This is a genomic window from Brevibacterium marinum, assembly GCF_011927955.1.
Lineage (GTDB): Bacteria > Actinomycetota > Actinomycetes > Actinomycetales > Brevibacteriaceae > Brevibacterium > Brevibacterium marinum.
The window spans coordinates 922157-1844902 of sequence record NZ_JAATJN010000001.1 but is presented as its reverse complement, the minus strand read 5'-3'; the positions used below and the strand labels follow the sequence as shown (position 1 = coordinate 1844902).

The following is a 922746-nucleotide window of genomic DNA, read 5'->3' as shown; positions in this document are numbered from 1 at the left end:
CGAGCACGAGGTCGGTGGCGGCGGTCTCGAAGGTGCGGATGAACTCGCGGCCGATGATCTTGCGCTTGAGCTCGGGGTCGGTGACGCCGGAGAGTTCGGACAGGAAGCGCTCACGTGCATCGATGGTGACCAATCGGACCCCGATCGAATTGACGTAGTCCGTCTCGACCTGTTCGCGTTCATTCTCACGCAGGAGGCCATGATCGACGAACACGCAGGTGAGCTGGTCGCCGATGGCCTTGTGGACCAGGGCCGCGGCCACAGAGGAGTCGACGCCTCCGGACAGGGCGCAGATGACGTTCTTCGAGCCGACGCTCTCGCGGATCAGGTCGATCTGTTCGTCGATGACCGAGGCGTTCGTCCAGTCGGCGGTAAGGCCGGCGACGTTGAAGAGGAAGTTCTCGAGGATCTGCTGACCGTACTCGGAATGGAGGACCTCGGGGTGCCACTGGACGCCGGCGAACCTCCGTGCCGCGCATTCGAAGGCCGCGACCGGAGTGTCGGAGGTGGTGGCGAGCACGTCGAAGTCAGCGGGGGCCTCGGCGACGGAGTCTGCGTGGGACATCCACACCGTGTAGCTGTTCGGGGTCTCGGCCAGGAGCGATCCGGTGCTCGAGATCGTGACAGGGGTCGAGCCGTATTCGCGCTTGTCTGTCTTGGCCACGCGTCCGCCGAGCGTCGTCGCCATGAGCTGGAACCCGTAGCAGATGCCCATGGTCGGTACGCCGAGATCGAAGACAGCGGTGTCGAATCCGGGAGCCGCCTCGTCATTGACGCTCGAGGGCCCGCCCGAGAGCACGATGGCGAGCGGGTTCTTGGCCGCGAACTCCGCGGCCGGTGCGTCGTGGGCGATGATCTCGGAATACAGTCCCGCCTCCCGGATCCGTCGGGCGATGAGCTGCGCGTACTGCGCGCCGAAATCGACCACGAGGACAGGAGGCACCTGTGTGCTCTGGGTTTGCGTCATGACCCAATTCTAAACATCGGGCACTCAGGGCCCAACCTCAGGTGAGGGCGGGTGCTCAGCTCTTGGGTGCGACCACGACGGCCGCGTCCAGCTCGGCTTCGACCTGGCGGTGGATCCGGCGTTCGAGGATGAACGACATCACCGGGACCACGCCGGCCAGGGCCAGCACGATGTAGCGCCCCAGCGTCCAGCGCATCTGCTGATTGAGCCAGAAGCAGCCGATGAGGTAGACCACGTAGCACCAACCGTGGCAGATCGCGATCGCGGCCGCCAGGTTGAACCCGCCGAAGTTCAGTGCAGTTTCGGCGTCGGCGGCGATGAGGTACTTGTAGATCATTTCGGCGGTGAGGATGAGCAGCATCGTTCCCGTGATGATGGCCATCACACGGTAGAACTTCAGGGCGTTGCGCGCCGAGGTGAAGCGCTTGACGCTCCACACATTGCTTTCGTCGTAGTCGGGGCGGGAGTCCAAGGACTCGGGATCGTGGCTCACGCTCAGTTTCCTCCGGTCGGGGTGGTATTGGTCGAATCGGTGCCGTCGTCGCTTGTGACAGCGTCGGGCTCGGCGTCGGTGGCGTCGGGCTCGGCATCGGTGGTGGCGGTCTCGGTGTCGGCGGTGCCAGGCTCGGCGTCGGTGGTGGCCTTGCCGAGTCTGCCACGGCGGGCGCGCGGCTTCTTCGCTCCGTGTCTGTGAGCGGGCAGTCCGGTCAGTCCCGACATCACCTCGGGATCGATCGAGGACTGGCCCGCCGACTTGACGACAACATACTCGACGGGGTTTGCAGGATCCTGAGAATCGGAGTCATCTCCGAGTCTGCGGCGCATGAAGTCGTCTCGCAGCAGCTGCCACCACATGTACAGGGCCATGAAGGCGAAGATCAGCCATTCGATCGCGTACCCGGCCGACTGCAGGTCGAATCCGCCCTCCTCCCGCGTCATCGTCGGCGGCACGTAGTCCAGCCCGTCGGTGGCGATGGAGGAGGCGGCTCCCGTCGCCGATTCGGGAATGAGGAATCCGGAGTAGGTGAGCAGATCGGGGAACAGGTTGATCAGCTGTGAGGTCGAGACGGTGCGCACCTGGCCATCGGGCAGCGAGTTGCCGGGCTTCGGGCCCTCTACGGGACCGATCTGCGCCGTCATCTCAACCGGCCCCTCGGCGGCGCGGGAGTTCATGGCGGTCGCTTCGTCCGTGGTGAAGCCGCGCAGTACCGGGATCGCGATGGTCTTGTCATCGGCGTCGGCGCCGGCCGGAGCGCCGAGGCGAGCGTCGTCCGGAGCGAACATCGTCACGACCCAGAAGCCCTTGTCGCCATCGAGGACTCGTCCGGGGACGACGACCTGGGCGTCCGGGAGCCAGTGGCCCGAGAGGCTCACCCGCTGGTCGGCGAGTATGCCCGGCATGGGTGCCTGGGCTTCCATGACCTCGTTGAAGGGCTCCACCTCTTCGACATCGGCCGATTCGACGGCGTCGTTCTTGTGCTGGGCACGGTCGACCTGCCAGGCCGAGAGCCCGACGAAGCAGGTGACCAGGACGAGCACGAGCAGCAGGGACCCCAACCATTTGGGGGTCAGAGCCAGACGGAACAGATCAAACCACCGATCCAGGCTGATAGGGCGAGACGGTGACGTCGACGCGCTGGAATTCCTTGAGGTCGACATAGCCGGTCGTCGCCAGGGCACGACGCAGAGCACCGGCGAGGTTGAGTTCGCCGATCGCGGTGCGTCCGGGTCCGAACAGAACCTGTTCGAGGCCGCCGACGGTGCCCAGCTCGACGCGATGTCCGCGGGGCAGCTCGGGGTGGTGCGCGTCGGCGCCCCAGTGCATTCCGCGTCCCGGTGCCTCGGTCGATCGGGCCAGTGCGGTGCCGAGCATGACGGCGTCGGCACCGACCCCGAAGGCCTTGACGATGTCACCGCTGGTGCCCAGTCCGCCATCGGCGATGACGTGGACGTAGCGGCCCCCGGATTCGTCCATGTAGTCGCGCCGGGCGGCATGGACGTCGGCGATGGCGGTCGCCATCGGAGCATGGAGGCCCAAGGTCCGGCGCGTGGTCGCGGCCGCTCCTCCGCCGAAGCCGACGAGGACACCGGCGGCCCCGGTGCGCATGAGGTGCAGGGCCGCGGTGTAGGTGGCGGCGCCGCCGACGATGACGGGCACGTCGAGTTCGTAGATGAACTGCTTGAGGTTCAGCGGCTCCGTGTGGGAGGACACGTGCTCGGCGGAGACCGTGGTGCCGCGGATGACGAAGATGTCGACCCCGGCATCGACGACGGTTTTGTAGAACTGCTGCGTCCGCTGCGGGGTCAGGGCGCCGGCGACGGTGACTCCTGCTTCACGGATCTGCTCGAGCCTGGCTGTGATGAGTTCGGCCTGAATGGGGGCGGAGTAGAGCTCCTGCATCCGTGACGTCGCCATCTCGGCGGGCAGCTGGGCGATTTCGGCCAGATGAGGGGTGGGATCCTCGTAGCGGGTCCAGAGTCCCTCGAGGTCGAGCACCCCGAGGCCGCCGTGCTTGCCCAGAGCGATCACGGTCTCGGGCGACATGGCCGAGTCCATGGGGGCACCGATGAACGGCAGGTCGAACTGGTAGGCGTCGATCTGCCATTCCAGGGACACATCCTCCGGATCCCTGGTGCGCCGAGCAGGGATGACGGCGATGTCGTCGAGGGAATAGCCGCGACGACCGCGTTTGCCTTTGCCGATTTCGATTTCAGAACTCACCCGGACAGCCTATCCCACCGCCCTGACGCCAAGGACTCAGCTCACTATGAGAAACGGTGCGTCTCCCCTGGCAGAGGATTCCGGCTCCGGCGGTCGACACGGTCGCTCAGCGGGACAGATAATCGGCCACGACCGCCTCGGCGGCGGTGACGAAGGACCGCACGTGCGGCAGGTGAACCTCACGTTCACGCACATGCATGACGATTCGGCGCACGGGGACGGGATCGGTGAGCCCGACGGCGGTCAGGCCCGTGCGCAGCTGCGCCGTCGACAGGCGGGGCAGGACGGTGATGGCGAGATTCGACGCGACCAGGGCCAGCGCGGCGAACTCGTCCTCCGAGGCGGCGAAGGTCCGCGGTTCGAATCCGGCGGCGGCACAGGCGAGGTCGACGACCCTGCTCGTCGGACCGGCCCACAGATCGTAGTCGACCCACCGCTGATCCTCGAGGTCCTTGAAGGGGACGGATTCGAGTCTCGCGAATCGGTGCCTGTCCGAGACCACGGCCCGGTAGTCGTCGTCGAAGAGCACCGTGCGCGTCATTCCGGGCAGGTGGACCTCGTCGTCCTGCGGGACTTCGCTGCGGATCTCGATCGTGCAGTGGCTGCGGCGGACCTTGGCCGGCTCATTGAGTTGGATGTCGAAGCGCAGGTCGGGGTGGTCGCGGGCGACGGACTCGATGACTCCCGGCAGCAGACCAGCGTTGAAGGAGGTGAATGCCGCGATGCGCATGCGGGGCCTGTTCACGGTGCGGAAACTCTCGACGAGCGTGTCGAGCCGGCCCAGGCCGGTGAAGACCTCAGCGGATTCCTCGGCCAAGCGCTTGCCCAGATCGGTGACCTCGATGCCGCGTCCGGATCTGCGGTATAGAGGGACGCCGACGGCCTTCTGCAGCGTGGTGATGTGCTGACTGACCGTGGCCGATGTGTAGTTGAGGCTCCTGGCTGCGTCGACGACGGACCCGGTCGCCACGACGGCTCGCCAGATCCGCAGTCGGTTGAGATCCCACATGCTCACAGCGTAGTCGACGATCATTCGGCATTTCCGAATTGTTGTTAACAAATGGTTGCTTTTCCCGATGTGTTCTATCGGCCTCACGTGCGGCAGACTGGTCACAGAGCCCGGCGGGCGCGTCTCATGTGGATTCGCGCGTCTTGTGTCGGGTCGGCATCGTGCAACGTCGCATCCACCGCTGACCGGGCCGACCGCCTGGTCGCTGTCCTCGAAGGAGCACCATGACCGGACCCGAGCTCGTCGCCATCGCCGGCGCCGCGACCGTCCTCGCCGTCACTCCGGGCCCGGAGACGATCCTCACCGTCCGTCTCTCGGCCCTGCGCCGCAAGGCCGGGCTGATCTATTCGCTGGGCTCCGCCACAGGCATGACGATCTGGATGATCGCAGCCCTGACAGGCATCTCAGCGCTGCTCACGACCTTCCCCTCGGCACTGCTCATCCTCAAGATCGTGGGCGGACTCTACCTGTGTCTGCTCGGCGCGCTGGCAGCGCGGCAGGCCCTGATCATCCGCTCCGAACTGCGCGGGGATCCTCCGCGCGGTCAGGTGAGCGAGATCGCCGCGGCCACCGATGACCTCGTTGGCCGTGAGCAAGCGGGTGCAGACGCCGAGGCTGCCTCAGGTTCCGAAGCGGTCGGTTCCGGGGCGAAGGCGTCGTGGGGTCAGCTGCGGTCGGTCGTCTCGTATCGCCGGGGCCTGTTCTCCTCATTGAGCAACCCGAAGGCGGGTCTGTTCTTCCTCGCCGTGATGCCGACCCTGGTGCCGGCCTCTGCTGCGGGCGTCGACTATCTGCTGCTGATTTCCGTCGTGATCGGGCTGATGCTGGCCTACCAGGTCCTTCTCGCTCTCATCGCCGGAATGGCCGCGGCCGCTCTGCAGAGGAGGAGCACTGACTTCTACATCGAAGCCGTCTCCGCCGCGATTCTCGTGGTCATGGGCATCGCCGTCATCGCCATCCCGGCGTAGGGGCACGGAAGGCTCTCACGAGAAAACGTGCGGGTCGGGGGGTGTTTCCCCGACCCGCACGATCGGCGTTGAGAACTGTCTGCTCAGAACGCCTGGCTGCGAATTTGCTCTGCCGTCAGCTCAATGGTGGAACCGGACCATTCCCGCCGGGTCCGCCGAGAGGATCGCTGCCACCTGCCCCGGTGCCGCCGGTGCCGATGCCGCTGTTGCCGGCACCGCCGGCAGTGGTGTCTCCGTGGCGTTCTGCACCGGCAGCAGCTGGATCATCGTCGACGGCATCTTCAACCTTGTCTTCGACCCTGTCCAGCATCTTGGCCGCAGCATCGCGACCACCCAGGCCGAACGCGAGTGCGGCGGCGGCCGCTCCGCCGATGACGACGGCACCGAATGCCAGGTTGATGATGGAATCGGCCAGGCCCATGTACCGCAGGCCCATTGCGATGAAGAGCGCGATGGCCGAGTACCGCAGCACCTTGCTCGCCACCGAGTTCGTGATGAACTTGCCGATGAGCGCCGCAATGAGGAAGCCCGCGGCGATGATGGCGGCGCCGAAGAGGACGCTGCCGCCGAGGTCGAGGATCTCATTGAGGATGTTCGTGATCTCGGGGAATCCGAGCATGCGAGTCGCCATGATCGCGAAGAAGATCATGATCGCGACCTGCACGATCCTGGTGATCACGTTCGAGGCGCTGGTGCCCTCGGGAACGATGCCGAGCGAACTGATCGCACGGTCCGTGCCGACCCCGCGCAGGACCTCTTCAAGCAGGTTGCCGAGGAACTTTGCGATGACCATGCCGATGGCCAGCAGGATTCCGGCCGCGATGATGGCCGGAATCGCGGCGAGGAACATCTCGAGCATCTGCTGTGCGGGCTGCGAGATGGCCGCGATGCCCAGCACCTGCAGCGCCGCGATCGCCACGACGATGATGATGATTCCGAAGACGAGGTTGCCGGCGAGCGACGAGATCTTCGCGTTCGCCTCGGCGTTCGGGTTCTGCGGACCCGGCTGGGGCTGCTGCCCCGGCTCACCCGGGTGACCTGGCTGCCCCGGACCTGGCTGACCCTGCTGGGACTGACCGTAGGCGGCCTGCTGTGCATTGATGTTGTTCTGCTGCGGGGCCGTTCCGGTGGCCGAGTCGGCGACGCCGGTGGCGCGGTCGCCCAGCGAGCGGAACTTCGACGTCAGCTTCGTCAGGTCGACGGCGTTGAGCGCCGTCTGGACGAGCTGTTTGGCGATCTTCGCGAAGACGAAGCCGATGAAGAAGATGAATGCCGCGCCGATGAGGTTGGGTAGGAACCCGAAGATTCCGCCGAGCAGCCCCTGCAGCGGCGTGAGCACCTGGTCGAGGTTGAACAGCTGCAGAACGGCGACGAGGCCGAACAGCCAAATGATCAGTCCGCCGATCTGCCCGATCGATTTTCCGATCTGGCGGCCATCGCTGCCATCTCGTTGCAATGCCGGTATCTTCGTCACCAATTTGCCGATCGCCCATTTGACGATTGCGGCAAGTATCCATGTGACGATAAGTATGACGATCGCCAGTCCCACTTTCGTGAGGACCGACCATAAGTCCAAGCTTTGCATTTCCGTCATCTCCTTCGGATCCGGCGAATAAACACTCGACTGATTTCGATTGCTGATTTGGAGTCTATTCACCAAGCACACTCAGGACAAGGGTTTGCGTGCTGTCGACCGCGACCGATGACACAAATCGGGCTGTCTCTTCGAACACGTCCACAGCTGTATTTCAGTGCCTTAACAATTCATACATATTCAGATCACAATTCGATATCAAACACAGGCGGGCCCGGCTTTCTCAACCGGTGAGAATCAGAAGTCTTCCGCATCGAACGGTCTTCCCGAACGACCCGGGATTAGAGAATTCACGCGGATTATCCGAATCCGTTCACACGGGGTTGGTCGAATTCGCTCACAGGGAATGGCACGATTCGTTCACGCTCAGCGGTGGAATTCGAGTGGCAGATTATCGATGAGATGGGTCCCTCCGACGGTTGCCGAGACGAGCAGCAGGGCGTGCCCCGAGAAGTTCTGCGCGCACGGCTGGAAGGTCGCCGCGTCGACGATGCCGATGTACCCGAGGTCGAGGTCCTCTCGCTCAACCGCGACGTCGAGCACCTGCCTCGCCGCCGCTTCGACGTCGGCAGGCATGCCTCCATCTGCCGCCCGGGCAGCGGCGTCCAAGGCGCGCGGAATCGCCAGCGCGGCGACGCGATCGCCAGGTGCCAGGTATTCGTTGCGGCTCGACATCGCCAGGCCGTCCTCGTCACGGACCACCGGCAGCCCGATCAGTTCGATGTCGAAATTGAGGTCCTCGATCATCCTCCTGACCAGGCAGAACTGCTGGATGTCCTTGAGGCCGAAGACCGCCGAGGTGGGTGCGGTGAGGGTGAAGAGCTTGGCCACCACCGTCAGGACTCCGTCGAAGTGGCCGGGCCTGGCAGCACCTTCGAACACCGAGCCCATCCGCCCCGAGGACACCGTCACTTCGGGGGCGGCCGGATACATCTCCCCCAGCGCAGGAGCGAAGACGAAGTCCACGTCCGCCGCCTCGCACACTTCCAGGTCGGCTTCGAAGGGTCGCGGGTACTTCATGAAGTCCTCATCGGCACCGAATTGCAGCGGGTTGACGAAGATGCTGGTCACGACCGAATCGCCGGAATCCCTGGCTCGGCCCATGAGCGCCTGGTGGCCCGAGTGCAGGGCACCCATCGTCGGCACGAGCGACACCGTTCCGGTCTGCTTCTTCCGCCAGGCACGCAGGGCCTGGATCCCGCCGACCTCCATCAGTCGAAGCTCCTCTCCGGTTCGGGGAAGTCGCCGTTCTTGACCTCATCGACGTATCGGCCCACGGCTTCGGAGAGCACCGAGGCCAGATCGGCATACCGTTTGACGAACCGCGGAGCCTTCCCCGTGCGCAGGCCCGCCATGTCCTGCCACACGAGCACCTGGGCGTCGCAGTCGGCACCGGCGCCGATGCCGACTGTCGGGATCGTCATCTCAGCCGTGACCTGCGCGGCCAGCCGGCCCGGAACCATCTCCATGACCACGGAGAACGCCCCCGCCTCGGCGACGGCACGGGCATCGGCCAAGAGGCCATCACCGGCTACCCCGCGACCCTGGACCTTGTACCCGCCGAGGTTGTGCTCGGCCTGGGGTGTGAACCCGATGTGGGCCATGACCGGTATCCCGGCGTTCGTGATCGCCTTGATCCGGGAGGCCACCCCGACTCCCCCTTCGAGCTTGACCGCATGGACGCCGGCCTCCTTCATGAAGCGCACGGCCGTCGCGACCGCTTGCTCATCGGAGATCTCATAGCTGCCGAAGGGGAGGTCCGCGACGATGAGTGCCCGGGAGGTCGCGCTCGAGACGGCGCGTGCCAGGGGAATGAGCTCGTCGACGGTGACGGGCAGCGTGGTCTCGTGCCCATAGACGTTGTTCGCCGCGGAGTCGCCGATGAGCAGCGCCTCGACCCCGGCCTGCTCGAACAGTGCCGCCGTGTACTGGTCATAGCTGGTCAGCATCGCCCAGCGGCGGCCCTCGGCCTTGGCTTTGATGAGATCCAGGGTCCGCACTCGCCGAAGCGGTGCCGCAGTTGCATTCGCATCGGCAGCAGCAGGCCGGCTGGGGCCGCCCCCGTAGGGCGGAGTCATCTCGGCCTGATCAGGCGCGGAGCTCTCGGGACGATCAGGTGCCGGATTATCGGGTGCTGAGTTGTGGGGCATGGGAATCCTCTTGGGTCGGCCTTCGTCTGGGTGGCGGCGCATCGTTCGCGCTGCTTGAGCGCAATTCGGCACCGGGCGGTTGTCCCGGCCGAATCGCACTGTATCGCGTTCGGGTCGACTCGGATTGCGAGCCAGTTTCCAGCTTAGATCATCCGCTCGGATACGGCTTCGCCGCCCCTGTCCATGACACTTCACCACCTGCGCTCCAGCACATCCCCACCCGAGTACCAGCACGCGATGCTGTTTTACATTACGAGCGACAGTGATTAAGCTCAAATCTGCGCAAAACTTTTTCGGGACGCGCTGTCTTACTCCGGGAAGGACGATGATGACCACAACAGCTTCGATCGAGCTCACTCTCAAGGACATCTCCGCGAGCCGGTCGGACGACGACATGTGCTCGACCGACCTCATCGATGCCCCCTGGGATGTCGACGCAGAGCCAGGCTATGGGCCCGGCGCTTCGATGGACGATCCGATCCCTGCCGCCGCCCCGCGCCAGGGAGAGATCCCGGCCGAGTACAGGGATGCCTCGGCGGAGGATCTGGGCGAGAGGATCGTCCGCGCCAAGGCCGAACTCGGTGATCGGGTCGTCGTTCTCGGCCATCATTATCAGCGGGTCGAGGTCGTCGAGCACGCCGACTACATCGGCGACTCCTTCATGCTCGCCAAGGCCGCGCAGAACCATCCGGAGGCCGAGGCGATCGTCTTCTGCGGCGTCCATTTCATGGCCGAGACCGCCGACCTGCTCTCGACTCCGGATCAGTCGGTGATCCTGCCCAACCTCGCAGCTGGTTGCTCGATGGCGGACATGGCCGACATCGACCAGGTCGAGGACTGCTGGGAGCAGCTGACCGAGCTGCTGGGCGACGAACCCGATGCCGATGGAAGAGTGCCGGTCATCCCGGTCACCTACATGAATTCCTCGGCCGCGATCAAGGGGTTCTGCGGCCGCAACGGCGGCATCGTGTGCACCTCCTCCAACGCCGAGGTGGTCCTCGAGTGGGCGTTCGAACGCGGGCAGCGGGTGCTGTTCTTCCCCGACCAGCACCTGGGGCGCAACACCGCTCTGACCATGGGCATCGGCCTCGAGGCGATGCCCCTGTGGAACCCAGCACGGCCGTTGGGCAACAACTCCCCCGACACCCTCGAGGATTCGCAGGTCATCCTCTGGCAGGGATTCTGCTCGGTGCACAAACGCTTCACCCCCGCACAGATCGCCAAGGCACGACTCGATCATCCCGAGGTCCGCGTCATCGTCCACCCCGAGTGCCCGGCCGAGACCGTGGCCGCGGCCGACGAATCCGGATCCACCGCCTACATCACGAAAGCGATCGCCGAGGCGAGCGAGCCGACCACATTCGCGATCGGGACCGAGATCAACCTCGTCCAGAGGCTGGCCGCCGAACATCCCGAGCACACCATATTCTGCCTCGACCCCGTCGTGTGCCCGTGCTCGACGATGTATCGCATCCACCCCGGCTACGTCGCCTGGGTCCTCGAATCGCTGCTCGAGGGCCAGGTGATCAACCAGATCTCCGTCGACGCCGAGGTGGCCGAGGACGCACGCGTGTCCCTGGAGCGGATGCTCGCGGCGAAACCGCGGATCTGAACACGCATGTCTCACGTACTCATCATCGGTACCGGGATCGCGGGCCTGAGCACCGCTCTGCGTCTGGCGGGCAGACACGAGGTCACCGTCGTGACGAAGGACCGCCTCGGCGACTCGAACACCACCTGGGCCCAGGGCGGGATCGCCGGGGTGCTCGGCGCCGATGACACCGTCGGATCGCATATCGCCGACACCCTCTCTGCCGGAGCCGGGCTCAGCGATGCCGAGGCCGTGCGTCTGCTGTGCACAGAAGGACCCGAGCGGATCCTCGAACTCGCCGCCGCCGGGGTCGCCTTCGACCGCGACGATGACGGTCACTGGGCACGCGGCCTGGAAGGAGCCCACTCGTTCCCGCGCATCCTCCACGCCGGAGGGGATGCCACCGGCGAAGCGATCATCGAGGCGCTGACGACAGCACTCCGCGCCGCCGTCGCTGTTGGCACTGTCCGCCTGCTCGACCACACGATGCTCCTCGACCTGGTCACTTCTTTGACACCGTCTGGCACCGGCGCGGGGCGCAAAGCCGCCGGAGTGCAGGTGCTTCGGGACGGCATCCGCGAACAGCTCTTCGCGGATGCCGTGGTGCTGGCCACGGGCGGAGCAGGGCAGCTCTACGCACACACGACGAATCCCGCAGCAGCCACCGGCGATGGGCTCGCCGCCGCCATCCGCGCCGGTGCCGCCGCCCGCGACATGGAGTTCTACCAGTTCCATCCCACGGCCCTGGCCGGATCCGGATTCCTCATCTCCGAGGCCGTCCGCGGTGCCGGGGCGTTCCTCCTCGACGCTCACGGTCAACGGTTCATGCCCGAGGTCGATCGCCGAGGCGAGCTGGCGCCCCGTGATGTCGTGGCCCGGGCGATCCACCGCAGAATGGCCGTACAGGACGGTCTCCCCTGCTATCTGAATGCACGATCGGTCCCCGAGGTCTCGGCCCACTTTCCGAACATCGCCCGGGTCCTCGCCGAGCGGGGATTCGACCTCACCTCGGATCTCATCCCGGTCACCCCTGCCGCCCACTACTTCATGGGCGGCATCGCCACCGACGTGGATGGACGCACCTCTCTCCCCGGTCTCTTCGCCGTCGGCGAGGTCGCGTGCACCGGAGTCCACGGAGCCAATCGGCTCGCCTCGAACTCCCTGCTCGAGGGAGTCGTGTTCAGTGCGCGAGCGGCCGAGGCCGTCGATGCGGACCTCGAGACGACGCCGGCGACGAATCATCGGTCCTGGGCACCGGTATCCGCCGCTGCACCTCGGTTCGGCAGCATCCATCTCGACGCCGCAGCAGGCGGTAACCGAGCGATCTCTCGCGGAGATCTCCAGACTCTGGCGTGGGCACACCTCGGGGTCGAACGCGATGGTCAGGGGCTGCGGTCACTGCTCGAGCGCCTCGGCGAGGGTGGACCGACTCACCGCACCGCAGACGCCGCCGTCACCGCAGACGACGCCGTCACCGCGAACGAGGAGCCGACCGCGGCAGGCATCGTCGAGGAGATCGAGTCCGCCAACCTCGCACTCATCGCCCAGTCCATCGCATCTCATGCACTCGCGCGGAGGGAAAGTCGTGGAGCCCACACCCGCTCGGACTTCCCTGCCCACACGACTCCCCCGCTTCAGGAGGCCGCCTCATGCTGACAGCCGCAACGATCGACGCAGCGCTTCACCTCGCCATCGACGAGGACGCCCCCTGGGGCGACATCACCGGTGACACGTTCGTCCCGGCCGGCGCCCCGGCGACGGCGGTGCTGCGCGCAAGGGAGGCCGGCGTCTTTGCCGGTGGCGCGGTCTTCGCCAGGACCTTCTCCCTCATCGACCTCGGCGTCCAGGTGGAACTGGCCGCAGCCGATGGCGACGCCTTCTCCCCCGGTGACATTCTGGCGACCGTCACGGGCCCGGCCCGGGCGGTGCTGCGGGCGGAGCGGATCGCGCTGAACTTCTGCCAGCGGATGAGTGGGATCGCGACCCGGACCAGGGCCTTCGTCGACGCCGCAGCATCGACCTCGGCGGGCGAGCGCGTGCGGATCGCCGACACCCGCAAGACCACGCCGGGCCTGCGTGCCTTCGACAAGCACGCCGTACGCTGCGGGGGCGGGCACAACCACCGGTTCGGGCTCTCGGATGCGGTCATGGTCAAGGACAACCATCTCGGCGTCCTCGCCGGGCAGGACCACGACGTGACCGCTGCGATCCGGTCGGCGCGCGCCCGACTGTCCCATACGACGACCATCGAGGTCGAGGTCGACCGGCTCGAACAGATCGCGCCCGTGCTCGACGGTGGTGCCGACATCATCATGCTCGACAACTTCTCCCTGGACGATCTGCGCTCCGGAGTCGAACTCATCGCCGGGCGTGCCGTCGTCGAGGCCAGCGGCAACGTCACCCTCGACACCGTCGCGGACATCGCGGCCACCGGCGTCGACGTCATCTCCTCCGGGGCGCTGACCCACAGTGTGCGCGCGATCGACCTGGGACTCGACCTCGATCTGAAGCCTGACATCGGCCCGGAGTCCGACACCGATCTGGGATCCGACACCGCTCTGGAGTCCGACACCGTTCTGGATTACGACTGAGATGGCATTCGACCGACAGCCGGATTCGCGGCCTCCGCTCTATCTCGACACCGCCTCGGCGGCACCCGTGCGCAGGGAAGCCCTCGAAGCCGCCTGGCCGTACCTGACCGGTGCGTTCGGCAACCCATCGAGCCATCACGAGGTCGGCCGCACCTCGGCCGAGGCGCTCAAGGACGCACGCCGCCGCGTCGCGAAGGTTCTGGGCATGCGCAGCACCGACATCATCTTCACCAGCGGCGGCACCGAATCCGACAATCTCGCGATCATCGGGATGGCGCTCGGAGCCGAAGCCCGGGCAGACGCGCGCGCCGTTGCTCGCGCGGACATGCGCGCCGGGGGCGGCGCAGGTGGCGGATCTGACGGTTCGGCACCTCGGCAGCATATCGTGACGTCTGCCCTCGAACATGAAGCGGTGCTCGCCTCGGCGGATTTCCTGGCTCGTCGGCACGGGTTCTTAGTCACGCAGGTGCCTGTCGAACCCGACGGCACGATCACCGTCGATGCGCTCCGGTCGGTGCTGCGCGAGGACACGCTGCTGGTCAGCCTGGGGTATGCGAACAACGAGATCGGCACGGTCGCCGATATCGCAGCCCTGGCCGGCGTCACCCACGATGCCGGCGCGCTCTTCCACACCGATGCGGTGCAGGCCGCTGGATGGCTGCCGTTGAATGGGCTCGGCGTCGACGCCATGAGCCTCGCCGGGCACAAGGTCGGTGCGCCGAAGGGGATCGGAGTCGCCGCGATCCGCGCACGGACCCCACTCGAACCGCTCATCCACGGCGGCGGTCAGGAGTCCGGGCGCCGATCGGGGACGGAGAACGTGGCCCTGGCTGTCGCCTTTGCCACCGCCCTGGAACTCGCCGAGGCGGAACGCGCCGAGGCCGCCGACCATGTCCGGGCCATCCGGGACGATTTCATCGCCGAGGTGCTGGGAACCGTTCCTGGTGTCTTCCTCACCGGCAGCGCCGCGGCGAGGACACCGAACCATGCGTCGTTCTGCTTCTCCGATACCAGTGGTGAGGCCGTGCTGCTCGAACTCGAACGACTCGGGGTCACGGCATCGAGCGGTTCGGCCTGCGCCGTCGGATCGGATGAGCCCTCGCACGTTCTCACAGCTCTGGGCATCGACGCCGACGTCGCGAAGACAAGTGTCCGGTTCACCTTTCCGACAGGCATCTCCGATGACGACGGGCACCGAGCGGCGCAGACCGTGTCCGCTGCCGTCGAGGCTTTGGCTCTGAGCTACACCTGAGACTCCTGTGGTGCCCTCTTCGGTCCGATCTGTGAAACCGGCAGAGATTTCTTCCCCTAAGGTGTCGATCCGACTTAAGCTGGTTCGACGCAGTGGGTGAGAGGGTCTTGTCCGAGACCTTCCGACATCTCGATGATGAAGGAGTCATCATGAAGTTCATGCTCATTATGCGCGATATCGACCAGGCCGCGGTCGATGCTGCCGAGAACACCGATTTCGAAGAGATCATCGCGGCGATGGGTGCCTACAACGAATCGATGGTCAACGCCGGAGTCCTCTCCGACGCGGCGGGGCTGTCCGACCCGTCCGAAGGCAGTGTCGTCGATTTCAGCGACGACGACCCGGTTGCCACCGATGGGCCCTATGGCGAGCTGAGAGAGCTTTTCAACGGGTTCTGGATCGTCGAGGTCTCCTCGCAGGAAGAGGCAGTCGAGTGGGCCAAACGCGCTCCCCTGGATGCGGGATCCCAGATGGAGGTTCGTCGGATCAACGGTCCGGAGGACTTCCCTCAGGACAATGAGTGGATCCAGAAGGAACAGGAATGGATCGCCGAAGGGACCTCCTCCGGACAGTGAACGGGGCCCCGGCGAACGATACCGAGTCCATCGCTCGCGTAGTCGCGGCGACGTGGCGGATCGAGGCGGCGAAGATCACCGCCGGCCTGAGCCGCCACGTCGGCGATTTCGGCTTCGCCGAGGACCTGGCCCAGGAAGCCGTCGCCGAGGCGCTGGCCCAGTGGCCGCACTCGGGTGTCCCCGCCAACCCGGCGGCCTGGCTGACGACGGTCGCCAAACGCCGGGCCATCGACACATGGCGTCGCCGCGACCGCTTCGACGAACGGATCGCGATGCTGGCTGAGAACCTCGATGACGGACAGGACGGATCCGCTGGGGCACTGCTCTGGGACCCGGACTCGATCGACGACGACGTCCTCCGCCTCATCTTCATCTCGTGCCATCCGGTGCTCAGTCGACCGGCACAGCTTGCACTCACCCTGCGGGTCGTCGGCGGTCTCTCCACCGAGCAGATCGCCCGCGCGTTCCTCATCCCCGTCACGACTGTCCAGCAGCGAATCGTTCGCGCGAAGAAGGCACTCGCTCGAGCCGATGTGCCGTTCGAGCTTCCCCCGGAGAATGAACGGTCCGAGCGTCTGGGCGGCGTCCTCGGGGTCCTCTATCTCATGTTCTCCGAGGGCCATGTCGCTGCCTCAGGGCCCGATTGGATGCGCCCCGGCCTGGCGATGGAGGCACTGCGTCTGGCCCGCATCACCGCCGGGCTGCTGTCTCGTGAGCCCGAGGTCCATGGGCTCGTGTCACTGATGGCCTTCACCGCCGCGCGTTTCCCCTCGCGACTCGAGCCCGACGGGACGCCGATCCTGTTGGCCGATCAGGATCGGTCGGCATGGGATCGCTCGCTGCTGCGACTCGGCCGGCGCAGCCTGCAGAGGGCGACGGAGCTTCGCGACAGCCGCGGGTCCTACACGCTGCAGGCGATGATCGCCTCCTGTCATGCCGAATCCGAGTCTGTGGCCTCGACCGACTGGCAACGAATTGCGGCCCTGTACGGCGACCTCAACCGGGTGACGCCCTCGCCGGTCACCGAGCTCAACCGCGCGATTGCGATCGCCGAGGCGAACGGGCCCGCTGCCGGACTCGACATCGTCGATGATCTCGCTGCGGGCGGGACCTCGGCCACACTCCATCTCATTCCGAGTGTCCGGGGCGAACTTCTCGCCCGCCTCGGACGAAGGCGAGAGGCCCACGCCGAGTTCGAACGTGCGGCCTCCCTGGCCGCCAATGATCGCGAACGTGACGTTCTTCTGGCCAAAGCCCGAGGCGATGACAGAGACGCCGTCGGTCGGAGGGGCGTTCCATCGCACCCTCGCGATTGACCGCCGACCATTCACTTGGGTCTGGCCCACGCCCCCTATCTTTATCAACGATTTAGCGAGAAGATGGAATCAAGCATTCGAGTCGGGTGTGAGGAGGCCGTCATGGATCTGCTGATACTATTCATCATCGGTGTGTGTTTCACAACCATCGTGTTCTTCGTCGGACGTTTTGCCTGTCCGCGACATGACCGTGTGCCTCTTATGGAGGTCGACCATGTCCTCCTCTGGACCACGCTGCGTCGTGGTTGGCATGCGCTGGGCGCGCTCGGTCCGATGAACGGCATCGCTGACGATCCACCCGAGGGCCGCCGTGCCTGAGCAGTATGCCGACCGTAGTCGGTAGCCTGGCAGGGTGACTTCCTCTACTGCCCCACAGCCCAAACGACGGCCGGGATTCGCAGCACTGCTCTTCGCCGTGCTGTCGATCCTGGTGCTTATCGGCATTGCACTCTGGTTCTGGTTCCGAGCGCCGAACCAAGTCCCGAGTCACTTCGGAGCAGATGGACAGCCCGATGACTGGTCGTCGAAGGGCGAGACCTTGGCGATACTGGTCCCACTCGGTGTTGGAATCGCAGTTCTCTTCTCCATTCGATGGATCTGGGAGAAGCTGCCGATGCGTTTCCTCAACATTCCACACAAGGAATACTGGTTGCAGCACGGGCAGCGTGGCTACCTCTTCGACTGCCTGATGGAGTTCATGAGGATCACGGCCGGTGCCCTGGCGCTGCTCTTCGCAATGATCCTAGTCGGTTCACTGTCCGAGTCACTCGGCACCTCACAGCCGGACGGTCTGATGCTTCTCCTCACCCCCGCGTTCCTCGTCATCGTGGCCCTGGCGATGTGGAATCTCTACCATCAGCTCAAGCCACGCGATTAGCGTGTGTCTCCTGTTCTTACTTTCTGGGCGCAGCCCAACGCGCCTTACCAGGCGGATTATTCCATTCAGAAATAATAGGTGGAACCCTTTCTTTGCTATCAGCTTTTGACATTGCCGCTCCCGAAGAACAGGTCTTGGAAGGCAATTATGGTGTCGAATTTTCTGAAAGTGGACGAACATCCATCGACTCGAGTCTCATCAGCTTCGTCGTGGAACTCATGCAACGGCGATATTCGGCAGAAAGAGCCCGGGAACGTTATGCAGGACGACGACCGAGTCGGGATATGAGAGATTGACTGACAAGCCCAGACGAAGGTGCCAGGCCCCACGTGACGGCCGATGCCTGCTATCGAATGAGACCTCCGTTTGTGGGTCCCAGTAGTCCGAATATTCAACCCGGCGCCGCGGCTGCGGGGGAAATTTCAGCTCTGCGACACGAGCACCGCGGCGTCCCAATCCTGCAGCGCATGCGCCGAGGCCCAGAAGTGGAGTTCATACACACATGCCTGCTCGAAGGTGTCCCGCATCCTCGCGGCCACCTCGGTGGGAGCATTCTCGAGCTCCTGTTCAAGCAGCTGCACAGCCTTCCGCGTCGATTCGTCGAACTCGGGAGAGTCATAGGTCTGGACCCAGGTCCGGTACGGGTGGTCGGCACTCATCTGCCCGGCGCGCTCGACGAGGACCTTGCCCATATGCGCGTACACCCAGAAGCATGGGAGCACCCCCGCAACACCTTCACCATATGACCGGCTTGCGGCAGTGGCGACGAGGAACGAGACGTAACCCAAGGTGGTGGGCGAGGCCTGGAATCCGGACCCGCTGCTGATGAGCTCCTCATGTACTGCGGCCAGACGAGAATCGGCGAGCAGCTCTCCGTGCATCTCCTCTTCGACGGTGATGGCTTCGGCCGCGGAGCCGGCCCAGAATCGTGATTCGTCGCGGTCGTTCGCCCCGGCGGCGAGGAAGGACATCGCCTTCGCATAGCCGGTGAGGTAGATGCCGTCCTGGATGATGTAGTTCGTGAAGGACTTCACGTCCAGGCTGCCGTCGGCCAGTTGGCCGAGGAACGGCAGAGCCTCGATCTGTTCGAGGATGGGGCGCACACGGTTCCAGAGCTGAGTCGTCTGGGGGCCTGCGGAAAAGTCTGTCGTCATTGGTCTCTCCTGTGTTCGCGGACTCAGATTCGTGGTCCTGTGGCATGGTGCCGCCGTCGGGCGGCGGCGAAGTCGAGCTCACGGCGAAGTGAGGCTGGCAGCGATTCGGGACTAGCGGCGGACGATGTCGACCTGGTGGTCGACGGGGCCGTGGGCGTCTTTCGGGTCGAGGCTGACCTGCCAATCGGCGGCGGACTTCAAGGCGCGGGCCAGGTAGTCCAGCGCATTGTCCACGGCTTCGTGCAGCAGATCCGAGCTCACCTCGGCAACTGCACGTCCACGCTTGAGCACGGCCACCTCGGCGGTGATCGCGGCCGACAAGGTGCACCCGGTGCCGTGGGTGTTCGGCGTCGCCACCCTCCCGTGGGTGAACTCGGTGACCGTGCCGTCCGCGGTGACGAGGACATCGGCGACGTCGCCTTCGATCGCGTGCCCGCCCTTGAGCAGGACCGCGCGGGGGCCGCGATCGACCAGCTGTCTGGCTTGGTCCACCATCTCCTGCGGGTTCTGCGCCACGGGCACATCATCACCGATCAGCAGTGCCGCCTCGGGCAGGTTCGGGGTGATGAGGTCGGAGACCGGCAGCAGGTGATCGCGGACGGCGGCCACGGCATCGACCTCGAGGAGTCGGTGTCCGGAGGTGGCGACCATGACCGGGTCCACGGCGTAGAAACCCAATTGGCCTTGGGCTGCCCGTTCGACGACGAGTTCGACGAGGGAACGCGAGCCGAGCATCCCCGACTTCGTCGCGTCGACGGGCATGTCATTCAAGACGCTGTCGAGCTGATCCGAGACGAAGTCGTCATCGATGGGATAGACCCGCGAGACTCCGTGGGTGTTCTGCGCGACCAGGGCCGTGATGGCCGTGGTGCCCAGCACTCCGCGGGCGGTGAAAGTCTTCAGATCCGCGTGGATGCCGGCTCCCCCGCTGGGGTCGGTGCCGGCGATGGACAGTACGATGGGTGGCCTGGTGCTCACTGGGCTCCCTCCGCTCGTCCGTCGCCGAACTCGGCGAGCAGATCCTGGGCCGCACTCCGCGGGTCCTCGGCTCGGCAGATGGCAGAGACTACGCAGATCCCGATCAGTCCGCGACCGCGCAGCTCGGCGGCACGAGCAGTGGTGATTCCGCCGATGGCGACCGCGGGAAGTCGAGCTTCGGCCACCAGATCGCCGAGGCGGTCGGGCCCGATCCCATCGGGTGCGTCGGTCTTCGTCGTGGTGTCGTAGACGGGGCCGATTCCGACGAGGTCGACGGCCGACGAGTCCCGGGCGGCGGCGAATTCCGCGTCGTCGGCGGCTGAGAGGCCGATGAGGGGTTCGGGTCCGATGCGCTCGCGCACCTGTTCGACCGGGGTGTCCGACTGCCCCACGTGGATGTGGACGTCTGCACCCTCGGCAAGGAGTCGCTGGGCGACGGCGACGCGGTCGTTGAGGACGATGAGCACGCGCCGTTGTGTGCCGGCCGTTGCGCTGTCGACGACCGCACTGTCGACGGCGGTGATGACCTCGCGGGTCAGGGCGTAGAACGCGTCGTCGTCGATGTCCTTGTCGCGGACCTGCACGATCCCGACTCCCCCGGCGACGGCCTCGCGCACGGTCTCGGCGACGCTGCGTCCGGCTTCACCGCACTGGGCCGAGTCGGTGATGAGGTAGAGGCGTGGGTCGATGCCTGCCAGGCGTGGGTTCACGACCGTGCCCCGTCGATCGGCCCTTCGACATCGCCGGTTTCGACCCGAGCAGTGGCCAATTGTTCGTCGGTGAGCGCATGCAGTTCGTCGAGGAAACTCACCGAGTAGCTGCCGGGGCCCTTCGCACTCGCGGCAGCGGCCTCGCCGGCAACCTTGAAATGACTGTGGGCGGCGACGACGGCTTCGAACTTCGCCGACGCGGTGCTTGCTCCGACGAGGTAGGCCGCGGTCACCGCACCGAGTGAGCAGCCGGTGCCGATGACCAGCGGCATGAACGTGTGTCCCCCGTCGATGCGAGCGACACGATCGGCTCCGTCGATGTGAGCGACGATCGCGTCCCGCGGTCCCGAGACTGCGACGATCGCACCGGTCGATCGCGCCAGTTCGGCGGCTGCAGGAATGACAGCATCGACCTCGTCCGTGGACTCGACACCTCGTCCGCCCAGACCGACTCCGGCCAGGGCTGCGATCTCGGAGGCGTTTCCGCGAATCGCGGTGGGTGACGAGGCTGCGGCGCGTCGGATTCGTGTGGTCCTGTAGTCGACGGCTCCGATGCTCACCGGGTCAAGGACCCAGGGCTTGGCGTCCGCGTTGGCTGCGTCGATGGCGGCATCGGCGGCGAGGAACTGCTGATTCGTGGCGGTGCCGAAGTTGACCGACAGTCCGCCGGCGATGCGCGTGAACTGTGCAGCATCGGCCTCGTGGTCGAGCATCGCCGGAGAAGCGCCGATGGCCAGAAGCACGTTGGCGCTGAACTGCTGCACGACGGTGTTCGTGATGCACTGGATGAGTGGATTGCTCGCACGCAGTCGTGCGTTGGCAGAACGCAGGTCGAAGTCAACCATGACGATCCCTTCGCTAGTATGGCCCAGATCAGGTTCGATGGGTGTTCTCTCAGCCTCACGCGATCAACGTCAGGCACCCCATGTCATTGCCCACGACTGTATCAGCACCGCCGAAGCGAGGCGAGTCCCGAACCGCAGCCGCTCATGGGTCGGAGGGGTCGAAAGGCGACCTCAGCACCGAAAGCACACTCCAGGGAGTCGGCTTTCGGCGCTGAGGTCGCCCCGCGGCGGGCAGAACGGCTGCCTCCCGTCAGCCGCGTCCGACGTAGCGCTGTCCGCGGCGGCTGAGCGCATCGACGACGACGGCCGTGAGCAGGACGAGCGCGGTGATGATCTGCTGCGCATCGGAGCTGAAGCCGATGAGGTAGAGACCGTTGTTGATCGCACCGACGACCAGCGCACCGAGCACCGCCGCCCAGGCCGAACCGCGCCCGCCGAACAGCGAGGTGCCACCGATGACCGCGGCGGCGATGGCATTGAGCAGGTCCTGCGTACTCACCAGTGTCGATCCGGCGTTGGTCGTGACACCGGTTTTGATGAACCCGAACAGTGCCGCCAGGACACCGGCGGTCATGAACACGCTGATCCGCACCCAGGTCACTCGGATGCCGGCTCGCCTGGCAGCCTCGACCTTGCCGCCGACCGCATAGATCGACCGGCCGTAGCGGGTCTTGCGCAGCACGAGGTCGATGCCAATGGCGATGACCATCATGAGCAGGAACGGCATGGCCAGGCCGAAGTCCTGGTTGACCAGGATGAGGAACCCGAACACGACCGCCGCCAGGATGACGATGCGCACGATCACAGAGGTCCAGCTCGGACTGTCGAGCCCCTCATTGTGCCGACGCAGCTTCGAATAGACGACCCCGGCGCCGAAGCCGATGACCGCGACCGCTCCGAACACATATGCCCAGATCGCAGGGAAGTAGAAGCTCGCGAAGTCGAAGGCGAAGGAATTCGCCATCGACAGGTTCTTCTGCGTCCCCAGCGTCGTCAGGGTCAGACCGGTGTACGCGAGCAGACCCGCCAGGGTCACGACGAAGGCCGGAATTCCGACCACGGCGAAGAACCATCCCTGAATCGCTCCGACGACGAGGCCCAGCAGCAGCATGATGACCAGGGCAACCAGGGGCGGTGCCCCTTGCCTGATCACCAGCACACCCAGCAGCGAGGCCGCCAGCCCGCCCAATTGGGCCAGGGACAGGTCGATCTCGCCGAGCAGCAGGATGAGGTTGATGCCCAATGCGAGGATCGCGAGGTATGCCACCGTCGAGGACAGGTTGACGAGGTTGGCCGGGGAGATGAAGTTGCCGTCCGCGGTCTGGAAGACGATGACGATGACGATGAGCGCCAGGATCACCGGGAACGAGCCGAGCTGCCCCTCCTTGATCCTGCGCACGAACGTGGCAACGAGGCCATCGCTGGTGATGCGTTCGTCGCTGATGAACGAGTTGCGGGTCATCGGCGCTCACCCCTTCGGGTTGCTCTCTGCGTGACGACGTTGTCGCTGGCACCGGTGATCGCCGCGACCAGCACGTCTGTGCGCTCGTCCCCGGGAAAGTCCCCGGCGTTCTTCCCCAGCCGCAGAACGTGGACTCGGTCGCAGACGGCCTGCACATCGGCCATGTTGTGGCTGACCAGCAGCACACCGAGATCGCGTTCGCGCAGGCGGTCGATGAGGTTGAGCACCTCGGCCGTCTGCGCGACACCGAGGGCCGCCGTCGGCTCATCGAGCATCACGATCGAAGGCTCGCCGAGGAGGGACCTGGCGATCGCGACCGTCTGACGTTGTCCGCCGGACAGGGCCGAGATCGGCACCCTCACACTCGGGATCTTCGCCGACAGGCTGTGCAGCAGCTCCCACGACTTCGCTTCCATGGCGACCTCGTCGAGGACGCCGCGCCGGGTCTTCTCGTGTCCGAGGAAGAGGTTGGCCACGACGTCGAGGTTCTCGCACAGCGAGAGGTCCTGGAAGACCGTGGCGACCCCGGCCTTCTGCGCGTCTTTCGGCGAGGCGAACCTCTGGATCCGTCCTCCCAACTTGATCTCGCCCTCATCCGCCGAATGGACCCCAGCGAGGACCTTGACCAGCGTGGACTTGCCGGCACCGTTGTCACCGACGAGGCCGACGACTTCACCGCGGCCGATGGTCAGGTTGATATCGGTCAGCGCTTGGACCGCTCCGAATCGTTTGTTGACCCCGCGGAGCTCGAGCACTGGCTCGCCTCCGCGGTCCGGCATCCGCGGCTGCGCGGATGCCGGATCATTGGATTGAGAATTCATGTGTTCCTATTCGCCGATCTCCACTTGACGTTGCGCGATCTCTACTTGACGCCGGCGTCTTCGCAGAGCTTCTTCACACCACCGGTGCAGATGTCTTCGGCCTTGATCTGACCGCCGATGATGTCCTTGACCTTGTCCTTGGTGACGACCTTGGCCTCGACGAAGTCCGTCGGAGTATCCTTGTAGGTCGTTGAGCCCTCTGGATTCTCGCCGCCGGCCAGGGCGACGGCCGCATTTGCAGCGAATTCCGCCTGGGGTGGAATCGACTTGTAGATCGTGGCGTACTGGTCGCCCCTGAGGATGTTCTGCAGACCGTCGACCTCGGCATCCTGTCCTGTGACGACGGGCTCGACCTTGGCCTTCTTCGTAGCGGCGAGGACACCACCGGCGGTCCCGTCGTTGGCCGCGTAGATCGCGATCGGCTCCTCGTCCGCGCTCTGCAGCTGACCCTCGACCCACTTGCGGGCATCATCGGGGTTCCAGTCGAGCGTGTCATGACTTTCGGCGATGTCGACGCCGGCGCCCTTGAGCGTCTCCTCGGCACCGGCCTTGAAGTCGGCGGCGTTGGGATCCTTCGGATCGCCGTTGACCATCCAGACCGGGCCCGACTTCGGGTCCGTGCCCTCGGCCTTGAGACCGTCGAGAACGGCTTGCCCCTGGAGATTGCCGATCTTCTTGTTGTCGAACGAGGTGTAGTAGTCGGCACCTTCGAAGAAACGGTCGTAGGCGACGACCGGGATCTTCTTGGCTTGAGCCTTCGACAGTGCCGATGCCACCGCCGAGGCGTCGACCGGGTCGAGCACGACGGCGTCGACGCCTTCGGTCACTGCGGCCTCGAACTGCTGCTGCTGTTGGGTCGCGTCCTGGTTCGCGTTGCGGTATTCGACCTTCGCATCGGGGTTGGCCTCGGCGACGTACTTCTCGAAGTTCGGCTTGTCGAGCGATTCGTAGCGGGTGGTCTTGGACTCCGGGAGCAGCAGGGCGATGGTGACCTCACCGTCTGAGCCCGAGCCGCTGCCGGCCTGCTCATTGCCTTGACCCTTCTGATTCCCACAGCCGCTGAGCGCGAGAGCGCCGATGGCAACCGTGGCACCGAAGAGGGCCAACTTCTTCCGGGACTTCTTGTTACGGTGCTGCGAGTTCTGCCTCATGATGAGCCTTTCAATCTTTCTGACAACGTTGTCAGGCTGTTCAATATAATTCGCCGATCGCGGCCCGGTGTCAACTGTTTCGGCGAAAAATTCTGTCGGGAGTCACGTCTCCGGGGACTCTTCGCCGCTGCCGCGGGCGATCACATGGACCGGGAGGTCCGAAGATCGGCTGGCCCGATTGTGTCCGGCTGCGGAACCGGATCGGCGCTGCAGCCGTCGGACAGCCTCGGCGGCCATGAAAGCGACGTCCCGGTCGATGACGGTCACATCGAGGAGATCTGCGGTGGGGAAATCGTCGATGCCCACCAGCGCCGGCCATTCGCCGAGGCGACGGCAGGCGTCGATGGCACCCTGTGTCAGTGGCGCGGACAGGGTGATGAGGGCGCTCGGGCCGCTGCGGGAACCGAGCCACGCGGCGACGACGTTCTTCGCACTGGCCGGGTCGTGGGCGTCCTCGCGCATATAGGCTCGCCACCCGACGTCCGAGCGTCCGGCGAAGGCCGATTGGATTCCGGACAGCCTGGCGGTGGTGATGGGACTGGTCGAATGGTCGCCGATGACGCCGAGGCTGATGTGTCCGTGATCGAGCAGCTGGAGGGCGGCGAGCCGGCCGGCGGCCTCCTCGTCGCCGGTGATGAGTTCCACCCCTGGCCCCGCTGTGGAGGGATCGAAGGAGATGATCTGCGTGTCACCCGATGCCGCTTCGGCATAGCACCGTGCGGCATCCGGATGAGATCGGATGACGCAGATCCCGGTCATGTCATTGGCCAGGCACTCGTCGCAGAAGCCGCGTTCGCGATCGGGGTCATCGCCCGTGACGGTCACGACCGGGCGCAGGCCGACCCGCCCTAGCTCGGCCTCCAACTGGGTGAACAGGCGGGTCTGGAACGGGTCCTCGCCGTCGCTCATGACCACGCCGATGTAGGGAGATCGGCCACCGGCGCGCAGGCGTCTGGCCGTGGAGTTGAGGCGGAACCCGAGGTCGGAAGCGGCTTCTTCGACCTTTTCGGCCGTGGACGTGGCCACATGCTTTTCGCCGTTGAGCACCCGGGAGGCGGTCTTGATGCTCACGCCTGCGCGCGAAGCGACCGTGGCCAGCGTGGGCCGATCGTTCTGCTTCGCCATGACCACACCTTTGAGTCGGGAATCCTACTGACCGCTTGCGGTCTGCGCGGAGGCGACCGATAGGAATGATGATAGCCGCTGGCGCTCACGTGGTCGTCGACTGTCCGACGATCAGACCCTTTTCGGACCGGGAGGCCGCCCGCCGAGGTGATCGTCGGGTGCCCGGCGACCACCTCGGCGAACGTGGTATTCCGCCGGATCAGTCCGCCAGCGGATTCGTCCGTGCCACGGGGTTGCGCATCGTTCCAGCGTAGAGCAGGGATTCGGCCTGGTTGCCGATGTCGACCATCTGCTTCGTATTGCGCAACTGCAGACGATTGAGGCAGGAGTGGGCGAACCGTCCGGCCCTCAGATCCACATCTCCGGCCAGCCCACGGGCGAGTTCCGGGTTCTCGGACTCGTAACGGTCGAGCACCTCGGCGACCAGAGCCCAGAACCGATCCGCGCCCAGCACACCATCGGCGTCGAGGATCCCGGACAGGTGGCGCAGCACTCCGTCGAACATGTCCGTGAACACGGACAGGGCCTTCTCCTCCCCCGGAACGAGCGCCCGGATCCGCTCGACGTCGCCCGGCAGTTCGCGGTGGCCGAGCACCGCGACCTCTTCGCCGATGTCCTTCATGAAGGCACCGGTCACGACGTGGTTCTCAAGGATGAGGATGAGGTTCTCCCCGTGCGGCATGAACACGAGGTCGTGGGCCAACAGGGCGTGGACGAGCGGGTGCAGATAGGCGTGGAGGTAGGACCGCACCCAGTCCTCGGGTGATTGGCCCGAGGCTCGGATGAGTTCGCTGACGAAGGCGACCCCCTCGTGGTCGCGATGCAGCAGTGCCGCCATCGTAATCACCTTTTGACCCGGTTCGACCACGGTCAGCGGGTTCTCCCGCCACAGGGCGGCGAGCATCTTCCGGTGCGGGTTCGTCTCCTGCGTGCGATGGTAGACATCGCCCGTGTAGCCCAGCGCCGTGCGTTCTCGCAGGACCCGGAACCCGGCTTGGTCGAATGCCTCGTCGCCGTCGATGAGCTCGGCGATCCAATCGTTGATGGTCGGTGTGTCGCGCATGTACTTCGGGGACAGCCCGCGCAGGAAACCCATGTTCTGCACGGCCAGAGCGACCTTCACATACGGAGCGTCGGGGCGGGAGTGGTTGAAGAACGTGCGCAGGGACTGCTGCGGCTGATGCGCGTCGAGGCCCGCGCCCAGCGGCAGCAGATCACCGCGAGCGATGTCGGCGGCGAAGGTGATCGCGAGTCGGTGGTCGGCCTGCCAGGGGTGGAGCGGAAGGAGGTGGAAGTCCTCCGGGTTCCGGCCGGCTGCCCGGATCCGGGTATCGAAGAGCTCGCGCTCGGCGGGGCTGAGCGCCCAGTCGAGGTGGGCGGCCTCGTCGAAACCGACTCCGACCGAAAGATGACTGTGTTCGCGGCTCGCTGCCACCCATTCGATCCGGGTGGTCTGGCCGTTCTCCGGGGCCCAGCGGCGGTAATCGGACAGGGCGAACCCGATGCGCCCGTTGTTCGCGATGAACCCGGGGTGCCCCTCGGTCATGGCGGCCTCGGCGGCCTGGAAGTCGGCGGTCAGCAGGTCGGTGGAGCTCGGGCGCCGGCCCGCCCAGGCCTCGTCGAGTTTGTAGGCGCTGCTGGCCAGGGTCGAGGCGATCTCCTCGAGATAGGTCGACATGAGGTCTTCGGGAATGTCGAGTCCGGCCTGGAGTTCGACGACGAGTTCCTGGGCGTCGAGTCCGAGCTGCGTGCCGCCTCGGCGACGGATGATGCTGTCTTCGTCGATGACCCAGTGTTCGAGCGGCAGGACCCGCGCGGTGAACGTGTAGGTCACGGCCTCGGGCTTCTGTGAACCGGCCTCCGGTGTGTCTGCGGCGGCGATCCGCAGCTCCCACTCATCGGGGCCGGCATCCGACTCGCTGGCGTGGACCGGGGCGATGAGGCGTTCGTGGGCGAACTCGGACAGAGCCTTGGCCACCAGGTGGCGCTGAGTGACCGCGAAGGTGTCGCGGTTGAGGTGGGCATATGTGGCGGGAGTGGCGGGCCTCGCGGGGACCGTCGCGGGGCCGGTGGTCGGGCCAGTGGCGGGGACTGCGCCATCGATCGGGTCGTGAGCGAGGAGTGCGACCAGTTCGCTGGATGCGAAGTCCGCGCGGGCGCAGATGCTCACCAGCGCCCGCTTGCGCTCCTCGCCCATCATGATGGTCGCCTCTTTCACCGAGACGAAACCTGCAGCACGGTTCTTCTCGAGGATGGCGGTGTTCCTAACGTCGGGTTCGACGATGACTCGGTGTCCGCCTCGGCCGCCGTGCTCGCTCGGTCGCAGGCAGAAGTCGATGACCTCGGCCATGATCCTGTTCGTGAGTCCGCGCACGCCGTCGCCATCGGGCGGGGCCACGAGCAGGTGCATTCCGATGTCGCCCGACCCGGTCGCCACGACGTCGTGTGGGATGAGGGTCGACGGCACATAGGTTTCGACGTAGAAGCAGTCGATGCCGTCGACCGAACCGACCCAGCCGTCGTCGTCGGCGGAGTCGTGGATGCCGCCGAGGTAGTCGCGGACGCCCGACTGATCGAGTTCGGTCATCTGCCAGTAGTGGGCGCGCGGGTGGCTCAGCCACACGTGGATGTTCTCGGCGTCCCGGACGGGGTCCATAGGGCGGATGTCGACGGAGGCCGTGGGGGCCGCGCTCGATCCGCTCGCCGAGGTGGTTCCCGGGTGCGCGAACCGGGCGACGGGCGTCGGTGTGGTGCGAAGTTCGTCGTTGACGAGTTCGGTGGTCATACGTGTGTCATCTCCCTGTCGTCTGCGGCGGCGAAGTCGAAGCGCGACTCGAGGTCGTCGTCCTTCGGTTCGCGAACCGGTGAAAGCTGTGGTTCTGCCTGGTCACTCCCGATCGCCTGAGCATCGGTGTGTGCCTGAGCATCGGTATGTGCCTGAGTATCGGTGTCGACCGCGCCGTCATCGGGGACGCCGAAAGTCTGGAACGCGATGCTCGTCTCGATCGGATACGGTTCGCGACCGGTCACGTGCGAGAGCACGACGGAGGCCCTCCAGGGACCGAAGCCCAGGTCGGGTGCTGTGACGCCGTGGGTGTGCTCTTCCCCGTTGAGGACGTGGATGGTTCCCGCCTCGTTGACCGTGTAGTGGCGGCCCACGTCGAGGCGGCCCTTGGCATCCAACCGGACCTCATCGGCCACGGGGGCAAGGAATCCGGGGACCTGCGACCTGTAGCCGGTCGCGGAGACGATCGATCCGCTGCGCCTGGCGAAGCCCTTGTCCAGTGCGGTGTTGCGAAAGTGCAGAATATACTCGCCGGTGTCGTTGTCCCGATCGGCGGCGATGAGTTCGGATTCGGCGAGCAGGTTGGTCCGCAGCTTCCTGCCGCAGCGACTGAGCCGGTAGAGGGTGTCGTGGATGTCGTCGACGAGGTCGGCGCTGATGCCCTTGTACAGAGCCCGCTGCTCCCGGCCGAGCTGTTCACGCAGGTCATCGGGCAGAGCCCGGAAGTGATCGGTGTATTCCGGCGAGGTCATCTCCAGGGTCAGTTTCGTGTACTCCATCGGGAAGAAGCGGGGCGAGCGCGTCACCCAGTCCAGACGCACGTCTCGCGCTTCCGCTTCGTCGATGAGATCCCGGTAGATCTCGGCCGCGGACTGGCCGCTGCCGACGATCGTGATGGATCCACTGGCGAGCAGCTCCTCTCGGTGGTCGAGGTACTTCGAGGTGTGGATGACCGGCCCGGCCTCGGTCGCGACGTTCGCCCCAGCCTCGCCACCGACGCTCGGCCCGCCCTCGGACCCGAGGTTCTGCAGGGCAGCGGGCAGGACCGGGTCGGTGCCGACGCCGAGGACGAGGTGCCTGGCGCGGTAGGTCTCTGTGCCCAGCGACCGCCCGGAGCCGTCGGCCACCTCGGCGGTCACGGTGTAGATGTCGTCATCCCTGGTCACCGAGGTGACGGTGCGGTTCCAGCGCAGGGTCTCCAACTGGGCCGCGACCCACCGGCAGTACTCGTCGTATTCGGCGCGCAGCGGGTAGAAGGACTCGCGGATGTAGAAGGGATAGAGTCGACCGCTGTCCTTGAGGAACTGGAGGAAGGAGAAGGGGGAGGTGGGGTCGGCCATGGTCACGAGGTCGGCGAGGAAAGGCACCTGAACCGTGGAGCCTTCGATCATCATTCCCGGGTGCCAGCGGAAGTCCTCGCGCTGGTCGAGGAAGACGGCGTCGACGTCGAGCAGGGGCTCGGACAGTGCCGCCAGACCGAGTCCGAAGGGACCGATGCCGATGCCGACGAGGTCGTGGATGTGTGTGCCGGGTGCGCTCATGCGGCGCCTCCTTCGATGGTCGCGGTCGACTCTCCGGTGACGTGGGTCGTGGTCTCCAGGTACCGGCCGGCGAGGATGCCGTGGCCGGTGGCGCGGACCAGGTCGAGCACGGCGGTGATGTCGTCGACCGTGGTGTCGGGGTTGAGCAGGGTGAGCTTGAGCCAGGGCGTGCCGTCGATGACGGTGCGGGCGACTGCCGCGCGCCCGGAGCGGAACAGGACGCGGCGGATCATCGGCACCAGGTCATCGGCGATGGCATTGTCTGCGACGCGTCCGCGTGCGGTCGCGGGCACGAATCGGAACAGGACCGTGCTCAGGTCCGAGGCTCCGAGCACCTCGAAGTCGGGCTGGGTCTCGAGGAGTTCGCGGACCTCGGCGGCCAGGTCGCACACGCTGTCGACCATCTCTCCGATCTCGACCGAGCCGCGGGCGCGCAGCGTCGTCCACAGTTTCAGCGCATCGAAGCGGCGGGTCGTCTGCAGCGATTTGTCGACCTGGTTCGGCTCGGCCTCGGCGCTCTGGGCCTCGGCCTCGGGGTTGAGATAGTCGTGATGGTGCAGGGTCGGAGCGAAGAGCGCGGCGTCTCGGACGAGCAGGGCGCTCGAGGACACCGGCTGGAAGAAGGTCTTGTGGAAGTCGATGGTCGCCGAGGTGGCCCGCCCGATTCCCTCGAGCAGGTGTTTGCGTCGTGGTGCCCACAGCAGTCCCCCGCCGTATGCGGCATCGACGTGCAGCCACACGTTCGCGGACTCGCAGGCCGTGGCGATGTCATCCAGCGGGTCGATGACGCCGAGGTCGGTGGTGCCGGCGGTGGCGACGACGGCCATGACGGTGCCGCCGGTCTCGTCGATGTCGCGCATGTGTTCGGCCAGCGCCCCGGCATCCATCCGTCCGGCGGCGTCGGTGTCCACGGTCACGACCGCCTCGGCGTCGAGTCCGAGGATGTGGGCGGCGCGGGCGATGGAGAAGTGCGTCTGGGAGGTGGTGAGGATGCGCAGCCGGGCCATGGCATCGCGGTGGGAGGTTTCGGTGAGGCCTCGCAGCACGTTCTCTCGAGCCAGGAACAGTGCCTGCAGATTCGACTGGGTTCCGCCCGAGGTGAAGATTCCGTCGCCGGCGTCGAATCCGACGTGCGTGCAAGCCCACTGCACCAGGCGGCGTTCCATGAGCGTGGCGACCTCGGACTGGTCGTAGGTGTCGACGGAGGTGTTGATGGCCGCGAGCATCGCCTCGGCGGCGACTGCGGGGACCGCGACGGGGCAGTTGAGGTGGGCCACGTAGCTCGGGTGGTGGAACCACACGGCGTTGCCGGCGTAGAGGTCATCGGCCTCGCGCAGGGCCGCCGCGTTTCCGATGCCATGACCGTCGAGGTCGAAGCCCGCGACCTCGGCCTCGAGGTTCGAACGGTCATTCGCCGAGGTGGGGGCGTCGACATCGGTGAAGCGTTCGGTGAGTGCGTCGACGACCTCGTGCATGAGTTCGGCGTAGGCGCCGGCACTGTCGGCTCCCAGCAGCGCATCCCGGGTGCGGGGCGCGATATCGCTCGGTGGCGCTGTGCCGGTCGGTGGCGCTGGGTCGGTCGGTGGTGCTGGGTCGGTCGGTGGTGGCGCTGCGGTCGGTGGTGGCGCTGCGGTCGGTGGCGCTGCGGTATCAGAGAGCAGTGAAGTCATAGCGGTAGGGTTGCCTCCTTCGGTTCACGGTCCGGTTAGGCCGGACTACATTAGGGCAACCTACCCTAAGTAAACGTGGACGCAAGGTCGGCGTCGTCATGTTTCACCGACTACGGAAGTGACCCCGAGCCGGAACGGGGAGTGCCTTGATCAGCAGCCGCAAGGGCAGGGCCACCGATTCACGACAGATGCATACGGCCCGAAATCAGGCACGTGGCTTTCATCACATCCGCGCGTTTCGTCCGACATGGTGAGACAACGAAAACGGCCGTAGTCCCTGCCCAGGAGGCAGGGGCTACGGCCGTTGGCGCGATGATTCCCTATTTCACGACGTAATTCGGGGCTTCGACGGTCATCTGGATGTCGTGCGGGTGGCTCTCCTTGAGGCCCGCGGTGGTCAGGCGGACGAATTTGCCCGTGGCCTTGAGGTCCCCGATGGTGGGTGCGCCGACGTAGAACATCGACTGGCGCAGACCGCCGGTGAGCTGGTGGGCGACCTGCTTAAGTGGTCCGCGGTAGGCGACGCGGCCTTCGATGCCCTCGGGGATGAGGTCCGTGTCGGTCTCGATGTCGTCCTGGAAGTAGCGATCCTTCGAATAGGACGTGCCCTGGCGTGGGGCCATGGCACCCAGGGAGCCCATGCCCCGGTAGGCCTTGTACTGCTTGCCGTTGATGAAGATGAGCTCGCCGGGCGATTCGCTGCAGCCAGCCAGCAGGGAGCCGAGCATGACGGTGTCGGCACCGGCGACCATAGCCTTGGCGATGTCGCCCGAGTACTGCAGTCCGCCGTCGGCGATGACCGGCACGCCGGCCGCGCGCGCCGCCTGAGCTGCGAGGTGGATGGCCGTGACCTGCGGGACACCGACGCCTGCCACCACTCGGGTGGTGCAGATCGAGCCCGGTCCGACTCCGACCTTGATGGCATCGGCACCGGCGTCGATGAGCGCCTGCGCACCCTCCTGCGTGGCGACATTTCCGCCGATGATCTGGACATCGGCGAAGACCGAGTCGGCCTTCATCGTCTTGATCATGTCGGTCACGCCGCGAGCGTGCCCGTTGGCCGTGTCGACGACGAGGACGTCGACGCCCGCCTCGGCCAGCAGCTCGGCGCGTTCATAGGCATCGCCGTGGAAGCCGACAGCGGCACCCACACGCAGGCGACCTTCCTCGTCCTTCGTCGCCAGGGGGTACTCCTCGGTCTTGACGAAGTCCTTGACCGTGATGAGGCCCTTGATGACGTTGTTCTCATCGACCAGGGGCAGCTTCTCGACCTTGTGCTCGGCGAGGAGTTCGAAGGCCTTCTCGGCAGAGACTCCGTCCGGTGCGGTGATCAGCGGCATCCGCGTCATGGTCTCGCCCACGGTGCGTGTGGCGTATTCGTCGCGGGTGACGAAGCGCAGGTCACGGTTGGTCACGATGCCCAGCAGCACATCGTCCTCGTCGACGACGGGCAGACCGGAGATCCGGTACTTGCCGCAGATCTCATCGAGCTCTTCGAGTGTCTTGTCCGGGGTGATCGTCAGCGGATCGTTGATCATGCCGGACTCGGAGCGCTTGACGTAGTCGACCTGCTTGGCCTGGTCTTCCTTCGACAGATTGCGGTGGATGATGCCGAGTCCGCCGATGCGGGCCATGGCGATGGCCATCCGCGATTCGGTCACGGTGTCCATGGCGGCCGAGACCAGGGGGATGTTGAGTTCGATCCCTTTGGTCAGGCGCGTGGTCGTGGTGGCGTCCGAGGGGATGACATCGGTGTCACCGGGCAGGAGGAGGACATCGTCATACGTGAGTCCCGTCAGCGAGAACGGATCGTTTGCGGCCTGTGTTTCCTGCTCGGGAATCCCCATGGGTACAGCCTTTCGACGCGGTGAGTACGGTGGCTCAATGCTATCGAAGACATACAGCGCTTAGCTATAGTTTCAAGCACCGCACGCTGTGAGACTGCCGACACCGGCAGCGGGGCTCCTTCCCGCCGAGGTGGTCGCATTGTGAAAGATTCGCTCGCCGAGGCGGTCCATCCGTCACGGTATCCGTTAACTGGACGTTTTGGTCTGGTTCAACGCAGAAAAATCAGTCCAAAACGTCCACCTAACATCCCTGCCGAGGTGGTCTTCCGCGGTCAGCGGCCTTCCCCGACCGAGCGAGCCAGGTCGAGTGTCGAGGCTTCCGAGTCGTCGAGGTGGATGCGCAGGAGACCTTCTGCTCCGAGACGGTCACCTGAGCGCATCTTCTCGAGGATGTCGCGGTGCGGGTCGGCCCAGTGGGAGTGGTACTTGCCGGGTTCCTTCGAGCGGGCGAAGGTCGTCGACAGGCGAGCCATGAGGTTGAGATAGAACTCGTCGAGCAGGGGCGAGCCGAGGAGGCCGACGATGGCGCGGTGAAAAGAGGCGGAGTGCTCCTGGGCGTCGGTCCAGCTCTCGTTGTCGGGGGCTCTCTCGGCCTTGACGACGGAGGCCTCGACGCGGTCCATCGCCTCGTCGGTGGCATCCTGTGATTCCTGGACGGCACGGATCTCGAAGACGCGCCTGGCCCGGTAGAGGTCCTTGAGCTCGTCAAGGCCGAAAGTGCGGACGAAGAAGCCGCGATTCGTCTCCTGGGACAGCAGACCGGCGTGACGGAGCAGGCTCAGGGATTCGCGGGCAGTATTGCGTGAGACGTTGAATTCCTTCGCCAGCGCACCATCCCGGACCGGAGAACCGGCAGAGTATTCGCCGGTGGTGATTCGGGACCGGACCAGGGCGACGATCGCCTCTGAGGTACATCCGGGTTCATGTGGACTCATATCTCCAGGCTACCGTGTCCCGTCGGGTCCTGGGGAGGCTCGCCCAGGCGGAGCTCGGACTCGAAGTGACGTTCGCGCCCGGTCAGCGGATCGTCGAATCCGATCGATGCCGCCAGAAGCTGCAGCGGTGAGTCGAAGTCGTAGGGGTCCGGGGCCAGGTCGACGGGATAGACGGGGTCGCCGAGGATGGGCAGCCCGAGTGAGTTCATGTGGACCCGCAGCTGGTGGGTTCTGCCCGTCAGCGGTTCGAGCCCGTACTCGCCGACAGCTCCTGTTCCGAACCCGGCTTCGCGCTCACGCAGGAGACCGATCCGGCTGAACGCGTTGGACTCGCCCTCAACTTCGTTGACCTGTCTGCCGCCGCGCGGCTTGACCAGCCGCGATTCCTTGACCAGGGGAAGCTCCATGTCGATCGGTGGCATGGGTGCCAGCGCACGATAGGTCTTGGCGACCCTGCGATCCTGGAACAGGCGCTGATAGCGACCACGAGTCTCGGGCCGTTTCGAGAGGATGAGGAGGCCCGCTGTGATGCGGTCGAGGCGATGGATCGCGACAAGGTCGGGCAGATCGCGGTCGACGCGCAGGCGGGTCACTACGCATTCACGCACGAAACGACCATTCGGAGTGCTGGCGAGGAAGTGGGGCTTGTCGACGACGAGCAGCTCCTCGTCCTCGAACACGACGCCGACCTCGAACGGGATCCGCTCCTCCGGCGGGACAGGACGGTGGAAGAAGTAGAAGCCTCCGGGCTCCACCGGGTCGTCCCAAGTCACGGGCCTGCCGTGCATGTCGCACATCTGTCCGGCCTCGGCGCCGGTCTGTTCGAGCAAACGGCGACGATCGTCAGCCGCGGCCTCCGGGAACTCGGACTCCAGCCAGCGCCCGATCGTCTTCGGCGCCGGAAGATGACTCTTGTCGTGCGTCGCCTTCCCGCCCGGAGCCCGCAGCGAGGTCGCCGAGATCCCTTCGCGGGGAGGAAGCGGACTGCGGGGCATGAGTCCAGTCTAAGTGGTTCTGCGCGCCGGCGGTCGATACACTGCTCGTGGTGACCATCGCAGAGGCTCGAGATCCGGGAGGAACGACATCGGCATCGGACTGTCAGACGAGTTCCTCCTCTCCCAGGTCGTCACTCCGGTCGTTCTCGGCCTGTTCGCCAACGACGAATGGGACGGCATCGCAATCGTCGACGGCGAAGACGGCAGCAGCAGGACGGTCCGCGTCGTCGTGTGCGCGGAGACGGTCGAGGTCGTCCTCGACCGTCCGGAGAGCACGGAGACCCTGCACGAGTTCCAGCTCAGGCTCATCGCCGAGTTCAAGGAGTTCATCGCCGGCTCCGAGTTCGGCCGACGCCGCGGATCGCAGTGGCGAGCCGACGATCACAATGCTGACCGAGCACGTCCGGTCATCACACGCGTGCCTCGTCCCGATTTCGACGGCCCGTCGGAGTGCACGATGCGCCGCCTCCGGATCGGCTCGTCGAGTCTGCGCCTCGGCGGAATTCGCTGTCGAAGGGCACGTCGCAGCGCAGGTCGGGGCTGAACCCCCGCCGCTGAACCGGACGAAGCCCGCGGAGTCGTCGGCGAGGTCCCGAGTCGAAGCGCCGATCACATGCCCAGCCTCCGACGCTGCCTCCCGGTCGGTCCCAATGCTTGGATCACTCCGGATCCGATGCTCCCTCCGATGCGGAGGATCGGATGTCCTTCGCGTGCGGCTTCATTGGCTTTGAACGTGACAACGGCGATCTTGCTGCGCTTGAGTCCGGTGATGTCGATGCCCCAGCTGTCGGGGACGACGACTCTCATCGTCCCCGTTCGGGCGGCGACGTCGATGTCGATGGTTGTCAGGTCGGTCTCGACCTCGAGGAAGTTGAGCTCGAGGAGAACACCGGCCGGTTCACAGCGCAGATAGGGCCTCACCGGCCATCGACCTCGCCGGATGAGACCGGCCCACGGCGCGTGCAGCACTTCCCTGGTCTCTGGGGACCAGCCGAGATCGTCGGCGGCGGCGCCTCTGCTAGGTCGCCCTTCGGCATCTGCACGTGCCCGAGCCGAAGGCAGCTCGGTGACGATGCCTTCAAGTGCCCGGTCAAGGTCGATCGGGAACCGCGCAGCCTCGACCAGCTCCATGCGCTCGTCGAGTTCGGCCAGCGTGATCCGGCTGTCGCCGGCTGCCGTCCGGAGGGTCTCGACCGCGGCCTCGCGTTCAAGGTATCCGATGCGCATCGTCAGCGCCGGGTCCTCGGGTGGTTCGGCCGACTGATCGTCAGCAGACACAATCATGACTCCTCATGCGTTCGTTCGTCGTATTGCATCACTCACGGTCGAGCCACGCCGAATCGGGTGGTCAGTTCGTGCAGGTGGTCGACGATGGCTGTGCGCGCGGCCGCCGCACTGACCTCACTCGGCCGCCAGATGAGGTGTGCGGCCAAACCGTCGAGGAGGGCGTGGAGTCGAACCACCTCCTGCTCATGCTGCTCCTCGGTCACCGTCACCGCGTCGGTGAGGCGGCTGACGATGGTGCGACAGCCGGCGTGGACCCTGCCCCACACGTCGGCGCGGGTGGCGCTGAGAGTCGAGTCCGCGCCGGAGGCCGCGAACAGCGCCAGGTAGACCTCGGTCTCGCCTCGTCGTTCCTCGTCCAAGGGCAGCAGCTCTGTCGCGAGGTCTTCCATCGACTCAAGTTCGGTTCGACGGTGGGGCAGCGCATCGATGCGAGCCGCAGCGCGATCGATGACCAACTCCATGGCGAACGACAGCAGCTGGGTCTGGCTGGCGAAGACATGGCGCACCGATCCGACCGACAGCCCTGCCTCGGCGGCCACCGTCCGCACGGACACCGCGCCGATGCCTCGTTGGAGGATGACCCGCCACGCTGCTGTGGCGATCTCTTCCCGGCGGGTGGCATGATCGATCAGTTTCGGCATTCGACTCTCCTCGGTTGCTCGGTCGGCTCGAAGCGAAGGGCACGGCCGCCAGCGTGTTCATGCTGGGGCGCTCGCTGGATCAGGGCGGAAGAACCGCCTCGTCGAGGGTGGACCCCAGAGCAGCACGAGCATGATGATATGGATGATATCGGTAGGGATGACCACCGCGAGATACATCCCTCCCTTTGTCGCCGAATAGAGGCTCAAGACCGTCGCGACCACCAGGTAGACCGTCAGCACGATTCGAGCCCATGGTCGTCCGCGGAGGATGCGCGGCACCAGCCAGAGCAGCAGAACGACGTCGACGAGGTGGAGGACTATTGCGTAGACGATCACGAACACGACGACCCGATCGAGCCAGCCGGGCCCGAGTGTCTGATCGGTGTCGGCAATGATCGCGGCCTCGAGCCCCTCCCTGTCGACGAGCATGGCGATGGGCAAGCCGATGAGCAGGATGATGCTGACCACGACACCGACGATCAGCCAGCGCAGAGGCCACGGAGGTTTGCCGGTGCCGTCAGGGCGAATGTTCGCAGATGCCGGAGAGTTGGAACGTGTCACTGTGACTCCTTGTCAATTCAGATCGGCACCGTCGGCGCAAAACTGCCATGATCGTCATGCGCCTTCCCCGCACCCCTGTTCTTTGTTAGTCCGTCCGTACTACCATACTCGACATGCACCGCATTCCGACCGCCACCGTCGACGCTCGCTCCTCACGTCCATCGGTCCTGGCGCGAGCGCTGACGGCTTGGGCCATTCTGTGCTTGTGCGTCGGTTTGTCGATCACGTTCACACGGGTGGTGGACTCATGGACTGCGCTGGATCCACTGGCGACCCGGGCTGCGCAGGCGATTCTCACGGCAGCCATGGTGGTCCCGCTGATGATGCTGCTCCACCGGCGTCTTGAGAATCGTTCATCCCTGGACAAAGACAGCTCTCCTTCTGCCTGGGCCGAGGCATCTCCTTCCGCCTGGGCTCGGGCGGCGGCTCTCGGCATTGCCGTCGGCCTCTGCACAGCGGTTCTGACCTGGGGGCCGGCGTTCTGGGCGGGGTGGATCCGATTCGGCGGCGTCTCCACGACCCAGCTGCTGATCTTCCTTGTGGTGAATACGCTCATCGTGCTGGCCTATGAAGCCGTACCCGAGGAGCTCGCTCTGCGAGGGTACGCATGGGACGCTCTGCGCCGACGCCTCGGACCGTTCGCGTCTGCAGCGGGCGTGACCATCCTGTTCTGCGCGACATATACCGGCATCAGCGCCGTCCAGACCGGCTCGGCCCTGATGTTCGGAGTCCGAGCCGACGGGATCAGCGTCTCCCCTGGTGGGGACCCCATCGCCTACCTCGTCCAGATCAGCCTCTTCGGACTGACACTCATCGCCGCCCGAAGTCTGCCGCTGCGCGGTGGACTGGCCGCCGCGATCACGTTCCACCTCGTCCACCTCACGGCCAACCGACTCCTCTTCGGCGGCCTCGGAGGTTTCGACACGGGCGTGGACGTCACGATCGTCACTCCCGACGCCGTCGGCCTGGTCCTCGTGCACATCGCCCTCAGCGGCGTCGTCTTCCTCGGCCTCCGGAGGACTCTGAAATCTCGCAGGAGCGGCGGATCGCCTGGTCAGCGCGGCCTGTCCACACCCGGAGGTCGATGAGTCGGCTCTCGGAGCGGACTGTTGCGACGAGAAGTCAGCACCGGCCTCGAGGTCATGCCCTCTCGACGAGGAAGTCGATATCGACATCGTCCGGCAACGCCCCGTATTCCCGGCCCCGATCCGGACCCAGACGTGCCGATGCGAACCCGGCGGCCACCTCGGCGGGAGCGGAGTCGAAGAGGATCGCAGACTGCATGAGCAGGGCCATCTTCTCCACGAGCACTCGGCCGCTGCGCTGGATGCCGGCGATCCGGGCAGGATCACCACTGGTCACGGCCTCGAGCGAGGTGTGGAGGGAACCGGCGAGACCTTCGTAGGCGGCATCGAAGTCGCGGTGGCGACCCAAAGCGGTCTCGAGGAACCCGAGGAAGGCCTTCGCCGTCCGCGGTTCCCGGCCCAGGGCCCGGAGAACGTCGAGGACGATGACGTTTCCGGACCCCTCCCACACGGCCATCACCGGCTGCTCGCGGTAGCGGCGGGCCAGCGGGAACGCCTCCGTGTATCCGTTTCCGCCGAGGCATTCGAGTGCCTCGTAGGCGTGCTCGGGTCCGCGCTTGCAGATCCAGTATTTGCCGACGGCCGTGGCCAGACGCCGGAAGTCGACCGCATCGGTGCCGTCATCGTCGTGGACGGCGGCCAGATGCATGGCGGTGAAGGTCGCGGCTTCGGATTCGAGCTGCAGGTCGGCGATGACGGCGCGCATGAGCGGCTGGTCGATCAGCGTCGCTCCGAACGCGGCTCGACCGCGGGCGTGCCAGGCGGCTTCGGCCACGGACTGACGCATGCCGGCAGCGGATCCCAGGACGCAGTCGAGGCGGGTCTGAGACACCATCTCGATGATCGTGCGCACGCCCTTGCCCGGCTGGCCCAGCAGCCATCCGGCGGCCGAGTCGAATTCGATCTCGGAGGAGGCATTGGACTTATTGCCGAGTTTGTCCTTGAGGCGTTGGATCCGAACGCTGTTGAGCCCTCCACCGGGCAGGATGCGTGGGACGACGAAGCAGCTCAGCCCCTGCTCGAGGTGGGCGAGGACGAGGAACGCATCGGACTGCGGTGCCGAGCAGAACCATTTGTGTCCGGTGATGAGGCAGTGGTCGCCGTTCGGGATCGCGCGGGTGGTGTTCGCGCGCACATCGGAGCCGCCCTGCTTCTCGGTCATGGCCATGCCGAAGGTGACAGCGCTCTTCTCCGCCGGGTCGACGCGCCTGGGATCGTAGTCGCTCGCGGTGGCCTTCGGGAGCCAGAACTCGGCCAGCCCGACATCGGCCCGCAGCGACGGGATCACGGCATGAGTCATCGACACCGGGCAGGCGTGGCCGGGCTCGATCTGGGAGAAGAGCATGAACCGGGCGGCACGGTCGGCGTTCGCACTCGGGCCCGGCTGGTTCCAGGCGTGTGAGTGCGCGCCGCTGCGCAGAGCCTCACCGATGATGCGGTGGTAAGCGGGGTGGAATTCGACCTCATCGACGCGGTTGCCCCACTCGTCATGGGTCTTCAACTCCGGGCCGTGCTCGTTGGCCAGGCGTGCGTCGTTGATGAAGTCGGCACTGCCGACCAGTCCCCCGATGCGATTGAGCTCGACGGTCGAGGCCGTCGGCGCGTAAGCGTCCACGGCTTCTCGGAGGGCGGTGTTGAGGGCGAATTCGTTGATGTCCCGCCGAGGCGGTGCCTGGTTGAACACCGTGTGCGTGGCGGACGGGGCCGGCTGAGTCTCCGACTCCAGTCGGCTGGCCGGTGCGTGGCTCATTGTTCTCCTAGTGCTGTGCGCGCGAATGTGGACAGTGCGGTGATGAGAGCCTCGACCTCCGAGCTGCTCGGACCCGGCTGTGCGGGGTCGAGGACGTCGACGAGATTCTCCGAGACGGATCCGACCAGGGACCTGGCCACCACCTCGGCGGGGATGTCGGGGGTCGGCAGCTCGTCCAGCCACGACGCGATGGCAGTGACATATCCGCGTCGCAGTGCCCGGCGCGCGACCTGGACGCTGTCGGGGACCTCTTCGAACAGGAGCGCGTGGGCGAGGGTGCGGCCGGTGACGGCGCGACGGATGAACACGTCGACGACCGCGTCGACGAGTCCAGCGGCATCGCTCGTGCCTGAGATGGCGGTCTCGACGACGGAGAGCTCGTGGCCGGCGGCACGGGCGAACACGATTCCCAGCAGCTCGTCGCGGTTCTCGTAGTAGGTGTAGATGAGCCCGGCGCTGCACTCCGCTTCCCGGGCGACGGCGGCGATGCTCGCCGAGGCGAACCCGCCCGAGGCGATGACACGGTGGGCCCCGCGTTCGATTCGGGCCCGCCGCGCCTCCGCTTTGGCGCGGGTTCTGGCGGTTTCGCGGTAGGCCACATCTGCCCTTTCCCAAAGAAGTGAATCATGGTTCAATTGTTACTGAGTATGGCACTCGTCACAAGGAGAAGCAATGAAGCTCGGCACGATGCTCGATTCCACCGTCCTACGGGACCCGGACAAGGAAGCGCTGGTCTACGGGGACGAGAGATACTCCTACGCCGCGCTTCGCGACCGTGCGCTCAGGGCAGCACGCGTACTCGAAGACAACGGCGTCGTCGCCGGTGACACCATCGGAATCATGACGTTCAATGTGCCCGGGTTCGTCTTCGCCGCCTTCGGCGCGTGGTATCTGGGAGCCGTCGTCGTTCCGGTCAATCACAAGATGCAGGCGCCCGAAGTCGAGTACACGATCGGCCACTCCGGGGCGAAGCTGGGCATCGTCAGCTCGGAGCTGGCCGAGACCGCACGCGCAGGCGCCCCGGGAATCACCTGGCTCGAGACCGAGTCCGAAGCCGCCGACAGCTTCGACACTCAGCTGGAGGCCGCAGAGCCCGCCGTGCCGGGCGACTTCATCGACGAGCAGGTCGCTCAGATCCTCTACACTTCGGGCACCACGAGCTCACCCAAAGGCTGTGTGCACTCGCATCGCAACATCTCCCAGGTCGCGGCCCTCATCACCATGAACATGGGATATCGCAGTGACGACCGCTATCTCATCTGCATGCCGATCTGGCATTCGGCTCCGCTGAACATCAGCCTCATGCCCATCGTCCTCATCGGCGGCACGATCGTCCTCCAGCGCTCCTATCATCCCGTGGAGTCGATGACGATCATCGCCGAGGAGAGCATCACGACCTTCTTCGGCCCGACCGTGGCCTATGTCGCCCCGGTGAAGGCGGCGAAGGAACTCGGCATAGATTTCTCCGACTACGACTTCTCCACCATCCGCCGGTGGAACTACGGCGGGGCTCCCATCGACCGCTCGACCGCGGCCATGCTCATCGAAACCTACGGGACCGACCAGTTCTGCAATCTCTTCGGAATGAGCGAAATGGGCCCCACCGGCTGCCTGCTCGAACCGGAGGATCAGCTGCGCAAGGCCGGATCGGTCGGGCGGACGGCGATGGTCGGCAACGCCATGCGCGTCGTCAAGGACGACGGCACGGACGCCGGGCCGGGAGAGACCGGCGAGATCTGGTTCACAGGCGACACCCGGATGCGCGAGTACCTCAACGATCCGGAGGCGACGAAGGCCGCGTTCGACGGCGACTGGTACAAGACGGGCGACATCGCGGCTCTCGACGAGGACGGTTACCTCTTCATCGTCGACCGCACCAAGGACGTCATCATCGTCGGCGGTGAGAACGTCTACTCGCTCGAGGTGGAGGAGGCCATCATCGCCCATGACAGGGTCGCCGATGTGGCGGTGGTGGCCAAACCGGATGACGAGTGGGGCGAACAGGTCGTCGCCTTCATCACCACCGCCGATGGACGAGTCTTCGACGTCGACGAGCTGCGGGACTACCTCGGCGACAAGCTCGCCCGCTACAAGCTGCCCCGAGAGGTCATCGTCACCGACGAGCTCCCCCGCAATCCCTCGGGAAAACTGCTCAAGCATCGACTGCGCAGCGAGGTTGCCGCCGGGGCCGCGGGATAGGACCGGGGCTTCAGCGGCTGTCGGTCACCGGGCTCTGTTCCGGCTCTGCCGTTCGCCGTTCAGCGTCTGCTCTTCCGCCTCTGCCGGCCAGCGTCCACCGAGTCGAGGGGCGTATCGCGCGGCTCCCCTCACCCGGATGCCGAGCTTCTGCACTCGCCGAATCGCCCGCACAGCCGGCTTCCGCTCACGCAGTTCCTGCTGACTCTCGGCGCGCCTGATCGTCGCATCTGCCCGTTCGATTCTGCCTTCGGCACGCTTGAGCTTGGCCTTGAGCCGATTGACCTCCGTGCGGGCCAATGCCGCGCGACGATCCTTCACCGCCATCACAAGACCGTAGTCCTGGACGGCGTTGAGCCGTTCGCGGACCAGCTCGACATTGGCGACGTAGTCGTTGGGGACCTCGTCCGCAGGGAAGAATCCCGGCGCCTCCGCTGAGGCTGGATGCCCCTCCGAGGCCGTTGCCTCCTCACGTCCGAGGGTCGTCTCGACGAGGAAGTCCCACCACTTCCGGTGCTCGTGGCGCCGAGCGTCCGAGCGTTCGCGCAGAGTGGCCTGAAGCGAATCACGGTTCCGGGCCACTCCCGCTGCGGTGTCGACGATGTCGTCGATCGAGTCGAGCGGGAGGACGAAGTCCCGCATGCCGACGTTCTCTGCGGCACCCCTCATCCGGATCGACGAGTAGAGGTTCGGAGCCAGCGAGATGAATGGCACGGCGGCGGCACCGGAGAAGATCCCGGCGTGGTACCGGGTGCCGATGACGAATTCGGCCCGCTCGGTCAGCGCGACGAGCTGGCGGGCCGTGAGCATCCGAGTCGCCTGCACCGACTCATCGTCGGCAGCGGCTGCGATCTGGGCGTCGGTGAGCTGGTCACGCGTCGGCGATGCGGGTGAGAATGCGCCTCCGTGCGGGACGAGCAGAACTCTCAGACCGGTCTCTTCGGCGATTCGGCGCACGATCTCGATCACGCGCTGCCGGTAGTCGGGGTCGGAGATCATCGGCGACGACGCCTTCTCCGCGAAACTGGCCACGACGAACGGGCCGTCCGCCAGATCCGCCACTGCCTCCCTGTCCGAATCGCCGGCCGTGAGTGAGAACGCGTCGTCGACCTGGCGACGAACCGTCGCATCTCCCGCCCCCAACTCTCCGGCGAGTCGAGTGGTGTAGCTTTCGCGGGTGCCGACGAACTCGGCCTCTGCCAACAGGTCGTGGACGATGTCGCGATCCTCGTCGTAGATGAGCGGTCCCAGCGTCTGGCTCGTCAGCGCATAGGGTTTTCCGAATATCCGCGCGATCTTGGCCAGCGCCGCCCGTTCGAAGATGTGGTGGGCGAACATCGAGTTGAGGTTCCCTCCCCCGGCGATGAGAACGGCGTCGGAGTCCCTCACCGCCTCGATCACGCCGATCGCGGGGTCATCGGCGGCGAGCCCGCCGCGGAGCCCATCCGATTGCGCATGGTCGAGGATCGCCTGGAGTCGAGCGGCGTTCGGGGGTCGGTCGCGTTTGAACCCGATCCTCGAGATGGCGTCGACCCCGTACATCGCCGCGGCGCAGTCGGGCTCACCGGCGATGAGCGTGACCTCGACGTTCGCGCGTTCCCGGAGCGCGTCGAGGGCGAACTCGGTCATCGCCTCATCCCCGAGATGGTAGAAGCGGCTCCACCCGATATCGCCGATCATCGTCATGCGTTTCATAGCTGTGTTGAGCACCCTCTGCGGTTGTGTGAATATCGCCGCAAGACTAGCCGCCGTTGGACTCCGGGAAGTGAACGGATCACTACCGGGCGGTGAACTCGACTCAGATGTTCGAGGCCCTGGGTGTCCAAGCGATCCTTGGCGAGACTGCTGCGCTGGTCGAGGCTGCTGCACTGGTGGAGACGACGCTCCTGTGGTGCACTGGGTGCATGAGCTTCGAGACACCGCACATCTGCCGGGCGGTCCTCCGTGACCTGGAACGACTCCGCGATGTCGTCGAAGTCTGAGCGTTCGTCGGCGGCCGCCGCCTCCCTCGGCCGGGGGCATCGGTTCATCAATGCCGCCATGCGGACCCTGTACTTCGGCCGCGTCCCCGTCCTCGACCTGAGCCGCTCGGAGCCTGCAGACCGCGACGCCTCACCTCCCGTGGACCCGGTCAGCCGTCAGCGTCCGCGCCTGATCATCTCCAGTCACCGCAATGGAGCCATCGACGGGCACCAGGTCCTCGCCGCCTTCCCACATGCGCAGTTCCTCATCTCGATCCAGCTCGTGCGCAGCTGGTTCCTGCGCCTGTTCATCGCCGGCATCCCCGTCGTCCGCCCCAAGGACGTCGAACGCTATCACCTCGATCCGTCCTCGGCGACCAGTCCGGTCGAGGCCGGGTGTGCCCACCTGCGCCGAGGCGGTGATCTGGGTGTCTTCCCCGAGTCCAGCAGCGAGTGGGGTCACCGACCGCAATCCTACAGACCCGGTGCCGCTCGCATGGCCTGCACCCTGATCGACGAGGGCGTCGACGTCGAGGTCGTCCCGGTGGGACTGTTCTACTCGACCCCCGACCGGTTCCGTTCCCGCGCCGAGGTGGTCCGCGGCAGGTCTGTCACGATTCCTGCCCGCAATGGCCGGGACTTCTCCGGCTGGGAGGATGCGGTCGCCTCGGCGATGGGGTCGGCCCTCGACGAGGTCTCGGTCGACTGCCCCGACGCACAGACCTTCGCTCGGATCCAGGCCGAGGCATTGGATGTCGCACGCACATCCTCGGACCGTGGGGCCACGTTTGCGGGAGCGTTCCTCGACATGCAGCGCAAGCGACGATCGGAGGAGGTCACGGATGCGGCTCACGTCGACGCCGACGTGAGTCGGTCCACCACTGCTCCGGGCCCTGGCACGAGTCTCCTCCGCTGGTTCGGGCTCGTCCTCATGTGGCTCTTCGCGCCGATTCTCGCGGCGGCCTCCTTTGCCGGGGCGCGTGCCGACGGTCGCAATACTGTCACATTCTTCCGCCTCCTCGGCGGCTTCGCAGCGGTTATGGTCTGGGTACCGGTACTCATCGTTGCCGCGTTCTTCTGGCCCCTGGTCATCGGAATCGGCATCGTCAGCGCGATCTGCGGCTGGCTGCTTCTCGGCCTCCGCCGCTTCCGACTCTGATCTGCCGGAGCACTCGGCCGACCACGCCCCACCCGACCGCATTTGAGGAGCACCCGTGTCACTGACCCTCGCCTTCACCGATCCCCTCGCCACCGCACGGTCGACCAGCGGCGGCAAGGGCGCCGGCCTCGCCGAATCCGCGCAGAGCCTGCCCGTTCCCGGCGGCTTCATCGTCACCGCCGAGGCCTATGCCCGATTCGTCGCGCCCCTGCAGACCCGCATCACCGAACTCATGGACACGGGCTACCCCGCCGAGGCGATCGGCGACCTCATCCGCAGCACCCCGGTCCCCGGTTCGTGGTTCGCCGAGCTCGAGGCCGCCGCCGAAACCGCCGGCCTGAGCGACCGAGCCGTGGCGGTCCGGTCCTCGGGGACCATGGAAGATCTGCCCGGTGCGGCCTTCGCCGGTCAGCACGACACCTACCTCGGTGTGCGCGGAACCAAGGCCATCGCCGAGGCGGTGCGCGACTGCTATGCCTCCCTGTGGAACCCCCACGCCTTCCGCTACCGTCAGCAGCTCGGCGTGGACCAGCTCGAGGCGAAGATGGCCGTCGTCGTCCAGCTCATGGTCGCCGTGGGCTCCGAGGAGGCTGCCGGTGTCGCGTTCTCCGTCGACCCGGTGCGCGGAAACACGGACGAAGTCCTCATCAACGCGGCCTTCGGGCTCGGAGAGACCGTCGTCGGCGGGGAGGAACCCGTCGACGAATTCCGCATCGCCCGTGCCGACGGCGCACAGATCGCTGCCGAGATCGCGGACAAGCCGAGGGCTCTCATCATGCGCGACCCCGCGGGCGAAGGGAACATCGCGACAGAGGGAACCGCCTCTGCCGACGGCGACGGCGACGGCGACGGCGGCGGCGATGATGGTCACGGCGATGGGCGGACGACGGTCGTCCGCCTCGGCGAGGATCAGCGCACTCGGCCCGCACTGAGCACCGAGCAGGCCCGGGCAGTCGCGGAGCTGTCTGTGCGGGCGGAGGATCATTTCGGGTTCCCGCAGGACATCGAGTGGGCCTTCAGCGGTGACGAGCTCTTCATCCTGCAGTCTCGGCCGATCACACGGGTGGCACCCAGGTGGACTCGGGACGAATCGGCCGAACGGTTCCCCACTCCGGTGACGCCTCTGACCTGGGATCTCGTCGAAGCGGGTTTCCATCACTCGCTCAATCACAGTTTCGATCTCATGGGACTGCCGCCGTTTCACGACAAGTGGTTCGTCATGCGCGACTTCTACATCTACGGCAACCAGACCGCTGTCGATCTCTATGCCGGCCGGCTGCCGACGAAGATGCTCTCCAGTGTCGAGACCATCACCGAGTCGCTGCCGGAGATCGCGTCTCGGTTCGGGTGGGTGCAGGAGCTTCCGGTGCAGTGGATGCGCGACCTCGACACCTATCTCATGGGCATCGGCAGGCTCTCCCACGAGCCGTTGGAGGACAAGTCGCTGGCCGAGGTCTGGGACCACGTGATCGCCATCAGCGACCTGGGCACCGAGTACTTCCGCCCCAATATCGCAATCTCGCTGACACAGCGGACCCTCTACGGGGCTCTGTCGCACCTGCTCGAGATGGCGTTGGACAAGGAACAGGCACAGCTCGTGTTCGAACGGCTGTTGGCATCGACGGAGACGAAGACCTCGCAGGTCAATGCCGAGCTCTGGGAACTCTCCCGCACCGTGCGTGACAGTCCCGAGCTGTCCTCTGCCCTGCGCAGCCACACCGGTGAGAACGGACTCGCGGCACTTCGCGACTTCCCCGACTTCGCGGGCGACTTCGAGGCGTTCCTCGCCCGGCACGGACACCGCGAGCTCGACTTCGACGCCTATCATCCGACCTGGGTCGAGGCCCCGCACATCGTGCTCGATCAGATCCGCCTGCTTGCGGATCGGGCCGAGAACCCCTCGGCGGATTCGGGTCTGGAGCGCAAGGTCGTCCAGGCCGAGACCGAGCGGGCCGTGGTCAATGCCGCCCCGAAGAAGCTGCGCTATCTGGTGCAGGAGGTCATCCGTCTGGCGCGGACCTACACCGCGCTCGACGATCTGGAGCACTACCAGACCACTCGGCTGACGCTGCCGATGCGTCGGGCACTGCGCGAGTTGGGTCGACGACTCGTCGACCTGGGCGTCCTCACCGACCCGATGGATGTCTACTTCATCGATTTCGAGCCGCTGAACGAGGCGATCCGAGCCGCGGACGCGTCCGGCACCGACGCGGATTCCGCTCACAGGGACGCCGACGGCCCCGACGACACCGCCGATGGGCAGGACTCCCCCACCGAGGCGTTGGCCGGCCTGAGTGCGATCGCCGAGAAGAACAAGGCCGGGTATCAGGAGGCGGTCGCGCGGACTCCCGAATGGGAGCACGGTCGCGTCACCGAGTTCGGCGATGACACCGACGGCGCAGGCATCACGGGCACGGCCGGCAGTCCCGGCGAGGTCGAGGGCGAGGTCTTCGTCGTCCACAGCCCCGAGGAATTCTCGTCCTTCCCCGATGGCGCCATCCTCGTCGCCCGGACCACGAATCCGGCCTGGACGGCACTGTTCTATCAGGCCGGCGGGGTCATCACGGAAAGCGGCGGCGCGCTCTCACACGGTGCCGTCACGGCTCGTGAGCTCGGCCTGCCCGCGGTCATGGCGGTCCGGGATGCCACCAGCCGCTTCACCTCGGGACAGCGAGTGAGCGTCAACGGCAGCGAGGGCACGGTGACGCCGGCCTGAAGGCCCACCTCGGCGAGGTGGGCAGCGGAACTGCACGGGCACCTCGGCGGATCACTGTGACGGAGCAGCGTTCCAGCTTCCGGCGCCGCCGACGGGTGGACAGCCGTGTCCTATACGGCTTCGAGAGCGTCCACGGGGCTGATGGAGGTGGCCGCGCGCGCCGGAGCACGGCTGGCGGCGATCACGGCCAGAAGCGTGCCGGCGACGACGGAGATGATCACCCACCAGGGCACGGACGGAGCGAAGAATCCGGTCAGCGGGGACAGCAGTGTCAGCGCGCCGATCCAGCCGAATGCGATGCCGAGAGGCACCGCGACCAGGCAGGCGGTCGCACTCAGCTGAATGCCTTCGGCCACAATCATGCGTCGCACCCGTCGCGGCGTCTGACCGAGGGCCCTGAGCAGCCCGATCTCCTGCGTGCGCGCTCGCACGGAGAGCATGAGCGCGTTCGCGACTCCGATGACCGCGATGATGACGGAGAAGAGGACCATGCCGAGGAAGAACAGCATCGTTTGGTCGATGATGGTCTTCAGCACATCCTCGAAACCGCCCCAGCCCTCTTCGCCGAGCGAGTCAGCGTAGTCGAGCAGCTGGTCTCTGAACGTCGTCATGGCCGTGGCGAACATGACGATGAGGGTGATGCCGATGACGAGACCGATGACCGTGCGCGCATTGCGGGTGGGGTGACGGGCGATCGTCGAGGCGGCCAGGCGTGAGGTTGCGGTGCGGCCGAGCAGCCATCCGGTGACCGCCTGCAGAGGTGGAAGGATCCAGGGGTTGCCGACGATGATGCCCGTGAATGTCAGTGCCGCACCGAGCGCGACGAGCGGCACGCCCACGGCACTCACCGTGTGCCCGCTGGCGCCGACGACGCCGCTGATGAGAAGGGTGATGCCCATGGACAGCAGGATGAGTGCTCCCGACAACGCACCCATCGATGAGCGTACGTCCTCGGGTCGGCGCTCGATGGCCTGAGAGGTGGCCTCGATCGGCGAGATGCCGGTGATGCGGCGAGCCCCCAGGTACGCGGAGAGCCAGGTCACGACGATGGTCGCGGCTGCCGGCAGGAACATCATGGGACTCAGCAGCTCGGGTTCCTCGGTGATCCGCGCGCCGAGGTAGGCCGATGTCGCCAGCGCGAGTGCGGAGGAGACGAGGAACGCGACGATGACGCTGGGGATCGAGACGAGCAGTCCCTCCACCGAGGCGGCTCGACGCAGCCGTGCGGAGGAAGCGCCGATGAGCCGCAGCAGCGCCAGCTGACGGCTGCGCCCGGCGATGATGATGGAGAACGTATTGGCGATGACGATGCTCGAGACGAACAGTGCGATGACGAAGAAGACCAGCCCGACTGTTGTGAGCAGACCCTGAGCCGTGTCCGACTCGGAGACGATCTTCGCCGAGGACATCCAGGCGGTGAGGATCTCGATGCCCTGCATGATCACGGTGCCGAAGAGTGCGGCGATGAAGACGACGAGCAGGCTGGGGGCGAACTGGCGTGGGTTGGCCCGGATCTCCCGCATCGGGTTCATCGGCGCCCTCCGTCCGAGGCATACTGCGAGACTTCGGGGGCGTACTGCGAAGTCTCTGAGCTCGCGTTCTCGGCCGCCTCGGCCTGCGCGTCGAGATCGAGCATCGTCTGGGCTATCACCTCGGCGCTGATCGTGTCATTGAGCTCGGAGACGGGAGTGCCGTCGGCGATGAACACGACACGGTCGGCGTGGGCGGCCACGATCGGATCGTGGGTGACGAGCACGATCGACTGGCCGAGCTCGCGGACGGCTTCGGACATGATGGCCATGACCTCACGCCCGGACCGGCCGTCGAGGTTGCCGGTCGGTTCGTCGGCGAAGAGGATGTCCGGTCGGGTTGCCAGGGCACGGGCGATGGCCGTGCGCTGCTGCTGTCCGCCCGAGATCTCACCGGGTCGATGCTTCAGCCGTTCGTCGAGGCCGAGCCGTTTGATGATGCTGGTGATCCAGGCGCGCTCGTTCGCATCGGGCTTGCGGTCGTCCAGTTCGAAGGGCAGCAGGATGTTCTCCCTGACCGTGAGGGTCGGCATCAGGTTGAAGGCTTGGAACACGAAACCGATCCGCCGCCGACGCAGGGCGGTGAGCTCGTCCTCGTGCAGAGCGGTGATCTCCCGTTCGCCGATGTGCACCGTGCCCGAGCTCGGCCGGTCGAGTCCGGCGAGGACGTGCATGAGCGTGGATTTGCCCGAGCCCGAGGATCCCATCACGGCCGTCAGACGGGCGGGAGCGATATCGAGTGAGACCTGGTTGAGAGCGACCAGCGCCGCACCATCGGGATCGAAGATCTTCGAGACATTTCGAAGTGAAGCGATGGGCATCGGTGAGGCGGTCGTCATGGTGTCCCTACATTGTCGTGTCACACTGTCCCATCCAGACTAGCGACCATCGGCGGCAAGAAACATGGGATCTGACTGGCCAGTAGGTGTGAGCCGCCTCCACAAATCGCCGGGAAGCTCAGGCGGGTCAATACACGCGGAGTTGCTCGGACGGGTGAATATACGCAGGGATGCTCAGGCGGGTCAATACACGCAGGGATGGGTGAATACTGGTGTGGCCCGGAACAGAGTGTTCCGGGCCACACGGGTATCAGTTCAACGCAGTCAATGCGCGCCGATGCGAATCAGATGGGGACTCAGTCCTCGTCCTCTTCTTCCTGCTTCTCGACGACCAGGGTCTCAGTGGTGAGAACCAGAGCGGCGATCGAAGCGGCATTGCGCAGTGCCGAGCGGGTGACCTTGACCGGGTCGATGATTCCGGCGGCGATGAGGTCGCCGTAGGAGTCGGTGGCGGCGTTGTATCCCTGGCCGGAGGTGAGGTCCTCGACCTTGGACACGACGACGTAGCCGTCCTGGCCGGCGTTCTCAGCGATCCAGCGCAGCGGCTGGACGACTCCGCGCTTGACGATGTCAGCACCGGTGGCCGCATCGCCGGTCAGGCTCTGGTCGTCTCCGGCCAGAACCTTGGCGGCGTGGATCAGTTCGGATCCGCCGCCGGCGACGACGCCCTCTTCGATGGCAGCACGGGTAGCCGACACCGCGTCTTCGACACGGTGCTTGCGTTCCTTGAGCTCCACCTCGGTGGCGGCGCCGACCTTGATGACTGCGACACCGCCGGAGAGCTTGGCCAAGCGCTCCTGCAGCTTCTCGCGGTCCCAATCGGAGTCGGTGTTGTCGACTTCGCTGCGGATCTGGGCGACCCGACCATTGACGTCCTCATCGGAGCCGGCACCATCGATGATGGTGGTGTTGTCCTTGGTGACGGTGATGGTCCGGGCATTGCCGAGATCCTCGAGGGTGACCTGGTCGAGCTTCATGCCGATATCGGGCGTGACGACCTGGCCGCCGGTGAGGACGGCGAGGTCCTCGAGGATCGCCTTGCGGCGGTCACCGAATCCGGGAGCCTTGACGGCGGCGACATTGATGATTCCGCGCAGCTTGTTGACGACCAGCGTCGACAGCGCTTCACCCTCGATGTCCTCGGCCACGATGAACAGCGGCTTTCCGGCCTGCTGCACCTTCTCCAGCACAGGGAGGAGCTCCTGGATGTTGGAGATCTTGCCCTGGTTGATGAGGATGAGCGCGTCGGAGAGCACTGCTTCCTGGCGGTCGGCATCGGTCACGAAGTGCGGCGAGAGGTAACCCTTGTCGAACTGCATTCCCTCGGTGATCTCGAGTTCGACAGCAGCGGCCTGGGACTCGTCGATCGTGATGACGCCGTCCTTGCCCACCTTGTCGAAGGCATCGGCGATGAGTGCGCCGATCTCTTCGGACTGAGCGGACAGACCGGCGACGTGCGCGATCTCCGAGGAGTCGGCGACATCGCGGGCGATGGTTCCGAGCTCGGTGGAGACAGCCTCGACGGCGGATTCGATTCCACGCTTGAGAGCACCTGGTGCGGCGCCGGCGGCGACGTTGCGCAGTCCTTCGTTGACGAAGGCCTGGGCCAGGACCGTCGCGGTGGTGGTTCCGTCACCGGCGATGTCATTGGTCTTGGTGGCAACTTCCTTGGCCAGCTGAACGCCGAGGTTCTCATAGGCATCGTCGACCTCGACCTCACGAGCGATGGTCACGCCATCGTTGGTGATCGTGGGAGCGCCCCACTTCTTGTCGAGCACGACATTGCGGCCCTTGGGTCCCAGGGTCACCTTGACGGTGTCCGCGAGGATGTTCACACCCTTTTCGAGTGCACGACGGGCCTCGTCGTTGAATTCCAGATTCTTAGGCATTCGTCCTCCTGTCTGTGAAGTAGTCGGTCAGGGGATTCAGCCGATGACGGCGAGCACGTCACGAGCCGCGAGGACGAGGAACTCTTCGCCCGCGTACTTGACTTCGGTGCCGCCGAACTTGGAGTAGATGACCTTGTCGCCGACGGCAACGTCAACAGGAACGCGGTTTCCGTTGTCGGCAACGCGGCCTGGGCCCACTGCGACTACTTCGCCTTCCTGAGGCTTTTCCTTGGCGGTTTCGGGAATGACCAGACCACTGGCGGTAGTCTGTTCTGCTTCGACCTGACGGATGACAATCCGATCTTCGAGTGGCTTGATGGAGACCGACATATCGGGCCCTCTCCCTTCGCTGGGTTCAATTCTTGATTGAGTTCAGACTCTTGATTGAGTCAGACGGCGGCGTGTGCCATGATCCTCTCGTCGTCGCGGGTGCCGAGTGGATCGACCGTCTCGTAAAACTGGCACTCAATGAGTGCCAGTGCTAATTCGACTTTAGAACGCTCTTAGCACTCGGTCAACTTGAGTGCCAAGGAATGTCCACGCTCTGGGCGAAACCTCAGGAAAGGCGTCGTTAAGCCTGCTCATTGACCGCTCGCATGCCGCGGCGAGTCTCGCACATCCGGGCTCTCACTCCCCTGCTCCCACCAGAGCAGGTATCTTCACCAACGCAGCCGTCCTCACCAGAGCAGCTGTCCTCACCCGCGCAGCTGTCCCCATCAACGCAGCCGCCCTCCCCAGAGCAGCACACGGTGAGCACCCGCGATGAATACACCGAGGCCCCGGGAGTTCTCCTCCCGGGGCCCCACTGTGCGTCGAGCGTGCGCCTCAAGCGCTTCAGCTCACTCGGCCGCCTTCAGATCAGCGGTCGCGCTCTGGATCAGGCGCAGGCCCACTGTCCCCAGCCGGCTTCCTTCTGCAGCTTCTTGGCACGATCGAACTGCTCCTGCGGGCTGGCATCCGAGGGGTTGCCGGTGCCGCCCATCTTGTGCCAGGTGTCAGGCAGGAACTGGAAGAGTCCGAAGTGTGTGCCGTTCGAGGCCTTCGGATCGAAGTTCGATTCGCACTCGACGACCGAATACCATTTGGAGCCGGGCCCGCCGAGCATGTCCTTGATCTCCTGGGTGCTCATGTCGCCACTACCGGAGCCGCCGCCGGTGCTCTCGTCACCGTCGTCGGAACCGCCGGTACCGCTGTCGCCGGTGCCGGCGTCCGAACCGCTGTCGGGCTCTTCGGCCGGCTTCTCCTTGGTTCCCTCGATGACGACCTTGGTCTCAGGCTCGGAGAGGACCTTCTCGTCCTTCTTCTCCTTCTTCACCTCGTCGCCGTTGACGGTCTTGATCTTGTACGAGATCTCCTTCTGACCGTCCTTGCCCTTGTCTTCGACCTCGGTCTCACCCTCGTACAGGGAGTCGGACTTCTTCTTCTCGACCTCGGGCTCGATCGCTTCCTTCTCCGTGACGGTCTTGTTCTTCACACGATTCACAGTGAGAACCTGGCCATCGGAGACCTTGGAGCTGAGCGGCACGGACATGAAGTCGTCTTTGTCGAGCTCGATCTTGGTCTCGCCGAGGGCTTCCTTGGCGGTCTCGGCTGCGGCCGAGACCTTGTGGTCTTTGCCGTCGGCAACGATCGTGAGGTTCTTCGCGGTCGTCACATCGATGTCGTTGCCCTTATCCTTGAGCTTCTGACTCGGCTCAGCGTTGAGGTCGGCACCCTCCCCGTCGACACCGAGGTCGGCCAGCGCCTGACCGACGGTGTTCGCGTTGGTCCACTCGTCGCTTTCCTTGCCGTCGACGGACAGTGAGAGCTTCTTCGCGGTATTGACGGTGATCGTCATATCCCGCGAGATGTCCTTGTTCACGCCTGGCTTGACATGGTCCCGCTTGTCGATGTCGAGATCGCGGCTGTCGAGGACGTCCCCCACGGTGCCGCCGAAGGTCCGAACCTCTTCGGACTGACCATTGACATCCAAGGTCACGGGCTTGTTCATGGTAACAACGGCACCCGTGCCACCCACGAGTCCGGTAATCACAACCGCCTGTGCAGCTATTTGCACTTTGCGGTTCTTGAGAAAATCAATCACAAAAATATCCCTGGGCAGAGTTCATCAACTCACCTACTGTAACCGATTCGTTACAAGGTTCGCAAAACATCACGAACATGTAACAGCCGGACCTGCGACGTTGGCCCTCTGACCTGGACTTCGCCGTGTTTCCGGGCCTCGTCACAATCGTGACATTTCCCCCGCCGAGGTGATTTCGTCGGCATCCTGTGACCTCGCCGTGGCGTGCCCGCGGACCCGTGTGCAGCTGCCCTTCGACCTCGTGTGCGCCCACGGCTCAGCCCCGTCTGCGGCTGTGGTTCACGACCGTCTGCGGCCGCGGCTCAGTCCCAGCCTCCCAACGCTGATTCCGCGTTGCTCCACACGACGGCACAGAGGTCCTCTTCGCTCATTCCGCGCACCTCGGCGAGCTTACGTGCCGTGACCGCGGTCAGATATGGGCCTCCCGGCTTGCCGCGGTGCGGATGCGGGGTGAGGAACGGGGCGTCCGTCTCGGTCAGGATCCGCCCCAAAGGGGCCGCGGCCGCGGCTCGTCGCAGTTCGTCTGCGTTCTTGAACGTCAGGTTGCCGGCGAAGGACATAAAGTACCCGGAGTCTGCGCACTCGCGGGCCATCGCCTCGTCGCCGGAGTAGCAGTGGAAGATCGTGACCTCGGGGGCGCCCTCTTCGCGGAGGATCCGCAGGACGTCGGCGTGGGCCTCACGGTCGTGGATCTGCAGGGCCTTGCCCGTGCGTTTGGCGATCTCGATGTGGGCGCGGAAGGAGCGCTGCTGCTCGGCCACTCCCTCGTCACCTGTGCGGAAGTAATCGAGGCCCGTCTCCCCTAACACGCGCATGCGCTCGTTCGAGGTCACAAGGGACTCGATCTCTGTCAAGGCGTCGTCGAGCAGGCCCCGTTCGGCCAGCCTCGGCGCCTCGTTCGGATGCAGTGCCGCCCCGCCGAGCATCCAGGACCGGCCCTCCTCGGCTTCAGCCGTGACCAGGTCCCTCGTCCACCTCGCGGCAGGCAGATCACAGCCGATCTGGATGATGCGCTGGACTCCGGCCGCCTGCGCAGTGTCGAAGAAGAAGTCGAGGCTCGGGAACTCCTCGTCGTCTGCGGGGGTGACTTCCGGCTCGGGCTCGCCGGCACCCAGGGGCAGTCGCGCACCTGTGCAGATATCGAGGTGGGTGTGGGTGTCGACGACCGGATGGGCGAGCGGCGCAGGCACCGGAGGGTAGGTTCCGGCGGCACGAGAAGCCATTATTCGTCGTCCTCCACGAACTTGGGGAACACGGGTTGCGGCTTGGGCAGTGGGGTGCCCGGCTCGAGCGGAGAGCTGATGGCGGCGAACGAACGAGGGTCCGCCTCGGCGCCGGCGTTGGCCTCGATCGCGGTCGGCAGCACTGTGGCACCGGCCTCACCGACGCCTGCGGACACGCCGAGGAGATCGAGGATCTTGCCGGCGGAATCGGGCATGACGGGCTGGATGAGGATGGAGATGATGCGCACGACCTCGATCGTCACCCACAGCACGGTGACCATCCGGTCGGGGTCCGACTTCTTCAGCTTCCACGGCTCCTGGGCGGAGAAGTAGCGGTTGGCCTCGGTGAGCACCTTCCAGCAGGCCTCGACGTAGAGGTGGAGGGCCTGGGAGTCGACGTGACGGCGGGCGGTGTCGGGAACCGCGCGGGCCAGTGCGAGGAGTTTCTCGTCCGCCTCGGCGAGCTCACCGGGCTGGGGCACCTGTGCCTCGCAGTTCTTCGCAATCATCGACAGCGAGCGCTGGGCGAGATTGCCGTACTCGTTGGCGAGGTCGGCGTTCTTGCGGGTGATGATCGAATCCTTCGTGTAGGACCCGTCGTGGCCGTAGGAGAACTCGCGGAAGAGGAAGAAGCGCAGGGTGTCGAGACCGAAGGCGTCGACGAGGTCGATGGGGTCGACGACGTTGCCGACAGACTTCGACATCTTCTCACCGGCGTTGAAGAGGAAGCCGTGGGCGTGGATGCGCCCCGGCAGTTCGATGCCGGCGCTCATGAGGAAGGCGGGCCAGTAGACGCTGTGGAAGCGGATGATGTCCTTGCCGATGATGTGGACGTCGGCTGGCCACCACTTGTCGAGGCGTTCCTGGTCATCGGGGAACCCGGCCGCGGTGAGGTAATTCGTCAGGGCGTCGATCCACACGTACATCACGTGCTTTTCGTTGCCGGGTACGGGCACGCCCCAGTCGAAGGTGGTGCGCGAGACCGAGAGGTCCTTCAGGCCGGAGGCGACGAACGAGGCGACCTCGTTGCGGCGGGAGTCGGGGCCGATGAACTCGGGGTGGTCCCGATACAGTTCGAGCAGCCTGTCCTGGTACTTCGAGAGGCGGAAGAAGTAGGACTCCTCCTCCGTCCAGGTGACCTCGGTCTGAGTCTCCTTCGACAGACGAACACCATCGACGACCTCGGTCTCGTCCTGAGTGTAGAAAGCCTCGTCGCGGATCGAATACCAGCCGGCGTAGGTGTCGAGATAGATGTCGCCGGCCTCTTCGAGCCTGCGCCAGATCGCCTTGGACGCCTCGTAATGGTCCTCGTCGGTGGTGCGGATGAAGCGGTCGAAGGTCGAGCCGAGCGCCAGTTGGGTGTCGCGGAAGTTCGCCGCGTTGTCATCGGCGAGCTGTTTCGGGGTGATGCCGAGCTTGTTGGCAGCCTGCAGCATCTTGAGACCATGCTCATCGGTGCCGGTCGCGAAGAACACCTCGTGATTGTCGAGGCGCTTGAACCGTGCGATCGCATCGGCCGCAATGTACTCGTATGCGTGCCCGATGTGGATGGTCCCATTGGGGTAGGCAATAGCTGTCGTCAAGTAATAACCCATAGGTCACACAGTCTAAGGGACGCCGCACCGTGGGCGCGCAAGCGTTCAGGCGGGTGAACGCTTCAGGTTGCGGAACAGTACACAGGTTGCAATCCGTGTACTGTTCCGCAAGCTGACCATTCGCCCGGGCCCCACCCTCTCCACTCGACGGCCGAGCCCCGGACGGTCAGATTGCGAGCTTCTTGCCGCAGAAACGTCGGAGTTCCGGTGCCTGAGCGAACAGTTTACGGGCGAAGGACGGAAGACTGAGCACCTCGTTGAACTTGAAGCGGACCACTTTGTACCCCATCGCCAGCAGCCGGTTGTGCTGGTGGCTCTCCTTGTTCATCCGATCGAATCCTGCATCCACGTATTTCTGGGTACCGTCGACGTAGAGCACCACATTGGTCTGTCTATGGAGGAAGTCCAAGCGGGTCAGCAGGCGGTGGCCGTCGAAGACGTCGATCTGCTGGCTGAAGTCCCGCAGGCCCAACTGGTGCAGATTCAACGAAGCACGACTCTCGGCATAGCTTTCGGAGAAGGGACTGATGGCCGAAGTGAGGATCCGCGCCTGAGCAGATCCCGTCACCATGCGCTCTATCGTCGGTGTGAACAGCTCGTCCACAGCTTCGGGCACTCGAGTCGGCGCATGTCGCGGATAGCCGCAGCTGAAGATCGATTCTTCATCGGCACCGAACATATGCTCCCTGAGCACCTGTTCGAGTGCCACGAAGCCGCAGGCCGGTCCCAGCACCCGCGCCAGGTCCATCGCCGTTCGAGGAGCCGCAGTCACGGTCAGACCTTCGACTGTCTGCCTATCGGCAGCTGCCAGGTTCCGTCGGGATCTGATCACTTCACGACTGGCCGAATTGGCGTTGGGGTGGCTGACCGTCACAGGACCATCCGGCACATCGAACAATTGTTAGCGGCCATGGAAAACTGCCCATAGGCGGACAGTAGAATCGCCCACTCCTGGCCAGTAGAACTGCCCAGTGGCGGCCATATTTTCTGCCCATCCGACTCACGAAGAAGCCCTTGTGACAAGGGCACGGCCCCGAACCGTTTCTCGGAGATGATGACGGTGTCTAATCGATCAGCATCACCACGGGAGGGGCCGGGGCCGCATATGAAGTCTGACGGAGAAATCATGGAAATTCTAGAAGCGTTCGACACGACAGGGTCGTACCGGGCAGCCGCGGAACTGGCGGGATGCTCTCATCACACAGTCAAAGCCCACGTGCAGGCCCGTGACCGGGGCCGGCCCGTGGCAACACCAACCCGACGTGAGCGTGTCACCGATGCGTACATGGACAAGGTCATCGAACTCGTGACTCGTTCAGGAGGAAGAATCCGAGCCGATAAGGTCCACCAGCGACTGGTCAAGCTCGGCTACCCGGGGTCGGAGAGGTCGACGCGTCGGGCGGTCGCCGAAGCGAAACGCACCCATGAGAAGGCCGGGCGGCGGGTGCATCGGCCCTGGGTGGCAGAGCCCGGGCTATGGCTGCAATACGACTATGGTGACGGGCCTGTCGTCGCGGGAGTCAAGACGGTGTTATTCATCGCCTGGCTGGCGTTTTCGAGATTCCGAGTCGTGATCCCGTTGCGGGACAAGACGCTGCCATCGGTGTTCATGGCCCTGGACCGGACGTTTCGGCTCATCGGTGGCATCCCGACTTATGTCCTCACGGATAACGAGAAGACGGTCACGACGATGCACATCGCCGGGGTGCCGGTGCGCAATCGCGACACGGTTTCGTTCGCCAAGTACTACGGGGCCACGGTGCTTACGTGTGAACCGGCTGATCCCGCGTCGAAGGGCGGGGTCGAACGGTCAGTGCAGATCGCGAAGGCAGATCTGGTGCCCACAGCCACGAATCTCCTTCACGGCTACGATTCATTCGCCGAGCTCGAAGCCGCCTGCCAGGCATTCATGACCGAAGTCAATGGGAAAGAGCATCGGGTGACGAAGAGACGCCCGATCGATCTGGTCGATGATGAGCGGTCGGTGATGCATGCGGTGCCCGGGCGGGCACACACCATCGCGTTCGGCCTGTCGCGGAAAGTGCCGACCAATACGCCGATGGTGGCCTTCGAATCGGGCCAGTACTCGGTACCGCATGCGCTGATGGGCAGCGAGGTCTTCGTCCGGGTGCAGGGAGTCGCTGATGGTGAACAGATCGTCATCGTCGCACCAGGATCCGATGGGTTTGAGGAAGTGGCTCGCCACGGGCGAGCCCGGCCAGGATCGCCGAAGATCAATGACCGGCATTTCCCGACCGATGCCACCCAGAAAGTGCCGGGAGTCTACGCGATCAGGGCGAAGAATCAGGACGAAGAAGAGTTCCTGGCCATTGGGCATGGCGCGCATGAATGGTTGAGAGAGGCTGCCGCGGTTGGAGCATCGCGGATGCGGCAGAAGATGACAGAGGCGGTGGCGTTGTCCCGGTTGCACGGCGGTGACGTTGTCGACGAGGCGTTGGGCACTGCTGCCGCCTATGGACGATTCGCCACCGGTGATGTGGCATCACTGCTGGTCAACCGGGTCGATGCGCATGCCCGAAGTGCTGATGAAGAGTCCTCCCTGGCTCAGGGCACCGGCGGGTGGCAGGCGATGGGCAATCAGCGGGTCAGCGCCGATGGCGGGGAGGTGTGATGGCGATCATTCATGAAACGCCCGTGTTGGATGCTGAGGTCGAGGCGCTGATGCGGCGGCTGAAAATGCCGTATGCGCGCACCCTGGCCCCGGAGCTGCTGGCCACGGCGAAAGCTCAACGGTGGGAGCCTGTCGAAGTGGTGCGGGCCCTTCTGGTTGAGGAGTCTCGTGGCCGGTCGGCGGCGATGCTGGCCAACCGGCGCAAACAGGCCGGTTTCCCCACGGGCAAGACGTTTGAATCCTGGGATGAGGACGTGTCATCGATTCCGACACCGACGCAGCAGGCACTGTCGACACTGGAGTGGGTGGCCCGGAAGGAGAACCTGGCGGTGTGTGGGCCGGCCGGGACGGGTAAATCGTTCTTCCTGGAAGCGCTGGGGCACAAGATCATTGATGAGGGCGGGCGAGTGTCCTGGCTGAGGTTGGAGGACTTGGGCGCGCTGATCCGTGCTCATCGTCCCGATGATGCGGTGACGAAGACCGTGGAGCGGTTGCTGCGAGCCGATCTGGTCGTCGTTGACGATATCGGGTTGCTGCCGGTCAGCGAGGATGCTGCCGAGGGGCTGTATCGGCTTGTCGATGCTGCTTATGAGAAACGCTCGATCGCGATCTCATCGAATCTACATCCGGCGGCATTTGACCAGCTGATGCCCAAGACCGTAGCCACAGCCACCGTCGATCGCCTCCTTCATCATGCTCACCTGGTTCAGACCAGTGGCGAATCGATTCGGTTGAGCCAGGCTGTTTCTGGTGCGGGGGTGGTCGCCTTGAACTGAGGGTGATCGAGCCCGGTGGCCACGACCAGACACGAGTTTCGGATGGGCAGAAATCGTGGCCACCTATGGGCAGTTCTGCTGGCCGCCCATGGGCAATTCCCACTGGCCGTTGACAAACAATCTGAGCTTGTGCAGCCTGGCGGCTGAAACTCCCCAGACCACGTCATCGTCGCGGTAGTGCGGATAGTGGAGAACTCGCAGTCGAGCAAGATGATCGAGATAGCGGCGACGTTGCGATCTCTCCCTGTGCAGGCCCTGTTCGTGGTAGCGCATCCATTCCCTGTCGGTTCCGAACGCCGCTATCGCCGAGTGACTCGGATTCGTGCACTCGCGGACGACCGAGTACATGCCCCGACAGATCTTCACCAGGCAGCAGCTCTTCGCCCGTCTGATCAGGGTGGTGTTCACACCGGCGGCAGCGAGATCGTCGTAGCAGACAATGTTGTACATGTCCGTATGCTGCGTTTGGCGTCAAAGCGATTGCGACGGCGGTTCTGCGCGCTGTGGATTGCGAGTCAGCCTCCACAGGCCGAATACGTACGAGTCGCAAGGTTGTCCCCAGCCCCGGACGCAGGTCTCACATCACGCCGATAGTCCGCCGGGCCGTGGCCGGGTGAGGATGCTGATGACACTTCAGGTTGCGGGGGCGCTGATGACACTTCAGGTTGCGGAACAGTACACGGGTTGCAACCTGTGTACTGTTTCGCAACCTGACTACTCGCGCCGCGGGCACCTCACTCCCGGTGCAGCCAGGCCTCGTAGACCTCGCGTTTGGAGAGCTCGAACTGCGTCGCCACCTGGCCCGCGGCATCCTTCGCGCGAACGCCGGAATCCACGAGTTGGGCGACCGCCTCGAGATGGTCCTCCGGAGCTGTCGCCGCGACGGTTGCTCCGGCGAGGACGAGGGTCAGTTCTCCGCGCAACCCCTCCGCAGCCTGCTCCCGCAGCGAGGCCACGGTTCCGCGCAAGGTCTCCTCATAGGTCTTCGTCAGTTCGCGGCTGATGCTCATGGGCCGATCGGGGCCGATGACTTCATGGAAGTCGTCCATCGTCGCCGCGATGCGGTGGGGACTTTCGAAGAACACCATGGTCCGCTTCTCGCTGCGCAGCTCTTCGAGGAGAGCCTTGCGTGCCCCGGGTTTGCGCGGCAGGAAGCCCTCGAAGCTGAACCTGTCGCTGGGCAGTCCCGAGACCGCGAGCGCCATGAGCACGGCAGAGGGGCCGGGCGTCGAGGTGATCGGCAGTCCCGCCTCGGCGCAGGCCTTGACGACCCGATACCCGGGGTCGGAGACGGCGGGCATTCCCGCGTCGCTGAGGAGGACGACCGTCTGACCGGAGCGGATGAGCTCGACGAGCTCGGGTGCGCGTGACTGCTCGTTGTGGTCGAAGACGCTGATGACACGGTTCGTGTGCGTCAGCTCCAGGCGCTGCGTCAGCGACAGGAAGCGCCTGGTGTCCTCGGCTGCGATGACATCGGCCGTGGCAATGGCCTGCTGCATGCGCGAACTCGCATCGCCGAGGTTGCCAATCGGAGTGCCGACGAGGATGAGTCCGCCGGTCGGATGGGACGCGGAAGCTTGCTCCTCGGTCGAATCCTCCAGCAATCCGTCTTCCAGCGCCTCTTCGTTCTCGGTGTTCAGAATGTCCGTCATCTGTGTCCGGCAACCGCCCATGCTGTCGTGTTTGGATTCGGAACCGCCTGATTCCACCGCTCAATCTACACGAGAGCCCACTGTCCAGGTCCAGGATGGCGATGCTGTTTCGGTAGAGCGCAACGCCGCGATCGAATCCATCGATCTACGTGAATAGTCGTCGATCGAGTTCGGTCAGAACGTGAATGGCCCACCATCGAGTTCGGTCGGAAAGTGATGGGTGAAGCAGCCGTGGGGTCGATGGCGCCTCCGGCCTCAGCCGATCGAACCTGCCCCGGCCATGGCGACTCCGAAGAGGAGGACTGCGATGCCGATATAGCCGATCCAGAACAGTATCCAGATGGCGGTGCCGATGTAGCCGACCCACAGGGAGGCAACGGCTATTCCGTCTCCGCGTTCACCGTTGCGGGGTATCTGCTTCCGGGCGATGTGGCCCATGATGATGCCGGCGATGCCGGCGAGGAAGAAGCTGCTCATCACGCCGAAGATCGATGCGACGAGAGCGAAGATCGCCAAGGTGCTGGTAGGTGGCAGCGGCTGATAGACATAGGTCGGGCCGGGCCCGGCGAACTGGGCGCCGGGCGCATTGGCGTAGGCGCCGGCGTATTGGGCATTGGGACCATTTGCGGTCTCGGTGCTGTAGCTCGAGTGGCCGTAGCCGGCAGTCGAACCCCCGTAGCCGCTTCCAGGCGCACCGCCCGACCTGGGCTGCTGGTAATACATGTCTGGATTGTTCCAGTTGTTCTGACTGCTCATGGCGTGAACTCCTTGCGTGTTCTCACAACGGTACCCAGCCGTCGTGTGCGACGAAAGGCGAGGTTGTCACAGATGGGTTTCATTTCTGTGCGCAGAACCGGAAGCGATCGAGTGCTTCGGTTCCGCCACGGTCTCGTCGGCGGCAATGCGGGTGCACCCGATGAAACGTCCGTCATCAGCCGGCAGCTTCCTCGACAGCGATTCCCGCAATAATCATGAGGATCACGAATCCGACGTAGACGGCCCAGACGAGCAGCCAGAAACCGGTTCCGAGGTAACCGACCCACAGCGCCGTCAGCGCCATTGCGTCGCCACGTTCACCCTGTCGGCGTATCTGTCTGCGGGAGATGTGGCCCATGATGATTCCGGCGATGCCGGCGGGAATGAACGATGTGATGGCACCGGTGAGCGAAAGCACCATGCCGACGATTGCCAAGGTGTTCGTCGGCGCAACCGGCTGGTAGATATAGGTCACCGGGCCGCCGTAGGTGGGATGACCCGAGGCCCTGTTGCCGCTGGAGGGCAATTGCCGAGTGTGCATGTGTGATTCGCTCCTGTTGCTGTGGCTCCTCGTGGGACGATCCCTGTGCTTTCGGGATCGCCTACCTGCAACGCTACCGAGGCGACCGGCCGTGAGAGGGCCGAGCCTGTTGCAATCCTGCACCACGAATGTCAGTCGCACCACCGGAGCCGGGAGCACCACGGATGTCAGTCACATCGCCGGAGCCGGGAGCACCACCGATGGTGGAGCGATCACGGAGGCGAGAGCACCACCACGATCGCGACGCGCAACGGCCGCTCAGTAACCCATTCCGGCGGCGAAGACCCCGAGGCCGACAACACCGACGATGACGACGACCGCCAGCAGTCCGAGTCCGATGCTCACATAGCCCATGATCAGCCCTGCGGTGGCCTGGCTGTGGCCGTCTTCGCCTGTCCGGTCGATCTGCCCGCGAGCGATATGGCCGAAGATGACTGCGAGGATCGGGGCGACCCACAAGAACATCAGCACAATGGAGAACAGGATGCCGATGACGGGAATCATGGAGAGGATGCTGCAGACGAAGCCGCCGCCGAGTCCGATGATGCCCATCCACATCGCCCACACCGACAGGGAGTTCGCCTTCGGCCGCATCATGCCCATCGGCGCCCCATAGGACATCGGCTGGCCGTAGCTGTATGCACCCGACTGTCCATAGTCATAGGCCCCGGGCTGGCTGTATCCGCCCGACTGTCCATAGTCAGAAGCACCCGGCTGGCTGTATCCGTACTCGCCCGCCTGACTGTATCCGCCCGGCTGGCCATAGGCGTCGGGCTGGCCGTTGCCATATGCATTCGCCTGCCCGTAGTTCGCAGAACCGGGCTGGACCTGCGGAAACTGGTTCGGGTCCGCATACTGGCCCTGGCTCGGATACTGATTCTGGTCTGGGTACTGTCCCGAACCGTAGCCGTTCTGCGGCTGAGGCGACCCGTAACCATTGTTGAACTGCTGCGATCCGACCTGCGGGGGATCGCTTGGGCGATAGTTCGGGTTCTCGGACACGTTCTTCACCGTCTTCATTCGTTTGCCGCCTGTCGGGGACAACCCTAGTCGTCCCAGGTCCCCGAACGACAATGCATCCCGAGATCCGAAAGACAATGCATCCCGCGGCCGAGCACCGACCCGCGACTCACGGGCCTTCACCCCGCGGCTCACGGGTCGTCACCCCGCGACTCACCCACAGCTCACAGGCCGCCACCCCACAGCTCACGGGCCGTCGATCCGCGACTCACCCTGAGGGTCTGATGGGAACGAACGCGTCGACGAACCTTAAACTTGACGATGATGACTCAACCCGACGATCCCCAGGCGCCGAGGCGGTCGAGCGTCCCCATGGATGAGTCGACCGGCTCCTCCCCCGCCGTCGACCCCGAAGTCGACCCACCCGTCGACCCACCCGTCGACCCCGAAGTCGACCCAGCCGTCGACCCGGCCGTCAACGCAACCGTCGAGTCCGAAGCCGACCCAGTTGCCGACCCCGCCGTCGCCTCAGCCGCCGACCCCACCCACAGGTCGCCGGCCCCCGGTACTTCGGTCGCAACGGCTGCGGCCCCCACAGCACGCATCGCTCGCGAGCGCCGTGCCCATCGTCGCGAAACGATCCGTACCGAAGCCGCCGCCATCCGCAGGCGCTCCTTCACCGTCGGCATGTGGGCGAGGCGCGCCCCCGTCTGGATGTGGCCCGCCCTGCTGATCATCACGGCCATCGGCGGTGTCCTCAGACTCTTCAACCTCGATTTCCCCCACCGACTGATCTTCGACGAAACCTATTACGTCAAGGACGCCTTCTCCGTCTTCAAATTCGGCTACGAACGTTCCTGGCCGGAGAACGCCGACGAGTCCTTCAACGCCGGCGACCCGAGCGTCATCGAATCCACCCCCGAATATGTGGTCCATCCGCCTCTGGGCAAATGGATCATCGGTGCCGGCGTCCATCTCTTCGGCGCCGACGACTCCTTCGGCTGGCGATTCTCCGTGGCCATCGTCGGAACACTGACGATCTTCCTCATGGGCTTCATCGCCTGGAAGATGTTCCGCTCGGCGTTCTTCGCCTGCGTCGCGGCGGGACTGCTCTCGATCGACGGTGAGCACTTCGTGCACTCGCGCACGAGTCTGCTCGACATCGTCCTCATGGCCTTCGTCCTCCTCGCCTTCGCCTTCATCGTCGCCGACCGCGAGTTCGTCACGAAACGGCTGGCGACCTGGGCGAAACCCCCTCCTCAAGAGGCCGATCCCCCCGCCGAGGCGGTCGCAGCCTCGACGGCTCAGGACGCTCGTCCGTCACCACAGCAGCACCGACTATCATCACAGCACCACCTTCCGTCACGACGGGACGCTCGTCTATCGCGACGGAAGGATCTGACGAACTTCGGGCCCCGCCTCGGCGTGCGCCCCTGGCTCATCGCCGCTGGCATCAGTCTCGGGCTGGCGATGGGCGTGAAGTGGTCGGGTCTCTATGCCCTCGCCGCGTTCGGGATCCTCGTCGTCGTCTGGGACGTGCATTCGCGTCATCGGGCCGGAGTCGTCCATCCGTGGTTGGGCATGCTCATCCGCGACAGTATTCCGGCGTTCCTCAAGACCGTGCCGGTGGCCTTCCTCGCCTATCTCATCACCTGGACCGGGTGGATCCGCTCCAACGATGCCTGGGACCGGCAGTGGGCGGCCGAGAACACCGGGTGGTGGCAGGCGCTGCCCGACTGGCTGCAGTGGCTGCCGTCTCTGGCGCACTACCATTACACGGCGTATTTGTTCCACGTCGGCCTCGAATCGGAACACCCCTACATGTCGAATCCCTGGGGGTGGATCGTCCAGTGGCGGCCGACGTCGTTCTACTACGAGTCCCCGGAACACGGGAGCATGGGCTGCGCCGTAGACCACTGTTCCTCGGCGATCACTTCGGTCGGCAATCCGGTCATCTGGGGCCTGGCGCCCATCGCCCTCCTCATCGCACTGGTCGCCTGGATCGTCCGCCGCGATGTCCGCGCGGGGGCCATCCTCGCCGGGATCGCCGCGACCTGGTTGCCGTGGTTCGCCTACCAGGAGCGGACCATCTTCACATTCTACACGATCGTCATGGTCCCCTTCGTCGTCCTCGCGCTCACCTACTGCCTCACCCTGCTGTGGGGCCGAGCCCCCACCGACCCGAAGCGCTCAGCGGCCGATTCCTCCCACCACGCCCCCACACCGCGTGCTCCGAAGTTCACCGGCCGCGCCACCCGAATCCCGTGGCCGCTGTTCGGTCGCCGGATGGCCGTGGGCCTCATTCTCGTGGCCGCGATCATGGCCTTCGCCTATTTCTGGCCGATCTACACCGGCGAGGTCATCCCCTTCGACGCCTGGAACGACCGAATGTGGAACACCACCTGGCGCTAGGCGAAACCCGCTACGCGGGTCTGCCCAGCGTCGGTCGAGCACCCGCCAGGGGACGTCGACACACCCCCGCCCTCACACCTCGACACGCACCCGCCACGAAGGCGTCGCCTCGGCGACATTGCTCGTTCACCTGAGGGCCACCTGCCCTCGTTAGCGTCGAATCATTGTGAATGACCAATCGATTCTGACTCCCCCAGCGCCCACCGATCGTGTGAGCTCGGCTCCCGACGACGCCGTGGGCTCGGCACCCGCGACCGACGACGGCGCAGCCCGCCCGCACCGGGCAGTGGCCATCATCCCCGCCCGGGGCGGATCCAAGGGAATCCCGCTGAAGAACCTGCAGAAGGTCGCCGGGATCTCGCTCCTGGCGCGCGCGATCAACGCGGCCAAGGCCACCCCGAGCATCGACCGTGTCGTCGTCTCGACCGACCACGAGGACATCGCCGCCGAGGCGATCCGTTCCGGCGCCGAGGTGTCCCACCGACCCGCGAACATCGCCGGTGACACCGCGAGCAGTGAGTCTGCGCTCATCTATACGCTGTCCCACCTCGGCGAGGACTTCGACACCACCGTATTCATGCAGTGCACCTCACCGTTCATCGACTCCGCCTCGATCGACAATGCGGTCACCGCCGTCCGCGACGGAGACGCCGACGTCGTGTTCTCCGCCGTCGAGGACCACTCGTTCCTGTGGCGCCTCGATGACAGTGAGGCAGCCGTGGCCGTCGGCCATGAGGCCGGCTTCCGGCCCCGCCGCCAGGATCGGGCCAAGCACTACAACGAAACCGGCGCCTTCTACGTCATGCGCACCGACGGCCTCCTCGAACACGAGCACCGCTTCTTCGGACGCATCACGATCGAAGAGGTCCCGCCCGAACACGCCCGCGAGATCGACGACATGTCGGACCTGTCGCTGGTCCGCGCGATCGCCTCGACGCAGGAGACCGCGCAGCTCGTCGACGTCGACGCCCTCGTCACGGACTTCGACGGAGTCCACACCGACGACAGCGCCTACGTCGACGAGGACGGCAACGAACAGGTCCGCATCCACCGCGGCGACGGCATGGGCGTCTCACGCCTCGTCAGATCAGGGCTGCCTGTCATGATCCTGTCGAAGGAACGCAATCCGGTCGTCACCCGCAGGGCGGAGAAACTTCACGCCGATGTCACCCAGGGCGTCGACGATAAGGCGAGGATCCTGGCCTCGTGGATCGATGAGCAGGGCCTCGACGCGACTCGAGTCGCCTACGTCGGCAACGACATCAACGACCTGGAGGCCTTCGACGTCGTCGGATGGCCCATCGCAGTCGCGGACGCCCACCCCAAGGTGCTCGCAGCGGCTCGAGTGGTCCTCGACCGGCCCGGCGGCAAGGGAGCAGTTCGCGAAGTCTGCGATCTCATCCCGGTGCCCGACCAGGCGATCGAGGCGAGGCCGGCGCGAGGACTGACATCGGTGCTCGACTCCGACCAGCACTGTTCCGACACATCTGCGACCATCACCGACCAACCGTCCATCCAGCAGCAACAGCCGTTGCTCACGAATCACGCAGAACGTCTGCGTACCAATCGAAAGCAGGTTTCATGACTGATCAAATCTCCCCCGTGGCCATCGGCAACCAGCTCGTCGGCCCGAATCAGCCCGTGTACATGATCGGCGAAATCGGCATCAACCACAACGGCGACGTCGAGATCGCGAAGCAGCTCATGGATGTCGCCGTCACCGCCGGCGCTCAGGCCGTGAAGTTCCAGAAGCGCAACCCCGACGTGGCTGTGCCCGACCATCAGAAGTCGAAGATGCGCTCCACCCCGTGGGGCGAGATGACCTACCTCGACTACAAGTGGCGCGTCGAATTCGGCAAGGACGAATACGCCGAGATCGACCGCTACGCCAAGGAAGTCGGTCTGCAGTGGTTCGCCTCCCCCTGGGACACTGACTCCGTTGACTTCCTCGAGAACGAGTTCGACGCCGTCACCTACAAGGTCGCCTCGGCCTCGTTGACGGACTTCGAACTCCTTCGCGCCATCGCCGCCACCGGCAAGCCCGTCCTGTGCTCCTCGGGCATGTCCGACTGGGCGACTCTGGATGCGGCAGTCGAGGTCTTCGACAGCGACAAACTGGTCCTCATGCACGCCACCTCGACCTACCCGCTGCCTCCCGAAGAAGTCAATCTCAAGGCGATCACGGCCATGCGCGAACGCTATGGTCAGCCTGTGGGCTATTCCGGCCACGAGCTGGGCCTCGAGATCTCCTTCGCCGCCGCAGCACTGGGCGCCGTGACCATCGAACGCCACATCACCCTCGACTCGTCGATGTGGGGCTCCGACCAGTCCGCCTCGATGGAACCACGCGAGTTCGCCTCGCTCGTCAAGGGCGTCCGCGTCCTCGAAACCGCCTTCGGCGACGGTGACAAGCGCGTCATGCCGGGCGAGGAATCGAAGATCGATTCGCTGCGCAAGGTCAGCGTCTGAGCAGGCTGACTGCGAACTGCCCCACCACCTCGGCGAGGTGATGGGGCAGTTTTCGTGTTCCCTCGCGGAGGTGTTTCGTTCAAAGCAACAGTGTGACCGTGATCGACGGCATACTCTGGAGGCAGGAACAAGGATTCGAGATTGGACGGAAATGTGATGGGATCTGACAATACCCGAGCGCAGAATGTGATCCTGCAAGAAGCGAAAACCTTGGGCGAGTTGGGTGCAGCTTTGAGAGAGCAGCAGATTCCTCGGATCCCTGTCCGCATTCCCCGAACACTGGCCGAAACTGCCGTAGCAGCGTGGCAGCGCGACGCGGGCGAAGGCGGAACCCTGGACGAGGAAACTTTCGAGGAGCGTATCGCACGGCAGAGAGCAGGAACCCTCGCTCTGATTGGCATCGCCGTTGAGGAGCGGGGTCAACGAGATAGTGACTGTGTTGTTGTGGATCTGCATCCAGAGCAAATAGGAGTCGCTATGGATGCCGCTGATGAACTTTGAATGCAAGGTGATGGGGGTGGTTTCCCGGTTCCCTGAGCGATCATGGAGTCACGATTCGTACGCGTTCGCGTCCTTGCCGCGTCTGGCGATATAGAGGCTCCAATTCGTTGATCCCGCTGATGAACACATCGTGTCCCTGACCTGTCACACAAGCGCTGAGCGACCACATTCAAGTGACCGGGGACAACATTATGAGTCTATCCGCTTCAGGCAAGGCACCTGGTTCACCCGGAGACAATACCGGCAGCTCGCAGGGGAGTTTGTCAGCGACCGGCACTGCCGCCGAGTCTCTTGGCGTCAACCTCAACGACACTCACCGTTCGCTTAGGAATTTTAAGATCGGTCGAATGCAAACTTTTCAGCCCGTCCGTCCCGGAGAGATTCAGTGACCGAAGCCGACCTCAGCATCATCATCCCCGCGAAGAACGGTGCCTCCTACCTGCCGACGATGTTCGGAAGCCTCCTCCGGCAGGGAGACATCTGGGAGCGCAGCCAAGTGATCTTCGTCAACGACGGTTCCACCGATGACACCCCTCGTGTGCTCGATGAATTCGCGGAGAAGTTCCCGCGTTTCGACGTCATCACCAACCCTGAGGCCGGTGGACTGGCCAACGCCCGCAACCAAGGGCTGGAAGCGGCGATCGGCGAGCACGTCGCCTTCCTCGACGGCGACGACTGGTTGGCCCCGGACCATCTGCCCACGCTGCTGGAGGCCGCACATCGGCTCGACGTCGACTTCATCCGCTGCGACCACACCACTGTTGAGGGCGCCAAGCGCTCCTTCAAACGCGCCCCGATGGCCGTGCGCAATCGGGCGCTGGACCCCAGAGTCGGGATCCTGCCCGCCCACGATTCGACCATGGTCGACTACCCGTATGCATGGGCCGGGCTGTTCCATCGACGCCTTCTCGAACAGGGCATCCTCGACTTCCCCGCCGACTTCATGACAGCCGAAGACCGTTCGTGGATCTGGCGACTCCACCTCCGGGCGGCATCGTTCGCCGTCGTCGACTCCCCCGGCATCCTCTACCGGAGAGGCCTGGTGGGATCGCTGACTCAGATCCTCGACGAACGCCAGCTCGACTTCATCCGGGCCTTCTCACAGGTCTTCCACCTCATCCGCGATGAGGCCGAACCCGAACGGTGGTGGCCGAAGGCGATCCGCAACTGGCTGGCCATCCTCGACCACCAGATCACCCGCTTCGGTTCCTCTCCCGCCTCCCTGCGCATGAAGCTGCGGCGCGGTGCGGGAATCGTATCGTCGCAGATCCCCAGTGAACTGCTGATCCGAGAATTCTCTCAGCAGAAGCCGAGCCGTCAGCTCAACGTGTGCAGCTATCTGGGCGCGTCGAGCTCTTACATCACGGAGATGGTGAAATGAAGCAGATCTTCCTGGCCTCGTCGTTCTTCGAACTGGTCTGTCTATCGGCCGGAATCGACTCGGGAGTCTATGACACGACCGCAGCGCCCGCGCTGCTGGGCACGCAGGGTGTCGAGCCCTCGGACGTTTCGTCGAAAGACGGTAGTTCCCGTGAACGAATCCTGCTGCTGAGCAACAACGCCGCGGTGCTCGAGCTCTCGCGCCCGTTCTCGCAGACGCCCGGCGCAGATCGGCTGCTCGCCCGCTTCGACCGCGTCGTCGACCTCAATGCCTCTGTCCATCCGTCCCACCCGTCGACGTGGAGTCCGGCGCAGAATGATCTGCCGATGGTCGAAGCCCACCTGAGGCAGACGTGGGATCTCGGCGAGGACGACGTGGAGCTGGTGCTCGAGTCTCCTCAGGTCAATCCGGCGATCGCCCTCGGCCGCGTGTTCGCCTCGGCGACCATCCGCGTCCACGCCGACGGCCTCATGAGCTACGGTCCGACGCGCAATCAGATTCCACTGGCCAACGGTCAGCGGATGTCGACGCTTCACTACCTGCCGCTCGTCCCGGAGCTCGAACCGCGTCTGCTCGCCGAATTCGGCATCGTGCCTGAGCCGCTCGATCCGGAGGCCTTCCGCAGCGTCGTGCGCGAGGTCGGCGATTCCACCGCGTCCGACCTCGACGCGGGCCTCGGTGACGAACTGCAGGGCTCACCGTGGGCCTTCGCCGTCGGTCAGTACCTGGCTGCGCTCGGTCTCATCACCGAGGAAGAGGAGACGGCTCTCCACGTCGAGATGATCCGGCAGGCCGCGGCCCGGGGCTTTTCCCGAGTCGTCTTCAAACCCCACCCCGCCGCACCGCCGGCACAGCTCGAGCCTCTCTTCACCGCTGCGGAGGAGGACGGCATCACCCTGTCCGTCCTCGAACTCCCCGTCCTCGCCGAGGTGGTCATCGACCGGCTGCGCCCGGGCCTGATCATCGGCGGATTCTCGACCGCCTTGGCCACGGCGCGTGAGGTCTACGGCGTCCCCGCGCTCACGGTCGGCGCCGACATGCTCCTCGAAGCGATCAGCCCCTACCAGAACAGCAACCGCATCCCCCTGACCATCATCGCCGAGGTGTGCGACGGTTCCGAACGCGCGTCCCAGTCGACCGCGACACAGCTCAAGGCGCTCGTCGAAGCGGTGAGTTACTGCATGGCCCCCGACATTTCACGTGACCTCAGGAGCGGTGCCGAGGACTTCCTCGAACGTTCGGCCGAAACTGCTCGGTTCAGCCGCTATTTCAAACGCAAGCGCCTGGCCAGTCTGCGGCTTCCCGGAGGCGATGTCGAGAAGTTCGCGCCCCGTTCGTTCGCCCGCAGGACCGGCACGCTCGCCGTGCTCGCCGCACGTCGGCAGGGCAGCAGGCTCGTGAATCGTGCGAAGTCGCGTCAGCGTCGGTGAGACCTGGCCGGGTCAATGCCGCCGGCCGGTCGTGGGCGCTTCCTCATGACCGTCGACAGGTCAATGACCCGACCACTTGCATCCGCCCGGTCTGAAGTGCACGAAGGGCCCCGTCGTTCCGGTTCTTACTCTGGAACGACGGGGCCCTTCTACTCGCCCCCGCGCGCTCGCTCACGGGTGGCACGCACTCGCTCGTCGGAGGCACGCACTTGCTCACGGGCGGCACGCACTCACTCGCGGAAGGAACGCACTCATCTGCGGGATATGAGGTTCTTTCGCACTCGGCGTGCTCTCCACTCGAGACCGTGGCCGACGCGTGAGGCGAGCGCCTTGGCCTCCGTCGTCACTGTCTGCGATGTGGTCGTCACTGTCTGCGATGTGGCTGCTGTCTGCGATCTCAGTTCCGCGATCTCGGCCCGGGCGTCCTCCAGCTCCTGTTCGAGGCTCCGCCGTTTCTCGGCCTCGCACTTCGCCAGGCCCTCCGCCTCCTGCGTGTGCTCACGGTCGTCGGCCGATCGTGCGGGAGCCTTCGCCTCACATGCGCTGCGGCCTTCCTTCCAGTAGTCGAACACATCGTCGGCGTCACTTCCCACGGTGTCCTCATGTCTGCCGCCCTCCAGAGACAGCGCATCGGTTCGGCTGGGGTCGCTCATGAAGGAGGCCAGCATGTGCGAAGCCAGGCGCGGACGCATGACGAACTGCCCCGTGTGGCCGCTGAAGATGCGGAAGAAGTCGTCGATGCACTGCCTCACGCCCGCGTGGACGGCGTTCCTGATCGGGTCCGGGGTGTCCGAATCTTCGAACACGGGATTGCCCGTCACCGGGTCGAAGCCGGTGCACGATTCGAGTCCAGGTGGCGTGATGAGGTATTCGAGCATTCCCCCACTGCGGAAGAACACGGGGTCCGTGGTGAATTCGGCGACCTCGAGGTCGTTGATGGCCGCATGCTCGGTGTTGTGCTCCATCGTCGTGAAGTAGAGTCCGGCGACGTTTCGCCCCAAGGCCAGGGTGATGCCGCGCTGTGCGGATCCCGAATAGCCGACGTCGACGATGGCCGGGTGAGTCGCCTCGCCGACCGCGTGCCGGAAGTAGTCCCGAGCAGCCCGGTCGTTGCCTGCGCACTGCTCGACGATCGACTCCGAGAACTGCGACAGAGCGTTCTTCACGCTGTCGGCCGTCTTGCCGATCTTGGCATCAGCGCTGCCCGGGCCTGCGGCGGCGATCGGCGGCCCGAATTCCTCGGCCGCCGATGCCCCGAATCTGGTCGTCAGCATGGTTCTGACGTTCGAGCGCGGGCTCAGGCCGTGGACGAACTCGGTGTAGCCGACGTGGCCTCTGGCCTGGTTGAACAGGTCGAACATGGCTCGCCGTGAGCTCATCACGTATGACATGTCCGGTACGGCACAGGCCCGTGAGTTCCGGGCCTCCCCGGCCTGTGAGTCCCGAGCGGACGTGTCCTCGGCATGATCGACCCCGGCCTGTGAGTCCTCGGCCAGGCGCTGACAGATCTCGAGCGGCAGATAACCGTCCCGGGACAGGAACAGCAGTGCATCGTTGCCGTGTTCGGCCGCGGTCTGCAGGATCCACGATGACCATCCGATCAGCGCCGGTGCGACAGCAAGATATCCCAGCAGTTCGGGGCTGCCGCCGCACGTCGAGTCATCGGCGAAGTCCCGGTAGGGGTTGTCGAAGACCTCGGAGTGGACCATTCCGCGAAGCAGAGCCGATGCCCTCTCCTCACGCACGTCCTTCCAGATCGCGGCCAGACGCGGGTGCGACTGCGCAGCGTGCGTTGCACTGGGCAGCCATGCTCCTTCGAGTCCGGCGCGTTCGGCATTGTCGACATCATGGTCCTTGCGGTCTCCGATGTGGAGGATCGCCTTCTTCGGCAGGTCGAAGGCCGCTGCGGTGACTGCGAAGAGATCACCGGCGGCCTTCGTCTTCTGCTCCTGCAGCGACGTCGTCACATGGTGGGCCGAGGCCGACAGTTTCGCCAGAGCGACAGCATTGAGCTGATCCTCGTCGAAGTAGGTGTCCGTCGTGACCGCCCACGGTTTGTCGTAGGCCTCGGCCACCTGAGTCAGGGCGAACCCGGCTCGCCGCAGCTGCACGAGCTCGGCCTCCAGCTCCACCTCCTCTGCCATGAGCGACGCCTGCACCTCGGCATCGATTCCGAGCACCGTGCCGATGTAGTCATAGACCTGTGAGAGCGCGTATTCGGCGGGACGACCACCGTGCTGCTTCATGTGGGCATCGAGGCGCCTGAACGCGGTGGAGCGCACATCGGAGAAGCGGACGAACTTCGGCATCTGATCGCGCAGGCGCCTGTCCAACAGTGCGAAGACGTCGGAGGCGTTGACGGCAGGTCGTTTGACGAGGGTGTCGAAGAGGTCGAATGAGACCGCACGCACCGCAGGGTCGGCGATGCGGCGGACGAGTTCGACGTACTCCGGTCCGAAATCCACCTCGCCGAGGGCACGCAGCGCGCCATCGTCGCACAGCCTCGGCGCTCTGGTGAAACGGGCGCGGAAGATGTCCATCGCAGTGCTGAGGTGGAGCACATTGGGCAGGTCGTCGATGCTCGGGACACGAGCCGCCAATGCCACTTGGTTCGAGGTCAGACCCCGGCGCTCGACTCCGACGGCCTTCGCCACATCATAGGGCGCCCGCGATCGGATCGTGAAGCTGGGAACGTTGAAGTAGTGCGGCACGGTCAGCAGACTCGTCGAGCTGATCGCCACGATCGCTGCCGGCGGTTGGTGGAGGATGACCTCCTCGAGGAGCCCGCCGGAATCGGGGAACTCGACGACCCGGTCCCGGTGGGCTGCGTCCAGTCGGTCTCTGACCAGTTCGTACAGGCGAGAGGACTCCCGCGGGTGTCGTTTGTAGGCGACCTCATACCCCTTGTCGACGATGCTTCGGACTGCCTCGGCGTATTCCTCGGCCGCGTCTTCCAGGCTTTGGGCCCGCCCCTTCTTGAACAGGTACTGCTCGACGACGACGACGGTCTCCGGGGTGAGGACCTGCTCCTGCGGTTCGGTCGAGGCCTGGGTCAGCAGAGTGCGGAAGCGGTCTCGGTTGAGGAGTCCGAACTTCTCCGGATGCTCAGCGGCTTCGGGAGACACGTAGAGATCGAGATAGTTGTGGCAGTAGATCCCGGCCACTCTCGACTGTTCGTCGTATCTGTCGATCAGACCCGGATAGTACGACGCCAGCCCTTCTTCGTAGAGAACGATTCTGGCATCGGGATAGGCCGCGAAGACGCGGTTGTGCAGCCAGGTGTTGTGGGTGAAGAACATCCTCACTTCGCCCGGATTCCGACACAGATCGGACATGAACTGCGGGTCGGCCAACTGCCCGATGTACTGACCCGGTTCCGTCAGGAACACGCATTTGGACACTGGTGCCAGGGACCGCATGCGACGTTCCAAAACGGCGTTCGAGGCGGGGTCGGAGCTGAAGAGCACCAGCACCGTGAGCTCGTCATGTTCGGCGACACCGCCAGAGGACATGCAGTTGAGAAACCCGAAGAGGCCGTTGACCACGAATAGTCGCTTCATTTGGTGAGTGTTCTCCTCACTCGCCGAGCTGCTTTGAGCCCGAACGTCTTCGCGGCCACACGTGCCGCGTCCGATCTGTTGCCACTTGCCGCGAGCGCTCGTACCAGGACCCGCCGATTCGCCAAGGATGCGCTGTTCGTCCGCAGAGCTTCCTTCGAGACTCGAATGGCCTGGTTCGGCTTGCCCGCGTCGAGGAGCTGCTGAGCCAATCGGTACCCGTGGGCGCGTGGAGGTTCAAGCACCTCGGCGGGTGGGGTCGGAAGCGGCTGGGACGCTTTGTCACGCAGCTCGATGATGAACCGGATCTTCTCGCGTTCGGACAGCTGGGCGAACCACAGTCCGTCGAGGTCCGACCATTCGGGTTCGCCGTTGAGGCTCCACGGTTTGGGTCCGACGAAATGCACGATCCTGGCCTCATCGCCTCTGATGACATCGGGATAGCGCCCCAAGGCGCGGCGCAGGGTGTTGAACTGGTGTGGGAGCCAGGTGACGTCGTCCATGATCACGTTGAGGAATCCCTGGTCACCGCCATCGTAGGACGGGGTGTCAGGGATCGCGTCGATGATGCTCATGTAGAGCGCGCTCGATGGGGTGCAGACGAACACGCCCGAGTTGAAACGATGACTTTCGAGGCGCAGACCGAAGTCGGGTGCGGCGGCGAATCCCTCGTATTCAAAGAGTTCGTCGGTGGCATCCAGCACCACGGTATCGGCATCGATGAAGGCCACACGGTCGAGGAATGTCAGACCGAAGGCCTCGAGCTTGGTGTACGTGTTGGAGAACCTCGACTGGTGCTGCTTCGGCTGGTGCGGGCTGCGGATCGAATTGACCTCGTAGAGCCGCACGTTGCCCATCTCGAAGCTGATGTCGCCGCAGTCGAAACCGGGCGGAACCATGAGGATCAGGGGCACGTCCGAGACTCGGCCGAGGGAGTTGGCAAGTGCTCTCACACCCCACAGGTAGTCGGGCGAATCGCACATCGTCACATACGCGCAGCGCAGCAGCTCGCCCTGGGATCCGACCGGCAGATGCGTGTACAGGTGCGTCGACCCCGACGGGTATTTGGGGGCCGGCGTCAGACGCCTCTCCGATGGTTGGGTCGTGGCCGCGTCGAGCAGTGGGAACATGCGGTTGCCGACCGTGACGTCGCGCAGCTTGACGTCGGGGTAAGTCGTAGCGACATCTGCCAGCAGAGCCACCTCGGCGTTCGTGTGGTCCCAGGAATCGAATCGCCGTGACAGGGACATCCCGGTTGTGGGCCGGCGCTTGCGCACGGAGATGTAGGGGCGTTGGGTGGTGATCGAACCGAGTGCGGCGCCGAGGATGTAGATCGTCGAATACCCCATGGCGGCGACGGCGGCCGTCATCGTGCTCAGCGCCGAGGGCCTGAGCTCGCGGATGAAGTGTGCCGCTGTCTCGGGTGCGTCAACCAACAGCGGCGCATAATCGCGGACGTTGTCGAGCCCGATGCGGTGGAACGCCTCGGTGCCTCGTGTGCTTCGCGAGGAGTCGATGAGGATTTCATCGATCCGGTATTCGCCGCGAAGCTTCATCTTGGTGATCTCGGACATCGAGACATTGTCCGCGACGAACCAGCCGGCGACGCTGCTCCCGAAGAGGGACACGTCCTCGCTGCCGAACGTTCCACAGCGGAAGACCTCGACATCGTCCGGGATGAGCGCATAGTCGATGTCGGCCTGATTGATCCGCGGGTCGACGACGAGAGCGGATCGGCCACGGCGGCCCCTGGTCGGTGCGAGCGTGTCTGCAGTAGTGCCAGCATCGGTCATGAGTCAGCCCTTCCTCTCTTCATCACGGTGTCGACCGTTCTGCCGACCTTTCGGCGCGCCTGGCGGATTCTGGCGCTCGCCGTCTCGGAGCTCTGCTGTGCAAGCTGTTCGCGCAGTGCACGATTCTCCTTCTCCAGCAGCTTCGTCTTCTCTTCGATCCTCTTCGTCTCCTTCTGCATCGTCCCCGCGCTCACCTGCTCTCTGAGCATCGATTCTTCGAGGATCCGACGATCATCGGCCGCCGTTCGACAATTGCGCAGCGCCGTCTTCAGTTCTGCTTCGGTCTGGCGTGCCTTCTCGTGGAAGGTCTGTTGGCGGTGGATGCTGTTCTCTCGCTGCACCTCGAGCAGGAATCGACTGCGTGCCATGTTCCAGGCCTGCGCGTCATAGGGTGCGAACCGGGTGTCGAGTGCCGAAGGTTCACCGCCGAGTCCCGAGTAGATCGCGTCGAGGTTGTCGAGGGTGATGTCGAGGAATTCGGCCTGCTTGCCCGCGATCTTCTCGCGGTTTGCCTCCCGGTTCTCCCACCCGTCTTCGATCGTGGCGAGCATCGAGTCGACGAACGCGTCATCCTTCGGATCGTGACGCCACTGGGGCAGCCCGATGTCTGACAGGAAGTAGCCGAGCTTGGGGTGGACGTCGAAGGAGAACGGAAGGGCGCCGAGGCCGAAGGGAATCATCTGCGCATGGCCGCGGCAGCCAAGTAAGAACGGCACATCGGACAGATCGCGAAGGCCGCGGGTGAGGACGTCGTCGCCGTAGACCTGCACCATTTCGCGTTGCTTGAATTGCTCTCCCAAACGGGCCGACAGTCGGTGATCGGGCTTCGTGAAGGGGGTGAAGACGACGTCCCATCCGGCTTCTTCGAGGCGTGGCAGCAGCGCACCGGCCCTGTCGATGACCGTGTCCGGTCCGACTCCGTGGCCCGCGTAGCGCCGACTGGTGGACAGCTGCAGGCCGATCCGCTTGGCATCGGGCTGGTCGGTGTCGATGGGCAGCACGGATCTCGACAGCGTCGTCGGACAGGGCTGGAAGGTGATCCGTGAGGCGAGTTCGTCGGGAACATACTCCGCGACCTTCTCCATCGAGCCGTGGTTGCGCAGTCCGAAGAAGACCGACTTCTCGATCGTGCGCGTCACGTGTTCGGAGAATGGGGGTTCGAACTCGGGCTGACCGTAGAAGCGGTTGTAGCCGACTGCGAAGACGATCAGAGGAACCTCGAGCTGGTCGAGCATGTCAAGTGAGATTCTCCACTGCCATCCCGAATCACGATTCGGATTCGTGTCCGACAGGAACAGCCCTCCGCCCCCGACGACGACCGCATCGGCCGTTGCGTTGATGTAGCGCACCAGGGCGGGGCCGACGTTTTCGCGTAAGGGCCGCGAATCGTAGATGTCGAACGCTTCGCCTGCACCATATGCCTCAAACATGTGTTTGACCGCAGGAAAGAGCAGCGTATCCCCGAAGTTGTTCTCCGTGGCAATGTCGAAGTGAAACAGCTTGAACGCCGTACCCATGGATCGCTCACTTCTCCTGTTCGATCGCAGCTCAGTCGACTGGCCTGCGAAAAAGCCTCATCTCACCGGCGCGCATGCACGCGCCCGTCTGTCATCTGCCTCGGGTCCGATCGCAGCCGCGATCAGTCCCTGCACCGGTTCCGGAGTCGACGGCATCATCTGATTCGCCATTCCCCCACCTGCGCCGAGGTCGTCCTCCATGTTCCATGGCACGTGGCCGAATCGACGAGCTCAAAAGCCGAATTTGCCTGACGTTGCGCAAGCGTTCACGTGGCAGTCACGAGGCACTTCACCGGTGGTGTCACCTCGGTGACCGCAGTCACAGCCGCGGCCGCCGTCGGAGCGTCGCCGACCACCGCCACACCAACTCACCGCAGTTTCGGCTCCGGAATTCATCTCGTTCACCTGCGATCCACCGGAGGTTTCCCCACGGAGGCTAGATTGGTGGCAAGAAGCCGAAGGAAGAAGAAGCAGCGCCGGCAAGACCGGCGACAGCGTGAGACGGGCCAGCGACAGCGTGAGACGAGCCAGCGACAGTGGAGGCGGAAATGACATCGCAGCGGAGGAATTGCTGAATCCATGATGGCCACAGGCAACACGGCACCAGCCGAAGGGACGCCGGAGATGAAGGCTGAGAAGGGGAAGACTGGACGAAGAACGTCGATCGCCTTCGTCGAATCGCCCCTCCAGTTCCTGTCCGCGCTCGAGGCCAACGAGCCCGAGGAGGACATGCTCATCCGTGCGCGCCCCAATGCCAAGGGCATGACCTCGTTCCTCGACGCCTTCGACACCGACTGGCTGCCGAGGAACGTCCGGCTCGAACGGGGAGGGGCCAAGCCCGGAGTGCTGCGCAGACAGTCCCCGGACCGCATCTACCTCGGCGATGTCTGCTCCGGCCAGGTGCACAAGGCGCTGACCCTGGCCTACCTTGAGCGGCGCATGCCCGAGGTCGTCGTCCTCGATGACGGCCTGGCCACGTACTCGGCGATCGAGATCCTCACCAGCAAGAACGGTCCCCTGGTCCGGCCGAGGCAGAAGCTGAAAACCTCCCGCGCGATCATGGCCGCTCATGTCGCGGACCGACTGCGTGGACTGGCTCCGGCGAGCAAGCTGCGCTGGCACACCGCACTGCCGGTGTCGAAGTCCATGCGCACGGACTTCCTCAAGACCGGCGGAGAGATCACCCGCCACCGGTTCGAACACCTGCAGACCCTGCCGACCGGCGGAAGCCACCCCCGGGACAACCCCGTCATCGGCTCGGCACTGGTTGCCGATGGGCTGATCCGCGAAGACGCCTACCGCTCCTGGCTCGATGGACTCGTCGCGGACGGTCCGATCACCTATTACCCGCACCGCCGCGAAACCGACGAGTTCCTCACCGAACTCGACCGCGACGAGCGTGTGCGGATCAAACACGTCGGTCTGCCGATCGAACTGCGCCTGATCAACCTGCCGCCGAATTCCACCATCCGCAGCCTCCCCAGCACCGCAGCGATCTCCCTGTCGGTCCTCAACCCGGACGTGACGATCAGCGTCACGGAGATCCCGCCGGAATGGTGGACCGGAGCCTCCGCAGATAATCTGCGTAAGTCCCTCAACGCCCAATCGGTCAAGGCAGATGTCGATTCCTAACCCACCCACAGACGAACCCGTGCGGATCGTCTCCTTCTCCGACAGCGAGTCCTACCTCAAATGGGCGACACAGCTGCTCAGTTCCCTGCCCGGCATCGAGGCCGACGTCTACCTCATCGACAGCCCCATCCTGCCCACCGCTGAGCAGATCGCGAATGCCACCGCCGGCACGTCCTGGGCTGAGCGCAGCATTCCGATCGTCGCCCGCACCGAGGTTGCCCGCATCATCGCCGAACACCGCGCCGACATCGTCCTCGGCGCCGCCACCGGCCCGATCGTCGCGCAGCTCTTCGTCTCCGCGCATCGGCTCGAGCACCGCCCGGCACTGGTCTCGGGGCTGCCCGGCATGGGCCTGCCCGCCAGCAACAAGGGCATGAACTACCGCCGCCTGATGGATGCGTTCATCACCCATTCCTTCGCCGAGGTGGCCCAGTACACCCATGTCAGTGCACTCACGCAGGTGCCCTGTGAGATCTACCTGGCCCGCCTGCCGATGCTCCGCTCGGAGGGGATCCCCCAACCAACAGACGCCGCCGGCGCATCCGAACCGACCGGCGCATCTCAACCGACCGGCGCTTCCGGGTCCCCTGCATCGCGTACAACTGTGACGGCCGGCAATGTCCCCCGGACACTCGTGTTCGCCCCGCAGGCCAAGGTGCCCGAATCCCTGGCCGACCGCGAATCGATCGTGCGCGCCCTCGCCGAGTTCGCCTCTCGTCACCCTGGTTCGACCGCCGTGGTCAAGATGCGTTCCAGGCCCGGCGAGCACGAGACGCATCACGAACTGCACTCGTACGTCGGCATCCTTCAGTCCCTGCGAGTCCAGGGGGTTCCCGGAGCTGAGTGCATCGAGCTCGGCTATGGGCCCCTCGATGAGTTCCTCGTGCCCGGTGCCGCCCTGGTGACAGTGTCGTCGACGGCTGCGTTGGAGGCCTTCGACCGCGGCATTCCCACCCTGCTGATCTCGGACTTCGGCGTCGACAGGGATCTGCTCAATGAGGCCTTTGCCGATTCCGGCGCCACCGGCACCCTCGCCGAAGTCGCGGCCGGGACCATCGGCTTCCCCACCTCGGCGTGGTTGGCTCAGAACTACTTCCATTCCGACGACGGACGGCTGAGTCACCATCTGCAGCTGCTGGCCACCCGGGCCAGGGCAGGTCAGCTGCCGAACCGACGCAGCGCGGTGTGGAAGCAGAAGCGCCTGCTCATCCGCGCCGAACTGCGGACCCTCGCGCCCACACCGGTCGTCACCGCCTACCGAAGACTGCGGTACTCCTGAACTCTTCGCCGAGACAACGGTGCAGCGCCGATCCAACGGTGCACGCACAAGCGTCTCGGGACTCCATCGTTGTGTCGAGGGAGTCAGCGTGGGGGCCTCAGGTACGACTCTGCAGCTGAGTCGTGACACCGAGGATGATGGTCTCGAGCCCGTATTCATAGACGGCTCTCTGACTGGTCACTGCCTGGTACTTCTCCCCCACCGCAGACCCGACTCGGCCTGACACGGGGAACGAACCCTCAGGCATGACCTGCTCGAGGAGCGGGGCGTTGGCATTCCACCAGTCCAGATCGCTGACCCCGGAGCTGTGTTCGAGCCTCTGCGCGTTGATGCTGTTCGCGGCGCTGGCTGCGGCATGCGACTCGATGAGCGCGACCGTGTGGTCCATGGCGATGTCATCGAGTCCGGTGCCTTCGAAGGCTTCGAGCGCCCATTCATAGCGGGCGGAGATCTCGGGGCCGATCCACGGCCGATGCGACTGCGCATCGACCAACCACGGATGCCGGTGATACTCGTCCCAGAGAATTTCCGAGAAGGTGCGCACCCGGTCCGCCAACGACCCCGAATGCTCGGGCCGTGGACTGAGACCGATGACCTTGTCGACCATGAGCCCGATCAGACCTGACCGGTGCGGCACATAGCTGTACAGGGACATGACCGAGACTCCGACCGCCTCGGCGACCTTGCGCATCGAGAGCGCCTCAAGTCCGTCTGCGTCGGCGAGGACGATCGCGGCATCGATGACCTGATCGACGCTGAGCTTGCGGCGCGGCCCACGCCGACCCTGCTCGACGTCGAGATGATCGCGCCAGAGTAGGCGCAGGACCACGTCGGCGCTCTCCGGATCGAACCGTTGCGAATCAGCGTCGGAATTCATTCTTGCAGTCTACTCCGTGCGGTGTAGAATGTTTCAACCAGAACAACTCCGTACAGTGTTACTAGTTAGGAATCTGTATGCGCGAAACAGGCGAACGACCCCGTGGATGTCCGGCGCTTCGAGCCGCAGGATTGGTCAAGACCTACGGCAAGGTGCGCGCCCTCGACGGGCTCTCGATCGACATCCCAGCCGGACGGATCCATGGCTTACTCGGACCGAATGGCGCAGGAAAGTCGACACTGGTCAACATCCTCAGCACGCTCGTCGAGGTCTCCGAGGGCAGTGCAGAGGTCGTCGGCTTCGACGTCTGCACCCAGGCCACCGAGGTGCGCCGCCGCATCGGACTGATCGGCCAGAGCGCAGCCCTCGACGAAATCCTCGGCGGCCGCCAAAATCTTGTGATGTTCGGCCAGCTGCTCGGACTCTCCCGTCGCGAGGCCGCCTCGAGAGCCGATGAGCTGCTCGAGAAGTTCTCCCTCACCGAGGCGGCAGACCGTGCCGTGAGCACCTATTCGGGAGGAATGCGCCGACGCCTCGACATCGCCGTGGGAATGATCCTTGACCCCGACATCCTCTTCTTGGATGAACCGACCACCGGCCTCGATCCTCGCGGACGCACAGACGTCTGGAACTCCGTGCGCGAGATCGCCGATCGCGGCACCACCGTGCTGCTGACCACGCAGCATCTCGAGGAGGCCGATGTTCTGGCGGATCGGATCTCGATCATGAAAGCCGGCAGGATCATCGCCGAGGGCACGCCGAGCGAACTCAAGCAGCAGCGTGGGGGCGACCGAATCGAGATCACTGCAGGCGACGAGGCGAAGGCTCGGGCCATCCATCGCGCTCTTCACGCTGGAACAGGGGCCGGAGCCGGGACGGGCGCGACAGATGGAGCAGCAGCCGACGAGACGAACGAAGTGGAGTTGAACGAGGAGACCGGCGTCGTCACCTACCCGGCGACACGCGGCTCTCGCGACCTCAGCACGGTCATCCGCCGCCTCGACAACGCAGGAATCATCGCAGACGACATCGTCCTGCGCCGACCCACCTTGGACGAGGTCTTCCTCGCTCTGACGGAGAAGGAGCACGCATGAGCATTGTCAGAGAGGGCCTGATCCTCACCCGCAGAGACCTCGCCCATTGGGTCCGCCAGCCGTGGACGCCGATCTTCGGCCTGCTGTTCACCATCATGCTGCTGCTCATGTTCGCCTTCATCTTCGGCGGCTCCATCCGACTGCCCGGCGGCGGCGACTACATCGGCTTCCTGCTCCCGGGCATGATGACCTTGGCCATGATGTTCGGCCTCGAAACCACGATGACCTCGATGGCTGCAGATGCGAAGAAGGGGATCACCAACCGCTTCCGGTCGATGCCCATCAGCGACGCCTCGGTTTCACTGGGACGAGTCGGAGCCGATATGGTCAGCTCGATGGTCGAGATCGCCATCCTCATCATCGGCGGACTGCTGCTCGGTTGGAGGGCGACGAACTCCCCGCTTGCCGGTCTCCTCGCGGTGGCTCTGCTCCTGTGGCTGCGCTTCGCCGTCCTGTGGGTCGGCATCTTCCTCGGGCTCACCGCGGGCAGACATGACGGTGCTACCGTGCTCGTGCAGGTGCTCGTCTGGCCGGTCGGGTTCCTCTCCAACGTCTTTGTCGCCCCGGAATTCATGCCCGACTGGCTGGGCGCGGTTGCGGCGTGGAATCCCATATCGGCAACAGCGACGGCCGTCCGCGATCTGTTCGGCAATCCTTCCGGAATCACCGGCGGGTGGCTAGCCGACTACGGGATCGTGGCAGCCATCGCCTGGCCGCTGGCGATCACTGCAGTGTTCATGCCGCTGTCGGCTCGGGCTTACCGACGGCTGCGGAAGTAGCCGCCGACTGCACCGCGCGATCAGTCCTTCGATTCGCGGACGTCAGTTCCGTCCTCGGCGTAAGCCTTGAAGTCCTGCATATGTTGGCGTGTCTGCTTGATGAAGACGCCGCGCATCAAGGGAGCCGCGAATCTCAGCAGACCCTTGAACCGGTATTCGTTGTCACTGACCCACAGGGTGGCCTCCGGACCGCTCTCGGTCAGCTGCTCGTGTGCGGAGCTCCACATGCCGTTCGCGACGATCTCGCGCGCGAAATGGATGACTTGATCGGAAGCGATTCCGTGCAGATTCGCCGGTTCTCGACGCGTGATGGTTTCGGTGCACTCCATCGACCCTTGCCCCGATCGGAACACAACCCTCGATTCGGTGCCGACGTGCCCATCCGTGCCGCGAATCGGCTCATGAAGCACCAAGCCTCGTAACCACTTCGGCCTGTGTGCGGGGTCGCTGAGAAGCTCGCTGACAGCCTCCCTCGGCAGCGCAATTTCAAGCGAGATGGTGAATTTCATGGTGAGGTTCTCCGGATTCCTCAGGGAACGGTTGAGCCGTTTCGGTCACTGCCGGGTTTGGTCACTGCCGGTTCGGTCATTGCCGGTTTGCGTCAATCTGGCGCGCGTGGAAGCGAACGAGGTCCTCGATCAGTTCGCTGGGCAGCGGCTTCTCCAGCGTGAACTGAATCGCGTGAACGGTGGTCTTGTAGTCCGCCAGGCGGTCCTTGAATTCTTCGATCGCCCAAGACGAGGGGAACAGGCTCATGTGCTTCTTCGAAGCAGTGAAATACACCAGCGCACGGTTCTTGTATTTCAGGGTCGGCATGCGGTAACTCAACGATTCTTCAGCGCTCGGAACGAGCCCGGTCACGAGCGCACGAATCCGCTCAAGCTCCGCTCGGAATGCCGGATCGACCCCGTCAAGGTACTCATCAACGCTGGTTGCCTTTTCGCCCATCACTCTGTTCCCCTCTCGTCTTCGATCCTTACGCAAGCGCTCGTCTTCCTTCCTCGAGCAAGCACTCGCCTTCGATCCTCGAGCAAGCAGAGGTGTCCTGCTTGCCACTTTCCCCACCGGAGCGATTGGAGGCTTCATGTCTCGTCCAGATAGAAGGCCGCCGTCTTCAATGCTCGCGCCTTCGCATCGCTCTCTGATGTTCCCGCTTCCTGGTCTGCCCACCCCCAAGCAGCCGCTACCAGACGAGTCAGCCTCGGGCCCTCGGGCGTGCTAGCGAAATCCTCCAACTCGTCAGGGGCAGATCCAGCACCGCCCGCGAGATGCAGCGACAGAGCTCGCAACCCCTCTTCCCAGCCCACACCAGTTGCCGCGGGACCGTAGGCCTCCCAATGGTCGTTGGGAGGAACATGATGGGTCACCCGGAGCACAGTGCGCTCGTTCGCAGTCGGGATGAAGTCGACATCAACGTGGCTGACATCCCCCTGGTACTCCCATGTGATGGCCAGGTGCCGGGGTTCTGCGCATCGCAGAATGTCGCCCTCCGTGCCACTGTCTGTCAGGGCATACCGGCCACCAGGTGTGAGGTCGCCGCGCACCGGTTCAAACCATCGCGCGAGTCGCTGGGGACTCGTGCACGCATCCCACAGATCGGCGGCATCGGTGTCGAAGGCACGCTCCAGAACAACCTGATGCGAGCTGCCGCTGGTTGTGACCTTGCGAATCACTTGGTTGATCTCGTCGGTGATATTCATGGTGCCGCACTCCTCCTGGAAGACTTACCTCGCTGCACCTCGGCGTCGAGGGAGGACAGGGCATCGCTCCACAGTCCCCGGAATTGTTCGAGCCACACGGCTATGTCACGCAGGGCACCGGGATCGAGGGAGTAGAGGCGACTCGTGCCGTCGGGACGGGAATGCACCAGCCCCGTCTCACGGAGTCTCCGCAGATGACGCGAAGTGGCCGGTTGGACGAGCCCGAACTCCGCCTCCATCACGTCGGCGAGCTCGCCGGCGGACACCTCACTGTCGCGGAGGCACTCGACGATACGGCGACGAGCCGGATCAGCGAGGGCTGCGAGAGCATCCATGTCGTTAATATAACTGTTTGTGTTATACAGATCAATAGATAGTTTCGCCGCGACAACGGTGCAGCGCCGAGGCAACGGTGCACGCACAAAAGTCTCGGCGCTCCACCGTTGTGTCGGCGAAACTGGCGGGAAAGGTTCAGTCCCGGTCGTCGGGAACGGTGCGGGACTCGTCCAGCTCCACGACCACCTCGGCGGCCGGCGTCGCGTCCTTGAACACCCACGTGCGGTAGGCGTAGAAGCGGAAGAGCATGGCCAGGCCGACGCCGATGATGTTCGTCGAGATGTTGTAGGTCAGCTGGTCGCGCATGTCGAGCAGGTACCAGGTCACGCCCAGCGGGATGACGGTGATGACCATGCCGACCATGTTGACGACGACGAAGAGCGAGATGCCGCGCAGATTCGAGCCGGTGGCGCGGTCGCCGTACGTCCAGAGCTTGTTGCCGGTCCAGACGACCATCATGGAGATGACGGTGGAGACGATCTTCGACTTGATGGGGCTGCCATCGAGCAGTGCGGGGATCGAGCCCAGGCCGTAGGCGAGGACGTTCGAGAGACCCACGTCGACGATGTATCCCAGACCACCGACAGTGAGGAACTTGAACGCTTCCCCCGCGAGGCGCCGCATACGGGCCGAAATTGACTCTTTCATTACAGACACCAACTCTAGTCGGCTAGGTTCCGGACTCGCTGAACGCCCACGATCGCGGCGCGCCCGATGATCGCGACCTGCCCGCCGATCGTCGTCTCCGCCACCCGGCGAGCACGAAGACCACTGCGACGGTGACGGCGAGCGCCGGCCAGAACGTGTACCTGAAATGGTTGGCCGGGACGATGGGGAAGTACCCGAAGACGTAGCACAGCGCCGAGGTGGCCAAGGTCGTGATCTCGGGCGCGAGGTTCCGCTGTCGCTGGGGCTGCTCGGGCGCGAGGTTCCGCTGCCGTTGGAGCTGCTCGGGCGCGAGATTCCGCTGTCGCTGGGGCTGCTCGCGTGCGGGCCGGGTGTGTGCGGGCCGGGTGCGTGCGGGGTGGGCGCGTACGGGCCGGGTGCGCCAGGCTATGCCCAGCACGACGACCGCGAGGAGGGACCAGAACCAGGGTTTGAACAGCATCGGGAACGTGGCGAGCGCGAAGTCCTCGACATAGGGCTTGAAGATGTACTCCGCCTTGGTGCTGCCGGCTGCGATCCCCGCCTTCACTGCGTCCCCGTCCCAGTCGGCCTCCCAGTATTCGAGCGAGGACGTGAAGAAGTAGGTCGAGAACACGGCGGTGCGATATTCGAGGTAGCGGACGGGATGAGTGATCACCTCCGACAGCCACAGGTCTTTGAGTTCGCCCTGGAAGGCGATGGGACTGAAGGCTCTGCCGGACACTCCCCTGCCGTAGCAGTTCCAGTAGGCGTCCCAGATCTCTCCTCGTTCCAGGCATGTGTTGCGGGCCGAGCTGATGTGGTCCTTGAGCTCGGCCGGAGCATCGGAGGCCTGCAGCTGTGCGTCGGGAACCGAGAACATCACATCGTCGAGGAAGATCTGCGAGATCTGTCCCGTGGGCTTCACATCGACCGCAGATCCGATCGCGGCATCGGTGGCCTTGACGCCGACCCCCAGAATCGCCAGCACGGCCAAGGACAGTGCGGCGATCGACAGGAGCGACCGCCGACGAGAAAAGCGACGGAGTCGGCTGCTGAGCCGGCCGCCGAGCCGGTTTCCGCCAGGGTCCGGTCGCTCGGATCGGTTGAACCGCTCCACCAGACAGAAGGCCGCGTAGATCGCGATCGGGACGATGGCGAAGACGGCGTTCTTGCGCACTTCCAATGCGTAGACGAGCAGCACAACGGCCGGAATCCACAGAACCCACGCCTTCGGCACCGCCCTGGCGATGATGAGCAGGACGACGGCCAACAGCAGAGCCACGGCCATCTGCGTGTCCTTCCACAGGGTCGTCATCTGTGACAGCACCCAGGGAGTCAGCATGACGGCCGGCCCCAGCAGAGACACCCACCTCGGCGCCCCCTGCCGGTGCGCCAGGACTCCGACCAGCCAGCTTGTTAGGCCGAGCATAGCCACCTGGGCCACGAGAAGACTGCCCGCCTGGCCCGTGAGGTCGATGAGCGCTCCCCACACGAGGCTCATGATCGGCGGGTGCCAGTCGGTGACCGGGATCGTGCCGATCGCCTGGAGGTATTGGTTGGCGATGTCGACGTTCACACGACCAGGGAAGAAGAGTCGGATGAAGACGAAGGACCATGCCACCGTGATCAGAGCCAGAACGATGTCCCAGGCCAGCGCCGAGGAGGTCGCGGAGTGCAGTCTCTTCCCGACCGCCGACCGCTGTTGCGAGGTCGGTTCGGTCATGAGGCGAGCTGGGCCCTGGGCTGGGGTCTCGGCTGGGTCGTCGGCTGGGGTCTCGGCTGGGAACTTGGCTGGGTCGTCGGCTGGGTCGTCGGATGGGATCTCGCCTCGGCCGGCGAGGACACCGCCGGCAGTCCCAGGTATGCCAGCCGTGAGGTCTCACGCCTCGCCCGCCGCAGACCGTCCAATGTCAGCCCGACGCTGCCGAGCAGGAACGCCAAGCCCATGAGAGCGGCGGCGAGGATGGCCGTCGGGAACCTCGGCACCAGACCCGTCTGCCAGAACTCCCAGACGACGGGCAGCCCGAACAGCAGGGACGCGATGGCCAGGACCGTCGTGATGACGCCATAGAACAGCCTCGGCCGTTCGTGTCTGACCAGGGCCGAGATGAGTCCGAGGATGCGGAAGCCGTCTTTGAAGGTCGACAGCTTCGACTCGCTGCCATCGGGACGGTCACGGAAATCGATGGCCACCTCGGTGCTGGGCAGGCGCAGCGACATCATGTGCACGGTCAGTTCGGTCTCGATCTCGAAGCGCTTGCTGATCGCAGGGAACGACTTCACGAACCGGCGCGAGAACACCCTGTAGCCCGAAAGCATGTCGGTGACCTCGGACTGGAACAGCCACCCGGTGAGGCGATTGAACATCAGGTTCCCCACCTCATGGCCGGGCCGGTAGGACGTCGACTCCTGGTTGTCCTGGCGCACGCCGAGCACGTGATCGTAGGGGCCCGAGATCAGGGTCTCGATCATCTCGGGCAGGTGGGAGGCCTCGTAGGTGTCGTCGCCGTCGATCATCACGTAGATGTCGGCGTCGATGTCGGCGAAGGCGCGCCTGACGACATTGCCCTTGCCCGGGGAGTTCTCCCTGCGCACGAACGCCCCCGCCTCGGCGGCCCTCCGTGCGGTCAGGTCACTCGAGCAGTTGTCGTAGACGTAGACCGTGATTCCGGGCACGGCCGTCTTGAGATCGCGGACCACCTTCGCGACCGTGATCTCCTCGTTGTGGCAGGGAACGATCGCGGCGATTCTGGTGGTGTCCTCGAGCATGCGGTGATCCCCTCAGCGTCCTCGCCCGAGCGCCGAATTCACCACTGGCCCGGACCTGAGCTACCAACGAATACGGTGGCGACATGACGATGAGGTTACGAGTCCGCGAACTGCAAGGGTCCCACCCCACGGTTTTGACCAGAGTTCACATTCCGGTCATCTCCGGCCCCTGTTGCCCGCCGAGGTGGCTCAAAGCCGAATCGGTGCCCGTCCATCAGCTGACCGTGGTGAGGACGGTGGGCGATCCTGGGCTGCTCAGCGGACGCCGGCCGCATACCCGTCGCGCTGTGGATCGGCGGCTCCTGCCAGCAGACCATCGAGCCTCGTGATCGCATGGACTCCGGCGAAAGCGTAGCTCAACGGAGAACGTCTCACCCCATAACCGTGCCCATGCAGTCCGAGTTCCGTCGAACGCGGGATCCGGTTGGAGATGTCGATCATGTTCGAGGTGGATACGGCTCGCGGGGCCATGACCGCTTCCTGGATGCTCATCCCGAAATCGACTACGTTCGAAATCGTCTGCACGATTGCCGGCGTGATCCATGAAGCTCCGGGAGCGCCGACCGCCATCATAGGACCGGCGTCATCGAAGACGATGGTGGGACACGACGTGGTGTTGCGCCTTCTGCCGGGCTCGATTGAGTTCGCGGTGCCCGGACGTGGATCGAAGGTGCTCATTCCGCCGTTGAGCATGAAACCGAGGTTGCGGGGAATATAACCCGAGGGATTGCCCAGAGTATGCGTCAGTGAGACGGTGAAGCCTTCGGAATCCATGGCGTTGAGATGCGTTGTGTGCCTGGACTCGTACCGCGGCCCGTCGACGTCCGCCTTCTCACCCTTCCGGATCCGATGGGCGGTCGACTCCAGACGCGACTTATCAAGCAGAGCAGCATAGTCGTTATCCGTGGACTTGGCACGGTTCCACAGATCCTCCTTGTCGCGCAGGGCATGTTTCATCGCTTCGGCGATGACCATCAGATGCTCGGGACTGTTGTGGTCGAGGGACGACAGGTCGAGGTGGTCCATGATCCCCAGAGTCTGCATGGTCTGCACGCCTCCGGCAGGCTGCGGGGGAAGGGAGAGCTCCAAGCCTCGGTAGTGTCCGGTGATCGGTGTCAGCTCATTGATCGTGTAGGTGTCAAGGTCTTCGGCACTGAGCACACCGCCGTCGGCTTGCACGCTGTCGCTGATCGCCCGTGCCAGCTCTCCGTGATAGAAGTCTTCGGCGCCGCGAGTCGAGATATGCTTCAGCACCTCGGCGAGGTCGGGGTTGGTGATGATGTCGCCCAACCTGGGGAGCCCTCCGTTAGGTGCGTAGATGCGCTGTCCGTCGGGCGTCGAGGTCAACTTGTCGCCGAAATTCATGCGACCGTATTGTGTCTCGTCTTGGATCATCAGTGTCTGAAGATGGGGCCGGACGATCCAACCGTCCTCGGCCAATCGCAGCGCCTCACTGAACAGGTCCGACCAAGGCAGCGACCCGAAACGGTTGTGCACAGCGGCGAGGGTCCGCAGGGTTCCGGGCGTCATGACCGATTGGGGGCCGGTTTCATTGACGTGATCTTTGACCCTGAATCCGAATCCGTCGGGTGTGGGGCCCAGCAGATCGGACTCCCACATGTCGGTGGTGACGCCCGACGGGCTCGCCCCCAAGCCGTCAATGACAATTCGCTCGTCGTCGGGAGTCGTGATGTTGATGACCGCCATGCCACCGATTCCGCACATCAGCGGATCGACTACCGATTGGACCAGGGACGCTGCAACGATCGCATCGACGACATTTCCACCGTTGCCCATGACCATGGCACCTGCGTCGGTGGCTTCGGGCTGGGGCGTGACGATCATGGAAGTGCAGCGATCTGCGCGAGAAGCGGGGTTGAAAAGCAGTTGGTCTCCTAAATGAGGCTCAGCGACGAGCGAAATATGATGTTTGCAGCGGTTCAGAGCATTCGGTCAGCGGGTCGGGAACTCAATGGTGGACGGGCCGTTGATGCCGAGCACGAGTCGAGGTGGACGACCGTGCGGGCTCTGAGTTGCATGGTCCGCATCGGCACCGGCGATCGACAGACGAACAGTGCTGCCTGACGAAAAGCTCCAAGCCGTGGGAAGGAGGGGGAGGCGCACCGTCTCCTGCTTGTCCGGGATCATCGGTCGCGCATCGCGTTCCTTGAAGGAACGGTAGGGCCAATCGGTCTCGACGGTGCTCGGGTTGTCCGACTCGAATCGGTGCATGAGGCGCAGGAGCCCCTCCGTGACATAGCGTTCGGTTCCGTCCGACTCGACCTCGGTGAGATAGACGAACACCGTTCCGTCAGGCTGATTGCTCGACAGGTGGAGGGTGGCGATCGCATGTCCCGTAAGTTCAAGATCTGTATTCAGCACAGGCGTTTCGAAGGCGAGGTGATGATCAGTTCGACCCTGCCAATCGGAGTAGTATCTCGATACCAACTTACCCGCGATGCGCTCATAACGAGTGTTGCGTCCGGTCCCCGCGCCGAAGTCGACGATGAAGCCGACGAGATCGCCATCGGGCGTGCTCTGGGGAGCCCGCGAATTCGACTGAGTGGCTGCCTCACCGGCTGCGCCGATCGTCGATTGTGGTCTCAGCCTACCGTCGGAGGCCAGTTCATACCGTGTTGAGGAGGAGGCCAGCGGCCAGGACGGACTCGACCGCCATTCTTCGGCATGCAGTGCGTAGAAGTGGATCGCGGCCTCGTCTCGGATTCCCGTGTCCTGACCGGAAAGGTACTCGTCGAAAAACCGGAGTATCTCGAACCACCACGATTCATCGGGTGCCCCTGTGTCGCTCCACGGCGAAACATGGCTGCGTGCGCCATGGTCCCACGGTCCGAGCAGCAAGTGATGCGGGTTCCGATTCTTCGTCAGGAATCGCGATATCGCACCATTTGCGTATCCGGCACCATCCATCCAGCCCGAGACAGAATAGATCGCCACGTCCGGTCGAATGCCGTCGCTGTAGGAATAGGGGCTGAAGCTTGCTGACGAATAGTCGGGATCGTACGACAGCGGTCTTTCCCTCATGACGAATTCGCGCATCATGTCGGCGTGACGGTAGTTCCCCCGGTGCTCCAGAACTGCTGCGTCCCGGTCCTCTTCGCCGGTATCCGCGTCAACAGGTGCCGGTCCGTCGAACGCTGGGTGGGCGTACGATGCGTACGGTCGAATCGCCTCTCGATCGTCTTGGTCCAAACCGATCATCAGCTGTGAATAGGACTCGATGAGATCGAACAGCTGGACTCCACCAGGGAAGTAGTTGTTCTCATAGGTGTCCCACACCGAGAACAGTGGCGCGATCGCTTTCACAGCAGGATGTCCTGTGCTCGCCAGAAAATCGGATGCTGCCCCGAGATATGAGATCCCGGTGACGCCTACTCGCCCGTCCGACCAGACCTGTCGGCATACCCACTCGGCCACCTCGCAGTAGTCGTTGCGTTCGGTGGGTGACCGGAACCCCTCCCTGTGGCCGAAGCTTGCACCCGTACCGCGCACGTCAACGACCACGACGTTGTAACCGGCGGGCGTGAACAGGTCTCGGTAGCGAGCGGTGTTTGGCGAGACTTCGACCGCTGACGAGTCGGCGCCGGGAACGACCGCGAATCGGCGGTAGTAGGGAGTGAAGATCAGGATTGTCGGACGCCGGCCTTCAACCGGCCTCCCAGACGCGGAGGGGAGGAAGACGTCGGCCGCCAGCCGAACCCTGTCGGGCATCGAGATGTAGAGCGATTGTGGGGACGCGGGCACTTCATAGTCGAAGGTGCGTTGAGCGCCGTAAGTCGACGGCGAGATTCGCCAACCGGCAAAGTCATCTGAGCCGACAGTGGGCTGTCGGACGAAGGGTAGGTCGCTCACTTCTTCTCTTTCAGTTCGAGGGTTCATTCAGCGGTGTGCTCAGCCTGCTCAGCGGACCGGTGCTCCGGGACCGAGTGGGAGCCCGATGAGATACCAAAGGGCAAAGACGGCGGTCCACACGACGAAGAGCGCGATCGACAGTGGCAAAGTGAGAGAGAAGAGACTGCCGATTCCGATATCCTTGCGATATCCGCGCATGATTCCAATGGTCAGCGCGAAGTAGGGGCTCATAGGAGTCAGGATGTTCGTGCAGGAATCAGCGATTCTGTAGAGCGCGGTGGTTGTCTCCGGGGAGATGTCCAGAAGCATGAACATCGGGACGAATACGGGGCCGACGAGCGACCATTGGGCGCTGCCGCTGGTGATGAAGAAATTCATGACGCTGACGATGAGCAGCATACCGCCGAAGATGACAGGGACGGGAGCGTCGATTCCCTCGAGAAAATGCGCACCGCGCGTGGCGATGAGCGTTCCGATATTGGTCCAGTTGAAGTAGGCCAGGAACTGTGAGACGGCGAAGAACAGCACCAAGATGGGTGTGATGTCCTTGAGCCCGTCGGCGGCCAGATCTGGAATGTCCGAACTGGTCCGGATCTTCTTGGTGGTGATCCCATAGACCGTTCCTGCGATCGCGAAGAACAGGGCGAGGAACACTGCGACGCTCTTGATGAGCACCGAATCGATGATCCCGCCGTCCTCGCCACGCAGCGGGGATCCGGTAGGCACCATCGCGAGGACGATGGCGACCACATACGCAACAAGCGCGATTCCAACATTCCGCAGTGCCTTAATCTCGATGGTCGACAGCGGCTCATGGCGAACCTCCTCGTTGGCGGTGGTGTTGACCGGCAGCCTCGCTTCGATGCGCTTGGATAGAAAGCCATCGACGACGACAGTGATGACGAGAGTGAGAAACAGAGACGAGACGACGGTGAAGTAGATGTTGCCGACCGGCGTCATCACGTAGTCTGGATCGACTGTCTGTGCGGCGGCTGTTGTCAAGCCGGAGAAGATAGCGTCATTGGGAATGAGAATCGGGCTGGCTGAAGCTCCGCCCGACAACGAGACCAAGGCAACGAGAGCACCGGTGATGGGACTGCGTCCCATCGACCGATAGATGATCCCCGCGAGTGGGATGAGGATGATGTACCCGGCATCTCCCGCCACGTGTGCCAGCGATCCGGTGAAGGCCACGACCGGGGTGAGGAACCGCGGTGACACTCGAGCCAGGGACTGACGCATGAATGCCGTGATCAGGCCCGAACGATCCGCTACGGCCAGGCCGAGCAGCGCGACGAGGGCGACACCCAGCGGCGGGAAGGTCATGAAGTTGTCGATCACGCTGGAGAACGCGAAGCGAATACCCTCCATGCTAGCGAGGTTGTTGATGGGCGCCTCGTCGCCATCAGGCTTGACTGCGACGACACCAGCGAGGTTCAGCAGGGCGCTGGCCAGCGCAAGAATGATCGAAAGTATGACGAAGAGCCAGACCGGATGCGGTAGGCGGTTCCCTACGTTCTCGATTACATTGAGCGTACGGATTCCGAACCCGGGCCGGCTCAGGGAACGCGTCTCTGACATGTGCAGGTTCCTCAATATCTGATGGGCACGACTCTGTGACAAATATGAGGCTATATTGCAAAGTAGGTAATATGCAATACGAAAATTCCGCTGATGGGACCGAATCTCAGGCACCGGACACGATGAATCGCGTGGAAGGATGGATCCTCTCCAAGATCGGCCAACGCAACCTAGGGAAGCAATCATCGCGTGTCGTACGCGCACTGGCGGGATCTCCGCAGTATGCATCTTCCGCTACGGTCGCTGATTTCGCTCGCCGGGTCGGTGTGGATCCGGCTACCGTTATGCGTAGTGCAAAGTTGCTAGGATGCAATGGGTGGACCGATCTACAACAGGAACTTCGCGCAATGTTCCTCTCCGACCTCGACGCCAACGACTTGTTGGAGATTCATTCCGAACATGAAGGTTCAGTCATCGACGCTGCGCTTCTCTCAGATGTCGTCACCATGAACAACTTGAGGAAGTCACTCGACCCAGAGGCATGCCGCAGATTTGCACTCAACCTGATCCATGGCACCCATGACGGGCCCGACACCTTGGCGAAGATTCTTCTCTATGGGTCAGGAAGCTACTTGGGACCGTTGACCCAGTTCGCACATGTCGGTGCGCGACTGGGCCTCACGACGGTACCCGTGGGATGGGGCGGCAAGGCAGCGCACACAGCAATGTCCTCGGCCACAGTCGGCGACGTCATCCTCATTATGAATTTCTGGCGCACTCCTGCGGAGTTCGAGGCGATTGCCAAGGTGGCGAAAACCCGCGGACTTCGCGTCATGCTCATCTCTGATACTCGGTTCTCCCACTTGACGCCGTTCATCGATGACATGTTGGTCATTCCTGCCGAGGGAAGCTCGCACTTCCCGTCACTTGTTGCAGCCTCCGCACTCATCCATGTCCTCCTGGCTCTCATCACAGAAGAGTTGGATGGCCTGGGGGTCGACTCCATTCGAGCTCACGACGAAATCTATTTCGCCCTAGAAGATGCACGGGCAAAGAAGGCACCATAACCGCTGCCCGATCTGCAGCCGCGGCATCGACCCCCAAGTCAGGGGTGGATTAGACCGCGTGTCTTTCGTCACGAAAACCCGCGTTGTGCGTCTTTTTGTGACGCCCGCATGGGGCACAGACCCGATGTGTTGACATGCTGAATCATCGGCGTTGCTGAACCTTTAACCGTCATGCCCGGATCCCAGGCCGAAGGCCTGCCGATCCACGTGGCGTGACCGGCACGGGCACGCCCTGTGAACGTCCACGATCCCGCCCCTACGAGGAGATGCCTGTGATTGAGCTGCGCGATCTGCGAATGGTCTTCGGCGACACCATTGCCCTGGAGGCGATCGATCTATCGGTTCCCGCCGGAGAGATCCATGGCATCGTCGGCCGCTCCGGTGCCGGCAAGTCCACACTCATCCGCTGCCTGACCGGCCTCGAAGCCCCGACCTCCGGCACCGTGTCCATCGACGGGTCAGACGTCACCGACCAATCCGGCTCGGGGCTGCGTGAGGCGCGCCGCAGCATCGGCATGGTCTTCCAGCACGTGAATCTCCTCGACTCGCGCACCGCCCTGGCCAATGTGGCCCATCCGCTGCAGATCGCCGGGGTCTCCAAGGCCGAACGGCGGGCCAAGGCCCGTGAGCTGCTCGAGATCGTCGGCCTCGGCGACCGGGCCGACAACTATCCCGCCCAGCTCTCCGGCGGACAGAAGCAGCGCGTGGGCATTGCCCGTGCCCTGGCCGCCGAACCCAAGGTCCTGCTGTGCGATGAGCCCACCTCGGCGCTGGATGCCTCGACGACGGACCAGATCCTGGGCCTCATCCGCTCTCTGCGCGAGCGCCTGGGCATCACCGTCCTCATCATCACCCACGAGATGTCCGTCATCCGCGAGATCTGCGACTCGGTGACGCTGCTCGCCGACGGTCGCGTGGCCAAGACCGGCACCCTCGCCGAGGTGATCTCCGAGCCGGGCTCGATCCTGGCCAAGGATCTCGTCCCCCTTCCACCCATCAGTCTCGACGACAAAGGCTCGGACGGCGCTGAGGGCTCCGACGGTGCTGGTGCTTCCGGGTCGATGGCCCGCCTCGTCGAGGTGTCTCTGGCCGGCACCAGCCTGCCGCAGGTCCTGACCGGTGCACAGTCCGTCGGCGTCAGCGCCGATGCCATCCTCGCCGGTGCCGTCGAAACCGTCGAGGGCAGGCAGGTCGGCCGGATCCGCTTCACGGTGGCCACAGCCGAGGACGCGAAGGAGCTCATCACAGCCTTGGAAGCCGAAGGAATCTATGCGGAGGAGGCAGCCTGATGAACGATCCGATGTGGTTCGACAATCCCGCGATCACGCAGCAGATGCTGCCCGCCACCATCGAGACCCTGCTCATGACCGCCTGGTCGACGGGGCTGGCGGTCCTGTTCGGTCTGCCGCTGGGCATCTGGCTGTTCACGACCTCGAAAGGCGGGCTGACGGCTCGTCCCGTGCTCTACCGCGTGCTGTCGTTCATCGTCGACATCACGCGCTCGATCCCCTTCATCATCCTCATCATCGCCCTCATCCCGTTCGCTCGATTCGTCGTCGGCTCGGCTCTGGGCTGGCAGGCGACCGTGGTGTCCCTGACCGTCGGGGCGATCCCCTTCTATGCCCGCCTCGTCGAGAACTCACTGCGTGAGGTCTCGGAAGGGAAGGTCGAGGCGGCATTGATGATGGGAGCCTCGAACGGGCAGGTGGTCCGTCAGGTCTACGTCCCCGAGGCGAAGCCGGGCCTGATCGGAGCCGCTACGGTCACCTCGGTGACTCTGGTGTCCTATACCGCGATGGCCGGTGCAGTGGGCGGCGGCGGCCTCGGTGCGCTGGCGATCTCCTACGGCTACAACCGCTATCAGGGCGACACGATGATCGCCTGCATCATCGTGCTCGTCGTCATCGTCACGCTTATCCAGTTCGTCGGCGACCGCATCGCCCGCGCCGTCGACCACCGTTGAGCGTCAGCGCACCTCGAGGGCTGCGTTCCAGGCACATCGCTTCGCCTCACATGCACATCGCTCCGCCTCACAGGCGCATCCACGGACTCACCACACTGACGAACCACTGAAATCAAGGAGAAACATGAAGACCAAGCTCATCGCCATCGCCGCGAGTGCGACCCTGCTGCTGTCGGGCTGCGGCCTCGTCGGCGGCGGAACGGACACCGTCGGTGAGGAGGACGGCGACATCACCAAGCTGACGGTCGGCGCCACCCCGGTGCCGCAGGGCGACATCCTGCGCTACGTCGACGAGAACCTCGCAGAGGACGCCGGCCTCGACATCGAGGTCACCGAGTACACGGACTACACCCTGCCGAACAAGGCCCTGTCCGATGGTGACATCGACGCCAACTATTTCCAGCACAAGCCCTACCTCGACTCCGAGGTCGAAGGCCAGGGCTACGAGCTGACTGCATTCGACCCGATCAACCTCGAACCCTTCGCCCTGTTCTCGAAGTCCGTCAAGGATGTGGAGGATCTTCCGAAGGGCGCGAAGATCGGCATCAACAACGATCCCGCCAATCAGGGGCGTGCGCTGAAGATGCTCGAAAAGGCCGGACTCATCACCCTCAAGGACGGTGTCGATGCCGTCGATGCCAAGCTCTCCGACGTTGCCGACAACCCGAAGAACGTCGAATTCATCGAAGCCGATGCCGCTCAGCTGGCACGCACCCTCGAGGATGTCGACGCCTCGGTCATCAACGGCAACAACGCCCTGGAAGCCGGGCTCAATCCGGCCAAGGACGGGATCGTCCTCGAAGACGCCGAGGACAACCCCTACGGCAACTTCCTCGCCGCGCGAACTCAGAACAAGGACGACGAGAACATCAAGAAGCTCGACGAGCTGCTCCACTCCCCCGAGGTGAAGAAGTTCATCGAGACGAAGTGGAAGGACGGTTCGGTCCTGCCGGCGTTCTGATCGTGTGACGCGGCGTGAGCAGCCTGCCTTGAGCGGCGGCGGCCCGCCCGACGCGGCGTTCTGAGGTTCGACGCGGCGTGAGTAGCCCGTCTTGAGCGGCAGCGGCCCGCCCGACGCGGCGTGAGTCCCGTCTTGAGCGACAGCGGCCCGCCCGACTCGGCGTGAGCAACCCGTCTTGAGCGACAGCGGCCTGCCCGACGCGGCGTGAGTGTGGGCAGATGGTCGATTGTGGCGCGAGAATCGACCATTTGCCCACACTGACGTAGAGAATGTTAGAGACAGGCCCCACGCACTGACTGACACCGGCGTCAGCAAGGATTCCGGGAAGTTTCACAGACGGGTGGCCGTGACGCTTCTTCGTTTCAGCACAGTCACCCGAGCAGGTCGGCACAGTCACCGGAGCAGGTCGTGCATTGCACGGGCCGCCGCACCGAGTGTGGCCTCGGCCGCGGGTTGTGCCGCGGCCGGGTTGCTCGACTCGCTGAGGACGCAGACTGCGATGGAGCGCCCGTCGGCGTGGTCGACGACTCCGATCTCGTGGCGCAGATGCAGCAGGGTTCCCGTCTTCGACGACCAGGTCATCGCGTCCGAGGAGAACTCCGGCGCGAGCCTGTGCCTGATGATGTTGCCGGCCAGCAGACTGCGCAGCCGCGAGGCGACTGTCAGGTCGATCCGGGCAGGCCGCCAGAGTTCCTGCAGAAGGTCGGTCAGCCCCGCGGCGGTGCCGATATTCGCGCGGGTGGCATCGAGCTGCCAGATCCGGTGCCCCTCACCCCGGCTCGGACCGCCCCGAGCAAGGTCGTAGGCGAGGTGGGCGTCGGAGGCCGGCAGACTCTCCAGCGGAGTCTTGACCAGAGCGCCGAGGCGGTGCCTGATGTGGATGCCGTGCAGGCCCAGTTGCTCAAGGTCAGCCTGAATCTCGCCCGGAGGCACCATGTCGAGGAGAGCATCGGTGGCGGTGTTGTCGCTGAAGCTCACGGACAGCATCAGGAGATCTTCGAGGGCCAGTTTCGCGGGGTGCCGGAAGCGACTCGTCCCCGTCGGCCCGTCGCCTTCGAACCTGTCGGGTCGGATCGTGACCACCTGCGCTCCGTCGAGCGCTCCCGCGGCGATGCGATTGAGCAACGCCAATGCGATCGGAACCTTGACCACGGAGGCCAAAGGCATGATGACGTCGGCGGCGGTGGAGAGCTCCCGTCCGCTGTCCAGGTCACGCACCACGATGGTGGCGCTCAGCCCTGCGGCGGCCAGTTGCGCGTTGACGTCATGGATGACTCGAGCATCTCCATTCACTGCGATCCTCCTCGCCTCTGCACGTCATCAGAGTTGCCGGCCCGCGTCCCGGTAGATGGCTTGCCGGCCCGCAGCGTCCCGGCAGAGGGTTCGCCGCCCCGCGTCCCTGCGGGGACGCCTGCACCCCGCGTCCCCGCGGGGGCGCCTGCGCCTCGAGTCCCCGCGGGGACGCCTGCGCCTCGAGTCCCCGCGGGGACGCCGCCGAGGCAGTCGGCGATCTCTTCGCCGAACGCCCCCAGCGCTTCCGCGTCATCATCGGAGGTCGCGGCGAGGGCATAGCCTCTGACCACGGCCGGTTCGAGCAGAGGGCTCCAGCTGAGCCCGAGGTCCCGTGACTCGGCGGCGCTGCACAGCAGCAGATCACCATCGCCGAGCACTGCAGCCACCGCCGCGGGATCCGACGAGTCCGTCACCACCTGATACGGGAGCAGGCCCATCGTCTCCGCCGCACGACGAATCCGGTCACGCACATGCGCAACGTTGTCTTCGACCAGCAGACGCAGGCGCTTCCCCGACAGCTGCGGACCGATTCCTGACACCTGCGACCGTGCCCGTCGCAGCATGTCAAGACGCACCGGGCCGGCCAGGGACGCTCGGTGGGCGCATCCGAGTGGCACGGTCCAGTCCCCCTCCGCCTCGGGCACCGCTCGCAGCGCCGCCCTCACCCGACGTCCGGACAGATCGTCGATGCGTCGTGCCGGTGGCGCGGAGTGGATGTCGATGCTGATCCCGGCTGAACTCGCCGAGGCGGTGAGTACTGCGAGGTCCCTCGTCGTGCACGAGGTCGGAACGGTCAGAGACACCGGTCGCAGTCTGGCTCGATCGGCATCGAGCATCATCGTATCGGCGAGATCGACCAAGCGCCTCGCCGAGGCGAGCATGTCCTGTCCGAAGGGCGTCAGGCTCACTCCACGCCCAGTTCGGTCGAAGAGTCGGGCTCCGAACCGCTTCTCCAACCCGGCGATCCGCCTGCTGGCCACCGGCTGTGGGGCTCCGGTCGCCTCGGCGCCGAGCGTCATGCTGCCCAGTTCGCTGACGGCGGTGAACGTTCGACACGCTTCAATCAGGTCCATCGTCACCATGATATGCACTTTTGATATGCAAATGCCGCAAACCGTCTTCGACTGCATCGCCCAACGAGGGAACAGTGGTGCTTGTTGGAACGGTCGGCGTTCGCCGACACATGACCCCGCATCGAGAAGGAACCCGCGATGACCTCACGAACATCTCAGACGCTCAGCGCGGCGGCGCTGTCACTGCTCACGCTGACCGCCTGTGCCCCGTCGGCCGACAGCGCCGAATCGCTGTCCTCTGCGCAGGCGTCCGGCCCGACGGTGCAGGCGTCCAGCCCGACGGCACAGGCCCCCGGTGCAGAGTCACCGTCAGGGGACGCAGCTCAGCCCGAGGTCACCGCCGACCTCACGAGCATCGAAGACGAATACGACGCCCGCGTCGGCGTGCATGCGATGGACACCGGCGATGGGTCCTTCGTGGAGCATCGATCGGACGAGCGGTTCGGCTTCGCCTCCACGATCAAGTCCTTGGCTGTGGCGGAGCTCTTGGACACGACATCTGCCGAACAGTTGGACGAACAGGTGACTTGGACGGAGGACGACGTCGAGGATGCCGGCTATGCCCCGGTGACGAAGAAGCACCTCGGCGATGGACTGCCTCTGGAAAAGGTCGCGGAGGCTGCCATCCGGGTCAGCGACAACGCCGCGGCGAACATCGTCTTCGATCACATCGACGGCCCCGCTGGTCTGGACTCCGCGCTCGAGGACCTCGGGGATCCGACCACCGAGGTGATCGATCGTGAGCCCGAACTCAACGTCATCGATCACGACAGCACCGACAACACCACGACTCCCGCCGCGTTCTCGGGCGACCTTGCCGCGCTGCTCGACTCCGAGAATCTCTCGGCTGACGATCGTGAGCTCCTGATCGATTGGATGAGCGGCAACGCCACCGGCGACCCACTCATCCGCGCGGGCGCCCCGGAGGGGTGGGAGGTCGCCGACAAGTCCGGTCACGCCGACGCTCTGCGCAACGACGTCGCCATCGTGTTCCCACCGAAGCGGGATCCGATCGTCATCGCGATTATGACCGAGCATCACGACCCGAACTCGGAATCCGATGCAGCACTGATCGAAGACACCGCGCGGGCCGTGCTCAGCGCGTTCGAGTGACTCGATCAATGGCAGATATTCCTGCGGTGTCGGCGGTCAGCCTTGCCAATCCGAGCTCCTGTACCCCGGCCCGCTCTCGTCGAAGTACCGCATGGACGAGGAGGATGAAGTACCGCATGGACGAGGAGGATGAGTTGATCATAGGCAGCTCAACACACCGGGCCAGCAGGTCGATGACACAATGCAGGCAGTGGGGGCACCCCGCGCTCATCTTCACAACGACGTATTCAGGAGGCAGCTCGTGAGCAGAGCAATCGGGATCATCGGAGTCGGCGAGATCGCCTCGGCGATCGTAGAGGGAGCGTGTGCGAGCGGCGATCATCCGGATTTCTTCCTCTCACCGCGCAATGTCGAGCGCTCGACGCGTCTCGCGAACGACTTCGACCGGGTGGAGGTCTGTGAGAGCAATCAGGACGTCGTCGATCGCAGCGAGCACATCATCCTCTCGGTGCTGCCCGAGCAGACCGAGTCGGTGCTCTCCGAGCTCGACATTCCCTCCGATCGCACTGTGGTCAGCGCGATCGCGGGCGTCTCGGTCGCGGCACTGTCCCCACTTCTGCCGCAGAACCCGAACGTCGTGAGGGTCATCCCACTGCCGCCTGTGCGCGAGCGTCAAGGCGTCACTGCGGTCCACCCCGCTCACCTCGAGGTCGAGAAATTCTTCGACGTCCTCGGCGGCACCGTCGTCGCAGAGACCGAAGTGCTCTTCAGCACCCTCTCTGCCACGACCGCGACGATGTCGGCCTACTACGCCTACCTCCAGACGATCGCCGATTGGCTCGTCGGCCAAGGCTGGGGCAGGGTCGATGCCGATCGCATCGTCCGCGGGCAGTTCGCCGGGCTGGGCAATAAGCTCGCCACGACCGATTCCTCGTTCGCCGACCTGGTCGCCGGGCACGAGACCCCGGGCGGCCTCAACGAGATGCTGCATCGAGACTGGATGGACGAGGACAACAGCGCCGCGCTCTCCGCATCTCTCGACCGGGTCTTCGAACGAGTGACCAAGTCAGACTGAAGTATGCAGAGGACAACACGTCGCAGCCGGGAACTGTCAGCGCCTGGGACTGTCAGCGCCGAATACCGCACAAACTGCCGAATAACGGGGGTGCGCGTGTGGGTCTCGGCACTCCACCCGTTAATCGATTTCGTGCGCCGTCGGCAACCCGTCTCTCGGCGAACGGCCCGCGTCTCGGTGCGCTGCCCGTGTCTCGGTGCCTTGACCAGGAGGTTCAGAACAGGCCTGTGATGTTCCCATCCTCGGTGACGTCGATGGTCAGTGCCGAGGGCTCCTTGGGCAGCCCGGGCATGGTCATGATGTCTCCGGCGATGACGACGACGAAGCCGGCACCGGCCGAGAGCCGCACGTCCTTGACCTCGATGATGTGATCCTTCGGAGCCCCGCGCAGACTTCCGTCCGTGCTCAGCGAATACTGGGTCTTCGCGACGCAGATCGGGGCATCGCCATAGCCCTCGTCCGTAAACTGCTTGAGCTTGCGCGTGACCTTCGTGGGCAGATCGACGTCGGCAGCACCGTAGATCCGTTGCGCGATCGTGCGGATCTTCTCCTCCAGAGGCCGGTCGAGCTCATAGCTGTACCGCGCCCCAGACCCGGCCTTTTCAGCGCCACCGGCAGCCTCGACGACCGCCTCGGCCAGCGCCAGCGCGCCCTTACCGCCATCGGCCCAGTGCGTCGACTCGACCGCGGAAATGCCCTTCGAGCGCAGGTGCTCGATCGCGGCGGTCATCTCCTCATCCGTGTCGGTGGGGAACCTGTTGAAGCACACGACCGGGGTGAGCCCGTAGATGTTGAGCAGGTTGCCGCAGTGGTGTTCGAGGTTGCTCATCCCTTCGATCACCGCCTCGGTGTTCGGCGTCTGCACGTCGGCCACCGAGATGCCCCCGTGGTATTTCAGGGCACGCAAGGTGGCGACGACGACCACGGCCGAGGGCCAGATGCCTGCAGTACGGCACTTGATGCCGAGGAACTTCTCCGCTCCCAGGTCGGCGCCGAACCCCGCCTCGGTCACCGTCCAATCGCCGAGGGACAGTGCGGCTTTCGTCGCGAGCAGGCTGTTGCAGCCGTGGGCGATGTTGGCGAAGGGGCCGCCGTGGATGAACGCCGGCGAGTGTTCGAGGCTCTGGACCAGGTTCGGTGCCAGTGCGCTTCGCAGCAGCGCCGTCAGCGCCCCGGCCGCACCGATGTCGTTGACGGTGATCGGTTCGCGGCTCCGGTTGTGGGCGAGGACGATTCGTCCCAGCCTCTGCTTGAGGTCGGTCAACGAGGTGGACAGGCAGAAGACCGCCATGACCTCGCTGGCGACGACGATGTCGAAGGCGTCCTCCCTCGGCACTCCCCCGTTGAGTCCGCCGAGGCCGATGACGACTCCGCGCAGTGCCCGGTCGTTGAGGTCGACCACGCGACGGATATGGATGCGGCGCGGGTCGACGTCGAGCTCGTTGCCGTGGTGGATGTGATTGTCGAGCATGGTGGCGGCGAGGTTGTTCGCCGCGGCGATGGCCGCGAAGTCGCCGGTGAAGTGGAGGTTGATGTCCTCCATCGGCACGACCTGAGCGTAACCGCCGCCGGCAGCTCCACCCTTCATGCCGAAGACCGGGCCCATGCTGGGTTCGCGCAGGGCCAGGACCGCTTGTCCGACGTCCGGCTTCGATCGGGCGAGTTCGTTGAGGCCGTCGGCCAGGCCGATGCTCGTCGTGGTCTTGCCTTCGCCTGCCGGTGTCGGGCTCATGGCCGTGACGAGGATGAGGTGACCGTCGCTCGTGGTCTCGGCAGCCTTGTCGAGAACGTCGACGGGAACCTTGGCCTTCGTCCAGCCGTAGGGGATGATGTCCTGTGATTCCAAGCCCAGGCCGGCGGCGATATCGATGATCGAATCGAGCTCGGCGTTGAGCGCAATATCCATATCTGTGGTCATAAGGCCATCATGCCGCTTATGGTCCGGTTTGTGACCACCCATCGGCTAAGAATCTACGCAATGGACGCTGAGTCGATAGTCGCCGAGGCGGTCTGACGGCAACCGCTCACCCGTCGTTTCAAGCGCGTTGCCCAACCGTGACCCGACTGAGCAGCCTCACCTGTACAACCGGCCCACACATAGGCAACGATTGCATCATGCGCACCTTCGAGGAACTCGTCTCCGAAGCACAGACCGCCGATGTCAGCGGGTGGGACTTCTCCTGGCTCGACGGTCGCGCCACAGAGCAACGGCCACCGTGGGGCTACGGGAGACTTCTCGCCCAGCGCCTGTCCACGGCCCACGCCGCCCTCGACGTCGACACCGGCGGCGGAGAGGTCATCGACGAGGCTCCGCTGCTGCCACCGCGCATGGCCGCCACCGAAGCCCACCTGCCCAATGTCGCCCGCGCCCGGCACCGTCTGGGCCCGCGCAGTGTCGATGTCGTCGCTGCCGATCCCGAGCATCTTCCGTTCGCCAATGGCAGCTTCGATCTGGTCAGCTCTCGGCATCCTGTACGTCCCCAATGGTCGGAGATCACGCGGGTCCTCGTGCCAGGAGGCACCTACTTCGCACAGCACGTCGGACCTGCGTCGGCGTTCGAACTCATCGAGTTCTTCCTCGGGCCCCAGCTCGAGAACCGCAGGAGCCGCCACCCCGACACAGAGGTCCAGGACGCCGAAGCTACCGGACTCGCGCTCGAGACGCTGCGCACTGTGCGCTGCCGCATGGAGTTCTACGATATCGGCGCCGTCGTGTGGATCCTGCGCAAATGCCCCTGGTGGGTGCCGAACTTCAGCGTCGACGACTACCGGCCGCAGCTGCAGGAAATCGATGCTCGACTTCGCCGAGGCGACCCGTTCGTCGCGCACTCCACTCGCCACCTCATCGTGGCTCGGAAACCCGGCTGAGCTGCCTCGTCACCAGCTGCGACCGAAGCGGGCCAGGCAGTGCCAGACCTGTTTGACCTGCTGAGGGTCGAACCTCGGACATCGTCGCGCTCGTCCCACATCAACAGGCGAGAGTAGATTCGAGTGGGCGATCGACGACGCGATCCTCTTCGCCACTTCGACGATCTCTGGCCCGCGGTATTCAGGGTGTGCCGCGATCTGGCCGACTTCGGCCCGATATCCGGGATGGGTCTCGACGGTGATTCCGCTGTGCCGAGCAGCCTGGAGAAGGGATTCGTCATCGAAGCTGGGGTCGAGCACGATCGCCTCGACGTCCTCGGGCACTCGCACACCGCCATGCACATGGGCCTCGACGTAGTAGTCGAGGAGATCCCGCGCGAAAGCGGTCCCACCCTTGTCCGGCTCTTTACAGTGGCGATTCGGTTCTTCACGGCGCGGATCATCACGGCAGTAGGCCTCGAGAAGTCCCATCCGATCGGCGACGCCGAAGCTGATGGGATGGTATGTGCTGTCCGGATAGGCGAAGGTCGTGCGTTGCAGGACCTCAGGGCGAAGGCGCAGATAGGCGGAGCCGAATCGCGGTGCGGGCCCATACGGGTCGCCGTCGATGTCGAGAGCACCGTAGACCGGTCTGAGCACCGCGGCGGCGCGATCATAGGCATGGTTGAATATGCGCTGTTCCCAGAGCCAACGGTCGCCTCCGGCAACAGCGGTCAATCCGCCATTGCTCGTGCCGGTGGCGAACTGGGAGAGATATCGGCCCCGCCCGAGAATCGACCCCAGAACCGATGTTCCGGAACTGTCCGCTTCGGGATGGAAATGCAGAGCCACCCTCGCCTCGACGGGCAGATTCGGACCGGGGTCGGATCTGCTGCGCACCCAGTCGAGAGCGGCCCTCGCCGAGGCGTCGAGGTCAGTCACCGGTCTGTGCGGGCAGCATCCCTGCCGCTTCGACGGCGCTGGCCACGATGTCGTCGAGATCGAACTCGGCCTTCCAGCTCAGCTGTGCCCCGATGCGGGAGACGTCGGCGACGAGTGCGGGTGGGTCACCGGCGCGACGCTCGCCCATTTCGGGCACGATGTCGCGTCCGGTCGCCTCGGCGATGGCGTCGATGACCTCCTTGACCGAGGCTCCGGTTCCGGTGCCCACGTTGAACACGGTCTCCGAGGCGGCGCCGGACTTCATGTAGTCGAGTGCGGCGATGTGCGCCTCGGCGAGGTCCTTGACGTGGACATAGTCGCGGACGCAGGTGCCGTCGGCGGTGTCGTAGTCGTCGCCGAAGACGATGGGCGCCTTGCCGTCGGCGATGCGCCCGAGGACGATCGGGATGAGGTTCATGACGGCGGTGTCGGCGAGTTCGGGCCAGCCGGCTCCGGCGACGTTGAAGTAGCGCAGCTTCACGGCGTTGAATTTCCTGCCCTGCATGCTCGCCGAGGTGATCGCATTGTCGATCATCCATTCGCCGATGAGCTTCGTCTGGCCATAGGGGTTGATCGGGCGGCAGTCGAGGTCCTCGGGAACCATCTCGACCTCGGGCATGCCGTATGTCGCGGCCGAGGAGGAGAAGACGAGGGATTCGATGCCGGTGCGCTCGACGGCGGCGAGGACGTTCGTCAGCCCGCCGATGTTCTGACGGTAGTACATGATGGGCTGTTCGACGGACTCGCCCACCTGCTTCTTCGCGGCGAAGTGGATGATCGAGTCGACCGAGTGATCCTCGATCGCGTCGACGAGGCGGTCCTCGGCGTCAGGGGCGGCAAGGTCGAGGCTGACGATGGGAAAACCGGTGACTCGGCTTTCGATCCCGGTGGAGAGGTCGTCGACGACGAGCACGTCGTCCCCGCGTTCGGACAGCAGCCGCACCACGTGGGAGCCGATGTACCCGGCACCTCCGGTCACTAGAACGCTCATGTGCCGATCTCTCCTTCACTCGCGCTGCCGATGTGCTGCGCCGCAGTCACACCGGATCAATCTGTTCACCCCAGAATACGTGACCGGTCCGGCCTTTCAGACATCAAGGCGCACTGAGCGGTCGGTGTGGAGTTGCCGGAAGTCGCGACAGTCGCTGTTCAAACGCCCCGATCACTGCAAGAGTGGGAATGTCGGCAACAGACCCGACTCACCCGCCCCTTGGCCCGTCCCTGACAAGTGGAGGACACCATGGACGAAAGCACCCGATGCGATGCATCTTCTCCTCATTGCTGACCCCGGCCAGCCGACCCGCCGGGTCGCGGCCATCAAGGCCGAATTCGAACAGCGGCTGCGGCAGAGTTTCGATGCCGACGTCCACGTCGACACGTGCTCCGAGGTCATCAGAGTCCGAGCCGACCACCAGTTGGAGATGTCGACTCTCGACTCGCTCGTGAACCGATACTCCAGCGCCGACCTCGTCATCATGTTCACCGACATCCCTCGGCACACTCAGGACAAGCCCCTCATCGCCGAGGTTCTGCCGGACAGGCGAGTCGCTGTGGTCTCGGGCCCGACCCTCGGCGCAGTGACCTCCAGACGTCGCCTGCTCAAGATCTTCATGAGCTGTGCGAATCAGCTCCTGCCCGATGGCCATAGCGCACCGAAGCACAGTCTGCCGAGGTGGGGCCAATGGTCGAGTCGAGCAGAGTCGGGACGCCGCACCCTGCACGCTCACACCTTCACCGGCGGCACCAGGCTCGTCCTCGGCATGACGATGGCCAATGAACCGCTGCGTATGGCGCGAAAACTCACCCGCGCCTTGGCGGCGGCGTCGGCCACCGGCGCGTTCGGCATCTTCTACAGTTCGATCTGGCAGATGTCGCACCACCTGTCGACGGTGCGGCTGATCTCCATCGGACTCATCGCGATCACCGTGATGGTCGGCTGGCTGCTGACCGTCAACGGACTCTGGGACAGGCCGTCGAGGAAACGACTCGTCCAAGTTGTGTTCTACTACAACCTGTCGACAGTCCTCACCCTGATCATATGCGTGGGTGCGCTCTATGTCCTGCTCGTCGCGGGCATTCTGGTGGGCGGCCTCATCGTCATCGACCCGGAATTCATGGCCCAGATCATCCATCGCCCGCAGGCGGAGTTCAGCAATTATCTCGACATCGCGTGGCTCAGGCCCGCGATGGGTGTCGTCGCCGGTGCCCTGGGATCGACCTTCGACAGTGATATCGACGTCAAGAGAATGACTCATGCTCAACGCCTGCGCTCACGTGTCTACGTCGCTGAGAACGACTGAGCGTTCGGGGCCCCTCCTCAGCCGGCGAGAAGTTCCAGTCAGCCGGCGAGGGACCCCCTCCTCAACCGGCAAGCGGCCCCTCGTCAGTCGACGAGGGGCCGCTCGACATCCGGCGAGGGCCGTCAGTCGGCGAGGGCCGTTGAGGCGTCGTAGCGCAGTATTGCCGCTATTCCGTCCGTGGCTTCCGTGTCGATGAGGCCGACCTCGGCGGAGGAGAGCACAGCCTCGGCCAGGATCGTCCCTTCGTCTTCGGAACCGGCGTCGTAGTTGAGGAGCACGGTCGCCGCGGCACCGCGCTGAACGGCTTGAGAGACCTGCTCCCGGCCTTCTGCGGCAAGGTCGTGAGCCTTGCTGTAGGACAGGTTCTCATTCTGCTCTGTCTGCTTCTTCTGGACGTAGTCGGAGGCGAAGGACTTCACCGCGGCATACAGCGCTTCCTCGGCCGCATCGTCATCCGTGCCTCCCTGCGATGTCTCCTCGAGCAGCTCATCGACTCTGGTCGACAGCTCGGCCTTGACCGCCGTGCGGCCCTGAACCTCTCCGGCGACCACCACGATGTCTGGGGTACGGGATCGAACGATCTCATCGACATGGTCGGCGACCGCGCGGGCATTGTCCTTGACGATCTCATCGACGCGTCGCCGGATCTGATTGTGCGACAGTGCTCCTTCGCGGGGTGCGTGGATCTCCTCGTCGTTGTCGCCGCTGATGTGCGACTCATCGTGCTGCTTCGCCTCATGCTGAGGTGAGACTCGCAGTTCCCGGATGGTCGCCCCCTCCTGATCGGCGATGATGAGGACCACGTCAACCAGTCGAGAATTCTCGCGGATATAGGCGCCCAGCTCGGGGACCTGCGCATAGTGGGCAATGTCGCCTGCACCGAGTGCGGCGTCCCAGTGCTCGTCGAGGACGACTCCCGAGGTGTTGGCAACGACGATCCGCCCATCGGTCTGGACCTCGGTGATGTCGTCGACGATCAATGTGTCGTCGATGTGGGAGAGGATCTGGTCCGGCGCACCGGCGTCGGTCAAATTCTGCCGGAGCTCGTCCCACCGCAGTCGCACCTGCTGCTCGGCATCGGCCGCGGGAGAGCGCCCTTCCAGATAGATGGTGGCGAAAGGGCCCTGGTTGTCGTATACAGTGCGCAGATTCTCGAGGTTCATCAGCAGCTCCGTTCGTCGTCTATGCCATTTATGCGGGTGGTCACCCCAGACTTGCACCTATCCCGGTGCTTGTAAACCGCCCGGTGGCGGCTGCCCCCTCTTACGGGGATGCGCCAACTGCGTTACCGTCGAAGCACGTCGATAGAAGCGGTGAGCATACGGCGCTATCTGCCGGCCAAGGCATATTCCGGTTCCTCATACGGTGTGCTCGTGACCCTTAGACTGTTATTACCGAACGTTAACAAGAAGGTGGAACGATGGCTCGTCAACGGCTCAGTCGCGACGACGTGATTCGCGGTGCCGTCGCCTATATCGACGAACACGGGGCGCAATCACTGACCATGCGCCGACTGGGAGCTTCACTCGGGGTCGAGGCGATGGCTCTGTACAGGCACGTCGCCGGCCGCGATGCCTTGCTCGCCGCCGTCGTTCACCAGGTCATCGACGATCTGTTCAACGACTCCCTCATGACGGAGGAGCCCAACTCCTGGGAAGAGTATGTCCAACACGTCGCCAACGCCCTGCGCAATCTCGCTCTGGACCACCCGCAGATATTCCCGCTGATCGCCGCACACCCACCGGAGGCGCCATGGCTGCGTCCGCCGCTGCGCAGCCTGCGATGGGTCGACCACTTTCTTAGGTCTCTGCGGGACTTCGGCTTCTCGGATTCCGCCGCGGTGGATGCTTATAAGGCACTCACGAGCTTCCTCCTCGGTGCCCTTCTGCTCCAAGTCGCCGCCGTCGGAGTGGCCGTCAGCCCTGAGGAAGCCTCAATGATCGAGGACGGCTCACTCGATCAGTATCCGACGCTCAAGGGGTTGCAGGGCAAACTTGCCGAAGATCACTCGAAGCGCGAATTCGATGACGGACTTGACGATCTGATCGAAAGGATACGCAGCATTCTGCACCCCTAACTCTGTTTGTTCTCCGACACGATGGACCGAGAGCCGGGCGGCAGATTCGCTGCCGGATCGTCGAGGTGTTTCAGTGCGATGGGGCATGAGACGGTGACCTTCATGTGACGGTTGCGCACGTCTTTCAGTGATCTGCTCATGAGTTCCCTGCAGTGCTGATCTGCTTCGAGGGGCTCAATCGCTTCACAATAGATGAACATGACCTCCTCCTCGTCGATCGTGTAGTGCAACGATGCCACGAGCTTCCCCGGAAGATAGAGATCGAACTTCGAGGCTTCCTGATTATTGAGCAGTGTGTACATATTGAGTCCTCTGGTTAGGGTCTGCATTGATCGGTTGGTTCGTTGATTCTGCGGTCGTGGGGGCTCGCGTCGGTGGCATCGGTCGAAGATCGTCAAGGAACGCTCGGGCCCACCGGTGGATGTCGTGACCGTCGACGACTTCAGCCATGGATGCCATTCGCCTCTGAGCTTCCGCCGGGGGCATCTCCGCTCCAAGGCGGATAGCGTCCTTGAGCCCGGCTATGTCGTGAGGATTGACCAACAGCGCCTCGTCGAGTTCCGCGGCCGCGCCGGCGAACTCCGAGAGGACGAGAGCACCGCTGTCGTGTCGCGCGGCCACGTATTCTTTGGCGACGAGGTTCATCCCGTCGCGCAGCGACGTCACGAGGAGAACGTCCGCCGCCAGATAGAGGGCCACCGTCGATTCGAACGAATACGAATGATGGAAATAGTGAACGGCGGCACGGTCCATGGCACCGAAGCTGCCGTTGATGTTGCCCACCAACTGTTCAACCTCGTCGCGCAAGTCCTGATACGACTCAAGGCCTTCTCTGGAGGGCACGGCGACCTGGACGAATGTCGTCTCCTGGGGGTCGAGCACACCGTCTTCGAGAAGTTCATGGTAGGCACGCAGCCGATGAAGGATGCCTTTGGTGTAATCGAGTCTGTCGACGCCGACGATGAGACAGCGTGGATCGTCGAGCTCCTCGCGCATCTGCCTGGCCCGATGCTGTGTCTCTTCGGCCTCTGCGACGCGGTGAATCGCATCCGCGTCGATTGAGATCGGATAAGCGCGAACTGTGTTCGGCAGCTCTTCGCTGCTGATCCCCAAGAACCGCGAGACTGCACTGCGGAAGTTCTCCACATCGGAGTCGAGTTGAAAACCGATCACATCGGCACCGAGCAGGCCCCGCAGAATCGAATCGCGCCAGGGAAGCTGGGCGAATATCGATTCCGAAGGAAAAGGAATGTGGTTGAAGAATCCGATCCGCACATCAGGTCGCTGAGCTCGAATCATCTCCGGAACGAGCTGCAGGTGGAAGTCGTGGATCCAAATCGTCGCCTCATGGGCTGCGGCATCCACTGCGGCCTGGGCGAAACGAGCATTGGTCGAAAGGTAGGTCTTCCACCAGGAGCGATGGAATTGAGGTGGCACGACGAGGTCGTGATAGAGGGGCCACAGTGTGGCGTTGGAGAACCCTTCGTAATACTTGTCGTATTCGTCTGACCCGAGAGCGATGGGGACGAGGTGCATTCCGTCGAACTCGAACGGTTCGAACTCTTCGTCGCTTGTTCCGCACCACCCGATCCACGCGCCGCGGCTCTCCTTGACCATCGGCGCCACCGCCGAGACCAGCCCGCCGGGAGACGGCGACCAACTGCCCTCACAGCGATCCACCGGCAGGCGGTTGGCAACCACTACCAAGGACTGATTTCCGTATTTCACTGCATCCACCAGCCTTTCCGAGGCGCGGATCGATCGTCCGGGGGTCGGAGACCGACTGTCGCACTGACTGCAGAGCTTCGAGGTGTCCAGCCCTGGTTGAACGGGGCACCCGAAGTCAATGTTTACTACGTAAACATCTCCTCCCGCAGATTATCACAGAAATTTTTCACACGGGCCGATAAAGCTTTCCCACGGGCCCATTAACATACCTCCCGATGTTCCGATAGAGGGCTTGTTGCTGCGCGTTCACATTTCTATTCTGAGGATGGGCCGATGGGTCCGATGCAATGAGTCCTCGTGGTCCGGGATGGAGAATGCACAGATGGCCGAATCGACAACGAGGTCATTGCACGTGCTCATCATTGCCGATCCCGGGGCCGCAAGCAGGCGGATAGACACGCTCAAAAGCGAGTTCGAAGAGGAGCTGAGACAGGTCTTCGAAGCCGAAGTCCAGGTCGAAACGTACGCGCGGACTGTAAAGGTGCAGCCGGATCATCAGTTGGAGATGTCGACCATAGACTCGTTCATCAGCAACTATCGCAACGTCGACGTGGTTCTCATGCTCACGGGCATACCCCGCCACACTTACGGGAAGCCATTGATCGCCGAGGTGCTCGCCGACAGGAAGATCGCCGTCATCTCGTTCCCCACATTGGGCGCGTGGGTGTCGAAGCAACGAGTGCTGAAAGTGCTGACAAGCTGCATCAACCAGCTCGTGTCCTACGGCCCGCCCGCTGAATCGTACCCATTCATGCCGCGCTGGGGGCACTGGTCCGATAAGAGCGATTCGGGACGTCAGACACTTCATGCCCACACAATGACAGGTGGTCCGCGTCTCGTTCTGGGGATGGCCAGCGCCAATGATCCCATGCGGATGGCCTCGAAGCTGTCCCGCGCGCTGGCGGCGGCCGCGGCCACCGGGGCGTTCGGCATCTTCTACAGTTCCATCTGGCAGATGTCTCATTACCTCTCGACCGCGCGGCTGATCTCAATCGGCCTGATTGCGATCGCCGTCATGGTCGTCTGGCTCATCACGATCAACCGCTTGTGGGATCGGCCCGTTCGCGAGCGTTTGACTCCGGTCGTCTTCTATTACAACCTGTCCACCGTCCTGACACTGCTCTTGTGCGTCGTGTGTCTGTATGTGCTGCTTGTCACCGGGATCCTCGTCGGAAGCCTCATCGTCATCGACCCGGAGTTCATGAGCCGAACCATCCGAGCTCCCGCGACCTTCGGCAGCTATCTGGACATCGCCTGGCTCAGCGCCGGCCTGGGCGTCGTCGCCGGCGCCCTGGGGTCGAGCTTCGACTCGGACGTCGACATCAAGAACCTCACCCACGCCCAACGACTGCGCATGCGCGTCTATTCGGAGGATGAGTCGGGCTGAGCCCCTCCGCAGTCACACATCGGGGTCGTCCGCAGTCACATATCGGCACGCGCCCAGGCACGGTGCTCCGCGAGCGCTTCAATCACCTGCCGCGTCGCCTCGTGGGGCTCGTCTGAACAGAATATCCCGGGATCGCCGAGCCCGATGCCCGGTTCTTCGAGCAGGATTTCGGCATTGCCGCAGGTGGCGATGGCCTTCAGGTGGCGCCACGCTTCGGAGATCAGCACGTCGACCTCTGTCGAGGATTCGATGCCCTCGGTCAGGACGACGGCGTCGAATTCCACCGAACGCATCGTAGCGTAGGTGCGCTCCACGGCGACCGAGGTGCTGCCCTCCCCCAGTCTTCCGCCTCTTGGGGCGACGAGCAGCGGAACCATCCCAGCCTCGGCAACAGCGGCCCGCACCGTTGTGATCTGGTCGAAGGGGGTGTCCGCAGAAGCGACGATTCCCACCTTCCTGCCTGCCACGGGCCATCGCCTGCCGATCTGGGACAGAGCGGGGCTCGCGGTGACTCCGGGTGCCCGGTCGTCGGCCTCCGGGGCCTTGAGACCCAAACCGGTTGCCACTGTTTCGCAGAGTTCGCGATCGATTGCGGCGAGGTTCTTCACTTCTCGGCGTCGGATGGTCTCTTCGTAGCACTTGCCGAGTTCGAAGATGAACGCATCCGCAAGGTGCTGACGTTCGATCCCGGTCAGGCTCAGCCAGAACAGACGTGCCTGGCTGAAGTGGTCGTCGAAGGATGCCGAAGCGCGGCGTTCCTTGACCGATTCTGCGACGGGCTGCGGAACATCGATGAGCGCGTGCTCGTCTTCGGTGGAGAAGGGGTTTCCTCCGTCGAGCGAATTCGGTTTGTACGGTGCCACACCTTGATGGACCGCTGTTTGGTGCATTCCGTCGCGAAACATGTCGTTGACGGGGCACCGGGGGCGGTTGATCGGCAGCTCACTGAAGTTCGGACCGCCGAGGCGGGTCAGCTGTGTATCGAGATAGGAGAACAGCCGCCCCTGCAGCAGGGGATCATTGGTGACATCGATTCCCGGCACGAGGTGGCCCGGGTGGAAGGCCACCTGTTCGGTCTCGGCGAAATAGTTCTCAGGGTTCCGATCAAGAGTGAGCCTGCCCACCGCCCGGACCGGAGCAAGCTCTTCGGGCACGAGCTTCGTGGGATCCAACAGGTCGATGCCCTCGAACATTTCGTCCTCGGAGTCGGGCATCACCTGCAGCCCCAACTCCCACCTCGGATAGGCTCCGGCTTCGATCGCATCGGCGAGGTCACGGCGATGGAAGTCCGGGTCGAATCCGTTCACCAGCTGGGCTTCCTCCCAGAGCAGGGAATGGACACCGTTCTCCGGTTTCCAATGGAATTTCACCAGTGATGTCTCACCGGCAGAGTTCTGGACGCGAAACGTGTTCACGCCGAAGCCTTCCATCATGCGCAGCGAACGGGGTATCGCGCGATCAGACATCTGCCACATGGTGTGGTGGGTGGCCTCGGTATGCAGCGACACGAAATCCCAGAACGTGTCGTGAGCGCTCTGTGCCTGTGGGATCTCGCGATCCGGGTGCGGTTTGGCCGCGTGCACGATGTCGGGAAACTTCAACGCATCTTGGATGAAGAAGACGGGAAAGTTGTTGCCGACGAGGTCGAACACCCCTTCAGAGGTGTAGAACTTCGTGGCGAAGCCCCGTGTGTCTCGAGCGACATCGGGTGAACCGCGTGATCCGACGACAGTCGAGAAGCGTGTGAATACCTCGGTCTCAGCCTCTGCTTGGAGGAATCCCGCCTTCGTGACGCTGCTCGCGTTCCCGTATGAGACGAATGTGCCATGAGCGGCGGCACCGCGGGCGTGAACGACCCGTTCGGGGATGCGTTCGTGATCGAAGTGGGTGATCTTCTCTCGCAGATGGTGGTCCTGGATGAGCACCGGGCCGCGGGCACCGGCCTTGAGCGAATGGTTGGTGTCGGGCAGTCTGCCGCCTTGGGCCGTCGTGTGATAGCGACCTTGCTGCCCTTGCGCATCCTGCTCATCGGCACTGGTTGCCCCCGTGGGAGTGGTCGGCCTCGGACCGCTCTGGTCGGGCTTTGCTTCGGGCGGCCCTTGGGGGCGTTGCGGCTCGTCGAAGTCCGGAGTCGACGACGCCGGTTTTCCGGGGATGAACGGGCTCTCTTCGGATGACATCTTTGCAATCCTCACCTCGGCGCTTGTGGCTGTTCTGGGTCACGCTATGACCAGGCGCAGGCGCCGACAAGCCCCCTTACGGGGCTCACACTTGTGGGTTATCCTGACGGCGATCGTGACCTCGACATGCGTGAGGAGATGTGGTCATCGTGCCGAAAACCACCCAGTCCGGAAAGCCCAAGAAGTCGGAACTGCCATCGACCCTGGCGAAGTCGGGCCGCAAGGCTCAACGCACGTTCGCCAAGGCATACGACTCGGCAATGGAGGAGTACAACGACGAGAAGCGCGCACATCAGGTGGCCTATGATGCGCTGAAGCACACATACGAGAAGGTGGGCGACAGCTGGGAGCCCAAGAGTTCCTCCGGACCCTCCGATGCACAGAGCGCCGGGGGCAAGCACACGAACCGGAAAACGGCTGGCGGCATCGATGTGAATGCGTCGAAGGACCACCTGTACACGCAGGCGAAGAAGCTCAATATCTCGGGCCGGTCGACGATGACCAAGAAACAGCTCGTCGACGCCCTTGAGAAGGAGAGCAATCGCGAGACCAGCAAGAGTTCGTGAATGACTGCCGCTGTCTCCTGACCCTGTTCAAGGCGGTGGCCCGGGCCATCGTCTTGAACAGGCTTAGAGTACGCACGTGACCAACCACAATGAGCACGAGAACAACGCCGCCGAGATTGCCGAGAGTCTCGCCGAACTGTGTGGTGAACACGGCGTGCGCGTGGCTGTCGCCGAGTCGCTCACCGGCGGTAGGATCTCCAGCCAACTCGCGGCCGCTTCCGGCTCGGCCGACTGGTTCGCCGGTGGCGTGGTGGCTTACTCGAGCGAGGTCAAACATGAGCTGCTGGAGGTACCACCGGATGCGGTCATTTCCCAGGCGTCGGTCGAATCGATGGCCCGTTCCGTCGCACGAATGATGGACGTCGACGCCGCCGTAGCCGCATCCGGTGCGGGCGGGCCGGTCGGCCAGGACGGGCAGGAGCCGGGGACTACGTGGATCGCTGTGCTCGTCGGCGACGAGGTGCGGTCGGAACTTCACAGATTCCAAGGGGACCCGATCGACATTCTGGCCCTGACCGAGGAACGGGCGCTGACGATGTTGCTCGAGTCGCTGTCCAGTCGATTTCGACAGAGCTGACCACGAACCGTGAGCAGCAGCTCCGTCGTCCGAAAGTCAGCTCAGCACAAGGCAGAACGGGCGTCCGATCGGATCGGCATAGACCCGAAAATCCGGATGCTCGTCGGAATCATCGATCAACTTTCCACCCGCGGCCTGGACCGCAGGTTCGGCGTCTTCATAGGAGTCGACCCGGATGTCGATGTGCGCCTGCAACGGGATCGTGTTGTCCGGCCAGGTCGGGGCGGTGTAGTCATCTGCTCTTTGGAAGGACAGAATCTTCCTTCCTGACGGCTCGAAGAGGTTGACCCAGTCGGTGTCCTCTTCCGGAGAGACATAGCCTCCGAGGAGAGCTTGATAGAACCTGGCGTTTTCCACGGGTACGGGGCAGTCCATGGCTGTGGTGTTCAGAGTACCGATCATCGTTGATCCTTCTTCCCTCGTATTGAGTCAGTCCGTTGCCCATCATAGTCGGCCATCTCCGCGGCGGAATCGGACATATCCGCGAACGAGTACGGCGGCCAGGGGCCCAGAAACCGGATCGCGATGGCAGGTTGCTCGTTCTGAATGGCTGTGAGTTCGGCCCCGAGGTTCTGGATGCCGGGCTCCGCGACCAGGCATGAGGCCATGAGGATGGGAGTCTGCCCTGACTCGCGAGCCGGTGCCCGGTACTCTTCGATGTCCAAGCACTGTTCCGCGATCCGAGCTCTCATGGCGGGATAGAGATCGTCGGCAGTTCGATCGGCAAGTTCTTTCTCGGTTTTCTCCACGCGCTTCTCGAGCAGACGCCGAACCCCTGCGGGTCGGTCAGCCATTTCAGCTTTCATGCCGCGAAGCTCCTCGCTGCTGTCCACAAAGGTGCCCCGGTCGAGAGAGATCTCGACGCGCAGCTCCGAGGTGCCGCCCAGCTCGCCCAGACGTTTCGACAGCGATGCCTTCTTCCCCTCGAGCCATCCTTCAAGCTGCGTCGTCGCAGATGCACCCGAATCGGTGTCGGGACGAACGATCACATTGAACGACACCGGAAGTACACTTCCGGCACTCTTCCACCCGTCCTCGATGACGTCGCTGTGCTCAAGGATCCACCGTTTGACATCGTCGTCAGGGCCATCGTAAGGGCCCCACTGTGCGTATGAACCACCGCTCGCGGACCGTCCGCGTCGCCGACCATGTGCAACGGCGAACCGTCGATCCCCGTGACCGTCGGAGCGTAGCCCCCGGAAGACACGATTGCGTAGACATAGAGCTTGGGCGGCACATGGTCGGTGCCCGAAGCCCCGTCCGCGGCCACGATGCCTTCTGTCATTGAATGTCCTTCGCGTTCTCTTCGGCCCATCTGCTGGGGTTGATGAGCTTGTCGACGACCTCGTCGACGACATCGTCGAGTCCGCGATGCAGATCATCGACGGAACCGGTGATGCCGTGCTCCGCCTTGATCTGATCCATCGCCTCATCGAGTTCGAGGAGTGCCTCGCCGAGGCGGTTCTGCTCTTCCTCGGTGAGGTCTCCTCCTTCCATCCGTCGCACAGCTTGAGTCTCCAGTGCTTCCTGGATCACCTCGACGAGGGTGACGACCAAGGTGAGAACGCCGTGTTTGAGGCTCTCCTCATCCACATTCAGTGTCATGGTTCTCCTCCATCATTCTTTCCGTGGGCGGGAATCGGCTGGCCAGCCGTGTGCTGCCGGGCCGTGTGCTGCTGGGCCGTGTGCTGACCGGCCGTGTGCCACTGCTCGAGTTCGTCGTGCCAGTCCCCGATGTCGTCTGCGGCCAGACGCACCGTGGAATCGTCTGTGTCGAAAACCAGGATGCGTGGTGCATCGGTGGGGTTGTCCTGGTGCTCCCAGCGCAGATTCTGCAGTTGGCCAACGGGGACTCTCACCAGGGCACGGCTGTCCATCGGAGACTTCCAGACAAGCTCCTCCCCCGTCAGGCTGGCTTCGCCGCCCCGCCATGTTCCTCCTGTCGATAGAGTCTCCAGATACCACATTCGGCCCCGTCTCAACGGCTGGGCAGGATCACTCAGGCGATCAGAGGACGTCTCAAGTGCCGCACCTCGTTGCTCCTGCACCAGGGTGATCAGGCGCTCGGGTTCAAGAGCAGACAGCTTCGATTCGCTGCCGTCATCGAGCCGGACGAAGATTCTGGTGCGCTCCTCACCCCCGATCGACGGTTCCCGCAGTGCGGTGATGGATTCTATCGAACTCAACGTCGCCTGCCACAGGGTCTCCGCCGGGTCGCGCCTGTGGATGATCAATCGCTGCGAAGTGAGATAGGCACTGCCGGGTCTCCAGGTGCGGTAGAAATTGTCCTGGTAGTGCCCGCCGGCCATCTTGGCAAGAATCTCTTCACCGTCGGCCAGCGGCAGATGTGCATGCACCGACCGCTGAACCCATTCCCGGGTCTCCTTATCCCATTGGCGCATCATCCCGTATTCGAGCATGGTCTCGATCCCGGCGATAGTCGCGCGCAGATTCACTCCGATGAGCGGAATGTCTGCGACGGAGATGATGAGATCGAGGTTGAGGTACACCCCCTTGTTGAGGAGCACTTCGATGAGGTCGGGCAATGTCGCACGAGGATCGCGGGTGGGTTGCATGATCGCGTCGTCGGCCATCTGTGCCCTATTCGCCGTCGGACGAGCGCTCGGAACCCGCAGAGTTCCCCAGAGGACCGCTTGAGCGCTGCTGATTCGCCCGCCTGCACACGTTCGGAATGAGCACTCCGCCAACCGCACCACGGGCAGTACTCGTTCATCAGCTGGGCCAGCTCGGCACGTTTGCCGCATTCCGGGCAGGTGTCCTTCTGTTCGATCGCTTCTTTCCACGCCACTGTGTCCCTGTCGGTGCCGGCGGGGAAATCCAGGCCGTAGCGAGCTGCGGTTTCGAACGAGGCGAGAGCTGCTCTGATGCGAATTCCGAGAAGCTCCACACCTGCCACCGAGACCATGATGTCGGCGTTGAGAACGAGGCCCTTGTCCAGCAGAGTCTCCACCACGTGAAGGAGCGTTCCCTCTTGGCTGCGCTGTGGCTGCATCGCGCTGTTCGACTGGTTCATCATGCTCATGTCGTCGGACTCCTATCGGCTGCGGCCTCTGTGCCGAGTGGGTATGGAAGGTGGTCCGACCGGGTCGGACGGGGCGGACTCATCACTCGGTGGGCCGTCCACGGACGTAGCGGTCCTGTCTGCTGTAGGAGAGGAGCTCGCCCTGTGCGTCGAGTTCGACGTCGTATTCGGCCAGCAGATCCGCGGTGTCGGGAATTCGCCGCGATTCCACGACTTCCAGCCGTACCGCCCAATGGTCCTCGTCCCATCTCGTCCCGACCACGGATTCGGGGGCTCTGCCGCTCAGGGTGCTGAATTGTTCGACGGCCTTCTTGACTGCGTGGACGGCGGAGACCCTGCCCCCGGCCGCCCCGTTCTTCGTCTCCTTGGTTTTCGACCTCGTGGGCCGTGTTCGAGACGATGACTCTGCCGAGGAGGACCGGTGTGATGATGCACCGGACGATGCCTGTCTTGGGCTTCGCTTCTCGTCGCTGCCCTGCTCAGCCTGTCGGTCCGCGGACACTTTTTTGTCGTCTGCGGGTTTCTCTTCTGTACTGGCCTGGTCGCTCATTGGTTCTCCTTCGAATTTCGTCGACGGGTGGATTCAAGCAATCGGGCAACAAGCTCGCGCTCAAGATCATCGGCCTCGTCTTCGCTGATTGCCCCGGATTCTCTGGCCGCGGACACCTCTTCCAATTGCCTCCGAATCGCGCCGGGGTCGTAATAGCGTTTCTCAGCTTCGTCGCGAACCTGTTCAGCGACCCAGACAGTGCCTTTGAGCGGGGCCAAGGGTGCGCCGACGATCGCCGAAAAGAGTCCCATGACGTCTCCTATATCTCCGGTACGAAATCGTAGGGGGCCTGCGGCCCAACGAGCCGAAACCGCAAACGTTTCTGATGAGTCTCTGCCAACCCATCGACGAGGTCGTTGAACTTCGGGATCGCCTCGTGACGAAGGAGCACCGCCACCTCGGTGACGTCTTCGGCCTGCCCAGACTCACGTTCTGACATGTCAGCGACGACGGGTTCCAGTTGCTCGAGAATCGGCGGAGCTTCGGAGGCCTTCCAGCTCTCCATCGTCTTCACTATGATCTCGCCGAGGCGGATGCGCTCTGGCCGCGTCTCGTCCTCGTTCGTGCCGACGATCCTCCCCCTCAGCTCAGCAGCTTCAGGGTTGTCGAGAATGATCTCGCCGAGAATCGTGTCACGGTCGTACCGAGCCAGAAGGGTGAACTGCGCATGCCCTGACAGCTTCTCCGAAGCCTCGGTGTACTCGGCTTCGCGGGGGGCGAGTACCTCGCCGCCGATGTCTGTATCCCCCGGGACCACGGTCGCGAAAGTGAGAGGAAGAATAGGCTGCGAGGTGGCAATCCCGTCGAGCACCTCGATGTGGGCCCTCAGGTCGTCTGGGGTGCCCAAAATGTCGGGCTCGACGAGATCGGACACCACTGCCGCCAGCCTGCCTGAGTTGACGGTGTGCAATTGGCCTGCTTGCACACCGTCAACTCCGCTCGGCAGTCCGCTGTCGTTCAGGACGATGCCGTACAGGTATTTGTCGCTGTCAGCGACAGTGTCTTCACTCACTCGGACTCCGAGGAGCTGCGGGCGGGCCGTTTGGTCCGCCGACGTGTTTTCTCCTTCTCATCGTCAGAATCGTCATCGGACGTCAGCGCATCCTTGATGCCTTCAACCGCCCCCTGGGTTTTCCCCTTGGAGCCGTTCTCCATCATGCCGCCCATCATCTCCGGCAGATCCCGACCTCCCCGCTGCGTCAGGTCGAGACGATTGGTCGCCTCGGCGAAGCGGAGATAGGTGTCGACGCTGGCGATGACGATGCGAGCGTCAATGGTCAGAATTTCGATGCCGACGAGTGAGACCCGAACATATGCATCGATCACAACCCCCTTGTCGAGGATGATCTCGACTACATCGGCAAGTGAACTCGAGGAGGGACGATCGACATAGCTGCCGCGTGAGCGTTCAACGGTTCCTGTACTCATTCTCACTACCTACTTTCCATTGAGGGCGACGCTCAGCGTCCACCCTGGTCTTCGGTGGATTCTTCGTACTCTTCGGGTTCGTCATCTTCGTATTCGCCAGGTTCCTCCTCGGCGAGTTCTTCCTCCTCGGCTGGCTCTTCTGCCTCTTCAGCAGGGTCCTCCACGTCCTCGGCCGACTCCTCGTCGACGTCCTCGTCGGCTGGCGCGTCGACCGGCTCGCCCTCTTCGGGGTTCGCCTTCCGCAGGTTCACCTTCGTCTTCCTCAGGTTCTTCCTGGTACTCCTCGGGCTCGACTGCGTCTTCGTATCCGTCGTCGGCGTCCTCAGCCTGTGACTGTTCCTCTTCGAGGGCGTCTTCGTGTGAAGTGACGACTTCGCCATCGCGAATCTCGCCGCGCCATCCTTCGACAGCCTCCTGATCGAGGATCGTCTGTGTCATCACGTGATGCACGAAGAACTTCAGCTCAAGACGGAAGCGGCGTGGAACGGTGAACCAGAGAGCTCCGACGCCTTCCATGAAGCCTTGTTTGTGGTATTCGCCGACCGCGATGATGCGAGTCAGCCGTGGGGCGACTTCGTGGAAAGACACGCTGCCGCTGATGTAGCCCTTGTCTCCGGTCGACTCCCACACGATGTGCGAATCCGGAACCTGCTCGGTGATCGTGGCTTCCCACGTGCGGTGGGACCAGACTGCCTGGCCCTTGACGCTGAGTTTGACGTCGTCGCTGCGCTCGACGTTCTCGACCTTCTTCATGAAGTCGGACCAGTCCTCGAACGATGTGAACGCGTTGTACGCCACCGACAGCGGGACCCCGACCTCGGCCGTCTCCACGATGTTCGAGAATTTGAAGTCTCCAGAACCTCCGGAACCGCTCGAACCACCCCCGAAGACGCCCTTGATCTTGTCTTTGGCGCCTGCCGTGGCCGCAGAGAGAGCCGCCTTGGCAGGAGACTTGCCTTCGGCGATCTCCTCGGCGCCGGCCTTTGCCGCCTCTCCCGTGGAACCGTCGTCACCGACTCCGTCGAATCGGTCGGCGATCTTGTCGACCTTGTCTCCCGCGGAGCTGAGAGCTTTTCGACCGAGGGTTTTGGCGTACTCCTGAGCTTAGTGCTTGAGACCGCCGAAAATTGAGTCCTCCCTCATCGGTCGCCTCCTTGGACTTGCGAGAGGTGGAAGGCTTCTTCGCCGCAGCCGAACGCTTCTTCGTCGACGAAGTCTTCGACGCAGTCGACTTGGATCCGGCGCCACGTGCGGTGCTCGTGGTCTTGGACGTTGCGCCCTTACGGCTGGAGGAACTGCTCGAGGACGAACGCTTGCGTGGTGCCGACTTCTTCGGTGGCTCTTCCTCGGCAGCCGGCTCTTCGACGTCTTCTGTCTCGGACTGCTCGTCCTCCGCATCGACCGCTGCGTCATCCTCCGGAGCATCCGAGTCGACGTCTGCGGCTTCCTCCTCGCCGGAGTCCTCAGGCTCCTCTGAAGTGGGGTCGAGGTCCTCAGCGGTCGCGTCCAGCGTCGCCTTCATCTTGTCGGTCTGATCCTGAAGTCTGGCGCTCAGCTGATCGACGCCTTTTGCGGCCATGGCCTTGGCCGCACTCTTCCCCGAGTCTGCCAGACGACCCGTGACCTTCTCCTGCAGGCTTTTGAGCTCTGGTGACGAGTCCGCGAACTCCTTCAATCCTCCGATGAGGTTGTCGCGGTTCTTTACAGCAGTTGACCCAGCGACCGAAGAGGCGATGGTCAGGGCCAACCCCAACTTCTTCGTTCTGCCCAGCATGTAGCCCGCGAGTATCAGGCCTGTGATTTTCATCTTGTTGTTCACTGGGTACCTCCGAATCTGTGCGCACAGCGCATGTAGCAATCGGACCCTTGAACACGGTGAACTGACATCCCAGCCAGTATGGATACACCATGCCGTGTCGCAGTAAAAATAGATCTCCCGAGACGGCTGGTCGGGGTGCCTGTACCCCGGCTGTCGCTTGGGACTGTCGCAGATTCCTGACTGCATCTGCCGACTTCTGATGTGTGTCGAAGCCGAGAGCGATCTGCTCTTGATCAATATTCAGCCCGGCCACCCCAGATCCGTCAGGGGGGGGCAGGATTGTTCTGAGGGGGCTTTCAGCCAGCGGCTCACCCGGTTATGGTGGTCTTCTACTCCGGAACTCGGAGAGATTGGAGCGAATTTCATGACAGAGTCAGTCACTGTTCCTCAGCCGCACGGCTCAGAGAAGACTCAGCGCGAGAACGCTGAAGGGGGTTTCGTCGCTTCTGACGCCCTGACAAAGAATCTGCAGGGAGTCCTGGTCGACTTCATCGCGTTGAGCCTCACCGCCAAACAGGCACACTGGAATATCGTCGGCCCTAACTTCCGAGATCTCCATCTCAACCTCGACGAGGTGGTGAGCATCGCTCGCGCCGGGAGCGACACCATGGCCGAGAGGATGCGCGCGCTCCACGCCTCTCCGGACGGAAGACCAGCGGTGGTCGCCGAACAGACCAGTCTGCCAGTCTTCCCAGACGGTGAGATCACCACTCACGACGCGATCGACCACATGGTCAAGGCCGTTGAGTCCACGGTCGCAACAATGAGGAACTGCCACGACGAGGTCGACTCCGCCGACCCGACGACGGCAGACCTCTTCCACGAATCCATCGGACAACTCGAACAGCAGGCCTGGTTCATCAGTGCTGAGACTCGCACACCCAAGTGAGTCAGTGACCTGAACTGATCGGCTCGCGAGCCCCACCTGAGTATCCACCAGGTGGGGCTCTTCTACGTCGCATACGGGTTCGACCTGGACCAGTCCGTCTCGAACCAGAAATTCGACGCCGGAGTTGTGCCGGTCTGGTGGGCTGCGCCGATGACGGCGCATCGCCTCCCCACGCCCACGCTTCACCCCCTCTTGTCTGCTGTCATGGATGCTCTGGCTCTATTTCGCTCGTGTTCACGGTGCAAGCAAGAAACTGACAGCTTTCTCCAAGCTTTGCGGAGAGCCGGTCGGTCCCCGACCGTCCAAATCCCGAGCAGCTCACCGCACCTGGGTCACGTTTCCAACAGAAACGTCATGATTTCAATTACTCCTCCGCGACCAAAGCGGAAAGGGCAAAATGACTCACGGGGCGCGGAATCCAGGAGCCACTCTTCAACCACACACGAAGCCCCACTCCCAGACACTCGCCCACAGCGAGACCGCTACATGGTTCTCTGATAAGGCATTACGCACGGACACGCAAGCCAGGACGCCACGGTCGACAGCGACACATTCAACTGGAACTACAGAACTGTTCGATCACAGCCAGTTGCGAACTACAGACAATTCATGGTTCCACGGCACTCCGGCTGCCCAGGTTTGTAACGAGACCATAACTTTCTCCGTGATTCTGTGATTACTTTTTTGTTACTTAGTAATGTTGTGAGGGATCTGCCAGGAGACTGCCTGTTTCCGTCCAGCGGATGCTCACGTTCCTAACGATGTGGAGAAACATGAAGATGCTGCGAGGCCGGCAATCGACCGGTCGCAAAATAGCTGTCGGAGGCGTTGCCGCCGCCACAGCGCTCGGGCTCACCCTGATGACAACGTCACCAGGCGCCGCCGAAGAACAGAACCCCGCCGAAGATGCTGAGGCCTTTGGCCAGCTCATCGACGCTTCGCTGCTTGAAGAGGACGCTGTCGAAGCGCTGTCTGCCTACAGCAGCTCGCCTTCGAGCGAGGAAGCGGACACCACTCCTCTCAACCTCGAAGTGCTGCAGACTCTCGGAATTGAACTGCCGGGACTGAGCCTTCCGCTGATCAGCGAAGAAGGCGGAGACGGCCTGCTCGACCTCGGCAACGCCGGAGCGCTCAACGCCTACGGTCATGCCCCGGCTTACAACGAAGCCAAGGCCAGCGCCGGTGCCGTCGGTTCCGACGGCGCTCTCAACCTCGACGACATCAACAACGGTGAGTTCGGCAACGCCAATGTCGATCTGACGGCTGTCCTCGGACAGCTCGGCCTCGACGGAATCACCGATGAGATCGTCGACGAACTCAGCCTGGAACTCGGCGCGATCGCTTCAACTGCTGACAGCAACGGCGAAGCCGATAACTCCGAATACGTGGTTGCAGACGGTATCCTGACGGTTTCGAGCCCCGCAGTCAGTGACATTTCGAGCACTCTCACTGAGCTCGTTGACGGCACTGGAGAAACTCTCGAAGAGGTCATCGGCGACGAGGGTCTCGTCAATGATCTCGCGGGCCTCGGCCTAGACATTGACGTACTGGCGGCGGCGGTCGAGATCGGCGGAGAAAACACCACCGTGACCGTGGAAGTTCGCGATGCGCTCAACAGCGTCGTCGAGAACGTCATCAATGAGGCGCTCGAAGATCAATCAGGCATCGTCTCGATCGATCTCGAGTCCGGCGACATCAAAATTGATCTCGCGAAGATTGTCGAGGGCGGAAACGGCGAAGACCTCAACGGCCTCGACCCAAACACTCAGGTCCTGACCTCGGACACGATTTCGAAGATTACAACCGCAGTGGCCGACGCTCTAGGCGAACTGACCGGCAAAGTCACAGAAACCATGACTGAAGCGCTCAACGAGGTGCACCTCGTCATCGAGCTGCCAGCAAGTATCGAGCTGCTTAATGTCGGAGCTGCTAACGGCAAGGTCACTGTGGACGCCACCCTGGGGCAGCTGGCAGGAACAGACAACACGGATCCGATAGTGGATACCGACCTCTCGCTGCTCGGAGTGCCTGTCGGAACAGTGCTCAATGCCATCACTCAGCCGCTGATCACCGCGGTTCTGAATATCACCGAACCGCTCGTCGGCGGTATCCTCACGGCCACCGTCGACGAGCTGTCGGGCTCAGTCACCGGAATTGTCGATCCACTGCTCGACAACCTCGACCCCGTCTTCGGTGCGCTCAACCAGGTGGTCGAACTGACGATCAACGAGCAGCCGACTCTGAAAGACCAGGAGAGCCAGGTCAAGGGCGATAACGGTCCAGGATTCACCGTCAGCGCAGTGAGCCTTGAACTTCTACCGGGTGTCGATCCGGACGGTGACGCAGCCCCGCAGGCCGCCGTCAGCGTTGCCGACATCAACCTCGCCTCCTCCTCGGTGCGTGCGACCGATGAGGCGCCGGAGGAACCAGGCGACGAAGATGCGAACACCAACGCTGCAGCTTCGGCCGCGGCCTCGGCAGACGCTGACGACGATTCCAATGCTTCGGCTCAGGTAGCAGCACAGGCTGCGGCTCAGGCCGATGCCAGCACTGACGAATCAGCAGCCGCTGATGCCACTGCAGAAGCAGCGGCAGAATCTGCGGCAACTGAAGATGCGTCGTCTGAAACCTCCGCTGATGCGACTACCGAGACAAACGCCTCGGCAAACGTAGCAGCAGAGGCAGCATCGAACGCTGACAACACGGATGCGACTAACGCAGACACCAATGCAGCAGCAGACGCAGACCCGGCAGCAGCCGCCAGCGTGGCTTCGAACGCGGACTCGTCTTCCGAAGCCTCGGCAGCAGCCGCGGCCGACGCAGATGATTCGGCAGTCGCTGACGCTTCCAGCGAATCGGATGTCAATGCCAATGCATCGGCCTCAGCATCAGCTTCGGCGAACGCTGACAACAACGAAAACGCCGTTGCAGAAGCAGCCGCACAGGCTGCCGCCACTGCCGACGCCGACACCACGGCATCTGCCGCCGCGGACGTCGACGCCTCGGCAGCGGCAGAATCAGCAGCAACCGAAGATGCGTCTTCCGAGACCTCTGCTGATGCGACCACCGAAACAAACGCCTCGGCGACCGCAGCAGCAGAGGCGGCAGCATTCGCTGATGCCACCGAAGAGGCAAACGCAGACACCACCGCAGCCTCAGACGCCAATGCCGCAGCAGCGTCTGCAGTAGCCGCGAACGCGGACTCATCTGCCGCGGCTTCGGCCGAAGCAGCAGCCAACGATGAAACTGACGCTGCAGCAGAAGGCGACGACTCCAACGTCGACACCACTGCCGCTGCAGATGCCGATGGCGCAGAAGCCGACGCCGACGGTGCAGCTGCAGAGGCTGACGCTGACGGCGCCGAAGCAGAGGCCTCGGCTTCTGCAGACGCCGATGGTGCGGAAGCCAGCGCGTCTTCCGACGACGATGCTGACAAGGCATCTGCTTCGGCAGACTCCGATCAGTCGGCTTCGACGAACGCTTCGGCCAGCTCGAACGCCTCGGCCGGTTCGAGCACGAACGCCGCTGGCAGCAGCGACGGTGGGGATCTGCCACGGACAGGTGCCGACGGCGCTCTGACCATGGTCGGCTTCGCCGCCCTGCTCATCGCAGGTGGTGCCGCGGTAGTCTTCGGAACCCGCCGCTACCGCGCCTCCGCCGGTAGGAACTGATACACAAGACACTCAGCCACTGAGCTGAGCGCCTGAACGGCGGGGTCGGAGCGAGAGCTCCGACCCCGCCGTTCTTCTCATTCATTTCGCCGCCTGCGGACGCTACGCCACTCGCCAATGTTCCACACCGTGAACAACAGCTGATCTACTCACACGAAGTTGAGCAGCTAATGGTTACTCTCTGGTAATTACCGACACGCACCTTGTGACAATTCTTTAATATTACGCACGATGAGTCGACCGATCGCCCCACACGGGTGTCCATCGTGCCACTCGCATCTTGAAACATAAGGAAGAATATGTGTTCAGATACCGGACAGGCGCTTTGCCCAGGATCACCGCCGAACGACACGATGGCGTTGCCGGTCCACGACCGGCCAGACCCATGAAGCGTTCGCTTTTAGTTCATTTTGGTCACTCGAACCCGAGGTCAGGCCCGGTCTGTTACATTCTCGTTATATCTCTCATGACTTACGCATTATTCTCCAATGACCTTGTAGGCTGAGCTGCGGTCGACCGGAAAACACCTTGTCACCTTGTACGTAATAACCGTCGGTCGATCTCACAAATGGAAGTGGAGAAAGATGAAGAAGCTTCGGAACGGGCAGCCGCCCGTGCGTAAGATCGCGGTCGGTGGCGTAGCCGCAGCCACCGCGCTCGGTCTCACCGTTATGGTCACGGCGCCCACCGCTGCCGCCGAGCAGAACCCCAATGAAGATGCTGAAGCGCTTGGACAGCTGGTCCAGTCGGACATCCTCGACGAGCAGCTCATCGATGCCGCGGGCGCATACAGCAGCTTCCCCAGCAACCCCGAGGAAGCCAAGACGCCTCTCAACGCAGAAGCGCTGAACGCGATTGACCTGGACCTCGGCGACGGCGTCTCGCTGCCCGTCATCAGCCAGCCCGACGGCGACGGTCTCATCAAGCTCGGAGAAGCCGGAGCTCTCAACTCCTACGGCTATGCCCCCTCGGCGGACAGCGCCAAGGCCAGCGCCGGCGCAGTCGGCAAGGATGGCGCTCTCAACGTGGACGACGTCAACAACGGGGACTACGGAAACGCCGAAGTCGATCTCACTCAGGTCCTGAGCCAGGCCGGAATCGACGGAGTCACCGACAGCATCGTCGATGAACTCTCGCTCTCGCTTGGCGCTGTTGCCTCGACCGCAGAGGCGAACGGTGCCGAGGATCCTTCCTCCGAATATGCTGTCGCTGACGGTGTCATGACCGTCTCCAGCCCGGCAGTCGGCGGACTCTCCGACTCGCTCAACGAAGTCGTCGACGGAGCCGGCGGCACCCTCGACGACGCCATCGCCGAAGAGGGCCTCGCTGACAAACTGGGTCAGGCCGGCATCGATGTCAAGACGGGCCTCGCGGACGTCAGCCTCGGCGGCGACGACACCTCCGTCAACGTCGAAGCTCAGGACGCCCTCAACAGCGTCGTCGAGAACGTCGTCAACGAGAAGCTCGAGGACGACGCGGGCATTGTCTCCATCGACCTCAAGAACGGCGACATCAAGATCGACCTCGCCAAGGTCGTCAAGGGTGAGAACGGCGAGGATCTCAACAGCCTCGATCCCAACACTCAGGTGCTGACCTCCGATTCCATCGGAAAGATCACCGACGCAGTTGCCGATGCCCTCGGCTCACTCTCCGGCAAGCTCAACGAGACCGTCAAGGACGCGCTCAACGAGGTCCGCGTCGAGGTCTCCCTGCCGGCAAAGGCCACAGCAGCGGGTATCCCCGCAGCTGACGGCAAGGTCGACATCGATGCGACCCTCGGCCAGCTCGCCGGATCCGGTGAGGGCGATCCGGAGATCACGACGGACCTCAAGCTCGCCGGTATCGACATCGGCGAACTGCTGAACTCGCTCACCGGTCCCCTGCTTGAGCAGCTCCTGGCGATCACCCAGCCGATCACCGGTGGAATCCTCGATTCCACAACCGAATCGGTCACCGACGGAATCACCGGCGCCGTCGATCCGGTCCTCTCCGACCTCGACCCCGTCTTCGAAGGTCTCAATCAGATCGTCGATCTGACGATCAACGAGCAGCCCACGAAGCGCGATCCTGCTGAGGACAGCAACGTCAAGGGCACCGACGCCGATGGCTTCACCGTCAACGCCGTCAGCCTCGAGCTGCTGCCGGGAACACCCGCACCCAACAGTGCTCAGTCCGCGCCTCAGGCATCGCCTCAGGCATCGCCTCAGGCCGCTGACGCAGTTGCCGACATCAACCTGGCTTCCTCCTCGGTCCGTGCGACCGATGCCGATGAAGCACCGGGCGATGACGCAGATGCTGACGACTCCGCTTCTGCCGATGCCGATGACTCGGCCTCCGCAGACGCCGATGATTCCGCATCCGCAGATGCAGACGACTCGTCTGCTGCCAACGACGATGCGAACTCCTCGGCTGATGCCGATGACTCGGCGGCAGCCAACAACGATGCCGATGCATCGGCTGCCAGCAACGACGACGCGAACGCTTCGGCCAACGCGGATGACTCCGCCGCTGCCACCGCTGACGCAAACGCCTCCGCTGACAGCGACAACGAGGCCAACGCCTCGGCGAATGCTGACAACGACGCCAACGACAGCTCCAATGCGAATGCATCGGCTGCTGCCGACGGTGGCGACCTGCCGCGCACCGGTGCCAACGGCACCCTCGCACTCGGCGGACTCGCTGCTCTGCTCGTTGCCGGTGGTGGAGCCGCGATCTACCTGACGCGTCGCCACCGTGCGGGCCTCTGAGACCTAGTCTCATAACCGCCTGAACGGCCACGGCCGCGTGAACGGCGGGGTCGGAGTGAGAACTCCGGCCCCGCCGTTTTCATGTCTGAATGCATCAGCCCGAGAAGTCCCAGCGCCCGGAGGAGTTCTCAGCCCGAGAAGCCCCAGCGCCCGAGCATCTCAGAGGCTCACAGCCCGCGTCCGGCCTCCCACGGCTCCTCGGAGGCGCCTGTGATGAGAGCGTTGACGGACATCGCCTGCGCATCGGTGAAGGAGGCGATGTAGTCGACGACCGCCCGAGCCCGTCCCAGCCGAACGATGGCGGAGGAGCCTTCCTCGCCGAGGCTGGCCGGGTCCCTGTCATAGAGTTCCTGGTACTCCTGCGTGGCCGCCTCGACGGAATCGAGCAGACGACGAGGGATCCGGGACGCTTCCTCGGGGTCGCGCAGCCATTCGTGGAAGCCCTCGACCAGGGACGCGATGATCCGCGTCTGGCCTCGCTGATACACGGCCAGGTCGGAGCGTTCGAGGACGAACCTCGAGTGGACGAACTTCAGCACGACCACATCGTGCCAGGTGGCGTCGGACAGTCGCACATGCCCGCTGCGGACATGCGGGTCGAAGTCGACGACGATGGAGGCCTTGAGCCGATCGATCCACCGTCGGGTGAATGCGGTCACGGCCCGGTCGGCTTCCAGTCCCCCGTCATAGGGCACGGCGAGCAGCCCCTCGACGAGGTCCCGGTTGACCCGCTGCACCGACTGCCGGAACGCATCCTCGTCGGCGATCCAGGGGTCCTTTGCCTGGATGTGGCGCCACATCGACTCGAGTGCATGTCCCGGCCTGCGCCGGTCCAACTCGGTGTCATGCAGCGCGGCGAGTTCCCGACAGTCACTCAGCCACCGGCTCATCTCCGCGGAGACGCTGGTGTACTGGAGAACGTTGGACCGGTAGAAGTCGTCGAGGTCATGGACCGCGTAGGCGATGTCATCGGCGACATCCATGACCGCACACTCGAGCGTCTGCTGATACCGACCGATCCGCGGGAATGTCGAGAGCGCATCGTGCATCTCGGCCGTCTCAGGCATATAGGCGGAGAACTTCATCGCCCCCTGTGACACCTCGTCGCCGACGCCGCGGGGCATCTCGGCCGAACTCAGCCGCTGCTGCGTGGCCCAATCGCTGCGCGCCCACGGGTATTTGAGGACCGCGGCCTTGACCGCCCGTGTGAGGTTGAGTCCCCGCGCCGTGGCATCGCAGCTGTCGAGTGCCGTGAGGATGCGGAAGGTCTGCGCATTGCCCTCGAACCCGTCCGGCAGGCGCAGCGTGGACTTGGCCACACGATCAAGCTCCTTCTCGCCGAGGTGGCCGAACGGAGGGTGGCCCAGATCGTGGGCTGCGGCGGCAGCTTGGACCACCACCGGATCGCACCCGCCGAGTTCGTCGAGGAGACCGCGGGTGCGCTCATCGGAGTTATTCAGCGTGATAGCGATGGAGCGGGCTACGGCGGAGACCTTGAGCGAATGCGTCAGCCGATTGTGGATGACCGTTCCCGAACCCGCCTGCGGGATGACCTGGGTGACGGCGGCCAGGCGGGAGAAGAAGGGGGAGAATCGGATCCTCTCGATATCGACACGGAACTCGTCCTCGCCCGGTTGGCCCGCCTCGGCGACGTCCCGGGTCCGTCCACCGTCGTTGTGAAGTTTCGCTCTCTGGGTCATAGTGCTCCCCAGCCTACAGACTCACCAGACCTTGGCCCGGACGAGGCCGAGACCTCTTGAGACTTCGATCACAGTGGCGTAACGTCATGAGCACCATAGGAGGTGAGTTCGATGACTGGAGTCAACGAAGATTTCTACCAGCCGGGAACCCACCCGGGCGACATCATCGACGTCTGGGATGAGGAAGCCGGCGAGATGGTCAAGCACATGATCATCCTCGACGAGTTCGGCAACGGTACGAAGACTCGTCCCCTGTCGGAGGACGAGAAGGCCGAGGCCGAGGAGTAGCCCCGGCCCTCACCACCACGCGCGCACGGTCTCGGTTTCCCCGTCGACCTCGGTGAAGCCTGCGTCAACGACACTGACCGGTCGGTCGCTTCTCGCCCACTCGGCCTTCGTCGGCGTGACCACGCGCAGACTGAAGTCGTTCTCCCGCCACCGGTCGCGAGCCTCGGCGGGCATCTGCTCATAGGCCAGCTGTGCCCCATGACCGCACTGTGCCGCCGCCTTCCCCGTCGTCAGCGTCACCAGCGGTGAGAGTTCGATGGTCACGACCGCCTCGGCGGCCGGAATCGACGTTTCGCCTTCATCGGGGAATTCGGTGCCGCCGACCTGCAGCTTCTTCAGCTCCTTCGGCAGGGGTTCGACCGGCCCGGGAGGGAACACGAGCGCCTCGGCGGGTCCGAAATCGTCAGTGCCGCCGAAGGTGACATCCACACATCCCAGGGCCCGTGCGTCCTCGAGCTTCTGGCCGTCGCCGCGGCGGACGACCTTGCGGATCGCTCCGTCACGCCAGTATTCGACGGCCTCGTGCCACTGCCCCTCCGGCTGTGAGCGAGGGTCGTCGAGGAAGGCGACAACGGCTCGCGCAGCGGCCTCGACGACATCGATGTGGCGGGCGATGTTCGTCTTCGACCGCCGGACCACGATCGGCAGAGACCAGGGAATCTCGTGATCGTATTCGTGTCTGCGCATGTGCTCGGTCATGGTCACAATCCTAGCCAGCACGATCGCACCGGCGGAGTCTGCGGCCTCAGTTCTCCGCAGTGCGCGCCGAGGACGCCTTCGCCGAGCGCGCCGTGACCGCCTTCGCGGGTCGCGCCGTGACCATCTCCGGTGGGCGCGTCGAGACCGTCACTGCGTGGTGGAGCAGCTCGACGATGTGCTGCGGGGCGCGATCGGTCAGGTGTTTGATCTGTTCGCTGCAGCTGAATCCGTCGGCCACGATCACCGTGTCGTCGGACTCCGCTCGGATGCGCGGCATGATCTCGCGTTCTGCTGCACGCACGGAGATGTCGTACTTCTCCCCCGCTTTGAAGCCGAACGATCCGGCCAGACCGCAGCAGCCGGCATCGAGGACCTCCAGATCCAGTCCGAGGCGGCTGAGCAGGGCACGATCGGCGTCGGTGCCCATGACGGCCATGTGGTGGCAGTGCATCTGCACCAGCGCCTTCTTCCCGTCGAATTCATCGATTCTGGGCGGCTGATAGTTCTGACGTTCGAGGAACTCCGAGAGCATGTATGTCTGCTGGGCCAGACGCTTCGCATCCTCGTCGTTGGGAGTCAGCCCCACGAGTTCGTCCCGGAAGGCGGCCACGCAGCTCGGCTCGACGCCGATCACCGGGACCCCTGCGCGAATGTCGTCGCGCAGTGTGTCGAGAATCTGAACCCACATCTTCTTGGCCAGCGTCAGCATGCCCGAGTCGTACAGCGGACGACCGCAGCACAGAGGCCGCGGCGGCAGCGACACCTCGTATCCTGCGTCCTCGAGCACAGCGACGGAGGCTTCGAGGTTGTGGGACTGAAGGTAGTTGTTGAACGTGTCCGGCCACAGAATCACTCGGGTGACGTCGAGGGGCGACTGCGGACCGTGGGGGTGGCTTCTGCTGCGGCTCCCGTGCTGCTGCATCTGCGGAGTGGCATAGCCTGCTGCGGCAATTTGCGAGCTTCTGTTGTGCAGCGCGGTCTCACCGTCATGGGTCCGTCCGGTGCCTCCCCCGGTTCTGCCGCCGGGAACGTCGCGGTGTGCCTTGCGGAATGTCGTTGAGAACGCCCTCCGGAACTCGGGGATGTCGCGCTGCTGCGCAATGCCGCCGCCGAACTTGATCGCATCTGTCACGACGGGAGCATGCGCGATAGCGTTGACCACCTTCGGCAGTCTGGTGGCGATGCGCGCCCACCAGTAGATGAGGGGCACTGAGTATTCGTTGCGCGGACGGAGTCGTCCCTTGTAGTAGTGGGCGAGATATTCGGCCTTGTAGGTCGCCATGTCGACGTTGACGGGGCATTCGGATTTGCACGATTTGCATGACAGGCACAGGTCCAGGGCACCGTGCACGTGGTCGTCGCGCCACAGTTTCAAGGATTTGCCGCGCAGCATCTCGAACAGCATGCGTGCGCGTCCGCGTGTGGAGTCCTCCTCTTCGCGGGTCGCCATGTAGCTGGGGCACATGAAGCCGGTGTCGGTGTTGCGGCATTCGCCGACGCCGACGCACCGGGACACGGCCTTGCCGAAGTCGCCGTCGTCATCGGGGAAGGCGAAGTGTGTGCTCACCGGCTTCAAGTGGGCGTCGGGTCCCATTTTGAGGTTCTCCGTCGGCGAGTAGGGGCGCACAGCCTTTCCCGGGTTGAGCTTCCAGTCCAGGTCCCAGATGTGTTTGAACCGGGCGAAGGCGTCGATCAGCTCGTCGCCGTACATGATGTCGAGCAGGGCCGCCCTCGCCTGCCCGTCTCCGTGCTCTCCGGAGATGGATCCGCCGTAGCTGGTGACCAGTAGGGCGGCTCTGGTGAGGAATTCGCGCCACTGTCGCACGCCTTCGGCGGTGTCCAGGATGAAGGTGATGCGGCAGTGGATGCACCCCTGCCCGAAGTGTCCGTACAGGGACGCCTGGTAGTCGAACTCTGTCAGGAGGTCCCTGAAGTCGCGCAGATAGTCGCCGACGTCCTCGACCGGCACGGCGGCGTCTTCCCATCCGGGGTGTGTCTCACGCATACCGGGCACATGCGAGGTCGCGCCCAGGCCGGCTTCGCGAATCTGCCACAGTTTCGCCGCTTCCCATTCCTCGTCGAAGATCTTGGTGCTGCGCACCGTCTCCTGGTTCTGACAGCCTGAGACGAACCTCTCTGCCTGCTCGTGTGCATCGTCCTTGTCGTCGGAGCCGAATTCGACGAGGAGATACCCGCCGCCTTCGGGCAGCAGTTCGATGTCGTCGGGGTGCAGGCCCTTCTTGCGCATGAACTCGATGAGTTTGGCGTCGATGCCTTCGCACGCGACCGGTTTGTATTCGCGCACCATGGGCACCGCGTCCCCGGCACTCGGTGCGTCGTCGAATCCGGTCGCGACGAGCACGCGTTCGGGCTTGGCGTCGATGAGCTTCACCTTCGCCCGCAGAATCGTCACGCAGGTGCCTTCGGTGCCGACCAGAGCCTTGGCGACGTCGAAGCCGTGCTCCGGCAGGAGCCTGTTGAGGTTGAAGCCCGAGACCCGTCGCGGGATCTGGGGGAACTTGGTGCGCAGGTCCGCGATGTGCTCATCGCGCAGAGCCTTCAGCTGTCCCAGGATGCGCCCCCCGCGCGTCCGCCGTCTCGATCGCCGCGTCCAGTTCCTCGGCGCTCATCGAGCCGACGGTGAACCGGTCGCCGTGGTAGGTCAGCACCTCGAGTTCGAGCACCTGGTCGGCGGTGAGCGCACCGGGGCCGTAGAACTCGGACATGATCGAATGTGTGCCGCACGAGTTGTTCCCGATCATTCCGCCCAGGGTGTTGCGGCTGTGGGTCGACGGGTCGGGTCCGTAGGTCAGCCCATGGTCCGATGCTTCATGACGCAGCCGGTCGAGGTTGCATCCGGGTTGGACCCATGCCGTCTGTTCCTCGGCGTCGATCGATTCGACTGCGTTGAGGTACTTCGAGAAGTCGATGATCACGGCGACGTTCGTGGTCTGGCCTGCGAGGCTGGTTCCGCCGCCGCGGGTCGTGATCGGCACGTCGTGGTCCCGGCACACGGCGACTGTGCTGACGACGTCGTCGAGGGTGCGTGGCACGACGACTCCGATCGGCACTTGACGGTAGTTCGATCCGTCGGTGGAATAGGCTGCCCGGCTGCCGTCGTCGAAGCGCACTTCCGCGTTCGTGCGCTCTTTCAGCTGCGCGTCGAGCTTGCGCACGGTCGAGGACCGGTCCCGTGCCGTGGCGGGTTCGGAGACGGTGGGCATGCCGTCGAACTGGATGGGCAGAGCCGCCGCCGTCGCATCGGCGGTCCCGCTGTGGGCTGTAGTGGACATGAATGGCTCCTCAGGCGACTCGGAAGGGTTCCAGATCGGTCTCACGAACGGTGAGTCCGTGGCCGGGAGTGCTGTGGTCCGGCCGCAGGACACCCAGCTGCGGTTGCAGCACCCCGTCGAAGGCACGGGCCTCGATGCGCACGTGATCGGCGAAGTACTCCAGATGTCTTCGGCGCCGGACCGAGGTGAGCACATGCGCGCTCAGCTGCGGTGCGCCGTGGCTGGAGAGGTCGATGTTCGCGGCCTCGCACAGGGCGGACGCGCGCAGGAGACCGGTGATCCCGCCGCAGCGTGTGACATCGGCCTGGAGGCAGTCGACCGCGCCGGCGTCGAGGAGACTGCGGAAGTGGGTGATGTCCCAGCCGTACTCACCGGCCGTGATCTCCATCCCTGCCGGTGCTCGATCACGCAGCAGCCGCAGGCCGGCGACGTCATCGGAACTCACGGGCTCTTCGAACCAGGTCACATCGTGGGTGGTGAACGCCTCGGCGATGGCGAGCGCCTGTTTGCGGGCGTAGGCGCCGTTGCCGTCGACGAACAGGTCCAGACCGTCACCGATGACGTGTCGGGCGAACTCGACGCGACGGGGGTCGTCGGCGGGGTCCGTGCCCACCTTGATCTTGACGGCCGGCAGTCCCTCCTCGACCCATCCTTCGAGCTGGCGGCCCAGCTCATGGTCATCGAAATTCGTGAAGCCGCCGCTGCCGTAGGCCGGGACGCTGTCGTGGCAGCCGTCGAGGAGGACGACGAGGGGGATGCCCAGCAGGCGCGCATTGAGGTCCCAGAGTGCCACATCGACCGCCGACACTGCGGCGGCGACCGGTCCGCGAAAGCCCTGGTTGCGCACCGCGTGGGCCATCGCGTCCCAGTCCCCGCCCGGTGCCATTGCGTCCCGGCCTGCGACGACCGGACTGAGAGTGTCGTCGACGATGCGTGCGGCCGCGGCCGGTGCGTAGGTGTATCCGACGCCGAGGTGGCCGCCGCCGTGCACGCGCACGATCACGATCGTGGTCGCCGACCAGGTCAGGGTGCCGTCGGTCTCGGTCTGCTCGAGCGGCATGTCGTACGCGGCAACGTCGACCCTGCTGATGGTCGCTTCCCCGACCGCCGCAGGTCTGGTCCCGGCCACAGCCCGTCCGACCCCGCCCGGAGCCGGGGCGGCCTCACTCATCGGGGGTCAGACCCATCCGGGCGAAGAGTCGGGCCGCCGCTGCCCGCGAACTCTGGTTGACGACGCGACCCATCTCGGGATCGCCCGACAGCAGCGATTCCGCGAGCCCCTGGGCCTGCGCAAGCGCGATATGTGCGGGCAGGGGCGGGGTGTTGCGGTCACATTTCATATCGATGATGACGGGGCGATCGGCGGCGAACGCTTCATCGAAGGCGGGACCGATGTCTCCCGTTTCCTCCACGCGCACGCCCTTGAGACCGAGCATCTCGGCATATCCGGCATAGTCCATCGGTTCGACCATCTGGGCGGTGTCCCAGCGCGGGTCGCCAGCCTCGCGCATCTCCCAAGAGACCTGGTTGAGGTCACCGTTGTCGATGACCAGGACGATGAACGAGGGGGTCTCCCACTCCTTCCAGTGCCGTTTGACCGTGAGCATGCCGTTCATCCCCATCATCTGGAAGGCCCCGTCGCCGATGGTGCACACGACGGGCCGGTCGGGATGGGCGAATTTCCCCGCGATCGCATACGGCATGGCCGCGAGCATCGATGCCATCCGGCCCGAGAGGTTGCCCATCTGGTTGGGGCCGAGCTCGATGTGGAACCCGTACCAGTCGGCCGTGCTTCCGGCATCGGCGGTGATGATGGCGTTGTCCGGCAGCTTCTCGTTGAGCGAGACATAGACGCTGCGGGGGTTGATCGGGTCGGCTTCGGTCTCCGCCACCCGCGTGTTCTCCTTCATCCAGTCCCGCTGCTGCGCGGCGATCTTCTGCTGCCACTGCGTGCTGTGCTGGTCGAGATGGGGCAGCAGGGCCGCCAGTGTGGTCTTCGCATCACCCCACAGGTTCGATTCGGTGGGATAGCGGATGCCGAGATGCCGCGGGGACAGGTCGATCTGGACGGCTCGGGCCTGCCCGGTCGGCGGCATGAATTCGCCGTAGGGATAGTTCGTGCCGACCATGAGGAGGGTGTCGCACTTCTGGATCATGTCGTAGCTCGGTCGCGAGCCGAGGAGCCCGAGCTGCTGCGTGTGGTAGGGGACATCCCCGGGCACGACCTGTTTGCCCAGGAGCGTGGTGATGACACCGGCGCCGAGGCGGTCGGCGACTGCCAGCACCTCGTCCGTTGCGCCGATGGCGCCCTGTCCGACGAGCATCGCGACCTTCTCGCCGTCATTGAGCACCTGCGCGGCCCGGGCCAGGGCATCGTCGTCGGGACGCAGCCTGTCTTCGGCGAAGCCGATGCCGCTGCGGGAGACGAAATGCTCGACGGTGGGCTCCTCCATCTCCATGGTTTGGATGTCGGCGGGCAGGACGACGACGGCCGGCCCACGGTAGGCCTTCGCCATCCGCACAGCCTTGTCGAGGACGAGTTGGGCATGCATGGGTGTGGCCACGGTCTGGACGAAGACCGCGGCGTCGGCGAACATGCGTTCGAGGTTGATCTCCTGTTGGAATTCGGTGCCGAGCGAGACTCGCGCCTGCTGGCCGACGATCGCAACGACCGGGGTGTTGTCTCCCTTGGCGTCGTAGAGACCGTTCATCATGTGGATGGCACCGGGCCCTGACGTCGAGATGCACACGCCCACTCCGCCGCTGAACTTCGCGTGGGCGGTGGCCATGAAGGCCGCTTCCTCTTCGTGGGTGGGCCGAATGTAGTTGAAGTCCTTGCCGTCCCGCTGGGCGCGGCCCATGGCACCGTCGAAGCCCCCGATGCCGTCGCCGGGAAAGCCATACCATTGGTGCAGACCCCACTCGATGAGCCGATCGATAATGAAGTCGCTGACCGATGTCGCCATTGCAATCACCTTCCCGATTCCGAGTTGTCCGGTTTGTGTCTGTGCGCCCGCCCGCCGACGGGGCTTGTGTCCTCGTCCGGTCTCACCGACGTCGCAGCAGCAGCGCGAACAGACCTGCGCCCAGCCCGAGCCCCGCGGCGGCGAGGACCCGGTGGTTCTGCGATGCCCAGAGCTGCAGCGACGAGTCCTTGGACCGGTCGGAGAAGGCTCCGCGGGCTCCGAAGTCCGTGTCCTCGTCGGCCGGGGACCACAGGTTCACCGGCTGATCGGGGTCACAATCCTCCGAAGTCTGCTGGGAGTCGAACCCGGTCCGAGCAAGGTAGCGGTCGAGGATCCCGGGGGCGATGGCGTTGGCGATCAGGGTGCCTGCTGTGCTGCCGCCGACCCAGTATTCACGGCGACGGGGATGTGTCGCCGCGTAGACCACTGCCCGACCGGCGACTTCCGGCTGGTAGATCGGGGGAACCGGTTGGGCCTGTTTCGGCAGGCGGGAGAGGACCCACGAGAACTGGGGCGTATTCACCGCCGGCATCTGCACCATCGTGACGTTGATGGGGCTCTTGTCGTGCAGCAGTTCGACCCGCAGCGATTCGTGGAAGCCTTGGATGGCGTGTTTGGCTCCGCAGTAGGCGCCCTGGAGGGGAATGCCGCGATAGGCGAGGGTGGATCCCACATGGACGATCGTTCCGGATCCGCGCTTCTTCATCCGGGGCAGGATCGCCATCGTGGAATAGACGTACCCGAGGTAGTTGACCTCTGTGACCCGTCTGTACTCCTCCGGTTCGATGTCGTCGAATCGCGCGAAGACGGAGGTGAACGCGACGTTGACCCACACGTCGATGGCGCCGAATTCGTCTTCTGTCCTCTCGATCGCCGACCTGATCGCCTCGGGGTCGGAGACGTCGGCCTCTATCGTCAGCGCTTGGCCGCCGGCCTCGTCCACCTCGCGGGCGCAGGCCGCCAGGCCGGCCCCACCGCGAGCGATGAGCGCGACCTTCGCACCGGTGCGAGCGAATTCGACGGCACTGGCCCGCCCGATTCCTCCGCTCGCGCCGGTGACGGCGACGACCCGCTGGGCTGTCGAGTTCATGTGTTCTCCTCAGTGTCGACGCTCACCGGTTCCGGATCTGCCGGTGCGAAGGCCGGGGACAGCCTCATCGCGGTCTCGATGAAGAGCGCGTGGACGAAGGCCTGGGGCAGATTGCCGCGCAGCTGGCGGCTGCGGACGTCGAATTCTTCGGTGAACAGTCCCGAGCTGGTCGCCGCGCTTCTGGCCCGCTCATAGAAGTGGATCGCGCTGGGCAGGTCGCCCTGGTCTGCGACGGCGAGCGCGGTCATGAATCCGCAGACGGTGAAGGAGCCCTCAGCATCGCCGAGGCTTCGCCCGCCATGCTTGAACCGGTAGATGTGTCCGTCCCGGTTGAGATCGCGGCGGACGGCGTCGAGTGTTGCCAGCACCCGCGGATCACTGCGGGGAAGGGCTCCACGGACCAGGGGCAGAAGCATCGCCGCATCCGTTCCGGCATGGTTCGGTCGTTGCCGCCAGGCACCGTGTGCATCGATGCTCGTTGCGGTGATCTCGGCCAAAATCCTGTCGGCGAGGCCCTCCCAGCCAGCGGCCTCTCCGGTCGACGTGTGCCCCGCGATGCTGCGCAGACCGGCGACGCAGGCCAGCCGCGAATGCGTCCAAACGTCGTCTTCGAGCTCCCACACACCGGCGTCGGGACGCTGCCACCGGTCGGCGATGATGCTCACGCACGTGGTGACGGCTTCCCAGCGGTCGGCGTTCATCAGGTTGAGCTCGGCGGCCTTCGCGAACAAGTTGAGGGCCTCGCCGATCGTATCGAGCTGGAACTGATCGCGGACCCAGTTGCCTGCGACGTTCGAACCCCCGGGATAGCCCGAGAGGCCGACGCTGCGTTCGTCGGGGACCGGCCCGCCGTCGACCCGATAGGCGGGTTTCAGGTCGTCCCCGTCGGCATTGATCCGGTCGGCGACGAATGTCAGCGCGGAATCCAACAGCGGGTTGGGACCGAGCCGGGCAACGCCCTGACCCGCGTAGCACTGGTCCCTGATCCCCGAATAGCGGTAGTCGTAGTCACGGTGGGCCTTGGGCCGTTCAGGCAGGGACATGGTCGTGGCGGCCACCATGCCGTTGTCCTGAGAGGTCAGTCCGGCCAGAACCGCGTACGAGTGCAGGATGTCCTCGCTCCTGCCGGGCCGTTCCACTTCCGCAACCGTGCGCTGCCAGGTGCGGTACGTCCGCTCCAGTTCCTCGGCGGCGTCGATGGGGCTCTCCGGCAGCCGGCTTCGGGCCAGCTCCAGCGCGAGCACATGCTCTTCGCCTTCGTCCAGCTCGAACTCGACCTGCAGACGTCCGTCCTCGGCCACCTCGGCGTCCGGGGCTCCTTGCCAGCGCATCCGCACGTCATCGACCTGCCCCGTCCAGATTCCGTCGTCGACTGTCGCCTCGGAGACAACGTTGCCGCTGAAACCCGATGAGGGCTGGAGCACCACGCTGACGCGCGCGGTCCCCGAGACGGCTCGGATCCGGCGCAGGATGACGGCCGTGTCGACGTCGGTGGGGTAGGACAGCGAGTCCTCACAGACGATGACGGACTCGGTCGTCACCCATTTCTGGCACCAGACCAATGATCCCGGCCGGTAGCTGCCGCCCCAGACGTTCCAGCTGTCGCTGGGCGTGACGGTGTATTCGCCACGTCCGCCGATGAGGGTGGCGAAGACCGGTTCATCATGCCAGCGGGGCACGCACATCCACAGGATGTTTCCATGCGGGCCGATGACACCACCACGCTCTCCGTCTGCGATGAGGGCGTGCTCGCGCAGAACCTGCGGCCGGAACCCGCCATTGTCGGTCGGGGTTCGCTCTCCGGATGCCGTGACCGTGGAGAAGGCCTCTCCTGTCATGCTGTCCTCCCCTGCTCTGAAGTTCTCGCATGCCGAGTCAGGGGGTGCGGATGAGCTTCTTGTTGATGAACTCCTGGATTCCCTCTGCGCCGAGTTCGCGACCGACACCGGAACGCTTCGTGCCACCGAAGGGCAGGTCCGGTTCGGTCCAGGTGGCCTGATTGATCCAGACCATCCCGGTGTCGACTCGGTCCGCGACGCGCTGGGCCTTCTCGATGTCGGCGCTGACGACGGTACCGCCGAGGCCGAACGATGAGTCATTGGCCAAGGCTATGGCCTCATCTTCGTCTGCCACGGAGTAGACCACGGCGACGGGACCGAACAGCTCTTCCGAGTAGGCCCGCATCTGCGGGGTCACTCCCGTCAGTACCGTCGGTTGGACGAAGGCCCCAGGCCGATCGACGCGTTTGCCGCCGGTGTGCACCTGTGCTCCGTGGTCGATGGCGTCCTCGACCTGCTCCATGAGGTCGGCGGCCGCCTGTTCGGAGGACAGCGGTGCCATGGTCGTCGCGGGGTCGTTCGGGTCGCCGGCGACGAACTGGGACATCTTCTCCGTCAGCAGCCGAACGAACTCGTCGTAGCTGTCGTCGAGGATGATCAGACGCTTCGAGGCGATGCAACTCTGTCCCGAGTTGGTCATGCGACCTGCTGCCGCCGCTTCGACCGCGGCGTCGAGGTCGTCCGCGTCGAGGACGATGAAGGGGTCGCTGCCGCCGAGTTCGAGAATCGACTTCTTGAGGTTCGTGCCGGCGCCCCCGGCCACTGCCGAACCGGCGCCTTCCGAACCGGTCAGGGAGGCGCCCCTGATGCGTTCGTCGGCGATCATCGTCTGGATCTGGTCGTTGTCGGCGAAGACGTTGCGGTAGCAGTCCTGTGGGAGCAGGGCATCGGTCATGATCTGTTCGAACGCCAGAGCGGATTGAGGTGTGTTCGAGGCGTGTTTGAGGATGATCGTATTGCCCGCGGCCAGATTCGGTGCGGCCAGCCGCGTCACCTGGTAGTAGGGGAAGTTCCACGGCATCACTCCGAGCACGGGTCCGATCGGCTCGTGCTTGAGCACCGCCTGGCCTCCGCTGTTCGGCGACAGCGTCTCGTCGGCCAGCAGCCGTGGGGCTTCCTTGGCGTAGTAGCGCAGGATCCGCGCGCAGAGGTCGACCTCTGCTCCGGCCTCGTCGGGAAGTTTGCCCATCTCGAGTGTCAGCATTGCGGCGAGTTCGTCTCTGCGCTCATCCATGAGGTCGGCGGCTCGGGACAGCGGCGGGGTTCGGTCTTCGACCGGAGTAGTCCGCCATGTCTGGAATGCCGTCGCCGAGTCCTCGATGAGGGCTGCGATCTCCGCGTCATCGGCTGTGGGAAATTCCTTGACGGTCTCACCGGTGGCGGGATTGATGGTTGTGAACTTCGAACTCATAATGGCTCCTCTCTTGGAACCGAGACAATGTGCACAGGACCGTAGTATCTGGGTCGGCCCATATCGTCACCGTCCCAGACGTACTCCGCCTCTGCTACCCCTTTTCGAACAGTCGGTCGTCGGCTAAGATTGCGGGTCACGTTCGGTCGTCGGCACCACGCGGAAGGGGCTGACGAAACCGTTCGGAGCGCAGTAACGTGGGGACATGGACACCCCACAGCTGAAATCCCTCGGGCTCGGCATTGCCGCCAGAACCGCGGTTACGCTGGGTGCCACTCTGGGCCGGCAGCTGGCTGCGAAGGCCGAAGTCGGCAGAGGGCATCCCCTCAAGCACCGTCTGCTGGACTTGGCATCAGGCGCGCTGCAGACGAAATACCCGGTCGAGGCCATGAGCACGTATCTCAACGGTCTGCACATGTACGCCGATGACATGGGGCGGCAGGTCGAGGCCGCACATTTCTGCATCCATCTGCGCCATGACCTCCACCAATGCGTGATCTTCGATCGGAATGCCGCCGATGCCCGACTGATCGGCATCGAGTACATCATCAGCGAGGAGCGGTTCCGCTCTCTGCCGGCTGCTGAGAAGAAGCTGTGGCACAGCCATCACTATGAGGTGAAGTCGGGCATCCTCACGGCCCCTGGCGTGCCCGAGATCGCCGAACATTCCTACTTCGAGGATCTGGTGTCGACGTACGGAAAGACATTCCATACGTGGCAATACGACCGCGAGGACTTTCCCTACGGTGTTCCGCAGCTGATGATGGGCTTCACCGCCGATGGACAGGCGAACGAGGACATCATCGAAGCCCGAGACGCCAGAGTCGGCGTGTCGACTCGGACCAAACGCGCCGGTCGGGAGGACATTGCCACCCCGCATGTCGATCCTGAAGCCAACCGCTGGGAGAGCGGATGGAGCGTGCAGACGACTACAGAGGATGTGCCGTTCCGGTCGGTGCCCAGATCTGACTGACCGGCGTCGCTGTGGGCCGGAGAATCCCCGCCACGACCCAAAGAATGATGAGCATTGTCTTCTCCGTCGCTTCCTGAAGACCAGCATGCCGATCATGAGGATATTTCAGCGTGGCACTCTCCGTGCCGGCTGACACGGGGGTACCGAAAGCCTCAGAGGAAGCCCCAGAGGCATTGTCAACGTCCCTGATGACCACTATATTGGCCCGAAATGTCGAATCAGGGAGTTGCAATGAAGCAAGAGACCATGACATCACGACCACGCGGCGGAGCAGCCGTCAAAGGATCGCTGCTTGCGGCGGCCCTGGTCATGACGACAACGACGTCGCCGTTCGTCGGCGAGGCCGAAGCTCGAAGTGCCGACGGAACCGGTGGAGGCAAATGCTCGGTCAAGGAACTCCCGGTTCCGAACGGAGCCACCACCTCGTGGGTCAGGGCAGGGTCCTACGATGGGAAGCACCTCGTCGGCTACGCCACCGTTGATGGCGAGGAGCTGCCAGGGATATGGCACGACGGCGAGTTCGAGCAGATCGAGGTCGACCTGCGCAGTGTGTCCGTCGCCGCCGTCAACAACGACGGATCGGTGGCCGGTTTCGGATTCGAGCACGGCGAGAGCAATCGCACCTCGTTCATCTACGAGGACGGGGAGATGACCGAGCTGGGCGAGCCGGCGGGCGCAGACGCGACGGTGACCGATCTCAATGACCATGGCGATGCTGTCGGGTATGCGGTCGAAACCGGCAGCAGCGCCCCCGGACTTCGTTGGTCGGCCGAGACCCCGCAGACGGCAGAAGAGCTGCCGCCGGCGGGAGGCGACGGTAGTGCCAGAGCCATCGGCAACGACGGCACCGTGGTCGGTAATGTCGGCGTCCCGGATGAGGGGACGGACGCCTATGTCTGGCACCCGGACGACAGCCATGGAAAGCTGCCGAAGATCGATGATCGCCCACTGTCGGCGGCGGAGGACGTCAGCGGACCTTACGCCGTCGGCTTCTCCGACGTGGACATCGACAACGGTTCACAGGTGCTGTGGAATCTCGAGGAGAAGACCGTCGAAGAGTTGCCGGCCAATCTGAAGAGCGCCCAGGCAGTCACCAGCTCGGGACATGTGGCCGCCCGAACGAATGAGGGCAAGGTTGCGCTCGTCCGTGATGGCGACGTGACTGTGCTGCCGACACTCGGCGGAGACTCGGCCACCGCCTACACACTGTCCGAACAGGATGTCGCAGCCGGCCAAAGCGACGACGAAGCGGGTACGGGCCACGCCGTTGTCTGGACCGGCTGCTGACGGATTCTGCCCTGGCCGTGTCTAACTCCCGGCGAGCGCGTCCAGCAGGTCCTTCGCCCGTCGGTCGACGTCTTCCGTGAGCATCTCATTGGACAGGAACGAGAACCCGAGCCCCTCGTCGATCCACGCCCCGTGCAGACTCCCGCCCGCACCGGAATGTCCGAAGGCATGCTCGACGGGTCCGTAGGTTCCGATCGGGTCGGCGAGTTCGAAACCGAGGCCGAAGCGCAGCGGTCGATCGTTGAGGACGTCGAGTCCTTCCGAGCGCGTGCGCAGTGCCTGTTCCATGGCCTCGGTCGCGACGATTCCTCCGCCGAGGCGACCGGGAGTGACCACCAGCGAATACAGTTTCGCCATCGCATCGGCGCTGCCCATCCCTCCCCCGGCCGAGACTTCCGCGACGTGGAATGCTCGGGAGTTCATCGGCAGACTCGGCGCCAACAGTGAGGCGTACATGCGGTCGATGACGCTGCGGCGTCTCGGATCGTCCTTGAGGTAGGTCGAGATCGAATAGCCCGGTGCCTGGAAGATCGGAGCCACACGGTCCTCGTCCTCGGCGGGCAGCCCCAGGTGCAGGTCGAGGTCGTAGGGCTGGGCGAGATCGGCGTGCATCCACTGAGCCACGCTGCGGCCGGTGGCGCGGAGGATGATCTCCGACATGAGGTACCCGTAGGTGATCGCGTGGTAGGCGATCTTCGTCCCGGGTTCCCAGAGCGGAGCCTGCTGCGCGAGGATGTCGGCCATTCTCCTCGAGTCGAGGAACGCCCATCGCTCGTCATCGGCACGCGGTCGGTCCTCGGCATCGAGCGAGGGGTCCGGATCGACGAAGGGCAGTCCCACGGTGTGGGAGAGCACCTGCGCCACGGTCACCGTGTCCTTGCCCGCTCTCGCGAACTCCGGCCAATAGTCGGCGACGGGGGCGTCGACGTCCAGCAGCCCCTCCCCCGCGGCCTTGGCCGCGATGGTCGCGACCAGGCCTTTGGTGCCGGAGAAGAAGACAGCCAGGGTCCGTTCGTCCCACGCCCTCGCCGAGGTGTCCGCGCGTTTGCCGGCGACACCTGCCCTCAACCGGGCGACCGGTTCACCGGCCCGGTAGACGCTGAACTGCATCCCGCCTTTGCATTGTGCGGCGTGGTGCCGGAACACCGTGCCCAACCGGTCGAGGGCACCACCCCGGAGCAGCTCGTCTGCCCTGCCTGCGTCGACATCCATTGTGCATGTGTCGGCATCGTTGAGTTCGAACATCGGTGGGCAGGCCGCTCCTTCATCTCCGGGGTGTGTCCATCATCCCATGCCGGGGCGCAGGAGCACCTTGGAGTAGCCGTCTTCGCGCTTGTCGAATCTGGCATAGGCGTCGGGAGCATCGGTCAGCGGCAGCTCCTGGGAGACGACGAAGCCGGGTTCGGCGCGACCGGCGATGATCAGATCGCGCAGCCGGTGAGCGTAGCGTTTGGCGTCGGCCTGGCCCGTGCCGATCGACTGTCCCTTCTCGAAGAGTCGACCCATCTTGACCAGCAGCTCGCCCTTGGCCGAGTGCTCGTCCGGAGCGCCCGGATCGGAGGGCAGGTAGAGCCCCACGACACCGATTCCACCGGTGTGGCGGACCGTTCCCACCAGCTGGTTGAGCACCGTGGCCGGCTGTTCTTCGCCGTTGGCGGCTGTGGCCTGATATCCCACGGCGTCGACCCCGCGATCGGTGCCGTAGCCGTCGAGGGCGTCGGTGATCTGTTCGACGGGGTCGCTGTCGTCGAAGTTGATCGGCTCGGCCCCCAGGTCGCGGGCCAAATCCAATCGGCTGGGCACATGGTCGACGACGAAGATGCGGCTGGCGCCTTTCAGACGAGCGGAGTAGGCCGCCATGATCCCGACCGGTCCGGCGCCGTAGACCGCGACCGTTTCCCCGGGCTGCACACCGGCCAGCTCCGTGGCGTGATATCCGGTGGGGAAGATGTCGGCGAGCATCGCGAAGTCCTTCTCGTGCTCATCGCCTTGTGGCAGCGGTACGCAGTTGTAGTCCGCGAAGGGCACGCGCAGGTGTTCGGCCTGCCCGCCTCCGTAGGGGCCCATCCCGACGTATCCGTATGCACCGCCAGCCGTTCCCGGTTCGTTGGCCGTGAGGCAGAACGCGGATTTGCCGGCACGGCAGTTGTCGCAGAATCCGCAGGCGACGTTGAAGGGAAGAACGACGCGGTCGCCGGCTTTGACGCGAGCGACGCCTTTGCCGACTTCTTCGACGATGCCCATGTTCTCGTGCCCGAATGTGATTCCGGGTTCGGCATCCGTGCGCCCTTCGTACATGTGCAGGTTGGAGCCGCATATCGCGGTCGACGTGACGCGAACGACGACGTCGGTCGGGTTCTGGATCTGCGCGTCCTCGACGTCTTCGACCGCGATCTCGCGGGGCCCTTTGTACACGACTGCCTTCATCAGGAGATCACGATCACCTCCGCGGCCGCCTCGGCGACGGCCTGATCGTTGTCAACGGTGGATCCGCTCACGCCGACGGCGCCGATCACGGTGCCGTCGTCGAGGGTCAAGGGGATGCCCCCGGGAAAGGTGATCAGTCCACCGTTGGAGAATTCAATGTGATAGAGCGGTTCGCCCGGCTGCACCGTGGGGCTGAGATCGGCCGTCTGCATATCGAAGTAGCGAGCAGTCCGGGCCTTCTTGATCGAGATGTCGATGCTGCCCAGCCACGCGCCGTCCATCCGGGCGAAGGCCTTGAGGTTGCCGCCCGCATCGACCACGGCGACATTCATCTTCAGGTCCAATTCGAGGGCTCGTCGTCGCCCTGCGTCAACGGCCCCCTGAGCTTGGTCGAGCGAAACATCGAAAGTGGTGCTGGTGATGATTGCGCTCTTTCCAGACGGCTGACTGCGCATGCGGCTGCACGCGAGCAGAAATCGCCTTCTCCGCCATTGTGGACCTGCCCTCAGCAGGAGGGAACCCTCGTCAGAGCGACGGCAACCACCCAGATTCCGCCTGCCTCGGATGATCGGATCTCGTGATCGCCGCCACGATGCCCATCAGGGTCTGTCAAGAGAATTCGGATCGTCGCATCAACAAAGGACAATATTCTGTGCCGATGACTCAGATCCGACAGTGGCCATACGCATTCGCCCTGGGACTCTCCATCGTTGTCGGCGCAGCAGCCGTAGTCTCGTCGCTCTATCTCGATGTTCCGCTCAAGGACCCCGATGGCTTCCTCGGGCCCTCATTTGTCCGTCTGCCGCTGATGGCTCTGCTGATCATCGGCGCGGGGCTCGTCGTGGATGCGCTGCGCAGAAGCGGCTGGAGACAGCTGCCGACCACGATCCGAGAGGTCGTGAAGGAGGAGTGGAATGCCCACCGGTTCCTGTGCATCGGTGCTGGTCTGCTGAGCTTCTACATCTGCTACATCGGCTACCGGAACCTCAAAAACGTCCTTCCGATCTTTCGCGAAGGCACCCTGTTCGATCAGGACCTTCTGCGGTTAGACCATTGGCTGAGCGGAGGGCACGACCCTGCGATGATCCTGCATGGTCTCTTCGGCACGGACATCATGGCTGAGTTCCTCTCTGTCGTCTACCTCTCCTACCTTCCGCTCGTTCCCATCAGCCTCGGCGTCGTCCTCATCTTCAGTCGCAACCTCGCCATCGGCGCCTGGTATTCGACGACGCTGTGTCTCAACTGGGTGCTCGGCACCGTCAGCTACTACATCCTGCCCTCGCTGGGGCCGGTCTTCACCCACCCCAGTTCGTACAGTCGGCTCCCCGAAACCGGTGTCGGCGAACTGCAGGAGGTCCTGCTCGCCAACCGGCTCGACTTCCTTGCCGCCCCGGCCACCAGCGAGTCGATCCAGGGGGTGGCCGCCTTCGCCTCACTGCATGTATCCGTGACATTCGCCGCCGCGCTCTTCCTGGAGCGCACTGCGCGGAGACAGCTGACAAGGACCGCGGCCTGGATCTTCTTCGGGGTCACGGTTGTGGCCACGCTCTACTTCGGGTGGCACTACATCGCCGACGACATCGCCGGCATGGTCATCGGCTGGGCCTCTGTGACGCTCGGCGCACGGGTCACCGGCAATTGGCCGAAGCGACGTCGGCAGCCCGCGGACATCGTCGACACCTCGCTTCCCGACCGGATGCGACCGAAGCTGGACACCGCCGGACTCACGCTCGAAGATGCCACCCGCTCCCCCATCGATGACGGACTCGACGACCTGCCCGAGGCGGTACCTCCGAAGGTCGAGCGTCCGTCGCAGGTCAAGGCGCAGTCGACAGTCGAACGCCCGTCAAAGGTCGAGCGTCCGTCGACAGTCGAGGCACAGTCGGAGACCAAGGCCGTGTGATCGGCGCGCCCGATCGCATGCGGCCAGAGCCCCAGGTGGAAGGCCGATGTGGCAGGCCCATGTGGAACCGACAGCTCCGAGGGATGTATGCTGGTACCACTTGCGAACCCGCACCCAGGGTTCCCTGCGTCGTCAGGACGTCTCGTCTCTGCGGCCGTGAATGATTTCCGGCGCATGATTGCGAAGCCACTTTCTCTCGGCGATCGAGAACGTCAAACGTCGTTCCCACACCTTGCCCGGAAGCGGCTGAGCGTCACCATTCGATGGCGGCAGCTTGCCCTCCGGCACGTCGAAGGGCCATTCCATCACCACTTCAACCAATACCCAAAGCACACGTGCCTCCTCCAGGAGGAGACGATCATCCAAGCCCCGAACCACAAGCAATACTCCGACACAAGGCGCGGCGCCGGAGAGCGGAAATGCCGCCCCAGTCTCCTTCACCGAGCTCGGCGTTCCTGCTGAGCTGACCAAGCATCTCCAGGCAGAGGGCAAGACCCAGGCATTCCCCATCCAGCAGGACACCCTTCCGGATACCCTCGCCGGTCGTGACGTGCTGGGCAGAGGGAAGACCGGCTCCGGCAAGACGCTCGCCTTCGCGATCCCCATGGTGGTTCGCCTCGCGGCCTCCGAGTCGGCCGGCCGCAGGAAGGGTCGCCCTCCACGGGGTCTCATCCTGGCGCCCACACGTGAACTCGCGACCCAGATCACTGACGTGGTCGACCCGTTGGCCCAGGCCTACGGCATGACGACCACGACCATCTTCGGCGGAGTGAAGCAGAAGCGCCAGGAAACCGCACTCAACGCAGGGGTGGACATCGTCATCGCCTGCCCGGGACGACTCGAAGACCTGCTCCAGCAGGGGCTTGTCTCCCTGGAGGACATCGAAGTCACGGTCCTCGACGAGGCCGACCATATGTCAGACATGGGGTTCCTCCCCGGTGTCACTCGCATTCTCGCGAAGACACCGGCCGACGGTCAGCGGATGTTCTTCTCCGCCACCTTGGACAATGACGTGAACAAGCTGGTCCGCCGGTTCCTCCACAACGAGGTGCTCCACTCCGTCGACGACCCCTCCTCCCACGTCTCGGCCATGACCCACCACCTGTTCGAGGTGCCCGTGGATGAGAAGAACGAACTGATCCACAAGCTGGCCTCCGGCACCGGCCGCCGCATCCTCTTCACCCGCACCAAGCACCGAGCGAAGCGCTTCGCCCGCCAGCTCACGGCCCAGGGCATTCCGGCCGTCGATCTGCACGGCAACCTGTCACAAGGAGCGCGCGACCGGAACCTCGCGGCGTTCAGCGACGGGGATGTGCGCGTGCTCGTGGCCACGGACGTCGCCGCCCGAGGTGTCCACGTCGACTCCGTCGAGCTCGTCGTCCATGTGGACCCGCCGACCGAGCACAAGGCCTACCTCCACCGCTCCGGTCGCACCGCCCGTGCCGGCAGCTCCGGTGAAGTCGTGACGGTCATGGTGCCCGAAGAGCGCAAGGACACCCTGGCCCTGCTGCGCAAGGCCGCCATCAAGGTCAGCCCGAAGAAGGTGACAGTCGAATCCGCCGAGGTGGCCGAACTCGTCGGTGAAACCGCGGCCTTCGTCGCCCCGGAGCCGAAGGAGACACCGCAGCCGAAGAAGAAGACGGAGCCGGGCCAGAGTGGGAAACGCTCCTCCCGGCGACGCCGTGGCGGTCGCGGTGGAGGGAACGGCCGCGGTGGAGAGACGAGTCGTGGCGGCAACGGCAGCAACAGTCGTGGCGCTGAGAACAGCCGCGGTGGCGAAGCGACCCGCACCGGTCAATCCGGTCGAGGACACAGCGCCGCGAGTTCGCAGGAGGGCCGCCCTCCTGCACGCGCCCAGCGCAGCCGCGGCAACGACGGCACCCGTGGGAACCGCGGCGGCCGGAAGGTCTCCGAGGCTCGGGGCACGAGCCCGGAGACCCGGAAGCGCAACTGCAGCCGAGCGGGCTCCGAAGGCTCGCGCACGGTCTACTCGACCAGCAGCTGAGCTATTCGAGTGTGCGGTTCTCGGAACCGCACACAACCGAATTCCCACTCACACGGACCGCTGGCGGTCGTCGCGTCTGCGGCATGGCAGAATCGAAGCATGTCCATCGTCAACCGCGGGCCGACGCTGACCCAACAGACCACAGACCGGTTGCGCCAAGCCATCGTTGCCGGCGAGCTGCCCACTGGAAGCCTTCATTCGGCCACAGCCCTCGGCGAGTGGCTTGGGGTTTCCCGCACGCCTGTGCGCGAAGCCACGGCCGAACTCGCTCGCCTCGGCCTCGTGAGCATCGAACCGAATCGCGGCATCCGGATTCTCGAGACCGATATCGAGTCACTCATCGACGGCTTCGAACTGCGGATGATCATCGAGGTTCCACTCGCTCGCAAAGCCGCGCTGAACCCGGATAGGGACGCACGAAAGAACCTCGACGCCCAGTACGCAGATTTCAAGATCGCCGCCGACACCGACGACCCCGAAGCTACGCTGCGCGCCGATCGTGATTTCCATTCCGCAGTGCTTGCGATGGCAGGCAACACCCGTGCCGCTGATGTCCTGCACGAGCAGCGCAATATGGTTCTGCAGACTGGTGTGGGCACTGTTCCGACATCTCGCTCGTGCCAAGAATGCTTTGCTGATCACGTCGACATCTTCGACGCGATCATGGCTCAACATCCCGAGGCGGCTGCGGCGGCGATGCGACGTCATATCTACAACACCGCCGAGACGCTCATCAACCAGGAAACCCGTCGGCGCCCGGAGTTCGGCGAGCATGACCTGCGGGCTCGACTCGCGTGGATCTCCGACTGAGCAGCACATATCTCCACTGGTGTAGCGACGCCTGACGAGTTGCATGCTACATGCAAGCTGTTAGGCTACCTGAAAGCTGCTGTGGTGCGAGTCTCACCGCCTGCACCGAGCGGCGCTTGAGACGAGCAGAACCGGACACACGGACTACCGGGTGGGAAACAGGTACACGATGACAGAACACAAGCAGGGCACACGACGATCATTCGCAGTGATCGGCGCCGGAATAAATGGGGCCGCCATCGCCCGGGAGATCACTCAGCGCTATCCCGATGCCCTGGTCACCGTGTACGAAAAGGCTGACCACGTGGCTGCCCATCAGTCAGGGCACAACTCCGGTGTGGTTCACGCTGGGCTCTACTACGAACCGGGCAGTCTCAAGGCCCGACTGTGCCGCCGTGGAGTCAATCTGCTCCGAGACTACGCAACGGTAAACGACCTCCCCTACGACGAGTGCGGCAAGATCGTCGTCGCACTGCATGCCGACGAAGAAGAGCGACTGCGCAAGATCCACGAAAGGGCCGTGGCCAACGGAGTGCCGGACGTCGAACTCATCGGCCCCGAGAGAATCCGAGAGATCGAGCCCAATTCCGTCGGCCGGCTCGCCCTGCATTCGCCTCACACCGCAATCACCGATTACGCTGCCATCACCCGGTCGTTCGTCGACGACGTACGCGCACACGGCGGCACCATCCATCTCAATTCTGAAGTTGTCGACATCGACATCCAGGCCAACGGCTGCACCGTCACAACCGTCGACAGCTCAACCCGCCGAGGCGACCGCACGAAGCACGTCGAATCGTTCGATTTCGTCATCGCCTGCGCAGGATTGCAGTCCGACCGGGTCGCAAAGATGGCCGGCGGAGCTGCCCACCCGACGATCGTGCCGTTCTTCGGACAGTACTCCCAACTGGAGCCCAAACACCGAACCATCCTCAACGGCTTGGTCTATCCGGTGCCGGATCCCGCCTATCCGTTCCTCGGCGTGCACCTGACCAAACGCGTCGACGGTGAGATGCTCATTGGCCCCAACGCCTTCCTGTCCTTCGGACGAGAGAACTATTCGGGGTGGAAAATCGGAGTGAAGGACAGCATACGAGTGGCCTCAAACCTCGCTTTCTGGAAGTTCGCAGCACAGAACATGAAGGCCGCTGTGCACGAATTCGGTGCCGTGCTCTCACGGAAGAAGTTCCTGGCAGGGGCAGCAGAATACGTGCCTTCCCTAAGAGGTGCCGTTTCGAAGCCTATCCCCCGCGGCATCCGAGCCCAGGCCATGGATGCTGACGGCGAATTGCTCGACGACTTCGTCATCGAGCAGCAGGGACGCGCCACCCTCATCCGCAATGCCCCGTCGCCCGGGGCCACCTCGTCGATGGCCATCGCCGAGCACATCCTCGACGTCGTCACCGAAGCCCAGAACCTCGCTCCGTCTACACCGAACTCAGAACAGAAAGACAACTGATCCGCATGAACACTATTCGCAACGAGGCGAACTCCCAGCCGCTGCGCGTCCTCGATGAAGGCCCGCAAGATGAGAAGAAGCGACTGCGCAAAGTCGCCGTCGCCACCATTGTCGGCACCACGGTCGAATGGTACGACTTCTACCTGTACGCAACGATGGCGTCTATCGTGTTCGGCACAATCTTCTTTCCGGCGGGTGACAGCCAAGCAGGCACTCTCTCGGCCTTCGCAACATTCGCCGTCGGATTCATTGCCCGCCCCATCGGCGGCATCGTCTTCGGCCACCTCGGGGATCGCCTGGGGCGAAAGAAAGTGCTGGTGATCACCTTTGCTCTCATGGGCATCTCCACCTGCTGCATCGGCCTCCTCCCCACCTACGCCAGCATCGGGGTGTGGGCACCGGTCCTGTTGGTGGCCCTGCGAGTGTTCCAGGGCATGGGGGCCGGCGCCGAATACGCCTCCGCAGCGGTGAACTCCTACGAGCATGCGCACGAATCACGCCGCGGGCGCCAGGGCGCGTGGCCGGCACTCGGTCTCAACATCGGACTCGTGCTCTCCTCGGCAACGATCTTCATCCTGACCTTGCAAGGCGATGAGTTCCTCATGTCCGGCGGATGGCGGATTCCGTTCATCATCTCCGTTATCCTCGTCGCCGTCGGCATGTGGATCCGGTCTTCCCTGCCGGAGTCTCCGGAATTCGAGCAGAAAGTCGAAGAGAAGATTGAGAATGAGGAGAAGGCTGCGCCGAAGTTCTTCGATGTCTTCGTCCATCACTGGCGCCCCCTGGCAGTCGTCTTCATCATCGCCATCGGTTACAACGCGGTGAGCTACATCTTCAAAACGTTTTCGCTGGCCTATCTCGACGAGTTCCAAGGAGTCTCGGCCAACGTCACCTCCGGAGCAGTCATGGTGGCGGGAATGGTCGCCATCGTCACCGTCCCGGCCTTCGGGGAAATGTGCGACAAGTTCGGTTCGAAGACAGTGATCATGACTGGCGGCGTCCTTTCCGCAGTCTTCGCTTTCGTCTTCCTCGCCCTGCTTCAGGAGTCGAGCACGTTCATGGTCTACCTCGCCATCGCGATTGGCACGGGCGTGCTGGCGCCGATGATGTTCTCCGCCCAAGGATCGTTCCTCTCTCGCCAATTCCCACCTGAAGCAAGGTCTGCAGGTGTCGGCACCGCACGCGAGATCGGCACCGCAGTGGCCGGCGGACTGGCACCGCTGGGTGCCTTGTCGCTGGTAGTGTCGTCGCCGAGCAATTCCACGACCGGAGTCGGCTGGGTGCTCGTGATCGCCGGTGTGCTTGTGGCCATCGGGGCACTGCTCGATCAGGGCAGACGATACTCCAACGAACGGAACTGAACGGACACCTCGTCGGCTTCACCGGAGGCTGACTGATTCGGCTCCCACGCTCGCCAACAGCCCGAGGACCGCGATCAGTGCCATGCCGATCATCGCCGCGGCCATGATTCGCAGCCGCACCTTGCCGGGTCGGACCAGGAATCGGACGAGCAGCAGCACAACGTAGAGCCCAGCGACGACAGCGCCGGTCGCGATCACGAGCGGCGCTGCTGTTCCGCTGCTGACGAAGACCCATGCCAGCACGATGGCAATGACGAGCAGAAACAGTCCGCCCGAGACGATCCACACCGTTCCGGACGAACTCCTGAGCGCGGGCTGATCGCGGATCTTGGTGGGGTCAAGACGTTCGCGGGGGCGTTCATCCATGCGAATCAGTCTAGTGTTGGCACATCTGTCTGGCTATTGATCGTTCAATAGTCGTTTGCCATCGTGCCGATCTTCGCCCGGCAACCCAGGTAGAGCCCATAGCTGATGAGCCCACAGCCCGCTGCGGTCAGCAATGCGGGCCCGAACTGCTGCTGGCGCATGGTTTGGAACACGGCACCGACGCCTTCGGCCTTTGACGGGTCGAAGGCGAAGGCCGAATAGGCCACGAGCGCTCCGGCGAAGCAGACGATTGCGCCTTTTGCTGGATAGCCGATAGCGCCAAGGATGACGGCTGTCGTCCCGAATCCTCCGTCCGTGGTTTTCAGGTTCTTACGATGGCCGCGCCGGATGCCTTTGACGATGAAGAATACACCGAAGCCGAATATCACCGCACCGACTGCGGCCAGCATCAGCCGCCCTTGCAGCGTTTGCATCAATTCCAAGCTGAGGTGCGACTTCTTTGCACGGCTTCTGCTGTCGGACCCGCCTAGCGCGAACGTCGCAGTGGCAACCGCGAGGGCGATATAGATGACGGTCAGTCCGATCGAGCTCCCCTTTTGGATGACGCGGTTGTGTGTGGACCGGTATCGGTGGCCGAACACGACCTCCAACGTTTGCCAGACCGCCAGAGCTGCGAAAGTCAGAAACGCAGCCCAGAGCACGAGGAACCCCTCAGGCAGGTCGGCGACCTCGGTCATGACACTCGCCTCAGTCGGTTTCCCACCGTGACCGGTCGCGACTCGAATCGAGATGACGCCTATCAGCACATGAAGCACGCCATTCATTGCGAAGCCGGCCCGCGCTACGACTTCGAACGTCGTAGAGTTCGTGGCCGCGTTCGCGGCGGCGGCCGCTTCGGACTCACTCATCTACGCTACGCGAGTGCTGAGCTGGCGACGACCGTGAAGCGAGACCCTTCTCGTGGCCAAGAACCGGTCGAAAAGCTCGAATGATCGCGTCGGGTTCATTCATGTGCGCCTCTGTTCATGAATTGCGGTATTCGATACCCTGCCACTGTACTGCGCACAGTTGAAAGATGACGTTGGCGATCAGGCTGCCCCGGTGGCTGCCTTGCCTCCGATCTTGTTCGCCAGCATGATCGGAATGATCGAGACGATGACGAGGAATGTCGCGATGACATTGACGATCGGAGCCTGATTGGGTCTGAACATATTGTCGAAGATCCAGATCGGCAGGGTCTGCACACCGGCCCCTGCGGTGAACTGCGTGACGATGATCTCGTCGAATGAGAGTCCGAATGCGAGCAAGCCACCGGCGAGCAGCGCGCTACGCAGCTGAGGGAAGGTGACGAGACGGAACGTGGTGAAGGAATCCGCCCCGAGGTCCATCGCCGCGTCGCGGAGGTTTCCGGAGAGTCTGCGCATCCTGGCAAAGACATTGTTGTAGATCGTGACGATGCAGAATGTCGCATGCGCTGTGATCACGGTGAGCAGGCCGAGTTTCCACCCGAGCATGGTCGTGAATGCGTTGTTCAACGCGATACCGGTGATGATCCCCGGCAGCGCAATCGGCAGAACGACGAGCAGGTTCACCGCTTCCTTGCCGAAGAATTCGAATCGGTCGAGCGCCAGTGACGCAAGCGTGCCGAGGACGAGTGCGATCACTGTCGCGCACGCTGCAACGAGGAGACTCGTCCCCAACGCAGACAGCGCGCCCCGGTCGCTGAACGCCCTGATCCACCATTCGAAGGTGAAGGACTGCGGGGGCCAGCCGAGAGACTGGCTGGCGTTGAAGGAGTTGATGACGACGATGATCAAGGGAATATAGACGAAAGCCAGAACCGCGCAGACTATGGCACTGAGAACGGCTTTGACCGGGAATGGAATTCTCATTGTGTGTCCTAAAGATTCTTCAGCGCACCGGTGTGGCGAATGGCTGTCAGGTAGATGAGGATGACCACGATAGGAATGAACGCTGTGGCTGCGGCCAACGGCATATTGCCACCGGTGCCGACATTCGAGTAGATCAGCGTTCCCAGCAGTTGCTGCGAGCCCCCCACGATCTGCACGGCGATGTAGTCACCCAAAGTCAGTGAGAACGAGAAGATCGAACCCGCGATGACCGAAGGCCAGACCAAGGGAATGATCACCGCAGTGAACGTCTTCCATCCCTTGGCGCCGAGGTCGCCGGCTGCTTCGATGAGGCTGTCCGGAATCCGTTCGAATCCGGTGTAGACCGGCATCACCACGTAGGGCAGCCAGATGTAGGACATCGTGATGATCGTTGCGACGAGACCCAATCCGGGCGACCCGCCGATCGAGTCGAGAAGACCGTGTGGCGACACGATGGTGCGCCACGCGTATGCCTTGACCAGGTACGCGGCCCACAACGGCATAAGGAAGGCGACAACCAATGCTCCTCGCAGCCGTGGGCCGGCAACCTTGGACATGAAGTACCCGACGGGAAGCGCGATGAGCACATCGATGATCGTCACCGATACGGCAATGATGAGAGTTCTCATCGTCACCGCCCGGTACAGTGCTTCAGTGAACACCGCCTTGAAATTGCCCAAAGTCCAATCCTGAACGACTTGACCGGTGAAGCTGTCAGTCGACCAGAACGCTGTGACGAGGAGCAGGAGCAGTGCGATGATGTAGATGAGAATGAGCCAAGTCAGCGGCGCAGCCAGCAGCACCGTCAGCGCCAGCCGTCGATGTGATCCGAAGAAGCTCGATAGGCGCCTCCAGACTGATGTCGGGGGAGGTTGAAGTCGTTTGTCGATGCTGCTGACCTGACTCATCTGTGTTCACCCCTTGATCTGCTGCCACGCCTTGGTCCACGCGGCGTAGTCGGTGCATTCGACATCGGTTCGTCCGTCCAGGCACTCGGAGATCGGAGTCGTCCAGTACCAGATGCCCTCGGCGTACTTCTCGTCGCCGGCGTGGTAGGTATCGCAGAATTTGGGATCTTCGGCCTCCTTGCATGCACCGGGATTGTTCGGAGCTTCACCGAAGTACTCGGTGGCAGCTGCCGAACCTTTCGCGCTGGACATGTAGTCGAGCCACTTGTATGAACAGGTCGGGTGATCAGTCTCCGAAGAGATCATCCAGGTGTCGCTCCAGCCGGTGGTTCCCTCTTCAGGGAGCACCGAACCGAACTTCTTGGGATCGAGTTCATTCATCGTGACCTGCCAACCTGTGCCGGCCACGACCGATCCGTTTTCGAACCCCTGCAGGGACTTCAGATAGTCCGACCAGTACTCCGCCACGTTCGGGCCCTGCTCCTTGAGCAGATCGACGGCAGCATTCAATTGATCCTCGTCAAGTGAGTATGGGTTCTTGATCCCCAGGTCGGGCTGGTGTTCCATGAGATAGACTGCGGCATCGGCGATGTAGATCGGCGAGTCATAGGCCGTGATCTTGCCCTTATGCTCATCGGCCTTGTCGAAGACGACGTCCCAGGAGGTCGGTGCTTTGTCGAATTCCTTCTTGTTGTACATCAGGAGATTAGCCCCGTACCCGTGAGGAACGCCGTAGTTCTTTCCGTCCATAGAGTTCCAGTCCCGGTTCTTGAGGAAGTCGTAGACGTTCTCGTAATTGGGAACGAGATCGTTGTTGATCGGCTGCACATCCTGCGCAGCGATCAGGCGCAGAGAGAGATCGCCCGAGGCGGCAACGACATCGATGCCGCCTTGCTTCATGAGGTTGAAGGCTTCATCGCTCGTTCCATATGTCTGTGCGTTGACCGTGCAACCTGTTTCCTCCTCAAAAGGGGTCACCCAGTCAGCATTGGGATCATTCGACCCGTCCTCTACATACCCCGGCCACGCAAGGAGCGAGACTTCTCCTTCCGGGTCACCGAGTTCCTTGAGCTCTTTGGACTCGCTCTCAGAGTTGTCACCCGACGCTGTCCCGCATCCGCTCATTCCGAACGTCAACGCCAGCGCCGCCACCAGGGCCACGCCTCCTTTGGCGCGTTTTGTCAGTGCCATGTTCACTGTTCTCCTTATTCTTGTGCGGCTGGTGCCGCAGCTTTTTCGGCCGTCCGGATTTTCCGAACGTCAGAATCGTTGAAATCAAGAACTATCTGTTCACCCAGTCGACGACTGGGCGAGTCCGCAGGCTCGAGCACAGACACCTCAAGGTCGTCGACCCCGACGATTGTCCGATGGTTCGCTCCGACGAACATCCGATTGCGCACCGTTCCAGAGAGCCGTCCGTCACTCCCACTTCCGGGGCTGCCGACGCGGAGATTCTCAGGGCGAATCGTAAACGTCCCATCCATACCCAGCAGACGTCGGGAATGGTCGGCGTCGAAGAGATTCGATGTCCCGACGAATGACGCAACGAATTCGGTGGCTGGTGCCCGATAGAGGTTCTCGGGCGTATCGACCTGTTGGATCCGTCCGTCACAGAAAACGGCGATTCTGTCTGAAAGGGTCAGCGCCTCTTCCTGATCATGAGTGACGAAGACGAAGGTGATGCCGAGGTTACGCTGCAGATCCTTGAGTTCGACCTGCATCTGCTCCCGCAGCTTCTTGTCCAGCGCTCCAAGCGGCTCGTCGAGAAGGAGAACCTTCGGATCCACGACAATGGCGCGGGCAAGCGCAATGCGTTGCCGCTGTCCGCCCGACAGCTCGCCGGGCATGCGGCGTTCGAATGCACCCAGCTGCATCCGCTCGAGCGCTTCCCGCGCCAGTTGCCGCCGTCGAGATTTCGCCACCTTGCGGACTCGCAGGCCGAATTCGACGTTCTCGATCACATTGAGATGCGGAAAGAGAGCGTAGTCCTGGAAGACCGTATTGACGTCACGGTCGTAGGAAGCCAGCTGATGCACAGGTCGACTCGAGAGCTCAATCGACCCTGCCGTAGGTTCGTCGAATCCCGCGATCAGTCGAAGAACGGTGGTCTTTCCCGACCCGGAAGGACCGAGCATCGAGAAGAATTCCCCTTCCGCAATATCAAGATCAACCCCATCGACGGCGATGACATCGCCGAATCGCCTTTCGACACCTCGCAGAGAGATGGCGGTGGCCCTAGTTGCTGTCATGTCGGTCTCCTCGAATCCGGGGTTGTGTCGTAAATCATATAAACACATGGAACCATATGTTTCAAGATTTTCTCAGTCTCCACTCGGATAATCGACATATGGAAGACAGCCCGACAGATTCCCCGGTTACTGCTGCCGTCTATGCCCCGATTGGAGAGAAGGCGCTCGTTTCCAGGATCCGTCAACGGCTCGAAGACGCCATCGCAACGGGCGTTCTTGCCCCCGGCGACAGGCTCCCGGGCGAATCAGCTCTGGCTGCGCGCTTTCGCGTCTCCCTCGTCACCGTCAGGGAAGCACTGCAGCAGCTGAGAGCCACCGACCTGCTCTATACCAAGCAGGGGCGAGGCGGCGGCAGCTTTGTCGCCATGGACTCGAATCATGCACGCGATTTGCTTCAACGTCGGATCGGAGCGCTTTCGCGTGCAGAGATCACTGATTTCGCAACGTACTATCGTGCGATTGTCGACGCCGTGCTCAGAACGATCGACAGCATGGGCCTCGAACACAATCTGATGGCGGTTCGTGAGACATTCCTTCGTGCGAGCCCGAGCGATGGGGCGGCGGCTCGGTCGGTTCAGGGCGGCTTAGATCTGCGTTTGGCTGGTGAGTCTCAGTCGGTTCGTCTGGTGCACGAACAGATCCGGATCCAGAACGAATTCGGAGCTCTTCTCTGGATGGGCCTGGACGACGAAGAGCTTCGACAGTCGATCTTCACGCACAACGAACACATGCTCGATGAAATGATCGCCGGTGCCACAGATGCGGCGATCAGGGCGCGGGAGGAAGCTGTTACCATCTCACTGAGATGGCTGTTGTCCAAACGCAATGACGCACAAAGGCACGAACGTGAGAACATTAGATGAAACGCCTAAGCTGACAAGGCTCCTGGATTCAATCACCGCGTGGCACGTGGGTGTTCCAGAGACCATCGAACGTATCGTGTCCGTCGCGACTGATGCGATTTCCGTGGCCCCGCGGTCGGTCGAGACGCGTGTCGAAAACGTCGCACGCGATGTCCTCGCTTCCACGACCAGGTTCGCGGGAGCCGGAATCGTCAGCGTCCACCCAAAAGTCCTTGCCCGTTCGCGATCTCTGCTGTGGTGGGTCACCCAGCGTGAGAACGGAGGCGAACCGCTGCCGCTCGACGCCGATCTCACTGAACTCGGGACGTATCAAGCCGGTCTCGAAGACATCGAATGGTATCGGGTTCCTGCGACGACTGGACGCAGTCACATGACTGGACCTTTCGTCGACTACATGTGCACTGACCAGTTCGCGTTCACGTTCACGGCGCCGCTGGAGATTGACGGCGAGTTCTACGGTGTCGCTGGAATCGACATGACGGTTCACAGCCTGGAGGACGAAGTCGAGTCCTTACTCGAAAACGTCAGTGACGACGCAATGCTGCTGGCCAACGGCGACCTGGTCGCGATCAGCCTGGATCCCCGGTTCGCCACCGGCAGCAGGCTCAAACCCGCTCAGCTGGACTCCTATACGGTGACGCCAGTAGCCGGAACCGCACTGTACGTCGCGGTCCCTCACTGATTGCGCGCTGATTTTCGCGGAGGACACGACTTCGCAATGAGCAGAAACCGCGCCTGCAGCTCTCAGACCTTTTCGCCCTCGACCTGACGGGCCGGCAGCACGAGTGAGAACACGAACGCCAGAGCGGTGAACACCGTGGCGACGATGAGCGCACTGCGGTAGCCTCCCGTACCGGGGTCGCCCGAAATGACGGCCGACATGACCCCGATGCCTACAGCAGCGCCGAAGTTGAAAGCAGCGGAGTTCATTCCCGGCAGGATGCCGGGATGGGAGACGGGCGCGTAGATGATGCCCAGCCCGTTGAGCGCGCAGGAGGCTGCGGCCGAGTACGTCGCACCCATGAAGAAGACGACACAGCCGAGCATGGCCGCATTGGACACTCCCACGACCATCAGTCCCGTGAGTACGAGGCTGCTGAGCAGGCCGATGCGCAGGACGAGCCGGTAGCCGATTCTCGGGGCCAGAGTGCCGAAGACCGGAGCCGTGATCCACCCCAGCAGCGAATAGGGCATCAGGAAGAGGAGCGCTGACCAGGTCGAACTCAGTCCGAAGCCGCCCTCGGGATCCTGAGTCAGAGCCGGGATAATGAAGACGAGGACAGAGAAGCTCGAGGCCAGAGTGAAGAACGTCGTCAGCAGCAGCCCCCAGACGCCGCGGTCGGACAGCGCCTCGATGGGCAGGAGAGGATTGGTGATCCGCCCTTCGCCGATGCGGAAGGCGATCAGCGCGATGACGGCGATGCCGAAGCTCACCCAGGTCTTCCACTCCGTCCATCCGCCCGGCAGGAACGCCGTGGTCAGGCCGACGTTGATGGCGACGAGAACAAGGGTGAGGCTGCCCAGCCCCCACCAGTCCATGCGCGCTGCTGTGAGGTCCCGGATCTCAGGAGTCCACAGAGCGATCATGATGACAGCGACGATCTCAAGGAGAAGCGTGAGGCCGAAGATGCCTCGGAACCCGACCGCGTCAGCGATGATGCCACCCAGCAAGGTGTCGATTCCTCCGACACCGGCGTTGATGGCAGTGATGATCCCGACATAGCGCCCGAAGCGCTTGGGGTCGACGACCTGTCGCAGCACCAGGAACGACAGCGCGAAGGTCGCCCCGCAGGCTCCCTGCATCGCACGACCGACCATGAGCATCGGCACATTCACCGCGAGCACCGCGACGAGGCTGCCGAATGTCAGGATGCCCGTGGAGAGGAGCAGCGCTCGCTTTCGACCGATGATATCGCTCAGCGGAGGCCAGAACAGACCGGCGATGGCGGTGACGAAGGAAAACACCGTCGAAGACAGTCCGATGGTGGCGATATCAGTGTTGAGCTCAGCGGCCATGGTGCCGATGGCCGGGGCGAGCATCGTGGCATTCAGTTGGAAGCTGGCTACGGCCACGACAAGGGCGGTGAGCACCAGAACGGGCTTGACCTCCCTGCTGTCCACGGCCGCTTCGTCCTTCATCGCAGGCCCTCGATCTCGCGGCTGGGAGTGGTGTCGGTCGACAGCAGTGCGCAGATGAGGTCGAAGAAGGCCTGCCCGTCGACAGCTTCGACGACTCGGGCATTGGCTGGGAGGTCATGGACTCCCCACGACATTGCCGCGTAGCCGCGAGTCAGCTCGGAGCCGGTTTCGATCTGCACGTTGTAGTCCGCTCCGGCCGTGATGAGCTCCGGATGCAGGAGGAGTGCTGCCGACAACGAGTCCGGATGGGTGGTTCCCGGAATCCCGACCGCCTCGTCGAACTCGAGTGTGGCTGCGCAGACTTTCGTGAAGAAGCGTGCCAGTGGGGTGTCGATCGTGGCGATCTGATCGAGCATTTCAGCATCGAAGACGGCGTCGTTGAGGGTCAGCGGAGCCCACGGCACGACCGTGATGTTCAGTCCGGAAGAGAACACGATGTCGGCCGCCTCGGGGTCGACGTAGAAGTTGAACTCGGCCGCTGCTGTGATATTGCCCCTGCCATTGTTCGATCCGCCCATGATCGTCAGTGACCTCACATTGGCGGCGAACGCCGGATCCTTGACCACGGCCATAGCAATGTTCGTCAGCGGCCCGATGGCCACGATGTCGATCTGGCCGGGACTCTCGCTGACGATCCTCACCAAGGCATCGACGCCGTGCTCAGCCTCGGGTGCACAGCCGGTGGGGTCCATCCTCATCCCGCCCGCGCCGTCCCCGTGCACGTTCTCGGCCGACACCCATTCGCGTGTCAGAGGCCGCTCGCATCCGAGGTGGATTGGCACTTCGCCGAGGCGGCCGGCGACGCTGAGCGTCATGTGGGCATTGTGCACCTGACGGGTGAACCCCACATTCCCGGCCACCATGGTGATTGCTTCAAGCGCGGATTCTTGATCGAGGAGACCCACGAGCAGGGCGATGCAGTCGTCCTGGGCGGTGTCTGTGTCGATGATGATGCATCGTGTCATAGCAGTCCCTTCTCGGCGTCGTCGACGAGATGTCGGCGTCAGTTGCTCTCAGTAGCTGGCGGTCTCAGAAGATGTGCTGTTGGTGATGATCTCGATGCCCGCACTCGTCCCAGCGCAGGCCGCACCGGCCTGGAGCAGCTCGACAACCTGGTCGCGGTTCTTGATGCCCCCCGACGCTTTGACGAGCACGACTTCGGGGCTGCGCTCGACGAGGTAGCGGATATTCGCCGGAGAAGCCGTCTCGATTGCTCCTGAGCTGGCGTTCTTCAGATAGGAGACGCCTGCTTCGAGGCTGAGTTCGATGGCGGCCTTCTTCTCGTCTTCGGTCAGCAGGGGCAGTTCGAGCATGACCTTGATCGGTACACCCGCGGCGTTGACCACTCCGGCGATGTCATCACGGAAGGCGTGGAAGTCGCCGCTCTTGAGCCAGCCGATCTGGACTCCGATGTCGATCTGGTCGGCGCCGAGGCGGACCAGCTCGGTCGCTTCGGCGGCTTTGCCTGCACTCGACGTCACACCTACGGTGGGGAAGTCGAGGGCGGTGGCGACGGGCACACCGGTGCCCTTGAGCGTGTCCGCCACCGTCTTCACCCAGGATCCCGGGACCATAGCCGCACCGAAACCGTATTCGACGGCCTCCTGCGCATGGGCGATAATCTCATCCCTGGTGATGCCGACGGAGATCTTGGTGTGCTGGATGTAGGGGGCGAGCTCACGAGAGCTCAGGGATGCGAAATCGGTGTCTGCCATATCTGTTCTTCTTCCTGTGATGTCGGATCGGTGGGGCCAGTGGGTCCGTGAGATCCTTGGTGCGATGGTGTCGTAGTCAGTGCGTGGCGGTGCCGGTGCCGGACTCAGCTTTCGGTGGTGTCGTGCTGAGTTTGCTGCGACCACAGTCGCTCGGAGAGTTCGCTGCGATGCGGCAGGGCTGGGATGACCTCCTGCCGAGCGACGACATACGATCCGACTTCGGCTGCACGCACAGCGGCGGTCTCGAGGTCATCGCCTTCGAGCAGGGCGACTGTCAGCGCCCCGGTGAAGGAATCGCCGGCACCGGTGGTGTCGACGAGATCGGTGGGAGGATGGGGCGCGACGGTGCGCACACCGTGGGCGTCGGCGACGATGCTCCCGTCTCCTCCGTGGGTCAAGACGACCCGGCAGCCGGTGGCGGTGTGCAGAGCGGCCGCGAGCTCTACTGCGTCCTCTTCCCGTGCGGCTCCGGGGGCGGATGTCTCATCGCCCGCATCACTCGAATCACTCGCACCGCTGTCATCACTGAGGAGGGCTCGCGCTTCGGAGAAGTTCGGCGTGATGACATCGACGCAGGAGAGGACCTCGGCGGGGACCGGAGCCGCCGGAGCTGGGTTGAGCACGGTGAGCAGGCCCGCCTCGTGGCCGATCCTCAGTGCCTCACAGGCGGCGTCGATCGGAATCTCGAGGCAGACGATGAGCGCGTCTGCGGATTCGATCGCCTCTGCCCTGGCACGGACATCGGACGCAGAGAAGTGGTCGAGGGCGCCCGGGGCGATGACGATCCGGTTCTCGGCCTCGTCGTCGACGATGATCATTCCTGTCATCGTCTTGGCGCCGTCGACCCTGAGTACCTGCGAGGTCTCGATGCCTTCGCTGTCCCACAGATTGATCGCCCGTTCGGCCGATGCGTCGTCACCGATGGCGGTGAGCAGAGAGACTTCGACGCCGAGGCGACGGACGGCAATGGCCTGATTCGCCCCCTTGCCGCCGTGGCCGACAGTGAGCACTCCTCCTGTCATTGTTTCGCCGGGACCAGGGAAGCGCTTCGTGCGCATCGTCTCGCCGACGCCGTAGCTGCCGACAACCGCGATCTTCATCGTCACCCCTTTGTTCATATATGTCTATGTACAATGATGAACATATGTGAACCACGCTACGGCGTCAAGGCAGTCGCAGGTTCAACAGGAAGAGCGTATGACGACAGCGAGGGGAACAGAAGTGGCGACGACGACGGGCTTGACCATCGATCGGTCGGCACCAGTTCCGCTCCATTTCCAGATCGCCGAGGTGATCCGCGAGCGCGTGACGCTAGGAATTTGGCCGGCTCACTACAGGCTCAAACCCGAACCGGAACTGGCAGCCGAGTTCGGGGTCTCCCGGGGGACGCTGCGCAAAGCGCTGGGTGCACTCATCGCCGAAGGCCGGCTTGTCCAGGTGCGCGGCAGGGGGACCTTTGTCACCGCAGAGCAGGTCGAACCGGCGCTGGCTCAGGACCTGACGACTCTGTCCGAAGACTTCGCCGCACGCGGAATCACCTCGGATGTCACTGTGCTGGGCTCGGAGTTGAATCGCGCGCCGGGCACTGTAGCCGGTCTGCTCGACATCGACCCCACGGACCCCGTTCTCGTTCTCCGCCGCATCCGGTCAACGCCCGAAGGCCCCGTCGCCTACCTGGTCAATTTCGTACGGGCCGATCTCGCCCCCGGGATCGAGGCGACTGACTTCAGCTCGGCAAGCTTGTTCGGAACCCTCGAAGACGACTTCGGCAAGGCGGTGACGACTGCTCGCAGGACATTCATCGCCCAGGCCGCCGACGCGGAGGTCGCCGATGCGCTGCAACTTCCGACCGGGGCCCCGGTGCAGTACCTGCAGCAGGTGAGCTATCTTGCAGGCGGGCGGGCGATCGAGTATTCGGACGTATGGATCAACTCCGATCGCATGCGCGTGACGTCGATGCTGTCTCGCCGGCCGTCCCCACACAGCTGAGCCCGACGATCAGCCAGAGCGCTTCACGTGCGACCCTGCACCATCGACTGTGATCGACCGATACGTGCAGGAGTCCCGATTGTAGAAATTGCGTGAGAAGTCGATGAGAAGATCATTGGTGTCGAAGACCTGGATCTCCTCGCTGAGGAGCCGCCACGGATCTCCGGAAGGACGCCGCCATGTATCAGCAACAGCCACACGTTCTCCCTTGAGCCCTCATGGAGACCAAGCGTGACGCTGTCCCCAGTCACGGATCACGTCTCAGTTGACGCCATAGTCACGGATCACGTCTCAGTTGACGCCATCGAAGTCGACAAGCAACTGACTTGGGCCACGCAGGGCTGCGTTGCGTCGGTACGGCGGTGGATCTTCGACCAGTCGGGGGTTGACGAGGCGACGTACCCACGCGGTCAGGGCCAGGATTCCTTCCAGACGCGCCAATGGAGCGCCGAAACAGAAATGCAGTCCGGTGTTGAAAGCGAGATGCTGGTTATCCTCTCGCTCGGGATCGAACCGGTCGGGGTCGGTGAACCGGCGCGGGTCACGGTTGGCTGCAGCGTAGGACAACTGCACGGTCGCTCCCTTCGGGATCGTGACTCCGGCGATCGCGATGTCCGAGAGCGCCACCCGGTCGCGGAACTGCACCGGCGACTCGAGACGAAGGATCTCTTCGAACGCGCCCGGCATGAGCTCGGGGTGCGTGCGCAGGCGGTTCATCTGCTCCGGGTTGCGCAACAGCAGCAGAACCCCGTTTGCGATGGCATTGACGGTGGTCTCGTGTCCCGCGATCAGCAACAGGATCGCATTGCTGACGATCTGCTCGTCGCTGAGGCGACCATTGGGGGACTCGTCGTTGACCATACCAGAGATCATGTCCTCGCCCGGATCGGTCTTGCGTCGTTGGACCAGGTCGAACATGTAAGATCTGGCCTCCTGCGAAGCCTGGGCTCCCTGCTGGGACGCTTCGGCGTCCAGCCGTGCGTCTGGTGATGCCAGCAGTGCCATCGCCTTGGTCCACTCGGAGAACTGGGGCTCGTCCTCATGGGGAACCCCCAGGACGTCGCAGATGACGCTGACGGGAAGCGGATAGGCAAGGTCCTCCACCACATCTGTACGGGTGCGTCCTTGCAGATGATTCAGTGCTTCGTCGACGTAGCGGTTGATCGAGGTCTCCAGGGAGGCAACGAACCCTGGGCGGTGCGGCGGCCCGAAATGGCGCATCACTCGTGCCCGGTCCTCGTTGTGCTCGGGCGGGTCCTCAACGATGAAGTTGGCCGTGCGCTGCTCCGAACCTTCCGCCTCGGCGTCGCCGTCGTGCGCGGCGCTGATCCGTGGGTCGGCGGACAGTGCGCGCACCTCGTCATACCCAGTAACCACCCAGGTTCCGTCCTCCTGCCGCGAGACAGGCTGCTCACGCAGCTGAGCCCATAGATGCTGCGGCGTTGCACGGTGGGCTGGAGAAAGCAGTTCTGCGAACAGTGTGTCGTGGGCCATGGTGGCCTCCTTCTGCCCAGTGGGCCGTTTGTTCGAACAGTGTCTTGTCACTCGGTCGCTCCGACCGGTGCTCCTTCCGGATGCCCGCTCGCGGCCAACGTTGCGCTGGTTGCTCCATCGGCGCATTGCGGACGCGTCGTCCCGCGCAGCGGAAACCGTGCGGGAACCGGTTCGGGTGGTGCCGCACGGCCCCAGTCCGGGACCGTGCCCTGCGGCGGGAACGCTTCGCCGGAGACGATCCGGGGCTCCCAGGTGGCCAGTTCACGGGGTGCGTCGAAACTCACCCCGGCCACGCACCGTCCCTCCCGACCGTAGAGGAAGACACCACGCAGGTTCGCCGGGGACCCCTGGACCAGCATCACCTCGTCCGCAAAGGATGGAACCCCCACCGACTTGATGTTGGCACCGAACATCGTCGACCAGAACCGCGGGATCTCGATGAACGGTTCCGCTGGGCCCGCCTCGCTGATCATCGAGCGGGCGGCATATCGGCCCTGCTCCAGCGCATTTCCCCAGTGCTCAATCGCCAGCAGCTGGTTGCGGTAGAACGGATGCCCCCAGCGCGCGACGTCGCCGGCAGCAAAGACGTTCGGGCACGGGACACCATTCATCGTCAGCGCACGCAGGGCCCCATCGACGGCCACCCCGCCGTCCACGTCAAGGCCCGAACTCTCCAGCCAGTCGACGTTGGGCACAGAGCCGGTGGCGATCACCACGAGATCAGCGGTGAGGAACCCGCCATCGCTCAGCTGGACACCGCTGACGTACCCATGTGCGTCGCCGCGGATGCTCTCCACGCTGCTTGCGGCATGCAGATCGACGCCGTGACGCGCGTACAACTCGGCGGCCCATGCCCCGACGCTCTGACCCAGTGCGCCGTCTAGCGGACAGAACCCCCGGGCCACCACGGACACCTCAAGCCCCAGTTCGCGGCAGGAGGATGCCACCTCCGACCCGATGAAGCCCGCACCGATGATGACCACCCGACGCGGCGACTGCAGCAGGCGCTCCCGCAGATCGACAGCGTCTTCCAGCGTCCGCAACGTGAGCACACCATCCAGGGTGGCCTCGGCCGCCACCGGCCATGCGCGTGCCCTGCGCCCGGTGGCAACCAGCACGCGATCGAAGCCCACATCCCGCCCATCGGCAAGGTGGACCCTGCCCGCTGCGAGATCAAGCGCGACAACACGCACGCCCAGCATCCATTCGACGTCGAGTGCTTCGGCATGGGCGAGGTATGGGACCGCCGGTGCCTCCCCCGCAGTGAGCATCGCCTTCGATAACGGCGGCCGGTCGTACGGAGCGGTCTCCTCATCGCCGATGACGGTCACGGACCCGGCGAACCCGCGATGGCGCAGTTCTTCCGCCGCCCGCAGACCGGCCAGCGACCCACCGACCACGACCATGCGCGACGGCGCGCTTCGCCCCGACTGTGTCATCGATCAGCTCCGGTCTGGAGCGTGATCGCCCGCACTGGGCACGCGTGGACGGCGCGGATGATCTTCTCCTCCTGCTCGGCCGGAGGCTGATAATCCCATTCCAACGACTCTTCCTGCTTCATCCAAAACACGTCTGGAGCAGCGAAAACGCACTGACCATACGACTGACAACGGTTCAGGTCGACTAGTACACGCACCGTGCGAGTCTACGTCCCGACCCTGAGATTTTTAAGAATCTGCCCGCCCGATCAACCCCCGCCGACGAGTCGACAAGGCCCTCTACGCCGTGATCTGCCAGGACTGGATCGAAGCGTCTCGACGAGGAAGGTCGACTCCCTCGATGCGCACACTCGTGACCATGCTGAACGGAGATTCCAGTGCCGATCCGGTCCAGGTCACAACCTAAAAAAGCCTCCCATTCTCGCCCTGCAAAGGCGGACTTGCCATGAACCGGTAGACTCAACTCACCGTGACACGCAGGGGTGCCGGGCACGTCCGTTTCAATATGGCTATGCCGACTCCTGTCCCTCGTCAGGCACTGCGTCCAATAGGAGAAGCACTCGTGTGCGGCCAGGCAGAAGGCTACCGCGACGAGCTGATCGACAGTGTCGATACGCTGAGCATGGAGGAATAGAGAAATGCAGCGAATTCTCACAGGTGCCTGGCGTCGTTACCGGGACACAAGTCTCATCGTTAAAATGACAGTCGGTTTCGTCCTCGGACTGGCAGTTGCACTGCTGTTTGGACAGCAAGCAGAAGTCCTGTCACCAATCGGTGACATTTTGCTGAGGCTGTTGCAATTGGTTGTTATCCCGATCATCATGCTTTCGCTCATCGATGCGGTCAACAACACCCAATCCGGAAGCCTGGCCAGAATCGGTGCCAAAGCTCTGATCTTTTACATATTGACCACCACTGCCGCTGTCGTCATCAGCCTGGCTCTAGCGCTTCTGGTGAACCCTGGCAGCGGTCTCGAAAATCCGGACACCAGCACGAAGACCCCCGAACCACCGTCGTTCATCGACCAAGTTCTCGGAATCGTTCCTGAGAACTTGTTCCAGGCCTTGGCCGACGGCAAGATTCTCGCGCTGATATTCGTGTCTATGATCGTCGGCCTCACGGTGGCAGCCATGCGTCGGTCGTCCGATCCGACGATTTCGGACTACGGAGCCACACTGTACAAGCTCGTGTTGGCAGCCAAGGAGATGACGTTTCGCATTCTTGGGGGAATACTCCAGTATGCGCCGTTCGGAGTCTTCGCCCTGGTTGCCACCAAAATCGGCGGCCAAGGCTTTGAGGCACTGGGCGCGTTGGGGAAGCTGACCGGTGTCGTATACGCCGGATTGGCTGTACAGATTCTGCTGATCTACGTGCCACTATTGCTGCTCTATCGGGTTCCGATCGGAAAATTCTTCCGGAACGCGCGCGAACCGATGGCGACTGCGTTTACCACCCAGAGCAGTTCTGGCACGATCCCTGTGTCGATGAATTCCGCGAAGAATGCAGGCATCTTCCAAGAGGTTTCCGGTTTTGTCATCCCCGTCGGTGCGACGATCAATATGGACGGGGCGGTCATCCGCTTAGGAGCCTCGGTCGTGCTGGCTGCGAACATCGCGGGACAGGACATGACCGCGCCCGAACTGGGCGCAATTGTCCTCACGGCCACGTTCGTCTCGATTGGTACTGCCGGCGTTCCCGGAGCAGGGCTGATCGGCTTGACGATATTGCTGACACAGGCCGGACTGCCGATCGAGACTGTCGGCTTGATCGCGGGTGTCGATGTCATACTCGGCATGGGCGCTACGATGCTCAATATCACCGGGGATCTCACCGGAGCTCACCTGATCGACAAGAGTGAAAGGCGGACCCGGGCAAAGCGACAACATGCAGCGGACTGAGCACGGCGTGCTCCTTGCCCCCGCGGGTGGGACCGACTACGAATCTCTCGTGGAGGCTTTCGTGTCGACCTCACCCGCCTCAGAACTTCGGCACGTCCGCGATCAACGTGCGCGTGTACTCGTGCTTCGGACTCTCCAAAACCCGGGCGGTGGGTCCGTAGTCGACGATCTTGCCCTTGTTGAGCACCGCGAGGTTGTCGGCGATGTGGCGCGAGAGCGCAATATTGTGCGTGACGAACAGCATCGCCAACTGATGCTCGGCCCGCAGTGTGCGCAGCAGTCCGATGATCGAGGCCTGCACACTCACATCCAGCGCCGAGGTGATCTCATCGCAGACGAGGACCGAGGGCTGGTTGACCAGGGCACGGGCGATCGCGGCCCTCTGCCGTTCACCGCCGGAGAGGTCACCGGGCCGCCGGTGGTAGAAGCTGCGGCCCAGCCGCACCGAGTCCAGGGCCTCCTCGACCTTGGCCTTCCGGCTCGCGGCCGTGCCCTCGCCGCTCATCTCCAGCGGCACGGTCAGCGATTGGCCGATCGAGCGACGAGGGTTGAGCGAGGAGAACGGGGACTGGAAGACGTACTGGATGCCCACGCGCTGCTCGTTCGTCCGCTTCCGGGTCGACTTCGCCAGCTCCGTGCCCCGCAATCGCACGGACCCCGAATAGTCATCGTTGAGTCCGGCCACGCAACGTGAGAGCGTCGTCTTGCCCGACCCGGATTCGCCCAGCAGCAGGGTGCAGTCGCCGGGTTCCAGGGTGAGGTCGATCCCGTCGAGGATCTGCGCCTTCCCGTACGCCAGCGCCACGTCCGTGGTCTCCAGCAGTGGCGCCGTCGCCGAGGCGGCCGCCCGGTCTCGCTCCCCCACCGAGGCTCGTTCATCCCCCGCCGAGGCGGCTGCCCAGTCCAGCTCCCCCGCCGAGGCCCGCTCATCCCCCGCAGAGTCCTTCTCGTCCGATCCGTCGCTGACGAGTATGTGCGTGGCCTCCGGCTCCGCATCGGGCTCCGGTTCCGCGGCCGCGCCCTCACCGATGGTCTTCCGCCCATCGAGGTCCGGTACGGCTGCCATGAGCATCTTCGTGTACTCATGCTGCGGGTCCTCGAGGACAGCGGAGACCGGTCCCTCTTCGACGAGGTCGCCGCGCAGCATCACGGCCACCCGGTCGGAGATGTCCTTGATCACCGCGAGGTCGTGGGTGATGTAGAGCCCTGCGACATTGTTCGCCACCGTCATCTGCCGGATCGTGTCGAGGACGACGGCCTGCGTGGACACGTCGAGACCCGTGGTGGGTTCGTCGAGGATGAGCACATCGGGGTACATCGCGAATGCCATGGCGATGCCGATGCGCTGCTGCTGACCGCCGGAGAGCTGGTGCGGCCATCGCCTCTGGTAGGTCTTGTCGCCGGGCAGTCCGACGTCGACGAGCACCGCGCCCACCCGCTCGGTGCGTTCGGCATCGGAGTTGCCGAACTGGTGGATGTCGAGGACCTCGCGGATCTGCTCCCCCACCCGCATCGCCGGGTTGAGGGACAGGGCAGGGTCCTGGGGGATGTAGGCGATCCTGGACCCGCGCAGGGACCGCACGGCCTCCTCGTCGAGTTCGACCACCTCGACGGCGGTGTCCTCACCGCGCGGCCACAGGCTCACGGACCCGGAGCCGAATTTCAGACCCTCCCGGAAGTGGCCCATGCAGGCCAGACCGGCCGTGGTCTTACCCGACCCCGACTCTCCGACGAGTCCGAGGATCTCACCGCGGCTGAGTGCGAAGTTCACTCCATGGAGGATCTCGTTGCCGGCGTTCGTCTCGATCTTCAGGTCGGACACGCGCAGGACGATCTTCTCGTTCGGCATGTTCGCATCATCGTGGCGGACGGTTTGTGTCTCGGTGGTCATCATGCCTCCACTGAAGTCGATGCGGTGGCCCTGGCGAAGGAGTCCGCAAGCAGGTTGGTGCCGATGGTGAGCAGGGCGATGGCGATCACCGGCAGCAGCACACCCCAGGGCTGGATGCTCAGTGCGATCCGGTTCTCGTTGATCATCAGGCCCCAGTCAGCCGCGGGTGGCTGCAGACCCAGTCCCAGGAACGACAGGGATGCGATGTAGCCGATCGAGTAGGTCAGGCGCAGCCCGGCCTCGACGCTCAGCGGTCCGGTGATGTTGGGCAGCAGTTCGCGCAGCAGCACCTTCCATCGCGGCATCGCGTACATCTCTGCGGCGAGGATGTAGTCCTCGGTGATCACGCCCAGGGTCGCCGACCTGGCGACTCGGGCGATGCGCGGGGCGTGGGTGATGCCGATGACGGTCACGAGCACCCACCCCTGCGGCCCCAGCACCGTGATCGCCAGCAGCGCGAACACGAGCTGAGGGATGGCGAGGATGACATCGTTGAGGCGCATGACGATCGCATCGAAGGCTCCGCCCACATAGGCGGCGAGCATGCCGATGATCGCGCCGACGATCATGCCCAGCGCGGTGGCGAGCACCGAGTAGATGATGAGGGTGAGGCCACCGGCGAAGAACCGGGAGAGCACACCGCGGCCGAGGTTGTCCGAACCGAAGAGCCCGTAGGGGCTGAAGGGCTTCGCAATGAATTCGGTCGCGGTGTTGCCCGTCGCCCAGGGCAGCAGCAGGGGCCCGAAGAACGCCAGCACCAGCACGATGCCGGTCAGAACCAGACCGATCTTGCCCTGTCGCTGTGCGAGCACGCGCTTGAGGAACGGGGTGTAGGTCGTCTGTGATTCCTTGGGGACCTCGCCTCCGTCGACGGCGGTGGATTTGAGCTCGTCGAGGTTGTTCGTATTCGTGCTCATGCTGCACTCCTCAGCTTCGGGTTGGTGAGGATGCCGACGAGGTCGGCCGCCAGGTTCACCACGACGTAGACGGCGGCGACGAGCATGGAGATCGCCTGCACGACCTGCACGTCACGGTAGGTCACCGCGTCGATGAGCGCTTGGCCCAGGCCCGGGTAGCGGAACAGGAACTCGACGACGACCACGCCGCCGGCCAGCCAGGCCAACTGGATCGCCACGACCTGCGCGACCGGTCCCAGCGCGTGGGGCACGGCGTGGCGCATGATCACACGGGTCTCGGGCACGCCCTTGAGGCGGGCCATCTCCACATAGCCGGAGTCGAGGACCTCGATCATCGTCGCCCGCATCATCCGCACGATGTAGGGCGTGACGACGAGGACCAGCGTCAGGGTGGGGAGGATGAGCTGCTCGGGTCGGCCCCAGACCGGTTCACCCGGCGGGGCGAGGGTCACGGCGGGCAGGATCTGGAAGACGGAGGTGGCGAAGATCGCGATGAGTCCGATGCCGATGACAAACTCGGGCATGGCCGCGAGGACGAGGCTGATTCCGGTCAGCGACTGGTCACGACGGCCACCGCGGTGCAGCGCCGAGTAGACGCCAAGGCCGATGCCCAGCGGCACGGAGATGAGCGCGGCCACCCCCATGAGGATGAACGAGGCCCACACGCGATCGCCCAGCAGCGCGGCGACGGAACCGCCACTGGCCGTCGAGGTGCCGAAGTCGCCGACGAAGAGCCCGCCCAGCCAGGAGAAGTAGCGCTGCCAGGCGGGCTGGTTGAGCCCCAGCTGCTCGTTGAGGGCCGCGATGCGCTCCGGGGTGGCCTGCTGGCCGAGGATCGCACGGGCGGCATCCCCGGGCAGCAGGAGCGTCGCGCCGAAGACGAGGAGCGAGACTGCGATGAGGATGAAGGCGGAGAAGATCAGCCTGCGTCCGATGACTTTTGTGAACATGTCACACCTGTCCTATCCATACGCGGTCGAATCGCCAGCCGCCCAGGGGGCGTCCGGTGGAGTTCTTGACCAGCCCTCCGACGTATTTCTGGAAGGCGTCGACCTGGTTGGCGAATCCCCAGACGATGTAGCCGCCCTCGTCGTAGAGCATCTTCTGCAGTTCGTGTTCGAGGTTGCGTCGCTTGCCGGCCTCGGGAATGGCCCGCGCCTTGGCGAAGACCTTGTTGAAGGCGGGATCGTCCCAGTGGGTCTCGTTGAACGGTGACTCTTCGAGGGCGCAGGAGATGACCTGCGGCATGAAATCACGTGTGTACCAGAAGTCCTGGGCGAAGTCCCACTGCAGATACTCGTCGCCGAAGAACGTCGTGGCGTCGACTCGGCGGATCTTGACTCGGATGCCGGCTTCGGCGGCCTGCTGGGCGAAGACCTGCGCGGATTCGACGGCACCGGACTGGATGGGGGCGGTGACCAACTCGACGTCGAGACCATCGGGGTAGCCCGCCTCGGCGAGGAGCTTCTTGGCTTTGGGAATGTCCTGTTTGCGCTGCGGGAACTCGGGGTAGTTCTCGCTCAGCGGGCCGAACATGTCGTTGCCGAGGGTGCCGAAGCCGGACAGGACCTGTTCGATCATCTGCTCCCGGTCGACGACCAGCCGGAAGGCCTGGCGGACCTTCACCTCATCGAAGGGCGCCTTGTCGACGCGCATCGTGAACGGCAGCCACATGCCGGTTTCGGAGTTGAGGATGGCCATGCGCTCATCGGCGTCGATGACCTCGACCAGGGCCACTGGGATCTGCGCGATCGCATCGACCTGGGTCGACAGCAGCGCGTTGATGAGGGCGTCGGAGTCATTGAAGTTCAGCAGCTGCACCTCGTCGAGGTACATCTTGTCGTAGTCGAAGTAGTGTTCGTTGGGCACGATCACCGTCGACTGCGCGGGTGTGAACGACTTGAGCTTGAACGGCCCGGAGCACACCGGGTTCTCCGGGTCGTAGCCGACGGGCACGATGGCGGCGGTGTACTCGGCCACGGCGTCTTTGAACAGGCCGTTGGCTTCGGAGAGATGGAACACCGCTGTTCGTTCGTCCTTCTTCACGACCTTGTCGAGCATGGTGAAGTTCGCCGCCGCGGTCTTGGGATCGTCTGGATCCGTGATTCTCTCGAAGGTGAAGATCACGTCCTCCGGGGTGATCGGATCACCGTTGGAGAACTTGACGCCCTCCTTCAGGGTGCAGGTCCACACGGTGGCGTCGGCGTTGGATTCGAAGGACTCGGCCAGCAGCGGCACGACCTGCGAATCGTCGTCCCAGCCGTAGAGCGCGTTGTAGAGGTTGACGGCCCGGCACACGTCGCCGCTGTTGACGGGGATGTGGGCGTCGACGGTGTCCGCGGAGTTGCCGCCGGTGACGCCCACGCGCAGGCTGCCGCCCTTGACCGGGTCCCCGGCGTCGGCGGCGCCGACGCTCCCGCCTCCGCAGGCGCTGAGTCCGGCGATCGCGGATATCGACAGCCCCGCTCCCAGTGCTTGTCTTCGGTTCGGTGTGTTCATGTGCCTTCTTCCTACGGCTGCGGTCCGGGTCGTACGCTCGTCAGAGCATCGTGTGGGTTGTGGTTCGCTCCTGCGGATCGGCGATGATGTGGGCGGTGAGGTAGTCGTCGAGCATCTGCCTTGCCTCATCGTCGGTGACGCCCATCTGCCCCGTGCTGCGAGCGACGCCGAGGCCGTCGATGAAGATGCTCAGTCCCTTGGCCATGAGGATGGTGTCACCGGCACGGATGGTTCCGGCTCGCTGGCCGGCGAGGACGACGGAGGCGAACAGATCGAACCATTCGGCGTAGACATCGGTCAGGTTGGCTCTGGCGGTCTCATCCACCGCGGCCCGTGACCAGCTCTGGACCCAGATGGACCAGACCCGGCGGATCTTGTCATCGACTCCGGCGTGGACCTGCGCGAACTGCCGCAGGGTGCTCAGAGGATCGTCGGGGTCGATGAGACCGCGCGTGGAGGAGAGGATGTCCAGGGTGTAGCGCAGTGCCGCCTGCAGCAGCTGGGCCTTCGTCCGGAAGTGATAGTTGATCGTCGAGGCGCTCAGGTCGCATGCGGTGGCGACGTCTTCGGTGCGCACGTTGTCGATGCCCCGGTCGGCATAGAGTTCCCAGGCTGCGGCGATGATCCTGCGCTGATTGCGTTTGCCCTTGGGCACCCAGTTCGCACTTCGCGACGGAGACTGGTCGTGCCCTGGAGCGGCCGGTACCGGGCCTTCCGCCCCGAAGGAAGTCTCCTCTTGGCTGGGGTGCCCCGCCAGGTTCTGGTCGTTCGAGCCTTCAGCAGGAGAGCTGGGAACCATCTTCCGCCGAGGTGGCCGGACCGTCCGCCCGGTCGTCAACCAGTCGGTGCTGACGTTGGTCAACGAGGCGATCCCGGAGATCTCCTCGACCCGAAAGTTGCGTGTTCCGGCCAGAGATTTGGAGAGTTTGCTCGGTTCGATTCCGATGTTGCGAGCGACTTCGCTGTGGTTGATTTCGGCGGTCCTGATGGCCTCGCGGACACGGTTCACCAGGGACTCCTGACTCTTGCCTGCGTCTTCGCTCGTTTCAACCACCACTACATTCTGCACATGTGTTGCGATATTGGCAATACTTACTTAGGTTTTGGGTAGTTTTTCGTGATGGTGGCGGTGGAGCGCCGATAGACTGGTACGACCCCGTTTGCCCCATGGGGGCTTCGTCGCGGTCTCTTGAAGAAGCGCCCTTCCTCAAATTGCCCAGCCCAACAGGACGCTTCCTCAGCCTGCGACTACGGGCGGTATAATTAAGGGTCAAAAACAGATGTCTATAAAATCGCAACATCACTGTGGAGACCCCAATGCCCACCAACGCACTAGACACCACCGATCCACCCGGCCGCATCGACGTCAGTGTCATCATCCCGGTATACAACTGTGAAGAATTCATCGAGGCGACCATCGCCTCTGTCCGTCAACAGACGATCGGCCGTGGCCACTACGAAATAGTTGCCGTCGATGATGGGTCTACAGACAAGTCCCTCTCAATCCTCAATGATTTGGCGCGAGGCAGGAACGATCTACGTGTTTTCACGATCCCGAACAGTGGCTCTGCTGCCGCACCCAGGAATCGAGGCTTGGAAGCAGCATCCGGCAGATACCTCTTCTTTCTTGACGCTGATGACAAGCTCGACCGAGACACGTTGAAGCGGCTGTCGCAGACCGCAGATGCAACCGGATCGGGCGTCGTGCTCTGCAAATTAGGGCTGTTCGGAGAAGGAAAGCTCACCCGCCAGATTCCGTCCAAACCATTCGCCAAGAACAGTTACGCTGTCGATTTCATCGAGTCGAAAGCCAATTCGACATTGAGCGCTTTGAAGTTGTTCCGCCATTCGATCATTGAAGACCATGAAATTCGGTTTCCTTTGGGGTTCCCAATCGGTGAGGACCAACCGTTCACGCTGAAAGCATTTCTGCATAGTCCTCATGTATCAATCCTTGCAGACAAGGTCTTCTACTGGGTCCGACAACGTGGCGACGGAACCAACGTGACAAGTGCTGGACAATCCCCGCGAAAGCACCTTGACCGAATCATGACGCTCATTTCCACGATTCTAGAGAACACTAAGAGGTTGCGCGGATAGGGAGTCATCTCCAGTCATAGCGCTTGACGGGCCTGGTAGTCCACCGACACTGAGTCCATGACATCTGCAGCAACCGCTTGAGGACAATGACGGCATTCGCCAGACTCGCCCACGCGTGTTGGACTCGATCAACACGATCGAGCACCACGTGCAAGAGCCTGAACCCGCGAGTATGCCAGGAATTCGTCCGCTCGATCGTCCACCGCCGGGTGTGGTTGATCTCGATAAAAGCCCCCTTGGGAGAGATCCTCCATTCGCATCCGAACTCCGACAACAGGTTCCGGGTGACCTGCGAATCGTATCCGGAATCAAGATCGATCCGAATGCGCTCGGGCAGGAAGAACCCGAACCGGGACAGACACTCCACGGTCGGCCGCAGCAACGGGGAATCGTGGCGATTCGCACCCGCCAGAACAACTCCGATCGGCAGGCCGTGGCCTTCGACGAGCACGGACCGTTTCTGTCCGGACTTGCCACGATCGGTCGGGTTCGGTCCGGTGTTGTCACCACCGCAGGGAGCCTTCACACAGCAGCCATCAACGCTCAGGTGAGTCAGGTCCAGGCCGATGACTTGATCGAAGGCCTCGAGCACGATCTGCTCCAGGCGAGCGAACACACCGTGGGCGATCCATTCATCGCGGCGGCATCGCAACGTTGTAGCTGAGACCAAGCCGTCAGCATGTTTGGTGTAGGCACCGCCGAGGACGAGTCGGGTGACGAGCTTGTCGAAGACGATCCGATCGGCAACTCGTCGCCGGTGGCATCCGAGGGGGTGGTCGTCGTTGATCGTGGGCAGAAGAGTTTTGAATTGGCTCCAGAGAGGGTCGATGACTGAAGATGGAAGTGCTGGCACGGGGAAGCTGTCCTTATGTCTTCGATTGTGATGTTTGCACTTCCATCGAAGCTGACGCTTCTCCGTGTCAGTCTGTTACGACACGCCGGGTGCAGGATACGCACACTCCCCACCTATCCGCGCAACCTCTAAGCCAGGCATCCGTCGCGATGTGCTCCTCAGACGCCCGATCATCGGCAAAGCCGGAACCATAGCAGTCTTCGGCAGAAAGATGCTCCCCGCTCACGGACGCGCGGAGCGTGAGGAGATGTTGTCGCTGTACCGGAGACAGATCATCGATGTATGGAATTCAAGAATCAGAATGTATGGCTCCGCAGCGTCGCAAGTCCTGGTTGACCTCATAGTAAGAAACGACTTAGACGAGATTGAAGTCGTCAGCGAATTACTCCGAGGCAAAGGTCACGTCCCAGTCTGTTTCGACCGAGAAAGTTCGCAATTCATCTATGTCCCCAAGGAGGGAGGAGCTATAGCGGAACTTAACACCGCCCCGAGAGTTCACCTGGAAATGATCAGGTTCAGATCCAACACCGTCGAAATTTCTGGCGAAGTCGGAATCGACGGCGCACTTGAACCACCTGATTCAGCGCAGCTAATTCTGAAGCACCGCAAGTCCGGGATCGCGGTCCCCCTCAGCCTCGATGTCACACGGACACATACTGGTACATTCGGAATACGATCGCGATTCCGAATATCCCTGGATGTCAGTGAGCTCCAGGAGCCCTCGACGTGGGATACGTTCGTCGACGCCAGCTGGGACTCGCTGACATTCAGAGAGAATTTCGGCAATCTGAAAGCCAGTGCAATTGATTCGCGCCCTGTATTGCTCGGAAACCCCACGTCCGCAGTCGCATTCTTCACTGCTCGAGGCAACTTTGCCATTGACGTCGGGCCGACCGCTGTCCACTTGGACAAGGTTCACAACTTGCAACCAATGCCAGTGGGACGATTCATCGTAGGCAGAAGCGAAATCATCGAACTGAACCAAGTCCACAGCGATCTATCCCGAGCGCAGGCGCACTCGGAGACAAACGGGAAGGTCACCCATGTCAAGGTAGTCAGGCACAAAAACAACGGCGTGTCCTTGATCGTTCCGCGATCGATTGCAAAAAGTGGCCGATACTCAATAACGTTGCACGATTCTGCCGACAATACAATTGAAATCTCGGTCCCTGAGGAGCTGTCAAGATCATAATCCACCGCAGCCCCCACCCCGCGAAGGACGTCGAGCTAGGCGAACGTCCCGGGCTGGCTCGGGCGTGCGGGTCGCTCTCTCACGCTTACTGCAGAACAGCCATGCCGAACATCCTGCAATCACTACTTCCCAGACAATCTTGGGTTAAACTCCCTTGACACTACTTTGTCAGTGGCGCGTGGTCGGCATTGACAGTTTGACGAGAGGCAAAGATGGTTAACATCAGATCGGTGGAAGTCCGAGACAACGACGATGGAGTACTCGTCTCGGCACAGATCACCATGCCCGGAGCCGAAGGAGAAGCCTGGTACCAGCTCCCTGCCGGCTCAATGACTGATGAAGACGCTGCAGTTGATGCTTTTTTCATCATCGGACTCATCCTTGCCATTGGCAGCGATGGTTCGTTGCAGATGGAGCAGCCCGTATCGAAGCGGCTTCTCTACGGCTCGCAAGCCGCGCAAGACATATTGATCAGCTGGTACCCGAAACAACTAGTGCCTGCCGAAATTGCGGTGCCTTCACGCTCCGAGGACAAGTCCCCGCTGCTAGACAAGACGGTGTCATGCTTCACGGGCGGGGTCGATTCCTTTGACACTCTGATCCGGAACGAAGCCGCTGTCGACGCTCTCGTGTACGTCCATGGGTTTGATATCGCCCTTGCTAGAACTGACATCCGTGAGGTGACATCCGAGCATCTTCGCGATGTCGCCGCGATGACGGGAAAACAGCTCATTGAGATATCAACCAATGTCCGCAGGTTTTTGAACCTTGCTGGCAAATGGCCCACTCTTACGCACGGCGCTGCTCTATCATCAGTGGGCCACCTGCTCAGCGGTCAGTTCGGAACCCAGATGATCCCCGCTTCGCACACTTACACGGACACCTTTGCTTGGGGGTCGCATCCGCTTTTGGACCACTTATGGTCAAGCAACCGCCTGTCAATTGTGCATGACGGAGCCGGATCGACGCGTGTCGAAAAGACTCGTCGGCTCACTACCTACCCCGCGGCCAAGCGTCACCTACGAGTCTGCTGGCAGAATACGGGCAAGTACAATTGCGGGGTCTGTGATAAGTGCGTTCGTACGATGATTGCTCTATCGCTCAGCGGCGCTCTTCCCGAATTTCAGACATTCGAGTCCGAAGTTACAACCGCAGCTATTCGGAATCTTCCGATCACAAGTAACAACAGCCTCTCCTTCGTAAAAGAGAATCTAGATTTCGCCGAAAAGCAGGGTCAAACTGATATAGCGACTACCCTGCGTGAAATGATCGCGGCGTATGAAAGCCGCAAGAAGGCGAAGAATTCAACCGCGGCTCTGTCAAAGCTGGAACGAAGAATGTCAACTTTGGAAACTAAGCAAGAGCGAAGGATATCCCGCTTAGAAGGCAGCTTGAAGTCCGCCAAAACACGCGCAATCTCAGCAGAAAGGTCGGTTCGCAAGCTCCAACGCCTATTGCCTATCAGGGCCTGGTTGCGCATTTCAGACGCCCGACACGGCAAGTAGTAACATTGGCCCGGCCTTACATGAGCGTCACATAGTAAGACTTCTGAGCTGGCACCGTCCGCGCGCCGTCGATCTCAACTGTGGTAGTTCCGGAACCGGGCTGGAAGTCCCATAATCTATTCGACGATCAGAATCGCATCTCAGCGTTTTAGAACGGATTTGAGTCGATCCCCGAACCGCTTCATTCGCGAACGACTCCTTGTCACACTCGGCACCTTGGAGACATCCATGCTGATCCGCTGCTGATAATACTCGTAGGATCGTCGCAGCTTCCGACGCATCTTTTCCTGATACTGCTTCCGTGTGGTTCCGGTGTAGCGGGGAAGCCGTTCGCGGAGCCTTTCGAGAGTATACGCGGTCGCCTCGGATTCCCTAATGAGGATCTCTCGAAGCCCTTCGAAGAGCGTGCGATAGACCGACATGAGTGTATCAGCGTCTTTGGAGACCCCTTCTTCCATTGCAGCGTCCAGGGCTGCGATGACCGTCGCTGATTCCCACTCCTCGGCTGACAGAGCACGTTGGGGATATCCCACCGAACGGTAGAAGTCTGGAACTTTGAAGTTCCATGAGAGTCCAATCGACGGAACTCCCAATGCGAAGGAAGTGATGCTCGCATGCAAACGGTATGCGATGATTCCATCACAACTGTTCAATTCGCTGATCAGCTCTTCTGGAGCATTGAGCGTCACGGCGGCCTTCTTGTTAGATACACCGTGATAGCGGACAAGAGAATCTAGGAACATCTCATCTGAGAAATGACCGGTGGTGAAGATACGGTAATCGTCTCCACGTGCTTCGAGCTCGGCGATGATGTCCAGCCAGAACTTTCGTTGATCGGCCTCGTTGAATTCGATTCCGTTGTCTTTGAAGATCCCGGCACGAGTAACCGCAAGCCCGATGCAGCGTCCGGTTGACGCGTCCGAGGTGGCTCTGGTCTTGGGCTCGATGTCGAAGACCGAATCAGCGAACACGGCGGGGTCCGCAACAAGCGCGGTGGGAGTATCAGTGGCTTCCACATAGCGCCTAGTTGATTCGATATCGTCGCGGGTCGTAATCTGTCGGACCACAGGGAGTTCAAGTGCCTGTTTTAGCTGTTGCGACTTGGGATCCGTGGACGAGTAAGGTTCGACTCCAACACTCGAAAAGAGTACCGGGACCTCATACTCGGCGGCCAACTCCAGGGTCCGAATCGTACGAAGATAGAAACTCTGATAGCGGTAATTGAAGAGAGGCGCTCCCCCGAAGACGATGACGTCAGCGCGCGAGATTGCCCGCCTAGCCGGTTCAAGAAGAGACTCATCTCGAGTGCTCATGTACTTGCGGCTGATGAGACTTGCTGCTCGGCTCCGGATCTTCACCTCGTCCGCTGCCAAGCCGAGATTGTCGGTGGCCGCTTTGAGCAGACTGATCACCGATGCCTCGATGATCTGGTCCCCGAGGTTGTCCGAATCCCGGTTGGTCAGCAGGAGTATCTCAGTCGTTGCCAAAGCATCGCCCTTCTTCGTCGAATTTGTCAGTCACGCTTCAGACTGCACCGCGTCGGAAAGCTTCTGGTAGTTCTCATAGGTTCGACGCAACTTGCGGTTGACCTTGTCGCGGTATCCCTTCGGACCTGTCGCAACCTGTCTGGGCAAGCCCTCCCAGAGTTCGTCGAACGAATACGGTTTGGCATCACTTTCAGGTGCCAGCGCACCCCTGACACCTGTGAACAGAGTGTCGTAAACAGACTTCAAGAAGTCATAGTCCTTCTCAACACCTTCAGCCAGTGCCTTTTCGAGCGCGGGAACCACCTCGGCGGCGGTCCAGCGCTGATGGTCGAGGGCACGGTGACCGTAGCCGACGGACTCATAGAAGTAGGGCACCTTGAAGTTCCAGGACAATCCAATGGATGGTACGCCAAGAGCAAAGGAAGTGATCGAAGCGTGCAGGCGATATGCGATGACGCCGTCACACCCACGCAGTTCGCGGATGAGCTCGTCCGGCGAATTCACTGTCACGGCGACCTTTCCACCAGGTACCCCGAAGTTCTTCACGAGGCTGTCAAGGAACACCTCATCGGAGAAGTGCCCAGTGGTAAATACGCGGTAATCGAGACCACGATCCTCGAGTTCCGTTATTGTCTCGAGCCAGAAACGACGCTGATCGTCCTCGCTGAAGTCGATCCCATTATCGGCAAAGATACCTGCACGGGTGACAACTAGGCCGATACGCTTCTTCGTTGGCTTCTGGCTTTCAGTGACGGGGTGCACCGGTCCCTTCGTGCTGACAACAGGTGCCGGAGTCGACTTCGGCGCCGCGGTGGTTCTGTTGGTCGTCTGGCCGAGGATCCGACGGGTAATGCGCTTGAGTTTGCGCTTGGCTCTCAATGGTACCGACGGCGGGGGCTTGGGAGCGGGCTTAGGTGCGGGCGCCGGTTCAGGCTTCTTGCGGTAGACGATATCCGCCAAAACCGCCGGATCTGCGACGTGGGCGACTGGAACGTCGGTATCTTCGGCGTAGAGACGCAGCGAATCGATGTCGTCACGCGTAGTGATCTGTCGGACGACGGGCAATGACAGTGCTTTCTTGAGCGCACGACTCTTCTTGTTGTCGGCATCGAACTTTTCGACTCCGATGCTCGAGAACAGGACCGGAACTCCGTATTCCTGGGCAAGCTCGAGTGTGTAGATCGTCCGCAGATAGAAGTTCTGATACGCATAGTTGAAGAGCGGGGCTCCCCCGAAGATGAGCAGATCAGCTTTGGAGATCGCTTCCCGCGCCGGCGTAAGCAGCTCAGGGTCTTTCGACTTCATATACCTTTTTGAGATGATCCCTGCTGCACGGCTGGAGATGGTGAAGTCATCAGAAGCGAAGCCGAGATTCTTCATCACGCCCTTGACGATAGAGATGACAGTCGCCTCGATGATCTGATCACCGACGTTGTCCGAATCTCGGTTCGTCAACAACAGTATGCGAAGGGGGCTCATGATGGTTCAGGTCTCCTCATCGTGGCGGCGGATGACGCCGGAAATATTCGGTTGGTTCTATCGCTTATCTCGCGTGCTCAGCCCTGTATGAGAGGGCCGTCCTCGAAGGATCGCACCGTTCTGGACACTCCTTCGGACAGCGACGTCTCCGCTCTCCAACCATCCGAAGAGAGTCGGCGTGAGTCGAGGCCGAGAGATGCCACAGGAGAGAAGGATCGTGCGTCCTCCGGGTTGACGAACTCGAGCGCGAGCTGCTTTTCGGGCCGAGCCGCTGCAAAGGTCTCGGCGAGTTCGCGAATGCTCACGTTCCCATTTGGATCTGCCACGTTGTACACCTGGTTCTCGCCTCGAAGGTATGCATAGAAGAGGCCCAGCACAGCATCAGCGACATATGTATATGTTCTGGTAGGCGCTCCAGCACTCATCATACGGATATTTCGATCGCGAACGACATCTGCGAGGAAGTCCGCCTGAACTCTCCCGTCGTCGAGAGCCATCCCGGGACCGTAGATATGGCCGAAGCGGAGACTGAGAGCGCGAATTCCGAACTCATCGGCATATGCAGCGAGCGCAGTTTCTGCCATCCGCTTGCCTTCGGAATAGCTAGCACGAGGCGCGAAGTGCTGAAGAGTGCCCTGATCGTCTTCCCGGATCAGATCGGTATCTGTAACGGCACCGTAGACCTCGGACGATGACAGGAGCACGAAGGAATCGCCCTCGACAGCGACCAATGCGTCGAGGAGATTGATCGTCCCCAGAGCATTGGCTTTAAGCGTTGTGACCGGCGAGCTCTTATGCAGAGTCGGTCGTGCAGGTGACGCCCCGTGAAATACCGTCGAATACTGACGGTCGAATTCCTGGACCTCGACGACATCAGCCTCGACGAGTGTGAAATCAGACCGTTCGAGGGCACTCCCCAACCGGGCTCTCGCCTTCTCCGGGCTGCGCACCATCCCCGACACTCGCATACCGAGATCGTGGGCGTCGTTCGCCGCAAGCAACGCGCCGAGTATATACATCGGAATCATGCCCGAGGCACCGGTAACCAAGATCTCAGCCCCGCGGAACTTCTCCCACGGCAGTTCAGCCGCAGCTATTCGCGCGACGTCTTCAGCGAAGACGGGCGAGTCGAAAAGGACGATGTCGTCAGCTGCACTGACTTCGGTAGCCCGAACCTCATCAATTCCCACCGAAGGCCTCCCGATCCTCGATCAGGGTGAGAAACGTCCTGCATACGTAGTAGTCGGAGGCCGTAGTGATCTTGATATTCGTACGCGGTCCCTCAACACGGTGAACGTCATAGCCAAATCCGTGCATAAGCGTGCACGTGTCGATTGAGTCGTGCTCTCCTTCTGCTACTGCACGATCGTACCCGGCAAGCGCATCCTTGAGGCGGAAGGTCTGCGGTGCTTGTGCGGTCCACAGAGGGTCACGTGGGATGACGTCTTTGATCCCGGCTCCATCTTCGACAACCACGGTCTCTGTCATTTTGGTGCACGTGACGGCAGATCCATGTTCGAGTGCACTCTCGATATTGCGAGACACGAGTTCTGCGTCAATGAGCGGACGAACTCCGTCGTGGATGAGTACCAGGCTGTTCGGATCGTCGTTGTTTTCGGCGACGACCTTCAGAGCATTGTGCCGAGATTCTTGCCCAGTCGACCCTCCGTCAACGATCCACGAGACCTTGTCCAGTTCGTATCGCTTGATCAGTCTTTCAAGCTGATCACGAAACTGCGGAAGAATAGCAACGGCGATTGCATCAATCTCTGGATGCTGCTGGAATATGTCGAGTGTGTGGACGATAACCGGGCGCCCGTGGATCTCGAGAAACTGCTTCGGGCGAGAACTGTGCGCCATTCTGGCGCCGACTCCTCCAGCAAAGACTATTGCGATGTTTGCCATACGTTCTCCTCGTTCTCTTCTTCTGCAGTGTCTACTGAGTTCTCATCATCGACCGATGTTTCCGAGCTGTGCTCTTCGTCCGTGTGCCCCAGTCCCTCTTCGTCGTCGCTGGACGGGTCCTCTTCGAGGTCACCCTCGATCAGGTCCTCGTATCGAAGGGGGCCAGAAGGCGCGTGTTCGACGACCGGGTCCGCAAGGATCAGCGAATCGATGACACGGTCCGAATTGCTGGTATCGACGTAGTCGAAGTTCTCACGGACAAACTGCTTCGTCTTCTCAACGCTCAGATTGGGTTCACGAATAAGTTCAACCAGATCGTCGAATGTAGTGGCGATGCTGCCGGGAGCCGCATCTTCGTACGCCCTGTGCATCCCACGCGTTGCTGAGTATGTTTCGAGATCGTAGGCAAAGAAGATCATGGGTCTTTCAAGCAACGAGTATTCGTAGATGACCGATGAATAGTCAGTGATGAGAACGTCGGAAATCAACAGCAGATCGTTGGTGTCCGGGCAAGCAGCTACGTCAATGAGTCGATCGCGGAACTCGTCAGGGATTGGCGCCGGTTCAGGAATGAAATGATGTTGGCGGAAAAGTACGACAGTGTCTTCCCCACACGCCTCGTACAGTGTGGGGAAGTCAATCTCGTCATAGTCGTAATGCGCATCGCCCGACCCTCGGCCACGGAAAGTCGGAGCCAGAAGGATCTTCCTCTTCCCCGCGGCGTCTGGGAACGATTCCTCGAATTCAGTACGCACCTCTTCAGCACGTCCTTCACGCAGAAATCCATCGATTCGGGGCAAGCCTGTGGCTAGGATGGCCTCTCGCTCGATGCCGAATGCTTCACTGTAGACATCACGCAGATGTTGTGACCCACTTATGGCAAATGAGTACAAACGGTGGGCGTTGCGAAGATTCGGCGACCCGTACTGCCCGAATCGGCTGTACCCAACGGATTTGAACCCGCTGCCGGCGTGCCACAGTTGAACGATCTTTTGGGTGTTCCTGTCACCAAGATCTTTGAGAACGGCGAAGTAGTCGTCGATCAAAACGGTATTGGCTTTGCCCATCTGCCAGGCCAGATTCAGCGCATTCTGTCGAGAACTGGTCCTGCCGGTTCTGAAGGAGTAGCCGAAGTTGAAATCCTTGTCGAGGCCTCGCTCAAGCATTCTGTCATGGACGGCTTTGAGGTTTCCCTGCATGTTCGGTCTCGCTTCGGAAGCGAACAGCACGTTGTTCCCTTTTTCAGGACGGGTCCTCGCCGCGACCGCAAAGACTGTGCGCAACGCCTTTCTCTTTGTTTTCGTCCATTTCGAACGAGCCTTGGACTTCAACCGAGCGCGGCGAGATGATGGCTTGCCCGCTGACCGGCCGAACGAATAGGTACGCATCAGGAAGTAGGGAGCTTCATCATCGTCCGAGATTCCGAACGTCACAGTATAAGCTGACCGGTTCTTGTTATAGACGAATGCACGCGATTTGTCGTCCAGCTCTCGGACTCGAGCGAGAGGGAAGTTGCCGAAATGCATCTCTTCGCCAGACAGCGCCACTAAGAAGTAGGTACCGTTGGGAACTTGGCCACGACGGTTGAATCGAGTGACATTGATATTCAAGTGGTAGTGACCCGGCGCAACTTGCTCGAAACCGACCGGATAGAGTTTCTCGCCGGGGTTCGCATTCGAGGTCAGGTAGAACGCGTCGACCTCTTCGTCTGGACATTCGACAACGAAGCTGAGGTTCACTCGCTCCCACGTGATGTCGACTATTCTTAGTTCTACTGTCACAATGCCCCTCGTCATGCGCGCTTACCTGTTTGTAGCGCGTTGTTCACCGTTTCGTAATTTAGACAGCATAACAGCACCGAACCGACAACATGTGCCTTGTGTCCGCACCACCTCCCACGTGAAGGAATATCGAACTCCAGATGAGCCCACTGAATACAGACAGCTGACTACGAGCGCCCTCGTATTTCGTCACTGCCGATGCAGCATCGTGAAGATTTCAACTTCTTCTCCTGATGTCCCGTATCGGGCACTGTCCCGTATCGAGCTGTCAATCGTGTTTGCAGTCCTCGGGGCTGAACACTTGGGTGCGCTCTTCTGCCGTCTTGTAACAGATATCGCCGCTCCAGCCGACGCTGCCGCGGGCACCGGCCATATTCTTCCTTTTCAACCATGCCGCAGCAGGTCACGTTCCTTCATCAATGGTCCGTCGGCACCACCGCCTGCGAATCTGCTCAATCAGTCTCCCCGGGTGAGTAGTCGCATCCGCACGAGTAACCGAAGCGTCTGTCTCGGAGGCTCACCACCGGTTCTGATTCTTACTGCTCGGCGAGCCTCCCGCAGGGTCGTCTCTCGGGTTTTGCCGGTACCATGTTGGGTGGCATGCTTTGCGAGGAAGACTCGACAAGCTCGCCTCCGATTTCGAAAGGCCCCCTGTGAAAAACCTGGTTCGTAAGGCAGCCCTGAAAGCTGTGCGGTCGTCTGCGTGGAAAAAGACCAGCAAGTGGATCAGGGGCACAGAGCGCTGGCAACAGCTTGAAGATGAGTACGACGGGAGCTACGTCAAAGCTGAGGTGGTCGTCTACTTCGGGGATCGTAAGCCGAAGTTCTATCAGCTCAGCCAGTGGATTCCGGTTCTCGAAGAACTTCACAGAACGCACCGAGTGGTACTCGTGCTGCGCAAACCATCAGCGTTACTCCAAGCCCGTCGACTGACACGACTGCCAATGGTGCTCAAACGCAGATTCGACCCGCTCCACACCTTCTACCATGCCAACGATTTCAAGCTTGCCCTCTACGTCAACAACGGGATGTCGAACTTCCAGTCCCTCGGGTTCGCGCCCATGGTCCATGTTCATGTCAACCATGGTGAATCTGACAAGCTCAGCATGGTCTCCAACCAAGCCAAGTCGTACGACAAAGTCTTCGTCGCCGGTGACGCCGCGATCAACCGGTATCGTAAATCACTCGTCGATTTCGACGAAGCCGCCCTTATGAAGATCGGAAGGCCCCAGTTGGACATCGACAGGCCCCCAGAATTGGAAACCTCGTCGATGAATACAATCATGTACGCACCGACATGGGAGGGCGAGAACGACGCGAACAATTACACCTCGGTCGATCTGTTCGGCCCAAAAATCGTCGAAGCCGCGTTGGCCATTGACGGTACTCGTGTCATCTACAAGCCGCATCCACGTGTGGCTGCATCCAAAGATGCTGCACTGGCAGAGTCGAATGCGCGGATCATCGCACTCATCGAGACCGCCAACGAATCCATCACCGACGAATCCCTGCAGCACCAGATTCTGATGGAAGGCGACATTCTGGCGATGTTCGACGCTGTCGACCTGCTCGTCACCGACATCTCCAGTGTCGGCCTCGACTACCTCTATCTGCAACCGGAGAAGCCACTGATTCTGACGGACCGTCGCGACGACACGGCCAAGCTCAACGATGAGGCACCGATCAGCCGGGCTACGCCGATCATCGATGGCTCGACAGTGGGACAGACGGATGCACTGCTGCGGGAAATGCTGACGAACGACATCTCGGCCGATTCTCGCCAGGAACTGCGCCGCCACTATTTCGGCGAAGGAAAGAAGGGAACCTCAACAGTTCTCTTCACTGAGGCCATCAGCACGCTGATCGCCAATAGAACTTCCGACATGACGACATATCATTTCGAGAGCACCAACGCCGAGGCCAGCGACGAGTAAGCTCAGCTCCTGGACTCAATCCAGTCGCCGGGACGAACGGAGAAGTTGCCGAGCCTCGTCGAGTACCACTCGCGTGAGCCGACGTTCTCGGGCCCGTAGTCCTTCGGAGGACGAATTCTGCGTTTCGCATTCCACGGATCACGTGGGCGTCGAAGGAAGACATCGAATGTCTCGTCCTTGGATTCGGAGAACTTGTCGTCGTCGATATCGAAAGTGATGACAGTCCCCCGTCCGAACGGTCTCCGTTCGACAGCCGGATCGGTACATAGAAAGTACGTGTTCCGTCTCCGTGCGGTGAGGACCATCTGCAAGGAATCCGCTGTCGACTCGTGTATCTGACTGAACTCAAGGTCGATCCGGGTTCCGTGAGCAGCTGGGATAACGCCCAGCGTTTTCGCCGTGATCGTTTGGCCAGTTTCTCGAGCATCGATATTCGGCAGCGGAGCCAACTCCAACGTTTCCAACACTTTCTGCCATCGCCGATAGCCAGCTTCGGGAAGATACTGTTCGACGGTCTCCATCGCGGCGGCACGCATTGAGGCGATTCTCTCACTGCCGAGCTGCAGAAAGCCCTCAATCTGTTCGGCCAATGCCTCGATGTCATTTCGAGGAGTGATGAAGCCATTCTGTCCCTGCTCCACCAGGTCCCTAGGACCGTACGTGATGTCATAGACAATGGGAACACATCCAGCACCCATTGACTCCATCATAGACAGCGGCAAGCCTTCGCTGGTGCTTGTCAGCATGGAAAAGGAGGCGGACTGCAGTCGTGCCGGAACATCGTTGACATATCCCGGGAGCTCGACGCGGTCACCCACGTTGAGGTCCGCGACGAGCTGTTCGAGGGTATTTCGTTCAGCGCCTTCTCCCAGAACAGTAAGCGTAATGTCCGTCCCCCTGTCCTTCAGCAGCGCCACAGCTCGGATCGCATGATCCACACGTTTGAGCGGAACGAGGTTGGCGATCATCACGGCGCTGTTGGTCGAGCGACCGGGCCGGGCCTCGGACTTCACTGAACCGGCAGGCAACTCTCCGGTGAGCAGGTTGATGTTGGCGCCGGAGATCCCAGTCGCTGTTATCGCAGCGGCTTGTTGTTCAGTCTGAATTCCTACTGCGTCGAAACGATCGAAGTTGCGCATGGTCTCGACCCTTCTTCGCAGGAACTCCCCGTGGGGGCCGTTCCAGGGCTGGCGAAGGTGGGAACCGTGCATAAAGAGAACCAGCGCGAATGCCCGAGCCGAAGGCTCATGGACGAATTCGCTGATTTTCTTGTCATCCACAATGAGGACAGCGGGTTCCTCAGTGATCGTCGCTGAGATCCAGGCATTGTAGAAGTCACGTGGACGATTCCATTCGACAATCGGATCGCCCGCTGCCGAGTGGAGAATGAATCGACGCCCGATCTTCGGATCTTGCACATCAGTGAGCAACAGGCTGTTATCGGCCCGAAGATAGTCGCGGCGGATGATTCTGCCGGTGCTCGTTTTGCGGAATACATCGTAGAACTCGGTGATGCTCTCGACTTCGCCGTCGGCTTCGGGCACGGGGTCTGTCGGCGCCTTTCCACTTAGCGAGGCGAGCTCAAAGTCAGATCTCGTTCTCAGGTCCTGCCAGATGTTGGCGAGCTCGACGGTCTCGTTCATCCGTCCTTCGGAGACAAGCCGGGCACGGGTCGCGTCTACATCCATTCGAGGACTGAAGGTCAGCAGCGTCTGCGACAGTGGCTGGCCGAACTCCTGAAAACTGCGGATCCTACGCAGTGCCGCCGTCGTCATCCCTCCGATGGATTCGGGAATACCCCAGATGGCGTTGTAGACATGCACCGCGTCGGTCCCAATGGGAACCTTGCGTTCGACCTTCTCCCGAGTGGCTTCAGGACCGCCATGGAACAGTCGAGTAATGAGGCTCACTGCTTGTTTCCTTCCTCAGTTCCCACTTGTGTCATCCTTGACTGCAACTCGTATCAAGTAGGCAATGCCATATGGCCGTGATGGCGAGTTTGACGACGCCAGTTCACGATCTTTGGGCTGTCGGCAGTCTCCCACTGCGCCCGAACATTCCACTGATCATCAAGGTCGGTGTATCGTCCGCCGACGGCGATCAGAATCGAGTCAACATAGCTGGTGCCGGCTGTCTTCAACAGTCCGACCACTCGTTCCACCGCGCCTTCATTGCGCAATTGGGCAAGGTTGAGCACCGAGACCTGTGGATCGAACAGGACGAAGTCCTCATTCAGGGTGCTGTGGCTTGCGAACACGAAGTCGAGTGCGCCGACATGGTCGTCGTTGAAAGCACTGGCGACCCGCCGCATCAGAGTCAGACCGCTGGTCCGCCCCTTCCTCACATCTCTCTTCGCGCCGAGGAGAGTATCTCCCAGGTCTGTGGCTGCGAGATCGGCGACGTCCGCAGTGACTTCTGCGGAAGCAGGAAGAACTACAAGGCGCTCGTGCTCGCTGAACAGATCGGGCAGAAGCGCCTGCACGAGTCCCTCCGAATCCTTGACACCTGGGTATGACACAGGGTCAAGAACGTGGAGCGATCCGTTATTGAGCTCGGCCCCTATCTCGTCAACGCTCTTTGCGGTCAGGGTTCCGTGCGCCATCCATATCCGATACCGGCCTGAAGCATAATCGTCGATGGACTTCGCAGTGGCCGAGACCTGGGGCTCTTCGCCGTTGCTCACCGAAAGATAGATATCAGTCGTGTCTGTCTCGGGACGAACGCGATCGACCGCTTCGAGTGCCGAATCAATGTCCGAACGTGAAGCGTCGGGCAACTCAGCCTGTGCGAGGTATTCGTCTGCGACAGCCATTTCGTCGGCAGTGATCTCTGCCCACTTCCCATAGACCTCATCCTCCGGAGCTCCTGTTGCGATGAGGGGCATCAGCACGGAGAGTTTGTCGAGAATTCCGTCGCGGATGGCATCGAACTCGACGTCATTGATTCCATACAACCCACCGAAACGGGAATCGGACTTGTTCTTGGGTTCGAATTCCACTTCGGCGCCCACTGACCGTGCTGGCAGGTTGGCGTGCAGACGAGACGTCAGCACGCGCGAGTACTTGTACGCGTAATCCGCGACCCAGCTACGCGCCAGTTCGAGATTCTCTGGGAACGATTTGTCGCGAATCGCGGTAACCGTCTGCTTCTTCTTCGGCCCTTTGCCGCCCTTCAACCAGTCGATGCGCAACGTTCCGGAGCGACGATCGGGTTCGGGTCTGGGGAAGAGCGTATCGATCGTGGTGGTCAGACATCCTGAGAAGAAAGCCGGAACTCCGACAGCACGAAGCACGGCTACCGACTGCCAGTCACGGCACCCGACAGGACCGTATTTCTTCAGATAGGCGATGGCGTCAGGGGTGAGCATTTCGGGATACCGCACGAACACCGAGAGCAAGATTGGACGCAGGTTGGGATGGAATGGGATGTTAAACGACTTTCCGAAGATGTCGTGCATGTACCATCCGAAAGCGATGTACCACGTGTCTTCTGGAATATCTTGGTAGACGTTGCCGTCGCGGTAGACCTCGACCAGATTGAGTTCGGCACCGGGACCAGAATACTGACGCTCGGGCTTGACTGACTTCCGAAGCTTCGCGAAGAGGGCGGTAAGGCCTCCGTCTCCCGTGAAGCTGAGGTTCTCATACCTCAGCAAGTGCCCGATCGAGGCGATCGTCTGAATGTAGTCGCCGATATTGCGCGAACGGATTCCCGGCTGATCGTAGCTGAGAATACCGAAATTGCGCTTGCCCTCCGTCGTCGGAAGCGGCTCGCGATGAAGTCCGCCGGGAAGCCAGTCACGCATGCGACTGAGTTCATAGTGGACTTTGGGGTCGAGACTGTCTTCTCCGTGCGGGAGACGGTCGTCAATGAGGGTGCGGACATGCTCGAAGGCATCGATGCAGAAAGCGGATTCTGCAGTGCGCAATACCGCTTTAGCGCTCCACTGCTCTGTGTCACCTGAGGAATTCGACTCTTCGATCAGCGACAGCGCCTGATTGCCGAGCGTATCGATGGCAGTCGGGTAGTACTCCGCAGCTGCGGAGATGATGAGTTCGCGATCATTGACCCGCTCGAATTCTGCCCAGGCAATGTCCGCATCCGATGAGCGATGGTAAGCCATGCCCAAGAGAATTCGACCGATCTGTTCGTGCTCTGGGCGTTGCCGCAAGTTCAACCCTATCGACACCAGCTCACCGTGCAGCTGTGCGTCAATCATGGCCCTTCCTGCTTCGACCATGGACGCTCCGAGGGATGATCCGCTGATCAGACCTTCGGCCAGGAGGGAATCAGCCTTCAGCCGAGCCAGCTGACGCGTTTTGGCGTCCACTTCCGTCTTCCTCGGCGCGACCGTCTGTCCATCGACGTTGTCGCCTGTGCGGCCCTTCAGCATAGAAGCCAGGCTCAGATAAGACCGCGCGGTGTCGGCCGCGATCTTCTTGGCGTTGGCTTTCGACTTCGGCAATTTGTTCGTGTCACCGGCTCTGCGCTCACGAACGTACTTCGTGCCAGACGCCCGTTCGACGACCGGAAGTGCCCGACGAGCGACGCCATGGACGACTGGCTTCACCAGCTCTCTTCCTTTGCTGATGAAGCGGCTGTCGGCTTTTCGCTGCTTGGTCACTCGTCTAGTCCTTTGGCAGAAGGGTCGGAGGTCAATCGATTATAACGTTTGGGTAAAGTCGCGATATCCAGTGTGGACGTTCGGCGGTCAGGAATCCAGCGGGTTCTGTCTTAGTCGAAGGTGTCCAAACCACTCCGACGGAGTCTGTCATCGAACTGGGGAGCCAGCGTCTTGGCATATGTGGCAGTGATGTGAGCGGTATCGAAATAGGTGATGACTCCTCCGATCACCGGTTCGCACCTGCCATCCGGACAGAACCAGTCTTCCGGATAGATGATTGACAGATTCTTCGAATCCATTGTCCTCGCCGACGCAGCGAGGGGGTCCATCCAGTGCCAGGATTCCGGAGTTCCCGAACACTTTTCGAGATCGTCCTCGTGTTTGGCTACGCAGTCGGGCACCTGGATGTCGTCCCCTCCCGGATATGGAGTGTCTCTGACCACCACGACATCCAGCTTCGCGTCGATCCAGCTCTGCAGTATCTTTCTGTGCCCTTCCGGCGCCTCCCTCTCGGTCTCTTCCCAAGACTTTCCATCAAGCGGTGTCGACTGTCGTTCGGAGGTGATCACTGCGTCGAATTCACCTGAGGTCGTGCGGTCCTCGACCCACTTGGAGTAGTCCTGACAGCCTTTGACACCTTCCGGAGTGCCCAAGTCCTGCGGCAGAGTGGAGATGCTGCAGTTCGACGCCAGGAAGGTTGTGATCGTCCAATCATTCTTCTCGGCCAATCGTTCCAAGGTCGGAAGCCAGTGGCCGGCGTGGGAGTTGCCGACGAGTGCCACATGTTTCTTGCCATCGCCATAGGTGCATTCGGGCCGATCCGTGTAGGGCTCGCTCGCCCAGCACCCGTCGGCGTAGGCCTTGGATTTGTCGTCCTTGGCCGCGGCTGGCTCCATCATCAGCGAATCCATATCATCGCACTTGGGGTTGTCCTTTGCGCTGGGAAGCAATGCTGCTGCGCCCAAACAGGAATCAGGGTCGTTCATTGCGATCTCGAGCTTGTCCTCGTTCTGCTCGACGATTCGGTCGGAGACCCACATCTGGCTCAGGCCGAGCGTGCTGACAAGTGCCATGGCAACGATCGCGAACCCGAATGTCCTCTTCGGGCTCCGCAGCAGTGACGTCTTTCGGAATCGGTTCTCCACCCACGTCGTCGACGCCCATGCGACCGCAAGCGAAAAGAGGATGATCACGGCTTTGTCCAGGCGGCCGAGGTTCTCCGTGGCGCCCACCTTCTCCGACAGGTAGGGAACTAGGACGATGAGCGGCCAATGCCAGAGATAGACCGAATACGAGATATCGCCCAAGAACTGTGCAGGACGCAACGACAGCAGCGGGAGAACAGAGTAACGTCCTCGAGAATCAGCCAGAATGACCAAGGCCGTTGAGACCACCGGAACGAGGGCGATGTAGCCAGGGAACGGCATGTCCGCACGAATGAGGAATGTACCTGCGACGATTCCTGCCAGGCCGGCCCAGCCGACCAGTGAGCTGAAGGGAAGTCGCTTCGGTCGAACGTAGATGACGAAGACCGCGACGAGTCCGCCAGCAGCGAGTTCCCACATGCGGGTCGGAGTGATGAAGTAGGCCATGGCCGGCTGCACGACCGTGTACCACACGGAGAAGATGAGCGACGCGATGAAGATGCCGACGACAGTGAATCCCACTACCGTTCGAGCCCGTTTGATCTTTGCACCGAGCAGGAACGCCAGCCCGATGATCACGGGCCAGACGAAGTAGAACTGCTCTTCGACCGACAGGGACCAGAAGTGCTGGACCGGGGACGGCGCATTGTCTGCGGCGAGATAGTCGACGCTGGAGTTCGCGAAGTCCCAATTGACCACGTATAGGGCAGCAGAGAAGATCTGGCGCCCCGTATCGACCCAGATCGATTGCGGTGCCACCAGAAAAGTGGACACCCCGACGAAGAAGAGAACCAGCAGCGATGCCGGCAGCAACCGTCTGATTCGGCGGGCCCAGAAATCTGCCACGTCTCGCCAATTCTTCGGCGGAGATTTGATGAGGTGGCTGGTGATGAGGAAGCCGGAGATGACGAAGAAGACGTCGACGCCGATGAATCCACCCACGAAGCGATTCGGCCACAGATGGTAGAGCAGGACGATGCCAACGGCTAAGGCACGGAGCCCCTGAATATCGGCTCGGAATCCGGGCCTGTTTGGCTTGGAGTCCGGGCTCTTCGATGTGGCTTCTGCCCCGTTTACGGTCAACTGCATGTATCAATTCCCAAGCTGTTCTCGGTCGGTTCGATCAGGCCCACCGCGGTCCCTGTCATTCCTCGTGTCAGCCGAACGCTATTCGGCTCAGACGATGGGCGGGCGTCCGTGCCGTGACATTCGCAGCACACCCTTGCCTGAGAGCTTCCGTCGGTCTTCGTCGACGTTCCAGGGGTCGAGTCTCCAACCGGCTCGCCACCCCTCCATCCACGCTCTGAGTTGGTGGGGCTTGTTCGCCCACTTCACACACTGCATCAGCGTCCATGAGCCGACGTAGGCCCAGCTGAATGGCCAAGGCAGGTTTCGCCGGGCCAGCCAGACGCGGTTTCTTGCATTCATGTAGAAGTACTCGTCGTGTCGTCTGGGATCGATCACGGGATGCGCGACGGCTAGGTCACCCATGTACCAGACGATGTAACCCGCATCCCACACTCTCCACGCCAGTTCGATGCCTTCGTGGGCATACCAGAATGGCCCAGGCCAGCCGCCGCATTCGTCGAAGGCCTTCCGCTGCATGCAGACGGCCCCCTCCCAGACTGAGAAGACGTTGGAGGAATGCTCCGCTTCGCCCTTCTTCAATCGTGGGATCCACCGTTTCGGTGCATCCGGTCCGCCGGGCTCCTCGACTCGAGGTTGGATGAGCCCGATCTTCGGCTTCGTGCGCATAAGCTGTGCCATGCGCATCAGGGTGGTGTCATCTGGCAGCCAGGCATCGTCATCAAGGAAGAACAAGAACTCGCCGCTGACGTGTGGAACGCCGGCGTTTCGCCCAGCGGGAATACCCAGGTTCTCTGGCAGTCCAAGCGTCTTGACCTCGGGGGGAATGCCCTCGGGTTCCCACCCGTTGCCGACGCACACGACGTCGAGTTCGACGCCCTTCTGCGCAAGCAGTGATTTGAATCCGCGATTGAGATCGTCCAGACGCTTGCCCTGGGACAGAACGACCACGCCGAACGAGTATCTTCGGCTGCCTTCGAAGCGTTGAGAGAGGATACGAGACGTGTCGCTCATGACAGTCTCCTCGACGCCATGATCGACATGAAATGTCCGATGACCGACAACAGGCACAACGGCGCCAGAGCCAGAACCAGCCACCGTTCCCCGAACAGAGGAGCTCCATCGACCGATGTCGCAATGACAGTTGCGATGCTGGATGCCAATGCAAGGAGCGACATCTCAACAGAATGATAGATGCGGTGGAATGGAACGAACCGAGCGGCTCTTTTGAGCTTCGCAATGAGACCGGGGTTCAGAGCGGTTGCTGCTTGGGAATCGGCGAGTTTGTCGAGACCGTTGAATGCTCTCGACACATGAACCATATCGTTGAGCGCCTTGTTCAGCAGAACCAAGCCAGCCAATACCGTCCCGGCAAGAAGATAAGGGTAGGTCCCTGCGGGATCGTCGCCGAGGTTGTTCCATTCGCCCACAGCCCGCACTCCCAAAGCTACAGCGACCAGTCCCTCTGTGGTGTAGTGGCCCACTTTGTCGAGGAAGACACCCTTGGCTCCGCTGGTGCCGCGCCACCTGGCTACTTCACCGTCGCAGCAGTCGATGTACATCTGAACCTGAGAGAAGAACACCGCCAGAACTGCTCCCCAGATCCCAGGAATCAGCAGACTGGCAGCAATGCACCAGCCCGCGAGGATCATCAGGCCGGTTACTCCGTTGGCACTGATCCTCGTCCGTACGAGGAGCATCGTGAAATAGATCGAAATGTGCCTGAGATAGAGTTGCGCACTCCAGTGCTCTGCATTCTTCCGACTGCGGACTTCGATGGGCTGAGCCTTGGCCCGAAGCTCGGACAAAGTCGGGTGACTCTGCGGTTCGCGTGTGGACACACCCGCTCCTCTCTGCTTCACGGCCAGAATTGATTGTTGTGAGGGATTCTACTTTCGGCACATTCGATGCCCCTGAGAACGCCTGGGGATGCATCGCGCACCGGTGGCAGCTGAAGAATCAGGATTTGCCGAGTTCGGTCTTGATCCGTGTCGTCGAGATCTCGGGCGTGCGGGGCAGGTATACGACTTCGCATTTATCTTTGAGGAAATCGAACTTGCCTTCCCAGTCGTCACCCATCACGAAGGTGTCGATATGGTACTTCTCGACGTCAGTGACCTTCTGCTCCCAATTGTCCTCCGGGATGACGAGGTCCACATAGCGGATCGCCTCGAGCATGTGCTTGCGTTCCTCATATGAGAAATAGCACTGCTTCCCCTTACCGGCGTTGAATTCGTCGCTGGAGAGCGCCACGACCAAGTAGTCACCTTGATCCTTGCACCGCTGCAACAGACGGATATGACCGTAGTGGAGCAGGTCAAAGGTGCCATAGGTAATGACTCGGCGCATCAGTCCTCATTTCATGCAGTCAGGGGCGCACGGCCCAGCGCGTCTGGACACAGGCATCTAAAGAATTTCATCGCAACTTTATCATTTTGTTACCTCAGATCCGAATTCATCGAGCCACTGGAAAGGATCCGAAACTCGCAGTAACAGTACGCGAACTGTCCATTCACAAACTGCCCGAAAGAGTCCGATTTCGCTCGGTGATGACCTGCTCGGTAGCGGAAATGAATCGACCGATCTGGTCTCCCGGGGCCGTGGCCCCCAGATAGTACTCACACAGCTGCTCAGCCGTCTCAGCAGAATCTTCGCGCTCAGTCAACAACTCAATGAGCTTGCCCTCTGAACCTTTGCCAACTGTAGGGGTGCGGTCCAGCAGCCCACCGGGCGGGACTATGGAATCGGAGTGGCAGGACTTGATCATCACCAGTGGTTTGCGAGTTGACAGCCAGTCGAAGGCAACGGATGACATCTCGGCCAAGGCGCGGTCAGCTACGCAGAATTGCCACGACACGTCCATCGTCGAGTCCAAGAAGCCTCGCGGATGTTCATCGATCATCGAGCAGACCTCGTCCAATGCCTTCTTGAAAGCACGGTCCCGCACCCCGGTTCGCGGGTGCGGACGGAACAGCACGCGATAGCCTGCCTCGAGCATCGCAGAGACGAACACGCCCCCATTATCGGCGAGCGTGCCGTAGGCCATTGAGGGAGAATCGCCCTCCCACGTCGGGGCATAGAATACTGTGGTCCCAGCGGGGGCCTGCCGATCGAAATCTCGCCACACCTGTGGAACCTCACGCGGACGGTCCAACTGCGGCCGACCGACATCCAGCAATCGCTCGGTGCTCATTCCAACAAGCGTTCGGCCAATGCGCTCTCTGGCTGCTTGTCCCGCTGTGAATACATAGTCGTAGGCCTTGAGTTGGTTGGAGATCATCGAGATCTTCTCGCTCTCGCCATGGCTGAGATGCACGTGCGCAGGCCCGGGGTAACGCAGTCCTTGAAAGTTTCCAGTGGCCTGATTCACATAGAAGACGAGGCGGAGCCGGTCCGAATTCATGAACTCGTCCACACCTGCCGTCAGTCGTGAGAATCGTACTGGAATCTCCGTGACCTCACGGAGGTGGCGGGCGGCGGCGATGTCTCTTGTCAGAATACCGAATGGCTGCTCGCCGTATCCGTGCTCGCGGAGTTTGGTCGCGAGTTTCTCCATTGGCCATAGCCACTGTTCAAGCTGGTAGACCGAATCGATGTCTGAGCCAAAGTAAGCTGCGGCAACGAAATCATCTGCAGCTTTCGGTCCGAACTCGTCACCAACTTGAAGCTCCTGCAGCCGACCGTTAAGCGTCCGAGAACCGCGTTTGGCTACGGTTCGTGCGAGGCGGACGCCCCTTTTCGTTCGCTGCGGCAGTTCGCCCGGCAAATTCGTCATAGCTCCATTGTCCACGGACAGATTCGAAGAGTCTGAGTCCGCCCCCAACGCCAGATCACAAACCGCGTTGTCAAAATGTCCAGACGCCCGCGTATTCAGCCACCCCACCGACGTGGCATCGAGACTCGGAACAACTCGACTGCACCGAAGTCCCCTTGCCAATGCAGAAACGTTCACTCAGGTCGTCATCCCCCGCTCTACTGCCGAACTGCTCGCAGAGATCGACTCGGCGTGGCCCTCTACACCGTACTCAAAATGAAGAAGTGTATGTGAGCTGAGTACTGGCCTCTTGAGGAGCAAGGATACGAGCGCTGAGGTTGCCATGTTTTGTCGTATACAGACTCAGCAGTTCGCTTGTGTTGCTGATATTCGAGTTCTCGCTCTTGATACGCGCTCTGTTGAAGCTACGGCCGGACACCAGATCCACCGAAAAATCAATGTAGCCAACAGGAATACTTGAGAATCGGCTCGTTGGAAGTGTCGCACGAACGACACCCTGGTCGTAGATCGCAGGGATTCTTCCGTAGAAATTGCCTGCGCGAGACTTCCAGGAAACGAAGACAATGTCCGGTTCGTACCCTTCGAGATCCTTAAGATCGACAACGAGATCTATGCTCTCACCGGTCGATGCCACTTCGCTGACTTCCGCGCGCAGTTGATCCAGACGCACAATGGGGTCGAACGACTGTTCGGCCAATACCTCGCCCCAGCGCTGAATGATGGGTGCCTCGTAGAAGTCCGCCGCTCGAGCAATTGCAGCGCGGCGCATGTTCTGCACCTCGTCTTCGGGCATGGAGAGGAATCGCAGTATTGCCTGAGCCAGTGCGTCAACGTCTCCGGGTGGGACGACGAACCCGTTGACACCGTCTTCAATAATGTCGGCTGGTCCATAGTCCACGGCGTAGCAGATGGGAATGCATCCAGCCGACATGCTTTCGAGAACGACGAGTCCCTGCCCCTCGGAACGACTCGTGAGGAGGCTGAAGGCACTCGTATGGAAGCTGCTCTTCGCCCCCGGAGTGTGACCATGCAGTCGGACGGAATCTGTGACGCCGAGGCTGTCGATGAGGTGTGTCAGCTCCTGCCGATCCTCACCTTCGCCGTAGATATCCAGCGTGACGTTTGGTGCGTGAGCGGAAACCTTGCTCACCGCACCGACCGCGTGTTCGACTCGCTTCTGCGACACCAATCGAGCGACCATAGCCCCGTGTTCACGCACACGAGGTGTGGTCGGATCGCCTTTGAGGTCCTCTGTCAGGTTCGACACCGTTCTCAGTCGACCGGATGACAGTGCTGCCTCGTCCATGTCGTGGCGCTGCTGATCGGTGAGAGTGGTGACGATATCGAACGAATCAAGCTGCTTCATATACTGGATTTTCCCGGTGGTCAGTTCGCCGAAGTTGCTGCCATTGGGATTGCTCAGGAAATGGTTGTGCACGACTTGGCAGAGGACGACATTGTCGCGTCGGTAGTCGAAGACGAGCCCACCGGCGAAAGATGAGTCCGAGATCAGGTACGACGGTTTAGTCCCGATGACCACGTCGAGCCATGCCTGGTAGAGGGCGCGAGCAGTCGGCCATTGAGCGATGATGTTCTGCCTGCGATCGAAGAGGCTGATTCTTCTGCCTCCTCGTTTTCCGCGCTTGTTCATATCGAGGCGGTCGCTGAGCACGAGTGCGCCGTTGTCGTGATAGCGGTCAACTTGGAGATCATTCTCATCCGAATCCGTGCGGATCTCGGTCCATTCTGATCCGGTGCGGGCCAGGACGTCATCGGCCGCGGCTGGATCCACATCGGAGGTGCCGATCATCCGGCGCAGTTTCCGGTCCGACCAGGAGGTGAGGTCCTTCCAGATATTGCGTAGGTGCACACGGCGATCGATTCGCCCCTCAGCCCGGAGCTCTCGCTCTCGGTCCTGGTCCTTCAGTTCGGCGCTGAGCGTCAAGATCTCGACCTGCCGGTTGTCTTGCCGTGCAAAGACTGAGCTGCGCTCGAGGGCAACAGTCGTCATGCCTCCGAAGTCGTAGGAGATACCCCACGTGAGCGTGTAGTAATGCCCTTCAGGAAGTACACCCTTGTGGGGGAACCTGCGAGGGAAACGGCGGGGAAAACTGTGAGGATAGTTCAGTTGAAGTGACTGGGATTCGAGGGCGCTTCTCATAACCTAAACTATATATGTAGCCTCAGCAGGTTTTCGCCAGGGGCTTCTTCAATAGTTTTCAGCGTGGCGGAGCGCAGATTCCATCGAATCCCCGGCCCTCGGGTCAGTGGTGCCTTTCGACCAGCAGGAACTTCTGCACCTTGCCCGTCGTGGTCATCGGCAGGTCCTCGGCGCTGACCACGGACACGAAGCGCGGCACTTTGAAGGCCGCGAGACGGTTCCGGCAGTAGGCACGGATCTCCGACGAGTCCACGAGAGCATCGCCGTCCGGTACGACCCAGGCCGCTCCGACCTGGCCCATGAGTTCGTCTGGCACGCCCGCAACATAGGCCTGCTCGATTCCGGGGAGGGTCTTGATGACGTCTTCGACTTCTTTGGGTGAGACGAGCTCACCTCCGCATTTGTACAGATCGCGGGCACGACCGGTCAGCCGCAGATAGCCTGCGGAATCGACAGTGCCGAGATCGCCGGTTCGCAGCCAGTCACCGTCGAACATCGCCTCGTTGCGCTCCTCATCGTCGAAGTAGCCTCGGGAGACGATCGGACCGCTCACCGACAGTTCGCCCTCGGCTCCTGGCGACAACGGCGAACCCATCATCGGACTCACCGTGCGGTATTCGGCGAGCCTGCCCGTGCCGTCGATCGAGGCGACTCCCCCGAGTTTGAGCGTTCCGACGGTCTCAGACACTGTCTCCAGCGAGTCGCCCGGCAATGTCAGCGTGGTGGCGGCGGAGACTTCCGTCTGTCCGTAGCCAGTGAAGATCATCCGGGGTCTGAGCTCGGCCTGCACCCTCTCCCACAGCCACACCGGAGCAGGAGCGGCCGCAGAGAACACCGATTGCAGGCTCGATAGGTCATAGTCGCCCTTCGCCGCTTCCTCGACCAGACCAACGGTCATCGTCGGTACTGCAAGAATCTCGTTGACCCTGTGATCTTCGACGGCCTGGAGCAGAGTATGAGGGTTGAAGACCTGCCGAGGCAGGGCGGCACCGCCGGCGAACATCGACGCGAGCAGCCCTTCCACATACCCGAAGACGTGATACATCGGCAGCGCAAACGACACCCGCCACTCGTCGGCGAAGGTCCGATGGAAGGCCGACCCGTACGCACTCCGCAGCACCATATCGTGAGTGAGGGTGGCCGCGAGCGGATGACCGCTGGTCCCTGAGGTGAAGACGATGTCGCTGATCGAGTCGGGGTCCACTGGGGCAGAGTCGAAGCTCGGTTCACCGCGGCCGACGAATTCGGCCAGAGTGGTGCCGGATTCTCGGCCGCCATCAATGAGGACAACCTGTTCGAGGTCGGGCAGCTCGGACCCACCTCCGTGAGTCTCCCACCCGGGCGCGATCTCGTCGAGAGCTTCGACGAAGTCCGTCGCAATCGATCGGGCGACTGTGAAGAGGAACTTCGTGTGTGAATGCGCGAGTGCTGCCCGGAGCTCCTCGGCCCGGTATTGGAAGTTCAATGGAACAGCTACCGCTCCGATGCGGGCGATGCCGATCTTCAAGGCCGCGAATTCGGCACGGTTGTCCACAATCATCGCCACATTGTCGCCTCGCTCCACGCCACAGCGTGAGAGCTGAGAGGCGATCCGGCGGGAGGTCTCCGCCACGGTTGCGTATGTCAGTGATGCGTCATCGGTGATGATGAACGGTCGGTACGGGAACTGCTCGACGACACTGTCGAAGCATTGGGACAGCGACATCGGCTCCCATGGGCCCCAGCGTTCTTCAAGCACCTGCCTGCGATCGTCGATCGACTGTGCCATACGACCTTTATACTCTTCGCCCGCTGGAAGAACCAGACCCCTTCTTCAGCGGCTCAGCCGAACCGACGAGTCAGCGGTGAACGCCGCCGGGGGCATCACCTTCCGGCTCCTGCGGCACCGCCTCGACGACATCGTCTTTGTTTGCGTATTCTCGATCGGGCAGTGCATGCAGCGCCTCAAGCGTCTTCGGAGTCGCCGAGCGCTCGGTTGCGTAGTCGATGAGCTGAGCCTTCGAAGCGGGGAATTCCAGCCCCTGAAGTGCCTTCTCGGCGCGCAGTTCGTCTCGCGTGGTCATCTGAACCCTGCTTTCTCTTGGGGAATGGATGGTGGACGGGTCACGGTCGTCAGTCGACCATGACCTTCTTGGATTCGACGTCGACGGTGACTTCGGTTTCGGACCCGTTGTCGTCGAAGTCGAACTGATACTCGCGCTGGCCGTCGTCGTATTCGAGCTTCCAACCGGAGAGCCTGCCCTCCCCTTTGTCTTTGGCAAGGTCATACGCCTCGTCGTACGCCATCGGCGTTTTCAGATCGATGGACTTCTCCGCGTCATCACTGTCTTCCGACTCGTCTCGAACGACCTTGCCGGTATCGGCATCGACGACGACCTTATGATCGGTTGTGCCATCCATGATCTTGACGTCGTATTCCCATTTGCCGTCGTCCTCGTCATAGTCGAGTTCGACCGCATGCAACACACCGTCGTCAGCTTCGACCTTGTCCTGCGCCGTCTTGACGGCGTCCTGCGCCGAGGTGGCAGGAGACTTCTTACTCAGATCAGCATCCTTCGACAGCTGGGAGCCGGACTTCTCCGAGCCAGCTGCCGACTCCTGATCGCCGGCTGCCGATCCTTCACCGCTGGACTCCGTCTGATCAGCCGCCTGGCTGTCGGCGGGTGCCTGCGACTCCTGGGAATCGTCTCCTGAAGTGCCCGAGCAGCCGGTGAGAGCCAGCCCGATGCCGAGCACGCCTGCAACTGCAACATGCGACATTCGGTTCATCTTCATGCGGTCACGCTAACACTCGTCAATCAAGCTGGCTACAGCTCCTGGAACTCGGTCAGCGACTCGTGAACCGAGGGATGACGACAGCTCGCGCGGGGCCGGCGAGCGCGACGGAGCCGATCGTTCTCACCCCGCTCTCGTGCTCTCGCCTCCTCCGAGCAGAACACGCTCAAACCGGCCTATTCGAACACTCCCGATGACAACAGTCCAGACCGCCACAGCAAATATCTGAGGGACATGGCGAGAATTCCCGCTACTTGTCGTGGATCAGCGCCGCTGGGGTCCATCTCGGCCAGCTGGGAGTGTCAATGAGGTCGCCGTGCTCGAAGGACGCACAGAGACGGAACGGCTTGCCGGCACGGCTGTTGTCGAACACCTCTGCTTCGTCAGCGAGCCGAATCGCCTGATAGATGTGGCTCCAGAGCCTCTCATAGCGGTCACGGATCTTGTGTTCCGGAACATCATGCCCACCTCGGCACACCCGCTCGCGCACACGTTGCACGGTGAGCTCGACCGGAACCATGACCACGTGCAGGTGCACGAGATAGCCGGCGTCGACGGCATCGGAGACGAGGTCGATCTTGCTCGAATGCGAAAACACCGTTTCGGTGATGAATGATGAACCTTTAGCGATTCTTTCGCGGCGACGATCTTCGGCTATCTTCGCAGCGTCGTAGACGTGCTCGACTTGGGAGCTTGGCCACAACTCCGCTGCAATTTCGTCGGCATTGATGAACGGCAGACCAGTGGACGGCTCCAAGACGTCATGAACGTAGCTGGATCTCCCTGCGCCATTGGGCCCGCAGAGCAGATGAAGCACCGGCATCAGTCAGCTGAGCGGATGACAAGGTTGCCGTCCTCGTCGAGCTCGGAGTAAGACTCGCCTGCGGCAGAGAACTGCGAAGCGTAGTCGAGCGCTGCCCTGTGGGCCTTCGCGCGATCAGTCCACTCTTGGCGGACGATCGCCTGCTCCTGCTCGGCGAGATCATCATAGGAGATCGAACCTTCGAGGACGCGGACGACCTGACGATGGTTCACCTGAGGAGACATCTCCAATTCTCTCCCGATGCGCGCCCAGTGGGCGATCTGCTGAGGCACCGTCCGCGAGTTCACCCACGCGGCAGCAGAGGCAGACTCGTAGACGTCTGCCGGGAGGCGCGTCGGCTGGCTGTTTCTGGTCATGCAACAATTGTAGCACTGTGCTACTTGCCCGCCTGGGACGTCCGTGTCGGCATCGACGACGGAGCCGATCATTTTCGCCCCATTCTTCTGCTCTCGTCCCCCTGTTCACGTCATCGTCTCCGGGCGATCATCCGGTGACCGTAGCGTCGCGAACGTGACTACGACTGAGCAGAAGAAATTTCATCCACGTCCCTCCACGACACTCTCTGCCGTGGCACTCGCGATCGCAGTGATCGCTGGCACCGCAGCGGCACCAGCGTCCCCAACATCGGCCTCCGCTGGCCATGGCCCCCTCGAACTCGGCCCGGCCCACTCCACAGCACCCGATGAGGTGAGCGAGCTCGAGTTTCCCACCACGATCTCCCACCGAGGCGGCGCCGACGTCTACCCGGAGGAGTCCATGGAAGGATTCACCGCCTCGGCGAGGGACGGGTTCCTGCCCGAGATGGACATCCAGTTCTTGGCCGACGGCACCCCGGTGCTCATCCACGATGACACCGCCGACCGCACCCTCGACGGAGTCAGCGGCAAGGTCCGCGATCTCAGCCTCGAGGAGTGGAACTCGGCGAGGATCAAACATCCCAATGGCGGGCCCACAGCAGAGACGGTCACCCTCGACGAGGCGCTCGACGAACTCGGCGGCGAGGTCGTCATGGTGCCCGAGATCAAGCCCGGCGCCACCTCGGCGGAGGTCGACCAGGTCCTCGACGTCTTCGACGAACGCGGACTCGCCGACTCGCTCATCGTCCAGTCCTTCGACTTCGCAGCCGCGAAGACGATCGCCGATCGCGGCTACACCTCGCTCTACCTCACCGGGGCGACCCTGCCGACGGAATCGTTCGACGAGATCGCCGCTGCCGGCATCGAATGGGTCGGCCCCAGCAAGGATCTGCCCACCCGAGACCTGCGCAGACTCGACAAGGCCGGCTTCCACGTCGCGCCCTACACCCTCGAAACGTCGAAGGACGGGCACCGCCTGCCCGGCTGGATCGACGGCTTCTTCACCGACGACGCCTGGACGAACTAGCGCTTCGGCAAGTGGGGTTGGGTAGGCGCTTTGGCTACTGCTATAGATGAGGTTTGCGTGCAGGGAGGGCGTGCTCAGTGGACACCGTCCTTGAATGTCGAATCACGCGGAATAGTGAGTAACCCAGAACCGACAGGGTCAGAAACCACGGCCACAAGGCTATCCGTTCAAGTAGTCCGCCTCCGTGAGGTTCGTTCAGGCGAAGCATGAAAGCGAGAGCCCCAGCTAGGCAAATGATCCCGCCCAGTAGGCCAGCGAACGCGGCTACTCTCGACTGTTTACGTACAACCATACCTATCAGAAGCAGCATGAGTGGAAAAGTCAGAAACTGAGGGACAGCAACCAAAATATGCAGATTCAGGTCAAGGTCAACGGGCACGATCCCGGTCCCAACCATCGATAGACCTGAAAACACAGTCAAAATTGTTGCGCAGGCGCGAACCCACCCTGCAGGCATCCAAGGACGAAGCAGAAAGACACCAATGATCACAGCGACACCAGACGCCACTGTCGCCGCATTCATCAGCCAGCCAAGCGGAGAGCAAACAGGCACGCTACCAGCGGCATAGACAATCGTCCTGCAGGTCGAAGCCCCGGCCTCGCTCATGGTGCTGTCCATCATGCTATATGGCGTGCGCACCTGGCTCACTGCAATCAACTCGGCAACGATGCACAACGGTTGCAGAATCCACAGAACCGCACCCACCGTTCGCCGACGAGAGCGCGTCGGAACTGAACCACTGCGGAAACGACCCGACATAGCCATTCAACTCTCCAATGTTTCTTAAATCGCTCAGGTCTCCACAGCGGCCCGAGCGGCCACGTCGGTCGCTGTTCTCGTCGTCTTCTGTAGCCGCTGCCCGTCCCGTGCAGAGAGTCCTCGGACGAATACCTCGGGTTTCCTGGCCATCACAATCATCTCCACCACCCGTCTCACCTCCAGCACCAGTCTCGACGGCGAGGGCGCCGGAGCCAAGACCGACACGGTTATCTACCCGACCCCACTTGCCAAGGCACTAGCGGACTTCCGGCGGCGGCCGCGAGCGGAGCAGACACCCTGGTGGCCCCTTCGTGATGTCCACCGGAGGCGAGCCGATATACTCGATTCGTCACCTTTTCCTCTCTTGAGGAATTGCAGTGACCGTCCAACGCAGCGATGCAGCACAAGCGACCATGACGGGCCTCAACAAGGAAGTGGACTCCTCCTCATGCCGCGCGGCGTCCTCCTCACTGATGTGACGTTCACGGCGTGTTCACAGATGAAGAACGCCGTTGCTCACATTGATGCAGATGACCATGACCATCATCTGCACATGAGAGGACAGCCTGCATCGCCCGCGTCAATTCCCACCCAGCTAAGGAGCACAATCGATGAACATTCCCATCAAAGTCGCCGTCACCGGTGCGGCCGGTCAGATCGGCTACAGTCTCCTCTTCCGGATCGCCAGCGGCGCGCTTTTCGGCCCTCAGACTCCGGTTCAACTGCGCTTGCTGGAAATCACACCGGCACTGACTGCACTCGAAGGCGTCGTCATGGAGCTCGAGGACTGTGCCTTCCCCACTCTCGACTCGGTCGAAATCGGCGATTCGGCCGAGCACATCTTCGACGGTGCCAATCTCGCCCTCCTCGTCGGCGCTCGGCCTCGGTCTCAGGGCATGGAGCGCAGCGACCTCCTCGAAGCCAATGGTGCGATCTTCACCGCCCAAGGCAAGGCCCTCAACACAGTCGCCGCCGACGATGTGCGCATCGCCGTCACCGGGAATCCGGCCAACACCAATGCGCTGATCGCAATGCGCAATGCGCCCGACATCCCCGCCGAACGGTTCAGCGCATTGACCCGATTGGACCACAACCGCGCCCTCGCGCAGCTGGCCAAGAAGGCCGCGGTTTCGGTGGCCGACATCTCCAAGATGACGATCTGGGGCAATCACTCAACCACGCAGTATCCCGACATCTATCACGCAGAGATCGGCGGGAGGAATGCCGCCGAGGTCGTCGGTGACCAGTCCTGGATCGAGAACGATCTCATCCCGACGGTTGCCGGGCGCGGTGGCGCGATCATCGAAGCACGCGGGTCCTCCTCAGCGGCCTCCGCCGCCTCGGCGACGATCGACGCCGCCCATGACTGGCTGCATGGCACGCCCGAGGGCGACTGGGCCTCGATGGCTGTGGTCTCCGATGGCTCCTATGGGGTGCCCGAGGGGCTGATCTGCTCCTATCCCGTGACAACGTCGGATGGGAACTGGGAGATCGTGCAGGGACTGGAGATCAACGACTTCAGCCGCAGGATGATCGACGCCACGACGGCCGAGCTCGCCGAAGAGCGTGAGACCGTGACCGGTCTCGGTCTGATCTGAGATCGCGTCCCCGGGGCCACACCGATTCGGGGCCCGACGTCAACGACCTCGGGCGCTGATATTCTCAGCTTCAGATGATCCCGTGAGCGAAGGTATCCATGAGCGCCGAGAATGCCCTGCCGACTGCGGCTGATCCCAGTGTGGAATACATGGGTGCGTTCATCCACCGGCTGCGGGAATCGGCCGGGATGACGCTGGCCGATCTCAGCCGCGTCGCCGGGGTGAGTCAGGGGCTGCTGAGCCAGATCGAACGCGGTCGCGGCAACCCTGCATATCTCACGCTGCTCAAGATCGCCAAGGCCTTCGATGTGCCGGTCGGCAGGTTCTTCACCCTGGGTGAGGAGCCTGCCGACAATCGTGTGGTCCGCGCCGACAGTCGCCGACAGCTGCAGGTCACCGATCGCGGACTCGTCTACGAGCTGCTGACGCCGACGATGCACGGCGAGCTGCTGGTGCTCAAGGTCCGGGTCCCGCCCGGGTACTCCAACGAATCCGTCCCGTTCAACCATCACCGTGCCGAGGAGTGTCTGTTCGTCCTCGAGGGGGCCTGCTATTTCCAGGTCGGTGACGACGGGTATACGCTCGAGGTCGGCGACAGCATCACCTACTGGGGTGACCAGCCGCACTGGTTCCGCGTCATCGGAGACGCCGAGGCGGTCATCATCGCCACGATGACTCCCCCGGTGTTCTGAGTCCGCACAGCACCCCTTGTCTGCCTTGGGGCAGGGGCGTAGGTTTGACGCACGATGACAACGCTGTCTGGAGGCGCCTCCGTGGGATACTCGCTGCACATCACCGTCGACGGTCAGGATCATAACCTGGTCGTGGACCCGCGAACCACTCTGCTCGACGCTCTACGGGACCGGCTGGGGGTGATGTCGCCCAAGAAGGGCTGCGACCACGGGCAGTGCGGCGCCTGCACGGTGCTGGTCGACGGTCGACGATTGAACTCATGTCTGGCTCTGGCACTCTCCCATGAGGATGCTGACATCACCACGTCCGACGGGTTTGCCCCGGACGGTGAGCTCTCAGACGTCCACCGCGCCTTCCTCGACCAGGACGCCTTCCAATGCGGCTACTGCACCCCGGGCCAGGTCTGCTCGGCTGCGGGCGTGCTGCAGGAGGCGGCCGATGGTGCACCGAGCGCGGTGACCAAGGAGCTCAACGCTCCCCTCCGACTGTCCGACGAGGAGATCCGCGAACGCATGAGCGGCAATCTGTGCCGGTGCGGAGCCTACGTCAACATCGTCGCAGCCGTGCGTCAAGCCGCCGAGGAGACACGTTGAAGCCCTTCGAGTACAAACGTCCCGCCGACACCTACGAAGCCGTGGCGGTTCTCACCGAACACTCCGATGCCGTGTTCCTTGCCGGCGGCTCCAATCTCGTCGACCACCTCAAACTCGGCATCACCGAACCGGGTCTGGTCGTCGACATCGGTCGTCTCGACTTGACCGAGGTGGAGGCGCTCGACGACGGCGGGCTGCGGATCGGCGCGATGGTGCGCAACAGCGAAGCGGCCAACGACCCGCGTGTCCGCCGGGACTATCCGATGCTCTCGCGCGCACTCCTGTCGGGGGCCTCCGGCCAGCTGCGCAACGCTGCAACCATGGGAGGGAATCTGCTCCAGCGCACCAGATGCGTGTACTTCCAAGACAAAACCACTCCGTGCAACAAACGTGATCCGGGCTCCGGATGCTCAGCCATCGACGGGTACACCCGCTATCACGCGATCCTCGGCGCCTCTCCCACCTGCGTGGCAACGCATCCCTCCGATATGGCGGTCGCTCTGACCGCGCTCGACGCCACCATCATCGTGCTCGGACACCGCGGAGAACGCCGAATCCCGATCAGCGACCTCTACCGACTGCCTGGCGAACACCCCGAACGAGACACCGTCCTCGAACGCGATGACCTGATCACCGCCCTGGAGCTGCCACCGCCACACGCCGGGAGGTCGACGTATCGGAAGCTGCGCGATCGCGCTTCATACGCATTCGCCCTGGTGTCCGTCGCCGCTGAGATCGACGTCGACGCTTCCGGACCGGTGCCGGTCATCCGCGAGGCGGCTATCGCGCTGGGCGGCGTCGCGCACGCACCCTGGCGGGCCCACCGCGCCGAAGCCGTACTGCGCGGCGCCGAGGCGACCCGGGAGACGTTCCAACGAGCGGCAGATGCGGAACTCGAAGCGGCCGAGCCCTTGGAGGGCAACGCCTTCAAGATCCCGATGGCACGTGGTGCGATCACGACGGTCCTCGCCGAGCTGACCGACGCATCGGCGGCAGAGCCGGACACGGAGGAATCCCATGAGTGAACTGCTGAAGACCACCGCAATCGGCACCGATCCGGTGCGCCTGGACGGATCCGCCAAGGTCCGTGGCCTGGCCCCCTACGCGTACGAGCATCCCGTCGATGACCCTCTGTACCTCTACCCCGTGCAGGCAGAGATCGCCCGGGGACATGCCACGACCATCGACATATCTGCTGCCACGGGAGCCGACGGCGTGGTGCACGTACTCACCGCTGAGAACGCACCGCCGCTGCAGAGCACCGAGGACGGCGAGCTGGCGATCCTGCGTTCCAAGCAGATCGGATTCCGCGGACAATACCTCGGCGCCGTGATCGCCACCACCCCGGAACAGGCTCGACTGGCCGCAGACCTCATCACGATCAGCTACGTGGCAGACGACCACGATGTCGAACTGCGCGCGGACCACCCCGCATCCCGAACGCCCGAATCGGGCGGTGGGGACGTGGCCGTCGGCGACTTCAATGCTTCCTTCGCAGCCGCAGACATCACCATCGACAACAGCTACAGCACCCCCATCGAACACAACAACCCGATGGAACCGCACACCACGATCGCCCACTGGGACGGCAGTGAGCTGACCCTGTGGACCTCAACCCAGGGAGTCCACCCCACACGGTCCGCACTTGCGCCGATCCTCGGACTCGATGCCGAGCAGATCCGCATCGTGTCTCCACACGTCGGCGGCGGCTTCGGCTCCAAAGGCGTCCCCCACGCCGACATGATGCTCACCGCACTCGCGGCTCTGGCCATCCCCGGCCAGCCCGTGAAATACGCCGTGACCCGCCAGCAGATGTTCTCCATCACCGGATACCGGGCGCCCACCCTGCAGCACATCCGATTGGGTGCCCGCGCCGATGGCACCATCACCGCATTCGCCTTCGACGCGGTCTCCATGTCGTCACAGACCAAGGAGTTCCCGGAAGAGGCGACGAAGCCGGCTCGGATGATGTATGCCGGTCAGAATCGGCGACTCACACAACGAGTGGTCCCGCTGGACGTGCCGGTGCCGTCGTGGATGCGAGCGCCCGGCGAGGCCCCGGGCATGGTCGGACTCGAGATCGCGATGGACGAACTCGCCGTGGCCGGCGGCATCGACCCCATCGAGCTGCGCGTGCGCAATGAACCCGAAACCGACCCGGACACCGGTCTGCCATTCAATCGGCGTCGCCTCCTCGACTGTCTGCACGAAGGGGCGACACGGTTCGGCTGGGCCGATCGCAGCCCCCAGCCGCGCGGCCGACGTGAGAACGGCTGGCTCATCGGCATGGGCGTCGCCGCTTCGACCTATCCGGCGGGCCGGCAGCCCGGGTCGGTCGCACGGATCCGCCGAACCTCCGACGGCTACCAGGTGGGGATCGGTGCTGCGGACCTCGGCACAGGCACCTGGACGGCACTGACGCAGGTCGCGGCCGACTCCCTGGGTGTGCCCCTCGATCGGGTGGACCTGCAGATCGGCGACACCGCTCTGCCGAATGCGACAGTCGCGGGAGGCTCCACGGGCCTGGTGAGTTGGGGCGCGGCGGTCATCGCTGCCGCCGAGGCCTTCCGAACCGAACACGGCGACGATCCGGTGCCCGGCTCCGAGGCTCAAGGTGAGGCGCAGGCGAATCCGGCGGCCGAGACATTCGCGATGCACTCCTTCGGCGCTCAGTTCGCCCAGGTCCGAATCCACGAGGCCACAGGTGAGATCCGCATGGAGCGCATGCTCGGAATCTTCTCCGCAGGACGCATCGTCAACCCGCGCACGGCGCGATCGCAGTTCATCGGCGGTATGACGATGGGCCTGGGCATGGCGCTCCACGAGAAGGGCGAGCTCGACCCCAGGTTCGGACACGTGATCAACCATGACCTGGCCGAATACCATGTTCCCGTCAATGCCGACGTGCCCGACATCGAGGTGTCATGGCTCGACGAGAACGACCCCCACGCCGGTGTTCTGGGGGCCCGAGGCATCGGAGAGATCGGCATCGTGGGCGCAGCGGCCGCCGTCGCCAACGCGGCTTTCAACGCCACCGGCGTGCGGGTACGGGATCTGCCTGTGTTCGGGGATGCGTTCCTGCCGCAATGATTGCAGCAGATCCCGCCGGCCTCGTGCTCGCCGCCGGGGCCGGACGCCGCCTCGGTCTCGGTCCGAAGGCACTGCTGGAAGTCGACGGTCGTCCGCTGATCCGCTCGGTCGCAGAGGCGCTGCTCTCCGGTGGTTGTACCGACGTCACGGTGGTCACCGGTGCCTACGCGGACGAGGTCGTCGACATCGTCACGGGCCACTCGCACATACACGTGGCGCATAACCCCGACTGGGCCGCGGGCATGGGAGCATCGCTGCGGTGCGGTCTCCGAACGATCGGCCCGGACCGCACCATCGTGGTCATGCCGGTGGACCATCCGGGGATCAGCGCTGCGGAAGTCCAACGCGTCATCGCCGCCCATCGGCCCGGCGGCATCACGGCAGCTGCCCACCGGGATCCACTGGGGCGAGCGCGCCGTGGGCATCCCGTCCTGTTCGACGCGGAATGGACCGCCGCGGCGGCCACCGCCGCATATGACGACGTCGGTGCTCGTGAGCTGCTGGCCGCCCACAGCGACATCGTCACATCGGTCGACTGTTCCGACCTCTCCGACGGCGGCGACATCGATGTGCCCGCCGACCTGACTCGCCTCACCGGCGACGGCAGCCGATTGAGCTCGGTCGGCGCGGATTCCGATGCAGCTCCGCGTTGCCGCGGCTGAGCGGCTCGATCTCTGTGTGTCCACCACGGACGGCCAGCATCTCCGCGAGGATCGACACTGCCACCTCGGCGGGTGTCGCAGCGCTCAATCCGAGGCCGATGGGAGAGTGCAGCCGCGCCAGCTCGGCCTCGTCCACGCCCGCCTCCCGCAGTGCGCTGCGCCGGTCACGATCGCTGCGTCGTGACCCCATCGCGCCGACGTACGCGACGTCGAGACCGAGGGCAACGACCAGGGCCGGGGTGTCGACCTTCGGATCGTGGGTGAGAACACAGATCATGCTCCGTGCATCCAGATCGCCGGCTTCGGACGCCTCGGTGAGGTAGCGGTGGGGCCATTGGCGGAGCACCTCGGCGCCGGGAAACATCTTTGGATCGGTGAATGCCGGGCGCGGGTCGCACAGGGTGATGCGGTGGCCCAGCGGCCCGGCGGCTTCCACCAGCGCCCGCCCGAAGGCATTGGCACCGAAGATGACCAGGTGCGCGGGCGGGGTGCGGGTTTCGACGAACAGATCGATCGGTTCGTCGTCGGGGGCTGCGATGCGCACTGTGCCGGTGGACCCGCCGCGTATCATCGCCGAAACGTCGCGCACCGCGGAGTCGAGGGCCGACGGCCCCACGATCGGTTCGAGGGTGCCGCTGAGCGAGACGTCGGCCTCGTGGCCATCGTCGGTTCCGATCACGGCGGCTCCGGCGGACCGGTCGCCGTCGGAGGAGGGAAGGCGCAGCACCACCGCGGTCGCGGCACCGTGTTCAGGCACATGCATCAGAGCGGACTCTGCGGCGAGGGGCTGCACCAGCACGTCGATGGTGCCACCGCACATCAGCCCGACCGCGAAAGCGTCGTCATCGCTGTAGCCAAATCGCTGCACAGTCACGTTCCCGGTGCTGAGAGTCTGCAGGCAGGCATCGAGCACAGCGGCCTCGACGCATCCTCCCGTCAGCGAGCCGTGGACCGTGCCGGCGGCTTCGACGAGCATGGACGTTCCGATCGGACGTGGCACCGACCCCTCGGCCGCGATGATGGTCGCGATCGCGGCCTCCTGCCCTGCCTCCGAGTCGGCGAGCAGGTGCCGTGCGGTGGTCAGGACGTCCAGCATGTTCCAGAGCCTATACCCATCCAAATGCCGGGGACACGGGCACCACAGTCGACACGGACACCCTGATCCGCTCGAGCGAGCCTAGAATGGACGGGTCAGCGTTGACGTCCGTTCCGCGGACTCCGACGCGGAAGAGCGTCCAGTGAGAGGACCAGTCATGAGTGAAGAAGGATTCGACAGTCTGATGGCGTCGACCGACGCGGCTCTGATCGTGGTGACCACTGCGGCAGAGGATGAACGGGCCGGCTGCCTGGTCGGTTTCCATTCGCAGTCGAGCATGGCACCGCAGCGCTATGATTTCTGGCTCTCGAAGGCCAACCACACCTATCGGGTCAGCCTGAGAGCCGCACGTTTCGCTCTTCATTTCCTCACCGCCGATGATCTCGCCATGGCTCAGCGCTTTGGTGCCCGCTCTGGGGAGGATGTCGACAAGTTCCGAGGAGTCGAGGTCGTCACCACCGGGCAGGGAGTGCCGCTGCTCAGTGCTCTGCCGAATCGGATGGTGGTCGAGCGCACCACCATGCTCGACGATGGTGGAGACCATGTCGGAATCACCGCGCGGGTGATCTCGACCGAGACCAGCGGGCCGTTCGTTCCCCTGCGTCCGTCCGACATCGGTGATCTGGCCGCGGGGCGGGACAATGCACAACGGGCGATCCACCCCTGACGGCCACGGAGGCCCACCCGCAGCGGTGCGACCTCAGTCGCCCTCGGGCAGTCGGTTGACCAGATCGTCGCGCGAGTGGGGCCAGTCTTCGGCCAGAATCGTCCGTGCCGTGTCGAGTCCGCCGTCCAGGTTCACCAGCAGCACACCTTTGACTCGATCATCGTCGTCCAAGTAGTACACGGTGCCTTCGGCCTGCGGCTTCTGCCAGTCCTCGACCGTCTGCAACTCTGAGCTCACGGTTCCCACTGCCTGATAGCCGAAGTCGAACACGTTCGTATAGAAGTACGGAGTGTGCGTGTAGGTCTCCCCGCTGCCTGCCATGATCCGTCCGGCCGCGGCGCCCATGTGCGTCGCATTGTCGACGTGTTCGACGCGTTGGCGTCCGAGGATCCGGTCGGGGTACTGGGCGACGTCGCCGGCGGCATAGATGTCCGGGTGGGAGGTCTGCAGGGACGCGTCGACCGTGATCCCGTCGTCGGTGGCGATGCCTGCACCCTCGGCCAGGTCGATGGACGGATCGATCCCCAGTCCGACGACGACGGCATCGAATTCGTGGGTCCCGTCCCCGTAGTCCAGCGCAACGTGCTCTCCCTCGGCACGACCGCCGGGCACCGTGGTGCCTGAGACCAGATGGACTCCCCGGTCCTGGTAGAGCCGGTGGAAGGCGTCGGCGAGATCGGGTGGGAAGACGGAGCCGCACAGAGTCTCATCGTCAAACAGCAGCGTCGTCTTGGTCTCGTTCTGCACGAGGGCGGCGGCGAGCTCGGTGCCGATGAACCCGCCTCCGATCACGGCGACGTTGAGATCGCGTCCGGAGAACTCACGCAGGTGACGATAACCATCGAAGCTGCGGAAGTAGACGACGCGCTCTCCCGCCTCGAGGTCGATCGTCTTCGGCGTTCCGCCGGTGACGAAGAGCAGCTTCTCGAAACCGAATCGTTCCGCCGAGGTGGTCAGTGTCTTGGCCTCGGCGTCGACGTCGGTGACTTCTGTGGACAACCAGAGCTGCGCCCCGGTATCGGTCACGGTCGACAGGTAGTTGTCGTCCTCGGTGAAGCTCGGATCCGTCCACAGCTTCTTGCTCAGAGCGGGTCGCGTGTACGGTTCGTCGACGTCGTTGCTGATGATGGCGATGGACCCGTCAGCGTCGAGTTCCCGTATGCCTCGGGCTGCCGAGTCGGCGGCCATTCCTCCGCCGAGGATGAGATAGCGAAAATCCTGCATCGTGCGCACTCCTTATCGTGGTGTCTGCCGGTCGTCTGCCGCGTGCTGCAAGCCATGTGCTGCGTGGTGCAAGCCATGTGCCGCGTGCTGAGGGTCGAGGGGTCTAGATCGTTGCCACCGAGCCGGAGTCGACGCGATAGTTCGATCCATTGACGAAGCTGGCGGCATCGGAGCACAGGAACGCGATGACGTTGGCGACCTCGTCCGGTTGCCCCCGTCGACCGAGTTCCATGAACGGTCGTTCCTCCTGCAGGAACGAAGCAATCGCCTCGTCGAAGGTGGCTCCCAGCGATTCGGCTCGTTGGCTCATCATCTCGTCGGTCATCGGGGACTCGATGAATGCCGGTGAGACCGTGTTCACGAGGAGGCCCTCGGACGCGTATGTGCGGGAGAGTCCTTTCGCCAGGGACAGGAGACCTGCTTTGGCCGCGCAGTACGGAAGTTCATCGTCATAGGGTTGGACCGCGTCTTCCGAGGAGACGAAGACGATCCGTCCCCAGCCGCCGCGCCTCAGCCCGGGGAGGAAAGCACGCGTCACCCGCACCGGCCCCATCAGGTCGACATCGATGGTGTGATCCCACCCGTCTTGGCTGATCTCATGGAACAGACCGCCGGCACCATGGATCCCGGCGACGTTGATGAGAATGTCGAGATCGCCGACGGCGTCTTCGACCTGCTGTGCGAGTCGGGCGATGTCGGCAGCATCGGTGACGTCGGCAGCGAAGGCGTAGGGACGGTTGTCGACATCGGGCACCTGCTCGACTGCGTGAACGAGCGCGTCCGGATCGCGATCGGTCATGATCACAGTGGCGCCCTCGGCCAAGAGAAGTCGTGCCGTGGCGAGCCCGATGCCCGAATCGGCGCCGGTGACCAATGCTTTGCGTCCACGGATGTTGAGATCCATGATGTCTCCTTCCGAAGCGGTGGTGTTCTGTTCGACTCGAGGAGCCGCCGTCAGCTCAACAAACCGACGGAAGCTGAACAACCCGCCGTCAGCTGAGCAGACCCACGGCGTAGGCGACGAACACCAAGACGATGATGACCAGTACCGCGCCGATTCCGACGAACACCCACTGCGACCGCGGTGGTCTTCTGTCGGGCGGGTGCGGCGGTGAGGCCGTGGCTGAGTTGGATTCCGGTGGGGTGGCACCCGGTTGGACGCCACCTCCCTCGTCCACATCGGGATCTCCGGTGGGGTCCGGATCGGGGTTCGAACGACCAGTGGTGCGTTCGGTGTTCGATGAATCTGGCATCTCGTCGTTTTTCGAGTCCATCGGTTCTCACATCCTCCGCTGTGCATTCGCCGGCGGGTGCCGATGAATGCCGACAATGGCTTTCGGCGAGCGTGTTCCGTCAGGGTGTGGGCTGGCCCCCGTTGACGTTGAGCGTCTCACCGAGGACGTAGCTGGACTCCGATGATGTGAGGAACACGTACGCTGGTGCGAGCTCCGTCGGCTGACCGGCTCGCCCCAGAGGCGTATTCTTCCCGAAATGGGGCAGAGCCTCTTTCGGCTGTCCGTCAGAGACCTGCAACGGCGTCCAGATCGGACCGGGCGCGACGCCGTTGACTCGGATTCCGCGGGGAGCCAACTGTGTGGCCAGCCCCTTGGTGAAGTTGTTGATCGCAGCCTTCGTCGATGCGTAGTCCAACAGATGGGTGGACGGTGAATACGCTTGGACGGACGTCGAGTTCACAATCGTCGCACCGGCGGGCAGATAGCCCACTGCCGTCTTCGCCACGCGGAACATCGCGCGAATGTTCGTGTCGAACGTATGACCCCACTGTTCGTCGGACAGGTCTTCGATCTCTTCGACTGCGATCTGTCTGCCGGCGTTGTTGACCAAGGCATCGAGTCCGCCCAACGCGTCTGCCGCGTCATGAACGACCTGCTGACAGTAGTCGGCATCGGAGAGATCGCCGGGCAGCGGCACCGCAGTGACACCGGCTTCTCGGATGACCTCGCACACGTGGCGCGCGTCGTCTTCCTCGGCAGGCAGGTACGACAACGCGACATCGGCACCTTCGCGGGCGAATGCGATGGCGACGGCAGAGCCGATGCCGGAATCGGCACCGGTGATCAGGGCTTTTCGTCCTTCAAGCCTGCCTGTGCCGCGGTAGCTGTGTTCACCGCGATCGGTGCCGGGGATGAGTTCAACGTCCAGACCGGGCTCGGGCTGATCCTGTTTGGGCGGAGAGATGTCCGGAAATCGTTTCACCGGGTCTTGGAAAGTCAGTTGGTCACTCATGAAAGGTGGTCCCCTTTCGATTGGTGGTCGATCTGCAATAACTGGAGAGGGTGAGTTCAGGAATGAGCCGATCAGTAGTGCGCCGGCGGATCGCTTGCGGGGAAGGACTCGTCTTCCCATTCATCGACCAACTGGTCATCGTGCTCTTTGCTGGAGTTATCCGTTCCGGGCGTTTCAGCAACATCGTGAGGCGCTTCATCGGGAACAGTGTTGAGGGTATTCGGCGTGTTCTCGGCTTCGCGATCGTTCGTCATCGTCGCCTCTTTTCACTGATGCCGCATCTGCGATCATCAGACTCATTGCACTCTTGGTCTTCCGCGTGCTCTCGGACGGTTCAGCACCGTCCCGGTGCCGTCACCGTAACAGGCTCCCGAGCCTCTCGTAACCCCCGTTGTGACCGAGGTGGTCATGCTCGACCCACCCGACTCAGGCGGTGACCTCGTGGGGGTCGATGTCGACCCGAAGCCCGCGCCACACCGGATGGCGGAGACGACCGGCATCGGTGGTTCCTCCGAATCGGACCTCGCCGACGAGGCTGGGCCGCACCCAGTTCGCGTCACGCGATTCCGCGGCCGGCACGTCCAGCGGCGGTGTCTTCCTGGTCAGCCGGTCGAGTTCGGCCCGCAGAGTCTGCAGCTGGTGATCGTCGAAGCCGGTGCCGACGCGCCCCAGGTACACCAGCCCGTCTGCGTCGTGGGCCGCCAGCAGCAGCGAGGCGAAGGTTCCGGAGCGCTCCCCGCTGCCGGTCCGCCACCCGACGATGATCACGTCGCGGGTCGAGGCGTGTTTGAGTTTGGCCCAGGTGCGGGTGCGCTTGCCCGGGAGATAGATGCTGCCTGTCTGCTTCGCCATGACTCCTTCGAGCTTGAGCTCGCGGCTGGCCGACATCGCGTCGTCGACGGTTCCCTCGAACGCGCTCGGCACGTGGATGTTCTCCCCCTCCGCGACGATCTCGTGGAGACGTTCGCGCCGGTCGGCATACGGCGTCTTCAGCAGGGACGCACCGTCGGCGTGGAGCACGTCGAAGACCATCAGATGCACCGGTGTCCGCTTCCGTTCGCGCTCGATGTCGCGCTCGTGCGTCAGTCCCATTCTGCGTTGGAGGCGCCCGAAGTCCGGACGGCTGCCGGGGCCCAGGGCGACGATCTCACCATCGAGGAGGCAATCGACATCCACACACGATGCCAGCTCGGACAGTTCCGGATAGACCGTCGTCATATCGCGTCCGTTTCGGCTGGTCACAACGATCGAGCCGGACGAGTCGTCGGTGGCGGCGCGGACGGCGGCGAGCGCACGGATGCCGTCCCATTTCATTTCGAACGCCCATTCCTCTGCCTCCCGACGCACGGAGCGGATGTCGCCGATGCTGGCCAACATCGGCGACATGTCGGTGGGCTCGGCGACCGCGGATTCGACGTCTGCAGATTCGGCGACCGCGGATTCGGCGTCTGCGGATGATGCGGCTTCCCGCCTCGGCGAGCCTGTGGACGGGGTCTCGGGTGGGTCCTTCGTCAGGTGGATCATCCAGTTCTTTTCGGGTTCCTTGTCCGGTCCGTGCTCACCGGTGTTGAACAGTGCGAAGCGCCGGACTCCGCCGAGGCCGCCGCCGGCGTCCCCGTGGAGGACCGCGGTGATCCCGCTTCCCTCATGCCATTTCTCGGTCTCGTAGGTCCCGGAATCCCAGATCTTGACCTCACCGGCACCGTACTGGCCCTTGGGGATCCTGCCTTCGAACGTGGCGTATTCGAGCGGGTGGTCCTCGGTTCGGATCGCCAGATGATCGTGCTCGGGATCGGTCGGCGGCCCCTTCGGCAGCGCCCAGGAGACCAGCACCCCGTCGTGTTCGAGTCGGAAGTCCCAGTGGAGGGTGCTGGCGTGGTGTTCCTGGATGACGAAGGAGAGTTCGTCCCCGCTGCCGCCGTGGCCTTCGGGCACCGGTTCGCTGGTGTGCTTCGGGTCGCGCTTCGCTCGGTAGGTCTCCAGTCGGTCGCGCGATTCCGTCGCCGAGGTGGGTGCTGTGTCCACAGCGCTGCCTGAGTCCTCGGCGGCCATGGCTGCGAGCAGGTCTCCGTGGTCATCGAGCCGGTCGAGGACCTCCTCGAAGCGCAGCTGGTCGACCGAGCCCGGGGCGTCGAGTTCGTCCCAAGTTCGCGGTGCGGCCACAGTCGGGGTGAACCGTCCCCGCAGAGAGTAGGGGGCGACGGTCGTCTTCGCCGCGGAGTTCTGGGACCAGTCGATGAACACCTTGTCCTCGCGCAGGGTCTTCTTCATCGCGGAGACGATGAGGTTCTGATGATCGGCTTCGAGGCTGCGCGCCAGCTCATGGGCGACGTCGGAGATCTGCCCGCTCGAGGCTGAGGCGTCGAGCGGGGCATAGAGGTGGACGCCTTTGGAGCCGCTGGTCACCGGGTAGGCATCGAGTCCCATCCCATTCAGCAGCTCTCGCACCAACTGTGCGACCTCGATGCAGTCGGCCAGTCCGCGTCCCGGTCCGGGGTCGAGATCGAAGACCATGCGGTCGGGGTGCCGCGTCGTCGAGTCGATGGTGCCGGGGTCGGACGATCCCTTCTCGACCTGCCATTGGGGAATGTGGATCTCCAGGGCGGCCAGCTGCGCCAGGTAGGTCAGTGTCGCACGGTCCTGGACCAGCGGATACCGTTTGGGCCCGGTGGAGTGACGGATCGACCGGGAGGTGATCCAGGAGGGTGCGGAGTCGGGGAGGTCCTTCTCGAAGAACACGTCTCCCGGGTCCTGCGGTGTGCCGACACCGTCGACCCAGCGTTTGCGGGTGGCGATCCGGTCGTGGGCGTGGCGGATCAGGTGCTCCGAGATGCGTGCGCAGTAGTCGAGCACCTCACCCTTCGTCGTGCCCGTCTCAGGGTAGAAGACCTTATCGAGGTTGGTCAGGGTCAGCCGATGCCCGTCGACGGTGACCTTCTGCTCATGGCGTGACATGGACACCTCCTGTGAGCTGTAGGCTACCCGCTTGCAGCCAAGGGCACGAGGCCAAGGACGGAACAACCTCGGCGATGGAGGCCTGCAAGGCGGACCGTCATGAGGGACTGCCGATGGGGGTAGCCAACATTCTGAGACTGGGTTTCAATGGAGGAATGAGAGCGATTTGGACCGGATCGATTGCGTTTGGCCTCGTCAACGTGCCGGTGAAGCTGTACTCGGCCACCGAGAGTCACGACGTGAATATGCATCAGGTGCATGAGAAAGACGGCGGGCGCATCCGCAATCAGCACCGCTGTCAGGAGTGTGGGAAGGTCGTCGAGACCGACGACATGGTCAAGGCCTACGACGATGGCGAGAATCGGGTGATCCTCACGAAGGACGACTTCGAGGCTCTGCCCGCCGATGAGAATGACGACCTCGAGGTCCTCCAGTTCGTGCCCAATGATCAGATCGATCCGATCATGTTGGAGAAGGCGTACTTCCTCGAGCCGACGTCGAAGACCCCGAAGTCCTATCTGCTCCTGCGACAGACCCTCGAGGACACCGACCGCACGGCCATTGTGACGATCACCCTGCGCACCCGCACGCGGCTGGCGGTCCTGCGTGTGTGCGGAAAGGTGCTCATGATCCAGACATTGCGGTGGGCCGATGAGATCCGCGACGTCGACTTCAAGGGCGTGGATTCTCAGGCGAAGATCTCCAAGAAGGAGCGGGAGATGTCGGCCAAGCTCGTCGATTCGTATTCGGAGGACTTCACTCCGGAGGAGTTCAATGACGATTACCAGGAGGAACTGCGCAAGCTCATCGACGCGAAGATCGACAAGGGCGAGTCTCTCGACCTGGAGAAGGCCTTCGGTGACGAAGACGAGGACGAAGAGCCCGGCGGCGACGTCATCGATCTGATGGAGGCACTCCAGAAGTCGGTCGACAGCTCTCGCTCATCGAAGAAGAGTTCGGGACAGTCGGAGACCAAGAAGAAGGGTTCTGGCCAGAGCAGCTCTGCGAAGAAGTCCGGGTCGAGCAAGGCCGGAGCCAAGAAGAAGACCGGATGACACGACGCGGGGAGAGCCACCCCGAGTGTCCAGTCTTTGAGGGTCGCATTTCGGTCGTGCCCGGCCCCCCTCCAGGGGGCACTACAGAGGTAGCGAAAATTGCGAATCTGCGTTCCAATGGACACAGGTGACGTCTCGAGAAGGGAATGGCATGAGCAGTTCGGCGAACGATGAGAAGATCCCCACACCTGACGGCATCGACATGTCCAAGATGCCGCCCGCCCAGAAGCGGACCCTCAAGCGGGCAATCGGAGGATCGGCCCTCGGCAATGCCGTCGAATGGTTCGACTACGGTGTCTACTCCTACGTGTCCGTCTACATCGCCAGCGCCTTCTTCCCCGGCGAATGGGGAGTCGCGCTGACATTCGCCACCCTCGCCCTCTCCTTCGTGTTCCGTCCTTTGGGAGGGCTCGTCCTCGGGCCTTTGGGGGACAAGGTGGGCCGCCAGCATGTGATGGTCCTGACCATCATCATGATGACGATTCCGACCACGATCATCGGCATCCTTCCCAGCTACTCCACTCTCGGGGCATTCGCGCCGGTCCTGCTGCTGTTGTGCCGCATGGTCCAAGGTTTCTCGACCGGGGGCGAGTACGGCGGAGCCGCCGTCTACATGGCGGAGTCGGCACCCGACAGACGACGAGGCTTCTGCGGATCCTTCCTTGAGATGGGCACCCTGGCGGGAACCGCCTCGGCTGCGTTCGTCTGCACCATCATCCTCGTCGTCGTCGGATCGGACGGCATGGAGGCCGGCTGGTGGCGCCTGCCCTTCCTGCTGACCCTGCCGCTCGGTGCCATCGCCCTCTGGCTGCGGATGAAACTCGACGAACCGGAGGCATTCTCACAGACCACCTCTAAGCAGCAGGCCAACCGGAAACCGTTCCGAGAACTATTCACCGGATACAAGAAGCAGATCGTCATGCTCATGGCCTTCGTCGTGCTTCTCAACGTCGGCCAGTACATGGTCCTGACGTACATGCCGACCTACCTCAGCAGCATCCTGGGACACTCCGAAGTCACGAGCAATTTCATGCTCGTCGGACTGCTGCTGGCAATGATCGCCGTCGTCAGCCCGCTGGGCCGACTGACGGACTCGATCGGGCGCAAACCGGTGCTCTACACCTCGGCGATCGGCTTCATCGTCCTCTCCGTCCCGGCATTCATGCTCATGCATGCCGAAGGACGCTTCCTCCAATTCCTCGGACTGGGTGTCATCGCTCTGCTCCAGGTGATGATGCAGTCGTGCGTCTCGGCGACGCTGCCGGCGATCTTCCCGACCCAGGTCCGGTTCTCCGGCTTCGCCATCGGCTACAACATCTCGACCGCAATCTTCGGCGGGACCACGGCTGCGGTGAACACCTTCGTCATACAGGCCACCGGTTTCGACCTGTTCCCGGCCGTCTACCTCGTCGGTGCAGGCATCATCGGCCTCATCGGCATCCACTTCTTCAACGAGACGGCCGGGCGTCCGATCGACGGCGACACTCCCCCGGGATCCGAGGACGAAGAACTTGCAGAAATGGGCTACGAACTCATCGGGTTCAATGAGAACAACGACGTTTCGGAGACCCAAGGCACATCGTGACCATTGCACGGTGATCGCTTCGACCGGCCCGCACAACCTTCACCACTGCGTGATCAAGAGGTACTCGATGACGATCGCGGAGACGATCTGCGCAGCGAGCAGGGGCCGATGCCATCGCACAGGCAGCAGTGACGGCAGCACCAGGACCCAGATCGTGAATGGCAGCCAGATTCGTTCGACCTCGGCTTTGCTCATGCTCGACAGCGTCGCCACCAGGATCGAGGCGAAACCGGCGCAGCCCAGGACAGCGACCACGCGCCGGCCCTTGTCGGTCCCTCGCCACGCTTCGGCGATGCTGCGGGGAAAGGCAGCCCATGCCGCCAGTCCGCTGGTGAACGTCCAGGCTCCCAGGTTCGCCCACACCCAGTAGCCGTATTGCCGTTTGGATTGGATCCCGTCGTAGTAGCGGGTGACCAAGACGGGGAACCCCTCCCACCACCGGAATCCGGCCAGAGTGAATGCCACGGCGACGGACAGCGCTCCGCCGAGCGTCCAGGGCAGTGCCGCCCATCTGCCACCGAGACCGATCACGGCGATGGCGAGGATTCCCAGCAGCAACAGCCCATATGACAGATAGACGCACAGTCCGAGTAACAGCCCTGCCGGTATCCCGAAGCCGATCAGCTGCCAGCGGCGGTGTGCTGTCGAGGCCAGCGCCAGAAGCGCCAGTCCCCAGGCGGCCACCGCAGTGAACATCGCATCAGCGGAGACGCCCATCCAGATCGCCGAGGGCGCGACGATGAGCCAGGGAGCGGCGCGGCGGGCGAACTTCTCCACCGCCAGGGTCTTGATGGTCAGCAGGACTGCGATGACCCCGGTGCAACCGAGAGTCATCACGATGACACCGGCTGTGTAGGGGTCCGCGATGCCGAGCCGGTCGAGAAGGATGAAGAACAGCGTTGCGCCCGGTGGATGCCCGGCAATGTGGATGGGCCAGTTGCCGTCCGAGTGCAGGGGCACTCGTTCGATGAATCCGGACACGAAGTCGGGGATCGACGACACTTCTTTGGCATCGACGAAGTATTCGCTGGGACGTGCGAACACCTTGCTGATGGCGTCCCTGCCGCCGACATGGGCCAAAGCGGCCGTCCACAGCCAGGAACCGGCGAACACTGCGGCCAGATAGGGGCCCCAAGTCAGGGCGGAGCTGATCCGTCGCCAGCACAGGAATCCGGTGGCTGCCACGAGCACCGGCAGCATCAAGGTGGGTGTCAGCTCAGGTCCCCATCTCGCTTTCAGCGGAGGCCAGTAGATGAAGACATCCGTTCCTGTGGCACGCGGCCAGATGATCGCGGCGGCGACCAAGACCGCACCGATGATCGTGCTGACCATCGCTGCGGTCCAGGCCCGGCGAGAAGAAAAGGGTCCTTGCGTGGGCACGGTCATATTTTAACACTGATAGTGTCACCCTATGGATGATCCTCTCGCACGTGAGCCGCTTGCCTGCACTGTGGTGATTCCGTGCCGCGACGAGGCACTGGCATTGCCCGGCGTCTTCAGAACCATCCCCGATGGTATGGACGTGATCGTCGTGGACAACGGTTCGGCCGATGGCACGGCCGACGTCGCCCGCGACCTGGGCGCCGAAGTGGTGTACGAGGATGTTGCCGGTTACGGCGCTGCGGTGCACGCCGGGATCGTCGCGGCCACGGCACCCTTGGTGGCAGTGCTTGACGGCGATGGTTCGATGGACCCTGCCGACCTGCCAGAGCTGGTTTCGGTCGTGAGCAGGGGGACCGCCACGATGGCGATCGGGCGCCGCAGACCAGAGGGAAACGGCGTCTGGCCCTGGCATGCTCGGGCCGGAACGGCCGTCCTGGCCTGGTGGATTCGACGCAGCAGCGGCTTCGGTGTGCATGATCTGGCTCCGATGCGGGTCTGTCGCAAAGACGATCTTCTGGCACTGGATGTCACCGACCGTCGGTTCGGCTATCCGCTTGAGCTGATGATCAAAGCCTCGCAGGCGGGCTGGACCGTGCACGAGAAGGACATCGTCTATCGCAGGCGCACTCGCGGGACGAAGTCCAAGGTCTCCGGGACGTTGCTGGGAACGTGGCGGACCATCACCGATTTCGCTCGGGTGCTGACATGAGCGCAGCACCGACGATGCTGGTGGTCGCCAAGGCACCGATTGCGGGCCAAGCCAAAACTCGATTGGCCGCAACTGTCGGGGATCACGCGGCAGCACGGATCGCCGCCGCGTCGCTGCTTGACACCCTCGACGTGGTGGAGGGTCTCGGATGGCCGGTGGTCATCGCGATGGCCGGTGACCTCGACGAGGCAGCAGAAGCAGACGAGCTTGCCTCGGCGTGTGGCAGGCACCGCGTCATCGCCCAGCGCGGAGACACCTTCGCGGCCCGGCTGGCTGCAGCCCACCACGATGCCGATTCCGGCCACGGCGTCGTCCAGATCGGCATGGACACGCCCCAAGTCACCACGGAGAGTCTGCAGACGGCGGCAGCGGCATTGGAATGCTATGACGCCGCTCTCGGTCCGGCTGAGGACGGAGGTTGGTGGGTATTGGCAGTGCGCGCTCCCGGTTGGGCATCCTGCCTGGCCACGGTGGAGATGTCGAGACCTGATACCGGTTTGCGAACCAAAGAGGCACTCGTCCGCGGCGGTGCCCGGGTCGCCTCCGTTCCGATCATGACCGATGTCGACGTCTGGGAAGACGCACACGCGGTCGCATCCCTGATTCCCCACAGCCGCTTCGCTGCCGAGGTCGCTCGGGCGGCCGAGCTCGAGCGGGGTCACGCCCAACAGATAGGGTCCCAACCATGACCGACACCATTGACTTCGCACCCCTTGACGCCCTGAACGCGGCGATGGCCGGACATCCATGCGAAGTGGTCACGGCCGATGGCACAGTGACACAATTGAACGTCCAGCAATGGACGGGCGTGCCCGATGCGGCGGACCATGCGTTGTTCTTGGACCGCTGCGTGGGCCCGACCCTCGATGTCGGCTGCGGTGCAGGCCGCCTCGCAGGGGCCCTGGCCGCACGCGGCAGCAAAGCCTTGGGAATCGACATCTCCTCCGTCGCCGTGAAAATGGCCCAGGAACGCGGCGCTGTCGCGGTTCACATGGACGTCTTCGACGACGTGCCGGACGAAGGCCGCTGGCAGGACGCGATCCTGGCAGACGGCAATGTCGGAATCGGCGGCGATCCGGTCCGACTGCTGCAGCGGATTCGCCAACTGATACGTCCAGGCGGGTCCGTCTTGGTCGAAGTCGATGCCCCCGGGACAGGTCTGGTGCATGAAAGTGTTCGCTTGCGCGCCCTGGGACAGCTCACCGACGCCTTCGACTGGTCGCGGGTCGATGCCGAGGCCATTGCCGACGTCGCGGACGCGGCAGGATTCCACGGATGCAGAGTGCATCAGCACGAGAGCCGGCACATGGCCGAATTGACGTGTGAAGGGCGACCATAGCCGATGCGTTGGCGTAGTCCGATCCGTGGGCCGTGGCTGACATCGGTCTTCGGTGCCGTGCTGCTGGCCGCGCTGCCGGTGGTCACATTGACCGGTCTGCTCTCGTACGTGGCCTACGCACCGCAGCTGGGACAGGCTATACCTGCGGACGCGGGCTGGCTGCAGCTGCCGACTTTCCCGTGGCCCACCAATCCCGCTTGGCTCTATCAGCTCAATCAGGGGATCCACGTCGTGCTCGGAATGGTGGTCATTCCAGTGGTGCTCGCCAAGCTGTGGTCGGTGACACCGAAGCTGTTCACATGGCCGCCGGCACGCTCTCCGGCGCATGCCCTCGAACGGCTGTCTTTGCTCATTCTGGTCGGCAGCATCCTGTTCGAACTGGCCACAGGCGTATTGAACATCCAGTACGACTACATCTTCGGATTCAGCTTCTACGCGGCACACTACTTCGGTGCGTGGGTGTTCATCGCGGCCTTCATCGCTCACGTGTGCCTCAAGCTCCCGACAATGGTCTCGTCCCTGCGTTCCCGATCTCTGCGAACCGAGCTGCGCACTCCGCTGGCCGAAACCCGCCCGGAGCCGTCGGATGCCGACGGGCTGGTGTCGGCTGACCCGGATACGCCGACCATGAGCCGCCGCGGCGCCCTGGCCCTGGTCGGTGGAGGTTCCGCACTGGTGCTGCTCCTCAGCTTCGGCCAGACAATCGGTGGAGCACTCCGGCCTTTGTCCGTGCTGCTGCCTCGGGGGCGTGTGCCAGGCGATGGGCCCAATGACTTTCAGGTCAATCGGACGGCCGCTGCCGCGCGAATCAGCCCCGACGACACCGGAGAGGCGTGGCGACTGACCCTCAGCGGCGGCGACGGCGACGTTTCATTGAGCCGGTCGCAGCTGCTGGCGATGCCCCAACACACCGCTGACCTGCCGATCGCGTGTGTAGAGGGTTGGTCGACGACGCAGACGTGGACCGGCGTCCGGTTGGCCGAACTGGCACGGCTGGCCGGAGTCGGCGAACCGGCCTCGGCACGGGTCGAATCGCTTCAGGAATCCGGCACATTCAACGCTGCCGCGTTGCAGGACAACCAGGTGCTCGATCCCGACTCGCTGCTCGCCCTGCGCGTCAATGGTGCAGACCTGTCGATCGACCATGGATTTCCCGCACGGATCATCGTCCCGGCTATGCCCGGTGTGCACAACACCAAATGGGTACGCTCCATCGAGTTCAGGACCTGATATGCCGACAACCCCCGGATGGTTCCACAGGATCTACGGAGCCCGACCTCGGCACCTGCTGGTGCTGACCGGGTGCTTCCTTCTGGCCGGATACGCGGTTCTGGTTCTGGGTCCGGACCAGCTGTTCGACTCGGAAGTGTGGTGGCAGTCCCCCGCGGTCTGGTTCCTGGGCGGAGCTATCCTCGTCGATCTCGTACTGCTTCCGCTCTGCGCCGCGGCAGACCGGGCACTCAAGGGCGTCCAGCGTACAGACCGGGCACTCAAAGGCGTCCAGCGTGTTGAGCGAGCAACCCAGAGATCCAGTCCGCGGGTGCCTATCGTGAACTACATCCGAGTGCCGGTGCTGGCCAGCGGACTGCTGTTCCTGCTGTTCTTCCCCGGCATCATCGAGCAGGGCAAGGCCAGCTACCTTGCTGCCACAGGCCATACCCAGGAGCCGTTCCTCGGACGCTGGCTGTGGCTGACGGTCCTGTTCTGCTGCCTCAGCGCCCTCGCCTACGCAGTCCGCTATAGTGCAGGCCGTTTGAGAACAATGCGATCAATCGAAAGAGAGCGTGATGACTGAAACACCCGACATCGCCATCATCGGCGGCTCCGGCTTCTACACCTTCCTCGATGACCCCCAGGAGATCGACGTCGAAACGCCCTACGGCGCGCCGTCGGCGCCCATCGCGACCGGCACGTTCACGCACGGGGACACCAGCCGCACCGTGGCGTTCCTGCCCCGGCACGGACAGGGGCACGAATTCCCTGCCCACCGTGTGAACTACCGCGCCAATATGTGGGCGCTGCGCAGCCTCGGAGTGCGGCAGATTTTGGCACCGTGCGCCGTCGGCGGACTCAAACCACACCTAGGACCCGGCTCGCTGGTGGTTCCGGACCAGCTGGCCGACCGGACGTACGGCCGGGCGCAGACCTACTTCGACAAGGGTGCCTGCCACGTCTCGTTTGCCGACCCGTACTGTCCTCGACTGCGCACGGCCCTGGTGGACGGGCTTGCCGATGACCATGAATCCCCGGTCGACGGCGGAACCATGGTGGTGGTCGAAGGGCCGAGGTTCTCCACCCGCGCTGAGTCCCAGTGGTACGCGGCACAGGGCTGGGACGTGGTGAACATGACCGGCCAGCCCGAAGCGATCCTGGCCCGTGAACTCGAGCTGTGCTACGCGACTGCAGCGCTGGTGACCGATCTCGACGCCGGCATCAGCTCGACGCACGCCGTCGACCAGTCGGAAGTCTTCCGGGTCTTCGCCGAGCACACCGACACGCTGAAATCGAGACTGCGAACAGTGATCGCCTCCCTGTCGTCGGAGCGTTCGTGCAGCTGCTCCGAGGCGTTGGCAGGAATGACTCTGCCGCTGGAGCTGCCATGAAGGTGCTGCTGACCGGCGCGGCCGGTTTCATCGGCCGACACATCGCCGAGGCAGCGACAGCTGCCGGACACGAGGTCATCGGGGTCGACATGCTGCTTCAGCAGGCGCATGGGACGACTGCGAAGTTGCCCCCAGGGGTGGTGCACGGCGACATCCGCGACCCGGCCCTATTGGATGAGCTGCTGGCCGATGTCGACGTCGTGTGCCATCAGGCCGCCACCGTCGGCAACGGTGTGGACGCCCAGGACCTGCCCGGTTACGCCGCCCACAACGACCTCGGCACTGCCACCCTGCTGGCAGCGATGGCTCGCACCGGAACGAAGCGACTGGTCCTGGCCTCCTCCATGGTGGTCTACGGTGAAGGGCGGTACACCTGCCCCGACGACGGCGATGTGCCCCCAGCCCCGCGCCAGGACAGAGATCTGCAGCAGGGCTTGTTCGACCCTCGCTGTCCGCACTGCGGAGGAAGAATCGAGCCACACCTGATCGGCGAGGATGCGGTCTTCGCTCCGCGCACGGCTTACGCCGCCTCGAAGATCGCGCAGGAGCACTACGCCGCTGCCTGGTGCACCTTGGAATCGGGCAGCGCCATCGCCTTGCGCTATCACAATGCCTATGGGCCCGGCATGCCGGCGGACACTCCCTACTCAGGTGTCGCGGCCATCTTCCGCTCGGCCCTTGAGCGCGGAGAACCACCCCAGGTCTTCGAGGACGGCAACCAATTGCGCGACTTCGTCCACGTCGTCGACCTCGCCCGCGCGAACGTCGCCGCCATCGAAGCGGTCGGGGCGCATCGTCCCGGCCTGAGCGCGTACAACATCTGTTCGGGACACACCTACACGATCGGCGATATGGCCCGAAGGCTGGCGACGGTGATGGGTGGGCCGAAGCCGGTGGTCAACGGCCAGTACCGAGCCTTCGACGTCAGACACATTGCGGCCTCGCCGCGGGCAGCCCTCGAAGGTTTGGGGTTCGAGGCAGGCATCGGACCCGACGAGGGCATCGCCGAACTCGCGACGGCACCGCTGCGCGGCCGATAGGGCTCCCCCGACTTCCCGCCGCACCGAACTTGGTGTCCCCAAATGGGCTTGATGACCAGTTCAGCGCTGATCAGACGCATCGCCGCACTCTGTCTTTGAGCGTGGGCGAGACCGAGCCTCCCTCCAACGCAGCGGAAGCTGAGCGAAAAAGTTTCTGCCACTGATGAATCTGCTGCGCCGAGGTCTCCGAATCTTGTGTGTGCGATCCCGAACGAGACCGCGCACATAAAAGAACAAGAAGGGAAGACACCATGCGCACAGCAAAGAAGCTCATGCTCACACCAGTCCTTGCCTTGACCGCCCTTGGTCTGGCGGCAGGCCCAGCGGCCGCGGCACCATCGGGCGGCAGCGCCGAGGAAAGTTGGACCTATCAGGCCGATCTCGGCGAGATCAATGACAGCGGGGCCTCCGGAGACATCATGATCACTCTCAAGGGCGATCAGGCCATGGTCACGGAGCACGTCGAAGGTCTGGCAGAGACGTTCATGGACGGCCCCTACCCGCACGTCCAGCACATCCACGTCAAAGCCGATGGCAGCGCCGAATGTCCCACGCCCTCAGCCGATGAGAATGGTGACGGAATCGTCAACACTCCCGAAGGCGGTGCCGCTTATGGAGAAGTCTCCACGACATTGACAGACTCCGGCGATACCAGTGCCGATGCCGCCGTCGACGTCGACCACGCCGGCATCAAGGGCGGTTCGGCGACGTATGAACGCACCATCGACCTCGACGACAAAACCAAGGACGCCATCAAGGACGGCCGAGCCACCGTCGTCGTCCACGGTCTCGATCCCGCGGATCAGTCGACGGACGTTCAAGACGCGAAGAGCCCCCTCGATGACAGCCTGCCGCAGGCTGCCACAGCCCCCGCTCTGTGTGGGACGCTCGCGGACAGCCAGATGGGACAGCCGCCAAAGGGCGGACCTGACACCGGTGGCGGAAGCACCGCAGGCACCGATGACACCGTGATGCTGGCCGCCGGCGGCGGAGTGCTTGTCGCGGCCGGAGCGGCCTTCGCGATCGCGCGGAGGAAGAGCTCGAAGACCAGCGCTGACTGATCGAAGCAGAGAGAGGACGACACCAGTCATGACTGGCAAGCAGGCAGGGACTCGCCGCGGCATCAACACATGGACCGTGGCGGGCCTTGCCCTGCTGGTCATCGCGGTCGTTCTCATCAGCGTCGGACTCTTTCGCGACCAATCACCGCCTCAACCGGATGCGGAGTCTGACACACGATCGGCCACGGCAGAGACGGTCAACGGCGGCTCCGAAAGTGAAGAGTCACAAGCTCCCTCGCCCGGTGAGGACGTCCCCGCTGCAGAAGCAGAGTCCTCGTCAAAGGGGATGGATGCCTCCACCCCGACACGCCTGACGATCCCGGCCATCGATGTCGATACCAGCATCATGGAACTCGGGTTGGCCGACGGCGACGAGCTCGAGGTGCCGCCGTTGGGGAAGGACGCACCCGCGGGCTGGTATGAACGATCGCCCACCCCCGGAGAGGTCGGCCCCTCGCTCATCGTCGGCCACGTCGATTCCGCTCACGATGGTCCCGCTGTGTTCTACGAACTCGGAGATCTCCAGCCCGGAGACACCATCAATGCCACCCGCGATGACGGCTCCACAGCGATATTCAGCGTTGATGACGTCACCGACTACGGCAAAGACGACTTCCCCGAATACAAGGTCTACGGCAACACCGATGACCCCGAGATCCGGCTGATCACCTGTGGCGGAGACTTCAACGAACAAACGGGCCACTACGAAGACAACATCGTCGTCACCGGCCACCTGGTCCGCAACCGTTGAGGACAGGAGATGCCCATTCCTCTCAACCTTGTCTCTGATGCCGGCTGAGACCGGGCCTCCGCTATTCGATGACGAGCAGTATCTTTCCGTTGGCAAGTCTCTCTTCGAGATCGCTGGACTCATCAGGAGCAAAGCCGAAACGTCGGAAAACGCTGGTGAGTTCATGGTCTGATTCGTTGTAGCGCTCGGCGACGAGATCGGCGATAGCTGCAGGAGCAGCCCCGCAATCGCCGACGATGCAGTCAGTGCGCTCATCGTCATGGGCGAACACATGGAGGCTGTCTTTCGATACGCCCTTCGACGACTGTCTCTTCAGCTCGTTGAGCAAGCCGATGTCATCCTGATACGTCTTGACCGTCGGTTTCATTTCAGCTCAGCTCCTCGTTCGGACCAATGGCTACCTGCAGTATCTCACCAGACACCCACCAGAATCGATCGTTCGCGCATGGTTTCTTCAGAATCACAGGTCCAACGGCGCACCTCAGTCCGGATGGTCCGGTCGTGCGCTCGACGACTGCTCTGAGCCGGCAAGGTCTCCCTGCGGCGAGTCGGCCTCCGCCAGGGCCGTGAGGAATCGAACGACAGTCTCCCGCTCGTCACTGCTCATTGCGGCAGCGGCGTCAAAACGACGTGCGTGCTGGCGGCCGATCGTCTCCCGGGCAGCCTTTGCAGTCTCGGCCGTCACCTCGATGCATATCGTCCGCCGGTCATGGGGGTGCGGCACGCGGATGAGGTGTCCCCCGGCCACGAGACGGTCTATGAGCTTTGTCGTGGAAGCGCTGGAGATCGAGACTTCGTGCGCGATGTCTCTCGGTGTGACGACACGCCCCTGCTGCCGCGCACGGATGAGCATGCGAATGGCACGCATGTCACTCTCATTGAGTCGCATATAGCGTCGGGACGCCTCCGACAGGGCACGATCCGCCTCCCGCCACCGGCGAAGAGCTTCCATGACACGCATGCTCTGATCGATTTCGGTCGCCGACAAGTGAGCACGATCGGAGAACTCGTCGCCGTTCGGGAAATAGTTCACGCCTGACTCGTGTGGAATCCCTGGCTCTGCGGTTGACACGATGACAGCATACCGTTGCTATGCTGGATCTAACTCTCGCCTGGCTAACGAAATGGGGTTCGTACAGTGGAAATGGTTGTTCTCGTCGACCGCGCAGGAGCCTCCGTTCGTGTCCAGAGCAAAGCCGAGGTGGCGCAGACGCAGTGGGCGAGCGCAGCAGAACCGGCATCGGCGATCGACGCAGCTCCCCCCGTGGCTGGTCGAACACTTTCCGTTGCTTGTGCCGCACATCGCGGAGCTGCTCAGCGAGGCGGGCGAGAATGACTGATTCGGCTGCCTCACTCGACGACATCGCATTCTCATTCGAGGACAGGCTCACGCAGGTGCTTGCGGAGGGACGACATCGATCGCGCGGATTCTCCGAGCAATACGGGCATCTCTGGGATTCACTCTCGTACATGGCCATAGGCGGAAAGCTGGTTCGGCCGCGATTGCTCATGGACGCGCATGCAGCTCTCGGCGGCAGCAACCACTGTGCCGCCGTCGACGCGGCCTGTGCCATGCAGCTGCTGCACGTCGCCCTCGTCATTCACGACGATGTGATCGACAATGACACCATCCGTCGTGGTGAGGCGAACATCTCAGGGGAGTTCGCCTCCGACGCGATGCTGCGCGGAGCTGCGCAACATGACGCACAGGCCTGGGGGGACGCAACGTCGCTTCTTGCCGGTGACCTCATGCTCACACTCGCCCATTCGCTCCTCGCTCGGCTCGACATCGACGAGGCCAAGCGCCGGGCCGTCCTCGACATCTTCGACGACACGATCTTCGAAAGCGCCGCAGGAGAGCACTCCGACGTCTGGTTCAGCCTGCATCTCGAAGAAGCCCGAAGTCAGGATGTCCTTGCGATGGTCGGCCAGAAGACCGCCATCTATTCGTTCCAGGCACCACTTCTCATGGCAGCCGTTCTGGCTGGAGCCAGCAGAAGAATGCTCGACGACCTCACCGCCATCTCTTCACAGCTCGGCGTGATCTACCAACTGCGCGACGACGTCCTCGGCCTGTTCGGGGACGAACGGAAGACAGGAAAATCCACCGTCAGCGACCTGCGCGAAGGCAAGGAAACACTCCTCATCGCGTTCGCTCGATCCGATCCGTCCTGGGCCGGAGTCCAATCCCTCTTCGGAGATAGAATGCTGAGCACGGCCGATGGTCATCGGCTGCGGAAGGTCATCGAGGAATCAGGAGCACTTGTGTTCGTCGAATCCATGGTGTCGCAGCGATGCGAGAACCTGTACCGGCTGATCCGCGAAGCAGCGTTGCCGACCGCGTTGAGCGATCGGCTCATCGGGTTGACCTCCGAGTGCGCTGTGCGCACCTCATGAGTTCGACGACCATGCGCAAAGCAGTCAGGGCCGATGAAGCCACTGGGCCACGTATCGGCCATGACCGTAATATGTGGAGAATCAGGTCATTCGAGGCAGCACGGCAGCTGCTGCGTTCGCGCCAGCAGACTACGCAGGCCGGCTTCACCGCGGAGAAGATTCCGCGAGGCCATTTTCGTCACCATCCGATCCTGATCTCCGATGGTGACGATCACGATGCTCAACGCAGAGAAGTCGCTCGCTTCTTTGCTCCCTCTGTGGTCTCGGCGAAGTATGGAGACTTCATCGACGACCGTGCTCGTGATGCCGTCGACGACGCCGTCGCGGACGGCAGGTGCCGCCTTGACGATATCGCGCTGCACTACTCGGTCGAAGTCACCGCAGAAGTGGTGGGACTGACCGAATCGTCCATCGCCGGCATGGCCAAGCGTCTCGTCGGCTTCTTCAGACAGCCCCCGGTCGACCTCTCCGCCCCATCGATGGGACGCACCCGGCGGCAATGGATCCAGGCCGCCTTCAATGGTCTCGTCCCGATCGGACAGTTCTACGGCGCAGACGTGCGACCGGCGATTCGGGCCCGTCGCAGACGGCGCCGCAACGATGTCCTGTCTCACCTCCTGACCGCCGGTTACGGCACCGCGGACATCCTCGTCGAATGTGTGACCTACGGCACCGCCGGCATGGTCACCACTCGCGAATTCATCTCCATGGCGTGCTGGCACCTGCTGACCAACACCGAGCTGGGTCGGGCGTATGCCGAGGCTGCACAGCCGACCAGGCTGGAGATCCTGGAGGAGATCATCCGCCTCGACCCCGTTGTCGGCCACCTCTACCGGCGGGCCCAATCCGATATCGACGTCACGGACAGTGGGCGTGTGCACACCATTTCCGAGGGCGAGCTGATAGACATCTGCGTGAGACAGTCCAACACCGATCCTCAGGTGATGGGGAAAGATCCTGAGACGATCTGCCCGGGACGACAGCTGCGGCAGGGGACGCCGGCGGCGGGAATGAGCTTCAGCGACGGAGCGCACAAGTGTCCCGGCCAGCCGTTGGCCCTCTATGAGACCGATGCCCTGCTGCACAGACTGTTGGCGTGCCGGCCACGCGTCCTCCGTGAGCCCTCGATCAGTTGGGACAACGTCATCGAGGGGTACCGACTGCGTGGCCTGGAGCTGTGCCTGATGACGAGGTCGCGTCCCGCGGCCACGGGAACGATATGAGCTCATTCGAATACCTGTTGCTGATGGGTGCGTGCCTGGTGATCACGCTTCCGCTGGAACTGCTGTTCTCCGCGCGCGTCTATCGACGCTGGAAGGTCCTGATCGGATCTCTCATCCCCATCGTCGTCGTCTTCTCGATCTGGGACGTCGTCGCCATTTCCCGCGACCATTGGACCTACAATCCGAAGTTCGTCACCGGCGTCCACCTCGGCAGTCTGCCGCTGGAGGAGCTCGTCTTCTTCATCGTCATCCCCGTCTGTGCGCTCCTGAGCTACGAAGCCGTCGGCACCGTCCTCGATTACATCGGCAGGAAGAGCAAGGAGAGGAGGGAAAGGAACGATGGTGCCTGAATACACGCTGATGACGATCGCCGGAATGCTCGTCATCATCGGCCTCGAGCTCTTCGTCTTCCGCAGCGGCATCTTCAGTCGGGCGAAGTACTGGGCAGCACTCACCATCTGTCTGGCGTTCCAATGTCTGGTCGACGGATGGCTCACCAAGCTCTCCGACCCCATCGTCATCTACAACCCGTCTCAGTTCTTGAATCTGCGCTTTCCCTGGGATATCCCGATCGAAGATTTCGGATTCGGGTTCGCCATGATCACGGCAGTGCTCATGCTGTGGCAGTGGCAGCTCAACAGATCACAGAAGGGCCCCGAATGAGACCACGCCCGCGAGATAGGTTCGCTGAGACCATCCCGGCGCCGCGGGGTCGACCGCGACCGCTCAGACCCAAACGGGTCACGATCGTCGGAGCTGGGATCGCGGGACTGTCTGCTGCCACGATCCTCGCCGAACACGGCATCGAGGTCACTGTGATCGAAAGGAACGACTACCTCGGCGGCCGTGTGGGTGCGTGGCCGGTCGAGGGCGAGCGGACCATGAGCCGAGGATTCCACGCATTCTTCCGGCAGTACTACAACCTTCGCGACCTGCTCAGCCGAGCCGACCCCGAGCTCCGCTGCCTACGGCCCGTCGATGACTATCCGCTCACCCATCGCCGAGGTGCCACGGACACGTTCGCCTCGATCCCCCGCACCCCACCGTTCAATCTCCTCGGATTCGTCTGGCAGAGTCCGACGTTCCCCCTCCACCGCCTTCTCGACGTCGACATCGCGGCCGCGGTGGAACTCATCGACGTCGAGTTCCCCGCGAGCTACCGACGCTACGACGGAGAGTCCGCGGCCGACTTCCTCGACCGACTGCGCTTCCCCGAAGAAGCTCGGCACCTGGCTCTGGAAGTCTTCGCCCGCTCGTTCTTCGCCGACCCGGCAGAATTCTCCGCAGGTGAGCTCATCGCCATGTTCCACACCTATTTCACAGGATCGGCCGAGGGCCTGATCTTCGATGTCCCCGTCGATGACTACGACACCGCCCTGTGGGAGCCCCTGGGCCGATACCTCTCCGATCTGGGGGTGACTATCCGCACCGGCACGACAGTGACGTCGATCGATGCCGATCACCACGGCTGGGCTGTCTCAACCACCGGCGACGATGTCCGCAGCGATGCCGTCGTCGTCGCCGCAGACCCTGCCGAAGCCCGTGCACTGATGGGGGCCAGTCGCGACTCGCTCGTACGAGCCGCCCCGGCGGCTGAACAGTGGGTCGAAACGCTCGAGACGCAGACCAACGCACCTCCCTTCGCGGTGCTTCGGCTCTGGTTCGACGCACCCGTGGCAGACCACCGGCCGGCGTTCTTGGGTACGAGCGGTTACGACCTCCTTGACAATGTTTCGGTTCTCGAACGCTTCGAAGCCGGAGCCCGGCACTGGGCGCAGACGCACAACGGATCGGTCGTGGAGCTGCACGCCTACGCTCTCGACATCGACGCACACCCGTCACCGCACGCACGTGAGCGCATCATTGCCCGTCTGCTCTCCGACCTGCATGAGGTCTACCCCGAAACAGTCGGCTTGCTCACCGTGGACCACGAGCTCCTCATCGAAGCGGACTGCGGGCTGACGGACACACGCCCGTGGTGCGATCGACCCGAACCTGCCACCCCGATCCCCGGTCTGGTCATCGCGGGAGACCATGTACGCTGCGACACGCCGGTGGCCCTGATGGAACGTGCGGCCACGACCGGCTACCTGGCGGCCAACCACCTGCTCTCTTCCTGGAGGGTCGAGGGGACCGACATCTGGTCGCCCCCGACCCGAGGAATGCTGCGACGAGGAGTGCTCGGACGCATGAGAGGGCGCCGATGACCGGCCGCACCCAATGGACAGCGAGCCCCGCGAAGCGAATCGCAGAGAGGAACTCATGAAGACCACATGGAAACGCTATGTTCTCTCAACTGCCGTGTGCGCCGGAGCAGCAACGCTCGGGGCGATCGGCACGAAAGTCGACTCCGCCTGGTACAAGAACCTCAACCTGCCCGCCTGGCAGCCCCCGGGCTGGGTCTTCGGGCCCGCGTGGACAACGCTGTATTCGCTGACAGCCGTCGCGTCGGGACGAGTGCAGGGCCGCCTGCCGAGCGACCGGGAGCGTCGGGCGTTCATGCGCGACCTGGCGGCAAACATGACAGTCAACGTGGCCTGGAGTTGGCTGTTCTTCTCTGCCCGTCGCCCGGATGCATCGGTGGTCGACTCAGCGGTCTTGGAAGCATCGACGCTGCGGTTGCTGAAGAAGGCCGCAGACGTCGACACCGCCTCTGCTCTCATGCTTGCGCCCTACGCGGCGTGGGTGGGATTTGCCACTGTCCTCAATGCAGAGATTCTTCGCCGCAATCCGGACACAGCAGGCCCACTCGCAGCGGGAGACGATCGCTGATGGAAGCCGCAAGCGAAGGGCTCACTCTCGTCTGGTTTCGTGAGGACCTGCGTGTCCACGATCACGCGGCGCTCACCGCGGCGCGGGCCGATGGGCACGTCATCGCTGTCTGGGTCCGTGAGAGCCGCGACGACGATGGCCTGGGCCCTCGCCCACTGGGTGGGGCATGCCGATGGTGGGTCCACGAATCACTGTCCGTGCTCGAAGAGGAGCTGTCGCACCTCGGCATTCCTCTGCTCTTCGCCGCAGGCGAGTCGGCAACGATCATTCCGGAGCTGGCCGGCCGTCTCGACGTCGATGCCGTCCGGTGGTCGCGCCGCTACGCACCCGCTTCCCGAAGTCTCGACGGTCGGATCAAGACCGAGCTGAGGAATCGGGGCCTGACGGTCCATTCCCACCCCGGGGCACTTCTCGTCGAGCCCTGGACGGCGGCACCTCAGGGCGGTGACCACTACAAAGTCTTCACCCCGTTCTGGAAAGCAGTATCCGGAGGCGACGTCGGCGATGTGCTGCCGGTTCCCGTCGAACAGCCACGGCTGAGTACAGGGCTGATCGACTCAGCGCAAGCGTGCGCTGCGGTGACCGACCTCGACGGGCTGGGGCTGCTCGACGGCACCGGGACGGGCTCCGGAGTCTTCGCTGCCGCAGATGGTCCTCGCTGGTGGCAGGACACGATTTCACGACACTGGACTCCGGGCCTTCGTGGCGCCGCTGCCGCACTCGAGGATCTGCACGCGGGAATCGACGGCTACAGCACCGCTCATGACATCCCCGCGGATGGGGCAAGCACCTCCCGGCTCTCGCCCCGGCTGCGGCACGGCGAGCTCTCCCCACGTCAGCTGCTCCGGGCCGCCCAGACGGCGGAAGGGATCACCGTCGACGACCGCACGTCATGGATCCGGCAGCTCTATTGGCGCGAATTCTCCTGGCATCTGGCCTATCATCACCCCGACATCGATGCCTGGCCGATCCGCCCCGAGTTCAACGATTTCCCCTACGATGACGATGAGGGTGCCCTGCGCAGCTGGCAGTCGGGACAGACCGGCTATCCACTCGTCGACGCGGGAATGACACAGCTGTGGGAGACCGGATGGATGCACAACCGCGTGCGGATGGTCACCGCGAGCTTCCTCACGAAGAACCTCCTCCACCATTGGCGCCACGGCGAGCAGTGGTTCTGGGACACCCTCGTCGATGCCGATGAGGCCAACAACCCGGTCTCGTGGCAATGGGTCGCCGGAAGCGGCGCCGATGCGGCCCCGTTCTTCCGTGTGTTCAATCCCGAGCGACAGCGCAAGCGCTTCGATCCCGATGACGCCTACATCGACGAATGGCTGTCGGAGACCACGGATGCGGAAACCTCTCCCATCGTCGATCTCGCGGACTCGCGGCATGCGGCGCTCGACGCCTACGATCAGATGAAGAGCACGGAGGCTTCGACATGAGAATCCTGTTGGCGGGATGCGGAGATCTCGGAATCCGTTTGGGCCTGAAGCTGGTGGGCAACGGTCACGAGGTGATCGGATTGCGACGTCGCTCTGAGGAGCTTCCTGCGTCATTCGAAGCGCTATCCGTGGATCTCATCCACCCGGGCACCGCCACCGTCGGCAGCGTGGACGCCGTGGTGATCACGCTCACGCCTGATGACTATTCTGCTGCGGGTTATGAGCGGACACATGTGCGTGGGGCAAAGGGCCTGATCCGCATTCTGGATGTCAGGCCCAAACGGGTGATCCTCGTGTCCTCGACCCGGGTCCTCGGCCCTGCGTCGCCCGGAGAAGCCGCGAATGAGGACACACTGCCCCAGCCTGATTCGGGGCCGGCCCGCGCACTGTGGGAGACCGAGGAACTCATTCGGAGCACATTCGCCTCAGCGTCGATCGTTCGGGCCGCCGGAATCTATGGTCGCGAGAATTCACAGCTCGTCGACGGCGTCTGTGCGGGCCGACCGGTGAACTACCGGCGGTGGACGAACCGCATTCATCATGCGGATCTCGTTCGAGCGTTGGAGGATCTCCTCGTCGAACCGGATCCGCCTCGGCTGCTGCATGCCGTGGACTCGTGCCCGGCACCGCTGGGCGACGTCGTCGAGTTCCTGGCCTCCGCGCTGCATGTCTCGCCTCCACCAGATCTGTCTGAAGAGCCCGAGGCGGGACGACGGCTCGACAACACACGATTCCGCGACTTCATCGGCCCCCTGGTCTTTCCGTCGTTCCGGGAAGGCTATTCGTCCCAGCTGCGCCCCACATCGACGCCTCTCGGAGATCAGCAAGGTTCACGGCCTACAATGAGGTATGACTGAATTCTCAATAGGCGACACGGTGAAGATCACGGGCGAGCCGATGAATGGCAACACGGGCAAGATCGAGGTCTTCGATGAAGAGCGGGGCAAGTACCTCGTCCGAGTCAATGACCTCGCCCAGCACTATTACAGTGGCGACGAGCTCGAACCGTCGAAAAGCTAAGAGTCGGCTGAGGTCCGACGACTGCCGTCGACGGGCAGCGGTCCCGGACTTGAGTCCCCTCGAATGTGTTTGAGGACCAGTTCGGCGCTGATCAGACACATCGGCACACCGACTCCGGGCGCAGTCGTCGCACCTGCGTAATACAGCCCCTCCACCTTCCTGGAGACATTCTGCTGGCGGAACATCGCGCTCTGTCGCAGCGTGTGGGCGGGCCCAAGCATCCCTCCGAGCCACGAATTGTAGCTGCGGGAGAAGTCCGTCGGCCCCTGTGTCTGCCGAAATCTGATCCGATCTCTCAGGTCGGGGATGCCTGCCCAGTCGGCAATCTGATCGATGGCTCGGTCCGCGGCTCGTTCAATGCGCGCATCTCCCCGCCCATCGCTGCCACCGGCGCCGAGTCCGACATCGGCCGGCACCGGAATGAGGATGAAGAGATTCTCGTGATCGTGCGGTGCCAGGGTCGGATCGGTATGGCTGGGTTTGCAGACATATGTCGACGCCGGAGAGGAGATCTTCTGATGAGGTCCGAAGATGTCATCGAAGTTGGCCGACCAGTCGTCGGTGAAGAACAGTGAGTGATGTGGCAGCTGCGGAACTTCACCCTCGACTCCGAGGAAGACCAGGATGGCGCCCGGCCCGCTCGTGACTTTTTCCCACCAGCTCTCGGGGAAGCTCTGATCGACATCGTCCAAGAGCTGTGTCTCTGTGTGGTGGAGATCGGCGGCGGACACGACGAGGTCACAGTGGTGGTCATGATGCCGACCCTCTTGATCTGTCCAAGCGAGGCCGCTGACTTTCCGGTGGCGACCTCTGTGCGCCAAGGAGGATATGTGTCTGACGGTGGCATCAGTATGCACTCGGACCCCGGCTGCGTTGACCAGCCTGACCAAGGCATCGACGATCGTTCTGAATCCTCCCATGGGGTATTGGACCCCGTCGCCGAGGTCCAAGGCGCTCATCAGATGATAGATCGCCGGTGCTCTCCTCGGATCTGTTCCGAGGAAGATCGCCGGGTACTGGAGGATCTGCCTCAGCACGGGATGTCTCACCGCCGTGGAGGAGAAACGTTCCAGAGACGTGCCGAGCAGTCGGGCCAATGTTGGGAGTGCGGCGACTATCTCGCTTCGGAGGATCGATGTCGGCGAGGTGAAGGGGTTGTAGAGAAAGGAATCGATCGCCATTTCTCTCGTACGGTCGGCTGAAGTCAGATACCGGCTCAGCGAGCTGCCGCTTCCCCCCTCGATGCGCTCGAAGGCCTCGAGCACGTGGCCTCTTCCGCGGGGAATCGTCACCGACTGTGCTCGTCGGGTCTGCGAAGCGGGGCTGAAGACCGTGTAGGCCGGGTCGAGGTCCCGCAGATCGAGCTCGGCTGCCGCCGTGGTGCCGAGAAGGTTGAAGAAATGTTCGTAGACCTCTGGCAGCAGATACCAGGACGGCCCGGTGTCGAAACGATACCCTTCTTCCTCGATCGAACCGATGCGCCCGCCCAGAGCTGAATTCTGCTCGAACAGATCGACCGAATATCCCTCGCCCGCCATCAGTGCCGCGGTGGCAAGTCCCGCCGCCCCTCCACCGATGACGCTGACCCGCTGTGTCATGGCCGCCCATCCTTCATCGTGAGCATGACCGCCTTTGCTGCGAGGCTGGCTTTGACGACGTTGGGGATGCGCACGCGCTCTCGGTAGAGGTGATCGACGGGAGTTGCTGCGATCTTGTCGTTCAGAGCCGCGAAGAGTGCCGCGGCGCCTCTCACCGCTGCTCTGGCATCTTTCGGCAGCAGCGAGGTCGTGCCCTCGGCGTACGAGAGCTGTTGCCGAATTCTCTTCACCCACGCACTCTTATCAGAATCTGTGAGACGGCTGGCGGCGGTCAGATAGCTTCGGTGGAGTCGCTGGCTGTCATCGGCAAGGTCACGGAGGAAATTGATGTTCTGAAATGCAGCTCCGAGTTCTCGAGCACCGTTCTCCAGCTGTTCGATCTGGGCAGGTGTGCGGTGCTGATCGAGGAGGAAGACTCTGAGGCACATGAGGCCGACCACCTCGGCAGAGCCGTAGACGTAGTCCCTCAACTCGTCCGGGTGGAAACTGCGAACGGGGGCGAGAGGCTCGCCAGGGGCGGCCACGTCGGCTCGCATCGAGGCGAAGAACGGTTCGATGAGGTCGACGGTGATTTCAGCCGCCCGCGCAGTCTCGGCGAACGCGTGAATGATCAGGTTGTCGCTGACTCCGGACCTCAGCGCATTGCGGGTTGCGCTCGCGAAGTCATCAAGCAGCGCGTACTGTTCTCTCACTCCGAGTCCGGCATCGGCGGCAAGGCCATCGACGATCTCATCGGCGATTCTGACCAGGGCATAGATGTTGCGGATGTGATGGCGGTGGCTTGACCCGAGAAGACTGGTGGCCAGACCGAAAGACGTCGAATAGTTCGAGATGACGGCCTTTGCAGCCTGCTGCGCGGTGCGACTGAACACTTCCTGAGTCGATGTCCTGCTCACGGCGTCACCCTCGCACCGAGGCCGCATTCGTCGGAGGTGACCGCCGCGAGCACGATCGACATCGGTATGGCAGCGCTGCTGCCGAAGCGGGGACCGCAGAGTCTGCGTCGTGAGAACATATTTGCTAGCTTAGCTAACGATCGGGCCCCTGGTGTCCATCTGCCAGCGATTTTTCCGCCCGCGATCGCATATGCATGGACAGGTTCACTCTTTCGGGGATGGAAACCTCCGAGGTAGACGATGCGTCGCACCCTGGGCTCCCCGGCCGCCGCAGCAACCCGCCTGGCTGTTGCAGCCTCCTTCTGCTCGAAGTCGTCTCTACTTCTGGGTGCCGAAGACATGCTCCTGCTGTTCGGCACAATACTCGGATTCCACCGCTTCGGGTCGGTCTTGAGCCGTCATCATCCTGTGCCACAGGGGATAGTAGGCGGGAAGCTGCGAGGCCCCGGTGATGCGATCGCGTGCGTCCTGCGGCAGGGTCAGCTCCGCAGCGTCGAGATTTTGCTTGAGGTGTTCGAAGCTGCGCGCCGCGATCACCGTTCCGTTGATGCCCGGTCGGCTCAGAATCCAAGAGATCACCACCTGGGGTATTGACCATCCCAAACCGTCGGCGACCTCGGCGAAGAGCTCGATCAGGTCATAGGCACGGCCCCAATCCGTGACGTGCGGCTCGGGCCACCCTGTACCCTGTCGAGTGTCCGAGGGCGTCTGCTGCCCACGTCGCACCTTTCCATTGAGCAGCCCTTCGCCCAGCGGGCTCCATCCGAAGGTTGCGACTCCGAGATCGCGGGCGGCCGGGATGATCTCGTATTCGATCTCCCGGGCTTCAGGGGTGTAATAGACCTGTTGAGCGATCGGGGGCTCAAATCCGGCCAACCTCGCCTCATACACCGTCTTCGCCAACTGCCAGCCGTTGAAGTTGGAAACACCCCAATACCGGATCTTGCCCGCTCTGATGAGTTCGTTGGCGGTGGCGATCGTCTCGGTGATCGGTGTCTGCCCGTCCCACTGGTGGATGTAGAGCAGGTCCAGGTGGTCGGTGCGCAGACGGCGCAGACTGTCGTCGACGGCCCGCGTCAGGTGGTACCGGCTTGCCCCGGAGTCGTTGAGGCCGTCGCCGGTGGGCATGCGTGCCTTGGAGGTGAGGACGACGTCGTCACGCCTGCTGCCCATGACCTCACCGAGAACGCGTTCCGCGTCGCCGGCCGAGTACAGGTTGGCCGTGTCGATGAAGTTCACTCCGCGGTCCAAGGCTTCACGGAACTGACGTTCGGCGTCATCGCCCCGGATGCCCGCGATCTTCTCAAATCCTCCTCCCGACCCGAAGGGAATGGTGCCCAGAGCCAATCTGGACACGTACAGGCCCGATTCTCCCAGTCGTGTGCAGTCCATTGCGGACCTCTCCTTCCAGCTTCTCGGCGCAGAACCGGCGAAGGTCAGCTGTGCGCTAGTTCTTGGTGTCCGTAGCGGATGGATGACCCATTTCACGGGCACAGTGCGAGCAGCAGAACATGGTGTCGTCGGCTTCCACGCCGTGTCCCAAGATGCGGCACCCGCAATGTGCACAGCTCGGGGCCATTGTCGCTATTGCGCATTCGAAGCTGTCGAACACCCCCGACTCTTCGCCTCGGGTGATTGTGAACGCCTTATCGCAGTCGTTTCCACAGGTGTCGCAGACCGACATGATCCCTCCTCTGACGTGGTGATCGTGTCATCGCCACGTTAACGGCCGAACGTTGTCGGCGGAAGGGGGCGCGTTGACGCAGGGCGAGCGCGAGTCCTCAATCGGATTCTGCGTCGTCGTAGGCTTCGCGGCGTTGTCGGCGCTCGTACTCGCGCTTGCTGTACGTTGCTTGCCGAATCTCGTCATCGCTGTCGAAGTTGGAGCCGAGCGCTCCGGCCAGTGTGCCCAGACAGGCAGCTAACCACGCGAGCTTCGGATAGCTGAAGAAGCTCACCGGATGCATGAGCTCGGAATGGAGGCGACTGGCATCGACGACAACCAACCCCAGCCCGAGCAGGAAGGCGAACAGCACCAGGAACATCAGGGCCACACTCGTGCCCACCATGATGATCGTGGTTGTGTTGTCCAGTCCACCCTGCCACGCATACACTGCGTCGCGACGCCTGGTCCACAGGCGATTGCGGAAGATCAGCCAGAAGGTCAACGCTGCGACGACGAGGAGACCGATTACCAGGAGACGAACCGGGTGCAGAGAATCGGCCAATGTCCAGATCGAACTGTAGAAGACACCGAATGTGCCGACGGCCGCAGCCGCGGCAATCGAGGTGGTCAGGGCGGGCAGCATACGCCCGGGCCGATTGCTGCGCACCATTCCCGTCAGCAGCCGCAATCGGTTCGGCCACCCGGGCAGCACAATGTACGAGGTGTCGTTCCGTCCCTGCTGGGCATCCCCGTGCGCACTCTTCAGCTGGGCGATCGATCGGACGGACTCCGCCAACGACGTTTGACCGGTTCCTTCCTCCGTAGAGTAGATCAGTGCGACCACCAGTTTCCGTGTTTGTGCGCGTAGTCGATGGGCTCCCAACGCCGGTACTGAAACCAGCAGTGCCTGTTGCGCAGTGCTGACTTCGCACAGCAGAGGTTCCCTGTTGTGGTGACGCGGCAGGTCGGTCAGGTACACGGTGTAGTCCCACTCGTACTGGCGCCTCGTCTCCTGGGCTCTGTCCATCAGGGGGATATCGCCGTCGGGTGTGAGCGAGAAGGTGTCCTTGCTGACGACGACGTTCCACTCGACATCCTCAACACGTTCAGCCAGCTCTTGCTTCAGAGCACCCGCAACCGATTGAGCGATCTTCTCAGGCACCCCGGAGTCGGCTATCAGTCCGATGACTTTCGCTTCTGATCCCATTTTCTAATCCTGCTTCACGTCTGTCCCTCCGTCTACCCTCGGCGCGGTACGCAGGCCACCGCTCGCGGCTGGCAAGGGCACCCGTCACCACCGCTGGTTCGTCACCACGGGTTCGCCTGCTGCCACTTCTCGAACCAGTACCTGTCACCCTGATAATGCGATTTGGCGGGCTTGAAGCCCTTGAGGTCCGAATGCTCGCCCAACCACATGCGCACCAGACTGGGAACTTCCTCCATCCGATCCCGCCAGTCGTCGAGTTCGAGCAGGAGCATCGTGCCGTCCTCCGCTGTGAGCCGGCATGAATAGTTCGGCAGCCCCTCCGTGTTCTGCGAATGGGTGTAGCTGATCTGCTCGCAGCCCGTGGTCAGGTAGAACCGGATGTACTCCCCCGAGACGTCGGAGCACAGCGACTTGAAGTCCTGATATCTGAGAAGCCATTCAGGGGCAGTGTATTCGCTCATACGTTCTATTATGCGCTCGGTGAGTCCATTCGTGAAGAAGCGCGGGGGCACCGACGAAGAAGTGCGGGGTCACCAACCCTTATACTTCTGTTCGCCCCTCATTCTCGAAAGATTCGGCAATCGTCCCATCCAACCATGCATGCGCTCCGAATCAGACGTGATTGTCCATTGCAAATCACTCGTGATTGTCCATCGCAGATCACATCTGCGAGACTCTCCAGGAAAGGAAAGAGACGAATGCTCACTCTCAAGCCCACTGGTGTTCGCGCCCTCGTCGGAACCACGACCGCCGCACTGGCCGTGATGGTCGGAGTCGTCGCCGCCCCGAGCGCAGCGTCGGCGGCCGACGATCCTCAGGTCGAGTCTGCCGACACGTCCAGCGCACTGATCGAAGGCCCCCTCATCGACCTGGGAGATCTGATGGGCCTCATCGGCTCCATCAACATCGGGCAGTTCCAGTAGCCATCCCACATCCACAATCTGTGCGACATCTGTGCTCTCCACAGGCCCCGTCTGCACATCGACAGCAATTCTCCCCCGCCCGTTCAGAAAGACACGATGACTGACGACTCTCCTCGGATCGAACTCACCTCTGCACAGCGCGGCATCTGGTACGCCCAGAAGATCGAACCCGACAACTCGACCTTCCAAATCGGGCTGTATGTCGAAATTCTCGGACCACTGGACGTCGATGTGATGCGACGTGCCGTCGGCACCGCCGTCGCGGAGACCGATTCGCTCAACGCCGTCTTCGGCGAAGACGACCAGGGAGTCTTCCAAAAGCACGGTCCGCCTCGCAGCCATCTCCACTTCCATGATCTGCGGGGCGGGCCGGTCGACGAATCCACAGAGACGGCTCACTCAATGATGCGGGACGACCTCGCCACCGTCCACGACCTCGAAACCGGTGAGCTGCTCAGATCGGAGCTGTTTCACCTCGGCGAGGACCATTGGATCTTCTACCAGCGAGCTCACCACATCATCATCGACGGCTACTCCGCCGTCCTCTTCCTGCGTCGTGAGTCGCAGCTGTACGGTGAGCTGATCGATCCCACCTCCCAGCCATCGGACACCCCCTTCGGCAGCCTGAGCGATCTGGTGGCAGAGGAATCGGATTACCGTGCCTCGGACCGCTACCGCACCGATGCCGAATTCTGGTCTCAGACCCTCGCCGAATCCGAGCCGGCCACAGGTCTGGCGGGACGCCCACCTGCCTCGGCGAGCCAGCTGGTCACAGCGGAGACCGACATCCCCGAGACGCTTGCCCGGCAGCTCGCGAACGCACAGTCGGCACCCACGCTGTTCCTCAGCGCCGCTGCCTCTTACCTGCACAAGATGACCGGCCGGCAGACCGTCTCCGTGGGATTGCCGGTCACCGCCCGGCGCAGCGCCCTGGCCAAGTCGGTGCCGTCGATGATGTCGAAGATCCTGCCGATCCAGCTGAGCACCTCGCCCGAGACGACATCCGCCGAACTCGTCGAGAGCACGGGCTCTGCCCTGCGCAGGACACTCATGCACCAGCGCTTCCAGTATCAGGAGCTCGGCTCGGACCCCGGCTACATCGGACCCTCGGTCAACATCTTTCCCCCAGTCGACGACCTCAAATTCGGCCAGGCGTCAACCTCACTCCATCTCCTATCGACGGGGCCGGTCGACGACCTCGCGATCATCGTCCAAGGCCTGGGAGCGAACCGGCAATCCGCGGACGAGTCCGACCCGAAGCACCCTGCCGTCAGCATCCGCTTCGAGGCCAACGCCGAGCTCTACTCACAGCAGAGCCTCGACGAACACCTGCGCCGGTTCCTGACCGTTCTCACCCACTTCGATCCTCGACGGGACCAAACGCTGGCCGAACTGTCACTGCTCGATCAGGACGAAGCAGACGAACTCATCGCCGGCGGCAAGGGGCCGATCGACGTGGTCCCCCGCCACACCGTTGTGGACGAGTTCATCAGCCACGCTCATCAGACCCCGTTCGCCTCCGCCGTCGTGGCCGAGGACGGTCATCTCAGCTTCTCCGAGCTCGATCGACGGTCAACCCGGTTGGCCTGCTGCCTTCGCGAACACGGCGCCGGGCCGGGCACTCGCATCGCCGCACGCCTGGGCCGCACCACTGCTCTGCCCGTCGCAGTTCTCGGGATACTCAAGGCGGGTGCCGCCTTCGTGCCTCTCGACCCTGATCATCCGAGGGCTCGCATCGAAGCCATGATCGCCGATGCCGACCCTGTGATCGTTCTCAACTCCTCGGAGGCGGTCGGCCCCTCCGGAGAGACCACCATCGACACCGACCGTCTCGTCATCGACCTGGATTCCGAACTGCTGTCGACCAGACTGTCGACCAGTTCGCCCCAGACCTCGTCGGGAACCCCACCGGCTTCCGAGGATCTCGCCTACGTCATCTTCACGTCCGGGTCGACCGGCCGTCCCAAGGGAATCGAGGTGGAGCACCAGTCCCTGCTCAACCTCTACCTCTCCCACCAGGAGACCATCTTCACGCCGGCCGCAGAGCGGATCGGTCGCGGGCTGCGCGTAGCCCATACCGCAGGCATCTCGTTCGACGCCTCATGGGATCCGCTGCTGTGGCTCTTCGCTGGCCATGAGCTCCACCTCATCGACCCGCTCACCCGCCGTGACCCCGAGGCGCTGACCACGTACTTCACCACTCATGGCGTCGACTCCGTCGAGACGACTCCTTCCTTCGCCAAAGCGCTGCTGGCTCACGGCACCTTCAGCGGGGATGACCATCCCCGCGTCCTCGCCTTGGGTGGAGAGGCAGTCGACAGCGGGCTCTGGCAGCAGCTGGCCGCACTCGACGACGTCACGTCCTACAACCTGTACGGGCCGGCCGAGGCGACCGTCGACAGTCTCACCGCCCCCATCGTGGCGGGCACCTTCCCTGTCCTCGGCCATTCCGTCGCCAATACCCGGCACTACATCCTCGACTCGCGGCTGGCCCCCGTGCCCGAGCAGGCCACCGGCGAGCTCTACATCGCCGGACTCAATCTGGCACGCGGCTACGTGGACCGTCCAACCACCACCTCCGAGAGATTCGTCGCCGACCCGTTCGCCGACGACGGGTCAAGGATGTATCGGACCGGAGACATCGTCCGCAGACCTCTGGGCGGGGGCATCGAGTTCCTGGGACGCAGCGATGAGCAGATCAAGCTGCGCGGCTACCGTGTCGAACTCTCCGAGGTCGAGCTGGCTCTGCAGGCCGATCCCCGGATCAATGAGGCCGTCGTCGAACTGCGGCAGAATCAGGCGGGCTACGCGCAGCTGCTCGGCTTCGTCACCGCCGGCTCACAGATCGACACCGCCGAGGTGCGTCGGAGCATGAAGGCCCGCGTCCCGGACTACATGGTCCCCTCGTTCGTCACGCAGATCGAACGGATTCCGCTCACAGTCAACGGCAAGCTGGACCGAGAGGCACTCCCGGCACCTGAATCGGCGCGCTCGGAATCAGAGTCGCCGAGGGGCCCGCAGGAGCAGATCGTGGCCGCGGCCTTCAGCGACGTGCTCGGTGTGGACTCCGTCGGCATCGACGACGACTTCTTCGAACTCGGCGGTCACTCCCTGCTCGCCACCCAGCTGGTCGCCTCCCTCCGAACGAGCTTCGCCACCGCACCGGCTCTGCGCGAGGTGTTCGCACATCCCACGGTCCGCGAACTCAGCGCCAGCTTCGACCCGAGAGCCGCCTCGGCCGATTCCGGTCATCAGCTCGTCGCCGGGGCCCGCCCCACCCCGATTCCCCTCTCACACGCCCAGGCTCGCCTGTGGTTCCTCAACCAGTTCGATCCGGACTCCGCGGCCTACACCATTCCACTGACTCTGCAGATGCACGGCCGGCTCGATGTCGCCGCGCTTCACGCCGCGATCAACGATGTCGTCGCACGACATGAGAGCCTGCGCACCGTCTTCCCCTGGACGGCAGGCCAGCCCGAACAGGTTGTTCTGAGCACGGACGAGGCTCACATCGACATGCCCACGATCCAAATCGCCGAGAGGCTCGTCCATCACACCGTGAACGCAGAGGCCAACCGGGGCTTCGACGTCTCCCGCGAGCTTCCGGTCAGGGCACTTCTCATCAGACTGGATGACGATGAGCACCTGCTGCTCCTGACTCTGCACCACATCGCCGCCGACGGATGGTCGCTGAAGCCCCTGGCCAGTGATCTGTCCACCGCCTACCGCCACCGGACTGAGGGAACTGCCCCGCGCTTCCCGGACCTGCCGGTGCAGTACGCCGACTATGCCCTCTGGCAGCGCGAGACACTGGGCTCCGACGAGGACCCGACAAGCCCGATCTCCCAACAGCTCGCATTCTGGAAGGACACTCTCGCGGGAGCGCCCTCTCAGCTGCGCCTGCCCTCCGACCGGGCCAGAAGCACACAGACCGCGGGAACTGCCTCCCGCGCGATCCCCATCGAGATCGACCCCACGGTCCATGCCGGATTGCGCAGGCTCTCCATCGACCGCAATGCCAGTCTGTTCATGGTGCTCCAGTCGGCATTCGCCGTGCTCCTGGACAAGCTCGGCGCGGGCAGCGACATCCCCATCGGCACTCCCGTGGCGGGCCGGACCGAGACGAAGCTCGACGAGCTCATCGGGTTCTTCGTCAACACGCTCGTGCTGCGCACCGACACATCTGGCAATCCCAGTGCCGCCGACGTCATCGACCGGGTGCGCGGATTCAATCTCTCGGCCTATGCCAATCAGGACGCACCCTTCGACCGCGTCGTCGACGAACTCGACCCGCCGCGCTCGGAGGGCCTGCACCCTCTGTTCCAGGTGATGCTGACACTGCAGAACACCGCTGCCGTCGATGTCGACATGAGCGGACTCGCCGTCGAGCCGGCATCGGGCCCACAGATCTCCGAAGCGAAGTTCGACCTGCTCCTCGATCTGGCCGAACGCAGCGGTGAGGCGACCGGGATCACCGGTTCGCTGGAGTTCGACTCCGCACTCTTCGACGAATCCACCGCCCGAGACATCGCCGCACGCTTCGTGAGCGTGCTCGAACAGTTCGTCGCCGACCCGAACAGCCTCGTCTCCGACATCGATGTGCTCGGTCCCGCAGAGCGTCGCAGCATCCGCGATGAGAGCCGCGGCGCCGACCGCGAACCGGTCGACACGACGATCATCGACACCTTCTGGGCAACGGTGACCGGCCATCCGGAGCGCACGGCACTGGCGTCCGAGGACACCGAACTGAGCTTCGCGGAACTCGGAGACCGTGTCCACCGATACGGCCGCGCCCTCACCCGCCGAGGCATCACGAGCGGTGATCGGGTCGCGATCGCCCTGCCGCGTTCGGTCGATGCCATCGCAGTGCCCTTGGCGGTGCTCAGCATCGGTGCGATCGCCGTGCCCATCGACCTCAGCTACCCGCGGGAGCGGATCCGGCTGATCCTCGAGCTCAGCGCCCCGGAGGCGGTCGTGACCGACTCTCCCGAGGTCCTCGCGGAACCGGGAACCGCGATCTCCTCCGCAGAGCTCCGTGCCGAGACAGCCGAGTGCCGCAGCCACCAGCGTCCGGGCCCCGACGATCCCGCCTATGAGATGTACACCTCGGGATCCACCGGGACGCCCAAGGGGGTCGCCGTGCCCCACCGAGGGCTGGCCAACCTCCTGGCCCACCATCAGGAGACGATCTTCGCCGAGGCGGGCCTTGGCGAAGGGTCTGTCCGAGTCGCCCACACCGCAGGTCTGGGATTCGACGCCGCCTGGGACCCGGTGCTCTGGCTCGTGGCCGGGGCGAGCCTGCACATCGTCGACGACGAGATTCGCCGCGACGCCGAGGCGCTCGTCCGCTTCTGCCGACAGAAGCAGATCACGGCGCTCGAGACCACACCGTCCTTCGTCCGGCAGCTGATCACCTCCGGTCTCCTCGCCGACAGCGATCTCAGCAGAGACTTCGTGTCCGCCGAGGACTCCGTGTCCGAGGAGTCAGGTTTCGATGACGTGGCCGCACCATTGACGATCGCGCTCGGCGGCGAACCCGTCCCCGGCGATCTGTGGCGCGAACTGGCCCGAAGTCACCGTGTGCGGGCCTTCAACTTCTACGGCCCCACCGAATTCACCGTCGATTCCGTGATCGCGAGGGTCGCAGGAGAGAACACCACGATCGGTCGGCCGATCAGAAACGTCGACGCCATGGTCTTGGACGAATACCTGCACGAAGTGGCCCACGGGGTCATCGGTGAGCTCTACCTTGCAGGCGAGGGGATCGCCGACGGCTACGTGAACCGTCCGGCCGAGACCTCCCGGCGGTTCGTCGCGAACCCGTTCGGCTCCGGCGAGCGCATGTACCGCACCGGCGATCTGGTGCGTCGAACCGCTGACGGCGGACTCGACTTCGTCTCTCGTGCCGATGACCAGATCAAGCTGCGCGGGTATCGCATCGAACTCGGAGAGGTCGAGAACGCGCTCTCCTCCTGCCCGGGCGTCGAACAGGCCGCGGCCCTCGTCGACAACGCAGAGGACCCGCAGTCCGCACGGCTCATCGGCTATTACAAGGGAGACGTCGAGGAGTCCCGCCTCCGCGAGCATCTGGGCCGGTGGCTGCCCGCGCCGATGGTGCCCCGAGTGCTCGTCGCCCTCGATGCGGTCCCCCTGACCGCACACGGCAAACTCGACCGCAGTCGGCTGCCTGCTGCGACTCTCTCCGGCGACCAGTCCTCCCGGGCTGCGCAGACGCCGGAGGAGGTCACGATGTGCGAGCAGTTCTCACGGGTGCTCGAGGCCGAAGACGTCGGACTCGACGACGACTTCTTCGAGCTGGGAGGCCATTCGCTGCTGGCGGTGTCCCTCATCGGTCGCATCCGTGACGCCTTCGACACCGACCTGCCTCTGCGCGCGATCTTCGACGCGCCCACACCGGCGGCCCTGCTGCATCGTCTCGATGCCTCGTCAGGAGCACAGGCGAGCGATCACGATGCCGGGAGCGCTCCGAAGCAGACGGCGACCACCCCGGTCGACCAAGGCGGCTCCGCGCCGCTCAGCGTCGCCGAGTGGAGCAGGTCGGCACTGAGCGCCCGTCCACAGACGATTCCGCTGTCCTACGGGCAGGCACGGATGCACTTCCTCAACCAGCTCGACACCAAGGCCTCCGACTACACGATCTCCCTCGCCGTCCGCTTCGAGGGCGATCTGGATCCCGAGGCGCTCGACCAAGCCCTGAGCGAGGTCATCACACGCCACGAGATCCTGCGCACCGTCTACCCGAGCGTCGACGGCTCCCCGGCCCAACACATCCTGCCGCCTGCCGCCGGCCACGGGATCCTCATCCACCGCACCACCTCGTCGCCGGCCGCGACCACGGAGGAGATGGCGCGGGAGGCCGCCAAGGGATTCGATCTCAGCACCGACCTGCCGCTGCGGGCCGTCCTGTTCACCGAACGGGACCAGTGGGTCCTTCACCTCGTCATGCACCACATCGCCACAGATGGAGCGTCCTTGGCGCCGCTGACGCAGGATCTGTCGACCGCCTATGCCGCTCTGCGCGGATCCGCCCACCCGATGCGGCGCAAGCTCGACATCCAGTACGCGGACTTCACTCTGTGGCAGCGTCATGTGCTCGAGACGCAGACCCTGCCCGGTGAGGACCGTCCGCTGCTCGACCACAAGGCCGAAGCATGGCGCGACCGCCTGTCGGGAATCCCCGCCGAGCTTCCGCTGCCCGCCGACCATCCCCGTCCCCACACCGCCAGGCAGTCGGGCCGTCACCACCGGTTCCGCCTCGACGCCCGGACGACGCAGCGACTGACCGCGATCGCCGCCGAGTCCGGATCCAGCCTGTTCATGGCGCTGCACGCCGTGCTCGCCGGATTCCTCAGCCGCATCGGAGGCAGCGAAGACATCGTCATCGGCTCCCCCAGCGCCGGACGCTCGGACCCGGATCTCGAAGACATGGTCGGACTCTTCGTCAACACGGTCCCGATCCGCACCGATGTCTCCTCTCAGCCGGACTTCCGCACGCTGCTGGCACGGACCCGAAGTGCGGTCATCGACGCGCTGGAACTCGACGACGTGCCGTTCGAACGCCTCGTCGAAACCGTCAACCCGCCCCGCGAACTGGGCCGACATCCGCTGTTCCAGACCATGCTGTCCGTGGAGAACTCGGACTCGCCGACCCTCGACCTGCCTGGTGTGCGCACCAGCATCGAACCCGAGGTCGAGACCGGAGACGCCAAGTTCGACCTCTCGTTCACCTTCCGCCGGGGCGCTGCGGACGAGGGACTCGACGTCGTGCTCGACTACAACTCCTCGATGTTCGAGACCGCGACCATCATCGACCTGTGTTCCGGGCTCTCCCGGTTCGTCGACGGTCTCGTGCAGGATCCGGATCGTCAGATCCTCGACATCGCCCTCCTCGACCCCGCCGAGGCGGACCAGGCCATCGAGCAGCTGACCGGTCCCGCGGCACCGACCTCACTGCCCACAGTCCTCGACGTCTTCGCCACCACGGTGCGACAGCTGCCTGAGGCCACCGCAGTGGAGTCCGCTGACGCTTCGATGTCGTTCCGCGAACTCGACGAGGCCTCGGATGTGCTGGCTCACGAGCTCCTCCGATCGGGTGGCGGGCCCGGGGCGACCGTCTCCGTGCGTCTCAGCCGCGGAGTGGGCATCATCGTCGCCACGCTGGCCGTGCTCAAGTCGGGATCGACTTACAACCCGATCGACATCGACTATCCGATCGCTCGCACAACAGCGATCCTCGCCGATGCGTCACCGAGCATCGTCCTGGCCGAGACCGGAACTGCGGAGGAGCTGACCTCAGTGCTTGCCGAGACCGGCGTCGCTCCGAGAGTCGTTGAGATCTCAGCGACCGACGGTGCAGTCGATGACACCCGTCCCGCATCGCCGTGGCCCGCCGGGGCGGCTGCGTCGACGCAGCCCACGCCTGCGGATGGGCAGCACGACTCGGCCGCCTATGTCACCTTCACCTCCGGCTCGACAGGTCGGCCGAAGGGCGTCGAGGTCGGCCATCATGCCCTTGCGAATCTGCTCGCCGCCCATCGCGGGGAATACCTGCCGACCCCGACGACCGAGGCCGAGCAGATCTCGGTCGCCCACACCACCGGAGTCGGCTTCGACGCCGCGTGGGACCCTCTGCTGTGGATGATCGTCGGGCATCGCATCCATGTCGCCTCCGAACGGGTCCAACGCGATCCCCAGCAGCTGGCACAGCTGCTGCGTGACCTGCGCGTCGGCTTCTGGGAGACGACGCCCAGCTACCTGCGTGCGCTCAAGACGGAACCGGACTTCCTCCGCACTCTCGAGGAGGCCGCGCAGGCGTGCGCACCGCTGACAGTCGCACTCGGCGGGGAGGCCATCGACGACGACCTCTGGGAGTGGCTCCGCAGTCAGGCGGGACTCATCGCCTACAATCTCTACGGTCCCACCGAGACCACCGTCGACGCCATCGCCGGACCCGTCACGAGCGCACCGACTCCTGTGCTCGGCTCACCGATGCCGCATATGTACGCCTATGTGCTCGACGAACGACTGCATCACGTGCCCGCAGGGACGACCGGGGAACTCTATCTCGCCGGGCATCAGCTCGCGCACGGATACCGCGATCGACCGGGGCTGAGCGCCGAACGCTTCGTCAGCGACCCCTACGGCAAGCCGGGCGAGCGCATGTACCGCACCGGCGACCTCGTCACCCGTAAGCGAAACGGGGATCTGAGATTCCTCGGGCGCAGCGACAGTCAGATCCAGCTGCGCGGCTTCCGTGTCGAACTCGGGGAAGTCGAGCGAGCACTGCGCTCAGCTGCTGGGGTCAAGAACGCACTCGTCCGACCGTTCGGCACGGACGCGGCCACCATGCAGCTGGTCGGCTACGCGGTCGCGGATCGTACAGATGCCATCGGCCGGTCCGAGGAAGACCTGGCCGACGACGCTCGGCGACACGTGCGATCGATCGTGCCGACCTATATGGTGCCGACGCGAATCGTGGTCATCGACGAGATTCCGCTGACCGCCCACGGCAAGGTCGACGAGGCGGCGCTTCCCGATCCGTCCGAGGCTGCGATCGGGTCTCGGCTGGCACCGCGGACTGCGGTTGAGGAGACCGTGGCATCGATCTTCGCTCGAGTGCTCGGGCTCCCCCAGGTCGGGGTCGACGAGTCGTTCTTCGAACTCGGTGGGCATTCCTTCCTCGCCCGACCGCTCATCGCAGCAGTCAACGAGGCACTCGGATCGCAGCTGTCGGTGCAGTCCCTGTTCCGCTCCCCGACCGTCGAACATTTGGTGGTCGAAGCAGACAGGGGTGCCTCGGACTCGGTGAGTGAGAGCTTGCAGCGTCTGCTTCTTCTGCGCACCTCAGGCACCAAGCCTCCCCTTTTCGCCGTGCACCCGGCCGGCGGCATCGGTTGGGGATTCGCCTCGATGCTTGGAGGTCTCGACCCCCAGCGTCCTCTGATCGGTCTGCAGATGCCCGGACTGGCGCCGGACGATCCGGAGCGCATCTCCGACAGCACGCTGATAGAACTCGCCGATGACTACATCGGTCAGATGAAGTCGGTGCAGCCGGAGGGTCCCTACCATCTGATCGGCTGGTCCGCGGGCGGAAACCTCGCTTACCGTCTGGCTGCCCGGCTGCAGGAAAGAGGTGAGGACGTGGCCGTTCTCGGCATTCTCGACGCCTTCCCCACCGATCAGGACGTCGACCCCACCGATCAGGACACCGACGTCGAGGATGAGGGCGAACCGAACCTCTGGCTCGACTACTTCCGCATGGTTCATCCGGACCTTCCGGTGAGGGGCGAGGACCTCGACGAGACGCGAGCGCTGGAGATCATGCGAGAGGTCGGTGATCCCATGGGCAATCTCTCCTCGGAGACGATTTCGACGATGATCGACAGCTTCTCCACACTGCCTCGATTGTTCCGTGAAGCGCCTGCGGCGAGCTTCGACGGAGACCTCGTCCTCTTCGCCGCCACCGAGGACGTTCCGCCCGGCACCCCTGGCCCGGAATCGTGGCAGCCCTACGTCTCCGGTCGCATCCACACCACCGAGGTTCCGGCCCGCCACGCGGACATGCTCAGCTCGGCGGCGGTTGATAAGATTCTTCCAGTTTTGGCAATCCATCTGGACAAGGCCACCGAATCACATACGTAATGGATGCACCGCACCAATGGGTGCACTTCACCATCCATAGACAGGAGATGAAGAACAGTGAACAACCCCTTCGATGACACCACCGCGACCTTCCGCGTACTGGTCAATGACCGACAGCAGCATTCCCTCTGGCCATCGTTCGCCGACGCACCCGAGGGGTGGGTCGTGACCTTCGGCCCGGCCGACCGCGATGAGTGCCTTGAGTTCGTCGAGGCGAACTGGACGGACATCACTCCGCGTCGGCTCGCCGAAATCGCGTCATAGTGATCCGCATTGACCAACTGAGAAAGAACTACGGCAGCTTCCGAGCCCTCGACGGAATCGACCTGCAGGTCGAGCAGGGACAGATTTTCGGCCTGCTGGGTCCCAATGGAGCAGGCAAGACCACCACGGTCAAGGTCCTGTCCACACTGACACGCCCCGATTCCGGAAGCGCCATCGTCGCAGGAAACTCGGTGACGGCCGATCCCACAGGCGTGCGCCGCAGCATCGGACTCTCCGGCCAGTACGCGGCCGTCGACGAGAAGCTCACCGGTTACGAGAACCTCCTCATGGTCGCCCGACTCTACGGGATGAACCGTCACGAATCGCGAGCCCGAGCACACGAGCTCCTCAGGGAGTTCGCCCTCGTCGACGTCAAGGACAAACGTGCTGGGGCCTATTCGGGTGGCATGCGACGCCGCCTCGACCTGGCCTCGGCCCTGGTCTTTCGTCCGCCTGTGGTCATACTCGACGAACCCACCACCGGCCTCGACCCGCGCGGCAGGTTGGACACCTGGGACGTCATCTCCACTCTCGTCGGCCAGGGAACCACGGTGCTCCTGACGACCCAGTACCTGGAGGAAGCCGATCAGCTGGCGGATCGCATCGCCGTCATCGACTCCGGCAGAGTGATTGCGGAGGGGACGTCGAACGAACTCAAGGTCAGCCTCGGTGCCGAACGCATCGCCATGACGCTGACCAGCCCGGATTTCCTCGACGACACCCTGCGCATCCTCGGACGCGTCATCGGAGGCTCGGCCCGACCGCAGGTCGACTCGACCCGGCAGCGGATCACGGTTCCGGCCCCCCAGGGGCAGAGAACTCTGCTCGAGGTCCTCAGCGCCCTTGACCACGGCGGGATCACCGTCACCGAGGCGGCCCTGGCCCGACCGACGCTCGACGACGTCTTCCTGGACCTGACCGGGCACCCCGCCTCGGCGGAGTCTTCGTCTCAGTTGCCTTCGGAAGCCCAGGTGGGAGCTTGAGCACCATGACCTCGGCGGCACGCGACAGTTCCGTCATCGCGTGGCGCAATCTGCTCAACGTGGGCCGAACTCCCGGCGCACTGGTCACCGGTGTCGTGCAGCCGGTGATCTTCGTGTTCCTCCTCGCGTTCGTCTTCGGCGGCAGTCTGGGCGGTGCACCGTACCGGGAGTTCCTCATCGGCGGCATCCTGGCTCAGACGCTGACGTTCAATTCCTCATTCACCGCGGTCTACCTCGCCCAGGACCTCCAACTGGGGCTCATCGACCGGTTCCGGTCACTGCCGATGTCACGCGTGGCCGTCATCCTGGGCCGGACCACGTCCGATCTGGCCACCGGTGTGATCTCCCTCGTGGTCACCATGGTCTGCGGGCTCATCATCGGCTGGCGCATCACCGAAGGACCGGGGGCGGCGATCCTCGGCATCTTGCTCCTGCTCCTCTTCGGCTTCGCCATGTCGTGGATCGGTGCGTTCATCGCACTAACGGCCCGCAGCGTCGAGGTGGCTCAGAGCCTCGGGCTGATCTGGCTCTTCCCCGTGACCTTCCTCTCCGGCGCCTTCGTGTCCCTCGACACGCTTCCCGGCCCACTGCAGACGATCGCCGCGTGGAATCCCGTCACTGCCGTGGCCACCAGCGTCCGGGAGCTCTTCGGCAATGCCCCTCCGCCCGGATACGTCACGGGCGTGGGGTGGCCGGCCGACAATGCGATCCTCTACGCCGTTCTCAGCTGTGTGGCGATCATCGCCGTCTTCTCAGTGATCGCCGTGTCCCAGTACCGGAGGATCAGCCGGAGGTGACCGGGGCCGGGATCGAGTACCTGGTGTGCGACGTCAGCGCCGTGCGCGAGGCTCATGCGCATCACCCGTGGCTCACCTCCATACTCTCAGCTGCGGAGGTCGAACGTTCCGATCGGCTGCGTCATGCCTCGGATCGGACCGCCTATCGCTGCGCGCATCTGGTCCTGCGCCTCATCACCGCTCGCAGGCTCGGCCTCGATGCCGGGAGTGCCGGCAGCCTGGACTTCACGCGTCGTTGCCGCAGCTGCGGTGGGTCCCACGGGAAGCCGCAGGTCGCCCGCGCGAGTGCGGACGTGAGCGCGGGTGCGGGTGCGGGTGCGGCGGGTGCGGAGGTCAGCCTGTCACGTTCGGGCACCATGCTGCTGGTGGCCTCGGCGCCGCCGTCATCACCGATCGGCGTCGACATCGAAGGTGTTCCGAGCACAGTATTCTCCGGATTCGACGACTACGTCCTGGCCCCGGGCGAGTCCGCTGCCGGCTGCGCGGACACAGACCGGAAGCGCCTGGAGCTCTGGGTGGCGAAGGAAGCTGCACTGAAGACGACCGGGCATGGTCTGAGTGTGGAGCCGCACAAGCTCGAGGTGGTCCGAACCGGGGACGAGGTGTCAGCCGTCGACGTCACCGACGTTTGGACGTCGGCGATCAGTGCCCCCGAGCATGCCGAACTTGATCGACTGAACCTGACGTCCGTGCCCTGTCGTCCTTCGCATGCAGCGGCACTCAGCTGTGCCGACCGGCTTCCTGTCACCTCGCTGAAGCTGACGGACCTTCTCAGCGGTTGAGGATCGAATCGGTTTCGAGGAATCGCCCGGGTCTGCGCACGCACTCGTTACTGAGTCAGCCACGGGCTCGTCAGCGAATCAATCACGGGCTCGTCAGCGGGCCGAGTATCCCGTGGCATCGAGCCAGGCGGGAAGGCTGAGGGCGTTCGGTGCGATGTCGCGGACCTGGCCCAGGTCGGCCTGGTATGCCGGGGTCTCGGCGAACCACCGGAACATCGCCTGCATGTCAGCATCCTCGTCGAGAGCTTCGATCGGCAGCGCTTCGTACCGAGCCGACAGTCCCGTGTGTTCGCCGAATGCGCGGGCGATCTCTGTGCCGGTGCGCTCATCACCGGCGATCTCGATCGCGCCTCCCGGAACGTCCGTCGTGCCCAGCAGGGCAGACGCCGCCACAGTGCCGATGTCGCGGACCGCGATCATCTGCAGCTTGATTCCGTCGGGCAGGGGCAGTCGGAGGACGAGTTCGCCCTTGTCGAGTTTCGGCCCCATCGAGGCGAAGTTATCCATGAAGAAGACCGGTCGGAGGATCGTCACCGGAGTGTCGAGACCCTTGAGATACTCTTCGACGCGGCGCTTGGACTCGAAGTGCGGGACGCCGGATTCTCTCTCGGCTCCCCCGACGGAGTTGAAGACGATGTGCGGCACCCCGGCTGCTGCAGCTGCTTGGGCCAGTGCCTTGCCCTGGAGCACTTCTCCTTCGACATCGCCGCTGCCCATGCCGCCGGGAGGAACCGTCATGAAGAAGAAGGCGGCGGCTCCCTCCAGGGCCGCTGCCAGCGAAGTCGGATCGTCGGCGTCGGCATAGACCAGCTTCACCCCACGATCGGCGAGGGACCGTGCTCGTTCAGATTCCAGGCTGCGCACCAGCGCCCGAACGTGTGCGCCCTGGTCCACCAGCGCATCGACGACGGCACCGCCCTGTTGTCCGGTGGCGCCGAAGACTGCGATGGGTCCGTTCGTCTCTGCTGACATGCTCCGCTCCTCACCCGGTGTGTCTGCAATGTGCCTGCGTCCATCCGTGTCCGTGTCGGCGTCCTTCCGTGTCTGTGACGGCGTTCACTGCGGGGTGCCGCTGAGCATACCGGCGACCAGTCCGAGCACCGCGAGGACGGCCAGGACGATGATGAGCACACGTTTACGCATACGACCGATTCTACTGGCGGCGTCTGGACAGAGTCTTCACCTGCGCTCACCGGTCGGTCAACTCCAGTCTGCCGCGGCGATTGCGCCTGATGTGCCCTTGTCTGATCGCTTCGCGCACCGAGGAGCGGAACCGCCCCGGCCCCCAACGGCGGGCACCGATGGCACGGTGCAGCTCCGCCTCGGAGACAGGCTGCATGTCGCGGACGTAGTCGATGATGCCCTGCACCTCGTTGACCGAGACCTCGGGCGGGACATCGCGCGAGGACACCGACGGCCAGGGGGCGTACACGCCGGCCGACCCTGGACCCGGACGCAATTTCTGTCGTCGGCTCTCAGACACCGTGCGATCCCCCACCTCGGCGGGCCGGTCGGTGCCAGGCTCCTGGTCGACATCCGCCTCGGCGGTCTCTTCGGCTCCGGCGCCACCGTCTCTCGTCGACTCCGCCGCCTCCTCGTCGGCGTCCTCTGCCGTCAGCGGACGGGCGATGCCCTCGAGGTCGGCACCCTCGGCCTTGACCCCGAAGAGGAGTTCGGCCACTCCGCCGAGGGCCATGACGCCCGCACCGATGCAGAACGCCATTGCGACCAGGGACCGGTCTCCGGACTCGATCATTCCGCCGAACAGCAGTGGGCCGACAATGCCTCCGGCGGCGGTGCCGATGGCGTAGAAGAACGCGATCGCCAGTGCACGTGTCTCCATCGGGAAGATCTCGCTGACCGTGAGATAGGCCGCGCTGGCACCGGATGAGGCGAGGAAGAAGCACACGATGAGGATGATGAGGAAGAGCCATTCTCCTCCGAGGTCGGCATTGAAGACGCCCGCGAGAATGACGGCGACGACCGCTGAGCCGATATAGCTGAAGGAGATCATCGGCTTGCGGCCGATAGTGTCGAAGAATCTGCCCAGGAGCACGGGCCCGGCGAAGTTGCTCAGCGACCACAGGATGATGAAGATCGGCACAGTTGTGGCGGCGACTCCGTAGAAGCCGTTGAACAGCGTCCCGAGATTGAAGGTGATCCCGTTGTAGAGGAAGGCCTGACCGACGAAGAGGACGAGGCAGAGGAACGCTCGCTTCGGGTAGAGCTTGAAGGCGACTCGCATGATCTCGACGAAGGAGATGGTCTTGCGCTGCCGCACAGTGATGGTCTTGTCCGGTTCGGGCAGACATTGCGAGGTCTCGGCTTCGACCCCGTCCTCGATGTCGCCGACGATGCGTTCGGCCTCGTCGCTCTGCCCGTGGATGAACAGCCACCGAGGACTCTCCGGCACGTTCTTGCGAACGACGAAGACGAAGATCGCCAGCAGCATGCCCACGGCGAAGGCCAGACGCCAGCCGATCATCTTCGGCAGGATGTCGGTGTTGAGGAAGAACAGCGTCGTGGCGGCACCACCGGCGGCGCCGAGCCAGTAGGAGCCATTGATGATGAGATCGATCCGGCCTCTCACCCGGGCCGGAATGAGTTCGTCGATGGCCGAGTTCACTGCTGCGTATTCGCCGCCGATGCCGGCGCCGGTCAGGAAGCGGACGAGGAAGAAGTACCACGGAGAGAATGAGAACGCCGTGGCCACCGTGGCGACGAGGTAGAGGACAAGGGTGATGAGGAAGAGCTTTCTGCGCCCGAATCGGTCGGTGAGCTGGCCGAAGACGATGGCGCCGATGCACGCCCCGAGCACGTAGATCGCACCGGCGGTGCCGACCTGGCCGGCGGTCATATCGATACCGCTGCCCTCTTCGGTCATCCGGGCGGCGACGTTGCCGACCATCGTGACCTCGAGACCGTCGAGGATCCAGACGCTGCCGAGGCCGACGACGACCATCCAGTGGAATCTCGCCCACGGGAGCCGGTCCAGGCGGGCGGGCACGTCCGTCTTGATCGTTCCGAGCTCGACATCCTTGCTCATCAGACACCTCACCGTATTGACTCGACGCCGTCCAGTGGAGTCTAAGCACGTCGTGAAGACGCCGACAAGGGGCTGGTGCTCCTGCCCGAGGGAGAGTACGATTCCTCGGTTTCGAGGATGCGCCGATGGCCGATTCATCCGGTTCTGGAGGATCTGGTCATCCGGTTCTGGAGGGCAGAATCATTCCGTTCTGCGCGAAGTGCGCATGAGCCCGAACGCCAGCAGCACACAGAGCAGATAGACCAGCCCGACAGCGGCCCAGCCCAGCGAGAAGCCGCCGGGTGAGCCGACGAGGACTCCCATACCCAACGGTCCGAGGGCGAAGCCGGTGAACATGCCTGCCGTGACCATTCCGCTGGCGGAGGCCATCGACGTCGCGGGAATCGAGCGCATGAGAGCACTCATCAACACCACAGAGACGCCGAGCGCCGAGGTGCCGTGCAGTGCCGCCGCGACCCACAGCAGCCATGCCCAACCGGAGGTTCCTGCAATGTAGAACGTCACTGCCCCGGCCGTGGCGATCAGCGCAAGAAGCAGCAGCAGGCGTGGCCCGGAGGCACCGTGGGCCATCTTCCTCGCCCAGCCGACGCGGGCGGCCACTCCGATGGCCCCGGCCACCGCCGCCGTGAGACCGCCGAGCACGAGCGAGAATCCCAGCTCGCGCACGGCGAACAGCGGCATGTAGACATTGGTCGCCTGAACCCCGATTCCGTTGAGCAGGCCGAAAGCCGCCAGTGCCCACACCATGCCCGGGTGTCCTGAGGAGTCCGGCGTCTCGGCGTCGATCGGCTCGGCGCCGTGCTCACCTGAGTCGTTCGGCTCGGCGTCGACAGATCCGGCGGTGATCGATTCGTTCGCGCCCGCCGGTGGTGACAGGTGCTCCGGCAGCACCGGTGTGACGCGCAGAGACTGCCAGGTCATCACCATGAGGACGAGAGGGACGATTGCGATGGCCAGAGCCGCGCCCCGCCAACCTGCGGCCGCTGCCAGCAGCGGAAAGGCCAGGCTCGCCGTCAGCTGGCTGACCTGGACTCCGGATTGCTTGATCCCCACCCAGCCGATCCGCTTCGACACCGGCACGCGCTCGAGCAGGATCCGGTTGGTGATCCCGTTGGGGAAGGACTGGGCAATTCCGGAGATGCCTGCCGCGATCAGCAGCATCCAGAAGCTCGCCGGGATTGCGACCAGCGCCAGAGCCGCCGTGGAGAGCACGAAGACCAGCGTCATCAGGGAAGTGTCCGACTGTCTGTCGGCGATCCGCCCCAGGGTCGCATTGCCGATGGCTGCGCAGGCGAAACAGGCGGTGGCCAACAGACCGAACTGGGCTTCCGAGATGCCGAGGTCGACGATGATCGAGTCGCTGGCGGCGCTGAGCCCGTAGAGCAGCAGCGGCCCGGAGCCGACGGCGCCCAACAGGACGGTCAGCAGACCTCTGCCCGGCCCCCGTCGTTCTCGTCTGTCCACCTGTCACTCTCCTTGTGCTCCACCAGCATGTTAGACCCCGCTGCGTCCGCTGTGGAATGAGTCCGATCGGTGACCACGGGCGACCCGACGCGCTCGCTGACCTGAAGTCATCGACGTCCTCTCGGTGCTCGTCACGATGACAAGCGGCGCACGGGTCAGGGCATGACGCAGCCTGATGCGATGACCGAGGCGTAGGAGTAGAACACGGAGGAGAAGACGGTGACGAAGGCCGCGAGCACGCTGGCGAGGGCGATGACGGGCAGCACTCCGGATGCCATGGCGGCGGGCGAGACGAGCTGCCGGATCCGATCGGGCCCGGCGATGTTGAGTGCGTAGGGCCCGCTGAGATGGTCGCTGATATCCGTGGGCTGGCCGATCTTGAGCAGGGCGCTGGCCAGGGCGGGCGTTCCGGCGGTGCGCCGGGCACGGTTGTCGGCGGTGATCTCGAGGTAGAGGGGGATGGAGGCGGTCACCTCGGCGAACAGGGGGATGAATGACAGCGGTCGCACGAAGGTGTCGACGACTGCCATGATCCGGTGATGCCCGCCCTCGACGTGGGCTCTCTCGTGTTCGAGCACAGCGGCGAGTTCGTTCTTCTCCAAGCTCGCACACAGCGCCTGGGAAACGATCACTCCGCCGTACTTCCGCGGCAGGGAGAACGCGAAGGGAGTCTGCTGGTCGAGGACGTTCAGGGTCTGACCGTCGATGTCGGTGACCGCCGAATTGCGCTGCAGACGCCGGGCTGCAGAGGAGTTGGCTCGTCTGCGCCGAACCCGCTGGGACAGCCCCCATGCGATGGACACGAGTGAGAGCCCTAAGGGGAAGATGAGGAAGAGGATCACCGGGATCAGGGTGTCGACCTGCGCGAGGCCGGGGAACGGGCTGGCGGCGATGAGGCACTGCTGACACACCTCGGCGAGAGGAACGGGCAGCACATCGGGGCCCTTGAACAGAGAAGCGGCCAACAGGCTCAGTGCTGCCACGACCGCCCACCACATGAGAGGCACAGACAGGAGCCCGAACACAGCGAGGCGCGGTGCTCGCATGAGGACCGGGGCGGCACTCCTCACTAGGAAGGGACCGATCCAGGTGATGAGGACGAACAGCGCGCCCGCACCGATGCCGATGAACAGCAGACTCATCCGCGCTCACCCTTCGAGTCGAGATAGTTCCGCAGGAGCTCGACGTCCTCGGCACCGATGCCCTCGACGAAGTGGAGGATCGAGGCCGCCCGGTCTCCCCCGTTGACCAGTGCTTTCTGCATGAGTGTCGCGGCGTGCTCTTCGCGGCTGATGATCGGGGTGTGGAAGACCGATCGGCCCCGACGTTCGCGTTGGACGAGGTGTTTGCGCTCGAGGTTGGTCAGCACTGTCGCGATCGTCGTATAGGCAGGATCGGCCTCCGATGCCTCGATGATCTGCCTGACCGTCAGCGGACCGTCATCCCACAGCAGGTCCATGACCTGCTGTTCGAGCGCGCCGAGGCGGATCGGCGATGAGTTCTCAGCCGAGGGGTTCTCGGGAGAAGACTTCTCGGTCGGGGCCGAGCCGGATGTCATGGCAGACGGCTCCTTTCACGAGTGGGCACCGGGCAGGAGGACTGCCCCTTGAGACGGACGACCACCGCGACCAGCAGCAGGACGACCGACAGTGCCGCCAGCACGGCCTGCAGCGGCGCGAAATAGGTGAGAACCCCAGTGTAACCGAGCACGAGAAGTGCGATCTTGTTGCACACCGGACAACCGACTGCGAACCAGCCGAGCATGCCGCCGACGGTGCCGAAGGCGCCCCCGCGACGCTCGGACCGCTCGTCCACATTCTCGCCATCGACCGTCTCTGCGGACTCGGCGGGAGCGACGGTGCCAGCGGGCTCGCGGATGTAGGTGGCGATGAGCAGCCCCAGGAGGACCGACATGAGAATCCACATCGGATAGTCCCACCACTGGGGAGGGATGTCTCTGGCGAAGAGCGAATTGGGGATGAGGACGGTGGACGCTCCGATGACGAGCACAGAAGCACCGGCGGCCACGATGGCGACGACGATGCGGCGGGTGCCCCACATCCGAAGCGATTGGGCCGCCTCTGAGAGAGAGGAGAACAGCAAGAAGGTCCCTTCGTTGCGCAGCGTCGGACAGTCTGTTTACTATGGGAGCTAGTATACTATGTCACGTAGTAAAGTTCCATGGCGCGTTGCCTCGAGTGCGTGCTGACCCGACTCTCCCGACCCGACTCCCTCAGGAGGTTCCCGTGTTCCGTTCTGCTCGCGGCCCCATGGTGTGGCTCGTGCCCTTAGTCGTCATCGCCCTCGCTGCGGTGCTCATCGGCGTGGTCATCGTCAACCAGGGCCCCTCCGATGACGGCGCGAGCGCACAGGAATCTGATTCGCAGAGCGAGTCGGAATCCGGCGACACCGATTCCGGCACCGAAGAGGTCGACCTGTCGTTCGTCGAACACCGGGTCGAAGGCGACAGTCGCGCGCTCGGCGATGTCGACGCGCCGGTGACACTCGTCATGTTCTCCGACTACCAGTGCCCGTACTGCGCGTCTTGGAATCAGGACACGCTCCCGGCCATGATGGACTACGCCGAACGCGGTGATCTGCGCATCGAGATGCGTGACCTCGCTGTCTTCGGCGAGGAGTCCGAAAGGGCGGCCCGCGCAGCCTATGCCGCAGGCCTCCACGACAAGTATTGGGAGTTCCACAATGCCATGTTCGACGGTGGTGAGCACCCGCCGAAGTCCGAACTCGACGATGACTCCCTGGTCGACACAGCCAAGGAACTCGGACTCGATCCCACGAAATTCAAGGGGGACATGAACTCCGTTGATGCCCATGACGACTTCGAGGCCAACGCGGACGAAGGCTATTCGCTGGGAGTGTCCAGCACTCCGACATTCGTCATCGGCGGCAAACCGCTCGTCGGCGCCCAACCGACCCAGGAGTTCGTCGACGCTGTCGACGATGCCCTCGCCGAGGCGGAAGGTTAAGGACACATGCGACCACGGCCCACCGCCTCGGCGGTTCTGCCTCTCGCCCTCACCGTCATCGTCGGGCTCAGCGCCTGCTCTGCGTTCGGTTCGGACTCCCAGTCGTTCGAACCGAATCCGGCCGGGACACAAGCTCCCAGCTTCGATGCTGGTGAGGCGAAGGGCGACTCCGCTGCGTCGCGAGCCGTCGATCCAGGCTGGGACGCCCCGGCCCAGGAAGCGGACGGGACGTTCCTGTCGATGTATGAGAACGACGACAGCCTCGAATACCGCGCCGTTGATTCGACGGGTCAGGTCGTCTGGACGGCGCATCGTCCACGCGCCTGTTCCGCTTACCTCGTCACCTCAACCGATGACGGCCCAATCGCGGTCCTCATGGACCAAGGCTCCTCGACCGGCAACTCACTCACACCGACCGCGAGCGGCTATGACCTCGCGACCGGTCGGAAACGGTGGGGGCCTGTGGAGACGCCCGGTGCGCTGCTGGGCAACGGCCTCGTCTTCGCAGGTGCACCGAAGGACTTCATCGGAACCAGCGGCCCCCGCACGGCACTCGACCCGGCCACCGGAGAGGTGGCCGCTGTCGAAGCCGAGGATGGGGGAGAGAGCGAAGACTCCTCGCCCCGGGTGGTCGCGCTGTTCGGCGAGCATCTGATTCGCGGTCAGGGCAACGACATCGTCGGTGAGGATCCCGAGGGCCACAGACTCTGGACTCGGGCAACCGAGGACTTCGGCCTGTCCGCACCCGAGGCCCGGGAGGTCCCCTGGGAGCCCATCGGTGACTCTCATGCGCTGGTGGGCGAGGCCGACAGCGAGGCGCGCACCCTCATCGACCTGCGCTCTGGGACGACCGTCGATTCGAAGATCGCTGGGGCCTGGTTCGATTCATCGAGCAACACCTTGGTCACAGCCGGGCCCGATCTGCGCGGGTACGACGCTGACGGGACGAAACGCTGGAGCACACCCCTGCCCGAGAACGCCGAGGTCGCCGCCGTGGGCGCCGGTCTCATCGCCTTCGACTCGGAGAGTGGGAGCGACTCGGAGAGTGGGCACGGGTCCGATCACACAGAGCAGCCGGAGCAGCCGGTCACGGCCAGATCCGCTCGCGACGGAAGCTCTGCCGCAGGCGGCACTCCCCTGCTCATGACGGTCAAGCGGCTCGGAGCGCCCCACCACATCTCCGAATCCGGTGCCGCGCTCATCGGTGACCCCCAGACACCACTGTTGACCACAAGGCAGGACTGAACGTTGGCGGCACCGAACCGCCATAAACTACACTTTACTAAGCTGCATAGTAATTCAGGAATGGTGAAATGCCGAGACACGAAGCGCTCAGACCCCAATACCGCTGGTGGATCCCGCTGACGATCATCGCCGCGGCCATGGTGCTCGTGCTCATGATCCTCGTCATGAACCGCGAGCAGAACAAAGATTCCGCCCAGGACACTGCTGATGGACAGAAGGAGTCGGACGTCGTGGTCACCGAGGTCGAAGATCCCGAGCAGAAGGACCTCAGCGACTTCGACACCGACGAAGACGATCCCCTGGCCGACGGTCCGGTGGATGCCCCGGTCACGCTCGTCGTCTTCAGTGCCCGTACTGTGCGGCCTGGTCTCAGGACACTCTGCCGACAATGCTCGACTACGTCGACTCCGGTGATCTGCGGATCCAATGGCGTGAGGTCAACGTCTTCGGCAGCGCCTCCGAACGGGCAGCCAAGGCAGCCTACGCGGCCGCCCTGCAGGACAAGCACTGGGAGTTCCACGAGAAGCTGTTCACCGGCGGCAAGCCCCGCGCGCCCCAGGACCTCTCCGAGGAGGCACTGACCTCCGTAGCTGCCGACATCGGCCTCGACATGAACCAGTTCGACGAAGACATGAACTCCCCCGAGACCGCAGAAGCCGTCGAGGAGAACGCGCGGATGGGCACCGACCTCGGCGCCTTCTCCACTCCGACGTTCATCCTCAATGAACAGCCCTACGTCGGAGCCCAGCCCACCGCAGTCTTCGTCGACGCCATAGAACAAGAACTGGAAGGTCAGAACTGATGGACATCGGATTGCTCAGCGCATTCATCGGCGGAGTCCTCGCTCTGCTCAGCCCCTGCGCGGCACTGCTGCTGCCGGCCTTCTTCGGCTCGACGGTCGGGGTCGGCTCGCGACTGCTGCTCCACGGGGCCATCTTCTACGTCGGGATGCTTCTGGTCCTCATTCCGCTGGGAATGGGGGCGGGCACACTGGGAGCGGTCTTCACTGCCTATCGCGGCACGATCGTCCTCGTCGCCTCGGTGATCCTCATCATCCTCGGCGTCGTCCAATTCTTCGGCTTCGGCTTCGATCCCGCTCGGGTCCTGCCCGGTGCCGAAGCCGCACGGTCCCGGTCAGCGATGGCGACGGGGACGACGAAGACGTTCCTGCTCGGCGCCACGAGCGGGATCGCCGGTGTCTGCTCCGGGCCGATCCTCGGCGCGGTGCTGACTTTGGCGGCTACCCGAGGAAGCGTGTTCCTGGGAGGAGCGATGCTGGCGATCTACGGTGCCGGAATGGTCGTGCCGCTGTTCATCATCGCGGCACTGTGGTCGCGGATGGGGCAACGGGCCAGGAAGATCATGCGCGGGGGCTCCGTCTCGCTGTTCGGCCGTCGAATTCCCACTGTCTCGATGATCACCGGTGCGCTGATGATCCTCATCGGCATCGTCTTCTGGATGACGAACGGCCTCGTCTCCGCACCGTCTCTGGTCCCGACCTCGACCCTTGCCGACTTTCAGGAATGGGCAAGTTCCTGGACATCGACCACGACCGACGTCATCGCCGTCTGCGTTTTGGCGGTCATTGCGATCATCGTGTGGTTCCGACATGAGCGCCATCGCAACAGTCAACGTCGTGCGACGGATGAGTCCGGCCGCGACGGTGGCAGCACACACGCGCAGGATTCGGCGAGGGCACGAGACGAGCAGAGTCGCTGATGGCCACAAGACGCATCGTCGCCCTGGCCGCAAGCCTGAGCTGCGCACTGGCGCTCTTCGGCTGCACCGGCATCGAGGAACCGCCCGAACTCGACCGCCAACCGAAGCAGGTGGGAACGAAGCTCGATGCGGTCGACGCATCCGATCTGCAGCTGCCGCTCATCGTCGAACCGCTCGAACTCGTGGAACCCGGATGGGATCTCGGCGTCCAGCACCACGACGATGTCTTCCTCTCGGCAGGCAGCGGCGACGACCGTCTGGACTTCAGCGCCGTGGACAGCAGCGGCACCACTCTGTGGTAGGCGCAGCGGCCCACGGGGTGCACCGGGTTCACCGTCACCGCCGACAGCGAAGGAAATCCGCTGGCAGTGCTCACCGACGCGGCCTCTGATGAGAGCTGCGAGACCGATGTGACCGCGAGCGCCTATGATCTCGAATCGGGCGAGCAGCGCTGGGGACCGACGGAGGTCCCTGGGACCGATGCGCGGGCCCGGCACCGTCTTCTCCTCCGGTGACGACGGCGATGCTGTGGCGCTCGACCCGGACACCGGCGAGGCTGCAGCGGATCCGCCTCCGGACTCTCGTATCCTCGGTGAGTATCAGGGAACGATCCTCAGCGTTGACGACGACGGGCTCGTCGCCTCTGAACAGGGGGGAATCCACGTGGGAGATCCCGCTGTCGGACCACGACTGGAAACCCGATGAGCTCACAGCGGTCTCCGACGTGGACGAAGGGCTGATCCACCTCGACGCGAAGGAGGGGTCCGGCCAGGTCATCGATGCGGACACGGGTGAGGTCCTCGATGAATCCGCCCAGGAAGTCGTCCGTGATGCGAACTCGGAGATGGTCATCACTTCGGACACTCAGGGCCTGTCTGTCATTGATGGGGCAGGCAAGAACGAGCTGCCCGTGTCGCTGCCGGAATCCGTGAAACTCGAGGCAGCGGTCGGCGGACTCATCTACCTGCGTGAGGACCAGACACTGCGCGTGCACAACGCGGCCACCGGCAGCATAGCCCGGGGCTACCCGGCCGAGGGCTCAGGAATCGTCGCGGTCCCCGGCACCTTCACATCACAGGGCCTGGGGACGCTGCGCGCCGGTGACCGGACTCTGTTGGCCACGGACCGGGCGGTCGAAGAGTCGATGTAAGGGTAGTCGAGTCTGCCTCAGGTCAGACCGCGCAGGGCCTCGACCGCCGCCGTGACATCGTCGGCATCGTTGTAGAGATGGAATCCGAAACGTGCTCGCCCATCGGCCATGGAGAATCTGATCCCGGCCTCGTCGAGCCGCGACGGCGCAGCATCGGCGACCTCGATCGACACGATCGCGGAGTTCGACGTCTCCAGGCCCAGCCTCGCCCGGAAAGCGTTGGCCAGGGCCACATCGTGCGCATGGATCCGTTCGACACCGATCTCGAGCAGTAGTTCGAGCGAAGGCGCCGTCCCCACCCAACTGTGCCAGGCCGGGGAGATGTCGAAGGCACGGGCATCGTCCGCCAGGTGCATCGGCATGCTGTAGCTCGCTCCAGTCCCACCTGCGAACCATCCGGCCGCGAGCGGCTTCAGCCGCGCGGCGAATTCCTCCCGGCTTCGCGTGCTGGTCGCGCCGCTGTCACCACTGTTCGGAGGGCGCATCGTGAGGAAGGCCGCTCCACGGGGAGCGCACAGCCATTTGTAGGCGGCGACGACCAGGAAATCGACCTCGGCGGCATCGAGCGGCAGCCAGCCGGCGGCCTGCGTGCCGTCGAGCACGGTGAGGGCTCCCACCTCGCGGGCGCGCGCCGTGATCGTCTGGGTATCGGCAACCTCGCCGGTCGCCGACTGTGCAGCCGAGAACGACACAAGCGCCGTCGACTCATCGATCGCCTCGGCGAGGGAGTCGAGCGGTGCGGTGCGAACGCTCACCCCGCGGTGCGCATGAACGGCGAACGGGTAGACCCCTGAGGTGAACTCGATATCGGGGACGAGGACCTCGGCACCGTCGGGAAGGGCCGCGGCGATCGGGGCGAGCAGCTGGGATACGGCCGCCCCCGTGGCCACCCAGTCCGCTTCCGCACCGATCATCGTGGCGAAGAGCTCACGGGAATCCTGGACGGAATCCGTCCACGACTGCCAAGGGCGGGTGCCGCGTCGCCACTGTTCGAGCGATGTCTGCATCGCATCCCATCCTCGCCGAGGCGGTGGCCCGTACGAGCACGAGTCGAGGAAGGTGCGGTCGACGTCCCATTCCGCCCGTGCCTCGGCGAGCGAGAGTGAAGGGGTGTGCGCGGTGTGATCGTCATCGATTCCCATCCCACCGAATCTAGCACCGGGGCGAGCAGCGGGACCAGAGCGTCCCTCAGGATACTCGCTCAGGCCACCCGCTCCGGATACGAGTAGACGTTGAAGCGGCCCCTGCGGTTGAAGCCGATGACGCTGACGCCAACGCTCTTGCCGTGGTCGACGGCGAGAGCGGAGGGTGCGCTGACGGCCGACATCATCGGGATGCCTGCCATCGCGGACTTCTGGACCAGTTCGAACGAGGCGCGTGCCGAGACCTGCAGGGCGGTCTTGCGCAGCGGCAGGCCCTGTTCGGCCATGGCCCAGCCGATGACCTTGTCGACGGCGTTGTGGCGGCCGACGTCTTCACGGCCGATGAGCAGCTCGGGTTCGGCGGTCGGATCCTCGCCGATCGCGAAGAGTGCGGCCGCATGGACTCCCCCGGTCTTGTCGAAGACCTGCTGCTGCGAGCGCAGCCGGTCCGGCAGTTCGCCGATGCGCGCGGCGCTGAGCAGCTGCGGGAACTGGAACTCCGCCTCCTCGTCGACATGGAACGATGCCGGGATCAGCGGGTAGGCAGAGGCCTTCGTCACCGCGTCGATGGCCGCGGTTCCACAGATCCCGCACGAGGACGAGGTGTAGACGGATCTGGCGGGGGCCGCCTCGGCGCTCCAGATTCCGGGCCTCAGCCGCACCCGGGCGACGTTGTAGTTCCGGGATCCGTCTGGAGCGAGCCCGGCGGAGAAGTCGATCTCCTCGATATCGCCCATGGTCGTGATGATTGCTTCGGAGAGGAGGTAGCCGGCGATGAGTTCGACATCGTTGCCGGGCGTGCGCATCGTGACGGCGAACTGCTCACCGTTGAGCCTGATTTCGAGCGGCTCTTCGCCGGCCAGGGAGTCGGGTCCGGCGGCGATCTCTCCGGTGGCGTCGAATCTGTGGACTCGGGCGCGTACTGCCCTGCGCTGCTGCATGCTGATCAGACCCTTGGGCCGTGGTCGGTGGTGTCCTCGACCGAGGTTTGGATGTGTTCGAGGAGTTCGTCGATGACGGTGATGCCGTCCTTGACGCCGCCCTTCGAGCCGGGGAAGTTGATGACGAAACTGCGCCCGCGCACGCCGGCGACTCCACGACTCATCACCGCCGAGGTGGTCGCCTCCAATCCCTTGCGCCACATCGCGTAGACGAGCCCCGGGGACTGTCGTTCGAGTAGCTCGGCCGTGAACTCCGGGGTGCGGTCATCCGGAGCCAGGCCTGTGCCGCCGCTGGTGACGATGACGCGCGGGCGCTCCTCCTCGGGGGTGTCGACGAGCAATGCCCGCAGGGCCTGACCGACGGGTTCGCCGTCACGGACGACGATGGCATCAGGGGTGTCGTAGCCACGTGAGCGCAGCCAGTCGACAAGAATCGGACCGGTGGTGTCGGCCGCCTCTCCCCTGGCCGCCGAGGTGGAGGCGATGATGACTGCGGCAGAGCGGCCGGCGCCGAGGCGGGCGGCAGTTTCGTTGCCCGTCGAGCTCCCCGGGCTCGCAGACTCAGTGGTCACGTACGATCCTTCTTCCCAGCCAAGAGTGTTGAGACCTCCATTGTTCCACGGAGTCGGTCAACGACGCACGGTTCAGACGGCTCGGCCGCCGTCTGCGTCATGGCCGCCGTTTTCGTCCTGGCCAGCGTGGCGTGGGAACATGTGCAGCTGACCTCTCACGTCGTGAGTTCCGGGGATGTCGGCGAGCGTGATCGTGCGGATGAGTCCTTCGATCGCGTGCTCCGCACCGGCGAGGAGGGTCGCAGAAGGATTCGCACCCGTGGAGGCCGGGAGCACCGGGGGCTAAAGCTGAACATTCCCTAAGACTAGAAGCGCCGTTGTTTGCAGATTGACGACCAGCGAGCAGGGAGCCGGCGACTTGGCTGTGTAGCAGATAATTACAATGTGAACGGGTATCGGAGCCAGCTTAAAATTATCACACAATCCCTGCTAGTGGGGCTGGCGTAGCCGCTGCTAGAGGGGCTGGCATATAATTATGAAACCGCAAAAGACGAAGGCAGTTAAGAAGTTCCTCAAGTCGCAGGGCTGGGAGTTCCTGCGAGACGTGAAAGGTTCACATGAGTTGTGGAAAGACCCGTAGACGGGCGACCGACTCAGTATCCCGGTTGGACACGGGGAAGCCAGCCCCGGTGTTCTTCGCCAGTTGGAGGCGGTTCTGCCGAACATTCCGAGGGAGTGGAAGTAATGACTAGGAAGATCAGCGTTAAGGCCTACCGTGAGGGCAAATGGTGGACCTACGAGATTCCCGAGCTGGGGGCGCCAGCCCCCAGCGGCAACGGGGCATTCATGATGCCCGTTGGTCAGACCCGCGCAGCCGCGAAAGTGGCCGAGAAGGCCCGTGACCTCGCCGCTCTCTGGGAGGACAGCGACGCCGAGGACCTCGAGGTTTCGGTGACATTCGTTCTACCAGAGGACGTCACTACCGCACAGCACACCGCCGAGAAGCTGGAAGCGAGAGGACGGGCAGAACTCGATGAAGCTGCACAGCTTCGCCGCAAGGCCGTGCGCGCGCTCTTAGCCGATGACGTGTCTCAAGTTGACGCGGCCGCCGTGCTCGGCATTTCTCGGCAGCGCGTCCAGCAGCTCGCCTGACCACGTTCAGCAGGACACCATGCCCAAGCTCAACAAAGAGGCACGCCAACGGCTCGACGCGGCCGGGATCAGCATTGCAGAGTGGTCACGCCGCTTTTCTCACAGCAGCACATGGGGCGGCGACGTGCGTGGATGCCCTGACAACTCGCTGTATCGGCCACCACCACACCGCCGACGAACCCCGCGGATGCTTGAACTTGCTCATTCGGCAGCACGAGACTGAGCAGCAGGCGAACGGTGTGCCCAAGGACATTTGGAACGTAAGCGTCACATCCTGGTCTCTTGATGAGCTGGTAGACGGCCGTGCAGGTATTCGTCTGGTCGATGGCCACGCAGATGAGGGTGTCGCGTTCGTAGACTCGGATCTCTGAAATGTCGCGGGGGTCGTAGCGGATCGTCAGAGAGCTTCTGGGCGATGTCGTCCGGGTCCACCGGTGGCCGCCCGAACTTGGTGCCGTTTTGCTTGGCTGCGGCAATGCCGGCGTTGACGCGTTCAGCGATAAGTTCTCGTTCATACTCGGCCAGGGTGGCTAGCATTCCCAGCATCATCCGACTCGACGAGGTCTCGGGGTCGATGTTGTCGGAAACAGAACAGACCTTCAGTCCTCGGTCCCGAAGAAGGTTCACGGTTGCCAGAACATCGAGGAGTGATCGGCCGAGGCGGTCAATTCGCCACACGACGACGGTGTCGCCGTCCTCGGCATATTCGAGCAGCCGCCTCATTCCAGGTCGCTGTTTCGCCGTCTTACTCCAAGAGGTCACATCTGAGAACACATCTCGTTTCTGGACTCCCGCAGCGCCGAGTGCATCGAGCTGGAGCTGCGCATCTTGCGCGGCGGTACTGACTCGCGTATATCCCAGAAGCCTCATGCTCTAAGAATGACTCACAAAGGTCACAAGTCACGAACGTAAGACAGTTTACGGTGAGACAAGTTATCGAGACATTCTCTGCCCTGTGAAGTCGGGCGGCGAGAGGTGCCACGGCCGAACGAGGTTGCTTGTCTCATAAAACTAAGATATCTAGGACGAGATGTGCTCGACGATGCGGTCGAGTCGTCTCGTGGACTCAGCCGGCCTGACCGATCCCCGCTTCGTCGGTAGATAACACGAGTGCGGCCTGGAAAGTGGTGCGCGGCGGTTCCGAACCGCCGCGCACCGTGGTTGTCTCAGTTGCCGAACTTCTGCAGCAGCGCGGTCACAGAATCCTTGCCCAGTTGGTTGGCTGCCAGGGGGCTGTCGCCGGACAGGAGGTTGCGATCGCGCGTGGTCGCGCCGGTCATGTCGTCGTTGATGATTTCGATGCCTTCCTTCTTGAGGGTTCCGCCCAGATCCCAGGGCATCTCGCCTGGCAGATAGCCGATTTCGAGGTTCGTCCCGAAATCGAGCGAGTCCGGGAAGGCGGTGATCTTGTACCCCGAGAAGGCATTAGAGTCGCGGCCGATGTTCCCGGTCAGGAGGGCTGCGGGGCCGTGGCACAAGGTAATGATGAGCTTGTCATTGTCTAGGAAGTAGTCCAGCGCGGTCTGGACGTCTTTATCGAATGGGATGACGTTCATCGCGCCGTGGCCGCCGGGGATGAAGATCGCCGCGTAGTCGTCCAGCCCGTCCGCGATCACATCGGCAAGCTTGTGCGGAGACTTGAAGGCTTCCTTGGCACCGTGCCAGGCAGAGGCCATGGCCTCATCGTCCTTAGGGTAGGCCCACCACTCGAACTTGCCGGGCCCACCGGAGATCGTGACCACGTCGATGCCGTAGCCGGCTTCGTGCATGTGGTGGATGGGCAACAACGTTTCTACGGGGTGGTTGCCGGTCGAGAAGTACTTCCCGTTCTTCATCAGCATGTAGCGTTCTTCGGTGGCGATTGTGAGGATCTTCCACTTCCCGCCGGTATACTTCTCGTCGGTGACGAGGCCGTCGAAGTCGGTCTTGGGCGCAGTGTACTGGGTGAGCGAGTAGGGGCTAGGGAAGAACGCGTTGTCCTCGGCCGGATCCGGCGCAGGGTTGCGGTCCTGGGTGTTCTGGTCGTCGGTCATGACATCACCTTTCATCGGTTCCTTGATTCGTCGGCTCGTGGGATGCTGATGCTCAGTCACGGTCAGCCTGTGGTGCACTGACTGAGATCACGGTGGCCGTTTCGACCACGTGGCGACCAATGCCTTTGGAAGCTCCCGTGACAAACCACACCGTGCCTGTCTTGTATCGATGGTTTTGCATATCGTTGGTCACACCAATCATATGTGCAATATAGTGTAAGAAGCTGGCAGACCCAAGGAAAGTACAAAATTATGAATGAGATAACTACGGGGCAGGAAGCATGCGACCTGGGCTGGGCGATTGCCATGACGGGTCGGGGCTACGCGGTTCTAGTTGATCCCGTGTTCGCGAGTTTTCCCCGAGGGGCCCGCGGTTACCAGCTGCTGCACACCGTCATCCATAAGAAGCTCCGCTCACAGATGGCACTCGCTGACTACCTGGGTGTCGACCGGACAGTTATCCCGTACATGATCGACGACCTTGAATCGGCTGGCTACGTCGCTCGAAAGAGCGACCCGCGCGATCGCCGAGTCCGTACCGTCGCTGCCACCGAGGACGGGCTCGCGAAGTACCGGGAGTTGATCGCTGATCTCTCCCACGCGGAAGATCAGTTCCTCAAGGACTTCCCTAAGGATCAACGCGCCGCCCTATTGTCGGGCTTGTCGACTCTCGCCCAACGATCACGAGACGTCTCTGCCTGACGGGACTCGGGGATATGCCACGATCGCCCTATGACCAGAGGGCACTATCCGTCTGCCGATCTGGGTTCGGTGGCTCGATGATGGCGACATCGACGTGACCGATCTCGGCGGTGCGCGCTTGGCCTATCAAGCTCTACTTGCAGAAGGCACTGATGAGATCCAGGCGCAGCTGATGAATAGATCCACGCTGCTCCGACTATGGCCGCAACTGAGTCTCGATTCTCGCGTGCGCGAGCTGTGGGAAGAACGCTTCCCCGAGCTGAGAGGCGTACATGTCTAGTCGCGATGAGATGCAGCCGAAGCGGGTTCGCCCTCGCCGGCACAGCAGCCATTCGAGAGCACGGGGTAACTCAGCGGCCCACGGCCGACGTGGATCTCTTTACAGTCATGTCGGAACAAGACAAGTTCGGAACCGCTGTCGGCTCGAAGCAAGTACGTTTAGGCGTCGTCGACTATGAGGTTGAGATTCCCCACCACAGCCAATCCTTTGCGAATGGTCGTCACGAAAGGCGATCTCGTAGCTGAAATGGATCTCGGGATCGACTGGCGATCGCGGGATCCCGTGACCCTAGTGTGTGGGGCAGTAATGAGATTGTGGCACGCCCGCGTCGGGCAACCGGTCCCGAGAAGTTGCCTCCACCGACCCTGGGGTCCGACAAGAACCTGAATCGATCAGCTCGTAGCCGATGAAGACCCCGATCCGGGCCTGCAGCATCGCCAATGCTGCCCTTTCACCCCGTGGTCTACTCACCCCGCTGGAATCATCCACCCACCACCATCGATGAGGGTACGACCTGCGATCGGCAGTCGTACCTCGTTCGAATGCCGCGTGCGCACAACAGCGACGCGGCGGAGTCCACTGCCAAATTCTGGGAAGTTCCTTCATTGTTCATGGAAACCTCTATTGCGCTGAGGACCGTCGTTTTCTAATGTGTGCCTCAAGCCGAGAACGACCGTTCTCGGACGTGAGGATCGGGAGTCAGACCATGTCATTCATCACCGTCGGCCAGGAGAACACCACCACCATCGACCTCCACTACGAGGATCAGGGATCAGGGCAGCCGGTCGTGCTGATCCATGGTTATCCACTTGACGGCCACAGTTGGGAACGCCAGTCCCGTGAGCTGCTCGCCGCCGGCTTCCGAGTGATCACATATGACCGCCGTGGCTTCGGCCGATCCAGCAAAGTCGGCAGCGGCTATGACTACGACACCTTCGCAGCGGACCTCAACACAGTCCTCGAAACACTTGACCTTCGCGATGTCATCTTGGTCGGATTCTCGATGGGCACCGGCGAACTGGCGAGATACGTCGCACGCTACGGCCATGAACGCGTTGCCAAGCTTGCGTTCCTCGCCTCACTCGAACCCTTCCTCGTCCACACCGAGGACAATCCGACCGGCGTCGACAAGCAGGTCTTCGAGGGCATCGAAGAAGCGGCGAAAGCAGACCGCTATGCATGGTTCACGCAGTTCTACAACGACTTCTACAACCTGGATGAGAACCTGGGATCGCGAATCAGCGAAGAGGTCGTCAGAGCCAATTGGAACACCGCGGCGACCTCGGCCCCGGTGGCGGCATACGCCGTGGTGTCCAGCTGGATCGAAGATTTCCGCACCGACGTCGACGCCGTCCGCGCGGCGAACAAACCCTCGCTCATTCTGCACGGAAGCGCAGACAACATCCTTCCGATCGACGCCACCGGACGACCGTTCCACGCGGCGTTCCCCGAAGCCGAGTACATCGAGGTCGACGGCGCCCCACACGGCCTCCTGTGGACCCACGCCGACGAGGTCAACGCCGCTCTGCTGAGGTTCGTTCGAAGCTGAGGTCGATACCGACTTCCGCTCGTGCGGACATCAGGAGCCGAACCAGAAGGACAGCGCCTCGCTCAGCCCATTCGTGGTGGATTGCCCGACCCAGGCCACGTAGCCGTCCGGACGGATGAGCACGGCGGTGGGAGCCGAGACCTCACCGATCACGGGCAGTTCCCAGACACCGTAGTAGCGCGCGTCGATGCGATTGACTCGGTCGGTCCAAGCGGCGAAGTCGATGTCACCGGGATCACCGAGGTTGAGCAGCACCGGGTTGCCTTCGTGCAGAAGCGTGTACGTGCGACGCACCCCCGCCGAGGTGTGCAGATCCAGGTCGGGCACGCGACGTCCTACCAGTGGGTGGGTGTCTTCGTCGTCGCGTTCGCCACCGACCTCGCGTCCTGTTCTGGTCTCGTAGCGGAGGTCGAGTCCCGACAGGATCCCGGCCAGTGACTTGCGGGGTCCGTCCATGTGGAGCCAGCCATCGATGACTTCGTTGAGGGCCTTGACGCGATCGTCCATCCGCATCAGGGCCGTCTGTGCCAAGTTGTGGTGGATGACCTGCTCACCGACGGCGTGACGCTCCGAGTGATACGTGTCGAGGAGTCTCTCCGGCGAAGTCCCTCTGATCACCTGGGCGAGCTTCCACCCCAGGTTCGCAGCATCCTGGACTCCCGTGTTGAGGCCCTGGCCGCCGACTGGCGAGTGGACATGCGCCGAGTCACCGGCCAAGAGCACCCGCGAAGAACGGTAGGTGGCGGCCTGGCGCGCCATGTCGGTGAAGCGGGAGATCGAACCAGGATCTCGGACACCGAAGTCGGTGCCCCACGCGTCGATCAGCGCGGAGCGCAGGTCATCGAGCGTCGGCTCCGCGCTCTCCTGCGGCTCCTTCTCCGACACGACGAGGCTCGCCCGACCGTTGGGCAGCTGGCTGAACGCCTGCGTCCCGAACGCGTGATGGTGGACGCCCCATTCCGGTTCTTCCGTGAGCTCGACCTCGGCGATGAGACTGCTCATCGTCGGTTCCCAGCCGGGGAAGTCGATCCCGGCAGACTTTCGGATCAGGCTGCGTCCGCCGTCGCAGCCGACGATGTAGTCGGCACGCAGCTCGCGGCCGTCGGACAGTCGGGCGTCGACGCCATCGCGGTCCTGGTCGATACCCGTGACTTCCACGCCGTACTCGATCCTCACCCCGAGCTCCCCGACCCACTCGGCCATGATGCGTTCGGTGTGCTGCTGCCGCAGCCCCAAGCCGTAAGGGTGCCGGGACGGAAAGTCGATGATGCCCAGGCGTGTGTTGCCGAACCCGAGGACCTGCGTGATCTGGCCTTCGGCCAGGAAGCGATCGACGATGCCTCGCTGATCGAACACCTCAAGGGTCCGCGCCTGCAGTCCGAGAGCACGCGTCCCGACCAGCTCCTGATTCGGTCGCCTTTCGATGACAGCGCTGTCCACCCCTGCCAGGGCCAGCTCGGCGGCCAGCATCAGCCCGGTCGGCCCGGCACCTACGATGATCACTTCGGTCATGTCAGCTCCACTCTCTCGACGCGAAGCACAGGTGTGCTTCGTGCACGGGGCACTGCTGCACTGTTGCACGTCCCCATCCGCACTATATTTCAAATGGAAGGAAGGGACTTTGCCTTTTGCCCACGCGACTCCATGCGCTCGGTCAGGCTGTAGATTGAGATTGCTGCAGCATTGGCCCACAGGCACAGGAGGTGCGGTATGGAAGATCTGCCCCTGAGCACGTTGATCTGGCTGCGCATCGTGCGCTTCGTCCAGAACAGCAATCAGCTCTCCAACGAGCATCTGCGCCGGTTCGACCTCACCGTCGCCCAGTTCGAGGCCCTCGCCCACATCCGCAGCTTTCAGCCGGTGTCCCAGTCGGACCTGGCGACGGGACTGACCGTCAGCGGCGGAGGAGTCTCGCGGATGCTCTCCCGGCTCGAACGCGAAGGCCTGATCACCCGGAAGCAGGAGTGGAAGACGAAGTTCATCTCCCTGACCGATGCCGGTCGCGAACTCCTCGGCCGAGCGTACCCGTCCCAGCTCCGGCAGCAGGCGGCGATGTTCGACGATGTCCTCGACGAAGACGAGAAGACGCAGCTGCATGCACTGATGAAGAAGCTCTACGAACACAGTGTCGAACGCAGCCGGAATGCCGAAGTTCGAGCCGCCGACGCGCGAACCGCGGAAACACCGTCCCAATCCGAGCCGACCTACATCGATCGCGCCTGAGGAATATTTCTCCCTCTTCATCAGTTGACATGACAAACGACATGTCATTGAGGAGATAGATTGACTGAACCCACCGGCACACCCGAGTCCACGAAAATGATGGACCGCTTCGGCTTCACGCCCGGTCAGGGCCTGCAGTTCGGGATGTACAGCCTCGGCGACCATCTGCCGAACCCGGCCGACGGCACCCGGATCGGTGCCGGCGAACGCATCCGCGAGTTCGTCGGGTATGCCCAAGCGGCCGAGGATGCCGGCTTCGACTTCTTCAGCCTCGGCGAGAGCCACCAGGAGTACTTCGCCTCCCAGGCCCACGCCGTCATCCTCGGCGCCGTCGCCCAGGCGACGAGGTCCATCCGCATCGGCAGCACCTCGACGATCGTGAGCACCTCGGACCCCGTGCGGGTGTTCGAGAACTTCGCGACTATCGATCACATCTCCGACGGCCGCGCCGAACTCGTCGCCGGCCGTGCCTCCCGGGTCGGGCTGTTCGAACTGCTCGGCTACGACCTGCGCGACTACGAGGAGCTCTATGAGGAGAAGTTCGACCTGCTTCGCCAGATCAACCGCGAACGAGAAGTGACGTGGTCGGGCCGGTTCCGTGCCCCGCTGAACCAGGCCGAGGTCCTGCCCCGCCCGGCCCAGGACCCTCTGCCGATCTGGCGGGCCGTCGGCGGGGCACCCGCCAGCGCCGTCAAAGCGGGCCGGGCCGGCGTGCCCATGGTCATGGCGCACCTGGGAGGAACCACCTCGGTGTTCAAGTCAACGGTCGACTCCTACCGGCAGGCGGCTCGGCACCAGGGCTTCGACCCCGCCGATCTGCCGATCGCCACGGCCGGGTTCCTCCACGTCGCCGAGACCTCGCAGGAGGCACTGCGCGGACTCTACCCGCACATCGACGAGGGGATGAAACGCACGAACGGGCAGGGAATGCCCAAACAGCTGTTCGCCCAGAGCGTCGACCCCGCCAGCATCGTCAACCTCGGCAGCCCGCAGCAGGTGATCGAGAAGATCCTCCACCAGCACGAGGTGTTCGGCCACCAGCGCTTCCTCGGCCAGATCGACTTCGGCGGTATGCCCTACGACCGGGTGTTGGCCCAGATCGAGAAGATCGGAGCCGAGATCATCCCCGCAGTGAAGAAGTACACCGCCACCGAGGCGACATCCGCCGATGACGACTGCGCACAGGAGGCCAACTGATGAAACTCGTCGCCTTGTCCGGCTCGAACGTCGGCACGAAGACCCGAACCGTCATGGAATACGCCGCCCAGGCGGTGATGGCCCAGAATCCCGACATCGAGGTCACGCTCATCGACCTCGCCGAGGAGGACATGGTCTTCGGCGACGGACGGAACTACACCGAATACACCGGCGACACCGGTCGTGTCACACGGGCGATCATGGACGCCGATGCCCTCATCATCGGCACTCCCATCTTCCAGGCCTCGATCCCGGCGACGCTGAAGAACGTCTTCGACCTGCTGCCGGTCGGTGCCTTCCGGGACAAGGTCGTGGCCATGGTCACGACAGCCGGGTCGGCCAAGCACTACCTCATCGCCCAGCAGCAGCTGCTGCCGATCCTCGTCTACATGAAGGCGCAGGTCGTCAGTCCGTACGTGTTCGTCGAGGAGAAGGACCTGAACCGCGGCCGGCTCGTCAACGACGATGTGGTGCAGCGGCTCGACCGTCTTGTCGAGGACACCATCGTGCTGACGAACACCTACACCCAGATCAGAGAGGCCAGAGAAGCCTCGTACGGTTTCTGACCACCTCATTCGACAAGAACGCTCGAGCGACGGGCACGTTCGATCGACAGGGTCGCTCGGCGCCGGGTGCGTTCGCGATCAGCCCTGGGTATGATGCGTCTCGGTTCGCCTCCGCACTAGCATGAGCCTCATGAACGACCGACTCTCCGCCGCCCGTGGCCGGCAGGCCTCACCCCCGGCGGGCCCTGGCAGTCGTCTCGACCGGGTGCGTGCGCTGCTGGCCGCACACCCCTGGGTGAGCGATGCGCTGATCTGGGTGCTCCCGCTGGCCTACATCGCCGTCGCGGCCATCGTGGCCAATGCCGAGACGCCCTCATTTACGGCGCTGCCGACCTTCCTCCAGGTCGCCATCGTCCTGCTCCAGACGGTCCCACTGGCCCTGCGGCGCACAGCACCGCTGTTCAGTTCGATGCTCATCGCCTTCGCCTGTCTGCTCAGCATCCTCACGATGCTCGGACCCACAGTGGGCATCATCGCCGTGCCGTTGACGATCTACTCGACGACGGCCTGGGGCACGCGCCGGCACGGGCACATCGTGTTCGGCCTCGGCCTGGGCGGGGCGCTCCTGCTCGGTCTGTGGTTCTACCTCGTGTCCCTGCAGTCGACGCTCGGACCGAATGCGCGGTCGCTGGAATTCGGCGAGTATCTGCTCATGATCACCGTGGTGGCACTCTGCGCTTCGATCGTGCTCGCTGCCTGGATGCTCGGCGGAGTCGGCTACCGGCGCCGCCGCGAGATCGAAGGGATCCGGGAACGCAACCGCCTCCTCGAGCATGAACGCGAGTCCGAGACGCGTCTGGCCACCGACGCCGAGCGGATGCGCATCGCCCGGGAGATGCACGACGTCATCGCCCACTCGCTCTCCGTCGTCATCGCTCAGGCCGACGGCGGACGCTACGCGGCCTCGGCGAACCCGCAGGCCGCGGTCGGGGCGCTCGAGACGATCTCCCGCACGGGCAGGGACGCACTCGAACAGACCAGGTCACTGCTCGGCTTCCTCCGCGCCGACGATGACGACAGCCGCCGCGCCGCGCCGCTGCCCGGCGTCGCCGACATCCGGCGACTCATCGACGACATCCGTTCCGCCGGTCTGCCCGTGTCCATCGCCGGCATCGACGAGGTCGACGACTCCTCGCTGCCCGACGGTGCCGGCCTGGCGGTGTACCGCATCGTCCAAGAGGCACTGACCAATGTGCTCAAACACGCCGGCAGCATCGCTCGCGCCCACGTGTCGCTGCACACCGAAACACGGGAATTCGTCGCCAGGATCAGCGACGACGGAGCCGGGCAGACCCCCGACGCCGAAACCTCCGATTCCGAACAGCTGCGCTCCCGCGGCAACGGCATCACCGGCATGAAGGAGCGCGCCGCTCTCTACGGCGGCACGCTCACGGCGCGGCCCATCCGCTCCACGGGACTGCCCGACGCGAATCGGCCGCGTGCCGGACATGAGGTCGGTCTGTCCTCGGACAGCGTCACCGGAAGCGCGTTCGGCACCGCCACCGGCTTCGTCGTCGAGGCCCGTTTCCCTCTCCGCGGTGGCGGCGACTCAGCGACAGCCCCGTCAGCGACCGTCCGACCCGAGACCGCTCATTCCGAGACCGCGCACTCCGACGCCGCGCATTCCGAGATCACTCGCGCCGATTCCGAGAGCTCGCACGGAGCAGCTCGATGACCCACCCCGATGCCCAAGCACCCACGGAACCAGATGGCCAGACGCCCACGGGGCCCGATGCCCACACGCGCACGGACCCGGTCGCTGCTCTGCGGATCGTGCTCATCGACGATCAGGTCCTCGTGCGCACGGGATTCGCCATGGTCATCGACTCCCAACCCGATATGAGCGTCGCCGGGCAGGCCGCCGACGGCGACGAGGGAGTGACCACGGTTCGAACCGTGGAACCCGACGTCGTGCTCATGGATGTGCGCATGCCGCGCGTGGACGGCATCGTCGCCACCGAGCAGATCCTCGCCCTGGCCGACTCCGGGCGGATCCGCACTCCCAAGATCATCGTGCTGACGACATTCGACGAGGACGAATACGCCTTGCGGGCGCTGCGCTGCGGCGCCTCCGGGTTCCTCCTCAAGGACACCATGCCCGAGATCCTCCTCGAATCGATCCGCACCGTCATCGACGGCGGTGCGGTCATCGCTCCGAGCACCACCCGCAGACTGCTCGACAGACAGCTGCTCCCCCACCTGGGCGACGGCGATCTCTCCGATCAGGCCACTCAATCGGCACCGCAATCGGCGGAGACCACCTCTGCGGCCGGTCTGCTCGACGAGGCCGCCGTGCAGCGTCTGGAGTCACTGACGCCGCGTGAGCGCGAGGTCCTCACCCTCATCGCCTCGGGTCTGAGCAACACCGAGATCGGCGACGAGCTCTTCCTCGCCAAACCGACCGTGAAGACCCACGTCGGACGCATCCTCATGAAGCTCGAGGCCCGTGACCGGGTTCAGGCCGTCATCCTCGCCTACGAAGCCGGCCTCGTCCACGCACACGGCTGAGGCTCCCTGCGCCGAGGTCATCCCCTGGTGCGGGCAGGTCATCCCCTGGTATGACCTGCGCGTCTTCCCGTCGGTCAGCTGCAGGTCCAAGACCATCCTGCGGTCCGATGTGCCGGATCCCGACAGCGACGAAGCTGGAGGCATGAACTCATCACCGACACAGGCAGAGACAACCACCCCTCCGACCGCCGATTCCGGCGATCATCGCGATCCGGCACACCGGCGCCCCTCACCGAGACCGGCCATCCGAGCGATCGACCTGCGCAAGACCTACGGCGAAGGCGACGCGAAGGTGCTTCCGCTCGACGGCCTCAGCCTCGACATCGAGGCCGGGCGCTTCACCGCGATCATGGGCCCCTCCGGGTCCGGGAAGTCGACACTGCTCAATATGCTCGCCGGACTCGACACCCCGGATTCCGGGGAGGTCATCATCGGCGACACCGCGATCTCCGGCCTCAACGACCGCAAGCTCACGACGCTGCGCCGCGACCGGATCGGGTTCGTCTTCCAAGCCTTCAACCTCGTTCCGGCGATGAATGCCGAGGAGAACATCCTGCTGCCTTCACATCTGTCGGGCAGACGCTGCGATCGTCGCTTCTTCCGCCGCATCGTCGATCTCCTCGGCCTCGGCGATCGCCTGCGCCACCGCCCTCACGAACTCTCCGGCGGGCAGCAGCAACGTGTGGCCGTCGCCCGCGCACTCGTCGCCCAACCCGACGTCATCGTCGCCGACGAACCCACCGGCAACCTCGACTCGACGTCGGGTGCCGAGGTCCTGGGCATACTGCGCTCCTCGGTCGATGAACTGGGCCAGACCGTCGTCATGGTCACCCACGATCCCGTGGCCGCCTCCCGCGCCGATCGGGTGGTGCTGCTGGCCGATGGGAGACTCGCCGGCGAACTCGCCGAGCCCGAACCGGAGACCGTGGCGTCGGCCCTCATGCAGGTCGCCTCCGCTACCGGTGGAGGTGCTCGATGATCCGCCTCGCCCTCTCCAATCTCCGCAGCGCATCCGGCAGGCTCATCGCCGCCGGCATCGCCATCGCCGTATCGGTGGCCTTCATCGTCGCCGCGCTCCTGTTCTCGCAGGCCTTCGGCGACACGCTACGCAATCAGGTCCGCGCCCAGTGGTCGGGTGCCGATGTCGCGATCACCGCTGACGCGGCGGACGATCCTTCAGCGGCCGAGGCGGATCCTGCGCTCAACGAATCTCTCCGCGAAGCCGTCGCCGATGTCGACGGTGCCGAGTCCGCCCAGCTCACGGAATCCGGTTACGTCTCGGTCACCTCGGCGAGCTCCACCGTGACCGCGAACGTGACGAACGTTCCGCAGGCCGGGCAGTCCCAGCCGGAGGAGGGATCGGCTCCGAGTGAGGCGGACGAGGTCATGCTCAACGCCGCCGATGCCGAGACGCTCGGGGCCGGGATCGGGGACTCGCTGACCCTGTCGACCTTCGACGGATCCGGAAACCGCAACGCCGATGGACCCTCCTTCACAGTCTCCGGCATCGTCCCCGGCTCCTCGAGTTCCGGACTCACGCTCTACCTCACCGACGCCGGGCTGCAGAAGGCGCCGGCGGAGCTCATGCCCGAGGCCGTGCGCATCGCCGCCGCCGACGACACAGAGCGCGTCGACCTCGCCGCGACGGTCACGTCGGCGCTCGAATCGGCCGGCCTCAGCGAGGGCGTATCGGTCAAGACCGTCGACCAAGTCGTCGAGGCACAGGTCGACGACCTCTCCGGGGCCTCGGACTTCCTCTCGACTGTCGGCATCGCCTTCGGGCTCCTCTCCGCCGGAGTCGCGGCCCTGGTCATCTCGAACACGTTCCAGGTGCTCGTGGCCTCACGCATCCGTGTGCTCGCGCTCTTCCGCGCCGTCGGAGCCTCGCGACAGCAGGTCCGCGGTGCCGCCCTCGTCGAAAGCCTCACACTCGGCGTCCTCGGCTCGGCCGTCGGAATCGGTCTCGGGTTCCTCATCGGCTGGAGCCTCACATCTGCGGCACGCGAGTTCTGGATGCCCGAGTTCGCTCACCTCTCCGCCACGTGGACGGCACTGCTCGTCGGCCCGGCCGTCGGGATCGCCGTGACTGTGGCCGCCGGTCTCATCCCCGCTGTCCGTGCCTCGCGGGTCTCCCCCATCGAAGCGCTTCGGCCGGTCGACGTTCCTGCAGCCTCCCGCCGCTTCCCGTGGTCCCGCGCGATCCTCGGTGTGGTGCTCGCCTGCGTCGGAGTCGCTCTGAGTCTCTACGGAGCCCTCGAACAGTCGGTCGTCTTCGGCATCCTCGGCTGCTTCGCCCTCTTCGTCGCGATGCTCGCGTCCGCACCGGTGTTCGTTCCGCCGTTCGTCGGGTGGCTCGCTCGCCTCAGCGGAGCGATGACCGGGCGGTCGCCTGCGGTGGCGCTGGCCGGGCGCTCGGCGAGTTCCGCAGGTTCGCGCACGGCGTCGACGACGGGTGCCCTGCTCATCGGCATCACCCTTGTCACCGCTGTCGTCGTCGGCTCGGCCAGTCTGCAGCGCACCCTCGAGCTCGCCACTGCCGGTGACACGCCGGTCGACCTCGTGGTCGCCGAATCGGACGGCGATGTGAAGTCCGTCCTCGCCGACTCCGACATCGTCGAGGACCGGACCACCGTTACGGCCTCCACCGCCTCGGTGAGCGTCGACGGGTTCTCCGGATCCGGCGATCTGGCGGTCACGAGCGCCGCAGAAGCCGCGGACACCCCGGTGCTCCGGAGTGAGGGCTTCGACGTCGACGAGGGCACGGTCCTCATCGAGCCCTCCGCCCTGGGCATCGACGCCGCCGCGGAGGACATCGACGGGAAGACGGCGACCGTGAGCGTCGGCGGCAAGGACATCGAACTCACCGTGGTCGGCTCCCGCAGCGTTCCGACGGGCACCGCGCTCGTCAGCGGTGCGGATTCCGCGACGATCGCCGAGGCAGGCGGCGATCACGATGAACAGACATGGGTGCGCATCGCCGATGACGCCTCGACTTCACAGATCGAGGCGCTGACATCCGAACTCGACGCCGTCGGGGCCTCGAGCGATGCCGGTGCTGCGCTGACCCGGGCCCAATACGCCTCGGTCTTCCAAGTCGCGCTCACTGTGGTGCTCGGTCTGCTGGCCGCGGCAGTCGTCATCGCCGTCATCGGGGTGAGCAACACTCTCACCCTCTCGGTCATCGACCGTCGTCGGGAAGGGGCACTGCTGCGGGCCCTCGGATTCACCCGGCGGGCGATGTCGCGGATGATCACGACCGAGTCCCTGCTCATGGCCGTCATCGCGCTCGTCTTCGGCACCGTACTGGGCACGTTCTTCGGATGGGTGGGCACCTCGTCGCTCACGGCCGGCACGACCGATCCGGTGCTCTCCATTCCGCCGATCCAGGTGGGCCTCATCGTCCTGGCAACGATCATCGCGGCGGTGCTCGCGTCGGCGATCCCGGCTCGCTCGATGTCCCGGATCGCTCCGGCGAAGGGGATGAGCATGGAGTGAGTCGGTGCGGCCCCGGGTCGACTGAGGTCGGCTCGGGGCCGGTCCGGGTCGGCTCGGGACCGATTCTGATCGGATGCCCCCGGCCCGTCCGGGTCCGGGTCGCCACCGGTGTTCAGCGTCCTGCCATACTCTCCCAATACGATGTAGTTTCACTTTCAATCAATGCTGGAGATCGCTGTGTACGCCACGACCGGATTCCCGACCATCGCCCGCGACATCATCACCGTCATCGCCCGCATCACCCTCGGCGTCATCTTCATCGCCCACGGATGGCAGAAGTTCAACGAATGGACCGTGTCCGGAACCACGCAGTCCTTCGCTCAGATGGGTGTGCCCCTGCCTGACATCGCGGCTCCGTTCGCCACCTTCGTCGAACTCATCGGTGGTGCGCTGCTCATCCTCGGTGCTCTGACTCCGATCGTCGGAATCCTGCTGGCGGCCAACCTCCTCGGCGCCCTGCTCATCGTTCACCTCGTGCCCGCGCCGTTCGTCGACCAAGGCGGCTGGGAGCTCGTCGCCGCGCTGGCCGTCGGCGCTCTGCTGCTGGCCGCAATGGGGCCGGGCCGCTTCAGCGTGGACCGACTCCTATTCAAGGGCGGGAAGTCGCGTTCGAGCCGGTCCGTCACCTCGCATTCGGCGGCAGATGCCTGAATCGGCCTCATCGCCCATCCGCTACAGCGCGAGGCGCACTCGTACGTCACTATGGACATATAGGGGCCGCTGCCCTTGCGGCGGGCTCTGCCAAGTTGGAGGCGAAGCCGAAGTATGTTGCATCATCGACGCGGAGCGACTTTCCGTGGACCAACAGCCACCACTTGGTCGGTGACCTGCACGCGTCGGTTCAGGCACTCAAGGATCGGTCCCCCAGCGGAGTGCTCGTCGGCAGCGGCACGCTTGCGACAGAGCTGGACCGACTGGAGCTGATCGACGAGTACAAGTTCCTCATGCATCCGATGATCGCCGGCCACGGCCCCACCCTGTACCAACGCGGCCTGCCCAGAACCCGGCATCTTGATCTGATCTCGGTGGAGCCGCTCAGCAACGGCGTGGTCACCATGCACTTCCGACGAACTGCTTGAGATCGACCCTACCTAGACACGCAGCTTCTCGAGATGGGCGGACAGCACGTCCTTCGCACGCGTGGGCGTGAGCACGTGCGGATGCAGAGTCGAGCGCAGGGTGAGGCCGTCGATGAGCGCTGCCATCGAATCTGCTTCGAGGTCGAGGTCGAGGCCTGAGCGCAGAGCACCGCGACGGGACATGTCCTCCAAGGCTCGCGCCATCAGTGCTTTCGTGCCACGCACCGAGGTCTCGAAGACGTCGGCCAGGTCCGGATCCGTCCGGGCTTCCTCTTCGAAGGCAAGCCACACGACCGACTCGCGTCGGCGGGTCTCATCGAGCGGAAGCAGCTCGGCCAGGAAGTCGACCGTCTTCTCCCTGGCCTCATCGCGGCTGAGATCTCCGGCCTCGAGCGCGGGCAGCAACGCCGAGAGTCGATCTTCGATCCGAGCGCTGACGCGTTCGACTAAGGTCTCGAGAGCGAATCGGACTATTCCTTCGGCCGTCGTGAAGTAGTGCCGGATCGAGCCGATCGCCAATCCGGTCTCCTCGGCGATCGCACGCAGGGACACCTTGGCGAACCCCTGCTTGAGCACGACGGTGTACACGGCGTCGGCGATGATCTCCCGACGCTGAATGGGATCGACTATTTTCGGCATAACTCTTTATAGCATCTATGTGCCATATCATGCTAACGTTTTAGCACAGACCTGCTATATAAATCGAAGGGCTCGCTCATGCATCCTGCAATCATCGCCATAGGTATCGTCGCCGTGATCGCCGTCGTCATCGTTCGCCGCTTCCGCGGAGAGCCTGTCGACGCGAAGGATCTCGCAGTGCCTCCGATCATCATGCTCGCGCTGTCGATCAAGGAACTCTGGGGCTTCGACCATTGGACTCCGGCCAACATCGCCTTCCTCACAATCTCGATCATCGTCGGGGTCGGCTTCGGCATGCTCCGTGGCGCGTCGACGACCTTGTTCGCCAAGCATGGGACCCTGCACCAGAAGTACACCGCGAAGACCATGATCGTGTGGGTGCTCAGCCTCGCCGCCGGCGCAGGCCTGCATTTCGGCGCTCAGCTCATCGGTGCCGAGGAGGCGGTTCGTCCGATGACCCTGAGCATCGGACTGAGCCTGCTGGGCGAGGCGATCGCCTGCGGCTGGCGCGGACTGAATTCCGGAATCCCATTCAGCCGGCGTTCGAGCGACAGTCGTACCGACGCCGACTCATCGCCGCTGTCCGACCTGCTCGACCGTGATCGACGTCGCTGAGTGCGGTGGCTGACAATTCTCGTCGACGGCGGAGCCCTCCGCCGGGAGAGACTGTGATTCAGCCAGTCGTGCCTGACAGCCCTATGTACGGAGCCGTCAGAGGCGGCGGCAGCGGGCCTTTGATCCTTCGCGCACTCTGGCGTTCCTCCCACGCATGCGCGAGGATTCCCACGGAGCGGCTGAGCACGAACAGGCCCCGAGCCAGCTCCGGTGGGCAGCCGAGCGAGGCATAGATGATTGCTGTTGCCCCGTCGATGTTCATCGGCAGACGCTTTCGCCGCCCCTCAGAAAGCGCCGTCTCCAAAGCCAATCCGGCTTCGAGCGGGTCACCGCTGACAGTCTCGGCTGCAACGGCCTCCTTCACAAGTGACAGGAGCGCATCACGTCGCGGATCGACGGTGTGGAAACGATGCCCGAAGCCCGGTACGAACTGCTTGGCGCTGCGATGTTCGCTCACCACTGCGCGAGCGACTTCAAGAGCGTCCCCCTCGCCTGCGGCGATACGTGTGCACATATCATCGAGCAATGCGACGCACTGCTGCCCTGCACCACCGTGCACGTCCCCCAGCGTGTTGGCCCCATTCGCGATGGCGCTGTTGAGACCGATTCCGCACGTAATCGCCATTCGCGCACTGGCGATCGACGGCGCCTGCGGTCCATGATCGGCCGAAGAGAGCAGCGCGGCGTCGAGCAGGCGCGCCTCCCCCGGGGTGAGATCGCGCCCCGTGACCAGCAGCCAGATCACATCGACGAACGAGGACTGCCCGATGAGATCGGCAATGGGCCGTTCCCGGTATTCGATGACATTCGGTTCGATCCTGCTCACCGAGGTGGCCCACCACTGACGTACATCGTCGATCTGTGTCTGGTCTGCCCTCTGTCCGCTGCCGGTCATACAATTCCTCCATGTTCACGCAGTGAGTCGATCTTCGATTGGTCCATTCCGATTTCGCGAAGGATCTCGTCCGTGTGCTCTCCCAGCAGAGGCGGTCCCGCAGCCGGCGTACTCACCGTGCCGTTGATCCGCACGCCGTTGCCGAGAACCGACAGCTTCCGCTCATCGTCGACAGGGTTGGGCACCTCGTGCACGAGCCCGCGCTCGCGGACCTGCGCGAGGTCGAGGACTTCTGAGACCTCGAGCACTTGCCCAGCCGGCACACCTATGGTCGAGAACCCGTCCTCCCACTCTTGGGCTGAACGCTCGGCAAGTGCTTCCTCGAGGCAGAGTTTCAGCTCTTCACGATTGGTCTTGCGCGCCTCCCGTTCGGCAAATCGCGGGTCGGCCGCCAGCTCTTTGCGCCCGATATACCGGCACAGCGCCTCGAACTGCTCCTGTTTGTTCGCAGAGATGTTGATGCGCCCTGCGCCGGTCATGAATGTCCCGGACGGCGCCGCCGTGAAGTTCTCGTTCCCCATGGGCACGGGAGACTGTCCTGCCACGAGGAGGTTGGAGACGACCCAGCCCATGGCCGTGATCGCAGTCTCCAACATGGACACGTCGATCACGCTGCCCTCATTTGTCCGTGCCCTCTCAACGAGTGCGGACGAGATGGCGAACGAGGCGGCCATGCCGCCCAAGGTGTCCGCAACAGGGTAACCGGCACGCAGGGGGCCGCTGTCTTCGGTGCCCGATGACGACATCATGCCCGACAGACCTTGAACGATCTGGTCATAGGCGGGCCTATCGCGCAGTGGGCCGGTCTGGCCGAAGCCGCTTATGGCGCAGTAGACAAGTCGCGGATTGAGTTCCTTCAGCATCTGTTGGCCGAATCCGAGACGGTCCAGAACCCCCGGCCGGAAGTTCTCCAGCAGCACATCGGAGCTCCGAAGGAGGGCGGTGAACGCTTCACGGCCCTCCTCTGTTTTGAGATCGACGGCGATGGACCGTTTACCGCTGTTCTGCGCGACGAATGACGCGCCGAGCTGAGCCTTGTTGAGCTCGGAGTCGGCTCCGAGCGATCGTGCCAGGTCGCCTCCCCCGGGCACCTCCACCTTGACGACATCAGCGCCGGACAGGCTCAATTGATACGCGGCGAACGGTCCGGCGAGGACATTCGTCATGTCCAGGACTTTCACTCCGGTCAAAGGTCCTTGTGCACTCATCAGAGATCAGCACCCTTCTTTCTTCGTAGTCTCGTGACACCGGTGAGCAGGACAGCCGCGAGGAGCACGATATAGAGAGTGATGGAGATTCCGCTGTCGAACAGTGCTCCTACTGATCCTTCACTCACAGCAAGGGTTCGACGAAGCTCCGTCTCCGCCAATGGCCCCAGAATCACCGCAATCAGCACCGGAGCCACCGGTACGTCATAGCGACGCATGAGGAGACCGACCAGGCCCACGCCCAACATCAGTGCGACATCGATGACCGACGCGCTCGTCGAATACACGCCCAGAGCACAGAACATGGCGATTCCGGCATACAGATACGGGCGAGGGATCAGCAACAGCTTCGCCCACAGCGGAGCGAACGGAAGATTGAGGATAAGGAGCACGACGAGGCCGATGAAGAGAGAGGCCAACAGGGCCCACGTCAGTTCCCCATTGCGCTCGAACAGCAGTGGCCCAGGTTGCATTCCGTACTGTTGGAAGGCGGCCATCATGATCGCTGCTGTCGCCGAGGTGGGCAGGCCCAAGGTGAGCAGCGCTCCCATCGCGGTGCCTGAGGTCGCGTTCCCTGCCGCTTCAGGTGCTGCCACCCCGCGGATTGCGCCGCGGCCGAATTCGGGGTCTCGTGATTTCCGGTCGATTCTGCGTTCGTTGCCATAGGCGAGGAAGGTAGGGATCTCCGACCCGCCCACCGGAATCACTCCGAAGGGGAGGCCGAAACCGGTTCCCCTCAACCAGGCCGGCAGCGCCTTCTTGAATTCTCCGCGGGAGAGGAACGGCCTGCGACCGGCCGACAATGTCTTCGACTCCGCGTTTCGTCCGCCTCCGGAAGCAACGTAGAGAACCTCTGCCACGGCGAGGAGTCCGACGGTGATGACGATGATGTCGATTCCGTCGAAGAGCTGGGGCACTCCGAAAGTGAATCGCGAGGCACCCGATTGCGAGTCGATCCCGACGACCGCCAAAGCCAGACCGAGCACCAGAGATGCGAGTCCTTTGACGAACGATTCCGCGACGACCGCCGAAGTGGCGACGAAGGCGAATACCGCGAGCGCGAAGAATTCTGCAGGCCCGAAGTAGGTTGCCAAGACGGCCATCGTCGGGGCCAAGAACGCAACCAGGGTCGTGGCGATCAGCCCACCAGTGAAGGCACCGATCGCAGAGGTCGCCAGGGCCTGGGGAGCGCGACCGGACAGTGCCATCCTGTGACCTTCAAATGTCGCGGCGATTGCGGACGAATTGCCAGGGGTGTTGAGCAGAATTCCCGAGATGGAGTCCCCGAACAGTCCTCCATAGTAGACGCCGGCGAACATGATGAAGGCACCGGTGGGATCGAGAGTGAATGTGATCGGGAGAAGCAGTGCCACTGCCATCGCGGACCCGAGTCCGGGCAGCACTCCGACTGCGGTTCCAAGTAAGGCACCGATGAATACCCACAGCAGATTGATCGGTGACACGGCGGTTTCGAAGCCGCCGAGCAAAGAGGTGATGGTTTCCATTTCAGAACTCTCCTAGGAATCCGGCTGGAAGCGGCAAGCCGAGGCCTCCGACGAAGGCGAGCTGGACAATGGCTGACATGGTCAGTGCGATGAAGGCCGAGGAAAACATGCTCTTGGCTCCCAATCCGGTCGCCACACCGAAGACGAGGATCGCGGCGCTGAGCAGCCACCCCAGAATGTCGAGCAGCAGGATGAACGCAAGAAAGCTGGCGATGACGATCACGACCATTCGCCAGTTCACACCAGCTTCGGACGGTTCGGAAACCGATTCAGAGCCGACAGCTTCTTCAGAACCGGCTGCTTCGGTGTGGGCCATGCTTCGGCGATCGGCTATCAGCTGGCGCACACTTTGGACAGCGACGACAGCGCTGATCGCATACGCGATCACGGTGATGATCGTGGGAAAGAATCGCGGACCGGGAACGGCCGCGGAATCGGGGACTTCCATGGCGACCAAGCCGACCGTGAGGTAGACGGCAACACCGAGGAGGAGCGTCAGGAGCGGAAACGATGCTCCGCTGAGTCTGTTCTGAGTCATAGTCCCAACCCTTCGATGATCGCTTCGACTCTTTGAGTCTCAGCCCCCACGAAACTCTTGAATTCCCTGCCGTCCTGGTAGGCGTCAATCCACTTGTTGCGCTTGAGCGCATCCGCCCATTCCGGGGTCGCTACGGTCTCCGAGATGATCGCCGTGAGTTCGGCGGAGTCGTCATCGGTCAGCCCAGGAGGTGCCACAACACCTCTCCAGTTGGGCAGGTATGTCTCGTAGCCCGCCTCAGCGAACGTGGGCCCGTCGGCCCCGTCCATCCGCTCAGGGGACGCAATGCCCAGGAGCCTCAAGTTGCCTGCGGTCACTTGATCGGCGAACTCGTTGTAGCCGCTGACCCCAGCGGTGACGCTGTGCGACAACAGCGCAGAGACAGCCTCCCCGCCACCGGCGAACGGAACGTAGTTGATCTCGGTCGGGTCGACCTCGACCTCCTGCGCGAGCATTCCTGCAAGAAGATGATCGGTCCCTCCTAATGAGCCGCCACCGAAGGACACCGCACCGGGATCGTCTTTGAGCGCTCGGATAAGGTCGTCGAGTGATTCCAGCGGCGAATCAGTCGGCACCACGATCGCTTCATAGTCGTCGGCCAGATGTGCGATCGCCGTGGTTTCGGTGAGATCGTGCAGCGAGTCGTTGACGTCGATTCCACCCAACATCACAGTTCCGGTGACCATGACGACGTCTGTTTGGCCCTTCATCTGCATGAGCTGTTCGAGAGCGATCGTCCCTGCGGCCCCGGGGACATTGATCACCTGTGGATTTGCGACGATGTTATTTTCCCTCATCGCCACCTGAAGCTCGCGGGCGACGGTGTCCCATCCTCCTCCGGGGGCGGCCCCGACGAGCAGCGTGAGCGCTGTGCGTGCTCCGGACGCTGACCCGCTCACTGCTGACTGTGCTCCTGCCGCGAGTGTCAGCGGAACGCACAGTCCGACCGTCAGCCATTGACGTCTGGTGATTGCCATTCCTCTTCCCTTCTTCTGCGGGCTGCATTGCCCTTTCAGATCAGCAACGACTAGAGTTGATCACACGTTCCGAACAGTGATCAACAAATTCCGTACCTCGGAACGTATCAGGAGAAGAGATGACTGTCCTCTGTGTTGTGAATGATGACGATCTGGGAAGAGAAGTGTTCGGCGCCGGACAACAGGCCGCAACAGCTCTGGGCACCCGGACGGTCGTAGCGGCAGTCCGCGGCGAGAGGCCGAACGCTGAGTTCGGACTCGAGATCGTCACCCTGCCCGAGCATCAGGACGAGGCCGACGCTGTGCTCGATCTCAGCATCGAGACCAAAGCAGCGCTGATCGTCGTCGGCGTGCGCCGGCGGTCGCCGGTCGGGAAGTTCCTCCTCGGCAGCGCAGCTCAACGGATCATTCTCGAAGCAGAAGTACCGGTGCTCACAGTCAAGGAGCCCCTTCATGGCTGAGGCGTCGCCCCCTACGACGATCCGCAGCGTGTCTCGCGCCCTCGCCCTGATCCGGTGCTTCGCCCCCGGGGTCGATTCACTGACTCTGCAGGAGCTGGCGTCCGAAGCCGAGGTCCCCAAGAGCACAGCGGTCCGCATCCTGGGCGCCCTGCGTGCAGAAGGGATGATCGACCACGATCCGTTTACACGCACCTATTCCCCGGGCGTGGGCTTCCTCCATTGGGCACAGGTCGCAGGACATCGCTGGGGTGTTCCGACTGCGGTCACCGATCTCATGCATTCCGCCGTGTCGAAATTCGGCGAATCGATCAGCCTCTACGTACGATCAGGAGACTCACGTATTGCGATCGCCCACGTTCCGGGCACACAGACACTCCGACACGTGATCGCCGTCGGAGAATCAATGACGCTGAGCGCCGGCTCGTCCTCGTGGATCTTGCTGCAGAATGCTCCCCCGGAGATTGTCGAACGAGTCGAGCGATCGCTCCGAGACAGAGGCGCCGGGTACACGGCTAAAGAAAAGATCGAACGGAGCACCCGGTTAGGCTACTCGTCGAGTCGCGGAGAGCGCGAGGCAGGAGTGGCCGGGGTCAGCGTGAGAGTCGATCTCCCGCACGGTCGGCCAGTGGGCGCTTTGACCTTCGGCGGCCCGACTGCACGCATCGGAAAGACGGAGATCACTGAGTACGCCCAGCACCTGCAGACAATTGCGCCGACCATCGGCGCACAACTGGACACGAGGAGGTATTCGTCCGCAACACACGTTTCCTGATCAAGCCGACAGCCCAGACGAGCCTCCGGGTATCGGCGACGACGCAACAGGATCTATTGATCGACGGTGATACTCGGTTTTGCCACCGTGAACCCACCTTGGATATCCTGAGATCGCAGGAACGTTCGGGACGGCCCGGGCGCAATCAGTCACGATGAGGACGGCCTCGCAGAACAGGAATGCCCGTCATGACTGCCGCCATTCGCAGCATCCTCACTCCTACCGCGATCCTCCGCCTCGTCCTGGGCTGGGGCGCGTTCGCCGCCCTGCTCCTCGTCGGCCCACTCCTCGAACCGCCGGTACCCGCTCCCCTGCTGATCACCGCGCTGGTCGTCATCGTCGGGGTCATCCTCATCTGTGCCTTCGGGGTTGTGAACGAGGCCGAGCATCTGGCCCACCGGCTCGGCGATCCCTACGGTTCGCTCGTGCTCACCCTGTCGATCGTGCTCATCGAGGTGGTGCTCATCGCCGCCGTCCTCCTCGGCCCCGGCGACCATACGACGATCGCCCGCGATTCGGTCATGGCCGTGTCCATGATCATCCTCAATGCGGTCATCGGACTGTGTCTGCTGGTCGGAGGGCTCAGGCACGGCGACATGGCGCACAACCGCACCGGCACCTCGACCTATCTCTCGCTCACCATCGTCCTCGCCGCCCTCGCATTCGCCCTGCCGGCACTCATCGGCACCAATGGCAGTTACGCGCACTGGCAGGAGCTTCCGATCATCGTCCTCACGATCGGCATCTATGCCTTCTTCCTCTACCGCCAGACGGGCAGCCAGGCCGATGACTTCGTCGAGGTCGATGAACGACTGACGCGGGCCCCCGCCGAGGCGGCTGGCAGATCCGCAACCGGCACAGAGGCAGGGGACGCACCGGTCACGGTCGTCGAGGGCGAACCCGTGAAGCACAGCATCGTCGACATCATCTCCACCCATCGCACTGAGATCATCGTGCGCCTTCTCCTGCTCGTTGCCACGGTCACGCCCATCGTTCTGCTCTCCCACGATATGGCGACGCTGCTCGATGACGGCTTGGGCCGCCTCGGCGCGCCTGTGGCCCTGTCGGGGGTCGTCATCGCACTCATCGTCTTCCTCCCGGAGACGATCACGTCGATCAGGGCAGCCTGGGCGGGTGAGGTTCAGCGTGTGAGCAACCTGTGCCACGGGGCGCAGGTCTCCACTGTCGGACTGACGATTCCGGTCGTCCTCGTCATCGGAGCCCTCACCGATCAGCAGATCGTACTCGCCGAGTCACCGGCGAACCTCCTCCTGTTCGCCGTCACCCTGCTGCTGTCGGTGACGACGTTCGCGGCGAAGAGGGTCACGGCCGTCCACGGGGCGGCGCACCTCGTCGTGTTCGCGATCTTCGGGATCACACTCTTCTCTTGAGGGGGCATGAGCAGGCAGAAAAGGCCCTCGAGACAACGGTGGAACGCCCCAACACCGGTGTGCACAGGAACTTCTCGGGGCTCCGCAGGTGTCTCGGCGACAGGTTACGGGCCTGGTCTGCTCAACGGCGTGGCGCGCGCCGGCGGGCCGAGAGTTCGTCCGTGATTCGCTCGAGGCTGTGAGCCGAGGTCAGGGCAACCCACCCGCGGACCAGGGTCTGGACGACGGCCGGATTGTCCAGTCGCCTCATCCCCAACCGGTCGTGGGACGGCTGCATGAAACGCCCCAAACCGAAGAGGGCGAGGGCGTAGCCGAAGGCGAGGAACAGCACCGGAAATATCCACATGACCTCATCGTCGCCCGGACCCTCAATCAAGCACAAGCAACTGTTTCCACACGTCTGTCAGCAAACACTTTATACTCAGAGTATGCTCGACACCCATCGACTCGCGATCTGGAGGGCCGTGGTCGCCAGCGGCTCCGTGCAGCAGGCCGCGGCCAATCTCCAATACACTCCGGCAACGATCAGCCAGCACATCATCAGGCTGCAGAAGGACGTGGGTCTGCCCCTCTACGAGCGGACCGGGCGGGGAATCACGCCGACTCCCGTCGGTCTGCGCCTGGCCGAGGAATCCGGTGAGGTCTTCTCCAGCCTGCGACGTCTCGAGGCCACGCTCGATGACCTGCGTCGAGGCCCCCGACCGCGCCTCGAGATCGGCTGCTTCTCCTCGGCGGCGAAGGAGTGGATACCCTCCATCGTCTCTTCGGTCGTCACCGAATTTCCGACGGTGCAATTCGAGATCACCCTCAGCCCCGCGACGGACGCCGAGGACTGGCACCCGCACGACCTCGAGATCCACTCGGAGGATCCCTCCCTGCCGCCGACGACGATTCCGGGGTTCCGCCGGCAGTTGCTCACAGAAGAGGACTACCTGCTCGTCGTCGCCTCCGATCATCGTCTGGCCGGCGCCGAGGCGGCCTCGATGTCCCAGCTCATCGACGAAGCGTGGGTCGACGCGGACATCAGCAACACGCCGGCAGGTCTCGTCGTCGCCCGGGCCTGCAATGCCGCCGGTTACGAACCCCGCTTCGTGGCGGGCTCCGATGACCACTACGCCGTCCTGGCCATGGTCGCCGCCGGAGTCGGCATCTCGGCACTGCCGCCGCTGGCGATTCGAGACCTGCCGACAGGAGTGACCACGGTCTCGCTCATCGATCCGACACCTCGGCGCCGGATCGTCCTGCAGACGAGGGAGGCGGTGCATCACCACGCGTACGTCCGCACCGCCGAGGATCTCATCCGCGCACGGGCGCAGTCCGCATAGTCGCCGCGCGCGTGGGTGAGGTGACAGCTTCCCTCGGCGAGGAGACGGTGTGGCCGGCAGCGCACTCGACGACGGCGCGGATGGGCCGGCCACAGTCGCGGTGTGTGACTTCCAGCGGTGGACCATCGGCGCCTGCACGGTGTTCGTCGCCCCACCTCAGCAGCGAGATCATCACCGGATAGAGATCGAGGCCCTTGTCCGTGAGCCGGTATTCCTTGCGAACGCGCCGCCCGGGCTCCCGATAGGGCTTGGCCTCGAGGACTCCGGCGGTGACGAGCTTGCGCAGCCGGTCGGAGAGCATCGGGTCGGAGACGCCGACGTGGTCGCGGATCTGATCGAATCGGCGCACTCCGTTGAACGTCTCGCGGAGGATGAGCACGGTCCACTTCTCCCCGATGACGTCGAGGGTCCTCTGGATCGAACATCCAGCCGTGTCGAATTCCAGCCAGTCCATGTGCACTCCTTCCATCGCTTCTCCTTTCGTCGCTGCTGCCTCGGTTGACCCGTCGCTCCATCGTAGGCTAACTTCACAATACTCAGCCAGCTCGAAGGAGAACGCATGAACTCACCATCGGATCCAACGCCGGATGTCTCGCTCGAGGCAGCCAGTCGTTTCGTCGCAGCTTCGGGACTCGTTGTCGACGAAGTCACGAACACCATGGTCCGCGGCCATGCCGACCTGGGAGCCGATCATCACACGCCGTGGGGAGTCGTCCACGGCGGCGTGTACACAACGATCGTGGAGAGCACGGGAAGCATCGGCGCCAGCCACGCTGTGGCCGATCGCGGGGAGTTCGCCGTCGGCATCCACAACGCCACCGATTTCCTGCGCCCGACCACCGGTGCCCGGATCGTGGTCGAGGGCACGGCCCTGCACCAGGGACGGACCCAACAGCTGTGGGAAGTCATCATCACCGACTCGGCTTCCGAGAAGGTCCTCGCCCGGGGACAGCTCCGCCTGCAGAACGTGCCGATGCCGAAGGGGGACAGCTGAGGTAAGCACCGATCGACCGCCTCGGGCAGCCTGCTCACCGTCCCTCTCGAGACCGCGCAGCGACTATTCGCAGCCCTCGCGGTCGTCGTTGCGGGACTTCGCGCCCGAGTCACCTCGGCGGTCGGATGGTTCCGCAGTTCCAGGGTTCGCGGCACAGGTCTAATCGTCGCCCGCAGTGCTGCCGTCGGCCTTGGCCTCATCGTCGGCCGAAGTACTGCCGTCGGCCGCGGTTTCGCCATCGGTCGCAGCGCCCCCGTCGGCCTTGGTCTCACCGTCGGCCGGGGTGGTGCCGTCTGCCGCAGAACTCCCGGTCGAGGTGTCCTCGCGTGGAGAGTCCCCGTCCGAGAAGCTCGGCACGTCCTCTGTCGGACGGTGCGAAGACTCTCCCGATGTGTCGCCGGTGGCCTCTTCGGTCGTCAGATTGTTGCCCTGTCCCGGTTCCGGCCAGTCCACATCCTCGGCGAATGCCGGGAAGTCCCCGCACGTGTCGAGCACACGGGCCATGGCATCCTTCTCCGCGTCTGCCACCCACAGACCGTACTTGTGCTTGACGGCGATCTGCCGAGCGACGTATTCGCACTGGTAGTCCTCGTTCGGCGGCAACCATGCGGCCGCGTCTCCGCCGTCCTTCTGTTGACTGATGCTCGTGCTCACGGCCAACAGATTGAGCGGATCGTTGGCGAACTCGCGCAGCTCCTCCTCGGACAGGTCAGCGGCACCGGTCTGCCAGGCATTCGAACGAGCCACAATGTGATCGATCGTGACCTTGTCGGATTCACGTTCGAAGGAATACGACCGGCCGAGGTACTCATCATCGAGGTCTCCGGCAGTCACAACGCATCCGTTTGTCCCAGCCTCGACCACGAGGATGCTGAGATCGCGCCTGAGCACATCATCGCGCGTATCGCAGCCGTTGTCGTCGACATCGGAGCGCCAGTCGAACAGCTGGGGATCGTAGCCGACCTCGGGCGCCTTGCCCTCGACGCCGAGCTCGTCGAGCATCGACCGCGCGGATTCTGAGTCCAGAGCATTGTTGCCGCCCTGCGCAGCACCGCCTTCACCGGCGGATTCGGGCTTCAGCTCGCCCCGTTCAGACCTCGTTGGCGGCAGACCGACGGCCGCATCCGGTGCCGCAGAGTCCTGGGCCCCTTCGGGCGAGGTCTCCGGCCGGGCGGGAACGGGGTCGGCATCCGCTGAGCCGCCTCCCCCGGTCGACCATGCCGCGTCGCTTCCAGCGGATCGACCTGCGCCGTCACTTCCACACCCGGTCAGCAGCGCGAGAACGAGCACGGCCACGAGGGCCACGACACGAACACCAGCGCTGCGAATGACGACTCCCGAGATCATGGAAACGGACACTCTTGGAAGCTTAGAGGCAATCTTCCTAGTCACAACCGCTTCCGCCAATCATTATCCGATTCGTTATCTGTTGAAATCGAAACTGTCGCACAAATGTAAGATTCACCGGCGCAGGCCGGACTGGTCAGGAGGCGTTTCGTATCCTGGTGGAGGAAGAACGACCTGGGTATCGGCGCGGCAGAAGGACGGACCATCATGCGACATGACGCGGAGCGGCCAGAGACCACGCATCTGATCGCCGACGCCCCGGTCCCCGGACACTGGACCCAGGTGCTTGCGATGATGCGTGCGGATCCCTTCACGTGCTTGAGCCGTGCCGAGGTCGTCGCCGAGGCCACCCACATCCTCGTCGTCGCCCCAACCGCCGAGGTGGCTCACGCCTGCTTCACCGACCTCCTCGGCAGTTCCGACTTCCTGGGCAGTGCCCACCGTCTCGACAGTGATGTCGAGGACGGATCAGAGGTCGAGGACGGGTTCATCGAGATCATAACCGCCGAGGCGATCGTTCCCGAGAACGTCCCCGCGGGGACGTGGATCTTCCTCCCTCACCGACAGGACGGTTGGACGGAACTCGAGGCAACCTCGGCGAGGGTACGGGCGATGCTCGTCAAGGACAATGCCATGCGGGCCAAGGGCGAGAAGCTCACCCTCATCGAATACGGGGTCAACCTGTGGCTGTGGGCGGAACCGCCCTACGCGGGCGGGGACCCGGTCTGCCATGCCGGCGAACTCATCAGCTGGGAGAGCGCCTGGACCCTCGGTGATGTCAGCGGCACACGTTCCGTTGGCAACGGTTCCACTACTTGCCCTGCGCCGGGTGTCTCCGCGCGCCCACCCATCTACTTCGGCTTGCCCACCGTGCTGCGCGAACGCCGCTGGAACGAATAGAGCTCGGTGCCTGTCCGCTCGGGGCCGGGCCGAATCGTCGCACAGGCCCACATTTCAGCCGCATCGCGCGAACCGACTCAGTCGTTCTTCCGGGCGAAGGCCAGCGAGAACTCCTGGCACGAGTCGGTGATGGCCTCGTCCTCGAAGGTGTTCTTCCAGGTGCGAAACAGTCGTTTCTGTTGGGCGATGACAGACCTGTCCGATTCCATCGTGGCGCGCAGGTAGTCCAGGGCCACCTCGTCGACCGTCGCGTCATCGACGACCGTGTTGAGGAATCCGCAGCGCTCCATCGCTTCCGCGCTGTAGCGATTGCCGGTCAGGATCATCTCATTGGCCTTGGTCCACCCCATCAGACGGTGCAGGTTCACCGATTCGAGCACGGATGGAATCCCGATGCGGACCTCGGGCATGGAGTACCACGATGAAGCACCGCCGACCCGGAAGTCGGCTGCGGCCGCGATCTCGACTGCACCGCCGATGACATAGCCCTTCATCGACAGAGCGACCGGCAGTTCGCAGTTCTTGACCGCTTCGCACACGCTGCCGAGCAGAGTGATGGTCTCAAATGCCTGAGTAGAGTTCGTGTGGTCGAACTGAGCGGTGTCCATGCCCGCAGAGAATCCCTTGTCGCCGACGGCGTTGAAAAGCACACCGCCGAGATCCTGGCGGTCGGACGCAGCTGCGAAGGCGTCGCGCAGTTCGACCAGGGCATCTGCGGACAGGGAATTGGCACGAGAAGAGTCGTCGATAGTGATGGTGAGGACCCGGTTGTCAATGCTTTGACGGATCATGAAAGCTCCCCTGACGGTGACGATGATGTGAACTGAGAGTCGTTTGATGTCGACACGGACAGACTGATTCAGCTCCGCAGCCTCACCCGCTGGAGCCTCAGGCTGTTGTAGACGACGAATACCGATGACATCGCCATCGCCGCCGCCGAGATGAGCGGGTTGAGCAGGCCGAACATCGCGATCGGGATCGCCAAGATGTTGTAGCCGAACGCCCAGACGAGGTTGCCGCGGATGGTGCCCAGGGTCTTCCGGGAGAGCATGATCGATTCGGCGATGGCGCCGAGGTCGTCCCGGACGACGATGATGTCCGCCGATTTCATGGCGATGTCCGATCCGGTGACCACAGCGATGCCGAGGTCGGCCGTGGCCAGGGCTGAGGCGTCGTTGATGCCATCGCCGACCATGGCGACGCGGTGGCCGGACTCCTGCAGAGAGGACACGACGTCCGATTTGTCATTGGGCATCACCTCGGCGATGACCTCATCGGTGCCGATCCTCTCGGCGATCCTCTCCGCCGAGGCGGTGCTGTCGCCGGTCAGCAGAACAGTGCGCATCCCCAGCTCGCGCAGCTGATCGATGCTGGTCACGGCATCGACCTTGATCTGATCGCTCAGCGCCAGAGCAGCAGTCGGTACACCGCCGTCGATGATGACGACAACGCTGCGCTGTGTCTCCGACTGGGTGCGGATCCAGCCCGTGAGCTCCTCGCCGAGGTCCACCCGCTCGGCGGCAGCGGAGGCGCTGATGACGGCCAACGGCGAACCGTCGACGATTCCCTCGATGCCGACACCGGGCAGCACCTGCACCTCCTCGAGCTCGGCGGACGGCGCTGCCGCCTCGGCGCGCGTTCGGCCGGCGGATCGAACGAAGTCGAGGATGCCGCGGGCGACCGGATGTTCCGAACGGGCCTCGAGGTCGGCGATCCGCTCGAGCACGTCATCGTGGTCGCTGCACGCGAACCACGTCTGTTCTACCTGCAGCGACCCGGTGGTCACGGTGCCCGTCTTGTCGAGCACGACCGTGTCGATCCGCCCGCTGGCCTCGAGTGCAGTGTGGCCCTTGACGAGGATGCCCGAGCGGGCACCGCGACCGATGCCGACCATGAGCGCGGTCGGGGTGGCCAGACCGAGCGCGCAGGGGCAGGCGATGATGAGCACCGAGATGCCGACGCCGATCGCCCGCGACGGCGAGTACCCCAGTGGAAGCAGCCAGATGAGCAGGGTTGCCAGGGCGAGGATGAGCACGACGGGGACGAAGACGGCGGTGATCCGGTCGACGAGGCTCTCGACGATCGCCTTCTGCGACTGCGCCTTCTCGGCCATCGTCGCGATCTGGGACAGCTGCATATCGGCGCCGACGGCCTCGGCTTCGACAGTGATCTGCCCGTTTGTGGCGAACGCTCCCCCGACTGCGCGGTCACCTGCGCCGACGGGCACAGGCTCGGGCTCGCCCGTGAGGCTGCTCATGTCGAGTTCGGAGCGACCGTCGACGACCGCTCCGTCGACGGGCACGGTCGCACCGGGGAGGACGAGGACGACATCGCCGGGGGTGACGAGTTCGATGGGGGTATCGACGAACTCGCCGTCCTCGCCGCGCACGCGTGCCGTTTTCGGAGCGAGTTCGCTCAGCGCCACCAGCAGGTCACCTGCCTTGCGCCGCGATCGGGTCTCGAAGTAGCGACCGGCCAGTTGGAAGGTCGTCACTCCGGCGGCGACATCGAGATAGAGAGCGTCGGCACCGTCGGGCACGAGACCGAATCCCAACCAGGCGTCGGGGCCGCTGAATCCGAATGCCGCGGTCACCACCGCCCAGCCGAACGCGGCGACGATGCCCAGGGACACGAGCGTGTCCATATTCGATGTTCGGTTCAGCAGGTTCTTCCATGCCGATCGGTGGAAGGGCCATGCCGCCCAGGTCACGATCGGCAACGCGACGAGGATGCAGATCCATTCCCAGCCGGGGAATCGCCATGCTTCGACCAGCGCCAGCACGATCGTGGCGTCCATGAGCGGGACGGTGAGCACGGCGGCGAGGATGAGGCGCCGGCGCAGGGAGCTCAGTCTCACCTCGGCGGCCCTCTGTGACCAGGCATCGTCGCCGGGCTTGTGGATCTGAGCCCCGTAGCCGGCCTTCTTCACCGCGGTGAGGGCGACCTCGGACTCCTTCACCCCGGTGACGCGGGCCCGTTCGGTCGCGAAATTCACCCACGCCGTGGCTCCGTCGATCTTGTTCAGAGACTTCTCGACTCGGCGGGCGCAGGCGGTGCACGTCATCCCCGTGATGTCGATGTCGAGGCCGGTCTCGTTGCCCGCCCGGTGGGTCGGCTCGCTCTGGCGAACCGCGCTGTCACTGCTCACGATCCTTCGTTCCTTCCTCTGCGGCTTCGGCCCGGCCGTCGTCGGCGGGAACGGTCTCGCCGTCCCTCTCGGCCAGACGTCGCAGCATGTCGTTGTACGCGGAGAATTCGTCGCTGAGTCCGGCGTCCTCATGGCGGTCGAAGCGCTGTGCGGTGCGCTTGTCCTGCCTCGTCCACTGCACACCGAGGACGATGACCACGCCCAGCAGCGGCAGCTCTCCCCCTGCCCAGGCGATGCCTCCGGCGAAGTACTGCTCGGCGGAGATGTCGAGCCAGGGCAGGTCGAGTGTGCGATAGAAGTTCTGCGCCACGGGGGTGTTCGTCATCATCAGTACGACCCCGAAGAAGGCGTGGAATGGCATGGCCGCGATGACATAGCCGAGCCGACCGATGTGCGGAAGTTCGATCGGCAGCTTGTCGACGCCGATGACGAGCGAGAAGAACATGTAGCCGACGATGAGGAAGTGGACGTTCATCAGCTGGTGGCCCCAGTGGTACTGGATGAGTCCTTCGAACAGCGGCGTGAGGTAGAGGGCGTAGTAGGAGGCGACGTAGACGACGAAGACGACGATCGGATGGAGCAGCATCCGCAGTCCCGGCCAGTTGATGAGCTGATCGACGCGATGGTGGATCTGATGGCCGAGACGGCCGGTGCCGGTGGTCGAACGCAGCAGCAGCGTGATCGGGCCGCCCCCGACGAGGAAGGCCGGGATGAGCATGTTGAGGCTCATGTGCACGATCATGTGGATGCCGAAGTCGGCCGGAGAGTACTTGCCCAGGCCCGAGCCCATGAGCACGATGGTCAGGATCCAGCCGGTCATCCAGCAGATCGTCCGCATCACCGGCCAGGAGTCGCCTCGGCGGCGGAGCCTGAGCACACCCAGACCGTAGGCGAGCATGGCTGCGGCGCTGACCGCTGTGAGCAGGAGGTTGAGTCGCCAGTGCGTGAGCAGTGTCAGCGGATCGGGTGCGGCCTCGACCGTGTAGCCGAGGAAGACAGCGACGGTGCTGTTCGGGGCGAAGTAGTTCGGTGAGGGGATGAGCGACATGGCTGCTGTCATCGTCACCCACGCCGCGACCCCGGCAAGGATGCCGGTGTAGGCCAACGCTGAACGCGCCGAGGCTGCCGCGATCACCGCGAGGACGATGACGGCCAGAGCCACCCAGCGGGTGAGCAGCTGCCATCCTGTCACCGAATCCGTCAGCGGCGTGCCGGCGAGCTTGAATACCGAGATGACGACGTCTGTGCCGGCAATGACGATGAGTCCCGTCCACATCAGACGGGAGCGAACCATGCGCCGCACCCCACCGCCGCGGGGGATGACCAGCTCCAGGAGCACCCCTGCAGCCAGGAGACCGAGGACCACTGCCGCCAGCGGCGTCTGGATGATGGCCGCATCCTCGCCGAAGTCATGGTTGGGACCGACGAGCACCTGAGAGATGACGACCGGAGCAAGGATCGCGATCATCCCGATCCACAGACTCGCGGCGTGTGCTGTCCACGATTCCGAGAGCAGGGAGACGGCGAAGATGGTGAAGGCGGCGACGAGGACGATGAGCCAGGCCGCCGGATAGAACGTGCTCGTCAGGGCGAACCCCAACTGCCCCGGGGCTTCGATCGCCGTGAGCGGCAGGCCATTGGTGTTGAGTCCGTCGACGACGGTGAGCAGGAGTGCCGCTGAGGCCCAGATCGCGCTGAAGGCTCGCAGCAGGGACCGTGCGGTGTCGCTGGTCCGCGACCATCCGGGGACGCCGGTGCGGGAGGTGAACATGAGCACGGCGGCGAGCATGCCGAGCGTGAGCACCGAGAAGACCTCGTGGACGGAGCGCAGCGTCGCAACCAGGACGACGACTGGGGTGCCCGGAAATTCTCGCGCGATGGACGTGTAGGCTTCGGGGCCGGCAAGGAGGCCGGTGATGATTGCGACCGCTGCGGCGATGACGGCGATCGTGAGGACAACGGCGAACGCCGGTGTCTTCGCCGTCTCGGGGCGCCTCGCCGAATCGGCGCCGGGTGCTGTCGTCTGCTCCACCATATTACGTAACAGTGTAGTAGATAGTCCGCAGTCGGAATTCAGCCTGCCATCAGGTGGATCCGCTCAAGCCTGAGCGATCGCAGCCGGAGCGAGGAATCGCTGCTGTCGTCGCCGAGGGCCTCGAGCGCATTCCTCACCGATTCCGCGGAGGTGGCCCGCACCGCATCGTCGTCGGCGACCATCTCGACGAGAGTGAGCACGCTGGCGCGGAACCTCTCCGAGACCGGCAGTCGCGGCGGCAGGCACGCGGAATTCACCACCGCGGTACGCAGCACGAGATTGTGCCGATGGGCGATGTGCGATTTCTCATGAGCGATGATGGCCGCGCATTCATCGTGGGCCAGGAGTCGCCGCAGGCCCGCGCTCAGATAGATCTCGGGAGGGCGCCCGGCCAAGGAACAGGCATAGGGCTTGTCGTCGTCGACCGTGACGATGCGGAATGCGGAGTCGACGTACCAGCCGGTCCACCGGGAACGCAGAACCCTGGCCTCGGCCTTGAGCTTGCGGCCGAAGTCGTCCGAGGCGCTGAGCACGAGGGCCAGGACGATACCGACGACGGCGAGCGCCATCCAGCCGATGATCCACGGCACGAGCGCCTGTGGCCCGGCACCGCCGCGGTCGGCCTGCAGAGCACCGACGACGAGGGCGACGACCGCCGCCGTGCTGAGCACCAGGCCGCCGGCCAGTGCTGCCAGCCACCCGCTGAGAGCCAATCCCGGCCTCCTCGACTGCCATTGCCCGACGGACAGAAGGAACGGTGAGACGAAGAAGACGACGGCGGCTGAGACGAGGAGGACGATCGCCGAGATCAGCATGGCTGGAGAGTTCAGTCGCTGACGAAGGAGCGAAGGACTTCGATCTCGTCGTCATCGAGTGAACCGACGAATGACATCAGCACTTCATGGGAGTCGGTGGAGCCACGCAGCGTGCGTGACATCTCCGAGGCAGCGGTCACGACCTGCGAGTGCACCGGGCTGATCATCAGAGTCCGCGAGACTCGCTCGCGGCTGATCAGCCCTTTGTCCTCCATCCGGGTCAGCACCGTCATCATCGTGGTGTATGCGGGCTTCGGAGGAGAGACACCGGCCTGCAGCTCGGACACGGACATGGGCTCGCCGCGATCCCACAGTGCTGTGAGAACCGCGTTCTCCAGCTCCCCGTTGTTCCTGCGCTTCATCTTCGCTCTCACTCAGCCGACGGTGTTCCCTTCGAGGATACCTGGCGAACACGGTGTGGGACACCGAGGCGGTTGACGGCTGCACCCGGCAGTGTGACCGTCGAGCGGCAGGGCCGCTCGGCCTCGACCACTCTCAGCGGTGTGCATCTGACTACTACACGATGTAGTATTTCAGCATGATCTCGTTCCCCTGGTCACTGGTCCTCACAGCGACATTCGCCTTCACCGGCATCGTATGCATCATCCATCTGATCAGACACTGGAGAGGATCCACGTCATGCTCGGACGTCTCCGCGAGCAGGATGGACATGGTCGTGCACGGCAATCACCTCGTGATGAGCATCGGCATGATTCTCATGGTCTGGACCGCAACCGGCACGGTCGCCACATGGAGCCAGGTCGCGTTCTTCGCGATCCTTGCCGTGCTCATGGGAATCGGGCTGCGATGGTCCCACGGCGCCGGTGCCGCAATCAGCCTGTCCTCGCACATCGTGCTCAATGCCTCCATGGTGTGGATGCTGCTGGCGATGCCGCTGCTCATGGGACACGGCATGACCATGTCCCCGACACCTGGCTGGACTTCCGCCCTCAACTGGGTCGCGATCGCTCTGTCCACCCTCGCTGCGGTGTGGTGGATCGTACTGCTCGTGCGCTCACGTCGTGTCGGCATCCATACGCTCTGCCATGCGGCGATGGGACTCGGGATGGCAGCCATGCTCATTCTCATGTGAGTCAAGCGCAGGACACACCAAGCGCACCGCTCGCAGGCGAGGGACCCTCTATCGCCCGGTCCGCCGAGCTGACCTTCATCCCACCGACCTCACGCCAGCGCCACGACGACTCCGGCAGTGATGAGGAGGATGAAATAGCCCCAGGCGTGAACGAGCTCCGGGATCTTGGGCACGCGGCGACGCAGGACGACGATGACCGGGATCGCCCCGACGAGCAGCGCCGCGGCGGAGTACAGGTCGAGTGATCCGACGATGCCGGGCGCACCGATCGAGGCCGGGGCCGTGATCGTGACCAGCACGGCCGGGCTCATGATCACCAAGGTCAGCGGATTGGCCAGGGTAGTGGCCACGGTCATCGTTGCTCCCGAGCGGCGCATCATCGGCACCGTCATGACTGACCCGCCGACGCCGAGGAACGAAGCCAGACCGCCTATCGGCACGCCCCACGCGGCAGAGATCCCGCGACCACCCTCGCCGACACCCTCCTTGACACGGCTTCCCGGGCGGAAGAATCCGGGACGGGCCAGGAGGTCGACGGCAGTGATGGCGATGTAGACGACGAAGCCCCACTGCAGAAATGCCTCCGGAGCGAATCGTCCGCCGAACGCCCCGAGCATCCCGCCGATTGCCAGCAGGATGAGCAGCCACCACCGCCCCCTGAGATGGGAGAGGGTCTCACGTTTCGTGGACACCGTTGCGATGATCGCGTTGACGAGCATCACCAGCGCCGAGGTGGCCGCCGCCACCCGTGCCGTGTCGCTGCCGAGATCCGCATCGACGAGAGTGATGATCGGGACGGCCACGAATCCGCCGCCGAACCCGAACAGCACGGTCGTCAGGCCGACCAGAATGCCGACGAGCATCAATCCCAGAAAGTCCACCAGCCAATCTCACCCCACCACCACCTCGGCGGGCAAGCCCTGCCTCGGCCGCCTCCCTCCCGATCTGTGGCCACGGCGATCGTCGCCATCGTGGTCAGCATGGCCCTCCGGTCGGTTCCCGGAGACGCACCTGTGTTCGGTGATCGCCCTGGCCCTGTGGCTCGTCTACGTCCGCACCCCTCACGTCGCAGCAGCATCGCGGCCGAGCAACCGGCCCTCGGACTCCGGAGCCGGTGGCGACCATCGCTCCACAGCGGTGCCTTTCGCCTTCGGATTCGGGCTGGAGACCGCCGCATCGCCTCTGGTTCCAGTGATCGGTCTGGCGGTCATCGTCGGCGCGCAGTCCCTCATCGGCCTCCGCACCTCCCGGCTGTGACACGACCGCGAACACCCGCCTCGGCGAGCGTGAGATCATCTTGTATCCAAGATGGATCCAAGATACGTTGTGTGGGTGACCGACTGAGATAACGGAAGGCGTCGATGAAGACCCGCACTCGTGCCCAAGCCAAGCTGATCACCGCGCAGCTGCTCTCCGGAGCCGGAATCGCCTCCGGCTACGCGGTCGGCGGCTTGCTGGCCGAGGAGATCACGGGTCAGACCTCGATGGCCGGTCTCGCGCAGATGAGCGTCATTCTCGGCGCCGGACTCATCGCCTATCCCCTGGCGGTGCTGGCGGGCCGAGCCGGTCGGCGAACCGCTCTGACCCTGGGCTTCGGCATCGGCACCCTGGGCGCGACGATCGTCCTCCTCGGAGTCGCGCTGCAGTTCCTCCCCCTGTTCATGCTGGGAATGATGATGTGCGGCTCGTCGACGGCGTCCGGACTTCAGGCCCGCTACGCGGCCGTCGACCTCGTCGACCCGTCGGCCGCCGGGCGTGCGATGTCCTTGGTGGTGTGGGCGACGACGGTCGGTTCCGTGCTCGGGCCCAGCTTCACCGCACCGGGGGCACACCTCGGGGCCGCACTGGGCATGAACGAGCTGGCCGGGCCCTACCTCATCTCGATGACCGCCTTCGGCCTGGCGACCTTTGTCGCATCGACGTTGACCCGAAAGATCAAACCCGGTGCCGCCGAGGCGGTCGCCGAGACCACCGAGTCCAGCGAAACGACTACAGAGCCAGCAACCATGAAGCTGGGTCCGGCACTGCGCCTCGCCGCCGCTCACCCCGTTCCCCTGTTCGCGATGATCACGATCATCGCGGGTCAGATGATGATGACCAACGTCATGGTCATGACCCCCGTGCACATGGACCACCAGTCGTTCTCCCTCGGAGCGATCGGCATCGTCGTCAGCGTGCACATCGCCGGCATGTACGCCCTCTCCCCCGTATTCGGGTGGATGGCCGATCGTTTCGGGCCGGGAACGGTCATCGTCGGCGGCGTCGTCGTCTTCGCCATAGCGATCACCCTGGGCGTCGTCGATGCCGCGGCCGAGGTCTCGTCCATGCCCCTGTTGAGCACGGCACTCATCTTTCTCGGCATCGGCTGGTCAATGTTCCTCATCGGCGGATCGGCCCTGCTGACCGCCTCGGTGCCGCGGCATGCGAAGGTCACGCTGCAGGGAGCATCCGATTCGGCGATGAACCTCGGCGGTGCGCTCATGGCCGCCATGGCCGGCACGGTACTGCAGGCCGGAGGTTTCTTGTGGATCAACATGATGGCCACGATCGTTCTCCTCATTGCCCTGGCGTTCTCGATCCGAGCGATCCCGCTGATGCGCTGGCCTGGGCAGAAGACCTCTGCCAATGCAGAGAACACGGCGGAGGCGTCCTATGCAGACTGAGTCACATGCAGGCCGAAGGGACATCTCAGCTAGTTTGAGCGGGAGGACCCCGACCGGACCGATCGATGATCGTCGGGCTCGGACATGACAGTTTCTGCAGCAGGCGAGGAGATATCGGTGGCCACGACCAACAGCGGCGAGACCCCGAGCGCAGCCGAGCGCGCCTATCAGCTCATCCGCGCGCAGATCCTCAATGGCACCCACCGGCCAGGGACCATGCTGGGTGAGACAGGTCTGGCATCCGACCTCGAAGTCAGCCGCACACCGGTGCGGGTGGCTCTCGCCCGCCTCCAGGATGAGGGGTGGATCGTCATCTACCCCAAGCGCGGGGCCATCGTCCAGGGAGTCGATGAACGCACCGTTGCCGAACTCGCCGACGCCAGGTTCGTGCTGGAGACGACGGCGGTCGACCGGGCTCCGGATGCACTGCGACAGAGGCTCGCCGAGGCGCTCGAAACGTCGATCACAGCTCAGCGGGAGGCCTTCGACGCCGGGGACATCGCCGCCTTCATCGACCTGACGCTGCAGTTCCATCGCGGCTTCGTCGAGGCCGGAGACAACGCCGTGATGTTGGAACTGTACTCACAGCTCTCCGACCGGCACCGCTTCATCCTCTTCGCCTCCGGCGACCGGCTCCTCGACCGATGTGAGGCGATCATCGCCGAACACGTCTCGCTGGTCGAGCACCTGCGCTCGGGCGACTCGACGGGGTTTGCCAACGTTCTGCGCGGTCACCTCGCGGAGAACGCCCCGCCCACGGCCACCTCGGCGAGATCATCGGCAGCCTTCGATTCGACGATGCTGCGGCGGGGGGTGTCCACTCCGCCAACCCAACAGTAGGCTGGGCCCATGGAGCACAGATATCTTGGAAACAGCGGCCTGAAGATCTCGGAGATCACCTACGGAAACTGGCTCACGCACGGTTCCCAGGTGGAGAACGACACCGCGACGAAGTGCGTTCACGCGGCTCTCGACGCGGGCATCTCGACCTTCGACACCGCCGACGTGTATGCGAACACCGTGGCCGAGCAGGTCCTCGGCGATGCCCTCAAGGGACAGCGCCGCGAATCCCTGGAGATCTTCACCAAGGTCTACTTCCCCACCGGACCCAGGGGCCACAACGACACCGGCCTGTCCCGCAAACACATCATGGAGTCCATCAACGGTTCCCTGTCCCGCCTGGGCACCGACTACGTCGACCTCTACCAGGCACACCGCTACGACTACGAGACTCCTCTGGAAGAGACCATGCAGGCCTTCGCCGACATCGTCCGCGCAGGCAAGGCCCTCTACATCGGGGTGAGTGAGTGGAACGCCGATCAGCTTCGGGCCGCCCACTACATGGCCCGCGACCTCGGCATCCAGCTCGTATCGAACCAGCCTCAGTACAACATGCTCTGGCGCGTCATCGAGCCTCAGGTCGTCCCGACTTCGAAGGAGCTCGGGATCTCGCAGGTCGTGTGGTCACCGATCGCCCAGGGCGTGCTCACCGGCAAATACAAGCCGGGCCAGCCCGCGCCCGCAGGCTCTCGCGCGACCGATGAGAACGGCGGCAAGGACATGATCACCGACCGCTACCTCAACGATGAGATCCTCAACGGCGTCGCCGAGCTGGAGCCGATCGCGGCCGATCTGGGACTGACCATGGCCCAGCTCGCAATCGCCTGGGTGCTCGCCAACGACAATGTTGCCACCGCGCTCGTCGGCGCATCCCGCCCCGAGCAGGTGGAGTCGAACGTCGCAGCCGCCGGTGTGACGCTCGACGCCGAGGTGCTCACCCGCATCGATGACGCCCTCGGCGATCTGCCCGTCACGGACCCATCGAAGACCAAGTCCCCGCCGACGCGGATCGTGTGAAGTAACGAGAGAATCGATTCCGCCCCGTCCGGTGATTCCGGATGGGGCGGTATTTCACTCGAAGACGCTCAGTTCGACTGAGCACCTGGTCTCCCGTCGAGTCGGGACGGTGCCAGTCTGCTTCGACGAACCGGAACGACGCGACAGCGGTCAGGACTCCAGCCACCAGGACAGGACCCGCAGTCGTCTCCACAACACTCGACACTGAATCATAGGCGTACGAAGGACCAGAACGAGCCCCATCTACCGAGAATCATCCTGCACACCCTTCCGTCGCCTACACCGTAACCCGTCCCTTCGGCACTCGCACCTCGGAGGTGGGACCGATGGCTCCAAGCTTCGCCTCGGCGGTGGATGACCTCGCATCTGGCTGATATTTACCACTCAGCGCCCGACATCGCCCGGTTCGGCGAATATGAGAAGTTGGTTACTCAAGCTACTCAACCAGCGTGCGCGGCCGTAAAATAGTACTAGGAGGATGACTTGGTGACTACCGCTGAGAACACGAGCAGACTCGCCTCGCCAGCCGAGGAAAGGTTAGCCGAGTATCGGAGGCATGTGGCCTTCAATAAGGCACTGAAAGAGGCATATGAAACCGCAGCGGACGAATCCCCTGCGAACCATAGTCATTCATTCCTCACGGAAGACGTGAAGGCTCACTCCCACGTCGCAGCCGCAATGAATATGACCGCCGAGGAAGTCTCGGCCGAGGTCGAGCTTTTGGATAAATCCCCTCATGTCTTGCAGCTGACGCCGAGACTTGTCATCGATGAATACGTTCTCGGGCAGCGCAGCCGCGAGGGCATGATTGAACGCTTGAAGGCATGGCCGTATACGTACCCCGCGCATGTGTATGCCGATGAGGCCGCCTCAGGTCGGCCGGCAACGGCCGTCTGAGCGTCTGTGAGCGACCAGGAAGCCATAGGAAAGGTACTCGACGACGCGCACCTTGTGACACCTCTCTGTTGACCTCTGCCGATACCCTGTCCATAGCAGTCTGATCACAGGGGCGTATACTCGCACAGCGCGGTTACGACGAAGGCGGTGCGATCTGCTGGATCCGCACTGCCGTTGACCGGGCCGCCGAGGAGACACGATAAGGGGAGAGAAGGAATTTCAGTGACAGACGCGGACACGAGTCAGCAGACAGCAGCTGATGGCAAGCCATTCAATCGGAATGTGGTTCTCGCAGTCCTCGTCTCAGGCGCCTTCGTCATCATCCTCAATCAGACGCTGCTCAACACCGCGCTGCCTGCGTTCATGCAGTCGTTCGACATCACCGCCAGCGCCGCACAGTGGGTGACGACGAGCTTCATGCTCGTCAACGGCATCATGATTCCGGTCACGGCATTCCTGATCCAGAAATTCACTACACGAGGGCTGTTCCTCACCGCGATGGGCCTCTTCATCCTCGGAACGCTCGTCTGTGCGCTCGCACCCGTCTACCCCGTGCTCCTCGTCGGGCGTGTGATCCAGGCCTCGGCCGGCGGCATCATCATGCCGCTGATGCAGACCATCCTCTTCGCGATCTTCCCCGTCGATAAGCGCGGCACCGCGATGGGCACATTCGGCCTCGTCATCGCCTTCGCCCCGGCCATCGGGCCGAGCCTCTCGGGCTGGATCGTCGACCACCTGCCGTGGGAGACGCTGTTCTACATGATGCTGCCGATCGCGATCATCGACATCATCGTCGCCTACTTCATCCTCAAGAACGTCACCGAGCGCACGTTCCCCAAGCTCGACGTGCTCTCGATCATCCTCTCGACCTTCGGCTTCGGCGGCCTGCTCTACGGTTTCGGAACCGCTGGAGACGCAGGATGGCTGAGCCCGGAGGTCATCGTGCCTCTGGCCATCGGCGCGGTTTCACTGGTCATCTTCATCTTCCGCCAGCTCAAGCTCGAACAGCCGATCCTCGAATTCCGAGTGCTGCGTTACCGGATGTTCACCCTCAACACCGCTTTGGGCATGTGCGTGTTCATCGTCATGATCGGCGGCATGATGGTTCTGCCGCTCTACATGCAGAACATGAACGACTTCACCGCCATGGAATCCGGCCTCGTGCTCCTGCCCGGAGCCGCGGTGATGGGCCTGATGTCGCCGGTCACCGGACGCGTCTTCGATGCCATCGGTGCCAGGTGGTTGGCGGTCGCCGGGTTCACCCTGCTCACCGTCACCACATTCTTCTTCGCCGCCCTCAAGCCCGACACGTCGTTCGTCTACCTCGCCGTGGTCAACACGGTCCGCATGTTCGGCGTGGCAATGGTGATCATGCCGGTCACGACGGCCGCACTCAATCAGCTGCCTCAGCGGCTCATCCCCCACGGCACGGCGCTCAATAACACACTGCGTCAGATCGCCGCGTCTGTGGCCACGGCCGTCCTGGTCACCATCATGGTCTCCACCACGCGCGACCCGGAAGTCTACGGCGTCGCGGGCCTCGTCCACGGCGCCAACGTGTCCTTCTTCGTTGCCGCGGTGATCGGCATCTTCGGCATCGTCGGATCCTTCTTCATCAAGAACTCGCACGGCCAGAACACACCGGGCTGATTACTTGCAGAAGCACTGCTGACTTCGTGTAGAAGCCGCTGACTACTTGTAGAAGCCTTCGCGCAGGTCGATGCCGTATTCGACCCATGCCTTCAGCGCGGCAAGCATTCCGGTCCAGCCCATACAGTTGCCGAAGGCGTCTTCAGCTCCCCCGACGGTCGTCCTCCAGGACTGCTCGGTGACCGTCACGAGGGTCCGAGTCCCATCGTCGACGGGCGAGAACTCGAATGTCGTCCTCGTGCTGGCGGCCGTGGCATGCTCCGTCGCCTCGCCCTCGATGACGATCTTCTCATCCTGGATCGACTCGATGACCTCCACCGGGAACCGGCCGGGGAAATCCGCGAACTCCCAAGTCACCTCGGCACCGGCCGCGAGCCTCCCGCGCGCTCCCCCTGTGGTGAAGTACTTCGAGAGCTGCTCAGGATCGGCCACGGCCTCGAAGGTCTCATGCGGCGTCTTCGAGATGTACCCCGTGACGGTGAAGGACAGCTCGTCCAACTGTTCGTCTTTGGTGTTCTGCTCATCGTTCATGTGATATTTTTACCACATGTCGCCTGCAGATGGAACAGCCTCACCTGTTGCCGAAGAAGTACGCGACGATGCTGTGTTCAAGGCGCTGGCGAATTCCACTCGGCGCCGAATCCTTGACCTGCTGCGGGATGAGCCGTGCACAACCGGTGAAGTCTGCGCCGCCTTTGCCGACCTCGATCGCACGACCGTCCTCCAGCACATCCGTGTCCTGGAGAGAGCCGAACTGGTCGGCGGGCGACGCATCGGCAGGACCCGTCAGCTGGCGTTGGCTCCATTGCCCATCAAACGTATCCATGACCGCTGGATCGGCGACTACACGCGAGCCGCTGTGGGGCTCCTGGCCGACCTGGACGGCCGGGCCGAAGACTCAGGCTGAGCGGCGCAGGGCCTGCGGTATCAAGGAGAGGATTCCGGTGAAGAGCAGCAGGAGGGCGCAGACGAGGAACGTCACGGAGTCGCCGAGGTAGGTGAAGCCGAGTCCGCCGAGAACACCGGCGATGGCCAAGCCGATATCGAAATTCATGTTCCAGGCGACGCTGGCCTTCGCCGGCGTGCTGACATTCGAGAAGGCCATCACCAAGCTCGCCGACTGAAGAGTGCCCAGGCCCAGACCGATGATCATCATCGCGAGGAAGAGCAGTCCGCCGAAGACGAAGACGGTGACGACCAGTCCGATGACGGCCAGGCCGAGGCCCAGCAGATTGAGAGCGAATGGAGAGAATTTGTCGGCGATGGCACCGGCGGCGAACCGGCCGATCACCGCCGACACCTGCATCGCACCGATGAACAATGCGGCTCCGGCGACGTCGTCACGCGGTCCGAAGCCGACGATGAGGCCGAAGACGACCATGCCGACGAGGAAGGGAGAGAGCATGACGACCAGGCTGATGGCCTCGCCGATGCTGCGGCCCCTCCTATGATGTGCCGAGTGCGCGTCGGTGCCGCCGGCGCTGCCCGTGCCGTCTGGGCCGTCTGGGCTGCCCGTGCCGCTGCGGACGGTGACGTCGGAGTCGCCGCCGGTTTCGGCAGCGTCCTTGGGCACTCGGCCGGGCAGGTACTTGATCACGGTCGGCACCGCGAGCAGCAGCGAGACGCACACGATCGTTCTGAACGTCCACACGGGAACCGTGCCGACCAGCCACAGCCCGAAGGGGGCACCGATCGCGGCCGCCAACGAGGTGATCCCGCCGAAGATCCCCAGCGCCTTGCCGATGCGCCCCGGGGATGTCGTGGCCGGCACTGCGGCATTGGCCAGGACCACGAAAAGGCCGAAGCCGACACCCCCGCACAATCCGGCCAGCACGAGGCCGAGCAGCGGCGCGGGCACGGCCAGACCGAGGATCTGCCCCAGCAGCTGCAGACCGAGGGCGAAGAACAGGGCCCCCTTGAGCCCCAGCACTCGGCCCGCCCAGGGAGCGACGGGCTGGACGACTATGACGCCGATCATCATCGTCGTCAGGACGGAACCGCCGGTGACGGTCGAGAGCCCGTTGATGGAAGCGATCGAGACCATCGTCGAATAGCTGAAGAAGAACGCGGAGAATCCGAACATCGCCGTCCACACCAGGCCCAACAGTGCTGGGGTGAAGGTCGACGCATCGGACCGGTCTGAGCTCATGATGTGACCATACGACACCGAACGCTCCGGGCCGAAGTCCGATTCCCTCACGCCGAGGCTGCCGATCGCTCGATCTCAGCGTCGAGTTCGGCACCGAAGATGAGCGCCAGATTCACCATCCACAGCCACGCGAACCCGACGATCACGCCGCCGATGGCGCCGTAGGCTGCGTTGTAGTTGTCGAAGTTGTTGATGTAGAGCGCGAACCCCAGGGACACGATGATCAGCAGGAGGAGGGCGATCAGCGCACCGACGCTCGACCAGCGGAACTTCGACTTCGTCACATTCGGCGTCGCATAGTAGAGGATCGCGATCATCAGCATCACGAAGAAGATCACCACCGGCCATTTCGCCAGATCCCAGATCAGCAGGGCCGTCGGCCCCAACCCGACGAGCCTGCCCAGCGACTGGGCGATCGGGCCCGAGACGACGAGCAGCAGCCCCAGAGCCGCCATGAGCAGCAGCAGTCCCAACGTGATGAGCAGCATCATCGGTTTGAGCTTCCACAGGGGACGCTCCTCCTCCACCGCATAGGCCGTATTCACCGCGCGGCTGAAGGCACCGACGTATTTCGAGGAGGACCAGATCGCGACGATGACGCTGACGATGAGCGTAAGACCGGCCGCCGGCGTCGACACCAGTGCACTCACGATCGGACGGATGGCCTCGGCGGCCTCTGCCGACAGATCCGAGGTCAGGCCCAGGACCGCCTCGGTGGTGGACTTCGCCTCTCCGATCACGCCGAGCATCGACACGAGCGCGAGGGTCGCCGGTGCCATGGACATCAGTGCGTAGAACGCCAGTGCCGCTGCGAGGTCGAGCCCCTGGTCCCTGACCACGTGTCGGACCGTGTTGACGAGCACGCGCCCGGGGCCCGCCGTCGCGGTCCTTGCACGCTCCCGTCTGCGGGTGGGGGCCGGCTCGTCCGAGGCCGGGGGCTGGGCGGGGCCTGCCTGTGAGTGGGCCGGATCTGCTGGCGGCTCGGCACGAGTGGGGATGTTCTCTGCCATGACTGTCTCCTGGCCGCTTCCACGACCTGCTGGAATTCTGCACTACATCGTCATCGTAGCTCACAGGGTTCTTTCAGCCCCGCCGCGACGCCGCATGAATCTCCCATCTTCGCGCCGTCGCGAAGGGACAGGCTGGTTGTACTGTGGGGCCATGGTGACATCGCCGGAAGCCACGTCGACGAGTCGGCTCTAGGTCGTCGGGAATGCACAATCCTCATCGCAGCGCCATCGACCGTGTGGTCGTGACGTACCTTGCGGCACTGGTCATCGGCACAGGGCTGCTGATGACGCCCGCCGCCACCACCGCCCCGGGTGGGATCTCACTGCTGTCCTCTCTCTTCACCTCCACCTCGGCGATCAGTGTGACCGGGCTGGAGGTGCTCTCGACCGGCAGCGACTTCACGTTCTTCGGTCAAGCCGTCATCCTCGGACTCATCCAAGCCGGCGGACTCGGCGTCCTCCTGCTCACGACCCTGCTGGCCATGCTTGTGGCCGGCAAGGTCGGGCTGCGTCTGAGGGAATCGGTCGCCGCCGAGGCCAAGAGCTCCCACATCGGGGGCATCAGACCCATGGTGCTGCGGATCATCGGTCTCACGGTGATCACGGAACTTGCGATCGCCTCGGCGCTGTTCCTGCGCTTCTGGCTCCACTACGACGAATCGACCGGTCGAGCGCTCTGGGACGCGGTGTTCCACGCCGTGTCCGCATTCAACAATGCGGGCTTCGGGTTGGAATCCGACAGTCTCACCGCCTACGCCACCGATCCGTTCATATGCTCTCCCATCGCCGCGGCGATCATTCTGGGCGGTTTGGGATACCCAGTGCTCATCGAACTCTTCCGCCACTACAGAAGGCCGCTGTCCTGGTCGATGACGACCAGGGCGGTCATCGTCGTCACGCCGGTTCTGCTGCTCGGGGGCACAGCGTTCATCGCCGCCATCGAGTGGAACAACCCCGGCACGCTCGGCCACCTGGACTGGTGGGGCAAGCTGCAGACCGCGGCGTTCCAATCGACGACGACGCGCACGGCGGGGTTCAGCTCCGTCGACATCTCGCAGCTGCACTCGGCGACCTGGTTCGGCATGGACATCCTCATGTTCGTCGGCGGCGGACCCGCGGGCACCGCCGGCGGAGTGAAGATCACCACGGTGATGGTGCTGTTGGCGGTGGCCTGGGCCGAAGTCACAGGCGGGACGAGGGCGAATCTCTTCGGAGCCCGCGTGGCGGAGGCGGCACACCGGCAGGCGACGACGGTGATCATCCTCGCGCTCAGTCTGCTCGTCCTGTCGACCACCGTGATCATGCTCGACACTCCGGAGCATGGCTTGGGCCGGATTCTGTTCGAAGTCGTCTCCGCCTTCGCGAACGTGGGGCTGACGACCGGCATCACCTCGGGACTGCCCGGGCTGAGCCAGGCGGTGCTCATCGTGGCGATGATCCTCGGTCGGCTCGGCCCCGTGACCGTCGCCTCCGCGCTGGCGCTGCGGGCGAGGACCCTCCGCTTCGAACTGCCCGTCGAACGACCGCTCATCGGCTGAGCCGCATTGACCACAGATTGGGAAAGGACCTGATATGAATACGAAATCCTGGCGGACGAGGCCCGCGGCATTCTTCCTCGGCGATCCCGCCCCGCTGGCTCGGCACGGCGCGGTCGCCGTCATCGGCCTCGGGCGCTTCGGCGGATCCCTGGCCGCCGAGCTCGCCGCGTACGGTGTCGACGTCATCGGCATCGATATCGACGAGGCAGTCGTGGCCGGATACTCGGAGACGCTGGCGTTCGTGTCCCGGGCCGATGCCACCGACGAGGCGGTTCTGCGTCAATTGGGCATCGACGAAGTCAGCCGGGTGGTCATCGCCATCGGCAGCGACCTCGAGGCCAGCATCCTCACCGCCTCGAAGATCCTCAAGATCGGAAACAGACACATCTGGGCCAAGGCGATCAGCCAGACGCATGCGGACATCCTCGATCAGCTCGGCATCGAGAACGTGATCCGGCCGGAGAACGACATGGGTCGTCGCCTGGCCCATCTGATCCGCGGACACATGTCGGACTTCCTGCCGATCAGCGAGGACTTCGTTCTGGCTCGCACGACTGTGCCGACGCGGTTCTCGGACTCACCCCTGGGGTCCTTCGACCTGCGCAGACATCACGGGGTGACGGTCGTGGCGTTCCGTCGCGGCGACGACGAGCACTGGGACATCGCCGATCAGGATGTGACTCTGTACGGCGAGGACGAGATGCTCATCGCCGGGACTCCGCGCAATGTCGAGGACTTCAGCGCCATCGACAAGGACGACTGAGCCAGCCGCGCCGCTCTCAGCGCCCGGCCTCATCAGCTCAGCGGACTCAGCCTCTATCAACGCGCGGCGTCATCAGCGCACTCGGCCCCAGTCGGCCAAGTGCCACAGGCGGGAGAGCGCCCGGTAGGCCAGATACAGCACCAGCAGGGGCCAGACCGGAACGAAGAACCCCATGCGAGCCGCATCCCTGCGATCGCGCCACGATCGTCCGTAGTCGGCCTTCGACAGGAGCAGAATGATGATGAATGCGGCCACACCCGCATAGGCGATCATTGCGATGGCGACAGCTTGGATCATGAGCCGTCTCGCAGACTGCGCCGCTGCAGACTTCCCCGTGTCCTCACCTGTCGCTCTCCCCCATCAGTGCACACACTTCCATAGCCATCTCCCCAGATGCTCTTCCGACAATCTTGTTCTGTCGGTGCTCGAGGATGACCGGGCTGCACACCGGCATCCTCCGCGAAGGTGGTCGTCCTCAACCCGGTGAGTCCCTGCCCGAACGCCGCATTCCCGTCATTCGGTCGTGCCTCGGACTCGGGTCGTCACGTATCGTTGTGCCTTGCTTTCACAGGGTTCGTCAGATCACAATCGATCTTCACTGTACCCGGAAGCAACGCAATTGTAATCCCCCGATAACGGTCTGTCGCCAATCCGTCATCAGGGGTGGTTTTGCAGCAGGTCTACCTGCTATAATTGAAACTTTTACCATGACCTGGACCGCACGGCTCAGGCCGATTCACATGAGTCGGACCGGTCAGCCCAGCGGAGGAGCGAGCTCCTTGAGCCGCTGCTGCCAGCGACCGATATCGCCCGTCAGTCGCGCAGGATCGAGACTGTCGCGGTAGGTGATCAGCTCGGCCTCCTGCACCGGCGACATCACCCCTGCCTGACTCAAACGGTCCAGCGGCGTGGCCGGCTCGTCGTAGATCCGCTTGCGATGACCGCTCGAGTCTCGGACCCAGGCGAGGGGCTTGCGGGTCGGGGTGAAGAAGTTCAGCCGATCGTTGACCGCCCGCCACAGTTGATTGAGCACCTCCAGTGCCTCTGCCGTGGCATAGCGATTGACGAATCCGTACTCATGCACCAGATGCTGATGCTTCGATGCTTCCGGCAGCCGGTCGCGCTGATGGTCCTTGACGATGCGGCTGTAGTGGATGTCGAGTTCCCGTGCCCAGGCCCCGACCACTTCGTGGACCCCTTCGCAGGCGTTGCTCAGCTCGACGGCGTTGACCCAGAAGGGGATGCCGGTGATTTCGTCGAGTGACCACTCCAGCATGTCGGCGACACGGTGGGCGGCATTGTCGGCGATGCTTCTGGTGAAGACCCATCCGGTGTGTATGCACGTCGCGTTGAGAGTGAAGACATAATCACCGTCCAGGCTCGATCCCGGGTGGGCGACGGTGTCGACCATGAAGAAGCCGGGCTCGGTCTCATTCTCGCCGCCGGCGAAATCGAGGAACTCCGCGCTGGGTGCGTGCGAACGTCGCGTCGAGACGTTGCGGGTCGCGAAGTCGCAGGACCGGGCGCTGCGCAGGTACCGGTCGATCGAGGCCGGACTGACGGACAGCAGCTCCTCGCGCACGCGCGGACCGTAACCGTCCCGACCGGCCGTCAAGGTGCCGTGACGCTCCACGGCGTCGAGCAGCAGCAGCATGGCGGCGGCCAGGTACTTTCCGCTCTGTCGACCTGACCAGTCCCAGACCCGTTCCAATATCGCCCTGGCCGCCTCGGAGTATTTGCAGTCCCTCTGCTGCGGCTGCGGACGGGAGGTTCGGGAGTCCGTCGAAGTCCGTATCGACGCAGACTCCGACGCCTGGTCCGAGACCTGCCGTGAGTCCTGCTCCGGTGCCCGTTCCGAGACCTGCGCCGATGCCCGTTCCGAGACCTGGGCCTGCGCCGATGCCTGCGTCGATGCCCGTTCCGGGGCCGAGTCTCGAGCCAACCGGGCCAACAGACGCCGGACGTGGTCACGCGACCAACCGGTCATCACGACGATCTCGTCGAGGATCCACCCCTTGTCCTTCTTTCGGGCAGACATGTAGAGATCGAGATAATCGCTGAGGATCATCCCGCGTTGTCTCCTCGCATCAGCCTGAGGAGCAAATTGCGTAGGCATGAACTTCGCCGTTCCTCCATTTTCGTCACCGCCGGACTGGCTGTCGCAGCTCATTACGAATTCAGAACTCCGATGCTATTGTTTGATTAGGCAGGAGGTCTTCCTAAAACAAGGGAGACAACAGAAAATGTCACAGACAGCAGCGCGGCTACTCGGATTACTGTCACTACTGATGGTTGCCCGCACATGGTCAGGCACGGAACTGGCCGAGCGCCTCAACGTCAGCTCACGCACGGTCCGCAACGATATCGGCACATTGCGCGACCTCGGCTACCCTATCGAGGGCACCCGCGGCGGCGAGGGCGGTTATCGCTTGGGAGCCGGCGGCTCGGCCGTGCCGCCGCTGCTGTTCAACCCCGATGAGGCGGTCGCCGTCGCGGTGGGGCTGCATTCGGGGCTCAGCTGCATCATCGGCGGAATGGAAGAGACCTCGGCACTGGCGCTGGCGAAGCTCGAGCAGATCCTGCCCTCCCACGTGCGCCACCGGGTGAAGAACCTGGCGCATTTCACGGTTCCCATGGCAGGCAACCACCCGATGCCGATCGTCGACCCGAACCTGCTGACGCAGATCATCGAGTACTGCCACGGCCACCAACGCTTCAGATTCACCTACCTCGCCGAGGCGGATGCACCCCCTGATCGCGCTGCCTCGCTCCGGGACGGCGCAGCCACGCCCCCGGGCCATGCGGCCTTGACCCCGGACCGGGAAGCCTCGATCCCGGACGGCGCAGCGTCATCCTTGGGGGATCCAGGTGATCGGGAATTCGAGGTCGAGCCCTATAGGCTGGTCAATCATCAGCATCGGTGGTACCTGCTGACCTTCGATCCGGCCCAGGAGACATGGGCGATCTTCCGGGTCGAGCGCATCGTCCCGAAGCTGCCCGGCGGCCGACGCTTCACACCCCGTGATCTTCCTGCCGAGGACATCGGCGCATACGTCGAACACAACGTCTCATCCAGCCGTTGGCGGCACACGGCCACCGTCACCGTGCCCGCACCGGCGGCAGAGGTGATGTCGATGCTCATGCCCGCCGAGGGCACCGTCGCAGCCCGGGACGAGCAGAGTTCGACCGTGGTCATCGGCGCGGAGAGCGTGCGCACCATGGCGTTGACGCTGGCCAGGCTCGATGTCGAGTTCACCGTCGAGGACTCGCCAGAGCTCATCGCGGAGCTGCGTTCGCTCTCCGCCAGACTGCTGCAAGCCACGACGCCTTCGGATCCTGACCCAACCTCCTCGGGGTCCGCCATCTCCCTGTAGTGCCTCCCCGCACCCACGTCCAGTCTCCGACGACCTTCACCTCATATGTCCGCGACCGTCATTTCGGCATGCGGCTTTTCACGGGCACGACACGTGAGTCTCGTCCTTTCCTTGTCTCCGGCAATCGTCGAACTGTAGCTTTCTCAGCAATTGCTGGAATAACTACCCGATTATTCTGCAAACACATTGTGGTCGAATTCCGTCACACTTCCCTAACGAGGCAACGAACCATTTCACCGCCTGCGGATGATTTCATTCACAACTCGTTGATATCTCAACATTCCTATTCGACATTCGACTGGAGAATTCCAATGCGCCCGATCCACTGCCGGACCCCTGTGGCCATGTCAGCCTCCGCCTGCGTGCTGGGAACGCTGCTGGCCCCCGCCCCTGCCACGGCCGATGAGGACGCTGCACTGCCGGCGATCGTCGAGGTCACCCCACGGGCCGTAGCGACTACCGACTTCGTCACCGAGAACGACGCAATCGCACTGACAGCCGCGGGATTCCTGCCCGGTGAAGAGGTCCGACTCGACATCGCCTCGACGCCGAGGGGCATCGAGGCCATCCATGACAGCAGACGGGCGCGAGCAGATGGAACGGTGACGTTCCCTATCGGCGGCTCGCGCGGCAGGCCGATCAACGACTACGCCGGCGGGTATCTGGCAGAGATCACATCGGGCCAGAGTATGGACGAGGAGCACCTGAGCGAAACATTCTCGGTTCTGCCCGTCGTTCCCGCAGACGGGGTGGACAGCGCAGCGGGCGCGGGTGGAGCAACGGCACCGATCGGAAGCATCGGCCCGCGTGCGAAGAACGGGATCGAAATTCCCTCGGGCCCGGGATTCTCCGTCATCGGAGTCGGGCTGAGCCTGATCGCCCTCGTCGCAACCTCGGCTGCGACTGCCGTGATGACGCGGAGGTCGCCGAGATCGACGAGATCGACGAGATCGACGAGATCGACGAGATCGACGAGATCGACGAGATCGACGAGATTGACGACCGATGACTCATGACCGACAGAAAGGACAGACAGCTCATGACTCTGCCCGAGCAGATGATCCGCGTCGAGCTGCTCAATTCGCGGATCAGGCGCACCAACGCCATCTACGCCCGCTTCTACGGACCACTCTGCCTGCTGGTGATCTCTCTGACTTTCTTCCCCTACTACGAGTCGGAACCGGGCAGTTCGACCCAGTACGGAAACCTGTGGCAGGAGGTGTTTCGGCTCGGCCCCGGCGTCGATCTGCTGGCGCTGCTGCTCCTCCTTCTGGCTGCGCTGCTGCTGGCGGTGGCCGCTGTGGGGAGACTGTCGACGAGTGGGCTGATCGCGATCCTGGTCGCAGCCACGGTCACCGGCTCCACATTGCTGCAGTCACCGGGATTCGTCGAGCCTCCGCCCTTCACTGACGTCGGTGTCTTCGACATCGTCATCAGCTTCACCACGGCCGCGCTGGCGCTGGGGCATGCGGTGCATCTGATCGTGCTCGAACTCGCCTTCCACCGCCGAGGTGTCTGAACCTCACCGCGCGTCCGTACCGTACCGTGCGTCCGTACCTCACCGCGCGTCCGAACCGTACAGCGCGTCCGTACCGTACCGCGCCAAGAGACCCCGTTGCCGCAGAGCCGGGACGATCTGCAGCCGGGTCAACGGCGCGAACTGACGCTCGAGGGTGTCCACGGGCATCGGAGTGCAGGGGAACCAGGCGGCCTCGGCGATCTCGGCCTGGTGATTGATCCGGTCGACGTCGAGGTCAGCCGGCAGACCCGCATAGCAGAACACGTCCCCGGTCACCCGATGATCGGCCTCATTGGCCGCTTCGGCGGCGAAGGTGCCCAGCGATGAGAGCCTCGCGGACTCAAGTGTGAGGCCGAGCTCTTCGCTGATCTCCCTGATGATCGTCGCCTCGGCGGTCTCACCGGCTTCGGGTTTGCCGCCGGGGAGCATGAACGACGTCGTGCCTTCCTTGCGGACCATGAGCAGAAGGGGGTCGGCAGGGTGCAGCAGAACGAGCGCGCTGACTCGGATATCGTTCATTCCAGCCTTTCATCGGACTGTCGGTTCAGGCGTCCCAGACTCCGGAAGCACCTCGGCGGTGGGAACCCAGAACGTGCGTGTCAACCATACCGACGGCCTCCATGAGCGCGTACATGGTGGTCGGGCCCACGAACCGGAAGCCCTTCTTCTTCAGCGCCTTCGACAGCGCCCGCGATTCGGGGGCGGTGGTGGGCACCTCGCTCGGCGTGCTTGGACGCGGGGTCGTCTCCGGTCGGAAACTCCAGATGAAATCGGAGAGCCCGCCCTCATCGCGCATCGCGAGTGTGGCCCGGGCGTTGCCGATGCAGGCTTCGATCTTGCCCCTGTGCCGGATGATTCCGGGATCGTCGAGCAGGGACGCGATCTCGGGCTCACCGAACCCGGCGACCGCCTCAGCGTCGAAGTGCCGGAAGACCTCACGGAAGCGCTCGCGCTTCTTCAGGACCGTCAGCCAGGACAGTCCTGCCTGGAATCCCTCGAGGCTCAGCCGTTCGAACATTCCGGACTCGTCCCGGACGGGCATCCCCCATTCCGTGTCGTAGTAGTGCAGCAACAGCGGATCACCATAGGCCCACGGCGTCCGCGCGATCCCGTCCTCCCCCACGACCGCACCGTGGTCGATCGCACCATCACCGTCCGTGTCATCGGTCGCCGACACCTCCGTCATCTGACCAGCCCCCTCATCGCTTCCATTTCAGCCGTTCCCAGATCCTCTCGGTTCTTCTGCCGTCTCCACAGTTACGGTACCCCGCGCCGCTGACACGGCATGGCAGACACGACCTGGGAACATCCTCCGTGGCGATGTGTACGCTGATCTCATGAGACCGGAGAGCGAAGTGCAATCGGTGCTGATGATCGGGTTCGGGGCGATCGGGCGGCACGTCGCCCGCCTGCTCGACCCCGAGATCTCGAACGGTCGACTGAGACTCACGGCGCTGGTGCGAGACCTCGACACGCACGCCGAGCATCGGGACCTGGGAGCCGAACTCGTCCAGGTCGATTCCCCCCCCCCCCTACGATCCGCTCTGGGCCGAGCTCACGGCCGATGTCGTCATCGAGTGTGCAGGCGTTCGGGCCGCCGCAGCCTATGGACCGTCCGTCACGGCGGCCGACGTGCCCCTCGTTCTCACCAGCGTCGGCGCCCTCGCCGATCGGTCGACCAGGCGGGCGCTCCTGGCGGGGCCGGGCGAGCTGCACGTGACGAATGGGGCGATCGGCGGACTCGACGTGCTTGAGGCCGCCGCCCAGACACAGGCCCTCGACACGGTGTCGGTCACGACGTCGAAGGCTCCCGGTGGCCTCATCCAATCGTGGATGGACGCCGAGGAAATCCGCCGGCTCAACGCACTGAGCCCTGCCGACGGACCGCTGACGATCTTCACCGGCACCCCCGCCGAGGCGATTGCGAAGTTCCCGGCCAATGTCAACATCACTGTGGCCTTGGCGTGGGCGACACGTGGACTCGGACTCGACGCAGCCGCGGACGACGAGCTCATGGCCGCGGCCCTGCGCCGCACCCGCGTGGAGATCCGCGCAGACGCTCGTCAGAGGGATTCGCACCACGAGATCGTCGCCGGCGGACCGGCGGGAGACTTCGCCTTCTCCATCTCCTCGACGCCGAGCCCGGAGAACCCCGCCACCAGCGGACTCACCGCCCTGTCCGTCACCCGCACCCTGCGCGCATGCCTGGAGGGGCTCCGACGAGGCTGAGCCCGGCACCTGCCCCTTAAAAAGGCAGACACCGGGCTCCGTGAAGCGGACACCAGGCTCCGTGAGGCAGGCGCCTGGTTCACGACAGCGTCGGACTTCAGCCGTCGTGATTGAGGATGTTCTCCTGCAGCTGCAGGAACTCGACGTGACGACCGTACTTGTCGAGGATGTCATCGATGAGCTGTTCCTTCGAGTAGCCCATGATGTCGTAGCCCTGTCCGGTCCCGCCGTCGAGATAGACCTCCATGCGGTAGTAGTCTTCGGTCCCGCGGGGCACGTGCCCGCCGAAGGAGGGCACGCTGACCTTGTGCGGCCAGACCTGGTACCGGAAGGGATACTGTCCCTGGCCGTCGACCTCGAGCTGGATGAGCTCGCCGTCCTCGACGAACTGTCCCTCCGTGTCGACGCGACCGCAGCGCGCGGTGACACCGCGTTCGCCCATCTCGGCTGCGACTTCCTCCAAGGTCGGAGTGAGGATCTCGCGTTCGAAGTCGCGTGCCTTGTTCCCGCTGGGGAAGGACAGGACTCGGCCCAGCTGGCGCTGCCAGGGCTCGTGCCCGTCGCCTGTACGTGAGCGTCGGGCCAAGGACCCCGGAAGGGACTGATCGACGCTGTCGACGCGATTCGCTTCGACCCGCAGCGCCTTGTAGAGCCCGATCATGACGAGGATGACGACGAAGGCGAAGGGCAGCCCCATGACGACGGTCGCGTTCTGCAACGCGCCGACGCCTCCTACGATGAGCATGGCGATCGTCAGCGCACCGGTGGCCACGGCCCAGAAGATGCGCAGGCCCGGACGGCCATCGTCCTGCGGAGTCGGCAGTCGGGATGAGAGGTTGGCCATCACGAGCGCCGCCGAGTCGGCAGTGGTGACGTAGAACAGCAATGCCGTGAGCGTGGCGAGTGCGGCGATGACGATGAATCCGGGGTAGTTCGAGAGCAGCTCGTAGAACCCGCCTTCGGGGTTGAGCATTGTCTTCTCGCCGAAATCCTTGTCGCCGTCGCGGATGATGTCGAGGGCGGAGTTCCCGTAGATCGAAATCCACATGAAGATGTAGATGAACGGGATCGTCAGGGTGCCGAGAACGAACTGACGGATCGTGCGGCCGCGAGAGATGCGTGCGAGGAACAGTCCGACGAATGAGGCGAAGGCGATCCACCAGGCCCAGAAGAACAGGGTCCAGTCGGTCATCCATGTGCCGGTGTCCTCGAAGGCGAAGGTCTGGCCCGCCATGTCAGGGAACATTCTGATGAAGTCGAAGACGTTGAGGACGAAGGCGTTGAGGAGGAATTGGGTGTTGCCCGCGATGAGGACCCACAGGCTGAGTGCAACGGCGAGGAAGACATTGAGGATAGAGAGGAACTTGATGCCTTTGTCCACGCCTGACACGGCCGACAGCGTCGCTACGACGACGCCGATGACGACGATGCCGATCTGAGAGCCCACACCAATAGGTATGCCGAAGACCTGGTTGAGGCCGGTGTTGACCATGACCACACCGATGCCCAACGAGGTTGCCACGCCGAAGACGGTGCCCAGCAGGGCAGCGAAATCGACCGAGTCGCCCACGACGCCGTGGACGCGCTTGCCGAAGATCGGGGCGAGCGCGGAACGGATCGCCAGAGGCATGTTCATCCGGTAGGCGAAGTACGCCAGTGCGATGCCCATGAGGGCGTAGAGACCCCAACCGCTGAGGCCGTAGTGGAACAGGGTCCACACCGTGGCCTCTCGAGCAGCATCGACGGTCTCGGGCTCGGTGCTCGGCGGTGCCAGGTACTGGGTGACCGGTTCCGAGACCGCGAAGAACATGAGGTCGGTGCTGATGCCGGCGGCGAAGAGCATGGAAGCCCATGCCAACAGGCCGAACTCCGGCTTGGAGTGCTCGGGGCCGAGCTTCGTGTTTCCGTACTTCGAGGCCGCCAGATAGATGACGAAGATGAGAACGATCGCGACGAGGAGGACGTAGAACCAGCCGAACCAATCCGACGTCCAGCCGACGACGGCGCCGAGGACCCCTTCGGCGTTCGCAGGGGCGATGAGCGCCCAGATCGTGATGGCCAAGGTGCCCAGTGCAGCGGCGATGAAGACCGGCTTATTCACGGGTGGGAGCACCTTCTTCACACCCCTCTTCGGCGGCTCCGCGTGTTTGTCCACTGTGGCTGTCATCTGCTCGCTCCTTCGGCGGACGGATCAGCGCCCGCATCGATGTGCTTCTTCCTGCGAACCGGGGTCACCGGTTGCGACCAACCATGGAGGCTACCATACCGTAACCGACGGTAACCTAATCGAATGCGCCGAACGCAGATGCCGCCTCACAGCGAGACGAGGAACAGCGCGGCGGCCATGACCACACCGGAACCGAGGAAGGTCACCGAGGTGTAGCCGAGGATGTCGCGCATCTTGAGACCGGCGATCGCGAGGACCGGCAGAGCCCAGAACGGCTGCAGCATATTCGTCCACTGGTCGCCATAGGACACGGCCATGATCGCGATCGACGGGTCGACGCCCAGTTGGTTGGCGGCGTCGAGCATGATCGGCCCCTGGACGGCGAACTGCCCGCCGCCCGAGGGGACGAAGAAGTTGACGAGTCCGGCCGAGAGGAGAGCGAGGAAGCCGAAGGTCGTCGGACTCGCGATCGACACGAGAGCGTCCGAGAACACGGCGATCAGGCCGGTTCCGGACATGATGCCCAGGATTCCCGCGTAGAGCGGGAACTGGAGCAGGATCTCTCCGACGTTCGCCGCGGCCTCCTTGGTCAGATGGATGAGCTCGAAGGGGTTCTTCACCAACAGGAAGATCAGCGCGAGGAATGACCAGTTGACGATGTCGAGGGTCAGACCCCCGCCCTGGGCGAAGTGGATGACGAGGTAGATCACGAGCGCGAGTCCGACGACCAGCGTCAGGATCCGGGAGGCGTCGATGCGGTCGGCCGGAGTCACGACGTCTTCGTCGACGGCCGCCCGGGATTCGGAGGTCACCGACTCGGGCAGTTCGTAGACGGGCGCGTCCTTCTTCGGAGCGATGAGGAAGAACAGGATGGCGCAGACGACGATGACGGCGAGGATGGCGAGCAGGTTCCAGGTCGAGAAGATGGTCTCACTGACGGGAACGACCTCACCGCCCAGGGACTCGGCAAGAAAGGAGTCGGGAGTCGCGGCCGTCAGCGGCCCCGATCCCGAGTACCCCATGTGCCAGACGACGAATCCGGAATAGCCGGCGGCGACGAGCAGTGGGAAGTGGACCTTGAGCCCGCGCTTGCGGGCCTGCACGGCGATCTCCCGAGCCAGGAGTGCGCCTACGACCAGACCGAGGCCCCAGGTGATGAGGCTGGCGATCGCTGCAACGAGGAAGACGAAGACATAGGCGAAGCCGGGACTGCCGGGAACTCGTGCGAGGCGGGTGAGCAGTTTCTGCACCGGACCGGTGTTGGCGAGGATGTGGCCCAACAGCAGGATGAGGCACATCTGCGTCATGAATGCGAGCAGTCCTGCCAGCCCCTCGCCCCAACCGGTGACGACATCGACCGGGCTCGCGTCGGTGAGGATGAACGCCAGGACGGCGACGATGAGGGTGAGGATGATGGCGAACGTCAGCGCTGACGGAATCCACTGTTCGAGGAATCGATTGATCGGACGCATGAGCCCTTTTGAGGCCGCGGCGTTCATTTGGGTCGACGGCTTCTGTGCCGACATGGGACCTCCTGCTGAGAAATAGCTGTGTATAGCTTCAGCATACTCTCGGGGCGCTGTCCGACTGCGCGGACAGCGCCCCGAGAGTGGACGAACAGCGCCCTGAAAGTGGAACTTCGCCGCTGGCGCGCGTCAGTCAGAAGTGTGCGCGCTGGGGAAGGGTCATGGGCTCAGTTGCCCTTGAACACCATCTGCTTGTTGACGAACTCGTCCATGGCCAGGGGCCCCAGCTCACGGCCGACGCCGGAGCGCTTGACTCCTCCGAAGGGCAGGTACTCGCGAGTGCCCTCGGGGGCGTTGAGGAAGACCATGCCGGAGTCGATCTGAGAACCGACACGCTCTGCGCGCTCGATGTCGTTGGAGAACACAGCGGCACCGAGCCCGAACGGGGTGTCATTGGCCATTTCGACGGCCTCTTCCTCGCTGCTGACCTTGTAGACGATGACGGCAGGGCCGAAGAGCTCTTCGTAGTAGCCGCGCATTCCCTTCTCCACGTCGGCGAGGACGACCGGTTCGACATAGGCACCGCCGCCGTCGTAGCGCTTGCCGCCGGCGAGCAGGGTGGCACCGTCCTTGACGGTGTCCTGGACCTGTTCGACGAAGCGATCGGCTGCCGCGACCGATGACAGAGGGGACAGGCGGGAGCCTTCATCGCCGGGCTGCTCCGGCGTGAAATTCTTGGCCGCCTCGGTGATCGAGGACAGGAATTCGTCGTAGACGTCGTCCATGACGATCATGCGCTTGGGTGAGTTGCAGGCCTGACCGGTGTTGCCCATGCGGGTCTTGAAGAAGGTGCTCGCGCTCTTCGCCACGTCAGGGGTGTCGAGGAGGATGTAGGGGTCGGAGCCGCCGAGCTCGAGGACGACCTTCTTGAGGTTCTTGCCCGCCTCGGCGGCCACAGCCGAGCCCGCACGCTCGGAACCGGTCAGGGAGACGCCGTGGTTGCGCGGGTCGGGCAGGATGATGTCCGCGACCTGCTCATTGCTCGCGTAGATGTTGATGTAGGCGCTCTCGGGCAGCCCGGCGTCGATGAAGATCTCCTCCATGATCTGGGCCGACCGCGGGCACTGCGGAGCGTGCTTGAGCAGGATCGTGTTGCCCAGGGCCAGGTTCGGTGCGGCAAAGCGCGCGACCTGGTAGTAGGGGAAGTTCCAGGGCATGATGCCCAGCAGGGAGCCGACCGGCTTGCGGCGGATCATCGCGGTGCCGTCCTCGGGTCCGCGCAGGGGCTCATCGGCCATGAACGCCTCGGCGTTGTCGGCGAAGTAACGGTAGATGGCGGAGCTCAGTCCGACCTCGCCCTTGCCCTCGCGGACGGCCTTGCCCATCTCCAACTGGATGACCTGCGCCAGCTCTTCGGCCCGCTCCGCGTAGATCTCCGAGACGCGGGTGAGGATCGCGGCCCGGTCGGCCACACTTGTCTGACTCCATTCTGTGAAGGCGGTCGCCGACCGATCGAGGGCGGCCAAGATCTCTGAGTCGGTGGCGGTGGCGAATTCCTCGGCCACCTCACCGGTTGCCGGGTTGGTCACGCGATACATGGTTGACATGTCGAGCCTCATTTCTGCTGGGGTTGTTGACCTCGATCCGACGCCGTGGAACCAGGTGTCCGGCTCCGGTCGACGACTGGATTCCTCTCCCACGCTATGGCCCAATCACCTCGGCGGCAATTCCCCGTCCCACCCTTTGAGCGGCACCGGCGAGGATGATCGCTGTTACTGTGTTGCCATGGACAGTGTGACTGAACTCGTGAAGCGCTATTACTCCACCGTCGATGCGGGGAAACCGGGGGCCACCTCGGCGCTGTTCGCCGCCGAAGGACACTACGACCGTCCCGGGTATCCGACCATGGTCGGCCAGCAGATCACCGACTTCTACCACGGTGAGCGCGTCATCGAATCGGGGGCGCACTCGCTGACGGAGATCCTCGTCGACGGCGATCGCGCCTCCAGCCGCGGAGTCTTCACCGGTCGCCTCAAGGACGGCACCGAGACCTCCGTGGGCTTCGCCGACTTCTTCCTCTTCGACCCCGACGGCCTCATCGCCGAACGCACGACATACTTCTACCAAGCAGCGGTCTGAGGCAACGGCTCAGCCGGGCCTGGGGCGCTGAACGACAGGCTGCGCGACTTCAATCCTCTGAGTGTGTGCTCTCCTGACCACGCGATTCGAGCACCGCACGCTGGGCACGGTCGCGCGCCTCGGCGCCGGCTTCACTCGGCTTCTCACCATAGGCCCGCTCGACCTGGGCGAAGACCTCGGCCATCCCTGCATCGCTGAGGTCGAGCGGAAGCTCGCCGATCTGGGCGAACGAGGATCCGATGTGGTCCATGAATCCGCGGATCCCCGCATCTCCCCCGCCGAGGTGCATCGCCTCGAACTGCCCCACCGCTGACCAGCGCAGACCCAGGGAGTTCTTCATCACCGCGTCGAGGTCGGGTGCAGAGATGACGCCGCTCTCCACCAGCGAGATCGCCTCCTTCATCAGCGCATTCTGCAGCCGGTTGCCGACGAACCCGCGAACCTCCCGATTCAGCGCCACGGGCTCACGACCACAGCTGCGGTAGAAGTCGAGGGCACGCTCGACCGTGTCGGGACTGGTCGCCGGGGCCGGGACCACCTCCACGAGCGGCATCAGATGCGGCGGATTGAACGGATGACCGACGATGACACGTGCCGCGGCATCGGTCGTCAGGTGGCGTGCGATCAACGAGGCGGGGATGGTCGACGACGAGGTCGCGAGGATGGCATCGGCCGGGGCTGCGGCAGCGATCTGGGCGAAGAGCTGCGGCTTCGCCTGCGGGTCCTCGGGGCCCGACTCCTGCACGAAGGCTGCGTCGGCGACAGCAGATTCGACCGTGTCGGCGAGACTGATTGATCCGAGCTCGGACGCGAGCATGTTGTGGGCGGCAGCGTCGGCACTGACGTCGGCCTGCAGACTGGTGACCACCTCGGCGAGGTCGCCCCTGGTATCCAAGACCCGCACCGAATGCCCCGAGCGGGCGAACAGCCAGGCGAAGGAACGGCCGATGGTTCCGGCACCGATGACAGCAACTGAGAAGCTCATGTCCCCAGGTTATACCTCCCTACGCCTGCGCGGATCGGTCAGATATGGATGCTTGAGCACGTGAGGACACGGCGTTCGGTGGCACAATATCACCATGACACCGCGCGAAGGATTGACAACAGTGGACTCGGAGACCATCGCCCTTGCCGAAGATGAGTACGCAGCCGCGGCAGACACCGCTCGGATCGAGGTGCGGGAGCTCCACACCGCCGCCGAAGCCGCCGAGGCCGCGCTCCTGCTCGACGAGGTCTGGAGCGTCGACGAGACAGGCACCAACGTCCTCGAGCCCGGACTCATCGTCGCCTTCGCCCACGCGGGCAATTACGTCTCAGCCGCATACAGTCTCGACGAGCCCGGCGAGATGATCGGCGTGACGATCGGCTTCTTCGGTCAGCCGCTGGGCACGGTCATGCACTCGCACATCGCTGGAGTGCGACATCAGATCATCGGCCGGGGCGCCGGATCTGCGATGAAGCTGCATCAGCGCCTGTGGTGCCTCAACCTCGGCATCACGGAGATGACCTGGACCTTCGACCCGCTGGTCGCGCGCAACGCCTACTTCAACTTCCAGCGCCTGGGCGTGGGAATGGTCGAATACCTCGAGGACTTCTACGGGCAGATGCGCGACGGCGTCAATGCCGGCCAGGCCAGCGACCGCATGGTGGTGTCGTGGCCGTTGGACAAGCCCGCTCGCGCGAGTGTGGCCGATGCGGACTCCGCCTTCGAGTGCCTGCGCAGTGACGACAACGGCGAGCCTGTGGTTGCCGAGGTGCCCAAGGAAGCCGGCCTGGTCTCCCTCGACATCCCCTCGGACATCGAGGCCCTGCGCGGCCAGGATGCCGAACTCGCCTCGCGGTGGCGGACGGCGCTGCGCGACAGCCTGACTGCACTGGTCGGTGACGGCTGGGTCGTCGACACCTGCCTCAAGGGCGGAACGTACCTGCTCCACCACCCTTAAGGGGCTGGCTCATCGTTCCCTCCTCGATACAACGACGGAGCGCCGAAACTGCTGTGCACGCATAGTGGTCTCGGCGCTCCGTCGTTGTCTCGGCTGGAACAGTGGTCTTGGCTCGCGGGGTGGTCTTGGCAGGGGCTGATCCGGCGTCTACCGCCACTCTTGGCGATAACTTGCCTTAGTTGCTTTTTGGTATAATTTAACACCGTTTGATTGCGTTTGTGTCGTGTAAAGCGCATACTCGTCATATGTTTCGGATCGTGACGAGGAAAGAGCTCGCCGAGCTCGACATGTCCCGCACCGATCTCGCTGAGGCACTGAGCTGCTGCCTGAGCAGAGTGCGACGCGGCCACTACATCGTCAGGTCCGACTGTTCCCGCTCCCATTTCACCCGCATCAGGTCGCTGGCGCACGAACCCGGAATCACGTTCCCCCGATTCCACGGCGACATCAGGGACGAGGTCGAGAAGCTGCGGATTCGCATTGCATCACGACGAGACTCGGCGCTGCCAGGCGATGTCTTCTCGCATGTCTCCGCCGCATTGATCCATGGCCTCGATCCTGTTGTCGCAGGGACGAACAGGGTCGAGATCTCGCGGAGCGCGTACTCGCGCAGCTACCCGGACCTGTCACTCTATGATCGCGCCATCGCCCAGGAGGATATCGACCGCAGCCTCAGCTATCCCGTGACCAGCCTGCCCAGAACGCTGGCCGATATCGCACTTGACCACCCGCTGGAAGTCTCGGTGCCGCTGATCTCGGAAGCACTGCGGCAACGGCGCGTTGTCAAAGAGTCGATCGAATCCTTCTTCGCAGCGGGAACGCGGAGCCTCAACCGGGCCAAGCTGGCACTCAAACTCGCCGATGCCGTCTACGAATCCAACGCGGAGGCATTCTGCGCGGTCAAGTTCCACCGACAAGGCATCACTGGAATGACGCCTCAGGTCACGACCTATACGCGGGGCGGCAAGTTCATCGGCAGGAACGACTTCCGGCACGACAAGGCCCCGGTCATCGTCGAAGTCCACGGAGTCGGCAAATACTACATGCACCCGAAGGGCCCTGATGCAGCCGCGCGTGCAAACCACCAGCGTGACATGAATCTCGTCAATGCCGGATTTCGCGTCTTCAATCTGACGTTCGGCGACCTTTTCCGGCCGACGATCTTCGCCCAGATCAAGTGGGCCATCACCTCGGTGCTCGATAACCAGTAGAAGAAGTGGTCGACACAACGACGGAGCGTCGAGACAACTGTGCATGCGCAGTGGTCTCGACGCTCCGTCGTTGTATCGATCTCGCCGCTCCGCCGCCCGGCCGCTCAGGGCGCTCAGGGCGCTCACACCACGCAGCTGGGGCTCACTGCTCTTCCCAGTTCTTGCGCAGCAGCTTCTTGTCGAGCTTGCCGACCGAGGTGCGCGGCATCTCCTCGACGACGTTGACCTGATCCGGCAGCTGCCACTTGGCAAAGCGCTCACCGAGCGTTTCGACGATCGTGTCTCGGGTCACCTCGGCGCCGTCGTTGGGCACGACATAGGCCACGGGACGTTCATCCCACTTCTCGTCCGGGACTCCGATGACTGCGGCTTCCTTGACGTCGGGGCTGTCGAGGATCGCATTCTCCATGTCGATCGAGGAGATCCACTCGCCGCCGGACTTGATGACGTCTTTGAGGCGGTCCGTGATCTTGAGGTAACCGTAGGGATCGATGACTCCGACATCACCCGAGCGCCACCAGCCGTCGATGAACCGGTCCGCATTGTCCGGCAGCTTGAAGTAGGACTCGGTGATCCAGGGTCCGCGCATGACGATCTCGCCCACGGACTCGCCATCGCGCGGCATCTCCTCGCCCGTCGGGTCGACGATCTTGACGTCGACGCCGATGATCGGCAGACCCTGGTAGCGCTTGAGGTCCCACTCCTCGTCCTCGGTGAGGTTCATTCCGGGCTTGATCCGCCAGTTCGTGGTGGCCAAGGGCGTGGTCTCGGTGGCACCGTAACCGTGGATCACCTCGGCGCCCGTGACTTCCTGGAATCCACGCATCATCGACAGCGGCGGCTCGGAGGAACCCGAGACCAGACGCACTCCGCGCAAGTCGGGTGTCTGAGGCATGTTCTTCATCATCTCCAACATCGGCGTGAAGATCGCGGGCGCACCATTGGCCAGCGTGACCTTCTCTTCGATGAAGGCCTGGCCGATGGCCCCGAACTCTTCGGCGGCGAACTTGCCGGGCAGGACGAGTTTGGCACCGGCGGCCACCGCGTTCTGCGGGAAGCCCCAGGACAGGACGTGGAACATCGGGGTGATGGGCATGACGCAGTCGTCGAAGTCCGCGTGGAGTGCGGCCAGTCCGCCCATGGTGTGCAGGTAGATGGACCGGTGCGAGTAGTAGACCCCCTTGGGGCGTCCCGTGGTCCCGGTCGTGTAGCCCGCGTAGGCCGCGGTCTTCTCGTCGACGACGGGCCAGTCATAGGTCTCGGGCTTGTCGGCGATGAGGTCCTCGTAGAAGACGACATTGTCCAGACTCGTCTCGATCTGGGAGGAGGGCTTGTCGGTCATGACGACCCACCCCTTGACGTCGAGCTTCGGGGCGAGCGCCTCGGCGACGTGGAGAAGGGACTCGTCGACGAAGATCCAGTCGGACTTCGAGTGGCTGACGACGTAGGCGAGGTCCTCAGGGGCCAGACGCAGGTTGAGCTGGAGCATGGTCGCCGCCACTCCGGGCACCGAGAAGTAGAGCTCGAGGTGGCGGCGGGAGTTCCAGTCGATGACGCCGACCATGGAGCCCGCACCGACGCCGAGCTCGTCCAGGCCGTGCGCCAGCTGAGCCATGCGCTTGAACTCGTCGGCGTAGTCCGACCGCCCCCATGACCCGTCCGATCGGCGGTAGACGACCTCCGATTCACCGAAGAAGGTCGCGGCATGGCGGATCATCGTGGTGGTGTTGAGCTGGTAGCTGTCACCGAGGGTGGATGGAATGCCTGTAAGCATGAGACTCCTTTGGTCGTGCTGATCGTGCTGGGGTGCGAATGACGTGGTGGCTGGGGCGCGAATGTCGCGGTGGGGGCTGTGCGGTGAGTCTGAAGAGGTATCGGATGTCCTGATCGCTGTCCTCGCCAGACTATCCCGTCAAGTGACGCCGATCACAGCGCCGGCCGCAATGTTACCAATTGGAAATGTGGGACTCCGGGCAGTGAAACTGCAGGACTCGGGGGTCGTCGGCGCTCTGTCGTCGACTGCGGTGCCCCGCCTCCCGGTGGGACACCGTCCTGCACGGGTGTCACTGTCCGGTGTATTTCGGCGAGCGCTTCTCCATAAAGGCGGCGACGCCCTCGGCGAAGTCGTTGGTGGACCGGAGGAAGGTCTGGTCTTCGAGTTCGCGGCCGAAGGCGTCGTCGAGCTCGGTCAGGGTGGTCGCGTTGATGGCCGCCGTTGCCTTCGCATACGCCAACGGCGGTCCCTGCGCCCAGGTCGCCGCGATCTCCTGGGCACGTTCGAGCTGCGTGCCGGCGCCGACGACCTCGCTGGCCAGCCCCCATTCGAGCGCGTCCTTGGCCCACACCTTCTCCGCTGTGAGCGCCATCTTCATGGCCCGATGTCGGCCCGCCGAGGCTGCCACCAGAGCCGTGGCTCCACCGTCGGGCATGAGGCCGATCTTGCTGAAGGCCAACATCAGATAGGACTCCTCGCTCATCACCATGTAGTCACAGGCCAGGGCCAGAGAACATCCGATTCCGGCGGCAGGCCCGGAAACCGCTGCGATGGTCGGGATCTCGACGTCGATGATCGCACGGATGATGGCATTGGCCCGCTCGAGGCCGAGACCTCCGCCCTGGACGGACCCCTGCAGGTCAGCGCCCGAGCTGAACGACCGATCATTGCCGGTGATGATGACCGCTCGTGCGCCGGTGGCCGCCTCGGCGACGGCCTCCCCGATGCCCTGCATGGACTCCGGAGTGAGCGCGTTGAGGCTTTCGGGACGATTGATCGTGACTGTCACGACCCCGTCATGCTGGTCGGTGAGAACACTCGAGGTCACTGCGACTCCTCTGGTCGGCGCTGGAAGATTCATCTCCCTCCCCACCTTAACGCACGATAAGTTGATCCGGGTCACACATCGTGGCGACGACGCTGATCATTCGCGGAGAGGTCGGCCAGGTACTGGTTGTAGGCGCGCAGCTCGGCGTCGCCGTCCCTGGCCGCCTTGCGATCGAGTCGGCGGCCGAGGCGCTCGTCCGATCTCTGCCATTTGAACACGAGCACCCCGAGCATGATGAGCGTGGGAATCTCCGTGAAGGCCCAGGCGATGCCGCCTCCGAGGAACTGGTCCTCGAGCGGGTCGATGCCCCACATCGGCATGGAGTAGAAGCTCGTGAGCAGGGTCGTCGACATCATCACCACGATGCCGAAGAACGCGTGGAAGGGCACGGTGGCCACTATCTCGAAGACCTGCACGACGGTGGGATCGATGCGCATGCGGCTCTTGCTGCTCGTCCGCGGCGACGGGTCGACTCCGAAGATGTTCCAGAAGTAGAGCATTCCGACGGCCACGAAGTGGATGAACATCAGGTTGTGCCCCCACATCGTCGACATCAGCCAGTCGAAGGCGGGTGTGAAGTACAGGCCGTACAAGCTCATGATGAACAGCACGGTCGTCACGAACGGGTGGGTGAGAACGCGCATCACGGGGCTGTGAACGATCGCGAGGATGATGCGACGCGCATTCCACCGACCCGACCCGGCCGGCAGGACACGCAGCATGAGCGTGATCGGGGCGCCCAGGACCAGCAGGATGGGGGTCAGCATCGACAGGATCATATGCTGGATCATGTGCATGCTGAACATCGCCATGCCATAGCCGTTCAGGGCCGTGCCGTCGACGAGGACGACGGTGGCGATGCCCGACGCCCACCAGATGGTCCGGGAGATCGGCCACGACACTCCGCGACGATGCAGCAGCCACACGCAGAACACATACAGCACCAGTCCGAACACCGCGAGAACGACGATGATGGGGATCGGCTGCGGATGCCAGTCGATGACTCGCATCAACGTCGGCGGGAGCGTCGGGTGCCACATCGCCCCGCTCATCCCGTGCTCATGCATGCTCGTCCTCCTGACCGTCCAACTTCTACGCGCCGTAGAAGTGTGCTTCGGTCACCACCGTACGCCTGATGCGAAGCCGCGTCACCCGCCATCGGGGACAGCCGCCTCAACGTCGGCGTCGCCCGCCTCCGCGACACCCCGCTCCGCGACACACGTCGTCGCGTCACCCGCCTCAACGTCGGAGTCAGTCGTCGCGGGAGCGCCCGACGCTCAGATCAGCGCTGCCGCCAACTGGGTCGGGTTCAGCGCCCGGTCGGCGAAGACCAGCCGCATCGCCTGCGGATCGGGGTTGCCGGCGTCGGGTCCACGATGCTGCAGGCTCAGCCCCACCTTCTCCGCTACCTTCTGCGAGGCCATATTGTGCTCGAGCAGGTAGGCGATGACCGGCAGCTCGGGTTTGAGCTCCTGGGCGCGGGCGATGGCCAGTCGGGAGATCTCGGTGGCGTAGCCGCGCCCCTGGACCTCGGGGCGGAACCGGTACCCTAGATTCCAATGGGCCTCGATCCGGTCGGGGTTCCACGCATCGGCCAGGGGCATGCGCCGAACGCCGCAGCCGCAGGTGCCCAGCGCGGGGCCTCCCTCCGATTCCCGGACGATCCAGATTCCAAGCCCATCGATCTCCCAGTCGGCGATGCGGGTGAGAAGGAATGCCTCGGCCTCCTCCCGCTTGACCATCCGACCGCTGGGGTAGTGCGTCCAGACGCGGGGATCACTGTAGATCTCGAACACCTCGTCCAGATCCTGAAGACCCGGCCGGTCGAGAATGAAGGAGCCCCCCATCAGGCGCAGTGGGCGGCGCGGATCGCCTGGTCGAGGTCATTCCACAGGTCGTCGGCGGCTTCGATGCCCACGCTCAGTCGCAGCAGCCCTTCGGGCACCGTGTCCGGCTCGGAGGCATGACGACGCCGGCGTTCGATGAGGGATTCGACGCCGCCCAGGGAGGTCGCCGGTGTCCAGAGTCGGACCGCCTCGGCGATTGCCGTGGCCTGCTGAGCGGTCGCGACGCTGAACACGACGATGGCACCGAAGCCGCTCATCTGCGCGGTCGCGCGGTCGTGGCCGGGATCGGTCGGCAGGCCCGGGTAGCGGGTCTCGACTACGTCCGGGTGGGAGCCGAGGAGTTCGGCGATCCGGGCGGCGTTGGCCTGCGCGCGCCCCATCCGCACCGACAGGGTCCGCAGACCCCGCAGCGCCAACCAGACCTCGAAGGGGCCGGCGATGGCACCGCGCATCGAACGGTCGGCATGGAGACGAGCGCGCAGGTCATCGCTGCTGGTCACGGCCGCACCGAGAACGACGTCGGAGTGTCCGGCGAGGTATTTGGTGACCGAGTGGACGACGATGTCGGCCCCCAGGTCGAGCGGTGTCTGCAGCAGTGGTGTGGCGAAGGTGTTGTCGACGGCGGTGAGGATCCCCCGTTCGCGAGCGGCGGCGAGGAGGGCCGGCACGTCCGCGACCTCGAGCATCGGGTTGGTCGGGGATTCGATCCACAGCATCGCCGAGGCGACCCCACCGTTCGCGTCGGCCGCCGAGTTCCCATCGGCCGCCGCAGTCCCGTCGGTCGCCGATTTCCCGTCGGTCGCCGATTTCCCGTCGGTCGCCGAGTTCCCATCGGCTGCCGCAGCGATTGCGTCGAGGGAGTCGATGACGGCTGCGGTGTCGGCGATGTCGACGGTGATGAGGTCGAATCCGGCACGCTCGGCGATCTCACCGGCCGACCGCAGAGACCCCTGATAGCTGTGGCGGGGCATGATCAGGGTGCCGCCGCGCGGAACCAAGCTGAGCGTCGAGGCGATCGCGGCGAGGCCCGAACCGTAGACCAGGCCGGGCAGCGCGGCATGTTCGAGTTCGCCCAGGGCGGCTTCGAATGGTGTCCAGGCGGGGGTGTCGAATCGCCCGTAGGCATAGGGAGAGCGATCGATGTCACCGCTGCTGACGAAGGTCGAGGACAGTTCGATGGGCGAATTGACCGAGGCGCCGTCGCTGCGCTGTGGGCGGGCCGCATCGACGACGACGGTCTCGGGAGCATAGGAGGATTCTCGGGAGGTCATTGCCCCAATATATGTCGTGGCCGGCAGGCGCCGCATCGACGTCTCAGCCGTGTCCGCTCACCATGTGTTCGAGCAGGGACTTCGCTCCCGCCGAGAGTCGACGCCTCGGTGACCACACGGCGTGCAGCTCCCGATCCAGATCGAGGTCGTCGGCCACCGGCAGCGGCACCAGCCGCCGAGCCCGGAAGTCATCGCGCAGCGCCAGCTCCGAGAGCACGACCGGCGCGAGGGCCGTGGCGGCGGCGACCTTCAGCGCCGAGTTCGATTCGTACTCCCCCGCCACGCTCGCCCCGCCGAACTCCTCGAGCGCGGCGTCGAGGACTTCCCTCGTCCCCGAACCGAGCTCTCTGACCAGCAGGGGGATCTCGGCCAGGGCCTCGGCGGTGATCGGCTCGGACCAGCCCGCGCCGAAGCCGGGCGCGGCGGCGATCATGAGGCGGTCACGTCCGACCACCTCGGCGGGGAATCCCTCTGGCAGCGACACGGACTCGATGAGGCCGAGGTCGCAGCGCTGCTGGCGCACGGCGGCGATGACCGCGGACGAGTTCTCGACGGCCAGCCCCACGTCGACCTCGGGGTGGGTCGAGGTGAACGTCGTCAGGTAGCCGGGCAGCAGGTATTCGGCCACGGTCAGCGAGGCCGCTACGCGCACCGTCCCTGCCCGCGCGTCCTGGATCGCGCGGGTCCCGGCGTTGAGATGGTCGTAGGCGTCGATGACCTTCGCACCCCACTCCGCCACGGCCTGACCCTCGACGGTCAGCGACGTTCCCCGTGGCGAGCGCCGCAGCAGGGGAACCTTGAGCTCTCGCTCGAGGTTGCGCAGGCTGCGCGAGGCGTTCGGCTGCGCCAGCCCCAGTGTCTCGGCCGCCTGCCCGATGGACTGAGCATGCGAGCTCAGCGCCACGAGCAGCCCCAGCGCCTGGAGCTCGGGCCAGTCCTGCATTCTGCCGAGGTCACGCATCCTCCCATTTTGTCATATCATCTCGATATGGGTCGATAGGAAATCACCGCCTACCGAAACCCGTGACGTGTTGACAGACTGACCCCATGACTCGCTTTCTCCGTCTCATCCCCGGCTTGGGCGTCGCGGCCCTGGCCACCGCGATCGCCTGGCCGATCTCCATGGTGGCCCCGGTCCTGTCCCCGCTCCTCATCGCAATCGTCCTCGGCATCATCGTCGGCAATGTCCTGCCCGAGCTGCCGGAGACCTTCCAACCCGGCCTCAACTTCGCGGCCAAGCCGCTTCTGCGGGTGGGCATCGTCGCCCTCGGCGCGCAGGTCGTCCTCGGCGACATCCTCGAACTGGGCTGGCTGGTCCTCGTCCTCGCCGCCGTCGTCGTCGCCACCGGCATCGTCGTCGGCAGGCTGCTCGCCCGTCCGTTCCGGGTCGATGCGGATCTGGCGATGCTCATCGGCTGCGGGTTCGGCATCTGCGGGGCGGCCGCGGTCGCCGGCGTCGAGTCGACGCTGAAGTCGAAGAAGGCGGACGTGGCCGCGGCGATCGGTCTCGTGGTCCTCTTCGGCACGCTGATGATCGCGATCGTGCCGAGCCTGAGCGCGGTGTTCGGCTTGGCTCCCGAGACAGCGGGAATGTGGGGCGGGGCCTCGACGCACGAGGTCGCGCAGGTCGTCGCGATCGGCGGGATCATCGGCCCTGCCGCGCTGCAGGTCGCCGTGCTCGTCAAGCTCTCACGCGTCATCATGCTCGCCCCGACCGTCGCCGTGCTCAGCATGATCATGCGCCGGGCCGACAGTCGGGAACGGGCATCGGTGACCTCCCCCGCCGAGGCGGCCCCGCAGTCGGCGTCGGATGCGCAGTCCTCGCCGGCGCCACCCGCCCCGGCGGCGGGAAAACGTCCTCCCATCGTTCCGCTGTTCGTCCTCGGCTTCCTCCTCATGGCCGGCCTGCGCACCTTCGGCCTGCTGCCGGAGGTCGCGGTCTCCGGCCTGAACTGGGTTCAGACCGTGTGCCTGGCCATGGCGATGTTCGCCCTCGGCCGCGGCGTGCAATGGCGTTCGCTGAAGAGCCTCGGCGCCGGCCCCATCGGTCTGGCCGCGACGACGACCCTCATCGTCGCCGTCATCGGACTCGGCGGAGCTCTGCTGCTGACCTGAGTCTCGAGCGGTCGTACTCAGGGCTCGACCGGAGCCGGTCGCGGACTTCATTCGCACCGGGATGGCCGTGTTCGACGTTCCCGGGCTGAACCGGTCAGACGACTGACGCGTGCCGATATTCGGGAAATTTCGGGCGTTGCGGTGGAAGCAACCGCGCCTGCCACCGCCGAGGTGGTAGTGTCACTCAGCGAATCAACCAGTTTCGCACAGCGATACTTCAGTCTTTTTGGGGACCCATGCTCGTACAAATCATTGCGCTGCTGATCTTCGTCGCACTGTTCGCCGTCGGCGCGATCCGCGGTGTGCAGATCGGCGTGCTCATGCTCGTCGGTGCCGCCGGAACCGGTCTGTTCCTGACAGACATGACCGTCGATGACATCATCGGGGAGTTCCCGCTGTCCATCATGATCCTGCTGGCCGGAGTCACGTACTTCTTCGCCATCGCGCAGGAGAACGGAACCGTCGACAAGATCATCGACTGGGCGCTGGAGAAGGTCGGCTCCTCCGCTGTCCTCCTGCCGGCCGTCTTCTTCGTCATCACCGCGTGCATCGCTGCCATGGGTGCACCGCTGGCCGGACTCGTCATGATGCCGGTGGGCATGCAGGTGGCCCGCAAGTACGGAGTCGACTACGCCCTGATGGGTCTGGCGATCTGCTTCGCCATCGGCGCCGGCGGGTTCGCCCCGACCAGCCTCTACGGCATCGTCACCTACAGCACCGCCCACGATGCGGGAATCGACCTGTCCCCGTTCCTGCTCTTCGGCATCGCCATCGGCGTCTACCTCGTCATGCTCGCCGTCGCCTACTTCATGTTCGGCCGCAATCTGTTCGGCCGCAAATCGGTCGTGGCCGCGGCGGGTTCCGCGAGCGCGGGGTCGCACGCCGACGGGACGAATGGTCTCGGAACCACCGGTGAAGGTGCCGATGCGACGATCTCCCGCGGATCCGCCTCGGCGACCGAGGTGGCCTTCGGCGAGGACGACGAGGACGAAGCGCTCTTCGACTCCTCGAGCTCCTCGGCGAGCACCGAATCGGGCCCCTTCTCCTTCGTGCAGATCCTCACCGTCGTGCTCATGGCCGGCCTCATCGGCTCCGTCGTCGTGCTGGCAGCGATCGGCAAGGAACCGGACATCGGTCTGCTGTGCTTCTTCTTCGGTGCGGTCCTCTCGCTCGCCGATCCCAAGACCGGCAAGGCGGCGCTGCCCAAGATCGACTGGTCGACCGTCCTCCTCGTCGGCGGCATCATCACCTTCGTCGGTGTGCTGCAGAACATGGGCGCCGTCGACCTCCTCGGTGAGGGCGCCGAGGCGATCGGTTCGCCGCTCGTCGCGGCCTTCGTCCTGTGCATCGTGGGCGGGCTGGTCTCCGCATTCGCGTCGACGACCGGCATCCTTGCCGCTCTCGTGCCTCTGGCCCTGCCCCTCATCGCCGCCGGCGGCGTCCCCGGCTGGGCGCTCATCGCGGCCCTGGGCGTGTGCTCGGCCGTCGTCGACGTCTCACCGTTCTCGACACTCGGTGCCACGGTCGTGGCCACGGCCCCGGGCGATCACAAGGCGCGACTGACCCGCATCCTCGTGAAGTTCGGCATGTCGATGGTCATCATCGGACCCATCGTCCTCGTCGGGGGCCTCGTCGTGCCCGCCATGATCTTCTAGGACGCAGCGCCTCGATTCCGGGCACGCAGCGCCTCAGCTCCGGGCGGGTTCGGGCCCGACTCAGCGCAGCGGTTTGGCGAGGAGAACGAACTCGAGGTCGTCGACCAGGGGCACGCCGAATCGATCGTCACCGTAGGGGAAGGGTTCGACCTCTCCGGTGCGTTCGAAGCCGCGGCGCTCGTAGTAGGCGATGAGTTCGGCCCGCTTGTTGATGACGCTCATCCGCAGGGAGTGAGCGTTCCAGCGTTCGGCCACCCATGCTTCGGCGAGGTTCATCAGTGCCGACCCCACCCCCTGGCCCTGCCCCACCGGCGACACCGCGAGCACGCCCAGGTAGGCCACCCCGTCGATGGGTTCGCGCAGGTAGACGCTGCCCACGGCCTGGCCTTCGGCAGAGCGGACGAGCAGCATCGACGAATCCGGTTCGTCGAGCATCTCGCGGGCCATTTCGGCATCGAGGCGCTGGCCGCTGAGCAGATCCGCCTCGGTCGTCCAGCCCTGCTTCGAGGGCTCGCCACGGTAGGCGGAGGCGACGAGCTCGACATAGTCATCGATGTCGTCGACGCCGAGTTCGCTGACTTCGAAGCCTGTTTCGTGCAGGATGAGCGTATGTGCGTCGACCATGGTGGCCGGGGCGCGAGAGGACATAGGTCGGCTCCTCGAGGGTGGCTGGCCGTCGTCGGGAACGACCGAAGAGAACGGGTTGCTCAACAGGTTAGTCGCTCGGCGGCGAACACAACTATAGTTTCACGTATCAGGATTGACCCACTCACGTGACGAAATGGGCACAACCGCCCCTTCCGGTCGATAGGAGCCTACATGGACCTCGAGATCTCCGACGAGACATACACCTTCGCCCAGGACACCGACGCATCCCGCTTCACCGTCAGCCACAACGGCACGGTCATCGGCCACGTCGACTACATCGACCGCGAGGCCGGGCCCGATGACACCGCCGAGACCCCGGTGCGCACCTTCACCCACACCGAGGTGTCGCCCGCCTTCGGTGGCCGTGGGATCGCCGCCCACCTGGTGCGCTTCGCCCTCGAGACCAGCGCCGAGGCGGACCTGACATTCCGTACCACCTGTTCCTACGTCATGGAGTACTTCCGCAGAAACCCCGAATTCGACGATCTGCGCGCCTGAGCTCACACGGCAGAAGGACGCCGGCCAGGAATTCTTCCAGCCCACGCATCGGTGATCGCCACTAGACTGTCCACGACTGCTCCTATGCATGCCTGTCGGCCACCGGGGCTTACGGCCACAGAGCCTGTCAGCTCGGAGCAGCCCTGCCCATTCGACAACCAAGGGAGGAACGTCGTGGACATCGCACCGATCATCGACAAGCTCAACACCGGACTGTTCATAGGCGGCCAGTGGCGTGACGCGGAGGGTGGGAAGACCGTCGACGTCCTGAACCCTGCGACCGGTGATCTCGTCACCACGGTCGCCGACGGTTCCGCGGCCGATGCCGAGGAAGCCATCAAGGTCGCCGGTGACACCCAGGCCTCTTGGGCCGCTACCCCGCCGCGCGAACGCGCCGAGATCCTCCGCCGCGCCTTCGAACTCCTCATCGACCGTGCCGACGACATCGCTGCGGTCATGACCGCTGAGATGGGCAAACCCTTCGCGGAGTCCAAGGGCGAGGTCGCCTACGGTGCCGAGTTCTTCCGCTGGTTCTCCGAGGAAGCCGTACGCGTCGGCGGCGACTACACGCAGTCCACCGACGGCAAGACCCGCGTCATGGTCTCTCGTGAGCCGGTCGGGCCCTGCGTTCTCGTCACTCCGTGGAACTTCCCTCTGGCGATGGGCACCCGCAAGATCGGTCCGGCCATCGCCGCCGGCTGCACCATGGTGTTCAAACCGGCGAAGCTGACCCCGCTGACGTCGCTCATGCTCGTCGACGTACTCGTCGAGGCCGGTCTGCCCGCCGGAGTCCTCAACGTCGTCACCTCGGGCTCCGCCCGGCGCGTGGTCACCCCGTGGATGGAGTCCGGTATCGCCCGCAAGCTCTCATTCACCGGCTCCACCGAGGTGGGCGTGGGTCTGCTCAAACAGGCCGCCGACAATGTCATGAATACCTCGATGGAGCTGGGCGGCAACGCTCCGTTCGTCGTCTGCGAGGATGCCGATGTCGACAAGGCGGTCGCCGGCGCGGTGCAGGCGAAGATGCGCAACAGCGGTGAAGCCTGCACCTCGGCCAACCGCCTGTTCGTCCACTCATCGATCGCCGAAGAGTTCTCGACGAAACTCACCGAGCGCATCGGCTCGATGACGGTCGGCAACGGCCTCGAGGACGGCACCGAGGTCGGCCCGCTGGTCGACCAGGATGCACTGGACAAGGTCACCTCGCTCGTCGACGACGCTGTGGCCAAGGGCGCGAAGATCCTCACCGGCGGTTCGCAGATCGACGGCAAGGGATTCTTCTACAGCCCGACGGTCATGACCGATGTGCCGCAGGACTCCGAGATCCGGATCACCGAGATCTTCGGGCCCGTGGCCCCCATCGTCACCTTCGACACCGACGACGAGGGCATGGCCTTGGCCAATGAGACCGAATTCGGCCTGGTCGGCTATCTCTTCAGCGAAAACCTCGAGCGTTCGCTGCGTCTGGCCGACCAGATGCAGGTGGGGATGGTCGGACTCAACACCGGCCTGGTCTCGAATCCGGCGGCGCCCTTCGGCGGCGTCAAGAAATCCGGACTCGGCCGCGAAGGCGGAAAGGTGGGCATCGAGGAGTTCCTCGAGATCAAGTACGTGGCGCTGCCTCGCACCTGAGGCTCAACGCTCGGGGACACCCGCTGGGCAACCATGCATCCGTCGAGCACATGTGCAGTACGTATGCATGTTGGCCCAGCGGTTGTGTTTCCCAGGACCGCAGAGGATCAGAGGCGGCGCGATTCGATCTGCTGGTCGGTCTTCTCCGACTGTACAGTCCACCATCAGCCTCGGGGTTTGCCGGTTTCCTTCTCAGGGGCCGCATTCCTCGTCAGTGCCGCGGGCTGAATCCCACGCAGTCGCTGTGGGCCGAATGAGCTTCCCCGACGCCGCCGCAACGGTTCGAGTCAGGCGCGACGACGGGCGAGGACGTCGTCGACGGCGCCCAGGTCGGGGGCCTTGTTGGTCCGGATCGCCTTGCGGCCGTGTTCCAGCGGGCCATCCTCACGAGCCGAATCGCTGAGTTCGGGACGATAGCCGAGCTCCGCCGCGAACTCCGCGGCGATGTCCTCACGGCTGCGGGCCTCGGTTTCATAGGAGCTCGCATCGGCAGCCTTGGTCTCGGGCACAGGGTGTTCGACCCGCGGAGCATCGACATAGCTGGGCACGGGCAGAGGCGTGGGCGACCAGGCATCGCGTGCTTGGAGTCGCTGCATGAATGGGTCGCTGACGGCGGCGGCTCCGTCGGCCCCAGCGGCTTCGATGCCCTCAGCGGCCCCAACTGTCTCGTCGGCCCCGACAGTCTTGGCGCTGTCGTCGGTCTTCGCAGTCGCGACAGTCGAAGCATCGGCCGCGGCCACGGTCGACTCGCTTTCGACCGCCGAATCGCTCTCGACCGCAGAGGCCGAGACCTGTCCCAGGTCGCTGGACGGCGAGGTCTCAGGTGTCGATGCACTTGACTCACTCGCCTCGGCAGCAGGTGCTGACGCGGTCGTCGGCGCCGCCTGTGCCGTGTCGTTCCCTGCCGTCTTGGTCCCTGCCGCTTCGGGGGTTGCTTCTTCGACCACGGGGATCGGCCCGGTGAACAGGACCTGGCGAGTGGTGTGGCCCTCTGCAGCTTCGTTCCGGATGCGCACGAGCGGAATTTCGCCGGTGTTGGCCTCTTCACGGTCGTGCTTGGCCGTCACATTGCGCTGCATCACCGCGCGCGCCTGAGCCGCCTTCGTTGATCCTGCAGACCTCCCCTCGGCAGGCTCCGCCGCCACAGCCGACCTCCCCTCGGCAGGCTCCGCCGCCACAGCCGACCTCCCCTCGGAGGACTTCGCTGCCACGGACGACCGGCCCTCGGCGGGCTTCGACGCCTCAGCCGCACGCCTCTCGGACGACGTCGCCCCCGCAGACGATTGGCTCCCGTTCCTGGGCTGAGCCGACCGGGTCCCGCTCCTCGGCTCAGCAGCCGTCTGAGCACCGTTCGTCGGCGCAGCAGCCGACCGAGCAGCGCTCGTCGGTGCAGCCTTCGTCGGTGCACCGTTCGTCTGCACAGCCTTCGTCGCATTCGGCGCGGCTGTTCTCCTCGGCTCGGTCTTCGTCTGCGAACCGGAACGCTTCGTCGACGGCCGCTCGAGCTGCCGAAGACGAGCCTTGATCTTGCGCTTGCGCAAGTTGAGGGTGCGCACGACGAACAGCGAGACGATCGCGAGACCGAGGAACACTCCCGTGAAAGCGACGTGTACGACCGAGAACAGAGCAAGCACTCCCGTCACCAGAACGCCCAGGACAGAGGCGAGGAAGAGCAGGGCGAAGCCTCGCGTCCTCGCGCCCAGCGATTTCTTGGACTCACGCAGTCTCGTTGCTTTATCACTCATCGAATGGTCCTCATCGGCTCCGAAGTTCGGATCGGGAATCTGTGTACCTCGTCTGGTTGCGCCTGCAGTGCTGGGCCCGGTGGATCGGTCGTGCGGCGTTCCCCGCTGTGGACTTCCCGACCGGTCGGGGCCGGCCGCGGAATGATCGCCGAGGTGGCCGCCGGCCGACCGTCCGGGATTCGTTCCGCCGCTCGAGTGACCGCCACCCGTGTTCTGCCGCGACTCGTTGAACACTGCTCGCACAGCCGGGTGGAGGCTCCGAACGTTGTCCCGCATCCCCGGAGCCGCCGATTCCGTGGCCGATGCCCGGTGACCGCTTCTGCTGAGGTCGTCGGTCAGTGCGGAGCGGGTCTCACCGACCGCGACGGGAAGGACGCTGCGCTGGTGCTCTGCGGCCGCCTCGGCGGTGGTGGTATCGGTGTCGCTCGTCGACCTCGTCTTCGCCTGTCCGTCGATGAGGGCGAACTCGGGGGACGGTGCGGAGAGGGTGAATGTCGGCGCAGTCGTCAGGGGCGCGACGTCGGGGCTGGGCACCGTCGGTTCGACGCTGGCATCGGAATGGAAGACCCGTGCTCGTTCGGTGTCGTCGTGGCCGGGAATCTGAGGATCGGCTGCGACGACCTGGGCCTCGTCGGGGACGGTGTCGATCTCGACGCGAGACAGCTCGGTCGCCGACTTGCGGATCATTGTGGGCACAGCAACGGCGAAGACCACGATGATGGCGATAACGACGATGATGCTGGTGTCCACACTGCAACCCTAGAGCGCCCGGATCAGCTATGCCGTGAAGGACCGTGGTGTGTCGGTCAAACAGGCACCGAGTTCACATGTTTCTCCGACTGTGTCGATACGCGGCGAGAACCCCCTGCGGGACGTCCTCGGTGACCAACGCGAACGTGCGATGGTCGCACCATCTGCCGTCGATGTGCATGTACTTCTCCCGCAGGCCCTCGTCGCGGAAGCCGAGTTTCTCGACCACGCGCAGACTGGCCGTGTTCTCGGGGCGGATGTTGATTTCGATGCGGTGCAGGCCGAGGGCGAAGAGGCAGTGATCGGCGGCCATGGCGACAGCGATGGGAGTGATGCCGCGGCCGGCCACCTGCGAATCGATCCAGTAGCCGATCTGTCCGCTGAGGATGGAGCCCCAGCTGATGCTCGAAACGGTGAGCTGACCGCGGAATCGGCCGCCGACCTCGATCGCCAGGGGTACGGAGAGTCCGCGTTTGGCCTGCTTGTCGGACATTCGGATCATGGCCCGAAACCCCGGGAGCTCCTGTCCGGGGATCGGCAGGGTCGCATCCCAGGGACGCAGCCAGTTGCGGTTGCGCCTGCGGACGTCCCGCCATTGGCTCTCGTCGCGCCGCTGCAGTGGGCGCAGCACGATGTCGGACTGCTGATCAGTCAGGATGACCGGCCACAAACGACTGCCTCCGCTCTCGCATGCTCAATGTGCGCCCCACTCCAGTCGAGCCTGTCCATCATGTCCGTCGCACGCGTGCCGGTTCGGTGTCAGTCGAGGCTCGCCACGTATTCCTTGAGCCAACTGTTGAGGTCGGCTCCGAGGTCATCGCGAGCGCTGGCGATCTGCACGACGGCCTTGAGGTAATCGAGCTTGTCTCCCGTGTCGTACCGAGCACCCTTGAACACGACTCCGTAGACCCCGTTGCCGCCGTCTTCCCCGGCCAGGTCCTGAAGGGCGTCGGTGAGCTGGATTTCGTTGCCGCGGCCGGGTTCGGTGGTCTCGAGAACGTCGAAGATCTCGGGTGCGAGGACGTAGCGGCCGATGATCGCGAAGTTCGACGGAGCCTCACCCTGCTCTGGCTTCTCCACCAGGCCGGTGACCTTGACGACCTCGTCATCTGAGGTGGCTTCGACGGCGGCGCAGCCGTAGAGGTGGATCGCCTCGGGCGGGACTTCCAGGAGTGCGACGACGCTGCCGCCGGTCTCCTCCGCCACGCTGATCATCTTCGGCAGGATCGGGCTGCGCTCGTCGATGAGATCGTCGCCGAGCAGAACCGCGAAGGGCTCGTCGCCCACGTGCTGGCGGCCCTTGAGCACGGCATGGCCCAGGCCCTTCGGATCGCCCTGGCGGACATAGTGGATGTCGGCGAGTTCGGAGGCGTGGCGAACCGCCGCGAGTTTCTTGTCATCGCCCTTCTTCGCCAATGCCGCCTCGAGACCGTCGACGCGGTCGAAGTGATCTTCGAGGGGCCGCTTGTTGCGTCCGGTGATCATGAGAAGGTCCTGCAGTCCGGCGTCGGCCGCCTCTTCGACGACGTACTGGATGGCGGGCTTGTCGACGACGGGCAGCATCTCCTTGGGCGTCGCCTTGGTCGCTGGGAGAAAGCGGGTACCCAGACCGGCGACAGGGATCACGGCCTTGCGCACTTTGCGTCGCGAATCATCACTCATGCTGTTCATCTTAACCAATCCAGGCGCATCGGATTAGGCTGGTGAGGGTGGATGCAGAAACTTCGAAGGCGCAGTTGCGGGCGCGCATACGTTCCGAACGCGCCGACAGGGCTGTCTCCGACCCCGCAATCCCCGCGGCCGCTTCCTCGGTCGCCGGCGCCGCTTCACCGATTGCTGGCGCCGCTTCATCGGTTGCCGAGGCCGCTTGGCAGCAGGTCGAGCAGTTCTGGCCCGATCTGGACCTGGCCGGACGCTCGATGCTCGCCTACGCCGCCCTTTCCGGCGAACCCGGTTTGGATTCGGTCATCGACCGGTTCCTCGCCCACGGCGGGAGCGTCTACCTGCCCGTGGTCACGAAGATCGGTCACGCCCTCACGTTCGGGTCCGTCGCCGATGCCATGGCCACCCTCGAACCGCAGGGCAACTGGGGCATCCGTGAGCCCGCATCCGAGCTGACCGCGACCGAGCTCCTCACCGCCGAGGTGGCCCTTGACCTGGCATTCGTCCCCGCCCTCGGGTTCGGTGCCGGGGGCGCCCGCTTGGGAAATGGGGGCGGATTCTACGACCGCACCTTCGGTCCGCAGGGTGAAGTGCCGTTGGCGACGAGGGATCAGACCGCCGTCTACGGCGTGTGCTTCGCCTCCGAGCTCGACCTTCCCGGGCTCACGGTCGATCCCTGGGACCTGCAGATCGCCCGAGCGGTCACCGACGCCGGGGTCCACACCCTCGTATGAGTCTCCCACTCATGTGCGTCGGCCTGTGGACGAGGCAGGGCGCGCTCAGGCTCCTCACCACTCGCGTTGAGCGCGGACGAGTGCGGTGGACTATAATCTTCTCGTCGAAGAAAGGTCTCGAATGCCCGTTTACTCCTATGCATGCAAAAGCTGTGGTCATGCTTTTGATATCCACCAAGACTTCAGCGATGATTCGCTCACGATCTGCCCCGAGTGCCAGGGCCGCCTGAAGAAGGTCTTCGGCACCGTGGGAATCAGCTTCAAGGGTTCAGGCTTCTATGCCACCGACTCCCGCGCGGGCAGCTCGAACACCGCGTCCTCGTCGTCGAACTCTTCGCACAAGTCGAACTTGGAGTCAACGAGCTCGGAGTCCTCGCATTCGGAGTCCTCGGGTTCGGAGTCCTCGAGCTCATCGAGCGCTTCGGAATCTTCGTCTTCCTCGTCGGAGTCCACCGCCGTGGGCACCAAGGCGGCGAGCACCTCCGCAGGTTGACCTGCACAGCACAGCACTTCCAGCGGCCGGCCCAAACCTACGCTGGCGCTCCCCCAAGCCTCCGCAGGCTGACCCGCACCGATCCACCCCGGTCCGACTCCCGTGGCTGTCCCGCTCTGCCGACGGTCGACTTGCGTGCGGTTCGACTGTGGACAGCCGCTGCACTCATGTGCATTCCACCTGTGCACGGTTCACGGCCGTCCACAGGCAGGTTCTCAGCCCTTGATCTGCGTCCGAGCGCCGGTTCAGGCTCAGGGCATGGGAATCATCCGCCGTATCAGGGCCAGAACCTCAACCTGGTCGAAGTCCGCACGCATCAAGCCGCAGCGGGTACTCGCTGCCGTGTGCTTCGCATGTGCGTGTGCTCTTGTGGTCTGGATTCTGACCCCGGATCAGGACGGAACGGCCATCGTCGTCGCCAACAGGGATCTGCCGCCGGGTTCAGAACTCGGGTCCCAGGACCTGGCGGTCGTCGAATTTCCGGCATCGCTCGTGCCGGAGAAGTCCTTCACCTCGGTGTCGGAAGCCGAGCATAAACGCACCTCGGCCGGATTGTCCGAGGGTTCGCCGGTGACTCGGTCGGCCGTCCTCGACCAGCAGGCGCTTCCCGAGGACAGCACCGATCTGCTCATGCCCGTGCGCTTGGCCGACGACGCCTCGGCGGCACTCCTGCAGCCGGGTCAGCGCATTCGTCTGTTCAGCTCGCTGCCCGACGGCGGTTCCGAGGTCGTCGTGGAAGAAGTGACGATAGCTCGCCTCGTCGAGAAAGCCGATGGCATTTCTGCGGAATCAGGACAGCTTGTTTCGGTGATGCTGTCCTCGGACGATGCTGGTCGGATCGCCGAATTCGCCGGGATGCCGATCAGCTTCGCGATCCTGCCGCGCTGACCCGCAACCGGCGTCGCCGTGGCGTGAGGCTGAGATGACGAGGTCATCCGGCTCGGTCCTGACCCGATTCGGACACGGCGACTAACTTGCATGTCATCATGCAAACTGGTGAGTTATCTGTGTGTATCATATAAACGTAATAGCAGTGTTCTATTCAGCATTATGGTTTGCATATACGCCGAAAGGGTGCCTCCAATGCTCAAAGGATTCAGAGACTTCATTCTTCAGGGCAATGTCGTCGAACTCGCAACCGCGGTGATCATCGGAGGCGCCTTCACTGCGATCGTGACGGCCTTCTCCGACAAGATCATCAATCCGCTGATCGCCGCCGTCGGCGGTGCAGAAGGTCCAGCGCTGAGCTTCCAGATCAAGCCCGATGTCCCCGAGACGACCATCGATCTGGGTGCCGTGATCACCGCGGCGATCAACTTCCTGATCGTGGCCGCCATCGTCTACTTCATCATCATCGTTCCGATGAATAAGCTCAACGAACTGCGCAAGCGCGGGGCCCCGGAGGAGGAAGTCCCTCCGACCGCCGAGGACCTGCTCGGCGACATCCGCGAAATCCTCCGGACTCAGGCGGCGACCACCGCCGGCGGCCCTGCCGAGGGGCCCGCCAGCACGCCCGGCCCCTTCGACGACACCGAGTCGACGGATCCCCCTCGCCACTGAGCGCAGCCGGTCAGAAGGCCCGTTTCCCTCCTTGGGAAGCGGGCCTTCTTCTGTATGCGGAGACCGGCGAACCGGCCTGGACCCCACGATGACGAGGCGACGACACCGGCCGCAATTGACGCCGAACGCCGATTCACAACAGGGTCGTCGGCTACCAGTGCGGGGGCTTCTGCGACTTGTAGTAATCCGCGCTGAAACCCTCGTTGCCGGTTTCGGCCTCATTGCGCAGGGTGGCACGATATCTCCGCAGGGCCGCGTCGAGACGAGCCTGCGTCTGCTGCTGGCCCTCGCGTTCGTCTTCGGCGGCTGCCTCACCGAGGTGGTCCGGATCTTGTTCGTGTGCGTCCTCGGACGGCTGCTCGTCGAGGTTCTCGTCACTCATCCCGCTGCGAGTCATCCGTGTTCGGTTCGATATCGGCAGCACTGGGACGCACGGTCTTCGCGCCCTGCCCTCTGCCGGTCGACTCTCGACCATTTTCGGTCGGTCCCCGCGCGTTCCCGCTCGGATCCTGCGCATCCGACGCCGAGTCCTGTCCGGCAGACGCCGACTCCTGCCCACCGTTCGCTGCTTCCCCGGCAGACGCTGTCTGCTGCTCGCCGGCAGCCGACTCCGCGCCATCCCCGGCGGCTTCTCGCGGTCCCGCCAGCGAGTCCGAAGCACCTATCGACGCTTCCGAAGCACCCGTCGACGCGTCCGATGGTCCCGTCGGAGCATCCCGCGCTTCCGGGCTCGGCACCTGATCATTGCTCGCCGTCTCGATCAGACCGGCCTGACGCAGCTCGTCGGCCCGGATCTTGCCCGTGTCGAAGGTGGGTACGACCTCTTCCTCCATGGGACTGCGCTGATCCGATTCGGGCACGAGCACCTCGGCGCCGGTGACCTTCTTCGCCCGAGCATGACGTTGACGGTACCGGTCGACGGCGGCCTGCAGTTGGGAGTCTCCGCGACTCGAGCTGCCCTTCTGCGCCAACGCCGTGCGAAGGAGGTCCTTGATCTCGCCATCGCCGCGGACGACGGCATCGGACTGGACCCAATCGATCATCGCGTCGAGGCTGGATTCCGAGTATTTGTGCATGGGCAGCCCGGGCACCAGCTTGGGCCGACTGCCGGTGCGTCCGACGACGACCGAGGCGGCGCGTGCCGCATTGAGGACGGCCTGAGGACTCATCTTCTCGACCGTGGCCTTCCATGCGTCGAAGATCTTCTCGGTTTCCGTCTGCGGGTCGACGAAGGCATCGGTCGACCACACGCGCATGAATTTCCATCCCCGGCGGGCCAGCTGTTCAGGCACGACGCGTTCACGTTGGCGCAGGCTCCGAATCGATGCGTATTCAGGCCCGTCACCTGCGACGGCGATGATCATCCCGTGCTCGTCCTCGGTCGAGTTCGCGACGGCCAGGTCGATGCCGTTGTAATGTTCGTGGGCGACGACGCCGAGCTGCAGCAGCCGATCCGCGATGTCGTTGAAGAGCGGATCATAGATCTCACCGTGGGGCCCCGGCTGTCGGACTCCTCCCGCGGCGATCTCATCGAGCAGTCGTGGCAGCAGGGCCGCTCCCCCGCTCAACCGGTGCATGTCGAAGTCCTCGGACTCGATGCTCGAGACCACGGTCAGTCGGGTCCGGGCACGCGTCATCGTCGCCGCAAGGATTCTCTCGCCGTCGGGCCCGGACAGCGCCCCGAAGTCGTGGATGACCCGGCCGTGGAGGGTTCGACCGTAGCCGAGGGTGAAGATCACGGCGTCACGGGACATGCCCTGAACACGCTCGGCATCGGTGACCACAAAGGGTTCCTTGCTCGAATCGTTGAAGAACGCCGCGACGTACGGCAGATCCTTCATCGCCCGCGAGATCGCTGTGGCCACTCGCTGGGCGTGATGGGCCGTGAGCGCGACGACGGCCAGTGATTCGCGCGAACGGTTCCGTGCATGTTTGAGCACGAGTTCGACGACGCGTTTGACCTCGGCATCAGGGCTCTCGACGCGACCGGTGCCGATGTCGGTCGGCCCCCTGCCGTCGGCGACGTAGGAGAATTCGAGGCCGGTCCCTTCGCCCGTGTGCGCGGTCGGCATCGTCGTGATCGTCGAATCATAGAAATGACGGTTCGCCAGGTCGATGAGTCCGACCGGCGACTGACGGTAGGAATTGGACAGCTCCATCCGAGGCAGGAACTCGCCGAGGCGCTCCTGCACCGAGGTCGGATGGTTCCCATCGTCCATTCCCCAGCGGTCGACCGCGATCGAGAACGGCCGTGGTCCGAGGAGCCTCGAGTCGCCGAGAGAGATGACCTGTCGGGCGCGGGTGATGCCGGGAACGACGTCGGCGACCGAGAGCCGGCCGGCATCGGCGATGACGACGGCGTCGAAGAGCGGAAGCGCGGAGAAGAGTTCGGGCACGGTGTACGGGCTGGCCATCCAGACCGGCGCGAGAGTCGTCAGCAGCTCGGGGGCTCGGGTCGACATGGTCTGCACGGACGTGTGCGGCGACAGCAGCTCCTGCTTGATGACTCCCGCGGAGATCGGATCGTTGTCGATCCCCCGCCGCCATGCCTGCGCGTGGTTGTACCGCAGCCGACTGGCACCTGCGGCGACGAATGCGCGGTCGTTCTCGCGGAAGCCTTCGGCCACGTCGTGCAGTGCTTCACCATCGTGCCGACCCACCTGCGGGTCCTCGCTGGCCATTCTCTGGAGTACGGATGCCCAGTAGGCAAGATCGAATTCGGGTCCGACGAGGTTGGTGTCGACCTTGCGACGACGCAGATCCGTCAGCAGGTCCGAGAGTCCTTCCTCGCTCAGTTCGCGTTGGATCCGGGAGCGTTCGGGCAGCTCGGCGAGGTTCTCCGAGTCCCGGCCCATGGCTTCCGTCCGAGCCTGCAGCTCCTCGATGAGCATCGAGTCCAGATCCCCGCCATCGGGAGTGGTCTCTAGGACGGGTGCGATCGTGGCGATGTCGGCTTCGACGTTCTGCAGGATCTCGTCGGCTTCGAGGACTCCGCGAGGAATCTGCGGACGTCCGTCATGTCCGGCGAGGTCCTGGAGAATGATCCGCTGGGACCGGACGTCGACGAGTGCCGAATGCAGGTCTGCGAGATCGGCACCGGGGCGCAGGAACTCGTTCGCGGACTTCTTCAGGCGTTTGCGCTGGAACATCCCCATCTCGATGCCGGCTTCGGACCGATATTCCGAGGTTCCGGTCGCGGCGATGAGATCGTCGAGTCGGTGGTCATAGATGTCCGGGATGAAGCTGTCGAGGGTGGTGCGCACCCGGAGCAGCACCTTGATCGCGCGCGACCAGTCGTTGAGGTTGCGGCGGGGGTTGAGCTCGGCCTTCGACAGAACCGGTTCGACGGCCGTCACGAGGTCGGGGATGGTTCGGCCGAGGCGCTCGGCGACGGTTCGCGCGGCTTCGGCCTCTTCGACGGATTTGAGGTCGGCACCGAACCAGACGGTGTCCTCGACGTCGAGGGTGAAGGCCCCCAGCGCGGCCAGTTCGCCGAGCTTTCCACGCAGCGCGCTCCGACGTTCGTCGCTGGCTCCGAGCACCTCTTCCCCGAAGCGGACGGGAGTCTGCGGTGAGTCGTCGCCGGAGGTCAGCTCCGCGAGGTGCTGCATCGTCTCGTAGACGGACACGTCCCAGGGTTCGCGGCGGCGGTGCAGCGATGAAACGTGTTCCGTGAGAGTCGCACGCTGCTCGTTGAGTTCGTTGAGGAGTCCGGACAGGTCGGGGCGTTCGGCTTTCTCCGCCGATCCGATGAGTCCGACGAGCTGTCTGCTGATTTCGCCTGTGCCCTTGCGTGTGTCCACAGCGAAATCTCGCAGCCCGACCTCGCCGAGGCGGGTGGAGAAGTCATCGAGGGCATCGGCGTTCTGCGCCAGGAAGAGCACACTCTTACCGGTGTGTGCCAGTGTTGTGGCGACGGCGACGGCGACCTGGGTGGCGCCGGTTCCGGGAGGGCTGTCGACGACGACGGAGCGCCCGGAGACGGCGGCATCGACGACGGCCTGCTGGTCACCGTCGACGTCGATGACGAGGAACTCTTCCTGCGGCTTGCGGTCGGGAAGCGGGGTGACGGGTTCTTTGAGTGCCGCAGGAACGACATCGTCATCGTCGGCATCCGCAGCCAGGTCTTCAGCTGCTTCGGGATCAGCGTCCTCGGCCTCTGGAGCCGCGGCGGCTGCGGTCTCGGTGCCCGCATCCTCCGCGGCTGGTGCTTTCGCGGCCGCATCCTTCGACGAGGCGTCAGGCTCGGCCACGTCCGAATCACCGGCGGTCTCGGTCGCGGTGTCTTTCTCCTCAGATGCGGTGTCCTGCACGCCACCGGCCCCGGGCAGGGAGCCATCGCTGATGCGAACCGTCGGCTCGGAGAATTCGTCCTCGTCCGGTTCGGTCCGTGCTTCCGCCCGCGGGGTCGGGACGTAGGACGGGCCGCCGAGTGCGCTTCGCACCTCTTCGTCACCGGCGAGGGCACGCAGGATCGGGTGCTGAGTCGGCAGATAGTCGGAGATGAAGGGACTCGCGATGTTCGCGAACGTCGACACTATGAATCGATGGTTGATGCGCAGCCCGGGCACCGGCTGCGCAAGGTCACGGAGCCGGTCAAGGGCCGGCCCCGGATCGAAGCCGTGCGGCCCTCCGGTGGCCTCGATCCATTCGTCGACGGGAACGTCGAGGTCGTACACCTCGGAGAGGTGCTGGACCAGAGCGGGATTGATCATGATCCCCTCGCCCAGCACGACTTCGAAGTCCTCCACGCGGGAACCACGTGGGACGAGAGTTACGTGGCGCATCACGACGGGGGCGTTGAACTTGTATTTGGAGTCCTTCTCCGTCCACGAGGCGAAGCCGATCGCCAGGTGTGCCGCTTGGATTCCCCGTTCATTGTCGAGCTGCTCCGCCTTCGACCGGATCGACTTGGCCCGCCGGCGGGCGTCGGCGAGGATCTCATGGTCCCGGACCAGGCTGGACAGTCGGGTGGCTCGGCCCGCCAGAAGCTGGGCCAGGCCGGAGGGGTGCGCACCGGAGAGATCGATGCTGCCGTCGCGTGAGTCCCGGAAATGAAGCATGGTGTCGCGACCACCCAGGTGGGCAGCCTGCTGTTTCCACTCGGCGTAGACATCGTCGAGTTCTGGGAACTGATCGTCAACATCGGAATCCGGCACAATTCGACCCTAACGAGAAACTGCGTCCAATAGGTGCTGGCACACCGTGAAACATCCAGGTTTCTTCTACGCTACACTGGGTGGCTGTGGTCGAAGAATGCCACATCGCCCCCGTAGCTCAGGGGATAGAGCACCGCTCTCCTAAAGCGGGTGTCGGCGGTTCGAATCCGCCCGGGGGCGCCAGGTCACGGGCCGACAACATTCGCGTTTTCGGCCGCGACGCCTCGGAATACACGACCGCTGTCAACTCAACGAGACAACTACCCTTGCTATCTATAGAATGACTCCTCGGGAGCGAAAGAAGAGCAGAACCTCTGCACCTTCCTACGCGGAGTCGAAGGTCGACGCCACGCAGCGCTCCCCAGGAAGGAACCAGAATATGCGGCAACTCCGCAGGCGACTCCCGGTAGTCGGCACAACCGTTGCATTGATCGCAGGGAGCGCACTCCTTTCATCTCCAGCAGCAGCGGCACCCGAAGTCGGCCCTCAGCTCAGTGCCTACGAGGGCGAACCGGACTTCACCGGCGTAACGACCAACCCTGAGACGGACGACCAGGGTGGCATCGAGAATTCCACCATGTACGGTGCCTACATCCCGTCGTCGGGTCCGATGTCCGGCGATCGAGTCTGGTGTATCGACCGAGGCCTGACCCAGCCTATGGGTGAGGGATACGACGAGAGCGGGAAGTCCTCCGTCGAGGCTCCCGAACTGGCCTATATCCTCGCGAAGTGGGACGAACCCCGCGATGACAAGGTCGAGGAGATGGCCCACGATATGGCCATCGGCGCGCACGTCCACAGCTCGGATGAGATCGACCATCGAGACATCCTCGATGACCGCACTCTGCAGGAAGTCACGGATGGAATCGGCTGGAACGAGGACTCCAAGAACCTCAAGGAGATCGGCGCCGACGCGTTCTATGATGAGGTGCTGTCCGAAGCCTATGAGCTCTCGGCACGCATGGGCGATGAAGCCGCAGAGTACGCCGGCGACGGCACCTACGAAGCCAAGGTCACCATTGATGAGGACTCATCGGCCGCCGTTGTCTCCCTGGTCAATTCCGAGGGCGTCGAGGTTCCCGGATTCGAAGGCGAACTCACCGTCGACGGCGCCGAGGCAGAGACGACGGAGATCATGTCCGGCGAAGAACCGGTCGAGATTCCCCTCGATTTCACCGACGAGGTTCCCGATGCCTCGGTGTCGGTGGAGTTCTCGGGTATGCCCACCGGTTCGGTGACCAAGTGGGAGCCCAAGAATTTCGACGCCGATGACTTCGACCGTACGAGCCTGCAGGCCGTCATCGAGAAGCAGGTCACGACGGTGGCGGCCTCCGATTCCTACCAGGGCCTCTATGCCCCGGAGGTGTCCTCGCAGGTGTCGATCGACGAGATCACCGAACTGCCGACAACGGTCACCGACAAGGTGCGTCTGGAGGACTGTGCACCCGGTGAGCCCGTCGACGACGCCAAGGTCGAGGTCTATGCCGAAGACGGAAAGATCAATCGATCCGAGGAGGCCCCCGAGGACGCGGAACTGATTGAGACATTCACCCCCGATGTCACATGCGGCGATGACGGCACCGTCGAATTCGAGACCGATGAACTCGAACTCGATGCAGATTTCGTCGAGCCCGGCGAGGAGAAGTCGGTGACTTTCGTTGCCTCGGCTGCTGCGTCCGGATCGAACGACGCCTGGTCGCATGACTACGGTGTCCCGTCGGAGACCGTGGCGATCGACGTCCCCGAGGCGGAGAAGCCCGACGACAATCCGGTCGTGAAGACAGGAGCCTATGTTGATTCGAACGATGGTGGCACCAACTGGAACCTCGTCGGCGGTGTCACCCTGCTGACCGCGGCCGGCGGCCTCATCGTTGCTGCGCTTCGCCGTCGCAGGACGGGCAACTGACCGTCACATCATCGCTCGGCGGCGGCCACTGATTCGGTGGCCGCCGCCGGCATATGAAAGGAAACCATGTCGGCACGCAGATCTGCTGCCTGGTGGGCAATCCCCGTCGCTGTTGTCATCACCGCTCTCATCTGCGCAGGAGCATGGATGCTCACCCAGGGCATCGAGGAAGAGCAGAACACCGCCGAGAGCGACGCCGATGTCCGCTTGGAGGAGCCCCCGAGCGATGCCGAGGTCGAGGATATGAAGATCGAAACCCTCGACGGTGAGTTTCAGGTCCCCTCGGTGGGCCTTGCCACCGGGTTGGAATCCATGTCCGAGGTCAACGGCGCGATCAATCCCCCGGGGCTGCGCAACGGCTACGTTGTGCGCAACCACGGCACCCCCGACCACCCCGAGCGCGGCACCACCTATGTCGCCATCCACTCCGTTCAAGGAGCCGAGCTGCCGGGGAACAAGCTCATCGATGTCGCCGCCGGTGAGCCGACGGTCGATTTGGGTGAGACGATCACACTCCAGGACCACGATTACACCGTGACCGATTCCTACACCGTGTCCAAGACGGACATCTCCGCTGATGACCGCGTGTGGGCCGATGAACCTGGCCGCCTCGTCATCCTCACATGCTTGCAGCGCGCGTCCGGTCGTTCGGTCGACAATGTCGTCATCGAGGCCACGACGGACCCGTAGCCGCGCTCACGGCATCGCAGTGGTGCCGTGTGGTCAGTCAGCGGCCGGGTTCACAGCCCCGGTTCGGGGGCCTCGTCATCGTGTCGATGTCTGTTGTGGTCGCGGGTGACGCGGACGACCATCGTCGGGCACTGGGAATACGGCAGCACCGACTGCGAGGTCGACCCGAGGAGCAGTCCCGCGAAGCCACCGCGACCGCGCGAACCGATGACGAGCACCTCTGCGGTGTCGGACGCCCGCACAAGCACCTCGGCGGGCTGACCGTCGAACAGGGTCCAGGTGACGTCGAGGTCGGGGAACTCCTCCCGCAGACGCTGCTTGGCCACGACGAGCTTGTCGGCGCCCTCGTTGACCAGACGCTCGAGGTCAGCGGTGCTCGGCAGCCATTCGGGGCCGATCACGGTGGTCGTGATCACGGCGACGATGTGCAGTGGCGATCCCCGCCGCACCGCCAGGCGAGCGGCCTTCCACAGGGCCGGGGACTCGGCGCCGAGGGAATCGACGCCGACGACGACCTTGCCGTCGAAGCGCAGCCCTTCGATGGCCTCGACATTCGGATCGGGTTCCTCGACGACGATGCCGTCCTGCCGGATGGGGCGCGAGGACGTGGGGTGCGCTGTCTTCTCCGCCTCGGACTGCCATGAGGCCGGGACGACGACGGTCGGGCATGCGGAGTGGGCAGGCAGTGCGCTGGAGACGGTGCCGAGCAGCCGCCCGGCGAACCCGCCCCGACCGCGGGAGCCGACCACGGCCAGACTCCCCGACTTCGATTCGTCGATGAGCACACCCGCGGCATCACCGATCTCGATGACGGCCTCGACGGGCATTCCGGCGGCTTTGACCTCCGCGGCGGCCTCTTTGAGCGTGTTCGTCACGGCCGCACGGATCGACGTGTCATCGATCGGAACGTACGAGACGTCGATCGCAGCCGCGGCGACACTGGGAATCGTGTAGGCGCCGACCAGACGGATCGGCTTCTGCAGAGATCTCGCTTCCTGTATGGCCCAGGCGAGTGCGTTGCGGCTGGGAGGCGAACCATCGATGCCGACGACGACAGCGTCAGTCTCCCCTGCGGGTGATGTATCGGCGTCTTGGGTTCGGTCTTGCTCATTCATCGCAAGCTCCTCGTCTCGAAGCGGACTTCTCTTTCGTCCACCCTAAATCACAATCGAGGTGACACCTTCGCGTATTTCACATCGTTATCCGAAATGAGTCGCAGACCGGACACCGTCGCTGCGACCAGCAACGGGACGCATGTGAGTCCACGCTCCGACCCGAGCTGGGGATCGTGCTCCGGTGTGGGTCTCAGGCGGCACTGGAGAGTTCCAGGAAGGGACGCCATTGCTCGACGGGCTTGTCGATGCCCCGCATCCAGAACTGCCCGGTGCGCGGCTCCTGCGGCTGGAACCCGAGCTTCCAGCCGATCTCGGACAGCGTCCGGCTGCCCTTGCGGTTGTTGCAATCGCGACAGCAGGCGACGAGGTTCTCCCAACTGTTGGCCCCGCCCCGTGAACGAGGTACGACGTGGTCGACCGTGGAGGCGGCGTTCGAGCAATAGGCGCAGCGATGATTGTCGCGGCGCAGCACGCCTCGCCGGGAGAGGGAGACCCGGCGACCGTGAGGAGGGCGGACGTATCGGGTGAGCAGAATGACCGACGGTTGGTCGAGGCTCAGGTGTTCGGATCTCACCGGCACGTCCTCTGCGGCCAGGACTGTCGCTTTGCCCGTGAGCACCAGGACCACTGCCCTGGTGAAGGGAACGATCGACAGCGGTTCGTACCCGGCATTCAGCACGAGAGTCTTCATATCCCGCCCCTCATCTTCGTGTGAGTGTGGGACCGGCCGGTCGGCACGGGCCCGGGGAAAGCAAAAGGCGCTGTGCAACAGCACAACGCCTTGGTAGAGGACACGGACACAGATATGTGCTCCGCGCCAGAGACTGGAGCGGTTATTCGCACTATCGGACTGTGGCTCATCTGACTTCCCATCACTTACGCCAACTCAATCTTTTCAAGAATAACGCTGACACCGCCCTGTGACCGAATTCATACGGCTCGCGTCACGGAATCTTTCACCGCAGTTCACCTGTCGACGGCCTGTGAGTGGGTCCGCCCGCCGTTCCGGACTTCCGCGATCGGGCATGCAAAAACTCCCCGCCTGGCTCGAGGACCGTCGAGTCAGGCGGGGAGTTCCTGTGTGCAATGGATCAGAGAACGCGGATGAACGTGACGTCGCCCATCCAGCTGAAGCTGCGCTTCGAGGTGCCCGATCCCGGTGACCCGGCATCGTACATCTGTCCGCCACCGGCGTAGATGCCGACGTGGCCCGGGTGCCAGACGAGGTCGCCGGGCTTGGCCTCCGACTGGGAGACGACCTTGCCTGCGCCCTTCTGTGCGCCCGAGGTGCGGGGCAGATCGACTCCGACCTTGCCGTAGACCCACTTGGTGTAACCGGAGCAGTCCCAGCCGCTCTGCGAGGTACCGCCGGAAACGTAGGGGGTGCCGGTGCCCTTGGCAGCCCAGCCGAGCACCTGCTCGGCCTTCGAGCCGTCGATCGAGCCGGCGTCATCGCCCTCGCCCTTGTCCGAGTCGCTGTCACCGGAATCTGAGGAGCCGGTGTTCGCGGAGTCGTCCGAGGTCTCTTCGGCGGTCTCTACCGGCTTCGGCTTCGGAGCGGCCTTGGCGGTGACGGTCTCGACGTTAGCGCTGAAGGAGGAGTCCTGCTTCTTGTCCTTGCCCTCGGATTCGTCATCAGCAGCGATGGTCGCACTCTGGTTCTCGAACTCAACCTGCGTCTGAGCCTCTGATTCGGCGGAGACCGAGGCCTTGTCGTCGGCTCCCTGTCCTGCGGCCGGAAGCACGGCTGCGGTGAGCAGACCACCGCTGGCAGCGACAACGGCTGCGCGACGTCCGAAGACGGCGGAGTTGGCATTCAGGATGTCAGTCAGTTCGGTCAGTGGAGTCTTGACCTTAGCCTCTGCGGCGCGGCGGCCATGCTGCTTAATTGCCACGTTTTCCTCTCGTCACCTATTGGAAACGACCCAACCGCCACATTTCGGTCCTCAGAGTATTCGCACCGAGCGTGGCGTGCGGCTCTCGGTGCGAAGTCGTCACTTTCGTGGACAACCTCCACAACTGTAACCAATCGGTGATCGATTGTCACGTTTCTGTCACGAACACCGAGGGAAAACCTGGAGGTTTTCCATACTTCCCCTGGTCAGAGGTCTACTATCGGTCAAAATATTCGTAACATTTACTCGTTATACGACAAGGTCCGCAGGCTGTTCTGCGATTCCCCGGACCCTGCCGAAGACCGCTTTGTAACAAATCGGAGCCGACCGAGATCACTGACCGTGACCAGGTGAATTCTCCCACCACTTCGAGCGCGGAACAGTTCGTCGTTCGGCGCGGATCCGCCATCGGTGTCGCAGCCCGTCAGGCGAGCACCCGACGTCGGTGTCGCAGCCCCCAACGCAGGAGCGAAAGTTTCCTCGCTGGTAGCGGGAATGATCGCTGGTGCCGATTCCATCGACGACTTGGCCCTACTACGCCACGGCGGCATGAACACGCTCTTCACCGGCAGGTACGCTCCCTCGGCCCTGGGTTCCTTCCTGCGGACGTTCACCTTCGGCCATGTTCGTCAACTCGATGCCTTCGCCTGCCTGGTACTGACCAGTCTGAGTACGCAGATCCCGCCGACTACGTCTACGTTGATGTCAAGAGCCGCACCCCGACTCATCTGCCGTCGGGAGAGATCAATGCCAATGCCGCCTGGCTGGTGTTGGCCGTGATGGCGTTCAATCTTCCCCGCAAGCGGGAGGTGCCCCCGCTCGAGCGGCGGCGACGGTCGCCGGAGTGAGGCTCACCAAGACCACGCCGGCAACGATTCGGAAAGTTGATCAGTGTTCCGGCCCGAGTTGCGACCTCAACCCGGCGGGTGAGGCTGCACCTGCCCAGGCTGTGGGAAAGGGGTGGACGCGCCTGTTCGCTGCAGCGAATGCTCCACCTGGTCAAGCTGTGGCCTGACCGACGAGCCAGCAACGGCGCGATACGAGGATTTGACGTGGAACTCTCCGGGCAGCGAGAGCCCGGAACCTGCCCAAACACCGAAATCCAGACCAGCGTGCGGCTTCAGCCCAAATCGATGGATTGAGGTTTAGCGAAAATACCGTCTTTGGAGATCACAACAGTTTCAGTCCCCTCGTCCAGGTTGTCTATGACCTCCTCCAGATGCACAGTCAACAATCGTCCTGCGGCCTCTCCGGGTGTCAAACTCTCTTCGCCCCATGCCTGCTCTGGGTGGTTGCCAGCGATAGCCCGGAGCCGTCCTTCAAGGTCTTCCTGCGTTACCTCAACTGTCACTGCCCTTGGTGACACTGGATCAGTGGTGTGAAGATCAAAGGACGTCTGACCGAGATTGTTTACATCCCCGAATGACTTCAACGTCAGTGCGAGGCCTTCCACCGTATGAATCAACTTCTCACTCATTTTATTTGGTTCGCGGATATGCGGTAATGACGTTGTAGGATTCAGCAGACACTACGACCAATGGATGGTAGGTTCGCTTAACTTCGCCTTTCTCGATGATTTTTACAGGGGCGGTGTACCGGTAGGTGTCATTCGCCTCTCGGTAGCTGGCGTACTGCGGCGCTCCGAGGACGGACCCGACGTCGGTGTCGCAGCCCGTCAGTCTTCGGCCGTCAGTGGGCGCTGGGGTCTCACTTCGTATAGGCGAATACGTGTGATGCCGTGTCCAACGGCAGGTCGAGTACGTCCTGGGCACCGGGGACCTGCACCGTGATGTACTCACCGTTGCGTGAGATATCGACATCGCTGCCCGGCAGGACGCCGGCGACCTGGAACTGCTGCAGGAGATGGATGTCGACCTGCAGAGGTTCGGCCAACCACGCGATCCGCAGCTCCTTGGCACCATCACGGGCAACGGCGGTGGCCAGGTCGATGACCTCGATGCCGGCCGTCGCATCTCCGCCGATCATGTCAAGGCCAGGGATCGGATTGCCGTACGGACCCGATGAGGTCTCCGGGAGCAGGGTGACGAGCTTGCGCTCGACCTGCTCGCTCATCACATGCTCCCAGCGGCAGGCTTCGTCGTGGACGAGTTCCCACTCGAGTCCGACGACGTCGGAGAGGAGTCGTTCGGCCAGACGGTGCTTGCGCATCACCTCTGTCGCGATGCGACGCCCCTCGGGTGTCAGCTCCAGATGCCGATCGTTGCTCACGTGCAGCAGACCGTCACGCTCCATCCGAGCCACGGTCTGTGAAACGGTGGGACCAGAGTGTTCCAATCGTTCGGCGATCCGCGCCCGCAGCGGCACGATCGACTGCTCCTCAAGCTCGATGATCGACTTGAGGTACATCTCGGTTGTATCAATGAGGTCATTCACTTCAGACCAGCCACTCCACTCTTCGTCTTCAGGCCCATTCGACCGTTTCAGGCGTTCTTCGCATCAATCCTATCCCGCGTTCAGGCAATCACGTGAGTTCAACCGACGTTGACGTCTGCCGTCCATTCGCCGTGTGGAACTGCGGTCCCGTTCGCGTCCGCCCACACCAACCATGGTCCGGTCCTTCTCGTCTGCCCGACGACACTTCACGGACCGCTCGCGCAGTCGATGCATAGACCATGGCGACGCCTGTCCCGGCCAACACCGACATCGGTCCGATTATTTCGACGCGGACCGCTCGATGCCCGAGGGCAAGCCGAACTCCCGGGTCACGGATAGAGGCGGACGGGTGTCCAGGCCTCCGTCTGCGACAGATCGGCGGGCTCATGGCTGCCGTCCGAACGACAGAACGCCCATCGGTCGTGGAATCGATTCTTCTGCCCCTGCCAGAATTCGATCTCGAAGACGCGGACGCGAAACCCGCCCCAGTGATCGGGTCGGGGAACGTCTCTGTCCGCATATTCGGCGAGCGCGGCATCGTATTCGGACTGCATCTGCTCCCGACCGCTGACGGGCTGGGACTGCTTCGATACGCTGGCAGCGATCTGCGATCCATGGGGGCGGACGGCGAAGTACGCGTCAGAGTCTTCGGGGGCGGCCACCTCGGCGAGGCCCCTGATCCTGATCTGCCGTTCCATGTCATGCCAGGGGAAGTTCACGGCCACACGAGGATCGTCCTGCAGCTGACGACCTTTGGAGGAGTCGTAGTCGGTGAAGAACATGAACCCGGTCTCGTCGACGCCCTTGAGCAGAACGATCCGTGAGGACGGGCCCCATTCGTCGAGGGTCGAAACCGTCATCGCATTCGGCTCTCGGACGTGCTCGGCCGCCTCGTCGTACCACTGTCGAAACAGCGCCAGGGGTGACGACTCGGGACGGTCGAAGGTCGGTGACTCGTAGGACTTCCGTGTCTGCGGCAGACGATCGACTGGCTCACTCATACCTTCACTCTACGACCGCGCGGGGACACGAGCCATCCTCGGACAGGTCCGCGGCGGCTCCCCCGGTGCGTCGACGCCGGGCCCGAACACACCCGTGACATGTCTCAAGATGACGGTGCCGGTCACCGGAGCGTGGCGGGTGCGTCGTAGACTGTCGATCGTGACTGCCACGAATATTGCGATCCCAGACGAACTCCTGCCCGCCGACGGACGCTTCGGCGCCGGCCCGGCCCGCATCCGCAGCGCTCAGCTCGAGGCGCTGACCTCGGCCGCCGATGTGCTGGGCACCAGCCACCGACAAGCACCCGTGAAGAACCTCGTCGGCCGCATCCGTGCCGGCCTGGCCGAACTCTTCGATCTGCCCTCCGGCTACGAGGTCGTCCTCGGCAACGGCGGATCCACCGCCTTCTGGGACGTCGCCGCATTCGGACTCGTGCGAGAACGGGCGGCGCACGCGACCTTCGGCGAATTCGGCCAGAAGTTCGCCAAGGCCACCGACGAGGCCCCCCATCTGGAGGATTCCCTGATCCTCACGGCCGAGCCCGGCACATCCGCCATCCCCTTCCCGGCAGCACTCGCCGAGGTGGCCGGGACCGGACATGCCACGGCCGATGTCTACGCGTGGCCGCACAATGAGACCTCGACCGGTGTGGCCACCGCGATCACCCGTCCCGAGGGCATCGACGATGACGCGCTCGTCGTCGTCGACGCCACGTCCGGTGCCGGCGGTCTGCCCGTCGACATCACCGCGACCGACGCCTACTACTTCGCCCCGCAGAAGAACATGGGCTCCGACGGCGGCCTGTGGGTGGCGATCCTCTCCCCGAAGGCCATCGCCCGCGCCCAGGAGATCAAGGAGTCCGGTCGGTGGATACCCACATCGCTGGACCTGATGACCGCGATCGAGAACTCCCGCAAGGACCAGACCTACAACACCCCCGCCGTGACGACGCTGCTGCTCCTGGCCGAGCAGATCGAATGGATCAACGGCAACGGCGGCCTCGAGTGGGCCACCGCACGGACCCGTGAGACCTCCGATCTCGTCTACGACTGGGCCCAGGCCGCCGAGGTGGCCCATCCCTTCGTCGAGGACCCCGCGGATCGCTCATCGGTCGTGACGACCATCGACTTCGACGACTCGGTCGACGCGGCCCTCGTCGCCTCGGTGCTGCGCAAGAACGGCATCGTCGACGTAGAGCCCTATCGCAAGCTCGGTCGCAACCAGCTGCGGATCGCGACGTTCGTCTCCGTCGACCCGGGTGATGTCAAAGCACTGTTGGCCAGCATCGATTTCGTCATCGACGCCCTGGCCTGACGCGATCATTCACGAGCGCCCTCCGGTATTGCCGCGGACCCTCCCGCTCAAAAGCGATCCCGGCGATGACTTTCAGCACCCCACACCGTCAACACCGAAACACCCCGTTGCAGGGAGTTGTTTCAGAGCTGGTGGTGCGGGGTGCTGAACTGTCTGTAGAGACTGCGAGCAGCTGTAGAACGTGAAGCTACCGGTGCGTGATGCCGCGGAAGATTGGAGTGCCGAGGCGTCGTACGCGGAGCGTGTGATGCGCCGAGGCGTCGTACACGGAGCGCGTGATGCGCCAGGGGGCATCGTATGCCGATCACGCGGTGCTGGACGACACGGACGCAGCCGACTCTGACTCAGTCGGCACGGGACCGCCCTCACGGACGCGCAGCCCCTCGCTCCCAGGCCCTCACGGACGTGCAACCCCTCGCCCGCCGCGCGACCTCAGGCGAAGAAGTGGATGAAGACGCCGATGCCGAAGGTGATCGCGGCCAGCAGGGCGAGGATGAACTCGATGGCGACACCGATGCCGATCGCCTTGAGTGATTCCCAGCTGGAGTCCCAAGCCTCCTTCGCTTCCTTGATCCGCAGGTATTCGGCGAGGTAGAGCCCGGCGATGAAGCCGATCGGCAGGCCGAGGACCGGAATCACGAAGAAGCCGACGATGCCGAGGATTCCGCCCAGAAGCACCGACTTGTTGGGGACTTCCATGTCCTTGAGCCTTCTGCCCGTCAGCACCAGGGACGCGCTCATGCCGGCCGCGACGAAGACGGCGTCGATGGCGAAGACGATCCAGGCCATCGGTCCGCCGATGACGATCGCCCACACGAGGACGCCGATTCCGATGAGGATGGATCCCGGCAGCACGGGCAGGATGATGCCGAGGCAGCCGACGAGGATCGCCAGTCCGACCAACGCCGAGGTGATGATGTCCGCGTTCACTGTCTGTCCGATCTGTTGCTCATAGGTGTTCCTGATCTTAGGCGATGCGGATCGGTCCGAGCCTCAGGAACAGCCAGACGCGACCCCCAGTACAGCCCAGACGCGATCGCCCATCCACCGACCAGCCAACCGACGCACAGAGCCTCCCGGCACCGTTCAGACGCGACCGCCCAGCACCGGCCAACCATCGCCCAGCCGAGTTTCACGGCCGACCGTGATAGCTGATGTGGAGGCGGATGCGTGATTTGGGATCGTATCGCAGGCGCAGGTTCTTCGACACGATCATCCACACCAGCCCCACGCCGAAGGCGGCGAAGCCCGAGCCGGCTCCGACGACCATCGACATGCGCGGCCCGAAAACATCGGCGACCCATCCCGCCAGTGGAGCCCCGATCGGAGTGCCGCCCATGACGACGGCGGCGTAGATGGCCATGACCCGACCGCGGTAGTGGGCGGGAGTCGTCGTCTGCACATAGGCGTTGGCGGAGGTCATCATCGTCAGCGAGGCGAATCCGACGAGGATCAGCGAGGCCGCGAAGACGAAGTAGTTGGGGATGAGGGAGGCCGTGCCCACCGCCAGACCGAACCCGCCTGCGGCTCCGAAGATGAACCGCAACCTCGGCTTCTCCCGCTTCGCCGAGGCCAGCGCCCCGGTCACGGACCCGATCGCCATGACGGAGTTGAGCAGACCGAAGCCACTCGCATCCTTGCCGAACTCGATCTTGGCCATCGTGGAGGTGTAGATGTTGAAGTTGAATCCGAAGGTCGCGACCAGGAAGAGGACGACGAGCACGACGGTCACGTCCGGGCGCCTTCGCAGGTATCTGAATCCGCCCAGAACCCCGCCCACACCGCGGCGCCCCGATGGGTGGAGCCGGGTCCGGTCCAAGCGGATGAGCACGGTCAGCGTCGCGGCGAATCCGAGGCCGCTGATGAGGAACACCGGCCCGGCGCCGATGAGCGCGGTGAGGACTCCGGCGACGGCGGGACCGATCATGCGGGCGCCGTTGAATGACGCGGAGTTGAGGCTGACGGCGTTGGGCAGCAGCTTCTCCCCGACGAGTTCGGAGACGAAGGCCTGTCGTGACGGATTGTCGAGGGTGGCCAGGATGCCCAGGGCCAGCGCCGTCATGTACACGTGCCAGAGGACGATGGCGTCTGTGATGACGAGCACGAACAGCAGCAGGCCCACGGCTCCCAGAAGCGACTGGGTGACCATGAGCAGTTTGCGCTTGGAGAACTTGTCGGCGATCGCTCCCGCGAAGGGGAACATGATCAGCTGCGGCCCCATCTGCAGCGCCATGGTCACACCCAGGGCCGAGGCATTGTTGTTCGTCAGCTGAGTGAGGACGATCCAGTCCTGGGCCGTCCTCTGCATCCACGTTCCGGTGTTCGAGATCAGGGCACCGGCGAACCAATGTCGGTAGTTCGGTTCGGCCAGTGACCGGAACGTGTGCGCCATCGAGTGTGTCAGCCCTCCTGGAACTCGAGTTCGCCGGCTGAGTAGTCGTCGACGACGGCCTCGGCGGGATCCGTGCCCTGGCGGCGAACGTCCGTCTCCGAATGCGCTCCGCAGCCGAAGTCGAGTGCGACGACCTTGCCGTCGGCCGGGGACCACCCATTGGCGCAGACGCCGAACTTCTGTCTCAGCGATCCCGCGAGGGGCATGAGATAGCCGCAGCTGGAGCAGTGCGCCGAGGCCTTGGCCGCGAACTCCGATTCCGCTCCGGTCTCGGACTCGGCCCACCTGGAGGCGGCGGCCGAGATCCCTTCGGGCGAGAGGACCCGGCGGCGGCCGAGTCCGAACTCGAAATTCGGGATCTCGTCGAGATTGCCGTCGGAGGTCTCTTCGAGCTGCTCGAAGCCCTGCTGCAGGTTCGGATCGTCCTCGACCTTGGGCAGGGTGTCCCGCGGGGTCAGGTCGCCGGGCTCGAGCCGCTGCTCCCACGGAACCCATTCGGGAGCGACCAGCGAATCGGGCCCGGGCAGAAGCGCGGTTTCGCAGACCGTGACCTTCTTCGCCCGGGGTGCCCGGGCGAGGACGGCGACCCAGCGCCAACCGCGGTAGGTCGGATCGGTGCACGCGAAATAGTGGGTGACCAGGCGGGTGCCTTCTGCCAGGGCGCCGAGGTGCTCGCCGACCACGGAGCTGCCGGCAACCTCGGCGATGGCGGACCTGGCGATGTCGCTGGCCGCGGCCAGCTGCGTGTCGAGGACGATCTTGTCCGAACCCGCCCGTGCGGCCTTGGCCGGCTTCGCCGGGGCCGCCGTCGTCTCTGCGGAGCGGCCCGAGTCGGCAGCCGACCCAGCAGTCACCTCGGACGGTGCGGCATCTGCAGACGGTGCGTCCGCGGCGGGCGCAGGGTCGTTCGTCGGCTCGGCACCCTGGCCGGCCAACCAATCACTGAACAGTGATGACATCAGGACTCCAAATCGTCGGCAATTGCCCGCAACAGAGAGGCTACCTTGTTTCCGTGTGAGGAATCGGGGTAGCGGCCGTGCTGCAGTCCGTTGTTGAGGTCATCCAATACCTTGATGACGTCTTCAACCATAACCGCCATCTCTTCGGGCTTGCGTCTGCGCACCTTCGCAACCTTCGCGGGCCCCGACAGCAGTCGGGCCTTGAGCACCTGGGCTCCGCGACGGGACTCGACCACATCGTAGTCGAGCCGTGTGCCCTTGGTGACCTCCGCATCCTCCGGCAGGACCGAGGAGTGGAGGAAGGCTTGCGATCCGTCCTCGGCGATGACGAAGCCGAAGCCTTTGTCGGCGTCGAACCATTTCACGCGTCCGGTTGGCATGATGTCCTTTCCTCAGTGGTGCTTGTCATCAGTGGTCGTCTCATCAGTAGTACATCTCATCGGTGGTGCGGGGCCCGGCGTCCGCTTCCGTCACTGTCCGCTTCACCGATCTCGCCGACGGCCGAGCGTCTGTGCCGCGGTGCGCCGCAATGTGCCGACTCCGGCCGCATCCGAGTCAGGTGCTTGCTCGGAGGATTCGCCGGGTGAGAGCCCCGGCCGCAGCCGTCCGGTCCTCGGCAGTCCGACGACCGTGCGAACGCCCGGCGACCGTTCAAACGGCCTGCGACCGTGCGCACTGCCTGCGATGGGGCGAACAACGGCGAAGCGCCGCGCCGCTGGGAGTGTGCCCGGCGCCGACCAGTCACCCGATCCGCAGCGAGGCCCTCGCCTCAGCGGATGTGCAGGTGAGCGTGACAGCGCCCGCGGCCGGGTTTCAGCTCTGGCCCACCTCGGTCTGTCTGCGTTTCAATGCCGCTCTGACCAGGGCCAGCGCGACGAGCGCGAATGCGATCGGGAGGAGGATCATCGGCAGATACGTCAGCAGATGCGAGGGCGCGTATCCCATCCAGGCCTGGCCCAGTACGCCCATCAGCGACACCGCCCCGATGACGGCGGCCGCAACGGCCACGACGACGATGGTCGTGTCGACACGTTTGGCTGACAATGCTCGTCCTTTCCGCGATCTGAGAAGCTCTTCCGACCACCTATTGTACCCCTCACGGTAAACTGAGCAGCGATGTCAATGACCTTCAGCCAATGGCTGTCCCACAGTGCCGATACCGACTTCGAGTCCTTCGTCCGGACCCGTCGCGATCTCCTCCAACCCGAGTCTCCGACGATCCCTTCCCTGGCCGCGGCCGCTTCCTCGCGCATCGGGGTCTCCCGGGGCATCGAAGCACTGTCCGCCGCCGAGCTCGATGTGTTCATCGACATGGCCAAGGCCGCACGCACCTCGTCGGACATCGACGTAAGTGAGAATCGTCATATCGACGATGCCCGCGCCGAGGCGGCTCTCCCCCGACTGCGCGACCTGGGCCTGGCATGGCCGTCGACGGAGACCACCTGGCGGATCCAGTCCGAGGCCATCACACTGCTGCCCACCTCGGCGGCCGAATCCGCCCGCGCCAACCCTTGGCAGACCGCGAACACCGAACTCGACGCGAGCCGCGAGACGATTCCGACGACGCTGATCCACAACAGCGAACGCGCCGCCGTGGCCGAGGTGATCTCCTCCCTGCGCGGACTCGTCGACGAGTTGGCGAGCTCCCCGATCTCCCGCCTGACCAGCGGCGGCATCTCGAAACGCGATGTCACCCGGATCGGGAAGACCATCGACCTGGGTCTCGAGCAGACCATCACCCTGCTGCTCACGGCGAAGTCGCTGGGCCTCATCGGCGTCCTCGACGACCCGATGGACCCCCAGTGGACGGCCAGCGATGACGCGGCCGGCGTCCTCGAGGACGACCGGGCACAGCTCTGGGCCGGGCTGGTGACCTCCTGGCTGCGCGACCCCCTCGACGTCACCCAGCTCGCGGCCGGGGCGAGCGCGAACGAACGCCTCACCGTCCTTGCGACTCCGAAGAAGTCCCTATTCAGGGGGTTCAGCCAGTCCCAGCCGACGATGCCGCTGCTGCGCTTCACGATCCTCGAGATCCTGGACGGCATCGGGCTCGGATCCTCCCGGTCGGCCGAGTGGATCCACGCGCAGGTGCTGGCCACACGTCCGCTCATCCCCGCCCACGAGTTCGCGATGACCGAGGCGATCCTCCACACCGCCGGAGCGTTCGGTCTGGCCACGACCCCGCTGCAGAATCCCGATCACTTCGGGCCCAGTCGGTTCGGGGCTCTTCTGGCCCAGGGTCTGCAGACCGCGATGAGCACCGAGGCCGCCCAGGACCCGTCGATCGCGCCCGTGAACTTCAGCATGGAGGGCCTCGAGGTGCCCGGCGAGGTCATCGACGCCGTCCGGGCCGGCCTCGTCGACGAGGTCGAGACCGTCCTCATCCAATCCGATCTCACCGCCGTGGCCACCGGCCCCATCGATCCCAGGGTCCATCGTATCCTGCGCCGGTTCGCCGTCGTCGAGGCCCGCGGGCAGGGCACCGTGTACCGCATCGACGCCGACACCATCGAAGCGAGCATGCAGACCGGCATCAACGCCGACGACGCCCTCGCCCAGCTCGCCGAGATCAGCGCCGAGGCCCTGCCCTCGACGCTGAACTTCCTCATCGAGAACACGGCCTCGAAGCTGCGCCGCGTGCAGGTCGCAGGCGCCCGGGCCGTCCTCGTCGTCGACGACCCGGTCGACCTCGACGTCATCCTCTCCGACCAGGCCATGCTGCCCGCCGGCCTCGACCGACTGGCCCCGACCGTGGCCGTGGGCCAGTTGGGCCCCGAGCGCACGATGCACCTGCTCGAATCCGCCGAACACCACGCCATGCTCCACTCCCCCTCCGGTCCCGTGCGCAAGCGCAAGGTCATCACGCAGGCGGCCCCGGAGGTGCACCTGCGCAAACGCGCACGCGTGACCGACGAGCACCTCGGCGAGTACATCCGCATCCTCCGCTCCCCCGCTGCCCGCCCGACGCCGGCCGCGAGCACCGACGAGCCGCTCGGGCACATGGATCGGCTCCGGGAAGCCGCCCAACAGCACCGGACGGTCACGATCAGGCTCGCCGATTCGCATGGTCAGGAGCGCGTCATCGACATGCTCCCGGCCACCGTCAACGGTGGCCGTGTGCGGGGCAAGGTGAAGTCCACCGGCGCCGAGGCGTCCCTGTCGATCGCGCGCATCGTCAGTGTCGATGTGGTCGACGAAGCCTCCGACGGGGTGGAGGAACAATCCTGAGGGCACGTGCGTTGTCCCCTCGGAAATCACCTCGGCGTGGGAAGAAGCAGGAATCTACATGAACGGTCCGTTGATCGTGCAGTCCGACAGGACTGTGCTGTTGGAATCGGGACACCCGATGGCCGTCGACGCGGCCGTGGCGATCGCCCCGTTCGCGCAGCTCTCGCGGACACCGGAGTACATCCACACGTACACGATCACCCCCTTGGGGCTGTGGAACGCGCGGGCCAGCGGTCATGATGCGGAGTCCGTCGTCGACGTCCTCCTCGAGTTCGCGAAGTACCCGGTGCCCCACGAACTGCTCGTCGACATCGTCGACATCATGGACCGCTTCGGGGTGCTCACGCTCGTCGACCACCCGGTCCACGGGCTGACCCTGACCTCGAGCGACACCGAGCTGCTGGCCCGCCTCACCAGCCAACCGGACCTCGTGGGCAAATTCGGCCAGGCCATCGACGCCGAATCCGTGCTCGTCCACCCTTCGGAGCGCGGAGAGCTCAAACACGCACTGCTGCAGCTGGGCCACCCCGTCTCCGACCATGCCGGATACGTCGACGGCGAAGCCCACGACATCGCACTGTCCGACGACGCCCACGGCGGGAAGTGGCACCTGCGCGAGTATCAGAGGGAGGCGATCGACCAGTCCCTGAGCGGAGAGTCCGGTGTCGTCGTCCTTCCCTGCGGCGCGGGCAAGACCATCGTCGGCGTGGCCACGATGTCGCGGGTGCAGACGACGACGCTGATCCTCGTGACGAACTCGGTCTCGGCCCGGCAGTGGAAGGACGAGATCCTCAACCGGACCTCGCTGACCGAGGACGAGATCGGCGAGTACTCCGGGTCGACGAAGGAGATCCGCCCGATCACCATCGCCACTTACCAAGTGCTGACGACCCGCCGCAAGGGCTCCTACCTCCACCTCGAACTCCTCGACGCGAAGGACTGGGGACTCGTCATCTACGACGAGGTCCACCTCCTGCCCGCACCGATCTTCCGCCTGACCGCGAGCCTGCAGGCAAGGCGGCGGCTCGGGCTCACGGCCACCCTGGTGCGTGAGGACGGACGTGAGGACGAGGTGTTCTCCCTCATCGGACCCAAGCAGTACGAGGTGCCGTGGAAGGAGCTCGAACGCATGGGCTACATCGCCACTGCCGCCTGCCACGAGGTCCGGGTGCGTCTGGACGGCGGAACGCGCACCGCCTATGCGCGTGCTGACGGTGAGGACCGCTACCGCTTGGCGGCGACCTCGGATGCGAAGCTTCCGATCGTGCGCGAGCTCGTCGCCGACCACCCCGAGGCGCAGATCCTGGTCATCGGGCAGTACCTCGATCAGCTCGAGGAGGTCGGGGCCGAACTCGATGCTCCCGTGCTCACCGGCCACACCCCGGAATCGCAGCGTCAGGAACTCTTCCGCGACTTCCGCTCGGGTGCGATTCCGGTGCTCGTGGTCTCGAAGGTCGCGAACTTCTCCGTGGATCTGCCGGCCGCCTCGGTGGCGATCCAGGTCTCCGGCGCCTTCGGCTCCCGGCAGGAGGAGGCTCAGCGCCTGGGGCGGATCCTGCGGCCGAAGGAGAATTCGGGCTCCGCGACCTTCTACACCGTCGTCGCCGCCGACACCGTCGACGAGCACTTCGCCGCCCAGCGCCGCCGCTTCCTCACCGAGCAGGGCTACAGCTACGACATCGAGGTCCGCTGAGGGCTCACGCGACCCTCGACCTGCAGCTCAGCAACCTTGAGAGCGTCGAGCAACCCGAGTACAGGTTGCTCGACGCCCTGAAGGTTGCTGGCCGTTTTCGATCTCACCTTTCAGGTTGCTCGACGGCCGAAGGGTTGCCAGGAGTCAGACGTGATGGCCGGGATGGCTGCTGCTCATCCGCGCGTGCGCACCACACGCCCCTCGTCCCACACCGGAGTCGTCGACTCGTAGACGTCGCCATCGGTGCCGAAGACCAGGAACCGATCGAAGTCCCGGGCGAACCAGCGATCGTGGGTGACGGCGAGGACCGTGCCGTCGAAGACCGCCAGGGCATCCTGCAGAGCCTCGGCCGAGACCAGGTCGAGGTTGTCCGTGGGCTCGTCGAGCAGCAGCAGCGTGGCACCCGCGCGCGAGTTCGAGGAGCAGGATCTGCACGCGCGCCTGCTGCCCGCCCGACAGCGAGTCGAAGGCCTGTTCCGCAGCGCCCGCGAGCTCATAGCGGGCGAGCGCTCGCGAGGCCGGTTCACGGGGCAGTCCGCTGCGGTGCTCATCGCCCCGGTGCAGGATGTCGAGCAGTGTGCGCCCATGCAGATCCGGCCGGCCGTGTGTCTGCGCGAACCAGCCCGGACGGACTCTGGCCCCGAGCTTCACCCGCCCTTCGTGCTCGACCGGGGCGATTTCGACGTCGGAGACCGGCCGGTGCTCGGGCTCGGGGTCGGTTCCCCCGGCGGCGAGCAGACGCAGGAAGTGCGACTTTCCCGAACCGTTCGACCCCAGGACGGCGACCCGATCCCCATATCGGATCTCAACGTCGAAGGGCAGCATGAGGTCCGTCAGCTCCAACTGCTTCGCGACGATCGCGACCTTGCCGGTGCGTCCGCCCTTGAGTCGCATCCCCAAGTTCTGTTCGCGCGGAATCGCCTGCGGCGGTCCGGCGGTCTCGAAGCGTTCGAGCCGGGTCTGCGCGGCCCGGTAGCGGGAGGTCATGTCCGAGTTGTACGCGGCCTTCTGCTTGTACATCTGGACGAGGGCCTTGAGCTTGGAGTGCTCCTCGTCCCAGCGCTTGCCCATCTCCTCGAGCCGTTCGAACCGCGCCGTTCTCGCCTCGTGGTAGCTGGAGAAGCCTCCCGGATGAACCCACGCGGTGTTGCCTGCCGCGGAGAGTTCCAGCGTGATGATCTCCGTCGCCGCCTGAGCCAGCAGCTCCCGGTCGTGGGAGACGAAGAGCACGCTCTTGTCGGTGACTCGCAGCTGCTCCTCGAGCCAGCGCTTGCCCGGAACGTCGAGGAAGTTGTCCGGTTCGTCGAGGACGAGGACATCGTTGTGCCCGCGCAGCAGGGCCTCGAGCACGAGTCTCTTCTGCTCCCCGCCCGAGAGCGCGGAGATCGCCCGATCCCGGCAGCGATCGAAGGACATTCCCAGCGCCGAGGTGGTGCAGGTGTCCCATAGAACCTCGGCTTCGTAGCCCCCGACCTCACCCCATTCGCCCAAGGCGGTGGCATAGGCCATCTGCACCGCTGTCGACCACTGTCGGGGCCGAGCAGCCGCTCCTCGGCGGCGCGGACCTTGGCGGCGGCGGAACGCACGGGTTTCGGTGCCAAATCCTCGAGCGCCTCGGCGATGGTGTCGGCGGTGATGAACTGCCGCATCAGGCCGACGCTGCCGGTGTGGGAGACGACCCCTTCATCCGGGCCGATTTCCCCGGTCAGCAGCCTCAGCAGTGTCGTCTTCCCGGCCCCGTTGGCACCGATGAGCGCGGCCTTCACGCCGTCGCCGACGCGGAAGGACACGGAATTCAGCAGGAGTCTTCCGTCGGCCAGGGTGTAGGAGACGTCATTGATTTCGATGTGGCCCATGGGCTCAAGCTATCAGCCGCGTCCCTCAGCCGGCGGCGAGTTCCTCGGACTGCGGCGCGCCCCTCAGACGGGGGTGAGCTCCTCGGAGGTGACGACGACCTCGCGGGTGGCGACGCGGCGGGCCAGGCGCGCCTCGCCCCACTTGATGAAGCCCACGCCGCCGAGGATGAACACACCGCCGAAGAGCTGGATGGGTGCCGGCAGCTCGAACAGGATGAGCCAGGCCACGATGACGGAGAACGGCACCTCGACGAGGTTGACGAAGGAGCCGACCGTCGCACCGATGTAGCGCAGGCCGAGGATGCCGGTGATGTAGGCACCGACGGTGAAGACGACAATCATCGCCATGGGCAGGATCCAGGAGACCTTGTATCCGCCGAGGTCGACGTCGGCGGCAACGGCTCCGGCCGGCATGACTCCCACCATCACGATGACCGACATCACCACCGCACCGATGCCCATGCCCAGCCCCGTCAGCGCGACCGGCGGAACGTTGATCGAGTCTTTCGCGGAGACGAGGAAGTAGCTGGCCAGGCAGACCGCGGCAGCGAGTGCCATGACCACGCCGAAGACGCTGATGTCTGAGTCGCGGAGGTTGAGGACGAGGACGAGCCCGATCATCGAGACCACCACTCCGATGAAGGTCACCGTCGCGGGGCGGGTCCGGGTGCGCGCCCAGATCCAGAACACGATGAGCATCGGCGCCGTCATCTCGAGCAGAAGGGCCACGGCCACTGTGAGGTGTTCGACGGCGACGAAGTAGAATCCCTGCACCCCGGCCATCGACACCAGACCGTAGGTGAGCACGGTCTTCCAGTCGGCGCGCACCTCGTCCCAGCGTCCGCGCAGGGCGATGAGGCTGGGGATGAGCAGCAGCACGGCGGAGCCGGCGAGGCGGATGAGCACGACGGAGCCGGGCGTCCACCCGGTCTGGTACATCGTCTTCGCGATCGGGCCGGAGACCGCGAAGAAGAACGCGGAGGCAAGAGTCAGCAGAAACCCCATGACGATTGTGCGATTCATTCCTGACCTCCAGTGCTGTGTGCTGATGATGAGATGCCCGCGGGCGCGGTGATGTGTGGGAGAGGCGAGGTGAACGCAGGCCCTCGCCGAGGCGGTTGTCGTGTGCGGATGTGAAGTGAGGACGTACGCGTGGTTCGACGCGACCGCGGTCTGCGGTGCGCAATGTGTGGTTTGCAAAGCGCCCGGGACACGCGATTCGGCCATGGGGATCAGCCGAGACTTCAGGCGCAGACCCCCTGTCGAATGCAGTATTTCGCATCATCGTGAAATGGGTCAAATGCACTTTGGTCCTTACATAATGTGGCAGAATGTCGTCCATCATGACTATCGCCAACGACATTCGCTCGAACCTGGCCATGCTCGTCGACCTGCTGAACACCTCCGGCACCATCGCCGAGGCGGGAGATGAGCTGACCACAACCGCCGGACTCCGCGGATTCGCGGCTCGGCACGACTTCTCCGGCCCCCTGAAGGCCACGAAGTCCGACGTCGCCTCGGCGTGCGAATTGCGTGAACGCTTCACCGCCGTCCTCGAAGCAAGCATCGACGCGGTAACGGAGGCCGAGGTCGAATCGGGCAAGGAGGGCGTCGTGGAAGAGGTGAATCTCACACTCCGCAGAGCCCGGGCCCTGCCGCAGCTGGTCAAGCATGGAGGCTGGGACTGGCACCTGCATGCCGTTGGCCAATCGGCCGGCCTGGCCGATCGGGTCGCTGCCGATGTGGCCCTCGTGCTCATCGACCTCATCCGCAGCGGGGACCTCGATCGACTCGGGCGCTGCGCCGCCCAGGACTGCAGCGCCTACCTGGCCGACTTCAGCCGCAATCGCTCGAAGCGCTTCTGCGATACCGGCAACTGCGCGAACCGGACGCACGTGGCAGCCTTCCGTGCCCGTCAGACAGACCCCTGAGCACTCAGGCTCACGAGCAATCACGGTCCGGCGGCGAAACCATCTCAATCCGATCACGACGTCGCGCCGAGCCCACGACAGCACCGCCTCGGCGGAGGCTGTTCCTGTGCACCAAATGTGCGCTAGCACCGATATCGCTGACTCTGCAGGGCCTTTCCTGAGCGCGTCGGTGTCATTTCGACATTCAAACCACTTTCCTGAGAGTTTTTCAGTGACTTGAATCACAATCGTATTCAGTAATCTGCCAACTCACTCTCAGGGTTGAGCTTCAGACTGGACCCATGACTACACCAAACGATACCGACATCGAAGCCACACTCCTCGTTGTCGATGATGAGCCCAATATCCGCGAACTCCTGTCGACCAGCCTGCGCTTCGCCGGTTTCGACGTCGTCTCGGCCGCCAACGGTGCCGAGGCACTTCGCCTGGCCGAGCAGACCAGCCCCGACCTTCTCGTCCTCGACGTGATGCTGCCGGACATGGACGGCTTCACCGTCACGCGTCGCCTGCGCCAGATCGGCATGAACGCTCCGGTTGTGTTCCTCACCGCCCGTGATGACACCTCGGACAAGATCACCGGTCTGACCGTCGGCGGCGATGACTACGTGACCAAGCCGTTCAGCCTCGAAGAGGTCGTCGCCCGCATCCGCGCCGTGCTGCGTCGGACCCGCAGCCTCGAGGACGAGGAGAACGCCGTCATCATGGCCGGCGATCTCGAACTCGATGACGACACTCACGAGGTGCGTCGTTCGGGGATCCTCATCGATCTGTCCCCCACCGAGTTCAAGCTGCTGCGCTACCTCATGCTCAACACCAACCGCGTGCTCTCGAAGTCTCAGATCCTCGACCACGTCTGGGAGTACGACTTCGGCGGCGACACCGGAATCGTCGAGTCCTATATCTCCTACCTGCGTCGCAAGATCGACGTCACACCGGAGACCGACGCCGCCGGGCATCCCGTCGAGATGGAGTGGACTCCGATGATCCAGACCAAGCGCGGGGTGGGTTACATGCTGCGCACACCGGAATCCAAGTAGATCTCAAAGCTCAGGCACTAGATTACTCACGTGGCAAAAGAATCCCGTCCCACCCGATCCGGCTTCTGGGAAGAATGGTCGCTGACCACCAAACTGCTGGCCATCATGATGCTGCTCATGCTGCTCGTCCTCTCGGGAACGAGCGCGTGGGTGCTCGAGAACCTTCGCGACAGTCTCGTCGAACGCACAGATGACCGACTCATCAATGCCTCGGAGACCCTCGCGAAGCAGGCCTATCAGGACGTGTTCCAGCCTGCCCAGCTGGAATCGACGTCTCCGGGTGACGAGGGCGAGGATTCGGGGTCCTCGACCGAGACGTCGACGACGATCGATTCGAGTTCCTGGGACGAGCTCAAGGGACTGCTGCCCGGAGGCTTCTACGTCCAGTTCTACGACACCGACGGCAAGCCGATCAGCGACCCGGTGGCTCCCGAGCCGCAGAACCGGCCGATCCTGCCGACGATCAACGAGTCGCAGGTCTACGACCGCGCCGGCCAGCCATTCACCGTCGCCGGGACCAGCTCGAAATGGCGGGCCCGGGCGATGAAAGTTCAGAACACGGATGTGCTCGTGTCGATCGCAGTGCCCTTCGACCGCGAGATCGACAACATCAACGAGCGTGCCCGCAACACGATGATCGGCATCGGGCTGCTGGCTCTGGCCATGGTGGCCGGCGTCGGGTACTGGGCGATCAACAACACGTTCCGTCCGCTGCGCGACATCGAGAAGACCGCCTCGCGGATCGCCGCCGGTGATCTCAGCCAGCGGGTCCCGACCTTCCCCCGCAACACGGAGCTCGGTCGCCTCTCGGGGGCCCTGAACACGATGCTCGGTCGGATCGAGGACTCCTTCGACGGCCAGACCCGATCGGAGAAGCGCATCCGTCAGTTCGTCTCCGACGCCTCGCACGAACTGCGCACACCGCTGGTTACGATCCGCGGCTATGCCGAACTCTATCGGCAGGGTGCGATCACGAAGTCCGATGACATCGGGGCGGCCATGGAACGCATGGAGTCCGAGGCCAAACGCATGGGCGTTCTCGTCGACGACCTCGTCGTCCTCGCGCGCCTCGATGAGCAGCGCCCGGCCGAGATCGGTCCCATCGACCTCCACAGAATCGCCCGGGACGCCGCCGCAGATGCCGCGGCCCAGGCACCGGATCGGGACGTCAGCTTCATCGGACTCGACGGGGAGGACGCCCAACCGGTGCCGATGATCCGCGGATCGGAGTCGAAGATCCGCCAGGTCATCGTCAATCTCGCCGGCAATGCCGTCCGCCACACCCCCGAGCACGCCGCCATCGAGTTCGCTGTCGGCGTCGTCGGCGACACCGCCGTGGCGGGCGCTGAGTCGACGGATTCGACCGGTGGTCACGACAGCGAGTCCAAGACCGGCGCGAACAGGGCGGTGCCGAAGGAGAAGTCACGCGAGCGCGGTTTCGTCACCGGTGGCGTCCGCATCTTCCGCCGAGGCGACTCGAACGGCAACGAGCAGACCGACGCTTCGGAGCCGGCCGGCATCGTCCCTGACATGACGGCGGCCGGATCCATCTCCGTCGATGATTCCCTGCGCGGATTCCCCAATGGACGGGTGAGGTTCGAAGTCCGCGACCACGGCGAAGGGATCGATCCCGAGGTCGTTCCGAGGATCTTCGAGAGATTCTACCGTCTCGACGTCTCCAGAACGCGCGATACAGGAGGTTCGGGCCTCGGTCTCTCCATCGTCAAGGCGATCGTGGAGAACCACCATGGTTCGATCACAGTGCACCAGACACCGGGCGGAGGCGCGACGTTCCGCATCGACCTGCCCATTTCAGAAACTGACGACAGCGCTCCGGACGCACGAAAGGACGAGCGATGAGCACCAACGACCCCAACAACCAGGGCAGGAACCCCGACGAACGGGGGCGGCACGGTGAACAGGATTCCCGGACGTTCCCCACCGAAGGCTCACGCGATTCCTCAGGCGTCCCCGGCAACTCGGCCGAGGGGACCCGCACCTCCGCGGATGTCCCTCGTCGATCCGCGGAGGTGCCGCGCACCTTCCCAGACGGCTCGAACGGTCCCGCCCGCGTCAGCCCACCCGTCGCTCCGCCCTCCCCACCCGAACCCGGCCGCAACCAGGGACAAGGAGACGGCACTGGACACGGAGGCGGCGCTGGACCGGGGCACGGCGATGGACCCGATGTACAGCCGCCCACGATGCAGCCGACTCGTGCTCAACCTCCTGTGGATGCGGGACAGGGACAGCCTCGCTACGGGACGCAGACCGGCAGCTCCCAGGCCGACGCGAATTCATTCGGCGGCCCATCTGCTCAGGGCGCCGGTCAAGGTCCCGGTCAGGGCGCTGGTCAGGGTGCTGGTCAAGGTCCCGGTCAGGGCGCCGGCGCAGCTATCGGATACATGGGCAATCCGCCGGATTCGGGTGGGTTTCCCACGTCCGGCACCACAGGCTTCCAATCCGCGCCGAACGGTCCCGGCGACCCTGCCGGTCCGGGTGCCCAAGCTGGTCCGGGCGGCACTGCCGCTCCGGGTGGCCCCAGCGGCCCCGGTGCCCCAGCTGGTCCGGGCGTTCCCTATGGCGTCGATGGCCCCTACGGCCAAGGTGGCCCGTACGCCCCCGGTGGGCAAAACGGTCCGGGTGGTCCAGGTGCTCCCTACGGGCCCGGCGGCCCAGGCGATCCCAATGCTCCCTACGGCCCCGGTGGCCCAGGCGATCCGAACGGACCTTACGGGCCCGGTGGCCCGGGGCCGTACGGGGGCCAAGCACCGCCTCGGCGGGAGAAGCGAGGACCAGGGTGGAGTGCCACCATCGCCATCGCCCTGATCGCGGCCCTGCTGGGAGGAGCCGCGGCCTTCGGCGGGTCCTATGCAGTCAGCGCCTTGGGCGGTGAAGAGCCCCGCAAGGTCGCCGATCAGACCATCGAGACCCCGGACTGGACAGAGGTTGCGAAGAAGACGTCCCCGGCCGTCGTCTCCATCCAGGTCGGCGCCAACGGTCAGGTGCAGGGGCTGGGCTCGGGCGCGATCTATGACGACCAGGGACACGTCATCACGAACAACCATGTGGTGGCACCGGCGGACACTCCCAACGGTGAGATCGGTGTGACGATGAAGAACGGGGGAACGACGAAGGCCGAGATCGTCGGCCGCGACCCCTCGACCGATATCGCCGTCATCAAACTGGACAAGGTTCCCGACGATGTCGACCCGCTGCCCGTCGGCGACTCGAAGGAGATGAAGGTGGGTGATCCGGTGATGGCTTTGGGCAACCCGCTCGGCCTCGCGGATTCGGTCACCACAGGCATCGTCTCCGCCCTCGACCGCCCGGTGTCGACGGAGAACATCGGAGAGGACGCGAGCTCGCAGGAGAAGGAGATGACGATCACGAACGCCATCCAGACGGACGCGGCGATCAACCCGGGCAACTCCGGTGGTCCGCTCGTGGACGGCGACGGCAACTTCATCGGCGTCAACTCGGCGGCGGCCTCGCTCAGCCAGGCCGGCGAAGGCGGCCAGTCGGGATCGATCGGCATCGGCTTCGCCATCCCCTCCTCGCAGGCCGTGATGATCGCCGACCAGCTCATCTCGAGCGGCAAGGCTCTGCACCCCTTCCTCGGAATCACGCTCACGGACGGGCAGATCAACAGCGGAGGGACCACTCGCGGCAGCGCAAAGGTCCAGTCGGTGCAGTCCGGGTCCCCGGCCGACAAAGCCGGGTTCAAGGACGGTGACGACATCGTCTCCGTGGCAGGGACCAAGGTGAACAACGCGATCGCCCTGCAGGCACTCGTCCGTGGCCAGCCGACGAACACCCCGGTCGAATTCACAGTGGTCCGCGGAGGTCAGGAGCAGACGCTGAAGGCTTCACTGGTGCTGAAGTAGTCGACGAGCGCGGCGAGCCGCCGACTCGAGCGCGCATTGCCGTGGATGAGGCACTGACTCATGTGCCAGGAGGGTGTGGATGGCCGAACGCCGTCCACACCCTCCTTTTCCGCGCTACCGCGCCGGCCTGCGAACCATGATGCTGGAGTGTGCCCAGGCAATCTGCTTTCAGGAGAGATCATGAGTTTCGAAGTCGACGCCGAACGCGTGTCATCGGCCGCCACGGCCACGGCCGGCACCTCCCGCACCCTCGTCGCGGAGTCCAACACGATGCTGAGGAATCTTCTGGCCCTCCAGGAGTGTTGGAAGGGAAGTGCGGCACAGAACTTTCAGACGGTCATCAACGAATGGGAAAGTGCGCAGAAACAGCTGTTCGAATCGCTGGAATCGATCCACGGAGCACTCAATACCGCGGCCGCGCAGTATTCGGAGGTCGAGGCTGCGAACTCTCGACTGTTCGCGCCGTGAGCGCCTTTCGAGCGGCCCGCTTTCCGTGTCGGTCCCCGGCGGTGGTGTCTGCTGGAGTTCTTTGTCGGCGTCTGGCAAATTATCAGCCTTTGTTAGTAGGCTGATAGCGATAGTTCGCGGTGGTGCAGGCCGGATTTCTCCGGGTTCGGAGATGAACGACCTGCGGTGCCGGGTCAAGACCAATGCAGGAGTCGACTACGGATGAGCATCTTCCAAAGGATCGCGACGCTCTTCGGCGCCAAGGCCAACAAGGCACTGGACAAAGCCGAGAACCCCAATGAAACGCTCGATTATTCATATCAGAAGCAGCTGGAGCTGCTGCAGAAGGTACGCCGCGGTGTTGCCGATGTCGCCACCAGCCGCAAGCGCCTCGAGCTGCAGATGAACCAGCTCGAACAGCAGCAGGACAAGCTCAGCGGCCAGGCCCAGAAGGCCATGGAGATCGGTCGTGAAGATCTCGCCCGCGAGGCTCTGACTCGGAAGTCGGGACTGAATCAGCAGATCTCCGATCTGCAGTCCCAGCACGAGGGGCTGCAGGGCGAAGAGCAGAAGCTCACCATGGCCTCGCAGCGTCTGCAGGCCAAGGTCGACGCCTTCCGCACCCGGAAGGAGACGATCAAGGCCACGTACAACGCCGCCGAGGCGCAGTCGAAGATCGGCGAAGCGTTCACCGGCATCTCCGAAGAGCTCGGTGACGTCGGACTCGCGGTCCAACGCGCCGAGGACAAGACCGCCTCGCTCCAGGCGCGGTCCGGCGCCGTCGACGAGCTCATCGCCTCCGGCGCCTTGGAGGACGTCACCGGTTCGTCGAAGGACGACATCAGTTCACAGCTCGACGCGCTCTCGAGCGAGAACGATGTGGAGATGGAGATCAATCGAATGCGTGAGTCGCTGCCGGCCTCCTCCGACAAGCAGCAGCAGTCTCTTGAAGGCGAGGACAGGCAATGATCATCCGCATCATGGGCGAAGGCCAGTACGACATCGCCGACGTCAACCAGGAACTGCTCCAGACCTACGACAACCAGGTCGAGGACGCCGTCGATGCCGGAAACGAGGATGCCGCCAGAAACGCTCTGAGCTCCCTCCACGACTTCATCATCAGCAACGGGGCACCCGTGGCCGACGACTTCCTGGGCTCGAGTCAGGCCGTCGTGCCGTTCGTCGATGCGACGCTGGAGGAGATCACGGAGCTCCTCACCGGCGAAGGCTTCATCCCGGACCCTGCCTGATCGTCAAGAACTCGATATCGATGACTCCGGCCCATCGCCTTCAACCGAGGCTGTGGGCCGGAACTGCCAGACCCAGAGAGGAACCACGATGAAGAACCGCTTCGTCAAGGACAACGGACTCACCATGCGCATGGGGTGGACGATCTTCCTCAACGGGCTCATCTACGTTCTTCTCATCCTCGCCATCTGGTGGATCTTCGGCGGGAGCATCTCCGGAGTCGTCATCGCCGTGCTCATCAGTGCGGGCGCGTTCTTCTTCCAGTGGTACTTCTCCGACAAGATCGCGATGAAGGCGATGGGTGCCCGCGAGGTCTCCCCCGAGGAGGCCTCGGAGCTGCACACGATGATCGATCGGCTCTGCCAGCTCTCCGACTCGACCAAGCCCCGCGTCGCCATCTCGAATTCGGCCATTCCCAATGCCTTCGCCACTGGCCGTTCCCCGGAGCGTTCGGTCGTGTGCGTCACCCGCGGCCTGCTCGAGAAGCTCGACCGCGATGAGGTCGAAGTCGTCTTGGCCCACGAGCTCTCCCACGTCGCCCACCGCGACGTCACCGTCATGACCGTCGCCGGAGTCACCGGCGTCGTAGCCGCACTGATGATGCGCGCAGGCTATTTCATGAGCTTCGGCCGATCCAACAACAATGGCGGCATTCCGATCCAGTTGGCGTTCCTCCTCGTCGGCGCCATCGTCTATGGGCTCTCGTTCGTCCTCATCCGCAGCCTCTCGCGGTATCGTGAGCTTGCCGCGGACAGGGCGGCGGCCATTCTCACCGGCGCACCCTCAACGCTGGCCTCTGCTCTGACCAAGCTCAGCGGCGACATGAGCAAGATCCCGGAGAAGGACCTGCGTTCGTCCTCCTCGGCGAATCACCTGGCTCTCATCCCCGCCGCCAGCGGCAAGGCGAGCCTCGGCCAGCTCTTCTCCACCCACCCTTCGTTGGACAAGCGTCTGGAGCAGCTGGCGAGGATCTCCGGTCAGCTCTCGCAGCCGCAGTGACCCCGTGGGCTGCCGAGTTCCGACCGACTCTTCCCTCGGCACACTGACCTCAACCGCACAGTGCGCACTGACTTCAACCGCACAGACCGACATCCATTAGGAGTTCCATGGGTTTCTTCGACGCGCTGCTGGGCCGTTCCAAACCGAAGCGGGCAAACCTCGACGACCTCTTCGCACTGCCTCCCGCCGCGCTGACCCTCGAGGCAGCGACGGGTTTCAAGCCCACCGGCGTCGGCGCCGTGGCGTTCCGGCAGGTCGAGGGCGCCGCCTTCCAGACTGCAGAGTCCGAGAGCATCGCCCTCATCAGCTCCGACCCTGCCGCCCATGTGTCGCAGCGCAACGACGGGTACGGCTACACCTGGCAGGTGGTCGCCGACTCCAACGCCGAGGTGGTCAACCTCGTCACCAACCTGCACGCCGTGAACTCGGCGCTCGTCGGCCAGGGCTTCGACACGATGCTGCTGTGTTCGACCGTCTACTTCTCCCACTCGGACGGGCGACGTCTGGCACTCGTCTATCAGTACAAGCGCGGCACCTTCTATCCGTTCGCGCAGGCCGGACCCAAACAGCGCGACAATCCGCTTGAGATCCAGGTGCGGGGCATTCTCTCGAACGAGCTGCCCTTCGAAGAGGACACATCCAATTGGGCCGCTCTCTGGGATGCTCCAGGGATCAGCGACTCCCCCGGAGGAGACCAACGGCGCTGAAACAGCCCGGCCGCCCGGAAGGGAACTGCGGCTCAGGCGATCCGCTCGGCTCAGCTGTCCGGTTCGGTCGCGACTTCGATGACTTCACCCAACGCCTCGACCGTGTCTCCGGGACGGATCGTGGCACCTCGGCGAGTTTCGACCTCCCCATTGACGACGACCTCACCGTCGGCAATCATGTCTTTGGCCATTGCGCCGTGTTCGGCGACGCCGTGGAGTTTGAGCAGCTGACCGAGTCTGATCGATTCGCCGCGGATCTCGATCGACTCCATCAGAACAGGTCGCCGAAGTCGAAGCCGTCGCCGCCGAAGAGGCCTCCGCCGTCGCCACCGTCGCCGCCTCCGAAGAGTCCGCCGCCGTCGCCACCGGCATCGCCGCCTACTGCGTCACCGCCGCCCGCGTCGCCGCCTGCATCGCCATAGGCACCGTCCCAGCCGCCGCCCATGCCGCCGAACATCATCGAGCCCATGAGCACGCCGGGCAGAAGCCCCGAGCCTGCATAGGAGTTGAAGTATCCGCGGTTGTACTCGGCGTAGGCAGGGCCTGCTTCCCAATAGGCGCGGCGTGTGTGTCCGTCACCGGTCACGACCTTGCGGACTGCGGGCTCGGCACCCACGGCGACGCGCTCAGCGTCGGCGGCACAGACGGGGACCGGTCGCAGCTGGCCACCGGCCGGCGCCCAATCGATGTCTTCGACCGAGGGGCCGTGCTGCGGGTTGAAGAAGCAGGGAGGCCGACGCACGGGAAGCGGTGTCCCGTCAACGCGGGCGCGCACACATTTGGCCGCATAGCGACCGTCTTCGAGGGCTTCGGTGACAGCGCGGATATCGGAAGGCTCGTCGACATTGTCAAGGGTCTCCTTGGCGATGTCGTAGGAGTCGAGCGCCTGTTTGTAGTCCTGCGAACCGCCGGTGTCGAGTTCGACTCCGGCGGTGAGGATATCGAGTTCGGCGACCTCTTCGCCGAAGGACGTCACGTCCTCTTCAGCGGTCTTCTTCACCTGCTGAAGCTCGGCGGCGACAAGCTCTCTCTGACGCTTCTTCTCCTTGCGGTGACCGATGAAGAAAATGGCCCCGAGCACCACGAGCACTAACAGGAATACTTCTGCCACGATCTATGCCTCCCAGCAAAACGAGTCACCCACAAGTATGCCGGATGAGTCTGACAGGCGACTGAACTCACCCCTCGTATCCGCTCAGCCTTCCGGGTCGGAATCCGTCCGCCGGAGGCGTCCGAAACCCGCGTCCCACGCCGATCGGCCGACGTTCTCCGACGCGGCGTTCACCACAGATGGATCAGCCCTTTGATCAGGGTCGCCGCTCCCCCGCCGAGAGCAAGAACGATCATCGCGATGCGCGCGCTCGACGATTCGATTCGCTTCGACAGCCAGTCACCGCCGATGAGTCCGGCTACGAGCATCGCCGCGATCCCGATCCACGTCTGCACCTGCAGCTGCGGCCAGGCGCTGTGGTCGAATATGGCCTTGAAGATGACCGCCGAGGTGGTGCCCACCATGAGGAACGGCTGCAGGGTCGCGGCGAATGCGCGCTGCTGCCAACGTGTCAGCACCGCATAGGCGCTGACCGCTGGACCACCCGTACCGGCGGCGGCCGACATTGTTCCGGAGAGGAGACCGGTTGTGAACTGAGTGGTGAAGTTCGCGGGCATTGTCTTCCCGATCCGTCCGATGACCATGGAGCTGATCAGTGAGGCGATGATCAGGACGCCGATGAGGATCTGCAGGGGCGGTGCCGGCAGAGCCGCGGCGAGAAGGGCTCCGGGTATCGCTCCGATCACCGTTCCCAGCGTCAGCTTCCACAGCGAGCTCCATTCGACTTCTCGCCAGGTGCGGAGGAAAACCGTGCCGCTGGCGACGATGCCGCAGATGTTGACGAGGACGACGCCGGAGAACGGGTCGAGCAGGAGCACGAGGAACGGACCGCTGACGAGGCCGAACCCCATCCCTGCGACGCGCTGTGAGACCGCCCCGAGGAACACCGCAGACAGGATGAGCACGACGACGGGTTCCATTCGCTCAAGTCTAATTCAAGGCATCATTGTGGGCGGGGTTACAGTAAGAGACATGAGCAGTCATCCTCTCTGGTCACGGTTCAGCGCGGATCCTCGCGTTCATGGGCAGGTGCGTGCCTCGGACGCCGACCGTGCCGTCGTGACCGATGTGCTCGCAGAGGCGTTTGCGCTGGGGCAGATCGATGCAGAGGAGTTCGACGAGCGCAGTGAGGCCGCCAACGGTCTGAAGACCCTGGGTGAGGCGCCCGAACTCGTACGCGACCTCGTCATCGCCGAGGCGGAGGATGCGGAGCCGGGCGAGCTCGACGAGCCCGCCCGTGCCCAGGCCCTCGCCCGGTTGGAAGCCGACCGCGTCCCGATCACGCCCGAGCAGATCGATGCGGCCGCCCGCAAGTACTACAAGGACCGAGTCCGCAACGCGATGCTCGGAATGATCGCCGGCCCTGCCGGTATCACGCTGGCGATCTGGACCGTCTCCTCGCTGGCTGCGGGCGGTCCCATCTTCTTCTGGCCGATCTTCATCGTCCTACCGATGCTCTTCGGGGCGATCTCACAGGTCGCCAACAAGGACGACGTCATCCGCAGGCGCAAGCGAGAGCTGACGAGACGAGCCAGAGCACAGCTCGGTGATGCCGAGGCGCAGCGGGAGCTCGAGGAACACAAGCACGATGACGACGATGACGATGATGGTCAAGACGCGTTCGGCCGCGGGCTGCAGCCTCCGCACCCCTTGGCTCCTCCATTCGCGCCGGACCACGATCATCCTCGTGATGAGACCCGCCGGCGGAGAGAGGAACGCCGACGCCGACGCCGGAACGACCCCTGGGACTGAGCTGGCCGAGGCGTCACTCGTCGTCGCGTCAGACGTGGACCTCGTCGCGTCAGACGTGGAACGTGCGGATCTGGGCGAACTCTTCGGCTTTGTGGGTCCGGAACCAGAACGTGTGCGAGAACTGCCTGACGTCCTCACCGTCGTTCGAGAACTCCCACTGGCCCCACGCGGCCGCGGCTTTGCCATGGGTGATGGCTGCTTCGAGGTGACCGGCGACGGGCTTCGAAGCCGCCAGCCCCAGCAGCGCCTCGACGACCTGGTCGCGGCCGGTGGTGGTCTGAGTTCCACCGCTGTCGACGATCTGGAGGACGCAGTCCTCGGCAATCACCTCGGCGAGGGCTGGTTTGTCGGTCTTGAACAGGTTCTCTTCGAAACGGGCGACGAACACGTTCTTCGGGCTGTTGCCGCAGGACTCTGTGCCGGTGAAATTCATGGCATCCAGGCTACGGGAGGGCGGGTGGATCGAAAAGAGCCGTGACGGCGCCCTTTCGGGTACCGCCACGGCTCTTCGAGCGATAAGGGCTGATCAGAAGCCCATGCCGCCCATTCCGTCCATACCGGCAGCAGCTGCGTCAGCACCTGCCGCAGCCTTCTCAGGTTTGTCGGCGACGACCGACTCGGTGGTCAGGAACAGACCGGCGATCGAGGCGGCGTTCTGCAGAGCAGAGCGGGTCACCTTGACCGGGTCGTTGATGCCGGCGGCCAGCAGGTCCTCGTATCCACCGGTTGCGGCGTTGAGACCGAATCCGGCTTCGAGGTTGGCGACCTTGTCGGCAACCACACCGGCTTCGAGGCCGGCGTTCGTGGCGATCTGCTTGAGCGGGGCTTCGATGGCAACCTTGACGATGTTGGCACCGGTCGCTTCGTCACCCTCGAGTGAGAGGTTGGCGAAGGCGGTCTTGCCCGCCTGGATGAGCGAGACGCCGCCACCGGCGACGATTCCCTCTTCCACAGCAGCCTTGGCGTTGCGCACTGCATCTTCGATGCGGTGCTTGGTCTCCTTGAGCTCGACCTCGGTCGCGGCACCGGCCCTGATGACCGCCACACCGCCGGCCAGCTTGGCCAGACGCTCCTGCAGCTTCTCACGGTCGTAGTCCGAATCCGAGTTCTCGATCTCGGCACGGATCTGTGCGACCCGACCTGCGATCTCCTCTGCGTCTCCGGCACCCTCGACGATGGTGGTCTCGTCCTTGGTGATGACGACCTTGCGGGCGGTGCCCAGCATTTCGGTCGACACACTGTCGAGCTTGAGCCCGACTTCCTCGGACACGACCTGACCACCGGTCAGGATGGCGATGTCGGCCAGCTGAGCCTTACGGCGGTCTCCGAAGCCGGGAGCCTTGACGGCCACGGACTTGAAGGTGCCGCGGATCTTGTTCAGCACCAGGACGGCAAGGGCTTCGCCCTCGACGTCTTCGGCGATGATGAACAGCGGCTTGTTCGACTGCTGCACCTGCTCCAGGACGGGCAGCAGATCCTTCACGTTCGAGATCTTGGAGTTGACGATGAGGATGTAGGGATCCTCAAGGACAGCTTCCTGGCGATCCGTGTCGGTCACGAAGTAACCGGAGATGTAGCCCTTGTCGAAGCGCATACCCTCGGTCAGCTCGAGCTCGAGTCCGAATGTGTTGGACTCCTCGACGGTGACGACGCCTTCCTTGCCGACCTTGTCGATGGCCTCGGCGATCAGTTCGCCGATGGCAGGGTCTCCGGCGGAGATACCGGCTGTAGCGGCGATCTGTTCCTTGGTTTCGATGTCGATGGCGTTCTCGAGCAGAACACCGGTCACGGCTTCGACAGCCTTCTCGATGCCGCGCTTGAGGCCGAGCGGATCAGCACCGGCCGCCACGTTGCGCAGGCCCTCGCGAACGATTGCCTGAGCCAGAACGGTGGCGGTGGTGGTGCCGTCGCCTGCGACGTCGTCAGTCTTCTTGGCGACTTCCTTGACGAGCTCGGCGCCGATCTTCTCGTAGGGATCCTCGAGTTCGATCTCCTTGGCAATGGAGACACCATCGTTGGTGATGGTGGGTGCGCCCCACTGCTTTTCGAGCACGACATTGCGACCGCGGGGCCCAAGGGTTACCTTGACCGCTTCCGCAAGCTGGTTGAGGCCAGCTTCGAGTCCCCGACGAGCTTCTTCGTCGAATGCAATCATCTTTGCCATAGTGGCTTAGATCCTCCCTGATGGAGTGGAGTGGGCTTCCAGAGCAATCGCCAACGCCCGCGACGGCAGAGAGTGTGTCCGCATGTTCCATTCCACACATGAACCACGCTCTCGAGGCGATTGATGAGAAACCCAAGGTTTTCACCAGTACTAGATTTAGCACTCTCCCCATGCGAGTGCAAATATTGTCGACTCTCCGAGACTCACGATCGTGGCCGATCCCTGCATCGGCGCAGGTTCGGCCCAGCGCGAAACTGCCGGGCACCCGGGCGCGGCGAGGTCGGGCCGCGGGTCCGGACTGCGGGCCGCAGCCCCGCCCCCGGTCTCGCTCGGATACGTCTGGTCCGGAAAACTCGCTCGGACGCGTCCGGTCCGGGCACTGAAAAGCGCCAAGCAGTTGCCTGCCTGGCGCTTTCCCAGCTCGGAGGAGACGGGCACGCGACCCGTTTCCCGCCGAAGCGGATCTCAAGACTTTGCTTCAGTGAGCCTCAGAGGAGGGTGACGGACTCCGCCTGAGGACCCTTTTGTCCTTCTCCCACTTCGAACTCAACCTGCTGGCCCTCTTCGAGAGAGCGGTAGCCGTCCATCTGGATAGCGCTCCAGTGAACGAACACGTCCTGGTTGTTGCCTTCCAGGGTGATGAATCCGTAGCCCTTTTCGGCGTTGAACCATTTGACGGTACCTTGTGCCATTACTTCTCCATACAGTGCAGTGTCATTGACATTCCACCATCCGATTGCGGCCGATCCGGCCGCACTGCAGACAGCGGAAGCTAGTAAAACCCAACCGACCCCGCGATTTCTCTCATTGACCTCTAGAGAATGATCTCGGTGAAGCACGAATAGAACACAAGGACAGTGCTTGCCTAGCTGATGCAACTCTACCCCAGCACCGGACTGGTCCCTCGAGCGCTCAACACTGTTACCAATTCGTTATCTTGGCTGTTCGGACGAGTTCGCATCCGCACCGGTCCCATGTCGGCAGCACCGTCCGATCGGAGCCGCGGGTGCACGGAGGATCGCTCGCAACGCCGGTCGGGTCAGTTCTCGCCCGATCCGCCATCGCTGGGCTCGGGCCCGCGCTCTGCGATGTCCGAGCAGATGACGACGGTGATGTCGGCGTCGAAGTCCGTCGACGCCTCGGTGGCGTCGACGCCGAGGGCTTCGGCCACCATCTCTGCCTGTGAGGCATCCGACTCATCCTTGTAGAAGACGGTCGAGTCGCTCAGTCCGGTCGAGTAATTGCCGACCTCGCCGACGCTCCACCCCTTCTTCTCCACCGCCTCGGAGAACTCCTGGGCGACTCCGGAGACGCCCGAACCGTTGAGGACGTCGACGTCGAGCGAGGAATCCGCGACGCTGACTTCGCTCTCACTGGGCGAGGGGCTCGCCGAGGCGGTTTTCTCGGAGCCGGGTTCGGCGACGTCTGACTCCGGGTTCTTCATCGACGACGTGATGATGTTGATCGCGGCGACCACGAGCAGCACGGCGACGAGTGCGAGGATGATGACCAGCGCGATGGCGCCGACGTTCGACTGAGCCGCGGACTCCTGTCGGTGGGCCCCGCTGCGTCGTCCGGTTTCGATCTCGTCGAATTCGTCAGTCATGTCTACCTCGAGACGCGGGCTTGTGCCCGCTCACTCTGCCGCGTGGTGCGGATGCGACGCAGGCGTTTGACCAGCATGGGGTCACTGGCCAGTGCGGCAGGGTTGTCGAGCAGGGAATTGAGGATCTGGAAGTAGCTGGTCGCCGACATGTCGAATCGCTCCCGGATCGCGTGGTCCTTTGCTCCACCGTATTTCCACCACCGCCGTTCGAACTCCAGAACGGACTCCTCGAGCTCACTCAGTTCGGGGGCCTCTTGGTTCTGCGGCATAGACGGTGTGCTCCTTCGAGATGAATCGTTGTTTCCATCTTATCTCCCGGACGACGGGACCGAAATTCGCGGCGCGCCGTGCGAGGTGCACCACATCCTTCACCCCCTCCGCTAAGGGGTGGACCGCGGTCCACGGGACGGCCCGGGGTAGGCCCTGGGCAGCCTGTCGGCGGGCGAACAGGACGACCCACCCTGCTGCAGGTGACTCACATGTGTGGCCACCCGCAGCAGGGTGGGTCGGGACCGTCAGCCGAGTGGATCGAGACCGTCGGCCGGGCGGGAACGATCAGCGGATGCGGATGTTGACCTGTTTGATCTGGGTGAAGCCCTCGAGCATGCCCTCCAGCGATGCCTCGCGGCCGAAGCCCGAGGTCTTCATGCCGCCGTAGGACTGGCCCGCCATCTGGCCGCCGCCCTGGTTGACCTGGACCCAGCCGGATTCGATGCGGTTGGCCATCGTCAGCGCCGCATCGACGTTCTTCGTGAAGACGAATGCCGCGAGGCCGAACTCGCTGTCGTTGGCCATGTCGACGACCTCGTCGACGTCTTTCCACGGGATCACGGAGAGCACGGGCCCGAAGATCTCCTCCTGGCTCGTCTGCCATTCGTTCCGGGCCCTCGAGAAGATGACGGGTGCGTGGTAGAAGCCGGGTTCGCCGACCTCGAGGGAATCGGAGCCGTCGTAGGCGACCTCGACGCCGTCCATCGCCTTGCCCATCTCGATGTAGTCGGCCACCTGGTCGTACTGCTTCTTGCTGATGATGCAGCCGATGTCGGAGTCCTCATTGCGAGGGTCTCCGACCTTCATCTTCGACACCGCATCGACGAGCTTGGCGAGGAAGTCATCGTAGATGTCCTCGTGCAGGAACAGGCGCGAACCCATCGTGCAGGACTGACCCTGGCGTGCGAAGCGGGTCGAGAGCAGCACCTGCTGGAGGGTGTCGTCGTCGTTCGAGTCTGGGAAGATGATGTTGGGGCTCTTGCCGCCGAGTTCCATCGACGAATGCGCGAGACGACCGCCCGCCAACTCGGCGACGTGACGGCCGACGTTGGTCGAACCGGTGAAGGAGACCTTGTCGACGTCCGGGTGGACGTTGAGGGCCTCACCGATGACCGAGCCCTTACCCGTGACGACGTTGAGAACACCGGCGGGCAGGTTGTCGGCGATGAGCTCGGCCATCTTGAGGATGGTCAGCGGTGCATCCTCAGCACACTTGAGCACGATGGTGTTGCCGGCGGCGAGCGCGGCGGGGGTCTTGAACGCGGCGATCATCAGCGGAGAGTTCCAGGGCAGGATTCCCGCGACGACGCCCAGCGGCTCGCGCTTCGTGTACTGCAGCTGTCCGTCGCCTGCGGGCAGAGTGCTGCCCTTGACCTCCCCGGCGACTCCGCCCATGTAGCGGAACAGGTCGACCAGGGTGCCGGTCTCGGGCCGGGCCTGGGTGCGGATGGCGTTTCCGGTGTCGATCGCAGTCAGCTGGGCGAGCTCCTCCGCACCGGCTTCCAGCGCGTCGGCACACCGGATGAGCGCCTTCTGACGTTCCTTGAAGGGCAGCGCGGCCCATTCGGGGAAGGCCTTCCGAGCGGCCTTGACGGCGCGATCGGCATCGTCTTCCTTGCCATTGGCCACAGTCGCGATCACGACGTTGCGATCGATGGGGGTGATGACGTCTTTCCTGTCACCGTCGGCGGCTTCGACCCATTCTCCGCCGATGAACATCTTCCAGTCCGTGGCCTCGGGAAATTGCGACATTGTGATCCTTTCACCTACTCAGTTCTGCGATGAACTCCTCCAACCGAGCATATCTCCTGCCCGGGTACGAAAAGAATGGTGGGACGGTAGGCGATGATGCACACCTGATCTGCATCGTGTGCACACATTCGCCGCTCAGGTCCGGCGGTAGAATCGCGGGCATGACTTCCACTGCTGCGCTGCCCGAAATCATGTCCGACGACTGGGCCGCCGCACTGGCCGACCAGGAGGATCGCATCCACGCCATGGGCGATTTCCTCCGCGAGGAGATCGCCGCCGACCGGAGCTATCTGCCCAGCGGCGACAAGGTGTTCCGTGCCTTTGCGGAGCCCCTCGCCGAGGTGAAGGTGCTCATCGTCGGCCAGGATCCCTATCCGACGCCCGGGCATCCGATCGGATTGTCCTTCGCCGTCGATCCCGATGTCCGGCCGCTCCCCCGGTCGCTGACGAACATCTACAAGGAACTTGCTTCCGATCTCGGTACCGAACCCGCCGCCCACGGTGACCTGCAGGCGTGGTCGCGTCAGGGAGTCATGCTGCTCAACCGCGTGCTGACCGTCGCTCCGGGTGAGCCCGCCTCGCATCGCAAGCGCGGCTGGGAAGCGATCACGGAACGGGCGATCGCCGCCCTCGTCGACCGCGACCGGCCGCTCGTGGCGATCCTCTGGGGTCGGGATGCGAGGAGTCTGGCTCCGATGCTGCAGTCGGGACGCTCCGAGGTCGCGATCATCGAGTCCGCGCACCCCTCGCCGCTGTCGGCCAGCCGAGGATTCTTCGGCTCCCGACCGTTCTCACGCACCAATGAGCTGCTGGCGCAGAAGGGCCTGGCTCCCATCGACTGGAGCCTCCCGCCCCAGGGGTGATCCCTAGGCACGAATTCCACGCCGCCCACTTCGATTGCGCGAACGACGCTCAGTCGTGCGGCTCGGACCCTCAGTCGCGCGGCTCGACGGTGTCCATGGTGATCGTCGAATCCGAGGATCGCGCGGATTCGGCAGTCTTCTCCACCGCATCGGCCTTGAGGCTCTTCAGCGGTCGGGCCAGGTAGCTGCCGAGCACCGCGCCGACGGCCAGCGCGGCATTGGCCAGGATCGCTGAGAACAGCGAGGACAGCCCCACTGCGAAGGACGTCGTCTCAGATTCGGCGACGATCTGGTAGACGGCGGTGAAGATCGACAGCCCCTGCAGCAGCGTGTAGATCGCGGGAATCATGAGCACGATGGCAGGCGCGCCGAATCGCAGTGACAGCGGACGGGCCAGGAATCCGGTCACGGTCGAGGCCAGCAGACAGGCCAGGACGTTGTCGACGGAGAGGATCGTCAGCGAGGTCATGGTGATGTAGGAGGCGAGACCGACGAAAGCGGCCGGCAGGATGAATCGCCTCGTCGACTTCATGCCGACGACACCGGCCATCGAGACGACGGCCGCGGCGACCAACGACACGATCGCAGTGAGGACGTGCACACCGGTCTTGGGCACGAGGACCTCGATCGGATCGAGACCGATCGCCTCTCCTGTGACGACACCCAGGGCCAACCCCGAGACGATGCCGGCCAGGGTGAGAACCACTCCCACCATTCGTCCGGCAGCGGTGAGTGGGAAGTTCGTCAGGGCGTCCTGGACGGATGAGTACAGTGACTGTGTCGGCAGCAGCAGGACGATTCCGGCGGCCACCAGGTACTGCGGTGACTCGATGATGCCGAAGTTGCCCGCCACCATCGCCACCAGGGTCGCGATCGCCGCCTGCAGGGTCGTGATGAAGAAGCTGGGCAGAGTGGTGCGGCCGATGACCTTGCCGGCCTGGCTGATGAAGATCGACATGACGATACCGAGGCCCGCGGCGATGGCTCCGCCGCCGAGCAGCACGACGAGGCTGCCGACCATGAGTCCCCAGGCTCCCGTGACGAACCATTCCCGGTAAGGTCTGCGTTGGTGTCTGATGGCGTCGAGACGGCTCCGCGCATCGTTGAATCCGATGTTTCCCGCGACCAGCTCGGTGACGAGTTTGTGCACGGAGCCCAGCTTCGCGAAGTGGATCGATTCGCCCCGGTTGACGCGCATCACGGTCATGAGGCGACCGTCAGAGGTCGAATAGTGCACGGTCAGCGTGTTCGAGGTCAGATCCACCTGCGCAGTGGTCAGCCCGAAGGAAGCGCAGGCCGCGATGACGGAGACCTCGATGTCGGAGGTGCCCGCACCTGCACGCATCATGATCGCGGCGATGTCGGCGGCGAAGTCGAGGACCATCCGGGCCTCGTCCTCACCGGGTTCGCTCGCCTGCACAGGAGCCTTGTACGGGGACCCTTTGAGGGCTGTGACGATGGGGACGGGCTGAGTGTTGACCGAGGTGCCGGACCCGGATACGAGCCTGCCGACGGTGCGCCTGGCCACACGCTGGGCGATCCGCTGCGAGGCACCCCTGTGCTCTGCTCTCTGCTTCGACTTGGCTGTCGACGTCTTCGGCGCCCTCGCGTCGGCCGGACCCGTCTCCTTCGGCTCCAGCTCTCCGGTCGGCGCCTCGGCCTGCTCCTGCGAGCGCTGCTGGCGGGAGAGCTCGAGCAGCTCCTGAAGTGCTTTGGAGCCGGTTTCACCCTGATTCGCACCGTGCTCGGGTCCGGTCGACGACTGGGCGTCGACCGGCACCTCGGCGGTGGGGGCCTCTTCTGTGCGCTCGTCCGTCACGGCTCACTGATGAGAGTCGGGCCGTGCGGATCTGCGACATCGGCGGATCCGGTCTCGGCATCGAATTCGAAGACCTTGCGGCCGGAGACGAACACCTGGTCGGCGCGGGAGTTGAGGTCGAGAGGGTCGCCGGACCAGATGACGAGGTCGGCGTCGCGGCCGGGGGCGAGTGATCCCAGACGGTCGTCGAGGCCGAAGATCGCGGCGGGGTTGATCGTCAGCGCTTCGAGCGCGACGACGGGGTCGAGGCCCTCCTTGACGGCGAGGGAGGCTTCGTGGATGAGGAAGTTGATCGGGATGACGGGGTGGTCGGTGGTCAGAGCGATACGGACGCCGGCCTTGGCCAGCGCGCCTGCGGTCGCCAGGGTGCGGTCGCGCAGCTCGACCTTCGACCGGCTGGTCATCAGCGGCCCGAGGATGACGTCGATGCCCTTGTCGGCGATGAAGTCGGCGATCTTGTGGCCTTCGGTGCCGTGGTTGACGACCAAGCGGTAGCCGAATTCCTCGGACAGCCGGATGGCCGTGGCGATGTCATCGGCTCGGTGGCAGTGCTGGTCGAAGGCGAGCTTCCCGTCGAGGACGTCCGCCATCGTCTCGTTCACGAGGTCGCGCTCGAAGGGGGTGCCCTCGGTTTCGGCGTGGGCGCGCTTGGCCTGGTAGTTCCGGGCGTCGACGAAGGCGTCGCGGAGGATCTTCGCGGTTCCCATCCGCGTCGAGGGAGTCACGTTCTTCTCACCGTAGACGCGCTTCGGGTTCTCTCCCAGAGCGGACTTCACGGACAGGTCCTGCGTCACGAGCATCTCGTCGACGATCCGACCCCAGGTCTTGATGAAGGCCGTGCGTCCGCCGATCGGATTGCCGGATCCGGGTTTGATGAGCGCCGAGGTGACGCCTCCGCGCAGCGCGTCCTTGAATCCGAGGTCGGTCGGGTCGATGCCGTCGAGGGCACGCACGCCGGCACCGTTGGGGTCGGTCATCTCGTTCGTGTCGTCGCCCGACCAGCCTTCGCCGTCCTCATGCACGCCGAGGTGACCGTGGGCTTCGATGAAGCCGGGCAGCACCCAGCGTCGGCCGGCGTCGATGACTTCTGTGCCGGCAGGCAGGTTCTGCGCCGGCGCGTCGCCTACGGCCACCGAGGCGATCGCCCCGTTCGAGACCAGGATCGTGCCCGATTCGATCGGACCGACACGTCGGCCGTCGGCGTCCGCGATGGGCAGGATCCGAGCGTTGGTGATGGCGAAATCGGAGATCTCGGGAACCGGAACCGAACGATACATTGTGCTCCTCATGCAGTGGCCTTCACGGACGCGGACCGTCTTGAAACGAGTCTACGCCAGGCGATCAGCACTGGTCATGAGGCAGGGTCGGTCGATCGGGAGGCAGGGGGCGGGGCAACCCGGCGACACCGATTCAGTATAGTGCGAAGTCGAAGAATCAATGAGAGAAGGACCCCTGATGCTCGAGACCATCGGTACGTATGTGGCCATCGGCGATTCCTTCAGCGAGGGGCTGATGGATCCCGATCCGGACGGCGTCGACAATCGGTACCGAGGGTGGGCCGATCGTCTGGCGCAGATGCTCGTCGACTCCCCCGTCGGCAGCCCCGATCTCGCGTACGCCAACCTCGCCATCCGCGGTCGACTCCTCGACTCGATCGTCGACGAGCAGGTGCCCAAAGCCCTCGCCATGAAACCCGATCTGGTCAGCTTCTGCGCCGGCGGCAATGACTGCCTGCGGCCGATGGCCGACATCGACGACCTGGCCGGTCAGTTCGAACGAGCCGTCGTCGCGTTTCGGGAGGCCGGCATCGAGGTGCTCATGTGCAACGGATTCGACACGGAGATCAGCTCACCGCTGATCCGTGCGGTGCGTCCTCGCGTGGGCATCTACAACGCCCACCTGTGGTCGATCGCACAGCGTCACGGCTGCCACATGACCGATGTCTGGGGTCTGCGCCCGCTCTACGCCGGTGACATGTGGGCCGACGACAGGATCCACCTCTCGCCCGCGGGGCATGACCTCGTCGCCAGGCAGGCGCTGGCGACGCTGGAGAGCGGACATTCGCTGCCCGCCGAGGGCTTTGCGATGCCTGCTCGTCCGACCCGTCCGATCAGGGACGTCGTCAGCGAGGAGTCGAAATGGGCTCGGGAGCACTTCGCCCCCTGGGTCGGTCGTCGTCTGCGCGGACAGTCCTCGGGCGACAAGCTCGGCGCCAAGCTGCCCGACCTCACCCGCGTGCGCAGGTCCGAATGACTGCACAGGTCCGAATGACTTCGCAGATTTCTATGACTGCGCACATCGAATGACTGCCGACGGCCGCATGGACCAGACCACGAGCGCCCCCGACGAGAGTGAGCGATTCGCCACACTGAGCGCGGCCGGTGCCGCACTCGACCCGGTCGCCTCGGAATCGGCGCGATCGGCAGATGCCGCCGTCGCCGGCTTCTCCCGTCACGAGTACGGCAGAAGCCCCGATCAGTTCCTCGAAGTCTACGGTGACCCGACCACCACCTCGGCGACGGTGATCTTCGTCCACGGCGGATACTTCCGCCAAGGCACGGACCTCACCCATGCCCGGCCCCTGGCCGCAGCCCTCGCCGAGGCGGGGGTGCTGTGCGTGCTCGTCGAGTACCGACGCTCCGGTGGGCAGCCGAACTGCCTCGACGATGTCACCTCGGCCATCGCATTCGCGTGCGATTCGCTGTCGGCCTGGGGCGTGAATCCGCGGGCGCGGGACAGGCTCATCGTGTCCGGGCATTCGGCGGGAGGATGCCTGGTCCTCGCCTGGGCGAGCCACCTCGGCGAGGTTGGGCCGGAATTCCGCCTGCGGCCGCTCGCCCCGATCACGGACCTGTTCCGGGAAGTCGAGGACGGTCTCGCCGGGGGCGCTGTGCTCGACTACATGGGGGCGAGCCCCGAACAGGACCTCGCACCGTATCTGCGTGAGGACCCGCGGTCACGGGCGCTGCTCATCCCGGGGCGGGCGGATCTGGTCACTTTCCACGGCGACAGGGACCTCACGGTCGACATCGGCTTCTCACGGGTGTTCCCGGCGCGCCTGATCGTTGCCGAGGGCGCCGATCACGCCGATCTCGTCGACCCCGATTCCAAGCATTTCCCCCTCCTGCTCGACGTGCTGCTGGGCTGACCGACCGACGCCCTGCCGGACCGGTTCGAAGTGCCGCCGGGCTGATCAGGAGCGCCCCGCCGAGACTGCCGGTGGCGGTACAGTCGATCAGTCTGCGGCTGCGACCTTCGCGACATAGTCGTGTGCGGGTGCGGAGAACCGGGCGCGCAGCTCGGCGAACAGATCGACGCTTCTCATTCCCGGCCAGTCCGCGGGCAGAGCGTTGGCGGGCAGTCCCGGATCCACGTAGGGGATCGTCTTCCAATCATCGACGCAGCGCAGCCACAGGATGAAGGATTCACGGTCATCGGAGGCAGATGCCTCGATGGCATGGTGCTCATACCGGTCGAGGAATACGGTGTGTCTGAGTGCAAGTCGATCCAGGTCCCACCACGCCGCCGCCGACCGCGCGAAGGGCCCGGCCGTCCGCGGCGTCTGCGTGATGAAGATCGTCGCATGCTCGCGGGCCGCGAGCCTGTCCACCGCGTCCTCTGCCTCTGCGCGCAGATGTCCGGGAGCGATCCACAGTCCGTCGGAGACCGCGCCGAAGCCCAATCCCATGAGCGCTCGACGCAGCTGGACCCGCTTCGACCGCTCCACTTCAGGCAGGGAGTAGGAGACGAGACACCAAGGTTCGTCATCCCGCTGGCCGCGGTAGGAGAAGATCCGCCGATCGCCGCGTTCGAGGTCGGTCGCGGCCGCTGGGTCCACACGGTACCCCGCGAGGCTGTCCCGCTTCTCCGACAGGAGCAGCCCCCTGTCCTTGAGCCTCGACACGGCGCTGCGGGTCGAGGAGGTCGGAACTCCCGCCGTGGCCAGGAGCTCGAGCAGACCCGCGACGCGGATCCACCCGCCCAAGTCCCGCAAGTGGAGTCCGACGAACGTCCGCAGCAATGAGGTGGGACTGCCCGGTGCCGGTTCGAGGGCGACGATTCGGCTCACATCCCCGGGCAGCCGGAGGCCGCGTCACCGGACCGAGCGGCAGGTGCGGTTGCGGTGCCGGGCCCGTTCTCGATGCCGGTGCGGATGTCGAACAGCTCGGGGAAGAAGGTCAGGTCGAGGGCCTTCTGAAGGAACCCGACGCCGCTCGAACCGCCGGTGCCGCGCTTCATGCCGATGATGCGCAGCACCGTGCGCATGTGCCGGTAGCGCCAGAACTGGAAGTTCTCCTCGAGGTCGACCAGCTCCTCACAGCTCTCGTACTCCAACCAGTACTTCTCGGGGTTCTCGTAGATGATGCGGAAGGCGTCGAGGAGTTCCTCGTCGAAGGTGTGCGCCACGCTCACGTCCCTCTCGAGCAGTCGCTGGGGAACCGGGAGTCCGCGACGGGCGAGGGCGCGCAGGAATTCGTCGTAGACGCTCGGCTCGTTGAGGTACGTCTCGAGCTGCGCGCGGGCCTCGGGCTCTCCGTCGAAGACCTGCAGCATGCCGGCGTTCTTGTTGCCGAGCAGGAACTCCACCGCCCGGTACTGCCAGGACTGGAAGCCCGATGACTGGCCGAGCTCATCGCGGAACCCGACGTATTCGCTCGGCGTCAGCGTCGCGAGCACCGACCACTGCTCCGTCAGGGTCTTCTGGATGTGCTTGACGCGGGCGATGCGCTTGAGCGCCAGCTGGAGCTGGTCGTCGGCGATGAGGCGGCGGGCGTCGAGGAGTTCGTGGATGACGAGTTTGAACCACAGCTCCGTGGTCTGGTGCTGGATGATGAACAGCAGCTCGTCGTGGTGGACCGGTTCGCTGACCGGGTGCTGGGACGTCAGCAGACGGTCGAGGCTGAGATAGGACCCGTAGGTCATCGTCGACCGCAGGTCCGTGTGGATGCCGTCCTCGAGGTCGCGTTCGTTCTTCTTCGACGTGGTGTCATCGTGAGTCATGCGAGCCAGTCTATTGCAGTTTGTATCCGATCGATCGTTCTATGCAACAGAGCCTTCCGTTCAGCTGGGGCTGACCACCATGCGCCGTCCGCCCTCTGGTCTGGCTCACTGCCCGGCGCCCGGCGTCCTCCTCTGAGGTTCTGCCACCTGCCGAACGGTGTCGACGAGCAGCCTCCACTCTCCTGTGAGTTCGGTTTCGCCGAGGCGGGCTCGACCGTAGCGGCTCTCGATCTCGTAGACGAAGCGATCAGCCTGCCCGGCGCCTCCCGCCCCGGCTTCGCCCGGCCCGACATGGGCCGGTTCCGCCCCGTCTGCGGCAGTAGACGGCCAAGGCAGACGAGTCACCTGAGAGCCGATCTCCTCACGGAGGGAGCTCGCATCGATGTCGAGGTCCCAGACGAGGCTGAGACCGGCGAACCCTCCCGAACGAGCGATGACGATGCGACCGAATCCGACACCGCCACCGCCGCTCGAGCCACACTCGCTCACGAGCCGCTCCCCACGTTGCCCCGTCCTGCCGCTCGGGTGACGCCGACGGCGTCCCAGCTCTGGACGAGGGCGTCGTGAACGTCGGATCCCTCACCGAAGGCCGCGGCCGCCTCGGCGATGGTCAGCGCCGCGAAGCCCGCGAAGTCGGTGCGGGTGGTGATCTGGGACCCTACAAGGACGGCGAACCACACCTGTCCCACGGTCTCCCATGCTCGTCCGCCGAGGTTGGTCGCCGCAAGCGCGAAGGCGCGGTTGGGGATGCCGGAATTGAGATGGACCCCACCGTTGTCGGAGTCCGTGGTGATGAAGTCGTTCATGTGGTCGGGCTGCGGATCCGTGCCGAGGACATCGTCGTCATAGGCGGTGCCGGGCGCGATCATGGAGCGCAGAGCCTGACCGGTGACGTCGGGGGTGAAGACTCCGGCGCCGATGAGCCAGGTGGCTTGGTCAGCGCTCTGCCCGGCATCGTGCTGTTCGGTCAGGGCACCGAAGACGTCGGCGCAGTGCTCGTTGAGTGCCCCGGGCTGTCCGGAGTACTCGAGATCCGCGGTATGGCTGATGACGCCGTGGCTGAGCTCGTGGCCGATGATCGACAGCGATCCCGTGAACCCGGTGAAGACCTCGTCATCGCCGTCACCGAAGACCATGAGCCGACCGTCGAAGAAGGCATTGTCATAGTCCTGGCCGTAGTGGACGCTGGCGATGAGCGGCATCCCCTTGCCATCGAGCGAGTCGCGATCGAAGACCTCGGCGAAGAGCGAGTAGGAGGCACCGAGTCCGTCGTAGGCCTCGTTGACCGCTTCGTCGGAGACCGGCTCTTCGCCCTCGCTGCGGACGAGGACTCCCGGCAGGGTCTCGGTGCCCTGCGCGTCATGGATGATCCGCTTGACACCCGATGCGCCTGTCGCCGACCCCGCAGCGCCCCGGGACCCGGACTCCGAGTCCTCGAGCAGCGGCGTGTAGCGCAGCCCCTCGGCGCGCAGGCTGCGAGAGGATTCGTCGGACATCCGAGCGCTGCGAGCGGCACGAGCGGCGCGGGGGAACCTCTCGCCTCCGCGCTCGGCGAGGGAATCAAGGAGGTAGGGCGGGATCACATGACGATTGCTCATGTGACCAGGGTCTCACGCCCAGCATGAGAGGAACAGGTCGAGCGCAGGCAATCTGAGAAACGCAGCAGTCGGGCGCAGTCCGGGCAGGCAGACGGTGAGACCCCCACTCGTCGACCGTCACCGAGGACAGACTGGGCGGAATCGACCGAGCCCTGGTCCGCCTCGGCGTCTGGCTCATCGAACTGGGCCGCAGACAATCGATGCATCCCGGCCGCAGCGCGGACGAGATCGCCCGCAGGGTCGACGCAGCGAAGACTCACGACATGAGGCACTTCACCGGCCTCCGGAACTCACGCCCTCACCTCGGTGCCTGTTGACGACTCACCGCCCTTCGGCGAGGCCACGATCAGGGTGATGACGATGATGATCATGAAGAAGGTCGTGAGGAATGTCGGGATCGGGATGATCGGATCACACAGCACGAGGAGCGCGCAGATCGGCACGATCGTGTTGACGGCGCCGCCGGCGTTCGGCCTGATCGCCAGCAGCCACACGCCGAGGACGAAGACCGCGATCGGCACCGAGACCGTGAAGGTCGCAAGCACCGGATCAAGCGCGCTCACGCCCAGTTGCGAATCGACTTCGATGCCGACTCCTGCGGAGAACGCTCCGGCGGCGGCGAAGATGACGTAGTGGCCGTAGCCGTAGGCGAGTGAGCCACCGAGGCTGCCGATCGCGCGGTGATGGGGCGGCCAGAAGTAGATCCACCACATCGCCGCCGTCACGATGAGGCTGAGGACGCCGAGAGAGACCAGCGAGACGATGTCCTCACTGTCGGAGAGGGCTTCGAACACCGCGTTCGCCGAGGCGAGCATGGACTCGCCGAGGACGATGATCGTGAAGCAGCCATAGCGTTCGGTGATGTGCTCCGGATGCCAGGGCGTCGTCCCCCGCGCTTCCGCGACGACGGGGATGGCCACCTCGGCGAGGACGAGGATGAGGAAGACGACCGTCGACAGCACGTGATCGTCGATGCTCATCCACGTCACCCACAGCACCTGCACGATGCCGATTCCGCAGGCGTAGACGACGGTCGTTCGCCGCGCCCCGCCCGCATGCCGAGAGGCCCGCAGCCACTGCGCGATCATGACCACGCGCATGAGGATGTAGCCGAGGATGACGAAGAGGAAGTCGTCATCGGCGAAGGCAGGCCCGATGCCCGCCGCCAGGATGAGCACACCGCCCATCTGCACGATCGTCATCACCCGGTAGAGCCAGTCATCGGTGTCGAAGGAGGTCGCGAACCAGGTGAAGTTCATCCACGCCCACCAGATCGCGAAGAAGATCATGAGGTACTTGGCCAGGCCCACGCCGAGGTGGCCGGCAGTGACCGTGTCATGCAGGGTGGACGCGGCGATGGACACCGCGATGACGAACACGAGGTCGAAGAAGAGTTCGAGAGTGCTCGCCGCGCGTCCCTCCTCACCGGGCTCGCGCGGCCGCATCGGGACGAGTCGGAACCTGCTCGGCTGCACCGCGTCACTGGTCATGTCGATCACTTTCGCATCGGGAGGGGTAGGGACGGATCTTCGCTGGGAACAGTGTAAACGGCGGCCAGCAACCTCCCCTGCCACCTGGGGGCGCTGCCTGCCACCTCGCCCCCTGCCACCGGCGGGCCGATCTGCCGCCGCCTCGGGGAGCGGCTCGCGCGGCTCGCCTGGTCATGCGCTCAACTAGACTGGTCAGGTGCTCAAACCCATCTTGTGGCCGGTCCTCGCGCCCTCACTCCTCTTCGCCGTCGGTGTGGGCTCGATTCTTCCCATCGTGGTCCTCGGCGCGCTCAACCTGGGCGCGAGCTCGTCCTTCGCCGCCGCCATCGTCGGCATCATGGGCGCAGTGTCCCTTGCCGCAACGGTGCCGGCGGGAATCCTCATCGACCGCCTCGGCGACTTCCGGGCGATGCTCGTCGCCACGATCACAGCGATCGTCGTCCTCGGCGGGATCGTCGCGGCCTTCCTCTGGGACTCCTCGGCCTCCCTGATCGTGTACACGATCGCGCTCATGCTCTTCGCTCCGGTCGCCGATGTGTGGAACCTGGCCAGGCAGGCCGTCGTCGCCGAGGTGATGCCGGCGAAGGATCTGGCCAAGGCGATGACCGCCCTGGGCGGCACGCAGCGGGTGGGCAACCTCATCGGACCGATCGTCGGTGCGGGACTCATGCTCGTCCTCCCACTCTGGTCGGTCTTCGTCTTCGCGGGAGCCGCGTCCCTCGCCGCCATCGTCGTCATGGCCCTGCCCATCGCCCACATCCCCGGCTACTCGGACCGCGGGAATGCCCGTTCGGCCCCGCCCGCGGCAGGGGCGCCGGACGCCGATTGCTCGACGGACCCCACCCCCGCCGAGGCGGCCGGGACGAATGCGCGCAAGCCCCCTCGTCCTCGCCTGGAGGTGAGGTGGAAGGCCGTGGTCCTCGTCGGGATCTCGATCATCGCCCTGACCGTGGCCCGGTCCGCTCAACCGGTGGTGATCCAGCTGTGGGGCGTCGAGATCGGGCTGCAGGAGTCATCGATCTCCCTGCTCATCGCCTTCGGTGCCGGCCTCGAATTGGGCTTCATGTTCCTCGGCGCCTACATCAAGGATCGCCTCGGTCGGACGACGACAATGGTGGCCTGTCTCACGATCTTCGGATCCGGCTTCGTCCTCATGGTGCTGCGTCCGGACCTGGTCGGGATGATCGCGGCCGCCTCGGTCATGGCATTCGGCAACGGACTGGGTGCCGGGGTGAACATGACCATCGGTGCGGACCTGTCGCCGGTGATCGGACGCGCCCGCTTCCTCGGCATCTGGGCGATCTTCTCCAACGGCGGCAAGCTGGCGGGCCCGACCCTCATCTCCGTGGTCATCGCCCTCGCCTCGCTGCGGTTCGGGGTCGTGTTCCCGGGGCTCTTCGCTCTCCTCGGTGCCGTGTGGGCGCTCATCTGGTCCAAACAGATCGGACTGCCTGGCAGAATGCGCCGCTGAACTCTCCTGGCTCGTCTCCGGTCGCCCCGGGGCCAACCGATTAGGCTGGTGACAACCGGCCCCTGACGCGCGCAACGTTCGGGCACCCCGCTGTGGAAGGAGTCATGCTCATGGCCGCCCTCGATTTCGGAGCCTACGTGCTGCTGAGCATCGCCGCCCTGCTGTTCCTCTTCCTGCAGTCGTGGCTTGCCGCAACCGTTGTGCGCCGCGTCGTCGGCGTCCCGACAGGATGGCCGCGGACCATCGGGGTGGGCCTGGTGATGAGCGCTGTCATGGCGCTGACGGTGCAGTACCTCTATCGCGCCGGAACGGGACAGAACGCCGGTGGTCTCGACGTCGCGCCGGGAGTCGCTCTCATGCTCCTGCTGCTGGCCACCGGTTGGATCTTCGCCTTGGGCGTCGGAGCGCTCGTCGTCATCGAAGCGGCCTTCCCGACGGGCTCCGTGCCCGGCCCCCAGTCTCTGCTCTTCGGCTGGAAGGCGCGCAGGCGACGCGGCCGACGCTACGCCGAGGTCGTCTCGATCGCAGTCCGCCACGGTCTGGGATCACAGATCCGCGGCTTCGGCCGAAGTGCGTCCCGGGGGCGTGAGGCCAAGACGGCCCGAGCGCTGAAGAACTCCCTGGCGGAAGCCGGAGTCACCTTCGTCAAGCTCGGACAGATGCTCTCGACCCGTCGTGATGTACTGCCTCCCGCCTACGTCCACGAGTTGGAGCTGCTGCAGACGCAGGTCTCCCCCGAACCCTGGTCGGTCATCGAACCGGCGATCGTCGAGCGCATGGGCAGACCGCTGAACGAGGTGTTCTCGCGCATCGACGCCACACCACTGGCCGCCGCCTCAGTGGCACAGGTCCATGAGGCCACGCTGCTCGACGGCACCGACGTCATCGTCAAAGTCCAGCGGCCGAAGGCCCTCAACCAGGTCAACCAGGACCTCGACATCATCCTGCGTCTGGCCAGGTGGCTCAACAAGACCACGGTGTGGGGTCAAGATCTGGGTATTGAGAACCTGGCCAAGGGGTTCGCCAACTCCCTCGAGGAGGAGCTGGACTATCGGATCGAGCTCGGCAATATGCGTGCCATCGAGGACAGTCTGCGACGATCGGGCAAATTCTCCGTGACCGTGCCCCACAGCTACCCGGAGCTCTCGAGCGAACGGCTCCTCATCATGGACAGACTTCCCGGTCGCCCTGTGTCCTCGGCCGGGCAGCTCTTGGCCGAACTCTCCCAGAAGGAGCGAAAGGCACTGGCCACCACCCTCCTGGGAGCGACGCTCGAACAGATCATCACCGACGGCGTCTTCCATTCGGACCTGCATGCGGGCAACATCTTCATCATGCCCGAGGGCGGATTGGGACTGTTGGACTTCGGCGCGGTCGGCCGACTCGACCCGGGAACACAGACGGCTCTGGGCCTCATGCTCTACTCGATCGACCAGAACGACAGCGCCGGAGCCACGGACTCCCTCATCGAACTCCTCGGCCGCCCGGAGAATCTCGACGATCGGGCCGTTGAACGTGCCGTCGGCGAACTGCTCACTCGCTACGGCGGCGGAAACAGGTCGTACAACGGTCAGAAGCTCTTCGACGACCTGTTCAACCTGGTTCTGGCCCATCGGTTCTCGGTCCCGGCCCCGATCAGCGCGGCCTTCCGAGCCATGGCCTCGGTCGAGGGCGCGCTCCTCGTCATCGACCCCACCTTCGACGTGGTCGACGTCGCCCGCAACGAGGGCAACCGCCTCATGCGCAGCAAACTGAAGTCCACGAAGATCACCGACGAACTCCAGCGCCGTACGATGCAGATCCTGCCGATGATCGACCGGATGCCTCGGCGGCTCAACAAGATCACCGAGGACCTCGAGCAGGGACGCTTCTCGATGAACATGCGAGTGCTCGAGAACACCTCCGATCGACGGTTCCTCACGAGCCTGTTCCAGCAGCTCATCGTCGCCGTCCTGGCCGGTGCCGCCGTCTTGGGGGCGATCATGCTCATCACCAGCGAGGAGGGACCGCTGCTGACCGAGGGCATCCACCTCTACGCGTTCTTCGGGTTCGTCCTGCTCTTCGGGGGCTTCGTCCTGAGCATGCGCTCCCTCATGCTCGTGTTCAAACGCGGCGTGGACGGTTAACTCCAATTCCGTTAGGTTAGGGCGTTGTGTGGACTGCCAAGGATTGACACACGGTCACTGATAACCCGGTTGTTTGATGCACCGCTGCCGAATCAGTGCCGCCGTCGCCGAACTCACCGGAGTCCTCGACCTGAGCGACTGGCCGGACGGAATGCGAATCAACGTCCGCCGGGAGAGTTCCCACCCGGACGCGCAACTGCGTTTTGATGACGTTGACGGGTACAGGCTGACCGCGTTCGCGACGAATACGACCGGCAACCAACTCGCGGATCTCGAAGTCCGGCACCATTCCAGGACCCGGTGCGAGGATCGGACCCGCTTCGCCAAAGATTCGGGATTCCGTGTTTGCCAACTTCCCACTCAAGCCCTTCGACCTGAATTCCACAAGATTAATTACATTGTGGAACTCAGGAGAGCCGATGTCCGTGATCGTATCGAGTTTAAGAAAGCCTGGGAGTTGGATGCCCGCCAAGCTGTGGCGACACACGGTCACCGCGTCATGTTCGGATGCCAGAATCAGGCTCCGACGCGCATCTGAGCACGCGAATCATGATGGCGAGCCCACCAATGAAACGTCGAGGTTAGCGGTATCCGGTCAGAACAAAACCGGCGCACTTAGGGACATGAGAGCATAGGGCAATTGGCACCCAACTCATTTGGGATGAAGACGTTGCAGATTCGATTCCGGCTGGTCGCACAATGCCCTCCTGGCAGCCCGTCTATTTTGAATCGCCCAACGCTGTGATCGCCTTTTGACGCTTAATGTTAAAGATCAACGCCAGAATGAAAAAAACGATTGCAACTACCCATAGAATGGCTGAATACTGACTTGCGACGGGGGTGAGCGCAAATATAATGCAGGCCGCCCCGAGAAGCAAAAAGAGGATGGGAAATCGCTTCAACATGATCTTCCTATCTGCAAATGTCACCGGATCGCATCACTGGTAGCGATCCGGTGACTGGGTTGGGTTAGTCTACTCTAGTGGTAACTACTTCCCGTTGGCCTTGCCAATGCAGTATGTAACGACTCCGCTACCAAAACCTGTCAGTCCTGCAATGCAAATCGCACAACCAGCACCGGCAGTTGCTGCGCAAGCCGCCGCACACGCAGTTGCAATAGCTGTCGCTGTCCACCCGGACAGCCCCTGGCTTGAAAGGCAATCATCGAGCTTCTGCCAGAAGCCACTGGCTTGGATGCTGGCTTTACTCGCATCGTCATCGGTAACTTCACGGCACCCAGAGAAAGGCCCAGTCGCCGGAGCGTCAAGAATCGATTTAGTTTGCATTGTTCCTCACTGCGGTCAGTAAGTCTATGAGAACATGCCCACCTACACGATGCCACGTGATCTCCAACAGGTTCACCTCTACCTCAGCACCTGAGTCGAGTCCTTGCACCCACTCGAGGACTCTCTGCTGCAACTCGGCGCCGTCGAGGAGCTTCGGTGCTCGCGGTGCAGAGAATATATATGGGGCGCATCAACCGCGGTCACATCGCACGTGTATTCGCTGCCGTTCGAGGACGATCTCGCTGAACTGGTTTCCCTGGTGAGGAGTGGAGCCCCCCATCGGACTCGAACCGATGACCTTCGCTTTACAAGAGCGGTGCTCTACCAACTGAGCTAGGGAGGCGTGGCGCAGTCTGCGCCTACACGATAGTAGTCCATTCACATGGGCGGCCACAAAACAGCCGATGCCCCGGACTCCACCATCGGGCGTCTGCCGACCACCGCCTCGGCGATGGCCGGCCGGTGCCGCCGAAGTCGGTCAGCCCTCGAACTCGCCGGTGGCCTTGAGGATCTCGGTGGCCAGAGCCTGCGGGTCGCTGGTCTTGTCCGTGCGCTCGCCGTTGATGAGCACCCACGGAGTGGCTTCGACCTTGTCGTCGAGGGCATCCTGCGAGGAGTCCTCGACGTAGTCCTTGAACGACTGGTCCGTGACACAGCTCTTCACGGTCTGCTCCGAGTTCGAGGTGAGAGGCTTCGAGGTGTCGACGCCTGCTTCCTCGGCGACCTTGAGGAGCTCCTCATCGGTGCGACCGCTCGACTGCTCCTTGGGCTGCTGGGCGTACAGTCCGGCGAAGAGGTCCTCGGTCACCTCCGGCTGGGAGTCGATGACACACGCGGCGAGGTTGGCCGAGCGGGTCGAGTACTCGTTGCCGCTGGACATGCGGTCGAGGAACGACACCGGCTTGTATTCGAGCACGATCGAGCCTTCGTCGACGAGTTTCTGCAGCGTCGGGGTATTGGCCTCCTCGAACGCCTTGCATCCGGGGCACTGGAAGTCGAGGTAGACGGTCACGGTCGCCGCATTGTCCTTCACACCGGCCTCGGAGGGAGTCGGCAGGTCGGATTCCTCTCCGTCCGGCATCTGCTTCGGCTGCACCACGCCGTCCTTGGCCAGGCTGACACCGCCGCCGACGTAGTTGGCCGGAGTCACTCCCGGCTTGTTCTGCTGGAACAGAAGAAAACCGACGACCGCGAGCACGACCACCACGACGACGCCGATCCCCACGTAGAGGATGGTCTTGGCAGTCTTCTCCTTCTTGTCCTGAGCCGCTGCGATCTGGCGCGCGTTCTCACGTGCCTTGTTCCGCCGATCGTCGCCGGAGTTGTTCTTCGCCATTGTTCCTCACGTTGTGATCGTCTGACTTCGGCCCCGCCTCGGACCGTGGGGAATCGGGCCGATCTTCGGGTCCCGACCGTCCCACCCTACCGAACACGAGTGAACCCCGACTCTCAGTGAAATTCAAGAATCAACTACACCGGTCGAGGGGAGGCGACTACACCGGTCCCGGAAGATAGGAGAACGGGTTCGTCGACAGGGGCCACCAGGACATTCCCGCCCCGGTCTGGATGACCACGATCCCGACGGCGATGAGCAGCACTGTCGCGGACAGGGCGATGAGCCGACCGAGCTGGTTGCGTGTGACCGGAGAGACCACCAGCCGTGATCCGTAGCGCAGGCTGGCGGCCCCGGGCCCGATCCACAGCACGAGGGCGCCCGCGGCGCCTGCCGCCCACACCGACCACTGTTCCGAGTAGCCGCTGGGCACGATTCCCGCGATGTCGAGTCGGGTGAGCACGAGCATCGCCGTGCCCGCGATCGCAGGCAGAATGAATGTTGCGACCGAGGTCAGCGCCGATGCCAGGATCGCTCCCGGCGCCGAGGCGAGCGAGCGCAGGACCCCTCCACCGTTCGTTCCGCGTTCGAACCGGTGCTTCTGCGCCTTGCGGTCCAAGCGTGTGCCGGTTCGGGCCAGGATCGACCACAGGAACGCGAAGAGCGTGACCAGGAGGGGACCCAAGGGCATGATCACGATGGCAAGCAGGATGAGACCGAACACGACCCATCCGCCGGTCCTGATCGTCCGATAGGCCATCGGAGGCCAACCGTATCCAGGCTGCCCCTGCTGGACACCGGCCCGACCGGGATCGGGCCGACCTGTGGGATCGGGTCGGCCGTTGGGATCCGGTGGGCCTGTACCGGGTCCGGGCGGCCGGCCGCCGAGCTGTCCGCCTTGCCCATATCCTGGCCCGCCGAGGTTGGTCCCGGCCATCGCTGTTCCCGGGGCCGCCTGGATGCCTCCGTTGGGGTTGCGCACGGGGGGCGCGGTGCCCCGGTTCATCGGCGGCCGGTTCCCTTGAGGCCCGGGGCCGGGCTGACCCTGGGCCTGCGGGTGCCCCTGGGCCTGCGGGTGCCCCTGTGGCGGCGAGCCCGGATAGTTGCCGTAGTTCCCGCGCGGGGATCCGTGCCCGGCCGCCCTGTCGCCCGAGGCACCGTAGCCCGAAGCCCCGTAGCCTGCCGCCGCCCCGGCGGCGGCCCCGGCAGCGGCTGGGCCGACCCCGGGGCCACCGCTTCCCGGACCGGCGTCGACGGCGGGCATCCTCGCCGTCCCGTTCGGTGTCCTCGCCACAGCATCGGGTCCGGCGGCCGGTCCGGAGCCCAGCTGCGGCATGCGTCCGGATTCGATGTCGACGAGGGCGTCGAGGATCATCTGTCCGCTGGGGCGGCGTTCGGGTTTCGGGTCGAGACAGGCGGAGAGAAGGGTGACGAAGTTGCGCGGCGCGTCGTCGAGGTTGAATTTGCCCATGGCCACGCGTCCCAGCACGGCTTCGAGGGGGCCGGAGCCGTAGGGGTTGCGGCCGGTCGCGGCATAGGCCATGGTTGCGGCCCACCCCCACCAGTCGGTCTTCTCGCTCGAGGTCCTGCCGTCGGCGATCTCCGGCGACAGATATCCGGGCGTTCCCATCACGAGGCCGGTCGCGGTCACACGCACCTCGTCGGCGACCTGGGCGATGCCGAAGTCGATGACCATCGGCTCGCCGTCCATGATCATCACGTTCGCGGGTTTGAGGTCGCGGTGGATGACTCCGGACTCGTGCACGGCGTTGAGCGCGTCGAGGAGGGCATGGCCGAAGTGGACGAGTTCGTCCACGGCGAAGGGGCCGTTGTCTCGGACGTCATCCGACAGCGTCTGCCCGTCGACGAACTCCGTGATGATGAAGGGCTGCGCCGAGTCGAGCTCGGCGTCGAGCACCTCGGCGATGCGGGGGTGCTTGATCCGTCGCAGGGTCCTGACCTCGCGTGCGAGACGTTTTCGAGCGGTCTCGTCATTGGCGATGTGAGGGTGGAGGACCTTGACGGCGACAGGGTTGTTTCCGCCGTCGACACCGAGGTAGACGACACCCATGCCGCCCGAGCCGAGCTCCTCGACGAGGCGGTAGCCACCCAGATCCTGAACCATCACCTGTCCAAGCCTAGTCGAGCGGGTACAGTTCGTTCCAAGGACCGACTCAGGAGGAGGCGCAGATGAACACCGTCAACTCTGCCGAGACCACGACGGATTCCACTTATGGCGACAGTGATTTCGTCGTCGTTGCGAACCGTCTGCCCGTGGACCGCGACCCTGCGGAGGGCAGTCGAGGATGGCGCACCTCACCAGGGGGTTTGGTCTCCGCAGTGGCGCCGGTGATGAAGTCGCAGGAGGGTGCTTGGATCGGGTGGACCGGGGTGGCCGACGTCGACTTCGACCCGTTCACCATCGACGGCATGCATCTGGTTCCCATCACCCTGACCAGTGAGGATGTCCTCAGGTATTACGAAGGCTTCTCCAACGCGACTCTGTGGCCCCTCTATCACGATGTGATCGTCCCGCCCGAGTTCCACCGCACGTGGTGGGACTCGTATGTGCGGGTCAATGAGCGCTTCGCGGCCAAGGTCGCCGAGGTGGCCGCCGAGGGGGCGACCGTCTGGGTCCATGACTATCAGCTCCAGCTGGTTCCGCAGCTGGTCCGCCGGATGCGCCCGGACCTGGCGATCGGCTTCTTCAACCACATCCCCTTCCCACCGTTCGAACTCTTCGCGCAGCTGCCCTGGCGTGATGAGATCCTGCGCGGCCTCCTCGGCGCCGACCTCGTCGGGTTCCAGCGCCCGACCGATGCCGCGAACTTCCGGCGCGCGGTTCGCGGTCGCCTCAACTTCACCACGAAGGGCTCGACGGTCAACGTTCCCGCCGGCGAGCTCCTGCCCGAGCACACCGTGCGCGCCGAGGCGTTCCCCATCTCCATCGACACCCCGTACCTCGAGGAGCTGGCCCGCGATCCGAAGATCCTCGAGCGTGCCCAGCAGATCCGCGAGGAGGTCGGCAATCCGAAGGTCGTCATGCTCGGCGTCGACCGGATGGACTACACGAAGGGCATCCGCCACCGCCTCAAGGCCTTCGGGGAGCTGCTGGCCGAGGGCCGGCTCGACGTCGAGGACATCGTCCTGATCCAGATCGCGACCCCCTCGCGGGAGAGGCTCGAGCAGTACAAGATCATCCGCCACGATGTGGAGCTGGCCGTCGGCCGGATCAACGGCGAGCAGGCCGAGGTCGGGTCGATCGCCGTGCACTACCTCCACCATTCCTATCCCCGCGATGAGATGACGGCCTTCTTCCTCGCCGCGGACGTCATGCTCGTGACCGCTCTGCGCGACGGGATGAACCTCGTGGCGAAGGAATACGTGGCCTGCCGCTCCGGCGATGACGGCGCCCTCGTCCTGTCCGAGTTCACCGGTGCCGCCGACCAGCTCAAGGCGGCCGTGATGGTCAACCCGCACGACATCGGCAACCTCAAGTCCGGCATCCTCGAAGCCGTGCAGATGGATGAGCCGACTCGCGCTCGACGGATGAAGCAGATGCGCAAGAAGGTCTCCACGGACACCGTGAGCATCTGGTCGAAGGCGTTCCTCGCCGAGCTCGAGGCGATCCACACGAACCCGGAGGCGATCATCCCCGAGCGCCCCGCCACCCTCCCGGAGCGCTCGACAACCGCTCCCGACCGGATCACCTCGACCGCGGACAGTCCGGCACCTCGACAGGAGCACATGTGACATCGGATCCGGCCGCCATGCCGCCTTCCCAGACCCGACCCGAGCAGACCCCGACGCCGCTGTCGGCTCCCGACTTCTCGACCCCGACCGAGGTGGATCTGCGCCCGATCACGGGTGCCGAGTCGGTCCTCATCGCCCTCGACTTCGACGGTGTGCTCGCACCTCTGCAGGACGATCCCGAGCTCTCCCGGATGCTCCCGGAGTCGGCACGGGCGATCAGGGCGCTGACCACCCTGCCCGGAACCCGGGTGGCTCTGGTCTCCGGTCGTGACATCACCACGCTGCGAGCGCTGGCCGATCCTCCCGAGTCCGTGTGGCTGGTCGGTTCGCACGGCGCCGAGGTGAATCTGGGCACGGTGCCCACCGCTTCGTCTTCCGTGGCGCCGTCTACCACTGGGCCGTCTTCCGCGGCGCCGTCTACCACTGGGCCGTTTTCCACGGCGCCGTCTACCTCTGCACCGTTTTCCTCGGAGTCGTCGCCGCGGCGCAGCGCCGAAGAGCAGCGGATGCTCGAGGCGATCGACGCCCACATCGCCTCCTTCGAACACTCCCTGTCCGCCGATCCGAGCACCGGGTCCGGCACTGCCAGCGACGGCGGTTCGGGCGCCTCGGTCAGGGTCGAGAGGAAGCCGTTCTCACGGACCGTGCACACTCGGGGCCTCGACGCCGAGTTCGCTTCCGCGCTGCACGCCCAGGTCATCGCCGTCCAGACCGAGCATCCCGGGATCCGCGTCATCGAGGGTCACGACATCACCGAACTCGCGGTGAAGACCGCGACGAAGGGAGACGGTCTGCGGGCGCTCGCCACCGCCGACTCGCCTGCAGCGGTCCTCTACCTCGGCGACGATGTCACCGATGAGGACGCCTTCGCGGAGCTCGAAGGCTCGCGTGCCCTCTCGGGCATGGGCATCAAGGTCGGTCCGGCCCCGACCCGTGCACCGTGGAGGATCACCGACCCCTCGGCCGTGGCCGAGCTGCTCACACGGCTCGCGGACGAACGCCGCACACGACAGGCCAGGCAGTGAACCGACAGCGACCGGCCCACCTCGGCGGGAGCGGCATCAGAGTCGCTTCCGGACCACCTCGGCGGGCGCTGCCTCAACGTCGCTGCGGTGGAACCGCACTGGCACGGAGCACGAGGTCCGGGGCGACCGAATAGTCGATGCGCACCGCCTCGGCGGGCTCGGCCACCATCACCCTCACCTCCCCCAGCGCAGACACGGCGATCGCCTCCCAGTCGTAACTGACCTGCGACAGGGGCGGAGCGATGACATCGGCATCGGGCATGTCCCCGACGGTGAGCAGGGACAGGTCACGGGGCACGTCGAGGCGAGCGCGGGCGGCGGCCTCGAGGATGCCGAACGACAGCGACGGCGCGCAGGCGATGACGGCGGAGCAGCGCAGCGCAAGCAGCTCCTCGGCCGCAGCGACTCCGGCCATGGTGCCGCCCGCGGCTTCGACGACGGGCGCCTGATCGCGGGTGGCGGGGATGTGGAGGATCTGGGCCATGGATTTGCGGAATCCGGCGATGCGCCCGGCTGCGGCGGAGTCCCGGAGCACGGCCAGGCCGATCCGGCGGTGGCCCAGGTGCACCAGGTGCTGGACCGCGGTGGCGATGCCGTTGGCGGCATCGAGCACGATGCGTGAGATCCCGTCCTCGTGGCGAGCGTTGGAGACCCTGATCTGCGGCAGGCCGCGTTCGGCCAACTTCGCGGCGAGCTCACCGGCCGCTCCCCCGCCGAGGACGATGGCGCCCTGAACGTGCGGGTCGCCTTCGGCCGGGCCCAGGAGCGACTCGGCGAGGGCCTCGACTCGATTCGGCGCGACTTCGACATGCACCGCGGCGATCCCCTGGGCGAAGATCCGACTGGTCAGGATCTCGAACAGACGCGCATAGGGATCGACGTAGCCCGCCGGCGCGGTGGGCCGGACGAGGGCGAGCAGCTGTGGGCTGCGGGCCTCCGAGTCGTCGCCGGCCTCGACGCCGAGGATCGCCAGAGCATGTCTGACCTTGCTCAGGGAGGTCGTGGAGACCGATTCGGGGTGACGCAGCGCCCGCGAGGCCGTCGCCTTCGACACCCCCGCCGCGTCAGCGATGGTGCCGAGGCCGACGTGTCTGTGCTCATTCGCTGTCGGCTTGTGCTCACTCATTGCCGGGCCGCCGTCGTCGAAGCCCGGGCCAGCAGCCGAGGCCGGAACACCGGCGGCACCGACTGGAGGTCCTCACCGGAGATCTTGAGCGTGGACAGGGTCGCCGCCACCAGCGCCCGTGAGAGCCCCTCGACGTCGATGCCCAGCACGGTGGCCGGCGGGCCGGTGAACTTCATCGTCGGTGAGTCGCCGAAGCCGACGACGGACATGTCGCGCGGCACCTGCAGGTGACGGTTGCGCAGACCGTGCAGGGTTCCGTGCAGCTGCAGGGCCGACTGCACGATCACCGCGGTGCAGGTCGCGTCCTTGAGGTCGAGGACCGCCCGGGAGCCTCCCGAGAAGGACTTCGGGACCTGCGCGATCCAGTCATCGAGCCTGACCCCGAAGTTGCGGGCGGGGTGTTCGGCGCGGAAGCGTCTGATCAGCTGCACCGCGAGTTCGCCGCTGTCGTTGCAGATCAGGCCGATGCGCCGGTGCCCGATGGCCTGAAGGTGTTCGAAGGCCGTCGTCATCCCTCCGCCGAGGTCGAGTCGAGCCGCGATGATGTCGCCGCTGGCGTCGTCGGAGTCCAGCGCCGACTGTTCGTCGACCCGGATGCAGGGGATATCGGTGTGCAGGCTCGTCAGCGTCGGCGTCACGAGGGCGACGGCACCGGCATCGACGGCCACCTCGAGCGGGGCGGTCTCCGTCTCGACGGGTGGGCGGGTGATGAGCAGGCCGTGCTCTTGAAGTTCCGTGGCCACGCGGGTGCAGACCTGGACCTGCCAGTGCTCGGGGTTCCCCGGCGTGCTGACGGCCACCAGTCGCCTCGGCGCCTCATGCAGCAGAGTGGAGCGCGAGTAGCCGAGCGAATTCATCGCCTCGAGCACCTTGGCCCGGGTCTCCTCGGCCACCGCCCCGCGCCTGCCGAGGACGCGGGAGACCGTCGCCAGGGACACGCCGGCCCGGGCTGCGACGTCATCGAGCTTGACCTTCATACCGGGCAGTCTATCGGCGCGCCCACCGAGGTTTCTCACCCAGCGTTCGCCCAGGTCTGCGACCGTGCGCTGACACAGTGCTGAGAATCACTCTACGCTTTGTCGAATGAGCTGTCTCGGATCGCGTCCGACGGCTTAGGATGAGAAGGACTGAGCATCCCCGCCAGGTCACCGACGACCAGCTGCTCACGAACACTTTAGGAGGAAACATGTCAACAGTGTCGTTGAATGGCCTCAGTCACGCCTACGAGAACACCGTGTCTCCCTCGGTCCATCCCTTCAACCTCTTCATCGACGACGGGGAGTTCCTCGTCCTCTACGGCCCGTCCGGATCCGGCAAGTCGACCATCCTGCGGATGCTGCACGGCCTGGAAGCGCCCAAGACGGGCACGATCCTCATCGACGGAAACGATGTCACCCACGCCGCGGTCAATGATCGCGACGTCACCCTCGCCCTCGAGAGCTACGCCCTCTACCCGCATATGAGCGTACGCGACAACCTCGGCTTCGCCCTCCGCGTCGACGGGCTGCCCGCCGAGGAGATCCAGGCTCGGGTCGAATCCGTGACCTCGAAGATCGGGCTCAGCGGCATCCTCGATTCCGTGCCCGGCGACCTCTCCGCCCTGCAGCGGCAGACGATCGCCCTGGCCCGGGCCGTGGTCCGCCAGCCGAAGGTCCTGATCATGGACGAACCGGTCGTCAACCTCGTCCCCGAACATCAGGCCGACACGCTGCGTCTGGTCAAGGACCTGCAGCAGGAGTTCGGGCTGACCACCCTCTACGCCACGGCCGACCTCGCGGACGCGAAGGTCCTCGGCGACCGCATCGCGTTCCTCGACCATGGGCGCCTGATCGGAGTGGAGAAGCCTGAAGTCGCCGAGGCGCTCGTCGCCTCGATCGCGGACGTGGACTCCTGATCGGTGCCCGGGACTCGAGCACCGCAGATCCATGCGGTCCGCAGTGCCGACCGGACCGCGATCGAACGCCTTCCCTGGCATCTTCCCCTCGGTGAGTGGACCCACGACTCCCTCGGCGGCCTGCCCCGTGGGATCTCCCGCCACGTCGTGCGCTTCGTCGAGATCGGCGATGAGGTCCTCGCGATCAAGGAGACCGACGATCGTCGGGCTCTGCGCGAGTTCGACATCCTCGGCGTTCTCGGGAACCTGGCCGTGCCCACGGTCGAACCGCGCGCCTATGTGACCAACCGAACCACCACTTCGGCGACGGAGCTTCCCGGGGCACTTCTGACGGCCTACCTGGACTTCTCGCTGCCCTACCGCGCCCTGTTCTCGCGGTCGCTGGCCGAGGACACGGCCGGCCGCCTCGTCGATGCGCTGGCGGTCCTGCTGGCCCGGCTCCACCTCGTCGGCTTCTACTGGGGCGACGTGTCGCTGTCGAACACCCTGTTCCGCCGCGACGCCGACGCCTACGCCGCCTACGTCGTCGATGCGGAGACCGGTGAGCTCCACGACCAGCTCTCCGACGGTCAGCGGCAGATGGACCTGCGCATCGCGCGCACGAACATCGCCGGCGACTTCCTCGATCTGCAGGCCGCGGGCCTCATCGACCCCGCAATCGACCCGATGGCCGCAGGTCAGCGTCTGTTCGAGGCCTACAACGGGCTGTGGACCGAGCTGACTCGGGTCGAGGAGTTCTCCGTCAACGAACGCTGGCGCATCGACGAGCGCATCCGCAGGCTCAATGATCTGGGCTTCGACCTCGGCGAGCTGACGGTGACCACCGACCTCGACGGTGTCAGCCTGCTGGTCGAGCCCAAGGTCGTCGAACCCAACCACCATTCCCGACGGCTCCTGCGCCTGACCGGCATCGGCGCGAACGAGAACCAAGCACGGACGATGCTCAACGACCTCGATTCCCACCGCAGCGCTCCCGGCTTCACCGGTGGTGCGCACGGCTCGGGTGAGCTGCCGGTCGAACTCGACGAGGACGACGCCGCGGGACATTGGCTCGACGAGGTCTACAAGCCCCTCATCTCCGCCATCCCGGAGAACCTCACCCAGAAGCTCGAACCCGGCCAGATCTTCTATGAGTTCGTCGAGCACCGGCGTGTGATGTCCCGGGCACGACAGCGCGATATTCCGACGATGGAGGCCATCGCCTACTTCATCGTCGACTACCTCGCGAACCTGCCCGACGAAGCCCTCTACGTCGACAGTGAGAAGTTCTGAGGCTTCCACGAAGTGGAACGAGGACCCGAGCCCCGCCTCGGCGGGCATACCTTTGAGGTCGACGAGGCGTTCGCCGACCGCACCGCCCCAACCGACCGAGCTGAGAAAAGGACCTCCGATGTCGCAAGTCCCACACAACCCCGTGCCGACGCAGCAGACCACCATGCCGACGAATGAGAACAACCCCTCGATCCCCGCCCTCTTCGACCTCAGCGGGCGCACAGCCGTCGTCGTCGGCGCAGGCTCCGGGCTGGGGCAGGCGAGCGCGATCGGCCTCGCCGACGCCGGTGCCCGCGTCGTCGTCGCCGATCTCGACCTCGACGGCGCCGAGGAGACTGTGCGGCTCATCGCCGAACGCCGGGCAGCCGCAGGCGGTTCGGGGGCGAACCGTGCCGAAGCCGCACGCGTCGACATCACCGACACCGAGTCGGTCAACGCCCTCGTCTCGGCCCACCCGGACGCCCAGGTGCTCGTCAACACCCCGGGGGCGAACGTGCGCAAGCGACTGCTGTCGACGGTCGATGAGGAGTTCGACAAGGTCATCGACATCAACCTCAAGGGCACCTACCGGCTGATGCGGGGATTCGGCGCCGAGATGGCCGTACGCGGACGCGGCTCCATCGTCACCTACTCCTCGTTCCGGGCTCTGGCGATCGAACCCGGTCAGGGCCTCTACGCCGCGGCCAAAGCCGGTGTCGTACAGCTGACGAAGACGCTCGCCAGCGAGCTGGGGCCGCAGGGTGTGCGCGTCAACGCGGTCCTGCCCGGCCCCTTCGACACTCCGCTGACGCAGCAGATCAAGGCCGATGAGGAGTGGTGGAACGCCTATGCGGAGAAGACCGCCCTGGGCCGCTGGGGCAACCTGCACGAGATCGCCGGTCCGGTCCTGTTCCTCGCTTCGGACGCTTCGACCTATGTGACCGGACACTCCCAGCTCGTCGACGGCGGCTGGATGGCCCAGGACGGACGCTTCTCCCCGCACGTGTAGCTCTCTCCGTCAGGCGGGATATGCCGAGACCACGTGGACTCGGGTGTGCGGCGGGCCGTGCCGGGACCGTGCGGTGCCCGGGTGTGCGGGGGACCGTGTGGGGACCGTGCGACCTCGGGTGTGCGGGGGACCGTGCGGCGTGTGGTCCTCGGCTTCGCACGTGCAAGAATATTCGCATGACTGCTCGAGACCCTTCCGCCTCCGCCCCAGCGACCGATCCTCCCCGGCTGACCAACCAGCTGCTGCGTCGCAAGTCGATCACCAGCATGGTCGAGGACACCCGGGACGCGTCCACGGGCGGGCTGCGCAGAACCTTCGGCGTCTTCCAACTGACGATGATCAGCGTCGGCGCCACCTTGGGCACGGGCATTCTCGTCATCCTCGGTGAGGCCGTGCCGATCGCCGGTCCCGCCGTCTGGCTGGCGTTCATCCTGGCCGGCATCACGGCTCTGCTGTCGGCGGTCAGTTATGCGGAGATGGCGGGCATGGTCCCGGTCTCGGGATCGAGCTATTCGTATTCCTATGCGACTCTCGGCGAGGGCATGGCCTGGATCTGCGGGTGGTGCCTCGTCCTCGAGTACGCAGTGTCGGTAGCGGCGGTGGCCGTCGGTGCCGCGGACTATGTCAATGAGACGCTGCGGATCTTCGGCATGTCGCTTCCCCCGTCCCTGACCGCGGGCCCCGAGGGAGAGGGCGGCGTCATCAACCTCTCGGCGCTCATCGTCGTCCTCCTCGCCACGGTCCTGCTCATGCGCGGGGCGAAGGAATCCGGCGTCGTCAACACGATCATCGTGTTCGTCAAGCTCGGCATCCTCGTCTTCTTCGCCATCGTCGCCTTCACCGCGTTCAAGGCCGGGAACTTCGCGCCGATGTTGCCCATGGGCGCGGCCGGAGTCACCGCGGCCGCGTCGAGCGTGTTCTTCTCCTACATCGGATTCGACGCGGCCTCGACCGCCGGTGAGGAGGCGAAGAACCCGAAGCGGGACCTGCCTCGGGCGATCATCGCCTCGATGGTCATCGTCACCACGATGTATGTGCTGGTCGCCGTCGCCGCAATCGGTGCGAGGCAGTGGCAGTGGTTCGAAACCTCGACCGCGCCCCTGGTCCAGATCGTCCACGAGATCACGAGCTCGAACTTCGCAGTCTTCGTCTTCGCCGTCTCTGCGGTGCTCGCAATCCTCTCCGTGGTCATCACCGTCCTCTACGGGCAGTCACGCATCCTGCTCACCATGTCCCGCGACGGCATGGTCCCGAAGGTCTTCGGCATCGTCTCCCCGCGCACGGGCACTCCCCTGGTGGGAACCCTGGTCACGGGCGTCCTGGTGGCGATCACGGCAGCGCTCATCCCCCTCGGCGAGTTGGCGAATGCGACGAGCATCGGCACCCTGTTCGCCTTCTGCCTGGTCAACCTCGCCGTCATCTACTTGCGTGTCAAACGCCCCGACCTGCCGCGCTCGTTCAAGGTGCCCTTCGGTCCGACCATCCCGATCCTCGGGTCCTTGGCCTGCGCGTTCCTCATGGTCAACCTCGGCGGAACCACGTGGATCGTCTTCGGACTCTGGATGCTCGTCGGCTTCGTCGTCTACTTCGCCTACAGCCGCCGCCACTCCCGCGTCGGCGCGCTCAGCGAAGCGGACTACCGCGCCGGCCTCGAGGCCTGAGCGGCACGCAATGATCTCAGCAACCCTCCTGGCGCTCAGCAACCCCTCTGCAGGTTGCTGAGCGCCCGGAGGGTTGCTCGCGCCGCTCGGGTGCGCTGCGTTGCCGCGGAAAGGGCCCGCCGTTCAGCGGCGGCGGGTGCGGGCGACTTCGTAGAGGGAGACGGCCGCGGCGATGCCCGCGTTCAGCGACTCCGTGGTCGCGGCGATCGGGATCGAGACGATCTGATCGCACTTCTCGGCGATGAGGCGCGAGAGGCCCTTGCCCTCCGAACCGACGACGATGCACACGGGATCGCGGCTGAAGGTCAGCTCCGGCAGATCGACCTCTCCGTCCATGTCGAGCCCGACGACGAAGACGTTCTGCTTCTTGAGTTCGTCGATGGCGCGAGCGAGGTTGACGACCTGAGCGACCCTGATGCGAGCGGCTGCGCCGGCAGAGGTCTTCCACGCAGCGGCCGTCATCGAGGCGGCACGACGTTCAGGGATGATGACGCCGTGGCCGCCGAAGGCAGCAGTGGACCGGACGATCGCACCGAGGTTGCGCGGGTCCGTGATGCCGTCGAGCGCCACGAGCAGCGGAGTCTCGGCTCGGTCGGCGGCGGCCTCGAGCAGGTCACCGGGCTCGGCATAGTCGTACGGAGGGATCTGCAGTGCGATGCCCTGGTGGATCGCATCGTCGGTGAGCCGGTCGAGATCGGGTTTGCTCGCTTCGAGCATCGAGATGCCGCGCTTGGTGGCCAGGGTGATGGCCTCCCGGACGCGGTCGTCCGAATCGATCCTGCCGACGACGTACATGGCGGTTGCGGGAACGTCTTCCCGGAGTGCCTCGAGCACCGAATTGCGCCCGGCGACCATGTTCGGGCCGCTTTCCTTCTTGCGTCGTTTGGCCTGTGCCGAGGCGTTCGCGGACTTGCGGTTCGCCGCCGACTTGTGGGCCTTGTGATAGACCCGGTCCTCGGCCTTGGGCGTGGGACCCTTGCCGCGCAGACTGCGCTTGTTCTTGCCGCCGGAGCCCTTGGTCGGGCCCTTCTTCGAACCGCCGGAGCGGGGGGTGGAAGCCATGTGAATCCTTAGGAGTCGTAGGTGGTCACGAACCGGAGTTCGTCACCGGGAGGGTCTTCTTGAAAAGTGTGCTGTGCAGGTTGCGGTGTGCTGTGCGGGTTGCAGTGGACGTGTCAGCGCTCGCACGCCTCAGCTGTCCTTGACGTGGTACCGGTATCCGTCCGGCGTGTCCTCGATGACGATCCCGGCCGATGCCAGATTGTCGCGAATCGCATCGGCCGTGGCGAAGTCCTTCTCCGCCTTCGCCTCGGCCCGCTGGCCGGCGAGCGCGGCGACGAGGGAGTCCAGCGCCGATTCAACCTTCGCATCCGCGCCTGACCGGGCCCACGCCTCGGAGCTGGGGTTGACTCCCAGGATATCGAGCATGAGCTCCACTTCGGCAACGATCCGGATGAGGGCTGCCTTCTCCTGCCCGGAGTCGAGGAGCTTCGCCCCCTCGGTGACCGTCGCGAACACCACGGACAGGGCACGGGGCACGCCGAGGTCGTCGTCGAGTGCGGCGGCGAACTCCTCGGGCACGTCGACGCTGCGCCGGGCGTAGGAGTCGCCGACGTCGGGAAGGGCGGGCGCGGCGTCGCCGAGTGATTGCCGGGCCCGATGGAGGAAGTTCGCCAGGCGATCGAGCGAGGCTGTCTGCCGATCCATGGCCTCGGGTGAGAACTCGAGGATCGACCGGTAGCTGGCGCCCGTGAGGAAGAACCGCACCGCCAGCGCGCTGTATCGGTCGAAGAGCTCGGAGGCGAACACGGAGTTGCCGAGTGACTTCGACATCTTGTCCCCGCCGACGTTGAGCAGACCCGAATGCATCCAGATGTTGGCGAACCGGTCACCGGCCGCCCGCGACTGGGCCAGCTCGTTCTCGTGGTGCGGGAAGCGCAGATCGAGCCCGCCGCCGTGGATGTCGAAATTCTCGCCGAGGTACTTCGTCGACATGGCCGAGCACTCGATGTGCCAGCCCGGTCGGCCACGACCCCAGGGAGCCGGCCACGAGGCGGTGTCCGGTTCGCCGGGCTTGTGCGCCTTCCACAGCGCAAAGTCCCTGGCGTCCTTCTTGCCGCGCATGTCCGCATCGTTGGCCGGCTCCATGTCCTCGATGCGCTGGTTGGTCAGTCGGCCGTAGTCGGCCCACGAGGTGGCCGCGAAGTACACGTCCCCGGTGCCGTCGAGCGCCTGATAGGCGTAGCCGGCGTCGATGAGTCGGCCGATGAGTTCGATCATCTCCGTGATGTGCCCGGTGGCGCGGGGCTCGTAGCTGGGCGGCAGGACGTCGAGAGCGGCGTAGGCCCGGGTGAAGGCCCGCTCGTACATGAAGGCGTGGGCGAACCAGGGGCGGCCCACCTCGGCGGACTTCGACAGGATCTTGTCGTCGATGTCCGTGACGTTGCGGACCAGGGTGACGTCGTAGCCGCGGTAGCTCAGCCAACGCCGCAGCAGGTCGAAGACCGAAGCCGAACGCAGGTGGCCGATGTGGGGCTCCCCCTGCACCGTGGCACCACAGACGTAGATGCCCACATGCCCGGCATTGACGGGGCGCAGCTCTTCGGTCGTGCGGCTGGCGGTGTTGTACAGAGCGATAGTCACGCACACAAGTCTACCGGCCACGACGCCTGGGCTGGGCCGGCCGGGATCCCGGGCCGGGCCCGCCGCGATGCGCAGCCCGGGCCTGCCACGATGCCCGGGCAGAGCCGCACCGTCCGGCAGCGGGCGATTCGTTGCAGGACTGTTATACAAGTCACGTGACCTACGGCACCTTTCACAGAAGCCTCCCAGTAAGCTGGGAGGCAATGAACGGGAGCGCAAGCACTCCGCCCCGAGTCGAACCCCCGGACGGCGCTCCCTGCTTCCGTCGTCGGCGCATTCGCAGCAGAACTCCGACGGCAAGCAACCGCACAGGCGGTTGGGACAGAAAGGACACACCATGTCTTCCACGACAAAACCCCAAAGGGAGGTCTTCGTCTCCCGATCCGCGTTCATCTTCGCGGCAATCGGCTCGGCGGTCGGCCTCGGCAACATCTGGCGCTTCCCGTACGTGACCTACGACAACGGCGGCGGAGCCTTCATCATCCCCTACCTGGTCGCACTGCTGACCGCGGGAATCCCACTGCTCTTCTTCTACTATGCGATGGGCCACCGGTCGAGAGGATCGGCTCCGCTGGCCTACCGCATGGTGCACAAGACGGCGGAACCGATCGGTTGGTTCGCCACCGGCATCGCGATCGTCATCGGCATCTACTATGCCGCGATCATGGCCTGGGCGGGCTCGTACATGATCTTCTCGCTCAACGAGGCCTGGGGCGACGACGCGGAAGGGTTCTTCTTCGGCGACTACCTCAAGATGGGCGATCCGGGCATCTCGCTCGACTTCGTCCCGGCCGTGCTCATTCCCGTGATCATCGTCTGGGTCCTCGTCCTGGGCATCCTGCTGCTGGGTGTGCAGAAGGGCATCGCCCGCTTCTCGAAGATCTTCATCCCGCTGCTCATCGTCCTGTTCCTCGCGCTGGTCGTCCGTTCGCTGTTCCTCCCCGGTGCCGCCGAGGGGCTGAACGCCCTATTCACTCCGGACTTCGGAGCGCTCACCGATCCAGCAGTGTGGATCGCGGCCTACGGGCAGATCTTCTTCTCCCTGTCGATCGCCTTCGGCATCATGATCACCTACGCCTCGTATCTGAAGAGGAAGACGAACCTCACCGGCGCCGGCCTCGTCGTCGGCTTCTCGAACTCCGCGTTCGAGATCCTCGCCGGCATCGGCATCTTCGCAGCGCTCGGCTTCATGGCCACCGCTCAGGGAAGCGAGGTCGCCGATGTCGCAACTGACGGCATCGGCCTGGCCTTCGTCGGCTTCCCGACCCTGATCTCCGAGATGCCGGGCGGTCCGATCTTCGGCTTCGTGTTCTTCGCCTGCCTCGTCTTCGCCGGATTGACATCGATGATCTCCATCGTCCAGGTGCCCATCCAGGCGCTGCGCGAGAAGTTCCGCGTCGGCAACAAGGCCTCGACGATCTTCGTCGGCGGCGGCATGGCCGTCATCTCGATTCTGCTCATGCCCACGATCACCGGCCTGTACGCCCTGGACACCATGGACGCCTGGGCCAACAACATCGGCATCGTCGGCTCGGCCGTCCTCGCGATCGTCTCCGTCGGCTGGCTGCTGCGCAAGCTGCCGATGTTCGGCCGCCACCTCAACGCGGTGTCGAGCTTCAAGCTCGGCATCACCTGGATGATCCTCATCTCGATCACCGGCGTGGTGCTCATCTACATGCTCATCACGCAGATCATCACCTTCATCACCGACGGGTATGAAGGATATCCGGGTCTGATCACCGGCACGTTCGGCTGGGGCATGATCGGCGTCCTCATCGTCGCCGCGATCGTACTCTCGCTCGTCAGATGGCCGAAGACGACCTTGGCCGAGATGGACTCCGCGATCGCCGACTCGGTCGCCAACGAGAATGCCGCCAAGCCCACGACCACCACCGGCACGGCCGCCACTGGCACGACCGGCACGACCACCGCCGGTACCACCACCAACGAAAACAAGGGAGTCTGACCATGGGCACATCAGCAATCGTCATGATGATCATCGCCATCGTCACCGTGTGGGGCGGCCTCGGAGCCGCGATCCTGCACCTGCGCAAACACCCCGACGAGGAGTGAGCGCGTCACCGATCTGAGTGCAGACGGCCCGATTCCCGACATGGGAATCGGGCCGTCCTCTCATTTCGCGTCGCGCACTGGTCGCGAGGCCCGTGCCTGGTTAGGGTGGGGGCTGTACGAAATCATCATTGGGCGTGCATGACCTTGATCGGCCTCGGCTCAGAAGGTCCTGGCCACTGCCCAGAGCACTAGGAGACGCAATGCCACAGACGGTCCAAGGTGTCATCTCACGCAGCAAGGGGGCGCCGGTCGAACTCACCGACATCGTCATCCCCGATCCGGGCCCCGGCGAAGTCATCGTCGATGTGAAGTCGTGCGGCGTCTGCCACACGGACTTCCACTACCGCGAAGGCGGGATCAGCGACGACTATCCGTTCCTGCTCGGCCACGAATCGGCCGGCACGGTGTCCGAGATCGGCGAGGGAGTCACCGACGTCGAGGTCGGCGACTTCGTCATTCTCAACTGGCGTGCCATCTGCGGCCAGTGCCGGGCCTGCAAGCGCGGTGAACCCTGGTACTGCTTCGACACCCACAATGCCTCGCAGAAGATGACGCTGCCCGACGGCACCGAGCTCGAGCCCGCTCTGGGCATCGGCTCCTTCGCAGAGAAGACCCTTGTCGCGGCTGGACAGTGCACGAAGGTCCCCGAGGCCGACCCTGCTGTCGTGGGTCTGCTGGGCTGCGGCGTGATGGCCGGAATCGGTTCTGCCATCAACACGGGCGAGGTCACCCGCGGCAAGTCCGTGGCCGTTATCGGCTGCGGCGGAGTCGGCTGCTCGGCCATCGCCGGTTCGGCCCTGGCGGGTGCGAACACGATCATCGCCCTCGACCTCGATGACACGAAGCTCGACTGGGCGAAGGACCTCGGAGCCACACACACGGTCAACACCCGCGGCAAGAGCGAGGACGAGGTCGTCGCAGCGATCCAGGAGCTGACCGGAGGCTTCGGCGCCGATGTCGCCATCGACGCGGTGGGACGGCCCGAGACCTGGCGTCAGGCCTTCTACGGTCGCGACCTCGCCGGCACCGTGGTGCTCGTGGGTGTGCCGACCCCGGAGATGGGACTGAGCGTTCCGCTGCTCGACGTGTTCGGTCGCGGGGGCCGCCTGAAGTCCTCGTGGTACGGCGACTGCCTGCCCGAGAGGGACTTCCCGATGCTCGTCGACCTCTACCAGCAGGGGCGCGTACCGTTGGAGAAGTTCGTCTCCGAGAGGATCGGAATCGGCGATGTCGAGGAGGCATTCGAGAAGATGAGTCAAGGCAAGGTACTGCGATCGGTGGTGGAACTGGGATGACGGCAATCGAACACCTGGTCACGTCCGGAACGTTCTCGCTCGACGGTGGAACCTGGGACGTCGACAACAATGTGTGGATCATCGGCGACGACTCGGAAGTCATCGTCATCGACCCGGCCCACGACGTCAACGCCATCGCGGAGAAGGTCGGATCCCGTGAGGTCAAGGCGATTCTGCTCACGCACGGACACGATGACCATGTCGGCGTCGTGCGCGACTTCGCTCACCGTGTGGGCAACCCGCCCGTCCACCTCAACCCTGCCGACCACGTGCTGTGGGACATGACCTACGAGAGCTACCGTCCCGATGAGGAGATCGCCGACGGCGACACGTGGAACGTCGGAGGGGTACGGGTCAAGGCCCTGCACACTCCCGGCCACTCCCCCGGTTCGACCTGCTTCTTCATCGAAACCGGACTGCCGGTCCCCACCTCGGCAGGGGCGGGCAGTGCGGTCGGTCCCGTGCTGTTCTCCGGTGACACACTGTTCAACGGCGGCCCGGGGGCGACCGGACGCTCGCATTCGAGCTTCGAGACGATCATCGAATCGATCCGCGACGTCCTGTTCAAACTCCCCGACGCCACGGTCGTCCTCACCGGCCACGGTGAGCCGACGTCGATCGGCGCCGAGTCACCGTCGCTGGAGGACTGGATCAAACGCGGAGAGTGACGTCGGTGAGACGTCCGATCCCCCGATCGCCGAGGTTGCCCTCGGCCGAAGCGTGTGAGCCGGGCTCCGGGCGAAGCTGAGGTATCAGATGCCGTGGTCGCAGATCTGCGACCACGGCATCTCTTCGTCTGCGCACCGGCTGTCTCGTGACTGCGGTCACCCGTTAGACTCGTCTGGTGCCTGAATCTCACTCGCCGCAGTCCCCAGTGCCCGCAGACTCCTCATCCGACCCCCTGACTCCGGGTACGACGACCTCCGGTGCCGGCCTCAAGGTCGGCATGAAGCCGCGCCATCTGGTCATGATGAGCCTCGGATCGGCGATCGGCGCCGGCCTGTTCGTCGGTTCGGGTGCCGGTGTCCAGGCCGCCGGGCCCGCCGTGCTCATCTCCTATGTGGTGGCCGGTCTCATCGTCATCTTCGTCATGCGGGCCCTCGGAGAGCTGGTCGCCGCCGACCCGAACCCCGGAGCCTTCTCCCACTACGCCGGCCGCGCCATGGGCCCGGCCGCGGCCTTCGCCGTCGGAGCGCTGTGGTGGGTTCAGCTCTGCCTCGTCGTCGCCGCCGAGGCCACCGCCGCCGCACAGATCGCGGCCAATTACATTCCGTCGGTCCCGCAGTGGGTCATCGCGCTGGCCATCATGGTCGTCTTCACGGCGATCAACCTCACCACTTCGGGCAGCTTCGGCGAGTTCGAATTCTGGTTCTCGCTGATCAAGGTCGCCTTCGTAGTCCTGTTCCTCGTCCTCGGTGCCGCTTACCTGTTCGGCGCGACGCCGGCGGCACCGCCTCAGGAGATCTTCGCCGACGGGTTCATGCCCACCGGTCTGCCCGGGGTCGCGGCAGGTCTCCTCGTCGTCGCCTTCGCCTTCGGCGGCATCGAGATCGTCGCGGTCGCCGCGGCCGAGACCTCGAACCCGAGCCGCAGCGTGACCCAGGCGATCAAGACCATCGTCTGGCGCATCCTGTTCCTCTACATCGGCTCGGTGGCGATCATCGTCCTCGTCCTCGACTGGAGGGACGAACGGCTCTCCGAGTCCCCCTTCGTCGCGGTCCTCGACACGGCCGGCCTCCCGGTCATCGCCTCGCTGCTGGCCGCGGTCATCGTCATCGCGCTGCTGTCGTCGATGAACGCGAACATCTACGGCGCCTCGAGGATGGCCTTTTCCATGTCCCAGCGGTCGATGCTGCCGGCGGGGCTGGGCAAAGCGACCAGACGCGGCGTTCCGATGGCATCCGTGCTGGCCACCTCGGCGTTCGGTTTCGTGGCCGTGGGCCTCAACTACTTCTGGGCCGCCGAGGTGCTCGGTGTGCTGCTCAACATCGTCGGGTCCACGCTCATCGTCACCTGGGTCGCGACCCTGGTCTCGCAGATCATCATCCGTCGCCGTGCCGAGGCCGCAGGCGAGCGGCTGCCGCTGAAGATGTGGGGCTTCCCGTGGCTGTCCTATGCGACGCTGGCCGGCATCGCCGTGATCATCGTCCTCGGCCTGACCGTGGATTCGGTGCGCATCCAGATCATCGGCACGCTGGTCTTCACTGCGGCGCTCTACGGCATCGGCTTACTGGTCACACGCGGGCGCAGGGCCTGAGCGAGGTCACGCAGCGCCGCTGCAGGCAGACGCTCGTCCGTCGGCGCAGCCACCCGCCCGGGTGAGCGCTGGGTCTCCCCCGAGGGCGAGCGCTCGGTCTCCCGCGCGATCCACGCCTCGAGCATGTCGAGCGTCTGTCCTTCGTGACGGCCGAAGTGACGGCCCGCGTACGCACCGACGTCGAAGGGCACGACTCGTTCCATCGCGTCGAGGATCAGCCCTGCGAGCGAGGCAGACATCGGCAGCCGGACACCCGTGAGGGCGTGCACCGCCTCGGCGGCGGCCTTCGTCGGACGACGCAGGTGCAATCTCAGCGCCGTCCACCGCCCGCTGCGGGCGCTCAGCTCACCGGCATAGGGGATGAACACGGCAGGCGGCATGGTGACCATGGCGACCGGAACCGGCAGAACGAGTGCGCCGAGTGAGCGGGAGAGTCGAGTCACCGCGTGGCTGCGGCCCGCGATGAGGAACCTCGGCAGACCGGCGGGTGCCCAGTAGCGCACCTGTCTGCCGACGACCGGCACTTCGGAAGCATCGACGCGTTCGGACAGGAACGCCGGCCCGAAGATGAGAACCTCGATCCCCGGAAACATCGATCGTGCGAGCCTCAGATCGTCGGCGACCTGGCTCGTGATCGCGAGAAACACCGGGGCGCACTCTGCAATCGCGTCGACGACGTCCTGGTCGAGGTCGCCCGGGCGAGTGGTCAGCACGATGAGGTCCCAAGGGCGATCGCGTCTGCGTCGTTGCGGGCCACCGGTGCGCCGTGTGGTACCGGCTTCCCGGGCGTCGGCCCAGTCGATGATCGTGACGCGTCGCGTCGCCGCGACGTCGCTGACCCTCCATCCCACAAAGTCCCGAACCACATCGTTCCGAACCGGGTCGTCTCGTCCCGCGTCGGCTGACGGTGCCCGGCTCGGAGAGGAATCGAGGTTGCCGACTCGACGCGGAAACGCGGCCCGAGGTCGGGGCGACGGTGTCCGACTGGCGACGGAGGCCTCGTGACGGTCACCGAACAGTGCGGCACCGGCGACGCCGATCGCCCCCGCGCCTTGGAAGAGGACCCTCATGATCGTCGCACCGTCTCACTCACTCCAGCTCACCCCTTCGGCCCGAACCGGGTACACGAGGGCATTGGCGATCGCCGCGACGCCCTCGCCGCGTCCCGTCAGACCGAGCCCATCGCTCGTCGTCCCGGACACGGACACCCCGGCGCCGACGGCCGCGGTCAGTGTCCTCTGCGCTTCACTGCGTCTGGTCCCGATCTTCGGCCGGTTGCCGATGACCTGCACGGAGACGTTGCCGATCTCATAACCTGCAGCGCGAACCCGGCGTGCCGCCTCGGCGAGGAGCCTCATCCCCGATGCACCGGCGAACTCGGGACGGTCGACCCCGAAGTGCTGCCCCAGATCTCCGATCCCGGCCGCGGAGAAGAGCGCGTCGCAGCAAGCATGGGCGGCGACATCGGAGTCGGAATGGCCCTCGAGTCCGCGTTCTCCGGGCCACTGCAGGCCCGCCACCCAGAGTTCACGCTCGGGATCCTGGGAATGGGCGTGCACGTCCACTCCGATCCCGGTGCGCGGAATCACCGCACTCGTCACTGTCCTCCCCGTCCTCTCATGACCTCTCGCGTCGTCTCATGCCCACTCGCGCTCGCGTGGTCTCGCTCCCGCGTCGTGACGATGTGCTCACCCAGCACAAGATCGAGCGGGTAGGTGATCTTCAGTGCTTCCTCGTCGCCGTCGACCGCGACCACATCCATGCCGAGGCGCTCCACGAGTCCCGCGTCGTCGGTGGGTGCAATCGCATCCGGGCCCGACTCGGCGACGTCCGTGAGATAGAGGCTGTGGGCCCGGCGAAGGGTGTCGGCGGCGAAGCCCTGCGGAGTCTGCACCCGACGCAGGCCCGAGCGGTCGAGATCACCGTGGAGCACCTCGGCGCTGTGACGTCGCTCTGCGCGACGCACCGTGTCGGTCATCGGCAGCACGGGAACCACCGCCTCGGCGCCGGAGCGAACAGCTGCGGCCACGCGGCGGAAGACCCCGGGCGGGGTCAGTGCGCGCGCGGCATCATGGACGAGAACGATGTCGGCCGCCTCTGCATGTTTCAAGGCGATTTGCACGGACTCGATCCGATCTTTCCCGCCCGCAACAGCCGTGATTTGATTCTGTCCGGCATCTTCCACCGATTCTGCATCATCATCGAGCGATGCCGCAGCACACGAATGCGAAATGGAATCGATCTCCTCGACTGCGCGCATTAAAAACTCCTCGGGAGCGGCAACCACGATTGTGGAGGCCACCCCCGAGGAGATGATCGTCTCGAGGCTGCGAACCAGGAGGCTCTTTCCGTTGAGCTGAACGAAGGCCTTCGGGTCGGTGCTGCCCAAGCGCGATCCCGACCCTGCGGCCGGAACGATGACGCAGGTACTCAGGACGCGAGCACTTCGTCCAGCAGCGCCTCGGCCTCTGATTCCTCTTTCTTCTCGGCCAATGCGAGTTCGGAAACGAGGATCTGACGGGCCTTGGACAGCATGCGCTTCTCGCCGGTCGACAAGCCGCGATCCTGTTCGCGACGCCAGAGGTCGCGAACGACTTCAGCGACCTTGATGACATCACCGGACTGCAGCTTCTCAAGATTGGCCTTGTAGCGGCGGGACCAGTTGGTCGGCTCCTCGACGAACTCCGCACGGAGGACGGTGAAGACCTTCTCAACGCCTTCTTCACCGACGACATCTCGCACACCGACGAGGTCGCAGTTGTCCGCCGGAACCTCGATCACTAGGTCACCATGGGCGACCTGGAGCTTGAGATACAGTTTCTCCTCACCTTTGATGGTTCGCTTCTTGATTTCTTGAATTGTCGCTGCACCGTGATGTGGATAGACAACAGTGTCGCCGACCTGGAAACTCATATTCTGTTCAAACCCCTTTCGCGGACTTCCAGTTTACCATGAGGCGCGCCACAGAAATCGCTCAGGGTGCGGTTTCTTCGTGCTAGGCTCCGCTCCGCAGCGGCTCGTTCCGGCCATCAGCTGGAGCGATGTCGGGGATCTCACGGCAGGATTGACTCTGACGCCCACCGGGGTTCTACGGCCCGTCAAAAACCGGGTAGTATACAGATTGATCTTGTATTGCCACTTCAAGGAGCATAATGAAACGGCACAACCGCGCGGCACTCGCAGTTGCCGCACTCGCTCTCGTCATTCCCGTCAGCGGATGTGCAAGCCTGCTGTCGCCGCACCAGACTGCCGAATACCAGTACAACGCCGGTGACGGCGCATGGGGAACGGTCGGAGACGTCGAGGTCCGCGGTCTGATGCTCATCATGGACGAGTCCGGGGAGGGACCGGCTCAGCTGTTCTTCACGCTCATCAACAAGGGCGACTCCACCGCCTCGGTGTCCGTGGAAGTCGGCGGCAACGAGACGAAGGAATCGGTCAAGGCCGGAGAGAGCTTCATCCAGGACCCTGAGAGCTCCGCATCTGACTCATCGGAGCCGATCGTCGTAGACGACCTCGACGCGGGCCCCGGCGACCTGGCCGATGTCACCGTCAAGGTCGGCGACGACGAGAGGACCATCCGGACTCAGGTGCTGACGAACGCACTGCCGTACTACGAAGAGTACGTGCCCAGCGAGAAGCCTTCGGAGTCGCCCAGCGACGATGCAACGCAGAGCGGTGAGCCGAGCGAGCCCAGCCAGTCGGACGAACAGGGTGAGCCGGGCGAACAAGGTGAGCAGGAACAGGGGCAGCCGGGCGAACAGACTCAGCAGGAACAGGGCCAGCAGGACGAATCAGCCGCAGGTGTCAACGGCTGACCTCGGCCTCACGAAAGCCGAACGTCCCTAGAGCCGAACGCTCCGAGGAGCCGTCCACCACATCGGTGGACGGCTCCTTCTGCATCCCCGGCCCCGTTCAGGCTTCGAACTTGTAGCCCAGTCCCCGCACCGTGGTGAGCAGGCGCGGGTCCGAAGGGTTCTGTTCGACCTTGGCGCGCAGACGCTTGACGTGGACGTCGAGGGTCTTCGTGTCGCCGACGTAGTCCTCGCCCCAGATGCGGTCGATGAGCTGGCCGCGGGTCATCACACGACCGGAGTTGCGGATGAGGATCTCGAGCAGTTCGAACTCCTTCAGCGGCATCGACAGATCTTCACCGCGCACGCTGACGACGTGTCGTTCGACGTCGATGCGGACTCCTCCGGCTTCGAGCACCGACTCGTCGTCGAAGGCCTCGGACTCGACGTTGCGTCGCAGCACCGCCCGCACCCGGGCCAGCAGCTCGCGTGAGGAGTAGGGCTTGGTGACGTAGTCGTCGGCCCCGAGCTCGAGCCCCACCACCTTGTCGATCTCCGAGTCCTTGGCGGTGAGCATGATGATCGGCACGTTCGACTTCGTCCGCAGGTCTCGGCACACCTCGGTGCCGGAGACGCCGGGCAGCATGAGATCGAGCAGGACCAGGTCGGCACCGTTGCGGTCGAACTCTGCAAGAGCCTGCAAACCGTCTTCGGCAACCGTCACCTCGTACCCTTCCTTGCCGAGCAGGTACGACAGTGGGTCCGAGAACGAATCTTCATCCTCGACAAGCAGAATACGAGTCACGTCTTGAGCTTCCTTTGTTCGCTTTCGGTTTTCAGAACCTGGGTTGTCTCATTCTCCACTGCGCCGGCTCCTTTGTCAGCGTCTTCGTCATCTTCTCGGACATCGTCGGCTCGCGGGCCGGCGGCGCTCACCTCGTCCGCAGCCACATCGTCGGTGCCCGCCTCGGCCTCGTCCTCGGCAGCCTGGGCCGAATGCTCGAGGAGGACCCCGTCCGGCGCCGAGGAGGTCGCTTCGTCATCGGAGACGTTGCCTGCCAGCGGCAGCACGATGGTGAATGTCGATCCCTTGCCGAGGCGGCTCCAGACCCGCACCTGCCCACCGTGGGTGGCGATGATGTGCTTGACGATGCTCAGCCCCAGCCCCGTCCCGCCGGTGATGCGGGACCGCGCCGGATCGACGCGGTAGAAGCGTTCGAACACGCGCTCCGTGTCCTGGGTGGACAGTCCGATGCCCTGATCCGTCACGGAGATCTCGACGCGTTCGTCGACGAGTTCGACGCCGACGCCGATGCGGGTGCCGTCGGGTGAGTAGTTGATGCCGTTGTCGATGAGGTTGCGAACCGCATTGACGAGCAGCTCGTAGTTGCCCTCGATGAGCATCCTGCTCGGAGGCGAGACCTCGATGTGGATGTTCTTGCCCTCGGCACGCGTGCGGGCACGGTCGGCGGCATCATCGACGACCTCGGCAGCTGAGATCTTCTCCGTTGCGGATGGAGCCGTGTGGTCCTGGACGCGGGAGAGGTCGATGATCTCCTGGACCAGCTGGGTCAGTCGCTTCGACTCGCGCTGCATCCGCCCGCCGAAGCGTTCGACGGCCTGCGGGTCATCGGAGAAGTCGGTGACCGCCTCGGCGAGGAGGGCCATCGCACCGATGGGAGTCTTGAGCTCATGGGAGACGTTGGCGACGAAGTCGCGGCGAATCGCGTCGACGCGTTTGGATTCGGTCTGGTCATCGCAGAGGACGAGGACGAAGGAGGTTCCCAGAGGTGCCACTCGGGCGTGGAGGAATCGCAGGATCGAATCCGTCTGCTCGCGCTTCTGCTCGAGGTCGATCTCTTCGATCAGTCCTCGAGAGCGGACCCGTCCGACCATGCGCAGCATCTCGGGTGAGGCGAGGGAGTGTCCTCTGACCAGGCCGAACGTATAGGCGGCCGGGGACGCTTTGACGACATCGTCGCCGGCGTCGAGAACGATCGCGGCCGAGGGCAGCACCGCGAGAACCTCGGCGATGCCCTCCGGCAGGTCGTCCTCGGAATGCAGATCGGCAGCATCGCGGGAGCGTTCGCTGAAGCGAAACGCCAGAATTCCCGCTATGCCCAGTCCCAGACCGACGATGCCGGTCAGAACCGCTACGATCAAGAGGTCCACGCCCTCAAGTTTAGGTGCAGTCTGCTTCCCGGATGCACGGAATCGGCCTCCGGGGGCCGCTTTTGCCGAGGAATTCACCTGAACGCCAGACAACGTTCACCCGATCGTGGAATGCTGACGACAGTGTGCCTGCCCTGACCGGACGTCTGTCCGACAGGGGATGGCCTGAGGCGTACTCGCCTCGCAGGAGATCCACGAGATTAAGGAACCGTTGTCAATGCGCGAAGTCTTCAGAAATGAACTGGACGACCTGGCCACGCAGCTGGTCGATATGTCCGTCAAGGCCCATGAGGCGATGCGCCTGGCAAACCAGTCCCTGCGCAGCAACGACCTCGAGTTGGCGGAGAAGGTCATCGAGGCCGATGCCACGATCGACAACATGCAGTTCGCGCTTGACCAGCAGGCCGCCGAGATGCTGGCCCTGCAGGCGCCCGTCGCCGCGGATCTGCGCGCTGTGATCGGCTCCCTGCGGATGTCCGCGTCCCTCGAGCGCATGGGCGACCTCGCTCGCCACATCGCACAGCAGGTGCGCATCCGCTACCCGGAGTCGGCGATCCCGGACCACTTCGCCGACACGTTCACCCGGATGGGCGAATCCGGAGAGAAGATCGCCGAGGCGACCGAGAACCTGCTGTCGAACCCCGGCCTGACCGCGGTCCCCACGATCAACGCGATCGACGAGGAACTCGACGAACTGCATCTGAGTGTCTTCGCCAAACTCGCCGAGGCGCCCGCCGGCTCGTTGGCGCCTCGCCACATCGCCGATGTCACCCTGCTCTCGCGCTACTATGAGCGCTTCGGCGATCACGCGGTGTCCGTGTCCCAGAAGGTCGAATACCTGCTCACCGGCAACTGGGAGCCCTACCTGTCGAAGAAGTGAGCTGCGTCGAAGGCAGTGAACGGCGCAATCACCCCGAGGTCGACGAATGTTCGGCCTCGGGCTTTTCGCCGACGACGACCCTGCGCGACCTCCGGCGCGATCGTGTGAAGCCGCCCGTGATGGTTCTCAGCACCCCCGTCGTCACCGCGACTCCCAGGAGCAGCAGTGCACCGCCGATGAGTTCGGGGACGGTGGGACGATCGCCGAGGACGAGCCAGGCGGAGAGGACGCCGACGAGCGGAACCAGCAGGGAGAACGGTGCCACCTGGGAGGCGGGGAACCGTGCCAGCAGCGAGTTCCAGATGACGTAGCCGATGAGTGAGGCGCAGCCGGCGGTGTAGACGACCGAGGCCACGACGCCCCAGGTCGGGTGCGTCAGGGCCTCGACCACCTCGGCGGGGCCGTTGACGAGGAACGCGAGTCCGAGCATCGGGACGGGAACGACGAGAGCCGACCATACGGTCATCTGCACACCGTTGGTGCCCTCCTTGACCCCGCGGGCGACGACGTTGCCGATCGCCCAGGACAGGGAGGCGCCGAGCGCGACGAGGAAGGCGGCCATCGGCACCGAGGCCTGCAGGCTCAGGCCGATGACGGCCAGTCCGGACAGGCCGATGAGGATGCCGATGACCTGCCGTCGCCGTGGCACCTCGCGCAGGACCAGAGCTGCGACGAGGACCGTGAACGCCGCCTGGATCTGGATGACGATCGAAGCCAGACCTGCCGGCAGGCCGAGGAACATGGCCGTGTAGAGGAGGCCGAACTGGCCCGCGGACATGAAGACGCCGATGACGAGGATGCGGCGGAGGTTCCCCCGGGGAAACCTGACGAAGAAGATCGCCGGGACCACGACGAATGTGAAGCGGGCGGCGACGAGCAGCAGCGGGGGCCAGTCGCGCAGACCGAAGTCGATGAAGATGAAGTTGACGCCCCAGAGCACGACGACGAGCAGGGCGAGCAGGTGATGGACCGGACGCATACCCACAAGGATCTCAGCTGGTTCATCAAAATTCTATTGAACATAATTCCCTGATTTGGTAAAAATATTCTAATGATCGACGTTCTCGCCCTGCGCACCCTCGTCGCCCTCGACTCCATCGGCTCCGTCACCGCCACCGCCGATTCCCTCGGTTACACCTCGGCGGCCATCAGCCATCAGCTGCAGAAGCTCTCCCGGTACCTGGGGGCGCCGGTGACCGAGCGGACCGGGCGCGGCATTGCGCTGACGCCGATGGGCCGTGGGCTCAGCCGCCACGGCGCCGAGGTGCTCCAGCGGCTGGAGAACCTCGAGACCGAGGCCCGGGCGCACTCCGGAGAACCGCGGGGACAGATCACGGTCGGCGGGTTCTCGACCGGAATCCGCGGCCTCCTGGTGCCGTCGATCCCCCGCCTGCGGGCCGTCGCACCGGAGCTGACGATCAGCAATATCGAAGAAGAGCCCGATGAGCTCATCGACATGGTGACGGCGGGCCGCATCGACGCTTCGCTCATCTTCGACTGGAGACAGTCCGCGCCGTCCCTGCACTCGAGCCTCAATGCCGAACTCATCGCCGTGGACCGGGCCGACATCGTCGTCCACCGCGATCACCCTCTGGCGGCGAAGTCCGAGGTGTCCCGACACGATCTCCTCGGCGAGGTCTTCGTGTCGACGCCGAGGAACGGGGTGTGCCACCGCTGGCTGACGGCACTGTTCGCGCCCTTGCACAGTGAGCCGCGAATCGACTATTGGGCCATGGAGTATGACACTCAGATCGAGTTCGTGCGCTCGGTCGGGGCTCTCGCCCTCGTGCCGAGGCTGGGTCGACCTCACCTGCCGGAGGACGTCACCGTCGTCGAGCTCGACGATCACAGCATCGCCCGCAGCATCTACCTCACGTGGCGGGCGTCGATGACCTCGTCCCCGGCGATCGCCCTGCTCCTGCAGGAGATGCGCACGATCGCCGTGGACCGGTTGCGCGGCTGAGTTTCAGCGGCCCTGGTTGGCGACCTGGCCGATCGCCGCCTCGGCGGCCGCAGCGTCGAGGTAGGATCCGCCGGGCTTGACCGGGGTGAAGTCTTCCGTCAGCTCGTAGTGCAACGGAATGCCGGTGGGGATGTTGAGGCCGGTGATGTCCGCGTCGGAGATTCCGTCGAGATGCTTGACCAGGGCGCGCAGAGAGTTGCCGTGGGCGACGATGAGTACGGTCCGCCCGACGGTGAGCTCGGGCACGAGGCGGTCGTACCAGTACGGCAGAAGCCGGTCGATGACGTCGGCCAGGCACTCCGTGCGGGGCAGGGAGTCGCCGAGGTTGGCGTAGCGGGGATCACCGGCCTGTGAGAATTCGGAGGCGTCGCCGAGGGCCGGGGGCGGGGTGTCGAAGGAGCGGCGCCAGATCATGAACTGCTCTTCACCGAACTCCTCGCGGATCTCCTTCTTGTTCTTGCCCTGCAGGGCACCGTAGTGGCGTTCGTTGAGCCGCCAGCTGCGATGGACATCGAGCCAGGACAGATCGGCGGCCTCGAGTGCCACGTTCGAGGTGAGGATGGCCCGCTTGAGCCGTGATGTGTAGACGACATGGGGAATGAGCTCGGCCTCGCGCAGGAGCTCGCCGGCTCGCCGGCCCTCCGCGCGGCCCTTGTCCGTCAGGGGCACGTCGACCCAACCGGTGAACAGATTCTTCTGGTTCCATTCGCTCTCGCCGTGGCGCAGCAGGATGAGGTTATGCGTCATGGCACCATTTTCGCACGGCCGGAGGTTCCGGCAGGGCCTCGCCCACACTCCAGACGTTCGGGACTGAGACGCGCTAGGGCCATCTTCTCACTATTCGGCCCGCCATCTTGCATCCCGAAATGCGCGGTTAGCCTGAACGCATGTCCGACACTCCCACGCCGCCATCCACCCCACCGAACTCGCACACCGATGCGGGCCGGTCATCGACGTCGCACAACCAGCAGCCGGATTCAGACCGCAGCTCGATCATCGCTGTCACCGCGCTGCCGGTCCTCGTCGTCATCGCCGGAGTGCTCGGCTTCTTCACACCAGAGACGTTCACGCCTCTGGCGCCCACGATCACGTGGAGCCTCGGTGTGGTCATGTTCTTCATGGGTCTGACCCTGACCCTGCCGGACTTCGCGAGGATCGCCAAACGTCCGTGGATCGCTGCTCTCGGGGTCGTCACCCAGTTCATCGCCATGCCGCTGCTCGGCCTCTTCGTCGTCACGCTGTTCAACCTCCCGGCCGAGATCGCCGTCGGCGTGATCCTCGTCGGCTGCGCTCCCGGCGGGACGGCCTCGAACGTCGTGACCTACCTGTCCAAGGGCGACACCGCGCTGTCGGTGTCGATCACGACGCTGTCGACGCTGCTCGCACCGGTGCTCACTCCGCTGCTGACCCTGTGGCTGGCGGGTTCGTATATGGACGTGCCGTTCTGGTCGATGTTCGTCTCGATCTGCCAGACGGTGCTCGTGCCCGTCATCGTCGGCGTCCTCGTCCGGCTCGTGGCCTCGAAGCTCGTCGACGCGATCGCGCCGGTGCTCCCCTGGCTCGCCTCGATCGCCATCGCCTACATCGTCGCAATCGTCGTCGCCGGTTCCGCCGACTCCATCGCCTCGGCAGGACTTCTCGTCCTCTTGGCAGTCATCACCCACAACATCCTGGGACTCGGAATCGGCTACGGTGTCGCAACCGCCTGCCGTCTGGACACTCCGACCCGGCGTGCCCTCTCGTTCGAGGTCGGCCTGCAGAACTCCGGCCTCGCCTCCACGCTGGCCACCACCTATTTCTCGCCTCTGGCAGCCCTGCCGGGTGCGGTCTTCAGCGTGTGGCACAACGTCTCGGGAGCTCTCGTGGCCTCAGTGTTCGCACGACTGCCCTACGGCAAGCCGCCGCGTGAGCAGCTCGCCGAGACCAGCCGTGAGCTTCCGGCCCCGCTGTGACGAAACCGGATGGTGCCGCCGACGCCGATCCCAATCAGCTTCTGGTCGCCATCGACGAGCCCACGAGCGGTTGTCGGTCGAGTCCTGCGAATCCGCAGCCCAGACCTCGGCCGGAGCGAGACTTCACATCCACTTCACGCCGTCGACCTCGAACTCCCGAATGCGGTAGGCGATCATCTCGGCGAGCAGATCGACGGGGATCTCCCGATCGTAGTAGAGCTTGATCGTCCCCTTACCGGTGTCGAATCCGCTGAGCCGTTCGGCGAAGGCCTCCTTGGTGCTGGGCGTGAACGCGAAATTCGCGTGCTCGGAGTAGCCGGCGAACACGAACAGGATGGTGTCGAGGAAATAGGCCGGATTCCCCCATTTGAGGCCTTCGGTCGCCGTGGGCGCATTGGCACGGCTGAGGTCACGGAGGCGCCGCAGGAAATCCTGCTTGGGCTCCTCGAAACCGGCGATGTAGTCGTCGACATCGCGCGGTCGGCCTGTGTCCATTCGCTTGCTCATGGTCCGATCCTCACATCTCGGGTCACGGTCAGCCCTCCGGCTCCTCGAGAAATTCGTTGTCCCCGCCGCTGAGGACGTCTTCGAACGCCGCGAGGTTCCGCGTCGACTCCCCTCGGCTGACCCTCCAGGCCCATTCCTTCTTCATGCCGGTGAGGAAGCCGATGAGCAGGAGTTCGTTGAACGAGGAGTCGGCGGTCGCCAGAATCGCCCCAAGCAGCGAGTCGAGCTCCTCGAGCAGACGGTCGCGGGGCACACTCGCTCCCAGATACACATCGCCGAGGGTGTCGATGCCGAACGAGACCGGGCCTGGTTTCAAGTTCTTGATCAGCAGCCATCGATTGAACTCCTCGGCGTTCTCATCGGGGTGGCGGATGACGAACGCCTGCAGCTGCACCGTCCGCGCGGAGACGGTGATCGACACGGTCGTCTTCAGCTTCTTCTCGCCGGGCAGGACCACGGCGATCCGGGACTCCTCGAGCGCGTCGACCTCGACCTCGTTCTCGTGCGCCCACTGCCTCACTCCGGCCAGGATCGTCTCGGTGTCGGTCGTCATCATGTGTCCTTCCGTCAGCGGTTCATCCGAACGTTCAGCAGGCGCCTCCGACGAGGCTCGTGCTTTCCTCCGTGGTCGTCATGGTTGCCGTCAGCGCCGGGTCGGCAGCCCCGAGGGCATCGAGCACCGTAGCCACGGTCGCCGACCAGTCGAATCGAGCGGAGCGATCGGCAGCGTGGGCCGAGAGCTCGCGGCGCAGCTCATCGTCGAGGAGCATCCGCTCGAGTGCCATCGCCCAATGACGGGGATTGTGATCGGCGATGAGCACGCCCGAATGCCCGTGCTCGACGATGTCGGGCAGACCTCCCACCGCCGAAGCGATGGCGGGCAGCCCCGCGGCCGAGGCCTCGGCCGCGACCAATCCGAATGATTCGCTGCGTGAGGGGACGAGGAGGATGTCCGCGGCGCGGTAGTAGGTGACGAGTTCGTGTGCCGGTACTGGGAATCGCACTTCGACACTGGGTTCGGCGACGATCGCCGAGGAGAGGTCACGCATGTACTGCGATGACGCCGACCCGGCCTGGCTCACGCCGCCCTCGGAGGTTCTGTCCCCACCCGATCGCACAGCGGTGTCGCCTCCGGATGTGGAGGCCGTCTGCCCCGAGACCGCGCCGAGGAGGATCCCCCGGGTCCGGGAAGCCAGGTGCGGGTCGTTCTCCCGCAGTCCCGAGATCGCATCGACGACGATGTCGGTGCCCTTGATGAACTGCATCCGGCCCACGTAGAGGACGATGAATTCCTCCGGGTCGAGCCCCAGCGCCGCGCGGGCACGGCTCCGGTCCCCCGGTGTGAAGAGCTCGTGGTCGACACCGGGCCTGGCCACCACGACGGAGGCCGGGTCGGCGCCGAGTTCGTGGATGAGGTCGCGGCGTTCGGCGGGCGTGTTCGCCACGATCAGGTCCACCGCCGAGGCGATGCGCTCCTCCGCCTGCAGACGCTGTGGACGTTCGTGGCTGGTCTCCGAATCCCGGTTCTTGACCGCACCGATCGTATGCATGCTCGCGACGATCCGCGAGCCCGGGCACGGTCGAACGGGCGAGCCCTGGGTCCACACGCCCTCGGTTCGGACCTGCTCGGTCCGGACACTCTCGACCCGCACGCCCTCGGCACGCATCTCCTGGGCACGCAGGGCCGCCTCGGCGGAGATCCAATAGTGCGCCCAGATCAGATCGGCGCCGGTGAAGCTCGACCGGGCCAGAAGGACCAGGGCGAGCTCATCGATGGCATCGGCGAGTTCGTCCTTGCTCTGCGCGTCGACCGGCAGCTGGTGGAGGCGGATGTTCTCGCCGATCTGGAGCGTATCGCCCTGACTGCCGTTGGCTGCCAGCCCGTCGATGCCGCCCGGGTCGGCGGTGAAGACATCGACCACGTGACCGGCTGCGGCGAGGGCGCGCACGGACTGGTCGACGTAGACATTCATGCCACCGGCATCGCCCTGGCCCGGCTGAGCCGCGGGCGAAGTGTGGAGAGAGAGGACGGATATGTGCACTGTGCCAGTTTAGCCAAAGAACTCGCCGAGGATCCGTCGGACCTTGTGGCGACCGCGCCACAGGATCGACCCCGCCGGCAGAACCTCCAGCCGGGATCCGGGAATCGCGGCGGCGACCGCCTCGGCGATCTCGACGGGGTGTGCGGGGTCGTCTTCGTGAGTCAGGACCAGCACCTGCCCGGGCCAGCGCGCCAGGGTGCCCATCGGGCCTCCGTTCTCACCCGGATCATCGCCCTCATTCGCGTCGACGGCGATCTCGAGCGCCAGGCCGAGGCCGTCGGACATGTCGGTGCCGACGAGATTCTCGGCCTTCGTCCTCGTCCACGCTCTGGCAGGCAGGAGCTCGGCCACCTCGGCGGGTTCGCGGGAGAGCATGAGATCGACGACTCCCTCGACGTCGCCGGAGGACACCAGCTCACGCAGTCTCTCCAGGTGGGCACGGTTGCGGTCGCTCACCTCGGCGGAGAATCCGGTGAATGAGGCCGGGAGCACGAGGGCGACCTTCTCGAGGCCCCGGGTGACCGGATGCTCTGTCGCCAGCAGCCGCAGGAGCCCACCGGCGGACATCGAGACTCCGAGCGCCTGTGTCGCCGAGGTTCGGCTCAAGGCCTGGGCCAACACCTCGGCGATCTGTCCGTAGGTCCATCCCGCACCGGGCGAGGGGCGCCCGCCGTGGCCGGGCAGGTGGAGGAAGTGCTTGGTGCCGGAGATGCCGGTGCCGAAGGGGCGGGTGTCGCGGATCGCGCCGGCGAACCCGTGGCCGAAGAGGGTGTGCGGTTCTTTCGTGCCGAAGGTGGCGATGTAGTCGGTGTCGGCGCCCGGGAGATTGAGGTCCTTCGTCATCTGTGTGTGATTGCCGACTGCTCAGCGTCTGTGGTTCCGGTTCCGACTGCGATTGCGCGGGTCGACGGCCTTGATCTTCGGTCGGACGTCGGTGAGATAGACGATGCCGGCGACGAGTGCGATCAGGTTGAGGAAGATGATGCGCATGCCCATGGGCGGCAGGGCGATGAGCGCGAGCGCGAGACCGATGCCGAGGAGGATGACCCAGAACTTCTTGCTCTGCTTGTCGACGGCACGATAGTTCTCGTCCTTGTAGCGCAGGCAGTCGATGAATGCCCACAGCTGGAGTCCGAAGGCGGCGACGGACAAGGCGAGAAAGACGATGCGCTGCAAGCCGGCAATGATTTCCATGCCCTCCAGCCTAACAATCGCAGCTCGCCCGAGCACGGGATCGGCTCGGATCCTGGGCGAATCCCCACCTCTGGGTCATCCTCCGCACATGAAGCGCACCGGTCATAACGCACCTTCACAGGTCCCCGGTCGCCTGGAGCTCAGGCATTCACAGGATCCCCGTCATCCGGATGACGGCACAGACGCCCATGCCGAGGATCACGCAGATGAGCATCGGCACCCGCAGGATCGACGCGAGCACTCCTGCCCCGACTCCGATGAGGCGGGCCGGGTCGGCGATGTCCTGACCATCGAAGATCGCGGTCGTCGCGAAGACCGCACCGATGAGGACGACCGTCGCCCTGTCCATCCACTTCGTCACCGTCGCCGTCGAGTCGGTCCCGGGCTCGTCTGCCGATTCGCTTGACCTCGACGGACCGCTCGATCCCGACGGAACGCCGTCCCCCGCCGAGGTGGTCGCGGGCTCTCGGCGTCTGCCCTTCGTTGCGATCGCCGCACCGAGTTTCACCCCGGCGAAGCGCATGGCGTAGGTGCCGATGCTCAGCGCAGCGAGCGCGATGAGGAAGCTGATCGGGGTCATCGTCTCCCCTCCCGACGGCTGGGTTCGCGGGCATCGCTGTCGTTGCGGCGGGTGAGTTTCCGAACGGCTCGGGACGATTGCTCCGTGCCGCCTCGGCGCCTGGCGATGACGATTCGGATCGACCACCCCGCGGCCACGAGGGCGAACACCGACAGGGAGCTCACGGCTCCGAGGCCGAGCGGCAGGATCGGCGTGAGGAGGACTGCAACGAGGATGCCCGCAACCGTCAGCGTCAGTGTGGCCCTGTTCTTCAAGTCGCCGCGGATGAGGGAGAAGAGGATGATCGGGAACGCGGCGTCGAGGCCCAGGAGGTCGGCGTCGATGACATTCCCGAGCCATTGGCCGACCATGGCCCCGCTCGGCCACATCAGGGCGATGGCCGCTCCCATGAGGAGGAAGGCGTGCCACCGCGCGCGATCGTTGCCGACCGTTCGCGAAATGGCGGTCGATTCGTCGTTGATCCCATGGGCTGCGATGAGCGCCCGCCAGTCCTGCGGGAAGAACGGACCCACAGCCACACCGAATGCGAAGTTCCGCGAATTGACCAGCAGCCCCGCCAGCACCGCCAGGATCGGAGCACCGCCCGCCGCGATCACACCGACGAAAGTGAATTCCGCGGCGCCGCCGAGCGCGAACATCGCCAGCAGCAGCGTCTGCCACCAGGGAAAGCCGGACACCGCCGAGATCGCTCCATAGGACAGGGCGACCGCGATGATCGTGACCGTGACGATCGCGACGTCACGATAGGTCGACCCTGGAAGGACCCGATCGACCGTGCGGAAGACAGAACTCATGTTCTATATAGTGCACACTCTGGATTCGTTCGTCAACCAGAACGATATGTCGCTATAGTGAAATCATGAATTCTCAACCACGAGATGACGCAGAGGCACCTGCTGGGCCGCCGCCACGAGAGCAGATCGCGACCGCCATCAGACGGGAGCGCACGCGCGCGAACCTCTCGCTGTCCGAGGTCGCTCGTCGGGCGGGAATCGGAAAGTCGACCATGTCCGGACTGGAGGCAGGCACCGGCAATCCCAGCGTCGAGACGATGTGGGCCCTGGCTGCCGCACTCGACATCCCCCTGGCCCGACTGCTCGATCCCCCACAGCACGAGGTCGCACTCCTGCACGCGAAGGACCTGCCCAGTCTGCCGTCGAACACCTCGAACTATGCTGCGACTCTGCTCTCGGCGTCTCCGGCGAATGCCCGACGTGACGTCTACTTCATTCAAGCCGAGCCAGGCCAGCCGCGAGACTCGCAGCCGCACCCTGCCGGCACTGTCGAGCATGTGATTCTGGGACAGGGAGCGGCCCGCATCGGAGTGCTCGGGCAGTCATACGAGCTCCGCGTCGGCGACTATCTCACCTACCCGGGCGACCGGCCCCACACGTTCACGGCACTCGAGCCCGGGACGACTGTCGTGTTCATCGTCGAGAGCAGCTGAGCCGCCGCCCACGGCTGTCGCGCAAGGCCCACTCCGCGGGCGGATCGCCGTTCGGGTGGGTCATTCCGCGGGCGGATCGCCGATCGGGTGGGTCATTCCGCGGGCGGATCGTCCGTGTCTCGAGTGTCCTCGCTGAGCGAGGGAAGCCGGTTCTGAGCGGCCTCATTGGTCAGCCCGCAGGCCTCGAGGAGATCGACGGCGACAGGACGCAGCAGCAGCACAAGGGACTCATCATGAATATCCCAGCTCGCCTCGGCGCGCGGATCGAGGCTGGATGCGGCCTCGGCCAACGCAGCTTCGGCCAGGGCCCGATCGGTGCCCCTCCGCAGCGCAACCTCGAGCTTCTTCGAGCCTTCCGACAGCGATCCGACATAGCCGGCGATGATCGGCTTCTCGATTCCGAATTCGGTGATGCCCACGACCCTGCGGGCAATGACCCGCATGGTTCGCATCGCTCGATCGGCATGGGTGTGGGCACGTGAGAGTCGGGTCACCTCGGCGGCATGACGCCTGCCTCGGGCATTGATCTTCGCCGCTTCCTTCGAGATCTTGAGCGAGGACCCCCAGGAATCGATGATGTCCTGGGTCTCACGCGCCCTGGTCAGCGCCCGCTTGGCGAGCGCGACGTCGGAATCCTGCAGCGCCTTCGACATCATCTGCAGGACTGCGCTGATCTCATCGAGCATGCTGGCGGCCAAGCCGCGCGGCACCTTGCGTGCGTCACGCGGGAGGATGAGGGCGAGGAGGATCGCGCACACGGACCCGGTGAGGGCGTCGAGGGTGCGAGGGAACGGCAGACTCGTGGCGGTCGCGGGGACCACGACGACGTAGACGGACTGCACGGCGATCTGGGTGATGAAGATGCCGCCGGAATTCAGCATCGTGCCGATGAAGAGGCCGATGGCCAACGTCAGCGTCAGCTGCCAGATCCCGGTGCCGTAGACGTTGACGAGGAGCTCGCCGACGAGCACACCGAAGGTCGCGCCGAAGCCGATCTCCATGGCTCGGCGCAGTCGCCGGTCGGCGACGGGGCCGATGCCGACGGCAGAGGCGACCGCGGCCAGAAACGGGTAGGGGTGGCCGAGGACATAGACGCAGAAAGCGTAGGCGGCCGTGGCGGCGATCGGGATCTGGATCAGTTGCCCGGCATTGGCGTTCACACGTTTGAGGCCCATCCGAGATCGATGCACCACCGAGTTGAAAGCGCGTTGGGGCAGCTGGCTGACCTCGGATTTCGCCATCAGTCCCCCTCGCTGCTCGCCGCCGCTGTACCCAGCGTACCGGAATTGTGGCATGCTGATGTCTGTGCGCCGAGGAGGCTGAGAATGACAACGAACCTGACCCGAGACGAAGCGCAGAGTCGCACCCAGGTGCTCGACGTCTCGACCTACACCATCGACATCGACGTCAGCAACGCCGAGACCGGAGCTCCGACGTACCTGTCTCGCACCGTCGTCGAGTTCAATGCTCGAGCCGAGTGCCGGACGTTCATCGACCTGATCGCGGAATCAGTCGCATTCGCTGAGATCAACGACGTCGAACTCGACCCAACCGAGGCGTTCGACGGTGCGCGTGTGGGGTTCCCCGTACAGAAGGGGAAGAACACCCTGACGATCGAGGCGCAGGCGATCTACTCCACCTCGGGCGAAGGGATGCACCGCTTCACCGACCCTGCCGACGGCAAGGTCTACCTCTACACACAGTACGAACCGACCGATGCCCGTCGCGTGTTCGCGAACTTCGACCAGCCGGATCTCAAGGCAGAGTTCATCTTCAACGTGACGGCGCCCGAACACTTCCAGGTGCTGTCGAACCGCCCCGAGACGAGCCGAGGGCCGAGCCAGGAGGCGAGCCGGACAACGGACGAGGCCTCCTCACCCGCCATCACCCATCATTTCGCTCCGACACTGCGGCAGTCGAGCTATATCACGTGCATCACCGCGGGCCCCTACGAGGGCGCGACCGATGAGTGGAGGGATCCTGCGACCGGCAGGGTCGTCGCCTTGGGCGCGTGGACGCGCGCCAGCCTCGTCGACCACCTCGATGCGGCCGACATCTTCTCGATCACGAAGGCGGGGCTGGACTTCTTCAGCTCCGAGTTCGACTTCCCGTACCCGTGGGGCAAATACGATCAGATCTTCGTTCCGGAGTACAACCTCGGCGCCATGGAGAATCCGGGCCTGGTCACGTTCACCGACGGGCTGATATTCCGGGACAAGGTCACCGATGCGAACTACGAGTCGCGGGCGAACGTGATCCTCCACGAGATGGCGCACATGTGGTTCGGCGATCTGGTGACCATGAAGTGGTGGGACGATCTGTGGCTCAAGGAGTCGTTCGCCGACTACATGGGCGGTCTGGCGTTGGCCGAGGCGACCCGATTCACCGACGGCTGGGTGACCTTCGCCCTGCGCCGCAAGGCGTGGGCGTACAGGCAGGACCTGTATCCGACCACCCACCCGATCGTCGCCGACATCCCCGACGTCGAGGCCGCGAAGCTCAACTTCGACGGCATCACCTACGCCAAGGGCGCGTCCGTGCTCAAGCAGCTGGTCGCGTTCGTCGGCCGGGAGGCCTTCTTCGCCGGGTCGCGCCTGTACTTCCAGCGCTTCGCCTACCGCAACACCGAACTCGCGGACTTCCTCGAATGCCTCGCCGAGGCGGCTCCCGACCGGGATATCGCAAGTTGGGCCGGCGCGTGGCTGGGCACCTCCGGGGTCTCAGAGCTGTCCTTGAAATTGACGACGGCCGGTGATTCCGGGGCCTCTGGCAGTTTCGGGGCCTCTGGCGGTTTCGGGACGGGCAGCAGCGGTGCTGTCGGCAAGGGCACCGCGCCCGTACGGCGCCCAGGTCGGGACAGCATCACAAGTGCGACGATCACTCAGGCCGATTCTGCCCGCGGCGCGAATCTGCTGCGTCCGCACACTCTCGAGATCGCCACGCTGCGACGCTCGGGACGCAGTCTGGTGCCCATCGACACCATCGCCTTCGACTTCTCAACCGAAACCGCCGAGGTGGAGCAGCTGGTCGGGCGCACACTCGGCGAAATCACACTGCTCAATTACTCCGATCACGACTATGCCCGCGTGCGGCTGGACCCGACATCGACCGAAGCCGCGATCAGATCTGTGTCGCGGATCGCCGACCCGCTCTCCCGTGCCCTGGTCTGGTCGGCCCTGGAGAATGAAGTCCGCGATGGCCTTCTGCCTGTGCAGAGATATCTCACGGCCTATGCCCGCAGCCTGGGCAAGGAGAGCCACGCCGGCATCATGGCCGGACTGAGCCAGACGGCGCTGACCTGTTTGGATCAGTGGGTCTCGCAGAGGAACTTCGAGACCGGCATCTCCGGGCTGCTGGGCGCGGCCCTCGACGCCTTGGCCGCGGCCCGATCCGGTTCGGACGCTCAGCTGCATCTGGCGAATCTGGTTCTCGCCCTGACGTCTCGGACTGCGCGCTGCTTCGATGGAAGCTCCGCCGTCACGATGGGGCGCAGCTTCGCATCGCAGATCCTTGCGGTTCCCGTCGGCGAAGAGGTCGACAGCTTGACTCCCGCCCCACCGGGCGAGCAGGACAGCGCAGGCGCGGGAACTGATGCTCCAGAACATGCGGCGACGTCTCTGCCCTTCAGAGGGCTCATCAATGATCATGCCCTGCGGTGGAATGCTCTGACTGCGCTGGTGTGCTTGGGCTGGGCCGACCAGACCGACATTGCTCGAGAGAACCAGTCCGATCCCAGCTCTTCGGGTCGCCTCCACGCTGAGACCGCGAGTGCGGCCATGCCTCTGCCGATCGTGAAGATCAGGGCGTGGGAGGTCATCAACGAGGCCGGTTCCCTCAGCAATGACGTACTGTCGGCGATCATCTCCGGTTTCGTGGCTCCTTCGGCGATGCCGCTCATCGAGAACTACGTCGATGAGTACTTCGCACGACTCGCGAACTTCTGGCTCGACAATTCGATCGAGATCGCCAGACGCCTGGTGCTCGGGCTCTACCCGCGCTGGTCCGTCGAGGAGGAAGCCGTCGTCGAGAAGACCGATGCCTGGCTGACCGAACACAGCGATGCGCCGCCGGCGCTGCGTCGACTACTCATCGAACGACGCGACGACCTGGCTCGAGCCATCTACCTCAAGTCCACCCAGAGTTCGCGCCACTGACTGAAGCAGCCGCGGTGCGCTCGGAAGGGCAGAGGTGAGCCTGGAGGGACTGGGGCGCCTGTCAGACGATCCGTCGGGCTCCGGAGAACTCGTTGCCTTTGTCCCAGGATTTCCAGTCGACGACATAGACATCTTTGGAGGCGTTCGGCGAGTGGATCATCTTACCGTCGCCGATGTACATTCCGACGTGGTGGACGGTGCCCGAGCTGGTCGAGAAGAACAGCAGGTCACCGGCCTTGAGGTTCTCCGATGAGACCTTCTTGCCGGTTGTGGCCTGTTCGCCCGAGTCTCGCGGAATGTCGATGCCGTGGGCGCGGTAGATGCTGTAGGTGAAGCCCGAGCAGTCGAAGCCGTAGGCCGAGACGCCGGCCCACAGGTAACGCAGCCCGTCGAACTGCTTCGCCGTCTTGACGAGGTCGGCGCCGCTGGGCTTCTCCGGCTTGCCGTCGGATTCGTAGACCGCGACGTCATCGACGTCGATCCACGCTGCGCCGCCGCCGGGGAGTGCCACGCGCACATCGTCGACGTCCTGGGCGATGAGCGGCAGCTCGACATTGAAGCTGACGTCCGCGCCCGTGTCCTTCGTGAATTCGATGCCCTCGAGTTCGCTCTTCTTCTCGGTCACGACCGCACGGGGCTGGTCATCCTTGAGCTGAGCGAACCGGTCGTTCTCAACGAGCTGCTTCTTCGGCAGCCAACCGGGATAGCCCTTCTTGTTCTTGGACGTCGACTGCTCCGTGACCGCGACTTTAGCCCAGGCACCTTTGGTCTTGAGGACAGTGACTTCCGAACCGTAGGCGGCTTGCGTCTCGGCCTTGCCGGTCAGCCCGCGTCGCACCTCATCGTTCTTCAGGTTCTTGTTCCATTTGTCGAGATCGACGGGATGACCCAGTGCCGGCTTATCGACCTTCCGGGGCGCCTGCGGATCGGTCCACAGAGTGGCGACAGTGACGTCTACGTATGCAGTTTCGCCCTTGTTCAGCTTTCCGTCGGTGATCGGCTCGAGCTCTTGGCCCGGCACCACCGCGGCTTCCATATCGGTTGCGGATTCGTCGTCGGTCGACGTCAGTGTGCTCGACAGCGCCGGCCCACCTGCGCCGAATACCAGTCCGAGCCCAAGTGCCGCCGAAACAGCAATTTTGGTACGCATTGTTTCTCTTTCGGTCTGCGGGTGTCACTCCCGCGTGGGGGAAGTCTCCGAAATTGTTTCGGTGTGCCGTTAGTAGCGCTCGCTCGAAAGCGGGAAGCAACGTCGACACTGTGGCAGAATATCGCGACCCGGTCATGATTAGAAGTGCACTTGTCCGAATCGATACAGAGTTGAGACCTCTGACATCGGCCGCCGCACGAGACTGTCAGCTCAGGAGATCGCCCGCCAGCAACTCGAGGGTCTGGATGCGGGCTGCGTCCTGTCGAAGATCTTCCCCGTCCATGGCACCGGCGACGGGCTGGATCATGATCTCGTCGACTTCGAAACGGTCCGCGAGCTCCTCGAGCTGTGCCTTTGCCGATGCGACGTCTCCGATGATCCAATTCTCGGACAGCTCTTCGCCGACCATGCGCTCCTGGTCGGTCCTGACCGATCGGACGTCGTCGCCCGCCAAACGCAGCGGCTCCATCCGACCGCCGGTGCGCAGACGCGACATCTGAAGCAGGAACGGCTCCGCGCGCAGCTGTGCCTCTTCGTCCGTCGGAGAGACCACGGCATTGACCGTGACGAATGTGCGAGGCTCGTTGCCGTAGGCACCTGGCGTGAAGTTGTCGCGATAGATCTTCATGCCCGTTGTCGCTCCAGCAGCGAAATGGTTCGCGAAGACATAGGGCATGCCGAGCTGGGCAGCCAATCGCGCCGAGTAGCCTGATGAGCCCAGCAGCCACGGCAACGGCTGTGTTCCGGGCACGGCCGCAGGTGTGGCGTGCAGGACATGTTCGCGGCCGCCGTGGAGCGGGATGTGCAGTCCCTCGGGTTTCATCAGACTCAATGTGTCGATGACGTGCTGCGGAAACTGTTCGACGGGGTCGATGGTCTGTCCTTCACGATCGACCATTCGCCCTTCGCCGAGGTGACCTCTCATCGCCGCCGAGGTGATCGGGTCCGTACCAGGTGCCCGCCCGATTCCCAGGTCGATGCGATCGCCGTAGACCGCCGAAAGCAGGGAGAAGAGCTCCGCCACCGCCAGCGGTGCATGGTTGGGCAACATGACTCCACCGGATCCGAGGCGAATACGATCGGTTCCCTGACCGAGGTACATGAGTTCGGCACCCGGCATCGTCGACGCGATCGAGGGCATGTTGTGGTGTTCGGCTACCCAATAACGGGTGTATCCGAGTCTGTCCGCGGACTGGATGAGTTCGTGGGACGCAGCGAAGGAATCTGAGGTGGTCTGTCCGACACGGACAGGCACAAGGTCAAGAATAGAAAGCTCCATGATGATGGCAACAGCCTCCTCAGGAGGATCATTCCTTGTTCCCGCTCACACCGGTCCTTGGCTGCATACACCTGCCCGTGGCTGCGCACAGCTGCCTACTGCTGCACATACCTACTTGTTTGTTGCACACTGCCGATGCGTGCCGAGTCCGGTGTCAGTCCACGCTGGTGTCAGTCCACGCCGGTGTCACTCGTCTCCGGCGTCAGTCGAAGAGTGTATCGGCGATCTCTTTGGCAATGAACCTGGCGTGGAGGATCGGACGTCTGGCGGGATCGATCGACGCAGGTGGCACCCACGCGGGTCGACCGTCTTTCAGCATCACCGTATGCCAATCCGATTTGTCGATCAGGTGGTGATGGGATCCACACGCGAGGGTGAGGTTGTTGATATCGGTTTCGCCTTCGTCCGCCCAGGGAACGATATGGTGAGCGTCGCACCATCCTGGTGGTGTGTCGCATCCGGGGAAGGTGCAGCCTTGGTCGCGACTGGACAGGATCGCCAGCTGCTTGGGGGTGGCGAATCGTCTTTCCGTTGCGAGTTGCATGGATTTCGCTTTGTCACCCATGAGGTTGAAGAAGACTGAACCATTCAGCCCTTCACGAGCTGCTGTCTCCATCGGGAATGGCGCTTCGGCATCTGTGAAGGCGCGACCGGACTGCTTCGCCACGTCCTCGGCCTTCGCTGTGACGACGAGCGCGAAGGGAGACCCGGCCATGACGCGGTTCATCTCGATGCGCCCGATCATCGTCGCGAATCGTTCGTAGATCTTCGTTTTGACGCTCGGCTGCCGGCCCGCCATCGGCACGATGGAACCGTCTTCCCTGACCCCGCATCCGCGATCGACGCCACCGTCATCAACAGTGCGCTCATCCTGGGAGCCTCCGAGCGCCGCATCGATTTCGAGATCGGCATTGAAATTCAGTGAAGGATCCACGGCGTCCCATCGGTCGCCCCGGAGAACTTCGCTGAACACCTCGACCACTTCCTCATCACCGGCCCGGTCTCCGTCGATTGCGTCGTCGGCTCCATTGCCATCGACCATGTCGTGGGCGACGTCTTCATCGCCGGGCTCACTGAGGTCGGCTTTGATGCGGGATGTGAGGTGCCCACTCATGATCCCGCCGGTCACGGCGTCGAGGACGCCCTTGAGCGTCCAGGATCCGTCTTTTCGCTGGCGAAGGCTCACCGAGAACTCGTCCCGGTCGGGCGCTTCGTCCGGGAGCTCCCCGTCGGGGTCGAGCCAGGCGAGGATCTCGTTGAACAGAGCCTGTATATCCTTCACACGCACCGTCGGTGCCTTTTCAACCAGGATCCGCTCGGCTTCACGACGCTCGTCCGGACCCACATGTGTCGGCAGGTCCTTCAAGCATCCGATGATCGCACTGGCTTGAGTCGATGAGAGATATCCGTTCTGCAACGCCTCGGAGACTGCTGGAAACTTCGGCCCCAACGACTCACCGCTGAAGCTGACCTGATTGCCCAATTTCTCTGCCAAGTGGGATCGACGGCCCGCCTCACGCTCAGAAAGGTTCAACCGGTTCTGGATGAGTGCCTTCGTTGACTTGGCACCATAGTCTCGTGGTGTTCCCACCCGTTCGAAGACAGAGAGGGTTACGACCGAGAGCGATTCGACCAGCCTGTTGACCGTTTCGAGTCCGTCGACCACAGTGACGGCATCATCGGGGCCCATCGGTCTGTTGAAGGATTCGAGATCGCCGACAAGGCGGCGTAATCCATGAATGGTGTCTGCGATTTCGGGGGCAATGCGGGTCAAGTCCGTCCAGGCATGATCATCGAGAAGCGGATGCATCGAATCGGATCCGCCTCCGCCGAGGTTCATGGCGACACCTGTGTCCGCAGCACTGCGTTTCTGGTTTCCACGGTTTGGTGCGTGCTGTACGGGACTCGACTCAGCGACGAGTTGTTCGCTCCTGAGCTCCGCCCAATCATCATCTTCGTCGTATTCCGGATCGGACTCAGCGGTTCCGCGCTCAGCCGCCGCTTCCTCAGCCTTCTTCAGCATCCATGCTTCTTTTTCGGCGTCGAGTTCTGCCGCGCGCCGCTGCAGCTCGGCCTTTGCCTCGGGGTCGTCAACGCTTGCATCCCACAAGCTGCGGCCGCCCCAACGCCCCGTCTTTGCGGAATCCGCCTGTGCCGACTCGACGCACCCAGGATCTGCCGCTACAGATTCGGCTGGCGCCGCTGACTTCTTTGAAGCGCTCTTCTCGACTCGCTCGTCGGCAGACTGCACAGGTGTCTCGGCGCGAACGACGGGGTGCTCTGCATCCGCGAATTCGAAATCGTCGGGAGGCGGCGAAGCTATTTCATCGAAGCAGTCTGCGAGCGGATGACCCTCGAGGTCGAAACCCGCGTCACGCAACAGGTCCCGATAGGTAGGAGAGTCGCCCACTTCCTCTGCCCCGCTCTCGTCGGCCTGCACAGCAGGAGAGGCAGCTCTATCGCCCTTGTACTGCCTGTCGCGCCTGCGGTCGGGGGTGAGAGTCATGATCTCGGAATCCGTTCGTCAACTGCCGCGTTGTCCACCTTTACTTCATTTTACTCCGAGCACTGACTGCACGTCTATAGTTTTGTTCGAATTGCTTAAGATCGCAATCCAACTGTTCGATGTGATTCGATTTGTTCAAGATTGACAGTGTTGACCGGGATAGGTTGATGTCACTGGCGACGACGTTCTCGAGTGTCGAGTGACCGCAGGCAGCACGAGTCCGACGCCGAGCAACACGAGACCGACCCCGGACAGCGCGCGAAGTCGCCCCCGGACAACACGAGACCGACCCCCGACAGCGCGCGAAGTCGATCCCGGACAGCAAGAGCCCGTCCCCAGACAGCGCAGACTGCCCCAGACAACACAAGGCCCGCCCCCAGGCAGCACAAGGCCCGTCCGCGAACAAGATGCGAACAAGATGCGGAAAAATGAAGCCGACCGCAGGCGACTGTCATCGACTGCGATCGGCAGAGATGGGTCGAGAAGCCATGCCTCGCCCCGCTTCAGCGGTTTCGTAAAGGCTCAATAACGACCTAGCCGGGCTCGATGACGACCCGGCCGGGCACGGGGGCGACCACACCGCCCACAAGGCTCGGCTCAGTGGCTGGACTTCACACAGAGGACCGGGCATACGGCCTCGAGGATCACCCGTTGGATCGTCGATCCGAGGAGGAACTTCCCGACCGGGGTCCGCTTCCTGGTGCCGAGCACGATCAGCTCAGCCCCCACCTCGGCGGCGGCATCGAGGATCTGCTCTGCGGGATCGTACTCACTGCCCCGCATCAGCACCTGCGACTGCACACCTGACCTCGACAGATAGTCCTCAACAGACTTGATCTCTCCTTCGCCGAGGCGGTAGGCGTCGCTGCGATCGGCCGATCGGGAGGCATTGACGACGACGAGGCTCAGATCGTCCTTCTTCGCCTCGACGATTCCCCGGTCGAGCGCCGCATGGCCTGCTGGGTTGTTGACGTAGCCGACGACGATGGTCATTTTTCACCTTCACTTGTTGAGCGGATTGACAAGGGGTGCGCTGAAGCCGACGTTCACGAGAGCTCCTCGGGATTGCGGAACTTGGTGCTCGCACCCTTGACCGAACGGTTCCAGAACCAGGTGATCACCCAGAGGACGACGCCGATGCCGATGAGCGCGACCGCGATCTGATACTGGATGAGTTCGTCGAGGCGAGCCCAGGGCCCGACGAGGAAGGCGCAGGTGAACAGGCCGATCCAGGGCAGATAGGTCGGGGCCTTGAAGTGCTCGTGCTCGACGGGCTTCTTCCGCAGGACCAGCACCGCGACGTTGACGACCGCGAACACGGCGAGCAGCAGCAGGGAGGTCGTGCCGCCCAAGGACGCGGTCACCGTATCCGGCAGCAGAGTGGTCACCGCAATGATGAGCACGAAGGCGATGAGAGTGGTGAAGACGATCGACACCCACGGCGAACGACGGCCCTTGAGGACCTTCCCGAAGACGGGCGGCAGCACATTCTGCTTGGACATTCCGTACAGCAGACGGCTGGCCATGAGCATGTTGATGAGCGCGGAGTTCGCGACGGCGAACATCGTCATGAACGGGAAGATCAGATCGATCGGGACCCCCGGGGCTCCGGCCCTGACGACCTCCAGCAACGGCGTTTCACTCTCGGAGAGTTTGCCGATCGGCACGGCCGCCACAGCGACGAGGGAGACGAGCACATAGATCACTCCGGTGATCGACAAGCCGGTGAGCATGATCTTCGGGAAGACTTTCGGATCCTTCGTCTCCTCGACCATGTTCACCGAGTCCTCGAAGCCGACCATCGAGAAGAACGCCAGCGATGTTGCACCCGTGATCGCTAGGAACACTCCCTTGTCGTCTGCCGTCTCGAAGATCATCACCCGCGAGAAGTCGGCGCTGCCCGCGCCCAGTGCGAAGCAGCCGACCACGATGACGAGCAGCAGGCCGCTCAGCTCGATCAGCGTGAGCACGACGTTGAACCACACGCTCTCACCGACGCCGCGCAGGTTGATGGCCGCGACGACCGCGAGGAAGCCCAGCGCGATCCACATGATCCCTGTGCCGGACAGGTCCCACCCGAAGCCGGCGACCATATTGGCCGCGAAGACATTCGACGCCGTCGACGCCGAGGTGATTCCCGAGCTGAGAACGGCGAAGGCGACGAGGAAGGTCACGAAGTGGACCCCGAAGGCCTTGTGCGTATACAGCGCGGCACCTGCCGCGTTCGGATACTTCGTAACGAGTTCCATGTAGGAGAACGCCGTCACCAGCGCAACGGCGAAGGCCAGGATGACCGGCGCCCAGCCGGCACCGCCGACCTGCCCGGCGACCTCGCCCGTCAGTGCGTAGACACCCGTGCCCAGGATGTCGCCGACGATGAAGAGAAGCAGGAGTTTCGGCCCCATGACCCGTTTGAGGGTCTCCGGCTGCCCTGCCCCCGCACTCGCCTCAGTGGTGCTGTCGCTGTGACTCACTATGGTTCCTCCATGTTCAACCGTGATCGCCGCCTCGCGATCACGCGCGTCTGTTCCGGACCACGTCGAAGAAGGCGGTCAGCAGTGCTTTCGCGTCCCGCTGACTGTCCTCACCGTGCTCGGCGGCCCGTTCCAACAGGGTCTCCTTATTAAAACCCAATTCTCGCAGTTTTTCCGCGTCCCAGTTGCGAATGTTGTGTCCCGTCGACTCGGGGTGGAACTGCGTCCCCCACGCATTGCCGATTCGGAACGCCTGAAACCGGCAGGCCGTGCTCGTCGCCAGCAGGGTCGCCTCCGGCGGAAGCTCGACGATCCGGTCGACGTGGCTCTCGACGAAGGCGGCAGTGTCGCCGATGGCCGAGAACACCGGATCCTGCGCTGCCGCCTGGGTCATGTCGATCCAGGTGTGTCCCTTCTCCGGCGCACCCGTCCGCGCCCGCACGTCACCGCCGTTGACGTGGGCGATGAGCTGCCCGCCCAAGCAGATCCCGAACTGGGGCAGGTCGGACTCCAGCGCCTGCCGCGACAGGGCCGCTTCCGCTTCGAGCCAGGGTGCCCTGTCGGTCTCGTCGGGCATGTACCCGCCGCCGAGCATGATCAGCCCGTCGTAGGCGCTCAGTGCACTCGGCTCGGGAAGTCGGGACACTCCGCCGATGCGCAGATCGAACTCGATGTTCTCGCCGATCATCCACTGTGTGAGTAGTCCTGGCTGGGATTCGATGTGATTGACGATGACGAGCAGCCTGGTCATGCCGATGCCCCCGCCGAGGTGGCTGTCCCCGCCGTACTCGACGACGCAGCCGTGTCCGCCGTTCCCGCCGAGGTCCCCAGGAATCGCGTGTACGCATCCTCGTGCGCTTCGAGCACCCGCATCGCATTGTCGAATCCGAGCTTGCGCAGATCCTCATCCGACCAGCCGCGGGCGGCCAACTCCTCGAACAGCGCAGGGTACTGACCGGCGTCGCCGAGGCCGGTCGGCAGCTCATCGACACCGCAGATGTCCCCGCCGAGGCCGATGTGGTCGATTCCGATCCTCTCGCGTACGTAATCGCAGTGGTCGGCGACATCGGTCATGCTCACCTTGGGGGCGGTGCCGTGCTCCCCGGCGTCGACCCATTCGCGGCGAGCGTTCGAGACGAAGGAGGGCACGAAGGTCATCATCGCCACTCCCCCATTGCCGGGCACCCGGTCGAGGACGTCATCGGGGATGTTGCGCGGATGCGGGTTGAGTCCGAAGGCGCAGGAGTGGCTGAAGATCACGGGCAGGCTCGAGATGTCCAGGGACTGGTGCATGACGCTCGGCGCGACGTGGGAGAGGTCGACGATCATGCCGATCCGGTTCATCTCGGCCACGACCTCGCGTCCGAAATCGCTGAGCCCGCCGTGCTGCGGTTCGTCCGTCGCCGAGTCCGCCCAGGAGTGCGTCGTCGACCAGGTCAGGGTCATGTATCTCGCTCCGGCTCGAGCATAGGAGCGAAGCACGGCCAGTGATTCGTCGATCTGCTGCCCGCCTTCGACTCCCATGAGCGAGGCCACCTTTCCGGCTTCCCGGGCTGCGACCACTTCTGCGGCGGTACGGGCGTATCGGAGCCGTTCCGGGTAGGTCGTGATGACGCGCTGCACGGCGTCGATCTGCTCCCAGGTGGCCTTGATCGCCTCGGTGCCGGTGATCGAGGAATGGACGTAGACCGACCAGTACTGGGCCGCGACGCCGCCCTCGCGCAGCTGATCCATGGTCGTGAACGGCGAGATGCTGGGGTCGTTGAGCCCGGCAACGCTGTAGTCACGTTCCTCCCGCAGGTACCAGGCGAGGTCGTTGTGTCCGTCGAAGACGTCGTAGGTCATGAGAGTGCTCCTTGAGTTCGAGTGATGACTGATCGCAGGTCTGTGGTGTGACCGGTGCTCTCCGGAATCGGATTCACAGTCATCATCCGATCCCCGACATCAGCTGCGCCGCCCACAGCCCCAGGAAGGTTCCTGAGAAGGTTCCGATGAGCGCGAAGAGCACTCCCACCGGAACCAGCTGCCGGTTGAAGGCTCCAGCGACCACCGGCGCCGAGGCGATCCCACCGATGTTCGCGGTGCTGGCCACGGCGATGCTGAACAGTTCGGTCTTCGTCAGCTTTGCATAGACGAGCATGATGACGATGTGGACGAGGAGCACGATCACACCGGTGACCAGGTAGAGCGGAGCCTCGGCCAGGGAGGTGAAGTCCGACCCGGAGGCGATGACGCCGATGATGAGATAGAGCATGATGGTCGCGAGTTCGCTCGATCCCGCGGCCCTCCCCCACCTCGTCGAGCCGATGATGAGACCGAGGATGCTCACGATGAGGATCGTCCACGCCGAGGCGTTGATGACTGCCCCCACCTCCGGCAGAAGCTCACCCACCTGGGTGGCCAGAGCAGAGACGAGCAGGGCGAAGCCCAGCAGACCGATGATCGAGGACAGCGTCATCGGCTGCTCCTCCTCATCCGTGACCCGGTCGGCGAAGTCGAACTTCGAGGCATCGGCCCTGGTCCACCGGTTGAACTTGTCGGAGATCGCCACCGAGGAGAAGACGAGGAGCAGCCAGAACGAATAGAGCACAGTGTCGACGATGAGCACATAGCCGAAGATGTCCTCGGGAGCCTCGACGATGTCCTGGACCGCGACCATGTTCGCCGAGCCGCCGGTCCAGGAGGCGTTGAGCGCTCCGAGCCCCTTCCAGGCTTCGGGGGCCAGGGCCGAATGCACGATCAGATAGGCCACGAGGAAGCCGATCACGATGCTCGCCGCCGTCACCACGAAGGTCAGCAGCAGCTTCGGTCCGAGGCGGATGATCTGGCGCACATCACATTTGAACAGCAGAAGCAGGATCATCGCCGGCAGCAGGGCGTCCTGCAGCCCATCGCCGACTCCGTCGACCGCGTCATGGTCGAACAGACCCACGGTGTTGAGCAGGGCCGCCACGATGTAGAGGAAGACGAACCCGGGTACATACTTGAAGACCTTGAATTTCCCGCTGCGTCCGGCGACGACGAGAACCGCCGAAATCGCCAGCAGCAGGCTGATGAAAAGAAAACCGTTCGTGATCACAAACGACACTCCCTCTTTGGATAGGACCGCGCCCCGAACCGGCGGTCCGCCCGGAGGCTGACCACCCCGTCCGGATTCCCCGAAGGACGAGCCCCGGCACTGAGGATTGCCCGTGCGGAGCGCGGTGAAGCCATGTGTGGTTGTCGATTGGATCCGGTCGGGTGAGGACTCGGGCAATCTTCGTGGTCGAGGAGGCGTCTCAGCCGGAGATGGAGAGCTCTTGGTACTTCTTCGCCGCGTTGTTGACCGCGGCGATGAGTGCCTTCTGTGAGGACCCGTGGTATCTGGCCGTGATCGCCTCCGTGAGCCGACCGGTGTCCATGATGTCCGCGCCGGTGAACAGGTTCCTGATGAACTTCCTTGTCAGGGCCAACGTCGCCGAGCAGTCGACATCGAGGATTCGATGTGTGTCCGCCTCGATCTCGAAGGCGATGAAGAACAGCCCGTACTGCGACATGATCGGATTGTTCGACGGTGCCTTCGCTTCGCCGGTGAGGTAGATCGAAGAGGTCATAGTCCATCAAGAATACTCGAGAATCGGGGGCGAGGCGTGCGTGCGCGCGCGGCCGTCTCGAGTTTGCGGGCTGATGGAGCTTCAGAGGAATCGGTGGATCACCTCCCCTGCTTCGCGCATGATCGGCATGACCTCGACGACACGGTCCGTGCCCGGCTCCCAGTTCGCGAACACGGCGTAGGCGACTCGTCGTGTCGGCGTCATCGCGATTCCGGCGTCGGCCCGGATGGTCCCGTTCGTTCCCGTCTTGTTCCAGACCCACACATCGCGCTGGTAGTTGTAGTGGGCCAGCGGGTCGAGGTCGAACGCCGAGGCGACCATCGAGGTGTCCGCTCCGGCTCCCAACCAGCGGCGGAAGATCTCGTTCGTCGACTCGTCCCAGAACTCGTCCTTCGCGTGCCGGGCCATGAAGTCGCTGAACTCCGCGGCGGTGCCCGTCGACAGGGTGCGCGGTGCCTTGGCCGGTCGGGGCCAGCGGAGGAAGTCGTGGAGCCCGGAATTCCTGTACCCCAGATCCTCGACTTGGCGGGCGACGCTGTCGAGGCCGACGCGGCGGATGAGCACATTGGTCGCGAAGTTGTCACTGAACGCCCCGACGAGTACGGCCACGTCGTAGACGCTCAGATCGTCCTGCTCCATGAGGTACCAGATGCCGGACTCGTCGACACGCTCCGAGGGTCTGCGGAACAGACGCTCCTGCAGGTTGAGGTTTCCGTTGACGTGCATCTGCAGGGCAGTGTGCAGCAGGAACACCTTGCCCATGCTGGCGGTGTCGAGTTCATCGTCTTCATTGTGGGCGAACACGCGTTCGCCGCTGTCGACGTCGTAGGCCAGGGCGCTGAAGCGCACACCCGGCAGTCGGTCGAAATCCACTTCACCCATGGTCGGCACCTGCCCTCGTGTTCGGTACCCTCCGCATGCTCGGCATCTTCTCCATGTTCGGCACCTTCTCTCTGCTCGAGTTCACATTCATCGCTGAGCTATTCTTCGCCGTCGACCGGTTCAAGTCTCACACCTCACTCTCTCATTCCACCCACATCCGAGGTCGTCCGTTGGCAGGAGCCTCGAGCGTGACGTCGACTCCCAGCGGGGTGCTCGGCGCGTCCGGGTCGTGCCCGAAGCCCATCTCGGACACAACGGGAATGCCTGCCTCACCCAGGTAGTCCATGAACAGCTCCTCGACCTCGTCGACCTGGGCGCAGTCCTGCCAGGATCCCAGCACCACCGCGTCCGCCGAGGCGAACCACCCACCACGCACCAGCTGGACGAGCAGATTGTCGAGGCGGTAGAGCTCCTCGTCAACGTCCTCGAGCATGAGGATCGAAGGTCCGTATCGCTCACGGTCCTCCCGCACTCCGGCCAACTCCGGGCTTCCGATCGCTGCCGCGACCAAGCTGAGGTTGCCCCCGCCGAGGCGGCCCTTCGCCGTCCCCGGTACCAAGGTCCGCGCCCGGCTGAGCGGACCAGACGCTGCCGCCGACGCACCCGCGTGCCCCGTCGCCCCCGCTCGAGTGGTCGCCCCATCTTGCGTGATCGCCCCCGCTTGAGTGGACGTTTTGGACTGGTCTCCCGGCGAATCTTCGGACCATTTCGACCACCTAAGCCTGCCTGCCGCGGCGCTGGAGCCTGTGCAATGCGCAGTGTCGGCGGGGAACCCGAGTTCGCGGCCTCCCCAGGGTTCGAACAGCCAGGTGGCCACCTCGGCGGGGACGACCGTGGAGTTCTTGAACGGATCATTGCCGACCATGGGGCAGAACAGAGTCGCCACCGACAGGTGGTGATGCCAAGCTTGGTGCAGCGCCGTGATGTCCGAGGAGCCGGTGAGCAGTTTGGGCCGTCCGTCGGCTCGCAGCGCATGCCTGCGCATGAGAGCGAAGTCGATTCCGTCGAGCAGACGCATCGCCCCGAATCCGCCACGCAGAGCGATGACCGCCGAGGTGTCCGGATCGCACCAGGCGTCGACGAGGTCGTGCCTGCGCTGCTCGTCGGTGCCCGCCAGGTAGTTCACGTGCGGGTGGCGAGCGCGAACGTTGTCACCGACGACGACCCGCAGCCGCCAGGATTCGAGCTGTGCGATCGCCCGCTGGAGAGACTTCTCGTCGGTGGGCTCCGAGGGCGCGATGAGGCGGACTGTGTCCCCGGCCTGCAGCGGTGCGGTGTCGAGGTACGGGGTGACGCCTGCGAACGTGTTCGCAGCGCCCGAGCCATATGAGGTGGGGCTATCCATTCGTGACCAGACTCTGACTTCCCAGTCGGGGAACTGCTGCGAGGAGTTCCTGCGTGTATGCATGCTGCGGGTCGGCCAGCACTGTGTCGACGTCACCGTACTCGACGATCTCACCCTTCTTCATCACGGCCACAGTATCGGCGATGTTCCAGGCCAGACCGAGGTCGTGGGTGATGATGAGCGCGCTCATGCCCAGGTTCTTCTTCAGAGCGAGGAACAGGGACAGGATCTCTCCGCGCACCGAGGCGTCGAGGGAGGCGACCGGCTCATCGGCGATGAGGACCCGTGGGTTGAGGGCCAGGGCGCCCGCGATCACGACTCTCTGTCGCTGACCGCCGGAGAGCTCCTGGGGAATCGACTCGAGGTAGTCGTGCGGTGTCAGCTCGGCGGCTTCGAGGGCTCCGATGACCCGCGCGTATTCGTCATCGGTGATCTTCTGCACGCGCAGCCCTTCGACGACCGCCTCGTAGACGCTGCGCTTCGGGTTGAGCGAGCCCGAGGGGTCCTGGAGGATCATCTGCACCTGTCGACGGAATGTCCGCAGGGCCTTCGCCTTCGTCGGCAGCGCCTTGCCTGCGAATTCCACCTGGGAGCCCGGATCCACCGCCTGCAGGCCGAGCAGAGACCTGGCCAGGGTCGTCTTTCCCGATCCGGACTGGCCGACGACTGCGAGGATCTCCGCTTCGTGCAGTGCCAGGTCGACATCGCGGACGGCCCGCTCCCTCCCCTGCCGGGTGTCGAAGGAGACACTGAGGTTCTTGGCTTCGATGACCACCTCGTCGGTCATCTCATACGGCTGCGCCCGGCGCACCTCGGCGGGCTTGAGGGTCCGCGGATTCATTCGTGACTCAGCGTCCCCGATCTGCGGGAACGCCCCTGCCAGCTGCTTCGTGTAGTCCTCGGTCGGGTCCAAACAGACCTGGTCGCTGGGACCGTATTCGACGAGCTTGCCGTGGCGCATGATCGCGAGGTTCGCGCATACGGCTGAAAGCACCGCGAGGTCGTGGCTGATCATGAGCAGGGAGATGCCGCGTTCGGCGACGAGGCGTGCGAGGCCGGACAGGATCTGCTTCTGCACGATGACGTCGAGGGCGGTGGTCGGCTCGTCGGCGATGATGATGTCCGGTTCGCAGGCCAGGGCCATGGCGATCATGATCCGCTGCTTCTGCCCACCGGAGAGCTCATGCGGATACGACACAGCCTTGCCGGGGTCGAGGTCGACCTCCTCGAGCAGTTCGAACATCCGGTCGCGTCGTGTGGCCGGTGTCGTCCAAGTGTCCTTCGCATGGTGTTCGAGGGCCTCGATGATCTGCCGGCCGACTTCGCGGACGGGATTGAGCGAGTGCAGGGCACCCTGGAAGACGATCGAGGCCTGAGCCCACCGCACCGCACGGATCTGACCGAAGCTCAGCTCCTTGATGTCCTTCCCGCCGAGGCGGACCTCCCCCTCGACGAGAGCGGACTTCGGCAGCAGGCGCAATGCCGACATGATCAGTGTGGACTTGCCCGAACCCGATTCTCCGGCGATGCCCAGCGTGGCTCCGGCGGGCAGTTCGAGACTGATGTCGCTGACTGCGACGACATCTCCTCGAGTCGAGGAGGATCGGTAGGTGATCGAGACCTTGTCGAAGCTCAGGTCGGTCATCAGCGGCTCCTCAGGGCTGGGTTGATGATGGCTTCGAACGCGCGGCCGACCATCGTGAAGGCGAGCACCACGAGCAGGATCGCGATGCCGGGTGTGAGAACGTACCACCAGTAGCCGGAGGTCGCGGCGGAGATGTCCATCGAGTTCTTGAGGATCGTTCCCCAGGACTCCTTGCTCGTATCCCCCAACCCCAGGAAGGACAGGGTGGATTCGGCGATGATCGCGCTGCCGACGGTCAGGGTCGTGTTGGCCAGCACCAGCGGCATCACGGCGGGCAGCATGTGCTTGAACAGGATATGCCGATGTCCGGCGCCGAGGATGCGCGCCCTTTCGATGTAGAGCCGGGATTCGACGCTCAGAGCCTGAGACCGCACGATGCGCGCCGTCGTCGCCCAGGAGGTGAGGCCGATGGCGATGACGATCGTGAAGACGCCGCGTTCGAGGACGGAGGAGAGGACGATCGCGAGCAGCAGGGAGGGCAGGACGATGAAGAAGTCGATGATGCGCATCACGACTGCACCGAACAGCCCTTTGAAGTGTCCGGCCGCCAGTCCCATGACGGTGCCGATGACCATCGACATGACCGTCGCCGCGACCCCGACGAGGATCGATACTCGCGCACCCCAGAGGATCCGGATCCAGAGTTCACGGCCGAGGTCGTCGGTGCCCAACGGGTGGGCGAGGCTCGGCGGTGCGTAGCGCGGCGCGTCGAGCTGTTTCGTCACGTCGAGCATCGAAGCGGGTGCGATTAGCGGGGCGAAGACCGCGATGAGGATGAAGAAGACGAGCAGGATCGCGCCGACCATCGCGGGGATGTCGGAGCGGAACAGGGACCAATTCCTCTTGGCATTGCTCAGCCTGCGTTCGCGGACGAGCTTCGCGCCGTCGATGGGTGCGTTCGCCTCGGCGCGGGTGGCGTCTGACGATGACGGCGTGGACCGAGTCGGGTTCGAATCGCTCATCATGCCCTCCTGACTCGTGGATCCAGAAACCGGTAGACGATGTCCGCCGCCAAGTTCATGACGATGATGATGGCAGAGAACACGACGAACGTGCCCTGCAGCAGCGGCAGGTCGGGTCCGCTGATCGCTTCGAAGGTGAGCTTGCCCAGGCCCGGCCAGGAGAACACCGCTTCGACGGTGACCGCGCCGGCGATGAGTCCGCCGAGGTGCATGAAGACGACCGTGACCGTGGGCAGCAGCGCATTGGGCACCGCGTGCTTGCGACGCACCTCGTCCTCGGTCAGCCCCTTGGCGCGTGCGGTCGTGAGATAGTCCTCACTCATCTCTTCCACGAGCGAGGCGCGCATGACCATGAGGAACTGTGCGTAGACGACGGCGACCATGGTGATGACGGGCAGGATGAGGTGTGTGATCACGTCGATGATGCCGGCGAAGGACCACGGGTCGAGCCCGGGGGTGATCATGCCGCCGGTGGGCAGCCACTGCAGGGTGCCGCCGAAGATCATGAGCAGGATGAGGCCCAGCCAGAAGGTCGGCACCGACCAGAACACGAGCGAGGTCGAGGACGCGAGCTTGTCGAAGGGCGAATTGCGGCGCCAGGCAGAGAGCTGGCCCAGCCACAGGCCCAGGGTGATCGCGATGACGGCCGCGGTGGCCGTGAGCAGAAGCGTCGGACCCAGATAGTCGACGATGAGCTCGGAGACGGGCTTGCGATAGACGTAGCTCTCACCCAGTTCGCCGGTGAAGATGCCGACCAGATAGTCCCAGAACTGGACGACCAGCGGGTCGTCGAGGCCGTACTGACTGCGCAGTTCGGCGATCTGGGCCGGGCTCATGCGGCGTTCCTGGGCGATCTTGAGCACGGGGTCGCCGGGGAGCATGCGGAACGCGAAGAAGCCGAGCACGATGACCAGGATCATCGAGGTCAGGGCTCCGCCGAGTTTGCGCAGAAGGTAGCCGAGGAACGACCCGCCCTTCGACGGTTCGTCCGTGTCGCGGCCGCCCCCGGCGCCGGAGCTGTCGGGTTCGGGGCCGCCCGCCGGGGTTGGCGGATCGTGGGTCGGTATCGTCACTGGACAACTCCTGGTCTCGCTGAGGAAGCACGTGGTGCAGGGATCATCGTCGGCGAGCGTCGAGCTCACGAGGCTCGCCGACGATCAGCCTGGAACTATTCGCGATCGTCGGACTTCTTGCGACGACTGATCAGGAAGCCGCCCCCGCCGATGACCACGATGGCCGCGGCGGCGATTCCGATCCAGCCGCCGGCACCCATGCCGCCGCCTCCGGAGGCGTCGGCCGCGCTGGCGGGTTCGACCGAAGAGTAGCCCCAGTAGCCGACCTGGTTGGCGATGATTCCGCCATCGGTCGGCTGCTTGGTGAAGCCGGTGAACCGATCCGAGCGGAAAGCCTCAAGCTGATTCTGATACCACAGCGTGATCGAAGCCGTGTCTTCGTAGTGCAGGGCCAGCGCCTGGTGGACGAGCTCGGCGCGCTTGTTCTCGTCGAGCTCGACGTGCTGCTGCTGGTAGAGCTTGTCGAACTCCTCGCTGCAGTAGCCGTCCTGCGAGGTGCCGCCGCTGCCTTCGGCATCGGGGCGCGAGCCACACGTGTTGATGAAGAGCTGGTAGTCGGGATCCGGGCTGAGCGACCAGCCGGAGAAGTACATGTCGTAGTCGCCTTTGGTCGAACGTTCCGAGACGGTGTCGACATCGCTGGCCTCGTTCTTGAGCTCGATGCCGATGTCCTTCATCCACGGCTTGACGAACTTCGCCGTGTTCTGCTCAACCGTCGCATCCGCATCGGTGAGGAAACGCAGTGAGAGCTTCTCCCCGTCCTTCTCGCGAATGCCGTCCGAACCTTCCTTCCAGCCGGCTTCGTCGAGAAGCTTCTTCGCCCTCTCGACATCGAACCCGGTGATCACAGGATCGTCCTCGGGCAGCGCCCACTTCTCATACACCGACGGCACGAAGCTCGTGGCCGGCTGGGCGTAGTCCTGCATGACCTGTTCGCGCAGGGTGTCGATGTCGATGCCGGCACGAATGGCCTGCCGGACCTTCTTGTCCTTCAGCGCCGCATGACCGGTGCCGAATTCCTCACCGTCGGCATCGGCCAGACCCGAGTTGATCGAGATGCCGCTGAACCGGCGGCCGTTGCCCACATTGGTCTCGACACCGTCTGCGTCTTCGATCGCCTTGAACTGCTCGGGTGTCAGCCCTGTGATGAAATCGACCTCACCGGAGCGTATGGCTTGGACCTGCGCGTCGGAGTTCGTGTAGTAGCGGTACTGGATCTTGTCGAGAGTGGGTTCGCCCCGCCAGAAGTTCGGATTGGACTTGAGCGTGACGGACTTGTTCGCCTCGTAGCTCTCGAGCTGGAACGGTCCCGAGCCGACGGTGTTCTCTTCGTTCTTGAACTCTCCCGGCTTGTCGATCTTCGACCAGACGTGTTTCGGCACGACAGGGATCTCCTGGCCGGGATTGTTCGCCTGCGGCTCCTTCAGCGTGATGACCACGGTGGACTCATCAGGTGCCTCGACCTTGGCGAAGTTCTCCACGAGCCCGCCGTTGGCGACGGAGAGTTCGTCCTTTTCCATCATCTGGTTATACGTCCATGCCACGTCCTCGGATGTCAGCGGTTCCCCGTCGGACCACTTCATCTCGGGGCGGATCTTGTACGTCCAGCGTTTGCCGCCCTCCTCCGTGTTCCATTCGGTGGCGAGACCCTCGATCACATCACCGGTCTCGGCACTGTTGGCGACGAGGTTCTCATACATGTATTTGAACGTATTCGTCGGCATCAGGTAGAACGAGGTGAACGGATTGAACGAGTCGATGAAATCGTCCGTGGCGATCCGCATCACCGACGGGTCCTCGGCCTCTTCGGTCGCGGCCTGGGCGGGAGCGGCTGCGATGGAGCCGACAAGAGCCATTGCCGCAAGACCGGCAAAGCCCGTGACCAGCCGTCTGCGCAGCTTTCCTTGCGTGAACATCATTGTCCTTCGAATCGGCGTGAACATGAACTTATCGGCACTCAAGCTTCACCGGTGCGCACACACCTGGCTGTGAGAATTCGCTGTGCTCCCTGTCACTTTACGGCTGATCGTTGTTGTTGATGCCACAGCATCTCACAATGTCGCACAAGGTGTGCTGTGAGAACCGCACAATCGGCTCGGTCGGCCCCTCGTGCACAGAGTCGAATTCGCACCGAGAGCCGGGCCGTTCTCAGACTCTCTGGGTCGCGAGTCGGGCCGCGATCTGCTCCGAAGTGATCGCCTTCCGCAGCTTCTGTTCGATGGCGATGATGACCAGGACCACCAGCCCTGCCACCGAGATCCACAGGCTCGGATAGACCAAGGCGATTCCGCCGACGAAGAGCAGCACCCTTTCGACCACGTTCGCTGCCCCGAAGAAATAGCCCGCCAGTCCCGCGGCGACGCCGACCATGCCCAAGATCAGTGTCACGAGAGCGATCAGCATGTCCTGCCAGGTTCCCTGCAGCAGCAGAGCCGGCTGCAGAATGAAGACATAGGGGATGAGGAACCCGGCGATGGCGATTCGCACCGCGGTCACTCCTGCTCGCATCGGGTTCGCTCCTGCGATGCCCGCGCCGGCGTAGGCCGCCAGGCAGACAGGGGGCGTGATGTCGGCGAGGATGCCGAAGAAGAACACGAACATGTGCGCAGCGATGAGCGGGACGTCGAAGTTGTTGTACAGGATCGGTGCCGCGACAGTTGCTGTCACAACGTAGTTCGCAGTCGTCGGAAGCCCCATGCCGAGCACCAGGCAGGCGATCATCACCATGAACAGCACGATGAAGAAGTTCCCGCCGGCCAAGTTGACGAGGCCCTTGCCCAGCTGACCGCCCAGCCCTGTCACTGTGACGGTGCCGGCGACGATCCCGGCCGTGGCACACGCTGCGATGACCGGCAGAGCAGTCCTCGCCCCCGAGATGAGAAGGTCGATGAACGCCCGCGGCGTGAGGCGGGTGAGCTTGCGCAGGAAGCTGAGGACGAAACCGGTGCCGATTCCGAACAGGGCCGCACGGATCGGCGACATGCCGGACAGCAGCGTGAGGACGATGACGACAAGCGGCAGCAGCAGGTCGAGCCGTTTGAGCAGTTCGACACCGTTGGGCAGGCTGCTCTTCGCCATTCCCAGGATTCCGCTCGTCTTCGATTCGAAGTGGATGGAGAGGAATGCTCCCAGGAAGTAGAGGACAGCGGGGATGATCGCGATGACGATGAGCCCGTTGTATTCGAGGTCGGGCACGTTCTGGGCCATGATGAACGCCGCAGCGCCCATGATCGGTGGCATGACCTGACCGCCGGTCGACGCCGTGGCCTCTGTCGCGGCGGCGAAGTGAGGTTTGAAGCCGGCCTTCTTCATCAGAGGAATGGTGAATGAGCCAGAGGCGACCGTGTTCGCCACCGAGGACCCCGAGACCATTCCCTGGAGGCCCGAGGCGACCACAGCCGCCTTCGCCGGGCCGCCGGTGAACCTGCCTGTGAGCCTGAAGGCGAGGTCGTTGAAGAACTGCCCGATGTTCGTGTGCACGAGCAGCACCGCGAAGAACAGGAACAGGAAGATGAAGTTCGCCGACACTTGGATCGGTGTTCCGAAGATGCCGGTGCCGTTCGACAGGAACATATTCGTGGCGAAATCGTCGATGCTCAGTCCCGAGTGTCTGAAGACGGGGCTGTAGTTGCCGAAGAGGCCGTAGAGGATCGCGACGCCTGCGATGATGACGATCGGAAGACCGACGCATCGGCGTGTGGCTTCGAGGATGAGGAGCACGCCGAGTATGGCCACCGCGTAGTCGAAGTCGGAGTATCCGAGGATCTGCACCGAATTGCTCACCAGGCGCGTGTAGTCGAAGAAGATGTAGAGATTGCAGAACAGGCCTGCCGACCCGAGGACGACGTCGTACCAGGGGACCCCCTTGCCACGACCGATGAGGATGTCGGCGACGCGGTTTCCGCCGGTCGGCGCGTCGAGCAGCTTCTTGCTGGCCGGATAGAGGAAGAAGATCAGGGCCGTTGCCCCCGCAAGATGCAGGGACGAGTGCATCCACGTGTTGAATGGACGCTCCAGCGCGGCGTAGAGGTGGTAGAGGGTGAAGACGACCGAGATGCCGCCGATCACCCACACCCACCATCCGAGATTCGTGCGAAAGCGGCTCGAAGTGTCGACGTTCCGAAGGATCTCGGCGGAGGCCCGCTCCGCCGCTGCAGTCTGCTCGGCGACCGCCCCGGCCGACGACGATGATGGCCGAGGCGGCGTCGGGTCGTCACTCACGGCAGGTCAATGCCCTCTTCGTCGTAGTACTTCTTTGCACCGGGGTGCATCGGCACCTCGCCGATTCCCAGCATGGCCGTATCCTTGGTGATCGATTTCCCGACATCGAGGGTGACATCACCGGTGTGCTCGAACAGAGCCTTGGTCAGTCCGTAGGCGGTGTCCTCACTGACCTGGTCCGTGGACGCGACCAGCGATGCGAAGACGGACACTGTGGGCACATCCTCGTCGAGGAAGTCATAGGCATCCGTGGAGATGTCATAGGACTCGGCGCCGGTGTTCTCTTCGATCGCCGAAGTCGTCTTCTCGTCGAGGCCGAGCAGTTTGACGTCGGTCGTCGCCGCCAGCTGGGTCAGGCCGGCGACCGGAGTGCCGACGACGAATATCGTGGCGTCGATCTGTTTGTCAGCGAGCATATCGGTCGATGCCCCGAAGTCGGTGATCTCCGGGGTGTAGTCGGATTCGGCGATGCCGGCCGCATCGAGGATCGCGTCCGAGATCGCGCGGGTGCCCGATCCGGCATCCCCGACAGCGACCTTCTTGCCCTTGAGATCCTTGACGGACTCGATCCCCGAGTCTTCGCGCACGATGATGTGCGCTGCTTCGGGATACATCGAGGCGATCCACGCGACGTTGTCGATCTTCGTGCCGTCCAGGTCCTCGAGCTCACCCTTGACGGCATTGTTCGCGGTGTCGCTCTGAGTGAAGCCCAGCTGCCACTCACCCTGGTAGATCTTGCCGAGGTTCTCGGCCGAGGCACCGGATTCCACATAGTTGACGGTGACCCCGTCGACGTTCTCCTCGAAGATGGTGGCGAGTTCTCCGCCGAGGGGGTAGTACGTTCCGGAGGTGCCGCCGGTTCCGAGGGTCAGGTCCTCCGTGGTCTCACCTCCTCCGCCGGATCCGCCCCCGGATCCACAGGCGGAGAGGCTGAGTGCAAGTGCGGCGACGGCCGCTGCGGTCATGCGTCGGATACTCATGATTTCCTCTTCATCGTCGAGTCGATGCGTCCAGCTGCTTTGCTGTTCGCTCGGTTCCTTCACGTCGAGGCTATGCGGTGAGAGTCGCCCTTCGTGCTCTCACGCCGATTGGTTGCCGAATCGTTAACTTGCTCACCGACTCTGCACCGGGTGAAACCGACTCTGCATCGGATGAAACTGTGCGATCTCCGCCCCTCCAGCCTCGGCGAGGACCTCCGCGAGGGTCTGTCCGCGGCGAATGATCGAGAACTCGAGTCTCCCTTCGTCGAGGAGCGGATCGGCATCATCGCCGAGGCGGCTGCGGGCGTCCGCGCCCACGTCCGCTTCTGCTTCGTCGGCTCCCACTGCGGCCGGCTGCACCCGGTACCCGTACACGGGCACGCGCGGCAGCAGGTTGTAGGAGAACGGATTGGAGAAGTAGTAGGCGCCGGTGTCGGGGACGGCCACGATGTCGCCGGCGTCGAGGCGCGGCAGCATGCGGTCGCGGGCCAGGAGATCACCGGCGAAGCAGGCGGGTCCCGCGACGTCGGTGGGCACCGCCTCGGCGGTTTTGGGATTGCCGTCCGGGTCGAAGGGGAGGATCCGCAGCGGCCAGTCGTCGGGGGCGTAGGCCGTGCGCGTGGCGACCTGGACACCCGCGTGAGTCATGGCGATGCGCCGACCGCCGGTCGTCTTCGCGTATTCGACGTGGGTGAGGATGGTGCCGGCCTTGGCCAGGAGCGCGCGTCCGAACTCGGTGATGATGTCGAAGTCGAACAGGTCGGGGACCTGCTCCTCGAGCACAGCACGGTATTCGGCGAACGTCGGGGTGACGTCCTCGCCCGCGAAGTTCACGGGCAGGCCGCCGCCGATGTCGATGCGGGTGATCTGACGGTCGCGAGACTGAGCCTGTGATGGTTCCGCATTCCGTTCCGCGCCACGAACATCGTCCGCGGCACGAGCATTGATCTCCTTCGCCAGCTCGACGACGACATCGATGCCTGCAGCGGCCTGGTCGAGGCCGATCCCCTGGGAGCCCGAATGCACGTGGATCTGGTTGAGCCAGGGACGCGCGAGGTAGGCCTCGATGACTGCCTCGCGGGCGCCGGAGTCCGCGACCCCGATGCCGAACTTCGAGGTCTGCGTGGCAGTGGACAGCGCACCGATCCTGCCGGTGCCCGACTGCGGATTGATCCGGATCCCCATCCTCGCCGAGGCGGCCTCGGAGCCGCGGTGTGCAGTCGCCGAGGGGCCCGTCCCGTCGAGGAGCGTGTCGAGTCGTTCGAGTTCGTCGAAGTTGTCGATGTTCATCGACACCCCGAGTGACACGGCGCGCCTGAGCTCACTCAGGGTCTTCGCCGGGGAGTCGAACACGATGGATTCCGGGGCGAAGCCGGCCGTCAGTGCCAGTTCCAGCTCGCCCGGACTGGCCACTTCGCAGCCGGCACCGGATTCGGCGTAGAAGCGCAGCATCGGCTGCAGCGGAACGGCCTTGCAGGCCACGGCGTGGAGAACGTCGGTTTCCCCGGCGAAGGCCGAGCTCAGCTGCTCGTATGCGTCTGCGACCTGGTCGAGGTCGATGAGGCCGATCACCGGTGTCTCGTCGGTGAGAGCGGGCGTCACGCCGTCGAACGTGGGCGTCACGTCGTCGAGGTCGGCGCCGGTACCCGTGGGCCGGTTCGCGACTGCCGTGATCACACGATTGCGGCTGGCCTGGAACGACGGTCCCGATTGACTGCTGTGCATACTGTCCTTCGCTAGTGGTCGGACTTCACCTTAGGACGAAATCACCGGGGCGACCGGACAACAATCTGCCAAACTTTGCCATGGACCCTTGTGTGATCATCACAGTGAGCGTGACCAGCCCAGCAAGTGATCAGCACAGCGAGTGATCAGCACAGGCAGCCGTTGTGCCTCGCCGCTCAGGCTCGCTGGCGATCGAACACGAGCACTGCGAGCTCGAGCCACAGCCGTCCCGCGCGATCGGCGGTCGACAGACCCGTGATCTCCTCGATCCGACTGAGACGATGACGCAGCGAATTCGTGTGCACATGAAGACGACGCGAGGCCTCGGCGGAGTTGCCGACCGTCGCGAAGTACACGCGCAGGGTCTCGAGCAGCTGCCCCTGATGCTTCTCATCGTGATCTGCGACCGCGCAAGCGGGCTCTGTGATGCGAGACCCTACGGATCGCAGCGCATCCGCGGCTTCGAGCCCGACGAATTCGGCCGCAACGTCCTCGGCCGTGGCACCGCGCGCCGCACTCGTTTCGCCCTCTCCTGCCGCTGCGCGGTCGTCCTCGTTCGTTGCCCGGCCCGGGCCCCTGGCCAGCAGCGCGTCGACGACGTAGACCGCCTCGGTCCAGGACCGATGCACATGGTCGAGACGTTCGACGGCCGTGCCGACGCCGAAGTGAAGCGGCGCGGTCGCAGGCAGCGAGCGGTGCAGCGCCGAGGCGACGTGGGACTTGACCTCGACCGCCGACATGCTCTCGCTCATGTGCACGAGCACGGCCAGGTGACCGCGCGTTCCGACGTGTGCGAGCACGGCATCGGCGAAGGCGGCCCGGAGATGGAACCGGAGCACGGGCTCCCGCTCGGGGGCCACCTCGGCGAAGGCCAAGGTCGCATAGTGCCCGGAGAAGGGCAGCGCGAGCAGGGTCGCGGCGGGCCCCAGATCCGGCGAACCGCCGAGGATCGAGCCGAGCGCCTCACGACGGATGCGCTTTTCGAAGGGTGAGCGCCGCAGGGTCCGCAGCATCACGGGAACGGCCGCGCGGGCGGCATCACGGAGGACCTCGCGCAGGGAGCCCGGTGTCACGGAATCGGGGTAGGCGGCCCAGATCGTACCGAGCAGCTCGCCCTCACTGCGCAGCGCGATGACGGACCGAGCCGGGCCGGAACCGGCGGCCGGTCGCTCGACGACGTCGGTCGAACGGCGGACGACGTCGAGGAATCCGGACTCCTCGAGCTCGGCGATGCGCCAATCGGGGATCGCACCGGACAGGATCGTCTCGCGTCGGATGTCGTCGATGTCATCGCCGAGGTTGGAGTGCGCGAGCACGCGCGAAGCCGGGTCCTCGATCGTGATCGATGCACCCGTCATCTCCGCGATGACCGCGGCCAGAGCGCTGAGATCGTCGACGTCGGGCCAGGCCAGAGCGCTTGAGGCGCCCTCGTTGAGCTGCCGCAGATGGACCAGCACCTCGGACCAGGTCACGCCCGTCGATCGTTCGAGCAGAAGCGGCGCCTCAACCGCAGGGTCGCCCCCCTCGCCGAGGTGGGAGTGGGTTCCCGGCGGCACGATCAGGACCGCGGCACCCGAATACCTCTCACGGATCCGGCCCAGCCCGACCGGAGAGTCCACGGCTTCCGTAACGAGGACGACGGCGCCCGAGAGGTCAGCTGCGGAGGTGAGGCCGGGATGCGAGTCCGTGAGGTCGAGGTCGAACTCGATGCGACTCACGCCGACGTCGACGTCGGTCCGCGTCAGGGGAAGCAGAAACCCTGCGGTCTCCCGCAGCAGGCGGGAGACACGCAGGGCATTCGTTTCGCTCATACACCCACTGTAGTCAACGTGTAGGTCGGTTCAGCCCACCGAAGCGGCGATGGCCTCTTCGATGACGTCGAAGGCATCACCGAGCAGCTCATCGGAGATCGTCAGCGGCGGCAGGAAGCGCAGGATGTTGCCGAAGGTTCCCGTGGTCAGCACGAGGACGCCGTTCTTCGCACAGTGATCGGCGATCTTCTTCACGAGGTCCGGGTTCGGGGCGATCGAGTCGTGCTGGACGAACTCGGCGGCGATCATGGCACCGCGGCCGCGGACGTCACCGACCTGAGGGTATTGCGACTGCAGCTTGGTCAGACGGTCGGTGACGATCTCGCCGATGTGTCCGGCGTTGTCGACGAGACCGTCGTTCTCGTAGGATTCGATGGCGCCCAGCGCTGCCGCACAGGCAACCGGATTGCCGCCGTAGGTGCCGCCGAGGCGTCCCGGTCCGACCGAGTCCATGATCTCCGCACGCCCGGTCACGGCCGAGAGCGGAAGGCCGCCGGCAATGCCCTTGGCCGTGGTGATGATGTCGGGAACGACGTCCTCCCACTCGGAAGCGAACATCTTGCCGGTGCGGGCGAAGCCGGCCTGGACCTCGTCCGCGACGAAGACGATGCCCTTCTCACGGGCGTATTCGGCCAGTGCGGGCAGGAATCCCTCGGCCGGGACGATGAAGCCGCCCTCACCCTGAATGGGTTCGATGACGACGGCGGCGACGTATTCGGAGCCGACCTGTTTCTCGATCATGTCGATGACGCGCTTGGCCGCGTCCTCGCCGCTGACCTTCGTACCGGCGGCATCATTGTCACGGTACGGGTAGGACATGGGGGCGCGGTAGACCTCGCCGGCGAAGGGGCCGAAGCCGGCCTTGTAGGGAGCGGCCTTCGCAGTCATCGCCATGGTCAGGTTGGTGCGACCGTGGTATGCGTGGTCGAAGACGACGACGGCGTCACGGCCGGTGTGTGCACGGGCGATCTTGACAGCGTTCTCGACAGCTTCGGCACCGGAGTTGAGCAGCAGCGTGCGCTTCTCGTGGTCACCAGGGGTCAGACGGTTGAGAGCCTCGGCGACTTCGACGTAGCTCTCGTAGGGGTTGACCATGAAGCAGGTGTGGGTGAAGGCCTCGAGCTGCTCGGTGGCGCCCTTGACGACCCGCGGGTTCGCGTTCCCGGCCGTGGTCACGGCGATGCCGGAGCCGAGGTCGATGAGCTGATTGCCGTCGACGTCCTTGAGGATTCCGCCGCCGGCGGCGACCATATAGGCAGGCAGGCTGGAGCCGACTCCCGAGGCGACGGCGGACTTGCGACGCGACTCGATCTCACGGGACTTCGGTCCGGGGATCTCGGTGACGAGTTTACGTTCCTGCGGCAGAGCTTCGCCGCCAATTTCCAAAGCTGTCATAACCAGAAGATTAGAGCCTCACGACGGTTCTTGTCACTTACCGTCCGCAAGCTGGTCAGATCACACCTGTCTCGTGTCCGGGAGATGCGGAATCAGTTGCCTCTCGCACGGGCGGGACCGGTGGTCCTCGCGGCCGGGTTCGAGGACCGCAGCACAGATTCCGGCAAGGCCGGCGCAGATTGCTCCGAAAGGAGAACTCAGCGGTTCTGATTCCGCATGTCGGTGTCCTTGTTGCGCCCCGGCAGATCGATATCGTGTTCGCGCACGGGGGCGACGATCGTCTCCTGAGCCGCAGCGACACGGTCACCGGCGTCTCCCAGGTCGAAGCTCAGCGGGGCGTCGGCGGCCAGGTTGCGCTTGATCACGGCCAGGCCGATCGGTCCGAGCTCCCAGTGCCGCGCGACCGAGCTCAGCCGGCCCACGGACCGTTCGGAGCCGCGAACCTCGGCGAGCACCTCGGCGCCGGTCTCGGGCAGGATGTGCCCCGATCCGTCGAGGTGGACGAAGACGAGCCTGCGCGGCGGCTGGCCCAGGTTGTGCACGCGCGCCACTGCTTCCTGGCCGCGGTAGCAGCCCTTGGCCAGGTGCACGGAGGTACGCAGCAGATCGAGTTCCCCCACGAGCGATTTGTGGTCGATCTCGTTCACGCCCGGCCGCCAGGCGGCGATCCGCACGGCTTCCCAGGCGTCGTATCCGGCCATCGTGAATTCGCTCGCCGAGGTGGTCGCCAGATCCGCGCGAGGGACGATGCCGATGACGAACTGGGTCTCGAGTCCGGGGTGGTCCTCCCCTGCCACCTCGAATCCGAGATCGACCTGCGCGTACGAGGCCGAACCGGCCCCGATGTGCGGCCAGGGATCGGTCCACAGCTGGGTCACCGGCAGGCTGTCCGGAAGTTTCACCACGGCGCCGATGGCCTGGAATTCCTCGCTGACATCCTCGATCTCCACCCGCATCATGAAGACCATCTTGCGGAGGAATTCGAGTGTCTCGTCGGTGCGCAGCTCGCTGAGCGCCCACAGCGCCTCACCGTCGTCGACGAGCTTCAGCCAGCCCTCGATGCGGCCGTTCGGGTCGAGGACCAGGGTCTCCGTGGATGCACCGGGCGCCAGGGTGTCGAGCTTCTGGGTCGTGATGGTGTTCAGCCAGGTGAGACGGTCCGCGCCGCTCAGGCGCAGGACCCGAAGGTGCGGCAGATCGACGATTGCACCCTTCTCCAGCAGCGCCCGCTGTTCGCGCAGCGGTGCCCCGTAGTGGACGGGGGTGTGCGCAAGCTCCTCTGCACCGAAGACCGCGGTCGAGCTGAGCGGTCGGCTCAGCGACGAGGGACGTGCCGGTGGGCTCTGCGACGGTTCAGGTGTGCTCTGCGTCGGTTCAGGTGTGCTCTGTTCGCGATCAACCATGTCAGTCAGGCCAACTTCTTCAATCGGGCGGAGGAATGCGTTGCGAGTTCATGTCCGAGCGCGGCCATGTCCCAGGCCCACATGAGCTCTCCACCGACGAGGCCGTACATGCGGGTCGAGGCCGAGTAGTCCTTCGCGGTCTTCGTCCTGGCGACGACGTCGGTGGCGAGGTCGATGCGCGGTCCCTTGACGTGGCCGGCGTAGAGTTCCATCACCCCGTGTGGGTGGACGATCTCAGCTTCGATCTCGAATGCGTCATCGTTCGTGCGCAGGGTGTCGACGGCCGCCGCCGAGGTGAAGCTCTGCTCTGCGCTCGGCACGAGCATGCCCGGGCCGACGTCACCGGCATCGCGGGGACGCACGAGCTGCCAGATCCCCGTCTCGAGGGTCAGCGTCGATTCGAGTTCGCCGTCTTCACTCAGCAGCCAAGCGTGCGCGGTGTACTGCAGGAATGGTGTTCCAGGGTGCGCGACGAAGTCGACGCGCTGGCCGAACTGCTTCTCAGGAGTGTCCGCATAGCCGACGACTCCGACGCCTTCCCACGAACCGATCAGCCAGGACAGGGGAACGAGCTCGGGATGAACCGAGGAATCAAGTTCGATCATCGAGTTCAGCGATTGTCTTTGAACAGTGCCGTGACGACCTTGACTCCGACGCCCAGGGCGCCGAGCGCGGCAATGACGACGAGGCTGGTGAAGACGATTTCCAGAGCGACGAGGTTTTCCATGTCTCCCAGTCTACATTTCCCCCCCTCAGCGCCGCGCGCACCCTGTCCGAGCTCAGAGGGCGATGCGTTCGAGGGCGTAGACGACGACGCCGCCGAGGGCGATGGGAGCGGCCCCGAGGGCGAGCTGGACGGCGAAGCTGCGGGCCTTCTCCACGCTCTTCTTCAGCTCGATGTTCTGTGAGATCTCGAGGCTCACAGCCTGGTACTGGGAGTAGGCGATGAGTCCCAGCATCCGGTCGACCCCGGCGACCAGGAGTCCCATGATCGCGCCGAGGACGAGCGCCACGGGGACGGTGATCGCGTGTTGGAAGATGAGGACGGAGAGGATCCCGGCGACCGCGGTCGACATCGCGATCGCCAGCGGGGAGGTGTAGATCGCCGGCCACGGCAGGGCCGTCATGCAGCCCGCGACGATGAGCGAGACGAGACCCACGACGATGGCTTCCTTCTCGCCGGGCATGGTGATCGCCGCGACCCAGGTGCTCGCGGACAGTGAGATGACCACTCCCGCGACTTGGGCCGAGACGTTGGCCACCGCGTCGGATGCGCCCATGCCTCGGGTGAGGTTCTGCACGAAGGTCCACAGCAGACCGAGTCCCGCCAGCACGGGCAGCCAGTCCAGATAGGGCGCCGAACTGTCGCGCCATGCGGCAAGCAGTCCGGCCACGCCGAAGAGGAAGAGCATGATCGAGGTGGCGCGGGGCTGCGGCGAGTCCGTCAGGCGCGGCCATCCGTAGGCGACGCCGAAGACGATGAGCCCCGTCGCCAGCAGGAACAAGGTGTAGCCCCAGTACACGGAGGCGCTGAGGGCCAGAGCCAATGCCAGGGCGACGGCTACTCGAATCCATCTGATCACAGCACCATGGTGCCTCATTCGGCCGCGGCATTGCGATTTCGGCCGGGGTCGGCGATTTCGGCCGGGGTCGGCGATCCCGACTGCGCCATTGCGATCCCGACCGATGCCGACGCCCCTGCGTTCGCGGGCATCGCGTGAGGCACAGCCTCACCTGGTCACGGCCGGAGCGCCGATCTACGCTGATCGCACTGCAAGCACCGCCCGACTCGGACCCGAGCACCGCCCGAGCAACCCCGATCGCTGCACATGGAGACGACTATGACGACCGCGACGACCATCACGACGCTCAGCGACCAGCAGCTGAACTCGCTGTCGGCGCTCGTCGACGGCAGCACCCGCTCGATCCTGAGCTCTCTGCCGCTGCCGAGTGCACCCCGGTGTCTGGAGGTAGGAGCGGGGAACGGATCGGTGGCGACGATGATCGGCGAGCACCTCGGCGGGCAGGTGCTGGCGATCGACCTCGACACCACCCACATGCGAGGCTCCCCGGGTGTCGAGGTGGCCCGTCACGACATCCGTCAGGGGGTTCCCGCGGGCCCCTTCGACTTCATCCATGCTCGCCTCGTCCTCTCCCAGATCCCGGCCCGGAAGGCGGTCTTCGCCGGACTCGTCGAAGAGCTGGCCCCCGGAGGATGGCTCGCTATCGCCGATGCGGGCTTGGTTGGGAACCTCCTCGTCGCACCCCGGGAATCCGACCACGAGGTGTGGCGGCGATACAACGATGCCGCCTATCGGCAGCTGGGACGGACCGCCGGCCACGACTACGGCTGGGCGGAGCGGACCGAGGTCGAGATGTTCGACGCCGGGCTCGCCGACATCGCGGCCGAACACCTCGTTCCCCTCGCACGCGGCGGCGGACCGTGGGCGCAGTACCATGCGAATGTCAGCCTGATGTTGGAGGAGGAGCTCCTGGCAGGCGGACTGTGCCCCGAGGTCCTCGACCGCTACCGCGCCATGCTCGCCGACCCCGGGTTCCGTGCCCATTTCCACTCACTCACCTACACGGTCGGCCGCCGGCCGACACGGTGATCACGCGTTCGGCGGCCCTCCCTCGCTGCCGTCCGAACTCCGCCTCGGTATACTTTCCCCAGGCCGCACATGTCGGGCCGCGCCGAATCCGAGGAGGTGGACGGAGCACATGCGAATCCTGCACATCTGCCCCGCACCCCGGCTCGGCTCCCCACTCGCCCCGGAATCACTGCAGTACCTCGGCCACCGGCTCGAGCGGATGAGCCTCGAACAGCTGCATTCGACCGACGCGGGCTCGCTGACCGCCGACGTCGTCGTCGCCGACGCCTGCCTCGATCTGTCCGTGGCTCCGACCATCGCCGAGGCTGTGGTGCAGAAGGGCCTCTCCGCTCCGATCGTCGTCGTCCTCAGTGAGGGCGGGTTGGCCACCGCCTCGGCGAGGTGGAACGTCTCCGACATCGTCCTCACGACCGCGGGGCCTGCCGAAGTGGAAGCCCGCCTCCGTCTGGCCCGTGATCGTCACACCTCGTTCGGCCGTCACACATCATCTGATCGTCACACCTCGGTGACCGCAGCGCCGAACCGCCCAACCGCCCCCGGTGCCGCGTGGCCAGGCTCCGCCGCCGGCGCCACGTGGCCCGGTTCCCGGGCCGACGATCGATCGGCTGCCGTATCGGCAGGCCCCGCCGGAGCTGCCGCGGACGCGTCACCTTGGGAAGCGGACGTGCCACCTTGGGAAGGCGGAGGGCGGACAGGCGAGGACGAGCCCATGGTCGTCATCAGCGGAGGCCTGCGCATCGACGAAACCGCGTTCACCGCGCATCTGGGCCGGCGCAGCCTCGACCTGACCTACCGCGAGTTCGCGCTGTTGAAGTTCTTCGCGATGCATCCCGAGCGCGTCTTCACCCGAGACGAGATCCTCCTGAGCGTGTGGGGCGAGGACTACTACGGCGGCACCCGCACCGTCGATGTGCATGTCCGTCGCGTGCGTGCGAAACTCGGCAAGGACCTGGAGAATGCCATCCACACCGTCCGCAACGTCGGCTACCGCTTCAGCCCGGATTCCCCCGTCGGCGACGCCGCTGACGCTGAGGGGACTGAGGAAGCTGAAGGAACTCAGGAACCCGAAACCACAGAAACACCGCACGATACGTCAGAAGCAGAATCGAACGAGGAGGACGTGAAGGTATGAGGATCGAAGCCAGCGGAGCCGTGACCGGTTCACCGATCGCCACCCTCGCCGAGGCGGAACTGGGTTTCCTCGACCGCGTGGCGGCAGCCGATGGGACTCCCGAGATCTCCGGGGGCCTGCTCGCCATCGCCACCGGCGAGGACGAGGCCCATTCCGCGCAGACCGCCTCGAGCGTGTGGCGGGTCTACGCGGACGACGCCGCAGACACGAACAGCGCCATCTCCGGTGATGGACTCATCGGCTTCGGCATCCGCGCCCTCCAGGGCGATCGGCACGCCGCCGAATTCCTCATCGCCCCCGACCACCGCGGTCAGGGGCTCGGCGAGAAGCTGCTTGCCACGATCCTCGCAGAGGAGCCCACGTCCTGGTGCTGGTCGCACGGCGACCATCCGGGCGCCCAGAGGCTCGCAGCCAAACACGGACTCGGCCGCGACCGCGTCCTCTACCAGATGCGCACCGATTCGGATCTCGGCCTCGACGACCTGCCCGAGGTCTCTGCCCCCGACGGGGTCACGATCCGCTCCTTCGCACCCGGTGACGAAGAGGGCTGGCGACGCGTCAACAACGCGGCCTTCGACTGGCACCCGGAGCAGGGGTCCCAGACGCCCGAGGACTTCGCAGAGATCACCGAGGCACCCGACTTCGACCCGGACACCGTCATCCTCGCCATCCGCGACGACCGGGTCATCGGCTTCCACCAGACCAAGCTCACGGACACGGACGGCGAGGTCTATGTCGTCGGAGTCGACCCTGCCGTCCATGCCAAGGGTGTGGGCAGGGCGCTGACGATCGAGGGCATGCGTCGGATGGTCGCCGCCGGGGCGAGCGCGATCGAACTCTACGTCGAATCCGACAATGCACCGGCGCTAGGCTTGTACGAGCGGCTGGGGTTCCACGTCGCGGTGGCGCACGTGTCCTATGCGCCGGCTTCCTCGACCGAACGCAATCAGGAGTAGATCGATGTACGACATCACTGCAGCCGGCGGGGAACTGGGTCTGCCGGATCCGGTGGATCGCTTCCTCGACCGGGAGCTGAGCTGGCTGGCGTTCAACGAGCGCGTGCTCGATCTCGCATCCGACCCCGACATGCCGCTGCTGGAGCGTGCCCGGTTCCTCTCGATCTTCGCGAGCAACCTCGACGAGTTCTTCATGGTCCGCGTCGCCGGCCTCAAACGTCGCATCAACACGGGCCTGGCCGTGCCCAGCGTCACCGGACGGATGCCATTGGAGGTCATGCATGCGATCGGCCTCCGCGCCCACGAACTCATGACCCGTCATGCCGCCCTGCTCAAGGAGGACATCGGCCCCCGACTCGATGCGGAGTCGATCACGAAGGTCCAGGTCGACGAGCTCACCGAGGACGAACGCACCCGCGTCGACGACTTCTTCGCCGGTCACGTCTTCCCCGTCCTCACCCCGCTCGCCGTCGATCCGGCGCACCCGTTCCCCTACATCTCGGGACTCTCGCTCAACCTCGGCGTGCTGCTGCGCTATCCGGACACCGGCAAGGAGCTCTTCGCCCGCGTCAAGGTGCCCCCGCGCCTGCCCCGATTCTTCAACGTCGCAAGCAAGTCGGACCGTCCCGTCGGACGCGATGTCCCGGCCCGCTTCGTCGCACTCGAGGACATCATCGCCGAGCACCTCGACACGCTCTTCGAGGGCATGGAGATCATCCAGCACTCGACGTTCCGCGTCACCCGCAACGAGGACGTCGAGGTCGAGGAGGACGATGCGGAGAACCTCCTCAAGGCCCTGGAGAAGGAACTGCTGCGCAGGCGCTTCGGTCCCGCCGTCCGCTTGGAGATCACGGAGAACATCCATCCGCGGGTGCGCGACATGCTCAAGGACGAACTCGGCATCGACGAGAACGAGATCTACCAGCTGCCGACTCCGCTCGATCTCTCCGGCATGTCCGACATCGCCGATGTGCCCCGCGACGACCTGCACTTCCCGAAGATGGTCCCGCAGATGAACAAGGACCTGTCCCTGCGCGAGTCGAGTGATCAGGTCGATGTCTTCGCGGCCGTGGGCAACCGCGACATCCTTCTCCACCACCCCTATGACTCGTTCTCGACGAGCGTGCAGGCTTTCCTCGAGCAGGCCGCGGCGGACACGAACGTGCTCGCGATCAAGCAGACCCTCTATCGCACCTCGGGCGACTCCCCGATCATCGACGCCCTCGTCGACGCCGCTCAGGCCGGCATCCAGGTCCTCGCGGTCGTCGAGATCAAGGCTCGCTTCGATGAGGAGGCCAACATCACCTGGGCGCGCAAGCTCGAGCGCGCCGGCGTCCACGTCGTGTACGGAATCGTCGGGCTCAAGACCCACGCGAAGCTCTCCCTCGTCGTCCGCCAGGAGGCCGAGGGGCTGTCGCGCTACTGCCACGTCGGCACCGGCAACTACCATCCGAAGACCGCTCGCGGTTACGAGGACTTCGGGCTGCTGACCAAGGACAAGGCCGTCGCCGACGACCTGACGAAACTGTTCAACCAGCTCTCCGGCTACGCCCCCCTGGCCGAGTACTCCCGCCTGCTCGTGGCCCCCACCCGGGTCCGTTCGGGTCTGGTCGACCTCATCGAGAAGGAGACCGCGATCGCCGAGGCGGGCGGGGCCGGCATGATCCGGATCAAGGTGAATTCCATCGTCGACGAAGCGATCATCGACGCCCTCTACGTGGCCTCCCGCGCCGGCGTCGAGGTCGAGGTCTTCGTGCGCGGCATCTGCGCCCTGCGTCCGGGGATCCCGGGACTGAGCGAGAACATCAGGGTCCGGTCCGTACTCGGGCGCTTCCTCGAACACTCCCGAGCGTTCGTCTTCGGCAACGGCGGCGACACCAAGGTCTACATCGGGTCCGCGGACATGATGCACCGCAACCTCGACCGTCGGGTGGAAACCCTGGTCGAGCTCGTCGCCGACAACCACAAGGCGGAGATCATCGAACTCTTCGACCTCGCCTTCGCGGACACCACCTCGGCGTTCGTGCTCCACGGTGACGGCAAGTGGACGCGGGCCACCCGCGATGACGACGGCAGGCAGCTCACCGACTATCAGACGGAGCTCATCCGTCGGCATCGCAGACGCCGTCAGCTCGGAGACGAGGCGTGAGCCCGAAGACGGTCGGCTCCGCGCAGGCCTCGTCACGAGTCGATGCCGATGTCCTCGCCGCCGGTGCCCTGTGCTGGCGCACCGGTGCCGGCGGTCTCGAGGTCGCGCTCATCCATCGCCCGAAGTACAACGACTGGTCCTGGCCCAAGGGCAAAGTGGAACCCGGCGAGACCCTGCCGGAGACCGCGATCCGAGAGGTCAAGGAGGAGACGGGCCTCGACATCCGCCTCGGCGTCCCCCTGCCCGCAGCGGAATACATGGTCGGCGGGAAGAAACTCAAGAAGGTCTTCTACTGGTCCGCCCAGGTCAGAAGCGAACGCGGCTTCGCGCCGGTGAACAGGCGCGAGGTCGACGAGGTGAAGTGGTTCCCCGTCGCCGAGGCGCGGACGAAGCTGACCTCCTACGCCGATCGCGACCAGCTCGATGCGCTCGAGAAGTACGACTCGACCGACGCACTGCGGGCCTGGCCGCTCATCCTCGTCCGCCACGGGAAGGCATTCCCCCGATCGAAATGGCATGAGACCGAGCATGTGCGTCCGCTCCTGGCGCTGGGGACGCGGCAGGCCATGGCGCTGACCGGGCTGCTCTCGGCGTGGGAGACGAAGAAGCTGATCTCGAGTCCCTGGAAGCGATGCATGGCGACACTGGCTCCGCTGTCGGCCGCGACCGGAAAGACGATCAGGAAGGCCCCGTGTCTGAGTGAGAAGGCGAGCACCGCGGCCCCCGAGAGGACCTCCCGGTTCGTCGAGAAGCTGCTGGAGAAGGGCAGACCGGTCATCTACTGCACCCACCGGCCCGTCCTGCCGCTGATACTCGACATCTACGCCAAGCACGCCCCGCAGCGAATCGCGGACAAGCTGCCCACGGACGACCCCTACCTCAAACCCGGTGAGGTCCTCATCGCGTATGTGCGTCCTGGGGCTGTCCCCCGCATCGTCGAGTTCGAACGGGTCCGGCCGATCGACACGTGAGCACGGTCGACTCCTGAGGCCGGTCGCACAGTCGGCCCGTCGCGCAGTCGGTCGGTCGCGCAGTCGGCCCGTCGCGCAGTCGGCCGGTTGCGCCAGCGGCCCATGACCTCGGCACTCAGTGAGCAGGGAGCCGGCACCAGGCTCCGTACAGTCCGGGCCCATGACCACACCGTCGCACGCATCGATCTCCGCGTTGAGCCGATCGGTGAGAGTGTCGACGCCGATCTCCTCAGCCGGTGCCCAGATCCAATACCCTCGTCCCCGGAGCTATGCCGGCGCGCGACAGAAAATCCTCCGTGAGCGGATCGAGCATCGACGAGACTACGACGAACCTCAGTCGGCATACCCGCAGAATCAGGCCACCTCGTCCCGACAACGATTCTTTCATGAATTCGCGCATTCCTGTGAGGGAGCACTCAACCCGCCTTCAAGCCTTCAGGTTTCATTCATCCGCCGTTCACTTGGCCACTCCCGGAGCTTTACACGCAATCCTTAGCGTGGAGCACGAAAGATCGAGAAATCTCGAGCAGTGTTCTCACATTCGAAAGGCATCTTCGTGAAGCTGAAGCACCTCGCACCATCCGCCGCGCTTCTGGCAGTCGGCGCACTCACCTTGTCGGCCTGCGGCGGAACCTCCGCCACCGGAGAGGAAGTCGGCAGCGGCGGCGACAGCGACCTGCAGGGCACCCTCACCGGCATCGGCGCCTCCTCCCAGAAGGCCGCGATGGACGCCTGGACGGCCGACTTCGCCTCGGAGAACTCCGGCGTGACCGTGAACTACTCCCCCGACGGCTCGGGCGCCGGCCGTGAGCAGTTCCTTGCGGGCAACGCCCAGTTCGCCGGTTCCGACGCGCACCTCGACGAGGAAGAAGCCACGTCCGCACAGGAGGTCTGCGGCCCCGAAGGAGCCTACGAGTACCCGGTCTACATCTCCCCGATCGCCGTGGCGTTCAACATCGAGGGCGTCGACGAGCTCAACCTGTCCCCCGCGACCATCGCCAAGATCTTCAAGGGCGAGATCACCAACTGGAACGACGACGCCATCAAGGCCGACAATCCGGATGCCGATCTGCCCGACCTCAAGATCACCGCCGTTCACCGTTCGGACGACTCCGGCACCACCGAGAACTTCGCCGAATACCTCAAGGCAACGGCCGAGGACGACTGGGACGCGGAAGTCGGAGGCAACTTCCCCTCCGACTACGGCGGCGAGGCCGCACAGGGCACCGACGGTGTCGTGCAGACCGTCTCCGACACCGATGGCGCCATCGGCTACGCCGATGCCTCCGCGGTCGGATCGCTGGGCAAGGCCAAGGTGAAGGTCGGCGACGAATTCGTCGAGCTCTCCGCCGACGCCGCCTCGAAGGTCGTCGACGCCTCCGAGCAGGTCGAGGGACGCAGCGAAGGCGACCTCGCCTTCGACCTGGCCCGCGACACCACCGAATCGGGCGCCTACCCGATCGTCCTCGTCTCCTACCACCTCGTCTGCTCGTCCTACAAGGACCAGGAGACCGTGGACATGGTCAAAGCCTGGGAGAAGTTCGTCGTCTCCGAGGAGGGCCAGAAGTCCGCGTCGGAATCCGCGGCCTCGGCACCGCTGTCCGACGACCTGCGTTCGCAGATCGAAACCGTCATCGACTCGATCAAGGTCGAAGGCTGAAATTTGGTCTCTGACCTGCAGAATCGTTAAATCCAAGAGCGGCGCAGCGCCCCTGCGCCGCTCTTCGGTGCCTACGGGTCCGTTCACCGGATCCACCGCAAGTTTCATGAGGAGCACTTGTGCCGACCAGCACACAGACCACAGGGCCCGGCCCCGCCGGAGCACCTGAACCGGACTCACTTCCCGAGTCCGGCACGGGCCGCACGCCCAAAGCCGTCATTCGTCCCGGCGACCGCATCTTCTCGGTCGCGACGCTCATCGCCGGCATCCTGATCCTGCTCATCCTGGCGGGAGTCGCGCTGTTCCTGCTGGCGCAGTCCAAGGACACCATCGAAGCCCAGATGAGCGACCCGAGCTCGATCACCGGCGGCAAGGGCTTCTTCTCCTACGTCTGGCCGCTCATCATCGGCACGCTGATCTCCTCCGCGATCGCCCTCCTCGTGGCCACCCCGTTCGCGCTGGGCATCGCACTGTTCACCACGCACATGGCACCACGGAAGATGGCCCCGTTCCTCGGCTACGTCATCGACCTGCTCGCCGCGATCCCCTCGGTCGTCTACGGACTGTGGGGCATCGCCCTGGCCGGCAACCTCACGTCCTTCTACCTGTGGGTGTCGAAGTGGTTCGGCTGGATCCCGATCTTCGCCGCCGACGAGAACGGCGCGGTGTCGAACACCGGACGCACACTGCTGACCGCCTCCCTCGTGCTCTCGATCATGATTCTGCCGATCATCACCGCCCTGACCCGCGAGATCTTCCTGCAGACTCCTCGGCTGCAGGAGGAGGCGGCACTGGCCCTCGGCGCCACACGCTGGGAGATGATCCGCATGTCGGTGCTGCCGTTCGGAAAGTCGGGCATCGCCTCGGCGACCATGCTCGGCCTCGGCCGCGCCCTCGGCGAGACCATGGCTGTGGCCATGATCCTCTCACCGGGCCTGCTCACCGCATCCCTTGTGGTCAGCGGCAACCAGACCATCGCCTCCGAGATCGCGCAGAACTTCCCTGAGGCCGCCGGCCTGCGACTGTCCGAGCTGATCACGATCGGTCTCGTCCTCTTCGTCATCACCCTGCTGGTGAACATGGGAGCACGCGCAATCGTCGCCAAGACCTCGGTGAAGGGCAGTTGAGAATGTTGACCACTACGAACAATTCGACGACCACGTCCCGCAACCTGACCTCGAAGCAGCTGCCCAAGGCCACACCATGGATTGTCGCCGTCGCTTCTGTCCTCGTCGCGGCCGTCATCAGCTTCATCGCATTCGGCGGCTTCAACATCCCCGTCGTCGCCATCCTCGCCGGCGCCATCAACATGGTCGCCGTCTTCGCGATCTCCGCGTCCTACGAAGGTCGCCGCAAGGCCACCGACCGCGTGGCCACCACCATAGTCACATCCTCGTTCATCCTCGCCTGTGTTCCCCTCCTCTCACTGCTGTGGCTGACCGTGTCCAAAGGTGGGGCCGCCATCAACGGCGACCTCCTCTCCCGCACGATGCTCGGGATGAAGGGCGTCCTCGACCAGCAGTACGTCGCCGGAGAAGCCACCTTGGCCGGCGGCTTCTACCACGCGATCGTCGGCACCGTTCTGATCACTCTCGCGGCCTGCGTCATCTCGATCCCCATCGGTGTGCTGACCGCCATCTATCTGGTCGAATACGCCGAGAAGAACAGACTGGGCAAGGCCATCACCTTCCTCGTCGACGTGATGACAGGCATCCCCTCGATCGTCGCCGGCCTCTTCGCCTTCGCCCTGTTCTCGACGATCGCCAACCTCATCGCGCCGGAGGCAGCAGGCATTGCGAAGACCGGCTTCACCGCCGCGGTCGCACTGTCGGTGCTCATGATCCCGATCGTCGTGCGCAACACGGAGGAGATCCTGCGGCTGGTGCCGATGAACCTGCGTGAGGCCTCCTATGCACTGGGCGTTCCGAAATGGAAGACGATCGTCAAGATCGTCCTGCCCACCTCGGTGTCGGGCATCCTCTCCGGAATCACCATCGCGATCGCCCGCGTCATCGGCGAGACCGCGCCGATCATGGTCACCGCCGGCTTCGCCAAGACCCTGAACTGGAACCTCTTCTCCGGCTGGATGTCGACGCTGCCGACCTACATCTACGACTCACAGCTGCGCCCGGTGTCCCCTGGCGAGGCCGCCATAGCCAGCTCGGAGCGCGCCTGGGCCGCAGCCCTCGTCCTCGTCACCCTGGTGATGGTCCTCAACCTCCTGGCACGCTTCATCGCCAAGGTGCTGGCGCCGAAGACGGGTCGCGGATGACGCACTGACTCCCGGCCGCATTGCCGCCATACCTGTTCCAGACATTCCTAACGATAAGGAAACTCCATGTCCAAGCAGATCGACATCAAGGACCTCGACATCTTCTACGGTGACTTCCGCGCCGTCGACGGTGTGCAGATGCAGATCAAACCCCGCTCGGTGACCGCCCTCATCGGCCCCTCCGGCTGCGGCAAGTCAACCGTGCTGCGCACGCTCAACAGGATGCACGAAGTGATTCCCGGCGCCTCCGTCTCGGGTCAGGTCCTCATCGACGGCAACGACATCTACGGCTCGGGCGTCGACCCGGTCAACGTTCGCCGTGAAGTCGGCATGGTCTTCCAGCACGCGAACCCCTTCCCCACCATGAGCATCAAGGAGAACGTGCTCGCAGGCGTGCGCCTGAACAGCAAGCGCATCACGAAGTCCGAGGCCGACGACCTCACCGAGCGCGCCCTGCGCGGCGCGAACCTCTGGAACGAGGTCAAGGACCGTCTCAGCCTGCCCGGCTCGGGGCTCTCCGGCGGTCAGCAGCAGCGCCTGTGCATCGCCCGCGCGATCGCGGTCGAGCCCGAGGTCCTGCTCATGGACGAACCGTGTTCCGCGCTCGACCCGATCTCCACCCTGGCCATCGAGGACCTCATCAACGACCTCAAGGACCAGTACACGGTCGTCATCGTCACCCACAATATGCAGCAAGCCGCGCGCGTGTCCGACAGGACCGCGTTCTTCAACATCGCGGGCACCGGCAAGCCAGGCAAGCTCATCGAGTTCAACGACACCACGACCATCTTCTCCAACCCGGACAAGGAAGAGACCGAGAACTACATCTCCGGCCGCTTCGGATGATGTGAGGCCCCGAGTCGCCGAGGCGACCTGAAGCCGATTCGGATGCCCCGTGGGGTGACCTGAAGCCGATTCGCAGGCATTCAGCCGCGGCAATGCTCAACGGTTGGCATGTTCTGCTCGATTTGCGTCGGCAGATCGAGCAGAACTTGCCAACCGTCGCCTGTTCCCCGAACGTCGGCGTGCGCCGAGGCGGGGGGCGTTCGCCGACGTGCACGGTTCCCCGGATTCCTTCGTCGCTCGTGCCTGAACACGGTCTTGGAGTTGCCTCCGCAATCGACCGAACGACCTTCCCAGCAACACATCGCCGATATATCGTTATATATCGTCAGAGCGATACGCACCAGACCTGGAGGTCATCATGAACGAGCCATTCAATCACAGAAGCTCTCCCCGCCGAGGCGGCGACTGGGGCGGCGCCAACATCTGGGAGGCGATGGAGCAGCTGCGTTCCTCCTTCAACCCCAAGCAGTCCTTCCGCATGAACCGTGGAGACGTCCGCACCGGCATCCTTGCACTGCTGGCCGAGGCACCGATGCACGGATACCAGATCATCCAGGAGATCGAGGGACGAAGCGGCGGCAGATGGAAGCCCAGCCCCGGATCGGTCTACCCGACGCTGCAGCTGCTCACGGATGAGGGGCTCATCAGTTCGGAGCCCTCCAGCGGCCGCAAGACCTATTCCCTCACGGAGCTCGGACGCGAGCAGGTCGAATCCGATCCGGACTCCAGCGCCCCGTGGGAATCAGCGAACAAACGCGATACCCCCAGGGCGGGGAATCTGGCCAAGGCCGGCGTCGAGCTGGCGCAGGCAGCGGCCCAGGTCGGGCGCACCGGCAGCAAGGAAGGAGTCGCCGAGGCGGTCACCGTGCTCGAAGAAGCCAAGCGCAAGCTGTATTCGATCCTCGCCGAGGACTGAGGGATGACGGCGGAGACCGAGCGGGTCGGGTCGGCCGAGGACCGCGCAGCGCCGGAGGCCACCGACCGAGGTCGCACGGATCGGAGTCGAAGGCTCCGGGCTCGCTACGGTCGGATACTCCGCTTCGCCGCGGCTCAGATGGTCATGGCGTGGTGGTTCGAGATGACGCTGCCGCGGATCGGCCTGGGTCGGTTCGCGGCACGGGGCCGAGTGGAGCGCTGGCGTTCGAGCGCCAAACGATTTCGCACCCTGGCCGTGGAGCTCGGTGGGCTGATGATCAAGGTCGGACAGTTCCTCTCGTCTCGCATGGATGTCCTGCCGCCCGAAATCACCAAGGAGCTGGAGGGGCTGCAGGACGAGGTCTCTCCTGTCCCGTTCGGTCAGATCCGCGCCCTCGCCGAGGCGCAGCTGGGCATGGGCCTCACCGATGCCTTTGCCTCCTTCGACACTCGCCCGCTGGCCGCCGCGTCCTTGGGCCAGGCGCACTCGGCCGTCCTGGCCCCGGAGGTCGCCGCAGATCTCGGATTCGCCGAGGTGGTCGTCAAGGTCCAGCGTCCGGGCATCGCCGATGTCGTCGAGGTCGATCTGCGCGCCCTGCGCCGGATCGCCGGGTGGCTCTCCCGAGTCCGTTTCGTCTCCCGCCGCGTCGATATGCCCGCGCTGGTCGAAGAGTTCGCCGACGTCAGCCTCGAGGAGATCGACTATCTCCATGAAGCCGCGAACGCGGAGTCCTTCTCCATGAATGCGGCTGGACCTGCTTCTTCCGCGACCGGACCTGCCCCTTCGACAAGCGCGCCACACCCTTCCGCGAGCGGGTCGGCCCGTGTGCAGGCTCCGCGGATCGTCTGGGAGCAGACCACACCGCAGGTGCTGACCATGGAGGATGTCACGGCGATCAAGGCCAATGACGTCGCTGCTCTGCGTCGAGTCGGGATCGACCCCGACGAGGTTGCAACGACCTTCGCGCACACGATGTTCGACCAACTCTTCCGCACCGGGTTCTTCCACGCCGATCCCCACCCCGGCAACATCTTCGTCACCCCAGCCCACCCGGCAACAGCCTCGGCGGAGGTCGGCTGGCATCTGACCTTCGTCGACTTCGGGATGATGGGGCATGTGCCGGAGAATCTGCGAACGGGCTTGCGGGAGCTCATCATCGCCGTGGCCATGCGGGACTCCCGCCGTCTCGTCGCCAGCGTCGAACTCATCGGGGTTCTGCTGGACGGCGCAGACACGGACGAACTCGAACGCTCTCTCACGGGGCTCTTCGCACGGTTCGGCGGCATGGGATTCGCACAGCTGCGCGACGTCGATGAGAAGGAGCTGCGAGCCTTCTCCACGGATTTCGAATCGGTGGTGAGGGATCTGCCCGTCCAGCTGCCGGAGAACCTCTTCCTCATCATCCGCTCGCTGTCCATGGTGTCGGGTCTGTGCAGTTCGCTGAATCCCACGTTCAATATCTGGGAGGTCGTCGAGCCCTATGCGAGCGAACTGATCGAGGAGGAGAGGGGCGGCGTCGCCGGGACTGCGGCGAAGGAGGCGCTCAACTTCGTGCGTCTGACCCTGGGGCTGCCGGGCCGGCTCGACGGTCTGGTCGAAAGACTCGAGAACGGCGAACTCTCGGTGGCCACGCCCAAGTTGGATCGTCGTGTCGCCGGCCTCGAACTCCTGGCCCGCGGGGTGATCTCGGCCGTGCTGTTCACCGGCTTCGTCATCGGCGGTGCGGTGCTGCTGTCGACGACGACGCTGGGCGGCGTGCTGCTGCTCATCGCCTCGACGCCGGCGCTCATCCACAGCCTTCTCACCCTGCTGCGGCACAGGAGGATCACGCACCGAGACCGACGTCTGTGAAGACGCGCGACCGTCCGGCTCCGGCCGACTGCTCAGTCTGACCCTGCCGCGCAGTCCGGCGGACGCGGCCCTCGGCGACGGTGATGGCCCGTCACACGACGGTGAAGAGGAAATTCGACTTCGAGCCCATCCACCGCACAATCGGCTCCGAATCACGGTGTGTACGACGAAGGCCTCGGAAGGGAATGCCATGACCGCAAACACCACATCCGCACACACCGCACGCAGCAGCGTCCAGATCGTCTCGGGCATCTTCGGAGCCGTATTCCTTCTGGTGGGGGTCCTGGGATTCATCCCGGGCATCACCAAGGACCTGGACACGATCATGTTCGCCGGGCACCAATCACAAGCCGCTCTGCTGGGACTCTTCCAAGTCTCGGTGCTGCACAACATCGTCCATCTGCTCTTCGGCGTCGTCGGCCTTCTCGGTCTCAGATCAGGCAGATTGGCCAAGACCTATCTCATCCTCGGCGGCATCGTCTACGCGGTGCTGTGGATCTACGGACTTATCGTTCCGATGGAATCGATGGGCAACTTCGTTCCGCTCAACACCGCTGACAACTGGCTGCACTTCGTCCTTGCGGTAGCCATGGTCACGACCGGAATCGTGTTCGGGCGCACGGTTCGGAAGGTCACCCGACCAGCACTCTGACCACGAGGCCGATGCAGATCGCCAGGATCGCCGCCGCGGGAATCGTCAGCACCCAGACGCCGACGACGGGAACGATGAAGCGCGCGCGAGCCCGGCCTCTGCGACCGGAGTACTGAGTGCCCAGGATCGCCGAGCCGAGGATGAAGGTCAGCGACACCGGAACCCGCATGATGAGCGCTGCCGTGTACATGAGCACCGTGGCAGTGGCATCTGCCGTCGCGGACTTCAGCGGGTCGAGTTTGGCCATGCGCACGGACAGGGTGCGCACGACCCTCCACCCGCTCAGTCCGGTGCCGATCGCGAGCGCCGCGGCGATGAGCAGCCGCACGGGCCAGGTGATCTCGACAACGGAGAGCTCGGTGTCCGGACTGGCTTCGACGGCGAGGAGCCCGACCATGACCAGGGCCGCGATCTTCTGCGCGTCCTGAACGCCGTGGACCAGCGACAGCGAGGCGGTGAGGACCGAGTCGACCATGCGGGCCCCGCGAAAGAGCGGCTTGGGCGGTGACGCCGCGAAGACCTTGGACAGCAGAGCCGTGAGTCCCCAGGAGAGCACGAACCCGAGGATCGGCGAGATCACGAGTGGCAGGATCACCGAATCGATGGCTTCGTAGGAATTGACCGAGAATCCCAGCACGATGCCGGCTCCGAGCAGCCCTCCGATGAGGCAGTGTGTCGAGGACACCGGCAGCGCAAGATAGTACGTGAACAGGCTCCAGGTCGTCGCGGCGACGAAGGCGATGATCAGGGAGGTGAGGATGACCTCGGGGTCCCCGTCGAAGTGGACGATCTGGTTGGCCACGACGGAGGCGATGCCCTCGCCCAGCAGCGCGCCGATGAAGTTGAAGACCACGGCCAGACCCAGTGCCCACCGCGGATTGATGGACCGACCGACGACGGCGTTGCCGATCGTCAGCGCAGCGTCGTGGAAACCGTTCGAACCGGCGAAGATCACCGCAGTCACGATGACGCCCGCCAAGAGCAGCTCCACGGACTACGACTCCTTGATCGCGATGGCTGCGACGACCTTGCCCAGTTCGGTGAAGCCGTAGGCGGCGCGCACGAATGCCTGTCCCAGTTGGGAGACTGCGGCCATGTACGTCAGACCCCGCTTCGAGTTCGGCACGGCGTCGGACATCCGCCACTGCAATGCTTCGACCTGGTAGGTCAGTCGGTTGATCGCGTCGACATAGTCCCACTGATCGAGCTTGCTGGGAAGCCGGGTGATCATCCGCGAAGTGTGGTCCGTCTGGTTGGACAGGACCGCGAGAGTCTCCAGGACACCCGAAGGCAGTTCGTCGAAGGCCTCCGAGGCGAGGACGAAGCCCGCTCCGTGCAACAGGTGGCAGATGTCGCGCATGTGATGACCGAGCAGATAGAGGTCATTGCGGTCGAAGGGAGTGATGTAGTTCTCTCGCAGCGCCCGGAGCACGGCGCCCATGTCCTCGTCGGCCTGGTCGCCGATCTCGCGAAGGCGGTCTGCGGCTTGGCGTCGTTCGCTGACTTCGATCCCGGAGAGTTCGGCAAGCACCAGATTGCATTGCCGCATCTGCCCGGCCAGATCGGACAGCCGCTCGTAGAAGACAGTGTCCTGCGGTACTCGCTTGAGCCGCATGCGCTCCTCCTGCCCGGGGCCCGGTCGAGCCATGTTGCTTCAATGATAGATGAATCAAGGATTTGTGCCGGACGCTGAACCGAGAGCGCCTCTCGGCGGTAGGCCGCTCGAAGCGGCTGAATTTGGAGCCCGGGGCTTCAGCGATCCAGCGTCCGGTGGCCACGAGGGCCACACACCACGATACTCGCTCACGCTCATGAGTCCACCGCCGAGGCGGGTGAACGTCAGTTGAAAATCTCACAGTCACCGACGTGGAACACTTCAGCGAACCGTCGGCCAGGGACTCAGTCGAGCCCGCCGTGGCGGTGGGAGACGGCGGCATCCTTGAGGTCCTTCGCGAGCTGCCGCAGGCGAGACCTGGTCTCTGCGCTGTCGGTTCCCTCGGCGCACATGCCGACGAAGGCCGCCGCCCGCAGGAGGGCGATGACGACATCCCCGCGGAAGGCACCGGCCAGGATCTCATCGATGGCGCGGGCCACCTCGTCGGGGCCTGCGGGAAGCTCGACACCGGCGAGGATCTCGTCGAGTCCGAGGCCTCCGGCCATGCTGCGCTGCCCGTCGGCGAACATCTCCGCGAGCTCACGCGGGGCCGTATGGATCCATTCGCGCAGCGCGTACAGGCGCCAGAGTGCTCCCGGCGCTGAGACCGCAGGAGCCGCGGACCACATTTCGGCGATGACTTCGAGGCCGATGTCGTCGGCGAGTTCCACAAAGCGCTTCGTCGCATCCTCGTCGCGCCTGCCCTGCGCATCTCCGAGGAGAAGTGCGGCGGTCGCGTGGGAGGTCTCTGATCTGGCCACCGGGTCACTCGAATCGCTGAAGGAATCGAGATCGGCCAGGGGAACCGGGCGGTGGAATCGTGGCTGTGTCATCGTCAGGGCAGTCTAGTCCCCCAACCTGAAGGGCATCCACCAGGACCGGGCCGTCGACACCACGGGCGGACTGTCGACTCGCGGTCAGGGTTCATTCGTCGGGTTCACAATGGCCACTACTAAACTGGTGACAGATCCGTACCTGCGAGAAGTGGGTGACGAGCGCAGACACCGAGGAGGAACTCCCGTGGCAAAATCATCAGTGGCGAAGAAGGGGTTGGACAAGGCGGCGAAGTTCGCTGTCAATGAGGACGGAACCCTCAATCCCCGCGCCCAGTCGATGCTGTCGACGCTTCTGTCCGTGCAGCGTCCGGTTGCCCTTGCCTATGTGCGCAGCCTGCGCCGCAGGAACCCGGAGGCGACTCCGGAGGAGCTCATCAAGATCATCCGTCGGCACTACCTCGCCCTGACCACCTCGGGAGGTGCCGCCGTCGGAGCCACCGCTGCGGTCCCCGGCCTGGGAACGACCGCCGCACTCGGCGTGGCCACCGCCGAGACCGCAGGGTTCCTCGAGGGCACGGCGCTGTTCGCCCAGGCGATCTCGGAGATCCACGGACTTCCCGTCCAGGACGCCAAACGTGCGAATGCGCTGGTGCTGGGACTCATGCTCGGCAAGGACGGGAAGAATCTGGTCCAGAGGTTCGGCAAGCAGTCCGGCGGCACGGAGACCCTGTTCGCCAACTGGGGTTCGACCGTGACCAGACAGCTGCCCGCTCCCGTCGTCGACCTGCTCCTGCGCAAGCTGCGGAAGACCTTCATCCGCAAGTTCGCCGCCCGGGCCGGAGGATCGCTGGTCGGACGCCTGCTGCCCTTCGGCATCGGCGCGGTCATCGGAGGTGTCGTCAACTCACAGATGTCACGCAAGGTGACCAAGGAAGCGGAGGAGGCCTTCGGCGCGACACCGACGATCTTCCCCCTCGAGACCGATCCCGAGTACGTCGCTCCGAAGAAGGACAGAAAGCTGCTGGCAGGGCTGAAGAACGTCGCCGCACTCCGTGACAAGGTCAGGAAGAACAGGGCGATCGAATCAGATGTCATCGACAAGGCGTCCGAATCCAGCTCCTCGAGCACGGAGGCTTCGGCCGACGGTGGTGTCGACGGCGATCGCCCCGAACTCGAGCAGTGACCACACCACAGACTTCGATGGTTCCGGCGACAGCGCAGTGTTACAGCGACAGCGCAGCGGAGGAACCTTCGCACTGATCCGCCGCCGGCCGGCTTGAGTATTCGGTCGGCTTACCTCTAATATTGTTGAGTCTCCAACGACACCGGCGTGACGCTTGTTCTCGCGGTCGTATTGGGGCGGGGCCTCTAGCTCAGTTGGTAGAGCAACGGACTTTTAATCCGTGGGTCGAGGGTTCGATCCCCTCGGGGCCCACCTTGGGTAGTTCTCGAAACTCCACAGCGAGAACGTTCAGTATAAGGCGAAGGAACGCTAGGAATTCGTCGGCTCGATCGGTGTGACATCATCCGCTCAGTGGCCGCCGATTTTGGTGCTTCAATGAGCCGTCTCGGCATTGGATGAAGTCACCTCGGCGAAGGCGATCACATTTCCTCAGTTCGCGACCGCCCTCAGTTCGCGACCGCCTGGTTTGCGGCACAGGGCGAGGACATCGTCCCAGCCGTCGGGTCCCGAACGTCAGACCGAGTCAGAGCCGTTTCCAGTACCGAGGTTGAGCTGAACTCTGACGATCGCACCGCCATCGCCGAGGTGCTCCCGCGATTCGAGGAGACCGCTATCCCTCGGCCCTCATGGCGTAACTCGCTGAGGCCGGACCGAAAATGGGCTTCAGTTGAGCTGCTCGATCACGGCCGGTAGGCGATCAGCGCCCGAAAGACCTCGCGCAACGGTCGCTGATGCATCGATCCCTTCCTCCCACATGGCATCGTCGAAAATGTTCATGTCGAGCGCTTCTACCGCGGCGAGATGATCGACGGAGTCCGGTGTGACCATCGTGTTCATCAGACGCAGGGCGCGGCTGTCGGCCGATCCAAGTCGCAGCGAGGAAACGAGCGCGGTGGTGGACAGACCGGTCTGCACCCCGAGCTCGAGCACATCAGCGATCGCAGCCTGGTTGAGAATGAGCAGCGCGTTATTCAGCAGCTTAGTCATCTGGCCGGAACCGGAGTCCCCTGTGTGCGCAATGTTCGTCGCGTAGGACTGCATGACTGGTGTCGCTGAGTCGACAGCGTCGGCGGGGCCGCCGACGTAAACGGTAAGTGCACGTGCTTCGGCTCCGAGACGGCCGCCGCTGACGGGCGCATCGAGCACGAAGATGCCTGCTGTCTCGGCGAGTTCGCGCAATCGTCGCGCATTGCCAGGGGATCCCGTACCGTGATTGATCACCGTCTTTCCAGCCCCTAAATGAGGCAGAATCTCTTCCTCAACGAGCTGCAAGACACTGTCGTCGGTGCTCACGCACAGAGCGATGACGTCAACGGAAGAAGCGAGCGAAGCGATCGAGTCGTGTGCGACGTGAGCCGTATAGGTGAGGGGCACCAGGGAGGCAGACCGTCGCACCCAGACGTGTAAGTCGAACCCGGACTCGGCGATTGCTGTCGCCATGGGAAGACCTTGGTCACCCAAGCCGATGAAGCCGACAGATGTGATGTTTGTGGGAGTAGTCAACAGAACTTCCTTCGTTTTCAACAGAAATGGACAGCGACGGTCAGTCGCGATAGCGGGCTGCCAGCTCCGCGGATTGGGCTCCGAATGCATTGAGGTCAGCGCTGAAGATTTCCTCCAGCAGGTGTACCTGCTCGACCCCAGGAGCGGTGACACCTTCACCGAGTTCGATGCCACGCAGGCTGGCGGTGACAACGTCGGCAGCCGTCATCCGCGGAACAGCGGAAAGGTCCATACCCTGCCGTTCGTGGAATTCGGTCGCAACTACGCCCGGGAGCAGAGCCTGGACGCCGATACCGTGCACAGCGATCTCGGTTTGGAGCGTCTGCGAGAACGCAAGCGCATAAGCCAAGGACGATGCATAGACGGACCGGTGGAGTCCGACCTGCTCGAGCGACGCGGGCCCGCTGAAAGCAAGCATCCCGGCAACATTGACAATCTGCCCCTGTCCACGGGAGATCATGCCCGAGACCACTGCGTGCGTCAGCATAGTCGGCGCGTGTACCTTCACCCCGATCAACTCGGTCGCGTGTGCCGGCGACAGATCGGCGAAAGGACTGTAATGCGCGACCCCGGCATTATTGACAAGCATCGTTACCGCTTGGTCTCCGATCGCATCGATGACGGTCTGGATGCCGGCGCTCTCCGCGAGGTCAGCGACGACCGTCTCGACTTGGACGTCGGGAAAGTCACCGGCAAGCTCGGTGAGTCGTTCCTCTCTGCGCCCCACGACGATCAGCGATGTTCCTCGCCGCGCGAGACGTCGGGCATACTCTCTTCCGATGCCTGACGATGCTCCGGTGACAACGGCCAATCCACTCATAATTCAGCTCCCTCGTATGCGCCGATCGGCGCGAATGACGTCGGCCCCGAATGGGACCGATCCAACAGCGACAGTTCGTATCGCTCGTCCCACCGTGGCCTTTGCAGAGCCCACTGGGGTATACCCCAGTGTCAGTGGTCCCAGCAGAACCAGTGTCAGACGATGGTGCTGCCATTACGCTGTACTCATGGTCAATCGCGAGAACATGCTGGGTGACTATCTGCGTGCTCAGCGAGAAAGAACGAAACCGGAGCACGTCGGTCTGCCCACTCAGCGCAATCGCCGAGTGCCCGGTCTGCGCCGCGCAGAAGTCGCGCTGCTGGCAGACATCAGCGCCGACTACTACCTTCGTTTGGAGCAGGGCCGTGACCGGCGCCCATCAGCCCAAGTCCTGCACGCACTCTCAGATGTTTTCAAGCTCGACGCAATAGGCACCACCTATCTACTTTCCCTCGCCGAACAGAAAGACGACAGACTAAGACGCCACCCCAAGAGAGAAGTCGTACCGGAAAGTATCGCGACGATGCTCAGCACGATCAACCTGCCGGCATTCGTCGAGGGCCGCTACCTCGACGTACTCGCCGCCAATCCACTTGCGACCGCCATCTCACCAGAATTGACCGTTGGGAAGAATCGACTGCTCTCGGTCTTCCTCGATCCCGGAGAGCAACAACTGTATACCGACTGGGAGGACACCACAGCCAGACTCGTCGCAGGATTCCGCCGTTCAGTCGGAACCGACACGCTGAACAATCGCTTCATCGACCTCGTCGGGGAGCTCTCTCTCGCCAGCGAACGATTCCGCACACTATGGGCACGACAAGACGTCCAGCCACGACAGAACTGGCGATTCACCATCGAGCACCCGTTGGTGGGCGAAATGACGCTGCTTCGCGAGAAACTCGTCGTCGGCGACACCGACCGCGGACTTATGCTCGCGATCTACCACTCCGAACCGGGTTCCACAGACGCGGAGAAACTCCAAGTTCTCACTTCGACCGCCTGCCCGGCCTGATTAGGCATCGGAACGAGTTCGCTCTGCATCTCACACCCGCCTGTGCTATCCGAGGAGACGACACCACCAGACCTCACCGAAGGTGTGGTAGGTGGGCGCGACGGAGACGAGAGCCTCTTCGAGTCGGGTTCGATGCCATTGTCGACACGAGCGCGTAGGGTGGCCTCTGCGCCAGAGGTCGCATGCGCGTGTGCCAGCTCAGCTGCAGCGACGCCACCGACAACGCTGAGTTCGCAGTCGCTGGCGGTCATGGCCCCTGCCTTCGTCGCGCAACGCTCCGGGCGAATGGATGACCACCATGATCAACATATCAACAGGATTACCAATGAGCATTCGGCTGTTAGACGTCTGTTCACCCAGTTCACACACGCCCCTCAACGTGCGGTCTGACCGCCGCAGAGTCTTTGAAACGGAATCAATCCGTCCTGCCAGGCGTTCAGTGCCAGGCGACCGCGTAGGTGACGACACCGACGACAGACAGTACGAACGAGATGCGGACAAGAACGCGCATCAATCACACGCTGATGCCGGCCGCCTCGGCGAAGCGACCGGCGATGCCACCATGGATACGGTCAAATCCGCGATGGAAGCCGGTCTCGCCAATGGAATCGAATAATGAGTTCATGTCGGTTTCACTGCTCGAGGCGGCCGCCGAATACCTGCTCGAGTGGAATGCTTCCGTCCTGCCAAGGGGTGAGCACCCAGGCGACGAGGTAGGCTCCGATCCCCAGAACCGGAAGCAGGAACGAAGCCAGGACCAGCAGGCGGACCAGCCACACGTTCAGCCCCGTCAACTCGGCAAGACCTCCGGAGATGCCGCCCAAGACCCGGTCGGGTCCACGACGGAAGCCGATATTGCGAATAGCATCAAATAGTTTTCTCATACCGTCAACAGTACGCAGGCTGTGTCGTCCTGCACAGGGGTGCTGACCGTCGAACCCGGCTGAGGGAAACCGGAACCGGCACACCCGAAGGGAACAGGACATGGGCCACCTCGGCGGCTTCATGAGACTCATTCTCACCATATGAGACAGCAATCACGGAATTTGGGCGCGTCCATTCGAAGACAGGAGGCAAGGGCAGTTACGCTTATGGAGTTGTGCAACCTATTGTCCGCTTCCGCAATCTCAGCGACGCGGCAAAGAGGAGTCCGTTGTGAAGTGGTTGAAGAAGACCGTCCTCACGCTCGTCGTCATATTCGTGGCGTTCTACCTGTTCACTCGGCCGGAAGATTCGGCCGATGCAGTCAGAAACGCTTTCGCGGCAGTGGGCAGTGGCGTCAATTCGCTGGTCACGTTCTTCTCTTCCCTGTCCGCGTAGCCGCACAGTAAGCAGCGGGGCATTGTGAGTTCGCTGACCGACCCGAAAGTCGAAAACCATCTCATCGTTGAAGAGGGTGAGATCGTTGTCGACGAGGTGCGTCGCCATTTCCTTGCCTTTGTCACACCGTCACTCATCATTCTGCTCGGCGTGGCCATTGCGGCTCTCAGCTTCGTGGTGCCCTTCGACTTCGCCACGATTCCACTGGGCATCGGCACCCTCGTCACCCTGTTCGGTGTCTATCGAGCCCTGTTGGTCCACATGGACCGCTTCGTCATCACGAATATGCGCGTGTTCAGAATCCATGGAATCTTCACTCAGCACAAAGCGACGATGCCGATGTCGCGCATCCTCGACATCTCGGTGCACAAACCGCTGATGGGTCGGATCTTCCGCTACGGGCATTTCGTCTTCGAGTCCGCCGCTCAAGACCAGGGCCTGCGCGATATCCGCTATGTCGGGCGGCCGGATGATCGCGACCTCACCATTCAGACGGTGATTCAGCGTTCCGGTCTGCGCTCAGCCATCAAATCGTTCGCTGACAACAACGAAGAAGATGATGATGACGCCACGCAAGCGGATACGAATCCGGAGACAGACGCGGACCTCCCAGCCGGTGGAGAAGACGACTACGAAGACTACGATCGCGAAGACGACTTCGATCCCGACTTGGATCCGCCCCCGGTCGACAACGGCCGCCGCTTCAGCGCAGGAGTGGCAGCCGGTGGGCACCCCGCTGTGCGCACAGGTGTCGGCCCGGACGTCGACACCGAAGAGTGGAACACGATGGAACTCCACACGGACCACGGCTCCACCGCTTCTGAGGAGTTCAGAATCGGCAGTGCCTCGCCCGCATTGAACGACCCGGTTGCCATGGCGGCAAGTTCCTGGGAGCTGCGGTGGCCCGAACGCGACCGCATGCAGACGGCGACGGAGCTGATGCGTGCCCATCGCCGTCTCATCTCAGACCTTGACGAGAAGCTGCGCCCGTTGGGACTGACCTATGCCCGTTATGAAGTGCTTCTCCTTCTGTTCTTCGACCACCGAGGTGCGCTCCCTCTGGTCGAACTCACAGACCAGCTGCAGGTCGAAGCCAGTTCGTCGTTCTCCACGGTGAGATGGCTCGAGGACAATGGGCTGCTCGAAAGAGTCCTGGAGTCCGGTGAAGACGGTGAGGTCTACGCCGAGATCACACAGAACGGCCGGGTGCTGACCGATCGAGCCAGTCAGATCGTCGCCGATGCCGGGTTCGGCATGGACACGATGACCGAAGCGGAATGTCACCAGCTGACCAGTCTGCTGGCGCGACAACGTCGCATCCGGGAGTGAATACCCTCGCGACGACTGCGATTCGGGCCGAGATCAGGTCCGTGACCGGGCCTGGGCTCGCCCTACTCCTTCACTTGCGTCGTCCTCTTCACTTGCCTCCCACTCCGCCCGGCGCGCGAAGCCCGGGGCATGCTCCGGCGTGATGCCCAGCCCGAGGATCCTCGCCGGGATGACATTGAGCGCCGGGAACGTCGTCACCAGCCATAGGACCGGTCTCGGCGGACGGATGACGCCGCCCCCGTGGACGACGGGTTCGATCATCCGGTGGATGCCGCCCTGCAGCAGTTCGACCGCCTTCGTCGTCAGCATCCGTCTGCGCTGAACACGCCTGAGGTCATGGGCGCTCACCCGGCCCGACCGCAGAGCGTCGGCGAGGAGACGTGCCGTAGCAACACCGTCTTGGACTGCGAGGTTGACTCCGACCCCGCCGAGCGGGCTCATGGCGTGCACGGAGTCCCCGATGCACAGCAGCCCGTCGACGAACCAGCGTTTGGCCTGATTGCGACGGACGTCGAGGAGCTTCACATCCCCGAACTCGAGCGCGCCGAGGTCGTCCGCCAGCGCGGGAAAAGTCTCGGCGACCGCCTTCCGCAGAGACTCGATTCCCTGAGCTCGGAACCTCGAGTCCTCACCCTTCGGGATGAGGCGGGCCATCTGGACGTGACCGTCTCGCGGGATTGCGACGAACACGTTGCCGCCGCTGGTGCGCGGAGCGATGGAGTCGGGGAGCTCCGCCTCGGTATCGATCCGGAACCACCACACGTCGATCGTCGACCGCAGTTCCCGCATCGTCAGCCTTGCCTCGTCCCGGGCCTTCGACCAGCGGCCGTCGGCGGCCACGACGAGCGGTGCGCGCAACTCCGTCTCGCCCTCGGGCGTCTGCGCACGGACACCGATGACCCGGTCGTCGTCCCAGATCAACGAGGTCATCTCGACCCCCATGCGCAGATCGAATCCCGGCTCGTCCTCCCCCGCCTCGGCGAGCAGATTGAGGAAGTCCCACTGGGGCGCGATCGTCATGAAGGGGTGGGCGACATTCAGTTTGGACAGATCGCCGAGGATGTAATCACTGCCGTCGTCGGCGGTGAGGCTGATGTTGGTCACCCTCCGGTGTGTGATCCTGGCGAATCGGTTGTAGAGACCCAATTCGTCGAGCAGACGCAGCGTCGACGGGTGGATGGTGTCGCCGCGGAAGTCGCGGAAGAAGTCATTGTGCTTCTCCAGCACCGTCACCCTGACTCCCCCGCGGGCCAGGAGCAACCCGGCGACGACTCCTGCGGGCCCACCTCCTGCGATGATGCAGTCGGACTCGGTGACTGACCGGTCGTGCTCCGTGACTGGTCGGTCATGCTCGGTGACTGCTCGGTCGTGCGCGGCGTCCGTCATGACACCCTCCTTAGTCGCATGCCGCAGCACTGCGGCTCAGAACCGATGGTAGTCCACGTCGGGAACGAGTGACATCGGTCGAGCTCAGGTCCACAGAACTCCCGGCTGTGATGACACATGATCGTGGGCGACATGACGCGCCAATGTCAGCGAACCGCTGAGCGGATCGCCCGCAGGATCGACGGCGCGGGTCTCGGAACTCAGCCGCTCCGCCTCAGCATGGAAAGCCTCGATGAGCGCTTCGCCCGCTTGGCGCAGACCACCTGCGAGCGCGATCCGGCGTGGTGCTGCTTGACCGCCGCCGTCCTTGCCGATACCGCCGTAATTGCCACAGACGCCGACCGCCGCGATCGCACTGCACGCGGCCTCGCGCCCCGCCTCGGCGAGCAGTGCCGCGGCCGCCGGATCACCGGTGCGAGCCAGACCTGCCACATCGATGGCGAATGCGGCAAGCAGTCCGGCACGGTCACTGCGCGTATAGAACATCGCGGGCCATGTGCTCGGCTCGCCGAACCTCGCCTTGGCCGCCGCGAGCAACGCAGCACCGGAAGGATCGACGCCGTCGTGGCACTTCAGCGCCGCTTCGAGCGCGCGCCTGCCGATCCAGGCTCCGCCTCCCCTGTCGCCGAACAGGTGCCCCCAACCGTCGACGCGCCTCCACCTCGGAAGAAGAGTTCCCTGCCCGTCGGGCCCGGGATGGGAGACTGCGATCGCTCCTGTCCCCAGAACCGTCACCGCTCCCCCGCTTCCGGACAGGGCACCGAGGTGGGCGGTCACGGCGTCGATCGCCACCGCCGTCTTCGCCTGCGCCTCGCGTGCCAACGACTGCGCGAGTTCGCCGACGTCCGTGCTCAGCGAGGCGATGCCGGTGGCGCCGATGCCGATTCCGCGGATCGATCCGAAGCTGTCGGGCCATGCCTCCCTTGCCGTCGCGACGAGGCGTCGGATCTGCTGCGGTGCGTTGCTTCCCTCCGTCCCGATCGACACCCCGGGGCCGGTGAGGGTGCACAGCGGTTCGTCGGTGAAGTCCCCCGAGGCGGCTTTCGTCTCCTTGGAGGGCGCGTCGGTCGCGCCGAGGCGTGCGAGCGCGACCCGGCTGCCGGTGCCGCCGATGTCGACCCCGAGGACGAATCCGCTCACGGCTGGGTCCGCCCCGGCTCGCCCGCTTCGGCCGACCGGGGCGCCGTGTCACCGGCGGTCACGGCGGCGATCGCGGCCCTGACCGAGCCCTCGTTGTCCTCGAGGTGTCTGGCCGCACCGGTCGGGTCCACCGAGGTGAAGGCGACGACCAGCGCCGCCTTGAGGTCCCCGCCGCAGCGTTCCAAGAGCTCGCGAGCCTCTCCCCCTTCAAGATCCGCGGCCTCGCAGAGGATGCGCACGGTCCGCTCCCGCAGCTTGGAGTTCGTCGCGACGACCGAGACCATGAGGTTGCGCCAGGTGCGTCCCAGGGCGATCATCAGCGCCGTGGAGAAACCGTTGAGCGTGAGCTTCTGCGCCGTGCCGGCCTTGAGCCGGGTCGACCCCGTGATCACCTCGGGCCCGGTGTCGAGCACGATGTGGTCGGCCGCGACCTCGGCGACGGAAGCATTGGGGTTGTTCGAGATGAGCACGGTGTGCGCGCCCACCTCTCCGGCGGCCGCCAGCGCCCCGCGGACGTAGGGGGTCGACCCGCTGGCGGCGATCCCGATCGCCACATCGTCCGCGCCGAGGGCTCCCCCGGCGCTGCGTCCGTCGGCTTCGGAATCCTCGGCGTTCTCCACCGCGTTGACCAGGGCAGCCTGGCCGCCGGCGATGTGGCCGACCACGCGACCGGACTCGAGGTTGAACGTCGGCAGGAGTTCGCTGGCGTCGAGGACTCCCAAACGGCCGGAGGTGCCGGCACCGAAGTAGTGAACCGCACCGCCTCGGCGCATCCGCTCGGCTGCGATGTCGACGAGGTCGGCCAGCTGCGGCAGGGCCTCGGCGACGGCGGTGAGGACTGCTTGGTCCTCCTCGTTCATCACCGTCAGGACACCGAGGGTGTCGAGCTCGTCGAATCCGGCGCTGCGGGGATTGCGCTGCTCCGTCGGGGGCAGGCCGGCCGGGGATCGACGGTCGGAGGACGAGCGGTCGGAGAACGGCCGGTCCCTGGACGGGGAGTGCTGGGAGGACGCCATCAGCGGTTGCTGCCTTCCACCTCGGCGACGGTGGTCTGCTTCTGCGTCTTGGGATGACGCAGGGACAGGAACCCGCCGAGTGCGACCATGACGATGATGCCGAGGGCCGGGTACCACTGCCAGGCGACCCAGACCTCACCGGTGACGTACTTCTCCATGACGAAGAAGAAGGCGTTGACGGCGACCGCGAGGGCGAAGGTGATGTTCGCATCGACCGCGGTCGCGCGCTTGTTGATGATCCCGAACACGAAGGCACCGAGCAGTCCGCCGTAGGTGATGCCCGCCACGCCCAGGGCGAGGATGACGATGTTGCCCTCATCGGATTGGAAGATCGTGGCCGGGAGGATGAAGGCCACACCCCAGCCGATCGTCGCCCAGCGTCCGACGTTGAAGCCTTCGGCGTCGGTCATCGGTGTTCTCTTCAGCCGTGCGTAGACGTCGTTGACGGTCGAGGAGGACAGTGCGGACAGGGACGAGGACAGGGTCGACATGGCGGCCGCGAGGATGCCGGCCAGCAGCAGTCCCGAGACCCCGGGTGGCAGGCCCTCGATGATGAAGAGCGGGAAGATCTCGTCATCGCGGGTCAGGCCCAGATCGGCAGGCAGCTTGTGGTCGTAGTAGGCCCACAGGGCCAGACCGACGGCGAGGAAGATCGCGAACTGGACGAAGACGACGACGCCGGAGACGATGAGGGCCTTCTGCGCCTCGACCTTCGACCGGCAGGACAGGAGCCGCTGGACGACGAGCTGGTCCGAGCCGTGCGAGGCCATGGCGAAGATGGCGCCGCCGAGCAGCGAGGGAATGAACGAGGCGTCCGCCGAGATCGGGTTGCCCTCGAAGATGAACATGTTGAGCTTGCCCGCGGATGCGGCATCGGCGACCCAGCCGCCGCCGAAGGAGGCGGTGATGACGATGATCGACAGGAGACCGCCGAAAACGTAGAGACACATCTGGGCCACGTCGACCCAGACGACGGCCTTGATTCCGCCGATGAAGGTGTAGGCGATCGTGACCAGGGACAGGACGACGATGATGACGAAGTAGTTCGTGTGGATCCCCAGCCCGTCGAGGATCACCTTGACGGGGATGGCGGCGGCCAGCACACGGATGCCGTCGGCGAGCAGGCGGGTGAACAGGAAGGTCACACCCGCGGTCGTCTGTGTCGAGGTGCCGAAGCGTTTGCCCAGGTAGGCGTACGCGGTGAGCATCTCACCGTCGTAGTACCTGGGCAGCATGAAGAAGGCGACGACGACGCGGCCGAGGATGTAGCCCAGCCCCAGCTGCAGGTAGTTGATGTCGCCGAGGTAGCTCATGACCGGAATGCCGATCACCGTCAGCGCACTGGTCTCCGTGGCCACCACGGACAGACACACCGCCCACCAGGGCAGATTCCGGCTGCCGAGGAAGTAGCCCTTGAGGTCCTTCTGCTTTCCGCTGAGCTTCAGCCCCAACCACGCCGTGGCGACGAGGTAGGCGATGATCACCAGGAGGTCGATGATCTGCATGGTCTTTCTCCTTCATCCAAGGGGTGTGCGTTGCTTCGAGAGGTGTGCGTCGGTGCAGGATCCTCGTCAGTGCAGGGTCTTCAGTTGGGCAGGATCTTCAGTTGGGCGGGCAGCGTCGTCAGTGGTTCGGGCAGTGTGAGCGGGCCGTGGCCCGGGCTCAGTCGTCCTGCGATGCTCGGGTGCGCGGCGCCGGTGAGGCTCGGCTGAGTCCCGGCCAGTCCGTTCCAGCTCAGCCACCCGAGCAGCGCCATCAGCAGTGCTTCCTTGGCTGCTTCGGGCACTCCGAGGGCTTCGTCGGTGGTCGACAGTGTGATGTCCTCGCCGAGGTTGTCGGCCAGGTGCCGCATGAGCACCGGGTTCCGGGTTCCGCCCCCGGAGGCGATGACGGCGGTGACATCGTGTGCGCGGCATGCCTCGGCGACGGTCCGAGCAGTCAGTGCTGTCACCGTGGCGATCGCATCGAGCTCGCCGAGGCGGGGGCGGGCTGTGAGGAACCCGTCGAGGTAGGCGGAGTGGAAGAGTTCCTTGCCCGTCGACTTCGGGGCCGGCCGCGCGTAGTACGGGTCGGCCAGAAGCCGGGCGAGCAGCTCGTCGTCGATGCTGCCCTGGGCGGCCAGTTCACCGTCACGGTCGAAGCCCTTCTCTCCCTGCGTGATCCTGCGGGCGAGAACGTCGATGAGTGCATTGGCCGGACCCGTGTCGAAGGCGAGCGGATCGCTGTGCGGGGAGAGGACGGTGATGTTGGCGATGCCGCCGAGGTTGAGCACCGCAGTCGGCTCCGTGGCCTCGCCCAGGAGCAGGCTGTCGAGGATCCCGACGAGAGGTGCGCCCTGACCGCCTGCGGCGACGTCGCGGGCGCGGACGTCGGAGAGCACGGGTGCTCCGGTGTCCTCGGCGATCCACGCGGGCTGGCCGATCTGCAGGGTCGAGGTGACGGTGTCGTCGGTGATGTCGTGGCGGACAGTCTGCCCGTGGGAGACGACGAGGTCGCAGTCGACTCCGGTCTCGACGCAGAGCTGCTTGAGTGCCTCAGCGCTGAATCTGCCCAGGCGGGCGTCGACGCTCGAGACCAGGGACAGAGGGACGTCGTTCGGTTCGAGGAGGCGGAGGATGTCGCGGGCGAGGTTGGGGTCAAAGGGGACTTCGCGGGCGGCAACGATGCGGACGCCGAGCTCACCGCCTGCCTCGGCGGCGCCGGCGGCGGAGTCGGCGGCGCCGGCGTCGGCAGCGTCGGCGTCGTGGGTGAACTCGGCGAGAACGATGTCGAGACCGTCGGCCGAGGTCCCGGTCATGAGTCCGGCGATGATCATGCGAGGCTCCCTTCGGGCCGTTCATTCCCGCTGAGCCGGTCGGGCAGAGTGAGTTCGGTGCGGATCTTGTACCGGTCACCGCGGTAGACGGAACGGACGAATTCGAAGGGCACCCCGTCGGCGCTGTGCGAGGTACGTTCGAACAGCAGAGCCGGTGACTGCTCGGGAACTCCGAGCACCTTCGCCTCATCCGCATCGAGGAGAGTCGGTTCGATCGTCTGGACGCTGTGGTTGAGTTCGATGTCGAAGCGCGAGCGCAGCAGTTCGTAGAACGAGCTGTTCTCCAGATCCGCAGCCGCCAGGCCCGGGACGAGTGAGGCGGGGATGTGCAGCTCCTCGAGCGCGAGCGGCTCATCATCGGCCAGACGCAGACGCAGGATCGCGACCACCTCGGCGGCGTCGTCGAGGTGGAGCCTGCGTCCGATGTGGGCTCCGGCCTTCGTCACGTCGAAGGAGAGCACCCGCGATCCGGGGCGCATACCGCGAGCGAGCATGTCCTCGGTGAAGGAACTCGCTGCCAGGGGCTGGTCGAGCTTCGGTCCGAGGGCGAAGACGCCGGCACCATGGCGGCGTCGGACCACGCCCTTGGCGACCAGTTCGTCGATGGCCCGGCGCAGGGTCATGCGTGAGATGCCCAGCGCCTCGGCCAGCTGGCGTTCGGGCGGGAACTGCTCCCCGGCGGCCATCGATTCGAGCCGATCGAGGAGCTGGTCCCTGATGGAGTGGAATTTCGTCACGTGACCATTGAGGCACAGGACACACCACAAAATCAAGACCACTGGTCTATTTTATTCACGGTGCGTGCCCGAAGCGCGCCGACGGCGCGTGTTCGGAAGCGCGCCAGCGGCGCGTGCTTGGAAGGAGGTCCGCCAGGCGCCGAAGTCGGAGACGTCGACCGCTTCCCAGGCACCGATCGAGCTTCTAGCATTGGTTCATGACCGCATACACCGGACAGAAGCTGCTCGACGCCCTCGATGCCCATGGTCTCCCCGATTGGCAGGGACTGCCGGCGTGCATCGGCGCCCGCTTCCTCAGCGGCGACTTCGCGACCGGACTCGAGCTCGTGACACGCATCGGTGCCGCCGCCGAGGAGGCGAACCATCACCCGGACGTCACCCTCACCTTTCCGTATGTCGCCATCCGACTGACCAGTCACGACACCGGAGCCGTGACCGAACGCGACCTCGAGCTCGCGGGCCGGATCAGCGAACTCGCCGCCTCGGCGGGGGTGGTTGCGGATCCGAAGGTTCCCGCGCTGCTCGAACTCGGCATGGACACAGCCGACAGGGACGCCATCGCCCCGTTCTGGGCCGTCCTGCTCACCGGCGATGCGAGCAATGTGTCCGGACCCGATGTCATTGACCCTGCCGGGCAGATGCCGCTGCTGTGGTTCCAGGACTGCGAAGAGCACGCGGTGCCACATCAGCGCCTGCACGTCGACGTCTCGGTTCCGGCAGCGGCAGCGCCCGAGCGCATCCGCGCGGCAGTCGAGGCCGGTGGCACGGTCGTCGACGAGGCCCAGGCACCGTCGTTCACCGTCCTCGCCGATGCCGACGGCAATCGCGCCTGCGTCTGCACCCTGGAGAATCGCCCGTAGCCTCTGCCCTCTGCCTCGGCTGCGTTCAGACCAGCCCTGACGCGGTCTGCCAGGCTTCGCCTGAGTCGCTGTGATACCGTGAGCGCCGACCGCACAGCCCCACGCAGGAGCCCCGATGAGTGAGAACCGTCTGCCCGATGACGAGGCCGGGCGTGAGCACCCCTGGGCGGCGCTCAAACCGTGGGAGGGCAAGGCTAAGCGCCTCGACAAGCTGCTGCTCTTCCTCATCATCGGAGTCCCGCTCGTCTACCTGGGACTCATGCCGCTGCGCCCCTGGATGCTGGTGAATGCCCCCGTCCTCCAGGAGTTCATCAATGGCGCGAAGACCGCCGTGGTCGCGGCCGGCGCCTATGCCCGGGTCGGCGAGATTCCGCTGTGGCTCGTCGTGGTCGCCGGTTTCGTCGGGATGGCCAAGCTCGACTGGGCCTTCTGGCTGGCCGGCAGGCGGTGGGGCGACGGCGTGCTCCGGCTCTTCGCGCAGAACGAACGGCAGGTCAAACGCGTCGAATCGCTCAAGCGGATCCCCAACTGGGCACTGTTCCTCATGACGATCGTGGCGCGCTGCCCGGGAGTCCCCGGCACCCTCGTCTACCTCGTCGCCGGATGGACGCGGATGAGACTGTCGCTGTTCCTCATCGCCGACCTGCTGGGCTGTCTGGTCTTCACGCTCATCTGGACGATTCTCGGCTACCAGTTGGGCGAAACCGCCGTCGACGTGCTCAAAGTCGTCGACAAGTACGCCCTGTGGCTGACTCTGGCGATCATCGTCGGCATCTTCGTCATCACCTACATCAGGGAATATCGGAGGCAGAAGAACGCGCAGTGAGCCGGCGCTTCTCGCGTCGGTGGCCTCAGGCGCCGAATGACAGGAAGGTCTCGCGCATCCGCATCGGGTCCGCCGTGCGCCCGCTGAAGAGTTCGAAGGCGTCGATCGCCTGATTGACGGCCATCCCGGATCCGTCCAAGGTCCGGCAGCCCTTCTCCTTCGCTTCCGCCAGCAGCTGGGTTTCGAGCGGGAAGTACACGACATCGGCCACCCAGGTCTGCGGATCCAGCAGACCCGTGTCGAAGGGCGTCCCCGGGAAGGCCGCCATGCCCACAGGTGTGGCATTGACGATTCCGTCCGCCGAGGTGATGGCCGGTTCGAGGTCCGCCGTGGAGATCGCACGGACATGGTCCCCGATCTCCGCAGCCAGGTCCTGTGCTCTGGCTGCGCTGATGTCGGCGATGATGAGCTCTGCGACTCCCAGCTGCGAGAGTGCGAAGGCGACGGCTCGTCCCGCTCCCCCTGCGCCGATCTGCACGACCCGGCGCCTGGACGCAGTGCCCAGCCCTGCTTCGAAGCCCCGAGCGAAGCCGGTGACATCTGTGTTGTGACCCGTCGTCCGGCCCGATTCGTCGATGACGACGGTGTTGACCGAGCCGATCCGATGTGCCACGGGGTCGACCTCGTCGAGAAGCTCGATGACCTGCTGCTTGAACGGGTGGGTGATGTTGAGTCCGTCGAAGCCGAGGCGGACTGCCGAGCTCAGCAGCTCACTCAGACCCACCTCGGACGATCGCTGTGTCGCGATGTCGATCGTGCGATAGATCGTGGTGAGGTCGTGTGCGGCGCCTTCGTCCTCGTGCATGCGCGGTGTGCGGGAGGCGGAGATGCCTTCGCCGATGAGCCCCAGGAGCAGTGGTCGGGTCATGATCTCGCTTTCATGTGGTGCGTGTGGTGTTCAGACTGTGTGGCGCTCAGGCGTGTGGTGTTCAGGCATCGAGGTCTTCGGCCAGGATCTCCATCGCGTGCACGTACCCCTTGGCTCCGGCGCCGGCGACGACGGCGGTCGCGGCGGGTGAGAGGAACGAGTGGTGACGGAACGATTCGCGGGCGTGGGGGTTGCTCAGGTGCACTTCGATGATCGGATGGTCATAGGACTTGAGCGCATCGTGGAGTGCGAGGGAGGTGTGCGTGTAGGCACCGGCGTTGATGATGGCGCCCACAGTGGTCTCCCGGGCCTCGTGCACGGCGTCGATGAGGTCGCCCTCATGGTTGCTCTGCAGACAACGGACGCTCAGGCCCGCCTCGGCGGCGGTCCGGGTGCACATCTCTTCGATGTCGGCCAGGGTCGTGCGCCCGTAGATCTCGGGTTCGCGGACTCCGAGCAGGTTGAGATTGGGTCCGTTGAGGACGAGTACGGTCGGCAAGCTCACCTCGGCATTCTGGCTGCGACCGCGGTCGCAGCCTCTCTCAGTTGGGGGACGAACTCGACGAGTTCGTCCAGCGTGCGGCGGAAGACCGGAGCGGCCAGCGCGAGGGCCGCCAGCAGTCGCCCATCGAGGTCGAACACCGGCACGGCCAAGGCGTTCATGCCGACGTCGTTCTCCTCGGACTGCCCCGCCCAGCCGAGTTCGCGGATGCGTTCGAGCTTGGCCCGCAGCTCATCGGCGTCGGTGACGGACTGCGGGGTCCGCGGCTCCAGGACGAGTGCGTCGACGGTGCGGTCGACGTTCGCGTCGTGGGCCAGGAGAGCCTGACCCAAGGCGGAGGTGTGCAGCGGGGATTCGTCTCCGGGGTCGGTCGTCGTCCGAAACTGCGGCCCGTCGACCGTGAGCACCGTCAGCGCGGCGTCGGCCCGACGGACGGAGAGGATGCTCGACTCCCCCGTGGTCCGGGTCAGTGTCTGCAGGAGGTCCTTGGACGATCCCGCGAAGCCGCGACGGTGGGCGACCTTCTGACCGAGGCGGAAGACCTCCAGACCCAGAGTGTAGGCCTTGGTCGAGGGATCGAAGTCGGCGTATCCGGTTTCGACGAGTCCGCCGAGGAGCCTGTAGGCCGTGCTGAAGGGATGACCGGTGACCTCGGCGGCCCTGGCGGCACTGACGCCCTCGGCGTGGTCGCCGAGGAGCTCGAGCATGTCGAAAGCCTTGGTCACCGAACTGGATCCTTTGGCCGGCATCGTCGCCTCCTTGGCTGCGGCATGGTTTCGACGGGGCTTCGTCGATGTGGATTGGTCGTTGACAGACTATGTCATCGCGATCACACTGTAAACCATACTGTGACAACTACTGCCATATTATGGCAATGAAGAAATGCGAGGAAGCATGATCAACGCGACCGAAGACGCTCGTCCAGCCAAAACGCCGCTGCGGGCGGCGTTGTCGAGCTGGACAGGTTCTGCCCTCGAGTACTACGACTTCGCGGTCTACGGAACCGCCGCGGCGCTGGTGCTCAACGTGCTGTTCTTTCCGGACACCACCGCGCCGGGCCTGTCCATCCTCCTGGCGATGGGCACCGTCGGAGTCGCCTATGTCGTCCGACCGCTGGGCGCCCTGATCATGGGCCCGTTGGGCGACCGGTTCGGACGCAAGTTCGTCCTCATGCTCACCCTGTTCCTGATGGGGCTCTCGACCTTCGTCGTCGGCTGTCTGCCCACCTATGAACAGGTCGGCTACCTCGCGCCCATCCTCCTCGTCCTGTGCCGGGTGATCCAGGGTCTGTCTGCAGCCGGTGAGCAGGCGAGCGCGATCAGCGTCTCCCTCGAGCACTCGGCGGAGACCAAGCGCGCATGGACGACGAGCTGGACGCTGCACGGCACCCAGGCCGGAACCCTCCTGGCCACCGCCGTCTTCATCCCCTTCACCACCTTCCTGCCCGAAGAGGCCCTGTTCAGCTGGGGCTGGAGAGTGCCCTTCTGGCTCTCGGCCCTCGTGGTGCTGACCGCCTGGCTGATCCGCCGCGGCCTCGACGAACCGCCGGCCTTCAAGAAGGCCGGCAACGCACACCCGCCGCTGAAGGCAGTCTTCCGCTGGCACAAGGCCGCGGTCCTGCGCGTGGCGGCCTGCGCCATGGTCAACACGGTCAATATGGTCTTCACCGTCTGGTCGCTGTCGTTCGCGACCTCGATCGTCGGCCTCGAAAGGTCGACCATGCTGCTCGTCTCGGTCATCGCCAATGCCATCGCACTGCTCGCCATTCCTGCGGCCGCGATCCTCTCGGACAGGCTCGGCCGCAGACCGGTCTTCATCACCGGCGCCCTGGGCGCCGGCCTGATGATGTTCCCGTACCTGGGCGCGGTCTCGAGTGGAAGCTGGACGCTGATCTTCATCTGCGGAGCGATCATGTCCGGCTGCGCCTATTCGATGGCGAATTCCATCTGGCCCTCGTTCTACGCCGAGATGTTCCCCACGACGGTTCGCGTCACCGGCGTGGCCCTGGGCACACAGATCGGCTTCGCGGTCTCCGGCGGTCTCGCCCCCGTGCTGGCCTCGGCCGTCGCCGGAGCCTCGGGCCAGAACTGGGTGTCCGTGGCCGGGTTCACCGCCGGAGTCTGCATCTTCACGGCCCTGGCGGCGATGACGGCGAAGGAGACCAAGGGGCTCAGCCTCGAAGAGATCGACACAGTCCACACGTCACGCTCACGCTGAACAGTGTGCCCGTGACCAGAACAGTGCGCCCGTGACCAGAACAGTGCGCCCGTGACCAGGAGTGAGAAAGGACGTCCATGCGAACGTCGATAGCAACAGTGTGCCTGTCGGGAACCCTCGAGGAGAAGCTCCGGGCGGCGGCACGGGCAGGCTTCGACGGGGTCGAGATCTTCGAGCAGGATCTCGTCGTCTCCCCCGACTCGCCCGAGGCCATCGCCCAACTGGCGCGGGAGCTGGACATCGGGCTCGACCTGTACCAGCCTTTCCGGGACTTCGAAGGCGTCGACGAGGACCAGTTCGAGAAGAACCTCAAACGCGCGGAATCGAAGTTCGGGCTCATGGCCCGGCTCGGTATCGACACCATGCTCCTGTGCTCGAACGTCGGCACCGCCACCATCTCCGATGACGGCATCGTCGTCGAACAGCTGCGCCGCCTCGGCGACCTGGCCGAGCGATACGAGGTGAACATCGCCTATGAGGCCCTGGCCTGGGGCCGGTTCGTCTCCGAATACGACCATGCCTGGGACCTGGTGAAGGCCGCCGATCACGTCCGGATCGGAACCTGCCTCGACAGCTTCCACATCCTCTCTCGCGATACGGATCTGGATCGAATTGCGGAGATCCCCGGAGACAAGATCTTCTTCCTGCAGCTCGCCGATGCTCCGGCCCTGACTATGGACGTGCTCAGCTGGTCCCGCCACCACCGGGTGTTCCCCGGCGAGGGCTCCTGGGATCTCAGCGATTTTCTGACCAGGGTCGCGGCCACCGGCTACGCGGGACCGGTCTCGCTCGAGGTCTTCAACGATTCGTTCCGCCAGGGCGACACGAACAGGACGGCCGTCGACGGCCTGCGCTCCCTGCGCTGGCTCGAGGCGAGCATCGCCGATCGGTCTGCGTCCGAGGCTCGCGGCCCGGAGGGTTCGGACTCGACGGCCCGGCTCGATCTGCAGCCGCTGCCCGAGGTGGAGGAGCCCCGCGGAATCAACTATGTCGAGCTGAGCACCGACGATCTCGGTGTGCTCACCCGTCAGATGCACCAGCTCGGGTTCCAGTTCATCGGATTCCACCGGAGCAAACCTCACGTGCAGCTGTGGCTGCGGGGAAAGGCCCGCATCATCGTCACCGAGGTGACAGACGCTGCGAACACCACCTCGGCGCCGGTGAGTGGGACGTTCCTGCGCGGAATCGGATTCGAAGTCCTCGACTCCGAGGCAGCCATGGATCGCGCCGCACTTCTGCACGCGATCGAGGTCCCTCGCGATGAAGCACACGACGAAGAAGTGCTGCGAGGCGTGTTCGCCCCCGACGGCTCCGAGGTCTTCTTCCACCAGTTGGACCGAAGCAGACCGGCCTGGATCAGGGAGTTCGGACACGACCACGACGAGCAGGTCTCCCACATCGACCACGTGAACCTGGCTCAGCCCTCGAACCACTACGACGAGGCCGTCCTGTTCTACACCTCGCTCCTGGCGCTGCACGCCCAGTCCTCACAGGACGTGCCGAGCCCATCGGGCCTGGTCAGATCCCAGGTCATGTCGAGCAGCGACGGATCGGTTCGGATGCCGCTCAACGTCTCACCGCAGCCGCACGCCGAGGCCGGAGCCGGCCGACGCAGCATCGGCTCGGCGGTCGAGGCTTACCCGGAGCATGTGGCTGTGGCCTGCGAGGACATCTTCGACGCCGCCGCCACAGCGCTGTCGCGCGGGTTGGATTTCCTGCCTGTGCCGCAGAACTACTACGAGGACCTCGACTCCCGGTTCGACCTCGACCCGGAATTCCTGCAGCGTCTGCAGGAGCACCACGTCCTCTACGACCGGGACGCACGCGGGGAGTTCCTGCACTTCTACACCTCGACGATCGGTTCGGTCTTCTTCGAGATGATCGAGCGCCGAGGCGACTACCTCGGTTTCGGCGCACCCGACGCTCCCGTCCGGTTGGCTGCTCAGCATCGGAGGAACGCGCAATGGAGTTCGTAGGGCAGCGACGTCGCTGCCCCAGTGGTGCGGGACGGCGTCTGGCAGGTTCGGGGTTCTTCTGGCAGCTTATGGGTTCTTCTGGCAGGGTAAGAGCATGAGCAATGAACAGATCTTCGACGGCCCATTGGCTCGTGCGGCCCGTGCCCTGTGTCGCGTCTCCGCGAAGGATGTGGCGTCCAAGGCGAGTGTGCGGAAGTCCGAACTCAAGAATTTCGAAAAGGGGCTCGAGGACCTCACCGAGCAGCAGGAGCACCGCGTCCGAGAAGCGCTCGAGGAGTTCGGTGCCTGGTTCGTCCGCGACGAGTCGCACGGCGGCTACGGTGTGCGACTGAAGTTCAACCGCGCCAAGGTCCGTGCCATCGAGCGCTGGGAGGACGAAGGCGGTTCACACGCCGAAGACGACGTCTGAGCACACCGGAATCAGCTGAGCACACGAGAAGCCGGTTGCACGAAGGCGGGGGCTGCGGCCTCCGCCTTCTGCGTTGCGCAGGTGGAGTCTTCCCCGAGACTCGTCGGTTTACGGAACAGTACATCGGTTGCAACCTGTGTACTGTTCCGCAAGGTGATGCGGCGCCACTCCGCACGGTGATGCCCCGCCACCTGTGCGCTGCCTCGGGACAGCGCACCCTCCTCAACCGAGGATCGCGGTTCCGCCGCCGACGCCCCTTGGCACCCTAGACGTAGCCGAGCTCCGAGGGGTTGCACGACAGCGGCCCCGATCATGCGCAGAACATGGTCGGGGCCGCTTTTCGTCGGTCAGTCGTGGGCGAGCCGTCAGCCGTGGGCGAGCCGTCACCCTGGGTGAAGGGTCGCCCCTGAGCGAGCCGTGCCCCTCGGCGAAGGGGCGACTCTGGGCTGATGGCCTCAGCCCTGGGCGATGAACTCCAGGTTGTCGACGACGCGGTTGGAGAAGCCCCATTCGTTGTCATACCACGCGACGACCTTGACCCGTTTGCCCTCGACGCGGGTGAGCGCTGAGTCGAAGATCGAGGAGGCTGTCTGGCCCGCGATGTCGCTGGAGACGACCGGCTCGGTCTCGTACTCGAGGATGCCCTTGAGCTCCCCGTCGGCGGCCGTGCGGTAGGCGTCGAGCACCTCGTCGCGGGTGACCTCACGGGAAACGGTGGTGTTGATCTCGACGATGGAACCGACCGGCACGGGCACGCGCATGGCATCGCCGCTGAGCTTGCCGTCGAGCTGCGGAAGCACAAGGCCGATAGCCTTCGCGGCCCCTGTCGATGTGGGGATGATGTTCTCCGCTGCGGCTCGGGCACGACGGGGATCCTTGTGTGGACCGTCCTGGACCATCTGGTCGCCGGTGTAGGCGTGGACGGTGGTCATGAAGCCCTGTTCGATGCCGGCCAGGTCGTCGAGGACCTTCGCCAGCGGGGCCAGTGCGTTCGTGGTGCACGAGGCGTTCGAGATGATGGTGTGCTCGGGCTTGTAGGCCTCGGTGTTAACACCGTAGGCCAAGGTGACGTCTGCGCCCTTGGACGGGGCGGAGACGAGGACCTTCTTCGCACCGGCGGTGATGTGTGCCCGCGCCTTGTCCGCCTTGGTGAAGCGGCCGGTGGATTCGAGGACGATGTCGACGCCCATCTCGGACCAGGGCAGGTTCTCGGGGTTCTTCTCAGCGAGGACCTTTGTCGGCTTTCCGTCGATGATGATCTCGTCGCCGGAAACCTCGACGGGGAGCCCGAAGCGACCGAGGGTGGTGTCGAACTTCAGCAGTCTGGCAAGGTCCTCGACGGGGCCGAGGTCGTTGATGGCAACCACCTCGAGGTCACTGCCGCGTTCCTTCAGAGCGCGCAGGGTGCTGCGTCCGATACGACCGAAACCGTTGATGGCGATGCGAGTCAATGTCACTCCTTGGGAGGGTCCGTTTGTAGGTACAACCCCATAGTCTCGCGTTCGAGCATCGCCCAACAGTGGCCAGCGAGACAATCTACGCAAGGTTACTGCCAGACCTATTGCCAGATACCGCAAGTATCCAGCCACCAAAAATCGAGCCGAACGCAGACGTGCCATCAGTCCCCAGGGGTCAGTGTTCAGTCCCCAGGGCCCAGGCGCTCAACCCCAGAACCCAGCTCCCGGAGCTCAGTCACCAGCCCCGGGCCTCCGGGGCTCAGGGCTCAGGACTCAGGACTCAGACGAGCCCGCGCCACCGGGGAGCCATCCGCCATCGTCTCGGATCGCAGCATTGACCCTCCGGCTGCTCTCGCGAAGCGCTCGCGCCTGGGACCGCGTCAGCGAATCGAAGACGAGGCGACGCACAAGGGCGACGTGCCCGGGCTGCGCGGCCCACACGGCATCAAGCCCCAGGTCGGTCAAGGTCGCGACCGTGATGCGCCCATCGTTTGAATCCGGAGCTCGTTGGACCCAGTGCTTGCGCTCAAGCCGTCCGACGGCGCGCGAGAGTCGCGAGAGGGTGCTGTTGGCATATCCCGCCAGCTCGCTCATGCGCAGCGCGCGCCCCTCGGCCTCCGACAGGGCGAAGAGGATACCGAACTCGAAGTGGCTGAGCCCGGAATCGGCCTGCAGCTGCGCATCGAGCGCAGCGGGAAGCCATTCCAGAAGCGTCGCCACCGCCGACCAGACCTCGAGCTCATCGGAATTGAACGCATCATCGGACTCTGCATCGACCATGCAGCCCACCCTAGCAGTTTACTTGCTTGAGAAAGTGAAAACACCTACAGTCTACTTACTCAGGAAAGTAATAATCGACGCCGACGCCGGAGACAGCGCCGACGCCGACGCCGGAGACAGCGCCGACGCCGACGCCGGAGACAGCGCCGACGCCAGAGCCAGCGCCGACGCCAGAGCCAGCGCCGACGCCAGTATCCCTGCCGTCGGCCGCATGGAAGGACACACGCAGCATGGAGACAGGTCTCGCCGGGAAGAGAGCATTCGTCAGCGGATCCACACAGGGCATCGGGTTCGCCGTTGCTGCGGCATGCGCGGCTGAAGGCGCCTCCGTGGTGATCAATGGGCGTGATGAGCAGCGAGTCGAGAACGCAGTCGAACGCATCCGCGCTGCCGTACCCGACAGCGACGTGTCGGGAATCGCAGCCGACTTCGCCGACCCACAGCAGGTCGAGACTCTCCTGGAGGCGCTGACAGATGTGGACGTGCTGGTCAACAATGTCGGGCGGTTCGAGGTCTCCCCCTTCTCGCAGGCGCGGGACGCACAGTGGCTGGAGGACTTCGAAGTCAATGTGATGAGCGGGGTCCGCCTCTCACGCAGCCTCCTCGACCCGATGCTCGCGAAAGGCTGGGGCCGCATCATCTTCATCGGCACCGAGTCCGCCGTCGATGTGCCGGGTGAGATGATCCGCTACGGGGCGACGAAGGCTGCCGCACTCGCGTTGAGCAACGGCCTTGCGAAGCTCACCCGCGGCACCGCTGTCACGGTCAATACCGTGATCGGCGGGCCGACCTATTCCACCGGCGTGGCAGACACGGTCGAGCACATCGCTGCCGAGCAGGCGACCTCGCCCGAGGCGCTGAAGTCCGCACTCGTGCGCGAGACCTCCCTCATCCAGCGCTTCATCGATCCCGAAGAGATCGCGAATCTGGTGATCTATCTGGCCAGCACGAAGTCTTCGGCCACCAATGGCGCGGCGCTTCGCACCGATGGCGGCGTCCTCCCCACCACACTGTGAGGCCCGGCTGACCGCGTCGACCCCTCCGCAGAATCAGCCGGAGAACGTGTGCCGATACTCATTGGGAGAGGTTGAGAGGATGCGCTGGAAGTGCATCCGCAGATTCGCTCCGGTGCCCAGCCCCACCTGGTCGGCGATCTGCTCGATCCCCAGGTCGCTGTTCTCGAGGAGTTCCCTGGCCAGATCGACGCGGGCCCTGAGCACCCACTGCATCGGGGTGTAGCCGGTGTCGTCGACGAAGCGCCTGGAGAAGGTGCGCACGGAGACTCCGGCGTTGGCGGCAAGATCCGTCAGCGTCAGTGATTCGCCGAGGTGCTGCAGTGCCCACTCCCTCGTGTCGGCGAAGACCTCGCCCAAGGGGTCGGGAACGCTGCGCGGGACGTATTGGGCCTGCCCGGCGCTGCGGTAAGCGGCGGCGACCAAGCGGCGGGCCACTTGGTTGGACAGCCCCACACCGTGGTCGCGGCGGATGAGGTGCAGGCAGAGATCGATCGCCGAGGCGGCCCCCGCCGAGGTCAGCAGCGCGCCCTCGTCGATGAACAGGACGTTCTCGTCGACCTCGATCGAGGGATAGCGTCGAGCCAGCTCCTTCGCCGTCGACCAGTGTGTCGTGGCTCGCCGCCCCGCGAGCAGGCCCGTCCGGGCGAGGACGAAGGTGCCGGTCGAGATCGCTGCGATTCTGGTACCGCGTTCGAAGGCGGAAAGCAGGGCGCCGACGACGGCCGCGGGTGGTTCCTCGTCGACCGCAGAAGTGGCCCCGGGGATGACGATCGTGTCGGCCGATTCCAGCGCATCGAGTCCCACGTCGACGGAGTAGGAGAGTCCGTCGGCACCGGCGACCAGCCCCGGCACCGCCCCGCAGACCTCGACCGAGTACGGCCAGGTTCCGCCGGGGAGGATGCCGCTCGAGTGGACGGCATCGCCGGGACTCACAGCATTGGACCCCCGACCGAAGACCTGGACGGGAACTCCGAGGTCGATGGCAGAGACCCCGCCCAGTGCCAACACGAGAATGCGGTGCGGCTGCAGGCGGGGTGTTCTGCGCGGTGATGCTCGGGAGTCCTCAGTCATGATTGCCCTTCAGTCTAGACAATCGACCGGCCGGCTCAGTGGTCGTGGGCTCCGGTGAGCTTGAAGCCGAGGCGCCCGTGGGCGAATGCTCCGCCGGCCCGGATCGCCGAGGCGGTCCATGCGGTCTCTGCCAGCTCGGTCTCCGTGGCACCGGCCTTGACCGCGGCGTTCGAGTGCGCGTCGATGCAGTAGGCGCACTGGGTCGTCAGTCCCACGGCATAGGCGATGAGCTCACGGTACTTGAGCGGGATCTCGCGTCCGTCCTCGGCGAAGACGGCATTGTTGAAATCGCCGAAGGCCTTGAGGATGTCCGGAGTGGTCTCCTTGTAGGCCTTGTCGTACTTTCCGTCGCCTTCGCGATCGAAGAAGTCAGTCATGGTGTGCTACCTCCTGGGGTCGATGTCCTTGCAGTGGCCACGCTACTGCCAAAGGCCAGAGGAGGCGTGAGATTTCGTCATACGGATGACTCAGAGGGTCCGAGCGTGCTTGTCAGTCTGATCATGAGGAACGTTTGGTGCGAAGAAACCGTGGCGGATCGCACCGAAAGTTCTTCAGAAGTAGCCGGCGGCCGGGCTCCCGCCGACCAATGTGCTCACTGCAGCGGCCGACACGCCACCGGGCGCTGTCGAAGGGTGCGGAGCCTCTGCGGACTCGGACGCCACCGGCGGGTGGGGTCCGGAACCATTCTTCTCGGGGACCGCCTCGGCGATGGCTTCGAACATGGCCAAGGTGCCGTGCTGGTGGGCCAGGCTCACCGGCTGGGGGTCGCTGGAGAGCTTGACGCCCACGGTTTGGGTGGCGCGGTCGATGTAGAGCATCTGGCCGTGGATGCCGATGCCGATGACCACGTCGCGGCTGGCCGAGGGCACCCAGAACTGGCTGCGGTACATTCCGCCCGGGTAGGACCGCCCGGACGGGGAGTCGGCGAAGACCTGAGCGGAATCGGCCTCTCCGGTGAAGATGTCGTCGATCCAGGCGCGGGACAGGACGCGCTCTCCGTCGGCGGTGGTGCCGCCGCGGGCGATCATCTCGCCGAACCGGGTCAGGTCGCGCAGGGTGGTGCTGATGGCGCCGTCGGCGATGGATCCGCCCCAGCGGTCCTGGCAGACCTGGGCGGCGTGGGCCGCGCCGATCTTCGACCACACGTATTCGCTGGCGATGACGGAGAAGGGCTGTCCGACTGTTGCTTCGCAGATCCAGGCCAGGACGTCGGTCTCGCAGCTGCGGTAGACGAAGGGCCCGCCGTGCTCGCGTTCGCGTCTCAGTCCCATGAGGAAGTCTTTGATCCCGTTCGCCGAGGTGGCCGTCCGCGGTGCGAAATCGACCGCTTCGAACAGGGCTCGGATCTCGGAGCCCTTCTCGAGGTATGCCTCGGAGAATCTGATGCCGGATCTCATGTCGAGGAGGTCGCGGATGGTGGCGCCCGTGTACCCGCTCTTGGCCAATGCCGGTACGCGTGTGGTCACCAGATCTTCCGGTGAGAGATGGCCGGCGTCGGTGAGTGCGCCGATGACGGCGGAGACGATGGACTTGCTGATCGAGAACAGCATGTGCTGGCGGGCCGGTTTCATCGGCCAGGCGTATTCCTCTGCCAGAGCGACGCCGTTACGGGAGACGAGCCAGGCGTCGGTGAAGGTATCGGCCAGAACGTCACCGACCGTCGACCAGCTCTCGTCCGCGCCGGACCACTTCTCGCGGTCGATGGTCAGGGGACGGAAGTCGTTCTCTTCGGTCACCAGGTCGCGGACCGGTCCGATGCCGCGCGGGATGCCGCCGGTCGGGAAGATCTCCTCCATGCGGGTCAGTGAGAACGCGAAGTACTTCGGCCACTTCCAGGAGTCGAGATCGATGTGTTCGAGGATCGCCTCGGAGGGATCGACGATGGAGTCTTCACTCGCCGAGGTGAGGTCGCCGGCACGCGGCAGCGGGGGCGACTCGGCTGGTGGTTCGACGGCTGCTTCCGATGTGGCTTCGGTAGAGGACGGCCGGGTCGTGTTCCCATCTGCCATAGTTCGCCTCCGCCTGTCCCATAGTCTCGGTCCGCTGGTACTGACCGATCTGCCCGATCTGCATGGAAGAGCCTACCTGCAGGAGAAGATCCAGCACAGTTGAGTACGACCAGAACTCCGCGATAAGGAGCACGCCCAAGCCAATGACAGGCCTGTCACCAGGCGTGTCGTCACAATCGGTTACTTATCAGTTATTCAGCTTACAGTTCGGCAGTCTCGACGAGTTCTGTGCTCGCCGCCCTGGCGTCCCGCTCCCACCTCTCGACACACCGCCGTCGTGTCGAGACCCCTGTGCACGCACAGGGGTGACGGCGCTCCATAGGTGTTTCGGTGAATCCCAACTGGTTGCCAGCACCGCTGCCGCCTGTCAGAGGAACGCGAATCCGATCAGTCCGGCGGCGATGACGGCGGCCCAGGCGGGCAGCTTCCACTTCACCTGGGCGATGAAGACTCCTACGGCAAGGGCGAGGGTGGCCGCCGAGGTGATGCCCTGTGTGAATACCGGGTCATAGAGTGCGGCCGCGAGGATGCCCACCACGGCAGCATTGATTCCCATCAGTGCCCGCCGCACAGCCTGTGCGCGACGAAGACGCTCCCAGAACGGCAGGGCGCCGATGACCAGCAGAGCCGCCGGCAGGAAGATCGCCGCCAAGGCGATACCGGCGCCGATCAGTCCCGTCGGGCCCGATGTCGTGGAGGCTCCGAGGAAAGCGGCGAAGGTGAACAGCGGCCCCGGAACCGCCTGGGCAGCGCCGTACCCGGCGAGAAAAGTGTCGTGCCCGACGAGCCCGGTCGCGACCGTCTCCGTGTCGAGCAGAGGAAGCACGACGTGACCGCCGCCGAAGACGAGCGCACCTGCACGGTAGAACACATCGACCAGACGCAGGCCCGCATCCACGGTCGCCGCTGCTGCAACAGGCAGCCCCACCAGCAGCAGGAGGAAGACAGTCAGGGCGGCGATGCCGACCCCGCGGGACAGACCCGTCCCAAAGCCCTGCCGCGCAGCTTCACCGTTGCTGACCGAACCGTCACCAGCACCTTCACCGGCATTGTCGACACCGGAGTCACCGTCGACTACGGCCTCGGCGCGCAGCCAGAGCAACCCGATGACCCCACCGGCCACGATCGCGAGAACCTGCACGAGCGGGTTCGGGACGAGCAGGATGATGATCATCGCGGCCCCGCCTATGGTGGCGCGTTTGGCATCCGGTGTGAGGTTCTTCGCCATCCCGAGCACCGCCTGAGCGACCACGGCGACCGCGGCCGATTTCACCCCGTACAGCCACCCCATGTCCGCACCATCCCCGAATGAGGCGATGCCGAAGGCGATGACGACCAGCACGATGGCCGAGGGCATGGTGAAGGCGAACCAAGCCGCCAGCAGCCCGCCGATGCCCGCCCGCTGCAGACCGATCGCCATGCCCACCTGGCTGGAGGCAGGTCCTGGCAGGAATTGGCACAGTGCGACCAGATCCGCATAGGCCCCGTCGGAGAGCCACTTCCGGCGGGCGACGAAGGTCTCACGGAAGAATCCGAGATGCGCGACCGGCCCGCCGAACGAGGTCACGCCGAGGCGCAGGAACGTCCAGAACACTTCCCCGATCGTGCCGGGATGCCTGCGCTGGTTCCCCACGTCTGCCATCGCTTCGCTCATTCTCACCATTCTGGTGGAGGTGACGCAGGCGGACCCCAGCTGCGGCAGATTACCTCGGTGAACTTCTGGACAACTTCTGCCCGGACTTCCGATCTCAGGGCTACACCAGCCCCTGGTCCTCGGCGACGCGGATGGCGCGGGAACGGGAGTCGACGCCGAGTTTCGTGAACACGTTGACCAGGTGGCTCTTCACCGTCGCCTCGGTGACGAAGAGCTCCTGTGCGATCTGCGCGTTCGAGGCTCCGGTGGCCAGCAGCTTGATGACATCGCGTTCGCGTCGGGTCAGCTTCGGGCCCGGGTTGCGCATCGCGGCGACGACCTTCGAGGAGATCTCGGTCGGCAGGTAGGTCTCCCCGCGCGAGGCCTTCTCGATCGCGGTCGAGATGTCCTCGGGGTTGATGTCCTTGAGCAGGTAGCCGGCCGCACCGGCGTTGAGTGCGGCGACGATCTCCGAGTCGTTGTCGAAGGTCGTGAGGATGAGGACTGCAGGCTTGGACGGCCGAGCGTTCAGCCGCTTCGTCACCTCGATGCCGTCGATGCCCTCCCCCAGCCGCAGATCGCACAGCACTACATCGGGGGCAAGTTCATCGACCAGGCTCAGCGCTTCCTCGCCGCTGCCGGCCTCACCGACGACGGCGATGTGCTCGGGTGCGTCGATGACGGACCGCAGGCCGGCCCGCACCACGGGGTGGTCGTCGACGAGGATCACTCGAATGCTCATGCGCTGTCTCCTTGCTGTCCTTGTGCAGTGCCGTCTTCAGCCTCGCCGAGGTCGTCCTGCCGGGAAGCCGGAGTCGGGTTGTTCGGCAGGGTGGCCGAGATCGCAAACCCCGAGCCCGGGGTCGTTTCGATGACGAGCTCGCCTCCCAGCTCACGCATCCGCGAACCGATGAAGTCGAGACCGAAACCCGACTCCGATTCGCGTTGCCGCGAGCCGGGATCGGCCATACCGACTCCATCGTCGACGATGTCCATGCGGATCGACCCGTCGAGGTCCATGAGACTGACAACGACCCTTGAGGCTTGGGAGTGCTGTCTGACGTTGGCGAGCGCGGACTGCGCGGTTCGCAGCAGCGCCACCTCCACCTCGGCGGGCAGAGACGGCAGGGTCTCGTCGACCTCGACTCGACCGCTGATGGAGGTGTCGTCCTCCAGTCGGGTGAGCAGGCGGCGGATGGCCGCGGTCAGCGCCCCGTCCTCGAGCTCGGCCGGGGCCAGGGCCGCGATGATCCGGCGCACGTCTCGCGAACTCTGCGCGGCGAGGTCCTCGACCTGGCGCAGAACTTGGCTCGCGTGCTCATCGGCGGTCCTGTCCACCTCGGCGTGGGCGATGAGGCGGATCGAGGAGATCTCCTGCGCGATCGTGTCGTGGATGTCGCGGGAGACGCGGGTGCGTTCCTGGATCTCGCCGGCATGGCGCTGGGTCAGGGCGAGTTCGTCCTGCAGGTCGAGGAGGTTCTGGTGGGCCAGCTCCAAGGACTGGAGCAGCTCTTCGCGCCTGCGGCCCTCGCGGAGGAGTTCGATGTATCCGCGGGAGAGGCCGAGGGCGAAGACCGCGCCGATGAGCGAGCCGATGATGCTGGCGGTGCCGACCTCGCCGTAATGGGCCAGCGGTGCCGCGACAGTCGCAATGTAGGTCAGGGCGGTGAAGACCACGGCGATGCGCATCGAGAACAGATGCCCGGCCAGCAGCCACAGAACGAAGGCGATCCAGATGAATTCGGCGGAGACCAGAAGCGTGCACAGCCAGGCGGCGGCGAGGACCAGCAGCCACCATTTGGCCAGGACGATCGCCCCGGAGCGGGCGGCCCTCACTGCGCCGAGGGCGTACCAGGCGAGGAAGACGAAGCTCACGGCGATCGCGGCCAGGGGTCCCGCTCCCCCGCCGATGGCGCGGATGCACGAGATCACGGTGAGGGCCAGTGCCATCGCGTGCTGGCCGATCTCCATGGTTCTCACTGTCCACCCGCGTGTGCCCACGGTCTCACCTTTCTGCAAGTCGTTCTCCTGCCAACTCAATCACATCTGCGCCGAGCGCGTGCGCTTTTCGACGGCGGACACCGCTTCGAGGCGCGCCTCCGTCGATCGCACGGGCGGGGCCCGGTCACCGAGGTGTCTCGATGGCCGGGCCCCGTCCGTATCGGCGCCGGTGTCAGTGCCTGCCGTGGCCCGCCGAGGCTGTGGCTTCGTCTCGCGCATCTTCCGCGCCGGCCGCGGCGGCATCCGCATCGGCGGATCTGTGCTTCGAACCGGTGATCGCCTTGTTCGGCCACCACATCCGGTTGCCGCCCAGACCGAAGATGGCCGGAACGATGACCGTGCGCACGAGCACCGTGTCGACCAGCACTCCGACCCCGACGATGAGCCCCAGTTGGCCGAGCACCATGAGCGGCAGCATGCCCAGGGCCGCGAACACTCCCGCCAGGACGATTCCGGCGCTGGTGATCACGCCGCCGGTGTGGCTGACGGCTTCGATCATGCCCTGGCGGGCACCGTGGACGACCGATTCCTTCTTCGCCCTGTGGGACAGGAAGATCGAGTAGTCGATGCCCAGCGCCACGAGGAACAGGAAGGCGAGGATCGGCACCTGTGCGTCGATCGCGTTCTGGCCGAAGATCGCTCTGCTGAGGAACGAACCGAGGCCGATCGCCGCGGCCGAGGACGCCACATTGACCACGAGCAGCGTCGCCGCCACGAGAGGTGCGCGGAGGATGCCGAGCAGGATGATGAAGCTGATGGCCAGGATCAGCGGTGCGATGGTCAGGAAGTCCTGGGCGTTGCCGTCCCGGGCGTCGAGTTCGGTCGCCGCGGCGCCTCCGACCTGCGCGTTCGCACCGTCGATCGCGTCGACATCGGTGCGGATGTCGGTGACCAGGTCGAGCCCGGCCCGGCTGTCCGGCGCGTACTCACCGGTGACCATGACCTTCGAGATCGAGGTTCCGCCGGCCGTCGTCTCGTCGATGACGTTGGCGCGGACGACCCCGTCGAGTTCGCCCACGGAGTCAGCGACCTGCTCGGCATGGTCAGAGTCGGTGATGACCCAGATGGGCTGCGATTCGCCGGGAGGGAAGTGGTCGGCCAGGACGTCGAGGCCCTGTGCCGATTCGGACTGCACACGGAACTTCTCGGTCTGGTCCAGCCCCACCGAGGTGCCGATGAGACCCGTGGCCATGACACCGAGAATGATGATTCCGGCGCCGAGGTGGAGGCCGGGCTTCTCGACCACCCGAGTGGCGATGGACCTCCAGATCGAGGGTTTCGCTGCAGGCTTCGTTCCAGTGGAATCGTCGGCCTCCTGAACCTTCGGCACGAAGGGCCAGAACACGCCCTTGCCGCAGATCGCGAGGACCGGTGGCAGTGCGACGAGGACTGCGGCCGCGGCGATGATGAGTCCCACCGCAGCGGTGATGCCCAGTCCGCGGGTTCCCGGGATCACGGCGAAGACGAGGCTGAGCAGGGACAGGACCACGGTCAGGTTCGAGGCGAGGATCGTCGAGGCGGTGTGGGACCAGGCGGAGCCCAGCGCCAGGCGGTGATCGGGCTCACGGCCCAGTTCCTCCCGGTAGCGGGAGATGAACAGGAGCGCATAGTTGGCTCCGGCGCCGAAGACGAGGACGCTGATGATGCCCGCGTCGAACTGCAGGTCGAGGGCGTCGCCGACGGCAGCGGTCACGGTGGAAGCAAGCCCGTCGGCGGTGCCGATGACGATGAGTGGCAGCAGCCACAGGATCGGCGAGCGGTAGGTGATGATGAGCAGCAGGGCGACGATGACGATGGTCACGATGAGGAGAGTGAAGTCCGCGCCGCTGAACGCCGATGCTATATCGGCACCGATCGCGGGACCACCGGTGACCAGGAGAGACATTCCTGAGTCCTCGAGCTGACCGGCCTGCGAGTCACCGGCGATGAAGTCGCGGAGCCCCTCGACTGTCTCGGCGGTGTCGGAGTTGGTCAGTCCGACCTCGATGGGGACCATGAGCAGTGCGGCCCTGCCGTCATCGCTCATGATCGGGCCGGTCGCCTGGGATGCGTCCCCGCCGGCAGATGAGCCGGACGATTCGGATGAGTCAGTGCCCGGATCGCCGTTCTGCGTGGACTCGACATAGTCGGTGAGAGCTTCGCCGAGCTTGCCCAACTGTGACTGGTCGTCCGAACTCAGCTGCGAACCGTCCTCGTGGGAGGCGACGACCATGACCGACTGCTGGTCGGCATCGGGGAACTTCTCCAGGAGCTGGGCGGCCTGGGTGGATTCGGAGTCGGCCGGAGCCGATTCGGTGGCCCGGTCCTCGCCTGCTCCGGACAGTAGTCCGAAGAGGAGGGAGACGAGGATGACGACCCCGCCGAGGACGAACCACGAACCGCGCTTCGACACGAGCGTGTGCGCGCTTTTCGAAAGTGTTGTGTACATGTCTCAAGCTCATCAATTTTCTGAGCCGGAAACATCGCCTAGGAGTTCAGACTAAATCTGCAACTTTCGATGGGGGAGCTAGACGATCGTCGCTCCTGCGGCGTCCATCTCGGCCAGCGCCAAGATGGAGGAGTCCTTGCCCACACCTGCGATGAGGTCCTGCAGGACTCGCACCGACCATCCGCCCTTCAATGCGTCGAGGACGGTGGCGCACACGCAGTGGTCGGTGGCGATTCCGACGACGTCCACCTCGGTGATGGTGAGGTTCTTCAGCAGGTCGCCGAGGTGCTCCCCGGTCTCCGTCGTCGCCTGGAAGGCGGAGTAGTCGGGGGTGCCCTGTCCCTTGCGCACGTGGTGGGTGACGGCGTCGGTGGTCAGCAGCGGGTCGTACTCGGCGCCCTCGGTGTCCGCGACGCAGTGGACGGGCCAGGTGTCGACGAAATCGGGGGCCTGGCTGAAGTGGCCGCCGTTGTTGCTGTCGGCGTCGTGCCAATCGCGGGAGGCGATGATCGCGTCATAGTCCGCGACGTGGGTGTCCGCATAGCGGGTGACCTCTTCGGCCACATGATCGCCGCCGTCCACGCCGAGCGCCCCGCCCTCGGTGAAGTCGTTCTGGATGTCCACGATGAGAAGTGCCTTCGCCATACCTCGAGCATAGGCTCTTCAGCGCGGTTTTCCAGGGGTTGTGTCCAGGTTGCTCAGATCCAGCCCTCTACACTGAAGATTCTGCGATAGATGTCCCTGATGACGCATTGCTTGCGAGCGTTGTATTCCATGACCGTCTCACCGGCAGAATTCGCCTCAGCGACCGAGCGCAGCTTCACCGCCTGATAGCGATTCCGATCTTCGGGGCTGCTGGTCAGCCAATCGCGGAACAGGCGCATGCGGGCGACTTCCGGGCATCGGGGTCCGAACACGTGAAGGTTGCACATCGGTGCGATCGGGATTCCTGAATGCGAGTCGAGGTGTTTGAACATTCGGTGCTGGTACCAGGCCGGCTCGCGAATGACGAGTTCGAAGCCGATCTGGTTCAGCAGAGGCCGGAAGTCTGACTCTGCGCGGGGGTCCGCGACGACGAGAGCGATGTCGATGATCGGCTTCGCTGCCAGGCCCGGGACCGAGGTGGAGCCAATATGAATAATGCCGAGAACTGTCTCCCCTAGCCGGGCGAGGATCTGCTTCGACAGCTGCGAATAGTGTTCGGCCCAGGCGGGATCGTGGTCGACGAACTCGATGGGAGAGGCTGGGAGATCGGGGCGGATCCACAGATCGGGGTCATCGACGTCGTTGAAGGTCACGATCTCGTTCACCTCAGCGCTGAGCGGGTCCGCTGGGCCGTGACTGTTCGCTGCCATATCCTCTACGCTATCCGCACCGAAGTGGTCACGACAGCTTCAAAAGGGAGCGGTCAGCCGGTGGGTTTGCCCTCGAACCAGTAGAACTGTGAGTAATGATGGTCCTTCTTCAGTTCCAGATCGTGTTTGTTGACCGAGCGCACTTGTCTGATGAGCCCGCCCTCACCGGCGGCCCATAAATAGAGGCCGTCTGAATCGAGGTCGAGTGCGCGCAGATGCTCGGTCCGGGGAAGGGCTTTCACCGTTCCGCGGTCACGATCGTCTTCGAGCGCAACCGTCACCGCCACCTCGGCGGGGATGGCCTCCAGCCAGGAATTCACCTCTGGCCGCGGGGTACGGTCGCCCACGAGGAGGATGTGGTTCGTATCCGATAGGAAATCGATGCGAGCAGGGGTCAGTGCGGCCTCGATGGTCGTTCCCGATGTTTCGCTCGCGACCTACCGGCTGACAGGACCAGAGCCGTCAGGAATCGCGACGCCACCGTGGATGACGAAGTCGAGACTGAATGCGCCAGTGGGCAGGTCGACATCGACGAACGTGTAACCGCGCTGGCTGACGTGCCCCTCTCCCTTCTCGGGGCGGGGAAACCACAGTCGGATCCACAGGGTGGGAAACACCTCGGTGAGATCGGAAAGGAGATGGAGTCAATACCGATGAAGCGGTGGAAGCCGACGATATCCGGGAACGCTGCTCAGCCCTGCTTGAGGGCCTTCTTCTCAGCCTTCTTCGCGGCTTTCCTGGCTGCCTTCGCGGCCGCCTTCCTCGCAGCCTTCTTGGTCTCTTCGGAGCCGGCAACCAGCAGCAGACCGCCCAGTGCCGCGACGTTCTTCGAGAAATGGGTCTTGTGGGCGGCCGCGTCGGCGCCCTCCATCTCCCAGAAGGCGTGGCCGGCGAGTGTGGTCGGCACGAGGGACCCGACGAGGGCGAGCGCGGAGAGCCGTGGCTTGATGCCCAGCGCCAGGGCGGTTCCGGCGAGCAGCTGCAGCCCGCCGTTGACCCGGACCAGGAGTTCATCGTCCTCGGGCAGGACCGGCACGTACTCGCGGATCGTATCGAGGGTCGGGGCGGCCATCGCGGGTCGGCCACCCGGACTTGTCAGGGCCGAATATCCTCCGGTGATGAAGATCGGTGCGGTGAGTACGCGTCCCGCTGTCTGCAGCAACGATGATCCCAGTGCCATATAGCTCTCCTTGAAGTTCGGGGCTCTGAGCTTATCCGATGCCCACCCACAGCCTCAAAGCCCGCTGCCATCCGAGGTCGCGGGAGAGACTGTCTCCGAGGGCGCGGGAGCAGGAGTCGTGACGGCTTTCGGAGGCTTCGGACGTTTGATGCCCAGCTCGGGCTGCCTGCGGAACTGCCCGGTGGCCAAGAGGACGGCGATGACGAGGGCGGAGACGATCCAGCCGGCCACTCCCAATGTGGCGATGAGCGCCATGTCCGGTGTCGGGGCGGCGGCATCGATGAACAGTCCGAGCAGCATCGCCGAAGAGCCGTTGAGGCCGCCATGGGCGAAGACCGCGGGCCAGACCGAGCCGGTGCGCAGACGCAGCCAGCCGAGCAGGACGCCGATCATGACACAGCCGCCGATCATGAAGCCGAGGCCGGTGATGTCGGGACGACTGAAGTTGTAGCCGAGCAGGATCAGCGGCGCGTGCCACAGGCCCCAGACCACTCCCACGATGAGCAGTGCCGGCCAGGTGCCGAGCGGGCGCAGACTCGTCAGCAGCCATCCTCGCCAGCCGACCTCCTCGCCGAAGGCGAAGATCGCGGTGACCAGGGAGTTGAAGACCATGATCACCAGGTAGACGATGACGGCAGCGGGCAGCGGAATCATGCCCATGCCCGGCAGCGCCGCCATCTGCATCTTGAAGCCGGAGAGGCCCGTCAGGTCGAACGTGACCCACCCGAACGCGGAGCCGAGCAAGTACGCGGCAGCCACCAGCACGAACACACCGAACAGCGAAGCTGCTGTCACACCCAGGACTCGACCGAAGGGGCGAAGCGGCCACATGCCCAGATACCTCGGAATGCTGGGCTGAGGCGCTCCCCTCCGCATGACCCGCCTGCGCTGGACGATCATCGCGACGATCACGGACAACAGCGGGGTGAACATCATCGCCTGTCCGCACAGCTGCACGAGCAGCACGTCCTGCAGCCCCTCGTCGGAGATCCACAGCGGCAGGCAGATGAGCCAGGCGAGTACCACCGCGACCGCGACGAAGACTGCGACTGCGAGCCACGGCACCGTGGCCGGAACGATCGCGAGAGGACGCCCCTTCGCATCCACTTCGAGGTGGTCCTGCACTCGGGGGTTCGCTCGCCCGATGTCTGTCCCCATCCCCACCGCTGTTGAAGTTTCCGTCTCCGCCGCTGAAGCTTCCGTCTCCGCCGCCGAGGTGGCTGCCCCCTCAGCACCCGCGACGACGTTCTCGTTCTCGCCCGTTCCCGTGCCCACGATTCCTCCTCGGTCCCACACCGTCGCCGCCGCTTCGGTCCACGCCGCCGCCTGTGCTGTTCTCATTGTCCAATCTACTTTGCCGACTCCCTGCGCACCTCCACCTCGTGGATGAAATCGGCCTCGCCATTGTGGGGTAGAACTGCGCGCCCGACTGCGGCACATAAAAATACAGCTCCATGCATAACAATTCGACACGCGTCGATCCTGCCGTTAAGCTGATCACCATGTCGAAAGTATTGTCTTCACTCCCTATCGGTGAGAACGTTGGAATCGCCTTCTCCGGCGGATTGGACACCTCCTGCGCGGTCGCATGGATGCGCCACAAGGGGGCCGTCCCCTGCACCTACACGGCCGACATCGGTCAGTACGACGAGCCCGACCTAGAGTCGGTGACCGAGCGCGCGAAGGAATACGGTGCTGAGATCGCCCGGTTCGTCGACGCCAAGCGCCTGCTCGTGGAAGAGGGTTTCGTGGCCCTGCAGTGCGGTGCCTTCAACGTCCGCTCCGGCGGCAAGACCTACTTCAACACCACTCCCCTGGGGCGCGCGGTGACCGGCACGATGCTCGTACGCGCCATGAAGGACGACGGCGTCGACATCTGGGGCGACGGCTCGACCTACAAGGGCAATGACATCGAGCGCTTCTACCGCTACGGCCTCATGGCCAACCCGAAGCTGCGCATCTACAAGCCGTGGCTCGACGCGGACTTCGTCGAGGAGCTGGGCGGCCGCCAGGAGATGAGCGAATGGCTCGTCGAACACGGCTACCCCTACCGGGATTCCGCCGAGAAGGCGTACTCCACCGATGCGAACATCTGGGGTGCGACCCACGAGGCGAAGAAGCTCGAGTACCTCGACACCGGGCTCGACATCATCGAACCGATCATGGGCGTTCCCGCCTGGCGCGATGACGTCGAGGTCAAGTCCGAAGAGGTCACCGTCGGCTTCGAGGCCGGCCGCCCGGTTTCGATCAACGGTGAGAAGTTCGACGACCCCGTCGCCCTGGTCTTCAAGGCCAACGAGATCGGCGGCCGCCACGGGCTCGGCGTCTCGGATCAGATCGAGAACCGCATCATCGAGGCGAAGTCGCGCGGCATCTACGAAGCTCCCGGCATGGCTCTGCTCCACGTCACCTACGAGCGCCTCATCAACGCCATCCACAACGAAGACACCATCGCGCTCTACCACGAAGAGGGCCGCCGCCTGGGTCGGCGCATGTACGAGGGTCGGTGGCTCGACCCCCAGTCGCTGATGCTGCGCGAATCCATGCAGCGGTGGGTCGCCTCGGCGATCACCGGCGAGGTCACGCTGCGCCTGCGCCGCGGTGACGACTACACGATCGTCGACACGACCGGCCCCAACCTGTCCTACCACCCGGAGAAGCTGTCGATGGAGCGCGTGGGCGACGCCGCCTTCGGCCCCGAAGACCGCATCGGCCAGCTGACCATGCGCAACCTCGACATCGCCGATTCGCGTGCCCGTCTCGAACAGTACGCGGCCATGGGCATCGTCTCGGGCCCGACCTCGGAGCTCGTCGGCTCCCTCGAGGCCGGTGGCGCCGAGGAGATCGCGAACTCCACCGTCGACGTCGACGAGGCCGGCGACCGTGCCGGCCTGTCCGCCGCCTTCGACGCCGGTACGGACTGATCACGCCGCATTCGGCCGTCACCAGCTGACGGCTGCTGTTTCTGACCAGATGGTGCTCAACGGTCGGCAAGTTCTGGTCGATCTGCTCGTTCAGATCGACCAGAACTTGCCGACCGTTGAGCCGTTTCCAGCCCGCAGTGAGATGATCGGACCATGACGTCGGCTGCATCCTGTGCGCGCTCCCTCGCCGAGGTGATCGAGTCGGAGCTGCGTGGTCGTGGCAGTTCCGTACGCGCTGCGAAGGAACGTTCCTACCTCAAGAGCGAACTCGTCCACTACGGCGTCGGCGTGCCGGACACTCGGGCGGTGGTCCGCGCGGCCCTGCGCCATGCAGATCTCGACCACGACCAGATCATCGAACTCGCCGAGCTGCTGTGGGACCCTGCGCGGGCCATCAGCACGAGCCGCCTCGACGACGCGAGCAAGAGTCACTCGACGGACGACGCGGGCAAGAGCCTGTCGACGCCGGCAGCGGACTCAGATACTGCTCCCGTTTACGAATGTCGCAGTGCGGCCACGATGGTGCTCGTCCAGACGAAGGACCACCTCGGCGTCGGAGACAGTGACTTCTTCGAACGCCTGCTGCGCCAGGCTCAGACCTGGGCACTGGTCGATCCGCTGTCCGGCGATGCCATCGGCCCCCTGAGCGAACTCGACGCCGGCTTCGACCCGGTGCTCGAACGCTGGGCCGGCGATGATGATCTGTGGATCCGACGCTCTGCACTGCTGGCCCATCTCAGACCGTTGCGGGAGGGCCGTGGGGATTTCGACCGATTCGCTCGGTTCGCCGATGCGATGCTCGAGGAGAAGGAGTTCTTCATCCGCAAGGCCATCGGCTGGGTGCTGCGCGATACGGCTCGCAAACGGCCCGATCTCGTCTTCGACTGGATGCTGCCACGTGCGCATCGGGCTTCGGGGGTGACGATGCGCGAGGTGGTCAAGCATCTGCCGCAGCAGCAGCGGGAGGCTCTGCTCGCAGCGAGGTGAAGAGGCCCGACACCGCACACGGGCACCGTCGTCGGCGCTGATTGCGGCCATGGTTCGATCCCAGCGCCGAGCGCCCTCGGAATGTGCTCCTGGTGTGCAACGATCGAAAAAGCCCCTCACCAGCTATTTCCACTGGTGAGGGGCTTCCCTCAGCTGTGCGCCACGAGGGATTCGAACCCCCAACCTTCTGATCCGTAGTCAGATGCTCTATCCGTTGAGCTAGTGGCGCATGTCGCCCGGACCCTCGCCCTGCAACTCGATCAACTATACACACCGGATTCGCTCAAGCTCAAATTCGGTCCGAGTGCTCTTCGCCACATCGGCGACCCCGGCGAAGTGGGGCCGCATCCTGCCGGACGGCAGGCTGCAACCCCGACCGGATGGCTACGCCGCGGTCTCCGCCTGCGCCGAGTTCTTCCACCGGCGAGCGGCGATGAAGGACCGGACCCCCAGGACGACGTAGAGAATGAGCAGCACGAAGGTGATGATGCTCGTGATCACGGCGGCGGGGCGTTCGGCTTCACCGGCGATCAGCGCACCGACCTGCATGACGTTCATAGCGGTACCGAAGATACCCAGGATCGCGACGACCAGGGCGATGTGGATTCCCAGCTTCTGATTCTTCAGCCCGATCAGCCCGCAGACCAGGATGACTGCACCCAGGATGGCTGGGATCAAGGCGGTCCAACTGGCGAATGCGGTAGCGACGTAGGCGATGACGCCGACGGCGATGAGGACGATGCCGAGTCCGATGGTGGTGCGGGGCATGTTGCTCCTTAGCCTCTCAAATGAAGTGCAGATATGCCCTGGTCAGAAGAATGTCGCTCAGGGCATGGTCGACGTCGCCTGCAAGGGAGACGCCGCACCCTTATTCTACAAGCTGTAGTAGCGAAGTCCATCCCGAGGTTCCGCTGGAACGCGGGAGCCACCTCGGCGAGGGGTGGGGGTCTCTTTCACGGTCGATCATGCGCTGCAATGATCGGTCATCATAATGCAACAACACGTCATTAAATTGATTCATTCACGTCTTTCGAGACCTTGTTGTGATCCAATGCACATCTTCCGGTGACTCGAATCCAGGATTTCCCCGCCCGTCCGAGACCTACGGTGGAGGTGTACCGACCGCCCGGCGGAACCCCGTAATCCCGATCGACCAGGAGACCACTCATGACTGTCCTCGACCATGACGTCGTCGCTGACCAGCTGAAGAACTCACCGACCGACAGCGAGTCGGTGCTCTCGTTCGTCAGCAGGGTCGCCACCCTCACCGCCCCGGACGATATCGTCTGGGTCGATGGTTCGGATGAGCAGAAGGCCACCATCACCGATCAGCTCGTCGAAGCCGGCACCATCGTCCGTCTGACTGGTACCAAGGACTCATTCTACGCGGCCTCCGACCCCGAGGACGTCGCCCGGGTAGAAGATCGCACCTACATCTGCTCCGTCGAGGAGAAGGATGCAGGCCCCCTCAACAACTGGATGGCCCCGGCCGAGATGAAGGAGACCCTCGAGCCTCTCTTCGACGGTTCGATGCGCGGACGCACCATGTACGTCATCCCCTTCGTCATGGGACATGCCGAGGCCGATCAGCCGATGTTCGGCATCGAGGTCACCGACTCCCCCTACGTCGTGCTCTCCATGCTCGTGATGGCACGCTCGGGCAAGACCGCACTCGACGCCATCGTGGCCAACGGCGGCAACTTCGTCGAGTGCGTGCACTCGGTCGGCGCTCCGCTCGAAGCCGGGCAGACCGACGTCGCCTGGCCGCACAACTCCACGAAGTACATCACCCACTTCCCCGAAGAGCGCTCCATCTGGTCCTTCGGCTCCGGCTACGGCGGCAACGCCCTGCTGGGCAAGAAGTGCTACGCACTGCGCATCGCCTCCTCGATCGCCCGCGATGAGGGCTGGTTGGCCGAGCACATGCTCATCCTCAAGCTGACCAATCCGGAAGGCGAGGTCAAGTACGTGGCCGCCGCATTCCCCTCGGCCTGCGGCAAGACCAACCTCGCCATGATCGAGCCCACCATTCCCGGCTGGAAGGCCGAGACCCTGGGCGATGACATCGCGTGGATGCGCTTCGGCGACGACGGCCAGCTCTACGCCGTCAACCCCGAGTTCGGCCTCTTCGGTGTCGCACCGGGCACCGGCTACACCACCAACCCGACCGCGATGCGCGCCATCGAAGCCGGAGGAAACATCTTCACCAACGTCGCACTGACCGACGACGGCGACGTGTGGTGGGAAGGCAAGACCGACGAGAAGCCGGCTCACCTCACCGACTGGCGCGGCAACGACTGGACCCCGGACTCGGAGACCCCGGCCGCTCACCCGAACTCGCGCTTCTGCACCCCGATCGCCAACGTTCCGACCCTGGCCCCCGAGTGGACGAACCCGAACGGTGTGCCGATCTCGGCCATCCTCTTCGGCGGTCGCCGCAAGACCACAATGCCGCTCGTGACCGAGACCAAGGACTGGAACCACGGCGTGTTCATGGGCTCGGTGCTCTCCTCGGAGACCACCGCCGCTGCCACCGGCGCCGTCGGCGTCGTTCGCCGCGACCCCATGGCGATGCGTCCGTTCATCGGCTACAACGTCGGGGATTACCTGCAGCACTGGCTCGACATCGGCAAGACCGAGGGCGCTCAGCTGCCGAAGATCTTCTACGTCAACTGGTTCCGCCGCGACGAGAACAACTCGATCCTGTGGCCGGGATTCTCCGAGAACTCACGCGTCCTCAAGTGGGTCTTCGAACGCGTGGCCGGCACCACCGACGCCGAGGAGAGCCCGCTGGGCCTGACCCCGGTCGAGGGAGGTCTGGACATCGAGGGACTCGACTTCACCGACGAGGACCTGCGCAAGGCGCTCGAGATCAACCCCGACGAGTGGGAGACCGAGCTCGCGCTCATCGAAGAATGGTACTCACAGCTCGGGGATTCGGTTCCGGCCGAGCTCCGTGCCGAGGTCGACAACCTCCGGGAGCGCCTGGGCCTCGCCTGAGGCACTGCGGCTCCGAGACACTGAGGCTCCGGTCGACAGAGAATCCCCCAACCATCGCCGAGGTGGTTGGGGGATTTTCGTGTGCCTGGAGTCGGCGACCGGAAAGTCACCGTCGGCAGAGTGTCGGGCGGTGCACCGGCTCAGACTGGGTGCCGGGCGAGGTCGCATCGCATCACGCACCCGGAGCGCTGAAAGGCACCCCCGCAACTGTAGGGTGAGCGGCTCGGTGGAGGGACTGCCGAGCCGGCGGTGGTGACTGCAGCCAGCGGGGGTGACTGCAGCCGGCGGTGGTGGTTGCAGCCAGCGAGGGTGGTTGCAGCTGCTGGTGGTGAATGGGGCTCACGGTCCGGACGTACGCCAGGAGTCGAGGAGAGGCTCCTCGACATTCCTGACGAACCTCAGGCGCCGTGCAACGCCGGGACGATCAGGTAGACGCCGATGAGCACGACGACGCCGCAGATGCCGAAGACCGCCCAATAGCCGACCTTGAGAAGGGGTTTGTGCTGGCCCGCGGCGACCAGGTCGACGTGGACTGCCCGCATCCGCACCGCGGCGGAGAAGAGCATGATGACGACGACCGCCGATACCCAGGTCGCAATCGCAACGATGAGAAAAGCGCTCCACTCGATCATTTCGACCCTCCCTGGTCCGTGCGTGTCTCTTCGGCGTCGCCCGTGCGTGTCTCTTCGGCGTCGCCCGTGCGTGTCTCTTCGGCGTCGCCCGTGCGCGTCTCCGCGGCTTCCGTGCGTGGCTCCTCAGCATTCGAACCGCCGCCGGATTTCGCTTCGGCTCTGGCCGCATGCCGTTGCTCGCGGGCTTCGATCCGGGCTGCGCGCTTCATGGCTGCCCGCTTGCGGTTGCGGTCCTTGCGCAGCTTGCGCTTGCGTCCGCGGATGCCGACGGCCTCGCCGACGGTGTCGAAGTTCGAGAGCTCAGGGTCGGCGGCCTTGCGCGAGCTGAGGAAGATCCAGAGGACCGCGACGACCGCGACGACCGTGTCGATGACGACTCCGATGGTCCCCAGATGAGCGACGCCCGCCGCGATCCCACCGACAACGGCAGCCGCCGGAATGGTCAGCAGCCAGCCCGAAGCGATGCGTCCGGCGGTCGACCACTGGACGTCGGCACCCTTGCGTCCCATCCCTGAACCGAGCACCGAGCCGGACGCCACCTGCGTCGTCGACAAGGCGAAGCCCAAATGGGACGAGGCGAGAATGGCGGCTGCCGTCGACGTCTCGGCGGACAGCCCCTGGGCGGGCTTGACGGTGGTGAGCTTCGTGCCGAGGGTGTCGATGATTCGCCATCCGCCGACGTAGGTTCCCAGCGCGATCGCCAGCGCGCAGGCTGCGATCACCCAGATGTGAGGGCCGGTTCCATGGTCCTGCAGATTCGCGGACACGAGCACCAGGGTGATGACGCCCATGGTCTTCTGCGCATCGTTGGTGCCGTGTGCCAGGGCGACGAGTGAGGAGCTGAAGATCTGCCCGTATTTGAACGGCGCCCGGTGGGCTGTCCTGCCTTCACCGTTGCGTCGCGTGATGGAATAGGCCAGGCGCGTGCACAGATAGGCGCCCACGCCCGCGATGATCGGTGCCGCGAGTGCAGGCAGGACGACCTTGGACAGGAACACGCCGTAGTCGACGGAGTTGAGCCCGGCGCCGATGATGGCGGCACCGATCAGCCCGCCGAACAGCGCGTGGGAGGAGGACGACGGCAGGCCGAATCGCCAAGTCGCCATGTTCCAGATGATCGCACCGATGAGTCCGGCGAGAATGAAGTCCGGGGTGATCTGAACTCCCCCGTTGCCCTCTTTGATGATGCCGCCGGAGATGGTCTTCGCCACCTCGGTGGAGAGGAATGCACCGACGAGGTTGAGCAGTGCTGCCAGGGTGACCGCCGCTTTCGGCTTGATCGCACCGGTGGCGATCGGTGTTGCCATGGCATTGGCTGTGTCGTGAAAGCCATTGGTGAAGTCGAAGAACAGTGCCAGTGCGATGACGAGCACGACGACGAAGATGATTTCCACTAAGCGACCTTGAACGTAGACACAATTCGGACCGTGGATGATTTAGCTGACAGGCAGCGACCTCAATCGGAAAAAGTCTACCGCCTATTCCCCCTGATCTTCACCTGCTGTTCAACGCGATGCCACTCCCGACATCTCTCATTCACCTCTGATCTGGTTCGATGCGCCCTCACCGGATGAGTGAATGTATCGGCACTCACAGTCGCCCGGTGCGGGCACGACCGTCAGGCGGCGTACTCGTCGGCGATGCTCAGCGCTTCGTCGAGCACCTCGAGACCGAAGCGCAGGTCCGCGTCGGGGGTGTTCAGCGGCGGGACGACATGGATGCGGTTGAAGTTCGCGAAGGGAAGCACTCCGCCCGACTTCATGGCCGCGATCACGGCGTTCATCTCCGGCGAGCTGCCGCCGTATGCGGCCAATGGTTCGCGCGTGGCCCGGTCCCTGACCAGTTCGATGGCCCAGAAGCATCCCATTCCGCGCACGTCACCGATCGAGGGATGCCGCTGCGCCATCTCATGCAGTGCCGGGCCGATGATGTCGCGGCCGAGCCTGTCGGCGTTTTCGACCATGCCCTCGTCGCGCATCGCGGTGATGGTCGCCACCGCCGCGGCGCAGGCCAGTGGGTGGCCCGAGTAGGTCAGCCCGCCCGGATAGGCGCGGTCGCGGAAGGTCTCGAAGACTCCGTCGGAGATCGCGACCCCGCCCAGGGGGACGTAGCCCGAGTTCACGCCCTTGGCGAAGGTCAGCAGGTCGGGACGGACTCCCCAGTGGTCGAGGGCGAACCACCGGCCGGTGCGGCCGAAGCCGGCCATCACCTCGTCTGCGATGAAGACGATGCCATAACGCGATGTCAGCTCCCGTACGCCTTCGAGGTACCCAGCAGGAGGGCCGTAGATTCCGGCCGTTCCGGGCACGGTCTCAAGGATGAGCGCGGCGATGTTTCCCGGCCCCTCGAGGGTGATCATGTCCTCGAGGTGCCGCAATGCGCGCGAAGTCTCCTCCGCCTCCGTCGAGGAGCCGAAGTATGAGCGGTACTGATAGGCGGGCATGAAGTGGACGATGCCCTCGGCCGAATAGTCGTTGGCGAATCGACGCGGGTCACCGGTGGCGTTGACGGCCAGCTGGGTCCCTCCGTGATAGCTGCGATACGCCGACAGCACCTTGGTCCTCCCCGTGTGCAGCCGGGCCATCCGGATCGCATGCTCGTTCGCATCGGCACCACCGTTGGTGAAGAAGACATGGTCGAGGTCGCCGGGCGTGAGCTCGGCGACGAGACGAGCGGCTTCGGAGCGGGCGTCGTTGACGTGCTGAGGTGCGATCGTGCACAGCGAGGCCGCCTGCTCCTGGATCGCGGCGACGACCTTCGGGTGCTGGTGCCCGATATTCGTGTTGACCAGCTGGGACGACATGTCGAGCAGCTTCCGGCCCTCACCGTCCCAGATGTAGGGGCCTTCGGCCGCCAGAACCGTCATGGGGTCGAAGGGCCCCTGCGCCTGCCACGAGTGGAAGACGTGTGACCGGTCGAGATCGTAGGCCCGTCGCCCCGCGCGCAGCCGCTCGTCAGTGACAGTCCGGTCGAGGTCGTCGTTCGCATTGATCACAGTCATGATGTGTCGTCCCTTCGCAGTTCATTCCGCTTCGCCGAGGTGGTGCCGATCATTCAATGGTGATCCGGTCGAGCCCCATTGACCATGGACAGTGTGTCACCATTCGACCGAGACCATTTACACTGTGTAAACATGCTGGAGGTGAGCCCATGAAGGATCTGCCGCGGCGAGCGCCCGAACTGACGATCGCCCGACTGCTCGAAGTCGACGAGATCCGCCGCGGCGGTCCTGAGGTCGTGTCCGGGGCCGAGCACCTGGAGCGGGCGGTGCGGTGGGTCCATATCGCCGACTCGGAGAACGTCGCCCAGTTCCTCGAAGGCGGTGAACTCGTGCTGAGCACCGGACTGTCCTTCCGAGCCTCGCCCGAGTCCACCGCGATGTTCTTCGACCAGCTCGAATCCGCCTCCGCCTCGGGCGCGGTCATCGAACTCATCGATGCCGACGGCCTGGCCGATGAGGCGGCGATCGAGAATGTGCGAGCCGCAGCGAACGGACGCGGGATCCCGATCGTGATCCTGCGCCATCGGATCAAATTCGTCCGCGTCACCGAACTTGCCCACCAGGAACTGCTCAACCGTCAGCTCGCCCGCGTCGAGCGAGCGCGTACGGTCCACGAGGTCTTCACGCAGCTGAGCCTCGAAAGCGCCGGGGCACAGGACATCGTCGAGGCCACCTCTGAGCTGCTGGGCACGCCCGTGGCCCTCGAAGACGTCGGACATCGTCTTCTCGCCCACGCCGGTGACATCGACCCGACTCAGGGTGGCCGATCACGCAGGGACCACCTCGGCGAAGAAGATCCTCAGGGCAACCGGTGGCTGCAGGTCCCGGTGGGACTGCGGGATCGGCGGTGGGGTCGTCTGGTGGCTCCCGGCCATCGCGGATCCGATGAGGAGGCCGGCCAGGTCATCGAGCGCGCCGCCCAGGCTCTCACGCTGGCGCGGATGGCCGAGCGCGATGAGCAGGACCTCATCATCCAAGCTCAGGGCAGACTGATCCGCGAGATCATGGAATCGACCGAGACCGACGAGGAACGCGTCCGGGCCAGGGCCGCGGACCTCGGGTTCACACCACGGGCGGGGATGATTCCCGTTGTCGTGCGCGTCGATCGCGGACCGAGCACCGACCCGACCACGCTGCAGCTGCGGGAGCGGTCGCTGCATCGCGATTTCGTCTCGGTCGCGGCAGCTCACCGCTGCACCACCCTGTCGGCAGGGCTGCAGTCGGGATCATTCGCAATCGTGGTGGCACCGCCCAAGGGTGCCGATGACGAGGCGATCCTCGGACAGCTCATCATGGAGCTGTCCGCCCGGGACGCCACGGTCGGCGCGGGTCGCGCGAGCGAATCGATCGTCGACGCGGCGACCCGGCTCGAATCCGCCACGCAGGTGGCCGAGATCGCCTCGGCTCTCGAGCTGCGCCGGCGGCGGTTCTACCGGTTCGCCGATGTGCGACTGCCCGGGCTGCTCTCGTCCCTGCGCGGCGAACCGAGCGTGCGGGCCTTCGCCGAGGCGGAGCTGGCCCCTCTGCTCGAATCCGACGACGAGGAGATGCTCGTCCTCCTCGAACAGTTCCTCACCCACGGAGGCAACAAATCAGCCCTTGCTCGCAGCAGCTTCCTGTCCCGCCCCGCCCTGTACGCACGGCTGGACAGACTGCAGCACAGACTCGGCGTCTCACTCGAGGATGCGGAATCGCGCACCGCTCTCCACGTCGCACTGCTGTGGCTGCGCACGAACCGGTGAATCGAAAGACCCCCGCCCTCCCAGTGAAGCACTGGTCGGACGGGGGTCCTTCACAACGCGGAGTCGGAGGGATTTGAACCCTCGGTCCCCAGTTCAAGGGACTTCACCTTAGCAGGGTGACGCTTTCGGCCGCTCAGCCACGACTCCAATTATCGATTCGATGCCGCTCCGGGAAGACCGTCTCGAATCTGCAGTTCTCACTACGGAGAACAGCCTATGCGATACCGGAGCCGAAGAGCAAAGTGTATGAGCCACAAGTGGTCTCGATCATATTCACGGCAGGGTCACACCGCTGGGGAATCGGGGCGAACGACCCGTTTCCCCTGCCCGTGCACACTCGAATTCCAGCATTCATCAATCTACGGGCGTAAAATCGTTCCGAAGTGCTCTGCGGTTTGCGCTCTGACGGATCCGAGGACGATGCTACGGAGGTGCCCCCTGCGTCGGCATCGCTCGCGTGCTGACGTCGATGCCGATGCGCGTCGGTGTCCTCAGCACCATGAGCAGCGCACGCAGCACGAGACGTCACCTACGAGGAGTTAAGAACTTGCCAGAGATTCCCCCTGACAAGCACGGGCCAAAAGGGAACGACCCAGATTCTCGCCCCGCTGGTCACCGTCTCCGGGCTTCTTCTCGTCCTCGGTTCCGTGGTGAGTCCGCGGCCAGCGACGACGACTCCGCCTCCCTGCGTCCAGTATCGGGCCCACAGCGGCAGTCGAAATCGCAGAAGACGAATCCACAGCAGTCGAACTCACAACAACAGCAGACGAATCCACGGCAGTCGCAATCAGAGCAGAACGCGTCGAAGGCACCGACGCCTCGCCCGGTAGCGCCCCGCACTCGACGCGAAGCACGGATGCTTCGTGCCGCAGGAGCCAGCGGCGCCTCCATCGCTGGATCCGACGCCGACACACACAGCCGGGCCACCGCTGAACAGCGCCCGACACCCGACGATGCCGCCCGGCCCACCGGCGAACGCAACCGCCGACCCACCTCGGCGAGGGAATCGGCAACCACGAGGGAACCATCACCGGCGAGGAGATCGGCGGAGGAGCCATCGCTCGCAGATGCCGATCCGTCGGTGCGGCGCAGGGACCGCCGCCGGGAGGACGAAGCGGCCGCGGCCGAGTCTTCGCGTGCGCGCCGCCATTCCTCACGGGTCGGGGAGGCCTTCCCCAGCCTCGTCGGCTGGACGTCGCTGAGCACGCTGCTTCCGGGCGTCGGACTGCTGCGCACACGATTCCGCCCCTTGGGGCTCATCCTGCTCGGCGGGTTCGTCCTCACCTTCATCGTCGCCGCCGTCTACGTCCTCATCAAGGGACCGGTCCGCGCATTCGGCACGATCGTCTCGAGCCCTTCGCTGCTGACCTTCCTCGCGATCGCCCTCGCCGTCATCGGAGTGATCTGGGTCCTCGCGATCGTCGTATCCCACCTCGGGCTGCGCAGAGGTCACCGCTATGCCCCATGGCAGAACAAGATGGCGGGCGTCCTCGTCGTGTCCCTCGCGCTCATCGTCGGCATTCCCTTCGGCGTCGGCTCCGTCTACGCCAATGTCCAAGGCAATACGGTCTCCAGCCTCTTCGGCGACAGCACGGGCGACTCCCAGAGCGCCGAGGACCTGTGGGCCGACCAGCCCTACATCAACGTCTTCCTCATGGGCCGCGACAACGGCGACGACCGCGAAGGCACCCGACCCGACACCATGCTCGTCGCCTCGATCGACACGAAGACGGGCAATGCCGCGCTCATCTCCGTCCCCCGTAACCTCGCGTTCCCGATCTTCCCCGAGGGAAGCGGACTGGACGAACGATGGCCGGACGGGTTCCGACCCACGGGCCAGTCCTCGGTCGATCTCATCAACTCCGTCTGGCAGTGGGGCGAACAGAACGAGGACGTCGTCGGCGACACCCACGGGCTGGAGCCGGGAATGTCCGCCACGATGCAGGCCGTCGAAGGCTCGTTGGGCCTCAACCTCGACTACTGGGCCTCGGTGGACATGGCCGGCTTCGAAGACGTCGTCGATGCGATCGGCGGAGTCAAGATCGACGTCGAACGCCCCATCCCGATGGGCGGCGGCAAGTCAATGTCCGGTGTGGCCAACGAGGTCTACGACTGGGTCGATCCGGGCCCGCAGACACTCAAGGGCAAGGATGCACTCTGGTATGTGCGTTCCCGCGAGGGCAGCGACAACTATGACCGCATGTGCCGTCAGCAGCGCATGATCAAAACCACCCTCGATCAGACCGACCCGCGTGAGCTCGCCACGGCCTACCCCAAGCTCGCGAACTCGGCCACCAGGAACATCGCGACCTCGATTCCGCAGAATGAGGTCCCGGCCTTCATCGAACTCGCTCTCTCCATGCAGAAGGGCGAGGTCACGACGGTCCAGATCAACAACGATGTGACCCCCACCTACGACCCCGACTTCGATGTCCTCCACGAGTGGATCGAGGGTGAGGTCAAGGGTGCCTCCGACGGCGGGGAGACTCCCAAGCCCACCAACGATGCCGGCACGGACGAGAGCACGGACGAGAGCGGGGGCTCGTCCTCCGCCGAGGAGGAGCCTGCGGACGAAACCTCCGCCGAGCAGCCTGCCGACGACGGGGGCACGGGCGGCGCCGAGCCCACCAAACCGGGTGAGCCCAATGCTCAGGGCAAGTGCTACCCGAAGGGCTTCGAGCCCGGCGATGACTTCCCCGGCTACCCCGGCCCGGGAGCCGGAGAGCAGGAGTGAGCCCAGCCGAATCGGGAACCCCTGAGCCGCAGGACCACTCCGTCGCGATCATCGGCGCCGGGCCTCGCGGACTCTCCGTCCTCGAAAGGCTCGTCGCACTGGCCTCAGAGCGCTTCACGGGTGCCGACGCGCCGCCGGCCATCGTCATCCACCTCATCGATCCCTACCCGCCGGGTGCGGGGATCGTCTGGCGCACGGACCAGCCCGAGACCCTGCTGATGAATACGACGATCGCCGAGCAGACGATCTTTCCCGACTCCAGCTGCTCGTTCATCCGCCCCGATCCCACGAACGGTGCCCCCGATCCCACTGACTGCGGCCTCGGCCCCGATATGGCGCAGTGGTACCGGGACGCGGGCGGCACCGATCCCGTCGATTCGACGTTTCCCAGCCGGACCCTCTACGGCCGCTATCTGCGCGAGGCCTACACCCGCATCCGGGCGGCGGCCCCCGAGTTCGTCGAGATCGTCGAGCACCCTACGAAGGTCGAGTCGGTCATCGACCTCCCACCGGTCGAACCTCCGGGACACACTCGCCCGGGTTCGGCGACCGTGCCTGCCCAACTGGTCCGCTGTGAGGACGGAACCGCCATCATCGCCTCCGCCGTCGTGCTCGCAGTCGGCCACATCCCCAGCACGCAGCCCGAGGAGCGCGCCCGGCTCGCGGCTTTCGCACAGCGCAGCGGCGGGCGCTACATTCCCCAGGGCCTGCCGGCCGAAGCGCCCATCGCCGAGGTGTCCCCCGGCAACCGTGTCATCGTCCGTGGCATGGGGCTGAACTACTTCGACCTGCAGACGCTGTTCACCCGCGAGCGCGGTGGCCGCTTCGACCCGGATCCCGAGATCGCCGGCGAACTGAAGTACGTGCGCAGAGGTGAGGAGCCCCGGCTGCTGCTCGGCTCCCGTCGCGGCGTCCCCTACCGCAGCAAACCCATCTGCCCGGCGCACCCGCGTTCGCCCTGGCCGTTGCGCTACTTCACGCGGGAGAACATCGCACTGCTGGCCGGTCTCGCCGATCTCGACGGAGCAGGCAGGGCCGGTGCACGCTTCAATGACCAGCTGTGGCCGCTCATCCTCGCCGACCTGCGCCTGGCCTACTACAGCGTCCTGTCCCGGACCCGGCCGGAGGCGTTCGCCGGCGACCCCGGTCAGCTGCGCGAGGCCATCGCCGAGGCGGTGTCCCGACACCTGACCCGACGCACCTGGCAGGAGACCCACCCCGAATCACGTGAAACGTCCGAGTCGGATGAGACGTCCACTCCGGGCGAAGCCGCCGCCGAGACTGCTCGCCAGGGACGTGTCACCCGCGAGGCCTTCGCCTGGTCGGAGATCGAGGAGAGGCTCGTCCCCGACCCGGCTCACCGCATGTCACTGCACGAGCTGCTGAATCCGCTCGAGGGGCGACAGTTCGACAACCGCGCGCCCAGGCAGACGAATTCACTGCACGAGTGGATGCTCGATTTCCTTCGCACAGACCTCCACGATTCCCTCGCCGGGCCCACGGGCAGTGCGGAGAAGTCGCTGTTCAACGTGCTCTGGCAGGCCCGGCTGCTGCTCAAAGACCTCATCGTCGAAGGCCACATCGACCCGGTCAGCATCGACATGGAGATCTGCGGCTGGTTCGAGGGCTTCGTCTCCGGCATCTGCGACGGCCCTCCCCCGCAGCGCATCGCCGAACTCCTGGCGCTGGCCGAGGCCGGCCTCGTCGAATTCATCGGTCCCGATATGCGCATCGAAGCCGATCCCGATGCCACACCACCGGCGGGCCGGGATCGGCTTCCGCAGATCTTCACGGCCGCCTCGGCGCAGGTCGCCGGTGCCATCACGGGAAGCGTCGTCATCGATGCGGCATCACCGACGAATGCGGTGGCTCGGGCCGCCGATGTGCTGGTGCACGGGATGATCGAGCGCGGCCAGCTCACCCCCGCGCGTCTGAGGCTGGACGACGGTCGCGAGAAGCTCTTGGGCGGTCTGGCGCTCACCCAGCGCCCCTATCGCACGATCGACGTCGACGGCAGCGTTCATCCTCGCCGGTTCGCGCTGTCCATCCAGCTGTCCTCGGTCCAGTGGGGCCTGGCGATCGCGGCGAACCCGAACACGAACGCCGCAACGCTGAGCGACTCCCACGCCGCTGCGAGCGCGATCCTCGACCTCATCTGAGGCCCGCGGGACGGCGGCGCCGCCCCGGGCGGCGCCGCCCCGCGTCACCGCCTAGGCCATCTCGAGGGCGGCTTCGGGCTTCGTCGACCTGGCTCGCACGATGGCCAGCAGCGACATCACGACTCCGATGATCGCCCAGGCCAGCAGCCCGCCGTAGGCGGCGCCCACCCCGCTGGTTCCGGCCGCGATCGCGGAGAAGCCGTTCATCGCCGGCGTCAGTGGCAGGATCGGGGCGACGAAGTCGAAGAAGCCCGGCACCGCACCGATCGTCCGACCGGCGACGGCGAGGACCACCGCGATCACGGACAGGAATCTGCCCACACCGCCGAACCATGCCACGAGGGCGAAGTTGAGGACCATGAACACGAGCGCGGAGACGAATGTCAGCACCGCGATCTCAAAGCCCTGGACGGCATCGAGGTCCATCACGCTCACCGCCAGCACGGACAGCACCAGCGCCTGCAGCAGACCCACGATCGCACCGGGCACGAGTCCGCGCAGCCAGACGGCGAACGAGGACCTCGTCGACAGCAGGGTCGAGGCCAGGATCGGTTTGAGCACCGTGTAGGTGACGAGTCCGCCGACCCACAGCGCGAGCATGATGAGCAGGGCGATCGTCGATCCCTGCAGAATGTCGGTGCCGGAGTCGTCGCTCGGTGCCTCGATGTTCTCCGAGGCGACCGTGGAGAGCTTGTCACGCTCCGGGGACGAGTAGGTGGGGACCTCGTCCGCGCCCTCCTGCACTCCGTCGGCGAACTTCCCGACGCCCTCGGAATACTTCTCGTTGCCTTCGGCGAGCTCGTCCAGCCCGGCCGAGAGGTCTGAGGTGCCGGTGGCCGCGGTGGAGACTCCGGTGGTGTACTTGTCGAGCCCGGTCGAGAATTCGCTCAGCCCGTCCGAGAGCTGGCCGGCACCATCGTCGAGCTCACTCGAGCCGTCGGCGGCCTGGGCGACACCGTCGGACAGCTCCGGCATCCCGTCGGCGAGCTTCTGGTTGCCCTCGGCGACGCCGGAGGCGCCTTCACGCAGTCCCTTCGAGGCTTCGAGCAGCTTCGGTGCGTTCTTCGAGATGTCCTCCATCCCGTCGGTGAGCTTGCCGAGGCCGTCTTCGAGCCCCTTGACGAACTTGCCCATGCCGTCACTGAGTTCGTCGGCGCCATCGGCGAGCTTGTCCGCTCCGCCGAGCAGGGACTGTCCGTCCTGCTTCTCCTCCAGGCCGTCGACGGCACTGTTCAGTCCGCCCGAGGTGCCGTTGAGCAGCCCCTGGGCGTAGGCCCGTTCCGTTCCCTGGCAGACCTCGTCGGGTGTGCCAGGCTGGCAGAGTCCGGCCTTCGCCTGGTCGGCTTCGTCCTGGGTCATCATGCCCGCTTCGACGAGGTCGTCGAGACCGGTGACGGTTCCGCTCTTGGCGAGCTTATCGGCCTGATCGGCTCCTTCCTGGAGCCCGTCGCGATACTGGCTGAGTCCCGATGACAGCCCCTCGGCGCCCTCGGAGACTCCCTTGGCGCCCTTGTCGAGGTCCTTGCCGCCGTCGACGAGGTCGTCGATTCCGCCCTCGCCGGAGTCACCGGAGCCGGCGAAGCCCTTGATGATCTGGTCGATGGACTTCGTGTATTCGTCGACTCCCCCGGAGAGCTCTCCGGCACCGTCGGCGAGCTTCTGGGTGCTGTCGGGCAGCCCGGCCGTCTGCTTCTTCATCTCCTGCAGACCGTCCGAGAGCCCGGACGTGCCCTTCGACAGTTCGCCGGCACCCTGGGACAGTTCCCCTGCGCCTTGGTTGAGTTCCGTTCCCGAGGAGTCGAGTTCGGCCATGCCCTCGGAGAGTTCGCCCGCGCCGCTCGCGGACTTCTTCGTGCCCTTGGTCAGGTCCTCGGCACCGGTGTCGAGCTCCCCGGCGGAGTCGCCGAGCTGCTTCATCTGCTCGCCCATGTCGTTGAAGCCGAGGTAGATGTTGTCGAGGTAGGTCTCGGTCATCTGCGTGTTGAAGGACGTCCGGGCCACCCCGGCGACGGACTTCGCGATCTGCGTGTCGGCGGCCGGAGCGACTCCGGAGACGTCGACGTCGAGCTGCGTCTGACTGGCGGACTTCGCATCGTCGACCGAGGTCACGGCCCGAGAGAACCCCTCGGGGATCGTCAGCGTCGCAGCGTAGGATCCGTCGGACATGCCCTTCTTCGCATCGTCGGCATCGGTGATGACCCAGTGGATGTTATTGCCCTCTTCACCCACGAGCCCGCTGGTCAGCTGCCGGCCGACCGGCACGGTCTCACCATCGACCTCGGCGCCGTCGTCGTTGTTGACGATCGCGGCCTCGATCGTGTCGAGGCGGTCGGTGCTGTTGAACGTGGCCAGGATGAAGCCGGCGGCCACGATGATCGGGATGAGCACCAGGCCGGCCAGGGACAGCCAGGTCACGGGTCGTTTCGAGTTCGCACGTTCGAGTCTCACGACTGCACGCCTTCCATTTCGCTGCGACCGGCCGCGTGAGCTCGCACGCCGCCGTTGTCGATGTCGGTTCCACGCTCGGCCTCGGGGGCGGCCCCATCGAGATCGAGGTGGAAGTAGTTCGTGTTCGGGGACAGGACCCCGGTGACGTCGCCGTCGGGCAGACCCAACACGATCGTCGTGCCCTCGGCCTGCAGATCGTAGAGGAGATCGCGGAATTCGCGACCGTCCTCACCTGCCAATGCTCCGGCTTCGCCGATGATGAGCAGATCCGGCGCCGAGGCGGCCAGTCGTGAGAGCTCACGTGAGCCTGGCATCGCCCCCGACCCGAGGTCGAAGTACGGGACCCGACGACGGACCCGTCCCGCATGTTCGGGCAGGACCATGTCTCCGATCTTCATCTCGCCGGCGGTCAGCCGGACGCGGCCGGACAGGGCGAGCAGGAGCGCCCCGCGGGCGGCTCCGCCGGCGACGAGGATCTGACCCGGCAGCAGGGAGATGTCGACCCGGTCGAATCCGCGCCGACCCGAGCTGACGCCGATGCCACGGCCGTAGACCCGGTAGTCGGAGTTCGGTTCGGGCCAATCCCGCAGAGCCACCTCGTGGGCCAGGCCCTCGCCTTCGACGTCGAGCCTCGGCAAGATGCGATCGAGCCAGCTCGGCAGCCACCAGGCCTTGTCTCCGAGCAGATGCATGATGGCGGGCACAAGGGACATGCGCACGAGGAAGGCATCGACGAAGATGCCCGAGGCCAGAGAGAGAGCGATCGATTTGATGATCGGCTCACCTGCGGGGACGAAGGCGGCGAAGACGGAGAACATGATGATCGCCGCGGCCGAGACGACACGGGCGGAGGAGGCGAAGCCGGTCCTGATCGCATCCCGTGCGCTCGCTCCGTGGACGTAGGCCTCCCGCATGCCGGAGACGAGGAAGACCTCATAGTCCATGGCCAGACCGAACAGGATGCCCATCAGGATGATCGGCAGGAAGCTGATCACCGGTCCCGTCGAGTCGATGCCCATCGCCGATGCGAAGAGCCCGTCGTGGAAGACGAGGACCACGGTGCCGAAGGATGCGAAGACGGACAGCAGGAAGCCGCCGGTGGCCTTGATGGGCACGGCGATCGAACGGAAGACCATCATCAGCAGGATGATGGAGAGTCCGACGACGAAGATGCCGAAGGGCACCAGGGCCTTGCCGAGCTGATCGGAGACGTCGATCTGGATCGCTGTGGCACCGGTGACAGCGGTCTCGAAGCCGTCCTCGGCCTCGATGTCCGCGCTCAGGGCGCGGAGACGGTCGACGGTGTCCAGCGTCGCCGGGTCCTCTGAGCTCGTGGTCGGGATGATCTGGAACAGGGCCGTGGACGCGTCACTGTTCGGGGTCGCGAGGACGACCTGGTCGACGCCTTCGACATCCTCGATCTCGCTCTCGATCCTCTCGACATCGTCGAGGGGATCATCGGAGGTCACGATCTCGCTCGTCATGACCAGGGGGCCGTTGAACCCGGGGCCGAAGTGCTCGTCGATGAGGTCGTAGGTGGTCCGGGCGGGGGTGCCCTCCTCCTGGCTGCCGGCGGTCGGCAGGGAGAGCTGGAGATTGGAGGCCGGGATGGCGAACAGGGCCAGGCCGCCGACGATGATCACGATCGTGAGCGACGGAATCTTCGTCACCGCCTTGAGCCACCCCGCGAAGAACGTGTTCATGATCGTCTTCGGATACGGCTCACCGGCCTCGGCCTCCGCCTCGACGGCGATCGAATCCCGGGACGCGGTGTCCTCCGACTTCTCCTGGGCGGCGGCGAAGGCACGGCGGTAGCGCTTCGTCGGCTTCGGCGTGATCTTGGCTCCGGCCAGTCCCAGCAGCGCCGGGATCATCGTCAGGGAGATCAGCACGGCGATGACGACCGAGCCGGAAGCGCCGATGCCCATGACGGTGAGGAAGGGGATTCCGGCCAGGGACAGTCCGAGCAGGGCGATCATCACGGTCATGCCCGCAAAGACGACCGCTGATCCGGCCGTCGCGACTGCACGCCCCGCGGCTTCGAGGGGATCGTGGCCCTCCGCCAGGAGCGCTCGGGCTCGGGAGACGATGAACAGGGCATAGTCGATGCCGACCGCCAGGCCCAACATCAGCGCCAACATGATCGACGAGGAGTTGACCGCACCGAAGGCCGTGGAGCCCACGACGAGCAGGACGGAGATGCCGACGCCGATGAGCGCGGTGATCAGGGGCATGCCAGCCGCGCGGAAGGATCCGAGGGTCAGCAGCAGGACGATGAAGGCGACGACCACGCCGATGCCTTCGACCCAGGAGATCGCCACACCGGTGATCTGGAAGAGCTGACCGCCGCCTTCGACCTCGGCGCCGTCGGGCAGTGCGTCGCGCAATGGGTCGAGTTCATCCAGCAGCCGATCCGGGGCGGCCTCACCGACCTCCTGCTGGGTGCCGTCGTATTGGACGGTGATCATCGCGGCCGACTCGTCTTCGCTGATGGCGCCGTCGACCATCTCGTCGAACGGAGAGGTCACGGCGTCGACGCGCGGGAGGCCCTCGAGCCGCTCGACTTCCTTCTCGATCTCGGTCCTGTACGCGGAGTCGACGACCGAGTCGCCGTCATCGGCGACGACGATGACGTCGGCGGCGACACCGGAGGCTTCGGGGAAGGTCGCCTCCATCGAGTCGAGCGCGACCTGGGCCTCGGAGCCGGGGAGGGTGAAGTCATCGTCGAAGTCCTTCGCGAAGGCGGCGACACCGGCGGCGACGAGCCCGAAGATCACCACCCACAGTGCGATGACTCGGATGGGAGCACGGTAGGCACGACGACCCAGGGCGTACAGGAATGTTGACACGAAGACCTCGATACAAAAGTGTATTGGATACAGTACTGTATTGTTGTTGAACCGATGCCGTCGGCGCAAATGGATCTCGACATTCGTGAGGATTCTCATCGGATGATCAGAAAGTCCTGACGCTTCGCCGCACCCGCCCACCGACCCCCCTGGACGATTCACCGAATGAACACGGACAAACTCAGCGCGCGCAGACTGCACACCCGATCCACCCTGGTGGAGGCGGGTGTTTCCGTGTTCGCCGTCAAGGGCATCGACGGCGCCTCGATCGAGGAGATCTGCGAGGCCGCCGGCTTCACCCGGGGAGCCTTCTACTCGAACTTCTCCAGCCGCGACGATCTGATCCTGGCCACGATCGAGCAGCGGACCTCCCATGACCTCGACATGCTCGATGCGAGCATCGAACGCTGGCGCGATCGCCTCAACGCCAGCCATCCCGAGGACATCGAGGGCTTTCTCTCTGAGTTCGTCGACGAGACCTTCAGCCAGAAGAGGGCCACCGCCGCCGAGGTGATCGCCGAGCACGAGATCGAACTGTACTGTCTGCGCACCCCCGGCCTCTATCCCAGGTTCGCCGAACTGAGCTCGTTCCAGGTCGCGCGGATCCAATCGCTGATCGAGAATGCGCTGGGCTTCGCGGAGGCGATCTCGACGATTCCGCTCAAGGACCTCATCGAGGCGCTGACCGCCATCCATTCGCAGGCCGCCCTGCGAGCGGCCGCGGGCAAGGAGCTGCACGAGACGGTCGAGATCGACTCGACCCAGATGGTGCGCATCCTCAGCCGCCTGCTCGACTTCGACCGGTAGCTTTAGTCCCGGGCTTCGGGGCGTCGGGTGTGGGCCCAGGCACTAAGGTGGATGGGGTGAATGAACTACAGCGCGAATACTACGCCTTCATCAACAACATGGACGTCCGTCTCGGCGCATTCGTCCTCGCCGATCTGCCCGAGACCTTCGACAGGGAAGACGGGGAGACGGCGACGTTCCCCAAGGACTTCGGACCGAAGTCGCTGCCGATGCTCGAATTCTTCGTCCTCTCCCGCTTCTCCTCCCCCGACGAGGTGATCGACCCGGACAACCGCAGATTCGTCGAGGGCCTCATCCGCTACCTCGGCGAAACCTACCTCCGCGCGATCGGCGGAGCCTGGGACCACGACGAGGAGACCGGCAACGGAATGCCGTTCATCCGCCCGGACACCGAAGAGGGCCCCCTCAAGGGCGAGCCCATCCCGATCCTGGCGATCATCCTCGCCGCGGTCGATGCCCGAACCGCCGAGGTCTTCACGGCCGTCCTCGACAGGGCCCGCGAGAACCTGGGCGGCGACGGCACTCCGAGGCGCAGCAGCACCGGCATGTCGTTGGGGGCGCTCACCTCCGAGAACTCCAGCGAAGAGGAGGTCGAGTTCCTCTCGCGCTTCATCGGGACCGTGGAGCCCGGCATCGCCGCCTGGACGCAGGAACAGGTCGAACCCGCCTCGTGGGTCTTCGAACGCGAGAGCCTCGTCCGTCTCGGCAGGCAGCTGGCGGCCCGCTACGATTCACGCGATGAGATGATGACCGAGGAGGAGACTCCGTTCGTCGGCGGTGCGATGCGCTTCATCGGTGAGACGATTCGGCGGATCGGGTTCGGCCAGTGGCGCTACGGGGCAGGCCTCGAAGCCGATGACCCCCGCAGCAGACAGCCCTTCATCCGCTTCCTCGTCGGGAACCAGAACCTCGACATGGTCCCCTGGCGCCTGGCTCAGACGGCCCTCGAGGATCCGAACTCGATCGCCTCGGGCCTCGACACCGTCATCTCGATGCGCGAGGAAGAGGCTGCGAGCGAAGAGGGCGCTCAGAGCCGGTAGCGGCGGTTGCCGTGCAATCCGTCCGCCGGCGAGCCGGGAGCCAGATCGATCTGCCTGCGCTTCGGGTCGACCTGCACGGTGGCCAGGGTCGCCGAGCGATCGCCGTAGGCGGCACCGGGCGCGGGGGTGCAGGAGACCGGAGCCTGGCCGGGGCCGGTCGTGAGGAGATCGAGGAGTCCGACGGTGTGGACGTCGACGTGATCGGCTGCTGCCTCGAGGCGACGTTCGAGGTGGACATACCGTGCCCGCGAGGTCGAAGTCGGATTGAGTTCGAGGCCGCCGGGAGTCAGATCCGGATGCAGGAAATGGTTCGTGTGGAGCAGGTACCCCGAACCGCCCAGTGCCCCCGAGTCCCCGGCAGAGCCCTCGGCAGAACTCCCGGCAGAGCCCCCGGCGCGACGTTCACGCTTGCGGGCGTTGGCGATCTCGACCTGGACCACCTCGTCGGCGGTGACGACCGTGATGATCGATGAGGACGTGGTGGGTGCGGAGTGGATGATCTCGAGCGCCTCGGCGAGGGTCGTCGCCTTCGACAGCACGCGCTCGAGGATCATGTGGATCGGCACTCCCCCGGGCTCGTCGCCTTCGTGCTTGAGGATGTTGAGCAGGACGCCGATTCCTGCCTCGTTCAGACCGATCTTGCCGAGCATCCCGTATTCGGCGATGCCCACGTGTCGCAGCTGACCGGGCACGGCGCCGACGTCGTTTATGTGCCACAGCGTCGAGAAGTCGGCGGCCCAGTCCCAGTTCTGTGCCGCGATCGAGGCTCCGGGGCGGGTGAGGCTCACGGTCGAGCACTCCGTGGCCGAGCCCGCTGACAGGGTCATGATCTCGGTGCGGGCGATGACCTCCATCAGCTCGCCGACGTCGACTCCGGCGGCCCCGGCCACGGCGGCGATCTCCTCGGCGGCCTCCGGTGCCCATTCCTGAATTCGTGCGTGGCTCGCGGCGGCTGCGGAACGGACATCCGCCTCGGCGATGGTCAGGAATTCGAAGTAGCGGCGATACCCGGCGATCGCGGAATCGATGCCCGTGCGCAGCTCATGACCGCGCTGAACTCCGCGTCGGACGTGATCGTCGGCTCGGGAGGTGAAGGTCTCGGGCCTGACCTCGGCCGCGGGAACGTATTCGGTGGTCACTGGCGGCTCCTCTTCTCTCGTGGACCGATCATCCCACGTGGACCTGATCGTCTCATCCCTGCGGGGGAGGTCTCATCCCTGCGGGGCGAGGTCACCTCTGCGGGACGAGGTCTCATCTCTGCGGGACGAGCGAGCCCACCCCCAGGTCGATGTCCAGATAGTGCATGTGCGCGGCGGTCTCGGCCAGGGCGGCGAAGAGATTGAAGTTGTGCAGCGAGTCGAATCCGCGCGACCAGTGCAGGCCCTGCGCGATCGAGTAGACGCTGTGATCATCTGTGGCGTCCATCCGCTCCCTGATCTCGTCCAGGCGCTGCCGGTGGTGGTCGATGAGTTCGCGTCTGCGATCGTGGAGTCCGTGGAAGCGGAATCCGTGCGCCGGCAGCACCGCCATATCGGTGTCGAGCTCGCCGATCTTGTCCAGCGAACCGAGATAGTCGCCGAGGCTGTGCGTGATCGCGCCGCCGTCGAGTCCGATGTTCGGGGTGATCGTGGGGAGCACATGGTCACCCGAGAACAGCAGCCGGTCCTCGTCTCGGACGAAGACCGAGTGGCCGTAGGTGTGGCCCGGGGTCCACAGCGCCTTGAGCTCATCGGAGGCCAGCGGCAGCGCTGCTCCGTCGTCGAGGACGTGGATGGCATCGGGCATGCTGCTCATCAGCAGCGCGAAGTCGTTCTTGGAGCCGGCACCTGCGGAACCTGTGCCGGACTTCGCGCCCTTGCTGCCGATCTGGAGGCTCTCGACCTCGCTCCAGCGCTCCTCGGGAACCCCGTAGGCGCGGGCGATGCTGATGCTCGGGTCGACTCCGGTGCCGAGGTCCACGCTTTGGGAGAAGAAGGCCCTGATCGAGCGCAGGTCCTCCCCGTGCATGGCGACCCACATGTCGGGGTTCTTGTGCAGCAGCGCCGGCACGAGCCCGATGTGGTCGCGGTGGTAGTGGGTGATCGCGATTCCGTGCACGTTCGCCAGAGTGAATCCGATGGATTCCAGCGCCGAGGTGAGCGCCAGGTATTGGTCTCTGCCGTCCCACCCCGGGTCGATGAGGATCAGACCCGAACCGTCGGCGATGCCGTAGCAGTAGGTGTAGACGAGGGGATTGTTCGGGATCGGGACCGGGATCGCCCACACGCCTTCGGCGACCTTCTCCACCGTGGGCAGGACCCTGTCCTTCCACGCCGCCGACTGTGCTGAACTGAGCGTTTCGATCGCCATTGTCCGCTTCTGCCCCTCCTCGTCGAGCACCCACCTTGCCGATGTCGATCAACCTACTCCCTTTCTCCGGTTACTGAAAAGTCGTTCGATAGGCGGGATGGCTCCTGGTTGGACTGCGCATGGTCGGGACTGCATCAGGTCAGGACTGCTCAAAGAGGCGTGATCAGCGTTCGCCACCACTAGATTCGTCGTCAAGGAGGCATCACAGGTGACATTATCGTTCCTTATGACGATTCTGGTTGCGTTTTCGGTTGTCGAACGGATAGCATCTATGGCGCAGATCACTTCTGCGTCTGTGCGAATGCACGGTCGGGTGCGAGTGCCACGGCACCTGGCAAGACTCATTGGGGAGGATTGATATGGCCGCGTCAGGCACACTGAAACGCAACCTCGGGCTGTGGTCCATCGTCGGACTCGGCCTCGGATACATGACGCCGACGGTGGTCTTCGATACATTCGGAATCGTCTCGGGCGAGACGAACGGCGCAGTGCCCTCCGCGTACCTCGTCGCCCTCATCGTCATGGTCTTCACGGCCTTCAGCTACGGAAAGATGGTCAAGGTCTTCCCCACCGCAGGCTCGGCTTATACGTACACCCGCGAGACGATGAGCCCCGGGCTCGGCTTCCTCGTCGGGTGGACCTCGCTCATGGACTACCTGCTGCTGCCGATGGTCAACTGCCTCATCGCCCGGCTGTACATGGAGTCCTTGGTTCCTGAGGCGCCCGCGTGGCTGTGGGTCGTCCTCTACACGGTGATCATGACGGCCATCGTCACGACGTCCATGCGCGGCACCGCCAACTTCAATGCCATCCTGCTGGTCTTCGCCGTCACCATGGTCGCTCTGTTCTGCATCATCGCCATCGTCAATCTGACGAACGGTGAAGGTTCCGGAATCGTCTTCAGCGCCGAGCCCTTCATGCATGAGGGCGTGCACATGTCCGCAGTGCTCACCGGAGCCACCGTGGTCTGCTTCTCGTTCATCGGCTTCGATGCCGTGACGATGTACACGAATGAGGCCAAGCATGTGAACCTCATGCCCAAGGCGATCCTGCTCACGGTGCTCGCCGGAGGCCTCATCTTCCTCGTCGCGAGCTACTTCGCCCAGCAGCTCTTCCCCGACAACTCGCAGTTCAGCGTCGTCGACGATCCGCTGCCGGAGATCGGCCTGCTCACCGGCGGACACGTCTTCATGGGATTCTTCCTCGCTGCGGCCTTCGCCGCCACAATCGCCTCGGGCCTGGCTTCCCATGCCTCGGTCTCGCGCATGATGCTGGTGATGGGACGCAACGGCGTGCTGCCGCGCAAGGCCTTCGGGTACATCCACCCGAAGACGCACACCCCGATGTTCAACATCATCCTGGTCGGGGCAGTGTGCCTGTTCGCGATGTCGTTCAGCCTGGAGTTCATCTCCGCGCTGATCAACTTCGGAGCGCTCATCGCCTTCACCTTCGTCAACCTCACGGTGATTGCGCACTTCGCCTTCCGCACCAAGCAGGTCGTCGACTTCAAGTCGGCGTTCAACTACGTGGTCATGCCTGCGATCGGCGCAATACTGACCGGCTTGCTGTGGGTGAGCCTGCACCACACGGCGCTCATCGGCGGCGTCACCTGGTTGGCCCTCGGCGTCATCTACCTGGCCGTACTCACCCGCGGATTCAAGCGAAAAGTCCGCAGCTTCGACGACCCCGAGGCCGATGCCCACATGTCCGAGCCGGAGGCTGAACCGGAAGCCATTCATGACTGACGCCGCCTGAGGCCCGCGGAAGCTGAGCCGAGGCCGGCACCGCCCCGTCCTGATCGCCCCGTCCTGATCGCCCCGTCCTGATCGCCCCGTCCTGATCGCCCCGTCCTGATTTCGAGGGAAGAGAATGTAGATTTCACTGGGAAATACCTACATTCTCTTCCCTCGAAATCCCGAATACTTTCGTTGCATGCACGAGGGTGAGTCGTGATCCGTCCCTGCGCGAGGTTCAACGATAGATGGTGATCACGGGCCCGGCCTACGGCTTCGGCAATCGGGAACGCAGAAGGCAGAACTCATTACCTTCCGGGTCGGCAAGGACGTACCAAGACTCCTCTCCCGTTTGGCCGACCGTGGCCGGTCGAGCGCCGAGACCCAGCAACCGCTCCAGCTCAGCCTCTTGATCACGGTCCACCGGATTCACGTCGAGATGGAGCCGCAGTGGCTCGGTTTTCTCCTCCGCCACCAAGGCGAACACTATGGTCGGCGCCGGACCGCCGAAGCCGGATTCGGGCCCTATCTCTATATCTCCTTCTTCGCGACCCAGCTCGACATAGCCGAGCACTTCGCGCCAGAAGCGAGACATCATCTCAGGGTCACGAGAATTCAATACCAGTTCGGAAAGGTGACAGCTCATGAGTCGAACCTAGACACAGACAGGGGTCCAGGCAACCGTGCCCGTTCGCCTATCTCAGCGATCAACTACCACGGCGCTCCGCCCAATCAGAGCGCTCCAGCCAATCAGCTTCGCAGATCGGCGGCGCTACGACGATCCGCCAAGAGAGCTGGGCGACGGGCGCATTCTCGGCACTGTGAAGGGTGGGGAGTCCGAGGGTATGAAACGTCCCCGCTCACTTCGTCATCACGGAGCGAACGGGGACTTTCGTATGGCGGAAGCGGTGGGATTCGAACCCACGGAGCGGGGTTGCCGCTCAATGGTTTTCAAGACCATCTCCTTCGGCCGCTCGGACACGCTTCCAGCGGTTCGTCATGAACCCGGCCTGCCCAGCGCGAGGCCGAGCCACAACAGTTTCTCACAGACCGATTGTCATCTGCCAATCGACATCGGCGGTTGCGACTGATCGACAGCGGAGGCTGCGACCTCGACGAAACGCCCGCCGGTTCCGACTCCACCAGTTGGAACATGACGAGTCACGATGTCAATCACCGGTCACTCTGTCACTGGTGCTTCGAATCGTTTCGCTTCTCTGCATCGTCGCCGGCAGGCTTCATGTGCTTTCCGCCATGGGCGTGCCGACCGGTCGAGTCCGCGTCCTCTGCGGCGGCACCGCGTGCGGCGAATGTGGCCGGCACGGGTGAGACGACGAACTCGTCGGCTTCGTCCTCGAACTCCTCGTCGTCGAACACCGAATGCTCCGAGGAGGTCGGCCGACGAACCCTGGCGCGTCGTGTCGTTCCGCTCGACCGAGGCGCGGGACGCGGCTGAGATTCTGCGGCATCCTCGGCGGACTCCGCTTCTGCGAGAGGTTCGTCGGCTTCGACGATGATCTCAGGCGTTTCGGGGGCGTCAGCCGCCGAGTCTGCAGACGCCTCGGCCGTTGCAGGATCCTCAGCCGTCGCAGGATCCTCGGCCGTTGCAGACTCCTCGGCGGTTGCGGGGCCCTCGGCCGTTGCAGACTCCTCGGCGGTCGTGGCGACGCTGAGTTCCGCCTCGGCGGGGGAATCCGCCTCGCCGGGGGAATCACCGGGACGGCCGGGCTTGCCCTTGAGCACCAGGGTCAGTGTCGCCAAGGGAACCGAGAGCCAGTTGGGGCGGTTGCGCAGTTCAGTTACGACCTCGACGAGCAGCCTGTCGATGAGAGCCGCCCTCAGGACGGGATCGCCGAGTCCGAGACTCACACCTCGGGCTCGGGAGTATCCGCTGAGCAGCGAGTTCTGCACCTGCGAGGCCCAGAGGAATTCCGGGGAGTCGTAGATTGTGCGCAGAGCAGAGTTGTCATTGCCGAAGCCGTTGACGACGAGCCCGCCGTCCTCGGATTCGAGTTCACCGGTCCGCTGGAGCCGGGCGAACCCGGCCGCGTAGTCGATGCTTCGCAGCAGTGCCACGAGATCCAATGCCACCGGCTTGGGGTCCGAGTTCGTAGAATCCGTGAATTTCACGACCGAATACCCGTCCGTCGTCGAGCTCACGACGTGATCGAGGGTCAACTCTCCGTGGATCGTCTGGAGCACACCGACCGACTGCATCGACTGCAGCTTCGCGCGGTGGGCCCGCAGCTCGGGCACCAGCGAATCCAGTGCGAGGGGAGCCCGCCCCAGAGCCCAGTCGACGCGCTCGCTCCACTTCGTGGTGAGGAGCTTCGTCGGCTCCCCCGCGCCCTCGACGATGCCGAATTCGGCGGCCATGTCGGTGTGCAGCTCGCCGATTCGGCGACCCATCTCTGCAGCCTGTGCATTGTAGGCTCCGATCGATCCGGAGTCGACGGCGCAGACGATGTCGACAGCCTCGCGCCACGCGGGTTCGGCGTCGACGTCGACGTGAGTCAGCAGCGCCATCGGCGCTTCCATCTCGGTGACTTCGAACATGTCGTACCACCGGCCCGAGCCCCACCCGACGACCTCGGGGACGCTGCGTGAGCCCGCCTCGGTGAGCAGAACCGGAATCGTCAGCGATGACGGCATGCCGTGCTCCAGCACACGGAAGAAGCTGAGCTCCATCGGCTCGTACTCATCGTGGATGATGACCGTCGACTTGTGGGTTCCGGCATCGGCGGCTTCGATCGGCCGAACATCGATGTTGAGCTCCTCACGGGAATCCGCGACCAGGGCCGCCTTCGACGGCTTCGGCGGAACCACCTCGGCGGGGGCATCGGTCGATCGGGTCGCGGGCGACTGGGCAGGAGCCGAACGCGCCGACTGCTGATCACGCAGGGCCGCCTTCTCCTGGCTGTGGCGCAGCGATTCGGTGGACAGCTGACCGCCGTCGAAGACCTTGCGTTTCGTGATCGCATCGGCCATGAGGTTGACGAACACGGGATCGGCCGCACCGTCGTAGACGTAGACATGCCCCAGCGCCAGGTCATCGATCTGGCCGATAAGCGCCTTGCGCAGGTGCATGTCCTCGACCCCGCGCAGTGAGAGCGGAATGTTGAGTCGGCGCAGCGTGGGCCCATCGCCGACCGAGATCACGGTGACGAGTCCGGCGAATCCGCCGAGCTCCTCTGTCTTGAAGGTGAAGGCGCGGGCCACCGACATCGGGGTGATATCGGGGTCGCTTCCGAAATCGGCGGCGAGCTTCGGGAACCACGACTGCCGAGGTATCCAGCCGGCTAACAGTTGTTCCAGCTCACTGCTGATGGCCATGTCGCCTCCTTGGACGGTTTACGGGCAACTTCCATCCAACCATGTTAAGACCATCCTGTGATCCAGGGCGCACCCGAAATCATCAACTCGATTCCGGATTCGCCCGCCGTCTGCGCTCATTTATTCGCCGCCGTCTGCGCTCACTTCGACGCCGCCGTCGGTACTCACTGGTCGCCGCCGCCTGTCCTCATTCCGAAACGGGTTGCGAAATGGCAAGTCGGAAGGAGCACAATGGAGATGTGTTGAAAAAAGACGTATCACCCCAGCAGCAAACACTCGCGCACGAGGTCGAAGCGGCCGCGGCGCGAATTGCCGACTCCGTGATCATGTCTCCCCTGCAGATTTCGGAGCGGCTGTCCGCCGCCACCGAATCCACCGTCTACCTCAAGCGCGAAGACCTCCAGATGGTGCGGTCGTACAAGATCCGCGGCGCCTTCAACTTCATGCTTCAGCTCGACGCGACCGAGCGCGCCCGCGGAGTCGTGTGCGCCTCGGCGGGCAACCATGCTCAGGGCTTCGCCCGCGCGTGCAGGGAACTGGGCATCCAGGGCACCATCTTCGTGCCCAAAACCACGCCGAGGCAGAAGATCGACCGCGTCCGCCACTTCGGCGGCGACCGGGTGACGATCGAGATCGCAGGTTCCACGTACGACGACGCCTCGGCACTGGCGCATCGGTTCGCCGACCGCAATGACGCCCTCCTCGTCTCCGCCTTCGACGACCAGCGCACTATCGCCGGTCAGGGCACGGTCGCAGTGGAGGTCGACTCGCAGCTCGACGCCGCCCCCGACTACATCATCGTGCCCGTCGGCGGCGGCGGAGTGATCTCCGGGATCGCGGCCTACGCGGCCGAGCACATGCCGAACACAGCGGTCATCGGCGCCGAACCCGCAGGAGCCGCCTCGATGATCGCGGCGCTCAAGGCCGGACGCCCAGTCACCCTGGAGAACATCGACCCCTTCGCCGACGGCACCGCGGTCAAACGCGCCGGCGGTATGACCTACGACATCCTCTCCGACCTCGACGTCGATGTCCGCCCCGTCCCCGAGGGGTCCGTGGCCACGGAGATGCTGTCGATGTACCAGGTCGACGGGATCATCGCCGAACCCTCCGGAGCCATCGCCTCGGCGGCCATCGGGAAGCCGGGAACCGGCCGACCCATCGCCATCGAACCGGGCTCGACCGTCGTCTGCCTGGTCTCCGGCGGCAACAACGACATCTCCCGCTACCCGGAGATCCTCGAGCGCTCGCTCGTCCACGAGGGTCTCAAGCACTACTTCATCGTCGACTTCCCCCAGGAGCCCGGCGCTCTGCGTCGCTTCCTCAACGAGATCCTGGGCCCCGACGACGACATTGCGATGTTCGAGTACGTCAAACGCTCCGACCGTGAGACCGGCCCCGCCTTCGTCGGCATCGAACTCGGCCATGCCGAGGACCTGCCGAACCTGCTCGAGCGCATGGACTCCTCGCCGATCGAGATCGAACGGGTCCACCAGAACTCGCCGATGTTCCGCCTCTTCGCCTGAGGCCGGGCCGTCGGTGACTGCCGGCCTTTCGGTGACTTCCGGCCGTTCGCTGGACGCCGGCTCGGGGTGCGATGTCGGTCGGGGTGAGATGCCCGCCGCCGGATCTGGACCGACCCACTAGAGTGGAATCATGCGAGCAATCACGATTTCTGAACCGGGCGGCCCCGAAGTCCTCCAGGTCACCGATGAACCGACACCGGAGATCGCGGCGGACGAGGTTCTGGTCACCGTGCACGCAGCCGGCGTCAACCGCGCCGATCTGCTGCAGCGCCAGGGGTTCTACGACCCACCGGCCGGTGCCACGCTCATCCCGGGCCTCGAGGTCTCGGGAACGATCGCCGAACTCGGCTCCGAGGTGACCGGCTGGAAGGTCGGCGACCGAGTCGCAGCCCTTCTCTCGGGCGGAGGATATGCCGAGTCGGTCCCCGTTCCCGCAGGGCAGCTTCTTCACGTCCCCGAGGGCCTCGACCTCACCGAGGCGGCGGGCCTGCCCGAGGTGCTGTCGACGGTCCATTCCAACGTCGTCGGCCACGCCGACATCCAGGCGGGCGAATGGCTGCTCGTCCACGGTGGCGGCTCCGGAATCGGCACGGCCGCGATTCAGATCGCCAGACACCTCGGCGTGAAGATCGTCGTCACCGTCGGCTCCGAGCGCAAGGCAGAATTCTGCCGCGAGCTCGGCGCCGACGCCGTCATCAACTACCGAGACGAGGATTTCGTCGAGCGCGTCCACGAGATCTGTGTGCGCCCCGACGGCTCCACCGGCGCCGACGTCATCCTCGACATCATCGGCGCGAAGTATCTGAAGTCCAACGTCAAGGCGCTGGGCACCGACGGGCGCCTCGTCATCATCGGCATGCAGGGCGGCGCGAAGGCCGAGCTCAGCATCGCCTCCCTCATGCAGCCGCGAAAGTCCGTCGCGGGAACGACGCTGCGAGCCCGTCCCAAGGAACAGAAGATCGCCATCGTCGCCGAGGTGGCCGCACAGTTGTGGCCGGCCGTGATCTCCGGCGACATCCGCCCGATCGTCCATGAGACCATGCCGCTGTCCGACGTCTCCCACGCGCACACCGCCTTGGAGGAAGGCGTGAGCATCGGGAAGGTGCTCCTCATCGTCGACGAATCAGCGACGGCCGGCGAGTCAGTCCAGCACGTCTGAGTCGCGTTCGAGCTGATGCCGGGTGCGCCCGAGGCCCAGCGCAGGAGGTAGGTGTCCGATCATGTTCGAGAATCCCAGTCATGCCGAGAACGAATCCGAGCCCTCGTCTCAGACCGGTCTGTCCTTCGACACGAATGACGGTCCCCCGACGACCTCGGAGCTGCGCATGGGCAACTGTCTGTGAAGAACATCTTCTCCGGGCTGAAGAAGCCGGGTCGTTCCTCGCGCAGAGGTCCTGATCAGCGCTTCGGCACAGGACTCTGGCGGCACAACCGCGACAGGTTCATCCGCGCCGTCGACCGCTACTACACCACCGCGGTCGCGATCCACGAACGTTCCGGGGGCGACTCGAGTGCCGAGGCGAACACGATCATCGACGGCACTCAGCGCCTCAACGACCTCGTGCCGAGCGTCGACGGGATCACCGCCTGGCTCCACACCCACCATCCGGTCTCCGGTCAGGTCGTTCCCGGCCACACCCGGAACATCGTCGGCGATGCCCCGGAGCTTCTGACCAAGGCGTCATCCAAGGTCGCCGAGGCGGTGCTGGCGGCGTCGATGGCACGCACCGAGATCATCGCCGACAGACCGATCGGCCCGAGCGCCGAGGCGACCGAACGGTTCATCACAGATGCGGCCGAGCTGCTCGAGCGCGCCCAGCGGAACCTCCCCGTGTTCGACCGAGCGGAAGAGTTCGACGGAGCCGACGGAGACCACGGAGCGAATGGAGACGACGGAGCGGACGGGTTCAACGGAGCGGACGGGTTCAACGGAGCGGACGAGGCATGACCGACACGATCATGACGCCGCCGGCCGACTTCGACCTGGGGCTCGTCGCCAGCGACATCGACGGCACGCTCCTGCTCGATTGGAAGCCCATCACCACGGCCACGATCGAGGCCATCCACCGCTGCCAGAACCTGGGCGTCCCCTTCGTGCTCGTGACCGGACGACCGATCCGGTGGCTGGACGCGATCGCCGCACAGATCCCCGACCTCGGGCGGGTCATCTGCCTCAACGGAGCAGTCGTCTACGACATCGCCTCGGCGAGCGTGGTCTCCGCCCACACCATCGAATTCGCCGAGGTCGAGAAGATCATCGCCACGATCACCGCGTCCCATCCGGAGGCGCACTTCGCATTCGAGACCCTCACCGGCGGTCTCGTCGACAGGAACTTCATCTCACGCAGTCCCCGTCGGGCCCACGTGATGGACGATCTCTCTGAGCTGGCCACGCGTGATGTCGTGAAGATCCTCGTCAGCATCGGCTCGGACGATTCGGAGGCGCTCCACGATCTGCTCGGCCCTCTCGTCGCAGCGGATTGCCATGCGTCGTTCTCGGACCCGCTCAACGGGCTCGTCGAACTGGCTCCGGCCGGTGTCACGAAGGCGAGGACGCTCGAGGGTCTGTGCGAGCACCTCGGCGTGGGCCGTGAACAGGTGATGGCGTTCGGGGACATGCCCAACGACATCGAGATGCTGACCTGGGCCGGCCACGGCGTCGCCATGGGCAATGCGCTGCAATCCGTGAAGGACATCGCGGCCGCCGTCACCGAGGCGGTCGACGAGGATGGCCTCGCGCGGTATCTGGGCACTGTGCTCGACGCACGCACTTCGCGCTGAGCCTCAGCCGCTGTCACGAGGATACGGCATCGCTCTCAGCAACCTTTCGGGCGCTGAGCAACCCCGCTAAAGGTTGCTCAGCGCCCGAAAGGTTGCTGGAATGCGGAAGTGGCCTCAGGCGCGGGTGTCGCGGGAACCGCTGAGTGCGAGCACCTCGCGGTCGAGGTCGAAGTAGTCGACGAGCGCGATGGCCAGACCGTCGTCGTCGACCGATTCCGTCACGACCGAGGCGAGCTGCTTGAGCACGTCCTTCGACTGCCCCATGACGATCGCGTGGTGGACCCACTCGATCATCTCGATGTCGTTGAGGCCGTCACCGGCGCCGATGCTCAGTTCGTGATCGATGCCGAGTTCGGTTTCGACGAGTTCGAGGCCACTGGCCTTCGAGACGCCGTCGGGAGCGATGTCGAGCCAGTTGCTCCAGCCGACCGAATAGCTGACTTCGTGGAGTCCGAGACGATCGACTGCCTCGGCGAATTCCTCCGCAGTGCCGTTGACCTCACGCATCACGATGCGGGTGGCGCGTTTGTCGAGGAGCTGATCGAAGTCGACGATGTCGAGTGTGTCCGATTCCGCGAGCTCACCCGCGGGGAACGGGCCCGACGCCCACCGGTGGAGGTCGGGATCCTCGACGAGGAACAGCGCGGTCGGCAGCGCTTCGTGCATCTTCTCCAGCGCATCCCTGGGATCGAAGGACACAACGTGGTGCAGCTCCCACCCCAGCGGCAGAGCCGGGTCGAGCTTGACGACGACGGACCCGTTCGAGCAGACGACGAAGCCCTCCTTGAGCTCGAGCGCGTGCACGACCTCGAGCGCTCCGGGCAGCGCCCGCCCGGTGGAGATGACGAGATGATGGCCCGCCTCGGCGAGCTGAGTCAGGACCTGTCGAACCGAGTCGGACAGCGACCCGTCATAGTTGACGATGGTGCCGTCGACATCGAGCGCGATGAGGTGTTTGGGCAATTTCTCTCCAAGTTTCAAGTTCGTGGCTTCAGAATCGTGGGCCTTCCGGTCCCTGCGCAACCATGCCGCCGAGGTAGGGGCGCAGTGCCGCGGGAACCGTGACCGATCCGTCCGCCTGCTGGTGGTTCTCCAGGATCGGGACGAGCCAGCGGGTGTTGGCCATGGTTCCGTTGAGTGTGGCGACGGGGCGGGTCGCACCCTCGGTGCGTTCGCGGATCTGCAGGCGACGTGCTTGGAACGTCGTGCAGTTCGAGGTCGAGGTCAGCTCACGGTAGGTGTTCTGAGTCGGCACCCAGGCCTCGCAGTCGAATTTGCGTGCGGCCGAATCGCCGAGGTCGCCGGCAGCGGTGTCGATGACGCGGTAGGGCAGTTCGCACAGGCCGAGCATCTTCTCCTGCAGCGACAGCATCCGCTCGTGTTCGGTCTCGGCGTCCTCGACCGGGACGTAGGCGAACATCTCGACCTTCTGGAACTGGTGGACGCGGATGATTCCGCGGGTGTCCTTGCCGTAGGAGCCGGCTTCGCGGCGGTAGCACGAGGAGATTCCGGCGTAGCGCAGCGGACCGCCGCTCAAGTCGATGATCTCGTCCATGTGGAATCCGGCCAGCGGCACTTCGGAGGTGCCGACGAGGAACAGATCATCGGCTTCGAGCCGGTAGATCTCATCGGCGTGCTCACCGAGGAATCCGGTCCCGCGCATGACCTCGGGGCGGACCAGGGTCGGGGTGATGGTCGGGATGAATCCGGCTCCCTCGGCCACGTCCCGGGCCAGGTTGAGCAGGGCCATCTCCAGCTTGGCGCCGAATCCGGTGAGGTAGTGGAAGCGCGAGCCCGAGACCTTGGTGCCGCGGGTGGTGTCGATGGCCCGCAGCGTCTCGCCGATCTCGAGGTGGTCGGCCGGTTCGAAGCCGTCGGTGCCGAAGTCGCGGGGTTCGCCGACCGTCTTCAGAGTCTCGAAGTTCTCCTCGCCACCGGAGGGGATGCCCTCGACGATGAGGTTCGGGAGTTTGCCGGCGAGCTTCTCGAATGCGAACGTGGCTTCGTCCGATTCGGACTGCAGGGCTTTGACCTTGGCGGACTTCTCCTTGCCTTCGGCGATCAGCGCGGGTTTGTCCTCCTTCGATGCCTTCGCGATCTGAGAGGAGAAGGACTTCTGATCGGCGCGGGCGTCCTCATAGGCCGTGATGGCAGAACGGCGTGCGGAATCCGCGGCCAGCACTTCGTCGACGAGGTCGACGGAGGAGCCGCGGGCCTCCTGCGATGCCTTGAACAGGTCCGGGTTTTCTCTGAGAAGCGCTAGATCGATCACCCTCTCAGCTTAACGGCACGGCAGGCTTTTCGATATTCGGGTGCCGCCCAGGTGGGTGACCAGCTCGCACCCAAGTTGGGGGCGGTAAATTTGAGGCATGACCATCGCTCTGGATCCCCTGATGACGTGGCTCGTCGTCGCCGGCATCATCGTGGTGCTGCTCTTCGCGTTCTCCGTCGGCCACCGCACCGGGACGCGTCGCACCCTCAATCGCGCGCGGCAGTACTCCCGGGTCACGGATCCCGACGCGCTCGTGGACGGCGGCAATGGCCGCTACCGGGCGGCGCTCGTCGTCAATCCGACCAAGACCGATGTCCGAGGATTGGCGTCGACCGCCGAGGCGATCTGCCGTTTCGAGGGATGGAGCCCACCGCTGGTCATCGAGACCTCGGTCGAGGACTCCGGCGAAGGCGCCACGGTCCGGGCACTCGACGAGGGGGTCGACGTCGTCATCGCCGCCGGCGGTGACGGCACAGTCCGGGCCGTCGCCTCGGCGCTGGCCGGAACGTCCACGCCCATGGGGATCGTTCCGCTGGGAACGGGAAACCTGCTGTCGAGGAACCTCGACATCATCCTCGACAAGACCGAATGGGCGCTGCGGATCGCACTGTGGGGTCGCAACCGGGAGATCGACGTCGGAACCGCCAAGACCGCCGAGGATGGGGACACTCACGTCTTCACCGTCATGACGGGACTGGGCTTCGATGCGGCGGTCATGGCCGACACGAACTCCGATCTCAAGTCCCGGCTCGGCTGGCTGGCCTATGTCGAGGCGGGTTCTCGGAAGCTCGCCGGGCGGCCCAGCCACGTGAAAGTGACCTTCGACGACGACTACCGGCTCTCGGCTCGGGTGCGTTCGGTGCTTGGCGGCAACTGCGGGAAGCTCCAGGGCGGCATCCAGCTGCTGCCGCAGGCGGTCATCGACGACGGGATGCTCGACGTCCTCATCGTCAGCCCGAAGAATCTGGGCCAGTGGGTCGGCGTTCTTGCCTCCGTGCTCGGCCGCAAGGCATCGAAGGGTCTGCACACGGACGTCCGGAAGTGTCAGAAAGTCGTCATCGAATCCGGCGAGGAACTCGACGTGCAGCTGGACGGGGACCCGATCGGCCAGTCAGGATATCTCGCCATGGAGGTCATGCCCTCGGCGCTGACCGTGCGCGTGCCCACCGTCGAGCAGCGCAAGCAGATCCGAGCAGAGGCCTGGCCGGTCTGAGAAAGGTCGCCTGCTGACCGGCTCGGGGACACGGCTGCTGGTCGAGCTGAGGGCGGGGCTACTGGTCGGTCACATCACGGGAACATTTCGGCAGACTTTATCCGTTCATCAAAGTGTTACCGCAATTCGACCTGAACAAAACGTACATAAGTAGTTCACGAGTTTCTCTAAACCTAGGATGTCTTCCAGATGTGCACTCCCTCACGCTCTCAAGATTGAAGGCACTGACAATGAAGAAACTCATTCTCGCACCGGCCGTGGCCCTTGCTTTCACGGGCCTGGTGGCCGCCCCAGTCGCCGCCGCCGAGCCTCCCTCGACTCAATCGGACTCTGCATTGACGGAGACCGAGCAGGCCAAGGCCGATAAGCTCGCCAAGGAAAAGGCTGAGCAGAAGGCTGAAGACGAAAAGGCGGCTGAGGAGAAGGCCGCTGCCAAGAAGGAAGCTGCCGCCGAGGAGAGGGCGGACGTCGAGGCGGCCGCGGACAAGGCCGATGAGAAGACCGGCGACGATGCCGAAGATTCGAAGAAGCCTGCACCCAAGGACGAGGGCTCCACAGACTCCAAGAAGGACGACTCCGGCTCCAAGGGCGATAACAAGAGCAAGGACTCGGAGGGTCCCGAGGATCCGAAGGACCCTGAGGACGCCGGGGACTCGGAGGGCACCGCGGGCTCTAAAGACACTGGAGCCTCGGAGGACGGCGTCGAGAAGCCCAATGCTTCGGTGACGGTTGCCTCGTCCATCAGCGCAGAGGACCTCGCCGAGGATGGCCTCGAGGTCACCGTCACGCACCTGGAGAAGGGCGACAAGGTCGCAGTCAAAGGCGACGGGCTTTCAGCGGAGTCCACGACGTCCGCCGGTGGTTCTGCTGCACTGACCCTTCAGACCGACAAGTCCGCCAAGGACATCGATGAGGGCGCGAAGTCACTCTCTATCCAGGTCACCCGGGCCAACCAGACGAGTGGAGCGAAGACGCAGAGCCTCAACGAGACCCTCGAAATCACACCCTTCTCCGCCGATTTTGCCCCTCAGGCCTCGGTTTCACTGAAGAAGATCACCCAAACCGATTACACCGATGACGAATCTGGTTCGGATGAGTCGAAGGGTGTCACTCTCACTGTCTCGGGATTGCAGCCGGGAGACAAGGTGCACAACACACTCTCCAATCAGTACGACACAATCGATGACGATGACACGAGCGGAGAGCTCGAGTACCGGATCTATGACCATGGTGGAGTCCCCTCGGCTGTAGCACCTGGTGTTCGAGAATTCGACGTCGAAGTCACTCGCGACGGAGAGACGAAAACGGTTCCACTGAGCTTCGAGATCATCTCCGATGACGCCGCTCAGGTCGATCCCGAGATTGCTCTGAGCGACACGGAGATCAGCGAGAGCGACTTCAACCAGGACGGCATCACAGTCACCGGCACGGGCTTCACACCGAACGGTGACGTCGAGATCAACACTGGAGCTGGCAATTCCTACTTCCAGGATGAAGCAGTCACCGCCGATGACAATGGGGAGATCAGCGTTCCGATCACCGCTCCCGATGGCGGTCTCGCCCCAGGCCCTTACACTGTCACCGCTACCGATGTCGACACCGGGGAGAAGGCCGCAGAGCAGACGTTCACCGTCACTGACGACGCCGTCGACCCGATCGATGCCTCGCTGAAAGTCGATCCCAAGGAGATCACCGCTGAAGACCTCTCGGACCCCGACAAGGGTGTGACGGTCACCGTCTCCGGCGTCGAGAGAGGTGACACGATCACCGACTCCCTGACCGGCGACGAGAAGACGGCTGAGGCCGATGGGGCATTCGAGTTCACCCTCTACTACCAGGGCAATCCGGACAGCCTCGAAGAGGGCAAGGTACCGTTCACGGTCACAATCGACCGTGAAGGAACCGAATCACAGACCCTGAACGGCAACATCAACGTCGTTGCCGAAGACGAAGAAGACGGCGGAGATGACGGAGACAATAGAGACGGCGGAGATACCCCAGAAGCTCCGGCGGAAGCCTCGTTCTCGGTGTCCCCGAAGACCCTCGAAGCCGCTGACTTCGCCAACGACGAGAAGGGCGTCACCCTCGCCGTCGAGAACTGCGAACCCGGCGCGGACGTGCACTTCAAGGTGACGCCCAAGGGCATCCAGGTCACAGCATATGAAAACACGGTCGAGGCTGATGACGAGGGCAAGGCTTCGGTCAATGTCTTCGGCACCTCCGACAACGTCTCGGCATACGTCGGCTCCTACACTGCCAGCGCGACGTGCGGTGATGACTCGATGAAGGAATCGTTCACAGTCACAGCCGGCGCCGACGGCGGCGGAAACGATGACGGCAGCGGCGGCAATGACGGCAGCGAACTGCCACGCACCGGTGCAGACCTCGGCGGCTTGGCCTCGGGAGCGATGCTCCTCCTCGTCGGTGGAGCAGCAATCGCGATGACCGGTCGCCGCAAGAAGGTCGGACACTCGCCTTCCGATATCTGACCAGGCGCCCCGGATGATCACTCAACGCGAGTGATCATGTGGACGCTCGAATGTGGGTGTGGCCCCGACATCGGTCGGGGCCACACCCACATTCACCTGGCCCGTCGCGCCAGTCGGTCGACGACGCCGGTCACCGCTTTGTACAACAGATGTGAACACAACGACCACAACTATGCACGTTGTGACTATTTCATTATCGTTACCTGCGTAGGAGATCATTCTCGGCTGGATCTCTTCCAGCTGCACGAACGAAGGACACGATGAAGAAGCTCGCACTCGCCCCCGCAGTGGCCATGGCCATCACCGGTCTCGCCGCATCCCCAGTTATCGCTGCACCCTCAGCCCCCACTCCGACGCAGGTCGACACCCAGCCCGCATCGAAGACCGGCACCCTCAAGAAGACCGCCGTTTCCAGCCAGACTGCGGTCAACGCCCAGGCCGGAACGATCGGTGTCTCGACTAACAACGTCACAATCGAAGAATTCGCCGAAAGCGGCGTCGGAATCGCAGGCACCGGCCTCACAGCGGACACTGAATACGCTCTCACCGTCGCCCCCGCCGATGGACAAAACGTAGAAACGTTCGAAACGACGGTCGCCACCGATGCCGAAGGGTCATTCGAATTCGCAGTCGAAGGCCTCGGTGCAGCCGACCCGGCGTTCATGGGCAACTACACGGTGACAGTCACCAATCCCGAAGATGCTGAGGATGCCGCTACGACCTCCTTCGAGGTCACCGGTGAAGACGAAAAACCAGACGAGCCAGAGGCCCCCGAGGTCGACCCGAAGGTGTCCCTCAACACCGATGAGATCTCGGCCTCCGAATTCGAGGAGAACGGCATCGAACTCGCCGGTGAAGGCTTCACGCCCAACGGCGCGGTCACCGTCATCGGCGCAGCGACTCAGTCACCGTTCTACCAGGACGAAGTCACCGCCGATGAAGACGGCAAGATCAGCACCACGGTCGATGCCCCTGAAGGCGGCCTGGAGCCCGGCGAATACTCGGTCTACGCGGGCGACGTCGAGACTGATACGCCCTCGGAGTACGCCCAGTTCACCGTCACCGAAGACGAGCAGACCGAAGAGCCCTCGCCGACCACTCCAGCCGCCGAGGCCGAGCTGTCAGTCTCGCCCGAGACCATCAGCGCCGATGACTTCGTCGTAGAGGACAAGGGCGTCACCCTGGCGGTCGAGAACTGTGAGCCCGGCTCCGACGTTCACTACGTGGTCACCCCCAAGGGCAACTCGAACGTCACCGCCTACGACAACACCGTCCAGGCTGACGACGAGGGCAATGCCTCTGTCAACGTCTACGGCACCTCTGCCAATGATCCGTCCGCCTACCTCGGTGACTACGACGTCAGCGTCACCTGTGGCGACGATGAAATGACCGGAGCATTCACGGTTGGAGAAGACCCCAACGCCGGTGGAAGCGACGGGGACGAACACGGCGATGAAGATGGCAACGGCAATGGTGACAACGGCGACGAAGACGGCAATGGAAACGGCGGTGGTGACCTGCCGCGCACCGGTACCGAGCTGACCGGCCTCGTCGGCGGTGCTGCCCTCCTCCTCATCGGTGGAGCCGCGGTGACCATGACCATGCGTCGCAAGAAGGTCACTGAGGACCCTTCTCAGATCTGACGGCCCTCAGCTGAACTCTGCCGAGTTCGGTGAAATCGAGTTGAGCGCGAACCCTGCAATGGGCTCGCGCTCGACTTGTCTGCACCGACTCACGCTCACGGGAGGCACCTGCCCACCACAGTGGGCTCACTTTCATGCACACTCGGCTCCCTGCTCGCTTGAACGTCTCCTCGCTCGCTTGAACATCGGCCACCCGCCCTTGGGACCTCTCGGCATTCTCTTCATTGAAGTGCTCATATTCGATTTGTGTCCGAACTGTTATGTAATCCGAGTCATATAGAGGATACAATTGGGAGAAGCAATCACGCAGATGTGAGGGGAGGGCGAGACCTGTGAAGGACCTGGACAACGGCGACGTCACGACCCCTGATCTTGCCCCTCCAGCAAGTGGAAGAGATTCTTCTTCGACTCCAATCGCTGGCCCGATTCCCGATTCTGGGCAGGCGGGTAACGAGATCCGTCCGTCTCGCATCGGCTCCGGCGCACCCCGACGACTCAATGTTGATCCCGACTCGCCTCAGGCAACGCTCCTCGGGCTCACCACCGTCAGCACTGCGGCCCAACTCCTCGAGCTCCAAGCTCTCGCAGGTATCTTCCTCAACGAGGCCATCGACCGTCTCAACTACAACAAGACCGGCAATGGAGACATCTATCTCCATGCCACCTTCGCCGACACCGTCTCAAGGTTCCTCAAGGCCGAAGCCGCAGCAGAACTCGGAAACCATGATGCGCTTGATTCGTGTCAGTTCGAGAGCGATGGCGATGGCAATGACAAACAGATCGACAGTGATGAGGCAGAGTCTGTCAAAGACTCGAACGCGGCTCACCCACTGCCGATATTCCCCCGATTCCGACTCGACCAGTCCTTCTACGGGTGGATCCACGCTCTGGCCGAAACCGAAGACATCGTCGAACTCAACGCGGTTCTCGGCTCCACGATCGGGCATACGTTCATGAGGATCACGACGGCGATGGTTCTCATCCACGGGCTGCCTCGCTTCTTCGAACGGTGCTTGGCCGGTGAGTTCACAATGGAGCACGTTCACGCGACCGCTCGAATGTGCCGTGACCTCGACTTCGAGCATTTCCCCAAGCTGGACGAACATCTGGCCAATCGGCGAAATGACATCACAATCGAAACGTTCAAAAAGTCGCTGTCGATGAAGCTCGCGGCTCTCGACCCCGAAGAAGACCGCCTGGAAGAAGCGAGTAAACGCCGGCGGGTCGATGTCAACACCTATCCCGACGGCACAGCCAGTTTGACGCTCTCCGGCCCAGCTGCGGACCTGAAAGCCTACTACCTGCGGTTGGAAGCCTTCGCCCGATCGATCAGGTCAGGTAACATCACTGCTTTCACCGACGAGTTCACCACCGGTGCCGAAGTGATGGAGGACCGCAGCATTGATGCCCTCATGTTCGACATCTGCACTCGCACCCGCCCCCAGCTGAGCATCCAAGTCACTGTCCACGACACCACCACGGGTGAAACCACCGTGGAAGAGTTGCCCCTCGAGGTGCCGGAAGAGAAGACGATGACGTCAGCGGGCATCACGACAACGATTCACGAAGCCGCCGAATGTGCGCAGGCGAATTCTGAAGCAGCCGCAGGCGAAGGGACTACAACCACGACCAGCATCAGTCTCGAGATGCCCACCCACGGGCAATGGATCGACACCCAAGGAAAGATGCTGGTCACCGTCCCATTCCTCACTTTGACAGGCGACTCCGAACTTCCCGGCATATTCTCCGATGGGTCCCCCATACCGGCAGAAACCGCTCGTCGAATCGCAGGGAACTGTTCAACCTGGACGAGAATTCTCACGGACAAGGCAACAGGCACGCCGATCGATGCCAAATCTGCCAGCTATTCCATCCCCGCCAATCTGCGTCTGCCTCTGGCAGCGAAATGGCAGTCGTGCACCGCGCCCGGATGCACCCTCCGGGCCGAGAACTCCGAAGTCGATCACCTCATTCCTTTCGATCATGACACCCCTGACCAGGGCGGACTTACAACCTTCATGAATACGCACTACTTGTGCAAACCGCACCACCGGGCAAAGACCGATAAGAAGTATTCGGTGCGAAAGGTCGCGGACGGATCGGTGGAGTATTCGCTCAAACACGGGGTGGTCACGGAAGTGGCCCCGCCCGACAATCCGATCAATGTCGAGCACGCCAAGCTCATCGAACAGATCGGCAGTTCGCCACCAGGCATCCCGGCACCCACTGAGGCGGAACCACCGCGAAGACGGAAGCCCAGTCAACAGCGGACATCTCGACGCGACAATGGAAATGCCGCGGCATGGGACACCGGCGATCCACCACCCTTCTGAGCAGGGTCGAACCGCCGACGAGAACCCCGCTCACGCCCACGTGCATGCGCCCTGCGCACACACGCGCCGAGGCCCAAGACGCCGAAATGCCCGGAGACCGCACGTCTCCGAGCATTTCGGTTAAAAGCTGCCGCCGGTATCTTGCTACCGCCGCCGATATCTGTTGTAGAGGACCATCGCGCCCGGTTCCGGGCGCCCCTGCGGTCGACGTCCACGCGAAATCGAGACGACGTCACCAGCTGTGCCCGCCGCGAAGACCCTGGCTTCGCGTTCCTTCGCCGACATCCGAGCCCTGACTTCGGCCTCGAGCTCCTCATTGCGGCTCTTGAGCGCATCGACCTCGTTCTGCAGGTCGATGATCTTCTTGATGCCGACCAGGTTCACGCCCTCGTCCTGCGAGAGCTCCTGGATCAGTCGGAGCTTGGCGATATCGCGCCCCGAGTAGCGTCGACCTCTGCCGGCGGTGCGCTCGGGGATGACGAGACCGAGACGATCATACTGCCGCAGAGTCTGCGGATGCATGCCTGCCAGGTCCGCCGCTACCGAAATGACATACACCGCTGCACTCGACGATATGTGCATTGTGCTTCACCACCTCAGCTGGCCTTGGCTTTGTCGATCAGGCCGGCTCGCGGGTCCTCGTTCTCGGTAGCGGCCTTGAACGATTCGACTGCTTCCTTGGCTTCTTTCGACAGGTTCTGCGGAACGACGATCTCCGCGGTCACCAGCAGATCGCCGGTGCCCTTCTTCGATTTCACTCCCTTGCCGCGCAGACGCATCGTCCGCCCCGAGGGCGTGCCCGCAGCGATCTTCATCGTCACCGGCATTCCGTCGAGAGTCGGCACCTTGACCTCAGCGCCGAGGGCCGCCTCGTCGAAGCTGATCGGCAGATCCATCCGCAGATTGTCGCCGTCGCGGGCGAACACGGGGTGTGCCTTGACGTTGATCGTGAGGATCACGTCGCCGGCCTCGCCGCCGTTGGGGCTGGACTTGCCCTTGCCCGCCAGCCGTATCTTCTGCCCGTCCTTGACGCCGATCGGCGTGCGCACGGTCAGTGGCTTGCCGCCGGGCATGTTCAGCTTCACAGAAGCGCCGTTGATGGCCTCGGTGAACGACAGGGTGGTACTCGACTTGATGTCGCCGCCCTTGACCGGTGGCGAATAGCCGCCACCAAAGCCGCCTCCGCCGCCGAAGCCGCCTCCGCCGAAACCGTTGAGGAGGTCGGCGAGGTCGGGAGGCACATCGCCCCCGCCTCCGCCGTAACTCGTCCGGGTCCGTGTCCGGCCGCCACCGCCGAACAGGTCGGAGAACACATCGTCGAATCCGCCGCTGGCGCCTCCGCTCGGACCGCCCGCACCAGCACTGAACCTGGCGCCGCCGCCCATGGCGCGGACCTGGTCGTACTGTTCACGGGAATCCTTGTCGGACAGCACCTGGTGCGCCTGGCCGATCTCTTTGAACTTCTCCTCGGCCTTGTCGTCGCCCGGGTTCGCGTCCGGATGATATTTGCGCGCCAGCTTGCGGTACGCCTTCTTGATGTCTGCGTCGGAAGCATCCTTGGAGACGCCGAGGGTCTTGTAGAAGTCCTTCTCGAACCAATCATTCTGAGGACCGGTATTCACCTGGCACCTCCTTCCTTCCGTGTCTTCTTCATCAGTCTATTCAATTGTCTCCTCACAATCCGCAGCTCCGGGATCTCGGTCCCGGATGATCCGGACCGCCGCCGAGGTCGCTCCCGGGTTCACGGCGTCAGCTCAGTGACGCTGTGAACCCGGTGCCGCCTCGGCGAAGGTGTGGTTCTCAGTCCTCCGGCTGCTGCACGCCGACGCGTGCGGCACGGATGACCCGGTCACCGAAGCGGTAGCCAGGCTGCATGACCAGGAAGACGGTCGGAGACTCGACGTCGTCCGACGGCTGCTGCATGAGTGCCTCGTGCAGCTGCGGATCGAACTCGTCGCCGACCTCACCGTACTGTTCGACGCCGAGCTTGTTCAGCGACTCGACCAGCTTGTTCACGTGGGTCTCGAAAGGCCCGGTGACGTCGCCGTTCTCCTGCGCCAAGCGCACTTCGTCGAGCACGGGGATCAGGGCTTCGACGGCCTTGATCGTGCCACCGGTCGCTGCCCGCTCGCGTTCGCGATCGGCCCGCATCCGGTAGGCGGCGTACTCCGCGTTGATGCGCTGGAGGTCGGCCAGGTGCGCTGCGGCCTCGGAACCCGGTGCGGGCTCCGGCGCCTCTTCGCCCTGCGCTGCCTCTGCGTCGTTCAACTCTGCGTCATTCACCGCGGTGTCGTTCAACGTCGAGGCATCGGTCGGGATGTCCACACCGAGGTCACTGGCATCAGCCAGATTCTCATCGGCGCCCTGGGCGTCGCCAGTACCGCCGACCTCCGCCGAGGCCGATTGCTCGTCGGCCTCGGGACGGATCTCACCGGTGTCCGGATCGATGCGGCGCTTGTCACTGAAGGTGAAGCCTGGCTCCTCGGACGACGGATCGTTGCCCTCGGCGGTCATTACTTCTTCTCCTCGTCTTCTTCGTCGACAACCTCAGCGTCGACGACATCGTCGTCGGCACTTGCAGTAGCATCGCCTGCGGCCTCTTCACCGGCGGCGCCCTCGGCGTCCTGCTGGCTGTAGATGGCTTCGCCGATCTTCTGCTGGTTAGCGACGAGCTTGTCGTAGGCCGACTTCACGGCGTCGTCGTCTTCGCCCTTGAGGGCTTCCTTGACGGCTTCGACGTCCGAGTTGATCTCGGTCTTGACCTCTTCGGGCAGCTTGTCCTCGTTGTCGGTGACGAGCTTCTCGGTCTGGTAGGCGAGGTTCTCCGCATTGTTGCGGGTGTCAGCGGCCTCACGGCGCTTCTTGTCCTCTTCTGCGTTCTCCTCGGCATCCTGGACCATGCGTTCGATGTCTTCCTTCGGCAGTGCGGAACCGCCGGTGATCGTCATCGACTGCTCGGTGCCCGTGCCCTTGTCGGTGGCCGACACGTGCACGATGCCGTTCGCGTCGATGTCGAAGGCGACCTCGATCTGCGGCACGCCGCGAGGAGCCGGAGCGATGCCGGTCAGTTCGAAGGTGCCCAGGTTCTTGTTGTCGCGAGTGAATTCGCGCTCTCCCTGGAAGACCTGAATCGACACGGAGGGCTGGTTATCCTCGGCCGTGGTGAAGGTCTCCGAACGCTTGGTCGGAATCGGGGTGTTGCGCTCGATGAGCTTGGTCATCACGCCGCCCTTGGTCTCTAGTCCGAGCGAGAGCGGAGTGACGTCGATGAGCAGAACGTCCTTGCGTTCGCCCACGAGGACACCGGCCTGGACGGCTGCACCGATCGCGACGACCTCATCGGGGTTGACGCCCTTGTTGGGTTCCTTGCCTCCGGTGAGTTCGGTGACGACAGCGGAGACGCCGGGCATACGGGTCGAACCGCCCACGAGCACGACGTGGTCGATATCGGACACGGACACGCCCGCGTCCTTCATGACTGCGTGGAACGGAGCCTTGGTCCGCTCGAGGAGGTCCTTGGTCAGCTCTTCGAACTTCGCGCGAGTCAGGCTCTCATCCAGGTGGATGGGCCCATTCTCGCTCATCGACAGGTACTGCAGCGAGATGTTGGTGCTGGTAGCCGAGGAGAGTTCCTTCTTGGCCTGCTCCGAAGCTTCCTTCAGACGCTGCAGGGCTGTCGCATCCTTGCTCAGGTCGACGCCGTATCCGTTCTTGACCTCGCTGACGAGCCAGTCGACGATGCGCTGATCCCAGTCGTCACCGCCGAGGCGGTTGTCGCCCGAGGTGGCGCGGACCTGGATCGTGGAGAACTCGTCTTCGTCCTTGCCGACTTCCAGCAGGGACACGTCGAAGGTACCGCCACCGAGGTCGAAGACGAGAATGGCCTCGTCTTCCTTGCCACGCTCCAGGCCATAGGCCAGGGCTGCGGCGGTCGGCTCGTTGATGATGCGCGAGACGTTGAGTCCTGCGATCTCACCGGCATCCTTCGTGGCCTGACGCTCGGCATCGTTGAAGTAGGCGGGAACGGTGATCACCGCGTCAGTGACGTCTTCCTGCAGGTATTCCTCAGCGTCGTGCTTGAGCTTCTGCAGGATGCGGGCCGAGACCTCCGGAGCCGTCAGCGTCTTGCCGCCGAGCTCTGTGGACCAGTCGGTGCCCATGTGGCGCTTGACCGAAGAAACGGTGTTCTTGATGTTGGTGACGGCCTGGCGCTTGGCGATTTCGCCGACCAGGGAGTCGCCGTTCTTGTTGACAGCGACGACGGACGGAGTCGTGCGACCGCCTTCCGCGTTCGCGATGACCTTGGGGTCACCGCCTTCGAGGACCGTGACGACGGAGTTCGTGGTTCCGAGGTCGATTCCAACTGCACGTGCCATAACCTTGTCTCCTTACATATCGTGAGTGATCTCGACTCGAATGTGTGCGATCGGGCGGATCCACCACCTGGCTTCCACAGCATTTCCTGCCGCGGGGACGAGCGGTGGACCCACTCGACCGCACACATTGAGCCAACTGCACTCAAGTATTATCTTCGTGATCCGAGCCGTCAAACTCAGCATCATGAAAGTTGCTTACACCAGACTCAACTTTGCGGAGCGAGAGTTTATTCCGGTGCTGGAGAAAAAGTTCTTCCGTCCGCTGTTGTAGGTTCCCAAGATTCATGGCGGAAACTCAGTTTCGCGCCGGGACCATGTCGGAGTTCTCAATTTCATGTCGGTGTGAGGATGGTGGTCGCAGGCATCGAGGTTGTTATTGGACAGCGTCGGCTCACCAGCTGACTAGGCTGCGCCACCGACCCAACCCCTTGGAAAGAAGGCAACGCGGGCGCAGCACATGCCCCCGAAGAAGAGTGAAGCCGCAAGGGAGAAGGGCGACGGTGAGGGCAAGCCCTCCGAACCCGGGCTCATGCTCTTTCAGTACTCCCATGCCGAGCCACCCTGCTGGAAGGATGAACAAGCACCTCAACAGCCCCCACCGTTCGGATCGGAACAGGGCGAATGCCAGCAGCAGTGACCCAATGATCGTCCCAGCGGAGGCAATGACGGGTACTCGCCCGAATGCGTAAGCCAGTTCCCCGTAGCCGTCGAGAATCAGTGATGAGGCTGTCTCTGCCCCTAACCGCTCGACGACATTGAAGGCCGTCGCATCCACCCCAAGGTAGAACATTCGCGCCATGAGTCCCACTGTCAGCAGAACGCATCCCAGCGTCGCGGACCATGGTGCCTGGGCTGCGGCCTGGCGTGACAGAGCGAAGGCAGCAGGTACCAGCAGCAGAATTCCCAGGAGCAGCAGAGTCGACCCCGCAGTGGACAGTCCCGGCTGGCGGGCATGAACTTCGAGCAGCATCGGTGCTGCGAATGTTGCCGCGTCGAGATCGCCGAGTTCGCTTAGCGTCAGGCCGGCTCTCGCTCGGGCTAACCACTGGAGGAACAGGCCGGCAGTCCACAGCAATGGGGCCAAAATGAGTGAGAGGCCGGAGATGAGTCGCTCGGCTCCTCCGCTAACATATCGGGGAGGCGCCGAGCCGAAATCAGAAGAGACCATGCCACAAGTTTATCGGGCACCGGTACCCCTCAGATCGAACGAGTCATGAGGATCAGTCAACATCGACGATGTCGTGGAAGTCGTTGCGAGAGGCCTCGTCATCTCGATACGAATATCCAATACTCGACAAGTGGTGGAGAATGTCAATGTGATCATCGCAGTTGAAGGACCAAGCGCGGCTGGAAAGACGACGTGGTGTCGCCAGCACGCGTTGGAAGTTGTCGAGGAATACGCCCCTACGGGAGTCGAACCGGACGGCACAGATATGCCCGCTCAGGCAGACTACTGGACTCACGTCAATAGCAGCCACTGGGGGCAGGCAGTTGTCCTGGAGGCCCGTGGGGGCCTGGCAATCTGTGACAGCGACCCCTCAAGCTGCACTACAGTTGGTGCCTGAGCCGGATCGGTGCCTCACCATGGGCGCGGTTCCGCCATGAGTTGGCCGCAGTCCGTCAAGCTTTCTCTGCCGGTGCACTTGGTTTCGCTGACCTGGTACTGGTGTCAATCCCGCCGCTGGAGGTGCTGCGAGCACAGCGTCTCTCCGGCTCCACAAGGGCCCGGCGTTCGTTTGAACTCCACTCTCGCTTAGCCTTGATCCACCGATTCGCTTGATGGCAAGGGGGTCGTTCGGATTCGAGTGCGAACGCGGTGCGAGGGCAGGAAGTAGTGTCCCGGCCTCTCACCGGTCTCTTCCACAAATGTTTCCCCGAGGTCTCCTCCAGACCCCGCGGCATCGTGCTCGCACAGGAGCGAATCGGTCAGGACAAAGATCGTGTAGGTGGGCTCAACGCTGCTTGCCAGAGTCGTGAGAATTCCTGCGTCCACGGCCACCGTTTCGGCAGGTGCAGGATTAGCTTCCTGGCCCGGTGAGCGATCCGGGCCGGGATGCCGATGATCCGAGTCCGCAATGTGTGGGCGCGCACTTTGCTCATCCGCCCACCGATGAGTCCGGCAGCAGCCCGCAACAAGTTGTGCGTGATCGCCGCGATCGCCACCCAGGCGGCATTGGCGTCGAACACCCCGGAGGGCATATGCACCAGTGCCCCGTTTTTCAGTTCCGCATTGATTTGCTCGATGATCGCGTGCTTGCGGTGGACTTGGTCAGCAGCGACGGTGTCGAAACGGTCTTTGTCGACTGTGGTGAAGAACGCGTGATAGAGGAACAAGTCGAACAAGGGGTCCTGTCCAGCAGAGCGTTTGGCCTCGTTGAGCTCAGGGATGCGGCGGACCACCAAACGCCCCGTAGCCTGTAGGGACTTCTTCTTCGAAGTGAACGCGGTGAACGGGACCTCAGCGACTTCAGCCTTGTTGATCCAAGTCTTGGTCTCCTCGTCGTAGATCGCTTCCGGGTATTCGATGCCAGTCCATGCGTCATCGCTGATTGTTCCGATCGCTGCTTTGACCTTCTTGTCCATACGCACCGTGATCGACACATGAGCCCCGGCAGCGTGGGCGGCTTTGGTCACAGTCGAGGAGTAGTACGCCGAATCAGCCCTGACCAGGGCTGGGAGGTCGGAGTTGATTCGGGCCGTGGTGGCCAGAGCATCGGAGACGAATTTGTCACCGATCCTTGCATCAGTCCCCGCGCCTATGTTGTTGAAGTGATCTGCCGGTGGATAGAAGCCGAATATGACGCTGCTGTCCCAGAACCGACCCTTACAACCCAACCGCGCCTGTTCTGAAACGCAGCCAGCCACGTCAACAGTTGCTCGCTCGTCCGACTACGGTGCCTGGCACGATCGTTGACTGGAGTGGCACGAGTAGCGAACGACATCAACCGATCCGATTACTAGTCTGAAATGGCAGGCGAAACATAAGCGGTTTCGCATGCAAATTCCGGCGGAAAGCTGGATGACCATCCTATGGAAGGACACGAGAATCATGGCTGATGGCAATCGCGCAGTAGTGTTCGCTAATCCACAAGACATGCAGGTCGAAAATCTCGACTTCCCAAAACTGGAGATGCCCGACGGAGCAAAAGCACCGCACGGTGTCATATTGAAAATCGTCGCTACGAATATCTGCGGAAGCGACCTCCACATCTACCGTGGCTCTTTCCCAGTGCCCCAAGGCATGGTCATGGGACACGAAATGACAGGCCAGGTAGTTGAGCTCGGATCCGACGTCACTTTCCTCAAGGAAGGCGATCTCGTCTCGGTCCCGTTCAATGTCGCTTGCGGCCGGTGTCGCAATTGCCGGGCGCGCAGGACGGAAATCTGCGAGACTACGAATCCAGATGTCGCCTGCGCAGCCTACGGGTTCAACCTCGGCAATTGGCAAGGTGGACAGGCGGAATACCTGTTTGTGCCCTATGCCGACTTTCAGCTGCTCCGCTTCCCAGACAAGGACCAGGCCATGGAGAAGATCCGCGACTTGGCCCTCTTGTCAGACATTCTTCCCACTGCATTCCACGGACTCATGGAGGCCGGCGCCAAGCCAGGCTCGACAGTCTATATTGCCGGTGCAGGACCTGTCGGCCGGTGCGGGGCAGCGGCAGCTCGCCTCCTCGGAGCGTCATGCATCATTGTCGGCGACTACCACAAGGACCGCCTCGATCTGATGAAGCAGAACGGCTGCGAGACCATTGACCTCAACGAGGATGTTCCTCTGACCGATCAGATCGAAGCTATTCTAGGCGAGCCCATGGTGGATTGTGCGGTGGACTACGTGGGCTCGGAAGCACATGGAATCGGTCGTGAGGCCGGAGATATGGATCCCGCGCACGCGATCAATCAAGTCATGGACGCTACCCGACCTGGTGGAGCCACCGGCATTATCGGAGTCTACGGACCCGATCCGCTTGCAGAGTCGAAAGCAGAGCAGGAAGGAACTTTCCCACTCGACTTCGGAAAGGCATGGATCAAGTCACCTCGAATCTCGGGCGGCCAGGCACCGATCATGCACTACAACCGCGAGTTGATGATGGCCATTCTCTGGGACCGCATGCCGTACCTCAGCGACATGCTCAACACGAAGATCATCAGTCTCGACGATGCTCCAGACGCCTACGCAACCTTTGATAAGGGTGCTTCGGACAAGTTCATCATCGATCCGCACGGGCTCATTCCAGCCTGATCTGACCCACGTCTCTGGAGGTCAGCGGGTCCACTCAGCGGCCTACGAGACTCAGTTCGGGTGCCACCGTTGGTGGCACCCGAACTGTATAGTTCGTCAGTAATGGGCTTCCGGCCAATCACCAAACCGATTGACACTACTCTCGCGAGAATATAAGGGGTGCCGTCACATGAGTGAGCCAACTGTCCCCAGTTTGCGGTTGAGTAGCTGGTCGACTACTCAGAACTCGATTAACGACGCTGCAGATCACTGGCAGCACATCAGTCAACAGGCTTACGTCGATGTCTCTACCGCCCCCTTAAACTCTGATTTCGACGGCGAGGTCACTCTCGGACGATTTCCCAGCTTCGCACTATCCATCAAAAGAGCCGGAGGTGAGGATGTCTGGCGCAGCCGCAGCCATATCGCACAAGGCGACGAACGCGATGAGTATCTTTACACCGTCTTTCAAGTCAGCGGAACTTGTGTCTTAGAGCAATTTGATCGGACCGCAGTGGTTCCTCCGGGGTCTGCGGTCATCTACGACAGTTCCGCACCTTTTGTCATGCACAATGCTGGCCCCTACGAACAGGTCATTGTCGAACTTCCTGCCGACGAAGCTTTCGCCCGTGCAGGTATCTCTCGCGGCAACGATCTACTCGCGCGAACCTTGCCTTGTGACGGGGCGGTATCGGCAGTCGCCTCCTTCTTCGTTAATCTGGCGCAATCTCAGATCCGTGATCCTGAAGGCGCAGTACGGCTGGAACCCCATGCTTCTGACCTTGCGTTCTCTACGCTCAATCTGGTTACTCCAACCACCGCTCGTGCAGATCTCCCTGGCGCTACTCGACGAGAACAAGCCATCGCATATATGCGTGCGAATCTTATCGATCCAAGTGTGGATGCAACCAGCATCGCCGAGGGAATTCACATCTCTCGAAGAAGCCTCTACCGAGAGTTTCAAGGAACTGGCGATTCAGTGATTGGAGTGCTCAGGGAGCTCCGAGTGGAGCAGGCTAAACGGCTTTTGCTCGGTTCTCCGAATCGGCCAGTTAGCTCGATTGCGCATGATACCGGATTCTCGAGCGTGGCTCATTTCTATCGCGTTTTTCGGGCGTCAACATCGATGACTCCTGGCGAATATCGTGCTCAGGGACTTCCACGGGGTCTCTAGTGTCCCGGTCCGGTAGTTCGTTTCAGTAGTCGGCCGATGGACGCGAGGATCTCTTCGGCAGTCTTCGTCCAGATGAATGGCTTCGGGTTCTCGTTCCACGCCGCCACCCACTGGCGCAGGTCCTTCTCCAGCGCCTGAACACTGCGATGGTCCGACCGTTGGAGCAGATCCCGGGTGACTTCGGCAAACAGCCGCTCGACCTGGTTGATCCATGACGAATACGTCGGCGTGAAGTGCATGTGGAACCGGTCATGATTGGCCATCCACGTCTTCACGATCGGGTGTTTGTGGGTGCCGTAGTTGTCACAGACGACATGGACATCCAAATGGTCTGGCACCTCGCGGTCGATCTTTTGCAGGAACTTTTTGAACTCGATCGACCGGTGTTTGCGGTGGGTGGAGGCGATGACGGTGCCGTCATCGACGTTCATCGCAGCAAACAGGCTGGTCGTGCCGTTGCGGACGTAGTCGTGGGTGCGTTTCTCCGGCATGCCCGGCATCATCGGAAACGCCGGTTGAGACCGCGACAGGGCCTGGACTTGGGACTTCTCGTCGACCGAGAGCACGACGGCGGACTCGGGAGGCTCGAGGTAGAGGCCGACGATGTCATAGACCTTCTCAACGAAGAGGGGATCGTTGGAGAATTTGAAGCCTTCTTCACGGTGAGGTTGGAGTCCGAAGGCCTGCCAGATCCGACCGATCGTCGTCCGCGACAGGCCGGAGCGTTCGGCCATCTTCGTCCGTGACCAATGGGTGGCGTTGGCCGGGGTCTCTTCCAAAGTCGCGACGATGACGTCTTCGACCTCGTCGGTGGTGATTGTGGCTGGTCTGCCTGGGCGTGGTTCGTCGTAGAGGCCATCGAGACGGGATTCGATGAATCGGCCCCGCCACTTCCGCACCGTCGGCTGCGAGCAGCCGATGAGCTCACCGATGTCCTTGTTCGTCAGTCCATCCCCAGCAGCGAGAACGATCCGTGACCGTAGTGCCAGGGCTTGTGAGGACTTGCGGCGCCTGACCCAGCGCTGGAGTTGGTCGCGTTCATCCGAGGTGAGTATCAGTTCGGCTTTTGGGCGTCCTGTCCGTGCCATGCTTCATTCTACAACTTCTGAAACGAATTAACCGACCAGGACACTAGTGTCGCGTTTCTGAAGTTCTTTTAGGCTTCGCTTTCGCCAGTACTTGCTCGGGTGTCTTCGTCCACACGAACGGGTGTTTGCGCTTGTTCCAGCCCGTGATGAACTCCCGGATCTTCTTGTTCAGATCCTTCACCGACGTGAAAACACCTCGCTTGATCGCTTGCCGATCAATGATGCCGAACCACACCTCCACCAGGTTCAACCACGACCCAGACGTCGGTGTGAAGTGAACATGGAACCGCGGATGTTCCTCCAACCAGGCCCGCACCTCGGGCGTCTTATGAGTCGCATAGTTATCCATGATCAAATGCAGCTGTTGACCCGGATACGCCCGATCGAGGGACTGATGCAGGGTTTGGTGACATCTGATCTGGCTTGTTCTCAGGCAAGCCTGGAAGGATAGACACCATGCCCCAGCCCTACCCGAAAGAGTTCCGCGATAACGTCGTCCGTGTGGCTTTGAACCGCGACGAGAAGACAACGATCGCCCAGATCGCCAAGGACTTCGGCATCCACGAAGGCACCATCAACAAATGGCTGCGCCAAGCAGACATCGATGCCGGCAACAAGCCCGGAAAGACCACCGATGAGTCCACCGAGCTGCGCGAGCTGCGACGTCGAACTCGCCTGCTGGAACAGGAGAACGAGGTCCTGCGTCGTGCCGCCGCGTACTTGTCGCAGGCGAAGCCTGCTGATCAATTGTGCTCTACCCGCTCGTGAGAGAGCTCGCCGTCGACGGGATCCCCGTGGCGGTGTCGTGTCGGGTTCTCAAGCTCTCCCGCCAGCCCTATTACCGGTGGCTGGCCGCCCCTGTGCCCGAAGCCGAGGTGAATGAGGCGTATCGGGCTAACGCCCTCTTCGACGCCCACCGGGACGATCCCGAGTTCGGGTACCGGTACCTTGCCGACGAAGCTGAGACCGCCGGCGAGCCCATGGCGGTACGCACCGCATGGCGGCTGTGCTCGGATAACGCCTGGTTCTCGGCCTTCGGCAAGGCCCGAGCAAAGAGCAGCGGTAAGCGGCCGGGCCCACCCGTCCACGACGACTTGTGCACGGTCGTCGACGCCGACGGACGGGTGCGGCACGAGTTCCACGCTACGGCCGTCAATGAGCTGTGGCTCACCGATATCACCGAGCACCACACCGATGAGGGCAAGCTGTACATGTGCGCGATCAAGGATGTCTACTCCTCCCGGATCGTCGGCTACTCCATCGGGGCCCGAATGAAGGCGCGCTTGGCTGTTGATGCCCTCGAGATGGCCGTGGCCCGTCGCGGTGGTGACGTGGCCGGATGCGTGACGCACAGCGATCGCGGCAGCCAATTCCGGTCGAAGAAGTTCACCCGTGCTCTGGCCCGTCACGGCCTGGTGGGGTCGATGGGCCGAGTCGGCGCGGCTGGTGACAATGCTGCCATGGAGAGCTTCTTCGCTCTGGCACAGAAGAATGTCCTCGACCGTCGCCGGTGGGCGAGCCGGGAGCAGTTGAGGATCGCGATCGTGACGTGGATCGAGCGAACGTATCATCGGCGTCGGCGGCAAGCCCGGTTGGGTCGTTTGACGCCTGTTGAGTACGAAGCAATTATTGAGTCACCTGCAGTCGCAGCGTGACACCCCGATTGTCACCGATCCTTGCATCAGTCCCGCCGAGTTCGTCAGTCGGCCGAAGGTCGCGGCTGTGTTCGCCTGGACACGACAGGTCTGCGAAGCGGCAGGTTGGCGATACGAAGTGTGGTCTGGTGACGCCCCCCGCCGTTTGGCGAACATCAAGGCACTCGGAGCAAGTCGCCGTCTCCAAATGTTCGGGCCACAGGACGTACGAGAATTCGACGGGCCAGGCGGCATGTCGTTTGATGACCGCTATCGGGCGTGGTCAGGAGAAAACGAGGTAAGCCTCGATGCCCCGCTGGGGACATACCTGAGTGCAGGATCAAAATTTGAGGAGATCGCCGATGGCGTCGGTTGTTGAACTCTCGGTGGGCAAACAAGTGTGGTTCGAGGGCGACATGTGGGAAATCGCTTCCATGTCTGCGGCCGCCGCGCAACTGTTTCGTGGCGACAAGTTCCGTTCGGTGGCGACGCTGTCGCTGTTAGAGGGCGCGAAAATTATCGGTGACGATACTCAGGCGGCGGAAGATGAGGGGTATCAGCCTGCATCGAATGTTGTGTTGAGTGACTTGAGTCCGGCTCAGCGGGCGAAGTTAGATCATCGTGCTGCGGTCGTGCGCCCGTTGTTGGAGTATAACGGTGATGTCTCGTTGAAGCAGGGACTGCGCGAGCTGCGGTCTCGGCGAATGTGTCGACGCGCACGTTGGAGCGTTGGATGACCGGATATCGTAGCGGCGGTTTGGCGGGTCTTGCTGACAGTCGAATGACTGGACGCTACGCCACGGGTATCGATTCGCGGTGGGATGCCGCCTGCACCGAGGTTTTGGCGGAATATGCATCGCGGTCGACTCCGACGATAAGCGTTGTCTTAGCCTGAATCCACCGATCCAAGAGGGAGTCTCGGTGTGATCCGATTTCGGACTAAGCCCCGGGTTTCCGGCAGGACTGTGATGCGGGCCTCGCTGCCCGTCGTGTTCCACTGAAGAGTCCTCGTATCGCGCCGGTGGCGGCTGGTCGGTCAGGCTACAACCCGCCCGGGCGGGGCATTGGCAGCGACGAAGAGACTTCTCCATTCCGTCTCCCAGGGCCATTGTTCGGGCAGATGTAACGTGACTCGCCGTGCCGATGTCGCGATCCGGGCTGGGACACTGACCAGTTTCGTGGCTCTTCATAAATAGGGCGGTGTAGAGGATCTGAGCCGGGGTCGAAAAAGTACGGGACCTTGGGTGCAATGATGTAGGTGTTCAAGACTCCATCACGACCCAAGGCCCCTCGTGCACAACTTTACCCCGCCCTGCCTCGACACCGCACTCGCTTTGACTGATCTCGGTCTGACCGCGATCGGCCAGCATCACACTGGACGGCACCTGACCGTGCTGTGCTTGATCACCGACCACGACGACGCCTGCCCAGACTGCCGACAACGCGGACTCGTCCGGGCCACGAGGATCCGCAAACTCATCCATCCACCGATCGGGCTGACATCGGTGACACTGGCCATTCGTATCCGCACCTACACTTGCCCCCGCTGCCACCAGCGGTGGTCCCAATCGCCAGCACGGGCCTGTGCGGGCCGATCGAAACTCTCTCGCACCGCACGTCTATGGGCTCTGAAGTCCGTAGTCATCGACAAGATGAGCATCCACGTCATCGCGAAGAACCTCGCCACCTCGTGGAACACCGTGTGCTCGGCGGTCCTCGACCTCGGCCGTAGCCTCTTGCTCGCCGATGCTTCCCGCCTTGATGGTGTGTCCACGATCGGTGTCGATGAACACTGCTGGTCCCACCGCGGCATCGACCGGTGGGTGACTGTCATCGTTGATCTCACGTCCCGGCCAGCACGATTGCTCGACATCGTCCCCGGCCGCTCGGCTGAAGCCTTCAGCAACTGGTTGAGCGACCAGCCCGATGACTTCAGGGCCGGCATCGATCACGTCGCGATGGATGCCTTCGCCGGGTACAAGAAGGCCGCCACCGACGAGCTGCCGGAGGCAATAACGGTCATGGACCCGTTCCATGTCGTTGCCCTCGTCGGGACCAAGCTTGATGAAACGAGGAGACGGCTCCAGACCGAAATCCATGGACGTCGGGGCCGGTCTGGCGACGATTTGTACGGGATTCGGAAAACGATCCGCACCAGGGTAGGGCTCCTCACTGACAAGACGTATCTCACCGAAGAGGGCACCTCGGTGGCGACGTCTGTGCTCGCTGTGGACAACACCCGGCTATCGAGACGTCTACCAGCCGGGCCGCCCAAGTCGCATCGACGCCAGCGGCACTACCCAGGTTCGTTCTGGCCTTAGATCACGGGCGCCCACGTACCGTACGAGAGTCGGTCAGAACTCGATCGCCTGTGGTTGGCGGATTTCGGCCCGCAGGACTCCTGGGCTTCATCGCCGATCGCCCAGAGCCTACGCAATGATCGGATGACGTCGAAAATTGTACAGGGAGGGCAGCACTGGCCGATAGCGGCTTTCTCATTCGTCGTCCCTGGGTGCTCGTGGTCGTACTTACCGGTGTTGCTACGAGCACGGCGTTCGTGCAGACACTTGTCGTTCCCATTCAGAACCATCTTCCCGACCTCCTCGATGCACCACGCAGCGCTACAGCATGGGTCCTGACCATTTCTCTGGTGGTTGCGGCTGTCACCACGCCGGTTTCCAGGCACCTGGCAGATATCTTCGGTATGCGCACGGTCCTGATGGCTCTACTGACCATGATGACACTGGGATCCCTGATCGCTGCGCTCTCGAGCGAATTGGGGTGGCTGCTCGTCGGTCGCGGGCTCCAGGGGGTGAGCATGGGAGCCACAGCTGTCGGCGTTTCGATCATGGGTCTGGTCGAAAACCGCAAGATCCGCATCACCAGCATCAGCATCATCAGCTCGAGCATGGGATTCGGCGGCGCGATCGGTCTGCCGCTCGCCGCCTGGATCGCTGAGATCGGGGATTGGAAACTCCTCTTCTGGACGACAGCCGCCCTTGGAACCATCATTCTCACCGCAGTGGCCGTCGTCGTCCCCAGGGCCGATCGCCTTCGGCAACGATTCGACCGGCTCGGGGCTCTGCTACTCTCCGTCGGTCTGAGCGTGATCCTGACCGCGCTCTCTCAGGGCCCGATGTGGGGATGGACATCGGCGGCGACGCTGGGGGGGGGTGCCCCTATGGTTTTCGTCAAGGTGTAAGCCTTGATTTCTTCTAACAGTTTCGGTCGCTGATGGTGAGCAGGAGTGATCTGTCCGGGACAAGGTCTCGAACTCGTCGTGGACGTGCTTGAATCGAGCTATGCGACGGTGGTCTCCATCGGTGCGTGGAAGTAGGTGCCATCGCGCAGCATCGCGAACAACACATTGCACCGCCGACGTGCCAGCGCGATCAAGGCCTGGTTATGCTTCTTTCCCTGAGCGCGTTTCCGGTCGTAATAGGCCCTCGACAACGGGTCTTTCAGCGCTGCGAAGGCGGATAGGAACAACGCCCGTTTGAGGACCTTGTTGCCCCGGTGTGAGGAATGATCGCCACGGATCGAGGTCCCCGATCGCCACGTCACTGGCGCGAGTCCGGCATAGGAGGCCAGGTGCCCGGCGGTGGCGAAGTCCTTACCCACGACCTCGGTCAAGATCCTCGCCGTCGTCCTGACCCCGACTGCCGGCATCGAGGTCAGGAGCTCGAAAAGAGGATGCGACTCGACCAGCTCCTCGATGCGGGAAAAGACTTCGTCCCTCGACGTTCGGGTCTGGGCCAACGCCCTCGCCAATTGCGGCAACACGATGCCGGCGGCGTCGGTACCAGCCACGACCACAGTCTGGCCGTCGAGTGCGGTGAAGATCGCTGACGTCCAGCGCTTCCATGCCCGTGGGGCGTGTGTGCGCAACAGCGTCTGGACCCGGCGTGTGCCGGCTCTGCGGAGTGCTTTGGGTGTCGGGTACTTCATCAGCAGCGCCGTCATCGCGGGGTGATCAAGGTGGTCGCCGATGACGGCCTCCAGTCCGGGGTGGATCTGGGTGAGCAGGCCCCGGATCCGGTTCGATGTGGCTGTGGCCTGTTGCGCGAGGTCATCGTCGTAGCCACACAACATCGACAGTTCGGCGATGTTCTCATCGCTGACACGAATGCCCCTGAGCGTGTGGGGCATGGTCCGTGCGGCTTCGGCGATGTTGCCGGCGTCCCGGGCATCGGTCTTGGCCTCACCCGGGTGGAGGTCGGCGATGCGGCGCATCGCCAGCCCGGGCAGGTAGGCCACAGTGATGGACTCGGCCTGAGCGACCGCGACGGGTAAGGCCCCGATCGTGGCCGGCTGGTCCACGACGACAAGCAGGGTTCCGTGTAAGCGGAGCTTGTCGATCAAGGCTCGCAGTTTCGCTTCGTTCTGTGGCAGGGCCTTCGACAACAGTTGGGTCCCGTCCCTGGTCAGGGCTACAGTGTGGTGGTTGTGTTTGCCGACATCGATGCCGATGAATACGTCGATGTCCGCGTGGTTGGTGATCATGTCACTCATCTTCTTCGATTGGAGCGATTTCGGTTGTGAGTGGTTCGGCTGGCCGGTTGTGCTGGGTGGCTCCGGGAGTCGGCATCCACGTTACGGTCGGGCTCGAGGCATGTGTTCTGCCAGTGGTTCTGGCCCCTATCAGCGATTTCCCTGGTGCCTTCGAGCCTCGGTGACAACACCCCCCTGATCATGGTGACTGGGGGCATGAATCATGCCGGGGCTCTCAGGCCAGCGACCCCTTTCTATCCTGACGGATGTTGGGGCTACTTAAAAGGTAACGGGGCTCGTTGTACTCTTCCTCTGGGGATACCACGAGTTGCGCACGCGTGACCCACTGATCCATCTGCGCATCATGTCGAAGTTCCCGTTGCTGATGGTCAGCCTCGGTTCGATCGCCTTCGGCTTCGCTCTCTTCGTCCAAGAGGTCTCGTTCCTGCAGCTTCTTGAGCTGCCGACCAGCACTGAAGCCGGTTTGGGTTTGAGTATCCTGTGGGCGAGCATGGCCTTGGTACCCTGTTCCCTCGCTATGATGGCCGTCGCACCCCTCGCCGCGGCCATCACCGATCGATAGGGGGCTCGTGTGACTACAGTGGCCGGTGCGATGACCTCTATGGTCGAATATCTCATCTCTGTGGCTTGGCACGGTGAAATATGGCAGATCATCGTCGCCAGCGTGTTCGCCCTGGCCGGACTCGCGATGGATTACGCTGCCATTCCCACTCTCGTCATGGCCGAGGTGCCCTATTCGATGACCGGTTTGGCGATCGGGGTCAACGCTCTGATGCGCAGTGTGGGAACGAGTTCGGGCGCGACAGTCACCGGCATGGTGCTGGCGGTGCAGTTCGAGCCCTCGGCCGGATTCGCGGCGCCGAGCCCGGGTGGATTCGTCGCGACCTTCTGGTTGGGTGTCGCTGCCGCGGCCCTTGCGGCTGTCTTGTTTTGGATCTCTGGTCGACGACGTCCCAGGAAGATGTCGGCCCCCGGCCAACGGAGCCCTCTTCTGACAAGATGCCCGGACTCTGAGTCGCGACTTACCCGTGTCGCCCGGACTACCGTACTTCCCTGACAAGCCGTTGCCCGCTACCGATCGCAGGTGCGATTTGAAGGCTTCATCGGCGGAAGCCGGAATCAACTCGACGATGTGGGCCTTGACATCGAAGCACTCGAACGGGCTCTTGTCCCCGGCGAGCTTGGCTCCGCGATCGACGGCGAAGTAGTGCATCCGGGCATCGGGATCGGCGATGAAGTCACCGGCAGGCACCGGCTCGACAGGTTCGGAAAGTTCGCCTGGGCCGACATCTCCCATGAGCGCCCGGCTCGTCCCGGTCTCGCTGAGCCATCCGCGGTGCTTGTGGAAGCGGCGATCCTCACCGAGGAACAGATCGAAGTCCAGTTTCTGGGAGCGCATCCCCACCGAAGTCGGGTTGGCGATACCGTCGATCTTTCCACTGAGCAGCGTGTGCATATGGCAGACGATCCTGGGGCGTGGCGTCGTTCTCTTCCTCCGGAGCCTCGGGTGCCTCTTTTTCTTCTCCGAGTCCCCTGTCGGACGACAGCCGGAAGTCCGCCACCCGGACGGCAGCCGGTACCGGCCGGACGACAGCCGCAATCAGCCGGGAACGTGCTCAGGCGCGGAATGCGTGGAAGAAGATGCCGGGCAGTTTCGCCCAGCTGGGCGCGGCGGCGAACTTCGTCAGTGCCTGTCCCGTCCGGGCGGCACTGCGTGCGGTGACGAACCAGGGCGGTTTGGGAAACAGCGAGAACTCTCCGCCGACGACGGACCGCGGAAAGGGACGGAACGGCCCGGAGATCACGGTCCGCTCGGTATGAGGAATGAGCAGCCCGTTGTGCACGACACCGATTCCGCTCTGCACATCGTCCAGGGTATGTCCGGGGAACGCACCCCAGGTGGCCGTCGACGTGAGGAAGGCCAGACCGGTCCAGACATTGATCCCGATCGCACCGAAGTGGAGACGTTCGATCTCGGCGTCGAATTTCGATCCGAGCACTTTGCGGTCATTGGGGGCGATGACGACATTGGCTCCCAGGGTGCCGGCCAGCCGATCGTTGGCATAGTCGACCGCCAGCTGCAGGAAAGCAACGGCACGAGGAGACTGGGAGTCCTCCTGCGCCCGGGAGCCCACGGTGATGGCCCTCACGCCGAGCACTGCGGCGAAGTACTCGGTGGTCTCCACCTCCTCCGCCTCATCGGAATCGATGCTGACCAACAGCCGTCGGCCCTGGGAGAACGACTCGACCTGATCATGATCGGACTCGGCCTGCCGCAGACTGCTCCGGCCGCCGGGGTACCAGGGGTCGCGCTGCTCGATGCGCTCCAGCGCACCCCTGAGCTCCTCGAGGAACTCCTCACGCTGGCGCCAGTCGGCATCGATGACGACGGTCTGAGCGGCGATGCAGTTGTGGCCGGCATTGTGCAGACGCATGGTGGCGATGTTCTCCGCCTGGTACCTCAGGTCCGCTTTCGACCATCGGCCGGGCACCACGATGACCGGGGACACTCCGCCGAGCTCGCTGGTAATGGGCTTGTCGAGAACCGGTGCCCCGGCACGAGCCTCACGTGTGTCGTCGTCGCCCCACACGATCCGATCATGGGTGGCGGCGCTGCCGGTGATGTGCACATGGGCGATCTCGGGGTGTTCGCTCAGGTAGCCGCCGACTTCGGCCCCGCCCTCGACGACCCGCAGGAGGTCCGCCTCGATCAGCGGCCCCAGCGCCTCTCGGTACACCGTCAGCAGCGGAGACAAGTTGGGGTTGATCTTGAGAAGGCTCGTCCGATTGTGCGCGACGAGCTCCGTGAGCACGTCCAAGGGCCCGATCGACGTGATGTTCCCTGCTCCCAGGACGAGACTGACCCCGCCGACGGTTCCGAGCTGTGTGGCTCCCAATCCGGACTCGGAACGCACTTGGTCCGCGCTGATGCCCGGTCGGGTCCAGACCTCGGCGGAGAAACCGTGGAAGAGAATCGACTCCCTCATATCGGTGGGCAGCACCTTCCAGGTCAGGCGACCGCCGGCCGTTTCCGACTTCTCGACCCCGTCGAGGGGTGAATCTCCAGCGGCCAACTTCCGCAAGGATCCGGCGACGGCGGCGAAACCGGTCAGGGCGGCGTACGGACCGGAGGTCCATTCCTCGCCGACCAGCTGGGACTCGGGCTCCAACCCCTTGATGTCCGAGGCGATTCGGGTCCATCGCGCCGCGCTGAGAGCGACCGACTCGTGCGTGCGCTCGAGCAGCTGAGCGCGCTGCGACAGTGACATATCGGCCCAGGTCCGCGCCCCCGATCCCAGGGAGGTGATCGCCCGGTCCAAACGCGCGGTGTCCAACTGGTGGCCCGGCGTGCGGAGGTTCTCGGAGGCGTGCGTGTTGGCGTCGGTGGTCATGATCAGGGCTCCTCGTCGAGCTGCGGCGGTCACAGGACTCGTTCCAACGTGACCGATACGTTTCTGTCGGCGAAGCAATCGTACCTACCCATGGGTAATTTACGCCAGTGAAGCTGTCCCGGCACTATTGCAAAACGCTCCTGACCGCCCTCCCCCACCCGGCGAATTGTGATCGGCAGGGTCGGCCCGCTCGCGATCGTTCCGCTTCGGGACGACAATGGAGCCATGGGACTCAGCGAGCACGGCACCATCGAACAGACCACCGACCGCACCGCCATTCGCAGCGAGCGCCGCTTCGCGCGATCGATCGACTCCGTGTGGCACGCCATCACAGCCGAATCCGCAATCGATGAGTGGATGGGCACTCGGCCGGAGATCGACCTTCGACCGGGCGGGAAGTACGTGACCCATCATTGGGACGACTCCCCCGTCGTCGACCGTATCCTTCGTCTGGAGACTCCGCGGCTGTTCGAACATACGTACTTCGAAGACATCAACCCCGGTGCGGTCGTCACCTGGCAACTGGCCCCGACGAACGACGACGGATGCCTGCTGACGTTCACCCACGTCATGACGACTGCGGATGTCGACTCCGCGATGAAAGACGTCGCTGCCGGAGACGATCCGATCACCATCCTCTCGCGCAACGCCCTGGGGTGGCACATCCTGCTCGACCAACTTCAGAGGCAGCAGGGAGAACCGGTCCCCCAGCGATCGACCGAAGAGCTCCAGGAAATGCTGCAGCACTACGTCGAACTCCTCGAACAGAAGACCGACGACGTTGCCGTCTGAGCACGAATCGATGCACGGCCGGCAGGCCATCGAGGTCCGGGGAGCCCGGGTCCACAATCTGCAGGGCATCGATGTCGACGTGCCGCTGGGCAGACTGGTCGGCATCGCGGGAGTCTCGGGCTCCGGCAAGTCCTCGCTGGCGATGGGAGTGCTGTATGCGGAGGGCTCTCGCCGATACATCGAAGCACTTTCGACGTATACGCGTCGCAGGATGAGCCAGGCGCCGCGCGCCGACGTCGACCGCGTCAGCCACGTGCCCGCCGCGCTGGCCCTGCGGCAGCGTCCGGGCATCCCCGGTGTCAGATCGACCTTCGGCACCTCGACCGAGCTGCTCAACGTCGTGAGGCTCATGTTCTCGCGCCTGGCATCACATGTGTGCCCCAACGGCCACAGGCAGCGACCGACTCTCGATGTCGCGGCAGAGGAAGCGTTCACCTGTCCTATCTGCGGAGCCCACGTCGAGGCTCCGGGAGCCGAGGAGCTGGCCTTCAACTCGGCCGGTGCCTGCCCAACATGCGAAGGCACGGGCATCGTGCGCGAAGTCGACGATGCTGCCCTCATCCGCGACGAGAACATGAGCATCGACGACGGGACCGTCATTCCGTGGCAGATGTTCGGCTTCAACGTCCAACCGCAGATCGCCCGCGAATTCGGCGTGCGCACGGACCTCCCCTGGAAAGAGCTGAACGCCGACGAGAAGGCGATCGTCTTCAACGGCCCGGAGGAGAAGAAGCACATCGCCGTCACCTCGCAGAAGGGCCTGCACGAACTCGACTTCACCTTCCGCAACGCTCGCCTGACCGTGACCGAAGAGCTCAAGCGCGCCACCGACGAGAAGCGTCTGTCCCGAGTCAGCCGCTTCCTCACCGAACACACCTGCACCACATGTCACGGCACCCGACTCGCTCCCGCTGCGCTGCTGCCGCGGATCGGCGATCGCAATCTCGCCGATGTCACTGCCATGACCCTCAGCGACCTCACCGATTGGGCAGAGACGGTCGCCGACACCGTGCCGAAGCCGATGCGCTCCATGTCCGATGCGCTGACCGGCACGCTCTGGCGCATGTCGAAGAGGCTGCTCGACCTGGGACTGAGCTACCTCTCCCTCGACCGCGCCGGATCGACGCTGTCCACCGGCGAGCGCCAACGTGTGCAGCTGGCACGAGCGGTGCGCAATGAGACCACCGGTGTCCTCTATGTCCTCGATGAGCCGTCGATCGGGCTGCACCCCTCGAACATCCAAGGGCTCCAGGGAGTCATCGCGGATCTCCTGGAGGAGGGCAACTCCGTGGTCATGGTCGACCACGATCCCCTCGTGCTGCGCGACTGCGATCATCTCATCGAAATCGGGCCCGGCTCCGGCAAGGACGGGGGAACCGTCGTCGTCACCGGAGGGGTGAGCAGCCTCGGCGAGGATCCGAATTCGCTCATCGGGGGGTTCCTCACCGACCGGGAAGACGTCCTTGTCCGTACACCTGCGCCGGGAGATCGCGCCTTCGATGCGGGCGAGGTCAGGTTGCGCACCTCGCCCATCCACACCGTACACGCGCTCGACGTGAGGATTCCTCGCGGACGGATCACCGCTGTCACCGGAGTCTCCGGGTCCGGCAAGACCACGCTGGTTCTCGACAGCCTCATTCCCGCGCTCCGCGCATCCGATGACACTCACCTTCCCGCGCACGTGTCATCGATCGATGCCGCGGGGATCGAGAAGGCCAGCCTCGTCGATGCGACGCCGATCGGGGTCAATGTCCGTTCGACCGTCGCCACATATTCGGGCATCCTCGACGAGCTCCGGCGCGCGTACGCCGAACTCGACTCGGCGAAGGCGGCCGGACTCAGCGCACGGGACTTCTCCTACAACACGGGATCGCTGAGGTGCCCGCGATGCGATGGGACCGGTGAGATCACCCTCGACGTGCAGTTCCTGCCCGACGTCGACATCGCTTGCCCCGACTGCGAAGGCCGCCGATTCGGCCCTGACGCACACGCCCATCGCAGGACCTCGACTGCCGGCGGCGATATCGCGCTGCCCGAGCTGATGGCGATGACCGTCACAGAGGCTCTCGACCACGTGGCCGATCTGAAGAAGGTCGGCACACGGCTGCATGCGCTGAAGGAAGTCGGATTGGGGTATCTCACCCTCGGGGAGGCCACTCCCGTCCTGTCCGGTGGTGAAGCGCAGCGTCTCCGGCTCGTCTCAGAACTCGATCGGAGACAGTCAGGCACCCTGTTCGTCTTCGACGAACCCACCATCGGCCTCCACCCCTTGGACGTGCGGGTGCTCATCGAGGTCCTGCAGAGGCTCGTCGACCAGGGCGGCACGGTCCTCGTCATCGAGCACGATCTCGACGTGATCGCCAACGCCGACCACGTCATCGACATGGGCCCGGGCGGCGGTGTGGACGGCGGCCGCATCGTGGCCGCAGGAACCCCGGATCAGATTGCCGGTGATGAAGAGAGCATCACCGGGCGGTACCTGGCGCAGCAGGTCTCCGAGGTGTCTGCAACTTCGTGAATGCCCGCTGATCCTCAGCAGCCGGACCAGACGACCGCGTGCCAGTTGCCCTCTGCGTCCTGGCTGGCTCCGGCCACCTCGCCCGAGTCTGCTATCGCCTCGGCCTTGGACGCCCCTCCGGCCAGATCCGGGAGTTCAGTCACCTCTCCGTCGATGACGGCTGCAGCGCCGTCCTCGGCAGTGGCAGCGATGGCACCTGAGTCATTGACGTCGTTCGCCTCGAGTGAGCCCGGAAGCTCGGTCACGGTGTCCTCTGCCAAGTTCCACAGCACGTCGGGGCTCCCGTCCGGGCTCGATCCCGAGGTACCGATGGCGAAGTCACCGCTGACACTCGAGACCACGCTGTGCTCAGCGCCGTCGAGCACCGGCAGTTCCCGATACTCACCCTCGGAACCCCAGATCACCGGCATGGTTTCACCGTCCTCGCTCTCGGCACTGCCGCCGACCGTTCCGGCTTCGTCGATGCTCAGCGCCCCAGCCTGTTCGTGCGACGACAGCTCGCGGGGCTCGTCCTCGGCGCCCAAGCTCCATTGCAGAGCCGAGCCGTCCGATCCGTGACCGACACTCTCGCCTGCCGAGTTGAGGTCGGAGACTCGAGCGCTCTCGCCCTCCGGAGCCTCGAGCTCGCGCGTCTCGCCGTCGTAGTAGAGATAGGAGCTGCGCCCCTCCTCACCGGGTTTGATTCCGGTCCCGACAACGATGCTCTCGCTGACAGCGGCGGCAGAGGCCTCTTCGAAATCGGGAAGCAGATCATTGGGGTCACCGCTTGACCACCACGCCGCTTCGGTTTCTCCGTCGACCTGCGCGTAACCGACCTGCTCCGTCCCGTCAGATGAGCCTGCGGTCACCTGAGTGCTCGTCGCCTCTCTCGGGCCGTCGAGCTCATCGACCGAGCATTGTGCGGTTTCCGAGCCAGTCATGGCGTTGCCGGAAGCGTGTACGGGGTCAGCTGCTCCGCTCGCTCCTGCCGCACCCCCAAACAGTGCGCTGATGGCCAAGAGCGATCCCGCTCGTGCCGCATGAGGGTGCTTCTTCGTTGGACTGTTGTCCATGTCGAACTCCGTTCGTCCGTCTCACGTCATTGTGGAATATGGGCCGGCCCCGCGACCGTGAGATCGTCGGCGTGGACGAGCAGATCACGGCCGCCGAATACGACCGGCTCGCGGGTCGGCGGACATTTTTCGCGATGAGTGCCAATCGTAGTGGCCGCCGCAAGAAGGTGACAAGACTTCGACGAGACTCAGATCGACGAGACTCATGGATGGTCCCCGAATCAGCGGATGTCTGGCTCACCCTGGTCCGGGAACCATCCAGGACAGAATCGTCGACTGCAGTCCGACGAGCAGGCACATGACGACGAGCATCCCCAGTGACCACCAGATGACGCGGCGGAAGATCGATGCCTCTTTGCCCAAGAGCCCGACTGCGGTGGCGGCGATGGTGAGGTTCTGCGGACTGATCATCTTGCCTACGACACCGCCGGAGCTATTGGCGGCCACCAACAGGACAGGGTCGAGTCCGGCCTTCGTCGCCGCTGTCTGCTGCAGAGTCGCGAAGAGCGCATTGGCGCTGGTGTCGGAGCCGGTCACCGCCGTGCCCAGCCAGCCGAGGACGGGCGAGAGGAACGCGAACAGCGCACCCGTTCCTGCGATCCAGGTGCCGATCGTGATCGTCTGACCCGACAGGTTCATCACATAGGCAAGCGCCAGGACGAGTCCGACAGTGAGGATGGAGAAGCGCATCTTGACGACATTGTCGACGAACACCTGCACGGCGTCCTTGACCGTCATCTTGTACACGATGGCGACGATGATGCCTGAGACCAGCAGCATCGTGCCCGGTGATGACAGCCACTGGAAATTGTAGACCGTGCTCGTCGACACCTCCCCCGCGGCCGACATGATGTTCCCGTCCAGTCCCGGCCAGGGAATCTCGATATCGGTGCCCGCCAGCCATGTGTCGACGACTGGGATGAGCTTGGCTGCAGAGAAGATGACGATGACGATGAGATAGGGGCAGAGTGCCATGAACACGCGCCTGCCGGTCAGCGGCGCGGTCTTCGCGTCCGCCGAGGTCGCCACGGCGGCAGCGGACCCACCGGCGTCGGGTGCGTCGGCCTTCTCACGGCTGCGCTCGTGGGCCATCTTGTCCAGCGTGTCCTGGCCGCCGACGGGCTTCCAGAGCTGGAGCATGAGCACCGCAGCAGCGAGGCCCATGAGCGAGGCGACGATATCGGTCATCTCGACCGAGAGGTAGTTCGCGGAGACGAACTGCGATGCACCGAAAACGATGCCGACGACCAGCGCCAGCGGCCACAGCTGGCGCAGGCCGCGCCTGCCATCGACGAGGAAGATGAGGAACAGAGGCACGAATGCGGCCAACAGCGGAGTCTGGTGACCGACCATGGCACCGATCTCCCTGTAGTCGATCCCCGTGAGGTTGCCGGCGGTGATGATCGGGATGGCGATCGCACCGAAGGCGACCGGAGCCGTATTGGCCACGAGCACGACGACGGCCGCCCGCATGGCGGTGAAGCCGACGGCGATGAGCATGACACCGGTGATGGCAACCGGTGCGCCGAACCCGGCAAGCGCCTCGAGCAGTCCGCCGAAGCAGAAGGCGACGAGGATGGCCTGCACGCGCGGATCATCGGAGATGACGTTGATGACGAGCCTGAGGTCTTCGAAGTGACCGGACTTCACCGTCAGCTCGTAGAGCCAGATCGCGGTGATGACGATCCACATGATCGGGAACAGCCCGAAGGCGAATCCCTGACTGGCTGAGAGACCCGCCAGGCCGACCGGCATGCCGAAGGCGAAGACTGCAACGATGACGGCGACGATGACGGCCGCCAGACCGGCCCAATGAGCCTTCCATTTCAGGACCCCGAGGGTGACGAACATGGTCAGCAGCGGCAGCACCGCGATCAGCGACGACCACAGGAGGCTGTCGCCGAGTGGCGCGATTTCAGGAGTGTACATAATTTCTCCTACACGGTCGGTGCTCGACTGCAGCGTCTGCGGTTCGACGTTGAACGCGCCCCGAACATGCATACTCGATGATTTTCAGTATGTCCTTTTGATCTACCGTATGTCCTTTATGTGGTCAGACCACTAGAGTGAGTGTAAGGCGCAATGTGACCCAGGTCAAGATCTCTTTCATGAGAGGTCGAGGGTTCACTCATGGAATGATGGTCGGGTGCGGAAAGTGAGTACTCATGCCCAATGAATCAGTCAGCAGCACCGGCGCCGTTCCAGGTCATGCCTTGAATGCGCCTGAAGCACCGGATTGGAAGCCGGTTGCACGATCGAGCACACACGAGCTCGTCATCGATGCGATCGAGGAGCAGATCACCGCGGGATCTCTGACCGTCGGTGACCCGCTCCCCTCGGAACGGGATCTGGCCTCGAAACTTCAGGTCAGTCGCGCCGCCGTGCGTGAGGCGCTGCGGGTGATGGAGTCCCTCGGCGTCGTCGTCTCGAATGTCGGCTCCGGCAAGTCCGCGGGCACCTTCATCGCCTCCATGCCCAAGGAGGCACTGACTCGGTTCCTGCGCCTGCACGTGGCCCTGGCGAACTTCAGCATCGACGAGGCCATCGAGACGCGCATCCAGCTGGAGCGCTCGAGCACCGCACTGGCGACGGGGCGAGTCCACGATGATGCACTGGCGGGGATGAACGCCTCGCTGGCGATCATGGACACCCCGGGTGTGAGCCTGGAGGCCTTCAACGATGCCGACACGGCGTTCCATGTCGCCATCGCCCACGCCTCGAACAACCAGCTGCTCTCCGATCTCACCGAGGCGATCCGCGGATCCCTTCGGCGGCCCATCCTCGACGCCTTCCACGAGGTCGATGAACCGCGTGCTCTGATGGCGGCGCTGCAGGAGGAACATCATGCCATCATGCGGGCCATCGTCGACCACAACACAGAACACGCGGTTCAGCTGACCGAAGACCACATCCGATCGGCCGCCGCCGCTCTGCCGCACATGACCCAGGGGCCCACGACCCAGAGGTGAATCTCAGCCCGTGACTCCCGTGACTTCATTGCCGGCGTGCGGAAGTTCAGCGCTCTTCTCGACTTCACCGGTGGACAGATCCACCATGTGGAGCTGGCTCTTGTCCGGTTCTGAGACATAGGCCTTGTCCCCCTGCACGAACAGCGTGGGCCGCGGCTGCTGCCAGTCGACGGGCTCTTCCCACTTGTCCGTGACCGGATGAGAGTCGGTGATCTTTCCTGACTCGGCATCGATGACGGTGAGTTCACCGTCGGTCCCGAGGACGAGAGCTTCTCCCTCCGGCCCGCGAGCCAGGGAACGGAAGCTGTACGAGGAGTCGAGGTCGACGAGCTTCATCTTCCCGGTGTCCGTATCGGTCAGAGTCACCTTCTCGGGGCGTTCGAGTTCGGCGTCTTCGTCGACCTTGTAGTCACCGAGCACGACCGGCGAGTCATCGGAACCCGCCTGATTGCCGATCCTGCCATAGCTGTCCGGGGAGTCGACCTTCGTGAATTTCCCGTCCTTGAAGTACAGAATCCCGTCTTCGCAGCCGACTGCGATGGCCTCGTCCTGGGCCGCGGCCTCGCCGTGGACTCCGGGACAGTCCTCGCTTCGTGCGATCTCCTTGCCCTCGGCATCGACGACCTTCGCCCCCGACCGCTCCTCTTCATTGCCGATGGTGTGCAGGACAGCGCCGTCGTCCAGTTGGACCGCCACCCCGTGGTGCGGTTCCTCCGCCTCCGTGACCTCGGGCTCGGGCGGACCGTCGCCGAAGGCCTCGGTGTCGAAGATCTGAATGCGTCCGTCCCCATCGCCGAAGAGCACCGTCGAGCCGCCGTGGCGCACCACGTGGCCCGGGGTGTCGGTTTCGTAGACGGTGTCGGTCAGCGTCGGCACACCGGCGAAGCTGTGGCTGTGGTCGCCGTGCTCTTCGCTCCAGGCCCCGGCGTCGAAGAGCCGGAAGCCCTCGGCCACGGACACCATGACATGGCGACCGTCCCCGACCGGATTGACCCTGTTGAATCCCTCAAGTGGCGTGTCGTCGATGACGTCGAGGGTCTCGGCATTGAGGGTGAGGATGCCGCCGTCGTAGGTGGTGACCAATCGCGGCTGCGGCTGGTCGACCTGTTCGGCATTCGCCTCCGCGCTGCTCTGATCGTCGTGGTCACCGCTGTCGGACTCGGCCTCAGCCTCGGCGCCGGAGCACCCGCTCAGCAGCAGGGCGGTGACCATCGCGGTCGCCGCCAAGGGGCCTGCGAAGTGTCGCTGTGTTCTCATTGTTCTCTCTTCCCTGTTTCCGTGATGGTGTTTGGTGCGAGTCCCTCGGCGATGCGGGCAGCATTGGCTGTCTGCATGTCGATGTAGGTCCCGGCTTCGCCCTCGGCCTCGGTCAGCGATTCCGAGAACAGCGGGGTCACGTCGACGTCGAGGTCGACCTCGTCCGAGAGAGCCTGGGCGAGCCGCTGCGGCTGCGAGGAGTCCGCGAAGATCGTCGCGACACCCGCCTCCTCGACGGTGCGTGCGAGCTGTTCGAGGTCGGCCGCCGAGGGCGAGGCCAGCGTGGTTCCACTCGGCAGCACCGCTCCGATGACCTCGAAGTCGAAGCGTTCGGCGAAGTAGCCGAACACGTGATGGTTCGTCACGAGCTTCCGGTCCCCTGCGGGAATCCCTTCGGCGATCGCCTCGATCTCGGAGTCGAGGGCGATCAGGCGGTCCCTGTACGAGTCCGCGCTCGGTTCGATCGCCTCGGCGAGGTCGGCACCGACCTCCTCGCCCAGCGCCGAGGTGATGGTGTCGACGGCATCGACCATCCGTGCCGGATCGGTCCAGAAGTGCGGGTCGGGCGTACCCGCGCTGCCGCCCGTGGCGTAGTCGATGGCATCGATGTGCTCGCCCACCGCGAGGACCGGCACCCCCTCGCTTCTCGCATTGTCGAGGTTCGTCGACAGCCCCTCCTCCAGGCCCAGGCCGTTGCCGATGATGAGGTCGGCGCTCTCCATCGCACCCGCCTCCTTCGCGGAGATCCCGAACGAATGCGGATCGGCGTTCGGCTTCATGAGGACCGTGACCTCGGCATCGTCACCGACGAGGTTCTCCACGACATCGCCGAGGATGTTCGTCGTCACCACGATGGACGGCTCGTCGTCGGCTCCGGCACAGGCGGCAAGTGGCACGAGCGCGGCCAGGGCCAGGGTCGCGGCCGACAGTCGAAGGGTCTGCGGGCGGGGTGCGCTGCCGTGCATCAGCGACCCGTCACGGCCAGGGCTCCGGGCGCCCCGCCGATGTCGAAGCTGCGCGCCTGACGCAGGCCGTCGGCCGGGTCCAGTTCGAGGACGGTCCCCGAGGCCGGGTCGCTGACATAGGTGCGTTCGCTGTCGACTGCCACCGAGGGCCCGCTCCCGTGCCCCTCCTCGTCGCTTTCATAGGGTTCGACGAGCTTCTTCTCCGTCAGCACCTTCCCGGATTCCGGGTCGAGCGAATAGACGGCGCCGTCTTCATCGAGCGCGACGACGGCGGAATCGTCGGGAGCAACGCCCGCGGAGACCACCTCGGCGCCGGTGTCGGCGAACGTCCACTCACCGGTCTCGGCGTCGAGGATCCCGATTCCGCCGTCCTCGAAGCCGGCCGCGGCAAGGTCGCGTCCGACTTCGACGGACCAGGCTCGAGCACCGTCGGCCTCGTCGGGATAAGGGAGGACCTCAGCGTCGAAATCATCGTCGACCCTGATCACTCCGTCAGCGCACGCGAAGACGGGCCCTTCCCGGGTGACACCGGCGCCGTGGATTGCCGCACAGTCCCCTTCGACCGGGGAGCCTCGGCCCTGGTCATCGTAGACCGTGAGTTCGGACGGCAGATCGTCGGCCTTCTCACCGGGGACCGTCGACACGAAGTGGTCCTCGTAGGGGACCGCCACCCCGTGGTGGGGGCCGGGTGCCACGGTGCCGAGCTGGGTGAGCTCGCCGTCGCCGAAGGCTGTCCGGTCGTAGATCTTGGCCCGTCCCTCTCCGTCGAAGAAGAAGGCCGCCTCGGTCGGCGCCGCGACGACGTGTCCCGGCTCAGCGCCCTCGATCTGTCCGAGCGTCTTCGCCTCGGCCCGGTAGAAGTGCTTGTGGTCGCCATGGTCGACCGTCCAGGCCCCGGTGTCGACCGCGGTGACGGTGCCGGCCTCACCGTCGCCGAGGTAGAGGTACCGGGAGTCCGTCCCCGACAGTGTCGTGGCCGGTGAGGCTTCGACCTCGGCGACGACGTCTTCGCTGAGCAGGTCGAGCACGGAGACCGCACCGGTCTTCGCATCGCTGACGCTCAGGCGCAGCTGCGGCTCATCGGCCTCTTCGGCGCCCTCGACGTATCCATGGGCAGCCGTGGACGTCCCGGTCTCATCGGCTTCGCTGCCCCGCTGCCCTTGGCAGCCGCTGAGGGCGAGCAGGGCGATCAGCGTCGCGCTCGGGACGGTCAATGCTGGTGTGCTGTTCATGAGATCTTTCTATTGATAATGATTCTCAGTCTGTAGACAGTATCGTAGCGCACTTCTGATGCGCTTCGCGACGAGGACGGCGAAAAAGGCGAGAACGGTGAGGAGCGCAATGGTCGCACCCGCCGACGTCTCGGCATGCCAGCTCACAAGCAGGCCCAGGAAGGTCGCGCCTGTGCCGATCGTCGAAGCCGCGACCATGATGACCGCGATTCGATCGAAGAGCAGATACGCCGTCGCAGGCGGACCGATGAGGAGCCCGAACACCAGAAGCGTGCCGACGACCTGGAACGAGGCGACCACCGCCATCGCCGTGAGCACGAGCATCGCACCATGAGCCCTGGCGGGCCGCAGCCCCAGCGTCGCCGCCTTGCGCTCATCGAAGGCGAGCGCAAGGAACGGCCTGTGCAGGAGCACGCATGCCAGCACGCCCAGGCACACCGCAGCCGTCAGAACGATCAGGTCCTGTTCGCGAACACCGAGCACGTCACCGAACAGGAAGCTCGTGAGGTCGACGGCGAATGACTGGGAATGGGAGACGATGACCACTCCGACGGCCAGCATTCCGACGAACAGCAGGCCGATGCCGACATCCTGGGACAGCTTCGACTCCCTCGACACCCAGGTGATCCCCGCCGCCATCACCAGCGCACTCGCCGCAGCACCGATCATGAGATGGCCACCCAGGAGCGAGGCGATCGCCACTCCGGGCAGCATTCCGTGCGACATCGCGTCACCGAAGAAGGACAGCCCCCGCAGGACGACCCAGGCGCCGATGCACCCGCACAGCACCGCGGCGAGCGCGCCCGCGATCAGCGCTCGCAGAACGAAGGAGACCTCGAATGGCGCGAACAGGAATTCCATTCGATGATGATAACCATTATCGTTACAGGATGGGCAATCCGATCACCGTCACGAACCTGACGTGCCATCACGGCGGGCATCCTGCGGTTGACACAGTGTCTCTCAGCGCAGCTCCGGGCCAGGTCACGGCGCTCGTCGGCGCCAATGGTTCGGGCAAGTCCACGGTGCTCATGGCCCTGGCGGGCCTGCTCAGACCGACGAGCGGCGTCATCTCCGGCCGACCGGGCAGCATCGCCTTCGTTCCCCAGCGGAGTTCCGCTCCGGATCACCTGCCGATCACCGTCAGGCAGGTCGTCGCGATGGGCAGATGGAACTTACGCGGTCCCTTCGCCCGCCTCGGCGAGGACGATCGGGCAGTCATCGACGACTGCCTGGGGCGTGTGCGGATACACGATCTTGCCTCGCGTCGCCTCGGGTCCCTGTCCGGTGGGCAGCGTCAGCGTGCTCTGGTCGCACAGGGATTGGCTCAGCACTCCGAGCTGCTCCTCCTCGACGAACCTCTCGCAGGAGTCGACGTCCGAGCCGCCGAGGACATCGCCGCCGCCATCGAGTCGGAGCGCAGCCGCGGCACCACCATCGTCATGGCCACGCACGAGTCCACCCAGGCGGAGAGAGCCGACCACGTCGTCCGGCTCCACCAGGGCGGACCGACGGCACAGTGACGTCTCACCGAGGTGAACTCGTCGGTGGACTCAACAGTCACCGGCCATCGTCCCCGGCAGCCACCTCGGCGGCCTCCGCTTCGATCCTCGCTTCGTCGGCCTCACGCTTGGCCGCGGCCTTTTTCTCCCTGGCCTCCGCCCGGCGCTCCTTGCGTCGTTCGACGAGGAGGTAGAGGGCAGGCACGAGGATCAGGGTGAGCACGGTCGAGGAGGTCAGCCCGCCGATGACGACGATCGCCAGGGGCTGGGAGATGAAGACGCCTCCACCCGTGAGGCCCAAGGACATGGGCACGAGCGCGAAGACCGTGGCGGCGGCGGTCATGAGGATCGGTCGCAGACGCAGCCGGGTGCCGTGGATGATCGCATCCGAGAGCCCCAGTCCGTACTCACGCAGCTTGTTGATGAGGTCGATGAGCACGATCGCGTTCGTCACCACGATGCCGATGAGCATGAGTAGGCCGATGAGTGAGGGGATGCCCAACGGCGTCCCGGTCAGCAGCAGAAGCAGCACGGCACCGGTCGCGGCGAAGGGGATCGACACGAGGAGGATGAGCGGCTGGACGAGGCTGCGGAAGGTCGCGATCATGACGAGGAAGACCAGAGCGATCGCCACCAGCATCGCCCACCCGAGCTGGCCGAAGGAATCGGCCTGCTCCTGGCTCGCTCCGCCGACGTCGAAGCTCACACCCTCGGGCAGGTCCATGCTCGAGGTCAGCTCCTGCGCCTCGGCGGACACGGGATTGAGCTGCCCTTCGGCCGGCGTGGCGAACACCGTGACCTGACGGTCCCCGTCCTCACGGGTGATCGTGGCCGGAGTCTCGGTCTCGTCGACGCTCGCGATCTCGTCGACCGTGATCGGCTCTCCCTCGATGTCGGGGATCGCCGCCTGTTCGTCGGCGAGCTCCTGCTCCTCGGCCTGGGTCTCCTCCTGCTCGCGCTGGCCGTCGATGAGGTCATCGATGGCGTCATTGGCCTCCTTCAGACCCTTCTCGGCCTGTTCGACGCCGGCTTCGGCCTGCTCGACCTGTTCGGCGGCCATGTCTGACGGGCTCGGCGCCGGCGCCGGATTCCTCGCCTCGTCCAGTGCCTCCCGGGCCTCTTCGAGCTGATCGGCCGCATTGTCGCGAGCCTCCCGTGCGGACTCGAGCTGCTCGGCCGATTCGTCCGCCGCCCTGGCCTTGGCCGCCTCGGCCCGAGCGTCGGTCTTCTCCTCGACGGCGTCGGTCGCGGCCTCCTGTGCGTTCTGCGTCTGCACCTCGGTGACGGGAAGCTCGAGCGCTCGGATCTCATCCGGTGAGGCATCCGGGTGGGTCGGGGCGAGGAAGATGTCGCGCTCCTTGCCCTCCAGCGACAGCGTTCCGGCTTCGCTTCCGTGCAGGGCGGCCGCGATGGCCTGCCCGACCTCGGCCTGGCTGTAGCCGTAGTCGGCTGCCTTCTCCCGATCGACGTCGACGTGGATGATCGGCTGGTCGGAGGCGAGATCGTTGCGGGCGTTCGTCACGCCCTGCGTCTCCCCCATCCTCGTCGTCACCGCATCCGCGGCCTTGCCGAGGACACTGAGGTCGGTCCCGGAGAGCTTGATCTCGACGTCGTCGTTCGTGGTGCCGCCGGCGTCTTGGACGTCGGTCTCCCCGATGTCCTCGCCGAGGTGATCGAGCTGGGTCCGGATCCGGTTCGTCGCCGCCTCCGCATCCGAGGTCTGCTTGAGCGTGATGTTGAAGGAATTCTCGGCACCTGCCTCCGGCCCATTGACAGTCGTCGAATAGGTGTCGACCGCCTTTTCACCAGCGAGCACGTCTTCGATCTGCTTCGCCGCCTCGTCGCTGGCTTGGAGCGAGGTGCCGGCCGGCAGGGTCTGCGAGATGGAGACGGACCCCTGGCCGGCGGAGCCGAGGAGGTCGGTCTTGAGGAAGCTGGCCATCATCATCGTCACCGCGAAGATCGCCACAGAGATGACGATGGTCCGCCATGGGTGGCGCAGGGCGGCGAGGATGGCGGGCAGGCTGCGCTGCTGGAGACGGTCGATCCTGCCGGAGGCCTCACCGTCGCCGGGCATCGGCGCGACCGGCCCATCGGCCGTCGCCGCGGGAAGCAGCGACTTGCCCTTGGCCTCGCGTTTGGCGTTCTTCTTCTCGATCCTCGACTGGCGGCGCTCGGCACGCTTGATTCCACGCCGGCGGTGCTTTGCGGCCCACGCTTCGTAGCGTGCATCGGTGGCTGCCTGGCGCTTCGGAGACAGCGGCTTCGGACTCTTCCGCAGCACCCAATAGCTGAAGACGGGGACGATCGTCAGCGCGACCACCAGGGAGCCGAGCAGAGCCAGCGACACGGTCACGGAGAACGGCCGGAACAGCTGTCCGGCGATGCCGTCGACGATGACGATGGGCAGGAACACGGCCACGGTGGTCAGGGTCGAGGCGGTGATGGCTCCGGCCACCTGTTTGACCGAGGCGACGATGTCGTCGATCGTCAGCTCGGTCGTGCCCTGCCGTCTGCGGATGTTCTCGATGACGACGATGGAGTCATCGACGACGCGGCCGACGGCGATCGTCAGGGCGCCCAGGGTGAGGATGTTCAGCGTGTAGTCACCGACCATGAGGCCGATCATCGCGATGAGCAGCGACATCGGAATGGAGATCGCGGCGACCACGGTCGAGCGGAACGAACCGAGGAAGGCGAGGATCACGAGGATCGCGAAGAACAGCCCGAGCCCTCCCTCGACGGACAGGTCGTGGATCGACTTCTCGATCTCCGGTGCCTGATCGAAGATCGTGGAGAAGGCGGTGTCGTCGCCGAGCTCGGGACCGACCCGGTCGACGACCTCGTTGACGCCGTGGGAGACCGAGACGACGTTGGCGTCCTGTCCTTTGGTCACGGACACCGTCACGGCGTCTTTGCCGTCGGCGCGCGAATACGAGGTTTTATCCACGGAGTCGAGTTCGACATCGGCGACCTCGCCGAGCAGGACCGTTCCGTCGGCGGTGCGCAGCGGGGTCTTCTCGACCTTCTCGACGGCGTCGAGTTCACTGCCGACTTCGACCGCCAACGACTTGTCCCCGTGTGCGCTCTGACCGGCCGGGACGACGGTGCCGGCCGCGGTGAGCTCATCGGGCACCGAGGTGGTGACGACGTTCTTGTCGTTGACGTCGTCGGGGCGGAAGCTGATGGTCACCTGCTGCTCGTTCTGCCCGGCCATCTCGACGCCCGCTACACCCTCGACGGCTTGGAGCTCGGGCACGAGCTCGGACTCGACGCGATCCCCGAGCGTCTGCGCATCCCCACCCGAGACGGCGAACATCACCACCGGAATGTCGTCGATCTGCTGTTCGAGCACCTGTGCCTCGGCGCCGTCGGGCAGGTCCGCCTTCGCGGAGTCGAGCGCGGAGCGCACAGAGCCCGTCATCTCGTCCGCATCCTCGCCGAACGGCCAGGTGACCTCGGCCGACATCGTCCCCGCCGAGGTGGTCGTGGTCACCGTCTCGAGGTCGCCGACTCCTTCGAGCGCGGTTTCGATCGGTTCGGTCACCGACTCCTCGACGACCTCGGGGGAGGCTCCCGGGACCGTGACCTGCACCGAGGTGCCGGGCATTTCGACCGAGGGCATCGTCTCCTGGTTGAGCGAGGTGGTCGCGACGACGCCGAAGACGGCGATCACGAGGGTGAGCAGTCCGACGATGAGGCGGTTCTTCAGACTCATTCCGGTGATCAGGGACACGGGTTCCTCCGGGTTAGGGCATGCGGGAGCTGCGGGCGACGTCAGCGGGTGGTTGGGTGGGGATGGTCCGGGTGGGGAGCCGGTTCAGTCTTTCAGGTGCGACGCGTCGGCGCGTCCCCCGAAAGTTGTCTTCTTCCTCCCCCGAAAGGTTGATTGCGAGGCGGGAAGTCGGTCATGATTCGACCCTATGACCTGTCAGGGCCCGCGGGCGCGGGTGTTTTCCTCCGTCTCTGGGTCCGGTAATGCGGAGATTGCGCAGGGGGCTGGACGTCTCAGGCGTGCAGGCGGATGTGGTGGCGGAGGCGCTCGACGCCGCGTGAGCCTGCAGGGTCGCAGCCGACGGAGCCGGCAGAGGCATGCCCGGTGCGAAGCGCTTCGTCCAGCCTCGCTCGAACGGCGTCCTCATCGAAGCCCTCACCGATGACGACCACCTGACTGTCCCAGCCGGCCGCCTGCGCGGGTGCGGTCGACACATAGACGTTCGGGCCCACGGCCTGCACGCCGTAGGTCCTGCTCCCGGTCCTGTCGTCGACGAGGATCGAGCCCTTCACCCGGTAGACCCCGGCAGGCAGATCTTCGAGGAGGTCCATGACGGCATCCGGGTCGGCGGTCCCCTCGCCGGTCACAGTTACCGACTGCGCGTGTCTGTGCACCGGGGCGCTCTCCGCTTCTGAGTCAATGCCTGCTTCTGAGTCGATGCCCGTCTCGGCGTTGAGCTCCTTCTCTGCTGCCTCGGCATAAGCCTGCCGGATGAGCTCCCGAATCGGCAGCTCGGCTTGGATGGGCCGGGCACCGTCGCCATTGACGGCGACGTCCGAGCCGGCCTCGCCGCCCGAGCCGGGGTCGAAGATGAGCGCGGGATCGAGTCGTCCATAGCTGGTGCCGACGACGAGCAGTCGCGGATTGCGCTGGTGGACCCGCTTTCGGATGGCTTCGACGGCGGGCTCACGATCGGCGGCAGACAGCTGGTCGAGCTTGTTGACGAGGACCAGGGTCGTCGCCGCATATCGCATCGGCGGCGCGGATTCCGTGTCGACGGTGCTCGCGTGCATGGTGGCGTCGACGACGTCGATGACTCCGCCGAGGTGGAACCGGTGGTGGCCCATGCGCGTGACCATCCGCGCCAGGGTCAGTGGTTCGGCGAAGCCGCTGGCCTCGACGATGATGGCGTCGAGTCTCAGGCGTGGTTTCGCGAGTGCGGTGAGCGCGTCTTCGAGCGAGGTGTCGTCGTCAAGGCAGCAGATGCATCCGCCCGAGATGGAGAAGGGTTCGTCGACCTGGCCGACGACGAGGCCCGCGTCGATGTTGAGGTCGCCGAAGTCGTTGACGACGACCCCGATGCGGGCCTCGGGGTGGCGCAGCAGATGGTTGAGCAGACTCGTCTTTCCCGCACCCAGGTAACCGGTCAGCACAATAACCGGAACGGCGCCCGCGGACCGCCTCCTGCTCACATCTCCTCCTCAGCGATCTTCGTCCCGTTTCGCACTCGCTAATGGTAACGTTTTTCATTAATTCCAAAACACATCAACACATACGCATATGCTCACCCCGATCACTCACGCGACACAGTCGGAGGCACAGGAAACATGACGACTGAGGAACCCAAGAAGACTCGGAGCACGGCCCAGAAGGCCGTCATCGGTACCGCGCTGGAGAACGAGAGGCGCTTCGTCTCCGCCCAACAGCTCCACCGGACACTTGAAGACCAGGGCCACACCGTGGGATTGGCCACCGTCTACCGCCAGCTCAACTCTCTGAGCGAGTCCGGGTACGCCGATTCCATCACCATCGCCGAGACGCAGCTGTTCCGTGCCTGCTCCCAGGACGAGCACCACCATCATCTGGTGTGCGAGAACTGCGGAAAGGCCGTCGAGGTGGAACCTCCCAGCGAAGAGTGGATCAGCACCACGGCCCAGGCGCACGGGTTCGAGGTCCGGCGACACGAGTTCGAGATCTTCGGACTCTGCCCCGACTGCTCCGCATCCGCGAAAAGCCAATAGCGAACAGCGACCTCGTGCGACTACATCCTCGCAGTGCTCCAGTCGGGGAAACGGTCGGGGAACCCAGCCCAGACCGTGGGGCCGGCCGCCAGCTCGGCATCGCTGAGTGCGGCGTCGTCGAGGACCCGTCGCAGCGAGGGCTCATCGATGTCGATACCGATGAATGCCAGGTCCTGGCCGAAGGCGAGGAACTCGTCATCGGCACCGAGTCGGTGATCAAGCATCAGGGGTGAGAGCGTGAAGAAGCCGCCCACCTGATCCCATTGGCCGGTGATGTGCGGCCGTGTGGCCAGACGGACGAAGCCGGCCGAACGCACGAGGCGACCGCAATGACCTTGGAAGAGACACGAGGTCAGCGCCCGGTGGAGTCGCCCGGGGTGGAATGGCCGCAGCTGCTCGTATCGGCACGCCACAACCCCACGAGAGTGGAACTGCGGCCGGAACTCTCGGTTGAGGATCGACACCCACCCCGCATCCGGCGGTCGTTCGGAGAACGGCCGCCGAACATCGCCATGGACGTCATCGGAATCGGTGATGAGCCGCTGGTCGGCACTCGGAGCAAGATGGCTGACCACCGCGGCGACCTGCTCGAATTCCTCTGGCTGCAGCCCTGCGGCGTTGACGATCGCGATCGTCGAGGCGAACTCGATTTGGCTCACAAGCAGCTCCGCCTTCGCTGCGAGGATGCCGCCCTCGCCACCGTCGTTCATCGCCGTCAGACAGACGTACTCCTCGGAGGCTATGTCGGCGAGCAGGTGCCCGACGTCAAGGACGCAGACGAGGTCGACGAGATTCGCGCCTGCGCCCGCTGCATTGAGTGCTCCCACGATCTCCATCACAGGGGTCTCGACGGGATATTCCAGCACCATGCCCTGTGCGTGGGCCGTCATGCGCACGAGGCTGATCGCTCGATCCACCACCTCGACGCCCTCAGCCGTCTGCTCAGCGGGAACGAGCACGAACCCGTGCGCTGCGGCCAGGCGCCGAGCACAGCTGCGCCGCTCCTCCACGCACGTGCCCGTCACTGCGACGACATCGACGTCGGTCTCGACCTTCGCCATTGGCTTCCTTTCCTCGAAGAACCTAGTATTACTTCTAATAATACTCATTCTCACTAAGGAGTTCAGCCATGAAGGTCCGAAATTCTCTGCGTTCGCTCAAGAAGCAGCCGGGGGCACAGGTCGTGCGCAGACGCGGCCGCGTCTTCGTCATCAACAAGAAGGATCCTCACCGCAAGGCGCGTCAGGGCTGAGGACAGCTCGCAGCGAACCTGTCAATCTCGGGATACTGCTCGACGAGCCTTCTCGTCTGGCGGATGGCATGGCCATCATCGCCTCGGCGGATTCGACGTCCCCGTCGACCACCGCCCGGAGGATCATGCGGTGCTCTGCGCAGATGTGTCCACGTCGCCGGGCCCCGACGTGGACAGCGGCCGGCGTCGGCATCAGCTGCCGGCTGACGCCGGAGGAGTCCGTCGAAGCCATCGAGCAGACCCAACTCGCGGACGACTGACACGCCAGTTCCCGTGCGCACGGTTCAGCTGTCCCTCCCGAGCTGGAAGTGGATGCGGTCGAGGTCGGCAGCGGTGTCGAAGTCGGCGACGACGCTCGGGTCCACGTCGACGAGGGTGGGCGCCAGCCCGGAGAACAGCCACTTGACTGCACCGTTCGTGGGGTCTTCGATGGCGTCCAGACGCGCGAGCAGCAGCCTGCTCGGCCACGCGGTGCAGAGGAACTGCGTCTTCCCTCGATCATCGGCCCCCGAGGCCGGAGCCCCCGTCCGCGCACAGGCGTCGATCAGATCGCCGAGGTGGTCGGCAGTGATCAGCGGCATGTCCCCGGCCAGCACCAATGTGACCGCCTCGGCCTCACCTGCGTCGACAGCCGGAAACGCAGAACACGCCGCTGCGATCGCAGCCAAGGGACCGGTGAAGGCCGGTTCCTCACGAACGGAATGCACGGAATCCGTCTCCGTGGCCGACAGCCCGTCGCTCGGCCCGGCCACCCACACCTCGGCGTCGGGATCGAGCCTCCGAACGGTGCCGAGGATGCGCGAGATCACCGTGACGCCGTCCAACTCGACGGCGGGTTTGTGGATGCCGCCGAAACGGCTCGACCGGCCTCCGCTGAGAATGATCGCCCTGATCGTCATGGCCCGATCCTACGCTCGAGGCGCTGTTCGCCGAGGCTGCGCCGTTCGCCGACGGAATCCGCACGACATCTGCGAGCTCGGTGAGCAATACTGTCAGTCATGGCACCCACCCGAAACTGCACGGAGGATCCGAAAATGACGAAGTTCGATGTCGTCGAAGCATCCATCGCTGAACTGCGGGAGGCTCTCGAGGACCAGGCGACCACCTCGGCGGGGCTCGTCGAGGCCTACCAGGAGCGCATCGCCGCATTCGACGGACCGGACACCGAGACGAAGCTCAACTCCGTGATCGTGGCCAACCCGGATGCCCTCGCCGAGGCGGCCGCCTCCGACGACAGACGTGCCCGTGGTCAGACGCTGGGCCCCCTCGACGGGATTCCGTACACCGCGAAGGACAGCTACATGGTCACCGGGCTGTCCGTGGCTGCGGGCTCCCCCGCCTTCGCCGAACTCGTCGCGCAGAAGGACGCTTTCACGATCGAGCGCCTCCGCGCGGGCGGAGCCATCTGCCTGGGACTGACGAACATGCCGCCGATGGCCAATGGCGGCATGCAGCGCGGACTCTACGGCCGAGCCGAGAGCCCCTATAACGCTCAGTGGCTGACCAGCGCCTTCGCCTCGGGGTCCTCGAACGGCTCCGGCACAGCGACGACCGCGAGCTTCGCCGCCTTCGGCCTCGGCGAGGAGACCTGGTCCTCGGGCCGAGCCCCGGCCTCACACAATGGACTCATCGCCTACACACCCTCCCGCGGTGTCATCTCCGTTCGCGGCAACTGGCCGCTCGTGCCCACGATGGACGTCGTCGTCCCCCACACCCGGTCGATGGCCGACCTCGCCGAGGTCCTCGACGTCATCGTCGCCGACGACTCCGAGACCCGCGGGGACTTCTGGCGGGTCCAACCCTGGGTCGAGATCCCCGACTCGTCCGCGGTCCGACCCGACTCATACTTCTCGCTCCTGCCGGCCGGTGCCGACGCTGCTCGCTCCGTCCTGGCAGGCAAACGCCTGGCCATACCCAGGATGTACATCAATGCCGACGCCGAGGCCGGGACGAACCCCGAGGGCGGGATCGGCGGCCCCACCGGGCAGCGCGTCGAGACCCGCGCCTCGGTGATCGCGGCCTGGGAGGCCGCCCGGCGTGATCTCGAAGCCGCCGGCGCCGAGGTGGTCGAGACCGATTTCCCGGTTGTGAGCAACTACGAGGGCGACCGCCCCGGTGCCCCGACGATCAGTTCACGCGGCATCGTGAGCACCGATTACCTCGACCGGGAGATCAACGACCTCTCCGCCTGGGCCTGGGACGATTTCCTCGCCGCCAACGGCGACCCGAAGCTGGACGCCCTCACCGAGGTGGACGGAACGAGGATCTTCCCCCAGCCGGACGGTGCCCTCCCGGACCGCTACACCGGATTCGACGACGACATCGCCACATACCCGCAGCTGGCCAAGGACCGCCCCTACAGCTCGGTGACGGACATCCCCGAACTCGAGGACGGCGTCCGGGGTCTCGAGGTGACACGTCGGATCGACCACGAGAAGTGGATGGACGCCAACGGCCTCGACGCCGTCGTATACCCTGCCATGGCCGATGTGGGTCCGGCGGACATGGACGTCAACGAGGCTTCGGCGGACCTCGGCTGGCGCAACGGAACCTGGGTGGCCAACGGCAACCTGGTCCCGCGGCATCTGGGCATCCCCTCGGTGACGGTGCCGATGGGCACCATGGCCGACACCGGCATACCCATCGGACTGACGATCTCCGGACGCGGCTGGGACGACACCGCCCTCATCGAACTCGCCGCGGCATTCGAAGCCACCGGTGACCGGCGTGAGGAGCCGCCGCGCACGCCGAGGGTATGAATAGAACGGGTGTGAATAAAACTGAAACCTTCGGGTGAACTTGCCAGATTACTGGATCGTAGCGGTCGATCGGTGCGACAGTGTTGGACATGACCGATTTCTCTGTTCTCGCCGAACGTGCCTTCTCCCTGCTCGAGGCTCACCATCAGGACCGTCCGATCGTTCTGCCGACGGTGTGGGACGCCTGGTCGGCCCGCGCCATGGTCGAGTCCGGATTCGAGGCGCTGAGCATCGGCTCCCATCCGCTCGCCGACTCCGTGGGCTCGGCCGACGGTGAAGCCATGAGCCTCAGCCAAGCGCTGGCGGGCATCGCACGCGCCTGCGGGTCCGTGGACGTGCCCGTCACCGCCGATCTGGAGTCCGGTTATGACACCTCGGCGCCGGACCTCATCGCCGGCCTCCTCGAAGCCGGTGCAGTGGGTCTCAACATCGAGGACACGGTCCACAGCGAGGGACGGCTGCGCAGCCCGGAGGAGCATGCGGAGTACATCGGCGATCTGCGGCGAGCGGCCGAGGCGCAGCGGGTGCATGTGGTCATCAATGCTCGCACCGATGTGTTCAAGAGTCCCGGAGACTTCGCCGATCCCACCGCCGAGGCGGTCCGTCGGCTCAATCTGTGTGCCGAGGCGGGTGCCGATTCCGTCTATCCCGTCAGGCTGCCCGACGTCGCGACTCTCAAGACTCTGCTGTCCCAGGTCACGCTGCCGCTCAATGTCACGGCTCACCCCATCAAGGGTGCCGTCCCCGGCGAGCTCGACCTCTCCCAGCTGCAGGATCTCGGGGTGAAGCGGGTGACGTTCGGCCCCCTCCTGCAGGCGACGATGCATGACTACTTCGCCGAGTTCACCCGGAACTGGCACTGATCCGCCAACCGCAATGATGAGGAGCCGCAATGCCTGAGAATCTCCGTGAAGGACAACCCGTCTGGATCGATTACACCTGCCACGAGTTCGAGTCCACGACCAAGTTCTACTCAGAGATCTTCGGCTGGGAGTTCGAGGATCAGGGGCCCGACTTCGGCCATTACCACATGATCACGAAGGACGGAGCCGCCGTCGGCGGTGCCATGCGCGCCGTGAACATGGACGGCTCACCGAATCCGATGATCCCGGCGATGTGGACGACCTACCTGCACACGACCGACATCGCCGACACCTATGCGGCGGCACTCACCGCCGGTGCCGCGCCCGTCGCCGAGCCGATGGCAGTCGGGGCACTCGGCCAGATGGCGGTCATCACCGATCCCACGGGCGCAAGTGTGGGCATGTGGCAGCCCGGTGACTTCACCGGTTTCGACACCCCGCTCACTCCCGGGACCCCGGTGTGGTTCGAACTCATGACCGTCGACTACCCCGTCGCCACCGAGTTCTACCGGAACGTCTTCTCCTTCGACATCGTTGCCATGGAGAGCTTCCCGTATGCGACCCATGGCACCGAGGAGAACGCCGTCGCCGGAATCTGCGACGCCGCCGAATGGTCCCAGGTCTCCTTCTGGCGTGACTACATCAACGTCTCGGACACGGATGCCACTGCGACGCGGGTGGCCGAGCTCGGCGGCAAGGTGCTCGCCGGCCCCGAGGACTCACCGTACGGGCGCATCGCCACCGTCACCGATCCCGAAGGAGCGACGTTCCAGCTCCAGCAGAATCCGTGAGCGAACGCGTCACCCCCGCAGAGCCAGCGCGAACGGCAGCACCGCGGTGGCACCCGCCTGCCTGAGCAGTCGTGCACCGATCGCCATCGTCCAGCGGGAGACCACTTCGTCGTCGACGAGAAGCACCGATTTCCCGGCCACGGCCTCCTCGACCTCGGGCGGGACGACGAAGGCATCGTGGAGGTCCTTGACGCGGAAGGCACTGTTGACCTCCGGGCTGCCGTGGTCATGGACCTGCAGCAGTTCGCCGCCGTCGATGAGCCTGCCCGCAGCGGCCAGGTTCGCTGCCAGTGACCTCACGGTCGTCGGCCTACGCACGCTCGGCACCGACACGACGACCTCGGGGCGGATGTCCCAATCCCACTGGCCGAGGACTTCGAGGCACCACCTGCCAATCTGAGCGGGCACCTCGGCGTCGGGGGCGTCCGGAGCAAGGAATGAGCGCAGGGTCTGCCCCTGCCCCAGGTCGCTCAGTCGAGCGATCGCCCGGCCTTCGGCGGCGAGCTCGTCGGCGGGAATCCGGCCCTTGAGGGGGACGCCGATGTTGGCCAGTCCGCTGGGCCAGGTGCTGCGGGGGTCGATGGGCAGGCCGATGCGATGCAGAGTCCCTGCCGTCGCCTGCCTGTTCTCGTCCGAGATCTCCGCCGACCACCATGCTCCCGCGCAGTTGTCACAGCGCCCACAGGGGCGTGGATCGGGGTCGTCGAGCTGGCGGATGAGGAACTCCATCCGGCATTCGCCGGTCGATTCGTAGTCGAGCATGGCCTGCGCCTCGGCGGCGCGCACCGCCGCGACCTTTTCGTACCGTTCCTGGTCGTAGGTCCAACCCTGGCCGGTCGAGATGTAGCCGCCCTTGATCTTGGTGACGGCGTCCTCGACCTCGAGGGTCTTGAGCAGCAGCTGGAGGCGGGTGCGTTTGGTGCCGACCAGCGTCTCCAAGCGGGCGACGGACAATGGGCCGTCCGCCTCGGCGAGGGCGTGGAGAACCGCGTTCGCATCGGTCTGGCTGGGCATCGACGCGGTGGCGAAGTAGTTCCAGATCTCCTGATCCTCGGCGCCGGGCAGGAGCAGGACGTCGGCCGAGTCCGTTGCGCGCCCGGCGCGTCCGACCTGCTGGTAGTAGGCGACGGCCGACGACGGGGCGCCGACGTGGATGACGAAACCGAGGTCGGGTTTGTCGAAGCCCATGCCCAGCGCCGAGGTGGCCACGAGCGCCTTGAGTCGGTTGTCCTTGAGCTGCTGCTCGAGGTCTGCTCGTTCCTCGGCATCGCTGCGGCCGGTGTAGGCGCGGACTTCGTGGCCCTGGTCGCGCAGGATACGCGTGATGTCCTCGGCGGCGCTGACCGTGAGCGTGTAGATGATGCCCGAGCCCGTGAAGTCGCCGAGGTGGGAACTCAACCAGGCGATGCGTGCACTCGCATCGAGTCCGGGCAGGACGCCCAGCCGGAGGGAGTTGCGGGCCAGCTCGCCGCGGACGACGGTGGTGTCCTGCCCGAGCTGTTCGGCGACGTCGGCGACGACACGGGAGTTGGCAGTGGCGGTCGTGGCCAGGACCGGGGTGCTTCCCGGCAGCTCGGTCAGGATATGTCCGATGCGTCGGTAGTCGGGGCGGAAGTCATGACCCCAGTCCGAGATGCAGTGCGCTTCGTCGACGACGATGAGGCCGAGGAACGCCAGCAGCTGCGGCAGGACCTCGTCCCGGAACTGGGGGTTGTTCAGCCGTTCGGGCGAGACGAGGAGGACGTCGAGGCTGCCCGCCCTGAGGTCGTCGAGGACAGCGCCCCATTCGGTGACGTTGGAGGAGTTGAGGCTGGCTGCTCGCACCCCGGCACGCTCGGCTGCGGCGATCTGGTCGCGCATGAGTGCCAGCAGCGGGGAGATGATGAGGCTCGGTCCGGTGCCTGCCGCTCGAAGCATGCGGGTGGCCACGAAGTACACGGCCGATTTGCCCCAACCGGTGCGCTGGACCACGAGGACGCGCTTCTTCCCGACGACGAGATCGCGGATCGATTCGAGCTGACCGTCCCGGAACTGCGCGTCGGGGTTCGCGGTGAGCTCGGCCAGGATGTGCTGTGCCTCAGCGGTGAATTCTTCGGCGTCGATGGTCGCTGCGTTCGGGATGGATTCGGTCATGGCGCCAGTCTAGATGTCGGCACTGACGCGACCCTCAGCGCAGCGCGAGTTCGACGCCGAGGGTCGCGAGGACTCCGGCGAGCACACCCCACAGAATGATCGAGATGATCTGCCAGAATGTCACGGCGTTGCGGTCGGCGCCGAATCCGACCATGGCCATCGAGGTGATCTGCGAGGGCAGAAGCGTCTGTCCCAGCAGTGAGACTCCGGGGACTCCGAATCTGTCGAACATGCGCTTGAGCCGCTGTCGTTTCTGCGAGGGCTCGGTGTCCTTGTCCTTCCTCGCCTTGTCGCGGATCGCTCCGGCACCGTAGACGAAGGCGAGCATCGAGATCACATTGCCGATGATCGCCATGAGGATGGCGATGACAGGATGGAGTCCGATCGCGACGCCGATGACGGAGCCGAGGTAGGACTCGATGAAGGGGATCGCGGAGACGAGGATGATGCCCGCCCACTGCAGCCAATCAGGGATCGAACCGGCGAAGTTTTGGATGCTCTCGATCATTGTGCGGCTCCATTCTCATCGGGGTGGAGTCTCGGTCGAGGTTCGACGCGAACGTCCGACGCTCTTAGTACGATGTACTGGTACGTTGTACTATACAGAAGGCGGGGTCGAAGCGCGAGACCGATTCGGGAACGCGGGAGGGAACGGAGTACGAATGTCCAAACGCGATGACATCATCTCGGCAGCGATCCGGCTGGCCGAAGCGTCCCCACCCGGGCAGGCCAGCCTCAGCGTGCGAGCGGTCGCCAAGGAGGCCGGGATCGGCGCCTCGACGCTGCGCCATTACTTTCCCACCCAGTCCGACCTGCATGAAGCGATCGCTCGCGGTTCCATGGACATCGCGGTCAAGGACTTCTCCATCGCCGATTCCAGCCTGGATCCCGCCGAGCGCCTCTTCGCGTGCTGCGCGCAGTTCCTCCCCACACACGCACACCGCGATGCGCAGCTCGAGCTGTGGTTCACGATGCACTTGAGTGCGCTCGGCCCCGATCGGCGTGACGTGTCCCGGCGCCTCCTCGAGTACGGGCACGACGTCACCTACGACTGTCTGCATCGCTGGCTCGGGATACTGGCAGAAGAGGGCCATATCGATCCCGCCGAGGCGGGCCCGTCGGCGATCGCTCTTTTCACGATGCTCGACGGGCTGGCTCTGCACTCGATCGTCACCCCCGACAGGGTGACCGTCGATGCCGCGCTTCAGCAGCTGAGATGGCTGATCGCGAAGGTGCTCGAGCCGAGAAGCTGAGCACCTTCATCGCATCTGCGCGGCGGCACGATCGAGCGCCTCGGTGAGGCGGCCGAGCTTCTGCGAGGCCAGATTCCAGTGATGCCAGTAGAGGTCCACGTCGATGTTCGGCTCGTCCGAAATCGGCACGAGGTCATCGCTGAGGTCCCCCAGCTGCATGATGGGGATGAGCCCCCAGCCGACACCGGCCTCGACTGCGACCGCGAACTCCGAGGAGCTGGGCACCACGGACATCGGCGGGACCGTGGTGGCCCCTGCCCGCCGGAGAAAGGCGAACTGCAGGTCATCGTCCTTGCCGAAGTTCACCATCGGCAGGGATCCGAGATCCACCTCGGCGAGGGAGCCGTGATCATCGGGGTGGGCACCGTGCTTCTCCAGCAGACCTTTCGTCGCGACGGCGACGTAGCGCATCGACCCGAGTCTCTTGACCTGGGTACCGTAGCCGCCGGACTCCGCCGAGGTGATCGTGCCCAGCACCTCCCCCGAGGTCAGGAGGGGCAGGGCCACATTCTGGTCGGCGACCTCGATGCGGATGACGATGTCGTCCCATTCGGCAACCTCGGCGAAGATCGGCCGGAACCAGGTCGCCAGCGAATCGGCGTTGACCCCGATCCGCAGCACCGTCGGCTCTCTCCCTCTCCTGGCTCCGCTCGCCTCGCCTTCGCCGGGAGCATCGACGTCGATGCCGTGGAGACGATCCATGGTTTCGGACTCGAGGAGCTCGATCTCCCGCGCATATTTGAGCACCGCTTCCCCCGCCTCGGTGACGGTGATGGGGTTCGTGCGACGGATGAGCACTTGTCCCAGTCGGGATTCGAGGGTGCGGATGCGCTGGCTCGTCGCCGATGGGGTGACGCCGAGGACGAACGCTCCGTCCTCCACCGTGCCCTCGTCGACGACGGCAGCAAGGGCCTTGACGTGATCGATGTTCATGAAACAATTGTGCATCAAGTAAAGATTATGTTGTTTTTCTTATCAGCGAGAGCGTCATAGTCTTTTCGGGTGCTCACTCATCTCATCAGCGGGACCCTGGCCGGTTGGTCGCTCATCATCGCCGTCGGACCCCAGAACGCCCTCGTCCTGCGTCAGGGCATTCGGCGCGAACACCTCGGCGTGGTGCTCGGCATCTGCATCCTCGCCGACACCCTGCTCATCACGGCCGGCACGGTGGGTATCGGTGCGATCGTGTTGGTGGCGCCGTGGGCGCTGGAGATCCTGCGGTGGCTGGGTGTGGCCTATCTGCTCTGGTACGCGTGGGACAGTCTGAAATCTGCACGCAGGGCCTCGGGTCTCGAAGCTGATACGCACCAGCGCAGCCTGAAGTCCGTCGTCGTCACGACCCTGGCCCTGACATTCCTCAATCCGGGCGTCTACCTCGACACGGTGGTCATGCTCGGCAACCTCGCGAATCAGCAGGGGTCCGGCGGTGTCTGGCCGTTCACGATCGGGGCGATCCTGGGATCGATCACGTGGTTCCTCGGCATCGGCTACGGCGCCCGCGGGCTGTCGGGGTATCTGGCTCGGCCGCGAGTGTGGCAGATCCTCGACATCCTCATCGCGATCGTGCTGGTGGTCCTGGCCCTGCGGCTTGCGTTCGGGTAGCACCCAGCTGCAGCGAGGGGACATCAGCACCACGTCGGCTGTCTACCATCGTCGTCGTGCAGAAGGGTGTTGCCCAGATCGCTATGTCCGCGCCGATGGATACTGTGGCAGGCATGGACTCCCGAGTCGATCTCCCATTGCGGTCAGTGTCCCGACACGCGCACTCCCCGCCTGAGCTCAGCCCCTGGTTGCGCGATCTTCCCGCTGTCCGGGACTTTCTCGACGGTGTCGAGTTCGAGCGCACCACCGTCGTCGTCGGAGAGAACGGTTCGGGCAAATCAACGCTCATCGAAGCGCTGGCCACCGCACTCGATCTCCCGCACGGGGGCGGTACGGGCTGGGAAGTGCGCGACCACGCCGAGGCTGTTCCCGAACTGCGCGACCACGTGCAGATCGTGCGCGGGGCGGCGTCGAAACGCGGTGCGTTCTTCCTCCGCGCCGAGACCATGCACGAGAACATGGCCCATCTGATTGGGATCGGCGCCGGTCGCGGCCATGTGTATTCCCAACAGTCACACGGTGAGATGTTCATCGAGATGCTGACAGGCAAGTTCATGGACCTGGGGCTCTGGATCCTCGACGAACCGGAGAGCGCGCTGTCCTTCACCGCCTCCCTGACGCTGCTGCAGCTCATCCGCGAGCGAGATCGCGCGGGGCTGCAGACCATCATGGCCACGCACTCCCCCGTCCTCGCACGGGCAGAGGGAGCCAAACTCGTCGAGGTCGGCGAATGGGGACTGCGCGAATCCACATGGGATCACCTCGACATGGTCGACCATTGGAGGCGCTTCCTCCACGAACCCCGGCTCTACCTGCGGCATTTCGATGGGGAATGAACTCCGCCTCGGCGGGGGATCAGCGCTACAACGACAGGCTCGGATGCAGCTGGGTGAGTGTGACCGTCCGCTTCCGACCGCAGACGAGCACCGTCGCCACCAGGCAGATCGCGGTCATCAGCAGCAGAACGACCGCCGATTGGGCGGCGATGAACATGTCACCGCCGGCGATGAGGGCCCGCAGACCCTCGACCGCGTGCGTCATCGGCAGGAACGGCGAGATGATCTGGAATATGCCGGGCGCCGTCTCAACCGGGTAGGTCCCGCCCGCCGAGGCGATCTGGACCATGAGCAGAACGAGCGCGATCAGTCTGCCGACACCGCCCAGGGCCGCGACACAGAGCTGGTGGACCGAATGGAAGCTGGCCGCGACGAGGATCGAGAACAACAGGGTCCACACCCAGCTCCCGACGGAGAAGTCGAGGGCGAAGCTGAGCACTCCGTAGAGCACCGCCACCTGCGCGACTCCGAACAGGATGCCGGGCACGTAGCCGGCCCAGGCGATGCGAGTCGATTTCGCCGATGACATCAGCGCGCGATAGGGAATGGCGTTGATGACCATGTAGGTGATCATGCCGCCGATCCACAGCGCCAGGGAGACGAAGAAGGCGGCAAGGCCCTCACCGTAGGCGTCGACGGCGTTGTCCTTGACCTTCTCGGCGTCGACGGGCATGGCGACGACGTCGGAGCGGTTCTCTCGATCGGACTTGTCGTAGGTCGGGATCTGCTTGAGCCCCTCGGCGAGTTTGTCGGCGAGCTCGCCGGAACCGTCGACGAGCTTCTTCGCCCCCTTGTCGAGTTCGTCCGAACCGTCGGCGAGCTGTGAGGATCCGTCCTTGAGATCGGCGACACCGGTCTTGGCCTGTTCGGTTCCGTCCTTGAGCTTGATGGTGCCGTCATGGAGGTCACCGGCGCCATCGGCGAGGTCGCCTGCGCCCGTGTCGAGCTCGATGAGACCGGAATGCAGGTCATCGGCCCCGGTGGAGACCTTCTGCGCCCCATCGTCGAGTGTGCCGATCTTCTGATCGGCCTGCTTGATCTTGCCCATGACGTCGTCGACGGCGTCCTTGACCGGATCCTCCAGATCCTTCGCCTCATCGGCCGCATTCGAGGCGCGGCCGTGGGCCTCGTCGAGATCCCCGCCGAGGTTGTCCATGTCCTCGGCGAGCTTCGCCACATTCGGATCGTCCGGGTAGTCTTCGCGCAGCTGAGCGACTCGCTCGTCCATGTCACCGGTGACCGTCTCATGTGCGGAGTCGAAGTCCTCCTCCGCGCGGTCGAGTTTGGGCCGAGCTCCCTCGACGAGGTCGTCGGCGCGATCGCGCAGGTCCTCGGCCTTGTCGGTGGCCTCGTCCGCAGTGTCGCGCAGCTGCGAGGTTCCGTCGGCGACCTGACCCGCTCCGGTGGAGAGCTTCTTCGCGCCGTTCTTCGCCTCGGTGGTGCCTGTGGCCAGGGTGTCGGCGCCCGTCTTGAGATCACCGCTGCCCGTGACCAGCTCGCCCGCTCCGTCGTCGAGGTCGCCGATGCCGGTCTGGAGCGTGCCGACTCCCTCGTCGAGGGTGTGGGCGCCGTCGGAGAGTTCGCCCGTACCGTCGTGCAGATCGACCGCGCCGTCATTGAGCTGGGAGGCGCCGTCGACGGCCTGCTCGGTCGAGGAGTGGATGTCGTTGAAGCCGAGATAGACCTCGGAGACGTATTCGGCGGTGGTGGTCGCGTTGAGGCTCGATTTGATCTCGTTGAGAATCGTGCCGGCCACCTGGCCGACGATGAAGTTGTGCGCGTCGTCCGTGCGCAGATTCAGCCCGGCCTGGTCGGGATCGTTCCCGCCGGTCGAGACGAGCCGCTCGGAGAAGTTCGAGGGGATCTCGAGGACTGCGAAGTACTCGCCTTCGGCCAGGCCGTCTTCGGCCTCCTTCGCCGATGTCTCCTGCCAGTCGAAACCGCCTTCGCCCTCGGGAGTGATCTGATCGACGAGCTCGTCTCCGGCATGGAGCTCTTCGCCGTCCGATTTCGGCCTCTCGGCACCCTCGTCCGTGTTGACCACGGCCGCTTTGAGCTGGTCGAGGTTGTCGGTCGGGGCCCAGTTCGAGGCCAGGTACAGGCCTCCGTAGATCGCGGGGATGACGGCCACGACGATGATCGCCAAACGGGTGATCGTGTGCCGTTTGAAACGACTGAGTTCGAGCCAGGGCAGTGAGAACATCGAAGAAACACCTTATTGTCGGATCAGGTTCGCAACGGGTGGGGCACTCGCCTCAGTGCCGTGGGTGCTGTGTCAGGGGCAGTTCGCTCACCGAGGTGGGCGAGACTTCCGTATGCAGGGCTTCGAGGACGAGGTCGACCTCGGAGGAATCCTCGCAGGAGGCGATCACCGTGAGCGGGCGCTCAGGCTCGCGTTGACGGCGCAGCTCCTGATAGATGAGGATCGCCGCCCACGCACGTGCCCGGTCTCCGCGATCGCGCAGGAAGTCGATATTGTCGAGCACGACGACCGGGGCCTGGGCGAGGCTGGCGAGACCGAGCTCGAGGAGGAACTTCTGCAGCTCGCTGAGCTCTGAGACGAAGGCCCTGCCCTCCTCGTCGATGAGGAAGTCGGCATGCCTGGCGTCCGTGGCGGAGAACTGCCCCTCGGGGAGGCGGTCGATCACCTCGGTGGCGGAGTCGAAAGTGTCGCGGATGACGTCGATGACCTCGCGCAGAGAGGACTTCGAGACCCACGGTTTGTACCAGGGCTGAAGCATGATGAGCCGTTCGGCGATGTGCTGGGCGAGGGTGAAGTCGTCCTCCAGGTCGGTCAGCCCGTCGATATGGCCGACGCTGACCTCCTCGCGGGCACGGCGGGCCTGCTTGCGGATGTCGAATTCGCCCACTTGGCCCTCACCGGTGTCCACGCGCATGCGTCCGGCGATCGAGAGCAACAGGGAGGTTTTGCCCGTCCCGGCCGGCCCTTTGATGATGGCGACGGCTCCGGCGGGCACGTCGAGGTCGATCCCGGAGAAGACGTTTCCCTGTTTCCCCGACATCCCCCACTCGCGGAGGCTGACCTGGACCGCTGCCTGCTCTGTCTCCTCGGCGAGTTTCTGCGAGGTGCTCTGCATTTCTACTGCTCCCAGTGTCTGCGACTGTGTCGACCGATCGTGCCGGCCGATGACGCCGGGAACGCGGTCTGGCGCGTTCCACTGCCGAGCACATTACGCCACATGGGCGCTGACGGGCGTTCCGTTTGGCACAAATAATGTTACCGATAGGTAACTATAGTGGTCGACGACGAGAATCCCCGCAGACTCCCCCGTGAATGTCCGCAATCCCACAAAAAGTCGATAATGGAAGAATGAGCACTGGACAGACGGGCCTGACGCACCTGCAGAGCAAGTGGGGGCTGAGCCCCGGCACCCTCACCCCTGGATGCTTCGCGTCCGTGATGGCGACGGGCATCATGTCGGTCGGTGCACACCTCAAGGGCCTGATGATTCTCTCGACCGCCCTGTTCTGGGTGGCCGTGGTTCTCTACATCTTCTTTCTCACGCTCATCATCTGGCGAGCCTGTTCCCACAACGACGAGCTGCGCGCCGATCTCCACAACCCTTCGAAGGCCTTCGGATTCTTCACCTTCGTTGCAGCGACGAATGTCCTGGCCACAGCATTGGAGGGCCAGGCCCACTTCCGCGTCGCGCTCGCGGTCTTCTGCCTCGGCCTCCTCGCCTGGCTGCTCCTGGGCTATCTCATCCCCTTCTCCGCCGTGCTCGGCTCCTCGACGTCGCCCATCCTCACGCAAGTCAACGGCACGTGGTTCGTCTGCGTGGTCGCCGCCCAGTCGGTTGCGGTCGCCGCGTCGGGACTCATGGCGAATCTCCCGACCCCGGGAGCCGAGCCGAATTTCAGCGCCGGGCTCGCAGTCATCGCGGTCATCGCCTGGAGCGTCGGCGTCGGCCTGTATCTCGCCTGCGCCGTCTTCGTGGGCATGAGGGCCCTGATCCACCGGATCGGCCCCGAGGATCTCGATGCCCCGTATTGGGTGATGATGGGGGCGCTGGCCATCTCCGTGGTGGCGGGATCGAAGATCCTCGAGGGCGGGGCAGCACCGATCTTCGCGGCCACGACGCTCATCGTGGCCGGCACCTCGGCGATCCTATGGGCGATCTCGACCTGGCTCATCCCCGCACTCGTCCTTGCCGGGCTGTGGCGGCACTTCCGTCACCGCATCCCACTGGGGTATTCGGCCGGATTGTGGAGCATGGTCTTCCCACTCGGCATGTACTCCGTGGCGAGCACCAACGTCGGACGGGTCGACGAGGTGCCCGTCATCTCGTGGATCGGCGCCCAGTGGTACTGGATCGGCCTCTCCGTCTGGGCGATCGTCTTCTGCGGAATGGTGTGGTCGTTCGTGCGGTCGACGAAGGCGCGGACCTCGGCGAACTCAGCGACCTCAGCCCCATCGAACTCTGTCGGTTGAGCGTCGCGACAGGCTGAATGCGGCCGGTTGATTGCGGCAAGCTGATCGCGACTTCGCGGAAGCGGCGCCGCTGGAGCATCACGCCCAACTACCCCCACGCCCTACATCTGCAACGGTGCGTTTTGTGACTGCCGGTGCGTTTTGTGGCTGCCGGTGCGATTCGCAACCGGCGCGACAGGGACTCGACTCAGCAGATCAGCGATTCGGTGATGCGAGCGCCGGCCTCGACGAGCAGACGGCCCACCCGCTCGTGGTCATGCTCGAGAAAGCTCGTCAGCGGCATCGAAATGGAGATCGCGGCGAGGGGGACGCCCTGCTGAGTCACGACGGGGACGCCGACCGCCGCGATGTTCGTCCGCCACTCCGCATGATTGAGCGCATATCCGCGCTCACGTGTGAGGCGAACCTCGTCGAGGACCTCGGCGCGGTCGAAGTCCTGCTCGCGCGCCTCCCGGTCGAGGATCTCGGCCACGTCGGCCTCGGCCATGACCGACAGCAGTGAACGGCCGCTCGAGGTGGAGTGGAACATCGGGCGGGTGCCGAGTTCGAGGAACGTCCGGATCGGATTGGTCCCGTCGACCCGGGCGACGACCACGTGGTCGAGGCCGTCGAGCATGAGCAGGTGCATCGTCTCACCGATGACGTCGCGCACCCCGTTCATCTCCCGAACCGCCAACTGAGTGAGATTGCCCGCCGAGGCGGTGCTGAGCCCGATGATGAGCGCCCGATTCGTCAGCGACCACCGGGCCCGGTCCTCTCCGGAGGGGGTGACCCATCCCGCGTGAGCCAGCGTCTCGAGGCTCCTGTACGTCGAGGTCTTGGGCATCTCGAGCCTGCGGGCGAGCTCCGAGACCCCGATCTCCTTGTGTTCGGCCAATGCCTCGATGACCCGAAGTGCGTTGACAACGCTGCGGATCGGTCCTGCCGAGTTCGAACCGGTCACGAGTAGTGCTCCTTCGCGTGCTCCTCCGCCGTCTTGCCATTCAGGCGGGCCTTGACTTCGAACGATACCTCGTCAATGATAAACACGGATTGGAACGCCGTTCCAACTATTGGAACGCACGAAGGTCCCGCACCACACCCGCACCCGCACCACATCGGCAAAGGAGCCGCATCAGATGCCCCGAGAATCGCCCCCGTCCGCACCCGTCGGCGAGGACCGCACCAGCGCACCGCTCAGCGCCACCGCGGCGGGACTGACCGAACGACTGACCCATCTGGCAACGCAGTGGCAGGACCCGCACCCGGTCGAGACGAGCCAGGCGGGCGAACGCGCTTTCGTCGACACCCTGGCCTGTGCCATTGCGGCACAGGAGGAACCGGCGGTGAGGATCGCAGGCGGCGCATTCGCCTCGGGCGCGTCACACTCTCGAGTCCTCGGACTCCCCTACGCCGCCGGTACAGATCCGCAGACCATCGCCATCCTCGGCGGTCTGGCCGCACATGCGCTCGATTTCGATGACGTCGACGACGCCACGATCAGCCACCCCAGTGCTGTCCTCGTGCCCGCTCTGCTGGCACTGAGCGCAGCGCGTGATCTGTCGGGACAGACCGTCGTCGACGCCTACACCCGCGGCACCGTCGCCGGCCGCATCATCGCAGCGGACATCGGCATCGAGCGCCATTACGAGCTGGGCTGGCATTCGACCTCGACGATCGGCACCGTGGCGGCGGCGGTGGCCACGAGCTGTCTCCTCGGACTCGATGCCGCCGCCACCCGTCACGCCCTCGGCGTCGCGGGATCGCTTGCCGCCGGCAGCCGCCAGAATTTCGGCACGATGACCAAACCGCTCCACGCCGGGATAGCGGCCAGCAACGCCGTCCTCGCCGCGCTCCTGGCCGAAGGCGGTTTCACCGCCGACGCCTCGCAGCTCGAGAGCCCGCTGGGCTTCCTCGCCCTGCATTCGCCCGGCACCGTCAGCAACGGCACCGCGGCGACGGTCACCACCGCAGACTCAGTGGCCGAGCCGATCGGTCTCAACATCAAGGCGTACCCGTGCTGCTACTACATCCAGGCCGCGGCGGACGCCGTCTCGGATCTGACGGAGTCCGGTCTGCGTGCCGAGGACATCGCGACCATCGAGGTCTGCGTCCAACCGGGAGGCCTCGTCCCCCTCATCCACCATCGCCCGATCACCGGCCTGGAGGGAAAGTTCAGCATGGAGTACGCGATCGCCGCGATGCTCCTCGACCATGAACTGACGCCGCAGTCATTCACCGATGCCGCCGTCAATCGCGGCGCGGCGCAGGAGCTCATCCCCCGCGTCGTTCCGACGACGAGTCAGCTGCCGCCGATCGGCGCGGCCGAGTGGACCGACGGCTACGCGGTCGTCACGGCCACGTCGAAGGACGGGCACACTCGCACGCATCGGGTCGACCGCCCGCGCGGACATGTCACCCGACCACTCGACGAGGACCGTCTGCGGGCGAAGTTCGACGGCTGCCTCGCCTTCGCCGGACTCGCTGCCGATGACGAGACCTATTCCGCGCTGCGCCGGCTGTCCTCGCGGTCGTCCATGGCCGACTTCGCCCAGATGCTCGTGGCCTCGGTGACTCCCGCCGAGGTGGCCCTGCCGTGAGCCCCGAACCCACCCCGGACCTCCCCTTGGCCGGCATCACCGTCCTCGCCCTCGAACAGGCCGTCGCCGCACCCTTCGCCTCACGACAGCTGGCCGATCTCGGAGCCCGAGTGATCAAGGTCGAACGCCCCGACGGAGGCGATTTCGCACGCGGCTACGACCGCACTGTGACAGGCAACCGCACGGTCACAGCCGACCGCACGGTCACGGGCGATGCGACGCCCACACAGGCCACCGACTCCGACGCCGATGCCGACGCCACCCTGTCCTCGGCGTTCCTCTGGCTCAATCGGGGCAAGGAGTCCGTCACTCTCGACATCAAGTCCGAGGACGGGGCGGCGAGCCTCGAACGCCTCCTCGCCGGTGCCGATGTCTTCATCGAGAACCTCTCCCCCTCCGCGGCCCGCCGCGCCGGACTGGACCCGGCCTCCGTGCAGATCAGGCACCCGAACGTCATCGCGTGCTCCATCTCCGGATACGGGGAGACCGGGCCGATGGCCGACGCGAAGGCCTACGATCTGCTCATCCAGGGCGAGACCGGCATGATCGCCCTCACCGGTGACGGCGACATGATGGCCAAGGTCGGCATCTCGATCGCGGACATCGCCGCGGGCAGCTACGCCTATTCCTCGATCCTCGCCGCCCTGCTCCACCGGTTCCGCACCGGACGGGTCGAGCCCGTGCGGATCTCCCTCTTCGACGCCCTCTCCGAATGGCTGGGCTATCCCCTGCACTACGCGCTCCACAGCGGACGGGAACCGGCCCGCCGCGGCACCTCGCATGCCACGATCGCCCCCTACGGCGCCTTCGCGACCGGCGACGGAAACGTCATCCTCTTCGCCGTGCAGAGCGAACGGGAATGGGCGCGCTTCTGCGAAATCGTCATGTCCGATGCCGCACTTGCCATCGACGACCGCTTCGACTCGCAGCACTCACGCGTGGCCAACGCCGAACTGCTCGACGAGATCATCACAGCCCGGCTCTCCCAGCTCAGGCAGGACGAGGCCCTCGCCCTCCTCGCCGACGCCGACATTGCGGTGGCTCGGCTCAACGCAATCACCGATCTCGCCGAGCACGAACAGCTCCTGGCCCGCCGCCGGTGGACCGACACCCCGACCCCGGTGGGACCGATCCGCACCCTGCTCCCGCCCTGGGTCCCAGGCCCGCAGGGACGCGAGTACGGAAGCGTGCCCCGCCTCGGCGAACACACCCGATCCGTGCTGGCGGAATTCCCACCGGCCGATACAGAACCCGCGACCGATAGGACGGCACACACATGACCACGCACACCGGCTGGCACGGCAGATTCTTCGAGGACTTCGTCGTCGGCGATGTCTACGAGCATCCGCTGGGGCGAACCGTGACCACGACCGACAACATGTGGTTCACGCTGCTGACCCAGAACACGGCGCCCGTGCACTTCGACCACGAATACGCGAAGAGGACGGAGTTCGGTCAGCCCCTGGTGAACTCCGCGTTCACGCTCTCCCTCGTCACCGGACAGACCGTCGGCGACGTGTCGCAGAACGTCTTCGCCAACCTCGCCTGGGACAAGATCAAGCTGCCCAATCCCGTGTTCGAGGGCGACACCCTGCACTCACGCACCACGGTCCTCGACCGGCGCGAATCGAACTCGCGTCCCAGCGTGGGCATCGTCAGCGTGGCGACCGAAGGATTCAATCAACGCGGCGAAATCGTCGTCAGCTTCGAGCGGACCGTCATGGTCTACCGGAGAGGCTTCGGCCCCCGCGCCGAGGCGAGCACACCGACACCAGCAGAGGAGAACTGAACGATGAGCAACGAGGACTCCACCGATATCCGCATCGATCTGCGCGGACTGGTCGACAAGATCTGCGCCGAATTCCCGGACGAGTACTGGCGGCAGATGGATGAGGAGAAGGCCTACCCCGAAGCCTTCGTCGACACGCTGACCACGACGGGCTGCCTCGGCGCCCTGGTCCCGGAGGAATACGGCGGACTGGGGCTGGGACTCGGCGATGCCTCGGTGATCCTCGAGACGATCAACCGCAACGGGGGCAATGCCGGCCCCGTCCACGCTCAGCTCTACACGATGGGCGCCCTGCTGCGCCACGGCAGCGACGAGCAGCGCACGAAGTATCTGCCCGGCATCGCCTCCGGTCAGCTGCGACTGCAGGCGTTCGGCGTCACCGAGCCCACCGCAGGCACGGACACGACGAGCCTGCGCACGACCGCGGTCCGCGACGGCGACGAGTACGTCGTCAACGGCCAGAAGGTCTTCATCTCCCGCGTCCAGCATTCGGATCTCATGATCCTGCTCGCCCGCACCACCCCTTTGGACCGGGTCGAGAAGAAGTCCCACGGCCTCTCGCTGTTCATCATCGACATCCGCGAGCTCGACGGGCTCACGGTCAGCCCCCTGAAGACCATGGTCAACCATGAGACCAATGAACTGTTCTTCAACGACATGCGGATCCCCGCCTCAGCGCTCATCGGGGAGGAAGGACGCGGCTTCCGCTACGTCCTGGACGGGATGAACGCCGAACGCATCCTCATCGCCGCCGAATGCATCGGTGACGGACGCTGGTTCGTCGACCGCGCGGCGAAGTACGCCGGCGAGCGTGAGGTCTTCGGACGCCCGATCGGGGCGAACCAGGGCGTTCAGTTCCCGATCGCGAGAAATCACATCGACGTCGAAGCCGCCGATCTCATGCGCTGGAAGGCCGCCGATCTCTTCGACGCGGGCCAGCCCTGCGGTGCCGAGGCGAACATGGCCAAGCTCCTGGCCGCCGACGCCTCATGGAGGGCCGCGGACACCACGCTGCAGACCCACGGCGGCTACGGAATGACCACGGAGTACGACATCGAGAGGAAGTTCCGGGAGACCCGGCTCTACCAGGTGGCACCGATCTCGACGAACATGATCCTCTCCTTCGTCGGACAGCACGTCCTGGGCATGCCCCGTTCATTCTGAGCCCTGCGACACCGGCAACCATCATTGGTCCTGAGATTTCAAGGAGGAGATTCACATGGACCGCTCCACTCCGAAGGCGATGACCGACACTCCGGTCGGTCGGCGCAGCATGTTGGCCCTCGCCGGCCTCCCACTGCTGCTGGCCGGCTGCGGGACGGTCGGAACGACCTCCCTGACCAGAGGCGGACGCTCAGCATCCGACGTCAGGGTCGCCACCTACCTCACTCCGTCCTACAAGGACCTCTACCCGGGCATCGAGATGTTCGTCGACACCGCGGCCGAGGCCGAAGGCGTCAGCGTCGATCTCTACGATTCGGGCACACTGCTCAATGCCGAACAGACGATCCCCGGACTGCTCCAGGGCGTCGCCGACGTGGTGGTGCAGACGAGCTCCTACGTCTCGACGAGCTACCCCATCCTCGGCGTCTACGAGCTGCCCTTCGTCAACGAGGGGTTCGAACAGATCCGTCGAGCACTGGCCTTCGACGGGCCGCTGACCCAGCTCATCAATGAGACCCTGCGGCCGCGTGGACTCGTCAGCCTCGGATCGATGCCGACGACTCCCGAGTGGCTCTTCACCGTCGACCGTCCGGTCGAGAAGCCCGAAGACGTCCGTGGCCTGCGCATCCGCACGGCCGGTCACGTCGAAGGCGAAGTGATTCGCAAGCTCGGCGGTTCACCGGTGTCGATGTCGTCGGCCGAACTCTATGAGGCCCTCGAGCGGGGGACGATCGACGGCATGGTCAGCTACATGGGGACGGTCATCTCCCGCGACCTGCAGAACGTCCTCAGATTCGGGACCGAAGCCCACTTCGGCGACTACAGCGTCGACGCCTACGCGAATGTCGACTGGTACGACGCTCTGCCGAACGCCACCCGAGAGGCGCTGCGCAACGGCGGCAGAATGCTCAACGAACAGGGGACGGACCACCAGGTTGCGGTTCATGAGGACACATACCGCGGGATCATCGAGAGCTCCGGAGTCGAGGTCCTCACGCTCGATGAGCAGCAGACCACAAGGTTCCGGAAGGCAACGACTCCGGTCCTCGAATGGTGGAAGCAGAAGGTCGACGATCCCGACCTTGTCGAGAGGGCGCTCAAGTTGGTGAGGTCGGCATGAGCAAAGAACCGCAGCAGCGACAGATCTTCCATCAACCCTCCAAATCGCCGAGGCGGACCAACCGAGTCCTCGGGCCCCTCGCCGATGCCCTGGTGGCCGTGACCGCGGGCATGCGGGTCGTCTCCGGGATCGTCATCGTCATCATCATGCTCGTCACCGGCTATGACGTCATCATGCGCTACATCTTCGCGAAACCGCTCGAGTGGTCGCTGCCGGTGAGCATGCTCGGGCTCGTCGTCATCGTCATGTTCGCCGTCCCCAATATCGCCGCCCAGCGCTCACACATCGCGATGGATCTCTTCTACCGCAAGTTCAGCGCTCGGGGGAAACTCGTCGCCGACATCATCACGAACACCGCCACGCTGCTCTTCAGCATGGTCGTCGGACTGACGGCGGCCGGCGCCTCCGCGAACTTCCTCACCGGAGGCTTGCGGACTTCGGGCAACTTCAATCTCCCGGTGTGGATCGACTACGCGGTCGTGGCCGTGGGACTGCTCGTGCTCGCGCTGGTCGTCATCCTCATGCCCTGGCAGACGCGCACCGCGCAGAATGCTGAGGAGACCGACGAGGAACCCACCGATACTGCCCGAGGGGGCAACCATGACTGAAGCCCTTGTCGTCACCGCAGCAGTGATCCTCCTGCTGTTCCTCATCATCATCCGCACGCCGATCTTCATCGCCCTCGGCGTCTCCGGACTGCTCGGGCTCTTCGTCGTCGAGGGCTTCTCCGGCATCCAGCAGATGCCGATCGCCTTCGTCAGCCAATTGGAGAACTACTCACTCGTGGCCGCGCCCATGTACATCCTCCTCGGCGAGATCCTCGTCGTCGGAGGACTGGGGCAGGCGATCTTCCGGGCGGCGCATCAATGGCTGGCACGAATCCCCGGCGGTCTCGCGCTCGCATCGGTCGGTTCCTCGACCGTTTTCGGGGCAATGTCGGGAGTGTCCATCTCCTCGGTCGCCGTCGTCGGCCGGATGGCTGTGCCGGAGATGCTGCGCCGTGGCTACAACCCGGGTCTCGCCTCGGGTTCGGTCGTCGCCTCCGGAGCTCTGGCGATGCTCATTCCGCCGAGTCTCATGTTCATCCTCTTCTCGTCGATCAGCGGGGCAGGCGTCGGCGAGCTCTTCGCCGCCGGCCTGATCCCCGGTCTGCTCCTGGCCGTGCTGATGATGAGCTTCGTCGTCCTCGTCGCCACGATCAGGAAGGACCTGGCCCCGCGGACGACGGAGACGATCACATGGGCGTCGAGGTTCGCCTCTCTGGTGAAGATCGTTCCCGCCATGGCGCTCATCATCGTCGTCCTCGGATCGATCTACACCGGTCTGGCCACCGCCACCGAGGCGGCCGCGATCGGCACCATCGGGGCAGCGCTCATCGTCGGACTGATCGATCGGGCGCTGACCTGGGCCAACGTCAAGAAGATCCTCATCGAGACGACGAAGATCTCCGGCAGTCTGCTCATCATCGTCGGAGCGGCGTTCGCGTTCACACAGCTGCTCGTCGTCGTCCGGGCGCCGGAGGCCATCACGGGCGCGGTGAGTTCGCTGAGCCTGCCCCCGGTGCTCATCGCGATCGTCGTGCTGCTCATCATCGCAATGCTCGGATGTCTCGTCGACGCGGCATCGCTGCTCCTCGTGGTCACACCCATCGTGCTGCCGATCTTCACCACGCTCGGCTACGACCCGATCTGGGTGGGCGTCATCCTCGTCGTGACTCTCGAGACCGCAGTGATCACACCGCCGGTGGGTCTCAACCTCTACACGATGAAGTCGGTGGTGCCGGAGCTCGACATCGCCGACATCGTCAAGGGCGCGGTGCCGTACCTGTTCATCGAGTTCGCGCTCATCGTGCTCCTCGTCTGCGTGCCCGCGATCGTGACCTGGTTCCCGAGCATCTCCGCCGCCTGACGCTGCCCGGCGGAGCGGCCGCCTGGTGGAGCTGCCTGTCCGCGAAGCACAAGCGCCGCGGAACGCCCCGCGAGTCATACTTCCTACAGTTGCAGCGGTAGGGGTTGTCGGCTCCGGGGCGTCATGCAGAACGAACTGTATGAGTTGGCTGCAACGGTGCCCTGCGCCGCGGAGGGTATGAACTGGCTGCTACCGTGTTGCGCCAGAACCCGTGTTGCGCCAAAAACCTTGTCACAGCATAAAGCTGCCGCATGCAGGGTATGCATGCGGCAGCTTCACGTCTGCTCGGCCTGCACGTCTGCTCCAGACGCGGACCCTCCTGAGGTCCCGCTCAGGCAGTCACGCTGCGACGATCACACGTCGAAGCGCTGGCCCTCCGGCCTGGGAGGCAGGATGGTCAGCACGATCACAATGATCGAGCCGACGCTCGGAATGAGGCTGAGGAACCAGAACGGTCCGGCGAGGTTCGCGTCGTGCAGACGGCGCCATGCCACCGCAAGCGTGGGAACGATCAGTGCCAACCCGATGAGAAGGGACAGGATGCCTCCGATCAGGAGCAGCGCCAGGCCCGGCCCGGAAGGCTCAGGTGGTGCCGTTGCATACGGATCGGCGACAGCCGGACCGCTGACCATGACCGAACCGATGATGACGAGAATCATCGGAACGATCTGAACCAAAAAACTGAACAGATACACCCACCAGTATTCGCTGCGTGAGGCGCGCCCCGAGAAGGTGGCGTACTTCTTGAAGAAACGCTTGACGGCTTGGCCGAATGATGCGCCGTAGAGCGGAAGGGAGAGGTCTTCGGGGCTGGAAGCTCCGCGGATCTGACCGTCAGGACCCATCGCCGAAGGACCCATCGCCGAAGGGCCGGGACCCCCAGGGCCTGAAGGATAGGCATTGTTCGCGTTATAGGCGCTGTTCGCATCGTAGGACATGATGACCTTCGTGTTAGGAATAGATTCGCTGTGCAATGAAGTGCGCTACCAATTGTGCTACACAACGGCCGAGATTCCTGTATCGGCTCCGTTGCAGATCTGGAACCAGGAAGCCGTCCACACCAGGCAGCCGCATCAGCGAAGGACCATCCCAGGACCCGACCGACCGGATCCGACCGAAGAGATTCGGGCCCGACGGACACGCAGACACGAGCCGCGGACGCCGGCTCGGCCATCAGCGCGGACGGACTGGGCATGGCCACAGGCGATTTCACCCTGTTGCCACCGACACAGGGAACGGTGAACGTCTGCCGCCTGTGCGGCCCTGCTCCGACTCCGCGCGGGTGCCCTGCTGATGCGAAACGGCACCGCATACACGGCGCTCATGCTGATCCTCGCATGGCAATTCGACGCGGCGGTGTACGGGCCGCTCGCCGCTGAGCACGGGCGATTCCTGGGAGTCGGTGTTCCCGCGGAGTCGGTGAACTCGGCTCAGGCGTCTCCGCCGGTGAGCGCATAGGCCTCGTCGACCGGGGATTCGTCGATGTGACCGTCGACCCGGCGCAGGGCCCTCCACCCGATGGCGATGACGACGACGGATAGGAGTACCGCCGCGGAGCCGAAGAAGTACGGTGCACCGGTGCCGATCGATTCGGAGACGGACCCGGCGACGATCGGAGCCACGGCACCACCGATGAAGCGCACGCCCGAGTAGGTTCCCGACGCGACGGGACGGGGCAGGTCCGTGGCCTCCATCGCCGATTCGGTGAAGACCGTGTTGAGCACGCCCAGAATGAGTCCGGCGACGATCACGCAGATGATGATGCCCACGAACGAGTCGACGAGGAACGCCATGACGGCCAGCAGCACTGCGAGCGCGACCAGAGAGACGACGAGGCTGCGGCGACGGCCCATGCGCTTGGTCAGGATCGGTGCGCCGAAGACCGAGGTGATGGCCACGCATATTCCCCAGCCGAAGAACACGTAGCCGAGCCCCATCGCACCGAAGTCCTCGATGCCCATCTTCGCTGCGGCCGCTTCGACCGGGAAGGGACTGTAGGCCAGGAGGATGAAGAACCCGAAGTTGTACAGCAGGGCGGCGATGCCCAGGACGCAGATGCCGGGGCGGGCGAGAGCGCGGAAGGTGGCGCCGAGTCTGATCGGCTCGGGCGAGGTCTTGAGGGAGTTCTCGCCTCCCGACTTCCCTCCGGGCAGGAGGATGACGATGGCGATGAAGCCGATGGCCATGAGGACAGCGGTGCCGAAGAACGGGCCGCGCCAAGAGATTCCGCCGAGCAGTCCGCCCAGCAGCGGACCGGTCGCGATGCCGACGCCCAGAGCCGCCTCGTAGAGGATGATCGCCTTGTCCGCCCCTCCGGAGGCCGCACCGACGATGGTCGAGAGCGCCGTGGAGATGAAGAGTGCGTTGCCCAGGCCCCAACCGGCCCGGAAGCCGATGATCTGATCGACGCTGCCGGAGAACCCGGCCAGAGCGGAGAACGCGACGATGAGGACCAGGCCGATGAGCAGCGTGGTCTTCGCACCGATCCGCGAGGAGACGAAGCTCGTGAAGAACATCATGCCGCCGGTGATGAACAGATAGCTGGTGAATAGCAGCATCGACTCCGCCGGCGAGGCGTTGAGCTCGGCGGAGATCGCGGGCAGAATCGGGTCGACCAGCCCGATGCCCATGAAGGCGATGACCGCGGCGAACGCGACCGCCCATACTGCTCGTGGTTGACGCAGAATAGAGGCTTCCGCCCCCTCCTCGTCGTTCATCTGTGCTTCATTACCCGGTGACACGCTCATTGCTGTTCCTGCGCACCCTTTCGTCGATATGTCGTGTTTTCCGTCTGTGGTCTGATGTGATTGCTCAGCCCGATGCGATAGCCGCCGAGGCGGTTCGCCGTCAGCCGATCTGAACGCCGGCAGCTTGCCTGGACGTCGCCAGTCGGCCTGGACCCGATCTGGGCGCCGTCAGCCGCCCTGCGTCTCGTCCTGCTGGATTTCGTCGGCATCCACGGGATGCTGTTCCTGCAGATACTGCGAGACCAGGCCCAGGGCCCGGTGGACGCTGAGTCGGTCCTCGGGAGTCAGCGCCTCGAAGTAGGGCTCCATCCGCTCGGCCAGGACATTGCGATTCTCCGCCAGCCGCGCGCGGCCGGCATCGGTCAGTGAGAACTGCGATGCGCGTCTGTCGCTCGCGCTGGCTTCACGGAGGACGTAGCCCGCCTCCTCGAGACGGGCCAGAACCTTCGTCGCGGCCGGCTGAGAACAGAGGTATCCCTGCGCGAAATGACCGACCCGAACGGGCTGGTACTGCTCGACCACGCCGAGGCCGCGCAAGGTGACCAGGTCGCTTTCATCGCCGATCACTCGCCTCAGCGCCCTGGTCAGGCGCGAGGATACGACGACCAGGCCCGAGACGATCTCGTTCGAATCAACATCATCCATAACTCAGTTATATACCTGGGTTATGGAAGTGCGCAAGCACCTGCTCATCTCATGTGACGGACGTCATGGTCCCCTCGGCGATGGACATGCTAATCTGAGTGCACATGTTCCGGGGACGGTGAGATTCCGTACCGGCGGTGATAGTCCGCGACCTGACTGCATCCGTGCAGGCAGCTGACTCGGTGAAATTCCGAGACCGACAGTCAAAGTCTGGATGGGAGGAGCATGGCGGCCACGGTCGCTGTGATTCGGTGCAGCCCACGCACTGTCGCACACGATCGAACGCCCTGATAGTTGCACCCGCAATATTCTCCCTCCCGGCATTCGCTCGGGAGGTTTTTCATGCACGCGGGGTTCACCGATCTAGAATCGACCGCGATGACCGCTGCCCTAAAGGCCGCGCGACGCGGTCACAGAGGTGCGAATCCGCTGGTGGGAGCCGCGATCCTGACGAAGGACGCGCAGGTCGTCGTCGGCCACCACGCCGGTGCCGGCAGTCCCCACGCCGAGGTGGACGCCATCACCACGGCCATCGACCTCGACGTCGACCTCGCCGCCTCCACCCTGTTCGTGACCCTGGAACCCTGCGCGCACACCGGCCGGACCGGACCGTGCACCCAGGCGATCATCGACGCCGGCATCCCCGATGTCGTCTTCGCCCTGCACGATTCCAACGGCGTGGCAGCCGGAGGTGGAACCGTCCTCGCCGAGGCGGGTGTCCGGGTCCGCTCGGGACTGGGCCACGACGAAGCCTCGGCTCTCAACGTCCGGTGGCGGCGTTCCGTCGACGCCGAGCGGCCGTTCGTCACGGCGAAGATCGCGCAGAGTCTCGACGGCATGGTCGCAGCCTCCGACGGAACCAGCCAGTGGATCACCTCGGCGGCCTCACGTGACCATGCGCACGAGCTGCGGTCCCGGGTCGACGGAATCCTCGTCGGGACCGGCACCGCCCTCACCGACGACCCGCGCCTCAACGCCAGAGGCCCGGGCGGTGAACCGCTGGAGTCACAGCCGGTGCCCATCGTGCTCGGACTCACGTCGCTGCCGCCCGAGTCGTTCCTGGCGCTCAACCCCGACACCGTTCACCTGCGCACACATGACATCACGGCTGCCCTGGGAGAACTGCACGCCAGGGGTATGCGGCACATCCTCATCGAGGGAGGACCCGGTGTGCTCGGCGCGTTCTTCGCCGCGGGTGCGGTCGACGAGGTCTTCTGCTATCAGGCTCCCCTGCTCGTGGGACCGGGCCGCTCCAGCCTGTCGGGCCTGAGCACCTCGACGCTGAGCGAGGCCGTCAGCCTGGTTCCCGACGAGACCGCCGAGCCGGCGATGTCTCGGCATGGGCCCGACGTTCTGCTGCACTTCGTCGTCGGAGAGTCGTGCGCTGAGGCTGCTGCCTCCGGCGCTGAGACTGCCGCCGCTGAGACCGACGGTGTCAGCACGAACATCGAAACCACTGACGCATATTTCATCTGACCGGAACCCCACTCACACACAGGACACAATCGGAGGGCACATGTTCACCGGCATCATCGAAGAGCTCGGCGCCGTCGCAGCCATCGAGGACAAGGACGACTCGGCCGTCATCACCATCGACGCGAAGGGCCTCGTCGCCGACCTCGGGCTCGGCGGCTCATTGGCCGTCAACGGTGTGTGCCTGACCTCGGTCAGGGACGAAGCCTCCTCGCCGCCGGGGTCCTTCACCGCCGAGGTGCAGGGCCCCTTCACCGCCGAGGTGATGGGCGAGACGCTGCGCATGACCGGGCTCGGCGCGCTGCGCACCGGGGACCGAGTCAACTTGGAGAGGTGCACACCGACTTCGGGGCGCTTCGACGGGCACGTCGTGCAGGGACACGTCGACGGCTGCGGTGAGCTGCTCAGCCGGGACGACCACGCGGAATGGTCGACGCTGCGGATCGGGATCCCGAATCGCCTGGCGCCGTTTACCGCGCTCAAGGGATCCATCGCCCTCAACGGCGCCTCGCTGACGCTGATCGCCGTGTCCGAACCCACCGAGCCCGACGCGTGGGTCGAGGTCGGGCTCATTCCGGCCACCCTGAATCACACCACCTTCGGCGACATCTCCCCCGGCGACCCGGTCAACATCGAAGTGGACGTGCTCGCGAAGTACACGGCGCGCCTGCTCTCGTTCGGCACCGACCCCGCCGGACCGGCACAGTCCGGCCCGGCACAGCCCGCCGCCTCCGCCGAGACGACCACGCTCTTCAACTCAACAGAGCCCACCCGACAAGGAGCCGACCATGACTGAGACCACCCCGAGCGCCGCTCGGCTCGATCCGATCGACGAGGCGATCGCCGCCTTCGCCGCGGGCCGGCCCATCGTCGTCGTCGATGACGAGGACCGCGAGAACGAAGGCGATCTCATCATGGCCGCCGAATTCGCCGAGGCCGCGACCATGGGCTTCTTCGTCCGCTACACCTCCGGCGTCATCTGCGCGCCCATGGAGGCCGAACGTGCCGCCGCGCTCGAACTGCCTCCCATGGTCGCCGCCAATGAGGACCCGAAGGGCACCGCGTACACGATCAGCTGCGACGCGGTCGGAGTGACCACCGGGATCAGCGCCGCCGAACGCGCCATGACCGGCCGCCACCTCGCCGCAGCAGACCCCGACCCGGCCTCGATCACGCGCCCCGGGCATGTGTTCCCCCTCATCGCGAAGTCCGGCGGAGTCCGTGAACGCCCCGGCCACACAGAGGCCGGAGTCGAGTTCGCACGCCTGTCCGGAGCCAGTCCGGTGGCGATGATCGGCGAAGTGGTCCACGACGACGGCTCGATGATGCGCTTCGACTCCCTCCGCGAATTCGCCGACGCCCATCGGCTCGTGATGGTCTCGATCGAAGAGCTCATCGACTACCTGAACGAGGCGGAATCCGTCGTCGAAACGGAATCGGCCGCCAAGGCGGAATCGGGCACCGAAGCGGAATCGGGTGTCCAGGCGGAATCGGCCGTCGAAGCCTCGGCGGAGGTCTCACTGCCGACGAAGCACGGAAGCTTCACTTCCCGCGCATTCACGATCGACGGCCACGACCACCTCGGCGTGTTCTCCGGGGTGAGCTCTCCCGCAGTCGTCGATGACTCGGCGGGCTGGGAGTCGTCGCTGCGGGGACCGGCGCCTCTGGTTCGCGTGCATTCGGAGTGCCTGACCGGCGACGTCTTCGGGTCTCACCGGTGCGACTGCGGAGAGCAGCTGGATCTGGCGATGCACCGCATCTCCGAGGAAGGCGGCGCCGTGATCTACATGACCGGCCATGAGGGGCGCGGAATCGGTCTGGGCAACAAGCTTCGTGCCTACGCCTTGCAGGATCAGGGCCTGGACACGGTTGACGCGAACCGTGAGCTCGGCTTCCACGACGATGATCGTGACTACCGCGCCGCGGCAGAGATCCTGCGCTCGATCGGCCTGACTCGCATCCGACTGCTGACGAACAACCCGGAGAAGACACGGGCTCTCGAATCGCTGGGAATCACGATCGAGGCCGTCGTTGCGCTCGAGATCCCCGCCCGGCCGGAGAACTCGAACTACCTCAACACGAAGCGCCGGCGCATGCACCACACGCTGACCCTGCCCTCGGTGGTCGGCAGCGCCACCGCCTCGACGCCCACCGCTGAGAAGCATCACTGCTGACAACCTGTACTTCCAGGCACCCACCGACGCCTTGAAGAATCTTCGGCCGTTGCGGCCGCTACGAAAGGATCCACCCATGGCACATTCCGGAGCACCTGATCTCACCGCCTCTGCGACTGACACTCGCGTCGCCATCGTCGCCGCCTCCTGGCACACGCAGATCATGGACGGCCTCGTCGACGGCGCCCAGCGGGCAGCCAGCGAAGCCGGAGCCCAGACCACCCTGGTCCGGGTCCCGGGAAGTTTTGAGTTGCCCCTCGCCGCGGCACGGCTGGCACCGCACTTCGATGCGGTGATCGCCCTCGGAGTCGTCATCCGCGGCGGCACCCCGCACTTCGACTACGTCTGCCAAGCCGCCACGGACGGCCTCAACCGAGTCGCGATCGACTCCCGCAAACCGGTCGGGTTCGGGGTGCTGACCTGCGACACCGAACAGCAGGGACTCGACCGTGCAGGGCTCGAGGGATCCCAGGAGGACAAGGGCCACGAAGCCATGACCGCCGCGCTGGTCACCGCTCAGGCTCTGGCCGACTACCCGATCGTGTGAGCGGCGCCATGTTGCGGTGACGGAGCTTCGTCATCGCAACGACAACAGGGCGGAAATGCACCAACGATGGGCAAGTTCTCCTCGATTTCAGCGATGGATTCGAGGAGAACTTGCCCACCGATCCATTGCGAGCAGGATTGCGCTTCATCATTGTTCTCCGGCGAGTCATACACGCCCGCCGGTGTCCTCGACTTCTGCATTATTCCTTGTGGATCCGCTGGTGGAGTGCGCGGGAATTCGGCACTGTTGCCTCGCCAAAGCCGAGAAGCTCGACCGAGCACACACGATGGGAACACTGCTGATCTGCACGAACTTTCCTGCGACACTGCGCTCGTCCTGTCCACAGCTTGGTTTGACTCCGACGTAGATGCCCTGAGGACAGTCAGCAGCTGTTCACAGCCCAATATTCGTTGTAGAAGTTGCCGTGCCGATCGTCCAAAACTGATCGCCATGACTTATTGGCACTCGAAACCGATGAAGTTCCGTAATATGCCGGAGCCATTCACTCGGGATGATTTGGCATCGAGGAAGATCACTCCATACTCGCTGGAACATGACCCGCGCTACCTCCAGATACTCTACGGAGTCTGGATCGATAAGACCGAAGACCGCCAATCCCCGACGCCAATCTGGGCAGGACCAGAATGGGTGAGAACGGCCACCATGCTATGTGGGTTTCGACTGCGCCGCCCAGAGGTCATCGGCACGCTCTGGACGGCGGCACGTCTCTATGGTCTGCCTATGTCTCACCAGGTCAAGGACAAGCCGCTCCATGTCGCAGGCGGTAGGGATTGCTCGCGCATTGTCAGGCGAGATGTCGTACTGCATCGACATCAGCAGCTCGAACAGATCGACTTCTTTGGCTTGCCGCTGATCACGGTCCCTCATCTGCTGGTCGAGCTTGGACGCCATCTCAGTCTGACTGAACTCGTGCAGTTCGGGGACGCCGCGGTGTCGAAGCGGTTCGGCGGACCGAAGACCACCGTAGAATCGCTGAAGACCGAACTCGCCGCCCGAAGCCAGGTCCGCAATCGCAGACGGCTTCAGATGGCGTTCTCGCTCATCAGGCTGACGGTTGATTCGCCTCGCGAGACGTGGCTGAGACTGTGGATCATCAACAATGGCTTTCCCGAACCGGTGGTCCACCCGAAGGTCCACAGTCGAATCAAGAACGTGACTCTTCAGCCCGATCTGGGTTACCCCGAGCTGAAGCTGGCGATCGAGTACGAGGGAGACCACCACAGGACGTCACCGGGCCAGTTCAACTCCGACATCGAACGGCGACAACTGCTCGAAGCTGAAGGATGGACCGTCCTACGAGTCACGAAGAATACAAACATGATGACATTCAGAAAACTTCTCGCTGTACACGTGCACAACCTCTCCTGAGCAAGGAAACGGGCGGCAAGTTCACCTCGATCCTGATCTCGAAATCGAGGTGAACTTGCCGCCCGTTTGGACGCAGCGCGTGATCAGACTCGCCAGTCGGCGGCTACCAGCTTCTAGAGGTTCAGAACAGTTGGCGGATGTTCGTCCGGGCCAGATCGATGAGCTCGTCGCCCTTGCCCGACATCACCGTGCGGATGGCGTAGAGGGCGAAGCCCTTGGCCTGCTCGGCGGTGATGGTCGGCGGCATCGACATCTCCTGTCGCTCGGTGACCACGTCGAGGACCGCGGCCCCGTCGTAGGCCAGGAATGCCTTGACGACCTTCGGGAGGTCCTTCGACTTCTCGACGCGGAAGCCCTTGATGCCGACCGCCTCGGCGATGGTGGAGAAGTCCGGGTTGGCCAGTTCGGTGCCGAAGGTGACGAACCCGGCGGCCTTCATCTCCAACTCCACGAAGTTCAGTGAGGAGTTGTTGTAGACGACGGTCTTGACCGGCAGCTTGTTCTGCGTCAGGGTGAGCAGCTCGCCGAGGAGCATCGCCAACCCGCCGTCACCGGCCAGAGCGATGACCTGCCGATCGGGGTGGGACGCCTGCACACCGACGCTCTGGGGCAGGGCGTTGGCCATGGACCCGTGGCTGAAGGAACCGATGAGCCTGCGCCTGCCGTTCATGTGCAGATATCTGGCGGCCCAGGTCACCGGTGAACCGACGTCGGGGATGAACACGGCGTCGTCGTCCGCGGCCTCGTCGATCAGACGCGTCAGATACTGCGGGTGGATCGTCCGCTTCGACGGGGTCGCCAGCTCGTCGAGTTCCTTGCGGGTCTTCGAGTAGTGCTTGGTCATCGTCTTCAGGTGCGCACTGCTGCGATTGGGTTTGATCAGAGGCAGCAGAGCATCGACGGTGTCGGCCACCGTGCCCACCAGTCCGATGTCGACCGGGGTGCGCCGTCCGATCTGGGAGCCGCGGATGTCGGTCTGGATGACCGTCGCGTCATCGGGATAGAACTGCTGGTACGGCAGGTCGGTGCCCAGCATGAGCAGGGTGTCACAGCCTTTGAGCGCGTGATAGCCGGAGGAGAAGCCCAACAGACCCGTCATCCCCACGTCGTACGGATTGTCGTGTTCGACGAACTCCTTGCCGCGCAGAGCGTGGACGATCGGGGCCTGCAGCTTCTCGGCGACGGCGATGAGCTGATCGTGGGCACCCGCGGTCCCGGCACCGGCGAGGATCGTGACCTTCTTGCCCTTGTTCAGCGCCTTCGCGGCCGCATCGACCTGGGAATCGGCGGGGATCACGTGCGAGGGATAGGACTTGACCACCTCGGCGGGGGCATCGATCTCGGCCAGCCCGATGTCGCCGGGGATGACGAGAACTGCGACGCCGCGCTTCTCGACGGCTTCGCGCATGGCAACGCGCAGCAGGCGCGGCATCTGCTCCTTGGTGGCCACGTGCTCGAGGTAGACGCTGCATTCGCGGAAGACGTCGGTCGGGTGGGTTTCCTGGAAATAGTTCGAACCGATTTCATCGCTGGGGATGTGTGCGGCGATCGCGAGCACAGGCACGCGGGAGCGCTGAGCATCGTAGAGGCCGTTGATGAGGTGGAGGTTTCCCGGCCCACAGCTGCCGGCACAGACGGCGAGCTCACCGGTCAGTGCGGCTTCGCCACTGGCGGCGAATGATGCGGCCTCCTCGTGGCGGACGTGGACCCAGTCGAGCTGCGGATTGACACGCAGGGCATCGGTGAAGCCGTTGAGCGAATCTCCGGGGATGCCGTAGACGCGCTTGACTCCGCTGGCCACGAGCGTATCGACGATGTTTCTGGCGACGGTGGGCATAGGATTCCTTCCGTTGAACCATCTGGAGCCGTGACAGCTCCGGGGTGGGCCCGGCCGACGACCCGGTCAGAGTGCCGACGCAGGCTGGTACCGCAGTTTCAGTCTATCCCGGCAGCAGTGGCCTGAGGGTGTGAAGCCAGAGACATCACTGACCATTGTCTGAGGTCCCGCCGTGATCGCTCCCGGATCGGCAGACCGTCCATCATCGAATCTCAACCCGACCGTTCGTCGCAGGCGGTCTCGGCCATCGTCCGGTGCAGGTGGTGATGCCAGTGGGTCATGCGTCATGCGTTTCGCCTGGGAGTGCGTCTTCGCCTGGGAGTGCGTCTTCGCCTGTGAGTGCGTCTTCGGCTGTGGGCGCTCCTTCGCCTGGGAGTGCGTCCGTCGGTTCATCGGTCAGCCGCAGCAGGGTGTTGGCCAGCACGCTGATCCCAGCGGTGCAGTCCTCGGGAGTGGAATACTCCCGGGGGTTGTGGCTGATCCCATCGTGCTGTCCCCGAACGAACACCATCGCCGTCGGGGCGATCGCGGCCATCTCCTGTGCATCGTGGCCGGCGCCCGACATCAACGTGACGGGCTGGTGCCCCAGCTCAGCTGCGGCTTTGGCGATGACGTCCTGCACCCGTTGGTCGAAGGGGACATGGCTCGTCTTGGCCATTCTCTTGGTCTCCACCCGCAGACCTGAGCACGGCTGCAGTTCGGGCAGCGTGTCCAGAAAGGCTGCGAAGTCCCTCTCGGCCGCGGCCATCTGCTCATCGTCGGGATTGCGCAGGTCCACGGTCAGCTCGGCGCGGTCCGGGACCACGCTGGGCAGCCCTGGCGAGGTGGCGATGTGGCCGACGGTGGCCCTCAGTCGACCGTACGTTCCCGAGTCGACCATCTCGCGCACCTTCACCACGATCTGTGCTGCCGCCAATCCGGCGTCGACCCTCAGCTCGGTCGGAGTGGTGCCGGCGTGGGCGGCGCGTCCATGCAGAGTGACCTTCTGCCAGGAGATCGACTGCACCCCGGTCACAACGCCGATCGCTACTTCGTCACGCAGCAGCACCGGACCTTGCTCGATATGGCACTCCACATAGGCGTGAGGTGCCTCCATCACAACCGGCTGAGTTCCTTTGAATCCGATGCGGTCGAGTTCGTCGCCGAACCGCAGGCCCTCGGAGTCGACCAGGTCGTAGGCGTAGTCGAGGGTGAGCCTGCCCGCTGCCACTGCCGAGCCGAGCATATCGGTGCCGAACCGCACCCCTTCCTCCTCGGTCCATGCAGCGATCACCAATGGGCGCCGCGTCCTGATGCCCCGATCGTTGAGCGAACGTACGACCTCCAGGCCCCCAACACACCGAGACAGCCGTCGAAGGCTCCGGCGGTGCCGACCGAGTCGATGTGCGAGCCGGCCACCACCGGGCGCAGTCTCGGGTCGGCACCTTCCATGCGACCGAAGATCGTCCCCATCTCATCGATGCTCACGTCGAGGTCGGCTTCCTCCATCCATCGCACCAGAAGATTCCTGCCCTCGGCATCTGCATCGGTCAGTGATTGCCGGTTCACCCCTGCCAGTCCGGTCTCAGCGTCGTCGTAGGCACCGATCTGCGCCAACTCCATCAATGTGACCCACAGGCGTTCGCCGTTGATCTCGAGTCGATCCGGGGCAGTTCTGTTCGCCGACACAGTGGCCATGGCATCCTCCGTACGTTGGGCTCGCCGTCGTCAGCGAGCCGATGATCCGTTCAGTGACAACGGTACGAATTCGTCAGTCGCGTAGCGATAGCATGGTTTCGACTGATACCCGTGAAAAATATTCATGATTCGAAAGAAGACCGAGGGCGACGATGTATGACCTGCACCGGCTCCGACTGTTGCGTGAACTGTCACATCGCGAAACACTCGCCGCTGTCGCCGAGGCCCTCGGATACAGCCCTTCTGCCATTTCTCACCAGCTCGGCCTCCTCGAACGCGAAACCGGAACGCGTCTGCTGGAACCGTCCGGCCGCCGCGTTCGTCTCACGGCCGCTGCCGTACAACTGGTCGCTCACACCGAAACGATCCTGCGCGAGCTCGAGCGCGCCGAAGCGGACATCGCCGCCAGTCGCACCACGATCACCGGCACCGTCCATATCGCCACCTTCCAAACCGCAGCACAGACTCTCGTCCTCGACGTCATCCAGCGGCTCGCCCTCCACCACCCTCGGCTGACCGTGACATTCGCCCATGTCGACGCCGAGGCCGCGATACCCGCGCTCATCGCCCGAGACTATGACCTCGTCCTATCCGAGCAGTATCCCGGCAATCCGCAGGCACCGCACCCCGGCGTTAGTTCGGAGCGCGTCCTGGACGACCCGCTGCTCCTCGCCATCCCGGCCGGATGGTCGGCTCGCACCCTTGCCGACTTGGCCGAGAAGCCATGGGTCATGGAACGCCCCGGCACCGCCGCACGTGCTTGGTCCACTGCGACATGCCGCGCCGCCGGCTACGAACCTGAAGTCCCTTACGAGACCTCGGACCTCAACCTCCACTCGGAGATCGTCGACAGTGGCCTTGCCGCTGCCTTCCTGCCCCGACTCGCCTATGCACCGTCACGGTCCTTCCGGACAGTGTCGACCGATCAGCTGCGCATCATCACTGCATCGACTCGGTCGGGCGGTGACAGGAATCCCGCAGTCAATGCCTTCCGCCGTGCCCTCAAGCAGGCGACAGCAGCACCGCGCTGAACTCTGCTCTCATCCCACCGGCGACCGTCTGAGACTCCATCGTCCGAAGCCGGACTCCTCAGTGCCAGGACGTGCGCAGGACCGATGACATCCGCATCGGATTCGTCCCGCGATAGGCGGTGAGGAGCCCTGCCCCGCGTCGAGGTGCCCATCAGTCTGGAACGGGCCTGTGTTCGGCTGTGCATGACGCCGTGGTCCGCGGCATCTCGTTGCCACTGTGCTCACGTCCGCGCCGACAGCACCGTTGCCCCGGTCAGCAGGACCGCCATCACGATCGCCATCATCGGATACCCGCCGACGAGACCGGCCAGTGCCGGCCCTGCTACAGGAGCCAAGGCGGTGCCGACGGTGACGGGAGCGACGAAGACTCCGTTGATCGCTCCGAAGTTCGCTGTACCCCACCGGTCGGCGACGGCCGTTGCCTGCAGCAGGGTGATGCATCCGCGCACACCGCCGGCGAGCATGCCGATCCCGATGAGCAGCCAGACGGGGCCGGGGATGAAGGCCAGGAGCCACAGTCCGATCGCTCCGCACGCGAACAGCAGCACCGTCCTGGCCCGCGAGGTGGTGCGTCTTTCGAGCGCGGGGTAGAAGAACCGTCCGGCGACCTGACCGAAGCCGACGAGCCCGAGGGCGATCGCGGCAAGACCGTACCCCACTCCGCGCTCGATGAGGAGGGGGATGATGTTGATCGTGACGGCGAAGAGCGTGAAAGTCGACAGCGCCACCGCGACCTGGAGGACGATGAACCGGGTCGAGCGTGTGACCGTTCGGATCTCTGCCCGCGATGGGGCCCGAGACTCCTGCGCCGCCTCGTCGGTCCATGACCGGTTGAGGAAGAACAGGTGCATGGGCAGTGCCGTGACCGCGAGAATCCCGGCCAGGACGACGTAGGTCATCCGCCAGCCGCAGGAGTCGATGAGCCAGGCGATGATGGGAGCGAACACGGTCGACGCCAGCCCGCCGACAAGAGTGATCGTCGTCAGGGGCTTGACCCTGTCGGCCCCGTACCAGCGAGTGACGACTGCGAATGCCGGCGGATAGAGCGTGGCCGCCTGCGCAAATCCGGCCAGGACCCAGGCGAGGAAGAAGACGATGAGGTTCGGTGCCGCCGCCACGAGCAGCAGCGCCACGATGCCGGTGAGAGTGCCGAGGCTCATGAGCGTGCGGGGCCCGCGCGAGTCGAGCAGACGACCGACACGGACACCGGCCAGCGCCGAGACGATCAGTCCCACGGTCAGCGCCCCGGTCACCGTCGTATGGCTCCATCCCATGTCCGCGGAGATCGGCGTCACCGCCACCGGCAGCGAATAGTAGAGCAGGCCCCAGCTGGCCAGTTCGGCGATGCACAGGGCTGCCAGTCCACCGCGAGGCCGGTCGGTCACCCGAGCTCCCCCGACCTCGGCGCAGACTCCGTCGACGTCGTCGATGTCGATGTCGACTCCCCCACCGAGGCGGCCAAACGTTCCAACGCTGTGTCCCAGGGAATCCGCTCCTGTTCGAGGCGGACATCGCCCTCGGCACGAATGCGGGTGAGCGCCCGCGCCTCGGTCCCGGTCAGCGCAGGAAATTCGCCACGGTGAGGTTTCGGTTCCTGCACCCACAGGTCCCCGTGGTCGATGAGCGTGGCCTCGTCCATGAGCGTCGATTCCACTTCTGGGAGGTGGGCGCGCAGCCGTGAGAGGATCGCGAAACCGTGCGTGTCCAGGTCGCCCCAATAGATGACTCGTGCACCGTGCACCCAGGTCAGACAGGCAACGTTGTCGACGGCGTAGCCCGAACCATGCACGGCCACTGCATCGGACCAGTCGGGCATCGCGAGCACGGATTCGAGATTTTCGAACACGAAGACGAACCGCGGTGCGATCGCCAGCCGACTCAGCTGACCCACCGGCGCGGTGATGTCGCCCAGCCCGGCGGGCCGAAGTGCGGGGTCGAGGATGCGCAGTCTGATCCGGGCCTCCGCATCGACGACGTCGACCGCTTCGGGGCATCCGATCGCTGCCAGCAGCGCGGTGACCAGAGAACGGTGAGTCTCGAACCATTTCGAGTCGACCCCGCGGATCGGCAGCTGCCTGGGCCGCAGGGTCCCCACCGGGTGGTCTCGCAGCCAGGCGACGACATCGAGCAGCGTGTCGAACTCGGTCTGCTCGAGTCCGAGGATCCGTTTCGCATGCGCCTTGATCGCCGCGGCGATCGGATCGATGCTCGGATCAGCTGCAGCATCCTCCCGCGCCGCTGCCAGCGGTTCGATGCCCGCCGAGGTGACCGCGGCCCGATCGCCGAACCGTGACCTGATCGTCGTGGTCCTGTCCCGCAACCGACGCCACTGTCGGGCCTCGTCTCCGCCGACGAAATTCGCCACGGCGTCAGGCGTTCGCAGGCGCACTCGGAGTGGGATCTGTTGGCGTCCGACCCTCGCCCAGGAGCGTTCGGCCCAATCGATGACGAGGTTGTCCGGATTCTCGGGATTCGAATCACCGGTGTCAGGTGCGGCGATCTCCCGCCAGCTCGCGGCCCAGTCCATCGCGGCCTTCTGGTCCTCGAGCACCTGCTTCTCCGTCGGCGGATGCAGAGCGATCTCGATGACCGCCGGAGTGGAAGCGCCGGCTGCCGAGGCGGGAGCGCCGGCTGCCGAGGTGGAAGCGCCGGCTCCGTGGGTGGACTCGGATGTCTGGGACGCCCAGGTCGACATGGACGAACGCAGGCGGGTACGCGCCTTCACCCGCGCCTCGGCGACGGTGACCATCGTCATCGCGGCCTCATTCGGTCAGCTTCCATCGTCGATCCCGCCCTTGTCTGCGTCATCACCGGCAGCCGAGTCGGCCTCCCCGCTCGACTCTGCGCTGTTCTCCTCATCCCAGACCATCGTCGAGGCGAGGGTCTTCTGCCGGCTCGGGTTCTCGATCGCGGTCGCCGCCCCGACATAGGGTTCGATGGTCTGCAGAAGCTTCTGCGGGGTGGCGAGCACCATGTGGAACCCGAACTCGATGAAGATGTTCAGAGCCATGCGGGTGTACCTCGTGTCGGCCTTGTCGAAGGCCTCGTCGAGGATGATCGTGCCGTACCTCGAGATCGCCTCATCGGGGTCGGCGAGCTGGTAGCGCAGCGCGGCCGCGAGGCAGAAGATCACGAGCTTCTGCTGCTGGCCACCGGACATCGCGGCACCCGAATCGTAGGTGGCGTGGGCCCGACCGTGGTCGTCGATCTCCTCGGCGAGGAAGCTCACGTGCAGACGGGTGTCGAGGCACTGGTTCTTCCACACCTTGTCGACGTGCTCACTCGAGGAGAACCGGCGCATCACCTCGGCGAGGGTGTCGTACTTGTCCTCCGCGGTCTCCATGTCCTCCTCGCCCCAGGTGCCTCCGGCGACCTTGCGGAGGTCGGCGATGAAGGCGTTGACGGTCTCGCTGCGCCGGGTCTTGACCTTCAGCCGCAGGTACCGGCCCTCATCGAACTGGGAGCGCAGCAGGGAGGAATTGATCGGGGCCACCCGGTCCTCGATCTCACGCGGAGCGGCATGGATCTCGTTGAGGAGCTCGCCGATGAGGTCGCGGGAGCGCTGCCGCAGCAGGTCCCGGAACCTGTTCTCGTGATCGGGCAGCCCGTGGGCCAGGATCTCGTCGAGCATCTCGATGTAACCGTGCCGGTTGGCGACGTCGGCGGTGAGGTTCGCGGCGACCGATGTCCACTCGGCCTTGAACTCGGTGGCCAGTCGTGTCACCGCCAATCCGGCCTCATTCGCAGCGGCCTGAGCCTTGTCCTTCTCCGCCTGCAGAGCCTGGGAGACCTGTTGGCCGAGCTCCGGCAGCGACTCACGCCTGATGCTGCGTTGGATCCTCGTGAACCGGGCCTCGAGCTGCTCCGCGATCGTCGGGTCCACCTCCGGGATCCGCCCGGCGTCGACGTCGTCCTCGAGGCGGGTGATCCCTGCCCGCAGGCCGGTGATCTCCTCATTCGACCGGCGCAGAGCGTAGTCGGAGTCGCGGGTGGTGGCCTCGGCCGCCTCCTTCACGGCACGGGCTTCGCGCTCGGCACCGATTGCCTGCTGCAGGTCACCGCCGGAGTCCTCGAGCTCGCGCAGCGCCTTCTCCAGGTTCGCGATCGTCTCCTGGGCACCGGCGACGTCGACATCGCGCCAGGACTGTTCGCGGATACCGGCGAGGATGCCCTTCTTGCGGTTGGCCTGCGCGGTCTCCGCGTTCGCGGCGTCGACGATCGTCTGTGCCTCGCTCAGCTCTGTCTGTGCTTCCTTGAGGGCGGCGATGAGGGCTTCGAGTTTGCTCTCCCGGTCACCGAGCACCCATTGGCTGCGATCGTCGATTCGACGCCGGTCGTCCTTCTCATAGCGAGTCCGTGAGGTCTTGACCTGCCCCTTGACGGTCACCGCCCGCGGATGGTCGTCGAGTTCCTCGGGACGCTCGACGCAGGCGAAGTCGAAACGTTCGGACAGCGTCGAATGCGCCCATTCCCCGAACCCGGTCTGGGCCACCGTGACCCGGTTGACCAAGGACTTCGCAGAGTTGACCGGACGTGGTTTCCCCACCTGGGCAGGGATCTCCTCGAACACGAGTCGTCCCTTGATCCGGTGGGAGTCGACCCAGGACCGAACCTGTCCGAGGTTCTCGCTGCGGACGAGGACCGTCAGCGCCAATGGGCGCAGCACGCGTTCGATCGCCCCGGTCCAGGCGGCGTGTTCGGGGTCGACCTCGATGAGTTCGGCCGCGAAGGGCAGCGCCTTCTCACTCAGCCCCGTGCCCTCGGCCAGCTCGTGTCGGATCTGGAGCAGATTGTTCGGCACGGTCGAACCCGAGCGACGCAGCGAGTCGATCTCGGCCTCGAACTCCCGCACCCGTCTGCGGGCCGTGGAGAAACGGTCGTGATCGGCGTGGCTGGGGCCCGCGGCCTGAGTCTCGTCGTCGAGGGTGGCCGCGATCTGGGTCTGGAGCTCCGCGAATTCCGCCGCCGAGGTGGGCACCCGTTCGATCTCGGCCTGCTTGAGCTGTCGCTCCAGGCTCGCCCACCGATCGGCGATGGCCCGGCGTTCGGTCTCGGCCGTGTCGATGCGCTGCTGCAGGTGCTCGGCCTCGGAGCCGCCGAGTTCGAGGGTCGCGCGACGAGCGAGGTCGTATTCGTCGACCGCGGCGTCGTAGTCCTTCTTCGCCCGATCGGCGGCGACCTCGAGCTCGACGAGGTCGCGGCGCAGCGCCGAGAGGTCCGAACGCATGAGGTCGAGTTCGCGTCTCTTCTGGAACGGCAGCAGGGCATCGTTGAGCGAGATCGCCTTCGTCGCCGACTCATGGGCGAAGTCGTATCGGTTCGAGGCCTCGCGCAGCTGCAGGAGGTGATCGCGTTGCCGACGCAGTTCGACCACATGGTCGTGGGCGTCCTTGAGGTCCCCGAACTGGTTGACCGCGGTCTCGGCGAGGTCGAAGGTGACCGGCGGTTCGAGCATGTGGTCACGGAAGAGGCGGTCGAGACTGTCGAGGCTCTTGGCCGACTGCGTCTTGTGCAGCAGCTGCAGCGCCGATTCGCTGGCCATGCCGAAGACCTTGCGCATCCGGGCGTAGAACCTGCCGTGGGAACCGTTCGAGGTGATGATCGCCTCGGGGTGCTCGGTCTTGAGCTTCCTGGTCTCGAGGCCGGATCGCGCATACTGCTGCAGATCGGCGAGATCGAGTCCCGTCCGTTCGAGAATGCAGGCGTCGGACAGGTCGGTCGACTTCGTTCCCGAACCCTTGATGAAGAAGAGCCTGGCCAGCGACAGCGGCCGGTCGGTGCCGTTGTCGTAGCGGAGGATGATGCCGCTCCAGGTGGCCCGCGGTCGCAGGTACTTGCTGACGACACGGTCCTCATCGGAGTCCGCGGTGCGGGTCCATGCGCCGCGGACATAGCTGACGAGGCTGCGCTGGTCGATGCGACTGCCCGCGGTCTGGGCGGCGACGTTGAAGCGCAGCCACTTGTCGGGGGTGAGCACGGCGGCGATGCCGTCGAGCAGCGAGGACTTGCCCGAGCCCGAGGGCCCGGTGATGAGATGGCCCTTGTGGGAGATGGGGATGCGGTGGATATCCGCATCGAAGGTGCCCCAGTTCGCGATCTGGATCTCGGACAGGCGCCACTGACTGCCCACGTCGGGACGATCGGCTCCGCGAGCGCGGGCCTGGTCCGCGATGAGCGCGGCATCGATCGGGAACAGTGCCTCGGTCATGCTTCGTCCTCCTCGGCCTCGCCTGCACCGCGATCGGCAGCAGGCTCGGCTGTTCCGCGAGAGGAGTCGGCCTCGGCTGTGCCGCGATCGGGATCGGAGTCGTCGGACTCATCCGAACCAGGGCCATCGGTCTCGTCGCTCTCATGCGAACCGGGCCACGCCTCGGCGCTGGAGCCCTTGGCCTCTCCCGAGGCGATGCGCTTGTAGACGTCGATGAGCTCACGGACCCGGTCCTCGTCGATGAGGAACTTCACCATCGGCGAGATCTCGAAGCGCTCCTCACCGGCCTTGTGGAGGACGCGCAGACGGTTGCTCATCCGATTCCAGGAGCCGTTGAGGTTGCGCTGGAACGTCGATTCGTCGCCGGTGCGATAGATCGCGAGGCGCTCGTAGACCTCCTCACGGTCGATGATCACTCGCCGTTCGCCGGGCGCGGCGAGCAGCAGCTGCCGCAGGACGAGGAGCATGGCGGTGTCGAGGAAGGTCAGCCTTTCGCTGCGCACGGCCGCGGGGACATCGATCTGGTCGGTGACGACCTTGCGGGTGAAGGCGAATTCGTCGACCTTGTCGATGACGAGCTCGAGGAACAGATCGTGCAGCCGTGAGCGGACGAGTCCCTCATCGGCGACCAGGGCCGACCACAGCTGCGGGCTCTGCGCGCCGGAGACGTAGGGGCCCTTGAGCAGCTCGAGCAGAACCCGCCGGGTGCGCTCGCCCAGGGTGCCCGTGTCATCGCCCCAGAGCGCGCTCGGATTGTGGACGGTGTCCGGGGCCTCGGCGGGGGTGTCGGCGGAATCGGTCATAGTGTGATGCCCTCGGTGAAGTAGTGGCGGCGGATCGTGGCGCTGCGGCCGGTCCCGTCGACCCCGGCCCATTCGAGCCTGTCGCGCGATTCGGGGTCGACATGCCCGTAGGTGCTGGCCAGCGACAGCAGGCCGACCACGCTGGCCAGGCCCTGTGAAGCCGGGAAGCCGTCGAGCACCTCGGCGACGGAGACCTGCTCACAGCCGTGGATGGCCCGGTTGACGTTATCGGCCAGCTCCGCGAAGTCGATCTCGGATTCCCTGGCGACGGCGATGAGCTCGGCGAAGTCGACGTCGCTCTCGGCGGCCTCGCCCAGTTCGGCGCCGGCGTCGAATTCGGTGGGGTCGTGGAGGACGACCTCCCCGACGCTGGCGAGTGCGACGCTCGAGAGTTCGAGGTCCACGCCGAGGTCGTCGTAGGGTCTGCGGACCTGTGAGACCGGGGCCGCGGCAGCGAGGGCGTCTTGGATGAGGGTGCGCATGACGCGGTCGCGTTGGAATTCGTGGGAGTGGACGTAGCGGCGCAGCCCGCGGGCGAATTCGGAGAGGATGTCCGAGACCTCGCGGGAGCCGTCCTTCATCTGCCGCATGAGCGTGCGCAGCGATCGGCGGGTCTCGGGCGTGAGTGAGGCCGAGAAGTCACGGTCGAGGATGGAGGCGATGTCCTCGTCGAAGGCCGCCGCCTGTTCGGGGTCGCGGACGAGCTGGGAGAAGGCCGAGAATGTTCTGCCCTCGTCGGAGGATTCGATGAGATCGACGCCGCGGAAGACCTCGTCGAGGACCTGGGACTGCGAGTCCTCGGCGGCGAGTATCGAGATCCGCAGCTCCTGGTTGAGGTCTTCGAAACGGGCGCGGACGCGGGCGAAGTCGGCAGGCAGGCCCTCCGCTTGCTGGAGGATGTCGCCGACGCGTTCGTTCGCGCGGCGCCGGTCGAGGACGATCGAGCGGGGGTCGCCGCGGCGGACGCGAGCGATCTCCGCGTCGATGCGATCGCGTTCGGCCTGCAGGGACTCCAGGCGCCGTGAGCTGTCCGGGTCGGTGTCGATGGCCAGCTGCCGCACCGATTGGGCCAGGCTGACCAACCGTGATTCGGTCGCTGTCTGCGGCGGGGTGCGCAGCTGTTCGAGCATGCGGATGGCGTCGAATCCTGCGGCTGAGAGCTCGTAGGTCTCGCCCCTCACCGAGGTGGCCGGACGCCTCACGAGTATCTCCGCCCTTCGCCAGTCGTCGCAGTAGGCCTTCGCCGTCCGCGTGGACAGGTCGAAGTGATCGCGCAGCTCCTCGAGGTCGGAGTCGATGGACTCGTGCAGGTCCTCGGTGGACATCCGAGTACCGGGCTTGCCGAGGTGGGTGCCGAGCGCTGCTGCCATGACGGGGAGATGATCGGCCCGCAGCATGCGCAGAGTGGCATTGGAGTCGAGCAGTCGCCGGTAGGCGAGCGCGGAGCTGAGGGCGGACATGTCACCTATTGTCTGCGCCGGTGGGGCCCGTTGCCAATTTCGGACGCTGTGACTCGACCGTGAGCGACCTGTGAACTTACCTACCATCATCCCGTGACACGACCCACAGAAACTGCATAACGATGCCGAATTGTTATACAGTGTGCCGATGACTCGGATGCGACGATGGCCCTACTCCTTCACTCTGCTGCTCTCCCTCGCTGTGGCAGCGGTCGCCGTGAGCTCTTCGATCTACCTCGGCCGGCCGCTCAGGGATCCGGACGGCTTCCTCGGCCCCGCCTATGTCCGGCTGCCGCTGCTGGCGCTGCTGTTCTTCGGCGTGGGGATCGTTGTGGACGCTCTGCGGACGAGCGGCTGGAGGCAGCTTCCTTCGGGAATACGCAGCGTCGTGAGGAACGAGTGGAGCCTCAAGCGCGTGCTCTGCGTCACCGCGGGCATGCTCAGCTTCTACATCTGCTATGTCAGCTACCGCAACCTCAAGAGCGACCTTCCGATCTACCGTGAGGGCACTCTCTTCGACCAGCAGCTCTCACACTCCGACCTCTGGCTGGGCGGAGGAATCAATCCCGCAGTGTTCCTGCACGACCTGTTCGGCACCGATGTCATGGCCGAAGTGCTCTCCCTGGTCTACCTTGCCTATCTTCCGCTCATCCCCATCAGCCTCGGGGCCGTCCTCATCCTCAATCGCAACCTCGCCGTCGGTGCCTGGTATGCGACGACGCTCAGCCTCAACTGGGTACTCGGCACGGTCAGCTACTACATTCTGCCCGCCCTGGGACCGGTCTTCACCCGTCCGGAGCTCTACTCCGGCCTTCCCGAAACCGGAGTCAGCGACCTGCAGCAGTCACTGATCAGCACTCGCCTCGACTATCTTGCCGACCCGATCGGCAGCGGGGAGATCCAGGGGGTGGCGGCATTCGCGTCCCTGCACGTGTCCGTGACCTTTGCGGCGGCGCTATTCATGATGCGCACCCGTCAGAAGCCGCTGCTGCAGGCTCTGACCTGGATATTCTTCGCGTTCACGGTGGTGGCCACTCTCTACTTCGGTTGGCACTACATCGTCGATGACATCGCGGGGATGGCCATCGGCTGGGCTGCCGTGTCCCTGGGTGCCTGGGTCACCGGCAACCGGAGACGGCGTTCGCCGCGCGCCCGCTTCGGCAAGGTTGGGCGCAGTGAGGAATCGGCTCTCGTCGAAACCACGTAACGTCCTCGGCGGCGTCACGGGTCCACGGCGTCACGGGCCCGGGGAGACGTCTTCGGCGGCGTCTGCGGCGTGCCCGGTCACCACCAGGTGACCGGAACCGTGCCCTCTCGTCTGCCGTCGGCGCCGAGGATCTGCCCCATCCTCTTGTAGGGACGCAGCGCCGCTTTGCGTTCGACGACGGTCGCACGTGGCGAGACTTTGAGCACCTGCGCCTCGTGGTCCTGTACCTGCCCGTAGTCGTGTACCCACAGTGTGGCGGTGAAGTTCGCACCGGCCAGCACCTGCGAGGACACCCGGCACATCGGGTCGGCGGCCACCGCAGCCCCGACCTCGTCGATCGAGTCGATCGGGATCGACCAGCCGAGGATGACCTCCTGCAGACCTGAGCGCTCCATCAGCACCGGACACGCGGCTGAAAGTCGGGACCGGAATTCGTGCCGCCTCTCATCGCCGCTTCTGCGTCATCTGCTCCTCACCCCTTCCACCGAAGGTCTCCGGGTCGACGGGCCGATCCTTCTTGGGCAGTTTCGCGACGACGAGGCAATAGGATTCGAGGACGAGATCATGGAGCAGGTCGGCGTCGAGAATGTTGCCGGGACAGGAATCGTCACTGTCGACCGCAGCCTCGTCATCTGGGCCTGCACCTCCGACACCTGCCACGGTGATCCAGTGCTTCTTGTTCATGTGGTATCCGGCCGTGATCTCCTCATAGGCGTCGCGGAGGACCTCCCCGTCGAGCGGATCGATCTTGAGATTCAGGCTGGGCACACCGCGCAGATCGAAGAACATCATGAACATCTTCCCGCGCACCTTGTACACGGCGTATTCGGGGCCGAACGGGTACTCGATCTCCACCGACGGATACTGGACCGCCTGGTCATGGCCGAGGGTGAGGACAGCGTCGGGATCCATGACTGGATGCTAGCAAACGGTCATGACACCAGATCGGCTAATCAGCATCGATCGAATCAACATCGCACCGATCACCAGTGCCGATAGAATCGAGCCCATGTCGCAGAACGCTCCCCGCCTCCTCGTCGCCGCCCTCGGCGGAACCATCGCATCGACCTCGAATCAGTCGGGTGGTGTGTCCCCCGCCCTGAGCGGAGCGGAGATCGCCGCAGCCGCTGGCCTCGACCGGATCTGGCCGGACCTGCAGGCCGATTTCACCCAGGTGTCGCAGGTTTCGAGTGCCAATGTCACCCTCGACATGCTCTTCGACGTCCGCGAGCTCGCGCGCACGAGCGAGGCCGACGGCATCGTCCTCACCCAGGGCACGGACACCCTCGAGGAGAGCGCCTTCGCCCTCTGGCTGCTCAACGACTCGAGGATCCACATCGCGGCCACAGGGGCTATGCGCAATCCGACCCTCCCCGGCGCCGACGGGCCGGCGAACGTGCGTGCCGCCGCACTGACCGCCCTGTCGCCCCTGGTCGATGGACTGCCTTCAAGCCTGGTCTTCAACGACGAGATCCACGATCCGCGCTTCGTCCGCAAGTCACATGTGTCCTCGACTGCGGCGTTCTCATCGGGTCCTGTCCTCGGTGCGATCGGCTGGCTCAGCGAAGACGTCGTCCGGCTCCCCCATTCGCCGGTCGCCGCGGGTGTCTCGCCGTTCGCCGGTCTCGCCCGCCCGGAGTCCTTGGCCAAGGTCGCCCTCGCCGAGATGGGGATGGGCGAGCCCGAAGACACCCTGACTCGGATCATCGAATCTGAATTCGCCGGCGCCGTCATCTCGGGAGTCGGCGGCGGTCACGTCCCCGAACATCTGGTGCCGGCGGTGAACCGCCTCGGCGAGGCCATGCCCGTCGTCCTGGCCAGTCGGCCGGGCTCGGGTGCGAGCCTGACGAATACCTATGGCTATCCGGGTGGGGAGATCGGGCTGCTCGCCTCCGGGCTCATCCCCGCCGGGACCCTCGATGCGCGGAAGGCCCGAATCGTCCTGACCCTGGCCCTGAGCATGGGACTCGACCCCGCCGAGGTGTTCGCCGCGTTCGGGTGAGTGTCTGATGGACGGGCCGACGATGAGGTCGACCGGACGAGCGATGAACGAATCGACCGTCTGTGACGTCTGCTCTCAGCTCTCGGCGCCGACGGCCACGACCATCTTGCCGAAGTTCCCGCCGGTGAGCAGATCGTTGAAGTACTCGGGCGCCTTGTCCAGCCCCGGGCGGATGTCCTCGCGGTAGCGGACCTTGCCTTCCTTGACCCAGGCGCCCATGTCGGCCAGGAACGCCTCGTGGTGCTTCTCGACGAACTCGGTCTGGATGAAGCCGCGCACGTTCAGCGACCTCGTGAGGATGTTGCCCATGAGCGCACCCGAACGGTCCGGACCTTCGGGCAGTTCGGTGAGGTTGTAGTTGGCCACGAGTCCGCACACTGGCACTCGCGCATAGGTGTTCAAACGCGGCAGCACGGCCTTGAACACGTCACCGCCGACGTTCTCGAAGTAGACGTCGATGCCCTGCGGCACCGCCTCGGCGAGGTCGTTCTTGAGGTTGCCGGAGCGGTGGTCGAGCGCGACGTCGAAGCCCAACTCATTGAGATGCGCCACCTTGTCGGGGCCACCGGCGATGCCGACGGCCTTCGCACCCTTGATCTTCGCGATCTGACCGACGACCGAGCCGACGGGACCGGTGGCGGCGGCCACGGCCACGGTCTCCCCGGGCTGCGGGCGGCCGATCTCCAGCAGACCCGAGTATGCGGTGAAGCCGGGCATCCCGAGAACGCCGAGAGCGGTGCTGATCGGAGCGATCTCCGGGTCGACGCGGCGCAGGTGGGAGGCCTTCTCGACGGAATACTCCTGCCACCCGCCGTAGCCGAGGACGGTGTCGCCGGCGGAGAATTCGGAGGAATTCGACTCGACGACCTCGGAGACCGTGGCACCGACCATGACGTCGCCGACCTCGACCGGCTTCGCATAGGACTTGGCATCCGACATCCGGCCGCGCATGTACGGGTCGAGCGAGAGGTACAGGGTGCGCAGCAGCACCTCGCCCTCCCCCGGCGAACCGAGCTCAACCTCGTCGAACAGATAGTTCTCGGCCTTGGGCGCTCCGACCGGGCGCGAGTTCAGGCGAATCCTGTGGTTGGTCGTCATGGAGATGATTCCTTTCATCGACGCCGTGCGCCGTCTGCGCACGATCGCTTGTCAGATCCTGTCCTTGCTGTAGCAACCAGCACGGATCGGACGATGTTCCTGATTTCGCGAAGAATCCGAGGCAGCCGACTCCGCAACGAGCTCGCGCGCCCTGACCTCCCACCTCGGGTCGAATGCCCAGGTGAACTCGCCGAGGTTGTCGAGCAGTTGGGATCCGTTGCTCCGAATGATGTCCGACCACTCACGTGGCCAGGCACCGAAATTGGCAGCAGCGGCCAGCTCGTCGACGTCTTTGAACACCGCCCCGTTCGGATTGAGAGGCGCGTCCCCGCTCGTCGTGTACGCGGAAGTCGTGTGCCCGGAACTCGTGGGCTCGGAAACCACGTGCGCGGACGGCGCGTGAAGCGGTTCGGTGTCGACGGGGAACGTGATGTCGAGGATGTGATCGCTCGTGTACAGGACACCGTCCGTCCGCCGGTGCGTGGCTTCGAGATTGACGTACCAGTCGGCACGAACGGCATCGTCGGACATGCCACGAGCTGCGCCGGCGGCGCTGGAAACATTGCCGGAGACACCGGGCTTGAGGAGCACCCACACCGAGAAGGGCACACGTGCCGGGACGATCTTGAGCACTCCGAGCCCGCGCCAAGTGCCGGGAGCATTGATCCGGCGGGGCGCCTCGGCGAGGGGACGGAACCGTTCCTGCAATGGGACGTCGTGAGGATCGGAGCCCTCCCATCCGACGATTCTGGTGTCGGTGGTCGCAGTGCCACCGGCCATCCACAGCACGGCACCGGACGGAGAGTCCTCGATGACGCGCATCGGGCGACGCACCTCGGCGTGGTCACGGTCGAAGTCGAAGCGCCGAAACGACCAGATCACGGTTTCGCCCGGCGTCCAGAACGGCCCCTCGCCCACATGACGCGTACCGGCGGGGATGTCGATCTCGTACGGATCGGTGAACTCCATGAGGGCAGTTTAGGGTAGTGGCATGGATGACTTCACCCCTCCCGATCGCACGGACGCGACAGCCACGTCGATCCGGCCGCCGCGCACCGATGCCGACATTCCGGCCTACCTCGATGCGCTCGACATCCCCGGACTCGCCGACATCCACATCCATTTCCTGCCGCAGAACGTCCTGGACAAGGTGTGGGCCTACTTCGACGCCGCGGAGTCCAGCTACGGCTACCCCTGGCCCATCCACTACCGCTACGACACCGAAACCCGTCTGGACATCGTCCGCAAGCTGGGCGTTCGCGCGATCCCGGCCCTGACCTACCCGCACAAGCCCGGCATGGCGGCTTGGCTCAATGAGTGGAACCGCGAGTTCGCCGCCGTCCACGACGACGTCATCCACTGCGCGACGCTCTACGCCGAACCGGAATCCGCCGACTACGTCCCCGCCGCACTCGCGGCCGGTGCCCGACTGTTCAAGGTCCACATCCAGGTGGGCGGCTTCTCCCCCGACGACCGCGTGCTCGATCGCGCGTGGGCGGCACTCGCCGAGGCGCAGGTGCCCATCGTCATCCACGCCGGCTCCGAACCTCTGCCCGGAACCTACACCGGCCCACAGGCAGTGGCGAAGGTGCTCGAGCGCTTTCCGTCCCTGCAGTTCGTCATCGCCCACATGGGCATGCCCGAGTACGACGCCTTCGCCGACCTCGCCGAGGACTACAGCGGGGTCCACCTCGACACGACCATGTACGCCTCCGGGTTCTTCTCCTCCCCCGCCGAGGTGGACCCCGCTTATCGTCAGCGCTTGGCCGGCCTGCAGGAAAAGATCATCCTCGGCTCGGACTTCCCGAACATCCCCTACCCCTATGCGGACCAGATCTCAGGGCTGGCCGGACTCGAACTGGGCGACGAGTGGATGCGCTCGGTGCTGTGGCGCAACGGCGCGCGGGTACTCGGACTCGAAGGCTGAGCACTCAGCCCTCGCTTGGCGGCGGGGGCAGCCATTGCGTGGCCGAACGCTCAGCCCTCTCGTGGGATTCTCTCCGCCCCGATGACGCCGCGCAGCAGCTCGTCATCGATCGGCGCACCCCGCCTGGTCACGCTGATCAGACCGGTCGGCTCGAGGATCACGCAGGCCACCTCGGCGCGCTGCCGGATGCCGGCCATACGGAGCTTCGAATACACCTCGGCGGGGTCGACATGGGCCCGGGCGAGGTTGTCCGTCAACAGTTCGCTGCCGGCCATGAGCACGACGGCGGGACTGTTGACGATGCCGGCGATGCGGTGGAAGCGGCGGGCCTTTCCGGTCAGGGCCTGCAGGACCAGCAGGGTGGCCAGGGCCAGCAGACCGGCGATGAGAGTCGGGGTGTCGCCGAGGATCGCACGACCGATGATCGCACCGAGGGCGATGATGGCTGCGAGGTCGAAGCTCGAGAGATTGGCAAGGGTGCGCTGACCGGACACGCGCACGAGAAGGATGATGCCGAGGTAGAACGCAATGCAGGACACGACGATCCTCACCGCGTCGACGCCGTCGAGTCCGAATTCCACCCAGGTCCAGTCCATGCCTCTCCTCCCGACTGGATCTTACAACTTGACGGCCGCATCCCGGGAAGGGGGCGAGGAGGCGCCGGCGCATCGGCGCACGGGCAGGTCCGGTCTCAGCGGCGGCGCAGCCAATCGTCGACGGTGACGGTGGAGCGCCTCGGCGCATCGGGGATGAGCCCGTTGGCCGACACCGGGCCGGGGAGCGGAATGGGCACGATCGTGGGCACACGTGACACGCGCGCACCGGCACTCACGGCAGAATCGGCATTCACCGTCGCGGCAGCGATCCTGCCGGCGATCGTCGGGAAGTCACTGATTTCGGGGCCGGCGACTTCGACGGTGCCGCGTTCACCTGCGTCGACGGCTTCGGCCATCATCCGAGCAGCCTCGTCCGCCGCCAGCGCCTGGACCCGCATCCGCGGCACGAAGGCCACCGGACCGGCGGTGAACGTCATCGATTCGACGAGCTCGAACCACTGGGTCGACCGGAACATCAGCAGCTGGTCGGCGGGAACCAGCCTGCGATAGACCCGCTCCTGCAGGTCCTTGCCCTGATAGTAGCCGAGCAGTCTGGACTCGGCGACCTCTGGTCGGAACGCAATGGACAGGCAGGCCATGGCCGCACCCGGGTTCTCCGCCGCGGCCAGGGCGATCGAGCGTGAACTGCGTGAGAAGAAGTCGAGTGCCTTGTGCCTATTGTTCGTCATGTGGTTGACGCAGTCGACGAGGACATCGCTGCCAACGGCGGCCTCGGTGACTCCCTCTCCGGCATAGGTGTCGACCCCGATGCCGCGGTGGGCGGCGATCACCGAGTGGCCGCGTTGACGCAGGTGGGTCACGAGCCGACGGCCGAAGGTTCCGGTGGCTCCATAGACGGTGATCTGCATGGCACTTCCCTTGAGTTCGGTGGACCGGCGAATGCTGTGTCGCCGGACCGGACACGGTGGGCCCCAGTCTAAGTCTGTTGCCTCGGGCTTCGCTGAGCCTAGTTCTGCTCGATGGTGATCGCGCCCATATCGGCGCTCGCTGACACCGGAATGACCGTTTTGCCCTCGGCGTCGCTCGAATCCTTCGATGCGTCGTACTTCTTGAGGTCCTTGGCCAGATCCACGCTGCCCTGATTCGAGTTCGCACTGATGCGGTAGAACAGATCCTCGGCGTCACCGGCACTGTCACCCGTGGAGGCGGCAGACTCGGCGGCCATCCTCTCCTGGGCCAGGTCCAGACGCGGCAGACGGATGTCGATCGAACCTTCGTCGGCCTTGGCCACGATGCCGGACATCGGCACCATGTCGTTGGAGAAGTCGAGATCGATCGTTCCCGTCGAGGTCACCGCGTCAACGTGGTCGCGGACGTTGAGGTTGGAACCGTTGAGCGTACCCACACCGGTCTTGGACTCGATGATGTCGAAGGTTCCGCTCAGGTCGGTCATTCCGTAGTCGGTCGAGGTCTGCACGCGCTCGGCCGAGCCGCTGACATCGACCGCGCCGCCGTCAGTCTTGGCGACGATCTCCCGGTAGTCACCCGCGACGTCGATGGCACCGTAGCCGCCGTTGAAATCGAGCTTCATCTCCTCCGAGGTCTCCACAGGAAGGGTCACCTCGATCCGCGCGTTCTCGAGGTTTCGCTGATCGTCGACGGACACGGTCGATGAGTCACCGGATCCTCTCACCCGCAGCGTCGGTGCTTCGTCACGAGGCCCCGTGGCGGTGAGCCGGACGGTCGGCTCATCGGTCTCGGCGGTCTTGACGGTCACTGATGCGGTGGTGTCGAGGAGGAAGTTCAGGTCTGTGGTCGCAGTCGAGAGCGGCTTCGCGACTTCGAGATTCGTGTAGTTCAGACGAGAGGCTCCGTGGGCGACGCTGAAGGCGATGGGAACGAGGAGGACGACGAGCGCGACGATCGTGATGATGATGCGCATGCTCGTGCGGGTGGATTCGCTGACGTGGACAGTGGCAGGCATTCTATGCTCCGAGGAATGTGAGGACGGCAAGGATTCGTCGATTGTCAGAGGTGTCGGCGGTGAGGCCGAACTTGGTGAAGACCGAGCTGATGTGCTTCTCAACCGCTCCCGCGCTGAGGTAGAGGATGCGGGCGATCGCGGCATTCGATTTACCCTCGGCCATGAGCTGGAGGACTTCGAGTTCGCGGGGGCTCAGGGTTGAGAGCCCGTCCTTCTTGCGTGTGCGCACGAGGATCTGCGAGACGACCTCGGGGTCGAGGACCGTGCCACCGGCGGCGACCTCGTCGACGGCGGCGAGGAAGTCCTCGACATCGGCGACTCGGTCCTTGAGCAGATATCCGAAGCCACCGGTGTTCTCCGCGATGAGTTCGGACGCGTACTGCTCCTCCACATACTGGCTGAACACGAGCACCTTGACATCCGGGTTCTGTTTGCGGATGAGCACGGCGGCGCGGACGCCTTCATCGGTGAACGTCGGCGGCATGCGCACGTCGATGACGGCGAGGTCGGGCGGGGTGCTGTGGACTGTTGCGAGGAGCTCATTGGCATCGGGGACCGCGGCGATCACCTCGTGGCCGGCATCGACCAGAAGCCTCTCGAGTCCAGCTCGCAAGATCGCAGAGTCTTCGGCAATTACGATGCGCATGGCACCTCCACAACGACAGTAGTTGGCCCACCTGCGGGGCTGGTCAGGTTCAGTGTCCCACGAGCGGCTTCGACGCGATCGACCAATCCGGCGATCCCGGTGTGACGACCCGAACGATCGATGCGTGCACCGCCGTGGCCGTTGTCGGTGACGACGATCTGGATCCCCGTCTCGATCGGGGCGACGAAGACGCGGGCATGTGTCGCACCCGAGTGTTTGGCGATGTTCGCCAGGCACTCGGCGACGACGAAGTAAGCCACGGCTTCGGCCTCTCGATCGATGCGTCCGGCCAGGCGGACGTCGACCTCGACGGGGATCGTTGAGCGTCCTGCCAGGGCGGACACGGCCGCATCGAGGCCGCGGTCGGTGAGCACGGCAGGGTGGATCCCGCGTGCCAGTTGGCGGAGTTCGTTGACGATGCCCTTCGCCTCGGCGTGGGCCTCGGAGACGAGCTCTTTGGCGCGTTCGGGATCCTTGTCGATCTTCGACTTCGCCATGCCCAGGGTCATGCTCAGGGCGACGAGGCGTGGCTGGGCTCCGTCGTGGAGGTCGCGTTCGATGCGCAGTCGCTCCGCACCCGCCGCTTCGATCCCGGCCATGCGGGCACGGTCGAGATCGGTGACCTCGGCCTGCAGGGCAGCCGTGCGTGCCGGTGCCAGCAGGCTGCGGTCCAGTGCCCTGTCGAGGTACGGGGCGAACCACAGGATCGCCACCGAGCTGGCGAAGACGATGAGAGAGCCGATGGCGACGCCGGTGCGCCCCAGCCCGCCGGTGGTCCCACGGAAGAAGAAGTTGGTGATGCCCTCAGGGTTGATGGCGCTGAAGACGCCGATGATGGCACCGCAGATGCCGGCGATGGTGCCGGCGACGATGACCGCGCCGAGCAGCATCTTCACGTAATGGTGGGCCGTCGAGCGCCAGAAGGAACCGGACTTCACGTGCAGCCAGCGGTTGTGGAAGAACCGGCCGAAGCCCGATTCGCGGGTGCTGCGTTCGATCTTCGGGACCGGTATCCGGTCGCCGTAGATGAGTTCGGCTCGGTAGCGTTCGAAGACGTTCGCGCCCTGTTGGATGATGACCCAGACGACGAGAGCGAGCACGCCGAGGCCGAGGGCGAAGATACCGCCGAAGCCGGTGAACAGCAGTCCGAGGGGAATCCAGGCCCAGATCACCGCCATCACGGCAGAGAGCACGAGGTTCGCGACTCCGACGATCCCGACTCGCTTCTGCGGCCATTCGATCGGGCCGTCGGCGGGGACCTCCGTGACCTCCTCGCGCGTCAGCGGCATCGCGCCCGTCACGGGTGCGGAGGTGACGTGTTCCGGACTCGGCTTCTTCCGCCGAGGTGGCCGCATCGGCTGCATCGGCATCTGAGCGTTGACAGCGTGGTTCGGGTGGGTGCGGGGAGCGCTGCCGGGCTGCTGGGGGTAGGCGGGTTGAGGGCCGCCGGCGGGCTGTGGAGGGCCGGCGGGCTGGGGGTGGCCGCCGCCTTGCGGAGGAACAGGCTGGCCCGGGTGACCGGCGGGCTGGGAGTGACCGGCGGCTTGCGGCGGACCGGGCTGGCCCGGGTGGCCGTGCTGCTGGTGGCCGGGCGGGAATGCTTGGGTGGGCTGGGGTCCGGGTACTTGCTGTGGGGGTGCCGACTGATGGGGCACCTGCTCCGGGTGCCCCTGAGGGGAGTTCGCATTCACCGCAGAGGTCTGGGGATATGCCTGGGTGTACTGCTGCGTCGGGTAGTCGCTTGCCGGCGGCTGCTGATGTCCACCCGATCCGAATCGCTGATCGGTGCCGGGACTGAAGTCGGCGCCGTGGCCGATCTCGGCACCAGGGCGGAAGGGGAGGTCCATGTCCATCGGCGCGGTCCGGAACTGTCCGGCCTCCGTCGCCATCGGCGCGCTGTCGAAGGCGCCGTTCGCCTGCTCGCTCGAATCGTCATCGGTCGAGTCATGCGAAGTCTCGGCCACTTCCGAGGTCGGCGGCGCATTGACGATTGACTCGGCACTGAACGACTTCTGTTCGTCCGGTGTCTCGAAGTCCGGGGAATCGGCGCCCTGCGGCTCCGATCCTTGTGGGTTCTCGGGGGTGTTCTCACTCATAGCAAATACGCTACGGGAGTCGACGAGCCGCCGACAGCACGTTGACCGCCTACCCTGCGTCGGGTTTTCCCCCACACCGTTGGCGGCAACTTCTACCCGAGCCACCATTCACTACCGTTGGCACAGCGCTGGGCACCGCCAGCCTCTTTTCATACCGCTGCAAAGGGGTGATTCGGGAGTGACGGTGAGGGGTTCACATCCGGAGCGTTCGCATCCGGAGCCCGCGTCGTCGTGGCAAGCGCGGAGTCGAGGTCGGCAAGGATGTCGGCGATGTCTTCGATGCCCAGGGACAGGCGGATGAATGTCGGTGAGACGCTGAGTTCGCAGTCGGCAATGGCCAGGTGGGTCATGGTCGCCGGGTGGTCGATGAGGGACTCGACGCCGCCGAGCGATTCGGCCAGGGTGATGAGTTCCGTGCTCTGAACCAGCGACAGAGCGCGCTCCTCGGTGTCGGTGCGAAATGACACGACTCCCCCGAAGCCGCTCATCTGCTTCTTCGCGACCTCGTGACCGGGGTGCGAGGGCAGCCCGGGGTAGTACACCTCGGCGATCTCGGGACGGTTCTCCAGCCACTGCGCCACGGCCTGCGCGTTCTCGCAGTGCTTGGCCATGCGCACCGGCAGGGTCTTGATGCCGCGGCGCGTCAGCCAGGCGTCGAACGGGGCGATGCCCAACCCCACGGATGCCAGGTGGGACTCGAGACGAGGAACAGCCTCGGCGGCACGGGGACAGGTCGAGCCGTCACCGGCGAGGACGGCACCGCCGATGACATCGGAGTGGCCGTTGATGAACTTCGTCGTCGAGTGGATGACGACATCGGCCCCGAGCTCGATCGGGCGCTGGAGGATGGGGGTGGCGAAGGTGGAGTCGACGGCGAGGACCGCATCGTTGGCGTGCGCCAGCCTGGCCGTCTCCTCGATGTCGACGATGTCGAGCCCGGGGTTGCTCGGGGTCTCGACCCACACGATTGCGGTCCGCTCCGAGATCGCGGCCGCCAGCGCCTCGGTGTCGGTGAGGTCGACGGTGCGGATGCTGACACCCCAGCGCTCGTATTCGTTGACCAGCAGCCGGTAGGTGCCGCCGTAGATGTCGCGGGGGATGATGATCTCGTCGCCGGGACCCAGCAGTGCGGAGAAGATGGCGACCTCCGCCGAGGTGCCCGAATTCACCGCTGCTGCGAAGCTCGCGTTCTCGAGTTCGCACAGCACCTGCTCGAGGTCGCTGCGGTTCGGGGTCCCGGTGCGCGCATAGTCGAAGCCGGCGCGTGTCCGGCCCGGGGTGTCCATCATGAAGGTCGAGGTCTGGAAGATCGGGGCGACGACCGAACCGGTGTGAGATTCGGGGTCGGCGCCCGAATGCACAGAGCGGGTCGAGATTCCGTTCTGGGTGATGCTCATGGCGGGTCCTTCCTTCACTGATGACCCCCGATCGGTTCCGCGGCTCTCGCCACCGGGATCGAGGTATCACCAGTCTGACCCGCGCGCAGGCCGGCCGGGCCCGTGCGTGTCCCGAGAAGTCACCGCCTGTCATGTTCGAGTCTTCGGGAGTCATCTTTCGTCATGCGAGCGGCTGGGGCATGCAAGCGGCTGGGGCGCAGCCGCAACCCGCTCGACCTCGCCCGGACCTGGGACCGGCGTCTTCAGGCATGCGACCAGCACCAGGGAGGCCACGAGCGTGCTCACCGAGACCAGTGTCCAGATCAGCGGCGCGATTCCGACGAGGAGGGCGATGGCAATCCCGGCCATCGCGAGCCCGACCGCGAGGATTCCGCGGGTGCGCTGACTCCACTGGAGCCTGCCCCCGCGGGCCGATCTCACCGGATCCTCCGTGCCCACCGTGCTCGCCGAGTCGCCCGCCGGGGCGCCCAACGCGGTGCCCGCCGAGTCGCCCGCCGGGGCGCCCAACGCGGTGCCCGCCGAGTCGCCCGCCGGGGCGCCCGAAGAGTCAACGCCGGCGGAGGTGAGTTCGCGCGCTACTCCCGTAATCGCCCGTCCCGCACGTTCCAGGGTCGCTTCACTGAAGAAGCGCACCTTCGACATGGCGATCGCCAACGCAGAAGCGAGGACCATCACCGCCAGCAGCCAGAGCAGACGGCTTGCCCACCACCAGGCTGATTCGATCTCCGGGAGGACGAACCCTGCCAGCGACAGATTTGGGCCGAGCCAGACGCCCGAGACGAGATTCGCCAGGTATCCGAGCCCGCCGATGAGCGTGGTGACGATCGGCATGTGCCACAGGTAGACGTGCATTCCGTAGTCGTTGCCCCAGGCGATGATCCGATCCCAGAGACGTCCCTGATATTCGTGCCCCACGGCTGTGGGATCCGAGCCGCCCGCGACCAGGGTGCTCAACCACGAGTGCCCCAGACGCAGAACGCACATCTGCGCCACTCCGAGCAGCACCAGAGCACCCGTGGGCGGATTGAGGTTGACGAGCATGTTCGGGCTGTACACCCCAAGCGCGACAAGAGCGCCGAGGGCCACCAAGGCCAAGCTCATGACGGTCCAATTCAGCCACACTCGCACCGGCGACCGGAGGACATCGGCGAAGACGAACCCGCACTGCTGGATCAGCGGCCAGACGAAGAGGAAGTTGAGATACCCGAGTGCGCTCACCCCTGTGATGCCGACCAGACCGTCCACCGCGACGACAACGCCGGCGAGCGCAAGGATCGTCCGTTTCGGCGCCCGTTCGTGGAAGTGTGCGGCCACAGGGACCAAGGATGTCAGTCCGACGTAAACGGCGAGGAACCACAATGGCTGACCGATCCGAGCGCTGGCCTCGGCGAGGAGTTCTGCGGGCACGCCCAGTTCCGAGGCGACAGACAGTCCCACACCGGCGATGCCGATGAGCACGGCCACCGGAATGACGAGCCGACGCAGGCGTGAACGCAGATAGTCGACCCACGTCCCGCCCTTGGCTTGGGTGCGACGCCAACCGCTCAGGGAGGCATAGCCGCCGATGAAGTAGAACAGCGGCATGATCTGGAAGAACCAGGACGCGATGGTGAATCCTGTGGTCGTGGACAGAGCCACCGTGGGGATGACGGTGCCGTCGGGGCCGAGAACGGCGGCACTCATCATCGAGTGCAGGATGACCACAACGAAGAGGCAGCCGAAGCGGATGAGGTCGATCGCCCGGTCACGATGAGGAGCCCGACGGCTGCCGGACGCTGTGCTGGTGGGCGCGGTGGTTGTGACCTCAGGCGGGCCACTGAGGGTGAGGGACATTTCGGCTCCTGGAACGGTTCGGCGATGTTCGACTGACCCGAAGCTATGAGCCGGGGTCTCCTCTCCACATCACCTCAGAGTTCCGATCTGGGCGCTCCCACACGCTACTTCCGGGTGAAGCCGGTCCCAACAGGTGCAAGAATGGCGGCAGAGGCCTCACTACACAGGTGCAGAACCGGCGACAGGAGTCCCCGCGGGCTCAACGACCCGAGCAAGGAGCATGCAGATGACGACGATCGCCTTCGAGACCACAGACCTGCCCATCATCGGCGCCCCGATGGCCGGCGGAACGACGACTCCCGAGCTCACCGCCGCCGTCGCCCGAGCCGGCGGATTCCCCTTCGTGGCCGGTGGCTACCTCACGGCCGATGCCCTCGCCCCGCTGATCGAGCGCATGCGAGAGACGACCGAGAACTTCGGAGTCAATCTCTTCGTCCCGGCCCCGGTGCCCATCGATCGTGGCGCCTTCGACGCGTTCGTCTCGGCGCTCGAGCCCGTCGCGGCCGATCACGGCGTTGCCATCGATCCGGAGCCCGTCGAAGACGACGATCACTACGACGAAAAGGTCGACCACCTCGTCGACGATCCCGTGCCCCTGGTGTCGATGACGTTCAACATCCCCGCCGCCGAGGTGGTCGATCGTCTCCATTCCGTCGGCACCCAGGTGGTGGCCACCGTGACGACGACTGCCGAGGCGCGCACCGCCGCCGATCGCGGGGTCGACGCCCTCATCGTGCAGGGCCCTCGAGCCGGCGGGCACTCGGGCACGGCCGATCCGACTCGGGACATCGATGACCGAGCCACGTCCGACCTCGTTCGTGATGTCCTCGCCGAGGTGAGCCTGCCCGTGGCCGCGGGAGGCGGAGTCGACAGCGCGGATGCCGTGGACGAGCTGCTGCAGGCAGGGGCGAGCGCTGTCGTCGTCGGCACCCTCCTGCTGCGCAGCGACGAAGCCGGCACTTCAGAGGCGCACCGGGCCGCACTGCAGTCCGAGAAGTTCGATGAGACACGACTGACCAGGGCGTTCACCGGTCGGCCCGCTCGGGCGCTGGTCAATGACTTCGTGAGGAAGTTCGATCCGATCGCGGTCGACGCCTACCCGGCCGTCCATCATCTGACGAAGTCGTTCCGTGCCCAGGCGAAGAAGGACGACGACCCCCAGGGCCTGCACCTCTGGGCCGGAACCGGCTTTCGCGGCGCCCGGACAGGATCGGCCGAGACCATCGTCAAGGAACTCGGCGCTCCCTTCGCCCGGGGCTGACGTCGTCAGCGGACGCTCGCACCTCCCCGCCAAACCGCAGACGTACCTTAGCTGGACGTTTTGGACCGAGAATAGGCACATTCTTCGGCCCAAAACGTCCAGCTAAGAATGCTTCGCACTGGGTAGCGACTCTGCCCGTCCGCATTCAGCTGCCGGCGACGACCAGCCCGGATTCGTAGGCGGCGACGACGATCTGCGTGCGATCGCGCAGACCCAGCTTCGACAGGATCCTGGACACGTGGGTCTTGACGGTCTGTTCGGCCAGGAACAGCCGCTCGGCCACCTCGGCGTTGGCATGACCCTTGGCCACCAGCCTCATGACGTCGATCTCACGGTCGGTCAGCTGCCCGAGGACGGCCGTGTCCTTGGAGATCTTCGGACCGCTGACGTACTCGGAGATGAGGCGACGGGTCACGGACGGCGCCAGCAGCGACTGCCCCTCGGCGACCACGCGGACGGCGGTGATCATGTCCTCGGCGGTGGCATCCTTGAGCAGGAAGCCGCTGGCTCCGGCACGCAGGGCGGAGAACACGTACTCGTCGGCGTCGAAGGTGGTGAGCATGATGACCTTCGGGTGTTCGCCGGGCATGGAGAAGACGGCTCGGGTGGCGTCCAGACCGTTGAGCTTCGGCATCCGGATGTCCATGAGGATGACGTCCGGCGCGGTCCGGCGCACGAGGTCGACGACCTGCGAACCGTCCTCGGCGCTGCCGACGACGCTCATGTCCGGCTGCGCGTCGAGGAGGGCGCCGAATCCCTGCCGCACCATGGCCTGGTCGTCGACGATGGCGACTCGGGTCGTCTCGGTCGCCGGCGGCGGCATCCCGTCGCTCGCGATCGACCCCGGTGTCGGACTCGGCGTTGGGCGCGGTGTCGGACTCGGACCTGACGCTCCTGCTTCTGGCATGCTCTCACGCTACCCGACCGGCACCGCCTGAGACCCCTGAAAACCGTGACAACTCGGCGATCGCATCGGGCTCAGCGATGATTTCATCCGGAAGTACCACACGGCGATCCGCACAATCACTCCTTCGTATGATGCGCACCGCGACACTCTGTCCTTAGCGTGCACATCATGTTCATCACCGCGATAGTCCTCGCCACGACAGCAGCCTTCTGTCTGGCGCTCGGCACGCACTTACAGCAGCACGCCGTCGCCACAATGACACCCGGTCCCAAACGCCGAGCCACCTGGGTCACCGGACTGGGACTGATGGGCCTCGTGACCGTCCTCAACGTCATCGCCCTGGGCCTGGGCCCCGTCGCCATCGTCCAACCCATAGGCGCGATCTCCCTCGTCTTCGCCGCGCTCATCAGCCGCCGGTACTTCGGCCTGCGGCTCGGTGCCCCGCTGCTCATCAGCATCGGGGTGACGATGTTTTCGATCTTCACCTTCGTGACCACCTCGGCGCAGTTCTCCCACGAACTCGTCGCCACCGAGGAATCGATCACCTGGCTGCTGTCGATCCTCATCGCCCTCAGCGTCTTCGGCGCGCTCTTCGCCTTCAGCCGGGCCGGACACATCCCCCGAGTCGTCATGACCGGCATCATCTTCGGCACCGTCGCCGCCGCGACACATGTGCTCGCCCGCACCGTCGTAGCCGGGGGACTTCCCGGATTCGACCTCATGGGCTCCCGGTGGTGGATGGTGCTCGCCGCGGTGGGTATCGCCTCGGCGGTGGGATTCTGGCTGGTCCAGACCGCCTACGCCTGCGGACCTGCCGAGACGGTACTCGCGGGCCTGACCGTCATCGACCCGATCGTGGCCGTGGTCATCGGCGCCGCCTTCTTCGGCGAATACACAGGTCTGACACCCATGGCGATCGGCCTCCTGCTGCTCGCAGGCGCCGGCGGCGTCGGCGGAGTCTGCATGCTCTCACGCTTCCATCCCCGCGCACTCAAGGCGAAGGCATCGCTCAGGCATGAGTCGCGCCTTCGACCATCGCCGACGGCGAACACTCCCGCCGACGGAGCCGATGAACCACCTGCCGGCCGTCCGAACGAATCGTCGACCACCCACACACTGGTGCAGAGAGAACAAGGAGTCCGGTCATGAACCCGATCTTCGAACCTTCCATCACCGATGCGCGCACGGACCCGGGCACGTACTCTGAGAACGTGCCCCGTCCCTCAACCCCGCCGCAGACCGGCCCCGATGATGCTCACACTCCCGCATCCGACCGGTCGTGGTGGTCGCGGATGTGGCACAACATGGGCCGCGACAGCATCCTCGTCCTCCCAGGCTTCTTCATCTCACTCATCGGGTTCAGCGTCCTCATCGCGCTGTTCTCCATCTCGATCGCCACCTTCGTCATCTGGCTCGGTGCCCTGCTGCTGCCGCTGACGCTCTTCGTGGCGACCGGATTCGCGAACCTGTCCCGGGCCCGAGCCCGGCAGTGGGGCGCCCCCATCGCCGAGGTTGCCCATCGTTCTCGCGACCGCGGACTCCGCGGGTGGATCGGTGCCATGGCCGACGGTCGCCGGTGGCTGGACCTGCTGTTCGAAGCCGTCTTCGCCCTGCCGATCCGGATCCTCACGTTCTCCGTGACTGTGACGTGGTTCTTCGGCGCCCTGGGCGGGCTGACCTACTTCTTCTGGGGGCGCTTCCTGCCCGAAGGCAACACCGAGCTCATCGAATTCATCGTCGCCGCCACGAACGACACCTCGGTGATGGATCTGGGCTTCGGCACTGTGGCAACCGTCCAGTTCGTCACGGGCCTCATCCTCCTCATCACCTTCCCCTTCGTCCTCCACGCCATGGCCCGCTTGGAGATCGCGGCCAGCACGGCAGGACTGGCGCCAGGTCACGATGGGAGAGCCTCGGTGGGAGATGCACGAGCCGGTGACGGACCAGGTCACGACCCGGACGGGTTCGGTTCTGTGGACCACTCGTCCTCATCCGGCACCGGCTACGTCATGACACGCGTGAACACCGAAGGGTGGTTCTGGCTGCTGTCCGTCTTCACCGGGGTCGTCCTCGTCGCCGTCGGATGGCCCGTGACGGCAGCACTGTACGAGACGTCGACGGTCATCGCGATGATCGTCGTCCTCGCCCAGAGCGTCGCCCTGGTCCTGGCCGTCAGGCAGCCGATCGCCGCGATCGTTGTGGGAGTGGCCTCGTCTGCGGCCGGAATCATCCTCACCGCGGATTCTCTCGGCCTGGTGTGGCCGTGGACGGTGACGTCGATCCTGGCTCTGGTCTTCCTCCACCTCATCGTCGGACTGCGCCACAGCTGGCTCCACCTCGTCATCCTGTGGTCGCTGTCGGCTGTGCTCGGAGCACTTAGCCTGGCCATGCCCCATGCAGGGGGCCTGTCCGGAGCCATGGCCAATGTCATCACGACCGTCTCACTCACCGCAGGAGTCTCGATCATCGCGGTGATCGGCAATCTGTGGATCCGCGGCCGCAGCCAGCTGGCGGAGGAACGCCGGCTGAGTGCCGAAGAGCTGAGCAGACGCCAGGAACTCGAGGAGCGCAACCGCATCGCCCAGGAACTCCACGACGTCGTCGCCCACAGTATGTCCGTCATCAGCGTGCAGGCCACCACGGCCCGCTACCGGCTGCCGGAACTCGAACAGCGCAGCGTCGAGGAGTTCGACTCGATCGCCGGCTCCGCGCGGCAGGCGCTGAATGAGATGCGCGGACTGCTGGCGATCCTGCGTGGCGGCGCCGATGCCGATCTGGCCCCGCAGCCGGTGATCGACGACATTCCCGATCTCGTCGAGGCCACTCGCGGTTCGGGCGCCGAGGTGGAGCTCGAATTCCCTGTCGGCCCGATCCTCCTCAACCCGACGACCGGTCTGACCGCGTTCCGCCTCGTCCAGGAGGCGCTGTCGAATGCGCTTCGCCACGCGCCCGGTGCGCCGGTGTATGTGTCCGTGGACACCGCTGATTCGCAGCTGAGGATCACGGTCGTCAACGGGATCCCGACGTCAACCGGCGAGGGGCACCCGACGTCGACCGGCGAGGGGCACCCGACGTCGACCGGCGCGGGCCACCCGACGCACCCGACATCCGGCCGCCTCGGCGGAGGGTTCGGTCTCAAGGGCATGCGCGAAAGGGTCGAGGCCCTCGACGGAACACTGCAGGTGGGACCGAGCGCCGAAGGCGGATTCGGGGTACGCGCGAGGCTGCCCGTGTCCTGACCGTCCGCGGCTGGGTTGTCCGCGGCTGGGCCGTCCGCGGCTGGGCTGTCCGCGGCTGGGCCGTCCGCGGCTGGGCTGTCCGCGGCTGGGCCGATCGTTCAAGATTCTGCAGAAGATCCTCATACACACTCTTGAGGCTCAACCGCCGGGATTCGGGCGGTGACTGCCTAGGATCGAAGTGGTTCGGGGCACGCCCGAAACCGTCCGAGCACGAACAGTCGGACGCACACCTCACCACGACGAAGGAGTCGCCCGTGTTCCAGACACCGCAGACCTGGGTCCCAGCCGGCAGCCGCGAACGCATCGAGACCATCTCCCGCACCCACCTCGGCGAGGGCGACCCCTCCGGAAGTCGCAGCGGGACCACCGCACCGACCGTACCCATGGGCGAGGTCGTCGCGGGCATCGAGGACCTCATCGCCGCCTCCGACCGGCTCCACGACGAGGAGGCGTTCAACCTCAATCCCGCCTCGAACGTCCTCAACCCACGCGCGGCCGCGCTCCTGTCCAGCGGTTCGGGACCGCGGACCTCGCTGGGTTACGCGGGCGAGAAGTACGAGATGGGTCTCAAACACATCGAACAGGTCGAGGTCGTCACCGCGGAGCTCGCGGCCCGGCTGTTCAACGCCTCCTTCGCCGAGGTGCGCGTGCCCAGCGGAGCGATGGCGAACCTCTACGCGTTCATGGCAACCTGCTCCCCCGGTGACGACATCATCGCCTCACCCACGACCATCGGCGGGCACGTCACCCACCATGCCGAGGGCGCGGCCGGGCTCTACGGACTGCACACCACCGGCTCACCGGTCAGCATCGACGCCTACAGCTGTGACCTCGACGCCCTGGCGAACATGGCTCGCGAAGTGAAGCCGCGCCTGATCACGATGGGCGGCTCGCTCAACCTCTTCGAGCATCCCGTCGCGAAGGTCCGCGAGATCGCCGATGAGGTCGGCGCCCACCTGCTCTTCGACGCCGCCCACGTCTGCGGGATGATCGCCGGCAGACAGTGGGCCAACCCGCTCGACGAGGGCGCCCATCTCATGTCGATGAGCACCTACAAGAGTCTCGGCGGCCCGTCCCACGGTCTGCTGCTCAGCAACGACGCGGAACTCTCGCAGCGCATCGACGCCATCGCCTTCCCCGGGCTGACCGCGAACTTCGACGCCGGTGCGGTCGCCGCTCTCGGAGTGACCCTGGCCGACTGGATCGAGTGCGGTGAGGACTATGCCTCCGAGATGCGGGCGAGCGCCTCAACCCTGGCCGACGAGCTCTCGGCACGTGGTGTCGAGCCGTTCCGGTGCGCGGAGGGCTTCACCGACTCCCACCAGTTCGGACTGCTGGCCGCGCCATTCGGCGGTGGCATGACCGCCGCCCGCACCCTGGAGCGCGCCGGCTTCCTCACCTCGGGCATCGGCCTGCCCGCGCCCGAGTTCCCCGGGGGCCAGAACGGTCTGCGCGTGGGCACGCCTGAGATCGTGCGTCGAGGAATGACCACAGCCGACATGCCGCGGATGGCCGAACTCATGACCAGGGCGCTAGAGGCCGGCCAAGCGCTGTGTGCGGCCGACCAAGAGGGCCCCTCCACTGCTCGGGTACGCCACGGGAGCACACGCCACGGGAGCGCGACCGAGGCGATCCTCAGCGACATCGCAGCCGAAGTCTCGACGTGGCGCAAGGACTTCACCGAGGTGAGGCACACCGCCTGACCTCTCACCCCTCCCGACCCCCCCCCCCCCCGACGACGGCTGCTGCGAAGACGGGTGATCTCATCCTTTCGGACGACAGCGGCGAACCGCTGCCACCGGTAGCCTCGAATTGTGACTCCTCGCTCCGGCCGCCGTGCGCTCATGCATGCCCTCCTGTGGACGGGCATCTCTCTGGCAATCGGCGTGCTCCTGCTGGTCGTCGTCGTCGGAACCGAATGGCCCGACCCGGAGGACGCGGGCGACCGGGCCGCAGCGCTCGGCACCGAGCTCTCCATCCACATCGTCTTCGGCGTCATCTCCCTGGCCTGCCTGCCGATCGCTCTGCGGTTCGACGGGCGGACGATCCCACCCGAGACTCTGCGGCCGAAGGTTCTCGCCGCGGAGAAGCTCCGCGACTTCCTGAATTCGAGCGGACTCGGGGGCGAGGAGTTCCTCTCCGCGGACGGATCCGTCGAGTCACTGCAGCGTCGGCCCGGCGGCTGGCTCCCCGTGACCGTCGGACTCCTCGGCATCCTCATCGGCACGATCAGCCTCCTCGGCGCAGTCGCCTCATCCCTCATCCTCGTGACACTGTCCGCCAGACGCAGCTGGTCACTCGACTTCGCCTGCCTCGCCGCCGCTGTGGCCTCCCAGATCATGGGCTACACGCTGACCCCGCACGCGGTCGGACAGTTCGAGCTGCCGCTCTTCCTCGTCAACGGCACCGTCTTCGCCGCACTCGTCGTCACCGGCGTCATCCGCGGGTCGCGGGAACAGGGCCTCATCGACACCGCGGCACAGACCCTGCTGCGCGAACGCTCACGTCAGGATCGAGCCGTCGCCGAGGTTCGCCGCGGCATCGCCCGCGACATGCACGACTCGCTGTCGCACCACCTCAGCGTCATCGCCATGTACTCGGGTGCGCTCTCGGTCCGCCGCGACCTCGACGCGGAATCCGTGCACGAGAGCGCGCGCCTCATCGCCGCCAGCGCCCGCCGTTCGGGCATGGAACTGCGTGAGGTGCTGACGATGCTGCGCGGCGACGACCAGGGGACCGTCATCGATCCCGATCTGGAACGGCTCGTCGCCGATCGTGCCGACACCGTGGAGCTGGCCTGCACACAGCCGCTCACCCCGGAACTCCTGCGATCGGTCGGTGCCCTCGAACGCACGACGATCTACCGCTTCGCCCAGGAGGCGATCACGAACGTGGTCAAGCACGCCCCCGGACGGAAACTGCTGATCACCCTGTCCTTGGCCGACGATCACCGCAGCATCGAAATGGTCGCGAGAAACCGCCACCTCAACGACGCCGCTGCCGATGGACATGAGCAGACGACGGCTGGATCCGGGTTGGGTCTGCTCGGCCTCAAGGAGAGGATGGAGGCCATGGGCGGTGACCTCAGCGTGACCCGAGCCCCGGATTTCGAGCTGAGGGCCAGGATCCCTGTGCCGAACTCGACAGAGGAGATCACGTGAGCATCAGAGCCATCATCGCCGACGACGAGTCCCTCATGCGCTCGGGCCTGCGCCTCCTCCTCGGCGCGGCCGATGACATCGAGATCATCGCCGAGGCGGCTCACGGTGCCGAGGCGATCGACTTGGCTCGGAAGCTGAGTCCCGACCTCATCCTCATGGATATCCGCATGCCCGTCATGGATGGGCTCGAAGCGACCCGGGCCCTCATGGCGCAGGCCTCTCACCCGGAAGTCCTCATCCTCACCGCTTTCGGCACCGATGAGTTCGTGCTCCGGGCGCTGCGTTCGGGTGCGGCCGGCTACATCCTCAAGGACACCCCACCCGACGAACTCATCCACGCGGTCCGGGCAGCCGCGAACGGCACCCGGACCCTGTCACCGAGCGCCGTCGAGTCCCTGCTGGCACGGTCCACCGCCTCGGCGACGGGTACAGCAGGTGGGCCGGGCGCTCCGGGTGGCTCGACCACGGCGGGCCCAACCGGCGCTGCAGGCTCGGCGGGTGGGCCCGATCCCTTGGAGTCGCTGACTTCACGCGAGCGGGAGATCGCCGAGGCGGTCGCCCAGGGAATGACGAATGCGCAGGTGGCGCGGGCCCTGTTCGTCTCGACGGCCACGGTGAAGACCCACCTGGCGCGCATCTTCGACAAACTCGACGTCAGCACCCGCGTCCAACTGGCCCTGCTCGTCAACGAGCGACGCTGAACTCAGATCACTTCGGGGCCATGCGGATCGCACCGTCGAGGCGGATGGTTTCGCCGTTGAGCATCGGGTTGGCGATGATCGAGTCGACGAGCTGCGCGTACTCCGTGGCCTTGCCCAGTCGGGAGGGGTGGGGGATGGACTTCGCCAGCGATGCCTGCGCCTCTTCGGGCAGCCCCGCCATCATCGGAGTCTCGAAGATCCCCGGCGCGATCGTGACCACGCGGATCTGCGAGGAGGCGAGTTCGCGGGCCATCGGCAGGGTCACCGAGGCGATGGCCCCCTTCGAGGCCGAGTAGGCGATCTGCCCGATCTGGCCGTCGAAGGCCGCAACCGAGGCGGTGTTGACGATGACGCCGCGCTCTTCGCCTATCGCCTCCTGCTCCTGCATCGCGGCAGCAGCCAGGCGGCAGACGTTGACGGTGCCGACGACGTTGATGCCCAGCACCTTAGAGAATCCGTCCAGGGGCAGAGGCCCCTTGCGGGAGACGAGCTTGCCGGGAGTCGCGACCCCCGCGCAGTTGACGACGACCCGCAGCCGGCCGAGACCGGTGGCGGTGTCGACGGCCGCTTGGACCTGGTCCTCGTTCGTGACGTCTGCGGTGACGAAGTGGGTGCTGGAGCCCAATTCGGCCGCCACCTGCTGGCCCGCCTCGGCGTTGAGATCGACCATGACGACTTGGGCCCCGGCGGCCAGGAGCCGCTCCGTGGTGGCGCGGCCGAGTCCGGAGGCGCCGCCGGTGACGAGGGCGACTGTGCTGTTGAGATCCATGGGTGTCCTTCGCATCACTGAGTGAACTTTTGAGTCGGTTCGACCTTAGCTCAGGGCTGTGGGAGGGGTCACCTCGGGGATGGGGGCGGGGCCACCTCGGGGATGGGGGCGGGGCCACCTCGGGGATGGGTCGGCTCCGGGTATGACGCAGCCCGCCGATCATTCGGATCGGCGGGCTGCGACGGTGTCGGGCGCGGGTGAAGGGCCGCGTCATCCGCGGGTGGTGCAGCGGCGGCGAATCAGGCGGCCTGGTCCTCGGAATCCGCATCTTCACGCACGGACTTCAGTGCTTCGCCCCAGCTGACGAGGTCCTCGGTCATCGATGCGAACGGAGTCGCGGAAACCTCGGTCGGCGTGAAGACACCGTCGGCGAAATCGGTGAAGAGGCTGAAGGAGGCCTGGTCGCGGACGACGGCCAGTTTGTAGTTGGCGAGGATGTGGCGCAGGTGCTCAGCGGCACGCACACCCTTGTCGGCGCCGTAGTTCACGATGCCCGCAACCTTGTGGTTGAACTCTGACGCGACGAAGTCCAGAGCGTTCTTCAGCGAACCGGAGATCGAGTGGTTGTATTCGGGGGTGACGAAGATGAATGCGTCGAACTCGGCGAGCTTGGCGCCCCAGGCCTTGGTGTGATCGTTCTCGTACATGTTCGCGCCGGCCGGGATCACCTCGTCGAGCAGGGGCAGATCGAAGTCGCCGAAGTCGACGATCTCGGCGCGCACATCCTCGCGGCCTGCCAGCTGCCCCTCAGCCCAGGAGACGACCTGCGGGTTGAGCGCCTGCGGGCGCGACGTTCCGGGAATGATGGCGATGTTGAGCATATCCGTCCTCTGTTCGATGTTGTCCGGTGAAGCTGGCTTCAGGTGATCTGCGGCAAGCCTCTGCCGCACGGTCCATCCTGCGCAACCTGATTGAAATGTTAATCATTCCCAGTTCGCAGAGTGATCCGCACCACATTCGGCTGCACGCATGTCTCGACGATGCACGCTGACTGCGAGGTCCGATAACCGCCAGTTCCCAACAATGAAGTCTGATGCAATGAACCGACCACCAACACGAAGGGATCCGAGGGATGGATGAAACGATGCGGACCACCGACCTCGACCATCTGCTTGGCCTGACAGCATCTCTGGCCAACGATTTTCTCGCTCACAATGACGATGCAGAAGTGTCACCAGCTCTTTCACTTCCCGAGTTGCGCGACCGCTTCTCCACATCGCTGCCGGAGTCTGGATGCAACAGCCAAGAGGTGATCGAGACCATCGCACGCGAGGCAGAACCAGGAGTGTTGCGCACAACCAGTGGACGATTCTTCGGTTGGGTGATCGGCGGCAGCCACCTGGCTGCTCTCGCAGCAGATTGGATGGTGACGGCGTGGGATCAGAACGCTGCACTCTATTCCTGCGGCCCCGCCGTCTCGGTCATCGAGGAGGTAGCCGGGGAATGGGTCAAACAATTGCTCGGTCTGCCTCGGGAAGCGTCGGTCGCGTTCACCAGCGGTGCGCAGATGGCCCACGCCACCGCTTTGGCAGCCGCTCGAAACAATCTCCTGCACAATCGCGGATGGGACGCGGAATACGACCGCTTGGCCGGATCGCCTCAGATACGCGTTCTGTGCTCGGGAGAACAGCATGCCTCCATTGAACGGGCCTGCCGCCTGCTCGGCTTCGGAACCGCAAGCATCAGCGCTCTCGGCACCGATGATCACGGCCTCCTTGATACAGCAGCTCTGGAGTCGCGACTGAGCGCCGATCCCAGTCGCCCATCAATTGTCATCTTGCAGGCAGGCGAGATCAACACAGGCAGCTTCGCCCCGTTTCGAGAGGCCTGTCGCATCGCACATGACTACGGAGCATGGGTACATATCGATGGTGCCTTCGGTCTATGGGCCGGAGTGAGCCCGCACTTTCGCCATCTGCTCGACGGGGCCACCAATGCTGACTCATGGACGACCGATGCCCACAAATGGCTCAACGTTCCCTTCGATAATGGCGTCGTGGTGATCCGCGACAGACGAGCGCACCGTGCGGCCATGTCAATCCGGGCCAGCTACCTCGTCCACTCGGAAGACCCGGCCGACGCCGCCCCGGACGCGGCACGGGACCAGATCGACTGGAATCCAGAATGGTCGCGTCGAGCTCGAGGTGTACCGGTCTACGCAACCATCCGTGCACTTGGTCGGGTCGGCATCACAGAGATCGTCGAGCGCACGTGTCGGCTTGCACGACGACTTGCAGGCGAGATCGGAGATCTGCCTTCGGCCGAACTGCTTGTCGACCCTGTCATCAACCAAGGCCTCGTCCGGTTCCGCAGTCAAGATGGTCACCACGATGCTCGCACAGAACCGGTTATCGATCGACTGCAGAGTGACGGAACCGCCTGGTTCGGCGGTACTGATTGGCAGGGCAAACGCGTCATGAGAATCTCCGTCGTCAACTGGCAAAGCACTGACGATGACATCTCGCAGGCTGTTGGGGCCGTCGCTGACGCCCTCGAACACGCGTGATCGTCGGGGACCCGTCCCCCATCGAGTCCAAGCAGGCCCGTTGCTGCCAGCACTGCACTTCACGCTCTGCGCAACGGCGACATCACAGAGAAACCACCGGTACAGCTCATTTGCCGACCGAAACGACGCTTCGCGCGCCAACGTCATGTATTGTCGATTGGCAAGTGAAAGATTGTTCGATATCCGACCGCCAAGGAGTGCAAGCACCGTGCGATCAACCAACGGCCGCAACAACATCCTCCGCTCGGCTCGAGACACCTTCGCCTCCAAGGGGTTCGACGGTGCCTCCATCCGCGATATCGCGCAGACCGCCGGACTGAGCCTGTCCGCACTCTACTACTACTTCCCGTCCAAGCAGGAAGCCCTGTACGAACTCGTGCACACGGCATATTCCTGGTACATCGAGCACAGTCGCGCCGTCATCGCCGAGGTGGGCGATGATCCCACCGACCAGCTGGCCGCTGCCGTGCGCTACCTCTCGCGCTACCGCATGGAAAATGTCTCGGTGTCGACCGTGCTCCTGCGTGACACCGAACGACTGACCGGTGACAACGACGACCGGGTCAAGGACCTGCAGCGCGAAGCACGAGACATCATGGGCGAGATCGTCCAATCCGGCATCGACTCGGGAGCGTTCAGGGTCGACAGCGCACAGCTTGCCACACGTGCGATCCACTCGATCTGCAATTCGCTCTCGCTCTGGTACCGCCCCAGCGGCGACCTCACGCCGGACGACATCGAACGCGATTTCACACAGTATTCTCTGCGCATCCTCGGCATCGACCCCAGCGCCGAACAGCTCGACCGTCTGCTGGCACTGCCGGTCAACCAGGCAGGCATGCTCGACTTCATCTCCGACGGAAAGTGACCCAGCACTGGGTGTACTCGGGTCGGCGCGGCGAAAATAGCGCTCGTCGAGGAAGCTCGAAAGGACGACCATGACGAAGCTGACGTGGGTTAGCGGGCTCATCATCACCGCGATCGGTGTTGTCTCGTGGATTCTAGGCTGGTATCTCAACACCTTTACCGGTGAGCCCGGCAACGCCGACATCGGAGCCGGAATTCTTCTCCTCGTGGGTATGCCCATCGCCGCGCTGGGGATCCTCCTGGTCGTTGCTGGCGCAATTTCGGCGGGAGTCAAACGATTTCGCGATCGCCGAGCGAGGGCATGACCGCTGTCGGTTCTGTTCCATCGTGGTGGCCCTGATTCGAATTTCTTTCGGCACAGAGCCACCACGATGGGACAGGAAGCGTGACAGCAATTCTGCGCACACAGCCTCAGCCGGCCGTTGTCCGCAGGCCGCGGGCGAGTTCGCGGCGCTTGGCCTGCTCGGCGGGGTCGGGCACCGGCAGGGAGGCGATGAGCCGCTTCGTGTAGTCGCTGTTCGGCGCACCGAGGACCTTCTCCCCCGTACCCTCCTCCAGCAGCTCGCCCTGGAAGAGGACGCCGATGCGATCGGAGAGCATGTCGACGACGGCCAGGTCGTGACTGATGAACAGGGCTGCGAAGTCGAACCTGTTCTGCAGATCGACGAACAGCTCGAGCACCTTGGCCTGCACCGATACGTCGAGCGCCGAGGTCGGCTCATCGGCGATCAGCAGCTCCGGATCGAGCGCCAGACCGCGGGCCAGCGAGGCCCTCTGCCGCTGTCCGCCCGAGAGTTCGTGCGGGTACCTGGCGGCATAGGCGCTGGGCAGCTGCACGGAGTCGAGCAGTTCGAGCACCCGCTTCTCGCGGTCCTTCGGACCCATCTCACGCCGGTGGATGGCGAACGGCTCCGCGACACACTCGCCGATCGTCAGGTGCGGGTTGAATGAGGCCGCCGGGTCCTGGAACACGAATCCGATCCGCCGCCGGATCCGGGAGAACGCGCGCTCTTTGAAACCGACCATCTCGTGCCCGAGCACCTCGAGACTGCCGCCACTGGCCCTGGTCAGGCCCGCGATGGCCCGCCCGATCGTGGTCTTGCCCGAGCCGGATTCGCCGACCAGACCGTAGACCTCGCCGGCTCTGATGTCGAAGCTCACGGAATTCACCGCCTGGAAGTCCGGCCTCCTGAGCCCTCCCGGGTAGACGATGTCGAGGCCACGCGCGACGACGACGGACTCCCGTTCGCTGCGCGGCTGACCGGAATCGGGGCTCCGCGGCTGGCCGGAGTCGGGTTCGGCGGCCTCGGACTCGGCCCGCTGCTTCGCGGCGGCCTTACGACTGCCGGCGACGGTCGACCCGAGTCGTGGAACGGCGCCGAGGAGGTCGCGGGTGTACTGCTCCTTCGGATCGCTGAAGAGCTGCTCAACCGGCGAGACCTCGATGAGGTCGCCGCGGTACATCACTGCGACCCGATCGGCGAGGTCGGCCACGACGCCCATGTTGTGGGTGATGAGCACGATCGCGGTTCCCGTCTCATCACGCAGCTCCCGCAGCAGATCGAGGATCTCGGCCTGAACGGTGACGTCGAGTGCCGTCGTCGGCTCGTCGGCGACGATCAGCTTAGCACCGAGCGCCAGGGCCATGGCGATGACGATGCGCTGCTTCTGGCCGCCGGAGAACTGGTGCGGGAAGTGGTCGAAGCGGTTCTTCGCATCGGGGATCCCGACCTGCTCCATCGCCGCGATGACCTTGGCCTTGAGTTCGGCCCTGCCCGCTCGCCTGTGATGGGCGCGCAGCCCCTCGGCGATCTGCCACCCCACCGTGTAGACGGGATTGAGCGCGGTCGAGGGCTCCTGAAAGACCATCGACACATCGCTTCCGCGCATTTGGCGCAGCTGATCGCCGGAGACGCTGAGGACGTCCTTGCCCGAGACGATCACCGCGCCCGAACGCTGCGCAGTATCGGGAAGGAGCCCGAGGATGCTGCGCGCAGTCACCGTCTTGCCGGAGCCGGATTCGCCGACGATCGCGAGCACCTCGCCGGGGGTGACCGACAGGGTCACGTCCTTGACCGCGTGGACGTCGCCGCCGTCGGTGGAGAAGGTGACGTCGAGCCCGTCGACGTCGAGGATGCTCTTCGCAGAGCTGTCTGGATTCATGTTCTCACTCATCACTTGGCCTCCGCGGTCTCGTTGCCGCTCGACGTGGTGCCGACCTTCGATGCTTTCGCGCCCTTCGCCTTCGCCTTGCGGCGCACTCGCAGCCGGGGGTCGTTGAGGTCGTTCATCGACTCACCGACGAGGGTGATGCCCAGGACCGTGAGCACGATCGCCAAACCCGGATACACCGAGGTCCACCACACACCGCTGGTCACATCGGGCAGCGCCTTGTTGAGGTCGTAGCCCCATTCCGACGCCGAGGTGGGTTCGATTCCGAAGCCCAGGAACCCGAGTCCGGCCAGAGTCAGAATCGCCTCGGACGAGTTGAGGGTGAAGATGAGCGGCAGCGTGCGTGTGGCATTGCGGAAGATGTGCTTCGAGATGATCCGTGTCTTCGAGGCACCGAGCACGATCGCGGACTCGACGAAGGGCTCCGCCTTGAGTCGCAGGGTCTCCGCGCGGACGACGCGGAAGTACTGCGGAATGAAGACCACGGTGATCGAGAACGCGGCAGCGGCGATGCCGCCCCATGCACTCGACTGGCCGCCGGAGATCGCGATCGACATGACGAGCGCGAGCAGCAGGGTCGGGAACGCGTAGACCGCATCGGCGATGACGACGAGGATACGATCGAGCCAGCCGCCGAGGTAGCCCGAGATGAGACCGAGGATGACACCGGCGAAGATCGACAGGATCACGGCAACGATGATCACGGACACAGCGGTCTGAGCACCCCACACCACGCGGGAGAAGACATCGTATCCGCCGACCGTGGTGCCCCAGATGTGCTGACCGTTGGGCGCCACTTTCGAGCCGAAATTGCCCTCGGCGGTGCCCAACTGGTTGAAGCCGTAGGGGGCGATGAGCGGCGCGAAGATCGCGCAGATGAGGACGACGCCGCACAGGATGAGTCCCGTGATGAGCATTCCCCGCTGCAGTCCCACCGACTGCCGCAGGTGGGACACGACCGGGAGACGGCTGAACCAGGACTGCTTGGCCTTGTCGTCGCGAGCCGACGACGTGTTGTCTGGAGTGGACATCAGTACCTCACTCGGGGGTCGATGAAGGCGGCGATGACGTCGACGAGGAAGTTGGTCAGCGCCACGATGACGGCGAGGAACACGACGATTCCCTGGACGGCGACGAAGTCACGGGCGGTGAGGTATTCGGCGAGTTTGAAGCCGAGCCCCTGCCAGCCGAAGGTCGTCTCCGTGAGCACTGCGCCGGCGAGCATGAGTGCGATCTGCATGCCCATGACCGTGACGATCGGGATCAGCGCCGGACGGTAGGCGTGCTTGGTGACCAGGCGGTATTCGGAGATGCCGCGCGAGCGGCCCGAGTCGATGTACTGCTGGCCCAGCGTGCCGATGAGATTCGTGCGCACGAGTCGGAGGAAGACTCCCGCCGTGAGCACGCCGAGGGCGATGGCGGGCAGGACCGCGTGGGCGAGTACATCGCCGAGGACTTCGAAGTTGCCGATGCGGATCGCATCGATGAAGTAGATCTGGGTGGGCGAGACCACCCCCGACATGATGAATTCGGTCTGCGTGGTTCCACGCCCCGCGATGGGCAGGATGGGCAGGAAGACGCCGAAGATCAACTTGAGGATCATGCCGGCGAAGAACACCGGGGTGGCGTAGCCGAGGATCGCGAGGATGCGCAGCGCGGCATCCGGGGCCTTGTCCCGGTGGTAGGCGGCGAGCATTCCCAGAGGGATGCCGAGGATGAAGGCGACGATGAGGGCGTAGAAGACGAGCTCGACGGTCGCGGCTCCATAGTTGAGGAGGATGTTCGATACGGGCTGCCCGTCGGAGACTGCGGTGCCGAAATCACCCTTGAGCAGATTGCCCATGTATTCGAAGTACTGGACGAGGAGCGGACGGTCGTAGCCGGCGGCGTGGATGCGATCGGCCAGCTGAGTCTGCGTCAGGCGCCCGCCCATGGAGGCGGTGATCGGGTCGCCGGTGATCCGCATGAGGAAGAAGACGAGTGTGGTGAGGATGAAGATGGTGGGAATGATGAGGAGGAATCGGACGAGGACGTAGCGTCCCAATCCGCCCCCCGAAGGCTTCTTCACCGCGACCGAAGTATCGGCGGCTTCTGCCTCTGGTTCGCTGATGGCTGCAGACATGTGTTCCTTTGGATTTCGTCAGTCGACGCATTCGTCAGATGACGCTTTCGTCGCCCGACGATCCTGTCGTCGGTCGACGTTGATTTTCGTCGGGCGTCGATCGTGTCAGCGCCCGTGTGCCCGTACCACGAGGCGCAGGCGGGCCGTGCGGCTCACCTGCACCTCGTGTCGGCGGTCAGTTCGGCGACCATCCGATTTCGACCGCGCGCCCGGCCTCGACCGTGCGCACTCCGGCTTCGGTCGTGCGACCGGCCCCGCCTGTGCGCGCTCCGGGCTCGAGTGTGCGCATTCCGGCGTCGGCTGAGACGCGTGTGGTTCGCGGTCTCATCTGCTCTGCGGGGCTCACTTGCTCAGCAGCGCCAACCGGAACTGGAACGCGGGGTCGAGGGTGTCGTCGACTCCCTTGACGTCCTTGCCGGACACCGCGATCTGGCTGCCCTGGAGCAGCGGCAGGGTCGGCAGCTGCTCGGCGAGCTGGCCTTGGATCTTCTTCAGCGCCTCCGAACGCTTTCCCTTGTCGTCGATGGAGGACTGAGCGTTCAGTTCCTTGTTCATCGTCTTGTCACGGTAGTGATTGCCCAGGAAGCTCGGGGTCTTGTCAGTGTCATAGAAGAAGGGAACCAGGTAGTTGTCCGCGTCCGAGTAGTCCGGGAACCAGCCCAGCTGGTACATCGGGTAGGCATCGGCGGTGCGGTCCTTGTTGTACTGCACCCACTCGGTTGACTGAAGGTTCACCTTGAACAGGCCGGTCTTGTCCAGCTGATCCTTGACCAGGGCGTACTCGTCACCCGAGGACGGCCCGTAGTGGTCGGGGTTGTACTGCAGGTTGAGCTCGACCGGGGTCTCGACGCCGGCGTCCTCGAGGGCCTTCTTGGCCTTGTCGACGTCGGGCCCGCCCTGACCGTCACCGTATTCCGACTTCAGCGGATCCGCGGCGCCCGGCAGACCCTCGGGCACATGCGAGTACAGCGGAGTGAAGGTGTCCTTGTAGACCTGCGAGGCGATCGCCTGTCGGTCGACCGAATCGGCCATGGCCTGGCGCACGGCCAGGGCCTTGTCCTCATCGGCCTCGTCCGTCTTCGCGCCGAAGGGCATCGTGTCCATGTTGTAGACGATGTAGCGGATCTCGCCGCCAGGACCCTTGTGGACCGTGAGGTCCTCCTTCTCGCCGAGGCTCTCGATGTCAGTGGCCGAGAGCGAACGCCAGGCCACGTCGATCTTGCCCTCTTGGACATCGAGCTTCATGTTGTTGGCATCGGAGAAGTACTTCATCTGCACGGTGTCGGTCTTCGCCGGCTCCAGGTAGCCCTCGTAGCCGTCGTAGGACTTGTACGTGATCAGTTTATTGAAATCGAATCCGGCGATCGTGTAGGGACCGGCGAAGGCCTCGCCGTCGACGATCGTCTGATTCTCCGTGATCTTGTCGGGTTCGAACACGTCCTCATCGACGATCGGTCCCGCAGCGCTGGCCAGGACTCCCGGCCAGGTCTGGTCGTTCTTGCGCTTGAGGTTGAAGATGACCGTGGACTCATCGGGAGTCTCCACCGATTCCAGCCCGCCGAGGAGGGACGACGGTCCGTTCGGATCCTGGATCTTCAGCTGTCGTTCGAACGAGAACTTCACATCTGAGGAGGTCAGGTCGTTTCCGTTGGCGAACTTCATTCCCTCCTTGAGCTTGACCTCGTACTTGTTCGGTTCGCTGAAGTCCGCCGACTCCGCGATGGAGGGGTTGAGTTCGGCGGTGCCCGGCTTGTAGGCGAGGAGGAAGGGGTAGACCTGCTGTTCGACGAGAGAGCTTCCATTGTCATAGGCACCGGCCGGGTCGAGCGCGACCACCTTGTCCGTGGTACCCACTGTGAGGGATTCGCCGCCACCGTCGCCGTCTTCACCTGTGGTCGAGGTCGAGCATGCCGAGAGTAGCAGAGCGCCGGCAGCGGCGATGGCCACTGCCTTTGCACCAGTTCGACGTTTCATTGTGTTCCTTGTCATCAAAAGTGCTCTCCGTGTCGTCTTTGCTCGGAGAGATCCGCACCACATCTTACGGTTTCTGTCCCAAATAGTGAACTGGCAGCTATGATCCTACCCACACTGTCACCATTTCGAAATGCATCGGTGACCGCTTGACAAGCACTCTTCGGGCCGAGTTCTCGGGGCGCACGGTCCGGATTTGCGTCAGGAGTCACAATCCGTTTGACTTATGAGGTCAGTCACAGCGAAAACACAAGCTCTGCCCCGTGATTGCCCACGAAAATTGCTCGGTTCCATCCTCTTGCCTCCCCGATAGGAGAAGCGTGTCTGCAGTCCTCGAATGGCTCAACGACATCATCTGGTCCTCGGCCCTCGTCTACTTGTGCCTCGGCGCCGGCGTCTATTTCACGATCCGCTCCCGCGCAGTCCAGATCCGACAGATCAAGGCGATCTTCGTCCAGATGTTCCGCGGCAAGAGCTCCAATGAGGGCGTCTCGTCCTTCCAGGCACTGGCGATCTCGCTGGCCGGTCGTGTGGGCGTCGGCAACATCGCCGGCGTCGCCACAGCCATCGGCTTCGGCGGGCCGGGCGCCGTGGTGTGGATGTGGATCTCGGCCCTCCTCGGTGCCTCGACCTCCTATGTCGAGTCCACTCTCGGCCAGATCTTCAAGGAGCAGGATCCCCGCACCGGTGAGTACCGCGGCGGTCCGGCCTTCTACATCGAGAAGGCCTACCGTCACACCAAGGCCAAGGGCCTGTTCAAGGTCTACGGCATGGTCTTCGCGGCTGTGACCGTCGTGGCCATGTCGTTCATGCTGCCGGGCATCCAATCCAATGCGATCTCCGGCGCCGTCGAGAACGCCTGGAACGTGCCGACCTGGGCGACCGCGATCGCCCTGGTCATCATCATGGGCTTCATCGTCATCGGCGGAATCAAGCGCATCGCGCACTTCGCCTCATTGGCAGTGCCTTTCATGGCCGTCATCTACATCATCGCGGCCATCGCCGTGACATTCATCAACGCCGAGCAGATCATCCCGGTCTTCGAACTCATGTTCAAGTCGGCCTTCGGCATCGATGCCGGTCAGGAAGCTGCCTTCGGCGGCGTCATCGGCATGGCCGTCCAGTGGGGCGTCCAGCGCGGCATCTACTCGAACGAGGCCGGGCAGGGAACCGGACCGCACGCGGCCTCGGCCGCCGAGGTCTCCCACCCGTCAAAGCAAGGACTCGTGCAGGCCGGTTCGGTCTACATCGACACCCTCTTCGTGTGCTCGGCGACCGCGTTCATGATCCTCTCGACCGGCATGTACAGGGTCTTCGACGCCGACGGTGAGACCATCATCGGCACCGGGCGCGGTCAGATGGTCGAAGCCATCGCCACGACTCCGGGCGAGAAGTGGCCGCAGGCCGGACTCGACACGATGCTTTCCGGCTTCGGCGCCGGTTTCATCGCGATCTCGATCTTCCTCTTCGCACTGACGACGATGGTCGCCTACTACTACATGGCGGAGACGAACCTCGTCTACCTGCTCGGCAAGGCCAGGAACACCATGGTCCTCGCGGTGGGCAAACGCATCCTGCAGCTGCTCATCCTCGTCGCCGTCGCCGTCGGAGCGATGTCGGCCTCGGGCAGCGCCTGGGCCCTCGGCGACATCGGTGTGGGCCTCATGGCCTGGCTGAACATCATCGGCATCCTCATCCTGCAACAGCCGGCGTTCAAGCTCCTCCGCGACTTCGAACGCCAGAAGAAGCAGGGATTGGATCCGGTGTTCGATCCGAACAGCCTGAATGTCCGCAACGCCGAGTTCTGGGAGAAGCGTCTTGCCGGGGACAAGGCCGGTGCCGAGGTCCCGCAGGGCTGAAGCCCGAAGGCGCCGAACAGTCCGCCCGCCGGTAGCGACAGCCTCAGCACGGCGAGCGTCTCACCGTTGCGGCCTCGGGGGGAGACGGAACACAATTGAATAGTCAGCGAGGCCCGGGACAATGGTGTCCCGGGCCTCGCGCCGTGTCACTCGGTCAGACGTGTGTCACTCGGTCAGAGCAGCCGTGTCACTCGGTCACAGCAGCCGTGCCCCTCGACCAGAGGACCAAGAAACAAGTGTCGCCTATTTCAGGCTGGTGCCCGCGGAACCGAGGTTCTGGCAGGCCTCGACCACGCGGTCGGCCATGCCGGCTTCGGCGGCCTTTCCGAAGGCGCGCGGATCGTAGAGCTTCTTGTTGCCGACCTCTCCGTCGATCTTGAGCACTCCGTCGTAGTTGCGGAACATGTGCTCGACGACGGGACGGGTGAACGCGTACTGGGTGTCGGTGTCGACGTTCATCTTCACGACACCGTGGCGCACCGCCTCGGCGATCTCCTCGGCACTCGAGCCCGAGCCGCCGTGGAAGACGAGGTCGAAGGGCCTGTCCTTGCCAACCTCGGCGCCGACATCGGTCTGGATCTCCCCGAGCAGCTCGGGGCGCAGCTTCACATTGCCGGGTTTGTAGACGCCGTGGACGTTGCCGAAGGTCAGTGCCGTGAGGTACCGGCCCTTCTCGCCGGTGCCCAGGGCCTTGACCGTGGCCAGGCCGTCGGCGGCGGTCGTGTAGAGCTTGTCGTTGATCTCGTTCTCCACACCGTCCTCTTCGCCGCCGACGACGCCGACCTCGATTTCAAGGATCGAGCGCGCGGCGTTCGAGAGCTCCAGCAGCTCCTCGGCGAGGACGAGATTCTCCGTCAGCGGAACCGCTGAACCGTCCCACATGTGCGACTGGAAGTAGGGCTCACCGCCGTTCTTCACACGTTCGGTCGAGGCTGCCAGAAGCGGCTTCACCCATTCCTCGACCTCCTGCTTCGGGGCATGGTCGGTGTGCAGGGCGATGTTGACGTCGTAGCTCTTGGCCACCTCGGCGGCGAAGACCGAGAACGCGATCGCACCGCGCACGCGGTCCTTGATCGTCGGGCCGGAGATGTACTCGGCGCCGCCGGTCGAGATCTGGACGATGCCGTCGGATCCGGCCTCTGCGAAGCCGCGGATGGCCGCGTTGATCGTCTGCGAGGAGGTGCAGTTGATCGCGGGGTAGGCGAAGCCCTCGGACTTCGCGCGGTCGATCATCTCGGAATAGACTTCGGGACTTGCAATGGGCATGTGGACTCCTTGGTCGGTGGAAGCGGTCCGCTGTCGGTTGGTCCCAGACTACTCGGTCGTGGGCGGACGACAGAAGCGGTCAGGGCCGCTTACACAAATCTCTCAAGGGATGGGGAACAGGACGGGCCCCGTGGAGATCTCCACGGGGCCCGTTCTCTACGGAGTCTTGGGATGCTATTCGTCTTTTCGAGCTGACTTGGCCTTCTGCCTCTCCAGCCAGCCCTTGCTCCGCGAGAGCCGGTAGTCGATGCGCTCGTCGACCTTCTCACCGAGGAAGACGTCGAAGTCGTCGGCGAGATTCTCGCCCACCTCCTGGTAGGAGGCTTTGGCCTCGAGCACCTCGTTCCGCTTGGACTCCTTGCTGAATGCCTTGAGAGTCGAGACGCAGATGAGGATCAGGATCACGCTGAATGGAAGAGCCGTCATCAGCGACCCCGCCTGCAGGGCTTCGAGACCACCTGCGATCAGCAACCCGATCGCCAGCGCACCCTCCATCAGTGCCCACAGAACCCGGGACCACATCGGGGGATTCGGGTGCCCGCCCGAGGCCAGCATGTCCACGACGAGCGACCCGGAGTCCGAGGAGGTGATGAAGAAGATCGCCACCAAGATGATCGCAATGATCGACAGGACCGGTCCCAACGGCAGGTCGCTGAGGACGTCGAAGAGCACGCGTTCGGCCACGACGCCTTCCTCGGGGTCGACGAGGTCGCCGGCACCGAAGAGCTGACGGTAGATGCCCGCTCCGCCCATGACGGAGAACCAGAAGAAGCCGACGATCGATGGGACGAGGAGGACACCGGCGATGAATTCCCGCACGGTCCGCCCCTTCGAGATTCGGGCGATGAAGACGCCGACGAACGGCGCCCAGGAGATCCACCAGCCCCAGTAGAACAGCGTCCATGTGGAGTTCCACTCCGCGCCCTCATCACCGGAGTACGCACCGATGTCGAAGGTCATGTTGAGCACATTGGCGAGGTAGACGCCGAGGGACTCGACGAAATTCTGGAACAGGAACAGCGTCGGACCGAGGACGAGCACCGTGACGAGGAGAACGCCGGCCATCGTGAGGTTGATGTTCGAGAGCCATTTGATGCCCGCACCCACTCCGGAAACCACGGAGGCGGTCGCCAGGAACGTGATGATGACGATGAGGATGACGAGGAAGGTGTTGTCGTATTCGCCGACCACACCGATGTGTTTGAGTCCGGCCGAGATCTGCTGGACGCCCAGGCCCAGAGAGGTAGCGATGCCGAAGACGGTGCCGAAGATCGCGATGACGTCGATCGTGTCGCCGGCCCAGCCTTTGACCCGGTTGCCGAGCAGCGGCTCGAGGGCCCACCGGATGGACAGAGGACGTCCCCGACGGTGGATGGCATAGGCCAGCGCCATGCCGAGCACAGCGTAGAGCGCCCACGGATGAAGACCCCAGTGGACGAAGGTCTGAGCCATGCCCATCTGTGCGTTCTCGACTTCTCCGCCTGCCCACCCGGGCTTCGGGCCTGTCGTGGCATAGGTGAGCGGCTCGGCCACTCCGTAGAAGACGAGACCGATCCCCATCCCGGCTGCGAAGAGCATGGCGAACCAGGACATGACTCCGAACTCGGGCTTGTCATCGTCCTTGCCGAGTCGGATCTTGCCGTACTTCGAGAAACCGACAAAGATCGCAAACGCAACGAACAGGCCGACGATGAGCATGTAGTACCAGCCGAGGTCGCCCACGATCCAGCTCTGAATGCCCGAGATCGCCTTCCCTGTGCCATTGGGCAAAGCTATTGCGAGAACTGCGACAGCGACGATGACGATGAGCGCCGGCCAGAAAACCCTGGGGGCGACCATTCCCTTGCCGATTCGCACGCCCTGACGACGGAGCTTCTCGGCGATCTCCTCGTCGGAATCGCCCTCGCCGATGTGCAATTTCTGCGGTAGGTGCAGTCGCACGGGGTCCGGGTGACCGAACAGGTAGTTCGGGTTGTCCGTGGCGCTGCTGTCGGGATTCGCTCCCGACTCCTCGACCGCAGACTGCTCCGCGCCGGAGTCGTTGTCGTCTGCAGAGTTGGTCATGGCGTCCTTAGGTTCGAGTACTGATGGCCGTCGATCCACTTTGCCGTAAGCGCGGCGAAACTTCAAGCGAATTCTCAGTTCTATCCCATTCCGAACCCAGAGAATCAGTACAGTGACGGTATGCAGACGAATCCGAGACCGACGGTGGGCTCACGATCCGGAATCCTGAGCTGGGCCCTGTGGGACTGGGGATCGGCATCGTTCAACGCCGTCATCATCACCTTCGTCTTCGCCCCCTATCTGACGAAGAGCGTGGCGGCGACCGAGGAGGCCGGTTCCTCGGCGCTGGGCTGGTCGACGGCCGCGGCAGGACTCATCATCGCCCTGGTGGCACCTGCGGCCGGCACTCGGGCCGACTCGGGTGGCCGGCACAAGCTGTGGCTGGGTGTCCACACCGGAATCGTCATCCTCACGATGTTCGGCCTCTTCTTCGTCCGCGACTCCCCCGAGTACCTGTGGCTGGGTCTCCTGCTCATCGCCATGGGCAGCGTGTTCTTCGAATTCGCCGAGGTGTCCTACAACGGCATCATGGTCCGCATCACCCAAGCTGACAACGTCGGCAAGGTCTCCGGCTTCGGCTGGGGCATGGGCTACGCCGGCGGTCTCGTCCTCCTCGTCATTCTGCTCGTGCTCGTCATCCAGCCCGAGGTGGGCCTCTTCGGCGCCGGCGACGAGGGCGGCATGAGATTCCGGGTCGTCGCCGCCCTGTCCGCGGTGTGGTTCGCGCTCTTCGCGCTGCCGGTGCTGTTCACCGCCCCGAGCGCCAAGGCTGAGAACCCATCCGGCGGGCATCCGATCAGGGCGTTCATCGCCGACTACGCGGCACTCGTCCGCAGACTCGTGCGGATGTGGAAGGAGGAGCACCAGACGCTGCGCTTCTTCATCGCCTCGGCGGTCTTCCGCGACGGGCTGGCAGCGATCTTCGCCTTCGCCGGAGTCCTCGCGGCGGGCAGCTACAGCTTCTCCCCCTCGGAGATCATCGTCTTGGGCGTGGCGGCCAATGTCGCTGCCGGCGCGGGAGCGATGATCGCCGGGTACTTCGATGACCGACTGGGCCCGAAGCCCGTCATCATCGCCGGAATCGTCGTCATCCTCGTCGGCGGTCTGCCGATCCTGATCAGCGACGCCCCGGCCGTGTTCTGGGTCTGCGCGCTCGTCCTCAGCTTCTGCGTCGGACCTGTGCAGGCCTCAAGTCGGTCGTTTCTGGCCCGGATCACCCCGCCCGAGCGTGCCGGAGAGAACTTCGGACTCTATGCCACGACCGGTCGCGCCGTGAGCTTCCTGGGACCGGCCATGTTCGCGGTCTTCATCTCGCTCCTGGGCTTCCAAAGGGCCGGCACCCTGGGCATCCTCCTCGTGCTCTTCGTCGGCCTGCTCCTCATCATCCCGGTCAAGCCCGAGGCCCCGGCTCAGTCGATGCAGTCTCGCGCGGAAGGCTGAGGCGGGACCGTGGACGCTGAGGTCTCCCGCGGGCGCGGCGGCGACTGAGTGCGTGGCCGCGGGCGGGCGCTGGAGCTTTCACCGCCGCAACGCCGACAGTTGGCAAGTTCTCTTCGATGAATTTGCCTATGATCGAAGAGAATTTGCCAATCGTTTTCACATCGGTGGCCGACGAGCTCCGGGGCGGAGCGGGTTTCACCCGCGGGCCAGCAGGTCGTCGATCTGGTTGATCGCTCCGGTCGACCCTTCGACGACGCCCATATCGAGCACTGTCTTCAGCCCCTCAAGGGAGTCGAAAGTCGATTCGTAGGTGACACGAGTTCCGCCCTCGACCGCTTCGAAAGTATAGGTGTTGGTGCTTCCCGGCATCGCTTCGACGGCGTTGAAGTCCTCGTCCGCGAAGTAGTCGCGGAACACGATTCGTGAGGGCTCTTTGACCGAGGAGACTTCCCAGAAACCACGGTACTTCTCACCTTCCGGGCTGGTCATGTAATAGGTGACTCTGCCGCCAGGGGTCAGCGAGTGGTCGACGACCGTGGCCGGATAGGTGGGTGGTCCCCAGACCCTCTCCAACTGGCGAGGGTCGGCATAGACTTCCCACACCCGTTCGGGAGAGGCCGCGAATTCGGCGACCATCGTCAGGGTCAGGGAATGTTCGTCGTGGGTGGTTTCGATGACAGGCATGACTGCTCCTTGTTCTCATCGACCTCCGGCCCGTCCTGGGCCAGCAGGCCGTCGATGCGTTCGACTCGTGCACTCCATACGCCCTCGAGCTCGCTGAGCATTGAGGACACAGTGCGGATCGCGCTGATCTCAACATGCGCGATCTGGGCTCGTCCGACCCGCTGTTTTGACACGAGTCCCGCGCGTTCGAGTACAGCAACGTGCTTCTGCACTCCCGCGAAGCTCATCTCATAGGAGTCAGCCAGTTCGGACACTGAAAGCTCTTCGACCATGACCCGCCGCACGATGTCGCGACGAGTCCGATCGGCCAATGCCTGGAACATCGCATCCACGTGATCGTCGAGAAGTGCCTCCATACGAAGCATCATACAACCAAACAGTTGTACGTCAATAGATGAAACCACTCCCCGCAACCACGACAACACCTCGCGGCCCGCGCGTTTCAAATGAATTCATTCGGCGTCCATTGACCCTCCTCTTAAACACGTGTTTAATATTAAACATGCGTTCAACCTATGATGAGTCGAAGCCGAAGAAGCAGACAGCGGAGCAGACTCCGGGGGCTGCAGGAACGAAAGCCACCCGCTCCCCCAATGCTTCACCGGAGACAGCGACTGCCATCCGCACCGCCGCCATTGAACAGTTCTCCGCGCACGGGTTCGCGAAATCGACGATCCGCAGCATCGCCTCGGCGGCTGGGGTGTCCCCCGGACTCGTCATCCACCATTTCGGGTCGAAAGAGGGCCTGCGCACGGCCTGCGACAATCATGTCTTCGACGCCATCGCCGAGGCCAAAGCCGCGAATGCCGCATACGCGGCCCACGCCATGCAGATGATCTTCGAAGACCCGAGCATGGCCCTGAATATCAACTACCTCATGAAGTCCCTGCTTGATCCCAGCGAACACGGACAGCGCTATTTCGAGCATTACGTCGACCTCGTCGAGGGCTACATAGCCCATGGGTTCGCCGGATACACATTCCGGCAGAGCGAGGACCCTCGAGGCCAGGCGGCGACCATCGCGACGCTGGCGCTGGCCCCGGCGATGCTTGAACACCGACTGCAGTCATCTCTGGGCACGAATGACACAGCAGAGACGATGACTCGGCTCGCTCCTCACCTGCTCGACCTCTACCTCAACGGCGCCCTCGACGCGATCCCCGACGACGCATACACCGACCCCACCGATCCCTCTGGAGGCGATCAGCCATGACCACAGCGACGAACACCCCGGCGTCCACCTCGGCGAGCGCCGACCACAGCACCACAGCCATCTCCATGCGGGACGTGGTCAAGAGCTACGGTCGGGTGCGAGCACTCGACGGACTCAACCTCGACGTCGCCCGCGGCGAGGTCCACGGCTTCTTAGGACCCAACGGCGCCGGGAAGTCGACGACCATCAGAATCCTGCTCGGAATCCTCAAGCATGATGCGGGCCGCATCAGTCTCCTGGGCGAGGACCCGTGGGCGAAGGCGGTATCACTTCACCGCAGACTCGCCTACGTCCCCGGCGACGTCGAACTCTGGCCGGGCCTGAGCGGCGGGGAGGCCATCGATCTGTTCGCGCGGCTGCGCGGAGGGGTCGACACCCGCAAGAGGGACGAACTCATCGAGCGCTTCGATCTCGACCCACGCAAGAAGGGCAGGACCTACTCGAAGGGCAATCGACAGAAGGTCGCTCTGATATCGGCGCTGGCCTCGCACGTCGATCTGCTCCTGCTCGATGAGCCGACCGCCGGCCTCGACCCGCTCATGGAGGCCGTATTCCAACAGTGCATCCGAGAGGCGAAGGAGGAGGGTCGCACCGTTCTGCTCTCGAGCCACATCCTCGCTCAGGTGGAGGCGCTGGCGGACCGGGTGGCGATCATCAGGTCCGGCCGGATCGTCGAATCCGGTGCGCTGGCGGATCTGCGTCACCTGTCGCGGACGACGGTCACCGTGCAGGTGGAGACCGACATTCCGCAGCTGATGGACATGCGCGGCGTCCACGACCTCGTCCGCGAGGGCGCGCAGCTGCATTTCAGCGCCGACACCGCCGAACTGCCCGCCATCATGCGCACCCTCGGCGATCATGACATCCGGTCGCTGACAGCGACCCCGCCCACCCTCGAACAGCTGCTGCTGCGCCACTACGGCGACCCGACCGGCACCACCCCCGACGACGCAGACCCTGCCGATCGCAGCGAACCTGCGGGTGCCGACACCACGTCCGGCACAGGAATACTCATCCGGGAGGAATCATGACTCTGCTGACGAGCTCCGACGGCACTCACCGCCACAACGAGTCACGACCCCACGATTCCCGCCACGGGCGTCATGCAGAAGACCGCGTGGGCTCCGAGGCAACCGGTTTGTGGATCCTGCTGCGGCTCATGGTCAGACGAGACCGGTGGCGAGCGCCGATCTGGATCCTCGGTCTGGCCGCTCTCACCGCCTACTTCGCGAATGCCATCGCCGTGGTCATGGACGACGGCACGCTGGCGTCGATGGTCGTCTTCGCGAAGAATCCCGTCATGGGCCTGATCACCGGGCCCGGCTACGGACTCGACGAGATCACGATTCCGCGATTCGTCGTGGGCATGTACGGAGTCTTCCTCATGCTCGGTATCGCAATGATGTCGATCACGACGATGACCCGGCACACCCGCGCCGAGGAGCAGACCGGTCGGGCGGAGCTGATCCGGGCAAACGTCACCGGTCGCCATACGCAGCTCCTCGCAGCGCTCATCGGCACCCTGGTCATGAGTCTCGCGGCTGGATTCCTCATGTCCCTCGCGTTCTTCTTCTCCGAGGCCCATCCCGATCCTCTCTCCTCCGCGCTCCTCTTCGGCGCGGGCATCGCCGCGGTCGGATGCGTGTTCGCCGCGGTCACAGCTGTCACTGTGCAGCTGACGTCATTCGCCCGCGCGGCATCGGGCATCGCCGGTGCGGTGCTGGCGGCGACGTTCGTCGTCCGCGGCCTCGGCGACATGTCGGCCGTGGCCGGCGGCGACCTGGCGTGGTTGTCCTGGCTCTCGCCTCTGGGGTGGTCGCAGCGAACGGCCCCGTACACCCTCGACCGGTGGGCGCCACTGCTGCTCTCGCTGGCAGCCGTCGTCGTGCTCGTCGGCCTGAGCATGTTCCTCCAGTCGCGCCGTGACCTGTCGGCCGGAATCTTCGCCGACCGTCTCGGCCGCGCCCGTGCCTCGTCGTCCCTGTCGACGAGCACAGGCTTGGTGTTCCGCCTGCAGCGGGCGAACCTGGTCTGGTGGTCGATCGGGATCTTCACGATGGCCGTGGTCTTCGGATCCTTCACCGGGGCCATGGAAGAGGGCGCGGACGGCATGCCGCCGGAGATCCTCGACCTCATGGGCGGCTCGGGTGGGATCGTCGACGGCTACCTCGGCTACATGTCCCTCTACTTCGCCATGATCGTGGCCGCCTACGCGATCATCGCCGCTTCGAGCCTGCGGGCGGAGGAGTCGGGCCTGCGCACCGAGCCCGTGCTCGCCACCGCCGTCGGCCGCGGTTCGTGGGTGCTGTCGTGGACGCTCGTGACGCTGCTCGGCTCGCTCTGGCTGATGATCCTCGCCGGAGTGGGCGAGGGACTGGGCGCGAGCGCGTCGACCGGGGATTGGTCGCTCATGGGTCCTGCGGTCCTCGGTCATACCGCGCAGACGGCATCCGTGTGGATCCTGCTCGGACTCGCCGTCGCAATCTACGGGTTCGCGCCGAGGCTGCAGGGCCTGGTCTGGATCGTCTTCGTCTGCGCCGCTGCTTTGGCCCTGTTCGGGCAGATGATGCGCCTCGACCAGGCTGTCCTCGACACCTCCGTGTTCGTCCACATCGGACAGTACCCGGCCCAGGATCTGTCCGCCGAGGCGGTCGTGGTCCTGACCGCGGCGACCGTGGTCCTCGTGGCCCTCGGTGTGCTCGGGTTCCGGCGGAGGAACCTCACGACAGCGTGAGGAACCCCATCGCGCGGGCACGGGTGAGCACTTCGCTCCTGCCTGAGACCTCGAATTTGCGGTAGAGGGCCGAGAGCCGGTTCTTCACGGTGCCCGTCACCTGGTGCAGCTCGGTCGAGATCTGGGGGATGGACAGCCCCTGGGCCAGCAGATCGAGAAGCTGCGCCTCTCCGGAGCTCAGCTGGGGAAGGGTTGCGCTGCTGACGGCGATCGGCCCGACCGTGCGCAGGTTCGCGATGAGTTCATCGCGATCGCGGTACTGCCCGGAGAATGCCGCGAATGCATCGTTGAAGACCACGTGGTCTGCCGTGAGGTCGAGCAGACGGTTCCGGTCAGGCTGCGGCAGCAGCACCACAGGCAGAAGGGTGCTCACCCAAGTCGCCAGGCCGATAGCGGTGACGAATTCGGCCACGGCTTCGGCCTCCCGGCCGGTCCGCAGCAGCGCGGCGGACTTGATGACGGCCAGTTCGGCTCGTTTGGTCGGCGTCAGGCTGCGATTGTAGAACCAGGTGTCGGCCAGGGCGATCGCATTGTCGAATCGTCCGGCGACGAATTCGACACGGACCTTGAGCACGATCCGTGCATCCGAAGTCTGTGACATCCGTTCGAGTTCGACCTCGGCCCATTTGAGCTGTCCCAAGCTGATGAAGACCATGCTCCTGCTGGCCGCCAGCAGATCCCGACCGGTCACGGACATTCCTGACGGGTCCCGATGCTTCTCGACATCGTCGTTGACGAACAGGAGATTCGACTCGGTGGTCGCCGTCAACAGGGCGATGGTGCGACCGATGACGGGCAGATATGCCCACAGGGACCGGTTCTCGGGGTAGGCGGAGAGCTCGGCCATCTCCGTTTTCGCCCGACCGAGGTCGAGCCTGTCGAGTGCTCTCAGAGCCAGGGCGACGTGAGCTGCCGGATGCACCAGTTCCTCGACGATGATCGGATCGTTCAGGTCCTCGTCGATTCGGGTCAGGAACTGGTCCGCACGTTCGTGATCTCCGCTGGCCACCGAGGCCAGAGCCGTCCACGCGATCACGGCCGGGAGGAGGAAGTCCCCTTCGACATGACTGCTGGTGGCATCGGATTCGAGTTCGGACAGAATCGACACCGAACGTCGGAACTGGGAGCTGTGGAACAGGCTGATCGCGGTCAGGAGCCTCACCACCATCTGTGCCCATCGACCATGTGGTTCCGCCGACCAGGCCAGACCGAGTGATGCGGCCTCGTCGTGGCGTTCGTCCCTCGTCAGCGCGACCAGGCGGGCCAATGTGGAGATGAACCCCTCCTCGGCGGACTCTCCGAGCAAGTGTCCAGCCGCTTGAGGAACGTGTCCGGCACCGGCCTGAGGGAGGTGTCCGGCACCGGTCTGATGGAGGTCGACCGGCTCACCGTCGAGTTCGGAGGGCTGCGATGGGCCCGGACCCGTCCTCGGCGAGGTGGTTCCTCGGTCACCGGGGCCGGGGAAGAACGCTCGCATGCGTCCGGCCCTCGTCTCCTCCACCACGACGTCCCGAATATCGGCTCCGGAGCTGCCGTTGGCCAGACGGTCGAGCACATCGTCGGTCAGAGCGGCCAGGAAACGGAGATCTGGTGCCGCGACGAGAGCCTGCGTCGGCAGGTGCCCGAAGGCTCTGCACGTCGCGCGTGGAGCGATGAGGAACATCGGCAGTCCGACGGACTCTTGGACCCGCGCCAACTGCGACCACTGCTCGAACTTCCGAGCGAGCGTGAGAACGTCGTCGAGAATGTGCGCGTCGACGATCTGCGCGTTTTCGACGTGATCGGCCAATCCGCTCACGAGCGCGGCAATGAGCGACGGGGCCGCCGGACGCTTCGACAGCTCCCGACGCAGGGCACCGGCGATGAGATTGGGAATCCGATAGAGCTTGCGCTCGTCGTCGGTGTCCACGGACACGAGGATTCCCTCCAAGCGCAGGCGCATGAGCAGGCCCTCCGGATCGCGGAGACTCATCTCACCGGCCATTCGCGATCCGACCATGGCCACGACCAGCAGCGCTGTCTGCCGAGTGAAGACCCCGAGATGGGAGAGCACAGCCGCTTGGCAGGTATCCGCCTGGGCCAGACCGAGATCGAGCCTCGGTGCCAAGCCGGCGACATGATCGGCGAAGCTCGACGAAGCGACATCATGGGACACGGACAGTTCGGATGCGTCCTCACCGGCGAACACGCCGCCGATGACCCCGACTGCCGCACGACCGAGGCTCAGACGTCCACCGCTGGCAGCGAAGAGTTCCGTTGCCATGATCCCCTCTTCGAGCCCGAGCTCCCGAGCGAACTCCGAGGGGTTCGCGCAGACTTCCGGTGTCTGACTCGGCCCGGACATTGACGTCATCACTCCCTGCTCTCCATATCGGTGGTCCCACTCGTCATCGCCGAATCGATCCCTGATTCGGGCACCTGGCTGCGTCGACGGCGAGTCAGTCGACAGCGACTCAGCAGTGAGGAGATCCATGGCCCGGGTCCTTTCTCCGGTGATTCGGCTGCGGACCGCCCACGCTGACGAGTCAGCGGAATCGACCGGTCCCACGCTGGCGCCTCCTAATCGACCGGGCCAACGCTGGCTTTCATTGTCGACCGAAAATCACCGGGCAGGTGGAAAGAATCACAGAAGTGGCGGAGAGACAGGAGAAGCTGACGGTTCACCGCAATGACCGCAAGCGCCCGAGGGGAAGCAGGCGAGTTCGGCCGGAACGGGCCCGAGAATCACAGCGCTCGGTGCGGTTTGCCGTCAACATCACGCAGTTCGTCCCGATCCCATGGATTGCCTGACCCGACCGGCATACGCTGGGCCGATGTACACGCTTCGAACGGTCACGCCCGAGACCTACTGGCGATTCCTCGATCGCGCCTCGACTCGGGCCCGCCACACAGTCGGCTATCAGCAGACACCGGAGTGGGCGGAGGCACGGGGCGCCGCCTGGGACCCTGAGCTGCTGGGGTGGTTCGATGCCCACGGTGTCATGAGCGCAGGTGCCGTCGTCCGATACCGGAAGCTGCCGGGCTCGGACCGACGCTTCGCCTTCATCCCTCAGGGCCCCGTGCTCGAGTGGAGCGCAGCCGACCTCGACAGTCTCCTCACACCGCTGCGGGCCTACCTGATGACGCGCAGGGTCTTCGCGGTGCGCATCACTCCCCCGCTGAGTCTGAGGCGGTGGGATGCTGCGACCGTGAGAGCCGGTTTGTCGAATCCCGCCATCACCCGTTTCAGCCAACTCTCACCCGACGGACTCGACGATGCAGGCCTCGACCTCGTCGACGTCCTGAGTCGTCTCGGGTGGCGTCGGGCGCCGGGCGATGCGGCCACGGATGCGAGCCAGCCCAGGCTCAATTTCTGGCTCGACCTGCACTGCGGAAGCGAGGAGGCGGTTCTGGCGGCTATGACGAAGGCGTGGCGGAAGAACATCCGCAAATCGGAGCGAGCCGGAGTGACAGTCGGCCTGGGCACCGATGACGACTTGCCTCAAGCACATCGGCTCTATGCTCAGACAGCGCATCGCAACGGCTTCTCTCCGCAGCCGATCGACTACTTCACGACGCTGTGGACCTGCCTGGGCCAAGGCTTCCCAGGTCGTTTCTCGATGCACTTCGCGCGGCATGAAGGCGACGTGCTCGCGGCGAGCGCGACGGCCCAGGTCGGCCCGCGCGCACAGGGCATCTTCGCCGCAACCGGCACCGCTCGGCCGCAGGCGAAGCCCTCGAACGCCCTCTATTGGGCGATCATCCGGCAGGCGATCGTCGACTCCGCCGAAGTCTTCGACATCGGAGGAGTCGATGACACCCTCGACGAGGCGGATCCGGCTTCCGGCCTGGTGCGCTTCAAGGCCGATATGGGTGCCGATGCGCACGAGTACATCGGTGCCTGGGACCTGCCTCTCGAGCCCTGGTTCTACGCGGCATTCACGCGACTGCTGCCGGCGTACACCGGCACCTCGAATCTGCTTCGTGACGGTGCCGACGCACTGCGCAGGCTTCCCGCCCGGTTGCGCCGGCTTTCCGTCCGGCCGCGCCGGCTTTCCGTCCGGATGCGCAGCCGGGCGGGTCGACAGATGCAGGATCCGGCACATGCCTAAGGGACCCTTCATGCTCGTGACTGTCGGCAACATCGTCTCTGCCGCGGCACAGTGGTACATCGTCTGGCTCTTTGCCCGGCAGGACGGGGCACATGCGGTCGGACAGTACTCCGGTCTGCTCGCCATTCTCACTCCGATCTTCATCACGACGCAGCTGGGTCTGCGAAATCTCTACATCTCCCTCCAACGGCACGTGCGATGGCCCGTCTACCTCGGTCTCAGGCTGACGACCGTCCTGCTCTCGGTGGTGGCGGGGCTGGCAGTCATCTGGCACCTCGGCGGGATCTTCGACTGGCAGCTGGCCATGGCGATCCTGCTGATCAAAGTCAGCGATTCCGTAGCCGATCTGTTCTTCGCCCGCTTGCAGAAGGCCGAACGACTCAGTGCCTTCGGCATCCTCCTCATCGCCGACGCCTTCGTCACCACCGCGGTCGTGACGTTCGCAATGCTCGCCACCTCGTCGGTGATCGTCGCGCTCTGGGGTGCGGCAGCCGTCTCGATCCTGGCCGCGTTCTCGACCGGGGCCCTGGGCTTGCGTTCCCCCGATCCGATGGCGCCGGGCCCCGCCGCGTCGCAGCAGGTGCTCTCACGGTTTCGGACTGTGCCTGGGGACGTGGGTGCGCTTCTGCGGGCCGGTGTCCCCCTGTCCCTCATGCAGGGCATCTATTCGCTTCTGTCCTACGTTCCGCTCGGCGTCGTCGGCCTGTTCGGAGCGCCCGATGATGTGGGACGCTATGCCTCGGCGGCCTATCTCGTGGTGTTCGCCAATCTCGTGGGCGCCTCGGCTGAAACGGTGCTCCTGCCGGGGTATCGTCGCCGTTATCAGGCCCGAGGCAGAATCGTGCTCTTGAGAAGCGTCACGGCAACGAGCGTGGTCACGTTCATCGCTCTGACTCCGCTGGTCGTCCTCGCCGTCCTCACCGGCCCCAGACTTCTGGTCAGCGTCTACGGAGCAGACTTCTCGATTTCGCGGACCGCTGTGCTGTTCCTGGCTCTGGCCGCCTGCATCACGATGCCCACATACATGATCTCGGCGATGCTGTTGATCCTCAACCGGTACTGGGCGACAACGGTGATCGGGGCTGCCTCGGTTCTCTGCGTCCTCGTCTCCGGGGTGATCGCAGGGTTCTCGGGCATGGAGGCGGTCGAAGCAGGATGCCTTGCCGTATTCGTCGGTTCCTCCGTCCGTTACGTGGGAGAGCTCGTCCTCTGCCGTCTCTCACGGTGGCCCGGGCAGGGCTCGGCGACGCGTTCAGCGAATGCTGAAGTTCTCGAACGTTCCGAAGTACGCGGCCCAGATCAGGAGTCCGATGACAAGGCCCGGCTTCAGTAGCATCTGGCCTCTGCCCTCATAGCCGAGGAACGGCACCGCCATGACCAGAGGCGTCAATGACCACGAGTAGACCGCCAGGCGGTCACCGAAGTAGAGGAAGCCCAGTGCAATGTAGTAGCAGTTGAGAAGCACATAGGCCTTGACCAACGTCGAATACCAGTCGGGGAGGAAGGTGAGCTTCTTGACGGCCACGTAGCCGAAGATCACCGGCACCGCACTCATCACCCAGAAGTCGAGTCGATTCGTCCCGCCGGTGTACTCCACGATCACTTCGGGGTCGGAGTAGGTCTCGATGTCGCTGAATACGTTCCCCAGCGGGCCCGCCAGCGTTTCGTTCGACCCGGTCAGATAGGTCACCGTCAACAGGCACCAGACGGCCAGGAGGATGCTCAGTCGCAGGCGGAACAGGCGGAGCGCGAGGATGAGGATTGCCGCCACGGCCGCCGACCAGTGGAAGAGGAGGCCGATGAGCAGGAGAAGGACCACCCACCGGACCTTGGCCCGTCTGAAGACCAGCGCCGCTGCAAGCAACAGGAACGAGATCGACAGCCCCTGTCGAAGCAGGAAGCTCGAATAGTTCGTGAAGAACCCGAAGCAGAAGGTCAGGTAGAACACGACGGTCGTCTGCCACCCGGTCCCGAGCATCACCCACAGGGTGATGGCGAGCATCAGGCTGCACGCTGCTGCCGCGATCATGAAGAATACGCGAGCGTCGTGGGTGAATAGCCCGATCGTCCAGTTGAACAGCAGAAACGCGGGTTCACGTCCCTCGGTGACGAAGCTGTCGAACACTTCGCCGAAGGGCGCGAAGCTCAGCGACTCGAACTCCAAGGCGTACCGAGACTTGTCGATGATGTCGAAATTGCCCTGAGCGGCAACATAGGTGTTGATGCAGATCAAGGAGGCGAGGGGGAACACCGCGTTGCTCCAATGCCTGACATAGCGCAACTGCCCCAGAGCCGTGAATGCCAGGACCCAGACGGTGACGAGCACGAACCATGCGGTGATCATGAGCTCACGTCGCATCCGCGCTGAATCGGCGTTCCCAGCTGATCAGCGAATCGAGCGCCGGCACCATCTGGTCGAACATCTCCGTGTACACGGCATCCGAACGGCCATAGGGATCGATGACGTCGTCGGCCGTCTGCGAGTCCGGTGCCGGGCGACGATAGCGTTGGGTCAGGGCCGCGAGCGAATGCCATCGCTGCGCAGGCTGGGTCCTGGACTCGGGGGGAACCAGCGGCAGGATCCGAGCGAACTCTCGAAGGGTGAAGGTTCGCCTCAGGGCCGCAGGAGCCAACTGCACGACCGCGCTCCGGTGCGAGCGTTCCATCGTCAGCACGAGATCAGCGTCCTCGATGTGCTCGGGCCCCAGCCTTGTGGAAGCGAAGTCCGAGAGGGACACGTCTCGCTGTTCGGCGAAACGTCGGACCTGCACGGCGGCAGGACCTCCGTCCCAGGCCCCGGTTCCCGCGCTCGTGACCCGAAACTGCCCTGGAGCGACTTCGTCGAGGCCGTCCCGCAGGAGATATTCGGCAAGAGGAGATCGACAGATATTGCCGGTGCAGACCAGAAGGATTCGAAATTCGGGGTCGGTGACATCCCACCGGCCGCTCATCTCAGCGCCCCTGTCAGCCTTGCCAGGTGGAACATCGGGAGGACGCCGATGGCGTTGTACGCCAGGCAGAGCATTCGCCTGCGACCGCCCAGTCCGCTGGCGTCCACAGCGGGAACCCTCGTTCTGTAACGCCGAGCCGTGCGGAGCCGGTCACGACGCGGAAGGTCACAGTCGTGGTGATGAAGATCCTGCATGCACGAGAGCACATTCTTTGCTCTGATGTACTCGGCAGCGGCCACAAGCTCAGGGGCTCCGCTCGTCGCAGCCCATTTCCTGAGCTCATCGTTGACATACATGAGATCTGCGAACTTGTCCGGCAGATACCGTCTGGTCGCGGAGTCTGCGTTGTCACAGCGGTAGAGATAGCCGTCGATCGGCAGGATCCGGACACGGTCCGCGCCGCTCAGGCACGCCACATTGAACAGCAGGTCCTCGCCCATCCTGATTCCTTCGGGGAAGGAGCACCCCTCGTTCGTGATCAGCGAACGACGGTAGGCCTTGTCCCACACCGCGTTCGCGCTTTCGTCGAGGACCATGCCGGCGATCGATTCCGTGTCCAGCACTGTGTCCTGAGCTTCTCGTATCATCGCTTCCACGGAACGGGGCTCCTCCGAGGTGCGCAGTCCTGCAGCGCCCGCCCCTGCCCGCCTGCGGACACCGTAGCCGACGAGATCCACTCGTTTTCCGACGAGATCCGCTCCTTCGCCGGTGGGGCCCGCTCCTTCGCCGTCGAGGTCCGTTCCTTCCCAGTCGAGGCCCGCTCCGTCCCCGCCGAGGCCCGTTCCGCCCCCGTCGAGATCCGTTCCGTCCCCGGCGCGCACGACTGCTTCGACGAGCACCGGATCTGCGAATGCGTCGTCGGCGTCGACGAACATCACCCACTCCCCTGAAGCGGCGGCGAGACCGCGGTTCCTCGCCGCCGAGACCCCCTGATTGTCCTGAACGATGAGATCGATGCGCCCGTCCTCGGCGGCGAGGCGGCGAACGATGTCTGCTGTCGCATCGTGTGACCCGTCGTCGACGACAATGATCTCGAGGGGGAGGTGCGTCTGCGAGGTCACCGAACGCAGACAATCCGAGATCGTGTCCTCACCGTCGAAGACCGGGATGATGACCGATACGAGCACGGGACTCATGGTGTCCCATTCTGTGATTCCGAGGTGAGCCCAGGAGGGGACTGCCGGGCTCGATCTCCTCGAGCCGTGATGAATTGCGGTCCCACGACCACGTCTTCGAGAAACCGACGGATGCGCTCTGCCGAGTGAGAGACGTCGAGCGTCTCCCGGTCGAATCCCGGAGGCTGGAGCAGTGCTCCGGATACCCAGTCCGCCGCGATGCGGTCCGCCAAGGCTGTGGTGTCTGCGTCAGGGCTCAGGACTGCATGGGGAATGTCCCGCACACCTTTGACGTCGAAGGCGTATGCCCGCCGACCGACGGCAAGCGACTCGAGCATGACTCGTGGCAGGCCCTCCCAGGTCGCAGTGTGGATGAGCGAATGCGATGAGGCCAACTCTGCGGCGGCATCTCCTCGCCCCGGGGCCTCAACCTGTGATTCGAGGCTGAGGTCACGGATGCGTGCTCTCGTGCTCGTGAGCAAGTCGCCCTGACCGAGCATTCGGAGCGTGAACGGGATCCCCGCGTCCCTCAGTCTGAGTGCGAGGTCGAGTGCCAGCCCAGGTCGCTTCCGCGGACTGAACTCTCCGACCCACAGGAGACGGAGCTCCTGCACTGAGAGCGCCCGTCGGGAAGGCACCGGCGACGGCGGATAGGCTGCAAGATCGAGCCCGACACCCGCCGGCAGGTTCAGGACGCGGCGGTCGTCCAGTCGTGCTGCGAACCAGGCAAGATCGTCGGCATTGATCGTGATCACCCCTGCTGTGCGGGACAGCAGGGCGGCCTCCACGAACTGCCACAGTCGTTCGTCCGCGTGCCGTCCGGAATTCCAATGCAGCCCATGGCAGAAATAGACGACAGGGGCGCTGACCCGACTCATCCGCACGATGCTCGAGGCCGTCGCCGAATTGGTCACGACGACGTCCAGACGCTGCTCGTCCACCCAGCGTCTCAGTCCCTGACCGGCGCGGAGGATCCCGGGTCCGGGACGACGAGTCAGACCGTCGATTTCGACACTGCGCCCGTCATCGACGGGAGTCCCCGCAGCGACGGAGACCGTATGCCCAGCCGATTCCCACGAGGTGATGAAACCGGTGAAGAACGAGTCGATCATGTGTCCCATGCTGGCCAGCAGCCCGATTCTCATGATTGCCTCCGACCGTGGACCAGGGCTTCGGCCTCGGGCACCGATTCCTCGCTGCCGTCCTGGAGTGTGCCGCCCGCGGCTGCGCCGCCCTCATCCGCGGACGAACGGCCGAGCAGTCCTTCGCCGAATCGCCCGGGCCAAATGTGTGCCCGCGGCCCACCGGTGGACCTCCAGATTTCCCCGGCGAAGGCGTCGCGCGCCTTTGGGGCAGGAGTGTTCGGCGACGACCCTCGGGCGCTTCGATTGCGGTGCGTCCGCCTCACGGCCTTGTTCCCTGACCTTCCGGTTCGCGTCTGCGGGGACCGTCCTCCCTCATCCGGCTCGGTTCCGGATCCAGGATGTTGATCATCGTCGTACTCGGCGCCGACATCCTTTGCCCTCGACGCGTAGGGCAGATAGTAGCCACTCATCTCGATGCCCGATCGCGGCACCCTGTTGAGGATGAGGCTGATCGGAGCGCTGAGGACTTCCAGGCATCTCAGCGACTCCTGGAGGTCTGTGAGCCGAACGCGCCCGACTCCGGCGATGAGAAGGACACGTCCGACGATCTTCGCCAAGGCGAGACCGTCCGAGACCGGCAACAGCGGTGGTCCGTCGAGGATGACGACGTCGAATTCGCCGGTCAGCCGAGCAACCAATGCGCTCATCGCACGCGAATCGAGGAGTTCTGCCGGATTCGGCGGCATCACTCCAGCAGTGAGGATGTAGAGCTCGTCCTGCCCCCATGGCTGCAGCAGATCGTCCACATCGACGGCTCCGAGCAGTGCTGTCGTCAGTCCCGCCGAATTCTCCAGCCCTGTCTTCTTGGCGACCGTCGGCTGTCTGAGATCGACATCGACGAGTGCGACCCGTTTGCCCGCCTGTGCGAGAGCGATTGCGAGATTGATGCTCGTCGAGGACTTTCCCTCCTGAGCTTGGGCGGAGGTGACGAGAATCGCCGAATTCGTATCGTCGACCTGCGCGAATCCCAGGTTCGTCCTCAGGCGTCGAAATGCCTCACCACGTGGGTCATCAAGTGACAGGTCGGAGATGAGAGGGTGATCGCCGATGTTCGGATCATCAGGGATCGAGGCCAGTACAGATGCGGAGGTCAGTCCTTCGAGATCCTCGCGGCTGCGCAGTTTGTTGTCCAGAGCCGCCCTGAGCAGCGCGAGCCCGAGTCCGATGGCAAGACCGACGAACACACCGATGGCAACGTAGATCCACGCGGCGGGTCCGTCCGGTTCGAGGGGTGGAGTCGGCGGGTTGGACACTGTCATGCGTATTCTGCTGGTTTCATCCCCTGTCGGATCCTCCACGGCCTCAATGGCATCGACCAGGCTGTCGGCGACCCCGCGTGAGACGCTCGCCGCCTGGACCGGTGTCGCCTCGGTGGCTTCCACCGAGATGAGGACGGTCCGAGGGTCGCTGTACGCCGCAACGTGTCCGGCAAGCTCTCCGGGAGTCGTGTCGAGATCGAGATCGTCGATGACGGGACGCAGCACCGGCCCAGTCTGGGCCATATCGACATAGGTCTGTATCCGTTCCTGGATGAAGCTCGACCCCATCTGCAGTTCGTAGGGATCGCCCGAGGTCGCCACCGAGACGAACAGCTCGGTGCGTGCCGTATACGTCGTCGGCACGAGCGTATGCGCCGCAAAGCCGCCGAGCCCGCCGAGCACCGCGGCTATGACGAGCAGAGCCGCGTGGCGCCGCAGCAAGAGCAGAAATTCCTTAAGCTTCATTCTTCGTTCAGCTCCGATCGTGGACCGTGGGCGAATGTCGAAGGCATCGTCACAGCAGTCAGATGTGTCCCCGGGCCGGCGGCCGAAGGTGCGATCAGACTATCCGCGGGCCCCCGTCCTTCGGCAGTGCAGGCGAGACCGGGTACGGTCGCCCGCATCATGCCTGCGGACCTCCGCAGAGGAAATCATCGATCGCGTCGAAGACACGAACGATCTGAGCCGTGCTGAGAGCCGAACCGCTGGGAAGGGTCAGTCCCGTGGCGAAGAGTTCCTCGGCCACCGCACCGCCGACCGTCTCGGCATCTTCGAAGACCGGCTGGAGATGCATGGGCTTCCACAGCGACCGCGTCTCGATATCGCGATTTGCCAGCCAGTCCCCCAATTGCGCCGCAGTGAAACCCGACCGGTCCTCATCGATGAGGACCGCGGTCAGCCAGGCGTTGTCCCGATGGACGTTGTCGGATCCGAAGAGACTGACCCCATCGTGCGACGCGAGTCGGTCGACATACTGAGACCGGATCGCCCGACGTCGCTCGATCATGTCATCGAGACGCCGCAGCTGGGCTCTGCCGAGAGCGGCGAGAAGATTGCTCAGCCGATAGTTGAATCCGATCTCCGTGTGTTCGTAGTGTGCCACCGGCTCCCTCGCCTGACTGGACAGATACGCAGCGTATTCGGCCAGTCGCGGATCATCGGTCAGCAGTGCTCCGCCGCCCGAGGTGGTCATGATCTTATTGCCGTTGAAGGACACGGCGGCACCGTGGCCGAGGCTGGGCACCGGTCTGCCTGCATGGGAGGATCCGAGTGATTCGGCGGCGTCGATGAACACCGGCACTTCGAACTCCGCTGCGATCGGCAGGATCCGGTCGTAGTCGGCTGGTCGTCCGAGGAGGTCGACGGGGACGATCGCCGCTGGCAGCCGGCCTCTGCGACCGGATTCCCTGAGGTGCTCATGCAGAAGTCCCGGATCGAGGTTTCCGTCACGCCGGCAGTCGATGAAGACGGGCTCAGCTCCGCAGTAGGTGATCGCATTCGCCGTTGCTGCGAAGGTCATGGTCGATGTCAGCACCCGGTCTCCGGGTTCGACGCCGAGTCCCTGCAGCCCCAGATGCAGGGCTGCGGTACCCGAGGCGAGTCCGACAGCGTGCTTGACTCCTGCTGTGGCAGCCAGCTCCGTTTCGAAGGCTCTGAGGTCTGGTCCCGTCGGCGCGATCCAACCGCTGCGAAAGGCCCTGAGCAGGAATTCCTCCTCAAGAGGGCCCACGTCCGGAGTCGACAGCGGAACGCGCTCCCGTGAAGGCGCTGATGCGTCTTTCGAGATCGTCATGATGCGCCCCTGGCCTCTGCGCTCGTCGGATACAGATCGCAGCAGAGATACCCGTCTTCGGCGAGTTTCAGTCCGGGTCGCTTCGAGACTGCTGCGGTCACCGAGGGTTCGTCGTCGGTCGGCACCTCTCGGAATCCCGCCTCGGCGTATATCGCGCCGAGGTCGCCGACCGAAGGCAGTCGGCAGAGCGCGAAATCGGCGTTCGCTCCTCGAGCGCGGTTGACGAGGAGCCTCAGCACCTCAACACTCCGTCGATCCGACGAGTGTCCGCTGCCGACCGTCCCTGCCACCGGTTCAGCCGCCGGTCCGCCTACCGTCCCTGCCACCGGTTTGAATCGGATCAGCTGATGGAGGTCGTCGACCCTGACCATCTCGCAGGCGCCGATGTCATCTCCGTCGAGGGTTCTGGCCTGCCAGACGCTGATCTCCCGAGACCTCGACACGGTGTCGAACACGACCGACGTCGAACGCAGACTGCCGCCGAAGGTCTCGGTCGTCGTGCCTTCATCGACTTCGACCCCGTGCCGGCTGAGCACCGCCCGAGCCGTGAGCACCAGGATCCGCAGATCTGTCAGCAGGGACAGCGAATCGACGTAGTCGACATCGAGGTCGAACTTGTCGTCCCACGACAGAGCATTGCGCCCACTGACCTGGGCCAGACCGCTCAGTCCGCCGCGAACCTCATGACGGCGCGCCTGTTGGGGCGTGTAGAGCTGCAGATAGTCGGTCGTCAGGGGGCGGGGGCCGATGATGCTCATGTCACCGACGAGCACGTTCCACAGCTCCGGCAGCTCATCGAGGCTGGAGCCCCTGAGCACGCGACCGAATCCAGTCAGCCGGGAGTCGTCGTTCGTCCATCCCCGCCCAGGGGCGAAGACTCGCATGCTGCGGAACTTGCGCAGGAGGAAGACCTTCCCGCCTTCGGTCACCCTCTCCTGGGTGAATATCACAGGAGCACCGTGGAAGACGAGGACCAGGAGTGCGATCACCGCGATCGGCACCGCGAGCAGACACAGCCCGAGCGCCGCCGCGACACAATCGAGTACGCGTTTGACCCGCCGATAGTCAGCCATGTCATATCCTCACGAATTCGAGTTCGGAATCGGTTGGGAGGTCGCCGCCCTGCCGGTAGGCGGGGAAGAACCCCTCATCCGCGTCCACGCCGTTGTCTGCCAGCTTCTGTGAACGGGCCGCAGTCAGCCTCTCGTACACGGGTGCGGCGAATACCCTCTCGCCGGTGAGGAATGTGACTCCTCCGTTCGGCGCGAAACCGCGCTTGTACCGCTCGAGGCCGTCACCGGCACTGACCCCGCCGCCGAGCACGTAGTGTCGGTAGCCGGCCCGTCTCAGCCAGCTCATGACCTCCCATTTGACGAAATCGTTGGGCCGGACCGAATAGGCGGCATCATCGGTGCCGCCAAGGAAGTAGTACGAGGTGTCCCCACCGTTGAGAATCAGATCGGCAGAGATCAGCCGTCCTTCGTGTTGGGCGAAGACATAGACGAAGCGTCCGGGCAGCGCCGCGTGCAGAGAGTCGAAGAAGGACCGATCGAACCGGTACCAATCCGCGCTCGACCGACGATCCATCGTCGCCAGGTAGATGCGCAGGAATTCGTCGATCAACCTGCCCTCGGTGTCGACGACCACTTCCACGCCCTCGCTCACGGCCCGCCTCACGTTGCGCCGGACCTTTGACGAAACACCGGACCAGAGCTCTTCGACGGGCATGTCCAGGCTGCGGATGAAGTTGGTCTGCCTCTCCCGCAGCCTCCCCGGGTACGGGAGCAGCTGCTCGGTGAACAGGGAGCACCTGACGAATTCGCTGACCACCCGATGCTCGTGTGCCCACGTGTCGAACTCGTCCCAGAATGCCGCGCCCGAGCGTGCGGGATCAGCAAGACCCCACTGCAGTGGTCCGCCGTAGCCGTAGGGGGTGACGATGTCATTGAGATCGTAGTCTCCCCCGGGCTCATCGCGACGACGGTCGCCGCCGATGGTCCCGGTGCCGCGGGTCCCGGTGCCGCGGGACCCGGTGCCGCGGGCTCCCTCTATTCTGCGCAGGAAGAACGGGTAGAGGATCCGACCGCGTCCTTCGGTCCAGACCGCGGCCATGAGCTTGGCCTCGGCAGGACCGAGGAGTCGGCACACCTCAGGATGGGCGAAAGGCGACTGCATGGGAGAAGCCGCCCACAGGTCGATCCACGTGTGTCTGTCGGCTTCGCGACCTCCGTCGAGGAGCTGAAGGCGAGCGCTCACGATTCCACCTCCGTCGTTCTGATCCCGGCCCGGTCCTGTTCGCAGCGCGGGCATCGATACCCCGGGAAGAACCCGCATTCGGTGTCATGGCCGCGGTTGAGCTGCTCGTATCTGTTCTCGTCGGTCACCTGTGACGCAGTGAAATAGCGTCGCAGCCCCGACTTCGCCATGGACAGCTTGTAACGCAGCAGGCTGTCCTCGTCGGAGTTCGTCACACCTCCGGTGAGCACATAGTGCCTGATTCCCCGGGATCGGGCGTAGAGGAACGCCCGGAAGGACAGGAGGCTGTTCGCTCCGCTCAGCAGGCCGGCCTCGGCGGTGGCACCGAGCAGCGAATAGCCGATGTCCGAACATTGCAGAAGCAGCTCCGCCGAGGTGGGCCGACCGGCCTCGAGCGCGTAGAGGTAGGTTATTCTGCCCGCAAAGCTCGTGTTGAGCATGTCGAAGTGCTCACGTGGGAAATAGAAGCTCGCGGCCGCGCTGTTGCGATCCATCGTGGCGTAGTAGAGGTCGAGGAAATCATCGATGCGGGCACCGGTCTCGTCGATGAGGATGTCGGTGCCGGCTGCTTCGGCTCTGCGCACGGTACGACGGAAGCTCTTCGACGTGTCGCCGAAGATCTCGGCTTCGCTCCTTCCCTCGAGTCCTTTGACGACGTGCCCGGCGTGCTCGGTGCGCTGCCCCGGATAGCCGGGTGAGGGGCCCGCGACGGGGTTCTCCCGATGGAATTCGCTGACGACGCGGTTGTCTTGCGCCCACTGTCGGAAGTGTTCCCAGAACGACGTCAGCAATGTCTCCTCGTGTGTGCCCGCGGCGATGAAGCGCTGCGGACCGCCGTAGAGCAGCGGCGTCGTGATGTCATAGCACTCCTCGGCAACCGCACGGCCCAGGGCGTCGGAGACGATCGGGCGCAGCAGGAAGCCGAAGAGCACCCTCGACCCATGACCATCGTCGAAGTCCGCGGCCAGCGGCTTCTCACCCGGCTGCGCCCGATCGACGAGGTAGGACGGATGGGAGAACGCATCTGCCCGTGCACAGCGGACCCATGCCTCCGACCAGGCCTGCCACCCTGCCCGGTCCCGGGGATCGTGGATTCGCAGAGTCGCTTGTCTCGACGATGTCCGCGGCCGGGACGACGAGTCCTGCAGGGATTCCATGAGCAGCTCAGACGACATGAGGCTCACCTGCCGGCAGGGTCGCGCGGTGGCCGGCGACGGTGGCGACGGTGGCGACGTCGGTGACGCCGGTGACGTCGGTGACGTCGGTGACGTCGCGTGCATCGGCACTCACGGCAACCTCGGCGATGGTGGGGGTCGTCGCGCAGGAGCGGGAGCAGAATTCGTCGATCTCCTCTCTCGGTGCGATGTCCGAGGGCAGCGACGCGGAATCGAGCTCGGGGGCCTCGACCCGACTGATCTTCTCGTGGATCCTGACCACGGTGCCCTCGTAGTCGCCGAACAGCTCCTCATCGAGCTTCTCGCCTTCGCGCAGGCCGGTGAATACGATCTCCGTATCCCGATTCGACATCGCGACCAGGCTGCGAGCGATATCGACGATGCGCACCGGTTCACCCATATCGAGGACCATGACGTAACCGTCCTCACCGGTGGCCGCCGCCTGCAGTACGAGTTGGCAGGCCTCGGGGATCGTCATGAAGAATCTGCGTACCTCGGGGTCGGTCACGGTGACCGGACCACCTCGGCGGATCTGCTCTTGGAAGGACAGCAGCACCGACCCTCGCGAGCCGAGGACATTGCCGAACCGCACCGACAGGTAGGTGCCGTTCGACTGAGCGGCGAATCTGCTCACCAGCCGTTCGGCGATGCGCTTGCTGCGTCCCAGTTCACTCGTCGGGGCAGCGGCCTTGTCGGTCGAGATGTTCACAAAATGTTCGACCCCGACCTTCTGCGCGGCTCTGAGGACGTTCAAGGTCCCGTGGACATTCGTCTTCCAGGCTTCCTCGGGGAATCTCTGCAGCATCGGCAGATGTTTGAGCGCTGCGGCGTGGAAGACGATGTCGGGCCGGGTCTCGGAGAAGATCCGATCGAGAGCCAGCGGATCCCGGATGTCGGCGAGCACCGTGTGGGGCGAGGTCAGCAGCGCCGAACCGAAGAGAACGAGTTCGACGCCGTGCAGTGCGGTCTCGTCGCGATCGAGCATGATGAGTGCTTCAGGGCCGAGCGCGAACAGCTGCCTGCACAGTTCGCTGCCGATCGAGCCTCCCGCGCCCGTGACGAGAACGCGCTTGCCCGCGATGGTCTCGGCGATCTCGGTCATGTCGGTGTGGACGGGGCTGCGGCCGATCAGGTCCTCGACCTTGAGGTCACGGATGTCGGCGACCTCCACCACGCGGTTCACGAGTTCGGCGAGCGGCGGAATCGTTCGCAGCCAGGCACCGGTCGGCTTGAGCCTGTCGCGGCAGACCTGGAGGAACTCCGCGTCGGAATCGGCGATGGCCACAATCGCTCCGCTCACCCCCAGCCACTGCACGACGTCGCCGATGTTCTCACTGGTGCCCCGTACGCGCACTCCGTGGATGCGCAGGTACCGCTTGTGGGGGTCGTCGTCGATGAGCCCGACGGGCAGGTAGGGCCCCTGGGGGTCGGAGAGCATCTGGCCGATCAGTGATTCGGCGGCCGAGCCCGCGCCGATGACGAGTACGCGCTCTCCGTGCACGGGCCGTGTGACGATCTGATTGGCATAGCGGATCAGGTAGCGGCCCGCCGACATGGTGATCAGACCGGTGAAGACCATGAGCAGCACGAACGCGGTGTCGGCCATGGTCACCACCATCAGACCTCCGGCGATCAGCATCGTGATCAGGATGAGGGTGCCGTATTCGGAGAAGCTGCCGTAACGGTAGCGACTGCTGTAGAGACGCAGCGTGGCACCGAAGATCAGCTGAGCGCCCACCGCTGCCGCGATCGCCATGCCGAGCTCGGCTCCGATCGTCCAGCTCAGGCCCAGCACCAGCCATGCCAGCACGCCTCCGAACACCCAGGCGCCGGCATCGAAGACGATCTGCAACCATGTTCGTCGCTGCCATATTCTCGAGGTGAGCCTCGGCAGCGCCCCATCCGTCGTCGCTGAGGCCCTCAGGCCCGGTTCGGTCATTGCGGTCATATCGCTCTCCACTGTCACTTGCAGCCGACCTCGGGCCCGCCGCTTGCGTATGCTGTATATCGCGACGGCTCGTGCCGACCGCGAACAGTGTCCAAGCTAGGCCGGTTTCCGTTGAGATAGACCGCCTGCGGTGGTGCTTGTGCGGGCCTCCGCGCGCACCATGCGGCAAGCCGCCACCGCCGTCTTCAGACAGCGGTCAGGCGGGGGCTTCCGGCCAGACGTGCCACGAGTTCGGTGCGCGAGGCGACATCGAGTTTTCGATAGACTGCGGTCAGCCGCAGTTCGACCGTTCGCAGCGACACGAACACTCGGCGGGCGATGTCCCGGTTCTTCAATCCGGCTCTGACCAGCTCGACGACTTTGAGTTCCTCATCCGTGAGGTCGAAGAGCTCCGGCGGCTCGGGGGCCGAGGTCTGCCCCTGTGACGGGGCCTCGGTCTCCCGGTTCGGGGCCGCGATCAGGTGTTCGCCACCGATCTCGATGTACAGAGTCGCCGCGGCGATCGCATGTTCTCGTGAGCTCGTCTGTGATCCCAATTCGATCAGGCGCCGGGCCAGGGCTTCGTGAGTCAGCGCCTTCTCCAGCTGTGAGTCCTGCGGTTTCCAGGAACGCAGAGTTCGGCGGAAGAGTTCGACCGATCTGTCTCCGGCGGTCAGAATCGCCTCACATCTGCCCAACGCCAATTCGGCCCACCGGGAATTGATGCGGGCGACCTTCTTCCTCAGCTGTTGGAACACCAGGCTCGCGTGTTCCCGACGACCGATCCGGACCAGGGCTTCGATGAGCTCGGGCTCATAGCGGAGGATATTCGCATTCGTCTCATTGCCCGTCAGTTCGTCACAGCGCAGAAGATGCCTGACTGCGTCCGCGGGATACCCGGCCCTCAGCAGATACGACCCCTGAACGGCGTTGAGCGATGCGACCAGGTTCCGGTTGTGCGTTGCCGCCGCATACGCGGCGAGCTGCATTTCGGTGGGCTCTGCATCACTGGCCAGGCCTCTCATCAGGAGGCTCCAACTCCTCAGGACGAGCAGACGGTCGAGCCGGATCGCCGGTGTCCCTGTCCGCGCCTCTGCGGATTCGACGGCGTCGAGGGCTTGCCCGATATTGCCGGAGCGGATGGCGATCTCGGCCCGGTGGTACGCGGCCAGGGTCCACCAGATGGTTTCCCTGCCTTGCCCGTCGCACAGCACGTCGAGAACGGCCAGAGCCGATTCGTAATGTTCGGTGAGCATCAGACCGGAAGCGATCGACAGCAGATAGGCCGGTTCGACCGACTCGAAGTCCAAATCACCGAGCTCGGCGAACTTCTCCACAGCGAGGCCGTCATCTCCCCGGTGGCATTCGAGACGCAGACGTATGCCGTCGCAGATCTGCCGCTCTCGCGGGCCGAAGTGCTCACGGATGGACAGTGCAGCGTCGAGGAGCTCCTGCGCCTCCGCATATTCTCCACGCTCGAGATGGCAGCGGCCGAGCACCAGTTGGAGGCGGGCGACTGCTGCAGGAGCTTGCTCGAGTTCGGTTCTGGTCCAGCTGTTGAGCAGACGTGACGGCAGATTCTGGTGCTGCGCGAATTCGATCTCGATCTTCAGTGCTCGCGCACAGACCGTGAGTCCGGGGTCGCCGATCGTCGCGGCGATTCGCATGTACCGCGCGGCGAAGACCAGGTCGCCACGGCCGAAGAGCGCCTCTGCGATATCGAGCAGGCACTGTCCCAAAGTCGCGGTGTCCGCGGTCATCCGAATGGCACGCTCGATGAATTCGATTCCCGCCTCCGGAAATCCCTGAGCGATGAGCCCCACTGCGTCATCGGCCAATCGGCAGGCGGCTTCGTCGCTGGGGTTCGAGAACGACGCATGCCAGTGCTGGAGGGAAGGTTCCGAATCCGTGCACAGCCGCTCGAGGCTTTCGTGCAGTGCGATGCGCTCGCGCGAGCCCATGTCGGTGTGGACGAATGCCCTGACCAGGCCCCGGGAGATGAAGAGGAATGGTCCTCGTCTCTCGAGCACGCCGCGGGCTTCGAGTTCGTCGGCGTGCTCCCACAGTTCGGGGAACCGTCGCTGCACTGCTCGGAAGGGCGTCAGCGGTGCCGCTGCCAACAGTCGCAGGACCGAGTCGATCTCCGCACTGCCGTCTCCCACGAGGTCGCGGACCATCGGCTCTGCGGCCCGCCCGACTCTGCCCGGGATCGGCAGTGCGATCCGGCCCGACTTCTGGCTGCGGGTCATGTCGGCGAGGATGAGACGCAGTGCATGGGGGCGTCCCGACGCAGCCTGCGTCGCGATCCTCACAGCTTCGCTGCTGATGGCCCCCGATGTCAGGTGCTCCGCGAGTTCCGCCATCTGCGTTTCGCCGAGTGTCTGAAGCTCCACGCTGGGGATTCCCGACAGGGGGCTGTCGGCGGACACGGATCGCGCGGAGATCACGATCCGCACACGACCGGCGCGCAGTCTGCGGACGATCTGGCCGAGCACCACCTGCGAGGATTCGTCCATTCCATCAGCATCGGTGATGATGATGAGGGTGTTGTCCGGGATCCGGGCCCCACGAAGCAGACCCATGACCGTCTCAGCGGCTTCCGCCTCGGAGACTCCCGTCGTCGGGCCGTCGTCACCGGAGGAGAAGGCTTCCGCATCCAGAACGCTCAGAGATGCGAGCAGGATGTCGAGACCGGACAGTCTCGTGGCGGCTTCGGATCGGTTGTACGGCACGCGAACCGTGGGCCCGTCCCAGTCACGCTGGAGGGCTGTCAGGAGTGAGGACTTTCCGAATCCGGCCGGTCCGATGACGGCTGCGACCGAATGCCGTTCCAACATCGATCTGATGCCCTCCAACTCGGACCGTCGGATCATACCCTCCATTGTGGGACCTCGGCGGCTTGGTGCACGCCCACTGCTGTGTGCTGCGACGGTGAGATGCTCATGACCCGATCATCGCCGCGAAACGGCTCGGGGAATAGGTGGCCGATCCTGGACATGAGCGCATCACTACTCAGTCATCGGGCAGTCATTACGGGTGCACGACTACTCAAGGGCCTGTATCCCGCCGAGGCGGGGCTCGGGTACTCGATGTCTCGTCAGTCAGGGACTGCCCGCGCTCACCCGGGCGCCGTCAGTCAGGCGTTGCCCGCGTTCACCCGGGCGCCGTCCGATCGGTGCCGCCCGGAGGACGGCCCCCGCCGTCGAGCGTCTCGAGCGCCGCTGCGACCTGCTCGCGGCGAGCGATTCCGAGCTTCTGGAACAGTCTGTAGATGTGGCCCTCGACGGTTCTCACTCTGACTCCGAGCTCCCGGGCGATCTCTGCGTTCGTTCTGCCGACGGTGACCAGTCCGCTGATCTCGCGCTCACGGACGGTCAGACCCGATCTGTCGTCGATTCGCCTGTCCGAGCGAAGGGTGCCGGAGACGAGGAAGCGATCGGCCACAGCTCGACACTGCGCGACCAGGAGCGGAGCGGAAGTCTCACATTGAGCAGCGATCTCGAGAAGCGCAGCCCCGTCACTGTCTACCAGCGCCTTCCCCAGAACTCGGAGCAGATCGAACTCACCGCCGTTTCCCTGCTCCGCGATGAAGCACATCGCCTCGGGGTCGGCCTCAGCGAAGTGGTGGAACAGCAGGAGCCTGAGCTGTGCTTCGAGCCCGAACGACCCTTCGACCCGCATCCGTGCCAGCATCTCGTGGATCTCGTCGGTGACGGTGCCTTCGCGCAGAGCTCGGACGATGGCGCGGAGCATGAGGGCCCGCCGATACTCCAGATAGGGGCCATCATCGGGCAGAGCTGTGAAGCGTGATTCATAGCTGACGACGGCATCGATGTTGCCGCCGAGCATAGACATATAGGACGCGTGCGCGATCGCGATCGCGAGGAAGGGCACCTGGTTCCAGTATTCGAGGGCCTCGACAGCCGAATGGCTGCACCGTGTGGCCTCGGACAGCTGCCCTTCGAGCAGATGGATATAGGACCACATGAGATCGGTCGGACCGCTGCGGGACGCGAGGAAGGCCAGATCCGAGCTGGGCTGCGCACTCATCAGCTGTTTGGCACCGGAGATGTCGCCCGACTTCACCAGAGAGTTGGCCCTCAACGTCGTGAGCATGACAGAACCCGTGCCGAGTTCCGTCATATCGGGAGCGACTCTGTCGAGTGCATCGAGAGCTTCGCGGTTGTCGCCCGTTTCCGAGCTCCGGCTTGCACGGGAGATCGCGTGCAGACTCTTGAGCGTGGTCCGCATACGATCTTCGGGCACCGGTCCGATCCCCTCCGGCTCATAGATCGCCGTTTCGACGAGAGGACGGGCCGCGAGCATCATCATCAGCTCCCTGACGATGTCAGCGTCGAGGCCTTCGCAGATCGACCTCTCGGATCGCGAGTCCAGACGGTCGAGGCCCCGGTGAAAGTCGTCGAGGCACAGCGCCGGCGAATTCCGGTCGAAGTCGCGGTAGACCCAGAGCTGGAAGGCGTCGAAGACGAGCTGCGCACAGCAGGCCTTCTCCACTGCTTGGGCGAGGACGTCGAAACCGATCGGGACCTGATTGACCTCGCAGTAGAGTCGCCCGAGGTCGAACAGTTCATGCGCGGCCATGCGATCGGTGGGCACCTCGTTGAGCATCCGCAGCGCCCTCTGCCATTCACCCAGGCGAGTTGCCAGTCGCGCTCCGTCGATGATGTCGTGGACCGGAACATCGGCCCCGCATCGGATCCCCCAATCGGTGCGCAGCATGATCGCCCGCGTCGAAGGGCTGTCGGCGAATCCGGAGACCAGTTCGAACATCTGCCGACTGCGGCCGTCGGGCACAGTGAACCTGATCGTCTCCGAAGCGTGGTTCTCGATCGCGACGTAGACGCGTGCTGGTCTCTGCTCGAGCCGCAGCTCTCCGCTTGTGACCAGGGAGTCGGCAGCGTCGCCGAGATCTGCGTCCAGCATCAGTTCGACATCGACCTCCCCAGCCAGAATGACCAGTTCGAGGGCGTGGCGTTCGGCGGTCGAATATCGGTTCAGATCGATGCGTGTGACGTCCCTGGCGCGTTCGTCGTAATCGATGTCCAGCCCGTCGAGGACCCACACACCCTGACGGTCGAGGAACCTCTTCGCCCGCCCCGAATATCTGAGCAGCTCGATGACCTTCCCGGGGACGCGTCCGGTATGGAACCCGACGATGTCGAGCACACCTCGCGACACTATTCCACCGAGATAGTGCTCGACCATCTCGGCATACCCATCGGGTTCGAGCGCCTCGAGCACCACCTGATCGAGCACACGGTCGGCGACGAGTTCGACGAACGGATGACCCACCTCGGCGGTGTTCGGACGCATGGCGGCAATGAGCTTGATCCTTCCGTCATCGGCCAGCTGCGAAAGGACGCTGAGGCTGCGCTCATCGAGTTCGTGGGCATCATCGACGAACACCACAGGGGTCTGCCGACCGACGGTCAATGCCTCGACGACCCGATGCAGCAGATTTGCGCGGTCCTCGTCCAGATCGACGATCATGCCGAAGGCACCGAACGGCACCGAACGCAGCACCCGATCGCCTTTCAGTCGCAAGTCGCGCCCGCCTCGGCGGCGGTGGATCTCAGTCAGCAGGCGGGTCTTCCCCATCCCTGTCTCACCCTCGATGGAGACACCGTTCGAGGACGAGTCGAGAATCGAATTCTCGATCACCGTGAGCTCCCGATTCCTGCCGAACACCATTGCATCGAGGAATTCGCTCATCGACCTTCGCCCCAATGCGAAATGACTTCGCGCAGCTCCCGCCTGTCGACCACATGCAGCCTGCGATAGATGCGACCCAGATGCCACTCGATCGTGCGCACGGACAGGTGGTGCGCATGGGCGAGCTCCTGGCTGCTGCGTCCCGCCATGATTCCGTCCACGAGCTGTCGTTCGAGGTCCGAGAGCACCGATTGGAGCTGTGTGCCCGTGGAGCTGAACCTGATCGCGCGCATACTCTCACCGATCAGCTTCCGGGCTTCCTTGGCCGCCTGCGAATCCCGCGATTCGACCGCACGATCCTGCGCGATCTTCGCGAGATCGGAGCAGAGCACCATCGCACCGAAGTTCGCCGCCTGTTTCGCGGCCGCCGTGAGACCTGACGGGCGTCCATCGGTCATCGCGGAGGATACGATTCCAGCCAGACGGCCGGGCGCACCGTCGAGCTGGGCGGCGGCTCCGGCCAGTTCCGCCCTCGCACCGCTGTGTCCGAGCCGAGCCGCCTGCAGCCACGCGGATGATGCGAGAGTGATGGCCCCCTGCGCACGGCGCGACTCCCCGAGTGCGTAGAGTTCTTCGGCGGCCCTTTCCGGCTGCGAGAGGGCCATCGTCTCCAATTCGAAGAGCTGAGCTTCGAAGTCCGCCCAATCCGAATAGTCGTCCTGACCGCCCGATCCCGCATCGCTCGCGCACTCGCCCGTCGAGGAGGAAGGAGCACCGAGCAGGGTCTGGGCATACAGTCTGGCCGAACGGCCGACTCGGGCGATGTCGATGCAGCTCGCGGGCCACGCCTGCGGCAGCACTGCGTCCAATGTCAGCAGCGCTCGCGCAGGGTGTCCTGTGCGTATGTCCACGAGTGCTCCGACGAGCTGCGACAGTTGCTGGGAGTGGTCGGCCGATTCCACCGATCTTCTGGCACCGGCCCAATCACCGGCGATGTACCGGGCGAGGAAGAACTGCGGTATCGCATCTTCTCGTTCGAGGCTCGTCATCCCCGGCAATGTGAACATCAGCTCGGCCTGATCAATGTATTTCAGCCCCTTGACGACTCGACCGGTGATCACTTCCGATGCGCCCAGAGCAGCACCGGCCCGCAGTCTGTGCCGGGTCAGGCACGAGTGATCCTGATAGACCCTGCTCGCCAGCCGGCGACCGCTTTCATAGCGACCGCCCTTCACCTCGAACCTTGCCTTCGTCACGTCGAGGCGGCCGACGTCGTCGGGGACGAGCAAGTGATCGCTGACCCACTGCGTCCGCAATCGCTCCGGTTGACGCGGATCGGTCAGTCTCAGGTCCATGCTCGCGACCCGGGACATGAGCTGAGGACTCACATCGCCGGACCTCGCCGTCACGCTCTTGAGAACCTTGTCGAACACCTCCCGCGCTGTTGCGACATCGCCGAGGCCCCTGACTGCGCGCGCGTATTCGAGGCGCAGTTCATCGGTGTCGTGCCCGCTGGCTTCGGCGAGCGCGGCTGCCTCCGAATACCGGCCACGGGCATTTGCCCAACCGACCGCTGAGAATACCCGCTCGAATGGCTGACTGTGGCCAAGGCTCAGTCCCCAGCGGGTATAGCCGAACAGCGGCTGACCATCCAGGTGGTCGTGGATGACGGCCTGGTTGAGTCTCTTCCACAGCTGCAGGCTGTGGGAGGGACGGACCCTTGACCGAAGGAAGTCGGCGACGACCGGTTCGACGAGTTCGACAGCGGCATACCGTCCTTGTGACATCGTGATCGTACCGGCATCGACCATCGCATCCAGATCCTCGGGTGCGCACAGTCGCACCATCGTCTCGTATCGGATAGCCCCGGTCATCGCGATCATCTCGAGAATCGGTTTCAGCTGAGGCTCGATCTTCCACAGGATGCGATCCGTGGTCAGCATCTGCTGCCGCCCGAACAGCACGTGACCCAGCAGCAGCGGATTCCCGTTGGTCTCGGCATGCAGCTCTGCCACCGAGTCGAACCTCGAGGCTGTTTGGCCGGAGGATTGCACCAGCGCGGCCACCGCTGTCTCATCGAGTCCTCCGAGATCGACTCGCGACATCCTTCCGGACAGCCACAGGTTCGTCACCAGGTCCAACGGAGGCCGGATCTGTTCGGCCCCGACGAGCAGTCGAATGCGAGCGTGCTCGGCCAGCTGGCAGAGCACGGACATCGATGCGGAGTCGACGAGATCGGCATTGTCGACGAGCACGATGGTCTGCGTCCTCTGCGACCGGCCCGCAATCGCTCTGGCGACGATTGAGAATGCGGCGCCGACGCCCCCAGGCACATCGCCTGCCTGGGACAGGAGAATCTCAAGAATGCCGAACTGACGCTCACGCATGTGCTCGGATCCGCGGAACCGCAGAATCCGAACGTCTCTGCCCACCTGTTTGAGTGCGGCGTTCATCACCGTGGTCTTGCCGATCCCGGCGGCGCCGATCACCAGGCATCCGCATCGGTCGGGCGCTGTCAGCGACTGCAGAACGGAAGCGATCTCCTCCAAGTACCCAAGGCACCGGCGCTGGACCGGTCGAACAGCAACGGACATGTTCTCAGCCTTCTTCGGACCCTGCGACATCCGCCTCGCAGCCAGCGACGGGAAGGACTCGACATCGAGTCTCGCTTGTACGTCGACCGGCGTCTTCGCCGCCGTTCGGCCTGCATACCGTATGAACGGATGTCGGTCGGTGCCGAATCTGTCAGCTTCGGACACCGATTGAATGACTACTCCTACTATAACCGTCATACCTTACCGCATTCTTGGACATTGAGCACGGGAAAATCTCCACCCGTACGCCCGGTCCGCCCCGTCCGCCCGCCTCGCCCGATCCGCCGAGGAATCGGAGCACCGTCCCCACTTGTGAGCCCGAACACCGAAACGTACTATTGAGTAAAGTTACCGAACGATCAATCAGGAGATTTCATGGACACCTTGCTGAATGCAGAGGAGCGCGAGTTCGCGCAGCAGATGCGTCAGTTCTATCGCACTCAGATCCCCGAAGAACTGCGCTTCAAGGTTGCGACCGGCCAGGAGCTGACCAAGGATGACGTGGTCACTTCACAGCGGATCCTCAATCAGCACGGATACGCCGTCCCGAACTGGCCCGTCGAATGGGGCGGCCAGGACTGGACTCCCGTCCAGCATCACCTGTGGCTCGAAGAGATGCAGCTGGCGTGCGTTCCCCAGCCGCTGCCCTTCAACGTCTCGATGGTCGGCCCCGTCATCGCCACCTTCGGCAGCCAGGAGATCAAGGAGCGCTTCCTCCCGGCCACCGCCAACATCGACATCTGGTGGTCGCAGGGCTTCTCCGAACCGGACGCCGGTTCCGACCTCGCATCGCTGAAGACCTCCGCGGTCCGCGACGGGGACAAGTACATCGTCAACGGACAGAAGACCTGGACGACCCTGGGTCAGTACGGCGACTGGATGTTCAACCTGGTCCGCACCGACCCGAACGTGAAGAAGCAGGCGGGCATCTCGTTCCTGCTCATCGACATGAAGACCCCCGGCGTCACGGTTCGCCCGATCCAGCTCATCGACGGCGGCCACGAGGTCAACGAAGTGTTCTTCGACAATGTCGAGGTGCCGGTCGAGAACCTGGTCGGTGAAGAGAACAAGGGCTGGACCTACGCGAAGTTCCTGCTCGGCAATGAGCGCACCGGCATCGCCCGCATCGGCACCTCGAAGGTCAACCTCGCCCGGGCCAAGGCATACGCCGCGGTGACGAAGACCGCGCGCGGCAGCCTGCTCGACGACCCGCTGTTCTCCGCGCGCCTGACCAAGATCGAAGCCGAGCTCACCGCGCTGGAGATGACTCAGCTGCGGATCCTCTCCACACAGGCCGCCGGATCCGACAAGCCGGACCCACGCTCCTCGGTGCTCAAGCTCAAGGGCTCGCAGCTGCAGGAGGACATCAGCGAACTGCTCGTCGACGTCCTCGGGCCGCAGGGCCTCGACTTCGTCACCGACCGTGTCCAGGGCGAGGGCCTGTCGGACCTTCCGCATGGAGCGGTCGACGCCCTCCCCTCGTATTTCAACACCCGCAAGGTCACCATCTACGGCGGTTCGTCCGAGGTGCAGCGGGGCATCATCTCGAAGGCACTGCTTGGTCTCTGAGGTTCCCACGAACCCAGGACACTGAAGAAGAGGACAACAATGGATCTTGAACTCAACGACATACAGCAAGAACTCGCCAGCACCTTGAACAAGTACCTGCGCAGCGAGTACGACGCGGCTTCGCGTGAGGCCATTCTCCACAGCGAGGAGGGCATCTCCCGCGAGAAGTGGCAGCAGTTCGCCGAAATGGGCCTGCTCGGTCTGGCCATCGACGAGAACTACGGCGGCGCCGGAATGACCTTCGCCGAGGTGGCCGTGGTCGCCGAAGCCTTCGGCCGTTCGCTCGTGCTCGAGCCGTTCCTGGCCACAGCCGTGCTCGGCGCCAACGCGATCGCCGCCGCAGGCACCGAGGAGCAGAAGCAGGAGATCCTGCCCTCGGTCTGCGAAGGCCAGACCTTCCTCGCGTTCGCCGCCTTCGAACCCGGTCTGCGCTACTCGGTCGAGACACCGGCCACCACCGCCTCGGCGGGTGCAGAGGGCTCCTTCACCATCACCGGTGAGAAGAACGGTGTGCTCGGCGGCGACGTCGCCGACCAGTTCATCGTCACCGCGTCCGAGAACGGTGACCTTGGACTGTTCCTCGTCTCCGCCTCGGCGACCGGGGTCAGCCGTGTGGCTCACCGTCAGGCCGATGGACAGGGCAGCGCCAGCGTGAAGTTCGACGATGCGCCGGCACAGCGCCTCGGTGCCGCCGACGCGCATGCCATCGTCGCCGAACTCTTCGACACGGCCAATGCCGCGATCATGGCCGAAGCGGTCGGCGTGATGGAGGCCTCGCTGACGATGACGGCGGAGTACCTCAAGACGCGTGAGCAGTTCGGTGCTCCCATCGGCGCGAACCAGGCGCTGCAGCACCGTGCGGCGGACCTCTACGCGGATCTCGAATACGCCCGCAGCATGGCGCTGTACTCCCGTCTCGCGGTCACAAACGAGGAGGTCGGCTCCGAGAAGGACCGTCACCGGGATGTCATCGCGGCCAAGGTCGTCATCGATCAGTCGGCGCGGGCCATCAGCCAGGAGTCGATCCAGATGCACGGCGGAATCGGCATGACCATGGAGTACCCGATCGGGCACTACGCGAAGCGGCTGACCGTCATCTCCCGCACCTTCGACGATGCCGACTCGCTGACGGCCGAGCTGGCAGAGATCGGCGGGCTCATCGAACCCCACGCAGCCGACCTCAGCTGAGGCAGTTGCAAAGGCTGAGCTGAGCTAGGCGGCCGTCACACCGTCGGCCTGAACCGAGGCCGAGAAGCCGCATCCTGGCTGACGGGCCACCTCGGGGCCGAGGGTTCGAAGTCGGTGGCGACAGAAGGGCGATCCGTACCGTTCCCACAACAGGGTTCGTCGCGGGTCGCCCATTTGTCTGTGCTCTTGTTGCAGCGGGCCGGATGAATACCCCAACGGTCGGCATGTTCTGCTCGAATCCGTCGCTGAGATCGAGAAGAACCTACCAACTGTTGGGAGGCAGTGTGGACTGCGGCCACCACAGGTGCTTCTGCGCCGACTCCTTCAGGCCACCGGCTGGTCGTAGACGTGGCGGCGGATCCAGGAGTGCATGGTGATCGCTGCGGCCGCTGCCGCGTTCATCGACCGGGTCGACCCGTACTGAGCGATCGAGAGCACCGCCGTGCTCGCCTGATGCGCTTCTTCGCTGAGCCCCGGGCCTTCCTGCCCGAACAGCAGCAGACTGCGCCGAGGCAGGTCGTAGGTCTCCAACGGAACGGAGTCCGGGAAGTTGTCGATGCCGATCAGCGGCACTGCGTTCTCACTGCACCACTGCAGGAGGTCGTCGATGCTCGGGTGATGGATGATGTGCTGGTATCTGTCCGTGACCATCGCCCCACGCCGGTTCCATCGCCGTCTGCCCACGATGTGCACCGCGGCGGCGTTGAATGCGTTCGCCGTCCTGACCACGGAGCCGATGTTGAGGTCGTGCTGCCAGTTCTCCACTCCGACATGGAAATCATGGCGTGAGGCGTCGAGGTCGGCCACGATGGCCGAGTGCTTCCAGTAGCGGTACCGATCGACGACGTTGCGTCGGTCCCCGTCGCGCAGCAGCTCGGGATCGAAGTGCTCGGACACAGGCCAGGGGCCGGTCCACGGACCGACCCCCACCTGCGGCGCGTCCGGTTGAGACGCGTTGTCCTCAGTCACTTCTTGTCATCGGTTTCATCCGCCGAGGCGTCACCGGAACCGACATCCGAGGCGTCCGAATTATTCGCATCCTCCCCACCGTCGTCCTTCGCCGAGGCGTCCGAGCCCTTCGAGTCGGCGCTCTTGCCGCCTTCGCTCGACTTCTTGCCTGAGGCCGAGCCGGCGGTGACCTTCTGTGCGCGCTTCGTCATCTTCACGGTCTTGCCGCCGCGGCCGCCACCGGTGAGCACGGCGCGGACATAGGCGCCGCCGGCCAGCGAGTGCACGATGAGCGCGACGAGCAGTGCGATGGCTGCGGCGACGAGTCCTTCCCACCACTCGGGTGAGCTGCCCAAGAACCGTCCCGCGATGCCCACCGGTGAGGTGAACGGCGTCCATGAGAGGACTTTCGCTGCGGTGCCCGAGGCACCCACGATCACCGGAGCCATGAAGCCCGCTACGGTGATGACCCCGATGATCGACACGAAGGTTTTGCGTGCCTTGTCGCCGGTCACGGTCGATGCCCACACGAGGAGCCCGTAGACGATCCAGGCGGTGAACAGCAGGGTGAGGGCGAACCAGCCCAGTCCCGGCAACATGGCGAATGCCAATGACGTCTTGCCGGAGATGGAGAGCCCGAGTTCGGCCACGACCACGGCGACGACGAGGTGGACAGCCGTCAGCGAGAGCATTCCCGTGATCCGCCCCGACGCCGAGGACCGGGGCGGGATCGTGGCCGCGATGATCTCCGTGATGCGGTTGCGCTTCTCCAGACGCAGGTTCTGGTAGAGCGCGGTCCCGAGTGTTCCGACGACGAGAAGTGAGAACACGACCATGCCCCACAGCAACGGTGTGGCGATCTCATCGCCCACCGCCGGCTCATTCAACAGTGTCGCCTCTGTCTCGGGTGCGAGCTTCTCCAACAGGGCCTCGGGCTGTTCGTCCAAGGCGATGATCGTCGGCTGCGCCTGACCACTGGGGTCCTGGATGAGGGCCGCGTCGACCTTGCCGTCGCGCACCAGCTTCTCTGCGGCCTGTGCGTCGTCGACGTTCGTGATCTTGACGCCCAGCTGCTGTTCGTACATGGCTGCCTGTTCACCCACGCCGACCATGGCCATGCTCGGCGTGCCCGACTCCGCATCGGAGGATCCGACGGCTCCGCCGATGATCGCGGCGAGGACCCCGAGCACGATGACGGCACCGGTGACCAGGAAGAGGGGACTGCGCAACGCGGTCGAACTCTCCCGGTTCGACACCAGCCAAGCAGCCTGACGCTTGTTCACATCGACGAATTCGGAGACCAGCCCGGTCTCGGGCAGCTCGTCGGATGAGGGATTGTCCTCGGCCAGCTCGAACGGAACCTCGTCGAGGCCCTCGTCGGCGGCACCGGTGTGAGCATCGGCCGGAGCGTCGGAACTCTTCGAGGCGGCTGTGCCCTCGGCCTCTGTGTCGCCCTCGGACACGGTGACTGTGTCGTCTTCGGATGCGGTGACATCGTCACCGACCGAAACGCCGAGATCGTCGATGCCTTCGCCTGCGGTGCCCTTCGACACCGACGGTTCCGGGGAGTCCCCGTCCTGGCCTTCGTCCTTGCCTGCCATCACAAAGCCTCCTTGTACTGCTCGGCCAATGTCGGTCGAACACTGTCGAAACTCTTCACACCATCGAGCTCGGCCACGGTCTTCGCCGCGGTGCCTGCATCGGAGGCCCGGAAGCTGATGACATCGTCGTCGGAATCGTCGACGGCGACGTCGCTGATGCCCGCGCGCTTGCCCAGTGACCGCGCGGCCGCCTCGGCGTCGGTGAGTTCCACACGGTACTTCACATCGTCGCGCAACTGAGCCACGCTGCCGGACACACTGGTCCGGCCCTGGTTGAGGACGATGACGTCATCGGCGTGGGCCTGCGCCGCCTCCCAGTCGTCGGTGGCGAGGATGACGGGAACTCCGGATGCGGCGTGGGCACGCAGCAGTGAGGTCACGAGCTCGGTCGACTGCGCGTCGAGGCCAGCGAAGGCATCATCGATGACGACGACATCGGGGTCTGCGGCCAGCGTCGCTGCGATGTCGACGCGGGCGATCTCCGAACCGCTGAGATTCTTCAGGGGCGCGTATCCACGGTCGGCGAGCTCGAGGCGTGAGAGCAGAGTCAGCGCATTGCGCTCGGCCGCACCGAGCGTGATGCCGTGCAGACGTGCCAGGTAGACGATCTGATCGATCACGCGCATGTTCGGGTAGCCGCCGCGCTCGGCGGGCAGGTAGCCGAAGTTCTGACGATCACCGAAGTCGAGTTCGAAGTCCTCGAGCTTCACGCTGCCCTCATCGGGCGAGATCAGCCCCATGATGACGCGGACCAGTTCGGTCCGGCCGGCCGAACGGGTGCCGACGATTGCGGTGATCCGCCCTGCCTGCGCGGTGAAACTCACCTCGTCGAGATAAGTTCGCTTTCCCTTGCGCAGGGAAATCTCTTTCAGTGTGAGCACGCGTCATCCTTACTTTTCCTGAAGCGGTCCTGTGGGAGTGTCTCATCCATCGTGTTGAATCGACCATGATGTTTCAAACCAGGACCTCGGTTTCGACAGAATTGCCAGTCGAGTCCCAGCTGGTGATCGACGGAACGGGCCATCGCCCGGGGGGGGGTCCGGGCGAACGCCTCATTCGAGTCCGAGGTCGCTCGTCGTCAGCGCCGTGAGATAGGGGGTCCCGGTCGCCTCGACCCGCTCTCTGGCCCCCGTGTCACGGTCCATGACCACGGCCACGGCCACCACCTCGGCGCCGGCCTCCCTGAGGGCTTCGACCGCGGTGAGCACGGAACCGCCCGTCGTCGAGGTGTCCTCGACCGCGATGACCCGCTTGCCCTCGACGTCGGGGCCCTCGACACGGCGGGACATGCCGTGTTTCTTCGCCTCCTTGCGGACGACGAAGGAATCGACCGGAGTGCCGCGGACGACGGAACGGTGCATGACGGCCGTGCCGACCGGGTCGGCACCCATCGTCAGTCCGCCCACCGCGTCGATCGTCTCGAGCACCCCTTCGGCGGCGAGGAGGTCGAGGACCACATCGCCGATCAGCGGTGCTGAGCGGTGGTCGAGGGTGACCCTGCGCAGATCCAGATAGTAGTCGGCTTCCCTGCCTGATGAGAGGGTCACCTTGCCGCGAACCACGGCGAGTTCGTCGATGAGGTCGAGCAGCTGTCGACGGGTGTCTGCGCTATCGGTCATGGCCCCAGTCTAAACGGCCCACACGGGCCTTCCCTCACCGAGGTCATCGTGACGGGGATCATCGCGTTCACGTCGAATGTGACCGTGAGGTTTCATCCATGTCCGGGTCCGTACCAATGTCATAAAGAATCAGGGAGGGCTGTCGTTTCCGCGTGACGTGCATCTAGTATTGAAGACAGGACCACCCGACAAGCCCGATCAGCAGTCTCTATGGAAGGGATGTGAGCCCCATGGGTTTCATCGCGTATTTGGTTCTCGGACTCATCGCCGGCGCTATCGCGAAGGCGATTCTGCCTGGCAAGCAAGGCGGCGGTCTGATTGCCACACTTGTCATCGGCGTCATCGGAGCCCTATTGGGAGGCTGGATCGGCGGTGCCGTCTTCGGTGCCGACATGAACGAGTTCTTCTCGATCTCGACATGGCTGTGTGCGATCGGCGGCTCGCTGATCGTGCTGGTCGTCTGGGGCTTCATCTCACGAAAGATGTCGAAGTCCAAGACCAAAACCGACTGATCTTCATCTGGCCTGATCACAGGTCCACGACTGCGGGCTCGGTCATTGCCGAGGCCTGAACGCGGTGCCGGAGTCCGGTGCAGGGCTCCGGCACCGCGCACATTCGATGACCGCACATGTCCGTTAGCCGCGGCTGACGATTCGCAAGTCGATGTCCAACGGCCCGGTCGCCTCCACGAGTCCTGCACCCTTGTCGGCCTCGACGACGGCGAAGATCTCATCGATGACTTCGGCGACCGGACGGGTCTCGTCGAGGTGGGCATCGATCCTCACCTTCACCTCATCGCCTCCATGGGTCACATCGACGCCGGTCGGCTCACCTCCGGACCGCCGCAGCACTTTGGCCGTGGCGGTCGCGACGAGATCACGCAGCCCCGGTGCCAGCGCCCTGACGCCGGCGACCGAGGTCACGGACTCTGCCAAACGAGCCGATTCGGTCGCTTCGCCGTTCCCACCATCTGCGGGGTCGGAGATGCCCGCGGAGGATCGACCACGTGCGGGGGTCGGCCCGCTCACCTCTGCATGTTCAGTCAACGTACACATCCTCTGCATTGATATCGATCCTGACGGCGGGAATTCCCAGTTCCGACAGGAGGACAGCGGACACGGATCGTCGGATCACCTCGGCGGTGGCGGCGAAGGCGATGCCGGCTCGCATCGCGACGGTCACGACCACGATCGCCGCACTGCCCTCCGGGTCTCCGGCGGGCTCGACGTCGACGCTGCGAGCCCTGATCCCGTCCACGGAATCGACGCCGACGCGAATGATCGACCGCACCGATGCTGTGGAGATCGAGAACGGGTGACCGCGTCCGGTCTGCAGATGCGTCGATGGCCCCCGATACAGGTCCTCTCTGACCAGCTGGAGAATGCGCTCCCTCACCCCGGCGGTGTCCTCGGGCTCGGGCGCGAACGTGCTCATGTATTCGTCGATGACCCCGCGCAGCTGAGCATCGGACTCATCGTGCATATCGGATTGGTCGGGCACTTCTGCCGCAGTCTGCATATTGGCGTCCAGGTGGTGATCGGCGTCGTCCGTCCGGGAATCGGCATTCTTCGGGCCTGGTTCAGCGCCGGAGCCTACGACATGTTCGTTCATGTCCATCCTTCCATCCCCTCGATGATGGCAGTTCGCGCTCTGCGGATGCGGCCGCGCACGCTGCCTTCGCTGATTCCCAGAGTCTCCGCCACCTCGGCATAACTGAGGCCCTCCATCTGGTGGAGCACCCAGGTTACTCGCTGTTCCGATGAAAGCGTCTGGAGAACGGCTGAGAAATGCTCAAGTGCGGTGCGCGCCTCGACCGACTTCTCGACTGAGACCCTTCCATCCGCGTGAACCGCCATATCATCGGGGTCCTGGGCGTCCGAGGGCCTGGCCGTCCTCCTGCGCAGCGTGTCGGTGCACTTGTTCGATGCCAATCGATAGATCCAGGTGCCGAAGGCGGCAGGCTCGGCCAAGGCTTTCATCGACTTCCACGCCTGGACCAGGGTGTCCTGCACGACATCCTCCGCGTCCTGCCGATCGCCGAGCGTGCGCAGGCAGAACCGCAGGAGCTTGGTCTCGTATCGGTCCACCAGGGACTCGAACGCATCGATGTCACCCTCTCGCGTACGCACGACGAGGGTGACGATATCGAAACGATCATCGTGTCTCGTCATGACGTCATCGTATGCGACCACAATCGTCGTCAGCACATATTCGTCCACCGACAACGACATAATCCCGTGTCCTGAGGAGCCCGGGAACGGCGCCCTGAGTACACGCCTTGGAGCCTGGCCCCGGATTGGTGTGAAAATTCTTCCGCACAACCGCGTGAGGATCGTCGATCCCCTGCGTCTGTACCTATAGCACCACCGTTGACAGCACCGATGAAGCGAAAAGGAACTGAAAATGCCAGAAGACAAGCAGTCCACCGTAGTTTCCCAGCAGCCGAAGAGCGATGATTCGGTGCGCAGCCCGCTCGTCACCGAGATGGGCACCACCACGATCGCGGAGAACGTGGTCGCCAAGCTCTCCGGCATCGCCGCCCGCGAAGTCCCCGGCGTCTTCAGCATGGGCAATGCCGCACGCCGAGCCTTCGACACCCTCGCCGACCGCATCCCCGGCTCGCAGACCAATGTCTCCGGCGGAGTCTCCGTCGAGAAGGGCGAGAAGCAGACCGCGATCGACCTCACCATCGTCGTCGAGTACGGGACCTCGATCGTCGACGTCGCCGAGGCGATCCGTCGCAACGTCATCCGCGCCGTCGAACAGGGCACCGGGCTCCAGGTCGTCGAGGTCAACATCGAGGTCACCGACGTTCACCTCCCCGGTGACGACGATGACGATCAGGACTTCGGCGACACCGTCGAACTCAACTGAACGAGGCACTGACATGTCGAAAACATTCATCGGACTGCTCGTCGGACTGACGCTGGGCATCGTCGCGTACTTCGGAGGATTCCTCGCATTCCTCGTCGTCGCCATCTGCGGCGGACTCGGCCTGGTCATCGGGCTCGTCCTCGACGGCCGTCTCGATCTCAGCGCGCTCAGTTCGCGTTCGACGACTCGGAGGTAGCAGCGTGGCTTCATCGCGTGGTGGTCTCACGATCGCGGATCGGGTCATCGAGAAGACGGCGTCCCAGATCCTCAAAGGTCTGCCCGGCGTCGGCGGCACCCGCTCGGGGCTGTTCGGTTTCGGCTCGAGCGCCGACCTCGACAGCCGTCCCAGCGTGGACGTGACGCTCTCCGGTCGCAGCTGCACCCTCGAGGTCCAGCTGGGGCTGGAGTATCCCTCCCCCATCACCGAGGCGACCGAATCGATCCGCCGGCACCTGAGCACCGATCTCGAAGCACTCACCGGGGTCAGTGTTCGCCAGGTCGACGTCGACGTGAAGTGGCTCAAGCCCCAAGGCACTGGGGCCGGAAGCTCAGCGAGGAACCTGCAATGAGCACACGAACACGACTGTTCCGCGCACGGCCGGCACGCGTCGTTCCCGCCGTCATCGTCGCCAGCATCATCCTGGCCATTGCCGTGGCACTGGGCTGGGTGGCCATTGCGGCGATCGCGACCACCGGCACCGCGGATTCGGCACTGGCGGACGGGCTGCCCGGCTTGAGTGACCTCGGCGCGATCCGCTGGGGTGCTGCCGCGATCATCACGGTGGGCCTCGTCCTCACCGTGGTGGGCCTGTTCCTCGCCATCGTCGGCATCGCCCCCGGCGCCAAGCGCATCGTCGGCTACTGCACCGAAGCCCCTGAGCACATCGATCGCTTCGAGGTGGTCCTGCCGACATCGGCGCTGTCGAACCTGGCCGCAGCTGTCGCGGACTCCGTCGACGGGGTCTCGAGTGTTCGCGCCGCATCCAATGCATCATCGACCAACGTCACCTTCTCCACACCTGTGCGAGACAACGACGAGATCCGCAGCGAGGTCGATGCCGCTGTCACACGGCGCTTTGCTTCGATCGGGTTCGACCGCACTCCTACCGTCAAGGTGCGTGCGCTGAGGAGGCAGGCATGAGAAGAATGGCAGCAGGCGCCAATCGGACCGGCCTCATCATCGTCGGCCTGCTCTGCCTCGTGTTCGGTCTTGCCGTGCTCTCGATCAGCTTCGAGCTGGCCGCAGCCCTCGTCCCCGGGCTGACCCCCGATGGGCGGCTGCAGTCCGTGGCTGCCGTATTCGCGTTGCCGTTCTCTGCGATCATCGCACTGATCGTGGCGGTCATCCTCGTGGTCATCGGCATCCGCTGGCTCGCAGCGCAGATTCCGCGGAAGGACTCGGCCAAGCCGCTGCGCATGCAGGAGGACGCCCGATCGGGTCTGACCACGGTCACGGCAAACGTCATCGCCGCCGCCGTGGTAGACGACCTCGAACTCACTCCTGAGATCGTCGACGCGCAGGCCATCCTGCGAGGAACCGCCAAACAGCCGGAACTCGCCATCCATGTCGATGTCGACGAGCGGGCGGATATCGACTCCGTCGTCGCCGACATCGAGAACCGGGTGACCCGCAACTGCAGCCAGGCTCTCGGCGTCCGGCTCAGCGCGGTGGGTGTGCAGATCGCCATCGCCCGGTCACGTCAGAGGAGGCAGCGCAGTGTTCAGCTGTGATGTCGGGGCAGACGCAACAGGTGGCATCCGGATGTGAATGACAAAGACCCCGGGGCGCGTAATCGCGACATCCCGGGGTCCTCGCAGCACTCCCCTCGAGTACCCGGACGCATCCCCATACGTCCGTTGTGTCCACCCGATCCCCACCGGGCGAACACATTTATTGGATCACACTTCGAACCTACTTGTAAAGATTCTTCTGGCGCTTCGGCACTCGGTCAGCGAGGCCAATTCACCCAACATTTCCAATATAACTCCAGGTCAGACGGCATGCACAAAGTGGTTCAAGGCTCAACTTCATTCGGCGCGTCGATACCCCCTCCGCAGTGATCTCAGTGTTCGTCTCGCCTACTGAGAGAGAATCCGGTCGATCCCCAACGCACGAGGGACCTCGGCACGAAACGCGCCAGCTGTGCCACCGCCGCATAGTTGGCGCCAGGAATGGAGACCGCCTTTCCACGGCGGGCATCACGCAGGGAAGCGGTGACGACCTGCCGTACGCTCAGCCAGATCCAACCGGGTCCGGGCCGTTCGACGCCGAGGCGCTCATGGAACTTCGTGCGGACGAATCCTGGCAGCACAGCGGTCACCGTGACCGGACTGCCGCGCAGCTCACCGGCAAGTGCCTCGGTGAACACCAGGGTCGACATCTTCGAGGCGGCGTACTGCCCCATCGTCGTCAGGGCCGCCATGGATGAGACGTTGATCAGCCCACCGCGCCCTCGAGCCCGCATCCGCTTCACCGCCGCCAGGGACAGTTCGCGCACCGCCCCGGCCAGCACCATGTCCTGGTCGTCGAGCTCCGAAGGTGCGGACTCGAGCAGGCCCCGTTTGAGTCCGTATCCGGCGTTGTTGACCAGCAGATCGATCCGGGAGGTCTCGATGACGGCACGGACGACGTCGATCCCGGATCGGGTCGACAGATCGGCCACAACAACCTCAGCGCGGGTTCCCCGATCGGCCTCGATGCGCCGCGCCAGCTCCCGTAGGCGGGCCTCGTCACGGGCCACGAGCACGAGGTCGTAGTCATCGGCGGCGAGGCTGAGACTGTAGCCGCGCCCCAGCCCGGAGCCGGCGCCGGTGACGAGCGCGCGCGGCCTCATCGGGCCCCCGCCATGTCGCACGCCGGCATCACCTCGGGCTGAGGGATCATTTCGCCCCCTGACCGACGCGCACCGTCAATGACTGCGCCGCGGTGCCGATCGGTCCATTCACATCGCTGAGCACGCTCGCGGTCTCGCCGATCCCAGTGGGACCGAAGGCCACTTTCGTGTCGAAGCCGACCCAGCCGGACTCGGGCGCCCGGGTGAGGTGGATCGTGAGGTCGACATTGGGGAAGAACGTCGTCTTCGGATCCTCTCGCACGGCCAAACCGTTGGCGGTGTCGACGAGCTTGACGAACGCCGCGGTCGTGGGGTCGTCCTCACCGTCGACGAGGACGTAGGGGGTCCGGATCCAGGACCGAGCGGAACCGGGCCGCGCGTCGGTGAACTGCCCTCCTTCCAGGGAGGCGATGTATCCGCCGCCCCACCGGCCGGAGAACGGCACGGCCGGGACGTCTTCGGGCTCCGGCAGAGACTGCCATTCGTCGCCGACGACGCTCGCGGTGTCGCCGGGAAGCAGGCGCCAGACCCGCGCGTGAACGCTCGTGCGCTCACCGTGACGCATGTTCGCCTCGATGAGTTCGATGGTCCGACCGGGCCGGATGACGTTGACGTCGATCGTGAATTCCCCCGAGTGGATGACGCCGAGGATGTCGAAGCTGACCCGCGAGACGATCTTGTCCGAGGGCAGTCGACGTTCGATCTCTGCCAGCACCAGGCCGGCCGCCGGGGCCAGGTGCTGCTCCCCCGGCTGCCAGGCGCCCTGGCTGTGCAACGTCGAGACGAAGGCCTCCGGCCCCGTGCGCACATAGTAGGAATCGGGACAGGCGGTGCCGTCGTGGCCGAGGTGTTCATTGAGTGCTTCAGGCATGGTCTCAGATTATCGGCTTTGGGCTTCGGCACCGACCGCTTAGGGTGGGAGGGTGAGAATCGCGAGCTGGAATGTGAACTCGATCCGCGCCCGACACGACAGAATCGGTGCTTGGCTGGATCGCTCCGACGTCGACGTCCTGGCCATCCAGGAGCTCAAATGCAAGGACGCGCAGTTCCCGGAGGACCTGTTCACCTCGCGCGGCTATGAGGTGAGCTTCCACGGCCTCAACCAGTGGAACGGTGTGGCGATCGCCTCTCGGGTGGGTCTTGAGGACCCCGAAATCGGGTTTGCCGGCATTCCGCCGTTCGGCGAGGAGCCCGTCGTCGAAGCCCGCGCCCTGTCGGCCACCTGCGCCGGGGTCAGAGTGTATTCGCTCTATGTCCCCAACGGCCGCGAACTCGACCACCCGCACTACGCCTATAAGCTCGAATGGTACCGAGCACTGACCGCCGACATCTCCGCGCAGCTTGGCTCCGCACCGGATGGGAAACTCGTCCTGTGTGGCGACTTCAATGTCGCACCACTGGACGAGGACGTCTGGGACATGGAGGAATTCGACGGCGCCACTCACGTCTCCGACGCCGAACGTCGGGCCTTCAACGGCCTCCTCGAGGCGGGCCTCACCGAGGTGACCCGGCAGTTCACACCGGGCCCCGGCGTCTATACGTTCTGGGACTATCAGAAGCTGCGCTTCCCGAAGAAGCAGGGCATGCGCATCGACTTCGAACTCGCCTCGCCCTCCCTGGCTGAGACGGCCACCGGTGCCGAGATCGACCGCGAGGAGCGCAAGGGCAAGGGCGCATCCGACCACGCGCCCGTCATCGTCGACTACGACGTGTGATCTGAGCCTGCGCGGTGCCTGCGAGGGCGCCCTGCTGACCATAACCACCTCGGCGATCCGCCCTTCGCGCACCGCTGCCCTGCACGGCCTCCCTTCGCGCACCGCTGCCCTGCACGGCTTCCTGAGCGTCGCCACGACGACCTGAGCTCATCCCGCGGGTCGCCGCGCAGGAGCGGAACGGGTCGCCACGCAGAAGCAGATACCATATTGACGAAACGTCACTTCATCGGTGATTCTGTAATGGCATCATCCCCCTGCCGATCCCCGGCAGACTACAACCGCATTGCCGACCGACGGCAATTGCGAAAATCACATTCCAATCGCACCGTATAACCAGTCTTCAGCCGACGAGATCAGATATATTACTCGGTGGTAGACAATCCCCGGATCCCCACTGCCAGAGGTCCCCACCATGCATGACTCCCCTGACCCGGATGCCCCACCGCCCTCGAAGGGCCCACTCCCCTCGCCGGACCTTTTCCCCTCGGCCACCCCTTCCTCGGCCGACCAGACTGCGCTGAGGCCGGACACGCGCTCCCCCGGTGACTGCGCAGACGACCTCGCCACCGAGGTCTCGGATGTCGGCGTGCTCCCCGGCGAACGCGCGACCACGGCGCGCTCATTCACCGCATGCCTCTCCGACATCGCGCCCGACCTGCCCACCTCCTCGTGGAAGTCCCTGTTCCTGCAGACTTCGGGTCACCTCCTTGCCGGCCGAGCCGTCCTCACCGGCGCCGATGCGATGGGACACGACCTCTCAACTGTGAAGACCGGCCGTTACTCGGATCTCATCGCCTCCGAAGTTCTCTCCCGAATCAGGAGACAGGCACCGGACAGTCCGGAGCTGCGGCTCGCTCACCTGCTCACATTCATGCGCACCATCAACTCCGACACCATCGGAATCGCCGCGACCGCAATGAGCCGTCTGGGACCCTTGGCCGCCCCGCCCGAGGGCCCCGTTGCCGCGGCATCCGACGACGAGGGCCCCGCCGCCGGGGATTCCGATGCCGGAGCCTCCCAATTCGAGGTCTCCGGCCCGCTCGACACCGCAGACCTCACCACGCACCTGGTCGAAGACGGACTGCCGCTGCCGGAACTGGACCGGGCAGGACATCACACGATCCCGCCGGTGCTGAGGACGATCCTCAGGCGGCTCTACGATGCCGCGGACCGCCACAGCGAATCACGGTCACGGCGAGCACTGGGCGCGACCTCCGCCGAATGGCTGCGCGCCCCCGCCGCCTACCACCTCGACGGCTTCGACGAGGCACTCCGGCAGGTCGCGGACGCCGGCGACTGGAGCACGCTCACGGAACTCTGGTCGCACCGGGGCCATGCGCTCATGTTCGACCACTTCGACTCGACGATCGAGGCCTACTCGAAGGTCCCCGAGGTGCAGGCACACAGATCGGCTGTCCTGGCAGAGGCCCTGGGCGACTGCCTGCAGGCGGCCGATATCGGACGTCGACTCGGTCTCAGCGATCCCGTGACCGTGCTCAACAAGGTCAACTTCGAGCACTCAGGGGTTCCGACGCTGAGCTCGCAGATGGATCGGATCGATGACGGCGAGGTCACCGTCGATGACATCCTGATCATGGCGATCGCATCGATGCGCCGCCACCGGGTGCTCGGTCAGCCGGAGCAGGGGCGAGAGGCCGCCCAGTCGGCGCAGGAGCTCTTCCACGGCAGACACAACTTCCACACCGCGCCCAGCAGACTCTGCGAAGCGCGGTTCCACCTCGAACTCGGAATCAACACCATGTTCATCGGCGACATCGCCGGCAGTCTGCAGCTGCTGCGCCGTTCGATCATCATCACCGAACTCGCCACGGCATCGTCACCGTATCTCCTGCAGCCGGCAAATGCCTACAGCGCCGTGGCGCATGCGATGCTCGGCAACGGCCCCTCGAGCGACGTGCATCTGAGGCATTTCGACGAACTCATGGACCGCACACGGTTCAGCAGCCCCCATGCGCTCTCGGCCTACACGCTGGCACGCATGATCCGAGCCATGGATGCCCTGGACCTCGATTCGGCGAACGACTTCTCGATGCGCCTGGCCGATCCCGCCCTCGGCCACCATTCATGGATCGGCGTTGCGCTGCACAGGTCGCTGCTGGGGATTCTGCGCGGCGATGTCGGGATCGAAGACAAGCGCCTGCAGCAGATCATCGACACCAATCGCTCAACGCTTCCCGAGGCCGGAATCCTGCGCGACTGCCTCCGGTTCAGCCTGGTCTGCCTGCATCTGGCGCAGGGGCAGACCCACCTCGCCCAGAACGTTCTCTTCGATGCCGACTCCGATTCCGTCTACATCATCCTGTCGCGAGCCAATCTGCATCTGACCATCGGCGAGTACGGAACAGCCGCTCACCTCGCGAACCGGGCCCTGTCGCAGAAGACGCTCGACCTGCACGCCAAGGCCTCTGCGCGAGCGATTCAGGCGGCCAGTCTGTTGGGCAGCGGAGTCGACGACGAAGCGGACTCCGCCTTCGTCGACGCTCTCGAATACTGCCGCATCACCGCCAGCCTCGTCCCTGTGGCCATGGTGCCCAAGTCCCTGCGCGATCGGCTGATCCGGCGCAGTTCTGCCGTCGCCCACTGGGACCTGCTCGCACCGATCTTCGCGGATTCGACACGCAGTCACGACGGCCCCGAGGGTTCGCACCACACCAGCGTCCCGCCGGAGCCCAGCGCCTCGCACGACCCCGACGACTCACACGACACCAGTGGCCCGTCGGACCCCAGCGGTACGCACGCTCAGCGTTCCGGCGAGCGTCTTCGCCACCGTCTGCACTCCGTCGGCGAGACTCTCAGAACCCGTGCGGACCACACCTTACTCAGCCCTTCGCAGCGGCAGCTGCTGGCCCTCCTGGACACGCAGTCGTCGGTGTCCGCGATCGCGGCCGAACTCAGCCTCGTCGAAGGAACGGTCAAGAACAAGCTGTCGAACCTCTACGCCCGCCTCGGCGTCCGCAATCGCAGAGACGCACTTGCCCGCGGCTACGAGTACGGCTATCTCCCACTCGACCGCTGGCCCAGCCTCACATCATTCGCGGACAGGGCATGGACATCCACCTCGTCTTCTGGTGAAGTTGAAACAGAAGCGAGGAAGGTGACGAGGATGTCAGCAACAGTCCGCGAATTGGTCGATGAAGCCTATGAGAGGCGCGAATCGACGTGGAGGGCCGCCCTGGAGACGGTCAACGATTGGGTCGAGGCCGCATGCTCGGGCTCCGCACTGTTGTCCGGCGACCGCGTGAACATCGGCAGGGGACGGATCAAGGATCGCATGCGCACCGGGGAGAAGCTGCGCCGCAAACTCGCCGACGCCAATGATGAGATCCATGAGGCCGTCGAGGTCGAGAACCAAGTCATCGATGTCGCCGGTGCCCGTGCCGTCTGCAGGACCGAGCGCGAACAGTCCGCACTGTGGGAGATCCTCACCGACGGCAACGACGAGTCGAACCTCTCCGTCGCCGAGGTGCGGGATTATTCCGCCCATCCCAAGCCGTCCGGTTACCGCGGACGTCATCTCATAGTCGAGGTGCCCTTCGATGCGGAGCCTTCGGTTCTCGTCGAACTCCAGCTGCGCACCATCATGCAGGACGCCTGGTGCGTGCTCGCCGAAGAGCACATGTTCAAACCCGGACAGGCGCTGAAATCGGATGCCCAGCAGGAGCGCCTCTCGGTCATCCTCTCCGGCCTGCTGGACCAGGCCGATGTGGTGGCCGGCTACATCGCGGACGATGTCGGCGCTTACCTGGGAATGGGCAACGCCTCACCCCCGCGGACCATCTCACCCATCGACGCCGCGGACGATGTCCCCTCGATCGAGGTCACGATCCGCGAACTCAACCACTCCTATGTCCTCGCCGCCGACGAGGTCGGCCGCCATGGGATCATCCGTCTCGAGAACCTGGGGCTGACGCCTGAGAACCCGGAGAAGTCGGCCTTTCCCCACCCCGGCGACAAACTGCAGGTGAGGATGGACGAATCGAATACCACCCGGTACTTCATCCCGGTCTCCGAACAGCACTGAGCCTCGGCGCCGAACGGGATGCGTACTGAGTCGTCAGAGAGACTAGACTTGCTTTCCATGGGTAAGAAGTCGAAGCGTTCCAAGGAAGATCTCATTGCCAAGCGTCTGGCACGTGCTCAGGCCACGGCTTTCGTCGCACGTCCGTTCGAGGGTCTGCCGTTCGAGGCGGACCTCATCTGCCTGCGGGAGCTCGTGCCGGCGGCGACCGCCTCGGCGAAGCTGAAGGAGGAGTTCGGTGGTCAGGAGATCACCATCGCCTCGCTGCTGCCCGCCGCGTGGCAGGCCTGGCACCGTGAGGACGGGGCCATTATGGCCGGCATGCAGGTTCCGGTGTCCTCGACCGATGCCTCCCGCGATGTCGCACACGGGATCCTGGCCGCCGCCGAGGCGCAGCCGGGCACCTCGATCGACGCCACCACCGAGCCCGGCCAGGGTCCGCGGCTGCAGGACATCCTCGACACCGACCACCCGTTCGACATCCGCGTGCTCGAGTCCTTCGAGCACTGGCAGCTGCCCGAGGCCGAGACGGACTCCGATGTCGCCGCAGCCCTCGAACAGGCCAACGATTCGATCTCCCCGACGGAGAAGATCGTGTCGGTCGACTCCGCGTACTGGACCGAGATGTCGGGTCGCACCTATGTCCGTTGGGCCCGCCCCGAAGGTGAGGATGCGATCGTCGACGCCCTCGCGCGGCTGCAGTCCGAAGGGCGCAACGACCTCGGCGGTCCGGGGACGTTCCTGGGGTACTTCCGCGCGCACGGAATCATCGTGCCCGTCTGGGAACTCGAATTCGGCACCCAGGTCGACGACGTCGAGGAGCCCATCGCAGAATTCGGCACGCGCCTCACTGCGGCCCTGGACTCGTCCGAGCCCCTGAGCGCCGAGGCTCGCCGCGCCCGCTCGGGCATCGTCGCCCGCCAGCTGACCATCCACTGATGTCCGGTTCCGACAGCTCGAGCCCCGACCGCTCGGCGCCCACGGCGATCGCTGCCATCATCCCTGCGATGAACGAGGCCGACCGGATCGCTGCGACCGTGCGAAGCGCCAAGCAGATCCCCGGAGTCGACATCATCATGGCCGTCGATGACGGGTCCGACGATGACACCGGTGTGCTGGCTCGCAGGGCCGGCGCCGAGGTGGTCACCCACCGGAAGAACAAGGGCAAGGCCGCCGCCATGATGACCGGTGCCTTCGCGATCCGCAACCGTGAGATCTCCGATTCGGATCCCGGGGAGGAACCGCAGCATCGCGCGCTGCTCTTCATCGACGGAGACCTCGAGGACTCGGCCCTGGCAACGGCTCCGCTCACCGCCCCCGTCCTCGCGGGTGAGGCCGATATGACGATCGCGATCCTGCCCGCGCAGAAGCGCAAGGGCGGCGGGTTCGGCTTCGTCGTCGGACTGGCGAAGAAGGGCATCGCCGATCTCAGCGGCTTCGAGGCGACCCAGCCGCTGTCCGGCATGCGCTGCCTCAGCCGTGAGGCTTTCGACGCGGCGCTGCCCTTCGCTGCCGGCTGGGGCGTCGAGACGGCCATGACCATCGACGTCGTCAATGCCGGGCTGCGCGTCGAAGAGGTCGAGTGCGATCTGCACCATCGGGTCACCGGCAAGGACCTCAAGGCGCAGCTGCACCGTGCGGCCCAGTACCGCGACGTCGCGCGGGCCATCGTCACCCGCCGGCTGCGCGCCAGACGACGCGACGACAAGGAGACGGCGAAGTGAGCGCCGAGCGATTCGCCTACCTGGGGCCGGAAGCCACCTTCACCGAAGCCGCGCTGCTGAAGTACCTCGACTCACAGGGGCTGGACTCAACGGCGGCGTCCGAGCCCATGCGCAATGCTGTCGCGGCGCTCGACTCCGTCCTCGACGGAGACTGCACCGCCGCCGTCGTTCCGATCGAGAACTCCGTCGAAGGCGGTGTGCCGGCCACGATCGACGCCCTAACCGATCATGGTCGACTGCAGATCGTCGCCGAGGTGGTCGTGCCCGTGCGCTTCGTCCTGGCGGTGAAGCCGGGGACCGACCCCAGCACGCTGACTTCCTTCGGCTCCCACCCGCACGGCGAGGCGCAGGTGCGGACCTTCATGGCGACGAACTTCCCCGATGCCGTCTACCTCCCGACCTCCTCGACGGCAGCGGCGGCACGCGACCTGGCCAATGATGCCGCCGACCACGTAGCTGCCGTGTGTCCTGCCATCGCCGCCGAACGCTATGGCCTCGAAGTCCTCGCCGATGACATCGGAGAACGACAGGACGCCGAGACCAGATTCGTCGTCGTCACCCGGCCCGGCACCATCCCGGCGCCGACGGGCTCCGACAAGACCACGGTCGTGGCCTCACTGCGCTCCGACCGCGCCGGCGCGCTGCTGGAGATGCTCGAACAGTTCTCCAGTCGCGGCGTCAACATGTCGCGCATCGAATCCCGGCCCACCGGTAACGGCCTCGGCCTCTATCAGTTCTCCATCGACCTGCTCGGTCACGTGCATGAGGCTCGGATGGCCGACGCGCTGAAGGGAATCCACCGGGTGACGCGGAGCCTGAGCTTCCTCGGCAGCTATCCCAGCGCCGTGCAGAACACGGTGCTCCTCGACCCGACGACCACCGACGAGTCCTTCTCCGCCGCCACGGACTGGCTGGAATCCACCCTCCGGCGCTGAGGCGGTCCGGCGGTCCGGCTCCCCGGCGGCCTGGCGGCCCGACTCCCCGGGTGCCCGACTCCCCGGCTGCCCGGCTGCCCGGCTGCCCGGCTGCCCGGCTGCCCGGCTGCCCGGCTGCCCGGCTGCCCGGCTGCCCGCGTCATTGTGGGCAAACGGTCGAAACTTCCGTGGAACTCGACCGTTTGCCCACAATGACGGCGGGTGAGGGGGAGTTCAGGCACACCTGCGGACGCGAAAGACAGTAGTCTGTGTGGGCAGGCCGTCCTGCCCACATCTCAGCCGATCCACACCCCGACCAGCGCACACAGCAGCCGGTGCACACCCAAGCCGGTGCACACATCGACGAAGGAGTCGCCCATGGGAACCACGTCACCGACCGATGCTCACGGCAGGACTCCTGCCCCTGACGAGGCCGATGCCGGTTTCGAGGACGAATCCCCTGTCACCGACACGACCCTCGATGCGATCGTCGTCGGGGCCGGACTCGCCGGACTGGTCGCCGCCCATGAACTCAGCCTCGCCGGCAAGAAGGTCCTCATCCTCGATCAGGAGAACCGGGCCAACCTCGGCGGACAGGCCTTCTGGTCCCTCGGCGGCCTCTTCCTCGTCGACTCCCCCGAGCAGCGCCGACTCGGCGTCCATGATTCGCTCGATCTGGCACGGCAGGACTGGGCCACCTCGGCGGGATTCGACCGGGACGAAGACCACTGGCCCCGGCAGTGGGCCCGGGCCTACCTGGAGTTCGCCGCCGGGGACAAACGCCGCTACCTGCGTGACCTGGGTCTGCGTCTGACGCCGATCATCGGTTGGGCCGAGCGCGGCGGTTCCGGGGCGTCCGAACATGGGAACTCCGTGCCGAGGTTCCACCTCGCATGGGGCACCGGCCCCGAGGTGGTCCGAGTCTTCCGCGAACCCGTGGAGCGGGCCGAAGCGAAGGGCCTGGTGACGATGGCCTTCCGTCACCGTGTCGACGAACTCGTCCTCGAAAGCGAAGCCGACAGCGATCGCGACGGCGAGGACGATCGGGTCGTCGGAGTCCGCGGACGGGTGCTCGCCCCCAGCCACACCGGCAGGGGCATCGAATCCAACCGGGACGAGGTCGACGACTTCGAGCTCCGTGCCCCGGCGGTCATCGTCACCAGCGGTGGAGTCGGGCACAATTTCGAACTCATGCGCAAGTTCTGGCCGATCGAGCGCCTCGGCGAGTTCCCGCAGACGATGCTTGCCGGAGTCCCCGCCCACGTCGACGGTCGGATGCTCTCCATTGCCGAGGACGCGGGTGCGAGCCTGATCAATCGGGACCGAATCTGGGCCTATACGGAGGGCATCGAGAACTGGAATCCGGTGTGGCCGAACCACGGGATCCGCATCATCCCAGGACCGTCCTCGCTGTGGTTCGACGCAGAGGGCAATCGGTTCCCAGCACCGAACTATCCCGGGTTCGACACGAACCGGACCATGCGCACGATCCTCGACACCGGGCATGACTACTCATGGTTCGTGCTCAATGAGTCGATCATCCGCAAGGAGTTCGCGCTCTCCGGCTCCGAGCAGAATCCCGACATCACGAAGAAGGACTGGCGGCTGACCCTGGACCGAGTCAGGTCCAGTGACGCACCCGGCCCGGTCGAAGCGTTCAAGAGGTACGGTCCCGATTTCGTCGTCGCCGACACCACGGACGATCTGGTGCAGGGGATGAACGAACGCTCACGTGGCCCCGTCATCGACCATGACCACCTCGTGGCACAGATCGTCGAACGAGATCGGCAGATGGACCACTCGTTCTCCAAAGACGCCCAGGTGCAGGCGATCCACAACGCCAGGAACTACCTCGGCGATAAAATCGTGCGGGTGCAGAAGCCGCACAAGATCCTCGACCCGGCCCACGGACCGCTCATCGCGGTGCGACTGAGCCTGCTCTCACGCAAGACGCTCGGCGGTCTGGAGACGAACCTCGACGCTCAGGTCATCGGGGAAGGCGGCACACCGATACCCGGCCTGTTCGCCGCAGGCGAGGTCACCGGTTTCGGCGGTGGCGGCATGCACGGGTACAACGCCCTGGAAGGAACCTTCCTGGGCGGGTGCATCTTCTCCGGAATGCGCGCCGGCCGTGCCGTCGCGGGACGTTCGGAAGCCGTTGGAGACGAGGGGACCGACATGGATCGAGCGGAGCACTGAGGATGGCGAACACGAATCTCACGGTGCTCGTCACCGGCGGGACCTCCGGCATCGGCGCCGCACTGGTCACGATGCTGACCGACAGAGGCTGCACCGTCCTGACCACGAGTCGCGATCCCGAGCGGATCCCGATGTCCGAGCGGATCCCCGGCGTGCGTTATCTCCGCCTCGACCTCGCAGACCCCGACAGCGTCGAGGCGCTGGGCGACGAGGTGGCCGAGATCGACGTCCTCGTCAACAACGCCGGTGAGAGCCAGTCCGGTCCCTTCGAGGAGCTGCCCTCCGAGGCCCTCGACCGTCTGTTCCGGACGAACGTCCTCGGGCCGGTGCGGCTGAGTCAGCTCGCCCTGCCCGGTATGCGCGAGCGGCGTCACGGCCGGATCATCATGATCGGGTCCATGCTCGCAAGCTTCCCCCTGGCGCATCGCAGCTCCTATGTCGCGTCGAAGGCAGCCCTGTGCGGATTCGCCACCGCCGCACGCCAGGAGCTCTCGCCGTTCGGGGTGTGGATCAGCGTCGTCGAACCCGGGTCCATCGCCACCGGAATCGGCGAGCGACGGACGAAGTACCTCGATGCAGGTTCCGACTATGCCGAGGATGTGGCCACGATGATCGAACACCTCGATGACAATGAGCGTCGGGGAATCTCGCCGGAGACCGTCGCGGCGACGGTCGTCAGGGCCATCGAAGCAGGCAGACCCCGCGAATTCTATGCTGTGGGCAGCCGATCGCCGCTGCCGTTCCTGCTCAAACGGGTACTTCCGCGGGGCGTGATGTCACGAATCGTCGCCCGCCAACACGGGCTCAGGCGGTGACCACCGGAAGGGCAGCCGACCATGCTGAGACGGACGGCAGGGGCCCAAGCTGAGTCGGCCGGCGGGGACTCACGCAGTGGACCGGCGGCTATTGGAAGCGTGAGGGCAGGAGGTGCTGGGTCGTCGAGATGCCCAGCACCCGCTGCTGGCGGGTGAGATTGTAGGTGCGATCGTGTTGGAGGTACTCGACGAGGAACAGCTCGGCCCGGTCGCCCCGCTTGAAGAAGGTCTTGATCTTGAGCCCCAGCTTCGCGGTGAACAGCGCCTTGTCCTTCGCGATCGCCTCGATGACGACCGGCTCGTACTCCATGCGGGCGAAGTGGGTGGAGACCGCGTCCTTGAGCTTGTACGGGGTCGGGTCGCCGATGTTGAACGGACCCGAAGCCGAGGGCACGTCGACGCAGGCGATCGCCGCGCGCACCAGATTGTCGATATGGGTGAGGGTGATCTTCTGTCTGCCGCCTCCGGGAAGCCGCAGGACTCCCTTCTTCGCCACTCGGCTCAGATACGGCATGAGCATCGTCTCCCCGGCTCCGTAGACCGCGGCCGGGCGAAGGATGGCCGCATCGGGTCGGATGCGAGTCACGAGCTGCTCGGCCAGAGCATGCGTCCTCGAGTAGGCGTCGTGGAAGTCGTTGGGATCCCTGTGCCCGGCCTCTTCCCACAGGTCGGAATGGGGCTCGTTCGAGGAGTAGACGGTCGTCGAGGAGATGTGCACGACCCGAGCCTTGGGGAATGCGTCGAGCACGTTCCTCGTGCCGGTGACCTTGACGCTGTACAGCTCATCCTCGTCGGCGCTGACCCGCGAGATGCCTGCGCAGTGGAAGACCGCCGTGGTCTTCTTCGCCAGCGATGTCACCGCTTCGGAGGCAGGCTGCGTAATGTCCCAGGCCTGGAAGTTCACACCGGGGATCTCGGGATCGCGTCGGCCCAGCGCGTAGACCGTCTCGTCCCTGGTCGCCAGGGCACGGGCGACGGCGCCGCCGATGAAGCCACTGGCTCCGGTCACGATTACCGCCACGTCGGGTCCTCCTCATCGTCTGAAGCATCTCATCCGGTCCCTCCGGACGAGCACACCTGCATAGGAAACCACACAGTCATAGGAAACCACACTGTCAGCCTCGATGCTGCCACTGAGGCTCTCTTCGGCTCAGAAATGCGTCGATGCCCTCCTGTGCATCGGCCGCAACCGCATTCTGGGCCATCACCTCCGACATGTGCACATAGGCATCCGCCAGAGGCAGATCACGCTGCTCGTAGAACGCCGACTTGCCTACCGCCACTGTAGCCGACGAGGCGGACGCGACCTTCCGCGCCAACTCGCCGGTCGCCGCCTCCAACTCGTCGTCGGCGACCACATCGGAGACCAGCCCGTACGTCAGAGCATCGTCCGCACCGATAAAGTCTCCCGTCAGCAGCATCCGCATCGCGGTCTTCGCCGGCACAGCCCGGGTCAGGGCCACCATCGGCGTGGAGCAGAACAGTCCGATCTTCACCCCCGGGGTGGCGAAGCGAGCCGCTCGAGCCGCCACCGCCAGGTCGCAGCTGGCCACGAGCTGGCAGCCGGCCGCGGTCGCCACGCCCTGGACCTGTGCGATGACCGGCTGCGGGATCGACTGGATGAGCTGCATGAGCCGGGAGCAGACTGCGAACGTCTCCTGCTGCACATCCAGCTCCGCGCCGCTGATCTCCTTGAGGTCGTGGCCGGAGCTGAAGACGTGACCTGCCGTCTTCAGGATCACCGCGCGGACATCGGTACGCCGGCCCACCTCGGCGAAGGTGTCGATGAGGTCATTCATCACCGAACGCGACAGAGCGTTCCGCGTCTCCGGTTCGTTGATCGTCACGGTCGCGACGGCATCGTCGGCGAGGGAGAATACAATTGAGTCGGACATAACAGCATTCTGCCAAAATATCGATGGTTCGGCGCGGAAACCTGACGCAGAGTTCACCGACAATCCTGCCCGGCGCCCCTCGCGCAGACGATGCCTCCGGTATCGATGCGATTGTTATCATGCCGGCGACGACGAGGAGACGACCATGACGACCCTGCTGATGATCATCGGATTCGGTGCCGCAACCAGCGTGGTCGTCGGCCTGGGCCAGAAGCTGCGCCTCCCCTGGCCCGCGCTGATGGTCGTCATCGGCATCGCCGGCGCATTCATTCCCAGCTTCGCCGAGATCACCATCGAACCCGAGCTGATCCTGCCCCTGTTCCTTCCGCCGCTCCTGTTCGCCGCGGCTCAGAAGACCTCCTGGGCGCTGTTCTCCATCCGCTGGCGCACGATACTGGGCATGGCCGTCGCGCTCGTCGGGGTGACGGTGGCGGCCGTGGCCGGAACGGCGATCGTGCTCATTCCCGGGATCACGATCGCCGCCGCGGTGGCGCTGGGCGCCATGCTCGCCCCACCCGACCCCGTGGCCGTCGACGCGGTCGCCGGAACCGTGTCGATACCTCGGCGGATCATGTCGACGCTGCAGAGCGAAGGACTGTTCAACGACGCCGCCTCCCTCGTGATCTTTCAGACCGCGATGGCCGCGGCGATGGCCGGCACCGAGGTGGACTTCGGTCAGCTCGCCCTGTCCTTCCTCCTCTCCGCGGTCGTCGCAATCACGATCGGCCTCGTCGTCTCCTTCGTCGTGTGGTGGGTGATGGAGAAGATCGACCATACGATCGCGCGCTCCTCACTGATGCTGATGCTGCCCTTCGGCGTCTACCTCATCGCTGAGCATTTCCACGCCAGCGGAGTCATCGCCGTCGTCGTCGCCGCCCTCGAGGTGCGCAGACGCGACGTCGAGGGCAATTCCGCCGAACGTGTGACACAGAATTCGACGTGGCAGGTCCTCGAGATGCTCATCACCGGCATCGCCTTCGGCCTCATCGGCCTCGACCTGCGCCAGGTCGTCGAGACGGAGCATGGCCACCTGCTCAGGGCCGTGGGCATCGGGCTGGTCATCGCACTGGTCATCATCGTGGTGCGGTTCGGCTGGCTGCTGCTCGGAACCGTGCTGGAGAACAAGAGCAGGGACGACGACCCGGATGCGGCGCCGCTGAATGTCAGGGACACCGCCCTGATGACCTGGGGCGGGATGCGCGGACTAGCCACGATCGCGTTGGCGCTGTCGATCCCGGCGACCACCGCCACAGGACAACCGTTCCCCGGCCGCTCCTACATCCTCGTCGCGGCCGCCGTCATCCTCCTCGTCACCCTGGTCGGCGCGGGGCTGACGTTCCCCACCGTCGTCAACGTCCTCGGCATCGATGACGAAGCCGAGAAGGAGCGTCGCGACACCGCCGACATCGCCAAGCGGGCCTACAAGGCCGCCCTCGAACAGATCAGGGACGACGAGAGCCTGCCCGATGAGGTCGCCGAACCGCTGCGGGCCCGGTTCAAGGTCCTCTACTCGCAGCTGCTGGGCACCTCGGACGACCAGGCCAGTTCGGAGCAGGCGACGACGCTGAGGGAGAACCGCGCGGTCATGGCGCAGGTGCAGACGAAGGCTCTCCAGTCCGCCCGCGCCGAGGTGCTCAGAGCCCGACGCGAGCGCGGCACCGACCCGGAGATCGCCGACAGAGTGCTGCGTCGCTTCGACCTCCAATCCGTGCTGTTGAAGTGAGTCGCTCGCCGACGTCCAGCTGCTCACTGACGTGACCCGCTCGCCGAGATGACGTGGATCCTCCGGACTTTCCAAGGTTGAGTGGAATAGACTCAACTTTGAGGATGTTGAACTCGTCAAGAGCAATTCCTGTTCTTGGAACAGGTGCGAAGCACACTTGTGAAGGAGATGCGCATGGACGCACAGATGACAACCAAATCACGCGAGACGCTGCAGTCCGCGATCAACGATGTCGTGGCCCGGAAGAACAACCAGGTCGAGCCCGCACACCTCGTCGCGGCACTGCTCGACCAGCCGGATTCGCTCGCATCGAACCTGGTGACCAAGGTCGGCGCCGACCCTCGCACCGTGTTGAACTCGGTGCGGACGACCATCGACGCCTTCCCCACCGTCAGCGGAGCGACCGTATCCCAGCCGGGACTGTCCCGGGCCGGTCTCGAGATGATGAATCTTGCGCAGGAGGAGATGACGAGCCTCGGCGATCAGTTCGTCTCGACGGAGCACTTGCTGCTCGCGGCCGCGGCCGGGCAGGACGGAGCGGGCGAAGCCCTGCGCCACAACGGCGCCGGTCGTGATGCGCTGCTGGCGGCATTGCCCGAATTGCGCGGAGGCAAGAAGGTCACTTCGGAGAACCCCGAGGACACGATGCAGTCGCTGGAGAAGTACGGCCTCGACCTCACCGCCACCGCCCGTGAGGCCGAACTCGATCCCGTCATCGGCCGCGACAAGGAGATCCGACGGGTCATTCAGGTCCTCTCTCGGAGGACGAAGAACAACCCCGTCCTCATCGGCGATCCCGGCGTCGGCAAGACCGCAGTCGTCGAAGGTCTGGCCCAGCGGATCGTGGCCGGAGACGTGCCCGAATCCCTGCGCGACAAGACCCTGATCAGCCTCGACCTGTCCGCGATGGTCGCCGGCGCGAAGTACCGGGGCGAATTCGAGGAGCGGTTCAAGGCCGTTCTCGAAGAGATCAAGAACGCCGACGGTCAGATCATCACGTTCATCGATGAGCTGCACACCGTCGTCGGCGCCGGTGCCACCGGGGACTCGGCGATGGATGCGGGCAACATGCTCAAACCGATGCTCGCCCGCGGTGAACTCCGCCTCGTCGGTGCCACCACACTCGACGAGTACCGCGAGAACATCGAGAAGGATCCCGCGCTCGAACGCCGGTTCCAGCAGGTCTACGTCGGTGAGCCCAGTGTCGAGGACACGGTTGCGATCCTCCGCGGACTCAAGGAACGCTACGAGGCCCACCACAAGGTCTCGATCAACGACGGTGCCCTCATCGCCGCCGCCACCATGTCCAACCAATACATCACCGGCCGCCAGCTGCCGGACAAGGCCATCGACCTCGTCGACGAGGCCGCGTCCCGCCTGCGCATGGAGATCGACTCGGCTCCCGTCGAGATCGACGAGCTCCGTCGCGCCGTGGATCGACTGAAGATGGAGGACATGGCGCTGTCCAGGGAAACGGACACGGCCTCGATCGAGCGCCTCGGCGCCCTGCGTGCCGATCTCGCCGACCGGGAGGAGGAGCTGCACGGACTCGAGGCCACCTGGGAATCCCAGCGGGCCGGACTCAACCGGGTCGGCGAGCTCAAGACGAAGCTCGACGAGCTGCGGTCCCAGGCGGACAGGGCTCAGCGCGACACGGACCTTGAGACGGCGTCCCGTCTGCTCTACGGGGAGATCCCTGCCGTGCAGAAGGAGATCGACCTCGCCGAGGCGGAGGAGGCGAGTGCCGAAACCGAAACCGATCCGATGGTCAGCGACCGGGTCTCGAGCAACGACATCGCCGAGGTGGTCTCGTCCTGGACCGGCATCCCGGCAGGTCGTCTGCTCCAAGGTGAGGTCGAGAAGCTGCTGGGCGCCGAGGGTGTCCTCGGCGAGCGTCTCATCGGTCAGAAGAACGCGGTGGGTGCGGTCTCGGATGCGATCCGACGCTCACGCGCCGGCATCGCCGATCCGGATCGGCCGACGGGTTCGTTCCTGTTCCTCGGTCCCACGGGTGTGGGCAAGACGGAACTGGCGAAGTCCCTCGCGGACTTCCTCTTCGACGACGAGAAGGCCCTGATCCGCATCGACATGAGCGAGTACGGGGAGAAGCACACCGTGTCCCGGCTCGTGGGTGCCCCTCCGGGCTATGTCGGCTATGACGAGGGCGGTCAGCTCACCGAGGCGGTGCGCCGTCGACCGTACTCCGTCGTCCTCCTCGACGAGGTGGAGAAGGCACACCCGAGTGTCTTCGACATCCTGCTCCAGGTCCTCGACGACGGTCGCCTCACCGACGGTCAGGGTCGCACGGTCGACTTCCGGAACACGATCCTCATCCTCACCTCGAACCTGGGTTCGCAGTTCCTCGTCGACAAGTCGCTGAGCGTCCAGGAGCAGAAGGATGCGGTGCTCGGCGTCGTGAATTCGACGTTCAAGCCGGAGTTCCTCAACCGCCTCGACGACATCGTGCTCTTCGACGCCCTGAGCACCGCTGAACTGTCCTCCATCGTCGACCTGCAGATCCAGCGCCTGGCAGCACGCCTCAGCGATCGTCGGATCACGCTCGAGGTCACCGATGCCGCCGAGGACTGGCTCGCACTCGAAGGCTACGATCCGGCATTCGGCGCCAGACCGCTGCGCAGGCTCGTCCAGCGTGAGATCGGCGACAAGCTGGCCCGTGCACTGTTGGCCGGCGACGTGGCCGACGGCGAGGACGTCGTCATCGGCCTGCCCGAGGACCCGGAAGCCAGCGGCCTGGAGCTGCGCCCGAAGCGGTGAGGGGCGTCGGCTGAGGGGTGATCAGCTTAGGGAACAGTACACGGGTTGCAACCTGTGTACTGTTCCCTAACCTGAGTCGCCTGCGCCACTGCCTGAGCTGAGTCGCCTGCGCCACGCGACGCAGGTTCAGCGCGAGGCCTTCGCCCTCTCCACGCCTTCGGAGGTCGAGGTCCACCAGCGGCTCACGAGTCGGTTGACCTTCTCGAAGCTGCGGTCGCGGATGAAGATGGCGTCGACGGCGATCATCGTCAGCGAGAACCACGGCAGCCCCATGAGCAGCGCGATTCCCAGATGGAACGACAGGATGCCCAGCAGCCCCACGATCCGCGTGTACCGATTGAAGAGCATGAACGGGAATGCACACTGGAACAGGATCGATCCCCAAGAGACGGCCACGACCATCGGCCCCCACGCGGTCAGCAGGTCTGAGAGCACCGGCCAGGTTCCGAACTGCGCGGTGTGCAGGGGGTTGTAGACGGCGAAGCCGTGCTGCCAGGCGCTGCCGCCGGCCTTGTACAAACCGCCCGACATGTAGATCGCACAGACCTGGAATGCGAGCACCACGATCGCGAGGTTATTGGCCATGATGAAGATCCACCGGAGACTTCCGCCGTCGGTGGCGGGGAAGTCCGGGTTCTTCCTCCGTCGGCGGGCGTCCAACGACCAGCGGCGTGTGGTGTCGGCGAACAGCAGCGCGATCATGAAGATGCGATAGGCGTTGTCACCCTGATCACCGGCGCCGTCGTTGAGCTCGATGAAGCTCACCCACGCCACGAGGTAGAACGGCAGGACGATGCGGGTGCGCCAGCCCAGGATGATGAGGACTGCGAGGACGGCCAGTCCGAGGATCATAGCGGTGAACAGCGGCGGGTTGGTCACCGCCCGGTGGAAGAGGGAGAACAGCCAGATGTTGGGGAAGTCGCTCTGAGGTTCGGCGATCTCACCGTTCCAGGCGCTGCCCACACCGAAGGCGTAGTGCCTGGCACTGAAGTTCGTCAGCAGCAGCCCGAGCCCGGTCAGACCGATGAGGATGCGGGTCACCGCAAGGCCGTAGGTGGCGTGATAGCGACCGGTGAGCATCTCCTCGAGCCAGTTCCAGCCTCGTGAGATGCTCGCCAGCACTCGAGAGGCGACGGGGATCTGCTTACCGGGTTCGGCACCCGAGCGGTCCGGCTCCGTATGCTCCGCAGAGCGGTCCGACTCCGAGTGCTCGGCAGCCGCATCCGTGGTCGGACCGGTTTCGGACGTCATATTCTGCGCGGACTCCGTCTTCTCACTGCTCATCTGCGCACCTCACTTTGTCCGAGGCACAGAAGTATTCGGCGAACTCTTCGTCGGACTGGTGCGGTTCGGTCACGAGTGCCCTCCATCCGACGGGGACCGGTTGGATGTTCGGCCGTTCGGCACCGGCATCGTTGCGCTGTGCGAACGGCACCACGTTCTGGCGGGCTGCCTGGTATTGGACGCGTTGGACGTCCTCACCCCAGATCGCCTTGGCCACCTGAGTCGCATAGGCCGTGGCCAGGTGTTCGCTGTCCAGGTAGTCGTCCACGGTGCCATCGGGATCGTCGTACTCCTCCAGTTTGTTCGTGAGTCGGTCGACCGAGTCGTCGCCCTTGAAGTAGTCGAGCTTGACGATCGCCTTCTGATCGTTGGGCAGGTCCTCCCATGACCCCTTGATGTCGGAGGCGACTCCGACGCCCAGTCCGGCAGACCGGGGTGGGAAGAGCTTGTAGGACGAATGGCCGAGCTCGACGTCGGTTGCTCGCACCCAGTCGGTGACCTCTTCGCCACCGTCGGCGGTCTTCACGACCGCTCGCACGTCGAAGTAGTAGTCGCCGTTGATCGGCTCTGGAGCGAACACGCTCCACGACTGTCCCCACAGCGGAATCATGTACTCGGAGAGCAGGTTGCCCGGAAACACCTGCCGCATCGTCGATGACGGTGCGATCCACAAGAAGCTTGCGAACAGGTGCAGCGCTGTGATCAGCATGGCCACGACCATCAGCGTGCGTTTGACGACCGGGCGTCGGGCGGCGGTCGTCTCAGTCTTGTCTGCGTCCATCTCAGTCCTGGAATCGGATATGCCACCTTGCGAAATCCGCCTTGACCAGAAGTGGACTGCTCAGGATCTCCCCAGTGACTAGGGTGCTTTCATACAGACTCTAGGGTACTTCAGTGAATCCGTAACTTCAGCCCGGGGCATCGCCCGTGTTGTGCGAACCCACTCTGCCGGAACGCCCGCAGGTGAAGCCGGCACAGCAGCTCAGCGCCCACTCCTCAGCCAGTCCTTGACGGCGTCGGTGCCCTCGCCCAGCGTCGGCGGCGCAAGGTCGTAGCTGGCCGGGGTCTCGGACAGGCGGATCGGGTTGGCCACGGTCGGGACGATACGATCCCCGACTCCTGCCTCGGCGACGGGCTCGAGACCCAGCGAGGTCGCCAGGTCCACGCCCTGGGCGATCGAGTTGATCGGAGCGCACGGCAGACCGGCCGCGGAGAGGATGTCGAACCATTCCTGGTTCGTCTTCTCACTCAGGGCGGCGATGAGTTCGGGTTCGAGTTCGGCCCGGTTCTCGTTGCGATCGGAGAAGTTCGCGAATCGTTCGTCCTCGGCCCACTCGGGATGGCCCAGCACCGCCGCCAGGGACCGGAACTGGCTGTCGTTGCCGACGGCGACGATGATCTGCCCCTCGGCCGTGGGCATCGGCTGGTAGGGGTACAGGCTCGGATGGGCGTTGCCCATGGCCTGTGGGACGACGCCGCCGGCCACATACGCCGAGGTCTGGTTCGCCAGTCCCGACAGCGCCGAGGACAGGAGGTTCGTCTCCACCAGCTGCCCCTGACCGGTGTCCTTGCGGTGGGCCAGTGCCGCGAGGATTCCCACTGTGGTGTGCAGCCCGGTGAATACGTCGACGACCGCGACGCCGGCCTTGACCGGGCCGGATTCCTGAGAGCCGGTCACGCTCATGAAACCCGAGAGTCCCTGGATGAGCAGGTCGTATCCCGGCTGCGGGTTGTCGCGGCCGAATCCCGTCACCGAGGCGTAGATGATGCCCGGATTCTCAATCTTGACGGTGTCGTAGTCGAGGCCGTACTTCGCCAGTCCACCGGCCTTGAAGTTCTCCACCAGAACGTCGGCCCGTCCGGCCAGCTCCTGTGCGAGGCCCAGGTCCTCATCGTCCTTGAAGTCGAAGACCACGGAATGCTTGTTCCGGTTCGCGGTGAGGAAATACGTCGCATCGTCCCCTCGCCGAGGCGGCGCCCAGTGCCGTGTGTCGTCACCGGTCCTGCCCTCGACCTTGATCACCGTGGCGCCGAGGTCGGCAAGCATCATCGTCGCGTACGGTCCCGCGAGCACGCGGGAGAAATCGGCGACGACCACTCCCGCCAACGGCCCGGTCCCACTCCGACCGAACAGTTCCTGCAGATCCTGCTGTTCCACTTGCCGCCTCCCTTGGCACGATCGAGGCCCGTTCTCCGGGCTTCCGGGCTCCGGGCTGCCTGCCCCTCCGGATTCCCGGCCCAGCTATTACCCTGCCCAACTATACGGACTCAACCGGTACGCTCGGCCGGCCCTCTCGACCCACCTCCTCGCCACAGCGGCAGGTACGGATTCCGTTGCCCGTCGCACGGAGATCCTCGTTAGACTCGGAGCAATCCGACCGCCTCTCGAAGGGATGAACGATGACGTTCCACATGCCCGCGGAAACTGCCGCCCACGATCGCATCTGGATGGCATTCCCCTCCTCCGGCTACGCCCTGGGCGACACCGAAGCCGAGGCCGAGGCAGCCCGTCGCACGTGGGCCGCGGTGGCACGCGCCACCAGCGAGTTCACCCCGGTGACTGTGGTGGTGTCGACGGAACAGACGGACCATGCCCGCCGCCACCTCGGCGAGGGGATCCGGCATCCGATCTCGGTGATCAATGCAGAACTCGACGATGCGTGGATGCGCGACATCGGGCCGAGCTTCGTCGTCGACGACAAGGGCGCCCTGCACGCGGTGGACTGGGTGTTCAACGGCTGGGGCGCGCAGGCATGGGCGAAATGGGATCACGATCAGCACATCGGGCGCTTCGTCGCGAACGAAGCCGGCGTGCCGATCATCGACTCCCAGCTGCGCAACGAAGGCGGAGGGATCCACGTCGACGGGCAGGGAACGGTGCTGGCCACACGCAGCGTGCAGCTGGACCCCGGCCGCAACCCGGAGCTGACCGAGGCCGATGTCGAGGCGGAGTTCGCAGCCACGATCGGGGCGAAGAAGGTCATCTGGCTCGATCATGGCCTCTACCGCGACAATCAGACCTTCGGCACCCGCGGCCACGTCGACATCGTCGCGGCCATGCCCGCACCGGGGGTCGTCCTCATCCACGATCAGCGCAATCCCGAGCATCCGGACTTCGAATTCAGCCAGCGGCTCAAGACCCGGTTCACCGCTGAGACGACGGCGGACGGGTTGCCCTTCGAGGTCGTGGCGATCCCCGCCCCCGAGGTGCTGCAAGACGGCGAGGACTGGGTCGACTACTCCTATGTCAATCACCTCGTCACCAACGACGGGGTCATCGCCTGCACCTTCGACGATCCGATGGACGCCGAGGCGGTGGCCGTGCTCGAGAAGGTGTACCCGGGGCGCAAGGTCGTCGGCGTCGACGCCCGTGAGCTCTATGCCCGCGGCGGCGGCATCCACTGCATCACCCAACAGCAGCCCACGGTGAGCTGACCGAGCGACTCTGGCCCCGCCTCGGCGCTTGCGCAGTGTTTTTTCGACGATTCCGCCCAGGACATTCTTTCCCTCGGGAACCGTGGGCAGTATAAAGTGGTGAACCACGGCACAATGCCGATGCGGATGATCGACGGCCATCGTCGGTCGGTGCACCCACACGTGTCGAATGCAGTCACGTCGAATGCAGTCACGGCAAGCTGAGAAGGAGAGCAGGAAGATGAAGAAGCGTTTGATTCTCCTGGCTGGTCTGGGAGTCGGTTACGTACTCGGATCACGCACCGGACGTCAGAGCTACGAGAAGCTCAAGGCACAGGCACAGGACCTCTGGACCGACCCGCGTGTGCAGGACACGGTGGAGAAGGCGAACCAGTCGATTCGCGACAAGTCACCGGCAGTCGCCGATGCCGTCCAGACTGCAGCCGACAAGGTCAACGCCGCCACCGGAACCGGTGCGGCCGGAACCGGTGCCGCAGGTGCGGGCGCAGCCGGCGCGAATGCGGCAGGCAACAAAGCCACCGATGCTCCAGAGGTCGAAGACGATGTCATCGCCGACCCCGAGCGCGACATCGACGACGAAGGCCCGGCCGGACTCTCCCAAGACACCTGAACCGCCCGGTCGCCCGAGTCACCTGGTCAACTGAGTCACCGAGCCACCGGGTCGCCCGAGTCGCTCAGGCATGTCGCCTTTGACCGGCCTGCGGTCGCATGCATCGAACCGTACGCTCCCGCACACTGATCCAGTGTGCGGGAGCATTGTCTGTGCGGGAGGACTGCCTGTGCAGAGCGTTGTCTGTGCGGGAGCGCTGCCGTCGGCACCCCTAGAGCAGTGAGCTCGTGAGCCGGGCGACGTTCTCCACGTACTTGTTCAGCAGGGACCGATCGTTCCACCGTTCGGCGTCGAGCTCGACGGAATTCGGTGTGTACCTCTCCGCTTCGAGGTCGTACATCCGCTGCGTGAATTCCTGGTCGACGATGAACATGGTGACCTCCATATTCATCGCGAAGGACCGTTCGTCCATATTCGAGGATCCGATGATCGAGACCTCGTCATCGATCATGAGGAACTTCGAATGCAGCACGGTCGGGGCGTGGTACAGAAAGATCCGGACCCCGGCTCGCACCAGGTCGGCGTAATAGGACTGCTGGGCTCGCTGCGTGATCCAATGGTCGCTGGTCTCTCCCACATACAGGCGAACATCGACGCCGGAGCGTGCCTCGGTCGTGAGGGCGTGCATGAGCGACTCATCGGGCACGAAGTACGGTGAGCAGACGACGACGCTGCGGTTCGCGTTGTAGATCAGGTGGTTGAACAGGCGCAGATTGTTCTCGTCCTCGAACCCCGGACCCGAGGGCACCACCTGCGCCTGGATCCCTCCGTTCTGCGGTGCGGGCAGATCGCCCTGCGCGGGTTCGTCGAAGAACTCTCCGGTCTCCGAGTACCAATCAGTGACGAACACGGCGTCGAGCTCATCGACGACCGGACCGGTGCACTTCAGCGACAGATCCATCCATTGGAAGCCCTTCCGCCGGTTGCGTCGCTTGTTGTAGGACCGGTCGATGATGTTCTGCGACCCGGTGAACGCGACGTCACCATCGACGATGAGGATCTTCCGATGGTTGCGCAGGTCGGGCCGCTGGTACTCGCCCTTCCACGGTCGGATCGGCAGGGCCCTGCGCCATTCCACACCGGAGGCGTCGAGCCGCTTGACCAGCTCCGAGTACCCGGGATAGCCCAAAGACCCGAGATGATCGATGAGGATCCGCACATGCACCCCGCGCTCGTGTGCGCTCAGCAGCGATTCGAAGAGCCGCCTCGTCGTGTCATCGATGGCGACGATGTAGAACTCGAAGTGGACGAACGTCGTCGCCGCGTCGACATGGTCGGCCATCGCGTCCATGCAGGCATGATTGTCCGTCTGCAGCTCGAAGGAGTTGCCGTGCGTCATCGGCAGTGCGCCCAGATCGAAGTTCAGATGCGCGGCCGTGCTCAGCGGTTCGGGCATGTGGGCGGAGTCGCCGATGATCGCCTGATCGTTCGTCTGGCCACGAAAGATGTCGTTGACGAGCATCTGCTTGTCCCGCCGACTCTTGGGCAGCTTCGAGGAGCCGAGCAGCAGGAACGCGAGGATCCCGACATAGGGGATGAGGAAGATCGCGAGCAGCCACCCGAGAGCGACCGATGGCCTGCGGTTGTGCGGAATCCAGCCCAGAGCGACGATGCGGATGATCAGGTCGACGGCCAGGAGCGTGAAGATCAGCCAATTGGGCCACGCCTGGTCGATCGTGAAGAAGGGGTAGATCTCCAGTCCGCTCACTTCCATGCTCTTTCGGTCTGCGGGCCTCCGTGCGCCCGATGCCGTGTGCCGAGCCACAACGTGTGCCGAGCCACAAGACGCATCGTGCAAGAGGCCTTGGGCAGTTCACCGTCGTTCTCCTCTGAGCACCCATCGTATCCCGCCGCATGAATCCTCTGGTGGTCGCCCCGACCGTCGCCTCTGCCCCGATTCCGGGCCCGCGTCCCCAGCTCCGATGACGACAGCGGGCCACCCCGCCTCCGGCTGGCTGGGCGGTGCGAGTCATAATGGGAGGCAGCGCCCGGACACAGAAGGGGCCCAGAGACAGAAGCGAAGGTGCTGACAGTGATTCGAGATATCTCACCCGAGGGGTCCGACCGTTCGGACCTCGCCGACTCCTCCAGCCGCGGTCCCGATGTGCCCGATGCGGCGGCCGTGCCGGTCAAGCCCGCCGTCAGCGTGCTCATGATCCGCGACGGCGGCACCGGTCTCGAGGTCTTCGTCCAGCATCGGGTGTCGACGATGGACTTCGCCGCCGGCGTCGTCGTCTTCCCCGGCGGTCGCGTCGATCCCGTCGACGAGCAGACCGCGTCGTCCCTCCACGTCCCCGACCCGCATCTCCATCGGCAGGCGTGGAAGGACTCCACCATCGCCGAGGTGGCCGATGGTTGGCGCGTCCTGCTCGCCACCGCTGTGCGTGAGGTCGAGGAGGAGACGGGCGCAGTCCTCGATCCCGCCGGGCTCAAGCCCTGGGCGAACTGGGTGACCCCGGTGGGCCGACCGAAGCGCTTCGACACCTATTTCTACGTGCTCTCGGTCGGCGAGCTGGCCTCGGCCCACCACCAGACCACGGAAGCTCACACGAGCGAGTGGATGTCGGTGAGCGAGATCCTGACCGCCGAGACCGAGGAGCGGCTCAAGCTCATGCGACCGACGCTGACGCTGCTGCGTGAGCTCGCCGCGTTCCGGACCGTCGCCGAGGTGATCGGGTTCGACCGGATCATCGACCCGGTCCGCCCGGAATTTCCAGGCCAACACGGCTGATCGGGGCCCACCGTCGGCCTGAGGCGATCTCAGCCCTTCGACCGTGCGGCCATGGTCGCCAGGCGCTCTTCGACGACCTGGCGCTGTTCGGGTGTTCCGATGAGTGAGGCCAGGGCCTCCTGCTCCGCGTCGAGCCCCGTGGCCAAGCCGGCCTCGTAGGACAGATCCACGAGCTTCTTGGCCCAGGCGAGTGCCGAGCGTGACTTCCCGGCGATCTCGGTCGCGAGTTCGAGCGCCCGCTCGACAGGCTCCTCGGCGATCTCTTCGACCAGCCCGATCCGCAGCGCTTCCCGGGCATCGACGGCCGCGCCCGTGGCGATGAGCTTCTTCGCTGTTCCGGGCCCGACCAGTCGCGGCAGAAGCTGGGTGCCGCACATATCGGGGATGATGCCCCATTTGATCTCCATCAGCGAGAGCTTGGCATCGGGTCCGGCGATGCGGATGTCGGTGCCCAGAGCGATCTGCATTCCCCCGCCGAGGGCCGGCCCGCGGACACCGGCGATGACCGGCACCTCGATCAGCGACCACACGTGCACGGCCTTCTGCGCCAAAGCCCGGGCAGCGCCGAGGCGCTCACCGTCGTCGACGTCGTCGACAGCGTCGTCGGCCGATGATGGGGCCTTCGCGTCCACCTCGGCGGTCGACGTCGACCCGGTCCCCGCCTCGGCGGTGGTGGGAGTGCCCTGACCGGCGAGCCTCGACATCTCGGTGAAGTCCAATCCGGCGCTGAAGGCCCGTCCGCGGCCGGAGAGCACGACCGCTCTCACCTCGTGCGAGCCCTTGAGCGCGAGCCCGACTTCGACGAGGTCCTCGAACACCTCTCGGGTGAGGGAGTTGAGCTTCTCGGCGCGATCGATCTCCACATGGGCGACGCCCTGGTCGATCGAATAGGTGAGACTCGCGTGTGCGGCGTGGGGCATGGGAGGGCCTCCGGTTCCAAAGCTGAACAGTTGATCAGTTGCGTTTCCTGAAGCCTATCGGAGCTCCGGTCAGGGTCAAGATCAGCACCGCGGCCAACGAGGTCATGCACATGACGACCACGCCCGACCAGGCGAAATCGGTGAACAGGACCGCCGACAGCCAGGCGCCGAGGCTCGTGCCCAGGTAGTAGACGGTGAGGTAGATGGCCGCCGAGCGGGTCGAGTCGACACCGGTTCGTTTGGCGCTGGCGGCCGCGGATGCCCCCGTGTGGCCGAGGAAGAATCCGCCGGTGAGCAGCGACATGCCGATGATGATCCAGGTCAGGGAGTCGATGAGGGTGAGTCCGGCCCCGGCGAGCGCCGTGACCATTCCGATCAGCGTCAGCGAAGTGCGCGAGAGCTTCGTCGCCAGCCGCCCGTAGTACGTGGTCACGACGGTGCCGACGAGGTAGATGAGGAAGAACAGGGCGACCGCGCCTTCGCTCAGTCGCCAGGGATCCTGCTGCAGCCGGGTGCCGAGCATCGTGAAGGAGCCGCCGAATACGATCATGCACAGGAATCCGGTGAGGTAGATCCGCCACAGTCCCGATCGCAGCGGGATCATCGCCCTCCGAGGTGGCTGCACAGGTTCAGCATTCGCCGGGTCCCGGTGCTTGGCCGCAACCTGCTGTGTCGCCGGTGCTTCGTCGGTCGGTGTCACTGAGTCCCGCGCGGCCACGGACTTCGAAGTGGTGAACAGGTCGTGCCTGAGCAGCCAGACGACGATGAGTCCGCAGACGAGCGAGATGACGGCGGTGAAGGCCAGGCCGCCGTGCCAGCCGAGGATCTCTGCCGCCAGACCGGTGAGGAGCCGGGAGGAGAGCCCGCCGATCGTGTTGCCGGCGATGTAGACGCCGATCGCTCCGGGCAGCGCGCCAGGCGGCAGTCGCAGCGAGAGGTAGGCCATCGCGGTGGCCGGGACCGAGGCGATCGTCACACCCTGGAGGAACCTCACGGCGATGAGCAGCTCGGGGCTCGGCATGAACGGCATGATGAGCGCGAGGAGAGCAGCGAGCACCACTCCGCCGGCGATCTGTCGGGCGTGTCCGATGCGCGGGGCGAGCGCGGAGAAGGGGATGAGGAAGACGGCCATGGCCACGTTCGTGGCGGAGACGGTCAGACTCGCGGTGGGAGTGTCGATGCCGTAGGCCTCACGGATGGCGGGGAGGAGGCCCTGCGTCTCGTAGAGCACGAGGAAGACCGAGACTCCCGCCAGGAACACCGCGATCACGGTTCGCCGAGTACTCGTCGCGCTCGGCTCGCCGGTACTCATGGGTCCACGCTATGCCGACATTGGGGAAAACCCCAATGCGCAGACGTTGATGACTTTCCTAGGCTGTACTCAGGTCCCCACCTGATACCCACCCACAGCTCTCCGCGACTGATCACTCGGATCACCGGAGGCAGCCCGAAGGAGATCACCACGATGTCCGTGTCCTCCCTGTCCCCCGACACCTCGTCCTTCGACCTGCCGCCCATCCCGTCCCTGCCGACGGAGACCGCGGACTCGGCCGGCTCCTCGGCCGGCTCCTCGGAGGGGGCCCGAAATCGCTCGTTCTTCGTCACCTGGATCCTGTCACTGGCTCTGGGATTTCTCGGCGCCGACCGCTTCTACACCGGGCGCTACGCCACCGGCGCGCTCAAACTCGTGACCCTCGGCGGTCTGGGCCTGTGGTGGATCGTCGACCTCGTCATCGTCATGGCCGGCGGCCTGCGCAGCGACCGGCGCCGACTGCGCGGTTACGACGCGTGGAAGGAGGTCGCCTGGATCGCCACGGGCTTCCTCCTCATCGTCGGCTATTCACTGCAGCTCGACGAGCTGGTCTCGGCACTGCTGACACAGCTGTTGTGAAATTTAGTCCACCCTTTCCTGAAATCCCCGCATTCTCGGTTTAGGCTCGCATCAAGCACAGACCGAGGAAGCTCAAGGAAAGGTCAGGTCCCCATGGTTGGTCAGCTCGGAGGAGATTCGACAGGAAAGCGGGTGGCCCAGGCCGCCGCAGCCGTCTCAGCGCTCGGGCTCGGCGCCCTCGCCGCCTGGGACGTGACTCAGAAGAAGCATTCGATTCTGCGCAACTATCCGGTCGCCGGCCACGCACGGTATCTGCTCGAGTCGATTCGTCCCGAGATCCAGCAGTACTTCATCGAACGGAACTGGGACGGCCGTCCGTTCAACCGCAACACTCGCGCGACGATCTACGAACGTGCCAAGGGCAAGCACTCCGAACGCGCCTTCGGCACTGAGCGCGATGTCAATCGCACGGGCTACGAAGCCCTCATGCACTCCACGGTTCCGATCACGAATTCGCCGACTCCCCCGCGGGTCCGTGTCGGCGGTGCGGAATGCACGCAGCCCTACGACATCTCCCTGCTCAACGTATCGGCCATGAGCTTCGGTTCGCTCAGTGACAACGCGGTGCGCTCGCTCAACAAGGGTGCCGCCATGGGCGGCTTCGCCCAGGACACCGGTGAAGGCTCGATCTCGCCCTACCATCGTGAATCCGGCGGCGACCTGATCTGGGAGCTGGGCACAGGATACTTCGGTGCCAGAACCCCCGAGGGTGAATTCGATCCGGAGGTCTTCGCGAAGAAGGCACAGGACCCGCAGGTCAAGATGGTCTCGCTCAAGCTCTCTCAGGGTGCCAAGCCCGGCATCGGCGGCGTCCTGCCCGGGCCGAAGGTCACCGAGGAGATCGCAGAGATCCGCGGCATCCCCGTCGGCAAGACCTGCGTCAGTCCCCCGAACCACCGTGTGTTTTCGACGCCGGTCGAGCTCCTCCACTTCATCGAGCAGATGCGCGAGCTCTCCGGCGGCAAGCCTGCCGGTTTCAAGCTCTGCGTCGGTTCCCGCACCGAATTCCTCTCCATCTGCAAGGCGATGGTCGAAACGGGAATCACCCCCGACTTCATCATCGTCGACGGCTCCGAGGGCGGCACCGGCGCTGCGCCGCTCGAATTCGAGAACCATGTCGGCCTCCCGCTGACCCAGGGCCTGATGATCGTGCACAATGCACTCACGGGCGCGGGCCTGCGCGATCGCATCAGGGTCGGCGCGGCAGGGAAGATCGCTGCCGGCTCCGACATCGTCAAGCGGCTCATCCAGGGTGCCGACTTCACGCTGGCGGCTCGCGCGATGATGATGGCCGTCGGCTGCATTCAGGCTCAGGTCTGCCACACAGGCAAATGCCCGGTCGGCGTGGCCACGCAGGATCCTCGCCGGGCTCGCGCCGTCGACGTCCCCGACAAGTCGGCCCGAGTGAAGAACTACCATGACGGCACCGTCGCCGAGGCGGTGCGTCTGATGGCGTCGATGGGCGTGACGAATCCGGATGAGTTGGAACCGACGATGCTGCGCCGCAACGTCTCGGAGTCTGAATCGTGGTCCTACGCCCGACTCTACGACTGGCTCGAACCCGGCGAGCTGCTCGCCGGCGCCCCGGACGACTGGGCCGCGGACTGGGAGACGGCGCAGGCCGATTCTTTCGCCATCCCGCAGGGCCACAGCCGCTGAGGCGGTTCCGGCTCCACGGTCTCGGCCCCTGGGCCAATTCCGGCCACTGCCCCAGCAGCAGAGGCGCCCCGGCCGAGCGGTACGCCCGGGCCAGGCGCCGATACGCACGCAGCACCAGTCCCGACAGGAGACAGCCATGGCAAACCTCGTTCTGCTCCATTCCGCACTGGGCAAGACACCCGGCATCGATGCGATAGCAGATCGCTACACCGCTGCTGGGCATACGGTGTTCGCCCTCGACTTCTACGAAGGGCAGACATTCACGACCGCCGAGACCGGGGTCGGCCACTCGCAGGAGGTCGGATTCTCACAACTCGTCGACCGCGTGAGCGCGGCCTGCGCCGACCTGCCGGATGAGATCGTGTTCGCCGGTCTGTCGCTGGGTGCCGGCATCGCCCAGCAGATGGGGAAGAACGATCCGCGTGCACGCGGTGCGCTCCTCCTCCATGGCGGTGGCTTCCCCAAACCGACGCGGTGGCAGGAGAATGTTCCCGTCCAGATCCACTTCTCCGTCGACGACGTCTGGCGTGACGCCGGCGCCCCGGAGACCCTGATCGAGTCGGCCGCACGCGCAGGGGCTCAGGCAGAGTATTTCCTCTACCCGGGCGCGACCCATCTGTTCAGCGACCAGCTGGTCGACGACTACCGGGAGGACAGCGCCGAACTGCTCTTCGACCGCACCCTGGCGTTCCTCGAACGAGTCTGAAACTCCCCTCACGCCCAGGGCGCCGAGGGCGCCCAGGGCGCCGAGGGCGCCGAGGGCGCCGAGGGCGCCCCCACCGCCGAGAGCGGATCGCACCGCCGGGGGCGGACTCCCTGAAGTCGCCCTCCGCAGCCGCGGTCCGCTCTCGGCGGTTTGTTGATCGCGGATCGTTTGGGACCTGACGACGTTTTAGATATATTTTCTGCTTGTTTCATTGTGTTTGACACTTATTGATGTCATTATCGTTAAATGGTTCAGGTTTACATGAAGCAGGACCTGCTCAGGTTCGGCTTGACCGATAGCGACATCCACCAAGCTCAACAATGTTGCCTGCAGAAGGTACGGCGTGGGCACTACGCCGTGGCCCACCCTTGCAGCTCACCCGAACATGCGATCCTGCACTCCGCCGACGCCGCCGAGCCGATCACCTATTCCCAGACCTTCGGCGACATCCGAGATCAGATCGAGAACCTCAAGCCGCTCATCCGCTCGAGACTGCACGAACTCCGTACCGGCGACGTCTACTCCCACATCTCTGCCGCCTTGATCCACGGCGTTCAGCCACCGTTCCCAGCGACTGATCAGGCCGAGATCATCCGCACCGGCTACCACGAGAATTTTCCAACGTTGCGTATCTATGACCGCACTGTTCCCCCGAAAGACAGGACGATCGTCGGCGACTTCGCCGTCACCGATCTGTCTCGCACACTTTCCGACATCGCCCACGACTACCCGCTGGAGATATCGGTTCCGATGATCTCCGAAGCCCGCCGACGCGGGCGCATCGACACGTTTGAGCTTCTCGACCAGGTGGGCGACCGTCGCCGAGGCTGCAGAAATGCGCGGCGGGCCATCGACCTCTCGAGTCCGCTTCACGAATCGCAGGGCGAGTCGCTCTGTGCAGTGAAGTTTCACCGGTTCTCGATCGGCGGGATGCTCCCACAGGTGACGGTGCACGATCGCACCGGAAAATTTCTCGGCCGATGCGATTTCAAGCACGAGTCGCTTCCCCTGATCGTCGAATTCCACGGCTTGGGAAAGTACTACCTCAATGAGAATGGGCCGGATCGAGCAAGCAAGGACAACCACGCTCGACACATGCGATTGACCAACGCCGGATTCACGGTGTTCAACGTGGTTTGGGCAGACCTGTTTCGCAACGACATGTTCGTCACCATCAAGAACCACATTGGCGGAAGACGACCGCGCCGTCGAGCGCAGACTCCCTGAAGTCGCCGCCCAGCGGGAAGGTCGCCTCTCGGGGTGAGGAGATCGCCGCCCGGCGGGGAGGTCGCTCCTCGGGCCTCCGGCGCGGCACTCGCGCCGTCAGTCCATCACCAGACCGTTGTCGACGACGAGGTTCTGGCCCGTCACTGCGCGTGAGGCCGGTGATGCGAAGAACACCACCGCCGAGGCGAATTCCTCCGGTGTGGCCACATGCCCCAACGGGGTCTGCGCAGCGATCTGGTCGAAGACCTCCTCGGGGGTCGCCGAGGAGGCGTCGGTGGTGCGCAGCAGGCCGCCGGAGACCATGTTCACCCTCACCCCGGAGGGCCCGAGGTCCTTTGCGAAGGTCCTCGTCAGCGACAGCAGAGCCGACTTCGCCGCGGTGTAGTCGTGATACGGCACGACCGGGTTCTGCACCAGGTTGGACCCGATGTTGATGACCCGACCGGATCCGATCTCGCGGAACCCGCTCATCGCGGCCTGGACCGTATTGAGCGCGGCACCGACGGAGCCCCGGAACTGATCCGTGAAGTCGGAGAAGTCGATCTCGTCTGCCGGCTGCCGCTCCTCGCCGTTGAAGGAGAAATCCACGAGGGCGCTGTTGACCACCGTCGACACGGGGGCACCGAATTCGGCGTGGGCGGCCGCGAACATTGCGTCGACGGCTCGTGAGTCGGTGACATCGGCTTCGATCGCAACCGCGCGCCCTCCACGAGCACGGACCGCCTCGGCGAGCTCTTCGGCGGATTCCGCGGAATAGCGGTAGTTGATGACGAGCGCGGCTTCCTCGTGGGCGAAGGCCTTCGCGATGGATGATCCCACGCCGCGTCCGGCCCCGGTCACGAGGACGATCTGCTGGTCAAGGGGCATGGCCGCCGTTGTGAATGCCTGGGCGTTGCTCATCGCGATTCTCCTTCGAATGCTGGGCGGACCTCACTGCACGGGAGGTCGCGGAAGGTCGTGTTCTCACCCTACAGTCGAGACACCTCCCCCTGTGCGGGACACCTCCCTTGTGCGAGACACCTCACCCATAGGGATGCCTCCCTTGTGCGAGACACCTCACCCATAGGGACACCTCCCCCTATGCGGGACACCTCCCTTGTGCGGGCAACGGCAACGTGTACCGGCAGCGGCAAGGGGACTCGCCCAACCGGCCTGTGACGGTCCGCAAACGTGATTACCGCCTCAAACCTCTTAGACTGAGCACACGACCACCGTTGTCCATTCCCAGGAAGTCCACTTATGAGCGAGATCGGCGCCAGCATCTCAATCGGAGTCCTCGCAGCCCTCGTCGTCCTCATCATCTATCTCATCGCTTCTCGGATCGGCAGATGGCAGCCGGCACCGCAGCCTCGAGCACAGAGCGGACCGGCACCCGGGCAGAATGGCTATGGCCACAACGGGTACGGCTACCCCCAGCAGGGATACGGCCAGCACGGCTACGGCGGGGCCGAACAGCCGGGAGCGGGCTATTACGAGCAGCCCACGCGCGCCTATGAGCAGCCGACTCGGGCTCACGGCCGGCCCGAACGCGTCTACGGCATGAGCGAGGACGAGACCCGGGTGATGTCGGCAGCCGGGTCCGATGCCGATCAGCGGGCCACGAAGGCAGAGTTGCGGAACAACATCGGCCAGTCGGGGCAGATGATCGAGGCGAATCGGCGCGCGGCCACGTCTTCGAACGGTGACACGCTGGCGGTATTCACCTATATCTTCGGGGCCGTCCTCATCGCCGTCGTCGCGTTCGTGTTCTTCAACAACCTCCTCCTCCCGGCGACTGTCGGCGCCCTCGCGGGTGCGATCATCTGCGTGGCACTGGCCTCGACGTACACGTTGAAGTCCCTGGACTTCTGGCCGGACAATTCGACGATCTCGATCATCAACCTCCTCGTCGCTCTGGCCGCCGCACTCACCATGTTCATCGGCGCGGAACGCACCGAACGCGACGGCTACAGTCTGGGCCACATCACGAGCTCCTTCGATGCGCTGCCCTTCAGCGAGGGATTCACAGGCTTCGCCACCGCCATCGCCGATCGTGTCGTCGACTTCTTCCGCGAATTCGGCTTCATGGGCTTCGTCTTCTTCCTCTTCATGGCGATCGGCTGCATCATCGTCTTCACCCTCGCGGCGAAGTCGCTCATCGACGTCATGGACTGGCGCATCTTCGTCCAGTTCGGGCGCTTCATCACCGACCGCCCTATGTCCCATTCGCGGGCCGTTCGGTTCCAATCCTCGAAGGTCTCGCATACGGTGACTTCGATCATTCTGGCCGCAATCGCGGTCCTGTGCGCGACCGGAATGCTCTACGACGGATTCACCTGGTTCACACGCTGAGGAACATCTCAGCCTCAGGGATATAAGATAGTCTCCGGACTTCCCCGGCGTGCCGCGCCTCACGGCGCGCCGCATCGGCCTCAGCAGACGACGACGAACGACCCGCAAAGGGATGAGAACCTCAATTGGCGAATGGCAACGCAACTTTCCGGCACTCGAACGTGGCGCTTCTCGGCCTGACCGAGACCGTCGCCCCGCACGAAGTGACCTCACAAGAATTCGACGAGCGTCTCGCCGATACCCTGTCCACCCTGAACCTGCCGACCGGGCTCCTGCAGCGCGTCGCCGGTGTCGACGCACGCCGCAACTGGGACAACCCGAGCCATTTCGCCGACGGGGCGATCACCGCAGGCAAGAAGGTCCTCGCCGAGTCGGGTGTCTCTCCCGACTCGATCGGCCTGATGATCAACACCTCGGTCACCCGTGAGCATCTCGAACCCTCGGTGGCCGTCGGTGTTCACGCAGGCATCGGACTGGGGCCGCAGGCGATGAACTTCGACATCGCCAACGCCTGCCTGGGGTTCGTCAACGGCATGACCCTGGCCGCGAACATGATCGACGCCGGCCAGATCGAGTACGCTCTCATCGTCGCCGGCGAGGACGCCTCCCGAGTCCAAGAGGCCACACTGCGCCGACTGACCCGCCCGGGCATCAGCCGCGAGGAGTACCTCAACGAATTCGCCTCCCTGACGCTGGGATCCGGCGCCTCCGCCGCCGTCCTGGGCCCGGCCGACAAGCATCCGGCCGGTCACCGCGTCCTCGGCGGCATCACCCGCGCCGCAACCCAGCACCACGAATTGTGCGTCGGTGATCACAACGGCATGTTCACCGACACCAAGGGCCTGCTCGCCGGTGGCATGGAACTCGTCGTCGCAGCGTGGGAGGAGGCCCACGAGGACGGGTGGAACTGGCGCGAGATGGATCGCTATGTCATGCACCAGGTCTCCGACGTGCACGTGAATTCGATCACGAAGGCCGCGAACCTCGATCCCGATCGGATTCCGGTCACCTACCCTGAGCTGGGCAATGTGGGACCGGCTTCCCTGCCGATCACGCTCGCCCGCGAGGCGTCGAGCCTCAACCCCGGCGACCGCATCCTGTGCATGGGAGTCGGGTCGGGACTCAACACCGCAATGACCGAAATCGAGTGGTAGAGGTTCAATGAGATTTCCTGCACGGCCGGCTCAAGCTCCCCCGAAGCTGCCCGAGTGGGACCCCGCTTGGTCCCGAATCGTCGAGGCCACGACACCCGAAGGACCACGCTCCTTCCACGTCCTCGACACCCTCGAGGTGCTGCGCGCCGAAGGGCTCGAGCCCAGCGGCACGATCCTCGCCCTGCACGGCAACCCCACCTGGTCCTACCTGTGGCGGCACCTGGCCCGAGCGACCGTGGACGCCGCCCGATCCGGGGGGCGCGTGTGGCGCCTCATCGCCCCCGACCACCTCGACATGGGCTTCTCCGAGCGGCTTGACCATGAGTCGCTGCCGACTCCCCACGGCGCCGAGGTGCGCCGCATGTCCCAGCGCATCGACGACTTCGACGCCGTCGTCACGCCTCTTCTCGCCGAGGTGGCAGGCAGTGCCGCCGCCCGCGACGCTGCCGTCGGCGCTGAGACCACCGGGCACGACGGGCCGGCGAACGTCGAGCACCCGGTCGTGACGATCGGTCACGACTGGGGCGGAGTCCTGTCCCTGGGCTGGGCGGCACGCAACACCGATTTCGTCTCGGCCGCGATCAGCCTCAACACGGCCGTCCACCAGCCCGAGGATGCGCCGATCCCGGCACCTCTGCGGGCCACGCTGGCAGGACCGATTCTGCCCACGGCGACCGTCGCCACAGACGGGTTCCTGCGGGTGACGATGAGCCTCGGCGATCTCGATCCCGCGATCAAGGACGCCTTCCGCTCCCCCTATGAGAATGCTTCCCGACGCCATGGGATCGGCGGATTCGTCGCCGACATCCCCGTCGATGAGAACCATCCGTCCTTCTCGGAGCTGCAGCGCATCGGCGCCGACATCGCGGCCTTCGACGCCCCTGCCCTCCTCGTGTGGGGGCCCAAGGACCCGGTCTTCCTCGAACGCTATCTGCGGGATCTGCGCCAGCGCCTGCCCCAAGCCGATGTGCACCGCTTCGAACTGGGTTCGCACCTGGTCAGCGAGGACTATGATGTCGCCGGCGTCGTCACCGACTGGCTCGAGGCCCGGTTCCCCACCGACGGAGCGTTCCCCACCGACGGAGCTGGAGCGAACCCTGCGGACACATCCGGCGAGAACGCAGCCGCTGCGGACACATCCGGCGAGAACGCAGCCGCTGAGAACGCAGCCGCTGAGGACGCGACAGCCGCACCTCCTGCGCGAGGGGTGACTGCGATCCTCGACGCTCGCCGCGATGACGAGACCGTCGCCTCGGTGGATTTCTCGCAGAACCCGGCCCAGCAGATCACCTGGCGTCATCTCTGGCACGTATCGACGAGCATCGCGGGCGGCCTGCTCGAACTCGGTGTGCGTCCCGGCGATCGGGTCTCCATGCTCGTTCCGCCGGGCAATAACCTCACCGCCGCCCTCTACGCCTGCCTGAAGATCGGCGCGGTCGCGGTCGTCGCCGACGCCGGACTCGGGCCGAAGGGCATGACGCGGGCGACCACCTCGGCGGATCCGGCCTGGATCATCGGGGAACTGCCCGGACTCGGTCTGGCCCGAGCCTTCAACTGGCCGGGCCGACGCATCTCCGTGTCCCCGCTGGGTTCGGTGCAGGCCAAACTGCTCAAGGTCGACACCAGCCTGACGGCGCTGTCGCGCACCACGCACCACGCACAGCTGCCCACCCCGGCGGCCACCGACGATGCGGCGATCCTCTTCACCTCCGGGTCGACGGGACCGGCCAAGGGCGTGCGCTACACCCACGGCAACATCTCCGCCTTGGCTGCGGTGCTGACCAGGGTCTTCGATGTCAAAGAGGGCACCGGCCTCGTCGCCGGGTTCCCGCCGTTCGCCCTCCTGGGACCGGCCATCGGGGCCACCTCGGTGACTCCGGACATGTCCGTGACGAAGCCGAAGACGCTCACGGCCGGCGCGATCTCCGATGCGATCATCGCCGGCCACGCCACGATGGTCTTCGCCTCGCCCGCCGCGTACAAGAATGTCGCGGCCACCGCCTCTGACCTGAACAAGGAGCAGAAGGCCGCGTGCGCCCGGGTCGAACTCGTGCTCTCCGCAGGTGCACCCGTGCCGCTGGAGCTGATGGATGCCATCGCCGAGGTGTTCCCGAATGCGAGCATCCATTCGCCCTACGGCATGACCGAGGGGCTGCTGCTCACCGACATCGACCGTGCCGGAGTGACCGCGGCCGAGGCCACGCCCAACCTCGGCGTGTGCGTGGGGCGGCCCATCGACGGCGTCGAACTGGCCCTGGCCCCCGTCGACGCCTCGGGCTCGTCCGCGGCTACCTTGGAACAGGGGGCCGAGGCACAGGGCCGCTTGAGCGAATTCGTCGTCAGCGCCGCCCACATCAAGTCCGGTTATGACAACCTCTGGGCCACCACCGCAGCCTCGGCCCATGATCATCTCGACGGTCGAGCCTGGCACCGGACGAACGACGTCGGCCACATCGACGCCGAGGGCCGGGTGTGGCTCGAAGGCCGCCTGCAGCATGTGGTCACGACGCCGCGCGGACCGGTGGGCCCCGGCGGCCTCGAGGCGATCGTCGATTCCGACGCGCAGGTCAGCCGCAGCTCGATCGTCGGCATCGGTCCGGCCGGCACCCAATCGCTGGTGGCCGTCCTCGATGCCGAGGGGGCCGATCTCTCCCCCGGTCTGGCACCGCTGGATCTGACGGCGAGGCTGCGGGACCGGGTCGCCGAGGTCGTCGGTCATGATCTCACCGCGGTCCTCGTCGCGCCCACGTTCCCGACCGACATCCGCCACAATTCGAAGATCGACCGATCCCGTCTGGCGGCTTGGGCCGATCATGTCCTGGCCGGCGGCTCGGTGCGCACCAAGGTCTGAATCTCGTCTGTCTGAGGAGTCCCAATGAAGATCACCGTCACCGGCGCCTCCGGGCTCCTGGGATCGTCCGTCGGCCGCGCGCTTGTGGCAGACGGCCACGAGGTCACGACGCTGCAGCGCCGCCCCTCGCAGGTGGCCGGTGCCCGCGACGTCATCGGCACCGTCACCGATCCGAGGAGTGTCAGCGAGGCTCTCACCGGCGCCGAGGCGCTCGTGCACTTGGCAGCGAAGGTGTCCATGATGGGCGACCCCAGTGAGTTCGAGGCCGTGAACATCGGCGGCACGCGCACCCTCGTCGATGCGGCTCTGGCCGCCGGTGTGCAGCGGATGGTGCACATCTCCTCGCCCTCGGTGGCGCACACCGGTGATTCGATCATCGGCGAGGGTGCCGGCCCGGCCTCACCCGAACTGGCCCGCGGAGAGTATGCACGCACGAAGGCGGCCGGCGAGCTCATCGCATTGGGTGCGGATTCCGTCGACTTCAAGGTCCTCGTCCTGCGCCCGCACCTCATGTGGGGGCCGGGCGACACGCAGCTGACCGAACGCGTCATCGACCGTGCCCGAGCGGGTCGGATGCCGATTCTCGGGTCGGGCGCCCCGCTCGTCGATGCCCTGTTCGTCGACAACGCGGTCGAGGCCATCGCCGCCGCCGTCGACGCCGTCGATGTCACGCACGGCGAGTCGCTGGTGGTGACGAATGGTCAGCCGCGCCCCATCGGCGAACTCATGTCGCGGATCGCGATCGCCGGCGGCGCCGAGGTGCCGAGGCTGAGGGTTCCCGTGGGTCCGGCGCTGGCCGCCGGGTCGGTGGTCGAGAAGGTGTGGGACCTGGGCGAGCACGATGATGAGCCTCCGCTGACGAGGTTCCTGGCCGAACAGCTCTCCACGGCCCACTGGTTCGACCAGCGCCGCACCCACGAGGTCCTCGGGTGGAAGCCGCGGGTCGGCATCGAAGAGGGGCTCGAGATCCTCGCCGCTCACTACATGGGATCAGACTCAGACACGGAGTGAAGCCGCGCGAGTTCAGCTCTTGGGGGCCGGTCCCCCGGGGACGGTTTCGTCTCCGGAATCGTCGCCATCCGACGACTCGTCAACATCTGTCGATTCGCGGTCGTCCCTCGCCTTGTCTGCTTCGGCGGATTCGCCGTCGTGCCTCGACCCGTCACCATCGGCGGATTTCCCGTCGGACTCGAAGCCAGGGGCGGACTCGAAGTCAGGGTCGGGCTCGGGCGGCGCGTCTTCCGTCGAGCCCACGGACGCTCCGGGCTCTCCTGTCGGAGGGCTCTCCAGGGATGATCCCGTCGCCTCTTCGTCGACCTCATCCGGTGCCGATGTCTCCGACTCTCCCGGGCCGGCGCCGACACCGGTGTCCCCGTCCTCGTCCTGTGCAGCCTCGTCAACACGTCGCTCGTCCTGTGCCGTCTCGGCCTCGTCTCGCTCGTCCTGCCCGCTTTCGACCTCGGTCGGTTCCGCCTCGATCGAGGACTCATCGGACTCCTGAGAGGCTGCGTCCGGCTCGGATCGGTCGCTGTCATCGAGACTCACACCCGCCTCGGCGGCCAATCGGGCACGACGCTCGGCGCGCGCGTTCGCCCGCTCCTCCTCGCTCATCGCCGGCTTCGCCGGTGCTGCGTCCTTGTTGCTGGGCTTGACGACTTCCCAGATGAGGAGGACGACGACCATTGTGATGCCGACGGTGGCACCCATCAGCAGCGAATTCCACGGGCGCGGCATCGAGAAGAGGTCGGCGAAGGCGTTGACGCAGAACAGGGCGCCGATGCCGATGATCAGAGCGACGAGGTATCTCATGGTCCCATTGTGCCCTGTGTTGGTCCGCGAGCGTCGAAAGTCGGCACAATGCCTGTCGTGACACTCCCGCGCCGGCACATGAATCGGCACGCCACGGAGGCGAACCCGACCATGCTCATACGCCAGAACCGGTTCGCGCACAACCATCACGAACCATGAATTCGCTGCCGTCCACCTCGGCGAGGGCATGTGCAATGAGTCACAATGGGATCATGAACACGATTGCACAGGACCAACCCAGCTACGACGACGTCATCGCTCGGATCGACGCCGATCCTGAGGGATTCTGGCTCGAACAGGCCAGGGAGCACATCGATTGGGTCTCGGAGCCGACTCGGGCCGTCGACGATTCGGAGGCCCCGATCTACCGCTGGTTTTCCGACGGAGAGCTCAACGTGTGCTTCAATGCCGTCGATCGTCACGTCGCGGCCGGTCGCGGGGACCAGGCGGCCATCATCTACGACTCCCCCGTCACCGACACGATCCGCACGATCACCTACTCCCAGCTCCTCGACGAGGTCTCCCGCTTCGCGAGGGCACTGTCCGACAAGGGAGTGGTCAAGGGCGATCGGGTCATCATCTACATGCCGATGGTCCCGGAGGCCGCCATCGCCATGCTCGCCTGCGCCCGCATCGGCGCCATCCACTCGGTCGTCTTCGGCGGGTTCGCCCCGAACGAGCTGGCCGTGCGCATCGACGACACCGCCCCGAAGGCCGTCATCTCGACCTCGTGCGGGGTCGAGAAGAGCCGCACCCTCGAATACAAGCCCATGGTCGACGAAGCGATCGACATCGCCGAGAGCAAACCCGAGTTCACCGTCATCGTCCAGCGCGACGAGCACCGCTGCGAGATGGGCGAGAAGGACCTCGACTACGCCGAAATGCTGGCGAACACCCCGGAGGGCATCGATCCCGTCACCGTCAGGGCCACCGATGAGCTCTACGTCCTCTACACCTCGGGCACCACGGGCAAGCCCAAGGGCATTGTGCGCGATTCGGGCGGCTACGCGGTCGCCCTGGCCTACTCGATGCCGTCGATCTTCGGACTCGACCCCGGCGACACGATGTTCACCGCCTCCGACGTCGGCTGGGTCGTCGGCCACTCCTACATCGTCTACGCACCGCTGTTGGCCGGTGTCACGACGGTCCTGTTCGAGGGCAAGCCGATCGGCACCCCCGATGCCGGCACCTTCTTCCGCATCATCGAAGACCACGGGGTCAACGTCCATTTCACCGCACCGACGGCGATGCGCGTCGTGCGCAAGGAGGACCCGAACGGCGAGCTGATCAAGAGGTACGATCTCTCCAGCCTGCGGGCGGAGTTCCTCGCCGGCGAGCGCCTCGACCCCGACACCTATGAGTGGACGACGAACATCCTCGCCGAGGCGACAGGACGTGACATTCCGGTCGTCGACAACTGGTGGCAGACGGAGACGGGCTGGCCGATCGTCGCCAACCCGCTCGGTCTCACACAATTCCCCCTCAGGGCGGGCTCACCGACGAAGCCGGTCCCCGGCTACCATGTGGAGGTACTCGACCCCTCGGGCAAGCCCGTGCCGGCCGGCGAGGAGGGCCTCATCGTCATGAAGTTGCCCCTGCCGCCGGGAACGATGGCCACCGTCTGGGGCGATGACTCGAGGTTCGTGTCCTCATACCTCGCGGCCTTCGACGGCTACTACCTCACCGGCGATTCGGGGTACCTCGACGAGGACGGATACGTCTACGTCATGGGCCGCACCGACGATGTCATCAATGTCGCCGGCCACCGTCTGTCGACGGGTGTGATCGAGGCTGCCATCGCTTCGCATCCGGCGGTCACGGAGACCGCGGTGATCGGTGTTCACGATGATACGAAGGGCCAGAGCCCGCGTGCACTCGTCGTCCTCGGTGATTCCGCCGAGGCGGGCGATCCGGATACGGTCGTCGCCGAGCTCGTCGAGCTGGTGCGCAAGGAGATCGGCCCCGTCGCCGCGTTCAGACAGGTCGACATCGTCTCCGCACTGCCGAAGACCCGGTCCGGGAAGATCCTGCGCAAGACGATGCGCGAGATCGCCGACGGAGTCGACTCTCCGGCGGTGCCGTCGACGATCGAGGACACAGCAGTCCTCGACGCCCTGGAGCCTGTGCTCGGACGCCGGTGACCTCCGAGCGCACGGCTGAGCATGGGAAGCGGCTGGGTTCTCTTCTGCACAAGGCTGCCGCGACCCTGAGTCCTCAGGACCGGGCGCCGTGTTCGTAGCCCGCTGCGAATCCGTGTTCGAACGCAGCGCCGGCCATCCTGCCCATGCCTCGACGCCGACTGCCGAGGCGATGACCACGATGGTCGGCGCCGTGGACCTCCGGCCCCCAGGCTTCATGGCTGCGGCGGTGGTCGAAGCGTCCTTCGTCCGCGAGGCCTTCACCCCAGTCCTCGCGTGAGCCCCAGCCACCACGCGGACCCCACCCGTGAGGTCGGTTCCGGTCCTGCCGTGGGCTCCATTCCCGCCTCGGCTTCCGGTCGCCGGAGGGACCGAACCCACGTCCGAGACCATACTCTCGGTATGTGGCGGCCCCGCCAGCACGAGCGAAGCGGCGCGCGAATTCGCGACGAGCCGCGTAGCCGCGTCGGCCGGCGAACTCTCGACGGTCATTGCACTCATCGTCGGCACCTTCCGCGTTCCTGCCGAGCGTGTCAACGATTCTACTCAGAGAGTCTGTCAGGGTTTCGAGTTCTTCGTCCGACAGCGCCTCGTCGATCACGGCATCGACCTCTTCACGGATCGCCCGGCCGCGGTTTCCGAACTCCCCGGCTGCAGCTGCGGCAGCGAGTTTTCGGCGCAGCAGGCGGCTCGCCTGCTTGAGAAGGTCCGTCAGGTCCGGGCCCTCGTCGCGGAGCTCGGAACGGTCAGCTTCGACAGAGCCTGCCCCGTCGAATTCGTTTTCGTCGTTCATCTTCGCACTCTCCTCATTCAGATCCTCACTGCGTTCATCAGCACGTTCGTCACGACCTGATTGGCCGCTGAAGCTGCTGTCATTCTCTCTGTCGCTGTTATGCGAGTTCATGCCATCTCCTTTACTTGTTATTCGACATGTATATGTAGCATGACATGCACTCGCAAAGCATGTCAATAGACATGTAAAATCGAAGTATGAGCAGCCAGGGGAAGAACGATCAGGGTATGGGCGCGGACGATGCCAGCCAGAGGATCGCCGAGGCGCTGACGCGCCTGCAGTGGAGGCGCGGGCCCGGTGGCGGCCCGCGCGGATTCGGGCCGCCTTCAGGCGCACCTGGTTTCGGTGGCCGTCCCGGATTCGGCGGTCCAGGACGGGGAGATTTTCCGTTCGGGCGCGGTCGGCGCCGACACGGCAGCGAAGATGAACGTTCCTCTCACGACCCGCGCGGTCCACTCGGAGAGGACGCACCCCGCGGCGATCGCCGTCATGACAGCGATCGTGGTCGACATGACGACGAACACGATTGGCGAGGCAACTTCGGAGGCGGTCACCTCGGCGGACGGGCGCAGCTGCGACTGCTCATCGCCCTCGCTCAGGCCGGGAGGCCTCTGGGCGTCAGTGCGATCGGTGAGGCGATCGGCGTCGACCAACCTCGGGCCTCTCGCCTCGTGTCACAGGGCGTTGAGCTGGGGCTGCTGCAGCGCGAAGTCGATCCCGAGGACGCCCGTCGCACACTCATCGCACTCACGGACAAGGGCCGTGCGATCACCAGCAGGTTCCGAGGAGCTCAGCGGGAGAGCGTCGATCAGGCCCTCGACGGATTCAGCGATGAGGAACGTGCTCTTCTCGCGCAGCTGCTCTCACGACTGGCCGACGCCTGGCCCCACTGAGGGACCGCTCCCCTCCGAGGGGCCGTTCCGCTCCGAGGGGCCGTTCCGCTCCGAGGGGCCGCTCGATTCACTTCTCGGCGAGGGCTTTCAACCTCTCCAGCGACTCCAGCAGGTTCGCTGCCTTCGTCGACTGCGCACGCGGCAGCCGCTGAGGATCTCTCAGTTCGGTCCAGTCGTATGTCTGTCGAACCAGACTTGAGCGGTCTCCGGTCGCTTCGATCTCCCATATCCACTTGTGCCCGAAGGGGTCGCCGCCGACCTCGGAGGGCTTCCAGGCGATGAGTCGGGCCTCCTCGAATTCGACGATGTGGTTCTCACGGTCCACGCCTTTGGTCAGAGTGGTGACGAAGGAGCTGCCGACGCTGGTCACCCGCTGCCCCTGAGCGGCGTAGCCCAGGTTGTCGTTGCCGTCCCACTCGGGCTGACGGACGGGGTCGGCGATGAGCTCGAACACCTCGGCCGCGGGAGCGGCGATCTCGAGCTCGACGCTGACCACCTTGAGCTTCGAGTCGATCGTGTCGAAGATCGAGGCGTCGATCGTCTCCGTGCTCTCGGCAACGGTGGTGGATTCTGGTGTCTGTTCGGTCATGGGGTTCCGCCTCTTCGCGTGGCTCCGGATCAAATGGCGGGCAGTCCGCCGCCAAAGTGCAGTCGAGAACAGGATACACAGGGTGTGTGCGGACCGAGGTCTGACGACGGTCGGTGCTCGATGGGCAGTCCCCGATGGTCAGTCCTCGAGTGCCCGATCCTGTCGCTCGGCGCGCAGCGCGGCCGTGCTGAACCGTGTGAACAGCCTCGAGGAATCGCTCGACAACGACAGGAGCACCGCGACCTGCATCGCGATCGTCGTCAGCGCGTACATATTCGTCGCGAGGTCACGGTCGCCGGTGAAGTAGTTCGTCATCGACACGACCACCGACACCGTCGACAGAGTGAGAATCCACAGTCTGGCGCGGTTGCTGCCGCGGAAGACAGAGATGCTGGCGAGGACCTGCAGGCAGCCGGTCAGCAGACTGAGACCGATGAGGACTCCGGCGGCGATTCGGGTCGCCACTTCGTCGCCGAGGGGCTCGATGTCTGCACTGAAGTCGACGACCTCGGTGCGGAATCCGTTCCAGTCCAGCAGCGTGCCCAGCACGTCCCAGGCCTGGAAGACGAGGAGGACCACCACGAGCGCGGCACCGACGACCGTCTGCAGCGGGCGCCTGCTCCACAGGGTCTTCGTCACCTCCCTGACCGAACGGGCGTCGGCATAGATCTGGGTCGCATCAAGGGCCAGCTCAAGACGCTCCGGGGTGTCGGAATCATCAGCGGCGACCTCGCCGACCTCGATGATCGGCAGGTCACCGTCGGTGATGATCGCGTCGCCACCGCCGTTGCGGGAATGGTAGCCGGTAGAGAAGTCGCGGACGCGCTGGACGACGACGGAATCGTCGGCCTGCGCCACCGTATCGACGATGTAGTCGCGTTCGACGTCGGTGTTCTCTTCGATCTTGTGGGTGAACTGCAAGGTGAACAGCGAGATGCCCACGCTCTTGTCATAGGTGCCCGCGGCCAGCCAATCCGCCTGGTGACCACCGGGGAGCATCCACCCGGAGGGGCATTTCCAGAACCGGACATGGTGACGCTGCCCGGGGTCACCGTCGACCTCCTGTTGGTACGCGAAATCCTGCCTCCTGCCGAAGAGCAGCAACGGCGACACCGGGGCCCGTGGATAGCTGCGCCGCGTCAGAGTGGACCTGATGATCTCCCAGGTCGAGGCCGGAGTGATCCCGTCGGCGAGGATCCAGCCCGCCGACTTCATCGCATGATGGATCTGCGCCTCATCGCCTCGCCACGCGAGGTTGACCGGATCGCCGAGCAGACCGTCCGAGGTTCGCGCGCGCCCGATGAAGTAGTTGGGGACGTAGATCTGGGACAGGATGCGATGCAGACGCGGGAGCGCCAGATAGGACACGACCACCCAGAACGCGAGCAGGGTCAGCACCTGCCACCACCCCAGAGCGAACCCCTTGAACAGGATCAGCATCGCCAACCACGTCGACGAGGCCCCACCGAAGAGGAAGAAGAGGTAGTCGAGGACCCCGGTGAGAGTGAATCGGTGGCGTCGGAAAGCGAACGGCTGTCTGTGCCGCCGCTTGTCGGAATCGCTCGGTCGATCCTGCCCCGAGTCGGGTGTCGTGGTTCCGGAGGTCATGGGACAAGCTTAATGATCGCTGCGGGCTGCGGACTGGGAACCCGTTCAGTCGGTCAGTCGATGCGCCCGACGGCGGTTCAGAGTCGCTGTCGCAGTTGCCGCGACCTCGAGATTCTCATCGGAGCTGAGTTCTGCGATGAAATCATCGGCTTCGTCGCCCGGGATCTCGATGAGGACCTGGAGCACTCGGAAACGCACTTTCGCTTCCGGCGACCGTGCATGTCGGCGCAGATCGGACATGATCCGGCTCGCAACCTCGGCGTGCACCCCCGCATCCTGGTCCACCTCCGCACCCTGGGGACTCTCGCCAAGGGCTCCCACGGCTCCCACGTCCGGGGTTTCTTCGACTGCGGTCCTCGTCTCGCCTGCGGCCTTCTTGATGAAGGCGGCGAGCGCCTCGGCGGCTTCGATGTCCTTGGGACCATCCATGGCGAGGTCGAGCAGATCGGGCACCGCCGCCTGGTCCCCCATCCGCCCGAGGATGAGAGCGGCGTTGCTGCGCACCTCGAGGTCCGTGTCGCTGAGGCCGGAATGCAGTGCATCGGTAATGCTTGCCTCGGCGACGGGCCCCAGTTCGCTTCTGGGGGTGTTGCGGCGGATCTCGTCGAGCGCCTGCAGCGCATTGCGACGCACGTCGACGGACAGGTCGTCCATTCCTTTCTCCAGGTATCGGACCGCCTCGGGCCCCGACTGCGCCAGAGCCCAACGCATGGCTCCGGCCGCGTTGAGCACGGACTCATTGAGGACGGCCGCGGACAGGGATTCGACGGGCACAGCGCCGTCGACGCCACTGCCCAGCGCCGCCTTGTGGCGTTGGATGACGTCGCGTGATTCGAGGGAGCGCATGAGATCGATGGTCAGCAGCAGGGCCTCACCGTCGGCATGGTGGAGCCGGTCGATCTGTTCGAGGTGCGCGAGCAGCTCCTGTTCGACCGCGATCCGTCGCTTGGAAGCCTCGATGAGATCGTACATCAGATGGCTGGGATCGAATGCGGGATCGGAGAGGACGGGTCCGATGTCTGCCAGCGACATTCCGAGCTTACGCAACCCTTCGATGTGGAAGATGCGTCCGATGTCGGCGGCCGAATATTCCCGATACCCGTTCGAGGTGCGCTCGCTGGGGTCGACCAGCCCCAAGGATTCGTAGTGGCGCAGCATTCGAGCACTCACACCGGAACGCCTGGCCACTTCGCCGATCAGCATTCGCACCTCACTCTCGCCTCCACTATAGACAGGTGACGCTGTCGTGGCTCGGCGATCGACACACCCGGTTCAGGAGGAACACACCCAGTTCATGAGGAAGGAGCCCGAGGTCTCGCACGCAGCGCTGCACGAGCTTGCCCCGCCCGGCAGTGCCGTCCCGCTCGACCCTTCCCAAAATCGACCTATGCTGAGGCCTCGGACCCCAGTGCGACCACGCGCTTGGCCTCGCTCAAGGCATGAGCGAAGCCGGCGTCCGGATCGGTGAACATGTCCCGGGTCGCCATGGCGTGTGTCCGCACCGTCTCTTCCTCTGCCTGCAGTCTTCCATCGAGCACTGACACGAGGTCCTCGCCCAAGGTGACGATGGCTCGACTGAGGCTCTTCTGCGTCTCCATGTCACCCCGTCCGAGCTGTGTGACCAGGGACGATGCCAACCGCTCTCGGTCATCTTCGGGGACAAGCGCAACGGCGGCCCTCCACGCGCTGCGAGCCACCTCGATGTCGGAATGAGCGATCAGTTCGTCTCCGATGGCTCCCGGGTCCATGGCCTCCCAGCCGCGGGGATCTCCGATCTTCGACAGCGTGTGCAGAGCCTGCCCCTGGGCCTGCGGCACATCTGATCTCAGCTCGGCGATGAGCACCTCGACAGCCACCTCGGCAGACATCCGAGTGATTGCCCAGGTGAGCATGTCACGGACGAAGAAGTCCGGCTCGGTCCTGCAGCGCTGGATGAGCGCGCCGAGGTGGCGGTCCTCGGCCGTGATCCCGACGGACAGGGCCGCCTGCAGTCGCTGCTGCGAGGCCGGCGACGACAATGCTGCGACGATGGGATCCTGTTGCGGCTGCGGCTGCGAGACATGCTGCGTGGCCTTATCGGTGATGTGTGGATTTGTCATTGTCTCCACCTCCTTGAAACCAGTGAAGACCTTGACATCGTGTCAAGGTCAAGCCCGGATTGAGATCAGCGCCCGGTGGAGCCTCTGAACGCTCAGCCGCCGATCGACCAGTGTCCGCTGGAGGCGGGCGATGCACCGTCACCGCTCGAACCGTTCCCCGAGCCACCGCCGCCGGCCCCCACGATTGCCAGCGTGGCCACAACGGCGACGACAACGATCATCATGACGACCATCCCGATCACGCCCACAAGGCACCCGAACAGCCGAGATCTTGGATAGCGTCGTCTTGCAAAAGCCATAGCCCGATCGTAGCCCGCTCCCTCATTGCCCCGCCTGCACACGATGACGCAGAGTTGGAACATCGGCGCGCCATCGACGGAACACCGGAGAAATCCACTTCCGTGATTGTTTCGTGACAAAAGGCACGGCGTGGACACATGCATCCTTCAGTTTGTTGCATTATCGTTATATTCATGCCTGGACAGACCCGACACCGCAAGGACCACCGGTCCGTGCTTCGTGGTGCCCTGATCGGCCTCGGAGCAGCAGTGATGGCATTGGCACTGGCTGCCGTCATCATCATCAAAGCGCCAGTCTCCTTCGGCTCCACCACAATCAGGCAGATGCAGATGGCTTCAGTGAACCAACTGACCGAACAGCAGATCGACAATGCCCGACTCATCATCGGCATCGGTCGCGGCGGCGACTTCGACGACCGGGCGATCAGAATCGCCCTCATGACGGCCCTGCAGGAATCCTCCCTGCGCAACCTCGACTCGGGTGACCGCGATTCGGTCGGCCTGTTCCAGCAGCGCCCCTCACAGGGCTGGGGCGACCCGGAACGGCTCAATGACCCCTCCTACGCCACGAAGTCCTTCTACGGAATCAATCCGGAGATCGAGAACCCCGGCCTCGACCAGATCGAAGACTGGCACACGATGAGACCCACCGAAGCGGCACAGGCCGTGCAGCGATCGGCTCTGCCCGATGCCTATGGGCAGTGGAAGTCGCTGGCCGACGACCTCATCGGCAGTCAGGACGACGTCGAAGCCCTGAGCTGAGCAGGGAGTCCTCTGACTTCATGGGTCGAGCCGCACATCGACCGTCAACGGCACAGCACGAACGACAGCGGATTCGCAGACGTGAGTTCGCTGCGGAATTTCCGGTAATCTCTACCCATGGCCTCCTCTTCAGATTCCACCCCGGTCAATCCAGAAGTCGAACAGCTCCTGCGCAATCCCGAGGACAATCTCGAGGCCATTTCGGAGACGGCCGACCTGTTCAAGGCGCTGGCCACTCCCTCCCGGCTGAAGATGCTGCTGGTCCTCGCCCACGGTGAAGCGACGGTGACTCATATCGTCGAATCGACCGAACTCTCACAGCCCTTGGTCTCCCAGCACCTGAAGTTCCTGCGCGGCCTCCACCTCGTCGGAGTCAACCGAATCGGCCGCGAGGCCTATTACTCGCTCAAGGACGATCACGTCGCCCACATCATCCTCGACGCGCTGGCTCACACCATCGAGGCTCACGAACACTGAGTGCCTCTGGACCATCCCCGCATGCCGGGTTCACCGTCTTCTGCGCAGGGCTTGAGGTCCACCGCCGACGACCCAGACGATGACGACGACCAGCACGGCTCCGATCCACTGCGGCGGCGTCGGCCGCTCGCCGACGACGACCGCACCCGACACCACCGCCGACAGCGGCTGGAGCAGCATGAGAGCGGCCGTCCGCGGCACAGGAACCTGCGGACTCGAAATGCTCAGCAGCACCCAGGACAGTGCTTGGCCGAAGACCGCGAGTGCGACCATCCAGCCCCATCCGCTCCAGCCCAGGTCGAAGTCGAGGCCGCCGAGTGCGAACCCGGCGATCGCCGTCATCACCCCGGCTGCGACGGTGCCGACGGCCACGGGCGCGACCACGAAGTCCCGCGCTGCCTTCCGACAGTGGTGGATGCCGAAGATGTAGACGCCGTAGAGGATTCCGGACAGCACTCCGAAGATCGCTCCACGTCCCGGGTTCGCCGCTCCTGCATCGGCACCGAAGACTCCCCCGGTCAGCAGCATGCCGATGATCATGACCGGGATGCAGGCAATGAACAGCCACCCCGGCCGCGATCCTCCGAAGGCCCAGACCAGCGCGGGGAACACGATGACCTGGACGCTGATGAGGACCGTGGAAACGCCGGCACCCGCGTCGAGGACGCTCTGAGCCCACAGCACGTAGTCGATGCCCAAGGCCATGCCGGAGACCACCGCGACGATGACCGCCTTCGACGGCAGCAGGCCGTGTCGGCGGAGTTCGACGACCGCCAGGGGTGCGAGGACGATGACGGCGATCCAGCAGCGCAGGAATGCCGCGGTCGGAGCACTCGCCTCGGCGAGGATGACGAACAGGCCTGCCGAGCCCAGAAGCATCGCCGAGACGATGATGCCCAGAGTCGGCAGACCAGAGGACGCAGCGCCGTGGCTCGCAGCCGGTTTCGAGGTCATCTCATGAAGTCGAGGATCTTCTCGAGCGCCTCGGCGGTCTTGTCCGCGCCGACGGCCAGCGACAGCCGCACCGAGCGGGAGCCGTTGACGGAGTCGAAGTCGTCACCCGGCGCCAGAGCGACTCCGGTGGCGTCGAGGAGCGCCTCGCACCAATCGGTCGCGGTGACGATGTCAGGGTGCGACCGTTGCAGGATCTCGTCGATGCGCGCATACATGTAGAAGGCCCCATCGGGCGGTGCCATATCGGTGAACCCCAGGTCGGCCGTCGCGTCGAGAACGTGTTTGCGGGCCCGAGCGAAGGAGTCGACCGCCGCCTCACACTCCGCGTAGGACTCCTCGGTGAAGGCCGCGACGGCCGCATGCTGGGCGGGGACCGGGGCGCACAGCGACAGGTTCCCGGTCACGTTCTGGGCCGGGTTCGTCAGCTCCCCGGGCAGGATCGCCCAGCCGAGTCGCCACCCGGTCATCGCCCAGTACTTCGAGAACGAGGAGATGACGATGGCATTGTCATCGTGGGCGAGCGCGGTCTCACCGCGGGTCCCGATGTAGCTGATGCCGTGGTAGATCTCATCGGAGATCACCTGCACGTCGTGCTCGACGCACCAGGCGACGAGCTCGCCGAGGTGGTCGCCGGTGATCATCGTCCCCGTCGGATTCGCCGGCGAGGCGAGCATCAGCCCTTTGAGCGGGGCCTTCGCGTGTGCCTGTTCGAGGAGTTCGACGGTGGGTTGGAAGCCGTGGTCTCCGCCGCAGTCGAGCTCGACGACCTCGCAGTTCAGGGCGGCGAGGATATTCTTGTAGGCACCGTAGCCGGGACGTGCGAGCGCGACACGGTCGCCGGCGTCGAAGCAGGTGAGGAAGGCTGTCTGGAAGGCACCGGAGGATCCGGTGGTGATGGCGATCCGTTCGGTATCCACGTCGAGGCCGTACCAGGCGCGGTAGTGCCCGGCGATGGATTCGCGCAGTTCGGGGATGCCGAAGACCGGGGAGTAGCCGAGGTTCGTCCCGTCGGTGACCACCTCGGCGGCTCTCCTGCGCACCGGGCCCGATGCACCCTGGCTCGGTTCGCCGAGGCACATGGCGATGGTGTCACGGCCGCTGCGTGACATCTCCTGGACCTTGGCGACGATGTTCATGGCGGCGAAGGGCTGGACCAGGCCGGCCCGGTCGGAGACGCGGGGCGCGCTCGTGTGGGTGCTCATGGTCATCGCTCACTTCCTCTCGCGGGGGACGCGTCCCATGAGGTAGAACTCGGGGTTGGGCATCATCGACCCGACGTGCGCCATCCGATTCGACAAGCCGAAGAATCCGGTGATCGCGCCGATGTCCCAGGCGTCTTCGTCGTCGAATCCGTGCTCGGCCAGGGCCGCGAAGTCGGCATCGCCGAGCGTCCAGGGCTCCTCACAGACCGTCATCGCGAAGTCGAGCATCGCCATCTGTCGGTCGGTGATGTCGGCCTGCCGATAGTTGACGGCCACCTGGTCGGCCACGTGGGGCTTCTTCTCCATGATCCGCAGCACGGCTCCGTGGGCGACGACGCAGTACAGGCAGTTATTCACCGCCGAGGTGGCCGTGACGATCATCTCCCGGTCTCCCTTGCTCAGGTTCCCGGTCTCCTTCTCCATGAGGGCGTCGTAGTAGGCGAAGAATGCGCGGAACTCCGCCGGACGGCGGGCGAGGGAGAGGAAGACGTTGGGCACGAAGCCCGACTTCTCCGACACCGCCAGAATCTGTTCGCGGATATCGTCTTCGACATCGTCGATGTCAGCATATGGGTATCGCATACTGCTCATGCTAACCGCCGAGGCGGGTCGTCTGTGCCACCGGTCACGCACCACTGTCGCAGTCGACGAGGCGAGCGAGAAGACGGTCGCGTGGGGCTGGGATGCGACGGCACAGACGGCTAGGGTGAAGAGCAGATCATCGATGACGATCAGGAGGAGTGGAATCATGAGTGAGACGAACACCGGTTCGACAGGTGAGATCCAGCTCGACAACGGAGTCTTCCGTGTGACCAGGTGGACCATCCAGCCCAATGGGATCATTCCCATGCACAAGCATGATTACGAGTACGTCGTCGTGCCGATGGTCACCGACGCGATGCACGTGCGGAACTCGGATGGGACGTCGATCGTCGCCGACCTCGAGGCCGGCGTCAGCTACACACGCGCCGCGGGCTCCGAGCATGAGGTCTCGAATCCCGACGGCACCGATGACATCGTCTTCGTCGAGATCGAACGCCTCTGACGGGTCCAACCCAGCAATCGGTCCCTTGGCTGGACGTTTTGGACCGCTCCGACAGCGAAACTTCGGTCCAAATCGTCCACCTACGAGGCTGAGGCAGCTGCGACAGCTGCGACGACGGTGCTCAGCTGGGCAGGGACCAGGTGTGGACGGGGTCGCCCGAGACCTGATTCGCCACGTAGGCGTCCATCATCTGCTTCAGGCCCTCACGGCGCTCGGATGAGTCCGGGGCGCTGTTCGGGGCCAGATGGTCGAGCATCCTCAGCTGCCAGGTCGCGCCGTTGGCACGCCGCTCGGCCCGGCCCTCGATGATCGACATGTATTCGTCGATGACGTCCTTGTCGATGCCCAGACGACTCAGCCCCCTCCGCGCCTGTGGAATGAGAACGTCGAGCACAAGGTCCGCGACGTCGATGTGGCCGATCTTCGGCCAGGTCACCCGTGCGTGCATGCCGTCCTTGGCGCAGGCGAAGAAGTTCTCCTGAGCTTCACGGAACGACATCCTCGACCACACGGGACGGTTCTCTCCGACGAGGAACTCGGCGAGACCGTAGTAGAAGGCGGCGTCGGCGACCATGTCGATGGGAGTGGGCCCGGCCGGGAGCAGTCGGTTCTCCACACGGATGTGGGCGCCGGAGTCCGAGGAATCGTAGATCGGTCTGTTCCAGCGCCACACGGTGCCGTTGTGCAGATTGAGTTCATAGAGCTTCGGCGCATCGGCCTGGCTGAACTCGACGAAGTCCTTGATCTCCGGCAGCAGGGGCGGGAAATAGCGGACGTTCTCCTCGAAGAGGTCGAAGACGCTGGTGATCCACCGCTCTCCGAACCACACTCGGGGCCGAACCCCCTGGTTGACGAGCTCGGGAGTGCGGGTGTCGATGGCCTGGCTGAACACGGGGATCCGGGATTCGTGCCAGAGCTTGCGGCCGACGAACAGCGGTGAGTTCGCGCTCATCGCGACCTGCGCCGCCGCGATCGCCTGGGAGGCATTCCACGCCTCGGCGAACTTGTTGGGCGCAACCTGCAGGTGCAGCTGCATCGAGGTGCAGGAGGCTTCCGGAGCGATGTCGGAGAACTCGTGCTTGTACTTCTCCTCACCGTCGAGTTCGATGCGCACGTACTCGCCGCGGGCGTCGACGATCGAATTGCTCAGCGCCTCGTAGCGGTTCTCCTGGGTCATCCACTTCGCTGCGGAGAGGAACTGGGTGCTCAGGGTCGGCAGCGTTCCGATCGATGTGACCGTCAGCCCCTCCGCCTCGGCGGCCTTCCGTGCCTTGTCCAGCCGATGCGCGACTCCGGCTTCGAGGGTCTTCAGTCCGCGCCCGGCGACCTGCAGGACCGGATGGTTGAGTTCGAGGTTGAACCCGCCTATCTCGGACTGGTAGTCATCGTCGAGGCGCTGCAGGACCTGCGTGTTGTGCAGGCTCGGCTGATTGTCGGAGTCGATGAGATTGAGTTCGAGCTCCAGACCGATCGTGCCCGCGGACTTGAACTCTGCGTGGCGCAGATACGTGTCGAAGAGTTCGAGGTTCTCCGCGAGCTTCTCCCGATACAGCGTGCGCTCTTCCGGCGTATATCGCTTGGAACTGACTTCCTCACCCATAGGTCAAGCAAACCACAGACGGCCGGGTCCGCGCTTGCCGAATGTCGTCGCATGATGCGGACGCCGGAACCTGCCCCGCAGACCCCGTCGTAGAATCTGGTCATGACCACCTCTCAGTCCTCAGCTCTCCAGTCCGCAGATCTCGTCTCGAAGGCCACCGAGCGTCTTCCTCTCATCCTCGATGACATCGAACGCGTCATCACGAAGGAGACTCCCTCGCACGACAAGGAAGCCGTGGCCGCCGGCGCCCAGGACTTCGTCGAGCTTCTGAACGAACGCCTCGGTGCCGCGGCCGAGGTCGTCACCATCGACGGCACCGCGCATGTGCGGCTGCGCTTCGGCTCGGGACCGGCCCGCGTCGTCCTCCTCAACCATCAGGACACCGTGTGGCCGCACGGGACCCTCGACCGCAAACCCTTCTCCACCGACGACGGCCTCCTGCGCGGGCCGGGCAGCTTCGACATGCTCACCGGGGCGATCATGAGTGTGCATGCGACCGCGATCGTCGCTGAGCACCTCGGCGCCGGCGGGCTCGATGGTCTGTCGATCCTCGTCACCGGCGATGAGGAGATCGGGTCGGTTTCGTCCTCCGATCTCATCCGCGCCGAGGCGGCCGAGGCGAAGGCCGTGTATGTGATGGAGGCGAGCGCCGGCGGTGCGCTCAAACTCGAACGCAAGGGCACGAGCGACTACACCCTCGTGTTCACGGGCAGGGCCTCCCATGCCGGTCTCGAACCCGAGAAGGGGATCAACGCGGGCATGGCTCTGGCCCTGCACCTGCCCCTGGTCGCGGATCTCGCCGACGCGTCAGCGGGCACCTCCGTGGTCCCGACCGTGATCAGTGCGGGCACCACGACGAACACCGTCCCCGCCGAGGCGCGCGTCGATGTCGACGTCCGTGCCCGCACCGCCGCCGAACTCGACCGTGTGGACGCCGCCATCCGTGAGCTCGCCACCCGCCCGCAGCTCGAGGGATCGACGGTCGAGGTCATCGGCGGAATCAACCGGCCGCCGTTCGAGCGTGAGCGGTCGGCCGCGCTGTTCGAGCGCGCCACCGCCCTGTCTGCCGATCTCGGCCTGCCCGTACCTGAGGGCGTGTCCGTGGGCGGCGCCTCGGACGGCAACTTCACCGCCGGGGACGGCATCGCGACGCTTGACGGGCTCGGCGCTGTGGGCGACGGCGCCCACGCCGAACACGAACACGCCGTCATCGATGAGATCGCCCCGCGCACGGCGCTGCTCGCTGCCCTCATCGCCGATCAGCTGCAGGGCTGAGGTGAGCCTTCACCTGCAGGCCTGAGGCGAGCCTTCACCTGCAGGGCTGACTCAGGTCACCTGATCGGATAGCCCGCGACCCGCATGTCCTCCGGGTTCTTCGTCGTGAAGAGCCAATCGCGCAGATGCGGGTCGGGCACGATCTCGTCACGGGCGACGAGATGGTCACCGCCGACGAGGTAGTAGTGGTAGTCGAAGCGGTCGAGCACGTGCATCAGCTGCTCGGGCCGTGCCCGGTCGTCGAGGACCTCACACAGGATATCGGGCCGGAGCGTGTCCAACAGCTCCCGACCGTCGTCGAGGACGTCGTTCTCCGCCCCCTCGACATCGATCTTCACGGTCACCGTCGGACGGCCAGGCGGCAGGTCCGGAAGGAGTTCGTCGAGTGAGGTGAAGCGCACCTCGGCGCCGGAGTCGAAGTCCATTCCCGTCGAGTAGAACGACGGCAGCGCCGATCCCCCGTCACCGGTGGGCACCTGCATCGTGGTGCCGGGCCTGCCGACACCCGTCGGATGGACGGTGACCCGATCGCCGAGGCGGTTGCGGGCGATGTTGCGCTCCAGCCCGGTGACGACGGCGGGGATGATTTCGAAGGAATGCGCGATCGCGTCCGGATTCGCGGCCAGCACCGCCATCGTGAAGACCCCGGTATAGGCGCCGATGTCGACGAACACGTCGGCGTCGCGGCTGAGTTCGACCATGAGGTCGAGCGCGAAGGCGTCCTCTTCCTCCGTCCGACGCCCCTTGCCCCAGTAGAATTCCTTGGCGATCTCGCAGCGGAACGGATCGACGAGGTAGAAGTTTCCGCCTCCGGCACGACCGCGCACCTCGGTGAGGCCGATCGGGGCGGGCAGCCTGCCGATCCTGATGCCGCTGATGTGCGGGGCGAGCGTCCTCAGCATCGGATGGAGGAACGGCTGAGCGAGTGCAGTCTTGACGGGCAGCTTGAGTCCGAACCACTTCTGCTTCCGGCCTTTGAGGGACTGCAGGTAGTCGTTCACGTGGCTCTCCCTTGGTTGCGCGAACCCTTTGCCTCACAATACCAATGTCGCCAGCCGAAGCTCCAGCGGAAGCGCCGCTGTGAGACACAAGTTCTCCTGCTTCAACTCACACATTTCTCACCCTGACCGTCCCATTCCGCAATGCGCGCCCTCCCGTCCCATTCCGCAATGCACCCCGTGGCGGTCGCGCGGGTGGCTATAGGCTGAGTGCAAGGACCATCAGCCCCAAAACACGAAGAAGGTGCATGGCGCATGAAGCTCAAGTCGGTCACACTCCACCAGGTATCGATCCCACTGGTCACTCCGTTCGAGACCTCGTTCATGCGGGAGACCGAGAAGGACTGCTACCTCGTCGAGGCAGTCTTCGACACCCCCAAGGGTGAGATCACCGGTTGGGGAGAGTCCGTGGCGATGATCGCTCCGCTCTACTCGTCGGAGTACGTCGCCTCCGGAATCGACGTCACGAAGCGCTGGCTGGCGCCGATCCTCTTCGACGTCGACGACCTCACTGCGGAGACCGTGTCCTGGCATCTGCGCCATGTGATCGGCCACCCGATGGCGAAGTCTGCATTGGAGATGGCGGTCATCGAGGCCCAACTCAAACTCAACGACCAGTCCTTCAAAGGCTATCTGGGCGGCGTCGTCGACTCCGTGCCCTCGGGCGTATCCGTGGGCATCCAGCACTCCGTCGAAGAGACCGTCCGGGTCATCGGCGGCTACCTGGAGGACGGCTACGCCCGCATCAAGCTCAAGATCAAACCGGGCAAGGACGTCGCTGAGATCGCTGCCGTGCGCAAGGCCTTCGGCGATGACTTCGGGTTCCAGGTCGATGCCAATGCCGCCTACACCCTTGTCGACGCCTCCCACCTGCGCAGGCTCGACGACTACGGCCTGCTGCTCATCGAACAGCCCCTGGGCGAGGCCGACATCCGCCAGCACGGGGAGTTGGCGAAGCTGATGGAGACGCCGATGTGCCTGGACGAGTCGATCGACTCCGCCGAGGCGGCCGCTGATGCGATCTCCATGGGCGCGGCGGCGGTCATCAACATCAAGCCCGGACGGGTGGGCGGCTTCATCGAGGCGAAGAAGATCCATGATCTGTGCGCCGCCCACGGTGTGGCCGTCTGGCACGGCGGCATGGTCGAGACCGGCCTCGGCCGAGCCGCCAATGCCGCCCTCGCATCGCTTCCCGGTTTCAGCCTGCCCGGAGACATCTCGGGATCCAACCGCTTCTTCCACGAAGACATCACCGAAGAGATCGTCATGCACGACGGCAAGGTCGACGTGCCCACGGGCGTCGGCTTCGGCGTCTCGATCGATCCCGCGAAGCTCGAGATGTTCCGCACCGACTCGCTCACGATCCTGCCCCACAGCTGAGGGGCGCCCGAAGCGCCCGAAGCGCCGCTTGCCGCTGGGTCGTTGAGCGGCTGCTGACGCGCAGGCGCACGGCGTTCCCGTACAGCCACCAACGGTCGGCATGTTCTGCTCGAAATTTCGGCGGATTTCGAGCAGAACATGCCGACTGTTGGGCTTTCAAGCGACTGTCGGCTGCCGACGACCCGCACCGACTCAGCTGTGGGTGTGCGTCTCCTGGGCCGCGTCCTTCGCCCGGTCGAACTGGAAGGTCGAGTGTTCGATGGCGATCTCGAAGTGCTCGGCCAGACATTCCTGGAGGTCCGTGAGTATCCGCGGGGCGTGACCGTCGTAGAAGCATTCGTCGGCGAGGACCACGTGTGCGGTGAGTACGGGCAGGTTCGAGTCGATGCGCGTCACGTGGAGGTCGTGGACGTCCTGGACGTGTTCGACCCCTTCGATATGCATCTTGACCTTGTCGAGGTCGAGCTCCTTCGGAGCGAGTTCGAGCAGGATCGAGCCGGTCTCCCGCAGGATGGAAAACGCTCGGGGCACGATCAGAGCCGCGATGAACAGCGCCGCCACCGCGTCGGCACGGGTCCAGTCGAAGAGCCAGATCGACACCGCAGCGAGGATGACGGCGACCGACCCCAGTGCATCGGCGATGACTTCGAGGAATGCGGCTCTGAGGTTGAGCGACTCCTCTTTGGACGAGCTGAGGATGATGATCGATACGATGTTGCCGACAAGCCCGACGACGCCGAAGAGCATCAGCTCCGGGCCCGGGACTTCGGGCGGGACGAAGAAGCGGCGGACCCCTTCGATCAGGCTGTAGACGCCCAGGCCCAGCAGCAGAGTCGCCTGCGCCCCGGCGGCGAGAACCTCGGCTCGGCGGAACCCCCAGGTCTTCTGCCCCCGTGGAGGCGTCCGGACCAGAGTGGCGGCGAAGAGTGCGATGCCGATGCCGATGAGGTCGACGGAATTGTGGCCGGTGTCGATCAGCAGCGCCAGGCTGCCTGTCACGATCGAACCGATGACCTGGAAGATGAAGATCACCAGCACGATGCCGAAGACGATCGCCAAGCGGCGACGCGAGCCTGATGCGTGCGAGTGGTCGTGTGCCATGGAAACCTCCTACACAATCACATTAACATATGCGTATGTCTTTATGCATTAATAGGTTTTCGTTTCCCTCAACCGCATTCGGGCACAGACATCGCCGAGGCGTCTCCGGGCTCAGGTGCCCGGAACCGCCTCGGCGCGTGGGTCTTACTTCTTGTCGGAGCCGCCGTTCTTCGGGCCGTCGGTGCCGTCCGAACCGGTGCCACCCGAACCGGGGCTGTCCGGGCCATCGGCCCCACCGTCGCCTCCGTCGCGACGGCGCAGCGCGTCCGCGATATAGGACTGCACGTCGATCCCGGTGGCCTTCTTCACATCGTCACCGATATGGGTCAGGTCGAGGTCGCCGTTCTCATCGAAGTAGGTCGTCGGATCGAAGTTCTCGGGCGACCAGGCGTTGGGATCCTTCAGATCGGACGACGCCGCCCCGCGCCCGGAGCGGCTTCCGCGCCTCGGGTGTCCGTCGTGGTCCGCGGAACCCGATCGCTCGGAGATCTGGCCTTCGACGACCTGATCGTCGTCGACGTCGGCCGATTCCGACGCTGTCTCGGAGCCGGCACCTGTGCCGTCATCGGAGCCTGCGAAGTCCCCCGGCCCGCCGAAGTTCTTCGCTCCGCCCTGGGCCTGGGCCTTGTCGACCAGGTTGCCGAGATCGATGCCGGTGGTGCCGCGCACAACCTCGAGAACCTGAGCGAGGTTGTTCGACATCGAGTTCGCGAGCTTGGACTCTCCGTCCGTCGACACGATCGAGAGGTCCTTGATGTTCGCGTACGGAGCGACGAGTTCGCCGGCGATGTTCGGCAGGGCCTCGAGGACCTTCGACAGCACCGCCGCATCGTTGAACTTCTTGTAGGCCTCGGCCTGAGCCTGAAGCGCCTCTGCCTCCGCCTCGCCGCGGGCCCTGATCGAATCGGCCTGGGCCTCGCCCTCGAGCCGAACCGCCTCGGCGTCCTTCGATCGACGATGCAGCTCGGCCGCGGCCTCGGCGCGCCCCTGGGCTTCGATCTCGTAGGCGTGAGCATCGGCGGCCGCCTGCTGGCGGTACCTCTCCGCGTCTGCGGGGCGCCGGACCTCGGCATCGAGCTGTTCGGCACGCAGCTCTGCCGCTTCCTTCGCCACCACCCGGTCGCGTTCGAGCAGTTTCTGCTTCTCCGCCGCCGTCGCCAGCGGACCGGCGTTGTCGGCTGTCGCCTGACGCTGGTCGGCTTCTTCCTTCAGTCCCGCACGGCGCAGCGCAAGCTGCTGCTGCTGTTCGGCGATGGCCTGATCGGTCAGAGCCTGCTGTTTCTGGGTCGACTCGTTCTGCTGCGCCTCCTCGACGGACGAGGCACGGCTGGCGTTCGCCTCGGCGATGGCGGCGTTCTTCGCGACCTCGGCGGCCTGCGGGCGCCCCCAGTCCTTCAGGTAGCTGCCGTCGTCCTCGACGGCGGAGATCTGGAAGGTGTCGATGACCAGACCCTGGTTGTTCATCGAGTGCGCGGACTCCTCCTGCACCTGGGCCGCGAAGGATGCTCGATCCTGGATGATCTGCTCGACGGTCAGCGTGCCGACGACGGCACGCAGCGTGCCGGAGAGGATCTCCGTGCTGTAGGGCTCGATCTGGTCCTGCTGGTCGAGGAAGCGCTGGGCGGCCTTGCGCACGTCCTCCTCGGTGCCGCCGACCTTGACCTGTGCCACGCCGTGCAGGCGCAGCGCGATGCCGTTCATCGAGATGCCGTCGATGGCCACGGCGATCTGCCGCGATGACAGCGAGAGGATGAAGGCCTTCTGGACGATCGGATAGACGACCGAGCGCCCCCCGATGATGATACGACCGGTGCCACCCGAGCTGCTGGCGTTCCTGCCGGTGATGATGAGTGCCTCGGACGGGGAGGCGATCTTGATCGAGCGCATGATCACGAAGAACGCGATCAGGGCGATGATGACTATGACGCCGACGACTACGGCGCCCACGATGAAATCCACTTGAGCCTTTCCGGAATTCGGGGATGAATGGGACAGGTCGAACTGAGGCGACAGCGCCCGTTGCGCTCATCCTATGCGAGTCTGCATCTCCTGCACAGGCCCGCGGGCGTCTTCGCCATCACTGAGGCGGCTCAGAGGTTCACTTGCCCCAGTCGCCGGGAGGGCCGGCGAGCAGCAGTCCGCTGAAGATGGCGATGACCACGACGATTCCCACGGCAATGGCCAACCAAGGCGAGCGGATCGCCCAGGAGGTCAGCTTCTCGAACCAGTTCCTCGGGGTCCGCCCGTTCGCACCCAGGCCCCAGTCGCCCTCAAGCACCCCGGCCTTGACCACGGAGACCTCGAAGGGGATCGTGGCGTAGGGAATGATCGCAGAGGCCAGTCCCGTGGCGATGCGTTTCTTGCTCCACATCTGCGAGGTTCCGACGCCGATGACGGCGATGACGAAGCAGATGAAGATGAACCCGTGGATGCCGCCGCCGATGCGCACGCCGATCTCGGTCGTCTGGGTGACGTACTTCAAGATCATGCCGATGATGAGCAGGGTCCACGTGATGGTCTCCGCAAATGCGAAGATCTGGAAAAAGCGTTTGGGGGTCACAGGAGTCCATTGTGCCTGAACGAGATGGGCGGGCGCTGAAGACCTTCACCAGCTGAGCGGGAGAATCTCACCGTTGACCTGGAGAATGGGAGTCGTGATGAAGACGGCGGTGCAGTGGTGGGACAGGTTCCAGGTGCTTCTCTACCTGGTCGCCATCGCAGTCGGCGCAGTGATCGGATCGGCATTCCCGAACATCGCTCCCGGTCTCGAGGCTTCGATCGAACCGGTGCTCGTGCTTCTGCTGTTCGCGACATTCCTCGGCGTGCCCCTGATCGAAGTCGGTCGGGCCGTTCGCGATGTGCGCTTCCTGGGCACCGTCCTGATCGTGAACTTCATCGGCGTGCCCCTGGTGGTGTGGGGTCTGTCGCGATTCGTCGCCGATGACCGGGGGCTGCTCGTCGGCGTCCTGCTCGTGCTGCTCACCCCGTGCATCGACTACGTCATCGTCTTCACCGGCCTGGCCGGCGGGGCGAGCGGCAAGCTGCTGGCCGCCACTCCCCTGCTGATGCTGGCCCAGATCCTGTTGCTGCCCGTCTACCTGTTCCTCTTCGCCGGCGAGGACGCGCTCTCGGTCATCGACATCGCCCCGTTCGCCGAGGCGTTCCTGACGTTGATCGTCGTCCCCCTCATCGCGGCCGCAGTCGTTCAGGCCCTCGCCCGACGACACACGTTCGGCCACGCCGTCGAGGAGGTGATGGACGCCGCGATGGTCCCACTGATGATGGCGACCTTGGCCGTCGTCGTCGGTTCGCAGATCGCCGCGGTCGGTTCGCAGGTCGGCACGCTCGTGCGGGTGCTGCCTGTCTATGTCGTGTTCGCGGCGATCATGGTCGCTGTGGGACGGTTCGCAGGTGTGCTTGCCCATCTGGATGCGGCTTCCACGCGTGCCGTGATGTTCTCGGTCGCGACGCGGAACTCTCTGGTCGTGCTTCCGCTGGCTCTGGCTTTGCCGAACTCATTGTCGATCGCACCGCTGGCCGTGGTCGCCCAGACTCTCGTCGAGCTGATCGTCATGGTGATCCTCGTGCGACTGGCCCCTCTCATCGCCCGAGGTCCGAGTCCGGCGAACACCGACAGCATCGAGTCCTGAACCGAAGGCGCACGTCGAGCCCTGAGCCGAGGACGCACGTCGAGCCCTGAGCCGAGGACGCACAGGCTCACGGAGACGCGGGGAATGGGCACGCGGGGCAACCGAGACAAGGGGAATGGGCACGCGGGGAATGGGCACGGGGGACGGCGACCTGTGTCGGTCACCGACCCCCGTGGCACTGCCGGGAAGCTCAGTCCCTGCGGCGGCGAGCCCCCATGGTCATGGCCACGCCGAGCACGATGAGCGCTCCGGCCGAGATCACCAGAGGCATGGCCTCGTTGCCTGTGCGCGGCAGGTCTCCCCCGCCGCCACCTGCGCCCGGACCGTCGCTGTCGGCCGCCAGGACCTCGAACGAACCGGACAGCGGGTCACCTCCGTCACAGTCGACCGTGACCTCGTACGTGCCCACATAGGTTGCGGCTTTGGACTCGTCGAGTCCGCGCACGCCGAATGTGGCCACAGAACCGGCATCAGCCGTCGCGGTCTGCTCGAATCTCTCGATCTTTCCATTCTGCGGATCCACCGTCATCGTGGCGGCGGTGTCCGGGGTGCAGCCGGCGGCAGTCACCTGTACGCCCCGCTCACCGACGAAGTCGCTCTGATCGATCGTGGTCGGATCGATGCTCAGGCTCCGCTCGTCCGGCGCCTCGGTCGGATCATCCGTGGGCGTCTCGGTGGGCGTTTCCGTGGGAGGCTCCGTCGGTGGCGTGGTCGGCGGATCGGTCGGGGCGGGTGCCTCGCTCAGATCGTAGGCGAGCGTGTGCACCGCATAGCCGATGGCCGGGGCGAAGATGTCGACGGACTCCTTGTTGACGTTGTCGATCGTGTCCGTGGCCTGATGGTAGTTCGTGTCGTGCTTCTCCCCGACGGTCCCGCCGAACAGATCCGCTTCCTCCTGCGTCTTCGTGCCGTCTGCACCGGAGAACAGCCCGCTGGAGGGAATGCCGTTGTCAATGAAGGCCTGGTAGTCCGAGCGGCCCGAGAAACTCGTTCCGACGTTGGGCTGATCGATATCGGCGAAGTAGTCGGTGAAGACCTCCTCGAGCTCCGCCGAGCCCTCGGGCACGTTGACCCCATCGGGGATCGGCACATCGGAGCCGTCGGAGTCGAGCGTGCCGACGATGTAGTTGTCGGATCCGATCATGTCGAAGTTCATGTACGACTTGACCTTCGAGAGCTCTGACTCACCGAGGGACTCCACGTAGCGGGTCGACCCGACGAGGCCGACCTCTTCAGCACCCCACCAGCCGAAGCGGATGGCGTTGTCGGCCTCCGTCGGCTGCTTCGCCAGGGCCTCTGCGCTGGCCAGCAGTGCGGCTGAGCCGGAACCGTTGTCGTTGACTCCCGGCCCTTCGGGGACACCGTCGAGGTGGGCGCCGAACATCTGAACGTTGTCGTGGTCGCCCGCCTTCGTCTCGGCGATGACGTTCCAGGTCGTCGAGGTGGTGTATTCGGTCTCGAGGGTGAAGTCCGCCAGCAGCGGCTCGTCCTCGGCGGCCCCTTCGACCTTGGTCAGCAGCTCGTTGCCGGCGTTGTAGCTGACGCCGACGGTGGGTGCGCCATCGGCGATGCGCTCGCCGAGGGTGGCGCTGAGCGCCTCATCGGGTGCGGAGGTGTCGTTGTTGTAGAGAATGACCGCTGCGGCGCCGGCGTCCGTGGCCGCCTGCGTCTTCTCGCCGAAGGCGCAGGACCCGCGGGCGACGAGGACGACGGCACCCTCGGCGCTGTCGTCGAAGTCGCCGGCCGCGCAGCCGAGCTGCCCTCCGGCCAAGTCGCTGTAGTCGTCATCGACCGGCAGCGCCAAGGGCAGCTCCGTGAGCGGTTCGTCGGTGCCTTCGGTGTAGCTGGCGGGAGTGACCTCGAGATCCTGTCCGTCAACGCTGACGGCGACGTCGCCGAACGTCTGGTCGTCGACCTCGAAGGCCTGCCGTTCGACGTCGAAGGCACCAGTGTCCTCGAGGGTCGCTTCGACGTATTCGACGGCTTCTTCGTAGCCTGGAGTGCCCAACGCCCGGAATCCCTCGTCGGCGTGAGACGTCGATATGTCCGAGATCGACTGCAGATGCTCCATCACGGCGTCTCCTGTGACGCCCATATCGGTGTGTTCGCTCGGTCCTGCGTTCCCGGCCGCCACCGCCGGGCTGATCCCGCCGAGGACCATGCCGGTGGCGGCGGTGATCGCCAGCCATGTTCTGGTGCTTGATTTCATAGAGTTCCTTTCGCTCCTCAGGTGCCAGACGAACCTTCATGACTCCTCACACACGTCGACGAGCGGACATCTCCAACCGCTCGGGTCGAACGTCGCCTGCCCGGTGATCGCAGCGCGCGAAAAGCTGAACGCGAAGTGACGGCACCGGCACCGTCGACATTCACAACAGCAGCGGTGCCGACCCGTCGAGCTCAAGGGGAAGCTTGATTCTCGCGTTTCGCCATGAGTAACGAAATACATACTTCTATAACGAAACGGTGACACAACTCACATTGAGCTTTAATCTAGTGCATCCTCAGCGCCTATGAGGTAACGAAACGATAACAACCGATACTTAGTCGATTGCGCAAGTGTTGAATTCAATGGGCGTCTCCGACTAGAATCCGAGCAGTGATGAACAATGAATCGACGGTCCCCGACGCACCCCATGAGCCCGATCGCAGGACCATCCGACGCTGGCAGAGGTACCTCGCAAACGAGCGGCTCGAGGAGCGCGTCTACCGCGATCTGGCCGAGCGCCGCTCCGGTGAGGATCGGGAGATCCTCCTGGGACTGGCCACGGCCGAATCCCGGCATCAGGAGCATTGGATCGACCTCCTCGGCGAGCGGGCCGGGAAGAAGCGCGCCCCCGATCTGATCACGCTGGGCCTCGCCTTTCTGGGGCGGCTCTTCGGGTCGGTCTTCGTCCTCGCGCTCGCGCAGCAGTCGGAGACGAGTTCGCCCTATGACGACGATGACGCCGCATCGGCGGAGATGGCCGCGGATGAGCGGATCCACGCCGAGGTGGTCCGTGCTCTCGCGGCCCGTTCCCGAGCCCGCCTGTCGGGCAACTTCCGTGCCGCGGTCTTCGGCGCCAATGACGGGCTCGTCTCCAACCTCGCCCTCGTCCTCGGCGTCGGGGCCGCGGGAGTGAGCAACCACGTCATTCTGCTCACCGGCGTCTCCGGGCTGCTTGCCGGGGCTCTGTCGATGGGGGCCGGGGAGTACATCTCGGTGCGCTCCCAGCGCGAGCTGCTCGACGCCTCGACCCCGGATCCCGAATCCCGCCACGCCCTGGCCGATCTCAACATCGACGCCAATGAGCTTTCGCTGGTCTTCCGCGCCCGGGGCATGGAATCTCCCGCAGCCGACGCCCGCGCCCACAAGACCATCGCCGCGGCCAAGAACCAGAGGGCCCCGCGGCTGCCCAGCCTCGACTCCGGCGTCGACCGCGACGAGTTGGGCACAGGCCTGGGGGCGGCGCTGTCGAGCTTCGGCTTCTTCTCCTCGGGCGCACTCATCCCGATTCTCCCCTATGCCTTCGGCATGACGGGACTGTCCGCGGTGATCCTCTCGGCCGGACTCGTCGGCATCGCGCTCCTCTTCACCGGCGGCACCGTCGGCCTGCTCTCGGGCACCGCCCCGGGACCGCGGGCCCTGCGTCAGCTCGCCGTGGGATTCGGCGCGGCGGCCGTGACCTACGTGCTCGGCCTCCTCTTCGGCGTCAGCGGCGGCTGATCCACCTGCCACACAGCCTGAGGCCCGCTCGAGAACCTAGACTGTCGGTATGACCGATGCCCTTGTCCTCATCGACCCTGCTGCTTCCACCGTCGAGGCCGCCGACCTCGACGCGCCGCAGCTTCCCGTCACGGATCTGTCCGCCCACCGCGGCGACGGCATCTTCGAGACCGTGCTCGTGCGCCTCGACGATGCGGACGTGACCGTCGTGTCTCGGGAACGCCACTTCGCACGGTTCGGCGCATCCGCCTCGGCGCTGGGCCTGCCCGACCCGGACCCGGAGCTGTGGAACCGTGCCCTCGAGGCCGTGATCGCGAAGGTGCGGGCGGCCGATCCGCTGAACACCGAGTTCGGGGTCCGCTACGCGTGCTCACGCGGGAGCCAGAATCCGGACGGGAGCCAGAGCCCGCGCGGCTGGGCATTCAACGTCCCCGTCGATGGCAAGATCACGCGGGCCCGGACGCAGGGCATCTCCGCCGTCAGCCTCGATCGCGGCTACGACGCCTACCTCGGCAGCAAGGCGCCATGGCTGCTCATCGGCGCCAAGACCCTCTCCTACGCGGTCAACCAGGCCGCGGGCAGGTACGCCGCGGAGCAGGGAGCCGACGAGGCTCTGTTCGTCTCCCACGACGGCGTCGTCCTCGAGGGACCGACATCCAATCTCATCATCCGCCGAGGCGAGCGCCTCCTCACACCGAATCCGGAGGCCGGGCTGCTCTCCGGCACTACCCAGCGTCTGGTCTTCGACCATGCAGGAGAGCTCGGGCTCACGGCCGAATACGCGGACTTCGGCCTCGGCGATGTCATCGCCGCCGACGGAGCCTGGTATGTGTCATCGATGCGCACGGCCGTGACTCTCAATCAGCTGGACGGCAACCCCATCGCGCGCGACGAGGAGCTGACGTCGAAGCTGCAGCGGGTGATCATGGCCGGCTGACGCCGTCGGCCGACCCGGTCGCGGAGTCCGCCGCCGGGCCGCCGGTCACCGGCGGATCGGTCACGGAACGACGCACCGCAGAACGACTCGCCACTGGACGGCTTACCGCGGGACGATGCGTCGGGACGAGGACCGTCAGGACCAAGGCGAGGATGCAGGCTCCGCATCCGGTGAACCACAGGATCCAGAAGATCCCGGCGAAGGTCGGGAAGAGCCCCAGGAGGAAACTCAGCGCGCCCACGACGAACAGCCCGGTCACGATCGCGATCTTCCATCTCGTGAGCATTGCCCCTCCTCTCATACTGAAGTCCAATCTATCGGCTGCGCGGGCACCGCACATCCGTCGAAAGTATGAAGTTCGGCCGTCGGATCTCCTGCGCTAGTGTGGACTCGTACGGATTCGCACCCCAGCGATATCGTCGCGGCGCATCGTCGTCGCAGACACAACGTCTCAGGAAAGGACAGAGCATGGGAAAGCTCGCTTGGCAGATCATCGGCGTCGGAGCGCCCATTGCGGCGACATTCGTGGCTCGCAAGGCGTTGACCTTCGCCTGGGAGAAGTCGACCAAACGCCCCGCACCGAACAACCCCGTCGATGATGAGATCTCGATGTCCGAGGCCCTCGCCTGGACCATCGTCTCCGGTGTCGGCGTCGCTGTGGCACGGCTCGTCGCTCAGCGCATTGCCGCCACCACCGTTCGCAACAGCTTCGGCGATGAGGCTCTGCCCAAGAAGTTCCAGAAGCCGATCGACGAGACGAGCGACTGAGCGATCAGCCGTAGAGCCGGTCGAACATCCCGGCCAGGTCCGCAACTGCGATCTGGCCGGGAGCCGAGGGCTCACCCAGCTGCGCAAAGGATGCACGGCTGCCGAAGTCCGCGCCCATGATCCGACTGGTTCTGCCCAGCCGGCCCATGGAGATCCCGATCACGGGAGTTTCGAGGGTCTGATCCGCCTCGGCGGTGGCACGCAGCAGTCTCGCGACATCGGCCCGCGATCGCGGCATCATCGCGATCTTCGCCACATCTGCATCGGCTCCGGCCATCGCGGTGAACTTAGCCAGCAGGGTTTCGGCCGAGGCGGTGTCCGCAAAGTCGTGGTGTGAGGCCACAACCGGAAGACCGTACTCGTGAGCCAGGGCAATGAGTTCACTCGCTCCCCGGCGATCGATCTCGACGTCGAGGGCCAATCGCGCTTCCGTCCCCTGTCCTTGCCCCGACCCTCCGGTGGCGGTCTGCCCGGAATCTCCGGTGGCGGTCTGGGTCGCGCCCCGGTTCCGCAGCCCGGTGATGAACACAGAGAGGAACTGCGCGTAGTCGTCCTCGCCGACCTCGGCGGCTCCTCCTTCGAATCCCGTGCGCAGCGTGATGAGCACCGGCAGTCCTGCTGCGGCGACGTCCGGGACCACGCCCAAGACGGCCTCGGCGAGCTCGCGGGCTTCGCTCCCGCCGGCACCCGCGGCACTGCCATTGCCCGAGATCCGGGTGATGAACGGATCGATGCGCCATTCGACGACGTCGACGAGGCCGGTGCCGGCAATGTCCCAGCAGTGCCGCACGATCTCATCCGGCTCGCTCGCCTGGACGGGAACGATGATGGCCGGGCGGCCGGCACCGTTGAGGAACGACAATTGCTTCATGACCCAATCGTATTCGTTCGGGCTCCGCACCGGTGAAGGGGAACAGCACGTGAGCGCCAGGGACCAGCACACCATCACCACCCGCGACCGATTTCGGCTCGCAGTCCAGGTCAGCGGCCCGCCACAGGCACCCGCCCTGCTCCTCCTCCCAGGTCAGGCGAACTCCCACGCATGGTGGGACGGACTGCGCTCGGACTTCGAACCGCAGTTTCGCACCGTGACCTTCGACTACCGCGGCACCGGAGGCAGCCGCGGCGAGTTGGGTGTGCTGTCGACCGCGAGCTTCGCCGCCGACGCCGCCGAAGTCCTCGACCAGCTGGGCATCGCGCGGGCCGCCGTGTACGGAACGTCGATGGGTGGGCGCATCGCCCAGATGCTGGCGCTGAATTTCCCCGATCGGGTCAGCGCCCTGGTCCTGGGATGTACGACACCGGGCGGGCCGCACTCGATCAAACGCCCACGGGAGGTCGGCCGGTCCTTGGCCCGGCTGCGCGGACGCGAGCACACGCAGTACCTCTTCTCGCTGTTCTATACTCCCGACTGGACGGGCGCTGCCCGCTGCAGCAAGCTCCTCGGCGATGACACGATGACACCCCAGGAGTCGGCGGCGCATCTGCGCATCAGCGCCAGCCACAACGCCTTCGACCGTCTGCCGGAGATCACAGCGGCCACCCTCATCGTCCACGGTGACGAAGACCTGATGAATCCCGTCGACAACGCGCACCTGCTGCACGAGCGCATAGCGAATTCCCGGATCCTCATCTGCCGCGGCGGCCGGCACGGCTTCTTCGAGGAGTTCGCCGAGGTGGTCAACCCCGAGATCAACGGTTTCCTGCACGACGTTTCCTGAGTGCCACCTTCTGGACGCCGCCGCATCTGCTGGACGAGCGGACCGGAGCGATCAGCATCAAAAATCCACACAATCTAACAAACCGGATAAGGACATACCCATGGGCCTCAACCCGAGTTTGTAACAATCAAGTAACGCATAGTTCAGTATCGCTCCAGGTCAGAGAGCCGAACAAGCTCAAAACCCCGGTATGTCTCGACATGACTCATGGCGTAATCGCTGAACAAATCTACAATGAGCAGTGAGATATCCGTGTGCGGTGAGGCGAGTGTGCGATCGACCCGGTTCGGATCGACCACCACCGCCGGCTCGCAGAATCGGGGGTGAAGCCTCTCGTTCTTGCGGACAGCCAAGAATGTAAGGAGGAAGCACGTGAGCGTTGTCAAAGCATCAAACGTTTACAAGGTCTTCGGCAAGCGCCAGAATGAGGTCGTCAAACGACTCGAAGAAGGCGCAGATCGCGATGATCTCACCAAACTCGGCACTGCCGCAGTCATCGATGCGAGCTTTGAGGTCGAACCAGGCGAGATCTTCGTCGTCATGGGCCTGTCAGGCTCGGGCAAGTCCACCCTGATCCGCACGCTCAACGGGCTGTGGGCTCCGACTGCGGGCTCGGTCGAGGTGCTGGGCACCGATATAGCCAAGGTCGATGCGCCCACTCTGCGCAAGACTCGCAGCGAGCACGTCTCAATGGTGTTCCAGCACTTCGCCTTGCTCCCCCACCGCACGGTTCGCGACAACGCGGCCTACGCACTTGAGATCCGTGGGACGGACAAGGCCGAGCGAGACAAAGCCGCGGATCGTTGGCTCAAGGCAGTCGGCCTCGATGGCTGGGCCGACAAGTACCCCGAACAGCTCTCCGGCGGCATGCAGCAACGTGTGGGCCTCGCGCGTGCTCTTGCTGCCGAGACAGACATCCTGCTCATGGACGAGGCTTTCTCCGCTCTGGACCCTCTCATCCGACGTGAGATGCAGGAGCAGCTCGTCGACCTGCAGTCCGAGCTCAAGAAGACCATCATCTTCATCACTCACGACCTCAACGAAGCGATGTTCCTCGGTGACCGGATCGCGGTCATGCGCAATGGACGCATCGTCCAGGTCGGCACCCCGGAAGAGATACTCACCGATCCGGCCAATGACTATGTGGCCCAATTCGTCCACGACGTCGATCGTGCCAGAGTCCTCACTGCCAGCAACGTCATGGAGAAGGCCCGTCAGGTCGTTACAAACCAGAACGGCCCCCGCGTCGCCTTGCGCAGTATGCGCGAGAGCAACGCCTCGGCCATCTATGTCACCGATCGTCACCGGAAGTTCCTCGGCGGCGTCAGCGATCGCGATTGCATCGACCACCTTCGCGCGGGCGCGACCACCCTGGATGAGATCATCAAACCGATCGTGACACCGGCATCGCCGGACGATCTGCTCATCGACCTGTTCCTTCCGTCATCGGAGACCCCTCTGCCCGTTCCGGTGACGAACGACGAAGAACATCTCGTCGGAGTCGTTCCCCGCGCCACTCTGTTGGCCGCGCTGGGCAATCAGACCGGAAACGACGAACAGTCGAACGAGGAGACGTCCTTGGAATGGGCTGCGCCGGTGAATACCGGCGTCATCGATCAAGTTCTCGCCGAGACGGATGATGCCGCAGGGGCCGAAACTGCAGACAGGAAGGGCGCCTTCTAATGGAGAACATCAGAATCCCGATCGGGGCCTGGGTCGACGTCGCCTTCGACTGGCTCAAAGAGAACATCTCCTGGTTCTTCGACTTCGTCACCTTCCTCTTCACCTTCCTCATCGAGGGACTCACCGAGGTACTCGTCGACCTTCACCCACTGGTCATCATCATCTTGCTCGCGCTCATCGGTTGGATCCTGCGGTCCTGGCAGATGGCGCTGGGCACACTGGTCACCCTGTTCTTCATCATGACCATGGATCAGTGGGTGCCCGCGATGCAGACATTGGCGCTGATCATCATCGCTGCGGTCATCGCGATCATCATCGCGATCCCGGTCGGCATCCTGGCCGCCAGGAACGATACTGCGTCTGCCTTCATCCGGCCCGTACTCGACTTCATGCAGACCATGCCGGCATTCGTCTACCTGATCCCAGCAGTGACCTTCTTCAGCATCGGCGTGGTCCCCGGCCTCGTCTCAACCGTCATCTTCGCCCTGCCACCAGGAGTGCGGTTCACCGAACTCGGAATTCGAGGAGTCGACTCGGAGACAGTTGAGGCCGGCCAATCCTTCGGAGCCACGCCGGGACAGATCCTCAGAGGCGTTCAGCTGCCTCTCGCCACACCGACCATCATGGCCGGCATCAACCAGGTCATCATGCTCGCGCTGGCAATGGCCGTCATCGCCGGCTTCGTCGGTGCCGACGGCTTGGGAAAGAACGTCGTCGAGGCCGTCGCCACCCAGAATCTGCCCCTCGGCGTCGAAGCCGGACTCGGTGTGGTGATTGTCGCGGTCTACCTCGATCGCGTAACCGCTGCCTTGGGCAATGCGAAAGACTATCCGCGCTCGCTCGTCGCTGCATTCCGCAAACGCAGCGCGAAGAAGAAGGCCACGGCCGCACAAGCGTGAGCGTCCCGAGCCGTCACAAACAGAAGATGTCGAATACAAGAGAAAAGGAACATGCCATGAAAAATAGATTCCTCACAACATTCGTCGCCGGAGTGGCAGCTCTCGGCCTGGCCCTGACCGGTTGTTCGCAGGAGGCCTCGAATGACGAAGGAGGCGGCGGAGACAAGGGCACCATCAAGCTCGGCTATGTCACCGGCTGGACCGACGGTCAGAGCATCTCTCTGCTGCTCGAAGACCAGCTCGGAAAGATGGGATACGACGTCGAGACAGAAACCTTCGCCGATGCTGCTGTCCTCTATGCCGGTGTCGCCAACGGCGATGTCGACATGTACCCCTCGTCGTGGCCCGAGGTCACGCACAAGCAATACATGGACGAGTACGGCGACAAGCTCGAAGACGTCGGCGCCTACTACGACAACGCAGTGCTCACCATCGCGGTGCCGAAATACATGGACGACGTCAACTCGATCGAGGATCTCAAGGGACAGGCAGACCGCTTCAACGGAGAGATCATCGGCATCGAGCCCGGTGCGGGCCTGACCAAGACCACCAAAGATTCGATGCTCCCCGAATACGGCTTGGACAAGGAGTACGAACTCGTCACCTCCTCGACTGCGGCCATGCTCACCGAGCTCGGCAACGCCACCGACGCCGAAGAAGACATCGTCGTCACACTGTGGCGTCCGTTCTGGGCGAACAACGCCTACCCGGTCAAGGACCTCAAGGATCCGAAGGGTGCCATGGGTGATCCCGAGAAGCTTCACTTCACAGCCACCAAGGGCTTCAGTGATGAATTCTCCGACGCCGCCGACTACGTCAGCAAGATCAAGCTCGATGATGCTCAGTACGGTGACCTCGAGGACCTGGTCGTCAACGAATACGAGGACGAGGGCGAGAAGGCCATCACCGAGTGGCTGAAGAAGAACCCCGACGCCTACGAGAGTGAGATCACCGACGAAGACGAGTGATCCGAAATCTGGGAACTCGGCTATGACTCCCGGAAACTGAGAGAGGCCCTCCAGGGCTCGTGCAGACGAGTCGGAGGGCCTCTCGTCGGCTATGGTGGTCGGAATTCGAAGGAGATGCATGGTGAAGGGCGCCGATGGGCCGCAGCAGGATCGAGCCGGGGCCCCTCGGGAATCGACGACTGTGAGCACCCCTGTCGGCTCGATCACCGTGTCGGCCAGTGACCGGGCTGTCCTTCGCGTCGAATGGGCCGGCAGAAGCTCCGAGACCGCCACCGCCATTGCCGCCTCCTGTGAGACTGCAGGCGCATCACCGGCCGCGACGTCAGAACGACTGCTGGCAGAGGCCGCTGACCAGCTCCACAGGTATTTCGACGGCAGTCTCACTGTTTTCGATCTGACGATCGAACTCCAGGGGGTCTCCGATATCGCCAGGACGGTGCTGACCACACTCGCCGAAACGGTCGAGCGCGGCACTACCATCACCTATGGTGAGCTCGCCGGGCGCAGCGGAACCGGCATTCCCGCCCGCGCCGTCGGCGGGATCATGGGGCTCAATCCGATCCCGATCATCGTGCCCTGCCACAGAGTGGTGCGCAGTGACGGACTGGGCGGATACTCCGGTGGTCTGCCGGGGACGAGCCTCGAGACGAAACGCTGGCTGCTCGAGTTCGAGGACGCCCTTCCCCCGATGCTGTTCTGAACGGCCCGGGGCTGAGGGCTCACATCCTCAGCCAGGTGTCGGCGGTCGCCTTGACCATGGCGCCGGCCTCTTCGGCCGCGCCCATCCAGGTCACCGGTCGGCCGTCGGGGTCGATGACCGCGTCGGAGAGGATGATGATGTCGAAGTTGCAGACGAGGCCTGCCATCGCCGAGGCCCAGACGGAGCCCGGTTCCGCGTCGCCGCCGGCGATGACGATCCGGTCGACCGCCATGTCGTGCAGTCCCGGGGCCAGATCGCCGATGCCGTCGAAGACGTCGGGGCTCTCCGAACGCAGCACGAGGTCCTCCTCGTCGGGACCGAAGACGGACAGGTCCTCATCGTCGACCTCGGCGAGTTCGTCCTTGGTCGAGGCGAAGATGAGCACGCCGCCGACCGCGCGAGTGCGGCCGACGATGTCGCCCAAGGTCTCGGCGGTGTCGTCGGAGGTGAAGCTGGCGTCGTCGGTGTCGATGAGGAGCAGTGCATCCATGCCCCCTATCGTGCCATGTTCTTCCGGACCGTGCTCAGTCACGGTCGCGGATGCTCATGTCCTCACCCAGCAGCAGGTAGTCGGCGGGCGCTCCGGCCCGCAGCAGCCTGTGTTCCTCGGCTGCGACGAGACCCAGTGCCCGCAGCGGCACGAGGCTCGCTGCCCGGACCGCTTCGAGGGGGCTCATGCCCACCTCGGTCACGGCCCTCATCACAGCATCGTCCATGGTCAGGGTCGAACCGGCGATGGACCCGGTCGAGCCGTCCTCGTTCAGCAGTCGTGCCACGGTCTCCTCCACCTGCACAGGCAGGGACCCGAGCATGTAGCGCCCGTCGGCCATCCCCGTGGCGGCCATGGCATCGGTGATCAGTGCGATCCTGTCCGGCACCAGTGTCGCCAGCATCCGTGCGGCCGGGGCCGCCACGTGCACCCCGTCGTCGATGAGTTCGAGCGTGACATGTCCGGCGTCGACGGCGGCGAGGATCGGTCCGGGAGCCCGGTGGTGGATTCCGGGCATCGCGTTGAACGTGTGGGTGAGGATGCTCGCCCCCGCGTCGAAGGCCCGGACAGCCTCCTCGTAGCCGGCCGCCGTGTGTCCGACTGCCACGCTCACCCCCGCCGAGGTGAATCGTTCGATGGCGTCGAGCGCGCCGGGCAGTTCCGGGGCGATCGTGATCTGGGCCAGGCGTCCGTCGGCGGCTGCGAGGATCGAGTCGACCGCTTCGGGCGTGGGGGCGGTGAGCACCTCGGGTGCGTGTGCGCCCTTGAAGTCCGGGGACAGGAAGGGGCCCTCGGCGTGCAGCCCGAGCACGGCCGAGTGGTCACGGGTCAGCCGGGCTCCCGTGGTCAGGGAGGTGCACAGGCCGTCGATGGTGTCCGAGACGTAAGACAGGGCGAGCGCTCGGGTTCCGTGACTGCGGTGGACCGCGAGCGCCTCGGCGAGTCCGGCCTCCCCGTCCTCGGCGCTGGATCCGCCGGCCCCGTGACAGTGGATGTCGACGTAGGCCGGGGCCAGGTACGCTCCCCCTGCGTCGATGATCCGCGCCTTCGCCGAGGTGGTCAGGCCCTGCCAGCCCGCACCGCGGCCGCGTGCGATGACGACTCCCCCCGCTTCGGCGAGCCAGTCGTCGGCGAGCTCCGCGGTGAAGCGGCGCGGGTCGTCATCGAGGATGACGGCGTTGTGGATGATCGAATCCGCTCGGGCCGTGTCCGCGGACATCGTGTCGCTGTTCCCATTCACCGTATTCAGACCCTCTCCTGCATCTGCGCCAGTTCGACGTCGTAGCCGGCCTGCCTCAGCTCGGCGTGGGCGTCCGACCCGAGGTGGGAGTCGGTGATGATCGCCTGGAACACCTCGGTGCCGCCGACGCCGGCGAAGGAGCGTCTGCCGTACTTCGAGGAGTCGGCGACGACGACGGCCTGCTCGGCGCGTTCGGCCATGAGGCGGTTGACGTAGGCTTCGTCCTCATTGGCCGTCAGTCCCCCGTTCGCAGCGGTGAATGCGTGGACGCCGACGAATGCCAGGTCCAGCCAGATGCTGCGCAGCACCGAATCGACGAAGGTTCCGACGAGTTCGAAGCTCGAGGTGTTGATGACGCCACCGCACACGATCACCTTGATGTCGGGGTGGACGGCGAGCTTGTTGGCGATGTCGACGGCGTTGGTGACGACGGTGAGGTCGTGGAGCAGGTCGTCTCGTTGGCTCAGTGCGTCGGCGACCATGAAGGTGGTCGTTCCCCCGGAGAGCCCGACGACCGATCCGGGGATGATCCGGTCGACCGCCGCCCGGGCGATCGCCGCCTTCGCCTCGGTCGCCGCCGCTTCCTTGTAGCGCAGCGACAGGTCGTAGTCGACGGCCCGTCGTGTGGCCCCGCCGTGGGTGCGTTCGACGAGGCGTCGCCGCTCGAGCAGATCGAGGTCGCGGCGGATCGTGGCCACGGAGACCTCCAGCTCCTGGCTCAGCGCCTCGACGCCGACGGTGCCCGTCCGGTCGAGTTTCGACAGGATCGAGTCGAGACGGTCCTCACGGGTGCTCATAGGGTCAGTCTCGGTCCTCACCGGGGCAATGGCAAGAATCGGCGGCGGCCAGAGTCCGGATCAGGCGTGCCGACTCGCTCGCGAATTCCTCCCGGGCGCTTGCGATGTACTTCCGTGAGTCGACCAGTTCGGGATGGTCCCTCAGGACTGCGCGCACGGAGGCGGTGAAGACCTTGTTGAGGTGGGTGGAGATGTTGATCTTGGCCATGCCCGCCGCCACCGCTCGGCGGATCTCGTCGTCGGCGAGACCGGAGGACCCGTGCAGCACCAGCGGCACCGGCAGCGTCGCGGCGAGCTCGGCGATGAGGTCGAGGTCGAGCCTGCTGGTCCGCTCGACCATCGCGTGCGAGCTGCCGACCGCCACGGCCAGAGCGTCGACCCCCGTGGCGGCGACGAAGTCCGCGGCTTCCCGCGGGTCGGTGCGCACCCCGGGGGCGTGCGCCCCGTCCTTGCCGCCGATCTCGCCCAGCTCCGCCTCGACGCCGACTCCGCGGGCATGGGCACGGCGGACGACCTCGGCGGTGGTGGCGCGGTTCTCGTCGACGCTCAGGTGCGCGCCGTCGTACATCACGGAGTCGAAGCCGAGACCGATGGCCTCGTGGACGAGCTCGGTGTCTCTCGCGTGGTCGAGGTGGACGGCGATCGGCACGCGCGCGGATTCCGCGATGGCCATCGTGGCGTGAGCGATCGGAGCCAGGCTGCCGTGATAGCGCACGCAGTTCTCGGAGATCTGCATGATCACCGGCTCTCCCGCCCGTTCCGCCCCGGTGGCGATCGCCTCGGCCGACTCGAGGTGGATGACGTTGAAGGCTCCGAGAGCCGCGTCGGCTGTTCTCAGAAGGTCGATCGTGGTGGCTCTGGTCATGCTCGCTCCAAGCTGACGTCTGTTCTCAGGTTCTTCCAGTCGGGGTGGATCCGGCCGGCTTGGGGCATGAGGACCGCGGAGGCCGAGAGCGCGACCATGTCGCGGACGGAACCCTCGCTCATCCACCCCGAGTCGGGTGATTCGACCAGGTGATGAGCCAGGGCCGCCACCGCTGCGTCGCCCGCCCCGGTGGGATTGCCCCGCAGGACCCGCCGCAGTCGCGCACTCCATCGAGTGCCGTTCCCGTCGACGAGGACCATGCCGGCCTCACCGCGGGAGACGAGGACGCGGTGGGCGCCCAGTCCGACGAGTTCCCTCGCCGAGGTGGTCGCATCCTCGTGTGCGAACAGCTCCTTCAGCTCCTCGTCGTTGGGTTTGACCCAGTCGGCGCCCGCTCGTGCGGCGGTGAGCAGTGCGGGGCCGGAGGTGTCGACGATGACGCTGACTCCGGCCGCGTGTGCGGCCCCCACGAGCCCCGCGTGGAAGTCGTCCGGGCAGTCTGCGGGGGTGGAGCCCGAGATCACGAGAACGGACACAGACGTCTCGCGCAGGCGCCGCATGATGGTCTCGGTCAGTGCCGTCCAGACCGTGGGCGTCTGTGCCGGGGCTCGTTCGTTGAGCACGGTGGCGCGTCCCGATTCCTCGACGACGGCATAGCTGCAGCGCAGTCGCGTCGAGCTCGGGGTCAGGTCCCACACCGGTTCGATGTCGGTCGAGCTGTCCGCGCACCGTCTGCCGTCGGATTCGGGCCAGTGTTCGCGGGAGACGGGACCCTGTACGTAGGCGGCGGTGCCGATGCTTGCGAGCACCCTGGCCACGTTGATCCCCTTGCCCCCGAGCCTGCCCGCTGCGGGGTCGATCCGGTGCGAGCGGCCCGGGTCCAGGTGCTGCGTGGAGATGGTGATGTCCCGGGCGGGGCTGAGCGTCACGGTGATCACGTCGGGTGCAGGCCGCTCATGCGGATCGTCGGCCGTGTCGCGGACGGTGTCGACGCGCGCCGTGTCAACGACAGCACCGACGCGCGACGTGTCGCCGCCGGTCATGCCACATCCCTGGTCAGCAGACCGGCACCGATGAGCCCGGCCACGGGACCCAGTCCTGCGCGGCGGACGCTCGGCATCCGGTGGACGTCCAAACGGGACTCCAGTCCCGCCGCGACTCCGTCGAGCAGCTCGTCGGCCCCGCTCAGACCGCCGCCGAGCACGATCGTCGCCGGTGCCACGACCGCGGCGATCTGTGCACACATCGCCGCCAGTGCCTCGACCGCCTCGGCGAACACCTGATGGGCGATCGGGTCGCCGGCATGCACTGCGTCGAGGACGTCGAGTGAACCGGCGACCTCGGTCCCGCTGCGCTGCGAATATCGTTTGGCGATCGACGACGCCGAGGCGATGTGCTCGATCGGTCCGCGGAACAGGCCCTCGGCGGTGTCGACGGCGACCTCGGTGAAGCCCACCTCTCCCGCGTAGCCGCCGGATGAGATCAGCCGACCGCCGACGCGGATGGCCGCAGCGATGCCGGTGCCGATGGTGATCATCACCGCATCGGCGGGAGTGTCCTCGACCAGGTCGAATTCGGCCCTCCCGGCCGCCCGCACGTCATGGGAGAGGGTCACGTCCAGGTTCAGCCTCTCGTTCAGCAGCTCTCGGAAGGCGACGTTGCGCCACCCGAGGTTGGCTGACAGGATTCCGATGCCGCTGGCCTCGTCGACGATCCCGGGGATGACCACGGCCGCCTCGGTGACGGGATGGTCCCGATGTTCGTCGGCGAAGGCGGAGTGGAAGCCGGCGATGACGTCCATGACCTCCGTCGCAGCGCTGTGTGTGCACTCCGGGGTCGGAGCCGTCCGGGCGTCGACGATGCGCCCTCCCGCGTCGAACAGTGCGGCCTTCATGCCGGTGCCGCCGACGTCGACGGCGAGCGCCGCGGGCCCGGCCCCGAGGCTCAGCCCTTCGGCGACGGCGAGGATCTCTGCGCGCGAGGTCATCCGTCCAGGACCACGGAGCGGCTCAGGGAGCGCGGACGGTCGGGGTCGACGCCCAGCCGACGGGCCCTGACGAGTGCGAGTGCGTGGACACGCACGAGCTCGGCCAGCGGATCGCGGTCGGATGCGAGGAATCGTGCGCCGGTGGCCTCGACCTGTTCCCGCAATCCCGCCGGGACGTCACCGATCTGCCAGGTCACCCGGCCGGGGGCGGCGATGGCGATGGGGCCGTGGCGGTATTCCATCGACGAGTACGACTCTGTCCAGGCCTGCGCGGATTCACGCAGCTTCAGCGCGGCCTCGTTCGCCAGGCCCCATGTCCACCCGAGGCCCAGGAAGCTGAACTGCTCGGCGGCGATGAGCTCCTCGTCGATGACGTTCGCCTCGGCTGCGGAGAAGTCCGGTGAGACGCCGGCCAAGACGGACTCCGCGTCCCGGATCGCGGTCTCCATCTGATCTGTCTGACCCAGCCAGGAGCGCATGGCGGCGATCACCGAGGTGGCGAACCTGGTTTGGACGACGGAGCGCTCATCGGCGAAGTCGAGTGCGACGGCGTCAGTGGCGCGCGTGGCGATCGGCGAGTCGACGGCGCCGACGAGGGCGGTGACCGGGGTGCTTGCACCGAGGCGTTCGAGTGCGTCGACGACCTCGGTGGTGGTGCCGGACCGGGAGATGGCGATGATGCGGTCGTAGTCGCGATGGGCGGGGAACTCGCTGGCGGTGAAGGCATCGGTTTCGCCTCTGCCCAGCGTCTCCCTCAGTGAGGCGAACACCTGACCGCCGAACCAGGAGGATCCGCAGCCGATGACCGCGATCCGCTCTCCGTCCTGTGGCAGCGCCGAGGCGGGGAAGTCGACGTTCAGGGTCCTCTCCCACGTCTCCGGCTGGCTTCGCAGCTCCTGTGCCATGAACTCACCAAGGACCGACATCGATCACACTCCTGATTGCATTGCGGATTATTCAATCATCATCATGGCATATTTTTCGCTTGACAGATAGTATTCAAGTGCGTTTGCGTGTAATGTGCACCACATATTCGCACCGCAACCCGGTGCGTCACAATCTCGAGCCACTCTGACGAAGGAGCAGCTGCATGGCTTTTCTCACCGACCTCAGACGAGCACCCAGGCTTGTCATCATCGTCGCCTTCGCCGCGATCGCCCTCGGCATCACCTACGGCTACGACATCTCCAACATCGCCGGCGCACTGCTCTTCCTCGAGACCGACCTCGGACTGGGCAATGCCGAGCTCGGCGGGCTCGCGACCGCCGTCGTCATCGGTCAGATCATCGGTGCCCTCTTCGGCGGTTCCCTGTCGAATCGCATTGGCCGCAAGAAGACGATGTTCGTCATCGCGGCCGGCTACATCCTCTTCTCCGTGATCTCCGGACTGGCCCCCGGCTATCTGACCCTGCTGCTGGCGCGTCTGCTCCTGGGAGTCTCGATCGGCATCGCCCTGGCCGTCGTGCCGGTCTTCATCGCCGAATCGTCACCGACGAACGTGCGCGGCGGACTGCTCGTGGCCTACCAGGTCACCACGGTGATCGGCATCGTCGCCGGCTACCTCGTGTGCTGGGGCCTGGCCCTCATCGAGTCCTGGAGACTGATGCTGGGACTGGCGGCCTTGCCCGCGCTCATCGTCCTCATCCTGCTGCTGCGGACCCGCGAGACTCCGCACTGGCTCATGCTCAAGGGCCGGGAGGACGAGGCCGCGACCGCTCTCGTCGCCCTCGAACCCGATCGCGACATCGACCATGAGATCACACTGATCAGGAGCGAGCTCCAGCAGGACAGCGGCCGCCTCGTCGACATGTTCCGGGGGCATCTGCTCAAGGCCACGATGTTCGTCATCGGCCTGGGCTTCTTCATCCAGATCACCGGCATCAACGCCACCATCTACTACGCCCCGTCGATCTTCGAGTCGATGGGATTCGAAGGCTACGGTTCGCTCCTGGGCATACCCGCCATCGTGCAGACCTTCGCCCTCGTCGCCGTCATCGTGTCGATGTTCATCGTCGACCGCCTCGGCCGCCGTCCGGTGCTGCTGACGGGAATCGGCATCATGATCGTCTCGACACTCGTGCTCGTGCTCGTCTTCACCCTCGGCGGGGAGGCCGGCAGCACCCAGTGGGGCACGATCGTCGGAGTCATCGGCATCATCGCCTTCACCATGGGCTACACCTTCGGATTCGGCTCTCTCGTGTGGGTCTACGCGGGTGAGACCTTCCCCTCGAAGTATCGGGCGCTGGGCGCCTCACTGATGCTGACCTCCGACCTCGTGGCCAATGCGATCGTGGCGCAGTTCTTCCCCAACCTGCTCGACCTCATCGGTGGCGCCGGCGTCTTCGGCGTCTTCGGCGTGCTGACCGTGCTGGCGTTCCTCTTCGTCTTCCGCTTCGCGCCCGAGACCAAGGACCGGGATCTGACCGAGATCTCAGCGTACTGGGCCAACGGCGCGAAGTGGCCGACCGACGTCAGGCAGTCGTGACCGACGCCCTCATCCGAGGGTGCGGGCACGCTCGGCGTCGATGCCGAGGACGTGCTTGTCGAGGAAGGCCAGCACTGTGCGGTACCAGACCTCTGCGTTGCCGCGACCGGCCACCCAGTGGCCCTCGTCGGGGAAGTAGAGGAAGCGGTGCTGGGTGAGTCCGTTCTCGTCCAATGGCGTCTTCGACCGGCTCAGCAGGTCGTACCAGAGTTCCTGACCCTGTCCGATCGGCACACGGTAGTCCTTGTCGCCGTGGATGACGAGCATCGGAACCTCGATCCGGTCGGCGAACAGGTGCGGCGAGTATGTCCCCGACTGCTTCCGCATGGCCACGTCCCAGGAGGCGTTGTCCGTGGTCCGACCCATCGACGTGGTGTTCCACAGGGAGGCGTGGGTGACGATGCAGTTGAACCGTTCGCTCGTGTGCCCGGCCACCCAGTTGGCCATGTACCCGCCGTAGGACCCGCCGGCCAGAGCGGTGGCCTCGGCATCGATGTCGGGCCGTGCGACCGCCGCGTCCGCCAACGCGAGGATGTCTGTGAACGGCGCGCCGCCCAACTCCTGCTGGCCGCGGTCGATCATCGACTGGCCGTAGCCGGTCGAGATCGCCGGATCCGGCAGCAGCACCGCGTATCCGGCGGCGGTGAACGGTCCCGGATTCCACCGGTACGTCCAGGAGTTCCACGATCCCCAGGGGCCGCCGTGGGCGAAGACGACGAGCGGGAACGGTCCCTCCCCGTCGGGCAGGGCCAACCAGGCGCGCACCGCGGTGCCGTCGTCACCCTCGGCGGCCACCTCGGCGAGGGGACCGTATTCGTCGATGACGGTCGCGGGGTTCGCGAGCTCACTGATCTGGCCCGAGACCAGGTCGATGGCGATGGGCAGCGGTGCGACGTCGATCGCCGAGGCGGTCGCCACGACCGACAGACCCTGCAGCTGCAGTCCCGAGAACGCATATTTCTGCCCGGCACCGCCCACCAGTCGCCGAGGCTGATCGTCGTTGACGTCGCCGATGAAGACGCTGCCGCGACCGTGGTCGTCCGCGGCGGCCACGATCGTCGAGTCGTCGGCCCAGATGGGGTCGAACCAGTGGTCGGCATCGGGCCACACAGGGCTCAGCGATCCCGATTCGAGGTCGAGGACCTCGAGCGTCGCGGACAGGTTCTGCGTCGATGTCCAGAACTGCTCGCGCGTGAGTAGGGCCCGGGTGCCGTCGGGGCTGATGGCGTCGATGCCGTAGGCGTGATCGGCGGCGGCGTCGATCAGTCGACGGGCTGCGATGTGTCCGTGCAGGTCGATCTGCCAGATCTCGCTGGCCTCGAGCTGTCCGGGGATCGGCTTCTCGACCTGGACGAGGACGAAATGCGCCGCCTCATCGACGGCCCAGTCGACGAGGCGGCCGGGCGGCAGCCAGAGATGGCGGAAGTTCAGCGCCGCGGGTTCAGCGGTGGGCGATCCCTCGCCGCTGGAAGACGAGTTCGGGACGAGTTCCTCGTCGAAGTCATCGGGGATCGTTCTCAGGTCGGCGACCGCGAGGGTCTCGCGGCCCGGGCCGAGGTCATGGTCCCAGCGGCGGATGGGGAACCCGGAGTGCAGGATGCCGCTGACCTTGGCCTCTCGGCGTTCTCGGCTGAGGGTCTGATGTTCGTCTTCGTTCTCGGCCCAGGTGTGGACGGGGACCTGGACGACGAGGGTCTCGGCCTCGAGTTCGATTCGGGAGAATCCGCCTTCGTGGTCTGCGAGCTTGCGGGCTTCCCCCGTCCGAGGCAGCGCCCACAGGCTCGGACTCTCGGAGTCTTTGCCGTCGGTTCCGGTGCGTTTGGCCGCAAAGAGGATCGTTCCGCTGTCGCTGAGCGCGGCAGGGCCGATGGACTGATGGCCGCGGGTGATGCGTCGCGGGCTCTCGCCGCTGATGTCGGCGAGGTGGGTGATGTAGGAACTGCCCTCGGCGTCGAGGGAGGAGTATCGGGCGATCACACGATCGCTCCGGTCGGTCAGGAGGCCCTGCAGCCGTCGGGCATCGAGGAGGGTGTTCACAGCGTCATCGGTTGTCATGTCCCCATCCTAGGATCTTCACGGATGCTCGGGGGCGGAGTTGCCGCGAAGGATTCGGCCGAAGCCGTGCGGAGGGCAGTGGCCTATTTGAACCTCGGGGCGGGGATCGTCTCACCGTCGACGCTGACCGTCGGCAGCATCTTCTCGAACTCCTCCGCCGCTTCCTTCTCCGATTCGAGGGCGCGCATCTCGATGCCGATCTCGACGAGGCGCCCGTTGGCCCTGTAGCCGATCCGAGTGCCGTACATGAGAGTCGGCTGCTTGTCGATCGCCATGATCTCCGAGGGGCCGAGTAGGCCTTGGAACGACCAGAAGTATCCCGCGCCGAGAGTGCCGGTGCGCTGCGAGGCGACCGTCGAACCCTGTTCCGAGAACGCAAACTTCTTCTTCGCCTCAACCACCGATCGCGGCGAATCCTCGTAGCTCTGGGTGCAGCTGATGACGACCACGTCGCGGTCGGCGACCGAGGTGCCTCGAGTGAAGCTGTGGAAGCCATCGGTGCCCGTTCCCTCCGACCAGCCGTCCGCCATGGCGAGGCCGACCTCGACGGGGCACTCCGTGCCGAGGCTGACCGATTCCGGGGTCATTCCCTCCGGAGCCCCGTCATCGGCAGGTGCGGTCGTGGGATCCTCCCCTGCCTCCTCCTGGACGGCCACACGGACAGGACCCGAGTCGCGCTCCGCGGTCCGAATCTGCAGAACCGAGCAGCCGCTGAGGAGGAGGCTGAGCAGGGCGGTTCCCGCCACGACCGTTCGGACCTTCGCCGCGTTGATCACGGTTCGTTCCCCGTGCGCGGATCCTCACGGATCTGTCGCCGCTGCTCCGAGTCGGGCCACCCGGGCGCGAATTGCGCGGAGCCGGGCTGCCCGGAATCGGGCTGCCGAGGTGGCTGCATCGGCGCCTGCTGAGGTTGCGGAGGATGCGGCGGCCAGGCGTGCTGCTGTCCGGGTTGGCCGCCGTACTGCTGGGGCCCGGGGTGACCGCCGAACTGCTGTGACCCGGGTTGGCTGCCGTACTGCTGTCCGGGCACCGGACCTGACTGCGGGCCGGCAGGTCCGCGAACCGTGCCCGGGCCGGGTTTGAATTGGGATTGCTGACCGGAGTCCGGTGGGAATCCGCCGCTGACCGATTCGCCGGTCGTGCGGTTGACGAGGTTTCCGTCGACGCGTTCGAGGCGCCGTTTCGAGGTGCGCCGCGGGGTGCCGAGGATGCGCCCCTGCAGCTCGGCCTCATTGGGCGCTCGGGGCGGAACGAAGCCGGGACTCTGACCGGAGTCGGGTAGCTGCACCGGCTGGACGGGATGCGATCCGGCAGCGGCGTGAGCACCCTGTTCGTCCATCGGCGGCACCGTCACCTGCGCGGCATCGCCGAGGACGGGAAGCACCATGCGGACCGAGGTGCCCACTCCCTCCTGGCTGAACAGCTGCACCGAGCCGCCGTGGCGGGTCACGATCGCGCGGACCAGGGACAGGCCCATGCCCGAGCCCGCTACGGCGCGAACGCGGGAGCCGCGGGAGAGTTCGTCCCACACCTGCTCCTGCTCGGTCAGCGGAATGCCGCTGCCGGTGTCGGCGACCTCGACGACGACCCACCGGTGGCTGTCGATGATCTGCTCATTGGCACGCAGTTCGACGACCTCGGCCTGGGAAGAGTATTTGAGAGCGTTCCCCAGCAGGTTGAGGATGGCGGTGAGCAGCAGATCCTCCTCACCGGCGACGTCGGGCAGACGCCAAGGGGCGCGGGCGACCGTGGCCACGATCATGCGGTCCTCGGCGCCCGGTGCCGTCGATGCGTCCTCGACGGCCTGGTGGATGAGCCCGTCGAGGTCGACCCGGGAGTAGTCGATGATGCGGGTCTCGACGTCGGCGAGTCTGCGCAGATCGGCCAAGAGGCGTGCCACCCTGCGCGAGGAGACGTCGACCTGTTTGGCCGAGGATTCGACCTCGGAGATCGTGCCGCCCTCGGCGACGACGTCGCGGATGCTCGCGGCCGAGGTCCGCAGTGCGGTGAGCGGATTCTTCAGCTCATGGTCGAGGCGGATGAGCATCCGGTTGCGTTTGGCCAGCGAGTCCTCGCTCGCGGCCGTCTCGATCGACTCACGCAGCGCGGCCTCACGCCTGCGCAGGTGTCTCCACGCGAAGTATGCGCCGATGGCCAGGCCTGCCAGCACGAGGAACAGCAGAAGCAGGAACAGCCAGATCTGGACTTCGACGACCAGAAAGTTCGTCATAGGGCCCTCTGGCCCTCTTCGCCTCGAACCTCGCCGACGAAACGGTATCCGCGGCCCTGCACGGTGGCGATCCACCGCGGTTCGGCGGCGTCCTCGCCGAGGACTCGGCGCAGCTCGGCGACACGGGAATCGACGGCCCGGGTGCCCACGGCCTCTTCGAATCCCCACAGGATCTCGAGCAGACGGGAACGTTCGATGAGTTCGTCCTGGTGGACCATGAGGTACTCCAGCAGGGTGAAGCCCTTCGGGGTGATGACGAGTTCGCGCTGGCCCAGCCAGGCGCGGCGGCCGACACGATCGAGTCGCAGACCGAAGCTCGAGGCCAGCACGGGCGCGGTGGCCAAGGGCGGCCCGTCGGTGTGGGTCCGGCGCAGCACGGCGCGGATGCGGGCCACGAGCTCGTGCGGGTCGAAGGGCTTGTTGAGGTAGTCGTCGGCGCCCTCTTCGAGCGCCATGGCCCGTTCGACGGCCTCGCCGACCTGGGTCAGCAGCAGCACCGGGACCCAGTTCTCCTCCTGGCGCAGCCGACGCAGGACCTGCCGGCCGTCGGCTCCGGGCATGAGCACGTCGAGGACGCAGACGTCGGGGTCGTGTCGGTGGATTTCGTCGAGGGCCAGCAGCCCGTCGCCGGCGGCGAGGACCCGGAACCCGGAGCGTTCGAGGAAGGGGACGACGGCGCCGAGCACATCGGGTTCGTCGTCGGCGACAAGCACCAAGGGCTGGGGTTCGTGCTGATTGTCAACCGTCATTGTGGTCCGTTCCGATCCCTTTCCTGCGTTCCCACGCGAGCTCTCTGGCCTCCGCCCGATCGACCGCCTCGGCGAGTTCGTCTCGGTACAGCATAGAACGACGCAGGTGCTTGGTGCGATAACCGGCGCGCCCCACCATGTGGGTGGCCACGGGAATGGTCACGAGCTGGAACGAGATGATGATCGCCAGAGTCGTCACCGTCGACCAGGTCGGGTACTGGATCGCGATGGCGACAGCCACCATCAGCAGCCCCAGCACCTGCGGCTTCGCACTCGCGTGCATGCGTGAGAGGAGGTCGCCGAAGCGCAGCATACCGAGTGCCGCGGCCAGAGACAGCACACCGCCGAGGAGGATGAGCACTGCCGAGATGATGTCGAGGATCATCGTGGCCCCCCTTCCTCGTCGTGTCCGCGGGAATCGTCCGAGTCGTGTGACTCGTCGGATTCGGATCCGGTGCGTTCTCCGTCGTCGGAGTCCTCCGGTCCCGGGTCCGGCCCGGTGCCCTCACCTTCGCCGCCGGCAGGCTCGGCGCCGGGGTCTGCACCCTGGTCGAGACCGACCGTCACGGGCACCTCCCCCTCTTGGACCGTGACGGCATCCGGACCGTCCGGGACGTCCCAGATCCCGCGGGCGACGTCTTCCGGCCACTTGCCGTCGGCTCTGGCTCCGGTGCCGGAGGCGTTCCCGGCTCCGGGAGCCGCCCCGGTGCCGGCCCCGCTCTCGGGCTCGCCGGTCGAGTCCTTGGGCATATGCCAATCGGAGGAGGAGAAGTCGCTCAGTGCCCCCGCCTCGGCGCCGGGGGTCATGGAATCGGATTTGGACACGTACCGGGAGACGCTGACGGAGCCGACGAATCCGAGCATCGCCAGGACGATGAGCACCGGCAGAAGATCCGTGCGCCCGGACAGCGCCATGAATCCGCCGAGACCGCACATGATGGCGGCCAGCACGACGTCGGTGGCGATCATGCGGTCGAGGATCGAGGGTCCGCGGACGATGCGGTACAGAGCGATGATCGCCGAGGCGGCCAGCAGCACCGCTGCCACGACCACAATGGTGTCGAGCACGATCTGACTCATCGGTCACCTCCGTCTTCCTCGGCCATCGGGTCGGGCGTCACCCTCAGCGCGGCGAGGTCGCGATGGGAGCCGAGGGCGCGGATGAGCAGCTCTTCGATGTGATAGACCTGCTGCTTGGCGGAGACGGTCTTCTCCTCGGAATCACAGTCGAGCACGTGCAGGTACAGGATGCCCATGGCTCGGTCGCTGTCGATGATGATCGACCCGGGGATGAGGCTCGCGGTGTCGGCGACGAGGGTCATCAGCAGATCCGAGCTGGTGCGCAGATCGCAGGCGATGACCGAACCGGCGCCCACCGCGCGGCGACGGAAGGCGTACCAGGCCACCTCGACGGAGGCGTGGATGAGCGAGTACAGGAACCACAGGCCGTAGCGGAGGGCGTGGATGATGTTGAACCGTCCGGAGAGGACCACCGGCGGCAGGTAGAACACGCGGGTCACCAAGAACGCGATGACGACGCCGGTGATGATGTGCATGAGCGACACCGAGTCCCAGAGCATCACCCACAGGAGGACGAGGAAGAACACCAGCACGAGCTGCTGGACGAAGCTTCTGCGCCGCGTCATCCGGGGCGGGCGGCTCGACGGACGGTCCGATGGTCGTTTGGACGGTCGATCGGCGCTCATGAGTCATCACCTCCCAGCACGTTCGTCACATAGCTGATCGGGGACTGCAGGTTCTCCGCAGCGCGGTTCGACAGATCCCACAGCGGACCGGCGAAGACGGTGAGCACGATCGAGGCGACGACCACGATCGTCGTGGCGGCGATCATGGGCCCGGGCACACCGATCTGCGCCTTCCAGGTCCTGCCCGCCAGCTTGGCCTTCTTGCGTTCGGCGAACTCTGCGACGAGCTCCTCGTTCGGCTCCTCAGCATCGGCCGGGTCGCGCCAGAAGGCCAGATTGAAGGTACGTCCGATGACGTAGAGAGTGAGCAGACTGGTCACGGTGCCGGCGACGATCAGCACCGTCGCGAGCCAGCCCTGGTCGGAGAAGCCGGCGGCGAAGAGCGCGACCTTGCCGATGAAGCCGGAGAACGGTGGGATGCCCGAGAGGTTGAGGGCGGGGATGAAGAAGATGATCGACAGTGCCGGCGAAAGCACCATGAGCCCGCCCAGCGACCTCGTCGAGGTGGATCCACCCCGCATTTCCACCATGCCTATGGCCAGGAACAGTGCGGTTTGGACGATGATGTGGTGGACCGTGTAGTAGATGGCGGCCGAGAGCCCGACAGTCGTGCCCAAAGCCACGCCGAAGAGCATGTAGCCGATGTGGGAGACCAGGGTGAAGGACACGATCCTCTTGATCTCCGACTGTGCGATCGCGCCCAAGATTCCGATCACCATCGTCAGGGCGGCCGCGATCAGCAGCGGCACTCGCAGGGAGGATTCGGCGAAGAGCACGGTCTCGGTGCGGATGATCGCATAGATGCCGACCTTCGTCAGCAGGCCCGCGAAGACCGCTGTCACCGGGGCCGGAGCGGTCGGGTAGGAGTCGGGCAGCCAGAAGGACAGCGGGAAGATCGCGGCCTTGATCCCGAAGCCGATGAGCAGAAGGACATGCAGGATCATCTGCACATCCGGCGGCAGATCGCTCAGCCGCTCGGACAGCTGCGCGATATTCACCGTTCCGGTCGCCGCGTAGATGACGCCGATTGCCGCCAGGAAGATGATCGAGGACACGAGGGAGATGACGACGTAGGTCACGCCGGCCCGGATGCGCTCGGCCGTGGCTCCCAGGGTCAGCAGGACATAGGAGGCGACGAGGAACATCTCGAAGCCGACGTAGAGGTTGAACAGGTCACCGGCGAGGAAGGCGTTGGCCACGCCCGCGCACAGCACCAGATAGCTGGGGTTGAACACCGAGATCGGGGTCTCGTTGGAGTCGTCGTTGGCGTCCTGGCTGAGTGCGTAGATGAGCACGCACAGGGTGACCAGGGAGGAGACGACGAGCATGAGTGAGGAGAGCCGGTCGGCGACGAGCACGATTCCCGACGGCGGCTGCCATCCGCCGATCGCTACGACCTGTGGGCCGTGGGCGTCGATGCTGAAGAGCAGGATGAGCGCGATGACCATGACCGCGCTGAGGATCAGGACCGACACGACGTTCTGCGCACGCGAGTGCTTCGACAGCACCAGTGCCAACCCGGCCCCGATGAGGGGCAGGAGAACGGGCAGCGGCACGAGCACGGAGAGGAGATCGGTCATTTCTTCTCCTCCGTCTCGGTTCCCGCGGAACCTCTGTCGTCCTCGCCCGTGGAGCTGGGTCCGGGATCATCCGCCGAGGCGGGTCCGTCCTTGTCCGCCGAGGTGGCACCGTCCTCGCCCGTGGAGCTGGGTCCGGGGTCGTCCGCCGAGGCGGATCCGGGGTCGTCTTCGGTGTCGCGCTCGCGGGGTGTGCCGTCGTCGTCGAGGTCGACGGCGCCGGTGATCGGGTTCTCGGCCTCGTCACCGAACTCGGTGTCGTCGTAGTCCGTGCTGGCCTCAGCCTCGGAGTCGATCATCTTCGTGATCGCCACCTGCAGGTCGGCGGTGTCGTCCTGCAGCGAATCCGCCCTGACCAGACGCCAGGAGCGGTAGATCATCGCGAGGAGGAACGCGGTGACCGCGAACGTGATGACGATGGCGGTGAGGATGAGCGCCTGCGGAAGCGGATCGGACATGCCCACCGTCGACAGGTCCTTCCCATCGGTCAGCGGAGGTGTGCCTCTGCCCGCGGTGAGGATGATGAGCAGGTTGACGCCGTTGCCGAGGAGGATGAATCCCAGCAGCACGCGGGTCAGGGATCGTTCGAGCATGAGGTAGATGCCGCAGGCGAAGAGGAAGCCCATCGCGAGCACCATGATGAAGGGCATGGTCATAGTCGTCCCCCTTCGGCACCGTTGTCCACATCGAGGTGGTTGACGCGGTCGAGGATCTCGGAGACGGCATCGTGCTCGGCTTCGGCGCTGAAGTTCTCCGACAGGTTGTAGGACTGGTTGAGCCGAGAGGTCAGCACCATCTCATCGCGCTCCTGGTGCAGGTCCACCTCGGCGCCCAGGGATCGGAGGATGTCGAGCATGAGGCCGACGACGATGAGGTATACGCCGATGTCGAAGAGGGTCGAGGTTCCGAACGACAGATGCCCGAGCACGGGAACGTCGCCCTCGAGGTAGACGGACTTGAACACCGCGTCGCCCCAGATCCAACCGCCGATGCCGGTGAGCACGGCCATGATCATTCCGGTTCCCAGCATGCCCGATGGAGTGAAACGGGCCGCTTCGGCGAGTTCGAACTTGCCCCCTGCGAGATAGCGAACGACCAGTGCCAGGCCGGCCACGAGCCCTCCGGCGAAGCCGCCGCCCGGTTCGTTGTGGCCGGCGAACAGCAGGTAGACGGAGAAGATGAGGACCGCGTGGAAGACCAGGCGAGCGGTGACCTCGAGGATGATCGACCGGTTGCGCGGGGCCAGTGTGCGACCGGCGATGAGCCAGGACACCCGGCGCTGCGCCACGTCCTCGCGTTCGGGGTCGTGGTAGGTTCCGATCTCTTCGGGGACCGGCTGGAAGCGCACGCGCCCCTGGACTTCGGTGCCGTCGCGGCGGGAGATGAAGCGGTGGAGGTGACCCTCGCGTCCGCGGACGAAGATCAGTCCGGCGATTCCTGTGCCGGCCGCGACGAGGACCGAGATCTCACCGAGGGTGTCCCAGACGCGGATGTCGACGAGGGTCACGTTGACGATGTTCTTGCCGTGGCCGAGTTCGTAGGCGAGCTGGCCGAAGTCGACGGAGACCGGTTCGCTGATGCGCACGCCCGCGGCGATGAGGACGACGAGCATCATCGTCACACCGACGGCGCCGCCGATGATGGCCCGCCAGGCCGGAGTGAATCGTCCCGTGCTCTGACCGATGCGCGCCGGCAGACGACGCAGGACGAGGACGAAGACGACGATCGTGATCGTCTCGACCAGGACCTGTGTCAGGGCCAGGTCGGGGGCTCCGACGAAGGCGAAGTAGGCGACCATCGCGTAGCCCGAGATGCCTGTGACGACCACAGCCGTGAAGCGCTTCTTCGCGCGGGTGGCTGCCACGGCGACGACGATGAGGACGGCGGCGACGATGAAGTCGAGCGGGGTGTCGAACAGTTCGAAATCGATGTTCCAGGTGTCGTTCGCGATCACAGCCAGACCGACACCGGCGACGAGGACGAGGTAGACCACACTCTGGTAGAACGGCAGCGAACCTCGCTGAGTGCGCGAAGTGACCCACAGGGCCAGCTTCTCCATCCAGTTGATCAGCTTGCGGTAGAGGTCGTGGAAGTCCAGACCCGAGGGCAGGGTCGATTGGATCTTCGCAAAGGAATCGCGAACGAAGAAGAGTCCGACGCCGACGGCGATCGTGACCGCCGACAGTGCCAGGGCAGGTTCGAGTCCGTGCCAGAGGGCAAGATGGTAGTCGCCGTCGCCCGGGTCGACGGCCGGCAGCTGGGACGTCCAGGCGCTGAAGTAGCCGTCGAGGAGTCCGGACGCGGGCCCCAGCACCACGGTGAGCACGGTGAGCACGATCGGGGAGATGACCAGTGTGATCTTCTCGTCGCGGCGGGCGATGTCGTCGACGCCGTCTTTGCTCGAGAACGCGCCCCAGACGAAGCGCGCCGAATACGCCACAGTGAGCATCGAGCCGATCATCACCCCGACCAACGCGATGATCGATGCCTTGTCGCCCGAAGCGAGCAGGGTCGAATAGACCGCCTCCTTGGACACAAAGCCCAGCAACGGCGGCAGACCCGACATCGAGGCCGCCGCGATCGTGGCGCACACGGCCACGACGGGAAAGGCCCTCCAGCCTCCGGAGAGCTTCGTCAGGTCGCGTGTGCCCGCACGGTGGTCGATGATGCCCACACATAGGAACAGGCAGGCCTTGAACAGGGCGTGGGCGATGAGCATGGCCAATGCGGCCTTGGTGATGTCGGGCGTGCCGAACGACGCCAGGGTCGTGAGGAATCCGAGCTGGGAGACCGTGCCGAAGGCGAGCAGAAGCTTGAGGTCGGTCTGCTTGAGGGACTGCCAACCGCCGATGAACATCGTCAGCAGACCCAGGGTGAGCAGGGTCTCCGACCATCCGGGCAGTGTGTGGTATCCGGGGGCGAGGCGCAGGACGAGGTAGATTCCGGCTTTGACCATCGCCGCTGCGTGCAGGTATGCGCTGACCGGTGTCGGTGCGGCCATGGCCCCGGGGAGCCAGAAGTGGAAGGGAATCAGCGCGGACTTCGAGACCGCACCGACGAGGATGAGGATCACTGCGGTGACGATGATGGGTCCGGTGTCCATGCCCAGGCTCGCCCGCTCCATGAGAGTCGAGATCTGACCGGTTCCGGTCGCGGACATCAGCAGGATCATGCCCACGAGCATCGCCAGCCCGCCGGCCGTGGTGACGATGAGCGCCTGCAGGGCGGCCTGGCGGGAGCGGCGGCGGGACTGGCTGTGGCCGATGAGGAGATAGGAGAAGACCGTGGTGCCTTCCCAGAACAGGTAGAGCATGAGCAGCTCGTCGGCGATGACGAGTCCGTACATCATTCCTGCGAAGGACATGAAGACGGCGGCGAATCGGGCCAGGCCCGGCTCATCGGGCGGGAAGTAGCGGGCGCAGTAGACGAAGACGAGGGTGCCGACCCCTGTCACCAGGAGGCTCATGACCCAGGAGAGTTCGTCGAGCCGGAAGATGCCCTCGAGGCCCAGCGCCGGCAGCCAGTCCAGGCTCTCGACCCGGGGCGATCCGGCCGGTCCGAAGACGTCGGGGACTGCGGCCAGGCTGAGGATCAGCCCGGCCAGCGGCACCAGCGCGAGGAGGCAGAACCCGTCGCGACCGAGGCGCCTGACCAGTGGGTACGCAATGACAGCAGCCCCGAAAAAGGCTCCTGTCATGACTATCACCGGCGGACACCTCCGTCATTTATAAGATTTGCCAGAATGTAGTTCTCCACAGTATTTTCTCACGATGCACCACCTATCTCCCAATCAACGACGCCTTCGACGGCAGTCATCAATCCCACATTTCGGCGGGAATAAGGCCACCGGGGACGGGGAACCAGGACCACCGGGGACGGTGCGCTTCAGCTGCGCAGCTGACTGCTGGTGACGAGGAAGCCGTTCTCATCCAACCCGGTTCCGTCGCAGCCGATGAGCAGCTCTGCCCCGATGCCGTCGACGAGTCGGGCGACCTGGTTGCGCATTCGACGGAAGCCTCGGCTCTGGCGGGGCTGGTATCGCTGGGATTCGGCGTCCATCCAGTGCACGTGGTATTCGACCAGGGGCTTGGGTCGATGGGCCGCGATGATCGGCGGCACCCATTCGGCCTCCATCACGCGGATCTCGAGCTGCCCTGCCGCCTCGTCGATCTCTCCGAGAGGAACGAGGAGGGAGTACCCGTCGAGGATGACCGGCGCAGAGGGATCGAAGAGCGGGTCGTCGATCGAGGCCTGGGCCAGGACCGCCTCGTCGGGGGTCGGCAGTGCCTGCTGAAATGCGTGCGGGGCGTGCCTGCGGACCAGGGAGAGGGCGACCTCGGGTTCGAGCCAGTACGAGGAGTAGAGGTACAGGTCGATCTTCGCCTCCGGGTCGGGCACGATGACCCGGGTCGCCAGCCCCGCTTCGTCCGCGAGGCGAACGCCGGTGTGCAGGCGCGAGGCGATGGACAGGATGAGGCTGAGCGTGCGCTCCTCCTCCCGGTCGGGCAGGCCGGCCGGAAATGCTTCGTGGAGTCCGTCGGCGTCGGCGAACCAAGCCGGTGGAGGCACGGGCTCCCGATCGCGTGGACAGTCGATGACGATCGCGTGACTCGCCCATTCGGGGACTTCGAGCGCGGCGATCGTGGCCGCGTCGAGGCCGGCGCCCTCACTCAGGCGGGAGTGCCGACTGAGTTTGAGCTGGCCGTTGCCGTCCAGTCGCGGGGCGATGTCGGGAAGCCGGTTGTGCACGAGCGCGAGCACGTCGGAGACCTCGATGCCCTCGTCCAGGAGAAGCAGATGGAATCCGCGCAGGTCCGCCGAGGTGTTCGTGTCACCGACACGCTCGGCAGCCTCACGCTGCATCCGCAGCTCTCGGCGAGTGGTCACATGCCCCTCCGGTAGAAGTTGAGGTGCGATCGGGACGCGGTGGGGCCCTGCTGACCCTGATAGCGGTTGCCGGTGGCGTCCGAGCCGTACGGGTGCATGGCGGCGGAGCTGAGGCGGAAGAAGCAGAGCTGGCCGATCTTCATACCCGGCCACAGTGTGATCGGCAGAGTCGCGACGTTCGACAGTTCGAGGGTCACGTGACCGTTGAATCCGGGATCGATGAATCCGGCGGTGGAGTGGGTGAGCAGGCCGAGGCGACCCAGTGAGGACTTTCCCTCGAGACGGGCGGCGACGTCATCGGGCAGGGTGACGAGCTCATGGGTGGAGGCGAGGACGAATTCGCCGGGGTGGAGCACGAACGGCTCTCCGGGAGCCGACTCGACGAAACGAGTGAGTTCGGGCTGATCGAGGCTGGGATCGATGACCGGATACTTGTGGTTGTCGAACAGCCGGAAATAGCGATCCAGGCACACATCGACGCTGGCGGGCTGGATCAGAGAGGGATCGTAGGGGTCGAGGGCGATGCGTCCGGAGTCGAGCTCGGCGCGGATGTCGCGATCGGAAAGGAGAGTCACGCTTCCGATGGTAGTCGCCCTGGGGCCCCAGTGCAGTCCGCGCGATTGATACCGGAGCGACCAAACCCACAATCACGCCGACACGCCGACCGTAGATAACGAACGAATAACAATACGCTCGAATTTTGCTGGTTTCTCCCCGTGTGTCTCCCCAAAGTCACCGGTGAATGCTTTAGAGTGAGGAACTGTACGAACCCGCGCACGATGGTGCCTTCCCCTTCTCAAGCCAAGGAATGCCGGGAGTTCCATCGCCTTTCGTGGGTTGACAACAATCGAAAGGCATTACTGTGAAGACCACGCGTCTTGTGCTTGCCCCCGCAGTAGCCGTTGCATTGACAGGTCTTGCTGGCGCCCCGGCGTTCGCAGCAACGGAGTCCGCTACGGCGTCGCGAGCAGACGAGCTCTGTGCATATGACGACGCACAGCAGTCAAACGACCCCGAAACCGATTCGAAGGTTCCCGATAGCTCGGACCCCCAGGCGACGCTCTCTGCCGCACAGGTGACCCGGGCCGACATCGCGGAGCGCAAGAAGGGCATCGGATTCTCCGGCACCGGATTCACCCCCGATGAGAAGGCGACGGTCACGGTCGTCGGCACCGATGGGTCCAAGTACTCGCCGGAGAAGAAGCTGACCGTCGATGAGAAGGGCAAGGTGTCGGGCACCTACTTCTTCTCCGTCACGGACGACGCCAAGGTGCCCTCGGGCAAATATTCGCTCTACCTCACCGACGAGAAGACCGAGAAGGACTCCTCGAAGGTCACGTTCGAGGTCGTGCCGACGGCCGACGACGTCGAGGACGACGCCAAGGGCTCTGATTGCTCTTCCGCAACAGGCCCGGCCCCGGAATCGAATGCGCCCTCAACCGAGGATCCGAGCGAAACCGCCGCGTCGACTCCCTCCGAGACCAAGTCGGACGAGCCGAGCGAGGATGCGACCGAGACCAAGGAAGCTTCGAAGCCGACCGAGACCGAGTCGAAGACTCCGGAGCCGACCGAGTCCGAGGATCAGACTCCGAAGTCCACCGAGACCCAGACCCCCGAGCCGTCGGATTCCGAGTCTTCGGAGGACGCGACCGAGGACGGCTCCGAGTCCGAGGAGACCGCTGAGGACGACAAGGCTGCGAAGTCGACGACCGCTCCGGCCAGCCCGGGCACCGATGAGGATGAGAAGGAGGCCGCGTCCACCGCGACCCAGGCGCTCATCATCGAGCCGACCGAGATCAGCTCCGAGGACTTCCTCAACGAGGGCATCAAGCTCGGCATCACCGGTGCCCAGCCGGGCGAGAAGATCTCGATCACCGTCGAGCACGCCCAGGGCAAGGTCGACCGCTACACCATGACCAAGGAAGCCGATTCCGAGGGCAAGGCGACCTTCGGCGTGCAGGCGAAGGTCAAGGCGGTTCTGGGCACGTACAACGTCACGGCCCAGACAGACAGCTTCGACAAGCCGCAGGGCGGCAGCTTCACCGTCGTCACCAACGGCACCGCGGTCGACGAGGATGGAGGAAACGGCAGCGACAGCGGCAGTGACCTGCCCCGCACCGGTGCCGAAATGACCGGATTGGCTCTCGGCGTCGGACTTCTCGTCGTCGGTGCCGCAGCCGTCGTCATCACTCGTCGACGGATGACCGCCTCCGACGATCCTGCGGAGTTCTAAGATCCGTTGAACGACGAATTGTCCCTGGCGGGGCTGCACCTCGGCAGACACCAGATCGATCTGGGCTGTCTCCGAGCAGGGACAATGCTCGGTCTCATGGGCAGCACGGACAGCACCACTGAGGTGGTGCTGTCCGTCGCTGCGCGCGCCGACGTCGCACCTCCGCCGCAGTTCCCGACCGGAATCCGGTCGGGACTGAAGCGTGTGCGCAGATGGGTGAGAACGCATCTTCGTGAGGTCGATGCCGGATCCGGGGAGGCGGCATTGGCTCAGGCGTGTTCGGAGTTCGGGGTCAGACCGGATGTGCTGAAACGCCGAATCGGCGAACTCGACGCGAGTGAGCGCGCGAAGCTCGGTCTGGCTGTGGCGTGGGCGAGCGGATCGACCTGGCTGACCTTCATCGATCCGTTCGCCGGGGTCCCCGGCCATGCGCGCGCGGGGCTGCGCGGCCGATTGGCCGATCTGGCAGCCGCACACGGTCGAGGGATCGTCTTCAGTTCGAACACACTGACCGACTTCACCGTCGCCGAGGCGGGTGTGGCCGATATCGAGAACGGCGAACTCGTCGCGTTCGGCACTGTGGAACAGGTCGTCTCGGAACCCAGAGGGTCGCTGCCGGCAGAGCTCAGCGGGGTCAACGTCTACTCGGGACTGGCGCGCAAGGGTTGGCTGTCGATCGGACACTCAGCGGTCAAGGCACGAACCGAGCTCGACGGGAAGGTCTTCGTCACCCTCGGGTGGCGCAGTGCGCTTCTGTCGCTGGACGAGCACGACGAGGCGTTCACCTCGGCAGCGGTGTTCGAAGCCATCGTCATCGGACTGCGCGATCGCGGATCCTGCCTGCAGGCGAAGCTGTCTCCGGTCGACACGGAGATGGGGCTGGCCCTCGACGTGGACCTGGCGGACCTGGCCGGCGTCTCCGGGACCCGGAGCGTCTTGGAGGCTCAGAGCGGCTCCGTGGCTCTGGGCGTCTCCGGGGCTCGGGGCGGGTTCGGGATACTCCACCCCAGCCTCGGCGGATCGCTTCCCGAGCTGCGTGCCAACGTCAAGGTCGGCACCCACGTCTTCGTCGAAGTCGACACTTCGGCGCTGCACGCATACTCCGTGGAATGATCCCTTCCCACGCATCCGGCTCCCCGCCCCGCGTGTCTTCGCTGCTTCGCGAACCGAGCCGACTTTGGCATTAAACTGAAGTTTCTTCATCCCCCACCGAATCAGGAGAGGCAATGCGCACCTCACGCAAGCTTCTGATTTCGGCGCTTCTGGTCATCGTCCTCACAGTGGCTGCGGTTCCGCTCCTCAACCTCAGCGTCTACACCCCCGCGCGCGCCGCCGAAGCCTACATCTCGGCGATCGAGGACGCGGATGCCGAGCGCGCCTTCTCCTACCTCACCTCCCCCACCCCGTCCTCGACTCTCGCGCTCAACCACGATGTGCTCAACGCCGCTCCCGACCTGCCGCGCGACGCCGAGGCGACGACGGTCTCGACGGACGGCGACCGCGCGAAGGTCGAGCTCAGCTATGTGCTGGCCTCGCAGACACAGACCGTGGAGCTGTCCCTGGTCAAGCTGCCCGCTACCGCCGGCCTGTTCGACCGGTGGGCGATCGAGCAGGAGGAGTGGCCGACGCTGGATCTGCAGGTCTCCGGTTCGTCGACGGCCACGGTCAACGGCTACGGCGTCGCCGCCGGTGAGGTCCCCGTGCTGTTTCCCGCCACCTACCTCGTCGGCTTCGATGCCACTTACCTCAAATCGAAGTCAGAACGCGCCGAGGTGAGGGCCCCGACCGACACCGCCACGATCAAGCTCTCGCCCGAGCCGACGCCGAAGCTGGAGCAGGCCGTGGACGATCAGGTCACCGAGCATCTGCACAAGTGCGTGAAGTCCGAGACCCTGTACCCGGCGGGCTGTGTGTTCGGCTACGACACGGACAACGAGATCCTCGGCGATGTGAAATGGTCGCTGACGCGCGAGCCACAGGTCAGCCTGACCGCCTCGGGCAATGACCTCGAACTCACCCCTTCGACCGTCGAGGTCCGCGTCCAAGGGCGCTACCGCGATATCGTCACCGCGGCCGAGCACGACTTCGACGAGACGCTGTCCTTCGTCATGGGAGGCTCCGTCGTCGTCAAGTCCTCGCAGGTCAGCTTCGACCCGCGCCGCCTCGGCAACGTCACGGTGATGTAGACGGCGGCGCGTGCCGGGGTGGGGCGCGTGCCGGGGCGGGGCGCCTCTCGTGAGTGTGGGCATATGGTCGAAAAGCGGGAGTTCTTCGACCATATGAGCACTATGACGCGCGGGGCGCCGGGCCGACAGCGGCAGGCGGGCACGGCCGCTTTCAGTGCCGTGGACACAACCGCAGGTACGCCGCCTTCAGGGACCTGGACCGCCCCGTCGTCAGGCGCCGCGGAGGTCGAGGGTGAGCTCGGCGGGAGCTGAGGCGACGAGGTCGACGGGGATGCCCCAGTCCTGCTGGTAGAGGTGGCACGCGGCGTGCAGGGGAATCTCTCCGCCGGGTTCACCGTCGCAGGCGGCGGCCCGTGCGGTGACGTGCAGGACACCGGATTCGAGCTCGGGGTTGAGGACGATGTCCCGGTTGAGCCCTTCTGCGTCTCCGCTTCCGGAGATGATGAGCTCCGGCGGCGTCGAGGAGACCTGCAGGTAGGTGGGGTCTCCCCACCTGTCGTCGAGCTTCTGACCTGCCGGAACGGTGAAGCTCACGCTCACCGACACCGGCCCCGAGGCGATCTCGGTCGAGGGGCGTCTGCTGGTGAGTGCGCCTTCGTCGACCCGCTGGGCGTCCTTGGGCAGCTTCACTCGGGTCAGAGCGTGCGAGGCGGATTCGACGATGAGGAGTTCGGCTTCGGCGGCTTCGGCGGCTCCGGCGGATTCAGTGGCTTCGACGACGAAGATGTCGGAGGGTTCGCGCAGGCCGCGGGCCAGGGTCGAGACATCGTTCGTGGTGAAGTCATAGCGTCGGATCGCACCGTTGTAGGTGTCGGCGATCGCAACCGAGCCGTCCGGCAGGCTCCGCACACCCAAGGGATGCTGCAGTCTGGCCTCGGCGGCGGGACCGTCACGGAAGCCGAAGTCGAAGAGTCCTTCACCGATCAGGGTCGTCACCGCTCCGGTCTTCGGATCGAGGCGACGGACCGCGGAGGTCTCGGAGTCGGCGATGAAGACGTCACCGTCCGGGCTGAGGTCGAGGCCCGAACTCTGGGCGAACCACGCAGTCTCCGCGTCGCCGTCCGCCAATCCTTCGTTCATGGTGCCCGAGAGCAGGCGGATCGCCTGGGTCTCGGGGTCGAACGACCACATGGTGTGGTTGCCCGCCATCGCCACGACCACCTCGGCGGTGGAGGGGACGAAGATTACATCCCACGGCGATGAGAGCTTCACGTCGAGGGCGGGACCGTCATAGCGGCCGAGTTCGCCGTGGGTGCCGACCACGTTGTCGATCGCGCCGACCATGTGCTGCTCACCGGTGCCGGCGATCGTCGTCACGGTCTCGGTCTCGAGGTTGATGCCTCGCAGACTGTGATTGACGGTGTCGGCGACGACGAGGTGGTACCCGGCCTTCGCTGCCACGGTCGCCGGCAGCACGGCGATGCCGCCGGGTTCGCTGAAGGATGCCCGGGCGAAGTCACCGTCGGCTGCGCCGCGTTCACCTGTCCCGATGCGACGGATGACGGTCTGCCCTGATGCGTCGTATTCGACGAGGCTGTGGTGGCCGGAGTCGGCGACGAGGAGGTTGCCCGAGGGCAGTGCGGTGACCTTCCCCGGGTAGAACAGCTCGGTCTCCGGGGCCGGTGGTGGCACGTAGGGGCCGTCTCCCGAGTGCAGTGTGCCCTTGGCCGAGTGCTCGTCGATGAGGCCTTCGATGATCTCGCCGAGCCCAGCGCCGTGACCTTCACCGGACAGTGTCGCGACGAGGTAGCCCTCCGGGTCGATGACGGCCAGTGTGGGCCAGGCGCGTGCGGTGTAGGCCTGCCAGGTGACGAGGTCCGGGTCGTCGAGGACGAGGTGTTCGACCTGGTAGCGTTCGACCGCCTGATCGACTGCCTCGACGGTGCGTTCGAACTCGAATTTCGGCGAGTGCACGCCGATGATGACGAGCTCCTTGCTGTACTTCTCCTCGAGCGGTCGCAGCTCGTCGAGGACGTGGAGGCAGTTGATGCAGCAGAAGGTCCAGAAGTCGAGCAGGATCACCTTGCCGCGCAGGTCGGCCAGGCTCAGCTCCTTGCCCCCGGAGTTCATCCAGCGCCGGCCGATGAGTTCGGGTGCGCGCACCTTGATCTGGTGTGGGGATGTCGGGGATTCCTGCGGGCTGGCGTTCATGGTCCCATTTTCACATTTTCCCCGCCGAGGCGGCAGGACGGATGTCATCATGTGACCAATGACCCAGGTGGGCTCCGGTGGGTGACGCCCTCGCGGGCACGTTTCACGCGCACGCGGTTGCGCGGCTCTGGGTCATGCCGTCGCGCGGCACGGGCTCATGTGGTCGCCCGGCACGGGCGCTTGCGGCTGCGCGGGCTCGGGCTCACGTGATCGCCCGACTCGGGTTCACCCGGTCACGCGCTCAGCTGTAGTCGCGGGCTCCGAACACGCTGGATCCGACGCGGACCATGGTCGCGCCTTCGGCGATGGCGAGCTCGAAGTCGCTGCTCATCCCCATCGACAGCTCGTTCGCCTCGGCCGGCATGATCCCCGAACCGATGAGCTTCTGACTCAGCTCCCTCAGGTCGGTATAGCTGGGACGGATCTCCTCGGCCGTGCGCCCGGGCAGGCCGATCGTCATGAGCCCGCGCAGTCTCATCCGAGTCAGGTCTCGCAGCTCGACGATGAGCGCCTCGGCGTCCTCCGGCGCGATGCCGGACTTCGAATCCTCGCGGGAGGTGTTGACCTGCACGAAGCAGTCCACGGTCTCGTCGAGCACGCCGAGGCGGTTGTTGATCTTCCTCGCCAGTTCCAGGTTGTCGATCGACTGGATGCAGTGCGCGTGACGCAGCGTGTGGTTGACCTTGTTCTTCTGCAGCGGACCGATGAGGTGCGCCTCGTGCGTGAGATCGTCGAGCTCCTCGGCCTTGCCGACGAGTTCCTGCACCTTGTTCTCGCCGATGAGTGTGAATCCGTGCTCGATCGCGACGCGGATCTTTTCGGCCGGTTGGGTCTTGGTCGCAAGCAGAACCTTCACGTCGGCAATCGTCCGTCCGCTCGCCTCGGCGGCGGCAGACGTGCGTGCGGCCACCTCGTCGAGGTGGTCCCTGATGGGAGCAGCGGCGTCCGGGTTCAGCGGTTCGGATGGATCTGAGGAGCTCATGCTTCCAGTCTTGCACGGACCCGCCGAAGTTGCAGATCGTAGGTGGCGTGCGACGTGGGAATCCCCTCCGCGAGCGTGAATGGGGAAACGGGTGGCAGGTTCTCTTCGATTATCGAACGGATTTCGAAGAGAACCTGCCACCCGTTGCGTTGCTGGGTTCTCGCGTTTGGTTGCTGGGTTGTCGCGTTTGGTTGCTGGGTTGTCGCGTTTGGTTGCTGGGTTGTCGTTGCGGGACTGCCCGGCAGTCCCTATTCCGGCAGTCCCGGTGCTCTCGCGTCGATGTTCTTGATCAGCGCCGAAGTGTCGAGTCCTTCGAGGCCCTCGTCGACGAGCTTCTGCAGCTGCGCGTGGACGAGCTTCGCTGCCGGCAGGTCGAGCCCCTGAGTCTGGGCACCGGCAAGTGCGAGCCCGACGTCCTTGTGCATGAGCGCCGTGGCGAACCCGGGCTTGAACGAGTTGTTCGAGGCCGCGGTCTCGGTCACCCCCGGCACGGGGTACCAGGTGCGCAGCGGCCAGGAGTCGCCGGAGGACACGGTCGCGATGTCGTAGAAGGCCTTCGGGTCGAGCCCGAAGCGATCGGCGAGCACGGCACCTTCGACGACGCCCTGCAGACTGATCGAGAGCATCATGTTGTTGACGATCTTCGCGGCCTGACCGGCGGCCGAGCCGCCGGCGTGGAACATGTTGCCGGCCATCGGCTCGATGAAGGTCTTGGCCTCGGCGACGTCCTCATCGCTGCCGCCGAGCATGAAGGTCAGCGTGCCGGCCTCAGCACCGGTGACGCCGCCGGAGACCGGACCGTCGACGAAGCGGAATCCGGCGTCGGCCGCCTCGGCGTGCAGGGCGCGGGCGGAGTCGAAGTCGATCGTCGAGGAGTCGACGAGGAGAGTCTTCGTGTCGGCATGCGCCAGGACTCCGTCGGCTTCGAGGTAGACCGCACGGGCGTGCTCACCCTTGGGCAGCATCGTGAACACGATATCGGCACCGGCGACCGCCTCGGCGGCGGACTTCACTGGATTCACCCCGTGCTTGGCCGCCTCCTCGACGGCGATCGCCACGAGATCGAAGCCGTTGACGGTGTGCCCGGCCTTGACCAGATTCGCAGTCATCGGACGGCCCATGTTCCCCAGGCCGATCCATCCAATCGTCGACATACTATGCCTCCTCGCATCATGTTCGCAGTATGTTGCAGTGTTCCCACTCACATTACGCCAGTCATCGGGGCGGCACAGGCGCGGCAGAATCACATATTCCGCACCGGATATGTGCGCGTACGCAGATAGGATGGAGTCACTATGGCTTCATATGCACCAGGTGGCTCGGGTTCGCAGATCTCTCCGGAGGATCTGCTCACGCTGCTCGCCGTGGCCCGTCTGGGCAAGTTCACGGCCGCCGCGCACAGCCTGGGCCTCAACCACACCACCGTGTCCCGACGCGTCGCCGCCTTGGAGAAGGCCTACGGCGAGCGGATGCTCGTGGCCACGCCCGACGGTTGGGAGCTCAGCTCCGCCGGTCGGCATCTGCTGCCCGTGGCCGAGGACATCGAGTCCGCCTTGGGCCGCATCGACGCTCACGCCGACTCGGCCCTGTCCGGGACGATCCGGCTGGCGTGCCCGCAGGCCTTCGCACTCGAATACGCGGTCCCGGCGTTGGCTCACCTGCAACGCAGTCATCCGGGTCTGCAGTTCGAACTCATCACCGCGACCCAGCGGGCCCGACAGTACCGTTCGGGCGTGGACATCGAAGTCGTCGTCGGCAGGCCGGATGCTCCGCGCAGCGTCGCGAAGCTCATCCGCGACTACCGGCTGCAGCTCTACGCTTCGCGCGATTACCTGCGTTCGCACACGATGCCGATGACGATGGACGAGCTCGCCGATCACCGGCTCATCTACTACATCGAGAATTCGCTGCAGGTCGATGACCTCGACGAGGCGGGCAATGCGCTGCCGCGGGGCAAGGGGTTCTTCCGCTCCACCTCGGTGCATGCTCACGTCCTCGCGACATCCAACGGGGTCGGGATCGGCATCCTGCCCGACTTCCTCGCCGCGAACAACAGCCGACTGGTGCAGGTGCTGCCCGAGGAGTTCTCGAAACCGGTCTCCTACTGGGCTTCGGTCCGCCACGAGTCCCTGCGCAATGCCGGGGTCCGCAGCGTCCTCGAAGTCCTCTGAACCGTCCTCACCCGGCCCGCGCGAGCTCAGACCGCGCGAGCTCAGCCGGCGCAACCTCAGACTGCGCAACCTCAGACTGCGCGAGCTCAGACAGCGCGCCCTCAGGCGGCGGACCAGCCACCGTCGACGCTGTGGGCGCTGCCGTTGATCACGGCGGCGGAGTCGCTGGCCAGGAAGAGTGCCAGCTGGGCGATGTCGGCGGGCTCGGCGAGCTTCGACACCGCGGAGTGGCCGAGGAAGACCTCGTCGAGGACCTCGTCCTCACTGATGCCGTTCGTCTTCGCCTGATCGGCGATCTGGCCCTTGACCAGCGGTGTGAGCACATAGCCGGGATTGATCGCATTGCAGGTCACACCGTGTGGGCCCGCCTCGAGCGCGGTGGTCTTCGTCAGGCCCATGAGCCCGTGCTTGGCTGCCACGTACGCGGATTTGTTCGCCGAGGCGCGCAGACCGTGGACCGAGGAGAGGTTGATGACCCGACCCCATCCGCGCTCGTACATGCCCGGCAGAGCGGCCTTCGTGAGCACGAACGGCGCTTCGAGCATGAGGGTGCTGATGAGTCGCCATTCCTCGAGCGGGAATTCCGTGATCGGGTGGATCCGCTGAATGCCTGCGTTGTTGATGAGGATGTCGACATCGAGATCGACCCCATCCAGCGCCGAGGTGTCCGCGAGGTTGACGGTCCAGGCCCGGCCCCCGACGTCGTCGGCCACGGCTTCCGCGGTATCCGCGTCGACGTCGGCGACGATGACGTGGGCCCCCGCCGAGGCGAGAGCTTCGCTCATCGCCTTGCCGAGGCCGGAGGCTCCCCCGGTGACGAGTGCCCGTTTGCTGCTGAGATCGACCATTGCTGTTCCTTCGCCTTCCGTTCATGTCTTCAGCTGTGCGCCTCGGTGTCCGAGTCTCTCGGGCCTGCAGCGTCTTACGTGACGCATCCGGGCGGTGTCGACGCACGCCGACACCGCCCGAACAGGTGTCACTGCCGACCGGTCATCGCCGGGCGGCGTGGCGACGATCCTTGTCCACCTGATCGAGTGAACGCAGATCGATGCCCTTCGTCTCCCGGGTGAACAGGAGCGCGACCATCGAGATCGCAGCGGCGATCAGAAGGTAGACCGCGATCGGCACCGAGGAGTCGAACTGCTGCAGCAGCGCACTGGCGATGATCGGCGCGAACGATCCCGCCACGATGGCCGTGACCTGGTAGCCGGTCGAGACTCCGGAGTTGCGCATGCGCGTCGGGAACATCTCCGACATGATGGCCGGCTGACCGGCGTACATCAGGGCGTGGAAGATGAGGCCGAGCAGCAGGGCGAGGAAGATCAGCCACGCCCTGCCCGTGTCGTACATCGGGAAGGCGAAGAAACCCCACGAGGCGGTGAGCACGATGCCGATGCCGTAGGGCATCTTGCGTCCTACCTTGTCCGCCAGGGCACCGACGAGCGGGACGAGAACCGCATGGATCGCGTGGGCTCCGAGGAGGAGGCCCAGAATCTCGTTCGATTCGATCCCGACCGCAACGGCCAGATAGGTGATCGAGAAGGTCACGACTATGTAGTAGTGGATGTTCTCCACGAACCGCAGACCCATCGCGGACAAGACCTCACGCGGGTAGCGCTTGAAGACGGCCTTGACTCCGTAGTCCACGCCCTCTTCGATCTCCTCGGCCTGGACCTGCTCGAAGATCGGTGCGTCGGAGACGCGGGTGCGGATGTAGTAGCCGATGAGGACGATGATCGCCGAGAGCCAGAAGGACACGCGCCAGCCCCATGAGAGGAAGTGCTCTTCGGTCAGCGTTGCGGTGAGCACGAAGAGAACACCGGTGGCCAGCAGGTTGCCCAGCGGCACACCCGACTGCGGCCACGAGGACCAGAAGCCGCGTTCCTTGTCGGGTGCGTGTTCGGCGACGAGGAGGACGGCTCCGCCCCATTCGCCGCCGACGGCGAATCCCTGGACGACGCGCAGAAGCACGAGAAGGATCGGTGCGAAGGGGCCGATCTGCTCGAAGGTCGGCAGACAGCCCATGAGGAATGTGGCCGCGCCGACGAGGACGATCGACAGCTGCAACAGCTTCTTGCGACCGTATTTGTCGCCGAAGTGGCCGAACACGATGCCGCCGATGGGGCGGGCGACGAAGCCGACCGCGTAAGTCGCGAAACCGGCCAGAATCGGTGTCAGGGGGTCATCGGACGGTGGGAACAGAATGTGGTTGAACACCAGTGTGGCTGCCGAACCGTAGAGGAAGAACTCGTACCACTCGACGACGGTTCCGGCCATCGAGGCGGCGACGACCTTGCGCAGCTGTGCACGGATCGTCTTCCTCTCTGCATTGCTCGAAGAACTCATGACTCTCCTTGATTTCCACGATCCGCGTCACCGTTGAATGTGCGGATCGACTCGCTGTGACGCCCCAGTCCGGCGGCATGCGTGCCTGCAAACCCCTGCTATGCGGTTTCAGGTCCACGCCATGGGCACGGATTATGCAACGTCGGATTCGATATCATCCATGCAACAGTCTGACTCATATCGCCGCCGAACGGGCGCACTCAGGGCTCGAATCCGGGAATTGTTCCTGCACATTCCCGCACACGAGGTGTGCAGTCATCTGCCCTGTCGGGCCATCGAGGCGAGCATGTCGTTGTAGGCACGAAGCTCCGCGTCATCGGTGCGTGCCTCACGGCGATCGATGCGTCTGGCCTCACGGTCAGAGGACTTCGACCACTGCACGGCCACCATGATCGCGATGAACAGGGTGGGGAACTCGCCGATTCCCCAGGCGATTCCGCCTCCCAACTGCTGGTCCTCGATGGCCGAATACCCCCAGTCAGCACCGATGTTGCCGAACCAGTCGCCCTCGATGAGGACCTCGGAGCTCATGATCGAGATGCCGAAGAACGCGTGGAAGGCCATGGTGATCAGCAGCATGAGCAGTCGCAGCGGATATGCGGGCCGCTTCACGCCGGGGTCGATGCCGATGAGCGCCTGCGCGAAGAGATAGCCGGCGCCCAGGAAGTGGATGATCATCAGCTCGTGGCCGAGGTGCCATTCGAGCGCGTACTTCATCACGCCCGAGTAGTAGAAGACGACGAGGGAACCCGCGAAATTCACGCTCGCGAAGATCGGGTGGGCGAAGAACCGCATGTACGGAGTGTGGACGAGCCACAGCACCCATTCGCGGACGCCGCGCGACCCGTCCGTGCGCGCCTTCGTCCCGCGCATGAGCATCGTGATCGGAGCGCCGAGCACCATCGGCAGCGGCACCACCATGACGAGCAGCATGTGCTGGATCATGTGGGCGGAGAACTGGATCTCACCGTAGACACGCACACCCCCCGAGGTGACGTAGACGAGCAGGACCATGCCCAGCAGCCAGCTGACGAGGCGATGGATCGGCCAGGTGTCGCCTCGGCGGCGGAGGTTGACGAATCCGGCGATGTAGGCCGCGGACAGGCCCACCGCGACGACGACCCACAGCGGGTCGAGGGACCATTCCGTGAAGTACCGGGCGAATGACGGCGGCGGCGGCAGCGGCTCCCCGGTCAGGATCTCGGCCGGGGACGGATCGCCCACGGGTTCCTGCGGCACCGGCGGCTGGGACCGCGACAGCGCGACCGCCAGTCCCATGGTGGCACCGAAGATGACGAATTCGACGACGATGAGTCGCCAGAATTCCCGTGCCGCCGAGGCGGCTGCCCCCAACCGTCGGATGACGAACTGCCGATGCCAGAAGCCGATCAAGCCGAGCAGGATCGTGCCGAGCGCCTTCGCCACGATGACCTGACCGTAGGGGGTCATGAGATCGTCGAAGCTGTGGACGCGCAGCAGCGAATTCACGACGCCGGAGTAGGCGACGACCGCGAAGGCGATGAGCGCGAACGACGAATACCGTTCGATCGTCGTCCGCAGCTGAGCTGACTTGGCCAAGTCGGAGCCGAGTATGGCGATGACGAAGAGACCACCCAGCCAGATCGTCACGCCCACCAGGTGCAGTCCGATGCTGTTGACGGCCTGGCTGTGGCCGGAGGCCTCGGCGGAGTGGCCCATGAGGGCCAAGGGGATCATCGCACCGACGCCGAGCACGCCGGCGATGGCGATGCCGAGGTAGGAGCGGGTGCCGAAGCACAGGGTCGAAGCTACCGCGATGAGGACGACGATGAGCGTCCACAGCTGGCCGAAGGCGATCTGGGTCAGAAAGACGCCGAGCTGATTGGAGAAGTCGACGTAGGCCTGGGCGCCGACGGTGTCGGCCATGGTGAGGACGAGGACTCCCACGGCGGAGATCGTCCAGACGACCGAGGCCACCTCGGCGATCTTCAGCGTCTTCTCCCACAGGCCATTGAGAGGTTCGTCCTCAGCAGCCCCTGTCTTCGCGGCGGCCTGTTTTCGGCTGCGGCCACGGCCTCGGGCACGAGGGAGGATGAGGAGGGCGAACATCAGTGCGCCCAAGGTCAGGGCCATGGAGATGTTGAAGACGAATTTCGCCGCCGGCAGCCCGAATCGGACGTAGGGGCCGGGGTCGTTGAGGAGCGTCGCCTCGGCCGCTCCCGTGAAGAGCATCGCGGCCAGGCCCGCGGCGAGTCCGAGGATGACGACGATGGGAACGGCGGCGCGAGTGGCGAATCGGGTGACCGATTCGAAGACGTGAGTGCTCACTGGTGGCTGACCGCCGCTTCATTCATGGTTCAAGGATATCGCCGGAGTCTGAAACCCGGCTAACCGCACGGCCCCGACGTGGCGAGATCTCGCCGGGCAACGTCGGATCGAGTCTCGTCGGCCGAGGTCGGGTCGAGGACCGAGCGAGAGTCGGATCGGGTCGAGGGCCGGATCGGTCACGCCGGATAGACGAATGGCCCGGACCACACGGTCCGGGCCATTCGATGCTGGTGCGCGCAGCTCAGTTAGGGCTGCCGGCAGCGGCTTTCAGCTTCGAACCAGCGGACAGCTTCACGGAATAGCCGGCCTTGATCTGGATCTCTTCACCGGTCTGCGGGTTACGTCCCTTGCGAGCGGCACGTTCCGTGCGCTCGACTGACAGCCATCCGGGGATGGTGAGCTTTTCGCCCTTGTCGACGACGTCGGAGAAGACATCGAAGACACCATCAAGAACGTCCGAGACCTGCTTCTGGGTCAGTCCGGAATTCTCTGCAACTTCTGCAACGAGCTCACTACGGTTCTTAGCCATAAAAGTGTCCTCCTTAGGACAAGTCGGTCGGTTACCGGTCCGTTTTTCCGATAACGAACTTCCTCGAGATTACCAGCTCGACTTCGTCACGCCGGGCAACTCGCCGTTGTGCGCCATATTGCGGAAGCGAACACGGGAAAGACCGAACTTCCTGAGGTAACCGCGAGGGCGGCCATCGACCTGGTCACGGTTGCGCACGCGCACTGGCGAAGCATCACGCGGAAGCTTCTGCAGTCCGAGGCGTGCTTCCTCACGCTGCTCGTCGGTGCTGTCTGGGTGGGTCAGCTGGCGCTTGAGCGTCGCACGACGCTCCGCATAGCGCTCAACAATGACGCGACGCTGCTTGTCGCGTGCGATCTTTGACTTCTTAGCCATATGCGCTCAGCGCTCCTCTCGGAAATCGACGTGCTTGCGGACGATCGGATCGTACTTCTTCAGCACGATGCGGTCCGGGTTGTTGCGGCGGTTCTTGCGGGTCACGTAGGTGTACCCGCTGCCAGCCGTCGACTTGAGCTTGATGATGGGACGAATGTCCTGTGTCTTAGCCATCAGAGCTTCACTCCCTTGGCGATGAGCTCGCCGACGACAGCGTCAATTCCGCGCGCGTCGATGACCTTGATGCCCTTGGCGGACACGGTCAGAGTGACATTGCGGCGCAGAGACGGAACGAAGTAGCGCTTTTTCTGAATATTCGGGTTGAAACGACGCTTGGTGCGCCGGTTCGAGTGGGACACATTGTGTCCGAAACCAGGGACGGCCCCGGTTACTTGGCAGGTTGCTGCCATGACTCTCCTCCAGTTCACAAGTTACCGACCCTCGAAACAAGCAGGACAGCGTGGACTCCACGCTCGCTTGCGCCGATGTCGGAAGACATCAACAAATTTTCACGAGCTGCCCGGCCGGACGGGGTCCGGCCACTCACCGGGCTGAGGCCCGGCATGCGGCGTTCGCAATGAAAATTGTGTACGCCAAAACAGGTTTGCCCGTTCGGGCGAGATGTCTCACCAGCGCTGAAGCCGTAGCCTGTGAGAGATGGCCGAAGCTGGAGTGCAGCGGTGGGTGAGCACCATGTTGGCCACAACGAAGCGATCCGGGATCGCCCTGTTACGACACAACAGATACCAAGCTTAGAGAGAAACGGGCCTTCAGAGCAAATTCACTGGTTCGCCTCCGTCCTGCGCGGCTCTCGCATCTGCGGCCCTCGGACACAGTCCGCCCGTGTCCCGCAAACGCGGGCGAGAGACCGCCCGGCACGGACCGGGTGTCCGTTCCCATCCGATTCCCATGTTCGCCTCGGCCATCGAGCAGACAAGACGTCCTGCTGTGCTCCGTGTTGAACACATATCCATGTCGTGCCAAGGTAAGAAGATGATTGCCACCACATCTGGCACTCAGGAGGACCGATGAGCGACGTTCCACCGAGGCCGCGAATCCGTCCAGCAACCAGCGCTGACTGGCACCAGCATCACTCCGATCGTGCCGGTCAGACCCCATCACGGGGGCAGGGAGCGAACCAGAGTGCAGCCGACTTCGACGACTCGACCTACTACGAGTACATCGAACGGCACACAGGTGATCTGCCTCTGTCCAAGAACCGGTCACGCAACGTCTTCGCCCCCGCCGGGGGCTCACCGTTCCAGCGCCGGTCTCAGGCACACCCAGGTGGAGAAGCACCGAACGGCGGCCGTTCCCAGCCGGACGTCCGCGAGCAGCGAACGGGTGCTCAGACACCGCGCTCGGCCCCAGTCGGCTCCGGCTCCGACGGTCCGACCTCCGGGCAGATACCTCTGTCGCCCACGCCCGCCCCGAAGAAGGGCAACGGGGCCAAAATCACCCTCGTCATCATCGCCATCATCATGGTGCTTGCGCTCCTGGCATTCTTCGGGGTCCGATGGCTGGCCCCGTCGACCGGCACCGTCCCCGTGGACTTCAACGGTGACGAGACCGAATCGGCGCCACCATCACCGACAGACACCTTGGTGCAGCCGACGGCGACCCCCGAAGAGGCATTGGCGACCTACACGAAGGAGGGCACGGCGGAGGCCGCCGACCTCGAGGGCGACTGGGTGACGCAGGTCAGCGCGAAGAACGTCGGACTCGAAGCCGAAGGCAAGACATGGACAGAGCAGGACATCGTCGATGAGTTCGAGACCAACCGGGTCAAGTACCCGGGAGCGATCCTCATCCACAGCAGCGACTGGGGCGCGTACGAGGGTGACGACTACTGGGTCACCATCATCGACACTCCCTACAACGACCCCGAGCCCGCTCTCGATCAGTGCCGCTCCTGGGGGCTCGGCCGGGACGACTGCATCGCGAAACGGCTGGTCGAGGACGGCAGTCCGAAGGGCAACAGCGCCTACCTCGACAAGTAGTCGCCCGCTCAGGGGGTGACAGCGATTCGCCGACTCAGGGCGTGAGGACGACTCGGCCGCGGATTTCGCCGGTCTCCATCATTCGGTGAGCCCGCGCAGCTTCGGACAGGGGCAGCACCTCGGCGATGGCGGTCGTCAGCGCTCCGGCGCTCGAGACCGTCCCGGTGGCCGACGTCTTGTCGGTCCTCGTCAGCGGTCCGGCCGCTCTCGGTCGGAGGAAGGGCGTCAGGCCCTTCGCGGCCCGGGCCAGCTGGTCTGCCGTCGTCCGAGACATCACGAACCCGATGAGTGACACGTCCTTCGTGTAGAGACGTCCCAGTGGCACCTCGGTGTTCGGTGCAGCGGAAGCAGTGATGAGGACCCGGGCACCGGGAGCGGTCGCCTCGGCGAGGAATTCGCCGTCATGGTGGCCGGAGGTGTCCCAGACGAGGTCGAAGCCCTCCGGTGCCGCCCTGGCGCACGCGGCCGGGAGGTCAGGGTCACGATAGTCGAGGACCACCTCGGCGCCGGCCGCCCGCACCGTGTCGAAGTCACGGGAATGGCTGCTGGCGACGATCCGGGCTCCGGCGGCCGCGGCCAGCCGGATCGCGGCGTTGCCGACGTTGCCCGCTCCCCCGCCGACGAAGACGGTGTCCCCGGGCACGAGCCTCCCATGCTCGAACCAGCCCAACCATGCCGTCGTCGCCGGATGGGCCAGCGCGACGAGCCGATGCGCGTCGGTGCTGTGGGCTTCGATGCCGCTGGGCGCCGGATAGAGACGGTCGGCCGGGACGACGGCGAGCTCGGCATAGGAGCCCTGCCGTCCCTCGTATCCCAGGCTGTCACACCACACGGTCTGGCCTCGGGCCAGCGATGTTCCCGGAGGTGCGCTCACGACGGTACCCACGAGGTCCCGGCCCAGGATGAAGGGCAGCGGGACAGCGGTGGAAAATCGCCCCGAGCGAACGAAGGTGTCCACCGGGTTGAGGCTGACCGCGGCCACCTCGACGAGGCAGTCGGTGGGCCCCGGAACGGGTTCCGGCAGGTCCCCGTACCGAATCTCTTCGACCCCGCCGAGGCGATTGACGAAAGCGGCTTTCATGCCTGTCCCTGTCGGCTGCGGTCCGGCTCAGGCCAGCAGCAGCGTCGGATCCTCGAGTCCGCGACCGACGTCGGCGAGGAACTTCGAGATGATCTCACCGTCGACGATTCGATGGTCCGCACTCACCGACAGCGTCGTGATGTCACGTGGGACGATCTCGTCACCGACGACCCAGGGCTTCTTCCGGATCTGACCGAAGGCCAGGATCGCTGCTTCGCCCGGGTTGATGATCGGAGTGCCCGCATCGACGCCGAAGACACCGACGTTCGTGATGGTGATCGTCCCGCCCGCCTGATCGGCCGGTGGAGTCCTACCGGACCTCGCCAGGGCGGTCAGATCCTGAATGCCCTGGGCAAGATCGGTCAGGCCCATCGTGTGTGCGTCCTTGATGTTCGGCACGATGAGGCCACGCGGAGTGGCCGCGGCGACACCGAGGTTGAGGTACTTCTTGACGACGATCTCATCGCCCTCGAGGCTCGCGTTGATCCTCGGGTTGCGGGACGCCGCCCAGGCGACGGCCTTGGCCACGATGAGCAGCGGTGAGACCTTGATGTCCTCGCCGAGGAACTTCGTGGACTTGAGTCTGCGCACGAAGGCCATCGTCTCGGTCACGTCGACGTCGAGGAACTCGGTGACGTGGGGCATCGTGAATGCGGAGTCGACCATGGCCTTGGCCATCATCTTCGTCACGCCCTTGAACGGGATCCGCTCCTCGAGCTCACCTGCCGGGCCGGTGGTCGCCGAGGCGGTCGTCGTCCCTGTGCTCGCGACTGCCGTGGCGTCGGTCGACGCTGCTCCGGTGCCTTCGGCCGCTGCATTGACGTCGTCACGAGTGACTTCGCCGCGTGAGCCGGTCGGAACGATGGAGGCCAGGTCGATGCCGAGGTCCTTCGCAAGCTTGCGCACGGGGGGCTTCGCCAGGGGTTTGCCCGCCGAGGCGGCCGCCGGTCCCGCGGCATCGGCAGTTCCCGTCTGTGCCGGCGCAGGAGCCGCAGGTGCGGGCGCAGCGGCTGCCGGCGCAGGGGCCGTAGGAGCCGGCGCAGCGGGCGCTGCCGGAGCAGGAGCCGTAGGTGCGGCGGACGAGCCGGTCGGTGCCGGAACGCCTGCGCCCTTGCGGGGACGTCGTTTCGACGAGGCGGCCTTCGCTCCGTAGCCGACGAGAGTGGCACCGCCATCGGCGTCGCCTTCGCTCTCGGCCGGGGGCTGTGCCTCCGAAGTGCTCGGGCCGGCTGCGGATGCACCCGAGGAGCCCTCCTCGCCAGAGCCGGAGCCGGAGCCGAAGCGGATGATCGGCGTGCCGACCTCGATGGTCTGACCCTCGTCGACCAGCAGTGCGTCCACGAGCCCTGCCTCCGGGCTCGGCAGCTCGACCAGGGACTTCGCCGTTTCGATCTCGACGAGGATCTGGTTGACGGTGACGGTCTCGCCCGGGGCGACCTTCCATGACACGACGTCGGCCTCGGTCAGGCCCTCACCGACGTCAGGAAGCGGAAATTCGAAAGACATATCAGCTCTCCTCGAGTCAGTAGGCCAGGGCCCGGTCGACACCGTCGAAGATGCGATCCAGGTCGGGCAGGTAGTGTTCTTCCATCCGAGAGCCGGGGTAAGGCGTGTGGTAGCCGCCGACGCGGATGACCGGCGCCTCGAGGTTGAAGAAGCAGCGTTCGGACAGGCGTGCCGCGATCTCGGACCCCAGCCCCAGGAACGTCGGTGCCTCGTGGGTGACCACCAGACGGCCGGTCTTCTGCACCGATTTCTCGATCGTCGTGAAGTCGATCGGGCTGAGGCTGCGCAGGTCGATGAGTTCGACGCTCTTGCCCTCCTCGGCAGCGGCCGTGACGACGTCCTTGGCCGTCGGCATCAGTGGACCGTAGGCCACCAGGGTCACGTCGGCGCCTTCGGAGACCACCTGGGCATCGTGCATCGCCAAGCCGCCCCGGTCGGCCGTGTCGACGTCGCCGCGCAGCCAGTAGCGGCGCTTGGGCTCGAAGAACATCACCGGGTCGTCGCTCTTGATCGCGTCCTGCATCATCCAGTACGCGTCGTGGGCGTTCGATGGAGAGATCAGGCGCAGGCCCGCGTGGTGGGCGAAGACCGTCTCCGGGCTCTCCGAGTGGTGCTCGGGTGAACCGATTCCGCCGCCGTAGGGCACGCGGATGACGATCGGCATCCTCTCCTTGCCGTGGGTGCGGTTGTAGAGCTTGGCCAGCTGCGTCACGATCTGGTCGTAGGCGGGGAAGATGAAGGCGTCGAATTGGATCTCGATGACCGGGCGGTATCCGCGGATGGCCATGCCGATCGAGGTTCCGACCATGCCGGATTCGGCCAGCGGGGAGTCGATGACCCGCTGCGGACCGAAGTCCTTCTGCAGACCCTCGGTGACGCGGAAGACGCCGCCGAGCTTTCCGATGTCCTCACCGATGAGGACGACCTTCGGGTCGTCCTCCATGGCTTTGCGCATTCCGGCCGTGATGGCCTTTGACAGGGGAAGTTTCTCCATCAGGCCTCACCTGCATCGACGAATGAGGCTTGGTATGCGAGGAATTCCGCACGTTCCTCATCGACGAGTGAGTGAGGTTCGGAGGTGACATGGGCGAACATCTCGACAGGGTCGGGATCTTCCATGGTCATGCAGTTGTGGCGGATGCGGGCGGCGAGGGTGTCGGCTTCGGCATCCACCTCGGCGAAGAACTCCTCACCGGTCTCGGTGTGGTTGTCGAGGTAGGCGCGAAGACGCTTGAGCGGATCGCGGTCTTCCCAGATCTCCTCTTCGGCCTTGTCACGGTACTTCGTCGGGTCATCGGCCGTGGTGTGGGCACCGCGACGATAGGTGAAGGCTTCGATGAGCATCGGACCGTTGCCGGCGCGGACCGAGTCCAGGCTGGCCCGGGCCACGGCGTACATCGCGATGATGTCGTTGCCGTCGACGCGGAGGCCGGGCACGCCGAATCCTTCGCCGCGCTTGCACAGTGGCGCTGCGGACTGGACGTGGGTGGGTTCGGAGATGGCCCACTGGTTGTTCTGGCAGAAGAACAGCACGGGTGCGTGGAACGCTCCGGCGAAGGTCAGCGCCTCGGACACGTCACCCTGCGAGGTGGCGCCGTCGCCGAAGCAGGCGATGGATACGGTGTCGCGTTCGATGTCGCCGGTTCCGACGTCGCCGTCCATGGAGACTCCCATGGCGTAGCCGGTCGCATGCAGCGCCTGCGATCCGATGACGATGGTGTAGGTGTGGAAGTGGTGCTCCTGGGGGTCCCAAGCGCCGTGGTTCTGGCCGCGGAACATGCCGAGGAGGGTTTCCGGTTCGACGCCGCGGGTGTAAGCGAGACCGTGTTCACGGTAGGTGGGGAAGACGAAGTCCTGAGGGCGGGTCGCCCGTCCCATGCCGATCTGGGCTGCTTCCTGACCGAACATCGGCGCCCAGAGGCCGAGTTGTCCTTGTCGCTGCAGGGCCGCGCCCTCAGCATCGATGCGACGCACCAGGACCATGTCCCGGTAGAAGCCGCGCAGATCCTCATCGGTGAGCTCTGCCGCGAAGGCATCGTATTCACCTGATTCGACGCGATTGCCGTCTTCGGTGAGCATCTGGATCATCCGAGGTTCCGAGGACTGACTGTGGGCAGCGCCGGTTCCCACTGAAATGTTGGAGGTCATTTCAGTTCTCCTTTGTTCAAGGTCCAACAGCACCGGAGGTGACCAGTGGTGGACTGTGTACTTCGGGCGGGGCCTCTGGTGTGAGATCTCGCCCTCGAGTGATGTGATTCACAGGTAGTACTACGATACCGAATCCACTCACTGCATGCCACATCGGCAGAGTGCGTCGAGTGCCTTTCGTTCTGGTCGAGATCAGCCTAAGAGACGGATTCTGCGCGTGTGCCTCACGTCCAAAGGCCTCGACAGCGATTTGTCGATGGTCGCTCAGTTGTTCCAACATCCGACAAACGCATGTCCGAGGAGTTCATGGTCGTTTGCGTTTGCCCTGGTAGTCCCGCGTCTCTTTGAGATCGCCGGTGAAGAACTGCGAGTTCTTCGCAGTGAACCGATTGAGTCCGGCGTGCCCGGCTCCGAGCATGAGTCCTATCGAGGCGGCGTAGGCGGCCGAGGAGTGTGCGGCTCCGGCGGAGGAGAACAGCTCGTCGAGTTCGGCATCGGTCTTGTCCTGCAGGTTCGGGGCTCGGCGCAGCTGCTCGGGCTCGTAGTCGACGGTGACCGTCGACCAATGGTCTTCGGCCGGATTCTCATTGCCGTCGAGGTCGGGCACCAGGTCCTGTTCGTGTTCGATCGAGAGGACGTCGATGTCCTCGTGGACGGGAAAGTCTGAGATCGGGGCTCCCACGGTCACCAGCGCGGTCACATTCACATCGGCCAAGAATGCCGGATCGGCGGCCAGCGAACCTGCGGTGATCCCGCCTTGGGAATATCCGACCAGCATCACCTCGGCGTCGGAGGCGATCTTCGCATCGGCGATGGCCTGTCGGACCATCTCGGCCATGACGGTGTCGTTGCCGGCCATGGCCTGCACGTTGGTGGTCATATCGGTGGTGTTCTCACCGGGTTCGGCCGACCAGTCGGTCGTCGCGGGGACATAGACGATGTAGCGGGCGGTGCCGTCCGCGGCGGTGATCTCTTCGATTCTGACCTGTCCGGAGTCCGCGCCGCGATGGCGATTGGCCTCCCGGATGTAGAGGTCCTCGAGGTCGCGTGGCGGTTCGTCACGGGCCGGAGTGATGCCTTCGGCCTGCCAGACCTCCACGTCCGAGGGCAGGAGCAGTCCGAACATGTTCGCACCACCGAGCATCCAGGCCGTCATCGAGCTGGAGTCGTGCGGCCACACCGCATGGTCTCCGTCGGTGGCCAGGACCGTCGGCGGCAGCCCCATGAAGCCGACGACGATCCCCGGCAGCACGTGTTCGATGATGGCCCCGGAGACATCGGAGTTCTCGAACACGAGAGCGACGAATGCCTCTTTCACCTCCGCCTTGGTCTGGGCCAGGTCGATGCCGACGTGCTTGGCCACGACATCGTCGAGACCGGTGGCGTCGAGGAGCTTCAGCCCCAGATAGATCGGGGCACCGACCGCGATGCCGATCGGCACGAGCACGGGCAGGCTGATGGCGATGACACGACCGGTGAGATAGCCGAAGTAGTCGAGAAGCCCGCCGAAGGTCTCGCTGATGCCCTTCTCCGCCTGTCGGTAGGCGATGGCCGCGGCTCTGATCGCGAGCACGGTGACTTCGAGCTCGATGAGCACGAGCGCCGACTTCTGGTGGTAGACGGCGCGGCAGGCGTCGACATTGATCGCCGTCAGCGGGGAGGGGACCTGAGTCAGGAGTGTGGCCAGATCGAAGTCGCCGAGCGTGCCCTCTGCCGCAAGATCGCCGATCCGGCCGCAGATCCCCTGGAGTTCGTCGCCGCTGGCATCCGCCCGGTCGTCGAACGTGATCTGTGACCCGCCGGTGGTTCGGGTCGCGATCATGGCTGTCCGCCGTTCGTCGCACTTCGCCGGGTCGGCTGGGTCGCGGTCGTCCAGAGTCGTGTGAGGGTCGCCGCCAGCAAGGTGGCCACCGCGCCGCTTCCGAGGTCCTGTCCGGCGCCGACCGTGATCGTGTCTCCGTCGCGTTCCAGCGTCGGGCGGACCCAGGTGCCGTCGACACGATGCAGGAACTCCAATCCGGCGGCCCCGACCTCGTTCAGGCAGCTCAGGGTGAGCACGCAGTCGTTCTCGATCAGTGAGCACAGCTCCTCGACCGCCTCGGCGAGGTCCTGTGGTCGAAGGCGCCTGAGCAGTTCGTAGCCCTCGAACTCCTCGAAGCCGACACCGCGCAGAACCAGGATGGCCGAGGCGATGTCGTCGCCCAGGCACACTTCGAGGTGGGCGGTCTCCTCCCCGGAGCTGACGACGATGGTCATTCGCGAGCGGGTGAGATCGAGTTCGGCCGCGAAGCCCGTCAGCCAGGCGGTGAGCACATCGAGTCCGCGCGTCGATTCCGTGCCGGTCGACTCCTCCAGCATCAGCGTCTCACCGATCGCCGTCCCGGCACCCGGTCCTTCGCCCGCGGCCGTGTCCCCCGCCGAGGCTTTCGGACCCGCGCTTGCACCGTCGGCACTCTCGTCGACGGTCGGTGCGGGGCCCACGTCGTCGGCGTGCGGCATCAGCTCGTGCGGCCAGAGAGGCTTGAGACGGTCGGGCAGCCGCATGATCCGGCGGACGTCGACGGCGAACCATCTGCCCTGCGGTCTCGGTTCCGGTCTCGTCGCATCGCTCATATCTGGAGCCTGCCTCCCACTGAGACGACCTGCAGATGCAGGTCGTAGGCCTCGGCGAGCTTGTCCGCGCGCTGCGCAAGCGCGATGATCGAATCCGAACACGCCACCAGCCGATCGCCGAGCTTGCGCCCTGCGGGCGAGTCCCACCCCTCGAGCTGCCGACAGCTCTGCGCCAGGCTGCGCAGTTCGTTCGCTCGATGCCGCCACCCGTCCCGGTTGGCCGCCAGCTCATCGGTGATCACCGTCAACCTCCTGTCCGATTTCCTGCTCGCCCCGAGTGCCCTGGTCCGACTTCACCGTAGGGTTGGGCGCTTCCCCGCCGGAAGCTCCTTCGAGACCCCTGTGGACGCCCGTCGAGGCTCCACAGGGTTTCGACGTCGAAGTCACCGCCGATTCCACAGGCGAGTGAGCGCGAGTCACCGCTCTCGGCCGGCAGCGGGGTCGTCGCCGGGCGGTCGGTTCCGCGCCCGCGCCGGGCTCATGAGAAACTGTCAGCATGCCGACCGTTTCGCTTGCTGACATCTCGCCCGCCATTGCTCTCGGACCACTCGATGGCCGTTACCGCAAGGACACCGCTGACCTCGTCGATCACCTGTCCGAGGCGGCCCTGAACCGCAATCGGATCATCGTGGAGGTCGAGTGGTTCATCCACCTGGCCCAGAACTCGGTGGTCGAGGGCGTTCGGCGCCTCACCGAGGACGAGGTCGCCGGGCTTCGCGAGTTCGCCGAGAACTTCGGTGCCGAGACGATCGCCACGCTCGCGACCCATGAGGCGGTCACCGTCCACGACGTCAAGGCTGTCGAGTACACAATCAAAGAAGCGCTAGTCGAGCTCGGTGCCGACGATCTCAGCGAACTCGTCCACTTCTGCTGTACCTCTGAGGACATCAACAACCTGTCCTGGGCGCTGGGCGTCAAGGGTGCGACGGTCGATGTGTGGCTTCCCCGCGCGAAGGCCCTCATCGACTCCCTGGCCGACACCGCCTCGGCGCTCGCCGAGGTCCCCCTGCTCTCGCACACGCATGGCCAGCCGGCGACGCCGACGACGATGGGCAAGGAGCTGGCCGTGTTCGTCCACCGCCTGCGCCGTCAGTACGAACGCATCGAAGCCGGCGAATTCCTCGGCAAGATCAACGGTGCGACGGGCACGTACTCCGCTCATCTGGCCGCCGTGCCCGGTGCCGATTGGCCCCGGCTGGCCAAGACCTTCGTCGAAGGCAGCCTGGGGCTGACGTTCAATCCGCTGACCACTCAGATCGAGTCCCACGACTGGGACGCAGAGCTCTTCGCCGATATCGCACGGTTCAACCGCATCGCCCACAACTTGGCGACGGACATGTGGACCTACATCTCGATGAACTACTTCAAGCAGATCCCCGTCGCCGGCGCGACGGGTTCCTCGACGATGCCGCACAAGGTCAACCCGATCCGCTTCGAGAACGCCGAGGCCAACCTCGAGCTCTCCTGCGCACTGCTCGACTCGCTCGCCTCGACCCTGGTGACCTCACGGATGCAGCGCGACCTCACGGACTCGACCTCCCAGCGCAACATCGGCGTCGCCTTCGGCCACTCGGTGCTGGCGATGAACAACCTGGTCAAAGGACTGGCCGCCCTGTCGATCAACGAAGAGGCACTGGCCGCCGACCTCGATTCCAACTGGGAGGTCCTCGGCGAGGCGATCCAGTCGGTCATGCGCGCCGCCGGACTGCAGGGAGTGCCCGGCATGGACAATCCCTACGAGAAGCTCAAGGAGCTCACCCGCGGCAAGCGCATCGATCAGGCCGATCTGCAGTCCTTCGTCGCGGGCCTCGGACTGCCCGAGGCCGAGACTGAGCTGCTGACCGCTCTGACTCCGGCGAGCTACATCGGCGTCGCCGCTCAGCTGGCCGAATCAGAGGTCGCGGACTGGAAGGCTCGCACGCAGGGCTGATCTCTCCTCCCCGGCCGCCACGGGCACCCACCGCACAGAATCATTACTGATCAGTAGATTGTTGGCTGGATCATCGCTAGCCTGGGTCCATGACGAGCACAATGATGAGTTCCGTGCACATTCCGGTCACCGGTGCCACACGCACCATCGCCCCCGGTCTCGGAAGCATCGACACAAGCGCCCCCGACGGGCAGGACCACATCGTCGGCACGCTCCTGATGCCGCAGGGGACTCCGGTCGGATTCCTCACCATCCATCCCGCCACGGCGACGCCGGCCCGCTTCTACACGAACTTCGCCGACTACGCGGTCGACCGCGGGCTGGCCGTGCTCACCTACGATGTGCGAGGCGTGGCTGCCTCGGGTCCGGCGCACGAGCACACACGGCTGCGGATGCGCGATTGGATGCACCAAGACGCGAATGCGGTCGCGGCCTGGGCACGAAGCGAATTTCCCGAACTGCCGAAGCTCGCGCTCGGGCACAGCCTCGGCGGTCATGCTCTGCTGCTGGGCAACGGCACCGACGACCTGCACGGAATCGTCACAGTGGGCACCGCGCGAGCGGCGCTGCGCGACATCAATCCGCTGGCCGAACGACTGCGAGTCGGCCTCATCCTCAGAGCCCTCGGCCCCCTGATCAGTCCGCTCGTCGGCTACGCGCCCGGCAAACGCCTCGGTCTGGGCGAGGACATCCCCACTGCGGCCATGCTCGAATGGGGCCGGTGGGTGTCCATGTCCGAGTACTTCTTCGACGATCCGAGCCTCGGTGCCACCGCTCGGATGGCTCGCTTGCGCACGCCGGTGCTCGCGACCGGAGCCGGCGACGACAAGTGGGCGTCACCGGCTCAGATCGACGCCCTCGTCGACCATGTCCGCCTCGCCGAGGTGGAACGACGCACCTTCACGCCCCAGGAGCTCGAGGTCTCCCGCATCGGCCATCACGGTCTGCTGCGACGCTCGGTCGCCGAACGCGCCTGGCCGGAGATCGTCTCCTGGCTCCTGGAGCGACTCCCCCGGAACTGACCCGACACCGACTCGCTCATTCAGACGTCTGGCGCCTTTCCGCTGACTCCCTCACACCGACACGAGGTCCTTGTCATGGTCGACCTCTGCCAAGGGCCTGCCCGCCATATTGCGGGCCAGGATCAGGGTCGGGATGCCCGCGACGACGACGATGACGGTCGCATAGATGGCCGGGGCGAGCGTGAGACCCGTGGAGCTCATCAGCGCGGTCGCAATCAGCGGGGAGAGCCCGCCGAAGAGGACGGTGGCCACGTTGTAGCCGATCGCCATTCCGGAGAAGCGACTCGTCCCGGTGAACTGCTCGGGGACCATGGCCGCCGCGACCGCACTCCAGCCCGCGGCAGGCACGGCGAGGAACGCCGCCCCGAAGACGGCGACGCCGGAGTTCCCGTCGCCCAGCAGGGCATATGCGGGGATCGTGGTGAGGATGAAGACGGCCATGAGCACGGCCAGGGTCTTCTTCCGTCCGAAGCGGTCCGAGGCGATGCCGAAGAACGGGGTGATGACGATCGCGACGACGGCGGCGATCGTGCCCAGTGCGAGGGACCCGGAGTTCTTCACGTCCGAGACCTCTTCGATGTAGGTCGGCACGTAGGTGATGTTGAGGAAGTAGCTGACCGAGCCGATCGACGAAATGAGGAAGGCGACGAGGATCGCACGGGGCTGCTGGAGGAAGGCGATGAGCAGGGGCGAACGACTGTGCTTGAGGGCAGGTTTGCTCTTCTCCGCCTGCTGCAGACGTTTGAAGGTGTCCGTCTCCTCCATCATCCGACGCAGCGGGATCATCAGCGCGGCCAACAGGGCACCGAGGACGAACAGGACCCGCCATCCCCAGGAGCTCATCGCTTCAGGAGACAGCGTGGCGGCCAGGAATGCCCCGGATCCGACCGCGAGAAGAGCTCCGACCTCACTGTTGGCAGCGGCCCAGCTGGCCGCGAGTCCGCGCCGATTGCTGCCGGCCGATTCCATGAGGAAGACCATGATCCCGGTGTACTCGGCGCCGACGGAGAAGCCCGACAGACAGCGGAAGAAGACCATGCCGACGCCGGCCCAGATGCCGATCGCGTCGTAGGTGGGCATGATGGCGATGCCGAGCATCGCGATGGCCATGAGCACGGCGGAGACGACCAGCGCTGATTTGCGACCCACCCTGTCGCCGAGGTGGCCGAAGACCATGGCGCCCAACGGTCGGAACAGGAAGCCGGCGGCTCCGACGCCCAGGGTGAGCAGCAGGGAGTCGGTCCGATCGCCGAAGAACTCGGTGGTCAGGATGGTCGCGACGTAGAAGAAGATCGAGAAGTCGTACCACTCGACGACGGTGCCGAAGGCCGCGACCAGCATGGATCGGCGGCGCCCCTTCTCTCGCTGCGGGTTGGAGCTTGCTGCTGGGTCCGATTGGGCCTGCGGGTCGAACTCTGACATCGACGATTCCATTTCGTAGGAAATGCTGCGGTCGTATCCCTCGGCGACAGCGACCGAGGCTGATCGTCGAGTTTCTCCCGCCCAGCCTACTGCCGGTAGACCCATTTGGGCAGGTCGGCTGCGTATCCGACGCCAGATCAGACGTGCGCATCAGGAGTCCGATCCGGCCTGCGTATCCGACGTCCGATCCGATGAGCCGGTATCAGGCTCCCGGGACGAACAGCGAGTCGGTGTATCGGCTGCCGAACATCGCCTGCGGGTCGAGCCGGTGTCGCAGCTCGCAGAATTCGTCGAAGCGCGGGTACAGTCGGCGCAGTTCGCCCGCACCCAGGGTGTGGATCTTGCCCCAGTGGGGGCGGCCGTTATGGTGGGCGAAGATCTGTTCGACGACGCGGAAGTACTCGGCGAAGTCCTCCTTGAAGAAGCGGTGCACCGCGATGTACATGGTCTCGCGTCCACAGGCCGTCGACAGCGGAACATCGTCGGCGGCTGCCGATCTGACCTCGATCGGGAAGGAGATCCTCCATCCCCGCGACTCGATGGCGTCTCGGATCTCCCGGATCACCTCGGCGCCGGATTCGAGGGGAACGGCATACTCCATCTCATTGAACCGCACCCGCCGAGGTGTCACGAAGACGTCGTGGCCCGGCGCCCGGTACGTCCTGTCGGAAACGGCGGCTTGGGCAACCCGATTGATGCGCGGCACGAGACCGGGCACGGCCGCACCGAGTTCGACGGCGAGGCGCAGGCCGCCGTTCTCGACGACCTCCTTGTCGAAGAGATCGACGAACCGGTTGCGGACCCCGGCCTCGGCGAGGTGGCCCGGACCGATCTCGCCGAGGCCGACGCGGGTGTTCGTCTTCGTCAGCGCGGTGTCGGTGTGGGGGAACCAGTAGAACTCGAAGTGGTCGGCCCCTCGCATCCGCGCCTCCAGGTCGGCCAGCAGCTCATCGAGGCCGGCCACGACCTCCTCGGCGATGAGGTCGAAGGCGGGTACGCATTGCAGCTCGATCTCGGTGACGATGCCCAGCACGCCGAGGCCGACGCGGGCCAGATCGAAGACCTCGGGATCGTTCGTCGCCGACAGCCTGCGCACGCTGCCGTCCGCAGCCATGAGGCTGAGTCCGGTGACGGTTCCGGCGAAACCGGTGAAGGACAGCCCGGTCCCATGGGTGCTCGTCGAGATCGCTCCGGCGAGCGCCTGCGGATTGACGTCGCCCTGGTTGGCCAGGGCCAGCCCGAAGGGCGCGAGCAGGGCCGGGATGTCGCGCAGCCGGGTGCCGGCGTGGAAACGCACGCGCTGACTCGGCTCGTCGACGGCGATGATTCCGCTGAAATGGTCGAGGTTGATCATGACCTCGTCACCTGCGGCGACGGGCGTGAACGAGTGACCGGCGCCGACGGCACGGACCCGTTGACCCGATTTCGCGGCCGTGCGCAGGACATCGCGCAGATCCCCCGCCGAGGTGGGCCTGACGAAGGTGTGCGGATGGGCGTGGACGTGCCCGGACCAGTTCCGGAACAGCCGCCTCACAGCACCCACCCTTCCCCGCGGTAGGTCGACCAGGTGTCGATGATCTCCGAGCCCGAGACGACGAGGAACTCGTTGAAGTGTTCGGCCAGCTCTCCGGCCTTCGCGTGCCGGAACCAGACGAGATCGCCGATGCGCAGGTCCTCGGTCCCGGGACCGGTGAGCGGTGTCTGGACCTCGCCGGCACCTTCGAGACCCGAGTAGTCGAGGCCGGGCGGCCAGGCGATCGTCGGGACGCGGTCGGGCCCGGGCACACCCGAAGCGATGAATCCGCCCTTGAACACGGTGACCCAGCCGGGCCCGGGTCGGCGGACCACGGGGCCGACGAAGTAGGCGGCGGCCTCGTGCCGGAACCGGGTGTAGCCGTCGAAGAGTCCCGGAGAGAACAGCCCGGAGCCGGCGGCGAGTTCCGTCAGGGTGCCTTCGACGGCGCTGGATTCGAAGGAGCCGGTGCCGCCGCCGTTGACGAATTCGAGATCGGCCAGCTCACGCACGGCGTCGATGATGTGCCTGCGTCGGACCTTGAGCTCCGCGGCGGAACGCTTCTGCATGGCCCTGACCACGGTCTGCCTCGCGGAGGCGCCGGCATCGGCGGTTCCGGCGATCTGGCCCTCGTAGGACATGAGCCCGACAAGGTCGACCTCGGGTCGGGCGATGACGTGGCGGGCGAGTTCGACCGCGGATGCCTCATCGCGGATCGGCGAACGTCGTGCCCCGATCTGGACGCGGCTGCCCAGGGTCCCCTCGCCGAGGCGGTAGGAGGCGTCGATGTCGAGGCAGACGCGCACCCGCCGGGACTGTCCCCCGTTGGGTCGGGACTGTTCCTCAGCCTGGATCTGCCCCTCAGACTGGGTCTGCTGCTCGGTTCGGGCCCTGTCGATGATGTCGAGATGGGTGGGGGAGTCGATCATCAGGGTGATGTTCTCGGCGGCCCCCACCTCGGCGAACATCAGCTTGAGGCTGAGCGTGTCCACCGTGGGATAGCCGACGACGATGTCGCGGACGCCGCGGGCGTGCAGGGCCAGGGCCTCGGGCAGGGAGAAGGCGAGGACGCCGGAGTACCCCGGGTGGGCCAGCGCCCGGTCGATGGCGGACGGGGTGCGCAGCGACTTCGAGGCGACCCTGATCGGCAGACCCCGGGCGCGCTCGGCCAAGGCTGTGACATTGGCGTCGAACGCGTCCAGATCCAGCACTGCCTGGGGTGCTTCGACCCCGCGCAGAGCGTGACGCAGTTCACGTGAAACCATGAGAGGTACTCTAGCGTAAGTCAGCGGCGCCCCTGACGACGCCCCAACCGCCCACCGACCACATGGAGGCACGATGACTACCGCCGTCACCAGCAGTGACACTCCTTCTGACCGGCTCGCGCAGGGCACGGACCGCCTGCGTGAGTTCCTCGACACCCACCCCTACGAGGAGGCCTCGGGCAGCGGTGACCGTGTGGTCGGCCCGGACCCGTTCACCGGCGTCGACCAGCCCCGCTTCACCAACAACACGGCCGGCGACGTCGACCGGGCCTACGCCTCCGCACGCATCGCCGGGCGCAGATGGGCGTCTCGGTCCCCCGACCATCGTTCCCGGGTGCTGCTGCGCCTGCACTCGGCGCTGCGTCGACACGAGGATCTGCTCCTCGACATCATCCAGCACGAGACCGGCAAGGCCCGCATCCACGCCTATGACGAGATCCTCGACACCTACAATGTGTGCCGTCACTACGGTGTCACCACCCCCGCTCGTCTGCGCCCGCAGCGTCGTCGCGGCGCCGTACCGTCTCTGACGCGGACCGAGGTCACCCGCACTCCCCTGGGCGTCGTCGCCTTCATCACGCCTTGGAACTATCCGCTGACCCTGGGCGCGACCGACCTGTTCGCCGCCCTGGCCGCGGGCAACGCGGTGGTGCACAAACCCGACAGTCAGACGACGCTGACGGCGGTCATCATGCGCCGCCTGGCCATCGCCTGCGGGCTGCCCGCCGAGGTCTGGCAGCTGGTTCCGGGCACCGTCGACGAGGTCGGGCCCGCCCTCATGTCCGGTGCCGATGGGCTCTCCTTCACCGGGTCCACGGCCGCCGGGCGCTCGATCGCCGCCGAGGCGGGGCGGCGCCTGCTTCCCACCGCCCTTGAGCTGGGCGGGAAGAATCCGATGCTCGTCCTCTCCGATGCCGACCTGCCGTCGGCCGTCGACGGGGCGATCCGCGGCTGCTTCTCCTCGGCAGGGCAGCTGTGCCTGTCGATCGAACGCATCTACGTCCACGAGGATCTGTACTCGGAGTTCTGTGCCCACTTCGCCGAGGCGGCCCGGAACCTCGAGTTGAGCGCGAAGTTCTCGTATGGCCCCGGAATGGGATCGTTGGCCGGCCCCATGCAGTTCGCTCGGGTCAGCGAACATGTCGAGCAGGCCCGGGCCAGCGGGGCCGAAGTCATCGCGGGAGGTCGGTCGGTGCCGGAGTTGGGCCCGTACTTCTATCTGCCGACCGTGCTCACCGATGTCACCGAGGATGCCGAACTGTTCGCGGATGAGACCTTCGGCCCCGTCGTCGCCGTCTACCCGGTGGCCACCGACGCCGAAGCGATCGCGGCGGCCAATGACAGCGAATACGGCCTCAACGCCAGCGTCTACTCACGCTCTCAGGGCCTCGAGACCGCCCGGCAGGTCGAGGCCGGCATGGTCAACGTCAACGAAGCCTACGTGGCGACGTGGGGGTCGATCGACGCCCCGGCCGGCGGGGTCAAGGCCTCGGGGCTGGGCCACCGACACGGTGCCGAAGGGCTCTTCCAGTTCATGCACACGCACACGATCGCCGAGCAGAACCTGGTGCCGATCGCCCCGTTCGGTCCACTGGATCAGTCGCGCTTCGCCAAGACCCTGACCACGGCCTTCGACGTCATGCGCGCCCTGCGGATGAAGTGAGCGCCCTGCGTTTGCTATGAGCGCCCTGCGCTCGAAGTGAGCGTGCCGCGCTCGAAGCTAGCACTCTGTGGATGAAGTGAGCGTGCGCGCGAAGAAATGGGGATCGTCTCTGACCCCTGGGTGACGGGGTCCGGGTATCGAGGGGTGGTTCAGGCGTCCTCGGTGACGACTGTGTATTCGAGGACCGGTCGGCCGGCCGATCCATAACGCGGTCGCCGGGCGAGCATGCCCGCGTCGGCCATGGCCTCCAGGTACCGACGTGCGGTCACTCGGGAGACACCGAGACCAACGGCGACCTCGGCGGCGGACTGTCCGGGATTGTCTCCGAGGACGGACTTCACCTCCGCCTCCACGGCATCGGGGACGCCCTTGGCGGTCGCGGCCACCGTGTGGGTGCGCAGAGCGGCGATCGCGGTGTCGACGTCGGTCTGGGTGACCTCGCCGCCCTCGGAGCTGTCCCCACCGAGGCTGTTGCGGAAGGAGGAGTAGGCCTCGAGCTTGGACTTGAAGACGGGGAAGGTGAACGGCTTGATGATGTACTGGGCGACGCCGTAGGACAGCGCCTCCTGCACGATCTGCATGTCGCGGGCGGCGGTGACGGCGATGATGTCGACGTCGACGCGGTGGCCGCGGATGGCTCGGCAGACCTGGAGCCCGTGGCCGTCGGGCAGGTTCATATCGAGGAGGACGAGATCGATGCCGTCGGCGTCGAGCCCGTAGATCTTCCCGGTCAGAGCGGCCATCGCCTGAGTGGCGTTCTTCGCCACCCCGGCGGTGTGGTACCCGTCGATGCGATCGATGTACTTCGCGTGGGCACGGGCGGCGACTGCCTCGTCCTCGACCACGAGCACACCGATGCTCGACTCAGGCGTGGTGGTATCTGACATGCCGCCAGTCTAACCAACGCCATTGCGGCCCGGATGCGGTTCGTGTTACAGCCTGGGCACATCCGTGACACAGGACCGCAACGCCGATGACTGCGCATGCGGGTTTGCAGGGAACAGACTGTCGATATTCGGCCGGAGAATCGACAGTCTGTTCCCTGCAAACCGCCCGGAGCGCTCGGACTCAGGCGCGTTCGAAGATCGCGGCGATGCCCTGCCCGCCGCCGATGCACATGGTCTCGAGGCCGTAGCGGGCGTCGCGGCGATCCATCTCGCGCAGCAAGGTCGCCAGGATCCGCCCGCCGGTCGCGCCGACGGGGTGGCCCAGCGAGATTCCGGAGCCGTTGACGTTGAGGCGGTCGAAGTCGTCCTTGCCGAAGCCCCATTCGCGGGTCACCGAAAGTGCCTGGGCAGCGAAGGCCTCGTTGAGTTCGATGAGGTCGATGTCGCCGAGTTCCAGTCCGGCCTTCTCGAGTGCCTTCGCGGTGGCCGGGACCGGACCGATGCCCATGGTCTTCGGCGGCACACCGGCCACGGCCCAGCTGACCAGGCGGCCGAGCGGCTTGAGCCCCTGCGCCTCGGCGGCGGCCCGGGTGGTGACGACGGAAGCGGCTGCGCCGTCATTCTGTCCCGAGGCGTTTCCTGCGGTGACCGTTGCCTGGTCATCGCCCTTGCCGAGGATGGGGCGCAGCTTGGCGAGCTTCTCGAGGTCGGTGTCGGGGCGGATGTGCTCGTCGGCGTCGATCTGGTGCTCTGCGACCTTGCGAGTGGCAGGGATCGTCACCGGCACGATCTCCTCGGCGAAGCGTCCGTCCTGCGCGGCTGCGGCCGCCCGCTGGTGGGAGTTGAAGGCGAGTTCGTCCTGCTCGTCGCGGCCGATCGAGTACTCGCGGCGCAGATTCTCCGCGGTCTCGAGCATGCCGCCGGGCACGGGGTGGTTCTTTCCTCCCGGGGTGATGCGTCCGCGGCCCAGGGAGTCGGTGAATTCGGCGCTGCCGCCGCGGACGCCCCAGCGGATGGTGTCGTTGTAGAAGGGCGCGTGGGACATCGATTCGACACCGCCGGCGATGACGAAGTCTCCGTTGCCGGAGCCGACGACCATCGAGGCGTCGATGACGGCCTGCAGTCCCGAACCGCAGCGACGGTCGACCTGCTTGCCCGGCACGGTGACGGGAAGTCCCGCGTCGAGTGCGGTGACGCGGCCGATGGCCGGCGCCTCGGAGGTGGCATAGCCCTGCCCCAGAATGACGTCGGCGACGTGTTCCGGGTCGAGTCCGGTCCTGACCATGAGCTCACGGACGACCGTGGCGGAGAGTTCGTGGGCGGGGATGTCGCGGAACTGGCCTCCGAATCCTCCGATCGGGGTCCGCAGCGGTTCGCACACGACGATGTCCTGGTCCATACTTCCTCCACTCGGTTCAGCTCAGCCGATCAATCGGCGGCCCACAGGCGACGGCCGACCAGCCGACCAGCCGACCAGCCGATGGTTCGGCACTCCACAGGAAGCCTATGCCGGATCCGCGCGCTGGAGCGGATACGTTTCATTCATTGGGATGAGGAACTCGAGACCCCGCCCGAGGACGGGCCGTCGGCGCCGGGGTCGTGATGGTCGCTGTCGGGCAGCCACACGGTGAGCACAGCCCCCTTGAACTCGTCGCAGACCTCACCGCGGCCCTGCACGTCGACGGCCCCGCCGAGGCGACGGATCGCCTGGACGACCAGGGACAGTCCGACCCCGCGGGTGCCGGTCTCCTGCCGCCCGAGCCCTCTGTCGGTCTCGACACCGTCGTGCTTGGTCGACCATCCCCGTTCGAAGATCGCGTCGATGCCTTCCTCGTCGATGCCCGGGCCGTCGTCGCTGACCTCGACCGTGAATCCGCCGGCCCCACCGGCACCGCTCAGGTGGACGTGGACCCTCTTGTCCTCGGCCAGCACATCCTGCCTGCTCAGTGCGTCGAATGCGTTGTCGATGAGGTTGCCGAGGATGGTCGCCAGGTCACGGTCATCCCCGCCGAGGCGGCCCGAGAGTCCCGCGGTGTCGACCGTCATGTCGATGCCCACCTCCGCGGCTTGGGCGATCTTCGACAGCAGCAGCGCCGAGAGCACGGGATGATCGAAGCTCATCTGCTCGTCTCCGGCGACCCGGGTGAGGTCGTTGAGGTCCTTGGCGGCGAAGTCGATCGCCTCGTCGGTGTTCCCGGTCTCGAGGAGGGAGACGACCATGTGGAGGCGGTTGGCGTACTCGTGGGTCTGCGCGCGCAGGGAGTCGGAGAAGGAGCGCACGGACACGAGCTCGCCGGAGAGTTCGGCGAGTTCGGTGTGGTCGCGCATCGTCACGACCCAGGTGTCGCTGGCGGCATCGGTGGGCTGCTGGTTGACGACGAGGACTCGCTCATCGGTGTAGTGGATCTCATCGCGTGCCCACCGACCCGAGCCGAGGAGGTCGATGAGGGCTTCTGGCAGGTCGAGGTCGCGCAGCGCGATGCCTCCGATCGGCGAGGTCGCCCGGACGGGAGCGTCCGTCGCCGCCATCTGGGCGGCCGCCGAATCCTCGTCGACCGCAGGCAGGCCCAGGAGTTCGCGAGCCTCGGCGTTGATGAGCACGATCCCCGTCGACCGGTCGACGAGCAGGAGCCCTTCGGAGACGGCCTTGAGGACTGAGGAATAGAACTCGAGCATGCTGCGCAGCTCCGTGGCACCGTAGTCGCCGGTGACGCGGCGCAGACCGCGGGAGGTCACCCATGAGGACGCGATGCCGAGGATCAGCGTGGTGATGGCGATGCCGATGAGCCACTTGCTCTGGGCCAGGAAGCCCTCCCGCACCGAATCCGCGGAGTTGCCGATCACGACGGCTCCCACGACGGTGTCGGGTCCGATGTCATCGGCGCCGAGCTGCTTCGCGAAGACCGGGCTGACGACGTACAGGGTGCCTCCGCCGGTGCCCCCGTCGTCGAGGAAGCGGGCGACCGGATCCCCGTCGGCCACCTGTGATCCGTCGATCTTCGCGGCGAGCTGATCGACGGAGTCATCGGGCACATCGCCGGAGTTCGAGGCCACGATCTTCGACTCGTTGCGCTGCTGTCGGCTCGAGGAGCCCAGCGTCGGCGGTGTGGCCAGGTAGTCGATCGGCACGACCGCAGCCACATCGAAGTCGTATTCGCGCACGACGTTGTCGAGCATCGTCTCGACGTCGTCCTGCGAGGTCTCGTCGATGAAGTTCGACGTGTCGGTCTCCCCCGATCCGACGAGGCTCAGCGACATCGACATGCTGTCGGCGGCGGAGCGCAGCAGGTCCTGTTCGCGCTTCTGGTTCAGCTGAGAGAGCTGGGTGTAGAGGAGGCTGGTCGTCAGCACCATGATGCCCACGAGCATGATCGAGTTCGCGAACATGATCCGCCCGGCGACGCCGAATCTCACTCGCCGACTCAGACGTGCCGCCGCGCCCGTCACTCCTCCTGACGTCGCGGCACGCTGATCCTTGGGCATGGGTCCATTCTGCCATCCGGCTCGCAGATGCCCAGGGGACTCAGAGTCCGATGCTGATGGGCCCGGACGGCACCGCGGAGCACGCGAGCACCTCGTCGGCGGCGATCCGTGCGGCCGGTTCGACCGGGTAGATGACCGATCCGGCGGACAGGGACACGGCGCAGGCGCCGCAGGAGCCGCCTCGGCAGGAGCTGTCGGCCCTGATCCCGCGTGCTTCGAGTGCCTCGAGCAGGGTGCCCTGCTGCGGTTCCCAGAGGAAGCTGGCGCCGGATTCCTCCAGCGTCACCTCGGCGGGCTTGCACTGCGCGATGACCTCGCCCAAGCCGGTGTTCGGGGAGGCGAACGTCTCCTGGTGCACGGTCGGAACGCCGGCCTCAGCGCCGGCCTCGAGCACGGCGCGGGTGAATTCTGCCGGCCCGCAGACCATGACGTTGTCGCATCCGGCCAACCAATCGACGAGCTCGGCATGAGCGGGTCGCCCCTGGCTCGCGGTGTCACGGTGGTGGGTCTCGACCGGGATGGGCCGGCCGTGGGCGCGCTGCTGCAGGCGGTCCCACAGGCAGGCGGTCCGGTGGTCGCGGTCGACGTGGAAGAGCTTGATCATCTCCGTTCCCGGCAGCTGGGCCCCGCGCAGCAGTCCGAGGCTCGGTGTGATGCCGATGCCGGCCGTGACCAGGGCGGTGGTTCCGCCGAACACGCGCTGAGCGGTCATGGTTCCGTGCGGCCCGGACGCGAGGATGCGCCCACCGGCCTCGAGTTCGGCGACCGCGCGGGAGCCCTTGCCTTGCGTGCGCACCGCGATGGAGACGATGTCCTCGGACACGTCGGTGATCGTGTAGGTCCGCCAGAACGGGTCGCCGAGCTCGAGATGGACGCGCAGATTGGTGCCGGGTTCGTCGAATTCGCGGATCCAGCCCTGATCGTCGCGCAGGGAGACCTCGACGATGTCATTGCAGATCTGCCGGCTGCCGAGCACTGTCATGAACCGCGGTGTCCGGGCGGTCCTGACGAGTTCACGCGGAGCATCGCCGTCGATCTCGATCCGATCCCCGGTGCCGACGGGCCCGGATTCGAGGATCATGCCGTAGATTCCGCAGTGGAGGTGCCCGCAGGCCGAGGCGAGGATCCGGGGGACGTTGACGTCGACCTCGGTCGTCGACGGGTTGACCGTGGTCGCCGGGCAGCGCTGGATGGCCTGGGTGATGGCCAGGCGCACCCCGCCGAGGCGGATGGTCTTTCCGATCAGCGCGAACTCCTCGAAGGGCTCGAGTCCGTCGACGAGGACATTGCCGCGGAAGCGCAGCGGGTCGAGCTCGGTCTCGTCCGGGCCCAGGGCGGCCCGACCCTCCGCAGTCTGGGCGATGGCGGAGATCGTGGCCGGGTTGATGATCGAGATCCCCGAGGTCCGGGAGTCGAACATGCCCTGGTCGGCGACGCTGAGCACGCGAGGGAAGTCACCCTGAGGGGGTATGCGCGCGGAGAGGAACTCCGCCGAGGCGGCCCTGGATTCCCGGTCATCGGTGCGGAATGTCGTCGACTCCCGAGTCGGCGATGTCAGCGTCACTGTCGCGGACGGGGCGGGTGCGCTTGCCGACGCACAGGACTCGGTCGTCGACGCACCAGTTGCGGTCGCGGACGGGTCGGACTCGGTCGCCGACGCACCGGGCGCGGTCGCCGGAGGGGCATCGCCCACCTCGGCGAGGTCGAGGTCGACTTGCCATTTCTGCAGGTCGGTGTCGTTCTTCAGCACCGTGAAGGCGGAGTACTTGTGCCAGGCGTCGGCGGGGACGTCGAGACTGCCGTTGGTGAATGCGGCGATTCGGTCGCCGAGAATGCCGCGGTCCCTGCAGACGCTGGCTTCGGTGATCTCTTCGGCGGGGAACCCCTTGACGGGGAATCGGAACAGTCTGGCAACGTGCATGATTCGATTGTAGGAGTCGGAGGGAAACGGCGGCCCACCGTGAGACCAATTGCACAATCGATGGGGGCTCTCCCGCCTGCTTGATTTATACCCTACAGGGGTATACGGTATCGTCATGACTGAGCAACATGGATACACCCCGCAGAAGGACGCCCTTGCGAAGCGGATGAAACGGATCGAAGGACAGGTCCGTGGGGTCGGAAAGATGATCGATGACGACAAGTACTGCATCGACATCCTGACCCAGGTCTCCGCAGCAACGGCCGCGCTGCACGCGGTCTCCATCAACCTCTTGGAAGAGCACATCGCTCACTGTGTGGTCGACGCCTCCTCCTCCGGGGACGACGACGCCGCACGCGAGAAGATCGAAGAGGCTTCAGCCGCCATTGCCCGACTCATCAAGAGCTGATTCATCACGAATCGCCTCTTCGGCGAGCCGAGGCAGAGACATCGGCACACCCGTCGATGCCCACATGCGAAGGCGTAAGGAGACACATCATGACGACCACGACCATCAACGTCACCGGAATGACCTGCGGGCACTGCGTGAGCGCGGTGCAGGAGGAGCTCGGCACAGTGCCCGGAGTCACCGATGTCGCCGTCGAGCTCAATGCCGGCGGGGATTCGCCCGTGACCATCACCTCCGAAAAGGACCTCGACGAGGCCGCGATCAGCGCTGCCGTCGATGAAGCCGGCTATGAGGTGAAGTGATGTCGCGCGAGGTCGATCTCGACATCACGGGGATGACCTGCGCATCCTGCTCGGCGCGCATCGAGAAGAAACTCACCCGCTTGGACGGAGTCAGCGCGGAGGTCAATCTTCCGCTCAACTCGGCCCATGTCATCGTCGACTCCGAACTGAGCGACGCCGATCTCACGACCGCCGTCGAGAAGGCCGGTTACGGTGCCGCCGTCAAGACCGCCTCGGCGAGCGGACCCGAGATCGTCGACTACGATCCGAAGCATCTGCGGCCCCGCTTCATCGGGTCGCTGATCCTGGCCGTGCCGATCGTGGCCGTCTCGATGGTCATGGGGTGGCACTTCGCCGGCTGGCAGTGGATCGTCGCGATCCTCGCCCTGCCGGTCGTGACCTGGGGCGCGTGGCCGTTCCACTCGGCGGCGTTCAAGGCCGCCCGGGGACGTTCGACGACCATGGACACCCTCGTCAGCGTCGGAATCATCGTCGCGAGCACCTATTCCTACATCACCCTGGGCCGGGCCGTCGTCGACGGCTACGGCTGGCAGATCCCCGCCGACTACCACGTGTGGTTTGAGGCCGCGGCAGCGATCACGGTGTTCCTGCTCATCGGCAGGCTCACCGAGGACCGTGCGAAGAATCGGGCGACCGCGGCGCTCAAGGAGCTGCTGGGCCTGGGAGCGAAGTCCGCGAACGTGCTGCGCGAGGGCAGTGAGGTCCAGGTCCCCATCGATGACCTCGCCGTCGACGATGTCTTCATCGTGCGTCCGGGCGAGAAGGTCGCCACCGACGGCGAGGTGCTCGCCGGCCACTCCGCCATCGACGAGTCGATGCTCACCGGCGAATCGGTGCCCGTCGAGGTCGGTCTCGGCGATGCAGTCACCGGAGCCACGATCAACACCTCCGGCGTGCTCGAGGTCCGAGCCACCCGGGTCGGGTCCGACACGACCTTGGCTGCCATGGCCGACCTGGTCAGCCGTGCACAGACGGGCAAGCCCGCCGTGCAGCGCCTCGCCGACAGGATCGCGGCGGTGTTTGTGCCCATCGTCTTCGCCATCAGCATTCTCACGCTCCTGGTCTGGGGGCTGCTCACCGGAGACTGGGCGATGGGCCTGCATGCCGCGCTCACGGTCCTCATCATCGCCTGCCCGTGTGCCCTGGGGTTGGCCACACCGACGGCACTGGCGGTCTCGTCCGGACGCGGTTCGCAGCTGGGCATCCTCGTCTCCGGGCCCGAGGCCCTCGAGTCGACGCGCTCGATCGACACCGTCGTCCTCGACAAGACCGGAACCCTGACCACGGGTGTCACGGCCCTGCAGGAGACGCAGCTGAGCGATGAGGACTTCGCGGTCCTGGCTCGCCTGGAGTCGGCGAGCGAGCACCCCGTGGCACGCGCGATCGTCGAGGCCGGCGTGACGGAGATGAGCGGTGCGACCGGGGCGCCGGGCGACACCGTCGGCATCGACCGCTCGCGCCTCGACAGCTCGGTCGAGGCCTTCGACAACATCCCCGGGGGCGGTCTGCAGGCCACGATCGACGGCGCCGAGGTGCTCGCCGGCCGCCCCGACCTGCTCCGGGAACGCGGGATCGACGTCTCGTTCCCCGCTGAGGCCGTGCCCACAGGTGCCACGATCGTCGCCCTGGCCATCGACTCGCAGTTCCGCGGCCTGACCTTCGTCGCCGACGAGATCAAGACCGGTGCCGCCGAGGCGATCGAGGCGCTGCACGCGCTGGGCGTCGGCACCGTCCTGCTGACCGGGGACAATGCCCAAGCCGCCGAGGTGGTCGCGGGCAAGCTCTCCATCACCGAGATCCGTGCCGATGTCCGCCCCGAGGGCAAGATCGCCGTCGTCGATGAGCTGCAGGCTCGGGGGCAGGCGGTGGCCATGGTCGGCGACGGCGTCAATGATGCCGCGGCCCTGGCGGGAGCCGATCTGGGCATCGCGATGGGTTCGGGCACCGACGCCGCGATGGCGGCCTCCGACATCACCATGGTGCGCTCGGATCCGCGTCAGATTCCGCAGGCGATCCGCTTGTCCCGGAAGACGCTGAGTCTGATCAAGGGCAACCTGTTCTGGGCCTTCGCCTACAACACGGCGGCCATCCCGATCGCCGCGTTCGGCCTGCTCAGCCCGATGATCGCCGGAGCGGCGATGGCGTTCTCCTCGGTGTTCGTCGTCCTCAACAGTCTGCGGCTGCTGCGGTTCAGGTAGAGCCGATCGCACGCAAGTCCCACACCGCGGCACTGCCCGGTGTGGGCCTGGCGTGTCATCCCTGGATGCGGGACTCGCCCTCGCCCCATTCCCGGTTGCGCAGCTCGAACTTCTGGATCTTGCCGGTCGAGGTCTTCGGCAGGGCTTCGACGAACTCGACCTCACGCGGGGACTTGTACTTCGCGATCTGGGAGCGCACGTGTTCGACGATCTCGGCCTCGGTGGCCGGCTGTCCCCGGCGCACCGTGATGAACGCCTTCGGCCGCTCGCCCCATTCGGCGTCCGGCACACCGATGACGGCGACCTCGAGGACCGCTTCGTGGGAGGCGACGGCCTGCTCGATCTCGACGGTGGAGATGTTCTCGCCGCCGGAGACGATGATGTCCTTCGACCGGTCACGCAGTTCGATGTAGCCGTCCTCGTGCATCACACCGAGGTCGCCGGAGTGGAACCAGCCGCCCTGGAATGCCTTCTCGGTGGCCTCGGGGTCACGGAAGTAGCCCTTCATCACGTTGTTGCCGCGCATGACGATCTCTCCGATCGTCTGCCCGTCGGCGGGGACGTCGACGAGATCGTCACCGGAGTCGAGTGTGACGATGCGTGCCGAATCGGTCTGGACCATGCCGACGCCCTGCCGGGACAGGAGCCGTGCCCGCGACCTGTGATCGAGGCCTTCCCAGGAGTCCTGCCATTCGCACACCGTATAGGGCCCGTAGGTCTCCGTGAGCCCGTAGACGTGCACGATGCGGAAGTTCAGCTCCTCCATCTGCCAGATCAGCGTCGGGCTCGGCGGTGCTCCTGCCATGGTCGCGGTGATCCCGGCCTCGAGCGAATGTGCCTGCTCGGCGTTGATGATCGTCGACATCACCGTCGGAGCGCCGTTGAGATGCGTGACCGAGTGACGGTCGATGAGGTCCCAGATCACCTCGCCGCAGACCTCGCGCAGGCATACCTGCGTGCCCCCGGCGGCGGCCAGCGCCCACCCGGTGCACCAGCCGTTGCAGTGGAACATGGGCAGGGTCCACAGATACACGCTGCCGCCGTCGTGATCCGAGTGGACGACTTCGCCGAGTGCGTTGAGGTAGGCGCCGCGGTGCGTGTACATCACGCCCTTCGGTCGCCCGGTGGTGCCCGAGGTGTAGTTGATCGACAGCGTCGACCTCTCGTCCTCGACGCTCCAGGCGAGGTCGGAGGCGTCCCCGTCGGCTCCGGTCAGGAATTCGGCGAGGGTCGAGACCGTCGGTGAGACGGATTCGGGCCGGACCACCTCGGCGGGGGTGGTGATCGTCGCGTCCTCGACGTCGACGATGCGCTCGATCGTGTCGAATCCGTCGACGACCGGTGTGACGCTCGGCCACAGGGCAGTGTCGACGACCAGCAGCTTCGCCTGGCTGTGGTTGCAGATGTAGCGGACCTCTTCGGGCGCCAGCCGGGTGTTGATCGGCACGAGCACGGCCCCGGCCAGCGGCACCGCGTAGGCGGCCATGAGCATCTCGGGAATGTTGGGCACCAGGTAGGCGACCCGATCGCCGGACTCGATCCCGGCCGCCCGCAGAGCATGGGCTCTGCGCTCGACTGCGGCGAAGAGCTCCCGGTACGTCATGGTCTCGTCGTAGTAGACCACTGCTCGCTTGTCGGGGAACGCCTCCGCGGATCGGCGCAGAAAGGACAGCGGCGTGAATTCTGTGTTCCATGTCTCCATGGAAAGAGCCTACGGCACCGCCTCAGGCCCTCGCCGAGGTGGTGCCCGGTCGACCGCGGATACTCACCCTCGCCTGCTCGCCTGAGGACCGGTCACTCGCCTGGGGACTGGTTACTCACCTGGGGACCGGATGCTCATCTGAGGACCGGGTAGGTCTGATCATCGTTCTGCGTGTCATTGCGCATGACCCAATTGAGGATGCACGCGACACCGCTGACCGCGACGAATGCCACGCCCGCATAGAGGAAGGCGAAACCGAAGGCGGTCCCGTCCTGCCACGCACGAGTGACGATGATCGCGAGGATCAGTACGACGACGCCGCAGACGAGTCCGGCCTTGAGGGCGTCCTTGTACGACACGGTGCTGGTGGACTTCTTCCCTGACTTCGATGGTGCCATGCCCCCAGGATACCGGCCACAGCTGAGAATCGACGCACCAAGGTGCAGAATCCCGCGCACCGAGCACAACAATCACCGCAGTCCAGGGGCGCACACGGGGGCTCCTGACTCGCCTGATGACGGCGGCGGGTGGACTACCCGGACAGAACACGCAAAAATGTCTACGTGCCCACCCCCATTCGGCGCCCCTCCCATGAGGAGTCGCGCTCGCTCAGTTCGAACCAGGTCTCCCCTGGTCAGAAGTCGTACCTGCGCATATCGGCCAGGACCGTGATCGCAATGGTCCTTGCGGTCTTCACGCTGGCCGGCATGTCAGCATGCGGCCCCGACCGGGGTCTGCGCGTCGAACCGGAGAGCGAGGCATCACCCACACTGTTCGAATCGGCGAGCTCGGATGCCGGGGAACCGGACGCGCCGTTCTCACTCAGCCAGATCCGCAAAGCCATCGTGGACTCGTCCGGAGTCGCCGTGACGGGCAAGGCGGCGGAATCCGCGAAAGTCGTCGCCGATTGCGAGGAATGTCTCAAATTCTCAACCCCCTTCATGAGCGACGACAAGAAGTTCCAACTCGTCACCGTGGCCAATCCGAGGCAGAAGAGCGAGGTCGTCGCGGGAGCCGTCATCAGCAACAAGAACGGCGAACCCCGGCTCGAACTGATCGCCACAGGCAACCAACTCAAGCTCAGCCCAGGCAAGAATGGGACACTGGTCGTGCAGGAGGCGATGTATGCCGACGGCGACGATGCCTGCTGCCCCTCGGGGTGGTCGGTGCAGGTCTTCCGCCTGCATGACGGTAGGTTTGAACCGGGTCAACGCTTCACGCGGCTTAATGGAGAAACGTAATGCATATAGTTCTGGTTGAGGATGACGAGGTCATCCGCGAGACAACCCAGATCGGTCTTGAACGGTTCGATTACACGGTCTCGGCGTTCGCCGACGGCCGTGAAGGATACGAGTTCGTCGCAGCACACGGTGCCGACGTTCTGCTTCTCGACCTCATGCTGCCCACGATGAATGGTGCATCGATCTGCCGTGCGGTGCGCGAGCGCTCCACCATTCCCATCATCATCATCTCCGCCCGCTCGGATGCCATCGACATCGTCCAGGCGCTCGAAGCCGGCGCCGACGACTACCTCACCAAACCCTTCGACATGCAGGTCCTCAACGCCCGCATCCGCGCCGTCGTCCGCCGCTTCATCACCACCGGCACCGACAAGCTCGGCTACTCCCCGGGCACGGAGATGGACGAGGAACACGAAACCGTCCTCGGCCCCGGCGGCATGATCACCGGCGACGGCATCCCCGAAGTGCTCGGCGCCAGCCCCGGCATGGACACGCGCGACCGACTCAAAGCCCAGCTCGAGTCCGATGATACGTTCCTGGGCGCGGGTGGGAAATTCACCTCGGCGGATTCCGACGAGGAGCAGGTGATCGGAGTCGATGTCAGCGTTCCGCCCCGACCGAACACATCGCCGGGGACACAGTCCGGCGTGAGCCAGAACGCCTATTCGGGCGAGACGAACGCGCAGACCGGCTCCGACGGCGAGCTCGGCCCGTTCAGGACGCGGCTGGGCTCGCTGGTCCTCGACACCGGTCGGCTGACCGTGGAGATCGACGGGGAGGAGGTCCACCTCACCCCCACCGAGCTGCGCGTCCTCCTGCTGCTGACCGAGCAGCCCGAACACGTCTACTCGCGTGAGAAGATCGCCTTCACCGTGTGGGGCTACGAATGGGCCGGCGACTCCCGCGTCGTCGACGTCCACATCCAGCGTCTGCGGAAGAAGATCGGCGCGAACATGATCGAGACCGTGCGCGGATTCGGATACCGCTTCGCGGGCTGATCGCATGTCACTGCGTTGGAAGATCTCCCTTCTGATCGTTGCCTCGGTGATCATCGCCGTGCTCTCCTGCTCGATCGTGCTGCGTCAGTCCGCGGCCCGCGCGGAGGACGACCGCATGCGATCGACCGTGACCGAGCAGCTCGCGAACTCCGTGGCCATCTTCTCCGAGACCGGGGTGCTCACGCTCAACGCGCGCATCGACGACCCGGCGCTGCCCGAGGAAGCACGGGACAAAGCGCTCAAGGGACAGAGCGTGACGATGCGCTCCGAGATCGACGGTGAGGAGATCGTGTGGGCGGCGGCCCCGATGGAGGTCGGCGACCACACCGTGGTGATCTCCGTGCGCGCCTCGACCAAGGACAGCCAGGAGCTCATCAGCCGCATCGACCAGGCGCTGCTGGTGGGCATGATCGGCTCGGCGCTGGTCGTCGGCGGCGTCGGCTCCATCGTGGCCGGGCGCATCTCGCGCCGACTGACCCTGGGCGCGCAGGCCGCCCGAAAGATCGCGGGCGGGGACACGAGCACGCGGATCGCCGACGTCATCGACGAATCGGACCAGGAAGTGTGGGCCTTCGCCACCGCGGTGGACACCGCCGTGACCCGACTGACCGAGCGCATCGACTCGGAGCAGCGCTTCACGGCCGACCTGGCGCACGAGATGCGGACCCCCCTGACCGGCCTCGTCAACGCGGCCAATCTGCTCGAGGAGGATTCGCGGCCCGCCGAGCTGGTCAAGGACCGGGTGCGGCGGATGCAGGTCCTCGTCGAAGACCTGCTCGAAGTCTCCCGCCTCGACGCCGGTCGCGCGAACCCCGAGTTCACACGTGTCAACATCGACCAGGCGGTCCGATCGCTGCTGGGCACGATGACCGCCTCCGGTGCCCTGTCCGGGCATGAGATCGATACGCAGCTGGCCGCACTCAACTCGACTTTGGTCACCGACGTCCGCCGGTTCGAACGCATCGTCTCGAACCTGCTGGTCAATGCGATCAAGCACGGCGAGGACCCGATCCGTCTGGAGACGAGCACCCGCAGCATCACGATCACCGACTCCGGTTCCGGCTACCCGCCCGACATCGTCAACACCGGCCCGACCCGGTTCGTCTCCGCAGGCGGCGGCGGTATGGGGCTGGGGCTCGTGATCGCGCAGGGGCAGGCACGCCTGCTGGGCATCCGCCTGATCTTCAGCAATGATCCCGTCACCGGCGGCGCCCGCACCGAGGCGATCTTCCCGGACCCCGAGGCTCAGGACCAGGCGCTCAAGCAGTATCTCGAGTCCGCCTGAGCGAATCTTTCACCCCCGACCGCCGTCAGAGTGCCTCCCGACCGCCGTCAACGTCTCTCCCGACTTCCGTCAAAGTGCGGTTACGGTCGATTTCGCCTGGATTCCCGACCATATGCCCACAATGACACCGCATGCACGGCAACGGTCGGCGGTCAGTCGCGCAGGGCACGGGCGTACCGTCGCCGGTAGACGATCTGGGCGAGACGCACGAAGGGTTCGCCGAGGCGCCATATCCCGAAACCCGCACGCGAAACCGACCGCAGCACGAGGAACACCCTGTCGTCGGGGGTGTGGATGAGGATGAATGACTCCTCGCCGGTGATCGGGTGCCCGGGCTTCGTCGCGTAGGTGAAGCCGCGACGTCTCTCGGACTCGACAACGTCGATGACGCGGGCGGGTTCGGGCAGGCGGAACGGTCCCAGACGCACGAAGATCGTCGGCTCCTGGCCGATGCGGACCCGCGTGGGGTCAGCGGTGCTGTCGCCTTGGGACACGGGGGCGACCCCCGGGGGCCCGGCGTCGATGCACGTGGGCCCGGCGGCGACGCCCGGGGGCTCTACAGCAATGTCGAAGCCGCTGCGGATCTTGACCTTCCAATACAGAAGCTCCTCCGCACAGCGTTCGAAGGTCGCGCGCCCATGACCGACGAAGAAGGCCGATTCGAAGTCCCGGTAACCGGCGGGGCGGTCGATCCACCGAGGTGAGAGCGGCTGGGTGAGAGGTTCTGTCCGGAGTTCCGTCTGGGATAGCTGGGATAGCGCCATGCCCCCAACCTAGTCGAACCGCGAATGTGCTGCCCTGTGCCGCCGGCCTGTCGGTCCCGCCTGCCCCGCCGGCCGCGTCTGCGCGTCGGCCGCGTCGTCCGTCGTCCGCCTCTGCTCCGCCGGCCTGCCGGTCGCGTCTGCCCGTCGGCCGCGTCACCCCGCCAGCCCGCCGGCCGCGTCACCCCGCCAGCCCGTCGGCCGCGTCACCCCGCCAGCCCGCCGGTCGCGTCGGCCCGCCGGCCACCTGCCCCGTCAGTCCTGCCCGCCCCACGTGCTGCGTTACCGAATCCCGGACACTCCGGCACCACGTGCGCCATGACCAAGTAGGGTCCGATGTACCGATAGTGCTTCAATCGAATGTCCGCTCAGCAGACAGTTAAACCTCACGGATCAAAGGAGAACCAGAATGCGCACACTCAATGGCATCGACGAGATCACCTCCCTCGTCGGCACCGAGCTGGGTTCGTCCGAGTGGACGACGATCGACCAGGACGCCATCAACACCTTCGCCGACGTCACCGACGATCACCAGTGGATCCACATCGACGAGCAGCGTGCGGCAGAGGGCCCATACGGGTCGACGATCGTCCACGGCTTCTTCACCCTGTCCCTGATCCCGAAGTTCTCGGCAGAGATCTTCACCATCGAAGGCGTGTCCATCCGCGTCAACTACGGCCTCAACAAGGTCCGATTCGCCCAGCCCGTTCCCGTCGGCTCACGTCTGCGCGGCACGGTCAGTGTCAACGAGGTCATCCCCGGGGACAAGGGCACTCAGGTCATCCTCAAGCACGTCATCGAGATCGAAGGCGAAGAGCGCCCCGCCTGCATCGCCGAGGTGGTCACCCTCCTCGTCGAGTGACCTGAGCGCCGGCCGGCCTGAGCGCCCTGTGGCTGAGCCCGAGTTGAGTGTGGGCATATGGTCGATCTCCTCGCAGAAATCGACCATATGCCCACACTCAACTTCATGATGAGGCGTGCCTCCTCATGGCCAGATGCGTCCCGGACGCAGGCAGGCTTCGGCCCGCGCGGCCCGGTTGAGCCGACGTCGCCGCGCCGGATACCGCCCGCGCCGGATACCGCTCGCGCCGGCCTACGCGCCCGGGCAGCAGGCGACGAGCACCCCCTTCAGCTGGGGCGGAACTCGTCGAGCAGCTGGGCGACGCGGATGTAGCCCAGGTGCGAGTAGGCCTGGGGATGGTTGCCCAGATGCATCTCCGCCACGGGATCGTACTCTTCGGTCAGCAGGCCCGTGGGCCCGAGCAGATTGTCCAACTGCCGGAACAGGTCCCAGGCATCGTCGATCCGCCCGACCTTGATGAAGGCCTCGATGAGCCAGGTCGTGCAGATGTGGAAGCCACCCTCCAGGCCCGGCAGTCCGTCCTCGTAGCGGTAGCGGAAGACCGTCGGACCGACTCGAAGCTCGCGCTCGATCGCGTCCACCGTCGAGACGAAGCGCGGATCGTCGGCCGACAGCAGGCCGGACAGGCCCACGAACAGGCAGGCCGAGTCGAGTTCGGTGTCACCGTAGGCGACGGTGAAGGCCCCGACCTCCTCGTTGTACCCCTTCTCGAGCACATCGTGGGCGATCTCCTCGCGCAGCTGACGCCAGGCGCCGGGGAGTTCGCGGTCGAAGCGATCGGCGATCCGCAGCGCCCGATCGACCGTCACCCAGCACATCACCCGAGTGTAGACATTGTGCTTCGGCGGCCGCCTGGCCTCCCAGATTCCGTGATCGGCCTCGGACCATCTCTTGCTCACGGCCTCGACCATCTGGCAGGTCAGCCTCCAGTACGAATCCGGAAGATCGCCGAGGCTCTCGCTGAGGTCGTCGAGGAGCTCGGTGACCGGCCCGAAGACGTCGAGCTGGACCTGGTGTTCGGCGGCATTGCCGACCCTGACCGGACGGGACCCGGCGTATCCGGGCAGGTGCGCGAGCACCGCCTCGGTGGTCAGTGCAGAGCCGTCGACGGCGTAGAGGGGGTGGAGCTGTTCGGGGGACACGGTGCGATCGAGGATGCCCGTCAGCCAGGACAGGAACCCCTCGGCCTCACCGGTGGAGCCGAGCGCGAGCAGTGCGCGCACGGTCATCGACCCATCCCGCAGCCACGTGTAGCGGTAGTCCCAGTTGCGCACGCCGCCGATGCCCTCGGGCAGGGAGGTCGTCGGTGCGGCGAGCACTCCGCCGGTGGGCTCGTGGCACAGGGCGCGCAGGGTGATGGCCGAACGGATGACCTCTTCGCGGTGGTGGCTGGGGATGTGGAGGGTGTCGACCCAGTTGGTCCAGAAGTTCAGGGCGCGCTCGCGCACATGATGCTCGCCCCCGGTGGCCATGTAGCGGGCGTCGCCGGTGCCGGAGCCACATGCCAGGACGAGCACGACGACCCCTCCGGGCTGCTGCGAGGGCACGACGACCGCCTCGGCGGTATGGGACTGTCCGGTCTCACTGATCTCGAAGTCGATGCCCGGGGCGATCAGGGAGATGGGTTCCGAGGTGCCGAGCACCTGCACGCCGTCGGAGGTCCTGACCATCCTGGTCGGCACGGTCGCGTAATCGAGCCGGGGGGCGAAGCGGATCCGGGCGGCGGTGTCACCGGTGAGTACCCGCACGACGATCGAGTCGTCGCTGTTCGCGTCGACAGGGGCGAGATAGTCCAAGCAGTTCAGGCCCGGCCATCGGGTCTCGAGCAACGTCGAATGGGTGACGTAGCGCTGCGTCAGCGGGACGCTGCCGCCTGCGGAATCGACGGAGAAGTAGCCGGCCCCTTCGGCACCGAGAATCGCGGAGAACATGGACGCCGAATGGGGCAGTGGATGCGGCATCCAGCAGATGCTGCCGAAGGGATCGACCAGAGCCGTCGTCTGACCGTTGCCGATGAGGCTGTGGCGCTGGATCGGGGTCGCTCGCTGCCCGAAGAGCCAGGATTTGCGCAGCTCGTAGATTGCGGCCAGGACGACGGAGACCTCGGCGGGCGTGCTGATCCGGAAGTCCGCGTGCGTTTCGGCCGGCTCTCGGCCGACCTTGAGCCCCAGATCCTGATCCCCCAATGTCTCGAGGGCGAACTCGTCTGCGGTGTCGTCGCCGATGAACACGACCACCTCGGCGCCGACCTGTTGTCGCAGGCGAGTCAGGGCGTCGGCCTTCGAGGCGGGAACGACCGCGAGATCGATGACCTGCTTGCCCCGCGTCGGGAAGATCGTGTGGGCGTCGACGAGTTCACTCACGACGCCTTCGACTCGGCGACGTTCCGCTTCGTCGAGTCCGCGCAGGTGGACCGCGGCACCGGTGGTCTTGTGCTCGATGATCCCGTCCGGAAGTTCGCGGAAGATGTCGCGGCGCAGGTCGACCAGGGCGCTGCGCTGCTCCTCGTCGAGGGTGTCGATGGCCACCGTGTCCGTCTCTCCGCCGTGCGAGCCGAAGAGGTGGACCTCCCGAGGCAGGCGTGACATCGCCGCGAGGTCACGGAGGCTGCGACCCGAGATCACCCCCGCCGAGGTGGACGGGAGCAGGGCGAGTGCGCGCAATGAGTCGACCGAGGAATCCAATGGGAATGCCTGGCCGGGGAGGTCGACGATCGGTGCGATCGTGCCGTCGTAGTCGGTGGCGATGAGCAGTGAGGGTGAACGCGAGACCTCGAAGAGCCGACGGAAGAGCTCCGGCGAGAGTTCACGGCTGGCCTCGGCCAGGTCTCCCAGGAGCCCCGAGGAGCTGACGGTGGCGGCGATCGGAGTCAGCGGAGAGACGTGCTCGTAGTCATGCTCGACAGTACTCATCTCACCTCGAGTGGTGGTCGGGAGCGTCGGGTTCGTCATCATCGGCCTCCGAGGCCCCGACAGTGGCCGAATCAGAGTCTGCCTCGGCCGAGATCTCCTCCCTGCCGGCGGCGATCAGCTTGGCCTTGCTGATGCGCGAGTAGCCGCCGATGATGAAGATGACTCCGGCGATGAGCGTGGCCACGCCGGTGAAGCCGAGGATCCACAGCGCCCCGAAGCCGTCGCCGAACATGAGGATCACGCCGAGCAGCACGTGGCAGGCTGCTGCGATGAGGAAGTCTGAGGCCATGGGGTGGGACTTGAGCCGGCGGTAGTTCCACAGCTCGATGAGGCCGTGCAGCAGCGCCCAGATGCTCAGTGCCGCGCGCAGTTCCGCCGGCTGTTCGGCGAGGAACAGAACCACGATCGCGGGGATCGTGATGACCGCCTGCCCGAACACCGCGGTGCGCACATTCAGCGGCGAGCGCAGGCCCTGGTAGACCAGGGCGAGCGCGAAGAGCACGAGATAGCTGATGGAGAGGATGTCGACGATGTCGACGCCTATGGACAGGTGCTTGGGACTGGCGGCATCGCGCGGCCAGAAGACCGTTGCGAAGCCGAAGGCGACGCCGAGGATTCCGCGGACGATCATCGGAGAGCCGAGTGTCTTCGCCTCGGCGACGGCCCGAGGCAGGGCCTCCGCTCGCGGTTGCGTGGGTTCGGTGCGCGGTTCGTCGGTACTCATCACGACACCAGTTTAGATCTCCTGGCTGAGTCTGTCCGGTGCTGGGGCGGACACACGTCATTCATGCATGTACGTAATTACGTAATTTATGTATCATGGGGCCATGAACACGTCACCGCAAGATGAATCCACGAGCGCCGTCGAGGCACGTCTGGCAGAGCTCGAGCGCAAGGTCGCCGACCTGGAGGAGGCTTCGACGGATCGGGGCTCTGTCGACCGCACCATGTCCCGTCCGACGGAGGGCGACGACACCTTCTGGGCGCTCAACGGACTCATCGACCACGCAGGAGACGAGGGTGGCGTCGTCTACACGGGCCACACGACTCCCCCGGGCGCCGAGTCTCCTGTCTCGTGGCAGATGGGCCTGGACTCGGCGGCGATCGAGGACCTCACCTTCGCCGAGGCGGCTCCCGCCCTGGCAGCGCTCGGCCACCCGGTCCGCCTCGAACTTCTGCAGGCCATCTACGAGGGCACGACCACCGTCGCGCAGCTCGGCGACGACGACCGCTTCGGCACGACCGGCCAGATCTACCATCACATCCACGCGCTGGCCGGGGCCGGCTGGCTCGAGAACTCGAGACGCGGACACTGGCGAGTCCCCGGGCAGAAGATCGTCCCGCTGCTCACCCTCATCCTCATCGGCACCCACTGAGTGCGCCCGAACCCCACCGAGCGCACACCCCACCCACCGGCCACGCGCTGCTGCCACCGGCCGCTCGCTGCTCCCACCGCCCACGCACCGACGGAGAACCCATGGACACCGACACCGCGAGAACAGGCCAGTCGACGACCGGCAAGCCGCCACCTCGGCGAGGGATGCTCGCAGCCATTGCCACGGTCGTCGCGGCCGCCCTGCTCCTGCTCATCACCCCGTTCCCCCGCGGATTCCAGGGCGAGGCCACCGGTGACGCCGCGTTCGTCGAGGAACTCGAGGACACCCTCGGCAGCAAACACTGGCACCATGTCGCCGCGGCGAAGATCGACGGTGACGCGCTCAGGTGGGGCGGGGTCGGCGCCGACGAGGACACCGAGTTCGAGATCGGGTCGATCACGAAGACCTTCACGGCCGCCCTCTTCGCCGACGCGATCGAGCGCGGTGAGGTCGAGACGAACACCCGCCTCGGCGATGTCTGGCCCGATCTCGACGGGAATGTCGCCGAGGTGACGCTGGCCTCGATCGCGATGCAGCGTTCGGGACTGCCCGAGCAGCAACCGCCGGTCAGCATCGGTGACGGGATCACGGGTCTCCTCGCCCGCTATGTCCACACCGACCCGTATCGAGGGACGGCAGCCGAGCTCATCGACTCGCTCAGGGACGTCGAGGTGGGCGACAAGGACCCGGAGTACTCGAACTTCGCATTCGCGATCCTCGGCCAGGCGCTCGCGACGGTCACGGACACCGCCTACGCCGATCTCATCGAGCAGCGGATCACCGAGCCGCTGGGGATGACCAGCACCTATGTTCCCGATTCGGCCGATGGCCTCAGTCATGGCTTCACGGCCTCGGGGCTCCCGGCCGCACCGTGGACCATGTCTGGATCGGCACCGGCGGGTGCCATCAGATCGACGGCCCACGACCTGAGCATCTGGCTGCGGGCGACGATGGACGGATCGGCTCCCGGCGCCGAGGCGGCCGAGGCTCGCGAGGACTTCGACGAGTCCGATCGCATCGGCTGGGCCTGGTTCACGACGAGGCACCGCACACCGAACGTCACCTGGCACAACGGCGGCACCGGCGGTTATCGCTCGTTCCTCGGCTTCGATTCCGAGTCGCAGCGCGGGATCATCGTCCTCACCGACTCGGCCAATTCGGTCGACGCCGCAACCGAGCTGATCTCGGCCGAGGACAGCGCGTCTTCACGTGCTCAGGCGCACAGCCCTCAGACGGGAGCGCGCTCATGAATCCCGAACTCGTCTCCCAGGTCGCCTGCGCCATCGTCATCGCGTGGGGCGCCCTCACCGCCGTTCAGGCCTCTCGTTCGGCGACCCGCACCGGCCTCCTGGGCAGTTTTATCACAGCGGCCGCCATGTTGCTGCTCGTCCGCCTCATCGCGGACTTCGGAGGCTGGTCAGGGTGGTTCGTCTACGTCTGGCTGCTGGCCATGATCGTCTACGTCATCGGCGTGTATCGCAGCGCTTCAGCCTGGCCCGGCCTCCAATGGCGCGCGGAGGACGTGAAGGCCCGTCGGTCCGAGACGACCAATCTCAGTGTCTCCAGTGTCCTGGCCCTCACCATCACTGGCGCCCTCGTGGTCCCCGGCCTCCTGCTGGGCTGAGTACGCCTACTTTCCGGAGATCGTCAGTGTGCCATCCGAATCAGACACCGAGTATTCCGGAAGCGGCTCGGTCGCGGGACCAGTGAGTACCTCACCGGTCGTCGTCGAGAACTGCGAGGAGTGACACGGGCAGGTGATCTTGTCCTCGGTGACGGTGCGCACCTGGCAGCCCTGATGCGTGCACACGGAGGAGAAGGCGTAGAACTCACCCTCCTTCGGTTGGGTGACGACGTATGTCTCGTCGACGACAGTGCCGGACCCGACGGGGACGTCGGCAGCCGGAACGTCGGCGTCGGCGCCTGCCGCCCCACTGGACTCCGACGACTCGTCCGACGAGCACGCCGAGGTCAGTGCCACCGAGGAACCGACGACCGCGACGGTTCCTGCCACGCTCGCTGACTTGATGATCGTGCGTCTGTTCGTCTCCACTGTGCCCCTCGGTCTTCCCACCATTGCCCTGGTGCTCATCAGTAGCACATCGGCTTCTCGTCGATGCGCTGCCTGTTCGGCTATCAGGGTTCCAGGGTAACGCGAAGTGCTGACACCGCTTTTGTGCACCGTGCGATTTCCTCCACCACGCAGCGTCTGCCGTCGGGGACGGACCTTCCCGACTTCGGCCGAGTCAGCACCGTCCACTAGGCTTATGCGTATGACCTCGGCACCCACAACATCGTCGCTCGACGTCCTCCATGATGTCTTCGGCTACGACGAGTTCCGCGGTCAGCAGCAGGCGGTCGTCGATCAGGTCGTGGGCGGTGGGGACGCCGTCGTCCTGATGCCCACCGGCGGCGGCAAATCCCTCTGCTATCAGATTCCGAGCCTGGTCAGGCCGGGTACAGGCGTGGTCATCTCGCCGCTGATCGCGCTCATGGCGGACCAGGTCGCGGCCCTGGAGAACCTCGGCGTGCGCGCCGCCTACCTCAACTCCTCACTCGACTTCGAGGAGGCGCAGAACGTCGAACGTGAGCTACTGGCCGGTGAGATCGATCTGCTCTACCTCGCGCCCGAACGTCTCGTCCTGCCGCGCACCATGTCGCTGCTCGAACGAGCCCACATCGCGCTGTTCGCGATCGACGAAGCCCACTGCGTATCGCAGTGGGGCCATGACTTCCGCAGCGACTACTT

At 64.7% G+C, this 922746-nt stretch carries 803 protein-coding genes, 6 tRNA genes, 9 pseudogenes and 2 riboswitches (2 of these 820 only partly in view); of the genes and pseudogenes, 344 read left to right on the top strand and 474 right to left on the bottom strand.

Annotated features, from left to right (window positions below):
• The 5 genes from guaA to BKA07_RS08065 form a co-directional block, all read right to left on the bottom strand.
• Nucleotides 1-967, bottom strand: the 5' portion of a protein-coding gene (guaA, locus tag BKA07_RS08085; RefSeq protein WP_167950454.1) for a glutamine-hydrolyzing GMP synthase. The gene continues 614 nt to the left of window position 1, outside the view; the window shows 967 of its 1581 coding nt (coding positions 1-967); its start codon is at nt 965-967; its stop codon lies beyond the left edge, outside the window.
• A 55-nt stretch (nt 968-1022) separates the two neighbouring features.
• Entirely contained in the window at nt 1023-1460 is a 438-nt protein-coding gene (locus BKA07_RS08080; RefSeq protein ID WP_167950453.1) for a DUF3817 domain-containing protein, read from the bottom strand.
• A gap of 2 nt (nt 1461-1462) precedes the next feature.
• Nucleotides 1463-2524 (bottom strand): SURF1 family protein, encoded by a 1062-nt coding sequence (locus BKA07_RS08075; RefSeq protein ID WP_245161886.1) that lies wholly within the window; start codon nt 2522-2524, stop codon nt 1463-1465.
• Between the two features lie 31 nt (nt 2525-2555).
• A complete protein-coding gene (locus tag BKA07_RS08070; RefSeq protein WP_167950452.1) occupies nt 2556-3689 on the bottom strand; it encodes a GuaB3 family IMP dehydrogenase-related protein in 1134 nt (377 codons plus the stop codon).
• A gap of 106 nt (nt 3690-3795) precedes the next feature.
• A complete protein-coding gene (locus BKA07_RS08065) occupies nt 3796-4722 on the bottom strand; it encodes a LysR family transcriptional regulator (RefSeq protein WP_245161885.1) in 927 nt (308 codons plus the stop codon).
• A gap of 200 nt (nt 4723-4922) precedes the next feature.
• On the opposite strand from BKA07_RS08065, the gene BKA07_RS08060 reads away from it, so the two are divergent.
• Nucleotides 4923-5666, top strand: a complete 744-nt coding sequence (locus tag BKA07_RS08060) for a LysE family translocator (protein WP_167950451.1) — start codon at nt 4923-4925, stop codon at nt 5664-5666.
• 115 nt (nt 5667-5781) lie between these two features.
• Here BKA07_RS08060 and BKA07_RS08055 read toward each other — a convergent pair whose 3' ends face one another.
• From BKA07_RS08055 to panB, 3 genes are all read right to left on the bottom strand, one after another.
• Nucleotides 5782-7251 (bottom strand): mechanosensitive ion channel, encoded by a 1470-nt coding sequence (locus BKA07_RS08055; RefSeq protein ID WP_167950450.1) that lies wholly within the window; start codon nt 7249-7251, stop codon nt 5782-5784.
• Nucleotides 7252-7626: 375 nt separating this feature from the next.
• On the bottom strand, nt 7627-8472 hold the full coding sequence (gene panC / locus BKA07_RS08050; protein ID WP_167950449.1) for a pantoate--beta-alanine ligase: 846 nt from the start codon (nt 8470-8472) through the stop codon (nt 7627-7629).
• Nucleotides 8472-9410 carry a 3-methyl-2-oxobutanoate hydroxymethyltransferase gene (panB, locus tag BKA07_RS08045; protein WP_209043907.1) on the bottom strand — a complete coding sequence of 313 codons (939 nt, stop codon included), beginning with the start codon at nt 9408-9410 and terminating at the stop codon, nt 8472-8474. Before panB ends, panC begins: the two co-directional genes overlap by 1 nt.
• Nucleotides 9411-9738: 328 nt before the next feature.
• Here panB and nadA point away from each other — a divergent pair, with 328 nt between their 5' ends.
• The 8 genes from nadA to BKA07_RS08005 all read left to right on the top strand — a co-directional run bounded on the left by nadA (nt 9739) and on the right by BKA07_RS08005 (nt 17612).
• Nucleotides 9739-11022, top strand: a complete 1284-nt coding sequence (nadA, locus tag BKA07_RS08040) for a quinolinate synthase NadA (RefSeq protein ID WP_167950448.1) — start codon at nt 9739-9741, stop codon at nt 11020-11022.
• Nucleotides 11023-11028: 6 nt separating this feature from the next.
• Complete coding sequence (nadB, locus tag BKA07_RS08035; RefSeq protein ID WP_167950447.1) at nt 11029-12657, top strand: L-aspartate oxidase; 1629 nt, start codon at nt 11029-11031, stop codon at nt 12655-12657.
• Entirely contained in the window at nt 12651-13592 is a 942-nt protein-coding gene (gene nadC / locus BKA07_RS08030; protein ID WP_167950446.1) for a carboxylating nicotinate-nucleotide diphosphorylase, read from the top strand. Before nadB ends, nadC begins: the two co-directional genes overlap by 7 nt.
• 1 nt (nt 13593) lies before the next feature.
• Nucleotides 13594-14844: a cysteine desulfurase family protein gene (locus tag BKA07_RS08025; protein ID WP_167950445.1), complete on the top strand. Its 1251-nt coding sequence runs from the start codon at nt 13594-13596 to the stop codon at nt 14842-14844.
• Between the two features lie 149 nt (nt 14845-14993).
• A complete protein-coding gene (locus BKA07_RS08020) occupies nt 14994-15419 on the top strand; it encodes a YciI family protein (RefSeq protein WP_167950444.1) in 426 nt (141 codons plus the stop codon).
• Nucleotides 15386-16735 (top strand): RNA polymerase sigma factor, encoded by a 1350-nt coding sequence (locus tag BKA07_RS08015; protein WP_167950443.1) that lies wholly within the window; start codon nt 15386-15388, stop codon nt 16733-16735. Before BKA07_RS08020 ends, BKA07_RS08015 begins: the two co-directional genes overlap by 34 nt.
• 102 nt (nt 16736-16837) lie before the next feature.
• Nucleotides 16838-17053, top strand: coding sequence for a hypothetical protein (locus BKA07_RS08010; RefSeq protein ID WP_167950442.1), 216 nt, complete (start codon nt 16838-16840; stop codon nt 17051-17053).
• Nucleotides 17054-17087: 34 nt separating this feature from the next.
• A complete protein-coding gene (locus BKA07_RS08005; RefSeq protein ID WP_342449014.1) occupies nt 17088-17612 on the top strand; it encodes a DUF1648 domain-containing protein in 525 nt (174 codons plus the stop codon).
• A gap of 422 nt (nt 17613-18034) precedes the next feature.
• Here BKA07_RS08005 and BKA07_RS08000 read toward each other — a convergent pair whose 3' ends face one another.
• From BKA07_RS08000 to BKA07_RS07935, 14 genes are all read right to left on the bottom strand, one after another.
• Entirely contained in the window at nt 18035-18766 is a 732-nt protein-coding gene (locus BKA07_RS08000; RefSeq protein WP_167950441.1) for a TenA family protein, read from the bottom strand.
• A gap of 111 nt (nt 18767-18877) precedes the next feature.
• Nucleotides 18878-19744, bottom strand: a complete 867-nt coding sequence (gene thiD / locus BKA07_RS07995; protein ID WP_167950440.1) for a bifunctional hydroxymethylpyrimidine kinase/phosphomethylpyrimidine kinase — start codon at nt 19742-19744, stop codon at nt 18878-18880.
• On the bottom strand, nt 19741-20454 hold the full coding sequence (gene thiE, locus BKA07_RS07990) for a thiamine phosphate synthase (protein ID WP_167950439.1): 714 nt from the start codon (nt 20452-20454) through the stop codon (nt 19741-19743). The genes thiD and thiE overlap by 4 nt, the downstream gene beginning before the upstream one ends.
• Nucleotides 20451-21299: a hydroxyethylthiazole kinase gene (gene thiM, locus BKA07_RS07985; protein ID WP_167950438.1), complete on the bottom strand. Its 849-nt coding sequence runs from the start codon at nt 21297-21299 to the stop codon at nt 20451-20453. The genes thiE and thiM overlap by 4 nt, the downstream gene beginning before the upstream one ends.
• A riboswitch (TPP riboswitch) is annotated at nt 21287-21390 on the bottom strand. Its footprint overlaps the gene before it by 13 nt.
• Before the next feature lie 159 nt (nt 21391-21549).
• Nucleotides 21550-22761 carry a sugar ABC transporter permease gene (locus BKA07_RS07980; protein ID WP_167950437.1) on the bottom strand — a complete coding sequence of 404 codons (1212 nt, stop codon included), beginning with the start codon at nt 22759-22761 and terminating at the stop codon, nt 21550-21552.
• Nucleotides 22758-23582, bottom strand: a complete 825-nt coding sequence (locus BKA07_RS07975; protein ID WP_245161884.1) for an ATP-binding cassette domain-containing protein — start codon at nt 23580-23582, stop codon at nt 22758-22760. The genes BKA07_RS07980 and BKA07_RS07975 overlap by 4 nt, the downstream gene beginning before the upstream one ends.
• 41 nt (nt 23583-23623) lie before the next feature.
• Nucleotides 23624-24733 (bottom strand): substrate-binding domain-containing protein, encoded by a 1110-nt coding sequence (locus BKA07_RS07970; RefSeq protein ID WP_167950436.1) that lies wholly within the window; start codon nt 24731-24733, stop codon nt 23624-23626.
• Nucleotides 24734-24835: 102 nt separating this feature from the next.
• The gene (locus tag BKA07_RS07965) at nt 24836-25858 is read right to left on the bottom strand and encodes a LacI family DNA-binding transcriptional regulator (RefSeq protein WP_167950435.1); all 1023 of its coding nucleotides are present in this window, start codon (nt 25856-25858) and stop codon (nt 24836-24838) included.
• A 199-nt stretch (nt 25859-26057) separates the two neighbouring features.
• Entirely contained in the window at nt 26058-28643 is a 2586-nt protein-coding gene (locus BKA07_RS07960) for a GNAT family N-acetyltransferase (RefSeq protein ID WP_167950434.1), read from the bottom strand.
• On the bottom strand, nt 28640-30184 hold the full coding sequence (locus BKA07_RS07955) for a lysine N(6)-hydroxylase/L-ornithine N(5)-oxygenase family protein (protein WP_167950433.1): 1545 nt from the start codon (nt 30182-30184) through the stop codon (nt 28640-28642). The genes BKA07_RS07960 and BKA07_RS07955 overlap by 4 nt, the downstream gene beginning before the upstream one ends.
• Entirely contained in the window at nt 30181-31854 is a 1674-nt protein-coding gene (locus BKA07_RS07950) for a pyridoxal phosphate-dependent decarboxylase family protein (protein WP_342449013.1), read from the bottom strand. The genes BKA07_RS07955 and BKA07_RS07950 overlap by 4 nt, the downstream gene beginning before the upstream one ends.
• Before the next feature lie 320 nt (nt 31855-32174).
• A complete protein-coding gene (guaB, locus tag BKA07_RS07945) occupies nt 32175-33701 on the bottom strand; it encodes an IMP dehydrogenase (protein WP_167950432.1) in 1527 nt (508 codons plus the stop codon).
• 272 nt (nt 33702-33973) lie between these two features.
• A complete protein-coding gene (locus BKA07_RS07940; RefSeq protein ID WP_167950431.1) occupies nt 33974-34636 on the bottom strand; it encodes a GntR family transcriptional regulator in 663 nt (220 codons plus the stop codon).
• On the bottom strand, nt 34633-35631 hold the full coding sequence (locus BKA07_RS07935) for a pseudouridine synthase (protein WP_167950430.1): 999 nt from the start codon (nt 35629-35631) through the stop codon (nt 34633-34635). The genes BKA07_RS07940 and BKA07_RS07935 overlap by 4 nt, the downstream gene beginning before the upstream one ends.
• 13 nt (nt 35632-35644) lie before the next feature.
• Between BKA07_RS07935 and BKA07_RS07930 the strand changes: the two genes are divergently transcribed.
• Nucleotides 35645-36175: a hypothetical protein gene (locus BKA07_RS07930; protein WP_167950429.1), complete on the top strand. Its 531-nt coding sequence runs from the start codon at nt 35645-35647 to the stop codon at nt 36173-36175.
• Between the two features lie 65 nt (nt 36176-36240).
• Here BKA07_RS07930 and BKA07_RS07925 read toward each other — a convergent pair whose 3' ends face one another.
• From BKA07_RS07925 to BKA07_RS07915, 3 genes are read right to left on the bottom strand one after another with little or no spacing between them, the layout of a single operon-like run.
• Nucleotides 36241-36915, bottom strand: a complete 675-nt coding sequence (locus BKA07_RS07925; RefSeq protein ID WP_167950428.1) for a DUF1707 SHOCT-like domain-containing protein — start codon at nt 36913-36915, stop codon at nt 36241-36243.
• 35 nt (nt 36916-36950) lie between these two features.
• Nucleotides 36951-37559: a TetR/AcrR family transcriptional regulator gene (locus BKA07_RS07920; protein WP_167950427.1), complete on the bottom strand. Its 609-nt coding sequence runs from the start codon at nt 37557-37559 to the stop codon at nt 36951-36953.
• Between the two features lie 57 nt (nt 37560-37616).
• The gene (locus tag BKA07_RS07915) at nt 37617-38120 is read right to left on the bottom strand and encodes a YbjO family protein (protein ID WP_167950426.1); all 504 of its coding nucleotides are present in this window, start codon (nt 38118-38120) and stop codon (nt 37617-37619) included.
• Nucleotides 38121-38233: 113 nt separating this feature from the next.
• Between BKA07_RS07915 and BKA07_RS07910 the strand changes: the two genes are divergently transcribed.
• Nucleotides 38234-39208 carry a CPBP family glutamic-type intramembrane protease gene (locus tag BKA07_RS07910; RefSeq protein ID WP_167950425.1) on the top strand — a complete coding sequence of 325 codons (975 nt, stop codon included), beginning with the start codon at nt 38234-38236 and terminating at the stop codon, nt 39206-39208.
• Between the two features lie 52 nt (nt 39209-39260).
• Here BKA07_RS07910 and BKA07_RS07905 read toward each other — a convergent pair whose 3' ends face one another.
• Nucleotides 39261-40955: an acyl-CoA dehydrogenase family protein gene (locus tag BKA07_RS07905; RefSeq protein ID WP_167950424.1), complete on the bottom strand. Its 1695-nt coding sequence runs from the start codon at nt 40953-40955 to the stop codon at nt 39261-39263.
• Complete coding sequence (locus BKA07_RS07900; protein ID WP_167950423.1) at nt 40952-41554, bottom strand: TetR family transcriptional regulator; 603 nt, start codon at nt 41552-41554, stop codon at nt 40952-40954. Before BKA07_RS07900 ends, BKA07_RS07905 begins: the two co-directional genes overlap by 4 nt.
• Before the next feature lie 73 nt (nt 41555-41627).
• On the opposite strand from BKA07_RS07900, the gene BKA07_RS07895 reads away from it, so the two are divergent.
• Complete coding sequence (locus BKA07_RS07895) at nt 41628-43154, top strand: class I adenylate-forming enzyme family protein (protein WP_167950422.1); 1527 nt, start codon at nt 41628-41630, stop codon at nt 43152-43154.
• Between the two features lie 24 nt (nt 43155-43178).
• Here the strand turns inward: BKA07_RS07895 and BKA07_RS07890 are convergent, their stop codons facing one another.
• Nucleotides 43179-44846: a polysaccharide pyruvyl transferase family protein gene (locus BKA07_RS07890; RefSeq protein WP_167950421.1), complete on the bottom strand. Its 1668-nt coding sequence runs from the start codon at nt 44844-44846 to the stop codon at nt 43179-43181.
• Between the two features lie 92 nt (nt 44847-44938).
• Here BKA07_RS07890 and BKA07_RS07885 point away from each other — a divergent pair, with 92 nt between their 5' ends.
• Genes BKA07_RS07885 through BKA07_RS07875 form a run of 3 tightly spaced genes read left to right on the top strand, consistent with a single transcriptional unit; the run spans nt 44939 to nt 48987 of the window.
• The gene (locus BKA07_RS07885) at nt 44939-45133 is read left to right on the top strand and encodes a hypothetical protein (protein ID WP_167950420.1); all 195 of its coding nucleotides are present in this window, start codon (nt 44939-44941) and stop codon (nt 45131-45133) included.
• Nucleotides 45117-46271 (top strand): lysophospholipid acyltransferase family protein, encoded by a 1155-nt coding sequence (locus tag BKA07_RS07880; RefSeq protein WP_167950419.1) that lies wholly within the window; start codon nt 45117-45119, stop codon nt 46269-46271. Before BKA07_RS07885 ends, BKA07_RS07880 begins: the two co-directional genes overlap by 17 nt.
• Before the next feature lie 55 nt (nt 46272-46326).
• The gene (locus BKA07_RS07875; RefSeq protein WP_167950418.1) at nt 46327-48987 is read left to right on the top strand and encodes a PEP/pyruvate-binding domain-containing protein; all 2661 of its coding nucleotides are present in this window, start codon (nt 46327-46329) and stop codon (nt 48985-48987) included.
• A gap of 110 nt (nt 48988-49097) precedes the next feature.
• On the opposite strand, the gene BKA07_RS07870 is transcribed toward BKA07_RS07875, so the two are convergent.
• The 8 genes from BKA07_RS07870 to BKA07_RS07835 all read right to left on the bottom strand — a co-directional run bounded on the left by BKA07_RS07870 (nt 49098) and on the right by BKA07_RS07835 (nt 58917).
• Nucleotides 49098-50519: an FtsX-like permease family protein gene (locus BKA07_RS07870; RefSeq protein ID WP_167950417.1), complete on the bottom strand. Its 1422-nt coding sequence runs from the start codon at nt 50517-50519 to the stop codon at nt 49098-49100.
• Nucleotides 50516-51355: an ABC transporter ATP-binding protein gene (locus BKA07_RS07865; RefSeq protein WP_245161882.1), complete on the bottom strand. Its 840-nt coding sequence runs from the start codon at nt 51353-51355 to the stop codon at nt 50516-50518. The genes BKA07_RS07870 and BKA07_RS07865 overlap by 4 nt, the downstream gene beginning before the upstream one ends.
• A gap of 296 nt (nt 51356-51651) precedes the next feature.
• The gene (gene groL / locus BKA07_RS07860; RefSeq protein WP_167950416.1) at nt 51652-53244 is read right to left on the bottom strand and encodes a chaperonin GroEL; all 1593 of its coding nucleotides are present in this window, start codon (nt 53242-53244) and stop codon (nt 51652-51654) included.
• Nucleotides 53245-53280: 36 nt separating this feature from the next.
• Nucleotides 53281-53574: a co-chaperone GroES gene (gene groES, locus BKA07_RS07855; RefSeq protein WP_167950415.1), complete on the bottom strand. Its 294-nt coding sequence runs from the start codon at nt 53572-53574 to the stop codon at nt 53281-53283.
• A 547-nt stretch (nt 53575-54121) separates the two neighbouring features.
• Nucleotides 54122-55234, bottom strand: coding sequence for a resuscitation-promoting factor (locus BKA07_RS07850; protein WP_245161881.1), 1113 nt, complete (start codon nt 55232-55234; stop codon nt 54122-54124).
• A gap of 395 nt (nt 55235-55629) precedes the next feature.
• Nucleotides 55630-56550, bottom strand: a complete 921-nt coding sequence (locus tag BKA07_RS07845; protein ID WP_167950413.1) for a TatD family hydrolase — start codon at nt 56548-56550, stop codon at nt 55630-55632.
• On the bottom strand, nt 56550-58145 hold the full coding sequence (gene metG / locus BKA07_RS07840; protein WP_167950412.1) for a methionine--tRNA ligase: 1596 nt from the start codon (nt 58143-58145) through the stop codon (nt 56550-56552). The genes BKA07_RS07845 and metG overlap by 1 nt, the downstream gene beginning before the upstream one ends.
• 166 nt (nt 58146-58311) lie before the next feature.
• A complete protein-coding gene (locus tag BKA07_RS07835) occupies nt 58312-58917 on the bottom strand; it encodes a DUF559 domain-containing protein (RefSeq protein ID WP_167950411.1) in 606 nt (201 codons plus the stop codon).
• Between the two features lie 333 nt (nt 58918-59250).
• On the opposite strand from BKA07_RS07835, the gene istA reads away from it, so the two are divergent.
• Nucleotides 59251-60777: an IS21 family transposase gene (gene istA / locus BKA07_RS07830; protein WP_167950410.1), complete on the top strand. Its 1527-nt coding sequence runs from the start codon at nt 59251-59253 to the stop codon at nt 60775-60777.
• Entirely contained in the window at nt 60777-61553 is a 777-nt protein-coding gene (gene istB, locus BKA07_RS07825) for an IS21-like element helper ATPase IstB (RefSeq protein WP_167950409.1), read from the top strand. Before istA ends, istB begins: the two co-directional genes overlap by 1 nt.
• Before the next feature lie 63 nt (nt 61554-61616).
• Here the strand turns inward: istB and BKA07_RS07820 are convergent, their stop codons facing one another.
• The 5 genes from BKA07_RS07820 to BKA07_RS07800 form a co-directional block, all read right to left on the bottom strand.
• Nucleotides 61617-62003, bottom strand: a complete 387-nt coding sequence (locus BKA07_RS07820) for a hypothetical protein (protein WP_167950408.1) — start codon at nt 62001-62003, stop codon at nt 61617-61619.
• Between the two features lie 284 nt (nt 62004-62287).
• Nucleotides 62288-63205, bottom strand: coding sequence for a 16S rRNA (cytidine(1402)-2'-O)-methyltransferase (rsmI, locus tag BKA07_RS07815; protein ID WP_245161880.1), 918 nt, complete (start codon nt 63203-63205; stop codon nt 62288-62290).
• A 255-nt stretch (nt 63206-63460) separates the two neighbouring features.
• Nucleotides 63461-63961 carry a DUF4190 domain-containing protein gene (locus BKA07_RS07810; protein WP_167950407.1) on the bottom strand — a complete coding sequence of 167 codons (501 nt, stop codon included), beginning with the start codon at nt 63959-63961 and terminating at the stop codon, nt 63461-63463.
• 175 nt (nt 63962-64136) lie between these two features.
• Nucleotides 64137-64502 (bottom strand): DUF4190 domain-containing protein, encoded by a 366-nt coding sequence (locus BKA07_RS07805; protein WP_167950406.1) that lies wholly within the window; start codon nt 64500-64502, stop codon nt 64137-64139.
• A gap of 258 nt (nt 64503-64760) precedes the next feature.
• Entirely contained in the window at nt 64761-65522 is a 762-nt protein-coding gene (locus tag BKA07_RS07800; RefSeq protein ID WP_209043905.1) for a DUF4190 domain-containing protein, read from the bottom strand.
• Nucleotides 65523-65786: 264 nt separating this feature from the next.
• On the opposite strand from BKA07_RS07800, the gene BKA07_RS07795 reads away from it, so the two are divergent.
• The 6 genes from BKA07_RS07795 to BKA07_RS07770 all read left to right on the top strand — a co-directional run bounded on the left by BKA07_RS07795 (nt 65787) and on the right by BKA07_RS07770 (nt 73655).
• Nucleotides 65787-67874 (top strand): dolichyl-phosphate-mannose--protein mannosyltransferase, encoded by a 2088-nt coding sequence (locus BKA07_RS07795; protein WP_209043904.1) that lies wholly within the window; start codon nt 65787-65789, stop codon nt 67872-67874.
• A gap of 166 nt (nt 67875-68040) precedes the next feature.
• Nucleotides 68041-69459: a cytidylyltransferase domain-containing protein gene (locus tag BKA07_RS07790; protein ID WP_167950404.1), complete on the top strand. Its 1419-nt coding sequence runs from the start codon at nt 68041-68043 to the stop codon at nt 69457-69459.
• Complete coding sequence (locus tag BKA07_RS07785) at nt 69456-70343, top strand: N-acetylneuraminate synthase family protein (RefSeq protein WP_167950403.1); 888 nt, start codon at nt 69456-69458, stop codon at nt 70341-70343. The genes BKA07_RS07790 and BKA07_RS07785 overlap by 4 nt, the downstream gene beginning before the upstream one ends.
• Before the next feature lie 156 nt (nt 70344-70499).
• On the top strand, nt 70500-70844 hold the full coding sequence (locus BKA07_RS07780) for a hypothetical protein (protein WP_167950402.1): 345 nt from the start codon (nt 70500-70502) through the stop codon (nt 70842-70844).
• A 385-nt stretch (nt 70845-71229) separates the two neighbouring features.
• Nucleotides 71230-72225 carry a glycosyltransferase gene (locus tag BKA07_RS07775; RefSeq protein ID WP_167950401.1) on the top strand — a complete coding sequence of 332 codons (996 nt, stop codon included), beginning with the start codon at nt 71230-71232 and terminating at the stop codon, nt 72223-72225.
• The gene (locus BKA07_RS07770) at nt 72222-73655 is read left to right on the top strand and encodes a polysialyltransferase family glycosyltransferase (protein ID WP_167950400.1); all 1434 of its coding nucleotides are present in this window, start codon (nt 72222-72224) and stop codon (nt 73653-73655) included. Before BKA07_RS07775 ends, BKA07_RS07770 begins: the two co-directional genes overlap by 4 nt.
• Before the next feature lie 251 nt (nt 73656-73906).
• Here the strand turns inward: BKA07_RS07770 and BKA07_RS07765 are convergent, their stop codons facing one another.
• From BKA07_RS07765 to BKA07_RS07755, 3 genes are read right to left on the bottom strand one after another with little or no spacing between them, the layout of a single operon-like run.
• Nucleotides 73907-77215: an HAD family hydrolase gene (locus tag BKA07_RS07765; protein ID WP_167950399.1), complete on the bottom strand. Its 3309-nt coding sequence runs from the start codon at nt 77213-77215 to the stop codon at nt 73907-73909.
• Nucleotides 77212-79005 (bottom strand): hypothetical protein, encoded by a 1794-nt coding sequence (locus BKA07_RS07760; protein ID WP_167950398.1) that lies wholly within the window; start codon nt 79003-79005, stop codon nt 77212-77214. The genes BKA07_RS07765 and BKA07_RS07760 overlap by 4 nt, the downstream gene beginning before the upstream one ends.
• Entirely contained in the window at nt 79002-80522 is a 1521-nt protein-coding gene (locus tag BKA07_RS07755) for a polysaccharide pyruvyl transferase family protein (RefSeq protein ID WP_167950397.1), read from the bottom strand. Before BKA07_RS07755 ends, BKA07_RS07760 begins: the two co-directional genes overlap by 4 nt.
• Before the next feature lie 579 nt (nt 80523-81101).
• On the opposite strand from BKA07_RS07755, the gene BKA07_RS07750 reads away from it, so the two are divergent.
• Together BKA07_RS07750 and BKA07_RS07745 are read left to right on the top strand one after the other, a co-directional pair.
• Complete coding sequence (locus BKA07_RS07750) at nt 81102-82154, top strand: polysialyltransferase family glycosyltransferase (RefSeq protein WP_245161879.1); 1053 nt, start codon at nt 81102-81104, stop codon at nt 82152-82154.
• The gene (locus BKA07_RS07745) at nt 82141-83433 is read left to right on the top strand and encodes a DUF6716 putative glycosyltransferase (RefSeq protein WP_209043903.1); all 1293 of its coding nucleotides are present in this window, start codon (nt 82141-82143) and stop codon (nt 83431-83433) included. The genes BKA07_RS07750 and BKA07_RS07745 overlap by 14 nt, the downstream gene beginning before the upstream one ends.
• A gap of 97 nt (nt 83434-83530) precedes the next feature.
• Here BKA07_RS07745 and BKA07_RS07740 read toward each other — a convergent pair whose 3' ends face one another.
• Complete coding sequence (locus BKA07_RS07740; RefSeq protein WP_167950396.1) at nt 83531-84310, bottom strand: TetR/AcrR family transcriptional regulator; 780 nt, start codon at nt 84308-84310, stop codon at nt 83531-83533.
• Between the two features lie 77 nt (nt 84311-84387).
• Between BKA07_RS07740 and BKA07_RS07735 the strand changes: the two genes are divergently transcribed.
• Complete coding sequence (locus BKA07_RS07735) at nt 84388-85404, top strand: ATP-binding cassette domain-containing protein (protein ID WP_167950395.1); 1017 nt, start codon at nt 84388-84390, stop codon at nt 85402-85404.
• Nucleotides 85401-86183, top strand: a complete 783-nt coding sequence (locus tag BKA07_RS07730) for an ABC transporter permease (protein WP_167950394.1) — start codon at nt 85401-85403, stop codon at nt 86181-86183. Before BKA07_RS07735 ends, BKA07_RS07730 begins: the two co-directional genes overlap by 4 nt.
• 20 nt (nt 86184-86203) lie before the next feature.
• On the opposite strand, the gene BKA07_RS19775 is transcribed toward BKA07_RS07730, so the two are convergent.
• From BKA07_RS19775 to BKA07_RS07680, 10 genes are all read right to left on the bottom strand, one after another.
• A complete protein-coding gene (locus BKA07_RS19775) occupies nt 86204-86692 on the bottom strand; it encodes an SRPBCC family protein (protein WP_167950393.1) in 489 nt (162 codons plus the stop codon).
• A gap of 76 nt (nt 86693-86768) precedes the next feature.
• Entirely contained in the window at nt 86769-87131 is a 363-nt protein-coding gene (locus BKA07_RS07720; RefSeq protein WP_167950392.1) for an iron chaperone, read from the bottom strand.
• Between the two features lie 134 nt (nt 87132-87265).
• Nucleotides 87266-87883 (bottom strand): SRPBCC family protein, encoded by a 618-nt coding sequence (locus BKA07_RS07715; protein WP_167950391.1) that lies wholly within the window; start codon nt 87881-87883, stop codon nt 87266-87268.
• The gene (locus BKA07_RS07710; protein WP_167950390.1) at nt 87880-88218 is read right to left on the bottom strand and encodes an ArsR/SmtB family transcription factor; all 339 of its coding nucleotides are present in this window, start codon (nt 88216-88218) and stop codon (nt 87880-87882) included. The genes BKA07_RS07715 and BKA07_RS07710 overlap by 4 nt, the downstream gene beginning before the upstream one ends.
• 136 nt (nt 88219-88354) lie before the next feature.
• Complete coding sequence (locus BKA07_RS07705; RefSeq protein WP_245161877.1) at nt 88355-88867, bottom strand: GtrA family protein; 513 nt, start codon at nt 88865-88867, stop codon at nt 88355-88357.
• Nucleotides 88868-88889: 22 nt separating this feature from the next.
• Complete coding sequence (locus BKA07_RS07700; RefSeq protein WP_167950389.1) at nt 88890-90569, bottom strand: hypothetical protein; 1680 nt, start codon at nt 90567-90569, stop codon at nt 88890-88892.
• Complete coding sequence (locus tag BKA07_RS07695; protein WP_167950388.1) at nt 90566-91615, bottom strand: glycosyltransferase; 1050 nt, start codon at nt 91613-91615, stop codon at nt 90566-90568. The genes BKA07_RS07700 and BKA07_RS07695 overlap by 4 nt, the downstream gene beginning before the upstream one ends.
• A gap of 255 nt (nt 91616-91870) precedes the next feature.
• Nucleotides 91871-93460 (bottom strand): gamma-glutamyltransferase family protein, encoded by a 1590-nt coding sequence (locus tag BKA07_RS07690; protein ID WP_167950387.1) that lies wholly within the window; start codon nt 93458-93460, stop codon nt 91871-91873.
• A 108-nt stretch (nt 93461-93568) separates the two neighbouring features.
• Nucleotides 93569-95485, bottom strand: coding sequence for a CocE/NonD family hydrolase (locus BKA07_RS07685; RefSeq protein WP_209043902.1), 1917 nt, complete (start codon nt 95483-95485; stop codon nt 93569-93571).
• Nucleotides 95486-95533: 48 nt separating this feature from the next.
• Nucleotides 95534-97066, bottom strand: coding sequence for an AbgT family transporter (locus BKA07_RS07680; RefSeq protein ID WP_167950385.1), 1533 nt, complete (start codon nt 97064-97066; stop codon nt 95534-95536).
• Between the two features lie 71 nt (nt 97067-97137).
• On the opposite strand from BKA07_RS07680, the gene BKA07_RS07675 reads away from it, so the two are divergent.
• The 4 genes from BKA07_RS07675 to BKA07_RS07660 all read left to right on the top strand — a co-directional run bounded on the left by BKA07_RS07675 (nt 97138) and on the right by BKA07_RS07660 (nt 100997).
• On the top strand, nt 97138-98073 hold the full coding sequence (locus BKA07_RS07675) for a MurR/RpiR family transcriptional regulator (protein WP_167950384.1): 936 nt from the start codon (nt 97138-97140) through the stop codon (nt 98071-98073).
• A 272-nt stretch (nt 98074-98345) separates the two neighbouring features.
• Nucleotides 98346-99362 (top strand): ATP-binding cassette domain-containing protein, encoded by a 1017-nt coding sequence (locus BKA07_RS07670; protein ID WP_167950383.1) that lies wholly within the window; start codon nt 98346-98348, stop codon nt 99360-99362.
• Nucleotides 99362-100036, top strand: coding sequence for a methionine ABC transporter permease (locus BKA07_RS07665; RefSeq protein WP_167950382.1), 675 nt, complete (start codon nt 99362-99364; stop codon nt 100034-100036). Before BKA07_RS07670 ends, BKA07_RS07665 begins: the two co-directional genes overlap by 1 nt.
• A gap of 124 nt (nt 100037-100160) precedes the next feature.
• Nucleotides 100161-100997 (top strand): MetQ/NlpA family ABC transporter substrate-binding protein, encoded by an 837-nt coding sequence (locus BKA07_RS07660; protein WP_167950381.1) that lies wholly within the window; start codon nt 100161-100163, stop codon nt 100995-100997.
• 393 nt (nt 100998-101390) lie between these two features.
• On the opposite strand, the gene BKA07_RS07655 is transcribed toward BKA07_RS07660, so the two are convergent.
• Nucleotides 101391-102290: a serine hydrolase gene (locus BKA07_RS07655; RefSeq protein WP_167950380.1), complete on the bottom strand. Its 900-nt coding sequence runs from the start codon at nt 102288-102290 to the stop codon at nt 101391-101393.
• Entirely contained in the window at nt 102287-103363 is a 1077-nt protein-coding gene (locus tag BKA07_RS07650) for a LysR family transcriptional regulator (protein ID WP_209043900.1), read from the bottom strand. The genes BKA07_RS07655 and BKA07_RS07650 overlap by 4 nt, the downstream gene beginning before the upstream one ends.
• A gap of 138 nt (nt 103364-103501) precedes the next feature.
• Here BKA07_RS07650 and bla point away from each other — a divergent pair, with 138 nt between their 5' ends.
• Together bla and BKA07_RS07640 are read left to right on the top strand one after the other, a co-directional pair.
• A complete protein-coding gene (gene bla, locus BKA07_RS07645; protein ID WP_167950378.1) occupies nt 103502-104476 on the top strand; it encodes a class A beta-lactamase in 975 nt (324 codons plus the stop codon).
• Nucleotides 104477-104717: 241 nt separating this feature from the next.
• The gene (locus tag BKA07_RS07640; RefSeq protein ID WP_167950377.1) at nt 104718-105491 is read left to right on the top strand and encodes an NAD(P)-binding domain-containing protein; all 774 of its coding nucleotides are present in this window, start codon (nt 104718-104720) and stop codon (nt 105489-105491) included.
• Between the two features lie 214 nt (nt 105492-105705).
• On the opposite strand, the gene BKA07_RS07635 is transcribed toward BKA07_RS07640, so the two are convergent.
• The gene (locus tag BKA07_RS07635) at nt 105706-107409 is read right to left on the bottom strand and encodes a formate--tetrahydrofolate ligase (RefSeq protein WP_167950376.1); all 1704 of its coding nucleotides are present in this window, start codon (nt 107407-107409) and stop codon (nt 105706-105708) included.
• 197 nt (nt 107410-107606) lie between these two features.
• Between BKA07_RS07635 and BKA07_RS07630 the strand changes: the two genes are divergently transcribed.
• Nucleotides 107607-108359, top strand: coding sequence for a class I SAM-dependent methyltransferase (locus tag BKA07_RS07630; RefSeq protein WP_167950375.1), 753 nt, complete (start codon nt 107607-107609; stop codon nt 108357-108359).
• A gap of 9 nt (nt 108360-108368) precedes the next feature.
• Here the strand turns inward: BKA07_RS07630 and BKA07_RS07625 are convergent, their stop codons facing one another.
• Together BKA07_RS07625 and galE are read right to left on the bottom strand one after the other, a co-directional pair.
• Nucleotides 108369-109280, bottom strand: coding sequence for a DUF3626 domain-containing protein (locus BKA07_RS07625; protein WP_167950374.1), 912 nt, complete (start codon nt 109278-109280; stop codon nt 108369-108371).
• A complete protein-coding gene (galE, locus tag BKA07_RS07620; protein ID WP_167950373.1) occupies nt 109273-110271 on the bottom strand; it encodes a UDP-glucose 4-epimerase GalE in 999 nt (332 codons plus the stop codon). The genes BKA07_RS07625 and galE overlap by 8 nt, the downstream gene beginning before the upstream one ends.
• A gap of 271 nt (nt 110272-110542) precedes the next feature.
• Between galE and BKA07_RS07615 the strand changes: the two genes are divergently transcribed.
• Nucleotides 110543-111580, top strand: coding sequence for a hypothetical protein (locus BKA07_RS07615; RefSeq protein WP_167950372.1), 1038 nt, complete (start codon nt 110543-110545; stop codon nt 111578-111580).
• Between the two features lie 122 nt (nt 111581-111702).
• Here the strand turns inward: BKA07_RS07615 and BKA07_RS07610 are convergent, their stop codons facing one another.
• A complete protein-coding gene (locus BKA07_RS07610) occupies nt 111703-112743 on the bottom strand; it encodes a baeRF2 domain-containing protein (protein WP_167950371.1) in 1041 nt (346 codons plus the stop codon).
• A gap of 257 nt (nt 112744-113000) precedes the next feature.
• Between BKA07_RS07610 and BKA07_RS07605 the strand changes: the two genes are divergently transcribed.
• Complete coding sequence (locus BKA07_RS07605; protein ID WP_167950370.1) at nt 113001-113657, top strand: TetR/AcrR family transcriptional regulator; 657 nt, start codon at nt 113001-113003, stop codon at nt 113655-113657.
• Here the strand turns inward: BKA07_RS07605 and BKA07_RS07600 are convergent.
• Both BKA07_RS07600 and BKA07_RS07595 read right to left on the bottom strand, forming a co-directional pair.
• Nucleotides 113654-113959 (bottom strand): hypothetical protein, encoded by a 306-nt coding sequence (locus BKA07_RS07600; RefSeq protein WP_167950369.1) that lies wholly within the window; start codon nt 113957-113959, stop codon nt 113654-113656. The genes BKA07_RS07605 and BKA07_RS07600 overlap by 4 nt on opposite strands.
• Nucleotides 113940-115394, bottom strand: coding sequence for an alpha,alpha-trehalose-phosphate synthase (UDP-forming) (locus tag BKA07_RS07595; protein ID WP_342449012.1), 1455 nt, complete (start codon nt 115392-115394; stop codon nt 113940-113942). Before BKA07_RS07595 ends, BKA07_RS07600 begins: the two co-directional genes overlap by 20 nt.
• 313 nt (nt 115395-115707) lie before the next feature.
• On the opposite strand from BKA07_RS07595, the gene BKA07_RS07590 reads away from it, so the two are divergent.
• Nucleotides 115708-116772: a hypothetical protein gene (locus BKA07_RS07590; RefSeq protein WP_245161876.1), complete on the top strand. Its 1065-nt coding sequence runs from the start codon at nt 115708-115710 to the stop codon at nt 116770-116772.
• Nucleotides 116773-116807: 35 nt separating this feature from the next.
• On the opposite strand, the gene BKA07_RS07585 is transcribed toward BKA07_RS07590, so the two are convergent.
• Nucleotides 116808-118952: a catalase gene (locus tag BKA07_RS07585; protein ID WP_167950368.1), complete on the bottom strand. Its 2145-nt coding sequence runs from the start codon at nt 118950-118952 to the stop codon at nt 116808-116810.
• A gap of 149 nt (nt 118953-119101) precedes the next feature.
• On the opposite strand from BKA07_RS07585, the gene BKA07_RS07580 reads away from it, so the two are divergent.
• Together BKA07_RS07580 and BKA07_RS07575 are read left to right on the top strand one after the other, a co-directional pair.
• The gene (locus BKA07_RS07580; RefSeq protein WP_167950367.1) at nt 119102-119518 is read left to right on the top strand and encodes a ChaB family protein; all 417 of its coding nucleotides are present in this window, start codon (nt 119102-119104) and stop codon (nt 119516-119518) included.
• A 76-nt stretch (nt 119519-119594) separates the two neighbouring features.
• Nucleotides 119595-120095 carry a nicotinamide-nucleotide amidohydrolase family protein gene (locus tag BKA07_RS07575; RefSeq protein WP_209043898.1) on the top strand — a complete coding sequence of 167 codons (501 nt, stop codon included), beginning with the start codon at nt 119595-119597 and terminating at the stop codon, nt 120093-120095.
• Nucleotides 120096-120131: 36 nt separating this feature from the next.
• Here the strand turns inward: BKA07_RS07575 and BKA07_RS07570 are convergent, their stop codons facing one another.
• From BKA07_RS07570 to BKA07_RS07520, 12 genes and pseudogenes are all read right to left on the bottom strand, one after another.
• A complete protein-coding gene (locus BKA07_RS07570) occupies nt 120132-120497 on the bottom strand; it encodes a VOC family protein (RefSeq protein WP_167950366.1) in 366 nt (121 codons plus the stop codon).
• Nucleotides 120494-121453, bottom strand: a complete 960-nt coding sequence (locus BKA07_RS07565; RefSeq protein WP_167950365.1) for a GvpL/GvpF family gas vesicle protein — start codon at nt 121451-121453, stop codon at nt 120494-120496. The genes BKA07_RS07570 and BKA07_RS07565 overlap by 4 nt, the downstream gene beginning before the upstream one ends.
• Nucleotides 121377-121700, bottom strand: a complete 324-nt coding sequence (locus tag BKA07_RS07560) for a gas vesicle protein K (protein ID WP_167950364.1) — start codon at nt 121698-121700, stop codon at nt 121377-121379. The genes BKA07_RS07565 and BKA07_RS07560 overlap by 77 nt, the downstream gene beginning before the upstream one ends.
• Nucleotides 121697-122689 (bottom strand): gas vesicle protein, encoded by a 993-nt coding sequence (locus BKA07_RS07555; protein WP_245161875.1) that lies wholly within the window; start codon nt 122687-122689, stop codon nt 121697-121699. The genes BKA07_RS07560 and BKA07_RS07555 overlap by 4 nt, the downstream gene beginning before the upstream one ends.
• A 287-nt stretch (nt 122690-122976) precedes the next feature.
• Nucleotides 122977-123108, bottom strand: a pseudogene (locus BKA07_RS19905) (gas vesicle protein); the annotation flags it as partial.
• 112 nt (nt 123109-123220) lie between these two features.
• Entirely contained in the window at nt 123221-123688 is a 468-nt protein-coding gene (locus BKA07_RS07545; RefSeq protein WP_167950362.1) for a gas vesicle protein GvpO, read from the bottom strand.
• Nucleotides 123685-123939: a gas vesicle protein GvpG gene (locus BKA07_RS07540; RefSeq protein ID WP_167950361.1), complete on the bottom strand. Its 255-nt coding sequence runs from the start codon at nt 123937-123939 to the stop codon at nt 123685-123687. Before BKA07_RS07540 ends, BKA07_RS07545 begins: the two co-directional genes overlap by 4 nt.
• Before the next feature lie 8 nt (nt 123940-123947).
• Entirely contained in the window at nt 123948-124700 is a 753-nt protein-coding gene (locus BKA07_RS07535; protein ID WP_167950360.1) for a GvpL/GvpF family gas vesicle protein, read from the bottom strand.
• Nucleotides 124697-125116: a gas vesicle protein GvpJ gene (gvpJ, locus tag BKA07_RS07530; RefSeq protein WP_167950359.1), complete on the bottom strand. Its 420-nt coding sequence runs from the start codon at nt 125114-125116 to the stop codon at nt 124697-124699. The genes BKA07_RS07535 and gvpJ overlap by 4 nt, the downstream gene beginning before the upstream one ends.
• A gap of 32 nt (nt 125117-125148) precedes the next feature.
• Nucleotides 125149-125280 (bottom strand): hypothetical protein, encoded by a 132-nt coding sequence (locus BKA07_RS19575; RefSeq protein ID WP_280712833.1) that lies wholly within the window; start codon nt 125278-125280, stop codon nt 125149-125151.
• A complete protein-coding gene (locus BKA07_RS07525) occupies nt 125264-125947 on the bottom strand; it encodes an SRPBCC family protein (protein ID WP_167950358.1) in 684 nt (227 codons plus the stop codon). The genes BKA07_RS19575 and BKA07_RS07525 overlap by 17 nt, the downstream gene beginning before the upstream one ends.
• 178 nt (nt 125948-126125) lie before the next feature.
• Entirely contained in the window at nt 126126-126923 is a 798-nt protein-coding gene (locus BKA07_RS07520) for a hypothetical protein (protein ID WP_167950357.1), read from the bottom strand.
• 376 nt (nt 126924-127299) lie between these two features.
• On the opposite strand from BKA07_RS07520, the gene BKA07_RS07515 reads away from it, so the two are divergent.
• The 3 genes from BKA07_RS07515 (at nt 127300) to BKA07_RS07505 (ending at nt 134242) form a co-directional block, all read left to right on the top strand.
• On the top strand, nt 127300-127824 hold the full coding sequence (locus BKA07_RS07515) for a Dps family protein (protein ID WP_167950356.1): 525 nt from the start codon (nt 127300-127302) through the stop codon (nt 127822-127824).
• An 860-nt stretch (nt 127825-128684) separates the two neighbouring features.
• Nucleotides 128685-131495, top strand: coding sequence for a choice-of-anchor G family protein (locus BKA07_RS07510; RefSeq protein ID WP_167950355.1), 2811 nt, complete (start codon nt 128685-128687; stop codon nt 131493-131495).
• Between the two features lie 584 nt (nt 131496-132079).
• Nucleotides 132080-134242 (top strand): choice-of-anchor G family protein, encoded by a 2163-nt coding sequence (locus tag BKA07_RS07505; protein ID WP_167950354.1) that lies wholly within the window; start codon nt 132080-132082, stop codon nt 134240-134242.
• 167 nt (nt 134243-134409) lie between these two features.
• Here BKA07_RS07505 and BKA07_RS07500 read toward each other — a convergent pair whose 3' ends face one another.
• Nucleotides 134410-135942 (bottom strand): deoxyguanosinetriphosphate triphosphohydrolase family protein, encoded by a 1533-nt coding sequence (locus tag BKA07_RS07500; RefSeq protein WP_167950353.1) that lies wholly within the window; start codon nt 135940-135942, stop codon nt 134410-134412.
• Between the two features lie 111 nt (nt 135943-136053).
• Between BKA07_RS07500 and BKA07_RS07495 the strand changes: the two genes are divergently transcribed.
• A complete protein-coding gene (locus BKA07_RS07495) occupies nt 136054-136230 on the top strand; it encodes a hypothetical protein (protein ID WP_167950352.1) in 177 nt (58 codons plus the stop codon).
• Nucleotides 136231-136239: 9 nt separating this feature from the next.
• Here BKA07_RS07495 and BKA07_RS07490 read toward each other — a convergent pair whose 3' ends face one another.
• The 8 genes from BKA07_RS07490 to BKA07_RS07455 all read right to left on the bottom strand — a co-directional run bounded on the left by BKA07_RS07490 (nt 136240) and on the right by BKA07_RS07455 (nt 147527).
• Nucleotides 136240-136929, bottom strand: a complete 690-nt coding sequence (locus BKA07_RS07490) for an aminoacyl-tRNA hydrolase (protein WP_167950351.1) — start codon at nt 136927-136929, stop codon at nt 136240-136242.
• Nucleotides 136930-136975: 46 nt separating this feature from the next.
• The gene (locus tag BKA07_RS07485) at nt 136976-139342 is read right to left on the bottom strand and encodes an FAD-linked oxidase C-terminal domain-containing protein (RefSeq protein WP_167950350.1); all 2367 of its coding nucleotides are present in this window, start codon (nt 139340-139342) and stop codon (nt 136976-136978) included.
• A 130-nt stretch (nt 139343-139472) separates the two neighbouring features.
• Entirely contained in the window at nt 139473-140222 is a 750-nt protein-coding gene (locus tag BKA07_RS07480; RefSeq protein WP_167950349.1) for an FAD-binding oxidoreductase, read from the bottom strand.
• Nucleotides 140223-140232: 10 nt separating this feature from the next.
• Entirely contained in the window at nt 140233-141393 is a 1161-nt protein-coding gene (locus BKA07_RS07475; protein ID WP_167950348.1) for an enolase C-terminal domain-like protein, read from the bottom strand.
• Nucleotides 141386-143188: a thiamine pyrophosphate-requiring protein gene (locus BKA07_RS07470; protein WP_167950347.1), complete on the bottom strand. Its 1803-nt coding sequence runs from the start codon at nt 143186-143188 to the stop codon at nt 141386-141388. Before BKA07_RS07470 ends, BKA07_RS07475 begins: the two co-directional genes overlap by 8 nt.
• A gap of 82 nt (nt 143189-143270) precedes the next feature.
• A complete protein-coding gene (locus BKA07_RS07465; RefSeq protein WP_167950346.1) occupies nt 143271-144278 on the bottom strand; it encodes an SDR family oxidoreductase in 1008 nt (335 codons plus the stop codon).
• Complete coding sequence (locus BKA07_RS07460; RefSeq protein WP_167950345.1) at nt 144275-146116, bottom strand: glycoside hydrolase family 15 protein; 1842 nt, start codon at nt 146114-146116, stop codon at nt 144275-144277. Before BKA07_RS07460 ends, BKA07_RS07465 begins: the two co-directional genes overlap by 4 nt.
• A 37-nt stretch (nt 146117-146153) precedes the next feature.
• Entirely contained in the window at nt 146154-147527 is a 1374-nt protein-coding gene (locus BKA07_RS07455) for an NAD-dependent succinate-semialdehyde dehydrogenase (RefSeq protein WP_167950344.1), read from the bottom strand.
• A gap of 205 nt (nt 147528-147732) precedes the next feature.
• Here BKA07_RS07455 and BKA07_RS07450 point away from each other — a divergent pair, with 205 nt between their 5' ends.
• Nucleotides 147733-148500: an OBAP family protein gene (locus tag BKA07_RS07450; RefSeq protein WP_167950343.1), complete on the top strand. Its 768-nt coding sequence runs from the start codon at nt 147733-147735 to the stop codon at nt 148498-148500.
• 231 nt (nt 148501-148731) lie between these two features.
• On the top strand, nt 148732-149787 hold the full coding sequence (locus tag BKA07_RS07445; protein ID WP_167950342.1) for a hypothetical protein: 1056 nt from the start codon (nt 148732-148734) through the stop codon (nt 149785-149787).
• Between the two features lie 21 nt (nt 149788-149808).
• Here BKA07_RS07445 and BKA07_RS07440 read toward each other — a convergent pair whose 3' ends face one another.
• From BKA07_RS07440 to BKA07_RS07430, 3 genes are read right to left on the bottom strand one after another with little or no spacing between them, the layout of a single operon-like run.
• Nucleotides 149809-151032, bottom strand: a complete 1224-nt coding sequence (locus tag BKA07_RS07440; RefSeq protein ID WP_167950341.1) for a serine hydrolase domain-containing protein — start codon at nt 151030-151032, stop codon at nt 149809-149811.
• Nucleotides 151033-151071: 39 nt separating this feature from the next.
• Nucleotides 151072-152214, bottom strand: coding sequence for a glutathione-independent formaldehyde dehydrogenase (locus tag BKA07_RS07435; RefSeq protein ID WP_167950340.1), 1143 nt, complete (start codon nt 152212-152214; stop codon nt 151072-151074).
• A complete protein-coding gene (locus BKA07_RS07430; RefSeq protein ID WP_167950339.1) occupies nt 152214-152669 on the bottom strand; it encodes a GlcG/HbpS family heme-binding protein in 456 nt (151 codons plus the stop codon). The genes BKA07_RS07435 and BKA07_RS07430 overlap by 1 nt, the downstream gene beginning before the upstream one ends.
• Before the next feature lie 203 nt (nt 152670-152872).
• Between BKA07_RS07430 and BKA07_RS07425 the strand changes: the two genes are divergently transcribed.
• Complete coding sequence (locus BKA07_RS07425) at nt 152873-154117, top strand: phosphatase PAP2 family protein (protein WP_167950338.1); 1245 nt, start codon at nt 152873-152875, stop codon at nt 154115-154117.
• A 132-nt stretch (nt 154118-154249) separates the two neighbouring features.
• Here the strand turns inward: BKA07_RS07425 and BKA07_RS07420 are convergent, their stop codons facing one another.
• A complete protein-coding gene (locus BKA07_RS07420; RefSeq protein WP_167949059.1) occupies nt 154250-154483 on the bottom strand; it encodes a hypothetical protein in 234 nt (77 codons plus the stop codon).
• A gap of 97 nt (nt 154484-154580) precedes the next feature.
• Between BKA07_RS07420 and BKA07_RS07415 the strand changes: the two genes are divergently transcribed.
• The 4 genes from BKA07_RS07415 (at nt 154581) to BKA07_RS07400 (ending at nt 159752) form a co-directional block, all read left to right on the top strand.
• A complete protein-coding gene (locus BKA07_RS07415; RefSeq protein ID WP_245162127.1) occupies nt 154581-156122 on the top strand; it encodes a DEAD/DEAH box helicase in 1542 nt (513 codons plus the stop codon).
• Between the two features lie 99 nt (nt 156123-156221).
• On the top strand, nt 156222-156932 hold the full coding sequence (locus BKA07_RS07410) for a GntR family transcriptional regulator (protein WP_167950337.1): 711 nt from the start codon (nt 156222-156224) through the stop codon (nt 156930-156932).
• Nucleotides 156933-157101: 169 nt separating this feature from the next.
• Nucleotides 157102-158391, top strand: a complete 1290-nt coding sequence (gene lhgO, locus BKA07_RS07405) for an L-2-hydroxyglutarate oxidase (RefSeq protein ID WP_167950336.1) — start codon at nt 157102-157104, stop codon at nt 158389-158391.
• Between the two features lie 5 nt (nt 158392-158396).
• Nucleotides 158397-159752 carry an MFS transporter gene (locus BKA07_RS07400; RefSeq protein WP_167950335.1) on the top strand — a complete coding sequence of 452 codons (1356 nt, stop codon included), beginning with the start codon at nt 158397-158399 and terminating at the stop codon, nt 159750-159752.
• Between the two features lie 18 nt (nt 159753-159770).
• On the opposite strand, the gene BKA07_RS07395 is transcribed toward BKA07_RS07400, so the two are convergent.
• The 6 genes from BKA07_RS07395 to BKA07_RS07370 all read right to left on the bottom strand — a co-directional run bounded on the left by BKA07_RS07395 (nt 159771) and on the right by BKA07_RS07370 (nt 165128).
• Complete coding sequence (locus BKA07_RS07395) at nt 159771-160118, bottom strand: hypothetical protein (protein WP_167950334.1); 348 nt, start codon at nt 160116-160118, stop codon at nt 159771-159773.
• A gap of 44 nt (nt 160119-160162) precedes the next feature.
• Nucleotides 160163-160987, bottom strand: a complete 825-nt coding sequence (locus BKA07_RS07390; RefSeq protein WP_167950333.1) for a DUF1206 domain-containing protein — start codon at nt 160985-160987, stop codon at nt 160163-160165.
• A gap of 180 nt (nt 160988-161167) precedes the next feature.
• Nucleotides 161168-161971 carry an ABC transporter permease gene (locus BKA07_RS07385; protein WP_167950332.1) on the bottom strand — a complete coding sequence of 268 codons (804 nt, stop codon included), beginning with the start codon at nt 161969-161971 and terminating at the stop codon, nt 161168-161170.
• A gap of 8 nt (nt 161972-161979) precedes the next feature.
• On the bottom strand, nt 161980-162879 hold the full coding sequence (locus BKA07_RS07380; protein ID WP_167950331.1) for an ABC transporter permease: 900 nt from the start codon (nt 162877-162879) through the stop codon (nt 161980-161982).
• A gap of 6 nt (nt 162880-162885) precedes the next feature.
• Nucleotides 162886-164070 carry an ABC transporter substrate-binding protein gene (locus BKA07_RS07375; RefSeq protein ID WP_167950330.1) on the bottom strand — a complete coding sequence of 395 codons (1185 nt, stop codon included), beginning with the start codon at nt 164068-164070 and terminating at the stop codon, nt 162886-162888.
• Nucleotides 164071-164084: 14 nt separating this feature from the next.
• Nucleotides 164085-165128 carry an ABC transporter ATP-binding protein gene (locus BKA07_RS07370; protein ID WP_167950329.1) on the bottom strand — a complete coding sequence of 348 codons (1044 nt, stop codon included), beginning with the start codon at nt 165126-165128 and terminating at the stop codon, nt 164085-164087.
• A 98-nt stretch (nt 165129-165226) separates the two neighbouring features.
• On the opposite strand from BKA07_RS07370, the gene BKA07_RS07365 reads away from it, so the two are divergent.
• Together BKA07_RS07365 and BKA07_RS07360 are read left to right on the top strand one after the other, a co-directional pair.
• Nucleotides 165227-165991 carry a GntR family transcriptional regulator gene (locus BKA07_RS07365; protein WP_167950328.1) on the top strand — a complete coding sequence of 255 codons (765 nt, stop codon included), beginning with the start codon at nt 165227-165229 and terminating at the stop codon, nt 165989-165991.
• A 76-nt stretch (nt 165992-166067) separates the two neighbouring features.
• Nucleotides 166068-166673, top strand: a complete 606-nt coding sequence (locus tag BKA07_RS07360; RefSeq protein WP_167950327.1) for a cache domain-containing protein — start codon at nt 166068-166070, stop codon at nt 166671-166673.
• A 62-nt stretch (nt 166674-166735) separates the two neighbouring features.
• Here BKA07_RS07360 and BKA07_RS07355 read toward each other — a convergent pair whose 3' ends face one another.
• The 4 genes from BKA07_RS07355 to BKA07_RS07340 all read right to left on the bottom strand — a co-directional run bounded on the left by BKA07_RS07355 (nt 166736) and on the right by BKA07_RS07340 (nt 170945).
• Complete coding sequence (locus BKA07_RS07355) at nt 166736-168130, bottom strand: MFS transporter (protein WP_167950326.1); 1395 nt, start codon at nt 168128-168130, stop codon at nt 166736-166738.
• The gene (locus BKA07_RS07350) at nt 168127-169095 is read right to left on the bottom strand and encodes a nucleoside hydrolase (protein WP_167950325.1); all 969 of its coding nucleotides are present in this window, start codon (nt 169093-169095) and stop codon (nt 168127-168129) included. The genes BKA07_RS07355 and BKA07_RS07350 overlap by 4 nt, the downstream gene beginning before the upstream one ends.
• A 48-nt stretch (nt 169096-169143) precedes the next feature.
• Nucleotides 169144-169845, bottom strand: a complete 702-nt coding sequence (deoC, locus tag BKA07_RS07345) for a deoxyribose-phosphate aldolase (protein WP_167950324.1) — start codon at nt 169843-169845, stop codon at nt 169144-169146.
• 104 nt (nt 169846-169949) lie between these two features.
• On the bottom strand, nt 169950-170945 hold the full coding sequence (locus BKA07_RS07340) for a ribokinase (protein ID WP_167950323.1): 996 nt from the start codon (nt 170943-170945) through the stop codon (nt 169950-169952).
• 97 nt (nt 170946-171042) lie between these two features.
• Here BKA07_RS07340 and BKA07_RS07335 point away from each other — a divergent pair, with 97 nt between their 5' ends.
• Complete coding sequence (locus BKA07_RS07335) at nt 171043-171834, top strand: GntR family transcriptional regulator (protein WP_167950322.1); 792 nt, start codon at nt 171043-171045, stop codon at nt 171832-171834.
• 291 nt (nt 171835-172125) lie between these two features.
• On the opposite strand, the gene BKA07_RS07330 is transcribed toward BKA07_RS07335, so the two are convergent.
• Genes BKA07_RS07330 through BKA07_RS19900 form a run of 3 tightly spaced genes read right to left on the bottom strand, consistent with a single transcriptional unit; the run spans nt 172126 to nt 174964 of the window.
• A complete protein-coding gene (locus BKA07_RS07330) occupies nt 172126-173328 on the bottom strand; it encodes a cytochrome P450 (protein ID WP_167950321.1) in 1203 nt (400 codons plus the stop codon).
• A gap of 47 nt (nt 173329-173375) precedes the next feature.
• Nucleotides 173376-174767, bottom strand: coding sequence for an NAD(P)/FAD-dependent oxidoreductase (locus tag BKA07_RS07325; RefSeq protein WP_167950320.1), 1392 nt, complete (start codon nt 174765-174767; stop codon nt 173376-173378).
• A complete protein-coding gene (locus BKA07_RS19900; protein ID WP_167950319.1) occupies nt 174764-174964 on the bottom strand; it encodes a 4Fe-4S domain-containing protein in 201 nt (66 codons plus the stop codon). Before BKA07_RS19900 ends, BKA07_RS07325 begins: the two co-directional genes overlap by 4 nt.
• 441 nt (nt 174965-175405) lie before the next feature.
• Here BKA07_RS19900 and BKA07_RS07315 point away from each other — a divergent pair, with 441 nt between their 5' ends.
• A complete protein-coding gene (locus tag BKA07_RS07315) occupies nt 175406-176665 on the top strand; it encodes a dicarboxylate/amino acid:cation symporter (RefSeq protein ID WP_167950318.1) in 1260 nt (419 codons plus the stop codon).
• 79 nt (nt 176666-176744) lie between these two features.
• Here the strand turns inward: BKA07_RS07315 and BKA07_RS07310 are convergent, their stop codons facing one another.
• From BKA07_RS07310 to BKA07_RS07290, 5 genes are read right to left on the bottom strand one after another with little or no spacing between them, the layout of a single operon-like run.
• On the bottom strand, nt 176745-178556 hold the full coding sequence (locus BKA07_RS07310) for an ABC transporter ATP-binding protein (RefSeq protein ID WP_167950317.1): 1812 nt from the start codon (nt 178554-178556) through the stop codon (nt 176745-176747).
• The gene (locus BKA07_RS07305; protein ID WP_209043895.1) at nt 178556-179473 is read right to left on the bottom strand and encodes an ABC transporter permease; all 918 of its coding nucleotides are present in this window, start codon (nt 179471-179473) and stop codon (nt 178556-178558) included. The genes BKA07_RS07310 and BKA07_RS07305 overlap by 1 nt, the downstream gene beginning before the upstream one ends.
• Complete coding sequence (locus tag BKA07_RS07300; protein WP_167950316.1) at nt 179470-180423, bottom strand: ABC transporter permease; 954 nt, start codon at nt 180421-180423, stop codon at nt 179470-179472. The genes BKA07_RS07305 and BKA07_RS07300 overlap by 4 nt, the downstream gene beginning before the upstream one ends.
• Nucleotide 180424: 1 nt before the next feature.
• Nucleotides 180425-181972 carry an ABC transporter substrate-binding protein gene (locus tag BKA07_RS07295; RefSeq protein WP_167950315.1) on the bottom strand — a complete coding sequence of 516 codons (1548 nt, stop codon included), beginning with the start codon at nt 181970-181972 and terminating at the stop codon, nt 180425-180427.
• Between the two features lie 40 nt (nt 181973-182012).
• Entirely contained in the window at nt 182013-183026 is a 1014-nt protein-coding gene (locus tag BKA07_RS07290) for a TetR family transcriptional regulator (RefSeq protein ID WP_342449011.1), read from the bottom strand.
• A gap of 263 nt (nt 183027-183289) precedes the next feature.
• On the opposite strand from BKA07_RS07290, the gene BKA07_RS07285 reads away from it, so the two are divergent.
• Nucleotides 183290-184072, top strand: a complete 783-nt coding sequence (locus tag BKA07_RS07285; RefSeq protein ID WP_167950314.1) for a glycosyltransferase family 2 protein — start codon at nt 183290-183292, stop codon at nt 184070-184072.
• A 4-nt stretch (nt 184073-184076) separates the two neighbouring features.
• Here BKA07_RS07285 and BKA07_RS07280 read toward each other — a convergent pair whose 3' ends face one another.
• Nucleotides 184077-184925: an IS5 family transposase gene (locus tag BKA07_RS07280; protein ID WP_167950313.1), complete on the bottom strand. Its 849-nt coding sequence runs from the start codon at nt 184923-184925 to the stop codon at nt 184077-184079.
• Between the two features lie 151 nt (nt 184926-185076).
• On the opposite strand from BKA07_RS07280, the gene BKA07_RS07275 reads away from it, so the two are divergent.
• The gene (locus BKA07_RS07275) at nt 185077-186117 is read left to right on the top strand and encodes a hypothetical protein (RefSeq protein WP_167950312.1); all 1041 of its coding nucleotides are present in this window, start codon (nt 185077-185079) and stop codon (nt 186115-186117) included.
• 230 nt (nt 186118-186347) lie between these two features.
• The gene (locus BKA07_RS07270; protein ID WP_167950311.1) at nt 186348-187622 is read left to right on the top strand and encodes a tropomyosin; all 1275 of its coding nucleotides are present in this window, start codon (nt 186348-186350) and stop codon (nt 187620-187622) included.
• 140 nt (nt 187623-187762) lie between these two features.
• Here BKA07_RS07270 and BKA07_RS07265 read toward each other — a convergent pair whose 3' ends face one another.
• From BKA07_RS07265 to BKA07_RS07245, 5 genes are all read right to left on the bottom strand, one after another.
• Entirely contained in the window at nt 187763-189109 is a 1347-nt protein-coding gene (locus BKA07_RS07265; RefSeq protein ID WP_167950310.1) for a polysaccharide pyruvyl transferase family protein, read from the bottom strand.
• A 30-nt stretch (nt 189110-189139) separates the two neighbouring features.
• Nucleotides 189140-190588, bottom strand: coding sequence for a polysaccharide pyruvyl transferase family protein (locus BKA07_RS07260; RefSeq protein WP_167950309.1), 1449 nt, complete (start codon nt 190586-190588; stop codon nt 189140-189142).
• 77 nt (nt 190589-190665) lie between these two features.
• Entirely contained in the window at nt 190666-191778 is a 1113-nt protein-coding gene (locus BKA07_RS07255) for an NAD-dependent epimerase/dehydratase family protein (protein WP_167950308.1), read from the bottom strand.
• Nucleotides 191768-192493: an IspD/TarI family cytidylyltransferase gene (locus BKA07_RS07250; protein ID WP_167950307.1), complete on the bottom strand. Its 726-nt coding sequence runs from the start codon at nt 192491-192493 to the stop codon at nt 191768-191770. The genes BKA07_RS07255 and BKA07_RS07250 overlap by 11 nt, the downstream gene beginning before the upstream one ends.
• Nucleotides 192475-194232, bottom strand: a complete 1758-nt coding sequence (locus BKA07_RS07245) for a CDP-glycerol glycerophosphotransferase family protein (protein ID WP_342449010.1) — start codon at nt 194230-194232, stop codon at nt 192475-192477. The genes BKA07_RS07250 and BKA07_RS07245 overlap by 19 nt, the downstream gene beginning before the upstream one ends.
• Nucleotides 194233-194927: 695 nt before the next feature.
• Between BKA07_RS07245 and BKA07_RS07240 the strand changes: the two genes are divergently transcribed.
• Complete coding sequence (locus BKA07_RS07240; protein WP_342449009.1) at nt 194928-196208, top strand: CDP-glycerol glycerophosphotransferase family protein; 1281 nt, start codon at nt 194928-194930, stop codon at nt 196206-196208.
• 2 nt (nt 196209-196210) lie between these two features.
• Here the strand turns inward: BKA07_RS07240 and BKA07_RS19770 are convergent, their stop codons facing one another.
• From BKA07_RS19770 to BKA07_RS07175, 13 genes are all read right to left on the bottom strand, one after another.
• The gene (locus BKA07_RS19770) at nt 196211-198118 is read right to left on the bottom strand and encodes a glycosyltransferase (RefSeq protein WP_209043893.1); all 1908 of its coding nucleotides are present in this window, start codon (nt 198116-198118) and stop codon (nt 196211-196213) included.
• A gap of 53 nt (nt 198119-198171) precedes the next feature.
• Nucleotides 198172-200832, bottom strand: a complete 2661-nt coding sequence (locus BKA07_RS07230; protein WP_167950304.1) for a glycosyltransferase family protein — start codon at nt 200830-200832, stop codon at nt 198172-198174.
• A 110-nt stretch (nt 200833-200942) separates the two neighbouring features.
• A complete protein-coding gene (locus BKA07_RS07225) occupies nt 200943-203066 on the bottom strand; it encodes an acyltransferase family protein (RefSeq protein WP_167950303.1) in 2124 nt (707 codons plus the stop codon).
• A gap of 87 nt (nt 203067-203153) precedes the next feature.
• Nucleotides 203154-204077, bottom strand: a complete 924-nt coding sequence (locus BKA07_RS07220; RefSeq protein ID WP_167950302.1) for a glycosyltransferase family 2 protein — start codon at nt 204075-204077, stop codon at nt 203154-203156.
• Nucleotides 204074-204904 (bottom strand): CDP-alcohol phosphatidyltransferase family protein, encoded by an 831-nt coding sequence (locus BKA07_RS07215; protein WP_167950301.1) that lies wholly within the window; start codon nt 204902-204904, stop codon nt 204074-204076. Before BKA07_RS07215 ends, BKA07_RS07220 begins: the two co-directional genes overlap by 4 nt.
• Nucleotides 204905-205022: 118 nt before the next feature.
• Nucleotides 205023-205412 carry a glycerol-3-phosphate cytidylyltransferase gene (tagD, locus tag BKA07_RS07210; RefSeq protein ID WP_167950300.1) on the bottom strand — a complete coding sequence of 130 codons (390 nt, stop codon included), beginning with the start codon at nt 205410-205412 and terminating at the stop codon, nt 205023-205025.
• 163 nt (nt 205413-205575) lie between these two features.
• A complete protein-coding gene (locus tag BKA07_RS07205; RefSeq protein WP_167950299.1) occupies nt 205576-206838 on the bottom strand; it encodes a CDP-glycerol glycerophosphotransferase family protein in 1263 nt (420 codons plus the stop codon).
• Between the two features lie 250 nt (nt 206839-207088).
• A complete protein-coding gene (locus tag BKA07_RS07200; protein WP_167950298.1) occupies nt 207089-208849 on the bottom strand; it encodes a glycosyltransferase in 1761 nt (586 codons plus the stop codon).
• 253 nt (nt 208850-209102) lie between these two features.
• Nucleotides 209103-210767 (bottom strand): class I adenylate-forming enzyme family protein, encoded by a 1665-nt coding sequence (locus BKA07_RS07195; protein WP_167950297.1) that lies wholly within the window; start codon nt 210765-210767, stop codon nt 209103-209105.
• Between the two features lie 70 nt (nt 210768-210837).
• Nucleotides 210838-211062 carry a DUF2795 domain-containing protein gene (locus tag BKA07_RS07190; protein ID WP_167950296.1) on the bottom strand — a complete coding sequence of 75 codons (225 nt, stop codon included), beginning with the start codon at nt 211060-211062 and terminating at the stop codon, nt 210838-210840.
• 49 nt (nt 211063-211111) lie between these two features.
• A complete protein-coding gene (locus BKA07_RS07185; protein WP_167950295.1) occupies nt 211112-211774 on the bottom strand; it encodes a PepSY domain-containing protein in 663 nt (220 codons plus the stop codon).
• A gap of 250 nt (nt 211775-212024) precedes the next feature.
• The gene (locus BKA07_RS07180; protein WP_167950294.1) at nt 212025-212597 is read right to left on the bottom strand and encodes an ATPase; all 573 of its coding nucleotides are present in this window, start codon (nt 212595-212597) and stop codon (nt 212025-212027) included.
• Nucleotides 212597-212953 (bottom strand): TA system antitoxin ParD family protein, encoded by a 357-nt coding sequence (locus BKA07_RS07175; protein WP_167950293.1) that lies wholly within the window; start codon nt 212951-212953, stop codon nt 212597-212599. The genes BKA07_RS07180 and BKA07_RS07175 overlap by 1 nt, the downstream gene beginning before the upstream one ends.
• Before the next feature lie 211 nt (nt 212954-213164).
• Here BKA07_RS07175 and BKA07_RS07170 point away from each other — a divergent pair, with 211 nt between their 5' ends.
• Complete coding sequence (locus BKA07_RS07170; RefSeq protein WP_167950292.1) at nt 213165-213980, top strand: glycerophosphodiester phosphodiesterase family protein; 816 nt, start codon at nt 213165-213167, stop codon at nt 213978-213980.
• A 40-nt stretch (nt 213981-214020) separates the two neighbouring features.
• Here the strand turns inward: BKA07_RS07170 and BKA07_RS19895 are convergent, their stop codons facing one another.
• The gene (locus BKA07_RS19895; protein WP_425339350.1) at nt 214021-214740 is read right to left on the bottom strand and encodes a DUF998 domain-containing protein; all 720 of its coding nucleotides are present in this window, start codon (nt 214738-214740) and stop codon (nt 214021-214023) included.
• 611 nt (nt 214741-215351) lie between these two features.
• Here BKA07_RS19895 and BKA07_RS07160 point away from each other — a divergent pair.
• The 6 genes from BKA07_RS07160 to BKA07_RS07135 all read left to right on the top strand — a co-directional run bounded on the left by BKA07_RS07160 (nt 215352) and on the right by BKA07_RS07135 (nt 221376).
• Entirely contained in the window at nt 215352-216338 is a 987-nt protein-coding gene (locus tag BKA07_RS07160; RefSeq protein ID WP_167950290.1) for a malate dehydrogenase, read from the top strand.
• A 98-nt stretch (nt 216339-216436) separates the two neighbouring features.
• Complete coding sequence (locus BKA07_RS07155) at nt 216437-217030, top strand: helix-turn-helix domain-containing protein (RefSeq protein ID WP_167950289.1); 594 nt, start codon at nt 216437-216439, stop codon at nt 217028-217030.
• Nucleotides 217031-217084: 54 nt separating this feature from the next.
• Entirely contained in the window at nt 217085-217624 is a 540-nt protein-coding gene (locus BKA07_RS07150) for a (2Fe-2S)-binding protein (RefSeq protein ID WP_209043892.1), read from the top strand.
• Nucleotides 217621-218649, top strand: a complete 1029-nt coding sequence (locus tag BKA07_RS07145) for an FAD binding domain-containing protein (RefSeq protein ID WP_167950288.1) — start codon at nt 217621-217623, stop codon at nt 218647-218649. Before BKA07_RS07150 ends, BKA07_RS07145 begins: the two co-directional genes overlap by 4 nt.
• Entirely contained in the window at nt 218642-220714 is a 2073-nt protein-coding gene (locus tag BKA07_RS07140; protein ID WP_167950287.1) for a xanthine dehydrogenase family protein molybdopterin-binding subunit, read from the top strand. Before BKA07_RS07145 ends, BKA07_RS07140 begins: the two co-directional genes overlap by 8 nt.
• Entirely contained in the window at nt 220711-221376 is a 666-nt protein-coding gene (locus tag BKA07_RS07135; protein ID WP_167950286.1) for a nucleotidyltransferase family protein, read from the top strand. Before BKA07_RS07140 ends, BKA07_RS07135 begins: the two co-directional genes overlap by 4 nt.
• Here BKA07_RS07135 and BKA07_RS07130 read toward each other — a convergent pair.
• Complete coding sequence (locus tag BKA07_RS07130; protein ID WP_167950285.1) at nt 221306-222472, bottom strand: XdhC family protein; 1167 nt, start codon at nt 222470-222472, stop codon at nt 221306-221308. The genes BKA07_RS07135 and BKA07_RS07130 overlap by 71 nt on opposite strands.
• A gap of 157 nt (nt 222473-222629) precedes the next feature.
• Here BKA07_RS07130 and BKA07_RS07125 point away from each other — a divergent pair, with 157 nt between their 5' ends.
• Complete coding sequence (locus tag BKA07_RS07125; RefSeq protein WP_167950284.1) at nt 222630-223139, top strand: flavin reductase family protein; 510 nt, start codon at nt 222630-222632, stop codon at nt 223137-223139.
• 33 nt (nt 223140-223172) lie between these two features.
• Here BKA07_RS07125 and BKA07_RS07120 read toward each other — a convergent pair whose 3' ends face one another.
• The 6 genes from BKA07_RS07120 to BKA07_RS07095 all read right to left on the bottom strand — a co-directional run bounded on the left by BKA07_RS07120 (nt 223173) and on the right by BKA07_RS07095 (nt 229565).
• On the bottom strand, nt 223173-224363 hold the full coding sequence (locus tag BKA07_RS07120) for an NAD(P)/FAD-dependent oxidoreductase (RefSeq protein WP_167950283.1): 1191 nt from the start codon (nt 224361-224363) through the stop codon (nt 223173-223175).
• A 103-nt stretch (nt 224364-224466) separates the two neighbouring features.
• On the bottom strand, nt 224467-225267 hold the full coding sequence (locus BKA07_RS07115; RefSeq protein ID WP_167950282.1) for an SDR family NAD(P)-dependent oxidoreductase: 801 nt from the start codon (nt 225265-225267) through the stop codon (nt 224467-224469).
• Nucleotides 225268-225355: 88 nt separating this feature from the next.
• A complete protein-coding gene (locus tag BKA07_RS07110; RefSeq protein ID WP_209043891.1) occupies nt 225356-225637 on the bottom strand; it encodes a DUF6480 family protein in 282 nt (93 codons plus the stop codon).
• A gap of 79 nt (nt 225638-225716) precedes the next feature.
• Nucleotides 225717-226610: an SDR family oxidoreductase gene (locus tag BKA07_RS07105; protein ID WP_167950281.1), complete on the bottom strand. Its 894-nt coding sequence runs from the start codon at nt 226608-226610 to the stop codon at nt 225717-225719.
• A gap of 71 nt (nt 226611-226681) precedes the next feature.
• Nucleotides 226682-226864 (bottom strand): hypothetical protein, encoded by a 183-nt coding sequence (locus BKA07_RS07100; RefSeq protein ID WP_167950280.1) that lies wholly within the window; start codon nt 226862-226864, stop codon nt 226682-226684.
• A gap of 172 nt (nt 226865-227036) precedes the next feature.
• Nucleotides 227037-229565, bottom strand: coding sequence for an ATP-dependent DNA ligase (locus BKA07_RS07095; RefSeq protein ID WP_167950279.1), 2529 nt, complete (start codon nt 229563-229565; stop codon nt 227037-227039).
• 155 nt (nt 229566-229720) lie between these two features.
• On the opposite strand from BKA07_RS07095, the gene ku reads away from it, so the two are divergent.
• Together ku and BKA07_RS07085 are read left to right on the top strand one after the other, a co-directional pair.
• Nucleotides 229721-230620: a non-homologous end joining protein Ku gene (gene ku, locus BKA07_RS07090; protein WP_167950278.1), complete on the top strand. Its 900-nt coding sequence runs from the start codon at nt 229721-229723 to the stop codon at nt 230618-230620.
• A gap of 151 nt (nt 230621-230771) precedes the next feature.
• The gene (locus BKA07_RS07085; RefSeq protein ID WP_209043890.1) at nt 230772-232205 is read left to right on the top strand and encodes an MFS transporter; all 1434 of its coding nucleotides are present in this window, start codon (nt 230772-230774) and stop codon (nt 232203-232205) included.
• A 39-nt stretch (nt 232206-232244) separates the two neighbouring features.
• Here BKA07_RS07085 and BKA07_RS07080 read toward each other — a convergent pair whose 3' ends face one another.
• Entirely contained in the window at nt 232245-233585 is a 1341-nt protein-coding gene (locus BKA07_RS07080; protein ID WP_342449008.1) for a hypothetical protein, read from the bottom strand.
• Between the two features lie 31 nt (nt 233586-233616).
• Between BKA07_RS07080 and BKA07_RS07075 the strand changes: the two genes are divergently transcribed.
• From BKA07_RS07075 to BKA07_RS19245, 9 genes are all read left to right on the top strand, one after another.
• Nucleotides 233617-234297, top strand: a complete 681-nt coding sequence (locus tag BKA07_RS07075) for a glycosyltransferase family 2 protein (RefSeq protein ID WP_167950277.1) — start codon at nt 233617-233619, stop codon at nt 234295-234297.
• Nucleotides 234294-234986, top strand: a complete 693-nt coding sequence (locus BKA07_RS07070) for a TIGR04282 family arsenosugar biosynthesis glycosyltransferase (RefSeq protein ID WP_167950276.1) — start codon at nt 234294-234296, stop codon at nt 234984-234986. Before BKA07_RS07075 ends, BKA07_RS07070 begins: the two co-directional genes overlap by 4 nt.
• Complete coding sequence (locus BKA07_RS07065; RefSeq protein ID WP_167950275.1) at nt 234983-235636, top strand: methyltransferase domain-containing protein; 654 nt, start codon at nt 234983-234985, stop codon at nt 235634-235636. Before BKA07_RS07070 ends, BKA07_RS07065 begins: the two co-directional genes overlap by 4 nt.
• Before the next feature lie 3 nt (nt 235637-235639).
• Nucleotides 235640-236866 (top strand): molybdopterin-dependent oxidoreductase, encoded by a 1227-nt coding sequence (locus tag BKA07_RS07060; protein ID WP_167950274.1) that lies wholly within the window; start codon nt 235640-235642, stop codon nt 236864-236866.
• A 1-nt stretch (nt 236867) separates the two neighbouring features.
• Nucleotides 236868-237431 carry a hypothetical protein gene (locus BKA07_RS07055; protein WP_167950273.1) on the top strand — a complete coding sequence of 188 codons (564 nt, stop codon included), beginning with the start codon at nt 236868-236870 and terminating at the stop codon, nt 237429-237431.
• Nucleotides 237424-238239 carry an S-methyl-5'-thioadenosine phosphorylase gene (locus tag BKA07_RS07050; protein WP_167950272.1) on the top strand — a complete coding sequence of 272 codons (816 nt, stop codon included), beginning with the start codon at nt 237424-237426 and terminating at the stop codon, nt 238237-238239. The genes BKA07_RS07055 and BKA07_RS07050 overlap by 8 nt, the downstream gene beginning before the upstream one ends.
• Nucleotides 238236-239279, top strand: a complete 1044-nt coding sequence (locus tag BKA07_RS07045) for an NAD-dependent epimerase/dehydratase family protein (RefSeq protein ID WP_167950271.1) — start codon at nt 238236-238238, stop codon at nt 239277-239279. The genes BKA07_RS07050 and BKA07_RS07045 overlap by 4 nt, the downstream gene beginning before the upstream one ends.
• Nucleotides 239280-239530: 251 nt before the next feature.
• Nucleotides 239531-240340 (top strand): hypothetical protein, encoded by an 810-nt coding sequence (locus BKA07_RS07040; RefSeq protein ID WP_167950270.1) that lies wholly within the window; start codon nt 239531-239533, stop codon nt 240338-240340.
• A 28-nt stretch (nt 240341-240368) separates the two neighbouring features.
• Nucleotides 240369-241091: a class F sortase gene (locus BKA07_RS19245; protein WP_167950269.1), complete on the top strand. Its 723-nt coding sequence runs from the start codon at nt 240369-240371 to the stop codon at nt 241089-241091.
• 61 nt (nt 241092-241152) lie between these two features.
• On the opposite strand, the gene BKA07_RS07030 is transcribed toward BKA07_RS19245, so the two are convergent.
• Both BKA07_RS07030 and BKA07_RS07025 read right to left on the bottom strand, forming a co-directional pair.
• Nucleotides 241153-241458, bottom strand: a complete 306-nt coding sequence (locus BKA07_RS07030) for a general stress protein (protein WP_167950268.1) — start codon at nt 241456-241458, stop codon at nt 241153-241155.
• A 114-nt stretch (nt 241459-241572) separates the two neighbouring features.
• Nucleotides 241573-241959, bottom strand: coding sequence for a MarR family winged helix-turn-helix transcriptional regulator (locus BKA07_RS07025; protein WP_245161874.1), 387 nt, complete (start codon nt 241957-241959; stop codon nt 241573-241575).
• A gap of 464 nt (nt 241960-242423) precedes the next feature.
• Between BKA07_RS07025 and BKA07_RS07020 the strand changes: the two genes are divergently transcribed.
• From BKA07_RS07020 to BKA07_RS06980, 9 genes are all read left to right on the top strand, one after another.
• On the top strand, nt 242424-243488 hold the full coding sequence (locus BKA07_RS07020) for a polyprenyl synthetase family protein (protein WP_167950267.1): 1065 nt from the start codon (nt 242424-242426) through the stop codon (nt 243486-243488).
• A gap of 71 nt (nt 243489-243559) precedes the next feature.
• Entirely contained in the window at nt 243560-244711 is a 1152-nt protein-coding gene (locus tag BKA07_RS07015) for a cytochrome P450 (protein ID WP_245161873.1), read from the top strand.
• Nucleotides 244708-245061: a lycopene cyclase domain-containing protein gene (locus tag BKA07_RS07010; RefSeq protein ID WP_167950266.1), complete on the top strand. Its 354-nt coding sequence runs from the start codon at nt 244708-244710 to the stop codon at nt 245059-245061. The genes BKA07_RS07015 and BKA07_RS07010 overlap by 4 nt, the downstream gene beginning before the upstream one ends.
• Nucleotides 245051-245374, top strand: coding sequence for a lycopene cyclase domain-containing protein (locus BKA07_RS07005; protein WP_167950265.1), 324 nt, complete (start codon nt 245051-245053; stop codon nt 245372-245374). The genes BKA07_RS07010 and BKA07_RS07005 overlap by 11 nt, the downstream gene beginning before the upstream one ends.
• Nucleotides 245371-246918 carry an FAD-dependent oxidoreductase gene (locus BKA07_RS07000; protein WP_167950264.1) on the top strand — a complete coding sequence of 516 codons (1548 nt, stop codon included), beginning with the start codon at nt 245371-245373 and terminating at the stop codon, nt 246916-246918. The genes BKA07_RS07005 and BKA07_RS07000 overlap by 4 nt, the downstream gene beginning before the upstream one ends.
• A 55-nt stretch (nt 246919-246973) precedes the next feature.
• Nucleotides 246974-247483 carry a TspO/MBR family protein gene (locus tag BKA07_RS06995; protein ID WP_167950263.1) on the top strand — a complete coding sequence of 170 codons (510 nt, stop codon included), beginning with the start codon at nt 246974-246976 and terminating at the stop codon, nt 247481-247483.
• On the top strand, nt 247483-248928 hold the full coding sequence (locus BKA07_RS06990; RefSeq protein ID WP_167950262.1) for a cryptochrome/photolyase family protein: 1446 nt from the start codon (nt 247483-247485) through the stop codon (nt 248926-248928). The genes BKA07_RS06995 and BKA07_RS06990 overlap by 1 nt, the downstream gene beginning before the upstream one ends.
• Entirely contained in the window at nt 248925-249785 is an 861-nt protein-coding gene (locus BKA07_RS06985) for an SDR family oxidoreductase (protein WP_167950261.1), read from the top strand. The genes BKA07_RS06990 and BKA07_RS06985 overlap by 4 nt, the downstream gene beginning before the upstream one ends.
• The gene (locus tag BKA07_RS06980; RefSeq protein WP_167950260.1) at nt 249778-249948 is read left to right on the top strand and encodes a KOW domain-containing RNA-binding protein; all 171 of its coding nucleotides are present in this window, start codon (nt 249778-249780) and stop codon (nt 249946-249948) included. Before BKA07_RS06985 ends, BKA07_RS06980 begins: the two co-directional genes overlap by 8 nt.
• Here the strand turns inward: BKA07_RS06980 and crtI are convergent.
• The 5 genes from crtI to BKA07_RS06950 all read right to left on the bottom strand — a co-directional run bounded on the left by crtI (nt 249945) and on the right by BKA07_RS06950 (nt 255776).
• Entirely contained in the window at nt 249945-251546 is a 1602-nt protein-coding gene (gene crtI, locus BKA07_RS06975; protein ID WP_167950259.1) for a phytoene desaturase family protein, read from the bottom strand. The genes BKA07_RS06980 and crtI overlap by 4 nt on opposite strands.
• Entirely contained in the window at nt 251543-252469 is a 927-nt protein-coding gene (locus BKA07_RS06970; RefSeq protein ID WP_167950258.1) for a phytoene/squalene synthase family protein, read from the bottom strand. Before BKA07_RS06970 ends, crtI begins: the two co-directional genes overlap by 4 nt.
• A 291-nt stretch (nt 252470-252760) precedes the next feature.
• On the bottom strand, nt 252761-253834 hold the full coding sequence (locus tag BKA07_RS06965) for an aldo/keto reductase (RefSeq protein ID WP_167950257.1): 1074 nt from the start codon (nt 253832-253834) through the stop codon (nt 252761-252763).
• A gap of 389 nt (nt 253835-254223) precedes the next feature.
• Entirely contained in the window at nt 254224-255315 is a 1092-nt protein-coding gene (locus tag BKA07_RS06955; protein WP_167950255.1) for a hypothetical protein, read from the bottom strand.
• A gap of 101 nt (nt 255316-255416) precedes the next feature.
• On the bottom strand, nt 255417-255776 hold the full coding sequence (locus BKA07_RS06950; RefSeq protein ID WP_167950254.1) for a hypothetical protein: 360 nt from the start codon (nt 255774-255776) through the stop codon (nt 255417-255419).
• A 237-nt stretch (nt 255777-256013) separates the two neighbouring features.
• On the opposite strand from BKA07_RS06950, the gene BKA07_RS06945 reads away from it, so the two are divergent.
• The 6 genes from BKA07_RS06945 to BKA07_RS19765 all read left to right on the top strand — a co-directional run bounded on the left by BKA07_RS06945 (nt 256014) and on the right by BKA07_RS19765 (nt 269726).
• Nucleotides 256014-256238, top strand: coding sequence for a hypothetical protein (locus BKA07_RS06945; RefSeq protein ID WP_167950253.1), 225 nt, complete (start codon nt 256014-256016; stop codon nt 256236-256238).
• 96 nt (nt 256239-256334) lie between these two features.
• Nucleotides 256335-266900 (top strand): non-ribosomal peptide synthetase, encoded by a 10566-nt coding sequence (locus BKA07_RS06940; protein WP_167950252.1) that lies wholly within the window; start codon nt 256335-256337, stop codon nt 266898-266900.
• Nucleotides 266901-266957: 57 nt separating this feature from the next.
• Entirely contained in the window at nt 266958-267164 is a 207-nt protein-coding gene (locus BKA07_RS06935; protein ID WP_167950251.1) for an MbtH family NRPS accessory protein, read from the top strand.
• The gene (locus tag BKA07_RS06930; protein ID WP_167950250.1) at nt 267164-268147 is read left to right on the top strand and encodes an ATP-binding cassette domain-containing protein; all 984 of its coding nucleotides are present in this window, start codon (nt 267164-267166) and stop codon (nt 268145-268147) included. Before BKA07_RS06935 ends, BKA07_RS06930 begins: the two co-directional genes overlap by 1 nt.
• Nucleotides 268148-268152: 5 nt before the next feature.
• Complete coding sequence (locus BKA07_RS06925; protein WP_167952960.1) at nt 268153-268944, top strand: ABC transporter permease; 792 nt, start codon at nt 268153-268155, stop codon at nt 268942-268944.
• Nucleotides 268941-269726, top strand: a complete 786-nt coding sequence (locus BKA07_RS19765; RefSeq protein ID WP_167950249.1) for a 4'-phosphopantetheinyl transferase superfamily protein — start codon at nt 268941-268943, stop codon at nt 269724-269726. Before BKA07_RS06925 ends, BKA07_RS19765 begins: the two co-directional genes overlap by 4 nt.
• Before the next feature lie 93 nt (nt 269727-269819).
• Here BKA07_RS19765 and BKA07_RS06915 read toward each other — a convergent pair whose 3' ends face one another.
• The 6 genes from BKA07_RS06915 to BKA07_RS06890 form a co-directional block, all read right to left on the bottom strand.
• On the bottom strand, nt 269820-270698 hold the full coding sequence (locus BKA07_RS06915) for an NmrA/HSCARG family protein (protein ID WP_167950248.1): 879 nt from the start codon (nt 270696-270698) through the stop codon (nt 269820-269822).
• 217 nt (nt 270699-270915) lie between these two features.
• A complete protein-coding gene (locus BKA07_RS06910; protein WP_167950247.1) occupies nt 270916-272772 on the bottom strand; it encodes an MFS transporter in 1857 nt (618 codons plus the stop codon).
• Between the two features lie 180 nt (nt 272773-272952).
• On the bottom strand, nt 272953-274236 hold the full coding sequence (locus BKA07_RS06905) for an MFS transporter (protein ID WP_167950246.1): 1284 nt from the start codon (nt 274234-274236) through the stop codon (nt 272953-272955).
• A gap of 155 nt (nt 274237-274391) precedes the next feature.
• Nucleotides 274392-275378 (bottom strand): M56 family metallopeptidase, encoded by a 987-nt coding sequence (locus tag BKA07_RS06900; RefSeq protein WP_167950245.1) that lies wholly within the window; start codon nt 275376-275378, stop codon nt 274392-274394.
• The gene (locus tag BKA07_RS06895; protein ID WP_167950244.1) at nt 275375-275794 is read right to left on the bottom strand and encodes a BlaI/MecI/CopY family transcriptional regulator; all 420 of its coding nucleotides are present in this window, start codon (nt 275792-275794) and stop codon (nt 275375-275377) included. The genes BKA07_RS06900 and BKA07_RS06895 overlap by 4 nt, the downstream gene beginning before the upstream one ends.
• On the bottom strand, nt 275791-276339 hold the full coding sequence (locus BKA07_RS06890) for a hypothetical protein (protein ID WP_167950243.1): 549 nt from the start codon (nt 276337-276339) through the stop codon (nt 275791-275793). Before BKA07_RS06890 ends, BKA07_RS06895 begins: the two co-directional genes overlap by 4 nt.
• Nucleotides 276340-276482: 143 nt before the next feature.
• Here BKA07_RS06890 and BKA07_RS19235 point away from each other — a divergent pair, with 143 nt between their 5' ends.
• The 7 genes from BKA07_RS19235 (at nt 276483) to BKA07_RS06855 (ending at nt 281337) form a co-directional block, all read left to right on the top strand.
• Nucleotides 276483-277223 carry a thioredoxin domain-containing protein gene (locus BKA07_RS19235; protein WP_209043887.1) on the top strand — a complete coding sequence of 247 codons (741 nt, stop codon included), beginning with the start codon at nt 276483-276485 and terminating at the stop codon, nt 277221-277223.
• Between the two features lie 6 nt (nt 277224-277229).
• Nucleotides 277230-278468, top strand: coding sequence for a PQQ-binding-like beta-propeller repeat protein (locus tag BKA07_RS06880; RefSeq protein WP_167950242.1), 1239 nt, complete (start codon nt 277230-277232; stop codon nt 278466-278468).
• A 388-nt stretch (nt 278469-278856) separates the two neighbouring features.
• On the top strand, nt 278857-279270 hold the full coding sequence (locus tag BKA07_RS18995; protein WP_245161872.1) for a DsbA family protein: 414 nt from the start codon (nt 278857-278859) through the stop codon (nt 279268-279270).
• The gene (locus BKA07_RS06870; RefSeq protein WP_167950241.1) at nt 279270-280187 is read left to right on the top strand and encodes a cytochrome c biogenesis CcdA family protein; all 918 of its coding nucleotides are present in this window, start codon (nt 279270-279272) and stop codon (nt 280185-280187) included. The genes BKA07_RS18995 and BKA07_RS06870 overlap by 1 nt, the downstream gene beginning before the upstream one ends.
• A complete protein-coding gene (locus tag BKA07_RS06865) occupies nt 280187-280489 on the top strand; it encodes a hypothetical protein (RefSeq protein ID WP_167950240.1) in 303 nt (100 codons plus the stop codon). Before BKA07_RS06870 ends, BKA07_RS06865 begins: the two co-directional genes overlap by 1 nt.
• A 124-nt stretch (nt 280490-280613) precedes the next feature.
• Complete coding sequence (locus tag BKA07_RS06860) at nt 280614-280892, top strand: hypothetical protein (protein WP_167950239.1); 279 nt, start codon at nt 280614-280616, stop codon at nt 280890-280892.
• Between the two features lie 19 nt (nt 280893-280911).
• Entirely contained in the window at nt 280912-281337 is a 426-nt protein-coding gene (locus BKA07_RS06855; RefSeq protein WP_167950238.1) for a hypothetical protein, read from the top strand.
• 17 nt (nt 281338-281354) lie between these two features.
• Here BKA07_RS06855 and BKA07_RS06850 read toward each other — a convergent pair whose 3' ends face one another.
• The 4 genes from BKA07_RS06850 to BKA07_RS06835 all read right to left on the bottom strand — a co-directional run bounded on the left by BKA07_RS06850 (nt 281355) and on the right by BKA07_RS06835 (nt 284268).
• Nucleotides 281355-282479 (bottom strand): aminotransferase class V-fold PLP-dependent enzyme, encoded by a 1125-nt coding sequence (locus BKA07_RS06850; RefSeq protein ID WP_167950237.1) that lies wholly within the window; start codon nt 282477-282479, stop codon nt 281355-281357.
• Between the two features lie 59 nt (nt 282480-282538).
• Complete coding sequence (gene fdhD, locus BKA07_RS06845) at nt 282539-283420, bottom strand: formate dehydrogenase accessory sulfurtransferase FdhD (protein ID WP_167950236.1); 882 nt, start codon at nt 283418-283420, stop codon at nt 282539-282541.
• Nucleotides 283421-283425: 5 nt separating this feature from the next.
• Nucleotides 283426-283992 (bottom strand): molybdopterin-binding protein, encoded by a 567-nt coding sequence (locus tag BKA07_RS06840; protein WP_167950235.1) that lies wholly within the window; start codon nt 283990-283992, stop codon nt 283426-283428.
• 72 nt (nt 283993-284064) lie between these two features.
• Entirely contained in the window at nt 284065-284268 is a 204-nt protein-coding gene (locus BKA07_RS06835; protein WP_167950234.1) for a hypothetical protein, read from the bottom strand.
• Between the two features lie 408 nt (nt 284269-284676).
• On the opposite strand from BKA07_RS06835, the gene BKA07_RS06830 reads away from it, so the two are divergent.
• On the top strand, nt 284677-285084 hold the full coding sequence (locus BKA07_RS06830) for a hypothetical protein (RefSeq protein ID WP_167950233.1): 408 nt from the start codon (nt 284677-284679) through the stop codon (nt 285082-285084).
• Nucleotides 285085-285152: 68 nt separating this feature from the next.
• On the opposite strand, the gene BKA07_RS19230 is transcribed toward BKA07_RS06830, so the two are convergent.
• From BKA07_RS19230 to hchA, 3 genes are all read right to left on the bottom strand, one after another.
• Entirely contained in the window at nt 285153-285458 is a 306-nt protein-coding gene (locus BKA07_RS19230) for a hypothetical protein (protein WP_342449140.1), read from the bottom strand.
• On the bottom strand, nt 285352-285954 hold the full coding sequence (locus BKA07_RS06820; protein ID WP_245161871.1) for a recombinase family protein: 603 nt from the start codon (nt 285952-285954) through the stop codon (nt 285352-285354). Before BKA07_RS06820 ends, BKA07_RS19230 begins: the two co-directional genes overlap by 107 nt.
• Nucleotides 285955-286250: 296 nt before the next feature.
• Nucleotides 286251-287117: a glyoxalase III HchA gene (gene hchA, locus BKA07_RS06815; protein ID WP_167950232.1), complete on the bottom strand. Its 867-nt coding sequence runs from the start codon at nt 287115-287117 to the stop codon at nt 286251-286253.
• Between the two features lie 252 nt (nt 287118-287369).
• Between hchA and BKA07_RS06810 the strand changes: the two genes are divergently transcribed.
• Entirely contained in the window at nt 287370-287819 is a 450-nt protein-coding gene (locus tag BKA07_RS06810; RefSeq protein ID WP_209043886.1) for a MarR family winged helix-turn-helix transcriptional regulator, read from the top strand.
• Between the two features lie 986 nt (nt 287820-288805).
• Nucleotides 288806-289648, top strand: a complete 843-nt coding sequence (locus BKA07_RS06805; protein WP_167950231.1) for an alpha/beta fold hydrolase — start codon at nt 288806-288808, stop codon at nt 289646-289648.
• 30 nt (nt 289649-289678) lie between these two features.
• On the opposite strand, the gene BKA07_RS06800 is transcribed toward BKA07_RS06805, so the two are convergent.
• Entirely contained in the window at nt 289679-291160 is a 1482-nt protein-coding gene (locus BKA07_RS06800; protein WP_167950230.1) for an FAD-dependent monooxygenase, read from the bottom strand.
• 198 nt (nt 291161-291358) lie between these two features.
• Here BKA07_RS06800 and BKA07_RS06795 point away from each other — a divergent pair, with 198 nt between their 5' ends.
• The 9 genes from BKA07_RS06795 to BKA07_RS19225 all read left to right on the top strand — a co-directional run bounded on the left by BKA07_RS06795 (nt 291359) and on the right by BKA07_RS19225 (nt 300716).
• A complete protein-coding gene (locus BKA07_RS06795) occupies nt 291359-291871 on the top strand; it encodes a MarR family winged helix-turn-helix transcriptional regulator (RefSeq protein WP_167950229.1) in 513 nt (170 codons plus the stop codon).
• A 60-nt stretch (nt 291872-291931) separates the two neighbouring features.
• Nucleotides 291932-293068 carry an LLM class flavin-dependent oxidoreductase gene (locus tag BKA07_RS06790; RefSeq protein WP_245161870.1) on the top strand — a complete coding sequence of 379 codons (1137 nt, stop codon included), beginning with the start codon at nt 291932-291934 and terminating at the stop codon, nt 293066-293068.
• Complete coding sequence (locus BKA07_RS06785) at nt 293068-293634, top strand: NADPH-dependent FMN reductase (RefSeq protein ID WP_167950228.1); 567 nt, start codon at nt 293068-293070, stop codon at nt 293632-293634. The genes BKA07_RS06790 and BKA07_RS06785 overlap by 1 nt, the downstream gene beginning before the upstream one ends.
• A 130-nt stretch (nt 293635-293764) precedes the next feature.
• Nucleotides 293765-295309 (top strand): sensor histidine kinase, encoded by a 1545-nt coding sequence (locus BKA07_RS06780; RefSeq protein WP_167950227.1) that lies wholly within the window; start codon nt 293765-293767, stop codon nt 295307-295309.
• Nucleotides 295306-296142: a response regulator gene (locus tag BKA07_RS06775; protein ID WP_167950226.1), complete on the top strand. Its 837-nt coding sequence runs from the start codon at nt 295306-295308 to the stop codon at nt 296140-296142. The genes BKA07_RS06780 and BKA07_RS06775 overlap by 4 nt, the downstream gene beginning before the upstream one ends.
• Nucleotides 296143-296284: 142 nt before the next feature.
• Nucleotides 296285-297121, top strand: a complete 837-nt coding sequence (locus BKA07_RS06770) for an ABC transporter ATP-binding protein (RefSeq protein ID WP_167950225.1) — start codon at nt 296285-296287, stop codon at nt 297119-297121.
• Nucleotides 297118-299637 (top strand): ABC transporter permease, encoded by a 2520-nt coding sequence (locus tag BKA07_RS06765; RefSeq protein ID WP_167950224.1) that lies wholly within the window; start codon nt 297118-297120, stop codon nt 299635-299637. The genes BKA07_RS06770 and BKA07_RS06765 overlap by 4 nt, the downstream gene beginning before the upstream one ends.
• Nucleotides 299638-299799: 162 nt before the next feature.
• Nucleotides 299800-300288 carry a DoxX family protein gene (locus BKA07_RS06760; RefSeq protein WP_167950223.1) on the top strand — a complete coding sequence of 163 codons (489 nt, stop codon included), beginning with the start codon at nt 299800-299802 and terminating at the stop codon, nt 300286-300288.
• A gap of 95 nt (nt 300289-300383) precedes the next feature.
• Nucleotides 300384-300716 (top strand): dihydrofolate reductase family protein, encoded by a 333-nt coding sequence (locus tag BKA07_RS19225; protein WP_342449007.1) that lies wholly within the window; start codon nt 300384-300386, stop codon nt 300714-300716.
• A gap of 12 nt (nt 300717-300728) precedes the next feature.
• Here the strand turns inward: BKA07_RS19225 and BKA07_RS06750 are convergent, their stop codons facing one another.
• Nucleotides 300729-301355, bottom strand: a complete 627-nt coding sequence (locus BKA07_RS06750) for a TetR/AcrR family transcriptional regulator (RefSeq protein WP_167950222.1) — start codon at nt 301353-301355, stop codon at nt 300729-300731.
• Nucleotides 301356-301433: 78 nt separating this feature from the next.
• Here BKA07_RS06750 and BKA07_RS06745 point away from each other — a divergent pair, with 78 nt between their 5' ends.
• On the top strand, nt 301434-301970 hold the full coding sequence (locus BKA07_RS06745) for a DUF1453 domain-containing protein (RefSeq protein ID WP_167950221.1): 537 nt from the start codon (nt 301434-301436) through the stop codon (nt 301968-301970).
• A gap of 58 nt (nt 301971-302028) precedes the next feature.
• Here the strand turns inward: BKA07_RS06745 and BKA07_RS06740 are convergent, their stop codons facing one another.
• From BKA07_RS06740 to BKA07_RS06720, 5 genes are read right to left on the bottom strand one after another with little or no spacing between them, the layout of a single operon-like run.
• On the bottom strand, nt 302029-302865 hold the full coding sequence (locus BKA07_RS06740) for a citryl-CoA lyase (protein WP_167950220.1): 837 nt from the start codon (nt 302863-302865) through the stop codon (nt 302029-302031).
• Nucleotides 302862-304073 (bottom strand): CaiB/BaiF CoA transferase family protein, encoded by a 1212-nt coding sequence (locus BKA07_RS06735; RefSeq protein WP_167950219.1) that lies wholly within the window; start codon nt 304071-304073, stop codon nt 302862-302864. The genes BKA07_RS06740 and BKA07_RS06735 overlap by 4 nt, the downstream gene beginning before the upstream one ends.
• Nucleotides 304073-305578, bottom strand: coding sequence for a tripartite tricarboxylate transporter permease (locus BKA07_RS06730; protein ID WP_167950218.1), 1506 nt, complete (start codon nt 305576-305578; stop codon nt 304073-304075). The genes BKA07_RS06735 and BKA07_RS06730 overlap by 1 nt, the downstream gene beginning before the upstream one ends.
• Before the next feature lies 1 nt (nt 305579).
• Nucleotides 305580-306116 carry a tripartite tricarboxylate transporter TctB family protein gene (locus tag BKA07_RS06725; protein ID WP_167950217.1) on the bottom strand — a complete coding sequence of 179 codons (537 nt, stop codon included), beginning with the start codon at nt 306114-306116 and terminating at the stop codon, nt 305580-305582.
• Nucleotides 306113-307093, bottom strand: coding sequence for a Bug family tripartite tricarboxylate transporter substrate binding protein (locus tag BKA07_RS06720; protein ID WP_167950216.1), 981 nt, complete (start codon nt 307091-307093; stop codon nt 306113-306115). Before BKA07_RS06720 ends, BKA07_RS06725 begins: the two co-directional genes overlap by 4 nt.
• Before the next feature lie 119 nt (nt 307094-307212).
• Between BKA07_RS06720 and BKA07_RS06715 the strand changes: the two genes are divergently transcribed.
• The 3 genes from BKA07_RS06715 to BKA07_RS06705 all read left to right on the top strand — a co-directional run bounded on the left by BKA07_RS06715 (nt 307213) and on the right by BKA07_RS06705 (nt 309717).
• Nucleotides 307213-307554: a universal stress protein gene (locus BKA07_RS06715; RefSeq protein WP_167950215.1), complete on the top strand. Its 342-nt coding sequence runs from the start codon at nt 307213-307215 to the stop codon at nt 307552-307554.
• On the top strand, nt 307547-308326 hold the full coding sequence (locus tag BKA07_RS06710; RefSeq protein WP_167950214.1) for an IclR family transcriptional regulator: 780 nt from the start codon (nt 307547-307549) through the stop codon (nt 308324-308326). Before BKA07_RS06715 ends, BKA07_RS06710 begins: the two co-directional genes overlap by 8 nt.
• 188 nt (nt 308327-308514) lie before the next feature.
• Nucleotides 308515-309717, top strand: a complete 1203-nt coding sequence (locus tag BKA07_RS06705; RefSeq protein WP_167950213.1) for a calcium:cation antiporter — start codon at nt 308515-308517, stop codon at nt 309715-309717.
• Between the two features lie 121 nt (nt 309718-309838).
• Here the strand turns inward: BKA07_RS06705 and BKA07_RS06700 are convergent, their stop codons facing one another.
• Nucleotides 309839-310063 carry a hypothetical protein gene (locus BKA07_RS06700; RefSeq protein WP_167950212.1) on the bottom strand — a complete coding sequence of 75 codons (225 nt, stop codon included), beginning with the start codon at nt 310061-310063 and terminating at the stop codon, nt 309839-309841.
• Between the two features lie 82 nt (nt 310064-310145).
• Between BKA07_RS06700 and BKA07_RS06695 the strand changes: the two genes are divergently transcribed.
• Nucleotides 310146-311042, top strand: coding sequence for a LysR family transcriptional regulator (locus BKA07_RS06695; protein ID WP_167950211.1), 897 nt, complete (start codon nt 310146-310148; stop codon nt 311040-311042).
• Here the strand turns inward: BKA07_RS06695 and BKA07_RS06690 are convergent.
• Nucleotides 311014-311496, bottom strand: a complete 483-nt coding sequence (locus BKA07_RS06690) for a winged helix-turn-helix transcriptional regulator (RefSeq protein WP_167950210.1) — start codon at nt 311494-311496, stop codon at nt 311014-311016. The genes BKA07_RS06695 and BKA07_RS06690 overlap by 29 nt on opposite strands.
• A 105-nt stretch (nt 311497-311601) precedes the next feature.
• On the opposite strand from BKA07_RS06690, the gene BKA07_RS06685 reads away from it, so the two are divergent.
• Nucleotides 311602-312036, top strand: a complete 435-nt coding sequence (locus tag BKA07_RS06685) for a PaaI family thioesterase (RefSeq protein ID WP_167950209.1) — start codon at nt 311602-311604, stop codon at nt 312034-312036.
• Between the two features lie 159 nt (nt 312037-312195).
• On the opposite strand, the gene BKA07_RS06680 is transcribed toward BKA07_RS06685, so the two are convergent.
• Entirely contained in the window at nt 312196-313395 is a 1200-nt protein-coding gene (locus BKA07_RS06680; protein WP_167950208.1) for a GmrSD restriction endonuclease domain-containing protein, read from the bottom strand.
• A gap of 195 nt (nt 313396-313590) precedes the next feature.
• Between BKA07_RS06680 and BKA07_RS06675 the strand changes: the two genes are divergently transcribed.
• Nucleotides 313591-314283, top strand: a complete 693-nt coding sequence (locus BKA07_RS06675) for a hypothetical protein (protein WP_167950207.1) — start codon at nt 313591-313593, stop codon at nt 314281-314283.
• Nucleotides 314284-314360: 77 nt separating this feature from the next.
• On the opposite strand, the gene BKA07_RS06670 is transcribed toward BKA07_RS06675, so the two are convergent.
• From BKA07_RS06670 to BKA07_RS06650, 5 genes are all read right to left on the bottom strand, one after another.
• Nucleotides 314361-315074: an enoyl-CoA hydratase-related protein gene (locus BKA07_RS06670; protein WP_167950206.1), complete on the bottom strand. Its 714-nt coding sequence runs from the start codon at nt 315072-315074 to the stop codon at nt 314361-314363.
• A gap of 68 nt (nt 315075-315142) precedes the next feature.
• The gene (locus BKA07_RS06665; protein WP_342449006.1) at nt 315143-317431 is read right to left on the bottom strand and encodes a heavy metal translocating P-type ATPase; all 2289 of its coding nucleotides are present in this window, start codon (nt 317429-317431) and stop codon (nt 315143-315145) included.
• Complete coding sequence (locus tag BKA07_RS06660; RefSeq protein WP_167950205.1) at nt 317421-319466, bottom strand: cytochrome c oxidase assembly protein; 2046 nt, start codon at nt 319464-319466, stop codon at nt 317421-317423. The genes BKA07_RS06665 and BKA07_RS06660 overlap by 11 nt, the downstream gene beginning before the upstream one ends.
• A gap of 38 nt (nt 319467-319504) precedes the next feature.
• A complete protein-coding gene (locus BKA07_RS06655) occupies nt 319505-320281 on the bottom strand; it encodes a M56 family metallopeptidase (protein ID WP_167950204.1) in 777 nt (258 codons plus the stop codon).
• Between the two features lie 11 nt (nt 320282-320292).
• Entirely contained in the window at nt 320293-320655 is a 363-nt protein-coding gene (locus BKA07_RS06650) for a BlaI/MecI/CopY family transcriptional regulator (RefSeq protein WP_167950203.1), read from the bottom strand.
• A gap of 164 nt (nt 320656-320819) precedes the next feature.
• Here BKA07_RS06650 and BKA07_RS06645 point away from each other — a divergent pair, with 164 nt between their 5' ends.
• Nucleotides 320820-321374 (top strand): DUF5134 domain-containing protein, encoded by a 555-nt coding sequence (locus BKA07_RS06645; RefSeq protein WP_167950202.1) that lies wholly within the window; start codon nt 320820-320822, stop codon nt 321372-321374.
• A gap of 89 nt (nt 321375-321463) precedes the next feature.
• Here the strand turns inward: BKA07_RS06645 and BKA07_RS06640 are convergent, their stop codons facing one another.
• Nucleotides 321464-322255 (bottom strand): sulfite exporter TauE/SafE family protein, encoded by a 792-nt coding sequence (locus tag BKA07_RS06640; protein ID WP_342449005.1) that lies wholly within the window; start codon nt 322253-322255, stop codon nt 321464-321466.
• Between the two features lie 139 nt (nt 322256-322394).
• Between BKA07_RS06640 and BKA07_RS06635 the strand changes: the two genes are divergently transcribed.
• The 6 genes from BKA07_RS06635 to BKA07_RS06610 all read left to right on the top strand — a co-directional run bounded on the left by BKA07_RS06635 (nt 322395) and on the right by BKA07_RS06610 (nt 328441).
• Nucleotides 322395-322631: a hypothetical protein gene (locus BKA07_RS06635; RefSeq protein ID WP_167950201.1), complete on the top strand. Its 237-nt coding sequence runs from the start codon at nt 322395-322397 to the stop codon at nt 322629-322631.
• Nucleotides 322632-322735: 104 nt separating this feature from the next.
• A complete protein-coding gene (locus BKA07_RS06630) occupies nt 322736-324037 on the top strand; it encodes an MFS transporter (RefSeq protein ID WP_167950200.1) in 1302 nt (433 codons plus the stop codon).
• Between the two features lie 117 nt (nt 324038-324154).
• A complete protein-coding gene (locus BKA07_RS06625) occupies nt 324155-324877 on the top strand; it encodes an FCD domain-containing protein (protein ID WP_167950199.1) in 723 nt (240 codons plus the stop codon).
• 9 nt (nt 324878-324886) lie between these two features.
• A complete protein-coding gene (locus BKA07_RS06620; protein ID WP_167950198.1) occupies nt 324887-325894 on the top strand; it encodes an aldo/keto reductase family protein in 1008 nt (335 codons plus the stop codon).
• 558 nt (nt 325895-326452) lie between these two features.
• Entirely contained in the window at nt 326453-326791 is a 339-nt protein-coding gene (locus BKA07_RS06615) for a hypothetical protein (RefSeq protein WP_167950197.1), read from the top strand.
• Nucleotides 326792-327013: 222 nt separating this feature from the next.
• Nucleotides 327014-328441: an MDR family MFS transporter gene (locus BKA07_RS06610; RefSeq protein ID WP_342449004.1), complete on the top strand. Its 1428-nt coding sequence runs from the start codon at nt 327014-327016 to the stop codon at nt 328439-328441.
• Nucleotides 328442-328483: 42 nt separating this feature from the next.
• On the opposite strand, the gene BKA07_RS06605 is transcribed toward BKA07_RS06610, so the two are convergent.
• On the bottom strand, nt 328484-328972 hold the full coding sequence (locus BKA07_RS06605) for an SRPBCC domain-containing protein (protein WP_167950196.1): 489 nt from the start codon (nt 328970-328972) through the stop codon (nt 328484-328486).
• Nucleotides 328973-328988: 16 nt separating this feature from the next.
• On the opposite strand from BKA07_RS06605, the gene BKA07_RS06600 reads away from it, so the two are divergent.
• Entirely contained in the window at nt 328989-329348 is a 360-nt protein-coding gene (locus BKA07_RS06600) for an ArsR/SmtB family transcription factor (protein WP_167950195.1), read from the top strand.
• Here the strand turns inward: BKA07_RS06600 and BKA07_RS06595 are convergent.
• Both BKA07_RS06595 and BKA07_RS06590 read right to left on the bottom strand, forming a co-directional pair.
• Entirely contained in the window at nt 329340-330590 is a 1251-nt protein-coding gene (locus BKA07_RS06595; RefSeq protein ID WP_167950194.1) for an MFS transporter, read from the bottom strand. The genes BKA07_RS06600 and BKA07_RS06595 overlap by 9 nt on opposite strands.
• Nucleotides 330591-330637: 47 nt before the next feature.
• Nucleotides 330638-331600, bottom strand: a complete 963-nt coding sequence (locus BKA07_RS06590) for a YihY/virulence factor BrkB family protein (protein ID WP_167950193.1) — start codon at nt 331598-331600, stop codon at nt 330638-330640.
• A gap of 203 nt (nt 331601-331803) precedes the next feature.
• Between BKA07_RS06590 and BKA07_RS06585 the strand changes: the two genes are divergently transcribed.
• On the top strand, nt 331804-333138 hold the full coding sequence (locus BKA07_RS06585; RefSeq protein ID WP_167950192.1) for a TrkH family potassium uptake protein: 1335 nt from the start codon (nt 331804-331806) through the stop codon (nt 333136-333138).
• Between the two features lie 34 nt (nt 333139-333172).
• Complete coding sequence (locus BKA07_RS06580; RefSeq protein WP_167950191.1) at nt 333173-333901, top strand: potassium channel family protein; 729 nt, start codon at nt 333173-333175, stop codon at nt 333899-333901.
• A gap of 72 nt (nt 333902-333973) precedes the next feature.
• Here the strand turns inward: BKA07_RS06580 and BKA07_RS06575 are convergent, their stop codons facing one another.
• A complete protein-coding gene (locus BKA07_RS06575; protein ID WP_167950190.1) occupies nt 333974-334198 on the bottom strand; it encodes a hypothetical protein in 225 nt (74 codons plus the stop codon).
• A 457-nt stretch (nt 334199-334655) separates the two neighbouring features.
• Entirely contained in the window at nt 334656-335969 is a 1314-nt protein-coding gene (locus tag BKA07_RS06570) for an integrase (RefSeq protein ID WP_167950189.1), read from the bottom strand.
• A gap of 46 nt (nt 335970-336015) precedes the next feature.
• Here BKA07_RS06570 and BKA07_RS06565 point away from each other — a divergent pair, with 46 nt between their 5' ends.
• From BKA07_RS06565 to BKA07_RS06555, 3 genes are all read left to right on the top strand, one after another.
• Entirely contained in the window at nt 336016-337275 is a 1260-nt protein-coding gene (locus BKA07_RS06565; RefSeq protein WP_425339319.1) for a helix-turn-helix transcriptional regulator, read from the top strand.
• Between the two features lie 344 nt (nt 337276-337619).
• A complete protein-coding gene (locus BKA07_RS06560; RefSeq protein WP_167950187.1) occupies nt 337620-338291 on the top strand; it encodes a hypothetical protein in 672 nt (223 codons plus the stop codon).
• The gene (locus BKA07_RS06555) at nt 338288-338794 is read left to right on the top strand and encodes a hypothetical protein (protein WP_167950186.1); all 507 of its coding nucleotides are present in this window, start codon (nt 338288-338290) and stop codon (nt 338792-338794) included. Before BKA07_RS06560 ends, BKA07_RS06555 begins: the two co-directional genes overlap by 4 nt.
• A gap of 39 nt (nt 338795-338833) precedes the next feature.
• On the opposite strand, the gene BKA07_RS06550 is transcribed toward BKA07_RS06555, so the two are convergent.
• The gene (locus BKA07_RS06550) at nt 338834-339313 is read right to left on the bottom strand and encodes an NUDIX hydrolase (protein WP_167950185.1); all 480 of its coding nucleotides are present in this window, start codon (nt 339311-339313) and stop codon (nt 338834-338836) included.
• Between the two features lie 25 nt (nt 339314-339338).
• Complete coding sequence (locus tag BKA07_RS06545; RefSeq protein WP_167950184.1) at nt 339339-339980, bottom strand: DNA-3-methyladenine glycosylase I; 642 nt, start codon at nt 339978-339980, stop codon at nt 339339-339341.
• A gap of 299 nt (nt 339981-340279) precedes the next feature.
• Here BKA07_RS06545 and BKA07_RS19760 point away from each other — a divergent pair, with 299 nt between their 5' ends.
• Entirely contained in the window at nt 340280-341023 is a 744-nt protein-coding gene (locus BKA07_RS19760; protein WP_342449139.1) for an aspartate dehydrogenase domain-containing protein, read from the top strand.
• A gap of 97 nt (nt 341024-341120) precedes the next feature.
• Here BKA07_RS19760 and betT read toward each other — a convergent pair whose 3' ends face one another.
• The 3 genes from betT to BKA07_RS06525 all read right to left on the bottom strand — a co-directional run bounded on the left by betT (nt 341121) and on the right by BKA07_RS06525 (nt 346263).
• On the bottom strand, nt 341121-343190 hold the full coding sequence (gene betT / locus BKA07_RS06535) for a choline BCCT transporter BetT (RefSeq protein ID WP_167950183.1): 2070 nt from the start codon (nt 343188-343190) through the stop codon (nt 341121-341123).
• 146 nt (nt 343191-343336) lie between these two features.
• Nucleotides 343337-344716 carry a short-chain fatty acid transporter gene (locus tag BKA07_RS06530; RefSeq protein WP_167950182.1) on the bottom strand — a complete coding sequence of 460 codons (1380 nt, stop codon included), beginning with the start codon at nt 344714-344716 and terminating at the stop codon, nt 343337-343339.
• Nucleotides 344717-344883: 167 nt separating this feature from the next.
• Nucleotides 344884-346263, bottom strand: coding sequence for an NAD-dependent succinate-semialdehyde dehydrogenase (locus BKA07_RS06525; RefSeq protein WP_167950181.1), 1380 nt, complete (start codon nt 346261-346263; stop codon nt 344884-344886).
• 178 nt (nt 346264-346441) lie between these two features.
• Between BKA07_RS06525 and BKA07_RS06520 the strand changes: the two genes are divergently transcribed.
• Nucleotides 346442-346795 (top strand): nuclear transport factor 2 family protein, encoded by a 354-nt coding sequence (locus BKA07_RS06520; RefSeq protein ID WP_167950180.1) that lies wholly within the window; start codon nt 346442-346444, stop codon nt 346793-346795.
• Between the two features lie 49 nt (nt 346796-346844).
• On the opposite strand, the gene BKA07_RS06515 is transcribed toward BKA07_RS06520, so the two are convergent.
• Entirely contained in the window at nt 346845-347780 is a 936-nt protein-coding gene (locus BKA07_RS06515) for a 3-hydroxyacyl-CoA dehydrogenase NAD-binding domain-containing protein (protein WP_167950179.1), read from the bottom strand.
• A gap of 94 nt (nt 347781-347874) precedes the next feature.
• On the opposite strand from BKA07_RS06515, the gene BKA07_RS06510 reads away from it, so the two are divergent.
• Nucleotides 347875-348738, top strand: a complete 864-nt coding sequence (locus BKA07_RS06510; RefSeq protein ID WP_167950178.1) for a hypothetical protein — start codon at nt 347875-347877, stop codon at nt 348736-348738.
• Between the two features lie 245 nt (nt 348739-348983).
• On the top strand, nt 348984-349949 hold the full coding sequence (locus BKA07_RS06505; protein WP_167950177.1) for a hypothetical protein: 966 nt from the start codon (nt 348984-348986) through the stop codon (nt 349947-349949).
• A gap of 142 nt (nt 349950-350091) precedes the next feature.
• Here the strand turns inward: BKA07_RS06505 and BKA07_RS06500 are convergent, their stop codons facing one another.
• From BKA07_RS06500 to BKA07_RS06475, 6 genes are all read right to left on the bottom strand, one after another.
• Nucleotides 350092-351723, bottom strand: coding sequence for a long-chain-fatty-acid--CoA ligase (locus BKA07_RS06500; RefSeq protein ID WP_167950176.1), 1632 nt, complete (start codon nt 351721-351723; stop codon nt 350092-350094).
• Between the two features lie 289 nt (nt 351724-352012).
• Entirely contained in the window at nt 352013-352771 is a 759-nt protein-coding gene (locus BKA07_RS06495) for an enoyl-CoA hydratase (RefSeq protein WP_342449003.1), read from the bottom strand.
• A gap of 71 nt (nt 352772-352842) precedes the next feature.
• Nucleotides 352843-353838: a cytochrome c oxidase assembly protein gene (locus tag BKA07_RS06490; protein WP_209043883.1), complete on the bottom strand. Its 996-nt coding sequence runs from the start codon at nt 353836-353838 to the stop codon at nt 352843-352845.
• 210 nt (nt 353839-354048) lie between these two features.
• On the bottom strand, nt 354049-354618 hold the full coding sequence (locus tag BKA07_RS06485; RefSeq protein WP_167950174.1) for a GNAT family N-acetyltransferase: 570 nt from the start codon (nt 354616-354618) through the stop codon (nt 354049-354051).
• Entirely contained in the window at nt 354618-355889 is a 1272-nt protein-coding gene (locus tag BKA07_RS06480; protein ID WP_167950173.1) for a trans-sulfuration enzyme family protein, read from the bottom strand. The genes BKA07_RS06485 and BKA07_RS06480 overlap by 1 nt, the downstream gene beginning before the upstream one ends.
• A 43-nt stretch (nt 355890-355932) precedes the next feature.
• The gene (locus BKA07_RS06475) at nt 355933-356850 is read right to left on the bottom strand and encodes a LysR substrate-binding domain-containing protein (protein WP_167950172.1); all 918 of its coding nucleotides are present in this window, start codon (nt 356848-356850) and stop codon (nt 355933-355935) included.
• A gap of 86 nt (nt 356851-356936) precedes the next feature.
• On the opposite strand from BKA07_RS06475, the gene BKA07_RS06470 reads away from it, so the two are divergent.
• Together BKA07_RS06470 and BKA07_RS06465 are read left to right on the top strand one after the other, a co-directional pair.
• Nucleotides 356937-358004, top strand: coding sequence for a YeiH family protein (locus BKA07_RS06470; protein WP_167950171.1), 1068 nt, complete (start codon nt 356937-356939; stop codon nt 358002-358004).
• Between the two features lie 236 nt (nt 358005-358240).
• Nucleotides 358241-359659, top strand: coding sequence for an SLC13 family permease (locus BKA07_RS06465; RefSeq protein ID WP_167950170.1), 1419 nt, complete (start codon nt 358241-358243; stop codon nt 359657-359659).
• Between the two features lie 60 nt (nt 359660-359719).
• On the opposite strand, the gene BKA07_RS06460 is transcribed toward BKA07_RS06465, so the two are convergent.
• Nucleotides 359720-360307 carry a GNAT family N-acetyltransferase gene (locus BKA07_RS06460; protein ID WP_167950169.1) on the bottom strand — a complete coding sequence of 196 codons (588 nt, stop codon included), beginning with the start codon at nt 360305-360307 and terminating at the stop codon, nt 359720-359722.
• A gap of 171 nt (nt 360308-360478) precedes the next feature.
• On the opposite strand from BKA07_RS06460, the gene BKA07_RS06455 reads away from it, so the two are divergent.
• Together BKA07_RS06455 and BKA07_RS06450 are read left to right on the top strand one after the other, a co-directional pair.
• On the top strand, nt 360479-360805 hold the full coding sequence (locus BKA07_RS06455) for a GNAT family N-acetyltransferase (RefSeq protein ID WP_167950168.1): 327 nt from the start codon (nt 360479-360481) through the stop codon (nt 360803-360805).
• Nucleotides 360806-360979: 174 nt separating this feature from the next.
• Nucleotides 360980-362437: an aldehyde dehydrogenase family protein gene (locus tag BKA07_RS06450; RefSeq protein WP_167950167.1), complete on the top strand. Its 1458-nt coding sequence runs from the start codon at nt 360980-360982 to the stop codon at nt 362435-362437.
• 287 nt (nt 362438-362724) lie between these two features.
• On the opposite strand, the gene BKA07_RS06445 is transcribed toward BKA07_RS06450, so the two are convergent.
• The 3 genes from BKA07_RS06445 to galU all read right to left on the bottom strand — a co-directional run bounded on the left by BKA07_RS06445 (nt 362725) and on the right by galU (nt 366594).
• A complete protein-coding gene (locus tag BKA07_RS06445) occupies nt 362725-364932 on the bottom strand; it encodes a hypothetical protein (RefSeq protein WP_167950166.1) in 2208 nt (735 codons plus the stop codon).
• A 73-nt stretch (nt 364933-365005) separates the two neighbouring features.
• Entirely contained in the window at nt 365006-365602 is a 597-nt protein-coding gene (locus BKA07_RS06440) for a GNAT family N-acetyltransferase (protein ID WP_167950165.1), read from the bottom strand.
• Nucleotides 365603-365691: 89 nt separating this feature from the next.
• The gene (gene galU, locus BKA07_RS06435; RefSeq protein WP_167950164.1) at nt 365692-366594 is read right to left on the bottom strand and encodes a UTP--glucose-1-phosphate uridylyltransferase GalU; all 903 of its coding nucleotides are present in this window, start codon (nt 366592-366594) and stop codon (nt 365692-365694) included.
• A 47-nt stretch (nt 366595-366641) separates the two neighbouring features.
• On the opposite strand from galU, the gene BKA07_RS06430 reads away from it, so the two are divergent.
• On the top strand, nt 366642-367328 hold the full coding sequence (locus tag BKA07_RS06430) for a 5-formyltetrahydrofolate cyclo-ligase (RefSeq protein ID WP_342449002.1): 687 nt from the start codon (nt 366642-366644) through the stop codon (nt 367326-367328).
• Between the two features lie 121 nt (nt 367329-367449).
• A pseudogene (locus BKA07_RS19755) lies at nt 367450-367590 on the top strand (FmdB family zinc ribbon protein); the annotation flags it as partial.
• A 14-nt stretch (nt 367591-367604) separates the two neighbouring features.
• On the opposite strand, the gene BKA07_RS19750 reads toward BKA07_RS19755, so the two are convergent.
• On the bottom strand, nt 367605-367808 hold the full coding sequence (locus BKA07_RS19750; protein WP_342449152.1) for a hypothetical protein: 204 nt from the start codon (nt 367806-367808) through the stop codon (nt 367605-367607).
• A 271-nt stretch (nt 367809-368079) separates the two neighbouring features.
• On the opposite strand from BKA07_RS19750, the gene BKA07_RS06420 reads away from it, so the two are divergent.
• Nucleotides 368080-368709, top strand: a complete 630-nt coding sequence (locus BKA07_RS06420; RefSeq protein ID WP_167950161.1) for an SAF domain-containing protein — start codon at nt 368080-368082, stop codon at nt 368707-368709.
• 195 nt (nt 368710-368904) lie between these two features.
• Complete coding sequence (mscL, locus tag BKA07_RS06415; RefSeq protein ID WP_167950160.1) at nt 368905-369381, top strand: large conductance mechanosensitive channel protein MscL; 477 nt, start codon at nt 368905-368907, stop codon at nt 369379-369381.
• 151 nt (nt 369382-369532) lie between these two features.
• Here the strand turns inward: mscL and BKA07_RS06410 are convergent, their stop codons facing one another.
• Entirely contained in the window at nt 369533-369763 is a 231-nt protein-coding gene (locus BKA07_RS06410) for a hypothetical protein (RefSeq protein WP_167950159.1), read from the bottom strand.
• On the bottom strand, nt 369756-374540 hold the full coding sequence (locus BKA07_RS06405; protein ID WP_167950158.1) for a DUF4011 domain-containing protein: 4785 nt from the start codon (nt 374538-374540) through the stop codon (nt 369756-369758). The genes BKA07_RS06410 and BKA07_RS06405 overlap by 8 nt, the downstream gene beginning before the upstream one ends.
• Nucleotides 374541-374647: 107 nt before the next feature.
• Here BKA07_RS06405 and BKA07_RS06400 point away from each other — a divergent pair.
• From BKA07_RS06400 to BKA07_RS06390, 3 genes are all read left to right on the top strand, one after another.
• Nucleotides 374648-374723: transfer RNA gene (locus BKA07_RS06400), tRNA-Arg, on the top strand.
• A gap of 244 nt (nt 374724-374967) precedes the next feature.
• Nucleotides 374968-376446 carry a hypothetical protein gene (locus BKA07_RS06395; protein ID WP_167950157.1) on the top strand — a complete coding sequence of 493 codons (1479 nt, stop codon included), beginning with the start codon at nt 374968-374970 and terminating at the stop codon, nt 376444-376446.
• A gap of 66 nt (nt 376447-376512) precedes the next feature.
• On the top strand, nt 376513-377136 hold the full coding sequence (locus tag BKA07_RS06390) for a sortase family protein (RefSeq protein WP_167950156.1): 624 nt from the start codon (nt 376513-376515) through the stop codon (nt 377134-377136).
• 50 nt (nt 377137-377186) lie between these two features.
• Here the strand turns inward: BKA07_RS06390 and BKA07_RS06385 are convergent, their stop codons facing one another.
• The 3 genes from BKA07_RS06385 to BKA07_RS06375 all read right to left on the bottom strand — a co-directional run bounded on the left by BKA07_RS06385 (nt 377187) and on the right by BKA07_RS06375 (nt 380146).
• Nucleotides 377187-378251 (bottom strand): universal stress protein, encoded by a 1065-nt coding sequence (locus BKA07_RS06385; protein WP_167950155.1) that lies wholly within the window; start codon nt 378249-378251, stop codon nt 377187-377189.
• 190 nt (nt 378252-378441) lie between these two features.
• Nucleotides 378442-378942 (bottom strand): HNH endonuclease, encoded by a 501-nt coding sequence (locus BKA07_RS06380; protein WP_167950154.1) that lies wholly within the window; start codon nt 378940-378942, stop codon nt 378442-378444.
• 400 nt (nt 378943-379342) lie between these two features.
• Nucleotides 379343-380146: an NlpC/P60 family protein gene (locus BKA07_RS06375; RefSeq protein WP_167950153.1), complete on the bottom strand. Its 804-nt coding sequence runs from the start codon at nt 380144-380146 to the stop codon at nt 379343-379345.
• Between the two features lie 459 nt (nt 380147-380605).
• Between BKA07_RS06375 and BKA07_RS06370 the strand changes: the two are divergent.
• Nucleotides 380606-380830 (top strand): annotated as a pseudogene (locus tag BKA07_RS06370) (IS1380 family transposase); the annotation flags it as partial.
• A gap of 436 nt (nt 380831-381266) precedes the next feature.
• Here BKA07_RS06370 and BKA07_RS06365 read toward each other — a convergent pair.
• The 3 genes from BKA07_RS06365 to pdxH all read right to left on the bottom strand — a co-directional run bounded on the left by BKA07_RS06365 (nt 381267) and on the right by pdxH (nt 383541).
• A complete protein-coding gene (locus BKA07_RS06365) occupies nt 381267-381623 on the bottom strand; it encodes a hypothetical protein (RefSeq protein ID WP_167950152.1) in 357 nt (118 codons plus the stop codon).
• Nucleotides 381624-381853: 230 nt separating this feature from the next.
• The gene (locus BKA07_RS06360; protein WP_167950151.1) at nt 381854-382540 is read right to left on the bottom strand and encodes an iron-dependent transcriptional repressor DtxR; all 687 of its coding nucleotides are present in this window, start codon (nt 382538-382540) and stop codon (nt 381854-381856) included.
• A 329-nt stretch (nt 382541-382869) separates the two neighbouring features.
• Nucleotides 382870-383541, bottom strand: coding sequence for a pyridoxamine 5'-phosphate oxidase (gene pdxH / locus BKA07_RS06355; RefSeq protein WP_167950150.1), 672 nt, complete (start codon nt 383539-383541; stop codon nt 382870-382872).
• A gap of 160 nt (nt 383542-383701) precedes the next feature.
• Here pdxH and serC point away from each other — a divergent pair, with 160 nt between their 5' ends.
• Nucleotides 383702-384856, top strand: coding sequence for a phosphoserine transaminase (gene serC / locus BKA07_RS06350; protein WP_167950149.1), 1155 nt, complete (start codon nt 383702-383704; stop codon nt 384854-384856).
• 432 nt (nt 384857-385288) lie between these two features.
• On the opposite strand, the gene BKA07_RS06345 is transcribed toward serC, so the two are convergent.
• The 5 genes from BKA07_RS06345 to BKA07_RS06325 form a co-directional block, all read right to left on the bottom strand.
• A complete protein-coding gene (locus BKA07_RS06345) occupies nt 385289-385786 on the bottom strand; it encodes a DUF456 family protein (RefSeq protein WP_167950148.1) in 498 nt (165 codons plus the stop codon).
• 202 nt (nt 385787-385988) lie between these two features.
• Nucleotides 385989-387248, bottom strand: a complete 1260-nt coding sequence (locus BKA07_RS06340; RefSeq protein ID WP_167950147.1) for an MFS transporter — start codon at nt 387246-387248, stop codon at nt 385989-385991.
• Nucleotides 387249-387256: 8 nt separating this feature from the next.
• Nucleotides 387257-388207, bottom strand: coding sequence for a DUF3027 domain-containing protein (locus BKA07_RS06335; protein ID WP_167950146.1), 951 nt, complete (start codon nt 388205-388207; stop codon nt 387257-387259).
• Nucleotides 388207-388587, bottom strand: coding sequence for a cold-shock protein (locus tag BKA07_RS06330; RefSeq protein ID WP_167950145.1), 381 nt, complete (start codon nt 388585-388587; stop codon nt 388207-388209). The genes BKA07_RS06335 and BKA07_RS06330 overlap by 1 nt, the downstream gene beginning before the upstream one ends.
• 433 nt (nt 388588-389020) lie before the next feature.
• Complete coding sequence (locus tag BKA07_RS06325; RefSeq protein WP_167950144.1) at nt 389021-389251, bottom strand: hypothetical protein; 231 nt, start codon at nt 389249-389251, stop codon at nt 389021-389023.
• A 72-nt stretch (nt 389252-389323) separates the two neighbouring features.
• On the opposite strand from BKA07_RS06325, the gene BKA07_RS06320 reads away from it, so the two are divergent.
• Together BKA07_RS06320 and BKA07_RS06315 are read left to right on the top strand one after the other, a co-directional pair.
• Nucleotides 389324-391435: a helicase-associated domain-containing protein gene (locus BKA07_RS06320; RefSeq protein ID WP_245161865.1), complete on the top strand. Its 2112-nt coding sequence runs from the start codon at nt 389324-389326 to the stop codon at nt 391433-391435.
• A 58-nt stretch (nt 391436-391493) separates the two neighbouring features.
• Nucleotides 391494-393128: a DNA repair helicase XPB gene (locus BKA07_RS06315; protein ID WP_167950143.1), complete on the top strand. Its 1635-nt coding sequence runs from the start codon at nt 391494-391496 to the stop codon at nt 393126-393128.
• 173 nt (nt 393129-393301) lie between these two features.
• Here BKA07_RS06315 and BKA07_RS06310 read toward each other — a convergent pair.
• Together BKA07_RS06310 and BKA07_RS06305 are read right to left on the bottom strand one after the other, a co-directional pair.
• Nucleotides 393302-394984: pseudogene (locus BKA07_RS06310) on the bottom strand (ATP-binding cassette domain-containing protein).
• Between the two features lie 63 nt (nt 394985-395047).
• The gene (locus BKA07_RS06305; RefSeq protein ID WP_245161864.1) at nt 395048-396007 is read right to left on the bottom strand and encodes an EamA family transporter; all 960 of its coding nucleotides are present in this window, start codon (nt 396005-396007) and stop codon (nt 395048-395050) included.
• 320 nt (nt 396008-396327) lie between these two features.
• Between BKA07_RS06305 and BKA07_RS06300 the strand changes: the two genes are divergently transcribed.
• The 9 genes from BKA07_RS06300 (at nt 396328) to pspAB (ending at nt 405237) form a co-directional block, all read left to right on the top strand.
• Nucleotides 396328-396915: a CGNR zinc finger domain-containing protein gene (locus tag BKA07_RS06300; RefSeq protein ID WP_167950142.1), complete on the top strand. Its 588-nt coding sequence runs from the start codon at nt 396328-396330 to the stop codon at nt 396913-396915.
• A gap of 281 nt (nt 396916-397196) precedes the next feature.
• A complete protein-coding gene (locus BKA07_RS06295; RefSeq protein ID WP_167950141.1) occupies nt 397197-397952 on the top strand; it encodes a response regulator transcription factor in 756 nt (251 codons plus the stop codon).
• A gap of 30 nt (nt 397953-397982) precedes the next feature.
• Nucleotides 397983-399812, top strand: a complete 1830-nt coding sequence (locus tag BKA07_RS06290; protein ID WP_167950140.1) for an ATP-binding protein — start codon at nt 397983-397985, stop codon at nt 399810-399812.
• On the top strand, nt 399809-401836 hold the full coding sequence (locus BKA07_RS06285; protein WP_167950139.1) for a S1C family serine protease: 2028 nt from the start codon (nt 399809-399811) through the stop codon (nt 401834-401836). Before BKA07_RS06290 ends, BKA07_RS06285 begins: the two co-directional genes overlap by 4 nt.
• A gap of 180 nt (nt 401837-402016) precedes the next feature.
• Nucleotides 402017-402304, top strand: coding sequence for a WXG100 family type VII secretion target (locus BKA07_RS06280; protein WP_167950138.1), 288 nt, complete (start codon nt 402017-402019; stop codon nt 402302-402304).
• 201 nt (nt 402305-402505) lie between these two features.
• Nucleotides 402506-403252 (top strand): PspA/IM30 family protein, encoded by a 747-nt coding sequence (locus BKA07_RS06275; RefSeq protein WP_167950137.1) that lies wholly within the window; start codon nt 402506-402508, stop codon nt 403250-403252.
• Nucleotides 403249-403533: a PspA-associated protein PspAA gene (pspAA, locus tag BKA07_RS06270; RefSeq protein WP_167950136.1), complete on the top strand. Its 285-nt coding sequence runs from the start codon at nt 403249-403251 to the stop codon at nt 403531-403533. The genes BKA07_RS06275 and pspAA overlap by 4 nt, the downstream gene beginning before the upstream one ends.
• Before the next feature lie 88 nt (nt 403534-403621).
• Nucleotides 403622-404530 carry a zinc metalloprotease HtpX gene (gene htpX, locus BKA07_RS06265; protein WP_167950135.1) on the top strand — a complete coding sequence of 303 codons (909 nt, stop codon included), beginning with the start codon at nt 403622-403624 and terminating at the stop codon, nt 404528-404530.
• A gap of 107 nt (nt 404531-404637) precedes the next feature.
• Entirely contained in the window at nt 404638-405237 is a 600-nt protein-coding gene (gene pspAB / locus BKA07_RS06260; protein WP_167950134.1) for a PspA-associated protein PspAB, read from the top strand.
• 50 nt (nt 405238-405287) lie between these two features.
• Here pspAB and BKA07_RS06255 read toward each other — a convergent pair whose 3' ends face one another.
• The 3 genes from BKA07_RS06255 to BKA07_RS06245 form a co-directional block, all read right to left on the bottom strand.
• Nucleotides 405288-405509, bottom strand: a complete 222-nt coding sequence (locus tag BKA07_RS06255; protein ID WP_167950133.1) for an RNA-binding S4 domain-containing protein — start codon at nt 405507-405509, stop codon at nt 405288-405290.
• Nucleotides 405509-406348, bottom strand: a complete 840-nt coding sequence (locus BKA07_RS06250) for a hypothetical protein (RefSeq protein WP_167950132.1) — start codon at nt 406346-406348, stop codon at nt 405509-405511. The genes BKA07_RS06255 and BKA07_RS06250 overlap by 1 nt, the downstream gene beginning before the upstream one ends.
• 170 nt (nt 406349-406518) lie before the next feature.
• The gene (locus BKA07_RS06245) at nt 406519-407268 is read right to left on the bottom strand and encodes a sulfite exporter TauE/SafE family protein (protein ID WP_167950131.1); all 750 of its coding nucleotides are present in this window, start codon (nt 407266-407268) and stop codon (nt 406519-406521) included.
• 52 nt (nt 407269-407320) lie between these two features.
• Between BKA07_RS06245 and BKA07_RS06240 the strand changes: the two genes are divergently transcribed.
• A complete protein-coding gene (locus BKA07_RS06240; RefSeq protein WP_167950130.1) occupies nt 407321-408100 on the top strand; it encodes a DUF1707 SHOCT-like domain-containing protein in 780 nt (259 codons plus the stop codon).
• Nucleotides 408101-408149: 49 nt separating this feature from the next.
• Here BKA07_RS06240 and BKA07_RS06235 read toward each other — a convergent pair whose 3' ends face one another.
• The 6 genes from BKA07_RS06235 to BKA07_RS06210 all read right to left on the bottom strand — a co-directional run bounded on the left by BKA07_RS06235 (nt 408150) and on the right by BKA07_RS06210 (nt 413892).
• Nucleotides 408150-408533: a nuclear transport factor 2-like protein gene (locus BKA07_RS06235; protein WP_167950129.1), complete on the bottom strand. Its 384-nt coding sequence runs from the start codon at nt 408531-408533 to the stop codon at nt 408150-408152.
• Between the two features lie 93 nt (nt 408534-408626).
• On the bottom strand, nt 408627-410264 hold the full coding sequence (gene groL, locus BKA07_RS06230; RefSeq protein ID WP_167950128.1) for a chaperonin GroEL: 1638 nt from the start codon (nt 410262-410264) through the stop codon (nt 408627-408629).
• Between the two features lie 488 nt (nt 410265-410752).
• Complete coding sequence (locus BKA07_RS06225) at nt 410753-410956, bottom strand: cold-shock protein (protein WP_167950127.1); 204 nt, start codon at nt 410954-410956, stop codon at nt 410753-410755.
• A gap of 347 nt (nt 410957-411303) precedes the next feature.
• Complete coding sequence (locus BKA07_RS06220) at nt 411304-411870, bottom strand: LytR C-terminal domain-containing protein (RefSeq protein ID WP_167950126.1); 567 nt, start codon at nt 411868-411870, stop codon at nt 411304-411306.
• 2 nt (nt 411871-411872) lie between these two features.
• The gene (locus tag BKA07_RS06215) at nt 411873-412139 is read right to left on the bottom strand and encodes a DUF3263 domain-containing protein (protein ID WP_167950125.1); all 267 of its coding nucleotides are present in this window, start codon (nt 412137-412139) and stop codon (nt 411873-411875) included.
• 286 nt (nt 412140-412425) lie between these two features.
• On the bottom strand, nt 412426-413892 hold the full coding sequence (locus BKA07_RS06210; protein WP_167950124.1) for an aldehyde dehydrogenase family protein: 1467 nt from the start codon (nt 413890-413892) through the stop codon (nt 412426-412428).
• 161 nt (nt 413893-414053) lie between these two features.
• On the opposite strand from BKA07_RS06210, the gene BKA07_RS06205 reads away from it, so the two are divergent.
• Nucleotides 414054-414755 (top strand): uracil-DNA glycosylase, encoded by a 702-nt coding sequence (locus tag BKA07_RS06205; RefSeq protein ID WP_167950123.1) that lies wholly within the window; start codon nt 414054-414056, stop codon nt 414753-414755.
• Between the two features lie 70 nt (nt 414756-414825).
• Here the strand turns inward: BKA07_RS06205 and BKA07_RS06200 are convergent, their stop codons facing one another.
• A complete protein-coding gene (locus BKA07_RS06200; RefSeq protein ID WP_167950122.1) occupies nt 414826-416574 on the bottom strand; it encodes a threonine/serine exporter family protein in 1749 nt (582 codons plus the stop codon).
• Nucleotides 416571-417851, bottom strand: coding sequence for an amidohydrolase (locus BKA07_RS06195; protein WP_167950121.1), 1281 nt, complete (start codon nt 417849-417851; stop codon nt 416571-416573). The genes BKA07_RS06200 and BKA07_RS06195 overlap by 4 nt, the downstream gene beginning before the upstream one ends.
• Nucleotides 417852-418029: 178 nt before the next feature.
• On the opposite strand from BKA07_RS06195, the gene BKA07_RS06190 reads away from it, so the two are divergent.
• Together BKA07_RS06190 and BKA07_RS06185 are read left to right on the top strand one after the other, a co-directional pair.
• Nucleotides 418030-418827 (top strand): SGNH/GDSL hydrolase family protein, encoded by a 798-nt coding sequence (locus BKA07_RS06190; RefSeq protein ID WP_167950120.1) that lies wholly within the window; start codon nt 418030-418032, stop codon nt 418825-418827.
• Between the two features lie 67 nt (nt 418828-418894).
• The gene (locus tag BKA07_RS06185) at nt 418895-419722 is read left to right on the top strand and encodes an alpha/beta hydrolase (protein WP_167950119.1); all 828 of its coding nucleotides are present in this window, start codon (nt 418895-418897) and stop codon (nt 419720-419722) included.
• A gap of 87 nt (nt 419723-419809) precedes the next feature.
• Here the strand turns inward: BKA07_RS06185 and BKA07_RS06180 are convergent, their stop codons facing one another.
• The 5 genes from BKA07_RS06180 to BKA07_RS06160 form a co-directional block, all read right to left on the bottom strand.
• Nucleotides 419810-420643 carry a PaaX family transcriptional regulator gene (locus BKA07_RS06180; protein ID WP_342449001.1) on the bottom strand — a complete coding sequence of 278 codons (834 nt, stop codon included), beginning with the start codon at nt 420641-420643 and terminating at the stop codon, nt 419810-419812.
• Complete coding sequence (locus BKA07_RS06175) at nt 420640-421575, bottom strand: tryptophan 2,3-dioxygenase (RefSeq protein WP_167950118.1); 936 nt, start codon at nt 421573-421575, stop codon at nt 420640-420642. The genes BKA07_RS06180 and BKA07_RS06175 overlap by 4 nt, the downstream gene beginning before the upstream one ends.
• A 105-nt stretch (nt 421576-421680) precedes the next feature.
• A complete protein-coding gene (locus BKA07_RS06170; protein ID WP_167950117.1) occupies nt 421681-422064 on the bottom strand; it encodes a protealysin inhibitor emfourin in 384 nt (127 codons plus the stop codon).
• Nucleotides 422061-423173, bottom strand: a complete 1113-nt coding sequence (locus BKA07_RS06165; protein ID WP_167950116.1) for a M4 family metallopeptidase — start codon at nt 423171-423173, stop codon at nt 422061-422063. Before BKA07_RS06165 ends, BKA07_RS06170 begins: the two co-directional genes overlap by 4 nt.
• Before the next feature lie 290 nt (nt 423174-423463).
• The gene (locus BKA07_RS06160; protein WP_209043881.1) at nt 423464-424663 is read right to left on the bottom strand and encodes a low temperature requirement protein A; all 1200 of its coding nucleotides are present in this window, start codon (nt 424661-424663) and stop codon (nt 423464-423466) included.
• 196 nt (nt 424664-424859) lie between these two features.
• Between BKA07_RS06160 and BKA07_RS06155 the strand changes: the two genes are divergently transcribed.
• From BKA07_RS06155 to BKA07_RS06145, 3 genes and pseudogenes are all read left to right on the top strand, one after another.
• The gene (locus tag BKA07_RS06155) at nt 424860-426134 is read left to right on the top strand and encodes an MFS transporter (RefSeq protein ID WP_167950115.1); all 1275 of its coding nucleotides are present in this window, start codon (nt 424860-424862) and stop codon (nt 426132-426134) included.
• A gap of 110 nt (nt 426135-426244) precedes the next feature.
• The gene (locus BKA07_RS06150) at nt 426245-428260 is read left to right on the top strand and encodes an ABC1 kinase family protein (RefSeq protein WP_245161863.1); all 2016 of its coding nucleotides are present in this window, start codon (nt 426245-426247) and stop codon (nt 428258-428260) included.
• An 88-nt stretch (nt 428261-428348) separates the two neighbouring features.
• Nucleotides 428349-428597 (top strand): annotated as a pseudogene (locus BKA07_RS06145) (IS1380 family transposase); the annotation flags it as partial.
• Nucleotides 428598-429813: 1216 nt separating this feature from the next.
• Here BKA07_RS06145 and BKA07_RS06140 read toward each other — a convergent pair.
• The 3 genes from BKA07_RS06140 to BKA07_RS06130 form a co-directional block, all read right to left on the bottom strand.
• Nucleotides 429814-429889: transfer RNA gene (locus tag BKA07_RS06140), tRNA-Thr, on the bottom strand.
• Between the two features lie 135 nt (nt 429890-430024).
• Nucleotides 430025-430882, bottom strand: coding sequence for a DsbA family protein (locus BKA07_RS06135; RefSeq protein WP_167950114.1), 858 nt, complete (start codon nt 430880-430882; stop codon nt 430025-430027).
• Between the two features lie 157 nt (nt 430883-431039).
• Nucleotides 431040-433004: a serine/threonine-protein kinase gene (locus tag BKA07_RS06130; protein ID WP_167952936.1), complete on the bottom strand. Its 1965-nt coding sequence runs from the start codon at nt 433002-433004 to the stop codon at nt 431040-431042.
• Between the two features lie 65 nt (nt 433005-433069).
• Here BKA07_RS06130 and BKA07_RS06125 point away from each other — a divergent pair, with 65 nt between their 5' ends.
• Nucleotides 433070-434632, top strand: coding sequence for an alpha,alpha-trehalose-phosphate synthase (UDP-forming) (locus BKA07_RS06125; protein ID WP_167950113.1), 1563 nt, complete (start codon nt 433070-433072; stop codon nt 434630-434632).
• Complete coding sequence (locus BKA07_RS06120) at nt 434629-435657, top strand: trehalose-phosphatase (RefSeq protein ID WP_167950112.1); 1029 nt, start codon at nt 434629-434631, stop codon at nt 435655-435657. The genes BKA07_RS06125 and BKA07_RS06120 overlap by 4 nt, the downstream gene beginning before the upstream one ends.
• Before the next feature lie 73 nt (nt 435658-435730).
• On the opposite strand, the gene BKA07_RS06115 is transcribed toward BKA07_RS06120, so the two are convergent.
• Complete coding sequence (locus BKA07_RS06115; protein WP_167950111.1) at nt 435731-436783, bottom strand: LacI family DNA-binding transcriptional regulator; 1053 nt, start codon at nt 436781-436783, stop codon at nt 435731-435733.
• Complete coding sequence (locus tag BKA07_RS06110; RefSeq protein WP_167950110.1) at nt 436780-437760, bottom strand: LacI family DNA-binding transcriptional regulator; 981 nt, start codon at nt 437758-437760, stop codon at nt 436780-436782. Before BKA07_RS06110 ends, BKA07_RS06115 begins: the two co-directional genes overlap by 4 nt.
• A 209-nt stretch (nt 437761-437969) precedes the next feature.
• Between BKA07_RS06110 and BKA07_RS06105 the strand changes: the two genes are divergently transcribed.
• The 4 genes from BKA07_RS06105 (at nt 437970) to BKA07_RS06090 (ending at nt 442598) form a co-directional block, all read left to right on the top strand.
• The gene (locus BKA07_RS06105) at nt 437970-438677 is read left to right on the top strand and encodes an ABC transporter ATP-binding protein (RefSeq protein ID WP_245161862.1); all 708 of its coding nucleotides are present in this window, start codon (nt 437970-437972) and stop codon (nt 438675-438677) included.
• A gap of 3 nt (nt 438678-438680) precedes the next feature.
• On the top strand, nt 438681-439949 hold the full coding sequence (locus tag BKA07_RS19745; protein ID WP_167950108.1) for a DUF4032 domain-containing protein: 1269 nt from the start codon (nt 438681-438683) through the stop codon (nt 439947-439949).
• A 163-nt stretch (nt 439950-440112) separates the two neighbouring features.
• Nucleotides 440113-440937, top strand: a complete 825-nt coding sequence (locus BKA07_RS06095) for an SDR family NAD(P)-dependent oxidoreductase (RefSeq protein ID WP_167952934.1) — start codon at nt 440113-440115, stop codon at nt 440935-440937.
• Between the two features lie 176 nt (nt 440938-441113).
• Entirely contained in the window at nt 441114-442598 is a 1485-nt protein-coding gene (locus BKA07_RS06090; protein WP_167950107.1) for an amino acid permease, read from the top strand.
• A gap of 123 nt (nt 442599-442721) precedes the next feature.
• Here the strand turns inward: BKA07_RS06090 and rlmB are convergent, their stop codons facing one another.
• Both rlmB and cysS read right to left on the bottom strand, forming a co-directional pair.
• Nucleotides 442722-443660 (bottom strand): 23S rRNA (guanosine(2251)-2'-O)-methyltransferase RlmB, encoded by a 939-nt coding sequence (gene rlmB / locus BKA07_RS06085; protein WP_167950106.1) that lies wholly within the window; start codon nt 443658-443660, stop codon nt 442722-442724.
• Between the two features lie 129 nt (nt 443661-443789).
• A complete protein-coding gene (cysS, locus tag BKA07_RS06080) occupies nt 443790-445241 on the bottom strand; it encodes a cysteine--tRNA ligase (protein WP_167950105.1) in 1452 nt (483 codons plus the stop codon).
• A 337-nt stretch (nt 445242-445578) separates the two neighbouring features.
• Between cysS and BKA07_RS06075 the strand changes: the two genes are divergently transcribed.
• The 5 genes from BKA07_RS06075 (at nt 445579) to BKA07_RS06055 (ending at nt 450866) form a co-directional block, all read left to right on the top strand.
• Entirely contained in the window at nt 445579-447207 is a 1629-nt protein-coding gene (locus tag BKA07_RS06075) for a sodium-dependent transporter (protein WP_167950104.1), read from the top strand.
• Nucleotides 447208-447209: 2 nt separating this feature from the next.
• Nucleotides 447210-447314 carry a methionine/alanine import family NSS transporter small subunit gene (locus tag BKA07_RS06070; RefSeq protein ID WP_167950103.1) on the top strand — a complete coding sequence of 35 codons (105 nt, stop codon included), beginning with the start codon at nt 447210-447212 and terminating at the stop codon, nt 447312-447314.
• Between the two features lie 200 nt (nt 447315-447514).
• A complete protein-coding gene (locus BKA07_RS06065; RefSeq protein ID WP_167950102.1) occupies nt 447515-448609 on the top strand; it encodes an S-(hydroxymethyl)mycothiol dehydrogenase in 1095 nt (364 codons plus the stop codon).
• Nucleotides 448606-449277, top strand: coding sequence for an MBL fold metallo-hydrolase (locus BKA07_RS06060; protein WP_167950101.1), 672 nt, complete (start codon nt 448606-448608; stop codon nt 449275-449277). Before BKA07_RS06065 ends, BKA07_RS06060 begins: the two co-directional genes overlap by 4 nt.
• A gap of 173 nt (nt 449278-449450) precedes the next feature.
• The gene (locus tag BKA07_RS06055) at nt 449451-450866 is read left to right on the top strand and encodes an amino acid permease (protein ID WP_425339349.1); all 1416 of its coding nucleotides are present in this window, start codon (nt 449451-449453) and stop codon (nt 450864-450866) included.
• Here the strand turns inward: BKA07_RS06055 and BKA07_RS06050 are convergent.
• Genes BKA07_RS06050 through BKA07_RS06035 form a run of 4 tightly spaced genes read right to left on the bottom strand, consistent with a single transcriptional unit; the run spans nt 450824 to nt 453779 of the window.
• Complete coding sequence (locus BKA07_RS06050) at nt 450824-451936, bottom strand: hypothetical protein (protein WP_167950100.1); 1113 nt, start codon at nt 451934-451936, stop codon at nt 450824-450826. The two genes, BKA07_RS06055 and BKA07_RS06050, sit on opposite strands and share 43 nt — an antisense overlap.
• Before the next feature lie 15 nt (nt 451937-451951).
• Nucleotides 451952-452467: a 2-C-methyl-D-erythritol 2,4-cyclodiphosphate synthase gene (ispF, locus tag BKA07_RS06045; RefSeq protein WP_167950099.1), complete on the bottom strand. Its 516-nt coding sequence runs from the start codon at nt 452465-452467 to the stop codon at nt 451952-451954.
• Nucleotides 452464-453285 (bottom strand): IspD/TarI family cytidylyltransferase, encoded by an 822-nt coding sequence (locus BKA07_RS06040; protein ID WP_342449138.1) that lies wholly within the window; start codon nt 453283-453285, stop codon nt 452464-452466. The genes ispF and BKA07_RS06040 overlap by 4 nt, the downstream gene beginning before the upstream one ends.
• An 11-nt stretch (nt 453286-453296) precedes the next feature.
• Nucleotides 453297-453779 carry a CarD family transcriptional regulator gene (locus BKA07_RS06035; protein WP_167950098.1) on the bottom strand — a complete coding sequence of 161 codons (483 nt, stop codon included), beginning with the start codon at nt 453777-453779 and terminating at the stop codon, nt 453297-453299.
• Nucleotides 453780-454018: 239 nt separating this feature from the next.
• On the opposite strand from BKA07_RS06035, the gene BKA07_RS06030 reads away from it, so the two are divergent.
• Nucleotides 454019-454684, top strand: a complete 666-nt coding sequence (locus BKA07_RS06030; RefSeq protein WP_245161860.1) for a hypothetical protein — start codon at nt 454019-454021, stop codon at nt 454682-454684.
• Between the two features lie 97 nt (nt 454685-454781).
• On the opposite strand, the gene BKA07_RS06025 is transcribed toward BKA07_RS06030, so the two are convergent.
• Together BKA07_RS06025 and BKA07_RS06020 are read right to left on the bottom strand one after the other, a co-directional pair.
• Nucleotides 454782-455465 (bottom strand): response regulator, encoded by a 684-nt coding sequence (locus BKA07_RS06025; protein WP_167950097.1) that lies wholly within the window; start codon nt 455463-455465, stop codon nt 454782-454784.
• Nucleotides 455462-456832 carry a sensor histidine kinase gene (locus BKA07_RS06020; RefSeq protein WP_342448999.1) on the bottom strand — a complete coding sequence of 457 codons (1371 nt, stop codon included), beginning with the start codon at nt 456830-456832 and terminating at the stop codon, nt 455462-455464. The genes BKA07_RS06025 and BKA07_RS06020 overlap by 4 nt, the downstream gene beginning before the upstream one ends.
• A gap of 217 nt (nt 456833-457049) precedes the next feature.
• Here BKA07_RS06020 and phoU point away from each other — a divergent pair, with 217 nt between their 5' ends.
• A complete protein-coding gene (gene phoU / locus BKA07_RS06015; RefSeq protein WP_167950095.1) occupies nt 457050-457712 on the top strand; it encodes a phosphate signaling complex protein PhoU in 663 nt (220 codons plus the stop codon).
• A gap of 28 nt (nt 457713-457740) precedes the next feature.
• On the opposite strand, the gene BKA07_RS06010 is transcribed toward phoU, so the two are convergent.
• Complete coding sequence (locus BKA07_RS06010; protein ID WP_167950094.1) at nt 457741-458691, bottom strand: EamA family transporter; 951 nt, start codon at nt 458689-458691, stop codon at nt 457741-457743.
• A gap of 72 nt (nt 458692-458763) precedes the next feature.
• Here BKA07_RS06010 and BKA07_RS06005 point away from each other — a divergent pair, with 72 nt between their 5' ends.
• A complete protein-coding gene (locus BKA07_RS06005; RefSeq protein WP_167950093.1) occupies nt 458764-459675 on the top strand; it encodes a LysR family transcriptional regulator in 912 nt (303 codons plus the stop codon).
• A 3-nt stretch (nt 459676-459678) separates the two neighbouring features.
• Here the strand turns inward: BKA07_RS06005 and BKA07_RS06000 are convergent, their stop codons facing one another.
• On the bottom strand, nt 459679-460422 hold the full coding sequence (locus BKA07_RS06000; RefSeq protein WP_167950092.1) for a phosphoglyceromutase: 744 nt from the start codon (nt 460420-460422) through the stop codon (nt 459679-459681).
• 140 nt (nt 460423-460562) lie between these two features.
• Here BKA07_RS06000 and BKA07_RS05995 point away from each other — a divergent pair, with 140 nt between their 5' ends.
• Nucleotides 460563-461627: a bile acid:sodium symporter family protein gene (locus BKA07_RS05995; protein ID WP_167950091.1), complete on the top strand. Its 1065-nt coding sequence runs from the start codon at nt 460563-460565 to the stop codon at nt 461625-461627.
• Between the two features lie 123 nt (nt 461628-461750).
• Here the strand turns inward: BKA07_RS05995 and BKA07_RS05990 are convergent, their stop codons facing one another.
• The 7 genes from BKA07_RS05990 to BKA07_RS05960 all read right to left on the bottom strand — a co-directional run bounded on the left by BKA07_RS05990 (nt 461751) and on the right by BKA07_RS05960 (nt 466744).
• The gene (locus BKA07_RS05990; protein WP_245161859.1) at nt 461751-462134 is read right to left on the bottom strand and encodes an iron chaperone; all 384 of its coding nucleotides are present in this window, start codon (nt 462132-462134) and stop codon (nt 461751-461753) included.
• Between the two features lie 28 nt (nt 462135-462162).
• A complete protein-coding gene (locus tag BKA07_RS05985; protein WP_167950090.1) occupies nt 462163-462687 on the bottom strand; it encodes a YbjN domain-containing protein in 525 nt (174 codons plus the stop codon).
• 34 nt (nt 462688-462721) lie between these two features.
• Entirely contained in the window at nt 462722-464176 is a 1455-nt protein-coding gene (locus tag BKA07_RS05980) for a glycosyltransferase (protein WP_167950089.1), read from the bottom strand.
• A gap of 9 nt (nt 464177-464185) precedes the next feature.
• Nucleotides 464186-465019 carry an alpha/beta fold hydrolase gene (locus BKA07_RS05975; RefSeq protein ID WP_167950088.1) on the bottom strand — a complete coding sequence of 278 codons (834 nt, stop codon included), beginning with the start codon at nt 465017-465019 and terminating at the stop codon, nt 464186-464188.
• A gap of 21 nt (nt 465020-465040) precedes the next feature.
• Nucleotides 465041-465370: a DUF2516 family protein gene (locus tag BKA07_RS05970; RefSeq protein ID WP_167950087.1), complete on the bottom strand. Its 330-nt coding sequence runs from the start codon at nt 465368-465370 to the stop codon at nt 465041-465043.
• Between the two features lie 148 nt (nt 465371-465518).
• Nucleotides 465519-465950 carry an AzlD domain-containing protein gene (locus BKA07_RS05965; RefSeq protein WP_167950086.1) on the bottom strand — a complete coding sequence of 144 codons (432 nt, stop codon included), beginning with the start codon at nt 465948-465950 and terminating at the stop codon, nt 465519-465521.
• A complete protein-coding gene (locus BKA07_RS05960; protein ID WP_167950085.1) occupies nt 465947-466744 on the bottom strand; it encodes an AzlC family ABC transporter permease in 798 nt (265 codons plus the stop codon). The genes BKA07_RS05965 and BKA07_RS05960 overlap by 4 nt, the downstream gene beginning before the upstream one ends.
• Nucleotides 466745-466809: 65 nt before the next feature.
• Between BKA07_RS05960 and BKA07_RS05955 the strand changes: the two genes are divergently transcribed.
• Nucleotides 466810-467397, top strand: coding sequence for a helix-turn-helix domain-containing protein (locus BKA07_RS05955; RefSeq protein WP_167950084.1), 588 nt, complete (start codon nt 466810-466812; stop codon nt 467395-467397).
• 92 nt (nt 467398-467489) lie between these two features.
• Here BKA07_RS05955 and BKA07_RS05950 read toward each other — a convergent pair whose 3' ends face one another.
• Nucleotides 467490-468638: an FUSC family protein gene (locus BKA07_RS05950; protein ID WP_167950083.1), complete on the bottom strand. Its 1149-nt coding sequence runs from the start codon at nt 468636-468638 to the stop codon at nt 467490-467492.
• An 84-nt stretch (nt 468639-468722) separates the two neighbouring features.
• Between BKA07_RS05950 and pepN the strand changes: the two genes are divergently transcribed.
• Nucleotides 468723-471551: an aminopeptidase N gene (gene pepN / locus BKA07_RS05945; RefSeq protein WP_167950082.1), complete on the top strand. Its 2829-nt coding sequence runs from the start codon at nt 468723-468725 to the stop codon at nt 471549-471551.
• A gap of 61 nt (nt 471552-471612) precedes the next feature.
• On the opposite strand, the gene BKA07_RS05940 is transcribed toward pepN, so the two are convergent.
• From BKA07_RS05940 to BKA07_RS05930, 3 genes are all read right to left on the bottom strand, one after another.
• Nucleotides 471613-472701 carry a C40 family peptidase gene (locus BKA07_RS05940; protein ID WP_167950081.1) on the bottom strand — a complete coding sequence of 363 codons (1089 nt, stop codon included), beginning with the start codon at nt 472699-472701 and terminating at the stop codon, nt 471613-471615.
• A 205-nt stretch (nt 472702-472906) separates the two neighbouring features.
• Nucleotides 472907-473980, bottom strand: a complete 1074-nt coding sequence (locus BKA07_RS05935) for an LLM class flavin-dependent oxidoreductase (protein ID WP_167950080.1) — start codon at nt 473978-473980, stop codon at nt 472907-472909.
• 202 nt (nt 473981-474182) lie between these two features.
• Nucleotides 474183-475754 (bottom strand): HNH endonuclease signature motif containing protein, encoded by a 1572-nt coding sequence (locus BKA07_RS05930; RefSeq protein WP_167950079.1) that lies wholly within the window; start codon nt 475752-475754, stop codon nt 474183-474185.
• A gap of 12 nt (nt 475755-475766) precedes the next feature.
• Here BKA07_RS05930 and BKA07_RS05925 point away from each other — a divergent pair, with 12 nt between their 5' ends.
• A complete protein-coding gene (locus tag BKA07_RS05925) occupies nt 475767-476186 on the top strand; it encodes a hypothetical protein (protein WP_167950078.1) in 420 nt (139 codons plus the stop codon).
• An 897-nt stretch (nt 476187-477083) separates the two neighbouring features.
• Here BKA07_RS05925 and BKA07_RS05920 read toward each other — a convergent pair.
• From BKA07_RS05920 to BKA07_RS05825, 20 genes are all read right to left on the bottom strand, one after another.
• Entirely contained in the window at nt 477084-477479 is a 396-nt protein-coding gene (locus tag BKA07_RS05920) for a universal stress protein (RefSeq protein WP_167950077.1), read from the bottom strand.
• Nucleotides 477480-477532: 53 nt separating this feature from the next.
• Nucleotides 477533-478960: an amino acid permease gene (locus BKA07_RS05915; RefSeq protein WP_167950076.1), complete on the bottom strand. Its 1428-nt coding sequence runs from the start codon at nt 478958-478960 to the stop codon at nt 477533-477535.
• A gap of 40 nt (nt 478961-479000) precedes the next feature.
• Nucleotides 479001-479711, bottom strand: coding sequence for a type 1 glutamine amidotransferase (locus BKA07_RS05910; protein WP_167950075.1), 711 nt, complete (start codon nt 479709-479711; stop codon nt 479001-479003).
• The gene (locus tag BKA07_RS05905; protein ID WP_245161858.1) at nt 479708-480805 is read right to left on the bottom strand and encodes a dipeptidase; all 1098 of its coding nucleotides are present in this window, start codon (nt 480803-480805) and stop codon (nt 479708-479710) included. The genes BKA07_RS05910 and BKA07_RS05905 overlap by 4 nt, the downstream gene beginning before the upstream one ends.
• An 82-nt stretch (nt 480806-480887) precedes the next feature.
• Complete coding sequence (locus BKA07_RS05900; RefSeq protein ID WP_167950074.1) at nt 480888-482039, bottom strand: DUF819 family protein; 1152 nt, start codon at nt 482037-482039, stop codon at nt 480888-480890.
• A 199-nt stretch (nt 482040-482238) separates the two neighbouring features.
• Complete coding sequence (locus BKA07_RS05895) at nt 482239-482553, bottom strand: DUF3870 domain-containing protein (protein ID WP_167950073.1); 315 nt, start codon at nt 482551-482553, stop codon at nt 482239-482241.
• Nucleotides 482554-482634: 81 nt separating this feature from the next.
• Nucleotides 482635-483435, bottom strand: a complete 801-nt coding sequence (locus BKA07_RS05890) for a serine hydrolase (RefSeq protein WP_167950072.1) — start codon at nt 483433-483435, stop codon at nt 482635-482637.
• A 142-nt stretch (nt 483436-483577) separates the two neighbouring features.
• Nucleotides 483578-484780 (bottom strand): S66 peptidase family protein, encoded by a 1203-nt coding sequence (locus BKA07_RS05885; RefSeq protein ID WP_167950071.1) that lies wholly within the window; start codon nt 484778-484780, stop codon nt 483578-483580.
• Nucleotides 484773-486425 (bottom strand): ATP-binding cassette domain-containing protein, encoded by a 1653-nt coding sequence (locus BKA07_RS05880; RefSeq protein ID WP_167950070.1) that lies wholly within the window; start codon nt 486423-486425, stop codon nt 484773-484775. Before BKA07_RS05880 ends, BKA07_RS05885 begins: the two co-directional genes overlap by 8 nt.
• Nucleotides 486425-487387, bottom strand: coding sequence for an ABC transporter permease (locus tag BKA07_RS05875; RefSeq protein ID WP_245161857.1), 963 nt, complete (start codon nt 487385-487387; stop codon nt 486425-486427). Before BKA07_RS05875 ends, BKA07_RS05880 begins: the two co-directional genes overlap by 1 nt.
• Nucleotides 487387-488460: an ABC transporter permease subunit gene (locus BKA07_RS05870; RefSeq protein ID WP_167950069.1), complete on the bottom strand. Its 1074-nt coding sequence runs from the start codon at nt 488458-488460 to the stop codon at nt 487387-487389. The genes BKA07_RS05875 and BKA07_RS05870 overlap by 1 nt, the downstream gene beginning before the upstream one ends.
• Before the next feature lie 95 nt (nt 488461-488555).
• Entirely contained in the window at nt 488556-490376 is a 1821-nt protein-coding gene (locus tag BKA07_RS05865; protein WP_167950068.1) for an ABC transporter substrate-binding protein, read from the bottom strand.
• 232 nt (nt 490377-490608) lie between these two features.
• Complete coding sequence (locus BKA07_RS05860) at nt 490609-492681, bottom strand: TRAP transporter fused permease subunit (RefSeq protein WP_167950067.1); 2073 nt, start codon at nt 492679-492681, stop codon at nt 490609-490611.
• Nucleotides 492678-493661 carry a TAXI family TRAP transporter solute-binding subunit gene (locus BKA07_RS05855; RefSeq protein WP_167950066.1) on the bottom strand — a complete coding sequence of 328 codons (984 nt, stop codon included), beginning with the start codon at nt 493659-493661 and terminating at the stop codon, nt 492678-492680. Before BKA07_RS05855 ends, BKA07_RS05860 begins: the two co-directional genes overlap by 4 nt.
• 132 nt (nt 493662-493793) lie before the next feature.
• On the bottom strand, nt 493794-495386 hold the full coding sequence (locus BKA07_RS05850) for a type III PLP-dependent enzyme domain-containing protein (RefSeq protein WP_167950065.1): 1593 nt from the start codon (nt 495384-495386) through the stop codon (nt 493794-493796).
• A 176-nt stretch (nt 495387-495562) separates the two neighbouring features.
• A complete protein-coding gene (locus tag BKA07_RS05845; protein WP_167950064.1) occupies nt 495563-497197 on the bottom strand; it encodes a PucR family transcriptional regulator in 1635 nt (544 codons plus the stop codon).
• Nucleotides 497198-497227: 30 nt separating this feature from the next.
• Entirely contained in the window at nt 497228-498592 is a 1365-nt protein-coding gene (gene gabT / locus BKA07_RS05840) for a 4-aminobutyrate--2-oxoglutarate transaminase (RefSeq protein WP_167950063.1), read from the bottom strand.
• 197 nt (nt 498593-498789) lie between these two features.
• Nucleotides 498790-499995 (bottom strand): CAF17-like 4Fe-4S cluster assembly/insertion protein YgfZ, encoded by a 1206-nt coding sequence (gene ygfZ, locus BKA07_RS05835; protein ID WP_167950062.1) that lies wholly within the window; start codon nt 499993-499995, stop codon nt 498790-498792.
• A gap of 5 nt (nt 499996-500000) precedes the next feature.
• On the bottom strand, nt 500001-500600 hold the full coding sequence (locus BKA07_RS05830; RefSeq protein ID WP_167950061.1) for a heme-binding beta-barrel domain-containing protein: 600 nt from the start codon (nt 500598-500600) through the stop codon (nt 500001-500003).
• Nucleotides 500601-500774: 174 nt separating this feature from the next.
• Nucleotides 500775-501578, bottom strand: coding sequence for an ammonia permease (locus BKA07_RS05825; protein ID WP_342448998.1), 804 nt, complete (start codon nt 501576-501578; stop codon nt 500775-500777).
• Between the two features lie 6 nt (nt 501579-501584).
• Here BKA07_RS05825 and BKA07_RS19565 point away from each other — a divergent pair, with 6 nt between their 5' ends.
• From BKA07_RS19565 to BKA07_RS05765, 14 genes and pseudogenes are all read left to right on the top strand, one after another.
• Nucleotides 501585-501716, top strand: a complete 132-nt coding sequence (locus tag BKA07_RS19565) for a hypothetical protein (protein WP_280712831.1) — start codon at nt 501585-501587, stop codon at nt 501714-501716.
• A gap of 120 nt (nt 501717-501836) precedes the next feature.
• A complete protein-coding gene (locus BKA07_RS05820; protein WP_167950060.1) occupies nt 501837-502607 on the top strand; it encodes a class I SAM-dependent methyltransferase in 771 nt (256 codons plus the stop codon).
• Between the two features lie 109 nt (nt 502608-502716).
• Nucleotides 502717-503046 (top strand): annotated as a pseudogene (locus tag BKA07_RS19740) (winged helix-turn-helix domain-containing protein); the annotation flags it as partial.
• Between the two features lie 258 nt (nt 503047-503304).
• Nucleotides 503305-503604: pseudogene (locus BKA07_RS19735) on the top strand (winged helix-turn-helix domain-containing protein); the annotation flags it as partial.
• Between the two features lie 131 nt (nt 503605-503735).
• The gene (gene mshD, locus BKA07_RS05810) at nt 503736-504695 is read left to right on the top strand and encodes a mycothiol synthase (protein WP_167950058.1); all 960 of its coding nucleotides are present in this window, start codon (nt 503736-503738) and stop codon (nt 504693-504695) included.
• A 4-nt stretch (nt 504696-504699) separates the two neighbouring features.
• On the top strand, nt 504700-506844 hold the full coding sequence (locus BKA07_RS05805) for an RNA degradosome polyphosphate kinase (protein ID WP_167950057.1): 2145 nt from the start codon (nt 504700-504702) through the stop codon (nt 506842-506844).
• Complete coding sequence (locus BKA07_RS05800; protein ID WP_167950056.1) at nt 506841-507815, top strand: NUDIX domain-containing protein; 975 nt, start codon at nt 506841-506843, stop codon at nt 507813-507815. Before BKA07_RS05805 ends, BKA07_RS05800 begins: the two co-directional genes overlap by 4 nt.
• 556 nt (nt 507816-508371) lie before the next feature.
• Nucleotides 508372-509475 carry a phosphate ABC transporter substrate-binding protein PstS gene (gene pstS / locus BKA07_RS05795; protein ID WP_167950055.1) on the top strand — a complete coding sequence of 368 codons (1104 nt, stop codon included), beginning with the start codon at nt 508372-508374 and terminating at the stop codon, nt 509473-509475.
• 218 nt (nt 509476-509693) lie between these two features.
• A complete protein-coding gene (pstC, locus tag BKA07_RS05790; RefSeq protein ID WP_167952928.1) occupies nt 509694-510602 on the top strand; it encodes a phosphate ABC transporter permease subunit PstC in 909 nt (302 codons plus the stop codon).
• A gap of 2 nt (nt 510603-510604) precedes the next feature.
• Nucleotides 510605-511747, top strand: coding sequence for a phosphate ABC transporter permease PstA (gene pstA, locus BKA07_RS05785; protein ID WP_167950054.1), 1143 nt, complete (start codon nt 510605-510607; stop codon nt 511745-511747).
• 66 nt (nt 511748-511813) lie between these two features.
• On the top strand, nt 511814-512593 hold the full coding sequence (pstB, locus tag BKA07_RS05780; protein WP_167950053.1) for a phosphate ABC transporter ATP-binding protein PstB: 780 nt from the start codon (nt 511814-511816) through the stop codon (nt 512591-512593).
• Between the two features lie 358 nt (nt 512594-512951).
• Complete coding sequence (locus tag BKA07_RS05775) at nt 512952-513509, top strand: PadR family transcriptional regulator (protein WP_167950052.1); 558 nt, start codon at nt 512952-512954, stop codon at nt 513507-513509.
• Between the two features lie 3 nt (nt 513510-513512).
• A complete protein-coding gene (locus BKA07_RS05770) occupies nt 513513-515360 on the top strand; it encodes an ABC1 kinase family protein (protein ID WP_167950051.1) in 1848 nt (615 codons plus the stop codon).
• Nucleotides 515361-515550: 190 nt separating this feature from the next.
• Nucleotides 515551-516012 (top strand): DUF4383 domain-containing protein, encoded by a 462-nt coding sequence (locus BKA07_RS05765; RefSeq protein ID WP_167950050.1) that lies wholly within the window; start codon nt 515551-515553, stop codon nt 516010-516012.
• Here BKA07_RS05765 and BKA07_RS05760 read toward each other — a convergent pair.
• From BKA07_RS05760 to BKA07_RS05750, 3 genes are all read right to left on the bottom strand, one after another.
• Nucleotides 515993-517003, bottom strand: coding sequence for an inorganic phosphate transporter (locus tag BKA07_RS05760; protein WP_167950049.1), 1011 nt, complete (start codon nt 517001-517003; stop codon nt 515993-515995). The genes BKA07_RS05765 and BKA07_RS05760 overlap by 20 nt on opposite strands.
• A 3-nt stretch (nt 517004-517006) precedes the next feature.
• The gene (locus BKA07_RS05755; protein ID WP_167950048.1) at nt 517007-517627 is read right to left on the bottom strand and encodes a DUF47 family protein; all 621 of its coding nucleotides are present in this window, start codon (nt 517625-517627) and stop codon (nt 517007-517009) included.
• A 284-nt stretch (nt 517628-517911) separates the two neighbouring features.
• On the bottom strand, nt 517912-518499 hold the full coding sequence (locus BKA07_RS05750) for a hypothetical protein (RefSeq protein ID WP_245161856.1): 588 nt from the start codon (nt 518497-518499) through the stop codon (nt 517912-517914).
• Nucleotides 518500-518686: 187 nt separating this feature from the next.
• On the opposite strand from BKA07_RS05750, the gene BKA07_RS05745 reads away from it, so the two are divergent.
• Both BKA07_RS05745 and BKA07_RS05740 read left to right on the top strand, forming a co-directional pair.
• Complete coding sequence (locus BKA07_RS05745; protein ID WP_167950047.1) at nt 518687-519625, top strand: hypothetical protein; 939 nt, start codon at nt 518687-518689, stop codon at nt 519623-519625.
• A gap of 179 nt (nt 519626-519804) precedes the next feature.
• Nucleotides 519805-519877 (top strand) — tRNA-Lys (locus BKA07_RS05740).
• 411 nt (nt 519878-520288) lie between these two features.
• Here the strand turns inward: BKA07_RS05740 and BKA07_RS05735 are convergent.
• Together BKA07_RS05735 and BKA07_RS05730 are read right to left on the bottom strand one after the other, a co-directional pair.
• Nucleotides 520289-521218, bottom strand: coding sequence for an NAD(P)-dependent oxidoreductase (locus BKA07_RS05735; protein WP_167950046.1), 930 nt, complete (start codon nt 521216-521218; stop codon nt 520289-520291).
• The gene (locus BKA07_RS05730) at nt 521169-521948 is read right to left on the bottom strand and encodes an SDR family NAD(P)-dependent oxidoreductase (protein WP_167950045.1); all 780 of its coding nucleotides are present in this window, start codon (nt 521946-521948) and stop codon (nt 521169-521171) included. Before BKA07_RS05730 ends, BKA07_RS05735 begins: the two co-directional genes overlap by 50 nt.
• 187 nt (nt 521949-522135) lie before the next feature.
• Between BKA07_RS05730 and BKA07_RS05725 the strand changes: the two genes are divergently transcribed.
• Entirely contained in the window at nt 522136-522963 is an 828-nt protein-coding gene (locus BKA07_RS05725; RefSeq protein WP_167950044.1) for a helix-turn-helix domain-containing protein, read from the top strand.
• Nucleotides 522964-523595: 632 nt separating this feature from the next.
• On the opposite strand, the gene BKA07_RS05715 is transcribed toward BKA07_RS05725, so the two are convergent.
• Entirely contained in the window at nt 523596-523847 is a 252-nt protein-coding gene (locus BKA07_RS05715; RefSeq protein WP_167950043.1) for a PspC domain-containing protein, read from the bottom strand.
• A gap of 271 nt (nt 523848-524118) precedes the next feature.
• Here BKA07_RS05715 and BKA07_RS05710 point away from each other — a divergent pair, with 271 nt between their 5' ends.
• Together BKA07_RS05710 and BKA07_RS05705 are read left to right on the top strand one after the other, a co-directional pair.
• Nucleotides 524119-524283, top strand: a complete 165-nt coding sequence (locus BKA07_RS05710; protein ID WP_167950042.1) for a hypothetical protein — start codon at nt 524119-524121, stop codon at nt 524281-524283.
• Nucleotides 524284-524307: 24 nt separating this feature from the next.
• Nucleotides 524308-525612: a PH domain-containing protein gene (locus BKA07_RS05705; protein WP_209043879.1), complete on the top strand. Its 1305-nt coding sequence runs from the start codon at nt 524308-524310 to the stop codon at nt 525610-525612.
• A 33-nt stretch (nt 525613-525645) separates the two neighbouring features.
• Here BKA07_RS05705 and BKA07_RS05700 read toward each other — a convergent pair whose 3' ends face one another.
• The 6 genes from BKA07_RS05700 to BKA07_RS05675 form a co-directional block, all read right to left on the bottom strand.
• Complete coding sequence (locus BKA07_RS05700) at nt 525646-526998, bottom strand: FAD-dependent oxidoreductase (RefSeq protein ID WP_167950041.1); 1353 nt, start codon at nt 526996-526998, stop codon at nt 525646-525648.
• A gap of 84 nt (nt 526999-527082) precedes the next feature.
• Nucleotides 527083-528138: a BadF/BadG/BcrA/BcrD ATPase family protein gene (locus tag BKA07_RS05695; protein ID WP_167950040.1), complete on the bottom strand. Its 1056-nt coding sequence runs from the start codon at nt 528136-528138 to the stop codon at nt 527083-527085.
• Nucleotides 528135-529154 carry an N-acetylmuramic acid 6-phosphate etherase gene (gene murQ / locus BKA07_RS05690; protein ID WP_167950039.1) on the bottom strand — a complete coding sequence of 340 codons (1020 nt, stop codon included), beginning with the start codon at nt 529152-529154 and terminating at the stop codon, nt 528135-528137. The genes BKA07_RS05695 and murQ overlap by 4 nt, the downstream gene beginning before the upstream one ends.
• Complete coding sequence (locus BKA07_RS05685; RefSeq protein WP_167950038.1) at nt 529154-530659, bottom strand: sodium:solute symporter; 1506 nt, start codon at nt 530657-530659, stop codon at nt 529154-529156. Before BKA07_RS05685 ends, murQ begins: the two co-directional genes overlap by 1 nt.
• Before the next feature lie 80 nt (nt 530660-530739).
• Nucleotides 530740-531969, bottom strand: a complete 1230-nt coding sequence (locus BKA07_RS05680) for an anhydro-N-acetylmuramic acid kinase (protein ID WP_167950037.1) — start codon at nt 531967-531969, stop codon at nt 530740-530742.
• The gene (locus BKA07_RS05675) at nt 531966-532706 is read right to left on the bottom strand and encodes a UTRA domain-containing protein (protein ID WP_167950036.1); all 741 of its coding nucleotides are present in this window, start codon (nt 532704-532706) and stop codon (nt 531966-531968) included. The genes BKA07_RS05680 and BKA07_RS05675 overlap by 4 nt, the downstream gene beginning before the upstream one ends.
• 197 nt (nt 532707-532903) lie before the next feature.
• On the opposite strand from BKA07_RS05675, the gene BKA07_RS05670 reads away from it, so the two are divergent.
• On the top strand, nt 532904-533566 hold the full coding sequence (locus BKA07_RS05670; protein WP_167950035.1) for a 4a-hydroxytetrahydrobiopterin dehydratase: 663 nt from the start codon (nt 532904-532906) through the stop codon (nt 533564-533566).
• A 115-nt stretch (nt 533567-533681) separates the two neighbouring features.
• Nucleotides 533682-534392, top strand: coding sequence for a DedA family protein (locus tag BKA07_RS05665; protein WP_167950034.1), 711 nt, complete (start codon nt 533682-533684; stop codon nt 534390-534392).
• A gap of 25 nt (nt 534393-534417) precedes the next feature.
• Here the strand turns inward: BKA07_RS05665 and BKA07_RS05660 are convergent, their stop codons facing one another.
• The 3 genes from BKA07_RS05660 to BKA07_RS05650 form a co-directional block, all read right to left on the bottom strand.
• Nucleotides 534418-535260 (bottom strand): shikimate dehydrogenase, encoded by an 843-nt coding sequence (locus BKA07_RS05660; protein WP_209043878.1) that lies wholly within the window; start codon nt 535258-535260, stop codon nt 534418-534420.
• A gap of 61 nt (nt 535261-535321) precedes the next feature.
• Nucleotides 535322-535759, bottom strand: a complete 438-nt coding sequence (gene aroQ, locus BKA07_RS05655; protein WP_167952922.1) for a type II 3-dehydroquinate dehydratase — start codon at nt 535757-535759, stop codon at nt 535322-535324.
• Between the two features lie 2 nt (nt 535760-535761).
• The gene (locus tag BKA07_RS05650) at nt 535762-536487 is read right to left on the bottom strand and encodes an IclR family transcriptional regulator (protein WP_342448997.1); all 726 of its coding nucleotides are present in this window, start codon (nt 536485-536487) and stop codon (nt 535762-535764) included.
• On the opposite strand from BKA07_RS05650, the gene BKA07_RS19560 reads away from it, so the two are divergent.
• The 4 genes from BKA07_RS19560 (at nt 536468) to BKA07_RS05635 (ending at nt 540364) form a co-directional block, all read left to right on the top strand.
• Entirely contained in the window at nt 536468-536602 is a 135-nt protein-coding gene (locus BKA07_RS19560; RefSeq protein ID WP_280712830.1) for a hypothetical protein, read from the top strand. The two genes, BKA07_RS05650 and BKA07_RS19560, sit on opposite strands and share 20 nt — an antisense overlap.
• A gap of 54 nt (nt 536603-536656) precedes the next feature.
• Entirely contained in the window at nt 536657-537979 is a 1323-nt protein-coding gene (locus tag BKA07_RS05645) for an MFS transporter (protein ID WP_167950032.1), read from the top strand.
• 77 nt (nt 537980-538056) lie between these two features.
• Nucleotides 538057-539955: a bifunctional sugar phosphate isomerase/epimerase/4-hydroxyphenylpyruvate dioxygenase family protein gene (locus BKA07_RS05640; protein ID WP_167950031.1), complete on the top strand. Its 1899-nt coding sequence runs from the start codon at nt 538057-538059 to the stop codon at nt 539953-539955.
• A gap of 94 nt (nt 539956-540049) precedes the next feature.
• Nucleotides 540050-540364: an XRE family transcriptional regulator gene (locus tag BKA07_RS05635; protein WP_167950030.1), complete on the top strand. Its 315-nt coding sequence runs from the start codon at nt 540050-540052 to the stop codon at nt 540362-540364.
• Nucleotides 540365-540819: 455 nt separating this feature from the next.
• On the opposite strand, the gene gap is transcribed toward BKA07_RS05635, so the two are convergent.
• Complete coding sequence (gap, locus tag BKA07_RS05630; RefSeq protein WP_167950029.1) at nt 540820-541815, bottom strand: type I glyceraldehyde-3-phosphate dehydrogenase; 996 nt, start codon at nt 541813-541815, stop codon at nt 540820-540822.
• A 279-nt stretch (nt 541816-542094) separates the two neighbouring features.
• Nucleotides 542095-542601: a MarR family winged helix-turn-helix transcriptional regulator gene (locus tag BKA07_RS05625; protein WP_167950028.1), complete on the bottom strand. Its 507-nt coding sequence runs from the start codon at nt 542599-542601 to the stop codon at nt 542095-542097.
• Between the two features lie 230 nt (nt 542602-542831).
• Between BKA07_RS05625 and BKA07_RS05620 the strand changes: the two genes are divergently transcribed.
• Nucleotides 542832-543617 carry an SDR family NAD(P)-dependent oxidoreductase gene (locus tag BKA07_RS05620; protein ID WP_167950027.1) on the top strand — a complete coding sequence of 262 codons (786 nt, stop codon included), beginning with the start codon at nt 542832-542834 and terminating at the stop codon, nt 543615-543617.
• Between the two features lie 33 nt (nt 543618-543650).
• Here BKA07_RS05620 and BKA07_RS05615 read toward each other — a convergent pair whose 3' ends face one another.
• From BKA07_RS05615 to BKA07_RS05560, 12 genes are all read right to left on the bottom strand, one after another.
• Nucleotides 543651-544688 (bottom strand): GlxA family transcriptional regulator, encoded by a 1038-nt coding sequence (locus BKA07_RS05615; protein ID WP_167950026.1) that lies wholly within the window; start codon nt 544686-544688, stop codon nt 543651-543653.
• A gap of 35 nt (nt 544689-544723) precedes the next feature.
• Complete coding sequence (locus BKA07_RS05610; RefSeq protein WP_167950025.1) at nt 544724-545065, bottom strand: carboxymuconolactone decarboxylase family protein; 342 nt, start codon at nt 545063-545065, stop codon at nt 544724-544726.
• 174 nt (nt 545066-545239) lie between these two features.
• Nucleotides 545240-546697, bottom strand: a complete 1458-nt coding sequence (locus tag BKA07_RS05605; RefSeq protein ID WP_245161855.1) for a serine hydrolase domain-containing protein — start codon at nt 546695-546697, stop codon at nt 545240-545242.
• A gap of 367 nt (nt 546698-547064) precedes the next feature.
• Nucleotides 547065-548351, bottom strand: coding sequence for a chromate efflux transporter (gene chrA / locus BKA07_RS05600; protein WP_167950024.1), 1287 nt, complete (start codon nt 548349-548351; stop codon nt 547065-547067).
• Nucleotides 548352-548451: 100 nt separating this feature from the next.
• On the bottom strand, nt 548452-549072 hold the full coding sequence (locus BKA07_RS05595; protein WP_167950023.1) for a response regulator: 621 nt from the start codon (nt 549070-549072) through the stop codon (nt 548452-548454).
• Nucleotides 549069-550349, bottom strand: coding sequence for a sensor histidine kinase (locus tag BKA07_RS05590; protein ID WP_245161854.1), 1281 nt, complete (start codon nt 550347-550349; stop codon nt 549069-549071). Before BKA07_RS05590 ends, BKA07_RS05595 begins: the two co-directional genes overlap by 4 nt.
• Nucleotides 550350-550503: 154 nt before the next feature.
• Nucleotides 550504-552759 carry an MMPL family transporter gene (locus BKA07_RS05585; RefSeq protein WP_167950022.1) on the bottom strand — a complete coding sequence of 752 codons (2256 nt, stop codon included), beginning with the start codon at nt 552757-552759 and terminating at the stop codon, nt 550504-550506.
• A gap of 78 nt (nt 552760-552837) precedes the next feature.
• Nucleotides 552838-553404, bottom strand: a complete 567-nt coding sequence (locus tag BKA07_RS05580; protein WP_167950021.1) for an isochorismatase family protein — start codon at nt 553402-553404, stop codon at nt 552838-552840.
• A 53-nt stretch (nt 553405-553457) separates the two neighbouring features.
• Nucleotides 553458-554114: a GrpB family protein gene (locus BKA07_RS05575; RefSeq protein ID WP_167950020.1), complete on the bottom strand. Its 657-nt coding sequence runs from the start codon at nt 554112-554114 to the stop codon at nt 553458-553460.
• Between the two features lie 53 nt (nt 554115-554167).
• Nucleotides 554168-554461 carry an SIP domain-containing protein gene (locus BKA07_RS05570; protein ID WP_167950019.1) on the bottom strand — a complete coding sequence of 98 codons (294 nt, stop codon included), beginning with the start codon at nt 554459-554461 and terminating at the stop codon, nt 554168-554170.
• 344 nt (nt 554462-554805) lie between these two features.
• Entirely contained in the window at nt 554806-555294 is a 489-nt protein-coding gene (locus BKA07_RS05565; RefSeq protein WP_167950018.1) for a DoxX family protein, read from the bottom strand.
• A gap of 54 nt (nt 555295-555348) precedes the next feature.
• Complete coding sequence (locus tag BKA07_RS05560) at nt 555349-556635, bottom strand: CPBP family intramembrane glutamic endopeptidase (RefSeq protein ID WP_245161853.1); 1287 nt, start codon at nt 556633-556635, stop codon at nt 555349-555351.
• 161 nt (nt 556636-556796) lie between these two features.
• Between BKA07_RS05560 and argG the strand changes: the two genes are divergently transcribed.
• On the top strand, nt 556797-558218 hold the full coding sequence (gene argG, locus BKA07_RS05555) for an argininosuccinate synthase (RefSeq protein WP_167950017.1): 1422 nt from the start codon (nt 556797-556799) through the stop codon (nt 558216-558218).
• 153 nt (nt 558219-558371) lie between these two features.
• Nucleotides 558372-559205 carry a DNA alkylation repair protein gene (locus tag BKA07_RS05550; protein WP_167950016.1) on the top strand — a complete coding sequence of 278 codons (834 nt, stop codon included), beginning with the start codon at nt 558372-558374 and terminating at the stop codon, nt 559203-559205.
• A 156-nt stretch (nt 559206-559361) separates the two neighbouring features.
• Here the strand turns inward: BKA07_RS05550 and BKA07_RS05545 are convergent.
• Nucleotides 559362-559434: transfer RNA gene (locus BKA07_RS05545), tRNA-Arg, on the bottom strand.
• 155 nt (nt 559435-559589) lie between these two features.
• Nucleotides 559590-559973 carry a hypothetical protein gene (locus BKA07_RS05540; protein ID WP_167950015.1) on the bottom strand — a complete coding sequence of 128 codons (384 nt, stop codon included), beginning with the start codon at nt 559971-559973 and terminating at the stop codon, nt 559590-559592.
• 399 nt (nt 559974-560372) lie between these two features.
• Between BKA07_RS05540 and BKA07_RS05535 the strand changes: the two genes are divergently transcribed.
• Nucleotides 560373-562205 carry a phosphoenolpyruvate carboxykinase (GTP) gene (locus BKA07_RS05535; RefSeq protein ID WP_167950014.1) on the top strand — a complete coding sequence of 611 codons (1833 nt, stop codon included), beginning with the start codon at nt 560373-560375 and terminating at the stop codon, nt 562203-562205.
• Nucleotides 562206-562603: 398 nt separating this feature from the next.
• Here BKA07_RS05535 and BKA07_RS05530 read toward each other — a convergent pair whose 3' ends face one another.
• The 3 genes from BKA07_RS05530 to BKA07_RS05520 form a co-directional block, all read right to left on the bottom strand.
• Entirely contained in the window at nt 562604-562837 is a 234-nt protein-coding gene (locus BKA07_RS05530) for a hypothetical protein (protein ID WP_167950013.1), read from the bottom strand.
• Nucleotides 562834-564231 carry an inorganic phosphate transporter gene (locus BKA07_RS05525; protein ID WP_167950012.1) on the bottom strand — a complete coding sequence of 466 codons (1398 nt, stop codon included), beginning with the start codon at nt 564229-564231 and terminating at the stop codon, nt 562834-562836. The genes BKA07_RS05530 and BKA07_RS05525 overlap by 4 nt, the downstream gene beginning before the upstream one ends.
• Before the next feature lie 224 nt (nt 564232-564455).
• On the bottom strand, nt 564456-565838 hold the full coding sequence (locus BKA07_RS05520) for an aspartate aminotransferase family protein (RefSeq protein ID WP_167950011.1): 1383 nt from the start codon (nt 565836-565838) through the stop codon (nt 564456-564458).
• A 149-nt stretch (nt 565839-565987) separates the two neighbouring features.
• Between BKA07_RS05520 and BKA07_RS05515 the strand changes: the two genes are divergently transcribed.
• A complete protein-coding gene (locus tag BKA07_RS05515) occupies nt 565988-567580 on the top strand; it encodes a PucR family transcriptional regulator (RefSeq protein WP_167950010.1) in 1593 nt (530 codons plus the stop codon).
• Between the two features lie 58 nt (nt 567581-567638).
• Here BKA07_RS05515 and BKA07_RS05510 read toward each other — a convergent pair.
• A tRNA-Ser gene (locus BKA07_RS05510) sits at nt 567639-567727 on the bottom strand.
• A 709-nt stretch (nt 567728-568436) separates the two neighbouring features.
• On the opposite strand from BKA07_RS05510, the gene BKA07_RS05505 reads away from it, so the two are divergent.
• A complete protein-coding gene (locus BKA07_RS05505; protein ID WP_167950009.1) occupies nt 568437-570314 on the top strand; it encodes an LCP family protein in 1878 nt (625 codons plus the stop codon).
• The gene (locus BKA07_RS05500; protein ID WP_167950008.1) at nt 570311-572473 is read left to right on the top strand and encodes an FAD/NAD(P)-binding protein; all 2163 of its coding nucleotides are present in this window, start codon (nt 570311-570313) and stop codon (nt 572471-572473) included. Before BKA07_RS05505 ends, BKA07_RS05500 begins: the two co-directional genes overlap by 4 nt.
• A gap of 51 nt (nt 572474-572524) precedes the next feature.
• On the opposite strand, the gene BKA07_RS19730 is transcribed toward BKA07_RS05500, so the two are convergent.
• Nucleotides 572525-574921, bottom strand: coding sequence for a YhgE/Pip family protein (locus BKA07_RS19730; protein WP_167950007.1), 2397 nt, complete (start codon nt 574919-574921; stop codon nt 572525-572527).
• Nucleotides 574918-577770 carry an MMPL family transporter gene (locus tag BKA07_RS05490; protein ID WP_167950006.1) on the bottom strand — a complete coding sequence of 951 codons (2853 nt, stop codon included), beginning with the start codon at nt 577768-577770 and terminating at the stop codon, nt 574918-574920. The genes BKA07_RS19730 and BKA07_RS05490 overlap by 4 nt, the downstream gene beginning before the upstream one ends.
• A gap of 165 nt (nt 577771-577935) precedes the next feature.
• On the opposite strand from BKA07_RS05490, the gene BKA07_RS05485 reads away from it, so the two are divergent.
• Nucleotides 577936-578577, top strand: coding sequence for a TetR/AcrR family transcriptional regulator (locus tag BKA07_RS05485; RefSeq protein WP_167950005.1), 642 nt, complete (start codon nt 577936-577938; stop codon nt 578575-578577).
• Between the two features lie 56 nt (nt 578578-578633).
• Nucleotides 578634-579617 (top strand): hypothetical protein, encoded by a 984-nt coding sequence (locus tag BKA07_RS05480; protein WP_167950004.1) that lies wholly within the window; start codon nt 578634-578636, stop codon nt 579615-579617.
• Here the strand turns inward: BKA07_RS05480 and BKA07_RS05475 are convergent.
• Together BKA07_RS05475 and BKA07_RS05470 are read right to left on the bottom strand one after the other, a co-directional pair.
• Nucleotides 579605-580756, bottom strand: coding sequence for a C45 family autoproteolytic acyltransferase/hydrolase (locus BKA07_RS05475; RefSeq protein ID WP_167950003.1), 1152 nt, complete (start codon nt 580754-580756; stop codon nt 579605-579607). The genes BKA07_RS05480 and BKA07_RS05475 overlap by 13 nt on opposite strands.
• Before the next feature lie 112 nt (nt 580757-580868).
• Entirely contained in the window at nt 580869-581966 is a 1098-nt protein-coding gene (locus tag BKA07_RS05470) for an MBL fold metallo-hydrolase (RefSeq protein ID WP_167950002.1), read from the bottom strand.
• 359 nt (nt 581967-582325) lie between these two features.
• On the opposite strand from BKA07_RS05470, the gene BKA07_RS05465 reads away from it, so the two are divergent.
• Nucleotides 582326-583711: an APC family permease gene (locus tag BKA07_RS05465; protein ID WP_167950001.1), complete on the top strand. Its 1386-nt coding sequence runs from the start codon at nt 582326-582328 to the stop codon at nt 583709-583711.
• A 256-nt stretch (nt 583712-583967) separates the two neighbouring features.
• Here the strand turns inward: BKA07_RS05465 and BKA07_RS05460 are convergent, their stop codons facing one another.
• From BKA07_RS05460 to BKA07_RS05450, 3 genes are all read right to left on the bottom strand, one after another.
• Nucleotides 583968-584345, bottom strand: coding sequence for a VOC family protein (locus BKA07_RS05460; protein ID WP_167950000.1), 378 nt, complete (start codon nt 584343-584345; stop codon nt 583968-583970).
• A gap of 251 nt (nt 584346-584596) precedes the next feature.
• Nucleotides 584597-584687, bottom strand: a tRNA-Ser gene (locus tag BKA07_RS05455).
• Nucleotides 584688-584887: 200 nt separating this feature from the next.
• Complete coding sequence (locus BKA07_RS05450; RefSeq protein ID WP_167949999.1) at nt 584888-587032, bottom strand: maltokinase N-terminal cap-like domain-containing protein; 2145 nt, start codon at nt 587030-587032, stop codon at nt 584888-584890.
• A 239-nt stretch (nt 587033-587271) separates the two neighbouring features.
• Here BKA07_RS05450 and ilvA point away from each other — a divergent pair, with 239 nt between their 5' ends.
• The 5 genes from ilvA (at nt 587272) to BKA07_RS05430 (ending at nt 591339) form a co-directional block, all read left to right on the top strand.
• Nucleotides 587272-588558: a threonine ammonia-lyase IlvA gene (gene ilvA, locus BKA07_RS05445; RefSeq protein ID WP_167949998.1), complete on the top strand. Its 1287-nt coding sequence runs from the start codon at nt 587272-587274 to the stop codon at nt 588556-588558.
• Nucleotides 588559-588688: 130 nt separating this feature from the next.
• Nucleotides 588689-589717 (top strand): NAD(P)H-quinone oxidoreductase, encoded by a 1029-nt coding sequence (locus BKA07_RS05440; RefSeq protein WP_167949997.1) that lies wholly within the window; start codon nt 588689-588691, stop codon nt 589715-589717.
• A gap of 61 nt (nt 589718-589778) precedes the next feature.
• Nucleotides 589779-589901 (top strand): hypothetical protein, encoded by a 123-nt coding sequence (locus tag BKA07_RS19545; RefSeq protein WP_280712829.1) that lies wholly within the window; start codon nt 589779-589781, stop codon nt 589899-589901.
• Nucleotides 589898-590506: a hypothetical protein gene (locus tag BKA07_RS05435; RefSeq protein ID WP_209043876.1), complete on the top strand. Its 609-nt coding sequence runs from the start codon at nt 589898-589900 to the stop codon at nt 590504-590506. Before BKA07_RS19545 ends, BKA07_RS05435 begins: the two co-directional genes overlap by 4 nt.
• On the top strand, nt 590503-591339 hold the full coding sequence (locus tag BKA07_RS05430) for an HAD family hydrolase (RefSeq protein ID WP_245161852.1): 837 nt from the start codon (nt 590503-590505) through the stop codon (nt 591337-591339). The genes BKA07_RS05435 and BKA07_RS05430 overlap by 4 nt, the downstream gene beginning before the upstream one ends.
• A gap of 114 nt (nt 591340-591453) precedes the next feature.
• On the opposite strand, the gene BKA07_RS05425 is transcribed toward BKA07_RS05430, so the two are convergent.
• Both BKA07_RS05425 and serS read right to left on the bottom strand, forming a co-directional pair.
• Nucleotides 591454-592302, bottom strand: coding sequence for an HAD family hydrolase (locus BKA07_RS05425; RefSeq protein ID WP_167949996.1), 849 nt, complete (start codon nt 592300-592302; stop codon nt 591454-591456).
• A gap of 28 nt (nt 592303-592330) precedes the next feature.
• On the bottom strand, nt 592331-593611 hold the full coding sequence (serS, locus tag BKA07_RS05420; protein WP_167949995.1) for a serine--tRNA ligase: 1281 nt from the start codon (nt 593609-593611) through the stop codon (nt 592331-592333).
• Between the two features lie 97 nt (nt 593612-593708).
• On the opposite strand from serS, the gene BKA07_RS05415 reads away from it, so the two are divergent.
• From BKA07_RS05415 to BKA07_RS05400, 4 genes are all read left to right on the top strand, one after another.
• Nucleotides 593709-594824: a diacylglycerol/lipid kinase family protein gene (locus tag BKA07_RS05415; RefSeq protein ID WP_245161851.1), complete on the top strand. Its 1116-nt coding sequence runs from the start codon at nt 593709-593711 to the stop codon at nt 594822-594824.
• A 230-nt stretch (nt 594825-595054) separates the two neighbouring features.
• A complete protein-coding gene (locus BKA07_RS05410; RefSeq protein ID WP_167949994.1) occupies nt 595055-597313 on the top strand; it encodes a YbbR-like domain-containing protein in 2259 nt (752 codons plus the stop codon).
• A gap of 260 nt (nt 597314-597573) precedes the next feature.
• A complete protein-coding gene (locus tag BKA07_RS05405; protein ID WP_167949993.1) occupies nt 597574-598956 on the top strand; it encodes a hypothetical protein in 1383 nt (460 codons plus the stop codon).
• Nucleotides 598957-599288: 332 nt separating this feature from the next.
• On the top strand, nt 599289-601289 hold the full coding sequence (locus tag BKA07_RS05400; RefSeq protein ID WP_167949992.1) for an HNH endonuclease family protein: 2001 nt from the start codon (nt 599289-599291) through the stop codon (nt 601287-601289).
• 144 nt (nt 601290-601433) lie between these two features.
• On the opposite strand, the gene BKA07_RS05395 is transcribed toward BKA07_RS05400, so the two are convergent.
• The 6 genes and pseudogenes from BKA07_RS05395 to BKA07_RS05370 all read right to left on the bottom strand — a co-directional run.
• Nucleotides 601434-601871, bottom strand: coding sequence for a heat shock protein transcriptional repressor HspR (locus BKA07_RS05395; protein ID WP_167949991.1), 438 nt, complete (start codon nt 601869-601871; stop codon nt 601434-601436).
• A 14-nt stretch (nt 601872-601885) separates the two neighbouring features.
• On the bottom strand, nt 601886-602911 hold the full coding sequence (locus BKA07_RS05390; RefSeq protein ID WP_167949990.1) for a DnaJ C-terminal domain-containing protein: 1026 nt from the start codon (nt 602909-602911) through the stop codon (nt 601886-601888).
• Nucleotides 602912-603089: 178 nt separating this feature from the next.
• A complete protein-coding gene (locus tag BKA07_RS05385; RefSeq protein ID WP_167949989.1) occupies nt 603090-603803 on the bottom strand; it encodes a nucleotide exchange factor GrpE in 714 nt (237 codons plus the stop codon).
• Nucleotides 603803-605665 carry a molecular chaperone DnaK gene (gene dnaK / locus BKA07_RS05380; protein WP_167949988.1) on the bottom strand — a complete coding sequence of 621 codons (1863 nt, stop codon included), beginning with the start codon at nt 605663-605665 and terminating at the stop codon, nt 603803-603805. The genes BKA07_RS05385 and dnaK overlap by 1 nt, the downstream gene beginning before the upstream one ends.
• A 391-nt stretch (nt 605666-606056) precedes the next feature.
• Nucleotides 606057-606833 (bottom strand): hypothetical protein, encoded by a 777-nt coding sequence (locus BKA07_RS05375; RefSeq protein ID WP_167949987.1) that lies wholly within the window; start codon nt 606831-606833, stop codon nt 606057-606059.
• A 758-nt stretch (nt 606834-607591) separates the two neighbouring features.
• Nucleotides 607592-608407 (bottom strand): annotated as a pseudogene (locus tag BKA07_RS05370) (transposase); the annotation flags it as partial.
• A gap of 307 nt (nt 608408-608714) precedes the next feature.
• On the opposite strand from BKA07_RS05370, the gene BKA07_RS05365 reads away from it, so the two are divergent.
• The gene (locus BKA07_RS05365; RefSeq protein WP_166829400.1) at nt 608715-609908 is read left to right on the top strand and encodes an alcohol dehydrogenase catalytic domain-containing protein; all 1194 of its coding nucleotides are present in this window, start codon (nt 608715-608717) and stop codon (nt 609906-609908) included.
• A 169-nt stretch (nt 609909-610077) separates the two neighbouring features.
• A complete protein-coding gene (locus BKA07_RS05360) occupies nt 610078-611061 on the top strand; it encodes a helix-turn-helix domain-containing protein (RefSeq protein ID WP_167949986.1) in 984 nt (327 codons plus the stop codon).
• On the opposite strand, the gene BKA07_RS05355 is transcribed toward BKA07_RS05360, so the two are convergent.
• Together BKA07_RS05355 and BKA07_RS19540 are read right to left on the bottom strand one after the other, a co-directional pair.
• A complete protein-coding gene (locus BKA07_RS05355) occupies nt 611058-612149 on the bottom strand; it encodes an IS630 family transposase (protein WP_167949985.1) in 1092 nt (363 codons plus the stop codon). The genes BKA07_RS05360 and BKA07_RS05355 overlap by 4 nt on opposite strands.
• A gap of 43 nt (nt 612150-612192) precedes the next feature.
• Nucleotides 612193-612678 carry a transposase gene (locus tag BKA07_RS19540; protein ID WP_209043875.1) on the bottom strand — a complete coding sequence of 162 codons (486 nt, stop codon included), beginning with the start codon at nt 612676-612678 and terminating at the stop codon, nt 612193-612195.
• Here BKA07_RS19540 and BKA07_RS05345 point away from each other — a divergent pair.
• The 4 genes and pseudogenes from BKA07_RS05345 to BKA07_RS05330 all read left to right on the top strand — a co-directional run bounded on the left by BKA07_RS05345 (nt 612606) and on the right by BKA07_RS05330 (nt 616985).
• Nucleotides 612606-613804 (top strand): IS3 family transposase gene (locus BKA07_RS05345; protein ID WP_167949984.1). Its coding sequence is split into 2 segments (ribosomal slippage): nt 612606-612897 and nt 612897-613804, totalling 1200 coding nucleotides; the frame shifts between segments, so codons are not numbered across the junction. The genes BKA07_RS19540 and BKA07_RS05345 overlap by 73 nt on opposite strands.
• A 341-nt stretch (nt 613805-614145) precedes the next feature.
• Nucleotides 614146-614520, top strand: coding sequence for a hypothetical protein (locus tag BKA07_RS05340; protein ID WP_167949983.1), 375 nt, complete (start codon nt 614146-614148; stop codon nt 614518-614520).
• A 555-nt stretch (nt 614521-615075) separates the two neighbouring features.
• Nucleotides 615076-615963 (top strand): annotated as a pseudogene (locus BKA07_RS05335) (ISL3 family transposase); the annotation flags it as partial.
• A gap of 332 nt (nt 615964-616295) precedes the next feature.
• On the top strand, nt 616296-616985 hold the full coding sequence (locus BKA07_RS05330) for an MFS transporter (RefSeq protein WP_167949982.1): 690 nt from the start codon (nt 616296-616298) through the stop codon (nt 616983-616985).
• A 98-nt stretch (nt 616986-617083) separates the two neighbouring features.
• Here the strand turns inward: BKA07_RS05330 and BKA07_RS05325 are convergent, their stop codons facing one another.
• From BKA07_RS05325 to BKA07_RS05315, 3 genes are all read right to left on the bottom strand, one after another.
• Entirely contained in the window at nt 617084-618286 is a 1203-nt protein-coding gene (locus BKA07_RS05325) for an IS110 family RNA-guided transposase (protein WP_167949981.1), read from the bottom strand.
• Nucleotides 618287-618509: 223 nt separating this feature from the next.
• Nucleotides 618510-619751 (bottom strand): hypothetical protein, encoded by a 1242-nt coding sequence (locus BKA07_RS18990; protein ID WP_209043874.1) that lies wholly within the window; start codon nt 619749-619751, stop codon nt 618510-618512.
• Between the two features lie 160 nt (nt 619752-619911).
• Nucleotides 619912-621687 carry an aldehyde dehydrogenase family protein gene (locus BKA07_RS05315; protein WP_167949980.1) on the bottom strand — a complete coding sequence of 592 codons (1776 nt, stop codon included), beginning with the start codon at nt 621685-621687 and terminating at the stop codon, nt 619912-619914.
• A gap of 225 nt (nt 621688-621912) precedes the next feature.
• Between BKA07_RS05315 and BKA07_RS05310 the strand changes: the two genes are divergently transcribed.
• Nucleotides 621913-622479, top strand: coding sequence for an SRPBCC domain-containing protein (locus tag BKA07_RS05310; RefSeq protein WP_167949979.1), 567 nt, complete (start codon nt 621913-621915; stop codon nt 622477-622479).
• Nucleotides 622480-622489: 10 nt separating this feature from the next.
• A complete protein-coding gene (locus BKA07_RS05305; RefSeq protein ID WP_167949978.1) occupies nt 622490-624997 on the top strand; it encodes an excinuclease ABC subunit UvrA in 2508 nt (835 codons plus the stop codon).
• Nucleotides 624998-625011: 14 nt separating this feature from the next.
• On the opposite strand, the gene BKA07_RS05300 is transcribed toward BKA07_RS05305, so the two are convergent.
• Nucleotides 625012-626049, bottom strand: a complete 1038-nt coding sequence (locus tag BKA07_RS05300) for a hypothetical protein (protein WP_167949977.1) — start codon at nt 626047-626049, stop codon at nt 625012-625014.
• Between the two features lie 237 nt (nt 626050-626286).
• Entirely contained in the window at nt 626287-627978 is a 1692-nt protein-coding gene (locus tag BKA07_RS05295; RefSeq protein WP_167949976.1) for an L-lactate permease, read from the bottom strand.
• 236 nt (nt 627979-628214) lie between these two features.
• Between BKA07_RS05295 and BKA07_RS05290 the strand changes: the two genes are divergently transcribed.
• The gene (locus BKA07_RS05290; protein WP_209043873.1) at nt 628215-629018 is read left to right on the top strand and encodes a FadR/GntR family transcriptional regulator; all 804 of its coding nucleotides are present in this window, start codon (nt 628215-628217) and stop codon (nt 629016-629018) included.
• A 3-nt stretch (nt 629019-629021) separates the two neighbouring features.
• On the opposite strand, the gene aztD is transcribed toward BKA07_RS05290, so the two are convergent.
• From aztD to aztB, 4 genes are read right to left on the bottom strand one after another with little or no spacing between them, the layout of a single operon-like run.
• Nucleotides 629022-630275: a zinc metallochaperone AztD gene (gene aztD, locus BKA07_RS05285; protein ID WP_167949975.1), complete on the bottom strand. Its 1254-nt coding sequence runs from the start codon at nt 630273-630275 to the stop codon at nt 629022-629024.
• Nucleotides 630272-631240, bottom strand: a complete 969-nt coding sequence (gene aztC / locus BKA07_RS05280; protein ID WP_167949974.1) for a zinc ABC transporter substrate-binding protein AztC — start codon at nt 631238-631240, stop codon at nt 630272-630274. The genes aztD and aztC overlap by 4 nt, the downstream gene beginning before the upstream one ends.
• Nucleotides 631240-632472, bottom strand: a complete 1233-nt coding sequence (locus tag BKA07_RS05275) for an outer membrane protein assembly factor BamB family protein (protein WP_167949973.1) — start codon at nt 632470-632472, stop codon at nt 631240-631242. Before BKA07_RS05275 ends, aztC begins: the two co-directional genes overlap by 1 nt.
• Before the next feature lie 9 nt (nt 632473-632481).
• Complete coding sequence (aztB, locus tag BKA07_RS05270; RefSeq protein ID WP_167949972.1) at nt 632482-633333, bottom strand: zinc ABC transporter permease AztB; 852 nt, start codon at nt 633331-633333, stop codon at nt 632482-632484.
• A 29-nt stretch (nt 633334-633362) separates the two neighbouring features.
• Between aztB and aztA the strand changes: the two genes are divergently transcribed.
• Nucleotides 633363-633995 carry a zinc ABC transporter ATP-binding protein AztA gene (aztA, locus tag BKA07_RS05265; protein ID WP_167949971.1) on the top strand — a complete coding sequence of 211 codons (633 nt, stop codon included), beginning with the start codon at nt 633363-633365 and terminating at the stop codon, nt 633993-633995.
• A gap of 37 nt (nt 633996-634032) precedes the next feature.
• On the opposite strand, the gene BKA07_RS05260 is transcribed toward aztA, so the two are convergent.
• A complete protein-coding gene (locus tag BKA07_RS05260) occupies nt 634033-637692 on the bottom strand; it encodes an efflux RND transporter permease subunit (RefSeq protein ID WP_167952910.1) in 3660 nt (1219 codons plus the stop codon).
• 290 nt (nt 637693-637982) lie between these two features.
• Nucleotides 637983-639161 (bottom strand): GTP-binding protein, encoded by a 1179-nt coding sequence (locus tag BKA07_RS05255; protein WP_167949970.1) that lies wholly within the window; start codon nt 639159-639161, stop codon nt 637983-637985.
• Nucleotides 639162-639296: 135 nt separating this feature from the next.
• Here BKA07_RS05255 and BKA07_RS05250 point away from each other — a divergent pair, with 135 nt between their 5' ends.
• Entirely contained in the window at nt 639297-639710 is a 414-nt protein-coding gene (locus tag BKA07_RS05250; protein ID WP_167949969.1) for a Fur family transcriptional regulator, read from the top strand.
• 20 nt (nt 639711-639730) lie between these two features.
• On the opposite strand, the gene BKA07_RS05245 is transcribed toward BKA07_RS05250, so the two are convergent.
• Nucleotides 639731-640771: a GTP-binding protein gene (locus tag BKA07_RS05245; RefSeq protein WP_167949968.1), complete on the bottom strand. Its 1041-nt coding sequence runs from the start codon at nt 640769-640771 to the stop codon at nt 639731-639733.
• Between the two features lie 68 nt (nt 640772-640839).
• Between BKA07_RS05245 and ykgO the strand changes: the two genes are divergently transcribed.
• Nucleotides 640840-640962, top strand: a complete 123-nt coding sequence (gene ykgO, locus BKA07_RS05240) for a type B 50S ribosomal protein L36 (RefSeq protein ID WP_167949967.1) — start codon at nt 640840-640842, stop codon at nt 640960-640962.
• 68 nt (nt 640963-641030) lie between these two features.
• Nucleotides 641031-641222, top strand: a complete 192-nt coding sequence (locus BKA07_RS05235) for a hypothetical protein (protein WP_167949966.1) — start codon at nt 641031-641033, stop codon at nt 641220-641222.
• Between the two features lie 24 nt (nt 641223-641246).
• On the opposite strand, the gene mobA is transcribed toward BKA07_RS05235, so the two are convergent.
• Entirely contained in the window at nt 641247-641861 is a 615-nt protein-coding gene (mobA, locus tag BKA07_RS05230) for a molybdenum cofactor guanylyltransferase (RefSeq protein ID WP_167949965.1), read from the bottom strand.
• 135 nt (nt 641862-641996) lie between these two features.
• Between mobA and BKA07_RS05225 the strand changes: the two genes are divergently transcribed.
• The 3 genes from BKA07_RS05225 to BKA07_RS05215 all read left to right on the top strand — a co-directional run bounded on the left by BKA07_RS05225 (nt 641997) and on the right by BKA07_RS05215 (nt 645375).
• Nucleotides 641997-643721: an amidase gene (locus tag BKA07_RS05225; protein ID WP_167949964.1), complete on the top strand. Its 1725-nt coding sequence runs from the start codon at nt 641997-641999 to the stop codon at nt 643719-643721.
• 89 nt (nt 643722-643810) lie between these two features.
• Complete coding sequence (locus BKA07_RS05220; RefSeq protein ID WP_167949963.1) at nt 643811-644584, top strand: isocitrate lyase/PEP mutase family protein; 774 nt, start codon at nt 643811-643813, stop codon at nt 644582-644584.
• 29 nt (nt 644585-644613) lie between these two features.
• Nucleotides 644614-645375 carry a VOC family protein gene (locus tag BKA07_RS05215; RefSeq protein WP_167949962.1) on the top strand — a complete coding sequence of 254 codons (762 nt, stop codon included), beginning with the start codon at nt 644614-644616 and terminating at the stop codon, nt 645373-645375.
• Between the two features lie 9 nt (nt 645376-645384).
• On the opposite strand, the gene BKA07_RS05210 is transcribed toward BKA07_RS05215, so the two are convergent.
• Together BKA07_RS05210 and BKA07_RS05205 are read right to left on the bottom strand one after the other, a co-directional pair.
• The gene (locus BKA07_RS05210; protein WP_167949961.1) at nt 645385-647508 is read right to left on the bottom strand and encodes a RecQ family ATP-dependent DNA helicase; all 2124 of its coding nucleotides are present in this window, start codon (nt 647506-647508) and stop codon (nt 645385-645387) included.
• A 34-nt stretch (nt 647509-647542) separates the two neighbouring features.
• Nucleotides 647543-648016, bottom strand: coding sequence for a hypothetical protein (locus BKA07_RS05205; protein WP_167949960.1), 474 nt, complete (start codon nt 648014-648016; stop codon nt 647543-647545).
• A 154-nt stretch (nt 648017-648170) separates the two neighbouring features.
• Between BKA07_RS05205 and BKA07_RS05200 the strand changes: the two genes are divergently transcribed.
• Nucleotides 648171-648761 carry a TetR/AcrR family transcriptional regulator gene (locus tag BKA07_RS05200; protein WP_167949959.1) on the top strand — a complete coding sequence of 197 codons (591 nt, stop codon included), beginning with the start codon at nt 648171-648173 and terminating at the stop codon, nt 648759-648761.
• Nucleotides 648762-648767: 6 nt separating this feature from the next.
• Here BKA07_RS05200 and BKA07_RS05195 read toward each other — a convergent pair whose 3' ends face one another.
• Nucleotides 648768-649694: an ArgP/LysG family DNA-binding transcriptional regulator gene (locus BKA07_RS05195; protein WP_245161849.1), complete on the bottom strand. Its 927-nt coding sequence runs from the start codon at nt 649692-649694 to the stop codon at nt 648768-648770.
• Between the two features lie 69 nt (nt 649695-649763).
• Between BKA07_RS05195 and BKA07_RS05190 the strand changes: the two genes are divergently transcribed.
• Nucleotides 649764-650363: a LysE family transporter gene (locus BKA07_RS05190; RefSeq protein ID WP_167949958.1), complete on the top strand. Its 600-nt coding sequence runs from the start codon at nt 649764-649766 to the stop codon at nt 650361-650363.
• Nucleotides 650364-650476: 113 nt separating this feature from the next.
• The gene (locus BKA07_RS05185; protein WP_167949957.1) at nt 650477-651199 is read left to right on the top strand and encodes an AAA family ATPase; all 723 of its coding nucleotides are present in this window, start codon (nt 650477-650479) and stop codon (nt 651197-651199) included.
• Nucleotides 651200-651224: 25 nt separating this feature from the next.
• On the opposite strand, the gene BKA07_RS05180 is transcribed toward BKA07_RS05185, so the two are convergent.
• Nucleotides 651225-653402 carry a YhgE/Pip domain-containing protein gene (locus tag BKA07_RS05180; RefSeq protein WP_167949956.1) on the bottom strand — a complete coding sequence of 726 codons (2178 nt, stop codon included), beginning with the start codon at nt 653400-653402 and terminating at the stop codon, nt 651225-651227.
• A gap of 52 nt (nt 653403-653454) precedes the next feature.
• Complete coding sequence (locus tag BKA07_RS05175) at nt 653455-654297, bottom strand: ATP-binding cassette domain-containing protein (protein ID WP_167949955.1); 843 nt, start codon at nt 654295-654297, stop codon at nt 653455-653457.
• Between the two features lie 233 nt (nt 654298-654530).
• Between BKA07_RS05175 and BKA07_RS05170 the strand changes: the two genes are divergently transcribed.
• On the top strand, nt 654531-655652 hold the full coding sequence (locus tag BKA07_RS05170; protein ID WP_167949954.1) for a tellurite resistance/C4-dicarboxylate transporter family protein: 1122 nt from the start codon (nt 654531-654533) through the stop codon (nt 655650-655652).
• A gap of 187 nt (nt 655653-655839) precedes the next feature.
• Here the strand turns inward: BKA07_RS05170 and BKA07_RS19725 are convergent, their stop codons facing one another.
• The gene (locus BKA07_RS19725) at nt 655840-656595 is read right to left on the bottom strand and encodes an IclR family transcriptional regulator domain-containing protein (protein WP_167949953.1); all 756 of its coding nucleotides are present in this window, start codon (nt 656593-656595) and stop codon (nt 655840-655842) included.
• Between the two features lie 175 nt (nt 656596-656770).
• On the opposite strand from BKA07_RS19725, the gene BKA07_RS05160 reads away from it, so the two are divergent.
• From BKA07_RS05160 to BKA07_RS05130, 7 genes are read left to right on the top strand one after another with little or no spacing between them, the layout of a single operon-like run.
• Nucleotides 656771-658231: an MmgE/PrpD family protein gene (locus BKA07_RS05160; RefSeq protein ID WP_167949952.1), complete on the top strand. Its 1461-nt coding sequence runs from the start codon at nt 656771-656773 to the stop codon at nt 658229-658231.
• The gene (locus tag BKA07_RS05155) at nt 658228-659511 is read left to right on the top strand and encodes a CoA transferase (protein WP_167949951.1); all 1284 of its coding nucleotides are present in this window, start codon (nt 658228-658230) and stop codon (nt 659509-659511) included. The genes BKA07_RS05160 and BKA07_RS05155 overlap by 4 nt, the downstream gene beginning before the upstream one ends.
• Nucleotides 659508-660020, top strand: a complete 513-nt coding sequence (locus BKA07_RS05150; RefSeq protein WP_167949950.1) for a MaoC family dehydratase — start codon at nt 659508-659510, stop codon at nt 660018-660020. The genes BKA07_RS05155 and BKA07_RS05150 overlap by 4 nt, the downstream gene beginning before the upstream one ends.
• Before the next feature lie 3 nt (nt 660021-660023).
• Nucleotides 660024-661184: an acyl-CoA dehydrogenase family protein gene (locus BKA07_RS05145; protein WP_167949949.1), complete on the top strand. Its 1161-nt coding sequence runs from the start codon at nt 660024-660026 to the stop codon at nt 661182-661184.
• A 55-nt stretch (nt 661185-661239) separates the two neighbouring features.
• Nucleotides 661240-662304: a TRAP transporter substrate-binding protein gene (locus tag BKA07_RS05140; RefSeq protein ID WP_245161848.1), complete on the top strand. Its 1065-nt coding sequence runs from the start codon at nt 661240-661242 to the stop codon at nt 662302-662304.
• Nucleotides 662301-662912 (top strand): TRAP transporter small permease, encoded by a 612-nt coding sequence (locus BKA07_RS05135; protein ID WP_167949948.1) that lies wholly within the window; start codon nt 662301-662303, stop codon nt 662910-662912. Before BKA07_RS05140 ends, BKA07_RS05135 begins: the two co-directional genes overlap by 4 nt.
• Nucleotides 662905-664212 (top strand): TRAP transporter large permease, encoded by a 1308-nt coding sequence (locus BKA07_RS05130; protein ID WP_167949947.1) that lies wholly within the window; start codon nt 662905-662907, stop codon nt 664210-664212. The genes BKA07_RS05135 and BKA07_RS05130 overlap by 8 nt, the downstream gene beginning before the upstream one ends.
• Nucleotides 664213-664565: 353 nt before the next feature.
• On the opposite strand, the gene BKA07_RS05125 is transcribed toward BKA07_RS05130, so the two are convergent.
• The 3 genes from BKA07_RS05125 to BKA07_RS05115 all read right to left on the bottom strand — a co-directional run bounded on the left by BKA07_RS05125 (nt 664566) and on the right by BKA07_RS05115 (nt 667604).
• Entirely contained in the window at nt 664566-665150 is a 585-nt protein-coding gene (locus BKA07_RS05125) for a DUF805 domain-containing protein (RefSeq protein WP_245161847.1), read from the bottom strand.
• Between the two features lie 492 nt (nt 665151-665642).
• Nucleotides 665643-666959, bottom strand: a complete 1317-nt coding sequence (locus tag BKA07_RS05120; RefSeq protein WP_245161846.1) for an MFS transporter — start codon at nt 666957-666959, stop codon at nt 665643-665645.
• 168 nt (nt 666960-667127) lie between these two features.
• A complete protein-coding gene (locus BKA07_RS05115) occupies nt 667128-667604 on the bottom strand; it encodes a MarR family winged helix-turn-helix transcriptional regulator (RefSeq protein ID WP_167949946.1) in 477 nt (158 codons plus the stop codon).
• A 101-nt stretch (nt 667605-667705) separates the two neighbouring features.
• Nucleotides 667706-667834, top strand: a riboswitch (FMN riboswitch).
• Between the two features lie 148 nt (nt 667835-667982).
• Here BKA07_RS05115 and ribD point away from each other — a divergent pair.
• The 5 genes from ribD (at nt 667983) to BKA07_RS05090 (ending at nt 673187) form a co-directional block, all read left to right on the top strand.
• Nucleotides 667983-669080 (top strand): bifunctional diaminohydroxyphosphoribosylaminopyrimidine deaminase/5-amino-6-(5-phosphoribosylamino)uracil reductase RibD, encoded by a 1098-nt coding sequence (gene ribD, locus BKA07_RS05110; RefSeq protein WP_245161845.1) that lies wholly within the window; start codon nt 667983-667985, stop codon nt 669078-669080.
• A gap of 40 nt (nt 669081-669120) precedes the next feature.
• Entirely contained in the window at nt 669121-669873 is a 753-nt protein-coding gene (locus BKA07_RS05105) for a riboflavin synthase (protein WP_167949944.1), read from the top strand.
• Complete coding sequence (gene ribB / locus BKA07_RS05100) at nt 669866-671251, top strand: 3,4-dihydroxy-2-butanone-4-phosphate synthase (protein WP_167949943.1); 1386 nt, start codon at nt 669866-669868, stop codon at nt 671249-671251. Before BKA07_RS05105 ends, ribB begins: the two co-directional genes overlap by 8 nt.
• 76 nt (nt 671252-671327) lie before the next feature.
• A complete protein-coding gene (ribH, locus tag BKA07_RS05095) occupies nt 671328-671798 on the top strand; it encodes a 6,7-dimethyl-8-ribityllumazine synthase (RefSeq protein ID WP_167949942.1) in 471 nt (156 codons plus the stop codon).
• Between the two features lie 648 nt (nt 671799-672446).
• Nucleotides 672447-673187: a PDDEXK family nuclease gene (locus BKA07_RS05090; protein ID WP_209043872.1), complete on the top strand. Its 741-nt coding sequence runs from the start codon at nt 672447-672449 to the stop codon at nt 673185-673187.
• Nucleotides 673188-673308: 121 nt separating this feature from the next.
• On the opposite strand, the gene poxB is transcribed toward BKA07_RS05090, so the two are convergent.
• The 3 genes from poxB to BKA07_RS18985 form a co-directional block, all read right to left on the bottom strand.
• A complete protein-coding gene (poxB, locus tag BKA07_RS05085) occupies nt 673309-675024 on the bottom strand; it encodes a ubiquinone-dependent pyruvate dehydrogenase (RefSeq protein ID WP_167949940.1) in 1716 nt (571 codons plus the stop codon).
• A 277-nt stretch (nt 675025-675301) separates the two neighbouring features.
• Nucleotides 675302-676300 (bottom strand): hydantoinase/carbamoylase family amidase, encoded by a 999-nt coding sequence (locus BKA07_RS05080; protein ID WP_342448995.1) that lies wholly within the window; start codon nt 676298-676300, stop codon nt 675302-675304.
• Nucleotides 676294-676701 carry a hypothetical protein gene (locus tag BKA07_RS18985; protein WP_209043871.1) on the bottom strand — a complete coding sequence of 136 codons (408 nt, stop codon included), beginning with the start codon at nt 676699-676701 and terminating at the stop codon, nt 676294-676296. The genes BKA07_RS05080 and BKA07_RS18985 overlap by 7 nt, the downstream gene beginning before the upstream one ends.
• 152 nt (nt 676702-676853) lie before the next feature.
• Between BKA07_RS18985 and BKA07_RS05075 the strand changes: the two genes are divergently transcribed.
• Nucleotides 676854-677732: a LysR family transcriptional regulator gene (locus BKA07_RS05075; RefSeq protein ID WP_167949939.1), complete on the top strand. Its 879-nt coding sequence runs from the start codon at nt 676854-676856 to the stop codon at nt 677730-677732.
• A 221-nt stretch (nt 677733-677953) separates the two neighbouring features.
• Here BKA07_RS05075 and BKA07_RS05070 read toward each other — a convergent pair whose 3' ends face one another.
• Genes BKA07_RS05070 through BKA07_RS05050 form a run of 5 tightly spaced genes read right to left on the bottom strand, consistent with a single transcriptional unit; the run spans nt 677954 to nt 686203 of the window.
• Entirely contained in the window at nt 677954-679117 is a 1164-nt protein-coding gene (locus BKA07_RS05070; RefSeq protein WP_167949938.1) for an MFS transporter, read from the bottom strand.
• Entirely contained in the window at nt 679114-680487 is a 1374-nt protein-coding gene (locus BKA07_RS05065; protein WP_167949937.1) for a Wadjet anti-phage system protein JetD domain-containing protein, read from the bottom strand. The genes BKA07_RS05070 and BKA07_RS05065 overlap by 4 nt, the downstream gene beginning before the upstream one ends.
• 15 nt (nt 680488-680502) lie before the next feature.
• A complete protein-coding gene (locus BKA07_RS05060) occupies nt 680503-683940 on the bottom strand; it encodes an ATP-binding protein (RefSeq protein ID WP_245161844.1) in 3438 nt (1145 codons plus the stop codon).
• On the bottom strand, nt 683937-684743 hold the full coding sequence (locus tag BKA07_RS05055) for a DUF4194 domain-containing protein (protein WP_167949936.1): 807 nt from the start codon (nt 684741-684743) through the stop codon (nt 683937-683939). The genes BKA07_RS05060 and BKA07_RS05055 overlap by 4 nt, the downstream gene beginning before the upstream one ends.
• A complete protein-coding gene (locus BKA07_RS05050) occupies nt 684740-686203 on the bottom strand; it encodes a DUF3375 domain-containing protein (RefSeq protein ID WP_167949935.1) in 1464 nt (487 codons plus the stop codon). Before BKA07_RS05050 ends, BKA07_RS05055 begins: the two co-directional genes overlap by 4 nt.
• Before the next feature lie 148 nt (nt 686204-686351).
• Here BKA07_RS05050 and BKA07_RS05045 point away from each other — a divergent pair, with 148 nt between their 5' ends.
• The gene (locus BKA07_RS05045; protein WP_245161843.1) at nt 686352-687410 is read left to right on the top strand and encodes a phosphatase PAP2 family protein; all 1059 of its coding nucleotides are present in this window, start codon (nt 686352-686354) and stop codon (nt 687408-687410) included.
• 77 nt (nt 687411-687487) lie between these two features.
• On the opposite strand, the gene BKA07_RS05040 is transcribed toward BKA07_RS05045, so the two are convergent.
• Together BKA07_RS05040 and BKA07_RS05035 are read right to left on the bottom strand one after the other, a co-directional pair.
• Nucleotides 687488-687805: a hypothetical protein gene (locus BKA07_RS05040; RefSeq protein WP_167949934.1), complete on the bottom strand. Its 318-nt coding sequence runs from the start codon at nt 687803-687805 to the stop codon at nt 687488-687490.
• Between the two features lie 49 nt (nt 687806-687854).
• Nucleotides 687855-688322, bottom strand: a complete 468-nt coding sequence (locus BKA07_RS05035) for an MmcQ/YjbR family DNA-binding protein (RefSeq protein ID WP_167949933.1) — start codon at nt 688320-688322, stop codon at nt 687855-687857.
• A 97-nt stretch (nt 688323-688419) separates the two neighbouring features.
• Here BKA07_RS05035 and BKA07_RS05030 point away from each other — a divergent pair, with 97 nt between their 5' ends.
• Nucleotides 688420-689412: an asparaginase gene (locus tag BKA07_RS05030; RefSeq protein WP_167949932.1), complete on the top strand. Its 993-nt coding sequence runs from the start codon at nt 688420-688422 to the stop codon at nt 689410-689412.
• A gap of 75 nt (nt 689413-689487) precedes the next feature.
• On the opposite strand, the gene BKA07_RS05025 is transcribed toward BKA07_RS05030, so the two are convergent.
• Nucleotides 689488-690510, bottom strand: a complete 1023-nt coding sequence (locus BKA07_RS05025; protein WP_167949931.1) for an NADP-dependent oxidoreductase — start codon at nt 690508-690510, stop codon at nt 689488-689490.
• A 51-nt stretch (nt 690511-690561) separates the two neighbouring features.
• The gene (locus BKA07_RS05020; protein WP_167949930.1) at nt 690562-691479 is read right to left on the bottom strand and encodes a DUF402 domain-containing protein; all 918 of its coding nucleotides are present in this window, start codon (nt 691477-691479) and stop codon (nt 690562-690564) included.
• 22 nt (nt 691480-691501) lie between these two features.
• Between BKA07_RS05020 and BKA07_RS05015 the strand changes: the two genes are divergently transcribed.
• Nucleotides 691502-692437 carry an amidohydrolase family protein gene (locus BKA07_RS05015; protein ID WP_167949929.1) on the top strand — a complete coding sequence of 312 codons (936 nt, stop codon included), beginning with the start codon at nt 691502-691504 and terminating at the stop codon, nt 692435-692437.
• 50 nt (nt 692438-692487) lie between these two features.
• Here the strand turns inward: BKA07_RS05015 and BKA07_RS05010 are convergent, their stop codons facing one another.
• From BKA07_RS05010 to BKA07_RS04980, 7 genes are all read right to left on the bottom strand, one after another.
• Nucleotides 692488-693033, bottom strand: a complete 546-nt coding sequence (locus BKA07_RS05010; protein ID WP_167949928.1) for a DUF421 domain-containing protein — start codon at nt 693031-693033, stop codon at nt 692488-692490.
• Nucleotides 693034-693128: 95 nt separating this feature from the next.
• Nucleotides 693129-693902: an SDR family oxidoreductase gene (locus BKA07_RS05005; RefSeq protein WP_167949927.1), complete on the bottom strand. Its 774-nt coding sequence runs from the start codon at nt 693900-693902 to the stop codon at nt 693129-693131.
• A 98-nt stretch (nt 693903-694000) separates the two neighbouring features.
• Nucleotides 694001-694978: a DUF4097 family beta strand repeat-containing protein gene (locus BKA07_RS05000; protein ID WP_167949926.1), complete on the bottom strand. Its 978-nt coding sequence runs from the start codon at nt 694976-694978 to the stop codon at nt 694001-694003.
• A 1-nt stretch (nt 694979) separates the two neighbouring features.
• Nucleotides 694980-695624 (bottom strand): response regulator transcription factor, encoded by a 645-nt coding sequence (locus BKA07_RS04995; protein WP_167949925.1) that lies wholly within the window; start codon nt 695622-695624, stop codon nt 694980-694982.
• Nucleotides 695612-697720 (bottom strand): sensor histidine kinase, encoded by a 2109-nt coding sequence (locus BKA07_RS04990; protein WP_167949924.1) that lies wholly within the window; start codon nt 697718-697720, stop codon nt 695612-695614. The genes BKA07_RS04995 and BKA07_RS04990 overlap by 13 nt, the downstream gene beginning before the upstream one ends.
• Before the next feature lie 149 nt (nt 697721-697869).
• Nucleotides 697870-699117 (bottom strand): trans-sulfuration enzyme family protein, encoded by a 1248-nt coding sequence (locus BKA07_RS04985; RefSeq protein ID WP_245161842.1) that lies wholly within the window; start codon nt 699115-699117, stop codon nt 697870-697872.
• A gap of 150 nt (nt 699118-699267) precedes the next feature.
• Complete coding sequence (locus tag BKA07_RS04980) at nt 699268-700950, bottom strand: acyltransferase family protein (RefSeq protein WP_167949923.1); 1683 nt, start codon at nt 700948-700950, stop codon at nt 699268-699270.
• 133 nt (nt 700951-701083) lie between these two features.
• Between BKA07_RS04980 and BKA07_RS04975 the strand changes: the two genes are divergently transcribed.
• Nucleotides 701084-702211, top strand: a complete 1128-nt coding sequence (locus tag BKA07_RS04975; protein WP_342448994.1) for a nitronate monooxygenase — start codon at nt 701084-701086, stop codon at nt 702209-702211.
• Nucleotides 702212-702356: 145 nt separating this feature from the next.
• Here BKA07_RS04975 and BKA07_RS04970 read toward each other — a convergent pair whose 3' ends face one another.
• Nucleotides 702357-703034, bottom strand: coding sequence for a response regulator (locus BKA07_RS04970; protein ID WP_167952896.1), 678 nt, complete (start codon nt 703032-703034; stop codon nt 702357-702359).
• A gap of 252 nt (nt 703035-703286) precedes the next feature.
• On the opposite strand from BKA07_RS04970, the gene BKA07_RS04965 reads away from it, so the two are divergent.
• From BKA07_RS04965 to BKA07_RS19720, 5 genes are all read left to right on the top strand, one after another.
• Nucleotides 703287-704267: a DMT family protein gene (locus BKA07_RS04965; protein ID WP_167949921.1), complete on the top strand. Its 981-nt coding sequence runs from the start codon at nt 703287-703289 to the stop codon at nt 704265-704267.
• On the top strand, nt 704264-706357 hold the full coding sequence (locus BKA07_RS04960; RefSeq protein WP_167949920.1) for a sensor histidine kinase: 2094 nt from the start codon (nt 704264-704266) through the stop codon (nt 706355-706357). Before BKA07_RS04965 ends, BKA07_RS04960 begins: the two co-directional genes overlap by 4 nt.
• 254 nt (nt 706358-706611) lie before the next feature.
• Entirely contained in the window at nt 706612-708060 is a 1449-nt protein-coding gene (locus BKA07_RS04955; protein ID WP_342448993.1) for a serine hydroxymethyltransferase, read from the top strand.
• Nucleotides 708061-708171: 111 nt separating this feature from the next.
• Nucleotides 708172-709518: a sensor histidine kinase gene (locus BKA07_RS04950; RefSeq protein ID WP_342448992.1), complete on the top strand. Its 1347-nt coding sequence runs from the start codon at nt 708172-708174 to the stop codon at nt 709516-709518.
• Complete coding sequence (locus tag BKA07_RS19720; RefSeq protein ID WP_167949919.1) at nt 709515-710219, top strand: response regulator; 705 nt, start codon at nt 709515-709517, stop codon at nt 710217-710219. The genes BKA07_RS04950 and BKA07_RS19720 overlap by 4 nt, the downstream gene beginning before the upstream one ends.
• 7 nt (nt 710220-710226) lie before the next feature.
• Here the strand turns inward: BKA07_RS19720 and BKA07_RS04940 are convergent, their stop codons facing one another.
• Complete coding sequence (locus BKA07_RS04940; RefSeq protein WP_167949918.1) at nt 710227-710988, bottom strand: SDR family NAD(P)-dependent oxidoreductase; 762 nt, start codon at nt 710986-710988, stop codon at nt 710227-710229.
• Nucleotides 710989-711227: 239 nt separating this feature from the next.
• Entirely contained in the window at nt 711228-711809 is a 582-nt protein-coding gene (locus tag BKA07_RS04935; RefSeq protein WP_167949917.1) for an NADPH-dependent FMN reductase, read from the bottom strand.
• Nucleotides 711810-712060: 251 nt separating this feature from the next.
• Here BKA07_RS04935 and BKA07_RS04930 point away from each other — a divergent pair, with 251 nt between their 5' ends.
• The 3 genes from BKA07_RS04930 to BKA07_RS04920 all read left to right on the top strand — a co-directional run bounded on the left by BKA07_RS04930 (nt 712061) and on the right by BKA07_RS04920 (nt 714666).
• Nucleotides 712061-713494, top strand: a complete 1434-nt coding sequence (locus tag BKA07_RS04930) for a pyridoxal phosphate-dependent decarboxylase family protein (RefSeq protein WP_209043868.1) — start codon at nt 712061-712063, stop codon at nt 713492-713494.
• 208 nt (nt 713495-713702) lie between these two features.
• Nucleotides 713703-714362, top strand: a complete 660-nt coding sequence (locus BKA07_RS04925) for a TetR-type transcription factor C-terminal domain-containing protein (protein ID WP_167949916.1) — start codon at nt 713703-713705, stop codon at nt 714360-714362.
• A gap of 70 nt (nt 714363-714432) precedes the next feature.
• The gene (locus tag BKA07_RS04920) at nt 714433-714666 is read left to right on the top strand and encodes a hypothetical protein (protein WP_167949915.1); all 234 of its coding nucleotides are present in this window, start codon (nt 714433-714435) and stop codon (nt 714664-714666) included.
• A gap of 106 nt (nt 714667-714772) precedes the next feature.
• Here BKA07_RS04920 and BKA07_RS04915 read toward each other — a convergent pair whose 3' ends face one another.
• The 5 genes from BKA07_RS04915 to BKA07_RS04895 form a co-directional block, all read right to left on the bottom strand.
• Nucleotides 714773-716524, bottom strand: a complete 1752-nt coding sequence (locus tag BKA07_RS04915) for a dipeptide ABC transporter ATP-binding protein (protein WP_425339318.1) — start codon at nt 716522-716524, stop codon at nt 714773-714775.
• Between the two features lie 11 nt (nt 716525-716535).
• Entirely contained in the window at nt 716536-717564 is a 1029-nt protein-coding gene (locus BKA07_RS04910; RefSeq protein WP_167949913.1) for an ABC transporter permease, read from the bottom strand.
• Nucleotides 717564-718655, bottom strand: coding sequence for an ABC transporter permease (locus BKA07_RS04905; protein ID WP_167949912.1), 1092 nt, complete (start codon nt 718653-718655; stop codon nt 717564-717566). Before BKA07_RS04905 ends, BKA07_RS04910 begins: the two co-directional genes overlap by 1 nt.
• Before the next feature lie 175 nt (nt 718656-718830).
• Nucleotides 718831-718983, bottom strand: coding sequence for a hypothetical protein (locus BKA07_RS04900; protein WP_167949911.1), 153 nt, complete (start codon nt 718981-718983; stop codon nt 718831-718833).
• 14 nt (nt 718984-718997) lie between these two features.
• Complete coding sequence (locus tag BKA07_RS04895) at nt 718998-720629, bottom strand: ABC transporter substrate-binding protein (RefSeq protein WP_167949910.1); 1632 nt, start codon at nt 720627-720629, stop codon at nt 718998-719000.
• Nucleotides 720630-720946: 317 nt separating this feature from the next.
• On the opposite strand from BKA07_RS04895, the gene BKA07_RS04890 reads away from it, so the two are divergent.
• The gene (locus BKA07_RS04890; protein ID WP_167949909.1) at nt 720947-722485 is read left to right on the top strand and encodes an amino acid carrier protein; all 1539 of its coding nucleotides are present in this window, start codon (nt 720947-720949) and stop codon (nt 722483-722485) included.
• Nucleotides 722486-722728: 243 nt separating this feature from the next.
• On the opposite strand, the gene fbaA is transcribed toward BKA07_RS04890, so the two are convergent.
• Together fbaA and BKA07_RS04880 are read right to left on the bottom strand one after the other, a co-directional pair.
• On the bottom strand, nt 722729-723751 hold the full coding sequence (gene fbaA, locus BKA07_RS04885) for a class II fructose-bisphosphate aldolase (RefSeq protein WP_167949908.1): 1023 nt from the start codon (nt 723749-723751) through the stop codon (nt 722729-722731).
• A 174-nt stretch (nt 723752-723925) separates the two neighbouring features.
• Nucleotides 723926-725815, bottom strand: a complete 1890-nt coding sequence (locus BKA07_RS04880) for a BCCT family transporter (RefSeq protein WP_167949907.1) — start codon at nt 725813-725815, stop codon at nt 723926-723928.
• A 120-nt stretch (nt 725816-725935) separates the two neighbouring features.
• Between BKA07_RS04880 and BKA07_RS04875 the strand changes: the two genes are divergently transcribed.
• On the top strand, nt 725936-727255 hold the full coding sequence (locus BKA07_RS04875; RefSeq protein WP_167949906.1) for an MFS transporter: 1320 nt from the start codon (nt 725936-725938) through the stop codon (nt 727253-727255).
• A 195-nt stretch (nt 727256-727450) separates the two neighbouring features.
• On the opposite strand, the gene BKA07_RS04870 is transcribed toward BKA07_RS04875, so the two are convergent.
• Both BKA07_RS04870 and BKA07_RS04865 read right to left on the bottom strand, forming a co-directional pair.
• Entirely contained in the window at nt 727451-727939 is a 489-nt protein-coding gene (locus BKA07_RS04870; RefSeq protein ID WP_167949905.1) for an SRPBCC family protein, read from the bottom strand.
• The gene (locus tag BKA07_RS04865) at nt 727900-728295 is read right to left on the bottom strand and encodes an ArsR/SmtB family transcription factor (protein ID WP_167949904.1); all 396 of its coding nucleotides are present in this window, start codon (nt 728293-728295) and stop codon (nt 727900-727902) included. The genes BKA07_RS04870 and BKA07_RS04865 overlap by 40 nt, the downstream gene beginning before the upstream one ends.
• A 146-nt stretch (nt 728296-728441) precedes the next feature.
• On the opposite strand from BKA07_RS04865, the gene BKA07_RS04860 reads away from it, so the two are divergent.
• Genes BKA07_RS04860 through BKA07_RS04850 form a run of 3 tightly spaced genes read left to right on the top strand, consistent with a single transcriptional unit; the run spans nt 728442 to nt 731886 of the window.
• Entirely contained in the window at nt 728442-729152 is a 711-nt protein-coding gene (locus BKA07_RS04860; RefSeq protein WP_167949903.1) for a TetR/AcrR family transcriptional regulator, read from the top strand.
• A complete protein-coding gene (locus BKA07_RS04855; RefSeq protein ID WP_167949902.1) occupies nt 729149-730183 on the top strand; it encodes an ABC transporter ATP-binding protein in 1035 nt (344 codons plus the stop codon). The genes BKA07_RS04860 and BKA07_RS04855 overlap by 4 nt, the downstream gene beginning before the upstream one ends.
• Entirely contained in the window at nt 730180-731886 is a 1707-nt protein-coding gene (locus BKA07_RS04850) for an ABC transporter permease (RefSeq protein WP_209043866.1), read from the top strand. Before BKA07_RS04855 ends, BKA07_RS04850 begins: the two co-directional genes overlap by 4 nt.
• Here BKA07_RS04850 and BKA07_RS04845 read toward each other — a convergent pair.
• A complete protein-coding gene (locus BKA07_RS04845) occupies nt 731873-734359 on the bottom strand; it encodes a response regulator transcription factor (protein WP_167949901.1) in 2487 nt (828 codons plus the stop codon). The two genes, BKA07_RS04850 and BKA07_RS04845, sit on opposite strands and share 14 nt — an antisense overlap.
• 340 nt (nt 734360-734699) lie before the next feature.
• Here BKA07_RS04845 and BKA07_RS04840 point away from each other — a divergent pair, with 340 nt between their 5' ends.
• Together BKA07_RS04840 and BKA07_RS04835 are read left to right on the top strand one after the other, a co-directional pair.
• Nucleotides 734700-735977: a lipid II:glycine glycyltransferase FemX gene (locus BKA07_RS04840; RefSeq protein WP_167949900.1), complete on the top strand. Its 1278-nt coding sequence runs from the start codon at nt 734700-734702 to the stop codon at nt 735975-735977.
• Complete coding sequence (locus BKA07_RS04835) at nt 735970-737310, top strand: lipopolysaccharide biosynthesis protein (protein WP_167949899.1); 1341 nt, start codon at nt 735970-735972, stop codon at nt 737308-737310. The genes BKA07_RS04840 and BKA07_RS04835 overlap by 8 nt, the downstream gene beginning before the upstream one ends.
• On the opposite strand, the gene BKA07_RS04830 is transcribed toward BKA07_RS04835, so the two are convergent.
• The 13 genes from BKA07_RS04830 to BKA07_RS04770 form a co-directional block, all read right to left on the bottom strand.
• A complete protein-coding gene (locus tag BKA07_RS04830) occupies nt 737230-738336 on the bottom strand; it encodes an EpsG family protein (RefSeq protein WP_209043865.1) in 1107 nt (368 codons plus the stop codon). The two genes, BKA07_RS04835 and BKA07_RS04830, sit on opposite strands and share 81 nt — an antisense overlap.
• Complete coding sequence (locus BKA07_RS04825) at nt 738326-738928, bottom strand: arsenate reductase/protein-tyrosine-phosphatase family protein (protein WP_167949897.1); 603 nt, start codon at nt 738926-738928, stop codon at nt 738326-738328. Before BKA07_RS04825 ends, BKA07_RS04830 begins: the two co-directional genes overlap by 11 nt.
• Nucleotides 738925-740064: a glycosyltransferase family 2 protein gene (locus tag BKA07_RS04820; RefSeq protein ID WP_167949896.1), complete on the bottom strand. Its 1140-nt coding sequence runs from the start codon at nt 740062-740064 to the stop codon at nt 738925-738927. Before BKA07_RS04820 ends, BKA07_RS04825 begins: the two co-directional genes overlap by 4 nt.
• On the bottom strand, nt 740061-741188 hold the full coding sequence (locus BKA07_RS04815) for a glycosyltransferase (protein ID WP_167949895.1): 1128 nt from the start codon (nt 741186-741188) through the stop codon (nt 740061-740063). The genes BKA07_RS04820 and BKA07_RS04815 overlap by 4 nt, the downstream gene beginning before the upstream one ends.
• Nucleotides 741185-742912 (bottom strand): tyrosine-protein kinase domain-containing protein, encoded by a 1728-nt coding sequence (locus tag BKA07_RS04810; RefSeq protein WP_167949894.1) that lies wholly within the window; start codon nt 742910-742912, stop codon nt 741185-741187. The genes BKA07_RS04815 and BKA07_RS04810 overlap by 4 nt, the downstream gene beginning before the upstream one ends.
• Before the next feature lie 157 nt (nt 742913-743069).
• A complete protein-coding gene (locus tag BKA07_RS04805; protein ID WP_167949893.1) occupies nt 743070-744239 on the bottom strand; it encodes a DegT/DnrJ/EryC1/StrS family aminotransferase in 1170 nt (389 codons plus the stop codon).
• Nucleotides 744236-745312, bottom strand: coding sequence for a sugar transferase (locus BKA07_RS04800; RefSeq protein ID WP_167949892.1), 1077 nt, complete (start codon nt 745310-745312; stop codon nt 744236-744238). The genes BKA07_RS04805 and BKA07_RS04800 overlap by 4 nt, the downstream gene beginning before the upstream one ends.
• 1 nt (nt 745313) lies before the next feature.
• Nucleotides 745314-746495 carry a GNAT family N-acetyltransferase gene (locus BKA07_RS19715; protein ID WP_167949891.1) on the bottom strand — a complete coding sequence of 394 codons (1182 nt, stop codon included), beginning with the start codon at nt 746493-746495 and terminating at the stop codon, nt 745314-745316.
• Nucleotides 746492-747670, bottom strand: coding sequence for a GNAT family N-acetyltransferase (locus BKA07_RS04790; protein ID WP_167949890.1), 1179 nt, complete (start codon nt 747668-747670; stop codon nt 746492-746494). Before BKA07_RS04790 ends, BKA07_RS19715 begins: the two co-directional genes overlap by 4 nt.
• Entirely contained in the window at nt 747660-749618 is a 1959-nt protein-coding gene (locus tag BKA07_RS04785) for a nucleoside-diphosphate sugar epimerase/dehydratase (RefSeq protein ID WP_167949889.1), read from the bottom strand. The genes BKA07_RS04790 and BKA07_RS04785 overlap by 11 nt, the downstream gene beginning before the upstream one ends.
• Nucleotides 749619-749803: 185 nt before the next feature.
• Nucleotides 749804-752470 carry a LuxR C-terminal-related transcriptional regulator gene (locus BKA07_RS04780; protein ID WP_167949888.1) on the bottom strand — a complete coding sequence of 889 codons (2667 nt, stop codon included), beginning with the start codon at nt 752468-752470 and terminating at the stop codon, nt 749804-749806.
• A gap of 280 nt (nt 752471-752750) precedes the next feature.
• Entirely contained in the window at nt 752751-755330 is a 2580-nt protein-coding gene (locus tag BKA07_RS04775; protein ID WP_167949887.1) for a LuxR family transcriptional regulator, read from the bottom strand.
• A complete protein-coding gene (locus BKA07_RS04770; RefSeq protein WP_167949886.1) occupies nt 755327-757864 on the bottom strand; it encodes a helix-turn-helix transcriptional regulator in 2538 nt (845 codons plus the stop codon). Before BKA07_RS04770 ends, BKA07_RS04775 begins: the two co-directional genes overlap by 4 nt.
• Nucleotides 757865-758239: 375 nt before the next feature.
• Between BKA07_RS04770 and BKA07_RS04765 the strand changes: the two genes are divergently transcribed.
• Nucleotides 758240-759433: an acyl-CoA dehydrogenase family protein gene (locus tag BKA07_RS04765; RefSeq protein WP_167949885.1), complete on the top strand. Its 1194-nt coding sequence runs from the start codon at nt 758240-758242 to the stop codon at nt 759431-759433.
• Between the two features lie 39 nt (nt 759434-759472).
• On the top strand, nt 759473-760621 hold the full coding sequence (locus BKA07_RS04760; protein ID WP_167949884.1) for an acyl-CoA dehydrogenase family protein: 1149 nt from the start codon (nt 759473-759475) through the stop codon (nt 760619-760621).
• A gap of 324 nt (nt 760622-760945) precedes the next feature.
• On the opposite strand, the gene BKA07_RS04755 is transcribed toward BKA07_RS04760, so the two are convergent.
• The 4 genes from BKA07_RS04755 to pyrE form a co-directional block, all read right to left on the bottom strand.
• Nucleotides 760946-761590, bottom strand: coding sequence for an RNA methyltransferase (locus BKA07_RS04755; protein WP_167949883.1), 645 nt, complete (start codon nt 761588-761590; stop codon nt 760946-760948).
• Nucleotides 761587-763170 carry an ABC transporter permease gene (locus BKA07_RS04750; protein ID WP_167949882.1) on the bottom strand — a complete coding sequence of 528 codons (1584 nt, stop codon included), beginning with the start codon at nt 763168-763170 and terminating at the stop codon, nt 761587-761589. Before BKA07_RS04750 ends, BKA07_RS04755 begins: the two co-directional genes overlap by 4 nt.
• Complete coding sequence (locus BKA07_RS04745; protein WP_167949881.1) at nt 763170-764051, bottom strand: ATP-binding cassette domain-containing protein; 882 nt, start codon at nt 764049-764051, stop codon at nt 763170-763172. Before BKA07_RS04745 ends, BKA07_RS04750 begins: the two co-directional genes overlap by 1 nt.
• Nucleotides 764052-764222: 171 nt before the next feature.
• On the bottom strand, nt 764223-764789 hold the full coding sequence (gene pyrE / locus BKA07_RS04740; RefSeq protein ID WP_167949880.1) for an orotate phosphoribosyltransferase: 567 nt from the start codon (nt 764787-764789) through the stop codon (nt 764223-764225).
• A 230-nt stretch (nt 764790-765019) separates the two neighbouring features.
• On the opposite strand from pyrE, the gene BKA07_RS04735 reads away from it, so the two are divergent.
• Nucleotides 765020-765301, top strand: a complete 282-nt coding sequence (locus tag BKA07_RS04735; RefSeq protein WP_167949879.1) for a GlsB/YeaQ/YmgE family stress response membrane protein — start codon at nt 765020-765022, stop codon at nt 765299-765301.
• 123 nt (nt 765302-765424) lie between these two features.
• Here the strand turns inward: BKA07_RS04735 and BKA07_RS04730 are convergent, their stop codons facing one another.
• Genes BKA07_RS04730 through BKA07_RS04720 form a run of 3 tightly spaced genes read right to left on the bottom strand, consistent with a single transcriptional unit; the run spans nt 765425 to nt 766960 of the window.
• Nucleotides 765425-765835 carry a hypothetical protein gene (locus BKA07_RS04730; protein WP_167949878.1) on the bottom strand — a complete coding sequence of 137 codons (411 nt, stop codon included), beginning with the start codon at nt 765833-765835 and terminating at the stop codon, nt 765425-765427.
• Entirely contained in the window at nt 765828-766400 is a 573-nt protein-coding gene (locus BKA07_RS04725) for a hypothetical protein (protein WP_167949877.1), read from the bottom strand. Before BKA07_RS04725 ends, BKA07_RS04730 begins: the two co-directional genes overlap by 8 nt.
• Nucleotides 766397-766960: an RNA polymerase sigma factor gene (locus BKA07_RS04720; protein ID WP_167949876.1), complete on the bottom strand. Its 564-nt coding sequence runs from the start codon at nt 766958-766960 to the stop codon at nt 766397-766399. Before BKA07_RS04720 ends, BKA07_RS04725 begins: the two co-directional genes overlap by 4 nt.
• A gap of 232 nt (nt 766961-767192) precedes the next feature.
• Between BKA07_RS04720 and BKA07_RS04715 the strand changes: the two genes are divergently transcribed.
• The 5 genes from BKA07_RS04715 to BKA07_RS04695 are packed head-to-tail and all read left to right on the top strand — an operon-like array spanning nt 767193 to nt 769394.
• Nucleotides 767193-767663: an Asp23/Gls24 family envelope stress response protein gene (locus BKA07_RS04715; RefSeq protein WP_167949875.1), complete on the top strand. Its 471-nt coding sequence runs from the start codon at nt 767193-767195 to the stop codon at nt 767661-767663.
• A gap of 13 nt (nt 767664-767676) precedes the next feature.
• On the top strand, nt 767677-767859 hold the full coding sequence (locus tag BKA07_RS04710; RefSeq protein WP_167949874.1) for a DUF2273 domain-containing protein: 183 nt from the start codon (nt 767677-767679) through the stop codon (nt 767857-767859).
• A 4-nt stretch (nt 767860-767863) separates the two neighbouring features.
• Entirely contained in the window at nt 767864-768232 is a 369-nt protein-coding gene (locus BKA07_RS04705; RefSeq protein WP_167949873.1) for an Asp23/Gls24 family envelope stress response protein, read from the top strand.
• The gene (locus BKA07_RS04700) at nt 768229-768804 is read left to right on the top strand and encodes a DUF6286 domain-containing protein (protein WP_167949872.1); all 576 of its coding nucleotides are present in this window, start codon (nt 768229-768231) and stop codon (nt 768802-768804) included. Before BKA07_RS04705 ends, BKA07_RS04700 begins: the two co-directional genes overlap by 4 nt.
• Nucleotides 768801-769394: an alkaline shock response membrane anchor protein AmaP gene (locus BKA07_RS04695; protein WP_245161840.1), complete on the top strand. Its 594-nt coding sequence runs from the start codon at nt 768801-768803 to the stop codon at nt 769392-769394. The genes BKA07_RS04700 and BKA07_RS04695 overlap by 4 nt, the downstream gene beginning before the upstream one ends.
• Nucleotides 769395-769726: 332 nt before the next feature.
• Here the strand turns inward: BKA07_RS04695 and BKA07_RS04690 are convergent, their stop codons facing one another.
• Both BKA07_RS04690 and BKA07_RS04685 read right to left on the bottom strand, forming a co-directional pair.
• On the bottom strand, nt 769727-770497 hold the full coding sequence (locus BKA07_RS04690) for an SDR family NAD(P)-dependent oxidoreductase (protein ID WP_167949871.1): 771 nt from the start codon (nt 770495-770497) through the stop codon (nt 769727-769729).
• A 46-nt stretch (nt 770498-770543) separates the two neighbouring features.
• Nucleotides 770544-771368 (bottom strand): thioesterase family protein, encoded by an 825-nt coding sequence (locus tag BKA07_RS04685; protein ID WP_167949870.1) that lies wholly within the window; start codon nt 771366-771368, stop codon nt 770544-770546.
• A 52-nt stretch (nt 771369-771420) separates the two neighbouring features.
• Here BKA07_RS04685 and BKA07_RS04680 point away from each other — a divergent pair, with 52 nt between their 5' ends.
• The 7 genes from BKA07_RS04680 (at nt 771421) to BKA07_RS04650 (ending at nt 781903) form a co-directional block, all read left to right on the top strand.
• Entirely contained in the window at nt 771421-772212 is a 792-nt protein-coding gene (locus BKA07_RS04680; protein WP_167949869.1) for an exodeoxyribonuclease III, read from the top strand.
• Nucleotides 772213-772624: 412 nt separating this feature from the next.
• Nucleotides 772625-776254 carry a LuxR C-terminal-related transcriptional regulator gene (locus tag BKA07_RS04675; protein WP_167949868.1) on the top strand — a complete coding sequence of 1210 codons (3630 nt, stop codon included), beginning with the start codon at nt 772625-772627 and terminating at the stop codon, nt 776252-776254.
• Nucleotides 776255-776311: 57 nt separating this feature from the next.
• Complete coding sequence (locus BKA07_RS04670; RefSeq protein WP_167949867.1) at nt 776312-777190, top strand: DUF5926 family protein; 879 nt, start codon at nt 776312-776314, stop codon at nt 777188-777190.
• Nucleotides 777190-777975 (top strand): glycosyltransferase family 2 protein, encoded by a 786-nt coding sequence (locus BKA07_RS04665; RefSeq protein ID WP_167949866.1) that lies wholly within the window; start codon nt 777190-777192, stop codon nt 777973-777975. The genes BKA07_RS04670 and BKA07_RS04665 overlap by 1 nt, the downstream gene beginning before the upstream one ends.
• Nucleotides 777972-778910, top strand: a complete 939-nt coding sequence (gene pheA / locus BKA07_RS04660) for a prephenate dehydratase (RefSeq protein WP_167949865.1) — start codon at nt 777972-777974, stop codon at nt 778908-778910. The genes BKA07_RS04665 and pheA overlap by 4 nt, the downstream gene beginning before the upstream one ends.
• Before the next feature lie 357 nt (nt 778911-779267).
• Entirely contained in the window at nt 779268-781088 is a 1821-nt protein-coding gene (locus BKA07_RS04655) for an FAD-binding dehydrogenase (RefSeq protein WP_209043864.1), read from the top strand.
• A 2-nt stretch (nt 781089-781090) separates the two neighbouring features.
• Entirely contained in the window at nt 781091-781903 is an 813-nt protein-coding gene (locus BKA07_RS04650; protein ID WP_167949864.1) for an SDR family oxidoreductase, read from the top strand.
• Between the two features lie 88 nt (nt 781904-781991).
• Here BKA07_RS04650 and BKA07_RS04645 read toward each other — a convergent pair whose 3' ends face one another.
• Nucleotides 781992-782924 carry an NAD-dependent epimerase/dehydratase family protein gene (locus tag BKA07_RS04645; RefSeq protein WP_167949863.1) on the bottom strand — a complete coding sequence of 311 codons (933 nt, stop codon included), beginning with the start codon at nt 782922-782924 and terminating at the stop codon, nt 781992-781994.
• Nucleotides 782925-783018: 94 nt separating this feature from the next.
• Nucleotides 783019-783798, bottom strand: coding sequence for an enoyl-CoA hydratase (locus BKA07_RS04640; RefSeq protein WP_167949862.1), 780 nt, complete (start codon nt 783796-783798; stop codon nt 783019-783021).
• A 145-nt stretch (nt 783799-783943) separates the two neighbouring features.
• On the opposite strand from BKA07_RS04640, the gene BKA07_RS04635 reads away from it, so the two are divergent.
• Together BKA07_RS04635 and clpB are read left to right on the top strand one after the other, a co-directional pair.
• Nucleotides 783944-785521, top strand: a complete 1578-nt coding sequence (locus BKA07_RS04635; protein ID WP_167949861.1) for a Na+/H+ antiporter — start codon at nt 783944-783946, stop codon at nt 785519-785521.
• Nucleotides 785522-785695: 174 nt separating this feature from the next.
• Entirely contained in the window at nt 785696-788296 is a 2601-nt protein-coding gene (clpB, locus tag BKA07_RS04630) for an ATP-dependent chaperone ClpB (RefSeq protein WP_167949860.1), read from the top strand.
• 126 nt (nt 788297-788422) lie between these two features.
• Here clpB and BKA07_RS04625 read toward each other — a convergent pair whose 3' ends face one another.
• The 3 genes from BKA07_RS04625 to BKA07_RS04615 form a co-directional block, all read right to left on the bottom strand.
• Entirely contained in the window at nt 788423-789580 is a 1158-nt protein-coding gene (locus BKA07_RS04625) for an HTTM domain-containing protein (protein ID WP_245161839.1), read from the bottom strand.
• Nucleotides 789570-790361: a DUF5819 family protein gene (locus BKA07_RS04620; protein ID WP_167949859.1), complete on the bottom strand. Its 792-nt coding sequence runs from the start codon at nt 790359-790361 to the stop codon at nt 789570-789572. Before BKA07_RS04620 ends, BKA07_RS04625 begins: the two co-directional genes overlap by 11 nt.
• 201 nt (nt 790362-790562) lie before the next feature.
• Nucleotides 790563-791738 (bottom strand): CoA transferase, encoded by a 1176-nt coding sequence (locus tag BKA07_RS04615; RefSeq protein ID WP_167949858.1) that lies wholly within the window; start codon nt 791736-791738, stop codon nt 790563-790565.
• Nucleotides 791739-791992: 254 nt separating this feature from the next.
• Between BKA07_RS04615 and BKA07_RS04610 the strand changes: the two genes are divergently transcribed.
• Both BKA07_RS04610 and BKA07_RS04605 read left to right on the top strand, forming a co-directional pair.
• A complete protein-coding gene (locus tag BKA07_RS04610) occupies nt 791993-793015 on the top strand; it encodes an agmatine deiminase family protein (RefSeq protein WP_245161838.1) in 1023 nt (340 codons plus the stop codon).
• 220 nt (nt 793016-793235) lie between these two features.
• The gene (locus tag BKA07_RS04605) at nt 793236-793625 is read left to right on the top strand and encodes a YtxH domain-containing protein (protein ID WP_167949856.1); all 390 of its coding nucleotides are present in this window, start codon (nt 793236-793238) and stop codon (nt 793623-793625) included.
• Between the two features lie 211 nt (nt 793626-793836).
• On the opposite strand, the gene cls is transcribed toward BKA07_RS04605, so the two are convergent.
• Entirely contained in the window at nt 793837-795339 is a 1503-nt protein-coding gene (gene cls, locus BKA07_RS04600) for a cardiolipin synthase (protein WP_167949855.1), read from the bottom strand.
• Nucleotides 795340-795657: 318 nt separating this feature from the next.
• On the opposite strand from cls, the gene BKA07_RS04595 reads away from it, so the two are divergent.
• Nucleotides 795658-796356: an NUDIX domain-containing protein gene (locus BKA07_RS04595; protein ID WP_167949854.1), complete on the top strand. Its 699-nt coding sequence runs from the start codon at nt 795658-795660 to the stop codon at nt 796354-796356.
• Between the two features lie 29 nt (nt 796357-796385).
• On the opposite strand, the gene BKA07_RS04590 is transcribed toward BKA07_RS04595, so the two are convergent.
• On the bottom strand, nt 796386-797276 hold the full coding sequence (locus tag BKA07_RS04590; RefSeq protein WP_167949853.1) for an enoyl-CoA hydratase-related protein: 891 nt from the start codon (nt 797274-797276) through the stop codon (nt 796386-796388).
• Between the two features lie 34 nt (nt 797277-797310).
• Nucleotides 797311-798588, bottom strand: coding sequence for an MFS transporter (locus BKA07_RS04585; RefSeq protein ID WP_167949852.1), 1278 nt, complete (start codon nt 798586-798588; stop codon nt 797311-797313).
• Between the two features lie 153 nt (nt 798589-798741).
• Here BKA07_RS04585 and BKA07_RS04580 point away from each other — a divergent pair, with 153 nt between their 5' ends.
• From BKA07_RS04580 to BKA07_RS04565, 4 genes are all read left to right on the top strand, one after another.
• Nucleotides 798742-799167, top strand: coding sequence for a TM2 domain-containing protein (locus tag BKA07_RS04580; protein WP_167949851.1), 426 nt, complete (start codon nt 798742-798744; stop codon nt 799165-799167).
• A gap of 93 nt (nt 799168-799260) precedes the next feature.
• A complete protein-coding gene (locus BKA07_RS04575; RefSeq protein ID WP_167949850.1) occupies nt 799261-800826 on the top strand; it encodes an FMN-binding glutamate synthase family protein in 1566 nt (521 codons plus the stop codon).
• A gap of 136 nt (nt 800827-800962) precedes the next feature.
• On the top strand, nt 800963-801532 hold the full coding sequence (locus tag BKA07_RS04570) for a dienelactone hydrolase family protein (protein ID WP_167949849.1): 570 nt from the start codon (nt 800963-800965) through the stop codon (nt 801530-801532).
• A gap of 261 nt (nt 801533-801793) precedes the next feature.
• Nucleotides 801794-802759, top strand: coding sequence for a hypothetical protein (locus BKA07_RS04565; RefSeq protein WP_245161837.1), 966 nt, complete (start codon nt 801794-801796; stop codon nt 802757-802759).
• Nucleotides 802760-802855: 96 nt separating this feature from the next.
• Here the strand turns inward: BKA07_RS04565 and BKA07_RS04560 are convergent, their stop codons facing one another.
• Nucleotides 802856-803659: a 3-oxoacyl-ACP reductase gene (locus tag BKA07_RS04560; protein WP_209043863.1), complete on the bottom strand. Its 804-nt coding sequence runs from the start codon at nt 803657-803659 to the stop codon at nt 802856-802858.
• A gap of 339 nt (nt 803660-803998) precedes the next feature.
• Here BKA07_RS04560 and BKA07_RS04555 point away from each other — a divergent pair, with 339 nt between their 5' ends.
• The 4 genes from BKA07_RS04555 (at nt 803999) to BKA07_RS04540 (ending at nt 810106) form a co-directional block, all read left to right on the top strand.
• Nucleotides 803999-805090: a hypothetical protein gene (locus tag BKA07_RS04555; RefSeq protein ID WP_167949848.1), complete on the top strand. Its 1092-nt coding sequence runs from the start codon at nt 803999-804001 to the stop codon at nt 805088-805090.
• A gap of 125 nt (nt 805091-805215) precedes the next feature.
• Nucleotides 805216-806244, top strand: coding sequence for a 3-oxoacyl-ACP synthase III (locus BKA07_RS04550; protein WP_167949847.1), 1029 nt, complete (start codon nt 805216-805218; stop codon nt 806242-806244).
• Nucleotides 806245-806251: 7 nt separating this feature from the next.
• Nucleotides 806252-809095, top strand: a complete 2844-nt coding sequence (locus BKA07_RS04545; RefSeq protein WP_167949846.1) for an alpha/beta fold hydrolase — start codon at nt 806252-806254, stop codon at nt 809093-809095.
• A 24-nt stretch (nt 809096-809119) separates the two neighbouring features.
• A complete protein-coding gene (locus BKA07_RS04540; protein WP_167949845.1) occupies nt 809120-810106 on the top strand; it encodes an NAD-dependent epimerase/dehydratase family protein in 987 nt (328 codons plus the stop codon).
• 12 nt (nt 810107-810118) lie between these two features.
• Here BKA07_RS04540 and BKA07_RS04535 read toward each other — a convergent pair whose 3' ends face one another.
• A complete protein-coding gene (locus BKA07_RS04535) occupies nt 810119-810904 on the bottom strand; it encodes a hypothetical protein (RefSeq protein WP_167949844.1) in 786 nt (261 codons plus the stop codon).
• Between the two features lie 212 nt (nt 810905-811116).
• On the opposite strand from BKA07_RS04535, the gene BKA07_RS04530 reads away from it, so the two are divergent.
• Complete coding sequence (locus tag BKA07_RS04530; RefSeq protein WP_167949843.1) at nt 811117-813045, top strand: acetate--CoA ligase; 1929 nt, start codon at nt 811117-811119, stop codon at nt 813043-813045.
• A 73-nt stretch (nt 813046-813118) separates the two neighbouring features.
• Here the strand turns inward: BKA07_RS04530 and BKA07_RS04525 are convergent, their stop codons facing one another.
• The gene (locus BKA07_RS04525) at nt 813119-813835 is read right to left on the bottom strand and encodes a hypothetical protein (protein ID WP_167949842.1); all 717 of its coding nucleotides are present in this window, start codon (nt 813833-813835) and stop codon (nt 813119-813121) included.
• A 197-nt stretch (nt 813836-814032) separates the two neighbouring features.
• Between BKA07_RS04525 and BKA07_RS19200 the strand changes: the two genes are divergently transcribed.
• Nucleotides 814033-814728 carry a MarR family winged helix-turn-helix transcriptional regulator gene (locus BKA07_RS19200; RefSeq protein ID WP_245161836.1) on the top strand — a complete coding sequence of 232 codons (696 nt, stop codon included), beginning with the start codon at nt 814033-814035 and terminating at the stop codon, nt 814726-814728.
• A 67-nt stretch (nt 814729-814795) separates the two neighbouring features.
• On the opposite strand, the gene BKA07_RS04515 is transcribed toward BKA07_RS19200, so the two are convergent.
• The 5 genes from BKA07_RS04515 to BKA07_RS04495 form a co-directional block, all read right to left on the bottom strand.
• Nucleotides 814796-815317: an SRPBCC family protein gene (locus BKA07_RS04515; RefSeq protein WP_167949841.1), complete on the bottom strand. Its 522-nt coding sequence runs from the start codon at nt 815315-815317 to the stop codon at nt 814796-814798.
• Nucleotides 815318-815455: 138 nt separating this feature from the next.
• Nucleotides 815456-816925 carry an LssY C-terminal domain-containing protein gene (locus BKA07_RS04510; protein ID WP_167949840.1) on the bottom strand — a complete coding sequence of 490 codons (1470 nt, stop codon included), beginning with the start codon at nt 816923-816925 and terminating at the stop codon, nt 815456-815458.
• A gap of 45 nt (nt 816926-816970) precedes the next feature.
• Nucleotides 816971-818128 carry a MerR family transcriptional regulator gene (locus BKA07_RS04505; RefSeq protein WP_167949839.1) on the bottom strand — a complete coding sequence of 386 codons (1158 nt, stop codon included), beginning with the start codon at nt 818126-818128 and terminating at the stop codon, nt 816971-816973.
• 182 nt (nt 818129-818310) lie between these two features.
• Nucleotides 818311-819024 (bottom strand): HEAT repeat domain-containing protein, encoded by a 714-nt coding sequence (locus BKA07_RS04500; protein WP_167949838.1) that lies wholly within the window; start codon nt 819022-819024, stop codon nt 818311-818313.
• A 92-nt stretch (nt 819025-819116) separates the two neighbouring features.
• Nucleotides 819117-819323 (bottom strand): hypothetical protein, encoded by a 207-nt coding sequence (locus tag BKA07_RS04495; protein WP_167949837.1) that lies wholly within the window; start codon nt 819321-819323, stop codon nt 819117-819119.
• A gap of 174 nt (nt 819324-819497) precedes the next feature.
• On the opposite strand from BKA07_RS04495, the gene BKA07_RS04490 reads away from it, so the two are divergent.
• Nucleotides 819498-820085: a peptidoglycan-binding protein gene (locus tag BKA07_RS04490; RefSeq protein WP_209043862.1), complete on the top strand. Its 588-nt coding sequence runs from the start codon at nt 819498-819500 to the stop codon at nt 820083-820085.
• A gap of 117 nt (nt 820086-820202) precedes the next feature.
• Nucleotides 820203-820562 carry an ArsR/SmtB family transcription factor gene (locus BKA07_RS04485; RefSeq protein ID WP_209043861.1) on the top strand — a complete coding sequence of 120 codons (360 nt, stop codon included), beginning with the start codon at nt 820203-820205 and terminating at the stop codon, nt 820560-820562.
• A gap of 30 nt (nt 820563-820592) precedes the next feature.
• Here BKA07_RS04485 and BKA07_RS04480 read toward each other — a convergent pair whose 3' ends face one another.
• Genes BKA07_RS04480 through BKA07_RS04470 form a run of 3 tightly spaced genes read right to left on the bottom strand, consistent with a single transcriptional unit; the run spans nt 820593 to nt 823468 of the window.
• Nucleotides 820593-821516, bottom strand: a complete 924-nt coding sequence (locus tag BKA07_RS04480) for a DMT family transporter (protein WP_167949836.1) — start codon at nt 821514-821516, stop codon at nt 820593-820595.
• A complete protein-coding gene (locus BKA07_RS04475; RefSeq protein WP_167949835.1) occupies nt 821513-822718 on the bottom strand; it encodes a pyridoxal phosphate-dependent aminotransferase in 1206 nt (401 codons plus the stop codon). Before BKA07_RS04475 ends, BKA07_RS04480 begins: the two co-directional genes overlap by 4 nt.
• Nucleotides 822719-822727: 9 nt before the next feature.
• A complete protein-coding gene (locus BKA07_RS04470; protein WP_245161835.1) occupies nt 822728-823468 on the bottom strand; it encodes a peroxidase-related enzyme in 741 nt (246 codons plus the stop codon).
• On the opposite strand from BKA07_RS04470, the gene BKA07_RS04465 reads away from it, so the two are divergent.
• A complete protein-coding gene (locus tag BKA07_RS04465; RefSeq protein ID WP_167949834.1) occupies nt 823467-823763 on the top strand; it encodes a cupin domain-containing protein in 297 nt (98 codons plus the stop codon). The genes BKA07_RS04470 and BKA07_RS04465 overlap by 2 nt on opposite strands.
• Before the next feature lie 121 nt (nt 823764-823884).
• Here the strand turns inward: BKA07_RS04465 and BKA07_RS04460 are convergent, their stop codons facing one another.
• Nucleotides 823885-825363, bottom strand: coding sequence for a glutamate-cysteine ligase family protein (locus BKA07_RS04460; protein WP_167949833.1), 1479 nt, complete (start codon nt 825361-825363; stop codon nt 823885-823887).
• Between the two features lie 102 nt (nt 825364-825465).
• Between BKA07_RS04460 and BKA07_RS04455 the strand changes: the two genes are divergently transcribed.
• Nucleotides 825466-826638: a M20 family metallopeptidase gene (locus BKA07_RS04455; RefSeq protein ID WP_167949832.1), complete on the top strand. Its 1173-nt coding sequence runs from the start codon at nt 825466-825468 to the stop codon at nt 826636-826638.
• 56 nt (nt 826639-826694) lie between these two features.
• Here BKA07_RS04455 and BKA07_RS04450 read toward each other — a convergent pair whose 3' ends face one another.
• On the bottom strand, nt 826695-827639 hold the full coding sequence (locus BKA07_RS04450; RefSeq protein WP_167949831.1) for an FkbM family methyltransferase: 945 nt from the start codon (nt 827637-827639) through the stop codon (nt 826695-826697).
• A 252-nt stretch (nt 827640-827891) separates the two neighbouring features.
• Here BKA07_RS04450 and menC point away from each other — a divergent pair, with 252 nt between their 5' ends.
• Nucleotides 827892-829016 carry an o-succinylbenzoate synthase gene (gene menC / locus BKA07_RS04445; protein WP_167949830.1) on the top strand — a complete coding sequence of 375 codons (1125 nt, stop codon included), beginning with the start codon at nt 827892-827894 and terminating at the stop codon, nt 829014-829016.
• A 192-nt stretch (nt 829017-829208) separates the two neighbouring features.
• Here menC and BKA07_RS04440 read toward each other — a convergent pair whose 3' ends face one another.
• The 3 genes from BKA07_RS04440 to BKA07_RS04430 form a co-directional block, all read right to left on the bottom strand.
• On the bottom strand, nt 829209-830117 hold the full coding sequence (locus BKA07_RS04440) for a cation diffusion facilitator family transporter (RefSeq protein ID WP_167949829.1): 909 nt from the start codon (nt 830115-830117) through the stop codon (nt 829209-829211).
• A 144-nt stretch (nt 830118-830261) separates the two neighbouring features.
• Nucleotides 830262-832076 carry an SPFH domain-containing protein gene (locus BKA07_RS04435; RefSeq protein ID WP_167949828.1) on the bottom strand — a complete coding sequence of 605 codons (1815 nt, stop codon included), beginning with the start codon at nt 832074-832076 and terminating at the stop codon, nt 830262-830264.
• A gap of 139 nt (nt 832077-832215) precedes the next feature.
• A complete protein-coding gene (locus BKA07_RS04430) occupies nt 832216-832677 on the bottom strand; it encodes a DUF3817 domain-containing protein (RefSeq protein ID WP_167949827.1) in 462 nt (153 codons plus the stop codon).
• 97 nt (nt 832678-832774) lie between these two features.
• Between BKA07_RS04430 and BKA07_RS04425 the strand changes: the two genes are divergently transcribed.
• On the top strand, nt 832775-833767 hold the full coding sequence (locus BKA07_RS04425) for an arsenic resistance protein (protein WP_167952868.1): 993 nt from the start codon (nt 832775-832777) through the stop codon (nt 833765-833767).
• A gap of 190 nt (nt 833768-833957) precedes the next feature.
• Here BKA07_RS04425 and BKA07_RS04420 read toward each other — a convergent pair whose 3' ends face one another.
• Nucleotides 833958-835976 carry a M28 family peptidase gene (locus BKA07_RS04420; RefSeq protein ID WP_167949826.1) on the bottom strand — a complete coding sequence of 673 codons (2019 nt, stop codon included), beginning with the start codon at nt 835974-835976 and terminating at the stop codon, nt 833958-833960.
• 393 nt (nt 835977-836369) lie between these two features.
• On the opposite strand from BKA07_RS04420, the gene BKA07_RS04415 reads away from it, so the two are divergent.
• The gene (locus tag BKA07_RS04415) at nt 836370-837473 is read left to right on the top strand and encodes a VIT1/CCC1 transporter family protein (RefSeq protein ID WP_167949825.1); all 1104 of its coding nucleotides are present in this window, start codon (nt 836370-836372) and stop codon (nt 837471-837473) included.
• A 49-nt stretch (nt 837474-837522) separates the two neighbouring features.
• Nucleotides 837523-838410, top strand: a complete 888-nt coding sequence (locus BKA07_RS04410) for an aminotransferase class IV (RefSeq protein ID WP_167949824.1) — start codon at nt 837523-837525, stop codon at nt 838408-838410.
• On the opposite strand, the gene BKA07_RS04405 is transcribed toward BKA07_RS04410, so the two are convergent.
• The gene (locus BKA07_RS04405) at nt 838397-838696 is read right to left on the bottom strand and encodes a hypothetical protein (protein ID WP_167949823.1); all 300 of its coding nucleotides are present in this window, start codon (nt 838694-838696) and stop codon (nt 838397-838399) included. The genes BKA07_RS04410 and BKA07_RS04405 overlap by 14 nt on opposite strands.
• Nucleotides 838697-838878: 182 nt before the next feature.
• Here BKA07_RS04405 and BKA07_RS04400 point away from each other — a divergent pair, with 182 nt between their 5' ends.
• A complete protein-coding gene (locus BKA07_RS04400) occupies nt 838879-839178 on the top strand; it encodes a DUF4235 domain-containing protein (protein WP_167949822.1) in 300 nt (99 codons plus the stop codon).
• A 4-nt stretch (nt 839179-839182) separates the two neighbouring features.
• Here BKA07_RS04400 and BKA07_RS04395 read toward each other — a convergent pair whose 3' ends face one another.
• Complete coding sequence (locus BKA07_RS04395) at nt 839183-840049, bottom strand: type I 3-dehydroquinate dehydratase (RefSeq protein ID WP_167949821.1); 867 nt, start codon at nt 840047-840049, stop codon at nt 839183-839185.
• Between BKA07_RS04395 and BKA07_RS04390 the strand changes: the two genes are divergently transcribed.
• From BKA07_RS04390 to BKA07_RS04370, 5 genes are all read left to right on the top strand, one after another.
• Nucleotides 840048-840899 carry an alpha/beta fold hydrolase gene (locus tag BKA07_RS04390; RefSeq protein ID WP_167949820.1) on the top strand — a complete coding sequence of 284 codons (852 nt, stop codon included), beginning with the start codon at nt 840048-840050 and terminating at the stop codon, nt 840897-840899. The genes BKA07_RS04395 and BKA07_RS04390 overlap by 2 nt on opposite strands.
• Before the next feature lie 372 nt (nt 840900-841271).
• Entirely contained in the window at nt 841272-842582 is a 1311-nt protein-coding gene (locus tag BKA07_RS04385; protein WP_167949819.1) for a betaine/proline/choline family ABC transporter ATP-binding protein, read from the top strand.
• Nucleotides 842582-843481 carry an ABC transporter permease gene (locus BKA07_RS04380; protein ID WP_167949818.1) on the top strand — a complete coding sequence of 300 codons (900 nt, stop codon included), beginning with the start codon at nt 842582-842584 and terminating at the stop codon, nt 843479-843481. The genes BKA07_RS04385 and BKA07_RS04380 overlap by 1 nt, the downstream gene beginning before the upstream one ends.
• A 56-nt stretch (nt 843482-843537) precedes the next feature.
• Nucleotides 843538-844449: a glycine betaine ABC transporter substrate-binding protein gene (locus BKA07_RS04375; protein WP_167949817.1), complete on the top strand. Its 912-nt coding sequence runs from the start codon at nt 843538-843540 to the stop codon at nt 844447-844449.
• Nucleotides 844450-844567: 118 nt separating this feature from the next.
• The gene (locus tag BKA07_RS04370; RefSeq protein WP_167949816.1) at nt 844568-845149 is read left to right on the top strand and encodes a methylated-DNA--[protein]-cysteine S-methyltransferase; all 582 of its coding nucleotides are present in this window, start codon (nt 844568-844570) and stop codon (nt 845147-845149) included.
• 19 nt (nt 845150-845168) lie between these two features.
• Here BKA07_RS04370 and BKA07_RS04365 read toward each other — a convergent pair whose 3' ends face one another.
• From BKA07_RS04365 to BKA07_RS04335, 7 genes are read right to left on the bottom strand one after another with little or no spacing between them, the layout of a single operon-like run.
• A complete protein-coding gene (locus BKA07_RS04365; protein ID WP_167949815.1) occupies nt 845169-845639 on the bottom strand; it encodes a cysteine hydrolase family protein in 471 nt (156 codons plus the stop codon).
• 34 nt (nt 845640-845673) lie between these two features.
• On the bottom strand, nt 845674-846879 hold the full coding sequence (locus BKA07_RS04360) for an N-acetylglucosamine-6-phosphate deacetylase (RefSeq protein ID WP_342448991.1): 1206 nt from the start codon (nt 846877-846879) through the stop codon (nt 845674-845676).
• Between the two features lie 5 nt (nt 846880-846884).
• Nucleotides 846885-847676, bottom strand: a complete 792-nt coding sequence (locus tag BKA07_RS04355; protein ID WP_167949814.1) for a DeoR/GlpR family DNA-binding transcription regulator — start codon at nt 847674-847676, stop codon at nt 846885-846887.
• Nucleotides 847677-847680: 4 nt separating this feature from the next.
• Nucleotides 847681-848541 (bottom strand): class II fructose-bisphosphate aldolase, encoded by an 861-nt coding sequence (locus BKA07_RS04350; protein WP_167949813.1) that lies wholly within the window; start codon nt 848539-848541, stop codon nt 847681-847683.
• The gene (locus tag BKA07_RS04345; protein WP_167949812.1) at nt 848538-849584 is read right to left on the bottom strand and encodes a 1-phosphofructokinase family hexose kinase; all 1047 of its coding nucleotides are present in this window, start codon (nt 849582-849584) and stop codon (nt 848538-848540) included. The genes BKA07_RS04350 and BKA07_RS04345 overlap by 4 nt, the downstream gene beginning before the upstream one ends.
• Nucleotides 849581-850528 (bottom strand): ROK family protein, encoded by a 948-nt coding sequence (locus BKA07_RS04340; protein ID WP_167949811.1) that lies wholly within the window; start codon nt 850526-850528, stop codon nt 849581-849583. The genes BKA07_RS04345 and BKA07_RS04340 overlap by 4 nt, the downstream gene beginning before the upstream one ends.
• The gene (locus BKA07_RS04335) at nt 850525-851454 is read right to left on the bottom strand and encodes an SIS domain-containing protein (protein WP_167949810.1); all 930 of its coding nucleotides are present in this window, start codon (nt 851452-851454) and stop codon (nt 850525-850527) included. Before BKA07_RS04335 ends, BKA07_RS04340 begins: the two co-directional genes overlap by 4 nt.
• A 164-nt stretch (nt 851455-851618) precedes the next feature.
• Here BKA07_RS04335 and BKA07_RS04330 point away from each other — a divergent pair, with 164 nt between their 5' ends.
• Nucleotides 851619-853013: a sugar porter family MFS transporter gene (locus tag BKA07_RS04330; RefSeq protein WP_167949809.1), complete on the top strand. Its 1395-nt coding sequence runs from the start codon at nt 851619-851621 to the stop codon at nt 853011-853013.
• 9 nt (nt 853014-853022) lie between these two features.
• Here the strand turns inward: BKA07_RS04330 and BKA07_RS04325 are convergent, their stop codons facing one another.
• The 12 genes from BKA07_RS04325 to dcd all read right to left on the bottom strand — a co-directional run bounded on the left by BKA07_RS04325 (nt 853023) and on the right by dcd (nt 866792).
• Entirely contained in the window at nt 853023-855068 is a 2046-nt protein-coding gene (locus BKA07_RS04325; protein WP_167949808.1) for a S9 family peptidase, read from the bottom strand.
• 83 nt (nt 855069-855151) lie between these two features.
• Nucleotides 855152-855844: a hypothetical protein gene (locus BKA07_RS04320; RefSeq protein ID WP_167949807.1), complete on the bottom strand. Its 693-nt coding sequence runs from the start codon at nt 855842-855844 to the stop codon at nt 855152-855154.
• Nucleotides 855841-857298, bottom strand: a complete 1458-nt coding sequence (locus tag BKA07_RS04315) for a sensor histidine kinase (RefSeq protein WP_245161834.1) — start codon at nt 857296-857298, stop codon at nt 855841-855843. Before BKA07_RS04315 ends, BKA07_RS04320 begins: the two co-directional genes overlap by 4 nt.
• A complete protein-coding gene (locus tag BKA07_RS04310; protein WP_167949806.1) occupies nt 857295-858047 on the bottom strand; it encodes a response regulator transcription factor in 753 nt (250 codons plus the stop codon). The genes BKA07_RS04315 and BKA07_RS04310 overlap by 4 nt, the downstream gene beginning before the upstream one ends.
• On the bottom strand, nt 858037-858432 hold the full coding sequence (mnhG, locus tag BKA07_RS04305; RefSeq protein WP_167949805.1) for a monovalent cation/H(+) antiporter subunit G: 396 nt from the start codon (nt 858430-858432) through the stop codon (nt 858037-858039). Before mnhG ends, BKA07_RS04310 begins: the two co-directional genes overlap by 11 nt.
• Nucleotides 858429-859127, bottom strand: a complete 699-nt coding sequence (locus BKA07_RS04300) for an MrpF/PhaF family protein (protein WP_167949804.1) — start codon at nt 859125-859127, stop codon at nt 858429-858431. Before BKA07_RS04300 ends, mnhG begins: the two co-directional genes overlap by 4 nt.
• Nucleotides 859124-859753: a Na+/H+ antiporter subunit E gene (locus BKA07_RS04295; protein WP_245161833.1), complete on the bottom strand. Its 630-nt coding sequence runs from the start codon at nt 859751-859753 to the stop codon at nt 859124-859126. The genes BKA07_RS04300 and BKA07_RS04295 overlap by 4 nt, the downstream gene beginning before the upstream one ends.
• A complete protein-coding gene (locus BKA07_RS04290) occupies nt 859750-861333 on the bottom strand; it encodes a Na+/H+ antiporter subunit D (protein ID WP_167949803.1) in 1584 nt (527 codons plus the stop codon). The genes BKA07_RS04295 and BKA07_RS04290 overlap by 4 nt, the downstream gene beginning before the upstream one ends.
• On the bottom strand, nt 861330-861986 hold the full coding sequence (locus BKA07_RS04285) for a Na(+)/H(+) antiporter subunit C (protein WP_167949802.1): 657 nt from the start codon (nt 861984-861986) through the stop codon (nt 861330-861332). Before BKA07_RS04285 ends, BKA07_RS04290 begins: the two co-directional genes overlap by 4 nt.
• Nucleotides 861983-865027, bottom strand: a complete 3045-nt coding sequence (locus BKA07_RS04280; RefSeq protein WP_167949801.1) for a Na+/H+ antiporter subunit A — start codon at nt 865025-865027, stop codon at nt 861983-861985. The genes BKA07_RS04285 and BKA07_RS04280 overlap by 4 nt, the downstream gene beginning before the upstream one ends.
• A 188-nt stretch (nt 865028-865215) precedes the next feature.
• Nucleotides 865216-866217, bottom strand: coding sequence for a hypothetical protein (locus tag BKA07_RS04275; RefSeq protein WP_167949800.1), 1002 nt, complete (start codon nt 866215-866217; stop codon nt 865216-865218).
• Nucleotides 866214-866792: a dCTP deaminase gene (dcd, locus tag BKA07_RS04270; RefSeq protein WP_167949799.1), complete on the bottom strand. Its 579-nt coding sequence runs from the start codon at nt 866790-866792 to the stop codon at nt 866214-866216. The genes BKA07_RS04275 and dcd overlap by 4 nt, the downstream gene beginning before the upstream one ends.
• A 332-nt stretch (nt 866793-867124) precedes the next feature.
• Here dcd and BKA07_RS19195 point away from each other — a divergent pair, with 332 nt between their 5' ends.
• The 3 genes from BKA07_RS19195 (at nt 867125) to BKA07_RS04255 (ending at nt 870636) form a co-directional block, all read left to right on the top strand.
• Entirely contained in the window at nt 867125-868450 is a 1326-nt protein-coding gene (locus tag BKA07_RS19195; protein ID WP_245161832.1) for an LPXTG cell wall anchor domain-containing protein, read from the top strand.
• A gap of 6 nt (nt 868451-868456) precedes the next feature.
• Complete coding sequence (locus BKA07_RS04260) at nt 868457-869563, top strand: ATP-binding cassette domain-containing protein (RefSeq protein WP_167949798.1); 1107 nt, start codon at nt 868457-868459, stop codon at nt 869561-869563.
• A 113-nt stretch (nt 869564-869676) separates the two neighbouring features.
• Nucleotides 869677-870636 (top strand): hypothetical protein, encoded by a 960-nt coding sequence (locus tag BKA07_RS04255; RefSeq protein WP_167949797.1) that lies wholly within the window; start codon nt 869677-869679, stop codon nt 870634-870636.
• A gap of 210 nt (nt 870637-870846) precedes the next feature.
• On the opposite strand, the gene BKA07_RS04250 is transcribed toward BKA07_RS04255, so the two are convergent.
• The 3 genes from BKA07_RS04250 to mmsB all read right to left on the bottom strand — a co-directional run bounded on the left by BKA07_RS04250 (nt 870847) and on the right by mmsB (nt 874974).
• Nucleotides 870847-872787, bottom strand: coding sequence for an NHL domain-containing thioredoxin family protein (locus tag BKA07_RS04250; protein WP_167949796.1), 1941 nt, complete (start codon nt 872785-872787; stop codon nt 870847-870849).
• Nucleotides 872788-873028: 241 nt separating this feature from the next.
• Entirely contained in the window at nt 873029-873769 is a 741-nt protein-coding gene (locus tag BKA07_RS04245) for a YggS family pyridoxal phosphate-dependent enzyme (RefSeq protein ID WP_167949795.1), read from the bottom strand.
• A gap of 248 nt (nt 873770-874017) precedes the next feature.
• Nucleotides 874018-874974, bottom strand: coding sequence for a 3-hydroxyisobutyrate dehydrogenase (gene mmsB / locus BKA07_RS04240; protein WP_425339317.1), 957 nt, complete (start codon nt 874972-874974; stop codon nt 874018-874020).
• A 90-nt stretch (nt 874975-875064) separates the two neighbouring features.
• Between mmsB and BKA07_RS04235 the strand changes: the two genes are divergently transcribed.
• Nucleotides 875065-875940 carry a LysR family transcriptional regulator gene (locus tag BKA07_RS04235; RefSeq protein ID WP_167949793.1) on the top strand — a complete coding sequence of 292 codons (876 nt, stop codon included), beginning with the start codon at nt 875065-875067 and terminating at the stop codon, nt 875938-875940.
• A 101-nt stretch (nt 875941-876041) separates the two neighbouring features.
• Here the strand turns inward: BKA07_RS04235 and BKA07_RS04230 are convergent, their stop codons facing one another.
• The 7 genes from BKA07_RS04230 to rpmB all read right to left on the bottom strand — a co-directional run bounded on the left by BKA07_RS04230 (nt 876042) and on the right by rpmB (nt 881907).
• A complete protein-coding gene (locus BKA07_RS04230; RefSeq protein WP_167949792.1) occupies nt 876042-876788 on the bottom strand; it encodes a 3-hydroxybutyrate dehydrogenase in 747 nt (248 codons plus the stop codon).
• A 142-nt stretch (nt 876789-876930) separates the two neighbouring features.
• The gene (locus BKA07_RS04225; RefSeq protein ID WP_209043859.1) at nt 876931-878286 is read right to left on the bottom strand and encodes an MFS transporter; all 1356 of its coding nucleotides are present in this window, start codon (nt 878284-878286) and stop codon (nt 876931-876933) included.
• Nucleotides 878287-878541: 255 nt separating this feature from the next.
• The gene (locus BKA07_RS04220; RefSeq protein WP_167949791.1) at nt 878542-880593 is read right to left on the bottom strand and encodes a cytochrome c oxidase assembly protein; all 2052 of its coding nucleotides are present in this window, start codon (nt 880591-880593) and stop codon (nt 878542-878544) included.
• A 241-nt stretch (nt 880594-880834) separates the two neighbouring features.
• Nucleotides 880835-881122: an HU family DNA-binding protein gene (locus tag BKA07_RS04215; RefSeq protein ID WP_167949790.1), complete on the bottom strand. Its 288-nt coding sequence runs from the start codon at nt 881120-881122 to the stop codon at nt 880835-880837.
• A 69-nt stretch (nt 881123-881191) separates the two neighbouring features.
• Nucleotides 881192-881497: a 30S ribosomal protein S14 gene (rpsN, locus tag BKA07_RS04210; protein ID WP_167949789.1), complete on the bottom strand. Its 306-nt coding sequence runs from the start codon at nt 881495-881497 to the stop codon at nt 881192-881194.
• A 6-nt stretch (nt 881498-881503) separates the two neighbouring features.
• On the bottom strand, nt 881504-881671 hold the full coding sequence (gene rpmG, locus BKA07_RS04205) for a 50S ribosomal protein L33 (RefSeq protein ID WP_167949788.1): 168 nt from the start codon (nt 881669-881671) through the stop codon (nt 881504-881506).
• Entirely contained in the window at nt 881671-881907 is a 237-nt protein-coding gene (gene rpmB / locus BKA07_RS04200; RefSeq protein ID WP_167949787.1) for a 50S ribosomal protein L28, read from the bottom strand. The genes rpmG and rpmB overlap by 1 nt, the downstream gene beginning before the upstream one ends.
• 618 nt (nt 881908-882525) lie before the next feature.
• On the opposite strand from rpmB, the gene BKA07_RS04195 reads away from it, so the two are divergent.
• Entirely contained in the window at nt 882526-883497 is a 972-nt protein-coding gene (locus tag BKA07_RS04195; RefSeq protein WP_167949786.1) for a protein kinase, read from the top strand.
• 34 nt (nt 883498-883531) lie between these two features.
• Here the strand turns inward: BKA07_RS04195 and BKA07_RS04190 are convergent, their stop codons facing one another.
• The 7 genes from BKA07_RS04190 to BKA07_RS04160 form a co-directional block, all read right to left on the bottom strand.
• Nucleotides 883532-884578 (bottom strand): NADPH:quinone reductase, encoded by a 1047-nt coding sequence (locus BKA07_RS04190; protein ID WP_167949785.1) that lies wholly within the window; start codon nt 884576-884578, stop codon nt 883532-883534.
• A gap of 27 nt (nt 884579-884605) precedes the next feature.
• On the bottom strand, nt 884606-886084 hold the full coding sequence (locus BKA07_RS04185; RefSeq protein WP_167949784.1) for a dihydrolipoamide acetyltransferase family protein: 1479 nt from the start codon (nt 886082-886084) through the stop codon (nt 884606-884608).
• Nucleotides 886085-886100: 16 nt separating this feature from the next.
• A complete protein-coding gene (locus tag BKA07_RS04180) occupies nt 886101-887078 on the bottom strand; it encodes an alpha-ketoacid dehydrogenase subunit beta (RefSeq protein WP_167949783.1) in 978 nt (325 codons plus the stop codon).
• Nucleotides 887078-888232 carry a pyruvate dehydrogenase (acetyl-transferring) E1 component subunit alpha gene (gene pdhA, locus BKA07_RS04175; RefSeq protein ID WP_167949782.1) on the bottom strand — a complete coding sequence of 385 codons (1155 nt, stop codon included), beginning with the start codon at nt 888230-888232 and terminating at the stop codon, nt 887078-887080. Before pdhA ends, BKA07_RS04180 begins: the two co-directional genes overlap by 1 nt.
• Nucleotides 888233-888536: 304 nt before the next feature.
• A complete protein-coding gene (locus BKA07_RS04170; RefSeq protein WP_167949781.1) occupies nt 888537-890054 on the bottom strand; it encodes a PGAP1-like alpha/beta domain-containing protein in 1518 nt (505 codons plus the stop codon).
• Nucleotides 890051-890845, bottom strand: coding sequence for a hypothetical protein (locus BKA07_RS04165; RefSeq protein ID WP_167949780.1), 795 nt, complete (start codon nt 890843-890845; stop codon nt 890051-890053). The genes BKA07_RS04170 and BKA07_RS04165 overlap by 4 nt, the downstream gene beginning before the upstream one ends.
• Nucleotides 890842-891087 (bottom strand): hypothetical protein, encoded by a 246-nt coding sequence (locus BKA07_RS04160; RefSeq protein ID WP_167949779.1) that lies wholly within the window; start codon nt 891085-891087, stop codon nt 890842-890844. The genes BKA07_RS04165 and BKA07_RS04160 overlap by 4 nt, the downstream gene beginning before the upstream one ends.
• Before the next feature lie 254 nt (nt 891088-891341).
• Between BKA07_RS04160 and purB the strand changes: the two genes are divergently transcribed.
• Both purB and BKA07_RS04150 read left to right on the top strand, forming a co-directional pair.
• Entirely contained in the window at nt 891342-892775 is a 1434-nt protein-coding gene (purB, locus tag BKA07_RS04155) for an adenylosuccinate lyase (protein WP_167949778.1), read from the top strand.
• Nucleotides 892776-892864: 89 nt separating this feature from the next.
• Nucleotides 892865-893797: an alpha/beta hydrolase family protein gene (locus BKA07_RS04150; protein ID WP_245161831.1), complete on the top strand. Its 933-nt coding sequence runs from the start codon at nt 892865-892867 to the stop codon at nt 893795-893797.
• 51 nt (nt 893798-893848) lie between these two features.
• On the opposite strand, the gene BKA07_RS04145 is transcribed toward BKA07_RS04150, so the two are convergent.
• From BKA07_RS04145 to BKA07_RS04135, 3 genes are all read right to left on the bottom strand, one after another.
• Nucleotides 893849-895219, bottom strand: coding sequence for an MFS transporter (locus BKA07_RS04145; protein WP_167949777.1), 1371 nt, complete (start codon nt 895217-895219; stop codon nt 893849-893851).
• 202 nt (nt 895220-895421) lie between these two features.
• Nucleotides 895422-896753 (bottom strand): D-arabinono-1,4-lactone oxidase, encoded by a 1332-nt coding sequence (locus BKA07_RS04140; RefSeq protein WP_342448990.1) that lies wholly within the window; start codon nt 896751-896753, stop codon nt 895422-895424.
• Nucleotides 896750-897997 carry an amino acid deaminase/aldolase gene (locus BKA07_RS04135; protein WP_167949776.1) on the bottom strand — a complete coding sequence of 416 codons (1248 nt, stop codon included), beginning with the start codon at nt 897995-897997 and terminating at the stop codon, nt 896750-896752. The genes BKA07_RS04140 and BKA07_RS04135 overlap by 4 nt, the downstream gene beginning before the upstream one ends.
• Nucleotides 897998-898070: 73 nt before the next feature.
• Between BKA07_RS04135 and BKA07_RS04130 the strand changes: the two genes are divergently transcribed.
• The gene (locus tag BKA07_RS04130) at nt 898071-899660 is read left to right on the top strand and encodes a succinic semialdehyde dehydrogenase (protein WP_167949775.1); all 1590 of its coding nucleotides are present in this window, start codon (nt 898071-898073) and stop codon (nt 899658-899660) included.
• 149 nt (nt 899661-899809) lie between these two features.
• Here the strand turns inward: BKA07_RS04130 and BKA07_RS04125 are convergent, their stop codons facing one another.
• The 4 genes from BKA07_RS04125 to BKA07_RS04110 form a co-directional block, all read right to left on the bottom strand.
• Complete coding sequence (locus tag BKA07_RS04125; RefSeq protein ID WP_167949774.1) at nt 899810-900547, bottom strand: response regulator; 738 nt, start codon at nt 900545-900547, stop codon at nt 899810-899812.
• A gap of 181 nt (nt 900548-900728) precedes the next feature.
• Nucleotides 900729-901946 carry an acetyl-CoA C-acetyltransferase gene (locus BKA07_RS04120; RefSeq protein WP_167949773.1) on the bottom strand — a complete coding sequence of 406 codons (1218 nt, stop codon included), beginning with the start codon at nt 901944-901946 and terminating at the stop codon, nt 900729-900731.
• Between the two features lie 143 nt (nt 901947-902089).
• Nucleotides 902090-904030 (bottom strand): sensor histidine kinase, encoded by a 1941-nt coding sequence (locus BKA07_RS04115; RefSeq protein WP_167949772.1) that lies wholly within the window; start codon nt 904028-904030, stop codon nt 902090-902092.
• Between the two features lie 40 nt (nt 904031-904070).
• Complete coding sequence (locus BKA07_RS04110) at nt 904071-905951, bottom strand: 2Fe-2S iron-sulfur cluster-binding protein (protein WP_167949771.1); 1881 nt, start codon at nt 905949-905951, stop codon at nt 904071-904073.
• A gap of 115 nt (nt 905952-906066) precedes the next feature.
• Here BKA07_RS04110 and BKA07_RS04105 point away from each other — a divergent pair, with 115 nt between their 5' ends.
• The 3 genes from BKA07_RS04105 to BKA07_RS04095 all read left to right on the top strand — a co-directional run bounded on the left by BKA07_RS04105 (nt 906067) and on the right by BKA07_RS04095 (nt 908860).
• On the top strand, nt 906067-906360 hold the full coding sequence (locus BKA07_RS04105) for a metal-sensitive transcriptional regulator (protein ID WP_167949770.1): 294 nt from the start codon (nt 906067-906069) through the stop codon (nt 906358-906360).
• Nucleotides 906361-906449: 89 nt separating this feature from the next.
• On the top strand, nt 906450-906662 hold the full coding sequence (locus BKA07_RS04100) for a heavy-metal-associated domain-containing protein (protein WP_167949769.1): 213 nt from the start codon (nt 906450-906452) through the stop codon (nt 906660-906662).
• Nucleotides 906662-908860, top strand: coding sequence for a heavy metal translocating P-type ATPase (locus BKA07_RS04095; RefSeq protein WP_167949768.1), 2199 nt, complete (start codon nt 906662-906664; stop codon nt 908858-908860). Before BKA07_RS04100 ends, BKA07_RS04095 begins: the two co-directional genes overlap by 1 nt.
• A 55-nt stretch (nt 908861-908915) precedes the next feature.
• On the opposite strand, the gene BKA07_RS04090 is transcribed toward BKA07_RS04095, so the two are convergent.
• Nucleotides 908916-910562 (bottom strand): long-chain-fatty-acid--CoA ligase, encoded by a 1647-nt coding sequence (locus tag BKA07_RS04090; RefSeq protein WP_167949767.1) that lies wholly within the window; start codon nt 910560-910562, stop codon nt 908916-908918.
• Between the two features lie 134 nt (nt 910563-910696).
• On the bottom strand, nt 910697-910960 hold the full coding sequence (locus tag BKA07_RS04085) for a hypothetical protein (RefSeq protein ID WP_167949766.1): 264 nt from the start codon (nt 910958-910960) through the stop codon (nt 910697-910699).
• A gap of 165 nt (nt 910961-911125) precedes the next feature.
• On the opposite strand from BKA07_RS04085, the gene BKA07_RS04080 reads away from it, so the two are divergent.
• From BKA07_RS04080 to BKA07_RS04070, 3 genes are read left to right on the top strand one after another with little or no spacing between them, the layout of a single operon-like run.
• Nucleotides 911126-911803, top strand: a complete 678-nt coding sequence (locus tag BKA07_RS04080; protein WP_342448989.1) for a hypothetical protein — start codon at nt 911126-911128, stop codon at nt 911801-911803.
• Complete coding sequence (locus tag BKA07_RS04075; RefSeq protein ID WP_167949764.1) at nt 911803-912801, top strand: response regulator transcription factor; 999 nt, start codon at nt 911803-911805, stop codon at nt 912799-912801. The genes BKA07_RS04080 and BKA07_RS04075 overlap by 1 nt, the downstream gene beginning before the upstream one ends.
• A gap of 4 nt (nt 912802-912805) precedes the next feature.
• A complete protein-coding gene (locus BKA07_RS04070; protein WP_167949763.1) occupies nt 912806-914086 on the top strand; it encodes a sensor histidine kinase in 1281 nt (426 codons plus the stop codon).
• Nucleotides 914087-914238: 152 nt separating this feature from the next.
• Here the strand turns inward: BKA07_RS04070 and BKA07_RS04065 are convergent, their stop codons facing one another.
• Nucleotides 914239-914850: a DUF1990 domain-containing protein gene (locus BKA07_RS04065; protein WP_167949762.1), complete on the bottom strand. Its 612-nt coding sequence runs from the start codon at nt 914848-914850 to the stop codon at nt 914239-914241.
• 406 nt (nt 914851-915256) lie between these two features.
• On the opposite strand from BKA07_RS04065, the gene BKA07_RS04060 reads away from it, so the two are divergent.
• Entirely contained in the window at nt 915257-915709 is a 453-nt protein-coding gene (locus tag BKA07_RS04060; protein ID WP_167949761.1) for a MaoC family dehydratase, read from the top strand.
• A gap of 266 nt (nt 915710-915975) precedes the next feature.
• On the opposite strand, the gene otsB is transcribed toward BKA07_RS04060, so the two are convergent.
• Nucleotides 915976-918621 carry a trehalose-phosphatase gene (gene otsB, locus BKA07_RS04055; RefSeq protein WP_209043857.1) on the bottom strand — a complete coding sequence of 882 codons (2646 nt, stop codon included), beginning with the start codon at nt 918619-918621 and terminating at the stop codon, nt 915976-915978.
• 1 nt (nt 918622) lies between these two features.
• Entirely contained in the window at nt 918623-919345 is a 723-nt protein-coding gene (locus BKA07_RS04050; RefSeq protein WP_209043856.1) for a hypothetical protein, read from the bottom strand.
• 103 nt (nt 919346-919448) lie between these two features.
• Here BKA07_RS04050 and BKA07_RS04045 point away from each other — a divergent pair, with 103 nt between their 5' ends.
• The 3 genes from BKA07_RS04045 (at nt 919449) to BKA07_RS04035 (ending at nt 921621) form a co-directional block, all read left to right on the top strand.
• The gene (locus BKA07_RS04045) at nt 919449-919997 is read left to right on the top strand and encodes a winged helix-turn-helix domain-containing protein (protein WP_245161830.1); all 549 of its coding nucleotides are present in this window, start codon (nt 919449-919451) and stop codon (nt 919995-919997) included.
• A 101-nt stretch (nt 919998-920098) separates the two neighbouring features.
• On the top strand, nt 920099-921247 hold the full coding sequence (locus BKA07_RS04040) for a serine hydrolase domain-containing protein (protein ID WP_167949759.1): 1149 nt from the start codon (nt 920099-920101) through the stop codon (nt 921245-921247).
• Nucleotides 921244-921621: a hypothetical protein gene (locus BKA07_RS04035; protein ID WP_167949758.1), complete on the top strand. Its 378-nt coding sequence runs from the start codon at nt 921244-921246 to the stop codon at nt 921619-921621. The genes BKA07_RS04040 and BKA07_RS04035 overlap by 4 nt, the downstream gene beginning before the upstream one ends.
• 6 nt (nt 921622-921627) lie before the next feature.
• Here the strand turns inward: BKA07_RS04035 and BKA07_RS04030 are convergent, their stop codons facing one another.
• Nucleotides 921628-922050, bottom strand: coding sequence for a Rieske (2Fe-2S) protein (locus BKA07_RS04030; RefSeq protein ID WP_342448988.1), 423 nt, complete (start codon nt 922048-922050; stop codon nt 921628-921630).
• Between the two features lie 220 nt (nt 922051-922270).
• Here BKA07_RS04030 and recQ point away from each other — a divergent pair, with 220 nt between their 5' ends.
• Nucleotides 922271-922746, top strand: partial view of a DNA helicase RecQ gene (gene recQ / locus BKA07_RS04025; protein WP_167949757.1) — the start only. 1357 nt of this gene lie beyond the right edge of the window; 476 of the gene's 1833 nt are visible here — the first part of the coding sequence; the start codon lies at nt 922271-922273; its stop codon lies beyond the right edge, outside the window.

Bases quoted from the DNA above. Each gene is read 5' to 3' on its own strand.
- BKA07_RS08065 (WP_245161885.1), bottom strand. From the start codon at position 4,722: ATGATCGTCGACTACGCTGTGAGCATGTGGGATCTCAACCGACTGCGG.
- BKA07_RS08060 (WP_167950451.1), top strand. From the start codon at position 4,923: ATGACCGGACCCGAGCTCGTCGCCATCGCCGGCGCCGCGACCGTCCTC.
- BKA07_RS08055 (WP_167950450.1), bottom strand. From the start codon at position 7,251: ATGCAAAGCTTGGACTTATGGTCGGTCCTCACGAAAGTGGGACTGGCG.
- panC (WP_167950449.1), bottom strand. From the start codon at position 8,472: ATGGAGGTCGGCGGGATCCAGGCCCTGCGTGCCTGGCGGAAGAAGCAG.
- panB (WP_209043907.1), bottom strand. From the start codon at position 9,410: ATGCCCCACAACTCAGCACCCGATAATCCGGCACCTGATCGTCCCGAG.
- nadA (WP_167950448.1), top strand. From the start codon at position 9,739: ATGACCACAACAGCTTCGATCGAGCTCACTCTCAAGGACATCTCCGCG.
- nadB (WP_167950447.1), top strand. From the start codon at position 11,029: ATGTCTCACGTACTCATCATCGGTACCGGGATCGCGGGCCTGAGCACC.
- nadC (WP_167950446.1), top strand. From the start codon at position 12,651: ATGCTGACAGCCGCAACGATCGACGCAGCGCTTCACCTCGCCATCGAC.
- BKA07_RS08025 (WP_167950445.1), top strand. From the start codon at position 13,594: ATGGCATTCGACCGACAGCCGGATTCGCGGCCTCCGCTCTATCTCGAC.
- BKA07_RS08020 (WP_167950444.1), top strand. From the start codon at position 14,994: ATGAAGTTCATGCTCATTATGCGCGATATCGACCAGGCCGCGGTCGAT.
- BKA07_RS08015 (WP_167950443.1), top strand. From the start codon at position 15,386: ATGGATCGCCGAAGGGACCTCCTCCGGACAGTGAACGGGGCCCCGGCG.
- BKA07_RS08010 (WP_167950442.1), top strand. From the start codon at position 16,838: ATGGATCTGCTGATACTATTCATCATCGGTGTGTGTTTCACAACCATC.
- BKA07_RS08000 (WP_167950441.1), bottom strand. From the start codon at position 18,766: ATGACGACAGACTTTTCCGCAGGCCCCCAGACGACTCAGCTCTGGAAC.
- thiM (WP_167950438.1), bottom strand. From the start codon at position 21,299: ATGGTTGACTTCGACCTGCGTTCTGCCAACGCACGACTGCGTGCGAGC.
- BKA07_RS07980 (WP_167950437.1), bottom strand. From the start codon at position 22,761: ATGACCCGCAACTCGTTCATCAGCGACGAACGCATCACCAGCGATGGC.
- BKA07_RS07975 (WP_245161884.1), bottom strand. From the start codon at position 23,582: ATGAATTCTCAATCCAATGATCCGGCATCCGCGCAGCCGCGGATGCCG.
- BKA07_RS07970 (WP_167950436.1), bottom strand. From the start codon at position 24,733: ATGAGGCAGAACTCGCAGCACCGTAACAAGAAGTCCCGGAAGAAGTTG.
- BKA07_RS07965 (WP_167950435.1), bottom strand. From the start codon at position 25,858: ATGGCGAAGCAGAACGATCGGCCCACGCTGGCCACGGTCGCTTCGCGC.
- BKA07_RS07960 (WP_167950434.1), bottom strand. From the start codon at position 28,643: ATGACCACCGAACTCGTCAACGACGAACTTCGCACCACACCGACGCCC.
- BKA07_RS07955 (WP_167950433.1), bottom strand. From the start codon at position 30,184: ATGAGCGCACCCGGCACACACATCCACGACCTCGTCGGCATCGGCATC.
- BKA07_RS07950 (WP_342449013.1), bottom strand. From the start codon at position 31,854: ATGACTTCACTGCTCTCTGATACCGCAGCGCCACCGACCGCAGCGCCA.
- guaB (WP_167950432.1), bottom strand. From the start codon at position 33,701: ATGGGGATTCCCGAGCAGGAAACACAGGCCGCAAACGATCCGTTCTCG.
- BKA07_RS07940 (WP_167950431.1), bottom strand. From the start codon at position 34,636: ATGAGTCCACATGAACCCGGATGTACCTCAGAGGCGATCGTCGCCCTG.
- BKA07_RS07935 (WP_167950430.1), bottom strand. From the start codon at position 35,631: ATGCCCCGCAGTCCGCTTCCTCCCCGCGAAGGGATCTCGGCGACCTCG.
- BKA07_RS07925 (WP_167950428.1), bottom strand. From the start codon at position 36,915: ATGATTGTGTCTGCTGACGATCAGTCGGCCGAACCACCCGAGGACCCG.
- BKA07_RS07920 (WP_167950427.1), bottom strand. From the start codon at position 37,559: ATGCCGAAACTGATCGATCATGCCACCCGCCGGGAAGAGATCGCCACA.
- BKA07_RS07910 (WP_167950425.1), top strand. From the start codon at position 38,234: ATGCACCGCATTCCGACCGCCACCGTCGACGCTCGCTCCTCACGTCCA.
- BKA07_RS07905 (WP_167950424.1), bottom strand. From the start codon at position 40,955: ATGAGCCACGCACCGGCCAGCCGACTGGAGTCGGAGACTCAGCCGGCC.
- BKA07_RS07895 (WP_167950422.1), top strand. From the start codon at position 41,628: ATGAAGCTCGGCACGATGCTCGATTCCACCGTCCTACGGGACCCGGAC.
- BKA07_RS07890 (WP_167950421.1), bottom strand. From the start codon at position 44,846: ATGAAACGCATGACGATGATCGGCGATATCGGGTGGAGCCGCTTCTAC.
- BKA07_RS07880 (WP_167950419.1), top strand. From the start codon at position 45,117: ATGTCGTCGAAGTCTGAGCGTTCGTCGGCGGCCGCCGCCTCCCTCGGC.
- BKA07_RS07870 (WP_167950417.1), bottom strand. From the start codon at position 50,519: ATGAACCCGATGCGGGAGATCCGGGCCAACCCACGCCAGTTCGCCCCC.
- BKA07_RS07865 (WP_245161882.1), bottom strand. From the start codon at position 51,355: ATGACGACCGCCTCACCGATGCCCATCGCTTCACTTCGAAATGTCTCG.
- groL (WP_167950416.1), bottom strand. From the start codon at position 53,244: ATGCCTAAGAATCTGGAATTCAACGACGAGGCCCGTCGTGCACTCGAA.
- groES (WP_167950415.1), bottom strand. From the start codon at position 53,574: ATGTCGGTCTCCATCAAGCCACTCGAAGATCGGATTGTCATCCGTCAG.
- BKA07_RS07850 (WP_245161881.1), bottom strand. From the start codon at position 55,234: ATGAACAAGCCCGTGACCTTGGATGTCAATGGTCAGTCCGAAGAGGTT.
- BKA07_RS07845 (WP_167950413.1), bottom strand. From the start codon at position 56,550: ATGGCTTCTCGTGCCGCCGGAACCTACCCTCCGGTGCCTGCGCCGCTC.
- metG (WP_167950412.1), bottom strand. From the start codon at position 58,145: ATGGGTTATTACTTGACGACAGCTATTGCCTACCCCAATGGGACCATC.
- istA (WP_167950410.1), top strand. From the start codon at position 59,251: ATGAAGTCTGACGGAGAAATCATGGAAATTCTAGAAGCGTTCGACACG.
- istB (WP_167950409.1), top strand. From the start codon at position 60,777: ATGGCGATCATTCATGAAACGCCCGTGTTGGATGCTGAGGTCGAGGCG.
- BKA07_RS07820 (WP_167950408.1), bottom strand. From the start codon at position 62,003: ATGTACAACATTGTCTGCTACGACGATCTCGCTGCCGCCGGTGTGAAC.
- rsmI (WP_245161880.1), bottom strand. From the start codon at position 63,205: ATGACGGACATTCTGAACACCGAGAACGAAGAGGCGCTGGAAGACGGA.
- BKA07_RS07810 (WP_167950407.1), bottom strand. From the start codon at position 63,961: ATGAGCAGTCAGAACAACTGGAACAATCCAGACATGTATTACCAGCAG.
- BKA07_RS07805 (WP_167950406.1), bottom strand. From the start codon at position 64,502: ATGCACACTCGGCAATTGCCCTCCAGCGGCAACAGGGCCTCGGGTCAT.
- BKA07_RS07800 (WP_209043905.1), bottom strand. From the start codon at position 65,522: ATGAAGACGGTGAAGAACGTGTCCGAGAACCCGAACTATCGCCCAAGC.
- BKA07_RS07795 (WP_209043904.1), top strand. From the start codon at position 65,787: ATGACTCAACCCGACGATCCCCAGGCGCCGAGGCGGTCGAGCGTCCCC.
- BKA07_RS07785 (WP_167950403.1), top strand. From the start codon at position 69,456: ATGACTGATCAAATCTCCCCCGTGGCCATCGGCAACCAGCTCGTCGGC.
- BKA07_RS07780 (WP_167950402.1), top strand. From the start codon at position 70,500: ATGGGATCTGACAATACCCGAGCGCAGAATGTGATCCTGCAAGAAGCG.
- BKA07_RS07770 (WP_167950400.1), top strand. From the start codon at position 72,222: ATGAAGCAGATCTTCCTGGCCTCGTCGTTCTTCGAACTGGTCTGTCTA.
- BKA07_RS07765 (WP_167950399.1), bottom strand. From the start codon at position 77,215: ATGAAGCGACTATTCGTGGTCAACGGCCTCTTCGGGTTTCTCAACTGC.
- BKA07_RS07760 (WP_167950398.1), bottom strand. From the start codon at position 79,005: ATGACCGATGCTGGCACTACTGCAGACACGCTCGCACCGACCAGGGGC.
- BKA07_RS07755 (WP_167950397.1), bottom strand. From the start codon at position 80,522: ATGGGTACGGCGTTCAAGCTGTTTCACTTCGACATTGCCACGGAGAAC.
- BKA07_RS07750 (WP_245161879.1), top strand. From the start codon at position 81,102: ATGATGGCCACAGGCAACACGGCACCAGCCGAAGGGACGCCGGAGATG.
- BKA07_RS07745 (WP_209043903.1), top strand. From the start codon at position 82,141: ATGTCGATTCCTAACCCACCCACAGACGAACCCGTGCGGATCGTCTCC.
- BKA07_RS07740 (WP_167950396.1), bottom strand. From the start codon at position 84,310: ATGAATTCCGACGCTGATTCGCAACGGTTCGATCCGGAGAGCGCCGAC.
- BKA07_RS07735 (WP_167950395.1), top strand. From the start codon at position 84,388: ATGCGCGAAACAGGCGAACGACCCCGTGGATGTCCGGCGCTTCGAGCC.
- BKA07_RS07730 (WP_167950394.1), top strand. From the start codon at position 85,401: ATGAGCATTGTCAGAGAGGGCCTGATCCTCACCCGCAGAGACCTCGCC.
- BKA07_RS19775 (WP_167950393.1), bottom strand. From the start codon at position 86,692: ATGAAATTCACCATCTCGCTTGAAATTGCGCTGCCGAGGGAGGCTGTC.
- BKA07_RS07720 (WP_167950392.1), bottom strand. From the start codon at position 87,131: ATGGGCGAAAAGGCAACCAGCGTTGATGAGTACCTTGACGGGGTCGAT.
- BKA07_RS07715 (WP_167950391.1), bottom strand. From the start codon at position 87,883: ATGAATATCACCGACGAGATCAACCAAGTGATTCGCAAGGTCACAACC.
- BKA07_RS07710 (WP_167950390.1), bottom strand. From the start codon at position 88,218: ATGGATGCTCTCGCAGCCCTCGCTGATCCGGCTCGTCGCCGTATCGTC.
- BKA07_RS07705 (WP_245161877.1), bottom strand. From the start codon at position 88,867: ATGAAAGAGTCAATTTCGGCCCGTATGCGGCGCCTCGCGGGGGAAGCG.
- BKA07_RS07700 (WP_167950389.1), bottom strand. From the start codon at position 90,569: ATGACCGAACCGACCTCGCAACAGCGGTCGGCGGTCGGGAAGAGACTG.
- BKA07_RS07695 (WP_167950388.1), bottom strand. From the start codon at position 91,615: ATGCTCGAGGACACCACCAGAATCGCCGCGATCGTTCCCTGCCACAAC.
- BKA07_RS07690 (WP_167950387.1), bottom strand. From the start codon at position 93,460: ATGATCGTCACGCCCCAGCCCGAAGCCACCGACGCAGGTGCCATGGTC.
- BKA07_RS07680 (WP_167950385.1), bottom strand. From the start codon at position 97,066: ATGTCAGAGACGCGTTCCCTGAGCCGGCCCGGGTTCGGAATCCGTACG.
- BKA07_RS07675 (WP_167950384.1), top strand. From the start codon at position 97,138: ATGCAATACGAAAATTCCGCTGATGGGACCGAATCTCAGGCACCGGAC.
- BKA07_RS07665 (WP_167950382.1), top strand. From the start codon at position 99,362: ATGAACGATCCGATGTGGTTCGACAATCCCGCGATCACGCAGCAGATG.
- BKA07_RS07660 (WP_167950381.1), top strand. From the start codon at position 100,161: ATGAAGACCAAGCTCATCGCCATCGCCGCGAGTGCGACCCTGCTGCTG.
- BKA07_RS07650 (WP_209043900.1), bottom strand. From the start codon at position 103,363: ATGGACCTGATTGAAGCGTGTCGAACGTTCACCGCCGTCAGCGAACTG.
- bla (WP_167950378.1), top strand. From the start codon at position 103,502: ATGACCTCACGAACATCTCAGACGCTCAGCGCGGCGGCGCTGTCACTG.
- BKA07_RS07635 (WP_167950376.1), bottom strand. From the start codon at position 107,409: ATGACCACAGATATGGATATTGCGCTCAACGCCGAGCTCGATTCGATC.
- BKA07_RS07630 (WP_167950375.1), top strand. From the start codon at position 107,607: ATGCGCACCTTCGAGGAACTCGTCTCCGAAGCACAGACCGCCGATGTC.
- galE (WP_167950373.1), bottom strand. From the start codon at position 110,271: ATGAGCGTTCTAGTGACCGGAGGTGCCGGGTACATCGGCTCCCACGTG.
- BKA07_RS07615 (WP_167950372.1), top strand. From the start codon at position 110,543: ATGCATCTTCTCCTCATTGCTGACCCCGGCCAGCCGACCCGCCGGGTC.
- BKA07_RS07610 (WP_167950371.1), bottom strand. From the start codon at position 112,743: ATGAACCTCGAGAATCTGCGCACTGTATACGACAACCAGGGCCCTTTC.
- BKA07_RS07605 (WP_167950370.1), top strand. From the start codon at position 113,001: ATGGCTCGTCAACGGCTCAGTCGCGACGACGTGATTCGCGGTGCCGTC.
- BKA07_RS07600 (WP_167950369.1), bottom strand. From the start codon at position 113,959: ATGTACACACTGCTCAATAATCAGGAAGCCTCGAAGTTCGATCTCTAT.
- BKA07_RS07590 (WP_245161876.1), top strand. From the start codon at position 115,708: ATGGCCGAATCGACAACGAGGTCATTGCACGTGCTCATCATTGCCGAT.
- BKA07_RS07585 (WP_167950368.1), bottom strand. From the start codon at position 118,952: ATGTCATCCGAAGAGAGCCCGTTCATCCCCGGAAAACCGGCGTCGTCG.
- BKA07_RS07570 (WP_167950366.1), bottom strand. From the start codon at position 120,497: ATGATCGGTACTCTGAACACCACAGCCATGGACTGCCCCGTACCCGTG.
- BKA07_RS07565 (WP_167950365.1), bottom strand. From the start codon at position 121,453: ATGTCGTCGACGAGGTCGTCGACAAGCTCATCAACCCCAGCAGATGGG.
- BKA07_RS07560 (WP_167950364.1), bottom strand. From the start codon at position 121,700: ATGACACTGAATGTGGATGAGGAGAGCCTCAAACACGGCGTTCTCACC.
- BKA07_RS07555 (WP_245161875.1), bottom strand. From the start codon at position 122,689: ATGGCCGACGACGCGATCATGCAACCCACCCGCGATCCTCGTGCGACA.
- BKA07_RS07545 (WP_167950362.1), bottom strand. From the start codon at position 123,688: ATGAGCGACCAGGCCAGTACAGAAGAGAAACCCGCAGACGACAAAAAA.
- BKA07_RS07540 (WP_167950361.1), bottom strand. From the start codon at position 123,939: ATGGGACTCTTTTCGGCGATCGTCGGCGCACCCTTGGCCCCGCTCAAA.
- gvpJ (WP_167950359.1), bottom strand. From the start codon at position 125,116: ATGAGTACAGGAACCGTTGAACGCTCACGCGGCAGCTATGTCGATCGT.
- BKA07_RS07520 (WP_167950357.1), bottom strand. From the start codon at position 126,923: ATGAAAATCACAGGCCTGATACTCGCGGGCTACATGCTGGGCAGAACG.
- BKA07_RS07515 (WP_167950356.1), top strand. From the start codon at position 127,300: ATGACAGAGTCAGTCACTGTTCCTCAGCCGCACGGCTCAGAGAAGACT.
- BKA07_RS07510 (WP_167950355.1), top strand. From the start codon at position 128,685: ATGACAACGTCACCAGGCGCCGCCGAAGAACAGAACCCCGCCGAAGAT.
- BKA07_RS07505 (WP_167950354.1), top strand. From the start codon at position 132,080: ATGAAGAAGCTTCGGAACGGGCAGCCGCCCGTGCGTAAGATCGCGGTC.
- BKA07_RS07500 (WP_167950353.1), bottom strand. From the start codon at position 135,942: ATGACCCAGAGAGCGAAACTTCACAACGACGGTGGACGGACCCGGGAC.
- BKA07_RS07495 (WP_167950352.1), top strand. From the start codon at position 136,054: ATGACTGGAGTCAACGAAGATTTCTACCAGCCGGGAACCCACCCGGGC.
- BKA07_RS07490 (WP_167950351.1), bottom strand. From the start codon at position 136,929: ATGACCGAGCACATGCGCAGACACGAATACGATCACGAGATTCCCTGG.
- BKA07_RS07480 (WP_167950349.1), bottom strand. From the start codon at position 140,222: ATGTCCACTACAGCCCACAGCGGGACCGCCGATGCGACGGCGGCGGCT.
- BKA07_RS07475 (WP_167950348.1), bottom strand. From the start codon at position 141,393: ATGAGTGAGGCCGCCCCGGCTCCGGGCGGGGTCGGACGGGCTGTGGCC.
- BKA07_RS07470 (WP_167950347.1), bottom strand. From the start codon at position 143,188: ATGGCGACATCGGTCAGCGACTTCATTATCGATCGGCTCATCGAGTGG.
- BKA07_RS07465 (WP_167950346.1), bottom strand. From the start codon at position 144,278: ATGAACTCGACAGCCCAGCGGGTCGTCGCCGTCACCGGCGCGAGCGGA.
- BKA07_RS07460 (WP_167950345.1), bottom strand. From the start codon at position 146,116: ATGACAGGAGAGGCCTTCTCCACGGTCACGGCATCCGGAGAGCGAACC.
- BKA07_RS07455 (WP_167950344.1), bottom strand. From the start codon at position 147,527: ATGAGTTCGAAGTTCACAACCATCAATCCCGCCACCGGTGAGACCGTC.
- BKA07_RS07450 (WP_167950343.1), top strand. From the start codon at position 147,733: ATGGACACCCCACAGCTGAAATCCCTCGGGCTCGGCATTGCCGCCAGA.
- BKA07_RS07445 (WP_167950342.1), top strand. From the start codon at position 148,732: ATGAAGCAAGAGACCATGACATCACGACCACGCGGCGGAGCAGCCGTC.
- BKA07_RS07440 (WP_167950341.1), bottom strand. From the start codon at position 151,032: ATGTTCGAACTCAACGATGCCGACACATGCACAATGGATGTCGACGCA.
- BKA07_RS07435 (WP_167950340.1), bottom strand. From the start codon at position 152,214: ATGAAGGCAGTCGTGTACAAAGGGCCCCGCGAGATCGCGGTCGAAGAC.
- BKA07_RS07430 (WP_167950339.1), bottom strand. From the start codon at position 152,669: ATGCGCAGTCAGCCGTCTGGAAAGAGCGCAATCATCACCAGCACCACT.
- BKA07_RS07425 (WP_167950338.1), top strand. From the start codon at position 152,873: ATGACTCAGATCCGACAGTGGCCATACGCATTCGCCCTGGGACTCTCC.
- BKA07_RS07410 (WP_167950337.1), top strand. From the start codon at position 156,222: ATGTCCATCGTCAACCGCGGGCCGACGCTGACCCAACAGACCACAGAC.
- lhgO (WP_167950336.1), top strand. From the start codon at position 157,102: ATGACAGAACACAAGCAGGGCACACGACGATCATTCGCAGTGATCGGC.
- BKA07_RS07400 (WP_167950335.1), top strand. From the start codon at position 158,397: ATGAACACTATTCGCAACGAGGCGAACTCCCAGCCGCTGCGCGTCCTC.
- BKA07_RS07395 (WP_167950334.1), bottom strand. From the start codon at position 160,118: ATGGATGAACGCCCCCGCGAACGTCTTGACCCCACCAAGATCCGCGAT.
- BKA07_RS07390 (WP_167950333.1), bottom strand. From the start codon at position 160,987: ATGAGTGAGTCCGAAGCGGCCGCCGCCGCGAACGCGGCCACGAACTCT.
- BKA07_RS07385 (WP_167950332.1), bottom strand. From the start codon at position 161,971: ATGAGAATTCCATTCCCGGTCAAAGCCGTTCTCAGTGCCATAGTCTGC.
- BKA07_RS07380 (WP_167950331.1), bottom strand. From the start codon at position 162,879: ATGAGTCAGGTCAGCAGCATCGACAAACGACTTCAACCTCCCCCGACA.
- BKA07_RS07375 (WP_167950330.1), bottom strand. From the start codon at position 164,070: ATGGCACTGACAAAACGCGCCAAAGGAGGCGTGGCCCTGGTGGCGGCG.
- BKA07_RS07370 (WP_167950329.1), bottom strand. From the start codon at position 165,128: ATGACAGCAACTAGGGCCACCGCCATCTCTCTGCGAGGTGTCGAAAGG.
- BKA07_RS07365 (WP_167950328.1), top strand. From the start codon at position 165,227: ATGGAAGACAGCCCGACAGATTCCCCGGTTACTGCTGCCGTCTATGCC.
- BKA07_RS07355 (WP_167950326.1), bottom strand. From the start codon at position 168,130: ATGAAGGACGAAGCGGCCGTGGACAGCAGGGAGGTCAAGCCCGTTCTG.
- BKA07_RS07350 (WP_167950325.1), bottom strand. From the start codon at position 169,095: ATGACACGATGCATCATCATCGACACAGACACCGCCCAGGACGACTGC.
- deoC (WP_167950324.1), bottom strand. From the start codon at position 169,845: ATGGCAGACACCGATTTCGCATCCCTGAGCTCTCGTGAGCTCGCCCCC.
- BKA07_RS07340 (WP_167950323.1), bottom strand. From the start codon at position 170,945: ATGAAGATCGCGGTTGTCGGCAGCTACGGCGTCGGCGAGACGATGCGC.
- BKA07_RS07335 (WP_167950322.1), top strand. From the start codon at position 171,043: ATGACGACAGCGAGGGGAACAGAAGTGGCGACGACGACGGGCTTGACC.
- BKA07_RS07330 (WP_167950321.1), bottom strand. From the start codon at position 173,328: ATGGCCCACGACACACTGTTCGCAGAACTGCTTTCTCCAGCCCACCGT.
- BKA07_RS07325 (WP_167950320.1), bottom strand. From the start codon at position 174,767: ATGACACAGTCGGGGCGAAGCGCGCCGTCGCGCATGGTCGTGGTCGGT.
- BKA07_RS07315 (WP_167950318.1), top strand. From the start codon at position 175,406: ATGCAGCGAATTCTCACAGGTGCCTGGCGTCGTTACCGGGACACAAGT.
- BKA07_RS07310 (WP_167950317.1), bottom strand. From the start codon at position 178,556: ATGACCACCGAGACACAAACCGTCCGCCACGATGATGCGAACATGCCG.
- BKA07_RS07305 (WP_209043895.1), bottom strand. From the start codon at position 179,473: ATGAGCACGAATACGAACAACCTCGACGAGCTCAAATCCACCGCCGTC.
- BKA07_RS07300 (WP_167950316.1), bottom strand. From the start codon at position 180,423: ATGTTCACAAAAGTCATCGGACGCAGGCTGATCTTCTCCGCCTTCATC.
- BKA07_RS07295 (WP_167950315.1), bottom strand. From the start codon at position 181,972: ATGAACACACCGAACCGAAGACAAGCACTGGGAGCGGGGCTGTCGATA.
- BKA07_RS07285 (WP_167950314.1), top strand. From the start codon at position 183,290: ATGCCCACCAACGCACTAGACACCACCGATCCACCCGGCCGCATCGAC.
- BKA07_RS07260 (WP_167950309.1), bottom strand. From the start codon at position 190,588: ATGAGCCCCCTTCGCATACTGTTGTTGACGAACCGAGATTCGGACAAC.
- BKA07_RS07250 (WP_167950307.1), bottom strand. From the start codon at position 192,493: ATGGCAAACATCGCAATAGTCTTTGCTGGAGGAGTCGGCGCCAGAATG.
- BKA07_RS07225 (WP_167950303.1), bottom strand. From the start codon at position 203,066: ATGCAGTTGACCGTAAACGGGGCAGAAGCCACATCGAAGAGCCCGGAC.
- BKA07_RS07220 (WP_167950302.1), bottom strand. From the start codon at position 204,077: ATGAGCGACACGTCTCGTATCCTCTCTCAACGCTTCGAAGGCAGCCGA.
- tagD (WP_167950300.1), bottom strand. From the start codon at position 205,412: ATGCGCCGAGTCATTACCTATGGCACCTTTGACCTGCTCCACTACGGT.
- BKA07_RS07205 (WP_167950299.1), bottom strand. From the start codon at position 206,838: ATGACGAATTTGCCGGGCGAACTGCCGCAGCGAACGAAAAGGGGCGTC.
- BKA07_RS07200 (WP_167950298.1), bottom strand. From the start codon at position 208,849: ATGACGACTGTTGCCCTCGAGCGCAGCTCAGTCTTTGCACGGCAAGAC.
- BKA07_RS07195 (WP_167950297.1), bottom strand. From the start codon at position 210,767: ATGGCACAGTCGATCGACGATCGCAGGCAGGTGCTTGAAGAACGCTGG.
- BKA07_RS07190 (WP_167950296.1), bottom strand. From the start codon at position 211,062: ATGACCACGCGAGACGAACTGCGCGCCGAGAAGGCACTTCAGGGGCTG.
- BKA07_RS07185 (WP_167950295.1), bottom strand. From the start codon at position 211,774: ATGAAGATGAACCGAATGTCGCATGTTGCAGTTGCAGGCGTGCTCGGC.
- BKA07_RS07180 (WP_167950294.1), bottom strand. From the start codon at position 212,597: ATGCCGGTGCTTCATCTGCTCTGCGGGCCCAATGGCGCAGGGAGATCC.
- BKA07_RS07175 (WP_167950293.1), bottom strand. From the start codon at position 212,953: ATGACCAGAAACAGCCAGCCGACGCGCCTCCCGGCAGACGTCTACGAG.
- BKA07_RS19895 (WP_425339350.1), bottom strand. From the start codon at position 214,740: ATGTCGGGTCGTTTCCGCAGTGGTTCAGTTCCGACGCGCTCTCGTCGG.
- BKA07_RS07160 (WP_167950290.1), top strand. From the start codon at position 215,352: ATGAACATTCCCATCAAAGTCGCCGTCACCGGTGCGGCCGGTCAGATC.
- BKA07_RS07155 (WP_167950289.1), top strand. From the start codon at position 216,437: ATGAGCGCCGAGAATGCCCTGCCGACTGCGGCTGATCCCAGTGTGGAA.
- BKA07_RS07150 (WP_209043892.1), top strand. From the start codon at position 217,085: ATGACAACGCTGTCTGGAGGCGCCTCCGTGGGATACTCGCTGCACATC.
- BKA07_RS07140 (WP_167950287.1), top strand. From the start codon at position 218,642: ATGAGTGAACTGCTGAAGACCACCGCAATCGGCACCGATCCGGTGCGC.
- BKA07_RS07135 (WP_167950286.1), top strand. From the start codon at position 220,711: ATGATTGCAGCAGATCCCGCCGGCCTCGTGCTCGCCGCCGGGGCCGGA.
- BKA07_RS07130 (WP_167950285.1), bottom strand. From the start codon at position 222,472: ATGCTGGACGTCCTGACCACCGCACGGCACCTGCTCGCCGACTCGGAG.
- BKA07_RS07125 (WP_167950284.1), top strand. From the start codon at position 222,630: ATGAGTGAAGAAGGATTCGACAGTCTGATGGCGTCGACCGACGCGGCT.
- BKA07_RS07120 (WP_167950283.1), bottom strand. From the start codon at position 224,363: ATGCAGGATTTTCGCTATCTCATCCTCGGCGGAGGAATGGCCGCCGAC.
- BKA07_RS07115 (WP_167950282.1), bottom strand. From the start codon at position 225,267: ATGGATCTCAACATCCGTGGACGCAAAGCATTGGTCACCGGCGCCGAT.
- BKA07_RS07110 (WP_209043891.1), bottom strand. From the start codon at position 225,637: ATGGACTCGAAAAACGACGAGATGCCAGATTCATCGAACACCGAACGC.
- BKA07_RS07105 (WP_167950281.1), bottom strand. From the start codon at position 226,610: ATGAGTGACCAACTGACTTTCCAAGACCCGGTGAAACGATTTCCGGAC.
- BKA07_RS07100 (WP_167950280.1), bottom strand. From the start codon at position 226,864: ATGACGAACGATCGCGAAGCCGAGAACACGCCGAATACCCTCAACACT.
- BKA07_RS07095 (WP_167950279.1), bottom strand. From the start codon at position 229,565: ATGTCACGCCATGAGCAGAAGGTCACCGTCGACGGGCATCGGCTGACC.
- ku (WP_167950278.1), top strand. From the start codon at position 229,721: ATGAGAGCGATTTGGACCGGATCGATTGCGTTTGGCCTCGTCAACGTG.
- BKA07_RS07085 (WP_209043890.1), top strand. From the start codon at position 230,772: ATGAGCAGTTCGGCGAACGATGAGAAGATCCCCACACCTGACGGCATC.
- BKA07_RS07075 (WP_167950277.1), top strand. From the start codon at position 233,617: ATGGATGATCCTCTCGCACGTGAGCCGCTTGCCTGCACTGTGGTGATT.
- BKA07_RS07070 (WP_167950276.1), top strand. From the start codon at position 234,294: ATGAGCGCAGCACCGACGATGCTGGTGGTCGCCAAGGCACCGATTGCG.
- BKA07_RS07065 (WP_167950275.1), top strand. From the start codon at position 234,983: ATGACCGACACCATTGACTTCGCACCCCTTGACGCCCTGAACGCGGCG.
- BKA07_RS07060 (WP_167950274.1), top strand. From the start codon at position 235,640: ATGCGTTGGCGTAGTCCGATCCGTGGGCCGTGGCTGACATCGGTCTTC.
- BKA07_RS07055 (WP_167950273.1), top strand. From the start codon at position 236,868: ATGCCGACAACCCCCGGATGGTTCCACAGGATCTACGGAGCCCGACCT.
- BKA07_RS07050 (WP_167950272.1), top strand. From the start codon at position 237,424: ATGACTGAAACACCCGACATCGCCATCATCGGCGGCTCCGGCTTCTAC.
- BKA07_RS07045 (WP_167950271.1), top strand. From the start codon at position 238,236: ATGAAGGTGCTGCTGACCGGCGCGGCCGGTTTCATCGGCCGACACATC.
- BKA07_RS07040 (WP_167950270.1), top strand. From the start codon at position 239,531: ATGCGCACAGCAAAGAAGCTCATGCTCACACCAGTCCTTGCCTTGACC.
- BKA07_RS19245 (WP_167950269.1), top strand. From the start codon at position 240,369: ATGACTGGCAAGCAGGCAGGGACTCGCCGCGGCATCAACACATGGACC.
- BKA07_RS07030 (WP_167950268.1), bottom strand. From the start codon at position 241,458: ATGAAACCGACGGTCAAGACGTATCAGGATGACATCGGCTTGCTCAAC.
- BKA07_RS07025 (WP_245161874.1), bottom strand. From the start codon at position 241,959: ATGCGTGCCATTCGCATGCTCATCCGTGCGCGGCAGCAGGGGCGTGTC.
- BKA07_RS07020 (WP_167950267.1), top strand. From the start codon at position 242,424: ATGACTGATTCGGCTGCCTCACTCGACGACATCGCATTCTCATTCGAG.
- BKA07_RS07015 (WP_245161873.1), top strand. From the start codon at position 243,560: ATGTGGAGAATCAGGTCATTCGAGGCAGCACGGCAGCTGCTGCGTTCG.
- BKA07_RS07010 (WP_167950266.1), top strand. From the start codon at position 244,708: ATGAGCTCATTCGAATACCTGTTGCTGATGGGTGCGTGCCTGGTGATC.
- BKA07_RS07005 (WP_167950265.1), top strand. From the start codon at position 245,051: ATGGTGCCTGAATACACGCTGATGACGATCGCCGGAATGCTCGTCATC.
- BKA07_RS07000 (WP_167950264.1), top strand. From the start codon at position 245,371: ATGAGACCACGCCCGCGAGATAGGTTCGCTGAGACCATCCCGGCGCCG.
- BKA07_RS06995 (WP_167950263.1), top strand. From the start codon at position 246,974: ATGAAGACCACATGGAAACGCTATGTTCTCTCAACTGCCGTGTGCGCC.
- BKA07_RS06990 (WP_167950262.1), top strand. From the start codon at position 247,483: ATGGAAGCCGCAAGCGAAGGGCTCACTCTCGTCTGGTTTCGTGAGGAC.
- BKA07_RS06985 (WP_167950261.1), top strand. From the start codon at position 248,925: ATGAGAATCCTGTTGGCGGGATGCGGAGATCTCGGAATCCGTTTGGGC.
- BKA07_RS06980 (WP_167950260.1), top strand. From the start codon at position 249,778: ATGACTGAATTCTCAATAGGCGACACGGTGAAGATCACGGGCGAGCCG.
- crtI (WP_167950259.1), bottom strand. From the start codon at position 251,546: ATGACACAGCGGGTCAGCGTCATCGGTGGAGGGGCGGCGGGACTTGCC.
- BKA07_RS06970 (WP_167950258.1), bottom strand. From the start codon at position 252,469: ATGCGGCCTCGGTGCGAGGGTGACGCCGTGAGCAGGACATCGACTCAG.
- BKA07_RS06965 (WP_167950257.1), bottom strand. From the start codon at position 253,834: ATGGACTGCACACGACTGGGAGAATCGGGCCTGTACGTGTCCAGATTG.
- BKA07_RS06955 (WP_167950255.1), bottom strand. From the start codon at position 255,315: ATGGGATCAGAAGCGAAAGTCATCGGACTGATAGCCGACTCCGGGGTG.
- BKA07_RS06950 (WP_167950254.1), bottom strand. From the start codon at position 255,776: ATGAGCGAATACACTGCCCCTGAATGGCTTCTCAGATATCAGGACTTC.
- BKA07_RS06945 (WP_167950253.1), top strand. From the start codon at position 256,014: ATGCTCACTCTCAAGCCCACTGGTGTTCGCGCCCTCGTCGGAACCACG.
- BKA07_RS06940 (WP_167950252.1), top strand. From the start codon at position 256,335: ATGACTGACGACTCTCCTCGGATCGAACTCACCTCTGCACAGCGCGGC.
- BKA07_RS06925 (WP_167952960.1), top strand. From the start codon at position 268,153: ATGACCTCGGCGGCACGCGACAGTTCCGTCATCGCGTGGCGCAATCTG.
- BKA07_RS06915 (WP_167950248.1), bottom strand. From the start codon at position 270,698: ATGTCAGCAGAGACGAACGGACCCATCGCAGTCTTCGGCGCCACCGGA.
- BKA07_RS06910 (WP_167950247.1), bottom strand. From the start codon at position 272,772: ATGAGCAAGGATGTCGAGCTCGGAACGATCAAGACGGACGTGCCCGCC.
- BKA07_RS06900 (WP_167950245.1), bottom strand. From the start codon at position 275,378: ATGAGTCTGCTGTTCATCGGCATCGGTGCGGGCGCGCTGTTCGTCCTC.
- BKA07_RS06895 (WP_167950244.1), bottom strand. From the start codon at position 275,794: ATGACATCCGGCTCGGCCCCGACCGAGAAGTCTTCTCCCGAGAACCCC.
- BKA07_RS06880 (WP_167950242.1), top strand. From the start codon at position 277,230: ATGCGACCACGGCCCACCGCCTCGGCGGTTCTGCCTCTCGCCCTCACC.
- BKA07_RS18995 (WP_245161872.1), top strand. From the start codon at position 278,857: ATGCTCGACTACGTCGACTCCGGTGATCTGCGGATCCAATGGCGTGAG.
- BKA07_RS06870 (WP_167950241.1), top strand. From the start codon at position 279,270: ATGGACATCGGATTGCTCAGCGCATTCATCGGCGGAGTCCTCGCTCTG.
- BKA07_RS06865 (WP_167950240.1), top strand. From the start codon at position 280,187: ATGGCCACAAGACGCATCGTCGCCCTGGCCGCAAGCCTGAGCTGCGCA.
- BKA07_RS06860 (WP_167950239.1), top strand. From the start codon at position 280,614: ATGATCTCGAATCGGGCGAGCAGCGCTGGGGACCGACGGAGGTCCCTG.
- BKA07_RS06850 (WP_167950237.1), bottom strand. From the start codon at position 282,479: ATGGGAATCGATGACGATCACACCGCGCACACCCCTTCACTCTCGCTC.
- fdhD (WP_167950236.1), bottom strand. From the start codon at position 283,420: ATGCAGCAGCGCAGGGCAGTACGCGCCCGAGTCCACAGATTCGACGCC.
- BKA07_RS06830 (WP_167950233.1), top strand. From the start codon at position 284,677: ATGACTAGGAAGATCAGCGTTAAGGCCTACCGTGAGGGCAAATGGTGG.
- BKA07_RS06820 (WP_245161871.1), bottom strand. From the start codon at position 285,954: ATGAGGCTTCTGGGATATACGCGAGTCAGTACCGCCGCGCAAGATGCG.
- hchA (WP_167950232.1), bottom strand. From the start codon at position 287,117: ATGACCGACGACCAGAACACCCAGGACCGCAACCCTGCGCCGGATCCG.
- BKA07_RS06810 (WP_209043886.1), top strand. From the start codon at position 287,370: ATGAATGAGATAACTACGGGGCAGGAAGCATGCGACCTGGGCTGGGCG.
- BKA07_RS06805 (WP_167950231.1), top strand. From the start codon at position 288,806: ATGTCATTCATCACCGTCGGCCAGGAGAACACCACCACCATCGACCTC.
- BKA07_RS06800 (WP_167950230.1), bottom strand. From the start codon at position 291,160: ATGACCGAAGTGATCATCGTAGGTGCCGGGCCGACCGGGCTGATGCTG.
- BKA07_RS06795 (WP_167950229.1), top strand. From the start codon at position 291,359: ATGGAAGATCTGCCCCTGAGCACGTTGATCTGGCTGCGCATCGTGCGC.
- BKA07_RS06785 (WP_167950228.1), top strand. From the start codon at position 293,068: ATGAAACTCGTCGCCTTGTCCGGCTCGAACGTCGGCACGAAGACCCGA.
- BKA07_RS06780 (WP_167950227.1), top strand. From the start codon at position 293,765: ATGAACGACCGACTCTCCGCCGCCCGTGGCCGGCAGGCCTCACCCCCG.
- BKA07_RS06775 (WP_167950226.1), top strand. From the start codon at position 295,306: ATGACCCACCCCGATGCCCAAGCACCCACGGAACCAGATGGCCAGACG.
- BKA07_RS06770 (WP_167950225.1), top strand. From the start codon at position 296,285: ATGAACTCATCACCGACACAGGCAGAGACAACCACCCCTCCGACCGCC.
- BKA07_RS06765 (WP_167950224.1), top strand. From the start codon at position 297,118: ATGATCCGCCTCGCCCTCTCCAATCTCCGCAGCGCATCCGGCAGGCTC.
- BKA07_RS06760 (WP_167950223.1), top strand. From the start codon at position 299,800: ATGCTGGAGATCGCTGTGTACGCCACGACCGGATTCCCGACCATCGCC.
- BKA07_RS06750 (WP_167950222.1), bottom strand. From the start codon at position 301,355: ATGCCGAAAATAGTCGATCCCATTCAGCGTCGGGAGATCATCGCCGAC.
- BKA07_RS06745 (WP_167950221.1), top strand. From the start codon at position 301,434: ATGCATCCTGCAATCATCGCCATAGGTATCGTCGCCGTGATCGCCGTC.
- BKA07_RS06740 (WP_167950220.1), bottom strand. From the start codon at position 302,865: ATGACCGGCAGCGGACAGAGGGCAGACCAGACACAGATCGACGATGTA.
- BKA07_RS06735 (WP_167950219.1), bottom strand. From the start codon at position 304,073: ATGAGTGCACAAGGACCTTTGACCGGAGTGAAAGTCCTGGACATGACG.
- BKA07_RS06730 (WP_167950218.1), bottom strand. From the start codon at position 305,578: ATGGAAACCATCACCTCTTTGCTCGGCGGCTTCGAAACCGCCGTGTCA.
- BKA07_RS06725 (WP_167950217.1), bottom strand. From the start codon at position 306,116: ATGACTCAGAACAGACTCAGCGGAGCATCGTTTCCGCTCCTGACGCTC.
- BKA07_RS06720 (WP_167950216.1), bottom strand. From the start codon at position 307,093: ATGGCAATCACCAGACGTCAATGGCTGACGGTCGGACTGTGCGTTCCG.
- BKA07_RS06715 (WP_167950215.1), top strand. From the start codon at position 307,213: ATGACTGTCCTCTGTGTTGTGAATGATGACGATCTGGGAAGAGAAGTG.
- BKA07_RS06710 (WP_167950214.1), top strand. From the start codon at position 307,547: ATGGCTGAGGCGTCGCCCCCTACGACGATCCGCAGCGTGTCTCGCGCC.
- BKA07_RS06705 (WP_167950213.1), top strand. From the start codon at position 308,515: ATGACTGCCGCCATTCGCAGCATCCTCACTCCTACCGCGATCCTCCGC.
- BKA07_RS06700 (WP_167950212.1), bottom strand. From the start codon at position 310,063: ATGTGGATATTTCCGGTGCTGTTCCTCGCCTTCGGCTACGCCCTCGCC.
- BKA07_RS06695 (WP_167950211.1), top strand. From the start codon at position 310,146: ATGCTCGACACCCATCGACTCGCGATCTGGAGGGCCGTGGTCGCCAGC.
- BKA07_RS06690 (WP_167950210.1), bottom strand. From the start codon at position 311,496: ATGGACTGGCTGGAATTCGACACGGCTGGATGTTCGATCCAGAGGACC.
- BKA07_RS06685 (WP_167950209.1), top strand. From the start codon at position 311,602: ATGAACTCACCATCGGATCCAACGCCGGATGTCTCGCTCGAGGCAGCC.
- BKA07_RS06675 (WP_167950207.1), top strand. From the start codon at position 313,591: ATGCGACATGACGCGGAGCGGCCAGAGACCACGCATCTGATCGCCGAC.
- BKA07_RS06670 (WP_167950206.1), bottom strand. From the start codon at position 315,074: ATGATCCGTCAAAGCATTGACAACCGGGTCCTCACCATCACTATCGAC.
- BKA07_RS06660 (WP_167950205.1), bottom strand. From the start codon at position 319,466: ATGGTGGAGCAGACGACAGCACCCGGCGCCGATTCGGCGAGGCGCCCC.
- BKA07_RS06655 (WP_167950204.1), bottom strand. From the start codon at position 320,281: ATGCTGATCTCGGCGATCGTCCTCCTCGTCTCAGCCGCCGTCGTCTTC.
- BKA07_RS06645 (WP_167950202.1), top strand. From the start codon at position 320,820: ATGATCTCGTTCCCCTGGTCACTGGTCCTCACAGCGACATTCGCCTTC.
- BKA07_RS06630 (WP_167950200.1), top strand. From the start codon at position 322,736: ATGAAGACCCGCACTCGTGCCCAAGCCAAGCTGATCACCGCGCAGCTG.
- BKA07_RS06620 (WP_167950198.1), top strand. From the start codon at position 324,887: ATGGAGCACAGATATCTTGGAAACAGCGGCCTGAAGATCTCGGAGATC.
- BKA07_RS06605 (WP_167950196.1), bottom strand. From the start codon at position 328,972: ATGAACGATGAGCAGAACACCAAAGACGAACAGTTGGACGAGCTGTCC.
- BKA07_RS06600 (WP_167950195.1), top strand. From the start codon at position 328,989: ATGTCGCCTGCAGATGGAACAGCCTCACCTGTTGCCGAAGAAGTACGC.
- BKA07_RS06595 (WP_167950194.1), bottom strand. From the start codon at position 330,590: ATGAGCTCAGACCGGTCCGATGCGTCGACCTTCACCCCAGCACTGTTG.
- BKA07_RS06590 (WP_167950193.1), bottom strand. From the start codon at position 331,600: ATGGCAGAGAACATCCCCACTCGTGCCGAGCCGCCAGCAGATCCGGCC.
- BKA07_RS06585 (WP_167950192.1), top strand. From the start codon at position 331,804: ATGCACAATCCTCATCGCAGCGCCATCGACCGTGTGGTCGTGACGTAC.
- BKA07_RS06580 (WP_167950191.1), top strand. From the start codon at position 333,173: ATGAATACGAAATCCTGGCGGACGAGGCCCGCGGCATTCTTCCTCGGC.
- BKA07_RS06575 (WP_167950190.1), bottom strand. From the start codon at position 334,198: ATGATCCAAGCTGTCGCCATCGCAATGATCGCCTATGCGGGTGTGGCC.
- BKA07_RS06570 (WP_167950189.1), bottom strand. From the start codon at position 335,969: ATGATCCTCAGCGATTATCTCGATCTCTACATGTCTGCCCGAAAGAAG.
- BKA07_RS06565 (WP_425339319.1), top strand. From the start codon at position 336,016: ATGAACTTCGCCGTTCCTCCATTTTCGTCACCGCCGGACTGGCTGTCG.
- BKA07_RS06560 (WP_167950187.1), top strand. From the start codon at position 337,620: ATGTCAGCCTCCGCCTGCGTGCTGGGAACGCTGCTGGCCCCCGCCCCT.
- BKA07_RS06555 (WP_167950186.1), top strand. From the start codon at position 338,288: ATGACCGACAGAAAGGACAGACAGCTCATGACTCTGCCCGAGCAGATG.
- BKA07_RS06550 (WP_167950185.1), bottom strand. From the start codon at position 339,313: ATGAACGATATCCGAGTCAGCGCGCTCGTTCTGCTGCACCCTGCCGAC.
- BKA07_RS06545 (WP_167950184.1), bottom strand. From the start codon at position 339,980: ATGACGGAGGTGTCGGCGACCGATGACACGGACGGTGATGGTGCGATC.
- betT (WP_167950183.1), bottom strand. From the start codon at position 343,190: ATGACAGCCACAGTGGACAAACACGCGGAGCCGCCGAAGAGGGGTGTG.
- BKA07_RS06530 (WP_167950182.1), bottom strand. From the start codon at position 344,716: ATGTCGGCACAGAAGCCGTCGACCCAAATGAACGCCGCGGCCTCAAAA.
- BKA07_RS06525 (WP_167950181.1), bottom strand. From the start codon at position 346,263: ATGTCAACCATGTATCGCGTGACCAACCCGGCAACCGGTGAGGTGGCC.
- BKA07_RS06520 (WP_167950180.1), top strand. From the start codon at position 346,442: ATGGACAGTGTGACTGAACTCGTGAAGCGCTATTACTCCACCGTCGAT.
- BKA07_RS06515 (WP_167950179.1), bottom strand. From the start codon at position 347,780: ATGAGCTTCTCAGTTGCTGTCATCGGTGCCGGAACCATCGGCCGTTCC.
- BKA07_RS06510 (WP_167950178.1), top strand. From the start codon at position 347,875: ATGACACCGCGCGAAGGATTGACAACAGTGGACTCGGAGACCATCGCC.
- BKA07_RS06505 (WP_167950177.1), top strand. From the start codon at position 348,984: ATGTTTCGGATCGTGACGAGGAAAGAGCTCGCCGAGCTCGACATGTCC.
- BKA07_RS06500 (WP_167950176.1), bottom strand. From the start codon at position 351,723: ATGCTTACAGGCATTCCATCCACCCTCGGTGACAGCTACCAGCTCAAC.
- BKA07_RS06490 (WP_209043883.1), bottom strand. From the start codon at position 353,838: ATGCATGAGCACGGGATGAGCGGGGCGATGTGGCACCCGACGCTCCCG.
- BKA07_RS06485 (WP_167950174.1), bottom strand. From the start codon at position 354,618: ATGGGGGGCTCCTTCATTCTCGACCGGCCGGGTCTTCAGGATCTGGAC.
- BKA07_RS06480 (WP_167950173.1), bottom strand. From the start codon at position 355,889: ATGACCTCCCGAGAATCCTCCTATGCTCCCGAGACCGTCGTCGTCGAT.
- BKA07_RS06475 (WP_167950172.1), bottom strand. From the start codon at position 356,850: ATGCGTGACCTCGGCAGAATGCAGGACTGGCCCGAGCTCCAGGCGCTG.
- BKA07_RS06470 (WP_167950171.1), top strand. From the start codon at position 356,937: ATGACTCGCTTTCTCCGTCTCATCCCCGGCTTGGGCGTCGCGGCCCTG.
- BKA07_RS06465 (WP_167950170.1), top strand. From the start codon at position 358,241: ATGCTCGTACAAATCATTGCGCTGCTGATCTTCGTCGCACTGTTCGCC.
- BKA07_RS06460 (WP_167950169.1), bottom strand. From the start codon at position 360,307: ATGTCCTCTCGCGCCCCGGCCACCATGGTCGACGCACATACGCTCATC.
- BKA07_RS06455 (WP_167950168.1), top strand. From the start codon at position 360,479: ATGGACCTCGAGATCTCCGACGAGACATACACCTTCGCCCAGGACACC.
- galU (WP_167950164.1), bottom strand. From the start codon at position 366,594: ATGAGTGATGATTCGCGACGCAAAGTGCGCAAGGCCGTGATCCCTGTC.
- BKA07_RS06420 (WP_167950161.1), top strand. From the start codon at position 368,080: ATGGGAATCATCCGCCGTATCAGGGCCAGAACCTCAACCTGGTCGAAG.
- mscL (WP_167950160.1), top strand. From the start codon at position 368,905: ATGCTCAAAGGATTCAGAGACTTCATTCTTCAGGGCAATGTCGTCGAA.
- BKA07_RS06410 (WP_167950159.1), bottom strand. From the start codon at position 369,763: ATGAGTGACGAGAACCTCGACGAGCAGCCGTCCGAGGACGCACACGAA.
- BKA07_RS06390 (WP_167950156.1), top strand. From the start codon at position 376,513: ATGTCGGCACGCAGATCTGCTGCCTGGTGGGCAATCCCCGTCGCTGTT.
- BKA07_RS06385 (WP_167950155.1), bottom strand. From the start codon at position 378,251: ATGAATGAGCAAGACCGAACCCAAGACGCCGATACATCACCCGCAGGG.
- BKA07_RS06380 (WP_167950154.1), bottom strand. From the start codon at position 378,942: ATGAAGACTCTCGTGCTGAATGCCGGGTACGAACCGCTGTCGATCGTT.
- BKA07_RS06365 (WP_167950152.1), bottom strand. From the start codon at position 381,623: ATGAGTGAGAAGTTGATTCATACGGTGGAAGGCCTCGCACTGACGTTG.
- pdxH (WP_167950150.1), bottom strand. From the start codon at position 383,541: ATGAGTGAGCCAGTCGATCGTCTGCCGCAGACACGGAAGTCCTACGAG.
- BKA07_RS06340 (WP_167950147.1), bottom strand. From the start codon at position 387,248: ATGGCGCACACGTTCCGGTCACTGGCCGAACCGAACTACCGACATTGG.
- BKA07_RS06335 (WP_167950146.1), bottom strand. From the start codon at position 388,207: ATGTCATCACTGTTCAGTGATTGGTTGGCCGGCCAGGGTGCCGAGCCG.
- BKA07_RS06330 (WP_167950145.1), bottom strand. From the start codon at position 388,587: ATGCCAACCGGACGCGTGAAATGGTTCGACGCCGACAAAGGCTTCGGC.
- BKA07_RS06320 (WP_245161865.1), top strand. From the start codon at position 389,324: ATGTCAATGACCTTCAGCCAATGGCTGTCCCACAGTGCCGATACCGAC.
- BKA07_RS06315 (WP_167950143.1), top strand. From the start codon at position 391,494: ATGAACGGTCCGTTGATCGTGCAGTCCGACAGGACTGTGCTGTTGGAA.
- BKA07_RS06305 (WP_245161864.1), bottom strand. From the start codon at position 396,007: ATGAATCGCACAATCGTCATGGGGTTTCTGCTGACTCTTGCCTCCGCG.
- BKA07_RS06300 (WP_167950142.1), top strand. From the start codon at position 396,328: ATGACTATCGCCAACGACATTCGCTCGAACCTGGCCATGCTCGTCGAC.
- BKA07_RS06295 (WP_167950141.1), top strand. From the start codon at position 397,197: ATGACTACACCAAACGATACCGACATCGAAGCCACACTCCTCGTTGTC.
- BKA07_RS06285 (WP_167950139.1), top strand. From the start codon at position 399,809: ATGAGCACCAACGACCCCAACAACCAGGGCAGGAACCCCGACGAACGG.
- BKA07_RS06280 (WP_167950138.1), top strand. From the start codon at position 402,017: ATGAGTTTCGAAGTCGACGCCGAACGCGTGTCATCGGCCGCCACGGCC.
- BKA07_RS06275 (WP_167950137.1), top strand. From the start codon at position 402,506: ATGAGCATCTTCCAAAGGATCGCGACGCTCTTCGGCGCCAAGGCCAAC.
- pspAA (WP_167950136.1), top strand. From the start codon at position 403,249: ATGATCATCCGCATCATGGGCGAAGGCCAGTACGACATCGCCGACGTC.
- htpX (WP_167950135.1), top strand. From the start codon at position 403,622: ATGAAGAACCGCTTCGTCAAGGACAACGGACTCACCATGCGCATGGGG.
- pspAB (WP_167950134.1), top strand. From the start codon at position 404,638: ATGGGTTTCTTCGACGCGCTGCTGGGCCGTTCCAAACCGAAGCGGGCA.
- BKA07_RS06255 (WP_167950133.1), bottom strand. From the start codon at position 405,509: ATGGAGTCGATCGAGATCCGCGGCGAATCGATCAGACTCGGTCAGCTG.
- BKA07_RS06245 (WP_167950131.1), bottom strand. From the start codon at position 407,268: ATGGAACCCGTCGTCGTGCTCATCCTGTCTGCGGTGTTCCTCGGGGCG.
- BKA07_RS06240 (WP_167950130.1), top strand. From the start codon at position 407,321: ATGAGCAGTCATCCTCTCTGGTCACGGTTCAGCGCGGATCCTCGCGTT.
- BKA07_RS06235 (WP_167950129.1), bottom strand. From the start codon at position 408,533: ATGAATTTCACCGGCACAGAGTCCTGCGGCAACAGCCCGAAGAACGTG.
- groL (WP_167950128.1), bottom strand. From the start codon at position 410,264: ATGGCAAAGATGATTGCATTCGACGAAGAAGCTCGTCGGGGACTCGAA.
- BKA07_RS06225 (WP_167950127.1), bottom strand. From the start codon at position 410,956: ATGGCACAAGGTACCGTCAAATGGTTCAACGCCGAAAAGGGCTACGGA.
- BKA07_RS06220 (WP_167950126.1), bottom strand. From the start codon at position 411,870: ATGACTGACGAATTCGACGAGATCGAAACCGGACGACGCAGCGGGGCC.
- BKA07_RS06215 (WP_167950125.1), bottom strand. From the start codon at position 412,139: ATGCCGCAGAACCAAGAGGCCCCCGAACTGAGTGAGCTCGAGGAGTCC.
- BKA07_RS06210 (WP_167950124.1), bottom strand. From the start codon at position 413,892: ATGTCGCAATTTCCCGAGGCCACGGACTGGAAGATGTTCATCGGCGGA.
- BKA07_RS06205 (WP_167950123.1), top strand. From the start codon at position 414,054: ATGACTTCCACTGCTGCGCTGCCCGAAATCATGTCCGACGACTGGGCC.
- BKA07_RS06195 (WP_167950121.1), bottom strand. From the start codon at position 417,851: ATGTATCGTTCGGTTCCGGTTCCCGAGATCTCCGATTTCGCCATCACC.
- BKA07_RS06190 (WP_167950120.1), top strand. From the start codon at position 418,030: ATGCTCGAGACCATCGGTACGTATGTGGCCATCGGCGATTCCTTCAGC.
- BKA07_RS06185 (WP_167950119.1), top strand. From the start codon at position 418,895: ATGGACCAGACCACGAGCGCCCCCGACGAGAGTGAGCGATTCGCCACA.
- BKA07_RS06175 (WP_167950118.1), bottom strand. From the start codon at position 421,575: ATGACTCACGATGACACCACGTCGAAGAAGAACGAACGCGACCTCGAG.
- BKA07_RS06165 (WP_167950116.1), bottom strand. From the start codon at position 423,173: ATGAGCAATCGTCATGTGATCCCGCCCTACCTCCTTGATTCCCTCGCC.
- BKA07_RS06160 (WP_209043881.1), bottom strand. From the start codon at position 424,663: ATGACCAGTGACGCGGTGCAGCCGAGCAGGTTCCGACTCGTCCCGATG.
- BKA07_RS06150 (WP_245161863.1), top strand. From the start codon at position 426,245: ATGGCCGCCCTCGATTTCGGAGCCTACGTGCTGCTGAGCATCGCCGCC.
- BKA07_RS06135 (WP_167950114.1), bottom strand. From the start codon at position 430,882: ATGGCGAAGAACAACTCCGGCGACGATCGGCGGAACAAGGCACGTGAG.
- BKA07_RS06130 (WP_167952936.1), bottom strand. From the start codon at position 433,004: ATGGTTCAGGATCTGGGTGGCTACCGCCTCGTCGAGGAGCTCGGCTCG.
- BKA07_RS06125 (WP_167950113.1), top strand. From the start codon at position 433,070: ATGAACACCGTCAACTCTGCCGAGACCACGACGGATTCCACTTATGGC.
- BKA07_RS06115 (WP_167950111.1), bottom strand. From the start codon at position 436,783: ATGAGTGAGCACAAGCCGACAGCGAATGAGCACAGACACGTCGGCCTC.
- BKA07_RS06110 (WP_167950110.1), bottom strand. From the start codon at position 437,760: ATGAAGGTCAAGCTCGATGACGTCGCAGCCCGGGCCGGCGTGTCCCTG.
- BKA07_RS06105 (WP_245161862.1), top strand. From the start codon at position 437,970: ATGTCAACAGTGTCGTTGAATGGCCTCAGTCACGCCTACGAGAACACC.
- BKA07_RS06095 (WP_167952934.1), top strand. From the start codon at position 440,113: ATGCCGACGAATGAGAACAACCCCTCGATCCCCGCCCTCTTCGACCTC.
- BKA07_RS06090 (WP_167950107.1), top strand. From the start codon at position 441,114: ATGACTGCTCGAGACCCTTCCGCCTCCGCCCCAGCGACCGATCCTCCC.
- rlmB (WP_167950106.1), bottom strand. From the start codon at position 443,660: ATGGCTTCCACCCCCCGCTCCGGCGGTTCGAAGAAGGGCCCGACCAAG.
- BKA07_RS06075 (WP_167950104.1), top strand. From the start codon at position 445,579: ATGTCTTCCACGACAAAACCCCAAAGGGAGGTCTTCGTCTCCCGATCC.
- BKA07_RS06070 (WP_167950103.1), top strand. From the start codon at position 447,210: ATGGGCACATCAGCAATCGTCATGATGATCATCGCCATCGTCACCGTG.
- BKA07_RS06065 (WP_167950102.1), top strand. From the start codon at position 447,515: ATGCCACAGACGGTCCAAGGTGTCATCTCACGCAGCAAGGGGGCGCCG.
- BKA07_RS06060 (WP_167950101.1), top strand. From the start codon at position 448,606: ATGACGGCAATCGAACACCTGGTCACGTCCGGAACGTTCTCGCTCGAC.
- BKA07_RS06050 (WP_167950100.1), bottom strand. From the start codon at position 451,936: ATGAGGGTCCTCTTCCAAGGCGCGGGGGCGATCGGCGTCGCCGGTGCC.
- BKA07_RS06035 (WP_167950098.1), bottom strand. From the start codon at position 453,779: ATGAGTTTCCAGGTCGGCGACACTGTTGTCTATCCACATCACGGTGCA.
- BKA07_RS06030 (WP_245161860.1), top strand. From the start codon at position 454,019: ATGAAACGGCACAACCGCGCGGCACTCGCAGTTGCCGCACTCGCTCTC.
- phoU (WP_167950095.1), top strand. From the start codon at position 457,050: ATGCGCGAAGTCTTCAGAAATGAACTGGACGACCTGGCCACGCAGCTG.
- BKA07_RS06010 (WP_167950094.1), bottom strand. From the start codon at position 458,691: ATGCGTCCGGTCCATCACCTGCTCGCCCTGCTCGTCGTCGTGCTCTGG.
- BKA07_RS06005 (WP_167950093.1), top strand. From the start codon at position 458,764: ATGATCGACGTTCTCGCCCTGCGCACCCTCGTCGCCCTCGACTCCATC.
- BKA07_RS06000 (WP_167950092.1), bottom strand. From the start codon at position 460,422: ATGACGCATAACCTCATCCTGCTGCGCCACGGCGAGAGCGAATGGAAC.
- BKA07_RS05995 (WP_167950091.1), top strand. From the start codon at position 460,563: ATGTCCGACACTCCCACGCCGCCATCCACCCCACCGAACTCGCACACC.
- BKA07_RS05990 (WP_245161859.1), bottom strand. From the start codon at position 462,134: ATGAGCAAGCGAATGGACACAGGCCGACCGCGCGATGTCGACGACTAC.
- BKA07_RS05985 (WP_167950090.1), bottom strand. From the start codon at position 462,687: ATGACGACCGACACCGAGACGATCCTGGCCGGAGTGAGGCAGTGGGCG.
- BKA07_RS05975 (WP_167950088.1), bottom strand. From the start codon at position 465,019: ATGACGAAGGACCTCAATCTCCCGGGCGCCGACACCGACTACATCGCC.
- BKA07_RS05970 (WP_167950087.1), bottom strand. From the start codon at position 465,370: ATGGAAATCATTGCCGGCTTGCAGCGCATCGTCTTTCTCGCCTTGTCC.
- BKA07_RS05965 (WP_167950086.1), bottom strand. From the start codon at position 465,950: ATGACCCCGATCAGCTTCCTCATCGCGCTCGCTGCGCTGAGCATCGGC.
- BKA07_RS05960 (WP_167950085.1), bottom strand. From the start codon at position 466,744: ATGAGTTCTGTCTTCCGCACGGTCGATCGGGTCCTTCCAGGGTCGACC.
- BKA07_RS05955 (WP_167950084.1), top strand. From the start codon at position 466,810: ATGAATTCTCAACCACGAGATGACGCAGAGGCACCTGCTGGGCCGCCG.
- BKA07_RS05950 (WP_167950083.1), bottom strand. From the start codon at position 468,638: ATGGCGAAATCCGAGGTCAGCCAGCTGCCCCAACGCGCTTTCAACTCG.
- pepN (WP_167950082.1), top strand. From the start codon at position 468,723: ATGACAACGAACCTGACCCGAGACGAAGCGCAGAGTCGCACCCAGGTG.
- BKA07_RS05940 (WP_167950081.1), bottom strand. From the start codon at position 472,701: ATGCGTACCAAAATTGCTGTTTCGGCGGCACTTGGGCTCGGACTGGTA.
- BKA07_RS05935 (WP_167950080.1), bottom strand. From the start codon at position 473,980: ATGGAGCTTTCTATTCTTGACCTTGTGCCTGTCCGTGTCGGACAGACC.
- BKA07_RS05925 (WP_167950078.1), top strand. From the start codon at position 475,767: ATGATCATCGAGAAGCGGATGCATCGAATCGGATCCGCCTCCGCCGAG.
- BKA07_RS05920 (WP_167950077.1), bottom strand. From the start codon at position 477,479: ATGACCATCGTCGTCGGCTACGTCAACAACCCAGCAGGCCATGCGGCG.
- BKA07_RS05910 (WP_167950075.1), bottom strand. From the start codon at position 479,711: ATGACCAGGCTGCTCGTCATCGTCAATCACATCGAATCCCAGCCAGGA.
- BKA07_RS05905 (WP_245161858.1), bottom strand. From the start codon at position 480,805: ATGACCTACGACGTCTTCGACGGACACAACGACCTCGCCTGGTACCTG.
- BKA07_RS05895 (WP_167950073.1), bottom strand. From the start codon at position 482,553: ATGACCTCTTCGATCTACCTCACCGGCGAAGCGAAGGCACCGTCGAAC.
- BKA07_RS05890 (WP_167950072.1), bottom strand. From the start codon at position 483,435: ATGGGTGAAGTGGATTTCGACCGACTGCCGGGTGTGCGCTTCAGCGCC.
- BKA07_RS05885 (WP_167950071.1), bottom strand. From the start codon at position 484,780: ATGGATAGCCCCACCTCATATGGCTCGGGCGCTGCGAACACGTTCGCA.
- BKA07_RS05880 (WP_167950070.1), bottom strand. From the start codon at position 486,425: ATGACCGACCTGAGCTTCGACAAGGTCTCGATCACCTACCGATCCTCC.
- BKA07_RS05875 (WP_245161857.1), bottom strand. From the start codon at position 487,387: ATGAGCGATTCGAACCCGACTCGGTCCACGCCGTCATCGTCAGACGCC.
- BKA07_RS05865 (WP_167950068.1), bottom strand. From the start codon at position 490,376: ATGTTCACGCAAGGAAAGCTGCGCAGACGGCTGGTCACGGGCTTTGCC.
- BKA07_RS05855 (WP_167950066.1), bottom strand. From the start codon at position 493,661: ATGAGTATCCGACGCATGACCGCAGCGGCCGTCGCCGCACTTGCACTC.
- BKA07_RS05850 (WP_167950065.1), bottom strand. From the start codon at position 495,386: ATGCACAGCAGTCAATCGGGACCGTCGTTCCAGGCCAGCCGCAATCGT.
- BKA07_RS05845 (WP_167950064.1), bottom strand. From the start codon at position 497,197: ATGAGCGAAACGAATGCCCTGCGTGTCTCCCGCCTGCTGCGGGAGACC.
- gabT (WP_167950063.1), bottom strand. From the start codon at position 498,592: ATGACAGCTTTGGAAATTGGCGGCGAAGCTCTGCCGCAGGAACGTAAA.
- ygfZ (WP_167950062.1), bottom strand. From the start codon at position 499,995: ATGGTTGATCGCGAACAGAGCACACCTGAACCGACGCAGAGCACACCT.
- BKA07_RS05830 (WP_167950061.1), bottom strand. From the start codon at position 500,600: ATGATCGAACTTGATTCCTCGGTTCATCCCGAGCTCGTTCCCCTGTCC.
- BKA07_RS19565 (WP_280712831.1), top strand. From the start codon at position 501,585: ATGGTGCCTCATTCGGCCGCGGCATTGCGATTTCGGCCGGGGTCGGCG.
- BKA07_RS05820 (WP_167950060.1), top strand. From the start codon at position 501,837: ATGACGACCGCGACGACCATCACGACGCTCAGCGACCAGCAGCTGAAC.
- mshD (WP_167950058.1), top strand. From the start codon at position 503,736: ATGAGGATCGAAGCCAGCGGAGCCGTGACCGGTTCACCGATCGCCACC.
- BKA07_RS05805 (WP_167950057.1), top strand. From the start codon at position 504,700: ATGTACGACATCACTGCAGCCGGCGGGGAACTGGGTCTGCCGGATCCG.
- pstA (WP_167950054.1), top strand. From the start codon at position 510,605: ATGTTGACCACTACGAACAATTCGACGACCACGTCCCGCAACCTGACC.
- pstB (WP_167950053.1), top strand. From the start codon at position 511,814: ATGTCCAAGCAGATCGACATCAAGGACCTCGACATCTTCTACGGTGAC.
- BKA07_RS05775 (WP_167950052.1), top strand. From the start codon at position 512,952: ATGAACGAGCCATTCAATCACAGAAGCTCTCCCCGCCGAGGCGGCGAC.
- BKA07_RS05770 (WP_167950051.1), top strand. From the start codon at position 513,513: ATGACGGCGGAGACCGAGCGGGTCGGGTCGGCCGAGGACCGCGCAGCG.
- BKA07_RS05765 (WP_167950050.1), top strand. From the start codon at position 515,551: ATGACCGCAAACACCACATCCGCACACACCGCACGCAGCAGCGTCCAG.
- BKA07_RS05755 (WP_167950048.1), bottom strand. From the start codon at position 517,627: ATGCGGCTCAAGCGAGTACCGCAGGACACTGTCTTCTACGAGCGGCTG.
- BKA07_RS05750 (WP_245161856.1), bottom strand. From the start codon at position 518,499: ATGACACAGCCACGATTCCACCGCCCGGTTCCCCTGGCCGATCTCGAT.
- BKA07_RS05735 (WP_167950046.1), bottom strand. From the start codon at position 521,218: ATGCATTCGGAGCCCAATCCGCGGAGCTGGCAGCCCGCTATCGCGACT.
- BKA07_RS05730 (WP_167950045.1), bottom strand. From the start codon at position 521,948: ATGAGTGGATTGGCCGTTGTCACCGGAGCATCGTCAGGCATCGGAAGA.
- BKA07_RS05725 (WP_167950044.1), top strand. From the start codon at position 522,136: ATGGTCAATCGCGAGAACATGCTGGGTGACTATCTGCGTGCTCAGCGA.
- BKA07_RS05715 (WP_167950043.1), bottom strand. From the start codon at position 523,847: ATGAGAAAACTATTTGATGCTATTCGCAATATCGGCTTCCGTCGTGGA.
- BKA07_RS05700 (WP_167950041.1), bottom strand. From the start codon at position 526,998: ATGACGGACGCCGCGCACGACCGAGCAGTCACCGAGCATGACCGACCA.
- murQ (WP_167950039.1), bottom strand. From the start codon at position 529,154: ATGGCGTCCTCCCAGCACTCCCCGTCCAGGGACCGGCCGTTCTCCGAC.
- BKA07_RS05685 (WP_167950038.1), bottom strand. From the start codon at position 530,659: ATGCAGATCATCGACCTCCTGGTGATCATCGCCTACCTCGTCGCCACG.
- BKA07_RS05680 (WP_167950037.1), bottom strand. From the start codon at position 531,969: ATGATCATCGCCGGACTCATGACCGGGACCTCGGCCGACGGTCTCGAC.
- BKA07_RS05670 (WP_167950035.1), top strand. From the start codon at position 532,904: ATGACCGCATACACCGGACAGAAGCTGCTCGACGCCCTCGATGCCCAT.
- BKA07_RS05665 (WP_167950034.1), top strand. From the start codon at position 533,682: ATGAGTGAGAACCGTCTGCCCGATGACGAGGCCGGGCGTGAGCACCCC.
- BKA07_RS05660 (WP_209043878.1), bottom strand. From the start codon at position 535,260: ATGACCCGACCACTGCTCCTGGGGCTCATCGGCGAAGGCATCTCCGCC.
- BKA07_RS19560 (WP_280712830.1), top strand. From the start codon at position 536,468: ATGTCGAAAGCCTTGGTCACCGAACTGGATCCTTTGGCCGGCATCGTC.
- BKA07_RS05645 (WP_167950032.1), top strand. From the start codon at position 536,657: ATGATCAACGCGACCGAAGACGCTCGTCCAGCCAAAACGCCGCTGCGG.
- BKA07_RS05640 (WP_167950031.1), top strand. From the start codon at position 538,057: ATGCGAACGTCGATAGCAACAGTGTGCCTGTCGGGAACCCTCGAGGAG.
- BKA07_RS05635 (WP_167950030.1), top strand. From the start codon at position 540,050: ATGAGCAATGAACAGATCTTCGACGGCCCATTGGCTCGTGCGGCCCGT.
- BKA07_RS05625 (WP_167950028.1), bottom strand. From the start codon at position 542,601: ATGGTCGATGCAGAGTCCGATGATGCGTTCAATTCCGATGAGCTCGAG.
- BKA07_RS05620 (WP_167950027.1), top strand. From the start codon at position 542,832: ATGGAGACAGGTCTCGCCGGGAAGAGAGCATTCGTCAGCGGATCCACA.
- BKA07_RS05615 (WP_167950026.1), bottom strand. From the start codon at position 544,688: ATGACTGAGGACTCCCGAGCATCACCGCGCAGAACACCCCGCCTGCAG.
- BKA07_RS05610 (WP_167950025.1), bottom strand. From the start codon at position 545,065: ATGACTGACTTCTTCGATCGCGAAGGCGACGGAAAGTACGACAAGGCC.
- BKA07_RS05605 (WP_245161855.1), bottom strand. From the start codon at position 546,697: ATGGCAGATGGGAACACGACCCGGCCGTCCTCTACCGAAGCCACATCG.
- chrA (WP_167950024.1), bottom strand. From the start codon at position 548,351: ATGAGCGAAGCGATGGCAGACGTGGGGAACCAGCGCAGGCATCCCGGC.
- BKA07_RS05595 (WP_167950023.1), bottom strand. From the start codon at position 549,072: ATGAGCATTCGAGTGATCCTCGTCGACGACCACCCCGTGGTGCGGGCC.
- BKA07_RS05585 (WP_167950022.1), bottom strand. From the start codon at position 552,759: ATGTACACAACACTTTCGAAAAGCGCGCACACGCTCGTGTCGAAGCGC.
- BKA07_RS05580 (WP_167950021.1), bottom strand. From the start codon at position 553,404: ATGGCGAAGGCACTTCTCATCGTGGACATCCAGAACGACTTCACCGAG.
- BKA07_RS05575 (WP_167950020.1), bottom strand. From the start codon at position 554,114: ATGGCAGCGAACAGTCACGGCCCAGCGGACCCGCTCAGCGCTGAGGTG.
- BKA07_RS05565 (WP_167950018.1), bottom strand. From the start codon at position 555,294: ATGGCACTGGGATCATCGTTGCTGCAGACAGCGGGACGCGTACTCACC.
- BKA07_RS05560 (WP_245161853.1), bottom strand. From the start codon at position 556,635: ATGAGAACAGCACAGGCGGCGGCGTGGACCGAAGCGGCGGCGACGGTG.
- argG (WP_167950017.1), top strand. From the start codon at position 556,797: ATGTCGAAAGTATTGTCTTCACTCCCTATCGGTGAGAACGTTGGAATC.
- BKA07_RS05550 (WP_167950016.1), top strand. From the start codon at position 558,372: ATGACGTCGGCTGCATCCTGTGCGCGCTCCCTCGCCGAGGTGATCGAG.
- BKA07_RS05540 (WP_167950015.1), bottom strand. From the start codon at position 559,973: ATGCCCCGCACCACCATCGGACTCGGCATCGTCCTCATCGCCGTCGGC.
- BKA07_RS05535 (WP_167950014.1), top strand. From the start codon at position 560,373: ATGACTGTCCTCGACCATGACGTCGTCGCTGACCAGCTGAAGAACTCA.
- BKA07_RS05530 (WP_167950013.1), bottom strand. From the start codon at position 562,837: ATGATCGAGTGGAGCGCTTTTCTCATCGTTGCGATTGCGACCTGGGTA.
- BKA07_RS05520 (WP_167950011.1), bottom strand. From the start codon at position 565,838: ATGACTGTGATCAATGCGAACGACGACCTCGACCGGACTGTCACTGAC.
- BKA07_RS05515 (WP_167950010.1), top strand. From the start codon at position 565,988: ATGAAGGATCTGCCGCGGCGAGCGCCCGAACTGACGATCGCCCGACTG.
- BKA07_RS05505 (WP_167950009.1), top strand. From the start codon at position 568,437: ATGCTTCGTGCCGCAGGAGCCAGCGGCGCCTCCATCGCTGGATCCGAC.
- BKA07_RS05485 (WP_167950005.1), top strand. From the start codon at position 577,936: ATGAACACGGACAAACTCAGCGCGCGCAGACTGCACACCCGATCCACC.
- BKA07_RS05470 (WP_167950002.1), bottom strand. From the start codon at position 581,966: ATGGCGATCGAAACGCTCAGTTCAGCACAGTCGGCGGCGTGGAAGGAC.
- BKA07_RS05465 (WP_167950001.1), top strand. From the start codon at position 582,326: ATGGCCGCGTCAGGCACACTGAAACGCAACCTCGGGCTGTGGTCCATC.
- BKA07_RS05460 (WP_167950000.1), bottom strand. From the start codon at position 584,345: ATGAGCTGTCACCTTTCCGAACTGGTATTGAATTCTCGTGACCCTGAG.
- BKA07_RS05450 (WP_167949999.1), bottom strand. From the start codon at position 587,032: ATGGCCATCAGCAGTGAGCTGGAACAACTGTTAGCCGGCTGGATACCT.
- BKA07_RS05440 (WP_167949997.1), top strand. From the start codon at position 588,689: ATGCGAGCAATCACGATTTCTGAACCGGGCGGCCCCGAAGTCCTCCAG.
- BKA07_RS19545 (WP_280712829.1), top strand. From the start codon at position 589,779: ATGTTCGAGAATCCCAGTCATGCCGAGAACGAATCCGAGCCCTCGTCT.
- BKA07_RS05430 (WP_245161852.1), top strand. From the start codon at position 590,503: ATGACCGACACGATCATGACGCCGCCGGCCGACTTCGACCTGGGGCTC.
- BKA07_RS05415 (WP_245161851.1), top strand. From the start codon at position 593,709: ATGACCATCGCTCTGGATCCCCTGATGACGTGGCTCGTCGTCGCCGGC.
- BKA07_RS05410 (WP_167949994.1), top strand. From the start codon at position 595,055: ATGAAGAAACTCATTCTCGCACCGGCCGTGGCCCTTGCTTTCACGGGC.
- BKA07_RS05405 (WP_167949993.1), top strand. From the start codon at position 597,574: ATGAAGAAGCTCGCACTCGCCCCCGCAGTGGCCATGGCCATCACCGGT.
- BKA07_RS05395 (WP_167949991.1), bottom strand. From the start codon at position 601,871: ATGCACATATCGTCGAGTGCAGCGGTGTATGTCATTTCGGTAGCGGCG.
- BKA07_RS05385 (WP_167949989.1), bottom strand. From the start codon at position 603,803: ATGACCGCCGAGGGCAACGATCCGTCGTCCGAGGAGCCAGGCTTCACC.
- dnaK (WP_167949988.1), bottom strand. From the start codon at position 605,665: ATGGCACGTGCAGTTGGAATCGACCTCGGAACCACGAACTCCGTCGTC.
- BKA07_RS05375 (WP_167949987.1), bottom strand. From the start codon at position 606,833: ATGGTCTCTTCTGATTTCGGCTCGGCGCCTCCCCGATATGTTAGCGGA.
- BKA07_RS05365 (WP_166829400.1), top strand. From the start codon at position 608,715: ATGGCTGATGGCAATCGCGCAGTAGTGTTCGCTAATCCACAAGACATG.
- BKA07_RS05360 (WP_167949986.1), top strand. From the start codon at position 610,078: ATGAGTGAGCCAACTGTCCCCAGTTTGCGGTTGAGTAGCTGGTCGACT.
- BKA07_RS05355 (WP_167949985.1), bottom strand. From the start codon at position 612,149: ATGGCACGGACAGGACGCCCAAAAGCCGAACTGATACTCACCTCGGAT.
- BKA07_RS05340 (WP_167949983.1), top strand. From the start codon at position 614,146: ATGGCGTCGGTTGTTGAACTCTCGGTGGGCAAACAAGTGTGGTTCGAG.
- BKA07_RS05325 (WP_167949981.1), bottom strand. From the start codon at position 618,286: ATGATCACCAACCACGCGGACATCGACGTATTCATCGGCATCGATGTC.
- BKA07_RS18990 (WP_209043874.1), bottom strand. From the start codon at position 619,751: ATGCACACGCTGCTCAGTGGAAAGATCGACGGTATCGCCAACCCGACT.
- BKA07_RS05315 (WP_167949980.1), bottom strand. From the start codon at position 621,687: ATGACCACCGACGCCAACACGCACGCCTCCGAGAACCTCCGCACGCCG.
- BKA07_RS05310 (WP_167949979.1), top strand. From the start codon at position 621,913: ATGGGACTCAGCGAGCACGGCACCATCGAACAGACCACCGACCGCACC.
- BKA07_RS05305 (WP_167949978.1), top strand. From the start codon at position 622,490: ATGCACGGCCGGCAGGCCATCGAGGTCCGGGGAGCCCGGGTCCACAAT.
- BKA07_RS05300 (WP_167949977.1), bottom strand. From the start codon at position 626,049: ATGGACAACAGTCCAACGAAGAAGCACCCTCATGCGGCACGAGCGGGA.
- BKA07_RS05295 (WP_167949976.1), bottom strand. From the start codon at position 627,978: ATGTACACTCCTGAAATCGCGCCACTCGGCGACAGCCTCCTGTGGTCG.
- BKA07_RS05290 (WP_209043873.1), top strand. From the start codon at position 628,215: ATGCCCAATGAATCAGTCAGCAGCACCGGCGCCGTTCCAGGTCATGCC.
- aztD (WP_167949975.1), bottom strand. From the start codon at position 630,275: ATGAGAACACAGCGACACTTCGCAGGCCCCTTGGCGGCGACCGCGATG.
- aztC (WP_167949974.1), bottom strand. From the start codon at position 631,240: ATGCACGGCAGCGCACCCCGCCCGCAGACCCTTCGACTGTCGGCCGCG.
- BKA07_RS05275 (WP_167949973.1), bottom strand. From the start codon at position 632,472: ATGAACAGCACACCAGCATTGACCGTCCCGAGCGCGACGCTGATCGCC.
- aztB (WP_167949972.1), bottom strand. From the start codon at position 633,333: ATGGAATTCCTGTTCGCGCCATTCGAGGTCTCCTTCGTTCTGCGAGCG.
- aztA (WP_167949971.1), top strand. From the start codon at position 633,363: ATGGGCAATCCGATCACCGTCACGAACCTGACGTGCCATCACGGCGGG.
- BKA07_RS05260 (WP_167952910.1), bottom strand. From the start codon at position 637,692: ATGAGTCTGAAGAACCGCCTCATCGTCGGACTGCTCACCCTCGTGATC.
- BKA07_RS05250 (WP_167949969.1), top strand. From the start codon at position 639,297: ATGACGACTGAGGAACCCAAGAAGACTCGGAGCACGGCCCAGAAGGCC.
- BKA07_RS05245 (WP_167949968.1), bottom strand. From the start codon at position 640,771: ATGGCGAAGGTCGAGACCGACGTCGATGTCGTCGCAGTGACGGGCACG.
- ykgO (WP_167949967.1), top strand. From the start codon at position 640,840: ATGAAGGTCCGAAATTCTCTGCGTTCGCTCAAGAAGCAGCCGGGGGCA.
- BKA07_RS05235 (WP_167949966.1), top strand. From the start codon at position 641,031: ATGGCCATCATCGCCTCGGCGGATTCGACGTCCCCGTCGACCACCGCC.
- mobA (WP_167949965.1), bottom strand. From the start codon at position 641,861: ATGACGATCAGGGCGATCATTCTCAGCGGAGGCCGGTCGAGCCGTTTC.
- BKA07_RS05225 (WP_167949964.1), top strand. From the start codon at position 641,997: ATGACGAAGTTCGATGTCGTCGAAGCATCCATCGCTGAACTGCGGGAG.
- BKA07_RS05220 (WP_167949963.1), top strand. From the start codon at position 643,811: ATGACCGATTTCTCTGTTCTCGCCGAACGTGCCTTCTCCCTGCTCGAG.
- BKA07_RS05215 (WP_167949962.1), top strand. From the start codon at position 644,614: ATGCCTGAGAATCTCCGTGAAGGACAACCCGTCTGGATCGATTACACC.
- BKA07_RS05210 (WP_167949961.1), bottom strand. From the start codon at position 647,508: ATGACCGAATCCATCCCGAACGCAGCGACCATCGACGCCGAAGAATTC.
- BKA07_RS05205 (WP_167949960.1), bottom strand. From the start codon at position 648,016: ATGATCGAGAGCATCCAAAACTTCGCCGGTTCGATCCCTGATTGGCTG.
- BKA07_RS05200 (WP_167949959.1), top strand. From the start codon at position 648,171: ATGTCCAAACGCGATGACATCATCTCGGCAGCGATCCGGCTGGCCGAA.
- BKA07_RS05195 (WP_245161849.1), bottom strand. From the start codon at position 649,694: ATGAACATCGATCACGTCAAGGCCCTTGCTGCCGTCGTCGACGAGGGC.
- BKA07_RS05185 (WP_167949957.1), top strand. From the start codon at position 650,477: ATGGACTCCCGAGTCGATCTCCCATTGCGGTCAGTGTCCCGACACGCG.
- BKA07_RS05180 (WP_167949956.1), bottom strand. From the start codon at position 653,402: ATGTTCTCACTGCCCTGGCTCGAACTCAGTCGTTTCAAACGGCACACG.
- BKA07_RS05175 (WP_167949955.1), bottom strand. From the start codon at position 654,297: ATGCAGAGCACCTCGCAGAAACTCGCCGAGGAGACAGAGCAGGCAGCG.
- BKA07_RS05170 (WP_167949954.1), top strand. From the start codon at position 654,531: ATGAGCACTGGACAGACGGGCCTGACGCACCTGCAGAGCAAGTGGGGG.
- BKA07_RS05160 (WP_167949952.1), top strand. From the start codon at position 656,771: ATGCCCCGAGAATCGCCCCCGTCCGCACCCGTCGGCGAGGACCGCACC.
- BKA07_RS05150 (WP_167949950.1), top strand. From the start codon at position 659,508: ATGACCACGCACACCGGCTGGCACGGCAGATTCTTCGAGGACTTCGTC.
- BKA07_RS05145 (WP_167949949.1), top strand. From the start codon at position 660,024: ATGAGCAACGAGGACTCCACCGATATCCGCATCGATCTGCGCGGACTG.
- BKA07_RS05140 (WP_245161848.1), top strand. From the start codon at position 661,240: ATGGACCGCTCCACTCCGAAGGCGATGACCGACACTCCGGTCGGTCGG.
- BKA07_RS05135 (WP_167949948.1), top strand. From the start codon at position 662,301: ATGAGCAAAGAACCGCAGCAGCGACAGATCTTCCATCAACCCTCCAAA.
- BKA07_RS05130 (WP_167949947.1), top strand. From the start codon at position 662,905: ATGACTGAAGCCCTTGTCGTCACCGCAGCAGTGATCCTCCTGCTGTTC.
- BKA07_RS05125 (WP_245161847.1), bottom strand. From the start codon at position 665,150: ATGTCCTACGATGCGAACAGCGCCTATAACGCGAACAATGCCTATCCT.
- BKA07_RS05120 (WP_245161846.1), bottom strand. From the start codon at position 666,959: ATGAGCGTGTCACCGGGTAATGAAGCACAGATGAACGACGAGGAGGGG.
- BKA07_RS05115 (WP_167949946.1), bottom strand. From the start codon at position 667,604: ATGGATGATGTTGATTCGAACGAGATCGTCTCGGGCCTGGTCGTCGTA.
- ribD (WP_245161845.1), top strand. From the start codon at position 667,983: ATGACCGCTGCCCTAAAGGCCGCGCGACGCGGTCACAGAGGTGCGAAT.
- BKA07_RS05105 (WP_167949944.1), top strand. From the start codon at position 669,121: ATGTTCACCGGCATCATCGAAGAGCTCGGCGCCGTCGCAGCCATCGAG.
- ribB (WP_167949943.1), top strand. From the start codon at position 669,866: ATGACTGAGACCACCCCGAGCGCCGCTCGGCTCGATCCGATCGACGAG.
- ribH (WP_167949942.1), top strand. From the start codon at position 671,328: ATGGCACATTCCGGAGCACCTGATCTCACCGCCTCTGCGACTGACACT.
- poxB (WP_167949940.1), bottom strand. From the start codon at position 675,024: ATGCCCACCGTCGCCAGAAACATCGTCGATACGCTCGTGGCCAGCGGA.
- BKA07_RS18985 (WP_209043871.1), bottom strand. From the start codon at position 676,701: ATGGCCACTGTGTCGGCGAACAGAACTGCCCCGGATCGACTCGAGATC.
- BKA07_RS05075 (WP_167949939.1), top strand. From the start codon at position 676,854: ATGTATGACCTGCACCGGCTCCGACTGTTGCGTGAACTGTCACATCGC.
- BKA07_RS05065 (WP_167949937.1), bottom strand. From the start codon at position 680,487: ATGACGATGGTCACCGTCGCCGAGGCGCGGGTGAAGGCGCGTACCCGC.
- BKA07_RS05060 (WP_245161844.1), bottom strand. From the start codon at position 683,940: ATGACCGAGGCACTGTTCCCGATCGATGCCGCGCTCATCGCGGACCAG.
- BKA07_RS05055 (WP_167949936.1), bottom strand. From the start codon at position 684,743: ATGACCGATTCCGCCGACACCCCCGCCGAGGCCCCGGACACCGTCCAC.
- BKA07_RS05050 (WP_167949935.1), bottom strand. From the start codon at position 686,203: ATGTCCGCCCTCAGCTCCGCGCTCGCCTACCGGCGACTGCTCGACTCC.
- BKA07_RS05045 (WP_245161843.1), top strand. From the start codon at position 686,352: ATGACTCGGATGCGACGATGGCCCTACTCCTTCACTCTGCTGCTCTCC.
- BKA07_RS05040 (WP_167949934.1), bottom strand. From the start codon at position 687,805: ATGGAGCGCTCAGGTCTGCAGGAGGTCATCCTCGGCTGGTCGATCCCG.
- BKA07_RS05035 (WP_167949933.1), bottom strand. From the start codon at position 688,322: ATGGATCCCGACGCTGTCCTCACCCTCGGCCATGACCAGGCGGTCCAG.
- BKA07_RS05030 (WP_167949932.1), top strand. From the start codon at position 688,420: ATGTCGCAGAACGCTCCCCGCCTCCTCGTCGCCGCCCTCGGCGGAACC.
- BKA07_RS05025 (WP_167949931.1), bottom strand. From the start codon at position 690,510: ATGACGACCAACCACAGGATTCGCCTGAACTCGCGCCCGGTCGGAGCG.
- BKA07_RS05020 (WP_167949930.1), bottom strand. From the start codon at position 691,479: ATGGAGTTCACCGATCCGTACGAGATCGACATCCCCGCCGGTACGCGT.
- BKA07_RS05015 (WP_167949929.1), top strand. From the start codon at position 691,502: ATGGATGACTTCACCCCTCCCGATCGCACGGACGCGACAGCCACGTCG.
- BKA07_RS05010 (WP_167949928.1), bottom strand. From the start codon at position 693,033: ATGGACTGGACCTGGGTGGAATTCGGACTCGACGGCGTCGACGCGGTG.
- BKA07_RS05005 (WP_167949927.1), bottom strand. From the start codon at position 693,902: ATGCAGATCACCGTCTATGGAGCCACCGGAACCTTCGGCCGTCGGCTC.
- BKA07_RS05000 (WP_167949926.1), bottom strand. From the start codon at position 694,978: ATGCCTGCCACTGTCCACGTCAGCGAATCCACCCGCACGAGCATGCGC.
- BKA07_RS04995 (WP_167949925.1), bottom strand. From the start codon at position 695,624: ATGCGCATCGTAATTGCCGAAGACTCTGCGATCTTGCGAGCTGGACTC.
- BKA07_RS04990 (WP_167949924.1), bottom strand. From the start codon at position 697,720: ATGAGTGAGAACACCCCCGAGAACCCACAAGGATCGGAGCCGCAGGGC.
- BKA07_RS04985 (WP_245161842.1), bottom strand. From the start codon at position 699,117: ATGAGCATCACCCAGAACGGAATCTCGACCCGCTCTGTGCATTCGGGC.
- BKA07_RS04980 (WP_167949923.1), bottom strand. From the start codon at position 700,950: ATGTCCCTCACCCTCAGTGGCCCGCCTGAGGTCACAACCACCGCGCCC.
- BKA07_RS04970 (WP_167952896.1), bottom strand. From the start codon at position 703,034: ATGCCGCCGCCGGCGACCGAGACGACCCGAGTCGCCATCGTCGACGAC.
- BKA07_RS04965 (WP_167949921.1), top strand. From the start codon at position 703,287: ATGTTCATCACCGCGATAGTCCTCGCCACGACAGCAGCCTTCTGTCTG.
- BKA07_RS04960 (WP_167949920.1), top strand. From the start codon at position 704,264: ATGAACCCGATCTTCGAACCTTCCATCACCGATGCGCGCACGGACCCG.
- BKA07_RS04940 (WP_167949918.1), bottom strand. From the start codon at position 710,988: ATGGATCTCAACAGCACAGTCGCCCTCGTCACCGGCGGCGCCTCCGGA.
- BKA07_RS04935 (WP_167949917.1), bottom strand. From the start codon at position 711,809: ATGCTCAACATCGCCATCATTCCCGGAACGTCGCGCCCGCAGGCGCTC.
- BKA07_RS04930 (WP_209043868.1), top strand. From the start codon at position 712,061: ATGGATGAAACGATGCGGACCACCGACCTCGACCATCTGCTTGGCCTG.
- BKA07_RS04920 (WP_167949915.1), top strand. From the start codon at position 714,433: ATGACGAAGCTGACGTGGGTTAGCGGGCTCATCATCACCGCGATCGGT.
- BKA07_RS04915 (WP_425339318.1), bottom strand. From the start codon at position 716,524: ATGAATCCAGACAGCTCTGCGAAGAGCATCCTCGACGTCGACGGGCTC.
- BKA07_RS04910 (WP_167949913.1), bottom strand. From the start codon at position 717,564: ATGTCCACTCCAGACAACACGTCGTCGGCTCGCGACGACAAGGCCAAG.
- BKA07_RS04905 (WP_167949912.1), bottom strand. From the start codon at position 718,655: ATGTCTGCAGCCATCAGCGAACCAGAGGCAGAAGCCGCCGATACTTCG.
- BKA07_RS04900 (WP_167949911.1), bottom strand. From the start codon at position 718,983: ATGAGACCGCGAACCACACGCGTCTCAGCCGACGCCGGAATGCGCACA.
- BKA07_RS04895 (WP_167949910.1), bottom strand. From the start codon at position 720,629: ATGAAACGTCGAACTGGTGCAAAGGCAGTGGCCATCGCCGCTGCCGGC.
- fbaA (WP_167949908.1), bottom strand. From the start codon at position 723,751: ATGCCCATTGCAAGTCCCGAAGTCTATTCCGAGATGATCGACCGCGCG.
- BKA07_RS04880 (WP_167949907.1), bottom strand. From the start codon at position 725,815: ATGACCAACTCTGCAGACGACAACGACTCCGGCGCGGAGCAGTCTGCG.
- BKA07_RS04875 (WP_167949906.1), top strand. From the start codon at position 725,936: ATGCAGACGAATCCGAGACCGACGGTGGGCTCACGATCCGGAATCCTG.
- BKA07_RS04870 (WP_167949905.1), bottom strand. From the start codon at position 727,939: ATGCCTGTCATCGAAACCACCCACGACGAACATTCCCTGACCCTGACG.
- BKA07_RS04865 (WP_167949904.1), bottom strand. From the start codon at position 728,295: ATGGAGGCACTTCTCGACGATCACGTGGATGCGATGTTCCAGGCATTG.
- BKA07_RS04860 (WP_167949903.1), top strand. From the start codon at position 728,442: ATGCGTTCAACCTATGATGAGTCGAAGCCGAAGAAGCAGACAGCGGAG.
- BKA07_RS04855 (WP_167949902.1), top strand. From the start codon at position 729,149: ATGACCACAGCGACGAACACCCCGGCGTCCACCTCGGCGAGCGCCGAC.
- BKA07_RS04850 (WP_209043866.1), top strand. From the start codon at position 730,180: ATGACTCTGCTGACGAGCTCCGACGGCACTCACCGCCACAACGAGTCA.
- BKA07_RS04845 (WP_167949901.1), bottom strand. From the start codon at position 734,359: ATGGATCTCCTCACTGCTGAGTCGCTGTCGACTGACTCGCCGTCGACG.
- BKA07_RS04840 (WP_167949900.1), top strand. From the start codon at position 734,700: ATGTACACGCTTCGAACGGTCACGCCCGAGACCTACTGGCGATTCCTC.
- BKA07_RS04835 (WP_167949899.1), top strand. From the start codon at position 735,970: ATGCCTAAGGGACCCTTCATGCTCGTGACTGTCGGCAACATCGTCTCT.
- BKA07_RS04830 (WP_209043865.1), bottom strand. From the start codon at position 738,336: ATGCGACGTGAGCTCATGATCACCGCATGGTTCGTGCTCGTCACCGTC.
- BKA07_RS04825 (WP_167949897.1), bottom strand. From the start codon at position 738,928: ATGAGCGGCCGGTGGGATGTCACCGACCCCGAATTTCGAATCCTTCTG.
- BKA07_RS04820 (WP_167949896.1), bottom strand. From the start codon at position 740,064: ATGAGTCCCGTGCTCGTATCGGTCATCATCCCGGTCTTCGACGGTGAG.
- BKA07_RS04815 (WP_167949895.1), bottom strand. From the start codon at position 741,188: ATGAGAATCGGGCTGCTGGCCAGCATGGGACACATGATCGACTCGTTC.
- BKA07_RS04810 (WP_167949894.1), bottom strand. From the start codon at position 742,912: ATGAAGCTTAAGGAATTTCTGCTCTTGCTGCGGCGCCACGCGGCTCTG.
- BKA07_RS04805 (WP_167949893.1), bottom strand. From the start codon at position 744,239: ATGACGATCTCGAAAGACGCATCAGCGCCTTCACGGGAGCGCGTTCCG.
- BKA07_RS04800 (WP_167949892.1), bottom strand. From the start codon at position 745,312: ATGGCTGACTATCGGCGGGTCAAACGCGTACTCGATTGTGTCGCGGCG.
- BKA07_RS04790 (WP_167949890.1), bottom strand. From the start codon at position 747,670: ATGTCGTCTGAGCTGCTCATGGAATCCCTGCAGGACTCGTCGTCCCGG.
- BKA07_RS04785 (WP_167949889.1), bottom strand. From the start codon at position 749,618: ATGACCGCAATGACCGAACCGGGCCTGAGGGCCTCAGCGACGACGGAT.
- BKA07_RS04780 (WP_167949888.1), bottom strand. From the start codon at position 752,470: ATGATCCGACGGTCCGAGTTGGAGGGCATCAGATCGATGTTGGAACGG.
- BKA07_RS04775 (WP_167949887.1), bottom strand. From the start codon at position 755,330: ATGAGCGAATTCCTCGATGCAATGGTGTTCGGCAGGAATCGGGAGCTC.
- BKA07_RS04770 (WP_167949886.1), bottom strand. From the start codon at position 757,864: ATGTCCGTTGCTGTTCGACCGGTCCAGCGCCGGTGCCTTGGGTACTTG.
- BKA07_RS04765 (WP_167949885.1), top strand. From the start codon at position 758,240: ATGGACACCTTGCTGAATGCAGAGGAGCGCGAGTTCGCGCAGCAGATG.
- BKA07_RS04760 (WP_167949884.1), top strand. From the start codon at position 759,473: ATGGATCTTGAACTCAACGACATACAGCAAGAACTCGCCAGCACCTTG.
- BKA07_RS04750 (WP_167949882.1), bottom strand. From the start codon at position 763,170: ATGGCAGGCAAGGACGAAGGCCAGGACGGGGACTCCCCGGAACCGTCG.
- pyrE (WP_167949880.1), bottom strand. From the start codon at position 764,789: ATGACCGATAGCGCAGACACCCGTCGACAGCTGCTCGACCTCATCGAC.
- BKA07_RS04735 (WP_167949879.1), top strand. From the start codon at position 765,020: ATGGGTTTCATCGCGTATTTGGTTCTCGGACTCATCGCCGGCGCTATC.
- BKA07_RS04725 (WP_167949877.1), bottom strand. From the start codon at position 766,400: ATGAACGAACATGTCGTAGGCTCCGGCGCTGAACCAGGCCCGAAGAAT.
- BKA07_RS04720 (WP_167949876.1), bottom strand. From the start codon at position 766,960: ATGACGAGACACGATGATCGTTTCGATATCGTCACCCTCGTCGTGCGT.
- BKA07_RS04715 (WP_167949875.1), top strand. From the start codon at position 767,193: ATGCCAGAAGACAAGCAGTCCACCGTAGTTTCCCAGCAGCCGAAGAGC.
- BKA07_RS04710 (WP_167949874.1), top strand. From the start codon at position 767,677: ATGTCGAAAACATTCATCGGACTGCTCGTCGGACTGACGCTGGGCATC.
- BKA07_RS04700 (WP_167949872.1), top strand. From the start codon at position 768,229: ATGAGCACACGAACACGACTGTTCCGCGCACGGCCGGCACGCGTCGTT.
- BKA07_RS04695 (WP_245161840.1), top strand. From the start codon at position 768,801: ATGAGAAGAATGGCAGCAGGCGCCAATCGGACCGGCCTCATCATCGTC.
- BKA07_RS04690 (WP_167949871.1), bottom strand. From the start codon at position 770,497: ATGAGGCCGCGCGCGCTCGTCACCGGCGCCGGCTCCGGGCTGGGGCGC.
- BKA07_RS04685 (WP_167949870.1), bottom strand. From the start codon at position 771,368: ATGCCTGAAGCACTCAATGAACACCTCGGCCACGACGGCACCGCCTGT.
- BKA07_RS04675 (WP_167949868.1), top strand. From the start codon at position 772,625: ATGCATGACTCCCCTGACCCGGATGCCCCACCGCCCTCGAAGGGCCCA.
- BKA07_RS04670 (WP_167949867.1), top strand. From the start codon at position 776,312: ATGGGTAAGAAGTCGAAGCGTTCCAAGGAAGATCTCATTGCCAAGCGT.
- BKA07_RS04665 (WP_167949866.1), top strand. From the start codon at position 777,190: ATGTCCGGTTCCGACAGCTCGAGCCCCGACCGCTCGGCGCCCACGGCG.
- BKA07_RS04655 (WP_209043864.1), top strand. From the start codon at position 779,268: ATGGGAACCACGTCACCGACCGATGCTCACGGCAGGACTCCTGCCCCT.
- BKA07_RS04650 (WP_167949864.1), top strand. From the start codon at position 781,091: ATGGCGAACACGAATCTCACGGTGCTCGTCACCGGCGGGACCTCCGGC.
- BKA07_RS04640 (WP_167949862.1), bottom strand. From the start codon at position 783,798: ATGTCCGACTCAATTGTATTCTCCCTCGCCGACGATGCCGTCGCGACC.
- BKA07_RS04635 (WP_167949861.1), top strand. From the start codon at position 783,944: ATGACGACCCTGCTGATGATCATCGGATTCGGTGCCGCAACCAGCGTG.
- clpB (WP_167949860.1), top strand. From the start codon at position 785,696: ATGGACGCACAGATGACAACCAAATCACGCGAGACGCTGCAGTCCGCG.
- BKA07_RS04625 (WP_245161839.1), bottom strand. From the start codon at position 789,580: ATGAGCAGTGAGAAGACGGAGTCCGCGCAGAATATGACGTCCGAAACC.
- BKA07_RS04620 (WP_167949859.1), bottom strand. From the start codon at position 790,361: ATGGACGCAGACAAGACTGAGACGACCGCCGCCCGACGCCCGGTCGTC.
- BKA07_RS04610 (WP_245161838.1), top strand. From the start codon at position 791,993: ATGCCCGCGGAAACTGCCGCCCACGATCGCATCTGGATGGCATTCCCC.
- BKA07_RS04605 (WP_167949856.1), top strand. From the start codon at position 793,236: ATGAAGAAGCGTTTGATTCTCCTGGCTGGTCTGGGAGTCGGTTACGTA.
- cls (WP_167949855.1), bottom strand. From the start codon at position 795,339: ATGGAAGTGAGCGGACTGGAGATCTACCCCTTCTTCACGATCGACCAG.
- BKA07_RS04590 (WP_167949853.1), bottom strand. From the start codon at position 797,276: ATGCCCCACGCCGCACACGCGAGTCTCACCTATTCGATCGACCAGGGC.
- BKA07_RS04585 (WP_167949852.1), bottom strand. From the start codon at position 798,588: ATGAGTACCGGCGAGCCGAGCGCGACGAGTACTCGGCGAACCGTGATC.
- BKA07_RS04580 (WP_167949851.1), top strand. From the start codon at position 798,742: ATGTCCGTGTCCTCCCTGTCCCCCGACACCTCGTCCTTCGACCTGCCG.
- BKA07_RS04575 (WP_167949850.1), top strand. From the start codon at position 799,261: ATGGTTGGTCAGCTCGGAGGAGATTCGACAGGAAAGCGGGTGGCCCAG.
- BKA07_RS04570 (WP_167949849.1), top strand. From the start codon at position 800,963: ATGGCAAACCTCGTTCTGCTCCATTCCGCACTGGGCAAGACACCCGGC.
- BKA07_RS04565 (WP_245161837.1), top strand. From the start codon at position 801,794: ATGAAGCAGGACCTGCTCAGGTTCGGCTTGACCGATAGCGACATCCAC.
- BKA07_RS04560 (WP_209043863.1), bottom strand. From the start codon at position 803,659: ATGAGCAACGCCCAGGCATTCACAACGGCGGCCATGCCCCTTGACCAG.
- BKA07_RS04555 (WP_167949848.1), top strand. From the start codon at position 803,999: ATGAGCGAGATCGGCGCCAGCATCTCAATCGGAGTCCTCGCAGCCCTC.
- BKA07_RS04545 (WP_167949846.1), top strand. From the start codon at position 806,252: ATGAGATTTCCTGCACGGCCGGCTCAAGCTCCCCCGAAGCTGCCCGAG.
- BKA07_RS04540 (WP_167949845.1), top strand. From the start codon at position 809,120: ATGAAGATCACCGTCACCGGCGCCTCCGGGCTCCTGGGATCGTCCGTC.
- BKA07_RS04535 (WP_167949844.1), bottom strand. From the start codon at position 810,904: ATGAGATACCTCGTCGCTCTGATCATCGGCATCGGCGCCCTGTTCTGC.
- BKA07_RS04530 (WP_167949843.1), top strand. From the start codon at position 811,117: ATGAACACGATTGCACAGGACCAACCCAGCTACGACGACGTCATCGCT.
- BKA07_RS04525 (WP_167949842.1), bottom strand. From the start codon at position 813,835: ATGAACGACGAAAACGAATTCGACGGGGCAGGCTCTGTCGAAGCTGAC.
- BKA07_RS19200 (WP_245161836.1), top strand. From the start codon at position 814,033: ATGAGCAGCCAGGGGAAGAACGATCAGGGTATGGGCGCGGACGATGCC.
- BKA07_RS04515 (WP_167949841.1), bottom strand. From the start codon at position 815,317: ATGACCGAACAGACACCAGAATCCACCACCGTTGCCGAGAGCACGGAG.
- BKA07_RS04510 (WP_167949840.1), bottom strand. From the start codon at position 816,925: ATGACCTCCGGAACCACGACACCCGACTCGGGGCAGGATCGACCGAGC.
- BKA07_RS04505 (WP_167949839.1), bottom strand. From the start codon at position 818,128: ATGCTGATCGGCGAAGTGGCCAGGCGTTCCGGTGTGAGTGCTCGAATG.
- BKA07_RS04500 (WP_167949838.1), bottom strand. From the start codon at position 819,024: ATGACAAATCCACACATCACCGATAAGGCCACGCAGCATGTCTCGCAG.
- BKA07_RS04495 (WP_167949837.1), bottom strand. From the start codon at position 819,323: ATGGCTTTTGCAAGACGACGCTATCCAAGATCTCGGCTGTTCGGGTGC.
- BKA07_RS04490 (WP_209043862.1), top strand. From the start codon at position 819,498: ATGCCTGGACAGACCCGACACCGCAAGGACCACCGGTCCGTGCTTCGT.
- BKA07_RS04485 (WP_209043861.1), top strand. From the start codon at position 820,203: ATGGCCTCCTCTTCAGATTCCACCCCGGTCAATCCAGAAGTCGAACAG.
- BKA07_RS04480 (WP_167949836.1), bottom strand. From the start codon at position 821,516: ATGACCTCGAAACCGGCTGCGAGCCACGGCGCTGCGTCCTCTGGTCTG.
- BKA07_RS04475 (WP_167949835.1), bottom strand. From the start codon at position 822,718: ATGAGCACCCACACGAGCGCGCCCCGCGTCTCCGACCGGGCCGGCCTG.
- BKA07_RS04465 (WP_167949834.1), top strand. From the start codon at position 823,467: ATGAGTGAGACGAACACCGGTTCGACAGGTGAGATCCAGCTCGACAAC.
- BKA07_RS04470 (WP_245161835.1), bottom strand. From the start codon at position 823,468: ATGATTCCACTCCTCCTGATCGTCATCGATGATCTGCTCTTCACCCTA.
- BKA07_RS04460 (WP_167949833.1), bottom strand. From the start codon at position 825,363: ATGGGTGAGGAAGTCAGTTCCAAGCGATATACGCCGGAAGAGCGCACG.
- BKA07_RS04455 (WP_167949832.1), top strand. From the start codon at position 825,466: ATGACCACCTCTCAGTCCTCAGCTCTCCAGTCCGCAGATCTCGTCTCG.
- menC (WP_167949830.1), top strand. From the start codon at position 827,892: ATGAAGCTCAAGTCGGTCACACTCCACCAGGTATCGATCCCACTGGTC.
- BKA07_RS04440 (WP_167949829.1), bottom strand. From the start codon at position 830,117: ATGGCACACGACCACTCGCACGCATCAGGCTCGCGTCGCCGCTTGGCG.
- BKA07_RS04425 (WP_167952868.1), top strand. From the start codon at position 832,775: ATGAAGACGGCGGTGCAGTGGTGGGACAGGTTCCAGGTGCTTCTCTAC.
- BKA07_RS04420 (WP_167949826.1), bottom strand. From the start codon at position 835,976: ATGAAATCAAGCACCAGAACATGGCTGGCGATCACCGCCGCCACCGGC.
- BKA07_RS04415 (WP_167949825.1), top strand. From the start codon at position 836,370: ATGAACAATGAATCGACGGTCCCCGACGCACCCCATGAGCCCGATCGC.
- BKA07_RS04410 (WP_167949824.1), top strand. From the start codon at position 837,523: ATGACCGATGCCCTTGTCCTCATCGACCCTGCTGCTTCCACCGTCGAG.
- BKA07_RS04405 (WP_167949823.1), bottom strand. From the start codon at position 838,696: ATGCTCACGAGATGGAAGATCGCGATCGTGACCGGGCTGTTCGTCGTG.
- BKA07_RS04400 (WP_167949822.1), top strand. From the start codon at position 838,879: ATGGGAAAGCTCGCTTGGCAGATCATCGGCGTCGGAGCGCCCATTGCG.
- BKA07_RS04390 (WP_167949820.1), top strand. From the start codon at position 840,048: ATGACCCAATCGTATTCGTTCGGGCTCCGCACCGGTGAAGGGGAACAG.
- BKA07_RS04395 (WP_167949821.1), bottom strand. From the start codon at position 840,049: ATGAAGCAATTGTCGTTCCTCAACGGTGCCGGCCGCCCGGCCATCATC.
- BKA07_RS04380 (WP_167949818.1), top strand. From the start codon at position 842,582: ATGGAGAACATCAGAATCCCGATCGGGGCCTGGGTCGACGTCGCCTTC.
- BKA07_RS04375 (WP_167949817.1), top strand. From the start codon at position 843,538: ATGAAAAATAGATTCCTCACAACATTCGTCGCCGGAGTGGCAGCTCTC.
- BKA07_RS04370 (WP_167949816.1), top strand. From the start codon at position 844,568: ATGGTGAAGGGCGCCGATGGGCCGCAGCAGGATCGAGCCGGGGCCCCT.
- BKA07_RS04365 (WP_167949815.1), bottom strand. From the start codon at position 845,639: ATGGATGCACTGCTCCTCATCGACACCGACGACGCCAGCTTCACCTCC.
- BKA07_RS04355 (WP_167949814.1), bottom strand. From the start codon at position 847,676: ATGAGCACCCGTGAGGACCGTCTCGACTCGATCCTGTCGAAACTCGAC.
- BKA07_RS04350 (WP_167949813.1), bottom strand. From the start codon at position 848,541: ATGACCAGAGCCACCACGATCGACCTTCTGAGAACAGCCGACGCGGCT.
- BKA07_RS04345 (WP_167949812.1), bottom strand. From the start codon at position 849,584: ATGACCGGCGGCGACACGTCGCGCGTCGGTGCTGTCGTTGACACGGCG.
- BKA07_RS04340 (WP_167949811.1), bottom strand. From the start codon at position 850,528: ATGACCTCGCGCGCAGAGATCCTCGCCGTCGCCGAAGGGCTGAGCCTC.
- BKA07_RS04335 (WP_167949810.1), bottom strand. From the start codon at position 851,454: ATGTCGGTCCTTGGTGAGTTCATGGCACAGGAGCTGCGAAGCCAGCCG.
- BKA07_RS04330 (WP_167949809.1), top strand. From the start codon at position 851,619: ATGGCTTTTCTCACCGACCTCAGACGAGCACCCAGGCTTGTCATCATC.
- BKA07_RS04325 (WP_167949808.1), bottom strand. From the start codon at position 855,068: ATGACAACCGATGACGCTGTGAACACCCTCCTCGATGCCCGACGGCTG.
- BKA07_RS04315 (WP_245161834.1), bottom strand. From the start codon at position 857,298: ATGACGAACTTTCTGGTCGTCGAAGTCCAGATCTGGCTGTTCCTGCTT.
- BKA07_RS04310 (WP_167949806.1), bottom strand. From the start codon at position 858,047: ATGACGGTTGACAATCAGCACGAACCCCAGCCCTTGGTGCTTGTCGCC.
- mnhG (WP_167949805.1), bottom strand. From the start codon at position 858,432: ATGATCCTCGACATCATCTCGGCAGTGCTCATCCTCCTCGGCGGTGTG.
- BKA07_RS04300 (WP_167949804.1), bottom strand. From the start codon at position 859,127: ATGAGTCAGATCGTGCTCGACACCATTGTGGTCGTGGCAGCGGTGCTG.
- BKA07_RS04295 (WP_245161833.1), bottom strand. From the start codon at position 859,753: ATGAGCGCCGATCGACCGTCCAAACGACCATCGGACCGTCCGTCGAGC.
- BKA07_RS04290 (WP_167949803.1), bottom strand. From the start codon at position 861,333: ATGACCGATCTCCTCTCCGTGCTCGTGCCGCTGCCCGTTCTCCTGCCC.
- BKA07_RS04285 (WP_167949802.1), bottom strand. From the start codon at position 861,986: ATGACCATGCCCTTCATCATGGTGCTCGCGATGGGCTTCCTCTTCGCC.
- BKA07_RS04280 (WP_167949801.1), bottom strand. From the start codon at position 865,027: ATGACAGGAGCCTTTTTCGGGGCTGCTGTCATTGCGTACCCACTGGTC.
- BKA07_RS04255 (WP_167949797.1), top strand. From the start codon at position 869,677: ATGCGCACCTCACGCAAGCTTCTGATTTCGGCGCTTCTGGTCATCGTC.
- BKA07_RS04250 (WP_167949796.1), bottom strand. From the start codon at position 872,787: ATGAACGCCAGCCCGCAGGAATCCCCGACATCCCCACACCAGATCAAG.
- BKA07_RS04245 (WP_167949795.1), bottom strand. From the start codon at position 873,769: ATGAGCTCCTCAGATCCATCCGAACCGCTGAACCCGGACGCCGCTGCT.
- BKA07_RS04235 (WP_167949793.1), top strand. From the start codon at position 875,065: ATGGCTTCATATGCACCAGGTGGCTCGGGTTCGCAGATCTCTCCGGAG.
- BKA07_RS04230 (WP_167949792.1), bottom strand. From the start codon at position 876,788: ATGGTCGATCTCAGCAGCAAACGGGCACTCGTCACCGGGGGAGCCTCC.
- BKA07_RS04225 (WP_209043859.1), bottom strand. From the start codon at position 878,286: ATGAGTTCTTCGAGCAATGCAGAGAGGAAGACGATCCGTGCACAGCTG.
- BKA07_RS04215 (WP_167949790.1), bottom strand. From the start codon at position 881,122: ATGGCTAAGAACCGTAGTGAGCTCGTTGCAGAAGTTGCAGAGAATTCC.
- rpsN (WP_167949789.1), bottom strand. From the start codon at position 881,497: ATGGCTAAGAAGTCAAAGATCGCACGCGACAAGCAGCGTCGCGTCATT.
- rpmG (WP_167949788.1), bottom strand. From the start codon at position 881,671: ATGGCTAAGACACAGGACATTCGTCCCATCATCAAGCTCAAGTCGACG.
- rpmB (WP_167949787.1), bottom strand. From the start codon at position 881,907: ATGGCAGCAACCTGCCAAGTAACCGGGGCCGTCCCTGGTTTCGGACAC.
- BKA07_RS04195 (WP_167949786.1), top strand. From the start codon at position 882,526: ATGAGCGACGTTCCACCGAGGCCGCGAATCCGTCCAGCAACCAGCGCT.
- BKA07_RS04190 (WP_167949785.1), bottom strand. From the start codon at position 884,578: ATGAAAGCCGCTTTCGTCAATCGCCTCGGCGGGGTCGAAGAGATTCGG.
- BKA07_RS04185 (WP_167949784.1), bottom strand. From the start codon at position 886,084: ATGTCTTTCGAATTTCCGCTTCCTGACGTCGGTGAGGGCCTGACCGAG.
- BKA07_RS04180 (WP_167949783.1), bottom strand. From the start codon at position 887,078: ATGGAGAAACTTCCCCTGTCAAAGGCCATCACGGCCGGAATGCGCAAA.
- pdhA (WP_167949782.1), bottom strand. From the start codon at position 888,232: ATGACCTCCAACATTTCAGTGGGAACCGGCGCTGCCCACAGTCAGTCC.
- BKA07_RS04170 (WP_167949781.1), bottom strand. From the start codon at position 890,054: ATGATCGCGACCCGAACCACCGGCGGGTCACAGATCACGTTCGACGAC.
- BKA07_RS04165 (WP_167949780.1), bottom strand. From the start codon at position 890,845: ATGAGCGATGCGACGAGACCGGAACCGAGACCGCAGGGCAGATGGTTC.
- purB (WP_167949778.1), top strand. From the start codon at position 891,342: ATGCCGACCGTTTCGCTTGCTGACATCTCGCCCGCCATTGCTCTCGGA.
- BKA07_RS04150 (WP_245161831.1), top strand. From the start codon at position 892,865: ATGACGAGCACAATGATGAGTTCCGTGCACATTCCGGTCACCGGTGCC.
- BKA07_RS04145 (WP_167949777.1), bottom strand. From the start codon at position 895,219: ATGTCAGAGTTCGACCCGCAGGCCCAATCGGACCCAGCAGCAAGCTCC.
- BKA07_RS04135 (WP_167949776.1), bottom strand. From the start codon at position 897,997: ATGGTTTCACGTGAACTGCGTCACGCTCTGCGCGGGGTCGAAGCACCC.
- BKA07_RS04130 (WP_167949775.1), top strand. From the start codon at position 898,071: ATGACTACCGCCGTCACCAGCAGTGACACTCCTTCTGACCGGCTCGCG.
- BKA07_RS04125 (WP_167949774.1), bottom strand. From the start codon at position 900,547: ATGTCAGATACCACCACGCCTGAGTCGAGCATCGGTGTGCTCGTGGTC.
- BKA07_RS04120 (WP_167949773.1), bottom strand. From the start codon at position 901,946: ATGGACCAGGACATCGTCGTGTGCGAACCGCTGCGGACCCCGATCGGA.
- BKA07_RS04115 (WP_167949772.1), bottom strand. From the start codon at position 904,030: ATGCCCAAGGATCAGCGTGCCGCGACGTCAGGAGGAGTGACGGGCGCG.
- BKA07_RS04110 (WP_167949771.1), bottom strand. From the start codon at position 905,951: ATGCACGTTGCCAGACTGTTCCGATTCCCCGTCAAGGGGTTCCCCGCC.
- BKA07_RS04105 (WP_167949770.1), top strand. From the start codon at position 906,067: ATGACTGAGCAACATGGATACACCCCGCAGAAGGACGCCCTTGCGAAG.
- BKA07_RS04100 (WP_167949769.1), top strand. From the start codon at position 906,450: ATGACGACCACGACCATCAACGTCACCGGAATGACCTGCGGGCACTGC.
- BKA07_RS04095 (WP_167949768.1), top strand. From the start codon at position 906,662: ATGTCGCGCGAGGTCGATCTCGACATCACGGGGATGACCTGCGCATCC.
- BKA07_RS04090 (WP_167949767.1), bottom strand. From the start codon at position 910,562: ATGGAGACATGGAACACAGAATTCACGCCGCTGTCCTTTCTGCGCCGA.
- BKA07_RS04085 (WP_167949766.1), bottom strand. From the start codon at position 910,960: ATGGCACCATCGAAGTCAGGGAAGAAGTCCACCAGCACCGTGTCGTAC.
- BKA07_RS04075 (WP_167949764.1), top strand. From the start codon at position 911,803: ATGCATATAGTTCTGGTTGAGGATGACGAGGTCATCCGCGAGACAACC.
- BKA07_RS04070 (WP_167949763.1), top strand. From the start codon at position 912,806: ATGTCACTGCGTTGGAAGATCTCCCTTCTGATCGTTGCCTCGGTGATC.
- BKA07_RS04065 (WP_167949762.1), bottom strand. From the start codon at position 914,850: ATGGCGCTATCCCAGCTATCCCAGACGGAACTCCGGACAGAACCTCTC.
- BKA07_RS04060 (WP_167949761.1), top strand. From the start codon at position 915,257: ATGCGCACACTCAATGGCATCGACGAGATCACCTCCCTCGTCGGCACC.
- otsB (WP_209043857.1), bottom strand. From the start codon at position 918,621: ATGAGTACTGTCGAGCATGACTACGAGCACGTCTCTCCGCTGACTCCG.
- BKA07_RS04050 (WP_209043856.1), bottom strand. From the start codon at position 919,345: ATGAGTACCGACGAACCGCGCACCGAACCCACGCAACCGCGAGCGGAG.
- BKA07_RS04045 (WP_245161830.1), top strand. From the start codon at position 919,449: ATGAACACGTCACCGCAAGATGAATCCACGAGCGCCGTCGAGGCACGT.
- BKA07_RS04040 (WP_167949759.1), top strand. From the start codon at position 920,099: ATGGACACCGACACCGCGAGAACAGGCCAGTCGACGACCGGCAAGCCG.
- BKA07_RS04035 (WP_167949758.1), top strand. From the start codon at position 921,244: ATGAATCCCGAACTCGTCTCCCAGGTCGCCTGCGCCATCGTCATCGCG.